Source organism: Enterococcus sp. AZ149 (assembly GCF_051714285.1).
Taxonomy (GTDB): Bacteria; Bacillota; Bacilli; order Lactobacillales; family Enterococcaceae; genus Enterococcus_D; species Enterococcus_D entomosocium.
The window spans coordinates 1-685000 of record NZ_JBIORO010000001.1; the positions used below are offsets into that span (position 1 = coordinate 1).

At 43.6% G+C, this 685000-nt stretch carries 624 protein-coding genes, 1 rRNA gene, 1 other RNA gene, 2 pseudogenes, 1 riboswitch and 3 other annotated features (1 of these 632 cut by a window edge); of the genes and pseudogenes, 502 read left to right on the plus strand and 126 right to left on the minus strand.

Annotated elements, in window-relative coordinates:
* The 14 genes from dnaA (at window position 1) to IGI94_RS00070 (ending at window position 16275) form a co-directional block, all read left to right on the plus strand.
* The gene (gene dnaA / locus IGI94_RS00005; RefSeq protein ID WP_005232925.1) at window positions 1-1338 is read left to right on the plus strand and encodes a chromosomal replication initiator protein DnaA; all 1338 of its coding nucleotides are present in this window, start codon (window positions 1-3) and stop codon (window positions 1336-1338) included.
* 159 nt (window positions 1339-1497) lie between these two features.
* Window positions 1498-2628 carry a DNA polymerase III subunit beta gene (gene dnaN, locus IGI94_RS00010; protein ID WP_005226354.1) on the plus strand — a complete coding sequence of 377 codons (1131 nt, stop codon included), beginning with the start codon at window positions 1498-1500 and terminating at the stop codon, window positions 2626-2628.
* 222 nt (window positions 2629-2850) lie between these two features.
* A complete protein-coding gene (yaaA, locus tag IGI94_RS00015) occupies window positions 2851-3090 on the plus strand; it encodes a S4 domain-containing protein YaaA (RefSeq protein ID WP_034878186.1) in 240 nt (79 codons plus the stop codon).
* Complete coding sequence (gene recF / locus IGI94_RS00020; protein ID WP_005232923.1) at window positions 3077-4189, plus strand: DNA replication/repair protein RecF; 1113 nt, start codon at window positions 3077-3079, stop codon at window positions 4187-4189. The genes yaaA and recF overlap by 14 nt, the downstream gene beginning before the upstream one ends.
* A gap of 5 nt (window positions 4190-4194) precedes the next feature.
* Entirely contained in the window at window positions 4195-6144 is a 1950-nt protein-coding gene (gene gyrB, locus IGI94_RS00025) for a DNA topoisomerase (ATP-hydrolyzing) subunit B (protein WP_005232922.1), read from the plus strand.
* A gap of 23 nt (window positions 6145-6167) precedes the next feature.
* Complete coding sequence (gene gyrA, locus IGI94_RS00030; RefSeq protein WP_005232921.1) at window positions 6168-8693, plus strand: DNA gyrase subunit A; 2526 nt, start codon at window positions 6168-6170, stop codon at window positions 8691-8693.
* Window positions 8694-8956: 263 nt separating this feature from the next.
* Complete coding sequence (gene rpsF, locus IGI94_RS00035) at window positions 8957-9256, plus strand: 30S ribosomal protein S6 (protein ID WP_005226363.1); 300 nt, start codon at window positions 8957-8959, stop codon at window positions 9254-9256.
* A 43-nt stretch (window positions 9257-9299) separates the two neighbouring features.
* Entirely contained in the window at window positions 9300-9824 is a 525-nt protein-coding gene (ssb, locus tag IGI94_RS00040; protein WP_005232920.1) for a single-stranded DNA-binding protein, read from the plus strand.
* Between the two features lie 23 nt (window positions 9825-9847).
* Window positions 9848-10084: a 30S ribosomal protein S18 gene (gene rpsR / locus IGI94_RS00045; protein ID WP_005226367.1), complete on the plus strand. Its 237-nt coding sequence runs from the start codon at window positions 9848-9850 to the stop codon at window positions 10082-10084.
* A gap of 239 nt (window positions 10085-10323) precedes the next feature.
* The gene (locus tag IGI94_RS00050) at window positions 10324-11772 is read left to right on the plus strand and encodes a DHH family phosphoesterase (RefSeq protein ID WP_005232918.1); all 1449 of its coding nucleotides are present in this window, start codon (window positions 10324-10326) and stop codon (window positions 11770-11772) included.
* A gap of 15 nt (window positions 11773-11787) precedes the next feature.
* On the plus strand, window positions 11788-12240 hold the full coding sequence (gene rplI, locus IGI94_RS00055; RefSeq protein ID WP_005226371.1) for a 50S ribosomal protein L9: 453 nt from the start codon (window positions 11788-11790) through the stop codon (window positions 12238-12240).
* 108 nt (window positions 12241-12348) lie between these two features.
* Window positions 12349-13719, plus strand: coding sequence for a replicative DNA helicase (gene dnaB / locus IGI94_RS00060; RefSeq protein WP_005226374.1), 1371 nt, complete (start codon window positions 12349-12351; stop codon window positions 13717-13719).
* A gap of 247 nt (window positions 13720-13966) precedes the next feature.
* A complete protein-coding gene (locus IGI94_RS00065; RefSeq protein WP_005232916.1) occupies window positions 13967-15259 on the plus strand; it encodes an adenylosuccinate synthase in 1293 nt (430 codons plus the stop codon).
* Between the two features lie 140 nt (window positions 15260-15399).
* Complete coding sequence (locus IGI94_RS00070; protein ID WP_008376769.1) at window positions 15400-16275, plus strand: DegV family protein; 876 nt, start codon at window positions 15400-15402, stop codon at window positions 16273-16275.
* Window positions 16276-16375: 100 nt separating this feature from the next.
* On the opposite strand, the gene IGI94_RS00075 is transcribed toward IGI94_RS00070, so the two are convergent.
* The gene (locus IGI94_RS00075; RefSeq protein ID WP_005226380.1) at window positions 16376-17998 is read right to left on the minus strand and encodes an ABC-F family ATP-binding cassette domain-containing protein; all 1623 of its coding nucleotides are present in this window, start codon (window positions 17996-17998) and stop codon (window positions 16376-16378) included.
* A gap of 208 nt (window positions 17999-18206) precedes the next feature.
* Between IGI94_RS00075 and IGI94_RS00080 the strand changes: the two genes are divergently transcribed.
* A complete protein-coding gene (locus tag IGI94_RS00080) occupies window positions 18207-19025 on the plus strand; it encodes a ZIP family metal transporter (protein ID WP_005232914.1) in 819 nt (272 codons plus the stop codon).
* Window positions 19026-19082: 57 nt separating this feature from the next.
* Here the strand turns inward: IGI94_RS00080 and IGI94_RS00085 are convergent, their stop codons facing one another.
* Window positions 19083-19286, minus strand: a complete 204-nt coding sequence (locus tag IGI94_RS00085) for a hypothetical protein (protein WP_008376766.1) — start codon at window positions 19284-19286, stop codon at window positions 19083-19085.
* Window positions 19287-19437: 151 nt separating this feature from the next.
* Between IGI94_RS00085 and IGI94_RS00090 the strand changes: the two genes are divergently transcribed.
* Window positions 19438-19839, plus strand: coding sequence for a DUF4809 family protein (locus IGI94_RS00090; protein WP_142437341.1), 402 nt, complete (start codon window positions 19438-19440; stop codon window positions 19837-19839).
* 106 nt (window positions 19840-19945) lie between these two features.
* Here the strand turns inward: IGI94_RS00090 and IGI94_RS00095 are convergent, their stop codons facing one another.
* Together IGI94_RS00095 and proB are read right to left on the minus strand one after the other, a co-directional pair.
* Window positions 19946-21190, minus strand: coding sequence for a glutamate-5-semialdehyde dehydrogenase (locus IGI94_RS00095; protein ID WP_438899282.1), 1245 nt, complete (start codon window positions 21188-21190; stop codon window positions 19946-19948).
* Entirely contained in the window at window positions 21187-22002 is an 816-nt protein-coding gene (gene proB, locus IGI94_RS00100) for a glutamate 5-kinase (protein WP_005226390.1), read from the minus strand. The genes IGI94_RS00095 and proB overlap by 4 nt, the downstream gene beginning before the upstream one ends.
* 188 nt (window positions 22003-22190) lie before the next feature.
* On the opposite strand from proB, the gene IGI94_RS00105 reads away from it, so the two are divergent.
* The 12 genes from IGI94_RS00105 to IGI94_RS00160 all read left to right on the plus strand — a co-directional run bounded on the left by IGI94_RS00105 (window position 22191) and on the right by IGI94_RS00160 (window position 32513).
* Window positions 22191-22721 carry a dUTP diphosphatase gene (locus IGI94_RS00105; RefSeq protein ID WP_438899283.1) on the plus strand — a complete coding sequence of 177 codons (531 nt, stop codon included), beginning with the start codon at window positions 22191-22193 and terminating at the stop codon, window positions 22719-22721.
* A 44-nt stretch (window positions 22722-22765) separates the two neighbouring features.
* Entirely contained in the window at window positions 22766-24136 is a 1371-nt protein-coding gene (radA, locus tag IGI94_RS00110; RefSeq protein ID WP_005226394.1) for a DNA repair protein RadA, read from the plus strand.
* A gap of 163 nt (window positions 24137-24299) precedes the next feature.
* Entirely contained in the window at window positions 24300-25439 is a 1140-nt protein-coding gene (locus IGI94_RS00115) for a PIN/TRAM domain-containing protein (protein WP_005232908.1), read from the plus strand.
* A gap of 169 nt (window positions 25440-25608) precedes the next feature.
* Window positions 25609-27066 carry a glutamate--tRNA ligase gene (gene gltX / locus IGI94_RS00120; protein ID WP_005232907.1) on the plus strand — a complete coding sequence of 486 codons (1458 nt, stop codon included), beginning with the start codon at window positions 25609-25611 and terminating at the stop codon, window positions 27064-27066.
* Window positions 27063-27261, plus strand: a binding site (T-box leader). (Overlaps the previous gene by 4 nt.)
* A gap of 65 nt (window positions 27262-27326) precedes the next feature.
* Complete coding sequence (epsC, locus tag IGI94_RS00125) at window positions 27327-27863, plus strand: serine O-acetyltransferase EpsC (RefSeq protein WP_034872105.1); 537 nt, start codon at window positions 27327-27329, stop codon at window positions 27861-27863.
* On the plus strand, window positions 27856-29268 hold the full coding sequence (gene cysS / locus IGI94_RS00130) for a cysteine--tRNA ligase (RefSeq protein ID WP_005232905.1): 1413 nt from the start codon (window positions 27856-27858) through the stop codon (window positions 29266-29268). The genes epsC and cysS overlap by 8 nt, the downstream gene beginning before the upstream one ends.
* Entirely contained in the window at window positions 29265-29687 is a 423-nt protein-coding gene (locus IGI94_RS00135) for a Mini-ribonuclease 3 (protein ID WP_005232904.1), read from the plus strand. Before cysS ends, IGI94_RS00135 begins: the two co-directional genes overlap by 4 nt.
* Complete coding sequence (rlmB, locus tag IGI94_RS00140) at window positions 29653-30492, plus strand: 23S rRNA (guanosine(2251)-2'-O)-methyltransferase RlmB (protein ID WP_005232903.1); 840 nt, start codon at window positions 29653-29655, stop codon at window positions 30490-30492. Before IGI94_RS00135 ends, rlmB begins: the two co-directional genes overlap by 35 nt.
* On the plus strand, window positions 30489-31007 hold the full coding sequence (locus IGI94_RS00145; RefSeq protein ID WP_005232902.1) for an NYN domain-containing protein: 519 nt from the start codon (window positions 30489-30491) through the stop codon (window positions 31005-31007). The genes rlmB and IGI94_RS00145 overlap by 4 nt, the downstream gene beginning before the upstream one ends.
* A gap of 95 nt (window positions 31008-31102) precedes the next feature.
* Window positions 31103-31666 (plus strand): sigma-70 family RNA polymerase sigma factor, encoded by a 564-nt coding sequence (locus IGI94_RS00150; protein ID WP_005232901.1) that lies wholly within the window; start codon window positions 31103-31105, stop codon window positions 31664-31666.
* An 87-nt stretch (window positions 31667-31753) separates the two neighbouring features.
* Complete coding sequence (locus IGI94_RS00155; protein ID WP_005226417.1) at window positions 31754-31999, plus strand: Veg family protein; 246 nt, start codon at window positions 31754-31756, stop codon at window positions 31997-31999.
* A 61-nt stretch (window positions 32000-32060) separates the two neighbouring features.
* The gene (locus IGI94_RS00160; protein WP_086298923.1) at window positions 32061-32513 is read left to right on the plus strand and encodes a GNAT family N-acetyltransferase; all 453 of its coding nucleotides are present in this window, start codon (window positions 32061-32063) and stop codon (window positions 32511-32513) included.
* A 96-nt stretch (window positions 32514-32609) separates the two neighbouring features.
* Here IGI94_RS00160 and mscL read toward each other — a convergent pair whose 3' ends face one another.
* Window positions 32610-33056 (minus strand): large conductance mechanosensitive channel protein MscL, encoded by a 447-nt coding sequence (gene mscL, locus IGI94_RS00165; protein WP_005232898.1) that lies wholly within the window; start codon window positions 33054-33056, stop codon window positions 32610-32612.
* A 161-nt stretch (window positions 33057-33217) separates the two neighbouring features.
* Here mscL and yfmF point away from each other — a divergent pair, with 161 nt between their 5' ends.
* From yfmF to rny, 7 genes are all read left to right on the plus strand, one after another.
* The gene (yfmF, locus tag IGI94_RS00170; protein WP_438899284.1) at window positions 33218-34486 is read left to right on the plus strand and encodes an EF-P 5-aminopentanol modification-associated protein YfmF; all 1269 of its coding nucleotides are present in this window, start codon (window positions 33218-33220) and stop codon (window positions 34484-34486) included.
* Window positions 34479-35777: an EF-P 5-aminopentanol modification-associated protein YfmH gene (gene yfmH / locus IGI94_RS00175; RefSeq protein WP_005232896.1), complete on the plus strand. Its 1299-nt coding sequence runs from the start codon at window positions 34479-34481 to the stop codon at window positions 35775-35777. The genes yfmF and yfmH overlap by 8 nt, the downstream gene beginning before the upstream one ends.
* 464 nt (window positions 35778-36241) lie before the next feature.
* Entirely contained in the window at window positions 36242-37144 is a 903-nt protein-coding gene (locus IGI94_RS00180) for a helix-turn-helix domain-containing protein (RefSeq protein ID WP_005232895.1), read from the plus strand.
* Between the two features lie 132 nt (window positions 37145-37276).
* On the plus strand, window positions 37277-37858 hold the full coding sequence (gene pgsA / locus IGI94_RS00185) for a CDP-diacylglycerol--glycerol-3-phosphate 3-phosphatidyltransferase (RefSeq protein WP_042890631.1): 582 nt from the start codon (window positions 37277-37279) through the stop codon (window positions 37856-37858).
* Between the two features lie 127 nt (window positions 37859-37985).
* A complete protein-coding gene (locus IGI94_RS00190; protein ID WP_438899285.1) occupies window positions 37986-39224 on the plus strand; it encodes a competence/damage-inducible protein A in 1239 nt (412 codons plus the stop codon).
* Between the two features lie 102 nt (window positions 39225-39326).
* On the plus strand, window positions 39327-40370 hold the full coding sequence (recA, locus tag IGI94_RS00195) for a recombinase RecA (RefSeq protein WP_008376737.1): 1044 nt from the start codon (window positions 39327-39329) through the stop codon (window positions 40368-40370).
* Between the two features lie 242 nt (window positions 40371-40612).
* Window positions 40613-42187 carry a ribonuclease Y gene (gene rny, locus IGI94_RS00200; protein ID WP_005232891.1) on the plus strand — a complete coding sequence of 525 codons (1575 nt, stop codon included), beginning with the start codon at window positions 40613-40615 and terminating at the stop codon, window positions 42185-42187.
* Window positions 42188-42489: 302 nt separating this feature from the next.
* On the opposite strand, the gene treR is transcribed toward rny, so the two are convergent.
* From treR to IGI94_RS00215, 3 genes are read right to left on the minus strand one after another with little or no spacing between them, the layout of a single operon-like run.
* On the minus strand, window positions 42490-43206 hold the full coding sequence (treR, locus tag IGI94_RS00205) for a trehalose operon repressor (RefSeq protein ID WP_005226457.1): 717 nt from the start codon (window positions 43204-43206) through the stop codon (window positions 42490-42492).
* Window positions 43207-43260: 54 nt separating this feature from the next.
* A complete protein-coding gene (gene pgmB / locus IGI94_RS00210) occupies window positions 43261-43911 on the minus strand; it encodes a beta-phosphoglucomutase (RefSeq protein ID WP_005232889.1) in 651 nt (216 codons plus the stop codon).
* A gap of 14 nt (window positions 43912-43925) precedes the next feature.
* Entirely contained in the window at window positions 43926-46553 is a 2628-nt protein-coding gene (locus IGI94_RS00215; RefSeq protein WP_438899286.1) for a glycoside hydrolase family 65 protein, read from the minus strand.
* 336 nt (window positions 46554-46889) lie between these two features.
* On the opposite strand from IGI94_RS00215, the gene treP reads away from it, so the two are divergent.
* Complete coding sequence (gene treP / locus IGI94_RS00220; protein ID WP_413134851.1) at window positions 46890-48869, plus strand: PTS system trehalose-specific EIIBC component; 1980 nt, start codon at window positions 46890-46892, stop codon at window positions 48867-48869.
* A gap of 124 nt (window positions 48870-48993) precedes the next feature.
* Here the strand turns inward: treP and IGI94_RS00225 are convergent, their stop codons facing one another.
* Entirely contained in the window at window positions 48994-50367 is a 1374-nt protein-coding gene (locus IGI94_RS00225; RefSeq protein ID WP_315039211.1) for an MFS transporter, read from the minus strand.
* Window positions 50368-50626: 259 nt separating this feature from the next.
* Here IGI94_RS00225 and IGI94_RS00230 point away from each other — a divergent pair, with 259 nt between their 5' ends.
* A complete protein-coding gene (locus IGI94_RS00230) occupies window positions 50627-51112 on the plus strand; it encodes a hypothetical protein (RefSeq protein ID WP_005226468.1) in 486 nt (161 codons plus the stop codon).
* Window positions 51113-51404: 292 nt separating this feature from the next.
* Here IGI94_RS00230 and IGI94_RS00235 read toward each other — a convergent pair whose 3' ends face one another.
* Genes IGI94_RS00235 through IGI94_RS00245 form a run of 3 tightly spaced genes read right to left on the minus strand, consistent with a single transcriptional unit; the run spans window position 51405 to window position 52469 of the window.
* Window positions 51405-51569 (minus strand): hypothetical protein, encoded by a 165-nt coding sequence (locus IGI94_RS00235; RefSeq protein ID WP_005232885.1) that lies wholly within the window; start codon window positions 51567-51569, stop codon window positions 51405-51407.
* Window positions 51566-52156: a DUF1700 domain-containing protein gene (locus IGI94_RS00240; RefSeq protein ID WP_005232884.1), complete on the minus strand. Its 591-nt coding sequence runs from the start codon at window positions 52154-52156 to the stop codon at window positions 51566-51568. The genes IGI94_RS00235 and IGI94_RS00240 overlap by 4 nt, the downstream gene beginning before the upstream one ends.
* Window positions 52143-52469: a PadR family transcriptional regulator gene (locus IGI94_RS00245; RefSeq protein WP_005232883.1), complete on the minus strand. Its 327-nt coding sequence runs from the start codon at window positions 52467-52469 to the stop codon at window positions 52143-52145. Before IGI94_RS00245 ends, IGI94_RS00240 begins: the two co-directional genes overlap by 14 nt.
* A gap of 225 nt (window positions 52470-52694) precedes the next feature.
* Between IGI94_RS00245 and IGI94_RS00250 the strand changes: the two genes are divergently transcribed.
* A complete protein-coding gene (locus IGI94_RS00250) occupies window positions 52695-53396 on the plus strand; it encodes a TetR/AcrR family transcriptional regulator (RefSeq protein ID WP_005232882.1) in 702 nt (233 codons plus the stop codon).
* A gap of 74 nt (window positions 53397-53470) precedes the next feature.
* Here IGI94_RS00250 and IGI94_RS00255 read toward each other — a convergent pair whose 3' ends face one another.
* On the minus strand, window positions 53471-55174 hold the full coding sequence (locus IGI94_RS00255; protein ID WP_140405528.1) for a sensor histidine kinase: 1704 nt from the start codon (window positions 55172-55174) through the stop codon (window positions 53471-53473).
* The gene (locus IGI94_RS00260) at window positions 55168-56673 is read right to left on the minus strand and encodes a response regulator transcription factor (RefSeq protein ID WP_438899287.1); all 1506 of its coding nucleotides are present in this window, start codon (window positions 56671-56673) and stop codon (window positions 55168-55170) included. The genes IGI94_RS00255 and IGI94_RS00260 overlap by 7 nt, the downstream gene beginning before the upstream one ends.
* 205 nt (window positions 56674-56878) lie before the next feature.
* On the opposite strand from IGI94_RS00260, the gene IGI94_RS00265 reads away from it, so the two are divergent.
* From IGI94_RS00265 to IGI94_RS00335, 15 genes are all read left to right on the plus strand, one after another.
* On the plus strand, window positions 56879-58549 hold the full coding sequence (locus tag IGI94_RS00265; protein ID WP_016611650.1) for an extracellular solute-binding protein: 1671 nt from the start codon (window positions 56879-56881) through the stop codon (window positions 58547-58549).
* Between the two features lie 148 nt (window positions 58550-58697).
* On the plus strand, window positions 58698-59630 hold the full coding sequence (locus IGI94_RS00270) for an ABC transporter permease (protein ID WP_008376715.1): 933 nt from the start codon (window positions 58698-58700) through the stop codon (window positions 59628-59630).
* 16 nt (window positions 59631-59646) lie between these two features.
* A complete protein-coding gene (locus IGI94_RS00275) occupies window positions 59647-60534 on the plus strand; it encodes a carbohydrate ABC transporter permease (RefSeq protein WP_438899288.1) in 888 nt (295 codons plus the stop codon).
* A gap of 6 nt (window positions 60535-60540) precedes the next feature.
* On the plus strand, window positions 60541-61179 hold the full coding sequence (locus IGI94_RS00280) for a DUF624 domain-containing protein (RefSeq protein WP_008376711.1): 639 nt from the start codon (window positions 60541-60543) through the stop codon (window positions 61177-61179).
* A 40-nt stretch (window positions 61180-61219) separates the two neighbouring features.
* On the plus strand, window positions 61220-63241 hold the full coding sequence (pulA, locus tag IGI94_RS00285; RefSeq protein WP_438899289.1) for a type I pullulanase: 2022 nt from the start codon (window positions 61220-61222) through the stop codon (window positions 63239-63241).
* 117 nt (window positions 63242-63358) lie between these two features.
* Entirely contained in the window at window positions 63359-64366 is a 1008-nt protein-coding gene (locus tag IGI94_RS00290; RefSeq protein WP_016611647.1) for a LacI family DNA-binding transcriptional regulator, read from the plus strand.
* A 158-nt stretch (window positions 64367-64524) separates the two neighbouring features.
* Complete coding sequence (locus tag IGI94_RS00295) at window positions 64525-64812, plus strand: PTS cellbiose transporter subunit IIB (RefSeq protein WP_438899290.1); 288 nt, start codon at window positions 64525-64527, stop codon at window positions 64810-64812.
* A 31-nt stretch (window positions 64813-64843) separates the two neighbouring features.
* Window positions 64844-66262 carry an L-fucose/L-arabinose isomerase family protein gene (locus IGI94_RS00300; protein ID WP_438899291.1) on the plus strand — a complete coding sequence of 473 codons (1419 nt, stop codon included), beginning with the start codon at window positions 64844-64846 and terminating at the stop codon, window positions 66260-66262.
* Complete coding sequence (locus tag IGI94_RS00305; protein WP_420657276.1) at window positions 66253-67089, plus strand: transketolase; 837 nt, start codon at window positions 66253-66255, stop codon at window positions 67087-67089. Before IGI94_RS00300 ends, IGI94_RS00305 begins: the two co-directional genes overlap by 10 nt.
* Window positions 67076-68017 (plus strand): transketolase family protein, encoded by a 942-nt coding sequence (locus IGI94_RS00310; protein ID WP_420657277.1) that lies wholly within the window; start codon window positions 67076-67078, stop codon window positions 68015-68017. The genes IGI94_RS00305 and IGI94_RS00310 overlap by 14 nt, the downstream gene beginning before the upstream one ends.
* A 1-nt stretch (window position 68018) precedes the next feature.
* Window positions 68019-69467 carry an FGGY-family carbohydrate kinase gene (locus IGI94_RS00315; protein ID WP_438899292.1) on the plus strand — a complete coding sequence of 483 codons (1449 nt, stop codon included), beginning with the start codon at window positions 68019-68021 and terminating at the stop codon, window positions 69465-69467.
* Between the two features lie 12 nt (window positions 69468-69479).
* A complete protein-coding gene (locus IGI94_RS00320; protein ID WP_429947270.1) occupies window positions 69480-70337 on the plus strand; it encodes an alpha/beta hydrolase in 858 nt (285 codons plus the stop codon).
* A gap of 45 nt (window positions 70338-70382) precedes the next feature.
* Window positions 70383-71663 carry an apiosidase-like domain-containing protein gene (locus IGI94_RS00325; RefSeq protein ID WP_438899293.1) on the plus strand — a complete coding sequence of 427 codons (1281 nt, stop codon included), beginning with the start codon at window positions 70383-70385 and terminating at the stop codon, window positions 71661-71663.
* Between the two features lie 7 nt (window positions 71664-71670).
* Window positions 71671-72990, plus strand: coding sequence for a PTS sugar transporter subunit IIC (locus IGI94_RS00330; RefSeq protein ID WP_016611642.1), 1320 nt, complete (start codon window positions 71671-71673; stop codon window positions 72988-72990).
* A gap of 221 nt (window positions 72991-73211) precedes the next feature.
* On the plus strand, window positions 73212-74654 hold the full coding sequence (locus IGI94_RS00335) for a glycoside hydrolase family 1 protein (protein WP_005226517.1): 1443 nt from the start codon (window positions 73212-73214) through the stop codon (window positions 74652-74654).
* Window positions 74655-74761: 107 nt separating this feature from the next.
* Here IGI94_RS00335 and IGI94_RS00340 read toward each other — a convergent pair whose 3' ends face one another.
* From IGI94_RS00340 to IGI94_RS00350, 3 genes are read right to left on the minus strand one after another with little or no spacing between them, the layout of a single operon-like run.
* Window positions 74762-75118, minus strand: a complete 357-nt coding sequence (locus tag IGI94_RS00340; protein ID WP_008376686.1) for an MmcQ/YjbR family DNA-binding protein — start codon at window positions 75116-75118, stop codon at window positions 74762-74764.
* Window positions 75119-75178: 60 nt separating this feature from the next.
* The gene (locus tag IGI94_RS00345) at window positions 75179-75931 is read right to left on the minus strand and encodes an ABC transporter permease (protein ID WP_016611635.1); all 753 of its coding nucleotides are present in this window, start codon (window positions 75929-75931) and stop codon (window positions 75179-75181) included.
* The gene (locus IGI94_RS00350; protein ID WP_429960314.1) at window positions 75928-76869 is read right to left on the minus strand and encodes an ATP-binding cassette domain-containing protein; all 942 of its coding nucleotides are present in this window, start codon (window positions 76867-76869) and stop codon (window positions 75928-75930) included. The genes IGI94_RS00345 and IGI94_RS00350 overlap by 4 nt, the downstream gene beginning before the upstream one ends.
* A 95-nt stretch (window positions 76870-76964) precedes the next feature.
* Here IGI94_RS00350 and IGI94_RS00355 point away from each other — a divergent pair, with 95 nt between their 5' ends.
* From IGI94_RS00355 to cydC, 5 genes are all read left to right on the plus strand, one after another.
* Window positions 76965-77924: a helix-turn-helix domain-containing protein gene (locus tag IGI94_RS00355; protein ID WP_438899294.1), complete on the plus strand. Its 960-nt coding sequence runs from the start codon at window positions 76965-76967 to the stop codon at window positions 77922-77924.
* 187 nt (window positions 77925-78111) lie between these two features.
* On the plus strand, window positions 78112-79542 hold the full coding sequence (locus IGI94_RS00360; protein ID WP_438899295.1) for a cytochrome ubiquinol oxidase subunit I: 1431 nt from the start codon (window positions 78112-78114) through the stop codon (window positions 79540-79542).
* Window positions 79539-80558, plus strand: a complete 1020-nt coding sequence (gene cydB / locus IGI94_RS00365; RefSeq protein ID WP_005232836.1) for a cytochrome d ubiquinol oxidase subunit II — start codon at window positions 79539-79541, stop codon at window positions 80556-80558. Before IGI94_RS00360 ends, cydB begins: the two co-directional genes overlap by 4 nt.
* On the plus strand, window positions 80555-82276 hold the full coding sequence (cydD, locus tag IGI94_RS00370) for a thiol reductant ABC exporter subunit CydD (protein WP_151196248.1): 1722 nt from the start codon (window positions 80555-80557) through the stop codon (window positions 82274-82276). The genes cydB and cydD overlap by 4 nt, the downstream gene beginning before the upstream one ends.
* Window positions 82269-84029 carry a thiol reductant ABC exporter subunit CydC gene (gene cydC / locus IGI94_RS00375; protein ID WP_005232834.1) on the plus strand — a complete coding sequence of 587 codons (1761 nt, stop codon included), beginning with the start codon at window positions 82269-82271 and terminating at the stop codon, window positions 84027-84029. The genes cydD and cydC overlap by 8 nt, the downstream gene beginning before the upstream one ends.
* Before the next feature lie 54 nt (window positions 84030-84083).
* Here the strand turns inward: cydC and IGI94_RS00380 are convergent, their stop codons facing one another.
* Complete coding sequence (locus tag IGI94_RS00380; protein WP_005226544.1) at window positions 84084-85064, minus strand: polyprenyl synthetase family protein; 981 nt, start codon at window positions 85062-85064, stop codon at window positions 84084-84086.
* A gap of 93 nt (window positions 85065-85157) precedes the next feature.
* Between IGI94_RS00380 and IGI94_RS00385 the strand changes: the two genes are divergently transcribed.
* The 3 genes from IGI94_RS00385 (at window position 85158) to IGI94_RS00395 (ending at window position 88379) form a co-directional block, all read left to right on the plus strand.
* Window positions 85158-86060 (plus strand): prenyltransferase, encoded by a 903-nt coding sequence (locus IGI94_RS00385; protein ID WP_438899296.1) that lies wholly within the window; start codon window positions 85158-85160, stop codon window positions 86058-86060.
* Between the two features lie 31 nt (window positions 86061-86091).
* Window positions 86092-87300: an NAD(P)/FAD-dependent oxidoreductase gene (locus tag IGI94_RS00390; protein ID WP_005232831.1), complete on the plus strand. Its 1209-nt coding sequence runs from the start codon at window positions 86092-86094 to the stop codon at window positions 87298-87300.
* Window positions 87301-87437: 137 nt separating this feature from the next.
* Window positions 87438-88379, plus strand: coding sequence for an FAD:protein FMN transferase (locus tag IGI94_RS00395; RefSeq protein WP_086294334.1), 942 nt, complete (start codon window positions 87438-87440; stop codon window positions 88377-88379).
* A gap of 66 nt (window positions 88380-88445) precedes the next feature.
* Here the strand turns inward: IGI94_RS00395 and IGI94_RS00400 are convergent, their stop codons facing one another.
* Window positions 88446-89360 (minus strand): LysR family transcriptional regulator, encoded by a 915-nt coding sequence (locus IGI94_RS00400; RefSeq protein WP_086294335.1) that lies wholly within the window; start codon window positions 89358-89360, stop codon window positions 88446-88448.
* Window positions 89361-89623: 263 nt separating this feature from the next.
* Here IGI94_RS00400 and IGI94_RS00405 point away from each other — a divergent pair, with 263 nt between their 5' ends.
* The 7 genes from IGI94_RS00405 to IGI94_RS00435 all read left to right on the plus strand — a co-directional run bounded on the left by IGI94_RS00405 (window position 89624) and on the right by IGI94_RS00435 (window position 98609).
* Window positions 89624-90229, plus strand: coding sequence for an NADPH-dependent FMN reductase (locus IGI94_RS00405; RefSeq protein WP_008376652.1), 606 nt, complete (start codon window positions 89624-89626; stop codon window positions 90227-90229).
* An 18-nt stretch (window positions 90230-90247) separates the two neighbouring features.
* Window positions 90248-92674 (plus strand): flavocytochrome c, encoded by a 2427-nt coding sequence (locus tag IGI94_RS00410; RefSeq protein ID WP_438899297.1) that lies wholly within the window; start codon window positions 90248-90250, stop codon window positions 92672-92674.
* Window positions 92675-92764: 90 nt separating this feature from the next.
* Window positions 92765-93994, plus strand: a complete 1230-nt coding sequence (locus IGI94_RS00415) for an L-lactate MFS transporter (RefSeq protein WP_061053544.1) — start codon at window positions 92765-92767, stop codon at window positions 93992-93994.
* Window positions 93995-94215: 221 nt separating this feature from the next.
* Window positions 94216-96318 (plus strand): SH3 domain-containing protein, encoded by a 2103-nt coding sequence (locus IGI94_RS00420; RefSeq protein ID WP_438899298.1) that lies wholly within the window; start codon window positions 94216-94218, stop codon window positions 96316-96318.
* 241 nt (window positions 96319-96559) lie between these two features.
* On the plus strand, window positions 96560-97063 hold the full coding sequence (locus IGI94_RS00425) for a general stress protein (protein WP_016619521.1): 504 nt from the start codon (window positions 96560-96562) through the stop codon (window positions 97061-97063).
* 268 nt (window positions 97064-97331) lie between these two features.
* Complete coding sequence (locus tag IGI94_RS00430) at window positions 97332-97898, plus strand: hypothetical protein (RefSeq protein WP_005232821.1); 567 nt, start codon at window positions 97332-97334, stop codon at window positions 97896-97898.
* A gap of 297 nt (window positions 97899-98195) precedes the next feature.
* Complete coding sequence (locus IGI94_RS00435) at window positions 98196-98609, plus strand: phosphate-starvation-inducible PsiE family protein (protein WP_005232820.1); 414 nt, start codon at window positions 98196-98198, stop codon at window positions 98607-98609.
* A 33-nt stretch (window positions 98610-98642) separates the two neighbouring features.
* Here the strand turns inward: IGI94_RS00435 and IGI94_RS00440 are convergent, their stop codons facing one another.
* The 3 genes from IGI94_RS00440 to IGI94_RS00450 are packed head-to-tail and all read right to left on the minus strand — an operon-like array spanning window position 98643 to window position 101970.
* Window positions 98643-100514 (minus strand): fructose-1,6-bisphosphatase, encoded by a 1872-nt coding sequence (locus tag IGI94_RS00440; protein WP_275626451.1) that lies wholly within the window; start codon window positions 100512-100514, stop codon window positions 98643-98645.
* Window positions 100504-101322, minus strand: a complete 819-nt coding sequence (locus IGI94_RS00445; RefSeq protein ID WP_005232818.1) for a pyruvate, water dikinase regulatory protein — start codon at window positions 101320-101322, stop codon at window positions 100504-100506. Before IGI94_RS00445 ends, IGI94_RS00440 begins: the two co-directional genes overlap by 11 nt.
* Window positions 101323-101334: 12 nt before the next feature.
* On the minus strand, window positions 101335-101970 hold the full coding sequence (locus tag IGI94_RS00450; protein ID WP_005232817.1) for a helix-turn-helix transcriptional regulator: 636 nt from the start codon (window positions 101968-101970) through the stop codon (window positions 101335-101337).
* A gap of 190 nt (window positions 101971-102160) precedes the next feature.
* Here IGI94_RS00450 and ppdK point away from each other — a divergent pair.
* Window positions 102161-104795 (plus strand): annotated as a pseudogene (gene ppdK / locus IGI94_RS00455) (pyruvate, phosphate dikinase).
* Between the two features lie 82 nt (window positions 104796-104877).
* Here ppdK and IGI94_RS00460 read toward each other — a convergent pair.
* Window positions 104878-105270, minus strand: a complete 393-nt coding sequence (locus IGI94_RS00460; protein WP_005232815.1) for a YbaN family protein — start codon at window positions 105268-105270, stop codon at window positions 104878-104880.
* Window positions 105271-105442: 172 nt separating this feature from the next.
* On the opposite strand from IGI94_RS00460, the gene IGI94_RS00465 reads away from it, so the two are divergent.
* Window positions 105443-106252, plus strand: a complete 810-nt coding sequence (locus IGI94_RS00465; RefSeq protein ID WP_016611619.1) for an aldo/keto reductase family protein — start codon at window positions 105443-105445, stop codon at window positions 106250-106252.
* 283 nt (window positions 106253-106535) lie between these two features.
* Entirely contained in the window at window positions 106536-108581 is a 2046-nt protein-coding gene (locus IGI94_RS00470) for a methyl-accepting chemotaxis protein (RefSeq protein WP_061053549.1), read from the plus strand.
* A 146-nt stretch (window positions 108582-108727) separates the two neighbouring features.
* Here the strand turns inward: IGI94_RS00470 and IGI94_RS00475 are convergent, their stop codons facing one another.
* Both IGI94_RS00475 and motA read right to left on the minus strand, forming a co-directional pair.
* Entirely contained in the window at window positions 108728-109492 is a 765-nt protein-coding gene (locus IGI94_RS00475; protein WP_008376629.1) for an OmpA/MotB family protein, read from the minus strand.
* A gap of 13 nt (window positions 109493-109505) precedes the next feature.
* Window positions 109506-110270: a flagellar motor stator protein MotA gene (gene motA, locus IGI94_RS00480; protein WP_005232810.1), complete on the minus strand. Its 765-nt coding sequence runs from the start codon at window positions 110268-110270 to the stop codon at window positions 109506-109508.
* A gap of 620 nt (window positions 110271-110890) precedes the next feature.
* On the opposite strand from motA, the gene flgB reads away from it, so the two are divergent.
* The 50 genes from flgB (at window position 110891) to IGI94_RS00730 (ending at window position 156724) form a co-directional block, all read left to right on the plus strand.
* Window positions 110891-111250 carry a flagellar basal body rod protein FlgB gene (gene flgB / locus IGI94_RS00485; RefSeq protein ID WP_034872092.1) on the plus strand — a complete coding sequence of 120 codons (360 nt, stop codon included), beginning with the start codon at window positions 110891-110893 and terminating at the stop codon, window positions 111248-111250.
* 21 nt (window positions 111251-111271) lie between these two features.
* Window positions 111272-111688, plus strand: coding sequence for a flagellar basal body rod protein FlgC (gene flgC / locus IGI94_RS00490; RefSeq protein WP_005232807.1), 417 nt, complete (start codon window positions 111272-111274; stop codon window positions 111686-111688).
* A 7-nt stretch (window positions 111689-111695) separates the two neighbouring features.
* Window positions 111696-112019, plus strand: coding sequence for a flagellar hook-basal body complex protein FliE (fliE, locus tag IGI94_RS00495; RefSeq protein ID WP_005232801.1), 324 nt, complete (start codon window positions 111696-111698; stop codon window positions 112017-112019).
* Between the two features lie 27 nt (window positions 112020-112046).
* Window positions 112047-113669, plus strand: a complete 1623-nt coding sequence (gene fliF, locus IGI94_RS00500) for a flagellar basal-body MS-ring/collar protein FliF (RefSeq protein WP_050790974.1) — start codon at window positions 112047-112049, stop codon at window positions 113667-113669.
* A 10-nt stretch (window positions 113670-113679) separates the two neighbouring features.
* Window positions 113680-114684, plus strand: coding sequence for a flagellar motor switch protein FliG (gene fliG / locus IGI94_RS00505; RefSeq protein ID WP_005226586.1), 1005 nt, complete (start codon window positions 113680-113682; stop codon window positions 114682-114684).
* Window positions 114668-115426 (plus strand): hypothetical protein, encoded by a 759-nt coding sequence (locus tag IGI94_RS00510; protein ID WP_016619529.1) that lies wholly within the window; start codon window positions 114668-114670, stop codon window positions 115424-115426. The genes fliG and IGI94_RS00510 overlap by 17 nt, the downstream gene beginning before the upstream one ends.
* Window positions 115423-116775, plus strand: coding sequence for a flagellar protein export ATPase FliI (gene fliI, locus IGI94_RS00515; protein ID WP_008376625.1), 1353 nt, complete (start codon window positions 115423-115425; stop codon window positions 116773-116775). The genes IGI94_RS00510 and fliI overlap by 4 nt, the downstream gene beginning before the upstream one ends.
* A gap of 22 nt (window positions 116776-116797) precedes the next feature.
* Window positions 116798-117217: a flagellar export protein FliJ gene (fliJ, locus tag IGI94_RS00520; protein ID WP_005232789.1), complete on the plus strand. Its 420-nt coding sequence runs from the start codon at window positions 116798-116800 to the stop codon at window positions 117215-117217.
* Between the two features lie 64 nt (window positions 117218-117281).
* Window positions 117282-118619, plus strand: coding sequence for a flagellar hook-length control protein FliK (locus IGI94_RS00525; protein ID WP_438899299.1), 1338 nt, complete (start codon window positions 117282-117284; stop codon window positions 118617-118619).
* 12 nt (window positions 118620-118631) lie between these two features.
* Window positions 118632-119063: a flagellar hook capping FlgD N-terminal domain-containing protein gene (locus tag IGI94_RS00530; protein WP_003129052.1), complete on the plus strand. Its 432-nt coding sequence runs from the start codon at window positions 118632-118634 to the stop codon at window positions 119061-119063.
* Complete coding sequence (locus IGI94_RS00535; protein WP_005232787.1) at window positions 119060-119422, plus strand: hypothetical protein; 363 nt, start codon at window positions 119060-119062, stop codon at window positions 119420-119422. Before IGI94_RS00530 ends, IGI94_RS00535 begins: the two co-directional genes overlap by 4 nt.
* 78 nt (window positions 119423-119500) lie before the next feature.
* Entirely contained in the window at window positions 119501-120397 is an 897-nt protein-coding gene (locus IGI94_RS00540) for a flagellar hook-basal body complex protein (RefSeq protein ID WP_034872091.1), read from the plus strand.
* A 35-nt stretch (window positions 120398-120432) separates the two neighbouring features.
* Window positions 120433-120630: a flagellar FlbD family protein gene (locus IGI94_RS00545; protein ID WP_005226609.1), complete on the plus strand. Its 198-nt coding sequence runs from the start codon at window positions 120433-120435 to the stop codon at window positions 120628-120630.
* Window positions 120631-120641: 11 nt separating this feature from the next.
* Entirely contained in the window at window positions 120642-121145 is a 504-nt protein-coding gene (locus tag IGI94_RS00550) for a flagellar basal body-associated FliL family protein (protein WP_430599785.1), read from the plus strand.
* 14 nt (window positions 121146-121159) lie between these two features.
* Window positions 121160-121525 carry a flagellar biosynthetic protein FliO gene (locus IGI94_RS00555; RefSeq protein ID WP_008376622.1) on the plus strand — a complete coding sequence of 122 codons (366 nt, stop codon included), beginning with the start codon at window positions 121160-121162 and terminating at the stop codon, window positions 121523-121525.
* On the plus strand, window positions 121522-122286 hold the full coding sequence (gene fliP, locus IGI94_RS00560) for a flagellar type III secretion system pore protein FliP (protein ID WP_005232783.1): 765 nt from the start codon (window positions 121522-121524) through the stop codon (window positions 122284-122286). The genes IGI94_RS00555 and fliP overlap by 4 nt, the downstream gene beginning before the upstream one ends.
* Before the next feature lie 25 nt (window positions 122287-122311).
* A complete protein-coding gene (gene fliQ, locus IGI94_RS00565) occupies window positions 122312-122575 on the plus strand; it encodes a flagellar biosynthesis protein FliQ (protein ID WP_005226613.1) in 264 nt (87 codons plus the stop codon).
* A 12-nt stretch (window positions 122576-122587) separates the two neighbouring features.
* A complete protein-coding gene (fliR, locus tag IGI94_RS00570) occupies window positions 122588-123337 on the plus strand; it encodes a flagellar biosynthetic protein FliR (protein WP_005232781.1) in 750 nt (249 codons plus the stop codon).
* A 30-nt stretch (window positions 123338-123367) separates the two neighbouring features.
* Window positions 123368-124435 (plus strand): EscU/YscU/HrcU family type III secretion system export apparatus switch protein, encoded by a 1068-nt coding sequence (locus IGI94_RS00575; protein WP_005226621.1) that lies wholly within the window; start codon window positions 123368-123370, stop codon window positions 124433-124435.
* Window positions 124436-124454: 19 nt separating this feature from the next.
* A complete protein-coding gene (gene flhA, locus IGI94_RS00580) occupies window positions 124455-126530 on the plus strand; it encodes a flagellar biosynthesis protein FlhA (protein ID WP_005226622.1) in 2076 nt (691 codons plus the stop codon).
* 30 nt (window positions 126531-126560) lie between these two features.
* Entirely contained in the window at window positions 126561-127268 is a 708-nt protein-coding gene (locus IGI94_RS00585) for a sigma-70 family RNA polymerase sigma factor (RefSeq protein ID WP_015508736.1), read from the plus strand.
* The gene (locus IGI94_RS00590) at window positions 127265-127966 is read left to right on the plus strand and encodes a flagellar hook-basal body protein (RefSeq protein WP_077453119.1); all 702 of its coding nucleotides are present in this window, start codon (window positions 127265-127267) and stop codon (window positions 127964-127966) included. Before IGI94_RS00585 ends, IGI94_RS00590 begins: the two co-directional genes overlap by 4 nt.
* Window positions 127967-127976: 10 nt before the next feature.
* The gene (locus IGI94_RS00595; protein ID WP_005226625.1) at window positions 127977-128759 is read left to right on the plus strand and encodes a flagellar hook-basal body protein; all 783 of its coding nucleotides are present in this window, start codon (window positions 127977-127979) and stop codon (window positions 128757-128759) included.
* 12 nt (window positions 128760-128771) lie between these two features.
* Complete coding sequence (locus IGI94_RS00600) at window positions 128772-129482, plus strand: cell division ATP-binding protein FtsE (RefSeq protein WP_005232774.1); 711 nt, start codon at window positions 128772-128774, stop codon at window positions 129480-129482.
* A gap of 154 nt (window positions 129483-129636) precedes the next feature.
* Window positions 129637-130932: a methyl-accepting chemotaxis protein gene (locus IGI94_RS00605; RefSeq protein ID WP_005226627.1), complete on the plus strand. Its 1296-nt coding sequence runs from the start codon at window positions 129637-129639 to the stop codon at window positions 130930-130932.
* A 17-nt stretch (window positions 130933-130949) separates the two neighbouring features.
* Window positions 130950-131453, plus strand: a complete 504-nt coding sequence (locus IGI94_RS00610; RefSeq protein ID WP_061053559.1) for a chemotaxis protein CheW — start codon at window positions 130950-130952, stop codon at window positions 131451-131453.
* A complete protein-coding gene (locus tag IGI94_RS00615) occupies window positions 131425-131934 on the plus strand; it encodes a chemotaxis protein CheD (protein ID WP_005226629.1) in 510 nt (169 codons plus the stop codon). Before IGI94_RS00610 ends, IGI94_RS00615 begins: the two co-directional genes overlap by 29 nt.
* 15 nt (window positions 131935-131949) lie before the next feature.
* A complete protein-coding gene (gene cheB, locus IGI94_RS00620; RefSeq protein ID WP_429947278.1) occupies window positions 131950-132960 on the plus strand; it encodes a chemotaxis-specific protein-glutamate methyltransferase CheB in 1011 nt (336 codons plus the stop codon).
* A 5-nt stretch (window positions 132961-132965) separates the two neighbouring features.
* Entirely contained in the window at window positions 132966-133739 is a 774-nt protein-coding gene (locus IGI94_RS00625) for a CheR family methyltransferase (RefSeq protein WP_005226631.1), read from the plus strand.
* Window positions 133740-133760: 21 nt separating this feature from the next.
* Window positions 133761-135812 carry a chemotaxis protein CheA gene (locus tag IGI94_RS00630; RefSeq protein ID WP_086316748.1) on the plus strand — a complete coding sequence of 684 codons (2052 nt, stop codon included), beginning with the start codon at window positions 133761-133763 and terminating at the stop codon, window positions 135810-135812.
* Entirely contained in the window at window positions 135809-136396 is a 588-nt protein-coding gene (locus tag IGI94_RS00635; RefSeq protein ID WP_008376598.1) for a chemotaxis protein CheC, read from the plus strand. Before IGI94_RS00630 ends, IGI94_RS00635 begins: the two co-directional genes overlap by 4 nt.
* Window positions 136397-136410: 14 nt before the next feature.
* The gene (locus IGI94_RS00640; RefSeq protein ID WP_003129084.1) at window positions 136411-136773 is read left to right on the plus strand and encodes a response regulator; all 363 of its coding nucleotides are present in this window, start codon (window positions 136411-136413) and stop codon (window positions 136771-136773) included.
* A 19-nt stretch (window positions 136774-136792) separates the two neighbouring features.
* Window positions 136793-137182: a chemotaxis protein CheW gene (locus IGI94_RS00645; protein WP_005226635.1), complete on the plus strand. Its 390-nt coding sequence runs from the start codon at window positions 136793-136795 to the stop codon at window positions 137180-137182.
* Window positions 137183-137199: 17 nt separating this feature from the next.
* Window positions 137200-138210 carry a flagellar motor switch protein FliM gene (gene fliM / locus IGI94_RS00650; RefSeq protein WP_008376586.1) on the plus strand — a complete coding sequence of 337 codons (1011 nt, stop codon included), beginning with the start codon at window positions 137200-137202 and terminating at the stop codon, window positions 138208-138210.
* Entirely contained in the window at window positions 138207-139265 is a 1059-nt protein-coding gene (gene fliY / locus IGI94_RS00655; RefSeq protein ID WP_008376584.1) for a flagellar motor switch phosphatase FliY, read from the plus strand. The genes fliM and fliY overlap by 4 nt, the downstream gene beginning before the upstream one ends.
* Before the next feature lie 95 nt (window positions 139266-139360).
* Entirely contained in the window at window positions 139361-139636 is a 276-nt protein-coding gene (flgM, locus tag IGI94_RS00660) for a flagellar biosynthesis anti-sigma factor FlgM (RefSeq protein WP_016619539.1), read from the plus strand.
* Entirely contained in the window at window positions 139637-139993 is a 357-nt protein-coding gene (locus IGI94_RS00665; RefSeq protein ID WP_016609029.1) for a hypothetical protein, read from the plus strand.
* Between the two features lie 11 nt (window positions 139994-140004).
* Window positions 140005-141528: a flagellar hook-associated protein FlgK gene (gene flgK, locus IGI94_RS00670; RefSeq protein WP_016619540.1), complete on the plus strand. Its 1524-nt coding sequence runs from the start codon at window positions 140005-140007 to the stop codon at window positions 141526-141528.
* A 3-nt stretch (window positions 141529-141531) separates the two neighbouring features.
* Complete coding sequence (flgL, locus tag IGI94_RS00675; protein ID WP_016619541.1) at window positions 141532-142452, plus strand: flagellar hook-associated protein FlgL; 921 nt, start codon at window positions 141532-141534, stop codon at window positions 142450-142452.
* A 137-nt stretch (window positions 142453-142589) separates the two neighbouring features.
* The gene (locus IGI94_RS00680; protein ID WP_008376575.1) at window positions 142590-143672 is read left to right on the plus strand and encodes a flagellin N-terminal helical domain-containing protein; all 1083 of its coding nucleotides are present in this window, start codon (window positions 142590-142592) and stop codon (window positions 143670-143672) included.
* A gap of 102 nt (window positions 143673-143774) precedes the next feature.
* Window positions 143775-144188 carry a flagellar protein FlaG gene (locus IGI94_RS00685; RefSeq protein WP_016611599.1) on the plus strand — a complete coding sequence of 138 codons (414 nt, stop codon included), beginning with the start codon at window positions 143775-143777 and terminating at the stop codon, window positions 144186-144188.
* Between the two features lie 4 nt (window positions 144189-144192).
* The gene (gene fliD, locus IGI94_RS00690) at window positions 144193-145614 is read left to right on the plus strand and encodes a flagellar filament capping protein FliD (RefSeq protein WP_016611598.1); all 1422 of its coding nucleotides are present in this window, start codon (window positions 144193-144195) and stop codon (window positions 145612-145614) included.
* Window positions 145615-145688: 74 nt separating this feature from the next.
* Window positions 145689-146018, plus strand: a complete 330-nt coding sequence (locus tag IGI94_RS00695) for a hypothetical protein (RefSeq protein WP_086316749.1) — start codon at window positions 145689-145691, stop codon at window positions 146016-146018.
* A gap of 13 nt (window positions 146019-146031) precedes the next feature.
* Window positions 146032-146400, plus strand: coding sequence for a flagellar export chaperone FliS (gene fliS / locus IGI94_RS00700; RefSeq protein ID WP_008376567.1), 369 nt, complete (start codon window positions 146032-146034; stop codon window positions 146398-146400).
* A gap of 165 nt (window positions 146401-146565) precedes the next feature.
* Window positions 146566-148317 carry a hypothetical protein gene (locus IGI94_RS00705; RefSeq protein ID WP_139959974.1) on the plus strand — a complete coding sequence of 584 codons (1752 nt, stop codon included), beginning with the start codon at window positions 146566-146568 and terminating at the stop codon, window positions 148315-148317.
* Between the two features lie 166 nt (window positions 148318-148483).
* The gene (locus IGI94_RS00710) at window positions 148484-148924 is read left to right on the plus strand and encodes a MarR family winged helix-turn-helix transcriptional regulator (protein ID WP_008376562.1); all 441 of its coding nucleotides are present in this window, start codon (window positions 148484-148486) and stop codon (window positions 148922-148924) included.
* Entirely contained in the window at window positions 148921-150663 is a 1743-nt protein-coding gene (locus IGI94_RS00715; RefSeq protein ID WP_194187819.1) for an ABC transporter ATP-binding protein, read from the plus strand. Before IGI94_RS00710 ends, IGI94_RS00715 begins: the two co-directional genes overlap by 4 nt.
* Window positions 150629-152395, plus strand: a complete 1767-nt coding sequence (locus IGI94_RS00720) for an ABC transporter ATP-binding protein (protein ID WP_438899300.1) — start codon at window positions 150629-150631, stop codon at window positions 152393-152395. The genes IGI94_RS00715 and IGI94_RS00720 overlap by 35 nt, the downstream gene beginning before the upstream one ends.
* A gap of 167 nt (window positions 152396-152562) precedes the next feature.
* Complete coding sequence (locus IGI94_RS00725) at window positions 152563-153999, plus strand: glycoside hydrolase family 1 protein (RefSeq protein ID WP_005232733.1); 1437 nt, start codon at window positions 152563-152565, stop codon at window positions 153997-153999.
* Window positions 154000-154261: 262 nt separating this feature from the next.
* The gene (locus IGI94_RS00730) at window positions 154262-156724 is read left to right on the plus strand and encodes a heavy metal translocating P-type ATPase (protein WP_438899301.1); all 2463 of its coding nucleotides are present in this window, start codon (window positions 154262-154264) and stop codon (window positions 156722-156724) included.
* A gap of 73 nt (window positions 156725-156797) precedes the next feature.
* Here the strand turns inward: IGI94_RS00730 and IGI94_RS00735 are convergent, their stop codons facing one another.
* On the minus strand, window positions 156798-157514 hold the full coding sequence (locus IGI94_RS00735; protein ID WP_005226669.1) for a GntR family transcriptional regulator: 717 nt from the start codon (window positions 157512-157514) through the stop codon (window positions 156798-156800).
* Between the two features lie 108 nt (window positions 157515-157622).
* Entirely contained in the window at window positions 157623-158894 is a 1272-nt protein-coding gene (gene celB, locus IGI94_RS00740) for a PTS cellobiose transporter subunit IIC (protein WP_005226670.1), read from the minus strand.
* A 159-nt stretch (window positions 158895-159053) separates the two neighbouring features.
* On the opposite strand from celB (IGI94_RS00740), the gene IGI94_RS00745 reads away from it, so the two are divergent.
* From IGI94_RS00745 to IGI94_RS00755, 3 genes are all read left to right on the plus strand, one after another.
* On the plus strand, window positions 159054-160442 hold the full coding sequence (locus IGI94_RS00745; protein WP_371875328.1) for a glycoside hydrolase family 1 protein: 1389 nt from the start codon (window positions 159054-159056) through the stop codon (window positions 160440-160442).
* Between the two features lie 246 nt (window positions 160443-160688).
* Entirely contained in the window at window positions 160689-161969 is a 1281-nt protein-coding gene (locus IGI94_RS00750; RefSeq protein WP_005232725.1) for a PTS sugar transporter subunit IIC, read from the plus strand.
* 187 nt (window positions 161970-162156) lie between these two features.
* On the plus strand, window positions 162157-162897 hold the full coding sequence (locus tag IGI94_RS00755) for a GntR family transcriptional regulator (RefSeq protein ID WP_008376546.1): 741 nt from the start codon (window positions 162157-162159) through the stop codon (window positions 162895-162897).
* Window positions 162898-162971: 74 nt separating this feature from the next.
* On the opposite strand, the gene uvrC is transcribed toward IGI94_RS00755, so the two are convergent.
* The gene (uvrC, locus tag IGI94_RS00760) at window positions 162972-164762 is read right to left on the minus strand and encodes an excinuclease ABC subunit UvrC (protein WP_060791643.1); all 1791 of its coding nucleotides are present in this window, start codon (window positions 164760-164762) and stop codon (window positions 162972-162974) included.
* Window positions 164763-164994: 232 nt separating this feature from the next.
* Window positions 164995-165846 carry a LysR family transcriptional regulator gene (locus IGI94_RS00765; protein ID WP_016619552.1) on the minus strand — a complete coding sequence of 284 codons (852 nt, stop codon included), beginning with the start codon at window positions 165844-165846 and terminating at the stop codon, window positions 164995-164997.
* Between the two features lie 65 nt (window positions 165847-165911).
* Here IGI94_RS00765 and IGI94_RS00770 point away from each other — a divergent pair, with 65 nt between their 5' ends.
* Window positions 165912-166934 carry a YeiH family protein gene (locus IGI94_RS00770; protein WP_422705494.1) on the plus strand — a complete coding sequence of 341 codons (1023 nt, stop codon included), beginning with the start codon at window positions 165912-165914 and terminating at the stop codon, window positions 166932-166934.
* Between the two features lie 165 nt (window positions 166935-167099).
* Here IGI94_RS00770 and IGI94_RS00775 read toward each other — a convergent pair whose 3' ends face one another.
* Complete coding sequence (locus IGI94_RS00775) at window positions 167100-167867, minus strand: DeoR/GlpR family DNA-binding transcription regulator (protein WP_005232717.1); 768 nt, start codon at window positions 167865-167867, stop codon at window positions 167100-167102.
* A 332-nt stretch (window positions 167868-168199) separates the two neighbouring features.
* Here IGI94_RS00775 and ulaG point away from each other — a divergent pair, with 332 nt between their 5' ends.
* Genes ulaG through araD form a run of 7 tightly spaced genes read left to right on the plus strand, consistent with a single transcriptional unit; the run spans window position 168200 to window position 173833 of the window.
* On the plus strand, window positions 168200-169264 hold the full coding sequence (gene ulaG / locus IGI94_RS00780) for an L-ascorbate 6-phosphate lactonase (RefSeq protein WP_422705493.1): 1065 nt from the start codon (window positions 168200-168202) through the stop codon (window positions 169262-169264).
* Window positions 169265-169313: 49 nt separating this feature from the next.
* On the plus strand, window positions 169314-169787 hold the full coding sequence (locus tag IGI94_RS00785) for a PTS sugar transporter subunit IIA (RefSeq protein WP_438899302.1): 474 nt from the start codon (window positions 169314-169316) through the stop codon (window positions 169785-169787).
* On the plus strand, window positions 169788-171254 hold the full coding sequence (locus IGI94_RS00790; RefSeq protein WP_016611581.1) for a PTS ascorbate transporter subunit IIC: 1467 nt from the start codon (window positions 169788-169790) through the stop codon (window positions 171252-171254).
* Between the two features lie 22 nt (window positions 171255-171276).
* Window positions 171277-171570 (plus strand): PTS sugar transporter subunit IIB, encoded by a 294-nt coding sequence (locus tag IGI94_RS00795; protein ID WP_008376531.1) that lies wholly within the window; start codon window positions 171277-171279, stop codon window positions 171568-171570.
* A gap of 60 nt (window positions 171571-171630) precedes the next feature.
* The gene (locus tag IGI94_RS00800; RefSeq protein WP_438899303.1) at window positions 171631-172269 is read left to right on the plus strand and encodes a 3-keto-L-gulonate-6-phosphate decarboxylase UlaD; all 639 of its coding nucleotides are present in this window, start codon (window positions 171631-171633) and stop codon (window positions 172267-172269) included.
* 6 nt (window positions 172270-172275) lie between these two features.
* On the plus strand, window positions 172276-173175 hold the full coding sequence (locus IGI94_RS00805) for an L-ribulose-5-phosphate 3-epimerase (RefSeq protein WP_429961668.1): 900 nt from the start codon (window positions 172276-172278) through the stop codon (window positions 173173-173175).
* A complete protein-coding gene (gene araD / locus IGI94_RS00810; protein WP_035006426.1) occupies window positions 173147-173833 on the plus strand; it encodes an L-ribulose-5-phosphate 4-epimerase AraD in 687 nt (228 codons plus the stop codon). The genes IGI94_RS00805 and araD overlap by 29 nt, the downstream gene beginning before the upstream one ends.
* Before the next feature lie 43 nt (window positions 173834-173876).
* On the opposite strand, the gene IGI94_RS00815 is transcribed toward araD, so the two are convergent.
* The 6 genes from IGI94_RS00815 to IGI94_RS00840 all read right to left on the minus strand — a co-directional run bounded on the left by IGI94_RS00815 (window position 173877) and on the right by IGI94_RS00840 (window position 179896).
* Entirely contained in the window at window positions 173877-174380 is a 504-nt protein-coding gene (locus tag IGI94_RS00815) for a GNAT family N-acetyltransferase (RefSeq protein WP_086316755.1), read from the minus strand.
* 204 nt (window positions 174381-174584) lie between these two features.
* Window positions 174585-176024: a 6-phospho-beta-glucosidase gene (locus IGI94_RS00820; protein ID WP_008376521.1), complete on the minus strand. Its 1440-nt coding sequence runs from the start codon at window positions 176022-176024 to the stop codon at window positions 174585-174587.
* Between the two features lie 32 nt (window positions 176025-176056).
* The gene (locus IGI94_RS00825; protein WP_008376519.1) at window positions 176057-177367 is read right to left on the minus strand and encodes a PTS sugar transporter subunit IIC; all 1311 of its coding nucleotides are present in this window, start codon (window positions 177365-177367) and stop codon (window positions 176057-176059) included.
* Window positions 177368-177526: 159 nt separating this feature from the next.
* Complete coding sequence (locus IGI94_RS00830; protein ID WP_005232695.1) at window positions 177527-178285, minus strand: MurR/RpiR family transcriptional regulator; 759 nt, start codon at window positions 178283-178285, stop codon at window positions 177527-177529.
* A gap of 57 nt (window positions 178286-178342) precedes the next feature.
* Window positions 178343-179269: an ROK family protein gene (locus IGI94_RS00835; protein ID WP_005232693.1), complete on the minus strand. Its 927-nt coding sequence runs from the start codon at window positions 179267-179269 to the stop codon at window positions 178343-178345.
* A 75-nt stretch (window positions 179270-179344) separates the two neighbouring features.
* Complete coding sequence (locus IGI94_RS00840) at window positions 179345-179896, minus strand: GNAT family N-acetyltransferase (RefSeq protein ID WP_005232691.1); 552 nt, start codon at window positions 179894-179896, stop codon at window positions 179345-179347.
* Window positions 179897-180217: 321 nt separating this feature from the next.
* On the opposite strand from IGI94_RS00840, the gene IGI94_RS00845 reads away from it, so the two are divergent.
* The 4 genes from IGI94_RS00845 (at window position 180218) to IGI94_RS00860 (ending at window position 183508) form a co-directional block, all read left to right on the plus strand.
* The gene (locus IGI94_RS00845; RefSeq protein ID WP_016611572.1) at window positions 180218-180586 is read left to right on the plus strand and encodes a YxeA family protein; all 369 of its coding nucleotides are present in this window, start codon (window positions 180218-180220) and stop codon (window positions 180584-180586) included.
* 296 nt (window positions 180587-180882) lie between these two features.
* Window positions 180883-182229 carry an amino acid permease gene (locus IGI94_RS00850; RefSeq protein ID WP_008376509.1) on the plus strand — a complete coding sequence of 449 codons (1347 nt, stop codon included), beginning with the start codon at window positions 180883-180885 and terminating at the stop codon, window positions 182227-182229.
* Window positions 182230-182335: 106 nt separating this feature from the next.
* Window positions 182336-182764 (plus strand): DUF1761 domain-containing protein, encoded by a 429-nt coding sequence (locus tag IGI94_RS00855; protein WP_008376507.1) that lies wholly within the window; start codon window positions 182336-182338, stop codon window positions 182762-182764.
* Between the two features lie 243 nt (window positions 182765-183007).
* Window positions 183008-183508, plus strand: a complete 501-nt coding sequence (locus IGI94_RS00860; RefSeq protein ID WP_420680824.1) for a hypothetical protein — start codon at window positions 183008-183010, stop codon at window positions 183506-183508.
* A gap of 106 nt (window positions 183509-183614) precedes the next feature.
* Here IGI94_RS00860 and IGI94_RS00865 read toward each other — a convergent pair whose 3' ends face one another.
* Entirely contained in the window at window positions 183615-184751 is a 1137-nt protein-coding gene (locus IGI94_RS00865; protein ID WP_430599792.1) for a serine protease, read from the minus strand.
* Between the two features lie 426 nt (window positions 184752-185177).
* Here IGI94_RS00865 and IGI94_RS00870 point away from each other — a divergent pair, with 426 nt between their 5' ends.
* The 3 genes from IGI94_RS00870 to IGI94_RS00880 are packed head-to-tail and all read left to right on the plus strand — an operon-like array spanning window position 185178 to window position 188674.
* Complete coding sequence (locus tag IGI94_RS00870; protein WP_438899304.1) at window positions 185178-186482, plus strand: hypothetical protein; 1305 nt, start codon at window positions 185178-185180, stop codon at window positions 186480-186482.
* 49 nt (window positions 186483-186531) lie between these two features.
* Window positions 186532-187917, plus strand: coding sequence for a hypothetical protein (locus IGI94_RS00875; RefSeq protein ID WP_430599794.1), 1386 nt, complete (start codon window positions 186532-186534; stop codon window positions 187915-187917).
* Between the two features lie 4 nt (window positions 187918-187921).
* Window positions 187922-188674 (plus strand): hypothetical protein, encoded by a 753-nt coding sequence (locus tag IGI94_RS00880; RefSeq protein WP_430599795.1) that lies wholly within the window; start codon window positions 187922-187924, stop codon window positions 188672-188674.
* An 89-nt stretch (window positions 188675-188763) separates the two neighbouring features.
* Here the strand turns inward: IGI94_RS00880 and IGI94_RS00885 are convergent, their stop codons facing one another.
* The gene (locus tag IGI94_RS00885; protein ID WP_430599796.1) at window positions 188764-189693 is read right to left on the minus strand and encodes a methyl-accepting chemotaxis protein; all 930 of its coding nucleotides are present in this window, start codon (window positions 189691-189693) and stop codon (window positions 188764-188766) included.
* A 218-nt stretch (window positions 189694-189911) separates the two neighbouring features.
* Here IGI94_RS00885 and IGI94_RS00890 point away from each other — a divergent pair, with 218 nt between their 5' ends.
* The 5 genes from IGI94_RS00890 (at window position 189912) to IGI94_RS00910 (ending at window position 195525) form a co-directional block, all read left to right on the plus strand.
* Window positions 189912-190871, plus strand: a complete 960-nt coding sequence (locus IGI94_RS00890) for an alpha/beta hydrolase (RefSeq protein ID WP_438899305.1) — start codon at window positions 189912-189914, stop codon at window positions 190869-190871.
* A 253-nt stretch (window positions 190872-191124) separates the two neighbouring features.
* Window positions 191125-192777, plus strand: coding sequence for an acetolactate synthase AlsS (alsS, locus tag IGI94_RS00895; protein ID WP_438899306.1), 1653 nt, complete (start codon window positions 191125-191127; stop codon window positions 192775-192777).
* A gap of 18 nt (window positions 192778-192795) precedes the next feature.
* Complete coding sequence (gene budA / locus IGI94_RS00900) at window positions 192796-193512, plus strand: acetolactate decarboxylase (RefSeq protein WP_005232672.1); 717 nt, start codon at window positions 192796-192798, stop codon at window positions 193510-193512.
* A gap of 302 nt (window positions 193513-193814) precedes the next feature.
* Window positions 193815-195245, plus strand: a complete 1431-nt coding sequence (locus IGI94_RS00905) for a catalase (RefSeq protein WP_086332875.1) — start codon at window positions 193815-193817, stop codon at window positions 195243-195245.
* Between the two features lie 16 nt (window positions 195246-195261).
* On the plus strand, window positions 195262-195525 hold the full coding sequence (locus IGI94_RS00910) for a hypothetical protein (RefSeq protein WP_005232670.1): 264 nt from the start codon (window positions 195262-195264) through the stop codon (window positions 195523-195525).
* Window positions 195526-195708: 183 nt separating this feature from the next.
* On the opposite strand, the gene IGI94_RS00915 is transcribed toward IGI94_RS00910, so the two are convergent.
* Window positions 195709-197202, minus strand: a complete 1494-nt coding sequence (locus IGI94_RS00915) for a helix-turn-helix domain-containing protein (RefSeq protein WP_077453056.1) — start codon at window positions 197200-197202, stop codon at window positions 195709-195711.
* A gap of 591 nt (window positions 197203-197793) precedes the next feature.
* Here IGI94_RS00915 and IGI94_RS00920 point away from each other — a divergent pair.
* The 3 genes from IGI94_RS00920 to IGI94_RS00930 all read left to right on the plus strand — a co-directional run bounded on the left by IGI94_RS00920 (window position 197794) and on the right by IGI94_RS00930 (window position 201995).
* Complete coding sequence (locus IGI94_RS00920; RefSeq protein WP_438899307.1) at window positions 197794-199311, plus strand: peptidoglycan DD-metalloendopeptidase family protein; 1518 nt, start codon at window positions 197794-197796, stop codon at window positions 199309-199311.
* Between the two features lie 496 nt (window positions 199312-199807).
* Window positions 199808-200212 carry a hypothetical protein gene (locus tag IGI94_RS00925; protein ID WP_061053586.1) on the plus strand — a complete coding sequence of 135 codons (405 nt, stop codon included), beginning with the start codon at window positions 199808-199810 and terminating at the stop codon, window positions 200210-200212.
* Between the two features lie 289 nt (window positions 200213-200501).
* Entirely contained in the window at window positions 200502-201995 is a 1494-nt protein-coding gene (locus tag IGI94_RS00930) for a helix-turn-helix domain-containing protein (protein ID WP_438899308.1), read from the plus strand.
* Window positions 201996-202227: 232 nt separating this feature from the next.
* Here the strand turns inward: IGI94_RS00930 and IGI94_RS00935 are convergent, their stop codons facing one another.
* Window positions 202228-202605 carry a DUF7006 family protein gene (locus tag IGI94_RS00935; RefSeq protein ID WP_005232663.1) on the minus strand — a complete coding sequence of 126 codons (378 nt, stop codon included), beginning with the start codon at window positions 202603-202605 and terminating at the stop codon, window positions 202228-202230.
* Window positions 202606-203158: 553 nt separating this feature from the next.
* Between IGI94_RS00935 and IGI94_RS00940 the strand changes: the two genes are divergently transcribed.
* The 4 genes from IGI94_RS00940 (at window position 203159) to IGI94_RS00955 (ending at window position 207650) form a co-directional block, all read left to right on the plus strand.
* Window positions 203159-204646: a phytoene desaturase family protein gene (locus IGI94_RS00940; RefSeq protein ID WP_301387523.1), complete on the plus strand. Its 1488-nt coding sequence runs from the start codon at window positions 203159-203161 to the stop codon at window positions 204644-204646.
* 11 nt (window positions 204647-204657) lie between these two features.
* Complete coding sequence (locus tag IGI94_RS00945) at window positions 204658-205764, plus strand: glycosyltransferase (RefSeq protein ID WP_086372523.1); 1107 nt, start codon at window positions 204658-204660, stop codon at window positions 205762-205764.
* Between the two features lie 6 nt (window positions 205765-205770).
* Complete coding sequence (locus IGI94_RS00950) at window positions 205771-206289, plus strand: glycosyl-4,4'-diaponeurosporenoate acyltransferase (RefSeq protein ID WP_438899309.1); 519 nt, start codon at window positions 205771-205773, stop codon at window positions 206287-206289.
* A gap of 296 nt (window positions 206290-206585) precedes the next feature.
* The gene (locus tag IGI94_RS00955; protein WP_201691016.1) at window positions 206586-207650 is read left to right on the plus strand and encodes a bifunctional transcriptional activator/DNA repair enzyme AdaA; all 1065 of its coding nucleotides are present in this window, start codon (window positions 206586-206588) and stop codon (window positions 207648-207650) included.
* A 225-nt stretch (window positions 207651-207875) separates the two neighbouring features.
* On the opposite strand, the gene IGI94_RS00960 is transcribed toward IGI94_RS00955, so the two are convergent.
* The gene (locus IGI94_RS00960; protein ID WP_438899310.1) at window positions 207876-208766 is read right to left on the minus strand and encodes a LysR family transcriptional regulator; all 891 of its coding nucleotides are present in this window, start codon (window positions 208764-208766) and stop codon (window positions 207876-207878) included.
* 131 nt (window positions 208767-208897) lie between these two features.
* On the opposite strand from IGI94_RS00960, the gene IGI94_RS00965 reads away from it, so the two are divergent.
* From IGI94_RS00965 to IGI94_RS01115, 31 genes are all read left to right on the plus strand, one after another.
* Window positions 208898-209935 (plus strand): amidohydrolase family protein, encoded by a 1038-nt coding sequence (locus IGI94_RS00965; protein WP_438899311.1) that lies wholly within the window; start codon window positions 208898-208900, stop codon window positions 209933-209935.
* Window position 209936: 1 nt separating this feature from the next.
* Window positions 209937-211217 carry a PTS sugar transporter subunit IIC gene (locus IGI94_RS00970; protein ID WP_216696221.1) on the plus strand — a complete coding sequence of 427 codons (1281 nt, stop codon included), beginning with the start codon at window positions 209937-209939 and terminating at the stop codon, window positions 211215-211217.
* Between the two features lie 57 nt (window positions 211218-211274).
* The gene (locus IGI94_RS00975; RefSeq protein WP_438899312.1) at window positions 211275-212516 is read left to right on the plus strand and encodes a neutral/alkaline non-lysosomal ceramidase N-terminal domain-containing protein; all 1242 of its coding nucleotides are present in this window, start codon (window positions 211275-211277) and stop codon (window positions 212514-212516) included.
* Window positions 212509-213762, plus strand: coding sequence for a hypothetical protein (locus tag IGI94_RS00980; RefSeq protein WP_438899313.1), 1254 nt, complete (start codon window positions 212509-212511; stop codon window positions 213760-213762). The genes IGI94_RS00975 and IGI94_RS00980 overlap by 8 nt, the downstream gene beginning before the upstream one ends.
* 224 nt (window positions 213763-213986) lie before the next feature.
* Entirely contained in the window at window positions 213987-214415 is a 429-nt protein-coding gene (locus tag IGI94_RS00985) for a MarR family winged helix-turn-helix transcriptional regulator (RefSeq protein WP_005232643.1), read from the plus strand.
* A gap of 10 nt (window positions 214416-214425) precedes the next feature.
* The gene (locus IGI94_RS00990) at window positions 214426-215388 is read left to right on the plus strand and encodes a ring-cleaving dioxygenase (RefSeq protein WP_061053593.1); all 963 of its coding nucleotides are present in this window, start codon (window positions 214426-214428) and stop codon (window positions 215386-215388) included.
* A 13-nt stretch (window positions 215389-215401) separates the two neighbouring features.
* On the plus strand, window positions 215402-216295 hold the full coding sequence (locus IGI94_RS00995) for a VOC family protein (protein WP_438899314.1): 894 nt from the start codon (window positions 215402-215404) through the stop codon (window positions 216293-216295).
* Between the two features lie 17 nt (window positions 216296-216312).
* A complete protein-coding gene (locus tag IGI94_RS01000; RefSeq protein WP_159161122.1) occupies window positions 216313-216921 on the plus strand; it encodes a flavin reductase family protein in 609 nt (202 codons plus the stop codon).
* A 13-nt stretch (window positions 216922-216934) separates the two neighbouring features.
* A complete protein-coding gene (locus tag IGI94_RS01005) occupies window positions 216935-217531 on the plus strand; it encodes an alpha/beta hydrolase (protein WP_194199356.1) in 597 nt (198 codons plus the stop codon).
* 421 nt (window positions 217532-217952) lie between these two features.
* Window positions 217953-218897, plus strand: a complete 945-nt coding sequence (locus IGI94_RS01010) for a sugar phosphate isomerase/epimerase family protein (RefSeq protein WP_438899315.1) — start codon at window positions 217953-217955, stop codon at window positions 218895-218897.
* Window positions 218898-218911: 14 nt separating this feature from the next.
* The gene (locus tag IGI94_RS01015) at window positions 218912-220285 is read left to right on the plus strand and encodes a PTS transporter subunit EIIC (protein WP_429966455.1); all 1374 of its coding nucleotides are present in this window, start codon (window positions 218912-218914) and stop codon (window positions 220283-220285) included.
* Window positions 220286-220299: 14 nt separating this feature from the next.
* Complete coding sequence (locus IGI94_RS01020) at window positions 220300-220764, plus strand: PTS sugar transporter subunit IIA (protein WP_438899316.1); 465 nt, start codon at window positions 220300-220302, stop codon at window positions 220762-220764.
* A gap of 27 nt (window positions 220765-220791) precedes the next feature.
* Window positions 220792-221454, plus strand: a complete 663-nt coding sequence (locus IGI94_RS01025; RefSeq protein WP_438899317.1) for a ribulose-phosphate 3-epimerase — start codon at window positions 220792-220794, stop codon at window positions 221452-221454.
* A complete protein-coding gene (gene rpiB, locus IGI94_RS01030; protein ID WP_016611535.1) occupies window positions 221451-221891 on the plus strand; it encodes a ribose 5-phosphate isomerase B in 441 nt (146 codons plus the stop codon). The genes IGI94_RS01025 and rpiB overlap by 4 nt, the downstream gene beginning before the upstream one ends.
* A 159-nt stretch (window positions 221892-222050) precedes the next feature.
* Window positions 222051-222803: a DeoR/GlpR family DNA-binding transcription regulator gene (locus IGI94_RS01035; protein WP_005226765.1), complete on the plus strand. Its 753-nt coding sequence runs from the start codon at window positions 222051-222053 to the stop codon at window positions 222801-222803.
* 457 nt (window positions 222804-223260) lie between these two features.
* On the plus strand, window positions 223261-223692 hold the full coding sequence (locus IGI94_RS01040) for a PTS sugar transporter subunit IIA (protein WP_008376461.1): 432 nt from the start codon (window positions 223261-223263) through the stop codon (window positions 223690-223692).
* 2 nt (window positions 223693-223694) lie between these two features.
* On the plus strand, window positions 223695-223970 hold the full coding sequence (gene yajC, locus IGI94_RS01045; RefSeq protein WP_008376459.1) for a preprotein translocase subunit YajC: 276 nt from the start codon (window positions 223695-223697) through the stop codon (window positions 223968-223970).
* 19 nt (window positions 223971-223989) lie between these two features.
* Window positions 223990-224472 (plus strand): PTS N-acetylgalactosamine transporter subunit IIB, encoded by a 483-nt coding sequence (gene agaV, locus IGI94_RS01050; RefSeq protein WP_005232625.1) that lies wholly within the window; start codon window positions 223990-223992, stop codon window positions 224470-224472.
* A 26-nt stretch (window positions 224473-224498) separates the two neighbouring features.
* Window positions 224499-225305: a PTS mannose/fructose/sorbose/N-acetylgalactosamine transporter subunit IIC gene (locus IGI94_RS01055; RefSeq protein ID WP_005232623.1), complete on the plus strand. Its 807-nt coding sequence runs from the start codon at window positions 224499-224501 to the stop codon at window positions 225303-225305.
* The gene (locus IGI94_RS01060; protein ID WP_008376454.1) at window positions 225295-226323 is read left to right on the plus strand and encodes a PTS system mannose/fructose/sorbose family transporter subunit IID; all 1029 of its coding nucleotides are present in this window, start codon (window positions 225295-225297) and stop codon (window positions 226321-226323) included. The genes IGI94_RS01055 and IGI94_RS01060 overlap by 11 nt, the downstream gene beginning before the upstream one ends.
* Window positions 226324-226537: 214 nt before the next feature.
* On the plus strand, window positions 226538-227272 hold the full coding sequence (locus IGI94_RS01065; RefSeq protein WP_005232618.1) for a GntR family transcriptional regulator: 735 nt from the start codon (window positions 226538-226540) through the stop codon (window positions 227270-227272).
* 178 nt (window positions 227273-227450) lie between these two features.
* Window positions 227451-228620: an SIS domain-containing protein gene (locus tag IGI94_RS01070; protein ID WP_438899318.1), complete on the plus strand. Its 1170-nt coding sequence runs from the start codon at window positions 227451-227453 to the stop codon at window positions 228618-228620.
* Window positions 228621-228806: 186 nt separating this feature from the next.
* Entirely contained in the window at window positions 228807-229802 is a 996-nt protein-coding gene (gene lacD / locus IGI94_RS01075; RefSeq protein ID WP_438899319.1) for a tagatose-bisphosphate aldolase, read from the plus strand.
* A 277-nt stretch (window positions 229803-230079) separates the two neighbouring features.
* On the plus strand, window positions 230080-230574 hold the full coding sequence (locus IGI94_RS01080; protein WP_438899320.1) for a GNAT family N-acetyltransferase: 495 nt from the start codon (window positions 230080-230082) through the stop codon (window positions 230572-230574).
* Window positions 230575-230957: 383 nt separating this feature from the next.
* Entirely contained in the window at window positions 230958-231773 is an 816-nt protein-coding gene (locus IGI94_RS01085) for a PRD domain-containing protein (RefSeq protein ID WP_438899321.1), read from the plus strand.
* A gap of 88 nt (window positions 231774-231861) precedes the next feature.
* A complete protein-coding gene (locus IGI94_RS01090; protein ID WP_438899322.1) occupies window positions 231862-233718 on the plus strand; it encodes a beta-glucoside-specific PTS transporter subunit IIABC in 1857 nt (618 codons plus the stop codon).
* Window positions 233719-233737: 19 nt separating this feature from the next.
* Window positions 233738-235195, plus strand: coding sequence for a glycoside hydrolase family 1 protein (locus IGI94_RS01095; protein ID WP_438899323.1), 1458 nt, complete (start codon window positions 233738-233740; stop codon window positions 235193-235195).
* A gap of 445 nt (window positions 235196-235640) precedes the next feature.
* Window positions 235641-237407: a DUF2264 domain-containing protein gene (locus IGI94_RS01100; protein ID WP_438899324.1), complete on the plus strand. Its 1767-nt coding sequence runs from the start codon at window positions 235641-235643 to the stop codon at window positions 237405-237407.
* A complete protein-coding gene (locus IGI94_RS01105; RefSeq protein ID WP_086316775.1) occupies window positions 237382-238209 on the plus strand; it encodes a DUF7402 domain-containing protein in 828 nt (275 codons plus the stop codon). The genes IGI94_RS01100 and IGI94_RS01105 overlap by 26 nt, the downstream gene beginning before the upstream one ends.
* Window positions 238210-238358: 149 nt before the next feature.
* Window positions 238359-239522, plus strand: a complete 1164-nt coding sequence (locus tag IGI94_RS01110) for a glycoside hydrolase family 88 protein (protein WP_438899325.1) — start codon at window positions 238359-238361, stop codon at window positions 239520-239522.
* 13 nt (window positions 239523-239535) lie between these two features.
* Complete coding sequence (locus IGI94_RS01115; RefSeq protein WP_438899326.1) at window positions 239536-241311, plus strand: glycoside hydrolase family 35 protein; 1776 nt, start codon at window positions 239536-239538, stop codon at window positions 241309-241311.
* A 24-nt stretch (window positions 241312-241335) separates the two neighbouring features.
* Here IGI94_RS01115 and IGI94_RS01120 read toward each other — a convergent pair whose 3' ends face one another.
* On the minus strand, window positions 241336-242043 hold the full coding sequence (locus IGI94_RS01120) for a GntR family transcriptional regulator (protein ID WP_438899327.1): 708 nt from the start codon (window positions 242041-242043) through the stop codon (window positions 241336-241338).
* A 190-nt stretch (window positions 242044-242233) separates the two neighbouring features.
* Between IGI94_RS01120 and IGI94_RS01125 the strand changes: the two genes are divergently transcribed.
* The 4 genes from IGI94_RS01125 (at window position 242234) to IGI94_RS01140 (ending at window position 248139) form a co-directional block, all read left to right on the plus strand.
* On the plus strand, window positions 242234-243196 hold the full coding sequence (locus IGI94_RS01125) for a PTS mannose/fructose/sorbose transporter subunit IIAB (protein WP_438899328.1): 963 nt from the start codon (window positions 242234-242236) through the stop codon (window positions 243194-243196).
* Between the two features lie 140 nt (window positions 243197-243336).
* Window positions 243337-244125, plus strand: a complete 789-nt coding sequence (locus tag IGI94_RS01130; RefSeq protein ID WP_005226797.1) for a PTS mannose/fructose/sorbose/N-acetylgalactosamine transporter subunit IIC — start codon at window positions 243337-243339, stop codon at window positions 244123-244125.
* Window positions 244109-244918: a PTS system mannose/fructose/sorbose family transporter subunit IID gene (locus tag IGI94_RS01135; RefSeq protein WP_005226799.1), complete on the plus strand. Its 810-nt coding sequence runs from the start codon at window positions 244109-244111 to the stop codon at window positions 244916-244918. The genes IGI94_RS01130 and IGI94_RS01135 overlap by 17 nt, the downstream gene beginning before the upstream one ends.
* 203 nt (window positions 244919-245121) lie before the next feature.
* Entirely contained in the window at window positions 245122-248139 is a 3018-nt protein-coding gene (locus IGI94_RS01140) for a polysaccharide lyase 8 family protein (protein WP_438899329.1), read from the plus strand.
* Between the two features lie 325 nt (window positions 248140-248464).
* Here the strand turns inward: IGI94_RS01140 and IGI94_RS01145 are convergent, their stop codons facing one another.
* The 4 genes from IGI94_RS01145 to coaA all read right to left on the minus strand — a co-directional run bounded on the left by IGI94_RS01145 (window position 248465) and on the right by coaA (window position 253219).
* Window positions 248465-249442 carry a matrixin family metalloprotease gene (locus IGI94_RS01145; protein WP_194187833.1) on the minus strand — a complete coding sequence of 326 codons (978 nt, stop codon included), beginning with the start codon at window positions 249440-249442 and terminating at the stop codon, window positions 248465-248467.
* Window positions 249439-250314 carry a glycosyltransferase gene (locus IGI94_RS01150; protein WP_016611513.1) on the minus strand — a complete coding sequence of 292 codons (876 nt, stop codon included), beginning with the start codon at window positions 250312-250314 and terminating at the stop codon, window positions 249439-249441. Before IGI94_RS01150 ends, IGI94_RS01145 begins: the two co-directional genes overlap by 4 nt.
* A 335-nt stretch (window positions 250315-250649) precedes the next feature.
* The gene (gene guaA / locus IGI94_RS01155; RefSeq protein WP_086332897.1) at window positions 250650-252215 is read right to left on the minus strand and encodes a glutamine-hydrolyzing GMP synthase; all 1566 of its coding nucleotides are present in this window, start codon (window positions 252213-252215) and stop codon (window positions 250650-250652) included.
* An 80-nt stretch (window positions 252216-252295) separates the two neighbouring features.
* On the minus strand, window positions 252296-253219 hold the full coding sequence (gene coaA / locus IGI94_RS01160) for a type I pantothenate kinase (protein WP_005226828.1): 924 nt from the start codon (window positions 253217-253219) through the stop codon (window positions 252296-252298).
* 336 nt (window positions 253220-253555) lie between these two features.
* Here coaA and IGI94_RS01165 point away from each other — a divergent pair, with 336 nt between their 5' ends.
* The 13 genes from IGI94_RS01165 (at window position 253556) to IGI94_RS01225 (ending at window position 267318) form a co-directional block, all read left to right on the plus strand.
* A complete protein-coding gene (locus IGI94_RS01165; RefSeq protein WP_438899330.1) occupies window positions 253556-254161 on the plus strand; it encodes a class I SAM-dependent methyltransferase in 606 nt (201 codons plus the stop codon).
* Between the two features lie 250 nt (window positions 254162-254411).
* Window positions 254412-255431: a LacI family DNA-binding transcriptional regulator gene (locus IGI94_RS01170; protein WP_005226832.1), complete on the plus strand. Its 1020-nt coding sequence runs from the start codon at window positions 254412-254414 to the stop codon at window positions 255429-255431.
* Window positions 255432-255554: 123 nt separating this feature from the next.
* Window positions 255555-256856: a pyrimidine-nucleoside phosphorylase gene (locus IGI94_RS01175; protein WP_077453919.1), complete on the plus strand. Its 1302-nt coding sequence runs from the start codon at window positions 255555-255557 to the stop codon at window positions 256854-256856.
* Between the two features lie 13 nt (window positions 256857-256869).
* Window positions 256870-257532: a deoxyribose-phosphate aldolase gene (deoC, locus tag IGI94_RS01180; RefSeq protein WP_005226835.1), complete on the plus strand. Its 663-nt coding sequence runs from the start codon at window positions 256870-256872 to the stop codon at window positions 257530-257532.
* A 54-nt stretch (window positions 257533-257586) separates the two neighbouring features.
* Window positions 257587-257985, plus strand: a complete 399-nt coding sequence (locus IGI94_RS01185) for a cytidine deaminase (protein ID WP_008376409.1) — start codon at window positions 257587-257589, stop codon at window positions 257983-257985.
* 63 nt (window positions 257986-258048) lie between these two features.
* Window positions 258049-259167 (plus strand): BMP family lipoprotein, encoded by a 1119-nt coding sequence (locus IGI94_RS01190; RefSeq protein ID WP_128432540.1) that lies wholly within the window; start codon window positions 258049-258051, stop codon window positions 259165-259167.
* 137 nt (window positions 259168-259304) lie between these two features.
* Window positions 259305-260915, plus strand: a complete 1611-nt coding sequence (locus tag IGI94_RS01195; protein ID WP_005232559.1) for an ABC transporter ATP-binding protein — start codon at window positions 259305-259307, stop codon at window positions 260913-260915.
* Window positions 260908-262059, plus strand: coding sequence for an ABC transporter permease (locus IGI94_RS01200; RefSeq protein ID WP_005226844.1), 1152 nt, complete (start codon window positions 260908-260910; stop codon window positions 262057-262059). The genes IGI94_RS01195 and IGI94_RS01200 overlap by 8 nt, the downstream gene beginning before the upstream one ends.
* Entirely contained in the window at window positions 262059-263012 is a 954-nt protein-coding gene (locus tag IGI94_RS01205; protein WP_005232556.1) for an ABC transporter permease, read from the plus strand. The genes IGI94_RS01200 and IGI94_RS01205 overlap by 1 nt, the downstream gene beginning before the upstream one ends.
* 194 nt (window positions 263013-263206) lie before the next feature.
* On the plus strand, window positions 263207-264373 hold the full coding sequence (gene deoB, locus IGI94_RS01210) for a phosphopentomutase (protein WP_005232555.1): 1167 nt from the start codon (window positions 263207-263209) through the stop codon (window positions 264371-264373).
* 10 nt (window positions 264374-264383) lie between these two features.
* Entirely contained in the window at window positions 264384-265202 is an 819-nt protein-coding gene (locus IGI94_RS01215; protein ID WP_438899331.1) for a purine-nucleoside phosphorylase, read from the plus strand.
* Between the two features lie 25 nt (window positions 265203-265227).
* Window positions 265228-265932: a purine-nucleoside phosphorylase gene (gene deoD, locus IGI94_RS01220; protein WP_005226852.1), complete on the plus strand. Its 705-nt coding sequence runs from the start codon at window positions 265228-265230 to the stop codon at window positions 265930-265932.
* Window positions 265933-266130: 198 nt separating this feature from the next.
* Complete coding sequence (locus IGI94_RS01225) at window positions 266131-267318, plus strand: iron-containing alcohol dehydrogenase (protein ID WP_005232552.1); 1188 nt, start codon at window positions 266131-266133, stop codon at window positions 267316-267318.
* Between the two features lie 52 nt (window positions 267319-267370).
* On the opposite strand, the gene IGI94_RS01230 is transcribed toward IGI94_RS01225, so the two are convergent.
* From IGI94_RS01230 to rpiA, 4 genes are all read right to left on the minus strand, one after another.
* Complete coding sequence (locus tag IGI94_RS01230) at window positions 267371-268018, minus strand: SGNH/GDSL hydrolase family protein (RefSeq protein ID WP_438899332.1); 648 nt, start codon at window positions 268016-268018, stop codon at window positions 267371-267373.
* 101 nt (window positions 268019-268119) lie between these two features.
* Window positions 268120-268806 carry a 2,3-diphosphoglycerate-dependent phosphoglycerate mutase gene (gene gpmA / locus IGI94_RS01235; protein ID WP_005226871.1) on the minus strand — a complete coding sequence of 229 codons (687 nt, stop codon included), beginning with the start codon at window positions 268804-268806 and terminating at the stop codon, window positions 268120-268122.
* Window positions 268807-269000: 194 nt separating this feature from the next.
* Window positions 269001-269582, minus strand: coding sequence for a recombinase family protein (locus IGI94_RS01240; RefSeq protein ID WP_005226873.1), 582 nt, complete (start codon window positions 269580-269582; stop codon window positions 269001-269003).
* A 151-nt stretch (window positions 269583-269733) separates the two neighbouring features.
* Window positions 269734-270408, minus strand: a complete 675-nt coding sequence (gene rpiA, locus IGI94_RS01245; RefSeq protein WP_005226875.1) for a ribose-5-phosphate isomerase RpiA — start codon at window positions 270406-270408, stop codon at window positions 269734-269736.
* A 304-nt stretch (window positions 270409-270712) separates the two neighbouring features.
* Between rpiA and rpsL the strand changes: the two genes are divergently transcribed.
* From rpsL to tuf, 4 genes are all read left to right on the plus strand, one after another.
* Window positions 270713-271126, plus strand: a complete 414-nt coding sequence (rpsL, locus tag IGI94_RS01250) for a 30S ribosomal protein S12 (protein ID WP_003127956.1) — start codon at window positions 270713-270715, stop codon at window positions 271124-271126.
* Window positions 271127-271196: 70 nt separating this feature from the next.
* Window positions 271197-271667 carry a 30S ribosomal protein S7 gene (rpsG, locus tag IGI94_RS01255; protein WP_003127957.1) on the plus strand — a complete coding sequence of 157 codons (471 nt, stop codon included), beginning with the start codon at window positions 271197-271199 and terminating at the stop codon, window positions 271665-271667.
* A gap of 80 nt (window positions 271668-271747) precedes the next feature.
* Window positions 271748-273832: an elongation factor G gene (gene fusA, locus IGI94_RS01260; RefSeq protein ID WP_005226900.1), complete on the plus strand. Its 2085-nt coding sequence runs from the start codon at window positions 271748-271750 to the stop codon at window positions 273830-273832.
* Between the two features lie 148 nt (window positions 273833-273980).
* The gene (gene tuf / locus IGI94_RS01265; RefSeq protein ID WP_005226902.1) at window positions 273981-275168 is read left to right on the plus strand and encodes an elongation factor Tu; all 1188 of its coding nucleotides are present in this window, start codon (window positions 273981-273983) and stop codon (window positions 275166-275168) included.
* Between the two features lie 132 nt (window positions 275169-275300).
* Here the strand turns inward: tuf and IGI94_RS01270 are convergent, their stop codons facing one another.
* Entirely contained in the window at window positions 275301-276026 is a 726-nt protein-coding gene (locus tag IGI94_RS01270; RefSeq protein WP_438899333.1) for a nitroreductase family protein, read from the minus strand.
* Window positions 276010-277455 (minus strand): PLP-dependent aminotransferase family protein, encoded by a 1446-nt coding sequence (locus IGI94_RS01275; protein WP_438899334.1) that lies wholly within the window; start codon window positions 277453-277455, stop codon window positions 276010-276012. The genes IGI94_RS01270 and IGI94_RS01275 overlap by 17 nt, the downstream gene beginning before the upstream one ends.
* Before the next feature lie 107 nt (window positions 277456-277562).
* Between IGI94_RS01275 and thiD the strand changes: the two genes are divergently transcribed.
* The 34 genes from thiD (at window position 277563) to truA (ending at window position 296401) form a co-directional block, all read left to right on the plus strand.
* A complete protein-coding gene (gene thiD / locus IGI94_RS01280; RefSeq protein ID WP_438899335.1) occupies window positions 277563-278393 on the plus strand; it encodes a bifunctional hydroxymethylpyrimidine kinase/phosphomethylpyrimidine kinase in 831 nt (276 codons plus the stop codon).
* Window positions 278394-278733: 340 nt separating this feature from the next.
* Window positions 278734-279042 carry a 30S ribosomal protein S10 gene (gene rpsJ, locus IGI94_RS01285; protein WP_003127966.1) on the plus strand — a complete coding sequence of 103 codons (309 nt, stop codon included), beginning with the start codon at window positions 278734-278736 and terminating at the stop codon, window positions 279040-279042.
* A 22-nt stretch (window positions 279043-279064) separates the two neighbouring features.
* Window positions 279065-279694: a 50S ribosomal protein L3 gene (gene rplC / locus IGI94_RS01290; protein WP_003127967.1), complete on the plus strand. Its 630-nt coding sequence runs from the start codon at window positions 279065-279067 to the stop codon at window positions 279692-279694.
* Window positions 279695-279723: 29 nt separating this feature from the next.
* A complete protein-coding gene (gene rplD / locus IGI94_RS01295; RefSeq protein WP_005226910.1) occupies window positions 279724-280347 on the plus strand; it encodes a 50S ribosomal protein L4 in 624 nt (207 codons plus the stop codon).
* The gene (locus IGI94_RS01300) at window positions 280347-280640 is read left to right on the plus strand and encodes a 50S ribosomal protein L23 (protein ID WP_005226911.1); all 294 of its coding nucleotides are present in this window, start codon (window positions 280347-280349) and stop codon (window positions 280638-280640) included. Before rplD ends, IGI94_RS01300 begins: the two co-directional genes overlap by 1 nt.
* A gap of 39 nt (window positions 280641-280679) precedes the next feature.
* Entirely contained in the window at window positions 280680-281513 is an 834-nt protein-coding gene (gene rplB, locus IGI94_RS01305) for a 50S ribosomal protein L2 (protein WP_005226912.1), read from the plus strand.
* A 42-nt stretch (window positions 281514-281555) separates the two neighbouring features.
* A complete protein-coding gene (gene rpsS / locus IGI94_RS01310) occupies window positions 281556-281834 on the plus strand; it encodes a 30S ribosomal protein S19 (RefSeq protein ID WP_005226914.1) in 279 nt (92 codons plus the stop codon).
* A 23-nt stretch (window positions 281835-281857) separates the two neighbouring features.
* Window positions 281858-282205 carry a 50S ribosomal protein L22 gene (gene rplV / locus IGI94_RS01315; RefSeq protein ID WP_003127973.1) on the plus strand — a complete coding sequence of 116 codons (348 nt, stop codon included), beginning with the start codon at window positions 281858-281860 and terminating at the stop codon, window positions 282203-282205.
* Between the two features lie 13 nt (window positions 282206-282218).
* Entirely contained in the window at window positions 282219-282875 is a 657-nt protein-coding gene (rpsC, locus tag IGI94_RS01320; protein ID WP_005226916.1) for a 30S ribosomal protein S3, read from the plus strand.
* Window positions 282876-282877: 2 nt separating this feature from the next.
* Window positions 282878-283312 (plus strand): 50S ribosomal protein L16, encoded by a 435-nt coding sequence (gene rplP / locus IGI94_RS01325; RefSeq protein ID WP_005226918.1) that lies wholly within the window; start codon window positions 282878-282880, stop codon window positions 283310-283312.
* Window positions 283302-283490: a 50S ribosomal protein L29 gene (gene rpmC / locus IGI94_RS01330; protein ID WP_005232529.1), complete on the plus strand. Its 189-nt coding sequence runs from the start codon at window positions 283302-283304 to the stop codon at window positions 283488-283490. Before rplP ends, rpmC begins: the two co-directional genes overlap by 11 nt.
* Window positions 283491-283514: 24 nt before the next feature.
* Window positions 283515-283781: a 30S ribosomal protein S17 gene (gene rpsQ / locus IGI94_RS01335; protein WP_005232528.1), complete on the plus strand. Its 267-nt coding sequence runs from the start codon at window positions 283515-283517 to the stop codon at window positions 283779-283781.
* Window positions 283782-283841: 60 nt separating this feature from the next.
* Complete coding sequence (gene rplN, locus IGI94_RS01340) at window positions 283842-284210, plus strand: 50S ribosomal protein L14 (RefSeq protein WP_003128006.1); 369 nt, start codon at window positions 283842-283844, stop codon at window positions 284208-284210.
* A gap of 35 nt (window positions 284211-284245) precedes the next feature.
* Window positions 284246-284557 carry a 50S ribosomal protein L24 gene (gene rplX / locus IGI94_RS01345; protein WP_005232526.1) on the plus strand — a complete coding sequence of 104 codons (312 nt, stop codon included), beginning with the start codon at window positions 284246-284248 and terminating at the stop codon, window positions 284555-284557.
* Between the two features lie 27 nt (window positions 284558-284584).
* Window positions 284585-285124, plus strand: coding sequence for a 50S ribosomal protein L5 (rplE, locus tag IGI94_RS01350; protein WP_005227088.1), 540 nt, complete (start codon window positions 284585-284587; stop codon window positions 285122-285124).
* An 18-nt stretch (window positions 285125-285142) separates the two neighbouring features.
* Window positions 285143-285328: a type Z 30S ribosomal protein S14 gene (locus IGI94_RS01355; protein WP_003128010.1), complete on the plus strand. Its 186-nt coding sequence runs from the start codon at window positions 285143-285145 to the stop codon at window positions 285326-285328.
* Between the two features lie 32 nt (window positions 285329-285360).
* On the plus strand, window positions 285361-285759 hold the full coding sequence (gene rpsH / locus IGI94_RS01360) for a 30S ribosomal protein S8 (RefSeq protein WP_005227093.1): 399 nt from the start codon (window positions 285361-285363) through the stop codon (window positions 285757-285759).
* Between the two features lie 31 nt (window positions 285760-285790).
* A complete protein-coding gene (gene rplF, locus IGI94_RS01365; RefSeq protein ID WP_005227095.1) occupies window positions 285791-286327 on the plus strand; it encodes a 50S ribosomal protein L6 in 537 nt (178 codons plus the stop codon).
* A 57-nt stretch (window positions 286328-286384) separates the two neighbouring features.
* Window positions 286385-286741 (plus strand): 50S ribosomal protein L18, encoded by a 357-nt coding sequence (rplR, locus tag IGI94_RS01370; RefSeq protein WP_005227097.1) that lies wholly within the window; start codon window positions 286385-286387, stop codon window positions 286739-286741.
* 20 nt (window positions 286742-286761) lie between these two features.
* Window positions 286762-287262: a 30S ribosomal protein S5 gene (gene rpsE / locus IGI94_RS01375; RefSeq protein WP_003128014.1), complete on the plus strand. Its 501-nt coding sequence runs from the start codon at window positions 286762-286764 to the stop codon at window positions 287260-287262.
* A 13-nt stretch (window positions 287263-287275) separates the two neighbouring features.
* Entirely contained in the window at window positions 287276-287455 is a 180-nt protein-coding gene (gene rpmD, locus IGI94_RS01380) for a 50S ribosomal protein L30 (protein WP_003128015.1), read from the plus strand.
* A gap of 40 nt (window positions 287456-287495) precedes the next feature.
* Complete coding sequence (gene rplO, locus IGI94_RS01385) at window positions 287496-287936, plus strand: 50S ribosomal protein L15 (RefSeq protein ID WP_003128016.1); 441 nt, start codon at window positions 287496-287498, stop codon at window positions 287934-287936.
* Complete coding sequence (gene secY / locus IGI94_RS01390) at window positions 287936-289231, plus strand: preprotein translocase subunit SecY (protein ID WP_005227099.1); 1296 nt, start codon at window positions 287936-287938, stop codon at window positions 289229-289231. Before rplO ends, secY begins: the two co-directional genes overlap by 1 nt.
* A 60-nt stretch (window positions 289232-289291) precedes the next feature.
* Complete coding sequence (locus tag IGI94_RS01395; RefSeq protein WP_005227100.1) at window positions 289292-289936, plus strand: adenylate kinase; 645 nt, start codon at window positions 289292-289294, stop codon at window positions 289934-289936.
* 188 nt (window positions 289937-290124) lie between these two features.
* Window positions 290125-290343 carry a translation initiation factor IF-1 gene (infA, locus tag IGI94_RS01400; RefSeq protein WP_002288695.1) on the plus strand — a complete coding sequence of 73 codons (219 nt, stop codon included), beginning with the start codon at window positions 290125-290127 and terminating at the stop codon, window positions 290341-290343.
* Window positions 290344-290375: 32 nt separating this feature from the next.
* A complete protein-coding gene (rpmJ, locus tag IGI94_RS01405; RefSeq protein ID WP_002288710.1) occupies window positions 290376-290492 on the plus strand; it encodes a 50S ribosomal protein L36 in 117 nt (38 codons plus the stop codon).
* 17 nt (window positions 290493-290509) lie between these two features.
* Window positions 290510-290875, plus strand: coding sequence for a 30S ribosomal protein S13 (gene rpsM, locus IGI94_RS01410; protein WP_005227102.1), 366 nt, complete (start codon window positions 290510-290512; stop codon window positions 290873-290875).
* Between the two features lie 27 nt (window positions 290876-290902).
* Entirely contained in the window at window positions 290903-291292 is a 390-nt protein-coding gene (rpsK, locus tag IGI94_RS01415; protein ID WP_005227104.1) for a 30S ribosomal protein S11, read from the plus strand.
* A gap of 79 nt (window positions 291293-291371) precedes the next feature.
* Window positions 291372-292310 carry a DNA-directed RNA polymerase subunit alpha gene (locus tag IGI94_RS01420; RefSeq protein WP_008376367.1) on the plus strand — a complete coding sequence of 313 codons (939 nt, stop codon included), beginning with the start codon at window positions 291372-291374 and terminating at the stop codon, window positions 292308-292310.
* Window positions 292311-292380: 70 nt separating this feature from the next.
* Entirely contained in the window at window positions 292381-292761 is a 381-nt protein-coding gene (gene rplQ / locus IGI94_RS01425; RefSeq protein WP_003128038.1) for a 50S ribosomal protein L17, read from the plus strand.
* Window positions 292762-293032: 271 nt separating this feature from the next.
* A complete protein-coding gene (locus IGI94_RS01430) occupies window positions 293033-293869 on the plus strand; it encodes an energy-coupling factor ABC transporter ATP-binding protein (protein ID WP_005227109.1) in 837 nt (278 codons plus the stop codon).
* Entirely contained in the window at window positions 293845-294711 is an 867-nt protein-coding gene (locus IGI94_RS01435) for an energy-coupling factor ABC transporter ATP-binding protein (RefSeq protein WP_008376364.1), read from the plus strand. The genes IGI94_RS01430 and IGI94_RS01435 overlap by 25 nt, the downstream gene beginning before the upstream one ends.
* On the plus strand, window positions 294701-295498 hold the full coding sequence (locus tag IGI94_RS01440; RefSeq protein ID WP_005227113.1) for an energy-coupling factor transporter transmembrane component T family protein: 798 nt from the start codon (window positions 294701-294703) through the stop codon (window positions 295496-295498). The genes IGI94_RS01435 and IGI94_RS01440 overlap by 11 nt, the downstream gene beginning before the upstream one ends.
* A 156-nt stretch (window positions 295499-295654) precedes the next feature.
* Window positions 295655-296401, plus strand: coding sequence for a tRNA pseudouridine(38-40) synthase TruA (gene truA / locus IGI94_RS01445; RefSeq protein ID WP_008376361.1), 747 nt, complete (start codon window positions 295655-295657; stop codon window positions 296399-296401).
* Window positions 296402-296458: 57 nt separating this feature from the next.
* Here truA and IGI94_RS01450 read toward each other — a convergent pair whose 3' ends face one another.
* Window positions 296459-297772, minus strand: coding sequence for an MFS transporter (locus IGI94_RS01450; protein ID WP_438899337.1), 1314 nt, complete (start codon window positions 297770-297772; stop codon window positions 296459-296461).
* A 302-nt stretch (window positions 297773-298074) separates the two neighbouring features.
* Here IGI94_RS01450 and IGI94_RS01455 point away from each other — a divergent pair, with 302 nt between their 5' ends.
* Window positions 298075-299061 carry a helix-turn-helix domain-containing protein gene (locus IGI94_RS01455; protein WP_438899338.1) on the plus strand — a complete coding sequence of 329 codons (987 nt, stop codon included), beginning with the start codon at window positions 298075-298077 and terminating at the stop codon, window positions 299059-299061.
* Window positions 299062-299269: 208 nt separating this feature from the next.
* Here IGI94_RS01455 and IGI94_RS01460 read toward each other — a convergent pair whose 3' ends face one another.
* Both IGI94_RS01460 and rpmB read right to left on the minus strand, forming a co-directional pair.
* A complete protein-coding gene (locus IGI94_RS01460; RefSeq protein ID WP_438899339.1) occupies window positions 299270-301918 on the minus strand; it encodes a YfhO family protein in 2649 nt (882 codons plus the stop codon).
* 162 nt (window positions 301919-302080) lie between these two features.
* Window positions 302081-302269, minus strand: coding sequence for a 50S ribosomal protein L28 (rpmB, locus tag IGI94_RS01465; protein WP_005232504.1), 189 nt, complete (start codon window positions 302267-302269; stop codon window positions 302081-302083).
* 266 nt (window positions 302270-302535) lie between these two features.
* On the opposite strand from rpmB, the gene IGI94_RS01470 reads away from it, so the two are divergent.
* The 14 genes from IGI94_RS01470 to ftsY all read left to right on the plus strand — a co-directional run bounded on the left by IGI94_RS01470 (window position 302536) and on the right by ftsY (window position 320779).
* Complete coding sequence (locus tag IGI94_RS01470) at window positions 302536-302898, plus strand: Asp23/Gls24 family envelope stress response protein (RefSeq protein ID WP_005227125.1); 363 nt, start codon at window positions 302536-302538, stop codon at window positions 302896-302898.
* A gap of 46 nt (window positions 302899-302944) precedes the next feature.
* Window positions 302945-304627, plus strand: a complete 1683-nt coding sequence (locus tag IGI94_RS01475; RefSeq protein ID WP_005232500.1) for a DAK2 domain-containing protein — start codon at window positions 302945-302947, stop codon at window positions 304625-304627.
* A gap of 77 nt (window positions 304628-304704) precedes the next feature.
* A complete protein-coding gene (gene recG, locus IGI94_RS01480) occupies window positions 304705-306771 on the plus strand; it encodes an ATP-dependent DNA helicase RecG (RefSeq protein WP_265590359.1) in 2067 nt (688 codons plus the stop codon).
* Between the two features lie 45 nt (window positions 306772-306816).
* Window positions 306817-307836 carry a phosphate acyltransferase PlsX gene (gene plsX / locus IGI94_RS01485; RefSeq protein WP_005232496.1) on the plus strand — a complete coding sequence of 340 codons (1020 nt, stop codon included), beginning with the start codon at window positions 306817-306819 and terminating at the stop codon, window positions 307834-307836.
* A gap of 110 nt (window positions 307837-307946) precedes the next feature.
* Entirely contained in the window at window positions 307947-308189 is a 243-nt protein-coding gene (gene acpP, locus IGI94_RS01490; protein ID WP_005227129.1) for an acyl carrier protein, read from the plus strand.
* Between the two features lie 322 nt (window positions 308190-308511).
* Window positions 308512-309519, plus strand: coding sequence for an ABC transporter ATP-binding protein (locus tag IGI94_RS01495; RefSeq protein ID WP_060791587.1), 1008 nt, complete (start codon window positions 308512-308514; stop codon window positions 309517-309519).
* Window positions 309520-310464, plus strand: a complete 945-nt coding sequence (locus tag IGI94_RS01500; protein ID WP_005232492.1) for an ABC transporter ATP-binding protein — start codon at window positions 309520-309522, stop codon at window positions 310462-310464. It begins immediately after the preceding gene.
* Window positions 310464-311420: an oligopeptide ABC transporter permease gene (gene opp4B / locus IGI94_RS01505; protein WP_438899340.1), complete on the plus strand. Its 957-nt coding sequence runs from the start codon at window positions 310464-310466 to the stop codon at window positions 311418-311420. Before IGI94_RS01500 ends, opp4B begins: the two co-directional genes overlap by 1 nt.
* Window positions 311421-311483: 63 nt before the next feature.
* On the plus strand, window positions 311484-312353 hold the full coding sequence (locus IGI94_RS01510; protein WP_153883525.1) for an ABC transporter permease: 870 nt from the start codon (window positions 311484-311486) through the stop codon (window positions 312351-312353).
* Window positions 312354-312369: 16 nt separating this feature from the next.
* On the plus strand, window positions 312370-314154 hold the full coding sequence (locus IGI94_RS01515; protein ID WP_008376345.1) for an oligopeptide ABC transporter substrate-binding protein: 1785 nt from the start codon (window positions 312370-312372) through the stop codon (window positions 314152-314154).
* Between the two features lie 213 nt (window positions 314155-314367).
* The gene (rnc, locus tag IGI94_RS01520; RefSeq protein WP_005227136.1) at window positions 314368-315060 is read left to right on the plus strand and encodes a ribonuclease III; all 693 of its coding nucleotides are present in this window, start codon (window positions 314368-314370) and stop codon (window positions 315058-315060) included.
* A gap of 15 nt (window positions 315061-315075) precedes the next feature.
* Entirely contained in the window at window positions 315076-318654 is a 3579-nt protein-coding gene (gene smc, locus IGI94_RS01525; RefSeq protein ID WP_438899341.1) for a chromosome segregation protein SMC, read from the plus strand.
* Between the two features lie 12 nt (window positions 318655-318666).
* Window positions 318667-319485: a Cof-type HAD-IIB family hydrolase gene (locus IGI94_RS01530; protein ID WP_016619609.1), complete on the plus strand. Its 819-nt coding sequence runs from the start codon at window positions 318667-318669 to the stop codon at window positions 319483-319485.
* A 1-nt stretch (window position 319486) separates the two neighbouring features.
* Window positions 319487-320779, plus strand: coding sequence for a signal recognition particle-docking protein FtsY (ftsY, locus tag IGI94_RS01535; protein ID WP_438899342.1), 1293 nt, complete (start codon window positions 319487-319489; stop codon window positions 320777-320779).
* Between the two features lie 282 nt (window positions 320780-321061).
* Here the strand turns inward: ftsY and IGI94_RS01540 are convergent, their stop codons facing one another.
* Window positions 321062-321430 carry a BlaI/MecI/CopY family transcriptional regulator gene (locus tag IGI94_RS01540; RefSeq protein ID WP_005227140.1) on the minus strand — a complete coding sequence of 123 codons (369 nt, stop codon included), beginning with the start codon at window positions 321428-321430 and terminating at the stop codon, window positions 321062-321064.
* Window positions 321431-321674: 244 nt separating this feature from the next.
* Between IGI94_RS01540 and gshAB the strand changes: the two genes are divergently transcribed.
* The gene (gshAB, locus tag IGI94_RS01545) at window positions 321675-323939 is read left to right on the plus strand and encodes a bifunctional glutamate--cysteine ligase GshA/glutathione synthetase GshB (RefSeq protein WP_438899343.1); all 2265 of its coding nucleotides are present in this window, start codon (window positions 321675-321677) and stop codon (window positions 323937-323939) included.
* A gap of 71 nt (window positions 323940-324010) precedes the next feature.
* Here gshAB and IGI94_RS01550 read toward each other — a convergent pair whose 3' ends face one another.
* A complete protein-coding gene (locus IGI94_RS01550; protein ID WP_005232469.1) occupies window positions 324011-324430 on the minus strand; it encodes a hypothetical protein in 420 nt (139 codons plus the stop codon).
* A gap of 14 nt (window positions 324431-324444) precedes the next feature.
* Window positions 324445-324897, minus strand: a complete 453-nt coding sequence (locus IGI94_RS01555) for a YueI family protein (protein WP_142437160.1) — start codon at window positions 324895-324897, stop codon at window positions 324445-324447.
* Window positions 324898-325004: 107 nt separating this feature from the next.
* Here IGI94_RS01555 and IGI94_RS01560 point away from each other — a divergent pair, with 107 nt between their 5' ends.
* The 6 genes from IGI94_RS01560 (at window position 325005) to IGI94_RS01585 (ending at window position 328512) form a co-directional block, all read left to right on the plus strand.
* Window positions 325005-325574 (plus strand): GNAT family N-acetyltransferase, encoded by a 570-nt coding sequence (locus tag IGI94_RS01560; RefSeq protein WP_005232465.1) that lies wholly within the window; start codon window positions 325005-325007, stop codon window positions 325572-325574.
* Between the two features lie 15 nt (window positions 325575-325589).
* A complete protein-coding gene (locus IGI94_RS01565; protein ID WP_005232463.1) occupies window positions 325590-325967 on the plus strand; it encodes an iron-sulfur cluster biosynthesis family protein in 378 nt (125 codons plus the stop codon).
* A gap of 1 nt (window position 325968) precedes the next feature.
* On the plus strand, window positions 325969-326862 hold the full coding sequence (locus IGI94_RS01570) for a metallophosphoesterase (protein WP_005232461.1): 894 nt from the start codon (window positions 325969-325971) through the stop codon (window positions 326860-326862).
* Window positions 326863-326947: 85 nt separating this feature from the next.
* Window positions 326948-327169 (plus strand): DUF2829 domain-containing protein, encoded by a 222-nt coding sequence (locus tag IGI94_RS01575; protein ID WP_005227147.1) that lies wholly within the window; start codon window positions 326948-326950, stop codon window positions 327167-327169.
* Window positions 327166-327915: a 3-oxoacyl-ACP reductase gene (locus IGI94_RS01580; protein WP_005232459.1), complete on the plus strand. Its 750-nt coding sequence runs from the start codon at window positions 327166-327168 to the stop codon at window positions 327913-327915. Before IGI94_RS01575 ends, IGI94_RS01580 begins: the two co-directional genes overlap by 4 nt.
* Window positions 327916-327945: 30 nt before the next feature.
* Window positions 327946-328512 (plus strand): nucleotidyltransferase family protein, encoded by a 567-nt coding sequence (locus IGI94_RS01585; protein WP_438899344.1) that lies wholly within the window; start codon window positions 327946-327948, stop codon window positions 328510-328512.
* Window positions 328513-328604: 92 nt separating this feature from the next.
* On the opposite strand, the gene IGI94_RS01590 is transcribed toward IGI94_RS01585, so the two are convergent.
* The 4 genes from IGI94_RS01590 to acnA all read right to left on the minus strand — a co-directional run bounded on the left by IGI94_RS01590 (window position 328605) and on the right by acnA (window position 334148).
* Window positions 328605-329144: a biotin transporter BioY gene (locus tag IGI94_RS01590; RefSeq protein WP_200125817.1), complete on the minus strand. Its 540-nt coding sequence runs from the start codon at window positions 329142-329144 to the stop codon at window positions 328605-328607.
* 105 nt (window positions 329145-329249) lie between these two features.
* A complete protein-coding gene (locus IGI94_RS01595) occupies window positions 329250-330104 on the minus strand; it encodes a helix-turn-helix domain-containing protein (RefSeq protein WP_438899345.1) in 855 nt (284 codons plus the stop codon).
* Window positions 330105-330208: 104 nt separating this feature from the next.
* Window positions 330209-331459, minus strand: a complete 1251-nt coding sequence (gene icd / locus IGI94_RS01600; protein WP_086332916.1) for an NADP-dependent isocitrate dehydrogenase — start codon at window positions 331457-331459, stop codon at window positions 330209-330211.
* On the minus strand, window positions 331452-334148 hold the full coding sequence (acnA, locus tag IGI94_RS01605; protein WP_438899346.1) for an aconitate hydratase AcnA: 2697 nt from the start codon (window positions 334146-334148) through the stop codon (window positions 331452-331454). Before acnA ends, icd begins: the two co-directional genes overlap by 8 nt.
* A gap of 235 nt (window positions 334149-334383) precedes the next feature.
* Here acnA and IGI94_RS01610 point away from each other — a divergent pair, with 235 nt between their 5' ends.
* The 4 genes from IGI94_RS01610 to spx all read left to right on the plus strand — a co-directional run bounded on the left by IGI94_RS01610 (window position 334384) and on the right by spx (window position 338599).
* Window positions 334384-335745, plus strand: coding sequence for a citrate/2-methylcitrate synthase (locus tag IGI94_RS01610; protein WP_438899347.1), 1362 nt, complete (start codon window positions 334384-334386; stop codon window positions 335743-335745).
* Between the two features lie 232 nt (window positions 335746-335977).
* The gene (locus IGI94_RS01615) at window positions 335978-337411 is read left to right on the plus strand and encodes a peptidoglycan DD-metalloendopeptidase family protein (RefSeq protein WP_438899348.1); all 1434 of its coding nucleotides are present in this window, start codon (window positions 335978-335980) and stop codon (window positions 337409-337411) included.
* Between the two features lie 286 nt (window positions 337412-337697).
* Window positions 337698-338099, plus strand: coding sequence for an Asp23/Gls24 family envelope stress response protein (locus IGI94_RS01620; protein ID WP_195265438.1), 402 nt, complete (start codon window positions 337698-337700; stop codon window positions 338097-338099).
* 50 nt (window positions 338100-338149) lie between these two features.
* Window positions 338150-338599 (plus strand): transcriptional regulator Spx, encoded by a 450-nt coding sequence (gene spx, locus IGI94_RS01625; RefSeq protein ID WP_010748641.1) that lies wholly within the window; start codon window positions 338150-338152, stop codon window positions 338597-338599.
* 147 nt (window positions 338600-338746) lie between these two features.
* On the opposite strand, the gene rpsD is transcribed toward spx, so the two are convergent.
* The gene (rpsD, locus tag IGI94_RS01630; RefSeq protein ID WP_005227158.1) at window positions 338747-339358 is read right to left on the minus strand and encodes a 30S ribosomal protein S4; all 612 of its coding nucleotides are present in this window, start codon (window positions 339356-339358) and stop codon (window positions 338747-338749) included.
* Window positions 339359-339725: 367 nt separating this feature from the next.
* On the opposite strand from rpsD, the gene IGI94_RS01635 reads away from it, so the two are divergent.
* The 24 genes from IGI94_RS01635 to IGI94_RS01750 all read left to right on the plus strand — a co-directional run bounded on the left by IGI94_RS01635 (window position 339726) and on the right by IGI94_RS01750 (window position 366328).
* Window positions 339726-340523, plus strand: coding sequence for a formate/nitrite transporter family protein (locus tag IGI94_RS01635; RefSeq protein ID WP_005227159.1), 798 nt, complete (start codon window positions 339726-339728; stop codon window positions 340521-340523).
* 217 nt (window positions 340524-340740) lie between these two features.
* Window positions 340741-341517, plus strand: coding sequence for a Cof-type HAD-IIB family hydrolase (locus tag IGI94_RS01640; RefSeq protein ID WP_005227160.1), 777 nt, complete (start codon window positions 340741-340743; stop codon window positions 341515-341517).
* Between the two features lie 118 nt (window positions 341518-341635).
* Window positions 341636-342058, plus strand: coding sequence for a methylglyoxal synthase (locus IGI94_RS01645; protein ID WP_008376307.1), 423 nt, complete (start codon window positions 341636-341638; stop codon window positions 342056-342058).
* Between the two features lie 37 nt (window positions 342059-342095).
* Window positions 342096-343331, plus strand: coding sequence for a peptidase T (pepT, locus tag IGI94_RS01650; RefSeq protein WP_005227162.1), 1236 nt, complete (start codon window positions 342096-342098; stop codon window positions 343329-343331).
* A gap of 150 nt (window positions 343332-343481) precedes the next feature.
* Window positions 343482-344279, plus strand: a complete 798-nt coding sequence (locus IGI94_RS01655) for a TIGR00282 family metallophosphoesterase (RefSeq protein ID WP_010748642.1) — start codon at window positions 343482-343484, stop codon at window positions 344277-344279.
* Between the two features lie 7 nt (window positions 344280-344286).
* The gene (locus IGI94_RS01660) at window positions 344287-344676 is read left to right on the plus strand and encodes a YlbF family regulator (protein ID WP_010748643.1); all 390 of its coding nucleotides are present in this window, start codon (window positions 344287-344289) and stop codon (window positions 344674-344676) included.
* Window positions 344660-347212: a DNA mismatch repair protein MutS gene (gene mutS, locus IGI94_RS01665; RefSeq protein WP_010748644.1), complete on the plus strand. Its 2553-nt coding sequence runs from the start codon at window positions 344660-344662 to the stop codon at window positions 347210-347212. The genes IGI94_RS01660 and mutS overlap by 17 nt, the downstream gene beginning before the upstream one ends.
* A 15-nt stretch (window positions 347213-347227) precedes the next feature.
* Window positions 347228-349336: a DNA mismatch repair endonuclease MutL gene (gene mutL, locus IGI94_RS01670; protein WP_373192403.1), complete on the plus strand. Its 2109-nt coding sequence runs from the start codon at window positions 347228-347230 to the stop codon at window positions 349334-349336.
* Window positions 349333-349893: a Maf family protein gene (locus tag IGI94_RS01675; protein WP_015508832.1), complete on the plus strand. Its 561-nt coding sequence runs from the start codon at window positions 349333-349335 to the stop codon at window positions 349891-349893. The genes mutL and IGI94_RS01675 overlap by 4 nt, the downstream gene beginning before the upstream one ends.
* A 2-nt stretch (window positions 349894-349895) precedes the next feature.
* The gene (locus IGI94_RS01680; protein WP_438899349.1) at window positions 349896-350294 is read left to right on the plus strand and encodes a GFA family protein; all 399 of its coding nucleotides are present in this window, start codon (window positions 349896-349898) and stop codon (window positions 350292-350294) included.
* An 88-nt stretch (window positions 350295-350382) separates the two neighbouring features.
* On the plus strand, window positions 350383-350814 hold the full coding sequence (gene msrB / locus IGI94_RS01685) for a peptide-methionine (R)-S-oxide reductase MsrB (protein WP_061053658.1): 432 nt from the start codon (window positions 350383-350385) through the stop codon (window positions 350812-350814).
* Between the two features lie 182 nt (window positions 350815-350996).
* The gene (gene ruvA, locus IGI94_RS01690; protein ID WP_005232405.1) at window positions 350997-351587 is read left to right on the plus strand and encodes a Holliday junction branch migration protein RuvA; all 591 of its coding nucleotides are present in this window, start codon (window positions 350997-350999) and stop codon (window positions 351585-351587) included.
* A gap of 14 nt (window positions 351588-351601) precedes the next feature.
* Window positions 351602-352603 carry a Holliday junction branch migration DNA helicase RuvB gene (gene ruvB, locus IGI94_RS01695; RefSeq protein ID WP_005232402.1) on the plus strand — a complete coding sequence of 334 codons (1002 nt, stop codon included), beginning with the start codon at window positions 351602-351604 and terminating at the stop codon, window positions 352601-352603.
* Between the two features lie 352 nt (window positions 352604-352955).
* On the plus strand, window positions 352956-353867 hold the full coding sequence (locus tag IGI94_RS01700) for an ABC transporter permease (protein ID WP_005232388.1): 912 nt from the start codon (window positions 352956-352958) through the stop codon (window positions 353865-353867).
* Between the two features lie 11 nt (window positions 353868-353878).
* On the plus strand, window positions 353879-354760 hold the full coding sequence (locus IGI94_RS01705) for a carbohydrate ABC transporter permease (RefSeq protein ID WP_005227173.1): 882 nt from the start codon (window positions 353879-353881) through the stop codon (window positions 354758-354760).
* Between the two features lie 14 nt (window positions 354761-354774).
* Window positions 354775-356376 carry a sugar ABC transporter substrate-binding protein gene (locus tag IGI94_RS01710; protein ID WP_438899350.1) on the plus strand — a complete coding sequence of 534 codons (1602 nt, stop codon included), beginning with the start codon at window positions 354775-354777 and terminating at the stop codon, window positions 356374-356376.
* Window positions 356377-356734: 358 nt separating this feature from the next.
* Window positions 356735-356878: a hypothetical protein gene (locus IGI94_RS01715; RefSeq protein WP_176257022.1), complete on the plus strand. Its 144-nt coding sequence runs from the start codon at window positions 356735-356737 to the stop codon at window positions 356876-356878.
* Between the two features lie 13 nt (window positions 356879-356891).
* Window positions 356892-357494 (plus strand): DUF624 domain-containing protein, encoded by a 603-nt coding sequence (locus IGI94_RS01720; RefSeq protein ID WP_016611459.1) that lies wholly within the window; start codon window positions 356892-356894, stop codon window positions 357492-357494.
* A complete protein-coding gene (locus IGI94_RS01725) occupies window positions 357487-358401 on the plus strand; it encodes an acetylxylan esterase (RefSeq protein WP_086332926.1) in 915 nt (304 codons plus the stop codon). The genes IGI94_RS01720 and IGI94_RS01725 overlap by 8 nt, the downstream gene beginning before the upstream one ends.
* Window positions 358398-359177, plus strand: a complete 780-nt coding sequence (locus tag IGI94_RS01730) for an endonuclease/exonuclease/phosphatase family protein (protein WP_005232373.1) — start codon at window positions 358398-358400, stop codon at window positions 359175-359177. Before IGI94_RS01725 ends, IGI94_RS01730 begins: the two co-directional genes overlap by 4 nt.
* A gap of 6 nt (window positions 359178-359183) precedes the next feature.
* Window positions 359184-361334, plus strand: a complete 2151-nt coding sequence (locus tag IGI94_RS01735; RefSeq protein ID WP_438899351.1) for a glycoside hydrolase family 3 N-terminal domain-containing protein — start codon at window positions 359184-359186, stop codon at window positions 361332-361334.
* Between the two features lie 15 nt (window positions 361335-361349).
* Window positions 361350-364640: a GH36-type glycosyl hydrolase domain-containing protein gene (locus tag IGI94_RS01740; RefSeq protein WP_016611456.1), complete on the plus strand. Its 3291-nt coding sequence runs from the start codon at window positions 361350-361352 to the stop codon at window positions 364638-364640.
* A 13-nt stretch (window positions 364641-364653) separates the two neighbouring features.
* A complete protein-coding gene (locus tag IGI94_RS01745) occupies window positions 364654-365613 on the plus strand; it encodes a LacI family DNA-binding transcriptional regulator (RefSeq protein WP_005227180.1) in 960 nt (319 codons plus the stop codon).
* 457 nt (window positions 365614-366070) lie between these two features.
* The gene (locus IGI94_RS01750; RefSeq protein WP_008376271.1) at window positions 366071-366328 is read left to right on the plus strand and encodes a hypothetical protein; all 258 of its coding nucleotides are present in this window, start codon (window positions 366071-366073) and stop codon (window positions 366326-366328) included.
* A 24-nt stretch (window positions 366329-366352) separates the two neighbouring features.
* Here the strand turns inward: IGI94_RS01750 and IGI94_RS01755 are convergent, their stop codons facing one another.
* Window positions 366353-367246 carry a hypothetical protein gene (locus IGI94_RS01755; protein ID WP_008376269.1) on the minus strand — a complete coding sequence of 298 codons (894 nt, stop codon included), beginning with the start codon at window positions 367244-367246 and terminating at the stop codon, window positions 366353-366355.
* 465 nt (window positions 367247-367711) lie between these two features.
* On the opposite strand from IGI94_RS01755, the gene IGI94_RS01760 reads away from it, so the two are divergent.
* The 13 genes from IGI94_RS01760 to IGI94_RS01820 all read left to right on the plus strand — a co-directional run bounded on the left by IGI94_RS01760 (window position 367712) and on the right by IGI94_RS01820 (window position 382253).
* Window positions 367712-368101: a hypothetical protein gene (locus IGI94_RS01760; RefSeq protein ID WP_035006360.1), complete on the plus strand. Its 390-nt coding sequence runs from the start codon at window positions 367712-367714 to the stop codon at window positions 368099-368101.
* Window positions 368102-369127: 1026 nt separating this feature from the next.
* Window positions 369128-374011, plus strand: coding sequence for a hypothetical protein (locus IGI94_RS01765; protein ID WP_438899352.1), 4884 nt, complete (start codon window positions 369128-369130; stop codon window positions 374009-374011).
* A 14-nt stretch (window positions 374012-374025) separates the two neighbouring features.
* The gene (locus tag IGI94_RS01770) at window positions 374026-374394 is read left to right on the plus strand and encodes an LPXTG cell wall anchor domain-containing protein (RefSeq protein ID WP_008376260.1); all 369 of its coding nucleotides are present in this window, start codon (window positions 374026-374028) and stop codon (window positions 374392-374394) included.
* Window positions 374327-375040 carry a WxL domain-containing protein gene (locus IGI94_RS01775; protein ID WP_016609549.1) on the plus strand — a complete coding sequence of 238 codons (714 nt, stop codon included), beginning with the start codon at window positions 374327-374329 and terminating at the stop codon, window positions 375038-375040. The genes IGI94_RS01770 and IGI94_RS01775 overlap by 68 nt, the downstream gene beginning before the upstream one ends.
* Window positions 375041-375085: 45 nt before the next feature.
* Window positions 375086-375886, plus strand: a complete 801-nt coding sequence (locus IGI94_RS01780) for a WxL domain-containing protein (protein ID WP_438899353.1) — start codon at window positions 375086-375088, stop codon at window positions 375884-375886.
* An 11-nt stretch (window positions 375887-375897) separates the two neighbouring features.
* On the plus strand, window positions 375898-376638 hold the full coding sequence (locus tag IGI94_RS01785; RefSeq protein WP_016619635.1) for a WxL domain-containing protein: 741 nt from the start codon (window positions 375898-375900) through the stop codon (window positions 376636-376638).
* 67 nt (window positions 376639-376705) lie between these two features.
* Window positions 376706-377788 (plus strand): DUF916 and DUF3324 domain-containing protein, encoded by a 1083-nt coding sequence (locus tag IGI94_RS01790; RefSeq protein ID WP_016619636.1) that lies wholly within the window; start codon window positions 376706-376708, stop codon window positions 377786-377788.
* A complete protein-coding gene (locus tag IGI94_RS01795) occupies window positions 377778-378578 on the plus strand; it encodes a class A sortase (RefSeq protein WP_016619637.1) in 801 nt (266 codons plus the stop codon). Before IGI94_RS01790 ends, IGI94_RS01795 begins: the two co-directional genes overlap by 11 nt.
* Before the next feature lie 44 nt (window positions 378579-378622).
* On the plus strand, window positions 378623-379114 hold the full coding sequence (locus tag IGI94_RS01800; protein WP_438899354.1) for a hypothetical protein: 492 nt from the start codon (window positions 378623-378625) through the stop codon (window positions 379112-379114).
* A complete protein-coding gene (locus IGI94_RS01805) occupies window positions 379092-380552 on the plus strand; it encodes a helix-turn-helix domain-containing protein (protein ID WP_139959848.1) in 1461 nt (486 codons plus the stop codon). The genes IGI94_RS01800 and IGI94_RS01805 overlap by 23 nt, the downstream gene beginning before the upstream one ends.
* 208 nt (window positions 380553-380760) lie before the next feature.
* Window positions 380761-381330: a TetR/AcrR family transcriptional regulator gene (locus IGI94_RS01810; RefSeq protein ID WP_005227190.1), complete on the plus strand. Its 570-nt coding sequence runs from the start codon at window positions 380761-380763 to the stop codon at window positions 381328-381330.
* Between the two features lie 3 nt (window positions 381331-381333).
* The gene (locus IGI94_RS01815) at window positions 381334-381792 is read left to right on the plus strand and encodes a low molecular weight protein-tyrosine-phosphatase (protein WP_005232347.1); all 459 of its coding nucleotides are present in this window, start codon (window positions 381334-381336) and stop codon (window positions 381790-381792) included.
* Window positions 381793-381899: 107 nt separating this feature from the next.
* Window positions 381900-382253, plus strand: a complete 354-nt coding sequence (locus tag IGI94_RS01820; protein WP_005232346.1) for a hypothetical protein — start codon at window positions 381900-381902, stop codon at window positions 382251-382253.
* A gap of 63 nt (window positions 382254-382316) precedes the next feature.
* On the opposite strand, the gene IGI94_RS01825 is transcribed toward IGI94_RS01820, so the two are convergent.
* From IGI94_RS01825 to IGI94_RS01850, 6 genes are all read right to left on the minus strand, one after another.
* A complete protein-coding gene (locus IGI94_RS01825; RefSeq protein WP_005232344.1) occupies window positions 382317-382676 on the minus strand; it encodes an iron chaperone in 360 nt (119 codons plus the stop codon).
* A 360-nt stretch (window positions 382677-383036) separates the two neighbouring features.
* Window positions 383037-384542: a helix-turn-helix domain-containing protein gene (locus IGI94_RS01830; protein ID WP_005232342.1), complete on the minus strand. Its 1506-nt coding sequence runs from the start codon at window positions 384540-384542 to the stop codon at window positions 383037-383039.
* Window positions 384543-384660: 118 nt separating this feature from the next.
* Complete coding sequence (brnQ, locus tag IGI94_RS01835) at window positions 384661-386013, minus strand: branched-chain amino acid transport system II carrier protein (RefSeq protein WP_008376239.1); 1353 nt, start codon at window positions 386011-386013, stop codon at window positions 384661-384663.
* A 204-nt stretch (window positions 386014-386217) separates the two neighbouring features.
* Window positions 386218-386952, minus strand: coding sequence for an amino acid ABC transporter ATP-binding protein (locus tag IGI94_RS01840; protein ID WP_005227196.1), 735 nt, complete (start codon window positions 386950-386952; stop codon window positions 386218-386220).
* An 11-nt stretch (window positions 386953-386963) separates the two neighbouring features.
* Window positions 386964-388553 (minus strand): ABC transporter permease subunit, encoded by a 1590-nt coding sequence (locus tag IGI94_RS01845; RefSeq protein ID WP_005232337.1) that lies wholly within the window; start codon window positions 388551-388553, stop codon window positions 386964-386966.
* 115 nt (window positions 388554-388668) lie between these two features.
* Window positions 388669-388842, minus strand: a riboswitch (Lysine riboswitch).
* A gap of 147 nt (window positions 388843-388989) precedes the next feature.
* Window positions 388990-389292 (minus strand): hypothetical protein, encoded by a 303-nt coding sequence (locus IGI94_RS01850; protein WP_005232333.1) that lies wholly within the window; start codon window positions 389290-389292, stop codon window positions 388990-388992.
* A 306-nt stretch (window positions 389293-389598) separates the two neighbouring features.
* Here IGI94_RS01850 and IGI94_RS01855 point away from each other — a divergent pair, with 306 nt between their 5' ends.
* Complete coding sequence (locus IGI94_RS01855) at window positions 389599-390516, plus strand: ABC transporter ATP-binding protein (protein WP_438899355.1); 918 nt, start codon at window positions 389599-389601, stop codon at window positions 390514-390516.
* A gap of 1 nt (window position 390517) precedes the next feature.
* Window positions 390518-391279 (plus strand): ABC transporter permease, encoded by a 762-nt coding sequence (locus tag IGI94_RS01860; protein WP_086372555.1) that lies wholly within the window; start codon window positions 390518-390520, stop codon window positions 391277-391279.
* 73 nt (window positions 391280-391352) lie between these two features.
* Here the strand turns inward: IGI94_RS01860 and IGI94_RS01865 are convergent, their stop codons facing one another.
* Window positions 391353-392258, minus strand: a complete 906-nt coding sequence (locus IGI94_RS01865) for a sensor histidine kinase (protein ID WP_438899356.1) — start codon at window positions 392256-392258, stop codon at window positions 391353-391355.
* Window positions 392259-392272: 14 nt separating this feature from the next.
* On the minus strand, window positions 392273-392941 hold the full coding sequence (locus tag IGI94_RS01870; RefSeq protein ID WP_438899357.1) for a response regulator transcription factor: 669 nt from the start codon (window positions 392939-392941) through the stop codon (window positions 392273-392275).
* A 157-nt stretch (window positions 392942-393098) separates the two neighbouring features.
* Between IGI94_RS01870 and IGI94_RS01875 the strand changes: the two genes are divergently transcribed.
* The 7 genes from IGI94_RS01875 to IGI94_RS01905 all read left to right on the plus strand — a co-directional run bounded on the left by IGI94_RS01875 (window position 393099) and on the right by IGI94_RS01905 (window position 399814).
* Complete coding sequence (locus tag IGI94_RS01875; RefSeq protein WP_422705441.1) at window positions 393099-393791, plus strand: NAD-dependent protein deacylase; 693 nt, start codon at window positions 393099-393101, stop codon at window positions 393789-393791.
* A 13-nt stretch (window positions 393792-393804) separates the two neighbouring features.
* Window positions 393805-394653 (plus strand): chorismate mutase, encoded by an 849-nt coding sequence (locus IGI94_RS01880; RefSeq protein WP_042890165.1) that lies wholly within the window; start codon window positions 393805-393807, stop codon window positions 394651-394653.
* A complete protein-coding gene (locus IGI94_RS01885; RefSeq protein WP_016611442.1) occupies window positions 394650-395174 on the plus strand; it encodes a transcription repressor NadR in 525 nt (174 codons plus the stop codon). Before IGI94_RS01880 ends, IGI94_RS01885 begins: the two co-directional genes overlap by 4 nt.
* Before the next feature lie 120 nt (window positions 395175-395294).
* Window positions 395295-395533: a binding site (T-box leader), on the plus strand.
* 360 nt (window positions 395534-395893) lie between these two features.
* Window positions 395894-396970, plus strand: coding sequence for a methionine ABC transporter ATP-binding protein (locus tag IGI94_RS01890; RefSeq protein WP_008376218.1), 1077 nt, complete (start codon window positions 395894-395896; stop codon window positions 396968-396970).
* Complete coding sequence (locus IGI94_RS01895; protein ID WP_005232318.1) at window positions 396971-397651, plus strand: methionine ABC transporter permease; 681 nt, start codon at window positions 396971-396973, stop codon at window positions 397649-397651. It begins immediately after the preceding gene.
* A 52-nt stretch (window positions 397652-397703) separates the two neighbouring features.
* Complete coding sequence (locus IGI94_RS01900) at window positions 397704-398543, plus strand: MetQ/NlpA family ABC transporter substrate-binding protein (RefSeq protein WP_008376213.1); 840 nt, start codon at window positions 397704-397706, stop codon at window positions 398541-398543.
* Between the two features lie 62 nt (window positions 398544-398605).
* Window positions 398606-399814: a M20 family metallopeptidase gene (locus IGI94_RS01905; protein WP_005232314.1), complete on the plus strand. Its 1209-nt coding sequence runs from the start codon at window positions 398606-398608 to the stop codon at window positions 399812-399814.
* Between the two features lie 93 nt (window positions 399815-399907).
* Here IGI94_RS01905 and def read toward each other — a convergent pair whose 3' ends face one another.
* Window positions 399908-400471: a peptide deformylase gene (gene def, locus IGI94_RS01910; protein ID WP_008376209.1), complete on the minus strand. Its 564-nt coding sequence runs from the start codon at window positions 400469-400471 to the stop codon at window positions 399908-399910.
* A 246-nt stretch (window positions 400472-400717) separates the two neighbouring features.
* Between def and IGI94_RS01915 the strand changes: the two genes are divergently transcribed.
* From IGI94_RS01915 to IGI94_RS02035, 25 genes are all read left to right on the plus strand, one after another.
* Complete coding sequence (locus tag IGI94_RS01915) at window positions 400718-401782, plus strand: DUF871 domain-containing protein (RefSeq protein WP_061053670.1); 1065 nt, start codon at window positions 400718-400720, stop codon at window positions 401780-401782.
* Complete coding sequence (gene murQ, locus IGI94_RS01920) at window positions 401775-402683, plus strand: N-acetylmuramic acid 6-phosphate etherase (RefSeq protein ID WP_008376205.1); 909 nt, start codon at window positions 401775-401777, stop codon at window positions 402681-402683. The genes IGI94_RS01915 and murQ overlap by 8 nt, the downstream gene beginning before the upstream one ends.
* A complete protein-coding gene (locus tag IGI94_RS01925) occupies window positions 402683-404695 on the plus strand; it encodes a glucose PTS transporter subunit IIA (protein ID WP_194199310.1) in 2013 nt (670 codons plus the stop codon). Before murQ ends, IGI94_RS01925 begins: the two co-directional genes overlap by 1 nt.
* A 128-nt stretch (window positions 404696-404823) precedes the next feature.
* Window positions 404824-405855 (plus strand): LPXTG cell wall anchor domain-containing protein, encoded by a 1032-nt coding sequence (locus IGI94_RS01930; RefSeq protein ID WP_086372557.1) that lies wholly within the window; start codon window positions 404824-404826, stop codon window positions 405853-405855.
* 267 nt (window positions 405856-406122) lie between these two features.
* Window positions 406123-406791, plus strand: a complete 669-nt coding sequence (locus IGI94_RS01935) for a TetR/AcrR family transcriptional regulator (protein WP_005232294.1) — start codon at window positions 406123-406125, stop codon at window positions 406789-406791.
* A complete protein-coding gene (locus IGI94_RS01940; RefSeq protein ID WP_008376197.1) occupies window positions 406784-408511 on the plus strand; it encodes an ABC transporter ATP-binding protein in 1728 nt (575 codons plus the stop codon). Before IGI94_RS01935 ends, IGI94_RS01940 begins: the two co-directional genes overlap by 8 nt.
* A complete protein-coding gene (locus tag IGI94_RS01945) occupies window positions 408508-410388 on the plus strand; it encodes an ABC transporter ATP-binding protein (protein WP_438899358.1) in 1881 nt (626 codons plus the stop codon). The genes IGI94_RS01940 and IGI94_RS01945 overlap by 4 nt, the downstream gene beginning before the upstream one ends.
* A gap of 204 nt (window positions 410389-410592) precedes the next feature.
* A complete protein-coding gene (locus IGI94_RS01950) occupies window positions 410593-411738 on the plus strand; it encodes an acetylornithine transaminase (protein WP_087664812.1) in 1146 nt (381 codons plus the stop codon).
* Between the two features lie 146 nt (window positions 411739-411884).
* Window positions 411885-412907 carry an N-acetyl-gamma-glutamyl-phosphate reductase gene (gene argC / locus IGI94_RS01955; RefSeq protein WP_438899359.1) on the plus strand — a complete coding sequence of 341 codons (1023 nt, stop codon included), beginning with the start codon at window positions 411885-411887 and terminating at the stop codon, window positions 412905-412907.
* Window positions 412908-412985: 78 nt separating this feature from the next.
* Complete coding sequence (gene argJ, locus IGI94_RS01960; RefSeq protein ID WP_034872069.1) at window positions 412986-414176, plus strand: bifunctional glutamate N-acetyltransferase/amino-acid acetyltransferase ArgJ; 1191 nt, start codon at window positions 412986-412988, stop codon at window positions 414174-414176.
* Window positions 414177-414211: 35 nt separating this feature from the next.
* Window positions 414212-414973, plus strand: a complete 762-nt coding sequence (gene argB, locus IGI94_RS01965; protein WP_087664814.1) for an acetylglutamate kinase — start codon at window positions 414212-414214, stop codon at window positions 414971-414973.
* A 175-nt stretch (window positions 414974-415148) separates the two neighbouring features.
* Window positions 415149-415970, plus strand: a complete 822-nt coding sequence (locus IGI94_RS01970) for a VOC family protein (protein WP_244732928.1) — start codon at window positions 415149-415151, stop codon at window positions 415968-415970.
* A gap of 410 nt (window positions 415971-416380) precedes the next feature.
* Window positions 416381-417295, plus strand: coding sequence for an ABC transporter permease (locus IGI94_RS01975; RefSeq protein WP_005232278.1), 915 nt, complete (start codon window positions 416381-416383; stop codon window positions 417293-417295).
* A 22-nt stretch (window positions 417296-417317) separates the two neighbouring features.
* Window positions 417318-418211 (plus strand): carbohydrate ABC transporter permease, encoded by an 894-nt coding sequence (locus tag IGI94_RS01980; RefSeq protein WP_438899360.1) that lies wholly within the window; start codon window positions 417318-417320, stop codon window positions 418209-418211.
* Between the two features lie 65 nt (window positions 418212-418276).
* Window positions 418277-419908: an extracellular solute-binding protein gene (locus IGI94_RS01985; protein ID WP_016609584.1), complete on the plus strand. Its 1632-nt coding sequence runs from the start codon at window positions 418277-418279 to the stop codon at window positions 419906-419908.
* Between the two features lie 37 nt (window positions 419909-419945).
* The gene (locus tag IGI94_RS01990) at window positions 419946-420647 is read left to right on the plus strand and encodes a DUF624 domain-containing protein (protein WP_438899361.1); all 702 of its coding nucleotides are present in this window, start codon (window positions 419946-419948) and stop codon (window positions 420645-420647) included.
* 119 nt (window positions 420648-420766) lie between these two features.
* Window positions 420767-421783: a serine hydrolase domain-containing protein gene (locus tag IGI94_RS01995; RefSeq protein WP_438899362.1), complete on the plus strand. Its 1017-nt coding sequence runs from the start codon at window positions 420767-420769 to the stop codon at window positions 421781-421783.
* A gap of 45 nt (window positions 421784-421828) precedes the next feature.
* Window positions 421829-422782 carry a mannose-6-phosphate isomerase, class I gene (gene manA / locus IGI94_RS02000; RefSeq protein ID WP_170920124.1) on the plus strand — a complete coding sequence of 318 codons (954 nt, stop codon included), beginning with the start codon at window positions 421829-421831 and terminating at the stop codon, window positions 422780-422782.
* A 199-nt stretch (window positions 422783-422981) separates the two neighbouring features.
* Window positions 422982-424121: a cysteine desulfurase family protein gene (locus tag IGI94_RS02005; RefSeq protein ID WP_438899363.1), complete on the plus strand. Its 1140-nt coding sequence runs from the start codon at window positions 422982-422984 to the stop codon at window positions 424119-424121.
* Between the two features lie 68 nt (window positions 424122-424189).
* Window positions 424190-424531 carry a DUF1831 domain-containing protein gene (locus tag IGI94_RS02010; RefSeq protein ID WP_005232263.1) on the plus strand — a complete coding sequence of 114 codons (342 nt, stop codon included), beginning with the start codon at window positions 424190-424192 and terminating at the stop codon, window positions 424529-424531.
* Between the two features lie 177 nt (window positions 424532-424708).
* Window positions 424709-425554: an aldo/keto reductase gene (locus IGI94_RS02015; protein ID WP_438899364.1), complete on the plus strand. Its 846-nt coding sequence runs from the start codon at window positions 424709-424711 to the stop codon at window positions 425552-425554.
* Window positions 425555-425596: 42 nt separating this feature from the next.
* Complete coding sequence (locus IGI94_RS02020; RefSeq protein WP_005232261.1) at window positions 425597-426202, plus strand: metallophosphoesterase; 606 nt, start codon at window positions 425597-425599, stop codon at window positions 426200-426202.
* Window positions 426203-426407: 205 nt separating this feature from the next.
* Window positions 426408-426971, plus strand: coding sequence for an alkaline shock response membrane anchor protein AmaP (gene amaP / locus IGI94_RS02025; RefSeq protein ID WP_005232260.1), 564 nt, complete (start codon window positions 426408-426410; stop codon window positions 426969-426971).
* 11 nt (window positions 426972-426982) lie between these two features.
* Window positions 426983-427177: a DUF2273 domain-containing protein gene (locus tag IGI94_RS02030; RefSeq protein WP_005232259.1), complete on the plus strand. Its 195-nt coding sequence runs from the start codon at window positions 426983-426985 to the stop codon at window positions 427175-427177.
* A 56-nt stretch (window positions 427178-427233) separates the two neighbouring features.
* Window positions 427234-427752 carry an Asp23/Gls24 family envelope stress response protein gene (locus IGI94_RS02035; RefSeq protein ID WP_005232258.1) on the plus strand — a complete coding sequence of 173 codons (519 nt, stop codon included), beginning with the start codon at window positions 427234-427236 and terminating at the stop codon, window positions 427750-427752.
* Between the two features lie 86 nt (window positions 427753-427838).
* Here the strand turns inward: IGI94_RS02035 and IGI94_RS02040 are convergent, their stop codons facing one another.
* On the minus strand, window positions 427839-428552 hold the full coding sequence (locus tag IGI94_RS02040; protein WP_438899365.1) for a C39 family peptidase: 714 nt from the start codon (window positions 428550-428552) through the stop codon (window positions 427839-427841).
* 368 nt (window positions 428553-428920) lie between these two features.
* Here IGI94_RS02040 and mnmA point away from each other — a divergent pair, with 368 nt between their 5' ends.
* Both mnmA and IGI94_RS02050 read left to right on the plus strand, forming a co-directional pair.
* Complete coding sequence (mnmA, locus tag IGI94_RS02045; protein WP_026008140.1) at window positions 428921-430039, plus strand: tRNA 2-thiouridine(34) synthase MnmA; 1119 nt, start codon at window positions 428921-428923, stop codon at window positions 430037-430039.
* A 194-nt stretch (window positions 430040-430233) separates the two neighbouring features.
* Window positions 430234-430458, plus strand: coding sequence for a hypothetical protein (locus IGI94_RS02050; RefSeq protein ID WP_438899366.1), 225 nt, complete (start codon window positions 430234-430236; stop codon window positions 430456-430458).
* 119 nt (window positions 430459-430577) lie between these two features.
* Here IGI94_RS02050 and IGI94_RS02055 read toward each other — a convergent pair whose 3' ends face one another.
* The gene (locus IGI94_RS02055) at window positions 430578-431438 is read right to left on the minus strand and encodes an AAA family ATPase (protein ID WP_086332942.1); all 861 of its coding nucleotides are present in this window, start codon (window positions 431436-431438) and stop codon (window positions 430578-430580) included.
* Between the two features lie 311 nt (window positions 431439-431749).
* Here IGI94_RS02055 and IGI94_RS02060 point away from each other — a divergent pair, with 311 nt between their 5' ends.
* Both IGI94_RS02060 and IGI94_RS02065 read left to right on the plus strand, forming a co-directional pair.
* Window positions 431750-432127, plus strand: coding sequence for a DUF1033 family protein (locus tag IGI94_RS02060; protein WP_005227251.1), 378 nt, complete (start codon window positions 431750-431752; stop codon window positions 432125-432127).
* Entirely contained in the window at window positions 432060-434132 is a 2073-nt protein-coding gene (locus tag IGI94_RS02065) for a DNA topoisomerase III (protein ID WP_438899367.1), read from the plus strand. The genes IGI94_RS02060 and IGI94_RS02065 overlap by 68 nt, the downstream gene beginning before the upstream one ends.
* Before the next feature lie 77 nt (window positions 434133-434209).
* Here IGI94_RS02065 and IGI94_RS02070 read toward each other — a convergent pair whose 3' ends face one another.
* From IGI94_RS02070 to IGI94_RS02080, 3 genes are read right to left on the minus strand one after another with little or no spacing between them, the layout of a single operon-like run.
* Complete coding sequence (locus tag IGI94_RS02070; protein ID WP_438899368.1) at window positions 434210-435763, minus strand: response regulator; 1554 nt, start codon at window positions 435761-435763, stop codon at window positions 434210-434212.
* Window positions 435741-437189 carry a sensor histidine kinase gene (locus tag IGI94_RS02075; RefSeq protein WP_034872067.1) on the minus strand — a complete coding sequence of 483 codons (1449 nt, stop codon included), beginning with the start codon at window positions 437187-437189 and terminating at the stop codon, window positions 435741-435743. The genes IGI94_RS02070 and IGI94_RS02075 overlap by 23 nt, the downstream gene beginning before the upstream one ends.
* A 10-nt stretch (window positions 437190-437199) precedes the next feature.
* The gene (locus tag IGI94_RS02080) at window positions 437200-438204 is read right to left on the minus strand and encodes an ABC transporter substrate-binding protein (RefSeq protein WP_086299034.1); all 1005 of its coding nucleotides are present in this window, start codon (window positions 438202-438204) and stop codon (window positions 437200-437202) included.
* 232 nt (window positions 438205-438436) lie between these two features.
* On the opposite strand from IGI94_RS02080, the gene chvE reads away from it, so the two are divergent.
* From chvE to IGI94_RS02105, 5 genes are all read left to right on the plus strand, one after another.
* On the plus strand, window positions 438437-439537 hold the full coding sequence (gene chvE / locus IGI94_RS02085) for a multiple monosaccharide ABC transporter substrate-binding protein (protein ID WP_005231478.1): 1101 nt from the start codon (window positions 438437-438439) through the stop codon (window positions 439535-439537).
* Between the two features lie 146 nt (window positions 439538-439683).
* Window positions 439684-441213 carry a multiple monosaccharide ABC transporter ATP-binding protein gene (mmsA, locus tag IGI94_RS02090; protein ID WP_005232243.1) on the plus strand — a complete coding sequence of 510 codons (1530 nt, stop codon included), beginning with the start codon at window positions 439684-439686 and terminating at the stop codon, window positions 441211-441213.
* Between the two features lies 1 nt (window position 441214).
* Complete coding sequence (gene mmsB, locus IGI94_RS02095) at window positions 441215-442411, plus strand: multiple monosaccharide ABC transporter permease (RefSeq protein WP_005227258.1); 1197 nt, start codon at window positions 441215-441217, stop codon at window positions 442409-442411.
* A gap of 12 nt (window positions 442412-442423) precedes the next feature.
* A complete protein-coding gene (locus tag IGI94_RS02100) occupies window positions 442424-442759 on the plus strand; it encodes a PTS sugar transporter subunit IIB (RefSeq protein ID WP_005232241.1) in 336 nt (111 codons plus the stop codon).
* A 220-nt stretch (window positions 442760-442979) separates the two neighbouring features.
* Window positions 442980-444500 (plus strand): alpha-L-fucosidase, encoded by a 1521-nt coding sequence (locus tag IGI94_RS02105; protein WP_430601341.1) that lies wholly within the window; start codon window positions 442980-442982, stop codon window positions 444498-444500.
* A gap of 129 nt (window positions 444501-444629) precedes the next feature.
* Here IGI94_RS02105 and IGI94_RS02110 read toward each other — a convergent pair whose 3' ends face one another.
* The 3 genes and pseudogenes from IGI94_RS02110 to IGI94_RS02120 form a co-directional block, all read right to left on the minus strand.
* Window positions 444630-445739 carry an ABC transporter ATP-binding protein gene (locus IGI94_RS02110; protein ID WP_008376142.1) on the minus strand — a complete coding sequence of 370 codons (1110 nt, stop codon included), beginning with the start codon at window positions 445737-445739 and terminating at the stop codon, window positions 444630-444632.
* Between the two features lie 107 nt (window positions 445740-445846).
* Window positions 445847-446551, minus strand: a complete 705-nt coding sequence (locus tag IGI94_RS02115; RefSeq protein ID WP_258185698.1) for a helix-turn-helix domain-containing protein — start codon at window positions 446549-446551, stop codon at window positions 445847-445849.
* 329 nt (window positions 446552-446880) lie between these two features.
* Window positions 446881-447720 (minus strand): annotated as a pseudogene (locus IGI94_RS02120) (SHOCT domain-containing protein).
* A gap of 165 nt (window positions 447721-447885) precedes the next feature.
* Between IGI94_RS02120 and IGI94_RS02125 the strand changes: the two are divergent.
* The 5 genes from IGI94_RS02125 to IGI94_RS02145 all read left to right on the plus strand — a co-directional run bounded on the left by IGI94_RS02125 (window position 447886) and on the right by IGI94_RS02145 (window position 455315).
* A complete protein-coding gene (locus IGI94_RS02125; protein ID WP_005232233.1) occupies window positions 447886-448992 on the plus strand; it encodes a GntR family transcriptional regulator in 1107 nt (368 codons plus the stop codon).
* Window positions 448993-448996: 4 nt separating this feature from the next.
* Window positions 448997-450592, plus strand: coding sequence for a xylulokinase (locus IGI94_RS02130; RefSeq protein ID WP_016619664.1), 1596 nt, complete (start codon window positions 448997-448999; stop codon window positions 450590-450592).
* Between the two features lie 19 nt (window positions 450593-450611).
* Window positions 450612-451307 carry an L-ribulose-5-phosphate 4-epimerase gene (locus tag IGI94_RS02135; RefSeq protein ID WP_008376133.1) on the plus strand — a complete coding sequence of 232 codons (696 nt, stop codon included), beginning with the start codon at window positions 450612-450614 and terminating at the stop codon, window positions 451305-451307.
* A gap of 19 nt (window positions 451308-451326) precedes the next feature.
* Window positions 451327-452751, plus strand: coding sequence for an L-arabinose isomerase (gene araA / locus IGI94_RS02140; RefSeq protein WP_074535327.1), 1425 nt, complete (start codon window positions 451327-451329; stop codon window positions 452749-452751).
* A 197-nt stretch (window positions 452752-452948) separates the two neighbouring features.
* Window positions 452949-455315: a phosphoketolase family protein gene (locus IGI94_RS02145; RefSeq protein WP_438899369.1), complete on the plus strand. Its 2367-nt coding sequence runs from the start codon at window positions 452949-452951 to the stop codon at window positions 455313-455315.
* A gap of 129 nt (window positions 455316-455444) precedes the next feature.
* On the opposite strand, the gene IGI94_RS02150 is transcribed toward IGI94_RS02145, so the two are convergent.
* Window positions 455445-456365, minus strand: a complete 921-nt coding sequence (locus IGI94_RS02150; RefSeq protein ID WP_005227268.1) for a LysR family transcriptional regulator — start codon at window positions 456363-456365, stop codon at window positions 455445-455447.
* A 126-nt stretch (window positions 456366-456491) separates the two neighbouring features.
* Here IGI94_RS02150 and IGI94_RS02155 point away from each other — a divergent pair, with 126 nt between their 5' ends.
* From IGI94_RS02155 to IGI94_RS02205, 11 genes are all read left to right on the plus strand, one after another.
* Window positions 456492-457646: a cobalamin-independent methionine synthase II family protein gene (locus IGI94_RS02155; protein ID WP_438899370.1), complete on the plus strand. Its 1155-nt coding sequence runs from the start codon at window positions 456492-456494 to the stop codon at window positions 457644-457646.
* A 126-nt stretch (window positions 457647-457772) separates the two neighbouring features.
* Window positions 457773-458007 (plus strand) — a binding site (T-box leader).
* Between the two features lie 308 nt (window positions 458008-458315).
* Entirely contained in the window at window positions 458316-458960 is a 645-nt protein-coding gene (locus tag IGI94_RS02160; RefSeq protein ID WP_005232226.1) for an amino acid ABC transporter permease, read from the plus strand.
* 12 nt (window positions 458961-458972) lie between these two features.
* A complete protein-coding gene (locus IGI94_RS02165) occupies window positions 458973-459605 on the plus strand; it encodes an amino acid ABC transporter ATP-binding protein (protein ID WP_005227272.1) in 633 nt (210 codons plus the stop codon).
* 13 nt (window positions 459606-459618) lie between these two features.
* Complete coding sequence (locus IGI94_RS02170) at window positions 459619-460422, plus strand: amino acid ABC transporter substrate-binding protein (RefSeq protein ID WP_373192455.1); 804 nt, start codon at window positions 459619-459621, stop codon at window positions 460420-460422.
* A 164-nt stretch (window positions 460423-460586) separates the two neighbouring features.
* Window positions 460587-463025 (plus strand): FtsK/SpoIIIE family DNA translocase, encoded by a 2439-nt coding sequence (locus tag IGI94_RS02175; protein WP_086332951.1) that lies wholly within the window; start codon window positions 460587-460589, stop codon window positions 463023-463025.
* 43 nt (window positions 463026-463068) lie between these two features.
* Complete coding sequence (locus tag IGI94_RS02180) at window positions 463069-463770, plus strand: GntR family transcriptional regulator (RefSeq protein WP_005232219.1); 702 nt, start codon at window positions 463069-463071, stop codon at window positions 463768-463770.
* A 61-nt stretch (window positions 463771-463831) separates the two neighbouring features.
* The gene (gene proC, locus IGI94_RS02185) at window positions 463832-464632 is read left to right on the plus strand and encodes a pyrroline-5-carboxylate reductase (protein WP_008376116.1); all 801 of its coding nucleotides are present in this window, start codon (window positions 463832-463834) and stop codon (window positions 464630-464632) included.
* Window positions 464633-464678: 46 nt separating this feature from the next.
* The gene (locus IGI94_RS02190; protein ID WP_438899371.1) at window positions 464679-465353 is read left to right on the plus strand and encodes an HAD family hydrolase; all 675 of its coding nucleotides are present in this window, start codon (window positions 464679-464681) and stop codon (window positions 465351-465353) included.
* A gap of 47 nt (window positions 465354-465400) precedes the next feature.
* On the plus strand, window positions 465401-465625 hold the full coding sequence (locus IGI94_RS02195) for a hypothetical protein (protein ID WP_438899372.1): 225 nt from the start codon (window positions 465401-465403) through the stop codon (window positions 465623-465625).
* A 15-nt stretch (window positions 465626-465640) separates the two neighbouring features.
* A complete protein-coding gene (locus tag IGI94_RS02200; RefSeq protein WP_005232214.1) occupies window positions 465641-468343 on the plus strand; it encodes a YhgE/Pip domain-containing protein in 2703 nt (900 codons plus the stop codon).
* Window positions 468344-468560: 217 nt separating this feature from the next.
* A complete protein-coding gene (locus tag IGI94_RS02205) occupies window positions 468561-470384 on the plus strand; it encodes an APC family permease (protein WP_034872061.1) in 1824 nt (607 codons plus the stop codon).
* A 71-nt stretch (window positions 470385-470455) separates the two neighbouring features.
* Here IGI94_RS02205 and IGI94_RS02210 read toward each other — a convergent pair whose 3' ends face one another.
* Window positions 470456-471346, minus strand: a complete 891-nt coding sequence (locus tag IGI94_RS02210) for an ArsR/SmtB family transcription factor (protein WP_008376111.1) — start codon at window positions 471344-471346, stop codon at window positions 470456-470458.
* 375 nt (window positions 471347-471721) lie between these two features.
* Between IGI94_RS02210 and IGI94_RS02215 the strand changes: the two genes are divergently transcribed.
* The 9 genes from IGI94_RS02215 to IGI94_RS02255 are packed head-to-tail and all read left to right on the plus strand — an operon-like array spanning window position 471722 to window position 480861.
* The gene (locus IGI94_RS02215; protein ID WP_015508887.1) at window positions 471722-473062 is read left to right on the plus strand and encodes an ABC transporter substrate-binding protein; all 1341 of its coding nucleotides are present in this window, start codon (window positions 471722-471724) and stop codon (window positions 473060-473062) included.
* Window positions 473063-473118: 56 nt separating this feature from the next.
* Entirely contained in the window at window positions 473119-474033 is a 915-nt protein-coding gene (locus tag IGI94_RS02220; RefSeq protein ID WP_034872060.1) for a carbohydrate ABC transporter permease, read from the plus strand.
* 11 nt (window positions 474034-474044) lie between these two features.
* Window positions 474045-474878 (plus strand): carbohydrate ABC transporter permease, encoded by an 834-nt coding sequence (locus IGI94_RS02225; protein WP_005232200.1) that lies wholly within the window; start codon window positions 474045-474047, stop codon window positions 474876-474878.
* A gap of 4 nt (window positions 474879-474882) precedes the next feature.
* On the plus strand, window positions 474883-475491 hold the full coding sequence (locus tag IGI94_RS02230; protein WP_061053696.1) for a DUF624 domain-containing protein: 609 nt from the start codon (window positions 474883-474885) through the stop codon (window positions 475489-475491).
* Window positions 475488-476915 (plus strand): glycoside hydrolase family 43 protein, encoded by a 1428-nt coding sequence (locus tag IGI94_RS02235; RefSeq protein ID WP_015508890.1) that lies wholly within the window; start codon window positions 475488-475490, stop codon window positions 476913-476915. The genes IGI94_RS02230 and IGI94_RS02235 overlap by 4 nt, the downstream gene beginning before the upstream one ends.
* Before the next feature lie 3 nt (window positions 476916-476918).
* Window positions 476919-477902, plus strand: coding sequence for a glycoside hydrolase family 43 protein (locus IGI94_RS02240; protein WP_061053697.1), 984 nt, complete (start codon window positions 476919-476921; stop codon window positions 477900-477902).
* Window positions 477903-479348, plus strand: a complete 1446-nt coding sequence (locus tag IGI94_RS02245) for an alpha-N-arabinofuranosidase (protein WP_438899373.1) — start codon at window positions 477903-477905, stop codon at window positions 479346-479348.
* 4 nt (window positions 479349-479352) lie between these two features.
* Window positions 479353-479619, plus strand: a complete 267-nt coding sequence (locus tag IGI94_RS02250; protein ID WP_005232191.1) for a DUF6171 family protein — start codon at window positions 479353-479355, stop codon at window positions 479617-479619.
* A 51-nt stretch (window positions 479620-479670) separates the two neighbouring features.
* Window positions 479671-480861: an arabinan endo-1,5-alpha-L-arabinosidase gene (locus tag IGI94_RS02255; RefSeq protein WP_061053699.1), complete on the plus strand. Its 1191-nt coding sequence runs from the start codon at window positions 479671-479673 to the stop codon at window positions 480859-480861.
* 66 nt (window positions 480862-480927) lie between these two features.
* Here IGI94_RS02255 and IGI94_RS02260 read toward each other — a convergent pair whose 3' ends face one another.
* Entirely contained in the window at window positions 480928-482190 is a 1263-nt protein-coding gene (locus IGI94_RS02260) for a glycoside hydrolase family 27 protein (RefSeq protein WP_086372582.1), read from the minus strand.
* A gap of 120 nt (window positions 482191-482310) precedes the next feature.
* On the opposite strand from IGI94_RS02260, the gene IGI94_RS02265 reads away from it, so the two are divergent.
* The 3 genes from IGI94_RS02265 to IGI94_RS02275 all read left to right on the plus strand — a co-directional run bounded on the left by IGI94_RS02265 (window position 482311) and on the right by IGI94_RS02275 (window position 488206).
* Complete coding sequence (locus IGI94_RS02265) at window positions 482311-483210, plus strand: AraC family transcriptional regulator (RefSeq protein WP_438899374.1); 900 nt, start codon at window positions 482311-482313, stop codon at window positions 483208-483210.
* A gap of 48 nt (window positions 483211-483258) precedes the next feature.
* Window positions 483259-485199: a glycoside hydrolase family 127 protein gene (locus IGI94_RS02270; RefSeq protein ID WP_438899375.1), complete on the plus strand. Its 1941-nt coding sequence runs from the start codon at window positions 483259-483261 to the stop codon at window positions 485197-485199.
* Between the two features lie 175 nt (window positions 485200-485374).
* Complete coding sequence (locus IGI94_RS02275) at window positions 485375-488206, plus strand: endo-beta-N-acetylglucosaminidase (protein WP_438899376.1); 2832 nt, start codon at window positions 485375-485377, stop codon at window positions 488204-488206.
* A 130-nt stretch (window positions 488207-488336) separates the two neighbouring features.
* Here the strand turns inward: IGI94_RS02275 and IGI94_RS02280 are convergent, their stop codons facing one another.
* From IGI94_RS02280 to IGI94_RS02295, 4 genes are read right to left on the minus strand one after another with little or no spacing between them, the layout of a single operon-like run.
* Complete coding sequence (locus IGI94_RS02280) at window positions 488337-488999, minus strand: ABC transporter permease (RefSeq protein ID WP_005227316.1); 663 nt, start codon at window positions 488997-488999, stop codon at window positions 488337-488339.
* Window positions 489000-489003: 4 nt separating this feature from the next.
* Window positions 489004-489924, minus strand: coding sequence for an osmoprotectant ABC transporter substrate-binding protein (locus IGI94_RS02285; RefSeq protein ID WP_086332965.1), 921 nt, complete (start codon window positions 489922-489924; stop codon window positions 489004-489006).
* Window positions 489924-490559, minus strand: coding sequence for an ABC transporter permease (locus IGI94_RS02290; RefSeq protein ID WP_005227319.1), 636 nt, complete (start codon window positions 490557-490559; stop codon window positions 489924-489926). The genes IGI94_RS02285 and IGI94_RS02290 overlap by 1 nt, the downstream gene beginning before the upstream one ends.
* 3 nt (window positions 490560-490562) lie before the next feature.
* Window positions 490563-491738 carry a betaine/proline/choline family ABC transporter ATP-binding protein gene (locus IGI94_RS02295; protein ID WP_005232177.1) on the minus strand — a complete coding sequence of 392 codons (1176 nt, stop codon included), beginning with the start codon at window positions 491736-491738 and terminating at the stop codon, window positions 490563-490565.
* Between the two features lie 352 nt (window positions 491739-492090).
* On the opposite strand from IGI94_RS02295, the gene queA reads away from it, so the two are divergent.
* Window positions 492091-493122 carry a tRNA preQ1(34) S-adenosylmethionine ribosyltransferase-isomerase QueA gene (gene queA / locus IGI94_RS02300; RefSeq protein WP_008376077.1) on the plus strand — a complete coding sequence of 344 codons (1032 nt, stop codon included), beginning with the start codon at window positions 492091-492093 and terminating at the stop codon, window positions 493120-493122.
* A gap of 449 nt (window positions 493123-493571) precedes the next feature.
* On the opposite strand, the gene IGI94_RS02305 is transcribed toward queA, so the two are convergent.
* A complete protein-coding gene (locus tag IGI94_RS02305; protein WP_061053705.1) occupies window positions 493572-494282 on the minus strand; it encodes a DUF975 family protein in 711 nt (236 codons plus the stop codon).
* Between the two features lie 198 nt (window positions 494283-494480).
* Here IGI94_RS02305 and tgt point away from each other — a divergent pair, with 198 nt between their 5' ends.
* Both tgt and yajC (IGI94_RS02315) read left to right on the plus strand, forming a co-directional pair.
* On the plus strand, window positions 494481-495626 hold the full coding sequence (tgt, locus tag IGI94_RS02310) for a tRNA guanosine(34) transglycosylase Tgt (protein WP_005227333.1): 1146 nt from the start codon (window positions 494481-494483) through the stop codon (window positions 495624-495626).
* Window positions 495627-495709: 83 nt separating this feature from the next.
* Window positions 495710-496051: a preprotein translocase subunit YajC gene (gene yajC, locus IGI94_RS02315; protein ID WP_005232170.1), complete on the plus strand. Its 342-nt coding sequence runs from the start codon at window positions 495710-495712 to the stop codon at window positions 496049-496051.
* 131 nt (window positions 496052-496182) lie between these two features.
* On the opposite strand, the gene IGI94_RS02320 is transcribed toward yajC (IGI94_RS02315), so the two are convergent.
* Window positions 496183-496614 carry an Hsp20/alpha crystallin family protein gene (locus tag IGI94_RS02320; RefSeq protein ID WP_008376072.1) on the minus strand — a complete coding sequence of 144 codons (432 nt, stop codon included), beginning with the start codon at window positions 496612-496614 and terminating at the stop codon, window positions 496183-496185.
* Between the two features lie 247 nt (window positions 496615-496861).
* On the opposite strand from IGI94_RS02320, the gene IGI94_RS02325 reads away from it, so the two are divergent.
* The 8 genes from IGI94_RS02325 (at window position 496862) to adhE (ending at window position 506164) form a co-directional block, all read left to right on the plus strand.
* The gene (locus tag IGI94_RS02325) at window positions 496862-497704 is read left to right on the plus strand and encodes a YitT family protein (RefSeq protein WP_005227341.1); all 843 of its coding nucleotides are present in this window, start codon (window positions 496862-496864) and stop codon (window positions 497702-497704) included.
* Window positions 497705-497730: 26 nt separating this feature from the next.
* Window positions 497731-498459, plus strand: coding sequence for a GntR family transcriptional regulator, LSA1692 subfamily (locus IGI94_RS02330; protein WP_005232165.1), 729 nt, complete (start codon window positions 497731-497733; stop codon window positions 498457-498459).
* Between the two features lie 25 nt (window positions 498460-498484).
* The gene (locus IGI94_RS02335; RefSeq protein ID WP_438899377.1) at window positions 498485-499786 is read left to right on the plus strand and encodes a Sapep family Mn(2+)-dependent dipeptidase; all 1302 of its coding nucleotides are present in this window, start codon (window positions 498485-498487) and stop codon (window positions 499784-499786) included.
* Window positions 499787-499910: 124 nt separating this feature from the next.
* A complete protein-coding gene (locus tag IGI94_RS02340) occupies window positions 499911-500858 on the plus strand; it encodes a N(4)-(beta-N-acetylglucosaminyl)-L-asparaginase (protein WP_438899378.1) in 948 nt (315 codons plus the stop codon).
* Between the two features lie 39 nt (window positions 500859-500897).
* A complete protein-coding gene (locus IGI94_RS02345; RefSeq protein WP_086372588.1) occupies window positions 500898-501230 on the plus strand; it encodes a PTS sugar transporter subunit IIB in 333 nt (110 codons plus the stop codon).
* A gap of 68 nt (window positions 501231-501298) precedes the next feature.
* Window positions 501299-502654: a PTS cellobiose transporter subunit IIC gene (gene celB, locus IGI94_RS02350; RefSeq protein ID WP_034872054.1), complete on the plus strand. Its 1356-nt coding sequence runs from the start codon at window positions 501299-501301 to the stop codon at window positions 502652-502654.
* 17 nt (window positions 502655-502671) lie between these two features.
* The gene (locus tag IGI94_RS02355) at window positions 502672-503190 is read left to right on the plus strand and encodes a GrdB-related putative oxidoreductase (protein ID WP_086372589.1); all 519 of its coding nucleotides are present in this window, start codon (window positions 502672-502674) and stop codon (window positions 503188-503190) included.
* 382 nt (window positions 503191-503572) lie between these two features.
* Entirely contained in the window at window positions 503573-506164 is a 2592-nt protein-coding gene (gene adhE, locus IGI94_RS02360; RefSeq protein ID WP_010748754.1) for a bifunctional acetaldehyde-CoA/alcohol dehydrogenase, read from the plus strand.
* A gap of 246 nt (window positions 506165-506410) precedes the next feature.
* Here the strand turns inward: adhE and arfA are convergent, their stop codons facing one another.
* Window positions 506411-507943: an arabinosylfuranosidase ArfA gene (arfA, locus tag IGI94_RS02365; protein WP_438899379.1), complete on the minus strand. Its 1533-nt coding sequence runs from the start codon at window positions 507941-507943 to the stop codon at window positions 506411-506413.
* 101 nt (window positions 507944-508044) lie between these two features.
* Here arfA and IGI94_RS02370 point away from each other — a divergent pair, with 101 nt between their 5' ends.
* A complete protein-coding gene (locus IGI94_RS02370; RefSeq protein ID WP_420680925.1) occupies window positions 508045-508812 on the plus strand; it encodes a helix-turn-helix domain-containing protein in 768 nt (255 codons plus the stop codon).
* A gap of 91 nt (window positions 508813-508903) precedes the next feature.
* Window positions 508904-509389 (plus strand): hypothetical protein, encoded by a 486-nt coding sequence (locus IGI94_RS02375; protein ID WP_086316848.1) that lies wholly within the window; start codon window positions 508904-508906, stop codon window positions 509387-509389.
* A gap of 244 nt (window positions 509390-509633) precedes the next feature.
* On the opposite strand, the gene IGI94_RS02380 is transcribed toward IGI94_RS02375, so the two are convergent.
* Entirely contained in the window at window positions 509634-511469 is a 1836-nt protein-coding gene (locus tag IGI94_RS02380; protein WP_438899380.1) for a DUF2264 domain-containing protein, read from the minus strand.
* A 168-nt stretch (window positions 511470-511637) separates the two neighbouring features.
* On the opposite strand from IGI94_RS02380, the gene IGI94_RS02385 reads away from it, so the two are divergent.
* The gene (locus IGI94_RS02385) at window positions 511638-512486 is read left to right on the plus strand and encodes a hypothetical protein (protein WP_010748758.1); all 849 of its coding nucleotides are present in this window, start codon (window positions 511638-511640) and stop codon (window positions 512484-512486) included.
* Complete coding sequence (locus IGI94_RS02390; protein WP_438899381.1) at window positions 512483-514150, plus strand: hypothetical protein; 1668 nt, start codon at window positions 512483-512485, stop codon at window positions 514148-514150. The genes IGI94_RS02385 and IGI94_RS02390 overlap by 4 nt, the downstream gene beginning before the upstream one ends.
* A 59-nt stretch (window positions 514151-514209) precedes the next feature.
* Here IGI94_RS02390 and IGI94_RS02395 read toward each other — a convergent pair whose 3' ends face one another.
* Window positions 514210-515253: a LacI family DNA-binding transcriptional regulator gene (locus IGI94_RS02395; RefSeq protein WP_005232137.1), complete on the minus strand. Its 1044-nt coding sequence runs from the start codon at window positions 515251-515253 to the stop codon at window positions 514210-514212.
* Between the two features lie 177 nt (window positions 515254-515430).
* Here IGI94_RS02395 and IGI94_RS02400 point away from each other — a divergent pair, with 177 nt between their 5' ends.
* The 15 genes from IGI94_RS02400 to sufB all read left to right on the plus strand — a co-directional run bounded on the left by IGI94_RS02400 (window position 515431) and on the right by sufB (window position 529541).
* Complete coding sequence (locus tag IGI94_RS02400; RefSeq protein ID WP_074535302.1) at window positions 515431-515853, plus strand: hypothetical protein; 423 nt, start codon at window positions 515431-515433, stop codon at window positions 515851-515853.
* Window positions 515816-517657, plus strand: a complete 1842-nt coding sequence (locus tag IGI94_RS02405) for a DUF2264 domain-containing protein (protein ID WP_438899382.1) — start codon at window positions 515816-515818, stop codon at window positions 517655-517657. Before IGI94_RS02400 ends, IGI94_RS02405 begins: the two co-directional genes overlap by 38 nt.
* On the plus strand, window positions 517641-518792 hold the full coding sequence (locus IGI94_RS02410) for a glycoside hydrolase family 88 protein (protein ID WP_438899383.1): 1152 nt from the start codon (window positions 517641-517643) through the stop codon (window positions 518790-518792). Before IGI94_RS02405 ends, IGI94_RS02410 begins: the two co-directional genes overlap by 17 nt.
* A gap of 45 nt (window positions 518793-518837) precedes the next feature.
* Window positions 518838-520109, plus strand: coding sequence for an ABC transporter substrate-binding protein (locus IGI94_RS02415; RefSeq protein WP_034857867.1), 1272 nt, complete (start codon window positions 518838-518840; stop codon window positions 520107-520109).
* 86 nt (window positions 520110-520195) lie between these two features.
* Window positions 520196-521098: a carbohydrate ABC transporter permease gene (locus IGI94_RS02420; RefSeq protein WP_005232126.1), complete on the plus strand. Its 903-nt coding sequence runs from the start codon at window positions 520196-520198 to the stop codon at window positions 521096-521098.
* Window positions 521099-521111: 13 nt separating this feature from the next.
* Window positions 521112-521984, plus strand: coding sequence for a carbohydrate ABC transporter permease (locus tag IGI94_RS02425; protein WP_086332981.1), 873 nt, complete (start codon window positions 521112-521114; stop codon window positions 521982-521984).
* A gap of 11 nt (window positions 521985-521995) precedes the next feature.
* Complete coding sequence (locus tag IGI94_RS02430) at window positions 521996-522652, plus strand: DUF624 domain-containing protein (RefSeq protein ID WP_086332982.1); 657 nt, start codon at window positions 521996-521998, stop codon at window positions 522650-522652.
* A 61-nt stretch (window positions 522653-522713) separates the two neighbouring features.
* Window positions 522714-523256, plus strand: coding sequence for a GNAT family N-acetyltransferase (locus IGI94_RS02435; protein WP_086332983.1), 543 nt, complete (start codon window positions 522714-522716; stop codon window positions 523254-523256).
* A 186-nt stretch (window positions 523257-523442) separates the two neighbouring features.
* Complete coding sequence (gene mazE, locus IGI94_RS02440; RefSeq protein WP_422706597.1) at window positions 523443-523667, plus strand: type II toxin-antitoxin system PemI/MazE family antitoxin; 225 nt, start codon at window positions 523443-523445, stop codon at window positions 523665-523667.
* Window positions 523660-524010: a type II toxin-antitoxin system PemK/MazF family toxin gene (locus tag IGI94_RS02445; protein WP_086332985.1), complete on the plus strand. Its 351-nt coding sequence runs from the start codon at window positions 523660-523662 to the stop codon at window positions 524008-524010. The genes mazE and IGI94_RS02445 overlap by 8 nt, the downstream gene beginning before the upstream one ends.
* 305 nt (window positions 524011-524315) lie before the next feature.
* Window positions 524316-525089: a Fe-S cluster assembly ATPase SufC gene (gene sufC, locus IGI94_RS02450; protein ID WP_005232112.1), complete on the plus strand. Its 774-nt coding sequence runs from the start codon at window positions 524316-524318 to the stop codon at window positions 525087-525089.
* A gap of 13 nt (window positions 525090-525102) precedes the next feature.
* Window positions 525103-526407 (plus strand): Fe-S cluster assembly protein SufD, encoded by a 1305-nt coding sequence (sufD, locus tag IGI94_RS02455; protein WP_142973964.1) that lies wholly within the window; start codon window positions 525103-525105, stop codon window positions 526405-526407.
* The gene (locus IGI94_RS02460; protein WP_128489715.1) at window positions 526404-527648 is read left to right on the plus strand and encodes a cysteine desulfurase; all 1245 of its coding nucleotides are present in this window, start codon (window positions 526404-526406) and stop codon (window positions 527646-527648) included. Before sufD ends, IGI94_RS02460 begins: the two co-directional genes overlap by 4 nt.
* Window positions 527626-528120 carry a Fe-S cluster assembly sulfur transfer protein SufU gene (sufU, locus tag IGI94_RS02465; RefSeq protein WP_005232105.1) on the plus strand — a complete coding sequence of 165 codons (495 nt, stop codon included), beginning with the start codon at window positions 527626-527628 and terminating at the stop codon, window positions 528118-528120. The genes IGI94_RS02460 and sufU overlap by 23 nt, the downstream gene beginning before the upstream one ends.
* A gap of 29 nt (window positions 528121-528149) precedes the next feature.
* Window positions 528150-529541: a Fe-S cluster assembly protein SufB gene (gene sufB / locus IGI94_RS02470; RefSeq protein ID WP_005232103.1), complete on the plus strand. Its 1392-nt coding sequence runs from the start codon at window positions 528150-528152 to the stop codon at window positions 529539-529541.
* A 93-nt stretch (window positions 529542-529634) separates the two neighbouring features.
* Here sufB and IGI94_RS02475 read toward each other — a convergent pair whose 3' ends face one another.
* Both IGI94_RS02475 and IGI94_RS02480 read right to left on the minus strand, forming a co-directional pair.
* Window positions 529635-530798, minus strand: a complete 1164-nt coding sequence (locus IGI94_RS02475) for a tyrosine-type recombinase/integrase (protein ID WP_438899384.1) — start codon at window positions 530796-530798, stop codon at window positions 529635-529637.
* A 39-nt stretch (window positions 530799-530837) separates the two neighbouring features.
* Complete coding sequence (locus IGI94_RS02480; RefSeq protein WP_311780441.1) at window positions 530838-531359, minus strand: helix-turn-helix domain-containing protein; 522 nt, start codon at window positions 531357-531359, stop codon at window positions 530838-530840.
* 205 nt (window positions 531360-531564) lie between these two features.
* On the opposite strand from IGI94_RS02480, the gene IGI94_RS02485 reads away from it, so the two are divergent.
* From IGI94_RS02485 to IGI94_RS02520, 8 genes are all read left to right on the plus strand, one after another.
* A complete protein-coding gene (locus IGI94_RS02485) occupies window positions 531565-531825 on the plus strand; it encodes a hypothetical protein (RefSeq protein ID WP_074401752.1) in 261 nt (86 codons plus the stop codon).
* A gap of 32 nt (window positions 531826-531857) precedes the next feature.
* A complete protein-coding gene (locus tag IGI94_RS02490; protein ID WP_438899385.1) occupies window positions 531858-532004 on the plus strand; it encodes a hypothetical protein in 147 nt (48 codons plus the stop codon).
* Between the two features lie 133 nt (window positions 532005-532137).
* Entirely contained in the window at window positions 532138-533259 is a 1122-nt protein-coding gene (locus tag IGI94_RS02495) for a replication initiation factor domain-containing protein (RefSeq protein WP_438899386.1), read from the plus strand.
* A 41-nt stretch (window positions 533260-533300) separates the two neighbouring features.
* Complete coding sequence (locus IGI94_RS02500; protein ID WP_438899387.1) at window positions 533301-533684, plus strand: hypothetical protein; 384 nt, start codon at window positions 533301-533303, stop codon at window positions 533682-533684.
* A gap of 369 nt (window positions 533685-534053) precedes the next feature.
* A complete protein-coding gene (locus tag IGI94_RS02505) occupies window positions 534054-534758 on the plus strand; it encodes a response regulator transcription factor (RefSeq protein ID WP_438899388.1) in 705 nt (234 codons plus the stop codon).
* Window positions 534759-535230: 472 nt separating this feature from the next.
* Window positions 535231-535914, plus strand: coding sequence for a hypothetical protein (locus IGI94_RS02510; RefSeq protein WP_438899389.1), 684 nt, complete (start codon window positions 535231-535233; stop codon window positions 535912-535914).
* 584 nt (window positions 535915-536498) lie between these two features.
* Window positions 536499-538280: an ATP-dependent nuclease gene (locus IGI94_RS02515; protein ID WP_438899390.1), complete on the plus strand. Its 1782-nt coding sequence runs from the start codon at window positions 536499-536501 to the stop codon at window positions 538278-538280.
* Window positions 538258-540084, plus strand: coding sequence for a UvrD-helicase domain-containing protein (locus IGI94_RS02520; RefSeq protein ID WP_438899391.1), 1827 nt, complete (start codon window positions 538258-538260; stop codon window positions 540082-540084). Before IGI94_RS02515 ends, IGI94_RS02520 begins: the two co-directional genes overlap by 23 nt.
* A 543-nt stretch (window positions 540085-540627) precedes the next feature.
* On the opposite strand, the gene IGI94_RS02525 is transcribed toward IGI94_RS02520, so the two are convergent.
* On the minus strand, window positions 540628-541938 hold the full coding sequence (locus IGI94_RS02525) for a PTS sugar transporter subunit IIC (RefSeq protein WP_438899392.1): 1311 nt from the start codon (window positions 541936-541938) through the stop codon (window positions 540628-540630).
* Between the two features lie 11 nt (window positions 541939-541949).
* A complete protein-coding gene (locus tag IGI94_RS02530) occupies window positions 541950-542567 on the minus strand; it encodes a hypothetical protein (protein WP_061053728.1) in 618 nt (205 codons plus the stop codon).
* Window positions 542568-542605: 38 nt separating this feature from the next.
* Between IGI94_RS02530 and IGI94_RS02535 the strand changes: the two genes are divergently transcribed.
* The 22 genes from IGI94_RS02535 (at window position 542606) to IGI94_RS02640 (ending at window position 568673) form a co-directional block, all read left to right on the plus strand.
* Window positions 542606-543298: a MurR/RpiR family transcriptional regulator gene (locus tag IGI94_RS02535; protein WP_438899393.1), complete on the plus strand. Its 693-nt coding sequence runs from the start codon at window positions 542606-542608 to the stop codon at window positions 543296-543298.
* 607 nt (window positions 543299-543905) lie between these two features.
* A complete protein-coding gene (locus IGI94_RS02540; protein ID WP_061053730.1) occupies window positions 543906-544727 on the plus strand; it encodes a PRD domain-containing protein in 822 nt (273 codons plus the stop codon).
* Between the two features lie 111 nt (window positions 544728-544838).
* Entirely contained in the window at window positions 544839-545603 is a 765-nt protein-coding gene (locus tag IGI94_RS02545) for a carbohydrate deacetylase (protein WP_139960392.1), read from the plus strand.
* Between the two features lie 18 nt (window positions 545604-545621).
* Complete coding sequence (locus IGI94_RS02550) at window positions 545622-547037, plus strand: PTS transporter subunit EIIC (RefSeq protein ID WP_194199285.1); 1416 nt, start codon at window positions 545622-545624, stop codon at window positions 547035-547037.
* Between the two features lie 16 nt (window positions 547038-547053).
* Entirely contained in the window at window positions 547054-548379 is a 1326-nt protein-coding gene (locus IGI94_RS02555) for a family 4 glycosyl hydrolase (protein WP_429961722.1), read from the plus strand.
* Window positions 548380-548391: 12 nt separating this feature from the next.
* The gene (locus IGI94_RS02560) at window positions 548392-548850 is read left to right on the plus strand and encodes a PTS glucose transporter subunit IIA (protein ID WP_061053734.1); all 459 of its coding nucleotides are present in this window, start codon (window positions 548392-548394) and stop codon (window positions 548848-548850) included.
* Between the two features lie 61 nt (window positions 548851-548911).
* The gene (locus IGI94_RS02565) at window positions 548912-549769 is read left to right on the plus strand and encodes a GRP family sugar transporter (RefSeq protein ID WP_438899394.1); all 858 of its coding nucleotides are present in this window, start codon (window positions 548912-548914) and stop codon (window positions 549767-549769) included.
* Window positions 549770-550103: 334 nt separating this feature from the next.
* On the plus strand, window positions 550104-550439 hold the full coding sequence (locus IGI94_RS02570; protein ID WP_061053736.1) for a nucleotide pyrophosphohydrolase: 336 nt from the start codon (window positions 550104-550106) through the stop codon (window positions 550437-550439).
* 481 nt (window positions 550440-550920) lie between these two features.
* Window positions 550921-551664, plus strand: coding sequence for a hypothetical protein (locus IGI94_RS02575; RefSeq protein WP_008377866.1), 744 nt, complete (start codon window positions 550921-550923; stop codon window positions 551662-551664).
* A gap of 707 nt (window positions 551665-552371) precedes the next feature.
* On the plus strand, window positions 552372-553652 hold the full coding sequence (gene celB / locus IGI94_RS02580; protein WP_016620743.1) for a PTS cellobiose transporter subunit IIC: 1281 nt from the start codon (window positions 552372-552374) through the stop codon (window positions 553650-553652).
* A 1-nt stretch (window position 553653) separates the two neighbouring features.
* A complete protein-coding gene (locus IGI94_RS02585; protein WP_016620742.1) occupies window positions 553654-554553 on the plus strand; it encodes a DUF7916 family protein in 900 nt (299 codons plus the stop codon).
* 178 nt (window positions 554554-554731) lie between these two features.
* Window positions 554732-555550, plus strand: a complete 819-nt coding sequence (locus IGI94_RS02590) for a MerR family transcriptional regulator (protein WP_438899395.1) — start codon at window positions 554732-554734, stop codon at window positions 555548-555550.
* Window positions 555551-555635: 85 nt separating this feature from the next.
* Window positions 555636-556112 (plus strand): SAM-dependent methyltransferase, encoded by a 477-nt coding sequence (locus tag IGI94_RS02595; RefSeq protein WP_034872811.1) that lies wholly within the window; start codon window positions 555636-555638, stop codon window positions 556110-556112.
* Between the two features lie 166 nt (window positions 556113-556278).
* Window positions 556279-556860, plus strand: coding sequence for a GNAT family N-acetyltransferase (locus IGI94_RS02600; protein WP_438899396.1), 582 nt, complete (start codon window positions 556279-556281; stop codon window positions 556858-556860).
* A gap of 360 nt (window positions 556861-557220) precedes the next feature.
* Window positions 557221-559458 carry an ATP-binding cassette domain-containing protein gene (locus IGI94_RS02605; protein WP_420694568.1) on the plus strand — a complete coding sequence of 746 codons (2238 nt, stop codon included), beginning with the start codon at window positions 557221-557223 and terminating at the stop codon, window positions 559456-559458.
* A 235-nt stretch (window positions 559459-559693) separates the two neighbouring features.
* Complete coding sequence (locus IGI94_RS02610) at window positions 559694-561169, plus strand: helix-turn-helix domain-containing protein (protein WP_016620737.1); 1476 nt, start codon at window positions 559694-559696, stop codon at window positions 561167-561169.
* A gap of 373 nt (window positions 561170-561542) precedes the next feature.
* Window positions 561543-566120 carry a hypothetical protein gene (locus IGI94_RS02615; protein WP_438899397.1) on the plus strand — a complete coding sequence of 1526 codons (4578 nt, stop codon included), beginning with the start codon at window positions 561543-561545 and terminating at the stop codon, window positions 566118-566120.
* Window positions 566121-566159: 39 nt separating this feature from the next.
* Complete coding sequence (locus IGI94_RS02620; RefSeq protein WP_034871937.1) at window positions 566160-566678, plus strand: hypothetical protein; 519 nt, start codon at window positions 566160-566162, stop codon at window positions 566676-566678.
* A gap of 25 nt (window positions 566679-566703) precedes the next feature.
* Window positions 566704-567267 carry a hypothetical protein gene (locus IGI94_RS02625; RefSeq protein ID WP_008377887.1) on the plus strand — a complete coding sequence of 188 codons (564 nt, stop codon included), beginning with the start codon at window positions 566704-566706 and terminating at the stop codon, window positions 567265-567267.
* 34 nt (window positions 567268-567301) lie between these two features.
* A complete protein-coding gene (locus IGI94_RS02630; protein WP_438899398.1) occupies window positions 567302-567631 on the plus strand; it encodes an LPXTG cell wall anchor domain-containing protein in 330 nt (109 codons plus the stop codon).
* 173 nt (window positions 567632-567804) lie between these two features.
* Window positions 567805-568200 carry a hypothetical protein gene (locus IGI94_RS02635; RefSeq protein WP_061053740.1) on the plus strand — a complete coding sequence of 132 codons (396 nt, stop codon included), beginning with the start codon at window positions 567805-567807 and terminating at the stop codon, window positions 568198-568200.
* A 125-nt stretch (window positions 568201-568325) separates the two neighbouring features.
* Window positions 568326-568673: a DUF7006 family protein gene (locus tag IGI94_RS02640; protein WP_016611346.1), complete on the plus strand. Its 348-nt coding sequence runs from the start codon at window positions 568326-568328 to the stop codon at window positions 568671-568673.
* Window positions 568674-569046: 373 nt separating this feature from the next.
* Here IGI94_RS02640 and IGI94_RS02645 read toward each other — a convergent pair whose 3' ends face one another.
* The gene (locus IGI94_RS02645; RefSeq protein WP_005232094.1) at window positions 569047-569790 is read right to left on the minus strand and encodes an EAL domain-containing protein; all 744 of its coding nucleotides are present in this window, start codon (window positions 569788-569790) and stop codon (window positions 569047-569049) included.
* A gap of 136 nt (window positions 569791-569926) precedes the next feature.
* Here IGI94_RS02645 and IGI94_RS02650 point away from each other — a divergent pair, with 136 nt between their 5' ends.
* From IGI94_RS02650 to IGI94_RS02660, 3 genes are all read left to right on the plus strand, one after another.
* On the plus strand, window positions 569927-571051 hold the full coding sequence (locus IGI94_RS02650) for a GGDEF domain-containing protein (protein WP_228085375.1): 1125 nt from the start codon (window positions 569927-569929) through the stop codon (window positions 571049-571051).
* 436 nt (window positions 571052-571487) lie between these two features.
* Complete coding sequence (locus tag IGI94_RS02655) at window positions 571488-571805, plus strand: hypothetical protein (protein WP_008377898.1); 318 nt, start codon at window positions 571488-571490, stop codon at window positions 571803-571805.
* A gap of 58 nt (window positions 571806-571863) precedes the next feature.
* Window positions 571864-572406, plus strand: coding sequence for a DUF3267 domain-containing protein (locus tag IGI94_RS02660; protein WP_005231440.1), 543 nt, complete (start codon window positions 571864-571866; stop codon window positions 572404-572406).
* 194 nt (window positions 572407-572600) lie between these two features.
* Here IGI94_RS02660 and IGI94_RS02665 read toward each other — a convergent pair whose 3' ends face one another.
* Window positions 572601-573020 (minus strand): DUF2000 domain-containing protein, encoded by a 420-nt coding sequence (locus IGI94_RS02665; RefSeq protein WP_005232083.1) that lies wholly within the window; start codon window positions 573018-573020, stop codon window positions 572601-572603.
* Window positions 573013-573846 carry an AraC family transcriptional regulator gene (locus IGI94_RS02670; RefSeq protein WP_008377906.1) on the minus strand — a complete coding sequence of 278 codons (834 nt, stop codon included), beginning with the start codon at window positions 573844-573846 and terminating at the stop codon, window positions 573013-573015. Before IGI94_RS02670 ends, IGI94_RS02665 begins: the two co-directional genes overlap by 8 nt.
* A 367-nt stretch (window positions 573847-574213) precedes the next feature.
* Here IGI94_RS02670 and IGI94_RS02675 point away from each other — a divergent pair, with 367 nt between their 5' ends.
* Window positions 574214-574330 carry a putative holin-like toxin gene (locus IGI94_RS02675; protein ID WP_080646931.1) on the plus strand — a complete coding sequence of 39 codons (117 nt, stop codon included), beginning with the start codon at window positions 574214-574216 and terminating at the stop codon, window positions 574328-574330.
* A 505-nt stretch (window positions 574331-574835) separates the two neighbouring features.
* Here the strand turns inward: IGI94_RS02675 and IGI94_RS02680 are convergent.
* Complete coding sequence (locus tag IGI94_RS02680) at window positions 574836-576260, minus strand: glycoside hydrolase family 1 protein (protein ID WP_016619910.1); 1425 nt, start codon at window positions 576258-576260, stop codon at window positions 574836-574838.
* 167 nt (window positions 576261-576427) lie between these two features.
* Here IGI94_RS02680 and IGI94_RS02685 point away from each other — a divergent pair, with 167 nt between their 5' ends.
* Window positions 576428-577141: a GntR family transcriptional regulator gene (locus IGI94_RS02685; protein ID WP_008377910.1), complete on the plus strand. Its 714-nt coding sequence runs from the start codon at window positions 576428-576430 to the stop codon at window positions 577139-577141.
* Window positions 577142-577286: 145 nt separating this feature from the next.
* Window positions 577287-578615, plus strand: a complete 1329-nt coding sequence (locus tag IGI94_RS02690; RefSeq protein WP_005227522.1) for a PTS sugar transporter subunit IIC — start codon at window positions 577287-577289, stop codon at window positions 578613-578615.
* A 205-nt stretch (window positions 578616-578820) separates the two neighbouring features.
* Here IGI94_RS02690 and IGI94_RS02695 read toward each other — a convergent pair whose 3' ends face one another.
* On the minus strand, window positions 578821-579573 hold the full coding sequence (locus tag IGI94_RS02695) for a MurR/RpiR family transcriptional regulator (RefSeq protein WP_005232077.1): 753 nt from the start codon (window positions 579571-579573) through the stop codon (window positions 578821-578823).
* 145 nt (window positions 579574-579718) lie between these two features.
* On the opposite strand from IGI94_RS02695, the gene IGI94_RS02700 reads away from it, so the two are divergent.
* From IGI94_RS02700 to IGI94_RS02735, 8 genes are all read left to right on the plus strand, one after another.
* Window positions 579719-581044, plus strand: a complete 1326-nt coding sequence (locus tag IGI94_RS02700; RefSeq protein ID WP_016619912.1) for a 6-phospho-beta-glucosidase — start codon at window positions 579719-579721, stop codon at window positions 581042-581044.
* Between the two features lie 2 nt (window positions 581045-581046).
* Complete coding sequence (locus IGI94_RS02705; protein WP_034878070.1) at window positions 581047-581772, plus strand: glucosamine-6-phosphate deaminase; 726 nt, start codon at window positions 581047-581049, stop codon at window positions 581770-581772.
* A 14-nt stretch (window positions 581773-581786) separates the two neighbouring features.
* Window positions 581787-583049, plus strand: coding sequence for a PTS sugar transporter subunit IIC (locus IGI94_RS02710; RefSeq protein WP_005232072.1), 1263 nt, complete (start codon window positions 581787-581789; stop codon window positions 583047-583049).
* Window positions 583050-583412: 363 nt separating this feature from the next.
* A complete protein-coding gene (locus tag IGI94_RS02715; RefSeq protein ID WP_438899399.1) occupies window positions 583413-585452 on the plus strand; it encodes a BglG family transcription antiterminator in 2040 nt (679 codons plus the stop codon).
* Window positions 585449-585730: a PTS sugar transporter subunit IIB gene (locus IGI94_RS02720; RefSeq protein WP_005227537.1), complete on the plus strand. Its 282-nt coding sequence runs from the start codon at window positions 585449-585451 to the stop codon at window positions 585728-585730. Before IGI94_RS02715 ends, IGI94_RS02720 begins: the two co-directional genes overlap by 4 nt.
* A gap of 16 nt (window positions 585731-585746) precedes the next feature.
* Window positions 585747-587111 (plus strand): PTS ascorbate transporter subunit IIC, encoded by a 1365-nt coding sequence (locus IGI94_RS02725; protein WP_288308454.1) that lies wholly within the window; start codon window positions 585747-585749, stop codon window positions 587109-587111.
* 22 nt (window positions 587112-587133) lie between these two features.
* Entirely contained in the window at window positions 587134-587991 is an 858-nt protein-coding gene (locus IGI94_RS02730) for a transketolase (protein ID WP_086316879.1), read from the plus strand.
* A 3-nt stretch (window positions 587992-587994) separates the two neighbouring features.
* On the plus strand, window positions 587995-588957 hold the full coding sequence (locus IGI94_RS02735) for a transketolase family protein (RefSeq protein WP_438899400.1): 963 nt from the start codon (window positions 587995-587997) through the stop codon (window positions 588955-588957).
* Between the two features lie 115 nt (window positions 588958-589072).
* Here the strand turns inward: IGI94_RS02735 and IGI94_RS02740 are convergent, their stop codons facing one another.
* Window positions 589073-590542, minus strand: coding sequence for a PH domain-containing protein (locus IGI94_RS02740; RefSeq protein ID WP_438899401.1), 1470 nt, complete (start codon window positions 590540-590542; stop codon window positions 589073-589075).
* Window positions 590532-591023: a PH domain-containing protein gene (locus tag IGI94_RS02745; protein WP_438899402.1), complete on the minus strand. Its 492-nt coding sequence runs from the start codon at window positions 591021-591023 to the stop codon at window positions 590532-590534. The genes IGI94_RS02740 and IGI94_RS02745 overlap by 11 nt, the downstream gene beginning before the upstream one ends.
* 1017 nt (window positions 591024-592040) lie before the next feature.
* On the opposite strand from IGI94_RS02745, the gene IGI94_RS02750 reads away from it, so the two are divergent.
* Window positions 592041-592883 (plus strand): class I SAM-dependent methyltransferase, encoded by an 843-nt coding sequence (locus IGI94_RS02750; protein ID WP_438899403.1) that lies wholly within the window; start codon window positions 592041-592043, stop codon window positions 592881-592883.
* Window positions 592884-593003: 120 nt separating this feature from the next.
* Here IGI94_RS02750 and IGI94_RS02755 read toward each other — a convergent pair whose 3' ends face one another.
* From IGI94_RS02755 to IGI94_RS02765, 3 genes are all read right to left on the minus strand, one after another.
* The gene (locus IGI94_RS02755) at window positions 593004-593465 is read right to left on the minus strand and encodes a GNAT family N-acetyltransferase (RefSeq protein WP_438899404.1); all 462 of its coding nucleotides are present in this window, start codon (window positions 593463-593465) and stop codon (window positions 593004-593006) included.
* A 98-nt stretch (window positions 593466-593563) separates the two neighbouring features.
* Entirely contained in the window at window positions 593564-594133 is a 570-nt protein-coding gene (locus tag IGI94_RS02760; protein ID WP_429960382.1) for a helicase, read from the minus strand.
* Window positions 594123-595031 (minus strand): helix-turn-helix transcriptional regulator, encoded by a 909-nt coding sequence (locus tag IGI94_RS02765; protein WP_429960383.1) that lies wholly within the window; start codon window positions 595029-595031, stop codon window positions 594123-594125. Before IGI94_RS02765 ends, IGI94_RS02760 begins: the two co-directional genes overlap by 11 nt.
* Window positions 595032-595124: 93 nt before the next feature.
* Here IGI94_RS02765 and IGI94_RS02770 point away from each other — a divergent pair, with 93 nt between their 5' ends.
* The 4 genes from IGI94_RS02770 (at window position 595125) to IGI94_RS02785 (ending at window position 599811) form a co-directional block, all read left to right on the plus strand.
* Window positions 595125-595541, plus strand: coding sequence for an effector binding domain-containing protein (locus IGI94_RS02770; RefSeq protein WP_016611315.1), 417 nt, complete (start codon window positions 595125-595127; stop codon window positions 595539-595541).
* 27 nt (window positions 595542-595568) lie between these two features.
* Window positions 595569-596081 (plus strand): ClbS/DfsB family four-helix bundle protein, encoded by a 513-nt coding sequence (locus IGI94_RS02775; protein WP_005232023.1) that lies wholly within the window; start codon window positions 595569-595571, stop codon window positions 596079-596081.
* A 274-nt stretch (window positions 596082-596355) separates the two neighbouring features.
* Window positions 596356-597087 (plus strand): class I SAM-dependent methyltransferase, encoded by a 732-nt coding sequence (locus IGI94_RS02780; protein WP_176285388.1) that lies wholly within the window; start codon window positions 596356-596358, stop codon window positions 597085-597087.
* A 366-nt stretch (window positions 597088-597453) separates the two neighbouring features.
* Window positions 597454-599811 carry an HAD-IC family P-type ATPase gene (locus IGI94_RS02785; protein WP_429960384.1) on the plus strand — a complete coding sequence of 786 codons (2358 nt, stop codon included), beginning with the start codon at window positions 597454-597456 and terminating at the stop codon, window positions 599809-599811.
* A 78-nt stretch (window positions 599812-599889) separates the two neighbouring features.
* Here the strand turns inward: IGI94_RS02785 and IGI94_RS02790 are convergent, their stop codons facing one another.
* Together IGI94_RS02790 and IGI94_RS02795 are read right to left on the minus strand one after the other, a co-directional pair.
* The gene (locus IGI94_RS02790; protein ID WP_016611311.1) at window positions 599890-601104 is read right to left on the minus strand and encodes an MFS transporter; all 1215 of its coding nucleotides are present in this window, start codon (window positions 601102-601104) and stop codon (window positions 599890-599892) included.
* A complete protein-coding gene (locus IGI94_RS02795) occupies window positions 601097-603433 on the minus strand; it encodes a family 78 glycoside hydrolase catalytic domain (RefSeq protein ID WP_438899405.1) in 2337 nt (778 codons plus the stop codon). The genes IGI94_RS02790 and IGI94_RS02795 overlap by 8 nt, the downstream gene beginning before the upstream one ends.
* 174 nt (window positions 603434-603607) lie before the next feature.
* Here IGI94_RS02795 and IGI94_RS02800 point away from each other — a divergent pair, with 174 nt between their 5' ends.
* Together IGI94_RS02800 and IGI94_RS02805 are read left to right on the plus strand one after the other, a co-directional pair.
* On the plus strand, window positions 603608-604615 hold the full coding sequence (locus IGI94_RS02800) for an AraC family transcriptional regulator (RefSeq protein WP_420658053.1): 1008 nt from the start codon (window positions 603608-603610) through the stop codon (window positions 604613-604615).
* 226 nt (window positions 604616-604841) lie between these two features.
* Complete coding sequence (locus IGI94_RS02805) at window positions 604842-605768, plus strand: LacI family DNA-binding transcriptional regulator (RefSeq protein ID WP_008377949.1); 927 nt, start codon at window positions 604842-604844, stop codon at window positions 605766-605768.
* 413 nt (window positions 605769-606181) lie between these two features.
* On the opposite strand, the gene IGI94_RS02810 is transcribed toward IGI94_RS02805, so the two are convergent.
* Window positions 606182-606370 (minus strand): hypothetical protein, encoded by a 189-nt coding sequence (locus IGI94_RS02810; protein WP_005227564.1) that lies wholly within the window; start codon window positions 606368-606370, stop codon window positions 606182-606184.
* Window positions 606371-607324: 954 nt separating this feature from the next.
* On the opposite strand from IGI94_RS02810, the gene IGI94_RS02815 reads away from it, so the two are divergent.
* From IGI94_RS02815 to IGI94_RS02830, 4 genes are all read left to right on the plus strand, one after another.
* Window positions 607325-607849: a hypothetical protein gene (locus IGI94_RS02815; protein ID WP_016611308.1), complete on the plus strand. Its 525-nt coding sequence runs from the start codon at window positions 607325-607327 to the stop codon at window positions 607847-607849.
* A 244-nt stretch (window positions 607850-608093) separates the two neighbouring features.
* Window positions 608094-609401 (plus strand): DUF3440 domain-containing protein, encoded by a 1308-nt coding sequence (locus IGI94_RS02820; protein ID WP_008377955.1) that lies wholly within the window; start codon window positions 608094-608096, stop codon window positions 609399-609401.
* A gap of 36 nt (window positions 609402-609437) precedes the next feature.
* Window positions 609438-609929, plus strand: coding sequence for a hypothetical protein (locus IGI94_RS02825; RefSeq protein ID WP_050790962.1), 492 nt, complete (start codon window positions 609438-609440; stop codon window positions 609927-609929).
* Window positions 609856-610389 carry an IbrB-like domain-containing protein gene (locus IGI94_RS02830; protein ID WP_034871891.1) on the plus strand — a complete coding sequence of 178 codons (534 nt, stop codon included), beginning with the start codon at window positions 609856-609858 and terminating at the stop codon, window positions 610387-610389. Before IGI94_RS02825 ends, IGI94_RS02830 begins: the two co-directional genes overlap by 74 nt.
* A gap of 51 nt (window positions 610390-610440) precedes the next feature.
* Here the strand turns inward: IGI94_RS02830 and IGI94_RS02835 are convergent, their stop codons facing one another.
* The 3 genes from IGI94_RS02835 to IGI94_RS02845 all read right to left on the minus strand — a co-directional run bounded on the left by IGI94_RS02835 (window position 610441) and on the right by IGI94_RS02845 (window position 613927).
* A complete protein-coding gene (locus IGI94_RS02835) occupies window positions 610441-610593 on the minus strand; it encodes a hypothetical protein (protein ID WP_008377957.1) in 153 nt (50 codons plus the stop codon).
* Window positions 610594-611096: 503 nt separating this feature from the next.
* The gene (locus IGI94_RS02840) at window positions 611097-611963 is read right to left on the minus strand and encodes a LysR family transcriptional regulator (RefSeq protein WP_008377960.1); all 867 of its coding nucleotides are present in this window, start codon (window positions 611961-611963) and stop codon (window positions 611097-611099) included.
* 458 nt (window positions 611964-612421) lie between these two features.
* Window positions 612422-613927, minus strand: a complete 1506-nt coding sequence (locus IGI94_RS02845) for a helix-turn-helix domain-containing protein (RefSeq protein ID WP_086333014.1) — start codon at window positions 613925-613927, stop codon at window positions 612422-612424.
* A gap of 297 nt (window positions 613928-614224) precedes the next feature.
* On the opposite strand from IGI94_RS02845, the gene IGI94_RS02850 reads away from it, so the two are divergent.
* Window positions 614225-616885 (plus strand): bacterial Ig-like domain-containing protein, encoded by a 2661-nt coding sequence (locus tag IGI94_RS02850; RefSeq protein ID WP_301389255.1) that lies wholly within the window; start codon window positions 614225-614227, stop codon window positions 616883-616885.
* A gap of 166 nt (window positions 616886-617051) precedes the next feature.
* Here IGI94_RS02850 and IGI94_RS02855 read toward each other — a convergent pair whose 3' ends face one another.
* Window positions 617052-617627, minus strand: a complete 576-nt coding sequence (locus tag IGI94_RS02855; protein ID WP_005232006.1) for a recombinase family protein — start codon at window positions 617625-617627, stop codon at window positions 617052-617054.
* A 180-nt stretch (window positions 617628-617807) separates the two neighbouring features.
* On the opposite strand from IGI94_RS02855, the gene IGI94_RS02860 reads away from it, so the two are divergent.
* Window positions 617808-619298 (plus strand): helix-turn-helix domain-containing protein, encoded by a 1491-nt coding sequence (locus IGI94_RS02860; protein ID WP_086299113.1) that lies wholly within the window; start codon window positions 617808-617810, stop codon window positions 619296-619298.
* Between the two features lie 196 nt (window positions 619299-619494).
* On the opposite strand, the gene IGI94_RS02865 is transcribed toward IGI94_RS02860, so the two are convergent.
* Window positions 619495-619698 carry a hypothetical protein gene (locus IGI94_RS02865; protein ID WP_005232004.1) on the minus strand — a complete coding sequence of 68 codons (204 nt, stop codon included), beginning with the start codon at window positions 619696-619698 and terminating at the stop codon, window positions 619495-619497.
* Window positions 619699-620359: 661 nt separating this feature from the next.
* Here IGI94_RS02865 and IGI94_RS02870 point away from each other — a divergent pair.
* The 13 genes from IGI94_RS02870 (at window position 620360) to IGI94_RS02930 (ending at window position 635335) form a co-directional block, all read left to right on the plus strand.
* The gene (locus tag IGI94_RS02870) at window positions 620360-623968 is read left to right on the plus strand and encodes an immunoglobulin-like domain-containing protein (RefSeq protein ID WP_194199908.1); all 3609 of its coding nucleotides are present in this window, start codon (window positions 620360-620362) and stop codon (window positions 623966-623968) included.
* A 76-nt stretch (window positions 623969-624044) separates the two neighbouring features.
* Window positions 624045-624539, plus strand: coding sequence for a hypothetical protein (locus tag IGI94_RS02875; RefSeq protein ID WP_194199909.1), 495 nt, complete (start codon window positions 624045-624047; stop codon window positions 624537-624539).
* Window positions 624536-625789: a nucleotide sugar dehydrogenase gene (locus tag IGI94_RS02880; protein WP_061053763.1), complete on the plus strand. Its 1254-nt coding sequence runs from the start codon at window positions 624536-624538 to the stop codon at window positions 625787-625789. Before IGI94_RS02875 ends, IGI94_RS02880 begins: the two co-directional genes overlap by 4 nt.
* Before the next feature lie 40 nt (window positions 625790-625829).
* A complete protein-coding gene (locus IGI94_RS02885) occupies window positions 625830-626564 on the plus strand; it encodes a YveK family protein (protein ID WP_061053764.1) in 735 nt (244 codons plus the stop codon).
* Window positions 626564-627205 (plus strand): CpsD/CapB family tyrosine-protein kinase, encoded by a 642-nt coding sequence (locus tag IGI94_RS02890; protein ID WP_008377979.1) that lies wholly within the window; start codon window positions 626564-626566, stop codon window positions 627203-627205. Before IGI94_RS02885 ends, IGI94_RS02890 begins: the two co-directional genes overlap by 1 nt.
* A 13-nt stretch (window positions 627206-627218) precedes the next feature.
* Window positions 627219-627866, plus strand: coding sequence for a sugar transferase (locus IGI94_RS02895; protein ID WP_008377982.1), 648 nt, complete (start codon window positions 627219-627221; stop codon window positions 627864-627866).
* On the plus strand, window positions 627866-628612 hold the full coding sequence (locus IGI94_RS02900; RefSeq protein ID WP_008377984.1) for a WecB/TagA/CpsF family glycosyltransferase: 747 nt from the start codon (window positions 627866-627868) through the stop codon (window positions 628610-628612). The genes IGI94_RS02895 and IGI94_RS02900 overlap by 1 nt, the downstream gene beginning before the upstream one ends.
* Window positions 628609-629862 carry an O-antigen ligase family protein gene (locus IGI94_RS02905; RefSeq protein ID WP_429947383.1) on the plus strand — a complete coding sequence of 418 codons (1254 nt, stop codon included), beginning with the start codon at window positions 628609-628611 and terminating at the stop codon, window positions 629860-629862. Before IGI94_RS02900 ends, IGI94_RS02905 begins: the two co-directional genes overlap by 4 nt.
* 8 nt (window positions 629863-629870) lie before the next feature.
* A complete protein-coding gene (locus IGI94_RS02910) occupies window positions 629871-631286 on the plus strand; it encodes a lipopolysaccharide biosynthesis protein (RefSeq protein WP_086333020.1) in 1416 nt (471 codons plus the stop codon).
* Entirely contained in the window at window positions 631283-632314 is a 1032-nt protein-coding gene (locus IGI94_RS02915) for a glycosyltransferase family 4 protein (protein ID WP_438899406.1), read from the plus strand. The genes IGI94_RS02910 and IGI94_RS02915 overlap by 4 nt, the downstream gene beginning before the upstream one ends.
* A gap of 32 nt (window positions 632315-632346) precedes the next feature.
* Window positions 632347-633444, plus strand: a complete 1098-nt coding sequence (gene wecB, locus IGI94_RS02920) for a non-hydrolyzing UDP-N-acetylglucosamine 2-epimerase (RefSeq protein ID WP_438899407.1) — start codon at window positions 632347-632349, stop codon at window positions 633442-633444.
* A gap of 14 nt (window positions 633445-633458) precedes the next feature.
* Window positions 633459-634919 carry a helix-turn-helix domain-containing protein gene (locus IGI94_RS02925; RefSeq protein ID WP_438899408.1) on the plus strand — a complete coding sequence of 487 codons (1461 nt, stop codon included), beginning with the start codon at window positions 633459-633461 and terminating at the stop codon, window positions 634917-634919.
* A 53-nt stretch (window positions 634920-634972) separates the two neighbouring features.
* Window positions 634973-635335, plus strand: a complete 363-nt coding sequence (locus IGI94_RS02930) for a DUF7006 family protein (RefSeq protein WP_008377996.1) — start codon at window positions 634973-634975, stop codon at window positions 635333-635335.
* A 116-nt stretch (window positions 635336-635451) separates the two neighbouring features.
* Here the strand turns inward: IGI94_RS02930 and IGI94_RS02935 are convergent, their stop codons facing one another.
* A complete protein-coding gene (locus tag IGI94_RS02935; protein ID WP_438899409.1) occupies window positions 635452-636939 on the minus strand; it encodes a helix-turn-helix domain-containing protein in 1488 nt (495 codons plus the stop codon).
* 487 nt (window positions 636940-637426) lie between these two features.
* Between IGI94_RS02935 and IGI94_RS02940 the strand changes: the two genes are divergently transcribed.
* The 11 genes from IGI94_RS02940 to IGI94_RS02990 all read left to right on the plus strand — a co-directional run bounded on the left by IGI94_RS02940 (window position 637427) and on the right by IGI94_RS02990 (window position 652267).
* Complete coding sequence (locus IGI94_RS02940) at window positions 637427-637822, plus strand: DUF7006 family protein (RefSeq protein WP_008377999.1); 396 nt, start codon at window positions 637427-637429, stop codon at window positions 637820-637822.
* A 379-nt stretch (window positions 637823-638201) separates the two neighbouring features.
* Window positions 638202-638417, plus strand: a complete 216-nt coding sequence (locus IGI94_RS02945; protein WP_237714952.1) for a hypothetical protein — start codon at window positions 638202-638204, stop codon at window positions 638415-638417.
* Between the two features lie 1193 nt (window positions 638418-639610).
* Window positions 639611-639979: an LPXTG cell wall anchor domain-containing protein gene (locus tag IGI94_RS02950; RefSeq protein ID WP_008378002.1), complete on the plus strand. Its 369-nt coding sequence runs from the start codon at window positions 639611-639613 to the stop codon at window positions 639977-639979.
* Window positions 639980-639991: 12 nt separating this feature from the next.
* Window positions 639992-640816 (plus strand): WxL domain-containing protein, encoded by an 825-nt coding sequence (locus IGI94_RS02955; protein WP_420658057.1) that lies wholly within the window; start codon window positions 639992-639994, stop codon window positions 640814-640816.
* A 23-nt stretch (window positions 640817-640839) separates the two neighbouring features.
* Window positions 640840-641766, plus strand: a complete 927-nt coding sequence (locus IGI94_RS02960; RefSeq protein ID WP_438899410.1) for a WxL domain-containing protein — start codon at window positions 640840-640842, stop codon at window positions 641764-641766.
* Window positions 641767-641858: 92 nt separating this feature from the next.
* The gene (locus IGI94_RS02965) at window positions 641859-642923 is read left to right on the plus strand and encodes a DUF916 and DUF3324 domain-containing protein (RefSeq protein ID WP_438899411.1); all 1065 of its coding nucleotides are present in this window, start codon (window positions 641859-641861) and stop codon (window positions 642921-642923) included.
* Between the two features lie 502 nt (window positions 642924-643425).
* Window positions 643426-648120 carry a pectate lyase-like adhesive domain-containing protein gene (locus IGI94_RS02970; protein ID WP_438899412.1) on the plus strand — a complete coding sequence of 1565 codons (4695 nt, stop codon included), beginning with the start codon at window positions 643426-643428 and terminating at the stop codon, window positions 648118-648120.
* A 123-nt stretch (window positions 648121-648243) separates the two neighbouring features.
* Window positions 648244-649662, plus strand: a complete 1419-nt coding sequence (locus tag IGI94_RS02975; protein ID WP_438899413.1) for an HTH domain-containing protein — start codon at window positions 648244-648246, stop codon at window positions 649660-649662.
* Between the two features lie 76 nt (window positions 649663-649738).
* Window positions 649739-650218 carry a signal peptidase I gene (gene lepB / locus IGI94_RS02980; protein ID WP_438899414.1) on the plus strand — a complete coding sequence of 160 codons (480 nt, stop codon included), beginning with the start codon at window positions 649739-649741 and terminating at the stop codon, window positions 650216-650218.
* Between the two features lie 73 nt (window positions 650219-650291).
* Complete coding sequence (locus IGI94_RS02985; RefSeq protein ID WP_438899415.1) at window positions 650292-651056, plus strand: hypothetical protein; 765 nt, start codon at window positions 650292-650294, stop codon at window positions 651054-651056.
* A 47-nt stretch (window positions 651057-651103) separates the two neighbouring features.
* Window positions 651104-652267, plus strand: a complete 1164-nt coding sequence (locus IGI94_RS02990; RefSeq protein ID WP_438899416.1) for a hypothetical protein — start codon at window positions 651104-651106, stop codon at window positions 652265-652267.
* A 54-nt stretch (window positions 652268-652321) separates the two neighbouring features.
* Here IGI94_RS02990 and IGI94_RS02995 read toward each other — a convergent pair whose 3' ends face one another.
* The gene (locus IGI94_RS02995; RefSeq protein WP_008378019.1) at window positions 652322-652771 is read right to left on the minus strand and encodes a MerR family transcriptional regulator; all 450 of its coding nucleotides are present in this window, start codon (window positions 652769-652771) and stop codon (window positions 652322-652324) included.
* 89 nt (window positions 652772-652860) lie between these two features.
* Between IGI94_RS02995 and IGI94_RS03000 the strand changes: the two genes are divergently transcribed.
* Window positions 652861-653910 (plus strand): zinc-dependent alcohol dehydrogenase, encoded by a 1050-nt coding sequence (locus IGI94_RS03000; protein ID WP_438899417.1) that lies wholly within the window; start codon window positions 652861-652863, stop codon window positions 653908-653910.
* 428 nt (window positions 653911-654338) lie between these two features.
* Complete coding sequence (locus tag IGI94_RS03005; RefSeq protein ID WP_438899418.1) at window positions 654339-655817, plus strand: helix-turn-helix domain-containing protein; 1479 nt, start codon at window positions 654339-654341, stop codon at window positions 655815-655817.
* Between the two features lie 203 nt (window positions 655818-656020).
* Here the strand turns inward: IGI94_RS03005 and IGI94_RS03010 are convergent, their stop codons facing one another.
* Entirely contained in the window at window positions 656021-657187 is a 1167-nt protein-coding gene (locus IGI94_RS03010; RefSeq protein WP_438899419.1) for an NAD(P)-dependent malic enzyme, read from the minus strand.
* Between the two features lie 30 nt (window positions 657188-657217).
* Window positions 657218-658546, minus strand: a complete 1329-nt coding sequence (locus IGI94_RS03015) for a 2-hydroxycarboxylate transporter family protein (RefSeq protein WP_008378026.1) — start codon at window positions 658544-658546, stop codon at window positions 657218-657220.
* Window positions 658547-658713: 167 nt separating this feature from the next.
* Between IGI94_RS03015 and IGI94_RS03020 the strand changes: the two genes are divergently transcribed.
* From IGI94_RS03020 to IGI94_RS03030, 3 genes are all read left to right on the plus strand, one after another.
* Window positions 658714-660243 carry a Spo0B domain-containing protein gene (locus IGI94_RS03020; protein ID WP_042890088.1) on the plus strand — a complete coding sequence of 510 codons (1530 nt, stop codon included), beginning with the start codon at window positions 658714-658716 and terminating at the stop codon, window positions 660241-660243.
* Complete coding sequence (locus IGI94_RS03025; RefSeq protein WP_008378031.1) at window positions 660240-660932, plus strand: response regulator; 693 nt, start codon at window positions 660240-660242, stop codon at window positions 660930-660932. Before IGI94_RS03020 ends, IGI94_RS03025 begins: the two co-directional genes overlap by 4 nt.
* A gap of 144 nt (window positions 660933-661076) precedes the next feature.
* On the plus strand, window positions 661077-661640 hold the full coding sequence (locus tag IGI94_RS03030) for a hypothetical protein (RefSeq protein ID WP_016619468.1): 564 nt from the start codon (window positions 661077-661079) through the stop codon (window positions 661638-661640).
* 140 nt (window positions 661641-661780) lie between these two features.
* Here IGI94_RS03030 and IGI94_RS03035 read toward each other — a convergent pair whose 3' ends face one another.
* Entirely contained in the window at window positions 661781-663280 is a 1500-nt protein-coding gene (locus tag IGI94_RS03035) for a helix-turn-helix domain-containing protein (RefSeq protein ID WP_438899420.1), read from the minus strand.
* A gap of 208 nt (window positions 663281-663488) precedes the next feature.
* Here IGI94_RS03035 and IGI94_RS03040 point away from each other — a divergent pair, with 208 nt between their 5' ends.
* Complete coding sequence (locus IGI94_RS03040; RefSeq protein WP_438899421.1) at window positions 663489-665753, plus strand: VWA domain-containing protein; 2265 nt, start codon at window positions 663489-663491, stop codon at window positions 665751-665753.
* Between the two features lie 147 nt (window positions 665754-665900).
* Here the strand turns inward: IGI94_RS03040 and IGI94_RS03045 are convergent, their stop codons facing one another.
* Both IGI94_RS03045 and IGI94_RS03050 read right to left on the minus strand, forming a co-directional pair.
* Window positions 665901-667685: an ABC transporter ATP-binding protein gene (locus IGI94_RS03045; RefSeq protein ID WP_005231996.1), complete on the minus strand. Its 1785-nt coding sequence runs from the start codon at window positions 667683-667685 to the stop codon at window positions 665901-665903.
* The gene (locus tag IGI94_RS03050) at window positions 667678-669411 is read right to left on the minus strand and encodes an ABC transporter ATP-binding protein (protein WP_061053783.1); all 1734 of its coding nucleotides are present in this window, start codon (window positions 669409-669411) and stop codon (window positions 667678-667680) included. Before IGI94_RS03050 ends, IGI94_RS03045 begins: the two co-directional genes overlap by 8 nt.
* A gap of 106 nt (window positions 669412-669517) precedes the next feature.
* On the opposite strand from IGI94_RS03050, the gene IGI94_RS03055 reads away from it, so the two are divergent.
* The 10 genes from IGI94_RS03055 (at window position 669518) to IGI94_RS03100 (ending at window position 677958) form a co-directional block, all read left to right on the plus strand.
* A complete protein-coding gene (locus IGI94_RS03055) occupies window positions 669518-670321 on the plus strand; it encodes a MerR family transcriptional regulator (RefSeq protein WP_016611256.1) in 804 nt (267 codons plus the stop codon).
* Window positions 670322-670525: 204 nt separating this feature from the next.
* Window positions 670526-671161, plus strand: coding sequence for a YczE/YyaS/YitT family protein (locus IGI94_RS03060; protein ID WP_008378064.1), 636 nt, complete (start codon window positions 670526-670528; stop codon window positions 671159-671161).
* Between the two features lie 139 nt (window positions 671162-671300).
* Entirely contained in the window at window positions 671301-672668 is a 1368-nt protein-coding gene (locus IGI94_RS03065) for an RsmB/NOP family class I SAM-dependent RNA methyltransferase (RefSeq protein ID WP_438899422.1), read from the plus strand.
* A 68-nt stretch (window positions 672669-672736) separates the two neighbouring features.
* Window positions 672737-673072: a hypothetical protein gene (locus tag IGI94_RS03070; protein WP_005227636.1), complete on the plus strand. Its 336-nt coding sequence runs from the start codon at window positions 672737-672739 to the stop codon at window positions 673070-673072.
* A gap of 131 nt (window positions 673073-673203) precedes the next feature.
* Window positions 673204-673710, plus strand: a complete 507-nt coding sequence (tadA, locus tag IGI94_RS03075; RefSeq protein WP_005231990.1) for a tRNA adenosine(34) deaminase TadA — start codon at window positions 673204-673206, stop codon at window positions 673708-673710.
* Between the two features lie 29 nt (window positions 673711-673739).
* Window positions 673740-673826: signal recognition particle sRNA small type (gene ffs, locus IGI94_RS03080), an RNA gene on the plus strand.
* Between the two features lie 633 nt (window positions 673827-674459).
* Window positions 674460-675842 carry a bifunctional metallophosphatase/5'-nucleotidase gene (locus IGI94_RS03085; RefSeq protein ID WP_438899423.1) on the plus strand — a complete coding sequence of 461 codons (1383 nt, stop codon included), beginning with the start codon at window positions 674460-674462 and terminating at the stop codon, window positions 675840-675842.
* Window positions 675843-675930: 88 nt separating this feature from the next.
* Window positions 675931-676551: a YutD family protein gene (locus IGI94_RS03090; protein WP_005231988.1), complete on the plus strand. Its 621-nt coding sequence runs from the start codon at window positions 675931-675933 to the stop codon at window positions 676549-676551.
* 1 nt (window position 676552) lies between these two features.
* Window positions 676553-677323, plus strand: a complete 771-nt coding sequence (locus tag IGI94_RS03095) for a TIGR01457 family HAD-type hydrolase (protein ID WP_008378075.1) — start codon at window positions 676553-676555, stop codon at window positions 677321-677323.
* Window positions 677320-677958, plus strand: coding sequence for a TIGR01906 family membrane protein (locus tag IGI94_RS03100; RefSeq protein ID WP_008378077.1), 639 nt, complete (start codon window positions 677320-677322; stop codon window positions 677956-677958). Before IGI94_RS03095 ends, IGI94_RS03100 begins: the two co-directional genes overlap by 4 nt.
* A 56-nt stretch (window positions 677959-678014) precedes the next feature.
* Here the strand turns inward: IGI94_RS03100 and IGI94_RS03105 are convergent, their stop codons facing one another.
* The 3 genes from IGI94_RS03105 to IGI94_RS03115 form a co-directional block, all read right to left on the minus strand.
* Window positions 678015-678524 carry a phosphatidylglycerophosphatase A family protein gene (locus IGI94_RS03105; protein ID WP_005227653.1) on the minus strand — a complete coding sequence of 170 codons (510 nt, stop codon included), beginning with the start codon at window positions 678522-678524 and terminating at the stop codon, window positions 678015-678017.
* A gap of 108 nt (window positions 678525-678632) precedes the next feature.
* A complete protein-coding gene (gene yqeK / locus IGI94_RS03110) occupies window positions 678633-679265 on the minus strand; it encodes a bis(5'-nucleosyl)-tetraphosphatase (symmetrical) YqeK (protein ID WP_087665108.1) in 633 nt (210 codons plus the stop codon).
* A 5-nt stretch (window positions 679266-679270) separates the two neighbouring features.
* Window positions 679271-680248, minus strand: coding sequence for an NAD(P)/FAD-dependent oxidoreductase (locus IGI94_RS03115; RefSeq protein WP_008378083.1), 978 nt, complete (start codon window positions 680246-680248; stop codon window positions 679271-679273).
* A 140-nt stretch (window positions 680249-680388) separates the two neighbouring features.
* Between IGI94_RS03115 and IGI94_RS03120 the strand changes: the two genes are divergently transcribed.
* The gene (locus IGI94_RS03120) at window positions 680389-680976 is read left to right on the plus strand and encodes a peptidylprolyl isomerase (protein ID WP_005227659.1); all 588 of its coding nucleotides are present in this window, start codon (window positions 680389-680391) and stop codon (window positions 680974-680976) included.
* A gap of 89 nt (window positions 680977-681065) precedes the next feature.
* Here IGI94_RS03120 and IGI94_RS03125 read toward each other — a convergent pair whose 3' ends face one another.
* Complete coding sequence (locus IGI94_RS03125; RefSeq protein WP_087665109.1) at window positions 681066-682247, minus strand: MalY/PatB family protein; 1182 nt, start codon at window positions 682245-682247, stop codon at window positions 681066-681068.
* Between the two features lie 93 nt (window positions 682248-682340).
* Here IGI94_RS03125 and IGI94_RS03130 point away from each other — a divergent pair, with 93 nt between their 5' ends.
* The 3 genes from IGI94_RS03130 to IGI94_RS03140 form a co-directional block, all read left to right on the plus strand.
* Window positions 682341-682721, plus strand: coding sequence for a CvfD/Ygs/GSP13 family RNA-binding post-transcriptional regulator (locus IGI94_RS03130; RefSeq protein ID WP_087665110.1), 381 nt, complete (start codon window positions 682341-682343; stop codon window positions 682719-682721).
* Window positions 682722-682788: 67 nt separating this feature from the next.
* Window positions 682789-683151 (plus strand): hypothetical protein, encoded by a 363-nt coding sequence (locus tag IGI94_RS03135; RefSeq protein WP_008378091.1) that lies wholly within the window; start codon window positions 682789-682791, stop codon window positions 683149-683151.
* A 565-nt stretch (window positions 683152-683716) separates the two neighbouring features.
* A 16S ribosomal RNA gene (locus IGI94_RS03140) occupies window positions 683717-685000 on the plus strand (it continues 276 nt past the right edge of the window).

Consider the following 685000-nt stretch of genomic DNA (forward strand, 5'->3'; position numbering starts at 1 on the left):
ATGCCATCTGCTGATTCTATTTGGCAAGATCTTCAACGTTCCTTTAAAGAAGAGCTGAATCCGGCCAGTTATAGTGCTTGGATCGAGACTGCCAATGTCTTGTCGTTTGAAAAAAATCAGCTGCTGATCGAAGTACCCAGCGATCTTCATAAATCTTATTGGGAAAAAAATCTAGCTGCCAAAATTGTTGAAATGGGATTTATGAAAACTGGTGAAGAATTGATTCCTAGTTTTGTGACTGTCGAAGAAGCAGAAGCTTTAAAAACAGCCCCTTCTACTATTCAAACAGCTGCAAAAGAAAACGAGCGGCCGCCGAAATCGATCTTAAATGAAAAATACACATTTGATACCTTTGTCATCGGGAAAGGCAATCAGATGGCCCACGCTGCTGCTTTAGTTGTTGCAGAAGATCCTGGGTCTATTTATAATCCGCTGTTCTTCTATGGTGGCGTTGGTTTAGGGAAAACCCACTTGATGCATGCGATCGGTCATCAAATGTTGCTAAAACGTCCCAATGCCAAAATCAAGTATGTTAGTAGTGAAAATTTCACCAATGATTTCATTACTTCTATTCAAAAGAACAAAATGGAAGATTTTCGAAACGAATACCGCAATGTTGATCTTTTGCTGGTGGATGATATTCAATTCTTAGTCAATAAAGAAGGAACCCAAGAAGAATTCTTTAATACCTTCGAAGAACTGTATCGCAATAATAAACAGATCGTCCTGACAAGTGATCGTTTGCCAAATGAGATCCCGACTTTGCCGGAACGTTTGGTTTCCCGTTTTGCTTGGGGCTTATCCGTTGATATCACCCCGCCGGATCTAGAGACGCGGACTGCGATTTTGCGGAAAAAAGCCGAAGCCGAACGCTTGGAGATCCCCGACGATACCTTAAGTTATATCGCTGGGCAGATCGATTCGAATATCCGAGAACTTGAAGGAGCACTCGTGCGGGTGCAAGCTTTTGCTACGATGCAAAACTCAGACATTACAACGAGCTTGGCAGCTGAAGCCATCAAAGCCTTGAAATCAAGCCATGGCTCGACCCAAGTTTCGATTTTGCAGATCCAAGAAGAAGTCGCAAAATACTATCACATTCATGTCAATGATCTAAAAGGGAAAAAACGGGTCAAAGGCATCGTTGTCCCACGCCAGATCGCGATGTATCTCTCTCGAGAATTGACCGATAGTTCTTTACCAAAAATCGGCGGCGAATTTGGCGGCAAAGACCATACAACGGTCATTCATGCCCATGAAAAAATTCAGCATTTAGTCGAAACAGATCCCACGATCAAAAATGAGATCGCTGAAATCAAACAAATCCTCTTCAGCTGATCTGTGGATAAGAAAAGAAGAACCAAAAAAGTTGTCCACAAGTTATTCACAGGCATTTTCGTTAGTCTAATCACTCTTTTCTCGAGTTATCCACATTACTAACAAGCCTATTACTACTATTACTTTTATTTAATAACTATAAATTAAAGGAGTATCGCTATGAAGCTAACTTTAAACCGAACAGAGTTCATGCAAGAATTACAAACTGTCCAACGGGCGATTTCAACCAAAACCACCATCCCGATCTTAACCGGAGTAAAATTGTCCCTTTCAGAAAAAGGATTGACCATGACTGGGAGCAATGCCGATATTTCCATTGAAACTTTTTTAAGTGTGGAAAACGAAAAAGCGCAAATGCAAATCGAAAAAACAGGAGCAATCGTTTTACAAGCACGTTTCTTCAGCGAAATCGTTCGTCGTTTGCCTGAAAGTACCTTAACGTTAGAAGTTTTAGACAATAATCAAGTAGCGATCACTTCTGGAAAAGCTAACTTTACCGTCAACGGCTTGGATGCCGATAGTTATCCACATTTACCAGTTGTCGAAAGTCAAGATTCGATCGAGATTCCAGCGCACGTGTTGAATAAGGTTGTTAGTGAAACGGTCTTTGCGGTTTCGCAACACGAAAGCCGTCCAATCTTAACTGGGGTCCACTTTGTCTTAGAAAATCAAAAATTATTAGCTGTTGCGACGGACTCACACCGTTTGAGTCAACGGGTGATTCCCTTGGAAAGCGGGGAAACAGCCTTCAATATCGTGATTCCCGGCAAAAGCCTAACGGAACTTTCTCGTTCCTTAACAGATGAAGAAGAAGCGATCCAAATCAGCATTATGGATAACCAAGTATTGTTCCAAACGAAAACTATGAAATTCTATTCTCGTTTATTGGAAGGAACTTACCCAGATACCAACCGTCTGATCCCTTCAAGCTTCAATACTGAAATTGAATTTTCTGTGCCAGAATTGTTACAGGCTATCGAACGGGCGTCATTGCTTTCCCATGAAGGCCGTAACAACATCGTTCGTTTGGCAATCTCCGAGGAAGCTGTTGTCTTATATGGAAACTCACCAGAAATCGGGAAAGTGGAAGAAGACCTTTCTTTTGAAAAAGTGACCGGCGACCCATTAGAGATCTCTTTCAATCCTGATTATATGAAAGCTGCACTACGAGCATTTGGTGACACCAGCATCGTGATCCGCTTTATCTCAGCGATCCGTCCCTTTACGTTGGAGCCAACAGAGAGCAAAGGCAGCTTTATCCAGCTGATCACACCGGTGCGCACCAACTAGTTTTTCATGTCTTTTGAAAAAAGTTGAAACAATCATCTGAAAATGAATAAATGAGTTAAAAGGGCTTAAAATCGTTTTTAAGCCCTTTTTTCTATTTTGGCTTCTTTTTTGTCTAAAAGCAGTAAGTCTTCTGAGAATGAAAAATATGCCGATGAATTTGTTTTCTTGGCAAAAAAAGAGTATAATAGAGCTAAACGCTCTTTGATAGAATTGAGGGGAATTATGAAAATGCAAATACCGTTAGAAACGGAATATATGACACTTGGACAAATGCTCAAAGAAGTCAGTGTGATCAGCAGCGGCGGCCAAGCGAAATGGTACCTTGCAGAGCACACCGTTTTTGTCGACGGCGAGCCGGAAAATCGACGAGGGCGCAAATTGTATGCGGGAATGCGTGTTGAGCTACCTGATGAAGGTCCTTTTTTTATGGTGAAGAAGGAAGACGCAGATGCGGCTGAATGAGTTGCATTTAAGCAATTATCGGAACTATGATTCGCTGACACTGACTTTTGAGAAAGGTCTGGTCATTTTTTTAGGCGAAAATGCGCAAGGAAAAACCAATATTTTAGAAAGTATCTATGTATTGGCGATGACCAAAAGCCACCGCACCTCCAGCGAGCAAGAACTTATCCGTTGGGACACGGAAGGTGCGCGGATCTCTGGCAGTGTCAGTCGGGGACGCTCAACGATCCCGTTAGAACTGTTTTTGTCAAAAAAAGGACGAAAAACGAAAGTAAACCACATTGAGCAAAAAAAGCTCAGTAGTTACATAGGGCAGCTGAATGTCATTTTATTTGCTCCAGAAGACCTCTCCCTTGTAAAAGGAAGTCCCCAAGTCCGCCGCAAATTTCTCGATATGGAAATTGGGCAGATCGATCCAATTTATCTCTATGATCTCGTTCAATACCAATCCGTTTTGAAACAGCGCAATCAATACTTAAAACAGCTGAATGAAAAAAAACAGACCGATGAGATCTATTTAGATGTTTTGACGGAACAGCTGGTGGCTTTCGGCAGTAAAATCATTTTAGCCAGACAACGGTTTGTTCAGCGCTTGGCGTATTGGGCAAATCAGCTGCACCAAAAGATCAGCCAAGGAAAAGAAACCTTGCAGATCGACTATTTATCAAATGTGCCCGGTGAGGCGACCTCGCTGGAGGAGATCCAACAGCAATTTGTCAAAGCCTTGGCACAAGTCAAAGACCGTGAACGATTTCGGCAAGTCACGTTGGCAGGCCCCCATCGAGACGATCTGGATTTTTTGATCAATGAGAAAAATGTTCAGACCTTTGGTTCGCAAGGACAGCAGCGAACAACGGCCCTAAGTGTCAAATTGGCAGAAATCGATTTGATGAAAGAAGAAACAGGGGAATATCCCGTCCTTTTATTAGATGATGTCATGAGTGAGCTGGATGATTCCCGACAACTGCATTTATTGGAAACCATTGAAGGAAAAGTTCAGACCTTTCTGACAACAACGACATTAGAACATGTAAAAGACAAAATGTCTGTGGAAGCAGAGATTTTTTATGTAGAGCAAGGACATATTAAAGGAGAATAGACTGAATGACAGAAGAAGAAAAAAGCTTAGTTGAACGTGCGAAAGCCTATGATGCCAGTCAGATCCAAGTGCTGGAAGGACTAGAAGCCGTCCGCAAACGACCTGGGATGTACATTGGTTCTACCAGTTCAGAAGGTTTGCACCACTTAGTATGGGAAATCGTCGATAACTCGATCGACGAAGCACTAGCAGGCTTTGCCTCAAGTATTCAAGTGATCATTGAACCAGATAATAGCATTACGGTCGTCGATGACGGTCGGGGGATCCCCGTTGATATCCAAGCCAAGACAGGCCGTCCAGCGGTAGAAACCGTCTTTACGATCCTGCATGCCGGCGGGAAATTTGGCGGCGGCGGCTACAAGGTTTCCGGCGGACTTCATGGGGTAGGTTCCTCCGTCGTTAATGCGTTGTCCACGACTTTAGACGTAAAAGTCTATAAAGAAGGCAAAGTGTATTATCAAGAATACCATCGTGGAGCAGTCGTTGATGACTTAAAAGTGATCGATGAAACCGACCGCCACGGAACGACCGTCCACTTTGTTCCAGATCCAGAGATCTTTACGGAAACAACGGAATTCAATTTTGATAAATTAGCGACGCGGGTTCGGGAATTAGCCTTCTTGAACCGTGGTTTAAAAATCTCGATCGAAGACAAACGGGAAGAAAAACCCGTTTTGAAAGAATATCATTACGACGGCGGGATCAAGAGCTATGTGGAGCATTTGAATGCGAGTAAAACAGTGATTTTCCCAGATCCGATCTATTTAGAAGGAGAACAACAAGGAATCACGGTTGAAGTCTCCATGCAATATACCGATAGCTACCATAGCAACCTGCTAAGTTTTGCCAACAACATCCATACCTATGAAGGCGGAACCCATGAATTCGGGTTTAAGACTGCCTTGACCCGGGTGATCAATGATTACGCCCGCAAGTCAAAATTGATGAAAGAAAACGACGAAAACCTGACCGGAGAAGATGTTCGGGAAGGCTTGACGGCGGTTATCTCCATCAAGCATCCAGATCCTCAGTTTGAGGGACAAACGAAAACCAAATTAGGAAATTCCGAAGTGCGGACAGTCACCGATCGTCTCTTTTCCGAACATTTCACGAAATTCTTGATGGAAAACCCGAATGTGGGTCGTCAAGTCGTGGAAAAAGGACTTTTGGCATCAAAAGCCCGTCAAGCAGCCAAACGTGCCCGGGAAATGACTCGCCGAAAAGGTGCGTTAGAAATCAGTAACTTACCTGGGAAATTAGCCGACTGTTCCAGTAATGATCCAGAAAAATGCGAATTGTTTATCGTCGAAGGAGATTCTGCCGGCGGTTCAGCAAAACAAGGCCGCAGTCGGGAATTCCAAGCGATCTTACCGATCCGTGGGAAGATTTTAAATGTCGAAAAAGCCAGCATGGACAAAATCTTAGCAAACGAAGAGATCCGTTCATTGTTTACGGCAATGGGTACCGGGTTTGGTGCTGATTTTGATGTAGCAAAAGCCCGTTACCACAAGCTAGTCATCATGACCGATGCCGATGTCGATGGTGCCCATATCCGGACCCTACTCTTGACGCTGTTCTATCGTTATATGCGTCCCATCGTTGAAGCCGGTTATGTCTATATCGCACAACCGCCATTGTACGGTGTCAAACAAGGGAAAAATATCCATTATATCCAACCCGGCAAGAATGCCGAACAAGATTTGAAAAATACGATTGAATCACTACCTGCGACACCAAAACCAACAGTTCAACGATACAAAGGTCTAGGGGAAATGGATGACCACCAGTTATGGGAAACCACGATGGATCCTGACAATCGGATGATGCTGCGGGTCAGCGTAGATGATGCCATTGAAGCCGATCAAATTTTTGAAATGCTGATGGGGGATCGCGTCGAACCAAGACGGGCCTTTATCGAAGAAAACGCGCACTACGTGAAAAATCTTGACATCTAGCCAATCGTAGAGGAGGAAACAGCTTGAGTGAAGAAGCAAAACAAAATATTCATGACGTCAATCTGACCAGTGAAATGCGCGAGTCCTTTATCGATTATGCAATGAGTGTAATTGTTGCTAGGGCTTTACCAGATGTGCGGGATGGCTTAAAGCCGGTTCACCGCCGAATTTTATATGGAATGAATGAATTAGGGGTCACACCAGACAAGCCCCATAAAAAATCAGCCCGGATCGTCGGCGATGTCATGGGGAAATACCATCCCCATGGTGATAGTGCGATCTATGAATCAATGGTGCGGATGGCACAGCCCTTCAGCTATCGCTACATGTTAGTCGATGGCCACGGAAACTTTGGCTCAGTCGATGGTGACGGTGCCGCTGCGATGCGGTATACCGAAGCCCGCATGAGCAAACTGGCGATGGAGATGCTGCGGGACATCAACAAAGATACTGTTGATTTCCAAAGCAATTATGATGATACAGAACGAGAACCAGCGGTATTACCAGCACGCTTCCCGAACCTTTTGGTCAACGGGACGACGGGGATCGCTGTTGGGATGGCGACCAATATCCCGCCTCATAACTTGAATGAAGTTATTGCAGCCATCGATCTATTGATGGAAAATCCAGAAGTCACGACAAGTGAATTGATGGAAGTCCTGCCGGGACCAGATTTCCCAACCGGCGGGATCGTCATGGGAAAATCCGGTATTCGCCGTGCCTATGAAACAGGGAAAGGTTCGATCACTGTTCGCGGAAAAGTCGAAGTGACTGAAATGCCCAACGGTAAAGAACGGATCTTAGTGACTGAATTGCCGTATATGGTCAATAAAGCGAAGTTGATCGAGCGGATCTCTGAGCTGCACCGTGACAAACGGATCGAAGGAATCACCGATCTGCGGGATGAATCGTCTCGTGAAGGCATGCGGATCGTTATCGACGTTCGTCGCGACGTCAGTGCGTCGGTGATCTTAAACAATCTCTACAAAATGACTGCACTGCAATCTTCTTTTGGCTTTAATATGTTAGCCATTGAAAAAGGCGTGCCGAAGATTTTGAGTTTGAAACGAATTTTAGAAAACTACATCGAGCATCAACAAGAAGTGGTGACTCGTCGGACACAGTTTGATAAAAACAAAGCAGAAGCCCGTGCCCACATCTTAGAAGGGTTACGGATCGCATTGGATCATATCGATGAGATCATTGCTTTGATCCGGGCATCAAATTCTGATGATGAAGCAAAAAATAGCATGATGGAGCGCTTCAAATTGTCCGATCGCCAAGCGCAAGCAATTTTAGATATGCGTTTGCGTCGCTTGACTGGTTTGGAACGCGACAAGATCGAAAACGAGTACCAAGGTTTGTTAGAATTTATCGCTGATTTGACAGACATTTTAGCAAATCCACAACGAGTCCTAGAGATCATCCAAACGGAGTTGCAAGAATTAGGCCAACGCTTTGGCGATGATCGCCGGACTGAATTATTGGTTGGGGAAGTCTTAAGTCTTGAAGATGAAGACTTGATCGAAGAAGAAGAAATCGTCATTACTTTGACGAACAATGGATACATCAAACGAGTAGCTAAGTCTGAATTCCGTGCACAACGTCGCGGCGGACGTGGCGTTCAAGGAATGGGGATCCACGATGAAGACTTCGTGAAGACGTTGATTTCTTGTTCGACTCACGACACATTACTGTTCTTCACCAATAAAGGGAAAGTTTACAAAGCCAAAGGCTATGAAATTCCTGAGTATGGTCGGGCAGCCAAAGGTATCCCTGTGATCAATCTGCTAGGGATCGATTCTAGCGAACGGATCGAAGCGATCATTTCGGCTTCTGGTGGGCCTCAAGAAGGACGCTACTTGTTCTTCACGACGCGTCTAGGTGTGGTCAAACGGACCTCAGTGACGGCCTTTTCAAATATCCGTGCCAATGGTCTGATTGCGATCGGTCTTCGGGAAAATGATGAGTTGGTTAACGTGATCGAAACCCATGGCGAAGATGTCGTGATCATCGGCACCCACGATGGCTACTCTGTGACTTTCAAAGAAGCCCTTGTGCGGGATATGGGCCGAACAGCTGCTGGTGTGAGAGGCATTCGTCTAAGAGATGGAGACTACGTCGTAGGTGCCGCTGTGATCACAGAAGACAGTGAAGTCTTGGTCATCACTGAGAACGGCTATGGCAAACGCACCAAAGGCTCTGAATACCCAATCAAAGGTCGTGGCGGAAAAGGGATCAAAACAGCCAACATTACGGCGAAAAACGGTCCATTAGCCGGCTTGACGACGGTCAGCGGTGAGGAAGACATCATGGTGATCACCAATAAAGGCGTCTTGATTCGTTTCAATGTAGCGACTGTTTCCCAAACTGGTCGGGCAACCTTAGGGGTTCGTTTGATGAAGATGGAAAACAATGCCAAAGTAGTGACGATGGCAACGGTTGAACCGGAAGTCGAAGAAGAACTAACGACTGCCGAAGAAACAGCGGTACAAGACGTGCCAGTTGTGGAAGAAACAACGGAAGACACCACGGATACACAAGAATAAGCAATACATTTTCTAGGAAGACAGCAACCTGCGAACCTGCAGCTTGCTGTCTTTTTACTCTTTTTCAAAAAATCGGCAGCAGCTGACGTATTTATCAGTGTAAGCGATTGTTTGCAGTGATGGGTAGATGCAGGGACGCAAAAAAATAGCTTGCAGTAGGGACGAAAAAAGTGTATAATAATTATTTGTGAGTAGTCTAATTAGACCACTCTCTCTGCTCCTAGAAAACTAGGGGCCAAAGTCCACAGGGAGGTGAAAAATCAATGGAAAACACGAAATATGAGATCTTATATATCATTCGTCCAAACATTGATGAAGAAGCAAAAGCCGCATTGATCGCTCGTTTTGACTCAATCTTAACTGATAACGGCGCTGAAGTTATCGAATCAAAAGATTGGCAAAAACGCCGTCTAGCGTATGAAATGGATGGATTCCGTGAGGGTATCTATCACATCGTTAAAGTTTCTTCTTCAACAACTGCAAGTGCAATCAACGAGTTTGACCGTCTTGCGAAAATCAATGATGACATTATCCGTCACATGATTGTCAAAGAAGAAGCATAATATTGTTTCACATGAAACAAAAGCGATGAGGAGATGATGAACTTTGATTAATAATGTTGTACTAGTAGGAAGACTAACCAAAGATCCTGATTTACGTTACACTTCTAATGGCACTGGTGTCGCAACCTTTACCTTGGCGGTAAATCGCAATTTTACCAACCAAAGTGGAGAGCGCGAAGCTGATTTCATCAACTGTGTTATTTGGAGAAAACCAGCGGAAACATTAGCAAACTATGCACGCAAAGGAACTTTATTAGGGGTTACTGGACGTATTCAAACCCGTTCATACGACAACCAACAAGGCCAACGTGTTTATGTAACAGAAGTCGTTGCTGACAACTTCCAATTATTAGAATCGCGAAATGCTTCCGAGCAAAGACGCACAACTGATAGCGGATCTGGCAGCAGCAATACGTATAACTCAAATAGTTCTTCTGGATTTGGTAACAATAACTCAAATCAAACTCAATCCTCTCAACCATCAGGAATGCCTAATTTTGATCGAGACAACTCCGATCCATTCGGAAACTCATCAATCGACATTTCAGACGATGATTTACCATTCTAAGAAATTGATAGGAGGGAAATAGGATGGCACAACAAAGAAGAGGCGGACGCAAACGTCGTAAAGTAGACTACATTGCTGCAAACCATATTGAACATATCGATTATAAAGATATTGAATTACTAAAACGTTTCATTTCAGAACGCGGTAAAATTTTACCACGTCGTGTAACTGGTACTGGTGCGAAAAACCAACGCAAACTTACCATTGCAATCAAACGTGCGCGTATTATGGGATTACTTCCATTCGTAGGCGAAGAATAAATCGAATGATTTTCATTGACAAGTTTCTTTTGAAGCTTGTCAATTTTTTTATCTACTGAAGAAATACTTGTTATTTTATATACAGATAAAATAACGAGTGACAGAAATTTTCCCATGATTATCTCACCAAAAAAGTTTCACGTGGAACTTTTTGCATCAATCGCCTATTTGATTGTTTTGTGGTAAAATAAGGAACAAAGCTTCAAAAAAATGGGATGATACATTGAGGGGTAAAAAAGATGGCAGCAATTGGGTTGATTTCAATTGATAATTACGATGATTTGATTGAGAAAAAAGACGACAAACAAGTTTCTTATTTGAACTCGCTGATCACGACACTGATTTCTGATTGGGCAAGTGAGAATCATGTTTTTTACAAACGAATCAATTCCGAGCGGTTTCTTTTCGTCGCGAAGTATTCAGATATTGAGCGGATGAAGGAAGAAAAATTCCAATTTTTGACTAGAGTACGGCAAGTTGCGGAAAAAAATGATCTGGCATTAACGATCAGTATGGGAATCTCCTATGGGGAAGAGTCTTTTGAAGAGATTGGTGAAGTGGCACAAAACAATCTCGACATTGCGTTAGTTCGTGGCGGCGATCAAGTCGTTTTAAAAGAAGCCAAAGAAGAAGCAAAACCGCAATTCTTTGGCGGTAATACGGATGGTACGCCGAAGAGAACGCGTGTTCGTTCTCGTGCCATGAGTACGGCGTTGAGAAAGATTTTTGCTGAAAACCAGCGGATCTTTATCATGGGTCATCGTTACCCGGACATGGATGCTTTAGGTTCGGCTTTTGGGGTGGCTTACATGGCGATGATGAGCGACAAAGAATGCTACATCATTTTAAATCCGAAAGAGATCACCGCCGACATTCAGCGGGCATTGGAAGAATTGAAAAAATACCCCGAGCTGGAACGATTTGTGATCACTGGGGAAGAAGCAGTCAATTTATCAAATGAAGAAAGTGTCTTAGTGATGGTAGATTACCATAAGCCGTCGATGTCGATCTCGCAAGCGGTCTATGATGAATTTGACAAAATCGCAGTGATCGATCACCATCGTCGCGGGGATGAGTTTCCCGATAAGCCATTATTGACGTATATTGAATCTTCCGCGTCTTCAGCATCGGAACTGGTAGCAGAATTGATCCAGTATCGCGCTTCTCGCAGATCGCAAGTCCCTAAATTTATTACGACTTCTTTATTAGCGGGAATCTACGTGGATACGAAGAACTTCACGGTGCGAACCACTGGTCGGACCTTTGATATTGCTGGCTATTTGAAAAATCAAGGCGCAGATACGTCATTGGTTCAATACATGTTGAGTACGGATTTAGATTCCTATTTGATGATCAGTGAACTGGTTTCTCGCAGCCAGCATTTCCGAGAAGATATCGTGATTGCTGCAGCGGATGAAGATCGGGTGTACGATAGTGTCACCGTTGCAAAAGCGGCCGATACTCTGCTATCGATCAATGGGATCCATGCCGCGTTTGTCATTACGAAACAGCCAGGAGATTTGATCGGTATTAGTGCTAGAAGTACCGGAAAAGTCAATGTACAAACCTTGATGGAGGCATTAGGCGGCGGCGGACATTTTACCAACGCAGCCACGCAAATAAAAAACAGCAGCATTGGCGATGTAGAAAACCAGTTGCGAGCGGAATTAACGAAAAATGAACAATAACAAGGAGTGACCAAGATGAAAGTTATTTTCTTACAAGATGTCAAAGGCAAAGGCAAAAAAGGCGATATCAAGGAAGTCCCTAATGGCTACGCACAAAACTTCCTGATCAAAAACAACTTAGCCAAACCTGCCAACAATGAAAGCATGGCAGAATTAAAAGGCAAACAAAAAGCCAAAGAAAAACAAGATGCGGAAGTCTTAGCAGAAGCGAAAGAGTTAAAAGCACTTCTTGAAAAAGAAGAAACCGTCGTGAAGATCAATGCCAAAGCAGGGGAAGATGGCCGCTTGTTCGGTTCGATCCCATCAAAACAAATTGCCGATGCTTTGAACAAGCAATACAAAATCAAAATCGATAAACGCAAAATCGAATTGGATCAGCCGATTCGTGCATTAGGGTTTACGCAAGTACCTGTAAAATTGCACCCACAAGTAACAGCAACGATCAATGTTCATACCATTCAAGAATAAGTATTACTCCCAACAGTCACATGTTGGGGTTTTTTTCGGCAAACGTCCAAGCAATCTTGTACTTTGGATGGGAATCTTGTAGAATGAATGGACGAAGGAGCGAATGGCATGAATGAAGTTTGGCAAAATCAAGTTCCCCCACAAGATATTGAAGCGGAACAAGCGGTCCTAGGGGCAGTCTTTTTAGATGCCGATGCGATCATCGATGCAATGGAAGTAATCGCCCCAGAAGATTTTTATCGCCGCAGCCATCAAATAATTTTTCAAGCAATGATCCAGTTGAACGACCGTAGTGAATCGATCGACTTGATCACGTTGAAAGCAGAAATTGAAAAAAGCAATAGTCTTGAAGATGTTGGCGGTCTGACGTATCTGACTGAATTGAGTCAAGCTTCACCATCAGCAGCAAGTATTGCTTATTATGCGAAGATCGTTGACGACAAAGCCACGTTGCGCAATCTAATCCAAACAGCGAGCCGTATCGTAACCAAAGGCTTTGAACAAGATGAAGATGTGCAGTCGATCATTGATCAAGCAGAAAAAAGTATTTTAGAAGTATCCGAAAAGCGCAACAGTAATGGCTTCCAATCGATAGCGGAAGTCTTGAATCGGACGATCGAAACGATCGATCAATTGGCGCAAAACAATGAAGAAATCACCGGATTACCTACGGGTTATGCGGCTTTAGACAAAATGACGGCGGGGCTGCAAAAAGAAGAGCTGATTATTCTCGCTGCCCGCCCCGCGGTAGGGAAAACCGCATTTGCCTTGAATATCGCACAAAATGTCGGAACGAAAACCGATCGTTCCGTGGCGATCTTTAGTCTGGAAATGGGGGCTGAATCATTGGTTAACCGGATGCTTTGTGCGGAAGGCTCGATTGAGGCCAGTCACTTGCGGACGGGGCAGCTCTCAGAAGAAGAGTGGCGGAATTTGATCGTTGCCATGGGCAGTCTTTCTAACGCCAATATCTATATCGATGATACCCCCGGGATCAAGATCTCTGAGATTCGGGCACGTTGTCGGAAACTCGCGCAAGAAAAAGGCAATCTCGGCTTGATATTGATCGACTATTTGCAGTTGATTGAAGGAACGGGTCGCGAAAACCGCCAACAAGAAGTCTCTGAGATCTCTCGCCAATTAAAGAAACTGGCGAAGGAATTGAAAGTGCCGGTGATTGCATTGTCTCAGCTTTCTCGGGGTGTGGAACAGCGACAAGACAAACGTCCTGTTTTAAGTGATATCCGGGAATCAGGGTCGATCGAGCAGGATGCCGATATCGTTGCTTTCTTGTATCGGGATGACTACTACCGCAGTGAAGGCGACGATGACGATGAACCAGAAGAACAACAAAACAACAATGTGATCGAAGTCATTATTGAGAAAAACCGGAGTGGTGCCCGGGGGACGGTCGAACTTCTATTTATCAAAGAATACAATAAGTTCTCCTCGGTCTCGCCGCGAGAAGAGTTCGGGTAAGACACCAACGATGTGAGCAACCAAGGCTCCTGCTGCCGTCTGCATTGCGCTGATGGCAGCAGGGCTTTTTTTATGTGTCGACTTTATTCGTTTTTACGTGTATAAATAATTAATGAGAAGAAAATAGTTCGTTTTTTACCCCTGAAAAATGAGAATTTAAAACGATTATTCGATTTTAGATTGAAAGAGCTTGCGAATCTTGTTACAATACTTAAGGAATGCACTAATTAAAGAAAGAGGTCATTATATGTCATCTGTAGTAGTAGTAGGTACACAATGGGGCGATGAAGGTAAAGGAAAGATTACGGACTTTTTGAGTGAAAACGCGGAAGTCATTGCACGTTATCAAGGTGGAGACAATGCCGGCCATACGATTAAATTTGACGGTGTGACCTATAAACTGCATTTGATTCCTTCAGGGATCTTTTATGCAGATAAAATCAGTGTCATTGGAAACGGGGTCGTTGTGAACCCGAAATCATTAGTTAAAGAATTAGCATACTTGAAAGAAAACAATATAATAACAGAAAACTTGAAGATCTCTGATCGTGCACATGTTATTTTACCTTACCATATCCATTTGGATCAGCTGCAAGAAGATGCCAAAGGTGACAACAAGATCGGTACGACAATCAAAGGGATCGGACCAGCCTATATGGATAAAGCAGCCAGAGTCGGCATTCGGATCGCTGATCTTTTAGACAAAGAAATTTTTGAAGAACGTCTGCGTATCAACTTAGAAGAAAAAAATCGTCAATTCGTGAAAATGTTTGATGCAGAGCCAATCGCCTTTGAAGATATTTTTGAAGAGTATTACGAATATGGCCAACAAATCAAAAAATATGTGACGGATACTTCGGTGATCCTTAACGATGCCTTAGATGAAGGCAAACGAGTTTTATTTGAAGGGGCACAAGGCGTGATGCTGGATATCGACCAAGGAACTTATCCTTTCGTAACATCATCCAACCCCGTTGCTGGGGGAGTCACCATCGGTAGTGGTGTGGGTCCTTCAAAAATCAACAAAGTCGTTGGTGTCTGCAAAGCTTACACCTCTCGGGTAGGCGATGGTCCTTTCCCAACGGAACTGTTTGATGAAACAGGTGAACAAATTCGTAAGATCGGTCGTGAATACGGAACAACGACAGGACGTCCTCGCCGTGTGGGCTGGTTTGATACCGTCGTGATGCGCCATTCAAAACGGGTCTCAGGGATTACGAACCTATCCCTTAACTCGATCGATGTCTTGAGCGGTTTAGAAACCGTGAAAATCTGTACCGCTTATGAACTAGACGGCGAATTGATCTATCATTATCCAGCAAGCTTGAAAGAGTTGAACCGCTGCAAACCAGTCTACGAAGAACTTCCTGGCTGGTCTGAAGACATTACTGGCTGCAAAACATTGGCAGATCTGCCAGAAAATGCACGCAATTACGTTCACCGCATCTCTGAATTAGTCGGTGTCCGCATTTCGACCTTCTCGGTAGGGCCAGACCGCAGCCAAACCAACATCTTAGAAAGTGTTTGGGCGCAAATTTAACCTGACGCGAAAGCATCAGAACAAGACAAAGAACTTCTGTGTCAGAAGCGGTCAACGATAAGTTTGGCTGCTTTTGATGAGAATTTCTTCTGTCTTGTTCTTTTTTTGCTATAATAGGGGGTAACGAGAGGGGTGAAACCATGTTTCAAATCATGACAGATTCCTGCTGTGATTTACCAGCAGCAAGATTAGCGGAGCTAGATGTCGCCTATATTCCAATGCTGATTGAATTAGATGGCAAAGAATATATCGATGATATGGGCAAAGAATTTGATACGGAATGGTTTTTAGGAAAACTAAAAGAGCATGCGCAACCGACGACTTCTCAAATCAATGTCGGACGTTATATGGAATATTTTCGGCCATATGTCGAAGCGGGCACACCGGTCCTTTATTTAGGTTTTTCTTCAGGAATGAGCGGCTCATTCCAAAGTGCCGTCCAAGCCGTAGCCTTACTAAAAGAAGAATACAAAGAAGTCGCGATCACCTTGATCGATACGCGCTCTGCTAGTTTAGGCGAAGGCTTCTTAGTGGCTGAAGCAGCCCAACAAAAAGCCCAAGGGCGTTCGTTGCTGGAAGTCAGCCAATGGGTAGAAGAAAATAAACTGCGTTTAGATTCATGGGTCACCGTCGATGATTTAAAACAATTGGAACGCGGCGGCAGAATCTCTAAAACAGCCGCAGCGATCGGTGGATTGTTGAATGTGAAACCAATCATTACCGTAGATACCGCGGGAAAATTACGTAGCGTTGATCGAGTGCGGGGACGCAACAAAGCGATCCAAAAAATCGTGGATCAAACCATCGCCAATCTTCACGAATCAAAAACCAATACGGTTTATTTTGCCAATGCTGGCGATGCCGAAGCAGCGGAGAAACTCATCAAGCGTTTGACCGAAAAAGTTCCTGACATTATTATTCATCATTATCCATTAGGTCCAACGATCTCCAGTCATACCGGCTACGGCTGCTTGGCGCTGTTTTCATTCGGCAAAGCCCGTTTAGAACAAGCGTAACCTGCCCAACATGCCCGAAGCACCTAGGTAAAATAAAAGAAACGCTCCAGTTGCAGCCTTGGTGGCGGGCAACTGGAGCGTTCTTTTTTTCAAAAGCAGCTTATTGATTCATTTCTGCTACGCGTTTTTGGACATCTTTGTTTTCTAAGAATTCATCGTAGGTCGTTTCGGCACGATCCACCACGCCTTTGCTAGAGACCGCAATGATACGGTTCGCAAGGGTTTGAATAAATTGGTGGTCATGAGAAGCAAACAACAATGAGCCGGTGAAGGCCATCAAACCATCGTTTAATGCGGTGATCGATTCTAAGTCCAAGTGATTGGTTGGATCATCCAACACCAATACGTTGGCTTTTGAAAGCATCATTTTCGACAACATACAGCGAACTTTTTCGCCCCCGGAAAGAACGTTGACGGGTTTTAATACTTCATCACCAGAGAATAACATGCGACCTAGGAAGCTGCGCAAGAAGGTATTGTCGTCTTCTTCTTTGCTTGCGTATTGACGCAGCCAATCAACGATCGGGGTATCCGTATCGAATTCGCTGGTCGTATCTTTTGGCAAGTAGGCATGCTGCGTGGTGACGCCCCAACGAACACTACCTGTATCAGGAGTGATTTCCCCCATGATGACTTTGAATAGCGTCGTGGTGGTGATATCGCTATTGGCAACAAAAGCGACTTTGTCGTCTTTATTCAAGGTGAAAGAGATATTGTCTAAAATCTTTTTGCCGTCGATCGTCACACTGACATTGTCGACTTGCAGCAAGTCATTCCCGATTTCACGTTCTGGTTTAAAACCAACAAACGGATAACGGCGGGACGAAGGTTGAATATCATCAAGGGTGATTTTATCCAACATTTTTTTCCGAGACGTTGCTTGTTTGGATTTTGATGCATTGGCACTAAAGCGTGCGATAAAGTCTTGCAGTTCTTTGATCTGCTCTTCTTTTTTGGCATTTGATTGGGATTGTAATTTCGCCGCTAATTGGCTTGATTCCAACCAGAAATCATAGTTGCCGACAAACAATTTGATTTTGCCGAAGTCTAGATCGGCCATATGGGTACAAACTTTATTTAAGAAGTGGCGGTCATGGGAAACAACGATGACAGTGTTGTCAAAGTTGATTAGAAATTCTTCTAACCAGTTGATAGATTGGATATCCAATCCGTTGGTAGGCTCATCTAGGAGCAAGACGTCTGGCTTACCGAAAAGGGCTTGTGCGAGTAAGACTTTTACCCGTTGACCAGCAGTTAGATCTTTCATCAAGACATGATGCAATTCATCGGGAATGTTCAGGCCTTGCAAAAGAACGGCTGCTTCTGGCTCTGCTTCCCAACCATCAAGTTCCGCAAATTCGCCTTCTAGTTCGGCGGCACGAATCCCATCTTCATCAGAAAAGTCTTCCTTCATGTAGATCGCGTCTTTTTCTTTCATCACTTCGTAGAGACGTTTATGGCCCATGATGACCGTTTCGATCACTGGAAACTCTTCGTAATCATAGTGGTTCTGTTTCAAGACAGCCATCCGTTCATCAGGACCTAAAGAAACGTTCCCGGTCGAAGGTTGGATCTCACCAGATAAAATTTTTAAAAAAGTTGATTTACCAGCACCATTTGCACCAATCAAACCATAACAATTACCAGGCGTAAACTTAATATTAACATCATCAAACAGTTTGCGGTCTGAAAAATGCAAACTTACATCACTTACTGTAATCAATTCTTTTCCTCACTTTATATAAATTGACATGGAGTCTCCTAGCATTATAGCGATGAATGTTGAAACTTTCAAGTAAAGCCGAGGATTTCGTCAGGAAAGGCATAGGCCTGGTGAAAGAAAAATTTTGGCTGCTGCTGCCTTCCTAGTAGAACCTGACGGCTTCCTATGCTAGAGTATTGGTAGAATAGTCAGACAAAGGAGCAGACGAATGGTGGATTGGTTGGTTGGATTGTCGCCATGGCAGCAAGCGCTGGCGGGGACGATCTTTACGTATGGTATGACGGCGCTTGGGGCAGCGCTAGTCTTTTTCTTCAAAGAAATCAATAAAAATGTCCTGAATACAATGCTGGGGTTTGCCTCTGGAGTGATGATCGCCGCTAGTTTCTGGTCGTTATTAGATCCTGCGATCGCACGAGCCGAAGAAAATGGCGACATTCCGTGGCTGGTGGTCAGTATCGGGTTTGGTTTGGGCGGTTTGTTTCTTTATGCAGCAGATAAGACACTCCCACATATGCATTTTGGTCCGAATCATGAAACAGAAGGATTGCCTAGTCATTTGAAGCGAACGATCTTGCTGGTTTTTTCCATCACACTACATAATATCCCGGAAGGCTTGGCGGTAGGGGTAGCGTTTGGGGCGGCGGCTAGTGCTGATGATCCGCGAGCTGCGATCTTAGCAGCACTTTCGGTAGCGATCGGGATCGGGATCCAGAATTTTCCAGAAGGCGCAGCCGTTTCGATCCCCTTGCGCCAAGAAGGGTTAAGCCGAACCAAAGCCTTTATGTATGGGCAAGCATCTGGGATCGTTGAACCGATCGCGGGTGTGATCGGGGCTTTGTTGGTAACGAGTATGTCCGCTGTCTTGCCGTATGCGTTGGCTTTTGCAGCGGGTGCTATGATTTATGTGGTGGTGGAAGAATTGATTCCAGAAGCGCAGCAAACCTTGACGAGTCGCCGCCATTTTGCGGTCTTTGGCGTCATGTTAGGCTTTATTTTAATGATGGTTCTAGATGTCGCATTAGGCTGATTGATAGAAAAAACCACCTGACTGTTGGAAAGTCAGGTGGTTTTGGTTTTCCTGCAATTAACGATAATATTTTCTTGGTTTTTGGCGAATCGAGGTTAACCAGCGAACGATCAAAACGGCCAGCAGTAAAGGAATCCCGAAACGGAAGATCAATCCGATCAACCCACCAACAATGCCTAATACGACAGATAAAACAAGAGATGCTGCGATTAAAACTGCCACGACAGTAACGATTCTTCCTAATAAACTTTCTGTATTCATAGCGACTCCTCCTAGACTTTTTTTCTTATCCTTAGCATAGCAAGAAGGAAGAAGAAAAACATCCAACTTAAGGCGGAATAATTGCTCCGCCGTGGGCCATAGGTTTTGTGATAAACTAAACATGAAGCATTCATGAAAGGAGACGAAACGAATGAACGTAGAAATCCTCACGAGCCAAGTCATCACAGAAGGAGGGTGCAATGCTTGTTTGCCTTATGAACTCAATACCTTCATGCTGCAGCTGCCAGATGGTCGTTGTTTTTCGCTAGAAAACTTGGATGTTGCTTCCTTGGTGATGCCCATCGCCCAAATCAATCAGTGGCAAACTCGCTTATTATTGGAAGAAGACGAAGGGCTGATCTATCGCAAAGGAACACAAGAAGTGATTTTCATAGAAGGCAGCCGCCAGGATATGTTTTCCAGCAAAGGACAGACGATTGCTTGTCCGAAAAAGAGTTGTGAAGCAGACGTTTTTGCCACAACCAATCGGGTGCTGACAGAATTGTTTGGCATCGACCCGCTTTCCTTCGTTTTGCGGGCTGCACAAGCATAAGAAGACGCAAAAACAACCCCTTGCACGGGTGTACCGACCTCCAAAAGTTCGCTTTTGATCGAACTTTTTTGGGGACACTACAGCAGGGGGCTGTTTTTGCATATCGTTACTTACGGATCTGTCCTTCGCCATAAATAATGTATTTGGTGGAAGTCAGTGCTTCTAACCCCATTGGCCCACGGGCATGTAGTTTTTGCGTCGAGATGCCGATCTCGGCACCAAAGCCAAACATAAAGCCATCCGTGAAACGGGTCGAGGCATTGACGTAAACCGCCGCCGCATCAACTTCTTTCAAGAAGCGTTGGGAAGCGAAATAATCATCGGTGATGATCGCTTCAGAGTGCTTCGTATTGTAGCGATTGATGTGAGCAATGGCTTCTTCTAGCGAAGCCACCACTTTGATCGCTAAGATATAGTCTAAAAACTCGGTTGCCCAGTCCTCTTCAGTGGCAAGCTGTGCATTGTTCAAAAACGCCAACGCTTTTTCATCTCCTCGCAATTCGACTTGATCGGCAAATTGCTGTTCTACCATTGGCAAAAATTCCGCTGCCACTGCTTCATGGACGAGGATCGTTTCGATGGCATTGCAGACAGAAGGGCGTTGCGTTTTTGCATTCGTGACGATCGCCAGTGCCATCGGCAGCTGGGCGGCTTGATCGATGTAGATATGATTGTTGCCGGTGCCGGTTTCGATCACTGGTACTGTGGCGGTCTCTTTGACGCGACGAATCAAGCCGGCGCCCCCACGGGGGATCAAAACATCCAAGTAATCCGTCAGACGCATTAGTTCAGCCGCTGTTTCGTGGCTCGTGTCTTCGATAAACTGGATCGCATGGCGGGAGTGTCCATTGGCAGCTAATGCCTCTTGTAAAATAGTCACGAGGACTTGATTGGAGTGGAAGGCTTCTTTTCCACCACGCAAAATCACGGCATTTCCTGATTTGAAACACAGACTAGCGGCGTCAGTGGTGACATTAGGACGAGCTTCGTAGATGATGCCGATGACCCCTAAGGGCACCCGCTGTTGACCAATCAAAAGATCGTCAGCATTGCGCCACATTTTATCCACGGCACCGATTGGATCGGGCAATTGGGCGACTTCTCGGATGCCGTTAGCCATCTCTGTGATCCGTTGTTCTGTCAGCAACAGTCGATCCAGCATCGTTTGGCTGGTTCCTTTGGCTTTTGCGGCAGCTAGGTCTTGTTGATTAGCAGCTAAAATCGTCTCAGTAGCTTTTTCTAAAGCATCGGCCATCGCTGCCAGTAGGTGATTTTTTTCACTGGCACTCAGTAAGCTTAATGTCTGGGTGCTTGCTTGAGCTTGTTGACCGATCGTTTGCAAGTTGCTCATTGCTCATCCTCCGTTCGTTGATAAAAGTGGGTGCCGACAGGTTCCCCTGCGAGCAAGTCAAAAATAATTTTCGGCTGCTTGCCGTTAGCGAGCAGCATGTGACTGTTCAAGTCTAAGATGCGTTGGGCGGCTTTTAGTTTACTGGTCATACCGCCGGTTCCATAAGGACTGCCTTTTCCCGTAGCTTGTTCTAAAAGTTCCGGGGTGATTTCATTGATCTCGGAATACAAAACAGCCTCAGGATCATTTAGCGGATTGGCGGAATAAAAGCCGTCGATATCAGAAAGCATGATCAAAAGCTCGGCTTTCGTCAACTGAGCGACGATCGCTGACAACTGGTCATTATCGCCAAATTTGGTGAGATGGTCCAATTCATCTACTGCCACCGTGTCGTTTTCATTAATGATCGGGATGATCCCCATCGTAAGTAGTTGCTCTAAGGTGTTGCTAACGTTTTGACGGCTTTGGGGAAATTCGATGATGTCTCTGGTCAGCAGGATTTGTGCAGTCTGCTGGCTATAGCTTTGAAAACGCTGGTTGTAGATCGTCATCAGTTCCGATTGGCCAACGGCTGCCACGGCTTGCTGCTGTGGGATCTCCACGGGTCGTTCTTTCAAATTTAACTTGTTCATGCCAACACCGATCGCCCCGGAAGAAACTAAGATGATTTCTTTGCCTTGGTTTTGCAAAGCTGCTAAGACAAAGGCTAATTCATCGATGCCAGCTAGATTGATGGCACCATTGGGATAAATCAACGAGCTGGTGCCGATTTTTACAACGATTCGGTTTTTGTTTGAAAGATCTGCGCGCATATGCCACCGCCTATTTTTTGATATTTTTTCTATTGTACTCGCAAACGGGCGTTTCGTCATGCTCTTTTTTCTTTTTGAGCTATTTTAAACGAAGAAATTGTAAAGACTTTTCGATAAATGTGTTTTCCATGAAGAAAATAGTTCTTCCTATGCTAAAATAGCTATATGTTTTATTATTGGAGGAACCCATGAAATTACGAGGATTTGAAATTATTACATCATATAGAGAAAAAAGCATCACCTTGCCTCAACGTGCCACCCATCATGCGGCTGGTTATGACTTTGAAGCCGCGGAAGAAATCGTGGTGCCAAGCATTTGGAAAGCGGGCGTGATCGATGGGGTCGCGGGCGTGATCGATGGGGTCAAAGCGCTTTTTGCGAAAGAGACCGCAAAACAGTTGAAGCCAACCTTGATTCCCACTGGGATCAAAGCCTATATGGGGGAAGACGAGTATTTGCAGCTGACAAATCGTTCCAGCAATCCTTTGAAACGTTTCTTAGTCTTGACGAATGGTGTCGGCGTCATCGACAGCGATTACTATGACAATCCAGATAATGAAGGGCATATTATGTTCCAGTTTACCAATTTCGGCCCCACAGATGTCGTCATTAAAAAAGGCGAGCGGATCGGCCAAGGAATTTTCTTGCCGTTCTTAAAAGCTGATCAAGATACAACCACTGCCAGCCGAACCGGCGGCTTTGGCTCCTCGAATCAGTAAATCCTGCCTGGGGGTCTGTTTGATAGAAGTAGTGGAGGAGATCAATGGCAAAAAAAGCAAAAAGTCAATTTGTCTGTCAAAATTGCGGGTATAGTTCCCCTAAATATTTAGGAAAATGCCCCAATTGCGGCAGCTGGAATTCAATGGTAGAAGAAGTGATCCAAGAAACCGCTGATCGTCGTGTACGTACGACATTGACGGGGCAAAAGATGCAGCCAACGAAAATTGCCGATGTCGTACCGAAAAAAGAACCGCGGGTCCAAACGAAACTCGCTGAGTTGAATCGCGTCTTAGGCGGCGGCGTGGTCCCAGGTTCCTTAATTTTGATCGGTGGGGATCCCGGGATCGGAAAATCGACGCTACTCTTGCAAGTTTCCCAGCAATTAGCAGCGATCGGCGGAACGGTCTTGTATGTGTCAGGAGAAGAAAGTGCCGAGCAGATCAAAATGCGGGCGCAGCGCTTAGGCGCCATCGACACGGAATTTTATCTCTATGGGGAAACGGACATGTCAGAGATCAGTAAAGCGATCGAAAACATCCGCCCAGATTATGTGATCATCGATTCGATCCAAACCATGACCCAACCGGATATCACCAGTGTGGCAGGCAGTGTCAGCCAAGTGCGAGAAACGACCGCAGAATTGCTGAAAATCGCTAAAACCAATGGCATCGCCATCTTTATCGTTGGCCACGTGACGAAGGAAGGCTCGATCGCAGGACCGCGGATGCTGGAGCACATGGTGGATACCGTCTTGTATTTCGAAGGCGAAAAGCACCACAGCTTTCGGATTTTGCGGGCCGTCAAAAACCGCTTTGGGTCCACTAATGAGATCGGGATTTTTGAAATGGAAGAAGGCGGGTTGAAAGAAGTCGCTAATCCGTCACAAGTCTTTTTGGAAGAACGCTTAGAAGGCGCAACCGGATCGGCGATCGTAGTGGCAATGGAAGGCAGTCGGCCAATCTTGGTGGAGATCCAAGCACTGGTCACGCCAACGATGTTCGGCAATGCCAAACGCACGACGACGGGGCTAGACTTCAACCGGGTCTCGCTGATCATGGCGGTTTTAGAAAAACGGGCAGGTTTGCTGCTGCAAAATCAAGATGCCTACTTAAAAGCAGCCGGCGGGGTCAAATTAAATGAACCCGCGATCGATCTAGCGATCGCTGTTAGTATCGCCTCCAGCTATAAAGAAAAAGGCACCAGCCCGACGGAGTGTTTTATCGGTGAAATTGGCTTGACGGGTGAGATTCGCCGAGTCAATGCGATCGAACAACGGGTCAAAGAGGTGCAGAAACTGGGCTTTACAAAAGTTTATTTGCCTAAAAACAATCTGACTGGTTGGCAGCCGCCAAAAGGCATCGAAGTCGAAGGCGTGTCTACCTTAGCCGAAACCTTACGGAAAGTCTTCCGTTAAAGTGGAGTCACTGCAAGAGCAAGGGGCAATCTCCCTTCCTCTTGCCCTGACGCTGCTGGTTCATTCATTGAACCAACCGACAGCCGCTGACTGGTGGAAGGAGTCAGTTTGGCAGCACGGATTTTTGAACAAAAGAAACCTACTGGAGTATGGAGGAACATGTATGCAGAAACGAGTCATTACCGCACTAATGGTACTTGCCGGAGCAAGTCTAGGGATCTCACTGATGCCCATCGCATGGCAAGCCATTGGGCAAACCCAAAATGAATGGCTGAATAATAACATCACTAATAGTTTGCTTGGAGCCCTTATTTTCTTTTTATTATCTTTACTATTAGCGAAATATATTGCAGCCGGTATTCGCAAAATTGAAGAAAAACTAAGTGAATTGAGCTTAACCTATCTCTTGTTTGGCGCAATTGGTTCGATCATCGGTCTGATGATCGGTGTGATCGTGTCGATTCCTTTTTACAATTGGGATATTCCTTTTATCAACGGGATCGCCCCAATCTTAGTGATGGTCCTGTTAGGGTATCTCGGTTTTCAGATCGGGACGACACGGATCGATGAATGGAAAAAAGTCTTTGCCCCGAAAAACAAAAAGGCAGAGCCTCAAGAGCAAGATGAACAGCAGATGCTAGAAAGAAAAATCGCGGACCATTTCCACAAATACAAAATTTTGGATACCAGCGTGATCATTGATGGCCGGATCTATGATATTGCCAAAACCGGCTTTTTGGAAGGCGTCCTGCTGATCCCGAATTTCGTTTTGTATGAATTGCAATACATCGCAGATTCTGGCGATAGTTTGAAACGGGTCCGGGGCCGTCGCGGCTTGGATATTTTGAATGCTTTGCAAAAAGAAGAAGGCATCGCAGTTGAGATGTACGAAGGCGATTTTGAAGACATTTCCGAAGTCGACAGCAAGCTGATCAAGTTAGCGAAATTGCTGGATGGTGTCGTTGTGACTAATGACTACAACTTAAACAAAGTTTCTGAATTTCAAAATGTGCCGGTCTTGAATATCAATGCGTTGGCCAATGCGGTCAAACCAGTGGTGATTCCAGGAGAAAGCATGCACGTCTTAGTAGTGAAAGCTGGCACGGAGCGGCAGCAAGGGGTCGCTTATCTAGATGACGGGACGATGGTCGTGGTGGAAGATGGCCAGCATTACATGAACGAACACATCGAAGTGATCGTCACCAGCGCCTTGCAAACGGCAGCTGGGCGGATGATTTTTGCCAAACCAGCCCATTCTGGTCGCGGCATCGACAACAAAGAAGGATCAAAATCAGAGAAATAATCCTCGGCAGCTGGCGTAAAATATGCCAGCTGCCTTTACTAATTGGGTTATTGATTGTACAATTCAACTTGAGGGTTCTGTTTTTTACGCGGGTCTTTCCCACTAAACTGAACAATAAGCCCCAAGCAGCTTGGCTGGCTTGGAAATCAGATGAAGGAAGAGGAAAACAATGACAAAAGTACGTGTACGTTACGCGCCAAGTCCAACAGGACATTTACACATCGGGAATGCTCGGACGGCTTTATTCAATTATTTGTTTGCTCGTCACAATGACGGTGAATTTATTATCCGAATCGAAGACACCGATCAAAAAAGAAACATTGAAGATGGTGAAAAAAGCCAGCTTGAAAACTTGCAATGGTTAGGGATGGATTGGGACGAATCACCTGAAAATCCAGGGGAATATGGGCCGTATCGTCAATCAGAACGCGGCGATATCTACCAACCACTGATCGATCAATTGCTTGCAAGCAATCGTGCGTATAAGTGTTATTGTACGGAAGAAGAGTTGGAAGCCGAACGCGAAGGCCAAAGAACGCGTGGCGAAATGCCTCATTATGCAGGGAAATGTGCCAACTTAACACCGGAAGAGCAAGCCGAAAAAGAAGCACAAGGCTTGAAACCAGTGATTCGTTTCCGTGTCTCTCGCAATACTGAATACAAATTCCATGACATGGTCAAAGGCGAGATCGTTTTTGAATCAGATAATGTCGGTGGCGATTTTGTCATCCAAAAACGTGATGGCATGCCGACCTACAACTTTGCAGTAGCAGTGGATGACCATCATATGAAAATCACCCATGTGTTGCGTGGAGATGACCACATCGCCAACACACCAAAACAGTTGATGATCTATGAAGCATTTGGCTGGCAAGCACCGGAATTCGGTCACATGACGTTAATCATCAATAGCGAAACTGGGAAAAAATTAAGCAAACGGGACGAATCGATTCTGCAATTCATCGAGCAATACCGTGAATTGGGCTATTTGCCAGATGCTATGTTCAACTTTATTGCACTTTTAGGCTGGTCACCAGTTGGGGAGGAAGAAATTTTCTCTCAAGAAGAATTGATCAAAATCTTTGATCCTGAACGGTTGAGCAAATCACCAGCTGCCTTCGATGCCAAGAAATTGGAATGGGTCAATAACCAATACATGAAACAAATGGATTTGGATGAATTGACGGCAATGTGCGTTCCTTACTTGGTAAAAGCTGGCCGCATCGAAGAAACATTGACCGAAGAAAAAGCTGCTTGGTTGAAAAAAATCGTATCCTTGTATCAACCACAAATGAGTTTTGCGGCTCAAATCGTCGATCTTTCGGAATTGTTCTTCGAAGAACATCCTGAATTAGATGATGCAGCCAAAGAAGTCTTGGCAGGGGAAACCGTACCGACGGTTTTAACAGCATTTAAAGAAAAATTGCTGGCGATGCCAGTCGTTGAAGCTGCAGCAGTCAAAGCAGCTATCAAGGAGATCCAAAAAGAAACAGGCATCAAAGGCAAGAATTTATTCATGCCGATCCGAGTGGCAGTCTCAGGCCAAACCCATGGACCAGAACTACCGGATACCGTTGAATTATTAGGGAAAGAAAAAGCCCTTGATCATTTGAATAACGTGTTATAAACACAGCGAATAGACGAAGTACTAGCCGATTTTTTTCAGAGAGGCCACGGAAGGTGAGAGTGGTCAAAAAAGGCTAGGAAATGCACCTAGGAGTGGCTTTGGCGCAAGTCAAAGACGAAGCAGCGGACGTTACCCGCTTGAAGGCAGTGCCGAACTGCGAACAAAAGTGGGACCACGCAAAAAAGCGTCTTTTGAATAAGGAAACTTATTTGAAAGACGCTTTTTTCGTATCAAGAAGTTTGGATAAAGCAGGTGAGAAGATGACTTGGTTCAAAAAAGCAATTGCGGCAACAAAAAAACACGATCCGTCGGTGCGATCAACGTTGGAGATCATCATCACGTATCCGGGATTCCATGCCTTATTTTGGCATCGTTGGGCGCACTTTTTGTTTCAGCATCGCTGGTATTTTTTGGCAAAACTGACGGCCCAGTTTTGGCGTTTCTTGACCGGGATCGAGATTCATCCTGGTGCCCAGATCGGTCAAGGGGTCTTTATCGATCATGGGATGGGGGTCGTGATTGGGGAAACGGCGATCATTGAAGATGATGTCGTCTTGTTTCACGGAGTCACCCTGGGGGGAACCGGCAAAGAGCGGGGCAAGCGTCATCCCACGGTTAAAACCGGTGCGTTTCTCTCAGCCCATGCGCAGATCTTAGGTCCTGTCACGATCGGTGAATATGCAAAGATCGGCGCCAATGCAGTGGTTTTGAAGGATATCCCCGCAGAAGCAACTGCTGTCGGCATCCCGGCAAAGATCGTTCGAATCAAAGGAAAGAAGGTTACCCACGATGATTAAAATCTATAATACGCTGACACGAGAAAAAGAAGTGTTTCAGCCATTGGAAGAAAAGAAAGTAAAAATGTATGTTTGCGGACCCACCGTCTATAACTATATCCATATCGGGAATGGCCGCAGTACTGTTTCATTTGATACCGTACGTCGTTATTTCGAATACCGCGGCTATACAGTGGACTATTTGATGAATTTTACCGATGTCGATGATAAAATCATTCGTGCAGCAAAAGAATTAGGTACGACGGCCCCAGAAGTGGCAGAGCGTTTTATCAACGCCTTCAATGAAGATACTGCAGCGCTGAATGTCAAACCTGCTACGATGAATCCTCGTGTGATGGATCATATTGAAGACATCATTGCCTTTATTGCTGCTCTTGTAGAAAAAGGCTATGCCTATCCAGTCAATGGCGATGTTTATTACCGTACCCGTAAATTTGCTCACTATGGGCAATTAAGCGACCAATCCATCGACGAGCTGGAAGTCGGCGCAAGCCAGCGAACCGGTGAAGAACAAAAAATCAAGGAAGATCCGTTGGATTTTGCTTTGTGGAAAGCGGCAAAAGGCGATGAGATCGCTTGGGAATCTCCTTGGGGAGCCGGCCGTCCCGGCTGGCATATCGAATGCTCAGTGATGGCGACCAAACACCTAGGCGAGACCATCGATATTCATGGAGGCGGACAAGACTTGACCTTCCCTCATCATGAAAATGAGATCGCCCAAAGCGAGGCAAAAACCGGCAAGACCTTTGCCAACTATTGGATGCATAATGGCTATGTGACGATCGGTGAAGACGAAGAAAAAATGAGTAAGTCGCTGGGCAACTTCGTCACGGTGCATGAGATGGTCAAAAAAGTTGATCCACAGGTGCTGCGTTTCTTTTTGGCAACGACTCAGTACCGCCGACCAATCAAATACAGCGAGACTACCTTGCATGAAGCACAAACCAATCTGCAAAAATTGCGTACGACCTATGAAAATGCCAAATTCCGCTTGAATAGCAGTCATTATCAAGCCAGCGATGAGGAAGTCAATGCACCGGTTCTGGAAGAATTTGAAGAACGTTTCATCAAAGAAATGGACGATGATTTCAACGCGGCTAATGGGATCACAGTGGTCTATGAATTGGCGAAGTGGCTGAACTTAGCTAGCGAAGACCCAGAAACAGACTTGGCTTTATTAACCGCTGGATTAGCCAAGTTCAGCGAATGGCTGACGATTTTCGGGATTTATTTTGTATCAGAAGAATTGCTAGATGAAGAAATCGAACAGCTGATTAATGAACGAATCGCCGCTCGCAAAGCCAAAGATTTTGCCCGCAGCGACCAAATCCGTGATGAGTTGAAAGAACAAGGGATCATCTTAGAAGATACCCCGCAAGGAACCCGATGGAGACGAGAAGTATGAGAGATTATAAACAATTGAATGGTTTGGCATTGGCCTATGTGGGGGATGCGGTCTATGAAGTCTATATTCGCGATTATTTAGTCGCCCAAGGCCAAACCCGACCAAACCAACTGCACCATATGGCGACCCACTATGTATCTGCCAAAGCCCAAGCGGCGTTGATCCAAAAGATGTTGGATGAAGAGATCCTGACCGAAGAAGAACATGATTTTTATCGCCGCGGCCGTAATAGTAAAAGTCATACGGGTGCCAAAAATGCCGATGTCACGACGTATCGCATCGCTACTGGCTTTGAATCGCTGATCGGGTATTTGCACCTCACGCAGCAAAAAGAACGCTTAGACGAGCTGGTAGACTGGTGTATAAAGAAAGTAGGAGAAGAAGATGCGAGAAAAACCGCAAAGAAAGCGTCCAAATAAAAAAACAGCTGGCCAATCAGAAGCCAGAAAAGAAAATAGACCGGATCGCCGCAAAGAAGCCGAGGGAGAAGCCATCGAAGATAATTTTGTCTTTGGCTATCATGCGGTTGCTGAAGCCTTGAAAGAAGGGCGAGGCAACAAGCTGTTTCTTTCTGAAGAGGCAAGGGGAGAAAAGATCGATCGTCTGAAAGAAATGGCACGGGAACAGGCAGTTCCTGTCAAATGGGTGCCAAAACAAAAGCTGGATACGATGAGTGACCAAGGGGTCCATCAAGGCATGATCTTGGCGATCACCCCTTACCAGTATTTGACCTTGGATGAATTGTTGGCCCAAACGAAAGAACAGCCGCTGTATCTGATTTTAGATAATCTAGAAGATCCCCATAATTTCGGCTCCATCATGCGAACCGCTGATGCCAGCGGCGTAGACGGGATCATCATTCCGAAACACCGTGCGGTGGGGATTACGCCGATCGTGGTGAAAACATCGACCGGCGCAGTGGAACATATCCCTGTGGCTCGAGTGACCAACTTGACCCAAGCGGTCCAGCAGCTAAAAAAAGCTGGTTTTTGGATCTTCGGTACTGATATGAGTGGCAGTGATTACCGTACATGGAATGCCCAAGGGGCGGTCGGTTTGATCATCGGTAACGAAGGTCGCGGCATGGGGGAAGGTTTGAAAAAAGAAGTGGATCAAATGCTGACGATCCCAATGACCGGGCACGTGCAGAGCTTGAACGCCAGTGTGGCGGCAGGCTTGTTGATGTATCAGGCCTTTACTAGCCGAAATGGGGCATCCCAATGAAAACCCCTTTGCTGATCGTGGATGGCTACAATATGATTGGCGCTTGGCCGGAGCTGGTTCTTTTGAAAAATCAGGACCGTTTAGAAGATGCGAGAGAAGCTTTGCTGAACCGGCTATCGAATTATGCAAAATATGAAGGCTTGAGAATCATCGTTGTTTTTGATGCCCAACTGGTGCCTGGTGTGACACAAAGTTACACCAAATATCAGCTGGAAGTTATTTTTACCGAAGAAGGAGAGACCGCCGACAGCTACATTGAACGAATCGCTGGTGAGTTAAACAATCGATTGACGCAAGTCACCGTCGCTACCAGCGATTTAGCCGAACAGTGGGTGATCTTCTCTCAAGGTGCCTTACGAACTTCGGCACGGGAATTGTACAAAAGCGTGGAAAAAACGGAAAAAGACATCCACGAGCATCAAACCGATTTGCGGTTTGAAAATTTCCGGCGCAATTCCCCTTGGTCACCGGAACAATTAGCTGAACTTGAAAAGAAATTGCGCGACCTTAGTTAGGGACAAAGTTGGTCTGGTAAATTAGAAGATGTCCCAGCCATTTATGATACGCTCCTTTTGTAGCAAATGAAGCAAAAACAAAAGGAGTGATATCGATGCGCAGGGAAGAAGGACAAGTATCACACCCTTCTGATAGATTTGAAGAGTTGTTCAGAAAATATCGACCGATCGTTGAGATTTTGCATAAAAAATATTATCTGCGGGATTATGACTTAGATGATTGGCTGCAAGAAGGCCGGATCGTTTTTAATAAGTGTCTAAAGACTTACGATCAGGACAAAGGAACGACGCTGGGTATCTTGTTTAAGCGATCCTTTGAAAACCGTATCTGCAGCTTGTTGCGGGCGCAGCATGCCCAAAAACGCAAAGCCCAAGTCGATGCCTGCTCGCTGGAAGAAAAGCTTTCACAAGAAGGCAATCGGTTTTTGACCGATCATAATCGCTGTGCGGAAACTGCAGAGACCTATTTGTTTGTTAATGAATCGTTGGTAGAGTATCCGAAAAGTTTATCGTCTTTAGAAAGAATGGTTATAATGAATTATTTAAAAGGATTAGAACTTGATCAGATTGCGGCTCAAGAAAAGCTGTCTTACGAAAAAATAAAAAGCGCTTTCAGCCGCGGTAGGACAAAATTGATAGCGCTTATCAAAGACGTTTAACAAAAATCTTATTGAAAGTAGAATTATTTTATGGTAAACTTGAAATTTTCTGCATTTCGTGGTATAATGATGCTCGAGGTGAATGCGATGCCAACAACTTTAGCTACAATCAAGAAAGATTTAGAAGGCCGTATCGGTAGTGAGATTATGCTAGTTGCTCAGACTGGACGTAAGCGTCAAACTGAACGTCGCGGCGTTTTGACAGAAACTTATCCTTCAGTTTTTGTTGTAGATTTGGATCCAAACGAGAATTCATTCGAGCGGGTTTCTTATAGTTATTCAGATATTTTAACCAGAACTGTTGAGATTGAATTTTTATCGGAAGCTGTTTGAAACAAAAAGAGTTGACACTTTGTTGACTCTTTTTTGGTTCAACAAGATAAGGAGTGATGGGATGGCGTTTTTTCTAAAAGAGTTAGGGGAAATGACTGGGGTGGAGTTTTATCAACTTGCCCGTTTGCGCACAGCAGTTTTTGTGGTGGAACAAGCGTGTGCGTATCAGGAGATCGATGTGATCGATGCACAGGCCAAACATTTATGGGCCCTTGATGAGGACGGGCAGGTCGTTTCATACGCCCGTATTTTCCAGCAGGAACAAACGGTGCATTTTGGTCGGGTCATTGTGGCACCGGCATACCGGGGGCAAAAAGAAGGCCATCGTCTGATCAAAGAAGTTTTGCATCGCATTGAGCAGTGTTATCCGGCTTTGCCTATTGAGATCGAAGCACAAGCCCACTTAGAAAAATTCTACGGCCAGTATGGCTTTAAAACCATTACACCGCCTTTTTATGAAGACGGGATCCTGCATGTCGGGATGAAAAAAGAAGCAAGCACAGCGACTCTCTAGAGAGGTTCGCCGTGCTTGCTTCTTTTAGCGCTATGATTGATGGATCGGATGAATCCGAATTGCTTCTTTTGTCCTTAATGACAAAGAGCCGGTTTCTTATCTGATCGTATCGTCCAATGATGTTGGACGTGGATCAACGGTGTTGGCAGTAGGCGTTTGCGCTTTTAAAAGATCACGAATCTCTTCTAAATAATCCTCTGCAGTGATTTCTGGTACTTCGTCTTCCTCAGGTTGTTGTTTCAGATTGCGTAATTTGTTCACTGCTTTGACAATCAAGAACAAGACAAATGCGGTAATCAAGAACGTAATAATGGCAGTGATGACGCGGCCAAAATCAAAGACTACATTTTTGGCGGGTTCAAAGACCAAGCCAGAAAAGGCATCGGCGTTACCGAAGAGTGATAAGATCCATGAAACCAATGGTGTCAGCAATCCTTCAACTAAACTAGTGACGATTGCGGTGAAGGCACTCCCGATCACGACCCCGATCGCCAAGTCAATGACGTTTCCTCGTAAAATAAATTCTTTAAATTCTTTAATCATCCTGTATCCTCCCTTCTAAATCTTACTGACAGTATAGCGAAAAATGCAAGATTTATAAAAAAAAACGCTCGCTGCAGCAGGTTTGATCAATGAGCCAAGGAGAAAGTTTGTCAGCTATGCTATAATTGAAGAGATAATTTTGCTTCTAGAAGGGGTGTCACATGTCTATTGAATTAAAAAAAGGTGTTCGGTTAACGGTGCTGCCGACCAAAAAGTTTAAAACGATCCGTTTTTTCGTTCGGTTCACTGCACCATTGCAGGCCGAAATGACCGCCAAACGGACTTTATTGACTAGTTTATTAGAAACGACTAGTTTGGCTTATCCGACGCAGACCGCATTTAGCAGTCAACTGGCGGAGCTTTACGGTGCCAGCTTTGGAATGAATGTCAACAAACGGGGCAATCTGCATCAAATCAATGCAGCGATGTCCTTTGTCAACGGGAAGTATGTGTCAGATGAAGCAGTCTTGCCGCAAGCAGCCGCTTTTTTAGCAGAAGTTTTGTTCCATCCGAATGCCCACGAGGAGCAATTTGAGGAAAAGAACTTTACCATCGAAAAGCACAACTTGATCGCCTATATGAACAGCGTGGCAGAAGATAAGCAAGCATTGGCTTCTTTAGGGCTGCAAGAGTTGTATTTCGAAAACGATCAGAATCAGAAGTATCCGAGCTTTGGCCGTCCCCAAGACTTAGAAGCTGTGACCGCAAAAGAGCTTTACCAAACCTATCGCTCAATGATGGACAATGACCAAATCGATCTTTTTGTGATCGGCGATGTGGTTGAAGCAGAAGTCGCGGAGATTTTCCAGAACATGGCCTTTACCGATCGGCCAGACCAAGCAATACCGGTCTTTTATCAGCAAGCGGCGGAAAATATCATTCGCGAGAAAATCTTGCGGGAACCAATCATTCAAGCCAAATTGAACTTAGGCTATCATACTGGCGTGTATTATGACCAAGCCGAGCGGATCGCCTTTATGGTCTTCAACGGGTTGTTTGGCGGATTCCCTCATTCAAAACTGTTTATGAATGTCCGAGAGAAAGAAAGTTTGGCTTATTATGCTTCCAGCAGTATCGATACGTTTCGCGGGTACTTGTCGGTCCAAACAGGAATCGACGGCAAAAACCGCGACAAGGTCTTCAAATTGATCGAACAACAGCTGCAAAGCTTGCAGCGTGGCGAAGTCACAGCGGAAGAACTGGCACAAACAAAAGCGATGTTGAAAAACCAGTACTTGCTTTCGTTGGATAACCCACAAGCACTGATCGAAACAGCCTATCTGAATCAGTGGGTACCGAATACGAAAATGACGGAAGATGAATTTATGCAGAAATTGGCTCAAGTGACCGTAGCAGATGTCCAAGCATTGGCCAAAAACGTGTCCTTGCAAGCTGTATTCTTCCTGGATAAGGAGACGACCCATGAATAAAAAAGTCTATCAGCAAATCAATGAGACCCTTTATGAAGAAGTATTGCCAAACGGCTTGAAAGTTTATTTGCTGCCAAAAGCCGATTTCCATAAAACTTACGGACTTTTCAGTACGAACTATGGCTCTGTCGACAATCATTTCGGGTTTTCACCCGAAGCATTGCATCAAGTTCCAGATGGCATTGCCCATTTTCTAGAGCACAAACTGTTTGAAAAAGAAGACGGCGATGTCTTTCAAACCTTTGGTCAGCAGGGGGCTTCTGCCAATGCCTTTACCAGTTTCACGAAAACCAGCTACCTTTTTTCGGCAACCGATCAAATCAAGCTGAACCTTGAAACGTTGATCGATTTCGTTCAAGCCCCGTATTTCACAGAAGAAACCGTCGAAAAAGAAAAAGGGATCATTGGCCAAGAAATCCAAATGTATGATGACGATCCGAACTGGCAGCAGTTTTTCGGCATCATCAAAAATTTGTATCCGAAGCACCCCCTGCATATCGATATCGCTGGTACGGTGGAAAGCATTGCGCAGATCACCGCAGAAGACTTGTATCTTTGCTACAATACCTTCTATCACCCAAGCAACATGACACTTTTTGTGGTAGGCAACATCGATCCGGAAGAAACGATGGCGTGGATTCGGACCAATCAAGCGGCCAAGACCTTTCCAGAAACGCAAGCGATCATTCGCCAGTTTCCTGAAGAAACCTTTGCCGATATTCAAGCAGAATCAAGCCTTACCATGCCAGTGACACGTGCTAAAGGCGTGTTAGGGATCAAAGGGGACTTGAACAAACTGCCGGAATCAGGAAGAGAGCTCTTACGCTTCAAAAATGCGTTGAACCTTTTCTGCCAATTGGTTTTAGGCAATACTTCCGCCAATTATTTGCGTCTGTATGATCAAGGCATCATCGATGACACGTTTGGATTTGAAGTGAACTTGGATCGCGGCTTTTACTTTGCCGATTTCTCGGGGGATTCTGAAGAGCCAAAAGAAATGTTGGCAGAGATCGAAGCGATCTTAATGAATTTCCAGCACGACCCAGAGATTAATGAAGAAAACTTGACGTTATTGAAGAAGAAAATGCTAGGGAAATATTTCCAATCACTGAACTCATTGGAGTTTATTGCAAACCAGTTTACCCAAAGCTTATTCGGTGAAACGACGCTCTTTGATCTACCGGAGGTGATCCAATCGATCACTTTGGAAGATGTTCAGCAAGCGGCTCGTTCCTTTATCGATCCTAAAGCGTTTAGCCGTTTTTACATGTATCCAACGGAAAAAGCCTAAGCGAAGGCTGGTTTTGTCAAACAGCTGTCATTTAAGCGACACTGAATGATTCAAGGAGGAAGGCCCAACAGCTCAAGGGCTTCCCAACTCCTAGATCATTCAGTGTTTTCTTTTTGCGTCAAAGGGTGGTTTTTTCTTGCATTTTGATGCCAATTTGGCGAAAAGTATTAAAATTTGTTTGCGAGTTGTGGTTAGGCTATCCTCAGACTTTTTCTTTTATGGTATTCTTTAATTATTGAAGCAAAATCTTTTTTTGTTTTTTTGCAAAAAATCACGGAAAAAATGTTATATTTAGTAGACGGCGCGCCCAGATGGAAATCGGCGTGACGGAGTTTTTTTTATTGACTGATACAGGGAACCCCTGTTTTAAAATGATAGAGCAGCTTTGCTGACCTTACGACAAGCAGCGCAGCGATTTTAGGGCTTTTTTTAAAGATGAATAAAAGACTGGAGTAGATGATCGAGTGGCCAACGAAACAACGATTGGAGCAAAATTACGGCAAGCCCGTTTAGATAAGAACATTTCATTGATTGAATTACAACAAATGACAAAGATCCAAAAACGCTATTTAGAAGCAATTGAAGCGGAGCGTTTTGATCAATTGCCAGGCACTTTTTATGTCCGCGCGTTTATTCGCCAATATGCAGCAGCGGTTGGAGAAGACGGCGACAAATTGGTGGCCGTTTTTGATGGCAAAGATACGTTAGACGCCCCCTTACCAAAAAGACCGCAGCCTGAAACCGTCAGCGGCTCACGAAAAGCACAGCACGTAGAAGAAAAAAGCGGCTCATTTGTCGTCCGCTATTTGCCGATGATTCTATTAGGCCTGGTTGCCATTACGATCGTGAGTATCGTGGGCTACATGGCTTGGCAAGACCGTAATACAACACCGATGATCCAAGGGAGTTCTTCTCTCGTGGTAGAAAATTCGGCGTCTACAGCTTCCACCACGACAAGTACGGAAGAAACCAGTACTTCGAGTGAAGCGACGGAGTCCTCAAGTACGACGGAATCCAGCGAAGCGAAAATGACGATGACGGCTAGCGATTCCACGCAATCCTCGATCACGATCACGATGAAAGATGCGGAAAACCCTATTGAATTGGCATTTACTGGGCTAGATGCTTCTTGTTGGGTCGGTGTACAAGTTGACAATGCTTATGTGTACCAATACACTCTACAAGCAGGGGAAACGCAATCAATGACGCTGCCAGAAGGCGCCACGAATGCGACTTTGACCCTGGGAGCAAGCCAAAATATCTCCATCAAGGCCAATGGACAGGAAGTGGACTTTTCTGATCCGCAATTTGAATTGTTACAAAAGACGGTCCGTCTCGTGATTGAATACCAAGACGATGCGGCATAAATCTGACAAATGCGCCTTATTGAGGTATCATTAGCTAAAAAGTTATCTGTTGCACCCGACTGGTGAAAAGCAGAAGTAGTGGCATGATTTGCCGTTATTTCGTACAATAGTCGGCAGAGAGGAGTCTATTTCGTGAATTTACCCAATCAATTAACTGTATTACGAATCATTATGATCCCCATCTTTATTTTGGTCTTGGTTTTGCCGATCGATCTTGGCACGATGACCGTTGGTACGACACAATTAGAAAACACGCACCTTATTGCAGCGATCCTTTTTGCGGCAGCCAGCATTACGGACTGGCTAGATGGCAAGATCGCTCGTTCCAGAGGCCTTGTTACCAACTTCGGGAAGTTTGCTGACCCGTTAGCAGATAAAATGCTCGTCATGACGGCTTTTATCATGCTGGTCGAATTAAACAAAGCCCCAGGCTGGGTAGTTTCGATCATCGTTTGCCGTGAGTTGGCAGTGACAGGTTTACGCTTGTTGTTAGTGGAACAAAGCGGCGAAGTCATGGCTGCTGCGTGGCCGGGGAAAATCAAAACCGCGACACAAATGGTTGCGATCATTTTCTTGTTCTTGAACAACATTCCCTTTTCAATGATCGGTTTACCTGTCGATCAAATCATGTTGTATCTATGCTTGATCTTCACGATCTATTCCGGGGTCGATTATTTCATAAAAAATACGAATGTTTTTAAAGATTCTATGTAAAATTTCTAGATCTAGATAAAGAAGCGATAAAAACAAGGATACAAGTCACGAAAGTTCAGAAGTTTTCTGGACTTTTTTTGTCAATATGAAAGACTTTTACGTATCTGATAAATGAAGGAGTAAAAGAATGAAAGCAGAAATTATTGCAGTCGGGACCGAATTACTTTTAGGACAGGTGGTGAATACGAACGCGACCTTCTTGTCAGAAGAACTGGCAAGTCTAGGGATTGATGTTTTTTATCATAGTGTTGTCGGGGACAACCCCAATCGCTTAGAGGAATTGCTGACGATCGCCGACAAACGCAGCGACTTGATCGTGCTGTGCGGCGGCTTAGGGCCCACCGACGATGACTTGACGAAACAAGTCACTGCGCGCCATGTGGGACAGGAATTAGTGCGAGATGAACCAGGTTATCACCAATTGAAAGCCTTCTTTGAAAACAGTCAACGGAGGATGACGGAAAACAATTTGCGGCAGACCTTAGTCTTCAAAGACGGTGAGTCTTTGCCAAATCCCAATGGACTAGCGATCGGGATCTTTTATCAGACAGCCGCTACCAGTTATTTGCTGCTGCCAGGACCGCCAAGTGAACTGCAGGCGATGTTTCTTACCCACGCAAAACCACTTCTGTTAGAGCAGTTTCCCCAAGAAGAAGTCTTGCTTTCTCGCGTTTTGCGCTATTACGGGATCGGGGAATCGGCGTTGGTCACAGAATTGGCCGATTTGATCGAGAATCAAGTCAATCCCACCATTGCTCCTTATGCCAAACCCAATGAGGTCACGTTGCGTCTGACGGTCAAAACCGCAGACGAGGCGCAAGGGATCAAACAATTGGATGCATTAGAAGAAACCGTCCAAGCACGGGTCGGTGCGTATTTCTATGGATATGGGGAACAAAATTCGCTGGCAGAAACAGTCGTCGATCTACTAATCGAGAAAAAGAAAACCGTCACCGCAGCGGAAAGTTTGACCGCTGGTTTGTTTCAAGCGACCCTAGGAGGGATTCCTGGCGTCTCTGAGGTGTTTTCCGGTGGGTTCGTGACATATTCTGCTGGAACAAAAAGCAAGCTCTTAGGCATCGATTCAGCGCTTTTAGAAAGCTATGGGACTGTTAGTCAGGAGTGTGCGGAAGCAATGGCCGTCTATGCCCGCAAACAAGCAGAGACCGATTATGCGGTGGCCTTCACCGGTGTTGCTGGTCCAGACGAACTAGAAGGCCAGCCCAAAGGCACTGTTTGGATCGCCTTAGCTTCTGACAAAGGCGTCTCAAGCCAGCTGTATCACTTCAACCGCGACCGCTCCTATATTCGGCATAGTGCTGTCATGGCAGGCTTAAATCAAATACGTAAGGAATTATTAAATTAATGCGAATGTTTGTTCGTTTTTTCTTGCAATTTCCCTTCAGAAGGACTATTATTATCTTATGAACGACACACGAAAGTGATGAATATAAGGAGGATTATCCGTTTGGCAGATGATCGTAAAGCAGCCTTAGATGCTGCACTAAAGAAGATTGAAAAGAACTATGGTAAAGGTGCCATCATGAAGCTTGGCGAAAAAGTTGATCAACAAATTTCAACGATCCCAAGTGGTTCATTGGCCTTGGATGTTGCATTAGGTGTAGGTGGTTACCCACGAGGACGGATCGTAGAAGTTTACGGCCCAGAAAGTTCTGGTAAAACGACAGTTGCTTTACATGCCATTGCGGAAGTCCAAAAAAATGGCGGAACAGCAGCATTTATCGATGCCGAACATGCGTTAGATCCTCAGTATGCGCAAAAATTAGGCGTAAATATCGATGATCTTTTGTTATCACAACCAGATACAGGGGAACAAGGATTAGAGATCGCTGACGCCTTAGTTTCAAGTGGTGCGGTTGATATCGTAGTTATTGACTCGGTAGCAGCTTTAGTCCCACGAGCGGAGATCGATGGTGAAATGGGTGATACCCACGTTGGTTTGCAAGCTCGTTTGATGTCACAAGCATTACGGAAACTTTCTGGTTCCATCAACAAAACGAAAACGATCGCGATCTTTATCAACCAAATTCGCGAAAAAGTTGGGATCATGTTTGGGAATCCAGAAACGACACCTGGTGGACGTGCGTTGAAATTCTATTCAACCATCCGTTTGGAAGTACGTCGTGCTGAGCAATTGAAATCCGGTACAGATATCATCGGGAACCGCACGAAGATCAAAGTAGTCAAAAACAAAGTAGCGCCACCATTTAAAGTAGCGGAAGTCGACATGATGTATGGCCTAGGTATTTCACAAGAAGGTGAATTATTGGATATGGCCGTGGAACAAGACATCGTTGATAAAAGCGGTGCGTGGTATGCCTATAAAGGGGATCGCATCGGTCAAGGTCGTGAAAACGCCAAAAACTATATGCGTGAACACCAAGAAATGATGCTAGAAGTTTCTGCTCGCGTCCGCGATGCTTACGGGATTGGAACAGGAGAGACCGTAACCCTCGAGGAAGCGCAAGAAGAATTACCATTAGACGAATAAGTCTTGAAAAGCCAAACAACGAGGTTGTTTGGCTTTTTTGTGGCTTTTTGCTAGATTCATCTATTGTTGAAAAAACATCCGTAAAAAGGAAGGGTTGCGAAAGTTTACTTTATTATTTAAAGTTGACACTCTTGTGTTCAAACATTAGAATAAACGTATGTGGATTTCCACATAAGAAGTAGCGAATTGATAATTTTGTTATCCTTTGTTAATCAAAATTACAAAATATTTAAAAAGATAGTATGGAGGTGGATTCATTGGAACTACTTTACATTCTCCTCGCTATCATCGGTTTAATTGTCGGTCTTGGATTAGGAGTTTATGTGACGAAATCTCGTCATGAGAAAGAAATCAACGGCGCCCAAAATTCTGCAGCTGGAATTATCGAAAGCGCTAAGAAAGAAGCAGAAACTCTTAAAAAAGAAGCATTGTTAGAAGCTAAGGAAGAAAATCAGAAGTATCGGTCAGAGATTGAAAGTGAGTTGAAAGAAAGCAAACTTGATTTAAAATCACAAGAAAATCGTTTACTCCAAAGAGAACAAGTACTTGATCGTAAGGACGATTCTTTGGAAAAACGAGAACGCTCACTTGAAGATAAAGAAGGCAGACTTAGTGAGAAACAACAATTAATTGACGAGCGAGAAAAAGAAGTAGAAAACTTAATCGATGGACAACAGAAAGAATTAGAGCGCATCGCCGCGCTGTCTAGAGATGAAGCAAAAGAGTTGATCATGAAATCAACGGAAGAGGAATTGAACCATGAATTAACGATCATGGTCAAAGAATCTGAACAGCGTGCGAAGGAAGAAGCAGATCGAAAAGCAAAAAATCTCTTGTCCCTAGCAATCCAACGTTGTGCCGCAGACCAAGTGTCTGAAACCACGGTATCGGTCGTATCATTACCAAATGATGAGATGAAAGGTCGAATCATCGGAAGAGAAGGTCGGAACATTCGGACCCTTGAAACATTGACAGGGATCGATTTGATCATCGATGACACGCCAGAAGCAGTCGTCTTATCAGGATTTGATCCGATTCGCCGTGAAATTGCTCGTATGACCCTTGAAAAACTGATTCAAGACGGCCGGATCCATCCAGCTCGAATTGAAGAAATGGTCGAAAAATCTCGGAAAGAAATGGATGAGCATATTCGTGAATATGGGGAACAAGCAGCCTTTGAAGTCGGTGCTCACACCCTTCATCCAGACTTGATCAAGATTTTAGGTCGTTTGCGTTTCCGTACCAGCTACGGACAAAACGTCTTGAACCACTCGATCGAAGTCGCAAAACTAACCGGTGTTCTTGCCGCAGAATTAGGTGAAGATATCCAGTTAGCCAAACGTGCCGGACTCTTGCATGATATTGGGAAAGCCCTTGACCATGAAATCGAAGGCTCTCACGTTGAGATCGGGGCTGAGTTAGCTGCCAAATACAAAGAAAATGGTGTGGTGATCAATGCGATCGCTTCTCACCATGGAGATGTTGAAGCAACATCGGTTATCTCTGTTTTAGTTGCAGCCGCAGATGCCTTGTCAGCAGCCCGTCCAGGTGCCCGCAGCGAATCATTGGAAAATTATATTCGCCGCTTGCAAAACCTAGAAAATATCGCCAACGGCTTCAAAGGTGTCGATTCCAGTTTTGCCGTCCAAGCCGGACGTGAAGTCCGTGTAATGGTCAAACCAGAAGAGATTTCTGATTTGGATGCTGTACGATTGGTTCGCGACATCCGCAAGAAGATCGAAGACGATTTGGATTACCCAGGTCATATCAAAGTAACCGTTATTCGCGAGACCCGCGCAACGGATTACGCCAAATAGCAAGCAAAAGCAGTATCCTCTCAGAGGGTACTGCTTTTTTTGTGTGGCTGACTGTTAATAAGGACGACTGAGTTGTTCAAAATCAACTGTGCTTTTCATCAGTCCCATAAATGATTGAGCCTTTTTTGTTCGTCGGCAGCCAAACGCCGGGAAAGCAAAAGGATGAATCGTTAGCGACAGAGGCGAAAAGAGGAAGGATCGATCCAGCATCATCTCGAGAGGGGGGGATTGAAACATAAAACAGACCCAGACTTCTCGGTGAAGTCTAGGTCTGTTTTGTCTTTTTCACGTCTATACGTCCATCAAATCTTGCGTCGACGGGCAAAGTCCACAAAGCGGAATTTATCCAGTCGGTGGATCGATTCGGTGTATTCAAAACAGCGCGTGTCTTCTAGATACACGAGGCTGCGAACCGTAACGACATGCTGATCTTCAGGACGCAGATCCATTAGATCCCGCAATTCTTTGTTGACGGGGTCAACAGTGATTTCTTTTTGTGCATAAGCGATCTCAAGGCCAAGATCATTTTCAAAGTAATCAAAAATCGATACTTTCGCTCGGTTTTCTGGCAACTCTTCGATGATAGAAGCATCAAGGTAATCTTTATCCAAAATCACCACTTCTCCATCGATTCTCCGCTGACGGATCAGTTTCCATGCCTCAGAAGCGACAGGCCAACCAGTGGTCTCGTGCAGCTTTGGCGAAACGGCGATCTTACGGATCTCGACAACCTTTGTTTCACTAGGAATGCGTTGGGTATCTTGCAGCTCACGAAAACTCGTCAAGCCGGAAATCGGGAAATCAAAGCGATTCAAGTCTAGGACGATTGAACCTTTCCCTTGTTTCTTTTGGATATAACCAGCATCCCGCAATAAATTCAATGCCTTACGGACAGTCTCGCGGGAGACACCATAAGTTTTGATCAATTGGTTTTCGCTAGGCAGCAAAGAATGCGGAGGGTATTCGTTTGCTAGAATTTTTTGTTCTAAATCTAAAAATATCTCTTTGAACTTGTTCATCGGATTGCCCCCTCTTTGGCTATTATAGCGAGGCCAATTTGGAAATGCAATCGACTATTTCGCCAAAAGTTCGTCAATGTTTAGATCCGTCAATTTTTCAACGATCACATCTGCACCGTGTAGTTCTTCTCCTGAATAAACGCCTACCGCGTACATACCAGCAGCTTTGATGCCGTCGATCCCTGCTTGAGCATCTTCAAACCCAACTGCTTCTGCCGGTTCAATGCCTAGTGCTAGCGCTGCTTGGATAAAGATTTCTGGATCTGGTTTGCCTTTTTTCAAGGTTGCTGGGTCAACGATCGTATCAAAGTCTTGCATGACACCTAGTTTGTCCAAAATAAACGGCGCATTCTTGGATGCCGAAGCGATGGCACAAGGAATATTTTTTGCTTTGGCTTCATCAAGGAACGTCTTTACCCCCGGCAATAGATCATCAGGAGTCAAGCTTTGTAATAATTGTACATAGTGGGTATTTTTCTTCGTCGCTAAGGCTTCTTTTTCGACTTCTGTGTAGGCATCATTTTTGTTGCCTAGTGTTAAGATTCGCTCTAAAGAATCCATGCGGCTAATGCCTTTTAACTGCTCATTGAATTTCAAATCGATCTCGATCCCAATCTCCGCAGCTAATTCTTTCCATGCGATGTAGTGGTATTTAGCTGTATCCGTGATAACGCCGTCTAAATCAAAAACAAATCCTTTTTTCATGTGTAACACTCCTTTTAGTAAGTAATCGTTGCTTCTTTCTTTGCTTCTAGAGAAACTTGCTGCCCATTCACTAAGATCGTGACTGGCTGATCAGCGGTGATCGTCAATGTTTCATGTGTAACATTCAATGCAAAGCGGGTGCCGCGAACTTCTAGCTGAAAGGCTAAGCTGTCCCAAGCTTTTGGTAAGTTTGGTGTGATCTGCAGTTGCTCTTCTCGAATATCAATCCCAGCAAAAGTGGTTAACGGAATAAACAACGTAGCGGCCATGACACCGGCGTGAATGCCTTCTGCCGTGGTCCCGCCTTGGATATCACGATAATCAGAAGAGAGGGCTTCTTGGTATAACGACCAAGCCAATTCCTGATCATCCACCATTGCCGCTAACTGAGCGTGAACGATCCGCGACAAAGTCGAGCCGTGGGAGGTGCGAGCCAAATAATAATGGAGATTTTTTTCAATATAGTCTGTTGGCAGTTGGTAAGAAAGATCCGCCAAAATTTGATTGACTTGCTCTTTTGAGAAATTATAGAAAATCATCAAACTATCGGCTTGTTTCGCGACTTTGTAGCTGTCAGCACTCTTGCCTTCAGCGTTTAGGATGCGATCCATCCGATAAATGTTGCCATATTTCTCTTTGTAGTGAGCCCAATCCAGATCTTCCAACTGGAAGTACCCTTCAAACTGTGCGATGATGCCTTCGTGATCGATCTCTAAGCCTAATTTGGTACGAATATCTGCCATAGCAGCAATATCCGCTGGGGTTAAAGCCGTTTTCTCCAATACTGCTTGGAAGCTCTCTGCTGATAGTTGTTGTTGGAGGTTCTCGATCTCTTCAAACAACCATACTACCATCATATTGGTATAGGCGTTGTTTTTCAAGCCGCCTTGTTCACTATTTGGGTAGCTTTCATGAAATTCATCTGGTCCCATGACTTTATCGATAAAGTAACGTTGAGCAGTATCATCCCAGGTGGCAGCACTTTGCCAGAAATGGGCGACTTCTAACATCAATTCTAATCCATATTGTTCCATAAAGGGACGGTCTTGTGTGTTGTGCCAATATTGCCAAATGTTATAAGCGATCGCTAAGGAGACGTGGCGCTGCAAGCGACTGTGGTCTTCTTTCCATTCGCCGCTGATAGGGTTCAAATGCAGTTCTTGGGATTGCTCACTGCCATCCAATCCTGATTGCCATGGGAACATGGCGCCTTGGTAACCGGCTTTTTGGGCGTCTTTTTTGGCAGCAGCTAAGCGGCGGTAGCGATACAGCAAAATTTCTTTGGCGGTGTCAGGAAAATGTAGAATGTAAAAGGGTAAGATAAACAGTTCATCCCAGAAAATATGACCGCGATAGGCTTCACCATGTAGGCCACGGGCAGTGATACTGGCATCTAAGGAATCCTGATAAGCATTCGGTGCTGCGGAGACCAGCAGATGATACGTATGCAGATTCAGCATTTTTTGTGACATCAAGTCACCAGTGACTTCGATGGCCGCTTTCGCCCATAATTCAGCCCATGCTTGTTTTGAGGCGGTATACATCGTCGCAAAATCAGGTAATGCTAAGGAAGAAAACGTAAATGCCGGTTGCGGATCCTCTTGCCGATAAGCGGCAGCAGTGACTGATTTTTCGACCCGATAAGTTTGTCCCTCCGTCACCTCAAGGGCTACTTGCTGACGGACGAGCTGGTCGTTTGTTTCAGCTTGTAGCTCAGCCAATGGCAGGTCCTGTGAAAACAGTTCAGAGGATTGGACAACGGTAATCTGTGATTGGTTAGTGGTGACCACTAAATGCGCTTTGTTTTGTTCAGCTGCTGTCTCTTTCACGGTCAAATGCTGGTTGGTTAAGCTACGGTAACGAGCGACGTTATAGTTATAGACCGATCCGTCGGCTTCACTGACGAAAGTAACGGTGCCGGAAAAGTTCAGCGGGGTAAACTGATAGACCAAGCTGTATTGGTGAACGTCTTGCATATTGGCGATTTTCTTCGTTTCGATTCGCAGACGCTTTTGTTTTTTTGTTTCAATTTCTGCCACTGATTGGAACAAGCCGGTCTTCAGATCTAATGTCCGTTTAAAGGAAAGAAGCTGATTGTTGGCGATGTCGATCACTTCATCATCGATCTTCACGTACATTTTTTGCAGATTCGGTGCATTGACGAAGTCTTCATTGCTGATGGTATGACCAGAAACATCAGATTCCACCGTATTGTAAAGACTTGCTAAATACAGCCCTGGATAGTTCGCTTCACAAATGGTCATCTCAGGCGTCGTGCCTCGCAGCCCTAGATAGCCGTTGCCGACGGTTAAAAGTGACTCCACCGAGTATTCATCTTTACCAGGGGTGTAGCCATAGTATTCGAGGTTCCAAGGAATTTCAGCACTTTTTTCTTCATACTGTTCTTTCGTGGTGCAAATAAAGGGACGATTCAATTTTTCTGTCAACCATTGGTCCAGTGAAAAAGTCCCTTCTTCATTCGTAAACACCAGAGATTCAGAGACGATCCCGCCACCTTCCATTTTCTGCAGCTGCGCGGTCAGTGCAGCAACTCGTTCACTGTCTGTCCCAGAAAACGGATAGGTCGTACCGGTTTGATCCGTTAACAGCCATTCTTCCTTAGACAATATAATCGTATTCACAATAGTTGTCCTCCTTTAAACTTGTCTATACATGCAAAATGATTATAACGTAATTTGTAAGCTATTTCAATTTATCTCACCTGTTTTTTTATTCTTTTTTGTTAAATAAACAGTAAATAAAGTCATTGGCAATATTATTTTATATTAATCAAATATTTTAAAAAACGTTTATTTATTAAGGTTTTAATACGGTACCTTTTCTATTCACTTGTATTGTTTGTAGAAAAAGTGAAAAAAATTAGTTTGAAACGCTTGCAATATCAAAACTATCAAGTTATGATTAGTGCGTAATTAAAACATATATATACAAGTGGATATGAAAGGGGTTTATTAATTATGGGAAAGTATCGTGATGATGCTGAGAAGCTGCTGAAATATGTTGGCGGCAAAGAAAATATCGCCGCAGTAACACATTGCGCGACACGGATGCGTTTTGTTTTGAACGATCAGACAAAAGCAAACGAAAAGGCAATTGAAGAAATTCCAAGTGTCAAAGGGATGTTTACGAATGCGGGACAATTCCAAGTCATTATCGGCAATGATGTCTCAACGTTTTACAATGATTTTACCGATGTATCAGGAATAGAAGGTGTTTCTAAAGAACAAAGCAAAGCGATTGCAAAAAACAATCAAAATATCGTGCAACGAGCGATTGCTACGTTAGCTGAGATCTTTACCCCGTTATTACCAGCGATTATTGTCGGTGGTTTGATGCTAGGGCTGAGAAATTTCTTAGAAGGTGTACCGTTAGAAGCTCTAGGTGGACAAACCATTACGCAAGCTTCTACTTTTTGGAACGGTGTCAACGGCTTTTTATGGCTGCCCTGTGAAGCGATCTTTCACTTTCTACCAGTAGGGATTACCTGGAGTATTACACGTAAGATGGGAACCACGCAAATATTAGGGATTGTTTTAGGGATTACATTGGTTTCACCGCAATTATTAAATGCTTATTCAGTAAGTTCAACTTCTGCTGCAGAAATTGCTCAAAATTATACGTGGGACTTCGGGTTCTTCACTATTGATAAAATTGGGTATCAAGCACAAGTGATCCCAGCAATGCTGGCAGGTTTCTTATTGGTTTATCTTGAAAGATTCTTCCGGAAATGGATTCCAGAAGCGGTTTCAATGATCTTCGTTCCATTGTTCTCATTGCTGCCAACTATTTTAGCAGCTCACATGGTATTAGGTCCAATCGGTTGGCAAATCGGATCAGGCATTTCTTGGGTCGTAAATGCTGGCTTGACCTCACCATTAAACTGGTTATTTGGTTTCATTTTCGGTGGCTTGTATGCGCCTTTGGTTATTACCGGATTGCATCATACAACGCTAGCGATCGACTCTCAATTAGTAGCGGATTTTGGGACAACAAACCTTTGGCCAATGATCATGCTGTCAAATATTGCGCAAGGTACGGCAGTATTGGCGATTTGGTTCCTTCACCGTGGCAATAAAAAAGAAGAACAAGTCTCTGTTCCAGCAACGATTTCTGCTTACATGGGAGTTACTGAACCAGCGATGTTCGGGATCAATTTGAAATATGTTTACCCATTTGTCGCAGCAATGGTAGGTTCTGCCTTCGGTGGAATGCTGATCACTGCAACGAATACCCGTGCATTAGGTATTGGTGTAGGGGGACTGCCCGGCTTCTTATCATTTAAAATTGAAAACTATCCAATGGTCTTCATCTCAATGGCGGTGACGATTGCGATCACTTTTGTTTGCACTATCGTCTTTAGAAAAGTTACCTTCTTAAATAAATTAGAACCGCAATTGGCTGCTGATACAGCTGCAGCAGCGGCTGTTGCACCAACGACTGCTGCACCGACAACTGCAGCCCCAGAAGCAACACAAGTTTCAGAAGAAACCCTTTATGCCCCAGCTGATGGGAAAGTAGTTGCCATCACTGAAGTTTCTGATCCTGTCTTTTCTCAAAAAATGATGGGTGACGGCTTTGCTGTTCAGCCAACGAACGGAACGATTTATGCTCCTGTTGCAGGTACGATCTCTAGCATTTTTGAAACGAAACATGCAATCGGGATTTTAACGCCTGGTGGCGCGGAAGTTCTCGTCCACATGGGCTTGGATACTGTAGAACTAAAAGGTGCGCCATTTGAGGTTCTTGTTTCTGAAGGTGATACGGTCACACCAGAAACGAAGCTTGCAGTGATGGATCTAGATGCCGTTATCGCAGCTGGCAAACAGACAGATGTTTTGACGGTCATCACGAATGCCGAAAAAGTGCGTCAGCTTTCATTGACGACTACAGGCACAGTGACAGCCAAAACAGCGGTTGGTTCAGCTGAATTAAACTAAAAAAATAATCCGTTTCCGAGAGCGCCCTTTGACTAAGAAGGGGAATCGGAAGCGGATTTTTTTATGGGCCGTCCTCAAGGGAGGGCGGCTTTTTTTCGTTGTTTTTCAATTGGCAAAGCCGCAGTTAGCTGACAGCTTTTTTGTCGGTGTTTTTGCGGAAGTAGTTAATCGTTAATAGGAAAGTCAGTAAGACCAGGGCCCACAAAAAGGATAAGGCGATTTGAGAGCCGATGACCGTCCCTTGGGTGTAATCGGTCGTCGCATTTTGTGCCAAATTGATAATGGTCGCCACCACAGCCGTCGCCACTGCACCAGAAAATTGCTGCAGCGTATTAAAGATCGCATTACCGTCCGCGTACAACGCAGGAGTCAGCTTGTTTAAGCCGGTGGTCATCATATTGCTGTAGGCTAAGCCGATCCCGATCATGTAAAAGACATGTCCGGCAACTAGGCTCCAAATGAAAGGCGAACGCAAAACAAGGGCTAAGGCAAGCCAACCAATGGCAATCAAAGTCAAACCAGACAGGATCGGTTTTTTCGGTCCAACTTTATCCAGCAACCGACCAGAGATCGGCGCAAGGACCGCCCCGATGGCCGCCCCAGGAAGCATAACTAATCCTGCAGTAAAGGCATCTTTTCCCAAGACGAGTTGGACAAAGTTCGGCAAGACAAAGGAAATGCCCAGTAAAAGGAACTGACAAACGAGAAAGCCGAAAAGAAACAAACTGAAACTGCGGTTTTTCAAAACAGCCAAACGAATCAAAGGGTTTGGACCTTTTGAACGTTGATAAAACAAGCCAGCACCAATGAAACCGAAAAGCAGCGGCAGTAGACTCGCTAAGGTGCCTACTTGATTCAAGAACAATAAGAAGCCGCTGAACATCAAGACGATTCCTAATACACTCAGTAAATCCAGGGAAGTGTCTTTTGCCCCAGCCGTCTTAGGGATCGAGTAAAGACCGAGTACTAGGGAGATCAGTAAGACTGGGATCAAGAAAAGAAAGATCGCATTCCAAGACCAATGGGCGGTCAATAATCCTCCATATGTCGGTCCGATCGCTGGAGCGATGGAAGTGGTCAAATTCCCTAAGCCGATCGCCGCTCCCCGCTTTTCAAAGGGGGAGTAAGTCAAAATGATGTGGAACATCAAAGGCAGTGCGATCCCTGTGCTGGCACCTTGGAAAAAGCGGCCAATCAGCAAAATGGCAAACGTCGGCGATAAAAAGTCGATCACCAAGCCAACAAGGAAGAAGGCGTTGGCAGCTAGAAACAAGGTTCTCAATGAGAAGCGTTTCAAAAGGTAGGTCGATATTGGGACAATGATGGAGATGACCAGTAAGTAGATGGTCGTCACCCATTGGACATCGGATGTTGAAAGCGTAAATTGATCGATCAATGTCGGAAACGTTACATTCATGGCTGTTTCAATCAGCACGCCTGCAAATGACATCAATCCGGTTGCGAGGATCGCCCCCACGAGTTTTTTGTTGTTTTCCATATTCTCACCTCTAAAAATTCGCAAAAAAAGAGACCGTTTCTATTCTCATAGAAACCGCCTCTCTCTCGACAAGCGAACCCGCTTGTTATCTGTACGATCTAATCTATCGCTATTCTACTGACTTCATAAGAAAGTGTCAAGAGAAGTGGATAAAAAAAATAGCAAAAAACTTTTTTGAAAGTTTTCAAACTTTTACTTACACGAAAAATTTTCTTCTGCTAGAATAGTCGAGTACGAAAAAGAGAAAGGAAGTTGTAACATGCCCATCAACAAAAAAGAAAGTTTGATCTATACGACACTTATGTGTATTTTCATGGTGTATTTTATGAGTGTTTATAACCTCATGTTTCAAGTCGGTGTTTCGGCATTGGCATTCCAATTGGCGTGGAATGAATTGCCATTAGCCCTTTGTGTCGCCTTTATTTTGGATTGGTTCATTGTTTCGGGTCCAGCAAAAGGTTTGGCGTTTCGATTTTTGGACCATCAATCAGCTACTTGGAAAAAAATCGGTTTGATTTCTTCATTGATGATCGCCGGCATGGTGATCTGTATGTCACTCTTTGGTGCGTTGATGCACCCAAACCCTGATCACTCGGTGTTCGTCAATTGGCTAAGCAACATTGGGAAAAATGTGATCGTCGCATTGCCGTTGCAATTGTTCATTGCAGGCCCAATCGTTCGCCGGGTGTTTCGCGCCTTGTTTCCTATTGGCACTGTGCAAGAACAGCCAGTACTAGGGGAATAATCGATCAGTAGAAAAAACGTACTGCAGACAGGCTCTACCAAGGTTAGCTAAAAATAGCTGGCTTGGCGATAACTGGACTTGCGGCACGTTTTTTTGCTTTTATAAACAACAAAAAAACCCATAGGATGGTATGGGTTTTTCTGGTTACCCTATGAAATAGGATACAGGATGTACCTATATAGTAATATGGTGAGGTTAAAAAGGAAAGTTCAATTTTTTCATCAATACATGAAATTAATGCAAATTGCTAGTTTTTCTGACAAAAAAAACAACTTATAATTGTTTTTGCCGATTAGTCTGTGTAGAAACCAATCAGTTGATACCAACGACGATGCTCAATATGGTAGGCATCAGGTGAGTACCCTGACATTGAAAAACCGATAAAGGTGATGACCAGTCCGAGAATAATAAACAACAGACTGAGAAAAACGAAAAAGCGCTTATTGATTTTGATCATAGGACTGCCTTCTTTCGATAGTTTTGAACAAATGATTTTGGCCAAACGACAAGGGAGTGGGTAAGACGTGAAAAAGGTCGGCTCATACTATAAGTGGCGATCAGACAAAGAAGCCCTAAACCAAATAAGAAAATCCCTACGCCTAACTGACTTAAAAAGAGATAGAAACCATCCGCCATCAGCATTGGACTTAAGACAACGCTAGCAATCCCACCGATAAACGTAGTGACACCAATCATGCCAGTGGTGAAAGGCACACACCAGATGATTATTAAAAAGCTTAGGATCAGCAAAGCGGCACTTAACAATAAGCTACCCCACAATGGAAAGCCTAGCACTAAGATCAAGAGCAAAAAGGGATGAAAGCGGCGGGGAATCTCTACCACGACCTCTTCTGTTTCTGTGACTGTTTGGATCAGTTCTTTTGGGGAGCCAAGGCGTGCCACGGCTTCTTCTTCAGTGTATCCTTCTTCCATCAAATCTTCGATCATCTCGTCATAATAGTTGATCAGCTGATGAATCTCGCTAGGTCTGACTTTTTCAGATAATTCTGCAGCCAATGCCTTGATAAAATCAACTCTGTTCATCTAGTGTTCCTCCTTTAATAAATCGCTGGATCAATGTCAATTGGGGCCAGTCGTTGGTTAAAAAATCGTCGATCCGCTGTTTGCCAAGTTTGGTCAAGCGGTAATATTTTCGGGTCCGTCCTTGATGACTCTTGTTGTAAGTCTCAACCGCTCGGCTGGCTTCTAAGCGCTTCAAGATAGGGTAGAGGGTGGATTCTGAGATTGGTAGTAAAGGAGAAATATTTTTGACTAATTCATAGCCATAAGAGTCCCCGTGCTGCAAATAGGCTAAAACACAAATTTCCAATAATCCTTTTTTTAATTGGGCATCCAAAGGCTCTCCTCCTGTTCATATCCATACTATACATTACATAGTATCATTTCACAAGTAGTATCAAAAAAATCAGTCTTAAGACTTAGCCGTGGAAAACAGGGAAGTTTTTCAGAAAAATGGTCAAAAATATAAAACAAAATTAAGAAATTCGGCAGAAAGTATATGTTAACGTTCTCTTTTTTGTTAAAGTAGAAGTATGCAGATTACTTTCAGTAAGAAAATTGGGTGTTGGTGGTGTTTCACTGGAAGAAAGCAAGTGAGAGTAGAGGAGCGTTAGCGAGAGCTGATCGCCTCAAGAAAGGAAGGGGTATTATGAGAAAAGCAACGATTACGAAAAAATATTTGATCAACTGTTTAAAAAAATATCTGGTGGAATATCTTTATCGGCCAATCACTGTCCGCGACATTGCTAAATATGCACGAACATCGACCCAACCAATCTATTTGAATTTTTCAAACATGCAAAATTATAAACAGGCAATGGTCGATGATGTCTTCCATGACATTCATGAAGCAAAAAAAGAGACGGTGATGACACTGGATCCTCTATACTGTTTTTGGCATGACTATTACGTGTTCGCCAGTCGCAATCGAGCCCTCTTTTTTGCATTATTTTTAAATGATATTGGTTGTGGTCCTTACATAAAAGAGCGTTCTTTTGCATATTTTCAAGAAGCAATCGCTGAATCAACTGTTTTTCAATGTGAGCAAGAAAACGATCTGAGGAAATACCATGAAGAAGCCTTGATTTTTTTTAGCGGTTTGGTATTGCTGTTTATTCGTGAAGGGTGTACTGACGGCAACAAGGATTTTATAAAAGATACCATGGAGTATTGGGAACGAATGTTAAAGAAAGCAAAAGGCGTGACGCGAGACCAGGGTCGGCAAGGATTATTAGAGGTCGGTACGTTTGCTGTAGAGGAATAGGTACTTGAAATCAAGCATTAAAATAAATATCTGAATATTTTGACACCAAAAAACCGTTAGTGATTAAACATTCTTCACTGACGGTTTTTTTGAGGAGGTAAGTCTTGCGGTATGAGTAGAACAATTGTGGTGTTTTCACCTTTTACTGATTGAATCGATAAGGAAGCTTGCGTGCCATAGTACAATGCTAGCCGCTGGCGTACATTGTTGATACCATAATGTTGATCAGAAGGTTCCTCCAGTTGTTTTAGCTGTTCAGGATCAATCCCGGGACCATTGTCTTGAATCTCAAACCGTAGCCATTGTCCTTCTTTGAGGCAGCGGATCGTCAATACCCCTCTGCGGTCATCTTCAATATGATCAAGCCCATGAAAGACGGCATTTTCGACAAACGGCTGCAAGAGCAGATGGATCATCGGATACTCATCGATATCTGAGTCAATTTCGAGGACTAAATCAAAGGAATGGTGATGCATTTTTTGCTGGATTTTAGCATAGGTGATTGTTAGATCGAGTTCTTTGGTGATGGATAGCCGGTTGGATCCTTGGTTTAGGCTGAGACGGTAGAATCGAGACAGCAGCTGAGCCATCTCACGGATCTCGTGATTGCCGTTTAGTGTGGCAGTATTGCTGATCAGTGCTAAGGAATTATAAAAGAAATGCGGATTGATCTGGGCTTGCAGAGCCCGCAATTCGTATTCTTTTTGTTTCAATTCGGCTTCATATACTTCATTGATCAGCTCAGCGATTTTATCTAGCATTTTTTGAAAATTGGTGTATAACTGTCCGACTTCATCTTTTGAAGAATATGTGTGCTGGATTTTGAATTGATCCATTGATAAAGAGGCCATTTGCTGGGTCAAAGAGTTGATCGGCTGTACCACGGTTTTAGCCAACCACCAGCTGGATAAAACCAATATCATTAATACAAAACCAAAGATAATAAGTGCCGCACCAACTAGATACAGTAAACTGCTGAAAAATGACTGTGCGGTTTTAACAAAAACGATTTGCCAATGATTATCCAGCAGTACAGGTGCCTCTTCAATAACTGCGTTTCCAACCAGCCACTGTTTTTGAGTACGTTGCTGCTTCGTCAAATAATCAATGCGGTAAAGCGTCTGCCCGGTCTCTGACTGAATCGTCAAATCATAAGGCTCCTCAGTGACTGCATCAAGATTCGTGAACAATGCTGCTCGATCGATGGTTAAAACGATGTAGTTTAAGGAATCTGCGGTATGGCCTTTTAAAAAAAGGTTGGTATAAAAAGAAAGTTCCTCCCGTTCTTTGTCAAAATACGTTCGAATCTCGGTCGAAGGTTTTTCTTTTAGAAAAGGCAGTGCTGTATCAGCCGTGATTTTTTTGACGTATTGCCCATGATCATAAAGATCGATCGTGGTGTATAGCGTGATGCCTTTAATATCTGCTTGCGGAAAACGAACACTGTGAAACAAAGGCACGATCGTATTTTGAAAGAGATTGTATTGATCAAAGTTTGAGAAGCGTTGACTAGAAAGCTCTTGCGTCAAGGCGGTATTGTTGGCTAAAAAGAGCAGGCTGTCCCGATAGGTGTGGATCTTGCTTTCTAACTGATAGCTGATACTTTTGAGATTATCGGAGTAAGCACTTTTTTCCTGCTGTTGGATAAAGGCTCGGATGATAGATACCCCGACAAAGGTCAAAACGATCAGAGGAACAATGCTTGAAAGAATTGAAATAAGGGCGATCTTTTTTTGAAAACGAAAATTTTTAACACAATCGTGGACTTTTCTTAACAAGAGGGACCTCTCTTTCTATACGCATCCGGCGTCATTCCGACAATTTCTCGGAACGTTTTGCAAAAATAGGAATAATGATTAAAGCCAACTTGTTTGGAGATAGTTCGAATGCTGCAGTTCGAGTTCTTTAAACGCTTCTGAGCCTGTTTGATACGGTAAGACTTGATGTATTTGGTGATACCCATGCCTTCAGAAGTACTGAATAATTCGCTTAGGTAGTTAGGATTGATATTGACTTCCTTTGCTAACCGATCCAAGCTCAACTCTTGGTGAAAATGAGCGAATATATAGGATTTTACTTGGCGCACATAGTCATTTGACTGGCTCCCGTTGATTTGAAGCAATGCATCATGGATATAATGGAAGAGGGCATCAAAAATATCCGCAATTAGTTGCAGACTTGGCGCTTCCAGTATTTTTCCAATCTGATTAGCGCCACACTCCGCATCAAAAGTGATCGTGCACTGATCGAGGATTGTTTGATAAAAGGTCGCAAAATAAAACTTGGCATTGGTTGGTTCCTCACGTCCATTTGTTTCAAAGCAGTCGAAAACTGTTTTCACAAGCGCGTGGGCTTTTTTACTTTCGTATTGATTCACATACGAAACGGTTTTTTCGAAAAGCGCTTTCTTGACGATGTAGTGATCTCCCGGAAGCAGCTGGCAGATTTTCCCTTTGTTTTGCTGATAAAAAGACCGCTGACTGGTTCTCAGTAAGTCATGATAGGTGCCATACACCCCTGAATGGTGGGGAACTGGTCCGCTGTCAAAAAGTGTTATTTTTTGCTGAAACTGTTTGGAAAAATAGGTAGTTAAGTTGTTTTTTCGCTCTTCGATTTCCCTTTTTGGCAAAGGTTCGTTAAAAAAGAGCAGTTGTGCTGGAGCTAAAAACAAACTGAACATTTCAGGAAATGCAGCAGATAGCGATGGGACAAAATCCGGCGCATTCCAAGAATCCAGCGGCCAAGTAACGAGAAAAAAAGAGGGATGAGTCTTAAAAAAATCTTGTGCAATCGATTGCTCTTCCTTCGGCAGTGAATGCCAAGGATAGCCATAAAAAAGTTTACTCAAAATCTCTTTCAAGTAATGGGTTTGTGCGATTGTTTTTGTGTAAGCGCGCTGCTTTTGTTGATCAATAAAAAGAATGATTTTATTTATTTGTTCATAAAAATCATCAGGGTCGATTGGTTTTAAGAGGTAGTCAACCGCTTGTAACTGTATGGCTTTTTTTACATAATGAAAATCTTCAAAGCCGCTGATAAACATCACAGGAATTTCAGGAACTGCTTCTTTGATTCTCGCTACTAGGGCATGTCCATCCATAAAGGGCATCTTTACGTCGGTAATTATCAAGTCAAAGGGCTGTTTCTGAAAAAGTTTCCAGGCTTCGCGGCCATTTTTGGCTTCTTCGATCAGCCATTCTTTTTCATGCTGACTCAAGAAGTATTTGATCACTTCTCTTTGATCGTAGCTGTCATCAGCAAGCAGCAGTCGGTACATGGTTTTCGCCGTCCTTTCGTATAGAGAAAATTACGCAGTCGCTTCTTCTTTCTATAGTAAGCGATAAACAAAAAAAGCAACAGAGCGAATTTGTAAACGTTTTATTTTTCTGGATATCGTGCTATGAATCTGAAAAAAGTGCTATATTTTCTGTGGAAGCGATTGCGTATAATAAGGATATCAAAAAAGTTTGAGGAGGAAAACAATGAAATTTAGGCGGGGGACAGCAATGTTAACAGCAGTTGCTTCAGCACTTATTATGACAGGATGCAGTTCAGAAGAAGCAAAGACCAATGAAAATGGGGATACCGTGATTACGATCGGACGCCAGACCGCACCGAACTCGAAACTGCCTGAGGGGGATTCTTACAGCAATAACGCATATACTCGATTGATTCAAGAACGCTTGGGCATCGAGCTGGAGAGTGCCTTTGAAGCCCATGGGGAAGACTATGATCGTCAAGTATCGCTAGCGATCGCTTCAGGGGAACTACCGGATACGATGATCGTCGGATCAAGAGATGAATTGGAAGAATTAGTTAACAATGATTTAGTGGAAGACTTAACCGAAGTATTTGAGGAGCATGCCGACGATTTTCTAAAAGACATCTATGATTCGTTTGATGGGATTCAGTTAGAAGCAGCCACGTTTGATGATCGCTTGATGGCGATCCCATCTACTAGCGATGACTTTGGGCCCAATCTTGTCTGGTTGCGCCAGGACTGGCTAGATGAGCTAGGTATTGAACTGGATAAAGATGGCAATCGCTCAATTACATTGGATGAGTTGAAGGAAACAGCGATTGCTTTTCAAGAAAATGATTTAGCCAATACCGGAAAAGCAGTTGGTTTGCCATTGGCCTTCTGGTTGTCTTCGCCAAATCATGGCGGCACGGCATATACCGGAACAGCCATCATGAATGCGTTTGGAGCCTACCCAAAATCGTATCTCCAAGATGAGAATGGGCAGATGTTTTATGGATCCAATACGCCAGAAATGAAAGAAGCACTAACGCTACTGAAGGACTGGCAAGATGAAGGGTTCATGGATCCGCAATTTGGTACCCGCACGTATGACGATATCCATGCCATGATGGTTAATGGAGAAACGGGCATCGCTTTTGGTCCTTGGCACATGCCTGACTGGGGCTTAGTACAAGCCAAACAAAATGATCCAAATGCTGAATTTGTTCCTTATGCCCTTGAAAATGCTAACGGCGATGGAGGGGTCAATGCCGTGGCTAACCGCGGCACTGGGCAATACATCGTGGTGCGCAAAGGTTTTTCTGAGCCGGAAAAAATCATGGAGATGATCAATCTGATTTATGGTGAAGTTGCCAACTCGGAAGATATTGAAGCCGAGTTTCCGGAAATTTATGACTATGCGAAAGTGGATGTCGATGGGACGGTTCGTCCATGGAATGTTGTTTTCTTAAAAGCCTATAGTGAGATTGATGATGCAGTAGAAGCTTCCAAGGCGGCGGTTGGCGAAACATCTATCGAGGATATCTCCAACTTCTTCATCAAAGAAAACGCCGAAAAAATCAAGCAATATCTGGATAGCCCTGAAGAAACTGATCCGGTGGACTGGACCCGCTATGCCTCCCGCTATTTAGCCGTCAATAATGTGATGGGCGGTATCAGAGAGCAAGGACGCTTGAATGAAGTGAAACCACCGCGTTTTGATTCGATCAAAGCCAATGAACGAAACGGCGCACAAGTAGGGAAACTGGAGGAAGAGACCTTCATTAAGTTTATCACTGGAGAAGAACCCCTGGAAAACTTCGACAACTATGTTGAAACCTGGAATAGCCAAGGTGGGACAGCCATACTTGAAGAAATGCAAGAAGTAGTAGATCAGCGAGCAGATAATTAAGCGGCCACTCCAGCGGTTCTGACACTCGTCTTTCGAACAAAGAAAAGCAAGGTTGTATGCAGGAAAACCGACTGCAGGTGCCTTTTCTTTGTTCGAATTTTTTCATCAAGCGGCTGGTGAGGCAAAAAATTTATGGAGGAGTAAGTAAATGGAACTTTCTGTTGAAAAAGAAAGCAAAAAAGAAAAGAAAAAGTGGTTTTCTCGAGATCAGCTTTTCTTTCTAGGGATGATTTTACCAGGCATCATTTTTATTTTGATTTTTTCATATGGTCCTATGTTTGGGTTGTTGATGGCATTTCAAGATTATGTGCCAGCGAAAGGTGTATTTGGTTCTGAATTTGTGGGATTCGAGCACTTTCGCTATTTGTTCAGTTTACCGGATATTTTCTTAGTAACTAAAAACACGATTTTCATCGCTTTCTGGAAAATTGTCTTTAATACGATCGTACCGATTCTTTTTGCGATTCTATTAAATGAAGTACGTGTAAAGTGGATGAAACGCTCCATTCAGACCATCGTATATTTGCCCCATTTTCTTTCATGGGTCATATTGGCTTCAGTAGTGGTCAATTTATTCAGTCTTGATGGAACGGTGAATCAGATTTTACAAAACTTTGGTGTAGAACCATTAAACTTTTTGGGTAGTAATCAGCTGTTTCCTCGTTTGCTGATCGGGACCGATGTTTGGAAAAGTTTTGGTTACAGTTCAATCGTGTACCTTGCTGCCATTACCTCGATTGATCCGGGATTATATGAAGCAGCAACGATGGATGGTGCTTCTTGGTCAAAAAAAGTCTGGCACGTAACCCTGCCGGGGATGATGCCTTTTATTTTGCTGATGACGATTTTGTCGCTGCCTAATATCTTGAATGCCGGCTTCGACCAAATTTATAACCTGTATTCTCCGGTTGTGTATCAAAGCGGCGATATTATCGATACCTATGTCTACCGAATCGGTCTGATCGGTAGAGACTATAGCTTAGGAACCGCCGTTGGTCTGGTCAAATCGGTGATCGGTCTATTCTTGATTTGGTCTTCCAACAAAATTGCGGAGAAGAAGACTGACAGAGTGATGTTTTAAGGAAAGGAAAAAAGAGATGAAAGAAAAATTTAGTATACGGCATGCAGTAATTTATTTGATCGTCATTATTTTGGCTCTTTCTTGTTTAGTACCGATGTTGAATGTCGTGGCACTTTCTTTAAGCAGCAGCAGTGCCGTCGCGGCAAATGCTGTGGGGCTATGGCCAGTAGATCTGACCTTAGCGGCTTATGAGCGCATCATGAGCGATCAGCAATTTTGGCGTTCTTTTGGTATTTCAGTCATTCGTGTGGTGATCTCTTTATTGCTGAATTTGGTGATGATCGTAACGATGGCTTACCCGCTATCTAAATCAAAAAAAGTATTTCGAACGAGAAAATTATTCATGAGTGTGATGGTTTTCGCTATGCTCTTCAGTGGCGGCATGATCCCAACGTATTTGGTCGTTCGCAATCTAGGGTTATTGAATACGATTTGGTCCCTGATTTTACCTAGTGCAGTCCCTATCGGCAGTGTGATCTTGGTGATGAATTTCTTTCGGGGAATTCCCAAATCATTGGAAGAATCTGCTCGGATCGATGGGGCCAACCCACTGCAGATTTTGGGACGAATCTATATTCCAATGTCTTTGCCGTGTTTGGCAACCGTTTCTCTATTCAGTATTGTCGGTAGTTGGAATGATTTTTTCAGTGGACTGATCTATATGACCAAGACTGAAAACTATCCTTTAATGACCTATATCCAAACACTATCAGTCAACATTGCTGAAACAATGCAACAAGCCGGGAATTTGACTTCCGAGCAGCTACAAAGTCTACTAGCGGTCTCTGATCGAAACTTGAATGCAGCGAAGATCGTGGTGGCAGTGGTGCCGTTATTGATTATTTATCCGCTTCTACAAAAATATTTCGTTCAAGGAATCGTTGTCGGATCAGTAAAGGAGTAAACCCACATGATACACTTTTTTCATTCAGAAAACTTCTTCGCACGAATCGCTTGGAAATTCAGCCAGTTGCTCCTATTAAATGTACTACTCTTGTTTTTTAGTTTGCCGCTCTTCACGATCGGTGCAGCCATTACTGCGGGTTCTAAAGTGGCGACTGATCTGATAGAAGGAAAAGCACCGGCTGTTGTTCAGCAGTTTTGGTCGGTCTTTTGCCAAAGCTTTCGAAAGAGCACTCTTATCTGGCTCAGTCTACTTTTTTCTTTGTGGCTTTTGACTGCTGATTGGTTGTATTATTTCCAACTAAAAGGGACGCCTGATCTTTTTACCATAGGCTTAGTAATTTGTACGTTCATGTGGCTTCAATTTTTCCAAGTTTCGTTTTTCTTACTCGCACGTTACGATAGCGGAATCAAAACGATCCTTTTGAACAGCATAAAAGTCGCCGCAAAGCACCCGTTTAAAATACTTAGTCTTCATATTCTGACGGCAGCCCCTATTGTCATCATGCTTCTTTCACCCTATGCGCTGGTTTTCAGCATGTACATTGCCTGCTTTTTTGGTCTTAGCTGTTTTTTGTATGCACGCTGTCAGTTATTGTTGGCAATTTTCAAGAAATATGAGAAGGTAGAAATAGCAGAAAAGTAACTGGCTTTTATAGTTAGAAACGTTGAATGGAGGAATTTTGATGGGACAAAACACGCAGTATGGAGAAAAAAAGATTGCGATCGATAGCAGGATCGGTTTTTTAGAAGAACATACGTATCACGGGAATGATCTTGGTGTGACTTTTCAAGGACAGCAAACCACGTTCAAATGCTGGTCACCAGAGGCAGAGGCCGTTTCAGTATTGCTTTATCAAAGCGGTGTTGCTGGGACTGACGATCGTCTGCTGACGCTGCCAATGGTTCAAGAAGACAACTGTTGGCAAGTCACGACGGAAGAAAACGTCAAGGAGCTGTTTTATACCTTTGAGTTTCAACGAGATGGGCAGAAAATAGAAGCGATGGATCTTTATGCCAAGGCAGTAGGGATCAACGGAAACCGCGGTGCGATCATTGATTTAAAGGAAACAGATCCTGAAGGTTGGCAGGAAAGTCACGGCGTCGGTCAGCAGTCGATCACAGATGCCTATATTTGGGAATTGCATGTCGAAGATTTCAGTGGTGCCGAAAACAGCGGTATTTCACCAGAAAATCGCGGAAAATATTTAGCCTTCACTGAAAAAAAGACCCATCTGGTGGGAGATGAAAGTCAACCAACTGGCATGGCCTATTTAAAAGAGCTGGGGATCAATTATGTTCATCTGCTGCCGATCTTCGATTTTGACAATGATGAAACTTCGTCTGCCTACAATTGGGGCTATGATCCGAAAAATTACAATGTACCTGAAGGACGATACGCTTCTGATCCTAGTGATCCCAAGGCGCGGATTCGTGAATGCAAGCAAATGATCCAATCGCTGCACGAAGAAGCCATCGGCGTTGTGATGGATGTGGTCTTTAATCACACTGCGATCACGGAAGAATCATGGTTTAATTTGACGGTGCCTGATTATTACTACCGTCAAGATGATGCAGGGAATTTTGCGGACGGTTCTGCTTGCGGCAATGAAGTGGCTTCTGAACGGAAAATGATGCGTAAATTTATCATTGATTCAGTTTTATATTGGGCGCAAGAATACAAAATCGACGGCTTTCGTTTTGATTTGATGGGCCTGATCGATGTGGAAACCATGAACCAGTTGCGGCAACGCCTAGATGATGCCGGCTTCAGCCATGTGATTTTATACGGCGAGCCATGGGATGCCGGCAGCAATCAAATTATTCAGCCGAATATCCCAGCAAATAAAAGTAATGTTTGGGCACTGTCAGAAGGCGTTGCTGTTTTTAGCAATGATTTAAGAGACAGTATCAAAGGCGATGTCTTTGAAGAAACAGACGGCGCGTTTATTCAAGGAATGAATGGTCAACCGCAAGTCAAGCAAACCTTTTATGCAGCAAATTTGGCAACGGCGATTCAAGGAAATACGAAAGTTGCCGCACAAGAAGGCGCCGAGCGCTGGGCAAAATCGCCCCGCCAAGTGATCGCCTATGCTTCAGTCCATGATAATTTGACCTTATGGGACAAGCTGGTGGCAACCATGCAGGCTTCAGTGAAGGAAAGAAATTATGAGTTTGATCCTGAGCTTTTAGCCCGCAATAAACTAGCAGCAGCCATTTTGTTTACTAGCCAAGGAGCAGTGCTGACTCAAGCTGGGGAAGAATTTGGCCGTACCAAAGAAGGCGATGAAAATTCCTTCCGTTCGCCACTGGCAGTCAATCAGCTGGATTGGTCACGTGCCAAAACCTTCAAAGAGTTGCGCGAGCTGTATCGGGGCTTGTGGGCATTGCGGCAGTCCTATGCACCATTGAGAGATGCCACGACCCAAACGGCTGAAAGCATAGTCTTTTATGAGACAAAGGATGAAAATCGCTTGGCGTATCAAGTACCCAATCGTGACAAACAGCATCCATGGCGTTCCTTGTTCGTTTTACTCAACAGCACGGAAGAAAGCTGGTCCTTTGACTTACCGACGGCAACAGAAAATGCTTCTTTGCACATCGTTGCTGACCCCAAAGGAGCTGGGATCACTTCTCGCGGCGTAGCAGCGCCAAGGATAACCATCGACCCATTGTCCTTCTGCATTTTGGCGGAACAAAGTAACTAATCAAAGTAGAAGCTAAAACAAACTAAAAATTTTAGTTTGTTTTAGCTTTTTTGGTAGTAAAAAAACAATTCTTTTGCTATACTTTTAACAGAATGAGAAGCAGAAAGCGGTGAGCAAATGAAAGTTGTGATCTCTGATATTGCCCGAAAAGCTGGCGTTTCCAGCGGAACTGTCTCTAATGCAATCAACAATCGTAAGGGGATCAGTGAACAAAAACGGCAAGCGATCTTGAAGATCGCTCGTGAGATGGGGTATTTTGATCAGCGAGAAATTAAAAAAACGGAAAGCCAAAAGATCAAATTTGTTGTAATGAACAAACAAGGAAATGTCGTAGGGGATACGCCTTTCTTTTCTGAATTGATCCGGGGGATCGAAATGGAATGCAGCGCGTTAGGCTATGAATTGGTCATTTCCCATATCACATTGGCGCCAGAGGAAGACCCGATCGAAAAGATTCGCCCAGAATTAGTAGATGGTTTGCTATTGTTAGGAACGGAATTGGAAAAACAAGATTTAGCAGTCTTCCGTCATTTGGAAGTACCCTTAGTGATTTTAGATACGATTTTTAATTCGCAGGACTTTGATTTTGTCGCCATCAATAATCGTGACAGCGCCTATGAGATCGTTGAAAAGATGATCGAAAAAGGCCACCGAGACATTGGCATCATCAACTCAACCTTTCAAATCAACAATTTCCGTGAACGCAAGCAAGGGTTTATTCAAGCGATCCAAGAGCATGATCTGATCCATTATGAAGAGACGGAAGCCTTAGTAGAACCCACCTTGGAGGGCTCATATCAAGACATGAAGGTCTATTTGGAATCCTTGCGTGCCGATCAGCGGCCGTTACCAAGCGCCTTTTTTGCGGTCAATGACAATATCGCCATCGGTGCAATGAAAGCCATTCGCGAAGTGTTCCCCGATCATCCGTTGGCCATCGTTGGGTTCGATGATATTCCTTTGGCGGAATTTTGCAACCCACCGCTGACCACCGTCAAAGTAGATAAAGTTTACCTTGGTCGCCAAGCTGTGCGACGCTTGATCGAGAAAATCACCAGTGAAGATGAAAACCATCTGAAAATGCTGGTCGCCACGACGATCGTCGAACGCGAAAGCATCAAATAAGAAAAAAATAAGAAGCAGGACAAAACGTTTAGCAAGCGTTTTGTCTTTTTTTTTAGTTATAAAACAAAAATATTTATCTAAAACTATTGCAAAATATTTAGCTTATGCTATATTTAAGGTGTAAAAAGTAAGGGATTACATTTTGAGGAAGTGAATAGATGACACAGATCGGTCTCTTTTGTGCAACTGGGCTCTCCAGCGCACTGCTCGTCAAAGCGCTCAAAGAACAACTAGCGGATGATCAGCATTACCAAGTGAATTCCGCGCCTTTTTCAGAAATATTTATGGTGGGAAATGACTATGATTTTTTGATTTTAGCTCCTCAAACCCGCTTCAATCAAGCGAAAGTCGCAACAGCCTTTCCTAATAAAAAAATCGTTTTACTGACGGATGAGGAATTTCTGAGCAGAAATGTAGCACGAATCGTCGAAGAAATAAAAATTTAGCTAAATATACTAAAACGCAAAGGGTGGTTGTATGGATAAAGTAACAATCGGGTTCGCCCCAACTAGAAGAAATTTATTTAGTGCAGAAGCAGCCATTGAGTACGCCAATCTGACACGACAAAAAATGGACGAACTGGCCATTGATTATGTAGATATTTTAGATATCAACGAAGATGGCTTGCTATACGATGATGAAGGGGTTGAAAAAATCGCCGAAAAATTCAAAGCAGCAAAAATCGACGGTCTTTTTCTAGCCAATGAAAACTTTGGTACGGAATATGCCTGTGCTCGTCTAGCCAAAAAACTAGATGTTCCCGTCTTATTATGGGGACCCAAAGACGAGACACCAGCCGCCGACGGTTCACGTTTGCGGGATACGCAATGCGGTCTTTTCGCTATCGGGAAAGTCTTGCGCCGTTTCAAGGTACCTTTCACCTATGTCAAAAATTCTGATATTGATTCACCGGAATTTGCCCGCGGCTTGCAAGACTTTATCAAAGTCTGCAATGTCGTCAAGACCTTCAAACAAACACGAATCTTGCAAGTTGGCCCACGCCCCTTTGATTTTTGGACCGTGATTTGCAACGAAGGCGAACTATTGGAGCGTTTCAATATCTCGCTATCACCAGTACCGATCCAAGAAGTGGTGCAAGAAATCAAGAAAGTCAAAGAACAGCAGCCAGATAAATTGCAAGCAGTCATTGATTATTTCGAAACCAATACAAAAGTCCAAATTTCGACGAAAGATTTGGAGATGGTGGCAGCCCTTAAAGTGGCCTTGCAAAACTTATGTGAAAGCTACGGCTGCAATGCAGGGGTCATCCAGTGTTGGACGGCTTTACAAGACGAAATCGGTATTTTACCGTATGCCTCCCTGTCGCTTTTACAAGAAGAAGGTCTGCCTTTTGTCTGTGAGACGGATGTTCATGGGGCGATCTCGGAACTGTTGGTCGAAGCCGCTTCGTTGGGGGAACACCGTGCGATCTTTGCGGATGTCAACTGCCGCCATCCAGAAAACGAGAATGGCGAATTGCTGCAGCACTTAGGGGTTTTTGCTTATTCCACTGCGGAGACCAAACCCATTTTGCCGCAACGGCATTTTGTTTTTGACTATCCGGGATCAGTCGCTTTTCGGGCAATCAAAGACGAGTATACGTTGTGTCGCTTTGATGGAGACAACGGCGAGTATTCGTTGCTGATGGGCACCGGCAAAGGGATCGATGGACCATACAATCAAGGGACCTATCTCTATCTAGAATTTGCGAATTTGAATCGCTTGGAATTCAAACTCGTTGAAGGCCCTTATATTCATCACGTTGCGGCGGTCAGAAAAAATGTGGTGCCGATCTTGTACGAAGCGTGCAAATATATCGGCGTGCAGCCAGATTTTTATGATCCGATCGAAGAAGACGTCAAAGCATACTTGAGAGGGGATCAATCATGGAAATAAACGAGCTGGAAATGAAGGCTTTAACGATTCGAAAATCCGTGTTAGAGCTGATCTATCAAGCAAAAACGGGTCATACTGGTTCGGATCTTTCTTGTACCGATATTTTAGTGGCCCTGTATTATCAGATAATGAATGTGGATGCGAAAGATCCCCAAAAGCAAGATCGTGACCAGTATATCCAAAGTAAAGGACATGCTGCAGAAGTACTATGGGCCGTTTTAGCTGACAAAGGTTTTTTGCCGAAAGAAGAATTAGCCACCTTTTCGCAATTTGGTTCACGACTGATCGGTCATCCAAACAATAAAGTAGCTGGGGTTGAGATGAATACTGGTTCGCTAGGTCACGGCTTACCCGTCGCAGTAGGGATCGCCTTGGCAGGCAAACTGGATCACCGCACGTATCAAACCTATACGTTGTTGGGAGATGGCGAATTAGCAGAAGGCTCGGTATGGGAAGGAGCCATGGCGGCTGCCAACTACCAGCTGGACAATTTGACCGCCATCATTGATCGCAACGGCTTGCAGATCACTGGAGCCTCGGAAGATGTGATGGCAGTGGAGCCGCTAGATGAAAAATGGCGTGCCTTTGGTTGGGATGTGCATATCGTTGATGGCAATGATATGGCTGCCTTGGTGGCTGCATTAGAAAAACCGCATCAGCCCAATCAACCGAAGCTGATCATTGCTAAAACCATCAAAGGCAAAGGCTATTCTGCAGCCGAAAATCAAGCGCAATGGCATCATAAAGTGCCAACGGCAGAAGAGTTTGCACAAGCTATTGCCGAACTTGATCAGCAAATGGAGGTTTTGACTCATGGGAAAAAATAATATTGCCAATCGCCAAGCGATGTGCGACGTATTGATTGAAGAAGGAAAAAAGAATCCTGCTATCACGGTGTTGACCAGTGATTCTCGTGGTTCCGCTTCGTTAGCACCTTTTGCCGAGGAATTACCGACACAATTGGTGGAAGTAGGGATCGCAGAGCAAAACATCGTCAGTATTGCGGCCGGCTTAGCCCATATGGGCAAACGCCCTTTCGTTGCATCCCCTGCTTGTTTTCTCAGCATGCGCAGTATCGAGCAGATCAAAGTCGATGTCGCGTATTCGAATAAAAATGTCAAACTCGTAGGCATCAGCGGCGGTGTCAGCTATGGGGCATTAGGCATGAGTCATCATTCCTTGCAAGACATCGCAGTGGCACGAGCGATCCCTAATTTGCAAGTGCTGTTGCCAGCAGATCGCTTTGAAACGATCCAAATGTTTAAAGCCTTAGCGGCATCAAATGAACCAGCCTATATCCGTCTCGGTCGCAATCCTGTTGAAGATTGTTATGATTCTGCAGATTATCCTTTTGAGATCGGCAAAGCCATTGAGCTGAGAAGCGGTCAAGATGTCGCATTGCTCGCCACTGGCGAAACCGTGCGCCAAGCGTTGGATGCTGCTGAGCTATTGGAAAAACAAGGTATCACTGCTACCGTTTTAAATGTTCATTCCTTGAAGCCCTTTGATTCAGAAACGGTCAAACGAGTGGCGAAAGAAACAGGCACCGTGATCACTGTGGAAGAACACAGCCGATACAACGGCTTAGGAGCTGCCGTGGCGGAAACGCTGGCAGAAGAAACGGACATTCGACAAAAAATCATTGCTTTTCCGGATGAAGCCTTGATTACTGGTTCTTCGTCAGAACTGTTTGCCCATTATGGATTAGACGGTGCCTCCATAGCGAAAACAGCGGTTGCGTTTCTAGGAGCTTAAGATGGACAAGACCTATCAGCTTGTTTTAGATCAGAGTACATCCGGTACCAAGCTCTTACTGTTTCAAGAAGGGAAAATCCTGCAGCGTTACGATAAAAAACATCGCCAAATTTATCCAAAAGTCGGGTGGGTCGAACATGATCCCCTCGAGATTTGGCAAAATGTCCAAGAATTGCTGGCACAAGTGTTTCAAGAACAAGCGATCACTGCAGATCAAATCGTTTCCTTGTCATTGACCAATCAGCGAGAAACGATCGTTGCTTGGGATCGATTGACCGGCAATCCCCTGTACAATGCGATCGTGTGGCAATGCAACCGCAGCGCCGCGATTTGTGAAGAATTGACGGCACAAGGCTGGGAAAGGACGATCAATCAAAAGACCGGTTTGCGCTTAGACCCGTATTTTTCTGGCACCAAAGTGAAATGGTTGGCCCAAGAATTATCGGCCATCAAGGAAAAGTCGGGAACTGGCGAGTTGGCGATCGGTACGATGGACAGCTGGCTGTTGTGGAATTTAACGCAAGGGACAGTATTTGCGACAGAAGCCAGCAACGCTTGCCGAACATTGTTTTACAATATTGAAGAGGGCCGTTGGGATGCAGAACTCGTCAAACTTTTTGGCATCCATTTAGCAGACTTGCCAGTGATCCAACCTGCTGATACGGTTTTCGGTAGCTATCACGGAATCCCTATCAAAGGGATCTTAGCCGATTCACAAGCGGCATTATTTGGGGAAGGTTGTCAAAGCCTTGGGGATGTAAAAATCACGATGGGCACCGGTTGTTCGATCATGATGCAAGTGCAGCAGGAGCAGACGTTGCGGGATCGCCGCATTTTGACGACGGTCGGCTGGCAAACTAGCCAGGAAACAGCATTTGCGCTAGAAGGCATCATCCGTTCCTGTGGTGACGCCATCAACTGGTTCAGTGAGCAAGTGGCTCCGCTGCCAGATGTAGCTGAGATCTGTCAAGAAGTGCTGACCAGTGACAGTCAAGAAGACATCTATTTTATCCCAGCATTGCAAGGAATGGGTGCCCCTTTTTGGGATAATACGATGACTGCCAGCTTTGTCGGCATGAAACGCACAACGACGACTCATGAGCTGTTGAAAGCCGTTTTAGAAAGCATCATTTTTCAAATCAAAGCAGTGATCGATGTGATGGAAGAAGTCGCTGAACGACTGATCAATCAGGTAATGATCGATGGCGGTGTTTCGAAAAACCGCGCCTTGATGAGCTTATTGGCGACTTTGATCAATAAACCCGTCATCGTCAGCGAAGTCGAAGAATTTTCAGCCATCGGCACAATGCTTGTTGCCAAACCAACCATGAATGAACCAGCTATTCAGCAAACCACGATCGTTCCGCAAGCCGAACAGGCCGTGATCCGTTTGAAATATGAAAAATGGAAACGGTTCATTGAGAAGTCAGCTGCTTTTAGTGAAGGATAAAGGAGGAACTATATGGAGATTCAACGAATTCAACTGAATCAAACGGCTTACGTGGATACCTATTTATTGCACCAATCCAAAGAGTACAATGTCGGCAAGAAACGACCGCTAGTGATCGTCTGTCCAGGCGGCGGCTACGCCTTTACCAGTGATCGAGAGGCGGAAGTCATTGCCTTGAAATTCAATAGTATCGGGCTAAATAGCGTTGTTTTATGGTACACCACCGGTGATCAGGTGAAAAACGTTCCCCACAATGCCTTGATGGAAGCCGCCCAAACCGTCAAAATCATTCGTGCGCATGCTCATGAATGGTTGGTGGATGAGGATCAAATCATCGTTTGCGGTTTTTCAGCAGGCGGACATCTAGCATTACAGTTAGCGACGCGCTGGCACGATGCTGAGCTGGCAGAAGTGTTGGGCGTCAGCAGTGACTTACTGAAAGTGAATTTGGCGATCGCTGGCTACCCATTGGTTTATCAAGAGCATGCTTTCCCAATCGATGAGCTAGGCTTTGCCGCTCGTTTAATCGAAACACCTTTAACTGCCAACGAGCGCTTTTTTGGGAGTAAACAACCGACGGAAGAAGCCATTCAATCCATGAACATTTTGCATCATGTCGATCAGTGGACACCTCCGATGTTTCTCTGGCATACGACGGAAGACGTCTTAGTCGATGTGGCGCACTCGTTGAAGTTGGCGGTCAAATTAAGAGAAGCAGAAATTCCATTCGAACTGCATATTTTTGAAAAAGGCGAACACGGACTGGCATTAGCGGATCGAACAACGGCACGCAAGTCAAGTCACCTCAATGCCCATGTCGCCAAATGGTTTGAGCTGTGCGAAGGCTGGCTCAGTAGTTATATTGATTAATAACCGCCAGTGCACAACTTGTGCCGATGAAAGGAGAGCTCCACCGTGAAAATCACCGTAAACCAAAACAAACGCACCTTATTGCGAGACGGACAGCATTTCTTTTATTTAGCCGATACTTGCTGGAGTGCTTTTACTAGTATTCAAGAAAATGACTGGATCACCTACTTAGACAAACGCAAAGAGCAGGGATTCAACACCCTTCAAATCAATGTGTTACCGCAATGGGATCGCAGCCGTGGTCAATTTGACTGCTTGCCGTTTCCCCTTGATGCGGGTGTCTTTGATTTTACGGTTTGGGAGGATGCCTATTTCGAACGGGCTCAGCGTCTTTGTAAAATTGCCGATGAGAAAGGCTTTACTTTAGCATTGGTTGTCTTGTGGTCAAACTATGTCGCTGGCACTTGGGCTAGCCAGTTGGACAAAGAACGCAACGTGTTGCCGGAGGATTGCCGCCAGGCCTACTATCAAAAAGTGATTAAGACGTTTGATGCCTTCCATCCGATCTACTTTATTGGTGGCGATACGGACTTCCCAACACAGCCAACCATCGATACGTATCTAGAAGCCTTTGTTTTCTTTGAAAAGCATTCGCCCAATACCTTGAAAACGATTCATATCAAGGGACGTTTTGAAGAAATCCCTGAACCTATCGTCGAACATTTGAACTTATTTTTATACCAATCAGGTCATAACAGCGCCTTTTTGAATATGCCTTATTATTTGGCAGAGCGTTTTTATCAACGAGAACCGCAACTGCCGATCATCAACTCGGAACCTTGCTATGAACAAATGGGCTATGCCCGTCACGTATACGGTCGATTTGGTCAAAAAGATGTCCGCAAAGCAGCATGGCAATCATTGTTAGCCGGCGGCTCGGCTGGGATCACGTACGGTGCCCACGGCATCTGGAGTTGGCAAACCCCGACGGCAACCTTTGCGGAAGAAATCGGGGAAGCGTTTGACCGTCCGATGATTTGGCCAGAGGCTTTGTCTTTTCCTGGGGCAGATGATTATGGCTTTATCAAGCAATTATTTGAATTATTAAGTATTCAGGAGCTTGTGCCTTGCCTAGAGCGCTTGATCGATGCAGATGAACAGATTCGTATGGCAGCTATCGCAGGAAGGAAGGATGCCTTGCTTTACTTGCCAAGCAATACAACAGTTCGCCTGCAAGGAGATCTTTCTACAGCGACCGTCACATTGATCGATTTGAACACCAATCGTTTCTTGAAACCAAAACTGACAGTTACTGATGGTATCACTGTTTTCCATCCCCACAATTGTCACGAAGATGTATTGTTCGTCATCCAAATAAAGGAGTGAAAAGAAAATGGATAAATATATGGATAAGGTATTAGTATTTGCAGATAAAATCTCCAACAATCGGTATTTAAAGGCAATTTCGAACGGGTTGATGGCGACGCTGCCGATCAACATTATTGGCTCGATCGCCTTGTTGTTAGCAGTTTTGCCGATTCAAGGGTGGACAGATTTTATCAACTCGATCAATATTGGCGGTTATTTTTCCGTCGGTTACAGTATGACCGTTGGGGTTATCTCAGTGTACGCTTCCTTTCTTGTCGGTCACCGTTTAGCGACAGAATTTAAGCAGTCGGCAGTCCCTGCCGGCATCGTTTCGTTGTTTGCCTTTTTGATGATGACGCCAATGGTCACCTTGGAGGAAACAACGACCCTCGACATGAGCAAACTCGGCGCTCAAGGCTTGTTTACCGCTATGATCTGCGGCTTAGTTTTTGCTCGTTTGTACTGCTTTATTTTAGAAAAAAATATCGCCATCAAAATGCCAGCAGGCGTGCCGCAATTTGTGACGGATACCTTCGCCGGTTTGATTCCAGCAATTATTTCTGGGTTTACCGCGATCGTCATTAGCTGGGCATTCAGTTTTACTTCTTATGGCTCATTTTCAGATTTCATCTATCAAATCTTGGCAATGCCGCTGCAAAGCTTGTCTTCTAGTGTCGGTTCGTTGTTATTTATTGTACTGATCCAAATGGTGCTATGGTTCTTCGGTATCCATGGTTCGTTGGTGGTGGGTAGCTTTGTCACCGCTTTGTACTTACCAATGGATGTGGAAAATATGGATGCTTTAGCTAGCGGTGTTGCTCGTTCCGAGCTGCCAAATATTTTGAGCAAGTCGTTTTATGATTTGTTTGCTGGTATTGGTGGGGCTGGGGGAACATTGTCATTGATTATCGTTATTTTGCTGTTGGCGAAATCAAAACAATCACGGACAGTCGCTAACCTAAGTGCCGTTCCTGGATTGTTCACCATTAATGAGCCGGTGATTTTTGGCTTACCGCTGATTTTGAATCCAATCATGGCGATTCCGTTCATATTAACACCATTGGTTCAAGTGCTTGTGGCGTACCTAGCGATCTGGAGTGGGATCGTTCCACGACTTAGTGGCGTACAAGTTCCCTTTGGCACACCGATTTTTCTAAATGGGTTTCTAGCTGGAGGCTGGCAGGTCGCAGTTCTACAAGTCGTTTGCGTTTTGGCAGGCTGCTTGCTGTACATTCCTTTTGTTAAAGTCTTAGATAAAGGAAAATTAAAAACAGAAGCAGAAGCTGCGCAAGCGGAGGGTCACCCACAAACTGAAAGTATCGATGCAACGGGGGAAACGGTTTAAAAGAAACCGATTTTATGATGACAAGCCAATGAGTTAGTGCTATAGTTAAAGAAAGAAAACCCACGTGGATTGTTACTGACTCGATCAGGCAAGACCTAAATAAGAAAGCGCTATTCTCGTTTTAGCAGCGGCTCTTATTTAGGTTTTTTGTTTTTTATCGGAGATTTTTCAGTAACCAGCTAGGTAGGTTTATCAAAAGAAAACAAAAGGAGAACGAGCAAATGGCAAAATTTCCAGAAAATTTCTTATGGGGCGGCGCGACCGCAGCGAATCAATTAGAAGGGGCGTTCGATCGCGATGGCAAAGGATTGTCAGTGGCGGATGCAATGCCTGGCGGCAAACAGCGTTTAGCGATTTTAGGTAGTGATACGTTTGATTGGACGATCGATGAGGACAAATACACTTATCCAAATCATCGCGGGATCGACCATTATGACCGTTTCAAAGAAGACATTGCGTTGTTTGCAGAGATGGGCTTTAAGAGCTATCGTTTTTCTATCGCTTGGACACGTATCTTTCCAAAAGGCGATGAAACGACACCAAACGAAGCTGGGCTAGCATTTTACGATGCGCTGATCGATGAATGTTTGAAATACGGGATCGAGCCAGTGGTTACGATCTCCCACTATGAAATGCCTTTGCATTTAGCCAAAGAATACGGTGGCTGGAAAAATCGAGCATTGATCGATTTCTATGAGCGTTTTGCAAAAGTCGTCTTGGAACGGTTCCACAGCAAAGTCAAATACTGGATGACCTTCAATGAGATCAACTCTGCTTTCCATTTCTCTGCATTGAGTCAAGGAATGGTCAACAGCACGGGTGCCAGCGACTTTACAAACGTGATCCAAGCGTGGCACAACCAATTTGTTGCCAGCAGTAAAGCAGTCAAAATCGGCCATGAATTAAACCCAGAGTTACAGATCGGTTGTATGATCATTTATGCAACGACTTACAGCATTGATGCGAACCCAGTCAACCAAGTGGCGACGATGATCCATAATCAAGCCTTCAACTACTACTGTGCCGACGTGCAGGTACGTGGAAAATACCCATCCTTTACGGATCGTTTGTACAAAGAACACGGTGTCAATAAAGAGGATCTTGAGATTACCGAAGAAGACTTAGCCTTGATCGCTGAACATACTGTTGACTATGTTGGCTTCAGCTACTACATGTCTTCTGCCGTGGATATCACCACAGAAGAAGCCGATGAAGTGCAAGGAAACTTGTTAGGCGGCGTCCGCAATCCATTCTTAGAAGCAAGTGAATGGGGCTGGCAAATCGACCCAGAAGGGCTGCGCATCGCGTTGAATGAATTGTATGATCGTTATCAAAAACCGTTGTTTATCGTGGAAAATGGCTTAGGAGCCATTGATACCTTTAACGAAGAAGGTAAGATCGAAGATGACTATCGTATCGATTACTTGCGCCGCCACATTGAAGCAATGGGGGAAGCGATTGCTGATGGCGTAGACTTGATCGGCTACACGCCATGGGGCTGTATCGACCTTGTCAGTGCTTCAACAGGCGAAATGAGCAAACGCTATGGCTTTATCTATGTTGACTTTGATGACGAAGGCAACGGCACGATGGATCGTTCCAAGAAAAAATCCTTCGATTGGTACAAACAAGTTATTGCAACAAACGGAGAAGAGTTGGCCTAAGTGTTTCGTTAGACTCACTGATGACGCAGGATCCGTTATAAAAGAAAACCGATCAACGGTGCTCCTATACTGGCGCATCGTTGATCGGTTTTTTGTGATATTTGGGTTTAACGGGTATGTTCATAGCTGTCTCGTAACAAAGATTGGAGTTGTTTTTCTGATACAGAGCCATCTAGTAATGCGGTGAGCCAATGGTTTTTATTCATGTGATAAGCGGGTAAATAGCCGTGACTTTGATTGATGATCGAAACCATTTCGGGCGCTGCTTTGACATCTAAAATCTCGATCATTCCCGTTCCTTTCAGACCTAATTTCTGCTTTTCTACAGTCATCAGCAAGCCAAACCATTTGCCGCTTTTACGGTGCCGCAAGACTTGGTACTCGGGAAACTTTGCAAATGGATGGTCGATCTGAACATCATTGAAGGTCTGAGCGAATGCGATCAGACGGTTTTTAAGATCCATGGGTATCCCTGCCTTTTTATAATAGAAAACTACTTATATTATACCACTGATTCCTTTTACCTAGCGTATCCGTTTCTGATAAAGCATTCGTGCCAAGAACCAGCTCACGACTACGATACCGCCGCACCAGCTAAAGGCACTGATCAAGGTGGTATCTTTCAAGTTTAACAAAAGCCCTCGCAAAGAATGGATGATCGGCGACATTGGTTGGTATTCAGCAAAAATGGCTAACGGGCGCGGCATGGTTTCCGTAGGGACGAAACCAGAGCTTAAGTAGGGCAACAGGGTGATCAAGACAGTAAACAAGGTAGCTGTCTCGGGGCTTTTGGCGATGAGACCAACCAGAACTGAGACCCAAGTAAAAGCGAAGGTGAAGCAAAAGATCAATAGGAAGGCGAGCCCCCAGCCAGCAACTGTGGCTTGAGGGCGAAAACCGATGACCATGGCAACGATCAATACGACCAAGGTACTGATCAAGCTCCGAAGGGTCGCGGCGAAGACATGGCCGTTTAAAAAGGCTGAGTTAGAAATATTCAAGGTCATCAGCCGTTCCACCATGCCGGATTTCAAATCTTCCGTCACCGTTACCCCAACGGAGGAAGCACTTTGGGCGATACATTGGACGAGGACACCGGGAACGACAAAATCGACATAAGAAGTATCGCCGACGTTCATAGCTCCACCAAAAACATAGACGAAGAGGATCATTAAAATCGCTGGGGTCAAAATTCCACTTAGCAGAGTCTCCATACTGCGAATCGATAGCAAGAGATTGCGCTTGAATAAGGTGTTGGTTTCTATAATTGCTTTCATTGGTTTCCTCCTTGGACAAGTGTTAGAAAAATATCCTCTAAAGAAGCATTCTTTTGATTAAAACTGGTGATGGTGATCGGTAGTTGATTGAGTTCCTGCAACAGCGTGAAGGAATGCTGGAAGTCTTGACTGACGGGAAATGCCAGAGAGAGACTGGACTCATTGACTTGCAGCGGAAAATCAGACAGATGCTGACGCACGGTTTGCAAGTGTTCTTTTGTCAATACGCTGATTTCCATCGTTTGCGAAGGGTGCAGTGCTTTGACTTCTGTTGGTGTTCCTTGCAAGATGATTTTCCCTTCATGCAAAATGGCGACTTGGTCTGCTAAAAATTCAGCTTCTTCTAGGTATTGGGTCGTCAGGAAAATCGTTCGTCCTTGAGCGGCGATCTCTTTGATCATGTGCCATGTGGCTAAGCGGTTTTGCGGGTCTAACCCGGTCGTCGGTTCATCTAGAAAGAGCAGGTCAGGTTCGCCGATAAAACTCATGGCGATGTCTAAGCGCCGTCGCATGCCACCAGAATAATTTTTGACGAGTCGGTTGCTGGCATCCACCAAATCAAAACGCTCTAACAACTGTTGGACGATCAACTGTTTGTTTTTGACATGGCGCAAGGCAGCAATCATCAGCAAGTTTTCTCGTCCGGTCAGTTCTTGATCGACGGCGGAAAATTGCCCTGTCAGACTGATTTTTTCGCGAATCGCTGCTGGATCTTTGGTCAAGTCGATCCCATCGATCAGCGCGGTTCCTTGGTCAAAAGGTAGGATAGTGGACAAAATTTTGACTAAAGTGGTTTTTCCAGCGCCGTTTGATCCTAGTAAGACAAATACTTCGCCAGGAGTGACGTCAAAAGTGACCTCTTTCAAAACAGTTTTGTCTTTGAAGCTTTTTTGTAAATGTTTCACGTGAAGCATTTTCTTTTTTATATGGGTATCCATAGCTTTTCCCTCGTTTCTATAAGATAATTCAACTATAAAGGCTCTTTGGGAAAAGCAACTGCTTATTTCAATATATTGAAAAAGAAGGTGAAAAAATGAACAATTATGGTGCGACAGTGAAAGAGCTTCGCAAAAGCAAAGGCTTGCTGTTGAAGGAATTAGTGGATGAACAATTGTCGATGTCTTTGTTATCGCAATTTGAAAATGGCAAAACGACGATTTCCTGCGAACGATTTCATCGTTTGCTAGATAAACTAGAAGTTAGTTTTGCCGAATTTCAGCTGCTACATACGGGGGAGCATCATTCGGAGGCTCAAAAGCTAATGGTTGACTATGTCCGTTCGATGGGGATCGAATCCATTGATGAAGTACCTAAATTAAAAAAGAAATATCAAAAGCTGACCACGTACTTTCAACAGCATTACTCCTTGGAGCTGGACCACTTCTTACAACTGATCCGTTTTGACTACTTGATGAAAGAGGAGCTTTTTAAAGGGGTGCCCATCGAGGAGGCTTACCTGAAACACAATTACTGTTTGGACTCTGCCAAGCATTACTTGCTGAATACCGATACATGGGGTGTTTATGAGCTGCGGCTGTTTGCCCGCGTAGCAATTTCGATGGAGCCAGCTTTGCTTTGGCGCTGCTTGACGATCGCCATCAAAAAGAGTCAGCGCTTTGCAAAAATTCCTGGCAATGAAGATATTTTGTACAACACGTTTGAGACGGTATTTTCTGTCTTTGCTGTTTTCGACGAGGCGAATTATGCGGAAAAGACCTTTCATATATGGCGAGATCATGTTTATGAAAAAGAACACATTGAACAAGCGATCTTTATGCCGTTTTTTGAAGGCTGGACGCATCTATTAAAACAAAATAAGGCACAAGCGGCGGACTTGATGCAGCAAACGTTAGATCAGCTGGAAAGATTAGGGATGAAGAACACGTTTGCTATGTATCAATTATTAAGCACATCTGTATTGAAGGAAGAGTTTCCGGGGATTTTATTGAGTGATCCATTGCTTTCTGAAGGAACCCGTTTTGGCTGGGACTAGCTAGAATAAGCTGTATTCCGCTGATGAAAGCGCCTTATGTTTAAGAATCGGAGAGGAAGTGATTAAAAATCAGTAAATGCAAGCAATTTGCTTCTTTTTTACTGATTAGAGGAGTATATTCGAAGTTGGAATTTTTCTTTATTTAGAATTATTTTAATGTACTTTTTATGAAATAGGAGGATGTAGGATGGATATTGTGACACTAGCGCGAATCCAGTTTGCGATGACGACGATTTTTCACTTTTTCTTTGTACCGTTTTCGATCGGAACTGGTGTCGTCGTTGCAATTATGGAGACACTTTATGTGATCAAAAAAGATGAAAAATATCGCCGGATGACGAAGTTTTGGGGGAATATTTTTCTATTGAGTTTTGCTGTCGGGGTCGTGACAGGGATCATTCAAGAATTTCAATTTGGGATGAACTGGTCAGACTATTCTCGTTTTGTCGGGGATATTTTTGGTGCGCCCTTGGCTTTAGAAGCTTTGTTGGCGTTCTTCTTAGAATCGACGTTCTTAGGACTGTGGATCTTTACATGGGATCGGGTCAGTCCCAAGCTGCACGCCACCTTTTTCTGGTTGGTGACGCTAGGTTCGATGCTATCGGCGTTTTGGATCTTAGCTGCCAATAGTTTTATGCAGCATCCAGTGGGGTATACCTTGAACAATGGCCGGGCAGAAATGACTGACTTCGGTGCATTATTGGCAAATCCACAGGTGTGGTATGAGTTTTTACACGTGATCACCGCTGCCATCACGATGGGTGGGATCATTGTTGCTGGTTTATCTGCCTTTCGTCTATTGAAGAAAGACAAAGACATTGAACGTGATTTCTTCAAAAAATCAATGCGGATCGGTTTTGCGGTGGCATTGTTCGGTTCATTCACTGTCTTGCTAGCTGGGGATGAACAAATGAAATACTTGGTTGAAGAACAACCAATGAAATTTGCCGCAATGGAAGGGGCGTATGAAGATACTGGGAGTCCTGCGGCTTGGACCGTCGTTGCTTGGGCGAATGAAGCAGAACATCACCAAGTCTTCGGTATTTCGATTCCCTATATGTTGAGTATCTTAGCCTTCAATGAACCCTTCGGCTCCATCGACGGGATGGATACGGTCAATCAGCAATTGATTGAAACCTACGGCGACCGTAATTACTACCCGCCGGTCAACACACTCTTTTGGAGCTTCCGGATCATGGCTGGTTTTGGTGCCTTGATGCTGTTGGTTTCTGGTCTGGGGTTGTACTTTACGCGTAAGAAGAAACCGTGGCTCTTTGAAAAACGCTGGCTGCTTTGGGTAGTGGCGATCACTTTGTTCACCCCATTTATTGCCAATACAGCTGGTTGGCTGATCACGGAGTTAGGACGTTACCCATGGACGGTTTACGGCTTGTTTACGATCGAAGATAGTGTGTCACCAAACGTTTCCGTGACCTCACTCTTGATCTCAAACATCGTTTACTTCCTCTTATTCTCTGGCTTGGGCGGAACGATGGTCTATCTGGTGAAACGGGAAATGGATCATGGACCTGAAAAAGAAGCCTTCGGCGAAATCAGCCAAGGAGACAACCAAGAAGGGTACAAAGACCCATTTGATAAGGAGGCGTTTGAAGGATGACCGGTCTGCAATTACTATGGTTCACGTTGATTGGGCTTTTATTTTCTGGCTTCTTCTTCTTAGAAGGGTTTGACTTTGGTGTGGGGATGTCTGTGCAGACATTGGCCCACAATGAAGAGGAAAAAGACCAGATCGTTAAAACGATCGGGCCTGTCTGGGATGGCAATGAAGTGTGGCTATTGACCGCTGGCGGAGCGATGTTCGCCTCGTTTCCATACTGGTATGCTTCTTTGTTCAGCGGTTTTTATTTGATTTTGTTATTGATCTTAGTCGGGTTGATCATTCGCGGTGTTTCCTTTGAGTTTCGAGCAAACTTCCCGAAAGAACACAAAAACATTTGGAACTGGACGTTGACGATCGGCAGTACGATCGTACCGTTTTTCTTCGGTCTGATGTTTGTCAGCATGATCCAAGGAATGCCTTTGGGTGAAGATGGCAACATGACGGCAACCTTTACGGATTACGTCAATCCCTTTTCAATCGTTGGCGGGATCGCGTTGACCTTGTTGTGCTACTTGCACGGATTAAACTATATCGCTTTGAAAACGGAAGGTCCGATTCGGGCACGGGCACGCAACTATGCAAGTATTTTTTATGGCATCCTATATGCAGGCTTAATCGTCTTTGCTGTGATGCTTTACTTCCAAACGGATTTCTTTGAGAATCATTTTGCGACAACGCTTGGTTTGTTGCTTGTGATCGTTGTACTGACACTGATTGCAAATATCGGCGTCTTTAAAGGCAAAGAAATGATGGCTTTCATTGCGAGCGGCTTGACGTTGATCGCTTTGGTGGCATTGATCTTCACAGGGTTATTCCCAAGAGTCTTGATCAGTTCGATCGATTCAAGCTATGACCTGTTGATCGCTGATGCGTCTTCAAGCCGCTACACATTGAAGATCATGAGTTATCTTTCACTGACGATCTTGCCTTTCGTCTTGGCCTATACGGCTTGGAGTTACTATATCTTCCGTAAGCGGATCAGTCATACGGAGGCGTTGGAGGGGTATAAATGATTGATAAACAAATCATGAAGCTCCCAGGAATGAAACAACTTTTAGGGCTGCTTGCGGGACTTTCGTTCCTGCAGGCGCTCTTCATTATTGGGCAGGCGTATGGATTGGCACGTGCCATCACTGGCTTATGGGAAGGACGACCATTAGAGGAACAGTGGGGCTGGATTCTGCTGTTCTTTTGTTCGTTTATCGCCCGGCAAGCCGTTATCTATTTCCGTTCCAAAAGACTCGATGATTACAGTTACCAGCAAGCCGCCGATTTGCGGGATCAATTGTTGGAGAAATTGTTTCGGGTCGGTCCTCAGATCGCACAACAACAAGGGACGGGAAATGTAACAACGATGGTCTTGGAAGGGATCAATCAAGTTGAAAACTACTTGAAATTGATTCTTGCCAAAATCATGAATATGTCGATCATTCCTTGGGTCATTTTGGCACTCGTTTTTTATCTGGATTGGGAATCCGGCTTGGTCTTGCTGTTGGTGTTCCCCTTGATCATCATTTTTATGATCATCTTGGGCTATGCCGCCCAAAGCAAAGCGGAAAAGCAATACCGTACCTTTCAACTACTGTCCAATCATTTCATCGATTCTTTGCGAGGGATCGACACGCTGAAATTGTTTGGGGTCAGTAAAAAATATGGCAAAAGTATCTTTGCTTCCAGCGAACGGTTTCGGAAAGCGACGATGGCTTCATTAAAAGTCGGTATTTTATCGACCTTCGCCTTAGACTTTTTCACGACCTTATCGATTGCCGTCGTGGCAGTCTTGCTAGGCTTGCGGCTGATCAATGAAGGGATCTTGCTGTTTCCGGCGTTAACTATCTTGATTTTAGCACCAGAATATTTCTTGCCAATCCGCGACTTTTCCAGTGATTATCATGCAACCTTAGACGGGAAAAATGCGATGACTGCGGTGACGGAGATCTTGCATCAGCCGGAAGCCCAAGTACCGGCAGTAAAGGTGCCTCGTTGGCAGGAAGACACCCAGTTAACGATTGATCAGCTGGCTTTTTCCTACGAGGAAAAAGCAGCTTTGAGGGATATCAACTTGAACGTGACTGGCTTCAAAAAGATTGGGATCATCGGTCTGAGCGGTTCTGGCAAGTCTACCTTGATCAATACTTTGAGTGGCTTTCTCGTGCCAGACAGTGGCGAGATCACTCTTGGGGGAGCCCAAACCACGGCCTTTCGCCAAGCAAGCTGGCAAGAACAGCTGATCTATATTCCGCAAAATCCTTATATCTATCGGTTGACCTTGCAGGAAAATGTCGCGTTTTATCAGCCGACAGCTACCAAAGAAGCCGTACTGAAGGCCATTGAAGTGGCAGGCTTGACTGAGCTTTTGGCAGAGCTGCCGCAAGGGTTGGATACGATGTTAGGAGAAGGGGAACGGCATCTAAGTGGTGGACAAGCCCAGCGGATCGCTTTAGCCCGTGCCTTTTTAGATCAGCAACGAAAGATTCTTTTGTTTGATGAACCAACGGCACATTTGGATATTGAAACTGAAGTTGCCTTAAAGGAACGGATGCTGCCGCTGATGGAAAACCGGTTAGTCTTTTTTGCAACCCATCGCTTGCACTGGATGGAAGAAATGGATGAAATCATCGTGATGGATCAAGGAAGAATCGTGGAACAAGGCACCTTGACTCAACTGCAGCAAAAGCAAGGTGCTTTTACAGAACTAGTCAATGGAATGAGGAGGGAACAGCTTGAATAAAATCGGCTTATTGCGCTCATTGAAAACCGATACCTGGGTCAAGCCTTTCTTGTCAAAATACAAAAACGTTTTGGCGTTGGCCTTATTCCTAGGCTTCTTGACCTTTTTCTGTGGCGGTGCACTGATGTTTAATTCGGGGTACCTGATCAGCCGCTCGGCATCGATCCCAGAAAACATTCTATTGGTTTACATCCCCATCGTACTGACCCGAGCGTTTGGGATCGGCCGTCCAGTCTTTCGCTATTTGGAACGGTTGACCAGTCATAGCTGGGTCTTGCGCATGACCTCTAATTTACGTTTGAAATTGTACAACGTAGTAGAAAAAGATGCGATCTTCTTTAAGCAAGCGCATCGCACGGGGGATATCTTGGGCTTATTGGCAGAAGATATCAACCATATTCAAAACCTGTATTTGCGGACGATCTTTCCTACCGTGATCGCTTGGATCTTGTATGCGTTCTTGATCATTGGACTCGGCTATTTTTCTTGGTGGTTTGCTTTGGTGATGCTGCTGCTATTAGGAACCATCGTCTTTGTCTTGCCACTTTGGTCGGTGATCATCAACGGCGCGCGGCAAGAAAAGCAAAAACATATGAAAAACAACTTGTATACGACACTGACGGATAATGTATTAGGGGTTTCTGATTGGGTCTTCTCTCAAAGAGGGAGCGAGTACGTGGCTGCCCATAAGGAACTGGAAACGCAGTTGCGGGCGGTGGATGAACAGATGCTGTCCTTTGATCGCCGGCGTGATTTTCTTTTACAAAGCATCTTTGGGGTGATCGCTGTCGCATTGCTGCTTTGGACCAGCATTCGCTTTCCAGGTAACCACGGAGGAGCAGCCAACTGGATCGCTGCCTTTGTCCTGTGTGTCTTTCCTTTAGTTGATGCATTTGCGCCATTACCGTCAGCTGCTCAAGAAACCAATCGGTACAAAGACTCCATCGATCGCTTCAATGCATTGCCAGAAGAAAATCGCCAAGAGGTCTCCATGGAGCAACCGTTAGTACCTGAAGTGACGGGCCTCGTGTCGATCACAGTCAAGGACTTGCATTTTCAGTATCCTGAAGGCAAAGAAGTGCTTCATGGGCTGGATCTAACGATTCCTGCACATCAAAAACTAGCGATCCTTGGCCGCAGCGGTTCTGGGAAAAGTACATTTGCCTCCTTGTTGCGAGGCGATCTGCAACCGACGCAAGGGGCGATCACCTTAAATGACGTGCCAGTGACGGCATTGAGTGAGTCAATCAGTGACTTGATCGGTGTCATCAATCAAAGTCCCTATCTTTTCCATACGACCGTCTTGAATAATATTCGGCTAGGCAATGAGTCGGCTTCGGAAGAAGAAGTCTGGCGCGTACTGGAGCAAGTCGGGTTGAAAGAAATGGTGGCAGCTTTGCCTAATGGTTTGGCGACGATGGTGGATGAAGCCGGCTTGCGTTTTTCTGGTGGAGAACGGCATCGTTTGGCATTGGCGCGAATCTTGCTAAAAGACACCCCAATCATCTTATTGGATGAGCCAACCGTCGGCTTAGACCCAATCACGGAGCAAGGCGTACTTGAAACCTTTTTCCAAGTGCTGGAGAACAAAACGATCATTTGGATCACCCACCACTTGCAAGGAATTTCGATGATGGATCGTGTGCTTTTTATTGAAGATGGTCAGTTGACCATGAGCGGAACACCTGCCGAATTGGCCGCAGAAAATAAACATTTTCAACACTTATTGGCCATTGACCAAGGACGACGATAAAAAAGAGCGTCCATCAATCAGTGATGGACGCTTTTCTTCTCATTGCTCTATGGCTCAGTAATTGCGCTGCAAGAGCAGTTCAGTTAATGAACGAATTTTGGCTTTGCTAGGTGCTTCTGGCAGCAGATCGATGTCGTCTAAGGCTTTTTGCGTGTAGGTGACCGCGAAAGCGCGCGCTTTTTCGACACCGCCGTAACGGACGACAAGATCCGCAACTTCTTGGGCTTCTGCCAAGGAGAGTGCTGCTTTTTTATTCAAATAAGGAGCGAATGCTGCAGGTGCCTGTTCTTTGGCAAATAGCAGCGGCAAGGTATAGACCCCTTGCGCCAAATCTTCTAGAATCGGTTTTTTCAAGGTGCCGCTATCAGAGGTGTAGTCGAGAATATCGTCGAATACTTGAAAGGCGATCCCGATGTTGCGCCCGATCTCACCAGCTCGTTCTTGGTTTTCTGTGTCGAGGCCGCCAAAATGAGCGCCTTCGAGACAAGCGAGCCAAAACAGTTCAGCGGTTTTGCCGTTGATGCTTTGCAGATAGTCGTCAATCGATTCATGGATGTTGTAGCGAGTGTGCATTTGATCAAGTTCGCCTAAAAGGAGTCGTTTCATGGCTTGTGCGTTGGTTTTTAAAAACGGGGAGCCATTCATACTTTCGATCAAAAGCTCAAAAAATTGGGTGAACAGAAGATCACCCGTGTAGACCGCGATATCCTTGCCATATTTGGCTTGAACAGTGACTTGACTGCGCCGCAGCGGCGAATCGTCAATAATGTCGTCATGGATCAAAGTGGCCATGTGTAAAATTTCTAGAGAAGCAGCAATTTTTGTTAATTGGTCGGTTTTTTTATAATGGGGATCGCCTAAGTCAGCAAACAAAAAAAAGAGCGCTGGCCGCAGCATTTTTCCACCTGAATAAGTAAAGTCGATCAAAACATCTTGTATCTCTTTGTTACGAACAGTAACGTGTTCTTCAATGATGGAACATACGGTTTTCAATCGTTGTTCGATCGTCGGATAATCGATCCAAAAGTCAAACATAGTATAACCCTTTCTAACAGTCATTCAGCCCTTATTCTAGCGTAAAGGGGCGTGATTGACTAGTTTAATGCACTCACTAAAGGAGGTGAAGTTGTGACGCTACCTGTATTTTTAGAACTTGTCGAATTTAAAGCAAAAACCGCCAGTATTTTGCCATTTTTTATTGGTGTCTGCTACAGCTGGTACAATTATCAAACGATTCATCTTGGCTATGTCTTGTTGTATTTCATTGCCATGCTGATCTTCAATATGGCGGTGGATATTTTAGATAACTACAACGATTACCATCATGCCACAGAAGGGCATGATTACAAAGAAAAAACCAATATCATTGGTCGGGAACAATTGTCTGTCAAATTGGTTTTTTGGTTGATGGTCTCCATGATCATCCTTTCCGCTGCCATGGGGATCGCCTTGGCAATGGTGGTTGGCTGGCCGCTCTTTTGGATGGGGCTGTATTGTTACCTAGTCGGGATCTTTTATTCCTCTGGTCCACGGCCGCTTTCTAGTTTGCCTTTAGGCGAGTTCTTTTCCGGCTTTACGATGGGCTTTATGATCTCATTGATCTGTGTCTATCTTAATGCCTATCAAACCTTTGAATGGAACATTGCCACGATTGGCAGTATTTTCTTGATCTCATTACCCAACACATTATGGATCGCCAACTTGATGCTGGCAAACAACATTTGTGATCTGGAAGAGGATGAAAAAAATGAGCGCTATACGCTGGTGCATTACCTTGGTAAAGCCCGTGCGTTGAAATTATTTATCGTGATGAACGTCTTGGCGTTTGTTGCGATCATTGCCTCAGTTGCTCTCAACATTGCGCCTTGGTCACTGGTTCTGACCTTTTTCGCGGTGCCCTTTGTCTGGCAACAGACAAAACGATTTATGCAAAAACAAATCAAAAGAGAGACCTTCATTTGTGCCGTTCGGATCCTTGCGGTCGGAGCATGCGTACAAGTGCTGTGTTTTGCGATTGGTTTGATTTTATAATTTTTACAGCAAAGAAAGGAAGTAAGGAAACATGAAGGAAGTTGTCATTTTAGGAGCAGGGTATGCTGGATTGCGAGCATTGCACGTACTGCAAGGAGCAAAAGAAGCGTTTCACATCACATTGATCGACAAAAACGATTATCATTATGAGGCAACCGATCTTCATGAAGTTGCGGCTGGTACGCAACCAAGAGACCGCATTTGCTATCCCATCAATGATGTCGTTCGTCCCCAAAAGACGAGCTTTGTTCAAAAGGAAGTTGCGTCGATCGATCGTAACCAGCAAGTGATCGTTTTTAAAGATCAATCCACGTGCACGTATGATTATTTGATCGTGGCGTTAGGCTTTGAATCAGAATCATTTGGGATCCCTGGTGTCGAGGAGCATGCGTTGGAAATGGTGGATGTCGACTCCGCAGAAAACATCTATCATCATTTGTTGAAACAAATGAAGGCATACAAAGAAACACAAAATCCTGACTACCTAAAAATCGTTGTCTGCGGTGCTGGTTTTACCGGAATCGAATTGCTAGGTTCATTGGTGGAAAACCGTAAAACCTTTGCGAAAGCAGCAGGCGTCAAGCCAGAAGACATCAAACTGTATTGTGTCGAAGCAGTGACTCGTTTATTACCGATGTTTGATGAAAAACTATCGGATTATGGGATCAAAAATCTCGTTAAATGGGGCGTGAACTTCCTGACTGGTAAACCCATCAAATCAATCAAACCGGGTGTCGTTGTCTATCAAGATGATGCCGATACAGGAGCAACAGCTGAATTATCAGCCAAAACCATCGTTTGGACCACAGGCGTCAGCGGCAGCCATGTGATGGCTGAATCAGACTTTTCTGCTCGTCGTGGTCGCGTGATGGTCAATCAAGACCTAACAGACCCTGATCATAGTAACGTCTATGTTGTCGGTGATGTTTCAGCAGTCATGGACCCAGCGACCAATCGCCCGTATCCAACAACGGCTCAAATCGCTTTGAAGATGGGGCAGCATGCGGGTAAAAATATCTTACGTCAAATGAACGGGGAAAAACCAACAGATTTCCACTTTGAATCATTAGGTTCAGTGGCGTCTATCGGCAATACCCATGCCTTTGGCTTAGTAGGGAAAATGGGCATCAAAGGCTATCCCGCTTCCGTGGTGAAAAAAGCCATTATGGACCGTTCCTTGTACCAAACCGGTGGGGTCAAAGAAGTATTGGCGAAAGGCCGCTTCGACTTTTATCATTGAGCAATAGAGACAGCAGACTGCGAGGGTGACCTCGCAGTTTTTTTTTCAAAAAAAGCAGTGGCGGCATCCCGCAGACTACTTTTTTCTCCCAGAAACTGCTATGATAGCCAAAAGAAGAGGACAAAGGAGCAAGGACAATGGCAGAAGGTCAACGAGTGTTACAGGGAATGGGAACGGTGATCACGATTTGGGTGCAGCATGAAACCCCAGAAGTGATCTTAGAGGAAGCAGCGAAAAGAGCCGTGGCCTTTGAACAGCGTTTTAGTGCCAATGACCCGACGTCTGAGTTGATGCAGATCAATCAGCAGGCAGGACAAGGAGCGATCGCCGCCACACCGGAATTGGTTGAATTGATCGCACTAGGGAAAACCCATAGCTTGCCAAAAGATAGCTACTTAAATATTGCCATCGGTCCTTTAGTGCAGGAATGGCGAATCGGGTTTCAAGATGCCCATCTACCAACGCCTGAGAAAATCGCTGAACTGCTGCCAAAGACTGATCCCGCCAAGATCGTTTTGGATGAAACGCTGCAGACCGTTGGGTTAGCTGCCGGCATGAAGCTTGATCTAGGGGCCGTTGCGAAAGGGTATTTTGCTGATTTGTTGATGGCGTATTTCAAGCAGGTCGGTGTCACAGCCGCTTTGATCGATCTTGGGGGCAATGTGGTGACTTACGGCGATGCCCCGAGCCATGCTGATGGCTATTGGCGGATCGGGATCCAAAATCCTTTCTTGCCAAGAGGGAATTTTGTCGCCGCGTTGAAGGTACACAATCAGTCAGTCGTTACATCAGGGATCTATGAACGAACCTATCAGGTAGCGGGCAAGACCTATCATCATATCTTTGATCGAGAAACGGGCTATCCGTTAGAGTCAGCCATTGCCAGTGTCACGATTCTATCCGACAAATCGGTTGATGGAGAGATTTGGACGACCCGCTTATTCGGCAAAGAGCCACAAGCCATCTTGCAGGAGCTGGCGCCGTTAGAAGGGATCACTGGATTAGTCATTACCAAACAAGGTGAATTGATCTATCCGCAAGAATTAGCACGTTTGATCGAAACGCCAACAGCAGAATGAAAGCAAGCAGCGATCACCTAGGAATATAGGTGATCGCTGCTTACTTTTTTTTGTAAAAAAGGAAAGTTAGACGTGGTGCAAAAAGGCCTCGATCAAGGCGGCTTCGCTGTTTGACAATGCCCGTTCGGCTTGATGGGCAATAAAATAGGTGAGGGACAAGAGTTCCTCTGGCATTGGATAAAGATTAAAAGGGGTCGCGGTCGCTGCTTGTAGCACGCTTTCTGGTACGATCGCAATCCCAAGGTTGTTTTCTGCCAATGCCGCTGCTGTATAAATATTGCTGCTTTCTATGAGAACCGTCGCCTCTACTTTGTATTTTTGCAGCAATTGATCGATTTGGCGGCGAATCGCCGAGCCGCTGGCGGTCAAAATCAATGGACTTTGCAGCAAGTCTTTGACGGCCAATGAATCAGGCGCTAAATACCGCTTCTCTGGTTGATACAGGGAAGAACAAGGCGGAATGATCGCTAGATACCGTTCTTGATTGGTACTGTGGACTGTTAGATTCGGTGCGATCGTCTCAGGATTTTGTCCGATAAAAAAGTCCAGCTGCCCATTCAGCAGGCGTTTTTCATTGTGCTTCGGCAGGTCTTCCCGTAAGAAAAAGTGCACGTTGGGATAGTGTTCATAATATGCAGGCAAAAAGAGTGGCAGCAGATAGGAACCAAGGCTGGGCAAGATGCCTAAGCGCAAAGAACGCTTCTCGGTCGCGGTATACCAAGACAGCCGACTTTTCAATTTGGCAGACTCTGTTTCCAAGGTTTCCAGATATTGATAATAGATTTTACCAGCTTCCGTCAGTTGAAAATGACCCGGCTGCCGATTGATGATGGGGGTCCCTAGCTCTTGTTCGGCACGTTTCACGGTTTGTGTCAAGTAAGGCTGTGAGATGTAGAGGTCTTTGGCGGCTTTGGTATAGTTGCTATGCTTTAACAAGGTATCGAGGTATTGCAGCATCAGATGGGAATCTTTAAGTGCCATTGCGTTGTCCTCCTAGTCATTTTTCTTATTATAACAAATTTGTTATCGATGGATAATTAAATAAATATTTCACAAATAAAGAATTCAGTCGTACACTTAATGGGTACTTGGGGAAGATTTTTTTGTTTAGGAAGAAGCCTTTCATCTCAGTAGGTCGTAAAAATCAACTTGAGAAACGATTGAAAAAAGAAATCAAAGCCAATGGTCAAAAACTTTTTATTTTTTGTTAAATGTTAAATTATTCACAATTAGGAGAGATGATAATGAAATTGATTGGAATCGTAGGAACCAACTCGACGCGTTCGACCAACCGTCGCTTACTGCAATTTATTCAAAGCCATTTTAGTGACCAAGCGGAGATCGAACTTTGCGAAATCAGTGATCTGCCGGCATTTAATGAACCAGAAGATCGGACGGCACCAGCGGCAGTCCAAGCCTTGTCAGAGAAGATCGAAGCAGCAGATGGGGTAATCATCAGTACACCAGAATACGACCACTCGATCCCAGCGGTGTTAAAAAGCATGATCGAATGGCTTTCTTATACGACGCGGCCTTTGATCGATAAACCAGTGATGATCACGGGTGCTTCTCTTGGTGCATTAGGTTCATCGAGAGCCCAAGCCCACTTGCGTCAGATCTTAGATGCGCCTGAAGTAAAAGCCCGAATCATGCCGAGTGCGGAATTTTTGTTAGGGCATTCCATGCAAGCCTTCGATGAACAAGGAAACTTGATCGATAACGAAAAAGTTGCCGAACTAGAAGACTGTTTCAATGAATTTGTCTTGTTCGTCGAAATCACGAACCGTCTGGTCAGTGAATATTCAACGGCTAAAGAACGAGCAAAGAAATTTTCGTGGGAACAAGCATAAGAAAGAGAGGAACTAGTCATGAAATTTGTCGGCCTAATCGGAACGAACGCCAAAAAATCGACCAATCGCCAATTAGTAGCGTTTATGCAGCGAGAATTTGCTGCCCTAGCAGAAATTGAACTGCTGGAAATCAAGGATGTTCCAATGTTCAATGAAACACAAGATCAAACCAATAGCGAAGTGATCCAACGGTTAAATAGCAAGATTTTAGCAGCCGATGGAGTGATTATCGCAACACCAGAGCATAACCATTCGATTCCTTCCGCATTGAAAAGCGTCTTGGAATGGCTCTCCTTCAATCTCCATCCTTTTGATGGCAAACCAGTGATGATCGTCGGCGCATCCTACGATGTGCAAGGCTCCTCCCGAGCACAGCTTCATTTGCGCCAAATCCTTGACGCTCCAGGTGTCAATGCGACAGTCATGCCAGGAAATGAGTTCTTGCTGGGGCGTGCGCATCAAGCCTTTGATGAACAAGGCAATTTAAAAGATCAACGAACGATCGACTTTTTGGAAAGCTGTTTCCGCAAGTTCGTTCGGTTTACGGAAGTCGCTAATTTGTTGAACGTACCAGAAGAAGTCGTTTATGAGCCTGGTGAATACACCGTCACAGCACCAGGACATAACGGGGATCTACCAATGGTCGTCAAATTGAGCGAAGAACGGATCGAAGCCATCGATATCGATACGTCTGGTGAATCAGAAGGGATCGCTGATGTCGTTTTCGCACGGATCCCTCAAGAGATTATTGAAGGGCAAACCTTAAATGTCGATGCGATCTCTGGTGCTTCGGTTACTAGTAACGGTGTCGTCGATGGGGTAGCAAAAGCCGTGAAAATGGCTGGTGCGAACCCAGATGTCTTGCGCAAACGTCCAAAAGCCGCCAGTGCTTTACAAACAGAAGATGAAACGTATACTACCGATGTCGTTGTCGTAGGTGGCGGCGGCGCAGGTCTGAGTGCAGCTGCCAGTGTGCTGCAAGCCAATAAAGACGTGATCTTAGTAGAAAAATTCCCAGCGATCGGCGGCAATACCGTACGTACTGGCGGACCGATGAATGCTGCGGATCCAAAATGGCAAAACGGCTTCTCCGCATTGCCTGGCGAACGCAGTGCTTTAGAAGAAGTGCTGACGATCGATGAACAAGACATCGATGCAGAATACTTGCCAGACTTCAAAGCTTTGAAGGCACAAATCACTGCGTATCTTTCAGAAACGACGCCAGAAAAAGAATACTTGTTTGATTCTGCTTTGTGGCATCGAATTCAAACTTATCTAGGCGGAAAACGCAAAGATTTGAATGGGCAACCGATCTATGGGAAGTACGAGCTAGTGAAAATCTTGACGGATCAAGCATTGGCCTCAGTGAAATGGTTAGAAGAAATCGGCGTAGAATTTGATATGAACAATGTCGATATGCCAGTAGGAGCGAAATGGCGCCGTGGGCATAAACCAGTCAAAAACGAAGGGTATGCCTTTGTATCGGCTTTGCATCAATTCGTGAAAGAACATGGCGGAACGATTTTAACCGATACGCCTGTCAAAGAATTATTGATCGAAGATGGTAAGGTTACTGGAATCATCGGGGAAGGCCGTAACGGTCAAAAAATCACAATCCATGCCAAAGCAGTGATTTTGGCTTCCGGCGGGTTCGGAGCGAACACCAAAATGTTGAAACAATACAATACCTATTGGACAGAGATCGAAGACGATATCAAAACGTCAAATTCACCAGCGATCACTGGTGACGGGATCAAACTAGGGGAAAGTGCTGGCGCGGACCTTGTTGGCATGGGCTTTTCACAAATGATGCCCGTATCTGATCCGAACACAGGGGCTTTATTCAGTGGGCTGCAAGTGCCGCCAGCTAACTTTGTGATGGTCAATCAAAAGGGTGAGCGCTTTGTCAATGAGTACGAAAGCCGCGATGTATTGACCCAAGCGGCGATCGATAATGGCGGATTGTTCTATTTGATCGCGGATGAAGAGATCAAGAAAACCGCTTATAACACGAGCCAAGAAAAAATCGATAAGCAAGTAGCTGCTGGTACGCTGTTCCGTAGTGAGACCTTGGCTGGCCTGGCAGAGCAGATCAATGTCGATCCAACCGTCTTAGAAGCGACCGTTGCGAAATACAACAGCTATGTGGATGCTGGGAAAGACCCAGAGTTTGGCAAAGATGTTTTCGACTTGAAAGTGGAAAAAGCGCCTTTCTATGCCACACCAAGAAAACCAGCGGTTCACCACACGATGGGAGGATTGAAGATCGATCCGCAAACCCATGTGTTGACGAAGGAAGATCAAATCATTGAAGGACTGTATGCAGCAGGAGAAGTTGCTGGGGGGATCCATGCCGGCAATCGCTTAGGCGGCAATTCGTTGACAGACATCTTCACTTTTGGCCGGATTGCTGGAAAGACAGCAGTCGCAGAACATCTCGAATAAAAAGCCTTGCGCGTTGTGACTCGTCACGCGCGCTAGCTTTTGAAAAAACATGTGAATAAAGTAACATGCTTAAAACAAAGGAGAGAAAAAATGGAAACAAAAATCAATCGCTGGCTGATTCTGATCGCTTCGACCGCAGTGTTGCTGTGTACGGGCGCTGTATACGCCTTTAGTGTCTTTGCAGGACCTCTTAGTCAATTAAAAGGTTGGTCCATGGAAGAGATCATGCTAGCCTTTACCATCAATGCCGCAGTTGGCCCGATTACCATGATTTTGGGTGGTTTGCTGACAGACCGAGGAGCCGCTAGATGGGTCATCGCTGGCGGAGGCGTGTTGTTCGGAGCGGGTTTCTTCCTGACGGGTTTGGTCAACTCACCCGCTATGCTGTACCTGACTTATGGAGTCTTTGCTGGTTTAGGGCAAGGCTTTGCCTATTCGGCTTGTTTAAGCAATACGATTCGGTTATTCCCGGATAAACGGGGACTGGCTTCGGGCTTGATCACAGCAGGTATGGGTGGGGCAGCGATTATTGCCGCACCGATTGCGAATCGTTTGATCGAATCACAAGATGTCTTAGCGGCGTTTCGGATTTTAGGAATTGCCTATATCGTGATCGTCTTGGTGGCTAGTCTATTTATTCGTAAAGCACCAGAAAATTACCGTCCAGCAGGTTGGCAACCAGCGGATCAAGGAAAAAATGGTCCTCAAATCAATCTAAATTGGTTGGACATGCTGAAGACACCAACTTTTTACTTGATTATTGTTATGTTAGGGGTAGGGGCTTTCTCAGGTTTGATGATTGCATCCAACGCCTCAGTGATCGGGCAAAGTATGTTTGGTTTGACGGCAGCGGCCGCTGCCTTTTATGTCAGCTTGTACTCATTGAGCAACTGTTTTGGTCGTGTCCTTTGGGGCACCGTTTCTGATAAAATTGGTCGGACGAATACGTTGATGATCATCTATGGCGTGGTGGCATTGTCCTTATTCTTATTGACGCTTGGTCAAACAACTGTGATCTTCACTGTCGGGATCATCGGTTTAGGACTGTGCTTCGGGGGCGTGATGGGGGTATTCCCATCGATCGTTATGGAAAATTACGGACCGATCAATCAAGGGGTCAACTATGGAATCGTCTTTATTGGTTATTCTACGGCGGCATTCTTTGGCCCCAGAGTGGCAGCAGCAATCGCAGAAAGTAACCAAGGAGATTATACAAAAGCCTTCTATACGGCAATTTTCTTGGCCGTTTTTGGGCTTGTTCTCAACATAGGCTATGCGATGCTAAAAAAAGCCAAAAAGCCCGCACCTGTTATTAAATAACAATTCACCAAAAGTAGTCTTTTTGATAAAGGCTGCTTTTTTGGTGCTAAAACAACTCTTTTTTCTTTTTTTAGAACAGAGTATTGGCTGATGAAGCAAAAGAGAAAACTGTTTCATAGCAAGAATTTATCTCGTTGATTTCACTGTTTTTTCATCTTAACCCCCCATTTTTTAATAAATCGTGTTACAATAAAAAAAGGCTAATACGACGGAGGGATTAAATGACAATTCGTAAAGAACGACGCCGCTTAGAAAAGCGCTTGAAGCGCACGCAATATACCCAAAAAAGTATTACGATGGCTACTACTTTAGTAGCGGGATCAACGTTTATCCCGACCTTAGGGCATGCGGCTGAAACGGCAACGACAGAAACCAGCAATGACCTTAAGGTCGTTGAACAAACAACAAACACTACACCAGAAACCGACAGCACGCCGGTTGAGGAAACGACAGAATCGACGACAGCACCTGCTGTGACCGAAGGAACTTCGGAAATAACGGAGGAGTCAGGAGCTGAAGCAGTTACTGAGGGATCAGAAACAGCGACGACAGAAAGCACAACAGTCGCTAGTGATGAAGTCTTAGAAGCAGATGAAGTACCATCAGCCCTTTCTGATTTGACTAGTCGGGCATTATTTTCACGGGCAACGATCGATCCGGCTGCCTTTATCAGTCAGATTTGCGGCTATGCAACGGAAGTGGCGGCAGCAAACGATCTGTATGCCTCTGTTATGATGGCACAAGCGATTTTGGAATCTGGTTGGGGCGCCTCGACTTTGACGACCACGGCCAACAATATGTTTGGGATCAAAGGCAGCTACAACGGCCAATACGTGACGATGGATACGTATGAAGATGATGGTTCCGGCAATTATTATTTGATCAGCGCTAAGTTTCGGAAATACCCATCATTAAAAGAGTCTTTTGAAGACAATGCATATGTGTTGCGCAACACGAGTTTTTCTAGCGGCAACTACTATTACAGCGGTGCATGGAAAAGCAATACGACCTCTTACACACAAGCGACCGCTTGGCTACAAGGGCGGTATGCAACCGATACTTCTTATGCCAGCAAATTAAACAATTTGATCAGTACGTATAATTTAACGCAATATGATACCGGCAGCTCAAACACAGGTGGCGGCAATAGCAATGAAACGATCGTCAGTGATGAAACAGCGATCAATCAGCAGATGAAAACCACGTCATCTATGAATATTCGTTCCGATGCTTCCACCAGTGCCTCTATTACTGGTTCGTTAGCAGCTAATACGACGTTTACGGCAACGGCGACCAAAACGGGCACCAGCGTCAATGGCAACACCACGTGGTATAAGATTTCTGGCAAAGGTTGGGTCAGCGGCGCGTATTTGACGAAGGTTTCGACCGACTCTTCAAACAACAATAGCGGATCAGGCAACACCGGTTCTGACAATGGCAATTCCGGTACGACGATCAACAAGCAAATGAAGACGACGGAAGCGATGAATATTCGTTCTAGCGCGTCCACTAGCGGATCAGTGGTAGGGTCACTTAGCAAAGGCACGACCTTTACTGCCACTTCCATGAAAACCGGCACATCAGTCAATGGCAACAAAAATTGGTATTATGTCTCTGGCAAAGGTTGGGTCAGCGGTGCCTACCTTACTGAAGTGACCAACAATAATGCTTCTGAAGCGGAAAAAGAAGACAATGGTTCAAGTATCAATCAACAAATGAAAACGACGGCCGCATTGAATGTCCGCTCCGATGCTTCTACCAGCAGCCGTGTCGTGACAACGCTTGGTCAAGGGGTGACCGTTACCGTGACAGCGAAAAAGAACGGCACTTCAGTGGAAGGCAATAAAACGTGGTACTACGTTTCTGGCAAAGGTTGGGTCAGTGGTGCCTACTTGACAACAACCAGCAGCTCTTCCAATAATAACGGTTCAACAACCACAAATCAGCAAATGAAAACCACCGAGATTTTAAATGTTCGTTCCGATGCTTCTACCAGCAGTAGTATTACTGGTTCTTTAAGTAAAGGAGCAACCGTCACGGTTACCGCAACAAAAACCGGGACGACCGTCAATGGCACGAACAAATGGTATTATGTTTCTGGCAAAGGCTGGGTCAGTGGTGCTTACTTGACGTCTGCTAGCAGTGGGTCTTCTAATACGAATACCAGCAGCAGTTCAACGAAGACGCACACGGTGAAATCAGGGGACAGCTTATGGTCACTGGCACAAAAATACAACACCAGCATCAGCCAACTCGCATCATGGAACAACATCAACAGCAGCTATACGATCTTTGTCGGTCAAAAACTGATCGTTTCCAAGTAACAAGCAAAAAAACCGCGTGCAAGCCATTGGCTCACGCGGTTTTTTTATGATGGATCCGCTTCTTCCGGAGCAGCTATTGTTTTTTCAAGAGACCGCTTGTTTTTCGTAAGCGCAATCAAACTATTTGGTCAATCATAGAACCCTGCGTTAGAATGAAAGAAGCAATAGAAATTGCTAGTTTTAAAAGAATTGCTTCAGAACCAGAACGATCGAAGCGTACACAAAATAAGGAGGATTTCACATGCACAACAGAAACCTAACGATTATTGGCAGTTACGACACTCGAACAGAAGTATTACCGGTTATTGAGCAATTGACAAACGAAGGCTATGGCAAAGAGGATATCGTGCTGTTTGCGAATCAAACAGTCATCGATCAATTTGGGTTAGAATCCATCGATGATGTGGAAGTGGAGCAGGCAGCTAGTGAGGATGAAGATCGTTCGCTTTGGGAAAAAATCAAAGATGCTTTTTCTTTCGGCGATTCCGCTCATAGGCATGATGAGCATGATCCGTTATATGGTTATCGTGATGACCTTGAACGAGACAAACTCGTTGTCGGTGTCTACGATTATCAGCCGATGGACAAAATAACCGATCGTGATGCAGATACTGGTCCGATCATCGATCAACCGTTACCAGGTGAAACAGCAATGCCAGATGAGTCCGTCCATCCAACGCCCCGCATGGGAGACAGCGATATTGAAGCACCGATCCATGACCCGAATCATCTGCGAAACTTATAAGTAAAAGAATTTCTTAAGTAAAGGAACCATTAAAGCCAGAGGAACGAGCATCCGTCGCACCTGCCAACCCTTAGTGAAGGGATGGGCCCGCAGGTGATCGACCGTCGCCCTCGGGCTTTTTTTGTTGCGCAACGGGCATTCATGTCTTTGTCATCTTTGAAAATAAAACTTAATTTGTTGACGATTGCTTTTTTTTGTATAATATAAGAATGAGATAGATCATTGACGGAAGGTCCAACCATATTTTTGGGAAAGGATGGGGAGTGCGATGAAATTCAAGTTCAATATGCAGTCGGCATTAGTCAGTTGTTTTGTTGCGGTTTTTTTGAGTGTGGCGATCAATCAAGATGCCAATGCCTTTGTTGCCGCGCCCTTTGTACGAGATTCTTCCAGTAGTTCCTCCGAGCCACCTTACCAGACAGCAAGCAGCAGTATCGAAGAAACCTCTGATTCCAGTCAGATTTTTTATGAAGCCAGTGTTAGTTCTTACACATCGCCTTCAACGACTAGTCGCTCGATCGAAGCGTCGACAAATGAAGGCACGTCTGTTTCCGTAAGTGAAGCAGAGACAGAGCCTAGCGTCAGCACTTCTGCAAGTAGCGAAAGCAGTTCGAGTACCGCGCCGAGTGGCGGATCAACCACCACCAGCGATACTTCTAGCAGTAGCGCTAGCAGCAGTTCTTCAAGCTCTTCCAGTACGAGTTCGACCAGTACTACAACAAGCAGCTCCAGCAGTGAAACGACTGAGCCGTCTTCAGAAACCTCCAATAGCGACGACGAAGCTGCGGAAGATACGAGTGAAAATGTTGATCTAACAGTCGAAGGGGCTCACTGAGCCTGACTGTAAAAATCAATCTCATCTAAAGGGACCATTTCAGCTAGGCCTTGAGCCTAGCTTTTTTATTTGCTTATGGTCAGAGCCACGAACACACCAAGTGTACGAAGGATGCGCGATTCCTCACTCTGAGACTTCAAAAAGTAGCAAAGAGGAAGGTTTTTTGGAGGATTGCTGGAACAGAAAAGAGCTGTCTTACGTTTTTATTCACTGCCTCCATAAAAAAAGCTGCACTTGCAAGCATATCATAAAGTGATTCTGAGTAGTTTCGCTATAATAAGTGCGAGGAGGGGTGTTATGGGAAAGTATTTTAAGCACTTCGAAAAATTGATTAGTGTTGTGGTTGATATTATGTTAGGACTGTTGGTTCTGTTGGTTTTGGTGGTGATGGCGGAAGCGATCTATAAAATCGTTGTCCATGTGATCCCACTGCATGAAGTTAGCGATCTTTCTTTATTGATCGAAGAGATCGCAACATTGTTTATTTTACTGGAAATTATTTTGATGTTATTGCGTTACGTAAAAGAAGGTCACCATATTCCGGTGCGCTACTTGATTTTGATCAGTATCACAGCGATTTTAAGGGAGTTGCTTTTAGCGCAGGGAAAAGGGTTAGAAACGCTCTTTTTAGCCTTAGCGATCTTGGTCTTGATCATTGTGCTGCAGGCGTTGGAAAAACTCAAAGCCTTTCATAGTTCCAAAGGACTGTAAAAAAAATCATCCGATTGGTTGACGAATGACTCGTCAAGGGATCGGATGATTTTTTAATTCTTCAAAAAGCACTCGGCTTTCTTGCTGCAGCCGCTTGCCGATATCTGTTTGCCCTACCGTTGTTCTTTCCGTTTGCCGCACGACGATTTTTTTCTGAGTGACGATGTCACGTCGCTGCTGGATGGCTTGCTGGCGATCTGTAAAGGGTTGATGGGCTGCTAAGGTCATGCCGAAGGAATTTGACAACAGCGTGTAACCAGCAATGCCTGTGACGGATTGGTAGGAGCGGGAAAGTCCGCCATCAATTACCAATAAACGACCATTTGCCTTGATGGGCGTCTCGCCTTTACGCACTTTGACAGGGGTGTGGCCATTGATGATGTGGCCTGTCGGCGGCAGACCGAAGGCAGCTAGGACACGGCAGCAGAAGTCTTCGTTTTCCCTTAAAGAATAATAGGCATTTTTTTGTTCCTTATGAGTGTTGCGATCTGCTATAAAGTAGCGCTCAAAGGTTTTCATGGCTTTTTTGCCGAAGAGGGAAGAGCCTTCGCCACACCAAAGATACCAGATCATATCGGTGGCAAGGTCTGTTTGGTTTTCTGGTTGGGCAAAACTTTCCTGCAAACATTGCTGAAAAAAGTCCATCAACGCTTTGCCTGCCAAGGGCTGCTGCTGGAAAGTAAAGGCCAGGAAATCGCCGTTTTCCCGACAAGGCAGGCAGCCGTGATACAGTAGGTTGTCGTTGAAGCGCTGGTACAATGTACCATGCTCGACCAAAAAGCGCATATGCGCAGCTAAGCGGGGCGAGCGTTGAAATTGGCTCAGCAAATCTTGCAATACTTCATGTTCTTCGGCTGTCAAACGGTAAGGATCATCGGGATCTACTAGTTGAAAACAGCCGTTGATCAAAGGATAGGTCTGGTCTAGCTGGATTTGTTGTCGATCTTGAGACAAGCGATGCAATAAGCAGCGCTCTGCCATCGCAAATGCCGGTCGCCGCTGGATCACGGCTGCTTCGACTTTGAATTGGATGATGGCAAATGCCTGCTGCAAAAGCATGGCGGCTTTTTTTTGCTGGCTTGATAAAGGGTCCACTGTTTTTTGCGGATAAAAGCCGGCATTTTCTGTGTAATATTTTTGGCTAAAAGCCAGTGCTTTTGATAGATCGATCCCATAACCATCTTGTAATAATGCCAAATTGCCGTAGCGAGCAGCGATGCGGATCGTATTGGCCAAACAGGGCAGCGAGCCGCAAAAGCTACCGATCCACAAGATATCATGGTTGCCTAGCTGAATATCCAGTGAAGGCAAAGCCATCAAGCGATCGACGATTTTGTCTGGCGCCGGTCCTCGATCATAGATATCGCCTAAGACATGGAGATGGTCCACTACGAAACGCTGAATCAAGTACGCCAGTTCTTGGCAAAAAAGCGGGGCTGCCTCTAATTCAATGATCTTATCAAAAATCGCCTGATAGTAAGCTTCTTTATTGAAGTCGGCATCATATTGGTACAACAGTTCTTCTAAGATGTAAGCAAAAGAAGTCGGCAATGCTTTGCGTACCTTGGAGCGTGTGTATTTACTGGAAGTAAAGCGGGCAACTTTCACTAGCTGTGCCATCTTCAAGCGCCAATCGGCAGGGGTCCAGGCCTGTTCTTGTAATAGCTCCTCTGGATAATAAATGACAAAACAGAGTTCGGTCTGTTCTTCTTTCGTCAGGACACCGGTAAACAAAGTCTCGACTTTTTCTCGAATACTGCCAGAACCATTCCGCAAAATATGGTCAAAGGCATCGTATTCGCCATGCAGATCGCTGACAAAATGCTCGGTAGCTTTCGGCAGCTGCTGGATGGCTTCCAAGTTGATGATCTCGGTCAGGTTTGCCAAGGTGTCTTTATTGAACATGGGCCTGTTCTTTGGCTTGTTCTTCAATCAGCATCGCGCTTTCTTCAATGGAGCGTTTGCTGACATCGATCACCGGAATGTTCAGCTTTTTGAACCATTCATTCGCGTAGGCTAATTCTGCTTCGATTCGTTCACAATTGGTGTAATGGGTTTCTTCTTTCAAGCCCAATGAATGCATCCGGGACCGCCGGATTTCCGTAAGGGATTCTGGATTCGTAGTCAAACCGACCATTTTCCGTGGGTCTACTTGGTGCACTTCGGCTGGCAAAGCGACTTCAGGAATCAAAGGCAGATTCGCCACTTTGTAGCCGCGATTTGCCATGTATAGGCTCAATGGGGTCTTTGAGGTTCGCGAAACCCCTAATAGGACAAAGTCAGCATCGAGAAATCCCCGTGGGTCTTTGCCGTCGTCGTATTTCACCGCAAATTCCATCGCGGCCACCCGGCTGAAATATGCTTGGTTCAAGCGATGCAAGGCACCAGGCTCTTGGACGGCTTCTACACCGAATGTTTTTTCCAGCATCGTGGTCAAGGGCGACATAAAGTCGACATGCTGCAAGCCAGTCCGTTTGGCAAAGGCATCAACAAAAGCGACTAATTCTTTATTGACTAAGGTGGTAACGACGATCGATTTGTCTAGCAAGGCATCTTTGAGGATCTCGCCTAAGCTCTCTTCATCATTAGTAAAGGGAAAGAGCTGGATATCTGAAAGGTCGATCGTGGGAAACTGCGCGGAAACGGCGGCGATCAGCTTTTGTGCCGTTTCGCCTACGGAATCTGAAATCAAATATATTCGAACGTTCTTCATTGTTTTTTCCCCCTAAAAGTGTGTGTTGTCGCTGTCATTGCCTGCTTGAATAAAGTAATTCATCAGCCGCGTCTTCGTGATTTTGCCGATGACTTTTTTTGGTTCCTGTGGATCGACCACTGGCAAGGTATCGACTTCATGTCGTCCTAACAACGTACCAGCCGTCAAGATCGTTTCTTCCGGTGTGATGGTCACGATGTTTGGCATGCGAGTCATGATCATCGCTACGGGTGTTTTTTCCGGTGCGGCATTGCTGATCGCAAAGCGCAGCAGATCTTTGCGGGAGAGTACCCCAATCAGTTCGTCTTGGTCATTTTTGACATAGAGGGAACCGACATCGTACATAAACAAAGTCGTGACTGCTTCATAAACGGAGACCGTTTGTGAGATCAGCAACGGTGGGATCATGACTTCTGCAACTTTGGTATGGTAGAGTTTTTCGAAAAGCAAAGGCTCAACGGTTTGTCCTGTATAGAAATAGCCGACTTTCGGTCGGGCGTCTAATAAACCGGTCATGGTCAAAATCGATAAGTCATTCCGCAAGGTTGCGCGGCTCAAACCCAACTGCTTCGCAATGGTCTCCCCACTGATCGGCTGATGCTCTTTGACGATCTCAATGATTTTCATTTGTCTTTGGCTTAATTCCAATGTGTCACCTTCTTTCTTTTATGTGCTATGCTATTGATTATATGATTTTCCGAATGAAAAGGCAATCCTTCTCTTTTAAAAAGGATAAATCCCTTAAAAGTTTTCTTTTTTTTGCTTGACGATTAAATGTGTCATACTATATACTGCTAATTAATCGAAATAGTATATAACATTTAAAAGGAGGAACATGATGGAAAAAGCAGTCGTATGGTTTTCAGAAGGCACGAAAGAGCAAAAAGCATTATTAGGCGGGAAAGGGGCAAATCTTGCGGAGATGACCAATTTGGGTTTGCCTGTTCCTCAGGGATTTATCGTCCCGGCCACCATTTGCCTGACCTATTTAGAAGAACAGGTTCTTCCTGAGGCGATCATCAAGCAAGTCAAAGCTGCCATCGAAGAATTGGCAGTCCGCAGGAACAAAACATTTGGCGGACTGCAGTCGCCGTTATTGGTTTCTGTCCGCAGTGGTGCCAAGTTTTCCATGCCAGGGATGATGGATACGATCTTAAACCTTGGGTTGAATGATGAAACCGTCCAAGGGTTGGCTCAGCAGACGGGGGACCCCGTCTTTGCTTATGATTGTTACCGCCGTTTGATCCAGATGTATGGGGATGTGGTGAAAGGTGTAGCAAAAGAACACTTTGAAGCCTATTTGACAGATTATAAGAAACGGCAGAATTATGTGTCAGACCAAATGATGACCGGCAATGACTGGCAAATGATCTGCCGCGTGTTTCAAAGTATTTATATGGAACATACCCAAGAAGCGTTTCCCCAAGACCCGTTTCAGCAATTATTGGCAGCCATCACGGCAGTTTTTCGCTCATGGAACAACCCACGGGCTAAGACCTACCGTTCCCTCCATCGGATCCCTGACGATCTAGGGACTGCCGTAACGATTCAAGAAATGGTTTTTGGCAACAGCGGGATAAATAGTGGGACGGGTGTCGCCTTCACCCGCAATCCAGCAACCGGGGAACCGGGACTTTTCGGCGAATTTCTAGTGTGTGCTCAAGGGGAAGATGTGGTTGCTGGCATTCGTACACCACAACCGATCCAAGCGTTGGCGCAACAACATCCTGTGATTTATCAGGAACTAAAGCAACTGGCTGAGGGTTTGGAGGATCACTATCAAGACATGCAAGACATTGAATTTACCATCGATGACGGCCAGTTGTTTGTCTTGCAAACAAGAAACGGCAAACGAACCGCCGCTGCGGCAGCGCAAATTGCAACGGATATGGTCGCAGAAGGTCGGATCACCATCAGGCAAGCCTTAGACCGAATCACACCAGAAATGATCGATCAATTGTTGCACCCGTTATTTGCCCCCGAAGCCTTGCAACAAGCCGAAGCTTTTGCGCAGGGCTTGCCGGCTAGTCCAGGGGCAGCTTCAGGACATGTCTATTTCACTGCAGAGGCGGCGGAAAAAGCCAGCCGCACAGGAGAAAAAGTCCTGCTGCTGCGGCAGGAAACCTCACCTGAAGATATTGAAGGCATGGTGGTGAGTGAAGCGATCATTACCGCTCGTGGGGGGATGACTTCTCATGCGGCGGTGGTCGCCCGTGGTCTGGGGGTCTGCTGTGTGGTAGGGTGCGAGGCACTAAGCGTCGATGCATTTTTGAAACAGGCCCGCTGCGGCGAGCTGCTGATTGAAGAAGGTGACGTACTTTCCGTAGACGGCAGCAGTGGCAAACTGTATCAAGGGCAGCTGCCTATGACCAGTGTACAGGAGCGGGTTTTGCTGGATCAGCTTTTGACGTGGGCACAAGCCCAGGCAGATCTAAAGGTTTACGCAAATGCGGAAACGAAAAATGACATTGAGGCTGCGCTGGCCTTTGGTGCAGCGGGCATCGGCTTAGCACGGACGGAGCATATGTTTTTTTGGGGAAGCGCGTTTGTGGAAAATGCGGGAAGTCATCTTGGCAGAAACGAAGGCGGAACGATTGGCGGCTTTGGCTGAGATCAAGGCTTATCAAAAAGCCGATTTCCAAGAAATGCTGCAGGCCGCGCAAGGAAAAAAATGCACGATTCGTTTATTAGATCCACCACTCCATGAATTCTTGCCCCATGAGCATGAACGCCTTGAGATGGCCCGCCGCAGTAAAAAATCATTGGCAGTGATCGAGCGGCGAATTGACGAACTGCAAGAGGTCAATCCTATGATGGGGCATCGCGGCAGCCGTTTAGGACTCAGCTATCCAGAAATTTATGAAATGCAAACAGCGGCGATTTGTGAAGCGGCTGTGGAATTGCGGCAGCAAGGAGTCGAGGTAGAGGCGGCGATCTTATTGCCCCTGATCAGTTTGCCAGCAGAGCTGCAGGTGTTGAAAGAGACGTTGACACAGGTGATCGCTCAAGCAGAAGCAACCCTTCAGCAACCGTTGCACATCGAGATCGGGATGATGATCGAGACGCCTAGAGCGTGCTTGATTGCTGGGGAGTGTGCTGAAGAGGCGGCGTTCTTTAGTTTTGGTACCAATGACTTGACCCAAATGACCTTTGGCTTTTCGCGGGATGATGCCGGCAGCTTTATTCAAGCCTATTTGCAGTCGGGGATCTTACAAGAAGATCCTTACCAGCACTTAGATCAGGTAGGTGTTGGCGCGTTGATGCGTCAAGCGATCGCCGGCGTAAGAGATCGTCAGCCAGAGCACTCGATCGGTGTTTGTGGCGAAGTCGGCAGCGATCCCTATTCTATTGCGTTTTTGCGAGAGATCGGCATCGACTATGTTTCTTGTTCCCCATACCGGATCCCTGCTGCTTGGTTAGCGATCGCCCAATCAGCCCCCATTATCGAAGAGGCGTCAGTGAGCACCCGCTAAAATAGGAGAAAAAAATACACCGCAGTCCACTAGCAAGGTTCACTTGCTTGGTGGATTACGGTGTGTACGTACAATTTTGTCCTTACAGGGGCTGATCCGTTTTTTGGATCGCAGGTTTGCGTCCTTTTAAATACCAAGTGATCCCAATGACATGGGCGAGGTAGATGGCAGCGAGGACGAAACGTACCAGCAGATTGGGGATCAGCAGTGCAGGAATTGCAAAGACTACCAGCATCATGGCAAACATCCGAACCATTGCCTTGGTGCTCAGCTGTTTTTGTACGAGTGGTTTTTCAATGTATTTTTGATAATTCTCTGATTGAACCAAGCGTTGATAATAGGTATCGGAACTCCGCAGCCAGAAATAAGCCGTCAGCAAGTAAAAGACGGTTGTAGGTAAGAAAGGCAAAAATATTCCTAAAGTACCTAAACCGAATGTCAGTGATCCACAAAGAAAAAACAGTGTTTTTTTCAAAAGTAACCCTCCTTATTTGGGTGTTTCGTATCTTACCCTCAGTATAACGGAGGAGGGGCTGCTTGAACATGCGTTTTGTGCTTTTCCCCGTTTTTTAGCGGCAATAAGAGTTTTTCTTCCCCTTACTCCTGCTTTTTTGATAGACTAGAAACAACACAAAGGGGGAAGCAGCATGGAAACGATTGAATTGAATACCGGCATTCAGATTCCAGTGATCGGCAGCGGGACGAATACATTTGGGAAAGAAAACCGAGAATACCAAGGTGCGATCAATGATGATACGACAGAGCTATTGACTGCCATCAAGCTTGGGTATCGGCATTTTGATACGGCGATTTCTTACCGCAACGAAGCCGTGGTTGGCAAAGCCATCAAGGAAAGCGGGATTGACCGCAGCGAATTTTTCCTGACTTCTAAGATTCCTGGCAAACCAGAGCATACGCAAGATGCAGCTGCCGTGAAAGCGTCTGTCGAAGCGAGTTTAGCAGACTTGCAGACGGAATCGATCGATCTTTATTTGATCCATCATCCGTGGGACAACTTGGCAGAGATCGCCGCTGTCTGGGCGGTTCTTGAGGCTTATGTCGATAAAGGAGTCTTAAAAGCGATCGGGGTGTCCAATTTCCAAGAAGAAGAACTCAGCTATTTATTGGCAAACAGTCGGATCAAACCAGCGGTCAATCAGATCGAATCGCATCCAGGCAAGTGGAATGATGCGATCATCTCGTATTCCTTAGACAATCAGGTAGTTCCAGAAGCCTGGGGTCCGCTTTCCCGGATTTCGGAAGCGGCACGGGAAACCTTGACCCAAATCGGGGAAGCGCATCAAAAAACCTGGAGCCAAGTGGTCTTGCGTTACCAAATCGAGCGTGGGGTGATCGTGATTCCGAAATCCCATTCAGAAAAACATCAAGCCGAAAATTTAGCGCTCTTTGATTTCGCTTTGACGGCGGAAGAAAAAGCCGTCATCAAAGAATTATAGGCAATAGAAGCGGTCCTATTAAAGGGACCCTACAGCCAGTGCGGAAACTTCCGTACTGGCTATTTTTATGCAGTCGCAACGCTCCTTGATGACTGAGGAGCTTTTCTATTCGTTACAACAGCAACTGTAAGCCTTAGCAAAAAAGAAAATGCGCTTGCAGCCGTTTCTGACAATGAATCCTCTTAAATATTCAAAGAAATGACCGATTATCCTTACTAAGGGTCGTCTACGGACGAGTCTTCAGTGGATCGTGTGAAATTGGAAATGAAGGAGTGGCACAGTTGTGAAAAAAAGAAAAAAGACGATAGGAATTTATGTGATGATCACCTTGATGCTGGTTGCGGGGATCCCGATCATTGTCATGCTGACAAGTTCCTATTTAACCACCAAGAACTTATTGATTGAACGAAATGATTTGAACAAAGAAAGTGCCGTCAATTTGATCTTGGCGGAAGAAAAGAGTTTGCGCCGATCGACGGAAAGCAAATTGAAATCAATGGCTGAACTGCCAGCGATGAAAACAGAATTCAGCATGGGACGTATCCGTTCAGATCTTTCTTTAGCGATTGCTGGGAGCAACAGCTTCTTAGCAGTAACTTTTGGGACAGAAGATGATGAGTATGTGACCTTCAATCCCTTACCGGATGATTACAAGCCTACAATTCGGCCGTGGTACAAAGGGGCCGTGAAAGCCGAAGGAGAAGTGTATTGGACAGCACCTTATTTAGATACGGTGTCGAATCAATTTGTGACGTCGGCTTCGATCCGGGTCAAAAATTCCCATAATCAAGTGGGGGTTTTAAGCGTCGATGTTTCCTATGAAAGCATTCAAAACATCTTGTCTTCCTTTACCGTAGGGCGGACTGGGAATGTCACCTTAGTTTCAGAATCTGGGGTCATCGTGACCTCAAAAAATACCAAGCAAATCGGTAAGAATATCAAAGAAGAAGAAGTGTTCCAAAAAATCAAAGACGCCAAAGATCCGACAGGCATGGTTGGCTTAGGCGACTCGAATAAAGTCAATGATGTGTTGTATGACAAGTCTGCTGATTCCAATGTTTGGGCGTACTCCGAAGTCAAAGCTAGTGATCTAGACAAAGAGTTAGGAGCGTTGGTCCGTACCACGATTATCGTTACGATCTTGATGCTGCTCTTTGTAGGACTGGTTTCTTATGCCGCGATCAAAGTAGTCGCAGCAATCATCGATTGCTTCAATCGCTACTTTAGAAAAGTCGGTGAAGGCAAACTAGAGAAGATGAGCAAAACCAAAAGAGCCAAAGGCGAAAAATGGACATGGGATCAATGGGCACGCCGAGTTGTTTATCCAGACAAAGCAGGCAATGAGATCCAGCAAATGGCGGACAATTACAATGTGATGATCGAAGGCACGGGTGCATTGATCCAAAAAGTACAAAAAGAAAGCAACAGTGTCGCAGGAATGTCGGATTCTTTATTAGAATTGTCAAAACAAACCAATATTGCGACAGAAGAAGTCTCTCAAACCATTACGGGTATTGCTGAAGTGACCGGTGCTCAAGCCCAAGAAACAGAATACAGCGTGTCTCAAATGCAAAACCTTTCGCAAGTCGTGAAAGAATTACGAGAAAATGTTGGCGGCATGAGCAGCAAGTCGCAAGAATCTACGAAGATCAATCAAGAAAACTTAACGATCATGGATCAAGTCGATGACAGTTGGCGACAAGAGTTGGCACAGATGGAGCGCTTGATGTCGAATATGACGGGAATGAATGATAGTATCCAAAATATCAACTCGATCATTGGGGTCATCAACGATATTTCTTACCAAACCAACTTGCTAGCCTTGAATGCATCGATCGAAGCCGCAAGTGCTGGCGAGTCTGGCAAAGGCTTTGCCGTCGTGGCTGCTGAGATCCGTAAATTGGCGGAACAAAGCAAAGCTTCTACCAAAGAAATCGAAGCGATCATTGAAGAAATTCGTGAGCAGTCTAGTCAAATGGTCAAACAAACGTCGGCGTCTGTCAAAGGCGGCGTTCGCCAAACCAACTTGATCAAAGAAGCGATCTCATCTTCAAAAGAAGTTTTCCAACGCAGCAGCTATATGATCGAAGGCATCCATCATATTGAAGCAGCCAGTGCCCGTATCGAAAATATTCAAAACAGTGTACTGGAAAACTTAGAAAACATTTCCGCATCAACGGAAGAAAATGCCGCTGGCACACAAGAAGTTTCCGCAAATGCAGAAGAAGTCTTGGCAACCATGGATGAATTTACCAACCATGTGGCAGACCTCAGAGACATTGCAGAAGAGTTGAAGCGATTGACCAATCGTTTTGAAGTGGAGAAATAAATCAAGCAAAAAAATCACTCATCAGCTATTCGCAAGAATGGCTGATGAGTGATTTTTGTTTGTTGAGGAGGAGACTACAAAAAAGCCAAGACGAATGTTGCTCATCTTGGCTTTTCATAATGATATTTATAAAACCTTATTATGGGCTATTGTGTCGTTTCGGTCCGCTGGATGATCATCTCCACGCGGCGGTTTTCCGAGCGGCCTTGTGGGGTGTTGTTATCGGCTTTCGGTTCGGTATCGGCAAAGGCTTGGATGGCAGCATTTTTTTCTAAAACGGCGCCTTTGCTGATGAAGTATTCCATAACGGTAATCGCACGAGCGGAACTAAGATCCCAGTTAGATTGGTAGCGGCCATTGCCTTTTTCCGGTACGTTATCGGTATGCCCGGCGATCACGATTTTGTTGGCTTTTAGTTTTTTCAGTGAGTCCGATAGTAGATCCAGTGACTGACGAGTGGTGTCCGTGATCTCGGCGCTACCAGAGGCAAACAAGATGCTGCTGGCTAGCGTGATATGCAAGCCATCGGATTCCAAGCGGACTTCTGTCTGGTCTTTTAAGCCAGAAGCGGCGAGTTCTTGAGATAGCTGGTCACTGATTTTTTCTAACTGCTGATTTTCCAGTTGGGTCCGGACCGCTGCTTCTTGCGCTTGTGCTTCGGCAGAAGTGGCGGCTTTTTTTCGCGGCGTGGTCTCGCCCATATCGATCACTGACCCGATGACGGAGGCGTTGCTGTGGTGGCTGGAAAGGATGGTGCCGAATTCGCTTCGGATTTCTTGAAACTTCTCATCATCGACTTTCGCCATGGCAAACATGACGATGAATAAGGCCAGCAGCAAGGTCAACATATCCGAGTAAGGCAAAAGCCACGCTTCGTCTACATGTTCTTCATGTTTCTTTTTTCGCTTCATGTCGCTTCACCCTTTATAATTGTTCTTGCCGTTTTTTCGGATCGATCAAGCTGTATAATTTTTTCTCAATACTTTTCGGCGATTGTCCGGCTTGGATCGCTAAGACCCCTTCAACGATGATCGACATCATTTGGACTTCTTGCTCCGATTTCAAAGTTAATCGTGAGCTAAAAGGAATGAACAGCACATAACCGAAGAAAATACCATAAAGGGTCGCCACAAAAGCCGCCGAGATCATATGACCCAGTGCTTCTACATCCTCTAAATTGCCTAGCGCCCCTATCAGCCCGATCACGGCTCCTAACACCCCTAAGGTCGGGGAACTCGTGCCGGCGGTTTTAAAAATAGCCGAGCCGATGCGATGCCGTTCTTCGATCCCATAGATCTCATTTTCCATGATTTCTTGGATCTGTTCGGCAGCGATGCCATCCACCACCATTTCCAAGCCCTTTTTTAAAAAAGGATCTTCTAAGTTTTGGATAGCACCTTCAAGAGATAGTAGGCCATCGCGCCGAGCTTGGTTAGCTAATTCAACGATGGTATTGATGGTTGTTTTTAAGTCGTATTCTTTATTTTTCAGCAGAACGCCGAAGATCTTCGGGATTTTTTTGATATCACTGCTGGGAAATGAATTGATAACGGCTGCGATCACACCGACGAAAATGATGATCGCGGCTGCCGGATTGATCAAAACGGCCACATTGGCACCTTTTACAATCATCCCAACCACCACAGATATCAATCCTAAAATAATACCGATCAGCAAGAAAAAATCCATTTGTTGCGTCCTCCTAAATTCTATTTCCAGGTTTTAAACCCTCATTTATTTTATCGGTGAATTAAAATCATTCTTAATAGCAAAAAAAAATAATCCAAAAAATAACTAAAATAAATTTTCTGTTTCTCCTTTTTTTGTTCTTTTTTTGACAAGTTTCGTCAAATTGTTGAAATGGTACAGCTTGCAATTTTTGTGAATATTTATAGATGGTACCGTTTTTTTTCGTGAAGCGTTTCTCAGGGTTTGTCATGTCAACAGGCACAAATGAAAATTTTTTAATCAATTTTTCGAATAATACTTGTTTTTTTATCAAAAAACTGATTTTGATCAAAAGGCATAGATATGCTTGTAAAACGCTTTATATCGATCGTTTGCTTTTTATAACTGGGGACGAAATTGCGATGAAACAGTGTTTAACAAATAACATAACACGTCTGTAACTTAAATGTCATATCCGTAAAGTTGCAAAAATCAAATTGTAAAATAAAAATAATTCTACTATAATGACATCACGTCTTCTTGTTTTTTTAATCTATAACAAAAAAATAAATAAATATATTTGTTTCTGTTCCATCGATGAAAAAAACGTTTGGTACAGAAGGTGGAAGGAGCAATTATTGTTGGATACCTATGATTTATTAAAAACAGCTATGAACGTTTCTGCCCAACGCGCAGAATTGATTTCGTCTAATATCGCTAATGTCAACACGGATGGGTACAAAGCAAAACGCATCGTGTTTGAAAGCGAATTAAAGCAGGCACTCGCTTCGTCAGGGACCGACGCTGTAACAGAAGCGTCAGTTTCTCAAGTAAAACCGAAAATCACTGAAAATGCAACTACCAGTATCAAAGACAACGGCAATAACGTGGATCTTGAGGTAGAGATGTTGGATCAAGCAGCCAATGGGTTGTATTACAGTGCATTGACCGCACAAGTCAACGGACGCTTGCAAATGATGAACCTTGTCTTGAGTAATTGATAGAAAGCGCAGGAAAAACAAATGGGTATATTTAACGGACTAACGATCAACGCGAGCGGTCTAGCATTGGAACGGTTAAAACTAGATACGATCTCCAGCAATATCGCAAATGTAAATACAAATCAAACACAAACAACCGCGGCTTATCAAAAAAAGAGTATTCTTTTTTCAGAAAATTTAAAAAATAGTCGTGAAGGAACACCGGCTACATACGGTGTCAAAGTGACGGGGATCGCTGCCGATGAGACGGAAAAACTGACCTATGATCCTACCAATCCCGCTGCCAACGCTGAGGGATATGTCGGTCAATCAAATGTGGATATTGCCGATGAAATGGTGGCAATGTTGCAAGCGGTTCGAACGTACGAAGCCAATGTTTCTGCTTCAGAAATGAATAAAACAATCTTGAAAAAAGCATTAGAAATATCAAAGGGGTAACGAGAAAATGGATGGACTTTTAACGACAGGATTAACAGACTACCAAAACGTTTTGCGGACACTAGGCACGGGGGCTGCTTCAAACGAGACTAGTGTTGTGGGCACCAAGGAAAACCAGTTTTCTTCCTACTTGACCAATGCGGTCGATCAGTTGAATCAAAAAACGGCGGTCATGGATCAAGATACTGTCAATTTGATCACCGGCGATGAAAGCGATCTAGGCAATGTGATGATTCGCATGACGGAGGCGCAATTGGCGCTACAAACAGCCGTTCAAGTACGAAACAAGTGTTTAGAAGCTTACAATGACGTGAAAAATATGCAGTTTTAGCAGTGGGTGAGGGAATAAGAATAAATGATGGATAAAGTGAAGGAATGGACAGAACAACTCAAAGACCGTTGGCAAATGCAAAGCTCTTTAAAGAAAATGATCGTTGTTCTTTCCGTTATCAGCGTTCTCGGAATCACAGCAGCTGTTTATTATTTAAATACGCGAATTGAATACGGTATCTTGTTTACGGATCTAAGCGATGCCGATGCGGGAACGATCAGCAAGGATTTGGATGAACAGCAGATCGCCTACAAATTAGCCGACAATGGGACGACTATTTTGATCGATAAGGACCAAGTCGATGAATACCGCATCAATCTTGCCGTGGACAATAAGTTACCAAATACCAGTACAGGCTTTGAATTATTTGATGATGCCAACATGATGACAACGGATGAAGACCGCAAAATCATGTATCAGCGGGCAGTAACGGGCGAACTACAGCGAGCAATCGAGTCGATCGATGCGGTCAAATCCGCCAAAGTTTTACTCGTGATGCCAGAAGAAAGTGTCTTTTCTTCGGAGGAAAGTGCGCCGACGGCCTCTATCGTGTTGTCCTTGAAAAATCAGCAAATCTCAGACGAGTCCGTGCAAGGGATCGTTACCTTGACTTCCGGCGCAGTGGAAAAGCTGAAGCCTGAAAATGTAAAAGTCGTTGATAGCGCGGGCAATACGTTGACTAGAACCGAAGATGAAGCCAGTCAATTAAGTGGCTTAAACAATAAATACATTGCCATCAAAGATTCCTATGAAAAAACGCTAGAAGAAAAAGTAGCGAAGTTGCTGACACCGATCTATGGTGCAGACAAATTCCAAGTGTCGATCAATTTAGACTTGAATTTTGATTCGATCGAGCGGAAGAAAGTCACTTATGATGACCCAGAGATCAAGAGTGAAACAGTGCAGGCTGCTGGTTCGCAAGGGACCGTCCAAGAAGCCCAAACAGGGACTGTGGATGACAATGTCTCCAATGTGACGGGCACGGACGGAGAGGGGAACAATTCCTACAGTCGCTCCGTTGAAAATGAATTGGATACCGAGACCACTACGACCATTACGGCTCCTGGCATGATCGAACGAATGACCAGCTCAATCGTGATCAATGCGAACCTTTCGCAAGCGGATCAAGCGGAATTGCAGCAGTTGATTGCTAGCGCCGTCGGCTATGACAATGATCGTGGCGATCAAATTGCGATCCAAGGGTTTGACTTTGCCCAAGCAGAGGTTGATCCAGCCGCTGATCCTCAAGGGAATGAACAGATTGCAGCTGCCAAAGGTTATGTCAAGTATGCCATCATCGGCGGTATCGTGTTGACCTTGTTCTTGGTGATCTTAATGATCGTTGGCGTGATCCGACGCCGACGCAAAGAAGACGAGTTGGAAGTGGATGTGACGGATGAAATGGTCACTTTTGCACAACCATCCGCTGCTAGCATCGGAGCGAGTAACCCGGTTGCACAAGAAGTCGTTTTTGGCGGTGTCGGTAACCGGTCTGCTGAAACGAAACCAGCGGTGCCAGAAGCATCCACACAAGAAGCCACAGCAGAACATACAGGAGAACCAACATTGGATCAAACGGCTAGAAATTATGCCGAAAGCAATCCTGAAGTAGCGGCGGAATTGATCAAAGCTTGGATGAAAGAAAAATAAGGGGGCAGCCATGGATACAATAGACGGGGTAAAAAAAGCAGCGATTCTTCTGATTTCTCTAGGATCAGATACCTCTGCAAAGATCATGAAGCTGCTGCCAGAATCATTTATACAAAAAGTGAGCTATGAGATCGCCAACATCGACTTTGTCAGTCCCGAAGAGCGGGATCAAGTGTTGGAGGAATTTTCTCATACCGCAACGGCCCGCAAATATGTCTTAGACGGCGGGATCGATTATGCCAAAAATTTGCTGAACCAAGCATTAGGCCCTCAAAAAGCCAAAGAAGTCATTGACGTATTGACTCAGATTCAGCTGCGGGAACGGCCCTTTAATATCGCTCGCAAAGCCGATGTTCAACAGTTGACCAATCTGTTGATCGGCGAACATCCACAAACGGTAGCGTTGATTTTGTGCTACATGCAGCCGGACAAAGCGGCCAGCGTCTTGTCACAGTTTCCCGATCATTTGCAAGTGGAGATCGCTGAACGGATCGGGACGATCTCCAGTACGTCGCCTTTGGTGATCGAACGGATTGAAAAAGTGATCGAGAACAAATTCTCGAATTACATTGAGAACGATACGGAAAATGTCGGTGGTGTGCATACACTGGTAGAAATCTTGAACTCAGTCAGCCGCAGCACTGAAAAGAACATTTTGAACGACTTGGAAAAGCGGCAACCGGAACTATCCAACGAAGTGAAATCAAGCTTGTTTACTTTCGAGGATATCGTGACCCTCGATCGCTTGGATGTTCAAAAAGTCTTGCGAGATGTTCAAAACGATGTCTTAGTCTTAGCGCTTAAAGGCACGACCGACGACATCAAGAACTTTATTTTCTCCAACCTCTCATCACGGGCGGTGGAAAATCTGCAAGAAGAAATTCAATTTATGGGTCCTACCCGCTTGTCTGCTGTAGAAGAAGCCCAACAAAGTGTGGTGGCTGTGATTCGACGGCTAGATGAAACCGGTGAGATCTACATCGGAAGGGGCGACCAAGATGCAGTGGTCAAATAGCAGTTTATTGAAGCAGCAGGCGGTCAAAACGACTGAAGCTGCTCGCAGTATTTTGACGGATACGACCATCAAAGCGCCGATTGAGAAACCGAGCTTAGACCCAGAACTGCAAGCGGCTAGACGTGCACGCCAGTTGGAGCAGGAACGGCATCTGCAGCAAATGGAAGCCTTGAAACAGCAAATCTTGACCGATGCACAAGCGCAAGCGGCGCAAATTCTAGCAGAAGCGAGAACGGAAGGCTTTCAAGCAGGACAAGCAGACGGCTTTCAACAAGGCTATCAAGAAGGACTCAATGCCAGCAAAGAAGCCGCGCAAGCATTGATGACACAAGCCCAAGCCAATGTCGCTGAAGCCGTTTCTGAAATCAACACCTTTCGCTCAGAGAAAAAGCAAGAAATGATCGCTTACGGCACGGCAATCGCCGAAGCCTTGATCAATCAACGTTTTACAGACGAGCAAGCAGGCTTTCTGCCTTTTGTGGAGTCTGTGCTATGGCAATTTGAACAACCCGATCAATTTGTGACTATTCGCAGCCAAGAGCAGCATCTTGCAGGGTTGCGAGAATTGTTGGAAACCAAAAAACAGACGATCAGCGGGTTTCGCTATTTACTCATGGCAGATGATAGCTTGGCGGAACACGATTTTTGTATCGAATCTGAAAATGCCTTGGTGGTTTTTGAACTGAGGGAAGAAATCGCTCGCTTTTTGAGCCAATTTCTAGAAAGCAGTGTGAAGGAATGACGTTTGAATTACCGATCACAGCGCTGCGCAAAACAGCGCAAGCACAGCCGTTCTTTACCACTTACGGCAAAGTCAGCGAAGTCGTAGGTCTGCTGATCAAAGTCGAAGGGTTGTCAGTTTTCATAGGAGAAATCTGTGAAGTCGCACTGCAAAACAAGACACATACAGCTTTAGCCGAAGTCGTGGGCTTTGTGAAAAAAACCGTGCTCCTGATGCCCCTTGATCAGCTAGAAGGCATCGGACCGGGCTGTTTAGTGCGGCCAACTGGCAAATCGTTGACGGTAAAAATCGATGATACGCTACTAGGGCACACCTTAGATGGACTAGGGCGACCGTTAGATATGGCGCTGGATCTGGAAACTGCGTCAGAATATCCAGTTAGTCAAGATTCTCCTGACCCCTTTCGTCGTCAAAAAATCGCTGAGATCATGCCGACAGGTGTCCGGGCGATCGATGGTCTCTTGACCGTCGGCCTTGGCCAACGGATCGGCATTTTTGCTGGCAGCGGGGTCGGTAAGAGTACCTTATTGGGGATGCTGGCTCGTTATTGCGAAGCAGATGTCATCGTGATCGGCTTGATCGGCGAGCGAGGACGAGAAGTCAAAGAATTTATTGAAAATGATCTAGGCCCAGAAGGCTACCGCAAGTCGGTCGTTGTCTGTGCTACCTCCGATATGCCACCCCTTGTACGACTAAAAGGGGCTCATGTGGCAACGGCGATCGCTGAGTATTACCGCGATCAAGGCAAGAAAGTCGTATTGATGATGGATTCGGTGACCCGTTTTGCGATGGCGCAGCGGGAGATCGGTTTATCAACAGGTGAACCACCGACGACCAAAGGCTATACCCCTTCTGTGTTTACAGCTTTACCGAAGTTGTTAGAGCGCAGTGGGATGTCTGACAAAGGCTCGATCACTGCCTTTTATACCGTCTTGGTAGAAGGGGATGACATGAATGAACCGATCGCTGATGCGGTGCGGGGGATTCTTGACGGTCATATTCTGTTGTCACGGAAAATCGCCGCTCAAAATCATTATCCTGCCATCGATATTCAAAACAGCCTCAGCCGTTTGATGAAGACCCTCGTTTCTGAGGAACAGCATGAACATGCGGGGGAACTAAAAGAAAACATGGCGGTTTATGCAGAGGCCAAGGATTTGATCGATATCGGTGCTTACAAAAGCGGCAGTAATGCGTTGACCGACCAAGCGATCGCGTTGCATCACCCCATCCTACGGTTTTTACAGCAAAAAGTGGATGAGCGGATCCCATTCGAACAAACGATTTTTGAATTGGCGCATTTGTTCAGTGAAGAAGCGCTGATCGAGCGCCAGCGTTCGACCATGTAAAACAGATTATAAAGGAGCAACCATGCAAGCATTTCACTTTTCCTTAGAAAAAGTATTGGATCACCGAAAAACCATTGAGCAAGAAGCCAAACGAGCGTACGCCCAAAAACAGCAATTGTTGATTCAGCAAGAACAGCACCTGAACACGCTGGCACAGGAAAAAGCCCAGCTTTTTGATGTCAATGAAATGACCATTGGGCGGATGCAAGTGCAGCAACGCTATTTGCTTGCTTTGAATGCCACCATCGATGAGGTTCAGAACAAAATGTTTCACGTGAAGCAAGAATTGGCAGAGTCTTTATCGGTAGTGGTAGAAGCGCAGCAGGAACGCAAGATCGTGGAAAAACTGCGAGAAAAACAATTTGCTGAATACACCTATGAACAGCAATTGGAAGAGCAAAAACAATTGGATGAGTTCGGCAATCGCGCCTTATTTTCTTAAAGAACTAATGTTTTAGTGATGAGATGACCTTGGTTTTAAAGCATCAGCTGAGAGGAGGTGAACAATGAAAGAGATCACAACAAGTGCCGCAACCGCTGTACCTGTCGGTAGCAAATCAAAAAAGATGGAGGCGTCACCAGAGGTCTTCAGTTTGATGATGCGACAGCTGACAGTTCAAGCAGGCAGCAACCTGCCAGCCCCTATCGAAACATCAGGGATGACGGAGCAAATCGCCGCCGCACCAGAAATGGGTACGGCCAGCAGTATGGAACATCTGCCGCAGGAGTCAGAAATCACTTCAGCAGCTGAACAATCTGCAACGACGCAAGCGCCAGAAATGAGCCAGATCAGCCAGACACCTTTTGCAGGCTTGGTTCAGGAAGCGGCACAGGCATCAATGGTAACGACGGAGCAGAACCAAACAAGCGCCACAGCAGCTTTAGCACCAATAGACGTAGCCAACACAGTCATCGACCCCTCCGAGTCTACGCTTGAAGGTCTGGATTTGATGACAAATGACAGAAGTGAAGCCGCAGCACCAACGCTTGAAACGCCTTTGCCAGAAGACTTAGTAGGCGAAGAGCAGTCCACGGCAAAAGGGATCGCGACTTTCAAGGAAATCGATTCAGTAACAAAAGCCGCGATTGCGCAGACGACAGAAGCACAGCTGAAACAGTCCACCGAAGGGACCGCTCAATTGGGCCAAACGGGACCATTGGATCAAGTGTCGCCAGTGACCCACCAAGCGACGGATACGACTAGCACCTTGCAAAGCACGAAGGAAACAGTCGCTAAAAATACGGAAGCTGTTTCTGCACAAGCCATTGCTTTTTCGGCAGTAACCGACAACGAAATGGCGACACCAGCACTGCAACTGCTTGATGTTTCTCCCCTTTTGAGCAAGCAAGGACTAGCACCAACAAAAGCGAGTATGGAGCAAGCGGCTCTGCCCTTAGCAAAAGCGACTGCCCAACTCGTCCAAACGAGCAGCACGTCAAGCGAGAAAAAAATCACGTTGCAATTCGTTCCCGAGAAATTAGGCACGATCCAGCTTTCTCTAGAAAAGAATGCCCAAGGCAGCCGCTTAGAACTGACCGTTCAGCAGCCGCAAGCCAAAGAATTATTGCTGTCCATCAAGCATGAGCTAGAGCAAGTTTTGCAAAAGCAAGAGCAGCCGATCCTAGCAATCAAAGAACCTACGTTAGCTTCTGTCCAGCAGGCTGGTCCGCTGTCAAATCAATCCTTTGCCGGCAGTATGATGGCAAGTGACAGTCAGTTAAACCAACAGCGTTTTTTACAGGCTCAAAAAGGACAAAGCAAAAAGCCATTTCATCAAAGCAATACGGTTGAAGAAGAGCAGCAATTAGCACCGATCGATCATGCGATCAGTATTTTAGTGTAAAGGAGGAGACCTATGGCAGATGAAATTACAGCAGCTGCGGCAGGTATTGCCAATACATCGGCATTAACGCAAACAAAAAAATCTTCAGATATCTCCATGGATGATTTTTTGAAGATCTTAGCAGCATCTATGAGCAACCCATCGATGGGAGGCAGCGATTCTTCTGGTGGTGGTAGCACCGACTATATCTCGCAACTGGTTCAATTTACGACCTTAGAGAGCTTGAATGAATTGAGCGAAACGTTGACGACCTCGGTGATTTTACAGCAACAGCAGCAAGCTTTTAGCTTGATCAATAAACAAGTCACTCTGATGGACGGCACAGAAACATTGTCAGGAACCATCGAAAAGGTCCGCTTTGCCAATGGCTACGCCACGATCGTCGTAAATGGCAAAGAATACAGTATGAGTGCGATCCAAGAGATTGGCGGCGAAGCAAAATGAGTTTGACGATTCAACAGGGGCTGCAAAAAGTTGCCGGGGAGCCTTATCAAAATCCCCGCAAAGCCGTGGACAAACAAGCCTTCTCTTCAATGCTTGAACAAAAACAAAACGACATCAAAGTCTCGCACCATGCGCAAAAGCGTTTGACCGCAAGGGAATTGACCTTACAAGACGATGATTACCAATCCCTTTCAACGGCGCTTAGCGAGCTAGCGGAAAAAGGCAGCAAAGAATCACTGCTTGTTTACAAAGATATGGGCTTGATCGCCGATGTCCATTCACGAACCATCATTACGGCGATGGGGATGAATGAGCTTCACACCGTCACCAATATTGACAGCGCCACATTTATCAAATAGCAGCTGGACTGAAAAGGGGCTGCAAGTATTTTCTGAATGACAGAGGAAAATACGCCAACCATAAGGAGGAAAATAAGCATGTTACGATCATTATATTCAGGTGTCAGTGGAATGAAAAATCTTCAAACGAAAATGGACGTGGTTTCAAATAATATCGCCAACGTCAATACGGTCGGGTTCAAATCAAGTCGAGTCCTTTTCCAAGACATGATGAGCCAAACGATGTCTAACGCAACTGCACCAGGCAACGGCTTAGGCGGGATCAATGCAACGCAGATCGGTTTAGGGGTTCAGACGGGCTCCATCGATACCATCAATACAGTCGGTGCCCCGCAATCGACTGGTCGCAGCATGGATTTTTATATCAGCGGACAAGGCTACTTTATGGTACAAGGACCAGGAGCAAATGGCGAAACCTATTACACACGAGATGGCGCATTTGTTCGCGACAGCAACGGAACCTTGACCAATAGTGATGGGATGCAAGTCTTAGGTCGTTCAGTCAATGGCGGTCAACCAGTTGTCTATGATGACAACTTTGATGAAAACACGGCATTGAGCAGACAAGGTGCGGTATCTCCCTTGTCGATTCCAAGCACACTGACCGTCAATGGGGAAACCTTGACCTATAACTCCATGGCAATCGATGCCAATGGCTTAGTGTTGGCAAAATACGGCAATCAAACCTTTGTGATGGGAAAAGTCGGTGTCGCAACCTTCAATAACCCAGAAGGCTTAGAAAAAGTCGGCGGCAACAACTATATCCAAACCAGCAACTCAGGAAATGCGATCGTTGCAGGCCCCGGCAATAATGGAGCGGGAACGCTGCAAGCAGGTGCCTTGGAAATGTCGAATGTCGATCTTTCGACAGAATTTACCGAAATGATCATTGCGAGCCGTGCCTATCAAGCAAATTCAAGAAGTATTACGACTTCTGATGAAATGCTGCAAGAATTATTGAATCTAAAACGTTAAGAACGTGACGCTTCATCATTGAGAGGAGTTTGACCATGATTCTAGTGACCGCATTGAATGGCAAGCCATTCTATTTAAATCCAACATTGATTTATCGGATCGAAGAAATGCCGGATACATTGATCACACTGACAGACGGCAAAACCTTAGTGGTGACGGAAGCTGCGCAAGAAGTTGCGCAGCGGGTGATCGAGTATCATACGGTGATCCATTCGAACCAAGTGAAAACGTAAGGGTGGGAAAGATGGCAAAAGAAGAAAAAGTACCAAAAGCAGAAAAAGAGAAAAAAGGCTTGAACATGGTTGTTTTACTGCCGATCCTCTTGATCGTGGTAGTCGGCGGCAGTATCGGCGGAACCTTAGTGACGAATCACTTTTTGACGGGAGAAAAAACAGCAGTTGCTGAAACAGCAAAAGACAGCAGCAAAATCTCCTCAGACGAAGCGATCGTGGCATTGGATGAATTTTTAGTCAATCTGGCAAAAGAAGGCAACCAAGAGCAGCAATACATGAAGGTCAATTTATCGATTTTAGTGGCGGATGAGGAAAAAAGCGCGGAAGCCACGAAAAATGTGGCTGTCATTCGTGACAGCGTCGTAAACTTATTGCGCCAACAAAAGGCCAGCGGTATTTTGAGCTCCGCCGAAAGTGTACCGAATTTAAAAAAAGCATTGAAAGAAACAATTAATCAGGAATACGGATCAGAAATCGCCAAGGATGTTTATGTGACGGATTTAGTGATCCAATAGAAAGAGGCATGTTGATGGAAACATTTTTATCGCTGGTCAAAATGATTGGGTTTTTGCTGCTTATTCTTTATTTGATCAACATTAGTTTGAAATATTTGAATCGTTACACGAACCAGCACAATCACCAGTTGCGTATTTTGCAAAAAATCGCCGTCAGCAAGTCGTCTTCGATCGGGATCGTCCAAATCATGGACAAATGTTACGTCATGAGCTTTTCTGAACAGCAAAATCAGATCATCAAAGAGTTGACGCAAGAAGAAACGGCCGCTTTTTTACAGCAAAGCCTAGAAAGCACCCAAGTGCAAGCTGGCAAAGATTTTTCTGAATGGCTAAACAAAGCCAAGGCGGAAATTGCTGGAAAACGAGGCAAGCAAAAATGAAGATCAAAGGCAGAGATATCAAGATCATGGCTGCGGTCCTTTTCAGCAGTCTGATGCTTCCGCAGACAGCGTTTGCGTTAGACACGGAAGACGTCAGTTCCACCATCAACAATTTATTGTCGAATGGGAATGGCTCAAGTGATACGATCAATACTTTCTTGTTGCTGACGCTGCTTTCCCTTTTACCAGTCTTGCTGATCATGATGACTTCTTTTACTCGTATCATCATGGTTTTATCCTTTGTGCGCAGTTCGTTAGGTACACAGCAAAACCCGCCCAATCAAGTGTTGATCGGGTTGGCCTTATTCTTGACATTTTTTATTATGAAACCTGTGTATACCGACGTCTATCAGCAAGCGATCGAACCGTTTGATCGACAAGAGATCAGCCAAGCCGAAGCCTTTGACCGCTCAGAAAAACGGATCAAGGCCTTTATGATGGTACAGACACGGGAAAAAGACATTGCCTTGTTTGCGGAAGCTGATGGGGAGACCGAAAAGTATCATTCTTCTGACGATGTTCCTCTGACCGTTATGGTACCGGCGTTTATTATCAGTGAGTTACGAACGGCTTTCAGTATCGGCTTTTTGATTTTTATCCCCTTTTTGATCATTGATCTGGTCGTCTCCAGTATCTTGATGTCGATGGGGATGATGATGCTGTCGCCGATCATGATCTCACTGCCCTTCAAGATCTTACTATTTGTTTTAGTGGATGGCTGGTATCTGATCGTGGAGTCGCTGATCAAGAGCTTTCAATAGCCGCTAAGAAAGGAGCCAAGAGGAAATGACAGTAGAAATGGTACTTGATGTGCTAAGGGAAGCCTTTCTTCGAATTTTAGCGATATCTGGCCCTGCCTTATTGGTCGGCATGCTCGTTGGATTGGTGATCAGTATTTTTCAAGCTACTACCCAAATCCAAGAACAAACGTTGAGCTTTGTGCCGAAACTATTAGCGATTTTTTTGACCTTGATCTTGGCGGGGAATTTTATGCTGAATCTCTTGTTGAATTTTACCAAAATGATTTTCAAGATGATTGCGGCAATGTAAGGAGGAAACCTGATGGCGCCGATTCAAGCGACGGTGTTGATTTTTTGTCGAATATTGGCGTTTGTTGTCCTTTGTCCGATCTTCTCACAGCAAAATTTTCCGTCACTGGCAAAAATCGTGATCGGCATGGCGTTGACGGTCCTATGTCTGCCGACGGCACCTGCGATTCCCGAGCTTTCCCTCTTTATGCTGACGGTTTTCGTCATCAAAGAAGTACTGTTTGGGATGGCGATGGGCTATTTGAGCCAGCTGGTCTTTACCGGTGTGGAAATTGCGGGCCAATTGATCGACTTTCAAGTAGGCTTTTCGATGGCGCAAGCCTATGATCCGACGTTGCAAATCGCCTCTTCCCAGTATGGCAAAACGTACTATTGGCTGACGATAGCTGTGTTTTTTGGTCTTGATCTGCATCATCGACTGATCACAGCACTGCTGTTGTCTTTTCGGATCGTGCCCTTAGGCTCTGTGGTGATCCAAGGCACGACGGTTGAAGGCATCGTCAAACTTTTCAGCCAAATGATGGTGATGGCAGTCAATCTTGCGGCACCAATGATCATTGCGCTGCTGTTGGTGGACCTGGTGCTAGGTGTGATTTCTCGGTCGATTCCCCAGATCAATATTTTGATGATGAGTCTTTCGATGAAAACCGCCATCAGTTTTGTGGTGTTTCTCTTGCTACTACCCAATGTTCTTTCGTACTTAGGCAAACACTTGCCAGATACGGTCCGCTATTTGCAGGAGTTTATCGAGTCCTTTCAATAAAGTAACAGGTAGCCAGCAGGAGGTGAGAAGATGGCAGAAAAAGATGGCAAAACCGAACTACCTAGTGCCAAGCGGCTGCGGGATGCCCGCAAACGCGGGGAGGTCCCTAAGACCCAGGAATTAGCAGCAGCTGTTTCGCTATTGGTCTTCTCGTTTTTGATCCTGTCTTTATGGCAGTTTTTCGCCGCTTCTTTTTTGCCTTATTTTTCCCGAAGTTTGGCGCAGCTGGCTGATTATCAAACCAGTTTGGCGGATCTGCCGAAACTGGGGGTGCAGAGTATCTTGCTGCTGCTTTTGTTGTGTGCGCCCGTCTTTCTGGTCGCGCTCGGAGTCGGGCTTATCACGAATTATGCCCAAGTTGGTCTGTTGTTTTCTGGCAAGGCCGTCAAACCAGACTTTAAAAAGCTGAACCCCATCAGCGGGATCAAGCAGCAATTCAGTTTGCGCTCGTTGATGAATTTAGGCAAAACATTGGCGAAATTCGGCGTGATCGTCTACTTGTGCTATCAACAATTTTTAGCCGCCGTCCCTGTTTTACTGGGTTTGAGTGAAGTGGGGTTGGAAAAAACGATCCTGTTCATGCTGCTGCGGGCCAAAGAATTGTTTTTACAGATTTCGATTTTCTTGATCATTTTAGCCGTAGTCGACTATGGCTACCAGCGCTATAGCCATCGTAAGAACTTGATGATGAGCAAGCAGGAAGTCAAAGAAGAGTTCAAGCAAATGGAAGGTGATCCGCAAGTCAAAGCACAGCGCAAAGCGAAGTACCGTGCGATGACCCAAAATGCCATCGCCAACGTCAAAGAAGCGACGGTTTTGATCACCAATCCGACCCATTTCGCCATTGCGATTCGTTACGATGCCAGCAGTGAAGGGGTGCCTCGGGTCTTGGCCAAAGGGGCAGATCAGCTGGCGCAGCGGATGAAAGCAGAAGCCCTGAAAGAAAATATCCCACAGATCGAAAACCGTGAAGTGGCACGGGCCCTTTATCGTCAAGTAGAACCCGGGGATCTGATCCCTGTTGAAATGTATGAAGCCATTGCCGAAATCATCGCTTTGGTCTATCAGTTAGAAGAAAGCCAACGCGGCAAGATTTAAGGAAACAGGAGGAACAAAAATGAATGAGGCTGCCTCAAAACCGAAAAAAGGCATTGGTCTGGCGGATATCTTAATCTCGGTGATCGTCCTAGCTATTATTGGTTTGATTATTATTCCATTACCGAGTGCATTATTAGATATTTTGATCATTATCAATTTGACGATTGCGATCAACATTTTACTGATCACCCTGTTTACCAAATCAGTGTTGGAATTCACTACGTTTCCAACCTTGCTGCTGATCACAACGATGTTTCGTTTAGGTTTGAACCTATCTTCCACTCGTTTGATCTTGACCCAAGGAAATGGCGGACACGTGATCGATGCCTTTGCCAATGTCGTTGCCGGCAGCAATTATATCGTGGGGATCATTTTGTTCGTGATCATCATGGTGGTTCAGCTAGTCGTCGTGACCAATGGTGCAGGGCGTGTCTCAGAGGTGACTGCTCGATTCACATTGGATGCGATGCCTGGCAAGCAAATGGCGATCGATTCCGACCTAAATGCCGGTTTGATCACAGAAGCGGATGCCCGCAAACGACGAAAAGATCTGCAGCGAGAAGCTGATTTCTTTGGTTCGATGGATGGTGCCAGCAAGTTTGTCAAAGGAGATGCGATCGCAGGGATCTTGATCACTGTCATCAATTTAGTTGGTGGGGCGATCATTTTCTCCATGGGCGGACAAATGACCGTCATGGAAGCCTTCGCCCAATTCGGGAAACTGGCGATCGGGGATGGCTTGGTCAGCTCGATTCCCTCTTTACTGATTTCGATTGCTTCTGGGGTGATCGTGACTCGTTCCGATAACGATAGTTCCTTTGGTTTGGATATTGCGGCAGATGTGATGCGTAATCCCCAACTGTTTCGGATCGTGGGGGCGATTCTCTTCGTTTTAGCCTTAGTTCCCGGGTTTCCTTTTGTGCCTTTTGTGTTGATTGGCTTAGGCCTTTTCGCAGCCAGCTTTCTGGTGACGCAAAAAGAAGAAAAGCAGCGAGTGGAACAAAAACAATGGGAACAAAAACTGGCACTGGAACGCAAAAAAGAAGCACAGGAAGAAGACGATTCCGTGGCTTCCTTCCAAGTGGAACCAATCTCAGTGGAAATCGGTTATGGTTTGATCCCTATCGTGGATAGTTCGATCGACAACAGCTTGATGAACCGCATCGTGGCGATCCGTAAACAGAGTGCCAGAGAATTAGGGATCTTAGTCAGTCCCGTTCGTATTCGCGACAATCTCTATTTGGATGCCAATGATTACGTGATCAAGATCCGCGGCAACGAAGTCGGCCGCGGCGATATTTACCCGAACAAAGTCATGGTGATCAGCCCGAATGAAGAGCCATTTCCTTTTCAAGGAATCACAACAAAAGAACCAGCCTTTCATCTGGATGCTATGTGGATCGATGAATCCGATAAGGAGATGGCGGATCTGCAAGGGTTTACGATTATCGAGCCGTTGACCGTGATCGCAACACACTTAAAAGAAATCATCTATGCCCATGCACCAGAGCTGTTAGGTCGCCAAGAAGTCAAGAAATTATTGGAGGGTATCAAAGAGCAGTACAATGTCGTGATTGATGAATTGATCCCCGATATTTTGCGGCTCGGCGAGGTCCAAAAAGTTTTACAAAATTTATTGGATGAACAAATTCCCATCAATGACTTAGCAACGATCTTAGAAACCTTAGCCGATTACGGCGTTGTCACGAAAGACGTAGAAGTTTTGACAGAATATGTTCGCCAAGCACTGAAACGGACGATCGCTGCCAAGTATGCCAATGAGAACCACGAGCTGCAAGTGGCGGTGATCCAGCCGAAACTAGAAGAAATCATCGCTCAAAGTATCCAAAAAACCGCAACTGGCTCGTACCCGGTCTTAAAACCAGATACCGTGACCAAGCTGTTGGATTCCATCAGTGGGATCCAACATGCGGCGATCGCTCAAAATATCAATTTCGTGATTCTGGCATCGCCTAAGATCCGGTTAGCATTCAAAAAAATGATCGTTTTTAATTTTCCAGATATCGCCGTTCTTTCTCTGAATGAGATTCCCAATGAAATTGCGATCGAAACGGTGGGCAGTATTGACATTTAAGCAGAATTTTCTTAGGAAGGGGCATCGCCGATGTATGAAGTCGATCGAGAAGCGGAGATCATCAAGTATCTGCCGCTAGTGGAACGGGTGGTTCAGCGCCTGTCTATCAAAACCGCCGATTATGAATCAGGCGATCTCTACAATATTGGGGTGATTGGGCTGATGGATGCCTTGCGGAAATTCGATCCCTCAAAAAAAGTTCCTTTTGAAAGCTATGCAGCGATTCGTATCAAAGGGGCAATTATTGATGAAGTACGCAAGCACGCCAAAATCTCCCGATACAAAATGGCGGCAGTCAATCAGTTTTATCAAGCACGGCAAGAGTTGGAGCAAAGCCTCAAAAGAGAAGCGACCGACACCGAGATCTGCAAACAGCTGGGAATCAACCAAAGTCAATTAGCGGATATTTATGAGAGTCTGCACTACTTAGCCAGCGTCTCTTTGGAAGATACCTTGTTTGCTTACCAAGAAGAAGGCATGACCTTAAAAGATATGGTTCGGGATCCAGCCGAAAATGTCGAAGATACCTTGGTCGCTGAAGAAAAACGCACCGCCTTGGTGGCGTGCATCAAAAAATTAGGGGAACGAGAACAATTGATTTTAAGTTTGTACTATACCGAGGAACTGACGTTAAAAGAAATCGCTGAAATCTTAGAAGTCTCGATTCCACGAGTTTCACAAATTCACGGCAAAACGATTGCCAAATTGCGCACATTGATTGAGGAGGAACTGGCATGATTCGAGGATTGGATGTCTTATCACGGAACATTTCATTATTACAAAAGCGACAAGAGACGACGAGCGGCAATATTGCCAATGTCAATACAACAGGGTATCAAGCAAAAACCTTGTTCCAGTCGGCGCTAGATGAAGTGGCGCTGCATAATTACCAAAGCGGGCCCAATGCGGATACTCGTCGCGATATCGGTGGGTTGTCTTTAGGGACCCAATTGGCAGGCAGTACGATCAGTCAAGACCAAGGTGCTGTCAAACAGACGGGACAAGCCAGTGATTTTGCACTGCTTTCCGAAGGCTACTTTGTCGTTCAAAACAATGCGGGTCAGCGGTTGTATACGAGAAATGGCGACTTTACTGTCAATCAGCAGAATCAATACGTGACACAAGAAGGCTATCTTGTCTTGGGTGCCAATGGACAAGCAGTCAGCGCCTTAGGACCAGCGAACTTTCAGATCCAAACATTCCCCCAAGAAGCATTGACTACAGCTGGTCAAAACTACGTGACTAGCAACGCAGCAGGAACCACTGTGAATGCACCAGTGATCCAACAAGGTGCCTTAGAACAAGCCAATGTAGCGGTTGCCGATGAAATGGTGGCGATGATCCAGACTTCTCGGGAATTTGAAGCCAATCAGAAAGTCTTGAGTTCAACGAATCAGACATTGCAAAAAGCGGTCAACGAATTAGGAAAGATTTGAGGATGAGTCAATGAATATCAGTGGATTATTAGGAATCAGCCGTTCTGGGTTGAATCATTTGCAGACAAACTTAGACACGACAGCCAACAATATTGCCAACGTCAATACCAATGGCTATCAAGCACAAACGACCCATTTTCAAGCATTGATGGAAAATGCCATCGGTGCAGAAGAAACGCTATTTAATGGCAACGCCGCCCAATATGGTGCGTCAATGGGGGCAAAAGCGACTACGACTACCAGTTTTGCCCAAGGCAATCTGGCGGGCACTGCTCAGCCATTAGATCTCGCGATCCAAGGCAACGGCTTTTTCGGGGTCCGGGACCAAACTGGTCAATTGCTGCTGAGTCGAGCAGGCAATTTTCATTTAAGTGAGAACAAGCAATTAGTCAATAGTGAAGGGTACCCTGTGGCAATGACCACAAACGTACCAACCCCTCAGTGGCCAGATGCGCAGCAAATCGCAATAGATGCCAGCGGTCAGCTGACGACGGAAGAAAATGGTCAGACTCGCGTGTTGGGGCAGCTGACCCTTTATCAGCCGACGAATACAGAAAACATCACGCCAGTGGGCAACCAACTGTACCGTGCCGGTGATCAAGCGTTGCTTACTTCGCAAACCAATCCAGCAGCCTTTGGCAGCGTCTTGCAAGGACAGTTAGAACAGTCGACGGTGGATCTAGCGACGTCCATGACAGACTTGTTAACGACCCAGCGTGCGTATGGATTGAATACGAAAGCCATGCAGACTGCTGATGAGATGTGGTCCGTGATCAATCGTTTTACAGATTAGAGGAGAAAGAACATGATTCGCTTAACCAAGGTCAGTAAAAAATTCAGCAATGGTACGTTGGCATTGGCCGATATTTCTGTTGCGATCCCTCAAGGAGAATTTATCTATGTGGTGGGTCCCAGTGGTGCCGGCAAATCGACATTATTCAAATTGCTCTTGAAAGAAGAAGAGCTTTCGGCCGGTTCTATCCAAGTCGGCAATGTCTTGTTGGAACAACTCAAAGACCGTCATCTCTATATGATTCGACGACAAGTCGGTATCGTCGGACAAGAAGACCTTTTGCTTCCTTATCTGACGGTTGCCAAAAACGTTGACTATGCGCTGCAAGTACTAGGCACTCCCCGTAAGCTGCGTCAGGAAAAAACCGCCAAAGCACTGCAACTGGTGGGTATGTTTCCTCAAAAGGATCACTATCCTGAAGAGCTTTCCGTGGGACAGCGCAAAAAAGTAGCGATCGCGCGGGCGATCGTCACAGAGCCAGCAGTCTTGATCGCCGATGAGCCCACCGCCAATCTGGATGCGAAATCAGCCGTTGAAGTCATGAAACTACTCTTGCGGATCAATCAAGTCGGTGCCACGATCCTCTTGGCGACCCACGACAGCACGATGGTCAATACGGTCCGTAATCGGGTAGTCGAGCTGCAAAACGGTCGCTTGGTTCGTGATGAATATCAAGGCGGCTATACGCGCTTTGCTGATCCAAAAGATACATATGTCTGGTGAAGATGCTTAACTTTTCTAGCAAAAGATCCGATTAAAGAACTAGAAGATTGTTTTCATAATCGGATAAAGAAGGAGTGACCCAACGATTATCAAGTGAAGAGCGAATCTTGATAAACAGCACGACTGATCATTTTGCATAGGAAAGGATACTGTTATGAAGAAGAAGGTACAAGCTATCATCAAAAAAATCCGCTTGGCGGCGTTGATTCCGCTAGGATTTACCCTGATCGTATTATTAGGATGCTATTTCTTCGTGATCCGCACCCACGGAGACGGACAAGCAGCAAAAAGTTTCTTTATTTTTTCAGTAATCGTACTGCTGCTAGAAATCGCAGTGTTAGTAGGAATGACCTATTTGGTAAAAAAAGAGACCCATTCGGGCATGGATACGTTATTGACAGAACTAGAAGCAGTCGGTTCTGGCGATCTGTCGCATATCGATGAGATCGGCAGCAGCGACCAGACTTCTCTTTTTGGGCAAGTTCAAAATCGTTTTCAAGGGGTTTTAAACACCTTCAAAGCGGTGATCGTTGGTATGCACGAAGAAAGCAGCCGAATGGAAAAAATGGTAGGCGGCCTAACGACAACCTCAAAAAATGCCAAAAATTCAATTGAAAATGTGCGTCAGACGATGAATGCCATCGCAGATGCCACTAGTTCACAAGCCTCCGAAGCGGAACAAACCTCCTTTGATATGGACGAGCTAGCCTTAAGTATCGAAGAGATCCACAAAGAGATCGAATTGATGAATGGCTATGTGGGTCAATCCCAAAGCAGCAATGTCCACAATTCAGAAATGATGTTCCATGTATTTGAAAGCTGGGAGATCGAACGGCAAAACCAAGCAGAATTAGTAGAAAGCATGAACGACATGAACGAAGATGTCCAAAGCATCGGTAAGATCGTTCAGCTGATCAATGACATTTCTGATCAGACCAACTTACTGGCATTGAATGCATCCATCGAAGCAGCTCGAGCTGGAGAAGCGGGCCGAGGGTTTGCCATCGTTGCGGAAGAAGTCCGCAGCTTGGCGGAACAAAGCAGTCAATCAACGAAAAGCATTCGTTCGATCATTGAAACGATCCGCAAAAAATCGGAAAAAGTGGTCTCTGCAGTGACGGATTCCTTTGAAAGCGGCGAAAAACAAACCAACAATATCAACAAAGCGATCGAGTCAGCCAATGAGATCTCTGATATTGTCGAAAAATTGGTTTCAAGTATTCAAGCCGTGGAAGCCCATATTACCGGGATCGTTGAGAAAAAAGACATGGTTCAAGTTTCCGTCAGCAACATTTCGGCTGCTGTTTCGGAAACCTCTGCCGGCACCCAAGAAGTAACGGCAAACTTAGAAGACTTCTACTTAGTCATCGAAGACTTTGAACGGAATGTGCAAGAGATCGAAACGATCGCCACTATCCTTAAATTCCAAGTGGATAGTTTCAAATTCTAAAAGGAGCAGTGACGCCAATGGAACAATACGTTGTATTTAAAAGTCATCAACAACTCTTTGCCTTGCGTATCGACTATGTGGTACGGGTCATTGAGGCTGCTCCTTTTACACAGCTGCCAGAAGTGGCAGATTTCGTGCTGGGGATCCAGCCTTTTGAAGAGGCGATGGTGCCGATCATTGACATCCGCAAAAAGCTGTTTGATGAATTTACACCGGAAACTGGGCAAAATGTGGTCTTGTTGTGTCACTGGCAAGAGCAGGCGATCGGCCTATACGTGGAAGAGATCGTCGGCATTTTACCGCTAATTGAAAGTCCTAGCAATGCGGAATTAAATACGTCAGGACTCAAGCAAAACTATATCGAAGCCTTTCTGAAAAAAGACGATGAACTTGTGCTGGCATTGGAGCTGCCGTTTCTTTTTAGCTATGAACAAGCCGCTGAGATGACGGCTGAGTTAGACGCCTATCAGACAGAGGAATTGGCAGCCGCCAATGACGATGACAATGATGACCGTGAATGAGGAACTGCATGTGGGGATCTCGGAGTATAAGATCGCCCAAGCGCCAACGCGTTTGATCACGGTGGGTTTAGGTTCTTGCATCGGCACGATCATTTACGATGAAGCGAGTCATATCGGCGGCTTGAGTCATATTATGCTGCCAGATAGTCAGCCTTTTTTGCACAAGCGGGAAATCAAGCCCGAGAAGTTTGCGGATTTGGCATTGCCAGCGATGGTGGCTGAGCTGGAACAAAAGATCCGTCGGCCTCGCTTTCAAGCGAAAATCGTTGGCGGCGCCAATATGTTTCAGTTCCAGACGCTTAACGCTGCCAGCAACATTGGTCAGCGCAATATTGAAGCCGTCGAGGAAGTCTTGGCTCGGCTAAACATTCCGATCGTAGCCAAACATGTTGGCGGCAGCGCTGGTCGAACGATGATCGTAGATCTTCAGGATTTCAAGACCATGGTTCGGCAAGTCAAACAAGAAATCGTTTATTTGTAAAAGGAGTACAGGGATATGAAAAAAGTAATGATCGTCGATGATTCGGCATTCATGCGGAAAGTAGTGACAGATTTATTGAATCAGCTGCCTGATATCGAAGTGACCGTCGCTGCCCGCAATGGCAAACAAGCATTGGACTATCTGACCAAAGAAGCGATCGATTTGGTAGTAATGGATGTGGAGATGCCTGTGATGAATGGATTAGAGACCTTGCGGAGGATGAAACAGCAATCAGCCATTCCCGTCATCATGCTTAGTTCATTAACCAATCAAGAAACCACGATTGAGGCATTGGCGCTAGGCGCCCGAGATTTTGTCGAAAAACCGGTCAGTCTATCGATGATCGAAAAAGAATGGATCGCTGAATTTCATCAAAAGATTTTGGCGATGGATCATGAAGCCGGCACGGTTGAAACCCTGATGCCAACGATTGCCCAGCCCACTAAGCTGACGCAAAACAGCTTGCCGGTATCACTTGATGCGCTAGTCATTGGTGCTTCAACAGGCGGACCGCGTGCCTTGCTGGGGATAATCCGCCGTTTGCCTGCGCGTTTGCGTTGTCCCATTTTGATTGTTCAGCATATGCCTGCGGGCTTCACGGCTTCCTTTGCAAAACGCTTAGACACAGAGACAACCGTTCGAGTACAAGAAGCAGTCGACGGCATGCGGATCGAAAATCAAGTGTATCTTTGTCCAGGGGATTACCACATGACCGTCCAACAAGGGCACCTGCAGCTGGACCAGCGAGAAAAACGGCATGGGACGCGGCCAACCGTCGATTATCTTTTTTCCTCAGCAGCTGACTACTATGGCCCGCAACTAGCGGCAGTGGTTTTGACGGGGATGGGAAAAGACGGCACCGCTGGCTTACGACAGATCCAAGCGGCTGGGGGCTATACGATCGTTCAAGACAAAGAAACGTGTACAGTCTTTGGGATGCCGCGGTATGCCATTGAACAAGGAGTCGTGGATGAAGTCCTGCCATTGCAGGGCATTGAAGCAAAAATTGCACAGATGGTCAGGTGAAGAAGATGGAAGAAGAATTTGCCTTATTTAATGCGTGGGTGGATCGCCGATTAGGGATTCCCTTAGCCGCATACAAAGAAAATCAAATGCAGCGCCGCATCCTTACGATCATGGAAAACAGCGGGGCAAAAACGTTGAGGGAATACCAGCAATTGATCGAAGGCGATGACGGGGTGCGGGCGGCTTTTTTAGCCCATATCACCATTAACGTAACGGAATTTTATCGCAACAAAGAACTGTTTGACGCCTTTGAACGCGTCTTGAAAACCATTGTTCTCCCGAAAACTACGCTGCCCAAAATTTGGAGTGCCGCATGTTCGATTGGGGCAGAGCCCTATACGATCGCGATGCTGCTAGAAAAAAACCAAATTGCCGCAGCCAATGTCTTGGCTACCGATATCGATACGCAAATTTTGGCAAAAGCCAAGCAAGGACTCTATCGAGACCACGAATTGCGGAATGTCTCAGCGGCAGAACGTACCCGTTTTTTTGATGCAAAAGAAAAGAACCAGTTTCAGATCAAACCAGAAATCAAACGGCGGGTTCATTTTAAGCAACACGATCTTTTGAAAGACCCGTACAATGGGCCTTTTGATGTGATCGTTTGCCGCAATGTGACGATTTATTTCAAAAGTGATGCTCGGGATGCCGTCTATCAAAAATTCAGCGATGCATTGGTGCCAGGGGGCATTTTGTTTACGGGAGCGACAGAAACGATCAATTTTGCGGAACAATTCGGTCTCAAGAAAATCGATTCGTTTATCTATCAAAAAGTATAATTTTGTAAAGGAGGGACCCATTTGGATGACAATAGTGTCTATCGTACCCTTTTCTTTGAAGAAACAGACGATCATTTAGCACAGTTGAATGATCATGTCTTGCAATTGGAAAACGATCCAAAAGATAGCGCCTTGCTGAATGATATTTTCCGTTCTGCCCATACCCTTAAAGGGATGGCGGCAACGATGGGCTATGACGTCATGACGCAGCTGACCCATAAAATGGAAAATATTTTTGAGTTATTTAAAACAGGGACCTTGCAAGTGACCCAGCAATCGATCTCATTGATTTTCAAATGTCTAGATCGTCTGTCAGAACTTGTGGAGGATCTGCGGGAAGAACGTGACCTGCAGCCAGCTCAAATTGCCGATTTATTGGCCGAACTTGACCAAACAGAACATTCTGGCGGCCTACCAACCGAGACAGAAGCAAGTCAAAAACCCACCGCAGTGGGCGCGTTAACCCCACAGCTTCAACAGATCGATCCTTCTGATCTGTATGTGATCGAACAAGCGGCTGGAGATGGCTATCAAGCGGTCCAAATTGCTGTTCGCTTAGATGCCCAATCCATGTTAAAAGGTGCTCGTGCCTTCTTGATCATGGAAAAGCTGGGCCAAGCAGGGGATGTTCTTTATACAGAACCAGATGCCCAAACACTCGAAGAAGGCACCTTTGAATCAGATTTTTCACTGCTGTATTTGACGCAGCAAACACTGGCTGATGTCGAGCAAAACATCGCTAGCAATAGTGAGATCGAAGCCTTCGTGGTGGCACCGTTTGATCCTTCAGCTGCTGTGTTGGAGGAGGCAGAAGAGCTGCTTCAACCAGTGCCGACCCAAGAGTCAGAGACTTCTGCTCTTCAGCAAGCGACAACAGAAACGAAAGAAAAATCGCCGGCGCCCGCGCATCATGCGTCCGCCCAAAATCAATCGATCCGAGTCGACTTGAATCGCTTAGATTCATTCTTAGATCTCGTGTCCGAATTAGTGGTCTATCGCAATCAATTAGAAGATGTCAGTGAGCGGGAAAACATCGAAGCAGTCAAAGACCCCTTAGAGCAAGTTTCACGATTGACCTCTGAGCTGCAAGATTTGGTCTTGCGGATCCGCATGCAGCAAGTCAATGTCGTCTTTAGTCGCTTTCCGCGAATGGTTCGGGACTTATCCAATGAACTGCAAAAGGAGATGGAACTTGTCATTTTTGGGGAAGAAACGGAATTGGATAAAACAGTGGTTTCTGAGTTGAGTGAACCTCTGGTCCATCTATTGCGTAATTCTGTCGATCACGGCATCGAAGCACCCGATGTTCGGGAAAAACTGGGCAAACCGCGCAAGGGCACGATTCGCTTGGCGGCCTACCAAGAAGGCAATCGCGTGATCATTACTTTAGAGGATGATGGCAAAGGCCTTGATCCGCAAGTAATCAAAGCAAGTGCTGAAAAGAAAGGCTTAGCAACGGAAGGTCTTTCCGATGAAGCGTTGCAGCAGCTGATTTTCCATCCTGGTTTTTCAACGGCGCAAGAAGTGACCAACATTTCAGGGCGCGGTGTCGGGATGGATGCCGTGCAATCGAAGATCACCCAACTAGGGGGCACGATCGAAATGAAGAGTCAGCCAAATAAAGGCACGCAGTTTGTGATCAAATTGCCATTGACTCTGTCGATCATTCAAGCGTTGATGGTTCGCGTCGGAGCAGAAACCTTTGCGATCCCATTAAATCTCGTCGAACGCGTGGTGATGGTCAAAGAAGAAGAGATCATCCAGACGGTCTCGGATGAGGTCTATCGTTTTCAAGAGGAGTTGATTCCCTTGGTTCGGACCGATCAACTCTTAGCGATCGAAGGCGATCCATCTGAGAAAAAATTCGCCATCATCGTCAACAATGACCAGCAATTTCACGGCATTTTGGCAGATGAACTGATCGGCCAGCAAGAAATCGTCATCAAGAAAATCGATCCGCTGCTGCAAAAGCTGAATCGCTATCAAGGAGCAACGATTATGGGTAACGGCTCGATTGCACTGATCTTAGACATTCATGCCATCTGTCAGGAAAAAAAGGATGACCGCTTATGAGTTATACAGCGCTGCAAATCGATGGCCTAAAAGAACTGATCAATATCGGCGGTGGTCACGCTGCGACGAGTTTATCAAAGCTCGTCCAACAACCGATCGATATGCGGGTACCGGAAGTCGAGATTCTAGCGTATGAGGACCTGTATCAGCAGATCATGGCGGAAGACAAAGAAGTTCATGTGGTGATGAGCCAGATCGAAGGGGCGTTTCGAGGGATCTTCTTGTTTGTCTTAACGGATGAATCCGCCGCAAAATTGCGTCAGTTGATGATCCAAGAAATCGATCCGTCTGAAGAATTGAAGCAATCGGTCATCAACGAGTTGACTAACATTCTTACCAATTCTTTTTTGATCGCGATCGGCCAACTATTGGAAACTCAGCTGAGTGCGTCTTTACCAAGCGCCAGCTATGATTTCTTTGGCGCAGCGATCAGCTCCATCTATCTGGCGATGGCCCAGTATGATGAGCAGGTGATGGTGATTCGTAATGAGTTCGTCTACGCCAAAGAAACATTAGAGGCATCGTTATTTTTGATTCCAGAAATCGGTGTACTAGAAAACATATTTGATTCATTAGGAATTTGAAAGGGGCAAATACAATGTCAAAAAAAGTATTGATCGTGGATGATGCGGTATTTATGCGCATGAAATTAAAGGATATTTTAGAAAAAAACGGCTATGAAGTCGTGGGGGAAGCCCAAAATGGCCAAGAGGCTTTTGAAAAATACCAAGCAACGACACCAGACTTAGTGACTATGGATATCACGATGCCAGAAGTGGATGGCTTAGAGGCATTAAAAATGATCCGCACGTTTGATGCGCAGGCCAAAGTCGTAATGTGCAGTGCCATGGGACAACAAGGAATGGTGATGGATGCGATTCGCGCCGGTGCGGTGGACTTTATCGTGAAGCCCTTTGACACGGACCGCGTAATCACTGCCATCGACAAAGCCTTTGCCTAATGCCTAGGAGGATAGCGACATGCAGATGATTCTTTTCAAAATGGCTCAGCAGTACTATTTGATCTCGGCGGACTCGGTGGACGAGGTCATTGATGCCCCTTCTTTTACGAAGGTGCCCTTAGCACCAGAGTGGGTGGAAGGGTTGATCAATCTGCGGGGGTCTGTCGTAACGGTGATTCGTTTGGCAAAATTGATTCCCATCATGGAACCAGCCTACGAAAAAAACATATTGATCATGAAGAAGCAAGAGGAGACCAAAGGGGTCCTCGTAGAAGAAGTAATTGAAGTTCTTGATATCACCGAAGACGATATCCAACTAAGCAATCAAGAGACAGAACATGCCGTTGGGGTCGTGACGATCGGTGAAAAAGTAGCCAGTGTGATTCAAATCGATCACATGATTTTTTAAAAAAATGGGGGATTAGTGTGGATCAGGTATTGACGCAGCAAGAGATTGATTTATTGTTGAATGCGATGAGCAGCGGAGAGATCGATCAAGAAATTATTGAGATAGAAGACAAACAAGCCAAAGTGAAAGCCTACGATTTTCGCCGACCAACAAAGCTGTCGAAAGAATACGTCAATACCCTGCACATGATCTTCGAGGATTTCTCGAAGATGAGCAGCAGCATGCTTTCTACCCAACTGCGGACCAATGTTTCTTTGCAGTTGGCAGCTATCGAACAAGTCAGTTATGACGAATTTATCCATTCGATACCAAAATTTACTTTGTTGGGGCTCTTTCATTCGCAGCCTTTGAGCGGGATCCAAATGATCGAGATGAACCCACAACTGTGTATGATGTTGGTGGAGTTGTTGTGCGGCGGATTGGATGTTTATCAAAACAAGCCGATCGAAATGGATTTTAGCGAGAAAAAAAGTTTTACTGATATTGAAACAGCGATCTTGGAAGAAGTAGTAGCACAATTTGTACGGGTCTACCAAAATGTTTGGAAGGACATCGTTGCCTTGGATTCGGTTTTGGATGGAATCGATACGAATCCGCAATTGATGCAAAACATGTCGCCCAACGAACCCGTCGTGTTAGTGACCTTTACTATCAAAATTTTTGAAGTGAAACATTTTATCAATCTATGTATCCCCTATGTCTTCTTTGAAGGGATCATTGATAAATTAAGTTTCCGCAATTGGTTTGATAGCAATCAGCCAGTCAACCAAGACGATAGCCGCGAGTTGCAAAAAAGTTTGAATGGGGTCGGATTGAATCTAGAAGTTCTGCTGGGCCATGCTCAAATGAGTCTTTCTGAGTTTCTCCACTTAGAAGAAGGCGATGTCATCAAACTAGACAAAAAAATTACTGAACCATTAGAGACCTTCATCGATGGAAAACCTTACTTCCGAGCAAAACCTGGGAAGCAAGAGGACCATTTAGCCATTGAATTATTAGACAAGTTAGAAGAGGAGCAAGAACTATGAGTGAACGTTTATCCCAAGCAGAAATCGATGCATTGTTGAATCAAAGTGCCCCAACCCAGCCGCAAGGATTAGAAGAGCAAGTCAAAGTCGACATTATCGGCGAAGTTGGCAATATCTCCATGTCGCAAGCGGCGACGACGTTGTCTTCCATTCTTGATCGTCGGGTCAGCATCACGACTCCCCGGGTGTCTAAAATCAAATTTGGTGAGATCTTAAACGACCTCGTTGCACCAAAAGTAGCAACGACAGTTGAATTTAAAGAAGGCCTTTTAGGCAGTAATTTGATGCTGTTAGAAGTCAAAGATGCCATCGTGATCGCTGATTTGATGATGGGGGGAACCGGTGAAACCAGCAACACCCAATTCACGGAATTAGAGCTAAGTGCTGTGGCAGAAGCCATGAACCAAATGATTGGGACTGCCTCGACTTCGATGGCGACGATGATCAGCCGTAAAGTGGATATCTTACCGCCGATCGTCAAACTATGGGAGACACCAGAAAACATTGAGTATAGCGGGATCGAGGCAGAGGAAGAGATTTATTGTATCTCATTTTCTTTGCGCGTCGAAGGTCTGATCGAAAGCAAAATCATGCAGATCTTTACGGATCCGGTGGTTAACGATATCGCCAGTGCGATGCTGTCCGATGAAGCGACTGTCGTTACTCGAGAAACACCAACACCGCAGCCAACGGCACCCGTTGCTGCGCCTACCCCTGAACCGGCGGCTACATCAAAACCCGTTGAAGTCAGCAAACCGGCGTTTCAAACATTGGCCTCTAGCGGGGTGAGCGATGGGGATAATTTGGACTTGATTCTTGATGTGCCACTGGATCTAAGTGTCGTGTTAGGCCGCAGCAAAAAAACCATTAAGGACATTTTATCTTTCAATACAGGGTCCGTCATCGAACTGGAAAAACTGACGGATGAACCGCTAGAGATTTTGTTGAACGGCAAACTGATCGCCACTGGGGAAGTCGTGGTCATCAATGAAAACTTCGGCGTACGGATCACCAACATTCTTTCGCAAAAACAACGCATCCACAATTTGCATTAATTTGAAGAAATCGCAAAAAGTTAAACATATGGGTTTAACTTTTTTGTGATTTGACCGATAGTAGAGGGTAGAAGAATGAGAACGGAGGAGAACCTATGAAAATCGAAAGAGGTTACGCAGAATACAGCGACAAGGCTATCAAACGTGAAGCGGTCAAACAAGAAAAGCCAACTGCTGCTCAGACAGAAAAAACCGTCGATGTTCAATTGTCCGAAACAGCTCAAGCCATTCAAAAGAGTGCCAATCAAACAGCCAGTCGCAGTGAACGAGTGGCAGAATTGAAACGAGCGATCAAAGAAGGCACCTACCAAATATCTGCCGAAACAATCGCCGATAAAATGCTGCAGCAAGATGAAAAGCAGGTCGACTAGATGACAGAACGGGAATTTGAGCGTCAGCTACAGCAGTTCTTGCGGTTGCTGCAAAAAGAAAAGACCTGCTTGATCAAAAATCAAGCAGAAAAATTACCAGAACTCGTCGAGAAAAAAACCGCCTTCGTACCCGTTTTTTCCACGTATGAAGGAACTCTTTCAGTGGCGATCAAAGAACTCATCCGCCAGATCCAAGTGCAGCAAGCCGAGAATCTCCTGCTGACGGAACAAGCCATTAGTTTCCAAACCGTTTTGATGGATGCAGTCAAAGAAAATATCAAGACACCGGCAAATACGTATTCGAAATACCAAGAAAAACAAGCAGTCTCAACAGCGATCATCGATCAAAAAATGTAAGGAGTACTACTATGACAGGACTATTCGGTTCATTAGGCACCGCAACCCGGGGCATGACCGCCAATCAAGCAGCGTTGCAAACCAGCAGCCACAACATTGCAAATACCAATACAGACGGCTACTCAAGACAACGAGTCAACTTGCAAGCCGAAGCGTCTTACCATCTAGCGGGTGTCGGCAGCATCGGTATGGGTGTGAAAGTCGGCAGTGTCGAACGGATCGTCGATGATTTTGTCATTGGACAAGTACGCAATGCCAATTCTACCTATACATATTATGAACAAAAAGCAGACATATTAGGACAGCTGGAAAGTTTAATGAATGAGCCTTCCGACAACGGACTGTCCAAACAGCTGGCAACGATGTTTGATTCTTGGACCGCATTAGCCAACAATCCTGAACTGGATACGTCTAAGACCCTTGTGCTGGAAAACAGCAGTACGTTTGCCGATACCATCAACCAAATGGGCAAACAAATGACGCAGCTGCAAAGCGACACGCTGGATACCATCGAAAAATCCGCGCTGGACTTCAATGAGAAGGTCAAGCAGCTGCAATCCTTGAATGAACAAATCTATGGGTTGACGACAAGTGGTGAAACACCCAATGATCTCTTAGATCGTCGAGACAGTCTGTTGAAAGATCTCTCGGGTCTAGCAGGGATCGAAACCAAGACCGATCAATATGGCCGTGGGTTTGTATCTATGAGCGGACAGACGATTTTAAGTGCGGAGGAACGCAATACCCTTAGTGTGGTGGTGGGACAAAGCGACACAGGCGCCTTAGTTTCCAAAGACGGCAACGCCTTGAATCCTGCCGAAACCATCACGGGGTCTTATCCAGCTGGAACCGTCTTGTTGACGAAAACCACCGACAATGGCGACACCGCCTATACAGAATTGCCGATCAAAGAAGGGGCGATCGGTGGCCTGCAAGCATCATCTAGTGAAATCGGCAGTCGCTTGACGGAATTGAACAACTTTACGACGACGATCGCGCAAGCCATGAACATGGTCTTTACCGGCGGCGCTTCTCGTACAAGCGGACTATTTGAGATCGGCCAAGATGATACCGGCACAGCGACGACGATTCGGGTCAGCCAAGCACTGTTAGATAACCCAAGTCTGGTGACCGGCGGAACGAGCAATGCAGCAGGAGATGGTTCAAGAGCTGCTGCAATGGCCAAACTCAGCAGTGCCAAATTGGATTTCCCGTTGTCAGAAAAGACGATCGCTTCTTTTGATTCTGAGACATTGACGTTTGCTAATGCAGCATCCGGCATGAGTGTCAGCAGTTATTTTAACAGCATCGTCACCAAAAACGGGATCTCAAAACAGCAAGCCGACAATACGGTCAGTGCCCAATTGTCGCTGCTGAATCAACTAGAATACAAAAATCAATCGGTGTCCGGTGTTTCATTAAATGAAGAAATGTCAGATGTGATTCGTTTCCAACAAGGATTTCAGGCCAATGCCCGCATATTATCGGTCGTTTCTGAAATGTTAGACACATTGATCAATCGAACAGGAGTGTAGAACATGCGTATTTCCAATTCAATCACCTACAATGATTTTTTACGAAATCTAGGAACCAACGCCTCCAAAGTCCAATCCACGTTGAATCAGCTATCGAGCTTGAAAGAAGTCAGCAAGTCCTCGGATAATCCACTGCTGGTTTCAAAAATCATGGATCTCAATGTGTCGTTAAATCAAAACAAAACCTACAATAATACGATCAAAGACAGTATTTCTTGGACAAAAGCCCAAGATTCTGCTTTAGAAAGCGTCAGTACCTCGATGCTGCGGATTCGCTCATTGGTTCAATCTTCTGCCAATGCGACAGCCGGCAGTGAGGAATTAGGCGCAAATCGTTCAGAGATCGAGCAAGAGATCGAAGGCATCGTTGAATCATTAAATACCAACTTTGATGGCCGCTATTTATTTAGCGGAACGAATACGACGACGGCGCCTTTTGAGATCGTCAAAGAAAATGACGCCATCGTCGGTATCAAATACAATGGCACCAGTGAAGACTTGCCCCGAGAAATCGCAAACGGGGTCTCGGTGGATCTGTTAGCCAGCGGTGATCGACTGATGAACGAGACGGGCACCGCTACGGATCCCCAAAATTTAAGCACCTACTTCAATGATTTATTGTCTGCGTTGCGCAGTGATGATAAAGATGCCTTAGGGGGCGAGCTTTTAACTGCTCATGACCAGCATGCCACTAATGTGGTGAATGTACGGGCGCAGATCGGCACCCTCTACAATCGCTTGGAGGCTGCAGCTGATCGAAATGAGACGGAAAAGCTGAACTTGACCGAAACACTGTCTAACAAACAAGACGTCGATATTGCGGAAAAGTATATGGAATATCAAAATCAAATGACTGCCTACCGCTCAACATTAGCAATGGGAACAAAGATCATGCAGATGTCCATTCTAGATTATTTAAATTAACCCAAAAAACTTTTGTTCTTTGCTGGGAGCAAAAGTTTTTTATTTTTTTTTGGAAAAAGGCTTAACCCTGAACGGTTTCTTCCGATAAATAGTAGCAGAGGGAAACCTTAGCGAATAAAAATTAGGAGGAACTACACATGAGAATCAATACAAACGTTTCAGCATTGAATACTTACTCACGCCTAACGGCAGCAAATGCTTCTAAAAGCAATTCTTTGTCTAAATTATCTTCAGGCTTACGCATCAACAAAGCTGGGGACGACGCAGCTGGCTTAGCAATTTCTGAAAAAATGAAAGGCCAAATCGGCGGTTTGTCACAAGCAAAAAGCAATGCACAAGATGGTATCTCATTGATCCAAACAGCAGAAGGTGCATTAAATGAAACCCACAGCATCTTAGGCCGTATGCGTGACCTTGCGGTTCAAAGTTCAAACGGTACGTTAAGTGATGACGACCGCAGTGCGATCAACAAAGAATACACCGCATTGTCTGATGAAATCGATCGTATCAGCAATACCACTGAATTCAATACAAAAAGCTTGTTAACTGGTGAAGGCGATGATGCGAAATCATTCACTTTCCAAATCGGTGCCAACGCAAACCAAACAATGGGCGTTTCAATCAACAACATGAGCTCATCTGCATTGAAAGTAAAAGGCTTAGATTTAACACAAGCCATTGACACAAGCGACGCCAAAGCTGTTGCTGCAGCAAAAGATAAAGCAGTAGCGACTGCCTTCAAAGCAGATGCTACAACAAAATATGCAGCGGACGGCACAGTTGATGCGGCAGCTGGTAAAACAGTTGCTGAATTACAAACAGCCATCGATACAGCTGCGGATGATACAGCAAAAGCAACAGCTCAAAAAACATACGATGATGCTTTAGCAACATTTACCGCTTCTGATGAAGGCAAAGCAGCAGCGGCAACTGTCAGCGTTGAAAACAACCCAATCACGAAAATCGATGAAGCGATCAAAGCAGTTTCTGCACAACGTGCGGATCTTGGTGCGGCGCAAAACCGTCTAGAACACACAATCAACAACTTAGGTACAACACAAGAAAACCTATCTGAAGCAAACTCACGTATCCGTGACGTTGATATGGCCCAAGAAATGATGAGCTTTACGAAGAGCAACATCCTTTCTCAAGCAGCAACTTCAATGTTGGCACAAGCAAACTCAATGCCTAACAGCGTATTGAGCTTGTTACAAGGATAATTTTTGATCAAGTGAACCACTGACACAAGGACTGCCTAGGGGAAGCGCAGTTCTTGTGTTTTACATAGCAGCACAAAAACGCTTAGAAATGAGGAAGCTCTGATGGATATTCAGCCAATGTCAGGAATACACCCGATCGAAGCCGTTGCGTCGGTCGCTAAAGCACGTCCGATCGAATCCCTAGATCCAGAGACCGCCAACCTTCAGCCGCAACACCAAGAGGGGAAAATGGCGGAGAAAAAGGAACGGACAGTGGTCACTGAACCGCCGATCCACTATTTTTCAGTAGCCGATCAGCACAAGATCGCAGCCTCCGTGGAGGAAGTGAATCAGCGACTACTTGGCAAAGATATGAAATTGGCTTATGAAGTACATGAGCGCACAGGGCGTACGATGGTGCGTTTAGTGGATATGCAGACCAACGAAGTGATCAAAGAGATCCCACCAGCCAACATGCTAGATGTGATTGGAAAAATATGGGATGACATGGGCATTGCGGTCGATCGAAAGGGATGAAACTATGGCAAGTGTAACCAGCAGTTCAGGAATCAGTACAACGCTAGGGAGTTATTCTGGCGTGACTTCAGAAGATATTGAAAAATTATTGGCGGCAGATGCGATCAATAAGACCCGTGCTGAGAATAAAATCACGTCGCTTAAAGCACAAAAAACGGCATGGAGTGATATCAGCACTCGCTTGACTAACTTTTTGTCAAAAGTCGATGCGTTACAAAAAGATGATGCTTATCAAACAAAAAAAGCGACGACCACCAATAGTAGTATCGCTTCAATTGCAGGAACAACGGAAGCCCCAGAAGGCACCTATGATCTAAAAGTCAACCAACTAGCAACAGCCACGAAGGTGACGGGGAGTCAAGTAGCTCAAAGCAGCAAAACGGCCCTAAATGTCAGTGGTCAGCTCTCATTGACCAGTTCGGAAGTCGATGAAGATGGCAAACCGATCACCGCTTCGATCGAGATCACTGCCGAAGACAGCTTAAAAGATGTGGCAGCTAAGATCAATGGCCAAAGCAAGACGACCTTCGTTGCAGCGAGCATCGTGGATAACCGTTTGATTTTAACGAATACGAAAATGGGCGACAAAAACTTCTTGATCGACGGCAATGCCGCCGAAGGATTAGGGATCGGTTCAACTGCGGCTACGACGCAAGGCCAACCGGCTATTTTTGAACTAGACGGCATGGAGATCACCCGCGACAGCAATAGTGTGACGGATGTTATCGATGGTGTCACGCTGACGTTAGCGAAAAAAAGCGAGGAGCATGTGACGCTTTCTTTAGCCAATGATACTTCGAAAGTCGTTGATGCAGTACAAGGATTAGTGGATCAATACAATAGCTTGATGAGTTTTATCGGCGATAATTTGACCGTGGGAGATCCTAGTAGTGAAAACAACAAGACGGGGACCTTGGTGGGAGACAGTGCGTTGACCCGTCTACAGACTCAATTGCGAAATTTGATCACCATTCCAGCCGTCAGCGGCTCAAAGCTGACTGCTAATAAGCTAGGCATCTCCACCGTCGATAATGATGGTACATTGGGACTGGATACGACCAAGTTAAAAGAAGCCCTAGCGGAAGATCCCGCTGCTGTGAAGTCCTTCTTTTATGCAAGTACGAAAACCAAAGAAGCCGATGGCACTGCGAGTACGAAAGAGACCGGCTATACATTAGCGCTAAAAGAATTAGCCAACAGCTATGTCGTCAATACTTCAGCCAATAAAGGGATCATTGCCACCAAATCTGCGACCTATGACAGTACCATCAAGGATTTGAACAAACAGATTACACGGTTTGATGATATTTTAGCAATGAAAAAAGAGCGTTACATCACAATGTTTACCAAATTAGACTCCGTGATGATGGAGGCTGAAAATCAGCTGAGTTACCTAAGCAATCAGTTTGCCAATACGTCAAACTAGGCAGGATAGCCGATTAAAGCAGTCATTTTTTCATTCGCATAAGAAACCCTCGTCAACAAGAAAGGAAACAACCTATGGAGCCACACGTATCATTAGATGAACGTTTGAATCAGATTTTAACTGGGTTTGCAAAATGGCGCGGCGACAGCGAAGAAGCCGGTCGTTTGATGGCAGCCAATGCAGCGGTCATAGCAGCCATGCAAGCAGAAGAACAGAGCCATAGTCCACAAACCAGTGCATTGGCGCAACAAGTGATCCAAGCGTATCAAGCGTTCCTAGAGCAGGTCAAAGCCCAGCAGCAAGAGATCAAACAAGAATTGGGGCGTTTGAACCGCAAAAACAATCTTGTCAAAACGTATTTGCAGCAAGAAGACAGTGCCGCCTTCGTCGAATTTGATTTATAGTGAGGAAAAAAAGATGAATTATCAAAAAATGCAAAACAACTATCTGCAGAACCAAGTAATGAGTGCCTCCCCCAACAAACTGATTGAAATGCTGTTGCAAGCAGCCATCAAAAACATCAAATTAGCAGTGATCGCATTGGAAAAAGAAGAGTTGAGCCAAGCCCATCAGCAATTTGTCAAGGCGCAGAATATTTTATTGGAATTACGGGTCTCTTTAGACCGTGAGCAAGGCGGCGCTATTGCTGAAGATCTCGATCAGCTTTATGGCTATATGTACGATCAGCTGGTCAGTGCCAATGTCCAAAAAGAGGCAGCCCCTGCAGAAACGGTCGTCCCACTTTTAAGCGAACTACTGGAAAGCTGGCAAACGATCACCCAATAAATTTGAGAAAAAGCAAAGAAACGACCACCTAAAACCTAGAAAAGTTTAGTAATTGGTTAAATTTTTACCATGTATCCCTTTTCACTAAGCTTTCTTTTTCCCCTCCTCGTCCCTATCTGGTACTCTTTTTATGAGCGTACCGAAAAGGTGCAAGGAGGTTTTTTTTTGAAACAAAAAATAGTACAAAAGCCGCTTTTCTGGCAAGTGGTGATTCTGATTGCAATGAGTGGTGTTTTTTTATTACCGCAGATCTTAGGCCAAGGCATGATTTTGGGCTCTGATGTGGTCTTTCACTTCAATCGTTTTTATGAGACCAGCCAGCAGATCAAAGAGGGCAATTTTCAATATTTTCTTTCTATCTACGGGTTTCAGCAATCTGCTCGTATCGTCAATGCATTATACGGTCCCTTTTTTGCCTATTTCCAAGGTCTGCTGGTCTTGCTGAGTCCTTCGTGGTTTTCCTACCAACTGCTCGCCAATGGGCTGCTCTATCTGCTAGCAGGGTTTTCGATGTTTGGCTTATTAAAGAAACTACGAGTCAATGGCTGGCTGTCAGTGGGGATGAGCATCCTGTTTATGGCGACCTATTCTGTCCAGTATTGGATTGAGCGGCAGGGCTTTTCTGCTTGGGGAGCAGCCGTGTTACCGCTGTGTCTGATTCCACTGATCGCACTAGGGGAACATAAACGGTTGCGGCCTTTTGCGGTAGGGGTTTCCGTGGCGGTCTTATTTCAAATCCATGTGTTTTCAAGCATCTTGTTAGTGCTCTTATATGTGCCCTTTTTCTTACGCGCCTTTTTTGTTGGAACTTCCGGCGAAGAAAAACGACAATTGGTGCTGCGCTTAGCAGGAGCGATCGGGATCTTCTTACTGTTAACCGCCAATATTTGGTTAGGGATGTTGGATCTCTATACGAGTAACACGTTGATCGCGCCTTTTGTGAATCGCAACATGCAGAACAATACCATTACTGGAACCAGCAGCTATTGGTGGACGACTCCGTACCTGCTGCCAATCTTATGTGCCTTGTTCTTTTGCGGTGCGATTCGTGTATGGCCTCGTCTATCCGGCGGCTTCAAATTAATGACAGCAGCGGCAGCGGTCTTTTTCGTTTTATCATCGAACGCTATTCCTTGGCAATGGCTAGGCAGTCTGGACAATGGTGTGATCAATTTACTACAATTCCCTTTTCGGTTCTTTGTTCCGGCCACGATTTTGATCTTAGTCGGTTTGTGCCTGCTGGTTCCTTATTATCGGGGCAAGCCATTGGCAAATCCGCGTTGGTTCGTCCTCGTTTTAGTTTTGAGTGTTGGTCAAATCCTGATCCAAAACACGGTCAAAATGCAGGACTGGCACTCCGATGAAGCGGCAGTTTCACTGCGAAACCACACCTATCTCTCGGCGGAATCTGAAGCGCAATTGAAGGAAGCCTATTTTAGTAAAGACAAGTCCTTAGCATTAGCGCTGTATCAACGTTCTACCCCAGATTATCTGCCCCTCTATCAAGAGACCAAGAAGAACAAGTACAATTTGTACGGGGAAGAAATCATTGAAAAAAATGATACCGTGGCAAAAACCGTAGAAAACGGGAAACTTACTTTACGTTGGCAAGGTGATCAAGAGACGTGGAAGGCGTTACCGATCATCAATTACCGCTATACTGAATTGACCCTCAATCAGCAGCCACTAACTGAGAAAGATGTCTCTTTGAGTGCCATTGGTGCCGTTTCTGTCCAACAGCAAGCAGGGGAGAATGTCTTAGTCGTTGACTATGACGCACCTTGGTTTTTCGACGGAGCTTTATGGCTGACGATCATTTCTTGGCTCGCTTTACTCATCGGCTTTATCAGCTGGAAAACAAGACAGCTGTATCGTCGTCGTAAGGTCGTACAAGCTTTATTGAAAGAATCTGAATAAAATGAATCAGAAAAGAACTTCAGCGAGAGGGCTGAAGTTCTTTTTTTGTTGATCAGCAACAGTGTACCTATTTTTTTCCGAGAGAAACAATAATCGTTGCGTGCGCAACAATTATTCCTTATAATAGATAAGACACTTTGAAGAACCAAGAAAGGCAGGAGTGCTCATGGAAGCCATTATCCGCTCAATCAATCATATTGCCCGTCTCGCCACCCTTTATCGGGAAAAAGAACTGAAAAAATTTGGTTTAGGTGGGATGCATCATACCTATATCTTAAACATTTGCCGTCAACCGGGGATCAGTCAAGAAGCCTTAGCCAAGAAGATTTTTGTTAATAAAAGCAATGTTGCCCGTCAACTAGCGATCTTAGAAGAACGAGGATTTGTCACTAGAGCCAGCAGTCCCACCGACAAACGACAATTACTGGTTTATCCAACCGAAAAAGCACTTGTCGTCCAACCAAAGATCCAACAGCTGCTTCAAAGCTGGAATGAACAAGTCGTAGCAGGTTTTTCTGCTGCCCAACAGCAGCAGTTGATCGCCGATCTGGAAATCGTCAAAGAAAATTCCCAACGGCTTTTAGCGAAAGCTGAGGCGATGGAATGAATCTTTTGGCTCAATATTTAAAACCCTATATCGGGCGCATCTCCCTTGGCGTCAGCATCAAATTCTTCGGGTCATTGATGGACTTGCTATTGCCTTGGATTTTGGCGTATATCATCGATTCTGTGATTCCCACGAAGCAAGTATCAGCGATTTTTGCTTGGGGCGGGGCGATGGTGGTCTGCTCCATCATCGCAGTTGTCACCAATATCATCGCCAATCGGATGGCCTCTAGTGTTGCTCGCGATACCACCGGTAGTATTCGCCATGATTTATTTGAAAAAGTTTCCTATCTGTCGATTCCGCAAGTCGAAGAAGTCGGGATTCCTTCCTTGGTGTCTCGCTTGACGACAGACACTTACAACATCCATCAAACGGTAGGGATGATCCAGCGGATGGGGATTCGTGCCCCGATTCTGTTATTAGGGGGGATCATGATCACTGCTACATTAGATCCCGTTTTGACACTGGTCTTAGTAGGCGTCTTGCCCTTCACTTTAGTGGCGGCAGTCACGATCTCAAAACGGGGGATCCCCTTGTTTGCCTCATTGCAAAAGCAAGTGGATGTGTTGGTGCGGACTGTCCGAGAAAATGTAACTGGGGCTCGGGTGATCAAGGCCTTGTCTAAAGCAGATTACGAGAAAAAGCGCTTTGACCACGTCAATCAAGACGTAGTAGCTGCGGAAACCACTGCTAATCGAACCATGGCTGCGACACCACCTCTGATGGACCTCTTTTTGAATATCGGGTTGACATTGGTGATCGTCGTCAGTGCCTTTCGCGTCAATCAAGGGTTGACCCAACCAGGGGTCATCATTGCCTTTTTGACCTATTTTACGATCATTTTGAATGCCATGCTCAGTATCACTCGCATCTTTGTAATCGTGTCGAAGGGGCTGGCTTCTGCCGATCGGATCCAATCCGTCTTGCGCCTGCCGCAAAATATGCAAGTCATTGAGGCGCCTGTCAAAGAAGAGTCGGCGCATATCGTTTTTGAAAAAGTTTCCTTCACCTATCCTAATGGCACTCGGGTGCTGAAAGACATCGATTTTTCCTTGCAGCCGGGAGAAACCTTAGGGATCATCGGTGCGACTGGTAGTGGAAAATCAACGATCGTCAAACTACTGCTGCGGCTCTATGACCCAACGAAGGGCATGATTCGCATCGCTGGTCGCGACATTCGCTCCATCGATCCGACGGAGCTGCATCAGTTATTCGGTGTCGTCTTACAAAAAGACGTGCTTTTTGCGGAAACGATCGAAGAAAATATCGCTTTTGGCCGGCGGTTTTCCAAAGAGCAGATCGAAGAAGCGGCGGCTCGCGCCCAAGCCAAGGAGTTTATCAATCAACTACCCAAGCGCTTAGCTCATCCACTGCATGCCAAAGGCAGCAATTTAAGCGGCGGTCAAAAGCAGCGGGTCTTGTTATCGCGGGCATTGGCGGGGGATCCGGAAATTTTGATTTTGGATGACTCCGCCAGTGCGCTAGATTATCGGACCGACGCTCAGTTGCGCAAGGTCCTGAAACAGCAGTTTCAACAGACGACGACGATCTTGATCGCGCAGCGGATCAGTTCGATCCAGCATGCCGACAAAATTTTGGTACTGGAAAATGGTCAAATGAACGGTTTTGGCAGTCACCAAGAATTACTAGCAGATAATGCGATCTACCAAGCCATTTATCAAGGTCAGACAGGAGGTGCCTATGATGCCGAAGAAAAAAACGGAAAAACCGCAGGATAGCAAGAAAACACTCCGCCGTTTGTGGAGCTATCTCTACGAGTACAAAGGACTCCTGTTGGCAGCCGCTATTTTAATGATGGTCAGCAACATCTTCGCCTTGGTGGGACCGTTGCTTTCCGGGTACGCCATTGATGCCATTCAACCGGGTCCCGGCAAGGTCATTTTTGACCGAGTCTTCTTTTATTGTGGGCTGATGCTGCTGTTTTATCTTGCGTCTTCCCTTCTTAGTTATCTGATTTCTCTGATGATGATCCGCTTGAGTCAGCGGGTGGTGGCAGCGATGCGCAAGGCGATTTTTGATAAAATCACCGAACTGCCAGTGGGGTATTTTGACCGGGTCGCCACTGGGGATATCATCAGCCGCATCAGTTATGACGTCGATACCATCAATACGTCATTGGCCAGCGATGCCATTCAAGTTCTCAGCAGTCTTGTGACGATCATTGGTTCGTTTGTAATGATGGTTTTGATTTCGCCATTGCTAGTGCTGATTTTTGTCGTAACGGTCCCTGCTTCGATCTTTTTGACTCGCTTTTTGATGAGCAAATTTCAACCATTGTTTCGCCATCGGTCCCGCAAATTAGGCGAGCTGAACGGCTTTGTGGAAGAGATTATTTCTGGTCAGCAAACGATCAAGCTGTATAACCAAGAAGAAGCGATCATCAGCCGTTTTGACGAAAAAAACCAAGAAGCGGTGGATGCCTATTACAATGCCGAGTACTACGGTAGTATGACTGGTCCTTCCATCAACTTTATCAACAATCTGTCGTTGTCCTTGATCAGTATGTTTGGCGCCTTGCTGTTTTTGTTCGGTCATCTGACATTAGGGAATGTTTCTTCCTTTGTTCTTTACTCCAGAAAATTCTCAGGACCAATCAATGAGTTAGCCAACATCTTCAGTGATTTGCAATCGGCATTGGCGGCGGCAGAACGGATCTTCCGTTTGCTGGATGAAGAACCGGAAGTTTCTGATGTTCCTGAAGCCTACGAATACCACGAGGTGTCTGGTGAGGTCGCCTTTGACCATGTGACCTTCGGCTATCAAGCACAGCAGCCCATCATCAAAGACCTTTCGCTGCAAGTACCAGCTGGCAGCTTGGTCGCGATCGTCGGACCAACCGGAGCCGGGAAAACCACCATCGTGAACCTCTTGATGCGGTTTTATGACCCTGACCAAGGAGCGATTCGGTTAGACGGCAAAAATATCCGCCAAGCGACACGCCGCAGCTTACGGCAAAGCTATGCGATGGTGCTGCAAGACACGTGGCTGTTCACGGGAACGATTTTTGAAAATTTGGCCTACGGCAAGGCGAATGCGACGATGGCAGAAGTCCAAGCTGCTGCACAAGCCGCCCATATCCATGACTTTATTATGAGCCTGCCAAAAGGCTATGATACTTTGATTTCTGAAGACGGGACCGGTATTTCACAAGGGCAAAAACAACTATTGACGATTGCGCGAGCAATGCTCTTAGATGCCGATCTGCTGATTCTTGATGAAGCCACATCGAATGTCGACACGCAAACGGAGCTGCTGATCCAAGCAGCGATGACCAAATTGATGAAAGGCAAAACCTCCTTTGTGATCGCTCATCGCTTGTCCACGATTCGACATGCCGACACGATCCTCGTGGTGGAACAGGGCAATATCGTAGAGCAAGGGACCCACGAAGAGTTAGTAGCCAAAGAGGGGCGTTATGCCGCACTCTATCAGGCACAATTTGACGCATGATCCATAGCTAGTCCGCATCCGTACAAGGAGTAACCCACTGCTTGCACGGATGTTTTTTGCGTGCCATCGGCTTTCTTGGCACAGGTAAAAAATCTTCTTATGACAAATCAGGCAATTATCGGTATACTTAAGAAAGGGGTATCATCAAACAGAAAGAAGGGAAACAATTGGATCATAAACAACTAAAAGAATTCCCCAACGATTTCTTATGGGGTTCAGCATCAGCAGCCTATCAAGTAGAGGGCGCATGGCAAGAAGACGGCAAAGGCGCTTCAGTTTGGGACGATTTTGTCCGCATTCCAGGCAAAACCTTTAAAGCAACGAACGGAGATGTCGCGGTCGACCATTACCACCGCTTCAAAGAAGATGTTGCCTTGATGAAAGAACAAGGATTGAAAACCTATCGTTTTTCCATTGCATGGACACGGATTTTTCCAGAAGGACGAGGAGAAGTCAATCAAGCAGGGTTAGACTTTTATTTAGCATTGATCGATGAGCTGATTAAAGCAGGGATTGAACCGATGGTGACCTTGTACCATTGGGATCTGCCACGTACGTTGCAAGAAGAATACGGCGGCTGGGAATCTCGCAAAATCATTGAAGATTTCACCAACTATGCGGCCGTATTATTTGAAGCCTTTCGCGGCAAAGTTCACTATTGGGTCAGCTTGAATGAACAAAATATCTTTACTTCTTTAGGCTATCTTTTAGCTGCCCATCCACCAGGAGTGACCGATCCTAAACGGATGTATGAAGTCAATCATATCGCTAATTTGGCAAATGCGTCGGTGATCAACAAGTTCCATGAGATGAAAATCCCAGGGAAAATCGGACCAAGTTTCGCCTATTCACCAAACTACCCAATCAACAGCGACCCGAAAAATATTTTGGCAGCTGAAAACGCCGAAGACTTGATGGCGCATTATTGGTTAGACGTCTATCTATGGGGCGAATACCCGATTGCTGCAATGAATTACTTGAACGAGCAAGGGATCGCACCAACGATCGAACCAGGAGATATGGACTTGCTGCGTTCAGCAAAACCAGATTTCTTAGGGATCAACTATTACCAAACAGCAACGAATGCCTACAATCCATTAGATGGTGTCGGTGCCGGTAAAATGAACACCACTGGGAAAAAAGGTAGCTCCGAAGAAACCGGGACACCAGGAATGTTCAAAAAAGCTGAAAATCCATTTGTGGAACGGACGAATTGGGATTGGGAGATCGATCCTCAAGGGCTGCGGATCGCTTTACGCCGAATCACTAGCCGTTATCGGGTGCCTGTGATCATTACGGAAAACGGACTTGGTGAATACGATAAACTAACAGACGATCACCAAATCCATGACCAATACCGCATCGATTATTTAGCAGGGCATGTCCATGCCATCAAAGAAGCGATCAGCGACGGCGCGGAAGTTCTTGGCTATTGCACCTGGTCCTTCACTGATTTGCTAAGCTGGTTGAACGGCTACCAAAAACGCTATGGCTTTGTCTATGTCGACCAAGATGAAACCCAAGAAGGGTCACTGGCACGCTACAAGAAAGACAGCTTCTACTGGTACCAAGAACTGATCAAAACCAACGGGCAAGAGTGCTAGCCTCCTAAAGCCAATACCTGAATAAGCGAAACGACCCCTGCAACGGCAGTGATCGTTTCTTAGAAAAAAGTACGTTCCACCTGTAGCGACCGCCCAAAGGTAGACCAAAAGTCTCGCTTTTTGGGCCGCTTCAAAGGAGAACGTCCTTTTTTTGAGTATTATCGTTGACAAGTGTAAACGATAATTGTAAAGTAGAAGAAGATTACAACTGTAAACATAAAAGGTGAATGGGTTTGCATAGCAAGCAAGGAGGAAGGAAACAATGATCGAAAAGAATTATGGGGTAAAAGGGATGACCTGTGCGTCTTGTTCCCAGACAGTCGAAAAAACAGTCAGCAAGCTGGCGGGGGTCGACCAAGCAGCTGTCAATTTGGCTACTGAAAAATTACATATTCGTTATGATGAGCAGCAGCTCACCGAAGAAACACTCGCTGAGGCCATCAAAGCAGCGGGCTATCAACTGATCGGCTCTCAAAGACAAGAGACCTTTGCCATCTCGGGCATGACCTGTGCGTCTTGTGCCCAAACAGTAGAAAAAGCTGTCCAAAAATTAGCGGGTGTGGAGCAAGCCTCCGTCAATCTGGCGACAGAAAAACTGACGGTCAGCTATCAACAAGATCAAGTGACCGCCGTGAAGATCGCAGCTGCCGTGAAAGAGGCGGGCTATGACGCACAGCTGCCGACCGCTTCTGCCGACAAGGCGGATTCAAAACAGGCAGAGATTCGTGCTTTATGGCAACGGTTTTGGCTTTCGGCGCTCTTTACGATCCCCTTGTTCTATTTGACGATGGGGGAAATGATCGGTTTGCCGATCCCTGGCTTTTTAGATCCAATGGCCTATCCAGTCAATTTCGTTACCACTCAATTGATTTTAGTCTTACCGGTGATGGTCCTCGGTCGCGCCTTTTACATTGCTGGTTTCAAAGCGCTTTGGAAAGGCCATCCTAACATGGATTCCCTCGTCGCATTGGGAACCAGTGCTGCCTTCTTTTATAGTATTTATGGGACCGTGATGGTCTACCTGGGCACGACCCACTATGCGATGCACTTGTACTATGAAACGGCCGCCGTTATTTTGGCATTAGTGACCTTAGGAAAATACCTTGAGTCGGTCTCAAAGGGCAAAACCTCCGAAGCCATCAAGAAGTTGTTGGATCTCGCACCGAAAAAAGCCCGTGTGCTTCGCGGCAGCGGGAATCAAGCCGAAGAAGTCGAAGTGGGTATTGAAGAAGTCGCAGCCGGCGATATCTTAGTCGTACGACCTGGTGAAAAGATTCCTGTGGATGGGATCGTTACCCAAGGACGCTCTGCCATCGATGAATCAATGATCACCGGAGAAAGCTTACCTATCGAAAAACAAGTCGGTGATCGGGTGATCGGCGCCAGTATCAACAAAAATGGCTCGTTTCAATACGAAGCCACCAATGTGGGAGAAGATTCAACGTTGGCGCAAATCATTCAGTTAGTAGAAAATGCCCAAGGCTCCAAAGCGCCGATTGCCCGCATGGCTGACAAAGTTTCGGGTGTGTTTGTCCCGATCGTCATGGTCTTGGCGGTTTTTGCAGGACTTGCCTGGTTTTTCTTAGGACAAGAAACCTGGATCTTCTCATTGACCATTACGATTTCTGTATTAGTGATTGCTTGCCCGTGTGCCTTAGGATTAGCGACACCGACCGCCATCATGGTGGGTGCGGGCAAAGGGGCAGAAAATGGCGTCTTGATCAAAAGCGGCGATGCGTTAGAAACAGCTAGAAACGTGACGACGATCGTCTTTGATAAAACCGGCACGATCACAGAAGGCAAACCAGTCGTAACCGATCTCCTGCCTGCCGGCAACCACACGCCGACGGAATTGCTGCAACTGGCGGCTTCTGTTGAAAAAGGCTCAGAACATCCATTAGGCGAAGCCATTGTGATCGAAGCCCGCAAGCAAGCCCTTGCCCTGCAAGAAGTTGACGGGTTTGAAGCGATTCCGGGGCATGGGATTCAAGGCACGATTGCTGGCAGTCCAGTCCTATTAGGCAACCAGAAATGGCTGGAAAAACAAAACGTTGCCATCGATGGCCTGATCGAGCAAGCCCAACAATTGGCTCACGAAGGGAAAACACCGATGTATGTTGCCAAAGACGGCGAAGCGATCGGGATCATCGCTGTGGCAGATACTATCAAAGAAAGCAGTCGAAAAGCCATTGAGCGGTTGCATCAAATGGGCTTGTACGTAGCGATGATCACGGGCGACAATGCTCGGACAGCCCAAGCCATCGCCAAACAAGTCGGTATCGATGAAGTAATCAGTGACGTCTTGCCAGAAGATAAAGCCGCCAAAGTAGCCGGCCTGCAAGCCAAAGGCCAAAAGGTTGCGATGGTAGGTGACGGGATCAATGATGCGCCGGCGTTAGCCCAAGCCGATGTAGGGATCGCGATTGGCTCTGGTACCGATGTCGCCATCGAATCGGCAGACATCGTACTGATGCGCAGCGATCTGATGGACGTCCCATCAGCGATCGAGTTAAGTCGGGCAACCATCAAAAACATCAAAGAAAATCTTTTCTGGGCTTTTGCTTATAACGTCTTAGGCATTCCTGTCGCAATGGGTGTGTTGCATCTTTTCGGCGGCCCCTTGCTCAATCCAATGATCGCCGGGGCGGCCATGAGCTTCAGCTCGGTATCCGTTTTATTAAATGCCTTGCGGCTGAAACGATTCCAACCCTCAGCAAAAAAATAAACGAAGCAACGAATGCAACAACAAAAAGACCTGCCCACGGTTTCTGATGGAAGAAAACCGTGGATAGGTCTTTTTAGTGCTGGACATCTAAATAAGAGTAGGCCCGCACGTCATAACGGTTGCGACTACGGGAAAATTCGATAGGTGAGCCATTTTTCTGATAGACGATCTGTTCGATCTCTAAGACCGGATCATCGGCTTTACAGTCCAAATACTGTTGATCGTACGCGGTACTTTTATCAGCGGCGATGGTGCGGTAGGCCCCAGCAAACTGGACCCCTAGTTCCTCTTTGACATAACGATAGATAGAACTTTCTAAATGGCCACGAGTTAAATTGGGCACCAAATGGACCGGCATATAGGTATATTCTAAAATAAACGGCTGGTCTTCAAGAATCCGCAAGCGGACAATACTATAGATCGGCTGTTCTTCCGTCAACATCAACTTTTCTTGGATCGTTTGGTCAGGAAATTCGACTTGAAAATCGATGACCTGACTGACTAGCTTGCGGCCAGCTTTGCCCATTTCTGTTGACAAGCCTTCATAGACCGTTAAAGCAGTGGTGTCTTTTTTTAAGAATGGGTGGTTCAATATTTTTGTTCCAGCGCCCCGCTGAGAATAAACCAGTCCTTCCATGGCTAAAATACCGATGGCTTTTTTGACGGTCATCCGGCTGACTCCGAATTCTTCGACTAAATCAGTTTGATTCGGCAGTAAGCTGTCAGGCGGATACGTTTTGTTTTTGATACGTGTGCGTAAAATATTGGCAATTTCTTGGTATTTTGGCATCTGATCACCTCGCAAGAAGTATAGCTGAAAAAAGCGGTTTCGACAATCAAACCTTGGTTTTTTTATAAAAAGAACGGCTGACTGAAAAAATTCAGCCAGCCGTTGCGCTTAATCGATCGATGGTTCTGCTTGACGATCTAAAACACGTAAGAATGGATACCAGATTAAGCCGACGATCACCACGTCAATGACTTGCAGCAAACCACCTAACCAAGAGTTGGTTGCTAAGACACCACTGAATACCACTGGAACGGTCCAAGGAACAGAAACACCAGTTGGTGCAGGAACAAGTCCAGCCGCCATCACTAAGTAGTTGAAGGTCGTTACCACAAGAGGTGCCACGACCCAAGGAATCAGGATCGTCGCATTCAAGACGATCGGCATACCGAAGATTGCTGGTTCGTTGACGTTAAAGATCCCTGGTGCTAAAGCCAAACGACCAACATCGCGGTATTGTTTTTTCTTCAATACAAAAGCCATCAAGATAACAACGGCTAACGTCATACCAGAACCGCCTAATCCAACGGTGAAGGTTTCCATAAATGGTTTTGTGACGATATGCGGCAGTGCATCCCCATTTTGATACGCTTCTAAGTTGTCTAACATTAATGTATTCCAAATCGGGTCCATCACAGAGTTGACGATGATTTGACCATGTAGACCGAAGAACCAAAGGAATTGGACAAAGAACAAAGCCAATAGAGTTGCTGGCAAGCTGCTGCCTAGTCCAGTCAATGGTTTTTGGATCAATTCATAAACCAAGTCATGCAAGTTGGCATTGAAGACACCCGTCATGATGGCATTGATCACTAAAAATACCGTTAAGGTGATAATTGCTGGAATCAAAGCGGCAAAAGATTTAGAAACTGCTGGTGGCACCCCATCAGGCATTTTGATCTGCCAGCCGCGTTTTGTGATGCGGCAATAGATTTCAGCTGCTAAAAATGCTGCGATCATCCCGATAAACATCCCTTTTGCGCCAAGACGATCAAGAGACAGCACGCCGGAGATCGTTTCGCCAGATTCAGTAGTCATAAAGAAAGGAGTTAAGATCAAAAAGCTGGCAAAAGAAACGGCGCCGCCAAAAATCCCTTCCACATCATATGATTTTGATAAATAATAGCCGATACCGAAAGTAACGAAAACAGTCATGATACTCATTGTTGCATTTTGCCCATTGCCAAACAGCGTTCCTAATGTTCCTTTAGTGGCATCACTGAAGAAGGGCAGGTTGTTTAAAACGACCACGATCGATCCAAACATAGTGATTGGGAACGAAAGCATAAATGCGTCCCGCAAGACGGTCAGATAGCGATTTTGTCCTAAGGCATTCGCCAAGGGCAAAATCTTTTCAGATAACTTGTCCATAAAACCATTCATTATTAGTTCACTCCTTAAATTTCTTTTTGCAATCGATTACATCGATAATGTATCATGTTTTATTTTAAATGTCTATACATTTATTTTAAAAAAGATTGATTTTTGTAACTGCTTCCTTTATGATTAGGGCAGCAAAGAAAAAATGAGGAGTGAATGAAGATGGATTATCAATTTCCAGCAGGCTTTTGGTGGGGGTCAGCCGCTAGTGGCCCACAAACAGAAGGTGTATTTGAAGGCGATGGCAAAGGGGCAAGCATCTGGGATTACTGGTATCAGCAAGAACCAGAGAAATTTTTCAATGGGGTAGGTCCTGAAAAAACCTCGCAAGTCTACACACGCTATCAAGAAGATATTCAACTCATGAAAGAAACCGGCCATACGACGTTTCGGACGTCGATCCAATGGAGTCGTCTCTTCCCGCAAGGCAAAGGAGAAGTCAATCAAAAAGCCGTTGATTTTTACAATGCCTACATTGATGAGTTGATCGCCAACGGGATCGAACCTTTCATGAATTTATACCACTTCGATATGCCAATGGCGCTGCAAGAAAAAGGCGGCTGGTTGAACCGAGAGACCGTGGATGCCTATGTCGCGTTTGCGCAAACCTGCTTTACGTTATTTGGTGATCGTGTCAAGAAATGGTTCACTCATAATGAACCGATCGTCCCTGTTGAAGGCGGCTATCTTTACCAATTCCATTATCCGAATGAGATCAACATGAAACATGCAGTCCAAGTTGGGTTCCACGAAACGTTGGCGAGTGCTAAAGCCATCAAAGTCTACCATGAGATGAACCTTGGTGGGGAGATCGGCATTATTTTGAATTTGACGCCAAGCTATCCAAGAGATGAGAACGATCCAGAGGATGTCAAAGCAGCGCAAATCGCAGATGCCTTCTTTAATCGCTCTTTCTTAGACCCTGCGGTCAAAGGCACGTTCCCAGAAGAATTAGTGACCATCGTCAAGGAATTAGATATGGTACCAGCGATGGAAGCTGATGATTTACAAACAATTCGCGAAAATACGATCGACTTGTTGGGGATCAATTATTACCAACCTCGTCGTATCATGAAGAAAGAATCGCCGATCGATCAAGCGAAAAGTCCAATGCCAGATGATTACTTTGATAACTATGATATGCCAAACAAGAAAATGAACCCGTATCGTGGATGGGAAATCTATGAAAAAGGGATCTATGATATTTTGACAAACACGCGAGAAAACTATGGCAATATCAAGTGCTACATTTCTGAAAATGGCATGGGTGTCGAAGGAGAAGAACGTTTCGTCAATGCTGATGGCGTGATCGAAGATGATTACCGCATCGAGTTTGTCTCTGACCACTTGAAGTATGTCCACCAAGCGATCCAAGAAGGAACCAATTGTGTTGGCTACCATATGTGGACCTGCATGGACAACTGGTCCTGGACCAATGCTTACAAGAACCGTTACGGATTTATCTCCGTTGACTTAGCAAATGATGCTAAACGAACGGTGAAAAAATCAGGTCGTTGGTTTAAAGAAGTTTCAGATAATAACGGCTTTTAATAACAATGGAAAAAGCAATGCTGTAGGGATCAGCATTGCTTTTTTTGTGTAAAATCGCGGATTTTTCTGTCTTGTTCCGAAGGGCATTCTCTATTAAAAAACCACCTGTTTTTGCAAATGATAAGCTGGGTTAAACAAAAGCACGGTTTTGATAAAGAAAAGACTAGACATGGAAACGTTCTCGTGGTATTCTTTAGTAGAAATCGGTTTCATTATTTTGTTTAGGGTTTGAAAGGAGAAAAAACAATGGATAAATTTATTGGATTTATGGAGAAGCACTTTATTCCGATCGCTTCTAAAATAGGCTCTCAAAGACATCTAGTGGCCATTCGTGACGGATTTATCGTAACGATGCCGTTGATGATCTTAGGCTCTTTTGGGGTATTGATCAACAACTTACCAATTCCTGCCTATATTGATTTTATGAATGGCATTTTTGGTGAAGGGACATGGCAAGCCTTTGGGAACAACTTGTCAGCAGGTACTTTTTCAATACTTGGTCTGTTAATCGCTTTCACAGTAGCGTATAATTTAGCTAAAAGCTACAATCAAGACGCATTAGGTGCTGGGGCGATCTCAGTTGCAAGTTTCTTCGCATTAGGTGCAATGGCGACAGGCCCAGATGGTTTGTTAACAGCTGCCGGACTTGGTTCTCAAGGATTATTTTTAGCATTAATCGTATCAATCATTTCTACTGAGATCTTCCGTCGTCTAGCTGGCAACCCACGCTTAGTCATCAACATGCCTGATGGCGTACCACCAGCAGTATCACGTTCATTTGCTGCGTTATTCCCAGCAATGATCACCGTATCGATCTTTGCTTTGTTTACAGCAATTTTCCAAGCATTTGGTGTGACAAGTATCGTATTGTCCTTCTATGAATTAGTGCAACAACCATTCATGGGCTTGGCAAACTCTTACCCAGCTGCTTTGCTATTAGGTTTTATCTCTGCATTCTTATGGTTCTTTGGTTTACATGGTGCCAACATCATCGATCCATTCATGCAAACGATCAATGTGCCAGCGATCGAAGCAAACGCACGAGCATTAGAAGCAGGCACAGATTTGCCTTATATCGTGAACAAACCATTCTTTGATTCTTTCGTGAACATCGGCGGAACAGGTGCGACACTAGGTCTTTTGATTGCGATCTTCTTAGTTGCTCGTCATCATAAAGCATATATGACTGTCGCAAAACTATCCGTTGCACCAGGTGTGTTCATGATCAATGAACCAGTGATGTTTGGGTTACCCGTTGTCTTGAACCCAATCTTGTTCATCCCATATGTGTTGACACCACTTGTTTTAGTCACGACTGCTTATTTTGCAACTGCAACTGGCTTAGTTCCTGCAAGTACCGTCATCGCACCATGGACGACGCCACCAATCATCGGCGGTATTTTGTCGACACAAAGTATTGCTGGCGGAATCTTGGCAGCTGTTAACTTGATCTTGTCGATCGTTATCTACTTGCCGTTCGTGAAAATGGCGCAAATTCAAGAAACACGCCGTTTAAAAAATGCGTAATGTCTGATCGAGTCGATTAGAAACAAGCGCCAAACGTAATAGACCTTATCCGGCCGCGATCAGAGTGCAATACCCCTTTATCACACTGCTTCATTGGAAGGTGCAGTGGTGTGATGACACTCTTTTCGTTTGGCCGGTTCTTTTCTCGTTTTTCAATCAATACAACACACGTTTTGGAGGTGGCAAAATGCCCAAATATATGGAGATCGCAGATGTTCTGCGTAAAAGAATCAAGGACGGAACTTATCCGAAAGACAGTCTTTTACCTTATCAAACAGAGTTAGTGGAAGAGTTTGGCGTCAGCCGAATGACGATTAAAAATGCGGTGAATATCCTGATTATGGAAGGCTTGCTGCTGACAAAGCGCGGCTTAGGGACCAAAGTTTTGAATCATTCCTTTTGGGGCAAAGATACCTCATCGGTGACAGAATACAAAGGCCTGAGCTATCAGATGAAACAAGAAAAACGGACGTTGACTAGCCAAGTCATCACCTTTGAAGTCTGTTTTCCTACAACAAGAATTCAAGAGATGCTTCAGATCACTGCCGAACAACCAATCTACCATGTGATCCGTTTGCGGATCTTAGAAGGCAATCCCTACATACTCGAGCATTCCTATATGCCGTTGGATCTGGTCAGCGGTTTGACGAAAGAGATCTTGGAAGAATCCGTCTATGACTATCTGTTGCAAGATTTAGGCTACAAATTTGCTGGTGCTTATCGGACTTTTCAGGCTGCCAAAAGTGATGAATACGATCAAACCTATTTAGCGTGCCAAGCAGATGATCCAGTATTGGAATTAGAACAGATCATCTATTTAGAATCGGGACGTCCAGTGGACTATTCCTGCAGCCGCAATCGGTATGATGTTCGTGGCTATTCCATGTTAGACATGAAGCCTGATCTGTTACAGCACCGCAAAAAGTAACGGCTTACAAAATGGTTCTTCAACGAAAAAACGCTTCATAGCTACTGTTGGCTATGGAGCGTTTTTGTTTTGACTTAAGAAGTGGGTTGGTTTTGATCGCCTAGTTTGGCTAAGATAGTTTCCGCAACGGCTTTGGGAATACCAGCTTGCTGGATCTCTTCCACGGAAGCTGCTTGGATGTTTTTTAACGACTTGAAGGTTTTCATGAGCTGTTGCTTGCGTTTTGGTCCTAAGCCAGGAATTTCATCTAGCTTGGAAGAAAAGCTGTTTTTACTGCGCAGTTGGCGATGGAAGGTGATCGCAAAACGATGGACCTCATCTTGGATCCGTTGCAGCAAAAAGAATTCTACAGAATTGCGTTCCAGCTGGATCGGATCTAAAAATTCTCCGAAAATCAACTCGCTGGTTTTGTGTTTGTTGTTCTTCACTAACCCGGCAACGGGAATATCTAAACCTAGCTGGTTATGCAGCACTTCTTGGGCGGCACCGACTTGGGCTTTCCCACCATCGATGATGATCAGATCAGGAAAAGGCAGGTTTTCTTTTAGGACACGAGAGTATCGGCGGTAGATGACTTCTTGCATAGAGCCATAATCGTCGCCGCCTTGTGCGGTACGAATCTTATATTTCCGATAATCATCTTTAAACGGCTTCCCGTCGACAAAAACCACCATTGCAGAAACCGGATCGGTCCCCATGATGTGGGAGTTATCGAAGGCTTCAATCCGATAAGGTGTCGCGATCCCCATGGCATCGCCTAGACGATCCACTGCACCGATCGTCCGTTCTTCAGTACGCTCGATCAACGCAAATTTTTGGGCCAAGGCAATGCGGGCATTTTTATTGGCCAAATCGACCAATTTCTTTTTGTCGCCTCGTTGGGGCTGCAGGACTTTGGTTTCCAACAGCGCTTCTAATGGGGCAGCATCGACATTTTGCGGAACAAAGACTTCTTTGGGAATGAAGTGTTCATTCTTTTGGTAAAACTGGCCGACGAAGGTCAAGAAATCTTCATCCGCTTCATTGTAGAAAGGAAACAAAGAGACTTCTCGTTCGATCAGCTTTCCTTGACGGATAAAGAAGACTTGGACACACATCCAGCCTTTGTCGACACTGTAGCCAAAGACATCACGGTCCATCAGGTCGGTCAGGGTCATTTTTTGTCGCGTCATGACGGTATCGATCGCTTGGATCTGATCCCGCAGCTCAGCCGCTCGCTCAAACTCTAATGTTTCAATGGCTTCGCCCATCTTCTCTTTCAGATCTTTCAAAATATCGACGTGACCGCCGTGGAAAAAGTGTTTGACTTGATCCACGATCTTTTGATAATCCTTGGGGTCTACATTATTGACATAAGGACAGACGCATTGACCCAAATGATAATAAAGACAAGGGCGCTTTTGAGAAGGACCGCATTTTCGTAAAGGAAAGAGGCGATCTAGCACCCGTTTGGTTTCATTGGCTGCTCGTGCATCAGGATAAGGGCCAAAATATAAAGCCCCGTCTTTTAAAACTTTACGAGTGATGATCAAACGCGGATAGCGCTCTTTGGTCACTTTAATAAAAGGATACGACTTGTCGTCCTTTAACATGATATTGTATTTTGGTTTGTTTTTTTGAATCAAATTGATTTCCAGCAATAAAGCTTCCGTATTTGATTCGGTAACGACGTACTCAAAATCATTGATTTCTTGAACGAGCCGTTCGGTTTTCGTATCGTGGCTGCCGGTAAAATACGAACGGACACGATTTTTTAAAATTTTGGCTTTCCCAACATAGATGATTTTGTTATTTTTATCTTTCATTAAATAACAACCAGGTTGATCAGGAAGCAGCGCTAATTTGTTCTTGATTTGTTCGTTCATTTCAAGATCCTTTCTTACTGGTTTGCTTCACGAACTGCATAAGTAGTCAAAGGGCGGTCTAAGTTTCCCTCAAAAAGGGGAACGTTAGAGCCCATAGCCAGTACTCCTCATTTTAGCACAAATTTCTTAAGAAACAATCAATCGGACCAGATCGGCAGCGAGGAAGCGTAATCGTAAGAAAAGGTTAAGAAATCCCACGAGGCGGTGGTTCCCCCAAAAAATCAGTTTGTTATTATACGCTTGCCACCTGTGAGGGATCGTTTTGCGACCACTCCTGAATGAAGGTCCGCAATCCCTCGATGGCTGGTTCTGTGACTACTTTGCGCTGGATTAAGTAAAATTGGCGCTCAAAGTTTTTATCCAGCAGTTGATAGCCAATGCCGTGGGCGGCTCGCTTGGAAAGGATCGAACAGCCGAAGCCTTGTTTCAGCAAAGCGACAATCAATTCATTGCTGGCGATCTCGATGATCGGTCCTTGAATGTTCTGTTCCTCCAGATAGCGCTTAGTGTAATAGTAGACACCAGAACTCGCTTCTCGGACGAGCCAAGGACCGGTTTGGGGATCGCCAGCTAAGACGAGCTGATCTTTCAAAATCGGAAAACGCAAAATACTCGGTGCGGATAAGGGTTTTTCAATGATCCCTAAATCCAGTTGATGTTGTTCAAGCGCTGTTAAGACTTCAGCGGAGTTCATCATCGATACCCGAAAACGCACCGTGGGAAAGGCGTTGTATAAAGCAATCATCAAGTTAGGCATCAAGGCCATCGCATAGGTATGAGAGATGCCTAGGGCACAGTGGCTTTGGTGCTGCGTGTTGGTATGGATCTCGCTGGTGATCGTCGACCACTCATCCAATAAATTCAGTGCCTTTTCGTAAAGGTACTCTGCTTGGGGTGTGGCGATCACGTTTTTGCGACCATTGCGTAAAAAGAGCGGTGTATCCAGGTCTTGTTCCAACTGCTTGATTTGAGCAGAAACCGTGGGCTGCGAAATAAATAGCAATTCGGCAGCTTTCGAAAAATTTTTCGTTTCATAGACCATCTTAAAAGTCTCCAATAATTTTAACATTGCAATCCCTTCCATTAGAAAATTCAATCATAACTATTATACCAATAAATCCTACTGATCGGTCAATCTATGTATAATGGATGTTATATGAAAGGATGAAAGCAATGAAGCAACGACAAACAGCTTTGATACTTCCCGGTTTGTTCCTGTCCTTTTCGGTAGCCGTCATCGCCCGAATCATGGCTTTGGCTGTACCAAAATTAGGGGGAGCAACCCTTGCTATTTTATTAGGAATCATTTTAGGAAATACACTGTTCAAGCAAGAACGCTATCAAGTCGGGACGAAGGTTGCGGAAAGTCGTCTCCTAGAATATTCGGTGGTTTTGCTGGGCTTTACCGTCACTTTCCAGACTATCAGTGAAATGGGTCTTCGGGGCTTTCTCTTTATTTTGCTGATGATGAGCTTGGTCATTACCGCTGCTTATTTGATAGGGAAAAAAATGGGCTTTAATCAAAAGATGAGCCTGATGATGGCAGGCGGCAATGCTGTCTGTGGGTCCTCTGCGATTGCGGCGATCGCACCAGCCATTGATGCCGATGATGAAGAAAAAGGGCAGATCATCACCTTGGTCAATCTTTTAGGAACGGTGATGATGCTGACGCTGCCGTTTTTAGGCTTGGCCTTATACGGCGATGATCTATTGCAAAAAAGCGCCTTACTTGGCGGCACACTGCAATCCGTCGGGCAAGTCGTGGCGGGGGCTAGTTTGATTGATGCCGACACCGTCAAATACGCGATGCTCTTTAAAATCGCGCGCATCATCATGTTGGCAGTCGTCGTCATTGTTTTTGAACGAATGACGACAAAGACCCCCACCAAAAACAAAGGTAAAGGTAAGCTACGGCTGCCGATCCCTTGGTATGTGTTGGGCTTCTTGACCATCTGTATCTTGAACAGCTTCTTGCCGCTGCCTAGCTGGTTGAATGAGGGGGCTCATTTTATCAGTACGTGGTTTGAAACAACGGCGTTGGCAGCCATCGGTTTGCGCCTGGATTTCCGCAAGTTTTTAAAAGAAGGACCGCGCTTTTTATTCTATGGTCTTTCCGTTGGAGCCGTCCAAACCGTGGGTGCTGTTGCGTTGATTTGGTTGCTGCGGCTCTAATTCACACGAGGCACATCCCATAAAGCACGTTTGAAGCGTACGATTGTTTAACGAAAAAAGCCACGACGGTTGATCGAAGGGCACGCTTTGCTGTTTCTGTTGGAAGAGGCAGCAAGGCGTGGCTTTTCAGATCAACTGTCGGGCTTTTTTTAGCGACAAAGATGGTTAGACGGGAACTTGGATGACTTGAACACCTTGTTGCTCAATCAAGTCGATGACTTTGGGATCAGAATAATGGTCGGTGATCAGCAGATCGATAGCCGCAATTGCGCCAATCGTAAAATTGGATTGCTTACCGATTTTTCGATAATCCGCGATAACGATCAACTTGCCAGAATTTTCGATGATTTTCGCATTGACTTTGGCTTCGTGGATCACTGAAGTGGAAATGCCGGTCTGTAAATCTAACCCACTACAACCAATGATCGTAACATCAGAACGAACATGAGAAAACGACTCCACGGCGATATCCCCTGACAAGGCCGCTTTAGGATAGCGTATTTCGCCGCCACTTAAAACGATCGTTGATTTTGGATGGTGTTCCATTTGGATCACACTTGTATTGTTCGTCAACAAACTGATTCGTTTGTCCGTTAGATGGCGCAACGTTTGAGCGGCGCTAGTACTCGTATTGACGAAAAGGGTATCGCCATCTTTTACTTGGCGAGCCGCTTCTTTGGCTAGTCGATCTTTGATGTACTCGATCGAGTCGGTGGGATGCGCTTCATCTTCATAAGCTTCACAGTATTCGATTTTTCCGTGGGTTTGTTTGATCTGACCCATCTCACTCAGTACGGTACAGTCTCTGCGGATCGTCATCTCTGATACTCCCAACTGATGACTGAGGGTCTTCACATCAGAAAAACCAGATGTTTTTATCAGATCGATCAATTGTTTTCTCCTTTGCCTCACTTCTTCATTGGAACGTTTCACGATACTTCCTCCTTACATGCGCTTTATTCTATTCTTGTCTTTCATCGTTTATCCAGATTGCGATTGCCTTTGCATAGCAAAAACCTTCTCGCCTCATTCTCGCAAGTTCAAGTGATGATCCCACACCATTTGTTGAGAAGCAACGATGTGTTTGTTGTTTCTTCTTTCGAACTCATTTTAACATATCCCCTATACATTACCATATATATTAAATAATCACATTTATTTATGGGTTAATTAACATATAATAAGCTAAATTAACATAAAACTAGATTGAAAGCGTTTTTCTATATGTTAGAATCAAAGTGTAAATAAGCAAGGGAGGAATAAGAATGGCACATGTAAATGATGTTTCGAAAGAGAGTTGGCTTTTAAATACGTTTCCAGAATGGGGGACCTATTTGAACGAAGAGATTGAAAATGAGCTTGTGAAAGAAGGCACAGTTTCCATGTGGTGGCTAGGCTGTACGGGTATTTGGCTGAAGAGTGCGGAAGGAACCAATATTTTATGCGACCTTTGGTGCGGCACTGGCAAGCGCAGTCATGGGAATGGGCAAATGAAAAAAGGCCATCAAATGATGCGAATGAGTGGTGTACAAGAAATGCAGCCTAACCTACGGACTCAGCCCTTTGTGATCGATCCATTTGCAATCAAAGGAGTGGATGCGTTAGTGGTGACCCACATCCATTCCGATCATTTAGACATCAATACTGCCGCCGCAGTCCATCAAAATTGTCCAGAAGCAAAATTCGTCGGTCCCCATGAAGTCGTTGCAACTTGGTTGAAATGGGGAATACCAGAAGAAAAAACCATCGTGGTCAAACCGGGGGATGAAGTGACCATTGGGCAGGTGAAAATCGTCGCTTTAGAAGCATTCGATCGAACCGCTCTGATTACTTGTGAAGATCCGGATACCAGCTTGAAAGGAAAAATGCCACAGGACATGGATCGTATCGCAGTCAATTACTTGTTTGAGACTTCCGGTGGGGCGATTTATCATGCAGGAGATTCTCATTATTCGAATGTATTTGCTAAACATGGGAATCAGTACAAGATCGATGTTTGCTTAGGTGCATATGGCGAAAACCCGCGGGGCATCACCGACAAAGTTACTTCAATCGATATGTTGCGGATGGCCGAATCCCTCAATGCCAAAGTGGTGATTCCCGTACATTATGATATCTGGTCCAATTTTATGGCTGATCCAAAAGAGATCACCGAGATTTGGAAGTTTAAAAAAGATCGTTTGAACTATGAGTTTAAACCGTATATTTGGCAAGTTGGCGGCAAATTCACCTACCCAACGAATAAAGATGATCTTGAATTTAATTTCTATCGTGGCTTCAAAGATGTGTTTTCGGTCGATAATGATACGCCATTCCCTTCTTTCTTATAAAAGAAGGGGGAGGATGCTGCAAAAGCCAAATTTGAAAGGAGCAAAGGTAATGCTGCGTTATTTTTATGAAAATGAGTTGGTTGCAATCAACCATGAACAGCCCGAAGACTGGGAAGCCGCTATCTGGGCGAGTGGCGAAGGATTAAAGCAAAAGGCGTTGATTACGGATCAGTACATTGAAGATGTCATTCGGGATGTCCATCAATACGGTCCTTATATTGTGATCATTCCCAAAGTAGCCATGCCCCATTCTTCAGCAGAAAGCAAAGGCGTCTTAGGAACAGGGATCGGGCTGACGATTTTTCCAGCGCCCGTCTCGTTTCAGGAAGATAATCCGGACAAGGAGGCGCAGTTGTTCTTTATGCTCGCTGCCAAAAACGCTGAAGCACATATGAACAATATCGCTGGTTTATCAGAGATGTTGATGGAAGAGGGGCTGGTAGAAGATCTATTAGGTGTAAAAACGATGGCAGATTTTGAAGTGGTGATGGAGAAATATGACCAAAAAGAAAGCAGGGATTAGATGGAAGTGGTAGGAGATTTCTTATTGAGATGCTGGGATTACTTTGCTCAGAATATTTTGATGCAGCCAGCTTTTTTGATCGGTTTTATTGTACTGATCGGTTACTTACTATTGAAACGGCCGTTTGTTGAATGTGTCGCAGGTTTCTTAAAAGCCACCGTTGGTTACTTGATTTTGACGATTGGCTCTGGTGGATTGGTCAATAATTTCCGTCCGATCCTGGTGGGGCTTAAGGAGCGTTTTGAATTAGATGCGATGGTCACTGACCCGTATTTTGGTCAAAATGCGATCACCGCCGGCATTGAAGAACGATTTGGACGCACCTTTGGTGACACGATGCTCTTATTATTGATTGCCTTTGTTTTTAATATCTTACTCGTTCGCTTTAAAAAATATACTAAGCTGCGGGCCGTCTTCACTACTGGAAATGTGCAAGTACAGCAAGCCGCAACGGCCTTTTGGTTGCTGCTATTTTGTTTTCCAGACTTGGGTCGGATCGAAGTCTTACTTGTCATGGGCTTGATCTTAGGCTGCTATTGGGCGGTTGGTTCCAATTTGACCGTGGGCATCTGTCAAGATTTGACGGAAGGTGCTGGTTTTGCGATTGCCCATCAACAGATGTTTGGTGTTTATTTCTTTGCGAGACTTGCGGAACGGTTCAAAAAGAACAAATCCAATCGGAAATTAGAAGATGTCGAACTACCGGGTTTTTTATCGGTCTTCAATGAAAATATGGTATCGACTTCGATCCTGATGCTCTTTTTCTTCGGTATCATTTTAGTGACACTTGGACAAGATTATTTAATAACAGCAGGATTTATGGCAGAAGGACAAAGTTTCTTGTTTTATATTTTACAAACATCACTGATGTTTGCCGTCTACTTAGCAATTCTTCAATTAGGTGTGCGCACCTTCGTTTCCGAATTGACCGAGTCATTTCAAGGAATCTCAAATACGATTTTACCAGGTGCTGTTCCGGGGATCGATATCGCCGCAACCTTTGCCTTTGGTTCACCAAATGCTGTGACGGTGGGCTTTTTATTCGGTGCATTAGGACAATTTTTAATGATTGCTTTACTGATTTTGTTCCGGTCACCAACGATCGTGATTGCCGGGTTTATCCCACTGTTCTTTGATAATGCAGCGATTGCCGTTTTTGCCAACAACCGTGGAGGTATCAAGGCGGCTTGTCTTTTCCCATTCTTATCAGGCATCATTCAGATCGGTGGTTCGGCCTTGATCGCTACTTGGGTAGGATTGTCCCAATATGGCGGCTATCTTGGTATGTTCGACTGGGCGACCGTCTGGCCATTCTTTACAGTATTGATGAAATTCTTAGGCATCATTGGTGTGGTTCTTGTGGTGGTGATCTTATTAGTGATTCCACAATTGCAGTACCGCAGAGATCCAGAAGGGTATTTCTTGATCGTAGATGATTACGATGCGTATGTAGAAAAACAAAAATAATGAATTCTTAGGAGGAAAAAAGATGAGAGTATTAGTATCTTGTGCAAATGGATCAGGAACAAGTTTGATGATGATGCGGAGTGTTGAAAAAGCTTTGAAGTCTGAAGGGATCACAATCACCTCTATCCACCACTGCGCGATTTCTGAAGGCAAAAGCACCGCCAAGAATTACGATGTGGTCTTTACGCCAATGAACTTTGTCAATATGTTCGATAAAGCAAAAGAAAAGGGCGTAACAGTGATCGGGGTCAGAAATGTGATGTCTCCAAAAGAAATCATTGAGCGGGTCAGAGAAGCGGGTCTTTCAAAGGAGTAGTCAGCGTAACAGGATGTGGCAAAACAAAAAGGTTGGTCAAACAAAAGAGAGGGGAATTTCATGAGCATACCAAAACTACAGATTGCTTGCGATCACTCCGATTTAGCTAGTGCACTGGCAGATATCAAAAAAGTCGGCGATGTGGTTGATATTATTGAAGCAGGGACTATTTTATTGTTGCAAGAAGGAGAACAGGTATTACGCTGTTTCCGAGCAATGTATCCGGAGAAGTTGATCGTAGCAGACACAAAATGTGCCGATGCCGGTGGGACGGTCGCCAAAAACTGCCAGCAAGCTGGCGCGGATTATATGACCGTGATTTGTGCAGCAACGATCCCAACAATGAAGGCAGCAGCAAAAGAAATTGCTGAGATCCAAGTAGAATTATATGGTGACTGGACCTACCAGCAAGCACAGCAGTGGCTAGATGCCGGCATCTCACAAGCCATCTATCATCAAAGTCGTGACGCATTGTTAGCTGGTGAAACATGGGGAGAAAAAGATTTAACGAAAGTCCGTAAATTGATCGATATGGGGTTTCGAGTGTCAGTCACGGGAGGATTGAGCGTCGGGACGTTGGCTCTGTTTGCCGGCATTGATGTGTATACCTTTATCACAGGACGAGGCATCACTGCCGCTGACGATCCGCAACAAGCAGCAGTTGATTTCAAGCAAGAGATTTTACGGATTTGGGGGTAGTTTTCTATGAGTTTGATCGGTCTATATGAAAAAGCAACACCCAAAGCCCTTTCTTGGCCGGAACGATTGCAGTTTGTCAAAGACCGAGGTTTCGACTTCATTGAAATGTCCATCGATGAATCCGATGAACGCTTGGCACGCCTAGAGTGGAACCAAGCACAGCGCAAAGAGATCGTCGAGGCAATCTATGACTCGGGGATCAAAATCTTGTCTTTATGTCTCAGTGGACATCGGCGGTTTCCCTTTGGTTCGATCGATGAAAAAAAGCGCAAGCACGCGATGCATCTGATGGAAAAAGCCATCGACTTGGCTTCAGATTTGGGTATTCGCTGCATCCAATTAGCCGGATACGATGTGTATTATGAGGAAAAAAGTCTTTGTAGCCGAGAATGGTTCATTGCCAATCTAAAAGAAGCCGTCGCCAGGGCGTCTGAAAAGGGGGTCGTTTTGTCACTAGAGATCATGGATGATCCGTTTCTGAATTCTATCTCAAAGTATTTACGGATCAAGGAGCAGATCCCTTCGCCCTATCTACAAGTCTATCCAGATGTCGGGAACCTGTCGGCCTGGCCAGAAAATGATGTCGGTTATGAATTAGAAAAAGGCATTTGCGAGATTACCCAGATTCATTTGAAAGATACATTGGCGGTCTCAGATAAGTTTCGAGGAAAGTTTAAAGAAGTACCGTTTGGCACTGGGTGTGTTGATTTTGATGGCTGCTTACGCACGCTGAAGCGGTTGAATTATAACGGTTCTTTTGTCATCGAGATGTGGAGTGAGACGAGCGCTGACCCGATTGGGGAGATTGAACAAGCCAAAGCATTTTTATTACCAAAACTAAAGGAGGTCGGTTACCTTGATCAATCAGCTTCAATTGATGAAAGAGCGAGTTTATCAAGCCAATAAGAGACTGCCTGAGGAAGGGCTAGTAAAGCTGACTTGGGGAAATGTCAGTGAGATTGATCGAGATTTAGGGATTATCGTCATTAAACCAAGTGGTGTTGATTATCAGACGATGACGGTTGATTCAATGGTGGTTTGCGACTTAACGGGAACACCGAAAGAGGCGAAGACGTTGAAGCCTTCCTCGGATATCAAAACCCATGCGCTATTGTATAAGCACTTCGAAGGCGTCAAGGCGATCGTCCATACGCATTCGACAAATGCGGTAAAATGGGCACAAGCACAGCGAGACATTCCTGCATATGGAACGACGCATGCGGATACTTTTTATGGTAGTGTCCCTTGTACACGACCATTACGGGCCTCTGAGGTAACGGCAGACTATGAAAAAGAAACCGGCAAAGTCATTGTCGAGACGTTTGAAAAGCGGGGATTAGATCCGCTTGCATGCCCAGCTGTCCTCACAGCGGGACACGGTCCCTTTACTTGGGGGCAATCTGCGGAACAAGCGGTCAGCAATAGTATTGTTTTAGAAGAGGTTGCAGAAATGGCACTAGGTACCGAAGCTTTGACCTTGGATCGAACACCGATCGCTGATTATTTGCTGGATAAACATTATTTCCGCAAGCATGGCGAACATGCTTATTATGGACAAGGATAACGGAAAAGCAGCCATTCCTAGCGATCAAGGAATGGCTGCTTTTCTATTCGTTTTCTTCAACGAGTGTTTTCACATAAAAGCGATCCATCGTGGTATGCTGTGCCGCCAATAGTGGCTGGGACAATGCGCGATAGCCGGCTTTTTGATAGACATGCAAGGCAGCTTCTAAAGAATGATGGGATTCTAAATAGAGTTGCCGATAGCCTAGTTCAAAAGCTTTGGCCTCGATCTTCGCCAGCAGGGGATAGCTGAGGCGCTGCCCTTTGGCGGCATCACTGAGATAAAATTTTTGCAGCTCGGCGATTTGCCCTTCTGAATCATAAGTGGCAAGACCACCGCCGCCTAAAAGGATACCCGATTCATCGGTGACGACAAAATAATGGCGGCTAGCAGGATCTGCTGCATAAAATTCACTTAAGTGGTCTAACTCGGGATCAAAATAGGCAGTTCCTGGAACCGCCAACTGGTGGTCGGTCAAGCTTTTGCGAATGATAGCAGCTAATGGCGCATCATCTTGAGATTGGATCGGACGAAATATCGGCTTCATGCAGTTCCTCCTTAACGTAAAAGTAAATGAATAGCTATAGTGTACCACAGCATCGAGGTAGTGTTTAGTGATGATAAGAAAAGCATCCTCGCAATGGCGCACCTCTTTAATAAGAAAACCGCCCCCTCGTTGCCAGGCTCCTAATGTAAAAAGGAGGATGGCGAAACGAGGGGGCGGTTTTTGTGTTAGTCATGGAAGCAGTAATTAGAGCGTTTCACCATTAGAGGCGATTACTTGCTGGTACCACGCAAAGGAATCTTTTTTCAAACGATTCAAGGTTCCTTTGCCGGTATTGTCTTTGTCGACATAGATCATGCCATAGCGTTTCTCCATTTCGCCGCTGCCGAAGCTGACGATATCAATGATCCCCCAAGGCGTATAACCTAATAGCGGTACACCATCTTCAACCACCGCTTTTTCCATCTGTTCGATATGCTCTTTCAGGTAAGTGATGCGGTAGTCATCATGGACTTGCTGTTCATCGGTTAATTGATCGTAAGCACCAAAGCCATTTTCTACGATAAATAGCGGCAAGTCATAGCGTTGATAGATCGTATTTAACACATAGCGCAACCCGACTGGATCGATAGGCCAGCCCCAATCAGAAGCACTGATATAAGGATTACTCACGATTTTTGCTCCCGGGATATCCTCAGTTGGTGTGCCAGCCACTTCATCAAGGGTTGAGATCGTTCCTGACATGTAATAGCTGAACCCAATATAATCAACGGTTCCTGCTTTTAATAGCGCTTGTTCCTCGGGCGTGATCTCAATCGTGATGCCTTTTTTTGCCCAATATTTTTGCACATAGGTTGGGATCTTGCCTCGTACGTGGACGTCGCTGTAAAAATAGCGCCGTTCATTGGCTTTGACGGATGCCATCAAATCAGCTGGCGCACAAGAGTAGGGGTAGACCGGGACATAGGCCATCATACAACCAATCTGAAACTCTGGATTGATTTTTTTGCCTTCGATCACGGCTGCCGCGCTGGCAATCAACTCATTGACGCCCGCTTGAAAGACGAGTGCTTCTTTTTGACTGTCATCCTCGATGATCATGGCAGAATTGGTCCAAACGTGCAGCGGCTCTTGCCCATCTGCTTGATTATTGATCTCATTGAAAGTCATCCAATACGTCACTTTGTCATGATACCGTTGAAAAACAGTCTTAGCGAATTTGACAAAGAGGGGAATCACTTCTTTGTTAGCAAACCCACCAAATTCTTCATAGAGGGCATAAGGCATTTCAAAGTGAGACAAAGTGATGACGGGTTCGATGCCATTTGCCTGCAATTCGTCGAAAAGATCATCGTAGTATTGGAGACCGGCTTCATTTGGTTCTTCTTCTGTTCCAGTTGGATAGATCCGGCTCCAAGAAATCGATGTGCGTAGACATTTCAAGCCCAGTTCTTTGAATAACTGGATATCTTCTTTGTAACGGTGATAAAAGTCAATGGCTTCATGGTTCGGGTAATATTCCCCTTCAATGACTCCTTTGGTGATTTTACGGGGAATACCGTTGCCACCGGCCGTCATGACATCGGCGGTACTCATTCCACGGCCAGCAACATTCCAAGCGCCTTCCGCTTGATGGGCAGCGATCGCGCCGCCCCATAAAAAATCTTTCGGCATTTTTGCGGACATAAATTTCATTCCTCCTCGACTCATTCGTTTGCTTATAATTCTACTTTCTGGGAACGGTTAGAGGCGATCACGAAAGGCAAATAGATCAAGACCGAAATCGCAAGACAAACGACACCGACAACCGCAGCGATCGCATTTCCTCCAGTTCCTAAAAAGAGATTAATGATTCCTGGGGTCGTCCATGGTACCCCAATCGCTGGGGTCGGCATGATCGGCCAGACAACAGTGACAAAATAACCCACCAAAATATTGACCATTGGTGTCAAAATAAACGGAATGATCATGATTGGATTCAAGACGATCGGTAGACCGAAGATCATCGGTTCATTGATTTGGAAAATTCCTGGAACTAAGGACATCTTAGCGATCTCACGTTGTTCTGGACGTTTTGAAGCGATGAAGATCGCAATGATCAAGCCCAATGTCATACCAGTTCCGCCCATATTTGCGAACATATCATTTAAAACGCCCCAGGTTTCTTTGTAAGGAACGTCCCACAAGGAGCCGCCCTGGTTGATAAAGTCTAGGTTAGCTAGATCTTGTTCGGTAAAAATCGCTGAACGAACCGCATTCAATGTGTTTGGTCCATGGATCCCGATCGCAAACAACGTGGTTTGCAAGAATGCCAAGATCAAGACACCGACGACATTGCCCCCCAGATCCCGCAATGGACTTTGGATCCCGTTGTAAATCAGTTCATTGATGCCTTCCGGTGCAATCATTAAAACTAAGAAATTGATCAAAGCAGTGACTGCCACGATGATCACGATCGGAATCATGCCAGAAAAGGAACGGGAAACAGCTGGTGGTACCATTTCAGGCATTTTGATCTGCAATCGTTTGACCTTGAAAAGCTTGGGTAAGAATTCACCGACCAAACAAGCCACGATCATAGCTACGAACAACCCTTGGGCGCCTAAATATTGTGTAGAGATCACATTGACATCATCTACTGCAAACGAGGTCGGGTACAAGATCATAAAGGCAGCGACACTTGTCAAACCAACTAACGTAGCATCTGCTTGGAAATGCTTGGCTAAAAGTTGGGCAACAAGAAACGCAATGAATAAACTCATGATGTTGATGGTCCCGTTCGCCACGGAAGCTAGGACTTGCTGGGCGCTTTCCAGATTCGGGAAAAGTCGATTCAGTTGAAATAATTGCACGATGAAACTTTCATTGGAAAATAAAATATTGTTGACCAAAATAACGAGAGAAGAAGCGATGGTCAGTGGGAAAATCAGCATGAATGCATCCCGGATCGCTGCTACGTGGCGTTGATTGTTCAACTTTGTTGCGATTGGTACCAACGAGCGGTCTAACAGGTCATTGAATTTTTGCATAATAATAACACCTTTCCTTAATTGATGCCATCATTATAGCGAATGAAAGCGGCTAAAAGTAAGCGGATACGGATTCCGTACATATCTCTCAAGAAATGAAAAAAATTCCGCATCCGGAACACAGTGTTACAAAAAAAGATGGTTCAGTAAACTGAACCATCAAGGGTTGGAACGATAATCTTGTAAATAGCCGATCAGTGTTTCTAAAATCGCTACTGAAGGCAATTGACTAGTCAAATCAAGAAAGATGTCTTTGCGTTCCTCTTTGATCGCATACTCGATCGAATAATCGCACAGGCGTGCCAACGTACTTTCCCGATTAGGGGTAATGCAGTATTTCTGCACGATCGCTTGATTGTCTAAACCGGTAATGACTTCGATCAGTTCTTTGGTTTCACCAGAGACACTCAGAAAAACCAAAACATTTTTTTGATCTTTTCGCAAAAAGCTTTTGATTGGGTAGGTCAGCTCATCAATGCTGATACTAAAGTAACCGAGACTGGCTAGCTTGCGGGCAACGTATTGCGCGATCGCACCGGATGCCCCCATCCCCATAAATAAGATCAAATCGGCATCCCGCATCGCTTCGGCAAGTTTTCGTATTTGGTATTCCGCATCAGGGTGGAAGATCTGCATATTCAAGCCTTTGATGCGCGCTTCTAAACCTAAGTGTTCAGGATGCGCGTCAAAATGGGCTTTTTCTAAATGATTTTTGATATAGAAGCGAAATTCTGGAAACGACTGAAAGCCGACTTTTTGAATAAAACGAAAGACCGAAGTCGAAGAGACATGAGCATCATCGGCAATGTCGCGCACACGCATATACGGGATCTTTTCTAAGTGATTGACGATAAAACGGTAGATTTCTTGTTCTACCGCAGAGAGCTTGTTCAAGTTTAATTGTTCAAAAAGCGCCATGCTGGTTCCTCGCTGTCCTAGATAATCAATTTACACCAGTATAGCATATCCGAACTTTTAACGGTGCAGCTGTTGGTGGATCTGATAGACTGCGCCGATCAAGCCGGCATCGTTTTTTAGCTTCGCTGGACGAACAGGCGCGATGGTTTGTCCGCGCAAATAATTAATCGCTTCATGCCGTGTTTCCGTGATCGTCAAGCGAGCCTGCAGGCGTTCCCAGAAATAAGGATTGGCGCTGATACCGCCGCCGATCAATACCAATTCTGGGTCAAAACAGCTAATCAAATTGATCAGTCCTACAGATAAATCCGTTAGAAATTGGTCCGTCAGCTTCAGCGCCAACGCTTCGCCTTGCTGCGCGCGGTCAAAAATCTCTTTGGCGTCTTGGGTGGGTTCAAAGCCAGGAACTGCTGCGCCAGATAAATTGTAGAGGCGAATCAAGCCGCCCACGACGGCAGTTTTTTTATTGATGGAACTTTCCTCGATATTGCCTTCTTCTGGCAGCTGATCAATCACCATCCAGCCAAATTCACCAGCCATGCCATGAGCACCTCGGTAGACTTGATTATTGATCACGATCCCACCGCCTACACCAGTGCCTAGGACAAGACACAAATAGTTGGCTACCTCTTGCGCATTCCCGATCCATTTTTCAGCAATCGCTGCTGCATTGGCATCATTTTCCACCGCCACCGGCAATCCTGTACGCGCTTCCAAGACTGCTTTAAAATTTTCACCATATAACGATTTGATGGCTCCAGCCGTTAACATAAACCCGTCTTTTTGAACGATCCCTGGGGCACTGATCCCAATGCCATCAATCGTGTGGCGGCTCTGGGCATCTTCGATGATCGTGAGTAGATCCTGATAAAACTGGGCTGGCTCATAGCTAGTGGGGATCGCTGATTTTTCAAGGATCACTCCGGTTTCATCTAAAACCCCATATTTAATACTTGTTCCGCCAATATCAAATCCTACGTACATTCTTCTTCCTCACCTTTCAAAACATTGTTGCCTTAAGTGTACCATCTGGCAGGAGGAATTTTTTTCTTTTTTCAGCTATTTTTTGACAGCCGTTTCCGCTGCATCCAAATAAAACAAAATGTCACTTTTGCCTTCCTGATTGGTTCCTTTGTACACCTCCGTATCCAGGCCTCCGATACGAAAGCCTGCTCGCAAGTAAAACAGACAGGCAGAAGGATTGTTGTCCTGCGCTTGTGTATAGATGCCGCGATAGTCTTTGGCAAGGGCCGCTTTCAGTGCCTGTTGGATCAACAGTTGACCGATTCCTTGCTTGCGGTAGTCTGTGTTGACCTTTAAGTCATAGAGGTACAGATACTTGAAAAAAGCGTCTTGAACGATCGCTAAGCCAATGCATTTTCCATCATCATAAGCACCGATAAACAGACTGTTTCGGCTCATTTCATCATAGCAATAATTTTCATCTGGGAAACGCATCGTCTGAATGTCTTCAGGTGCAAATTTACAGATCGTGTACTGCCAGTTGCCCTCATTATAAGACGGCAGCATTTTCCCCCATAAGGAGAAGGGTTCGTTTTTCAAGCGGATATCAGCTTGGTGTTCTTGATCGATCAGTTTGATTTCTAGCATGGGACACCTCGGTTTTCTATAGTTTTCAATCATGAGTATTTAAAAGTAAGTTGTTGCAGTTTAGTTTACTACAAAGAATGAAAAATCACGATACTTATTAAACAGTCTGGTCTTCCTGTGAGAAGGGACGTTTTTGTAGGAGTAACTTAGTTGTTTGTCTATACATTTAGGTGGAAAAAGCAGAAAATATTCTATTGATACCTTAGTCACAATGACCGACGGAAAAATACGTCTTAAGTTTGATTATATTTATCGCTTGTTTTTTTATACTGAAGGTAGATAGAAAAAACGGAGGACAATCACTTGAAAAAAGCAATTAGTATGATCCTGCTCGTGTTAACGATCGGGACCGTCACATTGGTTACATGGTCTTATTTTACGAAAGATGATTCCAGCGAACTGGTTCAGCTGGTGGATCGTTTCAATCCTTTCGTACCGGAGAAAAAGGTTTATGTCAAAACATCCAATGAGTATGGCGTGCCGCAAGAACATGATGCCTATGAATATACGCAAGAAGGAATCAATGAAGATGGACAAAAAATAAAAATCACGTTTTGGGCACCACAAAAATTAAAAGAAAATGCCTACCTAGAGCTTGATGCAAAGGGCAAACATGTGGAGTCGTATCAAGAGGTGACCGAGCAGGATCTCCCTGACGCTATCAAAGACGAGTTGGTTACGACCCATTGATCATCGAGCCTGCTTGAAGAAACGGACAGAAAGTCATTTCCCACAAGTTGGGAGATGGCTTTTTTTAGTACCTTCACCTAAAGAAAAGTTCGCCAAGATTTGATTTGGGTGAAAAAGATTAGAGGATGATAGAATTTTCAGAAAAAATAGATAATTTTTTCAATTCTTAGTTGCAATAGCAGAAACGTCTGGTATTCTCTATGAGGTAGTTAAAAAAAATCATTCATATAATTAAAAATAGCAACAGTGAGAGAATCACTGTGTATGAAGGATCAACGGTTTTCGAGGAGGAACGTATGACAGAAAAAAATCAATTAAAAAAACAGATGAAAACCAGACACATCACTATGTTGGCACTAGGTGGCGCAATCGGTGCCGGCCTATTCAAAGGCAGTGGGGAAGCGATCCAGTTAGCGGGGCCTGCGGTCTTGCTAGCGTTTATTTTTTGTGGGCTGATCTTATTTGTCGTCATGACAGGACTGGGACAGTTGGTTTTATCTGACCAAAAACAACATGGCCTTTCGGGCTTAGTCCAGCCGTATCTTGGCTTGCATACAGCTGATTTCATTGATTGGATCTACTGGTCAATGTGGATGATCAACATCATCGCCGAAGCAGTTGCTGCCGCAAGCTTTTTGCAGCTGTGGTTTCCCAATATTCCAGCTTGGATCTTTGTTTTGATTTTGGCACTACTCACGACCATCATCAATTTGTTTTCGGTCCGCTTGTTTGCAGAAACGGAATACTGGCTTTCGTGGGCCAAAATCAGTGTGGTGATTGTGCTGATCTTGGTGGGTCTCTATCTGGTTGCCACGCAAGTCTTTGATCTGGGCTTTTTACCGACGATGAGACAAATGACAGACTATGGTGGTTTTGCCCCTCACGGTCTCAAAGGATTTATCAATTCTTTATTGGTCGTAATCTATTCGTATGGCGGTTCTGAGTTAGTAGCCATCACGATTAGTGAAGCAGAAAATCCAAAAAAAGCGATCCCTCAAGCAATCAAAGGAGTAATGACTCGGATTGCCGCTTTTTACATCATTCCCATGTTTCTTTTACTGATCATTTATCCGTGGAATCAATTAGCAGATCCAAATGTCAGTCCCTTTGTAATGGTGTTTCAAAAAATCCATGTGCCTTTTGCTTCCGACATCGTTAATTTAGTGATCATTTTGGCCTTGTTTTCCTCCATCAATTCTGGGGTCTATGCTTCTTCAAGAACGTTGTTTTTCCGGTTAAGCAACAATGGCCAGAAAAAAAGCCGCTTCACGATGCTGAATAAAAACAGCGTGCCCCAACGAGCGATCATGTTTTGCAGCGGTACTTTATATCTTGGAGTCGTTCTTTCTTACTTTTTAGGCGACAAACTCTTCAATTATCTGGCAGGCTCCCTGTCGTATACTGTATTACTGATTTGGTTGTTGATCAGTGTGGCGGCGTTTGTTTTGGTACGCAAGCAGAAGAAAATGGGCTATACGATTTTTTTGGGTGGGGCGATCCTTGCGTTGCTTTTGCTGTTTGCCGGAATCTTGATCACTAACCCATTAGCGGTTACAGGTTTCACCGCATTGCTGTATACGATCATTTTTCTTAGTTTTTATTGGAACCATCGAAAAATAGGGGACACCAGTGGAAAAAGTTGAAGAACCCTCCCTTAAGGCATAAACTGATGGAGAAGGAACAGCCCGCTTGGCTATTTTTTCGCTTCTCAGGAACATGGCTAAAAATAAAGTAAAGGAGAATACGAAAATGGTTAATTTTTGGACATTGATTTTCGGCACCCTCAGCTGGGTTGTGGTGGAAAGTCTGCTTTACAACCCGATGCATAAGTGGGGCAAGTTTTGGGCGAAAGAATCAGGAATGGCAGAGAAGATGGACGGTCAGCAGATGACGACCGGTGACATGCTCTTTACCTTTGGCGGCACGATTGTTGGTGGGATTCTCTTATCGGCAGCGACCTATCAAGTCGTCTATTGGTTTGCCACATTCGATCATGATGGTTGGCTGATGACCTCCTTGCAAGTCGCTTGCTTATTGTGGCTAGGGGTGTATGGGGTCGCCACCTTCGTGATGGCTGTTTACTCGGGACAGTCCCGTAAATTAGTTGGGCTGCACCTTGTGAATGGGTTTCTAGGAGTGATCGTTTTAGGGCTTGTTGTCGGACTAATTGGACAATAGGCAGCGATCATATCCCAGCGAGAACGTTCAAAGATCTCAACGAATCAATCCTAAAGAAAGCCGATCTTGTCTCGACAAGGTTGGTTTTTTTGTGCGTGAAATTAATCTCACTATAAAAAAAAGCTATAAAAGCAAATTGTTTATGCTATACTGAAAATAACTCAATTTGACAGGAAACACAAACCCACGGGTTTTCGAAAAATCATGAAAGAAGGAAACTTATGGAAAACGAGGAGGGGAAAAATGAAAACGAAAAGCAAGTTAGGTAGAAGAATGTTTGCTACCGTTTGTTTGGCGGTGCTATTTTTTTTGGCAAGCTGCAGCCGCTCAGGGGTTGACTCTGCAGCTGCAAATCAAGTATTGACCAATAGCAACAGTCATCAACAAAATGCCTTGTACGTTTTGGAAGATGGAAAGCTCACCGTCAATAAAACGCTGAGTTTTTTGGTCGATCCGAATCAGGAACCTGCGGACTTGGTAGAAGAACAAGAGACGCAATTAGCGCAGATCAACGAAACACTACAAGCAGAGTTCCCCAAAAGCAAAGCACTGACTGTGGCAGACATCGGCACTATGCTCACCTTTGAAGTGACAAATGCCCAAGTGATCATTGATCAAGAGAAAAAGGAAGTGCGCATGACTGGCGATGATTTTGAGAAAGTATTCAAAATGGCGGACAACAATGACAAGCGTCTGATCGATGACGAACAAAACGAGTACGAGTTTTCTTATGAGGAAAATTAGCAAGTGAAAAAAACGGCTGCCTCCGACGAGACAACCGCTTCAGACTGTAGACAAACCTTAGACAAAAATGAGGTTTGTCTTTTTTCGTTGCAAAATTTAGTGACTATTACGGAAAACATTTTGCACAAGGAGTAAGTCCGCGGCTTTGCGCTTCTGCTAAAGTTGCAGGCGTGTAGGTACCGTTGCCGCATTTTCTCGTATGGTACTTGGAACCCGTTGGTGTAACAAGGACTGATGTTTGGGCTTGATTGCTAGCAGCGGCTGGCTGGCTTTGTTCTGGCACAGCGGCGGCTGCCTGCCGTTCTTCCTCCGCCTTAGCTTGTGCGGCTGCTTGTTCGTTGGCAGTGATCGTTTGCGCCACTGTTTTCGTTCGAGTAGCTAATTCCTCATCGGGGATCTTGAGACGAGCGACAGCATCTTCTGCACGAGCAAGGGCATCTTTTGTCGGCTCTGCCTCTGCCGCTTCCACCGCTTGGACAGCTTCTGCAACGAGGGCTTCTGCTTCTTTCTCAGAAATCTTGGTTTCTACAGTGGATAACCGACTTTCAAACGTTTCCTTGTTCAAAACCGCTTGTGCGACTAATTCTTTTGCCTGATCGAAATCACTGCGCTCAAGGGAAGCTTCAGCAGTATCGAGGGCTTTGCCGATGGCAAGATGTTCTTCCACCACGGTTAGCCGGGTAGCGAAATCTTCGTAGGTTTTACTCAAAGCATGAATCAGCGTCACAGCTTCGTCGTAATTCTTTTGGTTTGGCTGGGTTTCGGCAAGCGCCAGTGCCGTCTCGGCTTTTTCCAGTGCTGCTTGTTCTTGTTTTTCAGCTTGCAAACTCGCTAGAAATGCGCGAGAAGGTTTGACGGTGACGACTTCTTCTTTGGTGCTTCCACCCATTGAGGCTTGGAGGGTAAATTCCTGTTCCTCTTCATCTTCAAGTTGCACGGTGTAAGAAAATGTTTCGTCCGCCAGTGAAACCTCCACCCCGTTGATCGTCAGTTGCGCTTCTGGATTGGTTTGCCCAGTGATCGCTGCTTCACCTTGCTCATTCGTAACCAGTTCTGCTTCATCTACGTGAAGCTCCGGTGTTGTTGCAGGAGTCAATAATACCCCGCCGATCAATAAGAGAAAACCACCCATAAAAATAACGATTTTGTTGCGAAGCGGCTTTTTCTTGATCAAACTAAGAACAAAAAAGATTCCGCTTACAACCATTGTCAAAAAACCAATAACAAAAATAAACATCCCCATAACTCTTTCCAATTCCTTTCTTGTGAATATTTTAATTATAACATTTTTACTAACGTATCCGCCATCAATAACCGACTAGTAAGGGTTGCTGAGCGTACGGAAGAAGCTCAACTAGCAAATCAGCAATTATTTTTATCAATATTAAATAGATTTAAGATATTTTTTATTATAAAATGATATATAAAGGGTTGTTTTTTCGTTTGCGGTTGTTTTTTTGGTTAAACAGCTCTTGGTACAAATACACTTGTTTGCTTCATCACTGGAAAAAATGTTTCGAACAAACGGATGAGAGCGAGCAACTACCTGCAAACAAGCAGCTTTCCTTCGCTGCTTCCCCCAACTAACACCTTAAAAAAGATATTCCCCCTCACTTGCAACCAAGCCACTTCATTGATAAGAAAATCAGTATGTGCAAAAGGAGAAGCAATGAAAATCACACAAATCCAATGTCCCAGCTGCTTGGGTCAGTTAACCGTTGACTGGGAGACAGGAAAAGCAGTCTGCCAGTATTGCTTAACTAAGTCAGTCCTACATTCGCCACCAAAACAAACGCAAGAAGCTTCGAATGAACAAGCTCCCGTAGTTTTTCAAGAAGTCAAAGAAGGGTTTTATTCGTTTACCTTTAATGAAGACGAGGTAGCAAATGCCTTGAAAAAATGGCTGATCCAACAGGAATCAGTTCCTGAGGACATTGTCGTTCATCTTGAAGTCAGCGAGGTAAAACGATATTTTATTCCGATTTATGAATTTCAGGTGACCTATACGATGCACTGGGAGGGGGCCTTTGGCTACGATACCCATTCCATTGCTTGGGACGGCTCGCATACGACCACGTGGGAAAAGAAGCGAGGCGACCATCCAGATGAGACGGTCATACTCTATCAATGCGGCAGTTCGGAGGTGATCGAGCAAGAAATTCCTCAGAGCTTCGAGGTCAACGATGAAATGAAAAGAAAACCGCACTTTAGTACCGATCAAAAGGAATTTCAACAGCTAGTCTCAGCACATGCTATTCATGCTTTTCCCTTTGATATTGAGCAAGAGCAGGCGCTCTTTGGTTCTGAAAAACAAGCGGAATTGAGAGCCCATGCGAATGCGGTGATCCAGAAGAAAAAATCTGCCGATCAGCTAAAAGAGCTGCACCTAGATCTTTCCCTGATCAGCTGTGCTACAGAAAAGCTCTACTTTCCCCTGTATATGGGCACCTTCAAGTACCAAGAGCAATCCTTTGAATTTGCGATCGACGGCAAAGATCCTGACCGAATGAAGCTGCCGATTATCCCACAGTGCCAAGCTACCTATCAAACGGTTGCGAATTTTTCAAAAGCTCGTAAGGTTTTTGGCTGGTCCTCCGTACTCTTTTTTACGTTAGGTGTGATCCTGATGATCTTGGCGCTATTCATTTCTGAATGGATCCCTCTAGGAAGAGTGTTCAGAGCTGTCATAGGGGGGATTGTCATGAGTTCCCTGCCAACTGCAGTTTATTGGGTAGTATCGGGGATAGTGTTGCACTTTCTAAAAGAACAGTACCTCAAAACAGCCCAAAAATTTAGAGATGAGTGCCAAAGAGAATTATTAGGTAAGAAAACGGCTGGGACAGCTTTTTTAGCAAACTACGAGAAGCGTAGAAAGAAGCTTGTAAGAATCAGAAGATTTTATGAATGGCTCGATACGCTCGCTTATGTGGTCGTGGTCGTTACCCTTATTTGGAACATTCTTCGGTTTCTTTGATAAACCATCTTGTTGAAAAGAAAAAACGATTCATAAAAAAGGAGAAAAAATGAAAATCACCCAAATCCAATGTCCCAGCTGTCTGGGACGTCTAGAAGTTGATTGGGACTCAGGGAAAGCAGTCTGTCAGTATTGTTTAAATGAGCTGTTGATCAAACCGGAACAAAAAAACCAGGAACAAACAAAACAAGTCGTCTCGCTGAAAGAGTTGTCACGCATTCAAGGGACCGTCAAAGAAGGATTTTATCCGTTTGCCTATGATGAAAAGGCATGTGAAGCGGCGTTGAAAAATAGACTAGCATGGCAAGACACCATCTCGGAAAGTATCTTTTTTGAGCTAGAGATGGTTCATCTAAAACGTGTATTTATCCCGATGTATTATTTTCAAATTGCTTATGATGCTCAAGTGAGAGGGAGCTATGTCCACGAGGAACAGCAGAGGGGGAGTGGGCGCATTACTGCCGACATTTCTTTACATAACAGCGGGAATACAACAATTTTCAATGAATATTTCCCTACAGATACCCAAAAAGAAGCGGATTACAGTATCAATGGTAAGCTGCCGCTGCATCTTCAAAAAGGAGCCGCCTATTGCACGGATATGCAGCAGTTTTCGGCACTTAGCCAAGGCGTTCAGGTGCTGCCCTTTGATATTTCCAGAGAAGCGGCACTTGCTGATACCCATCTAATGGAAGTCTTTGAAGCAAAAGCCAAAGACCATTTGGTGGGAGCAGATGTTGCCAATGAGGTTCAACTGACTCTTTTTCCGAAACAATGTGATACGGAAAAACTGTATTTTCCTTATTACATTGGCGAATTCAAATACGGAAACCAAACCTATTCTTTCGTGGCTGATGGCACCGATGCTGAACGCCTTTTTCCAACCCAGCTCCCTGAATGTGAACAGCTGGTGCAAGTGAAAAAAAGTTTTTCGAAGACCAGCAGTGTCCTATGGCAGTTCTGCTATACCTTTTTTTCATTCGGAATAATTTCAGGGACCCTTTTAAATTTTATTTTTGGTGGATTTTTAATGCCTGCCGTTGCCTTTAGTTTGATTGGCACATCGATCGTGCTTTTTGTCATTTGGCTAGTAGTTTCATTTTTTTTGATTACGCAAAAAATCAACTTCTTTAAAGAACATAAAAAGTTTAAAAAGGATCTGAATCAAGCACTCAGTCAGCCACAGGCAAATCAAATAGCTATTTTGCAGACATTTGAAGCCCGAAAAAAGAAACTCGTCCGAAAGACAGTATTTTACAGTGGTCTGGAAAATATGGCGTATGAATTCGCATTGATTCTCTTCTTAGCAATATTGGTTTGGTATTTTGGCTTCTACGGCTTGTCTTTTGTCATGCTGCTGGCGTTTGTCAGCTGGAATACGATCCGTATTTTTACAACGAATAGCTCTGATCGATGCATCAAAACGAAAGGATGATCTCATGGATATCATTCCCATTCAATGTCCCCATTGTTTAGGGGAACTAGAAGTAAACTGGGGTGTCGGCACGGCAGTCTGTCTGTATTGCCGCGGCAAAATGGTCATCAAATTGCCCTTTGACCACGCCAAAATTGCCCAGTCCAGTCCCCTGACGGACAAACAGCTTGCGCTGACCCAGCTGGCTGCTCTCTTGAAGAAAATCAGTTTGTCGTCTGCTGCTCTTAGGGGAAATGCACCAACAGCCGGCGTTTTCGCTGGACAAGAGCAGCCAAAACCAACGTCAGGAAACCAGGCGTCTCCGATTCAAAGGGCGCCCATCCATCAGCGCAACCAGCGGCAAAATCGTTTGACTGCCTTTTTTCAAAAACAAAATTTTTTATTCTATTTTTCTGGAGAAAGACAAGTGCTACCAAGGCAATGGCAAAGACAAGTCCTCGCTAGTTTTCAAGTGCCTGAAACGGAGACCCCTCTTGCGTTGCTAACGTCAAAGATGACTGGCAAGAAAGCGAATGCGGGACTGCTTTTTGGCGTTGAACGAGTGTATTTGTGCACGTACGAAAAGAAAGAAAAACGAATAGTCAGTTTTTCCTGGAGTGTTTGGAAAAACCTCGGTTTTGAGGTCCAGCATAAAATGTTTAGTAGCTTTTTGGTGATTCAACAGGAATATCGTGTTCCTCTTCAAGCATTGGGCTTTGCGACCCAATCATTTTTGCAAGAATTACAGCAGTTGTTGCAAGAGTGGGAGACTGGCTAGTGCTGAGTATCGATGAAATCAAATAGGGAATCAATTTATTGGTCAAAAAAACAAAGAGAGCGTCGCAAACAGCGGCGCTCTCTTTCACTTCATGTGGTTTCCAACTCAGCATTGTTGGTCCCTGTTAAATACTCGGCTTCATCGTTTAAAAGACTGGCCGTCGTTCGCAGCGTGTCGTAAGAATGCAAAACGGCAGCGAGACTTTTTTGCGAATCACTGATTTTCATAGTCGTCGACTCGGTACTATCTAACACGACTAAGGCTTGTTGGTTGATGGCTTGCATGGTTGCGGCAATGGTTTGGGTCAACTGCTTGGTCTGTTCGGCTAATTTTTGCATTTCATCGGCAACTACCCGAAAGCCAGCTGCTTGTTCGCCGATCCGTGCTGTTTCGATGGAAGCGTTGAAGGATAGCAGTTTGGTTTGTTGTGCAATGCGGTCGATGTCATGCAGCACCGCTGTCACCTGTTGGCTATCCATTTCTAAGGCATGGGTCGTTGCTTGATTTTGATCAGACAGCCGTTTGACTTGCGCCAAGTTTTCTGACAAATGATCGACTTGCTGATGCCCGTTGGCAGAAAGTCGTGTCAGGGAAGCAGCACTTTCTTGCACTTTTTTGATAGTGACCGCTAAGGCTTGTTCTCTTTGGGTAATGTCAAAAGCGATTTTGACGACGTTGACGACTTCTTGCTGCTCATCGAGGACGGGGAAGTAGATCCCTTCTAAAATCAGTTTTTCTCCTTGTTTGTTTTTTCGGATGATTTTGTCTTGAAACCGTTGCTTTGAGTACAGCAGTTGATTCCAAAAAGCTTGGTAATCCGTACTGGCAGCATAATGGTCAAAACAAAAGGTCCGATGCGGCAAGCCAATGATTTCTTCTTGGCTGTACCCTAGGATATCAGTCATGTTGGCATTGGCGAAAACAACTTCTTTTTGCGGATCAAAGACTATGACAGCGAGTTCTTGAAAAATAGCAGCGAGCAGACGGTTATTTTGTGTTTCATCTAATGTGAATTTCATACGTACTTACCTACGCCTTTCAGTTTTTTGGGAAGTTTACACAGCGAGTGTCTTACAGTTATCGGTCATGAAGGCAAGGCAGTTAAGAGTGCAAAAACCACCTTTTTTGTCGAACAAAATGCTTGGAAACAGAAGAAAGCAAGATTCTTTGCATCAGAATGACTTGGTGGTACCCTTAAGATCAACACGAACGATTTCAAACAAAAGGAGAGAATCGTATGACAGATAGAATTTCGTTGGAAAAAGCAGCCGTTGAATTTAGTGAGGCAAATGCACCGCACCCACGGATCTATGAATTACCGCCAGAAGAAGGGCGCGCACTATTGGAACAAGTCCAAGAGTCACCCGTCAATAAACTGGCGGTTGAGATAGAAGATCAGACCGTAGATACAGGCGAGTGGGGGGCCATCAATGTTCGTTTTGTTCGTCCCGAAGGAAATCATGCGATTCTCCCTGTTATTTATTATCTCCATGGCGCTGGCTGGGTCTTCGGCAGTGCCGCAACTCATGATAAATTGATCCGTGAATTGGCGGTACGAACCAACTCGATCGTCATTTTTCCTGAATACAGTCGTTCGCCAGAAGCAAAATACCCAACGGCGATCGAACAAAATTATGCGGTCTTGCAGCAATTACCGGGATTTGTCGATGTCAAAGGCTTAGACCTTACCCGTTTGACCGTGGCTGGCGATTCCGTAGGTGGGAACATGGCGACTGTTATGACCTTGTTAACGAAAGCCCGTGGTGGCATTCCGATCGCACAGCAATTATTGTTCTATCCTGTGACAGATGCCCGCTTTGATACGCCTTCGTATGAAGCATTTGGCGAAAACTATTTTCTGACCAAAGAAGGGATGCAATGGTTCTGGGATCAATACACGACGGATGAAACACAGCGGAATCAAATTACCGCTTCTCCTATACGAGCGACCAAAGAGGAGTTAGCCGATCTGCCACCAGCGTTGATCATTACGGGGGAAGCAGATGTCTTGCGGGATGAAGGGGAAGGCTATGCGCAGCATTTACGAGCAGCTGGCGTGGAAGTTACCCAAGCACGTCTGCAAGGAATCATCCATGATTTTGTGATGGTCAATGCGATGGATCAGACCCAAGCTGCACGAGCTGCCATGACACTGGCTGTCGGTTGGCTGACGGAAAAAAATATCCCAGCAGAATAAAAAACCGACAAAAGAAGCTTCTTTTTAGAGGTGTTCTGATACAGTAAAGGATTTATGGGGTGGAGCGATCCACTCCTTTTTTTGTCGGAAAAATGAAAAGACATACACCTGCAGTCTGAAGCAGATGCAAACGCTCTCTAAAAAACTGCGTTTTTATAGTACAGATATTAATAAGTGTTTTTCGTTGATAAATAAATAGAAAGTGCTATTATATGTATTGTGATTAATACAGTTTTTGAAAAGAGGTAATACAGTGAGCGCAAAAGGATCAGAAATCATTGTTGAAAGTTTAGAAAATCATCGGGTGCCTTATATCTTTGGGATTCCCGGTGCAAAAATCGATGGTGTATTTGACGTGTTGAGTGATCGGGGACCAGAGTTGATTTTGGCACGACATGAACAAAACGCGGCATTTATGGCACAAGCAATCGGTCGCCTGATAGGAGAGCCAGGAGTCGTCATTGCGACAAGTGGACCAGGAGCCAGTAATTTAGCGACTGGGTTGGTCACGGCAACTGCCGAAGGTGATCCCGTCCTGGCACTAGCAGGACAAGTGAAGCGTTCTGACCTTTCAAAATTGACCCACCAAAGCATGAATAATGCGGCATTGTTTGCGCCGATCACGAAATTCAGCAGTGAAGTCCAAGATCCTGAAACCCTTTCTGAAAGTATTGCCAACGCCTTTCGCATCGCAAAAACAGCGAAAAAAGGGGCGAGCTTTTTATCCATTCCTCAAGATGTGACGGACGGAACCGTTCAAGGGGCAGCGATCAAACCACTATCTTCGCCTAAATTAGGCAGTGCCGATGCAGAAGATATCCAGGCACTCGTCGATCGGATCAAAGAAGCCAAACTGCCTGTCTTACTCTTAGGAATGCGGGCTTCAGGCGTGAAAGAAACACAAGCGATTCGTCATTTAGTTGCAAAAACTGGGTTGCCTGTCGTAGAGACCTTCCAAGGCGCTGGGATCATTTCTCGTGAATTAGAAGAGCATTTCTTTGGCCGCGTCGGCTTGTTCCGCAATCAGCCTGGTGATATGCTGTTGAAACGCAGCGACTTAGTGATCGCTGTGGGGTACGACCCGATCGAATACGAAGCTCGCAACTGGAATGCGGAAAAAGATGCCCGCGTGATCGTCATCGATGAAGTACCGATGGAGATCGATCCATTTATGCAGCCAGAAGTTGAACTGATGGGCAGTATCGCGAAAATTATTGAACAACTATCAAAAGCCATCGATCAGTATCACTTGACCGAAGACGCTCAAAACTATTTAACGACGCTGCAAACCAAACTCAATGAAAAACCAGCGGATGTCGAAGGCAGCAACAATACCTTGCATCCCCTGGAAATCATTGATGCTTTGCAACAAGAAGTGACCGATGACATGACGGTGACGGTGGATGTCGGCAGCCACTACATTTGGATGGCCCGTCATTTCCGCAGTTATGAGCCACGGCATCTGCTCTTTAGTAATGGCATGCAGACTTTAGGGGTCGCTTTGCCATGGGCGATCGCGGCAGCGCTCGTGCGACCAAATACTCAAGTGATCTCTGTATCTGGCGATGGTGGCTTCTTGTTTTCTGCCCAAGAGTTAGAAACAGCCGTCCGTTTGAAACAAAACATCATTCACTTGATTTGGAATGACGGTACCTACAATATGGTGAAATTCCAAGAAGAAATGAAATATGATCGTGCTTCTGGGGTTGATTTTGGACCAGTTGATTTCGTGAAATATGCCGAAGCGTTTGGTGCCAAAGGCTTACGGGCAACCACCAAACAAGAATTGATGGCAGCCATCGAAGAAGGCTTTGCAACGGATGGTCCAGTGATCATTGATATCCCTGTGGATTATTCAGACAATGCCGATCTTGGCAAAACGATCCTACCTGATCAATTTTATTAAGACCAAAGGAGCATCAAGATGAAAGTGAAAAACAAAAGTTATTTATATCAGCATGGCACCCTAGGTGGGTTGATGCAGGATTTAATGGATGGCACGGAGCAAATCGGAAAAATGCTTGAATATGGCAATTTTGGGATTGGTACTTTGGCTGGTTCCAATGGTGAAGTGATTATTTTAGATGGTGAAATCTACCATGTAGACGAGTCGGGCAAGGTACAAGTGCTCCAAGGAAATGAAGGAACCCCCTATGCGGCAGTCGTTGATTTTTCTGCGGCGAAGCACCTGCAGGTCAGCCAAGAAATGACCGATGAAGAAGTGAAAAACCACGTCCTGACAGAAGTCAGCCCGAATTTGTTTTCCGCTGTCAAGATTCATGGGGTATTTACCAAGATGCACGTCCGCGTTGCCCCAAAGCAAGAAAAACCGTACCCAAAATTCATTGAGATCATCCAGCATCAGCCGGAATTTCAAGCAGAAGATATCAGCGGCACGATCGTCGGGTTCTTTACCCCGTTGCTGTTCCACGGTGCTGCGGCCGCCGGTTTCCATTTGCATTTTATTAGTGATGATCGCACATTTGCTGGTCATGTCTTAGACTTTGAAGTGGCAGCTGGCGAAGTCGAATTGATGGAACTAGCCGAATTTCGTCAGCATTTTCCTATCGACAACCAAGACTATTTGCAGCGGGAGATCGATGTCGCAAAAATCGCCAAGGATATTGAAGCTGCCGAATAAGCAGCAGGCAGCAAAAAATAATTGATCGCCAGTAGAGTGGTCTCGGATCGAATTGAACGCAAAGCAGCAGTGAAGCCAACGCTTCACTGCTTTTTTGTGCTTCCTTCTATTCATGAGGCTTGCTGCAAAACCTGGATACTTCGATAGAAAAGTTGGGAAATGGTCAAAAATCTGAATTAATTCTTATTTTCGAGCAAATAAATTGATATATTTTAAGAATAATGATAATTTTTGTACTAATTAGAAGTATTTTGTTGAGAGTAATTGCACTTGACTGATTTTATAGAGAAAAGAGGAAAGATATGAAAAAAAAGTTGACGACTGCACAAGGAGCCAGTGTAGCGGATAACCAGAATTCTTTGACAGCGGGGCGCCGTGGCCCAGTGTTGATTCAAGATGTCCATTTGCTAGAAAAACTGGCACATTTTAATCGTGAGCGGATTCCCGAACGGGTCGTTCATGCGAAAGGTGCGGGGGCTCATGGGGTCTTCCGAGTAACAAACGACGTAACGATGTACACGAAAGCGGCGTTTCTTTCAGCCATCGGGAAAGAAACGGAGATGTTTATTCGCTTTTCAACGGTTGCCGGAGAACTAGGGTCTGCGGATACGTTGCGCGATCCTCGGGGGTTTGCGGTTAAATTTTACACGGAAGCGGGGAATTATGATCTCGTGGGCAATAATACCCCGATTTTCTTTATTCGTGATCCGTTGAAGTTTCCTGATTTTATCCATACCCAAAAAAGAGACCCGCGAACGCACTTGAAAAATCCAGAGGCGGTATGGGATTTTTGGTCTCATTCACCGGAATCCCTCCATCAAGTCAGCCTGTTGATGGGGGATCGGGGCTTACCGGCAACCTTTCGTCATATGCATGGGTATGGGAGCCATACATTCGCTTGGCTCAACGCAGAGGGAGAACGCTTTTGGGTGAAATATCATTTTCGGACGGATCAAGGCATTATGAACATGAGTGCGGCACTCGCAGCAGAACTTGCGGGAAGCAATCCTGATTATCATATTGAAGATCTATATAAAGCGATTGAGGCAAAGGAGTATCCTTCTTGGACACTCTATGTTCAAATCATTCCCTTTGAAGAAGGTTGGTCAGCTGCCGTCAATCTTTTTGATGTGACCAAAACAGTCTCACAAAAAGACTATCCGCTCATTGAAGTGGGACGAATGACTTTGAATCGCAATCCAGAGAACTATTTCAACGAAGTCGAGCAAGTCACTTTTTCACCGGGCAATATCGTTCCAGGGATTGATTTTTCTCCGGACAAACTATTGCAAGGTCGGCTGTTTGCTTACGGTGATGCGCATCGTTATCGAGTTGGACCCAATAGCAGCCAGTTGCCGATCAATGCGCCAAAAGCGCCCGTCCATAATCACCAACAGGATGGTTTCATGAATACCAAAACGAATTCTTCAGGGATCAATTATGAACCGAACAGTTTCGATGGCATCAAAGAAAACCCGCATGCCAAGGGCATCCACTATTCGTTAGAAGGAGAGATCGGTTCCTTTGATTACGATGAAGACTATTATAGCCAAGCAGGTGATTTTTATCGTTTGCTCTCAGAAGAAGAACGAACACGTTTAATTCAAACGATTGCGGGAAGTTTGGGACAGGTTCAAAATCAACAGATCAAAGAACGGCAGGTCTTGCATTTTTACCGTGCGGACCCAGAATACGGCAGACGAATCGCTGAAGCGATCGATGTGAACATTTAAGAAAGGAGGAAAAAGAATGTTACTTTTACATGTAGTTTTTGGTCTTTTATCTTTTGTCGGAGCAATGATGCTGGGGGTGGCCTTTAAAGGGCAGCTGCGAGAGCTTTCAAGGCTTCAGCAATGGGCAGTCGGTTTGAGTTATACGGGCACGCTGTTGACGGCGATTTTGGGGATCTTGTCTGCATCTTCTCATCCAATCATCGTACTCATGACCCTCGTAGGCGCACTGGCTTTTACGAAACGGACATTTTTAAGTGCAGATCAATCCAAAGAGCAATGATTGCTGATAGTAGCGGCGTAGAAGGAAAAAGCGTACTTGATTCATTGGAAAAGTCCCATATAAAGCTGCTTCCACTAAAAAAGAACAGCTTTATATGGGAGGATTAGTCAGGCGTTCGTTTAAAGGCGACAAGGAAATATCAATTCTCTTTCTTTGGAGAAGCGGCGTGAATGATTGGAATTACTACGTATTATCAAGAACGACCAACCGCAAAATTCTCGGATTGATTCGATTCAAAAGATAATTCCAATCGGCAGCGTCGGGTATTGATTTTAATAAGACACTTTCAACATCCAGTAAGTATTCAGTGGCGTATTCGGAGTAGTTAGTAATGAGAAAATTAATGTTTTTTTCTTTTAAATACTCGTGGGAGAGTTCGTTTGAATCAGGGTAGTACATTTCATGATAAACGCCAAGATATTTTCGGATAATACTTTCGGCGTACTCACAAACATACTCGTTACCTTCAAAAATAACAGCTATAGTTCTCCGTGTGCCCCAATTCTCTTCAATGATGGCTTCCATGTGGAAGGTGAGACTTGCACAAAAATCATCCAAATGGTCGAAAGAATAGAGTGTTTTCACAAGAGGATGTGAGAGCAAAAACTGGCGATTTCTTTTATATTCAGCCGCAAATTTTTCTTTGACGAAAGCATTCAAATCATCGATGTTGACGTTCATCGTTGGCGATAACAACTCACGAAGCTTGAAAATAGTGAAGAATGACTCTAACCAAAGCAAATCTTTTTGTTCATCAAAGCTGTTGCCGCGATTTTGGGCATAGAAATCAGCAGTGATTTGTTTGATCGCGGGCCAGTGGTTATAGTTAAGACAAAACACTTTGCTTGTTTCTAGATCGGTGTTGAGTTTGCGACGACAAATGATGCAAGTCAAAAGATAGATTGCTTCTTCTTGAGGAAACTCAAAGGTAAAATAACGCTGGATAATCTTTTTAAGGTCCTCATAATTTGAAAGTAAACCATTTTTTTTAACTAACTCGCTTAGTTCTGGAGAGGGGGCAGCAAGTAAACCGCGTTTGCTGCGCTCCACGCTAATATAAAGGATATACGCAAAATAAGAAAACGAAGAGCTCTGTAAGGCCTTCGTTTCCAAAAGGTCAGTGATTTCCATCACTGCATCTTGTACATGGATCGAGGGAAATAACGTGTGGACATTAATGTCAGACTCGTAGTAAAAAAGACAGAAAAATTTTCGTATATCGATCTCCGAACCTGCCAAAGAGACGGGATCCGTTTTGATTTTTAAACCGAAAGGGGATAAAAATGGCTGTATTTTCCGGAAGTAGCTGATCAGCGCTTGTTCAGAAATATTAAGCGTTAAGCTCCAATTAAAGAGGGTTTGCTGCTCATCATAAAAAATACTTTCTAAAATCTGGAAAATCGGTTCATCTTTTATCAATTCTTGCTTTTGCTTTCGATACCTATCATGATCGATTTCTTCAAAAAGATACCCGATTTTTGCTGTATGGATCGCCATAGCCCCTTTAAAATACTCTCGCAAGCTAGCAATGTCAGTAATCAACGTACGCGTACTGCTCTCGGTCACTTCAGCGAGTTCTCCCAGTGTACGGGAGGGACTTTTCTCAAATTCATTCAACAATTGCAGCCAGCGAATCAACGTACGATTTCGCATGAATTTTAATTGAAATGTTTTCATGTCAGCCTCCGAAAAATAAGTTTAAATAATTATAGCATAATCATTTACACAGAGAATGAAACGTTCAACTGTTAGGCGTTCTTGCCACAGTGCCTTGAAGACTCTGACTACCAGCAGAACATTTCCGGGAATATCAATCGTTCACGGTAAGTATAGCAAGGACCTGAGAAACCAATTGCCAAAAATCATACATAAACTTGAGAAAACGAAGCGCTAATAGAAAGGCTCCAAACGCTAGATAAAAAGCTAATGAAGCAAGAAAAGACGATAAAAACACAGTTTTTCAACTGGCAGTTGCCCATTTGAAAAACTGTGTTTTTTTCTGATGACGCCAGAGGATCTTAGGCAACAGAAAGAAAAAGCTGCAACCCAGACTCGATAACGAATTGGATGCAAAACGTGATCCTTTACCAGTAGACCCATTCTTCCAACAACTCGTTCTCTTTGACAAGCACGGGAGTCATTTGCTTGAGTCGAAAAAACGAAGCGTAGTATAATAAAAGAGAATTGATATTTATTTACTATTTGGATGACAACATGTTTTTTTGATAGAGGTTGTTAAGTGAAAAAAGGAGAGAAAGGAAATCGCCTATGAAGCATTCGCAAAAAGGGGTAGCGCTTCTTTTTGTTTGCGGACAACTTTTAGCTGGTGTGCCAGTTTCAGCTGCGGTTGTTGCATCGGAAGGTACGATCGTTGCCCAAACATCAGAAACAGCTGCACAAGAAAGTGACAGTAGCAGCACAGCAGGGACGGTTGAAGAAACTGCTCCAGCAGGGGAAGGACAAGTGTCCGATTCGGAGCAAGGATCGGCACCTGTAGAAAGTGTACCAGAAGGATCTGAGACAGCGCCGGAGGGAACAGAGCAAACCGAAGAACCAACCCCAGATCCCCAACCGACGCCAGAACCGAAACCAGAGCCGAAACCAGAGCCAGAACTACCGAGTAAGCCAGAGCCTTCTCAGCCAGAAGAACCAACCCCAGCACCGAAACCAGAAAAACCAACGAAGCCTGAAGCGCCCAAACCTGAGACGCAGCCAGAGAAGCCCCAACCGTCAGAACCTGTAGAAACGCAACCGACACCAGAAGCAAACAGTGATGCAAGTCAAGAAACACCGGCGGCTGTGTCTCCGATCATACCACCAAGTACCCAAGCACCAAGCGGGCCAAGTCAATCCGATCCTATAACGCAGCAAGGTAGCGAAACGAGCTGGACGGTCACACCAGTAAAAGAAGTGTGGGATTTTATCCAAGAAATCGGCGAAGATGCCCGAGATATTGGCTTGAAAAATGATTTGTACGCTTCTGTCATGATTGCACAGGCTATTTTAGAATCAGGTGGCGGTCAAAGCAGATTGAGTCAGGCGCCGTACTTTAATCTCTTTGGTATCAAAGGAACCTATCAAGGACAGGGTGTTGCTTTTCGGACACAAGAAGATGATGGTTCGGGAAATCACTACACAATCACGGCAACGTTCCGCCAATATACTGGGTACAAAGAGTCATTGATGGACTATGCTCGTTTGTTGAAAGAAGGGGTCGGACAGCAGTCTGATTTTTATAAAGGTGTATGGAAATCAGAAGCGGCTTCTTATCAAGAAGCTGCCCATTATTTGACTGGTCGGTATGCCACTGATACCGCGTATGATCAAAAGCTGACCGCATTGATCGAAGCCTATGCGTTGACCCGTTATGATCAGAAAAAACCTGATGTGACCGCAAGTGAGACGTATCTTTTTCCTGTTGAAAAAGCCGTTGTCACTTCTACTTTTGGCCCACGTTGGGGAAGCTTTCATCGGGGCGTTGACTTTGCCGCAGCGTTTGGGACACCCATCATGGCGAGTCAATCTGGAACGGTCATCCGTTCAGAGGTTCATCCTTCTTGGGGGAATTATGTAGCGATTCTCCATGAGGACGGGATGACGACACTCTATGCTCACAATCAACAGAACCTTGTGAAGGTTGGTCAACAAGTGGAACAAGGAGAAACGATTGCGCTCATGGGTAGTACGGGCAATAGCACAGGCGCACACCTGCACTTTGAAGTCAGTGCATCGCCTAGCTTGAGCCAAGCGAAATTGGTCGATCCAATCGCTTTTTTAACAAAATAAGGATTGCCGAAAAGAGAGTATCGTGGATACTTTCTTTTTTTGTCTTTTTCCAGCAATTTTTTGGGAGCAACGATTTTAATTTTTTTTTCATGAAAACCGAAAAAATGTTTAAAAAAATCGTGCATAGATTCTTTATAATTTTCACATAACCGTAACAGTTGCTAACCCATAAACTGGCGTGAACAGATCGGTCAGCCAGCAGCACAAATGGTAGGTTCGAATGCTATTGATGATGAGCGGAGAAGCAAAATCGTTACAGTTGTTACCCCTACGAATAAAAACTTGCTAACGAAGTAGGGGAGCGAATAATCAGGAAGTGCATCAATTATAAGTCTACTCCTTTTTTTCTAATCAGTATTGATCGTTGAAAAGAACTAACAAGAAATGATTAACCATAAAAAAGTAGAAGAGATAAATGAGCTGCTCTTTTTTTCTGTTAAACGAAAAGAATGTTTTACACAGTGATGCATAAAATAAAAAAAGAGGGGAACATTTTATGAGAATAAATAAAACGGATTTTGAGGCAGTGATGGCCAATAGCGAATTTTTAGACTATTACTGTCAATTATTTGAACAAAACGGTGAACGATCCGTCACAGATAAGCAATTAGAAAAATTACACTATTTGATTCAAAAGCAGGTGGCACTAACGATTCAAAAGAATGCGAGCTATTCCTTTTTTACACAAACATACAAGCTGCCGCAAACACTCGTAAAGGATTACCAACTGTTAGCGGAATGTACCGAGAGGCTTTCAAAAATAGAAATGGATCAGTTGATACCCAAACAATTTATTGAACAGGACTTTAACGTGCAGATGAAAAAAGTAAGTCAAGAAACGCAATATGAACAGCTTTTAAACATCATGACAGACACATTTAGACAAATAAAGAAAACATAGGTGATTTTCAACATAGCAGCTTTTTTTCAAAATGAAGCAAATGATACAAAGAATTTTCTTATTTCTTAAGCAGAATCTGATGAAAGCAAAAGCGAAATCCTTGCACTATTTTTAATAGCCGATAAAATAATTGTTATAAGACAGTAGTCTGGACACAACGCTTTTTTTCATCAGTCTATGAAAAAACCGATTTTTTATGTAGGATGAAAACCGATATAATGAGACTGCTTAGGCGCCTTTCATGCGTAAATTAGCCGCAAAAAAGAAATTCTTAGTAAGGAGCTTATGTTTGAAAAATTTTCAATTGAGTTTTGTCACAAGCAAATCGACCGTCCGATGGCTGCAGATTCTAAGTGAATTTGAAAAAAATGAAATTTGCAGTGCCAGCCATTTGGCTGAAGTAACAAGTAGTACTACAAGGACGATTGGCAAAGACATCAGTCAGATTAATGATTATTTCTGTGGGTTGATCCTGATCACTTCCACCAATCAAGGCTATTCGTTTGAACTATTTGATTATTCACAGTATGAAAAGAAAAAAGCCTCGCTTTTAGCGAATGAACCGCTCTTTATTTTATTGGAAAATATTTTTATTGGAGAGTTAAAGACGATCGATGAGTGGGCGGACTGCTTGTTTTTATCCAAGAGTACCTTATCAAAATACTTGCAGCGCATTCATGAACAACTGGCACGCTTTGATCTCCAACTAGCACTAGATCCCCTGAATATCGTTGGACAAGAAGCAGATATCCGCAATTTCTTCTGTACCTTTTTCTATGAAACGGATAGCACACCCCATACTGTCTTTCCGCCAGCTGCGGTCCAACAGGCAGTAACGGAAATCGGCAGGATGTTTGACAAAAATAGTTATCACACCGTTTCGTTTTCACAATATACGTATCTACTTTATATTTCGCTTGAGCGATTTATGCAAGGCAAAACTGTGCAAATCAACGACGAATTGTACCACGCCTTGCGACACAGTATTCAGCTGATGCACTTTCAGCGAATCAATGGCATTATTGAAAAGTACTTTCAATGTCGATTGACGAACGATGAACTTATCTTTTTGTTTGTTGGTATTATCACAAAGAAAAAACTGCAAAATGTGATCGTCGAACAAAAGTTTTGTCTTTCTTATAATCATTGGACCGAGATTCGCACGTTGACCAACGAGTTTTATCAGATGTTGAATGTATCGTCGAAAAAGCCTAAAGAAGATCAGATTCTGATCGAATCCTTTTTTACTTCTGCCAAATTGAAGGAGTGCTTATCCACTTCGGCCAATCGTAATATTTATGATGTGAATGCGTTTATTAAGAAAACTTTTTCTAAGGAGTTTGCTGCTTACCGAGAGTTTTTAGAAAGTAGTTGCGAGTACCACACTCTTTATTCTGTGGAGTATCTGACGGATTTTTGTGCAAACTTAGTGATTTTTATTGAATCTGTTCGAGAACGTCATTGGTTTCCCCGAAAAAATATCGCCTTTATCTTCGAAGGAAATAACAATATCGTTCAGTACATTGAGGGCTGGTCCAACCGCTATTTTAGCCGATCCCATCAAGTCTTTTATCCTGACTCAGGGGAAGTCAATGCTCAGTATTTAGAACAAAATACCATTGATCTGCTAGTGACGAACTATGCCGAGCATGCGACCGAATTTCGAGATATCGTTGAATGTATCGTCTTCAAAACGATCCCTTCTTCTTCTGACTGGAATCGGCTGCTTGAACGGATCAATCCTAACGTCACCCGCCAATTTGCCCTAAAAGACCTCTTCTAGTTTCCCATTCTGTTTTGACCTAAAGAGTTGCTAGAAAGGGCCTTTTACATGAAAAGAAAGCATTTTTCCTTCACTGCTTAGACAGTGAGAAGGAAAGATGCTTTCTTTTTTAATGGCTTGACTCTCCGCAGCTGTGCAGGAGTGTGGGAAGGGGAAGTGGGGAATGCATCAGGTACGGATGCAAGCCTTTGGAACCAGCGGTTTTCAATTCAATCGATCAATGTGGGCGAAATCATTGGGCTTCACTTAAGTAAATCAAACTCCAAGGCGCCTTTTGGTTTAGCTGAAGACCGGTCAATTCCCGATAGAAACAGGTTTTGTCTTTGACCGTCAGCTGAATGATCTCTTCTTCCGTATACTCGTTTAGAGAAGAAATTTTTAAAACATAAAGTTCTTTTAGTATTTGCAGCTGTGCGTCGATATCTAAGAGCAACGACATTTTTTCGAAAAAAGTACCCTCGTCTTGTTCATAGATCGCCAAGAATCGTTGGCGCAAAGAGAGATAAAAATTAAAGATTTTTGGGTGTGTATAAGAACAGGGAGAGTGGATAAATTCTACGTCAAAAAAGTTTACATATTCTTCGGCTGATTGGATCGTTTTTAAGTTCATATCAATACTCCTTATAAGTGTTAGGAAAAGGCGACAATACGTGTCATTATCAAAAAGAGTCACTGTTAAGCAATGTCTTACTGAGAAGGCCCTTTTGTTTTTTTTAATGATTGGGGGAAGGACTTTCGCTACATTCAGTGTACAGGATATTCCAAATTGGCTCAAACGCGTTTTTTCGTAACCATACGAAGATTTGTTTTTCGCTGGTATTAACGTCAAAAATGTTCAACTATTCTGATAATTGTTGTTATAAAAAGAATATTTTCGGAATGGACGAAATGACCGGGTTTCCTTTCTTTTCCAGCAGGTTGTTTTTTCATTCGCTGAAATCATGGTTGAGAAAAAACAGCATCAGTTGACCGGTAGGCTCATCCCCGTCATTTTTTCAAAGGTGTGATACTATAGAATTATCTAGAAAAACGATCCTTTGATTCAAGTGGCCAATGCCAAAATAGTGCGAAGACACGCAGTTGCAGTGAGACGCAACCGTCTGTTTCGGTGAAAAGAATTGGCTAAATAGGGACGTTTATTAAAGCAAACGAGGAGCGACTCAATGAATGAGAAAAAAACAGTTGTAGTGATCGGCGGCGGACTTGGTGGTCTATCAGCGGCGGTCTCATTAGCCCAAAATGGCTTTGATGTATCATTATATGAAAAAAATCACCATTTAGGTGGCAAATTGAACCGACTGGAAACAAACGGCTTCGGCTTTGACTTAGGTCCTTCGATTTTGACGATGCCGCAGATTTTTGAAAAATTATTTACTGGCAGCAATCGCGATATGGCGGATTATGTTGCGATTCGCCGATTGCCATTGGAATGGCGCTCCTTTTTCCCCGACGGCACCAAGATTGATCTCTATGGCGATCTTGCCCGCATGGCAAAGGAAAACCCCCACTTGTCGGAAAAAGACATGGCAGAGTACCAAGACTTTTTGGACTATGCGCAAAAGATTTATGATATCACGGAAAAAGGCTATTTCGAGAAAGGCTTAGATACCACGAAAGAAATCTTGAAGTATCACGGCGTGATCAAAGCGCTGAAAGGCTTTGATTATTTCTCTTCCATGCATGATGCCATTCAAAAACGTGTCAGCAATCCGCAGCTGCAAGACATGCTGAGCTATTTTATCAAGTATGTCGGCTCGTCTCCTTATGACGCCCCAGCCGTCTTGAACATGATGATCTACATGCAGCATGCCCAAGGTGTCTGGTACGTGCCAGGCGGGATGCATCGGTTAGCCGAAGGCATCGTTCGCTTAGCAAAAGAGATCGGTGTGACCTTCCATACGGGACATAAAGTGGAAAAATTGATCGTTGAACAAGAACAAATCCGTGCCGCTCGTTTGGATGATGGTACGTTGATCGAAGCGGACTATTTTGTTTCCAATATGGAAGTGATCCCGGCATATGAAGAGCTGTTAGAAGAAGCGCCGACCTTTACTCAAAAACTGGAAGAAAAATTTGAACCAGCAAGTTCTGGCTTTGTCTTGCACTTAGGGGTCAAAACCTCCTATCCGCAACTAGCGCACCACAACTTTTTCTTTTCAAATGCCTCAAAAGAAAACTTTGATCAAAATTTCCATCAGCATCAGCTGCCGGAAGACCCAACGATCTATTTGGTCAATGCCAACAAAACCGATCCTTCGCAAACAGTGGCAGGGCATGAGAACATCAAAATCTTGCCTCATATCCCTTATTTGCAGGATAAACCCTTTACGGAAGCGGAATACGATGCCTTTCGTGAACGGATCTTGATCAAGCTGGAAAACATGGGCTTAACGGATCTACGCAAGCACATCGTGTATGAAGACCGCTGGACACCCGAAGACATCCAAAAGAATTATTTGTCACATCGCGGCGCCATCTACGGCACAGTCTCTAATCGCAAGAAAAATCATGGCTTTAAACACCCGAAACACAGCGAACGCTACGAAAATCTATACTTCGTTGGCGGTACGGTCAATCCCGGTGCCGGCATGCCGATGGTGACCCTTAGTGGCCAGCAAGTCAGTGAGATGATCACCAAAAGAGAACACTAAGACAAGAAAGGATGATGACTGTGTACCTGCTGCTCGCTGGTATTTGCGCTGCTTGGCTGGCAGGCTGGCTGATTTTTTTTCGCCTGCCGACGATACCCACCCGCAAGGAGACAGCCGCATCCAAAGACTTGAAGGAGAGGGCAGAATTGTCGATCATCATCCCCGCCCGCAATGAAGCAGAAAATTTGCCGCAATTGTTGGCATCCTTGCAGCAGCAAACCCTTTATCCTGTGGAGATTTTGGTGGTTGATGACGGATCGGAAGACGAGACGATCGCCTGTGCCAATTGCTTCGGTGCGACGGTCTTGAAAACCGCTGCTAATTCTGCTGGGAAAGCGGCGGCTTGCTGGTTAGGCGCCTCACAAGCGGTGGGCAAGTATCTATTATTTTTGGATGCCGATACCTTCTTTCTAGCAGAAGATGGCTTAGAGCGCCTTTTCGCTGCGTATGAGGAGCGATCGGGACAAGGCCTGCTCTCGGTGCAGCCCTATCATCAAACGAAGCGCCTGTATGAACAACTATCTGCCGTCTTTAATGTCATCTTACCTGTCGGGTTGAACCGTTTCTCTATCGTAGGCGAAAAACTCTCAGCCGGCGGCGCCTTTGGTCCGTGTATCTTGTGCAGCAAAACAGCGTACCTTCAAGCCAATGGGCATCAGGACATGCCACAAGGAATCTTAGATGATCTAGCATTAGCGAGACGCTTTAAGAAAAAACGCTTGCCGATCACCTTGTATGGTGGAAAAGACCTGTTGGCCTTTCGGATGTATCCAGCTGGTGTTCGTCAACTTGTTCAAGGCTGGACGAAGGACTTTGCCACTGCTTCGCAATTCACTCACCCTTTGATCATGGCGGGTGTCATCTTGTGGATCAGCGGCGGCATTGGGGTACTGGCGGCACCATTTCTGATGGAACCGCTTTGGCTAGGACTGCTTTTTTATGCTGCTTATTTTGGACAAACTCTGTGCTTTGCCCGCCGTGTCGGCAACTTCAACCGAGTCTTGCTGCTTTTTTTCCCATGTTACTTTCTTTTTTTCCTAGGCTTATTTGGTTGGTCATGGATCCAAACCCATTTGTTGAAATCCGTGACCTGGAAAGGACGAAAAATCAATTTATAGGAGGCGATGCACATGCCGCTGATCACCTTATCTCCACTGCTCTTGCTCTTTACAGACAGCTTGGCTTGGCTGCTGTTTCATCTAGGCATCTCGTTTGGCTTGCGCAAAGTCAGTGATGCTTTTTTTGAACGTCATACCAACTGGTTCCATTCTTTTGCCTTTGAAAAAGGCGGTAGGATCTGGGCGGAGGTATTTCGTATTCGTCAGTGGAAAGACAAATTGCCCGACGGCACTGTGATTGCCAAAAAAGGCTTTGACAAATCTCGCTTGGATCAGCAACAAAAGGACTATCTGGAAAAATTCGTCATCGAAACACGCCGAGCAGAGCTGACCCATTGGCTGCTGATTGTTCCAGCACCGTTCTTTTTCCTCTGGAATCCTACGTGGGCGGGCTGGGTGATGATCGCCTATGCGTTATTGGCCAACTGCCCATTCATCATGATCCAACGCTATAATCGCCCCCGTTTGGAGCGAGTCTTGCGGAAAAAAAGTGCCCTGCAAGTCAAGCAGAAGGCGACGGTCTAGGTTCATGTAGGCGTTGCTTTTAAGATTCGCCGAAAAATAGGCAAACGGGAAATCAAAAGGATCGGAGGATAACTGCCTTCGATCCTTTTTAAAAAATTGGTGTTAATTTTTATGGGATGCGTCAAGACCATTCTTTGTACACTAAGGTCATTCAGAGGAAAGGGTGATCGTATGTCATCAGAAGGATATGGGCAAATTTTCGACCTGCCTTTGCAGGCTGCTGCATTGGTTGGTCGTGTGTTAGGACAGGTACAAAGTATTTTTGTAAGTGTAGAAAAGAAGGAGGGATGCGCAAGATGATTGAAGATAGCCGACAACGGGACCACTATTACGACATGCTGATTGAAAAAAATTCCCAATATGAAGGGATTTTTTACGTTGGGGTAAAAACCACCGGCGTCTTTTGCCGTCCCACCTGCCCAGCGAAAAAACCGCTCAAAAAAAATTGCGAGTTTTTTCAGACGGCACAAGAAGCGTTGCTGGCGGCGTATCGTCCCTGTAAACGATGTCGCCCGCTCAGCTCACCTAGCCACTTATCCCCTGACGTGAAAAGCCTGGTGGAAGCCGTGGAGAGTAACCCAGAGAAAAAGTGGACCGACAAAGATTTTGAAGCACTAGCGATCCATCCCAATACCGCACGCCGACAATTTAAAAAATATTTTGGCATGACCTTTATCGAATATTCCCGTGCACGCCGTTTAGGGTTAGCGTTTAAGCAGATTCGTGAAGGAGAACCGCTGATCCAAGCACAATTAGAAGCCGGCTTCGATTCTGGCAACGGCTTTCGAGATGCGTTTTCCCGGATTATGGGGGAATTGCCTTCCAACAGCCGCGAAAAAACGATTCTTTCTTCTGCTTGGCTTGAGACCAAGCTGGGATCGATGCTGGCAATCAGCGACCAGCAGCAGCTTTACTTGTTAGAATTCGTGGATCGCAGAGGGCTAGAAACGGAGATTGCTGTTTTGAGAAGCCGCTTGAATGCAGTGATCATTCCGCAGCAAACAGCAATCATTCAGCAACTCAAGCAAGAATTGACGGAATATTTTGCAGGGAATCGAACTGCCTTCACGGTACCCATCGCATTGATCGGCTCTGATTTTCAGAAAGCCGTCTGGCAGCAGCTGTTGGCGATGAAGATCGGAGAAACATACTCTTACAAACAATTGGCACAGCGAATCGGCAATGAAAAAGCCACCCGAGCTGTTGCCAACGCCAACGGAAAAAATCAATTGGCGTTGATCGTTCCATGCCACCGTGTCATCAATAGTGATGGTAGTATCGGCGGCTATGGCGGCGGTGTCGAACGCAAAAAGTGGTTGCTGGCTTTGGAAAAGCAGGTCCAGCCGACTGTAAAGATTTGAAAAAGAGATAACTATGCGTGGGAATCAGCGCTTCATCGATCAGTACATGGAATGGATCGAATCCTCTTCGGTAAAATATATATTTAGCGGAACTCATGGAACCTTTCATGAGTTCTGTTTTTTTCTGTCTTTTTTAATAGTACTAGATAAAGTGAATTTGCTTTATCAACGCTGCATGAGGACACCGATATACTATGTTTTATTAAGTCCTAACATTGCGAGTGCTTACTGTCTATTAGTACAATCAGATTTTTTTACAAAAGAAAGCAGTTTTTGTTGTGCTAGGCTTTTCTCTTGGCTTTTTACCATACAAAGATCGACTGACTGAGAGATTGCAGGAGAAAGCGGAATAACAGTGACTGTTTCTTTATAGCCTTCGGTAATATTTTTGTTCATCAATAAAGAAATTCCCAAGCCATTTGAAACAAAATCAATAATGTTCGATATCTTTGAATCTGTAAAAACGATTTTAGGAGAGAAGTTATTTTCTGTACATAGGTCAATGACAGTATTATAGGGTCGTGACCCTTCCGGAAGTAAGACAAAGTGTTCGTTTTGAAGCTCCTTGATGGTTATCTGTGCTTTATTAGCATATCTATGACTATTCGGTACGACCGCCATCAATTGATCTGTTGTAATCTGTTGTTTATTAAAGATTTGAGTGGGATCATACACATCGCGAATAAATGCTGCATCACAGCGACCTTCTTTTAGCGAAAGCTCAAGTTTTTCAGAGGGTTCGGTGATAACATGTACGTCAACCTTTGAGTGCAATATGAACTTAGTAATTAAATCTGTTAGATGATATTTTGCTAAAGACGGAATGGCACCAATGATTAAAGTATTTTGGTTTTTTGGTAACATCGAATGAAGTTCTTGGAGGCACTCATTTTCTAGGGAAAGCATTTTTTCTGCGTATGGTTTAAAAACTTCTCCGTATTCACTTAATTCAACACTTTTGGTTGTACGTTCAAAAAGTGGTACACCTAGCTGGTGTTCCAAGCGTTTTATTCGTTTGGATAAAGTAGATTGAGATATGTAGCATTCTTCTGCGGCAAGACTATAGTTTTTGTATTTAGTTAATGTGATAAAATCACGAATTATTTGGGTATCCATCAATGAGGGACTCCTTTTATTTATTCCGTTTCGTCATAAAAGTAGCCTAAATGGAATTGCTTGTCAATAGCAAAATCTTCATAATAACAAGTAGATAAGCGGTTACATAAAATGAGAAAGCAGGTAAAGAAATGATTATTGATGCAAATATGTACTGGCTTCCGCAAAAAATTTTTTCAGATAAAAAGATCCGAAATGAATTTCTTCGCTCTATACCCCAAAAATTCGGAACGAGCATTCACGTAGAAGAACAAGCTGAAAGAACGAGTATGATCGTTGAACGACCGATGGGCTATCCAAGCTTAAACTACACTGATACTGATTATCAGCTAGAGCAGCAATTATCTGATATGAGTCACCATGGAATTGATGTCGGACTGCTAAAATTACCTGGATGCCAAGAGTGGCTTCCGTTAGAATTATGTAAATTAATTAATGATGAAATGGCGGACCATATCAAACAAAGTCGTGGAAAACTAAGAGGATTGGCAGTGGTTCCTCCCTATGCCGATGAGGAAACAATTTTTGAGTTGGAACGAGCAATTGTAGAGCTAGGACTAACCGGTATTCAGCTATCTGCACATTATGGGAACTATTATTTAGACGATCAACAGTTCAGGCCTTTTTTTAAAAAAATAAATGAGATGAAAATTCCAGTCTATGTCCACCATACTCCGGTTCCAGTGGACTACCAGTCAATCTATCAATATGACAATTTAAGACGAACGCTAGGCCGCAATATTGATCAGCTGACTGCAATTGGTAGAGAAATATTCAGCGGGATGTTCGAGGAATTGCCTGAATTAACATTTATTCATTCAATGATGGGGGGACAGATCAGCAATTATTTAAATGCATTGTTTCCTCAAGATAGTGGCAATGGCCGTTTTGATGATCGAGCGACTCAGTTTAAGACTCGTTTCCGCAGACACATCTTTTTAGAAATGTCTCATGCTCAACCTTGGGGGAAAATACAGCTTGAGGCTGCTGTCAAAGAAATTGGTGCGGACAAAATTATTTATGGTTCTTCTTACCCCGTCAAGAGCAGCTGGTTTACAGAAGGTGTTTCTTTTATTGGTGGGTTGGAGATCACAGAAAAAGAGAAAAAAGAGTTGCTATTTGAAACTGCAAACAGCTTGTACAAACTAAATCTAACTGGAGGAAAATAACATGAAAAAGTTTACGGAACTACTAGAAAAATATTTACAACCATTATCTGGAAAAATATCTAGTCAAAAAGATTTGAGTGCCGTAGCTGCAGGACTAGCTCGGGTCACACCGCTGACAATTTTAGGATCTCTGTTTTTTCTATTGGCGAACTTTCCGATTGAATCCTATAAAGCGTTTCTGCAAGAAATAAACATTCAAAGTACGTTGATGATTCCTTATAATATCACTTTTGCTATTATTTCAATTTATACGACGTTCTTTATTGCATACAGTTATGCACAAAGCGAAAAACTAGATGGCGTTTCGGTGGGCGTTCTTTCGATGGTTTCTTTCTTCATTTTGACGCCATTGACTGAAACAGAAGGTGCTTTATCTTATGATTTTACTAACTTAGGCAGTCGAGGCTTGTTTGTAGCAATATTAGTGGCTATTTCTGTCACTCGACTTTATCGATTTATTGTTCGGAAAAATTGGATTATACGTATGCCTGATGGGGTGCCGCCGTTTGTTGAAAAAAGCTTCTCTAGCCTTATTCCTGCCATCTTGATTTCATTCATTATGTTGATCGTTGCTTTTGTATTTAGCCGTACTTCTTTTGGAGATGTCCATAGTTTGATTTATACGGCATTACAAAGACCTTTATTGGGATTGGGTGGCTCATTTGGTGCATTTTTGATTGCTTATGTACTGATTCAAATCCTTTGGTGGTTTGGAATTCATGGATTTAACGTTGTTGGCGCTATTATGCTACCGATTTGGTTAGGATTAGACGCTCAACGATTAGAGCAGATTGCTGCCGGGGAACAAGTGACGACATTTGTAGGTAGTGCATTTATGACTGCGATTGGTGGGCCTGCACTGGCAGTAACCTTGACGTTCTTACTATTTGCCAAATCTAAGCAATTGAAGGCTGTCTCAAAAATTGCTTTACCAGCGGCTATTTTCAACATTGCTGAGCCAGTGAATTATGGGATACCAACTGTTTTAAATGTGACATTGTTTTTGCCAGTTGCAGTAATTATTCCCTTGTTCAATGCCTGCATTCAATATTTTACGATGGTTGTTGGAATCGTTCCTGCTTTAACTGGCGTCCAAGTACCTCAACAAGTTCCTCGTGGTCTGTGGGGGATTCTACAAGGAAATTGGCAGATTGGTATCTTGCAAATTGTACTAGTTCTCATTAATATCGCGATTTTGTATCCATTTGCCAAAGTTTATGACAATCAATTGCTTCAAAAAGAAAAAGAATTAGAGGCAAAAGAAGCTACTGTGTCTGCTTAAATAGGGTAAATGACAGATATTCGTTTGTCAAAATTATAGTTGAAGAGAGGGAAGTCTATGAAAGTTGGACGTGGGCGTGTCTGTTTAAGCCCGTATAATAAGGAGTTTTATTTAATTGGTTATAAGACTCCTTTCCGTAATTCTCCAGCAGAAGGGATTCATGATGACATTTTTTGTAATGGTTTATTGATTGAAGTAGACGATAAGAAGATTTTTCTAGTCTCTCTTGATTTTCTGGAGCTAGAGGACGAGATGGTGGCGGATGCAAAGTCACGACTTTCAAAAGCATACGACATTGATCGTGATCTGATTATGATGAGTGCTACTCATAATCATTCATCAATTATGAGTTACCATAAGCACTGGCACTCAGGTATTTTTGAACCTGATTATTATGAGTTTGTTATGAATCAGTTGCTTCTAGTATGTCAGCAATGTTTTGAGTCTCTGCAACCAGCAACAGCGGCATATGGCAGTGATATTATTGTGGGTTATTATGGAAATCGTAATCATCCAGGAGCGCTAGCAGATAACGAAGTGACAGTTATTACATTTAATAATTCGGAGGGAAAAGCCGCCGGTGTTATCGTAAACATAGCGGTTCATTCGACTGTATTAAGTGCTAAAAATAATTTATTAACTAGTGAATTAGCAGGAAATATTTGTAGTCGCTTGGAAAAAGAGTGGGGAATTTATCCATTGATGCTAATTGGAGCAGCCGCGGATTCCAGCAATCGGCATCAACGACAAGGGGATGATTTTACAGAATTAGAACGAGTTGCAGAAGCTTTGGCTGATCGGATCAGTCAGATCAGGCAAGTTCATCCTTTATCCATTGATCGAATTGCTTATCAGACTCTTAGTCATACGATTTATAATGATATGGTAGATACTCATCAAGAAGTACAACACTTTTTAGACAGTGATTCGCCGCTCAAAAATCCTGGGTTAATCAATAAATGCCAAGAGATTTTACAGGTGGATCATTTTTACCAGCAACTTGAATTCGGTGTCTATCAATTAGGGGAGCTCCAAATATATAGTTTTCCTGGTGAGTTAGGTTCGGCTTTTGGCATTCAGCTAAAAAAAGCAAGTGCTGCTCACGGCTGCTTAGGAATCGTGGCTGGATATACCAATGGGTTTCATTACTATTTTTTACCCAAAGAAGAGTATGGTCTGTCATTTGAAACAATTGGTAATCCAGTACCGTTAGGTGAGCCAGAAAAAATTATTATAAAGATGATCCAAAGTGCGTTGTTACTTAACAGTCAAGTATTAGAGGAGCAAGGCAATGAGTGAGTCTTTGCATGGCGGAGCTGGGAAGGCACAAATTAAACTACGAACACAAGATTTTCCAATCAAAGAGTTTGTTTGCCAACATGATCCACTTTATATCCGAGCTCTTTTTTTACAAGCAAAAACAGAATTTTTGCTTCTTTCACTTGAACTTACCTCGTTGACTGAATCGATGGTTTATGACTTGAAAGCAAGCGTTTATGAAGAATTTAATATTCCAATAGAGAATATATGGATTACAGTCACGCACACTTTTTCGGCACCTCATCTTGATAAGTCATATCCTATCTTTATCAAAAAAGTAAAAGAAGCTGTACAATTGAGTGTTTCTAGAGCATTAGAAAGAGTTACAAAGCTTGCAATTAGTACGGATTCTGTTACGACGAGCCTGAACTGTTCCCGCAATATCGAGACACCTTTTGGCTGGTGGTTAGGAAGAAACGATCTCGAATATTCGAATCATGACATACGAATATTGAAAATTTATGAGATAAAAACCAATCATCTTCTTTGTGTTCTTTTCACTGGTGATTTGCCTCCTTCCGTAATGGCAGATTCCTATTTGGAGCAAGGGGGTAAGGCTGTCAGTTCGGATCTTATCGGTTATACTTGTCGAAAATTAGAGGAAACAGTGACTCAGACAGCAATTTTTATTTTGGGTGCTGCTGGAGATCAGCGGCCCTTAGAAAAATCTTGTGAGGATATTGTTTCTGAAGAATGTCTGAAGCGAAACGATCTGCATGAAGCTGGTTTTAAATTGGTTGAAACACAAGGGGATAGACTCTATGAAGAAATTTGCAGTTCATTAGTAAAACCCAATCCAATATTTCTTCCTATAAAGGCAATCTCTATTTACGAAAAAAAAGTTTTCTTGGAAGAAAAAGTAATGCCGATTCCCACAAAAGAACTTAAACCGACAAAGCACTTCGATTTTTCTAAAACAGGAAGACAACAAGAGTTGACAATAGCTGGCGTATCATTTGGTTCGATAGTTTTACTAGGCATTCAACCCGAGGTGAATAGCTTGTTTGGAGAGAAGCTGCGTGAGCTTGTAAATGTTCAAACAGTCTTTATTGCATCGATGGTAAACGGAGCGATAAAATACCTCCCTGAAGAAAAAGATTTTGAACGAGTCACCTATACGGCAATGAACACTCAGTTAGGTAGTGGTAGCAGCAAACAATTTTTGGAAGAAGTACACAGATTTTTAAAAGAGAGTGATCTTTCTGTTGATAAGCAAATAAACTAAAAAATCAAAATCGCCATTAACAAAATGATACATCATCTATTTTTCCTATAAAACGACGGTCTACTCCTAATCAAGGAGTGGCCGTTTTTTTGAGCATTCAAGCAGTTTGCAAGTTTTCAGAATGAATTCCTTGTTCATAGGAGGGATAACCAAAGCATATCTTTTTACAACTTACAAAAAGTAAGTTATGATTATCTCGAATTCGAAATAAAGAGGTGAGGAAAATGGCGCATCAAGAAGAAGCGCTCAAAGCGTACATCGGTTTACTGCGTACGGCGAGTCGTTTGGAACAAGTGGCAAAAAAAGATGTTCGTTGTTATGGCTTAAATATCACGGAGTTTTCTGTACTGGAATTGCTTTACCATAAAGGCACCCATACGACGCAAGCCATCAAGGAAAAAATTTTGATCGCCAGCAGCTCGACAACCTATGTAGTCGATCAATTAGTCAAAAAAGGCTGCGTGCGCCGGGAACCTAGCCAAGAAGATCAACGGGTAACTTACGTCAGGATTACGGAAGCAGGCAGGGCATTGATGGAGAAAATTTTTCCCAGTCATGCACAAAAGATTGCGGCGAGTTTTTCCGAACTCAGCAGTGAAGAATTGCAACAATTAAAAACAATTTTACGAAAAATAACTTATGATCAGAAATGAGGAAAAGAAAATGAGAAAACAAGATCAATTATTAGGGGTACACCATGTGACGGCCATGACAAGTGATGTGGAACGGAATTACCATTTCTTTACAGATGTGTTAGGGATGCGTTTAGTGAAAAAAACCGTCAATCAAGATGACATTTATACGTACCATACCTACTTTGCGGATGATTTAGGGTCACCGGGAACGACCATGACGTTCTTTGATTTTCCCAATACCGCTCGCGGCAGCAAAGGAACCAACTCGATCACCCGCACCAGTTTCCGAGTACCCAGTGATGCTGCCCTTGATTATTATGCCGCACGCTTTGATGAATTTGAGGTAAAACACGAAGCAATCACCACCGAATTTGGGAAAAAAGTGATGCGTTTTTGGGATTTTGATACGCAAGCTTATCAATTGATCTCTGACGAACACAATACTGGCGTGAAAGCTGGTACTCCTTGGAAAAAAGGACCGGTTCCTACTGAATTTGCGATTTATGGCTTAGGTCCTGTCGAAATGTCTGTTTCTTACTTGGCAGATTTCAAAGGGCTGCTGGAATCCGTTTTTGATTTCAAAACCATTGATCAAGTAGATAATCGCTATTTGCTAGAAGTTGGTGAAGGCGGCAATGGCGCTCAAGTCGTTTTAGTGGAAGATACCACGAGCCCGCAAGCGCAACAAGGCGATGGCGAAGTGCATCATGTCGCTTTTCGCTTAGCTCACCACGACTCATTAGCAGTTTGGCAAGAAATCTTTGATAACTTGGGATTGGCCAACTCCGGCTATGTGGATCGCTACTATTTTGAATCCTTGTATGTGCGCATCGGCCATATTCTTTTTGAACTAGCAACAGATGAACCAGGGTTCATGGGGGATGAGCCATACGAAACATTGGGTGAGTCCTTATCATTGGCACCATTTTTAGAAAATCGCCGTGAATACATCGAAGGAGTCATCAAACCCTTCAATACAAAACGCGCCTAAGGAGGCACACAGTATGCAACCCATTCAACAGATCCACCATATTTCAGCCATCGTAGGCGATCCGCAAACGAACGTTGCCTTTTACCGCGACGTGTTGGGGTTGCGCCTCGTCAAACAAACCGTCAATTTTGATGATCCGTACACGTATCATCTTTATTACAGCAATCAAGCATTAGAAAATGGGACCATCATCACCTTCTTTCCATGGGCAAATGCCCATCCTGGGCGAGTAGGAAGCGGACAAGTCGGCACGATCGCGTTTCGTATTCCTAAAGGCAGCAGTGCCTATTGGCAAGAACATCTGGCGAAACATCAAGTAACTGTCCAAGAAAGTACATTGTTTGCTCGGCCAACTTTAGAACTTCATGATCAGCATGACCTGTATTTGGCGTTAGTCGAAGCCGAAGAATCGGCAGAAACACCAGCGATATTAGGCTTTCATGGGGCCGTCTTGCTTTCGGCACAACCAGAAGCGACCATTCAAACGTTGGCAGATGATCTAGGTCTGGACATTTTTAATCAAACAAATAAAAGCACGCATCTCCATACCGCAGGTACCCTCGCTCATGAGATCGTCGTGCCCCATGAAGCAATGCCAGCAGGGCGCTGGGGTGTCGGCACCGTCCATCACATCGCGTGGTCCGTGCCAACGGAAGCAGTGCAAAAAGAGTGGCAAGAATATTTGTACGATCAAAGATACGGAGTCACTGAAATCAAAGACCGCAACTATTTCAAAGCCGTCTATTTCCAAGAGCGGGGCAACATCGTCTTTGAGATCGCAACAGAAACCCCAGGCTTTTTCGTTGATGAACCATTAGAAACGTTAGGACAGCAGTTGATGCTGCCAGCCCAATTTGAAAGCCGCCGTGTAGAGATCGAGGATCGCTTGCCAGACTTATCGGTTTAGAAAAAAGGAGACGCTGTATGCACTATTTAGATCCCAAGGATTTGACCCAACGAGAAAATTATAAGCTACTGATTGGCTCCATCATTCCACGGCCAGTGGCAGTGGTCAGTACGCAATCAGCCGATGGTATCGTCAACATCGCCCCATTCAGTTTTTTTAACATCGTCAGCTCAGAACCCGTGATCCTCTCGTTGGCTATCCAGCGCAAAGAGGGGGAACTGAAAGACACCGCCCGCAATCTGTTGGCGACGAAAGAAGCCGTCGTGCATATTTTGGATCAAACAAATGTCCAAGAGGCCAATAAAACCGCGGCATTATTGCCCGCAGACCAAAGCGAGTTGACGGTTTCTGGATTTACCACAACAACATCGAAAATGATTGCCGTTCCTGGCTTGAACGAAGCCAGTGTCCGCTTAGAAACGATTCTGCATCAGCACGTACCCATCAAAAAAGACCAGCAGACCACTGCCGATCTCTTATTGTTGGAAGTCGTCGGCTACCAGATTGCAGAGGATGTCTATCAAGACGGCAAGATCGATCCCCGTGCCTTACAAGCAGTCAGCCGGCTAGCGGGAAATTCTTACGCAACGATTGGGGAGATTTTCGATATCAAACGACCAAGTTAAAGGAGGAACTTCGATGAAAGCAATCTACCAACAAGGAGCAGCTGACGCACCAGTTTTGGTGCTGCTCCACGGCACCGGTGGCGACGAACAGTCGCTGCTAGAAGTAGGCAAAGCCCTTGATCCCCAAGCTTCACTATTAGGTATTCGCGGCAATGTCTTAGAAAACGGCATGCCCCGTTACTTCAAACGCCTAGCTGAAGGGGTGTATGATGAAGCCGACTTAGCACTTCGCGGCGACGAATTAGCCGATTTTATTCGGCAAGCCGCCAAAGAATACAACTTTTCGTTAGCGCAAGTGGTACTGGTGGGTTATTCCAATGGCGCCAACATTGCCATTCGCTTATTACTAAATGATAGTGACCACTTCAAAAAAGCGATCCTCTACCACGCCATGTATCCAGTCGAGAATGTACCGACGAATTCCTTGCCTGACACTCATGTGTTTATGAGTTTTGGCAGAAACGACCCGATCGTTTCCCTAGCTGACAGTGCTTACGTCCAAGAGATCTTTACCTCACGGGGTGCAGTCCTTTCAACCGTTTGGACCCCGAGTCATCAGTTAACGTATGAAGAAGTTGAACACTCGCGCACGTGGTTGACCGAACAATAAAGCAGTACCCATTTCCTAATCAAACAGCGATCCTGCTGGTTGGTTAGTTTTTTTTGTTTCACGTGAAAACAATTCGAAGGAGTGAAAGGAGATATATCACTAGGGACGCCTAGTTCAATAGCAGCCCACTAAGGATTTGCCAAATAATCCTTTTTCTGAAACAAATAGAGTCAAATCAGCATAATCAGTGAATCAAGACAACTTTTTTAAAATGATCCATAAAAAATCAATTTATTTCAAATGGTTCCAAAATGAAGTTTTAACAAAATAAATGCTTAAAAATCAATTTTTTGAAGTATTTCTTCTAATAAAAACAATGCTTCTTTATGAATTAATTTGAAATAATATGAAATAAAGTGGTTGTTAATGGAAAAATTTTGTGCTATTCTGAGTCTATAATAAATGGCTAAGGAGAATGAAGATGAAATTAGCAACGAGAATCAATTCATTTTTATCAATTTACGAAAATGATTTAGACAATGTATTTGGCGCATTCAAAGAATTGGGGCTTGATTACGTAGATTTAAATTATCCGGAGCACGTCGGTGGGACGACTGCCTCTGAAATGAAAGAGAGATTGGGACAAGCTGATTTGAAATTGAATGGTGTTGCATTGCGATTCAGAGAAGAGTTTATCAACGGTGAATTAGGCAATGCTGACCCACAGGTTGCGCAGCATGCCTTGACATTATGCAAAGAAGCTGCTGATTATTGTCGTGCAGCAGGTGGAGAAGTCGTAACCATTTGGCTCGGTTTTGATGGCTTTGACTATAGTTTTCAAATCAATTACCAAAAGGTTTGGAATCAGATCCGGGATGCCTTTATTGAAATTGCTGACTACGCACCAGATTTGAAAATCAGTATCGAGTATAAACCATTTCAACCAAGAGCCTATGCGTTCATTGATAGTATGGGTGTCACTGGAATGATGCTTAATGAGATCAACCGCAAAAATGTAGGTGTGACCCTTGATTATTGCCACATGCTAATGAAACACGAAAACCCTGCTTTTGCTGCGGATCTGTTCGCTGGAAAAGAGTTATTATACGGGGTGCATCTGAATGATGGGTATGGGTTAAACGACGATGGATTGATGATCGGTTCAGCAACACCCTTCAAAACATTAGAATTCTTGTATTATGTCAAAAAGCATAACTATGACGGTGTGATTTATTTTGATACGTTCCCTGTAATTGAACATGCCTCAAAAGAGTGCGAACAAAACATGAAAATGATCAAACAAATGGATCAAATGATCGATAACGTAGGCTTGGCTGCGATTCAAGCTGTGATCGATCAAAACGATGCAGTCGCAGCCAATCAGTTGCTGCTTGAATTTTTGTCACCAACAAATCAATCAAAATAAAAGGAGTGGGGAAGATGGATTACAAAGTGATGGCAAAAAATATTTTAGAAAAAATAGGCGGAGCGGATAATGTTCGCAATATGACACATTGTGCCACCCGGTTGCGTCTAACGTTACATGACACCGCAAAAGCGGATGATCAAGCCGTCGAGAATATCGACGGAGTGATCAATGTCATTAATAAGGCGGGCCAATACCAGCTTTTGATTGGGACAGAAGTCGGGAAGCTCTACGATGAGTTTGAGCCGTTAGTTAAAGGTAACGAAAGTGCTGGTAGCCCTACCACAGAAGAACAAGCTTCTGGCAGTATTATCAGCAATGTTTTTTCTGCCGTATCTGCTATTTTTGCGCCACTACTACCAGTTTTGGCGGGCTCAGGTATTTTAAGAGGACTACTGATTTTGTTTGTTCAGCTCGGGTTGATCAGTGAAGACAGCGGCACTTATTCGATTTTATTTGTTGCTTCTATGAGTGTATTTTATTTCTTGCCCGTATTGTTAGCGTTTACTTCAGCGCGGCGGTTTGGTGCCAGTCCGTATATCTCTGCATTGATCGGGGCTGCGTTAATCAATCCTGATTTTATTGCATTGATGGGAGGAGCAGGCAACGGTGCAACGACGGAGTTCTTTGGGATTCCAGTCGTTTTGATGAACTACAATTCAACTGTCGTACCAATCATCCTTTCGATTTGGGCTTTTTCATATCTCTACAAATTCTTAGACAAACACATACCGGAGACTTTAAAATTGGTGGTCGTTCCTTTAGTCTCACTAGCGATTATGGTTCCATTGACAGTGATCGTTATTGGACCAATCGGGGTCTATAGTGGCGAAGCAGTCGCTAATGTGGTGAATTGGTTGATCGAGCGTAGTAGTGTGCTAACTGGAATCTTAGTTGGTGGTGGTTGGAGTGTTCTCGTAAGTTTGGGCATTCACTGGGCAGTCAATCCAATCATGATTAATAACGTTTCAACCTATGGCTTTGATTACATCGTTCCTTTTACTTTTGCATGTAACTTCGCCGTGATAGGTACAACGATTGGCGTTTACTTTAAAGCGAAAGATAAAAAACTGCGAAGCTTTGCTTTAACTGGCTTAGTCACGATCGCATTATCAGCGATTATCGAAGCTACTTTGTTCGGCTTACTTGTAAAAAATAAAAAACTTTTCTTAGCGCAAATTATTGGTGGTGCTGCGGGTGGTGCCTATTTAGGGTTGATGCAAGTTGTAACGAATGCCTTTGTCTTTGGTAGTGTCACCACTTTTCCCGCCTTTGTAGGCTCAACTTCCTCGAATTTCATACAAGCGATGATCGGCTTACTGATTTCAATGGTGGTTTCAGCAGTCTTAGCATTTGTATTTACCAATCGAGACGAGACATTGGCGTAGAAAGCAGGGGGAATATGGGGTTATTTAAGAAGAAAAATGTTATTTATGCACCAGCTAATGGCGTGGTGAAAAGTATTGAACAAGTGAAGGACGAGATGTTTTCAACCAAACTATTAGGCGAAGGGTTTGCTGTGGTACCAACAGATGATCTTGTTACAGCACCGATTGAAGGAACAGTGGTCTCTGTGTTTCCTACAAAACATGCGATTTCGTTAAAAGCCAAAAATGGCTTAGAAGTTCTAGTCCATATTGGGATCGATACTGTGGAGCTAAATGGCGCAGGGTTCGATACCAGAGTTTCTGAAGGTGACAAAGTTACTGCCGAGAGTGTGCTGGCAAACGTTGATTTTCCGTTTCTGGCATCACAGGGCAAAGAAACGGATGTAATCGTTGTTTTCATTAATTACGCACAGCGAACCTTAGTGATTACAGAGAAGCAAGGGCGTTGTGGACAAGCGATTGGCGTTATTAATGAGTGAGAGCATTTGCTGACAGGAGGTAGTGTTTTGAAGAAAAAAATCTTGTGTCCATCTATGATGTGTGCTGATTTTTCAATGCTAAAGGACGAGGTTGCCGCTTTACAAGCGGCGAAAATCGATATTTTTCATCTTGATGTTATGGACGGACGATTTGTTCCAAATTTTGGTATGGGACTTCAAGATATCGAAGCTATTTGCAAATGGTCAGAAACCTTAGTTGATGTCCACTTGATGATTGAAGATCCGGGAGCGTATGTAGAGAAATTTGCGGATATAGGTGTAGATATCATTTATTTTCATCCGGAAGCAGATCGGCATCCCACAAGAACCATCAACAAAATCAAGCAAAAGGGGAAACAAGCCGGAATCGCCATCAATCCTGGAACAAGTGTAGCAATGGTTGAAGAACTGCTGCCGTTGGTCGATTACGTGATGGTAATGACTGTTGATCCCGGCTTTTCGGGTCAAGCATATTTGACACATGTGGAAGGAAAAATAAAGCAGCTTGCTGCAGTTAAGGAACGTTATTTCTACCAATTAATGGCAGATGGAGCGATTTCGCCTGCCGTAATGACTCGCTTAAGCGCCTTAGGTGTTGATGGGTTTGTTTTAGGGACCTCCGCTCTTTTTGGAAAAGAAGAATCGTATCAAGAACTGATCTCAATATATAAAGAGGAGGATCAAGCATGAAACTAGCAATCGGTTGTGATCATGTTGGGTTTGAATTAAAAACTGATATCATCACCTATTTGGAGTCGTTAGGGCACACGGTACAGGATTTTGGGACAGAAAGTGATAAACGCGTTGACTATCCCAATTATGCGGCGACTGTTGCAGAAGCGGTGGTAACCCAAAAGTGTGATTTGGGAATCTTGATTTGTGGCACAGGCGTTGGTATCTCAATTGCTGCCAACAAAATCAAGGGCATCCGAGCCGTGGTGTGCAGCGAACCCTATAGTGCTAAGCTCTCAAAAGAGCATAACAATACCAACGTATTGGCGTTTGGTTCGCGCGTCGTGGGCGTCGAACTAGCGAAAATGATTACTAAGGAATGGCTGGCTGCTGAGTTTGAAGGTGGTCGTCACCAAAAACGGGTAGCAATGATTGGTCAGTTAGAAGTAGAATGATCAAAGGTTAGAGGATTCGCATTAGCGAATCCTCGTCTTTTTTTGTTAACGAGAAATTTATCCCATAATCGAGATCAAATTGACGAACAATGAAAGTCCTTGCTCATACCGAGAGAAAAAGTATGGTATAATTTGAAAAAAAGTGAAATTGACCAATTAATGGAGGTTGCTATGATTCCATATGAAAGACAAGAAAAAATTTTAGAAGCTTTGGCTCAAGATGAACTGTTAAAAATAGAGCAATTGCAAAGCATTTTGCCTACTGTTTCTATCTCAACATTGAGGCGGGATTTAAAAGAATTAGAAAAATCAGGAAGAGTTGAATTGTTGGCTGGTGGCGCAGTGAAGATTTGTTCAACGGCTTCCGAAATGCCGATTGCAGCTAAGGCTGCTTTGTATTCCCAAGAGAAAGAAGCGATCGCTACTTTGGCTGCTGAGTTGGTTCACGATGGTGATGTGATCTACCTAGATTCTGGTTCGACTTGTACAGCGTTACTGCATAAAATCATTAATAAAAAAATCACGATTATTACTACCAATACGAGTGTCTTTACAATTCAACAAGAAACTCCTGCCGAGATTTTACTTCTTGGTGGCCGATACAATCCCGTTATTTCATCCTTGAATGGTCCATTGACGGATGCAAATTTACAAACGTTTAACTTTCAAACGGCTTTTTTAGGTGCTAATGGTATTGATGCTGAAAAAGGTGTAAGCACGCCCAACTTGGTAGAGGCGAACAAAAAGCGTGAAATTCTAAATAATGCCAAAACCGCCTATTTATTGTGTGACAGTTCGAAATATGGACAAGTCGCCGCGGTAAAAGCTTTTAGTACAGAAGACGTTGTCATTATTTCTGATGCTTATAACGATAAGATTGGAGAACTGACGCAAATCATCTATCCGAACTAAAAACAGGATGGCATCTGAGTGGTATTGGCAATGTTGGAGATACAATTTAATAAAACGCATAATGGAAAATGAGTTTGGTGATGATCAAAACCAGTTAGGGATTATACCTAGCTGGTTTTTTTATTATGGAAGCAGATTTGTTGAAAGTTCCTTTATTTAACAACGTTGATTGTTGTATCGATGAATGGCGGAGTGACTTGTGGTTCTTTAGATACCAAGACTCAAAAACCAGTGAACGTACTTGTTAAAAATAACATTAAGGTCGTTCCCTTGATGGATTTCAATACCTTTATCAATTGGGTTATTAATTGATAATCATTGTTTTGGCGCTATTTTTCGTATTTAAAGATAACAAAGACATTTTTATATAAAAACAAAAAATTGTTGACAGACAAAATGAAAGCGTTTATATTGGATATGTGGTTACTACCAGTTGAGAGTAAGGGGAGGACATAAGATGCTTGGTTTGGTTTTAACAGGTCATGGAGGATTTGCGCAAGGGATGGAAAATGCGCTTGCGATGATTGCAGGGCCGCAAGAACAGTTTCTAGCAGTGTCGTTTTTAGAGGAAAATCCGTTAGCTGACTTTGAAAAAGAGTTGCAAGGAGCAATCGATCAATTAAAGGAAACCTGTGATGGGGTCGTGATTTGTGCAGACCTTGTAGGCGGGACCCCTTTTAATGTTGCGATGACCGCTGCCAATGAGGACCCGCAAGTCGAGGTCATCGGCGGCATCAATCTACTGCTGCTAGTGGAAGGTTCGTTGACTAGATATACGGCAACTGATCCAGAGCGTTTTTGTCAAGAACTGGCAGAGATTGGCAAGAGCGGTATTTTTCACGGAAAGATCAAAGGCCATGAGGAAACCAATGAGGAAGAAGGGATTTAACGATGTGGGAAATGATCTTAGCAGCCTCAATCGTGGTGCTTGTTTTTCTCTTTCTCTTTTTGGCGGTCTCATCTTTCTTGAATGGGAAACATCTGAAAAAGCAAAAAGGCTATTTCGCTGAATTGCAGCAGTCCTTGAAAAAGGGGCAGAAAATCAAATTATACGGCGGCATTATTGGGGAGATTCAAGCACTTGGGAAAGAGACGGTCGATCTAAGGGTGAAATCGGGAACGGTGATCGAAGTAGAACGCAGTGCGGTTGCAGAAATCATGCAGTAAATAGAAGGAGGACATATTTATGGGAGAACCAAATATTTTGTTGACGCGAATCGACAATCGGTTGATTCATGGGCAAGTTGCCACCCAATGGAACGGTACGTTGGGGGCAAATCTAATTTTAGTGGCAAATGATAAGGTCGCCAAAGACAAAGTCAGACAAGGGTTGATGGATATGGCGGCGCCAGCTGGCGTCCAAACGAGGTATTTCTCGATTCAAAAAACCATCGAGATCATTCATAAAGCATCGCCAAAACAAAAGATTTTCATGGTGGTTGAAAATCCTCAAGATGCGTTGAAATTAGCTGAAGGTGGGGTGCCAATCAAGAAACTCAACATTGGGAATATGCATATGTCAGAAGGGAAAAGACAGGTTGCTACGACAGTTGCCGTCGATGAAGCAGATGTCGATGCCTTTAAAAAACTGAAGGAAATGGGGGTGCAATTAGTGATTCAGCGGGTTCCAACGACACCTGTTGAAGATGAAAAGAAATTATTTCAGTGATGCAGAGATAAGGAAGGAGAAAGAAAATGGATTACACGATTTTTCAAATCATTTTAGTCTTCATAGTTACATTCATTGCCGCAATCGATCAATTTAGTTTTTTAGAATCATTGTACCAGCCCATTGTTACCGGGATGGTTATCGGACTTATTCTTGGAGATCTTCAAACCGGCTTGATCGTTGGCGGAACCTATCAGTTAATGACGATCGGCAATATGCCGGTGGGCGGCGCGCAACCGCCAAATGCGGTGATTGGCGGAATTATGGCAGCAATCTTAGCGATCACGCTGCAGCTGGAACCGACAGTGGCCGTCGCTACGGCGATTCCGTTTTCTTTGCTGGGGCAATATGGGGTGACGATTATCTTCTCACTAATGTCGCCAGTGATGTCAAAAGCTGACAGCTACGCCCATGATGCCAATACGAAGGGCATTGACCGGATCAATTATTTAGCGATGGTGGGTCTTGGAACGATCTTCGGCTTGATTGTGGTCTTATTCTTTATCGGCGGTGCTGCCTTCGGGAATCAGGCGGTCGCAGCGATCCCTCAATGGTTGATGGGTGGGCTCGGCGCAGCTGGGGGCATGATGCGGTATGTCGGTTTTGCGATTTTACTAAAAGTGATGGTTTCCAAAGAAATGTGGGGCTTCTTCTTTATGGGGTTTGGTTTAGCCACGATCGTAATGGCGGCACCTTCCTTGCAAGGACCAGCCTTGATCATTCTAGCCTTTATCGGTTTTGCATTAGCCTTTTGGGATTATCAAATCCAGTCCAAATTTAAAGTAGCAACAGCCAATACCTATGATTTCGGAGGCGATGAAGATGGCATATAATATTCCCGATTCTTATAGCGAACAAGCGCCCGCAGAACAACTGGATAAAAAGACCTTGAACAATATGGTCTGGCGTTCCTTATTTCTACAAGCCTCTTTCAACTATGAGCGAATGCAAGCAGGAGGCTGGTTATTCAGTATTTTACCGGGATTGAAAAAGATCCACAAAAATGAAAAGGACTTGGCTGCTTCAATGAGCCATAACCTAGAGTTTTTCAATACTCATCCATTCCTCGTGAACTTTGTGATGGGGATCATTCTATCGATGGAACAAAACAAAGCCGATATTCCCATGATTCGGGCAGTGCGAGTCGCCGCGATGGGACCGCTAGGCGGGATCGGTGACGCGTTATTCTGGTTCACTCTGGTACCGATAACAGCTGGTATCACAGCCAATATGGCGATCAACGGCAACATCGCTGCACCGTTTATTTTCTTACTGGTATTCAATGCGGCCCAATTTGGTTTACGGTTCTTCTTGATGCATTGGTCCTATCGTTTAGGGACAGATGCGATTGGGATCTTAACGGAAAATGCCAAAGAGTTCACCCGAGCAGCGAGTATTTTAGGGATTTTTGTTGTCGGTTCCTTGACCTGCGTGTATGGGGCGACGTCTTTGGATATTCAGATCCCTAACGGTACTACCAATGAAGTGACACAAGCGACGACGATCGTGGATGATCAAGCAGCCATTGCCGCTTACGAAGACATGCTGTATACCACGGATGAGAATGGACAATTGACCGACACACTGCAAGAAAATGCGGCGGTCAACGAATTGGCTAACGGCAAATATGAATTGACGTTTAACAAAGTCAACGAAGTGCCCGTGACGATCGATATTCAAAAAATCCTCGATGGGATCTTGCCGCAAGTGATTCCATTGACCATCACACTGATGCTGTATTTCTTCTTATCAAAACGCGGCTGGACGCCGTTGAAATGTATCGCTTTGCTGCTAGTGATCGGCTTGATCGGTTCTGGCTTTGGTCTGTATCCATCCATTTGGCCGCAATAAGCAAGCTAGCAGAAGAAACGGCGCAAACCGTAGGAGGAGTTTTGCTAAGCAAGCAAAAGCTGACTTTTCAGCTTAGCTCGTGCTGGCAATTGGTTCATTTTCCTGCGTGAAGAGATGCAAGTTCAGGAAACAGAGCCCCTGTAGACGATTGTTTGACACGCCTATCGGGAAATAGTACACTCGTTATGTGGTAGTAACCAGTTTGGAGGGGCTTATGAATATCAATAAAAATCGACAACCATTATACGATCAATTGTTAAATTTACTGATTGAAAAAATCGAAAATGAAATGGAAGCAGACACGATGCTTCCCTCAGAAAGAGAACTGTCAAAGCGCTACGGGTTAAGTCGGACCACCGTTCGCTTGGCACTACAGGAGTTAGAAAAATTAGGCTATATTTATCGCCAACATGGTAAAGGAACCTTTGTCTCGGAGATCCGCAAGCAGGCAACCAATTTATCGGGTTCCTATAGTTTTACCGAACAGATGAAAGCACTGGGGAAACAACCGGAAACTAGAGTATTGGCATTCAAAAAAATGGAAGCGACAAAATATTTTGCCACTCAGTTGCAAGTTTCCATTGGCGAGCCGATCTACAAGTTAAAACGATTGCGTCTTGCTGATGGCCAACCGATGATGATCGAGCGTTCTTATCTGCCCGTCAAGCGCTTCATGAATTTAACGAGTGAGATGATCGAGCAAAAACCATTGTACGATATCTTCCATGAAGATTTTCATCAAGTGATCCGCCTAGCGGACGAAGAATTTTTTGCCAGCATTGCCAGTGCGAAAGATGCGGCATTGCTAAAAATCCACGAAGGTGCGCCGGTGTTGAACCTGGTACGCAGCACGTTCAATATTGAAAATGAAGTGATCGAATACACCTTGAGTGTTGCTCGAGCAGACCAATTTAGATACAAAGTCCGCCACTTGCGTAACGACGAGTAGCGCATTTCCTAGACAGTCTGAAATGATCCGCTCGAGCAAAGAAAAGGTGTGTATTCAAAACCAGTGAGGTCGAGGAAGTTTGCCCTTTGGGTGATCGCTAAGTATTCATCCAAGACAACGCTCCTCGTACCGTCACTGGGAATACATACTGGAAAACCAGCAGCTAGGAGGAAGAAAGATGTTTCAACTGTCAACAAAGGAATTAGCAGAATTAGGTGCGGAGATTACAACAAGAGAAATCAAACAACAGCCAGAACTGTGGCAAGAAACCTTGACGATCTATCAAGAAAAGCAAGAGGCGATCGCGGCTTTCTTACGTACTATCAAGCAAAAGACGGACAAGCGAATCCGCGTGGTCTTCACGGGAGCGGGGACATCGCAATATGTTGGAGATACGATCGTTCCTTACTTGAATAAGAACGGCGCAACGGTGGATTATCTTTTTGAAAGTATTGCTACGACGGATATTGTCGCTGCTCCAGAACAAGTTTTATTTGCGGATGAGCCAACACTGCTCGTTTCTTTTGCTAGAAGTGGCAATTCACCAGAAAGTTTAGCAGCGGTCAAAATCGTCGATCAATTCGTTGCCGACAGCTATCATTTGACGATCACTTGTGCAGCCGACGGATCTTTGGCACAACAAGCTGCCGCTGATGAAGCGAGTTATCTGTTATTGATGCCTGAGCGGTCAAATGATGCTGGATTTGCGATGACGGGAAGCTTTTCTTGCATGGCCCTTTCGGCACTGCTGATTTTTGACCAGACGTCTCTGGCGGAAAAAGGGCATTATGTTGAAACCCTTAGCCGGTTGGGGCAAGAAGTGATCGATAGAGAAACAGAACTCCAAGTACTGACGGACCGTTCCTTTAAGCGAATCGTTTACCTTGGTTCAGGCACGTTGTCGGGGTTGACCAGGGAAGCACAGCTAAAAGTATTGGAACTGACTGCGGGAAAAATCGCCACCGTGTTCGATTCTTCGATGGGCTTCCGTCATGGACCGAAATCATTCGTAGATGATCAAACCCTCGTCTTTGTCTTTGTCAGCAATACGCCCTACACGCGGCAATATGATCTTGATATGTTGGAAGAATTAAAGAGTGACGGCATCGCCGTCGCAGTGACCGCCATCGGACAGCCGGCAGCTGTGAATTTTTCAGGAACAAACTTTTTCTTTCCAGATGACACTTCACTGCCAGATGGCTATCTTGCCTTAGCAGACATTGTTTTTGCGCAAACGATCGCACTGTTGGCATCGATCAAAGTCGGGAATACACCCGACACCCCTTCGCCAACGCGTACCGTCAATCGGGTGGTCAAAGGCGTGACGATTCATCCGTATAACAACTAACGATGACTGAGAAAGCCCACCACGAGCACGTATCTTTTCTTGTACGAAGTCGATACGTGCGGTGGTCAATCAGTCGAACGGCTTCATCAATAGACATTTTTATACGTGCTGACAACCGTTTCGCCAACGCTGAAAAAAAGTGAAAGCGGTTGATTCTTTGGCATGGACAAAAAAGGAGGAATTTTAATGAAAGCAACCGTAACGAAAGCCAAAAAAGCAGCGATGGATCGCCTGTCAACGAAAGAAGGAGTGATCGCAGCTTTAGCGATCGACCAACGAGGTGCCTTGAAAAAAATGATGGCAGCACTTGGCGTGGAGGCTGATGCAGAAAAAATCAGCCAGTTTAAAAAGCTAGTCTCACAAGAATTGACCCCTTACGCGTCTTCCATTTTACTAGATCCAGAATATGGGTTGGCAGCTGCGCAAAGTCGTGATCCAGAGGCGGGGCTTTTGCTGGCGTATGAAAAAACCGGCTATGATGCGACTACGCCGGGACGTTTGCCTGATTTATTAGGGGAATGGTCAGTTGAGCGATTAAAAGCAGCAGGCGCCGATGCCATCAAATTTTTGCTTTATTATGATGTAGATGAAGATGCCCAGATCAATCAGTTGAAACACGTCTTTGTGGAACGACTCGGCAGCGAATGCCAAGCCGCTGATCTGCCCTTCTTTTTAGAAGTTCTTTCCTATGATGCTAAGTTGCCTGAAGTCGACTCAAAAGCATATGCGCAACGCAAACCAGAAAAAGTCATCGGATTGATGAAGGAATTTTCAAAACCACAGTACAAAGTCGATGTGTTAAAGGTGGAAGTACCAGTCAACATGAATTATGTGGCAGATTTTGCCAAGGAAGAAGCCGTGCATACCAAGGAAGAAGCCGCAGCGTATTTCAAAGCGCAAAGCGATGCGACGCATCTGCCGTTTATTTTTCTCAGTGCAGGCGTATCAGCCAGCTTATTCCAAGAAACACTGGTTTTTGCCAAAGAAGCCGGTTCAACCTTCAATGGCGTCTTGTGCGGCCGGGCAACGTGGAAAGACGGTGTTGATCCCTTTGTAAAACAAGGGACAGAAGCAGCCAAAGAATGGCTAGCAAGTACCGGAAAACAGCACATCGAAGACTTGAATGAAGTGATCCAAAAGACCGCTACTTCTTGGTGGGACAAAGTTACGGTCGAAGAATAGTTTTTTCGCTGTTTGACAAGAGAAATGGCCAATGATCAGACATCTTAAGGGCTTTTGAGAAGAAGTGCAGGCTTCTGACTTAAGGCTCTAGGGTGTCTTTTTTATACCTTGACAAGTTCGGTTATCATCGTAGGAATGAAACGTAAACAGGAAGAGGTTTAGAGAGTAATTTACAAGGGGAATTGAATAGGATAAACTAGCAGTAAAAGCCATCAAATCCACTTGCTTCACTTTTGGTCGAAATAAGGTTCAATAAACCTACAATAAAGGAGCATTCATGAACGTGTATACGTTTCATTCCGTCACGTCAGAAGACCAACAAGCTGCCTATAGTATTTATCAGAAAAACCAGGACTATTTTGCTTTAACGAAAGAGACACCTTCCATCGAACAACTCATGCGGGACATGACTGTTCTACCGCCATCTGTGGCTCAAGAGCAAAAGGTATTTTCTATTATTTATTATGATCAAAAACCTATTGCTATCATGGATTATCTTGTTGATTATCCGCAAGAGGGCACTGCGTATATTGGCTTGCTGCTGGTTGGCGAAAGACGTCAGGGGCACGGGCAAGCTATTTATCAGCAAGTAGAACAAGACTGGCGCATAAAGGGGATTTCTCTCGTATCTCTCGCTGTTATTGAAGAAAATACAGCAGGTAGATCTTTCTGGGAGAGTCAAGGATTTAAAGAAACACGAAAAGCCGTGACAACAGTCAATGATCAGAAGGTAAGTGTGGTCTGCTTTGAGAAAAAGATCAGAAATTCTTAAACAACAGGTGAAGCAAGAATGAAATAACAAATCATTCGGTTATGAAAATTTAAAAAACCTCCTTATTAAATTAGATTTTCTGGAAAACAATCCTAAATAAATGAGTAAACATTACGAAAAAGTAGCTATAAAAAATCGTTGGTTTTTATAACTAATACTGCGACTTGGTGCCCTTATCGATTTGTATAGTCATCGATTTTAAGAAAAATGTAAGGGTTGACATTTTCTTTTGTAGATAGTACGATGTTGTCAAAGATGCAGGAGTGTTACTGATAAACAAGTCAGGCACCACCAAGTCCAAAAGCAAAGTTATTCTTCGCGTAACAGCGTAGGAAGCTTCGTTTTAGGTTTGGTGTTTTTTTGTCTTTAAGGAGGTGGAAATGATGACTATAGTAAAAACACTGAATAACAATATTGTTTTGGTACGAGATGATCAAGGGACTGAGAAAGTTTTATTTGGGACAGGAATTGGGTTTAAAAAGAAACGTGGAGACATGGTTGATGAAGCATTGATCAGTAAAATTTTTACTCCCAATGAAGAGGAGAAGCATAGCCATAAGATAGAGAATTATACGCCGGAAGTATTAAGTATTGCAGCAAAAATTATTGATCTTGGGGAAGCAGAATTAAATCAAAAGTTTGGTACCGGATTGTTGTTTTCTTTAGCAGACCATTTAACTTTTTCGTTGAACAATTCGGTAGAAAATGAAAATCCCATCAAATGGGAGATTCCTCATCTATATTACAAAGAATATCAAATCGGTAAGCAAGCGTTGGCACTTATTCAACAAGAGTTAGCTGTGCAATTATTGCCAGAGGAAGCAGCATTTATTGCGCTTCATTTTGTGAATGGACAGATTGATCAGTCGAATATGGCAGATACATTGCAAATAACAGAAGTGATCAAAAAAATTGTTAAAATCGTCCAAATCCTTTATGGAACAGTCTTAGATAAAACAATAGCAGATTATTCACGATTTATTACTCATATTCGTTATTTCATTATGCGCCAAAAAAACAAAAAAACGTCGTTGAAGATGGACGAGCAAATACGTGAACTGATTCAGGAACGATATATGAAAAGTTATGCCTGTGGTCTGCTCATTAAAGATATGCTAGATAGAGAGTACCATTGGAAAATCTCTGAGGATGAATTGGTATATTTAGTCATTCATATTGAACGAATTACAACTAAATAAAGATAAGGTGTGTTATCTAGAAAAGAGCATAAGCCTAAGTGGAAGTTTTTTTCACTTGGGCTTTTTCTTTAGTAAAGGAGGAGCAACAATGGAAAATAAAGAATTAGCGAAAAAAATCATTGCCTTAGTTGGTGGAAAAAGTAACATATCCCAAAGCTGGCATTGCATTACCCGTTTACGATTTAATTTGATAGATGATTCGAAAGTAGAAAAGAATGAGATCAATGAATTAGCAGGAGTGATCGGCAGTCAATTTAGTGGGGGGCAATATCAAGTGATCATTGGTGCCAAGGTGGCTGAAGTCTACAAAGAAGTTGCCGATCAATTAGGGGAAGAGGTTACTAAGGAAGGGTCTTCGAATAAGAAAATGAACTTCTTAGATAAAATTTTCGATGTGATTAGTGGAATCTTCACGCCACTGATGCCTGCAATCATCGGGTCAGGTTTGATCAAAGGTCTCATGGCATTATTCGTTGTAGTTGGGTGGCTTTCACCAGAGAGCTCTGCCTATGAAGTATTGAATATCTTCTCAGATGCGGTATTTTACTTCTTGCCTTTCTTTGTTGCTATCACAGCAGCTAGAAAATTTCAGACGAAAGAGTCTCTGGCTGCTACGTTAGCAGCGATCCTCATGTATCCCACGCTGATCAATGGTGCGGCAGAAGGAGGAAGTGCATTATCGTTATTTGGTCTAGCCATTCCATTAAATAACTATTCTTCTACGGTATTACCGATTATTTTAGGTGTACTTCTTATGAGCTATATCAATAAATGGATGGATCGAGTAGTTCCTAAAACAGTTAACATCGTTTTTAGTCCAATGTTGACCTTACTAGTCACGGCACCGATTCTATTAGCGATCGTTGCACCACTAGGAAATTTTTTAGGTAAATATTTAGAAGAAATCTTTACCACGTTGTTCACCGTTGCAGGTCCTTTAGCGGGCTTGTTGATGGGAGGACTGATGCCGCTGATCGTCATAACAGGTATGCATTATGCTTTCTTTCCTGGAACATTTGCTAGTCTTCAAAAATTAGGCTACGATATTATGCTTTTGCCGATGAATTTGGTTGCGAATAGTGCACAGGCTGGAGCTGTTTTAGGGGTAGCTTTGAAGGCGAAAAAAGCGACCACGAAATCTTTGGCATTTTCTACTCTGATTCCTGCAATTTTCGGAATTACTGAACCAGCTATCTATGGCGTAACGTTGCGCTTGAAGAAACCTTTCTATGCCTCATTGGCAGGGGGCGCTGTAGGAGGAACGATTTTTGGCTTTTTTGCTGTCAAAGTGACCGCATTTTCTATTCCTGGTATTACTGCTTTACCAACATACATTATTCAGGATTCGAATAATTTTATTTATGCGCTGATCGGTTATATCGCTAGTTTTGTCGTTTCGTTTGTTCTAACAATGTTTTTGGGATTTGAAGAAGAAGCATCAGAAAAAGCATCAGAAAAAACGACCAATACAGCAGTTGAAACCAAATATCCAATTGAAGTTTATTCTCCTATGGAAGGCGAGGTCAGAGATTTAGCGACCGTTGCAGATGAGACATTTTCAACAGGGCTAATGGGAAAAGGGGTAGCAATTTTTCCAGAAGAAGGCGTAGTCTACGCACCATTTTCCGGGAAAATCACGATGATGACTCCGACGAAGCATGCGGTAGGAATACGTTCAGAAGAAGGTGTCGATCTTTTGATCCATGTTGGGATCGATACCGTCAAGCTGCAAGGCGAATCTTTTGATTATCTTGTTGCAGCAGACGAAACAGTCGAAAAAGGACAACCCATCATTAGGTTTGACTTAGAAAAAATAGCTAGAAGTGGGTATGATCTAACAACAATGATCATTGTGACCAATAGCTCAGAATTTTTAGACGTGGTCATTACTGGAGATAGGCAAGTGGAGTCAACGACATCGCGCTTGATGATGTGCATTCAATAATAGAAAAGGAGAGAAAATAATGAAAAAATTTACAGGATTTAAAGATGATTTTTTATGGGGAGGAGCTACCGCTGCTAACCAAATCGAAGGTGCTTATTTAGAAGGCGGAAAAGGATTATCAACTTCAGATTTTGCCGCATACAAAGACCCTTATGCTTCTGGAAAAGTAAATAATTTTACTTTTAACGTCACTTCAAAAGAGTTAGTTGAGTATGCGATGCATCCTGAACATTATCTTTTCCCAAAACGTTGTGGCATTGATTTTTACCATCGGTACAAAGAAGATATTGCTTTATTTGCAGAAATGGGATTTAAATGTTTTCGCTTATCAATTTCATGGGCGAGGATTTTCCCCACGGGACTTGAAGATGAGCCGAATGAAGTAGGTCTAGCTTTTTATGATGCTGTTTTCGATGAGTGTGCGAAATATGGCATTGAGCCTTTGGTAACGATGTCACATTATGAAATGCCGATCGAACTGACGAAGAAGTACAACGGATGGATCAGTCGTGAGCTAGTTCCATTGTTTGAGAAGTATGCCCGGGTTATTCTTGAACGCTATAAAAATAAGGTGAAGTATTGGATCACGTTCAATGAAATGAATATGAATCTTAATAGCTTATATACAGGGGCGGGGATCTTAGAAGATTTAGTGGATGATTCATTGCAAGCGGCATATCAAGCGTCTCACCATCAATTCTTGGCAAGCGCATTGGCTGTAAAAGCTGCGAAAGAAATTATTCCTGATGTAGAGATTGGGTGTATGATCAATCAAATAGAAGCATATGCACATACGACAAAGCCAGAAGATCAACTGCAAGCAGTGAAATCCAACCAGTTGAATATGTTTTATCCAGATGTTCAAGCACGGGGGTATTATCCTAGCTATATTTATAGCTACTTTTCAGAGAATGACTTGTCCATCGATATCCGACCAGAAGACGCGGATATCCTTCAAGAGGGGACAGTGGACTTTGTGGCCATTAGTTATTATATGTCTCATGTTGCGGAGGCGAGAGAAGATGCATCTAAATTAGCAGGTACTTTTGATAGCCCAATTAAAAATGAATATTTAGAGCTCTCTCAATGGGACTGGCCAATTGATCCAATTGGGTTAAGAATATCATTGATCAAATTATATGATCGTTTCCAAAAACCTTTATTTGTTTGTGAAAATGGATTAGGAGCGAAAGATGAGTTAGTCAATGGGGAAGTCCACGATGCGTATCGAATCGATTATTTAAAAAAACACATTGAACAAATGCGCGAAGCCGTTAAAGACGGTGTTGATCTCATGGGATACACGCCATGGGGCTGCATTGATCTGATCAGTTGCGGAACTTCTCAAATGTCAAAACGCTACGGCTTTATCTATGTGGATCAAGATGACCAAGGACAAGGAAGTTTGGCTCGTTATCGGAAAGACTCGTTTTATTGGTACAAGAAAGTGATTGCTTCTAATGGAGATGAATTATAAAAAAGGCTGTGAATGAGCAGGGGAGCAAAAAGATAGAAACAGAAAAACTCAGACAATCGTTGCAAGTAGGAGTGTGCCTCATGCTTGGCTTTTTAAAAGCATAAGACCCAAAGCGCGCGACAGCAGTTTCAACTGCTGTCGCGTATTTGTATTTCAATGGTGTTTGTATGTGTTGATTAGTAAATGAGTTTAAAACTTTTCTATGATTTTTTTAATAAATATTCCTATTGATTATCATATTTTCTTAATTTTACACCAGTTAACTTTCGCCATTTCTCCAATCACTTTCCCATAGCTTCAATTCCTCTTTTTTTGTTAACAGGTTAAGTCAAAAATCCCTCGAAATCTTTTCTCATTTTTCAGAAGTATTGCCAGTAGAAAATCGCTTGATAAAAAAGTCGTGGCTTGCTATTCTGTTCTGTAAATTGACAGAAGGAGATGGCGTATGAAGCAAATGGCAATCAAAGAGAATCCGTTTTTGACGCGTCTGGATTATCAGCGGGCAGTGGAAGACATGATCGCTCCTTTGCGAGAAGCGATCTTGGCAGATGACTATCCAGGATTGAATCTAGGTAGCAGTGGGGCCGTGTATGACCGAACACGGGCTGAGATGGAAGCGCTTGTGCGTCCTTTGTGGGGGCTGGCGCCTTATTGGAGGATTTGCTCAGATGATCCGTTACGAGCAGCTTATGTGGAAAAAGTGATCGCGGGGACAGATCCTGAACACGCATTTTACTGGGGAAGCATCACGGATTATGATCAATACATCGTGGAAGCAGCCGCATTGTCATTGACTCTTTTATTGCAAAAGGACGCTTTTTGGACAGCGTTGCCGCAGAAGAACCAGCGAAAGCTAGTGGCTTGGCTATCCCAAGCACTTGAGTGCAAGATTCCTAAGAACAACTGGACATTCTTCAAAGTGTTGATTCGCGTTGCCCTGTTTCACTGTGGGGAACCGTTGGCAAAAGAAGCATTGTCCCAAGAGTTGGCATTGATCGATTCCATGTACATTGGCGATGGTTGGTACGTAGATGGGAAAACGACGCAGCGAGATTACTATATTCCTTTTGCGTTTCATTATTATGGCTTGATTTACGCTACATTTATGCAAGACGAAGACCCAGAATGGGCACAGCGTTTTAAAGAACGAGCCACCCGATTTGCCCAAGATTTCATCTATTATTTTGATGAAGACGGCGAAGCCTTGCCCTATGGCCGCAGCCTGACCTATCGGTTTGCGCAAGGTGCTTTTTTCTCGGCGCTGGTTTTCGCAGATGTCGAAGCGATCCCATGGGGACAGGTGCGAGGACTACTGGCGAAACACTTGCGCAATTGGATGGCGCAGGAGATTTTCACTTTCGATGGTCGCTTGTCCATCGGATACCACTATGAAAATCAAGTGATGGCAGAAGGGTACAATGCACCAGGCTCGCCTTACTGGGGGCTTAAGACCTTTTTGCTTTTAGCGGTCGCAGAAACGCATCCTTTTTGGCGGGCTGAACCTGAGCCAATTAAGAGAGAGCCGCAAAAACGGATTGAAAAAGGCAATATGTTGCTGGTGCACAATGAAAAAAACCATCATTTGTTGGGGTATCCTGCAGGTTTGATGCTTGAACAGCAAGCGCATGCTCAAGCAAAATACAGCAAATTCGTCTATTCGAGCAAATTTGGCTTCAGTGTGCCGAAAGCCGGCGTCACGTATGCCGAAGGCGCCTTCGATAGCACATTAGCTATTGCTCGAGATGGCAGCTATTTTCGCACGAAGGGCGCAGTCATGGATTATCGAGTGACGGAAAAAGGCGTCTTTTTCCAATGGGCTCCCTTTGAGGAGGTAGTTATTGAAACTGAGATTTATCCATTTGGTCAGTGGCATGTGCGCGTGCACGAGTTGACGACGACGATTTCGTTGGACCTTCGTGAGGGCGGATTTAGTGTACCGCTGACTGGACGGTTGCCTCAGTCCCAAACAGGACCGATCTGGAGTCGAGTCAGTGAAGGGGGCTTTTGTTCTCAAATCATCAACATCGAAGGCTATCAACAAGCCAGTATTGTTCAGCCAGAAGCCAATACCTCCGTCTTTTTTCCAAGAACCAGTTTTCCATACTTAGCACAACATATTCCGCCCGGGAAGCACCGTTTGATTTGTTTAGTCGGTGGTATCGTAGAAAAAGAAAGGATCGATCCAAATGATTACGCTAGCAATAAAAAATAAGCAGGACCAGGTGATCGTCGGTCGCATCGACCATGAAAAAGAACCCGCGCCATTTCAAGTTTCTGATGATGATTTGGCCGTATTAGCCATTAAAAACTATCCCTATGAGGAAGGAGATAAGATCGTTATTGAGGTGACGGGGGAAAATCCGTATTATGTCCTTCAGCTTGATGAAACCTTAGCACCATCACTGATCTATCTTTCCCAATCCACTTGGGAGTATCAGATTCCTTGGACGGAATCCGCTCGAAAGTCCTCGGTGGAAACGGCCTTTACCTCGCAGCGCCATCACCTGATGGTGCGCAAAGCCCATGCGTTTGAGATCACGAATTATCAAAATTTATCCTTCAATGCCCATGATCAAAAGTCAGCGACAGGGGCGTATCCTCATGCTTCAGCGAATGTGGAAACGCGAGATGATTCCGTCTTTTTTGCTAAGAATGCGATTGATGGAAAATATGGCAACCGATCCCACGGGTCGTATCCGTTTGCTTCTTGGGGCATCAATCAGCAAGCCGATGCTGCGTTGACCATTGAGTTTGGTCGTCCCGTCTTGATTGATCGGGTTCGCTTCCTATTGCGGGCAGATTATCCCCATGATAGCTACTGGACCAAAGGGACCTTGGTCTTTGCTGATGGAGAAGAGCTGGTGGTGGAAACGACAAATACGGCGTCTTTTCAAGAAGTTCGTTTTCCGAAAAAAGAAACGACTAAGCTGACCTATAAAGAGCTGCAAAAAGCAGAGGATGATTCCCCCTTCCCAGCTCTTTCACAAATCGAAGTATTTGGTTGGAACTGTTAAAAAAAGAGGACGAGAGTATGACAGGTCTGCATTTGTGTGCAGTTGTCATGCTCTTTTTTTGGGAATCAACAAAGGGAGGTCGCTTTTTTTGTGCGTTTACGTTATAATGATTTCAGTTAATATGTTAACAAGTTAAGGAGAGGGTAAACATGCGTCTGCAAGAGAACAAACAACGCTTGATCCTGTTAGGAGAAAAAGTGACCGATGTGTGGGTAGCGGATAAAATCACCGCGTGCATCCAACAGATCGAAAAAAATAGTCAGCGCTTTGGCACACAATTTCCTTCAGCCTGTGCCACCAATGGCAAATATCGGCTGAAAGGCAACGATGATTGGACCAATGGCTTTTGGACCGGGATGTTGTGGCTCGCCTATGAGTGGACCAAGGAAAAGAACTTTCTTGATCGAGCTATGGCAAATATCGACAGTTTTCAAACGCGTTTAGACGACCATTTTGTATTAGATCATCATGATATTGGTTTTTTATATAGCTTATCTGCCGGTGCGGGCTACAAGATCACTGGCGATGAACACTGCAAGCAAGAAGTCATTCAAGCAGCAGATGTTTTGTTGGCACGGTTTCAAGAAAAGGGGGAATTTATTCAAGCTTGGGGCGCTTATGGCGACCCACAAGAATACCGCTTGATTATTGATTCGCTACTGAACTTGCCGCTTTTATTTGCAGCAACTCAATTGTCGGGAGAGCCTCGCTACGCAGAGGCTGCGAGTAAGCATTATCAGACAGTCCGAAAGACCGTCATTAAGAATGACGCCACCACCTTTCATACGTATTATTTCGATCCTGAGACGGGGCAGCCAAGTCACGGTGCGACGCATCAAGGAAACAGCGACCAATCGATTTGGGCACGAGGGCAAAGCTGGGCGATTTTAGGGCTTCCTTTGAATGAAAGCTACCTGCATAGTCAGCCTTTTCCAGAAAATTATCCGCAGATCGTGGAGGTGTTTTTGGCTCATTTGCCAGCAGATTTGGTACCGTATTGGGACTTTGATTTTAACGACCAACATCCTGCTAAAAAAGACAGCTCTGCTTTAGCGATTGCGGCTTGTGGCTTGTTGGAAGCAGAGAAAATGGGGGCATATCCCGATGCCCAAAAAATCGCTAAAGGAATGCTTTACCAATTAGGCGAGCAGTATGCAGCGAGCCAAGTGCCAGAAAATGAAGGCTTATTGCTGCATGGTGTGTATGCTCATGCGGAAGGCAAAGGCATCGATGAGCCCAATCTTTGGGGTGATTATTTCTATTTAGAAGGATTGATCCGATTGGCATTGCCTGATTGGCAAAGATACTGGTAAAGGGGAAGACGACATGCGAACGTTTGAGATAAAAGAAGATTTTTTGTTAGATGGAAAACCAATCAAATTGATCAGCGGAGCGATCCACTATTTCCGCATGACACCGGTGCAATGGACAGATAGCCTCTACAATCTAAAAGCACTGGGAGCCAACACAGTTGAGACCTACATTCCTTGGAATCTCCACGAACCTCGTGAAGGAGTCTACGACTTTGAGGGGATGAAAGACATCTGTGCTTTTGTAAAGCAAGCCCAAACGCTTGGCTTGATGGTCATTTTGCGACCTTCCGTCTACATTTGTGCTGAATGGGAATTTGGCGGGTTGCCAGCTTGGCTGTTAAATGAACCGATGCGGTTGCGCTCAACCGACCCACGCTTCATGGCAAAGGTGCGCAACTATTTCCAGGTCTTGTTGCCAAAGCTTGTGCCGTTGCAGATCACCCATGGGGGACCAGTGATCATGATGCAGGTGGAAAATGAGTACGGCTCTTATGGAATGGAAAAAGCGTATTTGCGCCAGACCAAGGAGTTGATGGAAGAATACGGCATCGATGTACCCTTGTTTACCTCAGATGGGGCATGGGAAGAAGTACTGGACGCTGGGACATTGATTGAAGACGACATCTTTGTCACAGGCAATTTCGGCAGTCGTTCCAAGGAAAATGCGGCTGTGATGAAAGAGTTTATGGCAAAACATGGCAAAAATTGGCCCATCATGTGCATGGAATATTGGGATGGCTGGTTCAACCGCTGGGGCGAGCCGATCATCAAGCGAGACGGTCAAGACTTAGCTAATGAAGTCAAAGAGATGTTAGCGGTCGGCTCCTTGAATCTCTACATGTTCCATGGAGGCACGAACTTTGGCTTTTACAATGGCTGTTCCGCTCGGGGAGCGCTGGATCTACCACAAGTGTCCAGCTATGATTACGATGCTTTACTGACAGAAGCAGGAGAACCTACCGACAAATACTATTATGTACAAAAAGCCATAAAAGAAGCCTGTCCCGAAGTGTGGCAAGCCAAACCACGGACCAAGCAATTAGCGGCATTAGGAACCTTTCCCATCGAAAACAGTGTCTCATTATTGGCTATCAAAGATCAGCTGATGGCACCACAAGAAAGCATGTATCCTCTAACAATGGAAGCTGCCAGCACAGGCTACGGCTATTTGCTCTATTCGGTTCAGTTAAAAAACTATCATCGAGAAAACAAATTAAAAGTGGTAGAAGCTAGCGATCGGTTGCATATTTTTACCGACGGCCAATTACAGGCGATCCAATACCAAGAAACGCTAGGTGAGGAGCTGTTGATCCAAGGGGCACCAGATAAAGAAACCATCGAGCTAGATGTCTTAGTAGAAAACTTAGGGCGCGTGAACTACGGGTTTAAATTGAATGGGCCTACACAAGCCAAAGGCATCCGTGGGGGCATCATGCAAGATATTCATTTCCATCAAGGCTATCGTCATTACCCACTGACGCTTTCCGCAGAGCAGCTACAAGCCATCGATTATCAAGCAGGAAAAAATCCGACACACCCCTCCTTTTATCAAACGACCTTCACGCTGACAGAGGTAGGAGATACGTTTATCGATTGCCGTGGGTATGGGAAAGGCGTCGTTATCGTCAATGGCATCAATCTTGGTCGCTATTGGCAACGTGGCCCCGTGCATTCCTTATACTGTCCGAAAGAATTTTTGAAAAAAGGCAGCAACGAAGTCGTGGTATTTGAAACCGATGGCGTTGAGATCAAGGAACTCGTTTTCTGTGATCAACCTGTCGTAGAATAAAAAAATAGAAGTAGAGACCCAAATTTACGCGGGCTCTACTTCTATTTTTGTTTTGAAATATTTCCAGTGCTTGTAGCTGACGATGTATTCAGCGACACTTCCATCTGCTAAATAGGAGTGCTTGACTTGTTTGACCGCAGGCTCTCGGAAGCTCAGTTGCAATAAGTTCAACAATTCAGCGTCATCAGGAAAGACGATTTCGTTGGTTTCAACAGAAGCCAATGAGAAAAGGTCGATCGCAAAGTCTTTTCGGACCCGCTCATAAACACTAGCATATTGGTTGAGGTTTTTGGCGATCGGTTCTTTCATCAGCTTCTTCGGCAAATGAGTGATGTGAACCAAGAAAGGAACGTCGCCAAAATAGCGGACTCGTTTGATTCGGTAGTAGGAAGCACTGGCAGCCAATCCTAATTCTTTCAAAATCTCTGGGTCATTTCCTTCTTCCACCGCAAGGACCTTGACCTTTTCTTGGTCCAGTGAATGCAGCTCAATGTCGGAAAACTTCACACTCTGAGATACTTTTGCTTTTGAAACAAAGGTCCCTTTGCCTTGGATGCGATACAGATAGCCAGCACTCGTCAATTCATTCAACGATTTGACTGCCGTGATCGAACTAACAGAATACATCCGCTTGATATCCGCCTCTGAATAAAACTTATCGCCGGGAATGAATTTATGGTCTTTGATTTCTTGTAAAAGATCTTGCTTGATCTGCTCATACTTTGGCAGCACAGTGGTTTCCCTCCATTCTATATGAATACATCAAGCATAACATGTTAAATCCTTTCCTGCCACTTAATTAGTGTAGAAAATTCGTTGTTTTCCAGTCTATACAGGCCTGAAAAATAAAATTCAATATGTTAAGATATTAGGTTTACGAATGGCTTTCCATGTGGTATAGTATGCTTACAAGGAACATAACATGTTAAGTGGGGCGACCTGCGGAGTAGGAGGGAAATTAGTGGAAAACATTGTATTGATCAGTCATGGCGGCATGGCAGAAGGGGTCAAAAGCAGTCTGGAGATGATCGTAGGCCAGCAAGCAAACGTTCACACCGTTTCATTACGACCAGATAGTGACAATCTACAATTTGAGAAAGAATTGAACGAGAAAATGAAAGCCCTTAACGGTTCAACATTGATTATTGCGGATTTATTAGGAGGAACCCCGTGCAACGTTGCAGTCAAGAATTATTTAGAGGATGACGAAGTGGCGATCTTAGCTGGAATGACATTGTCCGTAGTGATCGAGGCAGTCGTCAATCAACGAGCGACGATCAAAGAGCTGCTTTGCTTAGCCAAAGAAAACATCGTTGATGTCAAAGCAGGGATGAACCAAGCAGAACAAGAGATTTTAGAAGAAAAGCAAGAGGAATTAGGGGATTACAGTGCGTATGCTGGGCAAGAAAATATCGTCAATAGTCGAATCGATGAGCGCTTGATCCATGGACAAGTCGCCGGTATCTGGTCCACCAGTTTAAACACGCAACGGATCATCGTAGCCAATGATGAAGCCGCCGTAGACCCATTACAAAAATCTTCTTTACGAATGGCAGCGCCAACTTCGATGCGACTTTCCGTCCTTCCAGTGGCAACGGCAGCCAAAAATATTCGTGCCGGTCGTTATGGAAAACAACGGTTGTTTTTGCTTTTCAAAAATCCCCAAGATGTTTTGCGTTATATTGAAGCAGATGGACCGATCAAAGCGATCAACGTCGGCAACATGAGCTACAAAGATGGTGCACGGGAAGTGACCAAAAGTATTCAAGTGATGCCAGAAGAAGAACCGATCTTTGAAGCGATCGCCGCAAAAGGCATCACCGTCACGGCACAGCTTGTTCCCAATGAACCATCGATCGACTTTATGAAGAAATTACGAGGATAAACCAGGCAGAGATTGAATCGAGGAGAATATGTAGCGGAAGATTTGTCAAAAAACGAGTGTTTTTCACGATTTATCTGAGGCGACATAACGATCGATAACTAGCCAGTTAAGACTCGTTCATACAATTAGGAGGAAAATTCATGCATTTAGCAGCGTATCAAATCATTCTTATTACTGTTTATGCTTTTATTGCTATTAATGATTCACTTATTTCCAATACGTTGACCCAACCAGCGATCGCCGGAATGATTTCTGGAATGATCATGGGGGACTTAAAGACCGGTTTGATGGTCGGTGGGACCTTACAGTTGATGCGTTTGGGGATCGCCGCATTTGGTGGTGCATCCGTCCCGGATTATTTTACCGGCGCAGTACTGGGAACAGCGTTTGCCGTGATCTCAGGAAACGGCGCGGAATATGGCATCGGCTTAGCAGTTCCAGTGTCCTTGCTGATGCTGCAACTGGATGTCGTGGCTCGTTTTTGTAACGTATTTCTACTACACCGGATCGATAGAGCCATCGACAACATGCAAGTCAAACGAATCCCACGGTTAGTTTTATCGGGTTCTTTCTTATGGGGATTGTCACGGGCGATTCCGATTTTATTGATGCTTTTAGCTGGAGATGCAGTCGTTACGACGATTACCGATAACACGCCAGAATGGCTGATGACCGGACTAAAAACCGCTGGTGGCGTCTTGCCAGTCGTCGGGGTAGCGATCTTATTGCGCTACTTGCCAACAAAGCACTACATTCCTTATTTGTTATTAGGCTTCTTTTTAGCTGCGTATCTGCAAGTACCAATGCTCGGCGTTTCCATCATCGGACTTGTAGCAGCAATGTTAGTCTTTAAACGTGATAGCGAAAAAGGCACGGTTGCAACGGCAGCTGCCGGAGATTTTGAAGGAGGATATGATGGCGATGAGTGATCAAAAACTGACAAAAAAAGAGTTGAATACCATTAGCTGGCGTTATATTTTGGCAAGCCAATTAAACTGGAACTATGAGCGAATGATGAGTTCGGGCTACCTTTACGGCATCCTGCCCGTCTTGAAAAAATTCTATGGCCATGATGAAACCCAGCTGCAAGATATGCTGCGGACCCACAATCAATTTTTCAATACCAATGCGATCTTTGGGAACTTGATCATGGGGATCGATGTCGCTATCGAAGAACAAGACGGACACAAAGCCAAAGAAACGATCATCGCCTTGAAAACGGCCTTGATGGGTTCCTTGGCCGGTGTCGGTGACTCCTTGTTCCACGTGATTTGGGGAACGATCTTTGGCTCTGTTGCTGGCACATTAGCGCAAAATGGTTCCGTCGTTGGTTGTGTCATCTGGATCATCGCCAACATCGCGTTACTTTTCGGTCGGGCAGCGTTGCTTCCCTTAGGTTACAAACAAGGGGTCAAATTAGTGACGACCTTGAAAGACAAATTATCTGCCTTCACTAATGCCGCAACCGTTTTAGGGGTCACAGTGATTGGTGCTTTGATTCCCTCTGTCGTTAAAGCGACCGTTCCTTTCGTCTATAAAAAAGACGGCGTCGAATTAGTGATCCAAGACACGTTGGATGCCATCTTGCCATCCCTTGTACCTATCTTGCTCGTCTTGCTGACCTACTGGATGTTAGGCCAAAAGAAACTAAATTCCACTCGAGTGATTTGGATCATCTTGATCTTGTCGATCGTTTTGAGTGCGTTTGGTATTTTGGGTTAGGAAAGAATCATGGTGTAAAAGGAAATGGGCAGCTGCTGTGATTGTTTTGTAAATCGTATAAGCAGTTAGGGTAGTCAACCTGTTTTCTTTTAAGAATAGCTGAAATCAATGGAAAAGAGTGCGGAAATGAATTTCTTCACTCTTTTCCTATTCCACGAAATGATAGCGCTATCTTTTGCGCGGGGAAATAGGAGGAGTAAAGGATGGAAAAAGGGAAAAAATATCTGTTGATCATGGGGTGTTTCTTGTTGCTGTATTCGGTAGTTGGCGCCTCTCGTCTTTCTGGAAATGCCGAGGAACAAATACCCGAATTGCCGGAAGCAGAATCGATCTATCACTCGGATTTTTCTAACCAGAAAGGGTCTTGGCAAGATTTAGTCGGGAAAGCCGAAGTAGCACAAAATGCTACTGGTTTAATGATCAGTAATACGAAGCAAGGCACCAATCTGGAATCAGTAACGCTCAACAAAGATGCTCCCAAGCGGTCTTCAGGGGATTTTGAAACTACTTTCTTATATGAAGACCAAGCGAACATTGGGGTGGTCTTTCGCGCAGATGAACAAAAGACAGATCAGTGGCAATCGTTTGCTTATAATCGTGATGGGCAGTGGCAACTTGGTCAACCAGGTGGAAAATGGCTGACAGCTATTTCTGGACCTACTTTGATTGCGGGACAAAAATATAAACTCTTGCTTCAGTATGAGGGCTCGAGTTTTCGTGCCTTTTTAAATGATCAGCTATTTTATGAGAATCAAAAGGTAAACTATCCCAATGGTACGGCAATTGATGGGGACTGGTCCGGGTATGTGGGTATCCGTTTGTTTGGCAATTTATCTAAGCTGAAGGTATTATCGATGCGCAGCGGTCCTATCGGCAGCTTGCCCGTGGAAGATCATACAGCAGAATTTATGAAGCTGCAAGAAAAATGGCAAAATCAACTGGTTTCCGATCACTATGATCCAAATAATCCGACTATGGCTGATTACGTGCAGATGGTCACCTCAGAAGCTGAGGCGTTGTATCAAACCATAAATAAAGCATCTGATCGAACGAGCCTATGGCCCCTCGAACAAGGGAATACTGCTTCAGCGGATGTAACGACTCAATTTACAAAATTACAGAAAATGGCTTTAGCCTATGGCACGAAAGGTAGTTCTTTGTATCAAGATGATGCAGTGGCGACGACGATTATTGATGGGATAGATTTCATGGTCACTCGAAAAGGGTATGATGGGAAAAAGTACCATGGAAACTGGTGGGATTGGCAAATCGGTGTCCCGCAAAAACTGATCAGTACTTTAATGATTTTAGGCGCTGAGTTACCGTCCGAGAAATTACAGCAATACACTGCCATTATCAGCAGTTATGTACCAGATCCCTTCAAGCAATTGTATACGAAGACACAAGGCAGTTTTACTGAGCTTGCTTTTATTCCAAATTTTGTGACTTCTGGTGCTAATCGTACAGATCTCGCGCTTACTGTATTAGGCTTGGGCATTTTGCAAAGGGACGCTGGGAAAATCACCCAAGCTTCAGCAAGTATCGAAGAAGTATTTCAGTTAGTCACAAAAGGCGATGGTTTTTATAAAGATGGTTCCTTTATTCAGCATAATACGATCCCTTATACTGGTTCTTATGGAAATGTACTGATCAAGGGTGTGGGACAAATTCTAGCTATCACGCAAGGATCAAGTTTTGAGATGGACGCTGATCTCGTACAAACGTTTGTTAAAAATGTTGATCAAGCATTCTTGCCGTTGATCTATCAAGGAGAAATGCTGCCGTTGGTCAATGGTCGTTCGATTTCAAGAGCTCCAGCCAAAACCAAAGCCGGCTATGGCTCATCAACAGTCTATAATTTGTTGATCGTATCCCAATTCGCACCAACCCAATACCAGCAAAAATTCCGTGAAGCTGCCAAGTATTGGCTCAAAGAAAATCCAGACTATTATTTGACGAATGCAAGAGACTTCAATGATTTACAAATGACAATGAATCTCTTGGCAGACCCATCGATTACAGGGGATGCATTACCTTTTACGGGAACAAAACTGTACGCTTCAATGGATCGCTTTGTTCAACGAACAACTGATTATATGGTGGGTTTAGGACTATATTCCAGTCGTATTTCTTCCTTTGAAGCTGGCAACAAGGAAAACAAGCGTGGGTGGCATACAGCAGACGGGATGCTCTACCTCTATAATGATGATCAAGTTCAATTCAATTCTAGTTATTGGCCGACCGTCGATCCATATCGCTTGCCAGGAACAACCGTGGATACCATACAATTAGCGGATGAAAATTCAGCTTTTACAACGGTAACGTCTCCAGAAAAGTGGGTAGGCGGTGTGGCTTATGATGGTGCAGCTGCGGTGGGAATGGCATTAAACAAAACGGGTACAAAAAATAACGGGAATGTTTTACCTATGAACGTGCGGGCAAAAAAATCGTGGTTTATCATTGATGGGCAGATTGTCGCTTTAGGTGCGGGAATCACTGGTGATACGACAGCTTCTATTGAGACGGTCGTGGATAATCGCTTACTAAACGATGCGTATACTTATCAAATCCTTTCTGATCAAGGAAGTATTGATCAAACAAATGAAACAAGTAGCAAGCAGTGGTTGTTGTTAGACTCCGATCATTCCCAGGCCAATATCGGTTACTATTTTCCAGAAGAAACGACAGTAAACGTGGTAAGTGAAACACGAACAGGCAGCTATACAGAAATCAATGAGGCCTTTCCAAGTAATGCGGTTTATACCGGAGAATATCGAAAATTCTTGATCAATCATGGCAAAAATCCCATGGAGGATCATTATGCGTATGTCATGTTGCCAGGTATCAATGAAACAGAACTGACTGCCTATGCCCAAGAAGAACCGCTGGAGATTTTAGCCAATACCTCGGAAGTTCAAGCAGTAAAACTTGATCAAACTGACTATTTAGGTATCAATTTTTGGCAGAATGATGGAGGTAGTGTCGCCGATATTACTACTAACAAACCTCTTTCATTGATTAGAACAAGTAGAGAAGGCAAAACCATCTATGCCTTTTCTGATCCAACTCAAACAACGACTACCATGACCTTAAAATTGCCAAAAGACTACCAAAAAATCGTCTCTCAAAGTGATGGAATCAGCTATGATGCTTCGACGGATCTATTTACGGTAAACTTTGCGGAGCAAGATGGTGGAAATAAAGTGATTGTAGTCGAGTAAGGTGTTTCAATGCTATCTGTCTCATCATCAGCAGCTAGGGATCAATCTCTAGCTGTTTTTTGTCAGCTAGAAAATGAAACGATGAAAGGCTAAACATAGATTTTTCTTTGACTATTAATTCCTTTAACTACTTTTCAAGGGCCGAGGTTTTGTCAAAAAAATCCTCACAGAAAATGCTGAAAACTTGCGCATTAGCATGAAACGTTTGCTAATTTTCTTCTTACTTAAAAGGCGTATGTTTGCCACTAAAGAATGTATCTAAGATTGCAAGCACACTTTTCCAAGATTGCAGTGGCAACTTTTCAAGTAAGAATTGGTAGCGAATTTATCCGAAGGCGCGGCGATTAACAATATACTCTTCTCCATCAATTTCAAAAAGATAATAGTGTTGACCATAAATAGAAACAATATCTTCAGTAACTGAAACAGTTCTATTCATAAGATTATTACTCGAAATTGTTCCTACATATGGATCTCTTGGGGACAGAGACAGTTTATACAAATTATAGTTACCTGTTATTTCAACTGTTTGATCGATGAAAGTAACGCCAGAAATTTTTCCAGCAGGAGAATCTAAAAAGATTGAGGCAATTTGATTAGAACGATGATTATTCAAATAATAGATTTTATCCCTATTATTAAGGATACTTAGTATCGCATATTTGTTGAATAATGGGACAGCAGGAAGTATCCCCTTAGAAATTGAGTCCGCCGTTTTTTGCGCTGCATCCAGCATCTCTTGATTGTTGCTAACCTGGGCATCATATAAATCAGCCATCACTGATCCATTGTCATGTTGGAGACCTAAAGTATGCCCCATTTCATGTCGGATAGTTGAAACCAGCTGTACGTAGCCGGAGGTTCCTTTTCCAGATGATGCGTCATTTAAAGCAGCTTTATTCAAAAATATTCTGTTCGTACTATTCCCCCAACCAAATCCGGAGTACCCCATATCTGCATAGGAATCGCCATCCGTTGATTGCAAAACTAAATCAACTTGGTTATCTGCTGCATTTACACTTGATTTTTCGACAATTACCGATCTCCCAATCGACTGATTCCATGATTGCGCAGCTTCATTGACAGCCTCTTGGTAGGTTTCTCCTAGTGAGTTTGAGTCGTAAATGATGGTACCGTATTCGTTAACACAAGTAGCTGTACCATACAATATTCCAGGATAGTAATAATCAACAATAGGCGTCTTCGCTATGTCGGCTGACTTTGCATCTACAGAAATTGTTCCTATAGAGTAAATTAATGCAATTAAAAATAACGAACGAATTCTTGAAAATTTTTTTTTCATTGTTTTCCACTCCTTAAACTTGTTGACTTGATTTCATACAGATAATTCCAAAAATCTTTTTCCCATCTATCTTGTATGGAAAGATGCTCCCAGGGCATCGAATTTTTTTCAAATTCAACGAAATGTCGAATCTTTATATTTTTTCTAGCTTTTTCAATTTTCAAAAATTTGAGTGGATTCACATTTTTTGCCCAATCAAATAACCAATGATCATCTTTCTGGTAATTGTATTCATAAGGCAACAACTCAACACTTCTCTCACAAAGAATGTTTAAAATGGTTTGATCTAAATACAAGTATTCATTCTTATTTATCATACGTACTATGGCTTCTGGTCGTATCTGTTCATTGAACACAACTACATTAAATAAAATAACTCCAGAATTGAAGTAATTCTTCATAGTTTTTACGCCAAAATATTTAAAGCTGTCCTCTGTATCACTTATAACTGAGAAGTAGAAGTCTCTAACTGCAGCAATTGATTTTTGATCAGGGATCAAATCAAAGAAATTGGATACGTCATCGTATACAATAGTGTCATTATCTAAATAGAGAATGTAATCATAATTGCTAAAATATGAAGGTAGAAATAATCTCCACAGAGTGACTTCAGGAAAACGCGAATTACTATAATTCTTTATTTCGTTTATTATTTTAGGTGGATACCAAATAGTAATAATTACATTTTTTTCTCCATATAATCTAGAAATACTTTTCAATTTCAGTATTTCTTCGTTCCCTAGTTCATTTACAACTACTAATATATCTAAAGGTTCATTCCCTTCATAAGTATTTACTATTGACGCAATGGATACTGCAGCTAATTGAATATGTGACCCCGTAACACAATAAACGACAGCTTTCTTCTTCATAGTTCAGGTCCACCCTTTTTAGTGTTTTTTATTTTTTAATAAAAACCTTCTATAGAAACTTAGGCAATAAAAGCATTTAAGCTTATTTTATCGTATCTGATTTCCAATATGAGCGTTAGTCCCACTATTGGGATTAACATAGTTAACGAGAATCAACAATTTCTTATCGTATTTTCCCAAAAGGGTTGTCAGATTAAGCCTAAATCAAAAATCCCGTCAGAGAAATCTGACGGGATTTTGGTGGTGAACCTAGGTAAAACAGGTCATTGTTATCCATTCCAAGTGAACTAAAAAACTGTTAAATCAATATTTCGCAACCAAGTGAGGTTGCTACTTTATTCCCACTCCACAGTAGCAGGTGGTTTACTCGTAATATCATACACGATCCGATTAACGTGTGCGACTTCGTTGACGATGCGGACGCTGATTTTTTGTAGGACTTCCCATGGGATGCGGGCAAAGTCAGCGGTCATGCCATCGATTGAAGTGACTGCACGAATGCCGACGGTATAATCGTAGGTCCGGCCATCACCCATGACACCGACGGAGCGGATGCCTGGTAAGACGGTGAAGTATTGCCAAATGTCGCGATCTAAGCCGGCATTTGCGATTTCTTCCCGCAAGATTGCGTCCGAGTCGCGGACGATCGTTAGTTTTTCTTCTGTCAATTCGCCAAGGACACGAATACCTAGACCTGGTCCAGGGAATGGTTGGCGCCATACGATGCTGTCTGGCATGCCAAGTTGAGTCCCTAATTCACGGACTTCGTCTTTGAACAAGGTGTTCAATGGTTCGATCAATTTGAATTGCATGTCTTCAGGTAACCCACCCACATTGTGGTGTGATTTGATGGTTTGAGCAGTTTCGGTTCCTGATTCGATGACGTCGGTATAAAGGGTTCCTTGGGCAAGGAAAGAAACGCCTTCATCGCCAGCTAGTTTGGTTGCTTCATCATCGAAGACATACACGAATTCATTCCCGATGATCTTGCGTTTTTCTTCAGGATCAGAAACCCCAGCAAGTTTTGATAGGAAACGTTCTTTGGCATCAACTTTGATGATGTTCAAGCCGAATTTGCCGCCTAAGCTTTCCATTACTTGCTCGGCTTCCCCTTTACGCAAGAGGCCGTGGTCAACAAAAATACAAGTCAGTTGATCGCCAATCGCTTTTTGTAAAAGAACACCAACGACAGAAGAATCGACCCCGCCGGAAAGACCAAGCAAGACTTTTTTGTCGCCCACTTGGTCGCGAATTTTTGCGATTTCCATATCAATGAAGTTGTCCATTGTCCAATCACCTGTACATTGACAAACGTCAATGGCAAAGTGACGCAATAAGTCGTTGCCGTATTCTGAATGGCGAACTTCTGCGTGGAATTGGATACCGTACATTTTGCGTTCTGCATCTTGGATAGAAGCAATCGGGCAATCTTTGCTCGTCGCCACAACGTCAAAGCCTGCAGGTGCTTGAGTGACCAAATCCCCGTGGCTCATCCACACGGTTTGGGTTGCGGGCGTGTTTTGGAAAAGGGCCGCTGCATCAGAAGTGACTTCCAATTCTGCTTTGCCGTATTCACGGTTTTTGGCTGGTTCAACTGTTCCGCCTAATTTATAAGTAATCAACTGCATGCCGTAACAGATCCCTAAAACTGGGATGCCTAAATCAAAAATTTTCTCGTCGATGCCGAAAGAGTTCTCGTCGTAGACGCTGTTTGGTCCGCCAGATAAGATGATCCCTTTTGGATTCATCGCTTTTACTTCTTCAGCGGTAATGCGGTGGCTCAATAATTCTGAGAAAACACCGAACTCACGAATACGGCGTGTAATCAGCTGGTTGTACTGACTACCGTAATCAAGTACGATAATTTTTTCGACGTTTGGCAAAGTGTCAACGTTTGTCACAATAAATTACCTCAATTCTTTTAGTTTTTATTGAAAAAAGGCTGGGCCTTTTCAACAGCATAATTATAAAAATGAAGCGGTCAATACTTACGCAAGAACACTTCATCGATCAAATGGTGCTTTGTTTTATGAAGAATTATATCGGCTCTGCTGCGTGTAGGCAAGATATACTCGTGTAAATTCTTTAAATTCACATTTTTCCATACTTCTTTTGCCATTTTAATCGCTTCCTTGCGATCCCCGATCGCATATTGGTAATAATAATTGCTGGGATCTTGAAAGGCAGTGTCTAGTAATGATTCAAATCGTTCCAAATACCATTTTTCGATCAGTGCCGGTTGGGCATCCACGAAAATTGAAAAATCAAAAAAGTCACTGATATAGATTTGTTGGTTGGCAGGCAATTGCAGGGTATTGATGCCTTCCACAATCAAGATATCTGGTTGACTGATCGTTTCATACGTATCAGGAATAATATTGTAGACTTCATGGGAGTAGACGGGGATCTGAATGTCTGGTTCTCCTGATTTGACCGCATTCAAAAAGTTGATCAAGGCTTCCATATCATAACTTTCTGGAAATCCTTTGCGATTCAAGCTGCCGCGTTCCTCCAAGACTTCGTTCGGGTACAAAAAGCCGTCAGTGGTGATCAGTTGGACGGTTCTACGGGGAAACAAACGGGCCAACAAATTTTGGACGAGTCGTGCGGTGGTGCTTTTGCCGACGGCGACACTTCCAGCGATGCCGATGATAAAAGGCGGCATTTTAACATAGCGGTGTAAAAAGAGTCCCTTGCTGAGGGTCAATGATTCAAACTCTTTCATATAAAGATGGATCAGATGGCATAAAGGCACGTAAACATCTTCCACATCTTGGACCGAGATCCGGTCGTTCAAACTTTTGATATTATCCAATTCTTCTTGAGTGAAAGGCATCATGCCGTTCGTATAAAACCCTTGCCATTGCTCACGAGGAATTTGATAAAAATTCATGGTTTCTTGCATAGTAGGCTCCTTTTTTGCGGCATCATCGGTTTCTATTAGAAGCGATAGGCCACTGTTCGAAAGTATTTTACCATAGAAACCCGCAGAACTTGGAAAAAAGACATGATTTCCTTTGCAGAAACAACAAAAAACTGTTTTTTCGTTGTTTTTTTTGCTGGGCGTTTACTTCTGGCTGTTTTTCGGTATGATTAGAAAGAAACAGCAGACAAATCTTGCACGCCTTTTTACTGGTGTTTTCACTACGTTCATTCGTTCTAATAGAAGCAACAAGGAAAAAACCAGTAGAAGCCAGTAGAAAAAACAAGCGAAAAGGGAATAGAAGAAAGGAGCATAATCATGAGTAATCATTACTATACAGAAAATCCTGATATGGCCCATGATTTTGAACAGTGGTCGTTTGAATTAAGAGGAAAGAACTTTCATTTTGTGACAGATAGCGGGGTGTTTTCCCGAGACACGGTGGACTACGGCTCGCGGGTGCTGATCGATGCGTTTGAGTGGGCGGAGCTGCCAGAAGGAAGTCTGCTAGACGTTGGGTGTGGCTATGGTCCTGTTGGCTTAGCGTTGGCTTATGCAAGTCAGCGACCTGTCGAGATGATCGATATCAATCAACGGGCAGTGGATTTGGCAAAAGGCAATGCCCAGCGTAACGGCATTGAACAGGTAGATATCCATCAATCCAATATCTATGCCCAATTAAATCAACCTGCTTATGTGGCGATCCTCAGCAATCCACCGATTCGGGCAGGAAAAGAAGTCGTCCATGAGATTTTGACAGGGGCGTTTCCGCTACTAAAAACAGGGGGGACTTTAACGATCGTGATCCAAAAGAAACAAGGGGCGCCGAGTGCTCAAAAGAAAATGCAAGAGACCTTTGGCAATGCCGAAATCATCAAAAAAGACAAAGGCTATTACATCATTCAAAGCGTAAAAGAAGCGTAGCTGCTCTTTGATTCTCAGCAGATCAAAGGCATCGCCAAGGCAAGCGCTGGTTAGCAGCAACTGGACCAGTTGGTTTCTCAAAAAGCCTATTGCCAGCAGCCTTTCGGGCAATTGCAGCGTTGGTTAATCAGCTGTCTATATCATCGGGCTATTTTTGATCAACGAAAAAGAAAGTCGCACACTTGTTGAAAGTGTGCTATTTTTTTTGAGAAAAATTTGCTACACTTTAGGCAAGAGAGGAGAGAAGCAGATGAAATTGACGATTAAACAGATTGCTGAAATGGCTGGCGTCTCTGTCACGACCGTGTCGCAGATCCTAAACAATAAAGGCAGCCGTTTTAGTGAAGAAACCCGGAAGCGGGTCTTAGATATCGTAAATAAATATCACTATAAGCCGGATTTTTTTGCTTCGAATCTTATCAACCGCCATTCAAAAACGATCGGAATGATCGTGCCTGATGTGACGGATTTCTTTTTCTCTAAAGTCATTGAAGGGGCGGAAAGTTATTTCAATCCACTAGGTTACATGCTAGTGTTATGCAATTCGCGCCACAGCCAAGAAAAAGAGGTTCAATATTTGAATGAACTGTCTCATCGTTCGGTAGATGGTATCTTATTAGCGACGCCGCATTTACTGCCGGAGGATTATTCCTTGAAGAGCGGGTTCTTTGATGACCGACCAATTATTTTAGTCGATCGCGGGATCAATCAGCGGGACAATGGTCGTTTAATCGTGAAAGAATACGAAGGTGCCTACCAAGCCGTCAGTTATTTGATCAAAAACGGTCACCGCAACATTGCGATGCTCAAAGAAATCACCGGCTACTATCAATTAGAGGAACGGTTCAATGGCTATCGCCATGCCTTAAAGGACCATCAGATCCCTTTTAAAGGCCGATATGTAGAAAATGCTGAATTAACGGTTACCGGCGGGTACGAAGCAACGAAGGAATTATTGAAGTACAAAGAGATCACAGCGTTTTTCTGCGGCAACGACGCCATGGCGATCGGCTGTTATCAAGCGATTTATGAGGCTGGCAAAAAAGTACCAGAAGACTACTCGGTGATCGGCTTTGATGCCTTGAAATTATCGGAATATATCACACCACCGCTTACCACGGTCATGCAGCCGACCTTTGAAATCGGTTTTACCGCAGCGAAGTTTTTAGTGGACGCCATTGAGTTTCCGACACGGCGAATTCCAAATAAGATTTTTGATACAAAATTAATTATTCGTGAGAGCGTGAAGACATTGACAAGCGAGAAATAATGCGGTATATTTCTTCTTGTAAGTGTTTTCATAGTTTTGCGATATTTAGTAAACTGTTTTACTAAAGTGGTTTACCCTACGAAAAATTATTGTATAATGTTAAAGGAAGCGAGGGTCATTTCGATGCGAATGGTGGATTTAATTGAAAAGAAACGTGACGGCAAGTCATTGACGAAGGAAGAAATTGACTACATTGTAACTGCGTATACTGAAGGAAGTATTCCAGATTATCAAATGAGTGCCTTGTTGATGGCTATTTTTTATGTAGATATGACAGATGAAGAGATCACGAACTTAACGCTAGCAATGGCAAATTCTGGTGAAGTGATCGACCTATCCTCAATTGAAGGAATCAAAGTCGATAAGCATTCGACTGGTGGTGTTGGTGATACGACCACGTTGATCCTAGCGCCATTAGTGGCTAGTGTTGGCGTACCGGTTGCGAAAATGTCTGGCCGCGGCTTAGGCTATACCGGAGGGACGTTAGACAAGCTTGAAGCGATCCCTGGATTTAAAATCGAGCTTTCTGAAGCCGACTTTATCCGATTAGTCAACGAAAGTAAAGTGGCCGTGATCGGTCAATCAGGAGATTTAGCTCCTGCGGACAAAAAACTGTATGCCTTACGAGATGTGACGGCAACGGTTAGTTCGATCCCATTGATTGCCAGTTCGATCATGAGTAAAAAAATCGCGGCAGGTGCCGATGCGATCGTGTTAGATGTAACCACAGGCGATGGCGCCTTTATGAAAAACTTGGAGGATGCCAAACGCTTAGCCCAAACGATGGTCCGTATCGGAAAATTGGCAAATCGCCAAACGATGGCAGTCATTTCTGATATGTCACAACCTTTAGGGGAAGCGATCGGCAACAGTTTGGAAGTGGTGGAAGCCATTGAGACACTGCAAGGAAAAGGACCGAAAGACTTGGAAGAAATGTGCTATGCACTGGGCAGCCAAATGGTCGTTTTAGCGAAAAAAGCTGATTCATTGGAAGAAGCACGCCAACTGTTGGAAGAAGCCTTGCATTCAGGCAAAGCGTTAGAAAAATTCAGACAGATGATCACAGACCAAGGCGGAGACGCTTCAGTGATCGATGACCCGAGCAAGATTTTGACAGCGAAATATGAAGTGGAAGTCCCAGCGAAAACTAGCGGCGTGGTGACGAAATTAGTTGCCAATGAGCTAGGGATCGCGGCGATGATGTTAGGGGCAGGTCGTAAGACCAAAGACGAAGACATCGACCATGCCGTGGGCATCAAATTGCATAAGAAAGTTGGCGAATCCGTAAGCAAAGGGGAATCGCTATTGACGATCTATAGCAATACCGAAGCAATCGAGGATGTCAAAGCATTGATCGACCAAAATATTGAAATTGGGGAAGATGGCGCAGAACCGCCATTGATCCATGACATTATTACAGAATAAGGAGCGAATAAAAATGGAATTGAATCGCATGATCGACCACACGATTTTGAAAGCAGACGCAACGGAGGAAGATGTTTTACGAATCATCGAAGAGGCAAAAACCTATCACTTCTATTCTGTCTGCATCAATCCAACGTGGGTTTCATTAGCAGCAGAAAAATTACAAGGCGAACCAACGGCTGTTTGTACCGTGATCGGTTTTCCTTTAGGGGCAAACACATCTGAGGTCAAAGCTTATGAAACAACAGATGCGATCAAAAACGGCGCAGATGAAGTCGATATGGTAATCAACGTAGGTGCCTTGAAATCAAAACAATACAAAAAAGTTCAAGCAGACATCGAAGCAGTCGTTGAAGCAGCCAAAGACAAAGCGCTTGTCAAAGTAATCATTGAAACAGCGTTATTAGACAACGAAGAAATCGTCAAAGCCTGTGAATTAGCCAAAGCAGCTGGTGCAGATTTCGTGAAAACCTCAACTGGCTTTTCAACTGGTGGGGCAGTCGTTGAAGATGTTCGCTTGATGCGTGAAACAGTAGGACCAGAAATGGGTGTCAAAGCTTCTGGTGGTATCCACAACGAAGCAGAAGCTGCAGCTATGGTCGAAGCGGGGGCAAATCGCTTAGGAACAAGCGCAAGTGTTGCTATCGTGACTGGCTCAACAGGTGCTGGCTACTAAGCTTAGCATTATTAAGTAAAGTAGCAAAAAATAAAAACAAGAGCGGGGAAGACAATGACAACAGCGAAAAAAGAGTGGATCGACACCGCCGTTTCCGCCTTAGATAAAGCGTATGTGCCGTACTCTAAGTTTCCGGTCGGTGCTTGTCTCGTTGCCAAAAATGGTACGATATATCAAGGGATCAACATTGAAAATGCCTCATATGGTTTAACAAATTGCGCAGAACGAACCGCTTTTTTCAAAGCCGTTTCTGAAGGCGAAAAAGAGTTTCAACATTTGGTTGTGGCGGGTCATACGCCAGAACCGATCTCTCCTTGCGGTGCTTGCCGCCAGGTCATGGTGGAATTTTGTGCGCCAGATATGCCGGTGACCTTAGTCGGCGATGATGGTGTCATCAAAGAAACCACGGTAGAAGGCCTATTGCCTTATTACTTTACGAACAAAGATTTATAAACCATGTTCATTCAGTCGATGCGGCTGTTGAAAAAAACTATATTTTTAGGGGGCTTTACAGCAATGAAAAAAGCAAAATTATTTAGTTTAGGTATTGTTGCAGTAGCTGGGTTGACTTTACTTGGTGCTTGTGGCGGAGGAAATTCAGGTTCAACTGATTCAACTGGTGGCGGTTCTGCAGACGGTACGACTGATGCAGCGCATAGTGTCGCAATCGTTACCGATATCGGCGGGGTGGATGACCGTTCATTCAACCAATCCGCATGGGAAGGCTTAGAAGCATGGGGGGAAGAACACGGGATCGCTCGCGGTGCTGGTGGTTATGACTACGTGCAATCAAATGAAGCATCAGAATACACAACAAACGTAAATGGTGCCGTTCAAAATGGTTTCAAAACGATTTTCGGTGTGGGTTACTTATTGAAAGATTCAATCGCAGCAGCAGCTGACCAAAACCCTGATACACAATTCGGGATCATCGATGATGTGATCGAAGGCAAAGACAACGTTGTTTCAGCAACATTTAAAGATAACGAAGCAGCTTACTTAGCTGGTTTTGCCGCAGCGTATACAACCAAAACAAACAAAGTCGGCTTCATCGGTGGTGAAGAAGGCGTCGTTATCGACCGTTTCGAAGCTGGTTTCATGAAGGGCGTTCAAGACGCAGCTGAAAAATTAGGCAAAGAAATCACGGTTGATCCTCAATATGCAGCATCATTTGGTGATCCTGCTAAAGGGAAAGCATTGGCAGCTTCAATGTACCAAAGTGGCGTTGACGTAATCTTCCACGCATCTGGTGGTACTGGTGCAGGTGTCTTCCAAGAAGCAAAAGCAATCAATGAACAATTGAACGAAGCAGACCTAGAAGACAAAAAAGTTTGGGTCATCGGTGTAGATAGCGATCAACAAGACGAAGGAAAATACACAACTGCTGACGGCAAAGAAGATAACTTCACACTGGCTTCAACATTGAAAGGTGTTGGCGCAGCGGTACAAGATATCTCAACTCGTGCGTTAGAAGATAACTTCCCTGGCGGCGAACACATTGTTTACGGCTTGAAAGATGGCGGTGTAGACATTACTGAAGGGTTCCTTTCAGATGATGCCAAAGCAGCGATCGAAACAGCGAAACAAGACGTGATCGACGGCAAAGTAGAAGTACCAGAAACACCTGAAAAATAAAGTGGTTCTTTTCGGTTATCTTGCCCTAGCCTAGGGCAAGATGATCGTTGTTGGATTACTATGTTGATGAAAGCTACGGGTTTTCATGAGGATAGTAATCATCCTAAGCAATAGCAATTATTTTTTTGACATGACGAATGGTTTGTATAAGCGAATTAGAAAGTAAGGATGTGAGTAATTTGGCTGAGGAAAAATATGTTGTAGAAATGCGTCATATCACCAAAGAGTTTGGAACGTTCAAAGCCAATGACGATGTCAACTTGCAAGTAAGGCCAGGAGAAATCCACGCATTGCTTGGTGAAAATGGAGCGGGCAAGTCGACCTTGATGAATATGTTGTCAGGATTATTGGAACCAACATCTGGTGAAATCTGGATGAATGGTGAAAAAGTGAATATCACGAGTCCGACCGCAGCAAACAAATTGGGGATCGGTATGGTGCATCAGCATTTCATGCTGGTAGACGCCTTTACTGTAACAGAAAATATCATTTTGGGAAGCGAACCCCATCATCTCGGTGTGTTAGATCGCAAGAAAGCCCGCAAAGAAATCAAAAAAGTTTCTGAACAATATGGTTTATCGGTTGATCCAGATGCCTATGTGCGTGACATCTCTGTCGGGATGGAACAACGGGTAGAGATCTTGAAAACTCTTTACCGCGGCGCAGATGTACTGATTTTTGATGAACCAACGGCAGTTTTGACACCGCAAGAAATCGAAGAGCTGATCGAGATCATGCGCGGATTGGTGCGTGAAGGGAAATCGATCATCTTGATCACCCACAAACTGGATGAGATCAAAGCGGTGGCAGACCGCTGTACAGTTATCCGTCGGGGGCAAGGGATCGGCACTGTCAATGTCAAAGACGTCAGCTCCCAACAGTTGGCCGATATGATGGTTGGTCGTTCTGTGTCCTTCAAGACACCGAAGAAAGAGGCGTCACCAAAAGAAGTCGTGCTTTCTGTTGAAAACTTAGTCGTAAAAGAAAACCGCGGCTTAGAAGCAGTCAAAAACTTAAGCTTAGAAGTACGTGCAGGTGAAGTATTGGGGATTGCTGGTATCGATGGCAATGGGCAATCAGAGCTGTTACAAGCCATCACTGGTTTACGGAAAGTCGAAAGTGGCAAGGTCTTGCTGAATGGCGATGACATCACCAACTTCAAGCCTCGGAAAGTCACCGAAGCCGGCGTTGGTCATGTGCCAGAAGACCGCCATAAATACGGGCTTGTCTTGGATATGATGTTATCAGAAAACATCGCCTTACAAACCTACTACAAAAAACCTTTGAGTAATGCAGGTGTCTTGGACTATGGAGAGATCAACGAGTTTGCTCGTGACTTGATTCAAGAATTTGACGTACGAACAGTCAATGAGATCGTACCGGCACGGGCATTGTCCGGCGGGAATCAACAAAAAGCGATTATCGCACGAGAAATCAGCCGCGATCCTGATCTATTGATCGTTGCCAATCCGACCCGTGGGTTGGATGTCGGAGCAATCGAATTTATCCACAAACGCTTGATTGAACAACGGGATAAGTTCAAAGCGGTATTGTTAGTCAGCTTTGAATTAGATGAAATTTTGAATGTATCAGACCGCATTGCTGTTATTCATGCTGGTGAGATCGTTGGGGTCGTTGATCCGAAAGAAACATCAGAGAAAGAGCTTGGCTTGTTGATGGCAGGGTACTCCTTGGAGGAAGCAAGACGAGAGCTGCAAATGGAGGAAGTAGGTGGTTCGGTTGAATAACCGCAAAGAAAAGATCCGCAATATATTAGTGCCGATCATCGCTGTCTTGTTGGGATTCGTCCTTGGCGGAATCATCATGGCGGCCTTCGGCTACAGCCCGATCACAGGGTATACACAAATGTTCCGGACCGTTTTTATCAACGGACAAACAGGTGGGTTAAATGCCCGCAACATTGGTGAGATTTTTGTTACAGCAGGACCATTGATCTTTACCGCTCTTGGATTTGCCGTTGCAAACTCAGCGGGATTCTTCAATATCGGTCTTTCTGGTCAAGCGCTAGCAGGTTGGGTTGCCAGTATCTGGGTCGCACTAGCGATGCCGGATGCGCCTCGGTTGGTGGTCTTGCCATTAGCCGTGATCGTAGGGGCTTTATGCGGGGCGATCGCAGCTGCGATTCCTGGGTTCCTACGGGCATTCTTTGGTACGAGTGAAGTCATCGTGACGATCATGATGAACTATATCTTGCTTTATACGGGGAACCATTTAGTCAATAATGTGATGAGCGAATCCATGATCACGACAAAAGGGGTCACGAAAATGGTGGGGGAAAATGCCTCCATGCAGACCCCGTTTCTAGCAAGCATCACGAGCAACTCTCGCTTGAACTTGGGGATCTTCTTAGCCTTGATCTTCTTAGTTTTGGTTTGGTTCTTGATGAAAAAAACCACTCTTGGTTATGAGATCCGCGCGGTGGGCTTGAACCCAAGCGCTTCTGAATATGCTGGGATGAGTAGCAAACGGACGATCATTATCTCCATGATCATCTCTGGAACACTTGCCGGATTAGGTGGAGTCGTTCAAGGACTAGGAACGTTTGAAAACTTCTTCGTTCAAGGGTCATCATTAAGCATCGGGTTTGACGGTATGGCTGTATCCTTGTTAGGAAGCGGCTCATCGATCGGAATCTTGCTTTCAGCCCTCTTGTTCAGTATTTTGAAATTAGGTGGACAAGGCATGCAGTTTGCAGGTATTCCATCTGAATTAGTTGATGTTAATATCGCAATTATTATTTTCTTCGTAGCGATCAGTTTTGTGATTCGTTTCTTGTTGGCAAAAATCTTTGACGGCAAAAAAGAAGCGCTGGTCGTACAGGAGATTGAAGCCCAACCAAACGATCAAGATCAGGAAGGAGGAACCATCTAATGGATATTAGTTTAATTTCTTCGATCGTCACTCAAACATTGATTTATGCGTCTCCTCTGATTTTGACGGCGCTAGGTGGCGTGTTCTCAGAGCGAAGCGGGATCGTTAACGTGGGTCTTGAAGGAATCATGGTTATGGGTGCTTTTAGCTCGATTGTTTTCAATATTGAATTTGCGTCACAATTTGGTGCGTGGACACCGTGGTTAGGGATGCTCGTCGGCGGACTTGTCGGTGTGGTTTTCTCCTTGCTGCATGCGGTGGCAACCATCAACTTCCGTGCAGACCACATCATCAGTGGTACGGTGATGAACTTGATGGCACCAGCTTTGGCCGTGTTCTTAGTTAAAGCGATCTACAACAAAGGGCAAACCGATAACATCCAACGGACATTGGGGTATTTCAATTTCCCGATTCTTAAAGATATTCCTATCATTGGCCCGATTTTCTTTAATCAAACGTTCTTACCGGCGTACTTCGCCATTTTGATCTCAGTGATCGCGTGGTTCGTGATTTTCAAAACACGCTTTGGGTTGCGTCTTCGTTCTGTCGGTGAGCATCCTCAAGCAGCTGATACCTTAGGGATCAATGTTTACGTGATGCGTTACTCAGGCGTCTTGATCTCTGGATTCCTTGGTGGGATGGGCGGTGCCTTGTTTGCTCAATCGATCGCGGGTCGCTTTGCTGTGACAACGATCGCCGGTCAAGGGTTTATCTCGATGGCTGCGATGATCTTTGGTAAATGGAATCCACTTGGTGCGATGGGAGCAGCGATTTTCTTCGGTTTCGCGCAAAACATCAGTATCGTAGGTGGCCAGCTGCCAATCATCTCTTCCATTCCAGCGGTTTACTTACAAGCTGCGCCTTATGCCTTGACGATCATCGTGCTCGTTCTTTTCCTTGGAAAAGCTGCTGGTCCGAAAGCTAACGGGAAGAACTACATTAAATCTAAATAATTTTTTCAGTATGAAAGGGTGGGGCTATGGGACATGAATGTGTTGCTGTGTCCTGCCCTTTTTCTATCCTCTGGGTGAAAGGAAAGCGTCAAGAAATTTCCAAAGCAACCCAGCGCAATTTTTGCTTAAGTTTAGTATGATAGAGGTAGTAGATCCGCTTGTAAAAGCATAAAATAAAGAAAGTAGGGAATAGAATGTTTAAACGTGTACACTTGATCGTGATGGATTCAGTCGGAATTGGTGAAGCACCTGATGCGGCAGCTTTTGGTGATGTCGGTTCAGATACATTAGGCCATATTGCAAAAGAAGCAGGCTTAACGATCCCTCACTTGGAACAATTAGGCCTAGGTACGATTCGTCCTTTAGAAGGCGTAAAGGCGGTAGCTGACCATGATGGGTATGCAACCAAATTGGAAGAAGTTTCTGTTGGGAAAGATACGATGACGGGTCACTGGGAGATCATGGGCTTGAATATCCAAAAGCCTTTCCGCGTATTTCCAGATGGGTTTCCCGATGAATTATTGCAACAGATCGAAGCGTTCTCTGGACGCAAAATCGTCTGCAATGCGCCGTATTCTGGGACAGCAGTCATTGATGACTTTGGCGAACATCAAATGAAGACCGGGGATCTGATCGTTTACACTTCGGCTGACCCAGTGTTGCAGATCGCCGCTCATGAGGAAATCATTCCATTAGAAGAATTGTATCGTATTTGTCAGTACGTTCGGGATATCACGAAAGATGAGCCGTATATGATCGGCCGCATCATCGCGCGTCCTTATGTCGGTGAGCCTGGAAACTTTACTCGTACGAGCAATCGTCATGACTACGCACTCGATCCATTTGGCCATACAGTGTTAGATTCATTGAAAGAAGCTGGAAAAGACGTGATCGCCGTTGGGAAAATCAATGATATCTTCAACGGGCAAGGAATCACCGATTCTGTACGGACGAAGAGCAATATGGACGGTGTGGATCAATTACTGAAAGTGATGAAACAAGACTTTACGGGTCTAAGCTTTACGAACTTGGTTGACTTCGATGCGCTTTATGGTCACCGTCGCGATGTCGTAGGGTATGCCCACGCCATTGAAGATTTTGATTTGCGTATTCCAGAACTCTTAGAAGCAATGGGAGACGAGGATCTGCTGTTGATCACAGCTGACCACGGCAATGACCCAACCTTTACGGGAACGGATCACACGAGAGAATATGTGCCATTACTAGCGTACAGCAAGAAATTCCAAGGCCAAGGAAAATTGCCACAAGGCTACTATGCGGATATTTCCGCAACGATCGCTGAAAACTTTGGTGTTTCAGCTACAGAAAACGGAACTAGCTTTTTAAAACATTTAAACTAGAGGTGATGAAATGACAACGTTACATGAGAAATTACAAGAAACAACGGCATTTATCAAAGGAAGCGGCGTCGGTGAAGTGGAATTTGGCTTGATTTTAGGTTCTGGCTTAGGGGAATTAGCCGATGAGATCGAAAACCCAATCGTGTTGCCTTATAACGATATCCCGCATTTTCCTGTTTCGACAGTGGTCGGTCATGCTGGACAATTGGTCTATGGAATATTAGCTGGGAAAAAAGTCTTAGCGATGCAAGGACGATTCCATTATTATGAAGGCCATTCGATGCAGACGGTCACTTACCCCGTCCGTGTGATGGCGGCATTGAAAGCTCATTCCTTAGTCGTGACCAATGCCTGTGGCGGTGTGAACGAAAGCTTCCAGCCTGGAGACTTGATGTTGATCACCGATCAAATCAACTTTATGGGGGACAACCCACTGATTGATGAAAACGAAGAAGAAATGGGTCCACGTTTCCCAGATATGAGCCAAGCTTACCATTTGCCTTATCGGGAAGCGGCACAAAAAGTTGGCGCATCAAAAGGATTGCACTTAAAAGAAGGCGTCTATATGGGCTTCTCAGGTCCTACGTATGAAACGCCAGCAGAGATCCGCTTTGCTCGGACGATCGGTGCCGATGCTGTCGGTATGTCGACTGTCCCAGAAGTGATCGTTGCTGTTCACAGTGGCTTGAAAGTCTTAGGTGTTTCTTGCATCACAAACTTGGCTGCTGGTATGCAAGCGAGCTTGAATCACGAAGAAGTCGTGGAAACGACGGAACGGGTCAAGGCAGAATTTAAAGCGTTGATCAAAGAAACGTTAGCAGTACTATAAAAAGCAGACCAAAGGAGAAAAACGAATGAGCGTTCATATCGAAGCAAAAGCAGGCGAGATCGCAGACAAAATCTTGTTACCAGGTGATCCACTGCGGGCAAAATATATTGCTGAAACATTTTTAGAAGACCCGATCTGTTACAACAATGTTCGGGGAATGTTGGGCTATACAGGCGTTTATAAGGGCGAGCGGGTCTCTGTCCAAGGAACCGGCATGGGCATGCCTTCAGCGAGCATCTATGCCCATGAATTGATCAACTCTTACGGCGTGAAGAAATTGATTCGGGTCGGTACGTGTGGTGCCATCTCAAAAGATGTCCATGTGCGTGATCTTGTGATTGCCCAAGCGGCAGCAACAAGTTCCTCGATGGTGGCAAAAAACTTCCAAAGTTTCCATTTCCCACCAATCGCTGACTTTGCACTGCTGCGTAAAGCCTATGATACAGCGATTGAATCAGGATTTACGACCCACGTCGGCAACATCTTATCTGAAGATACCTTCTACAAAGATGACATGACGGAAACGTTACAGTTGGCAGACCTTGGAGTGATGGGTGTTGAGATGGAAGCCGCAGCCTTATACTATTTAGGGGCGAAATTCCACGTTCAAACCTTAGCGATCTGTACCGTCAGCGACCACATCATCACTGGAGAAGAAACAACGCCAGAAGAAAGACAAACGACATTTAACGACATGATCAAAGTTGGCTTAGAAACAGCGATCGCGTAAAAAAGATACCGCAGGATCGGTGCATGAACGATGCGAAGGCTGCTTGCTTTTGATAGAGCAAGCAGCCAAATCGTATTGGTTTGCATGCAACCGAGAATGTGTTATCTTTTTTTGTTGGCAAAAAGCCACGAAGAAGCGTTGCACTTTTGCCAGAAAATGGTTTAATGAAAAGAAAAGGTGTAAAAAGGAGACGAGACAATGAATAATTTTACGTTTCATGTAACGACGGACATTCGTTTTGGGAAAGACCGTCTGAACGAATTGCCAGAAGTACTGAATACATTTGGAAAAAACGTCTTGCTAGTCTATGGTGGCGGCAGTATCAAGAAAAACGGCTTGTACGATGCAGTCATGGCGCAATTGACTGCCAACGGCAATCAAGTCACTGAATTGACTGGTGTCGATCCAAATCCACGAATCGAAACCGTTCGTCAAGGAGCCGCTCTTTGTCGTTCAGAAAAGATCGACGTCATTTTAGCTGTTGGCGGCGGTTCTGTAATTGATTGCAGCAAAGTGATTGCTGGGGCGGCTTGCAGTGAGCAAGAGCCTTGGGACTTAGTACTTTCCAGAAGCTATCAAGGACCAGCAATTCCATTAGTAACGATCTTGACCCTTGCGGCTACCGGCAGTGAAATGAATCGCGGCGCAGTGATCTCTAATCTAGAAACGAAACAAAAACTTGGCGTTCACGGACCCGAATTTTTACCGAAAGTATCCTTTTTAGATCCAACAACGACCTTTAGTGTCAGTCGTTATCAAACGGCTGCCGGTTCAGCGGATATCATGAGCCATCTGATTGAAAATTATTTCAGTAAAACAGAAGGAACAGATGTCCAAGACGGTGTAGCAGAAGGATTGCTAAAAGCAGTCATTAAAAATCTGCCCATCGCATTAAAGGATCCCTCGGACTATGACGCACGGGCGAATTTGATGTGGGCGAGCACCTTAGCCTTAAATGGTTTGACTGGAAGCGGCAAGGGTGGTGCATGGTCTTGTCATGCGATGGAGCATGAGTTGAGTGCGTTTTATGACATTACCCATGGCATCGGCTTAGCGATCCTGACCCCACGCTGGATGCTTCATGTATTGAATGAAGAAACGGCGCCGAAATTTGCGCGTTTTGCCAGAGAAGTCTTTGGTGTCCAAGAAGCAGTGCCAGAATTAGCTGCCCGAATGGGGATTCAAAAACTGTATGACTTTTTTGCTTCTTGCGATATTCCGATGACTTTGCCAGAAGTGGGAATCGCCGATGACACTCATTTTGCTGAAATGGCGGCTCAAGCAGTTCAATTCAGCTCTATTGCAACAAATGCGTATGTACCGCTACAAGAAGAAGACGTGATCGCAATCTACCAAGATTCCTTGACTCCTTCAACCTATCTTTAATCATTAAAAAGACCGTTCCTGCGACTTGGTTGTCGCGGAGCGGTCTGTTTATTTACCCTTCAGAAGAAAAAGCCAAACGGGCCATTAGCTGATTCGCAATCAAGGCGTGTCCTGCAGGAGTAGGGTGCACACCGTCATCGCCTGTCAGTGCCTGTGGGGAGCTAGCGACGGATGCTTCGGCAAACAAGCCATCCAGCGGCAGCAGTTGACAATGAAAGGCGGCAGCTAAGCGACGAACGATTTGGATTTTCGGATCAAGATCGATCCGCCAGGTTTGGCGATCTTCAGGATATGGCAATACAAAAGGTTCCAGCAAGAAAATACGCGTGATCCCCTGTTGGGTCACTTGTTCCAGAATTTGACGGTAGGTTGCCTCAAAGGACGTTGCCGCAGCTTCTGAACCAAAATCGGGACCACCGGCATTGTGCCACGTGTCGTTGATCCCAATCATAAAGACCAAGACGTCAGGCGCTAATTGGAGGCAATCTTCTTGGAGACGGGCTAAGACATCGGCAGCTTTATTGCCGCCGATCCCGCGGTTATAAAAGGTAAAGTCCGCAGTGGGGAATTTCTCTGCCAGCTGATCGGCAACGAGACGGGCAAACCCATGTCCTAAATCGTGGGGGTCTTGGCGATCACGATCGCAATCTGTGATGCTGTCACCTAAAAATAAAACGGTATCATTTTTGACTAGTTTCATAATAAGCTCCTTTCGAGTATGCCCTCAATTATAAAAGAGGGGGGAGAAAATGCCAATAAAAAAACAGCCCTTTGGTTAAAAAGGGCAGCGATAAGCGAGGCTTATAAGTAGTATTTTTTCGCAACAGTCAAATCATCGTTCAATTCATAAACAAGTGGTTGACCAGTTGGGATCTCAAGATCCATGATATCTTCGTCAGAAATACCTTCGATATGTTTTGCTAATGCACGTAGAGAGTTTCCGTGAGCCGCAACTAAGACAGTTTTGTCGTCTTTTAATGCTGGGGCGATTTCATCTTGCCAGAAAGGCAATGCACGTTCTAAAGTAACTTTTAAGTTTTCTCCACCAGGTACGTCGCGAGGGTCAAGCATTGCATAACGACGGTCGTTTGCAGCAGAACCTTCATCTGAAGCTTCCATCAATGGAGGTAAAACATCGTAAGAACGACGCCAGATGTGTACTTGTTCGTCACCGTATTTTTCAGCAGTTTCTTTTTTATTTAAACCTTGTAATTTACCGTAATGACGTTCGTTTAAGCGCCATGATTTGATCGTTGGTACCCAAAGTTGATCAGAATATTCTAAAATGTAATTACAAGTTTTGATGGCACGAGTTAAAACAGATGTGTAAGCAACGTCAAATTCGATGCCTGCTTCTTTGATTTTACGTCCGCCTTCGATTGCTTCTTCGACACCTTCTGGCGCTAGATCAACATCAGCCCAACCGGTAAACTGGTTTAATTTGTTCCATTCGCTTAGTCCATGACGAGAAAATACTAATTTTGGCATGTAAAACTCTCCTTTAGATATTCGATATTTTTCTGAAATTTTCAATTCCGTATTTATTGTACACTCTTTCTCAAAGAATTTCCATGGTTTTGGAGGAAAAGCTGGGGGAAAACGCCATTCTTAAGGAAAAACAAAAGGGGATCATTAAAAAGAGGACCGCTTTTGTTTCATGCTGTTCTAGGGGGAGTCGACAACTATGAACGTAACTTGTTCCATTCTTCTTCGGATAATTTTATGTATTTATAGCATGTACCTACAGAAACACCGCATTTTTCAGAAATATATTGAATCGTTTCTTTTTTTTCGTAGTACAATTGACGGATTTTTTTGATCGTTTTTGGATCGATCTTTGGACGACCGCCAATTTTGCCTTTTTTGCGGGCTTTATTTAAGCCGACCAGCGTGCGCTCTTTGATGAGTGAGCGTTCCATGATCGCAAGTCCTTCCATCAAATTGAAGTAAACCTGTCCCATCGGACCGCGGGTATCGATTTGTTCTGCCAGTGAAACCAGATGAAGCTCTCGCTGTTTTAATAGATCCGTGAGATCGGTCAGCTGTCTGGTCGTCTTCCCTAAACGATGCAGTTCCGTAACGACTAAGGTGTCACCGGGCTGCATTTGTGCCACCACTGACTCCAATGAATGATTTTCTTCACTTTCTTCCACGCTAAATGTCTCATGGAAAAATTCATGACACCCAAATTCTTCGAGCTTGTTTAATTGTTCACTTGTTGAGTTATCGGTGATCGTTGAACGAGCATAGCCTATGATTTTCATAAACCCTCCTACCTTTCCCTTTTTATTGAATGTATCATAATTATTTCTTAAATGATAGGGTAATTTGCACAAAAAATAATAAAAATTAAGTCGATTGAAGAAAAATAACGAAAAAAAGAGAAGCATTTTTGCTTCTCCTTTTTTGTTTCCTTTATCTAACGTGCTTGGTACTCGGTCCTTCAGGCAATCCGACAATGATCGTATGAACCATATCCAAAAACAGACCGTGTTCAACCACGCCCACTGTAGCATCTAATTCCTGTGCCAACTCAGTAGGAGCGGTGATCGTTTCTAGATGAAGATCGATGATGTAATTGCTGCAATCGGTTTTTAAAGGTTCGCCTTCTTCATTCAGACGCAGTTTTGGATGGTAGTTTTTCTTCTCGAACAGACGCAACAGCTGTTGGCTGCCATAAGGGATCACTTCCACTGGCAACGGGAAGGCACCAAGTGTTTCGACCATTTTCGATTCATCAACGATCCACAAAACTTTTTTGGAGTTAGACGCCACGATTTTTTCGAATAAAAGGGCTGCACCGCCGCCTTTGATGCCATGATAATCCTTGCTGATCTCATCTGCACCGTCGATCGTTAGATCCACAGCGTCCACTTCATCGATGGTGCGAATCGGGATACCTAATCCTTCTGCTTGTTTTTTCGATGCCCAAGAAGTTGGGACACCCGTGATCGATAGACCTTCTTCTTTTACACGTCTACCCAGTTCTTCAATCATGTAGTAGGCTGTTGAGCCAGTGCCCAAGCCAACGACCATGCCATCTTTTACATAACTAGCCGCTTCAATGCCGACCATTTCTTTTAGGTTCATTTTCTTCCCGCCTTTTTTAAATAAATGCTTTGTCTCTATTATATAGGAAGAAGCGCAAAATTTGCGGATTTTTTCGTAACAGATTTCTTTTGAAAAAAGCTTGGGAGGATACTTGACAGGTAAGAATAAGCATGATATTCTATCAAAGGTGCTTTATCTACAGGTCTCTCGTTGGAGACGTGCTGACTGTCTATCAAAGCATAGTTGATATGAATGCAGAGAATGCATTATTTTTTATCGCAAAAAAAGAACCACCTGGATGTGTGGGACTATAAAGCGAATCAAGGAAGGAGGACAACTAGGGATGCCTACAATTAATCAATTAGTACGTAAACCTCGTAAATCCAAGGTTGAAAAATCAAATTCACCAGCATTGAACAAAGGATATAACAGTTTCAAGAAAGCTCAAACGAATGTTAACTCACCTCAAAAGCGTGGGGTAGCTACTCGTGTGGGAACTATGACACCGAAAAAACCGAACTCAGCTCTACGTAAATATGCGCGTGTTCGTTTGTCAAACTTGATTGAAGTGACAGCTTATATTCCAGGTATCGGACACAACTTACAAGAACACAGCGTGGTCTTGTTACGTGGTGGACGTGTAAAAGACTTACCAGGGGTACGTTACCATATCGTTCGTGGTGCATTGGATACTGCCGGTGTTAACGATCGTAAACAATCTCGTTCTAAATATGGTACAAAACGTCCTAAAGCTTAATCTTTAAGACAAACAGATCAAATGAATCTTATTTAAATCAGAACTGATATCTCGGAAGGAGGAGTTACGGATGCCTCGTAAAGGTCCTGTTGCAAAACGTGATGTTTTACCAGATCCTATTTATAACTCAAAATTAGTAACTCGTTTGATCAACCGTGTAATGGTTGATGGTAAACGCGGTGTTGCTGCAAATATTATCTACAATGCTTTTGGCATTATCAAAGAATCTACAGGAAATGATCCATTGGAAGTTTTCGAACAAGCAATGAAAAACATTATGCCTGTATTGGAAGTTAAAGCTCGCCGTGTCGGTGGTTCTAACTACCAAGTACCAGTAGAAGTACGTCCTGAACGTCGTACAACTCTAGGTCTTCGTTGGGTGGTAAACTACGCTCGTTTGCGTGGCGAACACACAATGGAAGAACGTCTTGCAAAAGAAATCATGGATGCAGCAAACAACACTGGTGCTTCTGTGAAAAAACGCGAAGACACACACAAAATGGCGGAAGCCAACCGCGCATTTGCTCACTATCGTTGGTAAGATCCTCACTGCTTTTTATTGGAAGGTACTGAGACAACCTTAGCTTAAGTTAAGTAAGAATGAGAGGGGAACAACCTAGAATGGCAAGAGAATTTTCGCTAGAAAAAACTCGTAATATCGGGATCATGGCCCACGTTGACGCTGGTAAAACAACGACAACTGAACGTATCCTTTATTACACAGGTAAAATCCATAAAATTGGTGAAACACATGAAGGTGCTTCTCAAATGGACTGGATGGAACAAGAACAAGAACGTGGGATCACAATCACTTCTGCTGCGACAACTGCGCAATGGAAAGAAAACCGCGTAAATATCATCGACACACCAGGACACGTGGACTTCACAATCGAAGTGCAACGCTCATTGCGTGTACTTGATGGTGCTGTAACTGTGTTGGACTCACAATCAGGTGTAGAACCTCAAACAGAAACAGTTTGGCGTCAAGCGACAGATTACCGCGTACCACGTGTTGTATTCTGTAACAAAATGGACAAAATTGGTGCAGACTTCTTATACTCTGTATCAACTTTACATGATCGTTTACAAGCAAATGCTCACCCAATCCAATTACCAATTGGTGCGGAAGATGACTTTACTGGTATTATCGACTTAGTAAAAATGAAAGCTGAAATCTACACAAATGACTTAGGAACTGAAATCCAAGAGACTGAAATTCCTGAAGAATACGTAGAATTAGCTGAAGAATGGCGCGAAAAATTAATCGAAGCTGTTGCTGATACTGATGAAGAACTAATGATGAAATTCTTGGAAGGTGAAGAAATCACTGAAGAAGAATTGAAAGCTGGTATTCGTCAAGCAACATTGACTGTTGACTTTTTCCCTGTTCTTTGTGGATCTGCCTTTAAAAACAAAGGGGTTCAATTGATGTTGGATGCAGTCATCGACTACTTGCCTTCACCACTTGATGTTCCTGCGATTAAAGGGATCAATCCTAAAACAGACGAAGAAACTGATCGTCCGGCTGACGATGAAGCACCATTTGCTTCATTAGCATTTAAAGTAATGACTGACCCATTCGTAGGTCGTTTGACATTCTTCCGTGTGTATTCAGGTATCTTGAACTCTGGATCATACGTATTGAATGCTTCAAAAGGCAAACGCGAACGTATCGGTCGTATCCTACAAATGCACGCCAACACACGTGCTGAAATCCAAACAGTATACTCAGGTGATATCGCCGCTGCTGTTGGTTTGAAAGACACAACAACTGGGGATACACTATGTGATGAAAAATCACCAGTAATCCTTGAATCAATCGAATTCCCAGAACCAGTTATCGAAGTCGCTGTTGAGCCTAAATCAAAAGCTGACCAAGATAAAATGGGGGTTGCTTTACAAAAACTTGCTGAAGAAGATCCATCATTCCGTGTGGAAACAAACGCTGAAACAGGCGAAACTGTTATCGCTGGTATGGGAGAACTTCACTTGGACGTCTTAGTTGACCGTATGCGTCGCGAATTTAAAGTTGAAGCAAACGTAGGTGCGCCTCAAGTTTCTTATCGTGAAACATTCCGTGCAGCAACACAAGCGGAAGGTAAATTTGTACGTCAGTCTGGTGGTAAAGGTCAATACGGTCACGTATGGGTCGAATTTACACCAAACGAAGAAGGTAAAGGCTTCGAATTCGAAAACGCGATTGTCGGTGGTGTGGTTCCTCGTGAATACATCCCAGCAGTTGAAAAAGGACTTGAAGACTCAATGGCGAACGGTGTCTTAGCCGGTTACCCATTAGTAGACATCAAAGCAAAACTTTATGATGGTTCATACCATGATGTCGATTCAAGTGAAACTGCCTTCCGTGTTGCAGCTTCTATGGCTTTACGTGCTGCAGCGAAGAAAGCAAATCCAGTAATTCTTGAACCGATGATGAAAGTAGTTATCACTGTACCAGAAGATTACTTAGGTGATGTTATGGGTCACGTAACTGCTCGTCGTGGACGCGTAGAAGGAATGGAAGCACACGGTAACTCACAAATCGTGAACGCAATCGTGCCATTAGCTGAAATGTTCGGTTACGCAACGACACTTCGTTCATCAACACAAGGTCGCGGTACGTTCATGATGACATTTGATCACTATGAAGATGTACCAAAATCTGTTCAAGAAGAAATCATCAAGAAAAACGGCGGCAAAGCTGAATAATTGATGGAAGTATAGGAAATTAAGTAAAAAGCTATATTTTTTTCTGAGTTTCGTGTACAATATTATCGATGATAAGGGATGGGGAGCTGCGGCTCCCTACCTATCAAATATAAAAAATAAACTGCATTTTTAGGAGGAACATTTTAAAATGGCAAAAGAAAAATTTGACCGTTCTAAACCCCACGTAAACATTGGTACGATCGGACACGTTGACCATGGTAAAACTACACTTACAGCTGCTATCACAACTGTATTATCTAAAAAAGGTTTGGCTCAAGCTTCAGCTTACGACCAAATCGATGGCGCTCCAGAAGAACGCGAACGCGGAATCACTATCTCAACTGCTCACGTTGAGTACGAAACTGAAGCACGTCACTATGCTCACGTTGACTGCCCAGGACACGCGGACTACGTTAAAAACATGATCACTGGTGCTGCTCAAATGGACGGCGCGATCTTAGTAGTATCTGCTGCTGATGGTCCTATGCCTCAAACGCGTGAACACATCTTGTTATCACGTAACGTTGGTGTACCATACATCGTTGTTTTCTTAAACAAAATGGATATGGTTGATGACGAAGAATTACTAGAATTAGTTGAAATGGAAGTTCGTGACTTATTGTCAGAATATGACTTCCCAGGCGACGATGTTCCTGTAATCGCTGGTTCTGCTTTGAAAGCTCTTGAAGGCGATGCTTCATACGAAGAAAAAATCATGGAATTAATGGCTGCAGTTGACGAATACGTTCCAACTCCAGAACGTGACACTGACAAACCATTCATGATGCCAGTCGAAGACGTATTCTCAATCACTGGACGTGGTACTGTTGCTACAGGCCGTGTTGAACGTGGACAAGTTCGCGTTGGTGACGAAGTTGAAATCGTTGGTATTGCTGAAGAAACTGCTAAAACAACTGTAACTGGTGTTGAAATGTTCCGTAAATTGTTAGACTATGCTGAAGCAGGGGATAACATTGGTGCATTGCTACGTGGGGTTGCTCGTGAAGACATCCAACGTGGACAAGTATTAGCTAAAGCTGGTACAATCACACCTCATACAAAATTTAAAGCTGAAGTTTACGTTTTAACAAAAGAAGAAGGTGGACGTCACACTCCATTCTTCACTAACTACCGTCCTCAGTTCTACTTCCGTACAACTGACGTAACTGGTGTTGTTGAATTACCAGAAGGAACTGAAATGGTTATGCCTGGTGATAACGTAACAATCGACGTTGAATTGATCCACCCAATCGCTATCGAAGACGGAACTCGTTTCTCAATTCGTGAAGGCGGACGTACTGTTGGTTCAGGCGTTGTAACTTCAATCCAAGCTTAATTTGATTGATCGAAGAGCAAAAGCGTACGCGCTTTTGCTCTTTTTTTTAACTCGTAGAACCAAAAAAGAGCCGCCATCTCTAGCGTTGACGAATCCACTGTGGTTCATCGAAGCTAAAGAGAGCGGTGCTTTTTATTTTATTAGTTTTTGCTTCTTCAAGAAGGCGTCAAATCCTTGGTCAGGGCGATTGCGGTAAAACCCAGCAAATTTTTCTGACCATGGTTTGGTCTCGCGAGCTTCTCCAAAATCAGTCATTGTTTGATCGTAGGCTTCGATCGACTCATAAGAATAGTCCTGATAGTGGTTGTAATGAATGACCGCTTCTTCTGGCAAGCGAGGCTTGACCTTCATTTCTACGATTGGTTTACCGATGCTCAAGCCAGCCACAGGGTAGACATATTCCGGTAAGTGCAACAATTCAGCGATTTTGGCGCTATCTTTGCGGACACTGCCGGAAATGACGGTACCTAAGCCCAGTGATTCAGCAGCGATCGCACCAGATTGTAAAGCAATGCTGGCATCAGTGGTGGCAATCAATAATGGCTGATAGCCCTCATCGATTGGATAAGGGGTCTGTTTTTCGTCAGAAATTTTTTTGGTTCGGTTTAAATCTGCGAGAAACAGCAGAAAGAGCGAACTTGCTGCGATATGAGGATTGCCGGGATTCCATTCGACCATTTGTTGGCGGATCTGCGGGTCGTCGATCACCAGGATCGAATAGGCTTGCCCATTCATCCAGCTTGGTGCTTGACGAGCGGCAGTCAAAATCGCGGTTACTTGTTCTTGGCTCAAGCGGTAGTCAGGGTCAAATTGTCGGTAAGTGCGATGATTGTGCAAAAGCTCAATGGTTTCGTTCATAGGTTTGCTCCTTTAACTGTTGGGTGATTTTTGTGAATCGTTCTTGAAATCGTGGTAAATCATCTTTGGCTAAGCGGGTATAGTTCAAACGCAAGCCATTCGTATCGTTACTGAAAAGAAACGCAGGTGCTACTAAGCAATCGTTCGCCAAAAAGCGCGACCAATCTTTGCGAGTCAATGTGCGGTGACGCCAAGTCAACCACAGGTAAAGACCGCCTTTCGTCGGCTGCCATTGCCAGTCCTCCTCAAATGCCTGCAAGAGTTGGAGTAGGTCTTGCTGGCGCTGGGCCATTTCTGTAAGCAGTGTCCGCTGCTGCTGGTGGTAATCAGAGGAGCGTAAGGCGATGTTGGCAAGGACTTGCGGGAAGATCGTGGTATCGATCGCCATCCGTTTTTTCGCTTGGGCAAATTGGTCGGCTAACGCTTCTGGCACCAAAAGCCAGCCGATTTTGATTGATGACCCAAGTAATTTTGAAAGCGAGCCTAAATAAATGACGGTTTCGGGAGCCATGGATTTTAGCTTGGGCGGTACTTCATCAAAAGCCAACTCGCTAAAAACATCATCCTCAATGATCGGTACTTGGTAGGTCTGGCAAAGGCGGATGATCGCTTGGCGCCGATGCTCGCTCATGGTGTGGCCAGTTGGGTTTTGGAAGGTGGGGTTCAGATAGACGAATTTGATCTTCTTTTCCTTCAACACTTTTTCCAATGCCGCAGGCCGCATCCCTTCACTATCCTGCTTTATCCCAATCAGCTGGACATTCATCGTGGAAAACAAGGGGAGAGAGAACAAGAAAGAAGGGTCCTCTGTCGCAATACAATCCCCCGCATGCAATAAGACTTGCATCAGCAAGGTGATTCCTTGCGTCGAACCGGCAGTAATTACTAGTTTTTGACCGCTGATGGGCAAATTGAAGGAATCAGCAAGGTGCTGCAATAAGATTTCTTGCAAAGGCTCATACCCAGTCGGTAATACTTTGGTGCTTTCTTTGCGGATCTCTTCCCATGTAAAGGCGGGAAACGTGAAGTCGGGAATCAGATCGGTAGGTAGATCACCTGTGTACAGATCCAGCACATCCTTCTCGGTGCGCAAGTGCTGAATCTGTTGAACGTAAGGGTCTTGCTGCAAGTAAGGGCTGCTTAAAGACGAGCGCAAATAAGAAAGCGGTGTTTGTCGGTTCCCCCAACGACCTTCCAATACGCGAGAGCCGCTGCCTTGTTTTCGTTCGATCCATCCTAAGCTTTTCAATTCATCTAACGCTTTGACGACGGTGGAACGGTTGACGTCAAAAGTCTGAGCAAGGCTGCGCTCTGGTGGTAAACGATCCCCAGGCCCATAGGTTCCCGCTTGGATCTCTTCGATAAAATGGGTCACGATCTGCTGGTAAATCGGTTGTTTCTTTTGTTTGTCGATACTTGATGAAGCCATCCTGCACCACCTTTTTCAATTGGATGGTTTAAAAATAAGCCAAATGGCTCTTTTCGTCAAGGGGAAGATTGACTATACTTAGCAAAAAGCACAAGGAGATGAGGAAGATGGAAAAAGTAATATCAATTGCCGGGTCTGATTCAACCGGAGGTGCCGGTATCGAAGCAGATTTAAAAACGTTTCAGGAGTATGGTGTCTTTGGTTTTGCCACGATTGCTTCGATCGTCACGATGGATCCACAAGCGGGTTGGAGCCATGAAGTAACAGCAATGGAACCAGCGCTTGTTGAAAAGCAATTGATCTCCGCCTTTGCAGGTGATCCGATGGATGCCCTTAAAACGGGGATGTTAGGCAATGAAGACAATATTGTGCAAGCAGCGAAGATGATTCAACAACAGCAAGTCAAAAATGTGGTGATCGATCCCGTCATTGCTTGCAAAGGGACCGCAGAAATCTTACAGCCAAAAAGTGTCGATGCCATCATCACGCATTTGTTGCCTTTAGCAGATGTTGTCACTCCTAATTTAGTAGAAGCGGGGATTCTTTCGGGTTTGGGGGATTTGACGAGTGTGGAAGCCATGAAGCAAGCTGCTGAAAAAATCCATCAATTAGGTGCTAAATACGTCGTGATCAAAGGTGGTCATCGCTTGCCAGGAGCAAAAGCCATTGACCTTGTTTATGATGGAGAATCCTTCCTCATGTTAGAAAGTGGCAAAATCGCTACTGATTTCAATCACGGAGCAGGCTGCACCTTTTCAGCGGCGATCGCTGCCGGTCTTGCAAAAGGCAAACCCGTCGTGGAAAGTGTTCGCTTAGCGAAAGCCTTTGTCACAGCAGCAATCAAAGAAGGCGTGGTCATCAATCCCTATGTGGGCCATGTGTGGCATGGCGCCTATACCCACGCCCAAGGACGTATGAATGAGGAAGCGCCGCAATAGCAGGTTTGCTTCTATATAAATAGGAATTGAAGAAGCGCTTAAAAGAAGCGGGCAACGCTTCTTTTTTTGTGTTTCGAAAACAAAAGAAAATTTTCTGAAAGAAATGCAAAAGAATCACGGTTTTTCCATAAAAAAAGCTTGCAATCAATGTTTATCCGTAATATAATCATAAAGGTGCTGTTTACGTAAATACGTAAGTCACACTGGCAGCAAAGAAATTTTCTGCCGGCTACGAAACGAGAGGTTGCGACACGCCCGGACGCTTTGCCATGGACGAGCGTGACGGAAAATTTTCGTGGAGCTATGTCTACTTTTCAAAATAGGCGAAGGAGGGAAAACAATGGCAAAACAAAAAATTCGTATCCGTTTAAAAGCGTATGAACATCGTATTTTAGATCAATCAGCGGATAAAATCGTAGAAACTGCAAAGAGAACTGGAGCTGGCGTATCTGGTCCAATTCCATTACCAACTGAACGCAGCTTGTACACGATCATCCGTGCGACGCACAAATACAAAGATTCACGCGAACAATTCGAAATGCGTACACACAAACGTCTAATCGACATTGTGAATCCAACACCAAAAACTGTTGATGCTTTAATGAAGCTAGACTTGCCAAGCGGTGTTAATATCGAAATCAAACTATAATAATTAAGATGGAGGTGTAATCATGACCAAAGGAATCTTAGGGAAAAAAGTGGGAATGACTCAAATCTTCACTGAATCTGGCGAATTGATTCCAGTAACTGTAGTAGAAGCTACACCAAACGTAGTGCTACAAGTGAAAACAATCGAAAATGACGGCTACGAAGCAATTCAAGTCGGCTACCAAGATATGCGTGAAGTTTTGTCTAACAAACCTGCGAAAGGTCATGTTGCAAAAGCAAACACGGCTCCTAAGCGCTTCATTCGCGAATTCAAGAATGTAGAGCTAGAGGGCTTAGAAGTAGGATCAGAAATCAAAGTTGATATTTTTGAAGCAGGAGACATCATCGATGTAACCGGCACTTCGAAAGGTAAAGGATTCCAAGGCGTTATCAAACGTCACGGACAAAGCCGCGGACCAATGGCTCACGGTTCTCGTTACCACCGTCGTCCTGGATCAATGGGTCCAGTTGCACCTAACCGTGTATTTAAAAACAAACGTCTTGCTGGACGTATGGGCGGAAATCGCATCACGATCCAAAACTTGGAAATCGTACGCGTAGACGCAGAACGCAACGTTATCTTGATCAAAGGTAATGTACCTGGCGCGAAAAAATCATTGATTACAATCAAATCAGCTGTGAAAGCTAAATAAGTAGATAGGAAGAAAGGAGGAACTAAGGAATGCCGAATGTAGCATTATTCAAACAAGATGGAAGCCAAAATGGCGAAATTACATTGAACGAAGAAATCTTCGGAATCGAACCAAATGAATCAGTTGTCTATGATGCAATCATCATGCAACGCGCTTCATTAAGACAAGGAACACACGCTGTGAAAAACCGCAGTGCCGTTCGTGGCGGTGGCCGTAAACCATGGCGCCAAAAAGGAACTGGACGTGCCCGTCAAGGTTCAATCCGTTCACCACAATGGCGTGGAGGTGGCGTAGTCTTCGGACCAACACCACGTTCATACAGCTACAAACTTCCTAAAAAAGTTCGTCGCTTAGCAATGAAATCTGTATTGTCAGAAAAAGTTGCTTCAAATAACTTGGTAGCAGTAGAAGGATTAAGCTTTGATGCTCCAAAAACAAAAGAATTTAAACAAGTTTTAGCTAACTTGACAATTGACTCTAAAGTATTGGTAGTTTTAGAATCTGAAAACGACTTTGCCGCTTTATCTGCGCGCAACTTGCCAAAAGTTTCTGTAGTTACTGCTGATAACATTAGTGTGCTAGACATCGTTTCTAACGATAAAATGTTAGTGACACAAACTGCTCTTACTCAGATCGAGGAGGTGCTTGCATAATGAACTTACTAGACGTTATTAAACGCCCAGTGATCACTGAAAAATCAATGCTTGCCATGGATGACAAGAAATACACTTTTGAAGTGGACACAAAAGCTAACAAAACTTTAGTAAAACAAGCTGTAGAAGCTGCCTTTGACGGAGTGAAAGTGGCAAACGTGAACATCATCAACGTTCGTCCGAAATTCAAACGCATGGGTAAATATGCAGGATATACAAAAAAACGTCGCAAAGCTGTTGTGACTTTAACTGAAGATTCTAAAGAAATCCAAATTTTCGAAGCTGCTGAATAAGCAACTCACGCATAAATTTTACATGGGAGGGAAAAAGACGTGGCGATTAAAAAGTACAAACCTACCACGAACGGCCGTCGTAATATGACAAGTTCTGATTTCGCTGAAATCACAACTTCAACACCAGAAAAAACATTGTTAGCTCCTTTGAAAAACAATGCTGGTCGTAACAACAACGGACGTATCACGGTTCGTCATCAAGGTGGCGGTCACAAACGTCAATACCGTTTGATCGATTTCAAACGTAACAAAGACAACGTCGTTGCTACGGTTAAAACGATTGAATATGATCCAAACCGTTCTGCTAACATTGCGTTAGTACATTACGAGGATGGAGTAAAAGCATACATCTTAGCACCTAAAGGATTAGAAGTTGGCATGACTGTCGTTTCTGGTCCAGATGCAGATATTAAAGTAGGGAATGCATTACCACTAGAAAACATTCCAGTCGGTACTGTTATCCACAACATCGAAATGAAACCTGGTAAAGGTGGACAATTGATTCGTTCAGCTGGAACAAGTGCTCAAGTACTTGGTAAAGAAGGCAAATACGTATTGATTCGCTTGAACTCTGGTGAAGTACGGATGATCTTAGCATCATGTCGTGCAACAATCGGTTCTGTTGGTAATGAACAACACGAATTGATCAACATCGGTAAAGCCGGTCGTTCTCGTTGGATGCGCAAACGCCCAACTGTACGTGGTAGCGTAATGAACCCTAATGATCACCCACACGGTGGTGGTGAAGGTAAAGCACCAATCGGACGTAAAGCACCAGTTTCTCCTTGGGGACAACCAGCACTTGGCTACAAAACACGTAACAAAAAAGCAAAATCAGACAAACTTATCGTTCGTCGTCGTAAAACTAAGTAATATACTTGACCGTGTGTCGCACATTTTGAGAGGAGGTACACCATGGGTCGTAGTTTGAAAAAAGGACCTTTTGTCGATGACCATTTGATGAAAAAGGTCGAAGCACAAGAAGGCGCTGAAAAGAAAAAAGTGATCAAAACTTGGTCACGTCGTTCTACAATTTTCCCTAATTTTATCGGATTTACAATTGCTGTGTATGATGGACGGAAACATGTACCAGTTTACATCCAAGAAGACATGGTAGGACACAAATTAGGTGAATTTGCACCAACAAGAACTTATCGCGGACATGCTGCCGATGATAAGAAAACAAGACGCTAATTTTGAGGGGAGGATATCCAAAAATGGCAGAACAAATCACATCAGCGAAAGCAACTGCTAAAACAGTCCGCGTTTCTCCTCGTAAATCTCGTCTAGTTATTGACTTAATCAGAGGGAAAAGCGTTGCTGAAGCAATCGCGATCTTAAAGTTCACACCAAATAAAGCAGCTGGAATCATCGAGAAAGTCTTGATGTCAGCTATTGCCAATGCAGAAAATAATTTTGACTTAGATGTTGAAAACTTGATTGTTTCTGAAGCATTCGTAAACGAAGGACCAACGATGAAACGTTTCCGTCCACGTGCGAAAGGTTCAGCTTCACCGATCAACAAACGTACAAGTCATATTACTGTAGTCGTATCAGAAAAATAAGGAGGGACAATCAGTGGGTCAAAAAGTACATCCAATTGGAATGCGTGTAGGCATCATCCGTGACTGGGATGCTAAATGGTATGCTGAAAAAGAGTATGCTGAATTTCTACATGAAGATTTGAAAATCCGTAAATTTATCGCATCTAAACTTGCTGATGCCGCTGTGTCTACAGTTGAGATCGAGCGTGCAGCAAACCGCGTGAATATTTCAATCCACACAGCTAAACCAGGTATGGTTATCGGTAAAGGCGGATCTGAAGTCGAAAACCTAAGAAAAGAATTAAATAGCCTAACTGGCAAACGAGTTCACATCAACATCGTTGAAATCAAAAAACCAGATTTAGATGCTAAATTAGTAGGCGAAGGAATCGCACGTCAATTAGAAAACCGTGTTGCTTTCCGTCGTGCTCAAAAACAAGCGATCCAACGCACAATGCGTTCTGGCGCTAAAGGAATCAAAACACAAGTTTCTGGCCGTCTAAATGGTGCGGATATCGCTCGTTCAGAAGGTTACTCAGAAGGAACAGTTCCACTTCATACATTACGTGCGGACATTGATTACGCATGGGAAGAAGCAGATACAACATACGGAAAACTAGGAGTTAAAGTGTGGATTTATCGTGGAGAAGTTCTTCCAACTAAAAAGAACACTGAGAAAGGAGGGAAATAAACATGTTAGTACCTAAACGTGTAAAACACCGTCGTGAGTTCCGCGGAAAAATGCGTGGCGAAGCGAAAGGCGGAAAAGAAGTAGCATTCGGTGAATACGGCTTACAAGCTGTTGAATCACACTGGATCACAAACCGTCAAATCGAAGCTGCCCGTATCGCAATGACTCGTTATATGAAACGTGGCGGGAAAGTATGGATCAAAATTTTCCCTCACAAATCTTATACTGCCAAAGCTATCGGGGTACGTATGGGTTCTGGTAAAGGGGCTCCTGAAGGATGGGTATCACCAGTTAAACGTGGTAAAATCATGTTTGAAATTGCCGGTGTACCTGAAGAAGTTGCGCGCGAAGCGCTACGTCTTGCTTCTCACAAATTACCAGTGAAAACGAAGATCGTAAAACGTGAGGAAATGGGTGGTGAATCGAATGAAGGTTAAAGAAATCAGAGAATTAACCACTGCCGAAATGCTAGATCAAGAAAAACAATTGAAAGAAGAATTGTTCAATCTTAGATTCCAATTAGCAACAGGTCAATTAGAAAACACTGCACGTATCAAAGAAGTACGTAAATCGATTGCACGCATTAAAACAGTATTGCGTGAACAAGTTAAGTAATAGTGGAAGGAGGCCATTTAGCGTATGACTGAAGAAAGAAATCAACGCAAAGTTTACCAAGGTCGCGTGGTATCAGACAAAATGGATAAAACTATCTCTGTTGTCGTTGAAACAAAGAAAAACCACCCTATCTACGGCAAACGTCTGAACTATTCTAAGAAATACAAAGCACACGATGAAAACAACGAAGCAAAAGTTGGCGATATCGTGAAAATTATGGAAACTCGTCCATTATCAGCTACGAAACGTTTCCGTCTAGTAGAGATTGTTGAAAAGGCAGTGATTATCTAATCACACGAGATTTTCCTATATAGATTGTGAATTGCAAAATCTGAAAGGAGGATACACATCGTGATCCAAGCAGAAAGCCGATTAAGAGTGGCGGACAACTCAGGTGCCCGTGAAATTCTAACGATCAAAGTCCTTGGCGGATCTGGTCGTAAAACTGCCAATATTGGTGACGTGATTGTTGCTACGGTTAAACAAGCAACGCCAGGTGGGGTTGTCAAAAAAGGTGACGTCGTTAAAGCCGTTATCGTTCGTACTAAATCAGGAGCTCGTCGTACAGACGGTTCATACATCAAATTCGATGAAAATGCTGCGGTTATTATCCGTGACGATAAGAGCCCTCGTGGAACTCGTATCTTTGGCCCAGTTGCCCGCGAATTGCGTGAAGGCAACTTTATGAAGATCGTTTCCCTAGCACCAGAAGTATTGTAATAGTGATTCTTATCTAAAGGAGGTGCGAAACAAACATGTTTGTTAAAAAAGGCGATAAAGTTAAAGTTATCACTGGTAAAGACAAAAACAAAGAAGGCGTTGTGCTAGCAGCGTTTCCTAAAAATGACAAAGTCGTTGTTGAAGGTGTCAATGTTGTCAAAAAACACCAAAAACCTTCTCAAACTGCTCCTCAAGGCGGAATCGTTGAAATGGAAGCACCAATTCATGTTTCTAACGTGATGGTGGTTGATCCATCGAACGGTGAAGCTACGCGTGTCGGTTACAAAGAAGTTGACGGCAAAAAAGTCCGCGTTTCTAAGAAAACCGGAGAAGTTCTTGATAAATAATCTGATGAAGGAAGGAGGGGCTAACAGATGAACCGCCTTAAAGAAAAATATTCAAAAGAAGTTGTCCCATCATTAATGGACAAATTTAACTACAGCTCAATCATGGAAGCACCAAAAGTTGATAAAATCGTTATCAACATGGGTGTCGGTGACGCTGTTTCTAATGCTAAAAACTTAGACAAAGCTGTTGAAGAATTACAATTGATCTCAGGTCAAAAACCATTGATCACAAAAGCGAAAAAATCTATCGCAGGATTCCGTTTACGTGAAGGAATGCCAATCGGTGCGAAAGTAACTCTACGCGGCGAAAGAATGTATGAATTCTTAGATAAACTAGTAAGTGTGTCATTGCCACGTGTCCGTGACTTCCACGGTGTGAGCAAAAAAGCGTTCGACGGACGCGGAAACTACACTTTAGGTATCAAAGAACAATTGATTTTCCCTGAAGTAGATTATGATTTGATCGACAAAGTACGTGGTATGGATATCGTGATTGTAACAACAGCAAACACAGATGAAGAATCTCGTGAATTGTTGACACAATTAGGCATGCCATTCCAAAAATAAAAAAAGGAGGCGAACTACGTGGCTAAAAAATCAATGATTGCTAAAAACAAACGCCCTGCTAAATTCTCAACGCAAGAATATACTCGTTGTGAACGTTGCGGACGTCCACATTCAGTTTATCGTAAATTTCATCTTTGCCGTATTTGCTTCCGCGAACTTGCCTATAAAGGACAAATTCCCGGCGTGAAGAAAGCTAGCTGGTAAACTATACTCGCATAAAGGAGGTAAATTATCCCATGGTCATGACAGATCCAATTGCAGATTTTCTAACGCGCGTGCGTAACGCAAACATGGTTAAACACGAAAGCCTAGAAGTACCTGCTTCAAAAATCAAACGTGATATCGCTGAAATCTTGAAACGTGAAGGTTTCGTCCGCGATGTTGAATACATTGAAGATGACAAACAAGGCGTGATCCGCGTATTTCTTAAATACGGTAAAAACGGTGAACGTGTTATCACAAACTTAAAACGTATCTCTAAACCAGGCTTGCGTGCTTATGTCAAAGCTGACGAAGTACCAAAAGTATTGAATGGTCTAGGAATCGCGATTATCTCAACTTCTGACGGTGTAATCACTGACAAAGAAGCTAGAGCAAAAAATGTTGGCGGCGAAGTAGTCGCTTATGTATGGTAATTTAAAATATTCCACAAGGAGGTGCCTCTAAGTGAGTCGTATCGGTAATAAGATCGTCGTTCTTCCTGCTGGTGTTGAAATCAAGCAAAACGGAAACGACATTACAGTTAAAGGACCTAAAGGTGAATTAACACGTACTTTCTCTTCTGATATCACAATGAATATCGAAGGAAACGAAGTAACATTCACTCGTCCAAATGATAGTAAAGAAATGAAAACTATCCACGGAACTACCCGTGCAAACTTCAACAACATGGTTGTTGGTGTTTCTGAAGGTTTCCAAAAAGCGTTAGAATTAATCGGGGTTGGGTACCGTGCTCAATTACAAGGAAAAAAACTTGTATTGAACGTTGGTTACTCTCATCCAGTTGAAATCGAAGCGCCAGCTGGAATCGAAATCGAAGTTCCTTCAAACACTTCTGTGATCGTTAAAGGATCAGATAAAGAAGTCGTTGGCGAATTGGCTGCCAATATCCGTGGCGTTCGTCCTCCAGAACCTTACAAAGGCAAAGGAATTCGTTATGTTGGCGAATTTGTACGCCGTAAAGAAGGTAAAACTGGTAAATAGTCGTAATTCTTTACGACTAGCAGCTTAGGCTAGCAAAATTAAAAGAGGTGACAAATTGTGATTACAAAACCAGATAAAAACAAGACACGTCAGAAAAGACATCGTCGTGTACGTAACAAAATCTCTGGTACTGCTGAGTGCCCACGCTTAAACGTGTTCCGTTCGAACAAAAACATCTACGCACAAGTAATTGATGACGTAGCGGGTGTGACGCTAGCAAGTGCCTCTGCCTTAGACAAAGAAGTTTCAGGTGCAACAAAAACTGAACAAGCACAAGCTGTCGGTAAATTAGTCGCAGAACGTGCAGCAGCAAAAGGTATTAAAGTAGTAGTCTTTGACCGTGGTGGATACCTTTACCATGGCCGTGTAGCAGCTTTAGCTGAAGCAGCTCGCGAAAATGGACTGGAATTTTAAGAGAAGGAGGAACACCATTCATGGTTTATATTGATCCAAAACATTTGGAATTAGAAGACCGCGTTGTTGCGATCAACCGTGTAACTAAAGTTGTTAAAGGTGGACGTCGTCTACGTTTTGCTGCATTAGTTGTTGTCGGTGACAAAAACGGACACGTAGGTTTCGGTACTGGTAAAGCGCAAGAAGTACCAGAAGCAATCCGTAAAGCAATCGAAGACGCGAAGAAAAACTTGGTGGAAGTACCAATGGTTGGTTCTACAATCCCTCACGAAGTTATCGGTGTATTCGGCGGCGGACGCATCCTTATGAAACCTGCTGTAGAAGGTTCTGGGGTAGCTGCTGGTGGACCAGTTCGTGCCGTATTGGAATTAGCTGGGGTAGCTGATATCACATCTAAATCTTTAGGTTCTAACACACCAATCAACGTTGTTCGCGCAACAGTTGAAGGTTTAAAACAATTAAAACGCGCTGAAGAAGTGGCAGCACTTCGCGGCAAATCAGTAGAAGAATTAATCGGTTAAGGAGGACACTATAATGGCTGAATTGAAAATTACTTTAAAACGCAGTATTATCGGACGTCCCCAAAACCAACGTGATACTGTAAAAGCGTTAGGTCTTACAAAGTTGAATTCAACAGTTGTAAAACCTGCTAATGATGCAATCAAAGGCATGGTTAACACTGTTTCTCACTTAGTGGACGTTGAAGAGGTCTAAGGATCAGCAGATCTAGTTTGATTAAGGAGGTGCCAAACCTATGAAACTTCATGAATTAAAACCATCAGAAGGCTCACGCCAAGTACGTAACCGTGTCGGACGAGGAACTTCATCTGGTAACGGTAAAACAGCTGGACGTGGACAAAAAGGTCAAAAAGCTCGTTCAGGCGGCGGAGTACGTCTAGGATTCGAAGGTGGACAAACACCATTGTTCCGTCGTTTACCAAAACGTGGCTTTACAAATGTGAACCGCAAAGAATATGCAGTCATCAATCTTGATGTCTTGAACCGCTTTGAAGACGGTGCTGAAGTAACACCTGTTGCTTTACACGAAGCTGGAATCGTCAAAGACGAAAAAGCTGGAATCAAAGTATTAGCTAACGGAGAATTAACGAAGAAATTGACTGTGAAAGCAGCTAAATTCTCAAAAGCAGCTGAAGAAGCAATCGTTGCTGCTGGTGGATCAATCGAGGTGATCTAATGATCAGACTATTGAAGGATGCCTTTAAGGTTAAGGATATTAGATCCAGAATATTGTTCACCGTCTTAATCTTGTTTGTCTTTCGTCTGGGAACACATATTACTGTGCCAGGCGTAGACGCAAGTCGCCTAAATACCATCGCGGATCTACCATTTTTAAACATGTTAAACTTGGTAAGTGGTGGCGCCATGCAACAATTTTCGATTTTCTCGATGGGGGTTTCGCCTTACATCACTGCCTCAATTGTCATTCAGTTGTTGCAGATGGATATCGTCCCTAAATTTGTTGAATGGTCGAAACAAGGTGAAGTGGGTCGTAAGAAATTAAATCAGGCAACACGTTACTTGACGTTGGTATTAGGCTTTGTCCAATCCATGACATTAACGGCTGGATTTAACTATTACACTCAACTCGGGTTTGTAAACAATCCTAATATGGCAACCTATATCGTGATCGGACTGATTTTAACAGCCGGAACGATGTTAGTCACTTGGTTAGGAGAACAGATCACCGAGCGTGGTATCGGAAACGGTGTGTCAATGATCATCTTTGCGGGGATCATTTCACGCTTACCAGCAAGCATCAAAGAATTGATTGAAGATTACTTCATTAACGTGGATCAATCGGATATCTGGCTAAATGCTATCTTTATGGCGCTGCTTGTGATCGCTGTGTTGATCGTCATTACTTTAGTAACGTATGTTCAACAGGCAGAACGCAAGATTCCGATCCAATATACAAAACGGGTAGCAGGAGCGCCTACCAGCAGTTACCTTCCTTTGAAAGTAAATGCTGCCGGGGTTATCCCAGTTATCTTTGCCAGTTCTTTTATTACAACACCAAATGCGATCATTCAAGCATTAGGTAGTTCATATAGAGGAGAAACTTGGTACGAAGTGGTGCAAACGATCTTTAGTTACAACACTGTACCGGGTGCGATCATCTACACTGTCTTGATTGTTGCGTTTACCTTCTTCTACGCATTTGTTCAAGTGAACCCTGAGAAATTAGCGGAAAACTTGCAAAAACAAGGAAGTTACATTCCGAGTGTGCGTCCTGGTAAAGGAACAGAAGAATATGTATCGCGTTTGTTGATGCGATTAAGCACGGTTGGATCGATCTTTTTAGGATTGGTTGCTTTACTTCCAATCATCGCTCAGATGGCTTGGAATTTACCGCAATCGATCGGACTAGGTGGAACGAGTCTATTGATCATTATCGGTGTGGCACTTGATACTGCCAAGCAGTTAGAAGGGCTTATGCTGAAACGGAAATATACTGGTTTCATCAATTAAAGTTATTGAAGTGTTGAGGATTTCCTCAACACTATTCAAAAACTTACAGGAGGAATTAGAATGAACTTCATTTTAATGGGATTACCTGGTGCTGGAAAAGGTACTCAGGCAGAACGTATCGTTGCTGAATACGGTCTTCCTCATATTTCAACAGGCGATATGTTTCGGGCTGCGATGGCGAACGAAACAGAACTAGGCCTTAAAGCAAAATCATACATGGATCAAGGCGCATTAGTTCCTGATGAGGTTACAAATGGGATCGTTAAAGAACGTTTAGCTGAACCTGATACCGAGAAAGGTTTCTTATTAGATGGTTTTCCTCGTACTTTGGATCAAGCAAAAGCGTTAGATGAGATGCTAGCTGACCTTAACAAAAAACTTGATGCCGTTATTGATATTCATGTTCCTGAAGAAGTTCTTGTAGAACGTTTAGCCGGCCGCTTCATGTGCCGCAATTGTGGGGCAACTTATCATAAATTGTTCAATCCTCCCAAAGAGGAAGGAACATGTGATCGTTGTGGAAGTCATGACTTCTACCAGCGTGAAGATGATAAGCCTGAGACGGTCAAAAATCGTCTAGCTGTCAATATCAAAAGCAGTGAACCAATTTTGACTTATTACAAAGACAAAGGGTTATTGCAATCGATTGATGGGGATCGCGACATCGACGCTGTATTCGAAGATGTTCAAAAGATCATTGACTAATCATAGATTGCCCGAGTCCAACTTGCAGCTTAAAACTTTCTCTTGAAATCTTTGACAGGATATGATAGAATATGTCAGTCCGACTTCTACTTTTTATTAAGTAGGAGCATAGTTTGAGAATATCAGGTGGGAACCGAGTTTCCGCCATTTTATCGTGTGAAAATCACAAGTACAAGGAGGTACTGTGCGTGGCAAAAGAAGATATGATTGAAGTCGAAGGTACAGTCGTCGAAACTTTGCCGAATGCAATGTTTAAAGTAGAATTGGAAAACGGACACCAAGTTCTAGCGACCGTTTCTGGTAAGATCCGGATGCACTACATTCGTATTTTACCTGGAGACAAAGTAACGGTGGAATTATCCCCGTATGATCTGAACCGTGGCCGCATTACTTATCGCTTTAAATAATTGTACTCCGTAAAACCACAGGAGGTATTATCATGAAAGTAAGACCATCAGTAAAACCAATGTGCGAACATTGTAAAGTAATTCGTCGTAAAGGACGCGTTATGGTGATTTGCCCAGCAAATCCAAAACATAAACAACGTCAAGGATAATCGGAGGTGTAACAAATATGGCTCGTATTGCAGGAGTAGATATTCCTCGTGATAAACGTGTGGTCGTTTCACTTACTTATATCTATGGTATTGGTAACACGACTGCAAAACAAATTTTAGCTGACGCTGGCGTGTCTGAAGAAGTTCGTGTTCGTGATTTAACGAATGAACAAACAGATGCTATCCGTGCAGAAGTTGATAAATTAAAAGTTGAAGGTGACCTTCGTCGTGAAGTGAACTTAAACATCAAACGATTGATGGAAATCGGTTCTTACCGTGGGATCCGTCATCGCCGTGGATTGCCAGTTCGTGGACAAAACACGAAAAACAATGCACGTACTCGTAAAGGCCCGTCTAAAACAGTCGCAGGCAAGAAAAAATAATTCCTAAGTGAAGGAGGTTAAAACTTCATGGCAGCAAAAAAAGTGAGTCGTAAACGCCGTGTGAAAAAGAATATTGAAGCGGGTATTGCACATATTCACTCAACATTCAATAATACAATCGTAATGATCACTGATACTCATGGTAATGCATTAGCATGGTCATCAGCTGGTTCATTAGGTTTCAAAGGAAGCAAAAAATCTACTCCTTTTGCCGCTCAAATGGCAGCAGAAACAGCTACCAAAGCAGCAATGGAACACGGATTAAGAACTGTTGAAGTAACAGTTAAAGGACCTGGTTCTGGACGTGAAGCAGCAATTCGTTCATTACAAGCAGCAGGTTTGGAAGTGAGTGCGATCCGTGACGTGACTCCAGTCCCTCATAATGGATGCCGCCCTCCAAAACGCCGTCGTGTTTAATGAGTGCTGCTCATTTTGAGTGTAACAAATACGTCATTGAACAAGACACTTTTCGTTTTGAAAGGGGTAATAGATAAGAATGATTGAATTCGAAAAACCAAGAATCGCAAAGATTGATGAAGACAAAGATTATGGCAAGTTCATCGTGGAACCTCTTGAAAGAGGCTACGGAACTACACTAGGAAATTCCCTACGTCGTATTTTATTATCTTCTTTACCTGGTGCGGCAATCACCAATATTCAAATCGATGGAGTTTTACACGAATTCTCAACTGTTAAGGGTGTTCGGGAAGACGTTGCTCAAATCATCTTGAATATTAAAGGTCTTGCATTGAAAATGTACGGGGATGAAGAAAAGACCCTTGAAATTGATATTTCAGGACCTGCTACAGTAACTGCTGGCGATATCATCGTTGATAGTGATGTAGAAATCCTTAACAAAGATATGTATATCTGTACCGTTTCTGAAGGTGCTACGTTCCATGCTCGCTTAACAGTGAAACCTGGCCGCGGCTACGTTCAAGCGGACGAAAACAAAAAAGAAGACATGCCAATCGGCGTTCTTCCAGTCGATTCAATCTATACACCAGTACGTCGTGTCAACTACCAAGTAGAAAACACACGTGTCGGTCGTCGGGATGATTTCGACAAATTAACGATGGAAATATGGACTGATGGCTCAATCGAACCATTGGAAGCAATGAGTTTGTCTGCGAAAATCATGACTGAACATTTAGACATCTTTGTTAACCTAACTGATGAAGCGAAAAACGCTGAAATCATGGTTGAAAAAGAAGAAACACAAAAAGAAAAAATGTTGGAAATGACGATCGAAGAATTAGACTTATCTGTTCGTTCATACAACTGTCTAAAACGTGCAGGAATCAATACTGTACAAGAATTGACAAACAAATCTGAACCAGAAATGATCAAAGTAAGAAACTTAGGCCGTAAATCTCTTGAAGAGGTCAAAGTGAAATTACATGATTTAGGTTTAGGACTACGTAAAGACGATTAAACCGTTTTCGATTACGTTAGTTCGGTTCGTCTGACCGATACAACATTCGAAAGTGAAGGAGGGAAACCACGTGAGTTATCGTAAACTAGGACGCACATCTAGCCAACGTAAAGCGATGTTGCGTGATTTGACAACTGATTTATTCATTAACGAACGTATCGTTACGACTGAAGCTCGTGCGAAAGAAGTTCGTTCAACTGCAGAAAAAATGATCACTTTAGGTAAACGTGGTGATTTGCATGCACGTCGTCAAGCAGCAGCATTCGTTCGTAATGAAGTTGCAAGTGTACGTGAAGAAAACGAAGAAGTAGTTATTGAATCAGCATTACAAAAATTATTCAATGATATCGCTCCTCGTTACACAGATCGCCAAGGTGGATATACTCGTATCTTGAAAACAGAACCAAGACGCGGAGATGCTGCACCAATGGTTATCCTAGAACTTGTTTAAAATCACACTTATCATCACTTTATAGATGTTTACTAAGAGTGTTATGATGTTGGAAGAAACTTTCCGAGTCTAGCTCAGCGCCTACACCTCGATGTATTTCGAGGTGTACGCACTCATCATAAAGTGCTTTTTTTTTACTTTCGATTACCTGTCAAGACAGGTGATGGCAAGTGAAAAAAAGATCTGGAGACAAATCGTGCGCGAATCATTGAAAAACGTGCGCTTTTTTGGTAGTGTTAGAAAGAATTAATCGCAAATGAAGGAGTCTATCATGAAGCCAATCATTGAATTGAATGCTATTACTGTGCGTTATAGCGAAGAAGAGCGTGCCGCGTTAAATAACGTATCCTTTTCCATCAACAAAGGGGAATGGGTGGCGTTGATCGGCCATAACGGCTCTGGAAAATCAACTTTAGCAAAAACCATCAATGGCTTGATCTTGCCGCAAGAAGGCAGTGTTTCTGTCGGCGAATTGCCTTTGAATGAAGAAAATATCTGGAATATTCGAAAAATGGTCGGTATGGTCTTTCAAAACCCTGACAATCAATTCGTTGGTTCGACGGTGGAAGATGATGTGGCTTTCGGTTTAGAAAATCAAGGAATCCCGCGAGAAGAAATGCTGGTTCGTGTCAAAGACGCTCTGGAACAAGTACGGATGAGCGAGTTTGCGACGCGGGAACCCGCGCGCCTTTCTGGTGGTCAAAAACAACGGGTAGCCATTGCCGGTGTCGTTGCACTGCGCCCGGATATCATCATTCTTGATGAAGCCACTAGTATGCTAGATCCAGAAGGCCGTGAAGAAGTGATCGCAACGATCAAAAAAATCAAAGAGAAAAACAATTTGACCGTGCTATCGATCACCCATGATATTGATGAAGCAGCTAACGCCAATCGGGTGCTGGTGATGCGTCAAGGAGAGCTCGTCCGCGAAGGGACACCAGCAGAGATTTTTTCTGCAGGTCCGGAACTGATTGAGCTAGGCTTAGATCTGCCGTTTCCTGAAAAATTAAAGGCGGCACTAAAACAGCGGGGCGTCACGGTACCGCAAGCGTACTTAACTGAAGAAGGGATGGTGGATTGGCTATGGACATCCGTTTTGAACAAGTAGGATTCACCTACCAACCGCATTCTCCGTTTGAACAACGGGTTTTGTTCGATATCGATTTAGAGATCAAAGAAGGCTCTTATACCGCCTTAGTCGGTCATACGGGTAGCGGAAAATCTACGTTGCTGCAGCACTTGAATGCATTATTAAAACCAACGACTGGAACGGTCACGATCGGTGAGCGAGTCATCAAACCCGAGTCAGACAACAAAAATCTAAAACCGTTACGTAAAAAAGTCGGGATCGTTTTTCAATTTCCTGAATCCCAATTATTTGAAGAAACCGTTGCGAGAGATATCGCTTTTGGACCGAAAAACTTTGGCATCTCCGAAGAAGAAGCCAAAGGTTTAGCCCAAGAATACATTCAATTGGTAGGTTTAGATGAAAGTTTTCTTGAACGTTCACCATTTGACCTTTCAGGGGGCCAAATGCGCCGTGTAGCGATTGCTGGAGTCTTAGCTATGGAACCAGAAGTTTTGGTCTTAGATGAGCCGACAGCTGGCTTAGATCCACAAGGACGCAAAGAGATGATGGAAATGTTTGATCGCCTGCATCGGGAAAAGAACATGACGATCATTTTAGTGACCCACTTGATGGATGATGTGGCGAACTATGCTGATTATGTCTATGTGTTAGAAAAGGGACGTCTCGTCAAAGCCGGCACGCCGTCCGTTGTGTTTCAAGACACTGCTTGGCTGCAAGAAAAGCAGTTGGGGGTACCGACAGCAACCGCATTTGCGGAGCAACTACAAGCCAGAGGATTGGCATTTGAGCAGTTGCCGCTAACGGCTGATGAACTGGCAGATGTTTTAGTAGCAAAGGGGGCGACTGCCCATGATGAATAAACTGATTTTCGGTCGTTTTATTCCCGGGGACTCCTTGATCCACCGTTTAGATCCACGGGTCAAATTGATTGCTAGTTTTTATTTTATCGCGATTATCTTTTTGGCGAATAATTGGCAAAGCTATTTATTAGCGGGGGCTTTTACGCTTTTTTGTATCTCTTTTTCAAAAATTGATTTTGGCTTCTTTATTCGCGGCGTACGTCCTTTGATTTGGCTGATTTTGTTTACCGTGGCGTTACAGATTTTATTTACTACCGGCGGTGACGTCTATTGGTCTTGGTGGATCTTTAATATCACAGAATTTGGTGTCCAAAATGGGATCTTTATTTTTTGTCGTTTTGTTTTGATCATTTTCATGTCGACTCTGTTGACGTTAACGACGCCCCCATTAGAGCTTTCAGATGCGATCGAATACATTTTGCGTCCTTTAAAAGCGATCCGTTTCCCTGTCCATGAAATCTCACTGATGCTGTCGATTGCGTTGCGCTTTGTACCAACCTTGATGGATGAAACAGAAAAAATTATGAATGCTCAGCGTGCCCGCGGGGTCGATTTCGGCGAAGGGGGACTGTTGCAGAAGATGAAGGCGATCGTTCCTTTATTGATTCCTTTATTTGTCAGCAGCTTTAACCGTGCGGAAGATCTAGCTACCGCTATGGAAGCCAGAGGCTATCAAGGCGGCGAAGGGCGTACCAAGTATCGTATTTTGCACTGGCATCAACGGGACACATTGGTTGTCATCGTTTTTGCGCTCTTTACAGTAGCATTAGTGTTCTTAAGAGGATAAACGAAGACCTATGATTGAAGTCAACCCACGAAAGGTTCTTAACGAAGCAACGAGACTGCTGGCAATCCCAGCGGCTGGTTCGAAAAGGCCTGTCGATCGATCAGACTTTTCTCATAGGCCTTTTTTTGAAAAAAATAGAAAGAAACAGGTGATTCAATGGTCCGCTATAAAGCGACGATCGCTTATGATGGTACGAATTTTCAAGGATTTCAGCGTCAACCCAATGGACGAACGGTTCAAGAAGAGATTGAAAAGACATTAACGAAGATGAACAATGGGCAACCGATCCAGATTCATGGCTCTGGCCGCACCGATGCGGGGGTCCATGCGCAAGGGCAAGTGATCCACTTCGATTTCCCTCAAAAGCGTCCACTGGAAAAAATGCGCTTTGGATTAGATACCCAAACGCCAGAAGATGTTGCGGTAAAATCGGTGGAGATCGTTGACGATACCTTCCATGCCCGCTACTTAGTCATTGAAAAAACCTACCAGTTTCGGGTAGACATTGGGAAACCCCGCAGTCCTTTCCGCCGCCATTATGCCAGCTATTATCCGTATCCGCTAGATTTGGAAAAAATCCAACGAGCGTTGCCAGATTTTTTAGGCACCCATGACTTTACCAGTTTTTGTGCGACGGGCAGTTCAGTCGATGACAAGACGCGGACGATCCATGAGGCGTCCATGGCGGTCAATGACGCTGGAGATGAGTTGATTTTTACCTTTCGCGGCGATGGATTTTTGTACAAGATGATCCGGATCATGGTGGGCACATTGCTGAAAATCGGCAATGGACGGATCGCACCTGACAGCATTCCTGCAATCATTGCGCAAAAAGACCGAAATGCGGCAGGTCCCACGGCTCATCCAGAAGGATTGTATTTGGTTCATGTTGCTTATGAATAAGGAAAAACACAAGCTTCGCTGCTCTTACACAACAAGAGATAGCGAAAGCTTGTGTTTTTATTTTTTCTCAGGCAAAACAGAGGTGGTTTCTTGCCAATCTTCAGTCCTTTCCGTCGCGTTTTTAGGCGCAGCAGTGGTGGGTGTTTTTTCCAAGGTACCGGCAGCGACTAAGGCGGCGATGGCTACCAAAAATGCGAAAAGCAAGTAAAGCAGCCAGCTCCAAGCAACGTGATAGCGATTGCCGATGCCTAAAAAGACCATTTGTCCGACAGGTCCCCCTAGCATCACAATGGTGGAAAAGATCCCGCTGCTGATGGCGAGATGTTCTTCATCAATCTCACGAATCAGATGTGCCGAAAAACGAGGATTGATTTTTCCAATCAGATAGCCTTCAGCAAAGAGCAGCGCAATCATGAGCCAACGGTTATGCAGGAAGAGAAAATTCAAGGTCAACAGACATAAAACGAAAGAGGTATACGCAATCAAGCGAACCAGACCGGTATTCTTGAACCAGTCGGCAGCAAACAAGGCGCCAGCGACCATACCGATCGAAGTAGCGATGCCTGCCATCGCAACGGTGTTGCCATAAGTGGCAAACCAAAGCGCAAGGTCATCCAACAGCTGGAGATTTAGTAGACCGCTCGTACTAGCAGCTAAGGTATTGATCAGTAAGGCAAAGAGGATCATCTTTTTAAGAAAAGCCGTACCAGTCAATAATTTAAAAGTATCCGAGAAATTCTGAAAGAGTGGTGTTGCTGCTTGATTGATTTTCCCTGGCACCGCATAGAAGAGCGAGCGGTTCAGGAAGATCACGATCGCGGCTAAGAAAAACGTCACGGCATTGATCAAACCAAAAGCCGCAAAGTTATTATTCAGTAAAATGATCCCCCAAGCACCGATGCCTTGAAAGACGATTTGAACGGTGGTTTGACACGCCATTTGAAAGCCCATGGCACTGTCTAAGGTATCAGCAGGCACAAGACGGCGAACATAGGGCAGCTGTAACCCAGAACAATAAGCGCCCAAACAATCAGATACAATGTTGATGCCTAGCAAAAGGAAGAAAGACCATAAACTAGGCGGCAGTTGGATCAAAAAAGCGAGTGCCACAAAAAGGACTCCTTGTAATAGTCGACTGCTGATCATCCATTGCACTTTGTTTTTGGTACGATCGGCTAGATAGCCGGTCAGGATCCGTAAGAGATCAGGGATCAGCAGTGCCATGGAGGCTAAGGAAACAGCAAGGGCATTAAAGGGTAAAGTACTGGCATAAACTACAAAGACGATATTAAATAAACTCATGCCGATACCGCTGAGTAAGGCGGCGTTGACTAAGGCACGATAGCCGTTGTTTTGTTGATATTCTTTCATCGAAATCATCCTTTCACGTTCTACGTTGTAAAATCAGTATAGGATACTTTATACTAAGAGAAGAAAATAATCCACTATAGTGGAATTTAAATGTACCAGGAGCATACCAGAGGTTACTGTCATGAGTGATTAGCAGTTAAAAGAGTGGCATGTAAATAAGGTGCCGCAGATTTTGCTCCTCAACATTTTATAGGTTTGAATCTAAACTTGAATCTAGAACAGGAAAATTTAATTGCGGAGCTTCATTCGTGAAGTGGGATTGGTTTGGCGTTTGTAGACCGATCGTTGTGAGGAGGATGGTTATGGAAGAAGGAAAACTGTACCGACAATTGCGCAAAGAGCGCGGCTATACGATCGCTCAAGTGGCGGATGAACAAAACAGTCGCTCGTTTATCAGTAAATTTGAGCAAGGTGCTTCAAGTATCAGTATTCATCGATTGGAACGCTTATTAGAAAATATCCATGTCACAGTGGAGGAGTTTTATTATTTGCGTGCGCAGCAAAAGGGCGTAAAAGGGCACGACAACCTGATGAGCTTTCCCAGCTATATGACGAGCGAATTTATGGATTTACTGGATCGAATTTTAGGGATCAACAAAGAAGCTTATTTGAGTAACGCCCACGCCCAGAGAAGCAAAGAAGGGCTGGAGGAAATGCGTAGCGAACTGATCGCCGCTTCCAAACAGCATTCTTTTGTTTTTCTGTACCTTGAGATCACAAAGGAGATACATGAAATCAATCTCTCAGGTCCTAAACTCAATCACTCTTCTGGTGACTATATGGAAAAGCTACGCACCAAAACTCGCCCCGTCATTTCCTACCTTACGAAAGTAGACAACTGGGGCGTTTATGAGATTTTGCTTTTTCGTTATTTTCAATTCTTATTTCCTGTCGAAACCTCCTATCACTTACTGCAGATCGCTATCTCTCGCACAAAAAAAGAACTAGGTTTGTCCTTGATGCGAGAAATTCAAATGGATTTGATTTTTAGTTGTTTTACGACGTTTGTCAATTTTCGCCGCCTGGAGTGGGCAAAAGAGGTGTTGACCATTGCAGAGGAATTATTGGCAGATCGCGGAGACATGCTAAACAGTACGCATCTTCTTTGCTATCAAGGATGGTACTGGTATATTTATGGCGATCAAGAAAAAGGACTGTTGAAAATCGATCAAGGGCTTTCGATCTTTCGCGTCTTAAAACAAACCAAAATGGTTAAATTATGGGAGCGATCGTTGCACTCCATCAAGAAAAATGCGGAAGAACCCAACAGTTATCTTATGTTTCGCTAAACGCTCTAAGGGCTAACGGGCTAGGCATTGCTCCCCGAATCGAAGGGGATCTAGCGGGTAATGGATGCTAAGACCACTAGAGCGAACAACTGCGGAACCTGAGCACAAAAAAGAACCAAACTCACCGATCATTGAGAGACACCCATAAGTCAGCTTTTGCTCTAACTTAAGGGGATCGCCTCAAAAAGACGAGTTGGTTCTTTTTCGATTAGGTTTCTGGTGGTTGATCCATGAGTTGGCGTTGGTTGTCCAAGACTTGCTTTTTGGCTACTTGTTTCTGGTAAAACCAAGCAAACAAGATAAACAATGCGATGCAGCCAAAGAACAAGCAAACACCGATAACAAAGCCTTGCGGTAAGAAGGAGAGTTCCAAGTGATGGGTGCCACTTGGGATCGTCACACTGATAAAGCCATCTTGAAAGGCCGTGATTGGGACTTCTTTGCCGTCAAGCGTAGCAGTCCAGCCCTTGTCATAAGGGATGGTTGTTACAAGCTGCTGCTCTTTTTCAGTCGTGATGTCGGCTTTGGCACTGCGTTTGCCGACAGTCATAGCGACCCCTCGTTCTTGGATCGCATCAATTGCTTGTTGGTAGGCGTTGGTATCCAAGGTCACGACTTGCGGGTTTTGGAATGAGATTTCAGGCGTTCCGTAGAAGCTGACGGTGAATTGAACCGTCGTATCGGTCTCATAATGTCCTAAGTCGTAGTATTGACCGTTGATACTGATTTGCGTTTCTCGCTGCTGACCGTTGACTGTCACGGTGGCAGATGAGCTTTCCAATTCTCCGAAGTTGGCAGGGAAGAGACTCAAGTACGCTTGCGAGTTCGCCGGAACCTCCACTTGCCAAGTCACTTCTTTTGCGACATTGCTTTCTTGCTCAGTAAATTTCATATACATGCCGTCATTGGTGATATTTGTATTTTTACTATGGATCACCGTGATCGGCTGAAAGGCAAAATACTCTAAATTTAAATCGGCCAAGCCATTGAAAAGATTTTTCTGGCTCGTCAAGTTGTCGTTTTGCGGCTGTTCAATCGATTCGATGGTCGGTTCAGCCAAGAAACCTAGCGGTAACGCATTTTGATTTTCATAGAGCTTGTATTCACCAGATTCTCCGACTCGTTGAAAGCCGTATTTGGTGAGATTTGGCTTGGAGATATTGTATTTGATTCCTGTAAAAGCATCCATCAGCAAGGTATTATTCGGATAGCGGATATTTAAATTGGTGCCGCGAGACCGAAAGCCCAGCTTATCCAAGTAGCTTGAGGAATTGCGGTTACGAATTGAAGAAAACATGCTGACCCCGCTGTAACCATAATTGATACTATCGTTGGAAGAAACAGGATCAAGGTTTTCTAATCGAAAAAAGGTATCATTGTCTTCGTTGGCTTGAGTGACTAGTTTTTTGATGTCCGGATAAGGTTCTGTATACAAACTACGAGAAGCATAGTTCCAATCATTCAAAATTCCGCGAACCATGCCGCTGGTATTGACGGCCATTTCTCCGCAGACGAAGATCAGCATCAAGATCGTCACTCGTTTTTGTGTTAAAAGACCTAATTGCCCGAACCCAATACATAACAAGTAAAGAACAAAGAATACGATCGTTAGCGCAAAAGAAGTAGCGGAAACATATTCATAGGTTCCGGCTCCTTTCAATGCGTAGGAGAGGGCAAATACCACGATCGTAGAAAGACCAATAATGAGAAACAATCCGCGATCTTTTTGCTGCAGCTGCTCCCATCCGTATCCCGCCAGCATGATCACTAAGAAGGAGAACAAATAGGCATAACGGAAAAGGAACATATTTGGGGCATGCATCCCGTGCCAAAAAAGATTCATCGGCACGATATAAAAACTGGCGATCAAAACAGCAAACATGCCAGCGTATAAGAATTTATCTTTCAAGCGGATTTTCTTCGAAACAAAATATAAAATACACAACAGCAACGGCAATAAGCCGATATAGATGAAGGGAATGGAGCCGTATTTTGTCGTATCGTAAACACCGATCATGTTTTTCATCACGAGATCAAAGACATCGGTGGCTTCGGTTTTAAAGGAAGAAATCGTCGTCAATTCTTCCCCGTTCGACCGCAAATCTAATAAGGCAGGTAAGATGATCACCATTGAGGCGCCGCCAGCTAGCAAAGAGGTGATGCCGTAAGGAATGATCGCCCCGCGAGCTTGCTTCCAGTTGCGACCCAATTGAACCAAGAAATACATCACGGAAAAGAGACCGATCATAAAGCCCATGTAAAAACTGGATAAAAATAACAGCAGATAACTGATAAATAACACGACTGGTTTTTTCTTTTTCACTAACCGGTCAATACCTAAAATCACTAGCGGTAGATAGATCATGGCATCAAGCCACATGATCAGTTCCGAATGGGCGGTGATGAAGGACATCAAGGCATAGCAGACGGCTAAGGTCACATGCTGCCAACGTTGGATCTTAAAGGTTTGGCTGGCATAGAACCAAAACGCCAATCCTGCACTGCCGATTTTGATCAAGGTTAAAAAATACAGCGCATCTGGCATCAGCTGATTTGGGAAAAATAAGACGAGGGGAGTGAAGATTCCCCCTAAATAATAGGAGATCAATGCCAGATAATTTAAGCCTAAAGAGGCGTTCCATGTATAAAAGATACTTTGTTTGCCTAAGAGCATATTGCGAAAGCTGGCATGAAAGTTTGAGAATTGCGAAAAGGCATCACTGGCTAAGACACTGCGGCTGCTGCCGGGGTAGATGCCGATGGTCAAATAGATCACTGCCATGATAAGAAACGGCAAGAAGAAACTAGCAAGCATATAAGGCCAATGTTGTTTGGCAAATGTTTTTATTTTCGTCACAAGAAGTCACCTGTTCTTTATCAATTTTTTCTTAGTTTACCACAGGTGAATCGATTAAAAAAACAAAGACCTATTTTCTTTAATGAAAACCTAAGTGAAAGCGCACCAAAGAAAAAAGGGTACAAAAAAAGCCGTTCAAAACGAACGGCCGAAAAGGTCTAATTATACGCGCTCAACTTTTCCAGATTTCAAAGCACGAGTTGACACCCAAACTTTTTTAGGTTTTCCGTCAATCATAACGCGAACTTTTTGCAAGTTAGGTTTCACAGTACGTTTTGTCGCATTCATTGCGTGAGAACGATTGTTTCCACTTGCAGTTTTACGTCCAGTAAAGTAACAAACTTTAGCCATGTGGTTATTTCCTCCTTTGCCTTGATGTTGGAGCGCTATTTCAGCTCATACCATCTGAATTTATCACAGAAAGGTGAAAAAAGCAAGAGTAATTTTCAAGAAACATTGACTTTTCCCAGTAAACATTGTAAATTAAACAAGGTCGAAATGCAAGACGTTTGGTCAGAAAGCCCCTTTTCATATGTCTCATCCTTTTATTTGCGGTACAGCTATGATAAAATATGTAAGAAGAAAGATGGGTCATGCCCATTGAAGGAGGCTATAAAATGGCTGTAAAAATTCAAACCTCATCAGGTATTATTGAAATCAGCAATGAAGTCATTGCAACAGTGGTCGGAGGCGCAGCAACAGATGTGTTCGGCATTGTTGGTATGGCTAGCAAGAAACAAATCAAAGATAACATCAATGAAATTTTACGAAAAGAAAATTATTCTCGCGGTGTCGTTGTCCGCCAAGAAGAAAACGGCATTGCAGTGGATGTATACACGATTGTTAGCTATGGAACAAAAATTTCCGAAGTTTCCCGCAACGTGCAGGAAAAAGTGAAATACAACTTAGAAACGATGCTAGGTGTATCTGCGAACTCGGTAAATGTATTTGTTCAAGGCGTACGTGTACTGCCAGATTAGGCAAGGGATCCGTTCATGGCGGATGATTTTAAGGAGGACTATCTAAGTGAAGGTAACGAATATCAGCGCAAGTCAGTTTCAAGAAATGGTGCAGGCAGGCGCGGCTCGTCTACAAGTTAATGCAGAGTTTGTCAACTCATTGAATGTGTTTCCTGTTCCAGATGGAGACACCGGGACAAACATGAATCTATCCATGACCAGTGGAGCAAAAGCTGTCGCAGATGCGACTTCAGAAAACGTCGGCGATCTTGCCGCTACACTTTCAAAAGGACTATTGATGGGCGCACGTGGGAATTCCGGCGTCATTTTGTCTCAATTATTCCGCGGTTTTTCTAAAGCTATCCCGACCGCAGAAACACTCACTGCACCAGAATTGGCTCAAGCCTTTACTCATGGAGTAGAAACCGCCTATAAAGCAGTCATGAAACCTGTGGAAGGAACCATCTTGACTGTGGCACGCATCTCAGCTGAATATGGCGAGAAAAAAGCACAAACTACCGATGATTGTATCGAAGTGATGAAAGCCGTGGTTCACGGCGCAAAACGTTCATTGGCGAAAACCCCTGATCTATTGCCCGTCTTAAAAGAAGTCGGCGTGGTAGATAGCGGCGGTCAAGGATTGTTGTTTATCTATGAAGGCTTCTTAAATGCATTGACTGGGGAATACCCAGCCGATGAAATCTTCGAACCTTCCCCAGCGGCTATGGACGAAATGGTCAATGCCGAACATCATCGCAGCGTTCAAGGGCACTTAGCGACAGAAGACATCACCTTTGGTTACTGTACAGAAATCATGGTGAAGATCGGTGAAGGTCCGACTGTAGATAGTGAATTTGATTATGAAACATTCCGTAATTACTTAAACGAGTTAGGGGATTCCTTATTAGTGGTCAATGACGATGAGATCATCAAAGTCCATGTCCATACGGAACATCCCGGCGAAGTTATGAATTATGGTCAAAAATTCGGTTCGTTGGTGAAAATCAAAGTCGATAACATGCGTCTTCAGCATGAAACGATCTTGGAACACGATCAGCAAGAAGCAAAAACTGCACCAGTAAAACGTCCGCGGACACCATTTGCGATCATCGCGATCGCGGCTGGCGAAGGCTTGAAAGAATTGTTTACTAGCCTAGGCGCTTCTTATGTCATCAGTGGTGGCCAAACGATGAACCCAAGTACAGAAGACATTTTGGTGGCAATCAATGAAGTCAATGCTGATCAAGTGATCGTATTACCGAACAACAAAAATATCTTTATGGCTGCGCAGCAAGCAGCGGAAGTTTCCGAGATTCCAGTAGCGGTTGTTGAAACACGGACGATCTCTCAAGGGATGACGGCGATGCTAGCCTTCCACGAGCAATCCACACTAGCTGAAAACCAGCAAGCGATGACTGATGTCTTAGCAAGTGTTGTCAGTGGCTCAGTGACCCATGCGATCCGTAATACATCAATTGATGGCATCGAAATCACAGAAGGCGACTTCTTAGGAATGGTGGACGGCAAAATCGTTGTTTCTGTTCCTGATCGTTTCTCTGCTTCTATGACTACCTTAGAAAAAATGATCACAGAAGATACTGAGATCGTCACCATCATTATCGGTGAAGAAGGCAAAGCCAAAGAAGCAGCGAAAATCGAAGAAGCGATCGTTGAACTGCATCCTGAGATCGAAGTAGAGATCCATCAAGGAGATCAGCCGGTTTATCCATATCTTTTCTCAGCAGAATAAACAAATTAGGCGGCGGGGGCAAAAATCGTAGATGATTTTTGGCTCCGTCTTTTTCTATGAATGCAGGAACCCCTGCAATGAATCAAAATCACTTTTGGAAAAGGAGGGTACCTATGCTGAATCAGCCACTTACGGTATTAAAGGGTGTCGGAGAAAAACGCGCCCAAGACTTGGCGAGTTTAGGAATCGAAACCATCGAAGACCTGCTAAAGTATTACCCGTTTCGTTATGAAGACATTCAAGAACGGCAATTAGCGGAGATTCAAGACCAAGAAAAAGTAACGATCAAGGGGATCGTCGTTTCCCCACCGGTCGTCAATCGCTTTGGTTACAAGAAAAGTCGGTTGCAATTTCGCATGATGCAAGACCACGATGTCTTTAATGTCTCCTTTTTCAATCAGCCTTATTTGAAGGATAAAGTAGAGGTCTCAGAAGAGATCGCCGTCTATGGCAAATGGGACGCCAAACGTAAAGGACTGACGGGAATGAAAATTCTCGGCAGCAAGAGCGCAGAAGACTTTGCCCCAATTTATCATGTCAATAAAGCCGTGCGTCAAAGTGTGTTGATCGAACTGATCAAACAGGCATTCCTTGATTTTGGTGATCAGATCACGGAGATCTTGCCTTTGTCATTGATCGAAAAATATCGGTTGTTGGATCGAAAATCCGCGATGTTTGCAATGCATTTTCCCAAAGATCCCCAAGAGAGCCATCAAGCGAAGCGTCGGGTGATTTTTGAAGAGTTCTTTTTGTTCCAAATGCAGATCCAAGGACTGAAGAAAAGCGAAAAAGCCGAGAAAAACGGCTTGGCGATCGATTATGATGTGCAACGCTTGAAAGAATTTACTCGTAAACTGCCCTTTGAATTGACGAATGCGCAAAAGCGCGTGACCAATGAAATCTGCCATGACCTGAAAAGTCCGCAGCACATGCAGCGGCTCTTGCAAGGAGATGTAGGGAGCGGGAAAACAGTCGTTGCGGCGATCGCCCTCTATGCTACGATGACGGCTGGCTTTCAGGGGGCGCTGATGGTGCCGACTGAGATTTTGGCCCAACAGCACCTAGAGAGCTTGAATCAACTCTTTGACCCCTTAGAAGTGACCACCGCTCTTTTAACAGGCTCGACCAAACCAAAAGAACGGCGGGTCATCTTAGAACAATTAGCAGCTGGGGAGATCGACATCATCGTTGGGACCCATGCACTGATCCAAGAAGGGGTAGACTTTGCACATCTTGGCTTAGTCATCACCGATGAACAACACCGTTTCGGGGTCAATCAGCGAAAAGTCTTAAGGGAAAAAGGCTATCTGCCTGATGTACTCTTTATGACCGCCACGCCGATCCCTCGTACGCTAGCGATCACGGCTTATGGCGAAATGGATGTTTCGGTGATCGATGAGATGCCGGCAGGACGGATTCCTGTAGAGACTCGCTGGGTCCGGCCACCGCAGTTTGAATCGATCTTAGAGTGGGCGCAAAAAGAATTGGCCCAAGGGCATCAGATGTATGTCATCTGTCCTTTGATCGAAGAATCCGAAATGCTGGATGTCAAGAATGCCACGGAGATTTATGAGCAGCTACAAAGTTATTTTTCCCCAACCTATCAAGTAGGGATGCTGCACGGGAAAATGAAGAATCAAGAAAAAGACACTATTATGGAAGCATTCAAAGAAAATCAACTGCAGATCTTGGTTTCCACGACGGTCATCGAAGTAGGGGTCAATGTTCCCAATGCGACAGTGATGCTGATCATCGATGCTGATCGTTTCGGATTAGCCCAGCTCCACCAATTACGTGGACGGGTAGGACGCGGCGCCGATGCTTCTTACTGTATTTTGATCGCGAACCCGAAAAATGAGACGGGGGTCGAACGAATGAAAATCATGACAGAAACCACCAACGGCTTTGTAGTCAGCGAAAAAGACTTGCAGTTGCGGGGGCCAGGAGAAGTCTTCGGCAATCGACAATCTGGCTTGCCAGAGTTTGCGGCTGCCGATTTGGTCGCGGATGCCCATATTCTAGAAGTGGCACAAGTCGAAGCTACCCAGCTTTGGCAAAAAAACGGCTGGCAGCTGTTGCCAGAATTTTCGGCATTGGCGAACTATTTGGCAGCAAAAAAAGCAGACAAACAATTTTTTGATTAAAGAATATGCTATACTGATTGGGAAAATGAAGGGAGTGGCAGCGAGATGCGGATTGCTGTTGATGCAATGGGCGGAGACAACGCCCCAAAAGCGATCGTAGAAGGAGTCATGCTGGCGAAAAAAGACTTTCCAGAGATTGAATTCCTCCTTTACGGAAAAGAAAATGAAATCAAAAAATACATGACGGATGATAAAAATGTCACTATCATCCACACAGATGAAAAAATCAATAGTGATGACGAACCCGTCAAAGCAATCAGACGGAAAAAAACCGCTTCAATGGTCTTAGCGGCACAAGCAGTGAAAAATGGCGAAGCAGATGCGATTTTTTCAGCTGGAAATACCGGTGCCTTGTTAGCGGCTGGTTTGTTTATCGTCGGTCGGATCAAAGGAATCGATCGTCCAGGATTGATGTCCACAATGCCAGTGATCGGCAAAGATGCTGGCTTTGATATGCTGGATCTAGGTGCCAATGCCGACAATAAACCAGAACATTTGGCAAACTATGCCGTCTTAGGATCCTTTTACGCCCAAAAAGTTCGTGGGATCAATCGACCACGGGTCGGCTTGTTAAATAACGGAACGGAAGAAACCAAAGGTAGTGAATTAACGAAAAAAGCCTTTGAACTGCTGTCAGCGGATCCTACGATCCACTTTATCGGCAATGTCGAAGCCCGGGAATTACTGGATGGTGCAGCTGACGTCGTCGTGACAGATGGCTTTACTGGGAACGCTGTTTTGAAATCGATCGAAGGAACCGCCTTGAACTTGATGGCGTTGTTGAAACAATCGATTCTTGATTCAGGTACCAAAGGAAAATTAGGCGCATTGTTACTGAAAGATGCATTGCGGAAAGTGAAAAATGAAATGGATTATGCGAAACATGGTGGGGCCGTATTGTTTGGTTTGAAAGCACCAGTCATCAAAACCCATGGTGCGACAGGACCAGAAGCGGTAGCGTACACCATCAAGCAGATCCATACGATGCTAGCAACAGATGTCGTGGCACAATTGGTCGCCCACTTTGAAGAAATGCCGGCTGCAAAAGACGAAACGCAATCATAATGCAATCATTGTAATGAAATTGCAAAAAAATCTAGACAAAAAGCATAGAAAGCAGTACAATGTTTGTTAGCCATTCTATGTTTTGTGCAAACGCGTGGAGGTGAAGCCAGTTGACACGAGATGAAGTATTCAAGAAAGTTGCGGTCGTGATCGCCAATCATTTTGAAATTGACGCAGAGAACGTAACGGATACGATGAGCATTAAAGACGACTTGAACGCTGATTCGATCAGTGTGATGGAATTCGTCCTTGAACTAGAAGATGAATTTGGTACCGAGATTTCTGATGAAGATGCCGAGCAGATCGAAACAGTCGGTGGAGCGGTTGATTATATTTCAAGCCATCTTGCTTAAGACAGACATAAGAGCTAAGTCCTAGATGACTTAGCTCTTTCTTTCTCATAATTGATCCGCTGTGATTTGGGCGGCTTTTCTTTAGAATCGAAATCAAAAAAACGATCGTTAAACCTGACATGACGGCGTTGGAAGCGTAATGTAAATTTTCTGAAAATTCAGTGTATTAAGTTTTCTGGGACTTGCATTATTGTTAGCATTTCTATATAATTATTAAGAATATATTATACAATGTTAAGAAAGCTTTTGGAAATGAAATGCATGTTCCTTCTTTTTTACATTAAAACGCAAGACATCTTAGAAAGTAGAGAGGGGTATTCGATTGTCCAGAGATAATCAATTACTAGATGTTCAAAACCTTCACACAGGTTTTCGTATCAAAGACGATTACTATGACGCAGTAGATGGTATTTCTTTTACACTGGATCGTAATGAGATCTTAGCAATCGTAGGAGAATCTGGTTGCGGAAAAAGTACGTTGGCTACAACGATCATGGGGCTACATGACCCAAACAACACGAAAATCACTGGGGAAATCTTATATAAAGATTTAAACTTGTCAAACTTAAATGAAACGTTATACAACAAAATTCGCGGAAATGATATTGGGATGATTTTCCAAGATCCGTTGTCTGCACTGAATCCGTTGATGCGGATCGAAGACCAAATCAAAGAAGGTTTGTCTTATCATACAGATATGAATGCCGAACAGCGCCAGGCACGAGCATTAGAATTATTAGAACAAGTTGGGATTCCAAATCCGCCACGTGTAGGACGTCAATACCCTCATGAATTGTCTGGTGGGATGCGTCAGCGGGTCATCATCGCGATCGCGATTGCTTGTAAACCGCCAATCATCATTGCGGATGAGCCAACGACAGCGTTGGACGTGACGATCCAAGCACAGATCCTTGATCTACTAAAAGATTTGCAAGAAGAAACGCAAACGGGGATCATTTTGATCACCCACGATTTAGGTGTCGTAGCAGAGATGGCCGACCGAGTAGCCGTAATGTATGGGGGACAGTTTGTGGAAGTCGCAACAGCCGAAGAGTTGTTTGCCAATCCGAAACATCCATACACCCGCTCATTGCTTAACTCGATCCCTCAAGAAAATTCTCAAGACAGTGAACTGCATGTGATCGAAGGGGTGGTTCCTTCCTTGAAAAATATGCCTCGGACTGGTTGTCGGTTTGCTGCACGGATTCCTTGGATCCCTGAAAGCGACCACGAAGCAAACCCAGTCTTGCATGAAGTAGCACCTGATCATTTGGTCCGTTGCACATGCTACAAGCATTTTCATTTTAGAGACGAAGAAGGAGAAGTGTAGATGACAGAATTAATTACAATCAAAGATCTGAAAGTCCACTATCCTATTCGCAGCGGATTCTTCAACCGCGTCACGGATCACGTGTACGCCGTTGATGGTGTGGACTTCGTCATTGAAAAAGGAAAAACCTACGGATTGGTTGGTGAGTCTGGTTCTGGTAAATCCACAACTGGGAAAGCTATCGTTGGGTTAGAAAAAATCACTAGCGGCGAAATCATTTATGATGGGCAAGACGTGACTAAACGTTCTGTCCGCAAGAAAATGAACTACAACAAAGATGTCCAAATGATTTTCCAAGATTCAATGTCTAGCTTGAATCCTAAAAAACGTGTGGTGGACATTATCGCAGAACCATTGCGCAACTTTGAACGCTTAAGCGATCAAGAAGAGAAAACACGTGTGAAAAGTTTGTTGGATATCGTTGGGATGCCAGAAGATGCCCTATACAAATATCCTCATGAATTCTCTGGCGGACAACGTCAACGGTTAGGGGTTGCCCGTGCGGTAGCTTCCAATCCAAAACTGATCGTCGCCGATGAGCCTGTTTCAGCTCTTGACTTATCCGTGCAAGCACAGGTACTGAACTTTATGAAACGGATTCAGCAAGAATTCGGCTTAAGTTTCTTATTTATCTCTCATGACTTAGGGGTCGTAAAACATATGTGCGACAATATCGCCATCATGTACAAAGGCCGCTTCGTTGAGATCGGGACTCGGGAAGATATCTACCAAGACCCGCGTCACATCTATACAAAACGTTTATTATCAGCGATTCCTCAAATCGACGTAAAAAATCGCGATGCTCACAAAGAAAACCGCCGCAAGGTCGAGTTGGAATATGTGACCCATCAAAAAGATTACTACGACGAATCTGGCAGAGTGTATGACTTGCGTAAAATCACCGAGTCGCACCAAGTCGCATTGAAAAACGGGGGTGCTGAATAATGTGGAAAACAATTCTACGTCGTTTGTTGTTGATGATCCCACAAGTCATTATTTTGAGTATCTTGATTTTCTTGATCGCACAAGCAATGCCTGGGGATCCATTTACTGGTTTGATCAATCCAAACCAAGATCCAGCTGTTATTGAGCGGATGCGTGAAGCCGCTGGTTTGAATGACCCATGGTATATCCAGTATTTCCGTTGGATCGGAAATGCCTTAAAAGGGGACTTTGGACAAAGCTTCATCTTTAAATTGCCTGTTTCAACATTATTAGCAGGACGTATCAGCAATACATTGTGGTTATCTTTATTGACGGTCATTTTGACTTACGTGATTGCCATTCCTTTAGGGATGTGGGCAGGACGTTACCAAAATTCATTGCTTGATAAAGTCGTCGTTGTTTACAACTTCTTCAGTTTCGCCGTACCGTTGTTTATCTTTGCGTTGATCGCATTGTTCATCTTCGGTTACCGATTGGCTTGGTTCCCAACGGGTGGTTCCGTTGCACCGGGGGTCAGCGGCATGGCTGAGTTTTGGAGTCGCTTGTATCACCTACTATTACCGGCAATCACTTCTGCATTATTAGGAACAGCAGTGACGATCCAATACTTGCGAAGTGAAGTCATTGATTCGAAATCATTGGATTTCGTTCGTACCGCTCGTTCAAAAGGGGTACCAACGAACAAAGTCTTCTCACGTCACGTTTTCCGGAATGCATCGTTGCCGATCGCATCACAAATGGGCTATGAGATCACGTCATTGATCGCAGGTTCTGTGGTCATTGAGAAAATCTTCGCCTACCCAGGTGTCGGAAAACTGTTTATCGATAGTATCGTCCAACGGGACTATGCCGTGATCACTTCACTGACATTGATCTTAGGACTAGCGACCTTGATCGGTACGCTGCTGTCAGATATCATCATGAGTATTGTCGATCCAAGAATCAGAATCCAGTAATAGGAGGGGATAAATGTGTCTGAAAAGAAAGAAAAAGTACTAAAACAAGAGAGCATCCCGCCTATGGGATTGAAAATGATTTTTCGCGAATTCTTAAAAGATAAAATGGCGATCTTTTCATTAGTTTTGTTAGTCGCAGTTTTATTATTCGTGTTTATCGGCTCGGCAGTTATCGATCAATCACAAGTGATGCGTGTCAGCATCCTTGATAAATACGCTGTACCTGGCGCGATTTCGCCAAACGGCGGCACCTACCTTTTAGGGGCGGATGAAGGTGGCCGTGATGTTTGGGGACAATTGATCATCGGTGCGCGTAACTCAATCTTGATTGGTTTTTCAATCACGATCATTACGTCGATCGTTGGGGTCGGACTAGGGATCATCTCAGGTTACTACGGCGGCATCATTGATAACATTTTGATGCGTATTGTTGACTTCGTTATGATTTTGCCGATCATGTTGATCATTATCGTTATCGTATCGATCGTACCTCGTTATAACGTTTGGACCTTTATATGGGTCATGAGTGCCTTTTACTGGGTCGGAAAAGCAAGGCTCTTCCGAAGTAAGACCCTTTCAGAAGGCCGTCGCGACTATGTTAGTGCATCGAAAACCCTCGGAACCAATGACTTTGTCATCATGTTCCGCGAAATCATGCCGAACCTTAGCTCATTGATCATCACCAACTTAACAATGAACTTTGCAGCGAATATCGGTATTGAAACGACACTAACATTCTTAGGTTTTGGTCTGCCGACCAATGTTCCAAGTTTGGGAACACTGATCGGATATGCCAGCAGCGGTGATGTGCTGGTCAACAGACAGTGGATCTGGTTACCCGCATCAATTCTAATTTTAGTCTTGATGTTGAGTATCAATTACGTTGGTCAAGCATTTAAGCGTTCAGCGGATGCGCGTCAACGACTAGGATAAACAAGGAGGATACAGGATGAAGAAAAATATTTTTGGTATGGTCACTCTTTTGTCAGTGTTAGCATTGGCAGCTTGTGGCAGCAACGGCGGCGGAACCGATTCTTCTGGTGGCGGCAATGCAGCAAACGATACGGAAGATGTAAGCAACTTCCCAATCGAAGTTAGCAATGATGCAGAGGCAATCGAAGGTGGTACTTTGGATGTTGCAGTAGTGATGGATACGCAATTCCAAGGGTTGTTCCAAACAGAATTTTATCAAGATAACTATGATGCACAATTTATGTTGCCAAGTAATGAAAGTTTATTCGTCAATGACGCTGATTTCAAAATTGTTGACGGCGGGGCTGCAAACCTTGAGCTAGATGAAGACAACAACACAGCAACAATTACTTTACGCGACAACCTGAAATGGTCTGATGGCGAAGATGTTACGGCAGATGATATCATCTTCACTTACGAAGTAATTGGTAACAAAGATTATACTGGTATTCGTTATGATAGTAATTTTACTAACATTGTTGGTATGGAAGATTACCATGATGGCAAAGCTGATACTATTTCTGGTATCACCAAAGAAAGTGACAAAGTCGTTAAAATCGAATACAAAGAAGTTCACCCTGGTATGATGCAAGCAGGTGGTGGTATTTGGGCTTCTGCATTACCAAAACACGCCTTTGAAGGAATCGAAGTCAAAGATATGGAATCAAGCGATCAAGTTCGTAAAAATCCAATCGTCTTCGGACCATATGTAATGTCAAATATCGTAGCTGGTGAATCCGTAGAGTACGTTCCAAACGAATACTATTATGGAGATAAGCCAAAACTAGATAAATTATCATTTAAAGCAGTTCCAACTTCATCTATTGTTGAAGCGATGAACGCAAAACAATATGATATGGCTTTATCAATGCCGACAGATACGTATCCTACTTATAAAGATACTGATGGTTATCAAATCTTAGGCCGAACAGATACTGCTTACACCTATTTAGGTTTCAAATTAGGTAAATGGAATGCTGATGAAGGAAAAGTAGAATATAATCCTGATTCAAAAATGGCTGACAAATCATTGCGTCAAGCAATGGGGTATGCATTAGATAATGATGCTGTCGGAAGCCGTTTCTACAATGGCTTGCGCACAAATGCAACGACATTGATCCCACCAGTATTTGGCTCATTACACAATACAGATGTTGAAGGTTATACTTTAAACATCGACAAAGCAAATCAATTACTTGATGATGCTGGCTACAAAGATGTCGATGGCGACGGTATGCGTGAAGACAAAAATGGTGAGAAATTGACCATCAACTTTGCTTCAATGTCCGGTGGCGAAACAGCACAACCGTTAGCAGATTACTACATCCAACAATGGAATGAAATCGGACTTGATGTACAATACACAACAGGTCGCTTGATCGACTTCCAAGCATTCTATGACAAATTGGAAAATGATGATCCTGAGATTGATGTTTACCAAGGTGCATGGAATACTGGCTATGACCCATCACCAATGGGCTTGTATGGACCTAACTCTGCGTTCAACTACACTCGTTTTGAATCAGAAGAAAATACGAAATTGCTAGAAGCAATCGATTCAAAAGATTCGTTTGACGAAGCAAAACGTAAAGAAGCGTTTGATGCATGGCAAGAATATGCTGCTGATGAAGCATTTGTTATCCCAACACTTTACCGTAGTGCGGTGTTACCTGTATCAAATCGTGTCAAAGACTTCACATGGGCCTATGATGTGAATTACAATCCTTGGGCAACAATTTCAGTTACAGCTGAATCTCGTTAATCAATGATCGATGAAAAGACGTCCTTTCTGGGACGTCTTTTTTTCCTGTTTTTTTGCGGGTATCTGAGGAAAACAGGCTTTTTTATACAGGAGAAGATTAAGTAGATAAATTTTTATTACAGTCTTTCCAAGAATTTGGAGGAAACATTTCATAATTCGGCAAAAACCAGTATAATAGGGAAGTGTCGATAAACTAATGAAGGAATGTGACAAATGAATACACAATTAACGAAAGAACTAAAAGAAAAGTTTGATATTGTGTTCCATGATGTAGATCTGCTTGAACAAGCGTTTACGCATTCATCTTATGTGAATGAGCACCGCAACTTGCACTTGTCAGATAACGAACGTTTAGAGTTTTTGGGCGATGCTGTCTTAGAGTTGATCGTTTCACGGTATTTGTATCGTGAATTGCCAGATCTGCCCGAAGGTAAGCTGACGAAGCTACGGGCGGCAATCGTTCGCGAAGACAGTTTATCCATGTTTGCCAAAGATTGCCGATTCGATGAATACATTCGTCTAGGCAAAGGGGAAGAAAACTCTGGCGGTCGTAAACGACCTTCTTTGCTTTGTGATCTATTTGAAGCCTTTTTAGGTGCGTTATACTTGGATCAAGGACTGGAAAGTGTCAGCGGCTTTTTGACGAAAGTTGTTTTTCCAAAAGTAAAAGCAGGTGCTTTTTCCCATGAGATGGATCATAAGACCCGCTTGCAAGAAGTCTTGCAGCGTGGTGGCGATGTTTCCATCAATTATCGTTTGATCAAAGAAGCAGGCCCCGCCCATGAACGGATTTTTTGGACGGAAGTCTATTGCGATGATACCTTGATCGGAAAAGGACAAGGAAAATCGAAGAAATTATCAGAACAGGACGCCGCGGCGAATGCCTTGGCGGATCTTGAACAGTAAGAGAGGACTGGCGGAGTGTATTTAAAACGAATAGAGATTGCCGGCTTTAAATCCTTTGCCGACCGAACAGTCATTGATTTCGAACATCGTGTGACTGCAGTCGTCGGACCAAATGGCAGCGGCAAGAGCAATATTACCGAAGCGATTCGTTGGGTTTTAGGAGAACAATCTGCCAAAAATCTACGTGGTGGCAAAATGCCTGATGTTATTTTTGCAGGTTCTGACACCCGCAGAGCGCTAAATATAGCGGAAGTGACGATCGTTTTAGACAATAGCGATCATTACTTGCCGATGGATTACAGTGAGATCAGCGTGACTCGCCGCTTGAGAAGAACCGGCGAAAGCGACTTTTTCTTAAATAAACAAGCTTGCCGCTTAAAGGACATCCAAGAGTTATTTATGGACTCTGGGCTGGGGAAAGAATCATTTTCGATCATTTCCCAAGGCAAGGTAGAAGCAATTTTCAGCAGCAAACCAGAAGACCGTCGTGGGATTTTTGAAGAAGCGGCGGGGGTATTGAAGTACAAACAGCGGAAAAAGAAAGCCGAGCAAAAGTTGTTTGAAACGGAAGACAATTTAAGCCGTCTACAAGATATCATTTATGAACTAGAAGATCAGTTGGTGCCTTTGGCAGCCCAAAGTGACGCAGCCAATCGCTTTTTAGCGTTAAAAGAAAAATTGACGACGGTTGATGTGGCCTATGCGGTCTTAGAGATTACGAAAGCAAAAGAAGCGTGGGAGACAGCCAAAGCTCAACTGAGTACCTTTAACCAAGAATTGGCGCAGATTTCCGAAAAGATCAACCAAGGGGAACTGTCGCTACATTCTTTGCGGCAACAACGTACCGCCTTTGATGAAACGTTGGAGCGTTTGAATCAGCAGCTTTTAGAGGTCACCGAAGGACTGAAGCAAGCCGAAGGGCAAAAAGAAGTCTTAGATGAGCGATCAAAACATACGCAAAAAAGCTCCGCGGAATACCAAGAAACCCTAGAGGAAGTTACGGAACGGGTCACGCTTTTAAATGAAGAAAAAGCGGAACTGATCGGCTTGCTTTCACAAAAGAATCGGAGTGTGCAGGAAGTTGAAGCAGCGATGCTGGCGTGTCAGCAAGAGCAGGAAAAGTACCAACGTTCAGCAAAAGAAATCATTGAAGAATTGCGTAGCCAATATGTCGAAGCCATGCAAGAGCAGGCAACGATCGGAAACGAATTGAAATACTTGGAGCGTCAATACCAGCAAGAAGCCGCGAAAAATCAAACGGCGTTGAGCAAGCAGACGCAAATGAATACGTCGTTGAAAGAAAAGACGACGGAAGCACAAATCGTGGAAGAACAGCTAACGCAGGCTAAGGCGATTTTAGAAGAACAACGCAAGCAATATATCCATCTTCAAGAAAAAGCTCAAACCAACAAAAAACGCTTTGATGAAGAACAAAAGAAAATGTATCAGTTAATGAGTCAAGTGCAGCAAGTACGTGCGAAACAGCGCAGTCTGCAAGATATTCAAGAAAATTATAGCGGTTTTTATCAAGGCGTTCGCTTGATTTTGAAAAACAAACAACAGATCAGCGGCATCGTTGGCGCAGTAGCGGAGTTGATCGATGTGCCACAAGACTATACCGTGGCGATCGAGACCGCACTAGGCGCCGCTGCACAGCATGTCGTCGTTGAAAATGAACGAGATGCACGGGCAGCCATCACGTATTTGAAAGAAAATCGCGGCGGTCGTGCCACTTTCTTACCGTTGACGACCATCAAAGCCCGTCATTTGCCAGATTATGCCCGCAATCAAGCTAAGCAAGTGTCTGGCTTTATCGGTGTTGCCAGCGAATTGGTCCAGTCGCCTGAACACATCCAAACCATTACGGATAACTTGTTAGGCAGTATCTTGATTGCCGAAGACTTGCAAAGTGCCAATGCGTTAGCACGGGCATTGAACTATAGCTATCGGGTCGTTTCTTTAGAAGGGGATGTCATGAATGCTGGCGGTTCCATGACGGGTGGCGCAACGAAGAAAAATGCCGGTAGTTTGTTTAGCCAAAGCAATGAGCTGCAACAATTGACGGCACAAGCGGCGCAACTGGATGAGCGGCTTTTAAAAACGGAAAAGCAAGTCCAGCATTTTGAAGCAGCGACCAAAGAAGCACAAGCAGCACTAGAAGAATTGCGGACGCAAGGGGAACAGGCTCGCATGACGGAGCATGAGCTGCAAAGCCGCTTACAAAATCTTGAGAATGACCTGAGCCGCTTGAAGCAAGAGCAGCAAGTGTTTGATTTTGAACATCGCGAAGTGCAAGCCTTCTTTGAAGAATATGATGAGAAGAAGACGAGTTTGGAAGAACAGCAAAAGAATATTGCGGCGCAATTGGCGAAAATCGATCAAGATATTCATCAAATGAATGCCGAAGAAGACTTGATCGAGGAAAAACGCCAAACCTTAGCACAAGAAAGTGCGCGCTTGCAGGCAGCTTTCGCCGTTCAAAAAGAACAAGTGGCGCATTTGCAGCAAAAAATTGCCGCTACGAATCAAGCATTGGAAGAAAACGAAGCGCGTCAGCACTCCTTAGAACGGCAGTTAGCTGCCTTGACAAGCAACGTCAGCGATCATGAGTTTTCAGAAGAAAACATTCTTCAGCGAATTGAAGTATTCACAACAACCAAGCAGCAGGTAACAGCGGAATTGACGGTGATTCGTGAACAACGGCAAGTGGTTCAACAAGAAATCGGCGCATTAGACGAAGCCCTGAGTGCTGAAAACTTAACGCAAAAAGAAAAGCTGTCAGAAAAAACTGAAGTTGAGATCGAAAAAAATCGCGCAGAATTGGTGATGGACAATCGCTTGTTGTATTTGCAAGAAGAATACAATCTTACCTTTGAAAAGGCCGCGCAAGATTTTTCTGAAATCGAGGATGCAGATCAAGCCAAAGTCGACATTCAGGAACTAAAACAAGCGATCGAACAAATTGGTCCAGTCAATTTAAATGCGATCGAACAATATGAACAAGTCAATCAACGGCATTTGTTCTTGACGAGCCAGCGAGATGATCTGCTGTCGGCCAAAGCACAGCTGTTTGATACGATGTCTGAAATGGATGAAGAAGTCAAAACCCGTTTCGGCGAAGTCTTCGATGCGATCCGTCTGCAATTCAAACAAGTATTTCCTAATATGTTTGGCGGCGGTCATGCGGAATTAGTCTTAACAGATCCGAAAGATTTATTGAACACTGGGATAGAGATTGAAGCCCAACCACCGGGCAAGAAATTGCAAAACCTCAGCTTGCTATCAGGGGGCGAACGGGCGCTGACTGCGATTGCGTTATTGTTTTCCATTATTCAAGTTCGTCCAGTACCATTTTGTGTGCTTGACGAAGTGGAAGCAGCATTGGATGAGGCCAATGTCTCTCGTTTCGGTCATTACTTGAGTGCTTTCCAAAATGATACGCAGTTTATCGTCGTGACCCACCGCAAAGGAACGATGGAAGCCGCAGATGTGTTGTATGGTGTGACCATGCAAGAGTCCGGAGTGTCGAAGACAGTGTCCGTGCGCTTAGAAGAAGTGCGTGAAGGCGGTAGTTTTGCAGCAGATCAAGCATAGAGGAGGAATGATATGATTAAACTGATTGCGATCGATTTAGACGGAACGTTATTGAATGACAAAAAAGAAGTGACTCCTCGCAACAAAGAGGTACTTGCTCGTGCCAAAGCACAAGGCGTAAAAATCGTCATTTGTACGGGACGTCCATTACGGGCGATCCGTCCCTATTTAGAAGAATTATCGCTGAAAGAACCCGGCGACTATAGCATCACCTTTAACGGCGGTTTGGTTCAAAAAAATGAGACTGGCGAGATCATTGAAAAAGCAGCGATGCAGCTGGCAGATATCCATGAATTGGTTTCAGTGGCGGAAGACTTAAATTTGCCTCTAGACGTGGTATCAGAAGAGATCGTCTTGAGTTTGCCGACTTCAGCAGCGCATCCATCGATTTATGGCTCCTTGAATCCTTTATTGGATTGTCGTCCTTTTGCCGTAGCTGATCTGGATGAATCGATGCTCTATAATAAAGCGGTGATCGCCTACCATCAGGAAGTTTTGGATCCTAAGATCCCTGAGATTTCCTCAGAGATCCGCGAGAAATATGAAATCATCAAAAGCCGGAATAACCTGTTGGAATTTATGCCTAAAGGAATCACCAAAGCCTATGGTATCAGCCTATTGGCGCAAGATTTAGGGATCAAGCAAGAAGAAGTGATGGCGATCGGTGATGAAGAAAATGACTTGCCGATGATTCGCTATGCAGGGATTGGCGTAGCGATGGCCAATGCCGTTCCAATCATTAAAGAAGCGGCTGACGTTGTCACCCTTTCAAACCAAGAAGACGGTGTGGCAGCAGTGATTGAAGAATATGTCTTAAAAGGAGGTGCGTAAGATGGGATTTTTTGACAAAATCAAAAAAGCGCTGATTGGAGAAACCAAAGAAGCAGAGCAAGAAACCGACAAACCGTTAGTCGATGCTGACTCACCAGAGGCACAGCGTTCAGAAGAAAGCCAGCCAGCACAAACTCCTGCTGAACAAGGCGCTTCAGAACCAGTGGCACCTGCAGAAGCCGCCGACTCCAGTGATTTGGAGGCAGAGCAAGAAACTGCGGAAGTGTCCCCGCAGCAAGAAGCAACAACAGCGAATAAAGGAGAAGAGGCACCAAGTATTCCAGAAGAAGTGGCTAAGGATACACCATCAGAGGAAGTACCAGCTTCTGAACCAATCCTTCAAGCAGCGCCAGAGACGGAAAGTGTGCAGGACAAATACACCAAAGGATTGACGAAATCACGGAAAACCTTTGGGCAACGGATGAACGAATTGTTTGCCAACTTCCGTACGGTGGACGAAGACTTCTTCGAAGAAGTAGAAGAAACGCTGATCGGCGCAGACGTCGGCTTTGATGCGGCGATGAAGATCGCGGATTCATTGAGACAAGAAGTCAAATTGCGTAATGTGAAGAAAACGGCAGATGTCCAAAATGTCATCATCGAAAAACTGGTTGACCTATATGGGGAAGCGGGTGTCGGTGAAGTCAACGAGTTGAACATGCAACCGGGGTTGACCGTCATTTTATTTGTTGGCGTGAACGGTGTTGGGAAAACCACCAGCATCGGGAAATTAGCCCATCAATTCAAAGCCGAAGGCAAGAAAGTCTTATTGGCTGCAGCGGATACTTTCCGTGCCGGTGCCATCGATCAATTAGTGGTCTGGGGTGAACGGGCTGGGGTTGAAGTCGTTCGTGGCAATGCAGGAGGCGATCCAGCAGCGGTTGTGTTTGATGCGATGGAGCGCGCAAAACGAGAAAATGCTGACGTTTTATTAGTAGATACAGCTGGCCGTTTGCAAAACAAAGTCAATTTGATGAACGAATTAGAAAAAATCAAACGGATCATTCAGCGAGTGGACCCAACGGCCCCTCATGAAGTCTTGCTCGTGTTGGATGCAACAACGGGGCAAAATGCCATGAATCAAGCAAAACAGTTTAAAGAGACGACGGATGTTTCTGGCCTCGTCTTAACCAAACTTGATGGCACAGCTAAAGGAGGGATCGTCTTGGCGATCCGTAACGAGCTGCGGCTGCCAGTCAAATTAGTGGGACTTGGAGAAGGCATCAACGATTTAGAACCATTTGATCCAAATGAATTTGTCGTCGGCTTATTCAAAGGCTTGATCAAAGAATAAAAAAAGAAGAGCCCTGTGTCAGGTCAAATACCTGCACATGGCTCTCCTTTATTGTTGCTTTTGTGAGATCAAAGGGAAGAGAAAACGGGTCGTCGTCTCTTTCCATGAGCTTGACTTGTGACGGAAAGCTGAGAACACTTGGCGTGGCAAATGTGGGTACAGCGATGCACGACTTTGCCAAAAATCAGGAAAAGCAGTTTGAACGATTCGTTTTCTTCTGCGCTGTCTAAAAACTTTGGGAAGTATCAGGCAGAATACAACGAGTTGAACGAGGGGGAAAGATTATTTCTTAAGTTCCCCTTGGCGCTCAGTGATCATTTTTTCCAAGTTGTTCAACGTATCGATATCTTTATTGGTTTCGATAAAGTTCGTAATCAAATTCAATAAAGATTGATCAGACAATTCTGCTGCTAAGAAGTCTTCTTGGGTCACATTCGGAGAATACAACCGAGTCAAAACAGTACCGCTGTAGCCGATATCTGCTACTTTCAATAAGTCGTGGTTTTTTAGTTTACGTACGACTGCTTGAATGGTATTCTTGCTTAGATCTTGCTGTTGGACAGCAATGTCATTTGCAGAAAGAGGTTTGTCTGAATTCCAAAAGATATTCATGATTTGACGTTCGCGTTTGGTAAGATTAAGTGGCTTCATTCACTATTCTTCCTTTCAAAAAGAGTAATATGGACATAATAATTTACTGTTCTATAAGCAGTATACTTTATTTTGAAGGTAAATATCAAATTTATTCAAGTATTTTATAAATTCTTGGTAATTTTAGTAAGAGATATTACAAGTGAAGAGCAAATTTCTGCATTTTTCACCATTTTTCACTATAATAGATGGAAAGAAGCAGAATTTAAGAAAAAAATAGTAGAAGAACATAGAGGGCATTCGCATGAAAATAAAAACATTGTTATCACATAAAGAGCTTTTTCCTTATTTATTGAAAGGGCGTTACGGGATTGAGCGAGAAGCACAGCGGGTACGATTAGACGGAACCTTTGCTGGAACGAATCATCCTGAAAAGCTAGGCAATCGGCGCTTCCATCCCTATATCCAAACGGATTTTGCGGAAAATCAACTGGAACTGATCACGCCGGTCGCGGATTCAGTGGATGAATTGTTCCGTTTCTTAGGGGCCATCCACGATGTGGCATATCGTTCAATGGCAGCAGAAGAAATGCTCTGGCCTTTGAGCATGCCACCGGCTTTACCAGAAAAAGAAGAAGACATCGTCATTGCTAAATTAGACCAATTTGAAGATGTGCTCTACCGCCGCTATTTGGCCAAAACTTATGGTCGCCGCAAACAAATGGTCAGTGGGATACATTTCAATTTTGAATTTGCGGAAGACTTTTTACAGCAGCTGTATGCTTTGTCTAAAACGAAGGAAAGCTTCCAGACATTTAAAACGGCGCTTTATTTGAAAGTAACTCGCAATTATTTGCATTATCGCTGGTTTTTGACGTATTTCTTTGGGGCGACCCCTGCATCAGAAGCCAATTATTTTACGACAGAAAACGGACCGCAAGAACCAGTCCGCAGTATTCGCAATAGCCGTTATGGCTACACGAATCACGAAGACGTCAAGGTATCTTATGCTTCGTTAGAGACCTATCTTGCGGATATTGCCAAATTAGTGGAGACAGGAAAGCTTTCAGAAGAAAAAGAATTTTATGCGCCAGTGCGTTTACGTGGGGGAAAACGGGTCGCAGATCTAGCCTCAGCTGGTATCCGTTATATTGAGTTAAGAAATATCGATATCGATCCCTTTGCCCGCTATGGCATTTCCAAAGAGCAAGTCGCGTTCTTACATTTCTTCTTATTGTTTTTAAGTACAAAAGAAGAAGGCAGCGATGCCGATGCGTGGATCGAAGAGGGCAATCAGAAAAATGATCAGGTCGCATTAGAACACCCACTTGCACCATTGACTTATCAGCAAGAAGCGCAAGCACTGATTGCTGAAATGATGGACTTTGCCCAAGCCCTTGAGCTGCCGCATCCGCCATTTTTGGATCAGCTTTCTGTGATGCTGGCTGAACCAGAAAGAACCTTCGCCGGACGTCTTTTCTCAGCGAGTCAAGCAACTAGCCAAGCGCAGACAGCAACATTGCTGGGACAAAAGTATCATCAAGCTGCTTGGGAAAAACCGTATCAATTAGCTGGCTTTCGAGCAATGGAATTGTCGACCCAGATTCTCTTGTTCGATGCGATCCAAAAAGGAATCGAAGTGACGGTACTGGATGAAACGGATCAGTTCTTGAAATTAGCCGTGAAAGACCACATCGAATATGTTAAAAATGCCAATATGACTAGTAAGGATCAGTACATCGTCCCATTGATCATGGCGAATAAAACGGTCACCAAAAAAATCTTAGCCGAAAATGGCTTTCATGTACCAGGTGGTGCTGAATTCGCTTCGACAGAAGAAGCGATCGCGTTTTATCCGCAAATCGCCCACAGCGGGTTTGTGGTAAAACCGAAAACCACCAACTATGGGATCGGTATCTCGATTTTCAAAGAAGGCGCCTCTTTAGCGGATTATCAAGCGGCGGTCGCCATTGCCTTTGCGGAAGATGATTCGATCCTCGTTGAGACCTTTTTATCAGGGACGGAATATCGGTTCTTCGTGATCGATGGGCGAGTCGATGCGATTTTATTACGTATCCCAGCCAATGTCGTGGGTGACGGCAAGCGTACGATCACGGAACTCGTCGCAGAGAAAAATCTCGATCCATTGCGCGGCACCCATCATCGGACTCCATTAGAGTTGATTCAATTAGGGGAACTGGAACAACTGATGTTAAAAGAGCAAGGGTATCAAGTGGATTCAGTGCCGGAAGAAGGGCAGATCGTTTATCTGCGAGAAAACTCGAATATCAGTACTGGCGGTGATTCTATCGATGTAACGGATGACTTCAACGATGACTACAAACAAGTAGCAGTCGATGCGGTCGCCGCATTACAAGCGTCTATCAGTGGAATCGATCTGATTATTCCAGATAAAACCAAGCCAGCCAATGAACCGGGGGCTTATGGAATCATTGAAGCCAATTTCAACCCAGCGATGCATATGCACGTTTATCCATACAGCGGGAAAGGCCGACGCTTAACTATGTCTGTTTTACGCCTGTTGTTCCCTGAAGTCTTCGAAAGCTGATGGAAGCTTAGAGAGCAAAGAACTGCACACTCTGGAAGGTGATTCCCTTCGAAAGTGTGCAGTCTTTTTTATTAGGATTCAAAAGCAGCGATCTCAATCGTTTGTTTTGTTTCTTCCACCTTGAGACCCGTTCGGGCTTCCCACCATTGTTTCATTTCTTTTTCATACGTGGTAGGAAAACGTTGGATCAAGGTCAATAACGGTACGCCTTGAATCGAGGCATAGGGAAAGTTTAAAACGAGATTGTACTTCAGTTCCGACAGGAGGCTATAATATTGAAACATCATAAAGTTCATTTCATTCTGATCCTCCAGTAGGAGTACTTTCGGAGCGCGATCCAGCATAAAACCCAAGCTGCGCATCATGAACAATACGCCATCCAGATGGCTCGATTCGATCGTAGGGGCCGTTTTCAACAAATCGATATGCAAATCCAAAGCATCAAGCAGTTCTTTCTTTAATGAAAGGTAGGGCGGTGTTGATTGTTCCATGATAGTTCCTCCTTTTAATGGAAAAGACGTTTCCAAAATGACGTTTTCTCTGGTTGTTCGTGCTCTTTATCTGATGGAGCGGCAGCTGCAGGGTATTTTTTTTCGATATCGATGACGTCTTGATTGACGGCTTCTTTCCCGGCAATCAGCAAGCCAATACTGTCTGGATCGGCATCTTGGGCATCGGAGACGATCCGAAATTCCATCTGTTGTTTGGTCAGTAAAGTGATGTAATCGGTCTGGATCGATTCTGGCAATTTTCCGTTGAGCAGCACGAGTGCTCCTTGATAATCTGGTAAGGCGTTTAAGAGCGTTTTCTGGTTGTCCTTCTTCTTCATTTCTGTTACTGTCATACTAAGATAACACCGTTCACGAAACGTGCCTAAATACTTGCGCTGTTCATCTGGGTTGACGCGAGGCGTCCCATACATTCCTGTATCAAGGCGTTTTTCTAATTCGTCTGACATTGAAGTATCCTCCTCAAAGCGTTTACTTATGCTTATTATAGCATATCCAACAAATAGCAAAAGAGGGGTGCGATCGTGAGAGAGTTCTGATAGAAAGTAGGGATCCTATGACAACAAAAGAACGACATTTGCTATTATTAGCAGAAAATCAGCGGTTGGAGACACCGAGGCTGCTCTTGCGCCCCGTTTCCTTGGCGGATGCAGCAGACATGTTTGCCTATGCAAATGATGAAGAAACGACGACCTTCGTCTTTGCTAGACATGGGTCGGTTGACGAAACAAAACTGCGCATTGCCGAGTATTTTGTTGCTGCACCCTTAGGGAAATATGCGATCGAAGAAAAAGACTCAGGCAAAATGATCGGGACCATCGATTTACGGGTGGAATCTGAAAAAGAGATCGCTGAGCTTGGTTATACATTAAGTCGCGATTACTGGGGGCAAGGGATCATGCCAGAAGCGGCAATGACACTGCTGCATTTTGGTTTTGAAACACTCGAATTGATTCGGATTTTTGCTCGACATGATGCTCGAAATCCCAAGTCTGGACGGGTCATGGAGAAAATTGGGATGAAATTGGAAGCAACGATCCCAGCTGCCCGCAAATCGGGTGAAGAAATCATCGATGAAGTCACGCGCGGCATCACGCTGGAGGAATGGAAAAAACGTATTATGTAAAGGAGGGCTCTCGTCATGGAACTGAACATTGAGCCAGCAGCAATTGAAAAAATAACCTCTTATGTACAGCCAGATGATCGTCTCTATTTGGATTTTGAAGACGGCGTCGGTCCGTTTCCTGCAACGGAGATCACCTGCCGTTTGGACATCCATTTTCGCCTGATCATCGTGCCACAGAGCTATCCAGAAGAAGGATTGGCGATCTACGACACCCCTTTAACGACACCCTTAGGCACGATTTGGTTGAAGCAAGGGGCTCAGGTGTATTTAGAAGAACAGACTCGGATGCAGGTGGAACCGACCTATCAACGGTTGCAATTGGTGGGAAATAGCGGGATCTTAGCTAATGATGTCCAATTGTTACGGATCGAAAAGCAGACGGCAGGCCGCTGATATGGGCACGCTGGCGGTTATTAGCGACTTGCACGTCGATATCAACCAATTATTCGACCCCCATCTGCAGCTGATCGCTGATTATTTGCAGCAAAATCAGGTGACCCATCTGCATCTGGCAGGAGATGTGGCGAATAAAAAGCAAAGGCTATTAGACGTGGTCGCATTTTTTCAAAGTCGACAGGTGCCAACGACCTTTCACTGGGGCAATCATGAAATGGTGGACTTGACGGAACAAGAGATCGAGGCTTTCGATGATCCCGCCTTTCTTAATTTTCAGACGTATCGCTTATCAGAAAAAACACTGCTGTTGGGAATCAATGGCTGGTATGACTACCAATATTCTGATCTGACCAGTGAATCTGAGATCTTGCGGCTGAAAAATTTGTTTTGGTATGACCGCATGATTCAGCGAAAGGGATCGGATAAGGAAATCAGCCAAGCCATCAATGAGCGTTTAGCGGAAACATTGGCCCGTTTGCCGCAAGACCAAGAAATTCTTCTTTCTACCCATTTTGTGCCCCAAGAAGCGTTTATTGTTCGTCAGACCGGCAAGTATGCCCGCTGGAACCACCTAAATGCGTTTTTAGGGTCGCCCGATTTTGGCGCAGTGATCGACCGCTACGCCAATGTTCGGGCAGTTGTCTTTGGGCATACCCATCGACGCTTTGAGAAAAAAGAACTTGCGGGAACCAGCTACTATTGCCGCCCCTTCGGCTACTATTATGAATGGCAGTTGACCCGCCGGTTCGTTATGGAAAATCACTTAGCAGAAGCATATTCGCCAACGAAAGTTCGGACGCTGCTGCGAAACCATCATGAGGCATTTGAGGACTATAAAACGACGCATCTTTTAGAAGAATTGGCGCAAGCGATCACACTACTGCCGTATTAGCGCAGCAACCGAGTCCTGCTTGTTTTCGTAATTGAATTTCCAAGCAATTTAAACCATTAGAAGAAAAACCCAAAGGAGAAAAATCATGACATTTGAAGAAATCTTACCAGAATTAAAAGCCGGCAAAAAAATCATCCGTGAAGGTTGGGGCGGTTTTGAACTTTATGTGACATTCGTTGAAGGGGAAGTGTACGACAATGCCCCAGTCACCCCTTACTTTTTGATCAAAACAGCAGATGAGGGATTCTCGAGTTTCGCACCGACTGTTTGCGACATTCTTGCGGAAGATTGGAAAATCGTGGAATGACAGCATCGTGGATCGATGACAAAACGATTGTGTTTGTCACAGGAGCTGCTTCAGGCATCGGCAGAGCGCAAGCAGAGGCGTTTCTTGCAGAAGGCGCTCAAGTATTTGGGGTTGACTGCCAATCGTTTCCTGATACGCTTTTAGCCCAGCCCCGCTTTTTCGGCACGTGTTGCGATTTAGCGGTGGAAGAAAATTGTCTTGCAGCGGTCCAAGCTTGTGTTACACACTTTGGTGGCATGACGATCTTGTTGAATACAGCCGGGAAACTAGATGGCTATCATACGATCGCTGAGACGACATCAATGGAGTGGGAGGAGATATTTCAAACCAATGTCTCCAGCATGTTTTATTTAACGAAAGAAATTTTGCCGCTGATGCAAGCCAATGGTGGCGGAACGATCATTAATATGGCGTCGATCGCTGGAATGGTCGCAGGTGGAGGTGGGATCGCTTATACAACCGCAAAACACGCGATCGTCGGGTTTACCAAACAGTTGGCATTGGATGTTGCAGATCAAGGGATCTCGGTGAAGGGCATCGCGCCAGGTGCGATTCAAACGCCGATGAATGCGGCTGATTTTGCCGGTGACGGAAAAATGGCGCAATGGGTGGCAGAGGAGACGCCGGTCAAGCGTTGGGCGCAACCAGAAGAAGTTGCAGCGCTGACCCTTTTTCTTGCCAGCCCGCAAGCTAGTTACTTGCAGGGGGCGATCGTGCCCATCGACGGTGGTTGGACCTTGAAATAACTAGCCTGAGCCCATTAGAGGAGGACGCCAATGAAGGAACAAGCGATCCAGAACTTGTTTGCAAAAAATCGTGAATGTCGACAACTGCTTACGATCATTGAAGCGTTACAGCTTCCGGATTGCTGGCTGTGTGCCGGGTACCTGCGGAATTATTTATGGGGTTTTCTCAGCGGAAAAATAGCGGAGGTGCCGATAACCGATATTGATGTCGTGTTTTATGATCCGACTGTAAGCGTAGAAGAAACAGCAGCGATCGAAGCGCAACTGCGCCGTTCGTTTCCCGAATTTCCTTGGGAGGTTCGAAATCAAGCATTGATGCACCAGCACAACTTTGCCGAGGAACCGCCTTATACAAGTACCTTCGATGCTTTAACGAAATTTCCAGAGCGTTGTACAGCGGTGGCGGCACGAATGAATCAAGGCAAGCTTGAATTGATGGCGCCTTTTGGTTGGCAGGATGTTTGCAGTTTTCGGGTGCGGCCAACACCGCATTTCGCCCAAAATGAACAGTACCTTGCGGTTTACCGACAACGCCAAGCGATGAAGCAGTGGCAGAAAATTTGGCCGCAGTTGTCGATTGAAGAGATCGACAACTAAAAAAGAACACTCGCGTGATGCGGCGATTTCCAAAAGTTAGACGAAAAAGCTAACTGATGGGAATCGCTGCATATGACGCGAGTGTTTTTTTATTAACGCAAAGCCAATCGTTGCGCCAAGCGGTTTCTTAAAAAGATACCTAGATAAGCTGCGGCAACGGCTTTGATGATCCCGGGGATAATAAACAAAACAAAACCACCGTTAAAAGCAGCCGGCCATGCCATGTCCGTGCTCCATTTCAGCCATAATGTACCAAACAACAAAGTTGCCAGCGCACCGACAATATTGCCAATCACTGCTCCTGTGTAGCGAAACGCCGTTTTTTCTACGACCAATCCAGTAAGCAATCCGTTAAAGAGGAAGCCGACTAAATAGCCGCCAGTTGGTCCTAACAAAACACCGATACCGCTGGAAAAACCAGCGAAAACGGGCAGACCGATCAATCCTAACAGCAAGTAGATGATGATCGCCATCGTTCCTGTTCGCGTGCCGAGGAAAGTCACCGCCAGTCCAATCGCAAAGGTTTGTCCTGTCAATGGGATCAAACCTAACGGAATCGTCAATTGGGAAAGACCAGCAATAATGATCGCAAATAATGCGGCATGGATTTGTTCACGTAATGATAATTTCATCGAATCCTTCTCTCTAGTAATAATTTCGTTAACCTAAAAAAGATTTATTTGGTTAACGAAATTATAAACGGTGGTTTACCAAAAGTAAAGAAGAATCTTGTTTTTTTAGTGTCCTTTTTTTAATAGGACAAGTAAGTTCTTTGAGGAGAGGAAAGGGGCGATTTCTTCCAATTCATCTGTTGAGAAGGGCAGTGCTTGAACGAGACGGCAGATCGTTGCTTCTGTCAGAAACGGCAGCAGTTCTTCGATTTCATCATAAGACAAGCGTTCTGATGCGGTAACGTTTGGCTGTTCCAGGGCCGTCAGCAGGAGTTCATCCAGATACGGTGCAGGTAAAAAGGGAAGCAGTTCTTCAATCTCAGAAAAGCGAAAGTCAGGGGTTTCAAGCCAACCTTTGATTTCTCCCGCCAAAAAGTTGGGGGTTAAAAAGGGCGCCGCCTCTTCCCAAAAAGCCATGGAATAGTGGTTGCCTTTAAGGAGCTCTTCTATTTGGGGCTTTTTCAAAAACGGCAAGAGTTCTTCCATGACATCTTCTGGGATATTTTCGGCGCCATTAAGCAAGTGCTGCAAGTCAGCACTATTCAAATGAGGAGCTAGTCTAGGCAATAAGTCTAGGTCTAAAGAAGATTCTTGAAACGGTTCTTCTTGAATCAGTGCCGATAGTTCTTGCGGTTTGATCAGCGGAGCGAGTTCGGCGATTTCTTTTGGCTGCGCGGTTCCTGCTTGATAATGTTGCACCGCAGCTGCTGGCTTCCCTAACAGCTCATCGATCGATAGGCCTAAAATCGCCGCTAGCTGCGGCAATTTTTCTATGTCCGGCAGTGAGTTGCCCCGCTCCCAATTACTGACCGCCTGATAGCTGACAAGTAATTGGTCTGCCAAGTTGCTTTGGGTCAGATTTTTTTCTTTGCGTTTGGTAGCGATCTGCTGACCAATTTTTCTCATGTTGAATTCACTCATAAATGAATTCCCCCTTTCATGCTCTAAGTATAGTTTCTCAGAAGGTGGAAACGCAATCAAGCTGCGGTTGAGCAGGCAAATGCCGACTCAATCACAGCTTGAGTTTACGAATGGATCAGCTGAAGGAGGTGTTCACCAAACGCTTGTGTCGTTAAACAGACCGCTTCGGGCATCAACTGTGCGAAGTCGGCAGTGACGTGTTGATTTTGCAAGGCTTGTTCAATGGCTTGCGTCAGTATTGCAGCAGCTTCCGGCCAGTTCAAATGTTCTAATAGCATGCACGCCGATAGCAGCAGTGAACAGGGATTGGCTTTGCCAAGTCCTGCGATATCCGGTGCCGTTCCGTGGGTAGCTTCAAAGATGGCTGCCCCAGTATCGTAGTTGATATTGGCGCCGGGGGCGATCCCGATGCCGCCAACTTGTGCAGCGAGTGCATCAGAAATGTAGTCGCCGTTCAAATTACAAGTGGCAATGACATCGAATTTTTCTGGATACAAAAGGATCTGCTGTAAAAAGTTGTCGGCGATCACATCGTTAACAACGATCTTTCCAGCCGCTTTGGCCGAGGCAAGGGCGGCTTCGGCTGCCTTTGAACCATTTTCTGCTTTGATTTTGTTGTATTGATTCATTGTAAAACACTGGTCGGCGTACGTGGTTTCTGCAAGCTGATAGCCCCAGTTTTTAAAGCCGCCTTCTGTAAATTTCATGATATTGCCTTTATGCACCAGTGTCACCGTGGGCCGCTTTTGAGTAATCGCATACTCAATGGCAGCAGCGATCAAGCGCTGACTGCCTTCTAAAGAGATCGGCTTGATGCCAATAGCGGAAGTTTTAGGAAAACGAATCGCCTTGACGGCAAAGTCTGCTTGCAGTGTCTGGATCAAACGCTGTGTTGCGTCGTCGTCTTTGGCAAATTCGATGCCAGCATAAACATCTTCAGTATTTTCGCGAAAGATCACCATATCGGTTTTTTCTGGCTGTTTTAAAGGCGAAGGGACCCCTGTAAAATAGCGAACAGGTCTGACACAGGCATAAAGATCCAGCGTCTGCCGTAAGGTGACATTCAAGGAGCGAAAGCCCTCGCCAATCGGGGTAGTCAACGGTCCTTTCAAGGCGTATTGCTGGGCCTTGATCGTATCGATGGTTGCTTGCGGCAGCCATTCCCCTGTCTGTTCAAAGGCGGCTTCTCCAGCGAAAACTTCCAGCCACTCGATGTGGCGCTGATTGTCATAAGCTTTATTCACAGCTGCATCAATCACAGGTTGCGCAGCCTGCCAAATCTCGGCACCGATGCCGTCTCCTGCAATGTAAGGAATGGTGATCGTCGTTGCTTCATGGGTTGTTTGGTTAGACATGGGCAGCTCCTCCTAATTCCGCTTTTTTTCGAATGACCATTGGCAAAATTCCTTGATGCTTCCAATAGCGAATATCTGCCGGGGCATCAAAGCGTAGACGGGTCATAAAGGAGACAGTCCCTCCGTCGGTCCGTTGAGCGGTGACTTCGACCAGCTGCTTGACCGCTGGCTCTTCTGGCAAAGCGATCGAGAATGTTTCGCTGCCATCTAAAGCAAAAGAGGTGGCACTTTCACCAGCCAGATATTCAAGAGGAATGATCCCCATCATGACCAAGTTGCTGCGATGGATCCGTTCGAAGCTTTCTGCTAAGACGACTTTAACGCCTAACAATTGTGTCCCTTTGGCGGCCCAGTCGCGAGAAGAACCCATGCCATAATCTTTACCAGCTAAAATGATACAGCTTTGGCCGGCTTTTTGGTAATTCATAGCGGCGTCAAATATCGACAAGGTTTCCCCAGTTGGAAAATAATGCGTGACACTGCCAGTACTGCCAGGAACCAGCTGGTTTTGCAGACGGATGTTGCCGAAAGTCCCCCGCATCATAATCTGATGATTGCCGCGCCGCGAACCAAAGGAATTGAATTCACGATACGGAACTTCTTTTTCTTGTAAAAATTTTCCAGCTGCAGAATCCATACTGATGCTGCCGGCAGGAGAAATATGGTCAGTGGTGACGGAATCACCCAATTTTGCCAAGACTTTCAGATCGGCTAAGACATCTGGTTTAGGCAATTCTTTGGTCAATGTTTCAAAGTAGGGTGGATGAGCAATGTAAGTAGATTGTTCCTCCCATTCATAACATGCGCTCGTGGTGGTTTCGATCGCATTCCAGCGTTCATTGGCATCAAAAAGATGCTCATAGGCAGCGCGAAATGCTTCTGGTCCGACGTATTCTTGAACGTAAGTATTGACTTCTTCATTGCTAGGCCAAATATCAGACAAATACACCGGCTCGTCATTGACGATAGCTAATGGTTCTTTTGTAAGATCTTTGCGAGTGCTGCCAGCGATCGCATAGGCAACAACTAACGGCGGCGAAGCCAAATAATTGGCTTTGATCTGTGGATGGATTCTTCCTTCAAAATTCCGATTGCCTGACAGAACCGACGCCACCAGTAGATTTTCCGCCTCAATTGCTTCAGCGACCGGCGCTTCTAAAGGACCGGAATTTCCGATACAGGTGGTACAACCGTAGCCCACTAAATAAAAGCCGAGTTGCTCTAAATACGGCAGCAAACCACTGTTTTGCAAATAGGTGGTCACGATCTGGGAGCCAGGTGCAAGGGAGGTTTTGACTGTACGAGGGACGGTCAAACCTTTTTCAATGGCTTTTTTGGCCAATAAGCCTGCAGAGAGCATGACGAAAGGATTGCTAGTATTCGTACAGCTAGTGATCGCCGCCAAAACGATATCGCCGGTCTCTAATTTGTCTGCTGCAGCATCTGGCCAAGTAACGCTGGCTTCTTTTTGCCATTCATCCTCCGAAAGTCCAAAGCCCTTGGGACCAACGGCTGCCGTGACTGATTGTTCGAAATCCTGACGGACTGCTGGAAGCAAAATCCGATCTTGCGGGCGTTTGGGGCCCGCTAATGCCGTCTGAACTTCTGCTAGATCAATGGTGATCGTCTTAGTATAGGTCGGCACGGTCGTTTCATCATAAAAGAAATGGTTGGCTTTGGCGTAAGCGGTAACGAGTTCGATCAGCTCGCTGGAGCGCCCGGTCGTTGCCAAGTAGTTCAAGGTCTCTTGATCAATCGGACAAAAACCGCAAGTGGCACCATATTCAGGGGCCATGTTCGCTAATGTCGCCCGATCGGCTAAGCTCAAATGACCATAGCCCGGGCCAAAGTATTCGACAAATTTTCCAACCACTTTTTCGATCCGCAGCACTTCGGTTACTTTTAGTGCTAAATCGGTAGCTGTGGTACCTGCAGGCATCTCGTTGATAAATTTCACCCCGATGACTTCAGGTGTAGGAAAGAAAGAAGGTTCGCCAAGAATCGCAGCTTCCGCTTCAATACCGCCAACCCCCCAACCGAGGACCCCCAAACCGTTGATCATCGTGGTGTGAGAATCGGTTCCTTGCAATGTATCAGGAAACAGCAGACGTTGGTCTTCGTGTGTTTTTTGCAAGATCACATCAGACAATGATTCGATGTTGACTTGATGAATGATCCCTGTTTCAGGCGGAACGACTTCGAAATTGTCGAAAGAACCTTGTGCCCATTTCAAGAATTGATAGCGTTCTGCGTTGCGTTCAAATTCCCGCTCCGTATTAAAAGCGATCGCCCCAGGCGTACCGGCTTGATCGACTTGCAAAGAGTGGTCGACGACGAGTGTGACGGGGATCTCAGGATTGATGTCTTCTGCGGCACCGCCTAAAGCGACCATCGCATCCCGCATGGCAGCCAGATCAACAACTGCAGGCACCCCAGTAAAGTCTTGCAAGACGACCCGCTCTGGTTTGAATGGCACGACACCGGTAGGGCTTTCTGCCTGCCAATTCGCTAAAAATGGTAAATAATCCTCTGTAATTTCCTCGTCTTGATGACGAGCAACACTTTCCAATAAAACTCGAATGGAGTAGGGCAAGCGAGATAAATCAGCCCCTAAGTCTTGGGTGATTTTCGCTAAGTCAATATACGTGTATTGGGTGTCATTGACGGTGAGTTGAGTTTGCCACTTCATAAGAATCCTCCTTTTTACGAAGATAATCGTACTTATTAGGAATAATTATACGTTGATAATTTAAAAAATCAATTAAATTTATGAAAAATATTTCATTTTCTAAACATCGTGCTATAATGTGTGAAAGTTTGTTAAAAAGCAACGATTTTATAGGATGACTATTTTAACGATGTTTGTATACGGTTAAATAACATTGTAGTCGATAGTTTGTAGAAAGATTGGAGGTAACATCACCGTGGAAAGATTAGAAAAGAAAGAGAAATTGTCCTATCTTGCATCGCAATGTCAGAAATACAATTTGATAGATATGAATCTTTATTCAGAATATGATGTAAAGCGTGGACTGAGGGATTTAAATGGCACGGGGGTCTTAGCAGGTCTTACGACGATCTCCACCATTTATCCAGAAAAAATCATTGCCGGCAAGCCAGTTGAAGCTTGTGGCGAGCTGCGTTATCGCGGAATTGACATCAATGAGTTAGTATCAGGGTTCGTCAATGAAAAACGTTTTGGCTTTGAAGAAATTGCATATTTATTACTTTTCGGCGAACTGCCAAACAAAACAGAACTTGCGGCATTTCATTGCCTATTAGCAGAAAAACGTACTTTGCCGACCAATTTTGTGCGTGACGTCATTATGAAAGCACCTTCTTCTGATATCATGAATAGTTTATCTCGCAGTATCTTGACACTGGCAAGTTATGATCCGCAAGCAGATGACATCAGCATTGAAAATGTATTGGAACAAAGTCTGATGCTGATCAGTGTCTTTCCGCTCTTGGCAATCTACGGCTATCATGCCTACAATCATTACAATCAAGGGGAGAGCATGTACATCCACCGCCCGACCGAAGAGTTGAGTACAGCTGAAACGATTTTGACTATGCTGCGTCCAACGAAAGAATATAGCTTCCAAGAAGCCCAAACATTGGATATGGCACTTGTTTTGCATATGGAACATGGCGGCGGGAATAATTCGACCTTTACGACACGAGTCGTTACCTCCAGTGGGACGGATACCTATTCAACGATTGCTGCAGCGCTAGGTTCTTTGAAAGGACCTAAACACGGTGGCGCCAATATCAAAGTGACGGAAATGATGGGAGATTTGAAGCGCAACGTTGCTGATATTACCGATGAACAGGCCATCCGCACTTATTTGGAAGCAGTCCTAGATAAAGAAGTATTTGACCGTAAAGGATTGATTTATGGCATGGGCCACGCGGTTTACAGCGACAACGACCCCCGTGCGGCGATCTTTAAAAATTATGTAGCCAAACTGGCACAAGAAAAAGGATCAGAAGCTTGGCAAGAATATCAATTGTATACGATGGTCGAACGCATTGCTCCTCAAGTCATCAATGAAAAGCGCAAAATCTACAAAGGAGTCAGTGCCAATATCGACTTTTTCAGCGGGTTTGTTTATAACATGTTGGATCTACCAGAAGAACTGTATACACCAATGTTTGCTATTGCACGGATCGTTGGTTGGTCCGCCCATCGGATCGAAGAGCTGGTCAACGCACAAAAAATCATGCGCCCCGCCTATAAAGAAGTGTCAAATGATCGCGAATATATCGATATAGAGTCAAGATAGATCAAAACAGCAGGGAGGACGCTCGCTGCTGTTTTTGTTTTGGACATTTGAAAAGATGGTATTGAGCTGTTTTTGCGTATTTTTACTAGAGAGCAAATGAATGGCTTGGATCATTCATTCGTTAGAAAAATCAAGTATTTCTCCTTTTTCATATAGGAATGCAAAAATTGATTACAAAGTTTCTTGCATTTTTTGTATGATAGAGGGAGGAATAAAGGAGGAAAGTTCACGAATGAAAATAAAGAAATGGATGGCAATTGCCATTATTACCAGTCAATTTTCAACATTGCTGCCAGTATCAGCGGCGGCGGCTGTTTTAACGAGCGAGTCTACTGCTGGTCAAAATACAGCTGAGTCAACGGTTCCGGGAGTGGACGGGCCAACAATGGGCTTGGTCCCTGAAGATGCCGCAACGGTACCAGGAGAAAACGGCGAAGTAGTTCCAGGAGAGTCAACACCTGTTCCTGAACAGCCAACACCAGAACCATTGCCAGAACCGGAACCAACCCCGACGCCAGAACCAACACCAGAAGAACCGGCACCAAATCCTGATCCAGAGCCGAATCCAGAGCCGAATCCAGAGCCAGAACCAACACCTGAGCCGGCGCCAGAACCAGAAGAACCAGCACCAAACCCAGAACCAGAGACAACACCAAATCCAGAGCCAGAATCAACACCAAGCCAGCCTTCGCCTGACATCAAAGAAGTACCTAACGTACCAGAGTTGACGGTAACGCCGCCGCAAGAAGATGAGCCAGCAAAATTTGAAGTCACGCCAGTCAAAGAAACGTGGGACTTTATTATGGAGATTGGAGAAGATGCTCGTAAAGTTGGACAAGAAGAAAATCTTTACGCATCGGTCATGATTGCACAAGCGATTTTAGAGTCTGGTAGCGGAAGAAGTCGTCTGAGCCAGGAGCCTTTTTATAACCTATTTGGTATTAAGGGACTTTATGAAGGGAATGGGATTTCCTTCCAAACGCAAGAAGACGATGGTTCCGGTAATTTATACACAGTTCATGCCACGTTTCGCCAATATGACAGTATCGAATCTTCTTTGAAAGATTATGCGAAATTGTTGAAAGAAGGATTGGACCACAATCCGAATTTTTATAAAGGTGTTTGGAAATCAGAAACGGAGTCTTATGAAGATGCCACGGAATATCTGACCGGGCGTTATGCATCAGATACACAATACAATGAGAAGCTAAATGCGCTGATCGAAGCATATGCTCTGACGAGTTATGACAAAGAGAAACCAGAATTACCGACAGGCAGCGAACAGATGATCTATCCTGTCAGCAATCCAGTTGTCTCTTCTGTCTTTGGTCCACGAGGCAATGGGTTTCATCGTGGAGTGGACTTCGCCGCCCCGCAAGGAACGCCGATCATGGCTAGTCTTTCAGGAACGGTGATCCGCTCAGAGTATCATTCTTCATGGGGGAATTATGTTGCTATCGAGCACAAAGATGGGCTGACGACATTGTATGCGCACAATCATCGCAATTTAGTGGAAGTCGGTCAAACGGTCGAACAAGGCGAAGTGATTGCTTCCATGGGAAGTACGGGGAACAGTACAGGTCCTCACTTGCATTTTGAAGTTAGTCTTTCACCTAGTTTAGCCCGGCATCAACTGATTGATCCATTAGATGCCTTGTCAAAATAACAAAGAATAAAAGAGAGCAGTGTAGCTGCTTTCTTTTTTTTGTCAAGAAAAACGAATCATTTCAGGGAAATTATGCTTTGAGATTTTTTTAGCGCATTTATTTTATTTTGCACGATAAATTTATTCCGAAAACAAGTGTTTTTCTTTGTAAAAAAAACAAAAAGAATTTATGCTAGAAAGGTAGGGAAAAAAATTCCCAAGAGGAATGTCCACTTTAGACAAGGTCGTGTATGCGACTTTGCGATGTCTCTAGTATCCTTTCTTATTTAACCAAGGAGTGTGAAAAATGACTGACGATCAGCAAACAACGAATGTGTCTAATGAAGCAGCGCAAGCAAGTCCACTGTCCTTTGAAGAGAAAGTCATTGAAACAATTGTTGGTGTCGCTTTGCAGTCAATTGATGGCTTGATTAGTGTAAATGGCAGATTTCTTTCAGATATGACCGAAAACCTTGAAGAACAGCCGCAAGTCGCTTCTGGCATTGATGTGGAAGTTGGCAAAGAAGAGGTTGCAGTTGATTTGGAAGTAATCGTGGCTTACGGCAAAGATATCCCCAAACTCTTTGCGCAAGTCCAAGAAGTGGTCTTAGAAGAAATTAGCCGCTTGACTTCTTTGAAAGTCAAAGAGATCAATATTCGAATCGCCGATATCGTCAAACAGGAAACGATCAATCAAATCGAAGGCTGAGCACCAGACAAAAAATCGAAGTACATCAAAGAGAAAGGAAGAATGAACAAATGATATCACTATATACAACACCCAGCTGTACGTCATGTCGTAAAGCCCGTGCATGGTTGACCGAAAATGAACTACCATTTAAAGAGAGAAACATTTTTAGCGATCCATTAAATAGTGATGAACTAATGGAGATTCTTTCTTTAACGAAAAATGGAACGGAAGACATTATATCTACTCGTTCGAAAGTGTACCAAAAGCTAGACATTGATTTAGAAGAGTTGAAGCTAGAAGAGCTGCTTTCATTGATCGAAAAATACCCGAACTTATTGAAACGACCAATTATCTTAGATGAGAACAAGCTCCAAGTGGGGTACAATGAAGAAGACATTCGTAAATTTGTGCCACGAAACTTACGAAAGATCATTTTCAAACGACGCCAAACAGAGCTGCTCATGTTTAATTATCGCCAAAAGCAAGAAGAAGGCGAATCTGTTGCGAACTTTATCTAAAATAGGAACAAAACCGGCAAATGAATACAGCGATGTATCATTGTCGGTTTTTTTGGTATTTTTTTAAGGGTCTTCTTAAAGGGTCCGTAAATCCGTTGAGTCCACAAAAAAACACGATTCCCAAAAGGAATCGTGTCGTTTGAAATCTTAAAGTTTTTGGTTGTAGAATTCAACGACTAGTGCTTCGTCAACTTCTGCAGACAATTCATCACGCTCAGGTAAACGAGTTAATGAACCTTCTAATTTTTCGCTGTCAAAGCTTACAAATGACGCGCGGCCAGCTGTTGCTTCAACTGCTTCTTTGATTGTTGAGATGTTTTGTGATTTTTCACGAACGCTGATGACTTGTCCAACTTCAACGTGGTATGAAGGGATATCAACGCGTTTGCCATCAACTAAAACGTGACCGTGGTTTACTAATTGACGTGCTTGACGACGAGTAGTTGCTAAACCTAGACGGTAAACAACGTTATCTAAGCGTTGTTCTAGCAAGATCATGAAGTTAACACCGTGTTTACCTTCTTTGATTTTGCTTGCTTTGATAAACAATGTACGGAATTGACGTTCGTTCATGCCATACATATGACGCAATTTTTGTTTTTCAGTTAATTGCATGCCGTATTCTGATTTTTTGCCACGGCTGTTTGGTCCGTGTTGACCTGGAGCGTATGGGCGACGTGCCAATTCTTTTCCAGTTTCTGATAAAGAAATTCCTAAACGACGAGAAATTTTCCATGATGGTCCTGTATAACGAGACATAATTTAGTTCCTCCAATAAAATAGTTTGGAGTAAAATAATCCGTTGAAAAACTCACATTCGTGCAGTTCGTTCTTCAATCTTCACCTTTGCAGCCGCGGTTACGCAATTGCACCCGAGGGGCAACGAACTGGTGACGAGCTGTTATTTTCCTGCTGCATTATTTTACACAAGGAATAGTATACGACAAACTAGGGGCAAAAGTCAAGATGGAGCTGGCTTTGGATTTGATGAAAACAAAGCTTGAAATTTTTCATTAATTACTTATATTTTCAAATATCTCTTTACAAATCAGCATTTCGTCATTAGAATATGGAAGTATTGTGCAAATTATAACGAAGTAAAATTTTTCATAAAAGGAGTAGAAAAATGAATCCAGTATCCCCATTATTTGAGAAGATCGATTCATCCATAGAAAAGAAAATCGATTTGATCAAGAGTAGTTATTTGCGTTACGCTGTACGTGCGATGATGGCTTGTTTATTCTTGACCCTCGGAACAGCTATTGCTTTTGCGATCGCTATGAAAGGTGAATCAATGGTTCACGGGTTAGGAAAAATTTTGTATGCATTTATGTTTAGCTGGTCTTTAGTCATGATTCTTTATATGAACGCAGAATTAGGAACATCGAATATGTTGTATATGACTGTTGGGGTTTACCGTAAACGTCTAAGTATTCCTTTGGCATTGAAAATTTTGCTTACGTGTGTCTTGTTCAACTTGATCGGCGGGGTGATCTTCGGCTCGATCGTTGCGCTAACGGGACCTTTTCAAGGGCTGACCGCAGACAACTTTATGCTGACCTCGATCACTGCAAAATTAGAAAAATCCACTATTCAAATTTTAGTGGAAGCGATGTTCGCTAATATCGTGGTAAACACAGCCGTGTTGGTAAGCATGCGGATGAAAGACGATGCTGGAAAAGTCGCAGCAATCATTTTCATCATCTTCATCTTTGCTTTCTTAGGCTTCGAACACGTCATCGCTAACTTCCCAGCGTTTACCTTAGCTTTCTGGGCTTCAGGCGGACACTTGGCAGGCATGACTGTCGGCAGTGTGATCCATAATTTAGTTTTTGCCTTTATCGGTAACTATATCGGCGGTGGCTTGGTCATGGGACTTGGCTATGCATGGTTGAACAACTCAAAATCGACCTATGTCGACTAATCAGAACCTACAAAAAGAAGCAGCGATGCTTCTTTTTTTCTTTTCTCTAAGATTTCTCCAGGAAGAAGCTATCATCCCTTAACGGAGCGTTGAAATCAGCGGTCATTTGTGTTAAGAATAAGTATGTACGGTTTTTCTTGCTGTTTTTTGTAAAAATGACCGCAACCAAGACCAAAATCTTAGTTACTTCTTAATAGAAAGCGAGCCTTAACCTTTTATGAATCGGAAATTCTTTGCCTTTGATATTGATGGAACCTTGCTTGACTCGAACAAACAGCCACTAGACAGTACGCTAAAAGCCCTTGATCTTCTGCGAGATGCTGGCCATTTCGTGACCGTTGCCACTGGGCGCAGTCGTTTTCACGCCCAAGACATTATTCGTTCGTTGTCCTTTGATAATTACATTTTATGTAATGGGGCAGCCGCCTTTCTTTCGCATCAGCAGGTGTATAAAAATTTGCTCGATGAAACGCAATTGGCTGCTTTCGTGGCAGAAGCCCAAGAGCTTGGGATCGACACGGCCTTTGTCGGGATGGATACAGCGAAACGAGCGTCTTCGTTGGATATTGCTAAAATGGAAGCAGCGATGCATTCCTTTGGTGCCCAACTTCCTGAGTTGGACATGGACTTTCCTGAAGAAAAAGAAGTCTATCAAGCATTGGCTTTTTACGGAAAAGAGTATGAGCATTTCTTTGACGAGAAATACAGCAAACTGCGTTTTGTACGTTGGCATGAAAACAGTGTGGATGTCGTTCCAAAAGAAGGCTCCAAAGCAGCAACGATCCTGTGTGTCGCAGAACAATTAGGGATAGCGCAAGAAGATGTGATCTGTTTTGGTGATGGCCAAAACGATCGTGAAATGCTGACTGCCGCAGGTGTCGGTGTGGCAATGGGCAATGCGGTCCCGGAGATCCAACAAGTCGCAGATATGGTGACCGCTAGCAATGATGAAGATGGCATCTGGTTAGCCTTGAAAGAATTACAACTGATTTAAAAAGGAATCCTTTAGACATAGCACAGTCGATTTGCGGCATCTGTGCTATGTTTTTTTGTTTTTTCTCGGTCGCAAAGAAAATAAATTGGTACAATAGAAAAAAGGGGGAATGCAGCAAATGAAAATCGCATTGATTGCTCATGATCGAAAAAAGGATGTAATGGTAAAATTAGTGACTGCCTATCGAGAAATTTTAGCGCAGCATGAACTTTTCGCAACAGGAACTACGGGGAAGAGGATCGAAGAAGCAACCCAATTGCCTGTCCACCGCTACAAATCAGGGCCGCTGGGAGGAGACCAGCAAATTGGCGCCATGATTTCGCAAGATGACTTGGACATGGTGATCTTTTTGCGCGATCCTTTAGCCGCACAACCCCATGAACCAGATGTAACGGCATTGATTCGCTTGTCAGACGTGTACGAGATTCCTTTAGCCACCAATATGGGAACGGCAGAGATCTTGCTGCGCGGGTTAGCAGCTGGCTTTGCTGATTTTCGACAAGTGATCCACGAAACGGACAATCGTCCCCTGTCGTTATAAAGATAGTAGAAGAATTGAAGAAAAAGGATGTGCAGAATTGAAAGCAATCTTAAAGGATTTTTTGACCTATGCAAAAATGAATACTCGCTCGGATGCCACGAGTCAGACCATCCCAACGACGCAGGGACAAGTTGAGTTGGCTCTTTTATTGAAAGATCAGTTGATCGAGATGGGATTAGCGGATGTTGCTTACTATGAAAAGAATAGTTTTGTGATCGGACGTCTACCTGGTAATCCTGAAAAAACGGCGATTGGCTTTATTGCCCATGTAGATACGGCAGATTTCGAAGCTGAAAATATTCAACCGCAGATCCATGAAAATTACGATGGCAAGGATGTTTGTTTAAATAAAGAAAAAGCCATTTATATGACAACTGCTGAATTTCCTAATCTCAAAGACTATGTCGGCGAAACGTTGATCACAACGGATGGAACGACCCTGCTGGGTGCAGATGATAAAGCTGGTATCGCAGAGATCATTGATGCGCTGCGGATCTTACAAACGATGGATGCGCATAAGCGTGGCGATGTCTGGGTCGCTTTTGGTCCTGACGAAGAGATCGGGACTGGCGCTGATCGCTTTGATGCGGCGGATTTTCCAGTAGCATTTGCTTACACGATGGACAGTGGTCGCGTGGGCCATATGGAGTATGAAACCTTTAATGCGGCTCGTATCGATATAACGATCGACGGTACGAGTGTGCATCCTGGGACTGCCTATGGTCGTTTGGTCAACGCCTTGAAAATCGCGCATCAAATCGATGATGCCTTACCAGCAGAGGAAGTTCCTGAACGCACCCGCGGGTATGAAGGCTTCTACCTGCTGCACAATTTGACGGGACATATTGGTCGAGCAGAAGTTTCTTATATCATTCGTGATCACGATCATACGCTTTTTGAACAGCGAAAAGCTAACATCGTGGGGATCATTGATGAACTGAACACAGCCTATGGGCAAGAACGTATCACCTATACGCTGTATGACCAATATTACAATATGGGGGATTTGATCAAGAAAGATCCCCGCAGTATCGAAGCTGCCCGAGCAGGGATGCAAGCGATTGGCGTGACGCCGATCGAAGCACCGTTTCGTGGCGGGACCGACGGCTCGAAAATCACCTATAAAGGGATCCCAACACCGAACTTATTTGTCGGCGGTGAAAACTTCCATGGCCAGTATGAATTTATTACCGTGGAAGCGATGGAAAAAGCCCGTGATTTGATCGTGGCGATCGTAGAACACGTAGGACAAGAGGACACCACTGTTTCCTAAGAGAATTAAGCGACACGCTAGACTGATGCGAAAGAGTCTAGCGTGTTTTTTTGTCCTGCTGCAGGGAAGAACCGCAAGTGAAAGAACCTTTTTTTTCTGGACCAAAACCCTTATAATAGAAAAGAAGCTAAAAGAGAAGAGGAAAAATGTGTGCGGGTATTATTCATTGGAGATGTAGTTGGTTCATTAGGAAGAGAAACGATCACGGAGTACCTTCCAAAATTAAAAAAGGCGTATCGGCCACAGGTGACGATCGCAAACGGCGAGAATGCGGCGGCGGGTCGTGGGATCACTGGTAAAATCTATAAGAAATTTTTGCAAGATGGTGTCGATGTCGTGACACTAGGCAATCATACATGGGACAACCGTGACATTTTTGAATTTATTGGCGATGCGAAGAAAATGATTCGTCCAGCCAATTTTCCAGAGGGAACACCGGGCGTCGGCATGGTATTTGTGAAAGTCAACACCATTGAATTAGCGGTAATCAACATGCAAGCTCGCTCGTTCATGGTAGACCTTGATGATCCGTTTCGCAAAATGGATGAACTGGTTGCGATTGCCCGCAAACGTACACCGTTTATCTTTGTGGATTTTCATGGGGAGACCACCAGCGAAAAACAAGCGATGGGCTGGTATTTGGATGGCCGTGTTTCGGCAGTCGTCGGCACGCATACCCACGTCCAGACCAATGATGCGCGGATTTTGCCCCAAGGAACAGCTTATTTGTCAGATGTCGGCATGACTGGTCCTTATGATGGGATCTTGGGGATGAAACGCGAACCAGTCATTGAAAAATTTTTGACGGCGTTGCCGCAACGGTTTGAAGTGATTGAAAAAGGCCGCAGTATTTTGTCGGCTTGCTTGCTTGAGATTGATGAAGCCACTGGTAAAGCAAAATCGATCCGTCCGATCCAAATCAGTGAAGATCGCCCGTTTACAGAATAGGAGAAGCATGGAAGAGCAATTAGCCAAGGAACCACACGTTGCCCAAGAGCTGGCTGCTTTGCAAAGGCTCTTGTCTGATCATCCGATCGTTCAAGAATTTCAAGAAATTCAAGCACGAGCCTTGCAAAACCAAGGGCTATTGGAGCTGGAAGAAGCGCTGAAGCAAGCGCAAAAAGAAATCGTTCAATTTGAGCATTATGAGAAACCCGAAGCAAAAAAAGCTGCCGAGCAGCGTTATGCGTCATTGACAAACGAATACGAGCAGCATCCTTTAGTGGTTGCTTATCGCCAAGCGTTACTGCAAGCAGATGAATTGCTGCAATATGTCACGACGGAGATCCAAAAGAAAATGAATAAAGCCATCGAGGAGGATGAAACCAATGCCTCAAAAAACTAAAAATACCCCGATGATGGAACAGTATTTAAGCATCAAGGCTCAGTACCAAGATGCTTTTTTATTCTATCGTTTAGGGGATTTCTATGAATTATTTAATGAGGATGCTGTCAAGGCAGCACAAATTTTAGAACTGACGTTAACCAGCCGCAACAAAAATGCGGAGGAACCGATCCCTATGTGTGGGGTGCCTTACCACGCTGCCAGCAATTACATCGACACCTTGATCGAGCAAGGCTACAAAGTAGCGATTTGTGAGCAAGTGGAAGATCCAAAAACCACCAAAGGAATGGTCAAACGCGAAGTCGTTCAACTGATCACGCCGGGAACGGTGATGGACAGCAAAGGCCTATCCGCCAAAGAAAACAACTTTTTGACAGCTGTTTTGCAGCAAGGGGAGCGTTTTGGCTTTGCCTATGTCGATCTAAGTACCGGTGAATTAAAAGCAGCGCAATTGGAAGATGAAGAAGCTGTCGTCAATGAGGCCGCCGCTCTGCAAACGAAAGAAGTCGTTTTGTGCAGCGAGATCCCTGAGTCATTGCAAACAACACTGACCAATCGCTTGAATGTCGTGTTTTCTAAGCAAGAAACGTTGGAAGAAAATGCCGAATTTCAATTTTTAACAGAACCTCTCTCCCAAGAGTTAGAAAAAGTAGTCACAGGGAAGTTGCTAAGTTATTTGGCGATCACCCAAAAACGCAGTTTAGCGCATATTCAACAAGCCGTGGAATATCAGCCCGATCATGCCTTGAAAATGGATCATTATTCCAAATTCAACTTAGAATTGACGCAGTCGATTCGAACTGGCAAAAAACAAGGGACTCTTTTGTGGTTGTTGGACGAGACAAAAACCGCAATGGGTGGCCGTTTGTTAAAGCAATGGTTAGACCGTCCCTTGATCCAGCCAAAGAAAATCACTGCCCGCCAAGAAATGGTCCAATCGTTACTGGACAGTTTCTTTGAGCGAGCAGATCTGCAAGAAGCGTTGACGAAAGTCTATGACATGGAACGCTTAGTCGGACGGGTCGCCTTCGGAAATGTCAATGGCCGCGATTTGCTGCAGTTGAAATCTTCTTTGGAGCAAGTGCCTTTGATCGCGCAATTGCTGCAAGGCATCAACCGTGGCGAGTGGAATGACTTGCTGCTGGAATTAACGCCCCTAGATGATTTGGTTGCACTGATCGAAGCTGCGATCGATGAAGATGCCCCGTTACAGATCACGGAAGGCAACATTATAAAAGACGGGTTCCATCAACAATTAGATGAATACCGTACAGCGATGCGTAACGGCAAGCAATGGCTGGCGGAATTAGAAGCCAACGAACGCCAAGCGACGGGAGTCAAAAACCTGAAAGTTGGGTTCAACCGCGTCTTTGGCTATTACATTGAGATCACGAAAGCCAATCTAGTGAATTTAGATACCTCTCGCTACGAGCGCAAGCAAACGTTAGCCAATGCGGAACGGTTTATTTCCCCCGAGTTGAAAAAACTGGAGACTTTGATTTTAGAAGCCGAAGAGAAATCAGTGGATTTGGAATACCGCCTGTTTCTTGACGTCCGTGAAGAAGTGAAAAAGAGTATCACCCGTCTACAAAAGCTAGCCAAAGCCGTCAGTGCGGTCGATGTCTTACAAAGTTTCGCCACGGTTTCGGAACGCTACCAATACGTGCGGCCGACAGTAGCGAAAAAACGAGCGGTATCGATCATCGACGGCCGTCATCCTGTAGTGGAAAAAGTCCTTGGTCACCAAGAGTACATTCCGAATAGTATCGTGATGGATGAAGAAACAGAGATCTTGTTGATCACAGGCCCAAATATGTCTGGGAAAAGTACGTACATGCGGCAGTTTGCCCTGCTAGTCATTATGGCGCAGATCGGCTGTTTCGTCCCCGCACAATCTGCAGAGATGCCGATTTTTGATCGGATCTTTACTCGCATCGGTGCCAGCGATGACCTGATCGCCGGTCAAAGCACGTTTATGGTGGAGATGATGGAAGCCAACCAAGCGCTGCGTCATGCAACGCCTAACAGCTTGATTTTGTTTGATGAGTTAGGGCGTGGGACTGCGACCTATGATGGGATGGCATTGGCACAAGCCATCATTGAATATATCCACAAAGAAGTTCATGCCAAAACACTTTTCTCCACCCATTATCATGAGCTGACGGTTTTAGATGAGGAATTGGCGCACTTGCGCAATGTCCATGTTGGTGCCGTTGAAAAAGAAGGCGAAGTCGTCTTCTTGCATAAGATGATGGAAGGGCCCGCAGATAAAAGCTATGGGATCCATGTAGCCAAAATCGCTGGACTGCCAAGTGCACTCTTACAGCGCGCAGCCACGATCTTAAAAGCGCTGGAAGAACATGAACCGACGGTACAGCCAAAACCCGTCGTCGAAGAAAGTCAGCAGTTGTCGTTGTTTAGTGAAGTATCTACGGAAGAAATCGGCGTCATCGATCAATTGAAGAAATTGAATCTGTTGGAAATGACCCCGATGGATGCTCTGAATACATTGTACGAGCTGCAAAAACGAATTTAGAAAGAAGGTCAGCAGATGGGAAAGATCCAAGAGTTATCCGAACGTCTGGCGAACCAAATCGCGGCAGGAGAAGTCGTTGAGCGACCGGCTTCTGTCGTCAAAGAATTAGTTGAAAACGCCGTGGATGCCGGCAGTACCCAAATCGATATTTTTATTGAAGAAGCGGGCTTGCGTAAAATCCAAGTCATCGATAATGGCGAAGGAATTGCAGAAGAGGATGTCTTGACTGCCTTTAAACGCCACGCCACCAGTAAAATCCACAATCGGGATGACTTGTTTCGAATACGTACCCTCGGGTTTCGCGGGGAAGCTTTGCCTAGTATCGCTTCGGTTTCAATCCTCTCGATTGAAACGGCAGTCAAAGGCGCCCAACAAGGCTCCTTTGTGCGCTTAAAAGGCGGCGCTGTTGAAGAGCATCTGCCTGCCAACTTGCGGCAAGGAACCAAGATCACTGTGGAAAACCTCTTTTACAATACACCGGCACGTTTGAAATATGTCAAGACGCTGCAAACGGAACTAGCGAACATCGGCGATATCGTCAATCGGATCGCCCTGAGCCACCCAGAAGTGGCTTTTCGTCTCGTTCATGAAGGCAATAAGATGTTGAGCACCACTGGAAGTGGGCAGTTAAAACAAACCATCGCAGGGATCTACGGGGTGGAAACCGCCAAAAAAATGATCGCGATCGATACTGAGGACCTCGACTTTAAAGTCACTGGCTTTGTGTCACTGCCAGAAGTCACCCGAGCCAGCCGCAACTATTTATCCACGATCATCAATGGTCGTTATATTCGCAACTTCGCTTTGAATAAAGCGATCGTTGCTGGTTACGGATCAAAATTGATGGTCGGTCGTTTTCCATTAGCTGTCCTTGAAATCAAAATGGACCCCTTATTAGTCGATGTCAACGTTCATCCGACTAAGCAAGAAGTTCGTTTGTCAAAAGAAGAAGAATTGACCAAGCTAATCAGTAAAGCCATCAATGAGGCGCTGCGGGAAATCAATTTGATTCCTAACGCGGCTGACAATCTGCGTTTTAAGAAAAAAGTTGCCGATCAGCCAAAAGCCCAGCAGCTTGGCTTGGAACTGGAGTCAGCAGAAAATTCGACTTCTGGGTTGTCTTATAATCGCGAAACAGGGAAATTTGAAGTGCAGGGCAACACTTATCAACAGACTGTGGATAACTCTGTGGAAAAACCTGTGGAGGAAGGTGGAAAACTTCCAGAAATGCCACAGGAATCTAGCGACAACCTGTTGGAAGAAACCGAGGAAACCTTTCGCAGTTTGGAAGAGACGCTGCCAAATAAGCCTGTCCGAAAACCATTTGTGGAAGGCCAGACGGAAACAAAAGCGTCGCTGCCAGAAGCGCCAGTCTTTCTTCCAGATGAGACGCCAGAGCTTACGGCGCAGGATCTGCAAAGTCAAGCGACTCTGCATCCTGAAATGCATGGGGATGACCGCAACTACCTAAAAACGGTCGAACGGTTGCTGGAAGAAGAACCAGCGAAGGAGCGTTTTCCCCAATTGGATTATTTTGGGCAGATGCATGGGACCTATTTGTTTGCCCAAAGCGAGGCGGGGCTATATATCGTCGACCAGCATGCGGCGCAAGAACGAATCAAATACGAGTATTACCGCGAAAAAATCGGCGAAGTGACCAATGACCTGCAAGAATTGTTGGTGCCGATCGTTTTGGATTATCCCAACAGCGATGCACTGCAATTACAAGAACAAAGCGACAAGCTGGCAGAAGTCGGGATCCATCTGGAATCTTTTGGGACCAATAGTTTCATCGTCCGAGCGCACCCGACGTGGTACCCTAGCGGTGAAGAAGAAGCGATCATCCGCGAAATGATCGATATGTTATTGACGACAGGAAGTGTCAGTGTCAAAAAGTTTCGTGAAGCAACCGCGATCATGATGAGCTGCAAACGATCCATCAAAGCCAATCACTATTTGAATGAAGCACAAGCTAGGATCTTGTTGCAAGATTTAGCGAAATGCGAGAATCCCTTCAACTGTCCCCATGGTCGTCCGGTGCTGATCCATTTCACCAACAGCGACATGGAGCGGATGTTCAAACGGATTCAAGATCCTCATCGAGCAAGGAGTGGCATGGAATGATTATTTTGGCTTCACAGTCGCCGCGGCGCAAAGAATTATTAGCAGAGTTAGTCTCGGAATTTGCGGTCATACCAGCAGATATCGACGAGTCGGTCCGACCAAACGAAGCTGCGATCCCTTATGTCCAACGGATGGCAGCAGAAAAAGCGGCGGCTATTGCACAAACCAATCCTGAAGATCTGGTGATCGCGAGCGATACGACGGTCGTGGTGGATGAAGAAATCTTAGGAAAGCCAGTCGACCGTAAAGATGCTCGGTCGATGTTGCGAAAAATGAGCGGACGTACCCATTGGGTGCATACCGCCGTCGTTTTGCAAAAAGGCAAACAGCAACGCCAAGCAGTGGTTTCGACGGAAGTTGTGTTTCGTCCTTTGACGGATCAAGAGATCGACAAGTATCTTGCCTTAGATGAGTACCAAGACAAAGCGGGCGCCTATGGGATCCAAGGGGCAGCCAAAATATTTGTCTCATCGATAAACGGCGATTTTTATACGATCGTAGGATTTCCTGTCGCTACGGTCTATCAGTTGTTGCAAGAGTTTACGGAGGAGGAATAAGGATGGATGTTTCTGGTAGTTGTCTTTGCGGCAAAGTCACGATCAACTTGACGGGAGTTGCGAAAGAAATCACGGTTTGTCATTGTAGTCTCTGCCAGAAATTTCATGGCGGACCGATGTTTGCTCTTGCGCCATGCGCTGAGGACCAGATGACTCTTCAAGGAGCGAAGTGGCTGCGACGTTACGATTCTTCTGAGTTGGCACAGCGAGGATTTTGCAGTCAATGCGGCTCGAGCCTGTTCTTTTACCTCAAAGAAGCACACACCTATTTTTTTGCGGCTGGATTATTTGGTAACATGCCAGAAGCTGTCTTAACCGAAGAAATCTATACAAAAGACCAACCGCAGTTTTACCATTTTGCGGAACCAACGACTCGTTGGCAAAAGCTGCAAAACCCTTAAACAATTTGAGCAAGTCATTTTACATTCGCTAAGAAAAAAGGCATGATAGAGCATACAGGATGAGTCTAGAGGAAAAGCAGGTGAAAAAATGACAGATAAAAAAGAATTAAAAGAAAAATTGTCATCGATCGAATATGCGGTGACCCAAGAAAATGCAACCGAACGCCCCTTTACTGGCGAGTATGATGATTTTTATGAAAAAGGGATCTATGTTGATATCGTCAACGGAGAACCATTGTTTGCTTCTACTGATAAATATGACGCCGGTTGTGGCTGGCCTTCCTTTTCGAAGCCGATCAGTCGCCAAGATATTCAAGAAAAAGCCGATTTTTCTCACGGTATGCATCGGGTAGAAGTCCGCAGCAAAGAAGCTGACTCTCATTTAGGACATGTTTTTTCAGACGGTCCTCAAGACAAAGGCGGTTTGCGCTATTGTATCAACTCGGCAGCATTGAAGTTCATCCCTTTAGCAGAAATGGATGAAAAAGGCTATGGCGAATTCAAATCACTCGTTGAGTAAGTATTAGGAACTGTGTGCGAAAAAAAAGACGCAGCAGCATGTCTCGTTTGAAAAAATGCGACTGAAACAACGGTTTTTCCTCCGTTTGTTTCCTGCTAAACCTTTTCCTTCGTTCACAGTCCTTTTTTTGCCCTCTCGTCTGTGCTACAATAAAGGGAACATATGTACAGAAAGGAAAGCACATGTACGAATATATCATAGGGAAAGTAACGGATATCTTTCCGGCGTATATCGTCGTTGAGACCCATGGCATCGGCTATCAGATCGCTTTTGGCAATCCGTATTCATTTAGCGGCAAGTTAAACCAAGAAGTAAAAATCTATCTGCACCAAGTGATTCGTGAAGATGCTCATAGTCTCTACGGCTTTGCCACGATCGAAGGCAAGCAGTTGTTTTTAAAATTGATCAGTGTCTCAGGTATTGGACCAAAGAGTGCGTTAGCAATCATGGCCAATGAAGACCATACAGGGTTGATCACGGCAGTCGAAAATGGGGACGTCAACTATTTGACTAAGTTCCCAGGTGTCGGTAAAAAGACGGCGCAGCAAATGATCCTAGACTTGAAAGGCAAAGTGGCTGAACTGGTTGGAGAAGAAGCGATCGTTCCTCTAAGCGTGGCAACGACTGCTTTAGATGAAGCGATGGAAGCCTTGAAAGCATTGGGTTATAGCGAAAAAGAAGTCAAGAAAGCCGAAAAACAATTAGCGGCGAATACGACAAAATCGACGGATGAGTACTTGCGGGAAGCTCTCCGATTGATGATGAAAAAGTAAGGAGCAAGTAGACGATGGATGAACGAATTGTTTCGCCAGAAAGTACTGAACAAGAAGAGATCATCGAAAAATCCTTGCGTCCGCAAACCCTTGCCCAATATATCGGACAAGACAAAGTCAAGCAGGAGCTTTCGATTTATATCCAAGCGGCGAAAAATCGAGAAGAAGCGTTGGATCATGTCCTCTTATATGGTCCGCCAGGCTTAGGGAAAACGACGATGGCAATGGTGATCGCCAACGAGATGCAGGTGCAAATCAAGACGACCAGCGGTCCTGCGGTCGAAAAACCGGGGGACTTGATTGCAATCTTGAATGAGCTGCAGCCGGGGGATGTTCTGTTTATCGATGAGATCCATCGCTTGCCTCGTGTCGCCGAAGAAATGCTTTATTCGGCAATGGAAGATTTTTATGTGGATATCATGGTGGGGCAAGGAACAACGGCTCATCCGGTTCATTTTCCGCTTCCGCCATTTACCTTAGTCGGCGCAACGACGCGGGCGGGGATGCTCTCGGCGCCACTACGGGATCGCTTCGGAATCATTTCTCATATGCAATATTATGAAGACCATGATTTAAAAGAGATCGTGCAGCGGACTGCGTCGATTTTTGAAACGGATATCGTGGAAGAAGGGGCGATCGAAATCGCCCGCCGATCTCGAGGCACTCCACGGATCGCCAACCGTTTGCTTAAACGAGTTCGCGATTATGCGCAAGTGCAAGCAGATGGATTGATCGATCGCACCGTTGCTGACCAGGCATTGGCGCTTTTGGCAGTCGATCATGCTGGCTTGGATTATATCGATCAGAAATTGATCCGCACGATGATCGAATTGTATCAAGGCGGCCCGGTGGGATTAAGTACGATCGCTGTCAATATCGGGGAAGAAACCGAAACAGTGGAAGATATGTACGAACCGTTTTTGATCCAAAAAGGATTTTTGAAACGCACCTCGCGTGGGCGGATCGCAACACCGTTAGCCTATGACCATTTTGGCTATCCCCAAAGAAGTGAATAGAAGGAAGCAGCGATCAGCGATGATTGCTGCTTTTTTGTGCTTTTGGTGAAACGTTTCTTTTTATTTTTTAATAATTTCTGAGAATCAATAGATGTTGAAAAAATACATTATTTGTGAAATTTGATTAAACGGAAGTGTTTGGAAAAATGATTTCTTATGAAAATGTTGATATAATAGCTTTTGTGTTTGTGAGGAACTCAACGAAATTTGTGAAAAAAGAAAACCTGAAAAAAATAATTGGAAAGGCTTGCATTTTCGAATGGCAGCGGATATAATCTTTTTGTAGAAACGTTTCACCAAAATGTGGAGATATACGTAGTGTTGCGAGGATAGAAAGAAGGAGATTTTGTGTATGAGTAAACTGCAAAAGTTTTATAGTCAACGGCAGCTTCACTGGATGGTTTTTCCCGGCGTGGCATTTATGATCGTATTTAATTATATTCCGATCTACGGAATTATAATCGCTTTCAAAAACTATACGGTGATTGACACGATTTCATCAGCACCATGGGTTGGGTTAGAGAATTTCCGTATCATTATGAATGACAGTTTTTTCTGGGAAGCAGTTAGAAATACGTTAGCCATCAGCTTATTGAAATTAGGATTAGGTTTTGCGATCCCGATTGTGTTAGCCATTATGATTTTTGAAATGCAAGATGGCCGCTTGAAGAAATTTATTCAAACGGTTTCATACATTCCCCATTTTTTCTCATGGATCGTGCTAGGTGGGATGATGATCTCTTGGCTGTCAACGAACGGCTTTATCAACCAAGTGTTGATGTCCGTAGGATTGATGGACAAAGGGGTCAATCATCTATTGGATCCAAGCAAATATTGGTGGATCGCGGTCCTTTCGGATCTATGGAAAGAAGTCGGCTGGGGAACGATTCTTTACTTGGCAGGTATGTCGCGGATCGATCCAACGTTTTATGAAGCCGCACGAATCGATGGTGCCAGCAAGCTAAGACAGATTCGTTCGATCACATTGCCATTACTGACACCGATCATCTCCTTAAACTTGATTCTGAATGTGAGCGGTATCTTAGGGTCAAACCTAGATCAAACATTAGTTTTGATGAATTCACAGAACCAAAACCGTTCAGAAGTTATCAACTCCTTTGTTTATAAAATGGGGTTGACGCAAGGTGATTTCTCTTATGCAACTGCTGTCGGCTTGGGGATCGCGGTCATTTCCGTCATCTTATTGGTGATCACGGATCGAGTGACCCGCAAGTTGAACAACGGCAATTCAGTTATCTTATAGGAGGAAAAAACATGATCAAAAGAAAAGCAAAAGAAAACACGTGGTTTTACTTCTTCAATACCGTGATCTTGATTTTATTCTCGTTAATGATCATTGTACCGATTTGGAATATCTTGGTTTCCTCCGTGTCTTCTAGTTCTGGATTAGCGGGCAACGGCCTCGTGTTATGGCCCAAAGGCTTTACCTGGGAAAACTATCGGAAAGTTTTTTCCGACGCAAGTATCCCCCGTGCCTTCTTGATCTCAGTGTTAAAAACGGTTCTTGGGGCTGCAACCCATACCTTGTTTTGTGCGATCGTGGCTTACGGATTGAGTAAATCACGCTTGGTTGGCCGCAACATTTATACAACGATGGGGGTCATCACCATGTACTTCAGTGGTGGGATGATTCCAACGTACTTGCTGATTCGCTCGCTAGGATTACTGGATTCTTTCTGGGTCTACATTATTCCAGCTTTGTTCAGCTATTATGATGTCGTGATTTTAATGAACTTTTTCCGTGAGATTCCGCCTTCACTCGAAGAATCGGCGAAGATCGACGGTGCAAGTGAATTCCAAATCTTTTATAAAATCTTCTTACCATTAACGAAACCGGCATTGGCAACCATCATCTTGTTCAACGGGGTTGGCCAATGGAACGATTTTATGACAACAAAACTGTATATCACAAAAGAGTATCTTTATCCGCTGCAAATGAAGATTTATGAAATCATCGTCCAATCCAACTTGAGTACGATGACTGAAAGCGGTAGTACCGACTTTATCGTCCAAGCAACGACCCGTGGGGTTCAGTTGGCTACGATCGTCATCACGACAGTGCCAATTTTAATTATATATCCATTGCTTCAAAAACACTTTATCGGCGGTATGATGGCCGGTGCAGTAAAAGAATAGAAAGAGGGATAGACATGAAAAAAGTAGTAGGCGGTTTATTGGCAGCATCAGCATTACTTAGCTTAGCAGCATGTGGCGGCAGCTCAGACAATGCCAGCAGTTCGGATTTTTCTATCAAAGATCGGTATGAGTTAGATGAAAAGACACCAGCATGGAAACTCGATACCAAAGAAGAACCAACCAAGATCACATGGTACATCAATTCAGACTGGACAGCTTTGCCATTTGGTGAAGATGTGACGACAGCCCAAATCAAAAAAGATTTGAACATTGATATTGAATTTATTTCAGGTGATGATTCGAAATTAAATGCTTTGATTTCAAGTGGTGATATGCCTGATATCGTGACGTTGATGGATAAAACCAGTCAAGCAGCCACAAAAGCTGATAGCTGGGCATACTCATTAAACGATTTAGCGGAACAATACGATCCGTATTTGATGAATATCGTGACCGAAGATACCTTCAAATGGTTTGCTTTAGATGATGGCAAAACTTATGGCTATCCAAACTATTCCAACACAGCAGCGGACTACGAAAGCGGCAATATTCCCGTCAACGATAACTTTGTGATCCGTGAAGATGTCTATGAAGCATTGGGCAAACCAGATGTTTCGACTCCAGAAAACTATGTGAAAGTCATGAAAGAAATCAGCGAGAAATTCCCTGATTTGACACCAATGGGCTTCACAACGATCGGCGAAACAGCAGGACCATTCTTAGATAAATTGCAAGACTTCTTAGGTGTTCCGTTAGAAGATGAAGATGGTGCTTTCTACGATCGTAACTTAGATGAAGAATATATCTCATGGTTGAAAACCTTTAATCAAGTGTATCGTGACGGCAACATCAGTGATGACAGCTTTACCGATGACGGTCCAACCTATGATGAAAAAGTAAAACAAGGGGACTATGCAACGATCTTAGTCGCAGGAACGAGCGGACAAGGTGGGAACTTCACTGAATTCATGAAAAACTCTGACACGCGGTACATCGCAATCGACGGACCTGCCAGCACTTCTGGTCGTGAAGCAACCTTGAACCAAACAGGAATCTCTGGCTGGTTGATCAACTACATCACAAAAGATGCGGCGGATCCAGCAAAAGTAACCCAACTCTTCACGTACTTGATCGATGAACCAGGACAAATTTTGACAAAATTCGGTGTTGAAGGCGTGACGTATGAATACAACGATGAAGGCAAAATCGATTACTTGCCAGAAATCAAAGAAATGGAACAAACCGACAACGAAGGCTACAACAAAAAATATGGTATCAGCCGCTTCAACTACTTTAACAATGACCGTGTCAATGCACTGAAAGTCAAAACCGAAAATGCGTTGACTCAAATGCAAGAGTGGGGCGAAGGCAAATTGTATCCACACTTTGTGATCGAAAATACGGATCCAGATGCTGGAACTGCTGAAGCACGTTCAAACACAGCCATCAAAACCAAAATCAACAGCACGATCATCTCACTGATCCGTTCAAAAGATGAAGGAACATTTGACAGCACACTAACCGACTTTGAAAGCTTCTTAGATTCAAACAACTGGGATGCAATCAAAGACATTAAAACTGAAAAAATGGCCGAAAACCGCGAACGACTAAAATAACCCCCATAGGAGAGGAAAGGAAGCCAAAAAAAAGACCTTTCCTCTCCTTTGCTTTGAAACACAGGTTTTGCGCGCACTTTGCGTAAAATCTGATGTTTCAAAGTACTAGGCGACTGTAAGGAGCGTAGTGACCAACCAAAGAAACACAGGATTTGCGCGCACTTTGCGCAAAATCTGATGTTTCAAAGTACTAGGCGACCGCAGGGAGCGTAGTGTCCATACAAAGAATCACTGCGATTGGCTCACGTAGTGAGACATGCAAGCTGCACTTAGTGTGTTTTACTTAGTGCAACTGTAGGCGAAGCGAAAGCGGAGACGAGCAGATGATGAAAAGTACTAGGCGACTGCAGGGAGCGTAGTGTCCGTACAAAGAATCACTGCGACTGGCTCACGCAGTGAGACCTGCAAACAAGAAAACCGTACGTTGAGAAACGACCCAAAATCACAAGAAGGCAAGAAACAGGTTTACGCAGCACCCGCAGCACAAATCAGCAAGTTTTGATTGGAGGATCATAATGAATCGACTATTTTCTTATGAAGGATGGTACTATCGGGTCTTTGCTTTTCTAGCAGATATGATCATTGTTAGTTTTCTCTTTATGATTCCAGCAATGACGCTGATTCTCGCAGGGCCAGCATTGATCGCGCTGTATCGGACGATCGATCAATTGTACAAGGAACGAGATGTCCCGATTTGGCAACGATACAAGCAAGCATTCTTAAGCAACCTCAAACGTGGTCTCTTCTTAGAAGGTCTTGTTATTGCGTATGTCGCAGTCTTTGCCGGTTTGATCTATTCCTTGATGATGCTTACACCTTACTTTGGCGTTTTAGCCGTGATCCTCGTCAGCTTGGCTGCGCTGTATCTCGTCGTGTTCGTTCTCTTGTACAGTTTGTTTGCGCAATCATTGCAAGAAACAGCGAAAGAAACGGCATATGCGGTTCTTAGCAGTACGGCGAATGCGATCATTTTACTGGTGATCCCAATCATTGTTTTTGTATTGTGCAGCAAAGTAAACCTATTCTTATTTGTTTGTTTAGGCATTTCAGGATCAGCCTTTGTACAGGTGTTGTTTTTCAATAAAGTATTAGCGAAGGGGGAAGAGACAAATGACTGAATCGACCGCAATTGATCGATCCTGCTTTTGGGCTTCGGTCCAACAAGAACTTGACGCCCTTCCGCTAGCCTTTGAAAGAACCAAACAAACGCCTTTGCTAAAAGGGATCGATTGTTTTACGATTTCTTTTCAAAGTCTTGGTAATGAAACGATCTATGGGCATCTGCTGCTGCCAGAACAAGCGGCAGATTGTCCAATCGTGATTGATTTTTTAGGCTATATGAATCATGTGCAAGAACCGTTCCAATTCGCTCATTGGTTACTGATCGGCTGCGGCTGTCTTGTCATCGACAATCGCGGACAAGGGGGACGCACGCAAGATCAGGTTCCCTATGAAACCACGCAGCATGAAGCACCTTTTGGACGCGGCATCTTGAAAAAAGAAGATTTTTATATGAAGCGATTGGTCGCAGATAGTTTGCGCACACTAGAAGTCATTCAACAGATACCGGAAATCGATCCGCAGCGCATTATTTTAAGAGGCGGCTCACAAGGCGGCGGCATCGCCTTATTGGTCAACGCATTAACGAACGTCCCAATTTTTGCGACGTTTGCCGATGTGCCAAGCCACTCCAATCTTGTCCATCGGATCGAACAAAAAACAGGAAGTTACCATGTGATTCAAGAGTATATCGAACAATTTCCAGAAATGCGGGAAACGATCTATCAAGTCATGAGTTATTTTGATTTGAAGTATTTTGCTCATCAGATAACTGGTCCTGTTTATACATCGGTCGGCAGTGCTGATCCAATCTGTCCCATGGAAGATTTCTTCGTTTCCTATAAAAAGATTCCTGGACCGAAAGAATTGCGTATTTACTTAAATAAAGGGCATGGCGGCGGCGAAGCGAAACAAATCCGTCGTGAAATGCAGCAAATCAAAAAATTACTCAAAGGAAATGAATGAAGATGAAAGTAGCAACCTACAATCTACGAGTCGATACCGACTATGACCAAGAATGGCAATGGCACTATCGATCGGAGGCGGTTTGCTCCTTGATCGATTACTACGACTGGGATGTTCTGGCGATCCAAGAAGCTCGTCCCAGCCAATTTGCAGATTTAGCAAAGTTAGCGCAGTATGCTTCCGTCACTGCTGAACGAGATGGTGATGGCTTAGGCGAAGGCATTGGACTGTATTATCAAAAAGAGGCTTTCGAGTTATTAGCTTCAGGTTCGTTTTGGTTGTCATTGACACCGACTGAACCAAGTATTCATCCAGAAGCTGCGTATTCACGCTTATGTGTTTGGGCAGTCTTACAGGAAAAAAAGAATCCGCCGTTTCTTGTCATCACGACCCATTTAGATAATATTTCAGAAATGGCTCGTTTTGAAGGGATGAAAGTGATCTTTGAGCAGCTGGCAGATCAAATCGAACGCTATCCTGTATTGCTGATGGGCGACTTGAATGCGGAGCCAACCGAGCGGGTGCATCGGTACTTAGAGCAACATTTTCAAAATGCCAAAGAACATGGACAGAAGCCCCATCACGGGCCAAAAGGCTCCTATCAAAATTTTATTTATACGTTACCATGGCAAGAACTAGAAGAAATTGATTATATCTATACGAAAGGCTTCACGGTGGTCAAAACCGCCTGTCTAACGGATTCTTGTGATCGTCGTTTTCCCTCCGATCATTTTCCTTTAGAAGCAGAAGTCCAATTTGAAGAAAGCAAAGGATGAATAAAAATGGAACAGCAGAAATTAACCGAACTACTTTCAGAAATGACCTTAGATGAAAAAATCGATCAGTTGCTGCAACTGGCAGCGGCTTTTTATTCAGATAAAGCAGAAGAGAAAACCGGCCCAATGGGCGACTTAGGACTGACACAAGAGAACATCAACAATGCGGGAACAACGCTAGGTGTTTCTGGTGCAAAAGAAGCGATCCGCGTCCAAAAAGAGTATATCGAAAATAACCGCTTGAATATCCCAACGATATTGATGGCGGACATCATTCACGGCTTTCGGACGATTTTTCCGATTTCATTAGGATTAGGTAGTTCATGGGATTTGGCAGCAGCGGAGAAGATGGCGGAAGTATCTGCCAAAGAAGCAGCTGTTTCTGGCTTGCATGTGACCTTTTCACCGATGGTGGACTTAGTAAGAGACCCACGTTGGGGCCGTGTCATGGAATCGACGGGGGAAGATCCTTACTTGAACAGTCGCTTCGCTGAAGCCTTTGTCAAAGGCTATCAAGGGGATGATCTGCGAACAGATTTCAACCGCGTGGCTGCGTGTGTCAAACATTTTGCGGCTTACGGTGCGGCTATCGGCGGTCGCGATTACAACACGGTCAATATGTCAGAACGCCAACTGCGAGAAAGTTATTTACCGGGCTATAAAGCGGCCCTTGATGCCGGTGCCAAACTGGTGATGACCTCCTTCAATACGGTGGACGGTATTCCAGCAACAGCCAATCGCTGGCTTTTCCGCGATGTTTTGCGAGAAGAATTCGGGTTTGAAGGCGTTGTGATCTCTGACTGGGCAGCAATCAAAGAAGTGATCGCCCATGGCGCAGCGGAAGATGAAAAACACGCCGCTGAATTAGCCATCAAAGCTGGGGTCGATATCGAGATGATGACGACTTGCTACACTGATAACTTGAAAGAGCTGATCGCAGAAGGCACTGTTGAGGAAGCCTTAGTCGATGAAGCCGTGCTAAGAATCTTGACCTTGAAAAATGAACTAGGTCTATTTGAAAATCCATACCGCGGTGCTGATGAAGCCGCTGAAGCAGCCACTGTTCTGTCTCAAGAACACCGAGAGATCGCCAGAGATATCGCAAAGAAATCAATGGTGTTGTTGAAAAATGAAGGTGTCCTGCCGTTGCAGAAAACCGAAAAAGTGGCGATTGTGGGCCCGGGTGCTCACTCCCGTGATCTATTAGGTGCTTGGTCTTGGCAAGGGAAACAAGAAGAAGTGGTGACGTTAGTGGCGGGGGCTCAATCCTTGGGTGCGGATCTGTTGATCGGTCAAGAGCCCTTTGATTATTTTGCGCCGTCTGAAGCAGCGATCCAAGAAGCGATCGAATTAGTGAAAGAAGCGGATAAAGTTGTCTTAGCGCTAGGAGAGCAAGAATGGATGAGCGGTGAAGCTGCCAGTCGCAGCGACATTCGCTTGCCGCAAGCCCAATTGTCCTTGGTTGAAACCTTGAAAGAATACAACGAGCAATTGATCGTAACCCTTTATAACGGTCGTCCTCTTGACTTGCAAGGGGTTGATGCAGCCAAAGCGATCGTCGAGGCTTGGTTCCCTGGAACCGAAGGCGGAAACGCACTTGCTCAGATCTTGTGGGGAGAATACAATCCAAGCGGCCGCTTGAGTATGTCATTCCCGGAAACCGTTGGACAAGTCCCTGTGTATTACAACGTTGACAATACCGGTCGTCCATATGAAAGTGCACCGGATGAAAAATATGTCTCAAAATATTTGGATGTCTCCAATTATGCCAAATATCCATTTGGCTTCGGCTTGAGCTATAGCCCAGTTGCGTATTCTACGGTGACGTTGGATCAGCCGACCATGACCAAAGATCAAACAGTCACGGCATCCATCACTGTTACGAACCAAGGAACAGCAGCGGTCTGGGAAACGGTCCAATGCTACATTCGCGATTTAGTCGGTGAAGTGGTTCGCCCAGTGAAAGAACTGAAAGGCTTTAAGAAAATTTGGCTAGAAGCTGGCGAATCAACAACCGTTCAATTTGAGATCACGGAAGAACTGCTGCGCTATGTCCACAGCAACCAACAAGCAAGCAGTGATCCTGGGAAATTCCACATCATGATTGGTGGGAACAGCCGAGACACCCAACAAACAACCCTGCAATTAGTTAGGTAAGATAGGAAGGTTTCTATGACGAAAAAAATAGTGATGAATAATGCAAATACGACCGTGACGTTTTTACCAAACGGTGATTTATATGAGATCCAAAGTCACGATGTGATGATCAATCAATTGAATGGGAATGCGCTAGATGGCAGTTTGAATCAAATCTATCTACGACTGCGTGAAGCGGGGGAATGGCACTTCATTCCCTTGATCGGCTCAAATGCTGACAGTGCCTTTGCTTACTCAGACAAACAGCTGACTTGGACTGGAACGTACCAGTCTATCAGTTACCAAGTAGATTTCCAATTGGCACAAGATTGCTGGTTCTGGCGAGTTCAATTGAGTGGTTCTGGGGAAGCGGAATTGGTTTACGGACAAGATCTTGGTAACGCAGCCAAAGGGGCTGTTCAATCCAATGAAGCCTATGTTTCGCAATATATCGACCATCATGTTAGCCATGATAAGGATCGAATCGTGCTATCTTCTCGCCAAAATCAACCACAAAATGGTCAATTTCCATTGGTGGAACAGGGCAGCTTCCAAGCCTTAAAAGGCTTCTCGACGGATGGCTATCAATTTTTCGGTCGCAGCTACAAAGAAACGAATCAACCAGCTGCACTCAGCCAAGAGACATTAGCCAATGAAGTGTATCAATACGAATTTGCCTATACGGCACTGCAAACGCAATGGTTGACAATAAGTGAGACACCTACGGAAATCGTTTTTTACGCAGCGGTCAAAGCCAATCAAGCGACGGCAGTCAATGAACCGCAGTTTGCACTTGAAACGTTGAAAGAAACGTATCAAGCCTTGTCCTTTGACTCGTTGCAGGCAACGGCGCAGGCTCGAAAAAACTTCGGTCGACCGCTCACAGGGCTGACATTTACCACAGAAGAAATCAACGAGCGATTTCCTCAGCAAGAAGCAGTGGAAATCGTTGACCAACAGCTTTATTCCTTTTTTACCCCTGATTATCACCATGTCGTGTTGAAGGAAAAGGAAGGGCAGATGGAACGCTCCCATGGGCATATTTTGATGAGCGGACAAGAGTTGATCGTCGATCAACCCATTTTGAGCACGACTGTTTACATGACGGGGATGTTTAACTCCCAAATCGTATTAGGCAATACGAACATGAACAAATTGTTGAGTAATAGCCGCAACTCATTGAATCTTTTCAAACGTTCCGGTCAGCGGATCTATCTGAAAGACGGCGATCAATGGCGGATTTTAACGATGCCATCTGCCTTTGAAATGGGCTTAAATTCGGCGACGTGGTACTACAAAACAGCGGATGATGTCATTCAAGTAACGACCTTCACGAAAGCAAATGGACGCACGATTGCAACCACCATCACTAGTGAACAAGGTCGTGCTTACACCTGGGCCATCACTAATCAATTTGTGATGGGGATCGATGAAGCGGTACCGACTGTTACCATTACGCAAGACCAGCAATTGCTCACCATCAAAGGAACAGCGGATTCACCGATTGCGGAAACTTATCCAGAATTGACGTATTATCTCCATGCAGCACAACCTTTTGAACTAACCGATGAAACGATTTTCAATGTGGCAGCCGACGATAGCACGACCGTATTGACCTTTGCAGAACAGGCGACGGTTTCCTTCGTGATCCAAGGCACACTGACTGGTGAACCCTTTGTTTCCGAAACGTTAGATCGCCAGCAAGAAGACACTGCCTATACGGCCTTTGTCGATGATTTGTTGAATCAGTTTGAATTGAAACATTCGCAGGCAGATGTCGCATCCTTCAATCACTTGGCACGTTGGTACACCCACAATATGCTTGTTCATTACTTGTCTCCTCATGGCCTTGAACAGTACGGTGGTGCTGCTTGGGGGACTCGAGACGTTTCCCAAGGACCGACTGAGTATTTCTTAGCCCTCAATCGTCCTGAGATGGTGGCGTCCATCATCGAGCATTTGTTTGAAAATCAATTTGCAGATGACGGCAACTGGCCACAATGGTTTATGTTTGATCGCTATGAGAAACAAAAAGCCGATGAGAGCCACGGAGATGTGATCGTTTGGCCAATGAAAGTCGTTAGTGACTATCTCGAAAAAACCAAAGATTTTGCGATTTTGGAAAAAGAACTGCCTTATACGGATCGCACAACCTTCTTGAAAACCAGAACCAATGCTTCTTTGTTTGATCATTTGAAAAAAGAAGTGGCGTATATCGAAGCGAACTTTTTGGAAGGAACGTACCTGTCTTGTTATGGTGATGGCGATTGGGATGACACCTTGCAGCCAAATAACAGTAAGTTGAAGAAACAAATGGCCAGCAGCTGGACCGTTGCCTTGACCTATGAAGTATTGAAAAAATTAGCCAACCAGTTGCAGTCAGTTGACCCAGAGTATGCCAAACATTTAACGGAACTGTCTGCGGGAATCAAACATGACTTTGAAAAATACATGTTAGCTGATGGGACTTTGCCAGGATTTGTCTATATGGAAGATAGCGAGCACGTGGAACTGATGGTCCATCCGACTGACAAGAAAACCGGTATCCAATACCGCTTGCTGCCGATGCAGCAAAGCATGATCGGCGAGCTGTTATCTCCCGAACAAGCCGATCATCATGTGGCGATCATCAAGGAGCATTTGCAATTTCCAGATGGGGTGCGCTTGATGAATCGTCCAGCGACTTATGCGGGTGGTGTCAGCACCAACTTCAAGCGGGCAGAACAAGCAGCCAATTTTGGACGAGAAATCGGTTTACAGTACGTTCACGCCCACATCCGCTTTACAGAGGCCATGGCGAAATTAGGTCGAGAAGAAGAGACTTGGCAAGCACTTGGGGTCATTAATCCGATCCAAATCGCTCAACGGGTCGAAAATGCGGAAATCCGTCAAGCAAATGCGTATTTCAGTAGTTCTGATGGCGATTTCAAAACAAGGGTTGAAGCCCAAGAAAATTTTGGTAAACTTAAGGAGGCAACAGTCGGCGTCAAAGGCGGCTGGCGCATCTATTCTAGTGGACCGGGGATCTATATGAATCAGTTGATCAGCAATGTGTTAGGCATTCGGACCTTTGTTGATCACGTTGAACTTGATCCCGTCTTGCCAGCGGAATTAGCAGGATTGACACTGACGTATCGACTCTATGATCGGCCGGTCGAAATCGTCTATCATTCGTCAAGTACGCCGAAAATATTGATCAACGGCGAAGAAATGTCCACTGAGTTTGCGGAAAATCGCTACCGCCAAGGTGCGTTTGTCCTGAAGAAAGCAGCGCTTTGCGCCAAATTAAGCGAAAACCAAACCAATACGATCGATATTTATCGTTAAGAAAGGAGAAGCCATGGTAGGAATCAAAGATATTGCCCAAAAAGCGGGTGTCTCCATATCCACCGTTTCGTATGCATTGAATGGCAGTCCAAAAGTGACCGAGGAAACCCGTGCGCGGATTCAAGCGATCGCAAACGAATTGAACTATGTTCCGAACATGGCTGCTCGCACACTGAAACGCAGACAAACCAACATCATCGGTGTTTATCTCGCCGATTATGCCGGAAGTTTTTATGGGGAATTGCTAGATGGCATCAAGAAAGGGTTGGAACTTTTCGGCTATGAAATGATCGTCTGCAGCGGCAAGAAATCACACTTGTTTATTCCTGAGCGGATGGTGGACGGTGCCATCATTTTGGATTGGACGTTTCCAGCAAAGGAAATCGAGCAATACGCCCAACGAGGACATCAAATCGTCGTGTTAGACCGTGTCTTGTCTCATGAAAATATCCATCAAGTCTTGTTAGACAATAAAGGAGGGGCGGCGCTGGCGATCGATCGCTTGATCGCTGGACAAAGCCAAAAAGTCTTCCTCTTAGCAGGGCCAGAAAAAGGCTACGACAGTCGGGAGCGCTTGGAAGCCAGTACGAAAGAATTGACGCGCTTTGGTATTCCTTATGAAGTCATTCCTGGTGACTTCACGGAACCTTCTGGTTATCGAGCGGCAAAACAGCTCTTAGCAAATGATCCCCAGTTTCCCATTGATATCTTTGCCTTCAATGATGAAATGGCGATCGGTGTCTACAAATATGTCCGCGAGACCGACTATCGCATCGGAAAAGAGATCCGCATCATCGGGTTTGATAACACGGAATTAGGCGCTTTTGTGCAGCCGCGCTTAGCGACGATCTCCTATTCGAAACATCGATGGGGGATGGTTGCAGCTGAGAAAATCGTACAATCGATCCAAGGGGAACCAGTGGCGGACGAGCATATTTATACCACTTTTGTGGATGGTGGATCATTTATTTAATTGATCCATTAAAGGAAAAATAGTTGAAAAAGGAATGGTGAAATGGGGAGGATTTTATCTTACAGAACATACCAAAGCAATTGATGGAGAAAGAACTATTGAAAGAAGTAAACCAATTCAAAAGTTCCAGATGGATGTTAATGAGATCGCCGAAACTTTAAATCAGGCAACACTCAAGAACAAATCAGTAGCTATCTAAATTGAAGCGCATGATCGAGATGGAAATTACTTTCCTAATATAGTTGGCCATATTTAAGGGGCATGATGAACTAGAAATATATGTTGGTGGTAATAAGGTTGGCTATGATAAAATTAGGAATATTAAAATAGCTAACATAACCAAGTGGTCGGGCAAAAGTAACCTCTTATAAAAAGTACTCACAAATTATTAAATTATATTAGCGATAATTATTTAAAGTTAGCTTTCTGATATAATAGTTTGCAAAGGAGTGCTAAGATGATTAACTTTTTAAAAGGTTTAAAAATAAGAATCCTATATATATATTCAATGATTTCGCTACTTATAGGTGTCTATTTAAGTGTAAATTGGATTCCTGTAAGCGTTGAAGGACTAAGCAAATCCCAAAAACAGGAGCTTTTAAGAGAAGGATCAATCAACTGGGAACTTGGTGTAGTTTTTAAGGTATTAGCCCTGATACTTTTCTTGGGTGCACTAGTAAAATCCATTATATATATCTTAAACAAAAAGAGATAAGCGTAGAGCTCATCTCTTTTTATACTATCTAGAAACTTCGTGGATCACTTCGATTTTATAAGGAATGATAAAGCCTGCTCTTTGCATTGCATAACAATAATTGTTTCCAAATCCCACCTCGAAGTTGCCATCATAACCATTTAGCTCCCATTTGAAATCAAATATATCCGTAACCTTTACTTGAGTCCAATAATTTCCATTGGCTTGTTTCTTATAAGTTACTGTGTAACTAACTCCACGTAATGCTGTGTGAAGTTGGCCGCTTAGAAATGTATAACTTCCTGAGAAAGAACCAGATTTTTTACCTGTAGAAAATGCTTCTTTTTTAAGTCTAGAATAATAAGCGGTCATTAACTCCTCGCCGTCTACAGTCTTTGCCCAGCTATCGTTTTTATTAACATATGTCGAAGGCTTCCATGTTGGATTCCAATAGTAATTCTCAGCAGAAATAATGGCGTGCTTCATATAAGCAGCAGTCTGATTGTGACCTTTTTTCTTAACCATTGATATACCTTTATTGTATGCAGCAATTGCAGCCGCATAAACTGGATTTGCAGGAGTTACCGATGATCTAGCACCTATCTTAGACTTTGGTTCAACATAAAAAGGATCAACTGATTCGGCAACGTCCGCTTTATACTCTTCCAACAATGCATCTTGTTCGGCATCATAGGAATTTAAAACTGTTAAACTCTCATTTAAAGATGCGTTGAACTCGTCAGCACTATCAGAATCTTCAAACATTCTAATTACACCATCAATATAATCTCTATTGGACTCTTCATTGGATATTGCCTCATTAATTAATGATTGATTAGTTTCATCTATCTCAAAACCATTCTCATCTGCATAACCATTTATTTGACCAAAACTTAAAACTGATATACCAAACACTACACTAATTAAAAACTTCTTCATTGTTTTAATCTCCTTTTTAATTATTATTTTACTAACAAACTTAATATACCATACTATAATATATAAAAATCATTTTAATTTATATTTATATCCTAAAAATTTTGTAATACGTAGGAAAGGATGTAAAATTGAACAAAGTTGAATACGATAATATGCAAGTAAATCTTCGTTCTTTGGGGCACAAACTTGATTTTCAATGCATAATATTCGTTATACTGTATTATTAAAAAAGGAACATAATAGGGGGTTTATGAAAAAAGTATAAAAATATTAGGGTTTATCTTGTTGGTTATAATTGGATTTGTAGGGGGCTATTTTCTATCTGTAGATCCAGCTAAAGACTTCTATGGTGATTGGTATGGTGTTGCTAACGAGGGGAAGGAGAGTTTTCTTTTAGAATAGATAAAGAAAAAAATAATCGATTATGGAAATGATGATTATAATTCACCTGGTTTTCCTTACACAGTGAAAAAGTCTGGAAATGGATTTTATATTGAAGTGTCTGATGATGAGCTAAAAAATATTTTTCCCGAATTAATAAAATTTAAGTATAAAAACAATATGACATTTTTCCTGAATGATGATGAAGAATCAATTGAGTACTTTGTAGCTATAGATGGTTTTTTGAATAATGTAAAACTACATAAAACATCCTTTGAAGATTCGTATAACAAAACCGAAGAGTCAACCTCACAAAGTCTAATAGCAAGTGAAACAGAAACTTCTTGCAGTTCTTTGCTTAATGAAACTCATTCATCAGAAACGACATCATCAATTGATTCTCCAAAAGTATCAGATCTAAGTGAAAAAATTGATTCATTTATTGCGAATTATACGTCAATTCCACCAGATTAGATTATGGAAAAGGAACTTGATGGAATTACAATAAGAGCAACAAACTTTACTGCAACAAATGAAGCCGAGGCATCATATATTCAGTATCATTTGCTAATGGAGAGGCAACATCTTGCAACGATGTATACGCACAAGTCATTGGAGAATAATAGCTATTTTCAATAGAGGCTAATATACAAAAAGATAAATCTGAGCAGGATGAAACTCATTCTAGCTCAGATTTTTTTTAATATTACTTTCCTTGTTTTGTATTCATATTTGATAGAATCATTCATACCACTTATCGTCCTCTTAGTTTGTTTATTTTGTCGTGATTTAATCATATTAGAGAACGATATGTTTTTTAATACCGAAAATGAAAATGAGGCTGAAGAATCAATTTTGACTCATCAGTCCCATAAATTATAGAGCCTTTCTTGCGGCGTTCTTTTATGGGCTTTTGTCACAGTCTCTTTTTTGCGTTATTTCAAAAATAACTTTACTTATTTTATCAAAAACAGTGATTTATAAAAAAAATAATAATTTTTATTTTGTTATTTTATGTGTGCTGAAATTTTTAAATAACGTTTTTTATTCATTTTTTGATTATAACATTATCATTAACTACGGAGAGAAGACGGGAAGCGTTCTTTTAACTTACTATTTTTGGCTTATATAAAAGACCTTTGGAACATTAGTTTTTGTCAAATATTTTAACTTTCTATTTATTTTTCTCATCTTAATTTAATTTATAGTGTTGATTTATCCCTCGTTTTTTGTATGATTTATGAAAGAGAAAAGCATTTTTTTGAAAAGAGTCGATGATTCATCTTGATAATTTGAGCTTTTTTTAATTGATGAGTAGTTAATAGCTGTAAGATGTGGAAGTTACAAAAATTGGAATTATGAAAAAACAATTATAATCATAATTTTGAATGGAAGAAAAAAAGAATTATAATTCTCTTTCGTCAACTCGCTAAACTAAGAGTTGTAACACAGGGCGTGCACTGCGCGATACGTTTATTATTTTAAGATAGGAGGGATAAAGTGAAACGGTTTTTAACAACTTTACTTGTTTTTCTACTAACATCAGGTCCGTGTTTTTCATATGCAATGGTAGTGGCACAAGCCGAAAGTGTTACAAAAACAAGTGAAGAACAAAGTATGTCTTCTTCTGACCCTGTCGTTTCATCGATCGACAGTCTGGAAGAGACGAACGAAACTGACGTGCAAGCATCTAGCGAACTTGCTTCGACAGATTCGTCTACAGGAGCCACTGACACAGCTTCAGCTGAAACAGAAGCTTCATCGGAAGCTGCAGAAGAAGTACAGGTGACCTTTCTGACAGACAAGGAGCATGTATTTGCTACCGGGGAAACCCGCACTCAGATCAGCAAAAACAAAGGGGAAGCACTAAAAGAAAGTGATTTACCAGTTTTTGAAGATGATACTGCTTTTGAAGGTTGGTCGTTAGATGGCACGGTCTATACAAGTCAAGCGCTGACCGAATTGATTCTCACGGAGAATCAAACCTTGACTGCTGTTTTTAAACCGACTGTTAAGGCAAGAGCGGCGGACATCTCGTTGGCAGAACAATCGATCAAAGAGATCATTGCAGAAGCCGATAAAACGAAAGTGATCGCTGTACCAAGTCCAGCTGGAGATGATTCAGCATATGCAGAATACACCAATAGTGCTGAAGGGATTCGTCAAGCGTTGTTCGATATGTATCAAAACGGCAATGGCCAAGAATTTGCTTTGTATGTTGGCTCTGGCTCAGCTTTACCGTCTTTGCCAACAAATCTGACTTCAAAAACGATTCCAGATACAGTGGATAATACAAATATGACTTTTTATGCACTACAAGGAAAAATCAGCCGCTTGATCATCACAGGGCATAGTGATGATCCCATCACAGATGCAACAACGTTGACTTCGGGTAGTCGAACCGTTCCTTTTGGTACGGACATCTACTTCGGTTCTGATGTAGTGATTCGAAACCTCAACTATACGGGGACGAGAATGTACATGAATGGGCATAGTCTTTCCTTGAACGGTGGTTCCACCGGCAATGGCCTTTCTATTTATGGAGGAAGCAACAATGGCGACCTTACTGGAAATCCGACGATCACTGTAAATGCGACAGGCTCTGGAACTTGGAACATCTATGGTGGGAATCAAAGCGGTGGTACATTGACTGGGAATACAGCGGTTGTCGTAAATAATACGGTGGGCGGCATCAGTACGATTGCAGGAGGTGCCAATATCGGTACGATTGATGGGAATACCAGTGTCACGATCAATCGACTAAATGGCACACTGACCAATTATTATGGGGGCGGTGTCGGAACCACTACTTCAAATACAGCCAATGTTACCGGTAATGTCGCAACAGTCTTTCAAACAACGAACACCAATTTCCGTTTAGGAACCTATTATGGCGGTGTTCAATACGGGAACATTGGTGGAACAGTCCACAATACTCTCACAGGAGTGGGTGGTTGGACCGGTACAGGATTGAATTATTATGGTGGTTCCAGAGAAGGAAATATTGGACAGACACGAGAGCAAACAGCGATTACGAACCAAGTAGACACTAGCGCCTATTCTACAGGAGCAGCCTATTTTATTGGTGCCAATCGAACCAATGGAACGATTACTGGGAGTATTGAAAATACGATTAAAGCAGGTGACTACAATCAAGGGTCGTTCAATCGTGTCGATGGCGGAGCAGGAATGGACGTAAGTGTTACCAGTCTGCAAACTGGATCTGATAGTGTGTATGACGCGATGACACCAACTGATCGCCGGGCTTACGCTGAAACCACTGCTCGCTTTAAAGTATACGGTGATATTACGACGAAAATCCTAGAAGGCTGTGTCAGCTATGGAGGAGACAACTTATCGTATACGCGGGCAGCTGGGTATGGTGGCTTTATTGACGGCAGCACAACTGTCGAAGTCGGCGTATTAAATGATTCTCGCACGGTCGGCGGACCTGGATTCGTCTACAGTTATGGGGGACGATCTTATAAAGATGGTATCGCCTATTCAAATAGCTTGAATTCACGAGCAAATGGTGTCGGAACGTTTGATATCGTAGGCGGAGGCGGTACCAATGGTGTGCAAGCAACCAACCTTTATATTTATGGGGATACAAAAACAGTCTTAAACAATGTAGTCGCTCGTTGGACCTATGGTGGTGGTTTTTCAGGAATCATCGAGGGAAACACGGCAAACATCTTGAATGGCGGGATCGTTGATACTTTGGAAGGTGCAGGATATACCGGTAAACGTGTATTCGGTAATTCACATGCTGAAGTAAATTACGGTCAAGTCGACTGGTTTCTTAGTGGCGGCGGTTGGGGGGATGCCAAAATTACAGGGGACGTTTCAGTCACTGTTCATGATGGTATTATCAATGCCTCAATGGGTGCATCATATGGATATTTTTCGGGACACACGATCAATGGAAATTCTGATAATCGAATTTACGGCGGAGATTTTTCTGGAACACCTCGGACAGGTCCAAGTGCTTTTTCTGGGGGAATCACGAATGCAGGTTCGCTGCTAGGGGATGCACAATTAACAATCGACCTAAGGGATTATGAAGGGGAATTTAAGCTTCCTTCAGGAACGAATATCTCAGGTGGAAATCCGTTTAACAGTACCAACATCGTTGGGACTGATAGTACCAATACGATTACATTGAACATATACACAAAGCCGGGGTCAGATGCACTGAATGGTGCAACGATCTATGGCGATGGTGGTTCAACGGCCGCCAACACAAGAAGCGGTAAAATCAATATTAATATACAAGCTGAAGGATCAAGTATCGGTAACTTGTATACAACAAATTATTCAAACATTTCTTCAAATCGAATTTTAAGAGATGTCGAAATGCGGGTTCAAGGAGCCAAAAGTATCAATGGGATTTCAGGCGGAAATGCGTCAGACAACTTTACGAACACGATCGTAGCCAACAGCAGCAATCAAGTGAAGATGAGCTTTGGTGAAAATGTCGATGGGACAGCTTCTTATCAAACTGATCCAATCGCTGTGACGGGTCTGGGAATCGTCAACTTTACCGAATTGAATGTGACAAACGGCATCAAGCTAATGGCCAATGGGGGAGACATCAAAAATGGCCGTTCAGCCACTGCTGTCAATCACGCAACGACCTATCATCAGTTCGGTGACATCCATCTTTCCAAGGATGCCGGTATCGGTATTTCTTCTGCAACGAATTTGATTTCAGGCGCGAAGTTAACGGTGGAAGACAAAGGGACGATTGAGTCACCGCCGGGAACGGGGCGAATCAATCTTTCAGATTTCGCAACACCAGATACGGACAAAGATCATTTAACGTGGCTGAAAACGACGACCAATGATGCAGGTTCTCGAGTCAACAGTCAAGGGACGTGGTTTGGAGCGGTTAGTGCCTATCAAGTACTGACTATAAATCCAACTGCTGCTAATGCTGCAGCGATCACGCCAATCAACTTCAGCGGGATCGAAAAAGCGACTGGGAAAACCTTCATCGGGGACAACGATGTGACCAATGCAGCCAACGGGTACGGTATTGCGATACCAGGTTCGATCATTAACTACGAAGTCGAAACACCGGGAGTCGCTAACGGGATTGGCGCCATTAGTCACAATGTAACGGCAGTCAAAGAGAACAATACGCCGCTGACCTTGCAAGCATGGGGAACTGAGCAGGCGGGGACACAGGTGCAAAAAGGGCGTTTATTGATTCCCTACACGGTAACGGAATTGCCAACATTGACGTTTACACCAGAAACCCAAACGTCCGGTTCATGGGTCTATGCGGGGCAAATCAAATCCAGCAAGCTGGATAGCACGGATCAGCAGTTGACGGAACAACCAGATTCAGAGCCAGTTGACTGGACGAGTCCTGATGGGGAGTATAGTTACGATATTAGTGTCCGCTACTCAAATAAGGCGGAAGTCCAAGCCCGCAATGTGATCCTTACAGAGCAAGAGGCACAATCGCTGACCAAAGAACAAGCCGTGACTTATCTCGAAGCCAGCGGGCGTCCTTTCTTTAAGGATACGCTGACAGATGAGGTCTTAGCTGCGATTCAAGAACCGTTAGAAACAGCGGTCTACCGCAAACAAGCGATCACTTTTTCAGTAGGGGAAAACGATCAGAATCAGGAAGAAACTACCGTGAATCTGGTGGTGGTCAAAAATGAAAGTGTCATTTCTGCTGATCGGCAATTTGCCGTCTATGCAAAAGATGTCCGTTTGACCTTACCAGAAGCAACGGCGCTGACAGATGAAGCCGCTTTGGCAGACTATACCCAAGCAACCACGATTTTTGCAGATAATCGGGCAAATATACCACCGACTGTCGATCCGCAAGCTTTTGCCGCGATCCAGCAAGCAACGGAAGATGAGCTGTTGAAAAATGTATCAACGGCTTACCATTATGAAGCAGGCAGTCAACGGGCAGAAAAAGTCGTCAATGTCGCAGTTGCCGGCGAGCTTATTTTAAGCAGTGTGCCAACAGACTTTGATTTTGGGCAGCAGAAAGTTGCCACAGAAACACAAGATTATTGGCCAACGATCACAGGTGAGCTAGCGGTGAAAGATACGAGAGGGTCCGAACGGAGTCCATGGCGCTTGACGGTCAAAGAGCAACAGCCATTAACGGATGGGACAGATCAATTAACCGATGTCTTCCGCTTTGTGACAAACGGTCAAGAACAGATGATAACCAGTGGGGAAATGATCATCGAGGAAACGGAATTGACAGAAAATGGCACATACGTCGTGAATCAGCACTGGGGCGAAAGTCAGAATGAAGGAATCAAGCTTACCGTTCCAGTCGAACAGCAAAAAGTTGGGGACTATCAAGGAACCTTGAGCTGGCAACTGGTTTCGGCACCTGGCAACCCATAAAGGCAGGAAAACAAATGAAAAAAATCATGATCGGTATTATTGCTGGCTGTCTATTAATATTTCCTCAGCTCGTTTCAGCAGCCGAAGCAGGTGCTTATGACAGCAATGGCATTACTTCCTTTTTCGGCGTCTATGAAGAACCAGTTGAGGAGCCAGAAGAGCCCGTAAAAGAACAGCCAGGGAATAAACAAGTTAATCAAAAAGGCAACAATATTCTGCCGGCAACAGGATCAGATCACTTCAATAGCTATCAAAGCAGTGGTCTTGTCGTTTTGTTGGCAGCAGGAATCATTTTAATCAAAAGGAGAACAAAAAATGAAAAAACTTTTCTTGACGGCAGGCATTCTATTGATGAGCACTGCTCTGTTACCAACAACCGTTAATGCCGCTGAATACACTTCAAATGGAGCAATCACTTTTGAAGCGGACCCGAATCCAACCAATCCAGTTGATCCGACCGATCCAGAAAAACCAGTGGATCCCGTCGATCCAACCGATCCAGATGGACCAAATCCTGGAACAGCTGGACCATTATCGATTGATTTTGCTTCAAGTTTTCAATTTGGCAACCAACTGATTACTTCTGAAACAAAAGATTATTACGCACAGCTGCAAGAGTTCACAGCTGGCGCTGCTGGACCAAATTATGTGCAAGTAACAGATAAACGAGGAACGCAAGAAGGTTGGTCATTGAGTGTTGTGCAAAACGGACAATTCAAAACGGCTGATGACGAAGAGCTAGTCGGCGCTTCATTATCGATCGCCTCAGGTGCAGCAACTTCAGTCACCGATATGCAGTATGCACCAACAGTTACTGCAAGTCATACCTTTGTACCCGATAGTGAAATCACCTTGGTCAACGCACCTGTCGGAAAAGGAATGGGCACTTGGATCTACAAGTTTGGGAACGATGCAACGGAAGGGTCAACGGCAGTAAAATTAAACGTACCAGGCAGTTCCGTAAAATTAGCCAAAGAGTATCGGACGACATTGACTTGGAATTTAAAGAATGTCCCTGAAAGCAATTAAAATCACTGATTTTCAGTAAAACAGATAAAGGAGTGTCAAATAGAAATGAAAAAAACAGCATGGGTCTTTTTAAGTCTTGCCGTATTGGCAGCAGCGAGTGCAGCAACCGAGGTTTCAGCAGCCGAAGCGGCTTCTTACACCTCAAATGGGGCGGTTGATTTTATTCCGAATACTGATCCGACGAACCCAGTCAATCCAGAAAATCCAGATCCAGAAAACCCGGTCAATCCTGTGGATCCAACCGATCCCGATGGACCAAATCCTGGAACAAATGGCCCATTATCGATCGATTATGCCTCTAGCTTAGATTTTGGTGTCAATAAAATCTCTAATAAAAACGAAGTCTATTATGCACGAGCACAAGGGTACTTGAACGATGATGGCACAGCTTCTACATTAAAAACTGCCAATTATGTCCAAGTAACTGATAATCGCGGTAGTAATGCCGGTTGGCGGTTGTCTGTGAAGCAAAATGGTCAATTTAAAAATGAGACGACCTTGAATAAAGAATTGACAGGTTCTGTCATCACCCTAACAAGTCCTGACGTTAAATCAAATGCGGTTGGCGTCACAGCTCCCGTGGCAGAAGCGACAATCACGTTGGATGCAGCAGGTGCTGAATCATTGGTGATGACCGCAGCAAATCAAACAGGTGCTGGGACATGGGTCAATGCTTGGGGAAGCGTTGAGTCGATCACTGAAATAGACAAAGATGATCAAGAAGTACAAGCCGATATTACCAAAGCAGTCGCACTTTCTGTACCAGGCAGCACCCCAAAAGATGCCGTTAGCTACACAACCACATTGACTTGGGTATTATCAGATACACCAGGAACGGAAGGATAAGGAGTATAGACATGAAAAAAACATTAGCATTTCTCTCAGTATTAGGCTTAAGCCTAGCAGCACCAGTGCTGGCACAAGCAGCGGACAGTGCAGATTACAACTCAAATGGACAAATCACCTTTGAACCAAATACAGATCCAACCAATCCAATCAGCCCAACAGATCCAGATCCAGAAAATCCGATCAAACCAGTGGATCCAACGGACCCAGATGGACCAAATCCAGGAACGAACGGACCGCTATCGATTGATTTTGCTTCAAGCCTTTACTTTGGCACACAAAAAATCACCTCAAAAACAGAGATCTACCATGCGGAAACTCAAAAATATGTGGATTCAGTTGGTGATAATCAAGAAGGACCGAATTTTGTCCAAGTGACAGACAATCGGGGAACAGAGAGCGGTTGGACATTGAATGTTCGCCAAAATGGTCAGTTCAAAACAGCGGAAGATCAAGAATTGACTGCTGCGCAAATTCGTTTGACGAAGGGAACTGTAGTAACTCCTTCATTGTCACCAAAACCATCAAATGTGAGCGCAACGATCACATTGAATCCAAACGGTGCCCAATCCTTAGTGATGAGTGCCCAAGATGGCGAAGGGGCAGGGACCTATTTAATGAGCTGGGGCGATAGTTTAGCTGCAGCCATGGATAGCATTGAGTTGGAAGTTCCAGGCTCAACGACGAAATATGCCAGCCAATACAACACCACGTTTACTTGGTTACTAACAGACACACCAACCAACCCATAAGTACCAGCTTTCTCCTTGAACCCTTTCGAGGTTCAAGGAGAATACATAGAAAGAAGGGACATCCATCATGAAAAAAATCAAACAGCTTTTGGCGCTCCTATTCGCAAGTATTTTCTTTTTTGTACCAACCATAGGAACCGCTTCTGAATTTAACTTTGCCGTCAATCCAGTGATTCCAGAGAATCAAATCGATAAAGAAAAGACTTATTTTGACTTGAAAATGGAGCCGGGAGCGGTTCAAACTGTAGAAGTCCAATTGCGCAATGACACCGATCAAGAGGTCGTCATCGCGCCAGTGATCGCTTCAGCTACCACGAATCTAAACGGGGTCGTGGAATATGGCGAAAACGACATCGAAGCGGACGAAACCTTGCCTTATGATATGGCTGATTTGATTGAAGTGGAGGAAGAGATCACGATCCCGAAACAATCCCAAATCACCTTGCCATTAAAGATCAGTATGCCCTCAGAACCGTTTGAAGGGGTTATTGCCGGTGGTTTGACCTTGAAAGAAACGACAGAGGAAACCGATACTGCTGACAGTGAAGAAGACCAAGGGTTAGCCATCAAGAATGAGTATGCCTATGTCGTTGCGATTTTACTCCGTCAAAATACAACAGAAGTCACGCCGGATCTAAAACTGCTGGATGTTGGACCGGGACAAGTCAACGCCCGCAATACCATCAATGTTACGTTGCAAAATCCTGAAGCAGCTTACTTAAATTCCTTGCGGTTGATCAATGAAGTGAGGAAGAAAGGTGATAGTGACGTCTTGTATGCTTCAGATACCTCACGAATGCAAATGGCACCTAATTCAAACTTCTCGTACCCAATTTCCTTGGAAGGACAACGTTTAGAAGCAGGGACCTATGTGTTGACTTCCGTGGCCTACGGTGGGAAAAGCGATGAAGGACAATACAAAGTGGAGAATGAAGAAGGCGAGGAAGAAAGCTATCTCTATAAATGGAGCTTCGAAAAAGAATTCACAGTGACGGGAGATGTCGCTCGTGATCTTAATAAGAAAGATGTGACGATCGAAACAGATTACACGTGGCTTTACTTCTTGATCGGCGGTCTGTTGCTGCTGCTCGCCTTACTGCTGCTTTTATGGTACCGACGAAAGAAAAAAAATGAAACGGATGAAGCGTGAGCACCTTGAGAAATACTTGATCGATGGCTTGATCATCGCAGGTATCCTCTTGTTGGCACTTCCTTTTTTAAAAGAAAGCATCGTCAGTTGGCAATTACGCACAAGCGAATTGACGATAGCGACCCAGCTGCCGACAACGATTCCAGAAGAAGAAACGATTCAAATGCCGGCTCTAGGGGATGTATTGGCTCCGCAGTCGGCAACGATCACCGGGTACGGCTTTGTTGCAATTGAAGCGATCGAGTTCCAGCAGCCACTATTGGTGGGGATAACCAATCAGCAGCTGCTGAAAGGCGGTGTCGTGATGTTTCCGGAACGTTTGTTAAAAAATAACAATTTTGTCGTTTTAGGGCATCATCTCGGTAGACAAAGTTTGTTATTTGGTCAATTGCTAGAAGCACAGGTGGGGATGGAAGTGTCCGTAACCTACCTCGAGGAACGCCAGCAGTATATTATTATCGATAAAAAAGTCGTAGATGAATCCGACTTGTCGGTTCTAACAGATGACCAGACACCAAAGTTGACATTGATTACTTGTCCCACACCTACTCGAACAGAAGAACGCTACGTGCTGACAGCGATTCCTGTTGAGCAAGCAACTGCCGGACAATCGCAAAACACAGCGACCATGGGCAGTACGTCACAAGGCGCGAGAGTGATGGCTAAAAAACAAGAAATGTTATGGAGACAACAATCTAAAAAAAATTGGTTTCTTTTATTTGTTATTTTATTTATAATTAGTGGATGTCTGCTTGGCGTTCACAAACTGTTGAAACGTTCAGCGCCGTAGAAAGAGCATCAAAAAGAAGCTCTGTTGATAAGGAGGGTGAAGAAATGAAACGCAGATTTGGTTTTGTCATTGGTGCCTGCATGATTATTGGAATGATCGATCTTGTCACAGAACAAGTTGTTTTTGCGACTATCTATAATCCGCTAGACCCCTCAGAAGAAATCGTCCCAAAGGATCCGCCAGAAGAAAGTACGGAGAAAGCAGATGAACCGCCTGCAGAAAAGGAAGAATCCAAAGAATCACCGGCTCCTGAACCGGAACCTGTTCCGAAAAAAGAACAGGAACAATCCGCATTTCCAGAAAGCAGTTTTTTGGAAAAACAGAAGCACTTAGCACAACGAGTCATGTTGGAAGATGTTTTTGCGTCGGATCGTTTGGCTGTCGATTTAGCACTGCCGGGAAATAATACGGATGGTGACGGGGATGACAAACCTTCGTATCTTGCCAGCTTATGCTATTTATTTTCAGGAAACGTTCTTTATGGCCAAAAAAATAACGGAGGCTTGAAAACGCATGTTTGTGACATTTTTGAATAAGGCGGACAAACGAAAATTGATGATGCTACAATATTTGGAAAACGCAGTCGCTCTTTCTGAAACGAAGGAAACATTGATGGACCAATTGACCATGTCGGAATTTCTGATCAACAAAACCGTTCAAGAATTGAATCTTGATTTTTATGAACTAGGATTGAATGAGGAATTTGAGATCGTGACCGATGGGACGGTCATTAAATTGAATGCCTCCGGGCTGGCAACTTCTGACACACTACTGACCTATTATCTAGATCAAGCGTTAAAATTTTCTATGTTGAAAGAATGCTTTTTTGAGCAATTGTCTTCTTTATACGAATTTGCTACCAATCACTATCTAAGTCATAATCCCGTCTATAAAGAATTTAAACAATTCAAACTGATCTTGAAAGAATACGACATTGAAGTGACGAAAGAGTTTCAGCTGGTTGGTGAAGAAAGTGAGATTCGGGAGTTTATTTTTCTCTTTTTTATGAAGGAATATTATTTGAACCATTCCCCTTTCCCAAAAGGTATCTTGGACAAAGAAAAGACGTTTGATCGATTCAATGAAAGTACTTGGCTGAATCCAGAACAGTCTGCCCGCATGCGGATTCGCAAGAAACATTATCTAGGCATTGTTTTGGCGCGGATGTCTAAAGGACATTACATGCAAAACAATGTGGAAAATGATTTAGTCTTACCCAAACATTTAGTGATTATTGAAGAATTGAAGCGCTGGTTACAAGAGATCTTGACGATCACCGATCAAGAAGTCCTAGAACGTGAGGCACGAGATATTTTGCGCTTCTTGATCGTTGAAGGCTGGTTGATCGACAACAATAGCTACATCGACCAAGAACAAACCTATATCCAACAATTAAACGAGCAGTTTATTCAGGCAGTCCAACAGCAGTTTTCGCTAACCACTGACACGTTGGCGCTGCTTCATGTCGAAACGACTACGATTCATTACCAGCTCTTGTCGTTTTCTTTTAGTTCTCGTTATGAATACCAATACATGGATGTCACATATTTTCTTGAGACGTATCCTGAATATGCTGCGTTTTGCCGCAACTATCTGGAAGAAAGTCGTAATCGACCGATCTTATGGAACAATAAAGAGTTTTTGTTTTTTAGATACCTAATTTTATTAGTTTCTACGATTCCACTAAAAGAGATTTTGGTTCCTTTATATGTCTGTGTTGATTTTTCGTTTGGTGATTCCTACAACCAGATGATCAAAAAGAATATTGAAAAAATTCTCGATTTGAATGTGCAATTCCAGAGTTACCCAGATGATCATACGCACCTGATTCTTTCAAACCTGCCATTTTATGGTGCGTTGGGGATCGACCATATTTTATGGCTCGCACCACCTAGACCCATCGATTGGGCCAATTTTACTGAAAAAATCAGCGTGATTCGCAGAGAACAATTTCAAACCAAAACGGCACAGTGAGCATCTTGCCGTTTAACTATCGAAAGCAGCGTCTGCCTCAAATGAAGGCAGGCGTTTTTTGCAGAAATCTACCATATGCAAAAAGCACACAGGGATCTATTGCCCTGATGAAGTGTTCGGATAAGGTCTGTGAAAAAGGACCATTTGATAGGATTTTTTTTTAGTAGAAAATTTGGTATGATAGAAAGAGAAGAAAAAGAGGTGCCCTATGATGGATGGGAAACAAACGAAGGCTGTGATTGGCCAGACATTGATCACCCTTTGTGAGACCAAAGAAGTGAATAAAATCAGCGTACAGGAGATCGCCGAAAAGGCGCAAGTCAATCGGCAGACGTTTTACTACCATTTTCCTGATAAAAAAGCTTTGATCCAATGGATCTATCGGCAAGATGCCCTGATTTTTTTGACGACAGAAGATGTCTCCCTTGATAACTGGGAAGAAGCCGCCTTGCGCATGCTGAAAGCAATGAAACAAGCGCCGGCCTTTTACCGCAAATCACTGGCTTATGACCGCGAGATCTTAATGAACGGTTTTTTACAGATCACAGAACCGCTTTTTCAGCGCTTGTTCTTGGAGGTCGATCAAGAGCAGCAATTGACGAAACAAGACATTCTATTTTATAGCCGATTCTTTTCCTACGGCTGCGGAGGCATTTTGGAAAATTGGATTCACAACGACTTTCCAGAGACCCCATTAGAGATTGCGACGCAATTGTTTCGTTTGGCGAAGGATGTGGAATTTTTTGGCCACCAAATCTATGAAAAAGAGGAGCAGTAAGCGATGACGAAAGTTTTATTTGTTTGTTTAGGTAATATTTGCCGTTCCCCCATGGCAGAAGCTATTTATAAAGCAGAAATAGCAAAACACAAGTTGGATTGGCAGATCGATTCGGCAGCGACCAGCTCATGGGAAGTCGGACATTCTGCTCATCCCGGAACCAAAAAAAGACTGCGTCAAGCAGGGATCTCTAGTGACGGTCTTATTTCAAGGCAGATCACTGAAGCGGATTTTGCCACATTTGATTGGATCATCGGCATGGATGCGAACAATGTTGAAACACTTCAAGCGCTAGCACCTGCCGATACGACCGCAAAGATCCGTTCGTATTTGAGTGTTGTTCCTGGCAAAGAGGCTGAGGAAGTACCAGATCCTTATTATACAGGAGATTTCGAAGAGACCTATCAACTGCTGCAAGAGGGGATTCCTTATTGGCTAGAGGTTATTTCTTCTGAAAAATAAGGCGTGTTCGCTTGTATTTTATCAAAAATTTGCTAAAATAGAACCATGGAAATGCGAACGTATGTGTGGTTTTAGAAACTGCTGCAACGCGCAGAAAGGAATGTCCAATGGAAAAGAAACCATCGCCCATCAAACAATTGGGAAAACTCATTGTGATGACATCCACAACGTTGCTGGATACCTTTTTCAGTGATGATGCTGACAAGAAGAATCAGTCTGAGAAAGTCAAAGAAATCCGGCGAACGCTGCAAGAGGCAGCCGCTGCCAAGCATCTGGTCGTGCTGCAAGTAAAAACAGAGAAATTGGGTGGTTTTGAAACCGTTACCGGCTGGATCGTCGGCAAAACGGTAGCAAAAGAACAAGTTGTCTTGAAATTACAAAGCGACCGTCAGCAGCTGCGGATTATTCCCCTGCATCATGTGCTGAAAGTTAGCACCTTGAATACAAAACCCGGCTTGTAAACAAGCCTGTGCATAGCAAAAAAACCGCTGCGTCATTAGACATAGCGGTTTTTTAATTGCTAGTTACGCGTGCTTGTTTTTGACTTCTGCGAGTCGCCAAGCGGTCATCACAGCGATCAGTTCGTAAGGGATCGGCTGTGCAAAAGAAAACTGGACCGCCCCTTTACTGGTCTTGTATGGTTGTAAGTCCTCTTGGAAGGCCGTGATCGCAGAAGGCGTGGGATAAAAGCCTAGATGCTGTTTGGCGCAGGCAAAATGTACGATATTTTCTCCCTGATGATAAGTAGGCATTTGATAACTGATCTTTTCAACCGCTTCAGGTAAAACGGCTTTGATGGTTTGACGGACCTTTCTTAAAATCGCTTGTCGTTCTGCTGGAGCTGCTGCAATGTATTGGTCAACTGTCGTAATGGCTGTTGTCATAGGCCACCTCCTGCCTTTAGTATACGGCAAACCCCGTAAGAAAAAAAGGAGCCTGTCAGTGGGTAGCTGACAGGCAAGGAGTAAAAATGAAAAGTGTTAGTTAGGGTTGTTTGTTGGGTTATGTACACTATACTGTCCAAATATGAATTTTTTGTGGAGAAAAGATTGGAAAGTGTTTAAGTTTGCTGGCTGCGAAAATAAGTAAAAAAAGACCCGTCGGTGGGTGGCCGACGGGAAGGAGTTAAAAATGAAAAAGTGTTAGTTAGGGTTGTTTGTTGGTATACATAGAGTATACGAGATAAATATGAATATTCTGTGACAAATCTTTTCGGAAGTTCTTAAGAAACCGTAACGGTTTGGTTACAGAGAAAGGTTCTTTTCATCAAAACGGTTTTTCAACGTACGATACAAATCAATGTATTGCCGATCGTCTGCCGCATAATCCCAAATATAACTCATTTTTTCTGGTTTGAGTTTTTTCATCAACTGATTGGAACTAACGATGACATCATAATTTTCTTGCTGGTTTAGATCATAAGGTTCTGCTGCTACGAAGGTCAAGTCATGTAGGAATTGATTCAATCCTTGAACGACTAAGAAATTATCTTCTAACGCAACCCCTACCCGTAAACGATTCGAATAACGGATTTGATCATAAAACGGCAGCAGGGCGTGGGTATACATCGTTGCCATCTGCTCTTGGTTTTCATCATTGATATAGTCCACCGCTGATTCTTCGCGATAGTTCGTTAAGAATTCATCGATTTTTTGCTGCAGCTGCTCTTCAGCAGACCCGCGATTGATCGAGGGTGTCAGCAAGCGATAGATATTTGGAAACGGCTGACGGAAAACGTAGTTGCCGAAAGTCACATTGATTAAATTACCCACGACCAATGGCTCGTCTAACAGGCCAGGTTGTGAAGCAAAGAAGGTTGCTTTCATCTCTGCTAACAAGTCTGCGACTAACGGATAAACTGGGTTTTGTTTGCTTGAAAAGAATTGCAAGGTTTGTTGCAAAGCTTCTTCTTCAGGACTCAAGTAGAATGGGAAGATTTGCGCCATCAAATAAATAAACCCTGATTCGCCTTTTAATTGTTTGTCTGTCATTGAAACTTCAGGATCAACGACTTGTGTCAAACGCTCAAAATCGAAATATGGATTATTTTTCATCAGGAAATTGTACCGCTTGTCGTATTTGGCAAAATTCCCTTTTTTGATTCGTAAAAGAATCAAGGCGGCGAAATACTTCAACTCTAATCGGCCAAGATAAGAATGAGTCATTGGGAAATACTCCGTGAATCGATCCACCATTTTTTCTGTCTCACTCTCAGCGATCGCAAATGGCCATTCTATTCCACGAGTACCTAACCAAATGATATTGAATAGGGAGAGCCGCACAAGACGCTCATCGCCCACTAAGTTTGATTCAGTGTACGTAAAGCGAAGCTGAAATTGCTTCAAATGTTTTTTTAGATGTTCAAATTTGCGAGACACCGTTGAACGACTGACATCGTATTTTGCACAAAAATCCGTGATCGTAGGATTGTCTTCATTCAGCATGTAAAGAACATATAAGAACGGAACGCTTTTATTCAATAAATAGAAGCGGTATTCATCGATCGTTACCGCGATATTCTGAGGCTGTAATTTACCGCCACGACCGAGTATCGACATATGATCCGGAGTTAACTCAGTTAGATCTTGGTCGATCTCAGTCAACTCTATAAAAGCTTGTTGGTAGCTTAACTCCATTTCCTTTGCCAATTGTGCGATTGGGTGGCTAGGGTTTTGCAGAGTCAGCATACGCCGGAATATTTTAAATTTAATTAATGTTTGCGGGTCCATCATAAGTTCTTCATAAAACATAGGTATCCTCCTTTGTGGCTCTATTGTATCTTTTTTTTACGAAACTGTCAGTCTTTTTAATCAAAAAAATAGCCTACCCTTTAAAAAAAGGTAGGTTATTTTCATCTTTTTAACTAATTTAGGCTGAAACAGGGTCTTTTTTGAACCACGACCATAGCAAACCGATCAAAAATCCGATCGCAGCTGGTACGACCCACCCCATCCCGATTTGGAAAAAGGGCAGATAATCTGACGCAAAAGACAAGATTCCTTGCACGAAAGCGTTGTTGGTAATCACTGCAGGACTCGCATTTAAGCCGTCGATGATTGCAGCGATCAACGTGAAGTATGTCGTCATTCGATAGACACTGGCACGATGGTTAAATAATGGACTGATGATCGCCAACAAAATCAAAGTGATCGCCAGTGGATAGATAAACATCAAGACTGGAATAGAAAACTCGATGATATTGGTCAAGCCGACATTAGCGAAGATCGCTGGTAAGATACTTGTCAAAGCGATAAAGAATCCGTAGCTTTGCTTTGGAAACAATCCAGCAAAGGTTTCGGAAAAGGCCGTGATCAAACCAATGGCGGTTTTTAAACAGGCAGAGATGACGATCAACGCCAATAGCAGACTGCCGACAGTGCCAAGGTAATGGTTGGCGATTTGTGCCAAAGCGATCCCACCGTTTTCGCTGATGGGAAACTGGCCTAAACTTTTGGTTCCCATATAAGAAAGTAAGGTATAGATGATCCCCATCAACACGATGCTGACAGAGCCGGAAAGGATCGTGTCTTTTGCGACCGTCGCAGGTTTCTCAACCCCCATATTGCGAATCGTTGAGACGATGATGATCCCGAAGGCTAAAGATGCCAGCGCATCGAGAGTATTGTAGCCGTTGGTGAAACCAGTAAAGAAAGCATCGCTTTGATAGCTAGGATAGATCGGCGCATCGCTGATGGTTCCTAGTGGTTGCCAAAAGGCAAAAAAGAGCAAAACTCCTAGTAAGACCAGAAACAAGGGATTTAGAAACTTCCCTACATAATCTAAGATTTTGCTAGGTTTGCGTGAAAACCACCAGGCAGCTCCAAAAAATAGGGCAGAGAACAACGCCAATAACCAAGTTTGCATGTCTGATGAAACATGGGGAGCGATCCCGATCTCATAAGAAGTAGTAGCCAAACGAGGCAGAGCAAAGAATGGCCCAATCACTAAATAAAGCAAAATCGTAAATATCATTGCATAGCGGCGATTGATCCGAGAAGCTAATTCAAAAACACCGCTGCTTTGGGAAACGCCAATAGCAATGACCCCTAAAAATGGCAAGCCGATCCCTGTAACTAAAAAGCCAAGGTTGGCTAAGCCGACATTCGCGCCAGCTTCTTGTCCCATGTGAACGGGGAAAATCAGATTTCCGGCACCAAAGAAAAGACCGAAAAGCATTGATCCAACATACATGTAATCCTTAAACTGTAACTTTTTTTCCATAAATGAAAGCTCCTATAATTCCTTAGTTTTAAAAAAAATAACAAAGTTTCTAACAAATAGCAATGGTTTTTTGTGATTTTTTGATAAATTCTGACAATTCCTCCTCCTGCAATAAAAAAACACTTAGCATTGAATTCTTCCAAGCTTACTGAAAAAGGACGAAAAAGCTCGGAAGAAGACCGCTAAGTGTTTCAAGACAGAAAATTAATTCAACACACGGGAAAGGAATTCTTTGGTGCGTTGCTCTTTTGGATGAATAAAGATATCTTCAGGCGTCCCTTGTTCGGCAATGACACCTTGATCCATAAAGATGACCCGATCAGACACTTCTTTGGCAAAGCCCATTTCGTGGGTAACGATCACCATCGTCAAGCCAGTATGAGCTAACGTATTCATGGTCTTCAACACTTCACCGACCATTTCTGGATCTAGCGCAGAAGTCGGCTCATCAAACAACATGACATCTGGATTCATCGATAAGGCACGGGCAATGGCTACCCGTTGTTTTTGTCCACCTGAAAGCTGGGAAGGCTTGGCATTGGCATATTGAGCCATACCGACTTGCTCCAGATTTTCTTTGGCAGTCGCTTCTGCTTCTTTGCGATCACGTTTCAAAACAGTGACTTGGCCCGTCACGCAGTTTTCTAATACATTCATATTGTTGAATAGGTTAAAGGATTGGAAAACCATTCCTAGATGCGTACGGTATTTCGGCAAGTCATAGCCTTTTTCCAGCACATTTTCACCTAAGTAGATGATTTGCCCACTGGTTGGTTTTTCTAATAAGTTGATGCAGCGAAGAAGTGTAGATTTTCCTGAACCAGAAGAACCGATGATCGTGACAACTTCTCCTTTATTAACAGACAAACTGATGTCTTTTAAGACTTCGTTGTCGCCAAAACTCTTTTTTAAATGGTCAATTTCAATGATTGCTGACATGTTCTTCCTCCTTATTCGTTCGGGTTGATGTCTTCTAATTTGACATACGCACTGGGACCATCCATTTTGCGTTCAACAAAGCGCAAGATCTGGGTGGCACTGATGGTCAAGACTAAGTAGATCACACCGATGATCGCAAATGTTTGGAAGTATTGGAAGTTCGTTCCAGCGGCTGATGTACCTTGGAAGAAGAGGTCTGCAACACTGATGACACTTAAGACGGCAGTATCTTTGATATTGATAATGATCTCATTTCCGGTAGCTGGTAAAATATTGCGCATTACTTGCGGCAACACGACTTTGATCATGGTTTGCCAATGAGTCATTCCGATCGCTTGAGCTGCTTCAAATTGGCCGTCATCTACAGCAAAAATCCCCCCACGAACGATTTCAGACATGTAGGCACCCGTATTGATAGAAACGATCAGCACGGCTGCCAGCGTGCGATTCATGGAGACACCAAAGGCTAGAGCAGTTCCGTAGAAAATAACCATTGCTTGAACCATCATTGGGGTGCCGCGGAAAACTTCTATATAGATGGTCAGTAAACCATTGACGATGCGTTGGAAGAAACGTCCTACTGGATTTTCTGAAAGCGGCAATGTCCGGAAGATACCGACTAAAAGACCGATAATCAATCCGATGATCGTTGAAAGGATCGCGATGAATAAGGTCAAGCCAGCGCCTCGTAAAAAGAGCATGCCGTAATCATCAATGATTTTTTTAAAATCAGCGATCAGACCTTGATCTGCCGTTTCTCCGCTGGCATCTGCAGGTTGATCTAAGACTGCTTGATCCATCAGGGAAACCCGTTCTTCTTCAGAAATTCCTGCAAGAATCTCATTGACTTTTTCAACATCGGGATCGCCTTTGCGCATTCCGACTGCTACTTGGACGTCTTCTGGATTGGTTTCAAAACCGGCGCCTTCATCGAACTCGACCATCTTCAAATCAGGATTTGCCCCGACGGCAGTGACGCCTTCTGGACGTTCGCTGACGTAGCCGTCAATGATACCCGAAGCTAAAGCAACGCGCATGGAGGAGAAGTCCCGCATGGCTTGTTCTTTTTGGACCTCAGGGATTTGATCTATGACCGTATAATGGAAAGTATTCAGCTGGGCAGTGATTTTTGCCCCCGAAAGATCAGCGAGGCTTTTGGCATCGGCGAACTCGCCATCTTTACGAACCACTACCACCAAATCTGATTCATAGTAAGGATCGGTAAAATCAATTTGCTCGCGACGTTCGGCAGTTGGTGACATACCAGCGATCACAGCATCGATAGTCCCCGCTTGTAAAGCTGGCGGCAGACCGTCCCATTGGGTTTTGACGATCACTAATTCTTTGCCTAAGCCTTCAGCGATTCGTTTGGCGATCTGGACATCGTAACCGCCGGCAAACGCCGAGCCTTCTTCCCCAGAAATCGGCACGGCACCATTGGCGTCCGTCGTTTGCGTCCAGTTAAATGGGGCATAGCCTGCCTCCATACCGACACGGAATTGTTCCGCAGGCGTTTGGTCATCCGCTTGCACGGTTAGGGGCAGCTGAATGAGGGTTAGACAGAGGGCGAAGACTGCCCAGATCCAATTATTTTTTTTCATTTTTTCTCTTTCCTTTCACGAGTTGGACAAGCAGGTAAGGATGAAAAAGCAAAAAAACAGCCGTACTCCATGATTGGAAAACGGCTGTTGACAGGTCATCGTCGACAAACCTTTCACAAAACATAGCGCAACTTAGACAAGCTAAGACAGTCCGCAAATTGTTCATTTGCGGCCCAACAAAATCGATGCAAGCAAAACCGACCTTGTTTCGGCGATGTTCCCTAGCTCTGCTGTAAACGTGTTGCTTCACTCAGCAGGATTAATGAACCTCGCGACCTCTACCTAAATGTTAAAGGGTACTCGTATTTAATTTGATTCTTCTCAGAGTTTAGAAGAAAAGCACCCAAATGTCAATTCTTTTTAACAAAAAAACGACCATTTCCCTATTTTTATCAAAGAGAAAGCGGATCGTTTTTACGAGTGTCTATTGGAACCCTTAAGCGACTTTCGCTTTTGGTTCACGGCCTAAAACAGCTTGGATGACTGTCAAAGCAAGCAATAAGCCAAGTGCTAGATAGATGAGGCTTGAGTATTGTGTAACGCCCCAATCTTGTCCGAAGGTACGGTAAACCACAAGGACGATGGCTTGAATGATTGCTGTGATGACATTTAAAAAGCCGAATGCCCATAAATTGCCATTTTCTTTACGTGCTAAATAGAAGATAGAGAAATATAAGCTGACTGCCAACCAACCGAAACTGATAATGATCATTGCCCAATAAATAATAGCTGCTACCAATGTATTTCACCTCACTTTGATTCGTGACTAGTTTACCACGTTTTTTGTTCCTTGTCATGAAGGAATCTCTTTCTTTGTGAGGCAAAAAACAAAGAGCAAAAGCAGTAATGAAAAGATCATCTGCTATTGGTTGGTTTGCTGAAAAGGGACGGTTTTTCTAGATCGGTTCATTTTCAGCTGTGTATAATAGAAATAAACTATTTTTTGCAGAAAACTACGAGTTAAGAATCAATTAATAATTAGTTAATAGCTGATTTAGATCTGCTTGCTAGAATGAGCACAGAAGCAAGCAAGGAGGAAGTAAAAATGGAAAATGTTCTTAAAATCAAAGGATTAAACAAACGTTACGGCAAACAGCAGGCGCTACATGATGTCGATCTAACGATCGCTAAGGGAGATATTTATGGATTGGTGGGGAGAAATGGTGCTGGGAAGACGACCCTATTAAAAGCGATCGTTCAGTTGATCCAACCAACTAGTGGCAGTCTGCAGTTGTTTGATGTTGATGGCGGCAAAGCGTACACTCAGATGCTGAAACGGGTCGGTAATGTGATTGAGACCCCAGTCGCTTACGACCAATTGACCGCTGAACAAAATTTGAACTATTATTGCAAAATCAGCGGGGTGGTGGAACCTGAGGCGGTCAGTAAAGCATTGGCGTTTGTCGGATTGACCAATGTTGGCCACAAGAAATACCGTGATTTTTCTTTGGGTATGAAACAAAAGCTAGGCTTAGCCATCGCTTTATTGAACCAACCGGATTTTCTAATACTAGATGAGCCGATCAATGGCCTGGATCCTGTAGCGATCGTTGAGTTTCGGGAGCTGCTTTTACGATTGAATCAAGAACGCGGCATGACGATTTTGATTTCCAGTCATATTTTAGAAGAGCTGTACCTAGTGGCTACACGTTTTGGGGTCATTAGTGAGGGGCGTCTGATCAAAGAGATGACCAAACACGAATTCGATCTGATGGCGAAACGGTTTATTCAATTAGAAGTGGATGATGTAGCCACAGCTAGCCGCTTGCTAGAGAGTCAGCTGATTTCCGAATATAAAGTCGTCAGTGACCACAAAATTCATATTTATCAAGAGAATGTGTTGATTCGTGACCTGGTCCGTCAGCTGGTTTATGAAGGGATCGCTATCGACCGGATTTCTTTTGAAGGGGAAAATCTAGAGTCGTATTTCAAAGAGTTAGTAACAAGTGAAGGGGGAAATTAAGATGTTGAATTTTATTCGAGCCGATTTGTATCGTTTATCAAGAAGTAAAAGTTTTTGGATCACAGAAGGAATTATTTTATTGTTGGTGATTTTATCCGTTGTTTCCAATGGTAGTGTAGGGGTCACTCTTGGGGATAGTACGCAAACAGCAGGCAGACTTACGGAAATGACTGGCTTTCTGGCGATCCAGACCAGTTTGTCTTCCATGTTGCTGTATTACTCCTTGCCATTGGTGATGCAGGTCTTAGGCAGTGAGTACACGAAAGGGACGATGAAGAATATCATTACCGTTGGTGTCTCCAAACCCGCTTATCTTTTTGGGAAATTCTTGGTTTATACTTTGGTGCTGGTCTTACAGATCGTCGCGATTTGTTTGGTGAGCTTTGTAGCGGGAACGGTTATTGGGGGGATTGGTTATAATGACCTTTCACAGATAGAAAACTTGTTGTATTATTTCGTTAGTTTTGTACTGATTTTATTAGCGACTTCCTCTTTTGCAGTGCTAGTTTTGTATTTGACCAAAAATACAGCGGTCAGCGTGTTGGCGACGATTTTTATTCCGATGGCCTTTGCGATTGCCCGAATCTCTTTACCCAACTGGAAGTTTTTAGAATACTTGGACTTTCAAGGCGGGTTAGAGATGGTGACCATGACTACTTTCCAAACATGGGAAACAGTCCAACCCATTTTTCTTGGGAGCCTGATCAGTTTATTGCTTTGCCTCTTGGCTGCGCATCTGGTGTTTAAGAGACAAGAATTGTAAGAGCAGAAAAACGCCCAACCGTATCGACTAGTGAAGGTCGAGCGATTGGGTGTTTTTTGTGTATAGCCATGAGTTAGTGGGGTTCAACGGACTGCTGCCAAAAAAGGGTCAAACGAAACGTCTCTTCGGTTGTATCCAATTGGATCTTGCCGTCTAATGCATTAGTCAATGCCGCGATGATATACAGACCAAGTCCGGCTTGCTGTTTATGCCGTGAAAGGTCTTCGGTATAAAAGCGGTGGGTCAATTTTTCTGGGTGCTGGATCGGTGATCTCAGCTGATTTTCCTGTTGGAAAACGATGCGATTTCCTTGCTGATTCAAGCGGATCGTCCCCGTTTCACTGCCATGTTCCAGCAGGTTACCAAGGACATTTTGGAAAATTCGTTGCCAGCTTTTTTTATCTGAAATGATCATGATGTTGGGTTGGATCGCAACCGTCAGTGATAAATGGTTTTCCTCAAAAGAAGGATAAAGCTGGAGCAGTTCTTCTTCCAATAAACGAGAAAGATTGAATTCTTCCAAAGTCAAAGCGAGCTGATTGTCTTTGAGACGCTGATAGGTCAACAACTGTTCCAGATGATTTTCGACTTTTTCTAGGTTGCTGCTGACTTTATCCAGCAGCTGTAGCTGTTGCGGGGTGAGGGTCGCATCGGCTTGCAGCAGTTGTGTGTAACCGCTGGCGACCGTCAAAGGTGTGCGTAAGTCGTGAGAGATATTTTGAATGGCTTGTTCCAACTGCTGGTTTTCTTGCAGCATTTGATAGTGTTGCTGCTTATTTATTCTAAGTATCTGATTGTTTAACAAGGCGATCGCTTTTAAAGCGGGGACGCGGGTCTGCAAATGGATCTCTTGATTTGTTTCGATTTCGCTGATTCTTGTTAATTGCTGGTGGTACTTTTTTAGATCATAAAGTAAGAAAAACCAATAGCCCAACAATAATACAACGATCAGAGCGGCGAAAAACTGAAGTATATGCATGAGGTTCCTCCTTTTTAAGCTAGCTTGACGCCGATGCCCCAGACAGTATCGATATACGCTTCATCTGGATCGAGTGTTTTGATTTTGCTGCGTAAATGGCTGATATGGACATTGATCGTGTTTTCTTCACCGTAGTAAGGTTCTTGCCAAACAGCTTCATAGAGCATTTCTTTGGTATAAACTTTTTTGGGGTTCGCTAAGAGCAGGGAAAAAATCTCAAACTCCTTTTTCTTTAACTGAACCGTTGCCTCTCCTCGTTGCAGCTGAAACGAGTCAGGCAACAGTTGAATGTTTTTATACGAGTGGCTGCTGGCAACTGGAGGGGGTTGTTTATTTGTTCGCAATTGAACAATGATACGTGCCTTTAATTCTTCGACATTGAAGGGTTTGGTCAAGTAATCATTGGCCCCCGCCAGCAAAAGGGTGGAAACATCAGCTGGTTCATCTAAGGCAGTCAAGATAATGACGGGGACCGTGGAGATTTGGCGAATCTCTTGCAAGACTTGTGTCCCATCTTTACCGGGGAGCATTCGATCTAGCAAAATCAAGTCGAAAGCATCTTGCTGAAAAAGCAGCAGACCTTCCGTGCCTGAATAGGCTTGCTGGACGGTATAGTCAGCTGCTAAAATAGTAGCCAACATTTCGCTGATCTCATTGTTGTCTTCGATAATCAAAATTTTCATTTGGTTTTCCCATTCTTCTTGTATTTATTGCATTTATTATAAGCAATTCCGCAAGAAAAAGCATTAGTTGCTTTTAAAAAAGAAAATGGCTGATTTTTCGCAAAAACGGTTCTTTTTCGGTTAGAATAAGAGAAAAGCCATAAAGGAAGTTAGAACGATGAAGGTATCTATTGAGCAAGCAATCGCAACGGTCACCGCCGCATCATCCGTGACCTTTTTGACGGGTGCCGGTGTTTCAACCCCATCGGGCATTCCTGATTACCGTTCCTTAAAAGGGGTCTATCAAGGACTGGCCCAGCCAGAGTATTTGTTAAGCCATGACTGTTTAGAAAACGAACCGGAAACATTTTATCAGTTCGTCAAGCACCTCTACCATCCTCAGGCCCAGCCGAACATCATTCATCAAAAAATGGCTGCGCTGCAAACGAAAAAAACAGTTTGGGTCGTTTCACAAAACATCGATGGACTGCATGAAAAAGCGGGGAGTCACCAAAGAATCGATTTTCACGGCTCCTTGTACAACTGTTATTGCCGAAAATGCGGTAATCCGGTACCTTGGCAAGCGTATTTGCAGGATTGGCACCATGCAGGATGTGACGGTCAGATTCGGCCGGCGATCGTGCTTTATGGGGAAGGATTTACGGATGAAACCATTGAAGGAGCCATTCAGGCCGTTGCTCAAGCCGACCTGACGGTGGTCGTGGGGACTTCGCTGCAAGTCTATCCTTTTGCAGGGCTAGTCGATTACAGCAAGCAGGTGTTGGTCATCAATAAGGAACCATTGGCGATCCCGAATGAATATGGCATGTTGACAGCAGCAGCCGAAACGTTTTTCCAGAAAATTGAATGAAGGAGTTTATGATATGACACAACGTACCGAAAAAGAGAAAATGATTGCTGGCGAATTGTATTTTTCCCCAGATCCAGAATTGGTGGCAGACCGGAAATATGCCCGTGAACAAATGAACCTGATCAACCAAGAAACTGATGCAAAAATCAAAGAGCAGTTACTAAAAGAAACTTTCGGCTCTGTGACTGGTCGAATCTATATCGAACCGAATGTCCGCTTTGATTATGGCTACAATATTTCTGTCGGCAAAAACTTCTATGCTAACTACGACTGTGTATTATTAGACGTTTGTCCAATTACCTTTGGCGACAATTGTATGCTGGCACCCAATGTTCGGTTGTTTACGGCGACTCATCCATTACATCCGGTCAAACGAAACAGCGGCTTAGAATTAGGGGCGCCGATCGTGATTGGCGATAACGCGTGGATCGGTGGCGCGGCCACGATTTTGCCGGGGGTGCGCTTAGGTAACAATGTCGTGGTGGGGGCTGGCAGTGTCGTTACCAAATCATTCCCAGACAATGTTGTGCTGGCGGGAAATCCGGCACGGGTCATCAAGACGATCGACTTGGAAGAAGAAAACAACCAGCAAGATCCTTTGGCTGTTCAGCGAGCGGCGATCGATGACATTGATTGGCAGCTCACGCATCTTTTAGAAAAACGCATGAGTACAGTTAATGAAATCGTGCAATTGAAGAAAAGTAGTCAGTTGCCGGTTTTAGATGAAAATCGTGAAGAGAAAGTGCTGGAAAATATTCGGCAGGCGATTTCAAATCAAGCCTATGAGGAAACGATTTTAGCCATGTTTCAATCAATTATGAAACACTCAAAAACCTATCAAGAGAATCAATTGGAGGAATGAGTATGGATGGAGCAACACGTCGAGAAACGATTTTAGCGGCATTGAAGCAAGCGGACAAAGCGATCAGTGCCAGCAAACTGGCAGAATCACTAGGAGTCAGTCGCCAAATCATCGTTGGGGACATTGCCTTGCTGCGAGCAGCCGGTGAAGCGATCGCGGCCACTGCTCGCGGCTATCGACTGCAAGCACTGTTGAATGAGGCGGGGCATGTCAGCAAGCTAGCGGTGCAGCATCGGCCTGAACAAACCGAAGAAGAATTGCGGATTTTTGTCGCTTGTGGCGTGGAAGTGGTCGATGTCATCGTTGAACATGAAATCTATGGAGAGATCACTGGCAATTTGCAGATTCAAACAGACCAAGACGTGACTGATTTCATCAACAAAACCAAACATGCAGAAGCCCGCTTGCTCTCAGATTTAACCAATGGGGTACACTTGCATACGTTGCGTTACACCGATCCTGCGGCTCTGGAAAAAGCCAAACAACAGTTAGCAGAAAAAGGCATGCTCTATCAAAATTGAGGCGTAAACCATTCTGGCAAGGACGCTATCGGCAGTCTTGGGGAACACTTAGATGAAAAAATTGTGATTTTTTGTTGACAAGGCGTTCATTTTCCAGTAAAGTACAACTCAACAAGAATAATGAATCTGTTGAGAAGGAAAGTAACCGCGGATACTTTAAAGAGAGACTCTGGTTGGTGGAAAGAGTCAAGTCAGAAGCGATGAAAAATGGCCTTGGAGGATTGATTGTCGATAAGTAGGCAATCACGGATGCGCACTACCGTTACAAAGTGCACCAATCTCTAGCACGGCTAGACGTTGGGTTGAGGGAAGGGAAACCTTCTAAACAAAAGGTGGTAACACGAGTATTCGTCCTTTTACTAGCAAACGCTGGTAAAAGGACTTTTTTTATACACAAAAATCAAATAGCACCACACACGAAGAATTGGTAAGTACAAAAGCACGTTTTTTCAACAGAGAGCTTCGGTAGCTGAAAAGAAGCATCAAACGACTTTTAGAAAATGGCCAAGGAGTGATTCGTTCCGAGCAGTAGTTTGCAAGGCGACGACGGTAGCGACCGTTATCTGGCTAGAGTATGATCGTACTCGAAAAGGAGCTGTATGCGAGTACAGCTTAAACTGAGGTGGTAACACGCAAAAAGGCGTCCTCAAACAAGTCACAGGTGACTTGTTTGAGGATGCCTTTTTTTATTGAAAAAGACAAGAACTAGGGGGAAGACGATGATTTCATTAAAAGATATATCAGTAACATTCAATCAATCAAAGAAACCCGCGATCCAAGCGGTCAAAAACGTATCGATCGAGATCGACAAAGGGGACGTGTACGGCATCGTGGGTTACTCAGGCGCCGGGAAAAGTACACTCGTCCGTGTGATCAACTTATTGCAGCGCCCAAGCAGCGGCAGCGTCGTCGTCAACGGCACGGAGCTGACCACACTTTCTGCGAAAGACCTGCGAGAAAAACGGAAAACGATCGGAATGATCTTTCAGCACTTCAACTTGATGGACAGCCGCAATGTTTTTGATAACGTGGATTTTTCCTTGAAATATGGGGGACGGTCCAAACAGGAACGTCATCAAAAAGTAACCGAGCTGCTGGCGCTTGTTGGATTGGAAGAAAAAGCCCAAGCGTTTCCTAGCCAACTATCTGGAGGACAAAAACAGCGGGTCGCCATTGCCAGAGCTTTGGCAAATGATCCAGAGATCTTGCTGTGTGATGAGGCAACTAGCGCCCTTGATCCGAAAACGACCTTACAGATATTGGCTTTGTTGAAAAAATTAAATCGGACTCTCGGTTTGACCATCGTGATCATTACCCATGAAATGCAAGTTGTCAAAGAAATCTGCAACAAAGTGGCAGTGATGGAAGACGGTGAAGTTATTGAGCAAGGTTCGAGCGTTCAGATTTTTAGCCAACCAGAAAAACCATTGACCAAAGATTTCATCCGAACGGCGACGCACATCGACCAAGCCTTAGAAACGATCCTCGGCAGTTCGAAGTTTTCTTCCTTGGCACCGAATGAATGGCTGGTGGAGCTGTCCTACGTGGGGGATCAAACCAATGAACCACTGATCGCCCAATTGTACAGTCGCTACAAAGTGACCACCAATATTCTTTACGGCAACGTGGAGATCTTGCAAGAAGTGCCGATCGGCAGCTTGGTCGTTAGCTTATCCGGAGAGTACCAACAGCGCAAACATGCCTTAGAATATTTGAAGTCTCAAGGAGTGTACACCAATATTTTAAAAGAAAATCATGCAGAACCATTAAACAATGTGATTAAAGGAGGATTTTAGATGGCTGCCTTATTAGAAAGATATTTTCCCAATGTTGTTGCGATCCAAGATGAATTTGTCGCAGCAACGATCCAAACCTTGTATATGGTTTTTTGGACCTCCTTGATCGCGGGCATCTTAGGCATCTTGTTAGGGATCGTCCTGGTAGTGACTCGACCGAGTGGAATTTTAGAAAATCGACCACTCTTTGAATTTCTCGATAAGGTCATCAATGTGGTCCGCTCGATCCCTTTTATTATCTTATTGACGTTGCTAGGAACCTTTACCCGATTTCTTGTGGGAACGACGATCGGCGAAACAGCAGCATTGGTTCCTCTGATTGCTGGGATCATTCCTTTCTTTGCTCGGCAGATCGAGATTGCCTTGCTAGAAGTTGACCCCGGTGTCGTGGAAGCAGCCGAAGCGATGGGCACCAGTCCTTTCGGCATCATTTTTCGGGTCTATTTGCCAGAAGGCGTGGCGGGAATCATTCGGGTCTCTGCATTGACCGTGATCAATGTGATCGGATTGACCGCCATGGCAGGAGCAGTTGGCGCTGGCGGTTTAGGTAACTTAGCCATCACCCGCGGGTACAACCGATTCCAGACCGATGTCACGATCATGGCGACCTTGATCATCTTAGTATTCGTTTTTATCAGTCAATTTGTCAGCAACCTACTCATTAAACGAGTATCACACTGACCACCACTTACGTACAAATAAAAAAACAAGCAAGTCTATGGAGGAAGAAAAAATGAAAAAAATCGTACAATCAATCGTCTTAGGGGCAGCATTATTATTTATTACCGGATGCGGAAACAATGGCAGTGCCGCAGCCACTGACCAAGAAGAAGTCACTGTGAAATTAGGAGTGATTGGCGCGGACACCGATGTCTGGGATGATGTCAAAGATCGTTTGAAAGACGAAGGCATCAATTTAGAATATGTCCAATTCTCTGATTACAATCAACCCAACGCAGCCTTAGCTGATGGTTCCATTGACCTCAATTCATTCCAACACCAATTTTTCTTGGACAATTATAATAAAGAATTTGGTACCGATCTCGTATCGATCGGCAATACAGTCAACGCGCCATTAGGCATTTATTCCGACAAAGTGACGGATGTCAACGACTTGGCTGAAGGAGCTAAAGTTGCGATCCCGAATGATGTGACCAATGGTGGTCGGGCATTGCTCTTGTTACAATCAGCTGGATTGATCAAAGTGGATGAAGCAGCCGGACAAACACCAACGGTCGCGGATATTACTGAAAACCGTTTGAATTTAGAAATTTCGGAACTTGATGCAGCGCAAACAGCCCGGGCACTTTCCGATGTCGATGTTTCTGTTATCAATAGCGGCATGGCGGTAGATGCAGGATTTGTGCCTACCGAAGATGCAATCTTTTTAGAGCCTGTTGATGAAACGGCCCGTCCTTACGTCAACATCATTGCCGCCCGTAAAGAAGATGAAGACAATGAAGTTTACCAAAAAGTGGTTGCTGCTTACCAAACAGAGGATACGAAAAAAGTCATCGAGGAAACGTCAAAAGGATCAAGTGTTCCTGCTTGGGAAACCTTTGGAGCAAAATAAGTGCTATGTAATTTGATAAAAACACTGAAAAAAACCATGTAAGAAAAAGGAGAGATTTGATTATGACAACAGCAACTATTACAAAAGCAACGATTAAACCATTTATCCAAGAGCGTTTAGCCGCTTATCAAGCCTTGGCATTAGATATCCATAATCACCCAGAAGTCAGCAACTATGAGTTTTACTCAGCCGATGCCCTGATCGCCCAATTAGAAAAAGAAGGCTTTGCTGTTAAAAAGGATGTCGCAGGACATCGCACCGGCTTTGATGCCCGCTATGTCAGTGGAAAACCGGGCCCAACGATTGCCTTTTTAGCTGAGTACGATGCGTTACCAGGGATCGGTCATGCTTGTGGGCACAATCTCTTCGGGACTTATTCCGTCTTAGCAGCCAGTGCCCTGCAACCTTTCATCGATGAGCTAGGCGGGGAGATTCGAGTCTATGGGACGCCAGGAGAAGAAGGTGGGGAAAATGGTTCCGCTAAAGGCAGTTTTGTCCGTGAAGGGTTCTTCAATGATGTCGATGCCGCTCTTTGTGTCCATCCAGCCCATCGCTATGGCAAAACGACAGCGTCATTAGCCAATGATCCAGTGGATATCAAGTTCTATGGTCGAGCTTCCCATGCGGCAGCTGCACCAGAAAAAGGCATCAACGCGTTAGAAGCATTGCTGCAAGTCTTTAACGGGATCAATGGATTGCGTCTGCACTTACCAAAAGACGTCAATATTCATGGTGTGATCACCGATGGTGGCGTGGCAGCCAATGTCGTGCCAGAATATGCAGCCGGTCGTTTTTATTTACGAGCAGCCAATCGAGCGACCTTGAACGATGTCTACGAGAAAGTCGAAAACATCGTCAAAGGAGCCGCTTTAGCCACGGGAGCGACCTATGAATTCGGCTTGTTCCAAAACTCCGTCGATGATGTGATCGTGACACCAAGTTTTGATGAGATTTTCTTTGCGCATGCCCAAGAAGCGGGCGTACCTGCCGATGAGATCGATACGGAAGCCAAAACAAGTCTTGGTTCTTCTGATGTCGGCAATGTCAGTCAAGTGATCCCGACGATCCAACCCACCGTTTCGATTTCAGATGACTACATTGCGGGTCATTCGGAAGAATTCAAAGCCGCTGCCAAGAGTGAAAAAGGCTTGCAATCGATCGCTATCGCGGCTGAACTTTTAGCGCTGACCGCGTTAGATCTTTTTGAACAACCGGCGTTATTAGAAAAAATCAAAGCCGATCATCAAGAAAGCCTAGCAAAAGGCAATTAACGCCAAAACCTTGAAGGAAGATATCCAGAGGATACTCAATAATATAGAAGAAAAAAAAGTCTCTGCCGCAAAATGTCGGTAGAGACTTTTTAGTTAGTCGATGACTAAAATGCCTTCTTTCAATGAAAAAGGATTTTGTTGATTGATATGATCGTAGAACATGACCCCGTTCAAATGATCGATCTCATGCTGAACGACGATCGCAGGATAGTTCTTTAAACGAACTTTTTTCTTTTTGCCGTTGATGTCGTAATAGCTGATCGTGATCCGGGCATGGCGTACCACGTAGCCAGGGACTTCACGGTCCACGGACAGGCAGCCCTCGCCTTCACCCAAACAAGCTTCTTGCACGGAATGACTTAGAATTTTAGGATTGTAAAGAACATCTTTAAAATCAGGTTCTGCTTTTTCTGGGTCGCTGCTAGGGACGAGGACCGCTGTGATTCGTTTTGAAATATCTAATTGAGGAGCTGCTAGACCAACACCACCTCTTAATTCGAGTTCTTCTGCCTTGACTGGGTCTTGGCTGTTTTCTAAAAAGGTCATCATTTCTTTTCCTAGTGCGATATCTTCTTCGCTCAAAGGAAATGGTACTTCTTTTGCTACTTCACGCAAGGTTGGATTGCCTTCGCGAATAATATCATCCATTGTAATCATTGATGATGTGATTCCTCCTACTATGTAAAAATGACGAAAGCAAGTTTCGTTCCTAATAAAGTGTACCACAAGTGCAGAAAGAAGGGCATAAGAAAGTTTAAACGGTAAAGCTTTCTTATTAAATGAAACGATATTTCTATATTGATGATTTAATTATGAAATATAGTTGCGAACAGGAAGGGAATCAGTTATAATGCTTTTATAGAAAACGGTATCACGATAGTGACTCACCAAGGAGGCAAAGAGATGTTCGGCTTTTCTGTATTTATGAACGAAGACTTGACGGCAGCAGAACTTGAGCAGATGACTGCGATGGCATCAGGCTTTAAAGGGATTTTCACCTCCATGCACATACCAGAAGACGATCGCAGTACCTATCGGCAGCGTCTGACGGACTTGGGAGGTTTCGCAAAAGACCATCAGCTGTCTTTAATGGTAGATATTTCTGGAAACGCCTTAGCAGAAGCGGGCTTTTCCATCGACAATCTGGCGGAACTAAGGGAGATCGGTGTCACTGGTTTACGAATGGACTATGCCATCGACAATCAACAAATCGCTGCTTTTTCAAAAGAAATGACCATTAGTTTGAATGCCAGTACATTAACGGAAAAAGACATTCGAGAGCTGCAGACGTATGGAGCTGATTTTACTCGTTTGGAAGCTTGGCACAATTATTACCCCCGACCAGAAACAGGACTGGATGCTGACTGGTTTCAGGAGAAGAACCGCTGGTTGAAAGCACAAGGCTTTTTCGTCCAAGCCTTTGTTCCAGGAGATGCCAAGAAACGCGGACCGTTATTTCAAGGATTACCCACACTGGAAAGACACCGCAACTGGTCGCCTTTTGCCGCAGCAATCGACTTGTTGGCTACTGGCTCAGTTGATGCTGTTTACATTGGCGATGGGATGGTTTCTGCAAAAAGTGCGCAGCAGTTTGCGACGTATCTGCAAGAAGCGCGGATCGTTTTGCGGGTCAAAGATCTTGGTTCTACTTACTTTGAACACGTACTAGGGGATCACCAGAATCGTTACGATGAAGCTCGAGATGTCTTGCGTAGCGCCGATGCCCGTTTCAATGCCATTCCAGAAGTCAAACCTGAACTTAGTCAAGAGCGGCCAATGGGTGCTGTGACGATCGATAACCAAGAGTACTTGCGTTATATGGGAGAGATTCAAGTGTGCAAACGACCATTGCCTGCAGACCCCAAAGTCAACCTCGCCGCTCAGGTGATACCAGCCGATCTGCCTTTGATCCAACAAATCAAAGCAGGGATGCGATTTAAATTAGAAAGAGATGATTCCAATGAATAAAATCAATTTAGACAAATTAACGACTGAGCGACGCAATAGCGAAACGAGCAATTTAGATGAAATGACGATTTTAGAAGCGTGCCAAAAAATGAACCAAGAAGATCAAAAAGTTGCCTATGCAGTGGAAAAAGAAATTCCTAGTATTGAAAAAGTGATTGAACAAACTATCGCTGCTTTTAAAAAAGGCGGACGCTTGATTTATCTTGGCGCTGGGACAAGTGGTCGATTAGGCGTCTTGGATGCGGCCGAATGTGTCCCAACCTTTGGGGTATCACCAGAGATGGTGGTTGGTCTGATCGCCGGTGGTGAAGAAGCGATGACGGTCGCTGTCGAAGGAGCAGAAGACTCCTTAACGCTAGGGAAACAAGACCTTGTCGATCTGAAGTTGAACCCAAATGACATGGTGATCGGGATCGCTGCCAGTGGTAGAACGCCTTACGTGATTGGGGCTCTTGATTACGCCAATGAGCTTGGTGCCACAACGGCTACGATCGCTTGTAACAAAGATGCGGAGATCTCTCAACATGCCAGCTTTCCAATTGAAGTCGATTGTGGCCCAGAGTTTCTGACGGGTTCGACTCGTTTGAAATCAGGAACTGCCCAAAAATTGATTTTGAATATGATCTCGACGTTATCGATGGTAGGGATCGGTAAAGTCTACAATAATTTGATGGTCGACGTGAAAGCGACCAACGAAAAATTGGTGGAACGCTCAAAACGGATCATCATGCAGGCAACTGAAGCTGATTATGAAACAGCCGCTGCAGCATTTGAAGAAGCAGATCAGAATGTCAAATTGGCGATCGTGATGCTGTTGACGGATAGCACGAAAGACGAAGCACAAGCAAAACTTGCCACGGCACAAGGGTTTGTCAAAACGGCGTTAGGAGGAGAAAAGTAATGGCAAAAGAAACACTGACGGTAGAAGAGTTAGCGGAGAAGATTTTTCAAGAAGCCGGCGGAATGGACAACGTAGAAACAGTCAATCACTGTATGACTCGCGTACGAATGACCGTCCGCGACCACGACAAGGTCGATCAACAAGGGTTAAAAGAGATTCCCGGCGTGATGGGTGTCGTCAATGACGAGCAGCTGCAAGTCATTATCGGACCAGGGAAAGTCAACAAAGTAGCCAACGCAATGGTGGCAAAAGCCGGTGTTGATTTAGGGCAAGAGATCCCGCAGCAAAAATCAGGCAAAGAGGCGTTATCAGAAAAAACGGCAGAGATGAAAGCAGCCCAAAAAGCCAAACAAAAATCATCACCATTGAAGTCGCTGCTGAAAGACATTTCAAATATCTTTGTTCCAATGATTCCAGCCTTCGTTGGTGCAGGACTCGTTGCAGGGATCGCCTCCGTTCTGACCAACATGATCACTGCTGGAAATTTAGATGGAGACACTTGGAATTATTATGTCATGATTTTAAACGTCCTAAGAAATGGGATGTTCACCTATTTAGCAATCTTTACTGGGGTCAATGCTGCGCAGGTCTTTAAAGCCAATCCAACCCTTGGTGGAGTGATCGGTTCGATCATCTTGCTGACCGGTATGAACCCAGAAGCCCCGATCCAAAACTTGTTCACCGGCGAAGCTTTAGCTGCCAACCAAGGAGGGATCATCGGTGTGATCTTCGCTGTATGGCTTTTGGCGAAATTAGAGGCAGTGCTGCATCGAGTGATTCCTGAAGCGATCGATATTATCGTGACTCCGACGTTGTGTTTGTTGATCATCGGTTTGACGGAGATTTTCTTGATCATGCCATTGGCAGGTCTGATCTCTGACAGCTTAGTCGGTTCAATCACTTGGGTCTTGAATGTGGGCGGTGCGTTTTCTGGGTTTGTCTTAGGGGCGGCCTTCCTACCAATGGTCATGTTTGGTTTGCATCAAATTTTGACCCCGATCCACATCCAAATGATCGAAGCAACAGGCAGCACGCAATTATTACCGATTTTAGCCATGGCTGGTGCCGGTCAAGTCGGAGCAGCTTTCGCCTTATGGGTACGACTACGTAAAGACAAAGAGCTTTCTGAAATGATCAAAGGTGCATTGCCAGTTGGGATCTTAGGTATCGGCGAACCATTGATCTACGGAGTGACATTGCCATTAGGTCGACCATTTATCACTGCTTGTATTGGTGGTGGGATCGGTGGTGCGGTCATTGGCGCTTTGACAAATATCGGCGCAACGGCGATTGGACCATCAGGGCTAGCTTTGATTCCATTGATTGCCAACGGCCGTTGGATGGGCTATATTTTCGGCTTGTTAGCAGGCTATGCTGGCGGCTTCGTTGCCACCTACTTCTTTGGGATTCCTAAAGATCGCTTAGAAGCAGTCAAAGGGATTGAGGCAGAGGAGGCAAAACCAGCTGCAACCGTCACTGTGCAACCGCAACCAAAAGAAACGAGTGAAACGGCTGCAAAGGAAACGGCAGCAAATTCATCAGCAACAACGATCGATACACCCTTATACGCAGTAGCAACAGGTACGACAAAATCGATCAGCGCGTCAAGTGATCCGGTATTTTCGCAAAAAATGATGGGCGACGGGTATTTCGTCTTGCCAGACAATGGGGCGATCTTTGCACCAGCAGCAGGAACGATCACGACGATTTTCCCAACGAAACATGCATTGGGGATCAAGACTGCCAGCGGACTAGAGATTCTGCTACACATGGGTGTCGACACCGTGGAATTGCAAGGAGCACCTTTTGAAATCCTGGTGGAGGAAGGCCAAGCCGTGACACCAGCCACCCAAGTTGCCCAAGTCGATTTGGCGCAGTTGACGGCTAAAGGCAAAGCTTCTGAGATGCTTGTCATTATCACCAATATGGACCAAGCAGCCAACGTTGAACTGTTACCGATCGCGGAAACAAACGCAGGTCAAGCAGTGATGCACGTGGCAACGATAAAATAATGATAAAACCTCTATCTGATAAAGATGGAGGTTTTTTTTAAGAAGTTACTAAATTGATTGCGGAAACGAGGCCTTTATGTTACAGTTTCGTTACAAAGGGAGAAATCCCATACGAGGAGGCAATGACGATGAAAAAAATAATTTGGCTCGGACTAATGACGTTGGCATTTTCACCATTGATGGTTCATGCAGATGAAACGGCTACGAGTGGAAGTGACAATCCGGCTGCCGTTAGCGAGACACTTTCATCAGAAGGGCAAACAGACAGTGAGCAGATCCAAAATTCTGCCCAAGAAAGTACAGATGAAAACCAAGAAACGGATCAATCCGCTACTTCAGAAACTACAGCTGACGAGAATCAAGAGCCGGTCGATTCCGAAGCCGTTATTGCCTCGATCCAAGCAGAGACAGGAACGCAAAACGTCAATGAAATCAATACATTAGCCGATGAACCTAGTTCGTTGCGTAGTGCGTTAACCCAAGGGATTACTGAAGGCAGTGTGACCGCATTTACCCAAGAACAGTTGGACCAGTTGACAGATGAAGAATTGACCAATGGCAATCGCCTAGCGCTACGTTATTCTAGTGATGCGATGGGCTTTGATATTGCTTACTTGGCAAAAATCATCGGTGCCTTGTTTGTCGATCAGACGTTATCCTGGGAAGCCATTGAGCCGCAACTGGCTTTTGATGCGAATAGCTACGCCAGTTTTGCTGACTTGATTCCTGTCGTGGATCAGTTGCAGGAATATTTACAGGTCGTCTATCCAGCAGACGGAGTCTTTTTACATTTGAATCAAGCCGTTTCCAACGAATGGATGATCTCAATTTTGACCAATTTGAATCAGATGGAACAAGAGATGCAAGTTGATCCAGGTGCCTTTGTCCCCGGACGGATCTCTTATATCATTCAAGCGGCAAATGATTCCATGTATCTGCCTACAGGCACGCAAACGAGTACGACTGAAGAAGCGACGGCAACTTCGACGACAGCCCAAGAAACAGCGACAACGACTTCTTCGAAAGAGGCAGACGCAACTGCCGATGGCGAAAAAACATTACCTAAAACCAATGAAGCGCCAAGTTATACCTTATTGATCGCAGGTGTTATCCTGCTGCTGATCGTTTTCTTGATTTTATGGCGCCGAAAGAAAAAATGACCGTTATTTATAATCGGCGGAATGAAAAAATAGCAACCTTCGTTTTCCATCAGGGAAACGAAGGTTTTTTTTTTTTCAGAAATTTCACTCGTGATTTCTTTTCAAATAACGCCTTTTATAAAAAGACCAGAATCGATTCCTTCATAAAAAAGTCAAATTTAAATTCTTGCATTCTCTGGTGAGGGGTGTATAATGACACAGTGTCATATGACATCGTGTCATATTGAGGGCTGTGATTTATTTTAAATTAGAAAGGAGTTGCTTGTGATGCCGACCGATACATTTTTTCACTTGCCGCCGGAAAAACAAAAGCGCATCTTAAATGCGGCGAAAAAAGAATTTTCAAGGCTGCCGTTGAAAGACGCCTCGATCGCCAATATCATCAAAGATGCCGAGATTCCTCGTGGGAGTTTTTATCAATACTTCGAAAACAAAGAAGATCTTTATTACTATTATTTCCATACGTTGAAAAAAAATAGTCAGCGAGATCTGCTGAAATCGATCCAACATGAAAACGGGGATCTGTTTGCGGGGTTCGAATGGTACTTTTCACGGATGATCGCCGAGGTTTTCAAAGGCAAAAACGCAAACTTTTACCGCAATTTATTTATGAGTATGGATTATCGTTCCTTCCATAAAGTCGTTCCAGAGATGCAGCACAAGATGCATCAAGAACACAAAGCCGATCGGCAGAAGCAACAAGCCATCTTTTTGTCAGAGGTCGACAAAGATTTATTGAAAGTCAAAGACGACCATGAGTTGAAAATGCTGATCCAGCTGCTGATGCATACCGTCTTTTCGACGATTGCCGAAGCCTATCGCCAATCAGCATTCGATCCAGACTATGATCCTGCCGAAGCGATCGCTGATTTCAACAGTAAAGTCCGCTGGTTAAGAGAGGGCGCAAAAAAAGAAAGAGGGGAAACCTATGATTAAGCTGATAAAACGCGTATCCGTCATTTCCATAATCATGGCAGTGGTGTTTATGGTGATCCAAGTCGTTTCTGATTTGTATCTACCGACATTGACTTCCAATATTATCAACAATGGGGTGGCGACAGGGGACATTGATTACATTTGGAAAACCGGCTTTTACATGATCGGCTTTTCATTGATCAGTATCATCGCCGCTTTAGGAAATACGTATTTCGCAACAAGAGAATCACAAAAATTAGGACAAAAACTACGTTCGGACATTTACCAAAAAGTTGAGAATTTTTCTTCTCGTTCTTTCGATAAATTTGGGACCGCATCATTGATCACACGAACCACTAACGACGTCAACCAAATTCAAATGGTGACGCAAATGTTTTTACGTATGATGATCAATGCACCGATCACACTGATTGGGGCGAGCTTCTTGGCCTATCAAAAAGATGCCCAGTTAACACGAATCTTTTTAGTCGTTATTCCTATCATGCTAGTATTAGTTGGCGGTATTATGTATTTTGCCGTTCCTTTATTCAAAAGTATGCAAAAGAAAACTGACCGTTTGAACTTAGTCTTTCGTGAAGGCTTGACGGGGGTCCGCGTTATTCGGGCATTTGACAAGACGGATTATGAAGCGAATCGCTTTGATCAAGCCAACAAAGATTACACCCACACCGCGATCAAAGTAAATACCATCGTGGCCTTGATGATGCCTTTGATGACGTTGATCATGAGTGGAACGAACATTGCCATCACATGGTTTGGTGGTCATTATATTGCCGAAATGACCTTAGAAGTCGGGAACCTGATTGCGTTTATGACTTATGCGATGCAAATTTTGATCAGCTTTATGATGCTGTCCATGATCTTCGTGATGGTGCCAAGAGCCCAAGCATCAGCTGACCGGATCAACGAAGTCTTAAATGAAGAAGATGAAATTCTCGATCCAAAAACACCAGCGACATTGAGCTTACAAGGGGATCAAGCAACCTTGACTTTTGACCATGTGGCGTATCGCTACCAAGGCGCTGAGAAATTGGCGTTGGAAGATATCGACTTCCAAGCAAAATCTGGTGATTTTGTTGCCATCATCGGTGGGACGGGCTCAGGGAAAACGACACTAGTCAATCTCTTGCCTCGTTTGTACGATGTGGAGTCTGGTGCAATCAAAATCAATGGGGTCAATATTGCAGAAATCACCCAGCACAATCTACGAGAAGTCGTGGGCTTTGTTCCGCAAAAAGCGGTACTGTTTTCCGGTACCATTCGTGAAAATATGAAATACGGAAAACCTGATGCGACAGACGAAGAAATCTGGCAAGCATTAGAGATCGCCCAAGCCAAAGATTTTGTCTCCGAACTGGCAGATGGCTTAGATAGCCGTGTAGAACAAGGCGGCGGCAACTTCTCTGGTGGACAACGTCAACGTTTAGCGATTGCTCGTGCGTTAGTGAAACAAGCAGATGTCTATGTCTTTGATGATTCCTTCTCCGCATTGGACTTCAAAACCGATGCAAACTTACGAGCAGCGCTGAAACGCGACATGCAAGACAGCATCATGGTCGTGGTTGCCCAACGGGTCAGCACAGTCATGGATGCCGATACGATCTTAGTATTAGATGAAGGACAACTCGTAGGGAAAGGGACCCATGAATCATTAATGGCAGACAATGAAACCTATCAAGAAATCGTTTCTTCACAATTGAGAGAGGAGGATCTTGCATGAGTGAAAAGAAAACAACAACACAACACCGTGGCGGACCAATGGGTGGCGGCCCGGGCCGTAACATCGGTGCCAAAGGACCAAAACCAAAAAACTTTTGGGGGACGGTCAAACGGCTTTTCGGGTACATGTCGAAACGCTCCATCGCTATCATTGCCGTCTTCGTTTTAGCGATCGCAGCCGTGATCTTCCAAATCCAAACACCGAAAATTTTAGGGGAAGCGACCACTGAAATTTTTAAAGGGGTCATGATCGGTACACAGCAGATGCAAGCCGGCCAACAGGTGACAGAATTTCCTATCGATTTTGAGAAAGTTGGTCAAATCATTTTGATCGCGATCGGCATGTATGTGATTTCAGCCGTCTTCAACTTTCTACAACAGTTTATTATGACCCGTGTCTCTCAACGAACGGTTTATGAGCTGCGTCGAGACTTAGATGAAAAAATGAACCGCTTGCCGATCTCTTACTATGATACTCACTCAAATGGGGATATCATGTCACGGGCAATCAATGATATGGATAATATCGCAAGTACCCTGCAACAAAACTTGACCCAATTTATTACGAGTGTCGTGACCTTTATCGGGGTTTTGTGGATGATGCTGACGATCAGTTGGCAACTGACTTTGATTGCTTTAGCAACGGTTCCTTTAAGCTTGATCGTCGTGATGATCGTCGCACCAAAATCGCAAAAATTCTTTGCGGCCCAACAAAAAAGTTTAGGATTGCTCAATGACCAAGTCGAAGAAACTTACGGCGGTCATACAGTAGTCAAAACCTTCAACCATGAAGCTGCCGATCAAGTCGTTTTTGAAGAAGAAAATGACCGTCTGTATTCCGCTGGTTGGAAAGCCCAATTTATTTCAGCGATCATTATGCCCTTGATGAACTTCATTAAAAACTTAGGCTATGTCTTCGTGGCTGTCCTTGGTGGGATCAAAGTGGCGAATGGGAACATGACGTTAGGGGATGTGCAAGCATTCTTGCAATACACCAATCAATTCTCTCAACCAATCACTCAAATCGCTAGCTTACTAAACACCATCCAATCAACCGTTGCATCTGCCGAACGGGTCTTTGAAGTCTTGGATGAAGAAGAAATGACTGATGAGCCTTCTGGATTGCCAGTGGAAGACAGTGAATACAAAGTTCGTTTCGATCATGTTCAATTTGGTTATGCGCCAGACAAATTATTGATGACCGATTTTAATTTGGATGTCAAAGCTGGTGAGATGGTGGCTATCGTAGGACCAACCGGCGCTGGGAAAACCACGCTGATCAATCTCTTGGAACGTTTTTATGATGTTTCTGGCGGTAGCATTCGTTATGATGGCAGAGATACCCGAGACTTGACTCGTGATGAATTGCGTAGTAATATCTCGATGGTGCTGCAAGATACGTGGTTGTTTACCGGCTCCATCTATGACAACATTCATTATGGAAATGAAAAAGCGACCAAAGAACAAGTGATTGCTGCGGCGAAGGCTGCCCATGTGGATGATTTTGTTCGCAAATTGCCAGAAGGCTATGATACGGTCTTGAATGAAGAAGCCAGCAACATCTCCCAAGGTCAACGTCAGCTGATCACGATCGCCCGCGCCTTCTTAGCGGATCCAGACGTCTTGATTTTGGATGAAGCAACTTCTAGTGTCGATACGCGGACTGAGATCTTGATCCAGAAAGCAATGGGGCGTTTGTTAGAAAATCGGACCAGCTTTGTGGTTGCTCACCGTCTCTCTACGATTCGTGATGCTGACAATATCATCGTGATGAATCACGGATCTATTGTTGAAACTGGAAACCATGAGGAATTGATGGCGCAAAACGGTTTCTATGCAGACCTTTATAACAGTCAATTTTCAGAAGAAGTGGCGTGATCCACTGTTTGTAATGAAAGAAATTCTTCCCCAAATGATAATAAACAGACCGCCAAAGGTTGACTGAAAGAAAGCAGTGATTGTCACTGCTTTCTTTTTTTTATGAATTTATATGGCTTTATTTTAAATATTTATTGCAATTATCTAGATAAAAATGTATATTAATACATAATTTCGAATGATCCAAGACAAGGAGTGAAATCAATGAGCCATCTTTTTCCTAATTACAGTCGTTTGCCCATCGATATCCAGCAAGGCAACGGAAGCTATGTGGTAGATTCACAAGGGAACCAATATTTAGATTTAACAAGCGGCATCGGGGTCGTTAATCTCGGTTATGGGCATCCCAAAGTGCAAGCCGCGTTGATGACCCAAGCAGAGCAAATTTGGCATGTGCCGAATTTGTATGACAGCCAGCTGCAAGAAGAAGTTGCCCAAAAGCTGACCCAAAATCAAACGAGCGCCTCAGACGAGCCGTATCTGGCTTATTTTTGCAATAGTGGCGCTGAGGCGAACGAAGCTGCTTTAAAGCTGGCTCGCAAAGCGACTGGCCGTAGCAAAGTCATCAGTTTTGAACAATCTTTCCACGGTCGGACCTTTGGCGCGATGTCTTTGACTGGGCAAAGCAGTATTCACGATGGGTTTGGTCCGCTGGTACCAGAGATGGTTTATGTACCGTTTAATGACCTTGAGGCATTGCAAGCCGTTTTAGATGAGCAGACGGCAGCCGTGTTTTTAGAATTGATCCAAGGCGAAGGCGGCGTGATCCCTGCCGAGGTGGCGTGGGTCCAAGGGGTGGCAGCCCTTTGTCAGGAGCAGGGAGCACTGCTGGTGGTGGATGAGATCCAAACCGGGATGGGACGGACAGGAACACTGTTTGCTTTTGAAGGATATGGCATTGAACCTGATCTTTTTACCGTAGCAAAAGGGCTTGGTAACGGGATCCCTGTCGGAGCAATGCTAGGCAAAAGTCATTTGCAAACGGCTTTTGGACCCGGTAGTCACGGTTCGACCTTTGGTGGCAATAAATTAGCGATGGCCGCTGCTAGTGCCGTCTGCAGTGTGTTGCAAGAAGAGGACATTCAAGTCAATGTTCAATTGCGTCAGCAGCAGTTTTTCGACGGATTGCAAGGACTATCTAAGGTGCAGGCGATTCGTGGGAAAGGATTGATGATTGGTATCGAATTAGCAGATTCGGAAAGCTTGCAATCCGTGTTGACTCAACTGCGGAACCAAGGCCTCCTCGCATTAAAGGCGGGTACCAAGGTTTTGCGCTTGCTGCCACCCTTAACGATCTCGCAAGAGGAAACGAAAGCAGCCTTGGCGATTTTACAAGCGATCTTAGCATAATTGTATAAAAATAGATTTTTTGGGCATTTTTTCTTATAAAAACCGAATAACAGCGAATTTATTTTGAATAGTTTTATAAATAATCATTGACAGAGCAATGGGAGTTTCTTATAATCTTAAGTAAATTCTTTTGAGGAGTGACGTGTTTGAAGGCAGCAATCGTTGGTGTAACAGGGTATACCGGAATTGAATTGATTCGTTTGATCCAGCAACATCCCCAATTGGAGGTGGGCACCTTGCATAGTCATTCTATGCATGAAAATTCATCAGTTTTGTATCCTCATCTAGTTGGGCTGACAGAGCAGCTGATCGAACCTTTTGATGCAGAAAAAATCCAAAAGGAAAATCAACTCGTGTTTTTTGCGACTCCTGCTGGAATCAGCAAAGAACTCGCAGCGACTTTTGTCGCAAATGACTTTCCAGTGATTGACCTTTCTGGTGATCTGCGATTGAAGGATCGGGATAGCTATCAAAAATGGTATCACCAAGAAGCTGCCCCTGCCGAGTTGTTGGCACACGCGACCTATTCGCTGCCTGAGTTTGCAACGACTCCTGGCAATTTGATCGCCAATCCAGGCTGTTATGCGACTGCTGCCATTTTAGCTGCTGCGCCGTTGGTTCAGCAAAAACTATTCAGCGGTACGTTGATTTTTGATGGCAAGTCGGGTTTGTCGGGTGCTGGTAAGAAATTGACGGACAGCAGTCACTTTGCAACCGCTGCGGATAACATGAAGATGTATAAGCCAAATCAGCATCAGCATATTCCTGAGATCATGCAGCAGTTTCAGCAATGGGATCAGGCAATGCCGCCGATCCAATTTTCTACCAGCTTACTGCCTGTCAAAAGAGGGATCTTTATGACGCTTTATGCGCCTATCAAAGACGCGATTTCGCAAGAGGACATCTATGAGCTGTACGTAAAAACGTATCAAGACCATCCGTTTGTCCGAGTGCAACCGTTAGGAAAGCTGCCCGAGCTGCGGCAAGTGACGGGAACGAATTTTTGTGACATTGGCATATGTTTCAATCCGCTGACCCAAGTGTTGACCGTTGTCGCAGTGATCGATAATTTAGGCAAAGGGGCTGCTGGCCAAGCGATCCAAAACTTCAATCGATGGGCAAAGATACCAGAAACGACTGGTCTTATGCAAGCACCGTTATATCCATAAAATAGCCAACAGACGCGTGAGGATACTCGTGTCAGCCAGTGGACAATCCGCAAAAAGGTGGCAGTAGGAGGAAAGAAAATGAAAGAAATCGAAGGAACGATCGCAACCCCCAAAGGTTTTTTTGCCGACGGTCTGCATTGCGGTCTGAAGAAAGAGAAAGTCGATCTTGGTTGGATCGTCTCTGAAGTGCCAGCCAGTGCTGCGGCAGTCTTTACCACCAATCAAGTACAAGCGGCACCCATTCTCGTTACAAAGGAAAAAATGCAAGCAGGCACCTTGCAAGGCGTGATCGTCAATGCGGGCAATGCCAATGCTTGTACCGGGGAGCAAGGTTTAAAAGATGCACAAGAGATGGCAGAATTGGCAGCAGCCCAGCTGCATACGAGTCCCGAAGCCTTTGCGGTAGCCTCCACCGGGATCATTGGTAAGAGCTTACCGATGGAAAAAATCACGGCAGGGATTCAGCAACTAAACAGGCAAGGGGATGCCCACCGATTTCAAAGAGCAATTTTGACGACGGATCTGACTGAAAAAAGCAGTGTCATCCAATCAACGATCGCTGACAAAACGGTGACTGTTGCGGGCTGTGCCAAAGGGTCTGGTATGATCCATCCTAATATGGCCACGATGCTGGCCTTTGTTACGACGGATGCAGCGATCTCGTCAGCACTCTTGCAAACACTGCTGAAAGAGTTGACCGATGTCACCTTTAATCAAATCACGGTCGATGGTGATACATCTACCAATGATATGGTGTTAGTTTTAGCCAACGGGTTAGCCAAAAATCCAACGATCGAAGCCGATACGCCAGCTTATCATGAGTTTAAAGGGATGCTTAAAGCAGTTCTGACCGCCTTAGCCAAAGCAATTGCGAAGGACGGAGAAGGCGCCAGCAAATTGATCGAAGCTCACACGAGTGGAGCTGTGACCGATGAAGCAGCCCGCATGATCAGCAAAACCATCGTCGGTTCGCCGCTGGTCAAAACAGCCCTCTTTGGCAAAGACCCAAACTGGGGGCGTATCTTATGTGCAGTGGGTTATAGTGGGCAACCCATCGATCCAGCAACGGTATCGATCGCATTAGCCGACATTCCCGTCTTTGTCCAAGGGACGCCGGTAGCTTTTGACGAAACCATCATGCAAGAACAGTTGGCGGAAAATGAAGTCAAAGTCGCTGTTGAGCTGAAAGAAGGGGCAGGTGTTGGCACCGCTTGGGGCTGTGATCTGACGTATGACTATGTGAAAATCAACGCACTATATCATACCTGAAACAAATCAGGTACTAGACAAAAAGGAGCGAGTAGATGGAAACGATCGTAGTAAAAATCGGCGGTGTCGCCTCAGAAAATTTAACCCCGTCATTCTTTGAGACGATAGCAGATTGGCAAGCTGCGGGCAAAAAAGTGGTCATCGTCCATGGCGGTGGTCACTACATCTCAGAAATGATGGAGAAAATGGCGTTGACAGTCAAAATCAAAGACGGCTTGCGGGTGACCGATCCCCAGACGCTTGAAGTGACTAGAATGGTCCTTTTGGGACAAGTTCAACCGCTGATTACGACTGCTTTCCAGCAAGCTGGCTTCCATGCCGTGGGACTGAATGCTGGCTGTGATCAGCTGATCCAAGGAGAAGTTATCGATGAGGAGAAATTAGGGCAAGTAGGGAAAGTTCAGCGAATCAACGCCGCCTTCTTGCAGCTCTTGACAGAGAAAAAACATGTCCCGATCTTGGCCCCACTAGGAATTACGCCAGAGGGGCAATGGTTGAACATCAACGCGGATGAAGTGGCTTGTCAGGTCGCAGCCAGCTTACAAGCCGAAAAACTGTATTTGTTGACGGATGTCCCTGGGATCAAGCAAGAAAGCAAGTGGTTGTCGGCTGTTTCTTTTGAGGAGATCCCCCAACTGATCGCCGAAGAAGTAGTCACGGGCGGCATGCTGCCAAAACTAAAAAGTGCTCAGAAAGCCTTAAAAGCAGGGGTAGCTGCCGTTTGTATCACCGATCGGATCGATCGTTTAGGAACCCAGATCCTCGCGGCAAGTCCAGCAGCAGCTGGCTGTAGTTGAAGCCATTAGCGACACCCAAGCGCCTCCTCTCTACTCATAAAAATGCAAAATTCTGACTTTTCTGTGCGTTTCTTCTTATTTTCTCTAAAAAAAGAATAAAAGAGATAGGGATTTCATTTGCTAGAATTTCGTTTTATCAGTACAATGAGTACATATGTAAGTAGGGGGAGAAACAATGACAGATTTCTTATTGGGGAGCAGTACGAAGTTGCTGACTGTTGCAATTCGGGTAAAAGACCGCGATCAAGCGATTGCCTTTTATCGCGATGTACTTGGCTTTGAGCTGAAAAGAGAAGAAAATGAGTTGGCCATCTTTGGTCTAAAAGGATTAGATAGAGAAGTTTTATGGTTGGAAGAAAGCCCGCGTGCCAACGACCATTTCGGTGAGATCAAAAAGATGCAGCGCATCGTTTTAGCCGTATCCTCGCTAGAAGAAGCGGCAACTATCGCGAGCAATGCCCAACAAAAAGCGATTGCTTTCGAAGAAGCTCGTTATGAAGCGAATCAATTTGGCTTCCTGATAGCTGATCCAGAAGGAAACAAAATCGAAGTCTTATTTACAGCACCCGCAGGAACTGTGGTACCAAAAGACGAAGCAGAATTGATCAAAGCGGCACCTGCAAAAGCGGCTGGCTTATCAAAAGAAGCTCATTTTGGCAAGCTGTATTTAAACGTCAGTAATCTAGCCAAAGAGCAGCTTTTCTTAGAAGAAAGCTTAGGGTTGAAAACAAAAGAAGCCGAAACGAAGGAATTTATCCTCAATGATGGTGACTTCCAAGTTGGCTTGACGGAAGCACAAGGTGGTACGATCGATTTACCGACCCATGAGGTGCTTGGCTTAGACTTCTTGAAAATCTCCATCAGTCAAGAAGATATCGATACATTAGAAAAACACTTGTCTGAGAAGAAGCAAGAGTTTTTCATCGACAAAAAACGGCAATTGTTGACGACCTACGATGCGATCGGTATCGAATGGTGGTTTATCGTTAAAAAATAAAGTGTTTTGAAAGAAAAAGCAGAGAGGACTATTCTCTGCTTTTTCTTTTTTTTGTCAAAAAAAGAAACTTTTGTTTTTATTTCGCACGAAAGAGTGCAAAAACCTGTTACATCGATTCGAAGACCAATCATTGAAAAAACGGTAGTTTATCTGCATTAGTAGAACAGGTCCAATCTATTTTGAATTTCTTATTTAGTTATTTAATATTTGAAACGCTTGTCTTAAAACTTAATATAATAGCCATTATGATTCAAAAATCGCAAACATTATATTGAATTGTGGTTATTTTTAATTTATAATAAAAAAGAATCGAGATTCGATGGCTCTGGACGCAGAGGTTATTTGTTGTTATTAATGTATGCGGTTTCTTATGGTGTTGAGCAGTAACGGGAAGACAAGGAGTAGATGTGATGGAAAAAAAGTGGATACACCGATATTTTGCTCAGTGGGATCTGCAGATGATGGTACTGCCGGCGATCTTACTGGTAGGCATTTTTAGCTATATCCCAATGTACGGGATTTTGATGGCATTTCAACAGTACAATATTTTTGAAGGTATGACAGGCAGTCCATGGATCGGCTTTGATAATTTTCGGCGCTTTTTTAGTGAACCACGTTTTTGGGAAATTTTACGGAATACCATTATGATCAGTGTGCTAAAGATTGCTATTTGTTTTCCAGCACCGATTTTGCTGGCGTTGATGCTTAACGAGGTCAAGAACGTTGCATTCAAACGTGTGGTGCAGACGATTACTTATCTCCCACACTTTTTATCATGGGTGATCGTGGCGGGGTTTACGATGTCGATTTTATCGATGGATAACGGTAGCTTAAATATTGCTTTGGAGAGTTTAAACCTGATCGATGAACCAATCAACTTTTTATCGATCCCTCGCTATTTCTGGACGATCATCGTTACGACAAATCTTTGGAAATCGATTGGCTTTGGCTCGATCGTCTATATGGCAGCCATTGCTGGGATCGATCCGCAACTGTACGAAGCAGCATCACTAGATGGCGCAACGAAATTTCAGCAAGTCTTTTTGATCACTCTGCCTTCGATCGTTCCAATCATTACGATTTTTCTCATTTTGGAGATCGGCAACTTATTGAATGCGGGCTTTGAAGATTTGCTTTTACTTGGGAGCAATCCAGCTCTTAGAAATGTGGCGGATGTCATTGATACCTATGTGTATCGGGTAGGGATCAGCAACTCTCAATATTCATACGCAACAGCTGTTGGTTTGTTCAAAGCAGTCATTAGTGTCACTCTTTTGAGCGGAGCAAACTTTTTCGCACGCAAAGTGGGTCACAGCTTATGGTGATCAGCAGAGGAGGAAATGAACAATGAAGAAAAATTGGGGCGACCAAGCGATGATGATTTTTATCTACCTTTTCTTGATAACGCTTGCATTCTTGACATTTTATCCCTTCTGGAATTCACTGGTGATTTCCTTTAATTCTGGACGTGACACGGTGACCGGTGGGATCACGTTTTGGTCAAGAGAATTTACGTTGGAAAACTATCAGATCGTCTTTCAAGATCAGCGCTTGATGAATGCCTTTTTCATCAGTGTCTTACGGACAGTGATCGGGACGTTTTCATCGATCATGCTGACAGCGATGGCAGCATATGGAATGTCAAAAAGAGAACTGATAGGGCGAAAATTTATTACGATTTTTTTCATCCTCACGATGTTCTTCAGCGGCGGCTTGATTCCAACTTTTTTAGTGGTACGTTCACTTGGACTGATGGATTCTTTTTGGGTAATGATCATTCCTGGTCTGATCAGTGTTTGGAATATGATCATCTTCCGTACGTTCTTTCAGCAACTGCCGAAAGGATTGGAAGATTCAGCGAAAATTGATGGTTGTGGGTATTGGGGCACGTTTTTCCGAATCATTTTGCCGTTATCAGGTCCAGTCATTGCCACTTTGTCGCTATTTACCGCCGTTGGGCATTGGAATGATTGGTTTATGCCAAGCATCTACATTACTTCAGATCATCTGATTCCCTTGCAGACCTTTTTGCAACGAGTCTTGAATTCGAACACGGTGAGTTCGCAAATGAGTCAAATCGATTCTGGCTCAGCAGCACGTTTGGCGGAAATGACTGGTGTCACAGGAAAATCCTTGTCGATGGCGATCATGATGGTGGCGACTTTGCCGATCGTAATGGTTTATCCGTTTGTCCAAAAGTATTTTGTAAAAGGTGTATTGATTGGTTCGTTGAAAGATTAGCAGAGCAGGAGGAACTCTCTTGATTAGAGGAGAGAAGGAACGAAACGTTGAAAGGGGATAAAAGAATGAAAGCAAAGGTATTAAAAGGCGTGCTGTCAGTGACTGCGATGAGTCTCTTACTGGCTGCTTGCGGCAGTGAGTCAGGGACAAAAGAAAGTGATGGGGCGGCAGCGAATGACCGTGACAGTTCGGAGGTCTTTGAATTAGGTAGTGAACCGTTGGAGATCACGATGTTTGGTAATTATGATTGGTACACGATGGATCGTTGGGGAGATGATCCAGCAACTGCTGCTATCAAAGAACTGACCAAGGTAGATATTCGCGCAATCGATGGTGGCGGGAATGCAGCACAGCGGCTAAGCACAATGATCGCTGGCGATGATCTACCTGATTTTATTTGGCTTGATCGAGGGTCGGATGTGGAACGGCTGCGAGAAGCGGGTGCCCTAGTGCCATTTGATGATTACTTGGATAAGTATCCAAACTTGAAAGAATGGGCGGGAGAAGACATCCTGAACATGCTTCGTTCAGAAGACGGCAAACTTTATCAGTTTCCCAACTGGTATAGCTCGGAGCCTTTCGGGAATGCCGGTTATGTCGTCAATAAAGAGATCCATGATGCTTTAGGTGCGCCAGAATTGAAAACAACAGAGGATCTTTATGAGTATTTGAAAGAAGTTCAAACAGAGTTTCCTGATGTCATTCCATTTGAAACAGATGTCAGCGGACAAGGGATCAATGTCTTGTACTCAGCATTTGCAGAAGGGCGTTCACCAGCAGATATCCGCATTCGCGCTGTTCCTGAAGGCGACGTATTGACCTCGATCTTTGCCAATGAAAACTACGTAGAATCGATTGAATATGCGTCAAGACTGTACCGTGAGCGCTTGATGACCCAAGATACCTTGACCCAAGATGCAGATATGGTGGCAGAAAAAGTAACCAGTGGTCGTGTAGCTGTCTATGCGGCTGCCAGCCCGTCCAACCATGCTCGCGATGCCCATTACATCTTGCAAGAACAAAATCCAGATGCGGGGTATTTCTATATCGAGCCGATTGCAAAACCAGGACTAGATCCTGACAATATTTTCCCAGGTTCCTATGAAATGCTAGGGTGGAATGTCAGTGTCATTACTAGAAATGCAGAAGACCCAGAAAAAGTCTTTGCCTTCTTAGACTGGTTGACAGGACCGTTGGGCCAATCGATCTTGATGTTTGGTCCAGAAGGCCAGTATTGGGATGGCTTTGACGAAGAAGGCTATACGCAATTTACGGATGCCTATGCAGAAGACAGTGCAGGCGTTTCGGAGATTGAGCAAGCAACTTCAAGTTTCCAATGGAACGGCAACTCCGCCTTCTTAGACAATACCAAAACAAAATTTGAACTGAATCTTCCAGAAGATCAAATGAACTGGGCAACGAAATGGCAGCATGCTATTACTTGGGACACGCAAAAAGACGACACGGAATTTGCGGCGATCAACCCGATGCCAGACTCACCAGAAGGAATCATTCAGCAACGGATCAACGATATTTTTGAAGAAGCCAATGCTTCAGCGATCTTTGCTGACAGCGATGAAGAAGTGCGTGCCATCTTTGCTGAGGCGGAAGCCCAAGCACAAGCAGCGGGCTATCAAGAGTTGCTGGATTATCAAACAGAGAAATGGCAGCAAAATCTACAAAACTTAGCCCGCTAGAGGGTAAATCAGCTGATTAGAGAAAGGAGGCGGACTGATGGGAAATGAACGATGGTATCGTTGGTATGGTGCCAGTCAAGCGATAGCTAGTATGTTGCTTTTGAATGGCTACTGGTTACTGTTCAATCTGCCTGTTCTATTGCTAGCTTTGGGGCTGATTTTCCCCAGCTCTCCTCGTCAGTTTCTTTTCTCTTTGGTTGGTTTGATCATTAGTTTTCCTAGCATTCTTTTGCCAGCGACCTTTGCTTTATTTGGGGTCATGCGGCGCTGGTTGTACTATCAAGAACCACGACAGGCCATCGGAGGGACCTTTTGGCGGCTCTATCGGGAAAATTATCGGCGCAGTTTTGCCGCAGGCCTCTTTTTCGGTAGTCTCGCTTTGCTGCTGTTAGGCTCTTATCGCCAAATCGATTCCTTTCAGCTGCCCGTATTGGCTGTCGGCTATTTGTTTTTAAGTATCATTTTACTCGTGTGGTTGCTGTATTTTATCTGCGACAGTGTGCATTTGGCGGCACCCATGCGGCTCGCCTTGATCAAAAGCTTTTTCATCATCTTTTGGGCACCGTTGCAGACACTGATGTTGCTAGGGCTGTTGAGTGGCCTCGCTTTACTGCTCGTCTTGATCAATCCCTTACTCGCGGGATTGATCGTAGGGGGACTAGGTAGCCAATGTGCGTGTTACAGTTATTTGAGAATCTTCCAAAAGGCGCAAGCAAAAGCTGCACCAGCCGATGAGTAATCTATGTAACACTGATTAGAAAAAAATCTGAAAACTATCCTTAATGGGTAGTTTTTTTCATTGGCGAAAAGTGCTAAAGTTAGAAGCAAGACAAGCCTGAAAGGAGCGAGTATGGAACGATGACAATGTACCCAAAAACAGTACAGCTCATTCAAGAAAAAATGCCGACCGTTTTCCCAGGAGCGGTGCTGCGTTTTATCGCTGGTGAAACCCAAGAGACCCAGGTATTCGGACAGGCAGCGCTTCTTCCGAAAACCGAACCTATGACGAAAGATCATTTGTTTGATTTAGCCTCATTGACGAAAGTCGTTTGTACAACGAGTGTTCTGTTAAAATTGTGGGATCAAGGAAAAATCGAGATGGAGGCGCCGCTTACTCGTTGGTTGCCAGCGTTTAAAGACGATCGGGTAACGATCAAGCACTTGCTGACGCATACGGCAGCCATCAACACGTGGATTCCTCATCGAGACCAGTTGGATGCTGCTGCCTTGCGCAAGGCGTATTTGCAGCTTGAAAGCAGTGATACGATCGGTCAAACGGTCAACTATACGGATACTGGGACGATTTTGCTGGGCTTTTTATTGGAGGAGCTGTATCAAAAACCAGTGACCGAGATTTTTCAAGAAGAAGTCTTGACGCCTTTAGGCATGAAGAACAGCGGCTTTCCGCCTTTTCCTCCTTCCCAGCTGCCATTGATCGTGCCTACCCAGCAGCTGCCAGACGGCAGTATCCTTAGAGGAATCACCCATGACCCAAAAGCACGAGTGCTGGGAAACCATGCCGGCAACGCCGGGTTGTTTTCTACCGTGGATGATTTGACGCTGTTCGTTCAACTGTTACTGGCAAATGGTCAGCAGCAAGGGGCGCCGTTTTTCTCAGAAAAAGTCATGCAGGCGCTGGCTCAGAGACAGACGCCTGAAAGCACAAAGCCCCGCACCTATGGCTGGGACTTATTGGGTGCGCCGTACCAATTATTTCATACAGGCTATACAGGCACGTTTCTCGCAGTAGATATCCCTAACAAAAAAGCGTTTATTTTCTTATCGAATCGGGTCCATCCAGTGGATCATCGAGAAAGCTACTTGGGTCATCGTGACGAAATCCTGCAATGTTACTTAAAAGAATCTGCCGAATAAGCGGATTCATGCTATAATATGCACGAACAACTAGAGAGGGGAACAATTATGGAACCATTGTTTATGAAACCTGTTTTTCAAGAAAAAATTTGGGGCGGCAGTCGCCTGCATTCTGTTTTTGGTTTTGATTTACCGAGTGACAAGATCGGTGAAGATTGGGCGATCAGTGCGCATCCTCATGGGGTGAGCGTCATTGAAAATGGTCCGTTTAAAGGCAAAACATTGGCGGATCTTTGGCAAGACCATCAAGAACTGTTTGGACATTCAGACGAACCAGTCTTTCCATTATTAATTAAAATTCTAGACGCGGAAGATGATCTATCCGTTCAGGTCCATCCTGATGACACGTATGGGCTAGCCCATGAAGGGGAATTAGGGAAAACGGAATGCTGGTACATTATTGATGCCGAACCAGGTGCGGAAATCATTTATGGCCACCACGCACAAACCAAAGAAGAACTTGCGGAAATGATCGAAGCGGGTCGTTGGGATGATTTGTTAACAAAAGTCCCTGTGAAAAAAGGCGATTTCTTCTACGTGCCAAGTGGAACGATCCATGCCATTGGGAAAGGGATCATGATCTTAGAAACCCAACAAAGCTCGGATACGACTTATCGGGTGTACGACTATGATCGTACTGATGATCAAGGACAAACACGGGAGCTGCATATCCAACAATCAATCGATGTGACGACGATTCCTGCACGGACGCCAGAATTATCGATCCGTGAAGTCAAACAAGGACAATCAGCAGTCGTTACCTATCTTGAAACGCCATTTTTCAATGTGTATGAATGGGAAGTACGTGGGAAATTATCTTTGGCACAAAAGGCCGATTATACCTTGATGACCGTGATTGATGGGTATGGGCATTTGATGATCGACGGTCATTCCTATGAACTAAAAATGGGCACGAGCTGCATTTTGCCAAACCCGATCAAGAAATGGGAATTGGTTGGTGAATTGACTGTCATTGCCTCTGAACCTGGAAAAAAATAAAACGATCAGTAAGTGACGTGATTCGCACAAGCAAAACAGCACACGTTCCTGATTTTTCGTAAGGCTGAACTCGTTCAGCTGCCTGTCATCATTGGCGATTTTTCCGCTTTTGACTGACAGGTTTTTTCGTATGGACACTCACGATAGACGTCTGAGGAAGATTTGTTATAATGGCAGTAATGAAGGATAGGTGAAAAGAATGGTTTACTTAGATCATGCAGCAACGACACCGCTGCACCCAGAAGTGATCAAAGTGATGAGTGAGACGATGCAGACATTTTTTGGCAATCCATCAAGCATTCATCATTATGGTCGAGATGCCCACACCCAATTAGAATTGGCTCGTCAAGCGATCGCTCAGCAGCTAGGGGTCAAGGAACATGAGATCATTTTTAACAGTGGAGGTACCGAAAGTGATAATACAGCGGTCATCGGTACAGCCCTTAGCAAACAAGCACAAGGCAAACATATCATTACGACCCAGATCGAACATCCGGCGGTCATTGAGAGTATGCGCTATTTAGAAGGCTTAGGCTTTGAGGTGACCTATTTGCCCGTAGATCAAAAGGGGCAATTGGCCGTCAGTGAAGTTGAGGCTGCCTTACGTCCCGATACGATTTTAGTATCCATAATGACGGCAAACAATGAAACGGGCAATTTGTTGCCGATTGCAGAAATTGGCGCCCTTTTACGGGAGCATCCCGCCGTTTTTCATACCGATGCCGTGCAAGCTTATGGCAAAATCCCGCTTGAAATCAATGAAAATAGCATTGATCTCCTAAGCATTTCGGCTCACAAAATCAACGGACCAAAAGGGATCGGCTTTTTGTATAAACGAGATGGCTTGTCGCTACCTTCGCTACTCCACGGTGGCGAACAAGAAGAAAAACGGCGAGCAGGGACGGAAAACTTAGCAGCCATCATGGGAATGGCCAAAGCAGCTTCTTTGCATACCCCCGAAGCGCAGCAAGCAGCGGCGGAACAATATCAAACGTTTGCCGATGTACTGATGGAGACCTTAGCAGCACAAGGCATCGATGTTCAGTTGAATGGTGACCCAGCACACAAATTGCCGCATATTTTGAATCTGCGTTTCCCAGGGGTCAGCAGTGACTTGTTACTGATGAAATTGGACTTAAAAGGGGCCGCCATCTCGACAGGCAGCGCTTGTACGGCGGGCAATGTGGAACCCTCCCATGTGCTAGAAGCGATGGTGGGCAAAGAGCATCCAGCTATCCGGGAATCGGTCAGAGTCAGCTTTGGCTATGGCAACACATTGGCGGAAATCGAAGCATTTGCTCAGCTATTAGCAGAAACTGTCTTAGCAACGAAAAAGTAGGAGAACAGCTAGCAATCTCGCTGAAAACTATTTATAATGAAAGAAATGATGTTAAAGAGGTGAAGAACATGGCATTTGAAACAACAGCAACCGTTTTAGGCGCAGCAACCCAATACCGCATTGCTCCTGAAGCAAAAAAATATACGTTGCGGGACAATGGCTTTACAGAAACGAACGGCGGCAACTTCCAATTGATTCGTGGCCTTGAAGCAACACCCCAAAGCAAAGAAGGCTTTAAATTAAAAATCACTGTTGCAAAAGATCTGCAAACCTTCAAGATGTCGATCACGACAGCCAATGGATTAAAAGCAGTCAATATTTTCAAAGATGAACAGCACAAAATGCTGCAAGAAAAATTTTACTTTTTAATGGATGGTTTTATCAGCCGCGGGTTGTTTGTCAAAGCGTAAGCTTTTGTCAAAAGCAGCTATACCGTTCAAAGGGCAAGAAGTGTGTCACTCCGCCAAACAGGCAAGGGATTGATACACTTCTTTTGTATCTTTGCCGGTTTCTTTTTATACTAAAGAAAACAAACCTAAGCCGTTCTCAGAAAGTGGATACGTTGAGACGAGAAAGAAGGAATCCAGATGAAACGAACCTTAAACAAGCAATCCGTGTTAGCCGTTGGAATGGGGACTTGGCATATGGGGGATGACCCTGCTAAGGAAAAAGCCGAGATCGATGCGCTGCAAGCGGGCATCAAAGCCGGAGCGGCTGTCATCGATACCGCAGAAGTGTACGGCGAGGGAAACGCAGAAACGCTAGTTGGCAAGGCGATCCAGCCCTTTACACGAGGGGATCTTTATTTGATTTCAAAAGTTTATCCCTGGAATGCCTCCGCAGATGAATTGCCGAAAGCTTTAGACCGTAGCTTAGCGCGTTTAGGCACCGACTATCTTGATCTGTATCTGCTCCACTGGCGAGGAGATGTGCCGTTAGCAGAAACAGTTGACGCACTAGAAGCTGCCAAAGCCTCTGGAAAGATTCGTGCATGGGGCGTCTCTAATTTTGACGTGGCAGATATGGAGGAGCTGTTGCGGTTAGAAAACGGCGATCAATGTGCCGCCAACCAAGTACTCTATAATTTAGGTGCCCGGGGGATCGAATACGATCTTTTGCCTTGGCAGGCAGAGGCTGAGATTCCGGTGATTGCCTACTCACCAATTGCTCAAGGCGATCGGCTAGGGCACCACTTCAAAAATGATGAAGTGTTGAAAGAGCTGGCAGAAGCCAAAGGCTGCACGATTTTTCAGCTGCTTTTGGCATGGACCCTTCGACAACCCCACGTCTTAGCGATCCCCCAAACCAGTGACTCGCTGCATATGCTGCAGAACATTGAAGCTGCCAAAATCGTTTTTTCCAAAAGCGAATTGGCGACAATCGATGCACGTTTTCCGGAGCCAACGAAAAAGCAGCCGCTAGCGATGATTTGAAGACCCTAATCACAGAAAAAAGCAGTAAAGTAAGGAGCGACTATGAAATTTTTTACGTCTGATACCCATTATTTTCATGCAGCCTTGCTCGGGGACAATGACTTTGCCCCACGCCCCTTTGAGACAGTGACGCAAATGCATGAAACGATGATCGCTAGCTGGAATGAGGTCGTTGCGGATAAAGATGTCGTTTATCATTTAGGGGATGTCGCGATGCACCCTGCTTATGAAGCAGGTTTTCCAGAAATTGCGGCGCTGTTAGCACAGCTGCAGGGCAAAATCGTTTTTATCAAAGGCAATCATGATACCCGGGCTTTCTTTGCGTACTTGCGCAAGCATGATCCTGGTTGTTTGGGAGCCCAAAAGTATGCGTTTGAAGATGTTGGTGTTTTGCTGAAGTTTGCTCATCAGCAATTTTTACTAACCCATTATCCTATGCTGCTGGGGATCACCAAAAACAGCCGCAATCTGCATGGGCATATCCATCATCATAGTGTACCAATCGCTGAGAATCTCAACGTAGGAGTCGATGCACCGGAATTGGCGTTTCTGCCGCAGCCGCGTCCCTTCGGTCGACCAGTTTCCGAAAATGAACTGGCGGTGCTACATCATGCAAAGCAACAAGAACTTGCCAAGCTAGCTCGTTAACAGATAACAAGAAAAGCAAGCATCCAAACAGATTCGGGTGGCTTGCTTTTTTTGTGATGACTTTGACAGCAAGCTTTGATTAAGGAAATTTTTTTGATAAAAATAAACTTTATATGTAAAAAATAATCGATTCCAAGAGTTATTATTTGATGGATATTTAAGAAATGTGTATGCTTTAAGTAGAAAGCAGTAAAGGAGGTTGCCAATGCGTAAGATTTCTAAAGTGATTTTTATCATCGGATTGCTTTTACTCTTACTTGTCTTTTATTTTGGGATCATCGCCAATCAGCAAGCGGCTTCATTGCCTGTTTACTTGATTCCTTTGGATGAATATCCTTGGGTCGGATCTTCCATGAGTATGCTGCTCTTTTGGTTATCTGTTGGCTTTGCTATTTTTACAGTGATCGCACTCTTTGTCGTTTTGTTTTATCCAAAACGCTCAGACCGCTTGATCATTCCCCATAAGACAGGCGATTTAGTGATTCAGAAGAAGGCGTTAGAGCATTTTGTGCTCGAGCGGGTGAAACAAGCAGATTTCATCCATCAGCCATCGGTAAAAATCAAAATCGTCAAGAATAAAGTAGCGGTAAAAATCGATGGAGAAATGAAACAAACAGCAGCCATCCCGCAAAAACAAGAAGCTTTGGTTGGTGAGATCAGCAGCAGTCTGCAGCAACTTTTCGGTATCGAAAGCAATATCCAAACGGAAGTTGTTTTAAAAGATACGCAAGAAACGCCAGCAGCCCATGACCAACCGCGTGTAGTTTAGGAGGAACAGGTATGAGTGAATGGTTCTACCACTATAAGATCCCGCTTATCTTTGCAGGTTTCGGTTTGATCCTAGCGATCCTGTTTCTAACGATCGGCTTTTTGAAAACCATACTGCTGGTGCTATTTACGGCACTAGGTACGTATCTGGGATTTTATCTCAAAGAAGTCGGATTCTTTGAACAATTTCAAAGACCGCGCCGTTAACTTTGGTAACATTATTAGTTTAATTTATATCAAGATTATAGTAGGAGGAATGTACGATGGAAAACCAAACAAAACCAACAACAGGTGTTAAAGGAGAATTAACTTACGAAGATAAAGTGATTCAAAAAATCGTAGGCATTGCATTAGAATCTGTAGACGGACTCTTAACAGTCGATGGCGGTTTCTTCTCAAATATTGCAGGTAAATTAGTCAACACCGATGATGTGACTTCAGGGATCAATGTTGAAGTTGGGAAAAAACAAGTGGCAGTCGATCTTGATATCGTTGCAGAATATGGCAGCGATATGACCACGATCTACGACCAAATCAAAGAGGTTGTTTCAACACAAGTCAACAAAATGACGAATTTAGAAGTCATCGAAGTAAACGTGAATGTAGCAGATGTCAAAACACGTGAACAATTCGAAAAAGACTCTGAAACAGTTCAAGACAAAGTAAGCAGTGCGGCAGAAACAACTGGCGACTTTGCGTCAAAACAAACACGTAAAGCCAAAGGTGCCTTCAACCGGACAACGACGCGTATTCAAGAAAACAACGAACCACGCGTTCAATAATAGCAAGATAAGCAAAAGACTAGCTGCGGCTAGTCTTTTTTTGTCCCACAAAAGGTGTATTTTTGCAGCTTCAGCCGATCAGAACATCAAAGCCAAAAGCTCCAATAATGGATTCCTTCTGCTTGAAAGACATCGTTAGGATAGCTTTTCTCATAATGGGCTTTTTCGGGGGAATCATTAGGATCGAATACTTGAATCGTTCCTTCTTTGTTCAAAGCCGATACCATAATATGTCCGGATGTCGTAAAGGTTCCTGCTTGAACCGAGACCACAACGGGGATGCCTTGTGTCATTTTCTCATAGGCAGCCTCAAATGAATCCCCTAAATCGGCAAATTGGTAACCAAAAGCTTCGGCAAACTGAGGAAAGATTTGCCAACTCGTTCCTTGTTTGGGAAGATAAAATTGATCGCCAGCCCACTCCAATAGTTTGTCAGGATTCGGCGGACGATCCGTCCAAAAAGAATCGATCATGGCTAAAGAAGCAATAGCGCACCCGTTTGCCGCAAACGTATTTTGCTCTTCTCCATATCCATACGTGTTATTGCCCCAGCGTTGATCGGTTTGTACAATCAACGGCAGTTGCTGCGTATCTGCCATCGCTTGTTGAATCGCTTGATTGGCTTGGCGAGTGAACTGTTTTGAGACAAGCGCTGTCTGATCAAACGCAGCATCCCTGACCTGATCAATCACGTAATGAATGACAAAAACACCACCGATGAGAAAAAGCAGCAGTGCAAGGCTCTTTTCTTTCTTCCCATCGTTTCTCCTCGTTTTCGATATCCTTGTGTGCGATCGCATGAAATGCCCCTCCTCGTAAAGTAGTATCTAAGAGAAGTATAGTCTTTTTCTAATAAGAGCATTTCTGCATTTCCTGAAGAATTTCATACGATTTTATGACAACCACCATTTGAAAAGTAAGTTGTTACTGTTTGGACAGCTGTCGATGACAGACACAAAAGCAGCGCTTCCTCTATTTGGCTGAGTGGGTGGAATAACGAACAGCAACTTCTCTCCAGATGTCTTTTCTAAAAAAGGAATTTTTAAGAAAAGACAGCAAACAGTGAAGTTTTTTGTGTTTTGTTGTATAATGCAAATTACTGAAAAGTTGCGACCTTCAAATCGTAGATGATTTCAGAATCTATAATTGAAATGATGGTGAAACGATCATGTCTAACGAAAACACCCGTGTGGTGGTTGGAATGAGTGGCGGGGTAGACTCGTCAGTAACAGCACTTTTGCTGAAAGAACAAGGGTATGATGTTGTCGGGATCTTTATGAAAAATTGGGATGATACCGATGAAAACGGTGTTTGTACCGCAACAGAAGACTACAAAGACGTAGCCAAAGTGGCTGCGCAAATCGGGATTCCTTATTATTCAGTGAATTTCGAAAAAGAATATTGGGACCGTGTATTTGAATATTTTCTTGCAGAATACCGTGCCGGACGGACGCCAAATCCAGATGTCATGTGTAACAAGGAAATCAAGTTCAAAGCCTTTTTGGATTATGCGATGGATCTTGGTGCCGACTATGTAGCAACTGGCCATTATGCGCAAGTGACTGTTGATGAAAACGGCGTGACTCATATGTTGCGAGGCGTGGATAACAACAAAGATCAAACGTATTTCTTAAGCCAATTGTCACAAGAACAATTGAGCAAAACCATGTTCCCACTAGGCGGCATGGAAAAATCAGAAGTACGAGCGATCGCTGAACGGGCAGGTCTAGCAACAGCCAAGAAAAAAGATTCCACGGGAGTCTGCTTTATCGGAGAAAAGAATTTTAAACAATTTTTGAGTAATTACTTGCCAGCGAAAAAAGGCAATATGGTTACATTAGATGGCGAAGTCAAAGGACAACACGATGGCTTGATGTACTACACCATCGGACAACGTCAAGGCTTAGGCATTGGCGGCGGCGGTGCCACTCAAGAACCATGGTTTGTCGTAGGCAAAGACTTGGCGACCAACACTTTGTATGTGGGGCAAGGATTCCATCACCCCGCATTGTATGCAGATCGCTTGGAAGCAAGCCAAATCCACTTTACTACAGAACAAGACCGCGGCACGGAATTTTCATGCACAGCAAAATTCCGCTACCGTCAACAAGATGTACCGGTAACGGTGCGTCTATTAGATGGAGATCGAGCAGAAGTGATTTTTGACGAACCAGTACGCGCCATCACTCCTGGACAAGCAGTCGTTTTTTATGACGGGATGGAATGCTTGGGCGGCGGTTTGATCGATGCAGCCTACAAAGAAGCCAAAGAATTACAATATGTTTAACCACTAACACAATCTGCCCTAGCTAAGAACACTGAACCAATCAGTTGCACTTAGCTAGGGCTTTTTATAAATCAATTCGAAAAACCGATTAGAGCGAGCGCTTTCTATTTTAAAAAAATAGTCAAATTATGCTATAATTTAGATAGAAAATGAATGTTTTTGATGCATTGGCATTTTAAAAAAAAAGCAGGAGCATGAATCGTACCAAAGCCAATCTCATGAAATGGGGGTTTGTCGTTAGTGTCGTAGGGGTGGTGATGCTTCATCAGACTCAGGTCATTTCAAGCCAAATCAACCATCTTGCCTTAGCCGTACTATGGGGTTTAGCAGGGTATTTGCTTGTTTTTAAAAAGTTCTACTTTTTGTCCGCTCAGATTGCGGAGCATTCCGATCAGTATAACCAAGCAGAAGTCAAGTAAGGCAAAATTGCGGGAGTTGTCGCCTTCTATATTGCTCTGATCAATTTGATTTTGGTCTTTGTGTGAGTGTAGCGGAAAAAAATGCCAAAAGAAATCTTTGACGGAAAATGGTTTGCTTTTCATGATCGATCATCAAATTCGGCTTGGTGTGCTTGAAAAAAGCGGTAATACTGCTGGACACTAGCTAACTGGGTCCACTTCCGAACATCGACGGGCGTTTGATCCAAATCATAGATTTTGGCTTCCTTTAAAGATAAAACGAAAGGACTATGGGTAGCAATAATGAATTGGCACTGTTCATAGCGGACAAAATCTTCCAGTAACTGCACTAGTTCCAGCTGACGATCAGCAGAAAGGGAATTTTCTGGTTCATCTAATAAGTAAAGACTGTTGGGACGAATTTTTTCTTGAAAGAAGCGAAAGGCACTTTCACCATTGGAATATTCTCGGACGTTGTCGATCAAGTGCTTGCGAGTGAATTTGGACTGTGTGTTGGATCGTGCGAGATTGATTTTCTTCAATTCATGGTAATCTTCAAAACCTGTGAAACGAAAGTCCGCATGCTTTGCTTGGTAGTATTCTTGGAACACTTCTTCTCGGCGATGATCGATCCCTTGATTTAAGTTTCGGATATCAAGCATGAAGTCAAAGACGTCATCGCTGGTCAATAGCACTTTTTCTTGCGGTTCGTCGTTGCTACGAGCAGAACAGTAGGATAGATAGTCCTCGAAAAAATTCGACCGATTATACGCAGCAAAGCGCTGCGCGTGGATCTTTTCGGCAATCACGTTCAATGCAGTGGTTTTGCCAGAACCATTGCCGCCATATAAAATCGTGATTGGTTCAAAATCGATCTGCTGAAAACGGCGGGCACTGAGAATCTGAAAAGGGTAGTAAGAATCATAGACAGTCCGTTGGATAGAAAGGAAAAAATCAAACTCGGTTTCTTGATCGGGAAAAGTGATTTGTTCGAGATACATGGGGCACCTCCTAGCAGTTTCGTGGTTGCCATTATTGTAGCATATCCATCACAGATAAAATTTTTTTGCGAGGTTAAAATAAATCTTGTTTGATATTTTTTTAATCTTTTCCTGTTATATTCACAACAGGAAACTTCTGTGCTAGACTATAAGGGCATAGAAATGATGTAATCTTAAGCAACCGATAAAACGTACAAAAAAACGAAGGTTTAATGAATTCTTTAAGCGATGTTTAAATGCTGAAACTTATTCCTTGCAAGTTTAAGTAAAAGTGACTAATATGGGGAAGGAATCGTGAAAGGAGCAATGGAATGTATCAAGTAGTAGTCATGTATGGGGACAATGAACCGTGGTGGTTTTTTGAGGGATGGCAGTCAGATATTCAAGAGGCGTTCACATTTGCAACTTTCAGCGAGGCGCAGTCATTTTATGAACAAAAATGGCAAGAAATCAGAGAAGAGTATTCGTACATAAATGCAAAATCAAACTTTATGACGGCTTTTTGGAATGAAGAAGACGAACGCTGGTGCGAAGAATGCGACGATTACCTCCAACAATATATTGGACTGGCATTGCTTAAAGAATATCAGCAAGTCGTCGATGAAAGCAGGAAAGATTTTTATGAAACAACTAATTCTAGCGGAAAAGCCAAGCGTTGCCAAAGACCTCAGCAAAGTTTTGGGCTGTGAGCAAAAACATAAAAATTATTACGAAGGACCCAAGGCGATTGTTACTTGGGCCCTTGGTCATTTATTGGGCTTGAAAATGCCTGAAGATTTAAACAAAGAGTGGGCATCATGGCAGATGGAAACATTACCGATGATCCCTAAGTCCATCGGGATCAAGCCGTTGCCAAAAACCGGTCATCAACTAAAAGCCATCAAACAATTGGCTCAAAGAAAAGATGTCGGGGAAGTCGTGATTGCCACCGATGCGGGAAGAGAAGGGGAGCTAGTCGCTCGCTGGATTTTGGAGTGGGTTCGTTTTGACAAACCAGTCAAACGTTTGTGGATTTCTTCGCAAACCCCTAAAGCCATCAAAGAAGGCTTTGCAAAATTGCAGTCAGCCAAGCACTACGACAATCTTTACTACTCCGCCCTTGCGCGGGCAAAAGCCGACTGGCTGGTAGGATTGAATGTCACGCGGGCATTGACGGTCAAATATCAAGACAATCTTAGTGCGGGTCGGGTCCAAACCCCTACCTTAGCTTTGGTGCGCAGTCAGGAAATGCAGATCGAGAGTTTCCGTCCGCAAACCTATCATGTGATTACCCTAAACGTAGGCGATGCCAAGGCCCGCCTGCAACAAAAAAATCCTTATCAACTAAAAGAACGCAGTGACGCCGAAGCATTGGTCAAACAAGTGAGTCAACAGAATGGTCGCGTGACAGCGATCGAAGAAAAGGTCAAAACAGAAAGTGCACCACTGCCCTACGATTTGACCGAGATCCAACGAGAAGCCAATCAGCGTTATGGGTTTTCAGCCAAGAAGACCTTGTCGCTTGTTCAAAGCTTGTATGAAACCCACAAAATCGTCACTTACCCAAGGACGGATTCCAAGTATTTGACCAATGATATGAAGGCAACCATGAAGGAACGCCTGCAGGCAGTTGCGGATTTTGCCCCAGAAGTCAAAGGATACTTGAAAAATGGTGGACAAGTGGTGCAGCAAGCTGTCTTCAATGATAAAAAAGTTACCGATCACCATGCCCTATTGCCAACGGAACAGCGGGCACGTTATGAAAAATTAACTACCGATGAACAACGGATCTATCAAATGATCGTTAGTCGTTTCTTAATGCTCTTTGCGAAACCCCATAAAAAGCAGCAGCAGAAAGTGACCGTGACCTTTGGTTCAGAAACCTTTGTATTCAACCGCAATACCGTGTTAGAAGCGGGATGGAAAACGACTTCTGAAGAAGAAACCAGTGACATAGCTTGGCAAAAAGGCAGTACCGTCAAGCCTGAGTTCACCATCCAGAAAGAGTTGACCACACCACCGAAACCGTTGAATGAAGGAACTCTTTTAGGTAAAATGGAAAAACATAGTCTCGGTACGCCGGCAACCCGTGCGGAGATCATTGAAAAGCTGATCAAATCTGAGCTGATGGAGCGGACCCCAAGCGGCTTGCAAGTATCGCCAAAAGGCAAGCAGTTGTTAGTCTTAGTCAATCCTTCCTTGGTGACACCAGAGTTGACGGAAAAATGGGAGAAGGAACTGGAAGCCATCGCGAAAGGCACCTACTCTGCCCAAACCTTCCTCGCGCAAATCGAAGCAGACACTAAACAATTGGTTAAAGAAATCAAGCAAAGTGAGAGCAAGTACCAAGATTTCTCATTGACCCAAAAACGGTGTCCAGAATGCGGCGAACCATTGCGGGAGAAAAATACCCGTGATGGCAAGATCTATGTTTGTTCCAGTGGCACCTGCAAGTACCGTCGTCGGAAAGACCCGAAAGTTTCAAACCGACGTTGCCCGCAATGTCACCGAAAGATGGAGATCATTGAGGGCAAAAATGGCGCCTATTTCCGCTGTAAATTCGATGGGACCACCGAAAAAATGGCGGATAAAAAAGAGCGCAGCAAAAAGCTGTCGAAACACGAAGAACGCCGCTTGATGAATAAAATCAATCAAGAAGAACCGCAAGAAAGCCCATTAGCAGCTGCTTTAAAAGCTGCTATGGAGAAGAAATAACTGAATGAGGTAGAAAATAAAAAAGAGTGAGGACGATTTTGCTGTCTCTCACTCTTTTTTTGTATCCATTCATTCAACTAGGCATTTTTTTGACGGTATTCTTTCGGTGAGATACTTTCTTTCTTCTTGAACAAAAAGGAAAAATAATTTGGGTCATTATAGCCAACATCAAAGGCGATCTCAGATAGCCGTAGATTGGTCGTTAACAGCAGTTCCTTAGCTAAGGTCAATCGTTGCTCGGTCAAGTATTCGATAAACGTAGAATCAGTGGCTTGCGAGAAGATGGTGCTGAAGTGTGCCGGACTCAAATGAACTTTTTCAGCAACTACATTTAAGGAAATATTGGGATCAGAAAAGTGCTCACTGATAAAGGCTTTGGCTTGATTGATGATGCTTTGATATTTCGCCATTGCAGGATTGATGGGTTGTTTGGTCAATAGCGGCAACAGTTCTGCCAGAGTCGTTTGATAGTTCTCTGGCTCATGGGTCAATGCCGCTAGATAGTCTAAGTCATGGGCGTGCTGAACGATCTGGGGCAGCGAATGACTGTCTTTTTTCTTCAATAATGCCAGCAATTCGACCAAGACGAACAAACGGTACATTTGCGTTCGCTCAACGGTCCCTTGAGGCGCCATCAATTCATCGGTCAGCTCAGGGATCGTCTGTTTCCCAGCATTTGCCAGTCTTGAAGCAAGATCGGTTTTGAAAGGATTGGTGGGGGACAGTTCCCCTTCCCGAATGTCATCTTCATAGCTGATGATTTTTTCCTTGCGGATGCTGCCATAGGTTTTTAGCATGTCACGAGCTTTCTGATAAGAAAGAGGAATGCCCGAGAAACGATCTGCTATAGGTCCGATCGCCACTGCCACTTCTTCCCCAGAACCATGAACGAGGCTTTGAGCGATCTGATAGGCTTTTTCTAAAACTTGTTCTCGGTCATGGTCAAAAAGTAAAAACTTGATGAAGCGGCTAGAGACACTGGAGAACAAGACGGCATCATCTTGCTCATAGGCTTTGGTCAGCTGCTGGCTAAAGCGAGTGTAGTCAGAAAAGCTTTGATTGAAGGGGGTTTTTGCTAACAGCACACAAAACTGTTTGCCTGAAAAGCGCCGTCCCAGTTCTTCTGCTTGCAAAAAGGCTTCTGAGATCGTGATCTTTTGTTTAAAGAGATGATTTAGAAAGTGATTTTTTTTGATTTCCATTTCGAATAAATCGTCTTCTTTGGATAATTGCTGATGGGTGGTTTGTTGTTCATCTAAGTGTTGAACGACGGTTTTGATGGCTTGTTCTAATTCTTCGTTTTTGATGGGCTTGAGTAAGTAATCGTCTGCTTGCAGCTGCAGTGCCGTTTTTGCATAGTCAAAATCATCAAAGCCGCTAACAAAAATAATGCGAACTTGCGGCAATAATTTTTTGGCTTCTTTCGCAAAGACCAAGCCATCCATAAACGGCATTTTGATATCGCTGATAATAATATCCGGACGCAGATCAAGGATCGAAGCTAGCGCCAATTCGCCATCGGCGGCTTCATCGCTATAAACGATCGGGTATTGTTTGGCGAGAGTCATGATTTGGTGACGCAAACTATCGCGAATCAGATGTTCATCTTCAACTATGAACACTTTGTACATGGTTGGGTTCCTCCCTTTTTGGTACTGTGACGTTAATCGTGGTGCCTTCTTGGTATTGACTGTGGATCGTCAGTTGCGCTTCGCTGCCGTAGTTCAGCTGGAGACGGCGATAGACGTTATATAGGCCATAGCCGCTCTCAGAGGCGGGATCAGTGGTTTCTTTAAGGTTACGACGAATCTCCTCCAAACGCTCAGGGTCGATCCCAATGCCGTTGTCACTGATGGTCATTTGAATCTGGTGAGGCAATTCTGACACTGTAATTCGAATCATGCCGACGCGACGGACAAACTTGGTGCCATGATAAACGGCGTTTTCAACTAGGGGCTGCAGGACCATTTTCAAAACCTGCAGTTCTGGACTGACGGTTTGATCTTCGATGGTGTAAGACAGCATCCTACCATAGCGAATCTGCAAAATCTTCAAGTAATCGCCCACATGCCGCAATTCTTTTTCCAAAGGAATCCAGTCTTGCCCTTTGCTTAAGGAGATACGGAAAAAATCCGACAACGCATAGGTCATTTCCGTTGCTTGCTCGTAACGGGCAGCTTCAATCAAAGAAACGATCGCATCTAAACTATTATAGATGAAATGTGGGGTAATCTGGGCTTGTAAGACCCGCACCTCACTTTGGGCTAAGTGATACTGCTTCAAGGCATTTTCTTCCAAGAGCCGGGTCAAGTCATCTGCCATTCGATTCAAGCTACTCGTCAAGGTCCGCAGTTCTGGGGTTTCTGGCAGTTCTGCTCGGTAGCTCAAATGTCCTTGGGATAGTTCGTTGGAAAGATCTAATAACCGATCCAGCGGGTCTTGCAGGTTGTCACGAACAAAGCGGCGGTTTTTATTGATGATCGCAAAGATGATCAAAAGCAACACGACTTGAAAAAGGATCAGTAACAATACCGATTGGACTAGTTCGTGATTGGTTTGGCTGGCTAAGCTGATCTCTACCCCGACGAATTGCTGCAAAATATCGGATAGCAAATCGATCACCGAATCCACTTGGATCATGACGTATTGGTTTTTTTCCACTGGCTCATCCTTGAGAATATTGTCGATCAACTGTTGCTGATAGGTTTCTAAAGAATCGAGCGTCCGAAAGGCGACCGCTAAAATATTGAGCTCTTTCGCAGTGCTGGTATTTTCTTGGATGTGTTGCAGGTCGCTCCTCAATTCCTCAATTACATTGGTTTCTTGGACTTGTGCGACGGTTTTTTGGCCGAAGACTAAGTCCCACATTTCTTCCAAGACAATGGCATCGACTTTTTCCGATAGTTGATTGGCTTCTTCAATATTGTTGATGGTATTTTGGTAAATGAAAATCTGCCGTGAGTAAAACACACTACTTAGTACGAGGGGAATAAAGGCGACGAGGATCATCAGTTTATTCGTCTGTTGAAAGATGCCCTTGATACTTTTTGTTTTCATCTTCATCTCCTCAATAATTTCTCGGTGGAATCTGATCGAAATCCATGTCACTGGAAAAAACTGTTTCATGGACATAGATTTCACGAGGGATGGCATCGGCGCCGCGAGCCAAGTAGCGAGAGATGGCATTTTTGACGAACACCCCGGCATCTGGGTTGCACTCAACGACACAATTGACCACTCCTTGCTTCAATTTATCGATCATTTCTTTTTGAGCATCGATCGATACGATCACTAAATCCTTCCCCGGCTCAATATCGGTTTTTTCTAAGGCTTCTAGGGCACCCAACGTCATCTCATCATTGTGGCTGAACAAGACATCAATCTGTTCCATTTTGCCTGCTTCGATGTATTGTTCGATGACTTCTTTGCCTTTACGGCGGATGAAATCGCCGTTTAATTCGTCTACGACTTGGATCGTCACATTGTTATGGGCATAATCACGCTTGATGGTTTCTCGGAACCCTTCTGAGCGCAAATACGTCGGGGACGTAGCATCCAGTCCCGTCAATTCTAAAACATTGACTGTTTCGTTCTCATGCTCTTTATAATAATTACTAACGTAGAGACCTGCACGATTGCCCTCGGCTTTGAAGCTTGGCCCGATATGGGTCAAAAATAAAGAGGGATCGCTGACATTGACATGTCGATCTACCACGAAAACGGGAATCCCAGCTTGGGCCGCTTCTTCCAAAATCGGTTCCCAATTGTTTTCCTGAATGGGGGTAAAGACGATGGCATCGACTTGATACACGATAAAATTGCGGATATCTTGGATCTGTCGCTCTTGATTCATATAACCGTTACGATAAAGGACTTCATAGCCTTCCTTCTCTAACTCAGTGCGGATCGATTCCGTATGTCGTTTACGCCAGCTGCTTTCCGTTCCCGACTGGGAAAAACCGATCACGATACTTTCTTCCGCTGTTTCAGCGGTCGTTTCTTTGATTGCTTGGCAACCAGCCAAGAAAGACAGATACAAACAAAGGAGTAACCCAATTTTTCTATTCCTCATTTTTTTCACCTCTATGGTCTATTCTACTAAAAAATACGGAAGCGCTTTACACAAAATATCAAATCAAATAAAAACCAAGGGAATCTTAAAAAATCCAAGATTACGAAAAGAAAAAGCGGCAACTGGGCCGACCTTTCTCAAGAAATCCAAGAAATCTCGAAAAAATCTAAATGTAAGCGATTCCTTAACTGGCTATACTGAGTATGTAAGAAAAAGACATGGAGGGATCACAATGAAAGGTACTTTTGGTAAATTGGTCGTCCTAGCATCCACCTTATTGGTTGGCGGATTGTTAGCAGCTTGTGGGAATGGATCAGACAGCGGGGCAAACGGTGATGGAGACAAAGGATTTGTTGGGATCGCGATGCCGACCAAATCGGCAGAACGATGGATCGCAGATGGCGACAATATGGTAGAGGAATTAGAGAAGCTTGGCTATAAAACTGACCTGCAATATGGAGAAGACAAAGTAGAAAACCAAGTGGCACAAATTGAGAACATGATCACCAAAGGCGTTGATACCTTAGTGATCGCCTCGATCGATGGTTCGGCACTGACGGACGTGTTGGAAAAAGCCCATAACGAAGACATCACAGTCATCGCCTATGACCGTTTACTGATGAACTCGGAATACGTCGATTATTATGCCACCTTTGATAATTTTGGGGTCGGCGTGCTGCAAGCGTCTTATATTGAAGACAAATTAGGCCTCAAAGATGGTGAAGGACCATTTAACATTGAATTATTCGGCGGTTCTCCAGATGATAACAATGCACTGATCAATTATAATGGGGTCCTTTCGGTTTTCCAACAATACTTTGACAGCGGACAGCTAGTCGTTCCTTCCGGTCAAACCAACTTCAACCAAATCGCTACCTTGCGTTGGGATGGTTCAACCGCGCAAGCTCGGATGGACAATTTGTTGAGTGCCAACTATACGGATCAAACATTGGATGCTGTTCTTTCACCTTATGATCCAATCAGCCTAGGAATCATCTCATCGCTTAAAGGTGTGGGCTATGGTTCCTCTGATAAACCACTGCCTGTGATCACCGGTCAAGATGCGACGGTGGCAGGAGTGAAATCAATCATCGCGGGCGAACAAACCCAAACGATTTTTAAAGATACACGGGTGTTAGCGAAAAACACGATCGAAATGATCGAAGCCATCACCAATGGCGAGGAAGTGCCAGTCAACGATACTGAAACCTATGACAATGGCGTCAAAGTCGTACCAACCTACTTGTCAAATCCTGTTTCTGTGGATAGCGACAACTACAAAGAAGAATTGATCGATACCGATTACTATACAGAAGAAGAGCTGGGCATTTAAGCAAGGAGTGCAGATCCAGCGAGAAAAGATGCTAGTTTCCCCTAAAGCAGCAGGGAAGAACGAATCATCCCCAGTATTCGTTCTTTCCGCTTTTCTTACAAAGGGAGCGCATCACTTTTACATAAAAAGGAAAAGGGTGAAAGAACATGGCAGATAATATTTTGATGATGAAAGGCATCGTCAAAGAGTTTTCAGGGGTTCGCGCCCTTGATAACGTCAACCTCTCGATCGAGCGAGGAGAGATCCACGCACTGTGTGGAGAAAATGGCGCTGGCAAGTCCACGCTGATGAATGTCTTAAGCGGACTCTATCCTTACGGCAGCTATGATGGAGAGATCTATTATGAAGGGGAGTTATGCAAGTTCAAAGATTTGCGGGACAGTGAGGACAAAGGAATTGTTATTATTCATCAAGAGTTAGCCTTAAGTCCTTACCTGTCGATCAAAGAAAATATCTTTCTAGGAAATGAACAAGCCAAACACGGCATTATTGATTGGGATCTGACCGAAAAGAAAACAGATAACCTCTTAAAGATCGTTGGCTTGAAATTAGACCCGAATACGCTGGTTTCACAAATCGGTGTCGGGCATCAACAGCTGGTGGAAATTGCCAAAGCATTTTCAAAATCCGTCCGATTGTTGATTTTAGATGAACCAACCGCGGCGTTGAATGAAGAAGAAAGTGCCAATCTGTTAGAGCTGATCAAAGAGTTTCGCAACCAAGGGATCACCTCGATCATTATCTCCCACAAGCTGAATGAAATCGTCAATGTGGCGGATCGCATCACGATTTTACGAGACGGGCAAACGATCGAGACGCTGAGCGGGGCCGAAATCTCTGAAGAGCGTATCATTCGCGGTATGGTTGGGCGAGATTTGACCAATCGTTACCCAGAGCGGAAACCCGCTATTGGTGAACCGTTTTTTGAAGTCAAAAATTGGACGGTCCATCATCCAATCGACCATACCCGTGTGGTGAATGAAAATTTGAACTTGATGATCCGCAAAGGAGAGATCATCGGCATCGCCGGTTTGATGGGTGCGGGACGGACAGAGTTTGCCATGAGTGTCTTCGGTCATTCCTATGGCAGTTCGATTTCGGGGGAAGTCTATAAAGACGGCCAACCGATTTCTGTCAAAGACGTGCCAACCGCCATCAAAAATGGGTTAGCCTATGTGTCGGAAGACAGAAAAGCGTTGGGCTTGAATCTGCTGATGGATATTCGCGAGAACACCACCATCGCTAGTCTTGCCAAAATCAGCCGCCAAGGGGTCATCGATAAAGAAAAAGAAGTCACGATGGCAGAAGAATTTCGCAAAAAAATGCGGACGAAAACCAATTCAATCTATCAAAACGTTGGCAGTTTGAGTGGTGGGAATCAGCAAAAAGTCGTTTTGGCAAAGTGGCTGATGACCACACCAGATATCTTATTTTTAGATGAACCGACCCGCGGGATCGATGTCGGGGCGAAGTACGAAATCTATACGATCATCGAAGAGATGGCAGCAGCTGGCAAAGCCATCTGTATCATCTCCTCGGAGTTACCAGAACTATTAGGCATGTGCGACCGGATCTACACGATGAACGAAGGCCGCTTCACGGGCGAAGTGTTACGGGAAGAGGCAGACCAAGAACGATTGATGAATCTAATGACACTAGAAGAGAGTGGGGTTTGAGATGGAAACAACCAATAAATTAAAAAAAGAACGCAGCCATTCGCTGAAAGAAAAGGCACTGGAAATCTTTAGCAAATACAGTATGATCATTATCTTAGCAGTATTATTGGTGGCCTTTCAGCTCATGACCGACGGAATTTTCTGGCGGCCGCTGAATATCACCAACCTCGTGTTGCAAAACAGTCATATTCTCGTTTTAGCAGCCGGTATGCTTTTGGTCGTCTTGTTAGGACATGTCGATCTATCCGTAGGCTCCGTGATGGCGTTTGTCGGTGCGATTGCAGGCGTCTTGATGGTCAATAACGGCATCAGTCCTTGGTTGGCAGTGCCTCTTTGCTTACTGATGGGCGCAGTGATCGGTGCCTGGCAAGGCTTCTGGGTCGCGTATGTCGGTATCCCAGCATTTATCGTGACCTTGTCTGGTTTACTAATGTTTCGAGGATTGACCCAAGTCGTCTTAGGCGGTCAATCATTGGCACCGTTTCCCAAGGCATTCCAACAAATTTCCACCGGCTATTTGCCAGATATTGCAGGCGGTCAGATCCATTTACTTTCCATGATTTTAGGTGTAGTGATCACGGGCATCCTGATTTTAGGCCAATGGCGGACCCGTGAGCGCCGAAAAAAAAATCTTTTTGAAGTGGAATCAATGGCAGCCTTTGCCTTTAAAGCCGTCTTTACTGCGGTTGTTTTTCTCGGTGCTACCTACATCTTTGCCTCTTATCAAGGGTATCCGATCATTTTGATCGTCTTAGGGGTGATCGTGGCTGCCTATGGCTTTTTGACTAACAAAACCGTCGCTGGTCGGCAAATCTATGCAACCGGCGGCAACAAAAAAGCAGCCGAACTTTCGGGAATCAAGACGAAGAAAATCACCTTCTGGGTCTTCGTGAACATGGGGATGATGGCAGCTTTGGCGGGCTTGGTTTTAGCGGCTCGGTTGAATGCAGCCACACCGCAAGCGGGAACGTCAATGGAATTAGATGCAATGGCCGCAGTGTATTTCGGCGGTGCTTCTACCTCAGGCGGTATTGGTACTGTGATGGGGGCGATCGTTGGTGGTCTCGTGATGGGTGTCTTAAACAATGGGATGTCGATCTTAGGGGTCGGTGTCGATTGGCAGCAAGCCATCAAAGGGTTGATTTTGCTGCTGGCTGTCGTGCTGGATATCTACAATAAGAAAAAGAAAATTTCGTAGGAGGGCCTGTTTATGGAGGACCAAGCACAAAAGACGATTTTATTGATTTGTACCGCCGGCATCACTACGGGTCTCTTAGTGAAAAACATGCAGCGGGCCGCAGATGAAAAAGGGCTAGCTGTGCATATCTATTCGGCACCAGCCATCATTGCTGAACAGATCCTGCAGCAACAAACAGTCGATGCCTTGCTGATCGGTCCGCAGTCGAAGTACGAAGTCAATCGATTAAAAGACTTTCTCATGGTCAAAGCGGTGCCATATAAATTAATCAAAGAAACAGATTACGAGCTGTTAGATGGCGAAGCTGTCCTTACAGACAGCCTGACCCTCTTACAAAACGATCACTAGGCTCGCGTAAAAAGATGTGTCTTTTAGCGTTTGAATATGTTGTTTAGAGTAGTGCCTTGCGAATCCCCCAAGCAAGCACTACTCTTTTTATCGTAAAGTAGTTTGATCACCTGATAGGGAAGACCCGTCGATTGAATGGTGCTTCAGTCAGTTCCTGTACTTCGTTTGCCAGTGAGCGTACAGATGACGGAAGTACAGTAAAGGCGTTGGATCTTTTCCAATGAGGAAACAGTCAAGAATCGATCTTGTATCTGTTTCCTTAAAGCAGCAAACAACTCATAGAATGGAGGAACAGATTATCGAACCAGCAGAACTTACCCAGATTCGCCCCAGTAAACGACAACTACAGTGGCAGCAGTTGGAATTTTATGGCTTTATCCACTTTGGTCTCAATACGATGACCAATCGTGAATGGGGGCTCGGCAATGAGTCGCCAACGGTATTTGACCCGCAAAAGCTAGACTGTCATCAATGGGTTTCCACAATGAAGCAAAGCGGTATGCAGGGAATCATTTTGACCTGCAAACATCATGACGGCTTTTGCTTATGGCCAAGCCAGCACACTGCTTTCACAGTCGCTTCAACGCCCTGGCGCAATGGTCAAGGTGATTTAGTGAAAGAACTTTCTGATGCTTGCCGTCAAGCAGACCTGAAATTCGGCATTTATTTATCGCCTTGGGATCAGCATGAAGCTTGTTATGGAATGGGGCAAGTCTATGATGATTTTTATACGGCGCAGTTGACAGAACTTTTAACCAATTATGGTGATATATTCGAAATATGGTTAGATGGGGCCAATGGTGAAGGACCCAATGGAAAACGCCAAAACTATGATTGGGAACGGTATTATCAAGTGATTCGTGAGCTGCAACCCAATGCAGTGATTGCGGTTTGCGGACCGGATGTCCGTTGGGTAGGAAACGAAGCGGGGCAAACCAGACTTCAAGAATGGAGTGTGGTGCCAGCAGCATTAAAGGATGCTGAAAAAACAGCGAGTCATTCGCAAAAAGCCGATAGCACAGCGTTTCGGCAATCGATTTCCAGTATGGAAATCGATTTAGGAAGCCGACAAGCGCTGAAAAAGTACGGCATTAAAGAAGCTGCCGAATTGGCTTGGTACCCTGCTGAGGTCAACTTATCGATTCGCCCCGGCTGGTTTTATCATCCATCAGAAGACCAACAAGTAAAAAGCGGCGCTGAGCTCTGGTCTTTTTACAAGCAGATCGTTGGGGGCAATAGTTCTTTTCTACTTAATGTGTCGCCGATGCCGGATGGTATGATCCATCCAACGGATCAAAAGGCATTGCAGCAATTAGGTCACTCGATTAAACAATTGAAAGAGGTGACGACTGAAAGGAACGGCACGTTTGCGAGCTCTTCAACCAGTGTGTCCAGCAGAATGGATAAGCTCCAACTATCTCAAGCGTTTGGCCAGTATTGGAAACCGGACTTGGAAGACAAACGGCCATGGCTGACCCTACATTTTGCAGAACCGGTCGTCATCAATTCACTTGTATTGAAGGAAGCGATTCAATATGGGCAACGGGTAGAAAAAGCAAAAATTTTTCTGCAAACTGTAGCAGGACCACAGTTACTGACCGAAATAGTGACGATCGGCTATCAAAAAATCATCAGCTTTGAAGCGGTCGGCGTGTCTGCTGTCAAAATCGTTTTTACTCAAGTTCGGCAAACACCGATCATTCAAACCATGGCCGCGCGCTATGTGCCTCAGGAAGAATAAAGTAACCCAAAAACAGACAGTCGGCTGACTGTCTGTTTTTGAGGGATACAAATAAGGAATAAAAGTGGATATTAGTTAAATGCGACTGCCTAGGGGGCAAATCCGAGAACAGTGCATGGTAACTACAAATTAAGGAAGTGTGATGACATTTTCTGAATCTTTGTCGAAGAAATGCGCTTTGTTGATGTTGAAAGCTAAATCAACTGTTTCACCTGGACGGTGGAAGTCGCGGGCATCAACTTTCGAGATAAATTCAGTCGCACCTACACGTGTATAAAGCATTGTTTCTGCACCTAATAGTTCAGATACGACCACTTCGGCACGTACAGTTGCTTCAGGAGAAGCTTCCAATGCGATTTGTTCACTGTGGATATCTTCTGGACGAATACCAAAGACTAATTGTTTGCCTTCGTAGCCTTTTTCAACAAGAATCTTATTCTTGCCTTCAGGAATACGTAAATTCAAACTTTGACCATCAGAGATCATACCGTTATTCAACGTAACATTGAAGAAGTTCATTGCTGGTGAACCGATAAAGCCGGCAACGAAAATGTTTTTCGGTGTGTTGTAGACTTCTTTTGGTGAACCGATTTGTTGAATGAAACCATCTTTCATGATAACGATCCGGTCAGCCATGGTCATCGCTTCTGTTTGGTCATGGGTTACATAGATCGTCGTTGTTTCTAAACGTTGGTGTAATTTTGCGATTTCCGCACGCATGGCAACCCGCAATTTCGCATCTAAGTTTGACAACGGCTCATCCATTAAGAAGACTTTGGCATCACGAACGATGGCACGGCCTAAGGCAACCCGTTGACGCTGACCACCTGAAAGGGCAGCAGGTTTACGATCTAAGTATTCTGTCAAACCTAAGATCTCAGCGGCATTTTCTACGCGTTTTTTGATTTCTTCTTTGTCGTATTTACGCAATTTCAAACCAAATGCCATGTTGTTAAAAACAGTCATATGGGGATACAATGCGTAGTTCTGGAAAACCATCGCGATGTCGCGGTCTTTTGGTGCTACATCGTTCATTACTTTTCCACCGATGCTCAATTCGCCTTCAGAAATATCTTCTAAACCAGCGATCATTCGAAGGGTTGTTGATTTTCCGCAACCAGAAGGTCCAACGAAAACGATAAATTCGCGATCCGCGATATCTAAATTAAAATCAGTTACCGAATACGCATCATTATTGTCATATTTTTTGTGGATATTTTTTAAGGCCATTTCTACCATTGGGATTACCTCTTTCCATTTAGTTTACATGAATAGCATAAATGAAAACGCTTCGAATGCGCAACGGAAACCTGCACAAGAAAAAAACGTTTTCTTGTGCAGGTTGTTTAATTGCTCTGATGGGTGAACTGATCGATCAATAAATAGCAAAGCAGCAGATCATCCATATTTTTTAAATTTAAGCGCGTCAGTGTTTGAAACTTATCGATCTTATATAGGAGAGAATTCCGATGCATGAACAGTTCTTTGGCTGTGGAGCTTGCATTGCCTTGATTGCGCCACAGGGATTGAATGATCGTTTCGGTCTCTTCTTCAAACCAATCTAGATATAAGGTACGAAACAAGGAAATATACTCGGAAAAGCCATTGCGAAAAAGAGAAAAGACCACTTTGGGCAGATCCATACTTTTACTGGTGGTTTTCGTTTTTAACTCATTTTTGAACAGGGTAGACTCACTTGCCCATAAGGTAGTGAAATCGTGGCGCGGATGATGGAAGGGACCGACGAACAGCTGAGAATAGCAGTCGAAATCCATATCCAAAGCCACGAATAAGCCGTCGAGATCTTCGATGGGTAAATTAGTGTCGTCTTGTTTTTCTACGATCACCGCATGGTGTTCGGTGAGGAAAAAAAGATCCACCACGCTAGGGAGCATTTGCTGGATCTCTGCGAGCCATTCGGATTGCAAGGAGTCAATGGTTCGGGTGAAATGAACTTGCAGCATTCGGACCCACGTTTGGTCTTGAACGGGCTGATGTTCAAATAAAATCGGATACCATGGATGGTTTCGGTTATCGATTTCTGGTTGCAAAGAGCCGTTTCCCAGTTGGATCAGCAGTTTTTCACTGTCACTTAATTGGTCAGTTGGCAGCCAAATATATTTTTTGCCGAAAGCGATGGATTCGATGTCCTTCGTTGTGGATACTTTGTCATGCAGCGTTGCCTGGGGGAAACGCGCTTTGATGTCATTAAAAGAAAAAATGAGAAAGACCTCCTTTGAGATACTCTACGTATTCTTCATTTAGTATAGCATGTTCTAAAAAAACCGTTCAAAATTTTCCCAGAAAAAAGCACAGCCCTTCACCGAAATCTCTGCCTTTGCATGGCAGGAGGACTGCTTTTTTCCCGAAGCGATGGCTTCTATAATCCTAACAGTTGTTTTTTCTTTAAGGCAAATTCTTCTTCAGTCAAAATTCCTTCATCGACCAACATTTTCAGTTCGCGAAGATCAGCAATGACCTGTTCCGTCGGGGTTACAGTTGGTCGCGGGGGCAGTATCGCATGCTTACGGGGGAAGTTAGTGAGATAGCGCTGTATGATCCGAGCAATCAGCAGGTCTTTTTCGGCAAAGCAAAGGGAGTGGTTTGGTTCCGTCCTTCTGCGAGAATGGGTTTCTCTGATTGCCCCACCGCCAATATACAGTTCCAAGAAGCCATTGCCTTTCCAAAGACCAGATTCGGCAACTTCTTTCAGACTGACACTGGTGATCTGGGGAATCTGCAAAACCTGCTTTTCTTTCTTTTTGTAGTCGATGATCGTGAGGGTATCTTCTGCGATGATCCAAGCATCACGATAATGATAAGACAGTAATTTGATTTTACCAGCCTCTTCATCCACGTAACTTTTGGCTGATTGTCCGCCAAGTGCTGCCAAATGATCCGTTAAAAATTCATAGGCTTTTTGGGCATCGATTCGATTGGTGAAATAAAGCAGATGAGAATTACCTGGTACCTGCAGTCGGAGGTAGTCCACTTAGAGACCTTTGCCTATATGTAATTCCACATCGGCAATTTTTGCCATGGGAATCTTTTCATCTGGGATTTTTGGATGGGTATGGTTTATCAAAACACCTTTACTGGTAATAAACCAGCGACAACTAGCCTCGTGTTTGCGATTCTCTCGATATTTTTTTGAATAAAGAATGATTGGCGCCTCACGATTTTCATTCATATTTCTCGTCAAAGTGTTTGCCTCCTTCATAGAAATAACTAACTATTTATTCAATTATACAACAAATATAATCTTATTTATTTTTATTATGAGTAAAATCTAGGTGAATGATCGTTTGGAATTTTTTCTCTATTACTTTTTCAGAAAAATTAGTATAGCAGCAATTGACAAGGAAGCGGTTTCTTGGTATCTTAGATGTACGGACAACTTTTGAAAGATGGGATGAAAATGGCGAATAAGTACGAACAACTAGCGGATATCTTAAGAGAAAAGATCCGCTTAGGCACCTATCAAGAAGGCGATGCGATCCCTTCAGAAGCAACCTTACAGGAAGAATTTCATTATAGCCGCCACACGGTGCGCCAAGCGATCGCTGTTTTGGTCAATGAAGGTTATTTAAGAAAAGAACGGGGCTCAGGTACCTACGTTTCAAAACCTGAGACTGTCAATCATAAAAACCGCAAAACGATTGGGATCATCATGACCTATTTGTCTGATTATATTTTCCCATCGATCATGCGTGGCGTGGAGCAGACATTGCGGGAGCAAGGCTACTCACTGCTTTTAGGCTCAACCAACAATGACCATGAGCAAGAAAGAGCGTGCTTGCAGCAAATGATGGATCAAGGGGTAGACGGGTTGATCGTTGAACCAACTAAGAGCAGCCAGTACAACCCGAATCTTGCCTATTATGTCGCCCTCCAAGAAGCTGGGATTCCTCTCGTCATGATCAATGCCTATTACGAAGAACTAGACTTGCCGCATATTTGTGTCAACGATACACGTTCTGGTTTTTTAGCAACCAATTATCTATTAGAACAACAGCATCAGCAGTTGATGATGATCACGAAAATCGATGACTTACAAGGGAAATATCGGATGAAAGGGTTTGTCAAAGCGTTGACCCAAGCCAAGCGGACGTTTGCAGCAGAAGACGTCTTGACGTATACGACGGAGACGAAAGAAGCCGTTATTGAACAAGCGATCCAGCGCTTGACGGCTGCCGATAATCAAGTCACAGGCATCGTTTGTTACAACGATGAGATCGCGCATCGTTTGATTCAAGCATTGACGGCTGCTGGGAAGAACGTTCCTACTGATTTTTCGATCGTAGGAAACGATGACTCGCCCCTTAGCACCTTGTCCACACCGACGATCACCACACTGACTCACCCGAAAGAAGCGATGGGGGAATTGGCAGCACAATGGATCACTACAGGTAAGGCAACAGAAGCACAACACTTTTATTTTGAACCAGAGCTGATCGTTCGCGGTTCAGTCAATAACCAAAAAGGAGAGTAAGAAGATGACGCAACAAGTAAGGCAAGCAATTATTGACGGGCGCACGTCTCTTGGGATCGAGCTAGGCTCGACACGGATCAAAGCTGTCTTGATCGATGAGCGGTTTCAGACGATCGCTTCTGGCAGCTTTGAATGGGAAAATCAATTGGAGCAAGGGATTTGGACCTACTCGCTAGAAGCGATTTGGCAAGGACTGCAAGCCAGCTACCAAGAGTTGGCGCACAATATCCAGCAGCAATTCGAGGTACCTTTGACGACGATCGGCAGTATCGGTTTTTCTGCAATGATGCACGGCTATATGGCCTTTGATCAGCAAGGCACGCTGTTGGTCCCTTTTCGGACATGGCGCAATGCAATCACGGAAGAAGCAGAAAAAGCTTTGACGGCATTGTTCCAATACAACATCCCGCAGCGTTGGAGTATCGCGCACTTGTATCAAGCGATTTTGAATCAAGAAGCTCACGTACCAGAGGTCGCTTTTTTCACTACCTTAGCCGGCTATGTCCATTGGCAGCTGACAGGGGAAAAAGTTATCGGAATCGGTGATGCATCTGGGATGTTCCCAATCGATAGTACGACAAAAAACTATGATGCGAATATGCTGCAGCAATTTGATGCGCAAATCAGCAGTCAGGGGTATCCTTGGCAGATCAAAGACCTTTTGCCACAAGTGTTGACAGCAGGCGAACCAGCCGGCACATTGACGGCAGAAGGCGCAAAAAAACTCGACCCAACCGGTACCTTGCAAGCCGGCATCCCGTTATGTCCGCCAGAAGGCGATGCGGGCACTGGCATGGTTGCCACGAATAGTGTGGCACAGCGAAGCGGGAATGTTTCAGCCGGGACGTCGGCTTTTGCCATGATCGTCTTAGAAGAACCCTTAACGCAAGTGTATCCAGAGATCGATTTGGTCACGACGCCTTCTGGTGATTTGGTGGGGATGGTCCATACGAATAACTGTACCTCGGAGATCAATGCCTGGGTCAAACTTTTCCGCGAATTTGCCGACGCAGCTGGAATGAAACTTTCCACGGAAGAATTGTTTGCGACCTTGTTCAACGAAGCATTGAAAGGGGATTCAGAATGTGGCGGGATGCTTTCTTATGGCTATTATTCTGGTGAAAATATCACTAAGATCCCTGAAGGACGGCCGCTTTTCGTCCGATCGCCAGAGAGTTCTTTTACTTTAGCAAATTTCATGCGCTTACATCTGTTTAGTGCCTTTGGTGCGATGAAGATCGGGATGAAGATTCTGGAAGCCGAAGACGTCGCCATTGATCGAATCGTTGGTCACGGGGGGATCTTCAAGACGCCAGAAGTTGCCCAACGTGTCTTGGCAGCTGTCATGGAAGCCCCAGTCACGGTCATGGAAACGGCTGGTGAAGGCGGCGCCTGGGGGATCGCCCTTTTAGCAGCATACCTTCGCCGTCACACGCCAGAACAATCCTTGGCCGCATTTTTAGCAGATCAAGTATTTAAAAATGACCACGGCGTGACGTTAGCCCCGACAGAAGCCGACATTCAGGGGTTCACCGTCTTTACTCAACGTTACCAAGCAGGGTTGCCGATCGAGCAAGCGGCAATCGATGCGTTGATTTAAAAAGAAAGAAGGGAATTTTGTGTTAGAAGGATTAAAAGAAGAAGTCTTTCAGGCCAATTTGGCATTGCCGAAGCAAGGATTGATCAAATACACCTGGGGCAATGTGTCAGCAGTGGATCGCCAACAGCAGTTGTTTGTCATCAAACCTAGCGGTGTTGACTATGAAACCATGCAAGCCAGTGATATGGTGGTTTGTGATTTTGAGGGCAACGTAGTGGAAGGAGCGAAAAATCCTTCCTCCGATACGCCAACGCATGCCGTTTTATACAAAGCATTTCCAGAAATTGGTGGGATCGTCCATACCCATTCTACTTGGGCGACGAGCTGGGCTCAGGCAGGACTCGATCTGCCAGCGATGGGCACGACCCATGCCGATACGTTTTATGGAGCAGTCCCCTGTGCCCGCTTTTTGACGCAAGCCGAGATCGATGAAGGCTATGAAGCACAAACAGGACAGGTGATCGTCGAAACCTTTAAGGAACGCGGCATCACGCCAGAAGAAATTCCTGGTGTCTTGCTTCACGGTCATGGACCGTTTACCTGGGGCAAAACGGCGGATGCGGCGGTGATGAACGCAGTTGTCTTAGAAGAAGTCGCTAAGATGAATTTTATCACGCGCCAGCTCAACAGTTACGCACCCGAATTGCCGCAGCGGGTCTTAGACAAACATTATTTACGCAAACATGGAGAAAATGCCTATTACGGGCAAAAATAACGAAAAAGGAGCAAGTAGAATGTTAGAAATCGGGAAAAAAGAATTTTGGTTCGTCGTAGGATCACAGCACTTATATGGAGAAGAAGCATTACAAGAAGTACGGGATCATGCAGAAGAAATGGTCAAAAGCTTAAATGACAGCTCAAAGCTGCCTTATCCAGTTGTTTTACAAGAACTCGCTGTTACTGCCGATACGATTACGAAAATCATGAAAGAAGTCAACTATCGGGATGAAGTCGCTGGGGTGATCACCTGGATGCACACCTTCTCACCAGCAAAAATGTGGATTCGCGGCACGAAATTATTACAAAAACCATTGCTGCACCTTGCCACTCAATACAATGAACAAATTCCATGGGAAACCATCGATATGGACTTCATGAACTTGAACCAAGCGGCTCATGGTGACCGAGAATATGGATTTATCAATGCCCGTTTGAAAAAGCAAAACAAAATCGTTGTCGGCTATTGGAAAAATGAAGCCATCCAAAAAGAAATCGCTGCTTGGATGGACGTGGCAGTCGGCTACAATGAAAGCTTCCAAATCAAAGTCGCTCGTTTTGGCGACAACATGCGTAACGTTGGGGTGACCGAAGGCGATAAAGTCGAAGCACAGATCCAATTTGGCTGGACCGTTGATTATTTTGGGATCGGCGATTTGGTTCAAGTCGTCGATGCGGTGACTGACGAAGAAGTCGATGCACTCTTTGAAGAATACAGCCAGCTGTATGATTTCGATTATGGCGATTACGACAAAGAAGAATGGGCACGTCATGTCAAAGCCCAAGCCAAACAAGAAATCGGTCTGCGCCGCTTCCTTGAAGCAGGCGGCTATACGGCATTTACCACGAACTTTGAAGACCTATATGGTATGCAGCAGTTGCCTGGTTTAGCTGTACAACGTTTGATGGCAGAAGGCTATGGGTTTGCTGGTGAAGGGGACTGGAAAACCGCCGCTATTGACCGCTTGATGAAAATCATGGCCCACAATAAAGCGACTGGCTTTATGGAAGACTATACCTATGAGCTGACACCAGGAAAAGAAGCCATCTTGCAATCCCACATGATGGAAGTCGATCCAGTATTAGCAGTCAACAAACCAAAAATCGTGGTTTCGCCATTGTCGATGGGGGATCGTGAAGACCCAGCCCGACTCGTCTTTGACGGCCAAGGCGGCGAAGGTGTCGTGGTTTCGATGGCAGACTTTGGCACCCACTACAAATTATTGATCAATGAAGTCGATGCCTTTGAGCCAACTGAAGAAGCACCAAAACTACCGGTTGCACGAGTAATGTGGACACCAAAACCAAACTTCCACGATGGGGTCAAACAGTGGATCGAAACAGGCGGTGGCCATCACACCGTTGTCTCACTTGTCCTAAATTCTGATCAGATCGAAACATGGGCGAAGCTTGTGGGATTAGAATACGTAACGATCAAATAAGTACCCAATCACAAAAGAAACCGTTGGCGATGGTCGGCGGTTTCTTTGCGTTTTTCTTAAACTTTCTTGCCTTCTAGCTGCAAAGTGCGGATAAGCAGACCCCTGAAAGCACCAGCAATCAGCAAAATTGACTTTTAAATATAGGGGGCATAGACTTTTATGTAAGAGTGGAACAATGGACTAAAAGGAGGAGCACAATGAAGACAACCTACGATACACCAGAGTATTATCAGAAAATGAACGCTTGGTGGCGAGCAGCCAACTACCTTTCCGTTGGTCAGATTTATTTGAAAGACAATCCCTTATTGCGCCGCCCCATCGAAGAAAAAGATTTGAAAGTGAATCCGATTGGTCACTGGGGAACGATCGCAGGGCAAAATTTTATTTACACCCATCTCAATCGCGTCATCAATAAGTACGACTTAAACATGTTTTATATCGAAGGACCAGGCCATGGCGGACAAGTCATGGTTGCGAATGCTTATTTAGACGGCAGCTACAGCGAGATCTATCCAAAAGCCACCAAAGACGAAGCAGGGATGAAACATCTATTCAAAACCTTCTCTTTCCCAGGTGGGATCGCTTCTCATGCGGCACCTGAAACGCCAGGTTCGATCCATGAAGGCGGCGAGCTAGGCTATTCCATCGCCCACGCTACCGGAGCTATTTTAGACAATCCCGATGTCATTGCAGCAGTAGTGGTCGGTGATGGCGAAGCCGAAACTGGACCATTAGCGGGCAGCTGGTTTTCAAATACCTTTATCAATCCAGTCAATGATGGCGCAATTTTGCCTATCTTGCATTTGAATGGCGCCAAGATTGCCAATCCAACGATTTTGGCTCGTAAAAGTGACCAAGATCTCACGAAATATTTTGAAGGCATGGGTTGGACCCCTTATTTCGTAGAAGGGGACGATCCAGAAGCCGTTCATCCGCAATTGGCACAGAAAATGGATCAAGCCATCGAACAGATCCACGCGATCCAAGCAGAAGCCCGCAAAGGTTCTGCGGAAGAAGCCGCTATGCCTCATTGGCCTGTTTTGATCGTTCGCACACCGAAAGGGTGGACTGGACCGAAAGTCTGGGATGGCGAGCCGATTGAAGGGGGCTTCCGTGCCCACCAAGTACCGATCCCTGTCAATGCGAAACATATGGAACACGTGGATGCTTTGACGGATTGGCTGCAGTCATATCGTCCAGAAGAGCTTTTTGACGAAAACGGCCGCATCAAAGCTGAGATTCAAGAATTGGCACCAAAAGGAGAGCAGCGGATGGCGGTCAACCCAATCACCAATGGGGGGATCGATCCGCAACCGCTACGCTTGCCAGATTGGCAAGCACATGCCATTGCGATCGAGACACCAGGGGAAACGACTGCCCAAGATATGATGGTCTTTGGGAAATTTGCCCGTGACATCATCAAAGAAAATCCCGATAACTTCCGCATCTTTGGCCCAGATGAAGCCAAATCCAATCGGTTGAACCATGTGTTTGAAGTCACGGACCGCCAATGGTTGGAGCCAAAACATCCTGATTATGATGAATGGCTGTCTTCAGTGGGCCGTGTGATTGATTCACAATTATCAGAACATCAAGCAGAAGGCTTCTTGGAAGGCTATGTGCTGACGGGTCGTCATGGCTTCTTTGCCAGCTACGAGTCATTCTTAAGAGTCGTTGATTCTATGATCACGCAACACTTCAAATGGTTACGAAAAGCCCATGATCTTGACTGGCGCAACCCGTATCCCTCATTGAATTTGATTGCTTCATCAACGGTCTTCCAACAAGACCATAATGGGTACACCCACCAAGATCCAGGGATCATGACCCATATTGCAGAGAAAAAAGCCGACTTTGTGCGGGTCTACTTGCCAGCCGATGCCAATAGCTTGATGGCTGTCATGGCAGAAACACTCGCTTCTGAAGAAAAGATCAATCTAGTGGTCTCTTCAAAACACCCACGCCCGCAGTTTTACTCGGCGGATGAAGCGAAAGTGCTTGTCAAAGATGGCTTGAAAGTCATCGACTGGGCATCGACAGATGAAGGACAAGAACCCGATATTGTGATCGCAGCTGCTGGGACGGAACCGAATTTGGAAGCTTTAGCCGCTGTTTCCTTGCTGATTGAAGCCTTCCCAGAGTTGAAAGTCCGCTTCATCAATGTGGTCGATCTATTGAAATTGCGTCGTCCAGAAGTCGATCCTCGTGGGTTGAGCGATGAAGCATTCGAAGCCTACTTTACGAAAGACAAACCGATCGTGTTTGCTTTCCACGGATATGAAGGACTGATTCGCGACATTTTCTTTGGCCGTCGCAACCAACAGCTTCATATTCATGGGTACCGAGAAAATGGCGACATCACGACACCGTTTGATATGCGGATCCTTTCTGAATTGGATCGCTTCCACTTAGCCAAAGACGCCGCCGAATGGGTCTATGGAGAAAAAGCAACGGACTTTGCCCAAAAAATGGCAGACACCGTTGCGTATCACCATGACTTTATTCGAGAAAACGGCTATGATATCGCCGAAGTCGAAGAGTGGGAATGGAAACCATTGCGTTGATTTATTCTCCACAACACCAACGTAAGACAATTTAAGAATAAAAAAAGCACAAAAGAAACAAAACGATCCGCAACAGGGTCGGGACACCTTACTAAGGAAGCCCGACCGACTGTCTGCGGATCGTTTTTTTTAAAAGACGTCGAAACCGTAATTTTTGATATGCTGCTTCAACAAGGCGAGATAGTCCAAAGCCATCTCACTCAGTTCCATTTTCTTGTGTTTGAGGTAACCTAGGGTCATCGCATCATCGACCTCCAAAGGGATCGCAACGATTTTTTCATCATTCAGCTCACTGCTGATGATCCCAGAGCTGATGGTATAGCCGTTGAGACCCACCATCAAATTGAAGATCGTGGCACGATCGCTGATGCGGATGTGTTTTTTGCGCTGTAAAGTGCTTAAGATCTCTTCAGAAAAGTAGAAGGAATTGGTTTCCCCTTGTTCGTACGACAAATAGGTATATGGTTCCAAATCAGCTAATGTGATGCTTTTTTTCTGAGTCAGGGGATTTTCTCGGCCGATGAAGACGTGGGGTTTGGCTTCAAACAAAGGAATGAATTGCAGGTCTTTTTCGTGGATCAAACGGGTGAGGACCGTCGTGTTGAAATCATTTAGATAAATGACCCCCAATTCGCTCTTAAACGTCTGGATATCATCCAGTACATTTTGTGTCTGGGTCTCTCGCAAGGTGAATTGAAATTCATCCTCCCCTAACTGTTTGACCAGCTCCACGAAGGCGTGGACGACGAAGGCATAGTGTTGTGCGGAAACACTGAAAACATGCTTGCGATGGCTGTCTTTGCGAAAGCGTTCGTCCAAGAGATTGACTTGGTCTAAAACATTTCGAGCATAGTTGAGAAAGGAACGGCCATCATCGGTCAAGGTCACCCCTAATTTACTGCGGTAAAACAGCTGCAGATCATACTCTTTTTCCAACTCTTTCATGGCTTGAGAGAGGGAGGGCTGACTGATGAAAAGCTGTTTAGCGGCTTCATTGAAAGAGCCAGTTTCTACGATTTTTTCCAAATATTCAAGCTGCTGGATACGCATGGGATGCAACCTCCTTTTTGTGTTATAGGTATTGCCTATGGAATATATAAGTTTATAAGTATTATCTATAGTATAAGATGTTTGCTAGAATAAATCTAACAATTTTGAAAACTTTGTATAGGAGGTATGGATATGGCAACAGACAAATTTCAGCTTGTGGGGTCATTGTTACGACCACAAGATTTATTGGACTACAAAAATCAAATCGAGCATCGGGAGGACATCCGCTACCCGTTTTATGATGCGTTTCCTGGCTACCAAGAAACGGAAGCAAAAGCGATCGCTGACATCATTGAAGCGCAAAAAGAACACGGCATTACAGTCATCACAGATGGCGAACATGGCCGCTCGATGTGGCACCTGGATTTTCTCTGGGGATTAAAAGGCGTTGAGCGCTATATCTCCGATCATGGGTATGCCTTTGAAGATTTGGACGGTGGACATTTTGAAACGCGTAAAGACATCGGCATCCGGATCACAGAACCATTATCTGGCAAAAACCATCATTACTTGACATTGTTTAAAGAAACCAAACGCCAAGCTGGCGACCTGCCAGTCAAAATCACCGTCTGGGGGGCTGCCCACGCGTTTACCGAGCTGACTGTCTTTAACGACCTCGTTGGTGAAGGTCAGGTGTATCCAACGAAAGAAGCCTTGCGGGAAGGGCTGCTTAACGCCTACAAGGAATTCTTGCAGGAATACCGAGAAGCCGGTGGTGAGATCGTTCAGTTCGATGATTGTTTATGGGAACTATTTGCTGAAGACAATGACAAGAGCTTCTTCACCCAAGGCAATGACGGCTTAGAAGCGTTAGCCGATGAATTCGTGGCGATCAACAACGAAGTCGCTGATTACGCCCACGAATTAGGATTAAAAGTCTGGACCCACAATTGTCGCGGCAATTACCAAAGCCGCGCGGCAGCCAGTGGTACCTACAAAGCGATCGCCGAAAAATTCTTACGTGATCAGCATTATGACCGCTTTTTCCTGGAGTGGGACGATGACCGTGCCGGTGATATCTCGGCTTTAGAAGCGCTGAAAGATCGTTCAGAAGTGGAAGTTGTCTTAGGCTTATTATCCAGCAAAACCGCCACATTAGACGATGAAGAGCGAGTGATCGCCTTATTAGACAAAGCCAGCCAAATCATTCCTAAGGAGCGGCTTTATCTTTCTCATCAATGCGGCTTTGCCTCTTGTGACTGCGGCAATGAGCTTTCGACTGAGCAGCAATGGGCAAAAATCAAGCAAGGGCAAGCCTTAGCTGAAGCATACTTCGGTTAAGCAGTTGCGTCTTCTTTTCCCTGAATCTTCCTCTCGAAATCGATGTATTAGACAAAGTTTCGAAAATTTCAGAAAAAATGTTTGACATTTTCTTTAAGAGCGAGTAAAGTAAGACACAACTTAATGAAACAGACATCGAAAAGAAGAGTAGCAAGGCTTGCTGTTTGAAGAGAGTCTCTGGTTGGTGCAAAGAGATAACGCATGGTTGTGAAACACATCTTGGAGTCGTTTTTCCGAAAGAAAAGTAGGAGAGACCGGGTTTGCCCGTTACAGCAGCAGTCATTGATTGATGACTTTCTGAGTTCAGTTGCTGTGAAGCACTGATAAACAAAGGTGGAACCGCGTTGATAACGTCCTTTAGCTGTAATGGCTAGGGGACGTTTTTTTTTCTCTTTTTTTGCGGCTCACCGAAAACCGAAAGTGGAAGGATCACAAAGACTGCACGAGGCCTTTTCCTGTGAAGGAAAGGCAAATTGAGGTGGAACCACGTATCTAGCGTCCTCTGGCAAATGCCAGTGTGCGCTTTTTTTGTTTTTCTTTTTTAGAAAAATGAAACTTGCCAGTTGCCCTCACCAGCCAACGCACAGCGCCACATAAGCGTCGGAGTAAGCCGTCGCTAAGCTGTTTTTCTGCCAAGCGAAATTGAAACCTATCAAGGAGGAAGTCACCATGTTTGAGTATTTAGTCAATGTTATGCCCCAACTAATTTCAGGAACCGGAATCACCGTTAAATTGTTCGCACTGACCTTAATCGGGTCCATTCCCTTAGGCATCTTGTTTGCCTTTGTTTTAGCCAGTCGCCTGCGTATTTTGAAATTGATCGTGCAAGTCTACGTTTGGTTGATGCGAGGAACGCCTTTATTGCTGCAGTTGATCTTTGTTTTCTACGGTCTGCCGATTTTAGGGATCGTCTTTGATCGCTTTGAAGCAGCCTTGATCGCCTTTATCATCAATTACGCTGCGTATTTTGCTGAGATTTTCCGTGGGGGGATCCAATCGATTCCAGCCGGACAATACGAAGCTGCGAAAGTCTTGCGTTTATCCCCAATCCAAACGATCCAAAAAATCATCATCCCACAAGTTGTCAAGATCACCCTGCCATCTGTCGGCAATGAAGTCATCAATCTTGTCAAAGACACATCCCTCGTCTACATCTTGGGCTTGTCAGACGTGATGCGAATCGGAAAAATCGCCATGGAGCGAGACAGTACCTTGCTTCCGTTAGTTGGGGTCGGCTTGATCTACTTGGTGATGACGGGCGTCTTCACGTTATTGTTAAAACAAATCGAGACCAAACTGGACTATTACCGTTAGGAGGAACCACATATGTTAGAACTAAAACAAGTATCAAAATCATTTGGCGCCAAAAAAGTCATCGATCAGCTAGACCTGACGATCGAAGACGGCAGTATCTTAGCGGTGGTCGGTCCTTCCGGTGGCGGGAAAACCACCTTGCTTCGGACACTGGCTGGGTTAGAAACGATCGATTCTGGAAGCTTTTTACTGGATGGCAAAGCCTTTGATCCCACCGACACAAAAGAACAAGAACAAGTCGTCGGTGTCGTCTTCCAAGACTTCCAATTGTTTCCCCACTTGTCGGTTTTTGAAAACATCACTTTGGCACCAAAAATGGTGCTAAAACAAGACAAAGCCGCGTATACAGCAAAAGCCGAACAGTTGGCAGAAAAACTAGGGTTAAGTGACCTATTAGCCCAATACCCCTTCCAGTTGTCCGGGGGGCAGCGGCAACGGGTGGCTATTGCACGAGCGATGGCGATGAATCCCAAAGTGTTGGCCTATGACGAGCCTACCAGCGCCTTAGATCCAGGCTTGAGACAGCAAGTCGAACAGCTGATCTTGGATCTGAAAAAAGAAGGAGTGACCCAGATCGTGGTGACCCATGATTTGGTTTTTGCCGAAAATATCGGCGATCAATTATTAAAAGTAGCAGGAGAATAAGGGGGAGAACAAAATGAAAAAATTACTATTAACGGGAATCGCAGCAGCAAGTGTATTTTTATTAGGGGCGTGCGGCAGTAGCAATGACACCACAACCAGTGCCGCTGACAAAGAAGAAGTGATCGTCGGCCTAGACGATACCTTCGTACCGATGGGCTTTAAAGACGACCAAGGCAACATCGTTGGGTTTGATGTGGATTTAGCCACAGCGATTTTGGATCTAACAGGAACCAAAGTCAAATTTCAACCAATCGATTGGTCCATGAAAGAAACCGAACTAAGCAATGGCACCATCGATATGATCTGGAACGGGTATACCAAAACCGCAGCTCGTGAAGAAAAAGTATTGTTTACAGATACTTATATGGAAAATAAACAAGTCTTGGTCACAGCGAAATCAAGCGGCATTACTAGCTTCGATGATATGGCGGGCAAAGTCTTAGGTGCCCAAGAAGGTTCTTCTGGTTATGAGACCTTCAATAACCAACCGGAAGTTTTGAAGGATCTTGTAGACGGCAATGACGCAACCTTGTATGCCAGTTTTAATGAAGCCTTTATCGATCTAGAAAACGGTCGGATCGACGGTCTTTTGATCGACCGCGTCTACGCAGAATATTATTTGACTCAAACAGGCAAAACCGATGACTTCAACGAAATCGAAAGCCCTTTTGAAGCAGAAGATTTTGCTGTAGGTGTGCGTAAAGACGATCAAGCCATGGCAGATAAAATCAACGATGGTTTGAAAGAATTGCAAGACAATGGTACCTTTGCTGAAATCTCTGAAAAGTGGTTTGGCGAAGACGTCACACCAAACTAAAAACAAGTCAACAAGAGGCACTGGCTGCTTAGCAGCTGGTGTTTTTTTCATCATTTAAGAAATTTTCGCTTAAATTCCAACAGCTAACCAAAATTTCTCACAGGAAAACTTTTGTTCGCCTTCTTTTTTCGTTATAATAGGGAAAGATGAAAAGAGGGATAGAAATGGCGCAAAAAAAACGCGCAAAGAAACGCAAAACAAAAAAACAACAAAAACAGCAAGAGAAATTAATGCTGGTCGGCGTCGGCCTGCTCTTTGTCTTGTTTTCGATATTTGGCTTTTTCCATTTAGGTTTTTTAGGAACCTTGATTGCCAACGGGTTTCGGATCGTTGGCGGAAACACGTACCAATTTTTGAGTGTTGCCCTAGCTGCTTATGGTGTCTGGTTAGCGATCAAAACGACCGATGCTCGGTTTAAGAGCATTCGGCGAGTGATCGGCTGTGTATTGGTGTATTTTGGTTTACTGATCATCCTCCATGCGCAAATCTTTAGTAATGTGGTGGGAGAACAAGCCAATATCTTCCAAACGACGTGGATGACGCTGTTAGGCGATATCCGGCGCAGCCAAGTGACCCAAAATGTCGGGGGCGGAATGATTGGCGCCATGCTTTATGGGGCGACCTATTTTCTTGTTTCCCAGATCGGCAGCTACATCATCGCTGTTTTACTCATGCTGATCGGGGCGTTCTTGTTCAGCCAAATGAGCAGCCACGAGTTAGTGGAGCACCTGCAAGTAGCTGGTGACAAGCTGCAGCGGTTGTTAGAAGGCTCTCCAGAAAAGCAAGCCGAACGAGAAGCCCGCAAAGCGGAACGAGCAGCAGAGAAACAAGCGGCGAAAGAAGCCAAAAAAGAAGCCGAGCGAGCAGCAGTCATGGCGGAGATCAAAGAAAAGAATCAAGTCCGACCAATGACAGAAGACGAAAAATCAGCAAAAGAACAGCAGATGCAAGCGCCAGCTGATTTTGAACCAGAGCAGCTGAGCTTTGTACCCATCGACCACTTCCAAGAATTGCCGCAAGCGGCGGCACCAGAGGCCGCTCAAGCACCGCATCCAGCAGGAAACAAACCGGGACCAAGCAAAAAGGTCAACGAAGACGGGGAGATCCTCGATGACGATGGTGAAGTATTGGAATTTGAGATTTCGGAAGAAGCTGAAAATCGTGATTATGAATTGCCTTCAGCGCAATTACTCGATTCGATCCCTTCAACGGATCAAAGCAGCGAGTACAAAAAGATCGAACAAAATATTGGTGTGTTAGAAACCACCTTCCAAAGCTTCGGCGTTGACGCAAAAGTCGTCAAAGCTAGCTTAGGACCAGCAGTAACCAAATTCGAAGTTCAACCAGCAGTAGGGGTCAAAGTCAGCAAAATCGTCGGGTTGACCGATGATATCGCCTTAGCCTTGGCCGCCAAAGATGTGCGGATGGAAGCGCCGATCCCAGGGAAATCATTGATTGGGATCGAAGTTCCAAACAGCGCAGTCAGCATGGTTTCATTCCGAGAAGTGATCGAAGCCCAACCAGATCATCCAGATAAACTATTAGAAGTACCTTTAGGACGCGATATTTCTGGCCGTGTCCAAACGGCAGACTTAACGAAAATGCCCCATCTCTTGATTGCCGGATCGACCGGGAGCGGGAAGTCCGTAGCCATCAACGGCATCATCACCAGTATTTTGATGCGGGCAAAACCCCATGAAGTCAAACTGATGATGATCGACCCGAAAATGGTTGAATTAAATGTTTACAATGGGATTCCCCATCTCTTGACACCCGTTGTGACCAATCCTCGCAAAGCGGCGCAAGCGTTGCAAAAAGTGGTCAAGGAAATGGAAGAACGCTACGAAAAATTTGCGGCAACTGGGGTCCGAAATATTACTGGCTACAACGATTTAGTAATCAATAAGAATTTAGAAGATGGCGAAAATCGTCCGATCTTGCCATTCATTGTGGTGATCGTTGATGAGTTAGCTGACTTGATGATGGTTGCTAGCAACGAAGTCGAAGATGCCATCATTCGTTTGGCACAAATGGCGCGGGCAGCTGGTATCCATATGATCTTAGCAACGCAACGACCAAGTGTGGATGTCATTACAGGGATCATCAAAGCCAATGTTCCATCACGGATGGCGTTTGCTGTTTCCAGCGGTGTCGATTCTCGGACCATCATTGATGGGAACGGGGCCGAAAAACTGCTGGGCCGCGGCGACATGCTGTATCTGCCGATGGGTGAGAACAAACCGATTCGGGTCCAAGGGGCCTTTATTTCCGACCAAGAAGTCGAACGAGTGGTTGAATTCGTGACAGATCAGCAAGAAGCCAATTATGAAGAAAAAATGATGGTCACTGAGGAAGAAACGAGTGCCGGCAGCAGCGGACAACCGCAAGATGAGCTGTTCGAAGATGCCAAAGCCCTTGTGGTGGAAATGCAGACCGCCAGCGTTTCTCTCTTGCAGCGACGTTTTCGCATCGGCTATAACCGAGCGGCTCGGTTAGTGGATGAATTAGAAGATCAAGGCGTCGTTGGCCCTTCTGAAGGCAGCAAGCCACGGAAAGTCTTGATCGAGCCGCAACCAGAAGACATTCCTACCTTTGATGAATAAGGAGAACACCAGACCAATCCAATGAGAGAAAGGCGAGATAGCAATGAAACGCAAACACATTCTTTACCGTGATGTTGCCGATAAGCTCAAAGAAGACATCATGTCGGGTCGCTACCCGATTGGTTCATTTTTACCGACGGAAACAGAATTGGAAGCTACCTTCAATGTCAGCAAGATCACTGTCCGCAAAGCCATCGAATTGTTAGCGGCAGATGAGTATGTGGAAAAACGCAGCGGACGTGGGACGACGGTTTTAAGCAATCGCCCCTACAACAAGCTGTCAAAAGGCACGACGTTTAGCCAATTGCTTGAAAAGACCGGCAAGGAATACACAAAGAAAAACCTCAGCTATGAATTAGTCGAACTTGCGCCTGAACACCCTGCGTATTCTTTGATGGGCAAAGAAGTCATGCGTTTACGTCGCATGTACTATTTTGACCACCAACCTTTTATTTACTATGAGTACCATTTGCCAAAGCAACTAAAGGGAACCTCCATCGAGGTCTTTGAAGAAAAATCATTGTATCGCCTATTGGATGAACATCGAATGATCATCGATCGCTTTCAAGATGCGTTTGTGGCAACGACGTTGACTGAAGAGCAACAGAAGTTTATGATCACGCCGGAGGTCGCTGCCTTGAAACGAACCCGTTATTCGTATGATCTACAAGGAGAAGTGGTAGAATATACAGAAGGGATCTATAACACTGCCTTGCATCCGTATATGATCGAATTTGAAGCCTAGTCATTGATTAGGCTTTTTTAGCAAAAAGTGGTACCAAAATCAGAAGTGGAGCGTGAAATACATGAGAAAAATCGCCTTTTTAGGAGCCGGTAACATGGCAAAAGCTATCATTAATGGCTTGATTGCAGCAAAGCTGTATGAACCAGCAGAGATCTTGGTTTATAACCATCGCTACGAGCCGACTTTGGCACAATTAGAAAAAGAAACCGGAATCACTGGGACAACTAAGCTGGCGGATGTCACAGAAAAAGCAGAGATCTTCGTCTTAGCAGTCAAACCTTTTGTCTTTCCCCGCTTGCTTGCTGATTTAAAAGCAGGATTGACTGAGGAACACTTGCTAGTATCCATTGCCGCGGGTGTGACGATCGCGCAAATGGAAGAAATCATCGGTGCGCACAAAATCGTGCGGGTCATGCCAAATACCCCCGCACTTGTCGGCGAAGGGATGTCTTCTATCAGCCCCAACGGTCAAGTAACGGAAGCCGAAGCCAACGAAGTCAAACAACTTTTTGAAAGCCTTGGGAAAGCCGAGCAAGTACCAGAAAGCATGATCGATGCAGTCATTGGTGTCAGTGGTTCTTCGCCAGCCTACACGTATTTATTCATTGAAGCTTTGGCAGATGGAGCAGTGGCAGAAGGTATGCCGCGGCCGATGGCGTATGAATTTGCTGCTCAAGCGGTATTAGGCGCAGCGAAGATGGTACTAGAGACGAAGGAACACCCAGGTGTTTTAAAGGATCGTGTCAGCTCGCCTGGGGGCACAACGATCCAAGCAGTCAAAACCTTAGAGGAAAATGGCTTTCGTGCGGCTGTCATCAAAGCAGTGCAAGCAGCTGCTGACAAAAGTCGGGAAATGTCTTGATACCCAGTGAGTGAGGGAAAAATCTTAGCAAAACGAAGGAGCGTTTATGAAAGAACTTTTGATTTTTGATTTTGATGGATTGTTAGTCGATACTGAAAAAGTCTATTTTGATGGGTGGTTGGCTCTATTTAAAAAGTATCAGCTTCCGATTACAGCCGCTGATATTTTTGGTTGGCGTGGTCAAAGTTGGCAACAGACGGCTAGTAAATTAGCCGACCTCGTAGGCGGTCAGCAGCGGGTGCAGGAATTACGAGCAGAACGGGAAGTCTATATTGCCCAGCAAATAACTGATGGCACCTTCAAAACTAAACCCTATGCGAAAGAAACCATCGCATTGGCTAGGGAGAAAGGCTTCCAAACGGCACTAGCCACCTCGACGATGAAAAAAAGAGCCTCTGAATTGTTGGCGCATTTCGATTTGTTGCAGGCCTTTGACTATCAGACCTTTGGCGATGATGTCTCCGCCCATAAACCTGATCCCGCACCTTACTTGCTGACTTTAGAAAAAGCGCAAGTCGCAGCAGAAAAAGCATTAGTCATGGAAGATTCTCTTGTGGGAGCAACAGCTGCGACACGTGCGGAGATCGATGTCGTGTTGATTCCCGATCAAAGTTTTGATCAAGTCTACTCCCCAGAAGAGAAGGCCGGACTTCAGTTATATGGCGAAGCCACCTCACTGAAATATGTGTATGATTTATTGACAAAGGATCAACTGAAATAACACCTAAAAAAGCTTCCTTTTCGTTGCAGAAAAAGGAAGCTTTTTTTGTGAAGAAAAGACCGGTAAAAAAACAGTTCAAAGGATATGAGTGGTTTGTTTTTCGCCATCATGGTAAAGTTAAAGAAAGTTTAACAATAAGCGAAAAAAAACAAAAAGTAAAGGGGTTTCATTTTGACAAAAACGTCCATTTGTCAAAAGGACTTTTCTTGGTCGATCGTAGCCTTTGGCGGCGGGGGAAAAACATGGTAAATTATCCTTCGACGAAGAACTAGTGGGGGAAGAAAAAAATGAATAAACTAAAGAATGTTTTCTATTTATATAAACTGGACTGGAAACGAATTTTCAGCAATCCAATCTCTGCATTTTTGATCATTGCCTTAATGATCTTACCCTCGCTTTATGCGTGGTTCAATATCAAAGCACTTTGGGATCCATATGGCAACACCAGTGAATTGCCAATCGCCGTGTATAGTGCGGATAAAGGGGCAGAATTTCAAGGCAAGCATATCGATATCGGTGATGAAGTCATCGACACCCTCCATGACAACAAACAGTTAGGCTGGCGTTTCGTGGATTCAAAAGAGGACTTGGTAGAAGGAGTCAAATCAGGAAAGTATTACGCTGGTATTTATCTGCCAGCTGATTTTTCAGATGATCTGATCAGCTTTACCAGCGGGACAATTGAAAAACCGACCATTGAGTATTACAGCAACCAAAAAATCAACGCCATCGCACCAAAAATCACCGAGAAAGGAGCCAGTAGTCTTCAAGAAGAGATCTCACAGAACTTTATTGAAACCGCCAGCTCTACGTTAATAAAAGTCTTCAATGAAATCGGCTATGACATTGATTCCAACTTAGTCAGCATCAACAAAGTCAAATCCATGATCTTAGATACCGATGACAATTTGGCTACGATCGACGGTTATACGAAAGAGATCGTCACCTTGCACGATAAGTTTCCAGAAATCAAGGAAAAGATCGCAAAAGCCGAAGAATTTACCGATTATATCCCGCAAGTGGATGCTATGGGGGAAAAACTGATTGGCCTAAACGATAAGCTGCCGACATTGAAGAAAGAAGCCAGCATCATTTTGACCTTGCAAGAGAAGATCCCAGAGATCCAAAATGCCGGCAAACAATTGAAGATGATCGATGATGATTTTGATGACATTGCCAGCACCATGACGGACGGCATCGATACCGCCAAACAAGGACTGCAAGTCATCGAACAAGTTCAAGCAGCGTTACCACAGATCGAACAACTAGGCGACCAAGCCGCCAGCTTCGCCACAGCGACCAAAGATGGGGCGCAACAGTTCAAAGATGCCTTGCCAAGTATCTCTAGCAGTGCGCAAGTGACGATTGATTCAGTTAAACAAGTTGCTTCGACAACTGCTAAATGGTCGAAGGCTCTGAATGATTCAATCGATCAGGATCAGTTGGACCAAGATCGAGAATCAATTTTACAAACGATTGATGGGTTGCAGCAAAGTATTCAGCAACAACAAAGTATGCTAGATGCCTTAATTGCATTTTTAGGAAATATTGAAGGCTCAGCTGAAAATGCCCAAATTCAAGGTGTGATTGGGCAGTTAAACGATGTAAAAGGGCATTTGACAAATGTATCCCAGCAATTAGCAGGCGCTAAAGAAGCTGTTCAAAAGGGCAACGTCAGTGAAGTGAAGAGATATCTTAGTGATATAACTACCGCAGCTGAAGAAATAGAAAGCTTGTTGGGACAAATAAATGTACCATCTATAACTAAAACCATCAACGACATCCTAACCAAACTAATCGAAACCATCACCACAGCCGAAGATGTCTTGAAAAAAGCCCAAGAAATCGATTTTGACTCGTTGCTGTCTTCCACCAAATCAGTGGTCAGCAATGCCGTGACGATTTTGGAAAAATACCAAAAAGAATTGCCTGCCATCAAGCAAGAATTGCACGATGCCAATACGATGCTGAATGGTCATATGGATGAAATCGTCAATGCCATCAACAAAGGAGCCGACCTGTACAACAACGAATTGCCAGTTGTCGAAGAAAAATTAGGGCTGGCCGTAGACTTCTTGCAAAACGATTGGCCAACCATCAAATCAGAAATCAGTTCTACGATGGCGATGGTGGATGAAAAACTGCCAGAAGTTGAAAAAGCCTTGGATGCGGCTGTTGATTTAATCAATAACGATTGGCCAAGTATCAAAGCAGGCATCCACAAAGCCGCTGATGCGATCCGAGCAGGAGAAAATGAAGTCGATCTCGGGGAAGTCATCAAATTATTGAAACTTGATGCCACGGATGAAGCCGACTTCTTCAAACAACCAGTGGAATTAAAAAGCAATGAAATCTACCCAATCGCCAACAATGGTTCAGCTAGCACACCATTTTATACCGCATTGTGTTTGTGGGTAGGGGCATTATTGTTGTCAAGTGTCGCTACAACGGAGTATCATTTAGAGAAGAAAGACAAAAAACGCTTTACACAACGTGAAACCTTTGTGGCACGGATGCTGACGTTCTTGACGATGGCAGTCGCCCAAAGTTTGATCGTGACCCTAGGAAATATGTTTTTATTAGGCGTCGATGTCCACAACCCTGTGTACAGTGTCTTCTTCGCATTACTCGTCGGACTCGCCTTTATGATGATCGTCTATGTACTGGCGGGACTGTTCGGCAACCTCGGGAAAGGGATCGCCATCATTATTTTGGTTCTCTCCATTTCAGGTGGGGGAGGAAACTACCCAATCCAAGTCTCTGGGAAGTTCTTCCAATTCATTAATCCGCTACTGCCGTTTACTCATGCGGTCAATCTGTTAAGAGAATCAGCCGGTGGGATCTATTGGCCAAATGCTATCCCGCAGTTGATCATTTTAACGATTTTGTTCCTAGTCTTTGGGATCGTCGGTACGTACGCGTATCCTTATCTAGTCAACTCTACGAAAAAACTAAGTGACATTTCCAAAGAGAGTCATTTCTTCCACTAAAATCTTAAAGCAGAAAGAGCATTTGTTCTTTCTGCTTTTGTGCCATCACGTGAAATTTCTAATAATCAAAAGAGGGAAAAAGGGTCGTTTTTTCATCTGATTTTCATTGACTTTTCGCGGTTACAAGAGTAGCATACAGTCTTGATAATTCAATATTTGTGAGGATATCGTTACAAGTTTAACGAAGGATTTTTTCATGAAAAGGAGTGTAGAAAAAGTGGAGTATTTGAAACGTTTGTTGGTCGGACGTCCATTGAAATCCGCAGAGAATGATGAACAAAAACTGAGCCGGACGGCGGCCCTTGCGTTGCTATCTTCTGATGCTTTGTCTTCGATTGCTTATGGGACAGAGCAGATCGTTGTCGTATTAGTGGCACTTTCCGCTGCTGCTATCTGGTATTCATTGCCGATCGCTGCTTTTGTTATTATTCTTTTGATTTCATTGACCTTGTCTTACCGCCAGATCATTCATGCTTACCCTCACGGCGGTGGGGCATATGTAGTAAGTAGTGAAAATTTAGGGAAAAATGCGGGCCTGATTGCCGGCGGCTCTCTATTGATCGATTATATGCTGACAGTGGCAGTATCCGTCTCAGCAGGGGCAGAAGCTATCACTTCAGCTGTGCCGGCGTTGTTCGGTCATCAAGTGGCCATTTCTGTCGTGATCGTAATCTTGATCATGATGATGAATCTGCGAGGGTTGCGAGAATCAGCTAGCTTCTTGATGATTCCTGTCTACACCTTTATCGCAGTGATCACAGTCTTGATCGTGGTCGGTTTGTACAATATCGTAACGGGTGCGCAACCGTTAAATGCAACCGCACTACCGGGAGCGGTCGTACCTGGCGTATCCGTGGCCTTGATTTTACGGGCTTTCTCATCAGGTTCCTCTTCTTTGACAGGGGTCGAAGCGATCAGTAACGCGGTGCCGTTTTTCAAAAAACCACGGGCGAAAAATGCAGCTGCGACCTTGACAATCATGGCGTCGATTTTAGGATTCTTCTTTGTCGGCATCACTTTTATCAACTATTGGTATGGTATCGTACCAGAAACAGAAGTGACCGTCCTATCTCAAATCGGTTCTGCCGTTTTTGGTCATGGGTTTATGTACTACGTTTTGCAATTTGCTACGGCACTGATTTTAGCAGTTGCCGCAAATACCGGATTTTCAGCTTTCCCCGTGTTGGCGTATAACCTAGCGAAAGACAAATATATGCCGCATATGTATCAAGACCGTGGGGACCGTCTTGGCTATTCGAACGGAATCATCACCTTGGCTGCTGGTTCCATCGTATTATTGTTTATCTTCCAAGGATCGACCGAGCGTTTGATTCCTTTGTATTCCATTGGGGTATTTATTCCTTTTGCCTTGTCCCAAAGCGGAATGGTGATCAAATGGAGAAAAGAAGGCAAAGGCTGGTTCTTTAAATCGATCGCCAACATCGTTGGGGCTTTGATTTCCTTTGCGATCATTGCCATCTTGTTCGTGTATCGCTTAGGCGATATTTGGCCATTCTTTATTATCATGCCGATCCTCTTGTATATCTTTTACAAGATCCATGATCATTATAAGAAAGTCGCAGAACAGCTGCGGTTGGAAAAACAAGAAGCACTACATGTTTATGAAGGAAATACCGTGATCGTTCTCGTCGGAAATGTTACCCGAGTAAATATCGGCGCATTGAACTATGCCCAATCGATTGGTGATTATGTCGTAGCGATGCACGTATCGTTGGATGAAGATGTGAAGAAAGAAAAAGAAATCGAACAAGAATTTAAGCAAAAATTCCCAGACGTGCGTTTCTCCGTCGTTCATTCTTCGTATCGTTCGATTGAAAATCCCATCTTGCGTTATGTGGATCTAGTCAGCCGCAATGCAGCCAAACACAATTACACAACGACCGTCATCATTCCACAGTTTGTCCCAAGACGTCGCTGGCAAAATATTTTGCACAACCAAACAAGCCTGCGCTTGCGTTTCAGACTCTCTTGGCGTGAAAACATCATTGTAAGTACGTACAGTTACCATTTGAAAAAATAACAAAAACGCTAGTTTAGCGACCTGATTCCCAAAAGAAATGTTTAGGTCAGCCGCTAAGACTAGCGTTTTTTTTAGCTATAAAACATTTTTAGTTTGATATCTTGATCGTAATTCCCAAACCCCTTGCCAAAGAGGGTACAACCGCCGACATGCTCGGCATCTTCTTTGACTTCCACTTTTAAATGCCACGTATCTTCGTAGGCAGGTATATCCTTGATCGTAATGTCGGAAAGAGGAACACCTTCCATGTAGGTTCCATGATCCATGATGCGGATCGTCTTCAATAACCCGTACTGATTAAGATTGTCTGGATACCAATCCGGTGTATACTTTCCACGAATGTCTGCAAAATCCCCTGGGCTAGTCCATGTACCAAGCTCCACACCATTTAAGCTGAAGGTGATGTCTGAAGGCCAGTTGTTATTGGAAAAAGGAAATTCAGACGAAACTTCCATTGAAATCTCCATCATTTCGAGTTTTTCTTCTTTTGCTAAGAAGTTTGGCGATTGGTATTCGACAAATCCTTTCGTAAACCACAAGATGCGGGCATCCATTCGTCGGGGATCCATGAAAAACTTCGGTTCATCTACCATTCCCACAAAATCAGCTGAAGTAGCAAGCCCACACGTTGGTTCTACCGAATAATTTGTATAATGACCGATCGGTATCGCCGTTTCTTTCGTATCAAAGGCATTAAAGATTTTCTCAGGAAAGTTGATATCGATATGGTCCACTCTCAAACTGGAAATCTTTTTTTGCCCCACACGCTCTGTTTTGATGATTTTGGCTTCTTCTAATTTTTTGATATGCATCGTAATGATAGCGCTGCTTAAGCCTAACTCTTGTGCCAACTCTTTGACATTCATCTTGTTTTTAGCCAGCAATTGAATGATTTTGATTCGCACGTTACTGGCAAGTGCCTCATAGACAGGCAATGCTTCTTGATTGATTTCTAATTGCATCGTGTCACCTCCGCTTAAACTGTTTGATTTACTTGAATGTTAACATATTTGCTAATTTGTGTAAATAGCGTTGTTTATTTCGCTAGTTATTAATATATTTATTAATTAACATAGATATTATCCTTGATAAATTAATCAAAATATTGTTGACAGCGATTACAAATCAAGTTATGATTTATTTGTAAATTGAAAGTGTTTGCAAACATCAATTTCTATGTTTTGTTTTTGTGAATTGTTTATAGGCTTCTTTATAGGAAATATCTTAGGTGTTAGGAATTATTATGAGCAGTTAGTAAGGTCTTTTTTTAGAGAGGTCAATGAACAAATGTGATAACGTACCTGCAAATATCTATAAAACTTGAGAGGATGGAAAAGATGAACATCAAAAAGGTTATTTTTTCGGGAGCAGTTCTAGGTTTAAGTAGTTTGGTATTAGGGGCCTGCGGAAACAGTAATAATAGTTCAGGTGATGATAGCGGAAGTAAAGAAATTACGTTTATGTTTCGAGGCGGCGAGGACGAGAAGAAAGCCTATGAAACAGCAATTAAACAATTTGAGGAAGAAAATGATGTAAGCGTTAAGATTATCGCCACAGATGCTGATCAATATGCAACAAAGCTGCAAGCGGCAATCTCAGGCGGTAATATGCCCGATGTTTTCTATGTAGAACAAAGCAATCTAATGGCTTACGTTGATAATGGTGTTTTGCTAGATATTACGGATGAAATTGAGAATTCAGATTTTGATCTTTCAAACATTTGGGAATATGGAGTAAACAGTTATCGGTATGATGGTGAAAAAGTTGGTAGCGGTGCTTTGTATGGATTACCAAAAGATGTTGGACCATTTGCTTTAGGATATAACAAAGACATGTTTAAAGAAGCTGGTATTGATTTGCCAGATACAGATACGCCTTATACATGGGATGAATTCGTTGAAGTATCTAAACAGTTGACGAAGGATTCTGATGGAGATGGAAATCTTGACCAATGGGCAACAGGATTTAACGTAAACTGGAGTTTACAAGCTTTTGTTTGGAGTAACGGAGCAGATTGGATCAACGAAGCCAAAGATACCGTTACAGTCGATACACCAGAATTTGCGGAAGCATTGCAATGGTTTGCGGATCTGCAAAATGTGCATGAACTCACCCCTTCAATTTCTGATGCACAAACATTGGATACGTATCAAAGATGGATGAATGGGGAGATTGCTTTCTTCCCTGTAGGACCTTGGGATATGAGTACGTATGCAGGATTAGATTTTGAGTATGACTTGATGCCTTGGCCAGCAGGCTCTACAGGCGAATCTGCAACGTATATTGGTTCTTTAGGAATTGGTGTTGCCAGCAAAACCAAACATCCAGAAGAAGCAGTGAAATTAGTTGAGTATTTAAGTGCATCTGAAGAAGGACAACAACAATTAGTAGATGCACAGATTCAAATTCCTAACCTGATTGATATGGCTGAAGAATGGGCTTCTGATACGGACAGTGTACCTAATAATAAACAAGAATTTATTGACATCGTCCAAGATTATGGTCGCGCTTTGCCAGTAGCAACAACCTACAATGCAGAATGGTACGATGAATTCTTTATCAATATCCAACCTGTGTTAGATGGAGATCAAACGGCAGCGGATTATTTAAAAGAAGTTCAACCTAAGATGCAAGAAAAACTAGACTCAGCGATTCGCCAACAAGAAACAGCAAGATAGACTCACTGGGGTCACATATCTATGTGACCCCAAAGATTTTTATGGAGGGACGCGTAATGGAACAAGTGGAAATAAAAAAAACAAAAAATAAAAATAGTCTTTATGCAAAAGAGCACAAAGTTGCTTTCTTGTTCGTTCTACTTCCAGTTTTAGGATTTATTTTGTTTTCATTGATACCTTTGGGCTATTCGGTTTATGCTGCCTTTACAGATTGGAACGGTCTAGGGCAAATGAATTTTATCGGTCTTGAGAACTTTCAGAAGCTTTTTAGAGATGAGTACTTCTATAAGACGATGTTTAATACCGTCTTTTTGATGTTAGGGATTCCAATCGGTTTGATTTTGTCATTTATGCTAGCATCAGCACTGAGCAGAGGAATTAAAGGAACGACGATTTTTCGAACAATCTATTATATTCCAGTCATCTCATCATTAGCAGCCATTTCGATTTTGTGGCAATGGGCTTACAATGGTGATTTTGGTTTAGTCAATCAGGTCTTGGATATCTTCGGTATCAGCGGCCCTAACTGGTTGCAAAACCCATCAACAGTCAAACCGGCAATTATTATTATGTCTGTTTGGAAGGGCTTGGGCTATTCTATGCTCTTGTACTTGGCAGCGATTCAAAGTGTACCAAAAACCTTTTATGAAGCAGCAGAATTAGATGGTGCTTCTTCTTTTCAAAAGTTTCGCAATATCACTTGGCCGATGGTTAGACCAGTCACTTTCTTTTTAGTCGTTACGAATATTATCGGCGGCTCACAAATCTTTACGGAAATAAACATTATGACACCAACTGGCGGACCACAATATAGCAGTGCTACGGTCGTTTGGTATATCTGGCAAAAAGCTTTCAGAAATTGGCAAATGGGTTATGCAAGCAGTATGGCGTTGATTCTAGCAGTATTGGTTTTTGTGATAACAGCATTCCAATTCTATATGAACAATCGTTCAAGCTATAAATTAGATTAGGAGGGAAAAGAATGAAAAAACTGAAAATAAGCAACGTACTCATTATTTTAATTCTCTCCCTTGGAGCAGTTATTATGGTGGGGCCGTTACTTTGGATGATCTCAACATCGCTAAAAGACCGAGCTGGCGTCTTCCAGCTGCCACCTCAATGGATTCCAGACCCAGTACAATTTGATGCGTACAAACGTTTATCTGAGCTGGACACTTTGTTCTCAGGGATTAAAAATACAGTGATCGTTTCACTTTCTGTGACTGTTGTAGGTACTCTGACATCCAGTTTAGCTGCCTTCTCATTTGCCAAATTACGGATGCCGCATAAAGATGCGCTATTTCTAATCCTTTTAGCCGCTTTGATGATTCCTTATCCAGCGGTGATGATCCCGCAATTTATGATGTTTTCCCAAATTGGCTGGGTTGATACGTTATTACCATTGATCATCCCAGGAATGTTTGGAAATATCACGATGATTTTCTTTTTACGACAATATTTATCTAATATTCCTGATTCGATCGTTGAGGCGGCGAAAATTGATGGTGCGGGCTATTTACAAACCTTTATCCAATTGATTTTTCCGTTGATTCGTCCAGCGGTTGCTGCTCAATTTATTTTATGGTTTATGGGCGCTTGGAATGACTACTTAGCACCCTTGATCTACTTGAATAGTCCAGAAAAACAAACATTGCAAGTAGTGATCGCAAACTTAAATGCCGCCTATGCAATTCAAACGGATTATCCGTTGATTATGGCAGCTTCCGTTGTTTCATTACTTCCGGTTTTGATCGTATTTATTATTTTCCAAAAGCAAATTATTGAATCAGTTGCACTTTCTGGAATGAAAGGGTGAGTAGATGTTTCTAAAAGCAATGAACTGGCTAAATGCATTGGTACTTCTGATAGAACTAAATATTTTGTGGCTTCTAGGTATTTTAGCTGGTTTTTTTGTGGTCGGCTTTGTTCCCAGTACTGTTGCTGTCTTAACGATTCTAAATAAAGAGGATCTATTTACAGGCTATTACTCTTATATAGAAGTATTGACTTTATTTTGGAAAAACTATGTGTCAGCCATTCGCTTATACAAATGGCGGGTCTTTATATTTCCACTTATTCTAGGCATTCTCTATTTGGAATTGCTGATTGTGCAGCAAAGTGATCTAATGAGAGCATTTTTCCAATGGCCACTTTTGTTTTTGTTCAGTTATGTGATTTTAGTATTGATCAATTTATCCTTAGTCACTCGATTGAGTAAAGATAAGTGGCGGAAAAAAGCCGTTTTTTCATTGACGAGTCCATTCTTGTTACCAAAAGAATCGCTTCTTTGTCTTTTGATGGTTCTCACATTTTCAATTGTTAGCATGGCGTATCATTGGTTCTTTTTTGTCGCAATTTCAATCTTTTTGTACAGTGCCAGCAAGTGCTTGTTGTCAGGCTATAGCAAGAAAGGATTGTTAAAATCATGATCAAAAAATTTCTTTTCTCGTGTGTTCCTCTAATGGTTCTTTTATCTGGCTGTACTGCTTCTGCAGTTGAAGAAGTCTTGTCCCCTCCTGAGTTTGCCGATGTTAGTGTCCATGACCCATCGGTGATCAAAGCGGATGATACGTTTTATATTATTGGATCACATATGCAATTTGCCAAGTCTCAGGATTTGATGAAGTGGGAGCAGATATCTAATTCAGTATCTGAAGATACACTATTTGAGAATATTCGAGAAGAATTGGCAGAAGAGTTTGAGTACGCACAGACAGATACTTTATGGGCTAGTGATATCCAACAGTTTAAGAATGGAAAATACTATTTGTACTATTGTTTGTGTCAAGGAACTTCACCGCTCTCCGTAATGGGAGTGGCGGTATCTGACTCTATTGAAGGTCCTTATGAAAAAGTCGAATCTTTTCTTTATTCAGGAACCTCTCCGCAGTTTGGTGAAGCGTACAATGCAGCGATTCATCCAAATGCGATCGATCCTCATGTTTTTTATGACAATGAAGGAAAATTATGGATGGTCTATGGATCATACTCAGGTGGGATTTTTATCCTAGAAATGGATGATGAAACGGGTTTGCCTAAAGATCGCAATTCATACGGAACACATTTGATGGGCGGAAATCACAGTCGCATCGAAGCACCATACATTCAGTATAATCAAGAAAATGGCTACTATTACTTGTTCACTTCATTTGGTGGGTTAGATGCAGACGGTGGATACAACCTTCGAGTCGCGCGGTCAAAGAATCCCGATGGTCCTTATGAAGACAGCCAAGGAAATCCAATGGCTGAGGTCAAAGGGAAATTTGGAACAGTTTTTGATGACGCAAGTATTCAAGACTTCGGAACTAAAATTATGGGGAACTTCCTATATACCGAAAATACGAGCAATGAAGGGGTTGGCTATGTTTCGCCAGGTCACAACTCGACCTATTATGATGAAGAAACCAATCAATATTACTTGATTTTCCATACACGTTTTCCAAATAGCGGAGAATACCATTCTGTGAGAGTCCATCAAATGTTTTTCACAGAAGCAGGCTGGCCGGTTGTTTCTCCATTGAGATACAGCGAAGAAACGATTGCTGACTATACAAAGAATCAAGTTACGGGTGCCTATACGCTGATTTCCTTTGACAAGTTTTTAACGGATGATTTGAAAGAACCACAGGAAATTACAGTTGAAAAAAATGGCACGATCAAAGGTGATCGCACTGGAACATGGGAACTAGCAGAAAAGAATAGTCAAGAAGATTCAAGTGTGGTTATCGATGACACTGTTTATAAAGGGAAGTTTCTTTCCGGCTGGGATGAAAATCAGCAAAAGCAAGTAATGACATTTACAGGTACCTCAGAAGCAGGAGTACCATTATTTATTGTTAGGAATGAGGAGTAAGGTATGGCAAAAGCAAATGCAGAGACAATACAAAATCCAATCGTGTATGAACGAGCAGACCCTTGGGTATATTTACATTCCGATGGTTACTATTATTTTACAGGTTCAGTTCCTGGATATCAGTCGATTGAACTTAGACGAGCGAAAAGCCTCAATGAACTGGAAGATGCAGAGAGAAAGACGGTTTGGCAGGCACATGAATCGGGACCAATGAGTGAATTGATTTGGGCACCAGAAATTCATTTTATCGCTGATAAGTGGTATATCTATTTTGCCGCGAGTGATAATGAAGAGATCAGAAATGAAAATCATCATCATCGAATGTTCGTGATCGAAAATAATTCAAGTGACCCTTTTGAAGGGGAATGGGAAGAAAAAGGACAAGTCATCACGCAATTTGAAAGTTTTAGTTTGGATGCAACTGTGTTTGAACATCAGGAGAAACTTTATTATGTTTGGGCGCAACAAGATCCAAGAATTCCAGGAAACTCTAATCTTTATCTATCAGAAATGGAAAATCCATGGACACTAAAAGGGAAGCAGCTTTTACTATCGATCCCTGAATACCCTTGGGAACAGATTGGTTTCATGGTGAATGAGGGACCGGCCGTGCTTAAGCGAAATGGTAAGATTTTTATCACTTATTCTGGCAGTGCTACAGATGAAAATTACGCTATGGGATTATTGTGGACAGACGAAAATAGTGATTTATTGAATGGATTTTCTTGGCACAAATCCCAAGAGCCAGTCTTTCAAACGTCAGAACGGAATTCTCAATATGGACCCGGGCATAACTCTTTTACAAAAGGGGCAGATGGTGAGGACATTTTAGTTTATCATGCAAGACCAGAAAAAAATCAGGCAGGCGATCCTCTGGCAAACCCGAATCGACATGCAGTTGCACAACCATTCACTTGGGATGAAAAAGGATTCCCAGTTTTTGGCGAGCCGGTCGCAAACAATAAATTAGAGATGAAGGTGAACTGATTGACGATCAACATTCAAAACACAAAATCAGGAACAACGATCAGCAAATATATCTACGGTCATTTTGCAGAGCATCTAGGCCGTTGTATCTATGAAGGATTATACGTTGGAGAAGATTCGCAGATCCCAAATAAAAATGGGATGCGGATCGATGTGGTTGAAGCACTGAAAAACATTCAAATCCCTGTGCTGCGTTGGCCAGGCGGCTGCTTCGCCGATGAATACCATTGGAAAGACGGAATTGGACCTAAAGAAAACCGCAAAACGATGGTCAACACTCACTGGGGCGGCGTGACTGAAAACAATCATTTCGGGACCCATGAATTTTTTGAATTGATCAAGCAGCTGGAATGTGACGCGTATGTCAACGGCAATGTCGGCAGCGGAACGGTGCAAGAAATGTCGGAATGGGTGGAATACATCACGATGGATGGCATTTCTCCGATGGCTGATCTTCGCAGAGAAAATGGCCATGAAGAAGCGTGGGAAATGAAATTTTTTGGCGTAGGAAACGAAAACTGGGGCTGCGGCGGCAATATGCGGCCAGAGTATTATGCGGATCTGTATCGCCGCTATCAAACCTATGTCCGCCAATACGGCGACAAAAAAATCTACAAAGTCGCCGGCGGAGCGAATGTCGCAGACTATCATTGGACAGAAACGCTGATGAAAAACGCCCATTGGTTGATGGACGGCCTAAGCTTGCACTACTACGTTCATCCGCAAGGCTGGGAAGAAAAAGGTAGCGCCTTGGAATTTGATGAGGCAGAGTGGCAAGTGACCTGTGAAAAAGCAGCCTACATGGATGAATTATTGACCCGCCACAGCGCGATTATGGACCAGTATGACCCAGAACAGCGTGTGGGAATCATTGTTGATGAATGGGGCACTTGGTTCTCAGCAGAACCTGGTACGAATCCAGGCTTCTTATACCAACAAAATACGATCCGTGATGCCATGGTCGCAGCGATCACCTTGAATATTTTCCATAAACATGCCAAGCGAGTGCATATGGCAAATATCGCACAAACCGTCAACGTCCTGCAGGCGATGATTTTGACAGATGGCGAACAAATGGTGAAAACCCCAAGCTATCATGTCTTTGATTTGTACAAAGTCCATCAAGATGCTGAAACCATTGATAGCCATGGAACCAGCAGCGATACCATTACGTATACGATTTCGAAAAAAGAAGATACGATCCATCTATCGGTTTGTAATTTTGCTACCCAAGGCACGGAAGAATTATCCTTCTCCCTTGAAACAGCGATCAATGAAGTGAAAGAAGCTCGTTATATCGTGGGAAATAAAATGAACGCACACAATGATTTTGATCATCCTGAAGATGTGGTGATCCAAGACTTCACCGCTTACAATGTTGAAGAGAACAAAGTCAGCTTGCGGGTGCCAGCAATGAGTGTTCTAACGATCTCATTGACAGTCTGATCCCATGACTTGTAAAGGATGCGAAGTGAAAGATGCTGCGGCAGCAGCACAGGAAGACATTGAATCCTTGATTGCAGAACAACTTTCTTTAGAAAGCGACTTGGCTTCGCCGGAGATCGTCAGTAGGAGAATCGTTGTTTGTGAGACTTGTCCATTGCGATTGAATCATACCTGTACCAAATGCGGCTGCTTTTATCGGTTTCGCGCAAATTTAGCTAAGAAAAACTGTCCTGCAGGAATGTGGGAACAAACAGGGCAGCTCGTCAAGTAGCTGTCCTGTTTTTATAAAATAGAATAAATCAATTAGGAGATGAGGGAAGACATGACAGCGATCAATGGGGTTCATGATCCTACGATTATTGAACATGAAGGCACCTTTTATTTATATTCAACGGACACACAACAGCCCAAAACGGCTGGTGTACCAATTCGTCGTTCAAAAGATTTGATCCATTGGCAATTTGAGAAACAGGCATTGTCAGAAATGCCTGAACCAGCAGTAAAATGGAGCAAAGCTCAAGGACTATGGGCACCGGAAGTTATCCGCTACAAGGACGAATTCCGTATGTATTATTCTGCTTCGACATTCGGCAGTACCACTTCTTTTATTGGCTTAGCTACAGCATCAGATCCTTTGGGCCCTTGGGAAGATCAAGGAGAGGTTATTAAAACCAATGCTACTCTTGCACAGCATAACGCGATCGATGCCAATATTGCTTTTGACCGCTCAGGTGAGCAGTGGTTTGTCTATGGTTCTTTTTTTGGCGGAATCTATATTGCTCCATTGAACAAAGAAACTGGAAAACTTCAAGAAAAGAGCTATGGTCAACGGATTGCTTTTCGTCCGAAAACAGTTGATACTGCTATTGAAGGCCCATTTGTCTATTATCATCCTGAAACCGATTATTATTATTTGTTTGTTTCTTTCGACTCCCTTAACGATTCGTATAATATCCGTGTCGCACGAGCAAAAGAAATTACAGGGCCATATCTGGACTGGCATGGTACGGCCATGACGGATCAAGAGAAGACGCCAACCGAAGTAGGAACCAAACTGTTGGGCAGTTATCAGTTCTCAGAAGAACCAGTTGTATACGCTCCTGGTCATAATTCGATCTTTACGCAATCCAATAAAGAAAGCTTCGTTGTGCATCATGCACGGAGAAAACCCTTCAGTGACCAATTCTATTTACAAATACGTAAACTCTATTGGCTAGAATCAGGTTGGCCAGTAATCTCTGCTTCAATCTATCAGGGAAGTGTTTCACGAATGCCAGAGCAGGAAACTCTGTTAGGAAAGTGGGAAATCATCCAATTTGATCACGAGTCTCAAGTTATATCTTCTCAACAGCAAGAAATAACAGCATTAAAAAAAGAAGGACGAAGTTACTTGTGGGGAGAAAATGAATTTGTCCCATATTATGAGTACATCGACCAAAAAGAAAGGTTGTTTTTATCTGGAATCAATGATCAAGGCGTTGCGTTTCTTGGTCGAAAAGTGTACGAAGAATAAAAAATAAGCAGCACAATGGGCAGGTTGCATTGTGCTGCTTATAAACTTATACTGCTGCCGGTTTTACTAAATACTGCCTTTGAATAATCGGACACCATGAGTAGGAACCTCAGCATTGGCAATTGTTTGTTCTTTTTGTTGCCATAACTCAGTGCCGTTTTTAAGTGGTAGTAAATCAGTGATCGATTTTGGGATGGTTTGCGTTTGATCAGAAACATTGAAAATGGCATAGTAGACTGCTGTGTCGCTCAACGCCTCCCAAATGATCCACTCTTGATCACGATAGAACTCTTTTTTCGTATAAATTCTTCGATACATTTCTAAGACTTCAGTATTCGTCAATAAACGTAAGGTAAAGAGATCGATGTCTGGTAAAGTACCACCAAACATCAATGGAGATTGGAAGATCGTCCATAAACTCATCAATAAGTATTGCTCGTCTTCCGTAAAACGTGTCCAGCTGTCACCACCGCCACCATCAACTGCCCGAATGCCGATATGACCCAACGGCAACATATCACAGTCAGGCCAGTTACCTGGACGGACGAAAGGTGCCCACTCTGCTGCCCGGTCAAACATGGCGTAAAGGGCATCCCAATGATCCCAAAAGTCATCCGTCAAGCGCCACATATTGGCATGATTTTGAAAGAAACTACCATTTTTGAGGGCAGCGGGTCCGGGAGACAAAGAAAGGACGATCTCTCGACCGGATCGATCGATCGCACGGCGAATCGCTTTGATTTCTGCTTTATGGGCATCACCGTAAATTTTCGAATCGCCGATATCATCCACCTTTATAAAGTCAACACCCCAAGAAGCATATAATTCGAGCAAAGAATCATAATAAAGCTGTCCTTCAGGCAATGAAACATCGACCCCATACATATCGGAATTCCAAGGGCAGATTGAATTCATAGCAATGTCCCGTGCCCGTTTATCCGTTCCTTTGATCGGCGTATTTTGGTGAACTGCTTGTCGTGGAATGCCGCGCATGATATGGATACCAAATTTCAGCCCTTTTTGATGCAGATAGTCACCAAGTTTTTTGAAACCAGCACCATCTTTTGCTGAAGGGAAACGATTTTCAGCAGGAATCAAGCGAGAATAGTCGTCCATACACAATGGATGAAAATCATTGTACCTTGTAGACTTTGCTTCTGGTTCGCTCCATTGAATATCCACGACGACATACTCCCAACCATAAGCTTTCAAATGCTCTGCCATAAAATCAGCATGGGCGATCACTTCTGCTTCGGTCACAGAAGCGCCATAGCAGTCCCAAGAATTCCATCCCATTGGGGGTGTTTGTGCAAAATGTAAAAAAGACATCGATTTCCTCCTAGTACGTTTTTCTTATAGTATAGTAAGCAATAAAAAAGAGAGGGAAAGTTTTGTCTACTAGAAATAAAAAAGAAAGAAATCGTCAACGAATGAAAAAGGAGTTGTTCAATGGTGTTTCCACAAGAAACAAATTATGCGAAGATTACAGCATACTATAGTGTTGCCCTTGAGCGTTTTTCCATGGATCCACATCAACACCCAGCGTGTGAAATCATGTTTGTGACCAAAGGAAAGTGTAAGATAAAGGTGCAAGATCAAGTGATTGTTCTGGAAAGAAATGATTTCGTTTTCATAAATGCGTTTGTGGAACACGCCTTATTCGTTGAAGGAGATTCCTGCACATTACTGAATATTGAATTTCTTCTGAGTGAGACGCCGTCCGCTCTTTGTGTTCGTGATGTTTTTGCATACATCAAAGGAAATTTACAATGGAATGAGCCTTACGCGAAAAGTCGCGATGTCCGCCAATTTGGACAAGCGATCAAGTCATTGCTGCAGCTGCTAATGATCGATGATACTCAGGAGCAACCGTCTGCTGAACGGCAATTTACGATCGAGCTCTTGTTTAAGCGGATGCTGATGGAATTAGCCTTTTCATTACGTACGAAAGAAACCAAACGGGGCAATTGCTATGTGAACGCTGCGATCGACTATATTCAACAGCATTTTGATGAAGATATTCAAGTCCCCCAAATCGCAGCGGCTGTGGGGATTACGAAAGCCTACTTGCATAAACTCTTTCATGAGCAACTGGGAGTGACGGTCAACCATTTTCTCACCAGTGAGCGTCTGAAGCAGGCAGCATTTTTACTAAGCAATAGTCAGCTGCCAATCGTCGAAATTGCCGCTCAAGCAGGATTCAACAGCAGGCAGCACTTTACCAATACCTTTAAACAGAAAAAAGGCATGAGTCCTAAAGCCTACCAGCTCTTATATAAGCAAACGATCAAAGAAGAGGCAGGGCAACATATCACAGGAGATGATCCGGCCTTTTTATTAATGAAGTAAATATGAAACAAATGAACAAACATAAAAATAAAAGAACAGGAGAACGTAATGAAAGAATTCGCATTAAACAAGATCCAGCTCACGGACGAGTTTTGGCAAGGATACCAAGAGCTTGTTCGCAAAGAAACGATTCCTTACCAATACCAAGTCTTAAATGATGAAATCGATGTAGATGTTCAAGCAGAACGGGAAGATCCCAATTTGCCTGCTGGGAAAAGCCATGCATTGGCGAATTTTCGCATCGCCGCAAGGCAAATGGAAGGGGAACATTTTGGCTGGTTTTTCCAAGATAGCGATGTCTACAAATGGATCGAGTCGGCTGGGTATAGCTTGTTGAATACTAGCGATCCGCAATTGGAAAAGACAGTAGATGAAGTGATTGACTTAGTTGCTGCTGCGCAAGAAGCGGATGGCTACTTAAATACCTTCTTTCAATTGACCCGACCGAAGTTAAAATACCGTCAGCTGTATTTCAGTCATGAACTTTATTGTGCCGGGCATCTAGTCGAAGCGGCTATCGCTTATGATCAAGCAACAGGCAAGGATAAATTACTGACCGTGGCAGAGAAAAATATCGCCAATATTTGCACGTATTTTGGGCGGGAGCCTGGAAAAATTCAAGGTGCTGATGGCCATCAAGAGATCGAATTGGCTCTGGTGCGTTTGTATGAATACACTGGTAAACAAACCTATTTGACATTATCTGATTTCTTTCTTGAGGTACGTGGGGAAGATCCTGCCTTTTACGAAAAAGAAATCTTGAAAAACCAAGCGGATGGCTTATCAGATGAAACAACAAGGGTAGACCTCACCTATTTACAAGCCTATGATCAACCTAAAAAGCAGCATGAAGCCAAAGGTCATGCGGTACGAATGCTGTATATGGCAAGCGGGATGGCAAAAGTCGCCCAGCATACCCAAGATCAAGCATTAATCGACGCTTGTGAAGCGATTTGGGAAGACATCGCCTGTAAGAAAATGTATGTGACCGGTGGCGTCGGCTCAACCGTTCACGGGGAAGCCTTTGTCGGTCCCTATGATTTGCCAAATGATACGATGTATTGTGAAACCTGTGCAGCCATTGCATTGGTCCAATTTTCTTTTGAGCTGTTCAAACTAACCAATGAACCAAAATATTTAGCGACGATGGAACGAGCGTTGTATAATAGCGTCCTTTCTGGTGCGGCAATTGACGGCAAACACTTTTTCTACGTGAATCCTTTGGAGGTCAATCCCCAACGAGATCAAGAAAATCCTGGCAAAGGTCACGTCAAAGCCCAACGACCCGATTGGCTCGGTTGTGCGTGTTGTCCGCCCAATTTTGCACGGATGGTCGCATCGCTGCAGCGCTTGGTTTACACTTGCGATCAAGAGAAGCTTTACGTGAATTTATTTGTAGCAAGCCGTTTAGAAGAACCTGATCAATTTACGTTTGAACAAACGGGCGGGTTTCCTTTTACAGAGGACCTCACGATTCGCTATCAAGGCATTCCAAAGACGCTCATCATCCACAAACCTAACGGACTAAGTAAGTTTCAAATCGATAGTGAACACGAATGGCAGGAGACGAACGAGGCAATCATCTTTGAGGCAGTCGAAAACGTGACGGCCAATATCCGTTTTGAACAACCATTGCAAATCTTGCGTGCGAATCCTCAAGTTATTCAAGACATCAATCAAGTCGCATTGCAACGTGGCCCCTTCGTGTATTGCATAGAAGAAGCCGACAATGGTCAAGCACTCTGGCGTTGCCGCATCGACCCACAGGCGCTGGAGGCGACCTTTTCGAAAGAGGATACGTTGTTGCCAACTACTTTACGTTTGGCGATCAAAGGCTACCAAAGCGAAGAATGGTCGGGAACAACCCTTTACGAAGAACGAGCGGAAACGGTCATACCTCGTACGTGGCAACTGATCCCATACCATTTATGGGGCAATCGGGGCATAGGCGAAATGCGCGTTTGGCTGCCGCTCGTTGGAAAGGAGTAAGAAGTAAGCAGGGCCAAAGAGCTTCCCAAAAAGGAGGCTCTTTTTTTTCTAAACTCAACCTTCTTGGATTTGTTGCATGATTTCTTTAATTTGTTCCTATATTCCGGTCTTTGAAAGCGTTATCGTTTTAGTGTAGGAATGTTGGCGGGTTTATGTAAAACAAGGAGGAAGAAGTGTGACAAGGAAAATCAGTAAAGTTGGTGTATCTTTGTTGTTATTGGCAGCGGCAACGGCAATCGGCGGCTGCACCCAAAGTGAGGCGAAGACAACTGGAAAAGTCGTTTACCAAGAAACAGCCAAAAGTACGTTGGAAAAAGCGATGGACAATCAACCGGAGTCGTCTTATTGGTTCCCAGAGGATTTGTTGGCATGGTCTTTTGAAAAAGATCCAGATGCGAAATACAATACCAGCGTTGTTCCATTAGCGCAGCGGGCAGCTAAAGAGACGTTGCCGAAGATGAATGACACGCAAACGGCAGAAACCAAAGTCGTGGCGCTTTCGATCATGAATAGCAGTACGAGCGGCAATGCACCACGTGGGATCAATACCTTTGATGCCAATGTCTTTTCTTATTGGCAATACATTGATCAATTGGTTTATTGGGGCGGCTCTTCTGGCGAAGGGATCATCGTACCGCCAAGTCCTGATGTAACGGATGCTGCTCATAGGAATGGCGTGCCGGTTTTAGGAACGATCTTCTTTCCGCAAACTGCCCATGGTGGGAAGCTGGAATGGCTAGATACGTTTTTAGCTAAGGATGAGGACGGCAATTTTCCGATCGTAGAAAAAATGATCGAAGTTGCCAATACGTATGGCTTTGATGGCTGGTTCATCAACCAAGAAACCGATACGGCGGTCACTAGTTTTGATGATGCAGCGGAAGGTGTTGAACAATCGGGGAATGATGGTAAAGGACTAAATGAAAGCCACGCCAAAGCGATGCAAGAACTGATCGCCCAATTCAAAGAACAAGCCGACGAGCATTTAGAGATCATGTGGTATGATTCCATGACGAGTGATGGGAAAATGGATTGGCAAAACGCTTTGACGGATAAGAACAAAGCCTATTTAGTGGATGCAGAGATGAACCCATTGGCAGATAGTATGTTCTTGAATTTCTGGTGGACCACTGACAAATTGGCGGACAAAGAGCTGTTGAAGGCCTCCAATGAAAAAGCCCGTGAAATCGGTGTCGATCCTTACGATCTTTTTGCTGGGATCGATGTGCAAGAAAATGGCTATTCAACGCCTGTGCGCTGGGATCTGTTTACGGATGAAAAAGGCGTTCCTTATACCTCATTGGGCCTGTATGTACCTAGCTGGACCTATTCTTCTGCTAGTACGCCGGATGATTTCCAAAGCAAAGAGAATGCTTTTTGGGTCAATAACACGGGTGATCCTCGGGAAAGCCAGCTGCCAGAAGCGACAGAGTGGCCTGGGATCTCCACCTATGCCCTAGAACAGACCGCTATCACAGAGCTGCCTTTTGTGACGAATTTTAGTCTGGGGAATGGCTACAACTATTTTATCGAGGGAGAAAAAGTGTCCAGCCGCAATTGGAACAACCGAAGTTTGCAAGCTGTTTTGCCGACCTATCGTTGGGTCTTTGACCATGGAAAAGACAATGATTTGGCTGTATCAATCAATTATGCGGATGCCTATAATGGCGGAAATGCACTGAAACTACGTGGACAGATGACAAAAGGCAGTACCAGTCACATGGCATTGTATCAGACAGCATTTCCTGTGACGAAAAAGACGAAGCTGACGACGACTGTCAAAGCAACGGTACCGACAACTCTTGATTTGGTCGTGACCTTAGCCGATGGTTCGACACAAACAATCAAAGGAGACAAAGAGGTCGCAACAGACTGGACGACGATCACCTACTCATTGAAAGACATCAAAGGAGAAGTGACAGCGATCGGTTATGACATAACCACGAAAGAAACCAGTGATGTCTATGAATTGAATTTAGGGCAATTAACGATCGGAGATCAGAAAGCGGAGAAATTCGCTGCCGAAGCATTGACGGTTGAGGATGTGCTTTTTGATGAAGAAGAGGGCAACTATGCGGGTGTCCGTTTAACGTGGGAAGCTGCCAAGGACACGACAGCTGCAGTTTATGAGGTCTACCAATTGAACGATGACGGCTCACGCTCTTTCTTAGCAGCTACGCCAGCAACCAACCACTATTTGAATGCCGTTGAACGTCCAAAAGGAACGAAAACCAAGTTCGCGGTGGTGGCAGTGGATCGCTATGGCAATCGTGGCAAGTTATCCGATACGGTGGAGATCACTTGGCCGAACAATCAGTTGCCAAAAGCAGCCTTTACAGCCTCTAAAACCTTGGCGGCACCGGGTGAAACGATCACCTTCACGAATACCTCATCTGCGAATGCTGAAGCATTCGAATGGACGTTTGAAGGCGGCGATATCACGAGCAGTACAGAAGAAAATCCCCAAGTGACCTATTCGGAACCAGGTACCTACAAAGTCACGCTTGTTGCCAAAAATGAAGCAGGAGAGACCCCTCTGGAAATGGCGGGATTGATCACGATTTCTGCTGATGCGCCGAAAGAGTTGCTGCTGCTTTCAAAAGATGCCGAAGCAACTGCTTCATCGTTTGTCAATGATGCCGAAGCACCAGCTTTTGCCCTCGATGGTGATTTGAGTACGAAGTGGTGTGCGACAGGCAATGCGCCTCATGAGTTGATGATCGATCTCGGTCGACCACAAACGGTCAGTGAAGTACGCCTCGCTCATGCGGAGGCTGGTGGAGAAGGTCCAGACATGAATACGCGGGCGTATACGGTGCTCGTCAGTGAAGATGGCAAAGACTATGAGCCAGTTTCACGAACGTTGAAAAATGAAGCCGGCAATAGCACCAATACGTTTGGCGTCCAGAAGGTGCAATATGTAAAAATCAGTATCGATAAACCAACACAAGGAGCAGATTCGGCAGCCCGAATCTATGAAGTCGAAGTATACGGAATGGATAAATAGCGAAAAAGAGCAGGGCGTTAACCCTAAGAAGGGAAGCGGCTGAAGCATGCTTTTCTGAAAAATGACCGAACCCAAAAAGCCGTTGCGACCAATAAATGGTCACAACGGCTTTTGCTTTTTGCAAATAAGTTTAGCGTGAAGTACGGCTGGCTGGATCTAAGCGGCGTTCAATAAAGCTCAACCCAAGATCCGTAATGATCGCCATCAAGGCAGTCGGTAAAGCACCGGCTAAGATGATCGATGCACCATCCGTCGCATTGGTTCCACGGATGATGATGTCCCCCAGTCCACCAGCACCAACGAAGGCGCCAATAGCGGTGATACCGATCGCCACGACTAAGGCGTTTCGAATCCCTGCCATGATCACCGAAACAGACAATGGCAATTCGATCATATACAATCGCTGCCAGCTAGTCATCCCCATCCCTTTGCCGACATCTAACGTATTGCGGTCGACTTGGCGCATGCCGGTATAGGTATTTTTGATGATCGGTAACAAAGAATAAAGGAAAATCGTTAAAATCACGACATTCACACCTAAGCCCATGCCGATCATTAAAATCGAGATCATCGCTAAAGATGGAATCGTCTGGATGATATTGGCGAAACGAATCACCCAATCTGCCAAACGCATTTTTTTAGAAATCAAGATCCCGATTGGAATCCCGACGATTGAGGCAAAAAGTACCCCGTAGATTGAAATCAAGAAGTGACGAATGAACTGGGCAAAAACATAGCCGCCATTTTCTTGAAAATAGAAAAGAAATTGTTGGAATAAATTCATGTCTGCCATTTCGTCACTCTCCTTCGAAGTAATTATTTTCTTCTAAGAAACGTTCGGCAACTACCGTTGGTTCTAGAAGGTCATTATCCACTTGGTAATTCAATTCTTGCATTTTTTCGGTATCAATTTTGCCTGCTAATTTGTTCAGAGCATCGCCGATTTCAGGTGTTTCTTCCAATAATTTGTCATCGACGATCGGTGCGGCATCATAAGGCGGGAAGAAGTTTAGATCATCTTCTAGCATCACGAGATCGTAACTGCCGATCCGGCCGTCGGTTGAGTACCCTAAAACGATATCCATTTTTCCGTTATCAACAGCATCATAGACGAGACCGATCTGCATCGGTAGGATATTTTGGAAAGAGAATCCATAGGCTTCCTGGAAGCCATCGTACCCATCGCCGACCCGTGTGATCCACGCGGTATCGACCCCTGCGACCAATTGATCTGCGACATCTTTCAAGTCACTGACTTTTTCCAATCCGTATTTTTCAGCAGTGTCTTTCCTGACAAGAAAGACATATGTGTTATCAAAGCCGTAAGATGGGAACCAAGTCTGTTGGTATCGTTTCTCAAATTCTGATTTGACTTTGTCAAAGGCGGCTTGCGGATCAGATTCTGGTTCCAACCCTAACGTAGTGGTCAAGTCAGTTCCTGTGTAGCGGGCAGCTGAGATCGACGCATCGCCATTCATCATCGCTTGGTGATTGATGGTCGTTGTTGCTAAGTTGTTAATGACGGTTGTGTTTTTATCCGTATAGTGTTCGACCATACCGGCAACCACCGCGCCAAGAATTTGGGCTTCGGAAGTGATCCCACCTGTGATCGCCACGGTATTCTCATCAGAAGTCGATGCTAAACCGGGAAAGGAACAGCCGGACAGTAAAGCGACACTTAAGGAAAACAACAGCGCTAATTTTGAAGTTTTTTTCATTACGCATCCCCCCTTAAGGCAGCTGGTGTCAGTTTGTTTTCTAACAAACCCAGTAACCAGTCAGCTAATAAAGCAAAGATCGTCACTGGAATCGTCCCAGCAAAAATCAAAGGCGGTTGGTAGTTGTTTAGTCCGCTAAAGATCAAATCACCAAGTCCACCGGCACCGATGTAAGAAGCCAAGGTAGCCCAGGCTAAAACATACACGGCCGATAAGCGGATCCCTGCCATGATCGTTGGGATCGCTAGAGGTAATTCCACACTGATGATCGACTGCAAGTTGGTCATCCCCATCCCTTTGGCAACATCGCGGTAATTCCAATCGACTTTTTTCATTCCAATGTAGGTATTTCGCAAAATCGGCAACAAGGAATAAATGAAAAGAGCGACGATAGCAGGGACTTTTCCGACACCTAAAATCGGGATCATCAATGCCAATAGTGCCAAAGAAGGCACGGTTTGCAGCGCACTGGTGATGCCGATCACGATCGTTGCTGCTTTGGGGAAACGGGTCAAGATCACACCGATCGGTACGGCAACAAGAATCCCTAAGAGCAAAGCCGCAAAGGAGATATACAAATGTTCAAGACTTTTGGTGACCAATTGGCCGCCATATTCATTAAAGAAGCTTTGCATGCGCTAGACCTCCTCAGTTTCTTCAGGTTTCACCGACTCAATGGCTTCCATGATCGATGGCTCATCGCCCCAAATCACGTCATAAACGATATCAACTAGGGAAGCACGGGTCAAAATCCCAACTAAATGTTTGTCGGCATCTACTACCGGCACATATTTTAAGCCGCGTTTTAAGATACGTTGCAAGGTATCCCGCAACAAGGCGGTTTCGCGAACGAAAAAGACATCTTTGTTCAAGATATCGCCGACACTAGTAACTTTGCCACGGTTGCGGTCGATGGATTCGACATCGATGTAGCCTTTTAGCACGTTGCTATTGTCGGTAACAAGCAAGGTATCGACCCGTTTTTCCCGCATCAAGTGAATCGCTTCTTGTAAGGATTTTTCTGGTGTGATAGCGATCGGGGTATTTAACATTACGTCTTTGACTGGCGTCGTGTCAGGTTTTGCTTGTAACAAGCGGTCTTCACCGATCAACTCTTCCACAAACGGTGTTGCTGGGTGTTGCAGAATATTTTCTGGTGTATCAAATTGAATGACTTTTCCTTCACTCATGATCACGATACGGCTAGCAAGCTTCAATGCTTCGTCCATATCATGGGTAACGAAGACGACGGTTTTTCCAAGCCGTTCTTGCAAGTCTTTAACCAAATCTTGTAAGGAGTCACGAGTGATTGGGTCTAGTGCGCCAAAAGGCTCATCCATTAAAATGACATCTTGGTCAGCTGCCAAGGCACGGACAACACCGATCCGTTGCTGTTGCCCCCCAGACAATTCGTTGGGGTAACGGTCGAGCATTTCTCGCGGCAATTCCACCAAGTCGATCATGCGCTCGGCAGTTTTATTGCGTTCTTCTTGGCTGACTTTTAACAATTTTTGAACCAATGTGATGTTTTCCCGAATCGTCATGTGAGGCATCAAACCGATGCTTTGGATCACATAGCCGATTTGACGGCGTAATTCCACGGGGTTGATCTCTGTAACGCTTTTTCCATTGATCAAGATTTTTCCTTTAGAAGGATCCGTCATACGGTTGATCATCCGCATACAAGTCGTCTTTCCACTACCACTTGTCCCGATGAAGCAAATGAATTCGCCTTTTTCAAAGGAAAGATTCACATCTTCAACAGCGACTTTACCACCTTTGTAAATTTTGGATACCTGCTGAAACTCAATCATGATGTCACCTCTATTTTTATTTAAGCAATCTGAATAATGGCTTAGAATCTGTACTAAGTATGCCGAAAAGTCACGTGTTATTCAAATAATCTGCCCATTTTTTTCATAATTGTATAGACAAAACTGAAAATAGCGCCATAAGCAAGTCCAAATTAAGGAGCGATGCATAGAGAAAAGAAGCAGCGGAAATATGTCGTTATTTTTCATTGGGAAAAAGGAGACTTTTTTGCTGAAGGCCTTAGCAGCAGTCTCTTTATTTTTTTCTAAGAAAGGGCAGAATTAAAAGCTGTTTTTTCAATTTTTATAAAAACATGCTAGAATAGAGAAGAATTTAGGGAAAGAGAGGAACAACATGCTTACAACTGAAGATTTTGATTTTGACTTACCGGAAGAACTGATCGCTCAAACGCCATTAAGTGATCGCTCAAGTTCCCGTTTATTAGTGGTTGACCGCGAGACTGGCAAATTTGAGGACAAGCACTTCTATAACATCATTGATGAATTGGAACCAGGGGATGCCTTGGTGATGAATGATACGCGGGTATTACCAGCTCGTATCTATGGCGAAAAACAAGAAACAGGTGCCCATCTGGAAATCCTTTTACTGAACAATATTGAAGGGGATACGTGGGAAACCTTGATCAAGCCAGCCAAAAGAGCCAAAGTCGGCACGAAGATCACCTTCGGCGACGGACGATTAGAGGCAGTGGTGGAAGAAGAGCTCGATCACGGCGGCCGGATCATTCGTTTTCAATACAAAGGAATCTTTTTAGAGATTCTGGAATCACTTGGCGAAATGCCGTTACCGCCTTACATCAAAGAACGGCTAGAAGACCCAGACCGCTATCAAACGGTTTATGCCAAAGAAAACGGCTCAGCGGCCGCACCAACTGCCGGCTTGCATTTTACCCCAGAATTGCTAGAGCAGATTGCAGCGAAAGGCGTCAAGCTGGTTTATCTGACTTTGCACGTTGGTTTAGGAACGTTTCGTCCAGTCAGTGTCGATAATATCGCTGATCATGAGATGCACAGCGAATTTTACCGTTTGACAGAAGAAGCTGCCGCACAATTGAACGAGGTTCGGGCAAATGGTGGCAAGATCGTTGCAGTCGGAACGACTTCGATCCGTACATTAGAAACCATTGGGACCAAGTTTGATGGGCAAATCAAAGCCGATAGTGGGTGGACGAGTATTTTTATCACGCCAGGCTATCAGTTTAAAATCGTGGAAGCTTTTTCTACCAACTTCCACCTACCAAAATCAACCTTAGTGATGTTAGTCAGTGCCTTTGCAGGACGCGACCTAACACTTTCTGCCTACCAGCATGCCATCGATGAGCGGTATCGCTTCTTTAGCTTTGGCGATGCGATGTTCTTAAAATAAACAAAAAAACTGAGCGACGTAAGCGGCTCTTTAAGTTGAATCAATTTCTCAACTTTTAGAACTGCTTTTTTGTCGCCCAGCTTACTACTAGAGGAAGGTATAAGTGGTGGTCGCTTTTTGTGGTCCATGCAAAGCAATGTTTCTCGAAAATTTGTTTTCATTTACAAACTTACACATGTTTCGTGTATTCCGATACAAAATGAGACGTATCATTTTTCGATATGGAAATGTTCGATCCTTGTTACGTTTTTCTTCTTGTTACTTTACACGTTTGGTACTAGGTGAAACTTGTACGTTCAACAACTTTTAGTAGATTGAGTTTGCGATATTTACGAAAACCACCAACAGAGTTGCTACCTTCCTTACACGTATACTATAACACGAAACGGAAGCGTTTGCAAAAGAAAACGATTCTTTTCTTCAAAAAAAAAGACCGGCGAACCGATCTTTTAAGCAAGTGCTCGTTTAGGCAGATTGTCATAGAATGCTGCTTTGGTTGCACTGATGTATGGCGTCAACCATAAGTAGCCGATTCCTGCTGTCATGATGGCCAAAATGTGCCAGCCAATGAAGCTCAAATCTAGGATGAACAATTGTCCTTTGTAGCCTTTCATTAAATGACGACTCCCCGTGATACAGCTGAGAAAATCTGGCCGCATACCGGTTTCTTCGTAGGTATCATAAAAGACAAAATATGCTTGAGAATAAGAATAAGCTTTGATGATCCCAGGAATGATAAACAGGAACGTCCACAACGTCGTGAAAATAGTCGACAAAATATAGATGACGATGATCCCTAACACGAAAGCACCACTGAAGCCACGAAAGACATCAGAAAAGGGCTGGATCGATTGCTTCTTACCGCGTAAAATGTCAAGGAAAGTCCAAGAGATCCCCGCACCGAATAAGGCAGAAAATAGACCGCTGATCAAACCGCCGCCACCACTGCCACCGCTTCCGCCAGCGGAATTGACTGCATCGGTAGAACCAAGATCATTGAACATACCGCTTTGATACAATGGAATAACAGCAAGAACGATAATGACGAGTGCGATAGCGATCGAGATCAAAGTCGGTACAATACACATCAAAACACTGTCTTTCCAGCGTCCTCGCAGGATTGCTTTTGCTTCTGCTTTTAGTTCTCTATTTGATTTCATTTCAAAAAACCTCCCTTCAATATAAATAACATGATAGCAAACTTTCGCTAAATCTTCAAAAAAAAGTAATAGATGTTTCGCATAACTAGGAGAAAATACTCTTAGTTTCTTTAAACTTCCTTGCAAAATGTAAGGGCAACCCTTATCATAGATAGGGTTGCACAGTTAATCGAGTTTAGAGAGAAAGTAGGGAAATGAATGACGGAACCAGCCATTCGTTATCGTCTGATAAAGAAAGAAAAGCATACCGGTGCCCGTTTAGGCGAACTGATCACGCCTCACGGAACCTTTCCAACGCCAATGTTCATGCCAGTCGGCACATTAGCAACGGTCAAAACCCTTGCCCCTGAAGAGTTGAAAGAGATGGGTGCAGGCGTCATTTTAAGCAATACCTATCACTTGTGGTTGCGTCCAGGAGAAGACATTGTTGCAGAAGCAGGCGGCTTACATAAATTTATGAATTGGGATCAACCGATCTTAACAGATTCAGGTGGTTTCCAAGTCTTTTCATTAGCCGAAATGCGCAACATCGTCGAAGAAGGTGTCCATTTCAAAAACCATTTGAATGGGTCGAAAATGTTTTTATCTCCTGAAAAAGCGATTGATATCCAAAACAAATTAGGATCAGACATCATGATGAGTTTTGATGAGTGTCCGCCATTTGATGAAAGCTATGACTATGTCAAAAAATCGGTGGAACGGACGTCTCGCTGGGCAGAACGTGGCTTGAAAGCTCATGCCAATCCAGATCGTCAAGGCTTGTTTGGGATCATTCAAGGTGCAGGCTTTGAAGATTTGCGCAAGCAAAGTGCCCAAGACTTGATTAGTATGGACTTCCCAGGTTATTCCATCGGCGGCCTGTCAGTTGGCGAACCAAAAGCGGAAATGAATCGCGTGTTGGAATTTACGACCCCTTGGATTCCAGAAAACAAACCACGTTACCTGATGGGCGTTGGGGCAGCGGACTCCTTGATCGATGGCGTGATTCGCGGTGTCGATATGTTCGACTGCGTTTTACCAACACGGATCGCAAGAAACGGTACCTGTATGACTTCAAAAGGTCGTTTAGTCGTGAAAAATGCGCAATATGCCCGTGACTTTCGACCAATCGACGAGAAGTGTGATTGCTATACATGTAAAAACTATTCTCGTGCGTATATTCGTCACTTGATCAAATGTGACGAAACCTTTGGTATGCGTTTGACGTCTTACCACAATGTCTACTTCTTATTGAATCTGATGAAAAACGTCCGTCAAGCCATCATGGATGACAACTTGTTGGAGTTCCGTGAGCATTTTATTGAAGAGTATGGGTTCAACAAGGAAAATGCGAGGAATTTCTAACATTCTCTACTAAAATGGTGGGAATAATAGAGGAATTCTGATAAAGTATCTTATAGGAAAGAAAATAAATCGAGGTGAAAAAAATGGCACAATCTTTACCAATGCTCTTTATGCTGGTTGCTTTAGTGGCAATGTGGTTCTTTATGAGTCGTTCACAAAAGAAACAACAGCAAGAGCGTAAAAATCTTTTAGAAAATATGAAAGCTGGCGATGAAGTCGTAACCATCGGCGGACTCCACGGTGTTCTTTCTGAAGTCAACACAGAAAAAAGCACCGTGATCATCGACTGTGAAGGAATTTTCTTAGAGTTTGATCGTTCAGCGATCCGCACAGTGAAACCTGGAACTGTTGCATCCGTTGAGACACAAATCGAACCAGCTGATGTCGAAGACGCAACGAGCATCCAAGACGAAACCAAAGAATAAGCACAAACGCACCGTCGCTTTCTCAGAAGCGATGGTGCGTTTTTTTAGTAGTCGGACAGTTTCTAAAATAAAACAAGCACCGCAGCAAAACAGAGATCGCTCGTTTTGCTGCAGTGTTTTGATTGCCTTCGCTACTCGATCGGAATCAGTTTCTTTGACGCTTGTTTGCCTTGATCTTTTGGCAACGTCAATTTCAAAATTCCTTCAGCGTAAGAGGCCTTGATTTCATCCTCTTTGACGTTTTCTAACAGGTATTGCCGTCGAACGCTTGTCAAGCTGCGCTCGCTGCGAACCAGACGTCCTTTTTCATCTTCGGTCGCATGATCCGTCTGGTGTTGTCCCGTAATCGTTAAAACCCCATTCTCATAGGTTACTTGAATATTTTCCTTAGGGATGCCAGGCAGTTCTGCTTCAACGAGAAATTCATTGTCATTCTCGTGAATATCGGTTTTGATCAGGTTCGATGGAAACCCATCAAAAAAACTGCGGCCAAAATCTTCAAAGAAATCAAAAGGTGTCATACTGTATGAATCTGAGCGGCGTGGCACAATCTCATGTGTCATAAGAATCATCCTTTCTTTGTTCTTTTGTTTTTACACTTTTTATTTTATTCATTTTTCAGAGAATCTCAAGTGATTTACTCACTTTAAAAAAATCTTTAAAAACCTTTGATACCAACATTTTACTCCTTAATTTTAGCGTGTTTTTACATTGCTTCGTTTCCGTTCCCCCCCTCATTTCGCCTGCTTTTTTCGCGTGACAGTATATACTTAATGATATATACTAAAAGTGAAGTGGAGGAGGAAAAACATGGCACGTTATAGAAAACGAATGCTTGTTGCTTTGATCTATGCATTGTTGTCGTCGATTGCCTTAAATCTCTTTTGGCTGCCGGGAAATATTTATGCGAGTGGGATCACTGGTTTGTCGCAATTGTTGTCGCAGCTTTTAGACGAGCAGTTGAATCTGCAGCTTTCGATCCCGCTTTTGGTGCTTTTTTTTAATGCGCCATTGTTAGCGGTTGCTTGGGTCAAAATCGATCGAGAATTTACCATCATGACGGTTTGTACCGTCGTCCTGTCTTCTGTTATGATGAAGGTGGTACCGGTCATTGCTTTAACGACCGATCCGGTGATCTGTGCCGTGTTCGGCGGATTGCTGCACGGGGTGTCGGTGGGCTTGACATTGAACGACGATTTTTCAACGGGTGGGCTTGATATTTTAGGGATTTTAGTGAAAAAAGCCACTGGTAGAAGTATCGGTAGTTTCTTTATCGGCTTCAATGTTAGTTTGCAGCTAGCAGCCGGGCTGATCTTTGGCTGGCCCTATGCTTTTTATAGTGCTATTTCCTTCTTCATCAGTGGACGGATGGTCGACTACGTCAACCTGAAGCAGCGGCGTGTGCAGCTGCTGGTCGTTACAGAAAAAGCAGAACCCGTCATTACGACGTTGCAATGTGCCTTGCAGCGAGGCATCACGGTCATCAACGATGTCGAAGGTGGATTTGATCATCAACAGAAAAAACTATTATTACTGGTCATTTCCCATAGAGAACTCAAGACTGTCGAAGGCATGATCCAAGGAATCGATGAACAAGCATTTGTCAGTGTTTCTTCTGGCGTCAGTGCCAATCGATCGTTTTATGAATGGTAGCAAAGTGAAAGAAAGTAGGAGAGACGTTGAAAAAACAAGCAGTATTTCAAGAAGTTGCCCAGCAGATTGCGCAACGGGTTCATGAAGGTACGTACGTGACGAGTCAAAAGCTTCCTTCCGATTATGATTTAGCAGAGGAATTTCAGTGCAGCCGTTTAACGGTGCGCAAAGCCATCGATCTATTGATTGGCCAGAATTTGTTAGTGAAAGAAAAAGGCAAAGGAACCTATGTCATGAAACAGCCCAAGATCCAAAGCGGCTCCGGCGGCCTTCAAAGTTTTACTGAAACTGCAAAGGTCCAAGGGAAAAAGACCCGTACGGAAGTTCTGCATATCGAAACCGTCAAAGAGCTCCCGATAGAGATTGGTCAGTTGTTTGGTGATTACGCCAAGGAACCGATCGTTTATTTGGTGCGCTTGCGTTACTTTGATGATGAGCCGATGACGGTGGAAAATCTTTACGTACTGAAACGCTATCTGCAAGAAGACACCGCAGAACTCACGAAAGCTCAATTGGAGTCGTCTTTGTATCAAGTCATTGAAGCCAACATCGAGATTGGTTATTCCCATCAAGAGGTGGAAGCTGTAAAAAGTCCAGCCGATATTGCGAAACTTTTACAGGTGCCTCAAGAGGAACCGATGCTTTTAGTCCATTCGATGACCTATTCCGCATCAGCCAAACCGATCTTATACGATACATCCTATTACCGAGCAGACAAATACACCTTCAAAAATACATTAGTGCGTCAAAAATAAAATCAATCCTTTAGAGGTGAAGACAATGGATCCACTCACAGCAAGTATTGAAGCCAATTGGCCAGAATTTCTCACGCTTTTGGACGAAGTGATGCAGATCGCAAGCGTCAAAGGTGAGCCGGGGCCCCATGCGCCTTATGGCAAGGGACCACGAGAAGTGTTAGCATACATCATGGAAAAAAGCGCAGCATACGGGTTTCAAACAACGGTCATTGATGATGCGATCGGCTATGCCCATTGGGGACCAACGGATACCGACTATATCGGTGTGTTAGGACACTTGGATGTCGTCCCGGCAGGTTCTGGCTGGAGCTACCCACCGTTTGCACTAACTGAAAAGGACGGCAACTTTTATGGCCGAGGGATCTTAGACAACAAAGGCCCGATCATCAGCTGTTTGTTTGCCATGAAATTGTTGAAAGACCTTGGGCATCAACCGCAATTACCGCTGCGGATCATTTTCGGTACAGATGAAGAAAGCGGCATGTCGGATATCCCACATTATCTAGCGGTTGAGCAGCCACCGCGTTTTGGTTTTACGCCAGACTGCAAGTATCCAGTAGTTTACGGCGAACGAGGTGTCGTCAATGTGCAACTTGATTTTCCATTGCCCGCCCAAGAACAGCAGCTGTTAGCGGCGTTTTCTGGCGATCAATTCCGCGATCATGTGCCAGACCACCTATCGGTAACCATAGGCAGCCAGTCCTTTGAAGCACTAGGCAAACGCTCCCCTAGCAATGCCCCTGAGCTAGGGGACAACGCCATTACAAAACTTGCGCAGCAAGCAGCACCGCAACTAGCGGCGACACCGTCCGTGCAAGCAGCTTTGCAGTGGATCGCCCAAAGTTTTCACCAGCAGCACTATGGCGAAGGCATTGATTTGGTACTAGAAGATGCCGACTCAGGAAAATTGATCTTGACACCTGTGGTTCTCCAAAAATCCGCCAGTGGACTAGTGTTAGAAGTGGCCTTTCGCTATCCTGTATCGGTAACGGAGGAACAAGTGCTCGCTGGGGTGCAAAAGGCATTGCCAGAAGGGGCAAGCCTTACGATCCTTCGCAGCATTCCGGGGTTCTGCCGATCAAAAGATGCCCCCGAAATCCAAACGCTATCGACGATCTATCACCAAGTAACGGGCAATGATCCAACTCCCGTGACCACCACAGGAGCAACCTACGCCCGCAAAATGCCAAACATCCTTGCTTTTGGTCCGTCTTTTCCAGGGCAAAAAGGGATCGCTCATAACCAAGATGAGTACATGGCGGTTGCCGATCTGCGGATGAATCTTGAAATTTATTTGCGCAGTTTACAAGCACTGACAAAATAAGCGAAGACACGAACGAAGAAGAGTTTTTCCATTTTTTTTGAGAAACTCTTTTTTTAGTATAGACATAGTAGTATATACCTTATAGAATATACTTGAAAGCGCTATGAAAAATGGAGGGATATTTATGTGGGGAATGATTGCTACATGGCGGATGGCACACGATGGCGTGCTCGCTGCTAAAGCACTATTAGAGCAACAAGGCTCCTGCCAAGATGCAGTAGAAACAGCCATTAAAGCAGTGGAAGATTATCCATTTTATAAATCGGTGGGGTATGGCGGGCTGCCCAACGAAGAAGGCGTGTTGGAAATGGACGCTGCCTTCATGGATGGTGATACCTTCAAAATTGGTGCCGTCGCTGGGATCGTCGATGTGGAAAATCCTATTTCCGTGGCACGCCGCCTAAGTGAGGAAAAATTCAATAGTTTTCGAATCGGCCAAGGAGCGGTCGCTTATGCGCTTGCCGAAGGATTCCAGCCCAAAGAGATGCTGACACCGCGAGCCAAAACCATTTGGGAAAAGCGCAAAGCAGAGATCGCTGCCAACAACCTCGATCCCTATGACGGCCACGATACAGTGGGAGTAGTTGCGCTGGATGAACACCAAAGCATGGCAGCAGGAACCTCTAGTTCTGGTTTATTTATGAAAAAAAGCGGTCGTGTTGGCGATTCACCTTTGTCTGGATCTGGTTTTTATGTGGATAGTGAAATCGGCGGTGCCGCTGCCACAGGGTTAGGGGAAGACTTGATGAAAGGCTGCCTTTCCTACGAAATCGTTCGTTTGATGGGAGAAGGGCTAGCACCGCAAGAAGCATGTGATCAAGCCGTTTACGACTTTGAAGCGCGATTGAAGAAGCGCTACGGCAAAGCCGGCGCCTTCTCGCTGATCGCCTTAGATAAACAGGGTCGCTGGGGGGTGGCAACCAATGTAGAATTTACCTTTAGTGTCGCAACCACCAAACAAGCGCCAGCTATTTTTATGGCAACGCCAGGACCTGAGCAGACAACCATGATCGAGCCTATTACGAAAGAATGGTTGGAAGCGTATGAAGAACGAATCAAAGCGCCGGTCTAACAACCGCGATTGAGAAAAACAAACATTGGAGGAATGGATATGGCAACGAAAAAAATCTATTTGTTTTGTGAAGCTGGAATGTCAACGAGTATCATGGTCAATAAAATGATGGAAGTCGTCAAAAAGCACAACATGCCTTTGACGATCGAAGCATTCCCTGCAATCCATGCAGAAGAAAAAGTCGAACAAGAAAAACCAGTTGCTATTTTGTTAGGTCCACAAGTACGACACTTAGATAGCAAAATGAAAGCAACTTTCGAGCCAATGGGGATTCCAGTCGGCACGATCGCGGCAGAAGCATACGGCATGATGGATGGCGAACGAGCATTGAAAGATGCCTTAAGCTTGATCAAAAAAGCCAAAGCAAAGTAATAAAAGTGTTGGAGTAACAGGGGACTACGTGTTATCTGCCAGATAGCACGCAGATGGGAGGAAGAAAAATGCAGAAATTTTTAAACTGGTTAGAAAAAGTGTTAACACCGATGGCAAAGACGATCGGTGAAAACAAATACTTGATTGCGATTCGTGATGGTTTCTTATTATCCACACCGTTGTTGATCGTGGGGTCACTCTTTTTAGTCTTGACCAATTTTCCGATTCCAAATTGGAACGAGATGATGAGCAGTTTGCTGGGAGACAACTGGGCAACGATGTTGAATATGCCAGCAACAGCCAGCTTTGACATTATGACGATTTTAGCCGTTGGTGGGATCGGGTATAGTTTGGCAAAACAGTTTAAAGTTGATGCCATGCAAGCAGCCATTATTTCACTCGTTTCTTTTTTTATCGTGACACCATTTACGACCGTTTTCACACCAGAAGGCTCTACGGAAGTGTATGAAGTTGGCAGCCTGCCATTACGGTGGATGGGTTCCAGCGGTTTGTTCTTAGGGATGGTCGTTGCCTTGATTTCCACCAGAATGTTCGTTGCGTTATTACGCAAAGGGTGGACGATCAAAATGCCTGACGGTGTTCCCCCAACCGTGGTGAAATCCTTTGAGGCATTGATTCCTAGTTTTGTGATCGTGACGGTTTTTATGATCGCCAACTGGTTAGCCAACTTGACGTCTTATGGCAATCTCCAAGAGATCCTCTTTAAGTTCTTACAGACACCGTTGTTAAGTTTAGGAAATACTTTAGGTGCCATGATCATAGCTTACCTATTTTTGCATTTTTTCTGGTTCTTTGGGATCAATGGTTCCAGTGTGGTCGGTGCCGTCTTCAACCCTATCTTACGGGCATTATCTATTGAAAACTTAGATGCTTTCAAGAATGGCGCAGAAATTCCTAACATCATCACCGGTCAATTTCAAGACATGTTCGCGACCTTTGGCGGGGGCGGTTCGACATTATCTTTGATTTTAGTCATGATCTTAGTCTGTAAAAGCCAAAGGGTCAAAAAACTATCACAGTTATCGTTGATTCCAGGTATTTTCGGGATCAATGAACCAATCATCTTTGGGTTACCAATCGTCTTGAATCCAGTTCTGCTGATTCCTTTTGCTTTAGTGCCAACGATCAATATTATTATCTCTTACTTCTGTATGGATCTTGGGTTAGTCAACTATACCAATGGAATTCAGCTGCCATGGACCACGCCACCGATTATTTCTGGTTTCTTAGTCAGTGGTTGGCAAGCGGCCGTGTTACAAGTCTTGTTGATCCTCTTAGGAATGGCTATTTATTACCCGTTTATCAAAGTCTTAGATAATCAATATCTAAAAGAAGAAGCGGATGCCGTTGAACAAGAAGAAGAGGAAATCAATTTTGATGATTTCGATTTTGATGATCTGTAAGAAAAGAGGCACCGCTCATGAAAAAAATAATTTTGATTCTTAATCATGTCACTGCAGGGATGGGAAGTGATGAAAATGCTCAGTTGCCGCCAAGCGGCAAAAAAGCTGCCCTTGGTCCAGGTCGAACCTTGAATCCACTTTTTCAAGAGCAAGACGCACAAATCGTTGCAACGCTTTATTGTGGTGACCAATATTATCACGAGCATCAAGAAGAAGTGAATAAAAAATTTGTGGGGTTTGCCAAAAAAATTGAAGCAGATGCCGTTCTTTGCGGACCTGCGATGCATTATCCTAATTTTGGCGAAATGGCAGCAGGATTGACGAAAGTATTCAATGCGCAAGGAATTCCAGGGGCTGCAGCGATGTCAGAGGAAAACCCAGCAGTGGCAATCTATGCCAAAGACATCTATATTTTGAAGATGCCGAAAAAAGGTGGGATTGGATTGAATGATTCCTACAAAAAGATGGCGCACGTTGTTTCCCAGCTTGCCCACGGGAAGCCTCTAACAGAAGTAGACCAAGAGGATTTGTTTTAAAGAGAAAGACGATCAGCGATGGCTGGTCGTTTTTTTGTCCTCAATAGACACTAATAGCCATTGAAAGAAGGGCAGAATACTAGAGGGAGTATACGGCAATCTTAGATAAAATAGTAGAAGGAAGAGTGATTTTTTTCAAAAGTGAACAAAAATTTTTTAAACCTATTGTTCAACTGAGCACATGACATTTTTCTTAATAAAAACCGAAACTTTTGTCCACTTCTTTTCCTTAAAAGCTCTTGAAAACGCTTAATTTAAAGGGAGTTTAATAAAACTGTGAAAAAAATCACAAAAACTATTTACAAACAAAAAAAGATGTTGTATGATTTGTATGTGAAGTAGTTAACAAACAAAACATGTTTAAAAACTAGGAGGACAAACAATGGCTAAGACATTGGAAAAAGAAGTGACGATCGACGTACAAGCAATGATCGACGATTTAGCAACGAAGGCAAATGTGGCGTTAAAAGAAATGGAAAGCTTTGATCAAGAAAAAGTGGACCACATTGTTCATGAAATGGCAATGGCAGCATTAGACAAACACATGCCTTTAGCTAAAATGGCAGTAGAAGAAACTGGCCGTGGTATCTATGAAGATAAAGCGATCAAAAACATGTACGCTTCAGAATATATTTGGAACAGTATCAAACATGACAAAACAGTCGGCGTGATCAATGAAGACAAACAAAAAGGCTTGATCGAAATCGCTGAACCAGTTGGTGTCGTTTGTGGGGTAACACCAACAACCAACCCAACATCTACAACGATCTTTAAAGCAATGATCGCTTTGAAAACACGTAACCCAATCGTTTTTGCTTTCCACCCATCTGCACAAAAATGTTCAGCAGAAGCTGCACGTATCGTTCGTGATGCAGCCATCGCTGCTGGGGCACCTGAAAACTGTGTGCAATGGATCGAGCATCCATCAATCGAAGCGACTGGCTTATTGATGAACCACCCAGGAATTGCGATTGTATTAGCAACTGGTGGGGCTGGCATGGTCAAAGCAGCATACTCAACTGGTAAACCTGCATTAGGTGTTGGACCAGGGAACGTACCTGCGTATATCGAAAAAACAGCGAAAGTGAAACGAGCAGTCAATGACTTGATCGTATCAAAAACCTTTGATAACGGAATGATCTGTGCCTCTGAACAAGCAGTGATCGTTGATAAAGAAGTCTATGCCTCTGTGAAAGCAGAATTTGAAGCACATCAAGTATACGTTGTAAAAGCAAAAGAATTACAAAAACTTGAAGATGCCGTGATGAACGAAGGAAAATATGCCGTAAATCCAGCAATCGTTGGTCATTCAGCAATGGAAATCGCGAAATTAGCAGGCATCAACGTACCAGAAGGAACAAAATTATTGATCGCTGAACTTGACGGTGTCGGTGCTGATTACCCACTATCAAGAGAAAAACTTTCTCCAGTCTTAGCAATGATCAAAGCAAACAACACAGAAGACGCGTTCGAAAAATGTGAAGCAATGCTTGATTTAGGCGGATTAGGCCATACAGCGGTGATCCACACTGAAAACGAAGACTTGCAATTAGCATTCGGCCTACGCATGAAAGCTTGCCGTATCTTAGTTAATACACCATCTGCAGAAGGTGGTATCGGAAATATCTACAACGAAATGATTCCATCATTGACACTTGGTTGTGGTTCATACGGGAAAAACTCTGTATCACGAAATGTTTCTGCCGTGAACTTGATCAACGTGAAAACTGTAGCGAAACGGAGAAATAATATGCAATGGTTTAAATTGCCACCAAAAATCTTCTTTGAAAAGAACTCTCTAATGTACTTGGAGAAAATGGAAAACGTTGAACGTGTCATGATCGTTTGTGACCCTGGTATGGTTCAATTCGGCTATTGCGATACGGTTCGTGAAGTACTTGCTCGTCGTAAAAATGACGTGAAAATCGAAGTCTTCTCTGACGTAGAACCAAACCCATCAACAAACACCGTTTACGCTGGAACAAAAATGATGGTTGATTTCAAACCAGATACAGTGATCGCCCTTGGTGGTGGATCAGCAATGGATGCTGCCAAAGGCATGTGGATGTTCTATGAGCACCCAGATACTTCATTCTTCGGCGCGAAACAAAAATTCTTAGATATCCGTAAACGGACATACAAGATCGACAAACCAGAAAAAACCCAATTCGTTTGTATCCCAACAACGTCTGGTACTGGTTCTGAAGTAACCCCATTTGCGGTTATCACTGATAGTGAAACACACGTGAAGTACCCATTAGCTGATTACGCATTGACACCAGATGTTGCAATCGTTGACCCTCAATTCGTAATGTCAGTACCTGCTTCTGTTACAGCAGACACTGGAATGGACGTCTTGACTCATGCGATCGAATCTTATGTGTCCGTAATGGCCTCTGATTACACTCGTGGATTGAGCTTACAAGCAATCAAGCTAGTCTTTGACTACTTAGAAAAATCAGTGAAAACACCTGATATGGAATCTCGCGAAAAAATGCATAATGCCTCAACAATGGCAGGTATGGCCTTCGCCAATGCATTCCTAGGTATTTGTCACTCAGTAGCCCACAAAATCGGTGGTGAATATGGTATTCCTCACGGACGTACAAATGCGATTCTTTTACCGCACATTATCCGTTACAATGCCAAAGACCCACAAAAACATGCAATGTTCCCTAAATATGACTTCTTCCGTGCCGATACAGATTACGCAGACATTGCGAAATTCTTAGGCCTTAAAGGCAAAACAACGGCTGAATTGGTTGAAGCATTGGCAACAGCTGTTTACGAATTAGGACAATCTGTTGGAATCGACATGAGCTTGAAAGCGCAAGGCGTCACTCAACAAACACTAGATACAACAGTTGATCGTATGGCTGAATTGGCTTACGAAGACCAATGTACAACAGCAAATCCAAAAGAACCACTAATCTCTGAATTGAAACAAATCATCGTTGATGCCTATAACGGCTAAACAATGAATCAAGAACACCCTGCGGTATCTTAGCTGCCGCAGGGTGTTCTTTTGTCGTCTCATTTTTTTGAGAAAGTAAGCTGGCAGTTGCCGCCTTCTTGCCCAGATCAGTTAAGAATGCGAAAAATAGCAATTGAACAGGGCGGTGGATCGTAAAAAAGGAGTGGATGTCTCCACTCCGTAAAAGTCTCATTTTTTCAGGATGTCACCAAGGCTGCTGCTTTTTTGCTCAAACAGATAGGCTCGTTACTTGCTGCCGTTTTTCTTCAAGCGTAGCATCTGGAAGCTTTGTTTTTCCAAGACGACACGCAAAATGCCGTCATTCAATTCCGCTGTTTTTCCATTGACGGGCACAACGTTGTTCGGGGTTGCTTCGGTATTGACGGCATGCAAGTCTGGGTGGTGCAACACTTGATGGGTAGCGATTTGCAATGAATCATATTGACGCAAGTCGCAAGTGAATTCGTTGGCATCCTGCAAATCCTTATTTACCAAGAAAAAGGTCAAATAGTCATCTTCGTTTTCGATCGTAATGGCATCCACATAAGAAGCTTTTCCGTGGCTGCTATCGAAATCAGCTCCTCGAAGGATGCTATGCAACACGTGACCGCGACCATAGTTGCTGATCATTTCATAGGGATAAAAAATCGTTTGTTTCCAAGCGGCAGTATCGGAAGTCATGATCGGTGCGATCACGTTGACCAGCTGTGCCATGCAGGCGATTTTGACGCGATCTGCGTGCTGAAGCATCGTGATCATCATGCTTGCGACGAGTAACGCATCTTCAAAGTGATAGACGTCTTCTAATTGTGGTGGGTGTTGACTCCAAGGTTCAATTTTTTGATCCTGTTCATTTGAGTGATACCAGACGTTCCATTCGTCGAAGGAAATATTGATGGTCTTCTTGCTTCGGCGTTTGGCTTTCACCGCATCACAGATCGCTGCGACTTGGCTGATGAACTGATCCATTGCGACATTGCTTGCTAGATAATCTTGGCTATCGCCGTTACGGTTGCCATAATATTGGTGCATGGAAATGTAGTCGACTTGATCGTAACAATGACTTAATACTGTATCTTCCCACATGCCAAAGGTCGGCATCGTGAGAGAAGAACTACCACAAGCGACGGTTTCGATCGTTGGGTCCACCAGACGCATCACTTTGCCAGCTTCTTCTGCGAGACGGCCATATTCATCGGCTGTTTTATGTCCTTCTTGCCAAGGACCGTCCATTTCATTGCCTAGACACCAAAGTTTGATGTCATGAGGATCGGCCACCCCATGGGCACGACGGAGGTCACTATAATAGCTGCCGCCTTTTAAATTGGTGTATTCAATCAAGTTTTTCGCTGCTTCGATTCCTCGTGTCCCAAGATTGATCGCCATCATCGGTGCCGTATTGACTTGTTTGGTCCAATCCATAAATTCGTTTAAGCCAAACTGATTGCTTTCGATTACCCGCCAGGCCAAATCGATTTTTGCTGGCCGTTGCTCTTTAGGGCCGACACTATCTTCCCATTTATACCCAGAGACGAAATTGCCTCCTGGGTAACGGACGATCGGCACATTCAACTGCTTGATCAAGGCAGCGACATCTTGACGAAAGCCTTGCTCATCGGCAAAAGGACTTTCTGGTTGATAGATCCCTTCGTACACACAGCGCCCTAAGTGCTCCACAAAAGAGCCATAGATCCTTTCGTCGACTGGTGCCAAAATAAAGTGTTTGTCTAAATACATCGTAGTTTTCTTCAATTTTGCAACCCCTTTCTTTTCTTTCATTGTAGCGATAGTCCTTGAAAATAAACACTACATTCTGTCTTATTCTATTGACGTTTTGTCCGTTTTCTTTATACTAAAGGCAAGTAGGAAGGAGTGAGAAGTTGAACGTAACCTATTCAGGATTTCAAATGCACAATGCTGTTTCCGATCATATTTATCGACCCTCTGGCTTAAAGCATTATCTTTTCGTGTTGACGTTGTCTCCAATGGTTTTCACTTTTGAAGATGGTCATCAAGAAACTAGTGAAAAAGGTAGCTGCATTCTTTTTCCTCCAACCGTCTATCAAGATTATCGTGGCAAAGAAGATTTTTTTAATAGCTTTGTTGAGTTTCAAACGGATCAGGTGATCGAAAAAACCTATGCGATCCCTTGCAACCAACTGTTCCAGCCGAAAAACATTCAACAAATCAACAAATTGATCCAAAAGATCAATCATGAATCCTTGTTGCCACAACGGCACACGCAAGAATTGATTGCGGCGTATATGACAAATCTATTGGTCTTACTTGAACGCAATTTTGAAGAAAGCATTCCGCAACCACAACACGAACACTATCAACTGTTTCAAGCGATGCGGTTGAAAATGTTAGTCAATTGCGAACAGCAATGGGATTTTTACCAGTTTAGCCGAGAGCTTTCCATCGGTAAAAGCCAGTTCTACAAGCTCTATCAACAGTTTTTTCATACCACGCCCAAAGAAGATTTATTGCAAGCTCGGTTTCAAAAGTTTTTTTATCTACGCAGCAACGAAACACTAACGATTCGAGAGGCGGCGTTTCAATCTGGGTTCCAAAACATCAACCATTTTAATCGGCTCTTTGCGAAGCGCTATGGCTGTGCACCCACAAAGTACCAACAGGAGCAATAGTCAGGGGTGATTGGTAAAAACGCAGAAAAAAGTCCGACGAATTCTTGACGGATGAAAGAGAAAACGGGACAATGTCATTAGGAGGTGGCATATGGATATAGAAATGATCGTAAGCGAACTTTCTAAACGTTCAAGTGAATTGGAAGCGCTACAAAGAAAATTGAGTCAAAGCCAATTAATGAATAATGAAGCGGCACAAACGTTCATTTTTGACTTAAAGGATTATTTAGATAGCTTAAAGCTCATAACAGATTTAGTACCGTCAGCGGCAACTACAACAGTGGAAGTTGACCAGTTGTCGTACGTCTTAGGTGAACAAAATCAAAGCATCCAGCAGCTGCTGGTTATTTTGGAAGAAGCCGAAGCAAATGACGACCAGCGCTTTTTCGGTAAAAGTGCGGGAGAAGTGCGGCGGATGATTGGCAGTCTGTCTGGGATCCTGGAACTAAACGGTCTGTTGCTGCAAGACAATCGTGGCTTTCAGCAAGTCGTGAAGGAAACTGGACCGCTTCAGGTGACTGAAACAAAGGAAGTCTCTGAGAAAAAAGGATTTCTCCAAAAGCTTTTCGGGAAATAAGCACTGATCGTCAATCAAAACATGAATCACTTGTACCAAAAAAACGGCGCTTCACAATGTGTGAAGAACCGTTTTGTGGTACAAGTATTTTTTTGCTCTTTGCCAATAGAAACGGAGGGGGCAGAAGGTACCGACGCTGAAACGTTAGACTGAAAGCGAACTTCTGGGGGGACATTCTTCAATCCAGTAAATTAGAAAGGTGTTTTCGGTAGCTTTTCTACTAGCATTTGCCAGTAATTTTTTGCTAGTAGTTAAGCTGAATAGTTTTTCTCTGATCCCCTTGGCTCATTGTTATTTTGTCCGCTGTGATAGTGACATCAAAGGGTGGGATCTGATCAGAAAAGGCATTGCCTAAACACGCAACGAGCCATTCCTGTTGTCCGGCGAGAACGGTTTTGCTTACTTGAGGGATGACTGTTCGACTATAAAGTAGATTCGTGTTGGGTTCTGGCATCAGGAGGGTACCCTCTTGATGCGTCGCGAAGGTTTTGATACCAACACAGCCAACCGAGCTTTGATAAAAGGTGCCTTCTTTGCTAGAAAACGCAGTACCATCAGCCGGTGCTGCAAAGCTGCCATTGACCAGTTGCAACCTTCGATCCGTTTGAATCCGATGGTAACGCAGATGCCAAGGATACATCGGAATCACAAAGGTTTCGATGATGACCTGTTCGTAGGGACGCCAGCGACTATAGACGTAGTCATCTTCAATCGCAAAGGCTTCATAACCAAAAGCCGTTTTAAAATCCGTCTGCCCTTCTGAGATCGCCAATGTATTATCATAAGCACCTTGTTTCAATAAAACGGTTGCTTTCGGTACGCTAAACCCAAACGTTGTCGAATACACAAACTTTTCGTATTTGGCATTGCCGTGAGCATGTTCGTGGGAATGCTGCCCCGCCGTGAAAGCTTGCAATTCTGTCCCTTCTTGGTTATGCACCAAGAGCATCCGACTATGCGGATTGCGCACCTGTGGGGCAAAGGTTGACACCTGCTCCTCAAGCGTCCAAAATTCAGCATCCGCTGGGATTGCCAATACACAGAAATTTTTGAAAGCCCAATAAGGCGATCCTGGTGCGTTATAGCCTTCAGCCATATTTAGGTTGGGGTAGGCATAGCCAATACTTAAAAAGCCTTCTTGCGTAAAGATTGGTTGGCGAAACCAGTAACGCATATTTTGTAACAGTAAATATTTTCCTTCATTTTTTGTGAAGCCTTCATATTCTATATCGGCGAAAGCACCGACGGCAAAGAAACTTGATTGCGCAAACCGATACGTTAGACTACGACCAAAAGGCAATGCCGCACCGGTTTTCGTGAACCACTGCTTAAAGGATTGCGCAAACGTAGCGGCTCTTTGACGGTAGCTAAACTGATACGGGCATTGGGAACGACAAGTAAGAACACTGTAAAGGAGTCCGTAGTATTGCATCCCAAAAGGAATATAATAGTCGATTTGGTTTTCATAGCCATCAAAATACCAGCCGTCTGCTAAGTAATACCTCTCGATCTCTTCTTGATCAGCCAAAAGGGTGGTTTCTACAAAAGGCAATGCTGCCATTTCAAAGAAGGTATTGACTAAAATCCGAAAGAAGAGCCAATTGGTTTTAGGGATCGTGTGCTGATTGATCTGGTTGAGCCAATCAAAGAGATTCGTTTGCTCTCTTGGTGTGAGGCGATCCCAAAAGATCGGTTTAGTAAAAATCAAATAGCTAGCAAGGGCACCCATCTCCACAAACAATTGGTCGTAGTCATGCAGTTTTCCCCAGTATTCCTGAGAGGTCGGGGTGGTGCCTGCAACGATCCCGGCATTGGCTTGTTGAAAAAGTTTTGGGTAACGAAGACACGCTTCTTCTTGGCTGAACAATGGGCCCAATCCCCAGAGTGTCCGTAAAAAGCCTTCGATGTCACTCTTTTCCTGAGTGTACACCGCTCCTGAATTTCCTAGGTGGACCCTCCCGGGAGTTCCTTGTTGTGCCATACATTCGTATATGGGAGTGACCAGATCAACGAGGGCCTCTTCTAGATCGGTTTTGGTTCGAAGAGGGTTCTTACTTAATGCTTCTTGGAAGTTTCTCATGCAAACAGCTCCTTTTAGTTGTTATTTTACTTTATTTAGTAAAATAAAGAAATGGAAACTGTTACATTTCGTGATTTTAAGTAAAAAAATAGTAAAAAATCACTGAAAACAGTTACATTTTTTGTCGACATCGCTATAATGGAGAAAATACGAGAGGAGCTACATGCAATGACCCAGATTTCCTTAACGATTTATGACCAAAAGCATCAAGTAAAAAAAGGCAAACGAACACCTGAAAGTGAACCTACCCTTCTTCAAGCGACGGCGGAAGACTTTGTCACGTTGGCATCCCAAGAGTATTGTTACGAGGACGGAGATAAAATCGTTGTCTCGCTCTCACGCAGTGGACAATTTGTGTGGGTCACACTCGATGAAACGCTGGCGACTACTTTGGTGTACATCAAAGGCAACGAGTGGATCTACCCCGTACATCTTAGTGAAAATGCCAAAGAAGCCGCGCCAGAAGGCCGTTTTGCTGGGAAAAGCCATTATTTGAGTGTGCGGGTAGCAACAAAAGAAGAACTAGCGGCTTACCGCAATGTCGCCTTAAACCCTCATGATCAAAAAGAATTCTTGGGTGCCTATCCGCATGCCCATGCCAATGTTGAAACAAGAGATGATGCGACGTTTTTCGCTTGTAACGCTATTGATGGCATTTTTGCCAATACGTCTCATGGCAATTATCCCTATGGCTCATGGGGGATCAATCAACAAGCAGATGCCGCTTTGACGATCGACTTTGGTCATGAGGTCCGCATCGACCAATGTGCGCTTACGTTACGGGCGGATTTTCCCCATGATAGCTATTGGCAACAAGTCACGTTGGCGTTTTCCGACGGGAGTCAAGAAATCTTGCAGACGGTCAAAAGCAGCCAGCCTCAACGGTTTTCTTTCCAGCCGCGAACGGTCACTTGGGTGAAATTGCATGAGCTGATCCAAAATGACGATCCCTCACCATTTCCAGCGTTGACCCAAATCGAAGTCTTCGGACGCTCCATTCAGGAGGAAAACGCATGAATCCAGCAGATGTAAAAGAAGAAATTTTACAGGCAGCACAGGCGTACCTTGACACTGGTGAGGTTCCCTATTTGCCTTATCAAGGCTATCAAGAGTATCTCGAATCGGGGAATCGTGTTGTCTTCGAATCCCATTATTTTGCCCGCCGACGGATGTTGGTGGTTTTAGGACTTGCTTATGAAATGGAGCGTAAGGCAGCGATCAAAGTGCTGCTGGAGCAAGTGATTTGGGAAATCTGCAATGAATATACATGGTGTCTGCCAGCGCATCTGCCGATTATCGATGGCCAGTTTTCTTCGCAAGCGCGCCACACAGTCGATCTTTTTGCAGCTGAAACTGGGCAATCCTTAGCAGAGTTGTTTATGTTGGTTGGGGGAGACCTTTCACCAGTCATCACAGAACGAGTGTTGTATGAGATCGATCAACGGCTTTTTTTACCCTTCGAGGAGCAAACCTGGGAGTGGGAGACAAAAGAGAATAATTGGTCCGCAGTTATTGGTGGCTGTCTTGGAATGACGGCGCTCTATGTATTGCCGAAAAAAAGCGAGCGACAATTGGGGATGATCAAACGATTGGATACTGCAATGCAAAGCTATCTCAACAGCTTTGGCGAAGATGGGGCTTGTGTGGAAGGTGTCGGATACTGGGCGTATGGGTTTGGTTATTTTCTGTATTATGCGCAATTGTTGGCAGAAGTATTGCAAGAAGATACCTACCTAAAGCAGCCTAAAACCAGAAAAATTGCTGCTTTTCCTTACTACACGATGATTTCTCCAGGGCATTACATTCCTTTTTCTGATTATTCGGCGATCGAACTGCCTAGTGGCTTGGTCAGTTATTGCTACGAGCATTTGGGCGTGGCGGTTCCCCAGTTATCGGGGGTCAGTCCGTTAGATATTGATCCTTGCTACCGGTTTGCCCACAGCTATCGAAATTTGTATTGGCATAACGAAGCGATCACACGTGAAACGAATGCCTCGTTTCATCACTATTTTGAACAAGCGCAGTGGTTCATGGCAAAAGATGTGCAGCAGAATCTTTTTTTTGCTGCCAAAGGGGGGAGCAATCAAGAAAGCCACAATCATCTAGATGTCGGTCATTTTGTATTAGGAACGACAGAGGAGTTGTTTCTGACGGACCTTGGTGCAGGGGAGTACACCAAAGAGTATTTTGACGAGAACACGCGCTATGACTACTTTCCCGCAGCCGCAATCAGTCATTCGCTGCCAATCATCAACCAGCACACCCAATGCCCAACAGCCGAGGAAGCAACGGTGCTACAGGTTAATGAACAGCAATTTGACTTAGACCTCAGTGCGTTCTATCCGAAAGCAGCGGTCACTGAATACCAGCGGCGCTTCGTGGTCTCGCAGCAACAAGTAACGATCGAAGACCATTTTGTCTTTGACGAGCACCAACCAAAGAATCTGGTGGTGGAAAACTTTATTACGAACATACCACCAATGGTGCAAGATAAGACCGTTCAACTAATGACAAAAAAAGCACGCTGTGTTCTTGGTTTTACCAGTGATAAGATCCAAATACAGCCAGTCACTTATCAAGACCACCATGGTGTACAGGCACAAGCGTATTTGATCCAAGCCGAATACGCGCTTGAGCAGACAGGGGAAATCAAAACGACCATTAAAATAAAAAAAGGGTGAGAAGGATGCGGTGCTTCCTTGCAATGACGTTGATCAATGCAAGAAGACACCGCAGCTTCTCAGCCTTCTTTTGGTTTTGCGGTAGATTGACGAATCACCAGCTGTGTACTTAAAAAGATGCGTCTGGCGATCCCAGGATTTTCGATGCGGTTATAGAGTAGCTCTAACCCCGTTTCACCCATCTCTTCAGTAAATGCTTGGACTGAAGAAAGGGGTGGAGAGACATAGCGGGACACCGAAATATCGTTGATGCCCATAACACTGATGTCTTCAGGAATCTTGATTCCATGAGCCGTTAGCGTATGAATGACCCCGATTGCAAAGGCATCATTGGCTGCCAAAATCGCAGTCGGCAAGCGGTCTTGCCACAAAGCCAAAGCCTGCTCCGTTAATTCTTCCCCCGTTTGGACATCCAACCGACTATTTTCTTTCACGATGAAATAATCCTCATCAAACAGCTGATAATGCTGCATCATATCGACATAGGTGTTGACCGTTGGCGTTTTGTACCGCCGATACCCATACATATTTTGACTTTCCTCGGCGCCGATAAAGGCGATTTTTTGATGACCAAGTCCCATCAAGTGAGAAAGAGCCAACTCCGTTGCTTGCGTAAAATCGGTATTGACAGAATCGTAGTCATCCAGCGGAAAGTTACTGCCAATCACACAGAGGTTGGGGTGTAGCTCATGGAGCTTCTTGACCCGCTCTTCTGTAAACTTGCCGATTGCCAGTAAGCCGTCGACGGACTGGATCACTGACTCGTCAAGGTTGGAGATTTTTAACAGATCGCAACCCAGTTCGGCGGCGCGTTTTTCCACACCTAAACGAATCGACATATAGTAAATGTCTTCCAATTCTTCATCATCCATCCGCCACTGAACGATCCCGATCGATTTGTTGTGTTTTTTTGGTACATCCACTGGTAGTTCACGCTGCTTTTGCTTGTTTTTGTATTTCGTATAATTTAGTTTTTCAGCTGCCTCGAAAATCTTTCGTTTGGTTTCTTCGGTCACTGAAAGACTAGGATCGTAGTTCAGAACCCGTGATACGGTTGATATTGATACCTCAGCTATGGTCGCTATGTCGGTAATCGTAGCCATAGAATCCCTCCTCCAATGCTTCTCCTCTTCAGTATATTTCTTTTTAGTAAAAAAACCAAGAGAGAAATTGCCCTCAAGTAAAAATTTTACTTTTTTTAGGAAAAACTATTGATTATTTTCCTAAAAAAAAGTATGATTTGAAATGAAGAAAGCGTTTTAAAAATGAGGGTGGCATGAATGAAGTGGATTAATTCGTTATTTATCCTGGGTCTACTTATGGGGTTGACTGCTTGTTCTCCAAATGAAGCAACGCAGACGCAAGCATTTTCCCAAAGCAGCGAAAAGCAATTAAAAGAACGAGCGCTTTGTTATTCTGACGAAGATTTTTCGCAAGGTGTCGTCCCGTTGCATGAATTCGTGAAGCTATCTGGCACCATCGTAAAGAGTGATGCGAAAACAGCAGACATTGAGAAAGGGGATCGATTTATTCTAGAAACAGCGGCTGGACAGTACCAAGTATTCAATGAACAAAGTCAACAACTGAAACTGCAAGATGTGGTGACGGTCTACGGAGAATATTATGGTTTTATTAAAGCGACATTGATTGAAAGGAAGGATGCGGATGCAATCACAGAAGCTGCAGCAATTGAAAAAGAATAAATTTGAAAGTTATGAAGATGTAGTAGCCGGCTTCAAAACGATCATGGATCAACTCAAACCCGCTTTTGCAAGCAGTCGTCCCGGTCATTTGGCTTTAGGTAGCCATGGGACTGTCTATGAGAAAGAGGTACAGGAACTTGAAGCGTTCTTGCGACCGCTTTGGGGACTCGCGCCTTATCTAACCCAGCAAGAAGATTCATTCATGGAAACCTATCTCTCAGGAATTATTGCGGGTACAGATCCAGAGAGTCCCGATTATTGGGGTGTTGTGGAAGACTTCGACCAACGAATCGTGGAAATGGCTTCGCTAAGTACCTTTTTACTATTAAACAAGGAAAAAACGTGGGATGTTTTATCCCAACGCCAAAAAGATAATCTCCATGCGTGGCTGATCCAAGTCAATCAACGAGAAATTCCCGCAAACAATTGGCATTTCTTTCGGGTTCTCGTCAATGTAGCCATGAAGCGTTGTGGCAGCAGATTTTCCCAAGAAAAAATCGATGCTGACTTGGCATTGATCGAGACCTTTTATTTAGGGGAAGGATGGTACTGTGACGGAGTAGCCACTCAAATCGATTATTATGTATCTTTTGCGATCCACTACTATAGTCTTCTGTACTGTCGATTTGTCCCTGAAGATCTTGAAAGGACAACGAAGTTCAAACAACGAGCCACCGATTTTGCTGGAACCTTCAAGCATTGGTTTGCAGCAGGTGGTGCCGCCGTTCCTTTTGGTCGAAGTTTGACGTATCGCTTTGCGCAAGTTTCTTTCTTCAGCGCATTGGTTTTTGCGGATGTTGAAGCATTGCCATGGGGAGAGATCAAGGGGTTGATCAGTCGTCACCTGCATCAGTGGATGCAGCAAGACATTTTTACTTCCGAAGGGATACTGACGGTCGGCTATTCGTACCAGAATCTGATCTTTGCCGAAGGTTACAATGCACCAGGTTCGCCTTATTGGGCGTTAAAAACCTTTCTTTTGTTAGCGGTACCAAAGGAGCATCCCTATTGGCAAGCTACTCCCACGCCATTAGCGATCGCTGAAAGAACACTGGCTCATCCCATCAGTAAGAACTTTTATCAACACAATCAAGACTTGACGCATGTCTTGATGTTTCCTGCAGGACAATTTATCAACTATCAAAGTCATGCCAGCAGCAAATATAGCAAATTTGTCTACTCAACGACGTTTGGCAATAGCGTGCCCAAGAGCAATTATTGGTTTTATGAAGGAAATTATGACAACACATTGGCTTTGTCAGAAGATGACCATTACTTTCGCACCAAAGGATTGGATCGCCAGTATCAGCTTTTACCTGATCGGATCATTCATGAATGGGATCCGTGGGAAGACGTGAAGATAAAAACAACGATCATTCCACTGATAGGCAGTCACCTTCGCATTCACGAGATCAATTCTCAGCGCGCCCTTTCTTTCTATGAAGGTGGATTTTCATCACCGAAAGAGCCTACTGCCATCACTGAAAAAACCGCAAGCAGCGCTGCGGTACGAACATCGATCGGCTATTCGAAAATCGAGGCGATCGCTGGCTATGAAACGAGCGATGTCCTACGAACGGAGCCAAATACGAACCTCTTGTATCCTGCAACGTGGCTGCCGTATCTAACTGCTCAACGACAAGCGGGAAAGCACCTGTTCGTTTCCCTCGTCACCGGCTTGCTTCCACAAGAACAAGAACAAGCAGTGACCGTCGAAGTGACAACAAACAACATTACGATCAATCAATCCGGACATATGATCCAGGTTGAGCGAATAGGAGGAAAAAATGGAAACCAGCTATGACGTACAGCTATCACAATGGGTAGCCGAGCAAATCGACTTCACCGTTAATCAAGTAAGAAAGAATACTAAGACCTTTGACACGTTGGTCCCACCTGCAGCAAGTGAACAGCTTGTCTATCGACCAGAAGCCAACCATGACTGGACGGCGAGTTTTTGGACTGGCATGTTGTTTTTGAGTAAAGAACTGACGGGATCAACAGAACTTGATGAAACCATCGAAAAACAGCTGCACTCTTTCCAAGAACGATTGAACCAAAGAATTGGATTAGAAACCCATGATATCGGGTTTTTGTATAGTTTGACTGCGATTGCCGACTATCGAGTGAACGGACGGGAATCTTCGAAAAAACTCGCGATTGCCGCTGCCGATCTATTGATGGCCCGTTACTCACCCAAAGCCCAGATCATTCAAGCGTGGGGCAATCTCGATGATCCGCAACAACGGGGGCGCATCATTATTGATTGCTTGATGAATTTGCCGCTATTGTATTTTGCTTCCCAAATGACGGGGGATGAATCCTACAAACAAGCAGCCTATGCTCATGCCAAGCAGACCCAGAAATACATCGTGCGAGACAACGCCACGACGTACCACACCTATTACTTCGACGTTGAAACTGGAGCGGCGATCGGCGGCAATACCCAACAAGGCTATGCCGATGATTCCTGCTGGGCGAGAGGGCAAGCGTGGGGAATCTACGGATTTACGCTGAGTTACCTTTACACCGGTGATACCAGTTTCTTGAAGACTGCTCAAGACCTTGCGGATTACTTTATTGCTGAATTACCGGCGGACAAGGTCAGTTATTGGGATTTAGTGTTTAACGATGGTAGTCAGGAAGAAAGGGATAGTTCGGCCGCCGCCATCGCAGTCTGTGGATTGCTAGAACTGGCGAAACATTTACCGATCACGCAGCCAAACCAAGCCACCTATCAGGAAAACGCCTTGGCGATCTTGGCGTCGTTAGCCCAAAACTATACAACGATCGACCATCCCGAATCAAACGGACTTTTGATGCATGGGGTTTATGACAAGAATTCCCTCAAAGGGGTCGATGAATGCATGATCTGGGGCGATTATTATTATATGGAAGCGCTGATGCGGGTGTCACAAAGTTGGTATTCCTATTGGTAGTTTTAGGGGCGACCCTTTAAAAAAATGTTTAATGGAGGAATGAACATGCACTTTTTGAAAAAAGGTTTATTAGCAGCAACGATGTTTGGGACGATCGCAGCCTTGGCAGCGTGTGGAGGCGGAGCGACAGATGATTCCGCTGCTTCTGAAGATGGCGACATCAAATTGACCGTAACCACTTGGAATTACGATACGACACCTGAATTCGAAAAACTATTCCGTGCCTTTGAAGAAGCGAATCCAGGCATTACCGTTGAACCTGTCGATATTGCTTCAGATGATTATGATACCAAGCTGACGACGATGCTCTCTTCAGGAGATACGACAGATATTTTGACCATGAAAAATTTACTTTCTTACTCTAATTATGCGTTGCGGGACCAATTGGTGGATCTCACCGACCATATCGGATCATTGGATATTGCCCCAGCGCAAGAAAGCTATGACATGTATGACGTAGAAGGCAAAACCTATGCACAACCGTATCGGACGGATTTTTGGGTCTTGTATTATAACAAAAAAATGTTCGATGAAGCAGGCTTAGACTACCCATCAAACATCACCTGGGACGAATATGAGGAGCTTGCCAAGCAGCTAACAAAACCAGACGAACAAATTTATGGTGCGTATCAACACACGTGGCGTTCCACTACCCAAGCGATCGCAGCTGCCCAAAATGGCGCCAACTTGATCGATCCTCAATACGACTACTTGGAAGCGTACTATGATCGTGCATTGCGGATGCAAGACGAAAAAGCGCAAATGGACTTTGGGACAGCAAAATCAACGAAAGTTACGTATCAATCACAATTTGAAAATGAAAAAGCAGCCATGATGTACATGGGAACTTGGTATATGGGAGCGTTGATGACCAATATCGACGATGGCAAGACAGATGTCGAGTGGGGCATTGCGGAAATGCCGCAAAATGAAAAAGGGGAAGTAACGACATTTGGTTCTCCGACTGCTTTTGCCATCAATAAAAATTCAAAACATCAAGAAGCTGCACAAAAATTCTTAGACTTTTGTTCTGGTGAAGAAGGCGCCAAAGTATTAGCAGAAGTCGGTGTCGTTCCTTCGTATAAGACTGACGCCATTGATGAACTTTACTTCTCCCGTGAAGGCATGCCCGCCGATGAAGTATCGAAAAAAGCCTTCAATCCAGAAACCGTCGCGATCGAGTTTCCTGTCGATGAAAATGGACCAGCGATCGACAAAATCTTGCAAGAAGAACATGACTTGATTCTTGTAGGGGATGAAACACCAAAAGAAGGCATTGCGAATATGGAAAAAAGGGTGAAATCTGAAACCGAATAGTCCTAACGAGAGAAGGGACTTGGGCAAAAAAGTTCCTTCTCTTTATTAATGAAAGGGGGCCTGCTGGCAAGCAGCAGGAGACAAATATGGAAATAACCTCAAAATCAAAAGCAGCCAATAAGTTGAAACGCAAAAATACGCTAACCGCGCTGTCTTTTATTGCACCGAACTTTATCGGCTTTTTCTTATTTACCTTAGTGCCAGTTGTGTTCTCATTGATTCTGGCTTTCATGGAATGGGATTCCTTTAGTTCGCCTGAATTTGTGGGAATGAAAAATTTCAGCAAAATGCTAGGGGACGACACCTTTTGGATCTCGTTAAAGAACACCTTTCTCTATACGATTGGCGTCGTTCCATTAACGTTAGTATGTTCCTTAGGCTTAGCGATTTTATTGAATAAAAAAGTACGTGGAATGAAGTTTTTCCGTACTGCCTTCTTCTTTCCTTATGTCACCTCGTTAGTTGCGATCGCTGTCGTGTGGAACATGTTGTTTCACCCAACGATGGGACCAATCAATCAGTTTTTGAAATTTTTTATTGAAAATCCTCCTGGTTGGACCTCCAGCTCTGATTGGGCTTTGACGGCGATCATCATAGTCAGCGTCTGGCGTGGCATGGGGTATTACATGATCTTATACTTGGCAGGGCTACAAAGTGTGCCAAAGGAATTGTATGAAGCGGCTTCGATCGATGGGGCCAACAAGTGGCAGCAGTTTCGCAACGTGACGTTGCCGTCCTTACGACCAACGACCTTCTTTGTTTCGATCATGCTGGTCATAAACTGTTTCAAGATCTTCGATTTGGTCCAAGTCATGACTGCCGGCGGACCCGGTCGAGCCACCAATGTCTTGGTGTATCAAATTTACAACGAAGCGTTTGTGAAATTTAATTTTGGTTACGCGTCTGCGATCGCCATGGTCTTGTTTGTGATCGTTTTGGGCATCACGGTGATCCAGTTTAAGTGGAACCAAAGACAAGAACGGGTGTAAGGAGGGAGTACCGATGGAAAATACACTGAGTAAAAAGAATGTTCAAGCCAAACCAAAACAAAAAGCCAAGCTGTCGATCGGCAGTGTCTCCTTGATTCTCTTATTAACATTTCTCGCGTTAGTGACACTGATCCCGTTTCTTTGGATGATCTCTGCTTCTTTTAAGACCAATAACGATGTTTTTAGCGTACCGATCCAATGGATTCCAAAAAGTTGGCACCCAGAAAACTATACGGTGATCTGGGATCGCATACCTTTGCTAACTTTTTTCAAGAACACAGCATTTTTGAGCATTATCATTACCTTGGTCCAATTGTTTACCTCTAGCTTTGCGGCCTATGGGTTTTCAAAGATGCATTTCAAAGGACGCGACCTGTTGTTTCTGACATACATCGGTACGATTGCGATTCCTTGGCAATCCTATATGATTCCTCAGTTCATCATGATGCGCCAGTTTGGGCTGACAGACACGCTTTGGTCTTTGGTCCTCTTACAAGCTTTCAGTGCCTTTGGCGTCTTTTTGTTGAAACAATACTATAGTAGTATTCCTGATTCACTGTGTGAAAGTGCGCGGATCGATGGCTTGAGTGAGTGGGGGATCTATCGAAAAATCATTCTACCACTGACGAAGCCCGCTTTAGCGAGTCTGACCATCATCACCTTCGTCAATACATGGAACGATTATATGGGACCATTTATCTACCTCTCCTCAACCGAAAACAAAACCATTCAGTTAGGGTTGAAAATGTTTGTCGGCTTATATGATGCCGAGTACGCCCTGATCATGGCAGCATCTGTGGTCTCCATTTTGCCAGTAGCGATCGTCTTTTTAGCAATGCAAAAATACTTCGTAGAAGGAATCGCTACTTCGGGAATGAAAAATTGAGGTGATCAATCATGTTTACCAAACCTACCTTTGAAAACAATCTTTACATGCGGATCTTCCGCTGGCTATATATTGGCTTTGCCCTGAATATCAGTTTTTGGGTCGTGAATACACCCTACACCCTCACGGCAATGTTCTTGGCAGTCGATCCTAGAAACCTCCTTTGGTTTGCATTGGCACTCTTGCTGATTGGGCCAAGCATGATCAGCCTCCTGGCTGCGATCGATCGCTTTGCAGAACACAAAGACATCGATCCAGTAAAAGATTTCTGCTGCTTTTTACGAACCTTTGCCGTGCGCGGGTTTCTCTATTGGCTCATCGGCTGGTTGGGAAGTGTCATTGCGATCGTGGATATTCTGTTTGCGGTTCAATTTGAAAGTGGCAAATGGCTCGTTCCTTTCTTTCTTTTGTTAGGAATGCTTTCCATAGCTCTTAGTATCAACGCGTGGTACTTCCAAGTGCGTAATCCAAAAGCCGCTAAGAAAGATGTCCTGCGTACCGCACTTTTTTTCACTTTGAAAAAATGGCCTTCTAGTTTGTTAGCAACCTGTTTGTTTGTTGCCGTTTTTGTCGCCTTGATTTTGAAGCCGCAATTTGGCTTTACTCTTTTTCCAGTCCTTTTTTTCGGACTCCTTTATTTAAATTTACGGAAATTTCAGATAAAATAGAAAGAAAGTCGTCTACGAATAAAGGAGACGACTTTTTTTAGGAGAAAGGGGGGGCTTGAAGATGGCAGAAACAGTCACACTTCAACCGATTATGGAAGAAATGATTGCTGAACTTTGGTCGATCAGCTATGGACCAAAGGCAGATTTAGAATGGAAAAAATGGGACGGACCGTATTTCCAAGACCCCGTGTTGACGTGGGAAGAATTTCGAACGGGGTTTGGCGCTAGCTGTATCGACAACCCGTTACGTAAAGCGATAAGCTATCAAGGAAGAATCGTAGGGATCGCTACCGCTTATTGGGAAGACAATACCTTGCAGCAGTGGTTGGAATTCGGGATAGCCATCTATGATGCTTCCCTTTGGAATCAAGGCATTGGCAGCCAAGCAATTCGCCAGTGGATCAATGATTTATTTGAATCACAGCTTCATATCCAGCGAGTCGGGTACACCACGTGGTCCGGTAATCACCGCATGATGAAACTAGGAGAAAAGCTAGGGATGACAAAAGAAGCCCAGATCCGCAAAGTCCGTTTCTGGGAAGGCACCTATTATGATTCCATCAAGTATGGCATCTTGCGAGAAGAATGGGCACAGCAGAAGTGAAGGTAGGGGATACGAAATTTTTTCGTGTCCTCTTTCGTTGTTGATGATTGATCAGATGCATTTTGCGTATAGTAAAGTACCTAGTAAAAAAAGGGCTGCTCTCCTAGCTGTATTTTGTAATTACAGTAATTACGTGGTAAAATAGACTATATATGTTATGAAGGAAAGGTGATTGTTTTGGATACAGTGAAAACAAGAAAGCAAGGAAATGCGGTAATGGTCACGCTAGCAAGTAAGTTTGAGATTCCTGCTGGTAAGACCTACTTTATCAGCAAAGAAGACGATGGTACGATTTCCTTGATTCCTAAGATCGATGATTATTTTTTAGCTGCTAAAGAGAAAGAATTTGTTGATGAAGAAGATATGCTAGCTGCTGATTTTATTGTTGAAGGCAAGCAGCTTGATGAATAGGATCGAACAAGGGACTCTTGTATTTATTGATTTTGATCCCTCGAAAGGGAGTGAAACCAAAAGGCGCAGGCCTGCTTTAGTCATCAGCAGGGATGAGTACATTTACACCTCAAATTTGATCATTGTTTGTCCAATAACGAGTACAGATAGGAAGCGTCCTTACTTTGTCGATATTCAACACGATAAATTGAAACCTGGGAGTAAAGTAAATACAAAGCAAGTTTATACGCTAGATTATTCCGAGCGTGGCAGTAGAAAGATTGAAATTTTAGGGAAACTATCAAAAAAAGAAATGATTAACGTTGCACAGCATTTTATGATGAACTTTAATTTTCCATTATAGTTAAAAAAACAGCAGGATGGAAAAAGTGAAGGACCCTCACAAAAAACGAGTGAGGGTCCTTCACTTTGATTTCCTAAGAATACAAGGTTTCAACAATAGAGAAAAGAAGATAGTGGAAAGATAAAAGTAAAATTTCAAAAATAGTCGACTTTCTGAACAATAACCATGTACTATCTCTATGTAATACTTTATAATAATTCCAATGTACAGATTAGAAATATTTTAAAAAAGTCGGGAATAGCGTTTGAAGTTCATTCTCAATTAGTCTAAAATAGTGAGAAAGAAAAGATACTGGAGGGAAAGAAATGTCAGTTTTAGAAATCAAAAATCTACACGTCCAAATCGAAGATAAAAAGATCTTAAAAGGCGTTGACTTAGTGTTAAAAACTGGAGAGATCCATGCCATCATGGGACCAAACGGTACAGGGAAATCAACCTTGTCCGCTGCCATCATGGGTAACCCGAATTATGAAGTGACAGAAGGGGAAATTTTGTTCGACGGCGAAAATGTCTTGGAAATGGAAGTGGATGAGCGGGCTCGTTTAGGTCTGTTCTTGGCGATGCAATACCCAAGTGAAATTCCAGGCATCACCAATGCGGAATTTATGCGGGCAGCGATCAATGCCAAACGTGACGAAGACGACAAAATCTCTGTCATGGATTTCTTGAAAAAATTAGATGAAAAAATGGATTTATTGAATATGCCAGAAGAAATGGCGGAACGCTATTTGAATGAAGGCTTCTCTGGTGGAGAAAAGAAACGAAATGAAATCTTACAATTGTTGATGCTAGATCCAACCTTTGCGATTTTGGATGAGATCGACTCTGGTCTAGATATCGATGCCTTGAAAGTCGTAGCAAAAGGCGTCAATGAAATGCGCGGTGAAGGCTTTGGCGCTTTGATCATCACCCATTACCAACGTCTGTTAAACTACATCACACCAGACGTGGTTCATATCATGATGGAAGGCCGTGTCGTGATGACCGGTTCGGCAGATTTAGCTAAACGCCTAGAAGCAGAAGGCTATGCTGGGATCAGTAAAGAGTTAGGGATCGACTACAAAGAAGAAGAAGCGTAAGGAGGCAAGGTAAATGGCAAAATTACAGGATTATCTTGAACAAGTCAACGTTTTTTCAGCGTTAAAAGAAGAGCCTGAATGGATGTTGGAATTACGCCAAGCAGCCCTTGCGAAAGTGGATGAACTTGCGTTTCCAAAAATCGAGCGGGTGCGTTACGAGCGTTGGCCATTGTTCAATATCGACGAACAAGCACTTGCTGGTGAGTACGCTTTGCCAGAAGAAGAAGTGGCAGGCGCAGTTCCCGCCTTTGACGCGATGGATAACCATCCGACTCTCGTTCAGTTTGATGACACCACCATCTTTGAGCAATTACCGCAAGAGCTGATTGACAAAGGCGTGATCTTCACCGACTTGTTTACAGCAATGAAAGAAGTACCAGAGTTGGTTAATCAATACTATATGACCAAAGCAGTGCCAATGGACGAAGACAAAATGACCGCAGCACATGCGGCGTTTATGAATAGCGGCATGTTCTTGTATGTACCAAAAAACGTGGTGATCGAAGAACCCCTTGAAGCGATTTTCTATCACAATGGCAATAGTCAAGCGCATTTCTTCAAACACATTTTGATCGTTGCTGATGAGCACAGTGAGTTCAGCTATTTGGAACGTTTCCAAACCAAAGGCGACCAAGCGAAAAAACTGTCAGGCAATATCGTAGTGGAAGTAATTGCCAAAGCAGGCGCGAAGGTCAAATTCTCTGCGATTGATCAGTTAGGTGTCAACATTACTACGTATATGAATCGTCGCGGCTACGTATTACGAGATGCGATGGTAGATTGGGCGATCGGAGTCATGAATGACGGCGACGTCGTGGCAGACTTTGATTCTGATCTTGTAGGCGAAGGCGCGCATTCGGAAGTCAAAGCGGTCGCAATCAGTGCTGGACGCCAAACACAAGGGATCGATACCCGCGTCACCAATAAAGCACCGCATTCCATTGGTCATATCCTGCAACACGGCGTTATCAGAGAACGCGGCGTCTTAACCTTTAACGGTATCGGACACATTTTAAAAGGAGCCAAAGGAGCGGACGCGCAACAAGAAAGCCGTGTCCTAATGCTTTCAGACCAAGCCCGTGGCGATGCTAACCCAATCCTTTTGATCGATGAGCACGAAGTAACAGCCGGACACGCAGCCAGTGTGGGACGGGTCGATCCAGAAGAAATGTACTACTTGATGAGTCGTGGGTTGCGCAAAGAAGAAGCGGAACGTTTGGTGATTCGTGGTTTCTTAGGATCCGTCTTGACCGCGATCCCAGTCAAAGAAGTGCAACAAGAATTGGTTGCCGTTATCGAAGGGAAGTTGCTCGCATGATCGATGCCCAAAAAGTGAAACAAGCGTTTCCCATCTTGGATCAGCTCGTAAATGACGAACCATTGATCTACCTCGACAATGCCGCCACTACGCAAAAACCAGAGGCGGTGCTGCAGGCGATCACCGATTATTACCATCAAGACAATGCCAACGTTCATCGTGGGGTCCATACCCTCGCAGAACGGGCGACCCATTCCTATGAAGGCGCACGGGAAAAAGTGCGCAGCTTTATCCATGCGAACGAAACGGCGGAAGTGCTGTTTACTCGAGGGACGACCACTGGTTTAAATTGGGTCTCCCGCAGCTACGGCGACCGTTTTGTCAATGAAGGCGATGAAATCGTGATTTCCTATATGGAACATCATTCCAATATCATCCCTTGGCAACAATTAGCAGCCCGAAAAAAAGCTACCTTGAAATATATCCAGCTGACGCCAGAAGGCACCTTGGACATGGAAGATGCCAAGAAACAGATCACAGAAAAAACCGCTATCGTTTCGATCGCTCATGTTTCCAATGTTTTAGGCGTGATCAATCCGATTGCGGAGCTAACCAAATTGGCGCATCAGCACCAAGCCGTCATGGTGGTGGATGGTGCTCAGGCTGTTCCACATATGGCAGTTGATGTCCAAGCACTGGATTGTGATTTCTATGCCTTTTCTGGCCATAAAATGTGCGGACCAACTGGCATCGGTGTCTTGTACGGCAAGCGGCAATGGCTGGATCAGATGGAGCCCGTCGAATTTGGCGGTGAAATGATCGATTTTGTCCATCTGCAAGAAAGCACGTGGAAAGAACTGCCGTGGAAATTTGAAGCTGGTACACCAAATATTGCCGGTGCGATCGGTTTAGGTGCAGCGGTGGATTACTTAACAGAAATCGGCTTAGAAAACATCCACGCCCATGAAGCAGACTTAGCTGCTTACGTTTTGCCAAAACTGCAAGCCATTGAAGGCTTGACCATCTATGGCCCCCAAGAAGCAGCAAAACGCACGGGAGTGATCGCCTTTAATCTAGCAGGCATCCATCCTCATGATGTTGCCACCGCTTTAGACATGGAAGGCATCGCGGTACGGGCAGGTCATCATTGTGCCCAACCCCTCTTGAGCTATTTGCAAGTCCCAGCGACTGCACGGGCCAGCTTTTACCTGTATAATACAAGAGAGGACGCCGATCGACTGGTTGACGCCATCAAGCTGACGAAGGAGTTTTTCCAACATGGCACTAACGAAATTAGATAATTTGTATCGACAAGTCATTCTGGATCATTCCAGCCACCCACATCATCGAGGCACCTTGGATGATTCAACGTACAAAGTCGAATTGAATAACCCTACCTGTGGCGATGTGATCCACTTGGAGCTCGCTGTCGAAGGAGACACCATCAAAGATATCGCGTTTACTGGCGAAGGCTGTTCCATCAGTACCGCCAGTGCATCCATGATGGGGGATGCGATTATCGGTAAGACACTAGCAGAAGCTGGTGAACTATCAGGCTTGTTTTCTGAGCTCGTCCAAGGAAACGACATTCCCCAAAGCGATCGCTTAGGCGATGCTTCCATGCTTGGAGGTGTGGCGAAGTTTCCTGCACGCATCAAGTGTGCGACTTTAGCTTGGAAAGCATTAGAAAAAGCCATTGCTGCTGACAGTACACAAGCATCTGTCAGTCACAGCCACGCCAATGAATCTGACACTGAAGAAACCAGCGAATAGACAACCGCACTACAAAAGGAGTGAGAACCATGGGTGTACCCGAATTAGAAGAATATAAATTTGGCTTCCACGATGACGTGCAGCCTGTTTTTAGTACCGGCGAAGGATTGACCGAAGACATCGTCCGTGAAATCTCACGGGTCAAGCAAGAGCCAGAATGGATGCTTGAGTTCCGCTTGAAGTCTCTTGAAGCCTTCAACAAGATGCCCATGCAAAACTGGGGCCCAGACCTGTCTGACATCGATTTTGATGCCATCAAATATTACCAAAAACCAAGTGATCGTCCTGCCCGTGATTGGGATGACGTACCAGAAAAAATCAAAGAGACCTTTGAGCGCATTGGTATTCCAGAAGCCGAGCGGGCATACCTGGCTGGCGCTTCTGCCCAGTACGAATCAGAAGTCGTTTACCACAACATGAAAGAAGAGTTTGAAAAACTTGGCATCGTCTTTACCGATACCGATTCAGCCTTGAAGGAATACCCTGAGCTGTTCAAACAATACTTCTCAAAATTAGTCCCACCAACCGATAACAAGCTTGCTGCTTTAAACTCAGCCGTTTGGTCAGGTGGTACCTTTATCTATGTACCAAAAGGCGTTCGTGTCGATGTGCCATTACAAACCTATTTCCGAATCAATGCCGAAAATACTGGTCAGTTCGAACGCACATTGATCATCGTTGACGAAGGCGCCAGCGTCCATTATGTTGAAGGCTGTACCGCCCCAACCTATTCAAGCAATAGTTTGCACGCAGCCATCGTTGAAATTTTTACCCTAAAAGACGCTTACTGCCGCTACACCACCATTCAAAACTGGTCAGACAACGTTTACAACCTAGTAACCAAACGGGCCAAAGCCTTAGAAGGTGCTACCGTTGAATGGATCGATGGCAACCTAGGTGCCAAAACAACCATGAAATACCCAAGTGTGTATCTTGATGGCAAAGGCGCACGGGGCACGATGCTTTCCATTGCCTTTGCAGGTGCCAACCAAATCCAAGATACTGGTGCAAAAATGATCCATAACGCACCAAATACCTCCAGCTCCATCGTCTCAAAATCAATTTCTAAAGACGGCGGTGCAGTAAACTACCGTGGACAAGTCACCTTCGGCAAGAAGAGCGCAGGCTCTATCTCCCATATCGAGTGTGACACTATCATCATGGATGACCTATCGAAATCCGATACCATCCCATTCAATGAGATCCACAACAGCCAGGTGTCCCTAGAACACGAAGCCAAAGTCTCCAAAATCTCAGAAGAACAACTGTACTACCTAATGAGCCGCGGTCTCTCCGAAAGCGAAGCAACCGAAATGATCGTCATGGGATTCGTCGAACCATTCACCAAAGAATTACCGATGGAATACGCAGTCGAATTGAACCGGTTGATTAGTTATGAGATGGAAGGCTCGGTTGGATAGCCTTTGAACACAAGCTCTAAGTATTGATATATCAGTACTTAGAGCTTTTTTTGTGCTGTCAAAAATCAATTGAATGCCATTTTGAATGCCATGTTAAAAATTAACATATGATGCGAATCTTTCGCCAGTTTCTTTTACTTTTTCAGGAGAAACATGAGCGTAAATATTCATCGTTGTTTTAACATCTTTGTGTCCCAAACGTTCTTGTACTTCCTTGATACTTGCTCCTGACTCAAATAACAAACTAGCGTGAGTATGACGAAAACCATGTAATGTAATTTTAGGTAAGTCATATTTTTCAAGAATATTGTACAACCAATCATTTGGAGCTTGAGGATAGTATAATTCGTTAAATTTATTCGTGAAAAGAAATTGGTCTTCTTTTGAAGTATTGTAACCAGCTTTTAAATACCATTCTTTTTGGTTTAAGCGCCATTGTTGAAGAATTAAAATTGTATTACGATCCAACATGTTAACTCGCTGAGAGCTTTTAGTTTTAGGTTCTTGAATAATGATTTTGCCATCTTCATCCAAGGCAAGAGTTTTTCCTATAGTCAATTTTTGATTGAATAAATCAATATCTCTCCATTGAAGAGACAAAGCTTCAGATTTTCTCATTCCTGTAAAAGCTAATAACCTGAAGAAAGCAAGAAGTTTAGTACTTGTTCGACCAGAAGACTCAATATGATCTTCTAAACAGGTGAAAAAAGTTTCTAATTGAGCTTTTGTGTAAAAATTTGGAAATTGTTCTACTTCTATTTTTCGAGGAAGCTGAGTCTTTCGCATTGGGTTACTGTCAATTATTTCCATTTGAATACCGAATTGAAGAACTTGACCCACAACTTTTCTAAAGTAATGGTACTGTTTATATTTGGAATGCCATAAATTAACAATTTTTTGACAATAAGAAACAGTAATTTTATTGAGTTTTAGTTTTCCAAAATGTTGTAAGCAATAATCCTCAATAAACCGTCGAGAAGTTGCTACTGTTGATGGTTTCACTTTTAATCGATATTGCTCTAACCATAAATCATATAGTTCTTTGAACGTAATTGAATTATTGGTTGTCAATTGTTGATTGTTTTTTTCAAAGTCTACTTGCAAACGGGATAGGGCAAGTTGGGCTTCTTTTTTTGTCTTAAATCCTCGTCTAGTAGTTTTAATACGTTCATTTGTAACAGGATGAGTACCTAAATATGCCTGAAATTGCCAAGCATTCTTGCCGTTCTTTTTTTGATATTGTATAAATTTAGCCATTTTTTTCTCCTTTATGTGTGGGGCACATAGGAAAGAAAATTAAAGTAAATCTTGGTTGGCTTTAATATAATCAATTTTTTTGACTAAGGAATCAATTTCATCAAATGGAATGGATTCAAAGAAAGAAGGTTTTAAAACAGTATTCCCTTTTTCGTTTAGTACAAGCTTACCCTCTTCATCGTAAAGTGGTTGTTCCGAGAACATTTGGTAAATGTATTCCGTTTTTTTGAATGCTTCATCAATTTCTTCGAGATAGTGTTCATCAAATACTTTCGCAAAACGCATCATTGTTTGAACGCGATCATCATAATCATCAATCCGATCCATCACGCTCTCAGTATCAGAAATAGCTACCTCTTGTGTTGTTCCAAAAAGTTGAGTGGCATTTGCCTTGAGAACTGTCGCAATTTTTTCCAAGCTTTCAAAAGTTGGGTACCGAACACCACGCTCGATATTTGAAATCGTTTGTTTGTTCAATCCAATTTTTGTTGCTAATTGTTCTTGAGAATACCCACGCTCTTTTCTTAGTCGTGCAACATTCCCACCAAAATTTTCAATCATGTTTATCACCTCTTGGTTACAGTGTAAACTATGTAGTCAAAAAAAGCAATAAAAATAGTCATAAAAGTTTACACTTTAAAATTTAAAATTTTAGTTGACATCTTATTAATATAGGTGTATTTTGTATATACAAAGAATTTAAAGTTTTATTAGTAAAACTAAATAACCTTCTTTGTAAACTCGTTTGGAAAGTGAGGTGAGAAAATTGACAATAGAAGAGACCCTTTTAGATTGGCAGAAGGAAAACTATCATCATGCCTATGCGATGATGAAAGAGGCATTGAACAGTGCGAAGGAAGAGCGAGATATTCTCAAACAAAAATACTGCGCGGAACATTTCGATGTGAGCGTAAATACCTTAAAGGATTGGGTCATACATGGCTGTCCTGAAATACGGTTAGAGTCTGGTATGGTGCTTTACAGTAAGAAGGCGGTAAGAGAATGGTTATTAGCGTATCAGCAATAAATTGGGGCACATAGGTGTGAAGTAACCATTGAATGGTCAGAATCGGGTTGGCGGATTGCCGTAGTCGTTCAGGCTCTCGCTTGGCAGTAGCCAATGAGCGAGAGGGTGGATACGAATACGTGCAACCCTCTGGTTTTGAGGGACGCCAGATTCTGGATTGGCAGAAGGTGTCTTTCTAACAGCACCTTCTATCCTTAAAAAAAATACCAAATGAATGAGCAATCAATAGTGAAAATGACTGATTTAATAAGGTTTATGGCTTGTTTTAAAAATTGAAAAGAAAAACAAATTTTGAAGGAGGTGAAAAAAGAGATGAAAGATGCAACGATGACAGAAAATGTACTTGGAAAAATTGATTGGTTACAGATTGTTTGCCAAAACATTTATTGGGAAGACCTATTTTCACAGTTGCTTCAAATTAGCCTAGATTGCGTTTCTGAGCAACTTGCTTATTTAAAGCATGAAGAATACGATGTGGTCTATAGCTGTGGCACAATCAAATATTATACGTATCACGATGCAGAACAATCGTATCAACGTGGAACGCTCATTATGAGTGGACAAGCTTGTACGATGTATGAGTGGGCATTATTAGCTTCTGACACTTCAGTGCTTGCCTTTCAAACACTTGCCTGGCGATTCCACCAGCAATCTCTAAATACAGATTTTACATTTGAAGTAAAACGGATGGATTTAGCTTTAGATGACTATAATCAAACTCCTTTTTTTAGTTTAGATTTGATTGTAGGGAAGGTGAAACGAAAGCAGTTTTTATCAAAAGGAAGAACCACAAAGCTCGTTGACAGTGAATTTGATAAGCAAACGCGTGCCAAAACGCAACAAATTGGAGCCGGTGGGTCTGAATGCTTGTTTCGTTTCTATGAGAAAGCAAAAGAATTAACAAAAGGATTGAGTGGAGAAGAAGCTGAAAAATTGTTTGAACAAGCACCAACTGTCCGGTTAGAAGCAGAAACGCGTCACAATACGGCCAATCAATTATTTGGGACACTTGCCTATTTGACAAAGGAACAAGAACTAACCAACTTGATACGAGGGTTTATTCAAACAGAACTAACTTTTTATAGTGATACTTCGTATAAAAAAGTGTGTCGCTGGTGGCAAGATTATTTAAAACCAACGATCATCCCTGTCATTCATCGACGGGTTGAAGAGTCATCATTTGACTCTACCTTAAATTGGTATCAATATCAGGGCGGATTTGCGGTGACACAAGCCATTTACTTTTTGGTTAATCATGGATTACCCATCCAACCAAAGCTTATAGGTAAAAAAGAACATTACGTTTGGTCTCCAGAATTGGCTGAGAAGTTGATTGATTTTGTCACACAACATCAACGAATGGACTTAATTCCATTGATTCAGAACAAAACAAAAAATCGCTCCATCAAAAAGATGGAACGATCACCAAAATAAACTAAACTAATTATAGCAAATATGAAGGGAAATGACGACACATGGCAAAAATGTTGAATATGAGAGATTTTGATTTTACAGCAATTGGAACTATTTTTGAATTAGATGAGGTGACACCAAAGTTTGCGACAGAAGAACGAACAAATGACCAAGGAAAAACGATTATGGGACAAGATGGTCAACCAAGAAAATTCAATACGGATGAAATCGTTGGGTATAAATATTCGGTGACGATCACAGAAGGTAATTACAGAAAAAAAGCGACTCAAGTGACAGTGAATAGTTTAGACAATCCGATTACGAATAAAGAAATTTTGAAACGAGAGAGTGTCAAATGTAAATTTATGAACTTGGAGCCCTCTATGATTGGGAATCCGATGTATTTTAAAGCAGATAAAATTCAGTTGATTGATGTTCAGAAGTAGTAATATGAGTATAAGCTAATTAAGATAGAGCTATTTACACCATATCGATGGTTTAAATAGCTTTTTATTGATAATGAATCTTTTATTTTTATGTAATAGTAATCGTTATTGTGTTTTTGTTAACGCTGACAATAACAAAATAATAAAAAAGAAATATTTATGATAAAATTAAAATGTAATAGAAAGAGTCATGTTTTTTTGCTAATTATTTATGAAAAAACAGAAAAATAAAACTACAATATTTATCAGTCAGTTATACATAATGATAATAGAAAAGTGAAATATTCAAAGAAATTACTCTTTACCAAAAGAATGGATAATAAAAATAATATACCTTTAGAACTAAAAATAAATTTAGGAGAGATTAGAATGTATACAATTGGTGTGTTATCTTTAATCGACTTAAAAGAAAATAGTCATTTCAAATTTTTAACGGAGAAAGGTTGGGCTACAAAAGAAATAATGAAGAAAGGAGTCTTTAACGTAGATTCACAAATTAGAGCTATAGTAATTGAAGAAAGTTCAATGCCGAAAACATGTTGTCAACTAATTGAACTAAAAAAAAGTACTATAAATAGAGATATTCCGATGTATATATTATCTAAAAAAAATTCTGAATACAATAAAGTTTATCTACAATTAGGTGTGGAAGCATGTTTCTCTATCGAAATAGATCCTGATGAGTTTTGTTCTACTTTAACTAATTTATTAAATCGTTGTTATTCAGTTACTTCTCAAATTACTAAAGAGAAATTTGAAAATAAGAGTTATTTGTCAAATAACATAGAGCTGATATTAGAAAATCGCAGCGTACTAATTGGTGGACAAAAAGAAGTGGGTTTAACCAATATAGAATTTAAAATTTTATATGTATTAAATGATAATGCCAACAAAACTGTGTGTTATGCTGATTTAATAGAGAAGGTATGGACCATTGAACAAAATAAGAACGAGCTAAAATATAAAGTTGCTAATGTGGTTTTCCACTTAAGGAATAAAATTGAAAAAAATCCAAAGTCTCCTGTTTTTATTAAAACTGTACGCTCTAGAGGGTACATGTTATGTCTTAATTAATCAAATATTTTAACAAACTACGATTCAACATGTTCAGTAATAATTGCTAAGTTTGGTTGAAAAGAAAATGATTCTAAAAATTATCTACTGACTATGAAGTAAAAAGGCTATATCTTCAAAAGTATTTGATGTTAATTAACATTCAAATACTTACAGTTTTTAAAAAAATTATTTTATCCTATAGAGTTGGTTCTTTTATAAATAAAAGTAAAAAAAGGGATTAGTCATATTCCTAAAACATCTATAAGTGTTTTGCATATGACTGATTTTAATAAAAGGAGGTGCCACAGTTGTAAAATAATTGAGAAAGAGGGTGACAATTATTTTAAAATCCTAGTTTGCATGTTTGCTTCAAAATTTCTTATTTTTACAAGTTTTAATAAAGAAAATGTTTTATTTTATATACAGCATAAAGCTACTATCTTTATTGGCTAGAAAAATTTGAAAAAATATAGTGATTGGAGAGATATTCATGAAACCAAAAGTAAAAATCATTATGAGTACATTAATTTTACTTTCTTCTATTACAAGTCTATTTTTAGGTTCTATAGTTTATGCTGAGAGCAATGAACCAATTCCAAACAACTATGTTATATCTTCAAAAAAAATAACCCCTTATGTTATTGAAATAAAAACCGTTTCTAATTTAGAGTTGTATAAAAATAATAATTCAGAAGAAGTTTCAGTATTAACCATGGATTTTACTGATGCTAAATTTTTTGATGAATATGGTAAATTAGTTGATAAAAATAAAGTTATGGAAACAATGAAGCCAATCTCTCAAACTTTTGGAGCAGGTAGTTCGGGTGGCAGTTGGCAAACAGGATCCGGGTATGCAGTATGTAAAGGAATGAGAGTATCAGGCAATTCTGGAATGATTGGATTACAAGTTAGTTACAAAGTAGATTTTCAAAATCTTCAAAGAAATTATGATCGCTTAGACAGAGTATACGGTGCTACGGTCGATGGTTCTGGAACATGGACATGGATAAATAATGGAGTTTTTCGATCTCAAGAACAAGCTGGTTATTCAGCTTATGGAGGAATAAAGGGACAATGGACAGTTAATTGGCCAGGACTTCCAGGGGGAACTTCTACAAAATATTTGTATTTTAGAGTTGGTAATGACACTTATTGGTTAGATCATAATTTATAATCGATTAGAGTTGAGATAATATGTAGTTAATTGAATATTTCTCAACTCTATTTATATTTGAGAAAGGAGTCATTTTTCTATGAGTGCTGAACTATCACTATATCTAGGTATTTTTTTCTATTTATTTTTAACAGTTTTTATTTTTTTAAGCTTGTTTAGTTTATACAAAATTATTCGACTATTGGAAAGTATAAAATCAAGTATCAAAAAAAATGAGAGATATAAATAGAAACCTACTTTTTACAGGGATGTTGTGCTTATTTTAGTATAATTTCCCCTTTTTTATTTTTGAAATTTGCTGTTTATTTTGGATTTATGAAGAAAAAAATATGAGGCATATGTGAACTTAGAGCCCTTTAAGAAGTAAGTGTTTATTTTAAATTAACAAACAGAGAAAACAAATCAGATGGATATATTGGATTAAGTTCAATCTTTGAAGTTCTTTACAATATTTTTTCACATGATTTGAAGATTGATAACTAAGAACGATACATTTGATTATTCTTTTGATATGTGATGACTATGATATAATTGTTTTGACAGCGTATTAACGGTTGATTATGAAATAAAGAGGAGGATGTTATATGTATATTAATAAAGTAGAGATTAAAAACTTTAGAAACTTTAAACTAGCAGAAGTTGAATTAGAGAAGCAAATGGTAATTGTTGGTGAAAATAAAATTGGAAAATCTAATTTCTTGCATGCATTACGGCTAATCTTAGACCCAAAGTTACCTGATTCAAATCGGATATTACAAGAATCCGATTTTTGGGATGGCTTACCAAGACCTTTAAAAGATGAAGAAATAGTGATAAATATTGAACTTACAGATTTTGAAGATAATGATAAGCTAGTTTCAATTCTTTCAGATTTTTTAGTAAAGGAAAAACCATTAACTGCAGGTTTAACTTACAGATTTTTTCCTGAAGAAGATGATGATAATATAACGTATAATTTTAAAGTATTCGGAACAAATACAGAAAATAACTTTAATTACGAGCAAAGGAAATGGTTGCCGTTTGAAGTGTTATCAGCTTTAAGAGATACAGAAAATGATTTAACCAATTGGAAAAAATCGCCTTTAAGACCACTAATAGAAAAAGCAATCAAGGAAACGGAAGAAGAAGAACTTGAAAAAGTTGCTGAGGAGATTACGCAATCAACTAATTCTTTAAAAGAATTAGAAGAGATTGAAGTTTTAACGAAAAAAATCAATTCAAAATTGGAAAATATAGTGGGAGATAATCATGCAATTGAAACAAGTTTAGGTTTCACACCAGCAGATGCATCCAAATTGTACAGAGCTATAAAAATGTTTATAGATGGTGGAGACAGAGGAATTAATGAGGCCAGTTTGGGTTCATCAAATTTGTTATATTTAGTTTTAAAACTTCTATCTTTAGAACAGTATGTAGATGAAAATCAGCGCGCTCATACATTTTTTGCAGTTGAGGAACCAGAAGCACATTTACATCCACATTTACAAAGACTGCTATATAAATATTTATTGAATCATGATGAGGTTATTTCAAAAGATGGTCAGAAACACCAGCTTCATAGTATTTCAAATGTGTTAACGACACATTCACCACACATTGCAAGTGTTGCTCCTTTGAAATCAATTGTCCTGTTAAGAAAATCTAGCGATGAAGAATCTACTGAGATAGTTTCTACAGCAATTATTGAGTTAGATGACAAAGATATTAAAGATTTAGAACGATATATTAATGTCACTAGAGGAGAAATTTTGTTTTCAAAAGGAGTTATTCTAGTTGAAGGAGATGCTGAAGAATTTTTACTTCCTTCACTAGCTAAAGTGATAGGGATAGATTTGGATAAATATGGAATTACTATTTGCTCAGTATCAGGAACTAACTTCTTACCATATGTGAAACTTTTAGGCAAAAAAGGTTTAAACATTCCAATTTCGATTCTTACGGATTATGATCCAAAACTAGGTGGAAAAAAGCCTCTTATTCATAATAGACTAATTAAATTATTAAACTTTATAGATGAGGACTATGATCACGATGATTGTGAGATTAATGATCTTATAGGATATGGAGAAGAAGAGGGAATATTTTCGAATACCCATACTTTAGAAGTGGATCTTTTTAATACCATGTCCGATGAGATTACAAATACACTTTTAGAATTATCTCCTTCTAAAAATGCCGCTAGTAGAGCTCAAGTATGGAAAGATAATGATAACATTGAAGGTTATGAAGAAAAGTATTTATCTGATATAGAGAAAATTGGTAAAGGAAGATTTGCGCAAAGATTGTCAACTAATCTTACAGATGAAACCAAAATACCTGAGTACGTAGAGGAGGCAATTGAATATGTCGTCTCCCAACTTCAATAAATTTCTCTATAAAGAAGCAGCAAGAGATTTAGAAAATAATGAAGAACAAAAAATAGTTTACAATTCTACTGGGAATTGTGTTGTTCTTGCAGGTCCAGGAAGTGGTAAGTCGAAAGTACTTACTTTAAAATTGGCAAAAATGATAAATGAAGATGTTGAGCCGCCTCAAGGAGTGGCATGTCTAACATACAATAAAGAGTGTGCGAGAGAATTAAAGGAAAAACTAAATAAGATAGGAATTTATGAGTCTTCTTCAATTTTTATTGGTACAGTCCATTCATTTTGTTTGAATCATGTAATCAAACCTTTCAGACATTTAGTGAAGACAAATTTACCAAACAAAATTAAGGTAGCAACATCTCAAGAAATATATTCTGCTAAGTTGAATTCTTTCAATATGACAATAGGTAAACGTGAAAGGATAAATAGCGGGTTCCTTATAGCTTTTGATGTATACAGACGAACTTTTGTAGAAAGAACTTCATTTGATTGGGCAACAGATGATAGTGATATAGCAGAGTGGATTATCAATTATGAGACTGAACTGCATCGTCAGGGATTAATAGATTATGATGATATGGTCTTGCATGGGTTATGGATGATTGAAGAGCATCAATGGATACAAAATATTTTGCGAGCAAAGTTTCCTATTTTAGCTGTTGATGAATATCAAGATTTAGGAACATCGTTAGATAAAATTGTAAGACTTCTATGTTTAGAAAATGATGTGCGTCTTTTAGCCGTTGGGGACCCAGACCAATCAATCTATGGTTTCACAGGTGCTAAACCCCATTTATTAAATGAGCTAGCTAATCGTTCCGAAATTTTAAAAGTACAATTGAAGAAGAATTATCGTTCGAGGGAGGTAATTGTAAAAGCTTCAATAGCAACTTTACTAGAAGATCGAGATTTTATATCTAGTAGAGAAGGAGAAGGTAAAATTGAATTTCATGAAATAAAAGATGGTTTAGAATCACAATGTGATTACATTTGTCAAACAATTGTTCCTGATATTCTCTCTTCAGAGTCTTCAAATACTCTTGGTGATATAGGTATCCTATATATTGATAAAAATGATGGAGATAAGATAGCCGAAAGAGTAACTAAAGCTGGATATCAATTTATTAGAGTAGATGGAAATGCTCCTTACAATAAGAATAAACTAACTTTATGGATAGAAAATTGTGCTATGTGGTGTTCAGGTGGACGGTTACAGGGAAATCCAAGATACTATGATATTGAACAAACTTATTGTGATTTCTTTCTGAATATTAAAATTTCAGAAAAAAAAATAGAAGAAAAGAAAGCAAAACTATTTAAATTTTTGGATCAAAATAGAGATAGTGAATCAAATTTATATAGTTGGCTTCAAATTTTTAAAGAACAAATTATATTAGATTTAAAGAGTTGCTTCTCTGATGAGCCAGATGTTTTTACAGAATTCAATAAGCTAATTACTTCAGCAGAAAAAGGGCAGTTAAAAGACTTTAAAGTGTCTTCACTATCTCGCCAAGTAGGTTCTAAAGACCACTTAAACCTATACACTTTGCATAGCTCTAAAGGATTGGAATTTAAGTATGTTATTATATTTGGTTTAGAATATGGAAGAATACCATGGATAAATATTAATGAAGAAAAGGTTAACGAGTCTAGAAGGTTGTTTTATGTCGGAATTACTAGAGCGAAAGATGAAATTCACTTACTATATTCAGGGTGGTATTGTAATAGCTCTGGAAGAACTTTCAGTCAAGGTGTTTCTCCTTTTGTTTTAGAACTTGAAGAGTATATTGAATACCAGCAATAGTTGTAACTAGAGAAAAATAAGAATTTAATAAAGAATAAGAGAGCATGATTAGAAAATTGAACGGAATTGGACAAATAGCTGGTCCGAAGAATGTTAATAGTTAAAACATAATTTTATGAATGATATTATTTTTATGAAAGTATATTTTGCTTTCCTATGTGCCCCACAAACTAATTTTTTGAATGCCAAATTGAATGCCATTTGTTTACTAGTTGCTGAAGTTTAGTGATGTAAAATTTTTAAAATCCTATTAAAATTATTAGTTTGACAGTTAATTTCAGACTATGATATTTAGAATATCTACTGGAAGGGTCTGTGGGGTAATCATATAGTACGAACTTCAAATGTTGATATACCAGCATTTGAAGTTTTTTTATTTATTGATTTTAGTCAGTTTCATGGGACTGAAGAATCAATTCTGATTCATCTGTCCCATGAATTATAGAGTCATTTCTATCGGTCCTAAGTTTATAAACGCTGAGAGACACTTAGCTTGATTCCTATCAATTAGTACTAAAAATTCAGTATAATTTCAGTTATTCCTTATAGACTTTCTAGCTTATCATCTATTATTTTTATTCTATTATTTTCCATTATTTTAAAGAATGGATAGTAAATAAAAATGCTGACCAAGATAAGTACGAAGCAGAAAATAATATTACGCCAATCCATACTAGAAAGATAGGCTTGCGCAAAGAAAGGTGTGAATGAGGGATCAATTATAAATCCTAATCCAATCCATCCAAATTGCTGAGCAAAATAAGTTAATAATAAAGAGACAATAGGTGTAAATAAAAATGGAATTGCTAAAATAGGATTGAAGACGATTGGTAATCCAAAGATGACTGGTTCATTGATGGAGCAGATTCCAGGGATTAATGATAATTTTCCTATCGTACGATATTCTGGAACTCTACTTCGCATCATTAGTAACACTAATCCCAAGGTTCCACCAGCTCCGCCAAGAACGGAAACACGGAACATTTGAAGATTCATCAAGTGGGTCATCGTCTCATTATTTGTCATTTGTTCAGCATTTAAGCCAGTTTGGGCGATTCCTAACGTGAAGACGATTGGGAAGATAATTGAGGAGCCGTTAATACCAAACATCCACAAGATATTCCCTAAAGTTACAATAAATAAAAAACCTCCTAAACTGCCAGCAATGTTTGTTGCAGGCGTTAGTAATTGCATTATTGCTTCTGGGAAAATTGTATTTGTTGTCGATAAGACAATTAGATTGGCGCCATAAAAAATAATGATGTTAGTAAGTAGTGGCACCAACATATTGATAAAGGTTGCGACCATTGGTGGGACAGTATCTGGAAGTTTCAGCTTGATATTTTTTATTTCAAAAGTGCGATTCACCTCTACGACAAGTAAACCGATGATAATTGCAACGAAAAGGCCATTCGTACCTAAAAAATCTAGTGAAATCATTCCATCTTTCACAGGAGTGCAAACCGTTAGAAAAATGACTACTGCGATCATTCCGTTCATGGATGCATTGAATTTATATTCATGAGCAAGTGAGAAGGCAATACCAAAAACATTGATCAAACCGATGATACCCATCGTCAAATTATAAGGCGCAGTAATTACATCATAATTTGCTACTGCAAAATATTTCCAACCGGCCATGAATTGCATGAAGTAATTTGCTGTTTCTGGGTTGTAACGGTCAATATTTATAGGTGGATTGGCAAAAATCAGAAAAAAAGAACCGATAACAATAAAAGGCAGACTGAACATCATCCCACTGGATATAGCTTTCAAATGACGTTGATTTCCAATTTTAGCTGCTAATGGACTCAGTATTTCATTAAGCTTTATGACAAGTGCAGAATTTTCCATACTATTTCCTCCTATACTTGCCAAGGGTTGAAAGCAAAAGCACTTGGCACGACACGTTCTGGATCATATTTCTCAATTATTTTTTCATATTGTTCTTTGTAATTATTATCAATATCGGCTTGAGGAATTACTTTACTTGCTTCATATAAAAAATGTTCGGACCCTCGCCCCATTTCTTGCCCACGAGTGGTGTGTTTATCCAAAGCAATATCTGGTATTTCTGGAATATAGCCCATAGCGAAGCTCTTTATAACGATATTTTTGAGTAAATCGGATGAACGATCCTTTTCAGAATCACATAAGTAACGTATTGCATGGAAGAAATACATTGCACGGTCTGATTCATTATACTGGAATTCTCTACGCATCACGTTCAAATTATTAATCATGATGGCAGCTAAAGGATTACCCATTCCTACATCTTCTACACTAATTGCCAATAAGCGTCGCCATAATTTTTCTTCAAATTGTGGCGAGGTAATGTACATTTCATATGCAAACTCGCAAGCATCTTTTTCCTTTCCACGGCGAATCGATTTCTGTAGTGCAGAAATAACTTCATCTCCTCGCAGCCCGTTACGTGTGGTCATCTTTGCCCATGGATCTTGAATGAATTTACTTTCTGTCATGATATAATACTCCTAACTAAAAATTTGAGGTGGATCTTATGGATATTGAAATGCTTATCGACAAATATCAGTTGAACAATTCAGAAGCTGATGTCTTAAGATTTATGTGGAAAAATCGTCAGTCATTAAAAAACTTAGGTATTCGAGATGTTGCCAAAGCTTCTTATGTTTCTACTGCTACAATTATACAAATGGCTAAAAAAATTGGCTTTACAGGATATAGTGAATTAGTCTTTTCGGTAGGCAATCAGCGGCACAGTATGATCTTGCCTAAAATCTGTTCAGACAAAGAAAAAGAGACATTTATTCGTCTGATGTCTGATTACCAAGATAGACGAATGATGATCCTTGGATCAGGATTTTCTCAAAATATAGCAAATTATTTTTCTGAAGCTCTTAATCTACATGGTTTCCGTGCGACTGCCAATAGTCATCTTGAATTCTTGAGAGAAAATGTTCAAAGCGATATCCTGCTTTTTATTATCTCAAATTCAGGGGATACGGTTCGCTTAGCTGAATTAGCTAAAGTTGCGAACGATCATCATATTGATTTGATTGCTTTTGTTGGTGAAAAGAATTCAAAGATAGGTAACTTGGCGACATTAACAATCAGTACTGAAACATATGCACCGAAAAGAATATCAGATTATCAACCCAATCTTTTTTTTGGAACAACATTAAATCAATTTGAAATCTTACTGAGTGAAGCATTATTAGCTATTTTTAGCTAGAAGAACGATGTGGCCACTGTTTCTTCATTCATTAGTATAAATGGTTTCAAAACGAATGTAAGTGTTCTCTCGATATTAAAAACATGTTTTGAAATTTAAAAACTTGTTTAAAAATTATACTCTCAGCTTTTAAATCAGCAAAGCTTCATTTTATTGTTCTCGCTAGTTTTAATCATTATTCGTATTTTATTTATAAGATAAGTGAAGTAGTTTGAAATAAAATGAAATTTTTTTTGTTAAGAAAGGAACCCTAAGTGCTATGTAAGTGAAATAGAAATATTTCTATACATTTTTTGTTCTAACTGTTCATTAAAATATTTATAAAGAGCGATTGGTTTATCTTTTTTGAATAAATGAGAATCAATATAATTGATTGAGCAATTCTTGTCACTCTCAATAATTATTCAAAAAAATAAATTCACCCTTGATACCGGTTTCATAGTATGCTAAACTGTGTCCATAAGTGATAGGGTGCTACTATTAAATTAGGCACGACCGAAGAAAGGTTTCTTTCTTTGGTCGTTTTTTATTGTTTGAAAACAACTCGATAGTTTCAGAAAAATAGTTATTCTAATTTTGAAGAACTATGCGGAAAGGGGGACAATCAATGTTTGTGGTAAAAAAACTGAATCATAATGCCGTTTTGATTGATGATGATGGAGTTGAAAAAATAGCAATGGGGAAAGGTCTTGGGTTTTCAGCGGTAGTCAATCAGCCATTTGATCCAGTGTTTGCAGATAAAATTTTCACATTGGATTCAAAAGAAAAAACAAAGCGATTTAGTGAGATCGCTGCACAAATCCCGATTGAATTTATTGAGTTTACTGAAGAGATGATTCAACTGATTTCCACTAGGATCAGCTCTCCATTAGATTCCAATATCTATATTACATTGACAGATCATATGTATTTTGCCGTTCAAAGAAAAAGAGAAGACAGTCATGTAACTGCCATTATGCTGCCAGAAATGAAACTTCTTTATCCAACCGAATATGATACAGCTGTCGAGGTAGTTGAACGGATCAATCACCAGTATCAAACGGAATTGGGTGCAAATGAGGTCGGATTTATCACGATGCACATTATAAATGCGGAATTAGGTGAGCCCAATAGCTTGAACAGTTTGAAAATATTAGAAATGACGACAACGATCTTGAGCTATTTAGAAAAATCTTATTTAGAAAACTTTGATAAAGAATCACTGACATATCATCGCTTAATGATCCATATCAAGTTCTTGGTCAAGCGTTTGATTTATAACGAAGCCTCTCCAGAAGAAAATTTTGGCTTTTTTACGGAAACTTTTAAGAGCAGCGAAGCATACCAAGCAGCTTTAAAAATCAAGGAAATCATAGAAAACCAGTTTCAACTGGCAGTTCAAGAGAATGAAGTTATTTATTTAGCCATTCATTTAGCACGTATCTATTAAATAAGTGAATCCGGGCGTAACTAGTTGGTAGGCGCAACCGAATGAAACATAGCACACAAGCTATGCTCATTTGGTTGCGCTTTTTTAGCGGAAAAAGAAAGGAAGAATGAAATGGGAAAAGTAATTTTTAATTCGGATGATTTTGGTTACAGCTATGGTGTTAACTATGGCATTTTAGATGCCTACCAGCGAGGGATCCTCACCTCGACAACATTGATGGCAAACATGCCTGGTTTTGAACATGCAGTGAAACTAAAAAAGGAGGTGCCGGGTCTAGGAGTAGGGGTTCATTTGACCCTAACATGCGGAAAACCACTTTTGGAAAACGTTGATAGTCTAACAGAAGGTGGCCGATTTAGACCGTTGAAGTTTTATCAGCAACCATTTGCTATTGACCAAGATCAGCTCTATCAAGAATGGAATGCTCAGATTCAAAAAGTATATCGAGCTGGGATCTTGCCTACGCACTTAGACAGCCATCACCATACGCATTCTTTTGGCAGCAATCAGGAAGTAGTGATTGCTTTAGCCAAAAAATATGATTTGCCCGTCAGAGGAAACTTTGAGCGAAGTGAAGAAGTGCGGCATGTCGATTATTTTGAGCCGTATTTTGATGACGTGGGAGAAAAAGAGGTGAAAAAAAGACAAATTAGTACGTCTATTGAAGCCTATTTGAAGGATTTGTATAAAAAGCTTCAAGGGAACCAAACGATCGAAGTCATGTGTCATACTGCTTATTTGGATCAGGAGTTATTAGAGGGGTCGAGTTTCATTTATCCTCGTGTGAAGCAGGTTGAATTTTTGATTCATTCGTCGTTTGCTCAGAAAGTAAAGAAAGATCCGTCGATTGAATTAACTACTTACAAAACAATTTAATATAGGAGGAATGTAATAATGACGAATTTTAAAGCAAATGTACAAAAGTTAGGGCGGGCAATGCTGTTGCCAGTTGCAGCAATGCCGCTAGCAGGATTGATCATGCGGCTATCAGCTGACGACATGTTGAATATTCCCGTTTTGGGAGCGGCTGGCAATGCAGTTTTCGGCAATTTGGATATCCTGTTTGCGATTGGGGTCGCAATTGGTTTTGCTAAAACCAAAGACAAAGGAATACCAGCACTTACTGGTTTCTTAGCAATAGCTACCTTGAAAAAAGGGTTGGAGATTATGAATCCAGCAGTAAGTATGGGTATTTTTGGGGGCATCATTTCCGGACTGATTGCCGCTTGGACTTATAACCGCTTTAAGGAACAAAAATTACCGATGGTTTTCTCTTATTTTGCGGGTGAAAAATTTCCTTTGACGATGGTCATGATTTTACAGACGATCTCAGCGGTTGTTTTCGGTTTGGTTTGGCCGATCATACAAATGGGTATCGACAATTTTGCCAAAATGCTGGTTGACATGGGGGCACTCGGTGTTGGGATTTTTATGTTTTTAAATCGATTGTTGATTCCCTTTGGCTTGCATCACGTTTTGAACACCTATGTATATTACGATTTAGGAAGCTATACTTCACCTAGCGGGGAAGTTTTCCGAGGAGAAATGACACGCTTTATTAATGGCGATCCGCAGGCAGGATTGTTTTTATCAGGATTTTTTGTGGTGATGATGTTTGGAATACCAGCTATCTGTTTAGCGATTTACAAAGCAGCGTATAAAGAAAACAAAGAGATGGTTAAAGGAATCATGGGAAGCGGTGCTGCCACATCGTTTATTGCCAATATTACAGAGCCTGTTGAATTCAGCTTTATGTTTCTCTCCCCTATGCTGTATGTGATCCATGCCTTTTTTGCTGGGCTAGCAGGGATCGTCTGTTATTTGTTTAATATACGAATTGGTTTCACTTTCGGAGCATGTATTGTAGATTATCTTATTAATTTCCGTATCGCGACGAATGCTATTCTGATCCTTCCAATTGGGCTCGTCTTTTTCGCCTTGTATTACTTTACCTTTTATTATTTGATTAAAGCGAGAAATATCCAGACATTGGGCCGAGAAACTGCGACAGAATTTGGGGAAGAAATATCTCCAGAGGAAACAGAGTTGGGATTGGCGAGCAAAAATTATGAATACATGGCAAAAAAAATGCTCCAAGCGTTTGGCGGGAAAAACAATATTTTGGATGCATACAGCTGCAACACACGCTTGCGTGTTGAAGTTGCTGATTCTTCATTAGTAGAGGAACAACGAATCAAGCAATTAGGCGTGAGCGGGATTATCAAGCCAACTGAAAAAAACTATCAAGTGATCATTGGGTTAGAAGTGACATATGTAATGGCTGAATTTGATAAATTATTGGAACAATAGAAAGGAAGAAAATAGGATGAAAAAACAAATCATTACCATCGCTGGAGGCGGAAGTACTTATACACCAGGAATTGTTCAGGCTATTTTAAATAATGCACAACGTTTACCGTTAGCTGAAATCCGTTTGTATGATATTGATGCAGAACGAAATGCAGATATGTACTTGATTATTCAGTTTATGTTGAAAAAAGAGGGCTTTTCAGATGTCCAGATCATTTCAACAGAAGATCCTAAGCATGCGTTTACTGGCTGTGACTTTGTATTCTCGCAGATTCGTGTTGGCGGAATGAAAATGAGAGAAAAAGACGAAAAAATCCCCTTGAATCATGGGCTAGTTGGACAAGAAACGTGTGGATTAGGCGGTTTTGCGTACGGCATGCGTTCAATGAAAGGATTGCTAGAGATCGTCGGTTATGTGCAAGATTATGCATCTGAAGCATGGATCTTGAATTATACAAATCCAGAATCGATCGTCTCTGAAGCGGTTCGCAGAACGTACCCAAATGCAAAAATGATCAATGCATGCGACATGACCATCTCGATCGAAGAAACGATTGCCGTCAACTATGGTTACAACCGTGAAAATTGGATACCGACATATTATGGGTTAAATCATTTTGGCTGGTATACCTCTATCTATGATAAAGAGCTAAAACGAGAAATCATGCCGGAAATTATTGAAAAGCTGACAGCACAAGAAATGCAGGTTGCTGACTTTAATGCAGGGGATAAAACTTGGCAAGAAGCGTTTCAAATGATGTCAGTCATCACGAGAAATTTTCCAAACAATATCCCTAACAATTACTTAGAGTATTATTTGTATCCAGATATGGTTGTAGAGCATACAGACAAAAAATATACGCGAGCAAATATGGTGATGGATGGCCGTGAGAAAAATACCAAAGAAATGGCAGATAAAATCCGACGCGGAGAGAAAGAAGATGTCTTAAATTTTAACTTTGGTGAGCATGGACAATACATTGTGGATATGGCGACATCTTTATTAAATGATGAACGGCGCCGATTTATGCTGATCGTGCCCAATCAAGGAGCAATTCCTAATCTGCGTTCGGATGCCGTAGTTGAGGTGCCTGCTTACGTGGGAGCAACGGGAGTGGAGCCGATTGCACTGAGAGAACCGATTTGTGACTTTCACAAGGGATTAATGGAGGCGCAAGTGGCTGCTGAAAAACTCCTTGTTGATGCTTACTTTGAAGGGTCTTATCAAAAAGCATTGCAGGCATTCACATTGAATCAGACTGTTCCGAATGCGCGAGTGGCTAAAAAAATCTTAGATGAAATGATTGAGGCAAATAAAGAATATTGGCCTGAATTAAAGTAGAGGTGATGGAACGTGCTCTTTTTTAAAGAAAAAAAAGTGTTGAGAGCTGTGGCAAAAGGTCAAATTATTCCTTTGGCAGCTGTAAAAGACCAAGTGTTTTCCTCGAAAATGATGGGGGAGGGCTATGCAATCATCGATCATGACGGTCATGTCTATTCTCCCGTTGAAGGAACGATCGAAAATATTTTTCCAACGTATCATGCAATAACAATTGGCAGTAAATCAGGAGAGAAAGTTTTGATCCATATGGGGATTGATACGGTTGAACTAAAAGGGGCACCTTTTTCTATTCACGTCACCATCGGTCAGAAAGTGCCTTGTGGTACTTTATTAGCTGAGATGGATTTGCAACAACTGGTTGAAGCAAAAAAAGATGCAGCTATCATCGTTGTTTCACCTGACCTGTCGAAAGGAAAACTGCTGAAAACAAATCAACAAGTATCGATACAAGACGATTGCTATCAATTTTAAAAACGCAAGAAAAGGCTGAGGTTTTCGCTCAGTCTTTTCTTAAGCGTATATTATAGGAGAAATGATGATATTCTTTTATTTTTTACCAGCGATAGGATGGGGTGTCATGCCGCTTATTGCGAAGCTGACTCGAGCCAAACCAATTAATCAGTTAGTTGGAACGACAACTGCTGCTGTGTCAGTCAGCTTATTGTTTACTTTTCTTATAAAACCAGAATTTACAAATATTTCCGTCATGATCGCATTTATTTCTGGATGTTTTTGGGCGATTGGACAATACTTCCAATTTTACTCGTTTCAATTTTTACCGGTATCAGAAGCAATGCCTATTTCTAATGGTACTCAACTAATAGGGACAACCTTTGTTGCCGCCTTCTTTTTCCAAGAGTGGACAAATGTTTCCATGTGGCTGATTGGCAGTGGAGGGATATTGCTGATTGTACTTGGTATATGGCTGACGTCATGGAAAGAAAAACAAACATTAGAGAATCAAAAGCGGACAAACCGAAAAGCAGTTGCCTATTTGTCGCTTTCCTCTGCGGCTTTAACCTTATATATAGTTTTGCCGCAGGCATTTCAAGTAAGCGGCTCAGGTATATTATTTCCGCAAGCAATAGGTATGTGGAGTGCATCAGCTGTTTTTGCTTTTTTTAAACAAAGAGAAATTGATTGGCAGCAAATCAGAAAAAATATTAGTACGGGCATTGCGTGGAGTATGGCGAACATTAGTCTATTTTTAATGATCCCAATGCTAGGGGTAGCAAAGAGTTTCACTTTTTCACAATTTGCTGTTTTGATTTCCATGTATGGCGGATTGTTGGTTTTCAAGCAGAAGAAAAAGCGTAAAGAATTTCTTTTATTGAGCTTAGGGGGAGCTTGCATAATTGGAGGAATATTGCTTATTGGTTTCATCAAGTGATTTTGAAAAAGACGAGTTTAATAAGATGTTTCAGTGCTCTTCATTCGTCAAATGCTTTAAGAACAAAAATCACAATGCTATACTAGAATCAATAGTATTCGATTCCTTTGTATTGTAAACATGTATTTTATGTGAAAGCATTTTTCAATACAACAACATACAAAAACAAGTGAGCCACGGAGAAATAACTCTATAACCAACCACTTACAAGACTATATGAAATCAGAGTCCGTATTAAAAGGGATGGATAACTATTCGCCAACCATTCAGAGATGATAAAAACCGATCATCCAAAAACTCTTAACCCTACAAAACGAAAGGAGCCAGGCCTACCATGCAAAACCAACCCTCTTCAATGGAACGGATCAATAAATTCCGAGATGATCGCAATTGGCGACAATTCCATAATGAAAAAGATCTAGCTATTTCTATCTCCATCGAAGCCGCCGAATTGTTGGAGATTTTTCAATGGAAAACACCTGAAGAAGCCACTCAAGATTTCGAACATCTAAAAGAAGAAATTGCCGATGTTCTGATTTATTCCTATATGCTGGCAGACAATTTGGGTCTTGATATTGATGAGATCATCAAAGAAAAGCTGGAAAAAAACAACATGAAGTATCCGGTGAAAGAAAGTAAAGATTCGAAAAAGAAGTATAATGAATTGTAACAAAAAGAAGCAAGGACGCTGCAGGTTCTTGCTTCTTTTTTTGATGGAATAGGAGCAGCAACGGCTTTCTGAATTCATCTTCGATTGGTTACGAACGTCAAAAATCTGTCATAATTGAGAAAGTTGAAGATAACTTCAAATTGGTTACAATTTTTCGGAAAGTTGAAGTTAACTTCAAATAAGCGCAATTTTTGATAAAAAATGAAGTTAGACCTACTGTCTGCTCGAGCAAAAACAAGATTATCCTATCCGAAAATGAAGACAAGATCATCGGGAAAAAATCGGCAACAATGAAGGGCGTTTTCTATCAAAAAGATTTCTCCCCAAAAACCTAAAAAACCTATTGCCCCCCAAGCCCACTTACTGTATAGTAAACAAGAATATTTCATGAAAATAACCAAAAATAACTAATTAAAAAGACTTTGTTATTGAAAATTGCGATTAAACGATGCTGTAAACGGAATGTAAGAAGGAGAAAACAATGACGTATTTAACAAACAATTTTGTGAATTGCATGATCACTTTAGGGTTTATCTTCATCCATCTATTTTCAAATGTTATCTCATCCAGAAAACTAAACGTGCAATACATGAGCTCCTTTGCCGCTGGGGTAGGAATCTCCTATGCGATCGTTCATCTATTGCCCCATTTGGCGTATTTTCAAACGGTGTTGATTGATGAATTTGGCTGGGACTCGGGGATTTTTTATAGTCATGGGGTCTATGGCATCGTTTTGTTTGGCTTAGTCTTCAGTTACGTGATCTACAAAATCGATGAGCGGACGTTTATGGTGTTAGAAAAGAAAGACATCACCAGTGCCAAAAACGCCTTTTTTTGGTCGGATATCGCTTTTCATGTGATTTATAATATTATGATCGGCTATATCGTGATTGCCAATACGCTATCAGAGCGTTTCTACATTTTGACCTACTTTATCGCTTTTGGTTTGCACTTTCTCATGAACGATTGGTTGCTCTATCACCATCATGGTGCCCTTTATAACAAATATGGCCGCTTTGTGCTTTCCTTCAGTATTTTCGCGGGAGCGGCGTTCTCCCTCTTTGTATCATTGCCCTACTATTTGGTGGTCATCATTGAAGCCTTGATCACCGGCGCTTTGCTGGTGAATATCATCAAATTTGAGTTACCCAATGAAGGGGAAGGCAGTATTCGTGGGCTATTGGTAGGCACGATCTGCTCTGGAATTTTGTTTGTATTTGTCTAACGCGAAAAGGAGGACTGAATCATGGATGATTCGGTCCTCCTTTTTTTATAAATACGCAAAGTAATCACTATTTTCTATTTCAATCGAACAAATCACAATAGTTTTTTATTTTTTTGACCATTATTTACAATTTTATTGCAATGTTCGCTTGCTTTTCCCAAAAACATTCTATAAAATGTAAGCGAATAGAAACCAAAAAAATAGGCACCCCGTAATTCTGTTGGCGCAGACTTACGAGGCCCTGATCAGTCAGACCCCTAAGCAGGATGACCAATCAAGTTGCCATAGTTGATCGCCAAAGGCATCAACGTGTTTATTGTACCCGATTTCCTTGTCGATTTCTAGTAGATTCAGGCAGGTTTTTGGGCAAAAACCGTGGGATGCTGGACGCTTATTTTGCTATGCCAAAGGCATTGGACAATCTTGTCCAATGCCTTTTTTGTCGTTTGAAACGGTTCATGCGCAGGATCGTTTGCGGCAAATAAAAGGTGTGAAGATCAGTTGAGAACAGTTGCATGGAAAATAGGCAGTCATAGTTGAGAAATCCAATGCCTTACGTTCTTACTGTGTTCATAGCAATAGCGTTTTGGCGATCAGCACTTCAATCCTAGGTTCTTGAAGGTGGCAAGCCTTGGTTTCTATTCACACTTCGAAAAGATACCTGAACGCACTCTTTCAGCGATCTTTTAAGGTTAAGGAGGAAGCTTATGAAGGATTCGTTAAAGAAATTTATGGAAGAAAAAATGCTGCCATGGGGAATGAAAATTGGCGGTGAAAAGCATCTAGTTGCCATCCGTGATGGACTTGTCACCACGATGCCTTTGATCATTATCGGTTCCATTTTTGTTATTTTATCCAACGTTCCATGGGAAGGCTTTAACCTATTTGTTACTAGTATTTTTGGCGGGGAATGGCGCAGTAAATTAGACTTTGTCGTCCAAGTGACCTTTGGTGTGATGGCGCTGTTCAATTCCTTTGCTATTGCGTATAGTTTAGCAACCACTTACCGCGTCAGCGGTTTATCTGCCGGTGTATTGGCAGCGTCGATTTTTCTTTTAGTCACTCCGATTGAAGATGGCGGCATTCAAATGTCTTATCTTGGTAGCCGCGGGCTGATCGTAGCAATCATCACCAGCCTGATCACGGCGGAGATCTTCCGATTATTCGTACAAAAGAATATCGTGATTCGCATGCCAGAAAACGTTCCCCCGGCGGTCAGTCGCTCCTTTATTGCATTGATCCCCTCATTCTTTTGCCTCTCGCTTTTCTGGGTGATTCGTTTATTAGTGGAATCATTCGGCAACACGAATGTTCATGATCTGCTGTATAGCCTTGTGGGACAACCTTTATCGATCATTGGCGGAGGCTTTATAGGCGGTCTGTTTGCCATTATGTTTACGTCATTGTTTTGGTCAGTGGGCATCCACGGTTGGGACTTGGTCCTGAGCGTCCTGCAGCCGACATGGATTCAAATGATCGATGAGAATCGGATCGCTTTTCAAAACGGCGAAACGATTCCGCATATCATCAATTATACCTTTATGAATACCTTTGTCTGGATTGGCGGTAGTGGGGTGATTTTGGGCTTGGCGATCTTGCTTTTAGTCAGAAGTAAAAGTAAGTATTTAAAAGAGTTGGGGAAACTCGGATTTCCATCAACGGTTTTTAATGTCAATGAACCCATCATGTTTGGGTTGCCCGTTGTCATGAATCCATTGATTTTGTTCCCATATATTCTGACACCGGTCGTTTGCTATATTATCTCTTATACGACAGTTGCCATGGGGATCGTCCGACCTGCCGTCGTTTTGGTTCCCTGGTCGATGCCGCCAATCATCGGTGGTTATCTAGCCACAGGCGGACATATTTCGGGGGCAATCTTACAGCTGGTGAATCTGACGGTTTCTATCGCCATCTATTATCCATTCTTCAAAATGCTGGATAATCGGACATTAGCCAGTGAACTCGGTTCAGAAAGTGGGGCGTAAAATGAAGACAAAACGATTTTTGAATTGCACGGCAGCTGATTTTAAATCATTTGATAAAGACCAACTATTGGAAAGTATTCGAGGAAGTGCAGGTCGGACGATCGTAGCAGAAAATGACGTCCAGATCGATCCGATGTCTAGAGGAATCACCAATGCTGAATTCGTCGCTGCATTTGGGGCGGATTTGATTTTGCTGAACCTTTTTGATTGCGAAAACGGCGCTATCAAAGGTTTACCGACAACGGATGACCCCATTCGCTTTTTGCAGTGCTTAACGGGGCGGCCTATTGGGGTCAATCTTGAGCCTGTCGACGATTGTGCGGAGCAGATGGAACAGTTGACAACTATCGCTACTGGGCGTTTGGCAACAAAGAAAAACATGGCTCGTGCAGAAGCACTTGGATTTGATTTTATCTGTCTGACAGGAAATCCTTCCACTGGCGTTTCAAATAAGGAAATCACAGCGGCAATCCAACAAGCAAGAGCCGTTTTCTCTGGGATCATTATTGCTGGAAAAATGCACGGAGCTGGTGTCAATGAACCCGTGTTAGATGAAAAAATTGCGTCTGCGTTCATTCAAGCTGGAGCCGATGTTATTCTTGTACCCATTGCAGGCACGATTCCTGGTCTGAGTGAACAACACATGAGTGATCTTGTAGCCTTTATTCACCAAAAAGGGCAGTTGGTCATGGGCACCATCGGTACTACACAAGAAGGTGCAGATAGAGGCACGATCCGTGCCTTGGCATTGACTAGCAAACGTGCCGGTTGCGACCTTCATCATATCGGAGATGCGGGTTTTTCTGGGACCGCTGATCCCGAGAACATCTTGCAACTATCCATCGCCATCAGAGGCAAGCGCCATACCTATCACCGAATGGCCGTCTCAGTGAACCGTTAGGTGGAACAAATGGTCACATGCCTATGAAAGGCAAGAAGTGTTAGAAGAATTTTTCGTTGAGTGTTGAATAATGAAGCAAGACCGAAACAGAGAGTGAACTCTTTGTTTCGGTTTTTTATAGTGAGTAGCATTGAAGTGTGGATAAAGTGTTTTTATAATAAATCTATCGGAGGTGCGTATGTTTAAGATAGGTGAATTTTCAAAGCTCTCTCAAGTGAGTATCAGAATGTTGCGTTACTATGATGAGATGGGTCTATTAAAGCCCGATAGGATTGATATGTTTACTGGTTATCGACTGTATTCGGCTGCTCAATTGCCTGAACTCAATAAAATACTCTATTTACGTGATAGCGGCTTTAGTGTAGCAGAAATTGCGGTGTTGCTGAAAAACCAAGAGCAGGACTTCCTTGCAGAACAATTAGAAAGAAAAAAAGATGAAATTGAGACAACTATAGAGGTGGAAAAACAAAAATTAATCAAACTAGAAGTGGCTAAATTAGAATTGACGAAGGAACGAACAGAGCGCCATTATCAGGTCACAATGAAAGCAGTCCCGAGTTATCATGTGCTCTCCCTTCGCAAAGTCATACCAAATTATTTTGCTGAAGAGGAACTGTGGAGAGAACTAGCCACTTTTATGGAGCTTCATAAAATAAAGAATTTCGGACAATCATTTTCGATTTATCACGACCAAGAGTTTAAAGAAAAAAATGTCGATGTTGAATTGTGTGTGCAAGTGAAAGCAGGCCTGCAAGTAGATTCCAAAGTATTTTCCATCTACGAAACGGAAGCAGTGCCAATTATGGCGTGCACGATGGTGTACGGTGCATTCTCCAACATAGCCAACGTCTATTTGTCCTTGGCTGAGTGGCTACAAGAACATCCTTATTACCAAATGGACGGACCAGACAGGCAAATCGTGCATCGCGGTCCTTGGAATGAGCAGGAGGAAAGCAGTTATTTGACTGAAATACAAATACCACTCATAAAACGATGAGTAGCAGATTTTTCTATTTTTTCTTGACTCTCACATTGTGTCAGGCACTATTCTAAGAGCACAAAGAGGAAATGGAGGAAAGAAAATGACAGAATATAAACTACAACCGATCGGAATCATTCAAAACAATGAGGACGGATGCTTGCTCAAGCTAAAGAAAGAATATGTTCCAGCTTTAGCAGGGATTGAAGGATTTAGTCACCTTCAATTAGTATGGTGGTTCAGTGATTTTGCGGATGCAAAGTATCGAATGATTTTGGATGCTGAGCAACCCTATAAACATGCGCCTGAAAAAATGGGGATTTTTGCTACGAGATCACCCATCCGACCAAATCCAATTGCATTAAGTGTTGTTCAAGTATTATCAGTCGATGTTGAGAAAGGAATTCTTTCTATTCCTTATATTGATGCAAACGACCAAACGCCACTAATAGATATCAAACCGTACACACCAAGTTTGGATCGAGTAGAAGTGCCCAGAGTTCCTTCCTGGTGCCATCATTGGCCGAACAGTTTAGAAGAATCTGCTGATTTTAATTGGGAAAATGAATTTAATTTTTAGAGGATGAAAAAATAGAGGAATCAATCGGAAGATTGTTGGCGCAACAATGAAAATTTAAGAAATGTCGATGTTCGATTCAAGTAAAGAAAAAACGCGGTTTGTTTTTAAGGGACATCCTCCGCTATAATTGGGGGGAACATTAGGAAGAGCGAAAGGAGTACACCACATGCTAACAGGCAACAAAGTCACTTTAACCCCTGCGGAAATCAAAGATAAAGAGGCGGTCTATCAATGGTGTTTTCACTCTGAAACCACAAAATATCATTCCGGACCACCTTCTTATCCTAATGCACCGATCGCCACTGAAGCAGAGTTTTTTGAGGACTATCAAGAGTATTACTTTACTGGTGCCCAACCGCAAGATGGCAGAGGCTTTTTGATTCTACATGCAGGTCAACCGATTGGCTTTATTAGCTACTCCTCATTTCATCTAAAAGACGGCATAGCAGAGTTGGATATCTGGTTGAATCGGGAAGTTCATTGTGGCAAAGGATTTGGTACCGATGCGATCGTAACCCTCGGTGATCATTTACATGAAACATTCGGCATTCAAAAATTGATGATGCGGCCGTCGAGAAAAAATATCCCTGCAGTCAGATCTTACGAAAAGGCTGGTTTTACGCAATCTACCCAAGACCTTGCTGACTATTTGTTGGAAGAGTATCTTACTTTATATGCCGAAGGGGATTATGGGGCAGAAGAAACGGTGACATTGATCAAAATGTTTCCGTCAACTGTATTGAGCTGATCTGGCTGATCTGGCCGATCTCTAACATTCGGCTTCAAACGATTAAAGGTTATTTCATGAAAACAGTCCATTTCACTTTGCAAGCAAGGGGAAATGGACTGTTTTTTACCTTTTAGCAATTTAAGGTCATTCAAAATACTCCTTCTTCGCTCTATCTTCTAACTTCGTTCGCACTCTAAATTCCTTCCTATGCAACAGTTATTGAAAAATTGCATAAGCCCTCTATCCTTGCTATTCCAACATTGAGAACAAAACATAAAATAAACATAGTTTTTTTGCAAAATTCCGAGAAACAGCGAGAATGTTTGTGCTATAATGGTCGCTCACTGTAAAAATTCAATAGAATCTGGGAGGTATAGCATGCAGGAATACATTACGATCCACAACGCCAGGCAGAACAATTTGAAGGGCTTTGACTTGAAGATTCCCAAAAGAAAAATCACGATTTTCACGGGTGTCTCTGGTTCTGGCAAGTCATCGATCGTCTTTGACACGATCGCACAAGAAGCTGGTCGACAGCTGAATGAGAACTTTTCGAAATTTGTCCGCAACTTTTTGCCAAAATACAGCCAGCCCGATGCGGATGCCATCGACAATCTTTCGATGGCGGTAGTAGTTGATCAAAGCCGTTTAGGCGGCAATTCCCGCTCTACATTAGGGACGATCACGGATATCAACCCCTTGATCCGCTTGCTTTTTTCTCGTCTTGGTCAACCGTATTTAGGTCCTGCATGGAATTTTTCCTTCAATGACCCTCATGGGATGTGTCCCACTTGCGAAGGGATTGGGCGGATCGTCGGGTTAGATTTAGAAAAGGCACTGGATCTTGAAAAGTCCTTGAACGAAGGGGCGATCCTGCTTCCTGGCTACAAAGTCGGCTCTTGGCTACTGAAGTCCTTCACCAATACGGGCTTTTTTGACAATGACAAGCCGTTGAAAGAATATAGCGAAGAGGAAATGAACCGCTTTTTGTATGCCCAAGGAGAAAAAATCGATTCCTTGTATATGGAAGGCATGAGTTCCACCTATGAAGGCTTAGTCGCTCGTTTTAATCGCTCCAATATCAAAGGTGGCAATGAAAGCTCCGCTGCTACGCAGAAGAAAATCGCTTCTTTCATGAATGAGCAGAAGTGTCCTGACTGTCAGGGAAAGCGATTCAATCCACAAGTACTCGCGTGTAAAATCGCGGGCTATTCGATTGCGGACGTTTTGGCGATGCAAGTGGATGAACTATTGACGGTTCTTCAAGAAATCTCGGAGGAGAGTGTCCAACCCCTGCTTCAAAACATCCAAGCGAGAATCACTGATCTGATCAATATCGGGTTGGATTATGTTTCCTTAGACCGTGAAACAACGACGCTTTCTGGTGGGGAAAGTCAGCGGGTAAAAATGGTCAAACACTTGTCTTCTAGCTTGAACGATGTGATCTACATTTTTGATGAACCGAGTATTGGGCTGCATCCAAGGGATGTCCATCGATTGAATGAATTGTTAGTCAAACTACGGGACAAAGGGAACACCGTCATCGTAGTGGAGCATGACCCAGATGTCATTAAAGCAGCCGATCACATTATCGATGTTGGTCCTAAAGCTGGAAAAAATGGCGGCTATATTACTTACGAAGGAACCTTTGAAGGTTTGCTGCGCTCAGATACACTGACTGGAAAAGCCTTTGGACAGATGGTGGATTTCAAAGAAGCCCCTCGCAGAAGCCAACAGTTTATCGAAACGAAAAAATCGACGCTGCATAACTTGAAAAATACAGCACTGCGGGTGCCATTAGGGGTATTTACGGTGGTGACCGGTGTCGCTGGTTCTGGAAAGAGCAGTTTGGTAAATGGTGTTTTTGCCAAAGAATACCCTGAAGCCATTACGATCGATCAATCAGCGGTGGCGGGGAATATTCGCTCTAATCCTGCAACCTATTCAGGAATCATGAATGACATTCGCAAGTTGTTTTCGCAAGAAAACAAGGTTTCAGCAGGTCTTTTTTCCTACAATTCCGAAGGTGCTTGTGAAACGTGTAAGGGCCACGGGACCATCAAGATGGAGCTGTCCTTTATGGATTCCGTCGAGGTTTTGTGTCAGGCATGCGGCGGCAAACGGTTTAAAGAAGAAGTCTACCAGTATCGCTTGAAAGGCAAGTCGATCGATGAAGTCCTTGCCATGAGTATCACGGAAGCGGTGGAGTTTTTTGAGGAAAAAGCGATTCAAAGAAAACTAAAACAGATTTTGGCTGTAGGTCTAGGATACATGACCCTCGGACAGCCATTAAATACCTTGTCTGGCGGTGAATGCCAACGACTGAAGTTAGCAAAAGAATTAAGCAAAAAAGGCAATATCTACATTATGGATGAACCAACGACCGGATTGCACATGGCCGACATCAAAAGCATCTTGGCGATCATCGAACGATTAGTAGAAAAAGGCAACACGGTGATCGTGATCGAACACAACCTTGAGGTCATGAAAGCAGCGGATTGGCTGATCGATGTCGGTGTTGATGGTGGGATTCGCGGTGGTGAAATCTTGTACGAAGGAACCCCAGAACAACTGATCAATTGTCAATCGTCGATTACTGCGCAGTATTTATTTTAACGAAAAAGCCAAGACTAGCCGTAAGCAGCTCTTTTCATCGAGTGTTGCTTGCGGCTTTTTTTCATTCCATCGAAGAAGCGATTACAAGTTAGAAAATAAAATTCAGAACGCTATTTTTTTCATTATTAGTAGGTTTTTTGATAAAAATACTGTAAATTTGAGTATATAATTACCAAATAGTGGTCTATTTATGTAATAGTATAGAAAAGAATCTCTTGAAAAAGGAGTGGAGTGGATGAGAGAGCTGCAATTGGCCTTCATCAGCAACCGCACAACCGCGCGGTTGTTTCGGCTGTTGAGTACGATTGAGCGAGATCGGGTGTTTACGATTGGCGACTTAGCTGAGCGCAATCAGGTAACTCAGCGGACGATTGCCAATGATATCAAATACATGAAAGAATATTTTGGGGACAGTATAGTTCTTGTTTCCGGCAATAGCGGGTTTGTTTTCGAAGAGAAAAAGCCTACAGAATATCAAAAAAGAAAACAAAGTTTGTTAAAAAATGAATGCTTATTTGAAATTATCGGGAATATCTTTCATGGCAAGTTAGCTAAGGTGGATGAGCTAGCACATCATTACCATTTTTCAGAGAGTACATTTCGGCGCTTACTCAATCAGCGCAACCCTATTTTGAAAAGCTATGGCTTACAATGGACCTCCAATCCTTTAACGATTGAAGGAAGCGAAGCCAACTTACGTAAGTTTTTCAAAGATTTTTATTATGAAGGGGTCGAAACGATCTATACATTGGTCCCAGACCAAGCATTGCATGACCTGATTTTAGGGCAATTGGATGACAAGTTCGGCTATTATGAAATCGGATCTGGGGCGACCCCCGCAGCGTTTTACTATACGTTTTATATTGCCATCAAACGCGCGAGCCTTGGCTATCATATCACTGTGCCCAAAGAACTGGTCAGGCAAGCGTATAAAGGGAATAGTTTCGCCAAACTTTATTCCTTGAAAAAAGGCATTGAAGAAATCTATCAGACCCAGTTGCCCAAAGAAGAATTTGCTTGGATTTACTTGGTCACCCTGTGTAAGCGAACCTTGGATCAAGAAGAACGAGAGCAAAAATTTTACCGTCAGTTTCATCAAGGTACAGCGATTGCAAACGTGGCCGAATTGTTTCTGCAGAACCATGATGTGCCCAAAGAGCAAGCCATTACGGTTGCAACATTTTTACGTTCTTTCTTTTTATCGAGGAAAATAAACCATGCGATTGCGCCGGTTTTGAACAAGGAAATGGATGATATCAAAGAAGTGATCATGCGTTCCAACAGCGAGAATTATCAAAAGAACTTACAATTTCTTAAGGAGCAGAGCAAAAAACTCTCTTTGTCTAGTGCTTACTTAGAAGACATCTGTGTCAGTTTAACAATTTATAGCGAGTTGATTTTCGATTATTACGCACCAGCAAAAACCATTTATTTTCTCCTAGAAGGAGATCATTTTGTGTGCCAGCACATTCAAACTCGAGCAATCCAGCGGTTTGGCAGCAAGCACGAGTTGACCTTTGTGCAGCTGCAATATTTAACAAAGAAGACGCTAAATGGATCACATATTGATTTGATCGTGACCAATTACAATCGCTATCTCGTCGATTACAAAGTCAAAACAGATTATTTATTATTAAAATCTCTTCCAGATGATCGAGATTGGGAACATCTTGAACGGAAAATAAACCCGTATCAAAAACCGCTTTTTTAAACCCATTCCCGTACCTTTCACACAGTGAAAGAGGTAGGTTATTTATTCATCTATTTCAGGTGTTTATGAAAATAATGATTTTCTTTTGCTAAAGGACCACGCTATTCTTAGTTTAGTAAGGACCACGCGTGATACACTTACAGTTTTTTTCGTCTCAATAACCTTCGTTTTTAAGAAATCGGAACTCGTATGTAGATATTATTTTACAAAAACCCAATCTAACAACTTTCTTCAGACATTTGATTCGTCCAAATGTCTTTTTTTGTCGTTCCCCCAAAAACGAAGAATATTGAGACAACTTTGTGTGAAAAGGAGGAGGCTGTTTCTTAGCTTCAACCTTCTTGACGCACCAAAGACTTGAAGAAAGGAGGATATGATGAAACTACTTACATTGTTTTCTGCAGTATTCCTACTAAGCAGCACGGCGGTCAACACGACGCTGGCGTTCCAGCAAGTTGCTTATGCAGAAACAGAGTCACTTTCTGAAGAGACGCAACACTCCTCAACTGAGGAAACCACTAATTCTGCTGATCTATCGGAAGACCAAGAAACAACCGAAGAAAGCAGTGAAGAACAATCTTCTTCGGAAGCCACGGATGATTCCACGACAGCTAGCCAAGAAGAAGCAGAGGAAAATGAAGCACTGCCCGAAGCAGAAACGCCAGATAGCTCAGAAGATGAAGCGGAAACAGAAGCTGAGAATGAGCAAGTCGAAAGGTTTGATGCTGAAGCTTCAGCGGTCGCATTGACTGTAGCAAGTGAGGCGCAATTGCGGGCAATTTTACTTGGGGAATCCTTCACCGATGAAGATGGCACGGAGTATCATTACGAAGAAATCGCCAATGATCAATCCTTGGTGCTTACTTTTGCCAACAACTTGGCATTAACTGAGCCAATCAGTGGTATCCAACGGGCAGACGTTACTTTTCGTAGTCAAGATACACCTGTGATCGTTTCGCAGACGGCGGCAGAGAACCTGATGCAGTTTGCGGCACCTGTTCAACTGACTTGGCAAGGGGTGCAACAACAAGGCATTCAGTCGGCGCAAGGGCTGGCTCAAACAACTGGGGCTTCAACGATTACCTTTGAAGATACCCAACTGGAGCTGACCACTACCGCAGGACGCGTGGTGAATAACAACCAAGCACATCTTCATTTCAAAGGAACCAATGTGGTGACGACAGCGACGTCTTCCATTCCAACGTTATTCACGGCTGAAGGACTCTTGGTCGAAGGCCAATTGACGATCAATCATCGCTCATCAAATGCCACACCAATCTTTGAAATGAATCAAGTAGCAGTCGCTAGCCAAGCTGAAATTTCTGTCACCCGAAGTACCAACAGCAATACTGGCACTGTCTTTCACATGACAGGTACCGCAGCAAGCCTTGATTTTGGTCAAGGAAGTATGACCACGATTCGCCAATCTGGCGCAATGGTTTCCCTACCAAATGCCAATCAAGATAGTCGGTTGACGCTAGCAACCGGGGCAACACTAGATGTTGGCACGGGACAGGGGCTTTCTGGTAATTCCACCAGCACGCTAGGCGAAGTAAGGTTACAAGCAGGGAGTCAGTTAAAACTATCTGAGTACGGGACGGTCAGCGGGACGCCCGCCATCAATGTCGGACACCGCTTCATCGTTGAAAATAGTACCGCGGACCAACCTACCATTATTGAAGGAACGCGGACGGGCACAACGACCGGAGCTTTTATCCAGCTCCAAAGTGCAAATTCCTCCATCGATTTTGGGGAGAATACACAAACGCGAATATCGCAGCATGGACCGATGTTTACGGGTGTGGCTAGTACCACGATAGTGATTCAAGACCACGTGAAAATGAACAATCAGCATAGCAACGGGTTTAATGGCAACGTAGCAGTCAACAGTATTGCGATTGGTGATCAGGTGGATATAACCATAAGTGAACCTAGTAATGCCACTGTTGGTCAAGCGTATCGAACCTTTTTCGCAACGTCTTCGGTTCAAATCGGAAGTCATACAACAATTGACGTGCCGAGAACGCGAACGACCTCTTCAGCAAGTACATCGAATGTCGTCATCGGCTTAGCATCAAGCAACGGGAAAATCACCATTGGTGACTATTCTGAAATAGCCGTGAACCAGCGAGGGGCGTTTGTCAACGCAAGTTTGTCCCATGTCACTTTAGGGAAATACTCAAAACTAACGGGCGTATTAGGGAATGGTTTTACCGCTGGAACGATGGTCGATCAATTTGAGCTGCTTGAAGGGGCTGAAATCAATGTTGCTGAGCATTCAACGAGCACAGCAGCCAATTCTTTTTCCGTGCAACGACGTTTCTTCCTAGGAGAAAAAGCAGCGATCAATTATTCTCGCACATCATCAGCAGCCAATCCTTTCATTGCACTGGGTTCAACGTCGACGGCTTCACAATTTTTGTCAGAAGCAAATGCAACCATCACCCTCAATCAAGTAGGACCATTGGTGACTGGTCGCAGCACAACAGATATCTATATTGGTGAAGCAAATACGATCAGCCTACAAACCGCACAAGGCTTTACCGGTGGTACCTCATCTGCTGCTTCTTCAACCATTCGCCGGTTGCATGTGGGCGATCACTCTGAAATCACCGTTTCTGGACGAAGCAATGCAAATGTTGATTTTTTCCGGTTTAGAGAAGAAATCAAACTAGGTCGTGAAGCGGAAGTAACGGTCAATCATACAACGCGACAAGCTGCACGAGCCGTTTTTCGTTTAACCTTGGCGAATTCGAAATTTACGATGGAAGAAGGAAGTAAAGTCGAAGTTGATACTGGTGGACGATTTCTACAGGGAGTCGGAACAACAGATCTGTTATTCGGCGAAAATTCCTATACGAGAATAAACGCTGCTAGAGGAATGACAGGAAACACCACTGTTCGTTCAGTTACGCTTGCGCAACATGCTGAAGTGCATTTGACAGAGCCAACAACGACGGCGATTCAAAATTCAGCAACAAGTCAAAATTATTCCAGAATCCGAGTATCACAAAGAGTGGAGTTGCAAGACAATGCTACCATGACGTCAAGAAGAGATCGAACGACTTCAGATTCCCGATTTATTTGGTTGACTGCTAGTAATTCATTTGTTCGGATTGGTAAAGGGGCTACCCTCGACGTGGATCAATCTGGAGGAATCTTTAGAGTAACGACTTCCTCTAATTTCATTCTCAATGATGAGGCAACATTTAAAGGTGTTGCGAGAGGTTTAAATACTCAGGCGGGAGGCAATGCCTCAAGCAATCATTCGAATTCATTTGCGAATATCACAGTAGGGGCCAGAGCTAATTTTTCCATGACCGATAATCGGACAGGCATGGGAACATCGGCGGAATTTATCAATCGCCCGTTAGTCAATGTGCGGAATTCATTTTCGGCAGGAGAAGATTCTACGGTTGTATTGGAAACCATAAGAAATAAATCTGAAGTTCTTTATTTCAGACTTGCCAATGCACGATTGAATATAAACAATGTGAATTTGTTTGAAATTAGTCATCCTACGACAAGAACTGGTCAAGCCAATGCGCAATTGCAGCGTTTGATCCGATCTGCACAAAATACGGTTGCGAACGGTTTGAGAATCAATGTTGCGAGTCAAAAATTAGCAGTTTGGGAAAATGCTTCTTTAGATGAACCAACAGAAGAATTTATCAATATTTCCGGAACGATGCGAATCAATCGAAATGGGGGGAATACATTCCCTTATGGCGGCACAGGAAATGGCGAAGCGCGTTCCAGATTACTGAGTGGCGAGCAATTAGAGGGTTCTTTGGAAAGTCTGGAAAAACAAACGGACATTTACCAAGTGATTGCTAAGAATAACTTCAATAAGATTCGTTTTTCAGAACCAGAAGGCCTCATTGCCCGAATCGATGCATTGAGTGATCAGTCGACTGAAATCACTGGTTCCATGTACGAGGATACCGATGTCACCTTGATCTCCTATACAAATACCGATGGAGAAGTCGTCGAATTGGACAAAAACTCTGAACGAATCGAATGGGGCGACTATCGGGATGAAAATCAGCTGTATCGCTATTTCCGCATTCCCTTAAGAGAAAATGAGCGATTGGAAACAGAGACAGAAGTGTCGATTTTCTTATCGAAACCTTCGATTGAGACCTATGTCGATGTGACCGCTCGTCAAACCGTGATTAAAGGTGTGAATTTTGAAGCATACAATATCACTTTAGATCGCTATAAAATTAATGAATTAAGCACGCAAGAAGAATTAGATGCTTTGATCCTTCAAGAAAGTCGCGCGCAAGCCGTAAATGTGTTGACGGAAGCGGATATGACGGATGACTTTCGCATCGTAGAAACGGATCTTACACGAGAAGTGGACGAAGACGGCAGTTACTTCGCTGTTCTTGAGGTGGGGAATAAAGCCTACCAGATGACCATCGGTATCGATGTGACATCGAAACTGGAGCATATGCGGGTGACAATCCCGACCAAAATGGTCTTTGAATCCTTGTACAATACGGCGGAATCGAATCGTAATTTTGAAAGCCAAGCGTATGAGATCCGCAATCAATCGCCACTTGCTGTGGATACCTATATCAATCAATTGGCGATCGATGATTATGCCGGAATCGTCTTGTTAGAAGAGGGAGAAGATCCCCTCGATTACGCTGAAAGTGAAAGCGAAGAGGAAGACCCAACCCTTACTTATGACGATATCTCAACCCCGCTGTTGCGATTGAACCTAAAAACGGAAGAAACCCAGATTCAACTCTATGAAGCGATGGAAGAACAACACTTGGTTCGCTTAGAAGAAAGAAGTCGCGTGCCGATTTCCTTAACAGGGGATTTCTATGGGGATTACCCGCAATGGGTCGTTGATTCAGAAGCCGATCAAGGCGGGTATTATGAAGACTTGCTCGTACCGAATTATCGCATCGTCTTACGCTTTGTTCCACGAGACTAAGAAAAAAAGATCGTACCAAATGGGAAGGAGGTGAATCCATTGGAGCAAACGAATCAAACCGAAAACAAAAAACGACGGAAATGGCTCTGGTGGTTGTTGCTATTGGCAGTACTTGCCGGTGGACTCGGGTACTATTTCTATCAATCAAAAGAAGCAGTTCCGTTGATCAGTGCAGACCTTTTGCCTGAATCTGGCGATGCCACCGATCAGCGATTATCTGAACGGGCGCAGGAAATTGCAGATGCGAATTATTTCACCCTGCAAATCAATCCAGAAGCCATTTTTGAAGATGGTCAAAGCACGGGATCCATCGAAATCGTTAATCCAGGCACCAATGTGTACCCAATCGCCGTGGATATCTCTTTACTGTCGAGCGGGGAAGTCATCTATTCTTCCGGTGCGATCTATCCAAATCAATTTGTTGAAAATGTCGCCTTAGCGACACCATTGGCAAAAGGCGAGTATCCTGCCAAAGCCACCATCAATATTTACGACCCTGAAAGCAAAGAAAAACAAGGGGTCACTGAAGCTGAATTAACGATTATCGTTAAGAATTAAAAAAAGGAAAAGTGAGGAAATAAAAATGAAAAAATTTGTAGCAGCTATTCTAAGTACAGCAACGATCGCAGGAGTAATCGCAAGCGGCACCACCGCTTTTGCGACACAAACTATTGACGGACGTGAAGGCGATACGTCAGGAGATGTCCAAGTAAACGGGATCATCGGTGAATTCGATAATACAACACCTGGACCAAATCCCGATGATTTGAACCAATGGATCAATGTAACGATTCCAACGACTGCTTTGTTCTATACGACAGAAGCGTCAAGTCATACAGAGATCGTTTCGCCTACGTACACGGTGACAAATAACTCAGCAGTTGGTGTGATCGCTTCTGTTGCAGGTGTTGATACACCATTGAATATGTCTGAAGTAGACTTGTTAAACGTAAACGGGATTGAGTTGTTTGAAAACGGCACACCAACTGTAACAGAAACAGAATTGTTTACCCTTGAAGGCAACCAAGGAACGAATGAAGGGACGTTTGCGTTCACTGGTGAAGCAACTCCTGTCAATGCATCAGAAGAATCAAACCCAAGTTTCAAATTGGTCTTGAGTTTTGCGCCGGATGTAGAGGAAGACTAAAAACTGAAATCCCAGTAAAGAAGGGATCTATCGTATGAAAAAACGAAAAAGAATCATTTTTTTCATCGCTGCATTACTGGCTCTGACTGTCTGGGATCTATCAGAAACCGTTGTCGCAGAGGCGACAACAGGGCAGGTCACTGTGACTGGTCGAATTGGTGAAACAGCGAAGGAAGAGGAAGAAGCAGACGATGACAATAAGAAAACGATCGTCGCAGATGCTTCTCAAATCGGACAAGGGAAATTACCGCAAACAGGTTCTTCAAACACCACTCGTTTGATCATCCTTGGGTATGCACTCTTAGTACTGTTTGTCATTGCAACGACAAGAAAAAAGAAGCACGGTGAAAGCGTCGCTCCTTAACTATCGTCATCGCTAGAAGCGTAAAGGAGAAACTGTGAGGAAAACTTACAGTTTCTCTTTTTTAATGAAAGAGTAGAGCGGATAAAAAATGAATCAAAAAGGTAAGCAGTCCTTAGTGATACCACAAACGCTGTATAAGTGAGGTCAGTGATAGTTTTGAAAGGATACAGAAGATGAAGATCAGGAAAGAAGCGTTTGAAAGAACCATCATAAATAGTGAATATATTGGCTACTATTATCATCTGCTGACTGCAGATTCTAGCCCCTATCCCCAAGGGGAACAAATAGATAAGATGCGTTACTTATTAGAAAATAATCACATAGAAGAAATAAAAGCGAATGCTCGCTATTTGTTCATTTTTCGTACGTATAAAGTACCTAGTGTCCTACAAAAAGAGTATCAGTTGTTGGAAGAATGCGTCTCGTACATCTCAAATTTGAACACCCATTTGTTGATGCCTCAAGAAGCAATTGAGCAAAGTCTTTCAATCAAGGCAGAAGATGAGGCGAAGGATCAAAAAGAGCATTACAAGCAGCTGGTCAGAGGGTTGCTGGATATTCTTCATTGACTACTGGACCTTGGTGTTTTTTCAGTAGCTAGAAAAAGTAGTGAATAGATAACGAGAAAGAATAGGCTGAGACTTAGGAAGAAAATAAGGGGGCTTGTTCCCCTCAAAGAAAGGAGCAAAGAAGCTTGACTGTATTTACTTCAAAGATAGAATATCTTGATGGATTTCAAAAGAAATTTACGGATTCCAATCGTGAAAATGGTGCCTTAGCCTCTTATGTAGAAAAGCAATTAACGTTACTTGATCAATTGGTAGCAGGGATTTCTCCAGAAACATTTTGGGCGATCACCCCAGATATTCTGGGAATCGATGCCAAACTGGTTTTAGTCACAGAAATGATGCGATTTGACGATTTTTCCGATGACGAGATCATCCGAATCGTCGAAAAAGATTATCGCTTTTATCTGAAAGAATTGTGCGGTTACAATCTAGGAATGGAAACGAAGCATTCTCTGGTTTTCAACGTGAGATAAATCAAGGAGGGGAATAGTCGGAATCACTTCTAGCAAAACGATTTGGTAAGAAGTGATGAGTATTTTTAATGTTTCTGCAATTAGTAAAGGTGAGCGATTGAAATAGAAGGTTTGTATCGAAAAAAAGGGTGAATAGACAAAAAGCATTCAGGAATTGGTTTCTTGAATGCTTTTTGTCTATTCATCTATCTGAAAAAGGTCTTTGCTTTGGTTTCTACTCCCTCTCATGTAAAATCACCGTTAAAACGATGCCGAATCAGTAAAAATTCTGCAAATAAAATTATTTGTGTTATATTTGAAGGGCATCTGTTCATTTTTTTAATATTCATTTATTTTTAATCGCGTATAGTGAGAAAAATAAACGACGCGATGGCTATTTTTTTCGCTTTAATTGATTAGCTGGGGAAGGTTTGTCCAAATAAAACCCTTGTTGAAGAAAAATCTCTTCTTCAAGCAAGTACTCATGGATATCCGAGGTTTCGACCCCTTCGACAATAAATTGGATTTTACGATTGCTGGCGATATTTCGCCAGAAGTCGATCAAAAAGAAAATCTCCTTTTGGGACAGCACTCGCAACGAGATAGGCGAAAATTTGATCACATCGATTTTATCCAGCATCGGTGCAATATTTGTCAGTGAATGAATGCCTGTCCCTACATCATCCAATGCGACAGAAAAGCGCATCTTTTTTATTTGGTTGATTTTGTTCATAAGAAAAGACTTGGGATCACAGGCGATAGAAGGTTCCGTATCGTCTTCGGTGATCTCAATCAAAATACGATCATGGTAGGGTGCTAAGTCAGCTAACATCAGAAAGGTTTCTGGGTAGCTGAGTTGTTGCGGGTGGATATTAAGACTGATTTTTGTTTCTTCATTCGGGTGAAGTAAGCTGAAAATTTCATTTCGGTACCATTGCAGTAAGCGAGTGTGTAGCTTTTTGTATTTGATCACTTGCTGGAAGAAGGAAAGGGGAAACCTATTTCTTTCGGTACTTCTCAATAATAATTCGTAGCCAATCACTTTCTGACTATCTGCTTTCATTTGAAAGATAGGCTGGGCATCAAAATATAATTGGGGAAATATCGATAAGAGTTCTTGTTCTATTTTCTCAGACATTGGTTTCTGCTCCTTTCTGGGGTAGTTTTATTTTTGGTTTCATGAAGTGCAGGAAAGGAAGATCGAGTTCTTTACCTGCATTGTTAAAGAATCGAGCCTTTCAAAATCATGGGCGAAGGATTTTAAAGAAAAATCTATGAAAGAAAGAAGGAATAGTGTGTTTGTCCATCTGATTTATGCTGCGATCTATTCTGTTTTAGTTGTAAGCTTGCTCATTTCGTATGATCTGTTTATCAAGAACTTCAAAGAATTGAATTTACGCTTGTCATTTAAAATTCTTATCGGTGTCGTTCTGTTCATTTCGCAAGTCTACTTTATTATATCATTTTCTTTGAACAGTATCGGTTATGTTGCGTATGAATATACGATTCCAATCTTTATTTATTATTTTGGTATCCTCAAAGAAAAAATATATCTGATTGGGCTGGTCCCCGTCATCTTGCTAACTTTTTTTGCATTGATCAATAAATTCGAATGGGGAGCCATGCTCTTTATTATCGGATTAAATTACATCATTTTAATCATTACTTGCTTATTAAAGAAAAGATTTTACGGACAGACAAATCATATTGTCTTTTATCTATTTTCGATTGTGGTTACGGTTGTCTCGCCGATGGTCAACGCATTGCTTTTTCACCGCCGTGAAGTTGGTCTTTGGGATGCTGTCACTTTAGGGATTGGATCAGTGGCAATCGTTTCTTTATGGAAGTATTATCTGCAGAATCAAAAAAACTTTCTCGAAAAAATCAATACGAAGATCATTGAGCGCAATTATGATGAGTTGACGAAGGTAAAAAATTTCCGTAGTTTGAACGAAGATATTTCAAAATTGGTGATAAACGAGAAGGATCAGCTGGTCGTGGTGATGATGGATTTAGATCATTTTAAGCAGATCAATGATCACCATGGACATCAAATCGGCAATCAAGCCTTAACCTTCTTTTCGGATAAACTGACGACATTTCTCTATCAAAAAAGTCCTTCCCATTTAGTCGAAGTCTATCGGTATGGTGGCGAAGAATTTTTAGTCCTATTTAAAGAGAATACTTCCGTGTCAGTGAAAAAAATTATTGAAGAATTTCATTTGTTCTTAAGCAATGAACAGTTGAAACTAGAGGGAACACAACTGACCCTTTACTTTTCAGCAGGGATTTCAGAAGCAGCCTCTGCGTTAGACATTTCAGAAACCTTTTACCAAGCAGATCAAGCATTGTACGAAGCCAAAAGGAAAGGCAGAAACCGCACGATTATTTTTTCTTGAGACGCTTGCTTTTCTCAAGTGGATAGGTGTTGTAGGAAGCCAAAAGGAGAGACAAGGCCGTATGATTTTTTTAGACGAATGCTTTTCAGAAGAAGTTTTAATAAAGAGACAATGTTCGCAGGCTTCTTTTTCCAGCGTCGTGTCTTTTTCAAAGGGAAGAGAGGAAGCAATCTGGTAAGTATAACGGTTTACTAAACGGTTTGCCGATTATCTTGAGAGGTTAAGCGAGGATAGAAAGGCAAGGAGAGTGCTTTTTAAGAAGTGGAAAGAAACCACTTCTTTTTTTGCACCAAGCATTGGGTAGCCGCGCTTGGCAGCATCGACTTGGTTTTCTGGCGTGTTTACAGTCTTTAAAAGCAATGGTATATTTATTTGATAAGTAAATAAAATTATTTTGTGCCTGTGCGTAATGATTACTGACTAAGGAGACTTCCCTATGAAACCAATTCGGCGAACACTGTACCAAAGTGCTTTGTACGTAGCTATTCCTTTGATCGTGAGTCTACTGATTGGTTACCTAGCCAAATGCTCACTCCTGATTCCTGCATCCATTATTTATGGCGTTCTTTTGGTGTTTATGATCCCTTCCGACAGCTTTTTATCAAGCAGCGTGGACTACCAAACGAAAAGCATGAATCCAAGTTTTCGTCCTCCGCCATTAAAGAGAAGGATCGAAGGTGCGCCAGAAACGATCAATTTCCTCTTCGTTTTAACGGCACTGGTTTTGTGTTTGCTGCTCTTGTTGGTTGGGTAAAGGGAATTCATAGAAATCATGTACTAAGAAGAATGTCGAAAAGAAAAGGAGAACAGCGATGAAATTACTCAAACAAATCAATTTAATGGATGATCAAAAAACAATAAAGAGATTGAATCTCGCGGCGATCCCTAGTTTTATTTTTTTCTATGTGTTCTTTACACTCTTTGTCTTAGGTGGTCATGGGTCAAATGCTGAAACTTCGTTTATTTTCGATCTTTTGCTCTTAATGGTTGCTTATTTTATTCTCATCATTATTCATGAATTGATCCATGGTGCCTTCTTCAAGCTTTTTGACCCTAAAGGGAAGGTAAAGTTTGGGTTCAAAAATGGGGTAGCATATGCCACGAGTCCCCATTCCTTTTATTCAAAAGGGAAATTTGCCATCATTTTATTGGCGCCATTCCTTGGCATTTCTGTGGGTCTCTTTCTATTTTATTTATTTGGCTGGTTGACGGCATCTCTTTTCACCTTGATTGCTGCCGCACATGCCGCTTCTTGTGTGGGAGACTTTTACTTTCTTTTTCTGATTGTTAAAGCACCAGCGAACAGTTGTGTAGAAGATACTGAAGTGGGGTTGAATATTTATCAAGGAGAGTAGTTTATTTTTTCAATTGATCTTGGCAAAATCAAAGAGCAAGAAAATGTATGCTAGAAAATCTCTTACAAAAAAACAAACACCTCAAAAGTGTTTGTTTTTTTGTAGGACTGTTTATAAATAACGTATATAGCAAGAAGACTGTTCGGCCGACAAAAAGAAAATTTGTTTTAAACGACCGTTTTCTTACTAGCGCTTTACCGATACAACGGCAAACTACCAGCGACTTTATTGATACTCTTTTTCTTGCCTTTTAAACAAAGACCAAAATAAGCCAGTGTTTCTGTGGGAATTGTCTCAAGCGTCTGACGGTATTGCTCGTAAGAATTGGTGGTCTGAGCAACATCGGAAAAATCAATGATGGTTACTTCTGGATCTGCTTGCTGACTGATCGATTCACGAATGGTCTGCAACTGCTCCTTGTTCGTTTTTAAGATAGGAATGGGAAAGTTGACAATGCCAAGGTGTTTTCTGCCTGTCGAATCGTAAATATCTTCTCCGATTCCTTCGGGAAACAATTTGCCCAAGGTTGCGCCTAAAATTGCAGCAGTATTTGCAACTAAGCCAATCGGTAATTGTTCATCGATAATCATGACACATTTTTCTTGGTTATTCATACGTTCTCACTCCATCTTCTTGGTAAATTGTTTGGTAAGCTTTCGGGGTGACCCCAATCAAGCTTTTAAAGATACGGGTAAAATGACTTTGGTCACTAAAACCTGTCAGAAAAGCGACTTCTGCAATTGCTTCTTGTGCTTCCAGTCTTTTCTTGGCAGCACTGATGCGCACCGTACTTAAATATTGAAACGGCGACAGCCCATACGCTTTGGTAAATTGCCGAATCAAGACGTACTGATTCATTCCAAGAACGTCACTTAATTCACTCAAGGACAATTTTTCGGCATAATGTTGATCGATATAGGCTTTTGCCGCTGCGGCTTTATTTGAAACCGGATCTGTTTGTTCGTGGGTGAAATCCGCATACTGAACAAGCAGGTCGTGAAGGAGACAAGTAAAGCGTTCTTGCTTTTCAAACTCATCGCCGCGATCCGACAGCAACAGCTGGTGCACTGCATGAAATTCCTCTTTTTCTTTCACTTGGCGAATGACCGGTTCAGGAAAGTGCGGCGTCAATTGAGTGTTAAAAATTTTTTGTACTTGTACCGCCATGTTCTCCGGGGTTAAGTGGATATTGCGGTAAACCAGCTTTTCCTCCGTGAGTTGCTGGCAGCGGTGGGCAGCCTTTGGCGGAATCAAAATCAAGTCGCCTGCTTCAACGATATAGCAGGTATTTTGACAGGTGAATTGACGCGTCCCAGCTTCCATCAAGCCAATCACATAATATTCGTGCCAATGGTTAGGAAACTCCTGCTGGATGCCGTTAAATAATAAAGCCTCTACACCAAGGGTGCTATCTTGAATGATTTTTCGTTCATTTCTCATCTGCATTCTCCTTTTTGTTACTATAACAAAAGTGGTTTTTGGTGAATAGAATGATATTGACTTTTGACTATTTTTCTTGATGGAGGCCCTTGATTGGGACTGAGAAAAGGGACTGGAGAATGTCGGGAAAGAGCGGATCAGCCTTGAAGAAAGAACAGCAGGTTATTTTGACGATTCTATGGAATGAATCAAAGCAAATAGACCATGCACCGTGAAAAAAATAACGATAAATCCTTGGCATTTGAAAGTTTTATTGATGGAAGTATGGTACCATTTGACTGCAGTAAAGTTTGTGACGGTGGCTATCTTTGAAAGGTGGTGGTGCTTATGAATGTAAGTACTAACTCTTCAGAAAGGAGAAGCCTTTTTGTCCACAGCGGAAGCAATCGGGCTAATGATCAGTTTTGGTACATTTACCGCCATGCTGATCTTTGGTATCCTAGCCGCAGTGAAAAATGACAAAAAAAATAACCGTCGACTTTAACAGGGAAACGGTTATCTTTTAAGTTAAAAAACCTGTCGCCGTCTTAAATGGCGCTGCAGAGGGGTTGTGGCAACAACTCCTCTTTACATAGTTAGTATAGCAAGAAGAGAGTGATTTTTCAACTTTAACAAGGATATTTTCAAACAAAATCGATAAGCGACATAGGCAAAACCTTATTCTCAATTGGAATAAGGTGTTCGATGTAGTCATTTTTGAAAAGTGTTCGAACATCTAAAAACGAATGCAATGTTTAAAGAAAAGGGAAGCATTATTATCGAAACTAGCGGCTAATAAGTTCCAGATAAATTCTGGTACATTTATTGCCGTGCTGCTCTTTCGTATCCTAGCCACAGTGAAAAATAACAAAAAAGTAACCGTCGACTTTAGCAAGGAAACGGTTATTTTTTTACTAATAAAACCCTGTCGCCTTCTTAAAAGGTGCTAGAGAGGAGTTGTGGCAACAGGTTTCTTCTATACAGATCACTATCGATCATATTCGTGAATGCTAATCTACCAATCGCTCGAGATCGTAGGAAAAACCGTTTTGCTTACTTAGTTCCTTGTAAAACAAGCCACTTTTCTTTATTGTACGTTTCTGTGTGGCTAAATCTAAAGAAACTAAGCCGTAGCGGTTTTTATATGCATTGATCCATGACCAACAATCAATGAATGTCCATAGATGATACCCTTTTATATTACAGCCATCTTGAATTGCTTTCCATAAATAGGCGAGATGATCTTGGATAAATTCAATGCGATAGTCATCAATCACCTGACCATTTTCATCCATGAACCGTTCTTCATTAGCAACACCCATACCGTTTTCTGAGATAAAGGATTCAATATTTCCATAGTTATTTTTGATGTCCATACATAAATCATAAATTCCTTTTTCATAGATTTCCCATCCACGATATTCATTCATTCGACGACCAGGCATAATATGCGGTTCAAAGAACCATTCTGGTAAGAATGGACTTTCTAAATTAACGGCAGAAGTTCTTGCTTTGACACGGCGTGGTTCATAGTAGTTTAGACCAAGTATCTGCGCGGTATTCTCTTCAATAATTTTTAGGTCTGTGTCATTGAAATCAACGGGTAATTGGTCATATTCCTCCAGCAAAGAGACTAGTTTTTCTGGAAATACTCCTTTGACCATGGGATCTAAGAAACTACGAGTATAAAAAAGATCCGCAATTTCTGCTGCTTTTTTATCTGCTGAATTTTGGCTTCTTGGGAAAGTCGGACTCAAATTGAGAATTACTCCGATTTTGCTAGATAGCTGGTATTTTTTAAAAGTTTGAATGGCTTTTGCATGGGCTAATATGGTAAAGAACGCTGCTTGAGCACCACGTTTAAAATCAATGAGATTTGGATAGTGAAAATCTTCTAAATAAGAGCCCAAGATTGGCCCCAAAGGTTCGTTAAAGGTGAACCAATGATAAACTAAGTCGCCAAACGCTAGAAAACAGGTATCAGCAAAATTTACATAAGCTTCAACAACTTCACGTGATTCCCATCCCCCTTTATCTTGTAATTTTGCTGGCATGTCAAAATGATAGAGATTCGCAAAAACTTTGATATTATTATTTTTCATTTCGGTAAAAAGATCTCGATAATAGGCTATCGCTTTCTCGTTCGCTTTACCAACCCCATCATTTGGAAACATTCGTGCCCATGAGATAGACACCCGAAATGAATTGTGCCCGGTTTGTTTCATCAATTGAATATCTTCGTGGTAACGATGGATATGGTCTGTCGTAATACTAGGTCCAATTCGTTTATAAAAACGATGAGGTTCTTCGTGAAACCACCGATCCCATACGGTCTCTGCTTTTCCTGTTTCTCCACGCCCTTCAGATTGTTCTGCTGACCAAGCGGATCCCCACCAAAAGTCAGCTGGAAATGTTAACTGAGTATGTATTGACATTATCGTTTCCTCCTGTTCGTTTTTAACAGTGTAACATTGCTTTTGGTATAAATAAATACTTTTTATTAAAAATATATATCTTTTTGTGGTGGGTATGGTTTTAGCTGTAAAAAGACAATTTTTATGTTAAAGTATAAGTAATAGAGATGAGTATGAGGGAGTAAGTTATGAAGAAACAGCCAAAATATATGGAGGTTTATACGGAGGTAAAGAAAAAAATTGCCAATGGAACCTATCAAATCGGTGAAAAATTACCTACGGGCGATGAACTTGCGCATGAGTATCAAACAAGTAAGCTCACTGTGAAGAAAGGTATTGATATGCTAGTATCAGAGGGAGTTTTACGAACACGTAGTGGATTTGGAACGGAAGTTCTACGCAGACCAATTGATAATTCGAAAGTGTTTGGACCAAATGAAGGTCTTTTTGATTTAGTAGGGGAAGAACATGTGACTTCTGAAATCCATACGTTCTCAATTGAGTTGCCATCGAATGAAGTTGCAGAAATTTTAGAAATAAATCAAAAAGAGTATGTCTATAATATTATTAGAAGTCGTTTTATTGATGAACAGCCTTATTCTATTGAGCAAACGTTTATGCCACTTTCTGTTATACCGGGGTTAGAACCAAAGCATTTGAAACGTTCTGTATATGGCTACATTACAAATGAGCTTAGTCTAGAGATTAAATCTTCCCATATTTGGATCAAAGGGGATGTGGCAAATGATTTCGATGCGGAAATTCTTTCTGTAAAACCAGGCGAGTTTATGATAGAGGTAGACAAAGTGGTGTCATTGTCTTCTGGTATACCGTTTGAATATTCTCTTTCGAGACATTTATACAAAGATTTTATTTTTGAAGCAGTTTTTGTTGAGAAGTGAAGACTAACGAATTTCGTTGGTCTTTTTTTGACTTTCAAAAAAAGATATATAATTTTAAATAAAGATATTTACTTTTTAGAAGACCTGGTGTATGATCATCCCATAAGCAATCGCTTACAACTAAAAAAGGAGACTGATTGGAATTATGAGTAAAAAAGATGCTATTTTTGAAAAGTTCGGAATAATAGCCACAAGGTTAGGGAACCAGATTCATCTTCGAACACTAAGGGATGCTTTCGCCACTTTTATGCCTTTTATGATGTTGGCGGGATTTGTTACATTGATCAACTATGTTATTTTAGAGCCAACAGGATTTATGGGAAATATTATTGATCCAGCAACATTAACGACGATTCAAGAGATCGGGACTTCCATCAGTAATGGAACGCTAAGTATAACGACACTATTAGTTGTTGCGGCAGTTTCTTATCATATGTGTGTTAGCAGAAATTATACAAATCATATTGCTGCTGTTCTAGTCGCTATTTCAACGTTTATTGTTCTCACCCCTATGATGACGATGTTTACACCAGAAGGAAGTCAAGAAGCGCTGGAAGTAGGTGGGGTTATTCCTGTCACTCATACTGGTGCGTCAGGAATGTTCGTTGGAATTTTTGTGGGCTTAGCTGCTACGGAACTCTTTATTAAGTTATCTAATAATAAAAAGTTACAAATTCAATTGTCAGGAAATATCCCTCCAGCTGTGTTGAAGTCTTTTAACGTCCTTATTCCAATCATGATTACCGTGACTACCTTCGCAATTGGTTCATTTGCTGTCAATCAATTATTCAATATGGATGTTAATTCGTTGATTACTACTCTAATCACTGGGCCTTTAAGTAGGGTAACGACAGGTTTACCAGGGTTTCTCTTAATTACCTCAATTGCAAATCTCTTTTTTGGGTTTGGAATTCATCAAGCAGTGATATCAGGTTCACTTCTCGATCCGTTCTTGATTCAAAATATGCAAGAGAATATGGCTGCTTATGCGAATAGGGAAGATATTCCACATATCATAAACATGGCATTTAAAGATACGTTTGCTGTTATGGGAGGGTCAGGAAATACTATTGCTTTGCTAATTGCTATTTTTATCTTTAGTCGTCGTAAAGATTACAAAGACTTTGCAAAATTATCCGTAACTCCAGCACTTTTTAATATCAGTGAACCAATCATTTTTGGTTTACCAATTGTTTTCAATATTAGTTTGATTATTCCATTTGTATTGGCGCCGATTTTTTCCCTAACAGTTGCATATTTTGCGACAGCTGTTGGTTTGATCAATCATGTAGTCGTGCAGATACCTTGGACCACTCCTCCCGTCATATCTGGATTTTTAGCAACTGGTGGCGATTGGCGAGCATCAGTCTTACAAATTGCGATCATTGCTGTGAGTGTTTTTATCTACTTACCATTTTTACGTATCGATGAGAAAGTTACCTCAACAATAGGAAATGAAGAGGCAAATGATTGAGAAGAGGAAACTTCACAAGATTTTTTGAAGTCGTCTCAAACCAAAGGGAAGTGAAACAAATAAACTGAACAAATCTATATAACAAAAAGAGACCACATAGATGTATGTGAGTCTCTTTTTTTGTGGAAATATCGGTCGGTGAACTTGTGTTTAGACAGAAAGAATTACCTGAAGAATTTATTAGCAAGAATTTTTTTATACAAATCTATTGAGTTTCCATTCTATTTCTCACGGTTTTGGCTAACTTTTCAATAATATACATTGCCGGTATCTGGGTTGTAATATCAGCTTCATTAATTTTTTCTAGCGAAATATTATAGGTTATTGAAATATCAGCTAATTTAGAAAGTGTTGAATTAGAGCTGCTGGTAATTCCTATTACTGAGCTTTCTGATAGATTCAAATGATTTAAATATTGAATGATTTCTGTGGTCTCGCCGGAAACGGATAAAGCGACGATACACATTTTTTTTGCTAACTCAGTGGATAGGTAATTAATAGGATAATTACTAGGATCTTCAATGCGAATCGCCATGTTAAATAGTGACGAGAAATAAAGAGAACCATATTCAGCAACAACATTTGAGGAGCCTACGCCAATAAAAATAATCAGCTCTTTTTCCATCAATAAGTGAACTGCCTCATCAAATTTATCTTCAAAGAATTTGTCTTGTGTCCGTGCTAAAAAATTCAAGAGTTCACTCTCAAAATCAAGTGTTTTTACCTCTTTTTCTTCTTTAAGAGATTCGAGATACGCACTAAGGTAAATTTTAAATTCAGAAAAACCGGTACAGCGAAATTTTTTACAAAAGCGTAATACGCTGGCAGTACTCGTATGACTTTTCTCAGCTAATTCTCGAATACTCATGGAAGCAACTGCATTTACCTCTGAAATAATTGCTTTATATACCTCAATATCCGTTTCATTTAAGTCTGGTTGATAGTCAAGAAACAACATAGTAATCCCCTCCTGTTACAAATTGTAACAGGATTGTAACCGGTGTCAATCGTCTGTTTTTGTAACCGTTTACTTAAAAGCGGTATTTAAGGGGATAAAAATAATCTATACTGACCATGTAGTTAAGTTAAAGGAGTGTTTCAGGATGGATAAAGGAATAAAAATTGCAACAATTGGCGGTGGATCAAGTTATACACCAGAATTGATAGAAGGATTTATTAAACGATATGCTGAATTACCGATTTCAGAATTATGGCTTGTGGATATTGAACAAGGAAGAGAGAAATTAGAAATAGTTGGGGAACTTGCTAAACGTATGGTAAAAAAAGCGAACCTTCCAATGAAAATTTATATGACTCTTGATCGTGAAGCGGCATTAAAGGATGCGGACTTCGTTACGACGCAATTTCGTGTAGGTCTTTTGGAAGCGCGAGCGAAAGACGAGAGAATTCCTTTAACATATGACACGATTGGACAAGAAACGAATGGTCCAGGAGGGCTTTTTAAAGGATTACGCACGATTCCTGTTATCTTAGAAATAGTGAAAGATATGGAGCGCCTTTGCCCAGAAGCATGGCTGATCAACTTCACTAATCCAGCTGGCATGGTGACAGAAGCTGTCTTACGCCATAGCAATATGCGTAGAGTAGTAGGTTTGTGTAATGGACCAATTGGAATAGAACGTGGCATTGCAGAAACATTAAAAGTACCCAAAGAAGAATTATATGTTGAATTTACTGGGCTAAATCATATGGTTTTTGCGAAAAAGATTTATCATAAAGGGATTGATGTGACCCAAAAAGTACTTACATTGATGACGCAAGATACTGGCGATGCAGTTGGTCTGAAAAACATTGCTGATTTAGAATGGGAACCAAATTTTTTCCGAACACTTGGCATGATTCCCATCGGCTATTTAAGGTATTACTATCAAACAGCTACTATGTTGTCTGAGCAAAAACGATCAGCAGAGAAAGAAGGAACTCGTGCAGAAGTTGTGCAGAAAATCGAACATGAGTTGTTTGAACTTTATAAAGATGAACATCTAGCAATCAAACCACCTCAATTGTCAGAACGTGGGGGCGCTTATTATAGTGAAGCAGCATGTAATTTAATTAATTCCATCTATAATGACAAACGTGATATTCAAACGGTCAATACAAGAAATAATGGTGCCATCAGTGATATCGATTGTGATTCAGCGGTTGAAGTAAATTGTTTGATTACAAAACAAGGACCGATCCCTTTGACTACAGGTGAATTACCTATTCCTATCAAAGGACTAGTTCAACAAATTAAGTCTTTTGAACGTATAGCGGCCCAAGCAGCTGTTACGGGAGACTATAACACTGCTTTATTAGCGATGACGATCAATCCCTTAGTTCCAAGTGATAGGACAGCAAAGCAACTACTTGATGAAATGCTTTTAGCACACAAAGAATATCTGCCGAATTTTTTTAAAGGAGAATGACAATGAAAGTAAAATACTATGTTGAGGCAAATTACCAAGAAGTCAGTAAGATCTGTGCAAAACTCATTTTAGATGTCTTAAAAGAAAAGCCAAATGGGTTATATTGCTTTGCAGGTGGTGATACACCCGTAGGAACGCTTAACATCATTGCAGAAGCAGCAATCAACAAAGAAATAGATTTATCCCAGGCAAAGTTTATTGAACTAGATGAATGGGTTGGAATCGATCCGAAAAATGAAGGCAGTTGTCTATCCTATTTAAAAAGAAACTTATTCAATCGGGTTCCTATTGACCTAAAGCAACTTCACACATTTGATCCTTTAGCCGATGATTTAAATGAGGAATGCAAAAAAGCTGATAAATTTATCGAGGAGAATGGAGGATTAACACTGAGTTTGCTTGGGGTTGGAGAAAATGGTCACTTAGGTTTTAATGAGCCTGGTTCGTCCTTCGAAGATAAAGCTCATATAGTGAACTTAGACGAATCAACCCAAAGTGTTGGGAAAAAATATTTTTCAGACGAGAAAGTTGATCGTACGAAAGGAATTACGTTAGGGATAGGACAATTATTACAATCTGGAACAATGATCGTACAAGCTAGTGGAGCAAAAAAGAAATCTGCGATACAACAGTTTCTATGCGGTACGATTACAAAAGAGTGTCCAGTTACTTCTCTATGGTTGCACAAAGATCCTGTATTGGTGGTTGATAAGGAAGTCGTGAACTAAAAGGAGGAAAAAAGATGCAGGTCATTGAGAACAAGGTATTGCCTATATTGCTGAAAATAGGCAATAGTAAACACTTAGTTGCTATAAGAAATGGGATTTCCATGACGATTCCTTTTACTATTGTTGGAAGTATCTTCCTAATCATTGGTAACTTTCCAATACAGTCATGGATGGATTTTGTGTCAAATTGGGGGCCGCAGTTGAATGCACCAGTCAATGTTACGTTCGGAATCCTTGGACTGATATCTGCAATTGGCATAGGCTATCATTTAGGAAAAGAGTTTGGTGTTGATGCTATTTCTAATTCGATGCTCACAACTATCGGCTTTCTTCTAGCAACATTAAACGATGACTGGACGATAAATTTGGCTAATTTTGGTGCTAGTGGTATGTTTACCGCGATCATTGTTGGGGTATTTGTCACTCATGCTTTTAAATGGTTTGTCACTCATAATATTGTAATAAAAATGCCAGAAGGTGTGCCGCCCACTGTAGCAACTTCTTTTGCAACGTTAATCCCAGGGGCATTTATTCTGACCGTTATATGGATCGTCAGAACTTTATTAGGGGTTGATATCAATGAAATCATTACTATTGTTTTCCAACCTTTAATGCAAGGGATGGGAACACTCCCAGGCATGCTGTTATACACACTTCTCGTTTGTTTGCTATGGATATGTGGAATCCACGGAGACAATGTTTTGTCTGGAATTGCGACCCCTGTTTTCCTAAGTTATCTTGCTGATAATACGGCAGCTTTTCAAAGTGGTGCAGAAGTACCTCATGTTTTTGCCGATGGATTTTGGATTGTCTTTATGTGTTTAGGCGGAACTGGAGCAACACTCGGTCTAGTGTTAAATATGCTCCATTCCAGAAGTAAGATGTATAAGTCGATTGGACGATTATCTTTGCCGTCAGCTATTTTTTGTATCAATGAACCGGTTATTTTTGGTTTGCCTATTGTGATGAATCCTGTAATGCTTATTCCGTTTATAGCAACGCCTATGGTCCTATGTATCGGTACGTATATCTTAATGAATATTGGTATAGTGGGACCGATTGTTATTCAAGTTCCATGGACTATTCCTCCTATTATTGGTCCTTATTTAGCTACTAATGGTAGTATTGGAGCAGCCGTTTGGTCTTTTGTATCGATTTTCATTTCATATTTTATTTATATGCCATTTTTCAAAATATTGGAAAAGCAGCAAGTGAAAAATGAAACCGCAGAGGCGCAAGAAACGGGAACAACGATTCCTGTGAGTATAAGTGAGTAGATAGAAGAAGCCTATTTTCCATCATTCATTAAGATAAGTATTTTTAGGTATTAGAAAATAACTTTAAAAAAGTATATTGGAAAAAAGACGATTGTCCTTCATGATTCTGATAGTTTCAATAATAAAACAACAAATAGCATCATTATCTAAGCGAATCAGTAAATGATTCGCTTTTTTTAATGTTGTATTTTTTATCATTTGCTTCTATCAATAAAACCTTCTCGAATACTTTATTGGATGTTATGGTAATCCTTGAAATCTCCTCTTCGGTCCATCGTTTAAAAAAAACGGAGCTTCAGTTGTGCCGAGAAATGATGGCGATTTCATTTTGTGCAAGCTATAGTTTAGGTGGGGGTAGCAAATATGATTCATTTCAAATTGACGTATCTGTTTTCAGAACCAAATATTGAGGCGTTTCTTCAGTTGACGAAGTGGAGGGATGAGGAATTTCTGGCGGAGATTGCCAAGATCAATCAAATCACTGAACAGCGGTTGAATCAACGAATCACGATGCATGAGGGAGAAGTTTTGATTCCTTCGCTGATTCAACGAAAATGGCCGGAAATTCTTTTCGATGTCCAGAAGAACACGTTGTTTTTTTCGGAAGAAGAGCGGCGGTCCATGATTTATCTTCTGACTTTTTCAGCAGTGAAAGACTTATCCGTCTACCAGTTTCAAGAGCTGTTCTATGTCAGTAAAAATACGATTTTGAAGGATTTAAAGGGGATCAGAGAGGAACTTGCAGCTTTCAAGATTCAACTATTGTACTCTCGAAAATATGGCTTTTATCTAGAAGGAGAGGAATATCAGATTCGCGCTCTTGCTTTTCGAAAAGTCAGTGCGTTATCCAATACGAAAAATGGGAATTTGCTTTTATTTGAGGGAATCTATGAGCAGAATAAAACGATATATATTCAAATAAGAGATCGTTTGTCCGCAACATTGACTGCCTTCAATCTGGTGATCGTACCGAGCCGCTTCGAAGAAATGCTTTATTTTCTTAATTATTTATCCTTTCGGATGGCAGAAACGTCTGTTTCTTTAGCGGAGACAGAAACATCGCTGCTACAGTCGCTGCATGTCCATCAAGTTAGTCAGCAGTTTTTAGCAGAATTTCCTGCCATCAAAGATCGGAAAACAGAAGAACTTTATGTAACGATCCTGTTGAAAACGATTCTGCAAGGAGATATCGAAGATACTTCATTAGAGTTTTTATTGGAATGTGCCAGTAAGATCATTCATGAAATGGAACGGCTGGCAGCTATCGAGTTTGTGGACTATCGCACCCTTTTGATGAACACATTCTATCATCTTGTCCCGGCGTATTTTCGAATCCGCTACGGTTTTCCACTGGAGAATGTACTGATTGAAGAAATCAAGCTGCAATACAATGAGTTGTTTGAACTGACGAGACGAGCACTGGGTTCCTTAGAAGACCTAGTCGGTACGATCCCTGATGAAGAAATCGGTTATTTTACGATTTTGTTTGGTGGAGAAATCAGTAAACAAAAGGCCAAACGCGATTACTTCCAATTGAATGCATTAGTCGTCTGCCCAAGTGGCATCAGTTCATCCTTGATTTTGGAATCAGAATTAAAGGAACTGTTTCCCCAGATCCATTTTATGCCGGCTCGTTCGATCGAAGAGTATGAAAATGTTCGCTTCAATGAAGAGATTGATCTGATTTTTTCTAGTGCCCCGATCAAAACCAAACGACCCTGTTATGTGATCAATCCGATTATGACGCCCATTGAGAAGGATGAACTGGTTAGAAACGTACAAGCGGCATTCTTTCCTTCAAAAACTGGCTTGCATTCTATTGACGATGTTTTAGAAGTGATTTTGCCCTATGTTGATTTAAAAGCAGGCATCAGTAGGCAAAAGCTGAGAAAAATTTTGCAAAGAAAAATCAATCGAGAATTGAATAGAAGGGAAGACCAACGTCCGATGTTATCAGATTTATTAACAGCAGAAACCATCCAATTTACCGAGGTGCCGCTGACTTGGCAGGAAGCCATTCGAGAAGCTGCTGCGCCATTAAAAAAGACCAATAAAATTGAGGAACAGTATATAACCGCCATGATCAATAAAGTGGTGGATCACGGTCCTTTTATCCATATTGGAAAAGGCATCGCTTTGCCCCATGCGCGCCCAGAAGATGGGGTCAATGCGATCGGGATGTCGTTATTAAGAGTCAAAGAACCAGTGCTTTTGAATAATGATCCGCAACACCCTATTCACGTGTTTATATGTTTGGCGGCGGTTGACAATGAGCTCCATCTAAAAGCGCTAGCGAGTTTAACCAAAATTTTGTCGAATAGTGAAAAACTAACTGCGTTACTTTCCGCAACCAATGCGGATCAAATAATTGAAGTGATCAGAGAAGGAGAAGATGAAAAATGAAATTTGCAGCAGTGTGTGGGTCAGGATTAGGATCAAGTTTTATGGTGGAGATGAATATCAATTCTGTTTTAAATGAATTGGGTGTCTCAGGTGTGGAAGTGTCCCATTATGATTTAGGAAGTGCCGCACCCGATATGGCGGATGTTTTCTTCGTTGGCGGCGATTTAGCCGATAGTGCGCAGCATCTAGGTGAGATCGTGGTGTTAGACAGTATTATCGATCTCGATGAATTGAAGCAAAAGGTTCAAGCCGTTTGTCAGGAAAAAGGATTACTATAAAAAGGAGTAGACAGTCATGAACGAATTTTTAGATATTCTTGTTGATATCGCGAGTACCCCAGCGATCTTAGTTGCGCTGATCGCTGTTTTGGGGAATGTGCTGCAGAAAAAAGACATTGCCACGATCGTCAAAGGGGGCATCAAAACATTTGTTGGGTTTCTCGTGGTCACTGCCGGGGCTGGGGTGATCGAAAGCTCTCTGGCGCCATTTGGGGAGATGTTCCAAGCAGCCTTTAACATGCAAGGGGTCGTACCTAATAACGAAGCGATCGTTGCGCTGGCTTTGACGACTTACGGCACCTATACCGCACTTATTATGTTAGCCGGCATGGCCTTCAATATTTTGATTGCCCGTATCACTCGCTTTAAATACATTTATTTGACTGGGCATGCCACGTTGTATATGGCGTGCATGATTGCGGTGATTTTGAGCGTTACTGGAATGAATACTTTTAATCTAGTTTTATTTGGCGGCTTAGCGTTAGGGATCTGTAACACGATTTTTCCAGCGATCGCACAACCGTTTACTCGAGAAATTACTAAAAATGATTCCGTCGCATTAGGGCATACGGGGAACTTCGGCTATGCATTGAGCGGATTGATTGGGAAGTACGTCGGCAATAAGGAAAAATCTACCGAAGATATAAATTTTCCGAAAGGCCTGTCTTTCTTGCGGGACTCTACTGTTAGTATCACGATTACGATGGCTGTTGTATACGTGCTCGTAGCAATTTTTGCTGGGAGTGAATTTATTACGGAAAATCTTAGCAATGGCACGAACTCGATTATTTATTCGTTGCAGCAAGCTGGTTCGTTTGCCGCTGGTGTCTTTGTGATTTTAGCTGGTGTCCGTCTGATTTTGGCAGAGATCGTACCAGCCTTTAAAGGGATTTCTGAAAAGCTTGTTCCCAATGCGATTCCTGCATTGGATTGTCCGATCGTCTTTCCTTATGCGCCAAATGCTGTTCTGATTGGTTTTCTAACCAGTTTTGTCGGTGGGATCGTTAGTTTGATCATCATGGTCTTCACAGGAACAACCGTTATTATTCCAGGTGTCGTGCCCCATTTCTTCTGTGGCGCAACGGCAGGTGTTTACGGCAATGCAACGGGTGGTGTGCGAGGCGCCGTGATTGGTTCCTTTATTCATGGGATCATTATCAGCTTCATGCCGATCTTGTTGATGCCAGTCATGGGGGATCTTGGGTTCCAAGGATCAACTTTCTCTGATACCGACTATGGAGTTGCAGGGATCTTCCTAGGAAACTTAGCCAATATGGGCGGTCAAATCGCCATCTTCTCAGGGATAATTGCGGTAGTCGCGGTCTTGATCGGATTGACGATTTTAAAGAAAAACAGCCGAGCAAAATCTGTTTCTGAATAAATAGAGGAAGGAGGGATAAATAGTGGCAATCAGTGAACAAGAATACCACGAACTCGAAAGTTTAGCGGCAAAGATTCGTTTAGATACCCTTTGCAGCATCAAGAAAATGGGGCAAGGCCATCTGGGCGGTTCCTTTTCAATTGTTGAATTATTAGCCGTTTTGTACGGCAAACAGCTGCGGGTCAATCCACAAGATCCACAGTGGGCGGATCGTGACCGACTCGTTTTATCAAAAGGACATGCTGGCGCCGCACTGTACAGTGCATTAGCAAATACGGGCTATTTTGATCGGTCGTGGTTATGGACGATCAATGAGGGCGGCACGAGACTGCCTTCCCATCCGGATCGCTGGAAAACGCCGGGGGTTGATGCCACCACAGGTTCACTGGGGCAGGGGACTTCCATGGCTGCCGGGATCGCGACGGGTCTGCGCTTGGCAGGGAAGGACAATTTTGTTTATTTGATCGTCGGGGACGGCGAACTAAATGAAGGACAGTGCTGGGAAGCCTTCCAATACATTGCCCACTTCAAACTGAATCACTGTATCGTCATTATTGATGACAATAAAAAACAGCTAGATGGGCCAACTAAAGACATTCTTGATCCCTTTGACATCCAGCAGAAGATGACTGCATTTGGCTTTTATACAGAAAAAGTTCCAGGAGCAGACATGCAAGCCATTGATGAGGCAATCGAGCGCTGCAAAGCGATCGAAGACCAAGCGGTTTGCATTGTCTTGGACAGCGTGAAAGGACAAGGCGTTCCTTTCTTTGAAGAATTAGATGCCAATCACTCCGTGAAGTTTACCACGGATGAAATCAATCAAGCGGCAGAAGCGGCAATCAAAGAGTTGACGATAAAAATCGAAGGAGGACGCTAAGGCATGTTTACATTAAGCAAAACCACTGCTGCTGGTAAAGAGCTGAGAACATGTGTCGTTGACACATTGGTGGAACTCATGGATGAAAATAACCAGCTAGTTGCGTTGGATGCCGACCTTGGCTCTGCCAGCGGCTGGACAGCGATTGCCAACAAACATCCCCAACGCTTTATCAACATGGGGATCGCGGAAGCCAATATGGTTGGCGTCGCGGCTGGCTTGAGTTTAACTGGCTATACACCTTTTATCCACACTTTTGGGCCATTTGCAACGCGCCGGGTATTCGATCAGCTGTTTATTTCTGGCGGCTATGGCGGCAATACGATCAATATTTACGGTTCTGATCCAGGGTATGCAGTCGGGCACAACGGCGGCACCCATACGACATGGGAAGATGTGGCTTTGATGCGAATGATTCCCCAGTCGATCGTCTGCGATGCAGCGGATGAAGTCCAAATGGCGTGGATCATAAAAGCCTTTAGCCAATTATCAGGCATTCATTATGTACGAGGCAATCGGAAAGCGGTTCCGACAATTTATGAAAAAGGCTCGACCTTTGAACTAGGAAAAGGCAATGTTTTAAGACCAGGCGATGAACTATTGTTGATTGCTAGTGGCCAATTGGTTTCTGAAACACTGCAAGTGGCAGAAGAATTAGCAGAAGTAGGAATCAGCTGTGAAGTGATCGATATGTTTACCATCAAACCGATCGATAAAGAAATGATCATCCGTGAAGTTCAGGGGAAACGGCAAGTCATCACCATCGAAAATCATTCTATCACCGGTGGACTAGGGAGTGCCGTCGCCGAAGTGCTTGCTGAAACTGGCAGTACTGTCCCCTTAAAACGTATTGGTGTCAATGAACGATTTGGCCAAGTCGGCACACCCGACTTCCTGCAAAAAGAATATGGCTTAGATGCTGCTTCAATCAAGCAGCAAATCGTCGAGGGTAAGGACAGGGGATAGAAAAAGGAAGCATCAACGAATCAATGGTTGATGCTTCCTTTTCATTCCTTTCAGGTCTTGTGAAAAAGCGTCAATCAGCGCGTCAGTCCTGCTGTTTGACGCTTTTTTGTGTGAACTAAGACAAAAACCAGCGCCGTAACTTTTCTGCTTCAGTTAATGGAAAGTAGAACAGCTTACTTTCGGTGAGAGTATCTTCGGTTTTGATGGTCAGCTGTGACTTGCCAAGCCCTTTTTTGTGCTGCCAATACGTCGTGGTGACGGTGAAATCTTGGATTTTATTTTTCTTCAGATAAGCGGTCACCTTCGTAAGACCGCGAATCGTTTGGCACAACAAGACGTGATTGTCTAAAAATTGATAGCCTTGTATTTTGCCCCGCCAGATGCTTGATAACACGAAGGAGCCAAAGAACACGAAGAAAATCAGCGCTAACCACCAGAAAAAGAAGGCGGAGATTCCTACAGCAAGCAGTCCGATCAGCAGCGGCCAACGGCAGAAGTACCAAAAGTTGGGTCGCGGATTTTTCACTAGAGCGGTTTGTTGAAACGACCATTCGGGTAAAAAGCGGGTCAATGTTTCGGTCAGCTGCGCCTCTTTCAAAATGGGGAACAGATAGACCGTATCATCGCTTTCTGAAGAACTGCCAGCAGCCAGCAGTAACTTGACGGAGCTTAGATGAAAGATTCGGCGATAAAGATTTTGTTCGACACTTAGCCCTTGGATCCTAGCGAGGGGAATCGTTTGGTGTCGTTTAGAAAACAAGCCTTGTGTGATCAGCAGCTGTTGCTGGTTCGTTTCCACCGTAAAGCCATAATAGCGGAAAAGATTTCTAGCGATCGCAAGGAAGAAAAACAAAATCAGCAGCCCCAACAAAAGCGCAGCACCTAATAAAAGGCCGAGTTGTTGCAATTCCGATGCATAGGCAAAGAGATTGGGAATGTTGTCGATCACGTTGTAGCCGATAACTAGAACCAAGGTGAAAACAGAAAAATCAGTGATAGAAAACAAGAAAATCTCCTTGAATTTCAAAGTGAATGTTTCTAACGGCGGATTTGCTGTTTCCTCACCCGAAAAAACAGTAGCGTAATCGTGGGTTGGTTCTTCTCCACTAACTGCTTGGGCAGTCGGCTCTTGTGGTGTCGCAGCCGCTTTTTTTGACGCTTCGATGGAGGCAATGAGAGCCAGCGGCAATGCTGGGAAAAGAATTTCGGCTTCGCCACTCGAACTTGCGGCGCTTTCCAACTTCACTTCAGCTAGTTTAAACGGACGTAAATAAAAGTAATGATTCTCTTGAATCGTTTGGATGCGTTCAAACGGCAAAATCGTTTGCTTTTGGATAAAGAGTCCTTTGTTGACTAGTACACTCGTTTGGTCGATTTGAAAGGTAAAGCGGGTGTAAGACAGTACCGCAAAAATCAGACAGACCAGTAAAAATAGCAGGATGCCGCCCAGAATCATCGGAAAAGAAGGGGCGTCGTTGAATAATTTGAATACAAGCAGAAACGCTAGTACCAGAAAATTTTTGCAATTTTTGAACCAGTAAAGGCCAATGCACAGCAACGGCAGTCGTTGTTTTTCATAGATCATCTTTGACCACCTCGACTAAAGTCATAATGGTTGCTCGCAAGCGTTCGGCTTGCGCCACTGGTAGGCCTTCAATGGTGTGGTTGGTGGCAGCCGTATGGATCTGTAAGGAGACTAAGGAGTATTTTCGCAAAAAAATCCCTTGGTCTGTTTCGATATGCTGGATTCGGCGGATCGGAATATACGTGGTGCTGCGAAATAGATAGCCGTGTTGAATGGCGATATCATTTTCTTGGATCTCGTAGCGATGGAATTTGTAACGGTAGCTCATCAGCACAAAAGAAAGCAGATGGCTGATCAAAGTCAGCGCCAATACGCTTGACCAAAGGGCGATCACCCAGAAATGCAGCCAGTTTTGCGTGGCTAGAATCCAAAAAGAAGCAGCGAAAATCAGGCTGAAAATAATCAGTGACGTAATCCTTCGCAACCGCCAAACACGAATGATGGTCTGAGGCATTTGTTCATTTAATAAGGGATAATTCAAGGGAAACATCCTCTCTACATAGAAATAAATAGGGTTACCCACAAATATAGTGGAGATAGAAGAAAAAAACAAGGTCAGGAATTAAAAATAGTTAATTGTGATTTAAATAGTGTTGCGAATAGGTAAAAAAAGAAAAAGCCACGTTTAGCTAACCAATGAGAATGAGTTTGTTCGTCATGAAAAAAGCGAATCTGCTATTGACTCTCCCTCAAGAGGAGCCAGTATGCTTTAGTAGAATAGGGCGATTTCTGTAGAAAATGATTGAGGTTGCTGGGCTGTCAAAAGAAATCAATGGACGCAAAACAAATGATCAACTGACCTTTTTGGTATTGGAATACCGCTGGTCGTATTATTTTTGACCAGCATGATTGGTGGAGATAAAGTGAGGGGGCTGTTTCTTATACATCACAAGATAGTGATTTGACCTTCAGGCCAGATAGAAGAAGTACTAGAAGCAGTTTGTACGGTCCATAATGGAGCCTATGCTGCAGTTATTCAGTTTGTTGAAAACAACGGCTATCGAATCACAGGGCCTTTTCGTGAAAGCTATATTGATGGCATTTGGAATAAAGAAAGTGAAGAGGAGTGGCTGACTGAGATCCAGCTTCCTGTTGAAAAAATCAGCAGGCGACAGTAAGCAGAGACGTAGTTTGATGCAATCTTTTTGTTAGGCAAGGTGTGAATTGCAGTAAGAACTTCTTTTATCGAAGGAAAGCAGGCGAATCTCATTGACAAATCGGCTGGCTCCTTCTAAACTAAAAGCAGAAAAACAAGAGAAAAAGGTGATGGCTCCGGCCTATCTGCTGTTATTCCTTCGTTAACAGGGGTAGGACTGGAAAAGAGTAAATAAAATCAATTTCATAGGCAAAAAATTGACTGCATGCAGTTTTATTTGAAGTGCTTATCATTGATTTTATTTTACTCTTCGCTTTTTGATCTTCATCGTTTGAAGGTTGACCGCAGAGTGAAATCTGCGGTCTTTTTTGTTTTTCAATTATTTTGAAAGGGGAAAAGAAGATGTACCAAGAATTGAGAAAAGCAATCGAGCGGCCACCGCTCTATAAAAAAATGGCAGAGGCGTTTTGGGATGATGCGTATATTTCCAAGCAAATGTTAAAGGCTCATTTGGATCCTGATTTTGAGGGAGCGAGTAGAAAGGTTGACTTTATCGACGAATCCGTTCGATGGATCAGTCGCCTTGTTCCGCCAGAAAAACAGACGCAACTTCTTGATATCGGTTGTGGGCCAGGGATCTATGCGGAAAAATTTGCAGCGCTGGGGTATGAAGTGACAGGGGTTGATTACTCCAGAAGGTCCATCGCCTATGCGAGAGATTCCGCGAGTAAGCAGCAATTAAATATTACCTATCTATTTGATAATTATTTGGAGATGGCGTTACCTCAGCAATTTGATTTTATTACCTTGATTTATTGCGACTATGGTGCCTTAAATCCAGAGGAACGCAAACTACTGCTAAAAAATGTGCTGGCGCATCTAAAACCGGGGGGCAAATTTTTGTTCGATGTATTTACGATTGCACAGTTTTTAACGCTTAATGAAGAGCAGACCTGGGAAAGTCACGAATCAGAAGGGTTCTGGCGGTGGGAGCCCCATCTTGTGCTGAATCAACGATGGAAATATCCTGATCACGTCTTGCTGGAGCAAACAACGATTTTAGCAGAAGATGAGGTCACAAATTATTATTTATGGACGACCTATTTTGCAAAAGATGCATTGATAAAAGAAGCTAGGACTGCCGGTTTTGATATTTGTGAGATATTCGGTGATGTCAAAGGTAGTCCTTATAGCGAAGAAGGCTCGACAATGGCGATGCTACTGAAAAAACCATTCCCTATCTGAAAGAGTGGTTTTCTGTAAATAGAAAAAAGAAACGACGATTTTCTGTCGTTTCTTTTTGTTTGGCTCCGGCACTGATCAATCAATTTTTTTGTTCTAATGATCGGGCCTATTCAACACCACTCATTCAGCGAAACGTCGAACCATCGTAATATCTGTTTCCAGATAGCCCATTTTTTTGTATAGCTGATACGCCGACTGATTATGGGCAAAAACGTGCAAGCCGATCTCAGTGATGCCTTGCTGGACCGCCCACTTTTCCAAAGCTTGTAACGCTTTGGTGCCATAGCCTTTTCCTCGCTGGTCTTCCTCGATGATAAAGTCATAGATGAAGGCTTTCTGGGCAGCTGTGTTGATCCAAATCACTCCGATCGGTTCACTAAAATCAGCTGCAAATAAAGAAAACAAGTGATTGTTTTCAGTGGCAGTCCCTTGAGGAAGCAAAGAAGCAAAACTCTCTTTGGCGAGGGTGAGGGCCTCGTCTTTGGTCCATGTGCCCGCTTGGACTTTGTCATTGGCGTATTCTAAAACAGCATTGGCTAAGTAGGCAGCATAGTCGCTGTCTTTCATTGGGATTAAGTTCATCTGTTTCTCCTTTCGTCCTTTTGGGTCCTCCCTATCCTGCAGAATGATTGTAGTAAGGGGAAATGGGGACGTTTGATTGGTAACTATTTGTTTCCCCTTCAGATGAAGGTCTCTGACAACGGGTCTCGTCGTTTAAACAAAAATAGGTCATCCGGGGAAAATTGGTGGCGTGCATCGCAAGTATAGCCTCGCAACCAGTCACAACCATCGATGCGGCGAATGTAGAATCCTTTGGGGAAATCGTCGGCTTTTTCCAGTGGCATAGAAGCGATCGTGATTGCAGCAGCTGGCGCTTTTCCGTGGGATTTCAGTCCGGTACTATTTGCCAGTTGACGATAGCTGAGGCGAAAATGTAAGGCCATTTCCAAGGTACAATCGGTCAATCCGTAAGAAAATGCAGCTGCAAAAATCTCCGTCAAAGCCCCACCTTGTGTGAGTCCCAGTTCTTTAAGGGAAACAATCACACAAGTAGTACGCTGTTTATCGGCACTGAGGGAGAGGTGGGGATGGCGCAAGAGCTGGTTGGCATACGCGTTTAAGTGAATCTGCTGTTCTTCCAACTGCTGGCAAAGGCGGGCTAGCGAAACCCCGCCATAGTCTACGATCACTTCTTTCAAATCAAACACTCCTTTCAATAGGGATCCATTTCTTGAAAAATCAGTTCGCACCCTCGTTCTCAGTCAAATTGGCATAAATCGCAGCAACTTCTTCTTGGTAACGATTCTTTAGTCGAGGGGGACTTAAAATGCGTAGGCTTTTTCCAAAAGAGAACAAATAGGGCACCACCCAGCTTTCCTCGGGTAAATCAACGGTAACCACAGCAGTGCCTTCCTCCGTCAAAGTAATATCCTGATGATCGAACTCATCATATACCCGATAAAGAACGTCGGCTTGAAAGAATAGACGAGCGGGATAGGTGTCAACAGTCAATTCAATGGCAGAATTAGGCGCAGTGACCGGAAAAAAATGCTGTTCAGTGACGCGGACCTGACTCATACGGCTGATTTTAAATGTCCGAAAGGCATTCTTTTGCTGGTCGAAGGCTTGCAGATACCATGCTTGCGAACGAAAAAGCAGTTTGTAAGGCTGACAGACGCGTTTTTGCGGTCCCTGTTTACTGATATAGTCAAAGGTGATCACGTGGTTCGTTAAAATACTCTTTTTTAATAAATCAAACGTGTCGTTGCCGTTTTCTCGCCGATGCCAAGTGGAAAAATCAACTTCTAGCCAGTCTGCATCGTTTTGCTGGAATAAGGATTGCAGTTTTGCCAATGATTCTCCGCTGATCTGTGGCGTCAGCTGGCGAATCCCTTTCAACGCCAAAAGCAGGTTTTTCCGTTCTTCCTCTGATAATAACACTTTATCCAACACAAAACTGCTTAACAAATAGACGCCGCCATTTCGACCCGTTTCGGTATAGATGGGTACGCCAATACTGCTTAGGGTATTGATATCTCTGGTGATGGTGCGAGTCGAGACTTCAAATTGTTTGGCTAATTCAGAAGTGGTTGCTTTTTCATGATTCAACAGGTGGTAGATAAGGCCGAACAGGCGTGTCGTGCTCAATTGATTTACTCCTTTTATAAAAAGATGATAAAACACTGACAGAAGGTGTCTAGGTTTCTATCGTATCATAAAGACAAAGAAGGAGGAACTCCAATGAAATTTTCGATAATGGCAACGGAAAGAACCAATAATTTTACTGATCCAGCGATTCAAGCAAAAATCATTGGCTTATGGGAGAAAAACAGCGAGGCGGTCAAGAAAGCCGCAGAAAAAGGAACGGTCATCGCTTGCGTTTACCACGAGTATGAGTCAAACTATCAAGGAGACTATGCCGTTTCGCTTTGTTTCGAAGAAACGGAGCAAGCAGACTTTGACACAGAAAAATATACTTGGAAAAAGTATCCGGTCGATCGGCGCGATGCGCAGGGCATTCTGACTACTTGGCGTCAAGTCTGGTCAGAGGAAGAAAACCAGCAGTTGCAGCGCAGGTATTCCTTTGATTTCGAACAGTATGCGCCAGACGGCGAAGTAACGATTTTTATCGCCATTGAAGAAAGCGACAAAGAGTAACCATTTTCCTGAATAGGAGGACAGTCAATGAGACAGTACGAAAGCAAAGCAGACTTGATCCAAGAGATCACAGAACGTTACCAAAAATTTCGCCAAGAATTTGTTGAAATTCCCGAAGCGTTACGAAATCAGCGAACAGCTGGGGTCGATAAGACGCCTTCAGAAAACTTGTCTTACCAAATCGGCTGGGTCAGTTTGTTATTGTCATGGGAAGCACAGGAACAACAAGGGATGAGCGTTCACACACCTGCTGAAGGGTATAAATGGAACAACCTTGGCGGATTGTATCAATCCTTTTATCAGACATATGGCAGTTTGACCTTAGCACAGCAGCAAGAGCTCTTAGACCAAAAAGTGACGGCCCTTTGCCAGTGGATCGAGGGCTTATCCGATCAGGAATTGTTTGAAGCAGGGCAACGGGATTGGGCAACCACCAAAGCACAGTGGCCAGTCTATAAATGGATCCATATCAATACAGTAGCACCCTTTACCAATTTCCGAACGAAAATCCGAAAATGGAAAAAGGAAGCACTGCATTGATCAATAGAGAAATGAATGAATCGAACAGGAAAATCACACCCTTTTCATAGTGTGATTTTTTGCTGTACATAAAAAAACGGTTTATTGAGAAACAATGGCAAAGAAGCGCCAGCGACTTGCTATCAATTGTGAGAGACTGAAAATCGTGCTATGATGGCGTTAATCAGAGCAAGGAGGAAAAAGCTGATGTGTGGTGGCATTATTTCCCAAAAAATTGCCTAAGCCCATGTAGATCAAGACCAGCAAAAAACGATTTACATGGGAGGAACAAATGATGAAAGAAAACAAATATGATGACCAAACGTTTTTTACTAAATACAGTGAAATGACTCGTTCACAAAAAGGCCTGCAAGGAGCTGGAGAATGGCAGACGCTAAAACAAATGTTGCCGGATTTTAAAAAGAAGCAGGTGCTTGATCTAGGTTGTGGGTATGGATGGCATTGCCAATATGCTGTAGACCATGGAGCGGCAGCAGTACTAGGAACTGACATTTCTCAACGGATGCTTGAGGAGGCCAAGAAAAGGAACCCTGATCCGAAAATAACGTATCAATGTGTCGCAATGGAAGAAGTGACACTTCCTCCAGCCACAATAGACGTTGTTTTAAGTTCATTGGCGTTTCACTATGTGGCAACGTTCGAAACATTGATCAAAAGCATATCGGTCTGTCTGAAACCTGGTGGTGTACTCGTATTTTCGGTGGAGCATCCGGTTTATACTGCGGAAGGATCGCAAGATTGGCAGTATGATAGGCAGGGGGAAATCCAGCATTTCCCAGTCGATCATTACTATTATGAAGGCAAGCGGGAAGCGCAATTTTTAGGTGAAACGGTGACCAAATACCATCGTACCCTGACAACCTATTTAATGACCTTATTGCAAAACGGCTTCATTTTAGAAAAAGTGATTGAGCCGCAGCCGCCAGAAGAATTACTGGAAGTACCGGGAATGAAAGACGAAATGCGCCGACCGATGATGCTGCTAATAGCTGCTAGAAAAAGCTGACTTAAAGAATTGTTAAACAGTTGATCTGTGAAGATCAGCTGTTTTTTTGTTTTGTGTCATCGTAAGAAACAACCGATGAAGCCTGTGATCGCTTGATGTGTAGTGGGGTGAGTTAACAAAATAAACTGTTATTTTAATTGCTAAAGTGACGCGAAGGTGACAAAAATGAAACGCCATTACTTAAAAGGGTATGCTATATTTTAGACAGTACTTGTTTTTTTACGGAAAAAAGCCGATAGATGATGGCGTAACTTACGCAATCGCCGCCAATTGGTTTTATAGAAAAAACGCAAAACCATTACCTAGTCCGATGCACGTTTGCTGAATATTCAGCAAACGAAAAGTAAATGACTATGATTAGAAAGGGTGAGGATCATCGAAAACAACCAAACCATTGGCTTAACGTCAGGGGAAGTCAAGGCGCGGGTGCAGCGCGGTCAAGTCAATAAGACAAAAAAGGATACGACGAATACGTACCCGAAAATCCTGTTTACCAATATCTTTACCTTTTTCAATTTAATCAACTGTGTCCTATTCTTTCTCGTCTGTTTGACGGGTTCTTATCAAAACGGTTTGTTCGTCTTTGTTGTCTTCAGCAATGTGATCATCAATCTCTTTCAAGAAGTTCGTTCCAAACGAACGCTAGATAAGCTGGCACTGCTAAAAGTTGCCAAAGCCGATGTTTATCGGGATGGTAAGCTGGAGAATTTGCCGATCCACAAACTCGTAATGGATGATGTGTTACGACTGAAAAGCGGGGATCAAGTGCCGACGGATGCCAAAGTCATTCAAGGATCTTTAGAAGTCAATGAATCCTTGCTGACTGGTGAAATGGATACGATCCACAAACAGCCGGCAGACGAGTTGTTTTCTGGCAGTTTTATCACTGCTGGTGAAGCGTTGTGCCAAGTGATCCACGTAGGCGCTGATAACTATATCGCAAAAATCAACAAAGAAGCCAAGACCATCAAACGACAAAAATACTTGATCCAAGGCAGTTTGAATAAAATCATTCGTTGGATCAGCTTGATTTTGGTACCGTTATGTACCCTCTTGTTTGTCAAACAGTTCTATTTCTCTCATGCGGCTTTCAACACCGCCATCTTACGGACGGTGGCGGCAGCTGTAGGGATGTTCCCCGAAGGTTTGTTTTTATTGACCAGTGTCACATTGACCATCAGTGCCGTCTACCTGGCGCGCAAAAAAGTGATGGTGCAGGAATTGAACTGCATTGATGCTTTGGCACGGGTCGATGTTCTTTGCTTAGACAAAACCGGCACGATCACCGAAGGCAAGATGACGGTGGAAAAGACGATTTCCTTTCAATCGGAAACACCGTTGGCAGAAATCACCGGCAACTTAATGGCGCAGCTACCCGATCAGAACCCAACGGCAATGGCGCTACGAACCTTTTTTTCAGAAAAAACGACGTACCAGATGCAGCAAGTCGTCCCCTTTTCATCTGACCGCAAATTCAGTTGCGTCACGTTTGAAGGGCAAGGCACTTATTTCATCGGAGCTGCGTCGATTTTACTGGGAACCAACCATGAAACTGTCTTAAAACAGGAAAGACAGCTGGCAGAAGAAGGCTACCGAGTGATCGTTTTGGCGCACAGTGCGCAAGGCTATGAGGAGGCAGGACTGCCGACGGATATTGAACCGTTAGGATTTTATTTACTGTCAGACACGATTCGTGAAGATGCCAAAGAGACCTTAGAGTATTTTCGTTCACAAGCAATCCAATGCAAGATCATCTCTGGCGATGATCCAGTGACAGTCAGTCAAATCGCGAAAAAAGTCAATCTACCAGGGGCTGCTGATTTTATCGATGTATCAAAATTAACTGCAGCCGAATTAAAAGAAGCTGTCAGCAACTATCAGATTTTTGGTCGAGTGACGCCGCAACAAAAGAAAGAAATGGTACTCTTCTTGAAAGAACAAGGGCATACTGTCGCGATGACTGGCGATGGCGTCAACGATGTTTTGGCGCTGAAAGAAGCCGACTGCTCCATCGCGATGGCTTCCGGTGTCGATGCTGCGCGTCAAGTATCAAATTTGGTGCTTTTGGAAAATCAATTCGATGCTTTGCCATCGGTCATGGATGAAGGCCGCCGAGTAATCAATAACATTACTCGCTCAGGTTCATTGGTGCTAGTGCAAGTCTTATTCTCCATCATGATCACTATGGGGACGTTGTTATCAGGAACGACATATCCTTTTGAGCCGATCCAATTAACGATCATCAATGCCTGCTTTGTCGGCATTCCGACCTTCTTTTTAAACTTTGAACCAGACTTCAATCGGATCAAAGGGGACTTTATGACAACGATTTTCAAAAATGCTTTTCCAACAGCATTGACGATTACGGTAGGAACTCTGCTGATCATCAACTTTGGCTATTGGTTCAACAGTAGCAGCAAAGCTCTATCGATCATGAGCATTATTTTTACCGCTTGGAACTATCGCTTGATCCAGAAAAAAGTCTATCCAGCGATCAACAGCTATCGAACGATGATTTTTTTCAGCACCCAGATCTTGTACTTTGCTGCCTTGATCGTCGGTCGTGACCTCTTTAACCTAGGCAATACCAGCTATCTCAACCTCATTCTCTTGATTGCCTTGTTGAATTTTTCCGCCTATATGCAACGCTTTGCGGATAAGGGAATCGAGTTACTGATGCGAAGGTATACGAAGAAACGAGCACTGCAGAAAGTGCAAAACTAATAGAATAAGCCTGAAATGAGTGTTATCCATCATTTCAGGCTTATTTTTTAGCAAAAGGAGCTTTAAGCAATCATATGATTAAGACTGTACTTGTGAAAGGGAATCCTTGTCTAGGGGAGCTTGATTCAATGCGCGTTTGCCGATATTGGTTACTAAGATGATCAGACTGAGGATCACGCAAGCAATTCCACCGAATAAGAAGGCTTGTTCACCCGGATTAATCGTTAACCAACTTAGGATGATAGGCGAGAAAATACCGCCCAGTGAGTTCAAAAATTGGAACACGGACATAGCAATTGCAATCTCAAAAGGCCTTGCTTTCAATGAGATATAGTAAGGAATGGTAGCCATAACCATAGCCATAGCAAATCCTGAGAGAATAGCACCGATCGACATGGTCAGTACCGTTGAAGAAAAACGGCTGATCAGAAACGTCAAAGCTAACGATAGAAATCCTAATGCAAGTGTTTTATCTTTTGTCACGCGATTGATGTATTTCAAACTGAAGCCGGCAATGAACCCACCGACTGTTCCAATTGCATTGACTAATCCAGTCGTACTTGTACCGCCAATTTCTTTATGGTTGATCAAAATAGAGAGATTACTTGGATAAATTGTGTAAATAAATGACATGAAGAATGCGAGTCCTGCAATAACAAAAATCAGTTTACTCATTGATTTTAAAACATCAATGGGGGCTGAGGTTGACTGGTTCTTTTTGTCAGTTGCAGTTTGTTTGGGAATTTTATCCATAGGCAGATTCACTAGTAACAATAAGAAAACCAGGATCGTTATTAGAAAAATATAGTAGGTATTTTGCCAATTTGAGGCACCTAACAAACCGCCACCCAGCATCATTACAACGGAGCCTAACGAAGTAATTGCTGTTCCGATACCCATTAAGCCGGCTCGTTCTTCTCCTTCAAAGTACTCTGAGAGCAACATAGGACTGAGTGTATTCATAAACCCAATCCCAATGCCCAAAATAAGCGCAAACCCCAATAGGAGATTGATGCTTGAATGAAAGAAGATAGGGACTAATCCCCCAATAGCTGTTAAAAGGATTCCGAAGAGAGCTAAGATTTTTTTGGGGCATTTCATCGCTAATACTCCTACGAATAATGTGGTAATCAAAGATCCTAAACTAGGGATCGTACCGATCATTTGGATCTTTGCAATCGGCTCATTAGGAAAATCAGCAATAATGGCACTGTAAGCATTAGTCACAACTAAGGCACTCATACTCATAAAACTCAGACTAATGATGCCGATTTTTAACCTCAATTTACTCATATATTTTCTCTCCTTTAATCGTTAAATGATGTTTTCCAGATGTTAAAACTTTTGAGGTCTCTCCATATTGGAAGATTGCTTTCGTATTTTGTGGCACACTTAAATGGAATTGGTCATTGCTCCGTTCGATTTCAATGTCACCGTATGCCGTTGTATAATTCAAGTGATAGCTTGAGATCGCGGTTTGCTCAAGCGGTGAAATTGTAAAAGAAGTAAAACCGGGTTCTGTTACTTGCAATCCTGCCAAACGTCTCACTAGCCAATCCCCAACACAACCAAATGCATAGTGGTTGAAAGAAAAATCACAGACTGTACCATCAGGTTGAATCGATGCCCATGACTCCCAAATCGTGGTTGCCCCATGATTGACTTCGTAAAGCCAAGAAGGACATTCCTCTTGTAGTAAGAGCTTCAGTGCCAATTCTTGATAGCCATAATCACAAAGAACGTCAAGGAGATAAGGGATGGATAAAAAGCCAGTGTCTAAGCAATAATTGTTTGCAATAATCAGCTCGGTTAGCCTTGCTGCTGCAGCTTTTGACGCTGTTTCGTCTAAAAGATCAAACGCCAGTGCGATCACATAGCTTCCTTGAAAATCAGCGGTAAGGTGATCATCGCGCCAGTAATATTTCTGAAAAGCTGCTTTTACTTTATTACTAAAATCACTCCAATTTTCTTCCTCTTCATCCAGTAGCTGGCTGATTTGAGCAAAAAGTTGAGATGAATGTGCTAGAAAAGCCGTACCGAAAAGGTCTTTCGTGACGAATGCTGTTTCCATCGGACCTTTAGCGTCCTCACCGATCATGAAGCTAGGAAACATCCAGTCACCAAAATGAAACTTTGTATCCCATAAATACTGTTTGTCATCCGTCTTGTCCCCAGCGGCGCTTTTTCGACTAAAGGAGAGCCAGCGCTTCATGGCTTGATAATTTTCGACTAAAATCTCTAACTTGCCGTACCGTTGATACAATGTCCAAGGAAGTAAAACGATTGCGTCGCCCCAACCAGCAGAAGACAAAGAACCAGTAAGTGACTCTCCTTCAAAATAATCTCGGGGGGCAGGGGTATAGTCGACGATTTGTCCATCTGCTTGTTGCTCCAAGCGGACATTGTCTAGCCACCGCCCTAAGAAGTCATAAACATCCATAAAGAATGTTGCTGTTGGACCGAACACTTGAATGTCACCTGTCCAGCCGACCCGTTCCCGTTGTGGACAATCTGTCGGAATCGATAGCATATTCCCTTTTTGACTCCATTGAATATTTTCGATCAGCTGATTTACTTTTGGATTGGATGTAGTAAAAGAGCCGGTTGTTTTCATATCAGAGTAAATGGCGTATGCCCAAACAGACTGTTTATCTGGCAGGACGTCAAGCCCGTCAATTTTGATGTAGCGAAATCCTTGAAAGGTAAAGTCAGGCTCTAGCCAGGCTTCACGGCCATTGCCAATAAACACATCTTTTTGGTCTTTGTTTCTACCAACGATATTATTGAAAAAATGACCCTCCCGATCGAGCACTTCGCTATGCTCAATGGTGATTTCCTGTCCATCAGCCAATGGAATCTGTAACTGGACGCGACCTGCTATCACTTGGCCGAAGTCTACGATCACTGCGTCTTTTTCCCACCAAATACCCTTTGCTGCAAGCTTTTCTTGGCGTTTGACTTGCGGTCCTCTTTGAGGAGTCAAATGGTCGAAGCCATAATCTGCTTTTGACACTTTCGTAAATCCAGTTAGGTCAAAATCGGTTTCCCAGTTTTCCTTTTCTAAACGTAAGTCTTGTTTTTCACCAATGAAAAGATCACTGTAGACGTATTTGCCGTGGCTGCTAAAAAAATCTTCGTCGGTCACAATGATTTCATGCGTACCGTCGGTATAGTGGATTTCGATTTCTCCTAAGATACCTAGTCGATCACCGAATTGAGCACTGCCGCCACTGACACTGACCCTGCCGGCGTACCAGCCATCAGCTAACGTTACCGACCAAACATTTTTTTCTTTTAACAAGTGAGTCACATCGTAGGTCTGATATTGAAGATACTGCGTGTAAGAGGTATAATCTGGCGCAAATAATGCTTCTGACACCGCTTGTCCATTGATTTTTGCTTGATAGATGCCGTGTGCCGTCATCGTAAGGGATGCTTGTTTGATAGACTTGTTTTCAATAGTGAATATTTTTTTCAAATAATGTGGTGGGAGTAACCTTTCTTCGGGGGGATCCTGCACAACTTTTTTTCCTGAAAACATATCCGCCAAACTGAATGGTGGTTCTTTTCGAGTTGGCTCTTGCTGCGGTTCGATCCAAGTCGCTTGCCAATTTTTTGTCATAAACGGTCCTTCTTTCTTTCAAAATTTGCCCTAAATGAAGCTTGCAATTCTTTTAATGGCTTGTTAGTATTACTACTAAGTTTTTGATACCTAAATTGTAAGCGCTATTCTTTTTTGTGTCTTAGCTATTATTGCCAACCCGATTAGTAAAAAAAGACATTGGAGGATTTCACAATGGCGACACTAACGATTCTTGAAAAAGCATTAAAAGAGGTTTATTTGGCTTGCCCAGAATTAGAACTCCAGGTACCGTTTCATGACAAAGTCATTCCCAAAAATTTAGCTTCTAGCAAACGACTGATCCTAGAACAAATTTTCGCGGAATTCAGACCAGAACTCTCGGAGCACTACTTGATCGAAGAAAATGCTGACATTCAAGTGATCAAACACATTCGCTATCTACCAGCAAATTATCATGCACATGAATTTTTCGAGATGATCTATGTGGTAAAAGGTAGATGTTATAATTTTTTTGAAAATCAGACCTATGAATTGAAGGAAGGGGACATTGTAGTAATTGCACCACGGACGATCCACGCAATCAGTGGATTTTCAGATGGCTTGGAAGCAGTCAATATTTTAATTCGCAAAAGCACCTTCAACGCTTCTTTCTTTGGGTTATTAGAGGATAAAGATATTTTGTCGCACTTCTTCCTGAATGCGCTTTATGAAAACAGCAAGCGATTTCTTTATTTTCATACACTCCCCACAGCAGGGCTGACGGACGACATTCTATTAATGACAGAAGAGATCAACAAAACGGATGGCTATTCACAAAGAATGCTGAAGAACATTCTCGATACCTTTTTTATCAAGCTTTTAAGAGGGTTTCAAACCAATCAAGTCAGCCTAGATACTGAAGCAGGAGAGGAGTCAGAAATAATCGATATGCTTCAATATTTGCAGAATCATTTTGCAGAAGTATCAATTGCCGACTTATCTAAGAAGTTCAACTATAGCCAGCGACAAATTGCACGTATTCTAAAACATAAAACTGGTAAAACTTTTTCACAATTGATATTGGAAATGAAAATCAGCAAAGCCAAAGTCTATTTAAAACAAACCAACTTACCCATCCAAGAAATTGCTGAACTCGTCGGTTATGGCGATTTGAGTAATTTTTATCGCTATTTTTTTAAAGTAACGGGTTGTTCGCCAAAGCAGTTTAGAGAAATGAATTGAGCGCTTATCAAAGAGAACTGCTCTTCTAGAGATGTTGAGCAGTTTTTTCGTATGCTATGTAGTAGTTAAAGAAAAAATAATGTGGGCAATAGTCTTGCTATGAAACTCGTTTCATACCGTACAATCAACCAAGGGACCTTTTCAGAAAATTTGTCGAAAGTGAATCAGTAAATTTTCTATGGTAGACTTAGGTCAATCGTAAAACAAACAGATAGGAATGAAGGAAATGGCAACGATACGCGATATAGCAAAAATCACTGGTTTTTCGATCACGACAGTCTCTCGTGTGATCAATGGCCATCCTTATGTCGATGAGCAAAAGCGAGCAGCGATTTTGGCGGTGATGGAAGAACTGGATTACAAACCGAATAAGATCGCCCAAAAGCTCAGCTCGGGGAAAACCTATAATATTGGGGTCATCGTGCCGTTTGTCAATCACGCCTTTTTTGATGGGATTCTAAATGGCATTATGGAAGAAGCCTTTGCTAAAAAATACAAAGTGACGTTATTGCCGACCAATTTTGATCGGAAATTGGAACTAGAATATCTAGAAGAATTCGCTGCAAAAGGGTTTGACGGATTGATCGTCATTACCCGCGCAAATCATATCGAGACGTTTTATCCCTACATGGAAAAAGGACCGATCGTTTTTTGTGAAAATTCGACCGGTACTGCTGTTCCTTTCGTTGCGATCGACTTGGTCGGCTCTGTGACAGCTAGTATCAATTATTTAAAAGAACAAGGCGTAAAACGTTTGGGACTGACGCTCGGGCGCAGCAAACGTCTTAGCTGCAATTCAGTCAATACCATCGCAAAAGCCAAGGAGCTGTTTCCTGCTTTTTCGGAAGCCGATATTTATTGGGATTGTATCAAAGCCCAAGACGGGATTTCCGCAGCAGCCTTTTTTAAAGAACGAGGAATCGATGGGGTGATCACAAATGGAGACGAAATCGCAGCAATGATTTTGAATCAATACTCCCACGGGACAGCACCCATCGTGATTGGGCAAGAAAACCTGCTTATCAGTCAAATGCTGCATTTTTCTTCCGTTGAGTTTCATCTGAATCAGTGCGGCAAAGAAGCCTTTCGCTTGTTTCAAGAAAGAAAACAAGAACAGATCATTCTGCCTTATGAACTTATTATTCGTGAATAATCATTGTCATAAAAAGAACACACCTTATTACGAGAGGTGTGTTTTTGCCTGATTTTTAAAGGGAATTTGAGGAGATAAAATAAAAAAATGAAGAAAAAATCAATTTTGAATGCTTGCTTTTCACAGAGTAAAGGGCTACCATTGGTCTGTGGCTTTTTCGCCACAAAAATAGGAAACGTATCAGACAAGAGTACTTGGGGAAGATTCTCTTGGGGGAAGCCTGATACGTTTCCTTTTGTTCATTCTAACACTATTTATATATAAAGTAGAGAGATATTGAGTAGATAAATAAAAATACTGCTGTAATTGATGAATAGGAAAAGAGCAAGCTCACAAAGGACTACTTTCAAATCGTTTTCCTACAACATGTTGGATGGCAAATGGCTCCTCATGTTTTGGTTAATAAAAGAGGATCAACTAACTAATTGTGTGGCACCAACTAGAAAATTACATAGCTTAGCAACACCTGTTTCAGCTGTTTCTTTGATTAGAACAGTTGCAGTATTTTCGTAAACATGAATCACACTAACTTCTTGTAAACCGGTAAAGCCAATAACATTTGCCTGATAGTTTTGACCAGGGAACACTTGGTATTTTTCCATGTTTTTATCTCCTTCATTATTCTTATTTCAAAAGAATAATAATTAAAATTTAAGAAAAAGTAAAGTGAAACGATTTTTCATTCAAAAACATAGTCCTTTGGCGTTTGTCTCGAGTAGTTTCGATCTTTTTCTGCAATTTTTCATTATTTTTTTCAATAAATATGCGGTGGCTTATTGAACTTTATTCAAGAATATATGCCTCTTTTTTTAGCAGCAATCACAGATTTCATCTAAACGAATGGGAGAAAACAGCAGCTGAATTGTTTGTTTTGTACCGGATTGGGGCTTATAATAAAAATAGGAAGAAGGATCGACGTCATCGCTTCCTAAATCAATTGAAAAGGGCGTGGAAGTTATGGAAAACGTATACCGAAATAACTTTGTCAAAAGAACTATTCAACTGATGTTTGCACCAAAAAAAATCAGAAAGCGTCCACCAGAACAATGGATCAAAATGCCTACCGACCGAGGTATTCGGAGAAAGGACGCGTGATCCAGCATCTCGCAGCTATGCGTGAAATAGTATTTGAAGAGAAAAGAACGTTAGGAAGTCCCGAACGCGGGACTTCCTTTTTTGTGTCAGTGACATTGGGAATTTAACGAGAAAGTAGTTGCCAGCAGGTTCTCTTGTGAAGGGCTCCTTTCAGAAAAGGATATAAAAGGAAGCTTGCACTTTTCCTAGCGCTCAATAGACGAACCGAAGAAATCAATAGATAGCAGTGTTAGTGGATAAAGGATCGAAAGGATTCTTTCCAGCTGTTTTCAATTTTAAATTGGGTTTTCCAAAAAGTATGATATTCAAAGTGGCGTTAGTCTACCTACGTGATCAGAATGGATGATTGATAAAAGAAGGGGAATATAAAAGCCACTTTTTTCGCACATAGATTCTGTTAAAATAAACTTAGAGGTTCAAACCTGTAAAATAATCTTATAATTTTTAAAGAAGGTGAAAGCATGGACTACCCAGAAATCGCAGGTCATTTCCAGACAACATCCTTTGATCCCCAACCGTTTGTGCAAACGGCGATCGATGATCGAAAGATAAGAGAGAGGCTAGTGGAGAATATCGTTGATGGTCAAAATCATATCAATGAGTATTTTAATAGTTATTTGATCATTAAAGAAGTAGCCGTTAAAAACCCTGAGCTGATTTATGATGAATGGGAACGGATCTGGGCCTTGCATACCCATAAAAACTCCTATCATCGGTGGATCGCTCATGATTTGATCAGTCAACTTTTGGTGATTGATCATGAAGACAAGTTTGAAGGGATCAAGCAAGAGTATGTACTGCTGCCTAAAGGAGAAAAAATTAGTAATTTCTTGAAGATGACTGAAAACATCAAGGAAGCCAGTCGATACAAAGACCTTCAGCAAGAGATTCAGCGTTTACTTGAGGATCAAGAATGGCTGTCCCACTTCAATGAAAAACAAGTGAAGCGTATTGAAAAAGTCCTTCAAACCCTTTTGGCTGAATGAATCAAGAAAAGCAATAAAACTTGTTTCAGAAGGAATTTTTCTACTATTTTTTCCCACTATTTTTCTTGATTACTAGGAATAGTAGTGAACAATGGGGAACACATTGCAATGATAGCTAACAATTATTTGCATGTATCGAATGCAAAATCTCCCTTAAGTCCTTGTAAGAAGCTAAGTGAAACTTTATACTAGAATGTAATACTTATTCAAAAAAAGGACAAATAAAATGAGGACATGAGCTTTTATGAAGAAATATTGTAAGGATAATGTGCTGGAAGCGGCGATGACGCGCCTGGAATATATTTTTGATACCTTTCCCCATGTTTATTTCTCTTTCAGTGGTGGAAAAGATAGCGGTGCCATGATTCAGTTGGCTGACCAAGTCGCCCGACAAAAAAAGAAAACTTTTGATCTGCTGATTTTAGATATCGAGGCAAATTATGATGCTACGAGAACGTTCATGGAAAAAATCAAAGCGTTACCAACTATCAATCAAACCTTTCACTTCTGTTTGCCCTTTTACGAGGACAACAACACTAGCGTATTTCAGCCACAATGGCTGATGTGGGATGAACAAGAACGTGAGAAGTGGGTACAGATGATGCCAAAAGATGCGATTTCACTTGCTGATTTAGATGAATCATTGATGGAAATCTATCAGAGTGCAAATATGAATCCAGATAAGTTCTTACGAAACTTTGCTCACTGGTACGCAAACTATCATCAGTGTGAACCCGTTGCTTGTGGCGTTGGCATCCGAACACAGGAAAGTCTATACCGATATCGGTCGATCACTTCGCCAAAGTATAACTTTCGGAAGCAATGCTGGATCAAACGGCAAGTAGCAGATTCCATGGTCGTCAATTTTTACCCCATCTATGATTGGAAGACAGAAGATGTCTGGGGCGCCTATGCCCATTTTGACTGGCCGATAAATGGCTTTTATGAAAAATTATATGATCATGGCGTTCCGATTCATCAAATGCGAATCTGTCAGCCTTATGGTATGCAGCAACGAAAAGGCTTATATCAATATGCTCTGGTGGAACCGGAAACGTGGGAACGGGTCGTCAACCGCGTGTCAGGAGCCAATTTTGGTCGATTGTATGCCCAGACGGGATTATTGGCGCATTACAATACGAGAAAGCCAAGTCATATGACTTGGCAAGAGTATGCGGTCTTTTTACTGGAATCAATTGGACTTTATTCAAAGAAATTACAGGACCATTATTACCGCAAAATCACGATCTTGATTGATCATTATCGAGAAAAGCACGGAATCGAAGTGGAAGACATTCCCGATGTGACCAAACGTAAGGAGTGGCTGAAAAACGAAGTACTCTGGCATGACTGGAAAGGGATCGCTCGTGCGTTAGAAAAAAATGATTTTTCTTTGAGCACGCGACAATACAGTCTGACGAAAAAAGATGAGACGGAATTGTATGAGTTGGCGGTCGATTTTGGGGCGGCGTTGGGAATCGAGCATTTACCCAAGTATCAGTTAAAAAAATTGAATGCCAAATATGAGTATTTAACGAAAAAAATCACCTAACGATGGACGAATGTGTCCCTAGAGAGGAAGGGTTTTGTGAACGAACGATTGGTTTTATTTTTTCCACCGTATAAGAAAAGCCAATTCTATCAATTGATGGGGGCATTTTTTGCGGAACGGGTGTATCAGCAGCAATTTCCGTACTTAGTCAATGATGAGAACTGCTACTGGTATGTGATTCTTGATGACGAAAAACGGGTGACCGCTTTTTCTTATTATGAAAAAGGCGTCAATAAAGTGGAGCTAGGGGAATTTTATGAAAAAGATCCAACTGCTCAATTTAAAAAGTTTCTTTTACGGAAAATGTTGGTGGATATCAGCCGCAATTACCCAGAAGCAGAGATTCTCGCTTCTAGTAACCAGCCTAGTGAAATTGCACTTTTGGAGTCAAAAGGGTTTGCGGTCTATCGACAAACAAAAAATTATTCATTTCTAAAAAGGAGTGTAGTACCTCATGAGCGATATCGATTTTCCAGTGTTAGCGGCGAAGCTGATCCCAGTCAGCAAGATTCACGCGAATACGTATAATCCCAACACCGTGGCTGCTCCAGAGATGGATTTGCTGGAACTGTCGATTCGGGAAGATGGCTTTACGCAGCCACTGGTTTGTTACCACGATAAGGAGCAGGACAAGTATATTTTGATCGATGGGTTTCATCGGTATGTCGTAGCAAAAGACCGCCTGGCGTTGCCAAGCGTTCCGGTCACAGTGATCGATAAGCCTTTTGAGAATCGCATCGCTTCAACGATTCGCCACAATCGAGCACGTGGTACCCATGGCATCGAGAAGATGGGAAACATCGTGCAGCAGTTGGTCGCTAACGAGTGGTCGGATGAACGAATTGCCAAGGAATTGGGGATGGACCGCGAAGAGGTCTTTCGCTTTAAGCAGCGCTCAGGCTTAAAAAGTGCCTTTTCCAACCATGAATTCAGCAAATCTTGGATTGAGTTTGAAAAAAGATACTATAAAGGCAAAAAAGAGACCTGAGAGGTTGAAAAAACTATCTAAAAAAGCTATCTATTAGAAGACAGCGATTCGTTAATAATTCTTTTTAAATTTTGAATAGGTGTTTTTTACAACGATAACGATCAGATTGATCACCATCGACAAACAAAGCGTCCCTAAGAGAATGGCCAGGATCACACCTAATGTGTCTCTTAGAAAGCTGAAGATCGCTTCAATGATAAACATAGTTTTTCCTCCTTTTCTCATCGTCTATTTTTTCTGACAATTGCAAAAATAGGCTCCTTGAGCAATAACTGCCTGCTACTAAAAACATGATCGAACGGTTTTCAAGTCCAGCCTTTTTTGGTGATTGTTCTTTTCCAAAGTAGAGTATACATTGGAAAGGATGAAAGAACGTTTCTATTTTTTATAATCGGTAAAAAATTCTGAAATGTAAAGAACAACAGTGGCTTTTTTATCTCCTGCGGATAGTATGAATAATCGTACCAGTTTGCATAAAAAAAGTAAAATGATAACAAAAAGTGAGTGGCGAAACAAGAGGTAATCATCTGATTGAATAATAATAAGCGAAATGAAAAGCTATGCTGCACAACGTCTGTAGAACAGAAAGAGGTTGTGCGGCTATTTGTTTTCACGCTGCTTCTTTGCTGCTAGAATAAATACTATCATTTTTTTTTTGAAGAATAACTGCATAAAAATCGATCGTGATCAAACTGATTTTATAACAATTACAGTAAGCGCATTTTTAACTCAAAGACAAACTTTTTTGTAATATTCGGGAAAAGTGTCAATGGTTGCTTTGACAGTAAGCCAATCGTCATGCGGAGATTCGGTAAAGGCAGTGATAAAATTTTTACTTGAGCGCATGTTTGATCAATGATCGAACGCGGGACTAGACCGCAGAAGCCTGTTTGTTCAATCAAATAAGGAATCGTCGTGCTGCTGCTGACATATTCCCATTGGAGCGAAGGTACACACTGGTCAAGGTAGCCCTCGATATTTCTAAGTGCAGGACAGTCACCGCCGGAACTGTATAGATGGATTCCTGTAAGGTCGGCTAATTCCTTAATGATCAATGGGTTCGTGATCGAAGTGATGCAGCAGATTTCTTCTTGTAAAAGTTCTTCATAGACAAAGGAATCTTCGTGAGGAAGTGAGCATAACGCAAAATCAATACGATTTTCTTTTAATGCATCGGCTAATGCCAGCGTGGATCCCACCATGATCTCGAATTTTATTTTTGGGTATTGGTGGGAAAATACATGGAGAAGCTCCGGTAAAATCAACATGTCATAAGGGGGGACGATGCCCATCCGTAAAGAATATTCGACTGTGTTCGAAGCATTGAGCAACTGTTCTTTGACCTCCTCCCACTGAGCGATCAGACCAGGAACCGCCTGTTTCAACAATTCACCTTCCAACGTGAGTACATTGCTTTTTCCTTCCAAAAATAACGCTACTTCTAACTCTTCTTCTAACTTTTTGATATGGTTCGTAACCGTCGATTGGGCATAGTTTAATTTAGCAGCAGCTTTCGTAAACGTACCTTCTTCAACGATCGTTTTAAAGGAGTGCAGCTCTTTGATAAAATCCACATTGGTCCCCCTCTCTTTTTACCTATTATACAAAAAAGGAGCGGGGAGAAGATTTCTTTTTTTTCTAGTAAATAAAAAAAATAGATACAAAAGTTATTTAAAACATGCAGTCTGTTTTGATCGTATGTTTCTTTGCTTTTAAAATAACGCTTTTCACATTTGGTGCTAAGAGTAGCTGCTAAAATTTCTATCATAAAAAATACACCAAACATCCCAACTTTTCAGGGATTACGAGCAGCACACGAAAACAAGACAATGAATTTTTACGCTGCGCTTGAAAAGAAAAGCGTTTGTTAGGAGAGGAATCTTGAAAAAAGGTCTGATTTTTTTCGGATGTGAAAAAAATAGACACGCTAAGAGAAAAGAAAAATGGATACTTAGGAAAGGACTAAAATAGCAAACCATGCAATGAAAAAACTGACGGCGCTTCCTTCAAGAAGGCCGACAGTTGCCTTAGGTCAATGAATCGGTGTGATTCTTGGCTGAATCAGCTGTTCAATCGTTTTGTGGATGATCGTCCAGTCCGAAAGGGTAGGAACATTGGAAATTCGTAGTTGCTGAAATTTGGTGTTACTTTTCAGATGCAAGTCAAAATTGCTAACGATCAAATCAATTTCTCGATGGATCAATTCTTGTTCATCAGGAGCCACTTCAAAAAAATAACTGATTTCTGTATGGTCATTTTTGAATAGCTCTGTTGATGCGGCTAAAAAGGCATCTAATCCAGCACCACCTTGAAAAGCAAAGGCCACTTTGAGATGCTTTTTCAACTGATTGCTAGAAGAAAGTTCGCTTAACAAGGTCAACGTAACTGCGACATGCTCTAAGTGAGTAAACGAAAAGAAACGACTTTGTTCATTAAACTGTTTCAACCATTTATTCCAAGCAAGGTAGTCCGTCTTGAATGTCGCTTCAACAAAGGTTTTGATCTGGGGATCGGCAAATTCGTAATTCGCAGAAATCATCGTTAACAAGCGGAGATTTACGAGATATGCGATGATTTTGTGTGATGCTGCAGGAAGGATAGCTATTCCAGGTTTCTTTAAAAAGGCAGCAACTTCTGCGAGAATTTCTGGTTTCTCTGTATGGTGAAAAATGTAATCCGCCTCGCTTTCCCCATTAATATCCATCGTACTATACGAAATGCAGTGGAGAGCATTGAGGAAGATCCAAAGGAGTTCTTGTTGCGGCAAGTGGATGATCCGATATTTTTTCAAATAATGTTCGTTTAATATTTTTGAGAAAACAGCGAAGCGTTCTTTCTCTAATAGATTGCGTTCTAAAGACGGTGGCAATGTCAAAAAGTAAGAATAGCGCCACCTACGCTTGGCAATACTTAGCCATAGGGCAAGTCGATAATGACTGTAATGCAAATCTTTTTTGTTGGCTTCTTTTGCTTTTTGGACCAGAAGACGCGCATCTGCAGGGCTGTCTTTATCTAAGATCGTGCTATCGCCATAAGCGGAGAAAAAGACAAACAGACAAAAGCGAATATCGGCTTCGGTACCGATAAAATCAAGATGATTCGTTGCGATGGTCACAGAATAGGTTTGTAAAGATTTGTTCATATAACTGATCGTTCGCAACAGATGACTGCGGGAATAGCCAAATTCGATCGTTGCTCGGTGAATAGAGTATTTTTTATTATCAATGATACTAGACATGATTTTAAACTCCAACGTTTCCATGCCCAAAAGCTGAATGGCAGAATTGATTGAAGCATTTGGTGCATACTCAATCGAAACGATGTTGGATCCAGAAAGTTTGATCTTGACCAGATCTTCCGGCAAACTGTCGCTTAAAATACTTAATTCTTTAGAGACTGTAGGCAAGGAAAGTCCCAATAATGTCGCCAACTCTTGCGGGTGATACCCTGCGGGTGCTGCATTTAGCACTTGCAGAATTTTTACTTGACGAGAAAATGCCTTATCTCGATGTAAGTTGATGGATAAATTTTCTAACATTGATGTCACCACCTCTTTCAAGACCCTGTGGGAGCGATCAGCGATCGAATATAAAAACCATTCGTTTTAAGTAAATTATATAATACTCTGGGCCATTCAAGAAGTCTTATCCCTTGAAAATTGAAGGAATTCATGTTAAAGATGCGGCGCCCACATATTTTTGCGAAGGACAGTCATTTAAGGGAGTTATTTTATAGAAAACACCCCTGCCAGTTGCAGTCAACCAAAATTTGGACAGATTGGAACGGAAGTAAGTGTGAATAAAGTTTGGAAAAAGAAAAAGGAGAAAAAGTAAAAATGAAAAAACGCGTAGTTATAATTAAGAGTGGTTTAATAGGGATGCTGATTTTAGGGACAACCTTTCCAAGCACATGGCCGATCGCTCAGGCAACAGAAACACAACAAACAGAGCAGCAAACACCATTCATAGACTCATCGGTTCCCTTGCTGGCAGATTCAACAGGAAGCATGAACACAGGAGAAAAGACAGATACCCAAGAAGGAAATGCTGACGTCATATCTTCTGAAGCAACCGAAAGTGAAGTGGTGACCACCACTTCAAACTCAGAAACAAATCAATCTAACGCAGCTGATGCTGCAGAAAAAACTCAAATTTCAGTTACTGCCCCATCTGCTGAAACCAATGTAGAATCTACGGATAGTCAACCTCTCGCTGCAGAATCAACGAAGAGTATCGAGAGTTTCAACTACGATCTGACTGTAGAATATGATCCGATCAAGTATAAAGCACTGGTTTTGGATTTGCCAATCCCGGAAAAATACGCACACCAAACACTATACCAAGACCCGCAGCTGACAGAAGATTTTTATGTCTACAAAACGGATAAGGTATACATGCTAGTGGGACTATGGTATACAAGTGAAGTGACTGGTACCAATCAATTAAATATATCTTGGACAAGCTTCACAGGTTTTACGATCAACTATTACGGTTTAACAGCGGTTTTAGAATATACCGACGCTAACGGTAACCTTTTGTTTACAGCAACATATAATATTCGCTTTACAAATAGCCATCTGACCATTAAATATGTGGATGAGACTGGTATGGAGATCTATCCTTACCAAACGATCAATGATAGTACCAATGAGCCTTATGATGTCTCTACAAGTGCGTTTATTCCACAAATTCCGGGGTACATCCTTGATACCAGTCAACTGCCAACGAATGCAAAAGGTGTTCTTCCTCGTGGCGAAGTAACGGTGACGTACGTCTATCAAAAAGCACCGACTGACTATACCGATCTGACCGTGAAAGATACCACTATTTATGAACAGGATACATGGACAGCGGCGGATAATTTTGAGCAAGCTATTTCAAAAGAAGGCAAAACTTTGACTTATGAGGAATTTATTGCTGAGGGTGGTCGTGTTTCCGGACAAGTAGATACTAACAAAGCCGCTACGTATAAAATCAGTTATCAATTGAATCATGTGAGTAAAGAAGCAACGATACTCGTAAAACCACGATTCACTGCGATTAAGGTTCATGATTCTTCGATATACGTCGGCGATGACTGGGCCGCAGAAGATAACTTTGATCAAGCCGTAGATCGGGATAACAACCCAGTTTCGTTTGCGGATGTGAACGTTGAAGGAAGCGTAGATACTAAAAAAACGGGGTCCTATGAGGTAGTTTATCGTTATGATGGAGTAGCATCAAAAGCTGTGATCACCGTCAAAGCTGACCAAACCAAGGTGACTGCCCATGACAGCGAGTTGTACACAGGGGACAACTGGAAAGCTAAGGATAATTTCGATAGTGCAACAGATAGAGATGGTTCATCTGTTGATTTTGGGGATATCACTGTCACGGGGACTGTCGATACAACGCAAGCAGGAAAGTACGAGGTCACTTACAGCTATCACGGCGTAGAAAGCAAAGCCACTATCACCGTCAAAGCCAACCAAACGGCAGTCAAAGTCCACGATAGTGAGTTGTACACAGGGGATAACTGGACAGCTAAGGATAATTTCGATAATGCAACAGATAGAGACGGTTCATCTGTTGATTTTGGGGATATCACTGTCACAGGGATTGTCGATACGACGAAAGTAGGCGAGTATGAAGTTATATACAGCTATCATGACTTAGAAAGCAAAGCCCTTATCACCGTCAAAGCCGATCAAACTACAGTCAAAGTCCACGATAGCGAGTTGTACACAGGGGAAAACTGGACAGCCAAAGACAACTTCGATAGCGCAACAGATCGGGATGGTAAACCTGTTGATTTTGAAGATATCACCGTTACAGGAAAAGCAGACACAACGAAAGCAGGCGAGTACGAGGTCACTTACATTTATCGTGGTGTAGAAAGCAAAGCCACTATCACCGTCAAAGCGGATGAAACATCCCTAAAAGTCCACGATTCAACGATCAAGCAAGGCGATGAATGGTTGCCAGAAACAAACTTTGATTCTGCCACCGATCGTGATGGCAAAAAAGTAGCCTTTTCAGAAGTAGAAGTCAATGGCACAGTGAACAACAACATAGTCGGTCAATACACGGTTTCCTACCATTACGGAGCAGTGATTGCCCATGCCGTGATTACTATACAAGCAAAAGTCAGCGAAACACCTGACGAAACGCCAACAGAAGTACCAGAAGAAAATCGCCCGGAAAGTGAGTCGCCTGGGACTGAATTTCCTGAAACTGAAGCGTCTGATCCAATAACAGAAGAACCAATTAAGGCACGTCCTGAGACAGAGACGTCAGAAACAAACGATGATGAGAAAAACGAAAAACGTCCATCAGAACAATCAGACAACCCCTCAGCAACAGGACAGACAACACCGATCAAAGCAAGCAAACAATCCACTGTTAAGCAACTGCCAAAAACAGGAGAAACAAGCAGTGTTTTGCTAAGTGTTACAGGTATCCTATTCTTAATCGGCGGGTTGGTGCTCTTGTACCGTAAGAAATCATGGAGAAAATAACAATAGGATCGACAAAAGAGCTAGAAGAATAAAACATACAGGACGAACAAGCTGGATGAATTGCTTTAAGAGAGAACAAAAAAGCAATCACAAACATCAGCAATGTTCGTCCTGTTTATTTATATAGTGAGCAGCCGAGAGTACTAAGTTTAGCCAGCACTTGTATTTATGAAACGATTTCCTCTTTTTCCAGACTAAGATAACGATAAAAAGTTGATCGTTTTAACCCTGTTTGGGCACAGATATCCACAACAGCTTTTCCTTCTTTTTGATAAAGGTTCAATGCGTGTTGAATCAGTCCAGGATCGATTCGTGGGCGACCACCGATATTTCCTCTAGCACGAGCGGATTCTAAGCCTTCTTTGGTCCGTTCGACGATGATGTCTCGTTCGAATTGGCTAAAGGCTTGGAAAACAGTCATCATCAATTTCCCTTGTGGGGTTTGCGTATCAAAATTTTCTTTAATACTGATAAGCTTTACTCCTTTTTTTTCAAAAAAGTAGACAAGATCAATGAGATCTTTGGTACTTCTTCCTAGTCGCGAGAAACTTTCAATGATGATTTTATCGTTTTCTTTCACTCGTTTTTTTAATTTATTTAATTCAGGACGATTCGCACGAACACCACTGATCTTTTCCGTATAAATTTTATTGCACTCATACCGGTCAAGTAAATCTAACTGACGCGAGAGATCCTGTTGTCTTGTGGAGACACGTGCGTACCCATAAACCATATTTGTCATACGAATTCCTCCAGTTGCACAAAAATAAGTCTACATAGAGAATACCTTGTTTGTTCACTTAAGTACACATTCAAGAAGCTTCTTAATGTGAATTTGGGAAATAGGAAGGTTTTTTTATGCACCTAAATATTGTACTATAGTAAAGACACTAGTCGGTGAGGAAGAAACACGGAGGGGAAAATGAGAGAATTGCAGTTAAATTTTATGCTAAATAAGACGACCGTTCGCTGGCTTCAAATGTTAAATACTTTTGAGCGAGAACGGACTTGTTCCATCGCAAGTTTAGCAAACAAACTTGATGTGACCCAACGGACGATCAGCTCGGATATCAAAGAATTGAAAACCTATCTACAAGAGGCAGCCGAATTTTCGCTTGTAGCCAATGGCTATCATTTTAGGGAAACGAATCCGAAAAAATACTTGTCCCAAAAAAAGGAGCTTGTTGCAGAAGAAGGAATGTATCAAATCGTGGAAGCCATTTTCCACGGTGAATTCTGTTCGGTTGAAGAGTGGGCGCAGCGCTTGTATGTATCAGAAAGTACGATGCGTCGTTATTTGAATACTGCTTCTGTGACGTTGCGAAAGTATCATGTGGAGTGGATCTTGCAACCGGTTAATTTGAGTGGCTCCGAAGCCAATATTCGCAAGTTCTTTAAAGATTTTTATTATGAATCAGATGTCACCCCTCATACGCTCTTGCCCCCCAAAGAACTGATTGCACTAGTCAGTGATGTCTTCTCAGAAATTCCCGCAGAGCTGGTGAATACAGGCGTTTCTCCGAGTGATTTTTATTATAGCTTGTATATTGCGATCAAGCGTTACCAATTGGGAAAGACGGTTCAGATTCCTCAATCGTTGGCAAAAATCATCGAAACCCATGAGGCATTTGCCGTAATGAATGACTTAGCACCTAAAATCGAAGCGCTATACCGAGTAAGACTGCCGCAACAAGAAATTATGTGGCTTTATTTAGTGACCGTGATGAAACGGACTTTGACCGAGCCTGAAAAAGAGCAGCAATTCGTTGCATCGTTTGGACTGTATCCTGAACTCGAAGAACTGAGTCAGCGCTTCGTTCAAGAATGGGGCATTTCCTTTCAAGAGCCCCAACGGGTCAAGACGATGATCCACGCCTTTTTCCTGTCAAAGAAAATCAATGAGCAACTGGCGCCCGTTTTAAATCACTTGCTAACAGAAGTAAAAAATGAAGCGCAGAAGCATCGTTCTGCCGCTTATCAAAGGAATCTGGCATTTATGAAGCAGCACCAAGCGATTCTTGGGATCAAGCAGGAGTATCTGGTAGATATTTGTGCGGCACTGACCCTTTACAGTGAAGCAATCAGGGAGCTCTATGCTCAAAAAGTCAGACGGATCGCATTGATAATAGAAGGCGATCTCTATGCCTGTCACACGATTCGTGCGCGCTTTTTGCGTTATGTCGGCAATGATCATCTGGTATTTTTTCCAAAAATCAATGAATTGACGACCGATTATTTGAAGGGAAATGCCATTGATCTTGTGGTTACAAATTATAGCGAATATTTATCAGAGTTCATCTTATCGACAGATTATCTTTTGCTCAAAGCAATCCCCGATTATCAAGATTGGCAAAGAGTGATTGAAAAAATCGATCCTCAGTTAGGGCAAGCGTTAAACGCTCCCACAGCCTAATATACGTGTTGAAAAAGAGCATGACGAGGACATGTGTGGATAAATCAAAGAGAAAAGCCGCAACCGTTGCGATCGACGGTTGCGGCTTTTATTCGTTCATCTAATAAAAAAGGGAGTTATCTGAAAATAGGCCCACTGTTCCTGAATACCAAAAGATTGGGTTATTTTGGTGAAAGAACAGCCTACGTTGAAACAGTTAGTTGGCATTTACTAGTTTATCAAAAATTGCTTCAAAGGTTTTGAACGTATCACTATCTAACTGACAAAGCCATAAAAGGTAGCTTTTTTCTTTGAATGTCCATTCGATCGAAGGGTAAGAGGCAATCAAGGCATGGTATTTCTCTCGTTGTTCACTGGTAGCTAATAACCACCGCTTCTCAAAAATCTTTTTCTCTTCCATTTTTATCTATCCCCCATAAAGAAACGTTGCCTGAAACTTCACTAACGGGCAACGTAAATCTAATGATATGCAGATCTATGTTTAGTATACCAAAGAAAAATGAATTTTTTTAGAAGATGTGTAAAATTACATACAATTTCTTTTATTTTGCTTTTTTTGGGACCTTTTTTGAAGAAAAGAAGCGTTCTGTTGAAAGGAACTGTTGTTAAAAATGTTTGTGATAATACTAAGAATTAGTAGGCAGAAACCTTGTATCCATCGTATTGAGTCAAGTGGTTACAGGTAATAACAAAAATGGACGATCCTTTTTAAATGATAAGGAATCGTCTTTTTTTTATAACACTTTTTTTTGCACAAACTTTTAAAATGCCTTATTTAAAAAGAAAATGAAAATCAATTTATTCATACAGGTTTGCAAATCTTGATTTATCGATTGATGATCAACCATGGTAAATTTAATCTCGTTAAAAACGATAAAATTTCGTCAAAAAAGCATTATTTTATAGCTCTAATTTAGGTTTTTAGAGAGTTTGTATCGAATAGGTTGTTCCGATAAGAGCTATAACTGATTTTTTTCGAGGGAGTAAGAAAGGGTGACTGATAAAAACGTGAAATGAATCTTTAAAGTACAAGAGAAAGAATAGAGAAAAAGGAGTTACTTATGAATAACAAATTTAGTAAAAAAGTCACAGGTTTATTGTTGATTAGTCATTTAACTTTATCGGCGTTGCCAATAAATGCGATGGCGACAGAAAAAACTGATAATTCTTCAGGAGTGACACAAGAGAGAATAGAAGCTCCAAATTTATTATCAGATAGTGAAGCAACTCAAAGCACAGAAAATGACCATACAGCAACCAATGAGCAAGCAGTTCAGGAAACAGAGGGTTCTCCTACTGAAAGTGAAGAAGCTCAAACAGAAGTTTCTACTGAGAACTCTTCAGAAAATAATGAAGTCGCAGAAAATGATGAACAAGCGGATGCACCAAATGAAGAAACCTCAGAAAGTAATTCTAACGAATCATCAGAAGACGCTGCTGAAACCCGTTCAACAAGGGCAAGTGTCCAAGTAACATCTGATGCTGAATTACGGACAGCGTTAGCCAATGCGACGGTTACACAAATCAGCTTAGCCAATAACATCACGATGACCAGTAGTGTGACATGGACAGGGACGACCAAAACGATTGAAGGTAATGGTCATACGTTAACCTTCGGGAATAATGTTCGGTTGTATGGAAATACGGTAAATCAAGGATTAAGTATCAGAAATGTGAGAATCGTGGCTCATGCAACAAATACGATCTATCAAAATAGAACGTCCAGTGTTTCCTTCACAAACGTTACTCATGAAAATAGTCATGCAACGGGGCGCTTACTCTATTTAGCCGCTAGCAATTCTTCAGCTAATTTCTTTGGCGAAAACCGATTAAATGCAGGTTCCTTGATTTGGGCTACTTCGAATGTCCGAATGAATATCGGCAGTGGTGCTTCTGTAGTTGCAAATAACAATGGAACAGCTCGTGCGATTTATCTTGCAAGTGGTGGTCGAATTGATTTAGGTGAAGGCAGTTTATTAGACGTTACTCAAAACAATCCTTCAAATACAGCAAAAGCAGTCTTGATCGAAGGAAGTGCCTCAAGCGTAGTAGTTAATTCGAATGCAACGTTTAAGATCACAAGTGCGCCAAATACGCAAAAAACACAAGAAGCATTGGGGTTGCGAGGTGCTTTGACCGTATTATCTGGGGGAACACTGGATGTCGTGGGAAGAAGCACGTATTCAACGGTAAACGTTGGACAATCAAGCACTTTCCACGAAGGATCAAATGTTCGAATCCAAAACAATCATACGAATGGAACCGCAATTGGGTCCTATCCAGGAACAACGAACTACACGATCCACTCATCGACAGGAATGCAAACTTGGAGAAGATCAGCTGATTTTTCAGGAGAGCCCAGCTTTAATTATCCAGAGTTTAGACAAGGTTCTTTCTCACTAAATACTTATACGAACAAACAAGTTACTTCGCGGATTGAATCCAATGACTCAATCTTCAACGCAACATTCAATAGTTCTCAAATCGGAAAAATCGCTTTTGGTGACTTTGTGGATACCGCAACGATTCAACAAACGACCATTGACGACTTAACCACAAGCTCAACGCACATTACGGGGCGAGCTGAGCCAAATGCCGATTTAGCAGTCACTATTGAAGGACAAGGAAGTTTAACGGGACGCGTTGCAAGTGATGGAACTTATCAATTTGCGATTCCGAACGCACCATTAGCAGTTGGAACAAAAGTGACTGTTACCGCAACGTCCAATGGTATTCAATCGGTTGCAGAAACAGTTGTAGAGGATAGTGAAAAAGAAACGATTGCCGAAACAACGATTTCCGAGCTAAATACTGACTCCACAAGTGTGACGGGAACGGCTGAGCCGAATGCTGAGATTACGATCAAAGCCGGTGACACGATCATTGCGAATGGACGAGTGGGTAGTGATGGCATCTATGCATTGACGATTGAGAAACAACAAGCTGGTACGGTAGTTACCGCCCAAGCAACCTTAAATGGCATTTCATCAAATATTGCAGAAACCATGGTTGATCGAGCAACGATCGCCGAAACAACATTGAATGAGGTGACAACCACATCCACTACCGTTAGCGGAACAGCCGAACCAGATGCACATGTGGAAATTACTATAGGCGATTCTGAAACGAAAAATGCCACTGTTGACAGTGATGGCAATTTTGAAGTAGAGATTGATCCGCAAGCAGCGGGAACAATTATTACTGCTCAAGCAAGCATCGATGGATTGCAATCAAATATTGCTTCAACGATCGTTGTCACTGATCCAGCAAACACCGAAGGCACGATTACACCAGCAAGCTACAATGTTTCTTCGGCCGATCAGTTCCTGAGAGGGTCGTATACCGGTGATGTTGTATCTGCCCGTGTGTATGTAAATGGATCATCCGTTCGTGGTGGGAATTTTGCTGATGGTTCGTTTGAATTCTTTATCGGCAATCGCATCCAATCCGTAGATGATGTCGTAGAAATCGAAGCCTTGGATCAATATGGCAAAGTACTTGATCGGACAACCGTTGAATTAACTAGAGATTTGGCTGGTTCGATCACACCGGATCAATATCGTGTTGGCGAAACAATGATTACAGGGACCTTTACGGGTGATGTCAATTTTGCACGTTTAGTGATCAATGGCACGCCTTCTAATGCATGGGGTGGTACCTTCAATGCCGATGGCACCTTCTCGTTTTATGTAGCGAATCTTGGAATCAAAGCGGGCGATAAAGTTGAGATCCAAGCGTTGAACCGCCAAATTAACGGTAACACGGAAGCAATCGAAGTGCTAGAAACCAAAGAAGTAACAGTGATTGATCAACTTCAAGGGACGATCACACCGGATCAATACAGTTACACCGATACCATGATTACGGGAACCTTTACGGGAGATATCAATTTTGCCAACTTAGTGATTGATGGACAGTCTGTAGGGAACTGGGGTGGCACATTCAATAAAGAAACTGGCCGCTTTGAATTCTTTGTTCACGCACAATTTAGAGACCAGATCAGAACGGCAACGAAAGTAGAATTGCAAACCTACCATCGTGAAACAGTCGATGGACAAACGATTGATCATAAGCTGGTGTTGCAGCCGGTAGAAATCGTCAAAGCAGCAGGCACGATTCAACCAGCAGCCTTCAAAGTGACAGAGAGTGAAATTACCGGAACCTTTACAGGCGATGTGAATTTCGCCAACTTGATCGTTGATGGACGTTCAATTTCATGGGGAGGCACCTTTAACACCGCAAACCAGACGTTTACTTACTTTGTCAATCAAACGACCCGCGACTTGATTCGCGATGCGGAAACAGTTGAATTGGTTGCTTACCATCGGGAGGTTGTTAGTGGCCGTCCGGTAGACACCGAATTGGATCGCAGTGTAGTCACTATCGATAAAGAATTTACTGGAACGATTACGCCAAATCCATACAAGCTGGGAGACAGAACCATTACGGGGACCTATACAGGCGATGACATCAACTTTGCTCGACTTGAAATTGATGGCATGATCCTGTGGGTGAGCGGTTTTGCGGATGGTACCTTTACCGCCTACTTGAACCAAGAACAAGCCAACAGTGTGACAAAAGACAGCCAGATGACGATCTATGCATTGCATCGCTTTGCTGACTTAAGTACACGAGAGATTGCACAAGCAACCGTTTCAATCACAGAATAAGAAACAGAAACTACGAGAGCCCCTTGGACCTTGCCTGTTGCAAGGGGCTCTTCATTGATAGAAAGAGAGAAAGCAAATGAACATGAAGAAAAAAATCGTTAGCCTCTTTAGCCTTGCCCTCATGGGGAGTTTTTTAGCGGCTTGCTCGGCGGATGACCAAGCAAAGACGGATACTACCCAAGGCAGCGAACCAATCGAACAAATCACGGATCAAAGCAATGCCGAGCCGCAATCGATCATTGGTGGATTAAAGATCATCATCGACAAACAAGAAATCAATCAAAAGAAAACAGAAGATGGGGAACAAGTATTACATACATTTACCATCACAGCAGAAAATATGGGGTCAGTTGCCGCTGGATTAGGTTCGATTGATTTTCTTTTAGAAACTGAAGAGGGAGAATTTCTTGAACTTGATCATACCATGGCGATGTTTGGCAATGAGATCGCTGTAGGTGAAACCATCACTGGACAAGTTTCCTTTGCTTTAGAAGAAGGACAAGTGGCGAAAAAACTGATTTATAAACCCGGTGAAGAACAATTAGCAGAATGGGATGTTAAGAGCGAATGAAGGTAAACGTTATTGGATTGGGGTATATCGGGCTGCCCACAGCACTTACTTTTGCAAACCATGGGATTGAAGTCGTTGGGGTTGATGTGTCAGAAACAGTCGTTCAATCACTTCAAGCAGGTCAGGCACCAATCGAAGAACCCGACATTGATCGCTATCTAGCACAAGCTTTAGCGAAAAAGACATTCAATGCACAGTTGGTACCAGAAAAAGCGGATGTCTTTATTATTGCCGTACCAACGCCAAATATCGCCGATCAATTTGGTAGTTGCGACTTGTCCTACGTGAAAGCGGCGATGGCTGCTATCTTACCCTATCTTGAAAAAGGCAACACAGTCATTGTTGAATCGACCATTCAACCCCGCACGATGGAAGACATCGTTGGACCCTTTTTTGAAAAAGCAAGTTATACCATTGGAGAAGATCTCTATTTGTTGCATTGCCCAGAGCGAGTTTTGCCAGGGAAAATCTTTGAAGAGCTGGTGATGAACAATCGAATCATTGGTGGCATGACGAGCGCTTGCACCCAACAAGGCAAACGCATTTATCAGACCTTCGTCAAAGGAAACGTGCTGGAGACTTCTGCAAGTATCGCTGAGCTATCGAAATTGATGGAAAACACCTATCGCGACTTGAACATTGCACTAGCCAATGAATTGGTCCAAATTGGGGATCGCCTAAACATTGATGCACTCCAAGTGATTGAGTTAGCCAATCAGCATCCACGGGTCAATATCCATCAACCGGGACCTGGTGTCGGCGGTCATTGCTTAGCAGTCGATCCGTATTTTGTTGTCGCGGCAGCACCTGATGACGCGAAGTTAATTCAATTGGGGCGGATGATCAATACAGAGATGCCTGAATTCATTATAAAAAAAGTCGAAGAGATCTTAGCGATTCATGGTGGAAACAAAATCGCGGTCCTAGGGTTGGCGTATAAGGGCAACATTGACGATGCCAGAGAAAGTCCGGCTGTTGAGATCGCCAAAAGATTGAAACAAAAGAAAGCTCTGCAAGTCACTACCTATGATCCTTATGTCGCCACTTCTGATGTTGCACAAATTGAAGCAGCACTAACAGACAGTGATCTGGCATTGATCCTCTGTGACCATGATGCCTTTAAAGACATAGCGCCGGCAGCCATTCAAGCGATGAAACAAAAAATCGTTTTTGACACGAAAAATATTGTGACAGGTAAAACGAGGTTCGAGGCTGCCTATTCTCTTGGGTCATTACCAAGCGCCCAGTAAATGGTTTGATTGCTATTTCTGTTATTGAAAGGGAAAACCAATGAATAAAGAAATAAATATGAAAAAATTGAAGCAAGTCCTTCAGCAACGAATAGGCTGGATCCTCATGATCATTAGTATTCCCTTACTAGCGATGTTGCTTTATCTAACCCTGTTTGCTGAACCCATTTATCAAAAAAGTGCACAGTTGCTGATTAGTCAGTCAGAAACGATAGCTGGCAATCGTCTGGAAAACCAGACGATTCAGGCAGACCTTCAACTCGTCAGTACCTATAGCACCATCATCATGAGTCCTCGCATCTTAAATGAAGTCAGTGAGGCGCTAGAGGGAAGCTACGATGTGTCTGAATTGTCGGAGATTTTGAGTGTTACCAATGCCACCAACTCGCAGATCATCGAAATCAACGCTTACCATCAAAGTCCGAAGATCGCAGCCGAAATCGCCAATACGACCGCCAGCGTTTTTAGTGAAGAGATCCCTAAAATCATGAACATTGATAATGTCACGATCTTAGCAGAAGGAACCGTTTTGCCACAAGAAACGCCTGCTCGTCCAAACAAGTTTTTGTTGTACAGTTTGACCACTTTTTTAAGTCTTCTTTTCGCTTTTACGTATGTGTTCCTCCTGTTGGTTTTTGAGCGCAGTTTTGCTTCGAATACGGAAATCGAAGAGGTCTTAGGGGTAAAGGTCATCGGAGAGATAAGCAAAGAAAAACGAGTTGCTTCGTTTAAAACCATCCAGTCGAGAAGCTTTAGAGGAAGGAAGCGTGTGTGATGCGTAGCATGAAGGAAAATTATTCCATCATCAGCGAACAAGTCAAGTTGATTCGCGAAAATGTCGACTATTTATGCCAACAACAAGATGCTCAAACGATTTTGATTACTTCAGGAGAAAGCGGTACGGGAAAATCCACGGTCTCGGCAAATTTGGCGGTCGCCTATGCCCAAAAAGGGAACCGAACCTTATTGATCGATGCGGATCTGCGTAAACCCACCCAACATTATTTGTTTTCACAAGAAATGCACGTGGGCTTGTCCAACTATATCCGACGGGACATCTCGATCGAAAGCTGTGTCCAACAAGTGATTTTAGAAGATTGCGAATTTTCAATCATCACTAGTGGAGCCATTATGTCAAACCCTAATGATCTGCTCGCTTCTTCGAAAATGACCGCAGCCTTGCAAGAGGTCAAACAACTATACGATGTGGTCATTATTGATACGCCACCAGTCAATGTCGTTTCGGATGCCTTGATCCTAGCCAAGAAAGTCGACGGTGTACTTTTAGTCGTTCATGCGGATAAAACGAACAAACAATCCGCAAAAAATGCCGTCAAAAAGCTACGCCTAGTTAACGCAAACATCTTAGGTGTCGTGGCGAATGGCACGGACACGGGTGAAAATTACTATTATTAAGGAGGGAAACTTTGTGGAAAGACCCGCTTTAGACAAGCAGTCAAGGGTTCAAGCGACTAGCTATTTACGTTGGAAACGCACGATAGAAACTATCTTTAGCTTGGGCTTATTAGTCGTCCTTAGCCCGCTGTTACTGCTGATTTGTATAGGGATCAAATTTTCTAACTGGCAGGCACCGATTATTTTTAAGCAAGTTCGTGTTGGCAAAAATGAGGCCACGTTTGTGATGTACAAATTTCGAACGATGGTGCCTGATGCCGATCAATTATTAGGGCGATACCTTGATAAAAACGAAATTGAAGGGGCCATGTTCAAGCTGAAGAAAGATCCGCGAGTGACGCGCTTAGGCCGTTTTTTAAGAAAAACGAGTCTTGATGAACTGCCCCAATTGATCAATGTCTTGAAAGGGGAGATGGCACTGGTCGGCCCCCGTCCTCCTTTAGAAAGAGAAGTCGTCAGTTATTCAGAAAAAGACAAGCAACGATTGTGTGTCACACCCGGGTGCACAGGGTTGTGGCAAGTCAGTGGACGAAACGAATTGAGTTTTCAAGAGATGGTCGCATTGGATCTCTATTACATCAATAACCTGAGCTGGTTATTGGACTTGAAAATAATTATGAAAACGATTGGCGTTGTTTTCTTACCCAAAGGAGCATTCTAATGGAGCAACAAGTACGTGTATCACTTTTAGGCAGCAATCTCGATTCCTTAAACTTTCAGGAAACCATTACTAAGATCGAGGCAATGATCGAACAGGGGATGCCCGCACAGCATGTTTCAATTAACGCGGGGAAAATAAACTTGATGCGAAAAGATCCCTCGTTGCGATCGATCGTCAATCGGGCAGCTTTGATCACGGCTGATGGGCAGTCGATTGTCTGGGCAGCGAAATATTTAGGGTGCCCGGTACCAGAAAGGGTAACAGGCATCGATCTTTTTCGCGAGCTGGTCAAATTGGCAGCAGAAAAAGGCTGGCGTCCTTATTATTTAGGAGCAACTGCCGAAGTCGTAGAAGCCGTCGTCAAACATGACCAACAGCTCTATCCCGACCTGAACATAGCGGGTTTTCACCATGGCTATTTTTCCGAAGTCGAATCATTGGACGTGGCAAAAGAGATTGCACGGACGCAACCAGACTTGCTGTTTGTCGCTTTTTCTAGCCCGCAAAAAGAGATTTGGCTCGATACATTCAGCGAAGTGTTGCAAGTGCCATTTGCGATGGGCGTTGGCGGCAGCTTTGATATCGTCGCAGGCAAAACCAAACGAGCGCCTTTGTGGATGCAGCGGGCAGGTTTGGAATGGTTTTATCGCTTTGCGCAAGAGCCAGTCAGGATGTTTGATCGCTATATCATAGGAAATTTACGCTTTTTACAGTATGTGTGGGGAGAAAAAAGAAGAAACGCATGAAATCAAAACAGCAAAGCCATCACCGCTTCTTCCTGGGGATTGTGGCCATTTTTCCGATAATCGACGTCTTAAACGGCTTATTTCTAAGTCTGGGCATTCCTTTTCCCATTGGCGTGTTCTACCGTTTGCTGTTCTTTTTGTTCTTAGTGATTATGATCGTGACAGAAAAGATTCCCCATAGCTACTATACATATTTAACGTATGGGTTTATCGCTGTGACGCTTACGATTTTTCTGTTACAAGCACTTTTTCTAGGGTACAGCTGGCAGTGGGTGATCGAGGATCTATCGGTGTATATCAAATACCTCTTATGGGTACTGATTCCTTATTATGTCTATCAACGAAAAAACGACTTCTCCAAACTGCACTACGACAGCTTGTTTATTGTTATCAGTGTCTGCTTCACCTTGGGGCTACTGATTCCTTATTTTTTAGGGCTAGGCTACCAAACTTATGACAATTCTGATGCTGGGTATAAAGGCTATTTCTTTGCCAATAATGATACGAGCTTTGCCTTTATTGTTTCAATCACCTTTACAGTCCAGGCACTAATTGTTTCGATCAAAGAACAGACCCATAAGTTTTCACTGTTTTTGGCTAGTTTATTCGCTGGAAATTTCGTCTGTTTGGTCTTGGTCGGTACGAAAACCGGCGTGTTTTATGGTGTCGGTGTGTTGTTCTATCTTTTAATCCGATTGGTGCTAGGCATTGAACGTAAAGCATTTCTGCAACAATTGTTTATCTGGTTTATGAGTTTTATTACGATTGCTTGGCTGCTTATTCAAGGACTACCATTGCTGATCCAAGCCGTCGAAGGAACCTATCTTCGCATAGTGTATTTTTATCATCTTTTCGACGGGGACTTGATCCGGTTACTTTCTAGTTCAAGAAGTGATTTTTTGATTGGTGGGATGAACGCCTTCTTAAATGATGAGGCCCGACACTTTACCATGATCTTTGGCCAAGGCTTTGAATACCGTTTGGCACACTTTGGTCGTCTTGGCTTAATTGAAATGGACTTCTTCGACACCCTTTTCGGGCAAGGCCTACTGGGAATAGCGTTATTGCTGCTAATGCTCGCCTATTTTGTCTATTTGGCCTTTCAGCCACGAAAACGATCGGTTTATAGTTTTGCCTTGATCGTGGTGCTTTTTTATAGTTTTTTTGCCGGGCATGTTTTGTATTCGGCATTGTCTTCCACCTTTTTAGGATTGATTTGTGGAGGCATTATTTTAACAGAGAAAGAGTGAACAACTGATTGAAAAAATTACTTTTGAGGCTGGGCTTTTTCTCCCTCGGTTCGTTAGGTTCGGCGGTCTTAAACTTGGTGCTTTTGCCCGTAACGACCAGCTTTTTGACACCCGAAGAATATGGGAAGACCAGTATGTTTTTCCTTGCACAGACCTTTTTGATATACGTGATCTATCTCGGCTTCGACCAAGCCTTTACGAGGGAATACCATGACCACGAAAACAAACGCGAGTTATTGCAACAAGCGATGCTCGTCCCGTTGCTCGGTTCATTTTTCTTTCAGCTGATCCTAGTGGTTTTTGCAGCAGATTTCTCGCAGCTTTTATTTGAGTCTCCACAGTACACCCGTGCGATTTATTTATTTGCTCTTTCGTCGGGACTGCTGATTTTTGAACGGTTTCTTTTGTTAACGGTTCGAATGCAAAACAAAGCGATCCAGTTCTCCGTTTACAGTATTTTGGTGAAATTCATGGTCTTGTTCATCACGTTGCTGTTTCTCTTTTTTGGTCCGCCGACGTTTATTACGGTGGTCTATGGCATGCTCTTCGGTCAGATTATCGGTGATTGTCTGTTGATTCTGGCAAACCTGGCGCTTTTTGTGCCGCTCATTCGCCAAATCGATCGCAACCTGATCAAAAAGCTGAGTCGTTTTGGCTTGCCGACGGTGGTGGGAACGTTCCTCTATAGCCTGTTAATGATTATCGACAAAATGATGCTGCGCTATTTTGCTGATTTTGCCGCTTTGGGTATCTACACGGCTGCATTCAAAGTGGCAAGTGCCTTGATGATTCTACAAGTTAGTTTTGCCAATTTTTGGATTCCCACCTCCTATGAATGGTTCAAAAAAGGCAAACCATTGATTTATTACGAACGAGTCAGTCACTTTATCATGTTCGTCTTGTCGATTTTCTTTTTACTGATGGTCTTTTTCAAAGAAACGATCGTCATCTTATTGTCGCAAGACTACTTAGAGGCCCAGTACTTGTTTCCCTTGTTATGTTTTTATCCCTTGATGATGACGATCAGTGAAACGACCAATCTCGGGATCGTTTTTTATAAGAAAAGTCATTTGAATATTGCTGCCTCTTTGCTGGCGGTCTTAGCCGCATCCCTTGGTCATCTCCTACTCGTACCGACAATTGGCGCCACAGGAGCGGCTTGTGCTACGGCATTAGGGTACTTGGTCTTCTTTTTTGCCCGTACATATTTTTCGATGACCTATTGGCAGGGGTTCTCAGTCAAACGCCAAATCAGCCTTTCGATCATGCTGTATTGCTTTGCGCTGTTTACGGCATTCAATCGGACTCTTTGGCTGGAAAAGAGCCTCGTTTTGCTGCTGATGCTCTTCGTCGTTGTTCTTTATCGCAAGGAACTAAAGCAGGTAACTAGATTTGTACAAGAAAGGAAAATCAACAAAGCATGAATATCTTACTTATCGGTCCAGATCCAGCAGCAAAAGGGGGGATCGCAACGGTCATTTATAATTTCCAAAAAGCAAAAGCGCCAGAGGACGTGCGTTTCGTCGTCCATAAGACTTGGTCGGAAAAAGGAAAATATTGGACGCAGCTCAAAGCGTTTCTTACGTTTCGTCGGCACATCAAAAAAGAAAGGTGCCAGATCCTTCATTTCCACGTTGCGCAAAAGGGCAGTTTCTATCGCAAGAGTTTGCTGTTGTTGCTAGCACCAAAACATTGCAAGACGATTTTTCATATGCATGCTTCGCAATTTGACCAGTTTTATCAAAACAGTCCTTCGTGGGCAAAGTGGTGGGTCCGTTTTACCTTAGCTCGGGTGGATCAGCTCGTAGTGCTAAGTAGTAGCTGGTCAGCATTTTACCAAACGATTACCGATACCTCAATCGAGGTCTTGCCAAATGCCGTAGCGGTGCCGGAGGAATCCTTTTATGACCCCACCGCAAAATGGATCATCACTCTTGGCAGGATCGGGCAAAGAAAAGGCAGTTTTGATCTGTTGGCAGTTGCAAAAGCAATGGCTGTTTCCTTTCCCGAGATTCGCTTTATGTTATTTGGCGATCAAGAAAATCAACAGGTTGCCCAACAGCTCCAAGAAGAGGCTCTCACCAATGTGTTCTTAAATGAGTGGGTAGCAACCGATGCGTTACCAGCTGTTTTTCGTAAGGCAGCCATCCATTTTCTCCCTTCTTATCACGAAGGCTTGCCGATGGCGATCTTAGAAACCATGGCGGCAGGTATCCCCAATGTAACGACGAAGGTTGGGGGAATCCCAGAGTTGATCCAATCGGGTGAAAACGGCTACCTAGTAGCTGCCGGTGATATTCAAGCAATGATCGAGACGTTGAGCGGTCTGTTAGCTAACGAGGAAGAACGAATCAAAAGCGGCCAACAAGCCAGAGCAACGATTGAGCAACAGTATGCCTTAACGTCGTATATGAAGCGCTGGCAGAAGATTTACAAAAAGCAACTTGATTAATGCTCAAATTGCTGAAAAAAAGGAGAAGTACGATGCAAAAAATAAAGGTATTATCTATTTTTGGTACACGACCAGAAGCCATCAAGATGGCACCGGTCATAAAAAAACTAGCAAATGATCCACGCTTCCTATCAAAGATCGTCGTGACAGGGCAGCATCGAGAAATGCTTGAGCAAACATTAGCGGCGTTTGAGCTGACCCCTGATTACGACTTGGCTATCATGCGAGAAAATCAAACCTTGTCTAGTATCACCAGTCGTATTTTAGAAGGACTCGAAGGTATTTTTCAATCAGAAGAACCAGACGTAGTGTTGGTCCATGGCGATACGACGACGGCAGTGGCAGCTGCGCTGGCCGCTTTTTATCAGCAGATCTTGATTGGTCATGTGGAGGCTGGGCTACGAACAGGTAACAAGAATGATCCGTTTCCAGAAGAAATGAATCGCCGGTTGATTGATCAACTAGCAGATTTTCTCTTTGCCCCTACAGATCAAAGTCAGGCAAATCTGCTAAAAGAAAATCATCCACAAGACCGCATCGTCGTTACTGGCAATACGTCTATTGATGCTTTGTACCACACCTTGGCACAAAAAAAAGACCTAAAACCAATTAGTGAAAAAAAAATCCTTTTAGTTACAATGCACCGGCGAGAAAACATTGGGCAACCCATGGAACAAGTGTTTCGTGCACTAAAACGGATCGCTGTTGCTTATCCCGCACTGACGATGGTCTTTCCGATGCATAAAAACCCTCGTGTCCGTACACTAGCCAAGCGCTATTTAGAAGGGCAGCAAAATATTGAGCTGATCGAACCATTGGATGCCCCTGCATTCTATCAGTTACTGGCAGGCAGCTACCTTGTTTTGACCGATTCAGGAGGGATTCAAGAAGAAGCACCCTCCTTGGGGATTCCTGTCTTGATCGTACGTGAAACGACGGAACGCCCAGAAGGGGTGGCAGCAGGGACTTTGAAACTCATTGGTACCCATGAGGAGCATGTGTATTCAGAAATCGTTCATTTATTGTCTGATGAGGCAGCATACAAACAGATGGCGCAAGCCAAAAATCCCTATGGAGATGGACAAGCCAGTGAGCGGATCGTGGCTGAATTAAAAAGTTATTTCGAGTAGAGGAAGGCGAACCTATGAGACAATTCCAATCATCTTTTGTCATTAGTAAAACGACGCTAAGGTGGCTACATTTGCTAGAACATATGGAGCACGCTTCTCATACACCGATCCGTGGGTTGTCAAAAGTGATCAAAAGCTCTAGCCGAACCATCATTGAAGATTTACAAAACATTAAAGAGTATTTCGAAGATGCTATCGAAATGGAAACGTCAAATAGTGGCTATCAGCTACAAGTCATCGATACAGAAAGCTACTTAGAAAAAAAACGGAATTTGATCAGTAACGAGCCGTTGTTTCGCATCTTTGAGAGCATTTTTTTAGGGGAAATATTGACCATCAATGAGTGGTCAGACATTTTGTTTATTTCCCCTGCCACGTTGATGCGGTATTTTCGAAAGATCGACCCAATTTTAGCACAGTACCAACTGACATTAAATAAAACCACCGTTGATCTTATTGGTGAGGAAGTCAATATTCGCCATTTTTTTCTGAACTTTTATTATGAATCCGATAGTACGCCGCATACCGTATTTCCGCCGTTGATCATTCATGAGATCGGTTTAAACTTGAAAAAAGAAGAATTCGATAACAATTTCTCTAATCTTGCCTTTGAGGAAATCAGTTACATGCTTTATATCATTTTAGAGCGAACCTCTCATGGCCATTACGTCACGATCGATCCAGCCATCGTCAAGCAATTTCGTAAAGAGTATTATCTTGAGCTGAAAAAATTAAAGACGATGCTATCGAACCATTTGCAAACGACGATCGCCGAAAAAGAAATCATCTACTTTTATGCGTTATCGATGGGAAAACGGACGGTGTTTGATATTGATATGGAAAGGGACTTTTGCAACAAGTTAGGCAAAGACTCGCAGATCCTGCAACTAACCCAACGTTATCTAAAGGAGGCAGGCGTACCGCCGTATGCGCTGGAATATAGTACGGTTTTGATCCAGTCTTTTTTTGCGACGATCTTACTAAAAAATAAACTTTCACCGGTCTTGAACAAAGTGATTCCCGATTTGATCTCATTTGTAAAAAAACAATTTCCAGAGGAAATGGCACAAAACACAGCGTTCTTACAAAAACAATTCAAACAACTGAAGTGTCTGTCTTTAGACATGATCGTAGATATCAGCGCAGTGTTTACCATTCATATGGACTGTGTGAAAGAATTGTACTGGGGGAAGCCTAAAAAAATTGCGTTCCTGTTAGAAGGGAATCAATTTATCTCGCAACGAATTCAGGTCACTGCTCGTAAGTATCTAGGCAGTTATCAGAAACTCTTTTTTCCGAATGTATTAGATATCAATCCCGGCTATTTTGAGGCGAACCAATTTGATATCGTCGTCACAAATTATAATGAGCATATGTCGAATTTTTCTTGTTCTGGCGTGTATTTATTGTTCAATAAAATCCCGAACTCAACCGATTGGCGCAGACTCATGTCATTGATCGACTTTAAACTTTAACAATGGTCCAGGTGCAAAATAATTCTCAGATGAAAGATAGGAATGATGCAATCATGATGAAAAAAGGACATATGACACCAGAAGCCTATTTAAAAAATTACAGCGAACTTTGTTACTTGCAGGAATTTCCCCTAATCAAACAAGTATGTACAGAGTTGCAAACACGATTCAAAGAAATTTGCTATACCGAGTACGATAATGTGCTACAACAAATGGCGGATTTGCTAGAAATCGATGCCCAACTGCAAATGTTTTTAGATTTTTTCCGACACGACTTTTTTAAAGAAATCGAATTAGCAGAAGAAGAGATCGTCGAAATGATCAAAAAGGACAAAAATGTCTATTACCGACAAATGGCAGGGATCGGCACAAACCAGAAAGCGCCCCATGGCTTGATTTATCTCAGCGAGAAATGAACACTGTGATCGCTGAGATAAATCAGAGTGTCAACCACTCGTTGGGTAAGAATGGTTTTTATAAAATAACACTTCGAAATGCTTTGTGACCGTGATGATTCCATAAGATAGCTGACCTACGCATTGTCCAATACAACCAGACGCAAGATCCGTGGATTGATTTGATTAAGTAATCGATTCCAATCTGTCGCATCTGGAAACGATTTTAGAAGAACGCATTCTACTTCCAGTAAGTATTCTGTCGTATACTCCGAATAATTGGTGACTAATAGATCAATTTGCTTTTCTTTTAAATAGGTTGGAGAGAGTTCACTGGCATTAGGATAATACAATGTATGGAAGCGACCCAAATATTTTCGCACGATACTTTCGGCATATTCACAAACATATTCGTTTCCTTCAAAAATCACGGCGATCGTCCGTTGTGATCCCCAATTTTCTTCTTTGATCGCTTCCATATGAATCGTTAAGCTGGCACAGAAATCGTCAAGATAGGAGGATGAATACAGCTTTTTGACTAGCTTGTGTTTTGCCAAAAATGCATAGTTTCTCTTATATTCGTGGGAAAACTTCTCTTTGACGAATTGCGTAAGATCGTCAATATTGACATTCATGATGGGCGAGAGCATATCGCGTATTTTCACAATCGTAAAAAATGATTCTAACCAGTGTAAATCTTTTTGTTCATCATAGGAATTGCCTTGATTTAGGGCATAGAAATCTTTTGTCACTTGTTGGATCTCAGGCCAGCGATTATACTTTCGGCAAAATTCTTCGATCGAAGGATGATTGATTTTTCGGCGACAGATGAGACAAAGTAACAAATAAATGATTTCGTCCTCTGGCAGATGGTAATGAAAATAGGAATAAAGGATCTCTCTTAACGTATCTGGAGCAATCAATGAATGATAAGCATAAAAGATGTCCTTTAGTTCAGGTGAAAGTTCGACTTGTAACCCTTTCTTGCTGCGTTCCAGTGTAATGTAGAGAATATAGGAAAAGTAAGAAAAAGTAGAAGCCGGTTGCTTTTTTGAATGCAAAAGATTGGTGATCTCAATGACAGCATCTTGGACATCCAGCGATGGGAAGATCGTATTGACATTGATATCTGACTCATAATAAAACAGACAAAAAAAGCGGCGAATATCGATTTCGGAACCTATCAATGTGACAGGGTTTGTTGATAGACGAAGTTTGAAGGGCTTTAATAATTCGTTCATTTTTTTTAAGTAACTGAGCAATGCTTGTTCAGAAAGATTAAGGGTCAAGCTCCAATCCAGAGCAGATTGTAATTCATCAAAAAAAATACTCTCCAAAATCATAAAAAATGGCTCGTCTTTAACTAAATTTTGTTTTTGTTTGATATACCCCTCGGGATTAAGTTCTTCAAATAAATACCCAAACTTAGAGGAATAGATTTCGATCGCATCATTAAAATGTTCGCGAATCATGGCAATATCCGCAATGATCGTACGGGTACTGCTTTTTGTTACTTCTGATAAATCGCCCAATGTTGCAGATGGATTCTTCTCAAATTCATTTAATAATTGCAATCGTCGGATTAAAGAACGATTTTTGATAAATTTTAGCTGAAAATTTTTCATAGTTGCCCCCGTTGAATTTAAAAAAGAATTAAACACATTATAAACAATTGGTTAAAAAACTTCAATTTCTATGTTTAATTTTATTTTATTTGACTAAATATTCGATTTTTATTATTCTGGTGGATGTAAACGGTTGAAACTAATTGATACAATGTAGGTTTTTTCACCGACAGGTGAAAATTGCTATTTTTTTTTAAGGATATTTGACGCTATAGTGAGACCATAGTCCGATGCTTAGGAGTATTTGTTTTTTCTCAAGAGGAAACCTGTGAACTGTTGGTTGGATCAAAAGGGAGAAAATAAACAGTAAATGTAACTAGCAAATGAGTGAATGTGCCATCAATACCTAAAAATGCAGTGTACTTGAGGGGTATCCACGAATGAGAGAGAAAGAAAATAGAAGACATTGATTGGTTGAAGAACATCTACGGTTACCAGAAAGTGTAAACTGGAAACGAACATGCAGATAGATTACGAGGAGGCTAATATGCTGGCAGAAAAGATAGCGGGAGCAGAAGAATATTTGGCGCATTTTCAAACAGAGCTAGAAAAACAAGGGGTGTTACGCTTTTTTCCTAAAATAAATGCCTTTTATCATCGGTTAGCAAAAGAGTTTTTAACGATTTTTCATAGCAAGGAAGAAAACCTGTTTGTTCAGTGGGGCCACTTATTGGCGATTGATGCACAATTGCAAATATTGATGGAAATCAGCAACAATCGCAAAGAGGGATTGCTAGATGACCTTGGGATGAGTGAGGAAGAAGTCATTGAAATGATAGAAAATGACCATAAGTATTTTTACCGTGAGATCACGGGGGCAAAGTTAACGCAAAAACCCAAAATGGGCTTGATTTATTTGAGTGAACACTTAGCGGAGTCCTGAAGTTTTATGTCTAATACGTCGAGTAGACCTGAGAGTTAGGAAAAAAATTGAGATAAATGGGAAACGATGATGTTCAATAGACTATTGGGGAAGTTTTATAGATAGTTTTTTGGAGAAATAAATGGAGAGTAGTAGTGGGGCTAAAAGGATGATTTTCAGGTGGAACGTACCCTTGAGAATGACAGAGAGCAGATGGACTACTCAAACAACGCAGTGGGGAAGGCAATTGGTTGGTCTTCCTTGCTTGAGTAAGAGTTGTTTTTAAGAAACAACAGATTGACCGCTAAAGTCAACGACAAAGACGAATGTTTTTTTCTCTTCATTAAAATAATTACTGTGTAAGACGTGAAAAAAAGCAAAAAGCGCTTGAAGGTAGGACATGAACGGAATGAAACTTTTTATTATTTTTGCCTCCTTGTCGGTAGGCATATCGGTGGCACAATACGGCATGTATGATTTCTTCTCAGCATATCTGCGATCCTTCGCAGCTGGTTTCAATTGGGGCAAACCATTCTTTTGCTTGGCTATTTCTTTCTGCTGGTTATGTATTTTTGGGTCCAGCGTGGCAGAACAAGGAAAGAGAAGCAATCTTTAGGAGAATGATCAAGAATCAAACAGCAATGATCAGCAAAGAAGCGTTTTTTCATAGGAAGAAATCGCTTGTTTGTAAGCAAAAGTATACATAAATAGTACGACCGAGACGAGCCTTTCGCGGGCTCTTACTTAACATAAAAAAATCTGCAGCAAACGTTTGCTTCTTTTGGTGAAACCAAGAAGGGATCGTTTGCTGTTTTTTTGTGCTAACAAATAGGCCTGTTTTCAAATATCCAGTGGAGAGCTTTTTTCAAGGAAATGAAAAATTCTTAAGGGGGAGGCTGGAAGAATCGATTCGTTCTGTAAATAGTAATCAAAAAATGGATGACCGAAGAACTACATACGAGAGAGTCAATAAAATGCTTCATGGAGGAATGGCTGATTTAACCAAGCGGCATTTCAAGGGAGTACCGAAGGATATTAGATAGAGAAGATAAAGCAATGGACAGAGACGCCAAAGTTTTTAGCGCTGCAATAGCTATTGGAGTATGCGTTGGTTTGGCTGCATCTGTATTGGCAACAACAGAGTACCGGGAAAGGGCTGGATAAGTGAAAATGAATGGGAAAGGTGGCGGTCCGAAAGAAGAACCATAGCTGATGATCCGCCAATCGTCGAGGAACCACCCAACTGTTTTCCGTGGAGAAATACCAAACGAGCAGGAGATGACCACTGACAGGCATGCTTCATGTTCTTGTCAGTTTAGTGATTCTAAGAAAAACAACATAAAAGAAAGAATACCTGACAAACGTAGCTTGGGGGATCAGATGAAAAGAGAGGAACGTTCTTAATAAGGATAGTCCCCCCCCTCTTTTTTTACCGTTATTTTATTGTGGCTTTTATAGAATGGAGAACTGCAAGTGCTTTGGAGATTGATATATGATTTTTCTATGGTAACAAGCGTTTTGGTGTATGTTAAGGATTTCTCGTTTTAGCCAGATTCTATGGTGAATAATTTATTTAAAACGGGGGTTTGTTTTTTTATTTAGGCATAGATTTCATCAGCCAGTGAATTTATTGATTTTTCCCGCATCACAAAGATAGCTATAATGAAGTATATCGAGGATAAAACCCAGCGTTTTTGGAAGCCAACTGAAACAAAGACCAATCGACTTTGTTCAAGGTTACCGTCTAAGTAAAGGTGTCTAAAAAAGGGTGGTTTTTAGGCTTGATGATGTCAAAAAGGGGGAGGGAGAATGAAAAGAGCGAGGGGGAATTTTTGGGTCAAACTGATGATCTTCGCTGCTTTTTTTCAAGTGATCAGTGCTTCGACGATTTTAGTTTCGGCACAAGAGGAGCGTTCCGTCGATACAGAAGGCTCAGTCCAGTTCACGGGTGTCTATGAACCAGACAAACCAGAACCTTCACCACCGACCGGACCGACACAACCTGGCGGGGATGGGGGACGTTTGCCGCAGACGAATACCCGAAAAAGTTCCAGTGCCACGGCACTCGGATCATTGCTGCTATTGATCGCTGGCTATTCAACAGTGAAGAAGACACGCAGGTACCAAAAAGAACGAACAACCTCAAGAACACAAGAAAAGTTGAGTAATAGAGAATAAGGGAATGATCTTATGAGATTTTTGCGATTTGCAACGAGCACCGTACTTGCCGCAACCCTTTTGACTGGTGGGATCCAAGGGACCGCCGCTGAAGTAAGAGTCGCTGAAACCGATGGGCAAGTAAGTTTTGTGCCCAATGATCGAGAACCGACGGAAGTGTTACCGCCTGATCCAGGACCCGATGGCCCCGATGTGGAGATACCGCCGATCGGACCAGATGGACAAACAGGACCATTGACGATCGCTTATGCGCCGACTTTGGATTTTGGTACCCAAGAAATCTCCAACCGAGATGCCGTCTATTCGATGGTGGCAGAAAAGCAACAATTAGCGGATACCCAAGGGGAAGAAAACCAAGTACCGTATGTTTCCTTCGCCCAAGTACAAGATACCCGTGGGTCAAATGCTGGCTGGCGTTTGACTGTAGCACTAAGTGCGTTTGAATCAGGGACGCAACACAACGAACTGCGAGGGGCACAAATCATCTTTGCCTCACGAGAAGTTGACTACAATAGCCACAACCAAGAAAACGCACCGGCCGCACATGAAGCCGGCTTGCGTTTGGATGCCAATGGTTCAGCACAAGCTGTTCTGACTGCTGATGCCGGCAAAGGGGCAGGCACTTCATCCGTCGTTTGGGGCTACCAAGATGAGTTGAATGCGCAGGTCCAAGCCCAGGCGCCGGTGGTTCGCAATGAGGCGATCCAATTGTTCGTCCCGGGAGCGACTGCTAAAGATGCAGCCTTGTATGTGGCGACTTTGACGTGGCAATTGACGACCACTACCTCGCAATCAGGAGAAACAGTTCCAACGGCGCAAGCCGATGAAACAAACTAAAAGAAAAGAAAGAAGGAATAAAAATGAAATGGATTCGCTTAGCAACAGTCGCAACACTGACCTCTACAATCTTCGCAGGCGGTGTACAAGCAGTAGCAAATGATGAACCCACACCGAACCAAGAGCCGAGTGGAGAAAGACGTCGTCAGAATACAGAAAATAATATTGAGTTCCGAGCTGGTGATGGGGAGAGCGTAGAGGTCGTTCCTCCTGTACCGTATCCACCAGTAACAATCGTTGATCCAGATCCACCAACCGGACCGTTAACGATTGCCCATGTACCGAAAAAATTTGATTTTGGCATACAAAGAATTTCAACTACTAATGAATTTTATCCAATAATCGCTGAACAAGAAAAGCTTGTCACCGGTGATGATGAGGGGGAGGAAATCTCAAGAGATAATGGCGAAGAGGTAAGAGTACCATTTGTATCCTTTGCACAAATCGTTGATACTCGCGGATTAATTGATTCACAGTGGGAACTGAATCTTGATTTAACAGAGTTTACTACATCAAGCGGGAGTAATTTGAGAGGGGCTTATTTAGAACTCCTTGAACCAACTATTGTTCACAATGGGGCTACTGAGGAAGAGCTGCAGGCACTGCCTGATGACCATGAGGATAAGGATTATTTACTGCAATTACTTCCTAATGCCTTTACCACACCAAACGAATTAGGAAACCAGAGTTTGATTATCCCTGCAAACTCGACCAACGTTCCAGTGATGTCTGCTACCGAAGGTCAAGGGCAAGGTACATCGTCTATTTATTGGGGAGATCAAGAGGAATTGACTGCTGCTCATGAGGCAGGAACAGATCCAGTTTTGAATCAAGCTATTCGCCTGCATATCCCGGGAACGGCTACACCACAAGCTGCTGAATATACGGCAACACTAACTTGGCATTTAACAAGTGCGACGGATGGAAATGGCGAAACAGTACCAGACTAAGACGACTAATCTTCAAAGCAACGCAACAATAATGTGAAACAACTGGCAGGAGTAGACCGTTATTCCTGCCTTTTTTGGAAGGAGAAACAACAGTGATTGAACAACCAACAAACCAACGCTGGCTGCGGCTTTTGACTGCAATGATCGTGCTATGCTCATTGATTGCTTGGCCGACACCAGTACGAGCAAATGATGACATTGAATCAGAGTTGAATTTTTTTGTAACCCCGATATTCCCTGACAGTCAGATCGAAGGCGGTGCTAGCGGTTATTTTGATCTGAATTTAGGCGCAGGGGAACAAGAGGAATTGCAGTTACGCATCCAAAATACATCGGAAGAAACCATTGATGTCGAAGTATCGGCTCATACTGCCTTCACCAACGTCAACGGAGTAGTAGAATACGGTCGTGATGCCGAAGCTCCTGACCCGACATTGCCTGCCTCGATTGCCGAATTGATTGAAACACCTGGGGTCATCACCTTAGAAGCACAAGAAGAACGGATCCTTACACTGCCTCTGACGATGCCTGAGGAAGAATTTGAAGGGATTTTGGCTGGGTCGATTCGGGTAGAAGAGGTCCGCGATGCTGGGGCAGCAGAGTCGGAAACAGAAGGCATCGGGATTCGTAATGAGTTTGCCTTTATTTTAGGAGTCGTCGTAAGCAATAACCGCTCGTCAACGGATCCGGGACTTGAATTGCTGGACGTTTTTGCCAGTCAAGTCAATTATCGGAACGTGATCAGTGCCAAGATTCAAAATTATACACCGACTTTCGTCAACCACATAGAAATTGATGCCGAGGTTCGTGCCAGCGGTAGCGACACCGTCTTGTATGAAACACAGCGCACAAGTATGCAGATGGCACCAAATTCGCAGATGGATTTTCCGATCCCTCTAAATGGCGAGCGTTTCCGTCCGGGAGACTATGTCCTGACTCTGACGGCCCGTTCACAAGGAGAGGAATGGCATTGGGAAGAGCCCTTCACGATTGCGGCTGCTGATGCGAGACGTTTAAATGAGGAAGACGTGACATTGGAACCAGAAACCAATTGGTGGCTGATTGGCGGAATCGCCGCACTTGTTTTGTTATTGATCATCGTTGTTGTTTTAATCATTAACAAGAAAAAAAAGGCTAATGAAAATAGTGAGCAATAGAAGGAACACACAGAAAAACTAGCTGTCATAAAAGCATGCTATTTAATTTCTGGACTTGCTTAATCGAGCTTGTTTTACTTCATGATTACAGACCACGTGACAGCCCCGATGTTCGGCTGTTCTTCTTTATAGTGTCTGTCGAGAAGAAATAGCGCTGTTGGTGCTTATTCCTTGCAAAATAAAACATGCAAATGGAAAAGCTATACATTTTACTACTATTGTTGAAAATGAGCCAATGAACGCGCTCTTATCATCGGTAAATAGAACCGGTAAGAAGACTGAAAGAGAGGAGAGATAGGTCAACTATTGACCTTCTTTCCTTTTGACTTGATTCTTCGATTACATGACGCAGCATATGTCAGGAACCATATAGGGACAATCGATTCATGTGGTTAGTTGCTTTTTTGAACTTTTTTCTATTGATTTGTCCATAATATTTGTATTTAAGAAAGTAGAGAATATGTAAATGAAAAAGAAAACACTTAAATTAGTGCTTTCAATCATGATTGGACTGTTCAGTATTCAAATGTTTTTTCCGTCTCTTAAAGCGTTCTTTTTTGAGCCACTTCATGCGTGGCAAGGGGGAGAAGACACGTTAGCAGATGAAATTGAGAGACGTTCTTCTGAAACTGAGCCCAGCTTTCAATTTTCAGAAACAATGATCGACGGGATTGTTGGGGAAGAAATCACAATCGATTTGGTAACAGATGAACCTGTCCAAGAAATCATGATTGTCCTACCTTCTGAAGCTAGTATCTCAACGGATAATCTTTCAGAAGGAACCGATGTATTTGAGAAAGAAGAAAACTACTGGCAGATTGTCACAGATAAGGAACAAAACTACTTTACCCTGATACTTCTGTTTGGAAAGGCGGGGACTTATGAACTTCACGATACATCTGAGGGATTATCTGTAGTCATTGAAGAAATGGTTGATGGTCAAGCTGATGCGGCGAATATAGATGCTCTTGATCTAATGAACTCAAGCGAGACCGCAGAGGTTGCGAACTGGCAGGAGTTTGTGAATGCGATGACCGATCGAACGATCAACCATATTTATCTAACAGATAGCTTTGAATCTAGTGATAATCCTTCAGCAGGCATAAGTGGACTTAATAGTAACTCGTCTACTACGAATCCATCCGCATCCATTTCTTATTTGTGGATCAATGCACAAGCCTCCTCTCGAACACTAATTGTCGATGGAAATGACCATCACATTGATTTTCGTTCTGTCGCGTTAGGATTTGATGATGTATCGGTTAACGCTGCATCGCCATGGAACATCACGTTTCAAAATGTGGATATTTACCATGGGAGTGAACTGGGGCCGGTTACCTATACTAATCTGAATCCTACAAATCAATCACAAGCAAGGTTGCGTTACCACAATATGAACAATGTGGGAAATCAACTGCTGTATGGGCTGTCGTCAACATTGATTTTATCCGGGAATGTGACGTCACTTCAAACCCCTTCCTATAACCTAGGGAATCGAGTCCAAACGATTTCAGCTGGCACGATACATGCAAATTTTGAAATCAATCAGTTAGAGATTGATGCTGGTGCAACAGTGAAACTGTCGACGATCAGCTCCGGTAATATTGATTTTCATGGGTCAAATCAGCGGCTAGTAATAGGAGATGGGGCGAAGTTGACCCTGACAGCGAATGGCACTGATGGGGAAGCGCAAGGTGCCAATATTTTGTTTCGATCAGCAGGGAATCTAACGGTTGGCAAAAAAGCTGAACTTCATTTAAATACGCAAAGAAATTCACCCGCAATTTCGACGATTATGGGAATTATCAATGAAACCAACATCACTTTGTTAGAGGACAGTACAGTTTCTATTAAGAACGATGGTCGTACGACTTTCGGTGCAGGAGATGGTCAGAATATTATTATGATGCCTTGGGGTGGGGGAACCATCGACTTAGGCGCACGCAGTACCCTTAGAATTGACGCAACCAATCAAGGAATTTCCGATAGCGACGTGATTCACTTTTGGCGAGGTGGAACAATTAATGTAGGGAAAGACGCTACGTTAGATATTCGCTCTGATAGTACTTCTCCGACACAATACTTGATTGCTTCGACAAATGCCTTGGCGACTGATCCGCTTAATATTCATTTTTCAGATGCCAAAAAAGTCAATTTGCAACGAACGAGATCAATTTCAAGTATCTTGCCAACGACTGGGCTTATCAATGCCCCGTTACTCAATAGTATTCGATTGACTACTGGCGCTCAATCGATTCAGCAGTGGAATCATGGTAATCTAGAAGGGCAGTCTACTCACAATTGGCAGTCTATTTTCGATTTGGGTATCACCTATTATTTTACGACCCCAACGATTACCAGTGTCTCTTCTATCTCTGAGGAGATAAGGAATCATTTCAGAAGCAATTTCACTACTCGATCTCAGCGAATACTCTTTGAAGCAATTTCAGATGTTGACTTAACGATCAACGCCCTCACCAGTGATCCCACGAAAGAAAATTCCTATCGGATTACGGGAACGGCAAGTCCGCATAGTTTGATTCGTTTTTCAGGCGATCCTGTGATTCCAGAAGGCAATATTGACGCCCCGCCTACAAGCGGTGAATCGGATTTCTATGTCCGAAACGAAAAGTTTCATGTGCAAGCAGATAAGGATGGAAGGTATTCCTATGAGTTACCGGAAGGGGAGCATTTTACGCCACACAGGCAAGTTGCTGCTTATGCGTTTTTGAATGGGAAATCGAATCGAGCCAAAACAACGGTAGAAGGTGACGAAGCGGATCGAGATTTAGGAAATATTGACTTGATCGAAGGCGAAGTCGTCAGAAAAGATGTGTCCAATTGGCAGGAGTTTGTACGAGCGATTGCCGATCCAACGATTAATGTTATCGATATTACAGCTGACTTTGAATCTTCGAATAATCCTTCAGCAGGGTTAGAGGATTTGCTTCATATGGAGACCTCTTTCACTACGAATCCCAATGGAGCTAATTCACTCATCGAAATCAATGCCCCTAGAATTTCTAGAAGACTGATTATCGACGGACATTGGAATCAAATTGATTTTCGAGCAGTCTCTATCATACTTCTTGATAATACAGTAGCCCCTGGTACACCTTGGGACATTACGTTTCAGAATATTGAAACCTATCACGGGAATTGGCGAGGACCACTTACATTTTTGGGATTAAGTGAAGAGAATCACCGTCGTTCAATAATGCGGTACCACAATGTCGAAAGCGTTGGCAATCAGTTGTTGTATTCAATATTTACTCACGCCATTCTATCAGGACATGTTTTCAATCATCAAATTCCAACGTATCGTTCAGATTTTAGGGTTCAAGATCTTTACGTTACTGATCAAGCAAATTTTGAAACTCGTTTATTTGAGTTAGATGATAGGGCAGAAGTTGCACTCTCAAGTATTAGAGGAGGGAATTTGTATTCACATGCGTTCAATTCACAAGTCATTCTTGGAAAACACTCCACACTGACACTTAATGCTAATGGAGCTGATGGAAAAGCATATGGGTCAAATATTTACTTTTCTGCTGATAACGGGAACATAAATGTAGGAGAACATGCGACTCTCAACATAGAGACGCAGCAAAGCAATCCTGCTATGTCAGCATCGATTACACATCTTCAAGGGTATCAGCTTAACCTTGAAAAAGATAGCACGGTGACTATTACGAGTGCGGGGCGCGTGTCTGGAGGAAATGGACAAGCGCGTAACACGATGTTTTTCCCTGGCAATAGTCAGATAAATCTTAATGAGCGGAGTACGTTAAAGATTGAAGCTATTGATCAAGGGAATGCAGATACCGACATTATTCATTTTAACTCGCAAACGGTAATTATGCAGGCGGAAATCAATGTTGGAAAAGATGCCGTTTTAGACATTCAATCTGATAGCACTTCGGCAGCGCATCGCTTAATTGGATGGACCGGGAGTGGAACAAATGTACGGTTTAACATTGACCAAGCGAAACGAGTTAATTTAGAAAAAACAAGTTCTGTCTCGTCTGGGAGCTTGTTGAATATGCACGCTCCGAGTGCATTGATTGCCACTTCGCAATCTGTCCGCCAATGGCGCTATCAAAATACGAGTGAAGACGCGCCTGAGTTTTATTGGACACCAATTTATCAAGCGCAGGTGAATTATACGAGTTTAATCCATAACGTTCATAATGTTGTTTCTATGGATCAAGCGACCAGCACGCACTTTTCGAGTAATTTTAGCTCGAATACCCAACGTTTGCTTTTCGGTACATTGAATGATTATGAAGTGGAAGTGCGTATCCATCAACTATCGGATGACCCCACCCAAGAGAACTCTAAGGTGATTACCGGAGAGGCATCACCTCTTAGTTATATCCGCTTTGATCGGGATATGGGGCATCTGCCATCTCCTGATATCGAAGTTGTAACAGGAACAAATGAACAAGAGCATTTTCACGTCCAAACGGATGAAAGTGGCTGGTACCGTTACGAATTACCTGAAAGTGATCGTTTTATTCGCAATGAAATCGTAGCTGCTTATGCTTTCTTGAACGGTAGTCGAGCGAGTGACGCGACTCAGGTTTTATCTGGTGGAGCTGTTTCTCCGAAAGACCCACTTGCGCCTGATCAAGAAGTCGATCCAGAAAATCCCCCTCAACTTCCTGAAAATCAAGGGTTTTTTAGTATCGATTTTATTTCACAATTCGATTTTGGACAAGTACCTATTCGTTCGAGTGAGACTCGATACCCAGCGAATCCTCAACGATTACTCAATGCGTCAGAAGATTCTTTGGCAGGTTTACGACCGAATTATGTTCAGATTTCCGATCGTCGTAATACGTTCACTGGATGGCGCTTGACGGCAAGGTTGGGAGATTATGGATTTGTGAGCGAGGACGATACTCATCGTTTAAGGGGTGCTAGCGTACACTTGGAAAATATTGAAATGGTGACAGCTCAAAACCTCGCAGAAAAAAATTATCCTGAATATGAGTCATTCTTAGAATTACCTCCGGGTCAGACAGTACTTTTGGCAACAGCGGCTAAAGGTAGTGGAGACGGTACTTGGATTCAACGATATGGAAATAGTGAGACCAAGGCGGAAAGTGTCTTTTTACATATTCCGATAGGTGCGACGCCGCAAGCAATGAATTATCAAGCAACGATCCACTGGGAACTAAGTGTTGTCCCGTAAATAGAATAGATATATATTAGCTTGTCAAAGCAAAGACAGGAGTATATTGAATAAGAAGCAAGCAGAAGCTGCTGGAAGTCGCCTGCAGCTTCTCTTCTTTCGAATGTGTGGGGAGGTGAAACGATGAGAAACAAGCCGTCTTTATTGATGAACAGTTTATTTTCAATGACGTGCAAGCGGCAATTGACGATTTTGCGGCAGTTGGAATGTTGCGGTCCTTTAAGTGGACAACAGCTGGCACATGCTTGCGGCGCTTCTCGGCGGACGATTATTTCAGACATTGAGGAACTGCGCCAACTCTTTGGGGCTTCGACGATCCTCGCATCTGCCAGCAATGGTTATGAATTGATGATCCAAGAATTGGCAGAGTATCAGGAAAAAAAGCGAGCATTGTTGGCGGATGACCCGAATCTGTTGTTTCTGCATTTCTTGTGTCAGCAAGAAACGGCGATACCGGAAAAACTTGTTGCGATCACCGGATTAGGCAATCAAACCTTTTTGAAACAATGTCGTCAGCTTCAGACCTTGTTCGCTGCTTATGAACTGACCTTGAATAAAAAGCAGTGGTGTCTAGAAGGGGCAGAAGGAAACATACGGTATTTTTATAAAGCCTTTTATTTTGAAGAAGAGGAACAGCCCTACCAAATCTTTGAGCAGCTGGCTGAAACGTTGACAGTGCGGTATCGTCCGTCCTTGCCGATCGATCCAGTGGTTTCGTTGCAGTGGACGAAGGTCTTTCTTTTACGGGCGCAACAAGGTGGACGCTTGGAAGAAAATTGGGAAATGGCTGACTTTTGTCGGTTGTTTCTAGAAAAAACGGGTTTTGTCATCGAAGGCTTGGAGGTCTGCAGGTCCTTGTCGCAGCAAGAACGGTGTGTCCTATTGTTTTTGATGATGGCAGATGAAGGGGTACTTTCGTTTTTATTGAAACATCCGTGGGTCGAAGAAACGGTGCCCTTTGATCCAATCGATAGCTTGCGAGAGACGTTTCCTAAGCAAGCAGAGACATTGAGAGAAGATCGCGTATTCGTGCAAGTGACGTTAGCAGTCATGTTACTGGATCGGCTCTTCCATGTGCCACCTCCTTTGCTGCGGGATCGTCGAAAGCCAGAAGTGTCTGGTATTGGAAAGACGAAGGCACTTTCTAGCGCTGCTTCTCACTATTTGCTGACAATAGGCGAGTCCTATCTAAAGAAGCAGCAGTTAAAAAACAACCAGCTGATGATCACCTATCATTTGTGTGGAAATGAGAAAATCAAAGGCTGGATCAAACAACGTCTGAGTGATTGGCTGGCTGCCCAAGGAGTGGATGTCGTCGTCGAGACTACGAGTGAGCTGTCGATTTTCACCGCCCGCCAGGTGGTAGTCACTGATCAACCGCTCTTTTTGCTGGAATTGGAACAGCCCATCTATCGGTTGGAACGACCGATTGAGCCAAATTCCATTGAACGTCTCGGCAAGGCGATTTTAGCCGATTTTCTTGGTCAATGTAAAGGCTCTGTTCCTAGTGAAGAGCTTCAAGCAGCGTCTGCCTCTCGCTAAAAACGGTAGAGCCAACGGTAGAATCAGTCAAACGCTACGTACGACGTAAAATTATGGTAGAGGAGCAACAGGTATCATGGGTCGATTCCAAAAGCAATTGGTACTTCGTGTGTTGGGGATAGGTTGTCTGCTACTGCTGCTGTTCTATTTCTTTTCAAACTACAAAATGGCTCGTGTCAGCGGTGATTCGATGGCCCCCATTATTCAAAACAACGAGTTAGTCGTTATTCAAAAGAATCAGTTGCCGCATCGTTATGATCTCGTCGCTTTTGAGCATGAAGGGCTGCTGATCGTAAAACGAGTGATCGGGGTTCCTGGGGATTCCTATGCGCGCAGTGGCAATCGTTTGCTATTGGGGGCATCAGGGTCCTATTATGATTTTTCCTATACCTTTACACTGACGCAAGAAACGGCGAGGGAATTGCCGGTCGGAGGCATCTTGCAGCCAGGCGAGTATTTCGTCGTTGGGGATGCGATCATGCACTCGATCGATAGTCGTGAATTTGGTATGGTGACGAGCGAGGCCCTTCGTGGGGTCGTCTTGAATTTCTTTTAAGGATTCAACGAGGTCAGTCAGCGTGTCTGTTTGAAAATCGAGGCTCAATTATGGACAAAAGATGGAAAGGGGGATGTCCGTGAAGATTGTTTATGTCAGCATACTGCTGCTTTGTTTTGTGGCGATCGGGGTGCTTGCTCAACGGGGATACCTCGAAATCTTTGTTCGAAGACTTGAGCGACGAACAAAGATGACGGAGTTGGAAAAAAGAAAACTGGCTTTTTTTAAGCATAAGATTCGTAATGAACATCCGTTAGCGTTGCTGATGGTGAGTGGTCTGTTTCTTATGAGTTTGCTGCTTTTGACTTTTACTCAAGTTTCCATACATGCGCAAAGCCGTAGGGTAGCAGAGGAAAGGGAGCAGATGAAACAGGAAATCTTACATTTACAAAAAGAACAGATTGAAGGGAAGCAACGACCGTTATCGGTGTACCCGTCTGCAGGTCTCCCTTTTGAAAATCTTGCTTGGCAGACGCTGCTGATGGCGGATGATCGAGAAGCGCGTTTTCAGCTAGAAGAAGAATTTGGGACGCAAGTGACGCCTTTTTTAGGACCGACAGTCGTGCTGATCCATATTGACCAACCGCTGCAAGAAATCACCCTAACGAGTTCAAGTCATTTGAACTCTTCTGCGGACTTTCCTGCTTGGGAAGCTAATTTGCAGCGAATCATCGATGATCTATCGCAGGCGCAAGGCGTGAAACGGTGCCATTTCGTGTTGCAAGTAGCAGATACGCCCGATACGTCATTTGAACAAACGATCGTCCGCAATGCACAGGGACAGTGGCAAGTACTCAACCGAAAAGAGCTTGTCCAAGCTTCAGACACGGGAACTTAGAATGAAACAATCAAAAGAGTTATTGACGAAAGGGAGGGATTCAAGGGATGAGTAAGAAGAAGGGACGTGGGTGGTTTTCTGCTCAGACGCTATTCGACGAAATGAACCAAGTGTCATTGAAAGAATTAAAAGGATTTGAAGAAACGTATGAGAAAGAAAACAGAACCGCTGAGACAGCTGTTGCCAATGGACCGGCGAAAGAAGCCTTCGCCGATACCGCAAAAAAGAAAGCTACTAGCAATGATCAAGAAATGACGGGTACCAGTAGTAAACCCCAAAAAGGCAAAAAACAAGGGCAACGAAGTGGACAGGCGCCGGCACCGTCTCCTTCAGTACAAGCGGAACTAGAGGAACGATTTGAGCCAGAAGGATCGCCTAAGCACTCGACGCAACCCTGGTCCTCAGAAACTGGCATGCCACATCCAGTAAGCAGTAAAGGGAAGAGAAAGCGTAAAAGCACCAAAAAGCGTAATGAAACTGTCAATGCGCCCTTGCCTAGCTATCAAGAAAAACGCTCTTTTGAAGCGTTTACCGAGGAAGCGAACGAGGAGCAGATGGAGCTGGCGCCTGTCTCACCAGCAGATATGAGCTTTGAACAAACCCATCAAGAGTTAGTGTTGGCACGAACGAGAATCACAGAACTTGAAAAGCGGCTCCATGCAGAAACCTTGCATCGCTCACAGTCGGATATCCAGCAAGTGAAAGAAAAAGCGATTTTTGAACGCTTGGATTGGGCAAGAGAAAAACAATGGTATGAAAGCAAAGCCCAAGAACAAAAACAGCTGCTGCTCCAAAAAGAAGAGGTCATCACAAATTTGGCGAACCAACTCGCTGAAAAAGAAGCACAGCTGGAGGAGCAGGCTCGAGGCCCTCAGGAAGAAGAAGCCGCTGCGCTTCGCAAAGCGGTCAATGAGCTGCAAAAAGAAAACCAAGAGTTACAAAAAGAAAATCAGCAGTTTCAAGCGGAGATGCGAGAGATCTTGCTGTTTGCTAGAAAGAAAGCAGACCGGACACTTGAAGAAGCGCAGGTTGAAGCAGAACGGATGATCTACAACGCTGAAATGCGCTTGAATATCGCCCATCGTACGGCAAAAGAGATCCTTGATGAAGTGAGCGATACGAAAGAGAACATGAATACTCTCTTTGATTATTTGTATGAACAAGTCTATTCACTAGCAGACAAGCAAGTATTTGAAAAGTACCAAGAATAGGTTTGCTTCGGATCACTAGAAGCAGGCAGATAGTCCTGTGAACGTTACATAACGTTAGCGATCTTCGCTTTGGGCGGTGATCGCTTGAAACTTTTCTTTGTTTCTCAACGACATTTTGATTGGGAAATGGATTTGTTCTGTACCGGCTGCGATCGCTGATTCATAATACCAGCACTTATGGTCGATCAACGCCATCGATTGCTGCAAAGCGTCTATCTGCGCTTGCAGCGCTTTTTTTTGTTCAAGAAACATTTTATGGCGTTCTTGCAGCGAGTCATCACCAAGGCGTGTCAATTGTGCATAATCTTTGATCTCTTTAATGGTCATGCCTGTTTCCTTCAGACATTCGATCAATTCCAGCATCTCAATTTCGGTATCTGAAAATAAACGGTAGCCAGATTCTTTGCGCGCTAACGTCGGCAAAAGGCCTTCTTTGTCGTAATAGCGGATGGTTGACGTGGGGATATTTAAGGCTTTCGCAACTTGGGATATCGTATAGGTCATTTTTTTCACTCCTTAACGTTGACTTTAAAGTTAACTTTAATGTTAGTATGACAGTAAGCAAAGGAAAAAGCAATGAGGAGGAAACAGAGATGACAGAAAAAAACATGAAAGCTGCTGTATTAAAAGGACCAGAAACGATCGAGGTCAAACAAGTACCTGTGCCGAAAGTGGAAGAAGGACTGATCGAGATCCAAGTTTCAGCTTGCGGCGTCTGCGGCAGTGACGTGCATATGTGGCAAGCAGGGAAAGGTTGGGGCAAAACAGGGGAGTCCGATTTTATCATGGGTCACGAGTTTTGCGGTGTCGTGACGGATGCAGGCGATAGTTCCTTTAAAATCGGCGATCGCGTCGCTTTTTGGGCCAATCTTTATTGTGGAAAATGTGATATGTGCCAAAAAGGGCAAGAGCATTTGTGTCGGGAAGTAAACGGCACCAATTATATCGGCTTTGTCTGCAATGGCGCCTATGCCGAACGGTTTGTCGGAAAAGCGTCCAATGCTTATAAATTGCCAGATACAGTTTCAGATACAGCAGCTAGCTTGATTGATCCCTTGATGGTTGCCTATCATGCCATCCGTAAATCCAATATTAAGTTAAATGACAAAGTCTTGGTTTCTGGAAGTGGGATCATCGGGCAATTGATTGGCGAATTGGCAAAAAAAGCTGGGGCTTCTTATGTGGCCATGTCCAAAATCAACGATACAAAAATTGAGAAAGCCAAGGAATTGGGAATCTTTGACGATTACTTTGACGCTAAGGATTCAAACCGCGGGGAAGTATTGAAAGACGCGTCTGCTGGTGGGTTCGATTTGATTTTTGAAGCGGTCGGTTCCAGCAGTTCCTTAGCGACATGCATTGAGGCTGCTCGTCCTGGCGCAACGATCGTGGCGATCGGAAATTCCGTTGCTCCCGAAATTCCTTTTTCATTAAATCGGTTGGTCTTGCAAGAAATCAAGCTCATCGGCAGCGTTTCATGCACCCGCCAAGAGTTTGAAGAAACGATCGATTTGATTGCTAGTGGCATGATCGATCCCACAAAATATATCACGGATGAATACCCATTGGAAAAACTGCAAGAGGCGCTAGAACGCCAAACGTTAGAAGATGATCCGTTGGTCAAAGCGGTTATGAGGTTTTAAATCCGATCCAGAGAAGAATGCCAAATGAAAATCGGGCACCGAGTATTGAACAAACATAGAATGATAGCTGATTCTGCTTAACATCTACGAGGTGTTAAGCTTTTTTATTTGAATCTGCAATAGAAAATCTGTTGCGCACAGGCAAAAGGTTGTGTGTATACATGGGTGTCAGCACTTTTCTTATTTGTCGCGTGTCGCAGTGCTATCATTTGATCCAGGAAAAGAATGGTGCTTGCCTTGCTATGGATTGAAAGAAAGCCCGCAGCAAGTTCAAAAAAGCGAAAGCGAACTTTTCTGACAATGGATGTTTCGTGCCACATCTTATGTTTTTAGAAAGAAGTTCATTTGACGTAGCGAAGAAAGGGGTTTCTGTTGTATGGTAGAATGAATAGAGCCAAGTCAGAAAAGGAAATGAGTGAAGAAATGGCATGAGGGAACTTCAGATGTCTTTTATTACAAGTCCGAGTACAAAGCGTTGGATGCAGATATTAACGATTATTGAACGAGAACAAGTTTTTAAAGTTGGGATTCTTTCTGAGCGATTGGCTATTTCTCAGCGGACATTGGTGAAAGACCTACGCTTGATCAAAGAGCATTTTGGCGAATGTATTGAATTGGTATCAGGTAATAGCGGATTTCATTTCGAAGAACGAAATCGTGTTCTCTTTAAAGAAAAAAAAGAGCAGCTATTAAATCAGGAAGTTTTATTTGAAATCATTGGGAACATTTTTTATGGAGAAGTAGTTGATCTGAATGAATTGGCTTATCGATACAATTATGCGGAAACAACATTACGAAGGTTTATTGCACGTGTGCAACCAGCCTTAAAAGAGTATGGACTTTCTCTAAGTTTCACACCGGTTACTTTGGTAGGCGATGAAGCAAATATTCGTAAATTCTTTTTTGATTTTTACTATGTAGGTGAGCCCACCCCCTATACGATCAGACCACCAGAAGGCCTGCATCATGTAATTCTAAAGGGACTTTCTGATAAATTGGGAAAATATGAAGTAGGGACTGGCTTGACGATCTCGGCTTTTTATTCACTGCTGTATATAACGATTGTACGGGCGCAAAAGGAGCACTATGTTTCGATTCCTGACTGGGCAAAAGAGCTTGTCTATCAAGAAAATGATTTTAAATTGCTAGAGATTCTGAAAGAAGTCATTTTCAAAGAGTATGGGGTATCTTTACCCAAAGAAGAACTTGCTTGGCTTCACTACATGATTATATGTACGCGGACAATCAATCAATACGATCGAGAAAAAACTTTTCTAGCTCGATTTAATTTCTGGCCAGAAGTGAAGCCGATCGTAAAAGCGTATTTTGCTGGTGCCGAATTTAAGGGCTGGGATCAGTCACTGCTAGAAGATTATCTAACCTCCTTTCTGGTGTCTAGAAAACTTAATGAAGTGATTTGTCCATCTTTGAACAAGCGACAAGCTGAAGAAGTCGCCTCAATAAAAACATACCATCGAGAGTCTTACTACAAAAATAAAGCATTTTTGGAAAAGTACAAAGAAGAGTTAGCTTTTGCGACAGAATTTATGGAAGATATTGCTATCAGTTTTACAACGGTAAGTGATTTACTACGCGACTATTATCAACCGAAAAAAAATATTTTGTTTCTTATAGAAGGGGACTCAATGGTCGTTCAAATGATTCGACTACAAGCAATTCGGCTCTTTGCAAACAAGTATCAAGTCATTTTTCTTTCATTGCACGAATTAACAGAAGAACGATTAAAAGCGGGCCAGAAGGTTTTGATCGTCACAAATTATCGTCCCTATATCCTGGATTATGGTTTGACGGATGATTATATCTTGTTAAGTAGCATACCAACGAAGAAAGATTGGGAGCGTGTGATTTGTCGATTGTATCCTCAAACTAAAGAGTGCCCTCTGTGAAGTGAACCAAGTGAAGCAATAGTGAATGGGGAGTTAGGGAGTATTTTTTCGGACTGTCTTCTGGGAGGAAACTTTCGATTATCTGTAAAATCCGACACAAAAATGTACCGACTAGTTTTCATAGTCGGTACATTTTTGTAGCTATTTTTCATTTTATTGGTATCAAACAACTAGCGCTGCAGTCACTAATGATACCAATCTATTTAATCTTTTTTTCCCGCATTCTTCACGCTTTCTGCCACGACTTTAGCGACATCAGGCTGAAACGCATCTGGAATGATAGTGGTTGGAGTCAATGCTGATTCGGGGATCAAACTAGCGATCCCTTGTGCTGCTGCGATCTGCATCTCGATCGTGATGTCTCTTGCTCGAGCGTCTAATGCGCCTCGGAAGATTCCCGGAAAGGCCAAGACATTATTGATCTGGTTAGGGAAATCACTGCGACCAGTACCGACGATAAAGGCGCCAGCTGCCAGTGCCTCATCAGGGAAAATCTCTGGCGTTGGATTCGCCATAGCAAAAATCACTGGTTTTTCTGCCATCGTTTTGATCCACTCAGGGTGCAGCACACCGGGAGCTGAAACGCCTACGAAGACATCTGCTCCTTTGAGGGCATCTTCTAGGGTTCCTGTTAGATGTTGACGATTGGTGACTTTGGCAATTTCTGCGTGATGGGGCGCAAGTTCATGGTTCGTTTCTGAAATGATCCCTGCTTTGTCGACAACAGTGATGTGTCTGATGCCAGCAGCCAAAAATTTTCGGGTAATGGCAAGGCCAGCAGAACCACCGCCGTTGATCACGATTTTGACCTCTTCAAAGGATTTGTCGATCAGCTTCAGGCTATTGATCAAAGCGGCTAATACCACGATGGCAGTTCCGTGCTGGTCATCGTGGAACACGGGGATCGGTAATTCTTCAATCAAGCGTCGTTCGATCTCAAAGCAGCGAGGGGCGCTGATATCTTCTAGGTTGATCCCACCAAAGGTTGGTGCGATCGCTTTGATCGTTTGAATGATTTCTTCGGTGTCTTGCGTATCTAGGACGATCGGAATCGAATCGATTCCGGCAAAGCGCTGGAACAAGGCCGCTTTGCCTTCCATGACCGGCATAGCTGCTTTGGCACCGATATTGCCCAAACCTAACACCGCTGAGCCATCGCTGATCACGGCGACAGTATTTTTCTTAGTGGTCAAGGTGTAGGCGAGTTCTTCGTTTTCAGCAATTGCTGATGAAACAGCTGCGACTCCTGGGGTGTAGGCGATACTTAAATCTTCTTTTGAATCAATAGTGACTTTAGAAACGACGGCTAATTTGCCCCCATTTTCCTCGGCTTGTTTCATAGCTGCTTCGTTGACATTCATCGTTGACATTCTTGATTTCTCCCTTCCGATTTCAAACAATTAAAATAATAGTCGTAAAAGTGCGGTCATTGAGATAACCGTGATCGCGCCACCCAAACGTGTAGCTACTTGGGCAAATGGCATCAAATTCATGCGGTCGGCGGTACTTAAGATCGCGACATCGCCGGTTCCACCCATTCCGCTTTGACAAGCAGAAACGATGGCTGCTTCGATGGGGTACATGTTCATAAAGCGAGAAACGATAAATCCCGTGGCAATCACAGTGAAAACAACGCTAATAACGACTAAAAAGTATTGCCAGGTCAGCATACCGACGACATCTTTCAAAGGAATATAAAGCAGTCCTAATCCTGCCATCAGTGGAAATGTAAAGTTACCAGAGATGAATTTGTAAAGCTGTTTTGATCCTTTTTGTGTTTCTTTTGGTACGACATTCAAGTATTTCAAGAAAGCGGCTGCTACGATCATGAGAACAGGTCCAGGAAACCCAGTGACGTGTTCCAGCAAACCGCCGAGAATAAAGAGCGTACAAGCGGTCAGCACACCGGCACCCATCAATTTGACGTCGATCGGTGATTGATCTTCAACCAACGCATCTTTCAAATCATCCCCATCACTCATTTTGACGAGTTGGCCTTTTCCTGAAAGCTGCGGTTTTTGTTCCCCTAAGCGAGTCAACAAGCCAGTACAAACGATCGCGAAAAAGTTGCCGATGATAGTGGCTGGAATCAACTGACCGACCAATTGCTCGCTACCTAAACCAGTGATGGCACTATAGCCTAAGGAAAGTGGTAAGATTCCTTCCCCAATACCGCCGGCTAAAACAGGAGTCACAATAAAGAACAAAGTGTGTTTCCAATCTAGCCCTAACAGGACACCGACAAGGGTACCTACGCCCATCGCTAAGACCATGCCTAACATCATAGGAATGATCATTCGCATCAACCCTTGGACTAAGATTTTGCGATTCATACCTAAAATGCTGCCGCAAACCAGACAGGCGATATAGAAATAAAGGAAGTTTGCTTGCTTCATTAAGATATTAGTTGATTCCAATACGTTTTGATTGATGAGATTAAAAAAGACCAGGATTGACGGAATCAACAAAGAAAAAATAGCGGGACCACCAAAATTCTTGATGATGGGGATGTTGGCACCAATCGTTCCTAATAACCAGCCTAAACTTAGGATAACGGCGAACCCCCCCAACATATTGACAGGCAGTTGCTGTAGAAAAGCAGTGATCAAGATAATGGCAGACATTACCAGATAGACGGGCAAAGGAACGGAACCAACATAGAAAGACCACCACTTTGCTTTGGTTTGCTTTTTTTCAACAACGGGTTGTTTTGCGACGACTTGTTTCATTCAAATACCTCCTTTGGATGTTTCCAGTATAAGGAAGCGCTCACAAACAAAGAAGATTATTTAACTAATTTAATTAAATACAACTTAAAAAAAGACCTTCGGAAAAAGATTCCTATGTTAAAATGAGCGTGTAATGAACGCTTATTAGCAATTGAGGAGGAACGACTATGCGAGAGCGGCCAGTTCGGCTGTGGGTGCTGTTAGTAGGAATTTTTACCAGTACCTTATGTATCGTTCTAACATTATTTTATGTACTGATGATGATGGAACAAAAAGAGCAAATGCACCGGGATGAAGAAACGCTGCTGCTATCGATCGGTCGTCAGTTAGCATCAGAAGCGGAGGTCAAGCAAGCACTGCGGGAAAAGAAAGCCAGTCCCCAGTTGCAATCATATACCAATGAATTAGCAAAAAATTATGGGTTGGATTTTATTGTTTTGATGGATCAAGACGCTATTCGGATCACGCACCCAGACCCTGAAAAGATTGGTCAACCTTTTACAGGTGGCGATGAAACACCGGCAATTGAAGGCAAGGAGTCTCTCTCCATTGGCAACGGCACCTTAGGACAGTCCTTACGTGGGTTCGTTCCAGTGAAAGAAGATGGAGAACAACTTGGCGTCGTGGCATTAGGGATTAAAATGACTTCACTGCAATCGCTAATCTTACTATCGCAAAAAGGCTATCGGAAAGCATTGTTCATCAGTTTGCTATTAGGCGGGGGGATTGCATTATTCGTGGCATTTTATTTGAAACGACAACTGCATAATCTGGAACCGCAAGAAATCTCACGTTTGTTAGAAGAACGCAATAGTATGCTGGAAGAAACCAAGGATGTTGTTTTTGTCTTAGACTTAGCGAAGAACATCTTGCTGGCAAATCGAGCTGCCACGGCATTGCCGCTTGCTACTGCATCAGAAGATGGCTTGGTTGGCCAATCCCTGCTAACGATCTTGCCTGCTTTGCAGCACGTCGATTTTGACAAGAAGCAAGAGCGGTTAGTACAGCAAGAAGGGCAGAACTATGTCTTTTCATCGGCGCCGATCATCGTGAGAAATCAGCAGATAGGGCATATTATTTTTCTAAGAAATGCGACAGAGTCTTTATTTATTGCGGATCAGTTGGCAAATACGACAGCCTATGCGACGGCACTGCAAAGTCAAGCCCATGAATTTATGAACAAGCTGCATGTCATCTATGGTTTGGTGGATTTAGAAGCCTATGAAGAGTTGACGATCTATTTGGATGATATTTTGAAACCAGAGAAAGAATTTGCTCATCGGCTAGCGATTCTTATTAAAAATCCGTTGTTGGCAGGGTTTTTGATTGGCGAGCGGCAAAAATTTTTAGAAAAGAAATGCCAGCTATTGTTAGAAATTTTTCCAGAGATTCCCCAAGGGGCCGTTGCACATGAAACCAAAGTCTTATTAAACCTTTATCAATATATACATCATCTTTTGCTGCAAAAGCATTTGACTCAAGAGGTATTTATGAAAATCGAGTACCAAGAAAATCAGTTGCAAACGAGTTGGCAGCTAGCGGAAGAAATGTTGACACCCGCGGAACAAGTGACTTTACAACAAGTAGGCTATTTTCAGCAATTACTACATGAAGTCAATGGGACGATCACTTTTCAGGAAGCGCAAGGCGTCCTAGAAGTGACGATCACGAATGATTATCGGAAGGAGCAGCTATGAAAGCCAATATTTTGATTGTTGAAGACGATCCGATGGTTCAATTTATTCATCGCAGCTATTTAGAACGTTTAGCGGTTTTTGAGCGAATTTTTTCGGTGGAAACAGTGGAAGAAGCGCAAGAAATGCTACAAAAAGAAACCATTGAGCTGCTCTTGCTGGATATCCATTTGAAAGATGGCAATGGCTTGGAGCTGTTGCAAACATTACGGGAACAACAACAGGCTGTGGATGTGATCATGATCACGGCTGCCGATGAAACACGATTGATCAGCCAAAGCCTACATTTGGGGATGCTGGATTATTTGATCAAGCCGTTTTCCTTCGAACGATTTGCCCAAAGTATCCAAGTATTTCAGCAACGACGCGAAAGCCTCAAACATCCGCGGATCGCTCAGCAGCAAATCGATCTGCTGCTGCAGGGAAACCAAAAAAGTCCGTGGATCGAACTAGAAAAAGGGTTGACAGAAGACACGCTTCAGTTGATCCAAGAAACGATTCGTACTATCAAACAGCCATTTACAGTCCAAGAATTGGCGCAAGCTTGCGCATTGTCCCATGTGTCGGTAAGAAAGTATGTCGCCCACTTAGAAAAGACCAAAGCCATTCGCAGTGAAAATGTGTATACAAAAATTGGGCGTCCGTATAAACAGTATTTTTTGACATATGCAGAAAAGCAGACAACGGATTGAAAAATGAGCTCTCATTATCAGCTGCGATAAATGCATTTAATAATCAAAATACGAGTATTTTTCTATTTTTGTTAAGATTTTATGATTATTATTTCAATTAAACCTATTCTTTATTAGACTGATTGATAAAGAAGGAGGAATAAAATGAATAAAAAAACACTGGTTTTACCAATAATCTTAGTTACTTTAACAGGGTGTGGGGCTCAAAATGAAGACGACACAGCACAAGCAGATACGGTTGAAGTGCCAACGATCACCCTCGCTGCAATCGAAGAAGCACAAGAAGCTTGGGCTGAGAGCATCGTAGCTATTGGGGAAGCAAGTACGCAGAGTGAGGAAGCTGCAGAAGAACAAGCTAAAGAAACCCTTGATACGTTGTATGCATTTGATGAAGGAACAGTCCTTTTTAAACCGACGAAAGCTGCTGAAATTCCTTTCCGCTCAACAAAGGAAGAAGCTTTGTCTTATTTCGTTGGTGGTGATATTGAAGAAGACAGCGGGTTTGCTTTAGAGCCGTGGACAAATGTACGCTTTGTCAATCACGATACGATTCTAAATGGTGATACAGCACTTTCTTCAGGAAATTATTATTTTACATCCGGTGAGACCGGAGAAGAGGTAAAGGTCGAATATACATTTGGGTATATGTTGGATGAAGACGGCAACGTTCGAATCCAGTTGCAACACTCGAGTGTTCCTTTTCGTTAAAGGAACTAGCAACAGATTTAACTATTGGTTGTATAAAAGTAATACTGTATTGAATGAATGAAACAAAACGAGACGACGAAGTACCTGCTTTCATTACTTCGTCGTCTCGTTTTGTTGGAGTGATTTGAGCAGAGCAATCATTATTTTTGCGATTGGAATACTTCAATCGCCTGATGAATTGCTAGTAAATCAGGAAGGGTGACTTGTGCATTGATCAATAGGACCGGTGCTTTTTCATAGGTTTCAGACAATGGAGTAGTGCTTAGACAGAGATCGTAGTCGTCGTCGACAAACTGATCACGAATATCAAGGTTGTAGAACCCTTGAAAGGGCGCTTTGATCAGTTCTCTGATGGTCAGCGAAATCGCCAGCGGCAAGTCTGTTTCCAGTTTGATCTTGATTTTCTGCTGAAAAGTAGCTGGCGGCAAAATCAGCGTCCACGCCATAGCGACATGAAGAGAAAATCCGCTTCGTTTCAGTGGCTCTTTTTGGTATAACGAAGTTTTTGTCACTAGCTTTTCGGCTTGCTTTTGCAAATCAGGAAAATGTTCTGCTAAAAACTGTGCAGTATTATAGCCGGCTAATGTATGGTCGACCGGTCCAAACAATTCGACAGTCAAAAGCCCATTCAAGAGGGTATTCACGATCCTACTTTTGCAAGGGCGGGTCAACTCGGATTTTGGTGCGAACGCGGTCATCGACCAGAGAAGTTTTTGGATGCTCGTCGTTGGTTTTTTTGGGGAAAACGCAGCGTCCAGTTGCGCATCGGCAAACGTTCGATCGAGATTCGATGCTAGCCATAGAAAACAAAAGCGGCGTTCATTCTCATCAAGAAAGAAGTGTTCCGCTAGTTCTGACGATAAATGATTGTAGATGGCGGTCTCTTCATCAATCAGGGATTGAAACAGGGAAAGATCTTCCCCAATCAAAGGGGCTTCGATCGCTACTGCTTCTGCTGAAATCCTTTGTCCTTTGCGAAACCGCAAAATAGTGACAGCCAAAATGTATGTGGTCATTTTCAATTCGATCGGGTTAAAGGGAATCTGATTGTTTTGGTAGAAGTCTTGTGCGATGGTTTCACATTTTTTCTGGGAAAGACCAGTAAAGGGCCAATGCAGACCGGCAAATGTTCGCCAAAAGAAGACCATCATAAAGTAGCGGATACGGGCTTCGCTGCCTACGAGTCGAACCGTCCCTTTTTGCTTTTGCAGCTGAAATCCCAATGGAGCAAGCAGTTTTTGCAACGCATAGATTCGTTTACGAACGGTTGATTCGGAGAAGTAATGGTCAGCGGCGAATTGGATCAAATTGATCCCATTTTGCAGCAAAAGGGTTTCCAGTAAATAAAAAAAGGGATTCGCTTCCAGCAACTGCCGACTCAATCGCTTGTAGTCTCGCTTAGTCCCAATGAAGGATAACCCAAAGCCGTGTTTGGCAACCAAAAGCGGTGAGGGATCGTCTTGTAAGGAAAGCGAGCGCTTGCTTAAAGTGTCGAAGCTTTTTTGGATGGAGCGGCGATCCAAAGCCAACGCTTGACTGATCTCTTCAATGGGAACAAAACGTTTTTGAAGATACAAAAACCGCAACAAGTCGATATCTCTCTTGAGAGTGTGTCCAAAAAATGGATAAAACCGTTCCATAATTCAAGCTCCGTTCTAAAGGTTTCTCTATGTACTCGATTCTCTTATGATAGCACAAAAAACGTGATTTTTTTGTAAATGAAATCAGCAATTTTTTGTCTCCTTTTCGCAGCAAAACCTTCTATACTGTTTTCTGACAAAGACTCGCTTTCCTCAGCATTCATGGATCTGCTGAGGAAAGCAGTGCGGAAATAAAGGAGCGAAAGTGATGAAACACAAAAGAGGTTGGCAAAAGCATGCAGGGATTTTTTTCCTGTTGTTGATGGGGGTTCTCATGGGCAGTCTGACTGTAAACAGTGAAACCACCACGTATGATTTTGACTATCAAACTGATGCGACCGGACAGTATTTGACAAATGGAACGGCGCAAGGAGATACGTACAACTACAAGTATGGACAGGCGCCGGGGGTTGCTTTTGATGAAGAGAACTATGTCAATTATGCAGATGAAGCTTATCTGAAAAAGAGTGTCAAAGAAGCTGCGGGCCAAGGACTATTTGATGTAACGTTAGCTGTCAAAGGCAATCAGACCAGTACCCCTGTTGATCTGGTCATGGTGATCGATTATTCTTCCTCCATGACTGGAGAAAAATTAACCAACGCCTTGTTGGGGCTGCAACAGTTTGGAAATGAATTAGCTGATTCGCTAGCGAATGGCTCCATTCGGATCGGGATCGTTGCCTACAATCGAGAAGTTTACACTACCAACGGTTTTTCTACCGATATCGCGTACTTGGAACAATTTCTGCGTGAGACGGCCGAATCCCATTCTGGAACTTTTATGCAAAAAGGCTTATTGGCTGGACAACAACTGTTACTGGAAGAAAGTCGTCCAAAAGCGGAAAAGCTGTTTATTCATATCGGTGACGACAGTGCCAATCGTAGTTATTTGCCAGTAGATGATGCAGCGGTTTATCAAAATACCGGCGCAATCAGTGACTATAACGGTTATCACACGGAAAGCTATATTGAAGAATTTCAAACGTCAGCCAATGCTTACCATACGACAAGTAAAAATCCATCAGATTCGCAAGCCATTCCTGTTAGCAACACTGTGGTGACAGACGAGACCCTTGGCACGATCGTCGCGCTTAAAAAATCTGGTTTCACCTATTATTCGGTAGCAACGGCGCCTTCCGCACGAGGGGAATACATTGGGCGCAATCTGGCGTCTGCACCGAGCAATTACTTAACGACGGATGAAAACCTGAGCGGGTTGGGTTCAGCATTGACAGAAATCGCCAATCATATCGATAAAACCATCCCTGATGGGACGATTACAGATCCGATGGGAGAGGGCATTCTTTTGCAAGGGGCAGGTAATTTTGATGCTGATCAGTATCAGTTAGTCGGATGGCGCAAAAATGCGCAAGGAGAGTGGGTCGAGGCGCCGGAAGTTGCAACTGGAGTAACCGTTTCTGAAAAGGATCAGACTATTACCGTCAGTGGGATAGCCTTAGGTGAAAATGAAAAATTGACCTTGACCTACCAAGTTCGCTTGAATACGGAAGCCCCAGATTTTAAAGGAGAGGCGTGGGTGTTGTGCAATGGCCGTACGACCTTAACACCAGCAAGCGATGATGAAGCGTTGGATTTTCCGATACCTTCCATCAAGGCACCCAATGTTTCCCTTGCTGTTCTCAAAAAGTGGGTCAATGTCTCAGCAGCTGAGATTCCAGACCAAATCGATTATCAAGTCAAAAGAACCACCACTACTGCAGCAGACAGTTGGCAGCAGTCAGACCGTTTGACCCTTGAAAAAGCCAATGATTTTCAAGCATCATTAACAAAGATACCCGTTGCTGGTCAAATGGCAGACTTACCAAAATACAACAATCAAGGGGAAGACTTCGTGTATCAGGTTGAAGAAGTCAATATCCCCGACGGCTTCGAAAGCAGTGTGACGACTGAGGGAGATACCCTTGTAATCACCAATACAAAAAAAGAAACCGAACCAAGTACCACGGAACCAAGCACAACCGAGCCAAGTACCACGGAACCAAGTACAACGGAACCAAGTACAACCGAACCAAGTACGTCGGAATCAAGTACAACAGAACCAAGTACCACAGAATCAAGCACGACCGAATCAAGCACGACGGAACCAAGCACCACAGAACCCAGCACGACGGAACCAAGTACGTCGGAATCAAGTACCACAGAATCAAGCACGACAGAGCCAAGCACGACGGAATCAAGTACCACAGAATCAAGCACGATGGAGCCAAGCACGACGGAACCAAGTGCTACGGAGCCAAGTACCACGGAATCAAGTATGATAGAGTCAAACACAAAAGAATCAAATACAATGACGCAAAATAATACTAAACCAAATTCTACCGAGAACAGTACGTTACCGTCGAAAGAAAAACAACTACCCAAAACGAATGAACAAACCGCCGACTGGTTAGTCGGTTTGGGTGTGATGATTGTTGCAACAACGATTGGCGTATTCGTTAGAAAGAGAAAGTAACAGAGTTTTATCATTACTAGTTCTTTATCAGCAACCAGATGACTACTTATTTGATGATTAGAAAATAAAACTCTTCCTACAAAATTTATCTAAGTTTAGAAAAAAGACAACGATAATTCTTTTAAAGAATCACGTTGTCTTTTTTCATCAAGCAGTTGCAAACTGGCTGTTATATAGTTGGGCGTAAAGGGAATCTTGTGCCAGCAATTGAGTATGGGAGCCTTTTTCGACGACGGAGCCGTCTTTCATCACTAGAATCAAGTCGGCATTTTTGATGGTAGAAAGACGATGGGCGATGATAAAACTGGTCCTTCCTTGGGTCAAACGATCCATTGCCGTTTGGATCATTTGTTCCGTCCGAGTGTCGACACTGGAGGTGGCTTCATCAAGGATCAGGATCGTTGGGTCCGCTAAAATCGCCCGGGCGATCGTCAATAATTGTTGTTGTCCTTGAGACAGTTCGCTTTCGGAGCCAATGACGGTATCGTAACCGTTGGGCAGGGTCCGCACGAAGTGGTCGCATTGGGCGGCTTTGGCTGCAGCCAAGATGTCTTCCCGAGTGGCATCGGGATTGCCATATGCGATATTTTCAGCAATGGTTCCTTGGAACAGCCATGTATCCTGCAGCACCATACCGAATTTTTTCCGTACTGCCGGTGCCGAAAAGGACATCATGTCTTGATCGTCCAGCAAAATCTTTCCACCGTTCAAAGGATAAAAGCGCATCAAAAGATTGATCATGGTGGTTTTTCCAGCGCCTGTTGGTCCGACGATCGCAACCGTTTGTTTTGGTTTGACGGAAAATTCGACGTTTTCCATCAGGAGTTTTTCCTTGTTGTAGCCGAAGGAGACGTGTTGGAAATCGATTTTTCCTTTGATGGTTTGCGGTACCGGCAGTTGCTGGGTCGCTGTTTCTTCTTCAGGATAATCAAGGATCTCAAAAATTCGTTCGAGAGATGCTAAGGCACTTTGCAAGGTATTCATAATATAAGAAGCTTGCGTGATCGGTTCAGACACTTGGTTGATGTATTGCAGATAGGCTTGTACAAGACCAATGGATAATTGCCCTTGCAACACCATCAGACCACCAACGACGGCGCTTAAGATAAAGCCGATTTGATTGATAAAGCGCACGAAAGGATTGATAGCTGCACTGACGAACTGTGCTTTCCGAAAAGCTTTAAATTGAGCTTCGCTCAATTCCGCCATTTCCGCTTCAACGGCAATTTGCTGGTTGTAGGATTTGATCAGCGGATTTGCGGTATAAAACTCTTCCGCACGACTGCTGACTGCACCTAATGTTTCTTGGTTTTTGGTAAAGTAGCTCAAGTTTTTTCGTGCGAGAACGGTGGTCACAAAAGCACTCAAAAGCAAAATCAGGACCACACCGATCGTCAGTAATGGGCTGAGATAAAGCATGGCGATCAAGCCGAAGGTAATGCTGATGGTTGCGGTGATCAGCTGCATCAAACCGACTTGTAAGACTTCGGACACTTTATCTAAATCGAGAATCACTCGGCTTAAAATATCGCCGGTATGATGTTTGTCGTAAAAACTGATAGGCAGGCGATTGAATTTGTCACTGATTTGTTTGCGTAAAGTCAAGGTCAGGGTTTCACTGACACTGGCCATCGTATACTCTTGTAGCAAGGAAAAGAGACTAATCAAAAGCCAGGTTCCTGCTAAAAGGACGACTGGACCTAAAATACTTTGCCAAAAATCATTGATCTGCCAGCCTTCTTGTTGAAACAAGGCGATCAGATTATCCAGTCCACGTCCCAAGATCAAAGGGGCGATGGACATTAGTAAGGAAAAGAACAAGGCAGAGACGATGATCAGCAGAAAGCGGGCTTTTTGTTCCATTAGTAATCGAAGTAGGCGCCGGCTTGTATGTTTCATGTTTTTTGGTGTATCCATTGTTTGTTTACTCATCCTTCATTCCTCCCATTCCTTGAGATGAGGCAAACTCTTGATAAGTTTGGCAAGTGCGTAATAATTCTTCGTGGGTTCCATTACCGACCATTTTGCCGTTATCCAAGACAATGATTTGATCGGCATTTTTGACGGTCGATACCCGTTGAGCCACGATAATGACGGCGGCATCTTTCGTGTATTCTTTCAATGCACGCCGCAAGTTGGCGTCTGTTTGATAATCCAAAGCAGAAAAGCTGTCGTCAAAGAAGTAGATTTCTGCGGGCTTTGTCAGCGCTCGGGCAATACTCAATCGTTGCTTTTGACCGCCAGAGAAATTGCTGCCTTTTTGAGCAACCGGACTTTCATAACCTTCAGGCAAGCCTTCAATAAATGACTTGGCTTGAGCAACTTCAGCGGCTTTTGCCATCGCCTCATGGGTTGCTGGACGATTGCCGAAACGCAAGGTTTCTTGAATCGTGCCGCTAAGCAAGAGCGCTTTTTGCGGGACATAACTAATTTGGTCCCGTAATTCGGCTTGTGAGATCTCTTTGATGTTGCGGCCAAAAAGCGTGATCGAACCAGCAGTCACATCTTTGAAACGCAACAGCGCTTTGGCGATGGTGCTTTTGCCAGAGCCGGTTCCTCCAACGATCGCTGTCGTTTTGCCTCGGTGGATCTCGAAGCTGATATCTTCTAAGACAGGTTCTTCGGCGCCTTCATACGTAAATTGCACGTGATTGAAAGCGGCGATCGTTTCTGACAAGGCGGATTTTTTTAAGGTTTGGTCACCGTCAATCAAATCAATTGGTTCTTCTAAGACTTCTTCGATTCGTTGTAAGGAAGTCAAGCCTTTAGGCACCATCACGATCACCATCGCTGCCATGGTCAAAAACCAAAGGCTCAAAATCGTGTATTCGATAATGGCAGTAATACTACCAATAGCTAGGTGGCCCTGAAGACTTTGATAGCCGCCGTAGACTAGGATGGTTGAAATCGAGAGTCCCATTACTAAGTTGACGGTCGGATTCAAGACAGCAAAGAGGCGATTGACTTTAATCATGGTTTTCGCATATTCCGTCAAGGTTTGATCTGTCCGTTCTTTTTCGTAAGCCGCTTTGTCAAATGCCCGAATCACCCGAGCGCCGGTAAAGGTTTCTCGTAAGATCCGCATCATGTTATCGACTAGTTTTTGCGTGATTTGTGATAATGGGATCGCTTTGCGAATCACCCCATAAGCGATCATTGAAAAACATAGGATCGCTACGATTGGGACCCAAATCATCCGTAAAGAGACGGTGCCGGTTAGAAAAATCGAAGCTGCGACGATCATTGGGGCTGGCAAAATCATTTGCAGCGCCATCATCAAAATTTGTTGGATGTTGTTGATGTCGCTGGTGGTACGTGCCAGCAAAGTGGGTGTACCATAGCCATCAACAGCGGATACAGAGAGTTCTTGTGTTTTTTTGAAAAAGCGCATCCGCAAAAAATGCCCGAATTTTCCTGAAAGGTGGGCAGATAAATAACTACCGCCTACCGAGACGATCACGGTGCCGATGGCAATGGCAAACATCCACCAGCCATTGTGCCAAATGGCCGTCGTGTCGACTTTTAAGATCCCTTCATCAATGATTTTTGCCAAAAAATACGGCAACAAGAGTGTGCCGAAGGATTGGACTAGCATCAAAAGAAATAAACTGAAAAAGAAGCGTCGTTCTTCTTTATAAAATAACTGTAATTGTTTCATGATTTCCCTCCAAAAATGTCGTTCTATGGTAGAATAAACTGTAACGTTACGTTACAGTCAAGCAAGGAGTGAAATTTTTTTGAAAAAACAATTGACCATCAGTGAGATGTCCGCTTATGCTGGCGTGAGTCGGCGCACATTGATTTATTATGATCAAATCGATTTGTTCAAACCGCAATCGATTGGTGAAAACAGCTATCGCTATTACGGCTTTGAACAATGCCTTGAGTTAGACGTGATTTTGATGTTGCGTTCTTTAGACATGCCCTTGCAAGACATTCGCCAATTTTTGAAAAACCGCAACCCGGAATATACGCAAAAGGAACTTGTGGAACGGCGAGGACAAGTCCGTGACAAAATCGCTGCGCTACAAGAATTGGAACGAACCTTCGATCGCTACATCCAGCGCTATGAAAAAGTACAGAAAGCCGATTTTGAGACCTTTACGATAGCGCAGCACGAAGCAGAGGCGTTTATCGTTTCCGAAGAGATCGCTGGCGATGATCCAGAATCTGCTTATCAAGTGTACGCCCGTTTTTATCCGCTAGTGGATTATAAAGATGCCTTCAGTGGCTATCCCATCGGCTTTTTAAGTGCAGGAACGACGTTGGAGGATCAGACTTTTCACGCATCGCCTTATCGGGCATTGATCTTGATTCCCCAAGATCGGCTACATCTCTATCCGGAAAAGCTGATCATCACACGTCCCGCTGGTACGTATGTTTCTGGATTTGTCAGTGAGGGAGAAGAACAAATTGCCGCTTTTACCCACCGCATCCAAGCCTTTCTAAAAGAGAAGCAGTTGAAAATCGATGGCGATGTTTGGGAATTGTTATGGCAAGATGAAGTCTTTACCACACAAAAAGAATTGCAGATATTTGAAGTGATGGTTCCAGTGAAGCCCGAGTAATGGACGAGGCACGCGTATCTGTAAGAAACGAAAACTAAGATACGCAATAGCAATGATTATTGCCGCTGGCTTTTCAATAGAAGCAAAGGAGATGACTAAGTCAGATCCCTTCCCTACAAAGAGCCCTGTGAAGCGTTGAAATTCCCATTTTCCTTTTTTCTCGTTATACTTGAGAGAACAGATGAGAAAAAAGGGGAAATTTTAATGAAAAAAGAAACAGGAATACGCTCGCTTTATGCGTTGATTGGTGTCGCCATTTTAGGATTCGGGGCGGCATTGCTGCGGGTCGGCGGAGTAGGGCTAGACCCATACACAGCAGCCAATATCGGTGTCGGCGAGCTGCTAGGGTTATCCCTTGGGGTCTATCAATTGATGATCAATATCGCTGTCCTAGTATTGATTTTTATCTTTGGCCGTCGTCATATCGGCATCGGGACGGTCATCAATATGGTGCTGACAGGATTTTTCATCGACTTTTATACCAACGTTTTTGATTGGTTATCCGTCGGTCCAAATAACTGGTGGCAGCAAGGCTTGTTCTTGTTGATCGGGATCATCTTCTTTACCTTCGGTGCTTCGTTTTATATGTCAGCGAATTTGGGTAGCGCCCCCTACGACGCGATCGCCCCAACCATCGTCGATCAGACGAAAGCCAACTATCGAGTGGTGCGGGTGATTCAAGACGTTGCCTTTGCCTTGATTGGGCTCTTCACAGGCGGGCCAATCGGGATCGGAACCTTCATCAGTGCCTTTTTAGTGGGCCCACTGATCAAATTCTGGGACAACCGTGTCTCTGAGCCATTCATCGAAAGCAGTGTCAAAAAAGCGATTTTTAAATAAAAAAAGGTCTGCAGCAAAGAGAAGTCGAAGCGATTTAATCGCCCACTTCACTCAGCTGCAGTTTTTTTGCCATTTGCTCAAGGAATTCTTGCATAATTGCTTCTCAGTCGCTAGAATAAAAAAGCCGAGGAGGGGTAGTATGCAATTACCAACACCATTTATTGAAAAATACCAACGGTTGCTAGGAGAAGAAGCACCAGCTTTTTTTACCGCTTTAACCGATAATCAGCCAGTCAAAGGCTTTCGCTTGAATGTTGCTAAGCCGCACGCACAAGCGATGCTGGCAAAATATGGACCAGCTGCTGTACCCGCCCCCTATGCAGAAGCGGCTTATATTGGCGAAGTCAAAGGCCGTTCGTTGCTCCATCAAGCTGGCTATGTCTACAGCCAAGAACCTAGTGCGATGATCGTGGCAACGATCGCAGCCGCTCAACCAGGGGAGCGGGTCTTAGATTTATGTGCGGCACCGGGAGGCAAAACAACGCAGCTGGCAAGCCAATTACAAGGAAAAGGGCTGCTTGTAGCAAATGAGATTTTCCCGAAGCGTGCCAAAATCCTATCAGAAAATGTGGAGCGTTGGGGCTTTCCGAATGTAGTCGTCACCAATCAGGCACCGCAAGAAATGAGTCGCCATTTTCCTCAGTTTTTTGACAAGATCGTGGTGGACGCTCCTTGTTCTGGTGAAGGGATGTTTCGTAAAGATCCCGTCGCCTTAGAAGAATGGCAGGCAGAAACACCTGATCAGTGTGCGATCAGGCAAAAAGACATTTTGGCACAAGCCGTTGCGATGCTAAAACCGGGGGGCCAGCTGATCTATTCCACCTGTACCTTTGCCCCTGAAGAAAACGAAGCGATGATGGCTTGGTTAATGGAGGAGTATCCCTTCACGATCGAAGCGATCGACTTGGCCAATGTATCTCATGGGCGCAGCGAGTGGGGAGCTGCACCAGGGATTGAGAAAACGATCCGCTTATGGCCGCATTTAAACCAAGGAGAAGGTCATTTCGCTGCGAAATTGACCTCGCTAGCAGAAGCTGCACCAGTGAAAAAGAAGAAAAAAGGCAAAGGTGCGACAGCCAAGAGCCCATTGGATGCAGCAACTCAAAAGTTGTGGCAAGCCTTTCGCAAGGAGTTTCCTTTTTTACAGACACTGAATGCGACGCCTCAGCTGCTAGGAGAAAACCTCTGGCTCGTTCCTGAAGAAATGCCTTCTTTAAAAGGGATCAAGTTTATGCGCCCAGGTTTGCATGTCGGTGTCGTTAAGAAGAATCGGATCGAACCTAGTTATGCGTTGGCATTGGCGATCCATGCAGAAGAAGGGGCACCGACAGTGCCGATCACTTTGCGGCAATGGCAGCAGTATGTGGCAGGTGAAACCATGAGCGTGCCAGGAAATGCTGGATGGGTGATTTTGACAGTCGATGAGATCCCCGTCGGTTTTGGAAAACAAGTCCAAGGAACTGTGAAAAACTTCTTTCCAAAAGGATTAAGATTCAAAGCGATTTAAACGAAATAGTGTTTTTATTTCAGTCCTCGTGCTATGATGGAAGTAGCAAAATAAGGGAGCTGATCGATATGAAAACATCATCAAAAGTAACGATTGGATTAAGCATTGCAGCGATCGCTGGGATCACTACTGCCGTCGTTGTATCAGACAAAGTATTCAATAAAGTACGCTTCGCTTGCAACCGACACAAAGTAAAGAAATTTGTCGATGACAAATTCAACGGCAATGAAAAATTGTTGGATGTCGTAGACGGCTTGTCTGACAATGAATTGGATTCGTTGTTAGGTGTGATGAAAAAAGTCAATGAGGGCCGCAACAAAATCTCTGTTTACGGAGACAACATCAAAGATTCGACAGAACATGTCAAAGACAAGTTGACGAGCTTTGTTGATTCCGTCTTTTAAGCCAATCATTCCATTTGAAACTCGCAGGGACATCGGTCTTTGCGAGTTTTTCTCGTCTTTCTAAGCGTTTTTCGTTATACTAACAAGGAAATGCACGAAATGGTGCGAGGTAGAGGAGTGAAAGTGAAGTCGTGGAAAAAACAAGTACTTTGACTGCCGAGGAAAAAGCGTTCTTTATGGAAGAAGCAATCAAAGAAGCCCGAAAAGCAGAAGGTGTGGCAGAAGTACCGATCGGTGCTGTCGTCGTCTTGGATGGCAAAATCATTGGTCGTGGGCACAATCTACGAGAAACGCAGCAACAAGCCGCAGCGCATGCGGAGATGTTTGCGATCGAGGAAGCCTGTCGCACTGTCGGAAGTTGGCGCTTAGAACAAGCGCAGCTGTTTGTGACCTTGGAACCATGCCCGATGTGCAGTGGGGCGATGTTATTGGCACGGGTGGAAGAAGTGTATTTTGGTGCCTACGATCCCAAAGGCGGCACTGCTGGTACATTGATGAATTTATTGGAAGATGAGCGCTTCAACCATTGGTCCTATGTGGAAGGCGGCATTTTAGAAGAAGCATGCGGCCAGCTGCTAACAGATTTTTTCCGAGCATTACGAGAAAAGAAAAAACAAAAAAAGGCTGGCAATCTCTAACGAAATACGTTATACTAAGTTTTGCCGAAAGGCTAGGACAATGGAGGTCTTGTGAAGCGTGTCAGATCCGGAAGGAAGCAGCACTAAGCAGGATTCTCCATGTGTCTGATTGAAAAACTGCTTGTTTTGAAGAAAGCAGTAGTACTAATTGAATCGATGATCATTCAAACCTGAGACAGACTGTCTTAGGTTTTTTTATTGTCTGAAAGTCTTTGTGACACCAAGGGCTGTTCTAATTGTATTCTGCTTTAAATCTAGGCAATCGATAGCAGCTCTCAGAGGGGTAAGTTGTATTTTTGATACAAAGGCTTTATTCCTGTTTAGAACCTTACTCTGATAACTTTTCCGTTGGCGATTTTTGTACTCTCAAAGAATCAGTAGTTCTGACGAACTGAAACATGGAATACCTGCTCTCGATATTCGATAGAATCGTCGTTTCAAGAACTCTTTATTTTCGCTTCAACAAATTGCCGCCGCCGTGTTATCGGTTGCAATTCCCCCAAATAACCAGAAAAAATCACTTTCCTTTTTACAGTCAGAAAAGTGATTTTTTCTTTTGAACAACTGTCACTGTAACTGTTTCTTTTTTACAAAAAGTCACCATTCTTTTCCAAGCATTCCAATGGTTTCCCAGAGATTTTATGCTATGCTTATTTTGTAGAGAATTCCGTCGTCTTTCTACTGGCAACCCTTGATGCCAAGAGAAACGGATAGTGATTTCAGGCGACGTATTTGAAAAGAGGCGCACAATGGAAAAAATTACGATTATCCATACCAACGATCTGCATTCCCACCTAGAACATTGGCCGAAGATGCGGCGTTATTTGGATCAAAGAAAACGAGAAGCGGATACGACCGAAGAGACAGTGATCGCGGTCGACTTAGGCGACTTTGTCGATCGCTGGCATCCTTTGACAGAAGCAACTGACGGCAAGGCGAATGTCGACTTGATGAATCAAGGGCATTATGATGCGGTGACGATTGGGAACAATGAAGGGGTCGGCAATCCCAAAGAGGTCTTGCAGCATTTATATGACCAAGCAGAATTTCCTGTCATTTTAGGCAATTTATTTGATAAACAGGATTTACGTCCACCCAAATGGGCACAAGAATACAAAATCATGGAAAGCAATCAAGGAGCCAAAATCGGTCTGATCGCTTTTACAGCACCGTTTCCGCTGACATATGCCCCCAACGGTTGGGACATTCGCGAACCCTTGGAGATTTTGCCTTCACTGGTGCAGCATTTGCGCCCCGAGGTCGATCTGCTGGTCTTGATGAGCCATCTAGGCATCAATGCTGACCGCCAGATTGCGAGGGACTTTCCAGAACTAGATGTTATTTTAGGTTCCCACACGCACCATTTGTTTGAAAAGGGCGAAGTCATCAATGGGGTTCAAATTGGCGCAGCTGGCAAGTTTGGTTTTAACATTGGCGAAGTCGAAGTGGTCTTAGATGAACACCACCGCCCGATCAAGCATCGTGCACGTGTGATTCCGACTGATTCGCTGGTGGCTTTTCCGCAAGATGAGGAAGAGATCGTCGAATATCTATCGATCGGTCATCGCTTGTTGCGGGCAAATCAGGTGGCAGAAATTCCAGCAGCGTTTACGAGGGATTGGCAAAGTCAACATTCCTTGGTTCGGGAGGCACTTTTGGCATTATGTGCCAAAGGACAGACGGATGCCGCCATCTTAAATACGGGGCTATTTTTAGATGATTTGCCACAAGGACGGGTCGATCAAGATCAGCTGCACACGATTTTGCCTCATCCGATGCATTTGATTCGGGTGACGCTGCAAGGCGCGGATGTCATTCGATTGGTCTTAGAGATGGAAAAAAATCGCAACTTTTTGCGCAATTTTCCAATTATGGGAATGGGCTTTCGAGGGAAGATTTTTGGCGAACTGGTTTATGAAGGCATTCGCTTTGATGAAAAAAACCACCAAGTTTTGTGGAAGCAAGAACCAGTTGATGTCTCTCAAAGCTACACGTTGACTCTTGTGGATCACTACTTGTTTATTCCGTTTTTCCCGACGATCGAGATTGCTGGAACTGTTGAGTTTCTTTTTCCAGACTTTATTCGGACGGTGGTCGGTGATTACTTGAGTCAGAAATACCCTATTCAGTAGTTGGTACTCCTCCAGTGGTTTTTTGAGGAAAACCGCGACTATCATTGAGGAATAAAACAAGGTATAATAAACAGCAGGTGGTGAAAAAATGACCGAAAAACAAACGATCACAGATGAAATGACATCTGTACTAGAAGAAATTATTGAAGAACCAGCGAAACAACCGCAAAAAGGCGAGTTGGTGACTTTGTTGAATGATGAAGAATTAATGATTGGCAATCGACAATACAAATTGGTCATGGATTATCGTGAAGGCTTCGATCCTGAAAAACTTGGTGAGCGTTACAGTGAAGTTTTGGCACGCTATGATTATATCGTAGGTGATTGGGGTTATGAACAGCTACGCTTGAAAGGCTTCTTTGAAAAGGATAACCGCAAAGCATTACCCGATCAGCGCATTGACATGCTGGAAGACTATTTGTATGAGTATTGCAACTTCGGTTGTGCCTATTTCGTGATCCAGAGGGTTGGCGGCAAGAAAGAAAAAAGTACCTCCCGAAGACGTAAGAAAAAGCCAGCTCAAACGAATCAAAATCAAACTACACAACAAAACGCACATATAGAAGAAAAGCGTGAAGCAATTCCGCAGAAGAAAAGCAAACCAACGATCAAAAATCGTAAACCAAAAGAAAAAAACGTCAAAAAAACCGAAACAACTACGGTGAAAAAAGGCAAAAAAGAGTTTACGATTCGACAAAGGGAAGAATAAGATGAAATATAAAGGCTATTTGATTGATCTAGACGGCACGATTTATTTAGGAAAAGAGCCGATCCCTGCTGGGAAACGCTTCGTAGAATCCTTACAAGAAAAAGGACTGCCCTATTTATTTGTGACCAACAATACGACCCGCAGTCCCGAAGTCGTGGCACAGCGATTGGCGGATGAATTTTCGATTCACGTGGCACCAGAAACGATCTATACCGCAAGCTTGGCAACGATCGATTTTATGAAAGACCATGGCAAAGGCCGCAAAGTGTTTGTGATCGGCGAAGCGGGGTTGATCGATTTGATCTTAGCTGCTGGATTTGAGTGGGAAGAAACCAATCCGGATTATGTCGTGGTTGGTTTAGACAACCACGTGACGTATGAAAAATTTGTTTTAGCAACGTTAGCGATCCAAAAAGGAGCTACCTTTATCGGGACCAATCCAGACAAAAATATCCCGACGGAAAGAGGCTTGTTGCCAGGTGCGGGTTCACTGATTGCAATGGTGGAGACTGCCACCCAAATGCAACCGATTTTTATTGGCAAACCAGAAGCGATCATTATGGAAAAAGCGGTGGCACACATCGGCTTATCAAAAGAAGAGGTCTTGATGGTGGGGGACAATTACGAAACGGATATCCGTTCGGGGATCCAAAACGGGATCGATTCTTTGCTCGTATTATCTGGCTTTACCCCGAAAGCGGCGGTGCCGACATTACCGGTAGCACCAACCTATGTGGTTGATTCTTTAGATGAGTGGGATTTTGAACAATGAAAAAACAAGTGTGGCTTGAACGCTTAGGATTTGTCTGCTTGTTTTTGTTTTTGGTCAGTCTAGCGATCACCCTAACGATCAATTTTCGACCGTTATATTGGTTTGATGTCGATCACTTAAATCTGCTGGATTATACCTCGCTAACAAGAGAAGAGTTGTTGAAGAACTATGGCTTATTGTTAGATTTTCTAAACAATCCCTTTGCAAGTACGCTCGCCTTGCCAGATTTTCCAATGTCTGAAGCGGGGGCTGGTCATTTCTACGATGTAAAACAGTTGTTTCTATTAAATTATGCTGTGATGATCGTCACGTTGCTGCCCAGTATCTGGTTCGTCAATCGGCTACGACAAAACCAACAGCAATGGCGCTTGATTCGTCCTTTTCAATGGGGGATGATATTGCCGCTGATTTTCGGGTTTTTGATGGCAGTCGGCTTTGATCGCTTTTTCGTTACGTTCCATGAGATTTTCTTCAGTAACGACGATTGGCTATTTAATCCAGCCACCGATCCGATCATCAACGTATTGCCAGAAACGTTTTTCATGCATTGCTTTATTCTCTTTTTTGTCTTGATTGAAGTCTTCTTTTTTGCTTTCTATTGGTGGGGAAAACGAGGCTTGAAAAAAACAGCGTAATGAAAAAAAGACCAACGATCCACTTCCTTTGAAGAAGGCGGATCGTCGGTCTTTTTTTATTGCGTAATGTAATGAGATTTACTTGGGTGTTGATGGGCTAAGCGACTTGCGGCAGAAGCGGCAATGGCACCTACGATATCATCTAAAAAGGTGTGAACGCGGGGACCGTCGTGCTTATTCAGTTCTTTCAAAATGCCCGGTTTGACTTTATCAATGTATCCGTAGTTAGTAAAACCGATGGAGCCGTACACATTGACGATGGATAGTGCGAGGATCTCATCGATCCCATAAAGCCCTTCGTCTTCTTTGACGATTTCTTGCAGTGGATGCAGCAGTTGATTTTCTTCTGCCAAAATATCCAATTGGACACCCGTCAAAATCGTGTTGTGGACTTCCCGCTTGCTTAAGACAGCGTTGACGCTTTCGATACACATCTCCAACGTGATGCCTTCAATGTAATCTTTTTGCAAGAACATCACCAATTCCCCGATGTCTTGCAGTGAGACACCGCGGTCGGCCAACAATTCTCTTGCTTTGTCTTCAAGTGTTTTGCTTTCTAATACCATATAGTTCCCCTCCATGTAAAAATAGTTTATTCAAAAGTCAACATGCGACTGATGGATTGCAATCATAAGTAGTGCCTTATTCCAGTTGCAGCCAATGCCATTTGGGTTTTAGTCCCTTCTGACATCCATTGAAGCACAGGTTTTTGCTAGTTCTGCTTTGGCTGCCACTGCCCAAGGATGGGGGACCACTAAGTCACCGGCAAAGAGCCAGTCCATATAATAGCCAGCGGCAGATTCCAAGGAATCATCGAGGCGCTCTAATAAACCGGTTAAGAAAGGTGCTTGATCTTTGCGATCCCATTTGATTTTGTCGGCTAAAAAAACGATCAGATCGAGACGACTATATTGGGCCTTTAAGGTGGTATGACAGCTGATGGCGGACAGAATGTCTGGATCAGACACCTGAAAAACCGTTTTTGCCAACAAAGCGGATTGCTGCTGATGCAGCAAAAAAGGTGCTTGCCGCTCCGCATCTAAGATCGGTTCGCCTACTGCTATCTGCAAGGCGATTCGCTGGTCATTAGGGATGACGACGCTGACATCGTGCAGCAGTCCTGCCAAGTAAGCTTTATCCGCATTGACTTGAAACCGTTCTGCCAATCCTTTGGCTTCTTGGGCAACGGCTAGATTGTGGACCGCCGTTTCGGCATGATCGAAGGCTTCCAGATACTGAACCATTTGCTCAGTGAGGGTCTCCCCCTGTAAAGGGAGAGTATAGGTGGCAAGACCAACTTGTTTCATCTCAGCTACTCCTTAAAAAGACTCGTACTGTGGGCGGGTTGCGTCCGCGTTTTGGGATCAATGTAATGGAGTGCATTGTTCACCGCAGTTGGGGCTTCCCCGAAACCAGTAGCGATCAGGTCGACTTTTCCATCGTATAAAACGACATCCCCACAGCCATAGATCCCAGGAACAGACGTGCTCATATCTGAAGAGACGAAGACTCCTTGGCGGCTGCTTTTCATGCCCCAATCCTTGATGTTCAATGTGGAAGAAAAACCGTAATTGACGATCAAAGCATCCAATGAAAGGCTGACCGTTTCATCACCTTTGACTTGCTGCAACGAGACACCAGTCAAACGTTGCTCTCCTTGGAGCTCTTGAATCACATAAGGAGTCAGAATGTTGACGGCAGAAGCTTGTAATTTGCTGACGCTATGTTCATGAGCACGAAATTCAGGACGGCGATGGATCAAGTAGACTTCACTAGCGATCGGCTCCAGCATCAATGCCCAATCGATGGCAGAATCGCCGCCACCGGCGATCGCTACTTTGCGTCCGGCATACTTCATCAAATCGGTGACAAAATAGTCTAAGCCGTATCCTTCAAACCGCTCGCTTTCTGGCAAAGTCAGTTTGCGCGGCTGGAAGGAGCCGTTTCCTAAAGCCAAAATCACGGCTTTCGAGTAATGGATTCCTTTGTCGGTAGTGACTTCGATATAGTCTTCTTGTTTTTCGACCGACAAGACGGTTTCTTCTAAACAATATTGGTGATTGAAGGTCGTCAACTGTTTTTCCAGGTTTTGGACAAGATCGCCCGCTTTGATTTTCGGATAACCTGGGATATCGTAGATGTATTTTTCTGGGTATAAAGTAGCAAGCTGACCGCCTAATTGCGGCAAGCTATCGATGATTTTGGTTTTGGCGTTACGCATACCGGCATAGAAAGCAGAAAACATCCCGCTAGGTCCCGCGCCGATAATCGTTATATCAAAAATATCCATGTTATTCCTCTTTTCTAACCACGTTGGGGTGAAGCGTGTTCGTAGTGTACGAATAGCTTTATTATAGCAAAAATTATCCAAACTAGCATTTTTTCAATTTTCTGCTATCATGGATTTATGAGAGAGAAGGAGGAGTTAATGTGTCTGAATTTCCACAGTTAGCATTAGAAAAACAAACTGGCCATAAAGCAGTCATCAAAACCAATCGTGGGGATGTAGTTGTACAATTGTTCCCAGAATTGGCACCAAAAACAGTGAAAAACTTCGTTGAATTAGCGAAAAAAGGGTATTACGATGGGATCATCTTCCACCGTGTCATTCCTGATTTTATGATTCAAGGCGGCGATCCAACTGGTACAGGGATGGGCGGCGAAAGCATCTATGGTGGCAGCTTTGAAGATGAATTTTCAAAAGAATTGTTCAATCTTCGTGGCGCTTTATCCATGGCAAACGCTGGTCCGAATACTAACGGCAGCCAGTTTTTCATCGTAAACAATCAAAATGTTCCTAGCAACATGTTAGGTCAATTAGAAGGTGCTGGTTATCCAGCTGAAATCATCGAAGCGTATCAAGCAGGTGGTACTCCTTGGTTAGATTTCCGTCACACAGTCTTCGGTCATGTGATCGAAGGAATGTCAGTCGTTGATGAAATCGCTGGCGTGCAACGGGGACCACAAGATCGTCCGGTGCACGATGTAGTGATCGAAACGATCGAAATCAGCGAATAAAACAAAAAGAACCCAAAAGCAGTTTCAACGGTCATCCTCAGGAGACCGTTGAAATGGCAGCTTTAGGGTTCTTTTTTTACACGTAAGCGTTAATCGATCGGTTGGTCTTTAAACGCAGCGGCGATTTGATTGAGTGCTTTTTCTAATAGCTCTTTAGGACAGGCAAAGTTCAGCCGCATATGGTGACTGCCGTGGGGACCAAAGATATTTCCTTGATTCAATACGACATTGGCTTCTTTAATCAGTTTTCTTTGTAGCTGATTATCCGTTAGGCCATAGGCAGAAAAATCCAGCCAGATCAAATAAGTACCTTCGGGCTTTTGAAACGTCACTGCTGGGAGTTGTTCAGTCAAAAAGTCGCAGACAAAGGTGCGATTTGCTTCTAAGTAGGACAATAGTTCTTCTAACCATGCTTCAGATTCACGATACGCTGCTTCAGTAGCGACCAAACCAAACGTATTGATTTCCCCTTGAACGTTACGTTCCTGTGTTTTTGCAAATTGGCTGCGCAAGGTTTGGTCTTTGATAAATACCATCGAATTTTTGATCCCAGCTAAATTAAAGGTCTTGGTTGCTGAAGTCAAAATGATCGAAAAATCGGCAAAGCTTGGCTCGACTGTTTGGAAAGAGACAAAGTGATTTGGCGCAAAAACGATGTCTTGATGGATCTCATCACTGACAACGACCACCTGGTGCTTTTGACAAATCCGGCCGATCATCAGGAGTTCTTCTTTTGACCACACGCGTCCGCCAGGATTATGAGGATTACATAGAAGAAACAATTTTACTTTCTTTTCGATGATGGTTTGTTCCATCGCCTCAAAATCGATGACGAAGTGGCCATCTTTTTCCAGTAACGGTTCTTGAATTAAGGTACGCTGATTGTTTTTGACAACCTGGGCAAAGGGATGGTAGACCGGATCGTGGATCAGTACGGCATCTCCTTCTTGGGTGTAACTTTGGATCGCTAGTGCAATACTAGGGACGACACCGCTATTAAAAAGGATCGCTTCTTTATTGATGGTATAACCATGACGTCTTTGCTGCCAATCGATGATGGATTCAAGCAGCGAATCAGGGATGGTGGAGTACCCATAGATCCCTTGGGCAACTGCTTTTTCTAAAGCTTTTTTCACTGGTTCTGGTGCCAGAAAATCCATGTCGGCTACCCAAAGCGGCAATAAGTTTTCTTCCTTATAGGTTTTTGCAATCGTATCCCATTTGACGCTATTGGTATTTAAGCGCGGATGAACTTTGTCAAAATTGATCATGCGTTTCCCTCCTATATTGTGTAACGTTGTTTCTGATGCTTCAAATCTACCACTAGTTCAAGTATAATGAAAGTGGAAAAGAGAGGAAAGACTATGAATTATCAAATCGGGAACATTATAGAAGGAACAGTCACTGGGATTCAACCCTATGGTGCATTTGTTTCGTTAGATAAAGAAACGCAAGGCTTGATCCATGTTTCAGAGATCCAATCCGGGTTTACTAAAAATATCCATGAAGTCTTACAGATCGGCCAAAAAATCCATGTACAAATCATTGATATTGACGAATACAGCCAAAAGATCAGTTTGTCCCGCCGTACATTGGAAACAAGTTTTGTTCAGCCACCCTTTAAGCGTAAACGCTACTTTACAAATAAGAATAAGCGGATTGGTTTCCGTACGGTTGGAGAAGCTTTACCAGTGTGGGTGAAAGAAGCTAAAGAAATGTTAGAAAAAGAAAACAGCAACAGATAATCGTGCATATTTTCTGAAAATGTGCTAAAATTAGTTTACAAACAGATGAATAACTGAGGTGGGTATTTTGGGATCCAAAAAAGTAGCGGGTACAGTTATGATGCACTTAACAAATGGTTCGAAACGATTTTTGATGCAAATACACGAAGGCACTGCGGAATTAGCGTCAACGGATTTTTCTGAAGATAAAACCGGCTTGGCTACGATCTTACAATTGTTTAAAGACCGTATTCACCTTGATGTGACAGCGATCGAACTCGTTGAACTCACAAACGGAAATATTGATACGCAAAATATTCCTTTATTTGTTTTTGAAACACAAGAAGCAGGACAAACGCAACAGCTGCCAGAGGGGTATGCGTGGGAAGAGCCCAATATCTTTCGTAAGATCATTGAAGACTATAAGATCGAAGGCGTTCCGTTCTTTTAGCACCTGAATACTAGCGAAAAGGCTGAAGACCGTTACAACGGTCTTTTTTTATTGAAAACTTTTTGTAAATAAAATGAAATATTTCCTTGACCTAAGTCAAGAAGAATGGTAAATTAGTCAACGTTGGCAATTGAGTCAGCGGGTCAAAAATGCTTTTGAAAAAACTTCAAAAAAAGACTTGACCAAAAATGAAACAGATGATATTATAACGAAGTCGCAATTTTAAAACAGTTAATCGATGTTGATACATCAACAAAATTAATTAAAAAAAGTTGTTGACAAATAACAAATCGTTTGTTATTCTAATGAAGTCGCTGAGACAGCCGCTGCGAAGTTGAAAAACAACGAGCGAAAAAAACTTTTAAAAAAGAGTTGACAATCAATTCTCGCTCTGGTATGATATAAAAGTTGCTAACACAGCACGGTAGACCTTTGAAAACTGAACAAAGCAAGCAAACGAACCAATGTGTAGGACGTTTCAATTTATTGAAACAAATACATGCAAGCAATAGCTAGCAAAGTTAATTTTTATGAGCTTAATGACCGTATGGTCATTCAAACAAATCATTATGAGAGTTTGATCCTGGCTCAGGACGAACGCTGGCGGCGTGCCTAATACATGCAAGTCGAACGCTTTTTCTTTCACCGGAGCTTGCTCCACCGAAAGAAAAAGAGTGGCGAACGGGTGAGTAACACGTGGGTAACCTGCCCATCAGAAGGGGATAACACTTGGAAACAGGTGCTAATACCGTATAACACTATTTTCCGCATGGAAGAAAGTTGAAAGGCGCTTTTGCGTCACTGATGGATGGACCCGCGGTGCATTAGCTAGTTGGTGAGGTAACGGCTCACCAAGGCAACGATGCATAGCCGACCTGAGAGGGTGATCGGCCACACTGGGACTGAGACACGGCCCAGACTCCTACGGGAGGCAGCAGTAGGGAATCTTCGGCAATGGACGAAAGTCTGACCGAGCAACGCCGCGTGAGTGAAGAAGGTTTTCGGATCGTAAAACTCTGTTGTTAGAGAAGAACAAGGATGAGAGTAAAACGTTCATCCCTTGACGGTATCTAACCAGAAAGCCACGGCTAACTACGTGCCAGCAGCCGCGGTAATACGTAGGTGGCAAGCGTTGTCCGGATTTATTGGGCGTAAAGCGAGCGCAGGCGGTTTCTTAAGTCTGATGTGAAAGCCCCCGGCTCAACCGGGGAGGGTCATTGGAAACTGGGAGACTTGAGTGCAGAAGAGGAGAGTGGAATTCCATGTGTAGCGGTGAAATGCGTAGATATATGGAGGAACACCAGTGGCGAAGGCGGCTCTCTGGTCTGTAACTGACGCTGAGGCTCGAAAGCGTGGGGAGCGAACAGGATTAGATACCCTGGTAGTCCACGCCGTAAACGATGAGTGCTAAGTGTTGGAGGGTTTCCGCCCTTCAGTGCTGCAGCAAACGCATTAAGCACTCCGCCTGGGGAGTACGACCGCAAGGTTGAAACTCAAAGGAATTGACGGGGGCCCGCACAAGCGGTGGAGCATGTGGTTTAATTCGAAGCAACGCGAAGAACCTTACCAGGTCTTGACATCCTTTGACCACTCTAGAGATAGAGCTTCCCCTTCGGGGGCAAAGTGACAGGTGGTGCATGGTTGTCGTCAGCTCGTGTCGTGAGATGTTGGGTTAAGTCCCGCAACGAGCGCAACCCTTATTGTTAGTTGCCATCATTTAGTTGGGCACTCTAGCGAGACTGCCGGTGACAAACCGGAGGAAGGTGGGGATGACGTCAAATCATCATGCCCCTTATGACCTGGGCTACACACGTGCTACAATGGGAAGTACAACGAGTTGCGAAGTCGC

Bases quoted from the DNA above. Each gene is read 5' to 3' on its own strand.
- dnaA (WP_005232925.1), top strand. From the start codon at position 1: ATGCCATCTGCTGATTCTATTTGGCAAGATCTTCAACGTTCCTTTAAA.
- dnaN (WP_005226354.1), top strand. From the start codon at position 1,498: ATGAAGCTAACTTTAAACCGAACAGAGTTCATGCAAGAATTACAAACT.
- yaaA (WP_034878186.1), top strand. From the start codon at position 2,851: ATGAAAATGCAAATACCGTTAGAAACGGAATATATGACACTTGGACAA.
- recF (WP_005232923.1), top strand. From the start codon at position 3,077: ATGCGGCTGAATGAGTTGCATTTAAGCAATTATCGGAACTATGATTCG.
- gyrB (WP_005232922.1), top strand. From the start codon at position 4,195: ATGACAGAAGAAGAAAAAAGCTTAGTTGAACGTGCGAAAGCCTATGAT.
- rpsF (WP_005226363.1), top strand. From the start codon at position 8,957: ATGGAAAACACGAAATATGAGATCTTATATATCATTCGTCCAAACATT.
- rpsR (WP_005226367.1), top strand. From the start codon at position 9,848: ATGGCACAACAAAGAAGAGGCGGACGCAAACGTCGTAAAGTAGACTAC.
- IGI94_RS00050 (WP_005232918.1), top strand. From the start codon at position 10,324: ATGGCAGCAATTGGGTTGATTTCAATTGATAATTACGATGATTTGATT.
- rplI (WP_005226371.1), top strand. From the start codon at position 11,788: ATGAAAGTTATTTTCTTACAAGATGTCAAAGGCAAAGGCAAAAAAGGC.
- dnaB (WP_005226374.1), top strand. From the start codon at position 12,349: ATGAATGAAGTTTGGCAAAATCAAGTTCCCCCACAAGATATTGAAGCG.
- IGI94_RS00065 (WP_005232916.1), top strand. From the start codon at position 13,967: ATGTCATCTGTAGTAGTAGTAGGTACACAATGGGGCGATGAAGGTAAA.
- IGI94_RS00070 (WP_008376769.1), top strand. From the start codon at position 15,400: ATGTTTCAAATCATGACAGATTCCTGCTGTGATTTACCAGCAGCAAGA.
- IGI94_RS00080 (WP_005232914.1), top strand. From the start codon at position 18,207: ATGGTGGATTGGTTGGTTGGATTGTCGCCATGGCAGCAAGCGCTGGCG.
- IGI94_RS00085 (WP_008376766.1), bottom strand. From the start codon at position 19,286: ATGAATACAGAAAGTTTATTAGGAAGAATCGTTACTGTCGTGGCAGTT.
- IGI94_RS00090 (WP_142437341.1), top strand. From the start codon at position 19,438: ATGAACGTAGAAATCCTCACGAGCCAAGTCATCACAGAAGGAGGGTGC.
- IGI94_RS00095 (WP_438899282.1), bottom strand. From the start codon at position 21,190: ATGAGCAACTTGCAAACGATCGGTCAACAAGCTCAAGCAAGCACCCAG.
- proB (WP_005226390.1), bottom strand. From the start codon at position 22,002: ATGCGCGCAGATCTTTCAAACAAAAACCGAATCGTTGTAAAAATCGGC.
- IGI94_RS00105 (WP_438899283.1), top strand. From the start codon at position 22,191: ATGAAATTACGAGGATTTGAAATTATTACATCATATAGAGAAAAAAGC.
- radA (WP_005226394.1), top strand. From the start codon at position 22,766: ATGGCAAAAAAAGCAAAAAGTCAATTTGTCTGTCAAAATTGCGGGTAT.
- IGI94_RS00115 (WP_005232908.1), top strand. From the start codon at position 24,300: ATGCAGAAACGAGTCATTACCGCACTAATGGTACTTGCCGGAGCAAGT.
- gltX (WP_005232907.1), top strand. From the start codon at position 25,609: ATGACAAAAGTACGTGTACGTTACGCGCCAAGTCCAACAGGACATTTA.
- epsC (WP_034872105.1), top strand. From the start codon at position 27,327: ATGACTTGGTTCAAAAAAGCAATTGCGGCAACAAAAAAACACGATCCG.
- cysS (WP_005232905.1), top strand. From the start codon at position 27,856: ATGATTAAAATCTATAATACGCTGACACGAGAAAAAGAAGTGTTTCAG.
- IGI94_RS00135 (WP_005232904.1), top strand. From the start codon at position 29,265: ATGAGAGATTATAAACAATTGAATGGTTTGGCATTGGCCTATGTGGGG.
- rlmB (WP_005232903.1), top strand. From the start codon at position 29,653: ATGCGAGAAAAACCGCAAAGAAAGCGTCCAAATAAAAAAACAGCTGGC.
- IGI94_RS00145 (WP_005232902.1), top strand. From the start codon at position 30,489: ATGAAAACCCCTTTGCTGATCGTGGATGGCTACAATATGATTGGCGCT.
- IGI94_RS00150 (WP_005232901.1), top strand. From the start codon at position 31,103: ATGCGCAGGGAAGAAGGACAAGTATCACACCCTTCTGATAGATTTGAA.
- IGI94_RS00155 (WP_005226417.1), top strand. From the start codon at position 31,754: ATGCCAACAACTTTAGCTACAATCAAGAAAGATTTAGAAGGCCGTATC.
- IGI94_RS00160 (WP_086298923.1), top strand. From the start codon at position 32,061: ATGGCGTTTTTTCTAAAAGAGTTAGGGGAAATGACTGGGGTGGAGTTT.
- mscL (WP_005232898.1), bottom strand. From the start codon at position 33,056: ATGATTAAAGAATTTAAAGAATTTATTTTACGAGGAAACGTCATTGAC.
- yfmF (WP_438899284.1), top strand. From the start codon at position 33,218: ATGTCTATTGAATTAAAAAAAGGTGTTCGGTTAACGGTGCTGCCGACC.
- yfmH (WP_005232896.1), top strand. From the start codon at position 34,479: ATGAATAAAAAAGTCTATCAGCAAATCAATGAGACCCTTTATGAAGAA.
- IGI94_RS00190 (WP_438899285.1), top strand. From the start codon at position 37,986: ATGAAAGCAGAAATTATTGCAGTCGGGACCGAATTACTTTTAGGACAG.
- rny (WP_005232891.1), top strand. From the start codon at position 40,613: ATGGAGGTGGATTCATTGGAACTACTTTACATTCTCCTCGCTATCATC.
- treR (WP_005226457.1), bottom strand. From the start codon at position 43,206: ATGAACAAGTTCAAAGAGATATTTTTAGATTTAGAACAAAAAATTCTA.
- pgmB (WP_005232889.1), bottom strand. From the start codon at position 43,911: ATGAAAAAAGGATTTGTTTTTGATTTAGACGGCGTTATCACGGATACA.
- treP (WP_413134851.1), top strand. From the start codon at position 46,890: ATGGGAAAGTATCGTGATGATGCTGAGAAGCTGCTGAAATATGTTGGC.
- IGI94_RS00225 (WP_315039211.1), bottom strand. From the start codon at position 50,367: ATGGAAAACAACAAAAAACTCGTGGGGGCGATCCTCGCAACCGGATTG.
- IGI94_RS00230 (WP_005226468.1), top strand. From the start codon at position 50,627: ATGCCCATCAACAAAAAAGAAAGTTTGATCTATACGACACTTATGTGT.
- IGI94_RS00235 (WP_005232885.1), bottom strand. From the start codon at position 51,569: ATGATCAAAATCAATAAGCGCTTTTTCGTTTTTCTCAGTCTGTTGTTT.
- IGI94_RS00240 (WP_005232884.1), bottom strand. From the start codon at position 52,156: ATGAACAGAGTTGATTTTATCAAGGCATTGGCTGCAGAATTATCTGAA.
- IGI94_RS00260 (WP_438899287.1), bottom strand. From the start codon at position 56,673: ATGTACCGACTGCTGCTTGCTGATGACAGCTACGATCAAAGAGAAGTG.
- IGI94_RS00265 (WP_016611650.1), top strand. From the start codon at position 56,879: ATGAAATTTAGGCGGGGGACAGCAATGTTAACAGCAGTTGCTTCAGCA.
- IGI94_RS00270 (WP_008376715.1), top strand. From the start codon at position 58,698: ATGGAACTTTCTGTTGAAAAAGAAAGCAAAAAAGAAAAGAAAAAGTGG.
- IGI94_RS00275 (WP_438899288.1), top strand. From the start codon at position 59,647: ATGAAAGAAAAATTTAGTATACGGCATGCAGTAATTTATTTGATCGTC.
- IGI94_RS00280 (WP_008376711.1), top strand. From the start codon at position 60,541: ATGATACACTTTTTTCATTCAGAAAACTTCTTCGCACGAATCGCTTGG.
- pulA (WP_438899289.1), top strand. From the start codon at position 61,220: ATGGGACAAAACACGCAGTATGGAGAAAAAAAGATTGCGATCGATAGC.
- IGI94_RS00290 (WP_016611647.1), top strand. From the start codon at position 63,359: ATGAAAGTTGTGATCTCTGATATTGCCCGAAAAGCTGGCGTTTCCAGC.
- IGI94_RS00295 (WP_438899290.1), top strand. From the start codon at position 64,525: ATGACACAGATCGGTCTCTTTTGTGCAACTGGGCTCTCCAGCGCACTG.
- IGI94_RS00300 (WP_438899291.1), top strand. From the start codon at position 64,844: ATGGATAAAGTAACAATCGGGTTCGCCCCAACTAGAAGAAATTTATTT.
- IGI94_RS00305 (WP_420657276.1), top strand. From the start codon at position 66,253: ATGGAAATAAACGAGCTGGAAATGAAGGCTTTAACGATTCGAAAATCC.
- IGI94_RS00310 (WP_420657277.1), top strand. From the start codon at position 67,076: ATGGGAAAAAATAATATTGCCAATCGCCAAGCGATGTGCGACGTATTG.
- IGI94_RS00315 (WP_438899292.1), top strand. From the start codon at position 68,019: ATGGACAAGACCTATCAGCTTGTTTTAGATCAGAGTACATCCGGTACC.
- IGI94_RS00320 (WP_429947270.1), top strand. From the start codon at position 69,480: ATGGAGATTCAACGAATTCAACTGAATCAAACGGCTTACGTGGATACC.
- IGI94_RS00330 (WP_016611642.1), top strand. From the start codon at position 71,671: ATGGATAAATATATGGATAAGGTATTAGTATTTGCAGATAAAATCTCC.
- IGI94_RS00335 (WP_005226517.1), top strand. From the start codon at position 73,212: ATGGCAAAATTTCCAGAAAATTTCTTATGGGGCGGCGCGACCGCAGCG.
- IGI94_RS00340 (WP_008376686.1), bottom strand. From the start codon at position 75,118: ATGGATCTTAAAAACCGTCTGATCGCATTCGCTCAGACCTTCAATGAT.
- IGI94_RS00345 (WP_016611635.1), bottom strand. From the start codon at position 75,931: ATGAAAGCAATTATAGAAACCAACACCTTATTCAAGCGCAATCTCTTG.
- IGI94_RS00350 (WP_429960314.1), bottom strand. From the start codon at position 76,869: ATGGATACCCATATAAAAAAGAAAATGCTTCACGTGAAACATTTACAA.
- IGI94_RS00355 (WP_438899294.1), top strand. From the start codon at position 76,965: ATGAACAATTATGGTGCGACAGTGAAAGAGCTTCGCAAAAGCAAAGGC.
- IGI94_RS00360 (WP_438899295.1), top strand. From the start codon at position 78,112: ATGGATATTGTGACACTAGCGCGAATCCAGTTTGCGATGACGACGATT.
- cydB (WP_005232836.1), top strand. From the start codon at position 79,539: ATGACCGGTCTGCAATTACTATGGTTCACGTTGATTGGGCTTTTATTT.
- cydD (WP_151196248.1), top strand. From the start codon at position 80,555: ATGATTGATAAACAAATCATGAAGCTCCCAGGAATGAAACAACTTTTA.
- IGI94_RS00380 (WP_005226544.1), bottom strand. From the start codon at position 85,064: ATGTTTGACTTTTGGATCGATTATCCGACGATCGAACAACGATTGAAA.
- IGI94_RS00390 (WP_005232831.1), top strand. From the start codon at position 86,092: ATGAAGGAAGTTGTCATTTTAGGAGCAGGGTATGCTGGATTGCGAGCA.
- IGI94_RS00395 (WP_086294334.1), top strand. From the start codon at position 87,438: ATGGCAGAAGGTCAACGAGTGTTACAGGGAATGGGAACGGTGATCACG.
- IGI94_RS00400 (WP_086294335.1), bottom strand. From the start codon at position 89,360: ATGGCACTTAAAGATTCCCATCTGATGCTGCAATACCTCGATACCTTG.
- IGI94_RS00405 (WP_008376652.1), top strand. From the start codon at position 89,624: ATGAAATTGATTGGAATCGTAGGAACCAACTCGACGCGTTCGACCAAC.
- IGI94_RS00410 (WP_438899297.1), top strand. From the start codon at position 90,248: ATGAAATTTGTCGGCCTAATCGGAACGAACGCCAAAAAATCGACCAAT.
- IGI94_RS00415 (WP_061053544.1), top strand. From the start codon at position 92,765: ATGGAAACAAAAATCAATCGCTGGCTGATTCTGATCGCTTCGACCGCA.
- IGI94_RS00420 (WP_438899298.1), top strand. From the start codon at position 94,216: ATGACAATTCGTAAAGAACGACGCCGCTTAGAAAAGCGCTTGAAGCGC.
- IGI94_RS00425 (WP_016619521.1), top strand. From the start codon at position 96,560: ATGCACAACAGAAACCTAACGATTATTGGCAGTTACGACACTCGAACA.
- IGI94_RS00430 (WP_005232821.1), top strand. From the start codon at position 97,332: ATGAAATTCAAGTTCAATATGCAGTCGGCATTAGTCAGTTGTTTTGTT.
- IGI94_RS00435 (WP_005232820.1), top strand. From the start codon at position 98,196: ATGGGAAAGTATTTTAAGCACTTCGAAAAATTGATTAGTGTTGTGGTT.
- IGI94_RS00440 (WP_275626451.1), bottom strand. From the start codon at position 100,514: ATGTTCAATAAAGACACCTTGGCAAACCTGACCGAGATCATCAACTTG.
- IGI94_RS00445 (WP_005232818.1), bottom strand. From the start codon at position 101,322: ATGAAGAACGTTCGAATATATTTGATTTCAGATTCCGTAGGCGAAACG.
- IGI94_RS00465 (WP_016611619.1), top strand. From the start codon at position 105,443: ATGGAAACGATTGAATTGAATACCGGCATTCAGATTCCAGTGATCGGC.
- IGI94_RS00475 (WP_008376629.1), bottom strand. From the start codon at position 109,492: ATGAAGCGAAAAAAGAAACATGAAGAACATGTAGACGAAGCGTGGCTT.
- motA (WP_005232810.1), bottom strand. From the start codon at position 110,270: ATGGATTTTTTCTTGCTGATCGGTATTATTTTAGGATTGATATCTGTG.
- flgC (WP_005232807.1), top strand. From the start codon at position 111,272: ATGGGTATATTTAACGGACTAACGATCAACGCGAGCGGTCTAGCATTG.
- fliE (WP_005232801.1), top strand. From the start codon at position 111,696: ATGGATGGACTTTTAACGACAGGATTAACAGACTACCAAAACGTTTTG.
- fliF (WP_050790974.1), top strand. From the start codon at position 112,047: ATGGATAAAGTGAAGGAATGGACAGAACAACTCAAAGACCGTTGGCAA.
- fliG (WP_005226586.1), top strand. From the start codon at position 113,680: ATGGATACAATAGACGGGGTAAAAAAAGCAGCGATTCTTCTGATTTCT.
- IGI94_RS00510 (WP_016619529.1), top strand. From the start codon at position 114,668: ATGCAGTGGTCAAATAGCAGTTTATTGAAGCAGCAGGCGGTCAAAACG.
- fliI (WP_008376625.1), top strand. From the start codon at position 115,423: ATGACGTTTGAATTACCGATCACAGCGCTGCGCAAAACAGCGCAAGCA.
- fliJ (WP_005232789.1), top strand. From the start codon at position 116,798: ATGCAAGCATTTCACTTTTCCTTAGAAAAAGTATTGGATCACCGAAAA.
- IGI94_RS00525 (WP_438899299.1), top strand. From the start codon at position 117,282: ATGAAAGAGATCACAACAAGTGCCGCAACCGCTGTACCTGTCGGTAGC.
- IGI94_RS00530 (WP_003129052.1), top strand. From the start codon at position 118,632: ATGGCAGATGAAATTACAGCAGCTGCGGCAGGTATTGCCAATACATCG.
- IGI94_RS00535 (WP_005232787.1), top strand. From the start codon at position 119,060: ATGAGTTTGACGATTCAACAGGGGCTGCAAAAAGTTGCCGGGGAGCCT.
- IGI94_RS00540 (WP_034872091.1), top strand. From the start codon at position 119,501: ATGTTACGATCATTATATTCAGGTGTCAGTGGAATGAAAAATCTTCAA.
- IGI94_RS00545 (WP_005226609.1), top strand. From the start codon at position 120,433: ATGATTCTAGTGACCGCATTGAATGGCAAGCCATTCTATTTAAATCCA.
- IGI94_RS00550 (WP_430599785.1), top strand. From the start codon at position 120,642: ATGGCAAAAGAAGAAAAAGTACCAAAAGCAGAAAAAGAGAAAAAAGGC.
- IGI94_RS00555 (WP_008376622.1), top strand. From the start codon at position 121,160: ATGGAAACATTTTTATCGCTGGTCAAAATGATTGGGTTTTTGCTGCTT.
- fliP (WP_005232783.1), top strand. From the start codon at position 121,522: ATGAAGATCAAAGGCAGAGATATCAAGATCATGGCTGCGGTCCTTTTC.
- fliQ (WP_005226613.1), top strand. From the start codon at position 122,312: ATGACAGTAGAAATGGTACTTGATGTGCTAAGGGAAGCCTTTCTTCGA.
- fliR (WP_005232781.1), top strand. From the start codon at position 122,588: ATGGCGCCGATTCAAGCGACGGTGTTGATTTTTTGTCGAATATTGGCG.
- IGI94_RS00575 (WP_005226621.1), top strand. From the start codon at position 123,368: ATGGCAGAAAAAGATGGCAAAACCGAACTACCTAGTGCCAAGCGGCTG.
- flhA (WP_005226622.1), top strand. From the start codon at position 124,455: ATGAATGAGGCTGCCTCAAAACCGAAAAAAGGCATTGGTCTGGCGGAT.
- IGI94_RS00585 (WP_015508736.1), top strand. From the start codon at position 126,561: ATGTATGAAGTCGATCGAGAAGCGGAGATCATCAAGTATCTGCCGCTA.
- IGI94_RS00590 (WP_077453119.1), top strand. From the start codon at position 127,265: ATGATTCGAGGATTGGATGTCTTATCACGGAACATTTCATTATTACAA.
- IGI94_RS00595 (WP_005226625.1), top strand. From the start codon at position 127,977: ATGAATATCAGTGGATTATTAGGAATCAGCCGTTCTGGGTTGAATCAT.
- IGI94_RS00600 (WP_005232774.1), top strand. From the start codon at position 128,772: ATGATTCGCTTAACCAAGGTCAGTAAAAAATTCAGCAATGGTACGTTG.
- IGI94_RS00605 (WP_005226627.1), top strand. From the start codon at position 129,637: ATGAAGAAGAAGGTACAAGCTATCATCAAAAAAATCCGCTTGGCGGCG.
- IGI94_RS00610 (WP_061053559.1), top strand. From the start codon at position 130,950: ATGGAACAATACGTTGTATTTAAAAGTCATCAACAACTCTTTGCCTTG.
- IGI94_RS00615 (WP_005226629.1), top strand. From the start codon at position 131,425: ATGACGATGACAATGATGACCGTGAATGAGGAACTGCATGTGGGGATC.
- cheB (WP_429947278.1), top strand. From the start codon at position 131,950: ATGAAAAAAGTAATGATCGTCGATGATTCGGCATTCATGCGGAAAGTA.
- IGI94_RS00625 (WP_005226631.1), top strand. From the start codon at position 132,966: ATGGAAGAAGAATTTGCCTTATTTAATGCGTGGGTGGATCGCCGATTA.
- IGI94_RS00635 (WP_008376598.1), top strand. From the start codon at position 135,809: ATGAGTTATACAGCGCTGCAAATCGATGGCCTAAAAGAACTGATCAAT.
- IGI94_RS00640 (WP_003129084.1), top strand. From the start codon at position 136,411: ATGTCAAAAAAAGTATTGATCGTGGATGATGCGGTATTTATGCGCATG.
- IGI94_RS00645 (WP_005226635.1), top strand. From the start codon at position 136,793: ATGCAGATGATTCTTTTCAAAATGGCTCAGCAGTACTATTTGATCTCG.
- fliY (WP_008376584.1), top strand. From the start codon at position 138,207: ATGAGTGAACGTTTATCCCAAGCAGAAATCGATGCATTGTTGAATCAA.
- flgM (WP_016619539.1), top strand. From the start codon at position 139,361: ATGAAAATCGAAAGAGGTTACGCAGAATACAGCGACAAGGCTATCAAA.
- IGI94_RS00665 (WP_016609029.1), top strand. From the start codon at position 139,637: ATGACAGAACGGGAATTTGAGCGTCAGCTACAGCAGTTCTTGCGGTTG.
- flgK (WP_016619540.1), top strand. From the start codon at position 140,005: ATGACAGGACTATTCGGTTCATTAGGCACCGCAACCCGGGGCATGACC.
- flgL (WP_016619541.1), top strand. From the start codon at position 141,532: ATGCGTATTTCCAATTCAATCACCTACAATGATTTTTTACGAAATCTA.
- IGI94_RS00680 (WP_008376575.1), top strand. From the start codon at position 142,590: ATGAGAATCAATACAAACGTTTCAGCATTGAATACTTACTCACGCCTA.
- IGI94_RS00685 (WP_016611599.1), top strand. From the start codon at position 143,775: ATGGATATTCAGCCAATGTCAGGAATACACCCGATCGAAGCCGTTGCG.
- fliD (WP_016611598.1), top strand. From the start codon at position 144,193: ATGGCAAGTGTAACCAGCAGTTCAGGAATCAGTACAACGCTAGGGAGT.
- IGI94_RS00695 (WP_086316749.1), top strand. From the start codon at position 145,689: ATGGAGCCACACGTATCATTAGATGAACGTTTGAATCAGATTTTAACT.
- fliS (WP_008376567.1), top strand. From the start codon at position 146,032: ATGAATTATCAAAAAATGCAAAACAACTATCTGCAGAACCAAGTAATG.
- IGI94_RS00710 (WP_008376562.1), top strand. From the start codon at position 148,484: ATGGAAGCCATTATCCGCTCAATCAATCATATTGCCCGTCTCGCCACC.
- IGI94_RS00715 (WP_194187819.1), top strand. From the start codon at position 148,921: ATGAATCTTTTGGCTCAATATTTAAAACCCTATATCGGGCGCATCTCC.
- IGI94_RS00720 (WP_438899300.1), top strand. From the start codon at position 150,629: ATGCCGAAGAAAAAAACGGAAAAACCGCAGGATAGCAAGAAAACACTC.
- IGI94_RS00730 (WP_438899301.1), top strand. From the start codon at position 154,262: ATGATCGAAAAGAATTATGGGGTAAAAGGGATGACCTGTGCGTCTTGT.
- IGI94_RS00735 (WP_005226669.1), bottom strand. From the start codon at position 157,514: ATGCCAAAATACCAAGAAATTGCCAATATTTTACGCACACGTATCAAA.
- celB (WP_005226670.1), bottom strand. From the start codon at position 158,894: ATGAATGGTTTTATGGACAAGTTATCTGAAAAGATTTTGCCCTTGGCG.
- IGI94_RS00745 (WP_371875328.1), top strand. From the start codon at position 159,054: ATGGATTATCAATTTCCAGCAGGCTTTTGGTGGGGGTCAGCCGCTAGT.
- IGI94_RS00750 (WP_005232725.1), top strand. From the start codon at position 160,689: ATGGATAAATTTATTGGATTTATGGAGAAGCACTTTATTCCGATCGCT.
- IGI94_RS00755 (WP_008376546.1), top strand. From the start codon at position 162,157: ATGCCCAAATATATGGAGATCGCAGATGTTCTGCGTAAAAGAATCAAG.
- uvrC (WP_060791643.1), bottom strand. From the start codon at position 164,762: ATGAACGAACAAATCAAGAACAAATTAGCGCTGCTTCCTGATCAACCT.
- IGI94_RS00765 (WP_016619552.1), bottom strand. From the start codon at position 165,846: ATGGAAGGGATTGCAATGTTAAAATTATTGGAGACTTTTAAGATGGTC.
- IGI94_RS00770 (WP_422705494.1), top strand. From the start codon at position 165,912: ATGTTATATGAAAGGATGAAAGCAATGAAGCAACGACAAACAGCTTTG.
- ulaG (WP_422705493.1), top strand. From the start codon at position 168,200: ATGGCACATGTAAATGATGTTTCGAAAGAGAGTTGGCTTTTAAATACG.
- IGI94_RS00785 (WP_438899302.1), top strand. From the start codon at position 169,314: ATGCTGCGTTATTTTTATGAAAATGAGTTGGTTGCAATCAACCATGAA.
- IGI94_RS00790 (WP_016611581.1), top strand. From the start codon at position 169,788: ATGGAAGTGGTAGGAGATTTCTTATTGAGATGCTGGGATTACTTTGCT.
- IGI94_RS00795 (WP_008376531.1), top strand. From the start codon at position 171,277: ATGAGAGTATTAGTATCTTGTGCAAATGGATCAGGAACAAGTTTGATG.
- IGI94_RS00800 (WP_438899303.1), top strand. From the start codon at position 171,631: ATGAGCATACCAAAACTACAGATTGCTTGCGATCACTCCGATTTAGCT.
- IGI94_RS00805 (WP_429961668.1), top strand. From the start codon at position 172,276: ATGAGTTTGATCGGTCTATATGAAAAAGCAACACCCAAAGCCCTTTCT.
- araD (WP_035006426.1), top strand. From the start codon at position 173,147: ATGAAAGAGCGAGTTTATCAAGCCAATAAGAGACTGCCTGAGGAAGGG.
- IGI94_RS00815 (WP_086316755.1), bottom strand. From the start codon at position 174,380: ATGAAGCCGATATTTCGTCCGATCCAATCTCAAGATGATGCGCCATTA.
- IGI94_RS00820 (WP_008376521.1), bottom strand. From the start codon at position 176,024: ATGTCCGCAAAAATGCCGAAAGATTTTTTATGGGGCGGCGCGATCGCT.
- IGI94_RS00825 (WP_008376519.1), bottom strand. From the start codon at position 177,367: ATGCAAAAATTCAATGACCTGTTAGACCGCTCGTTGGTACCAATCGCA.
- IGI94_RS00830 (WP_005232695.1), bottom strand. From the start codon at position 178,285: ATGGCGCTTTTTGAACAATTAAACTTGAACAAGCTCTCTGCGGTAGAA.
- IGI94_RS00835 (WP_005232693.1), bottom strand. From the start codon at position 179,269: ATGTACGTAGGATTTGATATTGGCGGAACAAGTATTAAATATGGGGTT.
- IGI94_RS00840 (WP_005232691.1), bottom strand. From the start codon at position 179,896: ATGCTAGAAATCAAACTGATCGATCAAGAACACCAAGCTGATATCCGC.
- IGI94_RS00845 (WP_016611572.1), top strand. From the start codon at position 180,218: ATGATCCTGCTCGTGTTAACGATCGGGACCGTCACATTGGTTACATGG.
- IGI94_RS00850 (WP_008376509.1), top strand. From the start codon at position 180,883: ATGACAGAAAAAAATCAATTAAAAAAACAGATGAAAACCAGACACATC.
- IGI94_RS00855 (WP_008376507.1), top strand. From the start codon at position 182,336: ATGGTTAATTTTTGGACATTGATTTTCGGCACCCTCAGCTGGGTTGTG.
- IGI94_RS00860 (WP_420680824.1), top strand. From the start codon at position 183,008: ATGAAAACGAAAAGCAAGTTAGGTAGAAGAATGTTTGCTACCGTTTGT.
- IGI94_RS00865 (WP_430599792.1), bottom strand. From the start codon at position 184,751: ATGGGGATGTTTATTTTTGTTATTGGTTTTTTGACAATGGTTGTAAGC.
- IGI94_RS00870 (WP_438899304.1), top strand. From the start codon at position 185,178: ATGAAAATCACACAAATCCAATGTCCCAGCTGCTTGGGTCAGTTAACC.
- IGI94_RS00875 (WP_430599794.1), top strand. From the start codon at position 186,532: ATGAAAATCACCCAAATCCAATGTCCCAGCTGTCTGGGACGTCTAGAA.
- IGI94_RS00880 (WP_430599795.1), top strand. From the start codon at position 187,922: ATGGATATCATTCCCATTCAATGTCCCCATTGTTTAGGGGAACTAGAA.
- IGI94_RS00885 (WP_430599796.1), bottom strand. From the start codon at position 189,693: ATGAAATTCACATTAGATGAAACACAAAATAACCGTCTGCTCGCTGCT.
- IGI94_RS00890 (WP_438899305.1), top strand. From the start codon at position 189,912: ATGACAGATAGAATTTCGTTGGAAAAAGCAGCCGTTGAATTTAGTGAG.
- budA (WP_005232672.1), top strand. From the start codon at position 192,796: ATGAAAGTGAAAAACAAAAGTTATTTATATCAGCATGGCACCCTAGGT.
- IGI94_RS00905 (WP_086332875.1), top strand. From the start codon at position 193,815: ATGAAAAAAAAGTTGACGACTGCACAAGGAGCCAGTGTAGCGGATAAC.
- IGI94_RS00910 (WP_005232670.1), top strand. From the start codon at position 195,262: ATGTTACTTTTACATGTAGTTTTTGGTCTTTTATCTTTTGTCGGAGCA.
- IGI94_RS00915 (WP_077453056.1), bottom strand. From the start codon at position 197,202: ATGAAAACATTTCAATTAAAATTCATGCGAAATCGTACGTTGATTCGC.
- IGI94_RS00920 (WP_438899307.1), top strand. From the start codon at position 197,794: ATGAAGCATTCGCAAAAAGGGGTAGCGCTTCTTTTTGTTTGCGGACAA.
- IGI94_RS00925 (WP_061053586.1), top strand. From the start codon at position 199,808: ATGAGAATAAATAAAACGGATTTTGAGGCAGTGATGGCCAATAGCGAA.
- IGI94_RS00935 (WP_005232663.1), bottom strand. From the start codon at position 202,605: ATGAACTTAAAAACGATCCAATCAGCCGAAGAATATGTAAACTTTTTT.
- IGI94_RS00940 (WP_301387523.1), top strand. From the start codon at position 203,159: ATGAATGAGAAAAAAACAGTTGTAGTGATCGGCGGCGGACTTGGTGGT.
- IGI94_RS00945 (WP_086372523.1), top strand. From the start codon at position 204,658: ATGATGACTGTGTACCTGCTGCTCGCTGGTATTTGCGCTGCTTGGCTG.
- IGI94_RS00950 (WP_438899309.1), top strand. From the start codon at position 205,771: ATGCACATGCCGCTGATCACCTTATCTCCACTGCTCTTGCTCTTTACA.
- IGI94_RS00955 (WP_201691016.1), top strand. From the start codon at position 206,586: ATGATTGAAGATAGCCGACAACGGGACCACTATTACGACATGCTGATT.
- IGI94_RS00960 (WP_438899310.1), bottom strand. From the start codon at position 208,766: ATGGATACCCAAATAATTCGTGATTTTATCACATTAACTAAATACAAA.
- IGI94_RS00965 (WP_438899311.1), top strand. From the start codon at position 208,898: ATGATTATTGATGCAAATATGTACTGGCTTCCGCAAAAAATTTTTTCA.
- IGI94_RS00970 (WP_216696221.1), top strand. From the start codon at position 209,937: ATGAAAAAGTTTACGGAACTACTAGAAAAATATTTACAACCATTATCT.
- IGI94_RS00975 (WP_438899312.1), top strand. From the start codon at position 211,275: ATGAAAGTTGGACGTGGGCGTGTCTGTTTAAGCCCGTATAATAAGGAG.
- IGI94_RS00980 (WP_438899313.1), top strand. From the start codon at position 212,509: ATGAGTGAGTCTTTGCATGGCGGAGCTGGGAAGGCACAAATTAAACTA.
- IGI94_RS00985 (WP_005232643.1), top strand. From the start codon at position 213,987: ATGGCGCATCAAGAAGAAGCGCTCAAAGCGTACATCGGTTTACTGCGT.
- IGI94_RS00990 (WP_061053593.1), top strand. From the start codon at position 214,426: ATGAGAAAACAAGATCAATTATTAGGGGTACACCATGTGACGGCCATG.
- IGI94_RS00995 (WP_438899314.1), top strand. From the start codon at position 215,402: ATGCAACCCATTCAACAGATCCACCATATTTCAGCCATCGTAGGCGAT.
- IGI94_RS01000 (WP_159161122.1), top strand. From the start codon at position 216,313: ATGCACTATTTAGATCCCAAGGATTTGACCCAACGAGAAAATTATAAG.
- IGI94_RS01005 (WP_194199356.1), top strand. From the start codon at position 216,935: ATGAAAGCAATCTACCAACAAGGAGCAGCTGACGCACCAGTTTTGGTG.
- IGI94_RS01010 (WP_438899315.1), top strand. From the start codon at position 217,953: ATGAAATTAGCAACGAGAATCAATTCATTTTTATCAATTTACGAAAAT.
- IGI94_RS01015 (WP_429966455.1), top strand. From the start codon at position 218,912: ATGGATTACAAAGTGATGGCAAAAAATATTTTAGAAAAAATAGGCGGA.
- IGI94_RS01020 (WP_438899316.1), top strand. From the start codon at position 220,300: ATGGGGTTATTTAAGAAGAAAAATGTTATTTATGCACCAGCTAATGGC.
- rpiB (WP_016611535.1), top strand. From the start codon at position 221,451: ATGAAACTAGCAATCGGTTGTGATCATGTTGGGTTTGAATTAAAAACT.
- IGI94_RS01035 (WP_005226765.1), top strand. From the start codon at position 222,051: ATGGAGGTTGCTATGATTCCATATGAAAGACAAGAAAAAATTTTAGAA.
- IGI94_RS01040 (WP_008376461.1), top strand. From the start codon at position 223,261: ATGCTTGGTTTGGTTTTAACAGGTCATGGAGGATTTGCGCAAGGGATG.
- yajC (WP_008376459.1), top strand. From the start codon at position 223,695: ATGTGGGAAATGATCTTAGCAGCCTCAATCGTGGTGCTTGTTTTTCTC.
- agaV (WP_005232625.1), top strand. From the start codon at position 223,990: ATGGGAGAACCAAATATTTTGTTGACGCGAATCGACAATCGGTTGATT.
- IGI94_RS01055 (WP_005232623.1), top strand. From the start codon at position 224,499: ATGGATTACACGATTTTTCAAATCATTTTAGTCTTCATAGTTACATTC.
- IGI94_RS01060 (WP_008376454.1), top strand. From the start codon at position 225,295: ATGGCATATAATATTCCCGATTCTTATAGCGAACAAGCGCCCGCAGAA.
- IGI94_RS01065 (WP_005232618.1), top strand. From the start codon at position 226,538: ATGAATATCAATAAAAATCGACAACCATTATACGATCAATTGTTAAAT.
- IGI94_RS01070 (WP_438899318.1), top strand. From the start codon at position 227,451: ATGTTTCAACTGTCAACAAAGGAATTAGCAGAATTAGGTGCGGAGATT.
- lacD (WP_438899319.1), top strand. From the start codon at position 228,807: ATGAAAGCAACCGTAACGAAAGCCAAAAAAGCAGCGATGGATCGCCTG.
- IGI94_RS01080 (WP_438899320.1), top strand. From the start codon at position 230,080: ATGAACGTGTATACGTTTCATTCCGTCACGTCAGAAGACCAACAAGCT.
- IGI94_RS01085 (WP_438899321.1), top strand. From the start codon at position 230,958: ATGACTATAGTAAAAACACTGAATAACAATATTGTTTTGGTACGAGAT.
- IGI94_RS01090 (WP_438899322.1), top strand. From the start codon at position 231,862: ATGGAAAATAAAGAATTAGCGAAAAAAATCATTGCCTTAGTTGGTGGA.
- IGI94_RS01095 (WP_438899323.1), top strand. From the start codon at position 233,738: ATGAAAAAATTTACAGGATTTAAAGATGATTTTTTATGGGGAGGAGCT.
- IGI94_RS01100 (WP_438899324.1), top strand. From the start codon at position 235,641: ATGAAGCAAATGGCAATCAAAGAGAATCCGTTTTTGACGCGTCTGGAT.
- IGI94_RS01105 (WP_086316775.1), top strand. From the start codon at position 237,382: ATGATTACGCTAGCAATAAAAAATAAGCAGGACCAGGTGATCGTCGGT.
- IGI94_RS01110 (WP_438899325.1), top strand. From the start codon at position 238,359: ATGCGTCTGCAAGAGAACAAACAACGCTTGATCCTGTTAGGAGAAAAA.
- IGI94_RS01115 (WP_438899326.1), top strand. From the start codon at position 239,536: ATGCGAACGTTTGAGATAAAAGAAGATTTTTTGTTAGATGGAAAACCA.
- IGI94_RS01125 (WP_438899328.1), top strand. From the start codon at position 242,234: ATGTTAAGTGGGGCGACCTGCGGAGTAGGAGGGAAATTAGTGGAAAAC.
- IGI94_RS01130 (WP_005226797.1), top strand. From the start codon at position 243,337: ATGCATTTAGCAGCGTATCAAATCATTCTTATTACTGTTTATGCTTTT.
- IGI94_RS01135 (WP_005226799.1), top strand. From the start codon at position 244,109: ATGATGGCGATGAGTGATCAAAAACTGACAAAAAAAGAGTTGAATACC.
- IGI94_RS01140 (WP_438899329.1), top strand. From the start codon at position 245,122: ATGGAAAAAGGGAAAAAATATCTGTTGATCATGGGGTGTTTCTTGTTG.
- IGI94_RS01145 (WP_194187833.1), bottom strand. From the start codon at position 249,442: ATGAAAAAAAAATTTTCAAGAATTCGTTCGTTATTTTTAATTGCATTA.
- IGI94_RS01150 (WP_016611513.1), bottom strand. From the start codon at position 250,314: ATGAAGAAGAAAGCTGTCGTTTATTGTGTTACGGGGTCACATATTCAA.
- coaA (WP_005226828.1), bottom strand. From the start codon at position 253,219: ATGCAAGAAACCATGAATTTTTATCAAATTCCTCGTGAGCAATGGCAA.
- IGI94_RS01165 (WP_438899330.1), top strand. From the start codon at position 253,556: ATGAGTAATCATTACTATACAGAAAATCCTGATATGGCCCATGATTTT.
- IGI94_RS01170 (WP_005226832.1), top strand. From the start codon at position 254,412: ATGAAATTGACGATTAAACAGATTGCTGAAATGGCTGGCGTCTCTGTC.
- IGI94_RS01175 (WP_077453919.1), top strand. From the start codon at position 255,555: ATGCGAATGGTGGATTTAATTGAAAAGAAACGTGACGGCAAGTCATTG.
- deoC (WP_005226835.1), top strand. From the start codon at position 256,870: ATGGAATTGAATCGCATGATCGACCACACGATTTTGAAAGCAGACGCA.
- IGI94_RS01185 (WP_008376409.1), top strand. From the start codon at position 257,587: ATGACAACAGCGAAAAAAGAGTGGATCGACACCGCCGTTTCCGCCTTA.
- IGI94_RS01190 (WP_128432540.1), top strand. From the start codon at position 258,049: ATGAAAAAAGCAAAATTATTTAGTTTAGGTATTGTTGCAGTAGCTGGG.
- IGI94_RS01195 (WP_005232559.1), top strand. From the start codon at position 259,305: ATGGTTTGTATAAGCGAATTAGAAAGTAAGGATGTGAGTAATTTGGCT.
- IGI94_RS01205 (WP_005232556.1), top strand. From the start codon at position 262,059: ATGGATATTAGTTTAATTTCTTCGATCGTCACTCAAACATTGATTTAT.
- deoB (WP_005232555.1), top strand. From the start codon at position 263,207: ATGTTTAAACGTGTACACTTGATCGTGATGGATTCAGTCGGAATTGGT.
- IGI94_RS01215 (WP_438899331.1), top strand. From the start codon at position 264,384: ATGACAACGTTACATGAGAAATTACAAGAAACAACGGCATTTATCAAA.
- deoD (WP_005226852.1), top strand. From the start codon at position 265,228: ATGAGCGTTCATATCGAAGCAAAAGCAGGCGAGATCGCAGACAAAATC.
- IGI94_RS01225 (WP_005232552.1), top strand. From the start codon at position 266,131: ATGAATAATTTTACGTTTCATGTAACGACGGACATTCGTTTTGGGAAA.
- IGI94_RS01230 (WP_438899332.1), bottom strand. From the start codon at position 268,018: ATGAAACTAGTCAAAAATGATACCGTTTTATTTTTAGGTGACAGCATC.
- gpmA (WP_005226871.1), bottom strand. From the start codon at position 268,806: ATGCCAAAATTAGTATTTTCTCGTCATGGACTAAGCGAATGGAACAAA.
- IGI94_RS01240 (WP_005226873.1), bottom strand. From the start codon at position 269,582: ATGAAAATCATAGGCTATGCTCGTTCAACGATCACCGATAACTCAACA.
- rpiA (WP_005226875.1), bottom strand. From the start codon at position 270,408: ATGAACCTAAAAGAAATGGTCGGCATTGAAGCGGCTAGTTATGTAAAA.
- rpsL (WP_003127956.1), top strand. From the start codon at position 270,713: ATGCCTACAATTAATCAATTAGTACGTAAACCTCGTAAATCCAAGGTT.
- rpsG (WP_003127957.1), top strand. From the start codon at position 271,197: ATGCCTCGTAAAGGTCCTGTTGCAAAACGTGATGTTTTACCAGATCCT.
- fusA (WP_005226900.1), top strand. From the start codon at position 271,748: ATGGCAAGAGAATTTTCGCTAGAAAAAACTCGTAATATCGGGATCATG.
- tuf (WP_005226902.1), top strand. From the start codon at position 273,981: ATGGCAAAAGAAAAATTTGACCGTTCTAAACCCCACGTAAACATTGGT.
- IGI94_RS01270 (WP_438899333.1), bottom strand. From the start codon at position 276,026: ATGAACGAAACCATTGAGCTTTTGCACAATCATCGCACTTACCGACAA.
- IGI94_RS01275 (WP_438899334.1), bottom strand. From the start codon at position 277,455: ATGGCTTCATCAAGTATCGACAAACAAAAGAAACAACCGATTTACCAG.
- thiD (WP_438899335.1), top strand. From the start codon at position 277,563: ATGGAAAAAGTAATATCAATTGCCGGGTCTGATTCAACCGGAGGTGCC.
- rpsJ (WP_003127966.1), top strand. From the start codon at position 278,734: ATGGCAAAACAAAAAATTCGTATCCGTTTAAAAGCGTATGAACATCGT.
- rplC (WP_003127967.1), top strand. From the start codon at position 279,065: ATGACCAAAGGAATCTTAGGGAAAAAAGTGGGAATGACTCAAATCTTC.
- rplD (WP_005226910.1), top strand. From the start codon at position 279,724: ATGCCGAATGTAGCATTATTCAAACAAGATGGAAGCCAAAATGGCGAA.
- IGI94_RS01300 (WP_005226911.1), top strand. From the start codon at position 280,347: ATGAACTTACTAGACGTTATTAAACGCCCAGTGATCACTGAAAAATCA.
- rpsS (WP_005226914.1), top strand. From the start codon at position 281,556: ATGGGTCGTAGTTTGAAAAAAGGACCTTTTGTCGATGACCATTTGATG.
- rplV (WP_003127973.1), top strand. From the start codon at position 281,858: ATGGCAGAACAAATCACATCAGCGAAAGCAACTGCTAAAACAGTCCGC.
- rplP (WP_005226918.1), top strand. From the start codon at position 282,878: ATGTTAGTACCTAAACGTGTAAAACACCGTCGTGAGTTCCGCGGAAAA.
- rpmC (WP_005232529.1), top strand. From the start codon at position 283,302: ATGAAGGTTAAAGAAATCAGAGAATTAACCACTGCCGAAATGCTAGAT.
- rpsQ (WP_005232528.1), top strand. From the start codon at position 283,515: ATGACTGAAGAAAGAAATCAACGCAAAGTTTACCAAGGTCGCGTGGTA.
- rplX (WP_005232526.1), top strand. From the start codon at position 284,246: ATGTTTGTTAAAAAAGGCGATAAAGTTAAAGTTATCACTGGTAAAGAC.
- rplE (WP_005227088.1), top strand. From the start codon at position 284,585: ATGAACCGCCTTAAAGAAAAATATTCAAAAGAAGTTGTCCCATCATTA.
- rpsH (WP_005227093.1), top strand. From the start codon at position 285,361: ATGGTCATGACAGATCCAATTGCAGATTTTCTAACGCGCGTGCGTAAC.
- rpsE (WP_003128014.1), top strand. From the start codon at position 286,762: ATGGTTTATATTGATCCAAAACATTTGGAATTAGAAGACCGCGTTGTT.
- rpmD (WP_003128015.1), top strand. From the start codon at position 287,276: ATGGCTGAATTGAAAATTACTTTAAAACGCAGTATTATCGGACGTCCC.
- rplO (WP_003128016.1), top strand. From the start codon at position 287,496: ATGAAACTTCATGAATTAAAACCATCAGAAGGCTCACGCCAAGTACGT.
- secY (WP_005227099.1), top strand. From the start codon at position 287,936: ATGATCAGACTATTGAAGGATGCCTTTAAGGTTAAGGATATTAGATCC.
- IGI94_RS01395 (WP_005227100.1), top strand. From the start codon at position 289,292: ATGAACTTCATTTTAATGGGATTACCTGGTGCTGGAAAAGGTACTCAG.
- rpmJ (WP_002288710.1), top strand. From the start codon at position 290,376: ATGAAAGTAAGACCATCAGTAAAACCAATGTGCGAACATTGTAAAGTA.
- rpsM (WP_005227102.1), top strand. From the start codon at position 290,510: ATGGCTCGTATTGCAGGAGTAGATATTCCTCGTGATAAACGTGTGGTC.
- rpsK (WP_005227104.1), top strand. From the start codon at position 290,903: ATGGCAGCAAAAAAAGTGAGTCGTAAACGCCGTGTGAAAAAGAATATT.
- IGI94_RS01420 (WP_008376367.1), top strand. From the start codon at position 291,372: ATGATTGAATTCGAAAAACCAAGAATCGCAAAGATTGATGAAGACAAA.
- IGI94_RS01430 (WP_005227109.1), top strand. From the start codon at position 293,033: ATGAAGCCAATCATTGAATTGAATGCTATTACTGTGCGTTATAGCGAA.
- IGI94_RS01435 (WP_008376364.1), top strand. From the start codon at position 293,845: ATGGACATCCGTTTTGAACAAGTAGGATTCACCTACCAACCGCATTCT.
- IGI94_RS01440 (WP_005227113.1), top strand. From the start codon at position 294,701: ATGATGAATAAACTGATTTTCGGTCGTTTTATTCCCGGGGACTCCTTG.
- truA (WP_008376361.1), top strand. From the start codon at position 295,655: ATGGTCCGCTATAAAGCGACGATCGCTTATGATGGTACGAATTTTCAA.
- IGI94_RS01450 (WP_438899337.1), bottom strand. From the start codon at position 297,772: ATGAAAGAATATCAACAAAACAACGGCTATCGTGCCTTAGTCAACGCC.
- IGI94_RS01455 (WP_438899338.1), top strand. From the start codon at position 298,075: ATGGAAGAAGGAAAACTGTACCGACAATTGCGCAAAGAGCGCGGCTAT.
- rpmB (WP_005232504.1), bottom strand. From the start codon at position 302,269: ATGGCTAAAGTTTGTTACTTTACTGGACGTAAAACTGCAAGTGGAAAC.
- IGI94_RS01470 (WP_005227125.1), top strand. From the start codon at position 302,536: ATGGCTGTAAAAATTCAAACCTCATCAGGTATTATTGAAATCAGCAAT.
- recG (WP_265590359.1), top strand. From the start codon at position 304,705: ATGAATCAAAATCACTTTTGGAAAAGGAGGGTACCTATGCTGAATCAG.
- plsX (WP_005232496.1), top strand. From the start codon at position 306,817: ATGCGGATTGCTGTTGATGCAATGGGCGGAGACAACGCCCCAAAAGCG.
- IGI94_RS01500 (WP_005232492.1), top strand. From the start codon at position 309,520: ATGACAGAATTAATTACAATCAAAGATCTGAAAGTCCACTATCCTATT.
- opp4B (WP_438899340.1), top strand. From the start codon at position 310,464: ATGTGGAAAACAATTCTACGTCGTTTGTTGTTGATGATCCCACAAGTC.
- IGI94_RS01510 (WP_153883525.1), top strand. From the start codon at position 311,484: ATGGGATTGAAAATGATTTTTCGCGAATTCTTAAAAGATAAAATGGCG.
- IGI94_RS01515 (WP_008376345.1), top strand. From the start codon at position 312,370: ATGAAGAAAAATATTTTTGGTATGGTCACTCTTTTGTCAGTGTTAGCA.
- rnc (WP_005227136.1), top strand. From the start codon at position 314,368: ATGAATACACAATTAACGAAAGAACTAAAAGAAAAGTTTGATATTGTG.
- IGI94_RS01530 (WP_016619609.1), top strand. From the start codon at position 318,667: ATGATTAAACTGATTGCGATCGATTTAGACGGAACGTTATTGAATGAC.
- ftsY (WP_438899342.1), top strand. From the start codon at position 319,487: ATGGGATTTTTTGACAAAATCAAAAAAGCGCTGATTGGAGAAACCAAA.
- IGI94_RS01540 (WP_005227140.1), bottom strand. From the start codon at position 321,430: ATGAAGCCACTTAATCTTACCAAACGCGAACGTCAAATCATGAATATC.
- gshAB (WP_438899343.1), top strand. From the start codon at position 321,675: ATGAAAATAAAAACATTGTTATCACATAAAGAGCTTTTTCCTTATTTA.
- IGI94_RS01550 (WP_005232469.1), bottom strand. From the start codon at position 324,430: ATGGAACAATCAACACCGCCCTACCTTTCATTAAAGAAAGAACTGCTT.
- IGI94_RS01555 (WP_142437160.1), bottom strand. From the start codon at position 324,897: ATGTCAGACGAATTAGAAAAACGCCTTGATACAGGAATGTATGGGACG.
- IGI94_RS01560 (WP_005232465.1), top strand. From the start codon at position 325,005: ATGACAACAAAAGAACGACATTTGCTATTATTAGCAGAAAATCAGCGG.
- IGI94_RS01565 (WP_005232463.1), top strand. From the start codon at position 325,590: ATGGAACTGAACATTGAGCCAGCAGCAATTGAAAAAATAACCTCTTAT.
- IGI94_RS01570 (WP_005232461.1), top strand. From the start codon at position 325,969: ATGGGCACGCTGGCGGTTATTAGCGACTTGCACGTCGATATCAACCAA.
- IGI94_RS01575 (WP_005227147.1), top strand. From the start codon at position 326,948: ATGACATTTGAAGAAATCTTACCAGAATTAAAAGCCGGCAAAAAAATC.
- IGI94_RS01580 (WP_005232459.1), top strand. From the start codon at position 327,166: ATGACAGCATCGTGGATCGATGACAAAACGATTGTGTTTGTCACAGGA.
- IGI94_RS01585 (WP_438899344.1), top strand. From the start codon at position 327,946: ATGAAGGAACAAGCGATCCAGAACTTGTTTGCAAAAAATCGTGAATGT.
- IGI94_RS01590 (WP_200125817.1), bottom strand. From the start codon at position 329,144: ATGAAATTATCATTACGTGAACAAATCCATGCCGCATTATTTGCGATC.
- IGI94_RS01595 (WP_438899345.1), bottom strand. From the start codon at position 330,104: ATGAGTGAATTCAACATGAGAAAAATTGGTCAGCAGATCGCTACCAAA.
- icd (WP_086332916.1), bottom strand. From the start codon at position 331,459: ATGTCTAACCAAACAACCCATGAAGCAACGACGATCACCATTCCTTAC.
- acnA (WP_438899346.1), bottom strand. From the start codon at position 334,148: ATGAAGTGGCAAACTCAACTCACCGTCAATGACACCCAATACACGTAT.
- IGI94_RS01615 (WP_438899348.1), top strand. From the start codon at position 335,978: ATGAAAATAAAGAAATGGATGGCAATTGCCATTATTACCAGTCAATTT.
- IGI94_RS01620 (WP_195265438.1), top strand. From the start codon at position 337,698: ATGACTGACGATCAGCAAACAACGAATGTGTCTAATGAAGCAGCGCAA.
- spx (WP_010748641.1), top strand. From the start codon at position 338,150: ATGATATCACTATATACAACACCCAGCTGTACGTCATGTCGTAAAGCC.
- rpsD (WP_005227158.1), bottom strand. From the start codon at position 339,358: ATGTCTCGTTATACAGGACCATCATGGAAAATTTCTCGTCGTTTAGGA.
- IGI94_RS01635 (WP_005227159.1), top strand. From the start codon at position 339,726: ATGAATCCAGTATCCCCATTATTTGAGAAGATCGATTCATCCATAGAA.
- IGI94_RS01640 (WP_005227160.1), top strand. From the start codon at position 340,741: ATGAATCGGAAATTCTTTGCCTTTGATATTGATGGAACCTTGCTTGAC.
- IGI94_RS01645 (WP_008376307.1), top strand. From the start codon at position 341,636: ATGAAAATCGCATTGATTGCTCATGATCGAAAAAAGGATGTAATGGTA.
- IGI94_RS01660 (WP_010748643.1), top strand. From the start codon at position 344,287: ATGGAAGAGCAATTAGCCAAGGAACCACACGTTGCCCAAGAGCTGGCT.
- mutS (WP_010748644.1), top strand. From the start codon at position 344,660: ATGCCTCAAAAAACTAAAAATACCCCGATGATGGAACAGTATTTAAGC.
- mutL (WP_373192403.1), top strand. From the start codon at position 347,228: ATGGGAAAGATCCAAGAGTTATCCGAACGTCTGGCGAACCAAATCGCG.
- IGI94_RS01675 (WP_015508832.1), top strand. From the start codon at position 349,333: ATGATTATTTTGGCTTCACAGTCGCCGCGGCGCAAAGAATTATTAGCA.
- IGI94_RS01680 (WP_438899349.1), top strand. From the start codon at position 349,896: ATGGATGTTTCTGGTAGTTGTCTTTGCGGCAAAGTCACGATCAACTTG.
- msrB (WP_061053658.1), top strand. From the start codon at position 350,383: ATGACAGATAAAAAAGAATTAAAAGAAAAATTGTCATCGATCGAATAT.
- ruvA (WP_005232405.1), top strand. From the start codon at position 350,997: ATGTACGAATATATCATAGGGAAAGTAACGGATATCTTTCCGGCGTAT.
- ruvB (WP_005232402.1), top strand. From the start codon at position 351,602: ATGGATGAACGAATTGTTTCGCCAGAAAGTACTGAACAAGAAGAGATC.
- IGI94_RS01700 (WP_005232388.1), top strand. From the start codon at position 352,956: ATGAGTAAACTGCAAAAGTTTTATAGTCAACGGCAGCTTCACTGGATG.
- IGI94_RS01705 (WP_005227173.1), top strand. From the start codon at position 353,879: ATGATCAAAAGAAAAGCAAAAGAAAACACGTGGTTTTACTTCTTCAAT.
- IGI94_RS01710 (WP_438899350.1), top strand. From the start codon at position 354,775: ATGAAAAAAGTAGTAGGCGGTTTATTGGCAGCATCAGCATTACTTAGC.
- IGI94_RS01720 (WP_016611459.1), top strand. From the start codon at position 356,892: ATGAATCGACTATTTTCTTATGAAGGATGGTACTATCGGGTCTTTGCT.
- IGI94_RS01725 (WP_086332926.1), top strand. From the start codon at position 357,487: ATGACTGAATCGACCGCAATTGATCGATCCTGCTTTTGGGCTTCGGTC.
- IGI94_RS01730 (WP_005232373.1), top strand. From the start codon at position 358,398: ATGAAGATGAAAGTAGCAACCTACAATCTACGAGTCGATACCGACTAT.
- IGI94_RS01735 (WP_438899351.1), top strand. From the start codon at position 359,184: ATGGAACAGCAGAAATTAACCGAACTACTTTCAGAAATGACCTTAGAT.
- IGI94_RS01740 (WP_016611456.1), top strand. From the start codon at position 361,350: ATGACGAAAAAAATAGTGATGAATAATGCAAATACGACCGTGACGTTT.
- IGI94_RS01745 (WP_005227180.1), top strand. From the start codon at position 364,654: ATGGTAGGAATCAAAGATATTGCCCAAAAAGCGGGTGTCTCCATATCC.
- IGI94_RS01750 (WP_008376271.1), top strand. From the start codon at position 366,071: ATGATTAACTTTTTAAAAGGTTTAAAAATAAGAATCCTATATATATAT.
- IGI94_RS01755 (WP_008376269.1), bottom strand. From the start codon at position 367,246: ATGAAGAAGTTTTTAATTAGTGTAGTGTTTGGTATATCAGTTTTAAGT.
- IGI94_RS01770 (WP_008376260.1), top strand. From the start codon at position 374,026: ATGAAAAAAATCATGATCGGTATTATTGCTGGCTGTCTATTAATATTT.
- IGI94_RS01775 (WP_016609549.1), top strand. From the start codon at position 374,327: ATGAAAAAACTTTTCTTGACGGCAGGCATTCTATTGATGAGCACTGCT.
- IGI94_RS01780 (WP_438899353.1), top strand. From the start codon at position 375,086: ATGAAAAAAACAGCATGGGTCTTTTTAAGTCTTGCCGTATTGGCAGCA.
- IGI94_RS01785 (WP_016619635.1), top strand. From the start codon at position 375,898: ATGAAAAAAACATTAGCATTTCTCTCAGTATTAGGCTTAAGCCTAGCA.
- IGI94_RS01790 (WP_016619636.1), top strand. From the start codon at position 376,706: ATGAAAAAAATCAAACAGCTTTTGGCGCTCCTATTCGCAAGTATTTTC.
- IGI94_RS01795 (WP_016619637.1), top strand. From the start codon at position 377,778: ATGAAGCGTGAGCACCTTGAGAAATACTTGATCGATGGCTTGATCATC.
- IGI94_RS01800 (WP_438899354.1), top strand. From the start codon at position 378,623: ATGAAACGCAGATTTGGTTTTGTCATTGGTGCCTGCATGATTATTGGA.
- IGI94_RS01805 (WP_139959848.1), top strand. From the start codon at position 379,092: ATGTTTGTGACATTTTTGAATAAGGCGGACAAACGAAAATTGATGATG.
- IGI94_RS01810 (WP_005227190.1), top strand. From the start codon at position 380,761: ATGATGGATGGGAAACAAACGAAGGCTGTGATTGGCCAGACATTGATC.
- IGI94_RS01815 (WP_005232347.1), top strand. From the start codon at position 381,334: ATGACGAAAGTTTTATTTGTTTGTTTAGGTAATATTTGCCGTTCCCCC.
- IGI94_RS01820 (WP_005232346.1), top strand. From the start codon at position 381,900: ATGGAAAAGAAACCATCGCCCATCAAACAATTGGGAAAACTCATTGTG.
- IGI94_RS01825 (WP_005232344.1), bottom strand. From the start codon at position 382,676: ATGACAACAGCCATTACGACAGTTGACCAATACATTGCAGCAGCTCCA.
- IGI94_RS01830 (WP_005232342.1), bottom strand. From the start codon at position 384,542: ATGTTTTATGAAGAACTTATGATGGACCCGCAAACATTAATTAAATTT.
- brnQ (WP_008376239.1), bottom strand. From the start codon at position 386,013: ATGGAAAAAAAGTTACAGTTTAAGGATTACATGTATGTTGGATCAATG.
- IGI94_RS01840 (WP_005227196.1), bottom strand. From the start codon at position 386,952: ATGTCAGCAATCATTGAAATTGACCATTTAAAAAAGAGTTTTGGCGAC.
- IGI94_RS01845 (WP_005232337.1), bottom strand. From the start codon at position 388,553: ATGAAAAAAAATAATTGGATCTGGGCAGTCTTCGCCCTCTGTCTAACC.
- IGI94_RS01855 (WP_438899355.1), top strand. From the start codon at position 389,599: ATGGAAAATGTTCTTAAAATCAAAGGATTAAACAAACGTTACGGCAAA.
- IGI94_RS01860 (WP_086372555.1), top strand. From the start codon at position 390,518: ATGTTGAATTTTATTCGAGCCGATTTGTATCGTTTATCAAGAAGTAAA.
- IGI94_RS01865 (WP_438899356.1), bottom strand. From the start codon at position 392,258: ATGCATATACTTCAGTTTTTCGCCGCTCTGATCGTTGTATTATTGTTG.
- IGI94_RS01870 (WP_438899357.1), bottom strand. From the start codon at position 392,941: ATGAAAATTTTGATTATCGAAGACAACAATGAGATCAGCGAAATGTTG.
- IGI94_RS01875 (WP_422705441.1), top strand. From the start codon at position 393,099: ATGAAGGTATCTATTGAGCAAGCAATCGCAACGGTCACCGCCGCATCA.
- IGI94_RS01880 (WP_042890165.1), top strand. From the start codon at position 393,805: ATGACACAACGTACCGAAAAAGAGAAAATGATTGCTGGCGAATTGTAT.
- IGI94_RS01885 (WP_016611442.1), top strand. From the start codon at position 394,650: ATGAGTATGGATGGAGCAACACGTCGAGAAACGATTTTAGCGGCATTG.
- IGI94_RS01890 (WP_008376218.1), top strand. From the start codon at position 395,894: ATGATTTCATTAAAAGATATATCAGTAACATTCAATCAATCAAAGAAA.
- IGI94_RS01895 (WP_005232318.1), top strand. From the start codon at position 396,971: ATGGCTGCCTTATTAGAAAGATATTTTCCCAATGTTGTTGCGATCCAA.
- IGI94_RS01900 (WP_008376213.1), top strand. From the start codon at position 397,704: ATGAAAAAAATCGTACAATCAATCGTCTTAGGGGCAGCATTATTATTT.
- IGI94_RS01905 (WP_005232314.1), top strand. From the start codon at position 398,606: ATGACAACAGCAACTATTACAAAAGCAACGATTAAACCATTTATCCAA.
- def (WP_008376209.1), bottom strand. From the start codon at position 400,471: ATGATTACAATGGATGATATTATTCGCGAAGGCAATCCAACCTTGCGT.
- IGI94_RS01915 (WP_061053670.1), top strand. From the start codon at position 400,718: ATGTTCGGCTTTTCTGTATTTATGAACGAAGACTTGACGGCAGCAGAA.
- murQ (WP_008376205.1), top strand. From the start codon at position 401,775: ATGAATAAAATCAATTTAGACAAATTAACGACTGAGCGACGCAATAGC.
- IGI94_RS01925 (WP_194199310.1), top strand. From the start codon at position 402,683: ATGGCAAAAGAAACACTGACGGTAGAAGAGTTAGCGGAGAAGATTTTT.
- IGI94_RS01930 (WP_086372557.1), top strand. From the start codon at position 404,824: ATGAAAAAAATAATTTGGCTCGGACTAATGACGTTGGCATTTTCACCA.
- IGI94_RS01935 (WP_005232294.1), top strand. From the start codon at position 406,123: ATGCCGACCGATACATTTTTTCACTTGCCGCCGGAAAAACAAAAGCGC.
- IGI94_RS01940 (WP_008376197.1), top strand. From the start codon at position 406,784: ATGATTAAGCTGATAAAACGCGTATCCGTCATTTCCATAATCATGGCA.
- IGI94_RS01945 (WP_438899358.1), top strand. From the start codon at position 408,508: ATGAGTGAAAAGAAAACAACAACACAACACCGTGGCGGACCAATGGGT.
- IGI94_RS01950 (WP_087664812.1), top strand. From the start codon at position 410,593: ATGAGCCATCTTTTTCCTAATTACAGTCGTTTGCCCATCGATATCCAG.
- argJ (WP_034872069.1), top strand. From the start codon at position 412,986: ATGAAAGAAATCGAAGGAACGATCGCAACCCCCAAAGGTTTTTTTGCC.
- argB (WP_087664814.1), top strand. From the start codon at position 414,212: ATGGAAACGATCGTAGTAAAAATCGGCGGTGTCGCCTCAGAAAATTTA.
- IGI94_RS01970 (WP_244732928.1), top strand. From the start codon at position 415,149: ATGACAGATTTCTTATTGGGGAGCAGTACGAAGTTGCTGACTGTTGCA.
- IGI94_RS01975 (WP_005232278.1), top strand. From the start codon at position 416,381: ATGGAAAAAAAGTGGATACACCGATATTTTGCTCAGTGGGATCTGCAG.
- IGI94_RS01980 (WP_438899360.1), top strand. From the start codon at position 417,318: ATGAAGAAAAATTGGGGCGACCAAGCGATGATGATTTTTATCTACCTT.
- IGI94_RS01985 (WP_016609584.1), top strand. From the start codon at position 418,277: ATGAAAGCAAAGGTATTAAAAGGCGTGCTGTCAGTGACTGCGATGAGT.
- IGI94_RS01990 (WP_438899361.1), top strand. From the start codon at position 419,946: ATGGGAAATGAACGATGGTATCGTTGGTATGGTGCCAGTCAAGCGATA.
- IGI94_RS01995 (WP_438899362.1), top strand. From the start codon at position 420,767: ATGACAATGTACCCAAAAACAGTACAGCTCATTCAAGAAAAAATGCCG.
- IGI94_RS02005 (WP_438899363.1), top strand. From the start codon at position 422,982: ATGGTTTACTTAGATCATGCAGCAACGACACCGCTGCACCCAGAAGTG.
- IGI94_RS02010 (WP_005232263.1), top strand. From the start codon at position 424,190: ATGGCATTTGAAACAACAGCAACCGTTTTAGGCGCAGCAACCCAATAC.
- IGI94_RS02015 (WP_438899364.1), top strand. From the start codon at position 424,709: ATGAAACGAACCTTAAACAAGCAATCCGTGTTAGCCGTTGGAATGGGG.
- IGI94_RS02020 (WP_005232261.1), top strand. From the start codon at position 425,597: ATGAAATTTTTTACGTCTGATACCCATTATTTTCATGCAGCCTTGCTC.
- amaP (WP_005232260.1), top strand. From the start codon at position 426,408: ATGCGTAAGATTTCTAAAGTGATTTTTATCATCGGATTGCTTTTACTC.
- IGI94_RS02030 (WP_005232259.1), top strand. From the start codon at position 426,983: ATGAGTGAATGGTTCTACCACTATAAGATCCCGCTTATCTTTGCAGGT.
- IGI94_RS02035 (WP_005232258.1), top strand. From the start codon at position 427,234: ATGGAAAACCAAACAAAACCAACAACAGGTGTTAAAGGAGAATTAACT.
- IGI94_RS02040 (WP_438899365.1), bottom strand. From the start codon at position 428,552: ATGCGATCGCACACAAGGATATCGAAAACGAGGAGAAACGATGGGAAG.
- mnmA (WP_026008140.1), top strand. From the start codon at position 428,921: ATGTCTAACGAAAACACCCGTGTGGTGGTTGGAATGAGTGGCGGGGTA.
- IGI94_RS02050 (WP_438899366.1), top strand. From the start codon at position 430,234: ATGAATCGTACCAAAGCCAATCTCATGAAATGGGGGTTTGTCGTTAGT.
- IGI94_RS02055 (WP_086332942.1), bottom strand. From the start codon at position 431,438: ATGTATCTCGAACAAATCACTTTTCCCGATCAAGAAACCGAGTTTGAT.
- IGI94_RS02060 (WP_005227251.1), top strand. From the start codon at position 431,750: ATGTATCAAGTAGTAGTCATGTATGGGGACAATGAACCGTGGTGGTTT.
- IGI94_RS02065 (WP_438899367.1), top strand. From the start codon at position 432,060: ATGAAACAACTAATTCTAGCGGAAAAGCCAAGCGTTGCCAAAGACCTC.
- IGI94_RS02070 (WP_438899368.1), bottom strand. From the start codon at position 435,763: ATGTACAAAGTGTTCATAGTTGAAGATGAACATCTGATTCGCGATAGT.
- IGI94_RS02075 (WP_034872067.1), bottom strand. From the start codon at position 437,189: ATGAAAACAAAAAGTATCAAGGGCATCTTTCAACAGACGAATAAACTG.
- IGI94_RS02080 (WP_086299034.1), bottom strand. From the start codon at position 438,204: ATGAGGAATAGAAAAATTGGGTTACTCCTTTGTTTGTATCTGTCTTTC.
- chvE (WP_005231478.1), top strand. From the start codon at position 438,437: ATGAAAGGTACTTTTGGTAAATTGGTCGTCCTAGCATCCACCTTATTG.
- mmsA (WP_005232243.1), top strand. From the start codon at position 439,684: ATGGCAGATAATATTTTGATGATGAAAGGCATCGTCAAAGAGTTTTCA.
- mmsB (WP_005227258.1), top strand. From the start codon at position 441,215: ATGGAAACAACCAATAAATTAAAAAAAGAACGCAGCCATTCGCTGAAA.
- IGI94_RS02100 (WP_005232241.1), top strand. From the start codon at position 442,424: ATGGAGGACCAAGCACAAAAGACGATTTTATTGATTTGTACCGCCGGC.
- IGI94_RS02105 (WP_430601341.1), top strand. From the start codon at position 442,980: ATGAGGAAACAGTCAAGAATCGATCTTGTATCTGTTTCCTTAAAGCAG.
- IGI94_RS02110 (WP_008376142.1), bottom strand. From the start codon at position 445,739: ATGGTAGAAATGGCCTTAAAAAATATCCACAAAAAATATGACAATAAT.
- IGI94_RS02125 (WP_005232233.1), top strand. From the start codon at position 447,886: ATGTACGGACAACTTTTGAAAGATGGGATGAAAATGGCGAATAAGTAC.
- IGI94_RS02130 (WP_016619664.1), top strand. From the start codon at position 448,997: ATGACGCAACAAGTAAGGCAAGCAATTATTGACGGGCGCACGTCTCTT.
- araA (WP_074535327.1), top strand. From the start codon at position 451,327: ATGTTAGAAATCGGGAAAAAAGAATTTTGGTTCGTCGTAGGATCACAG.
- IGI94_RS02145 (WP_438899369.1), top strand. From the start codon at position 452,949: ATGAAGACAACCTACGATACACCAGAGTATTATCAGAAAATGAACGCT.
- IGI94_RS02150 (WP_005227268.1), bottom strand. From the start codon at position 456,365: ATGCGTATCCAGCAGCTTGAATATTTGGAAAAAATCGTAGAAACTGGC.
- IGI94_RS02155 (WP_438899370.1), top strand. From the start codon at position 456,492: ATGGATATGGCAACAGACAAATTTCAGCTTGTGGGGTCATTGTTACGA.
- IGI94_RS02160 (WP_005232226.1), top strand. From the start codon at position 458,316: ATGTTTGAGTATTTAGTCAATGTTATGCCCCAACTAATTTCAGGAACC.
- IGI94_RS02165 (WP_005227272.1), top strand. From the start codon at position 458,973: ATGTTAGAACTAAAACAAGTATCAAAATCATTTGGCGCCAAAAAAGTC.
- IGI94_RS02170 (WP_373192455.1), top strand. From the start codon at position 459,619: ATGAAAAAATTACTATTAACGGGAATCGCAGCAGCAAGTGTATTTTTA.
- IGI94_RS02175 (WP_086332951.1), top strand. From the start codon at position 460,587: ATGGCGCAAAAAAAACGCGCAAAGAAACGCAAAACAAAAAAACAACAA.
- IGI94_RS02180 (WP_005232219.1), top strand. From the start codon at position 463,069: ATGAAACGCAAACACATTCTTTACCGTGATGTTGCCGATAAGCTCAAA.
- proC (WP_008376116.1), top strand. From the start codon at position 463,832: ATGAGAAAAATCGCCTTTTTAGGAGCCGGTAACATGGCAAAAGCTATC.
- IGI94_RS02190 (WP_438899371.1), top strand. From the start codon at position 464,679: ATGAAAGAACTTTTGATTTTTGATTTTGATGGATTGTTAGTCGATACT.
- IGI94_RS02200 (WP_005232214.1), top strand. From the start codon at position 465,641: ATGAATAAACTAAAGAATGTTTTCTATTTATATAAACTGGACTGGAAA.
- IGI94_RS02210 (WP_008376111.1), bottom strand. From the start codon at position 471,346: ATGCAATTAGAAATCAATCAAGAAGCATTGCCTGTCTATGAGGCACTT.
- IGI94_RS02215 (WP_015508887.1), top strand. From the start codon at position 471,722: ATGAACATCAAAAAGGTTATTTTTTCGGGAGCAGTTCTAGGTTTAAGT.
- IGI94_RS02220 (WP_034872060.1), top strand. From the start codon at position 473,119: ATGGAACAAGTGGAAATAAAAAAAACAAAAAATAAAAATAGTCTTTAT.
- IGI94_RS02225 (WP_005232200.1), top strand. From the start codon at position 474,045: ATGAAAAAACTGAAAATAAGCAACGTACTCATTATTTTAATTCTCTCC.
- IGI94_RS02230 (WP_061053696.1), top strand. From the start codon at position 474,883: ATGTTTCTAAAAGCAATGAACTGGCTAAATGCATTGGTACTTCTGATA.
- IGI94_RS02235 (WP_015508890.1), top strand. From the start codon at position 475,488: ATGATCAAAAAATTTCTTTTCTCGTGTGTTCCTCTAATGGTTCTTTTA.
- IGI94_RS02240 (WP_061053697.1), top strand. From the start codon at position 476,919: ATGGCAAAAGCAAATGCAGAGACAATACAAAATCCAATCGTGTATGAA.
- IGI94_RS02250 (WP_005232191.1), top strand. From the start codon at position 479,353: ATGACTTGTAAAGGATGCGAAGTGAAAGATGCTGCGGCAGCAGCACAG.
- IGI94_RS02255 (WP_061053699.1), top strand. From the start codon at position 479,671: ATGACAGCGATCAATGGGGTTCATGATCCTACGATTATTGAACATGAA.
- IGI94_RS02260 (WP_086372582.1), bottom strand. From the start codon at position 482,190: ATGTCTTTTTTACATTTTGCACAAACACCCCCAATGGGATGGAATTCT.
- IGI94_RS02265 (WP_438899374.1), top strand. From the start codon at position 482,311: ATGGTGTTTCCACAAGAAACAAATTATGCGAAGATTACAGCATACTAT.
- IGI94_RS02270 (WP_438899375.1), top strand. From the start codon at position 483,259: ATGAAAGAATTCGCATTAAACAAGATCCAGCTCACGGACGAGTTTTGG.
- IGI94_RS02280 (WP_005227316.1), bottom strand. From the start codon at position 488,999: ATGGCAGACATGAATTTATTCCAACAATTTCTTTTCTATTTTCAAGAA.
- IGI94_RS02285 (WP_086332965.1), bottom strand. From the start codon at position 489,924: ATGAAAAAAACTTCAAAATTAGCGCTGTTGTTTTCCTTAAGTGTCGCT.
- IGI94_RS02290 (WP_005227319.1), bottom strand. From the start codon at position 490,559: ATGCAAAGCTTCTTTAATGAATATGGCGGCCAATTGGTCACCAAAAGT.
- IGI94_RS02295 (WP_005232177.1), bottom strand. From the start codon at position 491,738: ATGATTGAGTTTCAGCAGGTATCCAAAATTTACAAAGGTGGTAAAGTC.
- queA (WP_008376077.1), top strand. From the start codon at position 492,091: ATGCTTACAACTGAAGATTTTGATTTTGACTTACCGGAAGAACTGATC.
- IGI94_RS02305 (WP_061053705.1), bottom strand. From the start codon at position 494,282: ATGAAATCAAATAGAGAACTAAAAGCAGAAGCAAAAGCAATCCTGCGA.
- tgt (WP_005227333.1), top strand. From the start codon at position 494,481: ATGACGGAACCAGCCATTCGTTATCGTCTGATAAAGAAAGAAAAGCAT.
- yajC (WP_005232170.1), top strand. From the start codon at position 495,710: ATGGCACAATCTTTACCAATGCTCTTTATGCTGGTTGCTTTAGTGGCA.
- IGI94_RS02320 (WP_008376072.1), bottom strand. From the start codon at position 496,614: ATGACACATGAGATTGTGCCACGCCGCTCAGATTCATACAGTATGACA.
- IGI94_RS02325 (WP_005227341.1), top strand. From the start codon at position 496,862: ATGGCACGTTATAGAAAACGAATGCTTGTTGCTTTGATCTATGCATTG.
- IGI94_RS02335 (WP_438899377.1), top strand. From the start codon at position 498,485: ATGGATCCACTCACAGCAAGTATTGAAGCCAATTGGCCAGAATTTCTC.
- IGI94_RS02340 (WP_438899378.1), top strand. From the start codon at position 499,911: ATGTGGGGAATGATTGCTACATGGCGGATGGCACACGATGGCGTGCTC.
- IGI94_RS02345 (WP_086372588.1), top strand. From the start codon at position 500,898: ATGGCAACGAAAAAAATCTATTTGTTTTGTGAAGCTGGAATGTCAACG.
- celB (WP_034872054.1), top strand. From the start codon at position 501,299: ATGCAGAAATTTTTAAACTGGTTAGAAAAAGTGTTAACACCGATGGCA.
- IGI94_RS02355 (WP_086372589.1), top strand. From the start codon at position 502,672: ATGAAAAAAATAATTTTGATTCTTAATCATGTCACTGCAGGGATGGGA.
- adhE (WP_010748754.1), top strand. From the start codon at position 503,573: ATGGCTAAGACATTGGAAAAAGAAGTGACGATCGACGTACAAGCAATG.
- arfA (WP_438899379.1), bottom strand. From the start codon at position 507,943: ATGAAAGAAAAGAAAGGGGTTGCAAAATTGAAGAAAACTACGATGTAT.
- IGI94_RS02375 (WP_086316848.1), top strand. From the start codon at position 508,904: ATGGATATAGAAATGATCGTAAGCGAACTTTCTAAACGTTCAAGTGAA.
- IGI94_RS02380 (WP_438899380.1), bottom strand. From the start codon at position 511,469: ATGAGAAACTTCCAAGAAGCATTAAGTAAGAACCCTCTTCGAACCAAA.
- IGI94_RS02385 (WP_010748758.1), top strand. From the start codon at position 511,638: ATGACCCAGATTTCCTTAACGATTTATGACCAAAAGCATCAAGTAAAA.
- IGI94_RS02390 (WP_438899381.1), top strand. From the start codon at position 512,483: ATGAATCCAGCAGATGTAAAAGAAGAAATTTTACAGGCAGCACAGGCG.
- IGI94_RS02395 (WP_005232137.1), bottom strand. From the start codon at position 515,253: ATGGCTACGATTACCGACATAGCGACCATAGCTGAGGTATCAATATCA.
- IGI94_RS02400 (WP_074535302.1), top strand. From the start codon at position 515,431: ATGAAGTGGATTAATTCGTTATTTATCCTGGGTCTACTTATGGGGTTG.
- IGI94_RS02405 (WP_438899382.1), top strand. From the start codon at position 515,816: ATGCAATCACAGAAGCTGCAGCAATTGAAAAAGAATAAATTTGAAAGT.
- IGI94_RS02410 (WP_438899383.1), top strand. From the start codon at position 517,641: ATGGAAACCAGCTATGACGTACAGCTATCACAATGGGTAGCCGAGCAA.
- IGI94_RS02415 (WP_034857867.1), top strand. From the start codon at position 518,838: ATGCACTTTTTGAAAAAAGGTTTATTAGCAGCAACGATGTTTGGGACG.
- IGI94_RS02420 (WP_005232126.1), top strand. From the start codon at position 520,196: ATGGAAATAACCTCAAAATCAAAAGCAGCCAATAAGTTGAAACGCAAA.
- IGI94_RS02425 (WP_086332981.1), top strand. From the start codon at position 521,112: ATGGAAAATACACTGAGTAAAAAGAATGTTCAAGCCAAACCAAAACAA.
- IGI94_RS02430 (WP_086332982.1), top strand. From the start codon at position 521,996: ATGTTTACCAAACCTACCTTTGAAAACAATCTTTACATGCGGATCTTC.
- IGI94_RS02435 (WP_086332983.1), top strand. From the start codon at position 522,714: ATGGCAGAAACAGTCACACTTCAACCGATTATGGAAGAAATGATTGCT.
- IGI94_RS02445 (WP_086332985.1), top strand. From the start codon at position 523,660: ATGAATAGGATCGAACAAGGGACTCTTGTATTTATTGATTTTGATCCC.
- sufC (WP_005232112.1), top strand. From the start codon at position 524,316: ATGTCAGTTTTAGAAATCAAAAATCTACACGTCCAAATCGAAGATAAA.
- sufD (WP_142973964.1), top strand. From the start codon at position 525,103: ATGGCAAAATTACAGGATTATCTTGAACAAGTCAACGTTTTTTCAGCG.
- IGI94_RS02460 (WP_128489715.1), top strand. From the start codon at position 526,404: ATGATCGATGCCCAAAAAGTGAAACAAGCGTTTCCCATCTTGGATCAG.
- sufU (WP_005232105.1), top strand. From the start codon at position 527,626: ATGGCACTAACGAAATTAGATAATTTGTATCGACAAGTCATTCTGGAT.
- sufB (WP_005232103.1), top strand. From the start codon at position 528,150: ATGGGTGTACCCGAATTAGAAGAATATAAATTTGGCTTCCACGATGAC.
- IGI94_RS02475 (WP_438899384.1), bottom strand. From the start codon at position 530,798: ATGGCTAAATTTATACAATATCAAAAAAAGAACGGCAAGAATGCTTGG.
- IGI94_RS02480 (WP_311780441.1), bottom strand. From the start codon at position 531,359: ATGATTGAAAATTTTGGTGGGAATGTTGCACGACTAAGAAAAGAGCGT.
- IGI94_RS02490 (WP_438899385.1), top strand. From the start codon at position 531,858: ATGGTCAGAATCGGGTTGGCGGATTGCCGTAGTCGTTCAGGCTCTCGC.
- IGI94_RS02495 (WP_438899386.1), top strand. From the start codon at position 532,138: ATGAAAGATGCAACGATGACAGAAAATGTACTTGGAAAAATTGATTGG.
- IGI94_RS02500 (WP_438899387.1), top strand. From the start codon at position 533,301: ATGGCAAAAATGTTGAATATGAGAGATTTTGATTTTACAGCAATTGGA.
- IGI94_RS02505 (WP_438899388.1), top strand. From the start codon at position 534,054: ATGTATACAATTGGTGTGTTATCTTTAATCGACTTAAAAGAAAATAGT.
- IGI94_RS02510 (WP_438899389.1), top strand. From the start codon at position 535,231: ATGAAACCAAAAGTAAAAATCATTATGAGTACATTAATTTTACTTTCT.
- IGI94_RS02515 (WP_438899390.1), top strand. From the start codon at position 536,499: ATGTATATTAATAAAGTAGAGATTAAAAACTTTAGAAACTTTAAACTA.
- IGI94_RS02520 (WP_438899391.1), top strand. From the start codon at position 538,258: ATGTCGTCTCCCAACTTCAATAAATTTCTCTATAAAGAAGCAGCAAGA.
- IGI94_RS02525 (WP_438899392.1), bottom strand. From the start codon at position 541,938: ATGGAAAATTCTGCACTTGTCATAAAGCTTAATGAAATACTGAGTCCA.
- IGI94_RS02530 (WP_061053728.1), bottom strand. From the start codon at position 542,567: ATGACAGAAAGTAAATTCATTCAAGATCCATGGGCAAAGATGACCACA.
- IGI94_RS02535 (WP_438899393.1), top strand. From the start codon at position 542,606: ATGGATATTGAAATGCTTATCGACAAATATCAGTTGAACAATTCAGAA.
- IGI94_RS02540 (WP_061053730.1), top strand. From the start codon at position 543,906: ATGTTTGTGGTAAAAAAACTGAATCATAATGCCGTTTTGATTGATGAT.
- IGI94_RS02545 (WP_139960392.1), top strand. From the start codon at position 544,839: ATGGGAAAAGTAATTTTTAATTCGGATGATTTTGGTTACAGCTATGGT.
- IGI94_RS02550 (WP_194199285.1), top strand. From the start codon at position 545,622: ATGACGAATTTTAAAGCAAATGTACAAAAGTTAGGGCGGGCAATGCTG.
- IGI94_RS02555 (WP_429961722.1), top strand. From the start codon at position 547,054: ATGAAAAAACAAATCATTACCATCGCTGGAGGCGGAAGTACTTATACA.
- IGI94_RS02565 (WP_438899394.1), top strand. From the start codon at position 548,912: ATGATGATATTCTTTTATTTTTTACCAGCGATAGGATGGGGTGTCATG.
- IGI94_RS02570 (WP_061053736.1), top strand. From the start codon at position 550,104: ATGCAAAACCAACCCTCTTCAATGGAACGGATCAATAAATTCCGAGAT.
- IGI94_RS02575 (WP_008377866.1), top strand. From the start codon at position 550,921: ATGACGTATTTAACAAACAATTTTGTGAATTGCATGATCACTTTAGGG.
- celB (WP_016620743.1), top strand. From the start codon at position 552,372: ATGAAGGATTCGTTAAAGAAATTTATGGAAGAAAAAATGCTGCCATGG.
- IGI94_RS02585 (WP_016620742.1), top strand. From the start codon at position 553,654: ATGAAGACAAAACGATTTTTGAATTGCACGGCAGCTGATTTTAAATCA.
- IGI94_RS02590 (WP_438899395.1), top strand. From the start codon at position 554,732: ATGTTTAAGATAGGTGAATTTTCAAAGCTCTCTCAAGTGAGTATCAGA.
- IGI94_RS02595 (WP_034872811.1), top strand. From the start codon at position 555,636: ATGACAGAATATAAACTACAACCGATCGGAATCATTCAAAACAATGAG.
- IGI94_RS02600 (WP_438899396.1), top strand. From the start codon at position 556,279: ATGCTAACAGGCAACAAAGTCACTTTAACCCCTGCGGAAATCAAAGAT.
- IGI94_RS02605 (WP_420694568.1), top strand. From the start codon at position 557,221: ATGCAGGAATACATTACGATCCACAACGCCAGGCAGAACAATTTGAAG.
- IGI94_RS02610 (WP_016620737.1), top strand. From the start codon at position 559,694: ATGAGAGAGCTGCAATTGGCCTTCATCAGCAACCGCACAACCGCGCGG.
- IGI94_RS02615 (WP_438899397.1), top strand. From the start codon at position 561,543: ATGATGAAACTACTTACATTGTTTTCTGCAGTATTCCTACTAAGCAGC.
- IGI94_RS02625 (WP_008377887.1), top strand. From the start codon at position 566,704: ATGAAAAAATTTGTAGCAGCTATTCTAAGTACAGCAACGATCGCAGGA.
- IGI94_RS02630 (WP_438899398.1), top strand. From the start codon at position 567,302: ATGAAAAAACGAAAAAGAATCATTTTTTTCATCGCTGCATTACTGGCT.
- IGI94_RS02635 (WP_061053740.1), top strand. From the start codon at position 567,805: ATGAAGATCAGGAAAGAAGCGTTTGAAAGAACCATCATAAATAGTGAA.
- IGI94_RS02645 (WP_005232094.1), bottom strand. From the start codon at position 569,790: ATGTCTGAGAAAATAGAACAAGAACTCTTATCGATATTTCCCCAATTA.
- IGI94_RS02650 (WP_228085375.1), top strand. From the start codon at position 569,927: ATGAAAGAAAGAAGGAATAGTGTGTTTGTCCATCTGATTTATGCTGCG.
- IGI94_RS02655 (WP_008377898.1), top strand. From the start codon at position 571,488: ATGAAACCAATTCGGCGAACACTGTACCAAAGTGCTTTGTACGTAGCT.
- IGI94_RS02660 (WP_005231440.1), top strand. From the start codon at position 571,864: ATGAAATTACTCAAACAAATCAATTTAATGGATGATCAAAAAACAATA.
- IGI94_RS02665 (WP_005232083.1), bottom strand. From the start codon at position 573,020: ATGAATAACCAAGAAAAATGTGTCATGATTATCGATGAACAATTACCG.
- IGI94_RS02670 (WP_008377906.1), bottom strand. From the start codon at position 573,846: ATGAGAAATGAACGAAAAATCATTCAAGATAGCACCCTTGGTGTAGAG.
- IGI94_RS02680 (WP_016619910.1), bottom strand. From the start codon at position 576,260: ATGTCAATACATACTCAGTTAACATTTCCAGCTGACTTTTGGTGGGGA.
- IGI94_RS02685 (WP_008377910.1), top strand. From the start codon at position 576,428: ATGAAGAAACAGCCAAAATATATGGAGGTTTATACGGAGGTAAAGAAA.
- IGI94_RS02690 (WP_005227522.1), top strand. From the start codon at position 577,287: ATGAGTAAAAAAGATGCTATTTTTGAAAAGTTCGGAATAATAGCCACA.
- IGI94_RS02695 (WP_005232077.1), bottom strand. From the start codon at position 579,573: ATGTTGTTTCTTGACTATCAACCAGACTTAAATGAAACGGATATTGAG.
- IGI94_RS02700 (WP_016619912.1), top strand. From the start codon at position 579,719: ATGGATAAAGGAATAAAAATTGCAACAATTGGCGGTGGATCAAGTTAT.
- IGI94_RS02705 (WP_034878070.1), top strand. From the start codon at position 581,047: ATGAAAGTAAAATACTATGTTGAGGCAAATTACCAAGAAGTCAGTAAG.
- IGI94_RS02710 (WP_005232072.1), top strand. From the start codon at position 581,787: ATGCAGGTCATTGAGAACAAGGTATTGCCTATATTGCTGAAAATAGGC.
- IGI94_RS02715 (WP_438899399.1), top strand. From the start codon at position 583,413: ATGATTCATTTCAAATTGACGTATCTGTTTTCAGAACCAAATATTGAG.
- IGI94_RS02720 (WP_005227537.1), top strand. From the start codon at position 585,449: ATGAAATTTGCAGCAGTGTGTGGGTCAGGATTAGGATCAAGTTTTATG.
- IGI94_RS02725 (WP_288308454.1), top strand. From the start codon at position 585,747: ATGAACGAATTTTTAGATATTCTTGTTGATATCGCGAGTACCCCAGCG.
- IGI94_RS02735 (WP_438899400.1), top strand. From the start codon at position 587,995: ATGTTTACATTAAGCAAAACCACTGCTGCTGGTAAAGAGCTGAGAACA.
- IGI94_RS02740 (WP_438899401.1), bottom strand. From the start codon at position 590,542: ATGATCTATGAAAAACAACGACTGCCGTTGCTGTGCATTGGCCTTTAC.
- IGI94_RS02750 (WP_438899403.1), top strand. From the start codon at position 592,041: ATGTACCAAGAATTGAGAAAAGCAATCGAGCGGCCACCGCTCTATAAA.
- IGI94_RS02755 (WP_438899404.1), bottom strand. From the start codon at position 593,465: ATGAACTTAATCCCAATGAAAGACAGCGACTATGCTGCCTACTTAGCC.
- IGI94_RS02770 (WP_016611315.1), top strand. From the start codon at position 595,125: ATGAAATTTTCGATAATGGCAACGGAAAGAACCAATAATTTTACTGAT.
- IGI94_RS02775 (WP_005232023.1), top strand. From the start codon at position 595,569: ATGAGACAGTACGAAAGCAAAGCAGACTTGATCCAAGAGATCACAGAA.
- IGI94_RS02780 (WP_176285388.1), top strand. From the start codon at position 596,356: ATGAAAGAAAACAAATATGATGACCAAACGTTTTTTACTAAATACAGT.
- IGI94_RS02790 (WP_016611311.1), bottom strand. From the start codon at position 601,104: ATGAGTAAATTGAGGTTAAAAATCGGCATCATTAGTCTGAGTTTTATG.
- IGI94_RS02795 (WP_438899405.1), bottom strand. From the start codon at position 603,433: ATGACAAAAAATTGGCAAGCGACTTGGATCGAACCGCAGCAAGAGCCA.
- IGI94_RS02800 (WP_420658053.1), top strand. From the start codon at position 603,608: ATGGCGACACTAACGATTCTTGAAAAAGCATTAAAAGAGGTTTATTTG.
- IGI94_RS02805 (WP_008377949.1), top strand. From the start codon at position 604,842: ATGGCAACGATACGCGATATAGCAAAAATCACTGGTTTTTCGATCACG.
- IGI94_RS02810 (WP_005227564.1), bottom strand. From the start codon at position 606,370: ATGGAAAAATACCAAGTGTTCCCTGGTCAAAACTATCAGGCAAATGTT.
- IGI94_RS02815 (WP_016611308.1), top strand. From the start codon at position 607,325: ATGGACTACCCAGAAATCGCAGGTCATTTCCAGACAACATCCTTTGAT.
- IGI94_RS02820 (WP_008377955.1), top strand. From the start codon at position 608,094: ATGAAGAAATATTGTAAGGATAATGTGCTGGAAGCGGCGATGACGCGC.
- IGI94_RS02830 (WP_034871891.1), top strand. From the start codon at position 609,856: ATGAGCGATATCGATTTTCCAGTGTTAGCGGCGAAGCTGATCCCAGTC.
- IGI94_RS02835 (WP_008377957.1), bottom strand. From the start codon at position 610,593: ATGTTTATCATTGAAGCGATCTTCAGCTTTCTAAGAGACACATTAGGT.
- IGI94_RS02845 (WP_086333014.1), bottom strand. From the start codon at position 613,927: ATGTTAGAAAATTTATCCATCAACTTACATCGAGATAAGGCATTTTCT.
- IGI94_RS02850 (WP_301389255.1), top strand. From the start codon at position 614,225: ATGAAAAAACGCGTAGTTATAATTAAGAGTGGTTTAATAGGGATGCTG.
- IGI94_RS02855 (WP_005232006.1), bottom strand. From the start codon at position 617,627: ATGACAAATATGGTTTATGGGTACGCACGTGTCTCCACAAGACAACAG.
- IGI94_RS02860 (WP_086299113.1), top strand. From the start codon at position 617,808: ATGAGAGAATTGCAGTTAAATTTTATGCTAAATAAGACGACCGTTCGC.
- IGI94_RS02865 (WP_005232004.1), bottom strand. From the start codon at position 619,698: ATGGAAGAGAAAAAGATTTTTGAGAAGCGGTGGTTATTAGCTACCAGT.
- IGI94_RS02870 (WP_194199908.1), top strand. From the start codon at position 620,360: ATGAATAACAAATTTAGTAAAAAAGTCACAGGTTTATTGTTGATTAGT.
- IGI94_RS02875 (WP_194199909.1), top strand. From the start codon at position 624,045: ATGAACATGAAGAAAAAAATCGTTAGCCTCTTTAGCCTTGCCCTCATG.
- IGI94_RS02880 (WP_061053763.1), top strand. From the start codon at position 624,536: ATGAAGGTAAACGTTATTGGATTGGGGTATATCGGGCTGCCCACAGCA.
- IGI94_RS02885 (WP_061053764.1), top strand. From the start codon at position 625,830: ATGAATAAAGAAATAAATATGAAAAAATTGAAGCAAGTCCTTCAGCAA.
- IGI94_RS02890 (WP_008377979.1), top strand. From the start codon at position 626,564: ATGCGTAGCATGAAGGAAAATTATTCCATCATCAGCGAACAAGTCAAG.
- IGI94_RS02900 (WP_008377984.1), top strand. From the start codon at position 627,866: ATGGAGCAACAAGTACGTGTATCACTTTTAGGCAGCAATCTCGATTCC.
- IGI94_RS02905 (WP_429947383.1), top strand. From the start codon at position 628,609: ATGAAATCAAAACAGCAAAGCCATCACCGCTTCTTCCTGGGGATTGTG.
- IGI94_RS02915 (WP_438899406.1), top strand. From the start codon at position 631,283: ATGAATATCTTACTTATCGGTCCAGATCCAGCAGCAAAAGGGGGGATC.
- wecB (WP_438899407.1), top strand. From the start codon at position 632,347: ATGCAAAAAATAAAGGTATTATCTATTTTTGGTACACGACCAGAAGCC.
- IGI94_RS02925 (WP_438899408.1), top strand. From the start codon at position 633,459: ATGAGACAATTCCAATCATCTTTTGTCATTAGTAAAACGACGCTAAGG.
- IGI94_RS02930 (WP_008377996.1), top strand. From the start codon at position 634,973: ATGATGAAAAAAGGACATATGACACCAGAAGCCTATTTAAAAAATTAC.
- IGI94_RS02935 (WP_438899409.1), bottom strand. From the start codon at position 636,939: ATGAAAAATTTTCAGCTAAAATTTATCAAAAATCGTTCTTTAATCCGA.
- IGI94_RS02940 (WP_008377999.1), top strand. From the start codon at position 637,427: ATGCTGGCAGAAAAGATAGCGGGAGCAGAAGAATATTTGGCGCATTTT.
- IGI94_RS02945 (WP_237714952.1), top strand. From the start codon at position 638,202: ATGAACGGAATGAAACTTTTTATTATTTTTGCCTCCTTGTCGGTAGGC.
- IGI94_RS02950 (WP_008378002.1), top strand. From the start codon at position 639,611: ATGAAAAGAGCGAGGGGGAATTTTTGGGTCAAACTGATGATCTTCGCT.
- IGI94_RS02955 (WP_420658057.1), top strand. From the start codon at position 639,992: ATGAGATTTTTGCGATTTGCAACGAGCACCGTACTTGCCGCAACCCTT.
- IGI94_RS02960 (WP_438899410.1), top strand. From the start codon at position 640,840: ATGAAATGGATTCGCTTAGCAACAGTCGCAACACTGACCTCTACAATC.
- IGI94_RS02970 (WP_438899412.1), top strand. From the start codon at position 643,426: ATGATTGGACTGTTCAGTATTCAAATGTTTTTTCCGTCTCTTAAAGCG.
- IGI94_RS02975 (WP_438899413.1), top strand. From the start codon at position 648,244: ATGAGAAACAAGCCGTCTTTATTGATGAACAGTTTATTTTCAATGACG.
- lepB (WP_438899414.1), top strand. From the start codon at position 649,739: ATGGGTCGATTCCAAAAGCAATTGGTACTTCGTGTGTTGGGGATAGGT.
- IGI94_RS02985 (WP_438899415.1), top strand. From the start codon at position 650,292: ATGTCCGTGAAGATTGTTTATGTCAGCATACTGCTGCTTTGTTTTGTG.
- IGI94_RS02990 (WP_438899416.1), top strand. From the start codon at position 651,104: ATGAGTAAGAAGAAGGGACGTGGGTGGTTTTCTGCTCAGACGCTATTC.
- IGI94_RS02995 (WP_008378019.1), bottom strand. From the start codon at position 652,771: ATGACCTATACGATATCCCAAGTTGCGAAAGCCTTAAATATCCCCACG.
- IGI94_RS03000 (WP_438899417.1), top strand. From the start codon at position 652,861: ATGACAGAAAAAAACATGAAAGCTGCTGTATTAAAAGGACCAGAAACG.
- IGI94_RS03005 (WP_438899418.1), top strand. From the start codon at position 654,339: ATGAGGGAACTTCAGATGTCTTTTATTACAAGTCCGAGTACAAAGCGT.
- IGI94_RS03010 (WP_438899419.1), bottom strand. From the start codon at position 657,187: ATGTCAACGATGAATGTCAACGAAGCAGCTATGAAACAAGCCGAGGAA.
- IGI94_RS03015 (WP_008378026.1), bottom strand. From the start codon at position 658,546: ATGAAACAAGTCGTCGCAAAACAACCCGTTGTTGAAAAAAAGCAAACC.
- IGI94_RS03020 (WP_042890088.1), top strand. From the start codon at position 658,714: ATGCGAGAGCGGCCAGTTCGGCTGTGGGTGCTGTTAGTAGGAATTTTT.
- IGI94_RS03025 (WP_008378031.1), top strand. From the start codon at position 660,240: ATGAAAGCCAATATTTTGATTGTTGAAGACGATCCGATGGTTCAATTT.
- IGI94_RS03030 (WP_016619468.1), top strand. From the start codon at position 661,077: ATGAATAAAAAAACACTGGTTTTACCAATAATCTTAGTTACTTTAACA.
- IGI94_RS03035 (WP_438899420.1), bottom strand. From the start codon at position 663,280: ATGGAACGGTTTTATCCATTTTTTGGACACACTCTCAAGAGAGATATC.
- IGI94_RS03040 (WP_438899421.1), top strand. From the start codon at position 663,489: ATGAAACACAAAAGAGGTTGGCAAAAGCATGCAGGGATTTTTTTCCTG.
- IGI94_RS03045 (WP_005231996.1), bottom strand. From the start codon at position 667,685: ATGAGTAAACAAACAATGGATACACCAAAAAACATGAAACATACAAGC.
- IGI94_RS03050 (WP_061053783.1), bottom strand. From the start codon at position 669,411: ATGAAACAATTACAGTTATTTTATAAAGAAGAACGACGCTTCTTTTTC.
- IGI94_RS03055 (WP_016611256.1), top strand. From the start codon at position 669,518: ATGTCCGCTTATGCTGGCGTGAGTCGGCGCACATTGATTTATTATGAT.
- IGI94_RS03060 (WP_008378064.1), top strand. From the start codon at position 670,526: ATGAAAAAAGAAACAGGAATACGCTCGCTTTATGCGTTGATTGGTGTC.
- IGI94_RS03065 (WP_438899422.1), top strand. From the start codon at position 671,301: ATGCAATTACCAACACCATTTATTGAAAAATACCAACGGTTGCTAGGA.
- IGI94_RS03070 (WP_005227636.1), top strand. From the start codon at position 672,737: ATGAAAACATCATCAAAAGTAACGATTGGATTAAGCATTGCAGCGATC.
- IGI94_RS03085 (WP_438899423.1), top strand. From the start codon at position 674,460: ATGGAAAAAATTACGATTATCCATACCAACGATCTGCATTCCCACCTA.
- IGI94_RS03090 (WP_005231988.1), top strand. From the start codon at position 675,931: ATGACCGAAAAACAAACGATCACAGATGAAATGACATCTGTACTAGAA.
- IGI94_RS03095 (WP_008378075.1), top strand. From the start codon at position 676,553: ATGAAATATAAAGGCTATTTGATTGATCTAGACGGCACGATTTATTTA.
- IGI94_RS03100 (WP_008378077.1), top strand. From the start codon at position 677,320: ATGAAAAAACAAGTGTGGCTTGAACGCTTAGGATTTGTCTGCTTGTTT.
- IGI94_RS03105 (WP_005227653.1), bottom strand. From the start codon at position 678,524: ATGGTATTAGAAAGCAAAACACTTGAAGACAAAGCAAGAGAATTGTTG.
- yqeK (WP_087665108.1), bottom strand. From the start codon at position 679,265: ATGAAACAAGTTGGTCTTGCCACCTATACTCTCCCTTTACAGGGGGAG.
- IGI94_RS03115 (WP_008378083.1), bottom strand. From the start codon at position 680,248: ATGGATATTTTTGATATAACGATTATCGGCGCGGGACCTAGCGGGATG.
- IGI94_RS03125 (WP_087665109.1), bottom strand. From the start codon at position 682,247: ATGATCAATTTTGACAAAGTTCATCCGCGCTTAAATACCAATAGCGTC.
- IGI94_RS03130 (WP_087665110.1), top strand. From the start codon at position 682,341: ATGAATTATCAAATCGGGAACATTATAGAAGGAACAGTCACTGGGATT.